This window comes from Bordetella tumulicola, assembly GCF_054779135.1.
Genome location: NZ_BAAGYU010000010.1, coordinates 1 through 914,967, shown reverse-complemented (window position 1 = coordinate 914,967; position 914,967 = coordinate 1). Strand labels below are relative to the sequence as shown.

863 protein-coding genes, 6 tRNA genes, 7 pseudogenes and 2 riboswitches (1 of these 878 only partly in view) are annotated in these 914,967 nt (G+C 58.6%); of the genes and pseudogenes, 434 read left to right on the top strand and 442 right to left on the bottom strand.

Features of this window, described 5'->3' with window-relative positions:
- From brxL to ACYVDM_RS21605, 3 genes are all read left to right on the top strand, one after another.
- A protein-coding gene (gene brxL, locus ACYVDM_RS21615) for a BREX system Lon protease-like protein BrxL (protein ID WP_415788720.1) crosses the window boundary here: on the top strand, window positions 1–1,901 show its 3' portion. It extends 181 nt beyond the left edge of the window; only the last 1,901 of its 2,082 coding nucleotides appear in the window; its start codon lies off the left edge, out of view; it ends in the stop codon at window positions 1,899–1,901.
- Window positions 1,902–2,099: 198 nt separating this feature from the next.
- Complete coding sequence (locus tag ACYVDM_RS21610; protein ID WP_415788718.1) at window positions 2,100–2,474, top strand: helix-turn-helix domain-containing protein; 375 nt, start codon at window positions 2,100–2,102, stop codon at window positions 2,472–2,474.
- Window positions 2,475–3,142: 668 nt separating this feature from the next.
- A complete protein-coding gene (locus ACYVDM_RS21605) occupies window positions 3,143–3,394 on the top strand; it encodes a helix-turn-helix transcriptional regulator (RefSeq protein ID WP_415788716.1) in 252 nt (83 codons plus the stop codon).
- 787 nt (window positions 3,395–4,181) lie between these two features.
- On the opposite strand, the pseudogene ACYVDM_RS21600 reads toward ACYVDM_RS21605, so the two are convergent.
- Together ACYVDM_RS21600 and ACYVDM_RS21595 are read right to left on the bottom strand one after the other, a co-directional pair.
- Window positions 4,182–4,409 (bottom strand): annotated as a pseudogene (locus ACYVDM_RS21600) (helix-turn-helix domain-containing protein); the annotation flags it as partial.
- Between the two features lie 126 nt (window positions 4,410–4,535).
- The gene (locus ACYVDM_RS21595; protein ID WP_415788713.1) at window positions 4,536–5,087 is read right to left on the bottom strand and encodes a DUF2076 family protein; all 552 of its coding nucleotides are present in this window, start codon (window positions 5,085–5,087) and stop codon (window positions 4,536–4,538) included.
- Window positions 5,088–5,270: 183 nt separating this feature from the next.
- Here ACYVDM_RS21595 and ACYVDM_RS21590 point away from each other — a divergent pair, with 183 nt between their 5' ends.
- Window positions 5,271–5,582, top strand: a complete 312-nt coding sequence (locus ACYVDM_RS21590) for a nucleotide pyrophosphohydrolase (protein WP_415788711.1) — start codon at window positions 5,271–5,273, stop codon at window positions 5,580–5,582.
- Between the two features lie 282 nt (window positions 5,583–5,864).
- Here the strand turns inward: ACYVDM_RS21590 and ACYVDM_RS21585 are convergent, their stop codons facing one another.
- Window positions 5,865–7,691: a sulfatase-like hydrolase/transferase gene (locus ACYVDM_RS21585; RefSeq protein WP_415788709.1), complete on the bottom strand. Its 1,827-nt coding sequence runs from the start codon at window positions 7,689–7,691 to the stop codon at window positions 5,865–5,867.
- A gap of 163 nt (window positions 7,692–7,854) precedes the next feature.
- Here ACYVDM_RS21585 and ACYVDM_RS21580 point away from each other — a divergent pair, with 163 nt between their 5' ends.
- On the top strand, window positions 7,855–8,811 hold the full coding sequence (locus ACYVDM_RS21580) for an amidohydrolase family protein (protein WP_415788707.1): 957 nt from the start codon (window positions 7,855–7,857) through the stop codon (window positions 8,809–8,811).
- Between the two features lie 347 nt (window positions 8,812–9,158).
- On the opposite strand, the gene ACYVDM_RS21575 is transcribed toward ACYVDM_RS21580, so the two are convergent.
- Window positions 9,159–9,692, bottom strand: coding sequence for a MarR family winged helix-turn-helix transcriptional regulator (locus ACYVDM_RS21575; protein ID WP_415788705.1), 534 nt, complete (start codon window positions 9,690–9,692; stop codon window positions 9,159–9,161).
- A 132-nt stretch (window positions 9,693–9,824) separates the two neighbouring features.
- On the opposite strand from ACYVDM_RS21575, the gene ACYVDM_RS21570 reads away from it, so the two are divergent.
- The 3 genes from ACYVDM_RS21570 to ACYVDM_RS21560 all read left to right on the top strand — a co-directional run bounded on the left by ACYVDM_RS21570 (window position 9,825) and on the right by ACYVDM_RS21560 (window position 13,042).
- Window positions 9,825–10,790: a Bug family tripartite tricarboxylate transporter substrate binding protein gene (locus ACYVDM_RS21570; protein ID WP_415788896.1), complete on the top strand. Its 966-nt coding sequence runs from the start codon at window positions 9,825–9,827 to the stop codon at window positions 10,788–10,790.
- Between the two features lie 16 nt (window positions 10,791–10,806).
- A complete protein-coding gene (locus ACYVDM_RS21565) occupies window positions 10,807–12,375 on the top strand; it encodes an alkaline phosphatase family protein (RefSeq protein ID WP_460475463.1) in 1,569 nt (522 codons plus the stop codon).
- A 418-nt stretch (window positions 12,376–12,793) separates the two neighbouring features.
- Complete coding sequence (locus ACYVDM_RS21560) at window positions 12,794–13,042, top strand: hypothetical protein (RefSeq protein ID WP_415788703.1); 249 nt, start codon at window positions 12,794–12,796, stop codon at window positions 13,040–13,042.
- Between the two features lie 153 nt (window positions 13,043–13,195).
- Here the strand turns inward: ACYVDM_RS21560 and ACYVDM_RS21555 are convergent.
- Window positions 13,196–13,391, bottom strand: a pseudogene (locus tag ACYVDM_RS21555) (citryl-CoA lyase); the annotation flags it as partial.
- Window positions 13,392–13,867: 476 nt separating this feature from the next.
- On the opposite strand from ACYVDM_RS21555, the gene ACYVDM_RS21550 reads away from it, so the two are divergent.
- The 5 genes from ACYVDM_RS21550 to ACYVDM_RS21530 all read left to right on the top strand — a co-directional run bounded on the left by ACYVDM_RS21550 (window position 13,868) and on the right by ACYVDM_RS21530 (window position 18,468).
- A complete protein-coding gene (locus ACYVDM_RS21550) occupies window positions 13,868–15,073 on the top strand; it encodes an ABC transporter substrate-binding protein (protein ID WP_415788701.1) in 1,206 nt (401 codons plus the stop codon).
- Between the two features lie 68 nt (window positions 15,074–15,141).
- Window positions 15,142–16,026 (top strand): branched-chain amino acid ABC transporter permease, encoded by an 885-nt coding sequence (locus tag ACYVDM_RS21545; RefSeq protein WP_415788699.1) that lies wholly within the window; start codon window positions 15,142–15,144, stop codon window positions 16,024–16,026.
- 5 nt (window positions 16,027–16,031) lie between these two features.
- On the top strand, window positions 16,032–17,012 hold the full coding sequence (locus ACYVDM_RS21540) for a branched-chain amino acid ABC transporter permease (RefSeq protein ID WP_415788697.1): 981 nt from the start codon (window positions 16,032–16,034) through the stop codon (window positions 17,010–17,012).
- Window positions 17,002–17,745 (top strand): ABC transporter ATP-binding protein, encoded by a 744-nt coding sequence (locus tag ACYVDM_RS21535; protein WP_415788695.1) that lies wholly within the window; start codon window positions 17,002–17,004, stop codon window positions 17,743–17,745. The genes ACYVDM_RS21540 and ACYVDM_RS21535 overlap by 11 nt, the downstream gene beginning before the upstream one ends.
- Window positions 17,746–17,763: 18 nt before the next feature.
- Complete coding sequence (locus ACYVDM_RS21530; protein WP_415788693.1) at window positions 17,764–18,468, top strand: ABC transporter ATP-binding protein; 705 nt, start codon at window positions 17,764–17,766, stop codon at window positions 18,466–18,468.
- 89 nt (window positions 18,469–18,557) lie between these two features.
- Here ACYVDM_RS21530 and ACYVDM_RS21525 read toward each other — a convergent pair whose 3' ends face one another.
- The 4 genes from ACYVDM_RS21525 to ACYVDM_RS21510 form a co-directional block, all read right to left on the bottom strand.
- On the bottom strand, window positions 18,558–20,864 hold the full coding sequence (locus ACYVDM_RS21525) for a xanthine dehydrogenase family protein molybdopterin-binding subunit (protein ID WP_415788691.1): 2,307 nt from the start codon (window positions 20,862–20,864) through the stop codon (window positions 18,558–18,560).
- Between the two features lie 112 nt (window positions 20,865–20,976).
- Entirely contained in the window at window positions 20,977–21,465 is a 489-nt protein-coding gene (locus ACYVDM_RS21520; RefSeq protein WP_415788689.1) for a (2Fe-2S)-binding protein, read from the bottom strand.
- Between the two features lie 28 nt (window positions 21,466–21,493).
- The gene (locus ACYVDM_RS21515) at window positions 21,494–22,348 is read right to left on the bottom strand and encodes an FAD binding domain-containing protein (protein ID WP_415788687.1); all 855 of its coding nucleotides are present in this window, start codon (window positions 22,346–22,348) and stop codon (window positions 21,494–21,496) included.
- Window positions 22,349–22,383: 35 nt separating this feature from the next.
- A complete protein-coding gene (locus ACYVDM_RS21510; RefSeq protein WP_460475461.1) occupies window positions 22,384–23,055 on the bottom strand; it encodes an SRPBCC family protein in 672 nt (223 codons plus the stop codon).
- A gap of 178 nt (window positions 23,056–23,233) precedes the next feature.
- Between ACYVDM_RS21510 and ACYVDM_RS21505 the strand changes: the two genes are divergently transcribed.
- Window positions 23,234–23,905 (top strand): TetR/AcrR family transcriptional regulator, encoded by a 672-nt coding sequence (locus tag ACYVDM_RS21505; RefSeq protein ID WP_415788683.1) that lies wholly within the window; start codon window positions 23,234–23,236, stop codon window positions 23,903–23,905.
- A gap of 22 nt (window positions 23,906–23,927) precedes the next feature.
- Here ACYVDM_RS21505 and ACYVDM_RS21500 read toward each other — a convergent pair whose 3' ends face one another.
- Window positions 23,928–24,890 (bottom strand): LysR family transcriptional regulator, encoded by a 963-nt coding sequence (locus ACYVDM_RS21500; RefSeq protein WP_415788681.1) that lies wholly within the window; start codon window positions 24,888–24,890, stop codon window positions 23,928–23,930.
- A gap of 130 nt (window positions 24,891–25,020) precedes the next feature.
- Between ACYVDM_RS21500 and chvE the strand changes: the two genes are divergently transcribed.
- The 8 genes from chvE to ACYVDM_RS21460 all read left to right on the top strand — a co-directional run bounded on the left by chvE (window position 25,021) and on the right by ACYVDM_RS21460 (window position 34,603).
- The gene (chvE, locus tag ACYVDM_RS21495) at window positions 25,021–26,073 is read left to right on the top strand and encodes a multiple monosaccharide ABC transporter substrate-binding protein (protein WP_415788679.1); all 1,053 of its coding nucleotides are present in this window, start codon (window positions 25,021–25,023) and stop codon (window positions 26,071–26,073) included.
- Between the two features lie 39 nt (window positions 26,074–26,112).
- A complete protein-coding gene (mmsA, locus tag ACYVDM_RS21490; protein WP_415788677.1) occupies window positions 26,113–27,633 on the top strand; it encodes a multiple monosaccharide ABC transporter ATP-binding protein in 1,521 nt (506 codons plus the stop codon).
- Window positions 27,634–27,640: 7 nt separating this feature from the next.
- Entirely contained in the window at window positions 27,641–28,831 is a 1,191-nt protein-coding gene (gene mmsB, locus ACYVDM_RS21485; protein ID WP_415788675.1) for a multiple monosaccharide ABC transporter permease, read from the top strand.
- 3 nt (window positions 28,832–28,834) lie between these two features.
- A complete protein-coding gene (gene araD1 / locus ACYVDM_RS21480) occupies window positions 28,835–29,824 on the top strand; it encodes an AraD1 family protein (RefSeq protein WP_415788673.1) in 990 nt (329 codons plus the stop codon).
- A gap of 13 nt (window positions 29,825–29,837) precedes the next feature.
- The gene (gene araD, locus ACYVDM_RS21475) at window positions 29,838–31,580 is read left to right on the top strand and encodes an L-arabinonate dehydratase (protein ID WP_415788671.1); all 1,743 of its coding nucleotides are present in this window, start codon (window positions 29,838–29,840) and stop codon (window positions 31,578–31,580) included.
- Complete coding sequence (locus ACYVDM_RS21470) at window positions 31,580–32,500, top strand: Gfo/Idh/MocA family protein (RefSeq protein ID WP_415788669.1); 921 nt, start codon at window positions 31,580–31,582, stop codon at window positions 32,498–32,500. The genes araD and ACYVDM_RS21470 overlap by 1 nt, the downstream gene beginning before the upstream one ends.
- A gap of 5 nt (window positions 32,501–32,505) precedes the next feature.
- Entirely contained in the window at window positions 32,506–33,354 is an 849-nt protein-coding gene (locus ACYVDM_RS21465; RefSeq protein WP_415788667.1) for an SMP-30/gluconolactonase/LRE family protein, read from the top strand.
- A 289-nt stretch (window positions 33,355–33,643) separates the two neighbouring features.
- A complete protein-coding gene (locus ACYVDM_RS21460; RefSeq protein WP_415788665.1) occupies window positions 33,644–34,603 on the top strand; it encodes a hypothetical protein in 960 nt (319 codons plus the stop codon).
- A gap of 94 nt (window positions 34,604–34,697) precedes the next feature.
- Here ACYVDM_RS21460 and ACYVDM_RS21455 read toward each other — a convergent pair whose 3' ends face one another.
- On the bottom strand, window positions 34,698–35,609 hold the full coding sequence (locus tag ACYVDM_RS21455; protein ID WP_415788664.1) for a LysR family transcriptional regulator: 912 nt from the start codon (window positions 35,607–35,609) through the stop codon (window positions 34,698–34,700).
- A gap of 180 nt (window positions 35,610–35,789) precedes the next feature.
- On the opposite strand from ACYVDM_RS21455, the gene ACYVDM_RS21450 reads away from it, so the two are divergent.
- Together ACYVDM_RS21450 and ACYVDM_RS21445 are read left to right on the top strand one after the other, a co-directional pair.
- On the top strand, window positions 35,790–37,079 hold the full coding sequence (locus tag ACYVDM_RS21450; protein WP_415788662.1) for an MFS transporter: 1,290 nt from the start codon (window positions 35,790–35,792) through the stop codon (window positions 37,077–37,079).
- A gap of 13 nt (window positions 37,080–37,092) precedes the next feature.
- Window positions 37,093–38,019 carry an SMP-30/gluconolactonase/LRE family protein gene (locus ACYVDM_RS21445; protein WP_415788660.1) on the top strand — a complete coding sequence of 309 codons (927 nt, stop codon included), beginning with the start codon at window positions 37,093–37,095 and terminating at the stop codon, window positions 38,017–38,019.
- Between the two features lie 40 nt (window positions 38,020–38,059).
- Here the strand turns inward: ACYVDM_RS21445 and ACYVDM_RS21440 are convergent, their stop codons facing one another.
- From ACYVDM_RS21440 to ACYVDM_RS21420, 5 genes are all read right to left on the bottom strand, one after another.
- Entirely contained in the window at window positions 38,060–39,649 is a 1,590-nt protein-coding gene (locus ACYVDM_RS21440; RefSeq protein WP_415788658.1) for an N-acyl-D-amino-acid deacylase family protein, read from the bottom strand.
- Between the two features lie 42 nt (window positions 39,650–39,691).
- A complete protein-coding gene (locus ACYVDM_RS21435; protein WP_415788656.1) occupies window positions 39,692–40,669 on the bottom strand; it encodes a Bug family tripartite tricarboxylate transporter substrate binding protein in 978 nt (325 codons plus the stop codon).
- 27 nt (window positions 40,670–40,696) lie between these two features.
- Window positions 40,697–41,686, bottom strand: coding sequence for a D-cysteine desulfhydrase family protein (locus ACYVDM_RS21430; protein WP_415788654.1), 990 nt, complete (start codon window positions 41,684–41,686; stop codon window positions 40,697–40,699).
- 13 nt (window positions 41,687–41,699) lie between these two features.
- The gene (locus ACYVDM_RS21425) at window positions 41,700–42,599 is read right to left on the bottom strand and encodes an amino acid ABC transporter substrate-binding protein (RefSeq protein ID WP_415788652.1); all 900 of its coding nucleotides are present in this window, start codon (window positions 42,597–42,599) and stop codon (window positions 41,700–41,702) included.
- A gap of 125 nt (window positions 42,600–42,724) precedes the next feature.
- Window positions 42,725–44,137 carry an aminotransferase-like domain-containing protein gene (locus ACYVDM_RS21420; protein ID WP_415788650.1) on the bottom strand — a complete coding sequence of 471 codons (1,413 nt, stop codon included), beginning with the start codon at window positions 44,135–44,137 and terminating at the stop codon, window positions 42,725–42,727.
- Between the two features lie 129 nt (window positions 44,138–44,266).
- Between ACYVDM_RS21420 and ACYVDM_RS21415 the strand changes: the two genes are divergently transcribed.
- Genes ACYVDM_RS21415 through ACYVDM_RS21395 form a run of 5 tightly spaced genes read left to right on the top strand, consistent with a single transcriptional unit; the run spans window position 44,267 to window position 47,778 of the window.
- Window positions 44,267–44,668, top strand: coding sequence for a RidA family protein (locus ACYVDM_RS21415; protein ID WP_415788894.1), 402 nt, complete (start codon window positions 44,267–44,269; stop codon window positions 44,666–44,668).
- Window positions 44,665–45,555, top strand: a complete 891-nt coding sequence (locus ACYVDM_RS21410) for a dihydrodipicolinate synthase family protein (protein ID WP_415788648.1) — start codon at window positions 44,665–44,667, stop codon at window positions 45,553–45,555. Before ACYVDM_RS21415 ends, ACYVDM_RS21410 begins: the two co-directional genes overlap by 4 nt.
- A 50-nt stretch (window positions 45,556–45,605) precedes the next feature.
- The gene (locus ACYVDM_RS21405; RefSeq protein WP_415788646.1) at window positions 45,606–46,370 is read left to right on the top strand and encodes an amino acid ABC transporter permease; all 765 of its coding nucleotides are present in this window, start codon (window positions 45,606–45,608) and stop codon (window positions 46,368–46,370) included.
- Window positions 46,363–47,049: an amino acid ABC transporter permease gene (locus ACYVDM_RS21400; RefSeq protein WP_415788644.1), complete on the top strand. Its 687-nt coding sequence runs from the start codon at window positions 46,363–46,365 to the stop codon at window positions 47,047–47,049. The genes ACYVDM_RS21405 and ACYVDM_RS21400 overlap by 8 nt, the downstream gene beginning before the upstream one ends.
- A 3-nt stretch (window positions 47,050–47,052) precedes the next feature.
- Entirely contained in the window at window positions 47,053–47,778 is a 726-nt protein-coding gene (locus ACYVDM_RS21395; RefSeq protein ID WP_415788642.1) for an amino acid ABC transporter ATP-binding protein, read from the top strand.
- A gap of 91 nt (window positions 47,779–47,869) precedes the next feature.
- On the opposite strand, the gene ACYVDM_RS21390 is transcribed toward ACYVDM_RS21395, so the two are convergent.
- From ACYVDM_RS21390 to ACYVDM_RS21365, 6 genes are read right to left on the bottom strand one after another with little or no spacing between them, the layout of a single operon-like run.
- Entirely contained in the window at window positions 47,870–48,538 is a 669-nt protein-coding gene (locus ACYVDM_RS21390) for a GntR family transcriptional regulator (protein ID WP_415788892.1), read from the bottom strand.
- 3 nt (window positions 48,539–48,541) lie between these two features.
- Complete coding sequence (locus ACYVDM_RS21385; protein ID WP_415788640.1) at window positions 48,542–49,393, bottom strand: urea carboxylase-associated family protein; 852 nt, start codon at window positions 49,391–49,393, stop codon at window positions 48,542–48,544.
- A 21-nt stretch (window positions 49,394–49,414) separates the two neighbouring features.
- Complete coding sequence (locus tag ACYVDM_RS21380; protein WP_415788638.1) at window positions 49,415–49,798, bottom strand: ectoine synthase; 384 nt, start codon at window positions 49,796–49,798, stop codon at window positions 49,415–49,417.
- Entirely contained in the window at window positions 49,785–51,140 is a 1,356-nt protein-coding gene (locus ACYVDM_RS21375) for an amidase (RefSeq protein WP_460475459.1), read from the bottom strand. Before ACYVDM_RS21375 ends, ACYVDM_RS21380 begins: the two co-directional genes overlap by 14 nt.
- A gap of 9 nt (window positions 51,141–51,149) precedes the next feature.
- Window positions 51,150–52,673, bottom strand: a complete 1,524-nt coding sequence (locus ACYVDM_RS21370; protein WP_415788634.1) for an amino acid ABC transporter permease/ATP-binding protein — start codon at window positions 52,671–52,673, stop codon at window positions 51,150–51,152.
- A gap of 32 nt (window positions 52,674–52,705) precedes the next feature.
- Entirely contained in the window at window positions 52,706–53,479 is a 774-nt protein-coding gene (locus ACYVDM_RS21365; RefSeq protein WP_460475458.1) for an ABC transporter substrate-binding protein, read from the bottom strand.
- Here ACYVDM_RS21365 and ACYVDM_RS21360 point away from each other — a divergent pair.
- Window positions 53,478–53,603 (top strand): hypothetical protein, encoded by a 126-nt coding sequence (locus ACYVDM_RS21360; RefSeq protein ID WP_460475456.1) that lies wholly within the window; start codon window positions 53,478–53,480, stop codon window positions 53,601–53,603. The two genes, ACYVDM_RS21365 and ACYVDM_RS21360, sit on opposite strands and share 2 nt — an antisense overlap.
- A gap of 145 nt (window positions 53,604–53,748) precedes the next feature.
- Here the strand turns inward: ACYVDM_RS21360 and ACYVDM_RS21355 are convergent, their stop codons facing one another.
- The 6 genes from ACYVDM_RS21355 to pdxR form a co-directional block, all read right to left on the bottom strand.
- The gene (locus tag ACYVDM_RS21355; RefSeq protein WP_415788630.1) at window positions 53,749–54,663 is read right to left on the bottom strand and encodes a LysR family transcriptional regulator; all 915 of its coding nucleotides are present in this window, start codon (window positions 54,661–54,663) and stop codon (window positions 53,749–53,751) included.
- 51 nt (window positions 54,664–54,714) lie between these two features.
- Window positions 54,715–56,193 (bottom strand): FAD-dependent oxidoreductase, encoded by a 1,479-nt coding sequence (locus tag ACYVDM_RS21350; protein ID WP_415788628.1) that lies wholly within the window; start codon window positions 56,191–56,193, stop codon window positions 54,715–54,717.
- A 51-nt stretch (window positions 56,194–56,244) separates the two neighbouring features.
- A complete protein-coding gene (locus tag ACYVDM_RS21345; protein ID WP_415788626.1) occupies window positions 56,245–57,039 on the bottom strand; it encodes an SDR family NAD(P)-dependent oxidoreductase in 795 nt (264 codons plus the stop codon).
- Window positions 57,036–57,623, bottom strand: coding sequence for a cysteine hydrolase family protein (locus ACYVDM_RS21340; protein ID WP_415788624.1), 588 nt, complete (start codon window positions 57,621–57,623; stop codon window positions 57,036–57,038). Before ACYVDM_RS21340 ends, ACYVDM_RS21345 begins: the two co-directional genes overlap by 4 nt.
- Before the next feature lie 134 nt (window positions 57,624–57,757).
- The gene (locus tag ACYVDM_RS21335; protein WP_415788622.1) at window positions 57,758–58,777 is read right to left on the bottom strand and encodes a Bug family tripartite tricarboxylate transporter substrate binding protein; all 1,020 of its coding nucleotides are present in this window, start codon (window positions 58,775–58,777) and stop codon (window positions 57,758–57,760) included.
- Window positions 58,778–59,091: 314 nt separating this feature from the next.
- Window positions 59,092–60,576: a MocR-like pyridoxine biosynthesis transcription factor PdxR gene (gene pdxR / locus ACYVDM_RS21330; protein WP_415788620.1), complete on the bottom strand. Its 1,485-nt coding sequence runs from the start codon at window positions 60,574–60,576 to the stop codon at window positions 59,092–59,094.
- A gap of 96 nt (window positions 60,577–60,672) precedes the next feature.
- Here pdxR and ACYVDM_RS21325 point away from each other — a divergent pair, with 96 nt between their 5' ends.
- Genes ACYVDM_RS21325 through ACYVDM_RS21315 form a run of 3 tightly spaced genes read left to right on the top strand, consistent with a single transcriptional unit; the run spans window position 60,673 to window position 62,310 of the window.
- Window positions 60,673–61,296 carry an FMN-binding negative transcriptional regulator gene (locus tag ACYVDM_RS21325; RefSeq protein WP_415788618.1) on the top strand — a complete coding sequence of 208 codons (624 nt, stop codon included), beginning with the start codon at window positions 60,673–60,675 and terminating at the stop codon, window positions 61,294–61,296.
- 45 nt (window positions 61,297–61,341) lie between these two features.
- A complete protein-coding gene (locus ACYVDM_RS21320) occupies window positions 61,342–61,677 on the top strand; it encodes an antibiotic biosynthesis monooxygenase family protein (protein ID WP_415788616.1) in 336 nt (111 codons plus the stop codon).
- A 12-nt stretch (window positions 61,678–61,689) separates the two neighbouring features.
- The gene (locus ACYVDM_RS21315) at window positions 61,690–62,310 is read left to right on the top strand and encodes a LysE family translocator (RefSeq protein WP_415788614.1); all 621 of its coding nucleotides are present in this window, start codon (window positions 61,690–61,692) and stop codon (window positions 62,308–62,310) included.
- A gap of 97 nt (window positions 62,311–62,407) precedes the next feature.
- On the opposite strand, the gene ACYVDM_RS21310 is transcribed toward ACYVDM_RS21315, so the two are convergent.
- Window positions 62,408–63,283 carry an AraC family transcriptional regulator gene (locus ACYVDM_RS21310; RefSeq protein ID WP_415788612.1) on the bottom strand — a complete coding sequence of 292 codons (876 nt, stop codon included), beginning with the start codon at window positions 63,281–63,283 and terminating at the stop codon, window positions 62,408–62,410.
- 264 nt (window positions 63,284–63,547) lie between these two features.
- Between ACYVDM_RS21310 and ACYVDM_RS21305 the strand changes: the two genes are divergently transcribed.
- Both ACYVDM_RS21305 and ACYVDM_RS21300 read left to right on the top strand, forming a co-directional pair.
- Window positions 63,548–64,021: a (2Fe-2S)-binding protein gene (locus tag ACYVDM_RS21305; protein ID WP_415788610.1), complete on the top strand. Its 474-nt coding sequence runs from the start codon at window positions 63,548–63,550 to the stop codon at window positions 64,019–64,021.
- A gap of 10 nt (window positions 64,022–64,031) precedes the next feature.
- On the top strand, window positions 64,032–66,263 hold the full coding sequence (locus ACYVDM_RS21300) for a xanthine dehydrogenase family protein molybdopterin-binding subunit (RefSeq protein ID WP_415788608.1): 2,232 nt from the start codon (window positions 64,032–64,034) through the stop codon (window positions 66,261–66,263).
- A 144-nt stretch (window positions 66,264–66,407) separates the two neighbouring features.
- Here ACYVDM_RS21300 and ACYVDM_RS21295 read toward each other — a convergent pair whose 3' ends face one another.
- Entirely contained in the window at window positions 66,408–67,556 is a 1,149-nt protein-coding gene (locus tag ACYVDM_RS21295) for a Fic family protein (protein WP_415788606.1), read from the bottom strand.
- A 194-nt stretch (window positions 67,557–67,750) separates the two neighbouring features.
- On the opposite strand from ACYVDM_RS21295, the pseudogene ACYVDM_RS21290 reads away from it, so the two are divergent.
- Window positions 67,751–67,963, top strand: a pseudogene (locus ACYVDM_RS21290) (DUF4172 domain-containing protein); the annotation flags it as partial.
- 20 nt (window positions 67,964–67,983) lie between these two features.
- On the opposite strand, the gene ACYVDM_RS21285 reads toward ACYVDM_RS21290, so the two are convergent.
- The 5 genes from ACYVDM_RS21285 to ACYVDM_RS21265 form a co-directional block, all read right to left on the bottom strand.
- On the bottom strand, window positions 67,984–69,300 hold the full coding sequence (locus ACYVDM_RS21285; RefSeq protein WP_415788604.1) for a TRAP transporter large permease: 1,317 nt from the start codon (window positions 69,298–69,300) through the stop codon (window positions 67,984–67,986).
- A 72-nt stretch (window positions 69,301–69,372) separates the two neighbouring features.
- On the bottom strand, window positions 69,373–69,903 hold the full coding sequence (locus ACYVDM_RS21280; RefSeq protein WP_415788602.1) for a TRAP transporter small permease subunit: 531 nt from the start codon (window positions 69,901–69,903) through the stop codon (window positions 69,373–69,375).
- Between the two features lie 69 nt (window positions 69,904–69,972).
- The gene (locus tag ACYVDM_RS21275) at window positions 69,973–71,064 is read right to left on the bottom strand and encodes a C4-dicarboxylate TRAP transporter substrate-binding protein (protein WP_415788599.1); all 1,092 of its coding nucleotides are present in this window, start codon (window positions 71,062–71,064) and stop codon (window positions 69,973–69,975) included.
- A gap of 61 nt (window positions 71,065–71,125) precedes the next feature.
- A complete protein-coding gene (locus tag ACYVDM_RS21270) occupies window positions 71,126–72,652 on the bottom strand; it encodes a class I adenylate-forming enzyme family protein (protein ID WP_415788597.1) in 1,527 nt (508 codons plus the stop codon).
- A 6-nt stretch (window positions 72,653–72,658) separates the two neighbouring features.
- Window positions 72,659–73,837: an acetyl-CoA acetyltransferase gene (locus tag ACYVDM_RS21265; protein WP_415788595.1), complete on the bottom strand. Its 1,179-nt coding sequence runs from the start codon at window positions 73,835–73,837 to the stop codon at window positions 72,659–72,661.
- 115 nt (window positions 73,838–73,952) lie between these two features.
- Between ACYVDM_RS21265 and ACYVDM_RS21260 the strand changes: the two genes are divergently transcribed.
- Window positions 73,953–74,516, top strand: a complete 564-nt coding sequence (locus ACYVDM_RS21260; RefSeq protein ID WP_415788593.1) for a LuxR C-terminal-related transcriptional regulator — start codon at window positions 73,953–73,955, stop codon at window positions 74,514–74,516.
- Between the two features lie 59 nt (window positions 74,517–74,575).
- On the opposite strand, the gene ACYVDM_RS21255 is transcribed toward ACYVDM_RS21260, so the two are convergent.
- Window positions 74,576–76,393, bottom strand: coding sequence for a glycoside hydrolase family 15 protein (locus tag ACYVDM_RS21255; RefSeq protein WP_415788591.1), 1,818 nt, complete (start codon window positions 76,391–76,393; stop codon window positions 74,576–74,578).
- A 4-nt stretch (window positions 76,394–76,397) separates the two neighbouring features.
- A complete protein-coding gene (locus tag ACYVDM_RS21250; RefSeq protein ID WP_415788589.1) occupies window positions 76,398–77,216 on the bottom strand; it encodes a glucose 1-dehydrogenase in 819 nt (272 codons plus the stop codon).
- Window positions 77,217–77,831: 615 nt separating this feature from the next.
- Between ACYVDM_RS21250 and bioA the strand changes: the two genes are divergently transcribed.
- Genes bioA through bioF form a run of 3 tightly spaced genes read left to right on the top strand, consistent with a single transcriptional unit; the run spans window position 77,832 to window position 81,059 of the window.
- A complete protein-coding gene (bioA, locus tag ACYVDM_RS21245; protein WP_415788587.1) occupies window positions 77,832–79,181 on the top strand; it encodes an adenosylmethionine--8-amino-7-oxononanoate transaminase in 1,350 nt (449 codons plus the stop codon).
- Window positions 79,174–79,866: a dethiobiotin synthase gene (gene bioD, locus ACYVDM_RS21240; RefSeq protein WP_415788585.1), complete on the top strand. Its 693-nt coding sequence runs from the start codon at window positions 79,174–79,176 to the stop codon at window positions 79,864–79,866. The genes bioA and bioD overlap by 8 nt, the downstream gene beginning before the upstream one ends.
- The gene (bioF, locus tag ACYVDM_RS21235; protein ID WP_415788583.1) at window positions 79,863–81,059 is read left to right on the top strand and encodes an 8-amino-7-oxononanoate synthase; all 1,197 of its coding nucleotides are present in this window, start codon (window positions 79,863–79,865) and stop codon (window positions 81,057–81,059) included. The genes bioD and bioF overlap by 4 nt, the downstream gene beginning before the upstream one ends.
- 34 nt (window positions 81,060–81,093) lie before the next feature.
- On the opposite strand, the gene ACYVDM_RS21230 is transcribed toward bioF, so the two are convergent.
- Window positions 81,094–81,960: a LysR family transcriptional regulator gene (locus ACYVDM_RS21230; protein ID WP_415788581.1), complete on the bottom strand. Its 867-nt coding sequence runs from the start codon at window positions 81,958–81,960 to the stop codon at window positions 81,094–81,096.
- 135 nt (window positions 81,961–82,095) lie between these two features.
- On the opposite strand from ACYVDM_RS21230, the gene ACYVDM_RS21225 reads away from it, so the two are divergent.
- Together ACYVDM_RS21225 and ACYVDM_RS21220 are read left to right on the top strand one after the other, a co-directional pair.
- Window positions 82,096–82,842 (top strand): glucose 1-dehydrogenase, encoded by a 747-nt coding sequence (locus ACYVDM_RS21225; RefSeq protein ID WP_415788579.1) that lies wholly within the window; start codon window positions 82,096–82,098, stop codon window positions 82,840–82,842.
- 74 nt (window positions 82,843–82,916) lie between these two features.
- Window positions 82,917–83,747, top strand: a complete 831-nt coding sequence (locus ACYVDM_RS21220) for an oxidoreductase (protein WP_415788577.1) — start codon at window positions 82,917–82,919, stop codon at window positions 83,745–83,747.
- Between the two features lie 92 nt (window positions 83,748–83,839).
- Here the strand turns inward: ACYVDM_RS21220 and ACYVDM_RS21215 are convergent, their stop codons facing one another.
- Together ACYVDM_RS21215 and ACYVDM_RS21210 are read right to left on the bottom strand one after the other, a co-directional pair.
- Window positions 83,840–85,345, bottom strand: a complete 1,506-nt coding sequence (locus ACYVDM_RS21215) for a M81 family metallopeptidase (protein WP_415788575.1) — start codon at window positions 85,343–85,345, stop codon at window positions 83,840–83,842.
- Complete coding sequence (locus tag ACYVDM_RS21210) at window positions 85,345–86,400, bottom strand: tripartite tricarboxylate transporter substrate binding protein (RefSeq protein ID WP_415788573.1); 1,056 nt, start codon at window positions 86,398–86,400, stop codon at window positions 85,345–85,347. Before ACYVDM_RS21210 ends, ACYVDM_RS21215 begins: the two co-directional genes overlap by 1 nt.
- 15 nt (window positions 86,401–86,415) lie before the next feature.
- On the opposite strand from ACYVDM_RS21210, the gene ACYVDM_RS21205 reads away from it, so the two are divergent.
- Complete coding sequence (locus tag ACYVDM_RS21205; RefSeq protein WP_415788571.1) at window positions 86,416–87,321, top strand: LysR family transcriptional regulator; 906 nt, start codon at window positions 86,416–86,418, stop codon at window positions 87,319–87,321.
- 89 nt (window positions 87,322–87,410) lie between these two features.
- Here the strand turns inward: ACYVDM_RS21205 and ACYVDM_RS21200 are convergent, their stop codons facing one another.
- Window positions 87,411–88,232, bottom strand: a complete 822-nt coding sequence (locus ACYVDM_RS21200; protein ID WP_415788569.1) for an IclR family transcriptional regulator — start codon at window positions 88,230–88,232, stop codon at window positions 87,411–87,413.
- Window positions 88,233–88,346: 114 nt separating this feature from the next.
- Between ACYVDM_RS21200 and ACYVDM_RS21195 the strand changes: the two genes are divergently transcribed.
- Genes ACYVDM_RS21195 through ACYVDM_RS21185 form a run of 3 tightly spaced genes read left to right on the top strand, consistent with a single transcriptional unit; the run spans window position 88,347 to window position 91,468 of the window.
- Window positions 88,347–89,789: an amidase gene (locus ACYVDM_RS21195; protein ID WP_415788567.1), complete on the top strand. Its 1,443-nt coding sequence runs from the start codon at window positions 88,347–88,349 to the stop codon at window positions 89,787–89,789.
- A 22-nt stretch (window positions 89,790–89,811) separates the two neighbouring features.
- The gene (locus tag ACYVDM_RS21190; RefSeq protein ID WP_415788565.1) at window positions 89,812–90,777 is read left to right on the top strand and encodes a Bug family tripartite tricarboxylate transporter substrate binding protein; all 966 of its coding nucleotides are present in this window, start codon (window positions 89,812–89,814) and stop codon (window positions 90,775–90,777) included.
- 16 nt (window positions 90,778–90,793) lie between these two features.
- Window positions 90,794–91,468 carry an FMN-binding negative transcriptional regulator gene (locus ACYVDM_RS21185; RefSeq protein WP_415788563.1) on the top strand — a complete coding sequence of 225 codons (675 nt, stop codon included), beginning with the start codon at window positions 90,794–90,796 and terminating at the stop codon, window positions 91,466–91,468.
- An 87-nt stretch (window positions 91,469–91,555) separates the two neighbouring features.
- On the opposite strand, the gene ACYVDM_RS21180 is transcribed toward ACYVDM_RS21185, so the two are convergent.
- The 4 genes from ACYVDM_RS21180 to ACYVDM_RS21165 are packed head-to-tail and all read right to left on the bottom strand — an operon-like array spanning window position 91,556 to window position 95,414.
- Window positions 91,556–92,629, bottom strand: a complete 1,074-nt coding sequence (locus ACYVDM_RS21180) for a ketopantoate reductase family protein (protein ID WP_415788561.1) — start codon at window positions 92,627–92,629, stop codon at window positions 91,556–91,558.
- The gene (locus tag ACYVDM_RS21175) at window positions 92,616–93,593 is read right to left on the bottom strand and encodes a Bug family tripartite tricarboxylate transporter substrate binding protein (RefSeq protein ID WP_415788559.1); all 978 of its coding nucleotides are present in this window, start codon (window positions 93,591–93,593) and stop codon (window positions 92,616–92,618) included. The genes ACYVDM_RS21180 and ACYVDM_RS21175 overlap by 14 nt, the downstream gene beginning before the upstream one ends.
- A gap of 38 nt (window positions 93,594–93,631) precedes the next feature.
- Complete coding sequence (locus ACYVDM_RS21170; RefSeq protein ID WP_415788557.1) at window positions 93,632–94,198, bottom strand: carboxymuconolactone decarboxylase family protein; 567 nt, start codon at window positions 94,196–94,198, stop codon at window positions 93,632–93,634.
- A 37-nt stretch (window positions 94,199–94,235) separates the two neighbouring features.
- A complete protein-coding gene (locus ACYVDM_RS21165; protein WP_415788555.1) occupies window positions 94,236–95,414 on the bottom strand; it encodes a M20 family metallopeptidase in 1,179 nt (392 codons plus the stop codon).
- 174 nt (window positions 95,415–95,588) lie between these two features.
- Here ACYVDM_RS21165 and ACYVDM_RS21160 point away from each other — a divergent pair, with 174 nt between their 5' ends.
- A complete protein-coding gene (locus ACYVDM_RS21160) occupies window positions 95,589–96,452 on the top strand; it encodes a MurR/RpiR family transcriptional regulator (RefSeq protein ID WP_415788553.1) in 864 nt (287 codons plus the stop codon).
- Here the strand turns inward: ACYVDM_RS21160 and ACYVDM_RS21155 are convergent.
- On the bottom strand, window positions 96,433–96,675 hold the full coding sequence (locus ACYVDM_RS21155) for an AMP-binding enzyme (protein ID WP_415788890.1): 243 nt from the start codon (window positions 96,673–96,675) through the stop codon (window positions 96,433–96,435). The genes ACYVDM_RS21160 and ACYVDM_RS21155 overlap by 20 nt on opposite strands.
- Before the next feature lie 227 nt (window positions 96,676–96,902).
- Between ACYVDM_RS21155 and ACYVDM_RS21150 the strand changes: the two genes are divergently transcribed.
- The 5 genes from ACYVDM_RS21150 to ACYVDM_RS21130 are packed head-to-tail and all read left to right on the top strand — an operon-like array spanning window position 96,903 to window position 101,377.
- Window positions 96,903–97,877, top strand: coding sequence for a Bug family tripartite tricarboxylate transporter substrate binding protein (locus tag ACYVDM_RS21150; protein ID WP_415788551.1), 975 nt, complete (start codon window positions 96,903–96,905; stop codon window positions 97,875–97,877).
- Window positions 97,878–97,897: 20 nt separating this feature from the next.
- Window positions 97,898–98,710 (top strand): alpha/beta fold hydrolase, encoded by an 813-nt coding sequence (locus ACYVDM_RS21145; RefSeq protein ID WP_415788549.1) that lies wholly within the window; start codon window positions 97,898–97,900, stop codon window positions 98,708–98,710.
- A gap of 13 nt (window positions 98,711–98,723) precedes the next feature.
- Window positions 98,724–99,563, top strand: coding sequence for a polysaccharide deacetylase family protein (locus ACYVDM_RS21140; protein WP_415788547.1), 840 nt, complete (start codon window positions 98,724–98,726; stop codon window positions 99,561–99,563).
- Between the two features lie 11 nt (window positions 99,564–99,574).
- The gene (locus ACYVDM_RS21135; protein ID WP_415788545.1) at window positions 99,575–100,387 is read left to right on the top strand and encodes an SDR family NAD(P)-dependent oxidoreductase; all 813 of its coding nucleotides are present in this window, start codon (window positions 99,575–99,577) and stop codon (window positions 100,385–100,387) included.
- Window positions 100,388–100,402: 15 nt separating this feature from the next.
- On the top strand, window positions 100,403–101,377 hold the full coding sequence (locus ACYVDM_RS21130; protein ID WP_415788543.1) for a dihydrodipicolinate synthase family protein: 975 nt from the start codon (window positions 100,403–100,405) through the stop codon (window positions 101,375–101,377).
- A 140-nt stretch (window positions 101,378–101,517) separates the two neighbouring features.
- Here the strand turns inward: ACYVDM_RS21130 and ACYVDM_RS21125 are convergent, their stop codons facing one another.
- From ACYVDM_RS21125 to ACYVDM_RS21080, 10 genes are all read right to left on the bottom strand, one after another.
- Window positions 101,518–102,438 carry a LysR substrate-binding domain-containing protein gene (locus tag ACYVDM_RS21125; protein WP_415788541.1) on the bottom strand — a complete coding sequence of 307 codons (921 nt, stop codon included), beginning with the start codon at window positions 102,436–102,438 and terminating at the stop codon, window positions 101,518–101,520.
- 100 nt (window positions 102,439–102,538) lie between these two features.
- The gene (locus ACYVDM_RS21120; RefSeq protein ID WP_415788539.1) at window positions 102,539–102,892 is read right to left on the bottom strand and encodes a RidA family protein; all 354 of its coding nucleotides are present in this window, start codon (window positions 102,890–102,892) and stop codon (window positions 102,539–102,541) included.
- A gap of 21 nt (window positions 102,893–102,913) precedes the next feature.
- A complete protein-coding gene (locus ACYVDM_RS21115) occupies window positions 102,914–104,287 on the bottom strand; it encodes an FAD/NAD(P)-dependent oxidoreductase (RefSeq protein WP_415788537.1) in 1,374 nt (457 codons plus the stop codon).
- Entirely contained in the window at window positions 104,284–104,661 is a 378-nt protein-coding gene (locus ACYVDM_RS21110) for a (2Fe-2S)-binding protein (RefSeq protein WP_415788535.1), read from the bottom strand. Before ACYVDM_RS21110 ends, ACYVDM_RS21115 begins: the two co-directional genes overlap by 4 nt.
- Complete coding sequence (locus ACYVDM_RS21105) at window positions 104,651–105,781, bottom strand: NAD(P)/FAD-dependent oxidoreductase (RefSeq protein ID WP_415788533.1); 1,131 nt, start codon at window positions 105,779–105,781, stop codon at window positions 104,651–104,653. Before ACYVDM_RS21105 ends, ACYVDM_RS21110 begins: the two co-directional genes overlap by 11 nt.
- A gap of 111 nt (window positions 105,782–105,892) precedes the next feature.
- Entirely contained in the window at window positions 105,893–106,699 is an 807-nt protein-coding gene (locus ACYVDM_RS21100) for an ABC transporter permease (protein WP_415788531.1), read from the bottom strand.
- A complete protein-coding gene (locus ACYVDM_RS21095) occupies window positions 106,696–107,565 on the bottom strand; it encodes an ABC transporter permease (RefSeq protein WP_415788529.1) in 870 nt (289 codons plus the stop codon). Before ACYVDM_RS21095 ends, ACYVDM_RS21100 begins: the two co-directional genes overlap by 4 nt.
- Window positions 107,558–108,628 (bottom strand): ABC transporter ATP-binding protein, encoded by a 1,071-nt coding sequence (locus tag ACYVDM_RS21090; RefSeq protein WP_415788527.1) that lies wholly within the window; start codon window positions 108,626–108,628, stop codon window positions 107,558–107,560. Before ACYVDM_RS21090 ends, ACYVDM_RS21095 begins: the two co-directional genes overlap by 8 nt.
- 36 nt (window positions 108,629–108,664) lie before the next feature.
- Window positions 108,665–109,690, bottom strand: coding sequence for an ABC transporter substrate-binding protein (locus ACYVDM_RS21085; RefSeq protein WP_415788525.1), 1,026 nt, complete (start codon window positions 109,688–109,690; stop codon window positions 108,665–108,667).
- A gap of 247 nt (window positions 109,691–109,937) precedes the next feature.
- Window positions 109,938–110,831 carry a LysR family transcriptional regulator gene (locus ACYVDM_RS21080; protein WP_415788523.1) on the bottom strand — a complete coding sequence of 298 codons (894 nt, stop codon included), beginning with the start codon at window positions 110,829–110,831 and terminating at the stop codon, window positions 109,938–109,940.
- A gap of 138 nt (window positions 110,832–110,969) precedes the next feature.
- Between ACYVDM_RS21080 and argH the strand changes: the two genes are divergently transcribed.
- Window positions 110,970–112,499 carry an argininosuccinate lyase gene (argH, locus tag ACYVDM_RS21075; protein WP_415788521.1) on the top strand — a complete coding sequence of 510 codons (1,530 nt, stop codon included), beginning with the start codon at window positions 110,970–110,972 and terminating at the stop codon, window positions 112,497–112,499.
- A 159-nt stretch (window positions 112,500–112,658) separates the two neighbouring features.
- Entirely contained in the window at window positions 112,659–113,615 is a 957-nt protein-coding gene (locus ACYVDM_RS21070; protein ID WP_415788519.1) for a Bug family tripartite tricarboxylate transporter substrate binding protein, read from the top strand.
- An 84-nt stretch (window positions 113,616–113,699) separates the two neighbouring features.
- On the opposite strand, the gene ACYVDM_RS21065 is transcribed toward ACYVDM_RS21070, so the two are convergent.
- Entirely contained in the window at window positions 113,700–114,596 is an 897-nt protein-coding gene (locus ACYVDM_RS21065) for a LysR family transcriptional regulator (RefSeq protein ID WP_415788517.1), read from the bottom strand.
- A 64-nt stretch (window positions 114,597–114,660) separates the two neighbouring features.
- Here ACYVDM_RS21065 and ACYVDM_RS21060 point away from each other — a divergent pair, with 64 nt between their 5' ends.
- The 4 genes from ACYVDM_RS21060 (at window position 114,661) to ACYVDM_RS21045 (ending at window position 119,944) form a co-directional block, all read left to right on the top strand.
- A complete protein-coding gene (locus ACYVDM_RS21060; protein ID WP_415788515.1) occupies window positions 114,661–115,875 on the top strand; it encodes a YbfB/YjiJ family MFS transporter in 1,215 nt (404 codons plus the stop codon).
- Between the two features lie 211 nt (window positions 115,876–116,086).
- A complete protein-coding gene (locus ACYVDM_RS21055) occupies window positions 116,087–117,097 on the top strand; it encodes a Bug family tripartite tricarboxylate transporter substrate binding protein (protein WP_415788513.1) in 1,011 nt (336 codons plus the stop codon).
- Window positions 117,098–117,117: 20 nt separating this feature from the next.
- A complete protein-coding gene (locus ACYVDM_RS21050) occupies window positions 117,118–118,854 on the top strand; it encodes an IlvD/Edd family dehydratase (protein ID WP_415788510.1) in 1,737 nt (578 codons plus the stop codon).
- 112 nt (window positions 118,855–118,966) lie between these two features.
- A complete protein-coding gene (locus tag ACYVDM_RS21045; RefSeq protein ID WP_415788508.1) occupies window positions 118,967–119,944 on the top strand; it encodes an amidohydrolase family protein in 978 nt (325 codons plus the stop codon).
- Between the two features lie 86 nt (window positions 119,945–120,030).
- Here ACYVDM_RS21045 and ACYVDM_RS21040 read toward each other — a convergent pair whose 3' ends face one another.
- Window positions 120,031–120,906: a LysR family transcriptional regulator gene (locus ACYVDM_RS21040; protein ID WP_415788505.1), complete on the bottom strand. Its 876-nt coding sequence runs from the start codon at window positions 120,904–120,906 to the stop codon at window positions 120,031–120,033.
- Window positions 120,907–121,042: 136 nt separating this feature from the next.
- Here ACYVDM_RS21040 and ACYVDM_RS21035 point away from each other — a divergent pair, with 136 nt between their 5' ends.
- Entirely contained in the window at window positions 121,043–122,032 is a 990-nt protein-coding gene (locus tag ACYVDM_RS21035) for a 2-hydroxyacid dehydrogenase (RefSeq protein ID WP_415788502.1), read from the top strand.
- Between the two features lie 235 nt (window positions 122,033–122,267).
- Here the strand turns inward: ACYVDM_RS21035 and ACYVDM_RS21030 are convergent, their stop codons facing one another.
- The gene (locus tag ACYVDM_RS21030) at window positions 122,268–122,684 is read right to left on the bottom strand and encodes a DUF411 domain-containing protein (protein ID WP_415788500.1); all 417 of its coding nucleotides are present in this window, start codon (window positions 122,682–122,684) and stop codon (window positions 122,268–122,270) included.
- A 61-nt stretch (window positions 122,685–122,745) separates the two neighbouring features.
- A complete protein-coding gene (locus tag ACYVDM_RS21025) occupies window positions 122,746–123,681 on the bottom strand; it encodes a LysR substrate-binding domain-containing protein (protein WP_415788498.1) in 936 nt (311 codons plus the stop codon).
- Window positions 123,682–123,803: 122 nt separating this feature from the next.
- Between ACYVDM_RS21025 and ACYVDM_RS21020 the strand changes: the two genes are divergently transcribed.
- The 5 genes from ACYVDM_RS21020 (at window position 123,804) to ACYVDM_RS21000 (ending at window position 128,560) form a co-directional block, all read left to right on the top strand.
- Window positions 123,804–124,781, top strand: coding sequence for a Bug family tripartite tricarboxylate transporter substrate binding protein (locus ACYVDM_RS21020; protein WP_415788496.1), 978 nt, complete (start codon window positions 123,804–123,806; stop codon window positions 124,779–124,781).
- Between the two features lie 3 nt (window positions 124,782–124,784).
- The gene (gene pcaD, locus ACYVDM_RS21015; RefSeq protein ID WP_415788494.1) at window positions 124,785–125,567 is read left to right on the top strand and encodes a 3-oxoadipate enol-lactonase; all 783 of its coding nucleotides are present in this window, start codon (window positions 124,785–124,787) and stop codon (window positions 125,565–125,567) included.
- A gap of 56 nt (window positions 125,568–125,623) precedes the next feature.
- Window positions 125,624–126,031, top strand: a complete 408-nt coding sequence (locus ACYVDM_RS21010) for a carboxymuconolactone decarboxylase family protein (RefSeq protein WP_415788492.1) — start codon at window positions 125,624–125,626, stop codon at window positions 126,029–126,031.
- Between the two features lie 141 nt (window positions 126,032–126,172).
- A complete protein-coding gene (locus ACYVDM_RS21005; protein ID WP_415788490.1) occupies window positions 126,173–127,129 on the top strand; it encodes a Bug family tripartite tricarboxylate transporter substrate binding protein in 957 nt (318 codons plus the stop codon).
- Between the two features lie 48 nt (window positions 127,130–127,177).
- A complete protein-coding gene (locus ACYVDM_RS21000; protein ID WP_415788488.1) occupies window positions 127,178–128,560 on the top strand; it encodes an MmgE/PrpD family protein in 1,383 nt (460 codons plus the stop codon).
- Window positions 128,561–128,609: 49 nt separating this feature from the next.
- Here the strand turns inward: ACYVDM_RS21000 and ACYVDM_RS20995 are convergent, their stop codons facing one another.
- The 9 genes from ACYVDM_RS20995 to ACYVDM_RS20955 form a co-directional block, all read right to left on the bottom strand.
- Window positions 128,610–129,377 (bottom strand): GntR family transcriptional regulator, encoded by a 768-nt coding sequence (locus ACYVDM_RS20995; RefSeq protein WP_415788486.1) that lies wholly within the window; start codon window positions 129,375–129,377, stop codon window positions 128,610–128,612.
- Window positions 129,378–129,398: 21 nt separating this feature from the next.
- Complete coding sequence (locus tag ACYVDM_RS20990) at window positions 129,399–130,751, bottom strand: class-II fumarase/aspartase family protein (protein ID WP_415788484.1); 1,353 nt, start codon at window positions 130,749–130,751, stop codon at window positions 129,399–129,401.
- 66 nt (window positions 130,752–130,817) lie between these two features.
- Window positions 130,818–131,780 carry a Bug family tripartite tricarboxylate transporter substrate binding protein gene (locus ACYVDM_RS20985; protein ID WP_415788482.1) on the bottom strand — a complete coding sequence of 321 codons (963 nt, stop codon included), beginning with the start codon at window positions 131,778–131,780 and terminating at the stop codon, window positions 130,818–130,820.
- 30 nt (window positions 131,781–131,810) lie between these two features.
- Window positions 131,811–132,479, bottom strand: coding sequence for a 3-oxoacid CoA-transferase subunit B (locus tag ACYVDM_RS20980; protein WP_415788480.1), 669 nt, complete (start codon window positions 132,477–132,479; stop codon window positions 131,811–131,813).
- Window positions 132,476–133,147: a 3-oxoacid CoA-transferase subunit A gene (locus tag ACYVDM_RS20975; protein WP_415788478.1), complete on the bottom strand. Its 672-nt coding sequence runs from the start codon at window positions 133,145–133,147 to the stop codon at window positions 132,476–132,478. The genes ACYVDM_RS20980 and ACYVDM_RS20975 overlap by 4 nt, the downstream gene beginning before the upstream one ends.
- 37 nt (window positions 133,148–133,184) lie before the next feature.
- Window positions 133,185–134,354, bottom strand: a complete 1,170-nt coding sequence (locus ACYVDM_RS20970) for an acetyl-CoA acetyltransferase (protein WP_415788476.1) — start codon at window positions 134,352–134,354, stop codon at window positions 133,185–133,187.
- The gene (locus ACYVDM_RS20965; protein ID WP_415788474.1) at window positions 134,351–134,770 is read right to left on the bottom strand and encodes a Zn-ribbon domain-containing OB-fold protein; all 420 of its coding nucleotides are present in this window, start codon (window positions 134,768–134,770) and stop codon (window positions 134,351–134,353) included. Before ACYVDM_RS20965 ends, ACYVDM_RS20970 begins: the two co-directional genes overlap by 4 nt.
- Window positions 134,771–134,793: 23 nt before the next feature.
- Window positions 134,794–135,696, bottom strand: coding sequence for an SDR family oxidoreductase (locus ACYVDM_RS20960; protein WP_415788472.1), 903 nt, complete (start codon window positions 135,694–135,696; stop codon window positions 134,794–134,796).
- 362 nt (window positions 135,697–136,058) lie between these two features.
- On the bottom strand, window positions 136,059–137,078 hold the full coding sequence (locus ACYVDM_RS20955; protein WP_415788470.1) for a LacI family DNA-binding transcriptional regulator: 1,020 nt from the start codon (window positions 137,076–137,078) through the stop codon (window positions 136,059–136,061).
- Window positions 137,079–137,239: 161 nt separating this feature from the next.
- On the opposite strand from ACYVDM_RS20955, the gene ACYVDM_RS20950 reads away from it, so the two are divergent.
- Entirely contained in the window at window positions 137,240–138,115 is an 876-nt protein-coding gene (locus ACYVDM_RS20950) for an isocitrate lyase/PEP mutase family protein (protein WP_415788468.1), read from the top strand.
- A gap of 93 nt (window positions 138,116–138,208) precedes the next feature.
- Entirely contained in the window at window positions 138,209–139,180 is a 972-nt protein-coding gene (locus ACYVDM_RS20945; protein ID WP_415788465.1) for a Bug family tripartite tricarboxylate transporter substrate binding protein, read from the top strand.
- A gap of 171 nt (window positions 139,181–139,351) precedes the next feature.
- On the opposite strand, the gene ACYVDM_RS20940 is transcribed toward ACYVDM_RS20945, so the two are convergent.
- From ACYVDM_RS20940 to ACYVDM_RS20930, 3 genes are all read right to left on the bottom strand, one after another.
- Window positions 139,352–139,702: a VOC family protein gene (locus ACYVDM_RS20940; protein ID WP_415788463.1), complete on the bottom strand. Its 351-nt coding sequence runs from the start codon at window positions 139,700–139,702 to the stop codon at window positions 139,352–139,354.
- 146 nt (window positions 139,703–139,848) lie between these two features.
- Window positions 139,849–140,058: a hypothetical protein gene (locus ACYVDM_RS20935; RefSeq protein ID WP_460475452.1), complete on the bottom strand. Its 210-nt coding sequence runs from the start codon at window positions 140,056–140,058 to the stop codon at window positions 139,849–139,851.
- Window positions 140,059–140,165: 107 nt separating this feature from the next.
- Window positions 140,166–140,495, bottom strand: a complete 330-nt coding sequence (locus ACYVDM_RS20930; protein ID WP_415788459.1) for a cupin domain-containing protein — start codon at window positions 140,493–140,495, stop codon at window positions 140,166–140,168.
- Between the two features lie 103 nt (window positions 140,496–140,598).
- Here ACYVDM_RS20930 and ACYVDM_RS20925 point away from each other — a divergent pair, with 103 nt between their 5' ends.
- From ACYVDM_RS20925 to ACYVDM_RS20900, 6 genes are all read left to right on the top strand, one after another.
- The gene (locus ACYVDM_RS20925) at window positions 140,599–141,003 is read left to right on the top strand and encodes a group III truncated hemoglobin (protein WP_415788457.1); all 405 of its coding nucleotides are present in this window, start codon (window positions 140,599–140,601) and stop codon (window positions 141,001–141,003) included.
- Entirely contained in the window at window positions 140,996–142,216 is a 1,221-nt protein-coding gene (locus ACYVDM_RS20920; RefSeq protein ID WP_415788455.1) for an NnrS family protein, read from the top strand. Before ACYVDM_RS20925 ends, ACYVDM_RS20920 begins: the two co-directional genes overlap by 8 nt.
- A gap of 80 nt (window positions 142,217–142,296) precedes the next feature.
- Window positions 142,297–143,217: a LysR family transcriptional regulator gene (locus tag ACYVDM_RS20915; protein WP_415788453.1), complete on the top strand. Its 921-nt coding sequence runs from the start codon at window positions 142,297–142,299 to the stop codon at window positions 143,215–143,217.
- Between the two features lie 180 nt (window positions 143,218–143,397).
- A complete protein-coding gene (locus ACYVDM_RS20910; protein ID WP_415788451.1) occupies window positions 143,398–144,384 on the top strand; it encodes a Bug family tripartite tricarboxylate transporter substrate binding protein in 987 nt (328 codons plus the stop codon).
- 43 nt (window positions 144,385–144,427) lie between these two features.
- Complete coding sequence (locus tag ACYVDM_RS20905; RefSeq protein WP_415788449.1) at window positions 144,428–145,792, top strand: acyclic terpene utilization AtuA family protein; 1,365 nt, start codon at window positions 144,428–144,430, stop codon at window positions 145,790–145,792.
- A gap of 51 nt (window positions 145,793–145,843) precedes the next feature.
- Entirely contained in the window at window positions 145,844–146,170 is a 327-nt protein-coding gene (locus ACYVDM_RS20900) for a DUF4387 domain-containing protein (RefSeq protein ID WP_415788447.1), read from the top strand.
- A gap of 80 nt (window positions 146,171–146,250) precedes the next feature.
- Here ACYVDM_RS20900 and ACYVDM_RS20895 read toward each other — a convergent pair whose 3' ends face one another.
- The gene (locus ACYVDM_RS20895) at window positions 146,251–147,165 is read right to left on the bottom strand and encodes a LysR substrate-binding domain-containing protein (protein ID WP_415788445.1); all 915 of its coding nucleotides are present in this window, start codon (window positions 147,163–147,165) and stop codon (window positions 146,251–146,253) included.
- 179 nt (window positions 147,166–147,344) lie between these two features.
- Between ACYVDM_RS20895 and ACYVDM_RS20890 the strand changes: the two genes are divergently transcribed.
- The 5 genes from ACYVDM_RS20890 to ACYVDM_RS20870 all read left to right on the top strand — a co-directional run bounded on the left by ACYVDM_RS20890 (window position 147,345) and on the right by ACYVDM_RS20870 (window position 152,260).
- Window positions 147,345–148,292 (top strand): Bug family tripartite tricarboxylate transporter substrate binding protein, encoded by a 948-nt coding sequence (locus tag ACYVDM_RS20890; RefSeq protein WP_415788443.1) that lies wholly within the window; start codon window positions 147,345–147,347, stop codon window positions 148,290–148,292.
- Window positions 148,289–149,053 carry an SDR family oxidoreductase gene (locus ACYVDM_RS20885; RefSeq protein ID WP_415788441.1) on the top strand — a complete coding sequence of 255 codons (765 nt, stop codon included), beginning with the start codon at window positions 148,289–148,291 and terminating at the stop codon, window positions 149,051–149,053. Before ACYVDM_RS20890 ends, ACYVDM_RS20885 begins: the two co-directional genes overlap by 4 nt.
- A 142-nt stretch (window positions 149,054–149,195) precedes the next feature.
- The gene (locus ACYVDM_RS20880) at window positions 149,196–149,969 is read left to right on the top strand and encodes an HpcH/HpaI aldolase family protein (RefSeq protein ID WP_415788437.1); all 774 of its coding nucleotides are present in this window, start codon (window positions 149,196–149,198) and stop codon (window positions 149,967–149,969) included.
- The gene (locus tag ACYVDM_RS20875) at window positions 149,963–151,285 is read left to right on the top strand and encodes a Rieske 2Fe-2S domain-containing protein (RefSeq protein ID WP_415788435.1); all 1,323 of its coding nucleotides are present in this window, start codon (window positions 149,963–149,965) and stop codon (window positions 151,283–151,285) included. The genes ACYVDM_RS20880 and ACYVDM_RS20875 overlap by 7 nt, the downstream gene beginning before the upstream one ends.
- Before the next feature lie 15 nt (window positions 151,286–151,300).
- Complete coding sequence (locus tag ACYVDM_RS20870) at window positions 151,301–152,260, top strand: PDR/VanB family oxidoreductase (protein ID WP_415788433.1); 960 nt, start codon at window positions 151,301–151,303, stop codon at window positions 152,258–152,260.
- Window positions 152,261–152,401: 141 nt separating this feature from the next.
- Here the strand turns inward: ACYVDM_RS20870 and ACYVDM_RS20865 are convergent, their stop codons facing one another.
- The 5 genes from ACYVDM_RS20865 to ACYVDM_RS20845 all read right to left on the bottom strand — a co-directional run bounded on the left by ACYVDM_RS20865 (window position 152,402) and on the right by ACYVDM_RS20845 (window position 157,490).
- Window positions 152,402–153,415: a histone deacetylase family protein gene (locus tag ACYVDM_RS20865; RefSeq protein WP_415788431.1), complete on the bottom strand. Its 1,014-nt coding sequence runs from the start codon at window positions 153,413–153,415 to the stop codon at window positions 152,402–152,404.
- 148 nt (window positions 153,416–153,563) lie between these two features.
- Window positions 153,564–154,547 (bottom strand): threonine/serine dehydratase, encoded by a 984-nt coding sequence (locus ACYVDM_RS20860; protein ID WP_415788429.1) that lies wholly within the window; start codon window positions 154,545–154,547, stop codon window positions 153,564–153,566.
- Window positions 154,548–154,607: 60 nt separating this feature from the next.
- Complete coding sequence (locus ACYVDM_RS20855; RefSeq protein WP_415788427.1) at window positions 154,608–155,891, bottom strand: MFS transporter; 1,284 nt, start codon at window positions 155,889–155,891, stop codon at window positions 154,608–154,610.
- A 25-nt stretch (window positions 155,892–155,916) separates the two neighbouring features.
- Window positions 155,917–157,101 carry an acetylornithine deacetylase gene (gene argE, locus ACYVDM_RS20850; RefSeq protein ID WP_415788425.1) on the bottom strand — a complete coding sequence of 395 codons (1,185 nt, stop codon included), beginning with the start codon at window positions 157,099–157,101 and terminating at the stop codon, window positions 155,917–155,919.
- Window positions 157,098–157,490, bottom strand: coding sequence for a RidA family protein (locus ACYVDM_RS20845; protein WP_415788423.1), 393 nt, complete (start codon window positions 157,488–157,490; stop codon window positions 157,098–157,100). Before ACYVDM_RS20845 ends, argE begins: the two co-directional genes overlap by 4 nt.
- Before the next feature lie 228 nt (window positions 157,491–157,718).
- Between ACYVDM_RS20845 and ACYVDM_RS20840 the strand changes: the two genes are divergently transcribed.
- The gene (locus tag ACYVDM_RS20840) at window positions 157,719–158,711 is read left to right on the top strand and encodes a helix-turn-helix transcriptional regulator (protein WP_415788421.1); all 993 of its coding nucleotides are present in this window, start codon (window positions 157,719–157,721) and stop codon (window positions 158,709–158,711) included.
- Window positions 158,712–158,853: 142 nt separating this feature from the next.
- On the top strand, window positions 158,854–159,948 hold the full coding sequence (locus tag ACYVDM_RS20835; RefSeq protein WP_415788419.1) for a molecular chaperone DnaJ: 1,095 nt from the start codon (window positions 158,854–158,856) through the stop codon (window positions 159,946–159,948).
- 111 nt (window positions 159,949–160,059) lie between these two features.
- Here the strand turns inward: ACYVDM_RS20835 and ACYVDM_RS20830 are convergent, their stop codons facing one another.
- On the bottom strand, window positions 160,060–161,070 hold the full coding sequence (locus ACYVDM_RS20830) for a zinc-binding alcohol dehydrogenase family protein (RefSeq protein WP_460475451.1): 1,011 nt from the start codon (window positions 161,068–161,070) through the stop codon (window positions 160,060–160,062).
- Between the two features lie 89 nt (window positions 161,071–161,159).
- On the opposite strand from ACYVDM_RS20830, the gene ACYVDM_RS20825 reads away from it, so the two are divergent.
- On the top strand, window positions 161,160–162,086 hold the full coding sequence (locus ACYVDM_RS20825) for a LysR family transcriptional regulator (RefSeq protein WP_415788415.1): 927 nt from the start codon (window positions 161,160–161,162) through the stop codon (window positions 162,084–162,086).
- 65 nt (window positions 162,087–162,151) lie between these two features.
- Here the strand turns inward: ACYVDM_RS20825 and ACYVDM_RS20820 are convergent, their stop codons facing one another.
- Window positions 162,152–162,778, bottom strand: coding sequence for a LysE family translocator (locus ACYVDM_RS20820; protein ID WP_460475449.1), 627 nt, complete (start codon window positions 162,776–162,778; stop codon window positions 162,152–162,154).
- 325 nt (window positions 162,779–163,103) lie between these two features.
- Here ACYVDM_RS20820 and ACYVDM_RS20815 point away from each other — a divergent pair, with 325 nt between their 5' ends.
- A complete protein-coding gene (locus ACYVDM_RS20815; protein ID WP_415788411.1) occupies window positions 163,104–163,544 on the top strand; it encodes an SRPBCC family protein in 441 nt (146 codons plus the stop codon).
- A gap of 85 nt (window positions 163,545–163,629) precedes the next feature.
- Window positions 163,630–164,277: a class I SAM-dependent methyltransferase gene (locus ACYVDM_RS20810; RefSeq protein ID WP_415788409.1), complete on the top strand. Its 648-nt coding sequence runs from the start codon at window positions 163,630–163,632 to the stop codon at window positions 164,275–164,277.
- 57 nt (window positions 164,278–164,334) lie between these two features.
- On the opposite strand, the gene ACYVDM_RS20805 is transcribed toward ACYVDM_RS20810, so the two are convergent.
- From ACYVDM_RS20805 to ACYVDM_RS20795, 3 genes are read right to left on the bottom strand one after another with little or no spacing between them, the layout of a single operon-like run.
- Window positions 164,335–165,522 carry an L-dopachrome tautomerase-related protein gene (locus ACYVDM_RS20805; protein ID WP_415788407.1) on the bottom strand — a complete coding sequence of 396 codons (1,188 nt, stop codon included), beginning with the start codon at window positions 165,520–165,522 and terminating at the stop codon, window positions 164,335–164,337.
- Entirely contained in the window at window positions 165,513–165,956 is a 444-nt protein-coding gene (locus ACYVDM_RS20800; protein WP_415788405.1) for a GlcG/HbpS family heme-binding protein, read from the bottom strand. The genes ACYVDM_RS20805 and ACYVDM_RS20800 overlap by 10 nt, the downstream gene beginning before the upstream one ends.
- Before the next feature lie 25 nt (window positions 165,957–165,981).
- Window positions 165,982–166,995 (bottom strand): zinc-binding alcohol dehydrogenase family protein, encoded by a 1,014-nt coding sequence (locus tag ACYVDM_RS20795; RefSeq protein ID WP_415788403.1) that lies wholly within the window; start codon window positions 166,993–166,995, stop codon window positions 165,982–165,984.
- 141 nt (window positions 166,996–167,136) lie between these two features.
- On the opposite strand from ACYVDM_RS20795, the gene ACYVDM_RS20790 reads away from it, so the two are divergent.
- On the top strand, window positions 167,137–168,063 hold the full coding sequence (locus tag ACYVDM_RS20790) for a LysR family transcriptional regulator (protein ID WP_415788888.1): 927 nt from the start codon (window positions 167,137–167,139) through the stop codon (window positions 168,061–168,063).
- 122 nt (window positions 168,064–168,185) lie between these two features.
- Here the strand turns inward: ACYVDM_RS20790 and ACYVDM_RS20785 are convergent, their stop codons facing one another.
- The 8 genes from ACYVDM_RS20785 to ACYVDM_RS20750 form a co-directional block, all read right to left on the bottom strand.
- Complete coding sequence (locus ACYVDM_RS20785) at window positions 168,186–168,893, bottom strand: alpha/beta fold hydrolase (protein ID WP_460475448.1); 708 nt, start codon at window positions 168,891–168,893, stop codon at window positions 168,186–168,188.
- A 62-nt stretch (window positions 168,894–168,955) separates the two neighbouring features.
- Window positions 168,956–169,831: a DMT family transporter gene (locus tag ACYVDM_RS20780; RefSeq protein ID WP_415788400.1), complete on the bottom strand. Its 876-nt coding sequence runs from the start codon at window positions 169,829–169,831 to the stop codon at window positions 168,956–168,958.
- 62 nt (window positions 169,832–169,893) lie between these two features.
- Window positions 169,894–170,430, bottom strand: coding sequence for a TetR/AcrR family transcriptional regulator (locus ACYVDM_RS20775; RefSeq protein WP_415788398.1), 537 nt, complete (start codon window positions 170,428–170,430; stop codon window positions 169,894–169,896).
- 595 nt (window positions 170,431–171,025) lie between these two features.
- Window positions 171,026–171,850, bottom strand: coding sequence for a polysaccharide deacetylase family protein (locus ACYVDM_RS20770; RefSeq protein ID WP_415788396.1), 825 nt, complete (start codon window positions 171,848–171,850; stop codon window positions 171,026–171,028).
- Window positions 171,847–172,719, bottom strand: a complete 873-nt coding sequence (locus ACYVDM_RS20765) for a polysaccharide deacetylase family protein (RefSeq protein ID WP_415788394.1) — start codon at window positions 172,717–172,719, stop codon at window positions 171,847–171,849. Before ACYVDM_RS20765 ends, ACYVDM_RS20770 begins: the two co-directional genes overlap by 4 nt.
- 19 nt (window positions 172,720–172,738) lie before the next feature.
- Window positions 172,739–173,851 carry a C45 family autoproteolytic acyltransferase/hydolase gene (locus ACYVDM_RS20760; RefSeq protein WP_415788392.1) on the bottom strand — a complete coding sequence of 371 codons (1,113 nt, stop codon included), beginning with the start codon at window positions 173,849–173,851 and terminating at the stop codon, window positions 172,739–172,741.
- 32 nt (window positions 173,852–173,883) lie between these two features.
- Window positions 173,884–174,867: a Bug family tripartite tricarboxylate transporter substrate binding protein gene (locus ACYVDM_RS20755; protein ID WP_415788390.1), complete on the bottom strand. Its 984-nt coding sequence runs from the start codon at window positions 174,865–174,867 to the stop codon at window positions 173,884–173,886.
- 12 nt (window positions 174,868–174,879) lie between these two features.
- The gene (locus tag ACYVDM_RS20750; RefSeq protein ID WP_415788388.1) at window positions 174,880–175,947 is read right to left on the bottom strand and encodes a Bug family tripartite tricarboxylate transporter substrate binding protein; all 1,068 of its coding nucleotides are present in this window, start codon (window positions 175,945–175,947) and stop codon (window positions 174,880–174,882) included.
- 144 nt (window positions 175,948–176,091) lie between these two features.
- Here ACYVDM_RS20750 and ACYVDM_RS20745 point away from each other — a divergent pair, with 144 nt between their 5' ends.
- On the top strand, window positions 176,092–176,988 hold the full coding sequence (locus ACYVDM_RS20745; protein ID WP_415788386.1) for a LysR family transcriptional regulator: 897 nt from the start codon (window positions 176,092–176,094) through the stop codon (window positions 176,986–176,988).
- Between the two features lie 180 nt (window positions 176,989–177,168).
- On the opposite strand, the gene ACYVDM_RS20740 is transcribed toward ACYVDM_RS20745, so the two are convergent.
- Window positions 177,169–177,567: a Fur family transcriptional regulator gene (locus ACYVDM_RS20740; protein ID WP_415788385.1), complete on the bottom strand. Its 399-nt coding sequence runs from the start codon at window positions 177,565–177,567 to the stop codon at window positions 177,169–177,171.
- 169 nt (window positions 177,568–177,736) lie between these two features.
- On the opposite strand from ACYVDM_RS20740, the gene ACYVDM_RS20735 reads away from it, so the two are divergent.
- From ACYVDM_RS20735 to ACYVDM_RS20725, 3 genes are read left to right on the top strand one after another with little or no spacing between them, the layout of a single operon-like run.
- On the top strand, window positions 177,737–178,717 hold the full coding sequence (locus ACYVDM_RS20735) for a CobW family GTP-binding protein (protein WP_415788383.1): 981 nt from the start codon (window positions 177,737–177,739) through the stop codon (window positions 178,715–178,717).
- 49 nt (window positions 178,718–178,766) lie between these two features.
- On the top strand, window positions 178,767–180,878 hold the full coding sequence (locus tag ACYVDM_RS20730) for a TonB-dependent receptor (RefSeq protein WP_415788381.1): 2,112 nt from the start codon (window positions 178,767–178,769) through the stop codon (window positions 180,876–180,878).
- Window positions 180,879–180,884: 6 nt separating this feature from the next.
- Window positions 180,885–182,417, top strand: coding sequence for a PepSY domain-containing protein (locus tag ACYVDM_RS20725; RefSeq protein WP_415788380.1), 1,533 nt, complete (start codon window positions 180,885–180,887; stop codon window positions 182,415–182,417).
- Between the two features lie 14 nt (window positions 182,418–182,431).
- Here the strand turns inward: ACYVDM_RS20725 and ACYVDM_RS20720 are convergent, their stop codons facing one another.
- The 3 genes from ACYVDM_RS20720 to ACYVDM_RS20710 form a co-directional block, all read right to left on the bottom strand.
- On the bottom strand, window positions 182,432–183,181 hold the full coding sequence (locus ACYVDM_RS20720; protein ID WP_415788378.1) for an SDR family NAD(P)-dependent oxidoreductase: 750 nt from the start codon (window positions 183,179–183,181) through the stop codon (window positions 182,432–182,434).
- 104 nt (window positions 183,182–183,285) lie between these two features.
- Window positions 183,286–184,203: an MBL fold metallo-hydrolase gene (locus ACYVDM_RS20715; RefSeq protein ID WP_415788376.1), complete on the bottom strand. Its 918-nt coding sequence runs from the start codon at window positions 184,201–184,203 to the stop codon at window positions 183,286–183,288.
- Window positions 184,204–184,292: 89 nt separating this feature from the next.
- On the bottom strand, window positions 184,293–185,120 hold the full coding sequence (locus tag ACYVDM_RS20710) for an alpha/beta fold hydrolase (RefSeq protein ID WP_415788886.1): 828 nt from the start codon (window positions 185,118–185,120) through the stop codon (window positions 184,293–184,295).
- Between the two features lie 595 nt (window positions 185,121–185,715).
- Between ACYVDM_RS20710 and ACYVDM_RS20705 the strand changes: the two genes are divergently transcribed.
- Window positions 185,716–186,339 carry a DedA family protein gene (locus ACYVDM_RS20705; protein WP_415788375.1) on the top strand — a complete coding sequence of 208 codons (624 nt, stop codon included), beginning with the start codon at window positions 185,716–185,718 and terminating at the stop codon, window positions 186,337–186,339.
- A 10-nt stretch (window positions 186,340–186,349) separates the two neighbouring features.
- On the opposite strand, the gene ACYVDM_RS20700 is transcribed toward ACYVDM_RS20705, so the two are convergent.
- On the bottom strand, window positions 186,350–187,705 hold the full coding sequence (locus ACYVDM_RS20700) for an alanine/glycine:cation symporter family protein (RefSeq protein WP_415788373.1): 1,356 nt from the start codon (window positions 187,703–187,705) through the stop codon (window positions 186,350–186,352).
- A gap of 137 nt (window positions 187,706–187,842) precedes the next feature.
- A complete protein-coding gene (locus ACYVDM_RS20695) occupies window positions 187,843–188,610 on the bottom strand; it encodes a YdcF family protein (RefSeq protein WP_415788372.1) in 768 nt (255 codons plus the stop codon).
- Between the two features lie 217 nt (window positions 188,611–188,827).
- Between ACYVDM_RS20695 and ACYVDM_RS20690 the strand changes: the two genes are divergently transcribed.
- Entirely contained in the window at window positions 188,828–189,466 is a 639-nt protein-coding gene (locus ACYVDM_RS20690; RefSeq protein WP_415788370.1) for a hypothetical protein, read from the top strand.
- A 57-nt stretch (window positions 189,467–189,523) separates the two neighbouring features.
- On the opposite strand, the gene ACYVDM_RS20685 is transcribed toward ACYVDM_RS20690, so the two are convergent.
- The gene (locus ACYVDM_RS20685; protein WP_415788368.1) at window positions 189,524–190,417 is read right to left on the bottom strand and encodes an AraC family transcriptional regulator; all 894 of its coding nucleotides are present in this window, start codon (window positions 190,415–190,417) and stop codon (window positions 189,524–189,526) included.
- Between the two features lie 143 nt (window positions 190,418–190,560).
- On the opposite strand from ACYVDM_RS20685, the gene ACYVDM_RS20680 reads away from it, so the two are divergent.
- On the top strand, window positions 190,561–191,316 hold the full coding sequence (locus ACYVDM_RS20680) for an SDR family NAD(P)-dependent oxidoreductase (RefSeq protein WP_415788366.1): 756 nt from the start codon (window positions 190,561–190,563) through the stop codon (window positions 191,314–191,316).
- Between the two features lie 40 nt (window positions 191,317–191,356).
- Here ACYVDM_RS20680 and ACYVDM_RS20675 read toward each other — a convergent pair whose 3' ends face one another.
- The 4 genes from ACYVDM_RS20675 to ACYVDM_RS20660 all read right to left on the bottom strand — a co-directional run bounded on the left by ACYVDM_RS20675 (window position 191,357) and on the right by ACYVDM_RS20660 (window position 194,529).
- On the bottom strand, window positions 191,357–191,866 hold the full coding sequence (locus ACYVDM_RS20675) for a hypothetical protein (RefSeq protein ID WP_415788364.1): 510 nt from the start codon (window positions 191,864–191,866) through the stop codon (window positions 191,357–191,359).
- A 42-nt stretch (window positions 191,867–191,908) separates the two neighbouring features.
- On the bottom strand, window positions 191,909–193,036 hold the full coding sequence (locus ACYVDM_RS20670; protein WP_415788362.1) for an aminotransferase class V-fold PLP-dependent enzyme: 1,128 nt from the start codon (window positions 193,034–193,036) through the stop codon (window positions 191,909–191,911).
- A gap of 232 nt (window positions 193,037–193,268) precedes the next feature.
- The gene (locus tag ACYVDM_RS20665) at window positions 193,269–193,718 is read right to left on the bottom strand and encodes a PA2169 family four-helix-bundle protein (protein ID WP_415788360.1); all 450 of its coding nucleotides are present in this window, start codon (window positions 193,716–193,718) and stop codon (window positions 193,269–193,271) included.
- Between the two features lie 322 nt (window positions 193,719–194,040).
- Window positions 194,041–194,529, bottom strand: a complete 489-nt coding sequence (locus ACYVDM_RS20660) for a MarR family winged helix-turn-helix transcriptional regulator (protein ID WP_415788358.1) — start codon at window positions 194,527–194,529, stop codon at window positions 194,041–194,043.
- A 44-nt stretch (window positions 194,530–194,573) separates the two neighbouring features.
- On the opposite strand from ACYVDM_RS20660, the gene ACYVDM_RS20655 reads away from it, so the two are divergent.
- From ACYVDM_RS20655 to ACYVDM_RS20635, 5 genes are all read left to right on the top strand, one after another.
- Window positions 194,574–196,088 (top strand): FAD-dependent oxidoreductase, encoded by a 1,515-nt coding sequence (locus tag ACYVDM_RS20655; protein WP_415788356.1) that lies wholly within the window; start codon window positions 194,574–194,576, stop codon window positions 196,086–196,088.
- A complete protein-coding gene (locus tag ACYVDM_RS20650) occupies window positions 196,085–197,317 on the top strand; it encodes an MFS transporter (RefSeq protein ID WP_415788354.1) in 1,233 nt (410 codons plus the stop codon). The genes ACYVDM_RS20655 and ACYVDM_RS20650 overlap by 4 nt, the downstream gene beginning before the upstream one ends.
- 128 nt (window positions 197,318–197,445) lie before the next feature.
- A complete protein-coding gene (locus tag ACYVDM_RS20645; RefSeq protein ID WP_415788352.1) occupies window positions 197,446–197,949 on the top strand; it encodes a sigma-70 family RNA polymerase sigma factor in 504 nt (167 codons plus the stop codon).
- Window positions 197,931–198,920, top strand: a complete 990-nt coding sequence (locus ACYVDM_RS20640; protein WP_460475447.1) for a FecR family protein — start codon at window positions 197,931–197,933, stop codon at window positions 198,918–198,920. The genes ACYVDM_RS20645 and ACYVDM_RS20640 overlap by 19 nt, the downstream gene beginning before the upstream one ends.
- A 214-nt stretch (window positions 198,921–199,134) precedes the next feature.
- Window positions 199,135–201,465 (top strand): TonB-dependent siderophore receptor, encoded by a 2,331-nt coding sequence (locus ACYVDM_RS20635; protein ID WP_415788348.1) that lies wholly within the window; start codon window positions 199,135–199,137, stop codon window positions 201,463–201,465.
- 43 nt (window positions 201,466–201,508) lie between these two features.
- On the opposite strand, the gene ACYVDM_RS20630 is transcribed toward ACYVDM_RS20635, so the two are convergent.
- Together ACYVDM_RS20630 and ACYVDM_RS20625 are read right to left on the bottom strand one after the other, a co-directional pair.
- Window positions 201,509–202,192, bottom strand: a complete 684-nt coding sequence (locus ACYVDM_RS20630; protein WP_415788346.1) for a haloacid dehalogenase type II — start codon at window positions 202,190–202,192, stop codon at window positions 201,509–201,511.
- Between the two features lie 21 nt (window positions 202,193–202,213).
- Window positions 202,214–203,020 (bottom strand): SDR family NAD(P)-dependent oxidoreductase, encoded by an 807-nt coding sequence (locus ACYVDM_RS20625; RefSeq protein ID WP_415788344.1) that lies wholly within the window; start codon window positions 203,018–203,020, stop codon window positions 202,214–202,216.
- Window positions 203,021–203,245: 225 nt separating this feature from the next.
- Here ACYVDM_RS20625 and ACYVDM_RS20620 point away from each other — a divergent pair, with 225 nt between their 5' ends.
- From ACYVDM_RS20620 to ACYVDM_RS20610, 3 genes are all read left to right on the top strand, one after another.
- A complete protein-coding gene (locus ACYVDM_RS20620; RefSeq protein ID WP_415788884.1) occupies window positions 203,246–203,791 on the top strand; it encodes a helix-turn-helix domain-containing protein in 546 nt (181 codons plus the stop codon).
- Window positions 203,788–204,210, top strand: a complete 423-nt coding sequence (locus ACYVDM_RS20615; RefSeq protein WP_415788342.1) for a VOC family protein — start codon at window positions 203,788–203,790, stop codon at window positions 204,208–204,210. The genes ACYVDM_RS20620 and ACYVDM_RS20615 overlap by 4 nt, the downstream gene beginning before the upstream one ends.
- Window positions 204,211–204,939: 729 nt before the next feature.
- A complete protein-coding gene (locus ACYVDM_RS20610; RefSeq protein ID WP_415788340.1) occupies window positions 204,940–205,908 on the top strand; it encodes a Bug family tripartite tricarboxylate transporter substrate binding protein in 969 nt (322 codons plus the stop codon).
- 87 nt (window positions 205,909–205,995) lie between these two features.
- On the opposite strand, the gene ACYVDM_RS20605 is transcribed toward ACYVDM_RS20610, so the two are convergent.
- Window positions 205,996–207,138, bottom strand: a complete 1,143-nt coding sequence (locus ACYVDM_RS20605) for an alpha/beta hydrolase (RefSeq protein ID WP_415788338.1) — start codon at window positions 207,136–207,138, stop codon at window positions 205,996–205,998.
- A gap of 496 nt (window positions 207,139–207,634) precedes the next feature.
- Between ACYVDM_RS20605 and ACYVDM_RS20600 the strand changes: the two genes are divergently transcribed.
- Genes ACYVDM_RS20600 through ACYVDM_RS20580 form a run of 5 tightly spaced genes read left to right on the top strand, consistent with a single transcriptional unit; the run spans window position 207,635 to window position 216,381 of the window.
- Entirely contained in the window at window positions 207,635–208,651 is a 1,017-nt protein-coding gene (locus tag ACYVDM_RS20600) for a cytochrome-c peroxidase (protein WP_415788336.1), read from the top strand.
- A complete protein-coding gene (locus ACYVDM_RS20595) occupies window positions 208,648–210,459 on the top strand; it encodes a DAHL domain-containing protein (protein WP_415788334.1) in 1,812 nt (603 codons plus the stop codon). Before ACYVDM_RS20600 ends, ACYVDM_RS20595 begins: the two co-directional genes overlap by 4 nt.
- Window positions 210,456–211,439, top strand: a complete 984-nt coding sequence (locus ACYVDM_RS20590) for a response regulator (RefSeq protein ID WP_415788332.1) — start codon at window positions 210,456–210,458, stop codon at window positions 211,437–211,439. The genes ACYVDM_RS20595 and ACYVDM_RS20590 overlap by 4 nt, the downstream gene beginning before the upstream one ends.
- Before the next feature lie 36 nt (window positions 211,440–211,475).
- On the top strand, window positions 211,476–214,679 hold the full coding sequence (locus tag ACYVDM_RS20585) for an FHA domain-containing protein (protein WP_415788330.1): 3,204 nt from the start codon (window positions 211,476–211,478) through the stop codon (window positions 214,677–214,679).
- A gap of 7 nt (window positions 214,680–214,686) precedes the next feature.
- The gene (locus ACYVDM_RS20580) at window positions 214,687–216,381 is read left to right on the top strand and encodes an FAD-binding oxidoreductase (protein WP_415788328.1); all 1,695 of its coding nucleotides are present in this window, start codon (window positions 214,687–214,689) and stop codon (window positions 216,379–216,381) included.
- A gap of 67 nt (window positions 216,382–216,448) precedes the next feature.
- Here ACYVDM_RS20580 and ACYVDM_RS20575 read toward each other — a convergent pair whose 3' ends face one another.
- Together ACYVDM_RS20575 and ACYVDM_RS20570 are read right to left on the bottom strand one after the other, a co-directional pair.
- Entirely contained in the window at window positions 216,449–217,129 is a 681-nt protein-coding gene (locus ACYVDM_RS20575) for an RraA family protein (protein WP_415788326.1), read from the bottom strand.
- Between the two features lie 31 nt (window positions 217,130–217,160).
- Complete coding sequence (locus tag ACYVDM_RS20570; RefSeq protein ID WP_415788324.1) at window positions 217,161–218,120, bottom strand: Bug family tripartite tricarboxylate transporter substrate binding protein; 960 nt, start codon at window positions 218,118–218,120, stop codon at window positions 217,161–217,163.
- An 80-nt stretch (window positions 218,121–218,200) separates the two neighbouring features.
- Between ACYVDM_RS20570 and ACYVDM_RS20565 the strand changes: the two genes are divergently transcribed.
- Window positions 218,201–218,851: a GntR family transcriptional regulator gene (locus ACYVDM_RS20565; protein ID WP_415788322.1), complete on the top strand. Its 651-nt coding sequence runs from the start codon at window positions 218,201–218,203 to the stop codon at window positions 218,849–218,851.
- 36 nt (window positions 218,852–218,887) lie between these two features.
- Here the strand turns inward: ACYVDM_RS20565 and ACYVDM_RS20560 are convergent, their stop codons facing one another.
- A complete protein-coding gene (locus ACYVDM_RS20560; RefSeq protein WP_415788320.1) occupies window positions 218,888–219,361 on the bottom strand; it encodes a GNAT family N-acetyltransferase in 474 nt (157 codons plus the stop codon).
- A 680-nt stretch (window positions 219,362–220,041) separates the two neighbouring features.
- Here ACYVDM_RS20560 and ACYVDM_RS20555 point away from each other — a divergent pair.
- On the top strand, window positions 220,042–221,034 hold the full coding sequence (locus ACYVDM_RS20555; protein ID WP_415788318.1) for a quinone oxidoreductase family protein: 993 nt from the start codon (window positions 220,042–220,044) through the stop codon (window positions 221,032–221,034).
- A gap of 270 nt (window positions 221,035–221,304) precedes the next feature.
- On the opposite strand, the gene ACYVDM_RS20550 is transcribed toward ACYVDM_RS20555, so the two are convergent.
- From ACYVDM_RS20550 to ACYVDM_RS20525, 6 genes are read right to left on the bottom strand one after another with little or no spacing between them, the layout of a single operon-like run.
- Window positions 221,305–222,696: an amidase gene (locus ACYVDM_RS20550; protein WP_415788316.1), complete on the bottom strand. Its 1,392-nt coding sequence runs from the start codon at window positions 222,694–222,696 to the stop codon at window positions 221,305–221,307.
- Complete coding sequence (locus tag ACYVDM_RS20545) at window positions 222,693–222,929, bottom strand: hypothetical protein (RefSeq protein WP_415788314.1); 237 nt, start codon at window positions 222,927–222,929, stop codon at window positions 222,693–222,695. Before ACYVDM_RS20545 ends, ACYVDM_RS20550 begins: the two co-directional genes overlap by 4 nt.
- A gap of 43 nt (window positions 222,930–222,972) precedes the next feature.
- Window positions 222,973–223,959, bottom strand: coding sequence for a Bug family tripartite tricarboxylate transporter substrate binding protein (locus ACYVDM_RS20540; protein ID WP_415788312.1), 987 nt, complete (start codon window positions 223,957–223,959; stop codon window positions 222,973–222,975).
- A gap of 31 nt (window positions 223,960–223,990) precedes the next feature.
- A complete protein-coding gene (locus tag ACYVDM_RS20535; protein WP_415788310.1) occupies window positions 223,991–225,262 on the bottom strand; it encodes a hydantoinase/carbamoylase family amidase in 1,272 nt (423 codons plus the stop codon).
- A complete protein-coding gene (locus ACYVDM_RS20530) occupies window positions 225,255–226,586 on the bottom strand; it encodes an aspartate aminotransferase family protein (RefSeq protein ID WP_415788308.1) in 1,332 nt (443 codons plus the stop codon). The genes ACYVDM_RS20535 and ACYVDM_RS20530 overlap by 8 nt, the downstream gene beginning before the upstream one ends.
- A 36-nt stretch (window positions 226,587–226,622) precedes the next feature.
- On the bottom strand, window positions 226,623–228,803 hold the full coding sequence (locus ACYVDM_RS20525; protein ID WP_415788306.1) for a N,N-dimethylformamidase beta subunit family domain-containing protein: 2,181 nt from the start codon (window positions 228,801–228,803) through the stop codon (window positions 226,623–226,625).
- 159 nt (window positions 228,804–228,962) lie between these two features.
- On the opposite strand from ACYVDM_RS20525, the gene ACYVDM_RS20520 reads away from it, so the two are divergent.
- Both ACYVDM_RS20520 and ACYVDM_RS20515 read left to right on the top strand, forming a co-directional pair.
- A complete protein-coding gene (locus ACYVDM_RS20520; RefSeq protein ID WP_415788304.1) occupies window positions 228,963–229,826 on the top strand; it encodes a MurR/RpiR family transcriptional regulator in 864 nt (287 codons plus the stop codon).
- A 174-nt stretch (window positions 229,827–230,000) separates the two neighbouring features.
- On the top strand, window positions 230,001–230,525 hold the full coding sequence (locus ACYVDM_RS20515) for a nuclear transport factor 2 family protein (protein WP_415788302.1): 525 nt from the start codon (window positions 230,001–230,003) through the stop codon (window positions 230,523–230,525).
- A 16-nt stretch (window positions 230,526–230,541) separates the two neighbouring features.
- Here ACYVDM_RS20515 and ACYVDM_RS20510 read toward each other — a convergent pair whose 3' ends face one another.
- From ACYVDM_RS20510 to ACYVDM_RS20475, 8 genes are all read right to left on the bottom strand, one after another.
- Complete coding sequence (locus ACYVDM_RS20510; RefSeq protein ID WP_415788300.1) at window positions 230,542–231,669, bottom strand: NADH:flavin oxidoreductase/NADH oxidase; 1,128 nt, start codon at window positions 231,667–231,669, stop codon at window positions 230,542–230,544.
- A complete protein-coding gene (locus ACYVDM_RS20505) occupies window positions 231,666–232,637 on the bottom strand; it encodes a flavin reductase (protein WP_415788298.1) in 972 nt (323 codons plus the stop codon). The genes ACYVDM_RS20510 and ACYVDM_RS20505 overlap by 4 nt, the downstream gene beginning before the upstream one ends.
- Before the next feature lie 13 nt (window positions 232,638–232,650).
- Window positions 232,651–233,034: a VOC family protein gene (locus ACYVDM_RS20500; RefSeq protein WP_415788296.1), complete on the bottom strand. Its 384-nt coding sequence runs from the start codon at window positions 233,032–233,034 to the stop codon at window positions 232,651–232,653.
- A 13-nt stretch (window positions 233,035–233,047) separates the two neighbouring features.
- On the bottom strand, window positions 233,048–233,935 hold the full coding sequence (locus ACYVDM_RS20495; protein WP_415788294.1) for a MaoC/PaaZ C-terminal domain-containing protein: 888 nt from the start codon (window positions 233,933–233,935) through the stop codon (window positions 233,048–233,050).
- Between the two features lie 23 nt (window positions 233,936–233,958).
- Window positions 233,959–234,903 carry an SDR family NAD(P)-dependent oxidoreductase gene (locus tag ACYVDM_RS20490; RefSeq protein WP_415788292.1) on the bottom strand — a complete coding sequence of 315 codons (945 nt, stop codon included), beginning with the start codon at window positions 234,901–234,903 and terminating at the stop codon, window positions 233,959–233,961.
- A gap of 74 nt (window positions 234,904–234,977) precedes the next feature.
- A complete protein-coding gene (locus ACYVDM_RS20485) occupies window positions 234,978–235,772 on the bottom strand; it encodes an enoyl-CoA hydratase/isomerase family protein (RefSeq protein WP_415788290.1) in 795 nt (264 codons plus the stop codon).
- Between the two features lies 1 nt (window position 235,773).
- Window positions 235,774–236,976 carry a CaiB/BaiF CoA transferase family protein gene (locus tag ACYVDM_RS20480; protein WP_415788288.1) on the bottom strand — a complete coding sequence of 401 codons (1,203 nt, stop codon included), beginning with the start codon at window positions 236,974–236,976 and terminating at the stop codon, window positions 235,774–235,776.
- A 2-nt stretch (window positions 236,977–236,978) separates the two neighbouring features.
- A complete protein-coding gene (locus tag ACYVDM_RS20475) occupies window positions 236,979–238,073 on the bottom strand; it encodes an LLM class flavin-dependent oxidoreductase (protein WP_415788286.1) in 1,095 nt (364 codons plus the stop codon).
- 214 nt (window positions 238,074–238,287) lie between these two features.
- Here ACYVDM_RS20475 and ACYVDM_RS20470 point away from each other — a divergent pair, with 214 nt between their 5' ends.
- The 5 genes from ACYVDM_RS20470 to ACYVDM_RS20450 all read left to right on the top strand — a co-directional run bounded on the left by ACYVDM_RS20470 (window position 238,288) and on the right by ACYVDM_RS20450 (window position 242,872).
- On the top strand, window positions 238,288–239,235 hold the full coding sequence (locus tag ACYVDM_RS20470; RefSeq protein ID WP_415788284.1) for a LysR family transcriptional regulator: 948 nt from the start codon (window positions 238,288–238,290) through the stop codon (window positions 239,233–239,235).
- Between the two features lie 124 nt (window positions 239,236–239,359).
- Complete coding sequence (locus ACYVDM_RS20465; protein WP_415788282.1) at window positions 239,360–240,163, top strand: SDR family NAD(P)-dependent oxidoreductase; 804 nt, start codon at window positions 239,360–239,362, stop codon at window positions 240,161–240,163.
- A gap of 137 nt (window positions 240,164–240,300) precedes the next feature.
- Window positions 240,301–241,275 carry a Bug family tripartite tricarboxylate transporter substrate binding protein gene (locus tag ACYVDM_RS20460; protein ID WP_415788280.1) on the top strand — a complete coding sequence of 325 codons (975 nt, stop codon included), beginning with the start codon at window positions 240,301–240,303 and terminating at the stop codon, window positions 241,273–241,275.
- A 20-nt stretch (window positions 241,276–241,295) separates the two neighbouring features.
- Entirely contained in the window at window positions 241,296–242,465 is a 1,170-nt protein-coding gene (locus ACYVDM_RS20455; RefSeq protein WP_415788278.1) for a thiolase domain-containing protein, read from the top strand.
- Window positions 242,466–242,467: 2 nt separating this feature from the next.
- Window positions 242,468–242,872 carry a Zn-ribbon domain-containing OB-fold protein gene (locus ACYVDM_RS20450; RefSeq protein ID WP_415788276.1) on the top strand — a complete coding sequence of 135 codons (405 nt, stop codon included), beginning with the start codon at window positions 242,468–242,470 and terminating at the stop codon, window positions 242,870–242,872.
- Here ACYVDM_RS20450 and ACYVDM_RS20445 read toward each other — a convergent pair.
- Window positions 242,856–243,824, bottom strand: coding sequence for a LysR family transcriptional regulator (locus tag ACYVDM_RS20445; RefSeq protein ID WP_415788274.1), 969 nt, complete (start codon window positions 243,822–243,824; stop codon window positions 242,856–242,858). The two genes, ACYVDM_RS20450 and ACYVDM_RS20445, sit on opposite strands and share 17 nt — an antisense overlap.
- Window positions 243,825–244,122: 298 nt before the next feature.
- On the opposite strand from ACYVDM_RS20445, the gene ACYVDM_RS20440 reads away from it, so the two are divergent.
- From ACYVDM_RS20440 to ACYVDM_RS20425, 4 genes are all read left to right on the top strand, one after another.
- Window positions 244,123–245,205, top strand: a complete 1,083-nt coding sequence (locus tag ACYVDM_RS20440; RefSeq protein WP_415788272.1) for an LLM class flavin-dependent oxidoreductase — start codon at window positions 244,123–244,125, stop codon at window positions 245,203–245,205.
- Between the two features lie 31 nt (window positions 245,206–245,236).
- Window positions 245,237–246,463, top strand: a complete 1,227-nt coding sequence (locus tag ACYVDM_RS20435; RefSeq protein ID WP_415788270.1) for a CaiB/BaiF CoA transferase family protein — start codon at window positions 245,237–245,239, stop codon at window positions 246,461–246,463.
- Window positions 246,463–247,245: an enoyl-CoA hydratase/isomerase family protein gene (locus ACYVDM_RS20430; protein WP_415788268.1), complete on the top strand. Its 783-nt coding sequence runs from the start codon at window positions 246,463–246,465 to the stop codon at window positions 247,243–247,245. Before ACYVDM_RS20435 ends, ACYVDM_RS20430 begins: the two co-directional genes overlap by 1 nt.
- 112 nt (window positions 247,246–247,357) lie before the next feature.
- Window positions 247,358–248,338 (top strand): Bug family tripartite tricarboxylate transporter substrate binding protein, encoded by a 981-nt coding sequence (locus ACYVDM_RS20425; RefSeq protein ID WP_415788266.1) that lies wholly within the window; start codon window positions 247,358–247,360, stop codon window positions 248,336–248,338.
- A gap of 29 nt (window positions 248,339–248,367) precedes the next feature.
- Here the strand turns inward: ACYVDM_RS20425 and ACYVDM_RS20420 are convergent, their stop codons facing one another.
- From ACYVDM_RS20420 to ACYVDM_RS20400, 5 genes are all read right to left on the bottom strand, one after another.
- Window positions 248,368–249,153 carry an IclR family transcriptional regulator gene (locus tag ACYVDM_RS20420; protein WP_415788264.1) on the bottom strand — a complete coding sequence of 262 codons (786 nt, stop codon included), beginning with the start codon at window positions 249,151–249,153 and terminating at the stop codon, window positions 248,368–248,370.
- A 72-nt stretch (window positions 249,154–249,225) separates the two neighbouring features.
- Window positions 249,226–250,203: a Bug family tripartite tricarboxylate transporter substrate binding protein gene (locus ACYVDM_RS20415; protein ID WP_415788262.1), complete on the bottom strand. Its 978-nt coding sequence runs from the start codon at window positions 250,201–250,203 to the stop codon at window positions 249,226–249,228.
- A 47-nt stretch (window positions 250,204–250,250) separates the two neighbouring features.
- Window positions 250,251–251,042 (bottom strand): enoyl-CoA hydratase/isomerase family protein, encoded by a 792-nt coding sequence (locus tag ACYVDM_RS20410; protein ID WP_415788260.1) that lies wholly within the window; start codon window positions 251,040–251,042, stop codon window positions 250,251–250,253.
- A gap of 3 nt (window positions 251,043–251,045) precedes the next feature.
- On the bottom strand, window positions 251,046–252,134 hold the full coding sequence (locus tag ACYVDM_RS20405) for an acyl-CoA dehydrogenase family protein (protein ID WP_415788258.1): 1,089 nt from the start codon (window positions 252,132–252,134) through the stop codon (window positions 251,046–251,048).
- Window positions 252,131–253,288, bottom strand: a complete 1,158-nt coding sequence (locus ACYVDM_RS20400; protein WP_415788256.1) for an acyl-CoA dehydrogenase family protein — start codon at window positions 253,286–253,288, stop codon at window positions 252,131–252,133. Before ACYVDM_RS20400 ends, ACYVDM_RS20405 begins: the two co-directional genes overlap by 4 nt.
- A 181-nt stretch (window positions 253,289–253,469) precedes the next feature.
- On the opposite strand from ACYVDM_RS20400, the gene ACYVDM_RS20395 reads away from it, so the two are divergent.
- Window positions 253,470–254,660, top strand: coding sequence for a CaiB/BaiF CoA transferase family protein (locus ACYVDM_RS20395; RefSeq protein ID WP_415788254.1), 1,191 nt, complete (start codon window positions 253,470–253,472; stop codon window positions 254,658–254,660).
- 42 nt (window positions 254,661–254,702) lie between these two features.
- On the opposite strand, the gene ACYVDM_RS20390 is transcribed toward ACYVDM_RS20395, so the two are convergent.
- Window positions 254,703–255,053, bottom strand: a complete 351-nt coding sequence (locus ACYVDM_RS20390) for a hypothetical protein (RefSeq protein ID WP_415788252.1) — start codon at window positions 255,051–255,053, stop codon at window positions 254,703–254,705.
- Window positions 255,054–255,230: 177 nt separating this feature from the next.
- Between ACYVDM_RS20390 and ACYVDM_RS20385 the strand changes: the two genes are divergently transcribed.
- Complete coding sequence (locus ACYVDM_RS20385; RefSeq protein WP_415788250.1) at window positions 255,231–256,046, top strand: helix-turn-helix domain-containing protein; 816 nt, start codon at window positions 255,231–255,233, stop codon at window positions 256,044–256,046.
- Between the two features lie 77 nt (window positions 256,047–256,123).
- Window positions 256,124–256,768 (top strand): LysE family translocator, encoded by a 645-nt coding sequence (locus tag ACYVDM_RS20380; protein ID WP_415788248.1) that lies wholly within the window; start codon window positions 256,124–256,126, stop codon window positions 256,766–256,768.
- Window positions 256,769–256,919: 151 nt separating this feature from the next.
- Here the strand turns inward: ACYVDM_RS20380 and ACYVDM_RS20375 are convergent, their stop codons facing one another.
- Window positions 256,920–257,678 carry an IclR family transcriptional regulator gene (locus ACYVDM_RS20375; protein ID WP_415788246.1) on the bottom strand — a complete coding sequence of 253 codons (759 nt, stop codon included), beginning with the start codon at window positions 257,676–257,678 and terminating at the stop codon, window positions 256,920–256,922.
- A gap of 29 nt (window positions 257,679–257,707) precedes the next feature.
- Between ACYVDM_RS20375 and ACYVDM_RS20370 the strand changes: the two genes are divergently transcribed.
- Both ACYVDM_RS20370 and ACYVDM_RS20365 read left to right on the top strand, forming a co-directional pair.
- Window positions 257,708–258,724 (top strand): Bug family tripartite tricarboxylate transporter substrate binding protein, encoded by a 1,017-nt coding sequence (locus ACYVDM_RS20370; protein ID WP_415788244.1) that lies wholly within the window; start codon window positions 257,708–257,710, stop codon window positions 258,722–258,724.
- A gap of 52 nt (window positions 258,725–258,776) precedes the next feature.
- Window positions 258,777–259,532, top strand: a complete 756-nt coding sequence (locus tag ACYVDM_RS20365; protein WP_415788242.1) for an isochorismatase family protein — start codon at window positions 258,777–258,779, stop codon at window positions 259,530–259,532.
- A 94-nt stretch (window positions 259,533–259,626) separates the two neighbouring features.
- Here the strand turns inward: ACYVDM_RS20365 and ACYVDM_RS20360 are convergent, their stop codons facing one another.
- On the bottom strand, window positions 259,627–260,553 hold the full coding sequence (locus ACYVDM_RS20360) for a LysR family transcriptional regulator (protein ID WP_415788882.1): 927 nt from the start codon (window positions 260,551–260,553) through the stop codon (window positions 259,627–259,629).
- A gap of 133 nt (window positions 260,554–260,686) precedes the next feature.
- On the opposite strand from ACYVDM_RS20360, the gene ACYVDM_RS20355 reads away from it, so the two are divergent.
- Complete coding sequence (locus ACYVDM_RS20355; protein WP_415788240.1) at window positions 260,687–261,454, top strand: SDR family oxidoreductase; 768 nt, start codon at window positions 260,687–260,689, stop codon at window positions 261,452–261,454.
- A 120-nt stretch (window positions 261,455–261,574) separates the two neighbouring features.
- Here ACYVDM_RS20355 and ACYVDM_RS20350 read toward each other — a convergent pair whose 3' ends face one another.
- Window positions 261,575–262,159, bottom strand: coding sequence for a TetR/AcrR family transcriptional regulator (locus ACYVDM_RS20350; RefSeq protein ID WP_415788238.1), 585 nt, complete (start codon window positions 262,157–262,159; stop codon window positions 261,575–261,577).
- A gap of 178 nt (window positions 262,160–262,337) precedes the next feature.
- Window positions 262,338–263,108 carry an IclR family transcriptional regulator gene (locus ACYVDM_RS20345; protein WP_415788880.1) on the bottom strand — a complete coding sequence of 257 codons (771 nt, stop codon included), beginning with the start codon at window positions 263,106–263,108 and terminating at the stop codon, window positions 262,338–262,340.
- Between the two features lie 160 nt (window positions 263,109–263,268).
- On the opposite strand from ACYVDM_RS20345, the gene ACYVDM_RS20340 reads away from it, so the two are divergent.
- The 4 genes from ACYVDM_RS20340 (at window position 263,269) to ACYVDM_RS20325 (ending at window position 267,665) form a co-directional block, all read left to right on the top strand.
- Complete coding sequence (locus ACYVDM_RS20340) at window positions 263,269–264,072, top strand: hypothetical protein (protein WP_415788236.1); 804 nt, start codon at window positions 263,269–263,271, stop codon at window positions 264,070–264,072.
- Window positions 264,073–264,096: 24 nt separating this feature from the next.
- Entirely contained in the window at window positions 264,097–265,824 is a 1,728-nt protein-coding gene (locus tag ACYVDM_RS20335; protein ID WP_415788234.1) for a thiamine pyrophosphate-binding protein, read from the top strand.
- Between the two features lie 119 nt (window positions 265,825–265,943).
- On the top strand, window positions 265,944–266,867 hold the full coding sequence (locus tag ACYVDM_RS20330; protein WP_415788232.1) for a Bug family tripartite tricarboxylate transporter substrate binding protein: 924 nt from the start codon (window positions 265,944–265,946) through the stop codon (window positions 266,865–266,867).
- 3 nt (window positions 266,868–266,870) lie between these two features.
- The gene (locus ACYVDM_RS20325; protein ID WP_415788230.1) at window positions 266,871–267,665 is read left to right on the top strand and encodes an SDR family NAD(P)-dependent oxidoreductase; all 795 of its coding nucleotides are present in this window, start codon (window positions 266,871–266,873) and stop codon (window positions 267,663–267,665) included.
- Between the two features lie 118 nt (window positions 267,666–267,783).
- On the opposite strand, the gene ycaC is transcribed toward ACYVDM_RS20325, so the two are convergent.
- From ycaC to ACYVDM_RS20300, 5 genes are all read right to left on the bottom strand, one after another.
- A complete protein-coding gene (ycaC, locus tag ACYVDM_RS20320) occupies window positions 267,784–268,404 on the bottom strand; it encodes an isochorismate family cysteine hydrolase YcaC (RefSeq protein WP_415788228.1) in 621 nt (206 codons plus the stop codon).
- Between the two features lie 101 nt (window positions 268,405–268,505).
- Window positions 268,506–269,375, bottom strand: a complete 870-nt coding sequence (locus ACYVDM_RS20315) for a pirin family protein (RefSeq protein WP_415788226.1) — start codon at window positions 269,373–269,375, stop codon at window positions 268,506–268,508.
- Window positions 269,376–269,612: 237 nt separating this feature from the next.
- Window positions 269,613–270,068: a carboxymuconolactone decarboxylase family protein gene (locus tag ACYVDM_RS20310; protein ID WP_415788224.1), complete on the bottom strand. Its 456-nt coding sequence runs from the start codon at window positions 270,066–270,068 to the stop codon at window positions 269,613–269,615.
- Window positions 270,061–271,473: a lyase family protein gene (locus ACYVDM_RS20305; protein WP_415788222.1), complete on the bottom strand. Its 1,413-nt coding sequence runs from the start codon at window positions 271,471–271,473 to the stop codon at window positions 270,061–270,063. The genes ACYVDM_RS20310 and ACYVDM_RS20305 overlap by 8 nt, the downstream gene beginning before the upstream one ends.
- Window positions 271,470–272,465, bottom strand: coding sequence for a Bug family tripartite tricarboxylate transporter substrate binding protein (locus ACYVDM_RS20300; RefSeq protein WP_415788220.1), 996 nt, complete (start codon window positions 272,463–272,465; stop codon window positions 271,470–271,472). Before ACYVDM_RS20300 ends, ACYVDM_RS20305 begins: the two co-directional genes overlap by 4 nt.
- 116 nt (window positions 272,466–272,581) lie before the next feature.
- On the opposite strand from ACYVDM_RS20300, the gene ACYVDM_RS20295 reads away from it, so the two are divergent.
- Together ACYVDM_RS20295 and ACYVDM_RS20290 are read left to right on the top strand one after the other, a co-directional pair.
- Window positions 272,582–273,478: a LysR family transcriptional regulator gene (locus ACYVDM_RS20295; RefSeq protein WP_415788218.1), complete on the top strand. Its 897-nt coding sequence runs from the start codon at window positions 272,582–272,584 to the stop codon at window positions 273,476–273,478.
- Between the two features lie 164 nt (window positions 273,479–273,642).
- A complete protein-coding gene (locus ACYVDM_RS20290; RefSeq protein ID WP_453889830.1) occupies window positions 273,643–273,726 on the top strand; it encodes a small membrane protein YohP in 84 nt (27 codons plus the stop codon).
- Here ACYVDM_RS20290 and ACYVDM_RS20285 read toward each other — a convergent pair.
- Entirely contained in the window at window positions 273,698–274,189 is a 492-nt protein-coding gene (locus tag ACYVDM_RS20285; protein WP_415788216.1) for a low affinity iron permease family protein, read from the bottom strand. The two genes, ACYVDM_RS20290 and ACYVDM_RS20285, sit on opposite strands and share 29 nt — an antisense overlap.
- Window positions 274,190–274,464: 275 nt before the next feature.
- On the opposite strand from ACYVDM_RS20285, the gene ACYVDM_RS20280 reads away from it, so the two are divergent.
- Complete coding sequence (locus ACYVDM_RS20280; protein ID WP_415788214.1) at window positions 274,465–274,854, top strand: phage holin family protein; 390 nt, start codon at window positions 274,465–274,467, stop codon at window positions 274,852–274,854.
- Window positions 274,838–275,263, top strand: a complete 426-nt coding sequence (locus ACYVDM_RS20275) for a hypothetical protein (RefSeq protein WP_415788212.1) — start codon at window positions 274,838–274,840, stop codon at window positions 275,261–275,263. The genes ACYVDM_RS20280 and ACYVDM_RS20275 overlap by 17 nt, the downstream gene beginning before the upstream one ends.
- 85 nt (window positions 275,264–275,348) lie before the next feature.
- On the opposite strand, the gene ACYVDM_RS20270 is transcribed toward ACYVDM_RS20275, so the two are convergent.
- Complete coding sequence (locus tag ACYVDM_RS20270) at window positions 275,349–276,317, bottom strand: Bug family tripartite tricarboxylate transporter substrate binding protein (RefSeq protein WP_415788210.1); 969 nt, start codon at window positions 276,315–276,317, stop codon at window positions 275,349–275,351.
- Window positions 276,318–276,407: 90 nt separating this feature from the next.
- Between ACYVDM_RS20270 and ACYVDM_RS20265 the strand changes: the two genes are divergently transcribed.
- Window positions 276,408–277,232, top strand: coding sequence for a TauD/TfdA dioxygenase family protein (locus ACYVDM_RS20265; RefSeq protein ID WP_415788208.1), 825 nt, complete (start codon window positions 276,408–276,410; stop codon window positions 277,230–277,232).
- Window positions 277,233–277,275: 43 nt separating this feature from the next.
- Here ACYVDM_RS20265 and ACYVDM_RS20260 read toward each other — a convergent pair whose 3' ends face one another.
- Window positions 277,276–277,941 (bottom strand): anti-virulence regulator CigR family protein, encoded by a 666-nt coding sequence (locus tag ACYVDM_RS20260; protein WP_415788206.1) that lies wholly within the window; start codon window positions 277,939–277,941, stop codon window positions 277,276–277,278.
- A gap of 170 nt (window positions 277,942–278,111) precedes the next feature.
- Between ACYVDM_RS20260 and ACYVDM_RS20255 the strand changes: the two genes are divergently transcribed.
- Window positions 278,112–279,092 carry a ketopantoate reductase family protein gene (locus ACYVDM_RS20255; protein ID WP_415788204.1) on the top strand — a complete coding sequence of 327 codons (981 nt, stop codon included), beginning with the start codon at window positions 278,112–278,114 and terminating at the stop codon, window positions 279,090–279,092.
- Between the two features lie 66 nt (window positions 279,093–279,158).
- On the opposite strand, the gene ACYVDM_RS20250 is transcribed toward ACYVDM_RS20255, so the two are convergent.
- Complete coding sequence (locus ACYVDM_RS20250) at window positions 279,159–280,121, bottom strand: Bug family tripartite tricarboxylate transporter substrate binding protein (RefSeq protein ID WP_415788202.1); 963 nt, start codon at window positions 280,119–280,121, stop codon at window positions 279,159–279,161.
- Between the two features lie 113 nt (window positions 280,122–280,234).
- Window positions 280,235–280,954 carry a PIG-L deacetylase family protein gene (locus ACYVDM_RS20245; RefSeq protein WP_415788200.1) on the bottom strand — a complete coding sequence of 240 codons (720 nt, stop codon included), beginning with the start codon at window positions 280,952–280,954 and terminating at the stop codon, window positions 280,235–280,237.
- A 101-nt stretch (window positions 280,955–281,055) separates the two neighbouring features.
- Between ACYVDM_RS20245 and ACYVDM_RS20240 the strand changes: the two genes are divergently transcribed.
- The gene (locus ACYVDM_RS20240; RefSeq protein ID WP_415788198.1) at window positions 281,056–281,760 is read left to right on the top strand and encodes an IclR family transcriptional regulator; all 705 of its coding nucleotides are present in this window, start codon (window positions 281,056–281,058) and stop codon (window positions 281,758–281,760) included.
- Between the two features lie 86 nt (window positions 281,761–281,846).
- Here the strand turns inward: ACYVDM_RS20240 and ggt are convergent, their stop codons facing one another.
- The gene (ggt, locus tag ACYVDM_RS20235; RefSeq protein ID WP_415788196.1) at window positions 281,847–283,448 is read right to left on the bottom strand and encodes a gamma-glutamyltransferase; all 1,602 of its coding nucleotides are present in this window, start codon (window positions 283,446–283,448) and stop codon (window positions 281,847–281,849) included.
- Between the two features lie 78 nt (window positions 283,449–283,526).
- A complete protein-coding gene (locus tag ACYVDM_RS20230) occupies window positions 283,527–284,663 on the bottom strand; it encodes a Bug family tripartite tricarboxylate transporter substrate binding protein (RefSeq protein ID WP_415788194.1) in 1,137 nt (378 codons plus the stop codon).
- An 80-nt stretch (window positions 284,664–284,743) separates the two neighbouring features.
- Between ACYVDM_RS20230 and ACYVDM_RS20225 the strand changes: the two are divergent.
- Window positions 284,744–285,562 (top strand): annotated as a pseudogene (locus tag ACYVDM_RS20225) (LysR family transcriptional regulator); the annotation flags it as partial.
- Between the two features lie 90 nt (window positions 285,563–285,652).
- Here ACYVDM_RS20225 and ACYVDM_RS20220 read toward each other — a convergent pair.
- The 4 genes from ACYVDM_RS20220 to ACYVDM_RS20205 form a co-directional block, all read right to left on the bottom strand.
- Window positions 285,653–287,143 carry an amidase gene (locus ACYVDM_RS20220; protein ID WP_415788192.1) on the bottom strand — a complete coding sequence of 497 codons (1,491 nt, stop codon included), beginning with the start codon at window positions 287,141–287,143 and terminating at the stop codon, window positions 285,653–285,655.
- A 232-nt stretch (window positions 287,144–287,375) separates the two neighbouring features.
- Complete coding sequence (locus tag ACYVDM_RS20215; protein ID WP_415788190.1) at window positions 287,376–288,089, bottom strand: class II aldolase/adducin family protein; 714 nt, start codon at window positions 288,087–288,089, stop codon at window positions 287,376–287,378.
- A gap of 38 nt (window positions 288,090–288,127) precedes the next feature.
- Window positions 288,128–289,117: a tripartite tricarboxylate transporter substrate binding protein gene (locus ACYVDM_RS20210; protein WP_415788188.1), complete on the bottom strand. Its 990-nt coding sequence runs from the start codon at window positions 289,115–289,117 to the stop codon at window positions 288,128–288,130.
- A gap of 145 nt (window positions 289,118–289,262) precedes the next feature.
- Window positions 289,263–290,162: a LysR family transcriptional regulator gene (locus ACYVDM_RS20205; RefSeq protein WP_415788186.1), complete on the bottom strand. Its 900-nt coding sequence runs from the start codon at window positions 290,160–290,162 to the stop codon at window positions 289,263–289,265.
- Between the two features lie 125 nt (window positions 290,163–290,287).
- On the opposite strand from ACYVDM_RS20205, the gene ACYVDM_RS20200 reads away from it, so the two are divergent.
- Genes ACYVDM_RS20200 through ACYVDM_RS20190 form a run of 3 tightly spaced genes read left to right on the top strand, consistent with a single transcriptional unit; the run spans window position 290,288 to window position 293,374 of the window.
- The gene (locus tag ACYVDM_RS20200; protein ID WP_415788184.1) at window positions 290,288–291,064 is read left to right on the top strand and encodes an enoyl-CoA hydratase/isomerase family protein; all 777 of its coding nucleotides are present in this window, start codon (window positions 290,288–290,290) and stop codon (window positions 291,062–291,064) included.
- 47 nt (window positions 291,065–291,111) lie between these two features.
- Window positions 291,112–292,077, top strand: coding sequence for a Bug family tripartite tricarboxylate transporter substrate binding protein (locus tag ACYVDM_RS20195; RefSeq protein WP_415788182.1), 966 nt, complete (start codon window positions 291,112–291,114; stop codon window positions 292,075–292,077).
- Window positions 292,061–293,374: a CaiB/BaiF CoA transferase family protein gene (locus ACYVDM_RS20190; protein ID WP_460475446.1), complete on the top strand. Its 1,314-nt coding sequence runs from the start codon at window positions 292,061–292,063 to the stop codon at window positions 293,372–293,374. The genes ACYVDM_RS20195 and ACYVDM_RS20190 overlap by 17 nt, the downstream gene beginning before the upstream one ends.
- 139 nt (window positions 293,375–293,513) lie before the next feature.
- On the opposite strand, the gene ACYVDM_RS20185 is transcribed toward ACYVDM_RS20190, so the two are convergent.
- The 5 genes from ACYVDM_RS20185 to ACYVDM_RS20165 all read right to left on the bottom strand — a co-directional run bounded on the left by ACYVDM_RS20185 (window position 293,514) and on the right by ACYVDM_RS20165 (window position 298,950).
- Window positions 293,514–293,723, bottom strand: a complete 210-nt coding sequence (locus ACYVDM_RS20185; protein ID WP_415788180.1) for a hypothetical protein — start codon at window positions 293,721–293,723, stop codon at window positions 293,514–293,516.
- Window positions 293,720–294,889 carry a PepSY-associated TM helix domain-containing protein gene (locus ACYVDM_RS20180; protein WP_415788178.1) on the bottom strand — a complete coding sequence of 390 codons (1,170 nt, stop codon included), beginning with the start codon at window positions 294,887–294,889 and terminating at the stop codon, window positions 293,720–293,722. The genes ACYVDM_RS20185 and ACYVDM_RS20180 overlap by 4 nt, the downstream gene beginning before the upstream one ends.
- Window positions 294,890–294,899: 10 nt before the next feature.
- A complete protein-coding gene (locus ACYVDM_RS20175) occupies window positions 294,900–297,056 on the bottom strand; it encodes a TonB-dependent receptor (protein ID WP_415788176.1) in 2,157 nt (718 codons plus the stop codon).
- Between the two features lie 188 nt (window positions 297,057–297,244).
- Window positions 297,245–297,793 carry a YdeI/OmpD-associated family protein gene (locus ACYVDM_RS20170; protein ID WP_415788173.1) on the bottom strand — a complete coding sequence of 183 codons (549 nt, stop codon included), beginning with the start codon at window positions 297,791–297,793 and terminating at the stop codon, window positions 297,245–297,247.
- 161 nt (window positions 297,794–297,954) lie between these two features.
- Window positions 297,955–298,950, bottom strand: coding sequence for an AraC family transcriptional regulator (locus tag ACYVDM_RS20165; protein ID WP_415788171.1), 996 nt, complete (start codon window positions 298,948–298,950; stop codon window positions 297,955–297,957).
- A 33-nt stretch (window positions 298,951–298,983) separates the two neighbouring features.
- Here ACYVDM_RS20165 and ACYVDM_RS20160 point away from each other — a divergent pair, with 33 nt between their 5' ends.
- The 3 genes from ACYVDM_RS20160 to ACYVDM_RS20150 all read left to right on the top strand — a co-directional run bounded on the left by ACYVDM_RS20160 (window position 298,984) and on the right by ACYVDM_RS20150 (window position 301,054).
- The gene (locus ACYVDM_RS20160) at window positions 298,984–299,289 is read left to right on the top strand and encodes a carboxymuconolactone decarboxylase family protein (protein WP_415788169.1); all 306 of its coding nucleotides are present in this window, start codon (window positions 298,984–298,986) and stop codon (window positions 299,287–299,289) included.
- A 110-nt stretch (window positions 299,290–299,399) separates the two neighbouring features.
- A complete protein-coding gene (locus ACYVDM_RS20155) occupies window positions 299,400–300,503 on the top strand; it encodes a catalase family peroxidase (RefSeq protein WP_415788167.1) in 1,104 nt (367 codons plus the stop codon).
- Entirely contained in the window at window positions 300,500–301,054 is a 555-nt protein-coding gene (locus ACYVDM_RS20150) for a cytochrome b (protein ID WP_415788165.1), read from the top strand. Before ACYVDM_RS20155 ends, ACYVDM_RS20150 begins: the two co-directional genes overlap by 4 nt.
- 74 nt (window positions 301,055–301,128) lie before the next feature.
- Here ACYVDM_RS20150 and ACYVDM_RS20145 read toward each other — a convergent pair whose 3' ends face one another.
- From ACYVDM_RS20145 to ACYVDM_RS20130, 4 genes are all read right to left on the bottom strand, one after another.
- The gene (locus ACYVDM_RS20145; RefSeq protein WP_415788163.1) at window positions 301,129–302,799 is read right to left on the bottom strand and encodes an ABC-F family ATP-binding cassette domain-containing protein; all 1,671 of its coding nucleotides are present in this window, start codon (window positions 302,797–302,799) and stop codon (window positions 301,129–301,131) included.
- 235 nt (window positions 302,800–303,034) lie between these two features.
- On the bottom strand, window positions 303,035–303,385 hold the full coding sequence (locus tag ACYVDM_RS20140) for a GFA family protein (RefSeq protein WP_415788161.1): 351 nt from the start codon (window positions 303,383–303,385) through the stop codon (window positions 303,035–303,037).
- Between the two features lie 91 nt (window positions 303,386–303,476).
- Entirely contained in the window at window positions 303,477–306,521 is a 3,045-nt protein-coding gene (locus tag ACYVDM_RS20135) for an FAD-binding and (Fe-S)-binding domain-containing protein (protein ID WP_415788159.1), read from the bottom strand.
- Between the two features lie 30 nt (window positions 306,522–306,551).
- Window positions 306,552–307,346: a GntR family transcriptional regulator gene (locus ACYVDM_RS20130; protein ID WP_415788157.1), complete on the bottom strand. Its 795-nt coding sequence runs from the start codon at window positions 307,344–307,346 to the stop codon at window positions 306,552–306,554.
- Between the two features lie 206 nt (window positions 307,347–307,552).
- Between ACYVDM_RS20130 and ACYVDM_RS20125 the strand changes: the two genes are divergently transcribed.
- The 4 genes from ACYVDM_RS20125 to ACYVDM_RS20110 all read left to right on the top strand — a co-directional run bounded on the left by ACYVDM_RS20125 (window position 307,553) and on the right by ACYVDM_RS20110 (window position 312,005).
- A complete protein-coding gene (locus tag ACYVDM_RS20125) occupies window positions 307,553–308,749 on the top strand; it encodes a pyridoxal-phosphate-dependent aminotransferase family protein (protein WP_415788155.1) in 1,197 nt (398 codons plus the stop codon).
- A gap of 180 nt (window positions 308,750–308,929) precedes the next feature.
- Window positions 308,930–309,946, top strand: a complete 1,017-nt coding sequence (locus ACYVDM_RS20120; protein WP_415788153.1) for a Bug family tripartite tricarboxylate transporter substrate binding protein — start codon at window positions 308,930–308,932, stop codon at window positions 309,944–309,946.
- Window positions 309,947–309,964: 18 nt separating this feature from the next.
- Window positions 309,965–310,480: a tripartite tricarboxylate transporter TctB family protein gene (locus tag ACYVDM_RS20115; RefSeq protein WP_415788151.1), complete on the top strand. Its 516-nt coding sequence runs from the start codon at window positions 309,965–309,967 to the stop codon at window positions 310,478–310,480.
- A 19-nt stretch (window positions 310,481–310,499) separates the two neighbouring features.
- Window positions 310,500–312,005 (top strand): tripartite tricarboxylate transporter permease, encoded by a 1,506-nt coding sequence (locus ACYVDM_RS20110; protein WP_415788149.1) that lies wholly within the window; start codon window positions 310,500–310,502, stop codon window positions 312,003–312,005.
- 168 nt (window positions 312,006–312,173) lie between these two features.
- On the opposite strand, the gene ACYVDM_RS20105 is transcribed toward ACYVDM_RS20110, so the two are convergent.
- Both ACYVDM_RS20105 and ACYVDM_RS20100 read right to left on the bottom strand, forming a co-directional pair.
- Entirely contained in the window at window positions 312,174–312,764 is a 591-nt protein-coding gene (locus ACYVDM_RS20105) for a hypothetical protein (protein ID WP_415788147.1), read from the bottom strand.
- Between the two features lie 79 nt (window positions 312,765–312,843).
- Window positions 312,844–313,692 (bottom strand): LysR substrate-binding domain-containing protein, encoded by an 849-nt coding sequence (locus ACYVDM_RS20100; RefSeq protein ID WP_415788145.1) that lies wholly within the window; start codon window positions 313,690–313,692, stop codon window positions 312,844–312,846.
- 105 nt (window positions 313,693–313,797) lie between these two features.
- Between ACYVDM_RS20100 and ACYVDM_RS20095 the strand changes: the two genes are divergently transcribed.
- Window positions 313,798–314,766, top strand: a complete 969-nt coding sequence (locus ACYVDM_RS20095) for a Bug family tripartite tricarboxylate transporter substrate binding protein (protein WP_415788143.1) — start codon at window positions 313,798–313,800, stop codon at window positions 314,764–314,766.
- Window positions 314,767–314,774: 8 nt separating this feature from the next.
- Window positions 314,775–315,860: an Ldh family oxidoreductase gene (locus ACYVDM_RS20090; protein WP_415788141.1), complete on the top strand. Its 1,086-nt coding sequence runs from the start codon at window positions 314,775–314,777 to the stop codon at window positions 315,858–315,860.
- Between the two features lie 27 nt (window positions 315,861–315,887).
- Here the strand turns inward: ACYVDM_RS20090 and ACYVDM_RS20085 are convergent, their stop codons facing one another.
- A complete protein-coding gene (locus ACYVDM_RS20085) occupies window positions 315,888–316,790 on the bottom strand; it encodes a LysR family transcriptional regulator (protein WP_415788139.1) in 903 nt (300 codons plus the stop codon).
- Between the two features lie 120 nt (window positions 316,791–316,910).
- Here ACYVDM_RS20085 and ACYVDM_RS20080 point away from each other — a divergent pair, with 120 nt between their 5' ends.
- A complete protein-coding gene (locus ACYVDM_RS20080; RefSeq protein ID WP_415788137.1) occupies window positions 316,911–317,735 on the top strand; it encodes a DODA-type extradiol aromatic ring-opening family dioxygenase in 825 nt (274 codons plus the stop codon).
- Window positions 317,736–317,885: 150 nt separating this feature from the next.
- The gene (locus ACYVDM_RS20075; RefSeq protein WP_415788135.1) at window positions 317,886–318,467 is read left to right on the top strand and encodes an HdeD family acid-resistance protein; all 582 of its coding nucleotides are present in this window, start codon (window positions 317,886–317,888) and stop codon (window positions 318,465–318,467) included.
- Between the two features lie 50 nt (window positions 318,468–318,517).
- Here the strand turns inward: ACYVDM_RS20075 and ACYVDM_RS20070 are convergent, their stop codons facing one another.
- Window positions 318,518–319,504, bottom strand: a complete 987-nt coding sequence (locus ACYVDM_RS20070; RefSeq protein WP_415788133.1) for a Bug family tripartite tricarboxylate transporter substrate binding protein — start codon at window positions 319,502–319,504, stop codon at window positions 318,518–318,520.
- A 45-nt stretch (window positions 319,505–319,549) separates the two neighbouring features.
- Window positions 319,550–320,971: a CoA transferase gene (locus ACYVDM_RS20065; RefSeq protein WP_415788131.1), complete on the bottom strand. Its 1,422-nt coding sequence runs from the start codon at window positions 320,969–320,971 to the stop codon at window positions 319,550–319,552.
- A gap of 102 nt (window positions 320,972–321,073) precedes the next feature.
- On the opposite strand from ACYVDM_RS20065, the gene ACYVDM_RS20060 reads away from it, so the two are divergent.
- Window positions 321,074–321,970: a LysR family transcriptional regulator gene (locus ACYVDM_RS20060; RefSeq protein ID WP_415788129.1), complete on the top strand. Its 897-nt coding sequence runs from the start codon at window positions 321,074–321,076 to the stop codon at window positions 321,968–321,970.
- Between the two features lie 289 nt (window positions 321,971–322,259).
- Window positions 322,260–323,432 (top strand): hypothetical protein, encoded by a 1,173-nt coding sequence (locus ACYVDM_RS20055; protein ID WP_415788127.1) that lies wholly within the window; start codon window positions 322,260–322,262, stop codon window positions 323,430–323,432.
- On the opposite strand, the gene ACYVDM_RS20050 is transcribed toward ACYVDM_RS20055, so the two are convergent.
- The 9 genes from ACYVDM_RS20050 to ACYVDM_RS20010 form a co-directional block, all read right to left on the bottom strand.
- The gene (locus ACYVDM_RS20050) at window positions 323,416–323,970 is read right to left on the bottom strand and encodes a hypothetical protein (protein WP_415788125.1); all 555 of its coding nucleotides are present in this window, start codon (window positions 323,968–323,970) and stop codon (window positions 323,416–323,418) included. The genes ACYVDM_RS20055 and ACYVDM_RS20050 overlap by 17 nt on opposite strands.
- A complete protein-coding gene (locus ACYVDM_RS20045; RefSeq protein WP_415788123.1) occupies window positions 323,967–324,530 on the bottom strand; it encodes a hypothetical protein in 564 nt (187 codons plus the stop codon). Before ACYVDM_RS20045 ends, ACYVDM_RS20050 begins: the two co-directional genes overlap by 4 nt.
- Window positions 324,527–325,096: a hypothetical protein gene (locus ACYVDM_RS20040; protein WP_415788121.1), complete on the bottom strand. Its 570-nt coding sequence runs from the start codon at window positions 325,094–325,096 to the stop codon at window positions 324,527–324,529. Before ACYVDM_RS20040 ends, ACYVDM_RS20045 begins: the two co-directional genes overlap by 4 nt.
- Before the next feature lie 76 nt (window positions 325,097–325,172).
- On the bottom strand, window positions 325,173–325,913 hold the full coding sequence (locus tag ACYVDM_RS20035; RefSeq protein WP_415788119.1) for an ATP-binding cassette domain-containing protein: 741 nt from the start codon (window positions 325,911–325,913) through the stop codon (window positions 325,173–325,175).
- 12 nt (window positions 325,914–325,925) lie between these two features.
- A complete protein-coding gene (locus tag ACYVDM_RS20030) occupies window positions 325,926–326,882 on the bottom strand; it encodes a sugar ABC transporter substrate-binding protein (protein WP_415788117.1) in 957 nt (318 codons plus the stop codon).
- 18 nt (window positions 326,883–326,900) lie between these two features.
- Window positions 326,901–327,842 carry an ABC transporter permease gene (locus ACYVDM_RS20025; protein WP_415788876.1) on the bottom strand — a complete coding sequence of 314 codons (942 nt, stop codon included), beginning with the start codon at window positions 327,840–327,842 and terminating at the stop codon, window positions 326,901–326,903.
- Window positions 327,843–327,934: 92 nt separating this feature from the next.
- A complete protein-coding gene (locus tag ACYVDM_RS20020; RefSeq protein WP_415788115.1) occupies window positions 327,935–329,458 on the bottom strand; it encodes a xylulokinase in 1,524 nt (507 codons plus the stop codon).
- 100 nt (window positions 329,459–329,558) lie between these two features.
- On the bottom strand, window positions 329,559–330,362 hold the full coding sequence (locus ACYVDM_RS20015; protein WP_415788113.1) for a DUF2242 domain-containing protein: 804 nt from the start codon (window positions 330,360–330,362) through the stop codon (window positions 329,559–329,561).
- Window positions 330,363–330,491: 129 nt separating this feature from the next.
- The gene (locus ACYVDM_RS20010; protein ID WP_460475445.1) at window positions 330,492–330,833 is read right to left on the bottom strand and encodes a glycine zipper 2TM domain-containing protein; all 342 of its coding nucleotides are present in this window, start codon (window positions 330,831–330,833) and stop codon (window positions 330,492–330,494) included.
- A gap of 405 nt (window positions 330,834–331,238) precedes the next feature.
- Here ACYVDM_RS20010 and ACYVDM_RS20005 point away from each other — a divergent pair, with 405 nt between their 5' ends.
- Window positions 331,239–331,577, top strand: a complete 339-nt coding sequence (locus ACYVDM_RS20005; protein WP_415788109.1) for a Bug family tripartite tricarboxylate transporter substrate binding protein — start codon at window positions 331,239–331,241, stop codon at window positions 331,575–331,577.
- A 12-nt stretch (window positions 331,578–331,589) separates the two neighbouring features.
- Here ACYVDM_RS20005 and ACYVDM_RS20000 read toward each other — a convergent pair whose 3' ends face one another.
- The gene (locus ACYVDM_RS20000; protein WP_415788106.1) at window positions 331,590–331,712 is read right to left on the bottom strand and encodes a hypothetical protein; all 123 of its coding nucleotides are present in this window, start codon (window positions 331,710–331,712) and stop codon (window positions 331,590–331,592) included.
- A 205-nt stretch (window positions 331,713–331,917) separates the two neighbouring features.
- Here ACYVDM_RS20000 and ACYVDM_RS19995 point away from each other — a divergent pair, with 205 nt between their 5' ends.
- Window positions 331,918–332,724: a M28 family peptidase gene (locus ACYVDM_RS19995; RefSeq protein ID WP_415788103.1), complete on the top strand. Its 807-nt coding sequence runs from the start codon at window positions 331,918–331,920 to the stop codon at window positions 332,722–332,724.
- Between the two features lie 21 nt (window positions 332,725–332,745).
- On the opposite strand, the gene ACYVDM_RS19990 is transcribed toward ACYVDM_RS19995, so the two are convergent.
- On the bottom strand, window positions 332,746–333,963 hold the full coding sequence (locus tag ACYVDM_RS19990) for an RNA-guided endonuclease InsQ/TnpB family protein (RefSeq protein WP_415788101.1): 1,218 nt from the start codon (window positions 333,961–333,963) through the stop codon (window positions 332,746–332,748).
- Between the two features lie 10 nt (window positions 333,964–333,973).
- On the opposite strand from ACYVDM_RS19990, the pseudogene ACYVDM_RS19985 reads away from it, so the two are divergent.
- Window positions 333,974–334,127 (top strand): annotated as a pseudogene (locus ACYVDM_RS19985) (IS200/IS605 family transposase); the annotation flags it as partial.
- A gap of 109 nt (window positions 334,128–334,236) precedes the next feature.
- The gene (locus ACYVDM_RS19980) at window positions 334,237–334,581 is read left to right on the top strand and encodes a hypothetical protein (RefSeq protein ID WP_415788099.1); all 345 of its coding nucleotides are present in this window, start codon (window positions 334,237–334,239) and stop codon (window positions 334,579–334,581) included.
- 5 nt (window positions 334,582–334,586) lie between these two features.
- Here ACYVDM_RS19980 and ACYVDM_RS19975 read toward each other — a convergent pair whose 3' ends face one another.
- The 11 genes from ACYVDM_RS19975 to ACYVDM_RS19925 all read right to left on the bottom strand — a co-directional run bounded on the left by ACYVDM_RS19975 (window position 334,587) and on the right by ACYVDM_RS19925 (window position 344,659).
- Complete coding sequence (locus ACYVDM_RS19975; protein ID WP_415788097.1) at window positions 334,587–335,432, bottom strand: MaoC/PaaZ C-terminal domain-containing protein; 846 nt, start codon at window positions 335,430–335,432, stop codon at window positions 334,587–334,589.
- 31 nt (window positions 335,433–335,463) lie between these two features.
- Entirely contained in the window at window positions 335,464–336,393 is a 930-nt protein-coding gene (locus tag ACYVDM_RS19970) for an SDR family oxidoreductase (protein ID WP_415788095.1), read from the bottom strand.
- 54 nt (window positions 336,394–336,447) lie between these two features.
- Window positions 336,448–337,452: a Bug family tripartite tricarboxylate transporter substrate binding protein gene (locus ACYVDM_RS19965; RefSeq protein ID WP_415788874.1), complete on the bottom strand. Its 1,005-nt coding sequence runs from the start codon at window positions 337,450–337,452 to the stop codon at window positions 336,448–336,450.
- 66 nt (window positions 337,453–337,518) lie between these two features.
- Window positions 337,519–337,731 carry an acyl-CoA carboxylase biotin carboxyl carrier protein subunit gene (locus ACYVDM_RS19960; RefSeq protein ID WP_415788093.1) on the bottom strand — a complete coding sequence of 71 codons (213 nt, stop codon included), beginning with the start codon at window positions 337,729–337,731 and terminating at the stop codon, window positions 337,519–337,521.
- 18 nt (window positions 337,732–337,749) lie between these two features.
- A complete protein-coding gene (locus ACYVDM_RS19955) occupies window positions 337,750–339,096 on the bottom strand; it encodes an acetyl-CoA carboxylase biotin carboxylase subunit (RefSeq protein WP_415788872.1) in 1,347 nt (448 codons plus the stop codon).
- 15 nt (window positions 339,097–339,111) lie between these two features.
- Window positions 339,112–340,656, bottom strand: coding sequence for an acyl-CoA carboxylase subunit beta (locus ACYVDM_RS19950; protein ID WP_415788091.1), 1,545 nt, complete (start codon window positions 340,654–340,656; stop codon window positions 339,112–339,114).
- A 34-nt stretch (window positions 340,657–340,690) separates the two neighbouring features.
- Entirely contained in the window at window positions 340,691–341,359 is a 669-nt protein-coding gene (locus tag ACYVDM_RS19945) for a 3-oxoacid CoA-transferase subunit B (RefSeq protein ID WP_415788089.1), read from the bottom strand.
- Window positions 341,346–342,035, bottom strand: a complete 690-nt coding sequence (locus tag ACYVDM_RS19940) for a 3-oxoacid CoA-transferase subunit A (protein ID WP_415788087.1) — start codon at window positions 342,033–342,035, stop codon at window positions 341,346–341,348. Before ACYVDM_RS19940 ends, ACYVDM_RS19945 begins: the two co-directional genes overlap by 14 nt.
- Window positions 342,036–342,087: 52 nt before the next feature.
- Window positions 342,088–343,062 carry a Bug family tripartite tricarboxylate transporter substrate binding protein gene (locus ACYVDM_RS19935; RefSeq protein WP_460475444.1) on the bottom strand — a complete coding sequence of 325 codons (975 nt, stop codon included), beginning with the start codon at window positions 343,060–343,062 and terminating at the stop codon, window positions 342,088–342,090.
- Between the two features lie 26 nt (window positions 343,063–343,088).
- A complete protein-coding gene (locus tag ACYVDM_RS19930) occupies window positions 343,089–344,261 on the bottom strand; it encodes a thiolase (protein ID WP_415788083.1) in 1,173 nt (390 codons plus the stop codon).
- Window positions 344,258–344,659 (bottom strand): Zn-ribbon domain-containing OB-fold protein, encoded by a 402-nt coding sequence (locus ACYVDM_RS19925; RefSeq protein ID WP_415788081.1) that lies wholly within the window; start codon window positions 344,657–344,659, stop codon window positions 344,258–344,260. Before ACYVDM_RS19925 ends, ACYVDM_RS19930 begins: the two co-directional genes overlap by 4 nt.
- 94 nt (window positions 344,660–344,753) lie before the next feature.
- Here ACYVDM_RS19925 and ACYVDM_RS19920 point away from each other — a divergent pair, with 94 nt between their 5' ends.
- Window positions 344,754–345,782 (top strand): LysR family transcriptional regulator, encoded by a 1,029-nt coding sequence (locus tag ACYVDM_RS19920; protein WP_415788079.1) that lies wholly within the window; start codon window positions 344,754–344,756, stop codon window positions 345,780–345,782.
- A 47-nt stretch (window positions 345,783–345,829) separates the two neighbouring features.
- Complete coding sequence (locus tag ACYVDM_RS19915) at window positions 345,830–346,360, top strand: ureidoglycolate lyase (RefSeq protein ID WP_415788077.1); 531 nt, start codon at window positions 345,830–345,832, stop codon at window positions 346,358–346,360.
- Window positions 346,361–346,385: 25 nt separating this feature from the next.
- On the opposite strand, the gene ACYVDM_RS19910 is transcribed toward ACYVDM_RS19915, so the two are convergent.
- From ACYVDM_RS19910 to ACYVDM_RS19885, 6 genes are all read right to left on the bottom strand, one after another.
- Window positions 346,386–347,096: an HAD family hydrolase gene (locus ACYVDM_RS19910; protein ID WP_415788075.1), complete on the bottom strand. Its 711-nt coding sequence runs from the start codon at window positions 347,094–347,096 to the stop codon at window positions 346,386–346,388.
- Window positions 347,087–347,563 (bottom strand): YbaK/prolyl-tRNA synthetase associated domain-containing protein, encoded by a 477-nt coding sequence (locus ACYVDM_RS19905; protein ID WP_415788073.1) that lies wholly within the window; start codon window positions 347,561–347,563, stop codon window positions 347,087–347,089. Before ACYVDM_RS19905 ends, ACYVDM_RS19910 begins: the two co-directional genes overlap by 10 nt.
- A 98-nt stretch (window positions 347,564–347,661) precedes the next feature.
- Complete coding sequence (locus tag ACYVDM_RS19900; protein WP_415788870.1) at window positions 347,662–348,645, bottom strand: threo-3-hydroxy-L-aspartate ammonia-lyase; 984 nt, start codon at window positions 348,643–348,645, stop codon at window positions 347,662–347,664.
- A gap of 21 nt (window positions 348,646–348,666) precedes the next feature.
- The gene (locus ACYVDM_RS19895; protein WP_415788071.1) at window positions 348,667–349,638 is read right to left on the bottom strand and encodes an ornithine cyclodeaminase family protein; all 972 of its coding nucleotides are present in this window, start codon (window positions 349,636–349,638) and stop codon (window positions 348,667–348,669) included.
- 135 nt (window positions 349,639–349,773) lie between these two features.
- Window positions 349,774–350,772 carry a Bug family tripartite tricarboxylate transporter substrate binding protein gene (locus ACYVDM_RS19890; protein ID WP_415788069.1) on the bottom strand — a complete coding sequence of 333 codons (999 nt, stop codon included), beginning with the start codon at window positions 350,770–350,772 and terminating at the stop codon, window positions 349,774–349,776.
- A gap of 40 nt (window positions 350,773–350,812) precedes the next feature.
- The gene (locus ACYVDM_RS19885; RefSeq protein ID WP_415788067.1) at window positions 350,813–352,006 is read right to left on the bottom strand and encodes a M20 aminoacylase family protein; all 1,194 of its coding nucleotides are present in this window, start codon (window positions 352,004–352,006) and stop codon (window positions 350,813–350,815) included.
- A gap of 203 nt (window positions 352,007–352,209) precedes the next feature.
- On the opposite strand from ACYVDM_RS19885, the gene ACYVDM_RS19880 reads away from it, so the two are divergent.
- Entirely contained in the window at window positions 352,210–352,842 is a 633-nt protein-coding gene (locus tag ACYVDM_RS19880) for a helix-turn-helix transcriptional regulator (RefSeq protein WP_415788065.1), read from the top strand.
- A 26-nt stretch (window positions 352,843–352,868) separates the two neighbouring features.
- On the opposite strand, the gene ACYVDM_RS19875 is transcribed toward ACYVDM_RS19880, so the two are convergent.
- The 5 genes from ACYVDM_RS19875 to ACYVDM_RS19855 all read right to left on the bottom strand — a co-directional run bounded on the left by ACYVDM_RS19875 (window position 352,869) and on the right by ACYVDM_RS19855 (window position 358,559).
- Window positions 352,869–353,207, bottom strand: coding sequence for a DUF1330 domain-containing protein (locus ACYVDM_RS19875; protein WP_415788063.1), 339 nt, complete (start codon window positions 353,205–353,207; stop codon window positions 352,869–352,871).
- Window positions 353,208–353,283: 76 nt separating this feature from the next.
- Window positions 353,284–354,105 carry a helix-turn-helix domain-containing protein gene (locus ACYVDM_RS19870; RefSeq protein WP_415788061.1) on the bottom strand — a complete coding sequence of 274 codons (822 nt, stop codon included), beginning with the start codon at window positions 354,103–354,105 and terminating at the stop codon, window positions 353,284–353,286.
- Window positions 354,106–354,168: 63 nt separating this feature from the next.
- A complete protein-coding gene (locus ACYVDM_RS19865) occupies window positions 354,169–355,350 on the bottom strand; it encodes an MFS transporter (RefSeq protein WP_415788059.1) in 1,182 nt (393 codons plus the stop codon).
- 116 nt (window positions 355,351–355,466) lie between these two features.
- Complete coding sequence (locus tag ACYVDM_RS19860) at window positions 355,467–356,144, bottom strand: Fe2+-dependent dioxygenase (RefSeq protein WP_415788057.1); 678 nt, start codon at window positions 356,142–356,144, stop codon at window positions 355,467–355,469.
- Window positions 356,145–356,237: 93 nt separating this feature from the next.
- Window positions 356,238–358,559, bottom strand: coding sequence for a catecholate siderophore receptor Fiu (locus tag ACYVDM_RS19855; protein ID WP_415788055.1), 2,322 nt, complete (start codon window positions 358,557–358,559; stop codon window positions 356,238–356,240).
- Window positions 358,560–358,861: 302 nt separating this feature from the next.
- Between ACYVDM_RS19855 and ACYVDM_RS19850 the strand changes: the two genes are divergently transcribed.
- The gene (locus ACYVDM_RS19850; RefSeq protein WP_415788053.1) at window positions 358,862–359,767 is read left to right on the top strand and encodes a LysR family transcriptional regulator; all 906 of its coding nucleotides are present in this window, start codon (window positions 358,862–358,864) and stop codon (window positions 359,765–359,767) included.
- Here ACYVDM_RS19850 and ACYVDM_RS19845 read toward each other — a convergent pair.
- The 6 genes from ACYVDM_RS19845 to ACYVDM_RS19820 are packed head-to-tail and all read right to left on the bottom strand — an operon-like array spanning window position 359,757 to window position 364,671.
- Window positions 359,757–360,479 carry an amino acid ABC transporter ATP-binding protein gene (locus tag ACYVDM_RS19845; RefSeq protein WP_415788051.1) on the bottom strand — a complete coding sequence of 241 codons (723 nt, stop codon included), beginning with the start codon at window positions 360,477–360,479 and terminating at the stop codon, window positions 359,757–359,759. The genes ACYVDM_RS19850 and ACYVDM_RS19845 overlap by 11 nt on opposite strands.
- An 8-nt stretch (window positions 360,480–360,487) precedes the next feature.
- Window positions 360,488–361,180 carry an amino acid ABC transporter permease gene (locus ACYVDM_RS19840; RefSeq protein ID WP_415788049.1) on the bottom strand — a complete coding sequence of 231 codons (693 nt, stop codon included), beginning with the start codon at window positions 361,178–361,180 and terminating at the stop codon, window positions 360,488–360,490.
- Between the two features lie 6 nt (window positions 361,181–361,186).
- Entirely contained in the window at window positions 361,187–361,891 is a 705-nt protein-coding gene (locus tag ACYVDM_RS19835; RefSeq protein ID WP_415788047.1) for an amino acid ABC transporter permease, read from the bottom strand.
- A 24-nt stretch (window positions 361,892–361,915) separates the two neighbouring features.
- Window positions 361,916–362,746: an ABC transporter substrate-binding protein gene (locus tag ACYVDM_RS19830; RefSeq protein WP_415788045.1), complete on the bottom strand. Its 831-nt coding sequence runs from the start codon at window positions 362,744–362,746 to the stop codon at window positions 361,916–361,918.
- A gap of 18 nt (window positions 362,747–362,764) precedes the next feature.
- Window positions 362,765–363,991, bottom strand: coding sequence for an aminotransferase class I/II-fold pyridoxal phosphate-dependent enzyme (locus ACYVDM_RS19825; protein WP_415788043.1), 1,227 nt, complete (start codon window positions 363,989–363,991; stop codon window positions 362,765–362,767).
- 8 nt (window positions 363,992–363,999) lie between these two features.
- Window positions 364,000–364,671 carry an RraA family protein gene (locus tag ACYVDM_RS19820; RefSeq protein ID WP_415788041.1) on the bottom strand — a complete coding sequence of 224 codons (672 nt, stop codon included), beginning with the start codon at window positions 364,669–364,671 and terminating at the stop codon, window positions 364,000–364,002.
- Between the two features lie 442 nt (window positions 364,672–365,113).
- Here ACYVDM_RS19820 and ACYVDM_RS19815 point away from each other — a divergent pair, with 442 nt between their 5' ends.
- From ACYVDM_RS19815 to ACYVDM_RS19800, 4 genes are all read left to right on the top strand, one after another.
- Window positions 365,114–365,674, top strand: coding sequence for a sigma-70 family RNA polymerase sigma factor (locus ACYVDM_RS19815; RefSeq protein WP_415788039.1), 561 nt, complete (start codon window positions 365,114–365,116; stop codon window positions 365,672–365,674).
- 1 nt (window position 365,675) lies between these two features.
- Window positions 365,676–366,674: a FecR domain-containing protein gene (locus tag ACYVDM_RS19810; protein ID WP_415788037.1), complete on the top strand. Its 999-nt coding sequence runs from the start codon at window positions 365,676–365,678 to the stop codon at window positions 366,672–366,674.
- Window positions 366,675–366,814: 140 nt separating this feature from the next.
- Window positions 366,815–369,289 carry a TonB-dependent siderophore receptor gene (locus ACYVDM_RS19805; protein WP_415788035.1) on the top strand — a complete coding sequence of 825 codons (2,475 nt, stop codon included), beginning with the start codon at window positions 366,815–366,817 and terminating at the stop codon, window positions 369,287–369,289.
- 64 nt (window positions 369,290–369,353) lie between these two features.
- Window positions 369,354–369,635 (top strand): peptidylprolyl isomerase, encoded by a 282-nt coding sequence (locus ACYVDM_RS19800; RefSeq protein WP_415788033.1) that lies wholly within the window; start codon window positions 369,354–369,356, stop codon window positions 369,633–369,635.
- A gap of 92 nt (window positions 369,636–369,727) precedes the next feature.
- Here the strand turns inward: ACYVDM_RS19800 and ACYVDM_RS19795 are convergent, their stop codons facing one another.
- The 8 genes from ACYVDM_RS19795 to ACYVDM_RS19760 all read right to left on the bottom strand — a co-directional run bounded on the left by ACYVDM_RS19795 (window position 369,728) and on the right by ACYVDM_RS19760 (window position 375,490).
- Window positions 369,728–370,543: an HvfC family RiPP maturation protein gene (locus ACYVDM_RS19795; RefSeq protein ID WP_415788031.1), complete on the bottom strand. Its 816-nt coding sequence runs from the start codon at window positions 370,541–370,543 to the stop codon at window positions 369,728–369,730.
- A complete protein-coding gene (locus tag ACYVDM_RS19790) occupies window positions 370,536–371,411 on the bottom strand; it encodes an HvfB family MNIO-type RiPP peptide maturase (protein ID WP_415788029.1) in 876 nt (291 codons plus the stop codon). The genes ACYVDM_RS19795 and ACYVDM_RS19790 overlap by 8 nt, the downstream gene beginning before the upstream one ends.
- Before the next feature lie 43 nt (window positions 371,412–371,454).
- Window positions 371,455–371,997 (bottom strand): HvfA family oxazolone/thioamide-modified RiPP metallophore, encoded by a 543-nt coding sequence (locus tag ACYVDM_RS19785; protein WP_415788027.1) that lies wholly within the window; start codon window positions 371,995–371,997, stop codon window positions 371,455–371,457.
- 91 nt (window positions 371,998–372,088) lie between these two features.
- Window positions 372,089–372,739, bottom strand: a complete 651-nt coding sequence (locus ACYVDM_RS19780; RefSeq protein ID WP_415788025.1) for an HvfX family Cu-binding RiPP maturation protein — start codon at window positions 372,737–372,739, stop codon at window positions 372,089–372,091.
- Entirely contained in the window at window positions 372,739–373,119 is a 381-nt protein-coding gene (locus ACYVDM_RS19775) for a hypothetical protein (RefSeq protein ID WP_415788023.1), read from the bottom strand. Before ACYVDM_RS19775 ends, ACYVDM_RS19780 begins: the two co-directional genes overlap by 1 nt.
- Window positions 373,120–373,382: 263 nt before the next feature.
- A complete protein-coding gene (locus tag ACYVDM_RS19770; protein ID WP_415788021.1) occupies window positions 373,383–373,859 on the bottom strand; it encodes a DUF4148 domain-containing protein in 477 nt (158 codons plus the stop codon).
- Between the two features lie 334 nt (window positions 373,860–374,193).
- Window positions 374,194–374,712: a thioredoxin family protein gene (locus tag ACYVDM_RS19765; RefSeq protein WP_415788019.1), complete on the bottom strand. Its 519-nt coding sequence runs from the start codon at window positions 374,710–374,712 to the stop codon at window positions 374,194–374,196.
- An 88-nt stretch (window positions 374,713–374,800) separates the two neighbouring features.
- Window positions 374,801–375,490, bottom strand: coding sequence for a cytochrome c biogenesis CcdA family protein (locus ACYVDM_RS19760; protein WP_415788017.1), 690 nt, complete (start codon window positions 375,488–375,490; stop codon window positions 374,801–374,803).
- 256 nt (window positions 375,491–375,746) lie between these two features.
- Here ACYVDM_RS19760 and ACYVDM_RS19755 point away from each other — a divergent pair, with 256 nt between their 5' ends.
- The 5 genes from ACYVDM_RS19755 to ACYVDM_RS19735 all read left to right on the top strand — a co-directional run bounded on the left by ACYVDM_RS19755 (window position 375,747) and on the right by ACYVDM_RS19735 (window position 381,436).
- Window positions 375,747–376,481 carry a response regulator gene (locus ACYVDM_RS19755; RefSeq protein WP_415788015.1) on the top strand — a complete coding sequence of 245 codons (735 nt, stop codon included), beginning with the start codon at window positions 375,747–375,749 and terminating at the stop codon, window positions 376,479–376,481.
- Window positions 376,481–377,815 carry an ATP-binding protein gene (locus tag ACYVDM_RS19750; RefSeq protein ID WP_415788013.1) on the top strand — a complete coding sequence of 445 codons (1,335 nt, stop codon included), beginning with the start codon at window positions 376,481–376,483 and terminating at the stop codon, window positions 377,813–377,815. Before ACYVDM_RS19755 ends, ACYVDM_RS19750 begins: the two co-directional genes overlap by 1 nt.
- A gap of 36 nt (window positions 377,816–377,851) precedes the next feature.
- The gene (gene kynU, locus ACYVDM_RS19745; protein WP_415788010.1) at window positions 377,852–379,102 is read left to right on the top strand and encodes a kynureninase; all 1,251 of its coding nucleotides are present in this window, start codon (window positions 377,852–377,854) and stop codon (window positions 379,100–379,102) included.
- Between the two features lie 174 nt (window positions 379,103–379,276).
- Window positions 379,277–380,368, top strand: coding sequence for a tartrate dehydrogenase (locus ACYVDM_RS19740; RefSeq protein ID WP_415788008.1), 1,092 nt, complete (start codon window positions 379,277–379,279; stop codon window positions 380,366–380,368).
- A gap of 81 nt (window positions 380,369–380,449) precedes the next feature.
- Window positions 380,450–381,436, top strand: a complete 987-nt coding sequence (locus ACYVDM_RS19735) for a Bug family tripartite tricarboxylate transporter substrate binding protein (protein WP_415788006.1) — start codon at window positions 380,450–380,452, stop codon at window positions 381,434–381,436.
- Between the two features lie 91 nt (window positions 381,437–381,527).
- Here ACYVDM_RS19735 and ACYVDM_RS19730 read toward each other — a convergent pair whose 3' ends face one another.
- On the bottom strand, window positions 381,528–382,445 hold the full coding sequence (locus ACYVDM_RS19730; protein WP_415788004.1) for a LysR family transcriptional regulator: 918 nt from the start codon (window positions 382,443–382,445) through the stop codon (window positions 381,528–381,530).
- A gap of 254 nt (window positions 382,446–382,699) precedes the next feature.
- Here ACYVDM_RS19730 and ACYVDM_RS19725 point away from each other — a divergent pair, with 254 nt between their 5' ends.
- From ACYVDM_RS19725 to ACYVDM_RS19715, 3 genes are read left to right on the top strand one after another with little or no spacing between them, the layout of a single operon-like run.
- Complete coding sequence (locus ACYVDM_RS19725) at window positions 382,700–383,560, top strand: heme/hemin ABC transporter substrate-binding protein (protein WP_415788002.1); 861 nt, start codon at window positions 382,700–382,702, stop codon at window positions 383,558–383,560.
- 40 nt (window positions 383,561–383,600) lie between these two features.
- Window positions 383,601–384,572, top strand: coding sequence for a FecCD family ABC transporter permease (locus ACYVDM_RS19720; RefSeq protein WP_415788868.1), 972 nt, complete (start codon window positions 383,601–383,603; stop codon window positions 384,570–384,572).
- Entirely contained in the window at window positions 384,572–385,360 is a 789-nt protein-coding gene (locus ACYVDM_RS19715; RefSeq protein ID WP_415788000.1) for a heme ABC transporter ATP-binding protein, read from the top strand. The genes ACYVDM_RS19720 and ACYVDM_RS19715 overlap by 1 nt, the downstream gene beginning before the upstream one ends.
- A gap of 60 nt (window positions 385,361–385,420) precedes the next feature.
- Here the strand turns inward: ACYVDM_RS19715 and rodA are convergent, their stop codons facing one another.
- The 5 genes from rodA to ACYVDM_RS19690 all read right to left on the bottom strand — a co-directional run bounded on the left by rodA (window position 385,421) and on the right by ACYVDM_RS19690 (window position 391,309).
- On the bottom strand, window positions 385,421–386,557 hold the full coding sequence (gene rodA, locus ACYVDM_RS19710; protein WP_415787998.1) for a rod shape-determining protein RodA: 1,137 nt from the start codon (window positions 386,555–386,557) through the stop codon (window positions 385,421–385,423).
- Window positions 386,554–388,737: a penicillin-binding protein 2 gene (mrdA, locus tag ACYVDM_RS19705; protein WP_415787996.1), complete on the bottom strand. Its 2,184-nt coding sequence runs from the start codon at window positions 388,735–388,737 to the stop codon at window positions 386,554–386,556. The genes rodA and mrdA overlap by 4 nt, the downstream gene beginning before the upstream one ends.
- 24 nt (window positions 388,738–388,761) lie before the next feature.
- Entirely contained in the window at window positions 388,762–389,328 is a 567-nt protein-coding gene (gene mreD / locus ACYVDM_RS19700) for a rod shape-determining protein MreD (protein WP_415787994.1), read from the bottom strand.
- Window positions 389,315–390,199: a rod shape-determining protein MreC gene (gene mreC, locus ACYVDM_RS19695; RefSeq protein WP_415787992.1), complete on the bottom strand. Its 885-nt coding sequence runs from the start codon at window positions 390,197–390,199 to the stop codon at window positions 389,315–389,317. The genes mreD and mreC overlap by 14 nt, the downstream gene beginning before the upstream one ends.
- A gap of 66 nt (window positions 390,200–390,265) precedes the next feature.
- A complete protein-coding gene (locus ACYVDM_RS19690) occupies window positions 390,266–391,309 on the bottom strand; it encodes a rod shape-determining protein (RefSeq protein ID WP_415787990.1) in 1,044 nt (347 codons plus the stop codon).
- 230 nt (window positions 391,310–391,539) lie between these two features.
- Here ACYVDM_RS19690 and gatC point away from each other — a divergent pair, with 230 nt between their 5' ends.
- The 3 genes from gatC to gatB are packed head-to-tail and all read left to right on the top strand — an operon-like array spanning window position 391,540 to window position 394,847.
- Window positions 391,540–391,848, top strand: a complete 309-nt coding sequence (gatC, locus tag ACYVDM_RS19685) for an Asp-tRNA(Asn)/Glu-tRNA(Gln) amidotransferase subunit GatC (protein ID WP_415787988.1) — start codon at window positions 391,540–391,542, stop codon at window positions 391,846–391,848.
- A 3-nt stretch (window positions 391,849–391,851) separates the two neighbouring features.
- The gene (gatA, locus tag ACYVDM_RS19680; RefSeq protein WP_415787986.1) at window positions 391,852–393,393 is read left to right on the top strand and encodes an Asp-tRNA(Asn)/Glu-tRNA(Gln) amidotransferase subunit GatA; all 1,542 of its coding nucleotides are present in this window, start codon (window positions 391,852–391,854) and stop codon (window positions 393,391–393,393) included.
- On the top strand, window positions 393,390–394,847 hold the full coding sequence (gene gatB, locus ACYVDM_RS19675) for an Asp-tRNA(Asn)/Glu-tRNA(Gln) amidotransferase subunit GatB (RefSeq protein WP_415787983.1): 1,458 nt from the start codon (window positions 393,390–393,392) through the stop codon (window positions 394,845–394,847). Before gatA ends, gatB begins: the two co-directional genes overlap by 4 nt.
- A gap of 103 nt (window positions 394,848–394,950) precedes the next feature.
- Here gatB and pyrE read toward each other — a convergent pair whose 3' ends face one another.
- Window positions 394,951–395,619, bottom strand: a complete 669-nt coding sequence (gene pyrE, locus ACYVDM_RS19670) for an orotate phosphoribosyltransferase (protein ID WP_415787981.1) — start codon at window positions 395,617–395,619, stop codon at window positions 394,951–394,953.
- A 119-nt stretch (window positions 395,620–395,738) separates the two neighbouring features.
- Between pyrE and ACYVDM_RS19665 the strand changes: the two genes are divergently transcribed.
- Both ACYVDM_RS19665 and gdhA read left to right on the top strand, forming a co-directional pair.
- Complete coding sequence (locus tag ACYVDM_RS19665) at window positions 395,739–396,527, top strand: exodeoxyribonuclease III (RefSeq protein ID WP_415787979.1); 789 nt, start codon at window positions 395,739–395,741, stop codon at window positions 396,525–396,527.
- Window positions 396,528–396,964: 437 nt separating this feature from the next.
- Window positions 396,965–398,308, top strand: a complete 1,344-nt coding sequence (gdhA, locus tag ACYVDM_RS19660) for an NADP-specific glutamate dehydrogenase (protein WP_415787977.1) — start codon at window positions 396,965–396,967, stop codon at window positions 398,306–398,308.
- A gap of 79 nt (window positions 398,309–398,387) precedes the next feature.
- On the opposite strand, the gene ACYVDM_RS19655 is transcribed toward gdhA, so the two are convergent.
- The 4 genes from ACYVDM_RS19655 to metX form a co-directional block, all read right to left on the bottom strand.
- Entirely contained in the window at window positions 398,388–399,026 is a 639-nt protein-coding gene (locus ACYVDM_RS19655) for a trimeric intracellular cation channel family protein (RefSeq protein ID WP_415787975.1), read from the bottom strand.
- Between the two features lie 111 nt (window positions 399,027–399,137).
- A complete protein-coding gene (locus tag ACYVDM_RS19650; protein ID WP_415787973.1) occupies window positions 399,138–400,400 on the bottom strand; it encodes a muropeptide transporter in 1,263 nt (420 codons plus the stop codon).
- Between the two features lie 60 nt (window positions 400,401–400,460).
- On the bottom strand, window positions 400,461–401,078 hold the full coding sequence (gene metW / locus ACYVDM_RS19645) for a methionine biosynthesis protein MetW (RefSeq protein WP_415787971.1): 618 nt from the start codon (window positions 401,076–401,078) through the stop codon (window positions 400,461–400,463).
- Window positions 401,075–402,325 (bottom strand): homoserine O-succinyltransferase MetX, encoded by a 1,251-nt coding sequence (gene metX, locus ACYVDM_RS19640; protein ID WP_415787969.1) that lies wholly within the window; start codon window positions 402,323–402,325, stop codon window positions 401,075–401,077. The genes metW and metX overlap by 4 nt, the downstream gene beginning before the upstream one ends.
- Window positions 402,315–402,394: riboswitch (SAM riboswitch) on the bottom strand. (Overlaps the previous gene by 11 nt.)
- Window positions 402,395–402,742: 348 nt before the next feature.
- Here metX and ACYVDM_RS19635 point away from each other — a divergent pair.
- A pseudogene (locus ACYVDM_RS19635) lies at window positions 402,743–402,970 on the top strand (LuxR C-terminal-related transcriptional regulator); the annotation flags it as partial.
- Here the strand turns inward: ACYVDM_RS19635 and ACYVDM_RS19630 are convergent.
- On the bottom strand, window positions 402,948–403,490 hold the full coding sequence (locus ACYVDM_RS19630; protein ID WP_415787967.1) for a hypothetical protein: 543 nt from the start codon (window positions 403,488–403,490) through the stop codon (window positions 402,948–402,950). The pseudogene ACYVDM_RS19635 and the gene ACYVDM_RS19630 sit on opposite strands and share 23 nt — an antisense overlap.
- Before the next feature lie 134 nt (window positions 403,491–403,624).
- Between ACYVDM_RS19630 and gshA the strand changes: the two genes are divergently transcribed.
- A complete protein-coding gene (gshA, locus tag ACYVDM_RS19625; RefSeq protein WP_415788866.1) occupies window positions 403,625–405,199 on the top strand; it encodes a glutamate--cysteine ligase in 1,575 nt (524 codons plus the stop codon).
- Window positions 405,200–405,258: 59 nt separating this feature from the next.
- On the opposite strand, the gene ACYVDM_RS19620 is transcribed toward gshA, so the two are convergent.
- The 3 genes from ACYVDM_RS19620 to ACYVDM_RS19610 form a co-directional block, all read right to left on the bottom strand.
- Window positions 405,259–406,617, bottom strand: a complete 1,359-nt coding sequence (locus ACYVDM_RS19620) for an ankyrin repeat domain-containing protein (protein ID WP_415787965.1) — start codon at window positions 406,615–406,617, stop codon at window positions 405,259–405,261.
- Between the two features lie 153 nt (window positions 406,618–406,770).
- Complete coding sequence (locus ACYVDM_RS19615; protein ID WP_415787963.1) at window positions 406,771–407,862, bottom strand: ankyrin repeat domain-containing protein; 1,092 nt, start codon at window positions 407,860–407,862, stop codon at window positions 406,771–406,773.
- A gap of 162 nt (window positions 407,863–408,024) precedes the next feature.
- Complete coding sequence (locus ACYVDM_RS19610) at window positions 408,025–408,642, bottom strand: ankyrin repeat domain-containing protein (RefSeq protein WP_415787961.1); 618 nt, start codon at window positions 408,640–408,642, stop codon at window positions 408,025–408,027.
- Window positions 408,643–408,950: 308 nt separating this feature from the next.
- Between ACYVDM_RS19610 and ACYVDM_RS19605 the strand changes: the two genes are divergently transcribed.
- The gene (locus ACYVDM_RS19605; RefSeq protein ID WP_415787959.1) at window positions 408,951–410,762 is read left to right on the top strand and encodes a hypothetical protein; all 1,812 of its coding nucleotides are present in this window, start codon (window positions 408,951–408,953) and stop codon (window positions 410,760–410,762) included.
- 17 nt (window positions 410,763–410,779) lie between these two features.
- On the opposite strand, the gene ACYVDM_RS19600 is transcribed toward ACYVDM_RS19605, so the two are convergent.
- Window positions 410,780–411,115 (bottom strand): STAS domain-containing protein, encoded by a 336-nt coding sequence (locus ACYVDM_RS19600; protein ID WP_415787957.1) that lies wholly within the window; start codon window positions 411,113–411,115, stop codon window positions 410,780–410,782.
- An 89-nt stretch (window positions 411,116–411,204) separates the two neighbouring features.
- On the opposite strand from ACYVDM_RS19600, the gene ACYVDM_RS19595 reads away from it, so the two are divergent.
- The 5 genes from ACYVDM_RS19595 to ACYVDM_RS19575 all read left to right on the top strand — a co-directional run bounded on the left by ACYVDM_RS19595 (window position 411,205) and on the right by ACYVDM_RS19575 (window position 416,644).
- Entirely contained in the window at window positions 411,205–411,672 is a 468-nt protein-coding gene (locus ACYVDM_RS19595; protein WP_415787955.1) for an ATP-binding protein, read from the top strand.
- A gap of 265 nt (window positions 411,673–411,937) precedes the next feature.
- Window positions 411,938–413,896, top strand: a complete 1,959-nt coding sequence (locus tag ACYVDM_RS19590; protein ID WP_415788864.1) for a SpoIIE family protein phosphatase — start codon at window positions 411,938–411,940, stop codon at window positions 413,894–413,896.
- Window positions 413,897–413,952: 56 nt separating this feature from the next.
- The gene (locus ACYVDM_RS19585; protein ID WP_415788862.1) at window positions 413,953–415,107 is read left to right on the top strand and encodes an ABC transporter substrate binding protein; all 1,155 of its coding nucleotides are present in this window, start codon (window positions 413,953–413,955) and stop codon (window positions 415,105–415,107) included.
- Window positions 415,108–415,276: 169 nt separating this feature from the next.
- Window positions 415,277–415,858, top strand: a complete 582-nt coding sequence (locus ACYVDM_RS19580; RefSeq protein WP_415787953.1) for a BspR family type III secretion system anti-sigma factor — start codon at window positions 415,277–415,279, stop codon at window positions 415,856–415,858.
- A 228-nt stretch (window positions 415,859–416,086) separates the two neighbouring features.
- The gene (locus tag ACYVDM_RS19575) at window positions 416,087–416,644 is read left to right on the top strand and encodes an RNA polymerase sigma factor (RefSeq protein WP_415787951.1); all 558 of its coding nucleotides are present in this window, start codon (window positions 416,087–416,089) and stop codon (window positions 416,642–416,644) included.
- On the opposite strand, the gene sctC is transcribed toward ACYVDM_RS19575, so the two are convergent.
- The 21 genes from sctC to ACYVDM_RS19470 form a co-directional block, all read right to left on the bottom strand.
- Window positions 416,617–418,383, bottom strand: coding sequence for a type III secretion system outer membrane ring subunit SctC (gene sctC, locus ACYVDM_RS19570; protein WP_415788860.1), 1,767 nt, complete (start codon window positions 418,381–418,383; stop codon window positions 416,617–416,619). The two genes, ACYVDM_RS19575 and sctC, sit on opposite strands and share 28 nt — an antisense overlap.
- A 71-nt stretch (window positions 418,384–418,454) precedes the next feature.
- Window positions 418,455–418,850, bottom strand: coding sequence for a type III secretion system chaperone family protein (locus tag ACYVDM_RS19565; RefSeq protein ID WP_415787949.1), 396 nt, complete (start codon window positions 418,848–418,850; stop codon window positions 418,455–418,457).
- Window positions 418,847–419,902 carry a type III secretion system export apparatus subunit SctU gene (gene sctU / locus ACYVDM_RS19560; protein ID WP_415787947.1) on the bottom strand — a complete coding sequence of 352 codons (1,056 nt, stop codon included), beginning with the start codon at window positions 419,900–419,902 and terminating at the stop codon, window positions 418,847–418,849. Before sctU ends, ACYVDM_RS19565 begins: the two co-directional genes overlap by 4 nt.
- A complete protein-coding gene (gene sctT, locus ACYVDM_RS19555) occupies window positions 419,899–420,699 on the bottom strand; it encodes a type III secretion system export apparatus subunit SctT (protein WP_415787945.1) in 801 nt (266 codons plus the stop codon). Before sctT ends, sctU begins: the two co-directional genes overlap by 4 nt.
- Before the next feature lie 18 nt (window positions 420,700–420,717).
- Window positions 420,718–420,981, bottom strand: a complete 264-nt coding sequence (gene sctS, locus ACYVDM_RS19550; RefSeq protein ID WP_415787943.1) for a type III secretion system export apparatus subunit SctS — start codon at window positions 420,979–420,981, stop codon at window positions 420,718–420,720.
- Window positions 420,982–420,997: 16 nt separating this feature from the next.
- Window positions 420,998–421,681, bottom strand: a complete 684-nt coding sequence (sctR, locus tag ACYVDM_RS19545) for a type III secretion system export apparatus subunit SctR (RefSeq protein WP_415787941.1) — start codon at window positions 421,679–421,681, stop codon at window positions 420,998–421,000.
- Entirely contained in the window at window positions 421,678–422,844 is a 1,167-nt protein-coding gene (sctQ, locus tag ACYVDM_RS19540; protein ID WP_415787939.1) for a type III secretion system cytoplasmic ring protein SctQ, read from the bottom strand. The genes sctR and sctQ overlap by 4 nt, the downstream gene beginning before the upstream one ends.
- Window positions 422,834–423,436 (bottom strand): hypothetical protein, encoded by a 603-nt coding sequence (locus ACYVDM_RS19535; RefSeq protein ID WP_415787937.1) that lies wholly within the window; start codon window positions 423,434–423,436, stop codon window positions 422,834–422,836. Before ACYVDM_RS19535 ends, sctQ begins: the two co-directional genes overlap by 11 nt.
- Entirely contained in the window at window positions 423,433–423,939 is a 507-nt protein-coding gene (sctO, locus tag ACYVDM_RS19530; RefSeq protein ID WP_415787935.1) for a type III secretion system stalk subunit SctO, read from the bottom strand. Before sctO ends, ACYVDM_RS19535 begins: the two co-directional genes overlap by 4 nt.
- Entirely contained in the window at window positions 423,936–425,267 is a 1,332-nt protein-coding gene (sctN, locus tag ACYVDM_RS19525) for a type III secretion system ATPase SctN (protein WP_415787933.1), read from the bottom strand. Before sctN ends, sctO begins: the two co-directional genes overlap by 4 nt.
- A 27-nt stretch (window positions 425,268–425,294) precedes the next feature.
- Entirely contained in the window at window positions 425,295–425,915 is a 621-nt protein-coding gene (locus ACYVDM_RS19520; protein WP_460475443.1) for an HrpE/YscL family type III secretion apparatus protein, read from the bottom strand.
- On the bottom strand, window positions 425,912–426,538 hold the full coding sequence (locus tag ACYVDM_RS19515; protein ID WP_415788858.1) for a SctK family type III secretion system sorting platform protein: 627 nt from the start codon (window positions 426,536–426,538) through the stop codon (window positions 425,912–425,914). Before ACYVDM_RS19515 ends, ACYVDM_RS19520 begins: the two co-directional genes overlap by 4 nt.
- A gap of 26 nt (window positions 426,539–426,564) precedes the next feature.
- Window positions 426,565–427,389, bottom strand: coding sequence for a type III secretion system inner membrane ring lipoprotein SctJ (gene sctJ, locus ACYVDM_RS19510; RefSeq protein WP_415787929.1), 825 nt, complete (start codon window positions 427,387–427,389; stop codon window positions 426,565–426,567).
- A 53-nt stretch (window positions 427,390–427,442) separates the two neighbouring features.
- Window positions 427,443–427,877: a type III secretion system inner rod subunit SctI gene (gene sctI / locus ACYVDM_RS19505; protein WP_415787927.1), complete on the bottom strand. Its 435-nt coding sequence runs from the start codon at window positions 427,875–427,877 to the stop codon at window positions 427,443–427,445.
- A gap of 2 nt (window positions 427,878–427,879) precedes the next feature.
- Window positions 427,880–428,320, bottom strand: a complete 441-nt coding sequence (locus ACYVDM_RS19500; protein WP_415787925.1) for a hypothetical protein — start codon at window positions 428,318–428,320, stop codon at window positions 427,880–427,882.
- Window positions 428,321–428,326: 6 nt separating this feature from the next.
- Window positions 428,327–428,800, bottom strand: coding sequence for a tetratricopeptide repeat protein (locus tag ACYVDM_RS19495; RefSeq protein ID WP_415787923.1), 474 nt, complete (start codon window positions 428,798–428,800; stop codon window positions 428,327–428,329).
- Window positions 428,801–428,819: 19 nt separating this feature from the next.
- Window positions 428,820–430,061: a type III secretion system translocon subunit SctE gene (gene sctE, locus ACYVDM_RS19490; RefSeq protein ID WP_415787921.1), complete on the bottom strand. Its 1,242-nt coding sequence runs from the start codon at window positions 430,059–430,061 to the stop codon at window positions 428,820–428,822.
- An 18-nt stretch (window positions 430,062–430,079) separates the two neighbouring features.
- Window positions 430,080–430,946 (bottom strand): type III secretion system translocon subunit SctB, encoded by an 867-nt coding sequence (sctB, locus tag ACYVDM_RS19485; RefSeq protein ID WP_415787919.1) that lies wholly within the window; start codon window positions 430,944–430,946, stop codon window positions 430,080–430,082.
- Window positions 430,933–431,457 carry a SycD/LcrH family type III secretion system chaperone gene (locus ACYVDM_RS19480; RefSeq protein WP_415787917.1) on the bottom strand — a complete coding sequence of 175 codons (525 nt, stop codon included), beginning with the start codon at window positions 431,455–431,457 and terminating at the stop codon, window positions 430,933–430,935. Before ACYVDM_RS19480 ends, sctB begins: the two co-directional genes overlap by 14 nt.
- A gap of 14 nt (window positions 431,458–431,471) precedes the next feature.
- Window positions 431,472–431,741, bottom strand: coding sequence for a hypothetical protein (locus ACYVDM_RS19475; protein ID WP_415787915.1), 270 nt, complete (start codon window positions 431,739–431,741; stop codon window positions 431,472–431,474).
- A 133-nt stretch (window positions 431,742–431,874) separates the two neighbouring features.
- A complete protein-coding gene (locus ACYVDM_RS19470; protein WP_415787913.1) occupies window positions 431,875–432,414 on the bottom strand; it encodes a hypothetical protein in 540 nt (179 codons plus the stop codon).
- A 194-nt stretch (window positions 432,415–432,608) separates the two neighbouring features.
- On the opposite strand from ACYVDM_RS19470, the gene sctW reads away from it, so the two are divergent.
- The 8 genes from sctW (at window position 432,609) to ACYVDM_RS19430 (ending at window position 438,944) form a co-directional block, all read left to right on the top strand.
- Entirely contained in the window at window positions 432,609–433,709 is a 1,101-nt protein-coding gene (sctW, locus tag ACYVDM_RS19465; protein ID WP_415787911.1) for a type III secretion system gatekeeper subunit SctW, read from the top strand.
- The gene (locus ACYVDM_RS19460) at window positions 433,706–434,086 is read left to right on the top strand and encodes a type III secretion system chaperone family protein (protein ID WP_415787909.1); all 381 of its coding nucleotides are present in this window, start codon (window positions 433,706–433,708) and stop codon (window positions 434,084–434,086) included. The genes sctW and ACYVDM_RS19460 overlap by 4 nt, the downstream gene beginning before the upstream one ends.
- A gap of 15 nt (window positions 434,087–434,101) precedes the next feature.
- Window positions 434,102–434,497 (top strand): type III secretion apparatus assembly protein SctX, encoded by a 396-nt coding sequence (sctX, locus tag ACYVDM_RS19455; RefSeq protein WP_415787907.1) that lies wholly within the window; start codon window positions 434,102–434,104, stop codon window positions 434,495–434,497.
- 8 nt (window positions 434,498–434,505) lie between these two features.
- Window positions 434,506–434,904, top strand: coding sequence for a type III secretion apparatus assembly chaperone SctY (gene sctY / locus ACYVDM_RS19450; RefSeq protein ID WP_415787905.1), 399 nt, complete (start codon window positions 434,506–434,508; stop codon window positions 434,902–434,904).
- A 9-nt stretch (window positions 434,905–434,913) separates the two neighbouring features.
- Window positions 434,914–437,007, top strand: coding sequence for a type III secretion system export apparatus subunit SctV (gene sctV / locus ACYVDM_RS19445; RefSeq protein WP_415787903.1), 2,094 nt, complete (start codon window positions 434,914–434,916; stop codon window positions 437,005–437,007).
- A 25-nt stretch (window positions 437,008–437,032) separates the two neighbouring features.
- Window positions 437,033–438,325 (top strand): type III secretion system inner membrane ring subunit SctD, encoded by a 1,293-nt coding sequence (sctD, locus tag ACYVDM_RS19440; protein ID WP_415787901.1) that lies wholly within the window; start codon window positions 437,033–437,035, stop codon window positions 438,323–438,325.
- 34 nt (window positions 438,326–438,359) lie between these two features.
- On the top strand, window positions 438,360–438,602 hold the full coding sequence (locus ACYVDM_RS19435; protein WP_415787899.1) for a hypothetical protein: 243 nt from the start codon (window positions 438,360–438,362) through the stop codon (window positions 438,600–438,602).
- A gap of 72 nt (window positions 438,603–438,674) precedes the next feature.
- Window positions 438,675–438,944: an EscF/YscF/HrpA family type III secretion system needle major subunit gene (locus ACYVDM_RS19430; protein ID WP_415787897.1), complete on the top strand. Its 270-nt coding sequence runs from the start codon at window positions 438,675–438,677 to the stop codon at window positions 438,942–438,944.
- Window positions 438,945–438,984: 40 nt separating this feature from the next.
- Here ACYVDM_RS19430 and ACYVDM_RS19425 read toward each other — a convergent pair whose 3' ends face one another.
- Window positions 438,985–439,428, bottom strand: coding sequence for a type III secretion system chaperone (locus tag ACYVDM_RS19425; protein WP_415787895.1), 444 nt, complete (start codon window positions 439,426–439,428; stop codon window positions 438,985–438,987).
- Between the two features lie 384 nt (window positions 439,429–439,812).
- Between ACYVDM_RS19425 and ACYVDM_RS19420 the strand changes: the two genes are divergently transcribed.
- The 19 genes from ACYVDM_RS19420 (at window position 439,813) to ACYVDM_RS19330 (ending at window position 460,696) form a co-directional block, all read left to right on the top strand.
- Window positions 439,813–440,274 (top strand): type III secretion system chaperone, encoded by a 462-nt coding sequence (locus tag ACYVDM_RS19420; protein ID WP_415787893.1) that lies wholly within the window; start codon window positions 439,813–439,815, stop codon window positions 440,272–440,274.
- Window positions 440,275–440,448: 174 nt separating this feature from the next.
- A complete protein-coding gene (locus ACYVDM_RS19415) occupies window positions 440,449–442,149 on the top strand; it encodes a hypothetical protein (RefSeq protein WP_415787891.1) in 1,701 nt (566 codons plus the stop codon).
- 188 nt (window positions 442,150–442,337) lie between these two features.
- Complete coding sequence (locus ACYVDM_RS19410) at window positions 442,338–443,975, top strand: BCCT family transporter (protein WP_415787889.1); 1,638 nt, start codon at window positions 442,338–442,340, stop codon at window positions 443,973–443,975.
- A gap of 83 nt (window positions 443,976–444,058) precedes the next feature.
- Window positions 444,059–445,936: a DUF294 nucleotidyltransferase-like domain-containing protein gene (locus ACYVDM_RS19405; protein ID WP_415787887.1), complete on the top strand. Its 1,878-nt coding sequence runs from the start codon at window positions 444,059–444,061 to the stop codon at window positions 445,934–445,936.
- Between the two features lie 13 nt (window positions 445,937–445,949).
- Window positions 445,950–446,699, top strand: a complete 750-nt coding sequence (locus tag ACYVDM_RS19400) for a 3'-5' exonuclease (protein ID WP_415787885.1) — start codon at window positions 445,950–445,952, stop codon at window positions 446,697–446,699.
- 261 nt (window positions 446,700–446,960) lie between these two features.
- A complete protein-coding gene (locus ACYVDM_RS19395) occupies window positions 446,961–447,518 on the top strand; it encodes a DUF3455 domain-containing protein (protein ID WP_415787883.1) in 558 nt (185 codons plus the stop codon).
- A 95-nt stretch (window positions 447,519–447,613) separates the two neighbouring features.
- A complete protein-coding gene (locus ACYVDM_RS19390) occupies window positions 447,614–448,180 on the top strand; it encodes a sigma-70 family RNA polymerase sigma factor (RefSeq protein WP_415787881.1) in 567 nt (188 codons plus the stop codon).
- Window positions 448,177–448,902, top strand: a complete 726-nt coding sequence (locus ACYVDM_RS19385) for an anti-sigma factor (RefSeq protein WP_415787879.1) — start codon at window positions 448,177–448,179, stop codon at window positions 448,900–448,902. Before ACYVDM_RS19390 ends, ACYVDM_RS19385 begins: the two co-directional genes overlap by 4 nt.
- A 219-nt stretch (window positions 448,903–449,121) precedes the next feature.
- Window positions 449,122–450,279 carry an NAD(P)/FAD-dependent oxidoreductase gene (locus ACYVDM_RS19380; protein WP_415787877.1) on the top strand — a complete coding sequence of 386 codons (1,158 nt, stop codon included), beginning with the start codon at window positions 449,122–449,124 and terminating at the stop codon, window positions 450,277–450,279.
- A 33-nt stretch (window positions 450,280–450,312) separates the two neighbouring features.
- A complete protein-coding gene (locus ACYVDM_RS19375; protein ID WP_415788856.1) occupies window positions 450,313–450,681 on the top strand; it encodes a RidA family protein in 369 nt (122 codons plus the stop codon).
- Window positions 450,682–450,704: 23 nt separating this feature from the next.
- Window positions 450,705–452,159 carry a M81 family metallopeptidase gene (locus tag ACYVDM_RS19370; protein ID WP_415787875.1) on the top strand — a complete coding sequence of 485 codons (1,455 nt, stop codon included), beginning with the start codon at window positions 450,705–450,707 and terminating at the stop codon, window positions 452,157–452,159.
- A gap of 39 nt (window positions 452,160–452,198) precedes the next feature.
- Window positions 452,199–453,782, top strand: a complete 1,584-nt coding sequence (locus ACYVDM_RS19365) for an ABC transporter substrate-binding protein (RefSeq protein WP_415787873.1) — start codon at window positions 452,199–452,201, stop codon at window positions 453,780–453,782.
- 42 nt (window positions 453,783–453,824) lie between these two features.
- Window positions 453,825–454,760: an ABC transporter permease gene (locus tag ACYVDM_RS19360; protein WP_415787871.1), complete on the top strand. Its 936-nt coding sequence runs from the start codon at window positions 453,825–453,827 to the stop codon at window positions 454,758–454,760.
- Window positions 454,761–454,765: 5 nt separating this feature from the next.
- A complete protein-coding gene (locus tag ACYVDM_RS19355; RefSeq protein ID WP_415787869.1) occupies window positions 454,766–455,632 on the top strand; it encodes an ABC transporter permease in 867 nt (288 codons plus the stop codon).
- Between the two features lie 8 nt (window positions 455,633–455,640).
- Entirely contained in the window at window positions 455,641–456,621 is a 981-nt protein-coding gene (locus ACYVDM_RS19350; RefSeq protein ID WP_415787867.1) for an ABC transporter ATP-binding protein, read from the top strand.
- Window positions 456,622–456,654: 33 nt separating this feature from the next.
- A complete protein-coding gene (locus tag ACYVDM_RS19345; RefSeq protein ID WP_415787865.1) occupies window positions 456,655–457,644 on the top strand; it encodes an ABC transporter ATP-binding protein in 990 nt (329 codons plus the stop codon).
- A gap of 26 nt (window positions 457,645–457,670) precedes the next feature.
- Complete coding sequence (locus tag ACYVDM_RS19340; protein ID WP_415787863.1) at window positions 457,671–459,122, top strand: N-acyl-D-amino-acid deacylase family protein; 1,452 nt, start codon at window positions 457,671–457,673, stop codon at window positions 459,120–459,122.
- Between the two features lie 24 nt (window positions 459,123–459,146).
- A complete protein-coding gene (locus ACYVDM_RS19335) occupies window positions 459,147–460,067 on the top strand; it encodes an N-carbamoyl-D-amino-acid hydrolase (protein ID WP_415787861.1) in 921 nt (306 codons plus the stop codon).
- 17 nt (window positions 460,068–460,084) lie between these two features.
- Window positions 460,085–460,696 carry a helix-turn-helix domain-containing protein gene (locus tag ACYVDM_RS19330; RefSeq protein WP_415787859.1) on the top strand — a complete coding sequence of 204 codons (612 nt, stop codon included), beginning with the start codon at window positions 460,085–460,087 and terminating at the stop codon, window positions 460,694–460,696.
- 16 nt (window positions 460,697–460,712) lie between these two features.
- Here the strand turns inward: ACYVDM_RS19330 and ACYVDM_RS19325 are convergent, their stop codons facing one another.
- Entirely contained in the window at window positions 460,713–462,116 is a 1,404-nt protein-coding gene (locus ACYVDM_RS19325; RefSeq protein WP_415787857.1) for an MFS transporter, read from the bottom strand.
- 24 nt (window positions 462,117–462,140) lie between these two features.
- Window positions 462,141–462,458, bottom strand: a complete 318-nt coding sequence (locus ACYVDM_RS19320; RefSeq protein ID WP_415787855.1) for an EthD family reductase — start codon at window positions 462,456–462,458, stop codon at window positions 462,141–462,143.
- A 508-nt stretch (window positions 462,459–462,966) separates the two neighbouring features.
- Between ACYVDM_RS19320 and ACYVDM_RS19315 the strand changes: the two genes are divergently transcribed.
- A complete protein-coding gene (locus ACYVDM_RS19315) occupies window positions 462,967–464,220 on the top strand; it encodes an acyl-CoA dehydrogenase family protein (RefSeq protein ID WP_415787853.1) in 1,254 nt (417 codons plus the stop codon).
- Window positions 464,221–464,280: 60 nt separating this feature from the next.
- Here ACYVDM_RS19315 and ACYVDM_RS19310 read toward each other — a convergent pair whose 3' ends face one another.
- The 4 genes from ACYVDM_RS19310 to ACYVDM_RS19295 all read right to left on the bottom strand — a co-directional run bounded on the left by ACYVDM_RS19310 (window position 464,281) and on the right by ACYVDM_RS19295 (window position 469,478).
- Window positions 464,281–465,984: an ATP-binding cassette domain-containing protein gene (locus tag ACYVDM_RS19310; protein WP_415787851.1), complete on the bottom strand. Its 1,704-nt coding sequence runs from the start codon at window positions 465,982–465,984 to the stop codon at window positions 464,281–464,283.
- Window positions 465,981–466,844: an ABC transporter permease gene (locus ACYVDM_RS19305; RefSeq protein ID WP_415787849.1), complete on the bottom strand. Its 864-nt coding sequence runs from the start codon at window positions 466,842–466,844 to the stop codon at window positions 465,981–465,983. The genes ACYVDM_RS19310 and ACYVDM_RS19305 overlap by 4 nt, the downstream gene beginning before the upstream one ends.
- Complete coding sequence (locus tag ACYVDM_RS19300; protein WP_415787847.1) at window positions 466,841–467,770, bottom strand: ABC transporter permease; 930 nt, start codon at window positions 467,768–467,770, stop codon at window positions 466,841–466,843. Before ACYVDM_RS19300 ends, ACYVDM_RS19305 begins: the two co-directional genes overlap by 4 nt.
- A 70-nt stretch (window positions 467,771–467,840) precedes the next feature.
- A complete protein-coding gene (locus ACYVDM_RS19295; RefSeq protein WP_415787845.1) occupies window positions 467,841–469,478 on the bottom strand; it encodes an ABC transporter substrate-binding protein in 1,638 nt (545 codons plus the stop codon).
- Window positions 469,479–469,684: 206 nt separating this feature from the next.
- Between ACYVDM_RS19295 and ACYVDM_RS19290 the strand changes: the two genes are divergently transcribed.
- Window positions 469,685–470,998, top strand: coding sequence for an LLM class flavin-dependent oxidoreductase (locus ACYVDM_RS19290; RefSeq protein WP_415787843.1), 1,314 nt, complete (start codon window positions 469,685–469,687; stop codon window positions 470,996–470,998).
- Between the two features lie 115 nt (window positions 470,999–471,113).
- A pseudogene (locus tag ACYVDM_RS19285) lies at window positions 471,114–472,048 on the top strand (IS110 family RNA-guided transposase).
- A gap of 374 nt (window positions 472,049–472,422) precedes the next feature.
- On the opposite strand, the gene ACYVDM_RS19280 reads toward ACYVDM_RS19285, so the two are convergent.
- From ACYVDM_RS19280 to ACYVDM_RS19250, 7 genes are all read right to left on the bottom strand, one after another.
- A complete protein-coding gene (locus ACYVDM_RS19280; RefSeq protein ID WP_415787841.1) occupies window positions 472,423–473,004 on the bottom strand; it encodes a nuclear transport factor 2 family protein in 582 nt (193 codons plus the stop codon).
- Window positions 473,005–473,138: 134 nt separating this feature from the next.
- Complete coding sequence (locus tag ACYVDM_RS19275; protein ID WP_415787839.1) at window positions 473,139–473,681, bottom strand: hypothetical protein; 543 nt, start codon at window positions 473,679–473,681, stop codon at window positions 473,139–473,141.
- A gap of 30 nt (window positions 473,682–473,711) precedes the next feature.
- The gene (locus tag ACYVDM_RS19270; RefSeq protein ID WP_415787837.1) at window positions 473,712–474,449 is read right to left on the bottom strand and encodes an SDR family NAD(P)-dependent oxidoreductase; all 738 of its coding nucleotides are present in this window, start codon (window positions 474,447–474,449) and stop codon (window positions 473,712–473,714) included.
- A gap of 63 nt (window positions 474,450–474,512) precedes the next feature.
- A complete protein-coding gene (locus ACYVDM_RS19265; RefSeq protein WP_415787835.1) occupies window positions 474,513–475,988 on the bottom strand; it encodes an aldehyde dehydrogenase family protein in 1,476 nt (491 codons plus the stop codon).
- A complete protein-coding gene (locus ACYVDM_RS19260) occupies window positions 475,978–477,582 on the bottom strand; it encodes a GMC family oxidoreductase (RefSeq protein WP_415787833.1) in 1,605 nt (534 codons plus the stop codon). The genes ACYVDM_RS19265 and ACYVDM_RS19260 overlap by 11 nt, the downstream gene beginning before the upstream one ends.
- A gap of 221 nt (window positions 477,583–477,803) precedes the next feature.
- Complete coding sequence (locus ACYVDM_RS19255) at window positions 477,804–478,709, bottom strand: AraC family transcriptional regulator (RefSeq protein ID WP_415787831.1); 906 nt, start codon at window positions 478,707–478,709, stop codon at window positions 477,804–477,806.
- Between the two features lie 737 nt (window positions 478,710–479,446).
- Window positions 479,447–479,521: transfer RNA gene (locus ACYVDM_RS19250), tRNA-Arg, on the bottom strand.
- A gap of 211 nt (window positions 479,522–479,732) precedes the next feature.
- On the opposite strand from ACYVDM_RS19250, the gene ACYVDM_RS19245 reads away from it, so the two are divergent.
- The gene (locus tag ACYVDM_RS19245; RefSeq protein WP_415787829.1) at window positions 479,733–480,635 is read left to right on the top strand and encodes a c-type cytochrome; all 903 of its coding nucleotides are present in this window, start codon (window positions 479,733–479,735) and stop codon (window positions 480,633–480,635) included.
- A 136-nt stretch (window positions 480,636–480,771) separates the two neighbouring features.
- On the opposite strand, the gene ACYVDM_RS19240 is transcribed toward ACYVDM_RS19245, so the two are convergent.
- The 6 genes from ACYVDM_RS19240 to ACYVDM_RS19215 form a co-directional block, all read right to left on the bottom strand.
- On the bottom strand, window positions 480,772–481,761 hold the full coding sequence (locus tag ACYVDM_RS19240) for an ABC transporter ATP-binding protein (RefSeq protein ID WP_415787827.1): 990 nt from the start codon (window positions 481,759–481,761) through the stop codon (window positions 480,772–480,774).
- Complete coding sequence (locus ACYVDM_RS19235) at window positions 481,758–482,789, bottom strand: ABC transporter ATP-binding protein (protein WP_415787825.1); 1,032 nt, start codon at window positions 482,787–482,789, stop codon at window positions 481,758–481,760. The genes ACYVDM_RS19240 and ACYVDM_RS19235 overlap by 4 nt, the downstream gene beginning before the upstream one ends.
- A gap of 15 nt (window positions 482,790–482,804) precedes the next feature.
- A complete protein-coding gene (locus tag ACYVDM_RS19230) occupies window positions 482,805–483,677 on the bottom strand; it encodes an ABC transporter permease (RefSeq protein WP_415787823.1) in 873 nt (290 codons plus the stop codon).
- Window positions 483,678–483,681: 4 nt separating this feature from the next.
- Window positions 483,682–484,623: an ABC transporter permease gene (locus ACYVDM_RS19225; protein WP_415787821.1), complete on the bottom strand. Its 942-nt coding sequence runs from the start codon at window positions 484,621–484,623 to the stop codon at window positions 483,682–483,684.
- A 59-nt stretch (window positions 484,624–484,682) separates the two neighbouring features.
- Window positions 484,683–486,272 carry an ABC transporter substrate-binding protein gene (locus ACYVDM_RS19220; protein ID WP_415787820.1) on the bottom strand — a complete coding sequence of 530 codons (1,590 nt, stop codon included), beginning with the start codon at window positions 486,270–486,272 and terminating at the stop codon, window positions 484,683–484,685.
- Window positions 486,273–486,378: 106 nt separating this feature from the next.
- Window positions 486,379–487,851 (bottom strand): M81 family metallopeptidase, encoded by a 1,473-nt coding sequence (locus ACYVDM_RS19215; RefSeq protein ID WP_415787818.1) that lies wholly within the window; start codon window positions 487,849–487,851, stop codon window positions 486,379–486,381.
- Window positions 487,852–488,000: 149 nt separating this feature from the next.
- Here ACYVDM_RS19215 and ACYVDM_RS19210 point away from each other — a divergent pair, with 149 nt between their 5' ends.
- Window positions 488,001–488,912 (top strand): LysR family transcriptional regulator, encoded by a 912-nt coding sequence (locus tag ACYVDM_RS19210; RefSeq protein ID WP_415787816.1) that lies wholly within the window; start codon window positions 488,001–488,003, stop codon window positions 488,910–488,912.
- Here the strand turns inward: ACYVDM_RS19210 and ACYVDM_RS19205 are convergent.
- The 4 genes from ACYVDM_RS19205 to ACYVDM_RS19190 form a co-directional block, all read right to left on the bottom strand.
- The gene (locus ACYVDM_RS19205) at window positions 488,909–490,435 is read right to left on the bottom strand and encodes a 3-hydroxyacyl-CoA dehydrogenase (protein ID WP_415787814.1); all 1,527 of its coding nucleotides are present in this window, start codon (window positions 490,433–490,435) and stop codon (window positions 488,909–488,911) included. The genes ACYVDM_RS19210 and ACYVDM_RS19205 overlap by 4 nt on opposite strands.
- Window positions 490,436–490,483: 48 nt before the next feature.
- Window positions 490,484–491,707: a CaiB/BaiF CoA transferase family protein gene (locus ACYVDM_RS19200; RefSeq protein ID WP_415787812.1), complete on the bottom strand. Its 1,224-nt coding sequence runs from the start codon at window positions 491,705–491,707 to the stop codon at window positions 490,484–490,486.
- Between the two features lie 152 nt (window positions 491,708–491,859).
- Window positions 491,860–493,008 (bottom strand): acyl-CoA dehydrogenase family protein, encoded by a 1,149-nt coding sequence (locus ACYVDM_RS19195; protein ID WP_415787810.1) that lies wholly within the window; start codon window positions 493,006–493,008, stop codon window positions 491,860–491,862.
- A gap of 11 nt (window positions 493,009–493,019) precedes the next feature.
- Window positions 493,020–493,676 carry a TetR/AcrR family transcriptional regulator gene (locus ACYVDM_RS19190; protein ID WP_415787808.1) on the bottom strand — a complete coding sequence of 219 codons (657 nt, stop codon included), beginning with the start codon at window positions 493,674–493,676 and terminating at the stop codon, window positions 493,020–493,022.
- A gap of 149 nt (window positions 493,677–493,825) precedes the next feature.
- Here ACYVDM_RS19190 and ACYVDM_RS19185 point away from each other — a divergent pair, with 149 nt between their 5' ends.
- The 4 genes from ACYVDM_RS19185 to ACYVDM_RS19170 all read left to right on the top strand — a co-directional run bounded on the left by ACYVDM_RS19185 (window position 493,826) and on the right by ACYVDM_RS19170 (window position 498,054).
- On the top strand, window positions 493,826–494,821 hold the full coding sequence (locus tag ACYVDM_RS19185) for an NAD(P)H-dependent flavin oxidoreductase (protein WP_415787806.1): 996 nt from the start codon (window positions 493,826–493,828) through the stop codon (window positions 494,819–494,821).
- Window positions 494,822–494,837: 16 nt separating this feature from the next.
- Window positions 494,838–495,689, top strand: a complete 852-nt coding sequence (locus tag ACYVDM_RS19180; protein WP_415787804.1) for an NAD(P)H-hydrate dehydratase — start codon at window positions 494,838–494,840, stop codon at window positions 495,687–495,689.
- Window positions 495,690–495,783: 94 nt separating this feature from the next.
- A complete protein-coding gene (locus ACYVDM_RS19175; protein WP_415787802.1) occupies window positions 495,784–496,017 on the top strand; it encodes a hypothetical protein in 234 nt (77 codons plus the stop codon).
- A 411-nt stretch (window positions 496,018–496,428) separates the two neighbouring features.
- Window positions 496,429–498,054, top strand: coding sequence for an ABC transporter substrate-binding protein (locus tag ACYVDM_RS19170; RefSeq protein WP_415787800.1), 1,626 nt, complete (start codon window positions 496,429–496,431; stop codon window positions 498,052–498,054).
- Window positions 498,055–498,142: 88 nt separating this feature from the next.
- Here ACYVDM_RS19170 and ACYVDM_RS19165 read toward each other — a convergent pair whose 3' ends face one another.
- Complete coding sequence (locus tag ACYVDM_RS19165; protein WP_415787799.1) at window positions 498,143–499,051, bottom strand: LysR family transcriptional regulator; 909 nt, start codon at window positions 499,049–499,051, stop codon at window positions 498,143–498,145.
- Window positions 499,052–499,384: 333 nt separating this feature from the next.
- On the opposite strand from ACYVDM_RS19165, the gene ACYVDM_RS19160 reads away from it, so the two are divergent.
- From ACYVDM_RS19160 to ACYVDM_RS19125, 8 genes are read left to right on the top strand one after another with little or no spacing between them, the layout of a single operon-like run.
- Window positions 499,385–500,356: a M14 family metallopeptidase gene (locus ACYVDM_RS19160; RefSeq protein ID WP_415787797.1), complete on the top strand. Its 972-nt coding sequence runs from the start codon at window positions 499,385–499,387 to the stop codon at window positions 500,354–500,356.
- A gap of 36 nt (window positions 500,357–500,392) precedes the next feature.
- Complete coding sequence (locus ACYVDM_RS19155) at window positions 500,393–502,006, top strand: ABC transporter substrate-binding protein (protein WP_415787795.1); 1,614 nt, start codon at window positions 500,393–500,395, stop codon at window positions 502,004–502,006.
- Between the two features lie 50 nt (window positions 502,007–502,056).
- A complete protein-coding gene (locus tag ACYVDM_RS19150; protein WP_415787793.1) occupies window positions 502,057–503,034 on the top strand; it encodes an ABC transporter permease in 978 nt (325 codons plus the stop codon).
- Window positions 503,035–503,038: 4 nt separating this feature from the next.
- Window positions 503,039–503,959 (top strand): ABC transporter permease, encoded by a 921-nt coding sequence (locus ACYVDM_RS19145; protein WP_415788854.1) that lies wholly within the window; start codon window positions 503,039–503,041, stop codon window positions 503,957–503,959.
- Window positions 503,956–504,939 (top strand): ABC transporter ATP-binding protein, encoded by a 984-nt coding sequence (locus ACYVDM_RS19140; RefSeq protein ID WP_415787791.1) that lies wholly within the window; start codon window positions 503,956–503,958, stop codon window positions 504,937–504,939. The genes ACYVDM_RS19145 and ACYVDM_RS19140 overlap by 4 nt, the downstream gene beginning before the upstream one ends.
- Window positions 504,936–505,937 (top strand): ABC transporter ATP-binding protein, encoded by a 1,002-nt coding sequence (locus ACYVDM_RS19135; RefSeq protein WP_415787789.1) that lies wholly within the window; start codon window positions 504,936–504,938, stop codon window positions 505,935–505,937. Before ACYVDM_RS19140 ends, ACYVDM_RS19135 begins: the two co-directional genes overlap by 4 nt.
- Window positions 505,938–505,943: 6 nt before the next feature.
- The gene (locus tag ACYVDM_RS19130; RefSeq protein WP_415787787.1) at window positions 505,944–506,846 is read left to right on the top strand and encodes an alpha/beta hydrolase family protein; all 903 of its coding nucleotides are present in this window, start codon (window positions 505,944–505,946) and stop codon (window positions 506,844–506,846) included.
- Between the two features lie 36 nt (window positions 506,847–506,882).
- The gene (locus ACYVDM_RS19125) at window positions 506,883–508,010 is read left to right on the top strand and encodes a M20 family metallopeptidase (RefSeq protein ID WP_415787785.1); all 1,128 of its coding nucleotides are present in this window, start codon (window positions 506,883–506,885) and stop codon (window positions 508,008–508,010) included.
- A 51-nt stretch (window positions 508,011–508,061) separates the two neighbouring features.
- Here ACYVDM_RS19125 and ACYVDM_RS19120 read toward each other — a convergent pair whose 3' ends face one another.
- The 4 genes from ACYVDM_RS19120 to ACYVDM_RS19105 all read right to left on the bottom strand — a co-directional run bounded on the left by ACYVDM_RS19120 (window position 508,062) and on the right by ACYVDM_RS19105 (window position 514,570).
- Window positions 508,062–510,119 (bottom strand): UvrD-helicase domain-containing protein, encoded by a 2,058-nt coding sequence (locus ACYVDM_RS19120; protein ID WP_415787783.1) that lies wholly within the window; start codon window positions 510,117–510,119, stop codon window positions 508,062–508,064.
- Between the two features lie 13 nt (window positions 510,120–510,132).
- On the bottom strand, window positions 510,133–512,211 hold the full coding sequence (locus ACYVDM_RS19115) for a primosomal protein N' (RefSeq protein ID WP_415787781.1): 2,079 nt from the start codon (window positions 512,209–512,211) through the stop codon (window positions 510,133–510,135).
- A gap of 346 nt (window positions 512,212–512,557) precedes the next feature.
- A complete protein-coding gene (gene hemE / locus ACYVDM_RS19110) occupies window positions 512,558–513,631 on the bottom strand; it encodes a uroporphyrinogen decarboxylase (protein ID WP_415787779.1) in 1,074 nt (357 codons plus the stop codon).
- A gap of 102 nt (window positions 513,632–513,733) precedes the next feature.
- Complete coding sequence (locus ACYVDM_RS19105) at window positions 513,734–514,570, bottom strand: hypothetical protein (RefSeq protein WP_415787777.1); 837 nt, start codon at window positions 514,568–514,570, stop codon at window positions 513,734–513,736.
- Window positions 514,571–514,894: 324 nt separating this feature from the next.
- On the opposite strand from ACYVDM_RS19105, the gene ACYVDM_RS19100 reads away from it, so the two are divergent.
- The 3 genes from ACYVDM_RS19100 to ACYVDM_RS19090 all read left to right on the top strand — a co-directional run bounded on the left by ACYVDM_RS19100 (window position 514,895) and on the right by ACYVDM_RS19090 (window position 516,905).
- Window positions 514,895–515,386 (top strand): methylated-DNA--[protein]-cysteine S-methyltransferase, encoded by a 492-nt coding sequence (locus tag ACYVDM_RS19100; RefSeq protein WP_415787775.1) that lies wholly within the window; start codon window positions 514,895–514,897, stop codon window positions 515,384–515,386.
- 86 nt (window positions 515,387–515,472) lie between these two features.
- Complete coding sequence (locus ACYVDM_RS19095) at window positions 515,473–516,078, top strand: DNA-3-methyladenine glycosylase I (RefSeq protein ID WP_415787773.1); 606 nt, start codon at window positions 515,473–515,475, stop codon at window positions 516,076–516,078.
- Between the two features lie 11 nt (window positions 516,079–516,089).
- Window positions 516,090–516,905 (top strand): DUF4377 domain-containing protein, encoded by an 816-nt coding sequence (locus ACYVDM_RS19090; RefSeq protein WP_415787771.1) that lies wholly within the window; start codon window positions 516,090–516,092, stop codon window positions 516,903–516,905.
- A gap of 35 nt (window positions 516,906–516,940) precedes the next feature.
- Here the strand turns inward: ACYVDM_RS19090 and ACYVDM_RS19085 are convergent, their stop codons facing one another.
- From ACYVDM_RS19085 to ACYVDM_RS19075, 3 genes are read right to left on the bottom strand one after another with little or no spacing between them, the layout of a single operon-like run.
- A complete protein-coding gene (locus ACYVDM_RS19085; protein ID WP_415787769.1) occupies window positions 516,941–517,759 on the bottom strand; it encodes an ABC transporter substrate-binding protein in 819 nt (272 codons plus the stop codon).
- Entirely contained in the window at window positions 517,756–518,514 is a 759-nt protein-coding gene (locus tag ACYVDM_RS19080) for an ATP-binding cassette domain-containing protein (RefSeq protein ID WP_415787767.1), read from the bottom strand. The genes ACYVDM_RS19085 and ACYVDM_RS19080 overlap by 4 nt, the downstream gene beginning before the upstream one ends.
- On the bottom strand, window positions 518,511–519,254 hold the full coding sequence (locus ACYVDM_RS19075) for an ABC transporter permease (protein ID WP_415787765.1): 744 nt from the start codon (window positions 519,252–519,254) through the stop codon (window positions 518,511–518,513). Before ACYVDM_RS19075 ends, ACYVDM_RS19080 begins: the two co-directional genes overlap by 4 nt.
- A gap of 137 nt (window positions 519,255–519,391) precedes the next feature.
- Here ACYVDM_RS19075 and ACYVDM_RS19070 point away from each other — a divergent pair, with 137 nt between their 5' ends.
- Window positions 519,392–520,651 (top strand): RNA-guided endonuclease TnpB family protein, encoded by a 1,260-nt coding sequence (locus ACYVDM_RS19070; protein ID WP_415787763.1) that lies wholly within the window; start codon window positions 519,392–519,394, stop codon window positions 520,649–520,651.
- 194 nt (window positions 520,652–520,845) lie between these two features.
- Window positions 520,846–521,982: a substrate-binding domain-containing protein gene (locus ACYVDM_RS19065; protein ID WP_415787761.1), complete on the top strand. Its 1,137-nt coding sequence runs from the start codon at window positions 520,846–520,848 to the stop codon at window positions 521,980–521,982.
- 32 nt (window positions 521,983–522,014) lie between these two features.
- Here the strand turns inward: ACYVDM_RS19065 and ACYVDM_RS19060 are convergent, their stop codons facing one another.
- The 18 genes from ACYVDM_RS19060 to ACYVDM_RS18975 all read right to left on the bottom strand — a co-directional run bounded on the left by ACYVDM_RS19060 (window position 522,015) and on the right by ACYVDM_RS18975 (window position 541,520).
- On the bottom strand, window positions 522,015–522,881 hold the full coding sequence (locus ACYVDM_RS19060; RefSeq protein ID WP_415787759.1) for a formate dehydrogenase accessory sulfurtransferase FdhD: 867 nt from the start codon (window positions 522,879–522,881) through the stop codon (window positions 522,015–522,017).
- Window positions 522,878–523,264 carry a hypothetical protein gene (locus ACYVDM_RS19055; RefSeq protein WP_415787757.1) on the bottom strand — a complete coding sequence of 129 codons (387 nt, stop codon included), beginning with the start codon at window positions 523,262–523,264 and terminating at the stop codon, window positions 522,878–522,880. Before ACYVDM_RS19055 ends, ACYVDM_RS19060 begins: the two co-directional genes overlap by 4 nt.
- A gap of 71 nt (window positions 523,265–523,335) precedes the next feature.
- On the bottom strand, window positions 523,336–524,532 hold the full coding sequence (locus ACYVDM_RS19050; protein WP_415787755.1) for a formate dehydrogenase subunit gamma: 1,197 nt from the start codon (window positions 524,530–524,532) through the stop codon (window positions 523,336–523,338).
- Between the two features lie 12 nt (window positions 524,533–524,544).
- A complete protein-coding gene (locus ACYVDM_RS19045; RefSeq protein WP_415787753.1) occupies window positions 524,545–524,772 on the bottom strand; it encodes a hypothetical protein in 228 nt (75 codons plus the stop codon).
- The gene (fdh3B, locus tag ACYVDM_RS19040) at window positions 524,769–525,413 is read right to left on the bottom strand and encodes a formate dehydrogenase FDH3 subunit beta (RefSeq protein WP_415787750.1); all 645 of its coding nucleotides are present in this window, start codon (window positions 525,411–525,413) and stop codon (window positions 524,769–524,771) included. Before fdh3B ends, ACYVDM_RS19045 begins: the two co-directional genes overlap by 4 nt.
- 10 nt (window positions 525,414–525,423) lie before the next feature.
- Window positions 525,424–528,390 carry a formate dehydrogenase subunit alpha gene (locus ACYVDM_RS19035; RefSeq protein ID WP_415787748.1) on the bottom strand — a complete coding sequence of 989 codons (2,967 nt, stop codon included), beginning with the start codon at window positions 528,388–528,390 and terminating at the stop codon, window positions 525,424–525,426.
- 11 nt (window positions 528,391–528,401) lie between these two features.
- The gene (locus tag ACYVDM_RS19030; protein WP_460475442.1) at window positions 528,402–528,608 is read right to left on the bottom strand and encodes a twin-arginine translocation signal domain-containing protein; all 207 of its coding nucleotides are present in this window, start codon (window positions 528,606–528,608) and stop codon (window positions 528,402–528,404) included.
- A gap of 136 nt (window positions 528,609–528,744) precedes the next feature.
- On the bottom strand, window positions 528,745–529,365 hold the full coding sequence (locus ACYVDM_RS19025) for a TorD/DmsD family molecular chaperone (RefSeq protein WP_415787746.1): 621 nt from the start codon (window positions 529,363–529,365) through the stop codon (window positions 528,745–528,747).
- Window positions 529,362–531,458 (bottom strand): 4Fe-4S binding protein, encoded by a 2,097-nt coding sequence (locus ACYVDM_RS19020; RefSeq protein WP_415787744.1) that lies wholly within the window; start codon window positions 531,456–531,458, stop codon window positions 529,362–529,364. Before ACYVDM_RS19020 ends, ACYVDM_RS19025 begins: the two co-directional genes overlap by 4 nt.
- Window positions 531,459–531,533: 75 nt before the next feature.
- Window positions 531,534–532,256 carry a DUF3306 domain-containing protein gene (locus ACYVDM_RS19015; protein ID WP_415787742.1) on the bottom strand — a complete coding sequence of 241 codons (723 nt, stop codon included), beginning with the start codon at window positions 532,254–532,256 and terminating at the stop codon, window positions 531,534–531,536.
- On the bottom strand, window positions 532,253–532,813 hold the full coding sequence (locus ACYVDM_RS19010) for a DUF3305 domain-containing protein (RefSeq protein ID WP_415787741.1): 561 nt from the start codon (window positions 532,811–532,813) through the stop codon (window positions 532,253–532,255). The genes ACYVDM_RS19015 and ACYVDM_RS19010 overlap by 4 nt, the downstream gene beginning before the upstream one ends.
- Before the next feature lie 13 nt (window positions 532,814–532,826).
- Complete coding sequence (gene apbC / locus ACYVDM_RS19005) at window positions 532,827–533,915, bottom strand: iron-sulfur cluster carrier protein ApbC (RefSeq protein WP_415787739.1); 1,089 nt, start codon at window positions 533,913–533,915, stop codon at window positions 532,827–532,829.
- 224 nt (window positions 533,916–534,139) lie between these two features.
- Window positions 534,140–536,800: a helix-turn-helix transcriptional regulator gene (locus ACYVDM_RS19000; RefSeq protein ID WP_415787737.1), complete on the bottom strand. Its 2,661-nt coding sequence runs from the start codon at window positions 536,798–536,800 to the stop codon at window positions 534,140–534,142.
- Between the two features lie 166 nt (window positions 536,801–536,966).
- Window positions 536,967–537,680 carry an NAD(P)H-dependent oxidoreductase gene (locus ACYVDM_RS18995; RefSeq protein ID WP_415787735.1) on the bottom strand — a complete coding sequence of 238 codons (714 nt, stop codon included), beginning with the start codon at window positions 537,678–537,680 and terminating at the stop codon, window positions 536,967–536,969.
- 7 nt (window positions 537,681–537,687) lie between these two features.
- Window positions 537,688–538,407, bottom strand: a complete 720-nt coding sequence (locus tag ACYVDM_RS18990) for an enoyl-CoA hydratase-related protein (protein ID WP_415787733.1) — start codon at window positions 538,405–538,407, stop codon at window positions 537,688–537,690.
- Window positions 538,408–538,416: 9 nt separating this feature from the next.
- On the bottom strand, window positions 538,417–539,628 hold the full coding sequence (locus tag ACYVDM_RS18985; RefSeq protein ID WP_415787731.1) for a CaiB/BaiF CoA transferase family protein: 1,212 nt from the start codon (window positions 539,626–539,628) through the stop codon (window positions 538,417–538,419).
- Complete coding sequence (locus ACYVDM_RS18980) at window positions 539,625–540,479, bottom strand: enoyl-CoA hydratase/isomerase family protein (protein WP_415787729.1); 855 nt, start codon at window positions 540,477–540,479, stop codon at window positions 539,625–539,627. Before ACYVDM_RS18980 ends, ACYVDM_RS18985 begins: the two co-directional genes overlap by 4 nt.
- Window positions 540,480–540,491: 12 nt before the next feature.
- A complete protein-coding gene (locus ACYVDM_RS18975; RefSeq protein ID WP_415787727.1) occupies window positions 540,492–541,520 on the bottom strand; it encodes a Bug family tripartite tricarboxylate transporter substrate binding protein in 1,029 nt (342 codons plus the stop codon).
- A gap of 200 nt (window positions 541,521–541,720) precedes the next feature.
- Between ACYVDM_RS18975 and mobA the strand changes: the two genes are divergently transcribed.
- The 10 genes from mobA to ACYVDM_RS18925 all read left to right on the top strand — a co-directional run bounded on the left by mobA (window position 541,721) and on the right by ACYVDM_RS18925 (window position 553,508).
- The gene (gene mobA, locus ACYVDM_RS18970; RefSeq protein ID WP_415788852.1) at window positions 541,721–542,314 is read left to right on the top strand and encodes a molybdenum cofactor guanylyltransferase MobA; all 594 of its coding nucleotides are present in this window, start codon (window positions 541,721–541,723) and stop codon (window positions 542,312–542,314) included.
- Complete coding sequence (moeA, locus tag ACYVDM_RS18965; RefSeq protein WP_415787725.1) at window positions 542,311–543,603, top strand: molybdopterin molybdotransferase MoeA; 1,293 nt, start codon at window positions 542,311–542,313, stop codon at window positions 543,601–543,603. Before mobA ends, moeA begins: the two co-directional genes overlap by 4 nt.
- Before the next feature lie 19 nt (window positions 543,604–543,622).
- Window positions 543,623–544,153: a molybdopterin-guanine dinucleotide biosynthesis protein B gene (gene mobB / locus ACYVDM_RS18960; protein WP_415787723.1), complete on the top strand. Its 531-nt coding sequence runs from the start codon at window positions 543,623–543,625 to the stop codon at window positions 544,151–544,153.
- A 77-nt stretch (window positions 544,154–544,230) separates the two neighbouring features.
- Window positions 544,231–544,992, top strand: a complete 762-nt coding sequence (gene nudC / locus ACYVDM_RS18955; protein WP_415787721.1) for an NAD(+) diphosphatase — start codon at window positions 544,231–544,233, stop codon at window positions 544,990–544,992.
- A 51-nt stretch (window positions 544,993–545,043) separates the two neighbouring features.
- Window positions 545,044–546,945 (top strand): LTA synthase family protein, encoded by a 1,902-nt coding sequence (locus tag ACYVDM_RS18950; RefSeq protein WP_415787719.1) that lies wholly within the window; start codon window positions 545,044–545,046, stop codon window positions 546,943–546,945.
- A gap of 341 nt (window positions 546,946–547,286) precedes the next feature.
- Window positions 547,287–548,555: an HlyD family secretion protein gene (locus tag ACYVDM_RS18945; RefSeq protein ID WP_415787717.1), complete on the top strand. Its 1,269-nt coding sequence runs from the start codon at window positions 547,287–547,289 to the stop codon at window positions 548,553–548,555.
- Window positions 548,552–550,750, top strand: coding sequence for a peptidase domain-containing ABC transporter (locus ACYVDM_RS18940; RefSeq protein ID WP_415787715.1), 2,199 nt, complete (start codon window positions 548,552–548,554; stop codon window positions 550,748–550,750). The genes ACYVDM_RS18945 and ACYVDM_RS18940 overlap by 4 nt, the downstream gene beginning before the upstream one ends.
- A 49-nt stretch (window positions 550,751–550,799) precedes the next feature.
- Complete coding sequence (locus ACYVDM_RS18935) at window positions 550,800–552,263, top strand: TolC family protein (protein ID WP_415787713.1); 1,464 nt, start codon at window positions 550,800–550,802, stop codon at window positions 552,261–552,263.
- 462 nt (window positions 552,264–552,725) lie between these two features.
- Window positions 552,726–553,055, top strand: coding sequence for a hypothetical protein (locus tag ACYVDM_RS18930; RefSeq protein ID WP_415787711.1), 330 nt, complete (start codon window positions 552,726–552,728; stop codon window positions 553,053–553,055).
- Between the two features lie 6 nt (window positions 553,056–553,061).
- Window positions 553,062–553,508 carry a hypothetical protein gene (locus ACYVDM_RS18925; RefSeq protein ID WP_415787709.1) on the top strand — a complete coding sequence of 149 codons (447 nt, stop codon included), beginning with the start codon at window positions 553,062–553,064 and terminating at the stop codon, window positions 553,506–553,508.
- 266 nt (window positions 553,509–553,774) lie between these two features.
- Here ACYVDM_RS18925 and ACYVDM_RS18920 read toward each other — a convergent pair.
- Both ACYVDM_RS18920 and ispB read right to left on the bottom strand, forming a co-directional pair.
- Window positions 553,775–553,851 (bottom strand) — tRNA-Pro (locus ACYVDM_RS18920).
- A gap of 85 nt (window positions 553,852–553,936) precedes the next feature.
- On the bottom strand, window positions 553,937–554,902 hold the full coding sequence (ispB, locus tag ACYVDM_RS18915; protein ID WP_460475441.1) for an isoprenoid biosynthesis enzyme family protein: 966 nt from the start codon (window positions 554,900–554,902) through the stop codon (window positions 553,937–553,939).
- A 273-nt stretch (window positions 554,903–555,175) separates the two neighbouring features.
- On the opposite strand from ispB, the gene rplU reads away from it, so the two are divergent.
- From rplU to proB, 4 genes are all read left to right on the top strand, one after another.
- Window positions 555,176–555,487 carry a 50S ribosomal protein L21 gene (rplU, locus tag ACYVDM_RS18910; RefSeq protein ID WP_415787705.1) on the top strand — a complete coding sequence of 104 codons (312 nt, stop codon included), beginning with the start codon at window positions 555,176–555,178 and terminating at the stop codon, window positions 555,485–555,487.
- 55 nt (window positions 555,488–555,542) lie between these two features.
- Window positions 555,543–555,803 (top strand): 50S ribosomal protein L27, encoded by a 261-nt coding sequence (rpmA, locus tag ACYVDM_RS18905; protein WP_415787703.1) that lies wholly within the window; start codon window positions 555,543–555,545, stop codon window positions 555,801–555,803.
- Between the two features lie 85 nt (window positions 555,804–555,888).
- Window positions 555,889–557,025 carry a GTPase ObgE gene (obgE, locus tag ACYVDM_RS18900; RefSeq protein ID WP_415787701.1) on the top strand — a complete coding sequence of 379 codons (1,137 nt, stop codon included), beginning with the start codon at window positions 555,889–555,891 and terminating at the stop codon, window positions 557,023–557,025.
- 75 nt (window positions 557,026–557,100) lie between these two features.
- Complete coding sequence (gene proB / locus ACYVDM_RS18895) at window positions 557,101–558,237, top strand: glutamate 5-kinase (RefSeq protein WP_415787699.1); 1,137 nt, start codon at window positions 557,101–557,103, stop codon at window positions 558,235–558,237.
- On the opposite strand, the gene ACYVDM_RS18890 is transcribed toward proB, so the two are convergent.
- Complete coding sequence (locus ACYVDM_RS18890) at window positions 558,234–558,983, bottom strand: response regulator transcription factor (RefSeq protein ID WP_415787697.1); 750 nt, start codon at window positions 558,981–558,983, stop codon at window positions 558,234–558,236. The genes proB and ACYVDM_RS18890 overlap by 4 nt on opposite strands.
- Window positions 558,984–559,059: 76 nt before the next feature.
- On the opposite strand from ACYVDM_RS18890, the gene ACYVDM_RS18885 reads away from it, so the two are divergent.
- The gene (locus ACYVDM_RS18885) at window positions 559,060–559,506 is read left to right on the top strand and encodes a helix-turn-helix domain-containing protein (protein WP_415787695.1); all 447 of its coding nucleotides are present in this window, start codon (window positions 559,060–559,062) and stop codon (window positions 559,504–559,506) included.
- Window positions 559,507–559,575: 69 nt separating this feature from the next.
- On the opposite strand, the gene ACYVDM_RS18880 is transcribed toward ACYVDM_RS18885, so the two are convergent.
- The 6 genes from ACYVDM_RS18880 to urtA form a co-directional block, all read right to left on the bottom strand.
- Window positions 559,576–560,229: a peptidoglycan DD-metalloendopeptidase family protein gene (locus ACYVDM_RS18880; protein WP_415788850.1), complete on the bottom strand. Its 654-nt coding sequence runs from the start codon at window positions 560,227–560,229 to the stop codon at window positions 559,576–559,578.
- Window positions 560,230–560,460: 231 nt separating this feature from the next.
- A complete protein-coding gene (gene urtE / locus ACYVDM_RS18875; protein WP_415787693.1) occupies window positions 560,461–561,159 on the bottom strand; it encodes an urea ABC transporter ATP-binding subunit UrtE in 699 nt (232 codons plus the stop codon).
- Between the two features lies 1 nt (window position 561,160).
- Window positions 561,161–562,021 carry an urea ABC transporter ATP-binding protein UrtD gene (gene urtD, locus ACYVDM_RS18870; protein ID WP_415787691.1) on the bottom strand — a complete coding sequence of 287 codons (861 nt, stop codon included), beginning with the start codon at window positions 562,019–562,021 and terminating at the stop codon, window positions 561,161–561,163.
- Window positions 562,011–563,153: an urea ABC transporter permease subunit UrtC gene (gene urtC / locus ACYVDM_RS18865; RefSeq protein ID WP_415787689.1), complete on the bottom strand. Its 1,143-nt coding sequence runs from the start codon at window positions 563,151–563,153 to the stop codon at window positions 562,011–562,013. The genes urtD and urtC overlap by 11 nt, the downstream gene beginning before the upstream one ends.
- Window positions 563,150–564,778, bottom strand: coding sequence for an urea ABC transporter permease subunit UrtB (urtB, locus tag ACYVDM_RS18860; RefSeq protein WP_460475440.1), 1,629 nt, complete (start codon window positions 564,776–564,778; stop codon window positions 563,150–563,152). Before urtB ends, urtC begins: the two co-directional genes overlap by 4 nt.
- Before the next feature lie 21 nt (window positions 564,779–564,799).
- Window positions 564,800–566,050, bottom strand: a complete 1,251-nt coding sequence (urtA, locus tag ACYVDM_RS18855) for an urea ABC transporter substrate-binding protein (RefSeq protein WP_415787687.1) — start codon at window positions 566,048–566,050, stop codon at window positions 564,800–564,802.
- A 461-nt stretch (window positions 566,051–566,511) separates the two neighbouring features.
- Between urtA and atzF the strand changes: the two genes are divergently transcribed.
- The 4 genes from atzF to ACYVDM_RS18835 all read left to right on the top strand — a co-directional run bounded on the left by atzF (window position 566,512) and on the right by ACYVDM_RS18835 (window position 573,904).
- Window positions 566,512–568,344, top strand: a complete 1,833-nt coding sequence (gene atzF, locus ACYVDM_RS18850) for an allophanate hydrolase (protein ID WP_415787685.1) — start codon at window positions 566,512–566,514, stop codon at window positions 568,342–568,344.
- A 58-nt stretch (window positions 568,345–568,402) separates the two neighbouring features.
- On the top strand, window positions 568,403–572,110 hold the full coding sequence (gene uca, locus ACYVDM_RS18845; protein WP_415787684.1) for an urea carboxylase: 3,708 nt from the start codon (window positions 568,403–568,405) through the stop codon (window positions 572,108–572,110).
- A gap of 1 nt (window position 572,111) precedes the next feature.
- A complete protein-coding gene (locus ACYVDM_RS18840; RefSeq protein WP_415787682.1) occupies window positions 572,112–572,834 on the top strand; it encodes a GntR family transcriptional regulator in 723 nt (240 codons plus the stop codon).
- Between the two features lie 89 nt (window positions 572,835–572,923).
- Window positions 572,924–573,904 carry a phosphoribosyltransferase gene (locus tag ACYVDM_RS18835; RefSeq protein ID WP_415787680.1) on the top strand — a complete coding sequence of 327 codons (981 nt, stop codon included), beginning with the start codon at window positions 572,924–572,926 and terminating at the stop codon, window positions 573,902–573,904.
- A gap of 26 nt (window positions 573,905–573,930) precedes the next feature.
- Here the strand turns inward: ACYVDM_RS18835 and ACYVDM_RS18830 are convergent, their stop codons facing one another.
- Window positions 573,931–575,037, bottom strand: coding sequence for a DUF1615 domain-containing protein (locus tag ACYVDM_RS18830; RefSeq protein ID WP_415787678.1), 1,107 nt, complete (start codon window positions 575,035–575,037; stop codon window positions 573,931–573,933).
- Between the two features lie 331 nt (window positions 575,038–575,368).
- On the opposite strand from ACYVDM_RS18830, the gene hppD reads away from it, so the two are divergent.
- Entirely contained in the window at window positions 575,369–576,445 is a 1,077-nt protein-coding gene (gene hppD, locus ACYVDM_RS18825) for a 4-hydroxyphenylpyruvate dioxygenase (RefSeq protein WP_415787676.1), read from the top strand.
- A 9-nt stretch (window positions 576,446–576,454) separates the two neighbouring features.
- Here the strand turns inward: hppD and ACYVDM_RS18820 are convergent, their stop codons facing one another.
- From ACYVDM_RS18820 to ACYVDM_RS18810, 3 genes are read right to left on the bottom strand one after another with little or no spacing between them, the layout of a single operon-like run.
- Complete coding sequence (locus ACYVDM_RS18820; RefSeq protein ID WP_415787674.1) at window positions 576,455–577,525, bottom strand: CaiB/BaiF CoA transferase family protein; 1,071 nt, start codon at window positions 577,523–577,525, stop codon at window positions 576,455–576,457.
- Complete coding sequence (locus ACYVDM_RS18815) at window positions 577,522–578,535, bottom strand: YhdH/YhfP family quinone oxidoreductase (protein WP_415787672.1); 1,014 nt, start codon at window positions 578,533–578,535, stop codon at window positions 577,522–577,524. Before ACYVDM_RS18815 ends, ACYVDM_RS18820 begins: the two co-directional genes overlap by 4 nt.
- Window positions 578,536–578,553: 18 nt before the next feature.
- Entirely contained in the window at window positions 578,554–579,765 is a 1,212-nt protein-coding gene (locus ACYVDM_RS18810) for a CaiB/BaiF CoA transferase family protein (RefSeq protein WP_415787670.1), read from the bottom strand.
- A 126-nt stretch (window positions 579,766–579,891) separates the two neighbouring features.
- Here ACYVDM_RS18810 and ACYVDM_RS18805 point away from each other — a divergent pair, with 126 nt between their 5' ends.
- The 5 genes from ACYVDM_RS18805 to ACYVDM_RS18785 are packed head-to-tail and all read left to right on the top strand — an operon-like array spanning window position 579,892 to window position 584,911.
- Window positions 579,892–580,731 (top strand): IclR family transcriptional regulator, encoded by an 840-nt coding sequence (locus tag ACYVDM_RS18805; protein ID WP_415787668.1) that lies wholly within the window; start codon window positions 579,892–579,894, stop codon window positions 580,729–580,731.
- A gap of 25 nt (window positions 580,732–580,756) precedes the next feature.
- On the top strand, window positions 580,757–581,911 hold the full coding sequence (locus ACYVDM_RS18800; RefSeq protein WP_415787666.1) for an acyl-CoA dehydrogenase family protein: 1,155 nt from the start codon (window positions 580,757–580,759) through the stop codon (window positions 581,909–581,911).
- Window positions 581,912–581,967: 56 nt separating this feature from the next.
- Window positions 581,968–582,918 (top strand): tripartite tricarboxylate transporter substrate binding protein, encoded by a 951-nt coding sequence (locus tag ACYVDM_RS18795; protein ID WP_415788846.1) that lies wholly within the window; start codon window positions 581,968–581,970, stop codon window positions 582,916–582,918.
- Between the two features lies 1 nt (window position 582,919).
- Complete coding sequence (locus ACYVDM_RS18790; RefSeq protein ID WP_415787664.1) at window positions 582,920–584,014, top strand: nitronate monooxygenase; 1,095 nt, start codon at window positions 582,920–582,922, stop codon at window positions 584,012–584,014.
- 39 nt (window positions 584,015–584,053) lie between these two features.
- Window positions 584,054–584,911 carry an enoyl-CoA hydratase/isomerase family protein gene (locus tag ACYVDM_RS18785; protein WP_415787662.1) on the top strand — a complete coding sequence of 286 codons (858 nt, stop codon included), beginning with the start codon at window positions 584,054–584,056 and terminating at the stop codon, window positions 584,909–584,911.
- Between the two features lie 105 nt (window positions 584,912–585,016).
- Here the strand turns inward: ACYVDM_RS18785 and ACYVDM_RS18780 are convergent, their stop codons facing one another.
- From ACYVDM_RS18780 to ACYVDM_RS18770, 3 genes are all read right to left on the bottom strand, one after another.
- Complete coding sequence (locus ACYVDM_RS18780) at window positions 585,017–585,880, bottom strand: YqjF family protein (protein WP_415787659.1); 864 nt, start codon at window positions 585,878–585,880, stop codon at window positions 585,017–585,019.
- A 41-nt stretch (window positions 585,881–585,921) separates the two neighbouring features.
- On the bottom strand, window positions 585,922–587,136 hold the full coding sequence (locus ACYVDM_RS18775; RefSeq protein ID WP_415787657.1) for a CaiB/BaiF CoA transferase family protein: 1,215 nt from the start codon (window positions 587,134–587,136) through the stop codon (window positions 585,922–585,924).
- 74 nt (window positions 587,137–587,210) lie between these two features.
- A complete protein-coding gene (locus tag ACYVDM_RS18770; protein ID WP_415787654.1) occupies window positions 587,211–588,146 on the bottom strand; it encodes a hydroxymethylglutaryl-CoA lyase in 936 nt (311 codons plus the stop codon).
- A gap of 184 nt (window positions 588,147–588,330) precedes the next feature.
- Here ACYVDM_RS18770 and ACYVDM_RS18765 point away from each other — a divergent pair, with 184 nt between their 5' ends.
- From ACYVDM_RS18765 to ACYVDM_RS18755, 3 genes are all read left to right on the top strand, one after another.
- Window positions 588,331–589,077, top strand: a complete 747-nt coding sequence (locus tag ACYVDM_RS18765; protein WP_415787652.1) for an IclR family transcriptional regulator — start codon at window positions 588,331–588,333, stop codon at window positions 589,075–589,077.
- A 100-nt stretch (window positions 589,078–589,177) separates the two neighbouring features.
- Window positions 589,178–590,710, top strand: a complete 1,533-nt coding sequence (proP, locus tag ACYVDM_RS18760; protein WP_415787650.1) for a glycine betaine/L-proline transporter ProP — start codon at window positions 589,178–589,180, stop codon at window positions 590,708–590,710.
- Window positions 590,711–590,869: 159 nt separating this feature from the next.
- A complete protein-coding gene (locus tag ACYVDM_RS18755; RefSeq protein ID WP_415787648.1) occupies window positions 590,870–592,111 on the top strand; it encodes an MFS transporter in 1,242 nt (413 codons plus the stop codon).
- On the opposite strand, the gene ACYVDM_RS18750 is transcribed toward ACYVDM_RS18755, so the two are convergent.
- The gene (locus ACYVDM_RS18750) at window positions 592,108–593,493 is read right to left on the bottom strand and encodes a sensor histidine kinase (RefSeq protein ID WP_415787646.1); all 1,386 of its coding nucleotides are present in this window, start codon (window positions 593,491–593,493) and stop codon (window positions 592,108–592,110) included. The two genes, ACYVDM_RS18755 and ACYVDM_RS18750, sit on opposite strands and share 4 nt — an antisense overlap.
- On the bottom strand, window positions 593,490–594,155 hold the full coding sequence (locus tag ACYVDM_RS18745; RefSeq protein WP_415787644.1) for a response regulator: 666 nt from the start codon (window positions 594,153–594,155) through the stop codon (window positions 593,490–593,492). Before ACYVDM_RS18745 ends, ACYVDM_RS18750 begins: the two co-directional genes overlap by 4 nt.
- A gap of 271 nt (window positions 594,156–594,426) precedes the next feature.
- Between ACYVDM_RS18745 and ACYVDM_RS18740 the strand changes: the two genes are divergently transcribed.
- Together ACYVDM_RS18740 and ACYVDM_RS18735 are read left to right on the top strand one after the other, a co-directional pair.
- Entirely contained in the window at window positions 594,427–595,191 is a 765-nt protein-coding gene (locus ACYVDM_RS18740) for a MipA/OmpV family protein (protein ID WP_415787641.1), read from the top strand.
- Window positions 595,192–595,370: 179 nt separating this feature from the next.
- Window positions 595,371–597,389 carry an alkaline phosphatase D family protein gene (locus tag ACYVDM_RS18735; RefSeq protein ID WP_415787639.1) on the top strand — a complete coding sequence of 673 codons (2,019 nt, stop codon included), beginning with the start codon at window positions 595,371–595,373 and terminating at the stop codon, window positions 597,387–597,389.
- 118 nt (window positions 597,390–597,507) lie between these two features.
- On the opposite strand, the gene ACYVDM_RS18730 is transcribed toward ACYVDM_RS18735, so the two are convergent.
- Window positions 597,508–598,479, bottom strand: a complete 972-nt coding sequence (locus ACYVDM_RS18730; protein WP_415787637.1) for a Bug family tripartite tricarboxylate transporter substrate binding protein — start codon at window positions 598,477–598,479, stop codon at window positions 597,508–597,510.
- Between the two features lie 117 nt (window positions 598,480–598,596).
- Window positions 598,597–599,856 (bottom strand): flavin-dependent oxidoreductase, encoded by a 1,260-nt coding sequence (locus ACYVDM_RS18725; RefSeq protein WP_415787635.1) that lies wholly within the window; start codon window positions 599,854–599,856, stop codon window positions 598,597–598,599.
- A 120-nt stretch (window positions 599,857–599,976) separates the two neighbouring features.
- Here ACYVDM_RS18725 and ACYVDM_RS18720 point away from each other — a divergent pair, with 120 nt between their 5' ends.
- Complete coding sequence (locus ACYVDM_RS18720; protein ID WP_415787633.1) at window positions 599,977–600,876, top strand: LysR family transcriptional regulator; 900 nt, start codon at window positions 599,977–599,979, stop codon at window positions 600,874–600,876.
- Window positions 600,877–600,945: 69 nt separating this feature from the next.
- Here ACYVDM_RS18720 and ACYVDM_RS18715 read toward each other — a convergent pair whose 3' ends face one another.
- A complete protein-coding gene (locus tag ACYVDM_RS18715; RefSeq protein ID WP_415787631.1) occupies window positions 600,946–602,769 on the bottom strand; it encodes a sensor histidine kinase in 1,824 nt (607 codons plus the stop codon).
- Window positions 602,760–603,479: a response regulator gene (locus tag ACYVDM_RS18710; protein ID WP_415787629.1), complete on the bottom strand. Its 720-nt coding sequence runs from the start codon at window positions 603,477–603,479 to the stop codon at window positions 602,760–602,762. Before ACYVDM_RS18710 ends, ACYVDM_RS18715 begins: the two co-directional genes overlap by 10 nt.
- A 128-nt stretch (window positions 603,480–603,607) precedes the next feature.
- Between ACYVDM_RS18710 and ACYVDM_RS18705 the strand changes: the two genes are divergently transcribed.
- The 3 genes from ACYVDM_RS18705 to ACYVDM_RS18695 all read left to right on the top strand — a co-directional run bounded on the left by ACYVDM_RS18705 (window position 603,608) and on the right by ACYVDM_RS18695 (window position 609,403).
- The gene (locus ACYVDM_RS18705) at window positions 603,608–605,989 is read left to right on the top strand and encodes a sulfatase family protein (RefSeq protein WP_415787627.1); all 2,382 of its coding nucleotides are present in this window, start codon (window positions 603,608–603,610) and stop codon (window positions 605,987–605,989) included.
- A 69-nt stretch (window positions 605,990–606,058) separates the two neighbouring features.
- Window positions 606,059–607,201: a formylglycine-generating enzyme family protein gene (locus ACYVDM_RS18700; RefSeq protein WP_415787625.1), complete on the top strand. Its 1,143-nt coding sequence runs from the start codon at window positions 606,059–606,061 to the stop codon at window positions 607,199–607,201.
- 15 nt (window positions 607,202–607,216) lie between these two features.
- Window positions 607,217–609,403: a sulfatase-like hydrolase/transferase gene (locus tag ACYVDM_RS18695; protein WP_415787623.1), complete on the top strand. Its 2,187-nt coding sequence runs from the start codon at window positions 607,217–607,219 to the stop codon at window positions 609,401–609,403.
- A 97-nt stretch (window positions 609,404–609,500) separates the two neighbouring features.
- Here the strand turns inward: ACYVDM_RS18695 and ACYVDM_RS18690 are convergent, their stop codons facing one another.
- From ACYVDM_RS18690 to ACYVDM_RS18645, 10 genes are read right to left on the bottom strand one after another with little or no spacing between them, the layout of a single operon-like run.
- Window positions 609,501–610,421 carry an SMP-30/gluconolactonase/LRE family protein gene (locus ACYVDM_RS18690; protein ID WP_415787621.1) on the bottom strand — a complete coding sequence of 307 codons (921 nt, stop codon included), beginning with the start codon at window positions 610,419–610,421 and terminating at the stop codon, window positions 609,501–609,503.
- A 45-nt stretch (window positions 610,422–610,466) separates the two neighbouring features.
- A complete protein-coding gene (locus tag ACYVDM_RS18685) occupies window positions 610,467–611,327 on the bottom strand; it encodes a TauD/TfdA dioxygenase family protein (protein ID WP_415787619.1) in 861 nt (286 codons plus the stop codon).
- A 31-nt stretch (window positions 611,328–611,358) separates the two neighbouring features.
- Window positions 611,359–612,243 (bottom strand): ABC transporter permease, encoded by an 885-nt coding sequence (locus ACYVDM_RS18680; RefSeq protein ID WP_415787617.1) that lies wholly within the window; start codon window positions 612,241–612,243, stop codon window positions 611,359–611,361.
- Window positions 612,240–613,070: an ABC transporter ATP-binding protein gene (locus tag ACYVDM_RS18675; RefSeq protein WP_415787615.1), complete on the bottom strand. Its 831-nt coding sequence runs from the start codon at window positions 613,068–613,070 to the stop codon at window positions 612,240–612,242. The genes ACYVDM_RS18680 and ACYVDM_RS18675 overlap by 4 nt, the downstream gene beginning before the upstream one ends.
- Entirely contained in the window at window positions 613,060–613,620 is a 561-nt protein-coding gene (locus tag ACYVDM_RS18670) for a 3-isopropylmalate dehydratase small subunit (protein WP_415787613.1), read from the bottom strand. Before ACYVDM_RS18670 ends, ACYVDM_RS18675 begins: the two co-directional genes overlap by 11 nt.
- Window positions 613,592–614,851 (bottom strand): 3-isopropylmalate dehydratase large subunit, encoded by a 1,260-nt coding sequence (locus ACYVDM_RS18665; RefSeq protein WP_415787611.1) that lies wholly within the window; start codon window positions 614,849–614,851, stop codon window positions 613,592–613,594. Before ACYVDM_RS18665 ends, ACYVDM_RS18670 begins: the two co-directional genes overlap by 29 nt.
- 2 nt (window positions 614,852–614,853) lie before the next feature.
- Window positions 614,854–615,735: an isocitrate lyase/PEP mutase family protein gene (locus ACYVDM_RS18660; RefSeq protein ID WP_415787609.1), complete on the bottom strand. Its 882-nt coding sequence runs from the start codon at window positions 615,733–615,735 to the stop codon at window positions 614,854–614,856.
- Between the two features lie 29 nt (window positions 615,736–615,764).
- A complete protein-coding gene (locus ACYVDM_RS18655) occupies window positions 615,765–616,838 on the bottom strand; it encodes an ABC transporter substrate-binding protein (RefSeq protein WP_415787607.1) in 1,074 nt (357 codons plus the stop codon).
- 49 nt (window positions 616,839–616,887) lie between these two features.
- Window positions 616,888–618,051, bottom strand: coding sequence for an acyl-CoA dehydrogenase family protein (locus ACYVDM_RS18650; RefSeq protein ID WP_415787605.1), 1,164 nt, complete (start codon window positions 618,049–618,051; stop codon window positions 616,888–616,890).
- A gap of 22 nt (window positions 618,052–618,073) precedes the next feature.
- Window positions 618,074–619,318 carry a CaiB/BaiF CoA transferase family protein gene (locus ACYVDM_RS18645; RefSeq protein WP_415787603.1) on the bottom strand — a complete coding sequence of 415 codons (1,245 nt, stop codon included), beginning with the start codon at window positions 619,316–619,318 and terminating at the stop codon, window positions 618,074–618,076.
- Between the two features lie 124 nt (window positions 619,319–619,442).
- Here ACYVDM_RS18645 and ACYVDM_RS18640 point away from each other — a divergent pair, with 124 nt between their 5' ends.
- Window positions 619,443–620,315, top strand: coding sequence for an IclR family transcriptional regulator (locus tag ACYVDM_RS18640; protein ID WP_415787601.1), 873 nt, complete (start codon window positions 619,443–619,445; stop codon window positions 620,313–620,315).
- 66 nt (window positions 620,316–620,381) lie between these two features.
- Here ACYVDM_RS18640 and ACYVDM_RS18635 read toward each other — a convergent pair whose 3' ends face one another.
- The 6 genes from ACYVDM_RS18635 to ACYVDM_RS18610 all read right to left on the bottom strand — a co-directional run bounded on the left by ACYVDM_RS18635 (window position 620,382) and on the right by ACYVDM_RS18610 (window position 628,081).
- A complete protein-coding gene (locus ACYVDM_RS18635; RefSeq protein ID WP_415787599.1) occupies window positions 620,382–621,902 on the bottom strand; it encodes an efflux transporter outer membrane subunit in 1,521 nt (506 codons plus the stop codon).
- 14 nt (window positions 621,903–621,916) lie between these two features.
- Window positions 621,917–623,035: an ABC transporter permease gene (locus ACYVDM_RS18630; protein ID WP_415787597.1), complete on the bottom strand. Its 1,119-nt coding sequence runs from the start codon at window positions 623,033–623,035 to the stop codon at window positions 621,917–621,919.
- A 1-nt stretch (window position 623,036) separates the two neighbouring features.
- Window positions 623,037–624,215, bottom strand: coding sequence for an ABC transporter permease (locus ACYVDM_RS18625; RefSeq protein ID WP_415787595.1), 1,179 nt, complete (start codon window positions 624,213–624,215; stop codon window positions 623,037–623,039).
- Window positions 624,212–626,002: an ATP-binding cassette domain-containing protein gene (locus ACYVDM_RS18620; RefSeq protein WP_415787593.1), complete on the bottom strand. Its 1,791-nt coding sequence runs from the start codon at window positions 626,000–626,002 to the stop codon at window positions 624,212–624,214. Before ACYVDM_RS18620 ends, ACYVDM_RS18625 begins: the two co-directional genes overlap by 4 nt.
- Before the next feature lie 4 nt (window positions 626,003–626,006).
- Complete coding sequence (locus tag ACYVDM_RS18615; RefSeq protein WP_415787591.1) at window positions 626,007–627,002, bottom strand: efflux RND transporter periplasmic adaptor subunit; 996 nt, start codon at window positions 627,000–627,002, stop codon at window positions 626,007–626,009.
- A 236-nt stretch (window positions 627,003–627,238) separates the two neighbouring features.
- Window positions 627,239–628,081 carry a FadR/GntR family transcriptional regulator gene (locus ACYVDM_RS18610; RefSeq protein WP_460475439.1) on the bottom strand — a complete coding sequence of 281 codons (843 nt, stop codon included), beginning with the start codon at window positions 628,079–628,081 and terminating at the stop codon, window positions 627,239–627,241.
- A 282-nt stretch (window positions 628,082–628,363) separates the two neighbouring features.
- Between ACYVDM_RS18610 and ACYVDM_RS18605 the strand changes: the two genes are divergently transcribed.
- From ACYVDM_RS18605 to ACYVDM_RS18565, 9 genes are all read left to right on the top strand, one after another.
- Window positions 628,364–629,566, top strand: coding sequence for an ABC transporter substrate-binding protein (locus ACYVDM_RS18605; RefSeq protein ID WP_415787587.1), 1,203 nt, complete (start codon window positions 628,364–628,366; stop codon window positions 629,564–629,566).
- 85 nt (window positions 629,567–629,651) lie between these two features.
- A complete protein-coding gene (locus ACYVDM_RS18600) occupies window positions 629,652–630,509 on the top strand; it encodes a branched-chain amino acid ABC transporter permease (RefSeq protein ID WP_415787585.1) in 858 nt (285 codons plus the stop codon).
- Window positions 630,510–630,529: 20 nt separating this feature from the next.
- Window positions 630,530–631,495: a branched-chain amino acid ABC transporter permease gene (locus ACYVDM_RS18595; RefSeq protein ID WP_415787583.1), complete on the top strand. Its 966-nt coding sequence runs from the start codon at window positions 630,530–630,532 to the stop codon at window positions 631,493–631,495.
- Window positions 631,492–632,304: an ABC transporter ATP-binding protein gene (locus ACYVDM_RS18590; RefSeq protein WP_415787581.1), complete on the top strand. Its 813-nt coding sequence runs from the start codon at window positions 631,492–631,494 to the stop codon at window positions 632,302–632,304. The genes ACYVDM_RS18595 and ACYVDM_RS18590 overlap by 4 nt, the downstream gene beginning before the upstream one ends.
- Entirely contained in the window at window positions 632,301–632,999 is a 699-nt protein-coding gene (locus tag ACYVDM_RS18585; RefSeq protein ID WP_415787579.1) for an ABC transporter ATP-binding protein, read from the top strand. The genes ACYVDM_RS18590 and ACYVDM_RS18585 overlap by 4 nt, the downstream gene beginning before the upstream one ends.
- A gap of 47 nt (window positions 633,000–633,046) precedes the next feature.
- A complete protein-coding gene (locus ACYVDM_RS18580; protein ID WP_415787577.1) occupies window positions 633,047–634,333 on the top strand; it encodes a Zn-dependent hydrolase in 1,287 nt (428 codons plus the stop codon).
- Window positions 634,330–635,835, top strand: a complete 1,506-nt coding sequence (locus ACYVDM_RS18575) for a M81 family metallopeptidase (protein ID WP_415787575.1) — start codon at window positions 634,330–634,332, stop codon at window positions 635,833–635,835. Before ACYVDM_RS18580 ends, ACYVDM_RS18575 begins: the two co-directional genes overlap by 4 nt.
- 203 nt (window positions 635,836–636,038) lie before the next feature.
- Entirely contained in the window at window positions 636,039–636,464 is a 426-nt protein-coding gene (locus ACYVDM_RS18570; protein ID WP_415787573.1) for a universal stress protein, read from the top strand.
- 63 nt (window positions 636,465–636,527) lie between these two features.
- Window positions 636,528–636,920, top strand: a complete 393-nt coding sequence (locus ACYVDM_RS18565; RefSeq protein WP_415787571.1) for a VOC family protein — start codon at window positions 636,528–636,530, stop codon at window positions 636,918–636,920.
- 462 nt (window positions 636,921–637,382) lie between these two features.
- Here the strand turns inward: ACYVDM_RS18565 and dksA are convergent, their stop codons facing one another.
- The gene (gene dksA, locus ACYVDM_RS18560) at window positions 637,383–637,844 is read right to left on the bottom strand and encodes an RNA polymerase-binding protein DksA (protein ID WP_415787569.1); all 462 of its coding nucleotides are present in this window, start codon (window positions 637,842–637,844) and stop codon (window positions 637,383–637,385) included.
- Window positions 637,845–638,218: 374 nt separating this feature from the next.
- Here dksA and ACYVDM_RS18555 point away from each other — a divergent pair, with 374 nt between their 5' ends.
- Genes ACYVDM_RS18555 through ACYVDM_RS18540 form a run of 4 tightly spaced genes read left to right on the top strand, consistent with a single transcriptional unit; the run spans window position 638,219 to window position 642,629 of the window.
- The gene (locus tag ACYVDM_RS18555; RefSeq protein WP_415787567.1) at window positions 638,219–639,259 is read left to right on the top strand and encodes an ABC transporter substrate-binding protein; all 1,041 of its coding nucleotides are present in this window, start codon (window positions 638,219–638,221) and stop codon (window positions 639,257–639,259) included.
- A 4-nt stretch (window positions 639,260–639,263) separates the two neighbouring features.
- A complete protein-coding gene (locus ACYVDM_RS18550; protein WP_415787565.1) occupies window positions 639,264–640,034 on the top strand; it encodes an ABC transporter ATP-binding protein in 771 nt (256 codons plus the stop codon).
- The gene (locus ACYVDM_RS18545; RefSeq protein WP_415787563.1) at window positions 640,031–640,924 is read left to right on the top strand and encodes an ABC transporter permease; all 894 of its coding nucleotides are present in this window, start codon (window positions 640,031–640,033) and stop codon (window positions 640,922–640,924) included. Before ACYVDM_RS18550 ends, ACYVDM_RS18545 begins: the two co-directional genes overlap by 4 nt.
- Before the next feature lie 22 nt (window positions 640,925–640,946).
- A complete protein-coding gene (locus tag ACYVDM_RS18540; RefSeq protein ID WP_415787561.1) occupies window positions 640,947–642,629 on the top strand; it encodes an amidohydrolase in 1,683 nt (560 codons plus the stop codon).
- On the opposite strand, the gene ACYVDM_RS18535 is transcribed toward ACYVDM_RS18540, so the two are convergent.
- From ACYVDM_RS18535 to ACYVDM_RS18520, 4 genes are all read right to left on the bottom strand, one after another.
- Window positions 642,630–642,965: a 4Fe-4S dicluster domain-containing protein gene (locus ACYVDM_RS18535; RefSeq protein WP_415787559.1), complete on the bottom strand. Its 336-nt coding sequence runs from the start codon at window positions 642,963–642,965 to the stop codon at window positions 642,630–642,632.
- Complete coding sequence (locus tag ACYVDM_RS18530; protein ID WP_415787557.1) at window positions 642,962–644,593, bottom strand: FAD-dependent oxidoreductase; 1,632 nt, start codon at window positions 644,591–644,593, stop codon at window positions 642,962–642,964. The genes ACYVDM_RS18535 and ACYVDM_RS18530 overlap by 4 nt, the downstream gene beginning before the upstream one ends.
- Window positions 644,594–644,790: 197 nt before the next feature.
- Window positions 644,791–645,753 (bottom strand): tripartite tricarboxylate transporter substrate binding protein, encoded by a 963-nt coding sequence (locus ACYVDM_RS18525; protein WP_415787555.1) that lies wholly within the window; start codon window positions 645,751–645,753, stop codon window positions 644,791–644,793.
- Between the two features lie 82 nt (window positions 645,754–645,835).
- Window positions 645,836–646,714: an amidohydrolase family protein gene (locus ACYVDM_RS18520; protein WP_415787553.1), complete on the bottom strand. Its 879-nt coding sequence runs from the start codon at window positions 646,712–646,714 to the stop codon at window positions 645,836–645,838.
- A gap of 160 nt (window positions 646,715–646,874) precedes the next feature.
- Here ACYVDM_RS18520 and ACYVDM_RS18515 point away from each other — a divergent pair, with 160 nt between their 5' ends.
- From ACYVDM_RS18515 to ACYVDM_RS18500, 4 genes are all read left to right on the top strand, one after another.
- Complete coding sequence (locus ACYVDM_RS18515; protein ID WP_415787551.1) at window positions 646,875–647,825, top strand: LysR family transcriptional regulator; 951 nt, start codon at window positions 646,875–646,877, stop codon at window positions 647,823–647,825.
- 152 nt (window positions 647,826–647,977) lie between these two features.
- Window positions 647,978–648,859, top strand: a complete 882-nt coding sequence (locus ACYVDM_RS18510) for an amidohydrolase family protein (protein WP_415787549.1) — start codon at window positions 647,978–647,980, stop codon at window positions 648,857–648,859.
- Window positions 648,860–648,901: 42 nt separating this feature from the next.
- Window positions 648,902–649,894 (top strand): Bug family tripartite tricarboxylate transporter substrate binding protein, encoded by a 993-nt coding sequence (locus tag ACYVDM_RS18505; protein WP_415787547.1) that lies wholly within the window; start codon window positions 648,902–648,904, stop codon window positions 649,892–649,894.
- A 12-nt stretch (window positions 649,895–649,906) separates the two neighbouring features.
- Window positions 649,907–650,890 carry a LysR family transcriptional regulator gene (locus tag ACYVDM_RS18500; RefSeq protein WP_415787545.1) on the top strand — a complete coding sequence of 328 codons (984 nt, stop codon included), beginning with the start codon at window positions 649,907–649,909 and terminating at the stop codon, window positions 650,888–650,890.
- Here the strand turns inward: ACYVDM_RS18500 and ACYVDM_RS18495 are convergent.
- From ACYVDM_RS18495 to ACYVDM_RS18485, 3 genes are all read right to left on the bottom strand, one after another.
- Window positions 650,841–651,926, bottom strand: a complete 1,086-nt coding sequence (locus ACYVDM_RS18495) for a 4-oxalomesaconate tautomerase (RefSeq protein WP_415787543.1) — start codon at window positions 651,924–651,926, stop codon at window positions 650,841–650,843. The genes ACYVDM_RS18500 and ACYVDM_RS18495 overlap by 50 nt on opposite strands.
- On the bottom strand, window positions 651,923–652,666 hold the full coding sequence (locus ACYVDM_RS18490; RefSeq protein ID WP_415787541.1) for a PIG-L deacetylase family protein: 744 nt from the start codon (window positions 652,664–652,666) through the stop codon (window positions 651,923–651,925). The genes ACYVDM_RS18495 and ACYVDM_RS18490 overlap by 4 nt, the downstream gene beginning before the upstream one ends.
- 137 nt (window positions 652,667–652,803) lie before the next feature.
- Window positions 652,804–654,039 (bottom strand): LysR family transcriptional regulator, encoded by a 1,236-nt coding sequence (locus tag ACYVDM_RS18485; protein WP_415787539.1) that lies wholly within the window; start codon window positions 654,037–654,039, stop codon window positions 652,804–652,806.
- 187 nt (window positions 654,040–654,226) lie between these two features.
- On the opposite strand from ACYVDM_RS18485, the gene ACYVDM_RS18480 reads away from it, so the two are divergent.
- Window positions 654,227–655,216, top strand: coding sequence for a Bug family tripartite tricarboxylate transporter substrate binding protein (locus tag ACYVDM_RS18480; RefSeq protein ID WP_415787537.1), 990 nt, complete (start codon window positions 654,227–654,229; stop codon window positions 655,214–655,216).
- Window positions 655,217–655,233: 17 nt separating this feature from the next.
- Window positions 655,234–656,046 carry an amidohydrolase family protein gene (locus ACYVDM_RS18475; protein ID WP_415787535.1) on the top strand — a complete coding sequence of 271 codons (813 nt, stop codon included), beginning with the start codon at window positions 655,234–655,236 and terminating at the stop codon, window positions 656,044–656,046.
- Between the two features lie 64 nt (window positions 656,047–656,110).
- On the opposite strand, the gene ACYVDM_RS18470 is transcribed toward ACYVDM_RS18475, so the two are convergent.
- A complete protein-coding gene (locus ACYVDM_RS18470; RefSeq protein WP_415788844.1) occupies window positions 656,111–656,620 on the bottom strand; it encodes a hypothetical protein in 510 nt (169 codons plus the stop codon).
- Between the two features lie 123 nt (window positions 656,621–656,743).
- Window positions 656,744–657,871 carry a zinc-binding dehydrogenase gene (locus ACYVDM_RS18465; RefSeq protein ID WP_415787533.1) on the bottom strand — a complete coding sequence of 376 codons (1,128 nt, stop codon included), beginning with the start codon at window positions 657,869–657,871 and terminating at the stop codon, window positions 656,744–656,746.
- Between the two features lie 190 nt (window positions 657,872–658,061).
- Here ACYVDM_RS18465 and ACYVDM_RS18460 point away from each other — a divergent pair, with 190 nt between their 5' ends.
- The gene (locus ACYVDM_RS18460) at window positions 658,062–659,891 is read left to right on the top strand and encodes an ATP-binding response regulator (protein WP_415787531.1); all 1,830 of its coding nucleotides are present in this window, start codon (window positions 658,062–658,064) and stop codon (window positions 659,889–659,891) included.
- The gene (locus ACYVDM_RS18455) at window positions 659,888–660,529 is read left to right on the top strand and encodes a response regulator (RefSeq protein ID WP_415787529.1); all 642 of its coding nucleotides are present in this window, start codon (window positions 659,888–659,890) and stop codon (window positions 660,527–660,529) included. The genes ACYVDM_RS18460 and ACYVDM_RS18455 overlap by 4 nt, the downstream gene beginning before the upstream one ends.
- On the opposite strand, the gene ACYVDM_RS18450 is transcribed toward ACYVDM_RS18455, so the two are convergent.
- From ACYVDM_RS18450 to ACYVDM_RS18435, 4 genes are all read right to left on the bottom strand, one after another.
- Entirely contained in the window at window positions 660,468–662,651 is a 2,184-nt protein-coding gene (locus ACYVDM_RS18450) for a peptidase domain-containing ABC transporter (RefSeq protein WP_415787527.1), read from the bottom strand. The two genes, ACYVDM_RS18455 and ACYVDM_RS18450, sit on opposite strands and share 62 nt — an antisense overlap.
- Entirely contained in the window at window positions 662,648–663,925 is a 1,278-nt protein-coding gene (locus ACYVDM_RS18445; RefSeq protein WP_415787525.1) for an HlyD family secretion protein, read from the bottom strand. The genes ACYVDM_RS18450 and ACYVDM_RS18445 overlap by 4 nt, the downstream gene beginning before the upstream one ends.
- Window positions 663,926–664,043: 118 nt before the next feature.
- Window positions 664,044–664,226: a hypothetical protein gene (locus ACYVDM_RS18440; RefSeq protein ID WP_415787523.1), complete on the bottom strand. Its 183-nt coding sequence runs from the start codon at window positions 664,224–664,226 to the stop codon at window positions 664,044–664,046.
- Between the two features lie 343 nt (window positions 664,227–664,569).
- Entirely contained in the window at window positions 664,570–665,490 is a 921-nt protein-coding gene (locus ACYVDM_RS18435) for a helix-turn-helix transcriptional regulator (protein ID WP_415787521.1), read from the bottom strand.
- A gap of 96 nt (window positions 665,491–665,586) precedes the next feature.
- On the opposite strand from ACYVDM_RS18435, the gene ACYVDM_RS18430 reads away from it, so the two are divergent.
- A complete protein-coding gene (locus tag ACYVDM_RS18430; protein WP_415787519.1) occupies window positions 665,587–666,336 on the top strand; it encodes an SDR family oxidoreductase in 750 nt (249 codons plus the stop codon).
- Window positions 666,337–666,549: 213 nt separating this feature from the next.
- Here ACYVDM_RS18430 and ACYVDM_RS18425 read toward each other — a convergent pair whose 3' ends face one another.
- Window positions 666,550–667,443 (bottom strand): DMT family transporter, encoded by an 894-nt coding sequence (locus ACYVDM_RS18425; RefSeq protein ID WP_415787517.1) that lies wholly within the window; start codon window positions 667,441–667,443, stop codon window positions 666,550–666,552.
- Window positions 667,444–667,583: 140 nt separating this feature from the next.
- Between ACYVDM_RS18425 and ACYVDM_RS18420 the strand changes: the two genes are divergently transcribed.
- Together ACYVDM_RS18420 and ACYVDM_RS18415 are read left to right on the top strand one after the other, a co-directional pair.
- Window positions 667,584–668,375: a helix-turn-helix domain-containing protein gene (locus ACYVDM_RS18420; protein ID WP_415787515.1), complete on the top strand. Its 792-nt coding sequence runs from the start codon at window positions 667,584–667,586 to the stop codon at window positions 668,373–668,375.
- Window positions 668,376–668,641: 266 nt separating this feature from the next.
- A complete protein-coding gene (locus ACYVDM_RS18415; protein WP_415787513.1) occupies window positions 668,642–670,036 on the top strand; it encodes an HdeD family acid-resistance protein in 1,395 nt (464 codons plus the stop codon).
- A 41-nt stretch (window positions 670,037–670,077) separates the two neighbouring features.
- Here the strand turns inward: ACYVDM_RS18415 and ACYVDM_RS18410 are convergent, their stop codons facing one another.
- Complete coding sequence (locus ACYVDM_RS18410; RefSeq protein WP_460475438.1) at window positions 670,078–671,013, bottom strand: LysR family transcriptional regulator; 936 nt, start codon at window positions 671,011–671,013, stop codon at window positions 670,078–670,080.
- Between the two features lie 107 nt (window positions 671,014–671,120).
- Here ACYVDM_RS18410 and ACYVDM_RS18405 point away from each other — a divergent pair, with 107 nt between their 5' ends.
- Both ACYVDM_RS18405 and ACYVDM_RS18400 read left to right on the top strand, forming a co-directional pair.
- Window positions 671,121–672,122: a Bug family tripartite tricarboxylate transporter substrate binding protein gene (locus ACYVDM_RS18405; RefSeq protein WP_415787509.1), complete on the top strand. Its 1,002-nt coding sequence runs from the start codon at window positions 671,121–671,123 to the stop codon at window positions 672,120–672,122.
- A gap of 17 nt (window positions 672,123–672,139) precedes the next feature.
- Window positions 672,140–673,417, top strand: coding sequence for an amidase (locus ACYVDM_RS18400; RefSeq protein ID WP_415787508.1), 1,278 nt, complete (start codon window positions 672,140–672,142; stop codon window positions 673,415–673,417).
- A gap of 22 nt (window positions 673,418–673,439) precedes the next feature.
- On the opposite strand, the gene ACYVDM_RS18395 is transcribed toward ACYVDM_RS18400, so the two are convergent.
- Window positions 673,440–674,363 (bottom strand): LysR family transcriptional regulator, encoded by a 924-nt coding sequence (locus tag ACYVDM_RS18395; RefSeq protein ID WP_415787506.1) that lies wholly within the window; start codon window positions 674,361–674,363, stop codon window positions 673,440–673,442.
- Between the two features lie 180 nt (window positions 674,364–674,543).
- On the opposite strand from ACYVDM_RS18395, the gene ACYVDM_RS18390 reads away from it, so the two are divergent.
- A complete protein-coding gene (locus tag ACYVDM_RS18390) occupies window positions 674,544–675,674 on the top strand; it encodes an alkene reductase (RefSeq protein WP_415787504.1) in 1,131 nt (376 codons plus the stop codon).
- 135 nt (window positions 675,675–675,809) lie between these two features.
- On the opposite strand, the gene ACYVDM_RS18385 is transcribed toward ACYVDM_RS18390, so the two are convergent.
- Window positions 675,810–676,583 carry a class II aldolase/adducin family protein gene (locus ACYVDM_RS18385; protein WP_415787502.1) on the bottom strand — a complete coding sequence of 258 codons (774 nt, stop codon included), beginning with the start codon at window positions 676,581–676,583 and terminating at the stop codon, window positions 675,810–675,812.
- 147 nt (window positions 676,584–676,730) lie between these two features.
- The gene (locus tag ACYVDM_RS18380) at window positions 676,731–677,696 is read right to left on the bottom strand and encodes a Bug family tripartite tricarboxylate transporter substrate binding protein (RefSeq protein WP_415788842.1); all 966 of its coding nucleotides are present in this window, start codon (window positions 677,694–677,696) and stop codon (window positions 676,731–676,733) included.
- A gap of 107 nt (window positions 677,697–677,803) precedes the next feature.
- On the opposite strand from ACYVDM_RS18380, the gene ACYVDM_RS18375 reads away from it, so the two are divergent.
- The 4 genes from ACYVDM_RS18375 (at window position 677,804) to ACYVDM_RS18360 (ending at window position 680,275) form a co-directional block, all read left to right on the top strand.
- A complete protein-coding gene (locus ACYVDM_RS18375) occupies window positions 677,804–678,631 on the top strand; it encodes an IclR family transcriptional regulator (RefSeq protein WP_415787500.1) in 828 nt (275 codons plus the stop codon).
- 62 nt (window positions 678,632–678,693) lie between these two features.
- The gene (locus tag ACYVDM_RS18370) at window positions 678,694–679,152 is read left to right on the top strand and encodes a MarR family winged helix-turn-helix transcriptional regulator (protein WP_415787498.1); all 459 of its coding nucleotides are present in this window, start codon (window positions 678,694–678,696) and stop codon (window positions 679,150–679,152) included.
- A gap of 127 nt (window positions 679,153–679,279) precedes the next feature.
- Window positions 679,280–679,951 (top strand): glutathione S-transferase family protein, encoded by a 672-nt coding sequence (locus ACYVDM_RS18365; RefSeq protein WP_415787496.1) that lies wholly within the window; start codon window positions 679,280–679,282, stop codon window positions 679,949–679,951.
- 3 nt (window positions 679,952–679,954) lie between these two features.
- Window positions 679,955–680,275, top strand: coding sequence for a DMT family transporter (locus tag ACYVDM_RS18360; RefSeq protein ID WP_415787494.1), 321 nt, complete (start codon window positions 679,955–679,957; stop codon window positions 680,273–680,275).
- A gap of 76 nt (window positions 680,276–680,351) precedes the next feature.
- On the opposite strand, the gene ACYVDM_RS18355 is transcribed toward ACYVDM_RS18360, so the two are convergent.
- Entirely contained in the window at window positions 680,352–681,221 is an 870-nt protein-coding gene (locus tag ACYVDM_RS18355; protein ID WP_415787492.1) for a PhzF family phenazine biosynthesis protein, read from the bottom strand.
- Window positions 681,214–682,182, bottom strand: coding sequence for a Bug family tripartite tricarboxylate transporter substrate binding protein (locus ACYVDM_RS18350; RefSeq protein ID WP_415787490.1), 969 nt, complete (start codon window positions 682,180–682,182; stop codon window positions 681,214–681,216). The genes ACYVDM_RS18355 and ACYVDM_RS18350 overlap by 8 nt, the downstream gene beginning before the upstream one ends.
- Window positions 682,183–682,387: 205 nt before the next feature.
- Here ACYVDM_RS18350 and ACYVDM_RS18345 point away from each other — a divergent pair, with 205 nt between their 5' ends.
- Window positions 682,388–683,173 (top strand): AraC family transcriptional regulator, encoded by a 786-nt coding sequence (locus tag ACYVDM_RS18345; RefSeq protein ID WP_415787488.1) that lies wholly within the window; start codon window positions 682,388–682,390, stop codon window positions 683,171–683,173.
- Window positions 683,174–683,192: 19 nt separating this feature from the next.
- On the opposite strand, the gene ACYVDM_RS18340 is transcribed toward ACYVDM_RS18345, so the two are convergent.
- Window positions 683,193–683,516 (bottom strand): AzlD family protein, encoded by a 324-nt coding sequence (locus ACYVDM_RS18340; RefSeq protein ID WP_415787486.1) that lies wholly within the window; start codon window positions 683,514–683,516, stop codon window positions 683,193–683,195.
- Window positions 683,513–684,250, bottom strand: a complete 738-nt coding sequence (locus tag ACYVDM_RS18335; RefSeq protein WP_415787484.1) for an AzlC family ABC transporter permease — start codon at window positions 684,248–684,250, stop codon at window positions 683,513–683,515. The genes ACYVDM_RS18340 and ACYVDM_RS18335 overlap by 4 nt, the downstream gene beginning before the upstream one ends.
- Before the next feature lie 149 nt (window positions 684,251–684,399).
- Between ACYVDM_RS18335 and ACYVDM_RS18330 the strand changes: the two genes are divergently transcribed.
- Both ACYVDM_RS18330 and ACYVDM_RS18325 read left to right on the top strand, forming a co-directional pair.
- Window positions 684,400–685,269 (top strand): LysR family transcriptional regulator, encoded by an 870-nt coding sequence (locus tag ACYVDM_RS18330; protein WP_415787482.1) that lies wholly within the window; start codon window positions 684,400–684,402, stop codon window positions 685,267–685,269.
- 15 nt (window positions 685,270–685,284) lie between these two features.
- Window positions 685,285–685,530 (top strand): MBL fold metallo-hydrolase, encoded by a 246-nt coding sequence (locus tag ACYVDM_RS18325; protein ID WP_415787480.1) that lies wholly within the window; start codon window positions 685,285–685,287, stop codon window positions 685,528–685,530.
- On the opposite strand, the gene ACYVDM_RS18320 is transcribed toward ACYVDM_RS18325, so the two are convergent.
- Genes ACYVDM_RS18320 through ACYVDM_RS18305 form a run of 4 tightly spaced genes read right to left on the bottom strand, consistent with a single transcriptional unit; the run spans window position 685,520 to window position 690,240 of the window.
- Entirely contained in the window at window positions 685,520–686,533 is a 1,014-nt protein-coding gene (locus tag ACYVDM_RS18320) for a Csu type fimbrial protein (RefSeq protein WP_415787478.1), read from the bottom strand. The two genes, ACYVDM_RS18325 and ACYVDM_RS18320, sit on opposite strands and share 11 nt — an antisense overlap.
- Window positions 686,515–688,917 carry a fimbria/pilus outer membrane usher protein gene (locus ACYVDM_RS18315; RefSeq protein WP_415787476.1) on the bottom strand — a complete coding sequence of 801 codons (2,403 nt, stop codon included), beginning with the start codon at window positions 688,915–688,917 and terminating at the stop codon, window positions 686,515–686,517. Before ACYVDM_RS18315 ends, ACYVDM_RS18320 begins: the two co-directional genes overlap by 19 nt.
- On the bottom strand, window positions 688,918–689,682 hold the full coding sequence (locus ACYVDM_RS18310) for a fimbrial biogenesis chaperone (RefSeq protein ID WP_460475437.1): 765 nt from the start codon (window positions 689,680–689,682) through the stop codon (window positions 688,918–688,920).
- A gap of 36 nt (window positions 689,683–689,718) precedes the next feature.
- Window positions 689,719–690,240 carry a Csu type fimbrial protein gene (locus ACYVDM_RS18305; protein WP_415787471.1) on the bottom strand — a complete coding sequence of 174 codons (522 nt, stop codon included), beginning with the start codon at window positions 690,238–690,240 and terminating at the stop codon, window positions 689,719–689,721.
- Window positions 690,241–691,027: 787 nt separating this feature from the next.
- Between ACYVDM_RS18305 and ACYVDM_RS18300 the strand changes: the two genes are divergently transcribed.
- Together ACYVDM_RS18300 and ACYVDM_RS18295 are read left to right on the top strand one after the other, a co-directional pair.
- Window positions 691,028–692,020, top strand: coding sequence for a succinylglutamate desuccinylase/aspartoacylase family protein (locus ACYVDM_RS18300; RefSeq protein ID WP_415787469.1), 993 nt, complete (start codon window positions 691,028–691,030; stop codon window positions 692,018–692,020).
- Window positions 692,021–692,052: 32 nt separating this feature from the next.
- On the top strand, window positions 692,053–693,024 hold the full coding sequence (locus ACYVDM_RS18295) for a Bug family tripartite tricarboxylate transporter substrate binding protein (RefSeq protein WP_415787467.1): 972 nt from the start codon (window positions 692,053–692,055) through the stop codon (window positions 693,022–693,024).
- 70 nt (window positions 693,025–693,094) lie between these two features.
- On the opposite strand, the gene ACYVDM_RS18290 is transcribed toward ACYVDM_RS18295, so the two are convergent.
- Window positions 693,095–694,036, bottom strand: a complete 942-nt coding sequence (locus ACYVDM_RS18290; RefSeq protein ID WP_415787465.1) for a LysR family transcriptional regulator — start codon at window positions 694,034–694,036, stop codon at window positions 693,095–693,097.
- 214 nt (window positions 694,037–694,250) lie between these two features.
- On the opposite strand from ACYVDM_RS18290, the gene ACYVDM_RS18285 reads away from it, so the two are divergent.
- Window positions 694,251–695,222, top strand: coding sequence for a Bug family tripartite tricarboxylate transporter substrate binding protein (locus ACYVDM_RS18285; protein WP_415787463.1), 972 nt, complete (start codon window positions 694,251–694,253; stop codon window positions 695,220–695,222).
- An 8-nt stretch (window positions 695,223–695,230) separates the two neighbouring features.
- Window positions 695,231–696,157 carry an SMP-30/gluconolactonase/LRE family protein gene (locus ACYVDM_RS18280; RefSeq protein ID WP_415787461.1) on the top strand — a complete coding sequence of 309 codons (927 nt, stop codon included), beginning with the start codon at window positions 695,231–695,233 and terminating at the stop codon, window positions 696,155–696,157.
- Between the two features lie 132 nt (window positions 696,158–696,289).
- Here ACYVDM_RS18280 and ACYVDM_RS18275 read toward each other — a convergent pair whose 3' ends face one another.
- Window positions 696,290–696,727 (bottom strand): DUF3455 domain-containing protein, encoded by a 438-nt coding sequence (locus ACYVDM_RS18275; RefSeq protein WP_415788840.1) that lies wholly within the window; start codon window positions 696,725–696,727, stop codon window positions 696,290–696,292.
- A gap of 621 nt (window positions 696,728–697,348) precedes the next feature.
- Here ACYVDM_RS18275 and ACYVDM_RS18270 point away from each other — a divergent pair.
- The 8 genes from ACYVDM_RS18270 to ACYVDM_RS18235 all read left to right on the top strand — a co-directional run bounded on the left by ACYVDM_RS18270 (window position 697,349) and on the right by ACYVDM_RS18235 (window position 708,571).
- On the top strand, window positions 697,349–698,983 hold the full coding sequence (locus ACYVDM_RS18270) for a Na+/H+ antiporter (protein WP_415787459.1): 1,635 nt from the start codon (window positions 697,349–697,351) through the stop codon (window positions 698,981–698,983).
- Window positions 698,984–699,108: 125 nt separating this feature from the next.
- Entirely contained in the window at window positions 699,109–700,587 is a 1,479-nt protein-coding gene (locus tag ACYVDM_RS18265; RefSeq protein ID WP_415787457.1) for a metal-dependent hydrolase family protein, read from the top strand.
- 267 nt (window positions 700,588–700,854) lie between these two features.
- A complete protein-coding gene (locus ACYVDM_RS18260; protein WP_415787455.1) occupies window positions 700,855–702,309 on the top strand; it encodes a basic amino acid/polyamine antiporter in 1,455 nt (484 codons plus the stop codon).
- Window positions 702,310–702,402: 93 nt separating this feature from the next.
- Window positions 702,403–704,769: an Orn/Lys/Arg family decarboxylase gene (locus tag ACYVDM_RS18255; protein ID WP_415787453.1), complete on the top strand. Its 2,367-nt coding sequence runs from the start codon at window positions 702,403–702,405 to the stop codon at window positions 704,767–704,769.
- A gap of 57 nt (window positions 704,770–704,826) precedes the next feature.
- Complete coding sequence (locus tag ACYVDM_RS18250; RefSeq protein ID WP_415787451.1) at window positions 704,827–706,341, top strand: basic amino acid/polyamine antiporter; 1,515 nt, start codon at window positions 704,827–704,829, stop codon at window positions 706,339–706,341.
- A 50-nt stretch (window positions 706,342–706,391) separates the two neighbouring features.
- Window positions 706,392–707,414: a FomA family porin-like outer membrane protein gene (locus ACYVDM_RS18245; protein ID WP_415787449.1), complete on the top strand. Its 1,023-nt coding sequence runs from the start codon at window positions 706,392–706,394 to the stop codon at window positions 707,412–707,414.
- A 552-nt stretch (window positions 707,415–707,966) separates the two neighbouring features.
- Window positions 707,967–708,287, top strand: coding sequence for a hypothetical protein (locus tag ACYVDM_RS18240; RefSeq protein ID WP_415787447.1), 321 nt, complete (start codon window positions 707,967–707,969; stop codon window positions 708,285–708,287).
- 41 nt (window positions 708,288–708,328) lie between these two features.
- Window positions 708,329–708,571 carry an SDR family oxidoreductase gene (locus tag ACYVDM_RS18235; protein WP_415787445.1) on the top strand — a complete coding sequence of 81 codons (243 nt, stop codon included), beginning with the start codon at window positions 708,329–708,331 and terminating at the stop codon, window positions 708,569–708,571.
- Here ACYVDM_RS18235 and ACYVDM_RS18230 read toward each other — a convergent pair.
- The gene (locus ACYVDM_RS18230) at window positions 708,555–709,064 is read right to left on the bottom strand and encodes a DUF1993 domain-containing protein (protein ID WP_415787443.1); all 510 of its coding nucleotides are present in this window, start codon (window positions 709,062–709,064) and stop codon (window positions 708,555–708,557) included. The two genes, ACYVDM_RS18235 and ACYVDM_RS18230, sit on opposite strands and share 17 nt — an antisense overlap.
- Before the next feature lie 212 nt (window positions 709,065–709,276).
- Window positions 709,277–711,109: a glutamine--fructose-6-phosphate transaminase (isomerizing) gene (gene glmS / locus ACYVDM_RS18225; RefSeq protein ID WP_415787441.1), complete on the bottom strand. Its 1,833-nt coding sequence runs from the start codon at window positions 711,107–711,109 to the stop codon at window positions 709,277–709,279.
- A gap of 151 nt (window positions 711,110–711,260) precedes the next feature.
- On the opposite strand from glmS, the gene ACYVDM_RS18220 reads away from it, so the two are divergent.
- Window positions 711,261–711,752 (top strand): Lrp/AsnC family transcriptional regulator, encoded by a 492-nt coding sequence (locus ACYVDM_RS18220; protein WP_415787439.1) that lies wholly within the window; start codon window positions 711,261–711,263, stop codon window positions 711,750–711,752.
- An 11-nt stretch (window positions 711,753–711,763) separates the two neighbouring features.
- Here the strand turns inward: ACYVDM_RS18220 and ACYVDM_RS18215 are convergent, their stop codons facing one another.
- From ACYVDM_RS18215 to ACYVDM_RS18200, 4 genes are all read right to left on the bottom strand, one after another.
- Window positions 711,764–712,825, bottom strand: coding sequence for a glycosyltransferase family 4 protein (locus ACYVDM_RS18215; RefSeq protein WP_415787437.1), 1,062 nt, complete (start codon window positions 712,823–712,825; stop codon window positions 711,764–711,766).
- A gap of 57 nt (window positions 712,826–712,882) precedes the next feature.
- Window positions 712,883–714,184, bottom strand: coding sequence for an MFS transporter (locus tag ACYVDM_RS18210; protein WP_460475436.1), 1,302 nt, complete (start codon window positions 714,182–714,184; stop codon window positions 712,883–712,885).
- Between the two features lie 92 nt (window positions 714,185–714,276).
- The gene (gene glmU / locus ACYVDM_RS18205) at window positions 714,277–715,647 is read right to left on the bottom strand and encodes a bifunctional UDP-N-acetylglucosamine diphosphorylase/glucosamine-1-phosphate N-acetyltransferase GlmU (RefSeq protein WP_415787433.1); all 1,371 of its coding nucleotides are present in this window, start codon (window positions 715,645–715,647) and stop codon (window positions 714,277–714,279) included.
- Window positions 715,648–715,717: 70 nt separating this feature from the next.
- The gene (locus ACYVDM_RS18200) at window positions 715,718–716,428 is read right to left on the bottom strand and encodes a PhaM family polyhydroxyalkanoate granule multifunctional regulatory protein (protein ID WP_415787431.1); all 711 of its coding nucleotides are present in this window, start codon (window positions 716,426–716,428) and stop codon (window positions 715,718–715,720) included.
- Between the two features lie 214 nt (window positions 716,429–716,642).
- Between ACYVDM_RS18200 and ACYVDM_RS18195 the strand changes: the two genes are divergently transcribed.
- Window positions 716,643–716,873 carry a DUF3717 domain-containing protein gene (locus tag ACYVDM_RS18195; protein ID WP_415787429.1) on the top strand — a complete coding sequence of 77 codons (231 nt, stop codon included), beginning with the start codon at window positions 716,643–716,645 and terminating at the stop codon, window positions 716,871–716,873.
- Window positions 716,874–716,879: 6 nt separating this feature from the next.
- On the opposite strand, the gene ACYVDM_RS18190 is transcribed toward ACYVDM_RS18195, so the two are convergent.
- Genes ACYVDM_RS18190 through ACYVDM_RS18170 form a run of 5 tightly spaced genes read right to left on the bottom strand, consistent with a single transcriptional unit; the run spans window position 716,880 to window position 720,857 of the window.
- Window positions 716,880–717,485, bottom strand: coding sequence for an SCO family protein (locus tag ACYVDM_RS18190; protein WP_415787427.1), 606 nt, complete (start codon window positions 717,483–717,485; stop codon window positions 716,880–716,882).
- Window positions 717,486–717,503: 18 nt separating this feature from the next.
- Window positions 717,504–718,397 (bottom strand): heme o synthase, encoded by an 894-nt coding sequence (gene cyoE / locus ACYVDM_RS18185; RefSeq protein WP_415787425.1) that lies wholly within the window; start codon window positions 718,395–718,397, stop codon window positions 717,504–717,506.
- 29 nt (window positions 718,398–718,426) lie between these two features.
- Entirely contained in the window at window positions 718,427–719,437 is a 1,011-nt protein-coding gene (locus tag ACYVDM_RS18180) for a COX15/CtaA family protein (RefSeq protein WP_415787423.1), read from the bottom strand.
- Between the two features lie 14 nt (window positions 719,438–719,451).
- Window positions 719,452–720,069 (bottom strand): SCO family protein, encoded by a 618-nt coding sequence (locus tag ACYVDM_RS18175; RefSeq protein ID WP_415787420.1) that lies wholly within the window; start codon window positions 720,067–720,069, stop codon window positions 719,452–719,454.
- Between the two features lie 26 nt (window positions 720,070–720,095).
- On the bottom strand, window positions 720,096–720,857 hold the full coding sequence (locus ACYVDM_RS18170; RefSeq protein WP_415787418.1) for an SURF1 family protein: 762 nt from the start codon (window positions 720,855–720,857) through the stop codon (window positions 720,096–720,098).
- Between the two features lie 34 nt (window positions 720,858–720,891).
- Here ACYVDM_RS18170 and ACYVDM_RS18165 point away from each other — a divergent pair, with 34 nt between their 5' ends.
- Complete coding sequence (locus ACYVDM_RS18165) at window positions 720,892–721,092, top strand: twin transmembrane helix small protein (protein ID WP_415787416.1); 201 nt, start codon at window positions 720,892–720,894, stop codon at window positions 721,090–721,092.
- 83 nt (window positions 721,093–721,175) lie between these two features.
- Here the strand turns inward: ACYVDM_RS18165 and ACYVDM_RS18160 are convergent, their stop codons facing one another.
- The 5 genes from ACYVDM_RS18160 to coxB form a co-directional block, all read right to left on the bottom strand.
- Window positions 721,176–722,051, bottom strand: coding sequence for a cytochrome c oxidase subunit 3 (locus ACYVDM_RS18160; protein ID WP_415787414.1), 876 nt, complete (start codon window positions 722,049–722,051; stop codon window positions 721,176–721,178).
- Window positions 722,052–722,091: 40 nt separating this feature from the next.
- Window positions 722,092–722,316: a DUF2970 domain-containing protein gene (locus ACYVDM_RS18155; protein ID WP_415787412.1), complete on the bottom strand. Its 225-nt coding sequence runs from the start codon at window positions 722,314–722,316 to the stop codon at window positions 722,092–722,094.
- 8 nt (window positions 722,317–722,324) lie between these two features.
- Window positions 722,325–722,450 (bottom strand): cytochrome oxidase small assembly protein, encoded by a 126-nt coding sequence (locus tag ACYVDM_RS18150; RefSeq protein ID WP_415787410.1) that lies wholly within the window; start codon window positions 722,448–722,450, stop codon window positions 722,325–722,327.
- A 19-nt stretch (window positions 722,451–722,469) separates the two neighbouring features.
- Window positions 722,470–724,089, bottom strand: a complete 1,620-nt coding sequence (ctaD, locus tag ACYVDM_RS18145; RefSeq protein ID WP_415787408.1) for a cytochrome c oxidase subunit I — start codon at window positions 724,087–724,089, stop codon at window positions 722,470–722,472.
- 97 nt (window positions 724,090–724,186) lie between these two features.
- Complete coding sequence (gene coxB, locus ACYVDM_RS18140) at window positions 724,187–725,347, bottom strand: cytochrome c oxidase subunit II (RefSeq protein ID WP_415787406.1); 1,161 nt, start codon at window positions 725,345–725,347, stop codon at window positions 724,187–724,189.
- Window positions 725,348–725,590: 243 nt separating this feature from the next.
- On the opposite strand from coxB, the gene ACYVDM_RS18135 reads away from it, so the two are divergent.
- Window positions 725,591–726,421 (top strand): NUDIX hydrolase, encoded by an 831-nt coding sequence (locus tag ACYVDM_RS18135; RefSeq protein WP_415787404.1) that lies wholly within the window; start codon window positions 725,591–725,593, stop codon window positions 726,419–726,421.
- A gap of 3 nt (window positions 726,422–726,424) precedes the next feature.
- On the opposite strand, the gene ACYVDM_RS18130 is transcribed toward ACYVDM_RS18135, so the two are convergent.
- The gene (locus ACYVDM_RS18130; RefSeq protein ID WP_415787402.1) at window positions 726,425–729,031 is read right to left on the bottom strand and encodes a cation:proton antiporter; all 2,607 of its coding nucleotides are present in this window, start codon (window positions 729,029–729,031) and stop codon (window positions 726,425–726,427) included.
- A gap of 178 nt (window positions 729,032–729,209) precedes the next feature.
- On the opposite strand from ACYVDM_RS18130, the gene ACYVDM_RS18125 reads away from it, so the two are divergent.
- Both ACYVDM_RS18125 and ACYVDM_RS18120 read left to right on the top strand, forming a co-directional pair.
- On the top strand, window positions 729,210–730,061 hold the full coding sequence (locus tag ACYVDM_RS18125; protein WP_415787400.1) for a phosphodiesterase: 852 nt from the start codon (window positions 729,210–729,212) through the stop codon (window positions 730,059–730,061).
- A 200-nt stretch (window positions 730,062–730,261) separates the two neighbouring features.
- Window positions 730,262–730,342 (top strand): CagY family CD-EC repeat-containing protein, encoded by an 81-nt coding sequence (locus ACYVDM_RS18120; RefSeq protein ID WP_415788838.1) that lies wholly within the window; start codon window positions 730,262–730,264, stop codon window positions 730,340–730,342.
- 3 nt (window positions 730,343–730,345) lie between these two features.
- Here ACYVDM_RS18120 and rpoH read toward each other — a convergent pair whose 3' ends face one another.
- The 3 genes from rpoH to fghA all read right to left on the bottom strand — a co-directional run bounded on the left by rpoH (window position 730,346) and on the right by fghA (window position 732,993).
- Window positions 730,346–731,233, bottom strand: a complete 888-nt coding sequence (gene rpoH, locus ACYVDM_RS18115; RefSeq protein WP_415787398.1) for an RNA polymerase sigma factor RpoH — start codon at window positions 731,231–731,233, stop codon at window positions 730,346–730,348.
- 122 nt (window positions 731,234–731,355) lie between these two features.
- Window positions 731,356–732,045, bottom strand: coding sequence for a hypothetical protein (locus ACYVDM_RS18110; RefSeq protein ID WP_415787396.1), 690 nt, complete (start codon window positions 732,043–732,045; stop codon window positions 731,356–731,358).
- 99 nt (window positions 732,046–732,144) lie between these two features.
- Window positions 732,145–732,993: an S-formylglutathione hydrolase gene (fghA, locus tag ACYVDM_RS18105; RefSeq protein WP_415787394.1), complete on the bottom strand. Its 849-nt coding sequence runs from the start codon at window positions 732,991–732,993 to the stop codon at window positions 732,145–732,147.
- A gap of 189 nt (window positions 732,994–733,182) precedes the next feature.
- On the opposite strand from fghA, the gene ACYVDM_RS18100 reads away from it, so the two are divergent.
- The 26 genes from ACYVDM_RS18100 (at window position 733,183) to tatC (ending at window position 757,605) form a co-directional block, all read left to right on the top strand.
- Window positions 733,183–733,899, top strand: a complete 717-nt coding sequence (locus ACYVDM_RS18100; RefSeq protein ID WP_415787392.1) for a hypothetical protein — start codon at window positions 733,183–733,185, stop codon at window positions 733,897–733,899.
- A gap of 404 nt (window positions 733,900–734,303) precedes the next feature.
- On the top strand, window positions 734,304–739,040 hold the full coding sequence (locus tag ACYVDM_RS18095) for a glutamate synthase-related protein (protein WP_415787390.1): 4,737 nt from the start codon (window positions 734,304–734,306) through the stop codon (window positions 739,038–739,040).
- 16 nt (window positions 739,041–739,056) lie between these two features.
- Window positions 739,057–740,523, top strand: coding sequence for a glutamate synthase subunit beta (locus tag ACYVDM_RS18090; RefSeq protein WP_415787388.1), 1,467 nt, complete (start codon window positions 739,057–739,059; stop codon window positions 740,521–740,523).
- 63 nt (window positions 740,524–740,586) lie between these two features.
- Complete coding sequence (locus ACYVDM_RS18085; protein ID WP_460475435.1) at window positions 740,587–741,573, top strand: Bug family tripartite tricarboxylate transporter substrate binding protein; 987 nt, start codon at window positions 740,587–740,589, stop codon at window positions 741,571–741,573.
- 196 nt (window positions 741,574–741,769) lie between these two features.
- Entirely contained in the window at window positions 741,770–742,606 is an 837-nt protein-coding gene (locus ACYVDM_RS18080) for an ABC transporter ATP-binding protein (protein ID WP_415787384.1), read from the top strand.
- Window positions 742,603–743,391, top strand: a complete 789-nt coding sequence (gene mlaE, locus ACYVDM_RS18075) for a lipid asymmetry maintenance ABC transporter permease subunit MlaE (protein ID WP_460475434.1) — start codon at window positions 742,603–742,605, stop codon at window positions 743,389–743,391. The genes ACYVDM_RS18080 and mlaE overlap by 4 nt, the downstream gene beginning before the upstream one ends.
- A gap of 14 nt (window positions 743,392–743,405) precedes the next feature.
- Window positions 743,406–743,915: an outer membrane lipid asymmetry maintenance protein MlaD gene (gene mlaD / locus ACYVDM_RS18070; RefSeq protein ID WP_415787380.1), complete on the top strand. Its 510-nt coding sequence runs from the start codon at window positions 743,406–743,408 to the stop codon at window positions 743,913–743,915.
- 107 nt (window positions 743,916–744,022) lie between these two features.
- Window positions 744,023–744,823 (top strand): MlaA family lipoprotein, encoded by an 801-nt coding sequence (locus ACYVDM_RS18065; RefSeq protein WP_415787378.1) that lies wholly within the window; start codon window positions 744,023–744,025, stop codon window positions 744,821–744,823.
- A gap of 38 nt (window positions 744,824–744,861) precedes the next feature.
- The gene (locus ACYVDM_RS18060) at window positions 744,862–745,500 is read left to right on the top strand and encodes an MlaC/ttg2D family ABC transporter substrate-binding protein (RefSeq protein WP_415787376.1); all 639 of its coding nucleotides are present in this window, start codon (window positions 744,862–744,864) and stop codon (window positions 745,498–745,500) included.
- Between the two features lie 88 nt (window positions 745,501–745,588).
- Window positions 745,589–746,398, top strand: coding sequence for an ABC transporter ATP-binding protein (locus tag ACYVDM_RS18055; protein ID WP_415787374.1), 810 nt, complete (start codon window positions 745,589–745,591; stop codon window positions 746,396–746,398).
- A complete protein-coding gene (locus tag ACYVDM_RS18050; protein ID WP_415787372.1) occupies window positions 746,395–747,207 on the top strand; it encodes an ABC transporter permease in 813 nt (270 codons plus the stop codon). The genes ACYVDM_RS18055 and ACYVDM_RS18050 overlap by 4 nt, the downstream gene beginning before the upstream one ends.
- 5 nt (window positions 747,208–747,212) lie before the next feature.
- Window positions 747,213–747,458 carry a BolA family protein gene (locus ACYVDM_RS18045; RefSeq protein WP_415787370.1) on the top strand — a complete coding sequence of 82 codons (246 nt, stop codon included), beginning with the start codon at window positions 747,213–747,215 and terminating at the stop codon, window positions 747,456–747,458.
- Window positions 747,458–748,726 (top strand): UDP-N-acetylglucosamine 1-carboxyvinyltransferase, encoded by a 1,269-nt coding sequence (murA, locus tag ACYVDM_RS18040; RefSeq protein WP_415787368.1) that lies wholly within the window; start codon window positions 747,458–747,460, stop codon window positions 748,724–748,726. The genes ACYVDM_RS18045 and murA overlap by 1 nt, the downstream gene beginning before the upstream one ends.
- On the top strand, window positions 748,723–749,403 hold the full coding sequence (gene hisG, locus ACYVDM_RS18035) for an ATP phosphoribosyltransferase (protein WP_415787366.1): 681 nt from the start codon (window positions 748,723–748,725) through the stop codon (window positions 749,401–749,403). The genes murA and hisG overlap by 4 nt, the downstream gene beginning before the upstream one ends.
- Window positions 749,404–749,508: 105 nt before the next feature.
- The gene (hisD, locus tag ACYVDM_RS18030) at window positions 749,509–750,825 is read left to right on the top strand and encodes a histidinol dehydrogenase (protein WP_415787364.1); all 1,317 of its coding nucleotides are present in this window, start codon (window positions 749,509–749,511) and stop codon (window positions 750,823–750,825) included.
- A complete protein-coding gene (hisC, locus tag ACYVDM_RS18025; RefSeq protein ID WP_415787362.1) occupies window positions 750,822–751,925 on the top strand; it encodes a histidinol-phosphate transaminase in 1,104 nt (367 codons plus the stop codon). Before hisD ends, hisC begins: the two co-directional genes overlap by 4 nt.
- A 16-nt stretch (window positions 751,926–751,941) precedes the next feature.
- Entirely contained in the window at window positions 751,942–752,529 is a 588-nt protein-coding gene (gene hisB / locus ACYVDM_RS18020; RefSeq protein WP_415787360.1) for an imidazoleglycerol-phosphate dehydratase HisB, read from the top strand.
- Between the two features lie 27 nt (window positions 752,530–752,556).
- Complete coding sequence (hisH, locus tag ACYVDM_RS18015) at window positions 752,557–753,210, top strand: imidazole glycerol phosphate synthase subunit HisH (RefSeq protein WP_415787358.1); 654 nt, start codon at window positions 752,557–752,559, stop codon at window positions 753,208–753,210.
- Between the two features lie 61 nt (window positions 753,211–753,271).
- Window positions 753,272–754,012: a 1-(5-phosphoribosyl)-5-[(5-phosphoribosylamino)methylideneamino]imidazole-4-carboxamide isomerase gene (hisA, locus tag ACYVDM_RS18010; RefSeq protein WP_415787356.1), complete on the top strand. Its 741-nt coding sequence runs from the start codon at window positions 753,272–753,274 to the stop codon at window positions 754,010–754,012.
- Window positions 754,009–754,830: an imidazole glycerol phosphate synthase subunit HisF gene (gene hisF / locus ACYVDM_RS18005; RefSeq protein WP_415787353.1), complete on the top strand. Its 822-nt coding sequence runs from the start codon at window positions 754,009–754,011 to the stop codon at window positions 754,828–754,830. The genes hisA and hisF overlap by 4 nt, the downstream gene beginning before the upstream one ends.
- Before the next feature lie 9 nt (window positions 754,831–754,839).
- Window positions 754,840–755,244, top strand: a complete 405-nt coding sequence (gene hisI, locus ACYVDM_RS18000) for a phosphoribosyl-AMP cyclohydrolase (RefSeq protein ID WP_415787351.1) — start codon at window positions 754,840–754,842, stop codon at window positions 755,242–755,244.
- Complete coding sequence (locus ACYVDM_RS17995; protein ID WP_415787349.1) at window positions 755,241–755,588, top strand: phosphoribosyl-ATP diphosphatase; 348 nt, start codon at window positions 755,241–755,243, stop codon at window positions 755,586–755,588. Before hisI ends, ACYVDM_RS17995 begins: the two co-directional genes overlap by 4 nt.
- Before the next feature lie 13 nt (window positions 755,589–755,601).
- Window positions 755,602–755,970, top strand: a complete 369-nt coding sequence (locus tag ACYVDM_RS17990; protein WP_415787347.1) for a histidine triad nucleotide-binding protein — start codon at window positions 755,602–755,604, stop codon at window positions 755,968–755,970.
- Between the two features lie 18 nt (window positions 755,971–755,988).
- Complete coding sequence (tatA, locus tag ACYVDM_RS17985) at window positions 755,989–756,213, top strand: Sec-independent protein translocase subunit TatA (protein ID WP_415787345.1); 225 nt, start codon at window positions 755,989–755,991, stop codon at window positions 756,211–756,213.
- 97 nt (window positions 756,214–756,310) lie between these two features.
- Window positions 756,311–756,802, top strand: coding sequence for a Sec-independent protein translocase protein TatB (tatB, locus tag ACYVDM_RS17980; RefSeq protein ID WP_415787343.1), 492 nt, complete (start codon window positions 756,311–756,313; stop codon window positions 756,800–756,802).
- A 53-nt stretch (window positions 756,803–756,855) separates the two neighbouring features.
- The gene (tatC, locus tag ACYVDM_RS17975) at window positions 756,856–757,605 is read left to right on the top strand and encodes a twin-arginine translocase subunit TatC (protein ID WP_415788836.1); all 750 of its coding nucleotides are present in this window, start codon (window positions 756,856–756,858) and stop codon (window positions 757,603–757,605) included.
- A gap of 52 nt (window positions 757,606–757,657) precedes the next feature.
- On the opposite strand, the gene ACYVDM_RS17970 is transcribed toward tatC, so the two are convergent.
- Complete coding sequence (locus ACYVDM_RS17970; protein WP_415787341.1) at window positions 757,658–758,842, bottom strand: trypsin-like peptidase domain-containing protein; 1,185 nt, start codon at window positions 758,840–758,842, stop codon at window positions 757,658–757,660.
- 20 nt (window positions 758,843–758,862) lie between these two features.
- On the opposite strand from ACYVDM_RS17970, the gene ACYVDM_RS17965 reads away from it, so the two are divergent.
- Window positions 758,863–759,639, top strand: a complete 777-nt coding sequence (locus tag ACYVDM_RS17965) for a Nif3-like dinuclear metal center hexameric protein (RefSeq protein WP_415787340.1) — start codon at window positions 758,863–758,865, stop codon at window positions 759,637–759,639.
- A gap of 86 nt (window positions 759,640–759,725) precedes the next feature.
- Here the strand turns inward: ACYVDM_RS17965 and mscL are convergent, their stop codons facing one another.
- A complete protein-coding gene (mscL, locus tag ACYVDM_RS17960; protein ID WP_415787338.1) occupies window positions 759,726–760,175 on the bottom strand; it encodes a large conductance mechanosensitive channel protein MscL in 450 nt (149 codons plus the stop codon).
- 137 nt (window positions 760,176–760,312) lie between these two features.
- Here mscL and petA point away from each other — a divergent pair, with 137 nt between their 5' ends.
- From petA to ACYVDM_RS17930, 6 genes are all read left to right on the top strand, one after another.
- A complete protein-coding gene (petA, locus tag ACYVDM_RS17955) occupies window positions 760,313–760,954 on the top strand; it encodes a ubiquinol-cytochrome c reductase iron-sulfur subunit (protein ID WP_415787336.1) in 642 nt (213 codons plus the stop codon).
- Window positions 760,955–761,018: 64 nt separating this feature from the next.
- On the top strand, window positions 761,019–762,407 hold the full coding sequence (locus ACYVDM_RS17950; RefSeq protein ID WP_415787334.1) for a cytochrome b: 1,389 nt from the start codon (window positions 761,019–761,021) through the stop codon (window positions 762,405–762,407).
- Window positions 762,408–762,426: 19 nt separating this feature from the next.
- Window positions 762,427–763,281, top strand: coding sequence for a cytochrome c1 (locus tag ACYVDM_RS17945; RefSeq protein WP_415788834.1), 855 nt, complete (start codon window positions 762,427–762,429; stop codon window positions 763,279–763,281).
- 157 nt (window positions 763,282–763,438) lie between these two features.
- The gene (locus ACYVDM_RS17940; RefSeq protein ID WP_415787332.1) at window positions 763,439–764,050 is read left to right on the top strand and encodes a glutathione S-transferase N-terminal domain-containing protein; all 612 of its coding nucleotides are present in this window, start codon (window positions 763,439–763,441) and stop codon (window positions 764,048–764,050) included.
- A 19-nt stretch (window positions 764,051–764,069) separates the two neighbouring features.
- Window positions 764,070–764,528 carry a ClpXP protease specificity-enhancing factor gene (locus ACYVDM_RS17935; RefSeq protein WP_415787330.1) on the top strand — a complete coding sequence of 153 codons (459 nt, stop codon included), beginning with the start codon at window positions 764,070–764,072 and terminating at the stop codon, window positions 764,526–764,528.
- Window positions 764,529–764,658: 130 nt separating this feature from the next.
- Window positions 764,659–764,734: transfer RNA gene (locus ACYVDM_RS17930), tRNA-Thr, on the top strand.
- Between the two features lie 226 nt (window positions 764,735–764,960).
- Here the strand turns inward: ACYVDM_RS17930 and ACYVDM_RS17925 are convergent.
- From ACYVDM_RS17925 to ACYVDM_RS17910, 4 genes are all read right to left on the bottom strand, one after another.
- On the bottom strand, window positions 764,961–765,707 hold the full coding sequence (locus ACYVDM_RS17925; protein ID WP_415787328.1) for a sulfite exporter TauE/SafE family protein: 747 nt from the start codon (window positions 765,705–765,707) through the stop codon (window positions 764,961–764,963).
- Window positions 765,708–765,891: 184 nt separating this feature from the next.
- Window positions 765,892–766,782 carry an amidohydrolase family protein gene (locus ACYVDM_RS17920; protein ID WP_415787326.1) on the bottom strand — a complete coding sequence of 297 codons (891 nt, stop codon included), beginning with the start codon at window positions 766,780–766,782 and terminating at the stop codon, window positions 765,892–765,894.
- 8 nt (window positions 766,783–766,790) lie between these two features.
- Window positions 766,791–767,765, bottom strand: a complete 975-nt coding sequence (locus ACYVDM_RS17915) for a tripartite tricarboxylate transporter substrate binding protein (protein ID WP_415787324.1) — start codon at window positions 767,763–767,765, stop codon at window positions 766,791–766,793.
- 168 nt (window positions 767,766–767,933) lie between these two features.
- A complete protein-coding gene (locus ACYVDM_RS17910) occupies window positions 767,934–768,770 on the bottom strand; it encodes an IclR family transcriptional regulator (RefSeq protein WP_415787322.1) in 837 nt (278 codons plus the stop codon).
- A gap of 71 nt (window positions 768,771–768,841) precedes the next feature.
- Between ACYVDM_RS17910 and ACYVDM_RS17905 the strand changes: the two genes are divergently transcribed.
- The 13 genes from ACYVDM_RS17905 (at window position 768,842) to ACYVDM_RS17845 (ending at window position 783,990) form a co-directional block, all read left to right on the top strand.
- Complete coding sequence (locus ACYVDM_RS17905) at window positions 768,842–770,167, top strand: MmgE/PrpD family protein (RefSeq protein WP_415787320.1); 1,326 nt, start codon at window positions 768,842–768,844, stop codon at window positions 770,165–770,167.
- A 57-nt stretch (window positions 770,168–770,224) separates the two neighbouring features.
- Entirely contained in the window at window positions 770,225–771,193 is a 969-nt protein-coding gene (locus ACYVDM_RS17900; protein WP_415787318.1) for a Bug family tripartite tricarboxylate transporter substrate binding protein, read from the top strand.
- A 12-nt stretch (window positions 771,194–771,205) separates the two neighbouring features.
- On the top strand, window positions 771,206–772,042 hold the full coding sequence (locus ACYVDM_RS17895; protein WP_415787316.1) for an alpha/beta fold hydrolase: 837 nt from the start codon (window positions 771,206–771,208) through the stop codon (window positions 772,040–772,042).
- Window positions 772,039–772,794, top strand: a complete 756-nt coding sequence (locus ACYVDM_RS17890) for a maleate cis-trans isomerase family protein (RefSeq protein WP_415787314.1) — start codon at window positions 772,039–772,041, stop codon at window positions 772,792–772,794. The genes ACYVDM_RS17895 and ACYVDM_RS17890 overlap by 4 nt, the downstream gene beginning before the upstream one ends.
- Window positions 772,791–773,756, top strand: coding sequence for an ornithine cyclodeaminase family protein (locus tag ACYVDM_RS17885; RefSeq protein ID WP_415787312.1), 966 nt, complete (start codon window positions 772,791–772,793; stop codon window positions 773,754–773,756). Before ACYVDM_RS17890 ends, ACYVDM_RS17885 begins: the two co-directional genes overlap by 4 nt.
- 17 nt (window positions 773,757–773,773) lie before the next feature.
- Entirely contained in the window at window positions 773,774–774,892 is a 1,119-nt protein-coding gene (locus ACYVDM_RS17880) for an NAD(P)/FAD-dependent oxidoreductase (protein WP_415787310.1), read from the top strand.
- Between the two features lie 197 nt (window positions 774,893–775,089).
- Window positions 775,090–775,470 (top strand): YkvA family protein, encoded by a 381-nt coding sequence (locus tag ACYVDM_RS17875; protein WP_415787308.1) that lies wholly within the window; start codon window positions 775,090–775,092, stop codon window positions 775,468–775,470.
- 20 nt (window positions 775,471–775,490) lie between these two features.
- Window positions 775,491–776,915 carry a DUF2868 domain-containing protein gene (locus ACYVDM_RS17870; RefSeq protein ID WP_415787306.1) on the top strand — a complete coding sequence of 475 codons (1,425 nt, stop codon included), beginning with the start codon at window positions 775,491–775,493 and terminating at the stop codon, window positions 776,913–776,915.
- Complete coding sequence (locus tag ACYVDM_RS17865; RefSeq protein ID WP_415787304.1) at window positions 776,908–778,293, top strand: GTPase/DUF3482 domain-containing protein; 1,386 nt, start codon at window positions 776,908–776,910, stop codon at window positions 778,291–778,293. Before ACYVDM_RS17870 ends, ACYVDM_RS17865 begins: the two co-directional genes overlap by 8 nt.
- Window positions 778,294–778,641: 348 nt before the next feature.
- Window positions 778,642–780,246, top strand: a complete 1,605-nt coding sequence (locus ACYVDM_RS17860; protein WP_415787302.1) for an ABC transporter substrate-binding protein — start codon at window positions 778,642–778,644, stop codon at window positions 780,244–780,246.
- 89 nt (window positions 780,247–780,335) lie between these two features.
- Entirely contained in the window at window positions 780,336–781,307 is a 972-nt protein-coding gene (locus tag ACYVDM_RS17855; RefSeq protein ID WP_415787300.1) for an ABC transporter permease, read from the top strand.
- Between the two features lie 10 nt (window positions 781,308–781,317).
- Window positions 781,318–782,244, top strand: coding sequence for an ABC transporter permease (locus tag ACYVDM_RS17850; RefSeq protein ID WP_415787298.1), 927 nt, complete (start codon window positions 781,318–781,320; stop codon window positions 782,242–782,244).
- A gap of 9 nt (window positions 782,245–782,253) precedes the next feature.
- Window positions 782,254–783,990: a dipeptide ABC transporter ATP-binding protein gene (locus tag ACYVDM_RS17845; RefSeq protein WP_415787296.1), complete on the top strand. Its 1,737-nt coding sequence runs from the start codon at window positions 782,254–782,256 to the stop codon at window positions 783,988–783,990.
- A gap of 146 nt (window positions 783,991–784,136) precedes the next feature.
- Here ACYVDM_RS17845 and ACYVDM_RS17840 read toward each other — a convergent pair whose 3' ends face one another.
- Complete coding sequence (locus ACYVDM_RS17840) at window positions 784,137–785,297, bottom strand: TPM domain-containing protein (RefSeq protein ID WP_460475433.1); 1,161 nt, start codon at window positions 785,295–785,297, stop codon at window positions 784,137–784,139.
- A gap of 4 nt (window positions 785,298–785,301) precedes the next feature.
- Complete coding sequence (locus ACYVDM_RS17835) at window positions 785,302–785,964, bottom strand: LemA family protein (RefSeq protein WP_415787290.1); 663 nt, start codon at window positions 785,962–785,964, stop codon at window positions 785,302–785,304.
- Window positions 785,965–786,292: 328 nt separating this feature from the next.
- Between ACYVDM_RS17835 and ACYVDM_RS17830 the strand changes: the two genes are divergently transcribed.
- The 5 genes from ACYVDM_RS17830 to ACYVDM_RS17810 all read left to right on the top strand — a co-directional run bounded on the left by ACYVDM_RS17830 (window position 786,293) and on the right by ACYVDM_RS17810 (window position 791,380).
- Window positions 786,293–787,771 (top strand): DEAD/DEAH box helicase, encoded by a 1,479-nt coding sequence (locus ACYVDM_RS17830; protein ID WP_415787288.1) that lies wholly within the window; start codon window positions 786,293–786,295, stop codon window positions 787,769–787,771.
- Window positions 787,772–787,823: 52 nt separating this feature from the next.
- Window positions 787,824–788,447 carry a LysE family transporter gene (locus tag ACYVDM_RS17825; RefSeq protein ID WP_415787286.1) on the top strand — a complete coding sequence of 208 codons (624 nt, stop codon included), beginning with the start codon at window positions 787,824–787,826 and terminating at the stop codon, window positions 788,445–788,447.
- Between the two features lie 69 nt (window positions 788,448–788,516).
- Window positions 788,517–790,121 carry a peptide chain release factor 3 gene (locus tag ACYVDM_RS17820; protein WP_415787284.1) on the top strand — a complete coding sequence of 535 codons (1,605 nt, stop codon included), beginning with the start codon at window positions 788,517–788,519 and terminating at the stop codon, window positions 790,119–790,121.
- A 21-nt stretch (window positions 790,122–790,142) separates the two neighbouring features.
- Window positions 790,143–790,817, top strand: a complete 675-nt coding sequence (locus ACYVDM_RS17815) for a hypothetical protein (protein WP_415787282.1) — start codon at window positions 790,143–790,145, stop codon at window positions 790,815–790,817.
- 194 nt (window positions 790,818–791,011) lie between these two features.
- Window positions 791,012–791,380: a COG4315 family predicted lipoprotein gene (locus ACYVDM_RS17810; RefSeq protein ID WP_415787280.1), complete on the top strand. Its 369-nt coding sequence runs from the start codon at window positions 791,012–791,014 to the stop codon at window positions 791,378–791,380.
- A 165-nt stretch (window positions 791,381–791,545) separates the two neighbouring features.
- Here the strand turns inward: ACYVDM_RS17810 and bfr are convergent, their stop codons facing one another.
- The 3 genes from bfr to rpoN form a co-directional block, all read right to left on the bottom strand.
- Window positions 791,546–792,022 (bottom strand): bacterioferritin, encoded by a 477-nt coding sequence (gene bfr / locus ACYVDM_RS17805; RefSeq protein WP_415787278.1) that lies wholly within the window; start codon window positions 792,020–792,022, stop codon window positions 791,546–791,548.
- A gap of 415 nt (window positions 792,023–792,437) precedes the next feature.
- Entirely contained in the window at window positions 792,438–792,716 is a 279-nt protein-coding gene (locus ACYVDM_RS17800; RefSeq protein WP_415787276.1) for a (2Fe-2S)-binding protein, read from the bottom strand.
- Window positions 792,717–792,781: 65 nt separating this feature from the next.
- Window positions 792,782–794,203 carry an RNA polymerase factor sigma-54 gene (rpoN, locus tag ACYVDM_RS17795; protein ID WP_460475474.1) on the bottom strand — a complete coding sequence of 474 codons (1,422 nt, stop codon included), beginning with the start codon at window positions 794,201–794,203 and terminating at the stop codon, window positions 792,782–792,784.
- Between the two features lie 16 nt (window positions 794,204–794,219).
- Between rpoN and ACYVDM_RS17790 the strand changes: the two genes are divergently transcribed.
- From ACYVDM_RS17790 to ACYVDM_RS17735, 12 genes are all read left to right on the top strand, one after another.
- Window positions 794,220–794,873, top strand: a complete 654-nt coding sequence (locus tag ACYVDM_RS17790) for a hypothetical protein (protein ID WP_415787272.1) — start codon at window positions 794,220–794,222, stop codon at window positions 794,871–794,873.
- A 457-nt stretch (window positions 794,874–795,330) separates the two neighbouring features.
- The gene (gene leuA, locus ACYVDM_RS17785) at window positions 795,331–797,043 is read left to right on the top strand and encodes a 2-isopropylmalate synthase (RefSeq protein ID WP_415787270.1); all 1,713 of its coding nucleotides are present in this window, start codon (window positions 795,331–795,333) and stop codon (window positions 797,041–797,043) included.
- A gap of 225 nt (window positions 797,044–797,268) precedes the next feature.
- Window positions 797,269–798,306: a LacI family DNA-binding transcriptional regulator gene (locus ACYVDM_RS17780; RefSeq protein WP_415787268.1), complete on the top strand. Its 1,038-nt coding sequence runs from the start codon at window positions 797,269–797,271 to the stop codon at window positions 798,304–798,306.
- Window positions 798,303–799,313 carry an ABC transporter substrate-binding protein gene (locus ACYVDM_RS17775; RefSeq protein WP_415787266.1) on the top strand — a complete coding sequence of 337 codons (1,011 nt, stop codon included), beginning with the start codon at window positions 798,303–798,305 and terminating at the stop codon, window positions 799,311–799,313. Before ACYVDM_RS17780 ends, ACYVDM_RS17775 begins: the two co-directional genes overlap by 4 nt.
- 45 nt (window positions 799,314–799,358) lie before the next feature.
- Window positions 799,359–800,174: an ABC transporter permease gene (locus ACYVDM_RS17770; RefSeq protein WP_415787264.1), complete on the top strand. Its 816-nt coding sequence runs from the start codon at window positions 799,359–799,361 to the stop codon at window positions 800,172–800,174.
- 11 nt (window positions 800,175–800,185) lie between these two features.
- On the top strand, window positions 800,186–801,007 hold the full coding sequence (locus ACYVDM_RS17765; protein ID WP_415788831.1) for an ABC transporter permease: 822 nt from the start codon (window positions 800,186–800,188) through the stop codon (window positions 801,005–801,007).
- A complete protein-coding gene (locus ACYVDM_RS17760; RefSeq protein ID WP_415787262.1) occupies window positions 801,004–802,023 on the top strand; it encodes an ABC transporter ATP-binding protein in 1,020 nt (339 codons plus the stop codon). The genes ACYVDM_RS17765 and ACYVDM_RS17760 overlap by 4 nt, the downstream gene beginning before the upstream one ends.
- Before the next feature lie 21 nt (window positions 802,024–802,044).
- Complete coding sequence (locus ACYVDM_RS17755) at window positions 802,045–802,869, top strand: phosphodiesterase (protein WP_415787260.1); 825 nt, start codon at window positions 802,045–802,047, stop codon at window positions 802,867–802,869.
- Window positions 802,870–802,999: 130 nt separating this feature from the next.
- Window positions 803,000–804,079: an ABC transporter ATP-binding protein gene (locus ACYVDM_RS17750; RefSeq protein WP_415787258.1), complete on the top strand. Its 1,080-nt coding sequence runs from the start codon at window positions 803,000–803,002 to the stop codon at window positions 804,077–804,079.
- 10 nt (window positions 804,080–804,089) lie between these two features.
- On the top strand, window positions 804,090–805,385 hold the full coding sequence (locus ACYVDM_RS17745) for an ABC transporter substrate-binding protein (protein WP_415787256.1): 1,296 nt from the start codon (window positions 804,090–804,092) through the stop codon (window positions 805,383–805,385).
- A gap of 15 nt (window positions 805,386–805,400) precedes the next feature.
- Window positions 805,401–806,276 (top strand): carbohydrate ABC transporter permease, encoded by an 876-nt coding sequence (locus tag ACYVDM_RS17740; protein WP_415787254.1) that lies wholly within the window; start codon window positions 805,401–805,403, stop codon window positions 806,274–806,276.
- Window positions 806,273–807,073: a carbohydrate ABC transporter permease gene (locus tag ACYVDM_RS17735; protein WP_415787252.1), complete on the top strand. Its 801-nt coding sequence runs from the start codon at window positions 806,273–806,275 to the stop codon at window positions 807,071–807,073. The genes ACYVDM_RS17740 and ACYVDM_RS17735 overlap by 4 nt, the downstream gene beginning before the upstream one ends.
- A 60-nt stretch (window positions 807,074–807,133) precedes the next feature.
- On the opposite strand, the gene ACYVDM_RS17730 is transcribed toward ACYVDM_RS17735, so the two are convergent.
- The gene (locus ACYVDM_RS17730; RefSeq protein WP_415787250.1) at window positions 807,134–807,451 is read right to left on the bottom strand and encodes a hypothetical protein; all 318 of its coding nucleotides are present in this window, start codon (window positions 807,449–807,451) and stop codon (window positions 807,134–807,136) included.
- Between the two features lie 16 nt (window positions 807,452–807,467).
- Window positions 807,468–807,818 (bottom strand): DUF1840 domain-containing protein, encoded by a 351-nt coding sequence (locus ACYVDM_RS17725; protein ID WP_415787248.1) that lies wholly within the window; start codon window positions 807,816–807,818, stop codon window positions 807,468–807,470.
- A 324-nt stretch (window positions 807,819–808,142) separates the two neighbouring features.
- Between ACYVDM_RS17725 and argS the strand changes: the two genes are divergently transcribed.
- The 3 genes from argS (at window position 808,143) to ACYVDM_RS17710 (ending at window position 811,266) form a co-directional block, all read left to right on the top strand.
- The gene (argS, locus tag ACYVDM_RS17720) at window positions 808,143–809,825 is read left to right on the top strand and encodes an arginine--tRNA ligase (RefSeq protein WP_415787246.1); all 1,683 of its coding nucleotides are present in this window, start codon (window positions 808,143–808,145) and stop codon (window positions 809,823–809,825) included.
- A gap of 8 nt (window positions 809,826–809,833) precedes the next feature.
- Complete coding sequence (locus ACYVDM_RS17715) at window positions 809,834–810,520, top strand: SPOR domain-containing protein (RefSeq protein ID WP_415787244.1); 687 nt, start codon at window positions 809,834–809,836, stop codon at window positions 810,518–810,520.
- 113 nt (window positions 810,521–810,633) lie between these two features.
- Window positions 810,634–811,266, top strand: coding sequence for a thiol:disulfide interchange protein DsbA/DsbL (locus tag ACYVDM_RS17710; protein WP_415787242.1), 633 nt, complete (start codon window positions 810,634–810,636; stop codon window positions 811,264–811,266).
- Window positions 811,267–811,311: 45 nt separating this feature from the next.
- Here ACYVDM_RS17710 and metC read toward each other — a convergent pair whose 3' ends face one another.
- Window positions 811,312–812,502, bottom strand: coding sequence for a cystathionine beta-lyase (gene metC / locus ACYVDM_RS17705; RefSeq protein WP_415787240.1), 1,191 nt, complete (start codon window positions 812,500–812,502; stop codon window positions 811,312–811,314).
- A 218-nt stretch (window positions 812,503–812,720) separates the two neighbouring features.
- Here metC and ACYVDM_RS17700 point away from each other — a divergent pair, with 218 nt between their 5' ends.
- On the top strand, window positions 812,721–813,353 hold the full coding sequence (locus tag ACYVDM_RS17700; RefSeq protein ID WP_415788829.1) for a LysE family translocator: 633 nt from the start codon (window positions 812,721–812,723) through the stop codon (window positions 813,351–813,353).
- A gap of 2 nt (window positions 813,354–813,355) precedes the next feature.
- On the opposite strand, the gene ACYVDM_RS17695 is transcribed toward ACYVDM_RS17700, so the two are convergent.
- The gene (locus ACYVDM_RS17695; RefSeq protein ID WP_415787238.1) at window positions 813,356–814,414 is read right to left on the bottom strand and encodes an MBL fold metallo-hydrolase; all 1,059 of its coding nucleotides are present in this window, start codon (window positions 814,412–814,414) and stop codon (window positions 813,356–813,358) included.
- 107 nt (window positions 814,415–814,521) lie between these two features.
- Between ACYVDM_RS17695 and ACYVDM_RS17690 the strand changes: the two genes are divergently transcribed.
- Both ACYVDM_RS17690 and ACYVDM_RS17685 read left to right on the top strand, forming a co-directional pair.
- A complete protein-coding gene (locus ACYVDM_RS17690; protein WP_415787236.1) occupies window positions 814,522–814,899 on the top strand; it encodes a MerR family transcriptional regulator in 378 nt (125 codons plus the stop codon).
- A complete protein-coding gene (locus tag ACYVDM_RS17685; protein ID WP_415788827.1) occupies window positions 814,896–815,228 on the top strand; it encodes a YnfA family protein in 333 nt (110 codons plus the stop codon). The genes ACYVDM_RS17690 and ACYVDM_RS17685 overlap by 4 nt, the downstream gene beginning before the upstream one ends.
- A gap of 47 nt (window positions 815,229–815,275) precedes the next feature.
- On the opposite strand, the gene ACYVDM_RS17680 is transcribed toward ACYVDM_RS17685, so the two are convergent.
- From ACYVDM_RS17680 to ACYVDM_RS17670, 3 genes are read right to left on the bottom strand one after another with little or no spacing between them, the layout of a single operon-like run.
- The gene (locus tag ACYVDM_RS17680; protein ID WP_415787234.1) at window positions 815,276–815,872 is read right to left on the bottom strand and encodes a toxin-antitoxin system YwqK family antitoxin; all 597 of its coding nucleotides are present in this window, start codon (window positions 815,870–815,872) and stop codon (window positions 815,276–815,278) included.
- A gap of 46 nt (window positions 815,873–815,918) precedes the next feature.
- Entirely contained in the window at window positions 815,919–816,905 is a 987-nt protein-coding gene (locus tag ACYVDM_RS17675; RefSeq protein WP_415787232.1) for a Bug family tripartite tricarboxylate transporter substrate binding protein, read from the bottom strand.
- Window positions 816,906–816,954: 49 nt separating this feature from the next.
- Window positions 816,955–818,133, bottom strand: coding sequence for a M20 aminoacylase family protein (locus ACYVDM_RS17670; protein WP_415787230.1), 1,179 nt, complete (start codon window positions 818,131–818,133; stop codon window positions 816,955–816,957).
- A gap of 256 nt (window positions 818,134–818,389) precedes the next feature.
- Here ACYVDM_RS17670 and ACYVDM_RS17665 point away from each other — a divergent pair, with 256 nt between their 5' ends.
- The 10 genes from ACYVDM_RS17665 to ACYVDM_RS17620 all read left to right on the top strand — a co-directional run bounded on the left by ACYVDM_RS17665 (window position 818,390) and on the right by ACYVDM_RS17620 (window position 832,381).
- Window positions 818,390–819,568, top strand: coding sequence for an isovaleryl-CoA dehydrogenase (locus ACYVDM_RS17665; protein ID WP_415787228.1), 1,179 nt, complete (start codon window positions 818,390–818,392; stop codon window positions 819,566–819,568).
- Window positions 819,569–819,736: 168 nt separating this feature from the next.
- The gene (locus ACYVDM_RS17660; protein WP_415787226.1) at window positions 819,737–820,918 is read left to right on the top strand and encodes an acetyl-CoA C-acetyltransferase; all 1,182 of its coding nucleotides are present in this window, start codon (window positions 819,737–819,739) and stop codon (window positions 820,916–820,918) included.
- A 206-nt stretch (window positions 820,919–821,124) separates the two neighbouring features.
- Entirely contained in the window at window positions 821,125–822,732 is a 1,608-nt protein-coding gene (locus ACYVDM_RS17655) for a carboxyl transferase domain-containing protein (protein WP_415787224.1), read from the top strand.
- A gap of 191 nt (window positions 822,733–822,923) precedes the next feature.
- On the top strand, window positions 822,924–824,948 hold the full coding sequence (locus ACYVDM_RS17650) for an acetyl/propionyl/methylcrotonyl-CoA carboxylase subunit alpha (protein WP_415787222.1): 2,025 nt from the start codon (window positions 822,924–822,926) through the stop codon (window positions 824,946–824,948).
- Between the two features lie 165 nt (window positions 824,949–825,113).
- Window positions 825,114–825,884 carry an IclR family transcriptional regulator gene (locus ACYVDM_RS17645; protein ID WP_415787220.1) on the top strand — a complete coding sequence of 257 codons (771 nt, stop codon included), beginning with the start codon at window positions 825,114–825,116 and terminating at the stop codon, window positions 825,882–825,884.
- Entirely contained in the window at window positions 825,877–827,031 is a 1,155-nt protein-coding gene (locus ACYVDM_RS17640; protein WP_415787218.1) for a thiolase family protein, read from the top strand. The genes ACYVDM_RS17645 and ACYVDM_RS17640 overlap by 8 nt, the downstream gene beginning before the upstream one ends.
- Window positions 827,028–827,369 (top strand): Zn-ribbon domain-containing OB-fold protein, encoded by a 342-nt coding sequence (locus tag ACYVDM_RS17635; RefSeq protein ID WP_415787216.1) that lies wholly within the window; start codon window positions 827,028–827,030, stop codon window positions 827,367–827,369. The genes ACYVDM_RS17640 and ACYVDM_RS17635 overlap by 4 nt, the downstream gene beginning before the upstream one ends.
- A gap of 82 nt (window positions 827,370–827,451) precedes the next feature.
- Complete coding sequence (locus ACYVDM_RS17630) at window positions 827,452–828,432, top strand: tripartite tricarboxylate transporter substrate binding protein (RefSeq protein WP_415787214.1); 981 nt, start codon at window positions 827,452–827,454, stop codon at window positions 828,430–828,432.
- Between the two features lie 26 nt (window positions 828,433–828,458).
- Window positions 828,459–830,636 carry an acetate--CoA ligase family protein gene (locus ACYVDM_RS17625; RefSeq protein WP_415787212.1) on the top strand — a complete coding sequence of 726 codons (2,178 nt, stop codon included), beginning with the start codon at window positions 828,459–828,461 and terminating at the stop codon, window positions 830,634–830,636.
- A 101-nt stretch (window positions 830,637–830,737) separates the two neighbouring features.
- A complete protein-coding gene (locus ACYVDM_RS17620; protein WP_415787210.1) occupies window positions 830,738–832,381 on the top strand; it encodes an acyl-CoA synthetase in 1,644 nt (547 codons plus the stop codon).
- Between the two features lie 60 nt (window positions 832,382–832,441).
- Here ACYVDM_RS17620 and ACYVDM_RS17615 read toward each other — a convergent pair whose 3' ends face one another.
- Both ACYVDM_RS17615 and ACYVDM_RS17610 read right to left on the bottom strand, forming a co-directional pair.
- Complete coding sequence (locus tag ACYVDM_RS17615; RefSeq protein WP_415787208.1) at window positions 832,442–833,635, bottom strand: acetylornithine transaminase; 1,194 nt, start codon at window positions 833,633–833,635, stop codon at window positions 832,442–832,444.
- 129 nt (window positions 833,636–833,764) lie between these two features.
- Window positions 833,765–834,961, bottom strand: a complete 1,197-nt coding sequence (locus ACYVDM_RS17610) for a DSD1 family PLP-dependent enzyme (protein WP_415787206.1) — start codon at window positions 834,959–834,961, stop codon at window positions 833,765–833,767.
- A gap of 246 nt (window positions 834,962–835,207) precedes the next feature.
- Between ACYVDM_RS17610 and ACYVDM_RS17605 the strand changes: the two genes are divergently transcribed.
- Window positions 835,208–835,666, top strand: coding sequence for a Smg family protein (locus tag ACYVDM_RS17605; RefSeq protein ID WP_415788825.1), 459 nt, complete (start codon window positions 835,208–835,210; stop codon window positions 835,664–835,666).
- A 4-nt stretch (window positions 835,667–835,670) separates the two neighbouring features.
- On the top strand, window positions 835,671–836,549 hold the full coding sequence (gene gluQRS / locus ACYVDM_RS17600) for a tRNA glutamyl-Q(34) synthetase GluQRS (RefSeq protein WP_415788823.1): 879 nt from the start codon (window positions 835,671–835,673) through the stop codon (window positions 836,547–836,549).
- Between the two features lie 2 nt (window positions 836,550–836,551).
- Here the strand turns inward: gluQRS and ACYVDM_RS17595 are convergent, their stop codons facing one another.
- Entirely contained in the window at window positions 836,552–839,272 is a 2,721-nt protein-coding gene (locus tag ACYVDM_RS17595; RefSeq protein ID WP_415787204.1) for a GDYXXLXY domain-containing protein, read from the bottom strand.
- Between the two features lie 62 nt (window positions 839,273–839,334).
- Here ACYVDM_RS17595 and ACYVDM_RS17590 point away from each other — a divergent pair, with 62 nt between their 5' ends.
- The 6 genes from ACYVDM_RS17590 to ACYVDM_RS17565 all read left to right on the top strand — a co-directional run bounded on the left by ACYVDM_RS17590 (window position 839,335) and on the right by ACYVDM_RS17565 (window position 847,148).
- Window positions 839,335–841,947 (top strand): DNA topoisomerase III, encoded by a 2,613-nt coding sequence (locus ACYVDM_RS17590; RefSeq protein WP_415787202.1) that lies wholly within the window; start codon window positions 839,335–839,337, stop codon window positions 841,945–841,947.
- Window positions 841,948–842,107: 160 nt separating this feature from the next.
- Window positions 842,108–843,175, top strand: coding sequence for an ABC transporter substrate-binding protein (locus ACYVDM_RS17585; protein WP_415787200.1), 1,068 nt, complete (start codon window positions 842,108–842,110; stop codon window positions 843,173–843,175).
- A gap of 34 nt (window positions 843,176–843,209) precedes the next feature.
- A complete protein-coding gene (locus ACYVDM_RS17580) occupies window positions 843,210–843,980 on the top strand; it encodes an ABC transporter ATP-binding protein (protein ID WP_415787198.1) in 771 nt (256 codons plus the stop codon).
- A gap of 16 nt (window positions 843,981–843,996) precedes the next feature.
- Window positions 843,997–844,848, top strand: coding sequence for an ABC transporter permease (locus ACYVDM_RS17575; protein WP_415787196.1), 852 nt, complete (start codon window positions 843,997–843,999; stop codon window positions 844,846–844,848).
- 13 nt (window positions 844,849–844,861) lie between these two features.
- Window positions 844,862–845,653: an SDR family oxidoreductase gene (locus ACYVDM_RS17570; RefSeq protein ID WP_415787194.1), complete on the top strand. Its 792-nt coding sequence runs from the start codon at window positions 844,862–844,864 to the stop codon at window positions 845,651–845,653.
- Window positions 845,654–845,711: 58 nt separating this feature from the next.
- Window positions 845,712–847,148: an aldehyde dehydrogenase family protein gene (locus tag ACYVDM_RS17565; protein ID WP_415787192.1), complete on the top strand. Its 1,437-nt coding sequence runs from the start codon at window positions 845,712–845,714 to the stop codon at window positions 847,146–847,148.
- A gap of 421 nt (window positions 847,149–847,569) precedes the next feature.
- Here the strand turns inward: ACYVDM_RS17565 and ilvB are convergent, their stop codons facing one another.
- Window positions 847,570–849,384, bottom strand: a complete 1,815-nt coding sequence (gene ilvB / locus ACYVDM_RS17560) for a biosynthetic-type acetolactate synthase large subunit (protein ID WP_415791472.1) — start codon at window positions 849,382–849,384, stop codon at window positions 847,570–847,572.
- A gap of 93 nt (window positions 849,385–849,477) precedes the next feature.
- On the opposite strand from ilvB, the gene ACYVDM_RS17555 reads away from it, so the two are divergent.
- From ACYVDM_RS17555 to ribB, 3 genes are all read left to right on the top strand, one after another.
- A complete protein-coding gene (locus ACYVDM_RS17555; RefSeq protein WP_415791442.1) occupies window positions 849,478–849,951 on the top strand; it encodes an Lrp/AsnC family transcriptional regulator in 474 nt (157 codons plus the stop codon).
- A 57-nt stretch (window positions 849,952–850,008) separates the two neighbouring features.
- On the top strand, window positions 850,009–850,509 hold the full coding sequence (locus tag ACYVDM_RS17550; protein WP_415791440.1) for an SET domain-containing protein: 501 nt from the start codon (window positions 850,009–850,011) through the stop codon (window positions 850,507–850,509).
- 38 nt (window positions 850,510–850,547) lie between these two features.
- Window positions 850,548–850,702, top strand: a riboswitch (FMN riboswitch).
- A 138-nt stretch (window positions 850,703–850,840) separates the two neighbouring features.
- Window positions 850,841–851,542, top strand: coding sequence for a 3,4-dihydroxy-2-butanone-4-phosphate synthase (gene ribB / locus ACYVDM_RS17545; protein WP_415791438.1), 702 nt, complete (start codon window positions 850,841–850,843; stop codon window positions 851,540–851,542).
- 162 nt (window positions 851,543–851,704) lie between these two features.
- On the opposite strand, the gene ACYVDM_RS17540 is transcribed toward ribB, so the two are convergent.
- Both ACYVDM_RS17540 and panE read right to left on the bottom strand, forming a co-directional pair.
- Window positions 851,705–852,199 (bottom strand): nucleoside 2-deoxyribosyltransferase, encoded by a 495-nt coding sequence (locus ACYVDM_RS17540; RefSeq protein WP_415791436.1) that lies wholly within the window; start codon window positions 852,197–852,199, stop codon window positions 851,705–851,707.
- 44 nt (window positions 852,200–852,243) lie between these two features.
- Window positions 852,244–853,173, bottom strand: a complete 930-nt coding sequence (gene panE, locus ACYVDM_RS17535) for a 2-dehydropantoate 2-reductase (protein WP_415791434.1) — start codon at window positions 853,171–853,173, stop codon at window positions 852,244–852,246.
- Between the two features lie 214 nt (window positions 853,174–853,387).
- Here panE and ACYVDM_RS17530 point away from each other — a divergent pair, with 214 nt between their 5' ends.
- Window positions 853,388–854,449, top strand: a complete 1,062-nt coding sequence (locus tag ACYVDM_RS17530; protein WP_415791432.1) for a BMP family protein — start codon at window positions 853,388–853,390, stop codon at window positions 854,447–854,449.
- On the opposite strand, the gene ACYVDM_RS17525 is transcribed toward ACYVDM_RS17530, so the two are convergent.
- Both ACYVDM_RS17525 and ACYVDM_RS17520 read right to left on the bottom strand, forming a co-directional pair.
- Window positions 854,431–855,264, bottom strand: a complete 834-nt coding sequence (locus ACYVDM_RS17525; protein WP_415791430.1) for an AraC family transcriptional regulator — start codon at window positions 855,262–855,264, stop codon at window positions 854,431–854,433. The two genes, ACYVDM_RS17530 and ACYVDM_RS17525, sit on opposite strands and share 19 nt — an antisense overlap.
- A gap of 159 nt (window positions 855,265–855,423) precedes the next feature.
- Window positions 855,424–856,587 carry an alpha-hydroxy acid oxidase gene (locus ACYVDM_RS17520; protein ID WP_460475432.1) on the bottom strand — a complete coding sequence of 388 codons (1,164 nt, stop codon included), beginning with the start codon at window positions 856,585–856,587 and terminating at the stop codon, window positions 855,424–855,426.
- 77 nt (window positions 856,588–856,664) lie between these two features.
- On the opposite strand from ACYVDM_RS17520, the gene ACYVDM_RS17515 reads away from it, so the two are divergent.
- Window positions 856,665–856,949, top strand: coding sequence for an acylphosphatase (locus ACYVDM_RS17515; RefSeq protein WP_415791426.1), 285 nt, complete (start codon window positions 856,665–856,667; stop codon window positions 856,947–856,949).
- A gap of 100 nt (window positions 856,950–857,049) precedes the next feature.
- On the opposite strand, the gene ACYVDM_RS17510 is transcribed toward ACYVDM_RS17515, so the two are convergent.
- A complete protein-coding gene (locus ACYVDM_RS17510) occupies window positions 857,050–858,096 on the bottom strand; it encodes a mechanosensitive ion channel family protein (RefSeq protein WP_415791424.1) in 1,047 nt (348 codons plus the stop codon).
- 54 nt (window positions 858,097–858,150) lie between these two features.
- On the opposite strand from ACYVDM_RS17510, the gene nikR reads away from it, so the two are divergent.
- Complete coding sequence (gene nikR, locus ACYVDM_RS17505) at window positions 858,151–858,675, top strand: nickel-responsive transcriptional regulator NikR (RefSeq protein WP_415791422.1); 525 nt, start codon at window positions 858,151–858,153, stop codon at window positions 858,673–858,675.
- Window positions 858,676–858,742: 67 nt separating this feature from the next.
- Here nikR and ACYVDM_RS17500 read toward each other — a convergent pair whose 3' ends face one another.
- The 17 genes from ACYVDM_RS17500 to dnaA all read right to left on the bottom strand — a co-directional run bounded on the left by ACYVDM_RS17500 (window position 858,743) and on the right by dnaA (window position 877,303).
- Window positions 858,743–859,537 (bottom strand): ATP-binding cassette domain-containing protein, encoded by a 795-nt coding sequence (locus ACYVDM_RS17500; RefSeq protein ID WP_415791420.1) that lies wholly within the window; start codon window positions 859,535–859,537, stop codon window positions 858,743–858,745.
- On the bottom strand, window positions 859,534–860,316 hold the full coding sequence (locus ACYVDM_RS17495) for an ATP-binding cassette domain-containing protein (protein WP_415791418.1): 783 nt from the start codon (window positions 860,314–860,316) through the stop codon (window positions 859,534–859,536). Before ACYVDM_RS17495 ends, ACYVDM_RS17500 begins: the two co-directional genes overlap by 4 nt.
- Before the next feature lie 2 nt (window positions 860,317–860,318).
- Entirely contained in the window at window positions 860,319–861,185 is an 867-nt protein-coding gene (gene nikC, locus ACYVDM_RS17490; protein ID WP_415791416.1) for a nickel ABC transporter permease subunit NikC, read from the bottom strand.
- A gap of 1 nt (window position 861,186) precedes the next feature.
- Entirely contained in the window at window positions 861,187–862,131 is a 945-nt protein-coding gene (nikB, locus tag ACYVDM_RS17485) for a nickel ABC transporter permease subunit NikB (protein ID WP_415791414.1), read from the bottom strand.
- A 5-nt stretch (window positions 862,132–862,136) separates the two neighbouring features.
- Window positions 862,137–863,798 (bottom strand): nickel ABC transporter substrate-binding protein, encoded by a 1,662-nt coding sequence (gene nikA / locus ACYVDM_RS17480; RefSeq protein WP_415791412.1) that lies wholly within the window; start codon window positions 863,796–863,798, stop codon window positions 862,137–862,139.
- A 93-nt stretch (window positions 863,799–863,891) separates the two neighbouring features.
- Window positions 863,892–865,136, bottom strand: coding sequence for an ammonium transporter (locus ACYVDM_RS17475; RefSeq protein WP_415791410.1), 1,245 nt, complete (start codon window positions 865,134–865,136; stop codon window positions 863,892–863,894).
- Between the two features lie 68 nt (window positions 865,137–865,204).
- Complete coding sequence (gene yut / locus ACYVDM_RS17470) at window positions 865,205–866,185, bottom strand: urea transporter (RefSeq protein WP_415791408.1); 981 nt, start codon at window positions 866,183–866,185, stop codon at window positions 865,205–865,207.
- Window positions 866,186–866,204: 19 nt separating this feature from the next.
- A complete protein-coding gene (locus tag ACYVDM_RS17465; RefSeq protein WP_415791406.1) occupies window positions 866,205–867,140 on the bottom strand; it encodes an urease accessory protein UreD in 936 nt (311 codons plus the stop codon).
- An 11-nt stretch (window positions 867,141–867,151) separates the two neighbouring features.
- Window positions 867,152–867,796 carry an urease accessory protein UreG gene (gene ureG / locus ACYVDM_RS17460; protein ID WP_415791404.1) on the bottom strand — a complete coding sequence of 215 codons (645 nt, stop codon included), beginning with the start codon at window positions 867,794–867,796 and terminating at the stop codon, window positions 867,152–867,154.
- A 25-nt stretch (window positions 867,797–867,821) separates the two neighbouring features.
- Window positions 867,822–868,586: an urease accessory protein UreF gene (locus ACYVDM_RS17455; protein WP_415791402.1), complete on the bottom strand. Its 765-nt coding sequence runs from the start codon at window positions 868,584–868,586 to the stop codon at window positions 867,822–867,824.
- A complete protein-coding gene (locus tag ACYVDM_RS17450; RefSeq protein WP_415791400.1) occupies window positions 868,558–869,193 on the bottom strand; it encodes an urease accessory protein UreE in 636 nt (211 codons plus the stop codon). Before ACYVDM_RS17450 ends, ACYVDM_RS17455 begins: the two co-directional genes overlap by 29 nt.
- A gap of 194 nt (window positions 869,194–869,387) precedes the next feature.
- Window positions 869,388–871,106, bottom strand: a complete 1,719-nt coding sequence (locus tag ACYVDM_RS17445; protein ID WP_415791398.1) for an urease subunit alpha — start codon at window positions 871,104–871,106, stop codon at window positions 869,388–869,390.
- A gap of 32 nt (window positions 871,107–871,138) precedes the next feature.
- Window positions 871,139–871,558 (bottom strand): urease subunit beta, encoded by a 420-nt coding sequence (gene ureB / locus ACYVDM_RS17440; RefSeq protein ID WP_415791396.1) that lies wholly within the window; start codon window positions 871,556–871,558, stop codon window positions 871,139–871,141.
- A gap of 16 nt (window positions 871,559–871,574) precedes the next feature.
- Entirely contained in the window at window positions 871,575–871,877 is a 303-nt protein-coding gene (locus ACYVDM_RS17435) for an urease subunit gamma (protein WP_415791394.1), read from the bottom strand.
- 305 nt (window positions 871,878–872,182) lie between these two features.
- On the bottom strand, window positions 872,183–874,636 hold the full coding sequence (gene gyrB / locus ACYVDM_RS17430; RefSeq protein ID WP_415791392.1) for a DNA topoisomerase (ATP-hydrolyzing) subunit B: 2,454 nt from the start codon (window positions 874,634–874,636) through the stop codon (window positions 872,183–872,185).
- A gap of 94 nt (window positions 874,637–874,730) precedes the next feature.
- On the bottom strand, window positions 874,731–875,840 hold the full coding sequence (gene dnaN / locus ACYVDM_RS17425; RefSeq protein WP_415791390.1) for a DNA polymerase III subunit beta: 1,110 nt from the start codon (window positions 875,838–875,840) through the stop codon (window positions 874,731–874,733).
- Window positions 875,841–875,842: 2 nt separating this feature from the next.
- Window positions 875,843–877,303 (bottom strand): chromosomal replication initiator protein DnaA, encoded by a 1,461-nt coding sequence (gene dnaA / locus ACYVDM_RS17420; RefSeq protein ID WP_415791388.1) that lies wholly within the window; start codon window positions 877,301–877,303, stop codon window positions 875,843–875,845.
- 291 nt (window positions 877,304–877,594) lie between these two features.
- On the opposite strand from dnaA, the gene rpmH reads away from it, so the two are divergent.
- The 4 genes from rpmH to yidC all read left to right on the top strand — a co-directional run bounded on the left by rpmH (window position 877,595) and on the right by yidC (window position 880,199).
- Window positions 877,595–877,729 (top strand): 50S ribosomal protein L34, encoded by a 135-nt coding sequence (gene rpmH, locus ACYVDM_RS17415; RefSeq protein ID WP_003800771.1) that lies wholly within the window; start codon window positions 877,595–877,597, stop codon window positions 877,727–877,729.
- 53 nt (window positions 877,730–877,782) lie between these two features.
- On the top strand, window positions 877,783–878,163 hold the full coding sequence (locus ACYVDM_RS17410) for a ribonuclease P protein component (protein ID WP_415791386.1): 381 nt from the start codon (window positions 877,783–877,785) through the stop codon (window positions 878,161–878,163).
- Window positions 878,164–878,167: 4 nt separating this feature from the next.
- Complete coding sequence (gene yidD, locus ACYVDM_RS17405) at window positions 878,168–878,440, top strand: membrane protein insertion efficiency factor YidD (RefSeq protein ID WP_415791384.1); 273 nt, start codon at window positions 878,168–878,170, stop codon at window positions 878,438–878,440.
- Between the two features lie 61 nt (window positions 878,441–878,501).
- Entirely contained in the window at window positions 878,502–880,199 is a 1,698-nt protein-coding gene (yidC, locus tag ACYVDM_RS17400; RefSeq protein WP_415791382.1) for a membrane protein insertase YidC, read from the top strand.
- Window positions 880,200–880,297: 98 nt separating this feature from the next.
- On the opposite strand, the gene ACYVDM_RS17395 is transcribed toward yidC, so the two are convergent.
- The 11 genes from ACYVDM_RS17395 to ACYVDM_RS17345 form a co-directional block, all read right to left on the bottom strand.
- Entirely contained in the window at window positions 880,298–881,260 is a 963-nt protein-coding gene (locus tag ACYVDM_RS17395; RefSeq protein ID WP_415791380.1) for a hypothetical protein, read from the bottom strand.
- A gap of 210 nt (window positions 881,261–881,470) precedes the next feature.
- Window positions 881,471–882,346 carry an ABC transporter permease gene (locus ACYVDM_RS17390; protein ID WP_415791378.1) on the bottom strand — a complete coding sequence of 292 codons (876 nt, stop codon included), beginning with the start codon at window positions 882,344–882,346 and terminating at the stop codon, window positions 881,471–881,473.
- Window positions 882,347–882,369: 23 nt separating this feature from the next.
- Window positions 882,370–883,182, bottom strand: coding sequence for an ABC transporter ATP-binding protein (locus ACYVDM_RS17385; RefSeq protein ID WP_415791376.1), 813 nt, complete (start codon window positions 883,180–883,182; stop codon window positions 882,370–882,372).
- Window position 883,183: 1 nt separating this feature from the next.
- Complete coding sequence (locus tag ACYVDM_RS17380; protein WP_415791374.1) at window positions 883,184–884,227, bottom strand: ABC transporter substrate-binding protein; 1,044 nt, start codon at window positions 884,225–884,227, stop codon at window positions 883,184–883,186.
- 2 nt (window positions 884,228–884,229) lie between these two features.
- Complete coding sequence (locus tag ACYVDM_RS17375) at window positions 884,230–885,135, bottom strand: TauD/TfdA dioxygenase family protein (RefSeq protein ID WP_415791372.1); 906 nt, start codon at window positions 885,133–885,135, stop codon at window positions 884,230–884,232.
- A 123-nt stretch (window positions 885,136–885,258) separates the two neighbouring features.
- Window positions 885,259–886,458 carry a M20 aminoacylase family protein gene (locus ACYVDM_RS17370; protein WP_415791370.1) on the bottom strand — a complete coding sequence of 400 codons (1,200 nt, stop codon included), beginning with the start codon at window positions 886,456–886,458 and terminating at the stop codon, window positions 885,259–885,261.
- Between the two features lie 88 nt (window positions 886,459–886,546).
- Window positions 886,547–887,611, bottom strand: a complete 1,065-nt coding sequence (locus tag ACYVDM_RS17365; RefSeq protein ID WP_415791368.1) for an ABC transporter ATP-binding protein — start codon at window positions 887,609–887,611, stop codon at window positions 886,547–886,549.
- The gene (locus tag ACYVDM_RS17360; RefSeq protein ID WP_415791470.1) at window positions 887,611–888,615 is read right to left on the bottom strand and encodes an ABC transporter ATP-binding protein; all 1,005 of its coding nucleotides are present in this window, start codon (window positions 888,613–888,615) and stop codon (window positions 887,611–887,613) included. The genes ACYVDM_RS17365 and ACYVDM_RS17360 overlap by 1 nt, the downstream gene beginning before the upstream one ends.
- Before the next feature lie 32 nt (window positions 888,616–888,647).
- A complete protein-coding gene (locus tag ACYVDM_RS17355) occupies window positions 888,648–889,580 on the bottom strand; it encodes an ABC transporter permease (protein WP_415791366.1) in 933 nt (310 codons plus the stop codon).
- Window positions 889,577–890,551: an ABC transporter permease gene (locus ACYVDM_RS17350; RefSeq protein ID WP_415791364.1), complete on the bottom strand. Its 975-nt coding sequence runs from the start codon at window positions 890,549–890,551 to the stop codon at window positions 889,577–889,579. Before ACYVDM_RS17350 ends, ACYVDM_RS17355 begins: the two co-directional genes overlap by 4 nt.
- Window positions 890,552–890,569: 18 nt before the next feature.
- Complete coding sequence (locus ACYVDM_RS17345; RefSeq protein ID WP_415791468.1) at window positions 890,570–892,093, bottom strand: ABC transporter substrate-binding protein; 1,524 nt, start codon at window positions 892,091–892,093, stop codon at window positions 890,570–890,572.
- Window positions 892,094–892,276: 183 nt separating this feature from the next.
- Here ACYVDM_RS17345 and mnmE point away from each other — a divergent pair, with 183 nt between their 5' ends.
- A complete protein-coding gene (mnmE, locus tag ACYVDM_RS17340; RefSeq protein ID WP_415791362.1) occupies window positions 892,277–893,635 on the top strand; it encodes a tRNA uridine-5-carboxymethylaminomethyl(34) synthesis GTPase MnmE in 1,359 nt (452 codons plus the stop codon).
- 2 nt (window positions 893,636–893,637) lie between these two features.
- Here mnmE and ACYVDM_RS17335 read toward each other — a convergent pair whose 3' ends face one another.
- Window positions 893,638–894,384, bottom strand: a complete 747-nt coding sequence (locus tag ACYVDM_RS17335; RefSeq protein ID WP_415791360.1) for a sulfite exporter TauE/SafE family protein — start codon at window positions 894,382–894,384, stop codon at window positions 893,638–893,640.
- Between the two features lie 95 nt (window positions 894,385–894,479).
- Between ACYVDM_RS17335 and ACYVDM_RS17330 the strand changes: the two genes are divergently transcribed.
- The 3 genes from ACYVDM_RS17330 (at window position 894,480) to ACYVDM_RS17320 (ending at window position 898,271) form a co-directional block, all read left to right on the top strand.
- On the top strand, window positions 894,480–895,373 hold the full coding sequence (locus ACYVDM_RS17330) for a LysR family transcriptional regulator (protein WP_415791358.1): 894 nt from the start codon (window positions 894,480–894,482) through the stop codon (window positions 895,371–895,373).
- A gap of 295 nt (window positions 895,374–895,668) precedes the next feature.
- A complete protein-coding gene (locus ACYVDM_RS17325; protein ID WP_415791356.1) occupies window positions 895,669–896,481 on the top strand; it encodes a formate/nitrite transporter family protein in 813 nt (270 codons plus the stop codon).
- 44 nt (window positions 896,482–896,525) lie between these two features.
- Window positions 896,526–898,271: a protein kinase domain-containing protein gene (locus ACYVDM_RS17320; RefSeq protein ID WP_415791354.1), complete on the top strand. Its 1,746-nt coding sequence runs from the start codon at window positions 896,526–896,528 to the stop codon at window positions 898,269–898,271.
- 14 nt (window positions 898,272–898,285) lie between these two features.
- Here ACYVDM_RS17320 and ada read toward each other — a convergent pair whose 3' ends face one another.
- Window positions 898,286–899,404 (bottom strand): bifunctional DNA-binding transcriptional regulator/O6-methylguanine-DNA methyltransferase Ada, encoded by a 1,119-nt coding sequence (ada, locus tag ACYVDM_RS17315; RefSeq protein ID WP_415791352.1) that lies wholly within the window; start codon window positions 899,402–899,404, stop codon window positions 898,286–898,288.
- Window positions 899,405–899,861: 457 nt separating this feature from the next.
- On the opposite strand from ada, the gene ACYVDM_RS17310 reads away from it, so the two are divergent.
- The 5 genes from ACYVDM_RS17310 (at window position 899,862) to ACYVDM_RS17290 (ending at window position 905,185) form a co-directional block, all read left to right on the top strand.
- The gene (locus tag ACYVDM_RS17310) at window positions 899,862–900,539 is read left to right on the top strand and encodes a response regulator (protein ID WP_415791350.1); all 678 of its coding nucleotides are present in this window, start codon (window positions 899,862–899,864) and stop codon (window positions 900,537–900,539) included.
- Window positions 900,540–900,585: 46 nt separating this feature from the next.
- Complete coding sequence (locus ACYVDM_RS17305; protein ID WP_415791466.1) at window positions 900,586–901,998, top strand: sensor histidine kinase; 1,413 nt, start codon at window positions 900,586–900,588, stop codon at window positions 901,996–901,998.
- Window positions 901,999–902,115: 117 nt separating this feature from the next.
- Entirely contained in the window at window positions 902,116–903,114 is a 999-nt protein-coding gene (locus ACYVDM_RS17300; RefSeq protein WP_415791348.1) for a Bug family tripartite tricarboxylate transporter substrate binding protein, read from the top strand.
- Between the two features lie 110 nt (window positions 903,115–903,224).
- Window positions 903,225–903,662: a tripartite tricarboxylate transporter TctB family protein gene (locus ACYVDM_RS17295; protein WP_415791346.1), complete on the top strand. Its 438-nt coding sequence runs from the start codon at window positions 903,225–903,227 to the stop codon at window positions 903,660–903,662.
- A complete protein-coding gene (locus ACYVDM_RS17290; RefSeq protein WP_415791344.1) occupies window positions 903,659–905,185 on the top strand; it encodes a tripartite tricarboxylate transporter permease in 1,527 nt (508 codons plus the stop codon). Before ACYVDM_RS17295 ends, ACYVDM_RS17290 begins: the two co-directional genes overlap by 4 nt.
- 83 nt (window positions 905,186–905,268) lie before the next feature.
- Here the strand turns inward: ACYVDM_RS17290 and ACYVDM_RS17285 are convergent, their stop codons facing one another.
- Window positions 905,269–906,435: a pyridoxal phosphate-dependent aminotransferase gene (locus tag ACYVDM_RS17285; RefSeq protein ID WP_415791342.1), complete on the bottom strand. Its 1,167-nt coding sequence runs from the start codon at window positions 906,433–906,435 to the stop codon at window positions 905,269–905,271.
- 269 nt (window positions 906,436–906,704) lie between these two features.
- Between ACYVDM_RS17285 and ACYVDM_RS17280 the strand changes: the two genes are divergently transcribed.
- From ACYVDM_RS17280 to ACYVDM_RS17240, 9 genes are all read left to right on the top strand, one after another.
- Window positions 906,705–906,911 carry a cold-shock protein gene (locus ACYVDM_RS17280; RefSeq protein WP_415791464.1) on the top strand — a complete coding sequence of 69 codons (207 nt, stop codon included), beginning with the start codon at window positions 906,705–906,707 and terminating at the stop codon, window positions 906,909–906,911.
- A 2,012-nt stretch (window positions 906,912–908,923) separates the two neighbouring features.
- Window positions 908,924–910,843, top strand: a complete 1,920-nt coding sequence (mnmG, locus tag ACYVDM_RS17275) for a tRNA uridine-5-carboxymethylaminomethyl(34) synthesis enzyme MnmG (protein WP_415791340.1) — start codon at window positions 908,924–908,926, stop codon at window positions 910,841–910,843.
- Entirely contained in the window at window positions 910,840–911,517 is a 678-nt protein-coding gene (rsmG, locus tag ACYVDM_RS17270) for a 16S rRNA (guanine(527)-N(7))-methyltransferase RsmG (protein WP_415791338.1), read from the top strand. Before mnmG ends, rsmG begins: the two co-directional genes overlap by 4 nt.
- The gene (locus ACYVDM_RS17265; protein ID WP_415791336.1) at window positions 911,514–912,314 is read left to right on the top strand and encodes a ParA family protein; all 801 of its coding nucleotides are present in this window, start codon (window positions 911,514–911,516) and stop codon (window positions 912,312–912,314) included. The genes rsmG and ACYVDM_RS17265 overlap by 4 nt, the downstream gene beginning before the upstream one ends.
- A gap of 174 nt (window positions 912,315–912,488) precedes the next feature.
- Window positions 912,489–913,415, top strand: a complete 927-nt coding sequence (locus ACYVDM_RS17260; RefSeq protein ID WP_415791334.1) for a ParB/RepB/Spo0J family partition protein — start codon at window positions 912,489–912,491, stop codon at window positions 913,413–913,415.
- The gene (locus tag ACYVDM_RS17255) at window positions 913,408–914,412 is read left to right on the top strand and encodes an asparaginase (RefSeq protein ID WP_415791332.1); all 1,005 of its coding nucleotides are present in this window, start codon (window positions 913,408–913,410) and stop codon (window positions 914,410–914,412) included. The genes ACYVDM_RS17260 and ACYVDM_RS17255 overlap by 8 nt, the downstream gene beginning before the upstream one ends.
- 79 nt (window positions 914,413–914,491) lie before the next feature.
- Window positions 914,492–914,578, top strand: a tRNA-Tyr gene (locus ACYVDM_RS17250).
- Window positions 914,579–914,700: 122 nt separating this feature from the next.
- Window positions 914,701–914,774 (top strand) — tRNA-Gly (locus ACYVDM_RS17245).
- A gap of 5 nt (window positions 914,775–914,779) precedes the next feature.
- Window positions 914,780–914,854, top strand: a tRNA-Thr gene (locus tag ACYVDM_RS17240).
- The last annotated feature ends 113 nt before the right edge of the window (window positions 914,855–914,967 follow it).

The following is a 914,967-nucleotide window of genomic DNA, read 5'->3' as shown; positions in this document are numbered from 1 at the left end:
CTTCACTGCAAGAAAACTATGTTCGGCCAGATGAAGCCAACGCCGCGCAGTCCAAGGTGGCCACCAGGGGCAAGCACCGCTTCATCGACAAAGTGCATGTGCGCTATGTCGAGAAGGAGAAGCGTCATTGGGCTTCCCTGGAAAACTTCAACTCGCAACGCATCGCTATTGCCGAAAAATTTTACCGGGACAACGATCGCCTGCTGGAAGGTGGCATCTGGGCCGAAGTGACCCTGGCGCACAACGACATTGATGAAGACGACTACGCGTTCTCTATCGAGGACTTACGACCGATCCAATTAACGCGATTCGACTTTGACCGCTACGCAGACGGCCGAACCGCCTTCACGCGTGATGAGTGGCTTGCGGCGGTGTTGCGCTCTGTGGGGTTGGAACCGAGTAAGCTAAGCAAGCGCGTGCAAATGCACTTTATCGCCAGGCTAGCCGCTTTGGTGGAGCCTAACTACAACTACATCGAGCTGGGGCCACGCGGCACGGGAAAGTCCTATTTCTTCAGCGAATTTTCGCCTTACGCTACGCTGATATCGGGAGGTCAAGCCACGAAAGCCACGCTGTTCTACAACAATGCGCGTCGCAAGGTGGGGCTGGTGGGCTTTTGGGACACGGTTGCATTCGACGAGGTCGGCGGGATCAAGGTGCGCGATCCCGACACCATTCAGATCATGAAGGACTTCATGGCCAACGGGCGCTTTTCGCGCGGGGCCGAAGTCATTGCGGATGCCAGTTTGAGCTTTGTTGGCAATATCGATGTGTCGGTGCAGCAGGTGGTCCACTCCAACGAGCACGATCTGTTTCAGCCGTTGCCTCCAGAACTTGACTTGGCGGTGATGGATCGTTTCGCCGCTTACATCCCAGGTTGGGAGATGCCCAAGAACAGCAGCCACTTCCTGACCACCAACTACGGCTTCATCACCGACTACTTGGCAGAGGCCTTTCACTACCAGTTCAAGCACACGAATCGGTATGAGGAAGTGAGCAAACGCATTCGGCTCGGAAAATCGATTGAAGGGCGCGACGAGAAAGGCATCAAGAAAACCGTCTGCGCGTTCTTGAAAGTCCTACATCCGAACGGGCCGCCAACGGACGAGGAGTTCGAGGAATACGTGGCCTATGCGACGGAATGCCGTCGTCGCGTCAAGGAGCAGATGAACAAGCGCAAGCCGGATGACGAGTTCGCGCGAATCAACCTGTCCTACTTCAAGACTGGTGGTGATGAGGTGGTAGTGTTCTGCCCGGAATCAAAGGATGCACCGGCAACGCAAGAGCCTGCGCGCCGTCGTCTGAATCTAATGAAGGAACGCCCTGTTGCAGAACCGGCTCCTTCTTCCCAAGACTCCCAAACATTGTCGACGCCCGCAGCAGCGGCCCCGAGCCCGGCTGGGGCTTCGGCGACGAAACCATTGTCGGCCGAACTCAAGGAGCAGCACTTCACCATTCTCTACGGCGATACCGGACACAGCTATGAGTCCGTCCTCGGCCCTTATCTGCAAGGAGCCAAGTCCGTCGTGATCGAAGATCCGTACATTCGCCTGCAGCACCAAATTCAGAATTTCGTACGCTTCTGCGAGACGGTGTTGAAGGCTGGCACGGTGAAGAAAATCAACCTTATCACTGGTTATGACGGTACAACCCAGCTGGCCGAGATTTCAGAGAAACTCGATGAATTGAAGCAGAGCTTGCTAGAGTTAGATGTAGAGCTAGAAGTGCAACTCAATCCGAACATCCATGATCGTGAGATCCGTCTGGACAACGGCTGGGTCATCAAAATTGGGCGTGGCCTCGACTTCTACCAAAAGCCAGGGGGGTGGTTCGAGGTTGGTGCAAATGATCTCAGCTTGCGCAAGTGCCTAGAGACAAAGGTGGATATTTTCAAAATCTAGAACATCCTCGTATTTCCCATCAAGTACCACAGCGAGGCCTCTACGCTTGACAATTTTATTCGCCACACCGTCTCATGACGTGTCACAACGCTCCAAATTTAAGTATTTATTTAATAAAATCGGCCATCCCAAAAATTGGACAAGCGACGTTTTTTAAATAAATATAGACTTACACTCCCAGCACCGCGCACGAGAAAAATGACAGCAGAAATGGAACCGAGCTCAAGAGGCAGCATCGGCGAGCGCTTGATCATCGCACGCAAGAAGCGAGGACTGTCCCAAGACGCCTTGGCCCGCCGTCTTACCCCTCCCGTGAGTCAAGGCGCGATTGCCCATATAGAAAGCGGGCGCATTGAGTCGTCCCGCCACCTTGTTTGGATCGCAGCCGCCCTCAAAGTTCGCGCCGAATGGTTAGTCACAGGGGAGGGAGACATGTTCGAAGTGCCTTGGCCGTGGCCAGAGACGCCCCTGTATGTCGTTGAACAGTTACCGGCTCCCGTCCTGGAAGACATCGGCGACTACATCAAGATGAAAATTAACCAGCAAGCCAGGCACGACAAAGATCAAACATAAGCCTGCGAACTACGCTCCTCATCGCAAAGAACAACATTTCCCTTCCCAACGCCCTAAATTTCGTAACGAATCAGGGCGTTTCTTATTGGGTTAAGCCGGTTTATAGGATTTCTCTGTTCAAAAATTTTTACCTTTTATTCGGCCCAGATTCAGTACTTACTTATTGACGTCAAAAAATAAGTACGTAATGATTACAGCAACGCTGCTCTTTAACAACACAACACCGATAAACACCGCGCCCTGCCCCATTGCGGGCGGTGTGAGTGCGCGGCTACCCGAGTTACCAGCATGCATATGCGGGGTGACATGCACCTGGGTAGGAGCAAATCAGGTGAAAAATCGTTGTGCTCTTGGGCCGGTCGTGACTGGCATGAACTGAGAGCACCAACGACGATCCTCGTTACTGGACGCCGGTGCTGCCGAAGGCAGGCCACCCTCGATGGATGGCGCGAAATCCGTCGATGACAGCGGCAAAGACCACAGTTTTCAGTATCCCGACGAACCACACTTGTGGATCAACAACGATGGGCTCTACCGAAAATGATCAAAGCAATTGGTTCCCATCGCGGTTATTTGGCGAGCCAACTACCAGGGCGCTGGCTGCGCCCGCTTTGGAAAGCATCCTGGAGATCGTCCTAGGATGCTTTCCAAGGTTTAAAGGAGAGAACATGGAGAGACAATCTCAACGATCACCTTTTAATACGTCATTTGGCAGCAGCGAAGTCGCTCACCCGTCTGACGGCGCATTGCTTTATCGCATACATACTGCCGAAACCAAACTCGGCGTGTCTCGATCTACGATCTATCGACTCGTCAACGAAGGGCAGTTGGTCTTGATCAAGATCGGCAAACGATCCAGTGGCATTACGGCAGCCAGTTTGCATGCGCTCATTGAGCGTAACAATACATCTGCTTGCTAAGCACCTCGTTGACACTCATGACAACGAAAGCTCATCAGTGAGCACACCTCGCATACAGATAGAGCGACGTCTCAAAAGCTGCTCACCGTCCTATCACTCCCGACGAGCATGCAACAGGGAGACGTAACCTGGAGTTGTTCAGTGACCACCGAAGAACAATTGATCAAACGGTATGGACCGTTATTGTCATTAGTCGAATTATCTGAATTGCTAAAGCGCAGCCCTGATGGCCTACGGCTTGCCCTCTGCGGACAATCCGAATTCGCCCGACAGTGGAACACCGCAAAGCGGAAAGTGGGAAGACGCGTTTACTTTCGGGCCAGCGACGTGGCCGAGTTGATTGACGGCGCGTAAGCACTTCTGCCCATCATTGTTTGCAGCGGCACACGCGCTCATTCTCCGTAAAAATTGCGGTGATTAGCCATGACAATCACCGCATACTCCTCTTTTTCGACACTTGCATGTCTCAACCAAACTAGCCACCGCGACTAGGTCCGTTGCTGTACCGAACTGTACCTACGCTTCGCTTTTCGGTACAGTAACGGTACAGCCATCAGTTCTGACGAACTTCGTTAAAATAACATAAGCAATTGATTTATAACTACTATCATCTAGTCTAAGATGCACTCAACATTGCCCAGCTTCCCTGGAAAAACAGCCTGAAACGCCAACTCACCCCCCCGCCGCAAGGCGCGCCGGTTCGATTCCAGCCCCCGGCACCAGATTAAAAGAGCCGCTCGTGCTAATGCAGAGCGGCTCTTTGCTTTGTTAGTAGCAGACCAATCGACTAGGCGTGTGCCATCGGCCGAATCAGGCTCTCAGCCGGGATACCAAGCTCTCTATGCAAACGCCAAATCATTGGCAGCGTCAGATTACGCTTGCGGCTGAGCACCTCATAAACACGGTTGCGCTTACCAATCATTGGTTCCAAATCTTTCGAGGTAAGGCCACCCTGCTCCATTCGGAACTTGATAGCCTCGACGGGATCTGGAAGATCAATCGGATAGTGCTCCACGGTTTCGGCGTCAACCTTGTCATACTCTGCGTGAGTGCCGATAAACTTCACGTAGACGATACCTAGTCTGAATCGCTCCGAGCGACTAAATTTGCAGCTGAAGGCCTATCGGCTCGGACGTATCAGTCAGATATCGTCGAAACCACCACCGTCATCAAAACCGCCATCGTCGTTGACCGCGTCTTGATTTTCTTCCGGTGCCGCTGCGGCGGGTTCTTCGGCAGGCGCCTCGGCAGCCTGCGCATCATTGCCACCGAACAAACCACCCAACAGATTACCCAGCATCATGCCGCCGGCAACACCGACCGCGGTTTGCATGGCACCAGCCAAAAAGCCACCGCCACCGGCATTACTGCGGCCAAAGCCCGACGACAACGGCGCCGCAGCCGGAGGCTGCCCAGCCCCTTGTCTACCAAAGCCCGTCGCTGACAGTGCCGCCGCGCCGGCAGGCGCCGACGGATCGGTCTGACTCTGCTCCTGCAGCTTTTGCTGCGCGTTCTTCAACGCTTCTTGCTGGATCAGGACGGTCTGAGCCAAATAATAGGCGGACTGGGGGTTTTGCTGAATGCGCTCCTGAATCAGGCGCTCAGCTTCGCTATCCCGAGGCGCGCCTTGACGCCCTACTTCTTCAATTCGGGCAAAGACATTGTCGATGGCTTGACGATCTTGGGGGTTCATAGATAACTCCGTAGCGATTGCTGCAATAAAGCTGGGCAGTCAAGGAGCCCATGCGGGCTTCTTAACTGACAGATAGGTAGGGTACCGCGCCTTTTTTATACGCGGGATCCAACCCTTGAATTTATTCAGGTTATTGTAAGTTTTCTACGAACGCAAATCTGCATACCAACGCCGCGATTCAGAATGGCCACTTACGACGGAAAGTTCCGCGACGAGCGAAACTGGCAGCAATTCCACAATCCTAAAGATTTGTCCCTTGCGCTCAGCATCGAAGCGAGCGAGCTGCTGGAGGCATTTCTATGGAAGGCCCCTGAAGCCGCCGACCCTGAGAAGGTGAAGGAAGAGCTCGCCGACGTGTTGGCCTACGCGCTACTGCTTTGCGATACGTACAACTTCGACATAGAGAAAATCATTCTCGAGAAAATCGAAAAAAATGAAGAAAAGTATCCGGTGCACAAGGCAAAGGGAACAGCAAAGAAATACAACGAGCTATGAACCAGACGCAGCTGGTCGAAGTGAATCGCTATGGGTTTTCAACAGACGCTCTGGCATGCGAATGAATTGATCAGTCTGGCAGCCAGTGGATCGGGCGCCGTGCAACGTGAATTGGCGACGCTCACGAACAGTGGCCTAGTAACCGTGAGGGCGGGGGTGATCAAAACCACTACCAGGCGAACGCAGAATCACCTATCTTCCATGAGCTACGCTCCATTATCCAAAAGACGATAGGCTTGGCTGACCCGTTGCGCGCCGACAAATTCAGCTACGCAGAACTCTTCACTGCTTTGGCAGATACCATTTACCGTCGCGTATAGGCAGGAAGCTGCCGTCGTCGACGCCGACCTCCTCGGCCAGGCGTTGATTCAGCTTTTCGTTCAATGCCATGATCAGCGTGCGGTGCGCCTGCGGATCGCGGGCGAGATTGTTCATCTCCTCGGGATCGTTCTGCAGGTCGTAGACCTCCAGGTCGTTGTGCGCCAACAAGTCCTCGAACGTCGTGGGCGTGTTGAAGTGGGCCGGCGCGAAGTAGCGGCTGAAGCGGTAGCGGCCGTCGAAGATGCTGCGGATCGCGCCACGATTGTCGAAATTGAACGCCGTAGACTCCAGCTTTTTAACCTTGTCGGCCGTCGACACTTTCGGAGACGCTAAAAGACCTTCCATTGCAGCCGCCCACTTGGCATCCTGGAACGTCAGCATGTTGTAGTTGAACAGGGCGGCCGGCCGCAGCGCGTCCGCCTGGGCGTCCTGGGGATGCTTCAACAACCCGGAAAAATCCCGCCCCTTCAGTCCGTCCGCAGCGTTCTTGACGGCGTCCGGGCTGGCGCCGGTCAGCGCCAGCAGCGTCGGCGTCAGGTCGATCTGCGAGGTAACGGCCTTGCATTCGAGGCCACCCGGATAATCAGGGTGAACAATCATCAGCGGCAGGTGGTTCTGCTGCCAGTAGGTGCAGGTGCCTTTGCCGCGCATCTGGTGGTTGCCGCCCAGTTCGCCGTGGTCGGCGGTAAAGACGACGATGGTCTTATCCGCCATGCCGCTTTCTTTCAGTGCGTCGAGCATGGCCATGACCTGACGGTCGCAGTCGCGGATGCAGTTGTAGTAATAGTCGCGCAGCACCTTCCAGCGGCGGTCCTCGTCGGGCCACTTGCCGACCAGCACATTCATGGACTCCTGGTAGGTCTGTTGCCCTTGCGGGCGCCCCGGCTCGTCGAACGATTGCTTGCGGGACGCCGGCAGCGGCACATTCCACGTGGCCTGGTACAACGCGTCCTCCGGTGGGCGCGCGATGGGCATGACCGCGTCCTTGCCCTGCACGGTCTCGCCGGGCAAGTCGGAGTCGATGTACATGACGTCGTGGGGATTGACGAAGTTCACCGCCAGGTACCAGGGCTTGCCGGCCTTGTGCAGTTCCTCGCCTTTGGTGCGCAGCCACCGTACGCTGAATGCGGTACACGTCTCGTCGTATTGATAGCCACCCAGGGTGCCATCGGCAATGTCGCCGACGCCGAAGAAGTCGTCGAATCCATACGACTCGATGATCTTGCGATAGTCCGCAAACGGCGCGTCGATGGCATGGTCCGATTGCTTCAGGTTCGCGCTAAGGTGCCACTTGCCTTGGTAGGCGGCGTGATAGCCCAGTTCGGACATGCGGTGACCGATGGTCTTGATTTTCGTGGACAGCGCGGTCTGGAACAATTCGTTGGCGTTGTCAAAAACGCCGGTGTGCTGGATATGCAGTCCGGTGTAGATGGTCGAGCGCGCGGGCGAGCAGACACAGGACGCACCCTGGTGATTCAGGAAAGTGATGCCGTTGGCCTTGATCCATTCCCGCGCGGGAACAGGCATGGGCCAGCGCGGGAAGAAGTGTTCCTGGTCGACCAGGATGAAGAGAATGTTGTAGCCCTCCGGAAGCTTGGCGGGCGCCGCCTTGGGACGGTGTTGGGTGGCGGGCACCGCGGTCTGAGCGCTGGCCGCGTCGGGCAGCATGCCACTTCCCAGCAGGGCAGCGGCGGAACTCGCCAGCAAGGTGCGCCGCTTGGGATTGTCGGGTACGTTCGACCCGCTCTGGCCCGGCTCGTTGGACTCGATGGATTCGTTCTTCTTCATGACGGGCTCCTGGAATCGCGTGCGATGCTTCGGCCAACAGCATAGCGGCTATGTATGCACCTGCGCGTGTTCGTCGCTTAAACGCCACAAGCCGCTCTGCCGTCATGCTCATCGTGGTAGCCTTTCTGGCACCTAGGCCGTCCAACGAAAAACAGGAATATCCATGAAAGTCGCCCTGGAAGAACACTTCATATTCCCCGAGTTCCTGTCGTATCTGGACATGGCCATGCCGAACGTCTCGGCGCAGGGACGAACGCGGATCATAGGGGCGCTGTCCGATTTCGGAGAACAGCGTTTGGCGGCGATGGATGCGGCGGGGGTTGGATTGTCAGTCCTGTCGATCTCGGGTCCGGGTGTGCAAGGTGAGACCGATACCGCGGTCGCGGTGAAGGTTGCACGCAAGGGCAACGACATGCTGGCGGAACAGATCGCCAAGCAGCCCGACCGCTACGCGGGGTTCGCGCACCTGGCCATGCAGGATCCGAAGGGCGCGGGTGATGAATTGGAGCGCTGCGTAAAAGAGCTGGGCTTTGTCGGCTCGATGGTGAACGGTCATACCAACGGCGTGTACCTGGATGATGCTCGCTACGATCCTTTTTGGGAGCGCATGCAGGATCTGGATGTTCCGCTCTATCTGCACCCCGGCGATTCATTCCGCTTGCCTTACGTGCTGGAGGGTGCACCGGAGTTGCTTAAGCCTACGTGGGAATGGACGGTGGAGACGTCGTCGCATTTCCTGCGTTTGGTTTTCTCTGGGGTGTTCGACCGATTCCCTCGGCTGAAGATCGTGTTGGGGCACATGGGTGAGGCGTTGCCCTTTTATCTGTGGCGTTTGGATAGCCGTGCCGAATTGATTGTGGGCAAGCGTCCGCTGAAGATGGCGCCTTCGGCGTATTTGAAGCGAAATCTTTACATCACGACTTCTGGAGTTTGTGACGACGCACCGATGATTGCTTCATTGAGCTCGTTGGGAATGGACCATGTGATGTTTTCGGTGGATTATCCGTATGAAGATTCGGCTACGGCTGGCAAGTTCCTGGATAACGCGGCTGTCGATGAGGCCACGCGTGAAAAGGTCGCGCGGTTGAATGCGATCAGTTTGTTGAAATTGAGGGCTTAGAGTTGAGGGCTTAGTTCAGTGCGATAGGTCGGCCTACGCTGCTAGGTGGAAGAACGCTGCCCTAAAAGGAAAGGGATTCCCTCCCAGCAAAACGTGAACACTAGCCAATCAAACCCAATATGGGTATGACAAAACCCAATATGGGTACAAAAATCACGACTGCATCCCCTCGGAGCCTATCCGGCGCCCTCTTCCCCGGCACCAAGCAACGCGTGCTGGGGATTATTTATGGTCAGCCTGACTGCAGCTTTTATGCGAATGAATTGATCAGTCTAGCTAGCAGCCCTGACACCAGGGGATTTTCCAATTTTGTGAGCCAGGCAGTCAGACCCCGAGCGAATCCTAGCTTAAGTCTGCGATTTGGCTGACGCCCAGCGCGTGCCGCCCTGCCGTCGGCTGGCCTTGTCGGTCACGACATTCTCGGTGGCCATGCGCGCGCCGCGCTGCGCCACCACCTGCAGCAAGTGCAGCAACTGGCGTCCTTCATCCGGCGTCAGGTCGGCCATCAGCAGGTCGTTCAAGTGAGCGATCTCCGGCAACATAGCGTGGTACAGCGCTCGCCCGGACTCGGTGGCCATGACGTGCGTGATGCGCTTGTCGTGTGTGTCGCGCACCCGGTCAGCCCAGCCCTTTTCGCATAACGAACCCAGGGCGCGCGAAGTGCGCACCAGGTCCAGCCGGGCGGTGGCCGCTAGTTCGGCCGATGTCAGCGGGCCGTATTCCACCGCCGCCGCCAGCAAACGCCATTCGCGCCGGGTAATGCCAAAGCGGCCTTCGCACAGCCGCACGAACACCGGGCTGGCCTGCGACCAGGCCTGGTACAGGCAATACATGGGCATTTCCGCCAGATGGACGGGAGGCTGCGCGGGCACGGAAGGCATGGGAGGGTTTCCTACCTGGATTGCGTATGTTTGTTTATGCCGATATTGGATTAGATCAAGAAACACGTCCGTTGCTACAGTCTCTTGTACCTTGACAATAATTCATCAAAAGACAGCAAGACAGGAGGAGACATGATCAAACAGATGATACTGGCCGCCCTGGCGGCATGCGCGCTAGCCACCTCGGCATGGGCGGCGGCACCGCTGAGCGGCCCCTTGACCATCGTGGTGGGCTATCCGCCGGGTGGCAGTTCGGACCGCATCGCCCGGCTGGTGGCCGAACGCCTGAAAGATCGAGTGGGCGTTTCTGTCATCGTCGAGAACAAGACCGGCGCGGGCGGCCGCATTTCGGCGCAACTGGTGCGCAACGCCGACACAAACCAGAATGTGCTGCTGCTGGGCAACCCCGCCGTGATGGTGGTGGCCCCGTTGGTCTATGCCGACCCCGGCTACGATGCGCAGCGCGATTTCAAGCCCGTGTCGCTAGTCAGCAGCTACAAGTTCGCGCTGGCGGTGTCGGCCGATTCGCCCATGAAAGACATGAAGGCGCTGCGGGCATGGCTGAAGGAACACCCCGACCGCTTCACGGTGGGCGTGCCCGCCACTGGCAGCCTGCCACACTTCTTCGCGCTGATGCTGGGCGGCGAGATCGGCCAACAGGCCGAAGTGGTGGGCTATCGTGGCTCGGCGCCACTAGTCAGCGAACTGGTCGGCGGCATCCTGCCGCAGGCAATCGATACGCTGGATACCCTGCTGCCGCAGCACCAGGGCGGGCGCGTGCGCATCCTGGCCACCTCGGGCACCGAGCGCGAGGCGGAGCTCGCGGACGTGCCGACTTTCCGCGAGGCCGGCATCGACCTGGCGGCGGACGGCTGGAACGCATTTTTCGCGCCGGCCGCCATGCCGCAGGACAAGGTCGAACGCCTGGCGCGCGATATCGCCGTGGTCATGCGCGATCCGGCCATGCAGAAGGCCGTGCGTGCCATCAACCTCGAGCCGATCTCGGCCGACGCGGCACAGACCGCGCAGGCGCTGGCGGCCTATCGCAAGCAATGGGAGCCGGTGGTGCGCGAATCCGGCTTCAAGGCAACCCAGTAACAAGGGCGGGCATTCCATGAGCAAGATCCAGAACGTGCTGTTCATCATGGCCGACCAACTGCGGGCCGACCACTTGGGCAGCTACGGGCATCCGTACCTGCGCACGCCTAACCTGGATGCGCTGGCGGCGCGCGGCATGCGCTTTGAGCAGGCGTTCGTGAATTCGGGGGTGTGCGGACCATCACGCATGAGTTATTACACCGGGCGCTATCCATCCAGCCACGGCACGACCTGGAACCGCGTGCCGCTGTCGGTGAGCGAGGTCACGCTGGGCGAGTACCTGGCCGGCCGCGAGCGCGAGATGGTGCTGATCGGCAAGAGCCACGTCATCCCCGACCAGGCCGGCATACAGCGGCTGGCCATCGACGGCGGCTCGGAACTGGGCACCTTGCTGGCGCGCGGCAGTTTCCGCGAGGCCGACCGCTATGACGGCCACCACGAGCCGGGCGATGAAAGTGGGTATCCGGCATTCTTGCGCCGCCATGGCTACGATTCGCCCGATCCGTGGTCGGACTATGTGATTTCCGCGGTGGATGCAGACGGGCAAGTGGTCAGCGGGTGGCATATGCGCAATGCGCACCTGCCCGCGCGGGTCCGCGAACCGCATTCGGAAACCGCCTACACCACCGACTGTGCCCTGGATTTCATACGCAAGCGCGGCTCGCAGCCCTGGACCCTGCACCTGAGCTATGTGAAGCCGCACTGGCCCTATATGGCGCCCGATCCCTACCATCGTATGTATCGCAGCGACCAATGCCTGCCGTTGGTGCGCAACCAGCAGGAGCTGGCCGGCGCGCATCCGGTGCTGCAGGCCTATCGCCAGCATGAAGAAAGCCAGAGCTTCGCGCGTGAAGAATGCGTGCGCACCGTACGGCCGATCTACCAGGGGCTGATCACGCAACTGGATACCCACCTGGGCCGGCTGTTCGACTACATGGAAGGCGCCGGACTGATGCGCAACACGCTGGTGGTGTTTACTGCCGACCATGGCGACTTCCTGGGCGACCACTGGCTAGGCGAGAAAGAGCTGTTCTACGACACCGTGCAACGGGTGCCGCTGATCATCATGGATCCGAGCGCCGAGGCCGACGGCACGCGCGGCCAGGTGTGCCGGCAACTGGTGGAAAGCGTGGACATCACGCCAACCATCCTGCAGGCGCTGGACGTACCACAAGCCGGCCACCGGATCGAGGGGCGCGCCCTGCAGCCGTTGTTGCACGGCGCAGCGGAAGGCATGCCGTGGCGCGCCGCGGCGGTATCCGAACTGGACTACAGCTTCCGTCAGGCGCGGCTCACGCTGGGCAAGACGCCGCAGCAGTGCCGCGCGTGGTCGGTGCGCACCGACCGGTGGCGCTACGTGTACTGGCGCGACGAGCCCGAGCAGCTGTTCGACCTGCAGCGCGACCCCAACGAGTTCGAGGATCTGGGTGCCAGCCAGTCCCACGCCGCGGTGCGCGCCGAGATGCGGCAGCATCTGCTGGACTGGTCGTTGCGCAGCAAGCGGCGCACAACCATGTCCGACGAGGCGGTGGAGCGATCCACCAACGCCCACAAGCGGGCGGGCATTTACTTTGGGCAGTGGTGATATAACGTCGCCCACAAAGTAGTTCAAAATATTATTCGCATTGCTTGTGGATCAGTATTGCATCAACTCTGACAACTAACTGGGTCCTTGAGCGATTGCACTAGCGCCGTCACACCTTATCGCTGGCACATGGTCAATCATGTAAAAGTGATGACAGAGAACATTGTTGTACTCCGTGAATTATTTCAATCGACGTAACAATACTGCGAGAAAAACGGACGGTTGTTGGGGCATCGGGGTCTGCCAGCACTCTTATAGAAGTGTCTGTTTATGCTCTGCACAGAAAAATTTAACGACGGTTGGTTGCCGTTCGACACTCGCCCTGCATGCAGACAAACGTCAGAATTAATAGCACGGTAGCCACCGCCGGCACGATAGTTGCGGTGCGCCGAGCCCACACACCGTTTGGAGAACTCACATGAAGCGTAAATTACTTGCTCGAGTTGCAGCCATAACTGTCTTCAGCGCCATGGCTGGTAGTGCATATGCCCAAGGCACACCCGCCGGGCAAACCGATCCGGCACAAGGTGGCCAGGGGTATACCAGCGCCGGCGATCCGTGCATCCCCGGAAGCAAAACCGGCCTGCAGCTAGACCGTAACTATGTCCCCAATCGCCAAGAGCCCGCCATAAACGAAATGAGGACGTCTGATACCTGCGGCACCTAAGCTTGCTTGCAGGCCAGCGACGCCCCAAGGGCGCCGCTTTTTTTGTCGACGGTCCGGCATCGAGCTGCTAATGACAGGCCGTCGGCAAAGTCATATACGCGCGGCACACTACAGGCTTCAACGCCAAGGAGCCGGCCGCTTCCTACGACGCGCTCACCGTTCCCCGCTACTTGCATAGGGAATTGCGTGCTCGACCGTCTGCCAGATATGCTTGCCTGTAGGCTCACGCATCTCTTCGGCAATGTGCCCCACCCAGACCCGCCGAGCGACTGATCACAGCCACACCCCGCATGATGGCACTTGGAATGGCGATCTCGCCCAACAGCGCTGCTGTGGCACCTGTGGCGTCGGTGAAGCCGAATTTTCCAATGACATCTTCGGTTAAAGCGCGTGTCAATGTGAATTCGCCGTACGCCTGCGCACGCTTGGCATACGCCGCTGCTTGCGTACTTTCGGCAACCATTGCCGAGAGATGATTCGACCAATACGGCGTGCCTTTTGTGACATATCCGTCTGCTCCGAAAATGTAGCAAGCAGGTAGCTTGACCTATTCCATAAGACGCCGGAAGGGTGTGCTTAGTGGATCATTTACGGATCAAGCTAAGCATTGCTTAGCTTGATCAAAACCTTTATATTTACCAACAGGTCAATTAAATCAAGAAAAGACGTAAAAAACTGAGAACGGGCTCGGGCCGCAGAAGCCAGACAGATTACCCAATCAGTAGATACTGTAGTTGGAAAAACGCAAGACCGACGCAATTGCTTGTACCCCAGCTTTAACAGCAACCGTCGCATAGCCTTTCTACCTCAGGAGACAACACATATATGAAAAGCGTAAATAAATGGGCCTTTGTCCTCTGTATGGCGTCAACCGCCACCATGACTGGCGTGCAGGCTCAGACAGACCCAATCCGCATCGGGTTGCCCGTACCGTTAACCGGCCCTTATGGTGCCGATGCAAAAGATCAAGTTAGAAACGCGGAAATAGCCGTTAAGGAATTTAACGATGCTGGCGGCCTAAATGGCCGCAAGGTCGAGCTTCTGGTCCGTGACGACAAGCTTAATCCTGGCGAGGCAGCCACTCGTGCTTTGGAACTCATAGAGAAAGATAAGGTTAATTTTATCGTTGGTGGTCTCTCTGCTGCTACACAACTTGCTACCAACAACATCACCAAACAGCGCAAGATCCTTTATATATCGATCAGCCAGTCAGACACTATTAACGAAGCGTCAGACTATTCTCGCTACACCTTCCATGAAGCGCTAAACCCGTACATGACCACCCAGGCGGTTGGCAAGTATGTATTCAAAAAAGGAATGCGTATTGCCTTTATTACTGCAGACTATGCCTATGGTCACGAGATGGCACGTGGCTTTAGGCGTGTGGCAGAAGAAGTGGGCGCAGAGGTTGTTGGCGAGGTCAAGCATCCTCTGGGCACCTCCGATTACTCAATTTTCTTGCCACGGCTACAAGCGCTTAAGCCCGACGTTCTTGTTTTCAACAACCTAGGACGTGATAACTACATTTCGATCAAGCAAGCGACCGACTTCGGCATGAAGAAAAGCACGATTTTTGCAACCCCCGTGCTTATGTATACGTCCCGCTTGGCTGGTGGGCCTAAAGTTTATGACGGCGTCATTGGCGGCACGTCGTATTACTGGGGCATTCAAGACAATACGCCCTCCGCAAAAAAGCTGAATGACCTCTACAAGGCCGCCAACAAGGGAACCTATCCGTCCGACTACGGCGCAATGGCATATTCCGCCGTTAAATCACTGCTAACGGCAGTCACTAATGCCGGCACGGTAGACACTGAGAAGGTAGTCGACGCTCTGGCCGCACTTAAGTACGACACCTACAAGGGCGAACAATATTATCGTCCCTGCGACCATCAGTCAGTACAGTCGGTGTTCATCATCCAGTCTAAAGACACCAACGCAGGCAACCCTGACGATGTGTTTAGCGTACTGAAAACCGTACCAGCATCCGAATCTATGTTGCGAACTTGCGCAGAGCTGGGCCATAAATAATTGATTCGGCATATGGCGGGCCCACTGTTCGTCGTAGTGGGTCAATATAAAAAAAACACGGAGGCATCATGGACGGCATTACCGCACAACTGCTCGCGCTGCAGGTATTTACTGGCCTGGCGCTGGGCGCCATCTATACACTTTTGGCGGTAGGCTTGTCCTTGATCTTCGGGATGCTGACGGTCGTCAACTTCGCCCATGGTGCGTTCTTCATGGTGGGAGCCTACGCCGGCTATAGCCTGTATCAGTACGTGCCCAATTTTTGGTTATGTCTCGTTGGTGTTCCTCTTATCACCGGTTTAATCGGCATCGTGGCCGAACGATTTCTGGTGCGGCCTCTATATGGACGAGGCATCGACTATCCACTTCTGCTGACCTTCGGCCTTGCCTATGTCATGGTCGAGCTTGTACGTATTCAGTTCGGAAAGCAGGGGTTGCCGGTGGACACTCCCGAGCTGCTGCAGGGCTCAGTCGATGTTTTGATCGGGCATTTCCCCCTTTATCGTTTGTTCGTCATTGGCATCACGGCGGTTGTGTTAGCTGCACTCTGGCTGTTTATTGAAAAAACCTCCTTCGGACTTATCGTACGCGCCGGTGCTCGCGACCCTGAAATCGTGCGCGTGTTGGGCATCGACATCGCCAAGGTGTGGCTTATTGTGTTTGGAATAGGCACCGGTATAGCTGGCCTAGCCGGCTATTTATCTTCGCCGATGCAAGGCATTACCCCTGAAATGGGTGGATCAGTATTGATCGTCGCGTTCGTGGTTACCGTAGTTGGTGGCATGGGCTCGTTAACGGGCGCCGTGGTGGCCGGCCTGCTAGTCGGCGTTGTCGAAAGCCTGGCCGCCTTGTTCGCTCCTGAGGCAGCAAAAGTATCCATGTTCGTCATTATGGCGGTCGTACTTCTTGTACGCCCCCTGGGCCTGTTTGGTCGCGCCGGTTTAATGAGTTAAAGACTATGAGCCTACAAATCATCACGTTATCGCCTCGCCAGCCTTTATCGATACTCAGCACAATACGCAAACACCGGGTTCTTGCCACCATTTTGCTTTTAATGGTGTTCCCCTGGCTGATCCCGCACCATTCCGTCGCGATCAATATGCTGATTTTTGGCTTGTACGCGCTGGGGTTTAATTTGGTGTTTGGCTATATGGGAATGCTGTCATTCGGCCATGCGGCATTTTTGGGTGTCGGCGCTTATACCGCGGGCATCCTTATTGCACAGCATCAGGTCGCTTGGTGGCTGGCCATCCCTGCCGCCGTGCTCGTGTCCACGTTTGTTGCATGGGCGATGGGGATATTGGCTATCCGCACTCGTGGCATTTACTTTGCCATGGTTACACTGGCTCTGTCGCAATGCGTTTACTTCCTGATCTACCAATTTCCCCCTTCCGGCGGCGAAAATGGACTACGGGGTGTGAATGTTTCCGAAGTCAATCTCTTCGGATTCAATTTCGATATGTTGAACCCGTTGACCAAATACTATTTTTTTCTGGGTTTTGTCGCGCTGGCACTTTGGTTTATTTCTCGTCTTTTGGCCTCGCCTTTTGGGGCGGTCATCCAGGCCATACGGGAAAACGAATCGCGCACACGCGCATGCGGATTCAACGTCGAACGAACCAAGCTCATTACCTTTATCCTATCAGGCGCCTTTTGCGGATTGGCGGGTGCGCTTTACGCCATCCATCTCTCCAGCGTTGCAATTGAAACGCTGCACTACGAAACCTCTGGCCTGGTCGTCATGATTGCCCTACTGGGCGGCATGGGCACTTTTTTTGGACCCCTGGTGGGTGCAGGGCTATTCTTGTTCATACAAGACATGTTTTCAATCTGGACGGAACACTGGCAGCTGTACGTTGGCATCATTTTCATGTTCTTTGTGCTGTTCTTTCCGAAAGGCATCTGGGGCACGATTCTGGAGAAGCTGCATGTCGACTGACACCATCATAAAGACCGAAGCAGTCACCCGTCGTTTCGGGGGATTTACCGCACTAAAGAATGTCTCCATCGCGTTTCAGTCAAACAAGCTGACCTCCATCATTGGCCCTAACGGCGCCGGAAAAAGCACTTACTTCAATATTCTGTCCGGTGCAATGTCTCCATCGGAAGGCCGGGTCATATTCGACGGACAAGATCTAAGCGGTGTTAAACCGCATCAGTTCTCGCATATCGGCATAGCCAAGTCATTCCAAATTACAAATGTATTTCCCAACTTCACTGCCCTGGGCAATGTCCGCATGGCATTACAAGCCCATGTCTCGCGCTACAACCTATGGAAGAAGCAAAGTGCGTTGAACTTGGATGATCGGGCATATGCCGCCCTGAAAACAGTAGGCATTGAAACCCATGCTTATCGTCCCGCTCGCGAACTAGCCCACGGCCAGCAACGCTCGCTGGAAATCGCCATTGCACTGGCCTCCAACCCTAAGCTGCTGTTATTAGACGAGCCAACGGCGGGCATGAGCCCTGAAGAAACAAAATCCATGATGGACCTGATCGTGCAATTAGCTGATACACGCACCGTTATTCTGGTCGAACATAAAATGAAAATGATAATGGGTATCAGCGACCACATTGTAGTTTTGCATCATGGAGAACTCCTTGCATCTGGTACACCCGCCGACATTCGCAGCAACGACGAAGTCAAGCGAGTGTATTTAGGCCACCATTAACAAGATATAAGGCATCTTATGCTAGAAATTTCGAACTTGAATGCCTGGTATGGAACGAGCCATGTTTTGCAAAAAATAAACATAACCATTTCCAAAGGAGAAGTCATTGCGCTGCTAGGACGCAACGGAGCCGGAAAAACCACCGTCGTCAAAAGCACCATGGGGCTTCTTGCGAAAACCAGCGGTTCGGTGCGGTTCAAAGACAACGAGCTGATAGGCCAGTCGGCGCATGCACGTTTTGGATTAGGCCTGGCTTACGTGCCGGAGGACAGACGGATTGTGCCAGGTCTAACCGTGCTGGAGAATATTCGCCTAGGCATTGTCGCCTCACCGAAAAAATCTCAGGAAAAGAATATTATTGAGCAGATCGCTGAAACGTTTCCGCGGTTGAAAGAACGCTTGCATCAGAACGCGATAACCATGTCTGGCGGCGAACAACAAATGCTGGCGATTGCACGCGCACTGGCTGCCGATCCAGACATGATCCTGCTGGATGAGCCGTCTGAAGGAATTATGCCCATCCTTGTCGACGAAATGTTTGAGCTTTTTACCTCTCTTAAACGTGCTGGAAAAACGATACTGCTTGTTGAACAAAACGTAGAACTTGCACTGAGCATATGTGACCGGGTTTATATTCTGGACCAGGGCGAAGTGGTACTGACTGAATCTGCACAAGCGTTATTGAACGATCCGCAAATGCAAGAGCGTTACTGCGCGGTCTAAGACCGCCTGAGTATTCGGTCGCTGTATACGTTTCGTCGCCATGCCCCTCCTTCACCAGAGCATGAAAATCAGAAGGGAGTGTGCCGTCGTCAAACGCTTCCAATCGCCTTAAGCACTTTTTCCGGGGTAATCGGCTGCGACGTTACTCGCGCGTTAAAGGGTGCCAATGCATCGTTGATCGCGTTCATGATTGCCCCCGGAGGCCCGGCGGTACCCGCCTCTCCGGCCCCCTTGGCGCCCAACTGGGATGTCGCAGTAGGCGTTTCCACGTGCGCGACCTCAATATCTGGCATTTCCGCAGCCATCGGCACCAAGTAATCAGCCATGCTGCCATTGCGCAATAGCGCATTCTCGTCGTAGAGGCATTCCTCAAAGAGCGCGCCACCTATGCCCTGCACAATAGCGCCACGCACCTGTTCGTTAACCAGCATGGGATTCAGGATACGGCCGCAGTCCTCGACCGCCCAGTGCTTAAGCAATTTCACAAAACCCGTCTCTACGTCCACCTCAACATACGATGCCTGCACGCCGTTGGTAAACGTAAATGGGAAACCGCGCTGGGCAAAGTGCCGCGTGACAGCAAGCTCTGGCCGCGCGTCGGCGGGTAGGATGTCAGGGCGAAAATAAGCCAGACGCGCTAGCTCGGACAAGGCCATGAGCCGCTCCTGGCTCGTAAAATCGACTATCCAGTCCTCAAGCACATCAAGCTGAGCCTCATCTTTCTTCAGCGCCACAGCAGCGAACTTGCGAATATTTTCCCGCAAAGCCAAGCCGGCCTGCAGCACCGCTTCACCCCCAATTCCTGCACCGCGCGACGCCCAAGTCCCCCCACCATAGGGTGTCGCCTGCGTATCGCCCGTTACGACGTTGACATGCTTCATATCGACACCGATTGCATCAGCAGCAATCTGAGCGAATATCGTTTCCGTACCCTGTCCCTGCTCGCCCACACCCACATGACAGGTAACGACTCCGCTGGGTTCCAGGCGCACCGAAGCCCCGTCCAATGCCGAAATTCTTGCTCCACCCACGCCATAAAACGCTGCGCTGGGATTGGTCAATTCGACGAGCACGGCGAAACCAATGCCCCGATAAATGTTTCGACTGCGTAGTTCGGCTTGCTCGCGACGCAGCGCCTGGTAGTCCATCATTTCTTCGATTTTCTTCAGGGATTGCTGATGCGACAATCTCTCAATCTGGATACCCGAAGCGCCCTTGCACGGATAGCCATCATCGGGCATGACATTTTTATGGCGCATTTGCAAGGTGTCGATCCCCAGCCGATGTGCTGCTAACTCCACAATACCCTCTGTGACGCCGCAGGCAATCGGATGACCTACGCCACGGTACTGACTGGTCGGCACCTTATTCTGGTACACCACCTTTAGGTGGCCACGATACTGTTTGTGCTTATACGGTCCACCTGCCACGCTTAGCACCTGATTGCCTTCTATGGCACTGGTACGAGGGTAGACCGAGTAGGGCCCGACACCGGTCAAGTCATCTATTTCGAACGCGACGATTTCGCCGTCGGACTTAACCCCTAAGCGCGCGTGCACCACATGCTCGCGGGCATGAATATCGCTGACAAAAGACTCCAGCCTGTCGGCGACAAACTTCACCGGACGCTTGAGAATAATAGACAAGGCAACCGTCGCAAAGTCATCAGAGTACGAATGCACTTTGATGCCGAATGCGCCTCCGACGTCCTTACAAATGACGCGTACGGCATTTTCGGGTAAATCGAAGTGTCGGGCATACAGGTCTTGCATCATATGCGGAGCCTGATGCGACTGATACACCGTTAGCTTGCGTTCAGAAGGGTCGAAATCGGCCAGCACGGAACGGCCTTCCATGGTGACGCCAGTGACACGACCAAAACGATAGGTTTCTTCGACCACCAGATCGGCCTGCGCAAAGGCTTCATCGACACCTCCCGTGTCGATGGTTTTGGTAAAACACAAGTTATCGCCCAGCTCAGGATGAATGATCGTCGTACTAGGTAAAAGAGCGGTTTCCATATCGTGAACCACCGGCAACTCGTCCCAATCGACCTCAATGGCCTGTATGGCGTCCTCGGCTTGTTGGCGCGTTTCTGCGACAACGGCCAGGATGGGCTCACCTTGCCAGCACGCCCGGTCTAGCGCCAACGGATATTGTGGAGCGGACTTCATGCCCTGCAAATGTGCCAAGGTTGCAACCCAGGGAGTGCACAGTTCAGCGATAGCGTTGCCGTCAACGACCGCAATAACACCAGGCATGCCGAGCGCAACGTCCGTTTCGGTAATGGTAAAGCGTGCGTGCGCAAATGGACTGCGCAAGTAAACGACATGAGCCAGGCGGGGCAATGCAATGTCATCGACGTAGGTTCCCCTCCCTTCCAGATGACGTTTCATATTCGGCCGCATTACGGAAGCACCAACGTATTCGCGTTTAACTGCCGTGTCGCTCAGGAGTGCGCCAACATCTTCTTTAGTTATTGAGTTCACATTTATCTCCCGAACTTTCTTAATCGAGCCTGGCGTCCCGCTGCGCTTGCAGCACATCGCAAATGGCATCGACAATGGCGTGGTATCCCGTACACCGGCAGTAGTTCCCCGATATGTATTCCCTAACCTGCTCGCGGTCAGCCAGCGGTTTCTCGCGCAAAAGCGCCGACGCGGTCAATAACATGCCGGGCGTGCAAAAACCACATTGCGCCGCGTTACGTGCATGAAATGCCTCTTGCAGCGCCGTCAAGTCGCCTCGATCGCTGGCGCCGTCTATGGTTTCAATATGCTGGCCATCGGTCTGCACCGCCAGCATCAAACAACCCCGTACTATTTCGCCGTCCACACGAACAGTACAAGCGCCACAGACGCCGTGTTCGCAGCTGACCCGTGCGGTCTTGATTTGCAGGGTATCTCTTAGAAAATCAATCAGGTGAATGCGCGGCTCTACCTGCTTTTGCAGGCTCACGCCATTGACAACAACATTGATCAGTATTGATTGGTCCATATAGGCCTCCGCGTTGCTTTGTCCCATGTCATGCCGCCAACTGCCGCAACGCCCGACCCATTAAGACGCCGGCTAAATGAAGTTTGGTTTGCGCACTGTTGTACAGATCAGCGAACGGAAATAGCTCACCGGCAAGTGCTGCCTGGGCTTGCGCCAGTGTCTGAGCGTCTACTACCTTTCCAACGACCGCCTCCTCAACCGCCCTGGCACGAATAGGCGTGTTCCCGGTGCCTAAAAACACCAGGCGCAACGCTGTTAGGCGTCCGGAATCAATACGCGCGGCAGCTGCCAAGCCCACAATGGCGTAGTCACCATGGCGACGGGCAAGCTCTAGAAAAACAAACCGTGAACTCGACGACGCCAATGCAAACTCACAGGCTTTGATAAGCTCGTCAGGCTCCATCACCGTGGTATACAGATCCAGAAAAAAATCGGCAGCTTTTACCCGGCGTTCGCCATTTGGCCCAACCAGCACCACCGTGGCATCCAGCGCGACGACACATGCCGGCCACTCGGCGGCGGGATCGGCAAACGCAAGCGAGCCGCCCAAGGTACCCTGGTTACGTATTGCACGGTGAGCAACATGCGGTGCGGCCATCGCCAACAGCGGAAGGTGGGATGCCACTAAGCCGGAGTCTTCAATCTCGCTATGGCGCGTCATCGCGCCAATAGAAATACAGTCCTCCATGACCGTAATACCGCGCAAGCCCTCAATGGCCTTTATGTCTATCAACAAACGCGGCTCGGAAAGGCGCATGTTCAATGTTGCCAGCAGCGTCTGACCACCCGCGAGAATACGGGCATCATCGCCGTATTCTCGCAATAACGGAAAAATTTCATCCAGAGAAGTTGGACGTATATAGGCGAATGGTGGGGCCTTCATGGTTGCTCCTGGTATTCTGAATTCTGCAGGGCTTACTAGGGCAATAACCAGCTAATCAATAGGGTCGAACCCACCCCAAGGGCAAACCAGAACGCCCTGTACAGCTCGTATTGAAATCCTTGAAACTGCGCAGGTTTGCTATCAGAACTGCTTATTGGCGTATGTTTGGAGGGCGGAACGGGTGACGGCGCTTGCGCAGCGGCAGCTGCGTGCGGGACGATGGGTACGGATGCCGGCGTGCTTTCGGCCAATTTAGTATTGCCGTCGTGACCTGACAGGGCAACTTGAAATGCGGCAAAGAATTCATCCGCCATTTTTTTTGCTGAAGACTCTATTAAGCGCCCACCAACCTGCCCCAACTTGCCGCCTACCGACGCTTGCGACGAATAACTCAATAAGGTCTGACCGTCATGTTCTGTAAGCGTAATGTCGGACTTGCCCCTGGCAAACCCCGCCGCCCCGCCAGCGCCTTCAAAACTCAACGTGCATTTGCTGGGCTCCTCGATATCAAGCAGGAAAATCTTGCCGGAAAAACGGGCGCGGACCGGCCCAATTTTCAGCAAGACACGGGTATGCAGTTCGGCCTCGGACACCTTCGTGACCTCTTCACATCCCGGTATGCATCGCAACAGCACGGCCGGCTCGTTGATCGCGTCCCATACTTGCTGCCTGGATGCACTGATAAGTTGTTCGCCCTTCAGATCCATAGCCGTCCTATCTTTGTTTACGCTATGTTGAATATTGTTTACCGTTTGGTAAATTAAGTCAAGAGCATTCAAAGCTCGTGGCCAATTCATCGGAAGCTGTCGGGATTTCTGGGGTGTATTACTATGCTCGTACTTCGCTGCAAAAGCGCTAATCTTTAAAGTTTATGCTGTCACGCTTATGTCTCCGAAAACAAAAAGCAAGGTTGGCTTAACGCCGCCGAAGCCACCCAAAACCAGACAACGGCTAAGTCCTGCAGAGCGCGAACAGCAAATATTGTCAGGCGCAATTTCATTCTTCTCCAGGCACGGCCTGGACGGACAGACGCGTGAATTAGCTAAGGAAATCGGGATTACGCACCCGTTGCTTTATCATTATTTTCCGACAAAAAAAGCCTTGATTGAACGCGTGTACCAAGAGGTATACCTTGGCCGCTGGAACAAACATTGGGAAGACTGGCTTGATGCGCCGACCGAACTGGAAGAGAAGCTGAATAGCTTTTATCAAGCCTATGCCAAGGCTATTCTGACACCGGAATGGGTGCGAATCCTGATATTCTCCGGCCTGAGTGATGGATATATTCCAAACAAATACATCTCTCTTTTACAGTCCAAACTGCTTCCACGCATAGCACGCGAAACCCGTAATTATTTGGGGTTGCAGCACGTCCAGGAAGAAGACGAAAGAATTACTCAGTTAATCTGGGGGCTGCATAGTGGCATCTTCTACTTGGGTATCCAACAATGGATATATGGCCTGCCCGCCCCCCAAAACATTGAGCAGATAATCAAGGATAGAGTAAGAGCGTATATTGTCTCGGCACGTGACCTATTCGGCCATACGGATGGGTGATGGCGCAATCCGCACAAGCTTCCTACTCATCACTCACATAATACCGAGCAACATCCGGCCTATTCGATTGGGTCAACAGCCGGTCGCGCAACGACAGGGCCAGTGGCGTCAGGGGGCGGCGGCGCAGGCGCAGCAGGTAATAAGGCGACACGCGGATGTCGTGCGGCAGGTTCAGCACGGCAAAGCCCGCTCCGATCGGGGGTTGGGTCAATAGCGACGCCACCTCTGTCACCATGGGCGTGACCGCATCGCCTTGGGCCAGGTAAGCCATACTCAACAGTATCGAGGGGCTGCTGACGACGTTGCGCGGCTCGGACAGCCCCACTTGGCCGAACGCGTTGACGATGGCCTCTCGAATCGGCGCGCCGCGTTGCTGCATGACCCACTCGTAGCTCGACAACTCGGTCAGTGTTACGACGTGCGCACGCGCCAGCGGATGGCTGGCGCGGGCCACGATCACGATCTTTTCATCGCTCATCGGCGTGATTTCAAAGTCATGCGCGTCGGCTTCGGGCAGGATGCGGGCCAGAACAAAATCCATCTCTCCCGCCATCAGATGGCGCAGCAGGTCACGCGAAGGCATAACGTCGACCGAGATCTCGGCGGCAGGGGCTATGGATTTGACCTCGCGGATCGCAGGCATCAGGAGGCTCACTGCAGGGCCGGTCACGGCCCCAACGCTGACCGAACCGGCCAGGCCCTGGCGCAATGAATCCACGTCGGCCACCATACTGCGCATCTCGCGCAGGACGACCTCGACCCGGCGCAGCACAGCACGCCCTTCTGACGTGGGCTCCATCCCCTTGGGCCGGCGCACGAACAAGGCTGCCCCCAGTTGCCGTTCGACTTCGGCCAGCATGCGCGAGGCAGCAGGCTGCGTGACAGCGATGGCATCGGCCGCCAATTGCAGTTGGCCATGGCTCGCGATTTCCGACAGCAAACGCAGCTGTGATGGCTTGAGCCAGCGGGCAGGATTATTCGACATATAAATTTAGGTATGTTGAATGCGCCAGATATTATTTTACCGTCATGTTTCGCGTTGCTACCATGCCCGCAAGATCCAACTAGAGATCAATTCAGCCGCATTCACCTGCCCTGACAACCTGGAGACAAAAATGCTTATCAAAAAGCTAGCGCTAGCACTGCTGGCAGCGCCCGTGATCGCGTCGGTCGCCCACGCGCAAACGGTCGGCATCGCCATGCCGACCAAGTCCTCGGCGCGCTGGATTGCAGACGGCCAGTCCATGGTCAAGCAATTCCAGAAGGCCGGCTACAAGACCGATCTGCAGTATGCCGAGGACAACATCCCGAATCAGTTGTCCCAGATTGAAAACATGATCACCAAGGGTGCAGACGTCCTGGTCATTGCCGCCATCGATGGCACCACACTGTCCAATGCGCTTGAAAATGCCGCTGCCTCCGGCATCCCGGTGATTGCCTACGATCGCCTGATCCGCGAAAGCCCGAATGTGGATTACTACGCGACCTTCGACAACTTCAAGGTGGGCGTGCTCCAGGCCACTAGTCTGGTTAATGGCCTGAAAGCGCGCTTCGGTGACGTGCGGCCGTGGCATGTGGAATTGTTCGGCGGCAGCCCGGATGACAACAATGCCTATTTCTTCTACGACGGTGCGATGTCGGTGTTGCAACCGTTGATTGATGCCGGCGACATCGTCATTCCTTCAGGCCAGACCGGCATTGACCGCGTCGGCACACTGCGCTGGGATGGGTCGGTTGCCCAGGCTCGCATGGATAATCTGCTGTCGGCCAACTACACCAAGCAGGCCGTGCATGGTGTCCTGTCTCCGTACGACGGTCTGTCCATCGGGATTTTGTCGTCGCTCAAAGGCGTGGGTTACGGCTCGGGCGACCTTAAGATGCCGATCGTGACCGGGCAAGATGCCGAGGTGCCTTCGATCAAGTCCATACTGGCAGATCAGCAATACTCCACCGTCTTCAAAGACACTCGCAAGCTGGCGCAGGTGACGGTCGGCATGGTCAATGCATTGCTCAAGGACGGCAAACCCGAAATCAACGATACGACCACTTATAACAACGGCGTGAAGGTCGTGCCCGCCTACCTGCTGGAACCCGTGACCGTGGATGCATCCAACTGGAAGAGCGTGCTCGTCGACTCGGGCTATTACAGCCAGGATCAGATTCAGTGAGCTGAGCGTGTCTCCCTAACCCATGCATCGGAGGACTCGATGACGCCGCTTCTGGAAATGCGTGCCATTACTAAGGCCTTCCCGGGGGTCAAGGCACTCGACCAAGTTAACCTGCAGGTTAAAGAGGGCGAGATTCATGCCATCTGTGGTGAGAACGGCGCCGGAAAGTCCACGCTGATGAAGGTGCTGTCCGGCGTCTATGCGGCGGGCAGCTACGAAGGCGACATCATCTACAAAGGTGAGGTGGCGCAGTTCAAGTCGATTCGCGACAGCGAGGCCCGCGGGATCATCATCATCCACCAAGAGCTGGCTCTGATACCGCTGTTGTCCATTGCAGAAAACATCCATTTGGGCAACGAGCGAAGCCAGTACGGCTGCATCAACTGGGCCGAATCCTTTCAGGCTGCGCAGGAGCTGCTCAAAAAGGTCGGGCTGAACGAAGCGCCCGGCACCCGCGTCGAAACACTGGGTGTCGGCAAGCAGCAATTGGTTGAAATCGCCAAGGCACTTTCTCGCAATGTCCGTTTGCTCATTTTGGACGAGCCCACCGCTGCGTTGTCGGAAACCGACAGCCAGGCCCTGCTGGATTTGCTGCTGGAGCTCAAGACTCAGGGTGTGACGTCAATCATCATCACCCACAAGCTCAATGAGGTGCGTCGCGTGGCAGATCGCGTCACCGTGATTCGTGACGGCGCCAGCATCTCCACACTGGACGCCGAACGCGAGCCGGTCACCGAAGACCGGATCGTGCGCGATATGGTGGGGCGCGACATGACGCACCGCTATCCGGCGCGCGAGCGACGGTGCGGATCAGTCGCCATGGAAGTTAGTCATTGGAATGTCTGGCATCCCGAGCAGCGCGACCGGCAGATCATCCATGACTTGTCGCTGCGAGTCCATGCGGGCGAGGTCGTCGGCATTGCGGGATTAATGGGGGCGGGACGCACCGAACTGGCCATGAGTGTGTTCGGTCATTCCTGGGGCGGTCGCATCACTGGCGAGGTTTCCATGCACGGCAAGCCCGTCGACACGTCGACCGTGTCGCGCGCCATTGCGGCCGGCCTGGCCTATGTCACGGAAGACCGCAAGAGCCTGGGGCTGATCCTGGAGGAATCCATCCAGCGCAATACAACGATGGCCCGCTTGGACGCCGTGTCCTCGTGGGGCGTCATCAATGGCGCAGAGGAAACCGCCGTGGCCGAGCGGTACCGCCAGAACATGCGCATCCGCACCCCTTCGGTTTTCCAGAAGGTCGCGCATCTGTCCGGCGGCAATCAGCAAAAGGTCGTGCTGTCGAAATGGCTGTTCACCTCGCCTGAGGTGCTGATCCTGGATGAACCCACGCGCGGGATCGATGTGGGGGCGAAATACGAAATCTACGGAATCATCAACGAGTTGAGCAAGGCCGGAAAAGGCGTGGTGATGATCTCTTCCGAATTGCCCGAACTGCTGGGCATGTGCGACCGCATCTATGTGATGAGCGAAGGCTCTTTCGTCGGTGAAATGTCTGCGGATGATGCGTCGCAAGAACGCATCATGTCATTGATCGTCAGGAAATAGGAGCATCATGAACCGTTCGGAAACACACAATCCGCCTGGCCGGATTGGGGCCTATCTTGCGCGCCACATGCGCGATTACGGCCTGATATTCGCCCTGATTGCCATCATGGCCTTTTTCCAGGTGGCCACAGACGGCACGCTGTTGCGGCCGGTCAACATCACGAATCTCTTTCTGCAGAACAGCTACATCATCATCATGGCGCTGGGGATGCTGCTGGTCATCGTCTCGGGCCAGATCGACCTGTCGGTGGGTTCGATCATGGGCTTCATCGGCGCACTGGCCGCCACGATGATCGTGCCCTACGACATGCCAGTCGGGCTGACTATCGTCACCTGCCTGCTGTGCGGCATGCTCATTGGTGCCGCCCAGGGGTATTTCATCGCCTATTGGAAGATCCCTTCTTTTATCGTCACGCTGGCGGGCATGCTGATCTTTCGCGGTCTGGCGCTTTGGCTGCTGGAGGGTCAGTCGGTCGGGCCTTTCCCTCGCAACTTCCAGGCTTTGTCCACGGGTTTCATCCCCGACTTCATCGGCCCGGGTCGCCCAAACATGACGGCATTCATCGCCGGCCTGGCCGCCGTGCTGTTGATCTTGTGGCAAGGCCTGCGTGCCCGTGGGCGCAACGCCCGCTATGGCATTGAGGACGAACCCATCGGGCTGTTCATCCTGCGCAATGCCCTGACTGCCGCCGCCATCCTCTTCATCGGCTGGAAACTGGCCTCGTTTCGTGGTCTGCCCAATGTACTGGTGTCGATGGTGGCGCTGACAGCCGTCTATTTCTTCGTCACCGAGCGCACGGTCATCGGCCGGCGCATCTATGCGGTGGGCGGCAATGAAAAAGCGGCCAAGCTTTCGGGTATCCGGACCGAACGTCTTACGTTCCTCACCTTCGTCAATATGGGGATGCTCGCGGCACTGGCCGGGCTCATCTTTGCCGCCCGCCTGAATACGGCCACACCCAAAGCCGGATTCGGTGTCGAGTTGGATGTCATTGCTGCCGTGTTCATTGGCGGGGCCTCGATGTCCGGCGGCTCCGGGCGCATCATGGGGGCAGTCATCGGCGCGCTCATCATGGGCGTCATGAACAACGGCATGTCCATCATCGGCATCGGTATCGACTACCAACAGGTGATCAAAGGGTTGGTGCTGCTGGCGGCCGTATTTTTCGACGTCTACAACAAGAACAAGGGAGTGTAAGTCATGCTGCTTTCTCAAGTTAACCAAGTGAATGGACAACGGGTCGTGGTGGCTCGCGAAGGGCAAATGGCCTGGATCGTCCCCGACGCAGTCTCGGTCTATGCGCTAGCCCAGGCAGCTTTGTCCGCCGGCCGCCGGCTGGAGGACGAGATCGCGGTGCGCGGCAAAGGCGAGTCCGTCGATCTGGCACAGGCACTGGCCCAAGGGCGGGTCTTGCTGCCCATCGATCATCCCGATCGGGCTCACCTGCATCTGACCGGAACCGGGCTGACGCACCTGGGCAGCGCCTCCACACGCAATGCCATGCACGCCAAAAGCGATCCGGAGACGCTGACCGACAGCATGAAAATGTTCCGCATGGGGATGGAGGATGGCAAACCGGCGCCCGGCAAGATTGGTGTGCAGCCCGAGTGGTTCTACAAAGGCAACGGGCATGCGGCCATTGCTCCGGAATCGCCCCTGCCTTCACCGGGTTTCGCGCTGGACGGAGGCGAAGAGCCCGAAGTCGCCGGGATTTACTTGATTGGCCCCAATGGCACGCCGTGGCGCTTGGGTTTCGTGCTGGCCAACGAATTTTCCGATCATGTGACTGAGCGCGGCAACTACCTGTGGCTGGCCCATTCCAAACTGCGGCCCGCCAGTTTCGGACCAGAATTGTTGCTGGGTGATTTGCCCGCGCATGTTGCCGGCACCAGCCGCATCATGCGCGACGGCCAAGTGCGCTGGGAGAAGCCGTTCGTTTCGGGCGAAGACAACATGTCGCACAGCCTCGGCAACCTGGAGCATCACCATTTCAAATACGACGTCTTCCGCCAACCGGGCGATGTGCATGTGCACTTCCTCGGCACGGCCACGCTGTCCTTTGCCGACGGGATCCGTGTGGATCACGGCGATGTCTTTGAAATCGCCTCGCCAATCTTCGGCCTGCCACTGCGCAACCCTCTGGAGCAGAGTCCCGCCGCCAATAGTCCCGTCCAGATTGCCCGACTTTGATAAGGTTCACCCCATGTCTTTCAAACCTGCCCCTTGGCCCCGGAAGCTGCGTTCCCAGCACTGGTATGGCGGCAATACCCGCGACACCATTTATCATCGCGGCTGGATGAAGAACCAGGGTTATCCGCCGGACCTGTTCGACGGGCGTCCCATCATCGGCATTCTCAATACCTGGTCCGAGCTGACACCTTGCAACGGCCATCTGCGCGAGCTGGCAGAGAAAGTGAAGGCGGGTGTCTGGGAAGCCGGCGGGTTTCCCGTCGAGGTGCCGGTGTTTTCAGCATCCGAGAATACCTTCCGGCCAACCGCCATGATGTTTCGCAATCTGGCGGCCCTGGCGATCGAAGAAACCATGCGCGCCCAGCCCATCGACGGCGCGGTCCTGATGGTCGGTTGTGACAAGACCACGCCAAGCCTGCTGATGGCGGCGGCGTCGACCAACATTCCCTCCATCGTCATCTCGGGCGGCCCTATGCTCAACGGCTGGTTCCGTGGCGAGCGGGTCGGTTCCGGTACCCATCTGTGGAAGTTTTCCGAAGAGGTGCGTGCCGGCAAGCTCCGCCAGGACGAATTCCTGGAAGCCGAGCAGGCCATGAGCCGTTCTTCCGGCAGCTGCAACACCATGGGAACGGCCTCGACCATGGCGAGCATGGCCGAAACGCTGGGCATGGCGCTGTCGGGCAATGCCGCCATCCCGGCGGTCGATTCGCGGCGCCGCGTCATGGCTCAGATGACGGGCCGGCGCATCGTGCAGATGGTCAAGGATGACCTCAAGCCGTCTGACATCCTGACCCGGCAGGCCTTTGAGAATGCGATCCGGACCAACGGCGCCATCGGCGGTTCGACCAACGCCGTCGTCCACCTGTTGGCACTGGCCGGACGGGTCGAGGTCGACCTGACGTTGGACGATTGGGACCGGGGTGGGCGCGACGTCGCGACCATCGTCAACCTCATGCCGTCGGGCAAATACCTGATGGAAGAGTTTTTCTATGCAGGCGGCCTGCCCGTGGTGCTCAAGCGTCTGGGCGAAGGCGGCTTGCTGCACAAGGATGCGCTGACCGTCTCGGGCCGCAGCATCTGGGACGAAGTGAAAGACGTCATCAACCATAATCCTGACGTGATTTTGCCGCTGGAAAAAGCTTTGACCTCGCAAGGCGGCATTGCCGTCCTGAAAGGCAATTTGGCCCCCAAAGGCGCCGTGCTGAAGCCGTCTGCGGCCAGCCCGGAATTGATGTGCCATCGCGGCCGCGCCGTGGTGTTTGAAGACATCGACGACTACAAGGCCCGGATCAATGACGAGTCCCTGGACATTGACGAGCACTGCGTGATGGTGTTGAAGAACTGCGGCCCCAAAGGCTATCCGGGCATGGCCGAAGTAGGCAATATGGGGTTGCCGCCCAAGGTCTTGCGCAAGGGCATCACCGACATGGTGCGGATCTCCGATGCCCGCATGTCAGGGACAGCCTACGGCACGGTCGTTCTGCACGTGTCGCCAGAGGCCGCCGCCGGCGGGCCGCTGGCGGTGGTACGTGAGGGCGACATGATCGAGCTGGATGTGCCCAACCGACGGCTGCATCTGGATATCTCGGACGAGGAAATGACCACGCGGCTGGCACAATGGAAACCCTCGCATGTGCAATCCGTCAGCGGCTACGCCTGGATGCATCAGCAGCACGTCGAAGGCGCCGACCAAGGAGCCGATCTCGATTTCTTAAAAGGTTGCCGAGGCAACCCTGTGCCCAAGGAAAGCCACTGATGTTGAAACTCGCACTGATCGGGATGGGCAAGATTGCCCATGACCAGCATTTGCCGGCGTTGGCGACCAGTCCGGATTGGACGGTGGCCGCCACGGTAGACCGTGAGAGCCAGAGCGACGGGCAGACCACCTTTATCGAGATTGAAGAGATGCTCCGCGCCCGACCCGACATCGAGGCAGTGTCGCTCTGTCTGCCGCCCGTGCCGCGTTTTCTCGTGGCGCAGGCGGCCCTGGCGGCCGGCCGCCATGTCATGCTGGAAAAACCGCCCGGTGCCACGTTGTCTGAGGTCCATAGTCTGTCGGTGCAGGCCCGGGCACAAGGCCTGACGCTGTATACCACCTGGCATTCCCGCGCGGCAGCGGCCGTGGCGCCTGCCAAGGCCTGGCTCGCCGGCAAAAAGGTGCGCAGTGGCCAGATTACTTGGCGCGAAGATGTACGCAAATGGCATCCGGGTCAGGACTGGATTCTCGATGCCGGAGGGATGGGGGTCTTCGATACGGGGATCAATGCTCTGTCGATCCTCACAGAGATCCTGCCAGAGCCGGTGCACCTGACGCGTGCCGAGCTGGAGTTTCCGGCCAACCGACAGGCGCCGATTGCCGCCCGGTTGACGCTGACGCATGGCATCGAAGCGGATTTCGATTTCCGTCAGGAAGGCTGGGAAACCTGGGACATGACCTTGTTCACCGATGAAGGACACCTGACCTTACGCCTGGGGGGCAATCTGCTGGAAATCGACGGCGAAGCCGCCGGGGGCAAAGCCATGATCATGGGCGAGTATCCCGTCCTGTACGCTCGGATGGCCGAGCTGGTCCGCCAGCGCGAATCCGACGTCGACCTGTCGCCCTTGCGGCTCGTGGCTGATGCCTTCATGCTGGGCCGGCGCACGACGGTGGCACCCTTTGAATTCACTGTCTGATGGCGATGTCCCAGATCTTCGACACCCGTGCCTGCGAACTGGGTGAAGGAGCTTTGTGGCATCCACTACGCCAGCAGTTTTTCTGGTTTGATATTCTGGGTTGCAAGCTGCTGTCCCGCCACGGGGATGCCTCGCCTGCTTGGCCCCTGGGGAAGATGGCCTCGGCCGCCGGTTGGCTCAATGCCGCGCACCTGCTGCTAGCCACCGAGACGGGACTGGCCGTGCTGGATCTGGATTCCGGGCAGCTGACACCCCACTGGCGCCTGCCGGCATCGGCCACGGCACTGCGCTCGAACGATGGGCGCGCAGATCGCCACCATGGGTTCTGGTTCAGCACGATGGGCAAGCAGGCCGAGCCCGGGGTCGGTGCGATCTACCGCTATTTACGGGGCGAAGTACGCCAGTTGTTCGACGGTCTAACCATCCCCAATTCCATCTGTTTCAGTCCGGATGGCCGCCAGGCCTATTTTTCCGATACGGCCCGGCAAATCGTGTGGCGGCAAGCGCTCGACGCGCAGGGTTGGCCCGCCGGCGAGCGCGAGGTCTTTCTCGATCTGGTGCCCGAGGGCCTGAATCCCGACGGTGCCGTCGTCGACGCGGAGGGCGGACTGTGGTGCGCCCACTGGGGGGCAGGCGCCGTGATGCGCTACAGCCCTGAGGCGCAACGGACGCACACGTTTTCGGTGAGAGGAGCGCTTCATGTGTCTTGCCCCGTCTTCGGTGGGCCAGATCTGCGCGGCCTGCTGCTCACCACTGCTCGCGAAGGCTTGACGGACCCTGATCCCGCACAGGGGATGACCTATCTACTGGACGTCCCGATCCAGGGCTTACCAGAGCCTCGGGTCATCCTGTAGGCCGGTCCGACACCGCCGCCATCCTCCGGGCGTCGGGCGTAACCGTCGGCTGACTGCCGTGGCGGCCGACATTGAAAATGTCGATTCGTCGAACAAATCGGCAGTTTCGTCGAATAAATCACTCAGCGATCAACCCCTCATGCTAGGCTCGGCGACATTCGTGCTGTCACGAAGCAGCCGATCGGATCGCTCAGTGTGTCGGTCGATCGCATTACACCGGTAGCGGTGACAAACAGAACGACGTGTCTTGAGCTGACTTTTCAACGAAGACAGAAGAGGAGATCGTAAAGTGTTGTCATATAACCAAGCCGTTAAACAGGACATAAGTATCACGCCGCTTTCGCCATATCGAAATCGTCTGGTCCTGGCGCTCTGCGCAATCGCTGTCGGCGTTCTGGTCGCCGGTTTCTGGAATTATCATTTGGTAGACGGATTCGGCCGGGAGTTCGTCGCGGGCCAAACAATCGGAGACCCGGAAAGCCTGGCCGGCTCCTATAGTGAACGGGGGGCAGGTTTCGGTTTTGTCTTTGCCATCATTGCGGGTTTGGCTGCGACCTTCACGGCGTGCAATTGCGTTGCGTTCGCCATGCTTCCAGGCCTTGCCTGTGCGGCGGAGAATGCAGGATCACCTCGGCGACTCGCGATCAAGGCGATCGGCATTTTCTCGTTTTTCGTCCTTCTGGTTTGCTTCGCTTACGGAATGTATGTCGGCTCGCTCGGACCGGAGCGCGTGGACGCCTTCAATGTCCGAGAAACCCGCCTGTTTCAGGCACAAGTGACATTCACGCTGCTCGGCGTCGTCCTGCTCGCCTGGGGTGCGATTTCGTTTGGATTCCTCGATGGCATGCTCCGCCGCCTGCCGCCCAAGATGCTGCACTTCGCCGCCTCGCCGCTGGCCAAGGCCGGCGTCATGGGAATCCTGGTCGGATTGTTCGCCATTGGACGGCCATTTCCGGTGTTCAGAAATTTTCTCACCTATGCCGCCGCCGCGGAAAGCCCGCTGTATGGAGGCGCAGTGATGGCCTTGCAAGGGGTCGGACAGATTCTGGTGATGGTCCTGCTATTCCTGTTGCTGATCGTGCCGTTCACCAAGCGGCTGACGAACTGGTCGGCGCGGCACCCCGGCAGACTGGAACAATTCAGCGCGGCCATGTTAGTTGCCGGCGGGGCCTACTTCGTCTTCTATTGGGGCATCGCCTTTGCCTATAACGTCGGTAATTGGGGCTTCAAGCTGAACTGGTACAGCTAGTTTGAAAACATCGCTCTCATGCGCCCACGCGGTATGGGCGCTTGAGCGGCATCCGGGACGTTGCCGCTTGATCTCTTCACCAACCTACGGCCGGCTATAGCCCCTGGGCCTCCTGATCGTCGCGTGCAGCCTTGCGCAGTACCCGGGAAAAGCGCTCGGCCGCGGCTGACAGCGGCCGTCCCTTGGGCACAATCTGCACGATTTCGCGCTGGATCACGGGATTGCGGATGGCGATGGTGCATACCGCCGCATCGGCCTCATAGGCGGCAATCATCTCCGTCAGCACCGCCACGCCCAAACCCTCGCGCGCCAAGCCCAGCACCGTAGAGTTATAGACCGCCTCGTAGGCTGGCTTGATGACGATGCCCTCGCGGTGCGCCGCCACCTCAAATCGCGCGCGCACGCTGCTGTCGCGCGCGGGCAGGATCAGGGGATGCTCGGCCAGTTCTCGCAGAGACAGGACTTTGCGAACGGCCAGCGGATGACGAGGCGACACGAACGCGCAGAACCGGTCCACACGCAGGAGGTGGCAGACCACGTCACGGTCGCCGCGGGTCATGCTACCCACCGCAAAATCGACCTCGCCGCATTTCGCGAGATCGACCACGCGGGCCGCCACGGCATCCACGATGCGCACAGTAATGCCGGGCAACTGTGCGGTCAGTGTCGCCACGGCGCGCGGCAACAGGCCGCCGGCCAGCGAAGGCAGCGTAGCCACAGTGACGGTGCCACGCACCACGCCGCTGGCGTCGTGCGCGTCCGCAACGACGGACTCGATGTCATGGACGATGCGCTCCAGGCGAGGCAGCAGATCCTGGGCGGCGGGCGTGACACTGACACGCCGGCGATTGCGGTCGAACAGCACGGTGCCCAGCTGGTCTTCGAGCTGGCGTATCTGCACGCTAAGCGCGGACTGTGACACATTCAACTCGATGGCGGCACGCGTAAAGTTCTGCAGTCTGGCCACGGCCAGGAACGCCCTGATGCGGCGCAACTCGGTCAACATGAAAACATCTCCCCCAAAGTCTTACGGCACAGAGTGGGCCGCAGGTCATTCAGTTATCTGATTTTCGGGACAGTGTATCCAGGTTATTTCATTTCCTTCGGTAAACGTCCGTCAGTAGAATTTTTGAGATCCACGAGGGACGGTCATTTGCGGCCACCCAATCCATAACGGAGAGAGACAATGAAAACATCCGCCGGCAACCGGCGCATGGTGATCTACGTATTGCTGTTCACCATGGCGATGATCAACTATATGGACCGTGTCGCGCTGTCGGTGGCTGCCAAGCCGATCGCCGAAGAGTTCGGTATCTCGCCGGTACAGATGGGCTACCTGTTCTCCTGCTTTCTCTGGACTTACATCTTGTGCCTGATTCCCGCCGGTATGATGAGTGACAAAGCCGGCTCGCGCACCACGGCCTTGGGTGGCCTGGGCCTGTGGTCGCTGGCCACTGTGGTCACCAGCATGGCGGGCAGCTTCGCCACGCTAGTCATGACCCGCCTGGTCATGGGCGCCGGCGAATCCACCAGCTATCCGGCCGCGGCCCGCACCATCCGAGAATGGGCACCCGCACACGAGCGTGGCTTCGCCACCGCGGTGTTCAACAGCGGCGCCTATGCGGGCCCGGCGCTGGGCGCGATCTTCATGGGCGTGCTGGTGGGCACCTTCGGCTGGCGCGTCGCCTTCGCCGTCGCGGGCGCCACCGGCGCACTCTGGCTGGTGTTCGCCATTCCTTATTACCGCCGCCCCGAAGAGGCGCGCTTCCTCGGGCAAGACGAGCAGGACATGATCCTGCGCACGCGCGATTCCGAGTCCACCGGTGCGCCCGTGGCACGCACACCGCTGCTGCAACTGCTGAAATCCACCAGCATGTGGGGCGTTGCGTTGACGCAGGGTTGCGGCGTCTACACCCAGTATCTGTTCCTGACCTGGCTGCCTGGCTACCTGGCTACCACCAAGAACCTGGACATCCTGCACACGGGTGCCTACACGGCACTGCCCTACCTGGGCGCGGTAGTACTGGGCATAATGCTGGGCCGCGTCAGCGACCGCCTGCTCGGCGGTGCCCAGGCCAGCGAGGGCAAACGCCGCGGTATGATCATCGCCATGCTGCTGCTGTCTTCGGTCATCCTGCTTACGCCGCTCATCGAGCAGACTTGGCTGATCCTGTTGCTCTTCACCGTGTCGCTGACCGGGATCTCCACGGCCATCTCGCTCAATCTGGCGCTGACCAACGACCTGCTGCGGTCGTCCGCCGATGCGGGAACAGCCACTAGCGTGACCGTCGTGGGCGGCAACTTGTTCGGCGTGCTGGCACCCATTGTCACCGGCTACGTGATCGCCGCCAGCGGCTCGTATTCCTGGGCATTCATCATCGCCGGCATACTCCTGCTATGCGGCGCCGTCATCTCCTTCACGCTGACCCGCCGCCCGATTGAGGCACAGCCGTCGGCCCAACCCGTTCACGTCTGACTTCGGAAACGCCATGTTCTATGCCCCTCCCGAGAAACACATAGCCAAAGTCCACGCCCGTCTGCCCGAGCACTTGAAATGGCAGAAAGGCAGCCTCAACGACTGGGTAGCGGGCCAGCCGCTAGGTAATCCCGACCGGTCGCTGCTAGAGGGTCCTTCGTTCGGGCCGGATGGCCAACTGTATTGCGTGGACATCATCAACGGCCGGATCCTGCGCATCGATGCGAACGGCGGCTTCGATACGGTGGCCCAGTATGACGGCTGGCCCAATGGTTTGAAGTTCCATCGCGACGGCCGCGCCTTCATCGCCGACTACAAGCACGGCATCATGCAGCTCGACCTGGACACCGGGCGGGTCACGCCTGTGCTGGAACGCTATCGCGCCGAACGCTTTAAAGGCGTGAACGATCTGTTCTTTTCCGCTAACGGCGACCTCTACTTCACCGATCAAGGTCTGACGGGCTGGCAGGATCCCACTGGGCGCCTCTTCAGGCTCAACGCGCAGGGCGATCTGCAATGCCTGCTGGACAACATCCCCAGCCCGAACGGCCTAGTGATGGACCTCGAGGAAACCGCGGTCTACCTGGCCGTCACACGCGCGAATGCGGTATGGAGGGTTCCGTTGATGCGCGACGGCAGCGTCGGTAAAGTGGGAACGTTCGTCCAGCTGTCGGGCGGCGGCGGGCCCGACGGGCTGGCCATGGATGAAAAGGGCGGGCTATACATTGCCCACGTAGGCATGGGCTCCGTGTGGGGCGTGGACAAATACGGGGAGCCCACCGTGCGCATCGTATCGCCAGAACATCGACACACGACCAATATGGCCTTTGGCGGCCCGCAGGGCAAAACACTCTACATCACAGAGTCCAGTTCGGCGACCATCCTGGCCGCCGAACTGGATGTGGCCGGCAAGCCGATGTTCCTGCCGCAGCCCGTCTGAATTCCGCCCCCAGCACCATCCGCTCTAATAGCACCATAGTTCAGCATCGGCGAATCGCTCGACCGGCAAGCTCGCCGGTCGCTGTTCCGTCTGCTAATGTCGGCCAACCATTAACGAATACCCATTTGATTCCGCTCGCGTACTGTCGCGGCTGCTGATAAGTGGCATTGGCTTGTATGCCGGCGGGATCAAACACGGTGACGTCGGCTCTATACCCTCGTTTGATCAGCCCCACGTCGCCGAGCTTGAATGCGCTTGCAGTGGCTCCTGTCATCTTGAATATGCCTTCTTCAAGCGTCATCCAGCCCTTGTCGCGTACGAGTTCGCCAAGGACTTTGGGAAATGTTCCGTATTGCCGTGGGTGAGGATGGTCCCCTACGTCCAAGCCGTCGCTACCGATCATGCTGTGCGCATGAGTGAGGACCGACTGGAGATCCTCTTCACACGAGTTCTGCATGATCTGACCCACCTCTCCTTGTTCCGAGAGCATCAGATCGAAGACAAAATCATTGACGTCCTGGCCTGCATGCCGAGCAGCTTCAAGCACGGTCAAGCCGACCCAGTGTTGACGTTCGACATGTTTGAGATAGGAAATGGAAATGTTTTGCCAGCCCAGCGCTGCTATACGGTTTTCCCAGCCCGGGATTCCGTGCGCCCAGTCATGCCTGATACGTGCACGGCATTCGTCCGATGCCAGGCGCTGCATCATGGCGTCTCGGCCCCCTTCCATCACCCAGGGTGGAAATAGCATGGACAGCGTCGTGCTGCCGGCCAAGTACGGGTACATATCGGAATAGGTTGCGATGCCGTGCTGCCGCGCCTCATCCAGCATGGCCAACGACAAGCGAGCCTTTCCGAAGTTTCTGTGGCCGCAGGTCTTATGATGGGAAATCAGCAATGGCACGTCAGCGCGATGAGCGACATCCAGTGATTCTTCGACGGATTGGAGAAGGCCGTCGACTTGATCTCGCATGTGTGTGGCATACAGACCGCCATAGGTGCTGGCGATACTCGCTAGTTCTACTAGTTCGGTCGGCTCTGCGTAGACCCCTGGCACATAACAGAGCCCCGAGGACAAACCGAGAGCACCTTGTTGCATCGCACGATGCAGTAGAGCCTTCATCGATGCGAGTTCAGCTGCGGTGGGCGCTCTGGCGTCAAGCCCCATGACTGCGGCGCGTAATGCGCCGTGGCCTGCCAGGGTAGCGACGTTGACAGCGGTTCCGTGATCGAACAGCCGCGTGAAATAGCCATCAAGGTCGTTCCAATCCCATTCAATACCAGCATGACCGAAGATAGGCGTAGCCTGTTCACGAAACGTCGCGGCATTGGCACCATTCAGCGGAAAGGTGGACCATCCGCAGTTACCCAGTATCTCCGTCGTCACGCCTTGGCGTACTTTGCTTTCTGCGCCAGGGTTGGCGATCAGGGATAGCTCGGAGTGGCAGTGGCAGTCGATGAATCCGGGCGCGACGACCAGTCCGCTGCAGTCGATTCGCCTCACGGCTGCCTCGTCTGCCAAATCACCGATCGCGGAAATGTGACCGCCCTTCAAGGCGACATCGGCGGCGAAACGCGGGCTGCCGCTGCCGTCGATGACCGAACCGTTGCTAAAAATGAAGTCGTGCATAGCGTAGGGATCCGATGAGGTCGTTGGAGGAGCTATCCCAGCTTACTGTTTCTCGAGTCCGGAGCTGTCGATTATCTGTGCCCATTTCCGCTGCTCCTCTCCGATATAGGAGCTGAACTCTTGTTGGGTACCAGGAGTGGCGGTGGCGAAAGACTGCTCAAGCGTTGCTTGAAGGGCCGGCGAACGCATCGCGGTGTTCAGCACTTCACTCATTTTCATGACGAGAGCCTTGGGTGTGCCGGCCGGCGCGATGAGTCCACCCCAGGCGCCACTTTCATAACCAGGGAGACCGCTTTCGGCCAGGGTGGGTATCGAGGGTGCCATCGCGGCGCGCTGGCTGGTGGTAATGGCCAATGCACGGAGTTTGCCGCCCTCGACCATCGGGTATGCCACCGTAGCATTGGTAAACGTATAGGTAAGCCGTCCGCCGACGAGGTCCGTGAGCGTTTGCGGATCACCCTTGTACGGAATGAACTGAGTTTCAATGTTGCTGAGTTTTTTGAAAAGCTCGCCGCCCATATGGCCGCTGCTTCCGAGATTGGAGGCCGCCCATGTCATTTCGCCCGGTGCCTTTTTGGCGGCGGCGATCAGGTCGGCGACTGTTTTGTACGGGGAATCCGCGCGCACCACCAACAGGTTGGGTACGGTGAACATCGGGCCGATCGGGACGAAGTCTCGATTCGCGTCGTAGGCGAGTTGCTTGAACAGCGCCGGATTAACCGCCAGGTTGTTGATGTTTCCGTAGCTTAGCGTGTAGCCGTCGGGGGCGGACTGCTTCAAGTTAGAAAGCGCGATGGCGCCGGCCGCACCGGGCTTATTGTCGATAATGAAGGATTGGCCAGTGATCTTCGCGAGCTCAGCGGCCACTGCGCGCGTCAATACGTCGGATGCTGCGCCAGGAGTCGACGGCAGCACAATCGTGACCGTTTTCGTCGGCCAGGCAAGATCGGCGGCATAGCTACACGATATGCCGAGCGCCAGATTCAGGAAGCCGAAAAGTATGCGGACCTTGAGAGTCATAGTTCTTCCAATATAAAAGCGAACGAGTTAGAGCACGGAGGCGTAAGCGGACAGAGCTACCGAGCCGCCGGTATGAAGAAAAACAACGTTGTGGTGAGGCGAAAACCTACCGGACCTGATGTCGGCGATCAGGCCCGCCATGGCCTTGCCGGTGTATACCGGATCCAGCAGAATGCCCTCCAACCGTCCCACAAGCTTGATCGCATCAATCGCCTCGACTGTCGCAATTCCGTATCCCTCACCAATATGAGAGTCATCGACCTCGATCCGATCGACGGGCACGGGCGCCATGTCCATGAGACTTGCCGCTCCGCCCGCGATGCTTTGAACGATTTTGACCATGCTCCGCGAGTCGAACCGCACGCTGTAGCCTCGTACACACGTCCGCTTGTCGCGGCAAAGCGCGGCAACCAGGCCTGCTTGCGTGCCTCCGCTTCCGGCTGCGTGCACGATGTAGTCGACCTCAATGCCCAGTTCGCAAGCTTGGGTGGTGATTTCCTTGGCGCAGTCCACGTATCCCATCGCGCCCAGTGGATTCGATCCGCCCCCGGCAACGACATAGGGCTTAAGCCCTTCCCGGATCAATTGCGTTTCCAGCGAGGCGACCGCGGTGGCTATGTCGGCGCCCGCGGGAAGCTCTTCGCAGAGCCGCGCTCCCAGGACACGATTCAACAGCGCATTGCCTGAGCGGTAGTATTCGCTGGGTTGGTTTTCCAGACGGCGTTCGAGCAGCAATACGCAGCCCAATCCCATCTGCGCCGCCGCCGCTGCGGTTTGCCGGGCATGGTTCGACTGGGTCGCACCCGTACCGATCAGCGTATCGGCGCCCTTGGCCATAGCGTCGGCGACCAGATACTCCAGTTTGCGCGCCTTGTTGCCACCGCCAGCCAGGCCAGTCAGGTCATCCCGTTTGATTAAGATTGTGGGGCCGCCCAGATGGGCGGAAAGGCGCGCGAGTGGCTCAAGGGCCGTGGCGTGGTTGGTGAAGCGGATTGTGGGAAGTGTATTCCGTTCCATCGGGCACCTCTCTTTACTGGTACGCAGCCGGCTGGGCGCTATCGGTGGGGTGAGCAATGACACGCTGTAGCGCCGGACTCATGGGTACATGCAGATTGACGCCTTTGGGTGGAATCGCCGACTCGAACCATTTGGCGTAAATGTCCTTGATCGTGCCGTCAGCAAAGATGGTCCGGAGCGCGTCGTCCACCTGCGCCTTGAAGGCGGGGTCATCCTTTCGCATCATCAAGGCATAGGGCTCAACCGACAACGGCTCCTTGGAAATCACAAACGCATCAGGTGTCTTTGAGTTGGCCACCAGGCCGGACAGCGTAATGTCATCGAGGAAGAACGCGGCGGCTCGGTCGGTTTCCATCATCAGGAAGCCTTCCGCAAAATCGCGTACTGGCGCGATGCGCATCGCGTACTGGCGCGTGGCGTTCAGTGCAGTGATTTGGCGTATGTTTGACGAGCCCGCAGTCGCAACGACCGCCTTGTTGGCCAATGCACTCAGGTCATTCAGGCCTGCGCTCTTCTTCGACACAAATCGGGTGCTGGACACAAAGATGGTCGAGGAAAACGCCACCTGTTTCTGGCGCTCGATGGTGTTCGATGTCGTGCCGCATTCAAGATCGATAGTGCCGTTGGCCATCAAGGGAATACGGTTGGACGACGCCACCTGCACCATCTTCACCTTGAGGTTGGGCAAGCCTAGGGTCGTCTTCAGGCTTTCCACGACCTTGAGACAGACATCCACCGAGTAACCGGCCACTTGATGCGAATCGATGAGATACGAGAACGGCAGAGCCGTCTCCTTCACGCCTAGCGCGATCTCGTTTTTTTCTTTGATCTTGGTGAGCGTATTGGACGGTTGAGCGGCGGCGCAAGCACACGCGAACAACGTGAGGGCTGCAACTAGGATAGGTGTTTTCAAGATGCTCTCCATATGTGCCGCAGCCTAGGAGTGGCGTTACGGACAATTTTGTACCGAAACAAAATTTGTTATTCAAATTATTGATCGATACATTAAGAGAGTCAATAGGGGAATGTGATCCCGATCTAGGGGAACATCTCGTCGCTGGAAATTTGCGGCTCTTGCGCAAGAGTGCGCGCGGCAAGCAATCCAAATTCTTGCAGTTCGACGACATCCTGCGCCGCGCTTACGCTGATGCGCACGGCTTTGTCAGAGTCGGCTCGGTGTGTGGCGAATGCTTCCGAGGGCGAAACTTGATAGCCGACGGTTTCCGCCCATCGACAGAAATTACTGGCGGTCCAGGGCTCGGGAAGCCTCAGCCAAGCGTGCGGGCTGAAGGCACTCGTGCGCAGGTCGAACCCGGCGAGAGCTTGTCGAAGCGCCTCGTTTCGGGCCTGGAGTTCGACCCGGCTTTCCTCCAGTACGCGCTCTGCGTGCCCCGAGGTGATCAATTGGGCCGCCACCTCGGCTGAAACCGGCGAAGCCATCCAGGTGGTGGCACGTACCGCCGCGGTCACGGCCGCGGTCAGTTGAGACGGAGTCTCCATGAAACCGACACGCAGGCCAGGCCCAAGGGTTTTAGAGAAGCTGGTGATCCGGATGACTCGTTCTGGTACCAGGGATGCCAAGGTAGGTAATGGCGTTTCAGAGAGGCAGCCGTACACATCGTCTTCCAACAGATGGACATCCGCCTGTTTTGCAAGGCTGGCGATTTCCCGGCGCCGATCCAGTGGCATGGTCGCAGTCGTAGGATTGTGGATACTCGGCACGCAAACAATGGCCTGGACAGAATGCCTGGAGATCGCTTCCTGCAGCGAGGCAGGCAGCATGCCGTGCTCGTCGATATCGACCGGCACCAGCTTCAATCCGAGTAGCGGAGCCACCGTTTTCAGGCCGGTATAGGTGAATCGCTCCGTCGCGATGCTATCGCCCGCCTTGGTACACGCCATCAACCCGCAGAGTAGGGCATGCTGCGCGCCATCTGTAACGATTACACGCGAAGGGTCTACCGAGGTGTCGGCGTTACGGCTGAGCCACAGCGCGCCCGCTTGCCGATGGGGCGCGCGTCCGGCGGGGTCGTCGTAGCGCAACAGTTCACTAAAAGACGGGGATTGGTGCAGCAACGCGAGGGTTTGCCCGATCTCCAGGCCCCAGTTTTTCGATACCGCTTGATGACCGCGCAAATCCGTCATCCGATGCCGCGCCTGCGGCGTGATTGGCATCGCGTCGGTGGAATCTGCTTCGTCGGGATCCTTCACGCGTGTTCCCCGGCGTGCACCGGTTTCGATGAGCCTTGCTCGCACGACTTCTCCAAAGGCGCGGGACACCGTGCCGACGGTCACGCCGAGCAGGGCCGAGAGTTCTCGGTTTGGAGGCAACTGGTCGCCGGGCTTGAGTTTGCCGCTCTGGATGTCGCGGGTCAGGGCTTGAGCGATTCGCTGGTACATCGGCCCCTTCGTTGTCGACAGATCCGGAACCCAGCCAGTTGAAATTTGCATGTATCGCCTTCTTTGGTGTTAAAGCATTCAGCGCAACGCTTGACAGACACGAATGTACCTGTCGATAATCGACACAATCAATTTTGTATCGCTACAAAACGGATTCAATCTATTTTACAGGGAAACAACATGCCGGAGATGATACACAGGGAGCGAGACAAGGGGCGGGGCGGTCATTATTCGCACGCCGTCCGCGCGGGCGACTTTGTTTTTGTATCAGGCCAGACGCCACGCGACGCCGATCGAGTAATCGTCGGCAAAACCATTGAAGAACAAACGTCAGTCACATTGGAAAACGTACGCTTGACTCTAGAAGCTGCGGGCGGAGGCTTGGAGCACGTGGTCAAGGTCGGCGTTTTCCTGTCCGATCTGGCTGACGCCCGCCGCTTCAACAAGATTTACTCGGAACACTTCCCGGCGTTCATGCCGGCACGCACAACCGTGGGCAGCGAGCTGAACGGCGTGCTGGTCGAGATCGATGTCGTGGCCTATATCCCAGAGTTGGCCGACGCGCGCGAGGTGGTCGTATGAGTCCGATCCTTCATGGCGTGATCCCTGCGGTCCCTACCCCCCTGAGTGCCGATGGCCAGCCGGATACAGCAAAGCTGGTGGCATTCATTGGCGATTTGTTCGACGCCGGTTGCCACGGCGTGAACCTGCTCGGCACGACCGGCGAGGCGACCTCTTTCGACCGCGCCACACGTTTGCAGGTGATGGAGGCAGTGGCCGTCGCGGGTTTCGCGCCGCGGATGATGGTAGGAACGGGTGCCACCGCCCTGGCTGACGCAGTGGCGTTGACCGGTGCCGCCGACGTCATGGGCTATGCAGGTGCCCTGCTGTTACCGCCCTTCTACTACACCAACATCGGCGACCAGGCGCTGGCGCAATACGTCGAGAAATTGGCCGATCTGGCGAGCATCAAAGACACCAGGCTTTATCTGTACAACATTCCGCAACTCACCGGGCTGCAGTACTCGCTTGATGTTGTCGAACGGTTAACGCGCAACCTTGGTGGGCTGCTGGCGGGTATCAAGGACAGCTCGGGAGACTTGCCGTATGCCGAGGCGATTGCCGCCAACTTCAGCGCGCTTGCCGTCTTCCCAAGTGACGAAGCGACGCTGCGGGATGCGTCGCAGAAAAAGTTCGCCGGCTGTATATCGGCGTCCGTCAACGTGTTTCCGCATTTGGCCTGCTCAACCTATCAATCTGGAGCACGCACCCCTGCAGACGTCTATGGGGTAATGGTCAACGTACGCAAGGTCTTGACCAATGCCCCGCTGGTACCGGCGGTCAAAGCTGCGTTGGCCTGGAGGCGCGGCGACGAGAGCTGGGCAACGATGAAACAGCCATTACTCCCCTTGAACTTGGAGCAACGTGCCCAATTGCATAGCGGACTGGCGAACGTGCAGATCGACTGATCCCTTCCCAGCGGCAAAGACCAACCGGCGTAATAAAAAAGAGACAAACTATGAACTACCACTGGAACTGGAAAATCTTTGCCGATCCAGCACCCGATGGAACCGGCACCTACATGGATAGCCTTCTGTCGGGACTGGGCTGGACCCTCACTACCGCACTACTGGCATGGTCAATCGCGGTGGTCCTCGGTGTAGTCGTTGGCGTACTGAAAACGACGGAATCAAAAGTGGCCCGCCGGATGGCGTTCGCCTATATAGAACTATTCCGCAATATTCCGCTGTTGGTCCAGATGTTCATCTGGTATTTCGTGGTGCCTGAGCTTCTACCTGGCTCGACAGGCCACTGGCTGAAGACCTTGTCGAACGGACCGTTGGTCGCGGCGGTCATCTGCCTTGGTTTCTTCACTTCGGCCCGGATTGCAGTCCAAGTGTCCGCAGGTATCGACTCGCTGCCCCGGGGCCAGCGCGCCGCGGCCAAAGCCCTGGGGTTGCGTGGGAGGCAGATTTACCGCTATGTACTCTTGCCGGTCGCCGGGCGGCGAATGCTACTGCCGCTGACAAACGAATTCTTGAACAACATGAAAAACACATCGGTGGCATTGACTATTGGCTTGGTCGAACTCACCGCCAGCGCGCGATCCATGCAGGAATTCTCTTATCAGGTGTTCGAGGCCTTTACCGCCGCGACGCTAATCTACCTGGTAGTGAATCTGTCGGCGGTAGGAGCCATCCGGCTGATTGAGTCGGCCGTCATGCCTGATCGGTCTTTCAGAGGCCGGTTGCAACGTAAACGGCAGGCGGCACATCATGCTTGAGTCCTTCGATTTTGGCGTGATCGGCCAAGCCCTGCCGTTCTTGTTCGGCGTGGGCATGGTCTTCACGATCAAACTAACGCTTCTGGCAATGGTTGGTGGATTGATCGTGGGAACGATGTTAGCGCTCATGCGACTATCGCACTCAGCCGTCTTGCGCCTGGTTGCTGGCGCTTATGTCAACTTCATCCGCTCTATCCCGTTGGTACTTGTCATTTTCTGGTTCTTCTTCCTGGTGCCATACATCGGAGGCTGGATCATGCGATCGGACACGCCTATCGAAGTCGGAGCATTCGGTTCGGCGCTCGTCACTTTCATTATGTTTGAGGCTGCGTATTACTGTGAAATCATGCGCGCCGGCATCCTGAGCGTGCCCCGAGGGCAGATACATGCCGCCCAGGCTCTGGGCATGAACTATCGCATGTCCATGGCGTACGTCATATTGCCGCAGGCGGTAAAAAATATGCTGCCCTTGTTGCTGACGCAGTCCATCATTCTTTTTCAGGAAGTCTCTCTTGTGTACGTCGTCTCGATCACCGATTTCGTCGGTGCCGCTGCCGTGATCGCTCAACGCGACGGGCGGCTCCTGGAGATGTACCTTTTCGTGGCCGTCGTCTATTTCGGCATCTGCTTCACCCTTTCATCCCTTGTCAGACGCATGCGTCGATTCCAGAGCGCCTAGAACATGATTGAGATCAATAATATTTCCAAGTGGTACGGTAATTTCCAGGTACTGAGCCAATGCAGCGCCACGGTCCAGAAAGGCGAAGTGGTGGTCGTGTGTGGGCCTTCGGGGTCGGGCAAGTCGACATTGATCAAGACGGTCAATGGGCTGGAACCTATTGATCAGGGCAGCATCGTGATCGATGGCGTTTCGGTTACGGCAAAAGGCACCAACCTTCCGAGCCTGCGCGCCCGCATCGGAATGGTGTTCCAGGGTTTCGAGCTGTTTCCTCACCTGAGCGTCCTTGAGAATATGCTTCTCGGCCAGATGAAAGTGCTCAAACGCGACCGCGAATCTGCCACCAAGAAAGCCACTACGTATCTGGATCGCGTGGGCTTAGCCGGTCACGCCGCGAAGTTTCCGAACCAGCTTTCGGGCGGACAGCAACAACGAATCGCGATCGCACGGGCTCTGGCGATGGACCCCATTGCGATGCTGTTCGACGAGCCGACGTCTGCTCTCGATCCGGAGATGATCAACGAGGTGCTTGACGTCATGGTCGGGTTGGCACGGGATGGCATGACCATGATGGTGGTGACGCACGAAATGAGTTTTGCAAAAAAAGTGGCCGATCGAGTTATTTTCATGGATGCCGGCGCAATCGTCGAGGACCGCGACAAGATCGCATTTTTTAATGAGCCGCGCTCATTACGAGCGCAGGAATTTCTTGGCAAGATTATTCATTAGCTTCAGCAATCGATCGCCCCACCTCTTCACATTGCGCAGATACAGACGTAGTGACAGGGAACGCCAGGCATCTAAGTGAAGTGTATTGGGGCTAAGGCGCTTCCTCATACCGCCGCACGATTCTGCTCAGCGCCAGTTGCGACTCGGCCAGGTATGCGGTCAGCTCCGACTCTGCCTCGGCGTAGTTGCCTTTGAGCAGGCATGCATATATGCGCGCCTCCCACTCGACCCACATGGGCTTCTGCACAATGCGCTCATCGGGGCCCGTCGTGAATATCAGCCGCAGCTGGGCGCAGATGTTCAGGAAAAACTCGTCAATCAAGCAACTGCCCAATACCGACACAAGCGCCTGATGGAAGGCCAGGCTAAGCGTGCCAACGTCCTGCCACCTACCCTGCTCGATGGCCTGCCGCGCCTGCGCGATGATGCCGCCCAGCTTATCCAGCAAGACGGGTCCGTATGCCGGGCCGCTGCGTATGGCGGAAAGCTGTACGATGCGTCGCGCCGTATAGATATCCTGCAGATCCCCCTCGCAGAAGGTCCGCACGAAAACGCCACGATGCCGGATCGCCGTGGCCAGACCGTCTCGTACCAGCAGGTGCAACACTTCCCGGATGCTGTTGCGTGATGCTGAGTATGCGTCGGCGATATCGACTTCAATCAACTGCTCGCCAGATGCCAGCCGGCCGCTGATGATGTCTTCTCGCAACCGGTTCCCGATTAGATCCACAACCGACAGATTAGCCGCATCAGCCTTCATCAATTACTGTGCCTCCCACTTCACGCGCCCCGGGTGCATGCCATGATGCCCCTTGTATCCAGAAACCTGGGGCGACTCCCATCCCCCCAGCACAGAGGCGTCCAACTCGTACACCTCCACGCCGAGCGGCCTACAGACATCGATGGGGTCCCGAGCATCCGGGCCCCATAAGGGTACCGACAAATCGCCTCCTGGGCAGGTGGACAGCGCGCACAGCAGGTCGATTTCAGCGAAGAACTCCAGATAATCACCCTTCTGGGCCGGGCAGGCTTTCATGAAATACTGATCATTGTCGTTCAGGCCGGTGCACTGGAAGACATTGAGCACGTCGTGCACGTCGAATTCCGTCAGTCCGTAGGGAATCACGGCACGTGTCAGATTCGAATGACAATGAAAATGAAAGTCCTCCCCTGTCAGCAATTTATTGACATAGGGGTCACAACGCGTACCCAACAGGTCATGAACGCGGCCACCGTCGCTGTCAGTACCATAATCGGCCAGCGAGTCGTCGGTGATCGTGACCAGCGGCCGCAGGAACGGCAGGTTGGACCAGAGCCGATCGTGGGTACTAACGTGCGCGCTTTGCAACTGGCGCGTGCGCGAGGCCCACATGCGCTCGCGCGGGTCGTGTCGGTTCCAGATATTCAGGTCAGCCACTTGCGGGCCCTCGATGGTGACGATGCGAAACAAATGGCCCTTCGGGACTTCCCATGCCCTGCCGCTGCGTATGGGTACCGTGAACGAGTCAACCAATTTGCGCGCGCTTTTGTCGCGCACGACACGATTGTAAAACGCCCTGTCCACGTCCAGCGTGGAACCTTCGCCAGCCTGATAAGCGGCAGGATAATTACCCATTTCCAGTCCTTTGTAGAAAACTCAGCCCAATTCGTAACTGCCGTCGGCATCGTGCGTCTCGCTTCCGACCAATGGCGGATTAAAGACGCAGACCAGACGCAAGTCACCCTTTGTGGCGCGCAGCACGTGCTTGTCGTGAAGATTCAGGGCGTACACGGTACCGGGCCTGATGAGATGGACTTCGCCTGTGGCCACGTCCTCGACCTCGCCTTCGCCAGCAAAGCAATAGTTGGTCTCGAAATGCTGCTTGTATTCCAAATGCAGCTCAGCGCCCTCTGCAACGGTGGTCTCGTGCACGGAATAACCCATGCCGTCGCCCTTGACGATCAGCCTGGCGCTATGCCAGCCGGGGCCACTGGCCTCTCTCGGCGTGCCGCGCAAACCGTCCGCATTAATGACTATCATTGATGACACCTTCTGTGTGATGTGGACTCAGGGTCCGCTCTAATAAACTCGCCACCCCGAGCAAGGACGCATCTTGGCCGGCCTTACCGGTTAGCAACAAGGCTGCCGGCCTATCGGACAGATCACCCAGCGGTATGCTGATGCTGGGCTTGCCCAAACGGTTGGCAATTTCTGTGAATGCAAAGGATTTTTTGTTAAGCGCAAGATATTGGCCTTCATCCTGCAAGGTCGATAACCGCGGCGGAAATATCGGGCTTGTCGGCGTCAGCATGGCATCAAACTCCTGCAACGCTGCTTCGTACTGCATGGCGCGCAGCGCCAGCACGCGCTGCGCCTCACCGTATTTCCATGCGGGCACCTGCGCACCGGCCTCGATGCGCCGTCTCACGAGCGGCTCGTAATGATCCCCGTACAGGACAAGCAAGTCCCGATGCAAAGCGTAAGCGTCGGCTGCAATCAGACCTCCCTCGGCAGAGATTGCACCGACGTCGGCAATGGCTGCAACTTCGCGGCGCGACACCTTGATGCCTTGCGCCCGCAAACGCTCGATAGCGCAATGAAAGAGCTCGAGCACGTCCGAATCGACGTCGGCGTGGAACACCCACTCTGGTACGCATAATGAAAGAAGCTCGGCGCGTTCTGGAATCGGATCCACGCCAGCGGTACATTCGTGCGGCTTGTTGCGCAGTGCTTCGTACGCGCGGGTGCAGACAGAAACCGACCTTGCGATGACCCCCGGCACGTCGAAGGACGGTGACAGGCCTAACATACCTTGCGTATCAAAATGGCCGGCGGTAGGCATCATGCCGACAACACCACAAAAGGCGGCGGGTATCCGTGCCGACCCGCTGGTGTCCGAGCACAACGCAAGATCAGCAAAGCCCAGCGCAACCGACACCGCGGCCCCCGAGCTAGACCCGCCCGCCACGTGCTCGTCATCCACGCACAGCGGTGTGCGGGGCGTGCCAAAGTGCGTGTTCACGCCCAGTGCGCCATAGGCGAACTCGGTCATGTTCGTTTGCGCAAAAATCAGCGCGCCGCTCTGGCGCAACCGCGACACCAGGGTCGCGTCCTCTTGTGCAGGCGGCGCAGCCAGCAAGGCGGCGGAGCCAGCGTGTGTCGTCCAACCCTTGACGTCAAAACACGCCTTGATAGTGCAGGTTAATCCGGCCAGGGGGCCTGGCTTTTCACCCGCGCTCAGTCGCTCGGCCAGCGTCGCGGCTTGAGCCCAGGCACCAGCCATATCCACATGGGTCAATGCCAGCGCAGCGGCTTCCCGATGCTGCCGAGTACGCGCGACGCATTGCGCCAAGTATGAATCCGAACAAGCAAGCTGTGTCATGTCGCGCACTCAATGCATCACCTGATGGAGAAAGTCCTTTACCCGTGGATCCTCCGTATTGCGCAAGGCTTCGGGTGTGGAATCGTACGCAATTGCACCGTCTTTCATGAAGATGACGCGATTCGATACAGAGAAAGCGAATTGCATTTCGTGAGTCACAATCAGCATGGTCATGCCTTCGGAGGCCAGTTGCTCCAGCACCTTCAGCACTTCACTGACCAGCTCCGGATCAAGCGCAGACGTGGGCTCGTCGAACAACATGATGGAGGGCTTCATCGCCAGCGCGCGGGCAATGGCCACCCTTTGCTGCTGACCACCGGACAACTGATGCGGATACTTGTTGGCATGCTCTATCAGGCCCACCTTGTACAACTGGGACAGTGCCAGAATGCGACGCGATCTTGTGCTTCCGCGCCTATGATAGGTGGGTGCCAGCATCACGTTCTCCAGCGCGGTCTTGTGCGGGAACAGATTAAAGCTTTGGAACACCATCCCAATGTCCAGAATCTGGTCGGCGGCGGATTTCTCACACTCTTCGCTGTGTTCGCCCAGAAAGTGCCGCCCATTGACCAGCACACTGCCCGTATCTATGGTCTCCAGCCCGTTCAGAGCGCGTATCAGCGAGGTCTTGCCAGAGCCCGATGGGCCGATAATAGATATGACGTCGCCTTGCCGTACCGTCAGGTCGATATTCTGTAGGGCATGATGGCTTGCGTAGTGCTTGTTGATGCCCCGCACCTGCAATACCGGCGTGTCGCTGACTTGCTGGCGTCGCTGTTCGCGGGCCTCAATCGCACTTTCCCGCAGCGCTTGGACCTCCTTGCGATCCGCATCGCTCAGGACAAAGGGTCGTGCTTTACGCTGGGTGACATCCAGAAAGGACTCCAGGCGGATCAATGCCTTATCAAACAAGGTCACAACAAGGACGTAATAGAAAGCCACGGCCAGCATGGTTTCGAATATCAGAAAGTTTTGCGTATACAGCCGCTGGCCGACCAACAAAATCTCCGTCAACGAAATCACCGACACCAACGATGTCAGCTTGACGATGGTGACGAACTCATTGCTCAGGGTAGGCAGTGCGATGCGTATGGCCTGTGGAATGACGATCAGCCGCTGTATGCCGCTATAACGGATCCCCAACGCCTTGCCCGCCTCATATTGCCCTTTCGGTACAGACAATATCCCGCCTCGGTGGATTTCGGCCATGTAGGCAGTTTCGCTTAACACCAGGGCAATCAGCCCAGCGTAGAACGGGCTGGCCAAGACGATGCTGGACGCTGGAAATACCTGTGGCAGGTTATAGACAAATACCAGGAGCACCAACAGCGGCAAGCTGCGGAAGAACCAGATATAGATGCGAGCCGGCCAGTTAAGCGGCGCTATCCGTGATTGTTTGGCCAAGGCCAGCACGAACCCTACCGCCCCGGCAATCAACCAGGCGCTGATGCTAAGCTGGGCAACTGTCCAGCAAGCGCGCCAGAAATCGGAATCCCACAGTAGGCTGTAGGTATAAGTCCAATCGAAATCCATGAGTTCCCTTTAACGCGACTTCGTGTGGCAACCTACTTCTTGGGTGTCAGGGAATCCTTGATTTCCTGCTCGGTCGGCGCGTCAAGACCATATTTTTTCAGCAAGGCCTCGTACTCGCCGCTATCGCGAGCATCCGCCAGAGCCTTGCTGAGCGCGTCGCGCAGCTCGGGCTTATCCTTGTTGACGCCCAGGCCGATGACGATAGGGTAAATAAGCCCTTTGGAAGTGACCTTGATATCGTCCTTCATGTTGGTGACCATCTGATGCGCTACCGCCGCGTCCTCCATCATGACGTCCGCCGCGCCCGACTTCAGTGCCAGCAAGGCTTCAGGCGATGTGGGGAATTCCATGATCCGTATGGGCTGTTTGCCAGCTTCCTTACAAGTGGATTCCGATACGGCGGTCAGCTTGGGCGTCCAGGATGCAGCCTTGATCGTACTGACCTTCATGCCGCACAAATCCGCGGGAACGGCGGGGCTGTTCTTGCTGGTGTTCAAAACGATTAATGACGAGCCCGTTTTCAAGTACGGCACATAGTCGATCTGTTTAGCCCGCTCAGGGGTGACATACAGGGCCGACGCGACCATATCAAAGCGGTTGGCTCGCAAACCCAGGACAAGATCAGCAAATCGGGTATCGAGGATATTGGCCTTCAGCCCGAGCTTCTTGGCCATCAGGCGGCTGAAATCAGGGTCAAAGCCCGCCGGCACTTTGTCTTCGAAATAGGCATAAGGGGGATAAGTAAGGTCCGTACCCACCGTCAGGACGCCCTCTTTTACCGTGGTCTGCGCTTGTAGCGATTGCATGCTGACCATCGCCACCATGGACAAAGCCAATCTCAAGAATATTTTTGCCGTCGTGCGCGTACCAGCGCTACGCCCGAAACACTTAGCTGCTTGTGCAGTCGATGTCATTACTGTCTCCTCTTAAAATTGTTGAACAATTATTGTTGAACAATCCTAAGGTCGGCAATTCGGGTTTTACCTTAGTACGAGCGGGACCCGTAGCGATATACATTGCGCCACGGCTTGCTTCAAGTTTGACGTTTAAGAGTCCAAAGCCTTCACCTGCAGTATCAACGCCCTAGATCGCCCACGCCTCGCCCAAAGCGATCACAGAGAAAATCGACAAACACCCGCACTTTTGCGGGCAGATGGCGGCGGCTCGGGAAAACTGCCAATAAATCCGGATCGACGGATTCGACGTGCGGCAGAATCCTCTGTAGTCGACCAGCGGCCAGATCTTTCTCTACGACGAACAGCGGCGATCGGATAATGCCGATACCGGCCATACCAGCCAGCCGTAGCGTGTTGGCATCGGTGGAGCGCAAACGTCCCGACACCCGTACGCTGCGCTCGCCCTCGGCGGTACGGAAACGCCATTCCACCAACTCATCTCGACTGGCGTACAGCAGACATTCGCGACTGGCCAACTCGTCTATTGTTTGCGGCACACCCTGCACGCGCAGATATTCTGGCGAGGCGCAAACCACGCGATGCAAGGTCGTGATTTTTCGTCCGATGACGGACTGACTGACGGGGGGATGAAACTGCAGCGCGACGTCGTAGTTTTCCTCGACCAAATCGACCAGCCGCTCGCTCAAATTGACTTGTACATCCAGCTTGGGATGTTTGCGCATGAAATCGGGCAGCACGTGCGCGACGCGCCATGTCCAGAAATGCATGGTCGATGCCACACGCAGGACACCTTTTGCCTCGGTCGTACCGGCAGTCGCCAACTGCGCCGTTTGCTCGAGCTCGGCCAGAATACGTGAGAACCGCTCGAAACACATTTCTCCAATCTCGGTCAGTCGATGACGACGAGTGGTGCGATCCAGCAGTCGCGCCTCGAGATGATTTTCGAGCAACGCCAAATGGCGACTGACGGCGGCGGCCGATATCTGCAATCGCTCCGCCGCCGGGGCCAGTCCCCCGGCCTCCACTATGGTGACAAAGGTACGAATCGCGCCGAAGAGGTCCATGCCGGGCATGATAACGCCACTATTCAGTGAAAACACCTAAACCGAACACAGCCGCTCGACTCAGACCTGCACTGGCGAACTGACCCGTTTCGCGGCGTGCGCGCCTGCAATGCGGCCAAACGTCGCCCCCCGCAACACCGAGGTCGCCGCCGGGTAACGCCGATAATAGACACCTGTCATCGCGCCCGCAGCGTACAAGTTCGGAATGACATCACCATCGCTATTAAGCACCTGCGCACTAGCGTTGGTCTTGACGCCACCAAAGGTAATGATGCCCGAGGGAATCAACGGATACGCGATGAACGGCGGGGTATCAATGGGGCGGGCCCAGTTACTCTTGGCTGGCATGACACCCACCGTCGATAACCCATCCGCTTTGGACGGCACGAATGACGCAAGCTGCCCTACCGGGCATCCCTTATTAAACGCCTGCACCGTCTGTTCCAACACGCCGACGGGCACATCGAGCTTACGCGCCAAGTCATGCAGACTGTCCGCCTGTATGGGCGGCACATCGCTCAGCACCGCCCGGACATAGTTCGGCACATCGTTGATCTTTGCATCCAGAATGGCATAGCCGACGCTATTGGGCTGCTTCTGTATCGCCCAGCAGATCCGATCATAATTGTTGTAGTCCGCCCCGCTGCCTTCGTCGCAAAAGCGCGTCCCCAGTCGATTCACCACAATACCAAACGGAAAAATCAACACCTTGGCCTCCGCGCGCGCGGATCGCTCGTCTACGGGAGTCGAGTGATACGCGCCGAAATCACCAGCAGGCGACGCCCCCACCTCAAATGCCATGCGTATGCCTTCGCCACGGTTGTAATGCGCCCCGCGGGCGACAGGACGGATACCCGCAGCCCCTGGGCCGACATAGCGGGCCAGCATCTCCGGCGACCCCTCGAACCCCCCGCTGGCCAGTACCACGGCCTTGGCCAGAAAATCGATGGGACTGTTGCCCCGACCGACCGCATGCAGACCGGAGATCACACCCGCCGTTTCGATCAAGCGACGTCCCGTTGTTTCGTAAAAGAACGCGACACCGCCGTCACGCGCCACATTACCCAACGCCTCGAGCATTGCGGCCCCACCACCGCTGGGCGTGATCATCGGCATGGACGCAAGCGTGATTTGCGGCAGCATCGTCGGGATGAAGCGCACGCCGTGTCCCTTTATCCACTGAATCGTCGGAACGGCCTCGCGCGACAGGGTCGCCAAGTAATCCGTATCGGTCACGGACATCGATCGCACCACATTGCCCCAGGTATCCGATGCGCTATCCATCTCGGCGATCAACCCTGGATCGGGATTAGCACTGGCGACTTCAGCCATCGCCTCATCGAAATCGTCCGACAACTCCGTTTCACTTTTGAGTCGCAGAAAGGCTTCCGTATACCGTGTGCAGCCGCCACTTTCTGCCTCGCTAGCGCGCTCGAGTACCGCCACTCTCGCCCCCGCCTCCATGGCGGCGACAGCGGCCGAGAGCCCGGCAATGCCATGCCCTAGAACGACCACATCAAAATCATGAGTTTCAATCATTTGTCTTTCCCCTGGTACTGACCGAAAGGTCATCACGCCAAACCAAAAATCTCAATCACGCGTGCGACCGACCGCCGCCAGATCCACGCCAGGCACCATGCCGGCGATACTGAACCCGCCGTCAATCGGTAACACCACCCCGGTCATAAAAGCCGCCGCTGGGGAGGCCAGAAACAAGGCCGCAGCGGACACGTCGTCCTGCGTGCCGATACGACCCAGTGCGGTGCGGCGGCGCCGCTCTTCCCATCCGGCGTCATCGAGATTGGCATTCGACATGGCAGACGGGATAGCCGACGGCGCCAAGGAATTCACCCGGATACCCATCGGTCCGAGCTCCACCGCCAGCGCTCGCGTCATCGCATCTAGCCCACCTTTTAGCGAGGCATAGGCACTGCTATAAGCGACGCCGGTCAGCGCCACGACCGACGAAATATTGATAATGACGCCCCGCCCTGCCCGCCGCATCGGCTCTGCCACGCTCTGACTCAACAGCAGCGGCCCTTTTAGACCCACAGAAAGCATGCGATCAATGACCGCGGACTCAATCTCATCCAACGGGCCGTATTTCGCAAAGACCGCGCAATTCACCAGCACACTGAGCGAATTGAATTGCTGCAGCGTGGCTTGCACCGCCGCCTGGCCACTATAGGCATCCACCACATCCAGCAATGTCGCCTCTGCCTCGCCACCACCCGCCTGAATTTCAGCGGCGACCTCTCGTGCACCGGCCTCGTTGATATCCGCGACCATGACTCGACACCCTGCCTGCGCATAGGCCAGTGCGATGGCGCGCCCTAGTCCCTGTGCCGCACCAGTGACCAATGCAACTTCCCCCGCCAGGATCATGCTGTCGCTCCAAAAACGTCATCTCTGGAATTCACGACACGACAAAACCTGCTCAATGACTGGATGGAGTTTGCGTGCTCCTCTGCCGAATGCGCGGCGCAACAGTCTTCGAGCAAGACAACATCAAAATCACGATCATGTGCATCGCGCACGGTGGCTTGCACCACAGCCTGGGTAGACACGCCCGAACAATAGATGCGCTCGATACGCATCGCCCGAATTTGCGCCATCAGCGTCGTCGCATAAAACGGGCTGACACGATGCTTGATGACGTGCACATCCGTATCGCGCGCCCCCAGGTCCGGATGCAGTTCTGCCCCTCGTGCTCCCAATCGGAATAAGCCAGCAGCCGGCGCTCCGGAGAATATCGGTGAGTCTTTCGGGCACTCATGGTAGTCGCTGGAAAACCCGACCCGCACAAACCCGATGGCGATACCTGCCCCGCGTGCCGCGCCTATGGCGTCAGCAGTCCGAGCGACGATGTCTCGGCTACGAGCCTGCTGCGCAAGGGGGCTCAGCGGGACTCCCGCTGCGGGATTGATGAGATCATTCTGCATGTCCAGGACGAGATAAATAGCATTCAAAACGAATCCTCTTTGGGTTTGATGTTGTGACAGTGAATCGAAATCGCGAGCGGCTCTGCACGGCTACGCCTGACGTGCCCGACACATCGAACACGCCCAGCTCGCAACAACAACCTGAATGATTGGGACGACGCTCAGCCGTCCAGTTTGATATTGGCGTTCGAGATCACATCCCCCCAACGTACCGTATCTGACTCAATAAACTGCTGCAGTTCGCCAGGGCTCATCGGCGGATGCACATCCACCCCCAACGCCCGGAAATTCGCGACCGCATCCGGCGATTGAGTAATGGCATTGATAGCAGCCGCCACACGCTGTACGACAGATTGCGGCGTCTTGGCCGGTGCCACGACGGCGAACCAGTTCACAACGTTGATGCCCTGGATACCCAAGTCATTCATCCCTGGTGTATCTGGCAACACGAAAAACCGGTCACGAGTCATCATGGAATAAACCTTGATCTTTCCATCGGCGCTCAGTGCCTTGGCGCGCGCAGCAGGCAACACCATCAAGTCCACCTGACCCGCCATCAGGGCATTCACGGCGGGTGCCTCGCCCTGAAACGGCACATGCAGCATCTGCAACTGGTATTGCCCCTTTAGCATTTCCATACCGATCTGCGACGTGCTGCCGACGCCCCACGATGCAAAGGTCAACTCACCCGGCCGAGCCTTCGCCAGCGCGATCACGTCTTGCAGCGTACCGGCCCGTAAATCAGCACGAGAAACCAAGGCAAACGGATTCACGGCAAACGGGGCCACTGCCGTAAACGCCTTTATCGGGTCGTAAGACAAATCCGAATAGACGTGAGGATTAATAGCGTGGGTTTCCGCACTGGCAACGAACAGCGTGTAGCCATCTGCAGTCGCGGACGCAGCGTAGTCTGTGCCAATCCGGCCATTCGCACCGCTCCGGTTTTCCACGATGATCGTCGTGTCTAGTTGCTTGCTCAACCGCGTGGCCAGAATGCGGCTGGCCGCATCAGTGACACCGCCCACTGGCCAAGGCACCACCAACTTGATAGGGCGTCCGGCTGGATAATCCTGGGCCAGGCTAGGCGCTGTCATCCCCAGGCCGATGGCCAGCATACCCACGCAGCGCACAAAGGCGCGAGTGGCATGAGATAGCACACATAAAGCAGCATTCCCCATCATTTGTCTCCGTCATTCTCATTGTGCGGAGAAGTGTCTCATTCGGGAATGCGCAACGAAAGACCAATTTCCGAGATGGATTCCTACGCAAAGCGTAAGAATCCACGAATTGAACGCTGGATGCCTCGTATGCGTAAGCTCCCCCTTCGAGTAGACATAGGGTTGTAGAATTTCGACCCTATTAGTTTTTCGCTATAGCTCACTTTCACAGTCACGCTTTACGACGACGTTGGACGGCTGCTTTTTCACTTTGACTTGTGGGTTTGCGATGCACATTCGGCGAAAACCTGCGCGGACACTAGGCTCGGCAAGCTCGTCTAGCTATGCCACCGGCCCACAACCGCCGCAAGAATACGGATACCTCGCTCGATCTCCTGCTGTGTCAGCCCGGCGTATCCCATGATCATTCCCGCTGGCCGGGTACCTGGCCCCGACGACGGTTTGGCAAACAACGGCGACACAGGATAGACCCCCACATCTTCGCCACGGCAAGCCGCCACCAACGCAGGCTCATCTTCCGAACGCAAGCCAAGCAACCACAACACCGCATGCAAGCCCGCGGCCGTGCCCGTGATGCAGGCATTGGCGCCCAGATGCCGCGCGACAGCGTCGAGCAGCACCGCGCGGCGTTGCTCGTTTTCACGCCGCACGCGCCGCACATGGCGCTCGTAGACACCGCTATCGATCAGCGATGCCAGCACGCGCTGATCCAGCACGGGCGCATGGCGGTCGGCCAATTGCTTGGTCTGCCGGAAAACCGACACCAGATCGGCAGGCAAAACCAAATAGCCAAGCCGAAGCTGCGGCGACAGCGTTTTCGAGAAAGTCCCAATGTAGATGACCCGGTCATCCACATCGATAGACCGCAGCGCGTCGATCGGGCGTTGGCCGTATCGGAATTCGCCGTCGTAATCGTCTTCGACGATCCAAGCCTGGCGCCTTTGCGCCCACTGCAGCAACTCCATCCGCCGGCCCACGGGCAACACCCCACCCAGCGGGAACTGGTGCGACGGTGTCACATAGGCCAGCCGGACCCGGCTATCCGTGGGCAAGTGCGCAGTGTTCAGGCCATGTTCGTCCACCGGTGTGGCCAGCAGCCGGGCACCCGTTGCCTCGAAGCAGCGCCTGGCCATCAGATAACCAGGGTCCTCGAAAACGAAGGTGTCCTCGGGGCCCAGCAGCAGCCGCGCGCACAAGTCGATGGCCTGTTGCGAACCGTGCACCACCACGACCTGTCCCGCGTCGCAAGACAGCCCGCGGGCCCGCGCCAGATAGCCCTGGACGGCACGCCGCAGCGCATCGTCGCCTTCCGGTGCGATATAGCAGATGCTGCGCGGCTGGTGCAGCATCTCGGCCTGGTACGCGCGCCGCCAGGCTAGGGAGGGAAAGTCGCGTGACGCTACCGCACCGTAGCGAAAATCAATTGCAACGGGCTCCACGGGCGGGAGCCCTGGCAGGGTCAGCCCCGCAACGCAGCGGCCGAATTCCGATAAAAGCGGCGGCGGCCGGTTGCGCGACGTGTTGTGTGAAGTCGGCGGAGCCGATGCCGCAAGGGGGGCCGCTACCCGCGCAGCACGCCCCATGGACGTCACCAGAAACCCCTCGGCAACCAGTTGTTCGTAGGCAGCAGTGATGGTAGTGCGCGAAACACCGAGTTCGATGGCCAGCGCCCGTGTGGAAGGCATTCGACCTCCTTGGGAAAGCGTGCCATCGGCAATTTGTGCGCGCAGCAGATCATAGATGCGGCGTCCCGCCCCGGTCGGGCCCGGACTGCGGCCGGATTGCGATCGAATCTGGTTCATATTAAATGATCAAAACTGGATCTTTTAATTGTGCCTGTTTTGCGCGATAGTCATCATGTCTGGCGCTTGCGCCTTTGCCCTCTATTGTCATTAGCCATGTACATTCCCGAGCACTTTGCCGAAACTCGGCCCGACGTCATGCATCGCGTCATCCGCGAACACCCCTTGGGCGTGCTGGTTACGCACGGGCCTGATGGACTGGACGCCAATCACCTTCCGTTCGAAATCGATCCTGACCAGGGGCCGCACGGCTTACTCTCGGCCCACGTGGCCCGCGCGAATCCCGTATGGCAGCGTTGTCCCACCGGGACACCAGTAATGGTCGTTTTTCGCGGAGCCCAGGCGTACATCTCACCCAATTGGTACCCCAGCAAGCATGAGGCGCACCGCCAGGTGCCCACCTGGAACTATGAAGTTGTGCATGCGCACGGCCTCCTGACCATACGCGACGATGAGCGTTTCGTGCGCGGCATCGTTGCTCGCCTGACACGCCGGCATGAAGCGGCCGAACCTCAGCCCTGGAAGATGACCGACTCGCCGCCTGATTTCATCGACAGCATGTTGCGCAATATTGTAGGTATCGAAATTTCCATCACGTCGTTGGTGGGCAAAATCAAACTCAGCCAGAACAAAGAAGCCCGCGATCGCCTGGGCGCGGCAGAGGCGCTCGATGTGCGGGGAAGCCGTGAGCTGGCGGCATCCATGCGCGCCGCCGAGTAAGTCGTCATCGACACACCCCGGCACTGAGATCACGTTGAGAAAAATATGTACACATCCACATTTACTTTTGCCAAGCGCGATTACGACGAAGAGTTCCATGCTTTGGATAGTGTGATCGCCCAGACCGCGAAATCCATTTCCGGCTACCTGGGTGAAGAAAATTGGGAGGACCCCACGACGGGGCTCATCTCGAACGTGTACTACTGGGAAACACGGGAAGCGCTTGAACAGTTGATCAATCATCCCGCCCATCTCGCAGCCAAGCGGAAACAAGCCCGTTGGCTCGATGGCTATCAGATTGTCATAGCTCAAGTTCTCGAGACTTATGGCGATGGTGGCATTGCACATCCGCTGGCTCGCACAAAGCCCGCAAACAACTGAGGCACGCAAACCATGCTGCTGATTCCGTTCTTGCTTGCGGCCATCATCCTAGCCATCACACCGGGTCCTGGCATTGCATATGTCGTAGCTCGAACGGTTGCCGGCGGCCGATCAGAAGGTTTGGCGTCGTGCTTGGGCACGGGCCTTGGCGGATTGGTCCACGTATTCGCCGCAGCGGTCGGCCTATCGGTGGTAATCGCACAATCCGCGATGGCATTCAACGTGGTCAAGTATGTTGGCGCCGCCTATCTGGCCTACCTAGGCATTCGCCTGCTGATGCGCAGCAGCCAGCCATCGTTTACCTCAGTGTCGCTCACAACCCAAGGAACACGTCGTGCGCTACTTGAAGGAATTGTTGTTGAGGCCCTGAACGTTAAAACAGCTCTATTCTTCCTGGCTTTTCTTCCACAATTCGCGGCTCCAAATGAACCAATCATTCCGCAATTAGTGCTGTTGGGAACCATCTGCGTTGTACTTAACACTCTGGTCGACGTCGCGGCAGTCTTCGCCGCAGACCAATTGCTTCAGTCAAATTCCGCCCGTGCGACACGTTCCAGGTTGTTAACGCGGATATCTGGCCTGACCATGCTTGGGCTCAGTTTCTACCTTGCGATTGCGCGGCGACAAGCCTAGTAGCACGGCATCGTCCACGCACGTTTCCAATCTACGCCGAGTTGAACTCGATACAACGTGTAGTGCGTGAAGCGAATGTTGATAAAGGCTGCTGCGTTTATAAAGAAGCCAATCGTACGCGTTTAATATCTCTTAGAGGCGGGGCGCCAAACAAACGAGTGTATTCACGGCTGAACTGAGATGCACTCTCGTACCCTACTCGCAATGCTGCGCTACCCGCATCAATATCTTCGTTAAGCATCAGTTGTCGGGCATCCTGCAAGCGCAAGTTTTTTAAGTACTGCAAGGGACTCATACCTGTCACCACCCGAAAATGTTGACGGAAGGTGGAAGGACTCATATGCGCTTTGATGGCCAAATCATCCATCGCAATATTTTCCGTATAGTGCTGCTTCAGCCAGGCGATAACTTTGGCAACCTGCTGGCTTGGGGAACCCACTGCAACCAGATGTCTGAGCGATGGACCGTGTTCCCCACCTAACAGGCGAACAATGATCTCTTGTTGAATCAGCGGCGCAACCAGAGGAATAAGCTGCGGCTCTTCCAATAAGCGAACCAGACGGATCAGCGCATCCAACAGGCCTTCTTCCAAAGTCACGATGGATAAAGCCCGCGATGGCACGGTTTGAAGCGGTGAAGAAAAATCCATCTCGGCAGCCAATTGTGCAATAGCGCGAGCATCCAGCTCCAGACGTAGCCCCAGATAAGGTTCCGCAGAACTGGCAGACGTGACATATGACACCACAGGCAGATCCAGTGACGTAACGAGTGACTGCCCTGGCCCATAGCTAAAAATCTCATCACTCAATGTGACGCGCTTGCATCCTTGCACCGTCATTGCGAGCCCCAAACCGTAATAAATACAAGGCATGGGATCGGTAACAGCACTGCACCGGTACATCATCAGCGCAGGAATCTGCACGCTATGCTCGCCATCGGTTCGGGCAATATCGCCGACCAATCTGGCAAGCATATCGCTATCCGTTGTCTGCATTTTGTCCCTCGATCTCAAGTCATTGCACAAGAATTAATTCTAAAACGTAGCCTAGCACCAGCGGTGCGGGTTGTTTAGCAGTTTCGATGACGACTCATCAAATTGGGCAATAAGCACATCGGATCAGGCAAGCGTTAATGACAGCATAGCGGTCACAATGCATCCATCGAATAAAGCAAAAATAGTATCGGCGACATAGACCTAAGAGGATCAACATTTTCCTGTTCACCATCGGAGGCTTTCATGGTCACACTTAATCTCAACGGCAAAAACGTTCAAGTGGATGTCGCTGACGACACGCCACTGCTATGGGTCTTGCGCGACACCCTGCAACTTACCGGCACCAAATTCGGTTGCGGGGCTGCTTTATGTGGCGCCTGCACCGTTCACATGGATGGCGCAGCGATTCGATCATGTATTACGCCGGTATCTTCCGTAGCAGGTACCAAGATCACCACAATCGAGTCCGCTACCAATGGCAGCGACCGAGTTGGTGCGGCGGTGCATGAATCCTGGGTCAAGCATGATGTAGCCCAGTGTGGTTACTGTCAGAGCGGCCAAATCATGAGTGCGACCGCCTTTCTCAAGTCACTGCCGCGCGGCAAACAACCTAGCATCGCCGAGATCGATTCCGCTATGGCTGGCAATATTTGCCGCTGTGGTACCTACGTTCGCATACGCGCTGCAGTAGCTGATGCTGCCAAAGCTATCGCCTGAAGGAAACGCCATGTTGCCCAATATCGATTACAGCGAAATGCCGCGTGCGCTGCAGCATTTGATGAACCGCGATCAACCTGAAAAAGCCGGCACATTTTCACGGCGCCAATTTTTTAAGCTGACGGGCACTGTCGGCCTGGCTCTCGGCGCCTTTCCTCACCTTGCGATGAGTCAAACTGCAGATACTGCGCTGAAACCGACTCAACAGCCTTCAGCGTTTTTACATATTGCGCCTAATGGTGAAGTTACGGTCGCCGTCAATCGGTTAGAGTTTGGTCAAGGTGTGCAGACCGCACTGCCTATGATTTTGGCGGAAGAGCTGGACGCGGATTGGAATCTGGTTCGCAGCAAGCACGGCTCGAATGATCCCGCTTATGTAGATCCGCTTTTTGGCATACACCTGACCGGTGGCTCCACTGCTGTAAAAAACAGTTTTACGCAATATCGCGAACTGGGCGCCCGTGCCCGCGCAATGTTAATGAGTGCCGCTGCGGCACGTTGGAATGTAGATGTGTCGACGCTGCGTACGCAAGCGGGTTTCGTAGTAGAACCAGGAGGACGAGAACTCAGTTACGGTCAGTTGACGGAAGCGGCAATGCGTGTTCCAGTCCCTGAAAAAATCACGCTGAAAAATCCAAAAGATTTTCGCATCATCGGTCGTCCTACCACGCGCCTGGATGCGTATGCCAAAAGCAGTGGCAAACAACAGTTCGGCATTGATGTCCATCTACCTAATCAACTGACAGCCGTCGTAGCACGTCCACCAGTATTCGGCTCCCGTCTGGCGTCGCTAGATGATAGTGCTGCACGCTCCGTGAAAGGCGTGAAGGCGGTATTCCGTATACCGCTGGATCATGACGGCGAAGGCGTGGCCGTGATCGCAGATGGTTACTGGCCTGCCAAGCAGGGACGCGATGCGTTGAAGGTAGAATGGAACACGGCCACCGTCGAAAAAGTGGATAGCGAAAAGCAACTCGCTCAGTATCGCGCATTAGTCACTCAGCCCGGCCCGAAAAAATTCGACGCCGAGATGACGTCGTTGGAGAGCGCCCCTAAAAAAATTGAAGCCGAGTACATATTTCCCTATCTCGCACATGCAGCGATGGAGCCGCTTAATTGCACAGTCAAACTTTCGGATGGACGCGCTGAAGTGTGGACCGGCTCGCAATGCCCAGGTTTGGACGGGGCGGCAGCCGCACGCGCATTGGGCCTCAAGCCGGAACAAGTTGATGTGCATGTACAAATGGCAGGCGGTGGTTTCGGCCGACGCTTTTCCAGCGGTAGCGACTTCGTAGTCGAGGCGTGCGAAATCGCTAAGGCCGCGCGGTCTGCCGGTTTGGATGTGCCGGTGCGTACGCTCTGGAGTCGCGAGGATGATATGCACGGCGGCTACTACCGTCCTATGCACTTGCACCACGCACGCATAGGGTTTGACGAGCGCGGTAAAGTGCTGGCCTGGGACCATGTCTTAGTAGGTCAGTCCATCACTGCCGGCTCGGTGTTCGAGCAGTTTCAGGTCAAGGACGGGATCGATGGCACAGCCACGGAAGGCATGCGCGATCCTTACGATGTACCGATGCGCCTGACGGTGCATCATCCACAGCTCAACGTACCGGTATTGTGGTGGCGCAGCGTAGGTTCCACACACACCGCATTTGTGATGGAGACCTTGATCGACGAAATCGCACGCAGTACCGAACAAGATCCGGTAGCTTACCGAATGCAACTCTTTGGCGATAAGAACACACGCCACAAAGCAGCGTTGCAATTGGCGGTAGACAAGAGTGGTTATGGCAAACAGAAACTCGCTGAAGGACGTGCCTGGGGCGTCGCCGTACATGAATCATTCAGCTCGGTTGTTGCATATGTCGTGGAAGCGTCGGTACAAGATGGCCGACCCGTACTGCATACGGTCACAGCCGGCGTACATTGCAACCTCGCAGTCAATCCACGTACTCTGGAAGCGCAAGTGCAAGGCGCGGCGATCATGGGCATGTCCATGTGTCTGCCAGGCTCGGCCATTACGCTCAAGGATGGCGTGGTCGAACAAAACAATTTTGGCGACTTCACCGTGGCACGCATCACCGACGTACCGACATTCGCCATCCACGTCGTGCCTAGCGCAGAACCACCGACGGGTATCGGCGAGCCGGGTTTGCCGCCATTGGCACCAGCCTTTGCCAATGCCATAACCAGTCTGACCGGCAAGCCTCTACGCCAGTTGCCATTTAGTTTGACTTAGGCTAACTGCATGGAAGACCTCGACACCGTAAGCTCCCCCTTCGAGTAGACATAGGGTTGTAGAATTTCGAGGGTGAGGTCATCCGTTCAAAATGAGACTGCGGCTTTTTTGTTTTAGGATTAGGACACGGAAAGCCGCTCATTATCACTGTGCCAGAAAATCCACGTAGGCTTGATAGCTATAGCTGCGGTTTTTCTTCTGACCAGTCACTTCAACCACAATGCCCAAGTGCTCCAATACCCGCACCGCTGAGTTCGCCGTTGGAAACGTAGTGTCGAGTTGCTGACGGGCACGCTCCACGGAAAAACGCGGCATCATAGGCAGTTGTTCGAATAGCCGGTAGCTGGCGGGACTGGACTTGGGCGATTGGAGCAGCTTGCGCCGGTCGGCAGCGACCAGGCTAGCAATCGCGATGATACTTTGCTCAGCTTCCGCCGCCGCCACTGCAACGCCTTCGAGAAAGAACGACACCCATGCTTCCCAGTCACCCTCGGTACGAATGACCGACAGACGTCGGTAGTACTCGATTTGGTAGCGCTTCAGGTAACCACTAAGATACATCAACGGTTCAGGGAGCAGCTTCCAGTGCTCCAACAACGCCGCGATCAGCAGGCGGCCGATGCGCCCATTGCCGTCCAGAAATGGATGGATAGTCTCGAACTGCGCGTGAACCAGTGCAACCTTGACCAAGGGAGGAAGGTCACTCAATTCGTCATGGATAAACCGCTCGAGATTTGACAACAATTCTGGCACACGCTCCGGCGGCGGAGGCACAAAGACAGCATTACCGGGCCGAGTGCCACCAATCCAATTCTGCGATTGTCTCAGCTCTCCGGGCTGCTTACCCGCGCCGCGTACACCACCAAGCAGCAATCGATGCGCATCGCACAGGAGGCGCACACTGATGGGGAGCCCCTTCGGATCACGCAGTTGCCCCTGTACCAACCGAAAGGCCTGCAAATAGTTGGTGACCTCAGCTACGTCATCAGTGTTGCTGACGTTGAAGCCCGCTTCCTCATCAAACAGATCCATCAGGGTGGCCTGCGTACCTTCCAGTTGTGATGTCAGCAAGGCCTCCTTTCGTACAGCACTATAAAGCAGCCAATCCACTGACGGCACGAGCCCAGACACGCCAGACAACCTAGCCAGCGCCAATTCCGCTTGTCGATTCAACTCGGTAAAGGATGGCGTTCTCAAAGGAGGATCGACGGGCGGTAGCGGATGCGGCACGAAGGCGCGCACCGTTTCGCCTAGCGTGGTGGAAGTCGCGTATGTACCTGTGATCCGATTCATTCTAAAGTTCGCTTTCATGTCGGATCATCATATTAAAGCATTGTTTAATATGAATCAAAAGTGTGAAAGAAAGCTTTAATGCGGGCTGTCGTGGAGAAGCTTCACCAGCAGGGCGTTTTCTTTCGCCTAGGTAATTGAAACAGCGCCCTTGTATCAAAACTTGACAACAAGACAAAACACCACACGATCACCGCATGAAACGCGGCGAATATCTCTGGCAATCGCCGCATCGATCTGACTGGCAATACAACCTCGTCGCCTGGGCAGAACCCTTGATCGCGGTTAGCCGCGCTCAAGGCCTGCTACTCAGCCGTCTGGCAGACGTGGGTATAGCACTGCGCGACGAAGCCAGCCTAGCCGCATTAACCGAAGATATCGTCCAAACCAGCGCGATCGAAGGCGAAACGCCATCACCGCCAAAGACTAATTATTTCCCCAGCATATTCTCAGGCAGCCACGTCACCAGCACGGGTATGAAAAATAGCAGCAGCGTCGTGATGATTTCCATGATGACAAACCACCACGCGCCACGAAATATCTGGGTTAGCGGTGTCTGGCGATCTATGCCTGCGATCACATAGACGTTCAGGCCCACCGGCGGTGTGATCAGGCCGATCTCGCACATTTTCACGGCAAGAATACCGAACCAGATCGGATCGTATCCTAGCGAGACGACGGTCGGAAACATGATGGGCAGCGTAATGACCAGCATGGAGAACGCGTCCAGGAACATGCCCAGCGGAAAATAAATGAGCAGCAGCAGACCAATGATCAACATCGGCGGAAAGCTGGAGTCGACCACACTGCTGGCGATCATTTGCGGGATCTGCGCGAGGCTAAGAAAATAGCTGAAAATGCCCGCGCCTATCATCGTCATCAGGATCATGACGGTCGTGGTGATCGAAGAGCGGCAGCTCTCGTAAAGATTGCGCTTCAGGTTGGGCCGCCCCTGCTTCGAAAAGCACAGCATCAAGAAGGCGACGAAAGCCCCGACTGCGCCCGCCTCGGTAGGCGTCATAAAACCCAGGTAAATACCGCCAAGCACGACGAGGAACAACACGATGACCTGCCAGGCATCGCTGAGCGATGCAAAGCGCTCTCGCCAGTTGGCGATGGGTGTGGCGTCCTGAGGCGACTTCAGCCTGACGCTAATGACCCATATGCCCAACATGAAAACCAGGGTGGTCAAAATGCCCGGAATGATCCCGGCCACCAGCATCTTGCCCGCCGATACTTCGGTGAGCGCAGCATAGAAAATGAGTAATACGCTGGGTGGGATCAGCACCCCTAGTACACCCCCGGCGGCCACAGCGCCAGCAGACAGACGCGGATCATAGCCGGCTTTTTTCATTTCTGGGATGGCGACAGAACCTACGGTTGCTGCGGTGGCAACGCTGGACCCCGAGGTCGCTGCAAACCCGGCGCTGGTCAGTACGCTAGCCATGGCAAGGCCACCCGGCCAGTGCCCCACCCACTTGCGCGCCACGCCGAAAAGCCTTTGGCCAATGCCGGCATGGTGTGCGAAAGCACCCATCAGTATGAAGAGCGGGATAACCGTCAACAAATAAGAGGCTGACTGGTGGTACGAGAATGATTTAAGCCGGTTCAACACAAAATCGAGATTCTCGATCATGACGATGCCGGCCACGCCGGCGATGCCTAGCGCCGCAAACACCGGTGTGCCTATCAACATCAGCCCGAATATCAGGCAGATCGCCAGAGTGGTGGCGGAAATCAAGTCCATGGCGTGTCTCGCTGCCCCGATGCTCGCCGAGGCTCGTTATCTATTATGTTGGTGGAGATGATGAGCGCATGCTTAGTGCAAGGCTTTACCTGGTGAAACACCATCGTCGATGTCTGGTAGCTCGCCGGTGACGGCGGTCTGCAAGCACTGGAGCGCCATTTGTAGAAAGGCAAACCACAAGCCTAGGGCAAGTGCAATTTTGGCCCACCAGATGGGGAATTCGATATAACCCCAGCGAAACTCACGGATTGCAAACGAATGCACGGCATCCATGCTGGACGGAATGGCAAGCAGCAAGAGCAGCAGCGCGGCTGTACCCCATGCGACGCTCTCGAAAACACGGCGTAGTTTGTGGGGCATTTTCTCAAGCAAAATCGTCACACGGATGTGCGCGTTGTCGCGTTTGGTCCAGCCTAGCCCCATGAAAACAAGCAGCACCATGCTGAGCTCTGCCATTTCGAAGACACCCGATATGGGACGGCCTGTCAGGCCACGCACGACAACATCCAGCGTCGTGCCAAACATGAGAAACAGCAGACATGCCAAAGCAACGATCCCGAACCAATTGGACAGGGTATTGAACAGACTTTCGAGGCGCTTCATGATGACTCCGGTATCGGAGGATTGCGCCCTGGCGGACGCAATCGTTGTGTCACGTTGGGAATACCGCTGTTAAACGCCCAGCGCCAGTTCAGACGGCCGTTTCAAGGTTCCAGAGGGATCGTATTTGGCTATGGCCGCGTCCACCAGTTTTTGCATTTGCGCGCCGTCTATCCCCGCGGGCTTGGCGACTTCTGTTTCCCACTTCTTGACCTGCGCCGGCTGCACGATTTGGGTTGCGGCCTTTTTCTGTTCGTCAGAAAGTCGGCTGAACTTGACACCTTCTTTTTGAGCCTTGTCTACATACTTCTGGTTCAGGCCACTCATGATTTCGGTGTATTTTCCGGCGTAGATTTCTGCCACGATGTCGTTGCACAATGCCTGGATTTCCGGCGGGAAACCGTTCCATACCTCCGTGTTGATCACGGTGGCCGAAGGCCCATGCGGACCATCGCCGATGTCGGTAAAGTGCGGCGCGATTTCGTGCAGCTTGTAAGCCACGGCAGTAATGAAATCAAAGCCGTAAACACCGTCCAACACACCGCGTTCAAGCGCGGTATAGACCTCTGGGGCGGCCATGGGCACTGCGGTTCCGCCCAGGCGTTCAATGACGTCCGTGGCAACACCGTAACCGCGTATACGCAGGCCCTTGATGTCGTCTAGCGAATTAATGGGCTTGCGGGTAATAAAGGGCGCGTAATTCCAGTTGGTCCAATACATGACCTTGGCGCGATGGCGCTTTTCCCACTCGTCGCGCAACGGTTGAAATTGCTCGTAGACATCGCGGCACACCAACTGCAAGGCATCGGCACGCTGCATCTTGTAATACCATTCCAGCCCGCGCGTGACCGGCAGATCGGCTTGATAATATCCCGGAGAAATCAGTGACATCTCGGATGTTTTATCGCGCACGGCGGACAGGTGTTCGCCTACTTTGTTCAGCGATGCCGCCCAGTAACGACGTACGTTCACGACCCCGTTCGACCGTTTTTCAAGCTCGGTCAAAAACCATTGATCTAGGCCTGAAGGCCCTGCCGTTTCGGAAATATAACTATCGAACTTGAATGAAATTTTGTCTTTTGCGGACGCGATAAAAGGAAAACCTCCGATCGCTGCCGCGCCTGTGATGATGCCCGCAGATCTTATAAATTCACGTCGTTTCATGTTTGCTCCTCCGTTCTTCTCATAAACCTACAAACCAGAACACGCGCAAGACTGCGCACGTTCATACAGACTGGTTGGCCGCCTCTCGCAATGCGGTCTTCAATATTTTTCCGTAGCTGTTCTTGGGCAGGTCTTGGCAGAACACGTAGCGTTTTGGCTTTTTGAACGAAGCGATTTCGGCCCGACACCAGGCCTCAAGGGTGGCAGCGTCTACAGAGACACCCTTTCGGCTAACCACAAATGCCACGACTTCCTCGCCCCATTCAGGATGCGGGCTGCCCACCACCGCCACCTCGAAGACGTCAGGGTGGCGGGAAAGCACTTCTTCGACTTCACGCGGGTAGATATTGGTGCCGCCGGAAATAATCACATCTTTGGAGCGGTCGGTCAGCGTGAGAAAGCCAGCTTCATTGAGGTAACCGATATCACCCGTACGCAGCCAGCCATCGACCAGCGTTTCTTGCGTTGCTTGGCTGTTGCGCCAGTATCCTTGCATCACGGTGCGCCCTCGCACCAGCACTTCACCATGGGTGCCCAGCGGAGCATCGCGCAGGTCTTCATCAACAATACGCAGCTCGATGCACGATTGCGCCGTGCCCACAGACGCGATACGCGCACCCCATTGCGGATGCTCTCGATCGCCGATCAGTTCGCCGCGCATGGCGGAAATCGTCATGGGGCTTTCGCCCTGCCCGTAGATTTGTGCGAACTTCGGGCCCAGGGCATCGAGCGCCTGGATGAAATCGGCCGCATACATGGGCGCGCCGCCGCATATGATGGATTTAATGCCGGCACCGTCCGACCCACTGGCTTTGACGGCCGCGACCAGACGCTTGACCATGGTGGGTGCGGCAAACATCGACACCTCACCCAGTTGCTTGGCCAGATCGAGGATCTCGGCACAGTCAAAGCCACGTGTTGCAGGCACCACATGTCGCGCGCCCACGCGTACGAAAATAAAGTTGTACAGGCCAGCGCCATGCGACATGGGCGCCGCATAAAAGACGGCGTCATGTTGGCTGGCCTCGGCCACATCGACCGCATAGCACAGCGACATGGCGATCAGATTGTCGTGCGTCAGCATGACGCCTTTCGGGCGCCCCGTCGTGCCCGACGTATAGAACAGCCAGGCCAGCGTGTCGGTGGCTAATGGGATGGGCGCGGCCACGGCATGGCTGCCGTCAAGCATGGCCGTGTAGTCGGGCGTATCGACACCGAACTCGCGACAGCCTTGCGGTAAGCTGACCTCACGCAGCGACTGGCCATCGTCGCTGAACACCAGCGAGGCCTCTGCGTTATCGGCGATCCATGCGGCCTCTTTGGCATGCAACTTGTAATTGATGGGCACAACGACCGCCCCGACCCACCATGCGGCGTACATCAGCACCAACTGCTCGATACGATTTGGCATGTAAAGCGCAATGCGGTCACCGGGTTCGATGCCATGATCGTGCCGCAAGCTTTGCCCCACGGAACAGGCCTGGGCAGCAAACTGGCCGTAATCTGCCATCAAGGTGTTGCCCTGAAGCAAGGCCGGCGCATCGGGCGTGAGCTGCGCCCGCGCGTACAACCACTGTGCGATATTCATGCCCGACTACGCCCTTTTTGCCTGAAGAACGCTGGCATAGTTAGCCACGCCGGTGCCGCCCATGTTAAAGACCAGACCCAACTCGGGTGCGTCGATCTGCATCTCGCCAGCCTGGCCGGTTAACTGACGGAACGATATGGCATGCATCGAAACGCCGGTGGCACCCACCGGGTGGCCCTTGGCCTTGAGCCCGCCAGAAAGATTGACCGGCAAGGCGCCGCCGCGCATGACCGTGCCGTCATCCAGCACGCGGTGGCCTTGGCCTTTGGGAGCCAGCCCCAAAGCCTCATAGATCAATAGCTCGGCGATCGTAAAGCAGTCGTGCACTTCGGCGAAGTCGAGATCAGCGGTCGTGATTCCCGCCTGCTGCAAGGCTTGCGCCATGGCCTTCTGGGGGCCTTCGAAAGCCAGAAAGTCGCGCGCCGACATGGGGAGAAGATCGCTGACGTGGGCAGTGGCCCGTATGGCGACCTCTTTTTGAAACTGCTTTGCCCGGGCGGCACTGACCAATACAACGGCTGCCGCGCCATCGGTAATCAGGGAGCAGTCCGACAACCGCAGGGGAGGCGCGATCATCGGGTTTTTGTCGGAAACCGTATTACACGCTTCTACGCTCAAGGCCCGGTGCATGTGCGCCAGTGGATTGGCGAGCGCATTATGGTGGTTTTTGGAGGCAATGGCGGCCATGGCCGACATGGGGTCTTGATAGCGCTCGGTATAGGCCTGCGCCGCAATGGCAAATACCTGGGGAAAGCTAAGAGCCCGTTCTTGCTCGCTGTTTTGGTAGCCTGCCCCAGCCAGGGCGCGGGTGACATCTTCGGTGCTGTTTGAGGTCATTTTCTCGGCCCCGACAACCAACACGACTTCAGCCTGCCCGGCTTGTATGGCGGCCATGCCGGCAAACAGCGCCGCCGCGCCCGAAGCACAAGCGTTTTCACACCGGGTGGCCGGCTTGAAGCGCAGATCGGGCGATGCCTGGTGAACCAGCGACGATGCGAAGCCGTCAGGCACCATGCCGGAATTGAAGTGCCCGAGATACACAGCGTCTATCTCCGATGCGTCGATTTTCGCATCGGCGAGTGCCTCGCGCGTGGCGGACACGATGAGGTCTTCCAGAGTCAGTGCGTCGAGCCGGCCGAACTTGGTATGGCCGCTGCCAACGATGGACACGGTATGTGATGCCATGCTGTCTCCCAGCGTTTGTGTTTTCAACGTGTTTGTTTTTTATATGTTGGCCCGCTAGCATACGTATGTCTATGCGTGCAACTACGTACATAAATACGTACAACCAAAGAGAATCATGCTCGATCACAATCTCGAAGAACTGGCGTTTCGCGAGTCGCCTGCGCCGCAAATCATCACCAAGAATCGAACCATCTTGCGATGCAACAAGGCGTTTGCGACGCTATTCGGTTACGAAGTCGAAGATCTGGAGGGAGAGCTGATCCTGAAGCTCTACCCAAGCAGCGCGGACTATTACGAGATCGGTGAACGCTGTCTGCATGCACTGCGCATCAAGACAAGTTACGAAGACGAACGCTTCATGCAACATCGCGACAGGCAGATTTTCTGGGCGCGTGCACGTGGCGTGACGCTGACGCCCGAACAGCCCTTCAACCTGATGATCTGGAGCTTCGAACGCATCCACCACAACCGGACTAAAACGGCAGAGCTGACGCACCGCGAGCAGGAAATATCCGGCTATATCGTCAATGGCCTGACTTGCAAGGAAACGGCGCAGGCATTGGGTATCTCGCACCGCACAGTCGAAGTACATCGCGGCCGGCTAATGAAAAAATTGGGCGCCAAGAATACGGCCGAACTCGTGTCAAAAATCATTATGGTGACCAATCCCGAACACTGAGACGGACGAGTTACCGTGGAGCTTGGCGAAGTTTCCGCGCACCGCAATAATCCCCGCCCTCAATCCTGCGGCGCGTCGCGCGATGAGCGCTGGCGCGCCGTGCCACCCGCAGCGCTCAGGTTATAGGCAGTATTGACCAAGCCGATGTGCGAAAAGCCCTGCGGGAAATTGCCCACCAGGCGCTTGCGCACCACGTCGTACTCTTCGGCCAGCAGTCCCAGATCATTGCGCAGCGACAGCAGACGATCGAACAAGCAGTGCGCGTCATCCAGTCGGCCCAGCATGATGTAGGCATCGGCCAGCCAGAAACTGCACACCAGGAACACGCCTTCGTTGCCCGGCAGACCATCGTCGCTACGCTCGGTCGAATAGCGCAGCAGCAGGCCGTCGCGCAACAACTCGCGTTCGACCGCCTGCACGGTGCCCGACACGCGCGGATCATCCACCGGCAGAAAGCCAACCTGCGGAATCAACAGCAAACTGGCGTCCAGCGCTGTGCCGTCGTAATACTGAACAAAGGTGTTGCGTCCGGCGTCGTAGCCATGCGTGCATATGTCCTCGCGGATCTCGGCGGCCAAGGCTCGCCAGCGATCTACCGGGCCTTCCAGGCCAAAGCGCTCACAAGACTTCACGGTACGATCCAGCGCCACCCAGCACATCAGCCGCGAATGCGTGAAGGCCCGGCGCGGCCCGCGCATTTCCCAGATTCCATGATCCGGCTGTCGCCATAGCGCTTCAAGCGGTTTGAGCAGCACCTTCTGCATGCGCCAAGCTTCGGCCAGCGGCGCCAAGTCGGCCACCCGCGCGGCATGCAGGGTCTCGATCAGTTCGCCATACACGTCCAGCTGCATCTGACCGGCTGCGCCATTGCCCAGGCGTACCGGCCTACTTCCCTCGTAGCCCGGCAGCCAGGGAATATCGTGCTCGGGGAGCCAGCGTTCGCCGGCGATGCCATACATGATCTGCAGTTGATTGGGGTGGCCGGCCGCCGCGCGCAGCAGCCATTGCCGCCAGGCCTCGGCTTCTTCCCGGTAGCCGGCATTCAGCAAGGCATACAACGTCAGGGCTGAATCGCGCAGCCAGCAGTGGCGGTAATCCCAGTTGCGGCTGCCGCCCAGTTGTTCGGGCAGCGAAGTCGTGGGCGCCGCCACGATGCCGCCGGTTGGCTGAAAAGTCAGCAGTTTCAGCGTGATCAACGATCGCACCACCGCGTCGCGCCGTGCGCCCGGACCGTCGTCCCAATGGCACCGCTTGGCCCATTCGTGCCACCAGGCAATAGTGCGGTCCATGCTTTCCATACGGTCGGGCACAAAATGCGGCGTCTTGTGCGAGCGATGGTACGACAAGGTAAAGGGCACGATCTCGCCTTGCCGCAGGATGAAGCGAGCCACGCTTTTCATGTCGCGGCCTTCCAATGGCACGGGCGTATGCAGTTCGACGGCATCGGGTCCAGCGATCGCACTCAGGCCATAATCACGCCGCCGCACCCAGGGAACCGCCTGCCCGTAGTTAAAGCGCAGCGTCAATTCCATTTGCATGTCGACCTGACCCGACTCGCCTTGCACAATGCGCACCACATCCACCCGTTCTTCGTCATCGCTCAGGGGCATGAAGTCGTACACGCGTACGACGCCGGAGGGCGTCTCATGGAGGGTTTCCAGCACGGCGGTATCGGGCAGGTAGCGGCGCGTGGTGTGCCCCGGATGACAGGGCGCGACCAGCCAGCGGCCGTGGCTATCGTCGCCCAGCAAAGCGGCGAAGCAGGCCGGCGAATCGAAATGCGGCAAGCACAGCCAATCGATGGAACCGTCGCGCGCCACCAGCGCCGCGGACAGCATGTTGCCGATCAGACCATAGTCTTCAATGGGCTTGGACATGCGCTCAACCCGCACCGCGAAACGCAGGATACAACGTCATGCCGCCGTCGATGAACAGCGTGGAACCAGTGACGTAATCGGAATCGTCGCTGGCCAACCAGGCGACGGCGCGCGCCACGTCCTCCGGTTCACCGATACGCCCGTACGGAATCAGCTTGAGCAGCGACGCCAGGCTTTCCGGTGTGTCCCAAGCAGGCGCGTTGATGGGCGTGCGTATCGCCCCGGGCGCTACGGAATTGACGCGAATCTTCATGGGAGCAAGCTCTTGCGCCAACGACTGCATCAGCAGCGACACGCCCCCTTTGGACGCTGCATAGTTGGCCTGGAATGCCCACGGGATAACCTCGTGGACTGAACTGATGAAAACGATCTTGCCTGCGGCCGCGTTGGCCGGCGGTGGGGGCACGCGATTCAGGAAGGCCCGGGCGGCGGCACGGGCACACAAGAATTGGCCGGTCAGGTTGACGTCGATGACCTTCTGCCACTGAGCCAGCGTCATGTCCTGAATGGCGGCCGGCTGTTCGATGCCGGCGTTGTTGATCAGGATGTCGACGCCCTGGTAATGATCCACGGCCACCCGGAATAGATGCTCGACATCTTCTTCGCGACTGATGTCGGCGGCAGCCGGAACAGCCTTGCCGCCCGCACGTGCGATTTCCTGCACGACCTCGACACCGCGTCGCTCGGAGTCTTCGTTGGGACGGTGGTTGACGACAACCCGCGCCCCCGCTGCCGCCAATTCCAGGGCGACGCCACGCCCGATCCCCGAGTTGGCGCCAGTGACAATAGCCACGCGCCCGGACAAATCTACCGCATGTCGCATGGTGCTCTCCTTGCGGCGAGCGGTTCCGGTATTGCTGTCTTGAGGATCCGCGGGCGCCGCTCTCGATAGCCAGCGGTCAGCTTAGTCCTTGATGGGGCATGGGTTCAACCCCGGGGCGGCCGCGCGGGGCAATCTCGGCCACCATCATCCCGACACGGTCGACTGAGTCCACGTGATAAGACGCGAAGTATTCATACGCTAGTAGCGAGGGGGCTCCTTGAATGATTTGAAGCGACTCAGCGTCGCGCGAAACGTTCACGCATGCTTCGATGATGACACCTATGCCCATACCGGCTTTAACAACGCCCAACAGCGCTTCGGTTGAATTGGTGCAACTCAGTCAGACTGACTATAGGCCATTATTGCGAAACAACGTTTCTAGCGAGCCGTAGGCAGCGAAGTCCCTGGCATAAGTCATGATGCGATGCTGGGCTATGTCAGCCAACGCCGTCGTTTCAGAAGATGGTTAAGATAATGTAGACGGCATCAATCCGCAGGCCTTATCTGGCGCCTGCGGTCTAAATCGATGAATTAAATACTCGCGAAGTGACTGCAGCCTAGCTTTACGTTGAAAGCGCCAGGCCACCTGTCTATTCACGATCAACAACAAGGTCCATGAACAACTCTTCCATGATTGAGCGCAGCCTGCGCCATGTGTGGCACCCCTGCACACAGATGAAACGGCACGAATCCCAGCCCCCAGCGCCCATCGCGAAAGCTGAAGGCGTGTGGCTATATGACTTTGAAGGCCGCCGTTATCTGGACGGCATCAGTTCCTGGTGGGTCAATCTGTTTGGCCACGGCCATCCACACATCAAGTCGGCACTGCGCGATCAATTGGAGCAGCTTGATCACGTCATGCTGGCCGGCTTCACCCATGCGCCTGTTGTGGAATTGTCCGAGCGGCTGAGCGCACTGACCGGTCTGGGACATGCGTTTTATGGCAGCGATGGCGCCAGCGCCACCGAAATTGCCTTGAAAATGAGCGCTCACTATTGGCGCAACGCAGGCCACCCTGAGAAAAGTCACTTTGTGGGCTTGGCTGGCGGCTACCACGGTGAGACAGTGGGCGCGCTGGGTGTCACCGATATCGCCCTGTTTCGCGAAGCCTATGCGCCGCTGATTCGACTGGCCGCCACCGTACCCAGTCCTGATGCGCGAGGCGCGCAGCCGGGCGAAAGCGCTGCGGACGTGGCGCATCGTGCTGCATCAGGGCTAGAACGCTGGTTGGAGCAGCACCATGCGCAAACGGCGGCGCTGATTCTTGAGCCCATGATTCAGTGCGCCGCGGGCATGGTCATGTACGACGCCAGCTATCTGACTCAAGCACGCGCGCTGTGCGATCGCTACCAAGTGCACCTGATCGTTGACGAGATCGCCACCGGCTTTGGTCGCAGCGGCACAATGTTTGCACACCAGCAGGCCGACATATTGCCCGACTTTATCTGCCTCTCGAAGGGGCTGACCGGCGGCACCCTGCCGTTATCGGCCGTGCTGACCACGGATGCGGTGTACCAGGCGTTTTACGACGACGAAGTGGCACGTGGCTTTCTGCACTCGCACTCGTACACTGGCAATCCGCTGGCCTGCCGCGCGGCACTGGCTACGCTGGAATTGTTCGAACAGTCCGACGTGTTGGCGGACAATGCTGCCCTGGCGCGGACGCTGGATCAGGCCTTTGCTCCGTTGACGCAACACCCTTCGGTTCGACATGCGCGCCGACGGGGCATGATCTGGGCCTGGGAAATAGACGAAAGCTTTGAAGGCGCAACCCCCAGGCCGGGGTTCGCCAGCCGTTACGCCCAGCACGCGATGGCGCAAGGCGTGGTCTTGCGCCCGATCGGCAACACGCTTTATGCAATGCCGCCCTACGCCCTTGATGCGGACACGGCTGCCCATTTGGCGCAAGGCGCACTGGCCGCGCTACGGGCCACGCTGGACGTTAAGGACGAAACCCATGACTAATGCCCAATCCGAAAAACTGTCAATTTTTGTCACTGGCACCGACACTGGTGTGGGAAAAACGCTGGTCAGCACCGCCCTGCTTCATGCCCTGGCCCAACACCATGGCCGCGTGGTTGGCATGAAGCCCGTGGCTGCTGGCACGGAACTGATCGATGGTGTTCACGCCAATGAAGACGTGATCGCCCTGCGCGCAGCCGCCACATGCAGCGTGCCGCCCGAACTCGACAACCCGGTGCTGCTGCCCGACCCGGTGTCGCCGCACATCGCCGCCGCGCGCGCCGGAGTGCGGATTGATATTGCCCATTTGGTCGCCTGCCAGCGCGCACTGACTGAGTTGGCCGACGCAGTGGTGGTGGAAGGCGCAGGCGGCTTTCTCGTTCCCCTCTCGGACACTGAGACCGGCGCCGACCTTGCACAAGCCTTGGGCCTGCCCGTGCTGCTGGTGGTGGGCTTGCGGCTTGGCTGCCTGAACCATGCCCTGCTGACCACCGAAGCCATTCGCGCACGTGGACTCACGCTGGCCGGATGGGTTGCCAACCATGTAGATGCCAACATGTTGGCGCAAGAAAACAACATTGCTTTTTTGCAGCAAAAGCTTCAAGTACCGCTGGTAGCAACGATCCCGTTTCAGTGCTCGCCCAATCCGCGAACACTGAGCTTCAACCTTCCACAGGCATGGCAATGACAAATTCATGGCTGGACGAATTCCCGGCGCGTATTGAAGAACTGGACCAGGCCCACCTGCGCCGCCGCCGTGCCGTGGTCGCTCCCGACGGCGGCGCGCGCCTGCGGGTCGACGGGCGCAGCATGCTGGCCTTTTGCAGCAATGATTACCTGGGACTGTCGCAACACCCAGAGATGGTGCAGGCGGCCTGCGATGGCGCCCAGACCTTTGGCGTCGGTTCTGGCGGCTCGCCGCTGGTGAGCGGCCATAGTGCCGCCAACGAGGCACTGGAGCATGAGCTTGCCGCGTTTGTGGGTCTGCCGCGTGCGCTGTATTTTTATGCGGGCTTTTCCACCAATGTCGGCATCATCCCGGCGCTGGTGGGAGCCGGTGACGCGATCTTCTCAGACGCGTTGAATCATGCCTGCCTGATCGATGGCGCCCGGCTTTCTCGCGCTCAGATTCATCGCTACGCACATATCGACCTCGACTCCCTGGACCACGAACTAAAGCACAGCAGTGCCCGCCGCAAACTGGTCATCAGCGATGCCGTCTTCAGCATGGATGGCACCTGCGCCGACATCCCTGCCCTCTTGGCGCTGTGCGAACGGCATGACGCACTGCTGCTGTTGGACGACGCGCACGGCTTTGGCGTTAGGGGCCCGCAAGGCCGCGGTAGCCTGGCCGACGCCGGGCTGTACGACGATCAGGGCACGCGGCGAGTGCTCTACATGGCTACATTGGGCAAAGCTGCCGGTGTGGCCGGTGCCTTTGTGGCCGGCGACGCAGCACTAGTGGAATGGCTGCTGCAAAAAACCCGCAGCTATACGTTTGCCACCGCAGCGCCCGCCTTGCTGGCAAGCGCACTAAGTATCAGTTTGCGCGTGATCGCAAAAGAAGACTGGCGGCGCAGCCACCTGAACCTGTTAATTGCACGCCTGCGCAGCGGCTTGGCCGCCGGCCTGCAGGGTAGCGACTGGCAGCTGACAGAATCGCACACGGCCATCCAACCCTTGCTGATTGGTGCTAACGACAAGGCACTTGCCGTCATGCAAGCTCTGCGCGAGCAAGGCATCTGGGTGCCTGCAATTCGCCCGCCTACGGTGCAGGAGGGCACTGCCCGCCTGCGCATCGCGTTGTCAGCCGCCCACGGCGAGGCCGATGTTGATCTGTTGATTGAAACCTTGATCACTCTGTCCAGATCCTTGCGCTAAACCCTCACGGCGAACGGCGTCGCGCTAGGTCAAATCATGACGCAATCGCGGAATCGGAAAGCATCGTATCGGCAATATCCAGCATCGCTCGCAGTCGATCCATATGTCGCAGGTCGTGATGGTAGCCCACCCATATATCCCTGGTTGGAGGCTCATCTGCTGTTTCGACACGCTGCAATCCAGATATGGCATCGCCAAGCGGTCTTGGCAGCACTGCAACGCCCATACCGCGCAGGCACATCTGCGCCTGAACCGCTCGGCTCGTACTTGTGAAAACACGCCGTGAACGAGGAAACCTATCGAGCAGCCAGACGACATCAGGAAAGTGGGACTGTGCCGTATTCATGAGAACAAGTCCCACAGAGCCCGGATCGTCCTGCATTGCACGTGCGGTTTCGGCCGAACCATAAAGACTATATGACATCGTCATCAGCCGGCGTTGAACAATGTCCGGCTCGGTGAAGGGAACAATACGAAAGGCCACGTCGGCATCACGCCGCGACAGGTTGAGCAATCGATAGCTCGCGATCACCTCTGGCACAACGGCCGGATGGCGGTTCGTCAATTCAGCCAGGACCGGAGCCAAAACATAGCCGGCAAACCACTCTGCTGCAGATATCCGCAGGATACCTTCGAGCCGCTCGTGATTGCCCGCCAGACGCCTTTCCATTGCCAACGCGGAGTTTTCCATGGACTCCGCCAGCGCGAGTACGGTGTCTCCGGCGTCCGTGAGCACCAGTCGATTTCCAGTCCTGCGAAAGAGCGGCTGCTCTGCCTCGTCTTCCAGTGCCTTTATCCGGCGCCCGATCGTTGGATGACTCACGCCCAAGCTTCGGGCCGCCTCGCCAAAGGATCCGCAGCGGACGACTGCCAAATAGATTCGGACGTCGCTCCATTCCATGCGATAGACCTATACGTTCAAAAGTGTACGAGAAATATACAAGAATGATAGTTCACAAACAATTTTGTTGATATCACCATAGAGCCCTAGCTGAGCTGGCCTATCCCGGGTCAGCGTTATCCGGAATCCAAGGTCATGAGCAAACTCAAAGACAAGGTCGCCATCGTAACGGGTGCCTCCAAAGGCATCGGAGCGGGCATTGCCCGCCGACTTGCCGCCGATGGGGCGACAGTCATCGTCAATTACGTCTCCAGCAAAGACGACGCAGACAAGGTGGTCGCCGACATCGAGGCGGCTGGGGGAAAAGCCCTCGCGGTAGGCGCAGACGTGACCAACAAGACGGAGGTCGAATGGCTGATCAGAGCCGCCATCGACAGCTTCGGCCGATTGGATATTTTGGTGAACAACTCTGGGATCTACCAGTTCGCCAAGATCGAAGACACCACTGAAGAACTCTACCGCAAGCAATTCGACCTTAACGTTCTTGGTCCTTTGCTGGTTACCGCCGCCGCCACACCACACATGCGCAAGGGCGCGAGCATCATCAACATCAGCTCGTTCGTCACGCGTGTCCTTCCGGTAGAAAGTGCCATCTACACGGGCTCGAAAGGAGCGATTGACGCTATCACCGGCGTGCTGTCGCGCGAACTCGGCCCCAAAGGCATCCGTGTCAACGCCGTAAACCCAGGCCTCATCGAAACCGACGGCACCCACACGGCTGGCGTCATTGGTTCAGATTTCCAGACCTGGAACGAGAGCCAGACGCCGCTGGGCCGTATCGGTCAAGTGCAGGATATTGCGCCGATCGTTTCGTATCTCGCCTCCGACGATGCGGGTTGGGTGACGGGTGAGCGCATCCTGGGTTCGGGTGGCATGCGCTGACACAACAGCGCGATCTAGCGTTGGAACGGATTATTGCGCGTACCGATGCGCAGGATTAAACGAAAGGAAAAAGCATGAAAAAGACATGGTTGATTACCGGTTGCTCGAGTGGCTTCGGGCTGCGTTTGGCCCAGGAGGCCGCAGCCCGCGGAGACGAGGTGGTGGCAACGGCCCGCAACGCGGATGCCCTAAAGGGTCTGGCGCAGCGTTACCCGAATACGGTGCGTGTTGCTGCTCTGGACGTGACCAGGCCAGAGACAATACAGGCTGCCATAGCGATGACTGAGGAAACCTTCGGCAGACTGAACGTACTGATCAACAATGCCGGACACGGGTTCATGGGCGCGATTGAGGAGGCGACGTCAGACGAATATCGCTCCCTATTCGACGTCAATGTTTTTGGTCTGATTGAGATGACGCGCGCGGCGTTGCCGCTAATGCGGCGCACTCAAAGAGGCCGGATCGTGAACCTCTCCTCTGGAGCCGGCATCATCGGCAGGGGTGGGCACGGATATTACAACGCGACCAAATTTGCGGTGGAAGGCCTGTCGGAGGCGCTTGCGCAAGAGGTAGCGCCGATGGATATTCGGGTGTTAATCGTCGAGCCGGGACCGTTTCGCACCGAGTTCCTGGGGCGCTCTATCGCGGTCGCCAAGCAGAAAATTGAGGCCTACGCGGCAACCGCAGGCGCTGCCCGTACCTATCGCGAGAGCAACGACGGACGCCAGCTGGGAGACCCGAGCAAAGCTGTAGCGGTGATGATTCGGGCCATCGATGCCGATGATCCGCCATTGCACTTGCCGATCGGCCCACGCGCCCACTCGCTTGCCGAACTCAAGCTGGAAACGTTCCGTCAAGATATTGATGCGTGGCGCGACGTATCCATCGCCACGGATTTCGATTGACGACAACGGCTGGATGCCATGGCAAGCGTCGCCGCCTAGACACGGGACGACTTTGACATGAATGTTGAAAAATCGTCCCGCGAAGTCAACCCTCATTGGCGTGGCCGTCTATGCGTATTGGGAGCAATCCTCACGGAGGGGCGTAGGCGGAGATACGAAAGATCCAGCGTATTCGCGACACACGCCCCGGGTGCCGCAATCAAAAGCACCTGCTCTGCGATCGGCTCGAAGTCAGCCCGGAAGTGGCAGGTGCTCTTCAGGACAATCAATCTCTGATTCTCGAGATCCACTCCCAGATGGTGGAATGGCGCGGGATCAAAGGCCTGCATCCGCTTTGACGTCACGACGATCTGGACGCCCTCGATACGCAGCAAGGCCATGGGGCCCAGATCTGTCTCGTTGCCGCCATTAATTTTACCGGTAGCCACAAACCGACCGTCGCCGATCTGCTCGACCAAACATTCTGCTGTCAGCGGCGTTACGCCTGCCGGCCCATGTCTACCGCCGATGGAGAGTGTCAAGCGTCGGCCCTTGCCGACCTCGCAGGCTTGGGCAGCAGTATGAGGATCATGAATCAAGCCGACGACCGCATCCTGCGCACCTGCCTCGATCAGCGCCTTAAGCAGATCTGTGGTGTCACCGGTACCGCCGCCGCCAGGGTTGTCCTGGATATCGGCCACCACGACAGGCTTCTGGGCATGGCGGGCAATTCGCAAAGCTTCGTGGACACCTGATGGAACGTCCCAGACCCGCTCGGCAAAGTCGGGCTCCCGGCTTTCGATCGCCTCCAGAAGGCTGGCCGTGACCTGCTCCGCCTCAGCTTGCGTCGTGGCATAGGCCACGACGCAAGGTCCGCACCAAAAAACGTCCGCCTGGGGAAACCCGGCTAGATATGACAGAGAAACGACTCCACCGTCATCGCATCTCGAATGTGCCACGATCGAACGCGTCGGCTCAAGCAGGGTGCATTGGCTCTCCAGCGGGATAAGGAAGCTCGCATGTCGCAGCGAGCGCCCCTGGGGCCGCCCTTCGCGCACCAACCTCTCCAGCACGGCGGCCGCTCGCCGCCCGGTATCAACGCGGTCTACGTGTGGATAAGTCCTGAAGGCAACGATTCCGTCGGCCAGCTCAACCATTTGCGGTGTGACGTTGGCGTGGTAATCCAGACTGATCACGATCGGTACGGATTCGCCAACACACGCCCGTACACGCCGCAGAAGTTCTCCTTCTCCATCCTCGAGACTGGCCGTCACCATCGCACCGTGCAAGTCCAGGTAGACAGCGTCCACTGGCGCTGCCTCCGAAAGTCGTCCCACGAGTTCGGCGCAGATACGTTCGAATGCATCGTCCGTCACCAGGCCACCGGCCCCGCCACTGGACCAGACCAGAGGCACCAGATCGACATCCGCGCCGATCGTGTCCAGGAAGCCGGACATCGCAAAGCTGGTGCCCGCTAGCCGGTCCAGGATGGCGGGCCCCCGGGTGAGCGCCGGCCGGTCCCGCTCATCCAAGAAATAACGGTAGTCGGCCCGGTGCTTGACACTGAACGTGTTTGTCTCGTATTGGAATCCGCCCAGCGCGATTCTGTGGATAGTCATCAGAGCCCTCCAATCACTTCGATGATGTCACCCCACCGCTTGCGTTCACTTTGAAGAAATTCCGTGAACTCCGCAGTACCCTTGGGTGCCGATGACACGCCCAGAGACTCCAACTGTTTGACAATGCTTGGTGCACGTGCAGCCACCAACGCCGCCTTTTCCAGACGTGACAACGCATCGCTGGGAGTGCCACTGGGCACGAAAAGCCCATTCCAGGTCGGAAAGCCAAACCCCTTGAAACCAAGCTCGGCCACTGTCGGGACGTCGGGCATGATGCCGATGCGCTGATCGCCGAGGGCTGCCAGCGTCCGCAGGCGGCCTTCGGCGACAAAGGACTTGACCAAGCCAGCGCTCATGGGCGCGATGTCGACTCTGCCTTCTTGCAGATCGATAACACCTTGGCTTTCGCCCTTGTATGGTACGTGGAGCATCTGCACGCCTGCGAGCTTGCAGAGATACTCCATGATGAGATGCAGGGACCCCAAGTGCCCCGTCGAGGCGAACGTCAGCGCATTGCCGGACAAAGATGCCGCTTGCAGAACGTCGTCCAAGGTCTTGAATTTGCTGCTTGCGGCAACCACCAACACAAAATCAACGGCACATAGACTCGCCACGGGCTGTAGATCTTTCTCGGCATCGTAGGCCAGTCCAGTCTGCGTCAGGGGAAGCACGACATTGGTTGCCAGGCCACCGAACAAGGCGCTGTGTCCGTCGGGTCGTGCTCTGGCGACCGATGACGCCCCAATCGCCCCAGATGCACCGGGGCGGTTCTCGATGATGACAGAACCGAATCCCTCTGGCACCCCCTGGGCCAACAGCCGTGCCGCAGCATCGGTGGTGCCGCCGGCAGCAAAGGGCACGACCCAGTGCGTTGGGCTGGCAGCGGCGGCGATGCGTACCTGTGGCGCCAGTAGCGCGGCGGCGAATGCAGTGAGTATGTGGCGACGAGACGGCATAGCGAGATCTTGTTCGGGATAGATGTCGCCAGTGTGCGCTTTACGGTGTGCGACAGGAAGGGCATAATCGATCACACGGTGTTGCAGTATGGGCAACACGCTTCGATTGCCATAATGAAAAACTCCCAGATCAATGAAGCCCGTGTTGCATATTTCGCAGCTGTAATGGACGCTGGCAGCATCAGGGGAGGCGCCGACCGATTGGGACTGGAAGCATCCGTGCTGAGCCGACAGATCCAGACCCTAGAGCGTGAACTGGGCGTGCAACTCTTCCTGCGCAGTGCCCGTGGCGTGACGCCAACGGATGCCGCGGCGGTGCTGCTGTCCTATGCGAGAACAGCGCAATCGAATGCCAACCTGCTCAAGGCGCAACTGGAAGAACTCACCAGCGCCAAACGAGGATTGATTCGTCTGGCAGTCGCCGAAGGCTTCATTGAACCCTTGGTCGAATATGTCTTGCGCGACTTCAACCAAGCGCACGAAAAAGTCGAAGTGACTTTGACCCTGGTGAGTTCAGTGGAAGCGGTACGCATGGTCGCTGAAGACACCGCCGACATAGGGCTGGCAATCAATCCGCCGCCAGCGGAACAGGTGCTCGTGCGCAATCGACGTGCACGGCCCACAAGACTGGTTGTCTGGCCCGAGCACAGGCTCGCATCGTGTAAGACCGCAGTGCCATTGAATGAACTCCTGCATGAACCCCTCGCGCTGATGTCGCCAGGATATGGGCTGCGACAGATGGCGCAACTCGCGGGCTATGTAGAAAGGGCATCGCTTCGGCCCAAATATATGACGAGTTCGGTGGCAGCGCTCAAACTCCTCGTACGCAATCAACTGGCGGTCACGTTTATGTCCGATGCCGCAGTGGAGAGCGATGTCCGACGGGGCGAACTGAAAACAGTTCCCCTGGAGAATGCCGTATTCAATGCAACCGAGGTGCAGTTGATCGTCAAATCTGGCAAGACGCTTTCAAGCGCATCTCAAACGCTGATGGCGTACATCGATCAACATATCTTCTAACGTGCGGCTCTTGATTCCCATGGCCCGCAAATTGACGGGTGACTACGCAGCAGTCGGAATCACGGCCAACTGCGTCGCGCGAGGTCAAATCATGACGCAATCGCGGATGCCGTCTTCAACAACTGGGGCACTAGGTCGCTGATCACACGCTTGCGCGGGTAATCGCTAAGCGCCGTGGCCAGGCTAATGGCGGCGATGGGTCGCTGCGCGTCATCGTGCAGCAGCACCGCGGCGCCAATTTGATTCAAGTGCACCTGCTCTTCGGCAATCGAATACCCCAGGCTGCGCGCCTGGCCGATCTGCGCCACCAGTTCATCGATGTCCAGTGTGGTCTTGTTCGTCATTGCACGCGGGGGAATCCGGCGCAGGATATCGCGCACGCCGTCGTCATCGAACTGCGTCAGCAGCATGCGGCCCGAACTGTTGGCCCACGCGGGCATACGCCGCCCCGGCAACATTTCGGATAGCGTGTTCTGCCGGCTGGGCAGACGCAACACGTACAACATTTCCTGGCCGGCCAACACGCTCAGGTTCACCGCCAGCCCGCAGCGATCGCGCAACGCCACCAGATGTGGCGTGGCTGCCGAAATCAATACGTCGGACCGCAGATACGAATAGCCCAATTCCAGGACCTTGTGCGCTAGGCGATAACGACGCGACCCGCTTTCTTGCGACAGATACCCCAGTTGCTCCCACGTATGTACAAAGCGTTGCGCGGCGCTTTTCCCCAAGCCCGTCAGTTGCCCCAGCTCGGTCACGCCCAGCGCGTCCCGTCTGCCCGCAAAGGCCTCCAGCACGCGCACGCTGCGCGCCACGGCGGCTACAAACAGCGGATCGTTGTGATTCAGGTCCGGATCGACGGCGGTGGAATTCTTGCCAACGCTGTTGGATACAGGCTTGGACGGCGTCATGACGGCAACCTCCGGTTCTTGGTGGATATCCCGATTGTTCGGCCCTGTTTTCGAACTTATAGTATCTTATATTCAATACATTGTATTGACATACGATACAAAAGACAGAGCGTCGTGACTTCAGATACCGGTTTATGTGACCTTAGCGCCACCGACATGCGTGCCCTGATCCAGGCCCGCGACATCAGCGCCGTCGAATTGGCTAGCGCGCACCTGGATCGCATCCGGGCCTGCAATCCGCAGATCAACGCTATCGTCACCCTCGACGCGGAACGCGCGCTTATCGCCGCGGCGCGTGCCGACCAACACCAGGCCAGCGGTGCCGCAATAGGCTTGCTGCATGGCCTGCCTATTGTGCATAAGGACTGCTTCTACACAGCGGGCATGCGCACGACCCAGGGATCGCCGTTATTCCGCGACCATGTCCCCGACTTCGACAGTCTGATCGTGCAGCGCGAACGCGCTGCCGGCGCGATTACGCTGGGCAAAAGCAACGTGCCGGAATTCTGCGCGGGATCGCACACGTTCAATACCGTGTTTGGCGCCACGCGCAATCCGTACGCACCCACGCGGTCGGCCGGTGGAAGCAGCGGTGGCTCAGCGGCAGCGCTGGCCGCGCGCATGACGCCGTTGGCCGACGGCAGCGACATGGGCGGCTCGTTGCGCAATCCCGCCGCGTTCTGCAACGTCGTAGGACTGCGACCCTCGATAGGCCGGATCCCTCACTGGCCGCAAGCGAATCCATTCAATACCTTGACCGCGATCGGCCCCATGGCGCGCACGGTCGGCGACGTGGCGTTGTTGCTGGCGGCCATTGCCGGGACCGACGCACGGGATCCCTACTCGCTGACCGACGATCCGCGGCGCTACGCCGCCCCACTACGCCGCGATTTTCGGGGCACGCGCATCGCCTATTGCGCGGACTGGGGCGGATTGCCCGTCGACGACGACATCCGCGGCGCCACTGACAACACGTTGCCGGTGTTTCGCGAATTGGGGCTGGATGTCGTGCACCGCAGCCCGGATTTCACGGGCGCCGATCAGGCGTTCCAGACACTGCGTGGCCTGGCATTCGTGATGTCCTATGAACAGACCGTCACGGACCACGGCACGCAGGTCAAAGACGCTGTCCATTGGAACGTGGCCATGGGCTTGGCGCAAACCGCTGCCGATATCGCCGCTGCTGAACGCGTCCGCGCGACCCTGCACGCACACCTGCGGGACTTCATGCGCGACCACGAATTCCTGGTCGGACCGGTTACGCAGGTTTCGCCCTTTCCAATCGAGCAGGAATACCCACCCACGGTTGCGGGCGTGTCGATGGATAACTACATCGACTGGATGCGGTCTTGTTATTACCTGACGCTGACCGGCCATCCCTGCATTTCAGTGCCCTGCGGCTTTACGCCGGCAGGACTGCCGGTAGGTATCCAAATCGTGGGGCGTTACCGCGACGAATTGGGGCTGCTGCAACTGGCCCACGCGTTTGAACAAGCAACCGGAGTTTGGCGCCAACTGCCCGATATGCAGGGCATGGCGAATTTATCTTTTCGCTAAAATCCATCAAGGGGAATTGCGTATGTTGAAGATCGTTGCGGGTGCCATTCTGGCTAGCGCCCTGGCCACGGCATTGCCTGTCGCCCACGCCAATGACTATCCGTCCCGGCCCATCACACTGGTAGCGCCTTTCCCACCTGGAGGCTCGACGGACGTGATCGCACGGCTGTTTGCCAACAAACTATCTGCCCGGCTGAACCAGAATGTCGTCGTCGAAAACAAACCCGGCGCCAACGGCGGCATCGGCGCCGCGGCCGTGGCGCGGGCCAAGCCGGACGGCTATACCCTGCTGATCATGGGTGCTTCGTCATTCACGATCAATCCCTTGCTGTACAAAAACTTGGCCTACGATCCGCAAAGCAGCTACGACTATCTGGGCATCGCAGGCGGCACTCAACTTGTCGTATTGACGAACCAAGAGACGGGCTTGACCAGCATCAAGGACATGGTGTCGCGGTCGGCCACATCGCCGCTTAGCTATGGATCGTTCGGCACGGGATCGCTGCCGCAAATCGCGGGCGAATATCTGGCGCAGCAAACGGGCGCCAAACTGCTGCATGTGCCCTACCGCGGCAGCTCGCCCGCCATGGCGGACCTGATCGGCAATCAGATTCCGCTGTCCATCGATACGATGGTCGCCAGCCTGCCCCAAATACGCGGCGGCAAGGTCAAGCCGCTGGCGGTTTCCAGTGCGCAGCGATCTGCATTCCTGCCCGATGTTCCGACGATGCAAGAAAGCGGTGTGCCGGACTACGACTTTCAGACCTGGTTCGGCTTGGTCAGTCCCAAGGGAACGCCGCAACCGGTAATCGATCAACTAAGCGCCCAGATCCGCGACATGATGGCGGATAAAGATATGCAGAAATCTCTGCAGGACCTGGGCTTCGACGCGCGCTTCGCCGATCCGCAGGGCTTTCGCAAACAGGTCGCTGACGAACTGGCGCGCAACGCCCAGGTTATCAAGTCGGCGAACATCAGCACCGAGTAGCGGTAGAGCCAACGACATGTATACGCCTTCCGCTTACGCGCACACCGATCTAGCCGCACTGCACGATGGCATCGAAGCCTGGAGTTTTGCGACCCTGGTCTCGGTCGGCCCGGAAGGGCCGACGGCAACCCACCTGCCTTTTTTATTGGACAGGTCGGTTCGCCAGCCTGAGGTCGACAACGAACTGCCGGCCCAGGGCCTGCTTACCACTCATATGGCGCGTGCCAATCCGCAGTGGCGCACCTTGTTGTCCGGTAAACCTTGCCTGGTCATTTTCCAGGGGCCGCACGCGTTCATTTCACCCAGTTGGTACAAAAACCAGCAAACGTTCCCGACCTGGAACTACACCGCGATTCATGTGCAGGGTACCCCCACGGTGATCGACGACCCGTCCCGCATTCGCAATGTGCTGGATAGAACCGTGGCGCGGTACGACACGCCATTACAAGGAAGCTGGCGTTTCCCGGACATGCCCCAGGCGCTGACGCAGTCACGATTAAGCGCCATCGTCGCCATCGACATTCCGATTGCTCGCATCGAAGGAAAGTTGAAACTAAACCAGGACAAATCGGTGGACGACCGGCGAGGCGTAGTGCGGGCATTGCTGGCATCGGGGGATCCACAGAGTGTGGCGGTGGCCCGGATGATCTTGCAGCAGCCGGATATGAAAGCATTCTCAGTACAAGGTTGACGTTGTTATAGGTATTTATCTGAGTACTCTCGACGTCAAATTCAAACTAAAAACCCAACCAACCTGGTCGACCGTGCGTCAGAAGACCTACTTCAAAAGGCCTTCCAGCGCACGGAGATGACACTCACCCGACATATTCTGACCTGCCTCGATACACCGAAGTATTCCCGCTACTTCCGCATGCATGGGCGTAGCCACACCGACATCGGTGCCCTTTGCTGCGACGAAACCGTTCATGAATTCGACTTCCGTCTGCTTACCCTTCTTCAGGTCCTGCAACGTTCCTGAAATAGCGTCTTCCGTCACGGTCTCGAACTGAGTCCGCATGACCGTGGTCACCTCCTCCAGGGCTGCGGGGTCGCAGGCGTTTGCCTGCAGCCACACATCGGGCGCCAGGCCAAAAACATCTTCGGTTGCATATCCCAGCGCGGCGCCGACTTCGATGGCTTCAGCCGCCAGGCGAAGCATGATGCGACAGCACGCGGGATCGCCGAAGACTTGCTTGAGACCCAGTCCGCACACTGCGCTGAAGCCCGAAGTCATGGTGTTGGCCACAAGCTTGGACCAGCGCAGTCCCCACAAATTGTCGGTGGCTTTGGTGGTGTCGACCTGGGACAACATGTCGGCCAGCATCGCGACGCGATCAGAGAGAGGCTGTTGCGCTTCGCCAATGTAGAACACGCAAGCTCCGTTCTTCACGGGCTTTTTACTGCGACGTATACGGCCCGGGCCTTCCAGGGCGACATACACCCCGCTGCCGATACAGCCCAGAGTGCGGTCCCAGCCGACGCGCGAGGCAACGATGCTTTCGACGAGGCTGTTCTGCAAGGTGACGACACAGCCTGATGGTTTCAGATAAGGCAGAACGATGCTGGCCGCCCAGTCGGTGTCGTAGAGCTTTACGCAGATGAAGACGATATCCAGCGCGCATGCGTCCAGGGATGACACGTCATCCACGTGCAGGGTGCGTACCGGAATGGACTGTTCATTGTCTGGCTCGGCGATGACCAGCCCGTCGCGCCGAATCGCGTCGACATGATCGCGCCAGGCGTCGATCAGGGTAACGTCGTAGCCAGCAGCGGCGAGCCGGCCGCCGACGAAGCCGCCGACCGCACCCGCACCGATCACGGCGATTCGGCCGGTGAACTTATTGGGGCTCAATGCCTGCTGCCTCGGTGATCTTCTTGAACTTCGCAACCTCGTCCTTGATAAAGACAGCGAACTCTGCAGGTGTGTTGGAGCTGGCTTCCACACCCATGTTGATGAACTGTTCCTTGATGTGCGGTTGAGCGGCAGCTTTTTCGACGGACTGGGCGAGCTCTTCGACGATGGCCGGCGGTGTGCCGGCCGGTGCCAACAGGCCCCACCAGGTCGAGACGTTATAGTCAGGCACGCCCGCTTCCTGGAGGGTCGGGACATCGGGCAAGGCCGCGCTACGGGTGTCGCCTGCGACGGCCAAGGCGCGGAGCTTGCCGGCACGAATGTGCGGAACGGTGGGGCCCATCGATCCGAAGATCATATCAACGTGACCTGCCAGGACATTGGTGTTGGCGTCTGCGTCACCCCGGAAAGGAACGTGATGCAGCTTGGTGCCAGTGCGCTCCTGGAACAATACGCCGGCCAGGTGCGGCGGCGCGCCGGTACCGGAAGAGGCGAAGGTCATGGCTTCGGGACTGGACTTCGCCAGGTCGATAAGCTCTTTGACTGAAGAGGCCTTGATCTCGGGGTTGACCACCAACACATAAGAGCCGATTGCCGCAACGCTGATCGGCGCGAAGTCGGTCACGATGTCGTAGGGCAAGGATTTGCGTACGCTGGGCGCGAGGGTGTGCGCGCCTGCGGCCATGAACAAAGTGTAGCCGTCGGCCGCAGCCCGCGCTGCCGATGCCGCGCCGATGGTGCCAGCCGCGCCAGACACGTTCTCCACGACCACTTGCTGTCCCAGGTCTTTAGACATTTCCTGACCGATTGCACGTGCAACCAGGTCGTTGGCGCCGCCCGCCGGGTAGCCTACGATGATTTTAATGGGTTTACTGGGGTAGTTGTCGGCACTCACTGCCATGCTCGACGCCAACATTCCGGAGATGCCTATGCAGGCACCCAGTACCAGTTTTAGGGTTTTCATACCGACTTCCTTTTATGACGGTTTGAATGCTTTGACGCTTACGGCTGATCGGCCTTCAGCTGCCAAGCCAGCCCTGCTTGAACGTATTCCGGAGTATCTGGTATCGGGTCCATCGCGGCCAGCATAAGCGCAAACCCCACGTAGTAGGCAGCGGTAAACGATGCGTCGGTGATCTGGCGCGGCGACATGAATTCCTTGAGCTCTGTAAAGGTGGCGTCGCTGACCGACGCGGGCGTGGAAAATTCGAGGGCGTATTGCGTCAGCGCCGCGTCGACGCCGGTAAAGGTCGTCGGAACTTCGCCGCGACGCATCGCGTCGACTTCATCCTGGCTGATGCCCGCCTGCAGAGCCAACGGCACGTGATGCATCATGGCGTATTCGTAGCCACGTCCTGTAATCACGATTACTATTTCGCGCTCACGCGCCGTTAGTGTCGAGTGGTAGCGCGCATAGTCGCCAACAGCGGCAAAGCGCTTCAGCGCTTCGGGGGCATGGCCCATGGACCGCAAGGCGTTCGAAGCCTTGCCACGACTCTTTTCCACGTCGGCCAAGGCATCGGCGAACTCCAAATCCTTGCTTTCATCCAGAAGTGGTAAGCGTGACATTCATTTCTCCAAATGTTATCGGTGGGGGTTTTCGCCCTTACGAGGCATAGAGCTCGCCCCGGATCAAGATTGTGGCCGCACAGACTTCAGCGCGCGGGACAAGGGTGCTCAGTTCGCAATATTCTTTACGCGTATGCACGTTGCCGCCCACGGGCCCCGTTGCACACAGCGTGGGCGCGCCTGCGGCGGCGGTTAAGCCGCTGTCTGCCGAGCCCCCGGTGGACTCGCCCTTGACCGACATCCCCAACTTCTGAGCGGCACGGGCATAGTCGTCCAGCAACAGGCGACTTTCGTCGGTCTGAAACAAGGGCAAGAAGCGGCCTTCGTGCGTAATGCGGCCGCACGTGCAGACGGGCGAGGCCTCTTCAATGATGGAGGCAATCTGCTTTTGCAGGGCGTCTTCGTCCGTGCCTTTCGGGTAACGGACGTCGAGTCGGCCCTTGGCAAAGGGCGCCACGGTGTTGACCGACACACCGCCTTCGACGGTGCCGACATTGGTCGTGACGCCGGTGTTCCGGTCCGTCAGCGCGTGCAGCGCAATAACCTTCCGGGCTAAGGCTTCGATGGCGCTCGCGCCTTTTTCATGCGCCACGCCGGCATGGGCGGCGATGCCTTCTACCTCGAAGTCGACGAACATTGCGCCCTTGCGCTCGACAACTACATTGCCCGTGGGCCGACCTGGCTCCGCGTTTAGAACAGTGCCGGCGCCACGCGCCATCTCTATCGTCAGGTTACGTGAGGACGGCGATGCAATTTCTTCGTCGCCTGTAAAAAAAACACGAATGGGCGCGATATTGCCCCCGCATTCATGAAAGGCTCGTGCCACGAAGGCATTCATGACCAAGCCGGCTTTCATGTCAGCAACGCCCGGACCATAGGCAACGCCATCTTCGACGCGGTAGGGCCAGTTTGCTAGCGTGCCTCGGGGGAAAACGGTGTCCATATGGCCAAGCAACAGTACATGCCGCGTATCGACACCACCGCTGCCAGCGATATCAGCCCGTAGGCAGTTGCCGTGAGCCTCCTGTTGGTAAACCATCGTCTCGATTTCTGCCTTGTGGAAAAACGCACGAAACAGCTCGCAGACTTGGTCGACTCCTGGCTTGTAGTAACTGCCGCTCTCGGTATTCACCACGCGCTCGAGGAACTCGAACATTTCCTGTTCGTGTGACCGGAGCCAGACCGCCACCTTCTCATATCCTGCAATTTGCTTCATGCGTCGGGCCTCCGTCATACATCACTACCACTAATGACTCATTATCATCATAAACAATAGTTTTTTGCAATGAAAATTGCAAAATTCTGCTGCAATCGAGCACTTGGCGTAGAATCGTCACGCCGCCTACGCCACTGCTCACACTACTCTCTAGACTTCAAGGCAAAGCTCTTCATGAAGCTGTTCGACCGGATCGCAAACTATCCCCGCAAGCTGACCAAGCACGAAACCAAGCTTGCCGACTATATTTTGTCCGGCTACCCGCAACACCTGCTGGAATCAGCTACCGCTATTGCCAACAAGGTAGATGTCAGCGCATCGACTGTCGTACGATTCTTTGCAAAGCTGGACTATGCGTCGCTGGGGGAAGTCCAGGACGAAGCTCGCCTGGATCTAGCCTCGAAGCTGACTTCGCCATCACAACGAGCGAAACAGGCTTCTAAGAGCAAACACTCGCTTACCGACGTGCTCGAGCGCACTCTGGAAATGGACCGGGAAAATCTTGGTGCCACACTGGAAGCGATAGACCAATGCGCCTTCGACGCTTTGATCGACATCCTCACGCGCCCTGAAACTCGACGTATCTACCTGGTTGCAGCAAAGAACAGTTCGGCGGTAGCACATTACTTGTACACGCACCTGAACATGTGCCTGCCGAACGTACATGCCCTGCCTACCGGCACGGCCTTGGCCGATCAGCTGCTGTGGACGAGCCCCGAAGACGTGTTGCTTGCCATCACCATCCGACGCTATTCGAGCGCAGTTGTGCAGACCGCACAGCATTTTCGGAAGAAAAAATCGTCAATCGTCTGCATTACCGACAGCCCCCTGGCACCGGTTGCCAACTTGTCCGACCACAGGCTGCTGATTCATACCTCCAGCACCTCGCCGTTTGACTCCTACACCGCGGCCTTCAGCTTGTGCAACGCTATCGTGGCGGCCGTCGCGCTAAAGCGCCAAAAGGAAGTCAAACAAAGTCTGAAGCATGGCGACGAACTATGGGAAGAGTTTGGCGTGTTTACAACGTCGCATTCGTAGCTGCTGCGTCTTTCCGAAGCAGGCGTCGCGAGATCTTGCCGGAAGCGGTCTTGGGTAGCTCCGATAGAAACTCGATTTGACGGGGATACTTGTAGGGAGCGATTACGTCTTTCACATGGCGTTGAATCGCCGCGACCAGTTGCTCCGACAGCTGGGTATCTTGCTGCAAGACAATATAGTCCTCCATAACTTCACCCCTCAGCTCGTCCTGCGCCCGCACCATCACTGAAACCGGGATCGTGAAGTTCGCAGGCATTTCGGGCGATTTTCACAAGCTCCCCTTCCTGCTATGGCTATTGTATGAAACTCTGCCTGCCCTTTAATGCAATGTTCATTGCATTAAATGAATCACAGTGGGCTTTTCGTTGCAATAAATGACAGGCCGTGGTTTGATATTGGTGTTTGGATACGCGCACGTATCTCTGTAAGTTTTACGATCCAGGAGAAACAATGAAACTCGGCGTCAAACTTTTAAGCTCCATCGTCGCCCTATCAGCCGCACTGATAACGAGTACGAGCGCCGCCCAAACCTGGCCCGAACGCCCCGTTCGCATCATCGTCCCGTTCGCCCCTGGCGGTGGCACCGACATTTTCACGCGCCTCATGGCACCACGGCTTTCCGAAGTGCTGGGCCAGCAAATCATTGTGGACAACAAACCAGGCGGCTCCAGCATCATCGGAACGCAGCAAGTGGCTCAGGCAACCCCTGACGGTTACACCCTGCTTATCGTGGACTCCACGTTCATGATCAACCCCAGCCTGCGCGACAACCTGCCCTACGATTCGGTCAAGGACTTCACACCTGTCGTACACCTCGCTTCGGGCCCCGTCATTCTGGTCACCAACCCGAAACTCCCGGCGCAGTCGCTCAAGGAACTCATCACGCTGGCCAAAAAGGATCCCGGACAACTGTTCTACGGTTCGGGCGGCAACGGCGCCTCCACCCATTTGGCGGGTGAACTCTTCAACATGGTTGCAGGCGTAGATATCGAACACGCCCCCTTCAAGGGCACGGGCGAGGCCCTTACCGCTGTCATGTCGGGCCAGGTCCCGCTTACTTTCACCGGTATCAGTTCAGCGCGCGGCCCCGTCGAGGACAACCGTCTGCGGGCCATTGCGGTTACCGGCGACAAACGCAGCGAAGCCATGCCCAACGTACCGACGTTTGACGAAGCTGGCCTTGCCAACGTAAACGCCAGCACCCAATGGGGCGTCTACGGCCCGAAGAACCTACCGACTGACGTCGTCGAAAAGCTCAACCACGCCTTCAATGAAGCGCTGAAGGACCCGACCGTCAAGGAGCGCGTCCTGGGCCTGGGATACGTGTTGCAGGGTGGAACAGCAAACGAGTTTCAGGCGCTCACAGCGTCCGAGCTCGACAAATGGAACAAGCTCATCACAGCCGCAAAGATCACGATCAACTAATTCATAGGGGCAGGTTCAACATGCATTCCACCTTCACTTCGGACGACGGCTTGGAAATCGCCTACCACATCGACAATTTCACGCCACCTTGGACCAAACCTGAAACGGTATTGTTGCTGCATCCGGCGATGGGCAACTCCACGCGCTGGTTCAGCTGGATGCCGACCCTGTTGCAGAAGTACCGCGTAATCCGAATGGATCTACGCGGACACGGCGACTCCGCTATTCCCGCCGAATCCGATCCGTTCTCACTGGATTTACTGGTGTCGGACGCGGCCCAACTGATTAATTTGGCGGGTGAGGGCAGTGTACATGTGGTGGGCAACTCGGCAGGGGGTTACGTGGCTCAGCAATTGGCCATACAGCATCCTGACAAGGTGAAGACGCTGGCCAGCTATGCGGCAACGCCGGGCCTGAAGAACAGTCACGCGCCCACCTGGATCCCGAAGATCAAGGAAATTGGACTCAAGCCCTTCCTGGCGCAGACGATCCACGAACGTTTCGACAAGACCGCAGATCCGGAACTGGTGGAATGGTTCATCGATCAAACCGGTTCCAACGATCCCACTTTTATTGCGCGCTTTGTATTACATATGTGCACGCATGACTTCATGGAAGAGCTGACAAAAATCCAATGCCCCACCCTGATCGTTGCGGCGGGCAAGGAGTCCATTGGACACGCCAACGCCTACGTGGAAATGCAGGCGCGCATTCCGAATTCGCAGTTGGTCTACATCGACACTGCCGCACACAATATTTGCGACGGCTATCCGAGAGAATGCTCGCAGTATTTAATGGAATTCCTGGCATCCCAGCCAGGCACCCGAGCTTGATAAAGGGACGCCCATGAGTCAACACTACGCATGCATCAGTTTCGACTTCGACGCCATGTCGGGGCTCGTGGCACGCGGCCTCACCACACCCACACCCGTGTCGCGCGGCGAATTCGGCGCCATTGCCATCCCGCGCATTCTCGACCTTCTGAAGCGCTACGAGATTACGGCGTCCTTCTTCATACCGGGTGTAGTCATTGGCACCTACCCCAAGGAATGCGAACTGATTCTTGCCGCCGGCCACGAGATCGGTCACCACGGCTGGACCCATGTGCCGCCCGCGAATCTCACGCCGCAAGAGGAAGAGGACGGCCTGGTCCGTGGCATGGAAACGATACGCAAGCTTACGGGCAATGTGCCACGCGGCTATCGCTCACCATCGTGGGATCTCAGCAATTCGACGGTCGAGCTTCTGCTGCGCCACGGCTTTCTGTATGAAAGCAGCATGATGGGCAACGATCATGAACCCTACCGCGTGCGCCAAGGCGACGTGGTCTTGGTCGACGAGCCCATGCAGTTCGGCAAGACCACGTCCCTCATTGAGCTGCCCATCAGTTGGACGCTCGATGACTTTCCGCACTTTGAATATTTACGTGTGGGGCAGTCGCTGGCGCCCGGCCTGCAAAATGCCACCGGCGTTCTGGAAAATTGGGTGAATGACTTCGAATACATGAGCCAAACCTGCGACTGGGGCATTCTGACCTACACCTGCCACCCGTATGTAATTGGCCGTGGCCATCGCATGATCATGCTGGAAAAGCTGTTTGAGGCCTTGCAGGAAAAGGACGCAAAATTCATCACGCTGGAACAGGGCGCCCGCCTGTACGACCAACGCAGCCCTTTCAACGCCTAGGATACTCAGCCTTGTCATCCACCCAATCACACCCCGCTCAGACCGGCCGGCTTGCCGGCAAAGTGGCCCTGATCATCGGTGCGGGAACGGGCATTGGCGAGGCCGCCGCAAGAATCTTTGCGCGCGAAGGCGCCCATGTGGCGCTTGCCGACATCCAGTTTGATGCCGTCCAATCCGTGGCGGCCTCCGTATGCCCTGATGGCACCAAGGCCAAGGCCTTTGCCGTCGACGTCACCAATGACGACAGCGTGCGGCAACTAGCCGACGACGTCATGTCCATTTTCGGTGGACTGCATTGCCTGTTCAATACGGCAGGCGGCTCGTTGCCGCAGGATTCGCTGGTTACCGACGTGCCGCTGGAGGTCTGGGACAAGACCATGAACCTGGACCTACGCGGGACGCTGCTGGGCTGCCGGTACGCCATCCCGAAGATCATTGCCTCGGGTGGCGGCAGCGTCGTCAACATGTCGTCCGGTGCGGCGCTTCGCGGCTCGGGCAAGGCACACGTATATGCCGCCGCCAAAGGAGCCATTGTGACGATCACGCGCAATCTTGCGGGTGCTTATGCCCAGCAAGGCGTGCGCGCCAACGCCATTTGTTGCGGTCGGATCAACACGCAACGTATTCGCGATACTTATGGTATTCCCGGTCAACCGGGAAAAAGCGAAGACGCCATGAAAGTCGACGAAACCATCAAGACCTACCCGTACTGGTTCGGCGAGCCGGAAGACGTGGCAAACATTGCTTTGTTCTTGGCGTCCGACGAATCGCGCATGATCACCGGGGTCTCCGTCCCCGCTGACGGCGGACGCTCTGCTTACTGAAGCGGCGCCTCGGTCATGAGTATTTCGCCCCTCAATGCACGGCGCCAGGACATACGCGACCGTTTCAAACGTTACTTCACCGTGTTGTATACGCCTTTTCTTACGAACGGCGAGATCGACGAAGAAGGCTTGCGGCATAACGTTGAAACGACCATCGCGCTACCCGGCGTTGGCGGGCTATCTGTGCACTCCATTCATCAGGAGTTCTGGACGCTGACGCAAACAGAGCGCTATCAAGTCACTGAAATCGTGCTGGACACCGTGGCGGGGCGCGTGCCTACGATCGTGGGCGTGTCGGACACCACCGTGCAGAACGTGGTGGATCAGGCCCGGCACGCAGGCGAATGCGGCGCCGACGCTGTCATGATATGGCCGCCCTACTACGGCCCCAAAACGGCGGACGGCATACAGAAGTTCTACGAGACTGTTGCCGCACGCATAGATTGCGGCTTCTTCGTGTACAGCACCACCCTGACGGAACTCGGCTTTTACCTGACGCCTTCGATGGTCAAGACGCTGCTGCCCATCGACAATCTGGTCGGTGTGCAAAACTCCACCATGGACTTCTCGGCCTACGCCGCCGTGATGGAAGCGGTTGGTGGCTCGATTTCAGTGGCCACATCGCTCGAAGAATATTTCCTACTCGGAAAGATGGTCTACCCCGACATCGCGCCCGACTTCATGATGGGTTCCTCGCGCCCGCTGCTGGTGCAAAATGCCGAACACCCGCGCTGCGGGCGCTTTATTGACCATGCCTTGGCAGGCGATATGCAGCAAGCGTCCGCCCAACTGCGGGAAATCGTTTCCATTGCACAAAAGCTGCAAAGTCGATACTTCGCCAAGGGCTTTCATCACCTGGCGCTATCTAAGGTGCTTAGCGCGCATTTGGGCCTGAAGGGCGGTGACCTACGCCCGCCTGGCGGTGCGCTCGACCCCGACGAACTGCGCGAATGCCACGAGATCATGCGTCAGGCCAAGCTTATTGCGTAACCTGCTTTGGATGGCAGGCCATACGCTTCGCTCTCGACCTGTGCAAACACGAAGCCAGTACGTTCGCCATCCATCGGTTAGTCGGGGCCCGATATACGAGGACCCTTGCTACGGCGCAGACAACCCCAGCGTCCACGCTCTTATACGTTCGCCCGCATCGCCTCGACATCCGCACACTCCTCCGCTGCCAACACTCGTAGGGTTTGCGCGAACCTGTCCACCAACCGATTTTCTCTGCGCCCCGTCGGAAACAGCATCGAACACCGGTAGGGAATCTGCGGTTCGAACGGCCGGAACACAATGTCGGCATCGCGATAGTCCCGCATGATGATCGGATTCACGATGCTGATGCCCATGCCTAGCGACACTAACGAACAAATCACCGAGCTATACGGGCTTTCCAGTGTAATCTTTCGCGTCACGCCCGCGACTTCAAACACCCGATCTATGGAATGCCGCAGTCCGTCGTGCATGGCCAGCGCAATAAACGCCTCGCCTTCCAGGTCAGTAGGCACGATTCGCGATTTGCTGGCCAATCGATGGTCCTTTGGCAACAGGCACACACCGCCGACTTCGTACAACATATCCGGATCCACCGCATACGCCTGGGCAGACAGCTGCGAGACCACGCCGATATCGCAAAACTGTTGGTCTACCCATTGGGTTACCACCATGGAATGCCCCGTGTGGATCGAGATATTGACCGACGGATGATCCGCCACGAATCGTTTGATCGCACGCGGAATCAGTCCCAATGCCAGCGTTGGCACCGCTGCGATGCGCAGCGAGCCCGAACCAAATAACCGCACGCGCTTGGCGGCTTCGTCCAGACGTTCCAAGCCCACATAACTGCGTTGCACTTCATTAAAGAACAGCCGCCCTTCTTCCGTTGGTGTTAGTTTGCCTGGCGACCGGTGGAACAGGTTCAACCCTGTCGCCTTTTCTAGTTGCCCGATGGAACGGCTTACGTTGGGCTGCGAGGTATGCAGAACGCCCGCCGCGGCCGTCGTAGACCCTGTCAACATCACGGCCCGAAATGCTTCGATCTGAGATAAATTCACGGTTAGTTCCCCCGGCCGCAAGCACCTTACGCCCTGCCTACAGCCATATCGCACAACAGCGAAAGAGGAACATTCTATCCAGCAAATCCGCGAAAACGGGTCAAACCGCCGCTGTCACGATAATCTCGACCAAGACCTCGGGTGACGCCAGTTCGCACTGACAGGTCGCGCGGGTAGGCGCGGAATCCGGGACTGTCCATCCATCCCAGACCTCGTTCATGCCTGCAAAGTCGTTTTTGATGTCCTTGATCCAGATCTGCGCAGTTAGCAAACGGCTTTTATCCGTACCTGCGTCGGCGAGGAATTTTTCGATTTTGGCCAAGGTCTGGCGCGTCTGTCCCTGGATGTCTTGGCTGCGGTCGTCAGCGGTCTGGCCGCCCACGAACACCATTCCGTTGTACACAACAGCCCTGCTGCGGCGCGGATCGGTGGCAATACGTTGTATGTCGCTCATTTCACTCTCCTGGTTAAAGCATTACTGGGCCAATTCGCCCAAGGTGATAGGTTTGATAGGTGGCCGAATTCGGTAGTAACCAATGTCCTGGGGATCTACTTTTCGGGCATCTGCAATCAGTTCGGTGACGGTCAGGCCGCACAATCGCCCCTGGCACGGGCCCATGCCACAACGCCCGAATGCCTTGGTCTGGTTCGGCCCGTGACAACCTAGCTCGACGTAATGGCGAATCTGCCCGGCAGTCACTTCCTCGCAACGGCACACAATCACGTCGTCTGCAGGCATGCGGTGAATGTCCAAAGGGCGATACAGCACATCCAGGAACGAGCGGATGGCGGTGAATTGTGTCAGCGCGTCACGTATGGGCAATGCCAGAGACTCTCGCAGCGACTCGGATAGACGATTCGCACGCAGGGCAACGTCCAAAGCCACCAACCTGCCCTGCTCAGCTGATGCCTTGGCGCCAACGATGCCCGCACTGTCGCCCGCGATGTAGCAGTTAGCACAGTCGGTCTTGCCCCATTCGTCCACGACGGGGGTCCAGCACAGCTGCTGTGAATCCCAACGATGGGCCAGCCGCATTGACAAGGACAATTGCGTATTGGGTACCACACCTTGGTGCAGCAATATCAGCGGAGATTCCACGCGTTGTGGTTGTCCGCCAATCTGGAACGTCAAGCCCTGGGCCCGCACATCACCCAACACACCCAGATGCGTCGCTCCCCGATAGACGGCCACCCCATGGCGTCGTATCGACCGTAACAACCCCAATCCTCTCTTCAGGTCGCGCCAACCTTTCAACGCCCCGTCCCAGTGTTTCAACGCTTCGCGATAGGCTTTCAACGGCGTGGTATCCACGATCGCCTTTATTGGTGCACCCGCCCGCAAGTATTGCCAGGCCAACAAATACAGCAGCGGTCCACAACCCGCCAGCACCGCAGGTTGGTCGGGCAGCGCGCCCGCGCTTTTCAGCAGGATCTGCGCGGCGCCCGCTGTCATCACCCCAGGCAGTGTCCATCCCGGGACTGGGAAGGGGCGTTCCATCGCGCCGCTGGCCAGTAGGATGTTGATGCCCTTCACCGTCGCGCTACGGCCGTCGGCCAGGTAGTGGACCGAACCGTCGCGCTCAACGCTCCACACCGCTGCCCCACGTAGGTGCTCCGCACCGCTGGCACCGAACGCACGTGTCAGGTTCTTTCCATAGCCATAATCATTGCCCAACAAATCGACTCGATCCGCCGGCGCGCTGTCGACCGCACGGTAGATCTGCCCGCCGGCGGCTGGCTGTTCGTCCAACAACATCACAGACAAGCCATAACGCCGCGCCTCGCAGGCCGCGGCCATGCCCGCAGGACCCGCCCCAATAATCACCAGGTCCACTTTCTGATCACTCATGGCCGCCCCTTTTTCACATCAAGCTGGGACACAGTCCCGAGTCCAACTACTTCCATTGAATTCCACACGGCCATATCCGCATCAGACGCGCCAGACTGCGTGCGTATCACCATCCCTTCGCGGACGCGAGTCATGCAGCTTTGTCGACTGGGAATTCCATCGATTTCGACCAAGCAATCAAAGCAAACGCCCATCATGCAATAGGGAGCCCGAGGCTTAGCGCCCACAGGTGTGGTCCGGAACGTTCGCACACCGTCAAGCAGCAAGGCCGCTGCCACGCTAATCTCTGCAGGCACTTTGCAGCGATTTCCGTCGAATTCAATAGTGACCGTCGCCTGGGACGCCCCAGATCGGAATAGCGTGTCAGTGGGCATGAGAAAAACTCCGTGTAGTGTCCAGAAACCGCTCGCCCTTAAAGGCATCGAGGCCTTGTGGCGCCTGTGCCAGGCCCGCCATCCAGGGACCCACCTCGAAAGCGTGCGTCGCGGCTAGCGACACCCCGCTATGGCTGGTCGCTACGAACGACCCTGGGTATGCGGACGATTCCTGATAAATAGGTAGGCCGTCGGGCGTCATAACACGCAGGGCTCCCCATGCCCGGACCAAGCGCGCGCGCGACAGCGCAGGAAAGGTTTCCACGCCACGCTTGGCGATCCATTCAATGGCAGATGCGGTGGTCCCATCGTCCAGGCCCACGTCTTCCACCGAATATCCCAGTTGCACCGTACCTTCGTTGGTCTGACGCGCCTTGTTTGTGGGATAAGGCAAAAAGGGCTTCAGACGCTCGGTAATCAATACTTGCCCACGATTGGGTAAGACAGGCGCGTGCAGCCCGATTTGCTTGGCCAATTCAAAATTTCCCAAGCCCGCTGCCAATGCCAACCGCCCTGCCCGCCAGCGGCCACCCTGCTTAGCGATCGCCTCGAATCCATACGGACCGGCTTTGATCGTGACCACATCGACACCCGACACCACCTGCGCACCACATCGCAGCAACCCGGCATGCAATGCATGCATCAGCATCAGCGGATTGGCGTGGCCGTCTAGCTTGCAATAGCTGCCACCCGCAACCTTCGGCCCTATGCCTGGCAGCCGCTGTTTCAACGCCGAATGATCCAACATCTCGAACGGGATGCCGCCCACCGTGCGGTCTATGCGCTCCAGTAATGCCTGACGCTCTTGTATCTCTTGTTCGGAGAACCCTATCCAGAATCCGCCAGGCTGTTGCAGCGCGGTGTCCACACCCGTCGATTCCAAAAGTTCCTCGGCGAGTTTCGGCCACAATTTTGCTGCGTCCCGGCTCCACTGCGCATAGCGTGGCAGCTTGTCGCCTTTGCTTTGGACCCAGACCAAACCAAAGTTTCCGCGGGATGCCCGATGCGCCACATCGCCTTGATCCAACAACACGACCTGCACGCCGCGTCTTGCTGCGCCGTAGGCAATTGATGCCCCGACCAATCCTCCACCAACCACCATAAACTGACCATCTTGCATGACTACTCCTCACCCAATTCGGACCACGAGTCTCGTTCGGGCACGAACGAACCCTGCGTCAGACGGGAGTCCGACGAAATCGGTAAAACGAAAAAAGATGAAAACGGGCTGCTAGCTCTTGCCGATCAGCACCTTATCCAGACCCACGATTCTGTCCAGCAGCACCATCAGCAGCAGCGTGCCAACGATCAACACGGTGGACGTCGACGCGATCAGCGGGTCGGTCATTTGAGAAATTCTGTTGTACATCGCCACAGGCAGCGTCGTCGTGCCCGGTGTTGCCACAAAAATGGTCATAGTGACCTCATCGAAACTTTGGATGAACGCCAACAGCCACCCTCCCGCCACGCCAGGCATGATCAACGGCAGCAGTACACGACGCACTGTCGTCAACCGCGCCGCGCCCAGCGACCGAGCCGCCAGCTCAGCTTCACGATCCAGTCCCACCAATGCAGCCAGCGTCAACCGCAGCGAATACGGTAGAACCACCACCGTATGCGTCAGCATCAGGGCCGTGAACGAGCCGCTGACTCCCGTTACCGAGAAAAACCGTAAAAACGCCACGCCCAGCACAATGTGCGGAATCATCAACGGTGACATCAGCAGCGCCATCAGGGCATCGCGCCCCATAAACCGGTACCGGGCAATCGCCACCGCGCAAGGTAGGGCCAGCGCTGCCGCAAGCGTTGCCGCGCCCAGTGCCAACCATAATGACAGCCAGAACGCACTGATAATGTCGGGCGCATCCCAGATCGCCACGAACCATTTAAACGACGCGCCGCTGAACGGCATCGCAAAATAGTCCTTGTCCGTGAAAGACACCAGGGCCACGACGACCAACGGAGCCAGGATGAAAGAAACCAGCAGCGTGTGGAATGTCAACGCCACCCAGCCATTCTTTACATTCGCGTCTTTCATGAGAATACCTGCTTGAATCGGCGCTCAACCAACCGGTTGCACCCCAGAATGATCACGATGTTCGCGACCAACAACAGCACTGCGATGGACGCCCCCAACGGCCAGTTCAACGAATTCAAAAATTCGTCGTACGTGACAGTCGCCACCACCTTCACACGTCGCCCGCCAATAATCGAAGGCGTCGCGAATGCAGAAGCCGCCAAGGCAAACACGATAATGCTGCCCGACAGCACACCAGGCAGCAGTTGCGGAAAGACCACCCGCAGAAACGACGTCCAGCGGCTAGCCCCCAATGATCTGCCCGCATGTTCGACCTGCGGATCCAGCTTTTGCAACGCGCTCCAGACCGCAATCACCATGAACGGCAGGAACACATGCGTCATGGCAATCACCACTCCCAAGGTCGAGAACAAGAACCGGATGGGCTCGTCAACGATTCCCAGCGCCTGCAGTACGGTATTGACCGGCCCGGAGTTGCCCAACAGGATCGACCAACCCAGCGACCGCACCACCACCGAAATCAGCAGTGGCCCCAAAATCACGATCAGGAACATCCCACGCCAGGGCGCGCGCATCCGGGCGAGAATCAGCGTCTCGGGCACGCCCAACAGCACGCACAACACCGTCACCCCTAACGCCAGACCACCTGTACGCAGAAATATCTCGTGGTAATAACCATCGCTAAAGATCTCCAGATAATTGGCCCAGGTGTAGGTCGTCTGAATTCCGCGCATGCCATCGAATGCATTGAAGGACAACACCCCTGTCAGTCCCAAAGGCACCACCAGCACCGCGACGAACAACAGCAACGAAGGCAAAAACAACGGCCACGGCGCCATCACGCCAGGCAAGCGGTTCTCAGGCATGCGTCACCTCGTCGCTGATCGCATGCAGATCCTCGTCCACCCAATCCAGACCCACCTGCTCGCCCTCGTTAGCCAAGGGCACGCGCACATTGGGAATGGTCAAATGCAGCAGGCCCAGTACCGTCTGAATCTCGTACAGCCAATAGCTACCCAGAAACAGGCGTGTCACCACCTGGCCATTCAGCTTTCCGCCACCAGACGCCACCAACTGCAAGCGCTCGGGCCGCAACGAAACCTTGATTTCACCTTGCACCAAACGACCCTGATGCAGGGCGCGGCATCGGAAAGTGCCTTTTTCCAGCCTCACAAAATCTCCGTCGTGCCCCGCCGCCTGACCAGAAAAAATATTGTTCTGCCCAAGGAAACTGGACGCAAAACCCGACGCGGGCCTGTCATACACCTCGAAAGGCGTGCCCAGCTGCGCGATTCGACCGTTGCTCATAACCGCAATACGATCACTCATCGTCATGGCCTCGACCTGATCGTGCGTCACCAGAATGGTGGTAATGCCCAAGCGCTTTTGCAGTGACCGCAATTCCACGTGCATCTCGCCTCGCAGCTTTGCGTCCAGATTGGACATGGGTTCATCCAGCAACAACACCTGCGGCCGAATAGCCAATGCACGAGCAATCGCCACCCGCTGACGCTGTCCACCGGACAGCTCCTTGGGATAACGCGCGCCTAGTCCATGCAAGCGCACCATCTCCAATGCCTCGGCAATGCGAGTCTTGGCCTGGGGCTTAGCCATCTTGCGCATCTCTAGTCCGAAGCCCACGTTTTCCTCGACAGTCATGTGAGGAAACAGCGCGTACCCCTGAAACACCAAACCCATGTCACGTTTTTCGGGCAGCAACTGCGTGATGTCCACGCCATTCAGATGAACCCGTCCCTCGGTTGGCGCCACGAACCCCGCAACCATCTGCAACGTCGTAGTCTTGCCACAGCCCGATGGCCCCAGTAGCGAAATGAACTCGCCCTGCTGCACATCCAGGCTTAACGACTTAACAACCTGCAGATCGGTGCCATAGACTTTGGACAGCCCCTGCAAAGAAAGAAAGCTCATAATCTAGCCCTAGTCCGTCAGTTAACAGCGACGCGATTAGCGCTCGATCGTGCGATTCCAGCGATTGGTCCACTCGGATCTATTTTGATTGATCACATCCCACTCCATGGGTACCAGCTTCGCCACCTGATCCTTGCCATACGGAACGTTCTGGGCAACCTCACCTTCCAGCTTCGTCTTGCTGTTCGTCGGTCCCCAGCCTTCTATAGCCAGCCATTTCTGTACCTGAGGCGACACTAGGAACTGAATGAACGCCTGCGACTCCTTGGGCGCGCTATTCTGCACCACCGGACACGCCGCCGTCACCAACGCGGCCGCGCCTTCTTCGGGATACACGAACTCAATCGGGAAGCCCGTTTTCTTTAACGCGTATGCACGGCCACTGCCCCAGACTGCCACGTCCACATCCCGGTTCTGGAACATCTCAGCCAGCTTGGCAGGTGACGACGACCAACTAAGCACGTTCGGCTCCAATTTGTCGGCAATCGCCTTGAAACCAGGTTCGATGTTGTTCTCGTCGCCGCCATTGATATGCGCGAACATCACCAGCGTATGGACACCGTAGGTGCCCGATAATGATGATGTTGTGAAGCGATCCATGAATTTTGGATCTGTCAGGTCATTCCAGGATTTGGGCGGCTGCCAGCCCTTTTTCTGAAACGTGTCCTTGTTGTAGGCTATGCCCGTCGCCACGAATCCAACGCCTACCGCATTGCCGCCGAACTTTGCCGCGTCGTACAAATCGCCATATACCGAGGCGTCTTCCAGTTTTTCGCAGTATCCGTACTGGATAGCTTGGTACATAGGACCATCGTCGACGATCACCACGTTCATCTCTTGCTTGCCGCGCTGTGCCTGCAACTTGGCGACCAGCGCGCTGGAAATACCAGGAACGTAGGTGATTTTGACCTTGTGCCCCGACTCGAACGCAGGAATGATTTTTTCCTGGAACATCTTTTGCGTGCTGCCGCCAGGCCCGCCAACGTAGAGATTAGTTTGTGCCGAGGTGGCCCCGCCGCAAGAAAGGAAAGCGACCAGACACGCTGCAGTGATAGGTTTCATGACTTTTCCCCGCTACGAAAGTTTTGTATTCGAGTCGAATAACCAACGCGTTACCGTAGCTATGTAACGTGTGAGAACTTTATCGATAGGGGTACAAGACGGTCAAATCAATATAAGGGCGTGGCGGATGCAGAATTGATATACGCGGGTTTACCCGGCAAGGATAGTTGGTTTCCCAACGCAAGTGCGCGCGGGCTAGCGTTTCGAAAACTATTTCCCGTTAATGACGTAGAGCCATAAGTACAAATCAACGACTGCCTGCAGCGTGACTCCAACAAACACGCTGGGCAATCTCGGCCACCATCATCCCGACACGGCCAACTGAGTCCACGTGATAGGACGCGACGTATTCATACGCTGGTAGCGAGGGAGCTCCTCGAATGATTTGGAGCGACTCCGCGTCGCGCGAAACGTTCACGCATGCTTCGCTGATGACACCTATACCCATACTGGCTTTAACAACGCCCAGCAGCGCTTCGGTTGAATTGGTGCAACTCAGTCGAACTGGCCATAGGCCATTATTGCGAAACAACTCTTCTAGCGAGCCGTAGGTAGCAGAATCCCTGGCATAAGTCATGATGCGATGCTGGGCTATGTCCGCCAACGCCATCGCTTCAGGAAAGTGAAGCGCTCGGCTGGCCACCCATTGTGTTTCGTAGCGTGCAAGCGGCAGATTGCGAACCCCCGCACTCAGGGTATTGCCCATGATGAGGGCCAGATCCAACTTTCCTCGTTCCAGCAAGCTTCGTAAACGTGGTGACGTGTCGACCATCAGCTCGGCCGTTAAATGAGGAAGATCACGTTCCATCTCTTTGAATAGGTCGACAATCCACGCATTAACGATCGTGCTGGTCGTGCCAATACGCACTCTCTGCAATTTTTTCTGCTCGCCCGAAGCCAATACTTTCAGTTCTGAGGAGGTATCGAGCAGATGTTCGGCAAGCTGCAATAGCTGCATGCCTTTAGGCGTCAGCTGCACATCGCCGCCACTGCGATCAATCAGTTCTACCCCAAGCTCCCGCTCCAGTGACGCAAGACGCATTGAAATTGCCGGTTGAGTGATATGTAGTCGATTGGCAGCCACTCGGAAATTTCGCAGTGTTGCGATCGACACGAAAGCCTCAACTTGTCGTAACTCCATGCCCCTTCCTCTCATCAGCGAAATTTATCGGAGTTTCCCATAAAAATGAATTGGACGAATGACCTCTCAAAAAATAAAGTCGATATGCAGGGAGTCCACTTACGAAGTGGATCAGGATTTTGCTGAGGAATCGTTTGCATGGAGAAAATTGTTGTGAGCAATAACGCCGAACCGCTTTCGCATGGCCGCACTCTGGCGGAGGCCCGGCTAGACTCAGCGCCTTCCGATTTAATGGTGAAGCTTTTTGAGCTGCCGCATTTGGAACGAGAACTGCTGCAGTTTCATGAATATCTTCAGGTCGACATCGCACACACAATCATGCTGGCCGAACAAAACATTCTTGAGCCAGAGCAAGCCCGGTTGATCTTGAGCACGCTGCAGGAAATCGCCGCAATGGGGCCCAAGCAGTTTCCGGTTGACCCGCGGCAAGGAAGCTTCTTACTCCAAGTAGAGAGCTATCTGTTCCATCAAATTGGAGAATCCGTTGGGGGGCGAATGCACACGGGCCGCAGCCGCCTGGATCAAGGCCCGACGGTCCGCCGACTCTACAAAAGACGTCTTTTGCTGGACGTGTTTGACCAGATCATAAGGCTTCAGGAAGTCATTCTTCGCCTTGCATCCAAACACGCCGACACGCTAATGCCGGGATATACATGCATGCAGCATGCTCATCCAACAACCTTCGGGCATTACCTGTTGTCCTTCAGCACAAAGATCTCGGACGATTTTGATCGGTTGCGCTGCGCATTTAGCCGACTCAATTTGAATCCTTTGGGGGCCGCCGGTCTGGCTGGAACAGCCTGGCCGATAAACCGGACGCGAACCACTGAGCTGCTGGCCTTCGACGGGATCGTCGTGAATTCGAAACTCGCACGGGAAGCCTATTACGCAGCCGAAGTGGCAGCGGCACTTTCTTTTGTCATGTCGACGTTAAATGACCTGGCAACGGATCTTCACCTTTGGTCGAGTCATGAGTTTTCTTTTGTGGAAACCGCTGATCAGTTTTGCGGCACGAGCTCCATCTTTCCGCAAAAAAAGAATCCGGCGGGATTGGAAGTGGTGAAGTTCGCTGCAGGCGCAGCCACGACCTGGTTGACAAATGCGTTGGCAACGTTCCGTGCCGAAGGTACCGGAGACGTTGTGATGCGGGAATTGCCTTTGCTTGATAATGCCTTTGCGGAAACGAATAGAAGCCTCCGACTCATGGCCGCCATGGTCGAAAGCCTGGCTGTGCACAAAAAGAATATGGCTCGCGCGGCAGACGCACATTGGTCCACTGCCACAAACTTGGCTGATCAGATCGTCAGGGGCGGCTCGCTGTCATTTCGAGAAGCTCACAGTCTTGTCGCTCGTCTGGTGCGCTTGTGCGTGGATAAAGAGGTTTCCGTCCGAGACGTTACCAGTGAGTTATTAAGCGATGCAGCGCGGATGCTTGGCATTCCTGGTCCTGGCTTATCGACAGAGGTTATTCGTAACAGCTTAGATGCCCGTGCTTTCGTCAACTCACGAACGTCTTTGGGGGGAACGGCCGCTGCCGAAATAGATTCACTCATCGAAACGGCCCGAACCGTGATAGGCGAACAGTATGAATGGCTTGCAGCGCGCCATAAGCAAGTCGAGACAGCCGCAGCATCGCGAAAAAATGCAGTCGCACGCTGGCTAGGCTAGATGCAAAAAGGGCGACTACTGATCGTTGGCAACTTGGAAATAATTGTTCGCTCATAGCTTGTTTATGAGCTATTCGCACCATGCATTCGCATGGCTAAAAAAATGCTGTCTGTTGTATGACAGCAGTGAATCGTTATATAGGCAAAACGGAGTGATTTGATGCTTAAGACAATCGCAACTATCTTCGCGTTGGCGCTTTCGTTCAACGCAAGTGCCCAAGACTATCCAAACAAACCGATCACATTAGTCGTCCCGTTCGCACCCGGAGGCACTGTGGATCTGATGGGTCGAATCATCGCAGAGCGATTGTCAGCCCACCTCGGCCAGCCTGTCATTGTGAACAACCGTGCGGGTGCAGGGGGCATCATTGGCACCGGTTACGTTGCAAAGGCCCCGGCTGATGGATATACCCTTTTAGTAGGGACCCAAGGGCAAGTATTGCAGCCATTACTCTACAAAAACCTGGATTTCGACAGCAATAAGGATTTTTTAACTGTAGCCACCTTTGCCTCCGTGCCTAACGTGTTGGCCGTATCCCTGAATACTCCTGCTAATACCATGAGTGAGTTTGTCGAGCATGCGAAATCCAATCCTGGCTCGATCAACATGGGCTCAGCCGGGGTAGGCTCAATCAATCACCTCGTTGGGGAGGTCTTTCAAGATCGCGCCAAGGTGAAATTGACGCATATCCCTTATAAAGGCGCCGCACCCGCGACGGCTGATCTGCTATCTGGTGAAGTCAACGCCTTATTTGTGAATCTGCCAAATGTAATGTCCTATGTATCGGCAGGCAAGATACGCTTGCTTGGCGTCGCATCAGAACAGCGAGCACCCTCCATCCCGGATGTTCCGACTTTCGCCGAAGGCGGAGTGAAGAACGCTGTTCTTGATTCATGGTACGGCGTCATGGTGTCGGCCAAGACCCCTGAACCGGTGGTAAAAAAGATTCAAGATGCCGTATTGGCCATGACACAAGAGCCGGATTTCACCGCAAAACTTGTCGAGCAGGGCGCTAGTCCTTTTGCAAATGATACCGCTGCTTCGGCCAAAATAATGGAAGATGAGCTGAAACTCTGGGCTCCCATCGTAAAGAAGCTGAATATTCAAATGGACTAGCTGTGAGCCGCTAGCGTGTCTGCAGCCCTTCCCGTCGAAGGACGGGTGGGCGCGCTACTGGCAATTTTTTTCCCATTGCCGGGCTTATTTTTTCCAATTTCCGCTTCCCTGCTCGACGTCTCCAATCTGTAAGCTATTGATCAGCCCTTCCAAGGCAAGAGAGGGGTGGCCGCGCCACACGAGATGAGTCCGATTGACGGAGAATCGCTTTGGCAACTTATGCTGACGCACCTGTTCTGTCGCTTGCAGGGCTACCAGTACGGACTTAGGCACAACCGCAAAGCCGGTCCCCGCAGCCACACAGGCAATCATGCCTTGATATGACCCGAATTCGAGAACACGCTCAGGCATCACGTTGTCATCGCCCAGCCAGTCTTCGAGCCTCTTTCGGTAGGAGCAGCCATGGGCAAAGGAAATCATCGTACTTCGCCCCAAATCGCTGGCTGTGGGAACATTTCGGGTCTGCTTAGACGTAATCAGAACCAACTCTTCGCGAAAGACAACCATCGACTCAAGCTCCGATGCGGTGAACGGCTCGGACACGAAAGCGGCTTCGATCTCGAAACTCATGACGCGATTGACAAGAGTGCCCGTAGTGCCGGTAATGAGCTCCACGACCACCCCAGGGTTCTCGATGTGGTAGCGGGAAAGAATAGGGGCTAGGCGACTGCCTGCCGTGCTCTCCAGAGAACCGAGGCGAAACACTCCTTGAGGTTTTCCTGTGCGCAGTTCATTGACTGCTTCGTCCGCCAGTCTGAGCAGCCGCACCGAATAGCCCAGAAGGGTCTGGCCTTCAGCCGAAAGGCTCAGCGTACGCCCTTGTCGGCGGAACAAACGTACGCCTAAGTATTCCTCCAGCGTCCGAATACGGGTCGTCACATTTGAGGGCACACGGTGCAGCTTCTCTGCTGCCCGAATCACGCCCCCTTCTTCCACGACTGTTCGGAAGATGGCCAAGGATTCCAAATCAATTGTTCTCATATAGAGAATGGTAATCCAAATTTATTCATTATTCATAAAGCCGCAAATAGACTTTAATCAGTCCATGTTGACTTCAATCCTTTCTCTCCGTGCTGAATCAGGTCGAGCCGCCGTGATGGTCTGTGTGGCAGCCATGATCTGCCTGGCGGTTGCCATGGGCGTAGGTCGTTTTGCCTTCACCCCACTTTTTCCCTTGATGGTCCGAGACGGCCTACTTAATAGTGAAGCTGGTGCGCTGCTCGCGGCCAGCAATTACCTCGGATACCTCGTGGGGGCTTTACTGGCCGCGCGAATCAAGGTGAAGCCCGCGACGATTCTTGCCATAGGATTGGTCAGCACCGTGGCGGTCACTGCGGCCGTGGGTTGGACCTCATCCGTTGCTTTTTGGGCGATCCTTCGGTTTATGGCAGGAGTGATGAGCGCCTGGACTTTGGTTGCCACAAGCGCATGGGGCTTGGGGTGGCTTGCCTTTTATGGGCGTCCTAATCTGGCTGGGGTCATTTTCGCGGGTGTCGGACTCGGCATTGCGGCAGCAGGCATGTTTTGTCTTATCGTCGCCGGGCCCGAAGTGTCATCGTTGAAGATGTGGGTCGAATTGGCGTTCCTCGCGGCAATAGCCGCGCTCATTCCATTAGCAGTAAGTTGGCAGTTGCCGGTGCCGACCCCGGTTCTCGACACACAGGCCTCAGCGCAGCAAAGACCCTCGCGCGATGCGGCTTCCAACACCGGCGGCCTGATTGCTTGCTATACCCTGTTCGGATTCGGCTACATCCTGCCGGCGACCTATCTGCCCGAGTTGGCCCGGCAACTGATTGATGACCCCCAAGTATTCGGTTGGGCTTGGCCTTTATTCGGGATCGCTGCGGCAGCGTCCACGGTGGTAGTAGCCTGGGGGTTGAAAAAAGCGAATCGGCTGAGCGTATGGATGGCTTCTCACATCTTTATGGCGATTGGCGTGGTGCTGCCCGGTATTTGGGCTTCGCTTGTCAGTGTGGTGATCGCAGCCTTGTTGGTGGGCGGCACTTTCATGGTGGTCACGATGCTTGGCATGCAAGAAGCCCGGGCCCGCGCTCACGGCAATGCCACGGTGATCTTGGGACGTATGACGGCGGGGTTCGCGTTTGGACAATTGATGGGTCCTGTTGCATCCGCTGCCATTGGCCATTTCACCGCCGATTACTCCACGGCGTTGAACGCTGCCTTGGCGCTGTCGGCGGCCGGCTTGCTGTTAAGCGCTTTATACCTGTGGCGAGAGGTACATCGCCACAATCTTCACTAAGAAGCAATGCAGCAGTAAGCCCCCCTCAAAGCCGACTTGCAATCGACCTCAGTATGCACAGCGAGCGATTGCACAGGTCTCTCGTAGCCCAGCCGCGCTACCCCCGCATATTTTTTTGAACGAACAAAAAGTTTTTTCTCTTACTCTGGGCGAGAGTTTGCGAACATGCATCGGTCATTTCGATGCCATAAAAACCCATAAGGAGACAACCATGTTCTGTAAACGCTCTGCCCCCAAGCGCCTGCACGCGATGGTTGCGGCCATCATGGCGGCCACAACATTTGTGATTCCTTTCAGCGCACAGGCACAGTCTGCGGATGGCTATCCCGAGAAACCGATCCGCTTGATCATCCCCTATCCGCCCGGAGGCGCGACCGATGTCATCGGGCGTATCGTGGGCCAGCACCTGAGCGAGAAAATCGGTGGCCAAGTCGTGATCGAGAACCGAGGCGGTGCCGGTGGCAATATCGGCGCAGCAGAGGTCGCCCGGGCCGAACCGGACGGTTACACGTTGCTGATGGGGGCCTTGACGTCGCATTCCGTCATGGCAACCCTGGAAAAAGACACCATCCAGTACGATCTGCGCAAAGACCTGACTCCCGTCGGGATTGTAGGTTTTGTACCGCTGGTCGCCGTGGTCAACCCCAAGCTGCCGATTCATTCACTGACCGAGTTGGTCGACTACGCCAAAAAGAATCCTGGCAAGCTCAATTTCGCCTCATCGGGCGCCGGCGCCCCCCAACGTATGGCCATGGAGCTTTTCAAGCAGATTGCGGGTGTAGATATCACGCACGTTGCCTATCGTGGCAGCGGCCCAGCCATGACCGATCTCGTGGGTGGCCAGGTGGAAACCATGACGGAAACCGTGCCCGCCGCGATTTCGTTCATCAAGTCCAAACAACTGCGTCCCCTTGCCGTGCTGACACCCGAGCGCATCTCGATATTGCCGGATATCCCCACGGCGGAAGAACAGGGGTTCAGCGGCTTTAACGTCAGTTCGCTTTTCGGAGTGATGGCTCCCGCGGGTACGCCGGCGCCTATCGTCGAGAAGCTCAACAAGGCGTTGACGACGGCTCTGGCCACGGACAAAGCCAAGGAACAATTGTTGGCACAAGGCGTTTTTGCCGATCCGCTTGATATCGATGCGTCGAAAAAACGGTTAAATGCCGAAATAGACCAGTGGGCCAAAGTCATTCACGACGGCGGAATTACCGTTAATTAACCAGAAGCGACTGAAGCAAGATGAGCAAAAAAAGCAGCGAATCCTCTCAGGATGAAGCCCGAGGCCTGCGCAAGGGCCTCACCAGCTACGGCGATAATGGGTTCTCGTTATTCCTGAGAAAGGCCTTTATCAAGGGCGCCGGTTATACAGACGGCGCGCTCGATCGCCCTGTGATCGGTATTGCCAACACGGGCAGCGCCTACAACCCCTGTCATGGCAATGCGCCGCAGCTCATCGAGGCCCTCAAGCGCGGCATCATGCTGGCGGGTGGGCTCCCGATGGATTTCCCGACGATCTCCATCCACGAGAGCTTTTCCTACCCGACCAGTATGTATCTGCGTAACCTCATGTCCATGGATACCGAGGAACTGATACGCGCGCAGCCGATGGATGCGGTGGTGCTTATCGGCGGATGCGACAAGACCGTGCCGGCTCAACTCATGGGAGCCGCTTCAGCCGATATTCCGACCATTCAACTGGTTACGGGATCAATGCTTACCGGTTCACATCGCTCCGAGCGGGTAGGCGCGTGTACCGACTGCCGCAGGTATTGGGGTAAGTACCGGGCCACCGAGATCGACGATCAGGAAATTTCCGACGTCAACAACCAGCTTGTGGCCAGCGTGGGAACCTGTTCGGTCATGGGAACGGCCAGCACCATGGCCTGTATTGCCGAAGCGCTGGGCATGACGGTGCCCGGTTGCGCGACGCCTCCGGCGGTGACGGCGGACCGGATGCGGATTGCGGAACTGACCGGCACGCAGGCCGTCGAGCTTGCCAAGCAACGGCTGAACATTTCAAAGATCCTGACGGCGGACGCATTCGAAAATGCCATGCGTGTGTTGCTGGCCATCGGCGGCTCGACCAACGGCATCATCCACCTGACGGCCATCGCCGGCCGGCTTGGCCTGGATCTCGATTTAAAGACGCTGGACCGCATGGGGCGTGACACGCCGGTGCTGGTGGACCTCAAACCGTCCGGCCAGCATTACATGGAAGACTTCCATAAAGCGGGGGGCATGGCCACGTTGCTGCGTGAACTCAAGCCGTTGCTCAAACTCGACGCGTTGACCGTAACCGGACGCACGCTTGGCGAGGAAATCGAACGCGCGGGGCCTGGATTCTCGCAAAGCGTGGTCAAGACGGTGCAGAATCCCATTTACCCGCAGGGAGGCATTGCCGTTCTGTCGGGCAACCTGGCACCGGAAGGCGCGATCATCAAGCAATCGTCGGCCGACGCCACGCTCATGGAGCATGAGGGGCGTGCCGTCGTATTTGAAAATGCCGAGGATCTCGCCGACCGGATCGACTCCCCTGAGCTGGACGTCACTGCCGAAGATATTCTTGTTCTGAAAAATATTGGCCCGAAGGGGGCACCTGGTATGCCGGAAGCGGGATATATCCCCATTCCGAAGAAACTTGCCTCGCAGGGCGTCAAGGACATTATCCGTATCTCGGACGGTCGCATGAGCGGCACGGCTTTCGGCACCATCGTTCTGCATGTCACACCCGAGGCGGCGATCGGGGGAACGCTTGCCTACGTCCGCAATGGCGACCGCATTCGCCTGAGCGTGAGCAACCGAGAGATTGCTTTACTGGTGTCTGACGAGGAACTCGATCGCCGTCGGCTCGAACAGCCGGTGACACCGCCCACTGCTGCTCGTGGTTACAAGAAACTCTTCCTTGACACCGTGACTCAGGCGGATAAAGGGGTGGATTTCGATTTTCTGCGCGGTGTACCGGATCAATCGAAATGAGGCGCGAACACCCGAACATGGTGGTGCGTGGCCGAGAGGACAGAATGAGGGGCTGTATGTAGTGCGTATGCCGTTTAGCGCACCTGCACTACGATAAAGAGGAGACATCAGCATGACTAACTTTAACGATAGGCGAGCGTGCTTGAAGACATTGAGTGCGTTGACAGTAGTTGCCGCGGGTGGTCTCGGTGCTAGCGGCTGCGCTCAGTCCAGCTTTAGGCGTACGACGCTGGCCGATCCGGTGAAATGGTCGACGGGTCTAGAGTTGCCAAAAACTCAAGTCCCTCCAAAGGCGACCGATTGCCATCATCACATTTATGATTCGCGTTATCCCTTCGCGCCTGAGGCGACGCTACGGCCCGGCGAGGCCACGGTAGCCGACTATCGTGCGCTGCAAAAACGCATTGGAACGAGCCGGAACGTGATCGTGCAGCCGTCCTCCTACGGGGTGGACAACCGCCTGCTGGTAGAGGCACTTGGGCAATTTGATGGTCAGGCGCGAGGTGTTGCCGTCGTAAATACCAAGGTCACAGACATCATGTTGCAGGAATTGCATCAAGCGGGCGTACGAGGTATTCGATTTAACCTGTCGCCTCCAGGCACGACGACGCTGGATATGGTCAAGCCACTGGCGGCGCGTGTGGCTAAACTGGGATGGCACGTGCAGATCAATGCCCCGGCCAACTATCTCCTGGAAAACCGTGCGACGTGGAGCGATTTGCCCTGTCCCGTCGTGTTCGATCATTTGGCCCATATCCCCAAACCCGATCCGTTGCAGAGCCCTGTTTTTGCTATGGTTCGCGAATTGCTGCAACAGGGGCGTGCCTATGTGAAGCTGTCGGGTTTTTACTTTGATTCTCAGGTAGGGGCGCCGTCATATTCGGATAACGTTCTGGTGGCGCGTACGTACGCACGCGAGGCTCCTGATCGTGTCGTTTGGGGTAGCGACTGGCCTCATCCTACCGAGCAACCCAACAACATTCCGAACGACGCGACGTTGCTGGATTTGTTTGCACAAGCCGTGCCAAATGAGGCCGCGCGCAACCATATTTTGGTCGACAACCCGGCTGTGCTCTATCAGTTTAATTGAGTGGCAGGGGGTAAAACACCTCAGGATAGGCCGATGTGCCTTGTGGCGCGTCGGCCAGTTGATCTGAAAATCAGCGGCAACGGTCCTTAATTTTGCACGCTAAAAATCGCCTTGGCATCTTCCAAAATCGACGCTGCCGTCTTGGCATGGTGGCCTTGTATGTTCCAGATTAAGCCGTTTCTGCGTACGGGGGCTCGTTCTGGCAAGGGGACGCGGGTGACATCCAGCGATTTCCACATCGACGACCAATCGGGGATCAGGGATACACCGAGCCCCTCGTGGACGAGCGAGACAATGGCCAGCAAGCCATCAATCTCCAGGCGCTGCTTTACCTGAATATGATGATCGCGCAGATAGCGGTCGGCTAGCTGGCCACCGTAGATGTTTCGGTCGTACCGGACAAACGGCTGTGTGGATAGCAGTTCATGGGCATCGCAACCCGCAAGATGCGTTGGCGCCACGACGACCAAGGGCTCTTCCATGAATGGCCGCCAGACACAGTTCTTGGGGATGGCGAATTGTGGCTCCACGACGATGGCGGCGTCGAGTTCACCATTAGTTACTTTGCTGCAGAGATTGACGGATCCACCTGGCGTCACAAATACGGACGCGTCGGGGTGTCGTTGATACAGGCGTTTGAGGATCGGGGGCAGTACGTTGGTCAGCGCGGAGACAAAGCAGCCAAGACGCAGTTCACCAGGCTGGTCGCCATCGACCGCAATCGCACGCAGATCGCGAATATTCCGGATAACGGCCTTGGAGCCTTCGAGAATCCGCATGCCACTGTCCGTCGGCTTGACGGAATGTCCGGAACGCTGCACCAGCTTTACGCCCAAATCCCCTTCCAGCGCCTTGATGCGCGCAGCGATGGCGGCTGGCGTCAGATCTAGCTTTCGTGCTGCTTCGGCGAATGAGCCCGCTTCGACGACAGCGACGAAACTTTGTATGTACTTTATGTCCATGATGCTAGGCCCGATCGTACTGAAAACAAAAAAAATTATGTGTGAAATATGACATGAGCGGCTTCGGGCTCTGCGGCAACTGTTTCATACTTATGGTCCTGACCAGCACTATGCTACAACGCTCCTGCTTTGATCCATGACAACCCACTCGTTTTCTGGAACAGCCCAACCTAGGGAAAACCACGACTTCACCAGCCGCGAGCTTCCACCGTTACTAAAGATTGGTGTATTTCCGCCATTAGTAGACAAGCAGATCCGGTCGATATTTACGCTGCTCGATGAGCAGGAACTCGATCAAAATCCGTCACAAGCAACAAAGATCGGCGGCATCATCACCCGCTCGAACTATCGGATTTCCACCGAGCTGATCGACCGTTTGCCAAATTTGCGCATCATCACGACCAACGGCGTTGGCTACGACGGTATTCCCGTCGACTACGCCAGGCAGAAAAATATCGTTGTCACCAATACGCCCGATGTCTTGAACAAAGCGGTGGCTGAACTGGCGATAGGCCTATTGCTTGCCCTGCTGCGTCGTATCCCGGTCGCCGACCAGTTTGTGCGTACCGGCGCCTGGGCGCAGTCACCATTCCCGCTGGGAACCAACTTGGCGGGCAAGAAAATAGGAATCGTCGGGCTGGGACGTATCGGCAAAGAAATCGTTCAGCGGTTGGTGCCTTTCGATGTAGACGTGAGCTATTACGGACGGCGCAGCCAGGACGTGCCATGGACGCATTTTGATTCGTTGGTGGCCATGGCGACTCACGTTGACGTGATGACTCTGTCGTGCCCGGGCGGTAAAGCGACGCATCATCTCGTTGACGCTGCCATACTAAAAGCCCTGGGCGCCAGTGGAGTCATCGTCAATATCGCGCGTGGCACAGTGATCAGTGAGACGGATCTATGCCAGGCATTGGAAGCAGGCACCATCCAGGGAGCCGCGCTCGACGTGTTCGAGTCGGAACCTCTGGACGATAGCCCATTGCGGCGTTTCTCAAATGTGATTTTGTCGCCGCATATCGGCAGTGCAACCGTCGAAACACGACGCCAGATGGCGGAGCTGGCGATACAGAACCTGGTTTCTTTTTTTCAGACAGGCAAAGCGATCACGCCGGTCGTGGCATAACACGAACGGCCACCGCGCCGCACCATTCGAACGAGCGACGACGGCAACTTGGCGATAGCGACTGCGGGCAATAGATTAAGAAAGCCGTTTCTGCAATTGCACTGCCCCTTAAAATTGAATACCTGTTCCAACCGTTGGGGTGCAGTTCACCAATGCAGCGCGGTTTTTTGTTTTGTGCACATTAACGCATCGACGATGATGGATTGCACTATCCATTCGTGCCCCTCTACGAACACTAATCCCTGGAAAATGGCTTGCCGTTAAAGTCGACGGTAACCAGATTCCCGTCCAACTCTCCCATCCCTGGAGAGTTGGACGGCATACCAGGCGCCGCAACACCTCTGACAGACGAATCTGCCAAGAGCTTACGCACCGCATTCGCAGGTACATGACCCTCGATAACCTGCCCGGTGCCCTCCACAACACCCGTATGGCACGAACCGAGCGCCACCGGCACGCCAAGCTTCTGCTTGATCGTGGCCATTTCGGCCGTCTTGATCGCCTTTACTTCAAAACCGGCGTCACGCATATGTTCGACCCAACCAGAACAGCAGCCACAATTGGGGTCCTGGTAGGCGGTGATGGCGTGGTCCTCTGCGTGCGCAAAGAACGATACGGCTGTCAGGGCAACAACGGTGAACCAGCGTTTCATGAACAAAGCTCCATAATTGAATGAGGTGACGACGCGTCAACAAGTGTAGCCAGGCAATGCCCTAGCTTCGCGGGTTAGGTGCTGATTTCCCGCGCGACCACTCCAGATGGTCGCGGGCCGACGATTTCGCTACGCCCCGCACAATTGAAGCAAACGCCGCTACGGCCGGCGCGCGTGGCTGGCCGTCCACCCAGATCAGGCCGGGCATGCGCGTCATCGTGGGCGCTTCCAGGGGGATTGCGTACAAGCCGTCGCGACCGCGCCAGGCGCTGCGCGAGACAATGGCTGCGAGCGCCGTCTGCTCGACCAGCGCGAGGATCGCGGCAAGCGACACCATCTCGATCACCACGAACGGCTGTGCTCCCACTGCCGTGAAAGCCTCGTCGATCTGCTGGCGCGTGGTGAACTTGCGCGGCGGCAGGACCAGCTCGCGCCGATGTAGTTCGGCCATGCGCACGCGCCGGCGACGCGCAAAAGCGTGCCGCTCGCCCACGACCAATATCATTTCCTCGGTATACAGCGGCTCGAACACAATGCCTTCCAGCACCAGCGGCCGATAAGCCAGGACAAGATCGAGCCGCTGCGCCCGCAGGCCCGAAATCAATTCATCACCAGTCTCTTCTTCTACCAGGATGTGTACCGAAGGGTGATCCTCCGTGAACTGCGCAATGCAGCGCGGCACGACTTCCATATTCAGCGTGGGTGTCGTGCCGATCCTCAATTCACCCGACAGGTCTTTATTGAGGGTATTCATCAACGCGATGCCATTGTCGATCTCGGCCAGTGCATTGATTGCCTTGGTCAAGAACAGTTCGCCGGCAGCGGTGATGGTGACTCGCCGGTCGGATCGGTCGAACAGGCGTTGGCCCAATTCGTCTTCGAGCTGGCTGATCTGATGCGAAAGCGTCGACTGGGTCACGTGTACCTGAGCGGCTGCCTGCGTGAAATTCAGGCGTTCGGCCAAGGCTAGGAAATACCGCAAATGTCTCAATTCCATGCCGTGAGCGTCCCGCTATCGATGAGGTCGATAGAGCCGAACGAAATTCGTCATTTGCCGCCCCAGGGGCCGCTCCCTATCATGGTTCATCATAAAAATTTCGCAGAAAAAAGGACAGAGACATGCAAGCGTTACTGGGCCGCGCCGCAGCGCTGGGACTGAGCCTGGGACTACTGGCCGCAGGGCCCGCCCAGGGCACCGGATACCCTGATCGTGCCGTGACCATTGTGGTGCCGGCCGCGCCCGGAGGCGGCGGCGATTTCACCGCCCGGTTGCTGGCCGACGGCCTGACCGCAGCGCTTAGCCAGAGCGTCATTGTGGAAAACCGGGCCGGCGCCAGCGGCAACATCGCCGCTCAATATGTAGCACGAAGCCAACCGGACGGCTACACCTTGTTATTGGCGTATTCCGGGACTCACGTCGTCAACCCGGTTCTGTTTGACAAGCTGCAGTGGGATCCCATCAAGAGTTTCGCGCCGGTCGCGCTGACCATCACCGCTCCGCAAGTCATCGTGGTCAACAACGACCTGCCCGTCACAACCCTGAAAGCGCTGGTCGACTACGCCAGACAACACCCCGGGGAAATCAACTACGCATCGTCGGGGGTCGGCACGATGCAGCACATTGGCGCCGAGCTATTGGGGCTGCGCACTGGCACGCAGATGACCCACGTCCCGTACAAGGGCGCGGGTGCGGCGATGACGGATTTGCTGTCGGGCCAGATCGGCCTGTTGGTCACCACGCCGCCGGCCGTGGTCGGGTACCTGCGCTCAGGCTCGCTGCGAGCGCTCGCGATCGCCAGCAAGCGGCGTCATCCGATGCTGCCCGACGTGCCCACGACGGCGGAAGCCGGCGTCCCTGATGTCGAACTTGACGCCTGGTTTGCACTTTATGCCCCGATCGGCACGCCGCAAGCGGCGATCGATCGCTTGGCGGCGGCTGTCAAGACGGTCGTAGAAAGCGACAACTTCAAGCAGCGCGCAGAGCAGGCGGGAACCTATGCGACTTTCATGGGACCGGACGAACTCGGCGACTTTACCCGCTCGGAACTGAAATACTGGTCGGATGCCATCGGGCAGACCGGAATCAAGGTGGAGTAAGCCATGCCTTTTCACCATACCGCCGGCATTCGGCTCTTTTACCGCCTGGACGGCCATCCCGACCGCCCTCTGCTGGTATTGGGCAATTCGCTCGGCACTGATGTGTTCATGTGGGAACCCCAGATGGAGGCGCTCACGGCCCATTATCGGGTGCTGCGCATCGATACCCGGGGGCACGGCGCCAGCGACGTCAAGCAAGGCGACGCCCGTATCGAAGACTTGGCGCGCGACATACTGGACGTGGTCGATGCCCTGCAAGCCAGTCAGTTCGCATTCTGCGGACTGTCGCTAGGAGCCATGGTTGGGCAATGGCTAGGTATCCACGAACCCGCGCACCTCAGCAAACTCGTGCTGTCGAACGCATCGGCGCATCTTCCCCCGCGCGAATCCTGGTCGGACCGCATCACCCTGGTCCGGCGCGAAGGCATGGCCAACCTGACGGATGCCGTGATGGCGCGGTTCTTTTCACAAGACTACCGCGACAGAGACGAGCCGTTCTTTCACTCGATGCGCACCAGCTTTGCCTCGATGCAGGCCGAAGGCTATGCCGCCTGTTGCGCCGCTGTGCGTGATGCCGATTTCCGTGCACACCTGCCGCACATCGCCGTGCCCACGCTGGTGATTGCCGGGGCGCTGGATACAGCCACCCCTGCCGACGCTCACGGGCAGCCGCTGCGCGAGGGCATCCCCGATGCCCGGTGGGCGCTGCTGCAGGCGGGGCATATTGCCAATGTCGAACAGCCGGAAGCTTTCAACCGTGCTGTTCTGGATTTTCTGCGCGGCTGATGAAGCCGTTGCATCCCTTCCCTTTTTCACCAACGAACCTGACCTGGAGATTCCACATGGCAGACCAGCTTTATGAAGACGGCATGAAAATCCGCCGCAAGATATTGGGTGACGCTCACGTCGATCGTGCTAACGCGCGCATCACCAACGTAAGCCGTGAATTCCAGGACTTTATCACCCGCTATGGCTGGGGTGAAATCTGGACACGGCCGGGTTTCGATCACCGCACCCGCCGCATCCTGGTTTTGGGCACCATGATGGGATTGGGTCGATGGGAAGAATTTCGTATGCACCTGCGCGCCGCTTTGCAGGGAGGGATGTCGCTGGCCGACATCAAGGAAATATTCCTTCAACAAGCCATCTACTGCGGCCTGCCGATCACCAACACGGCCTTCCACCATCTTGAGGAAATCATGACGGAACTCCAGGCCGAAGGAGTCTCGATCCAGGGTCAGGAGGACTAGAGCAGGACAAGACGTCGCGTCATCAAGGCGGTACCGCGTGCTGTCCAGCGACGACGATAGGGCTTTCCCCCTTGTGCTGGCGGCACAAACCCATAACGACAGCAAGTGCCCAAGTGCACCTGCACAAGGAGGAGACAAGCCATGTACATCAGATCACTCATTGGACTGACGCTGGCCTGCGCACTGGCCGCTACGCCGGCGGCGCAGGCCCAGGACGCCCCCATCCATATCATTGTCCCCTTGGCTGGCGGCGGCGGCACGGATGTGCTGGCCCGCGTCATCGCCGCAAAAATGCGCGACAGCCTGGGCCAGAATGTGATCGTGGAAAATCGCGCAGGCGCGGCGGGCAACATCGGGGCCGACGCTGTATACCGGGCGGCGCCCGACGGACACACCCTGCTGTTCACCCAGCCGGGTCCCCTGGTCGTGAACCAGTGGCTCTATGCCAAGTTGGGTTTCAAGCCCGAGCGCTTCGAGCCGATCGCCATGGCCTCGTCGCAAGACATCATGCTGGCGATCGGACCACAGGTCCCGGCCAAGACGCTGCCCGAACTGATTGCCTACGCAAAAGCCAACCCCGGCAAACTCAACTACGGTTCCAGCGGCGTGGGCAGCGCGCCGCATCTGGCCGCCGAGCTGTTCCAGTCCATGGCCGGTATAAAAATGGAGCACGTTCCCTACAAGGGCAGTTCGGAATCGATGAATGCCACGCTGGGCGGCCAGGTGGATCTGACGTTCTTCGCCTTCAGTTCGGCCTTGCCTCATGCGCGTGCCGGAAAGCTGCGTGCGTTGGCGGTAGGCGGTGCCAAGCGCAACCCGCAGCTGCCAGAGGTGCCCGCCATCGCCGAAGTGCTGCCTGGCTACAATGCAGCGTCATGGACGGGTTTGGTGGCCCCGCCCGGAACGCCTGAATCAGTGACCAAGCGGTTGGCACAAGCGATGCAGCATGCGCTGAAAGAGCCCTATGTGCAGCGTCGCTTGATCGATGCGGGCGATGAACCGGTATTCATGACGCGCGATGAAATGGACGACTACCTGGCGCAAGAGCGCAAACGCTGGCACAAAGTGATCCAGGCGGTCGGCATCAAGGCGGAATAGCGCCTATCTGCCGCCCGTCTTGATCCATCATATTGAAGGACTGGAGACATGCCGTCTTTGATCGAAGACGTGGCCCGCCATGTGGCAGGCATACGCTATGCTGAGATGCCCACCGAAGACGTCGCGAGCATCCGCCGCCTTGTGCTAGATACCCTGGGCTGCGCCGTCGGCGCGGCACATTGCGGGCCTGCACGTGAACTATCGGGGTGGCTGCGGCAGCCGGCCGGACCGCAAGACATGGCCACGCTGATCGGCGACGGCCGTGTCTGCAGCCTCGACAGCGCGATCTTGTTCAATGGTGCCCTGGTCCGATATCTTGATTTCATGGATGTGTACTGGTCTCGGGACATCTGCCACCCAAGCGAGAACATTCCCGTAGCCCTAGCCGCCGCCGAGGCCGCGCATTGCGACGGCCGCCAACTGATAGAAGCGATCGCCGCTGCCTACGAGGTGCAGATACGGCTGGCCAACGCGTTTTCGCTGCAGGACATGCACATGCACCACGTCAGCGCGGCGGGATTTGTCGCGCCCCTGGTGCTGGGCAAACTCTGGAAATTGCCGGTCGAGCAGTTGGCGCATGCCTGTGCGCTGGGTGGCTTCCGTCACCTGACATTGGCCGCGCTGGTCGAAGGCCAGCTGAGCATGGCTAAGGCAGTGGGTTATGCATTGCCCGCCTCGGAATGCGTACTGACGACCCGGCTGGCCGCACAGGGTTTTACAGGGCCGCTCGAGGCCCTGGAAGGTTTGTGGCGCAGCGGCCGCGCGCAACACGCACCCAGTTTGCGCGACGCGCTCGACTTATCTGCGGGCACAGCCCAGGCAAGCAAGGTAAGTCTGAAGCAGTTTCCCGTGCAATTCGGGCTGCAGGCTCCCATTGAAGCCGTACTGAAATTGCGCCACGAGCTAGGCGATGCCGCGAAGGAAATAACCGCGTTGCAGGTCGACGTGCCCGAGAAGATCTGCCGCAGCACGGCGGACCCTGCGAAGTTCAGGCCCGAAAACCGGGAAACAGCCGATCACAGCCTGCCCTGCTGCGTGGCGATGGCCTGGCTCGATTCACGCCTGGATGCCCATCAGTTCGAAACAGGCCGTTGGCGCGACCCCGACGTGCTCGATCTGATGCAGCAGGTGCGCGTTGCGCCTGCCCCTGACCTGGAAGAACGCTGGCCGCAGGGCCGCCCAGCCCGCGTCACCTTGCACTTGCGCAATGGCTCGGTCCATACGCATACGGCGCTGGTCGGCATTCCGTTGGGCGATGCCCGCCGGCCCATGAGCGATGCCGATGTCGAGCGTAAATTCCTGGCCCTGGCCGAGCCGATATTGGGTCCGACACGCGCCGACCAGGTGATAAAGATGGTGGCCGCTCTGGATGAGTTGCCCGATGTCGGTGCGCTGTGTCGGATATTGGCGCCACCCGGCATGGACCGCTGATCGGCCTTGCGGACAGGCCGGTGCCCAACGACGCACCGGGCCCATCGTCTCAGGGATTGGGGCTGGCCTGGCGCTGCAAGACCGTGGTGTAGCTGAATCGGTCTGCAGGCTGCACGCTGATCGCCACCTCGAACAAGGCCCCGGACTGGTCGTAGTATTCGCGCACGAACTCCAGGGCATGGGCTCCGGTCTGGGCACCGAGCTTGTCGGCCAGCTCTGCCGGCACGCCGACCGCCCGTACCGTCTGCCGGACCTCCTTGACCACGGTGCCCGTCGTCTCGCAGATCAGATCACATATCAGGCTCTGGCTGCGGCGCAACAGGTTCCGGATACGGGCACCGTCGGCGGCCCGGACATACACATGCGACCAGGCCAGCGGATAGGCCGGCGCAACGGGACTCATGCGCGACGTCTGGATTTCGGTCCAGCGGGTGCCGGGCGGACATCCCAGGCGGGCACTCATGTCCAGGTCGATGACCAGATTGCGCACGCTGTGGATCACGCGCTGCGCGTCGGCGCCGTACTGCACCAGCTCTTCGAGCGTGGAAATGGTGGGGCCGTACTCGGGGCTACGTGGCACGGCGGCCTCGACGCGGGTGCCGGCTCGCTTGCGGCGTGAAATCAGGCCCAGCGTCTGTATCTGGTCGAGCGCCGCACGCACCGTACCCCGGCTGACACCGTACTTTTCGGCGAGCTCAAGCTCGCCGGGCAGACTGGTGCCGACGGGGTAGACTCCAGACGAAATGTCATTGAGCAACAGTTTCGTCAACGCAACGTAGCGCGGTTCCATCGGGCCATCCTTCTCGGACCAGTTCATTGGCAAGCCGCGATTTTATCGTCATACCGTGGGCAAGCCAAAGCTGCGCATGCGGTCGACCATCTGCGGAGCCGCACCCAAGTAGTTGGCAGGATCGCATAGGCGGTCGATAGCGGCACGATCGAGATGCTCTGTGATGCGCGGCTCGCGAGCCAGCACGTCGGCCAGGGGTCGCCGTTCGGCCATGGCCAAACGGCAGGCATCGTAGACCACGTCGTGGGAAACCTGGCGTCCCAGGTGCGGCGCCAGGCCCATCATCACCGCCTCGGACACAATCAGGCCGCCAGTCAGATCCAGATTGCTGCGCATACGCTGCGTGTCGACCTCCAGGCCGCCAAGCATGAATTTCGCCTGGCGCAGCGCACCCGCGGTCAGCACGAATGATTCGGGGATCGCCGACCACTCGATATGCCAGGGGCCGGTTGCACGCTCGAAATCCTGCACCATGGCGTCCAGCGCCAGGCCGGCGTGCTGTCGCACGGTCTTCGAAGCACTGAGCATGAGCTCGCAGGAAATGGGATTGCGCTTTTGCGGCATGGTGCTGGATGCGCCGCGGCTCTTGACGAAAGGCTCAAAGGCCTCGGCGATCTCGTTGGTCATCATCAGCATGATGTCCAGCGCGATCTTGCCCAGCGCGCCGGTGACCAGGCCCAGGAACTGCACGGTCTCGACCAGGCCGTCGCGCGCGACGTGCCAGGTGACGGGCGATGAGTGCAAGCCCAGATCGCGCATCAGTGCCTCGTGCACCGCAAGACCCTGATCGCCAAGCGAAGCCAGCGTGCCGGCCGCGCCGCCAAACTGGCCAATCAGCGCGCGCGGGCGCAACTGGGTCAGCCGCTCGCGATGGCGGCGCACCATCAGCAACCACACCGCAACCTTGTACCCGAAGGTGACGGGCAACGCGTGCTGCAAATGGGTGCGGCCGGCCATCGGCGTGTCGCGATAGCGCAGTGCCAGCGCATCGAGAATGTCATCCAGCTCGGCCAGGTCGGCCTCGACCAGAGCCAGCGCATCGCGCACCTGCAACACCGTTGCGGTGTCCATGATGTCTTGCGTGGTGGCTCCCCAGTGCAGATATTCGCCTTCGGGCCCACACATCCGCGCGAGCTGACGCACCAGCGGCAGGATGGGATAACCCACGATCTCGGTCTCGGCCTTGAGTACGTCCAGGTCCAGGCGTGCAGCGTCGGCGCGAGCGGCGATGGCGTCTGCCGCAGACTGCGGAATGATGCCAAGGCCGCCCTGCACGCGCGCCAACGCCACCTCGGTCTCGACATAGCGGCGCAAGGTGGCCGCGTCGTCGAACACGGCGCGCATGGCGGCAGTGCCGAACATGTCTTTGAAAATGGAGGATTCAATCACAGAAATAGGCATGGTATGCGTGCGGTCCAGATGCGGAAAAAGGCCGGCGCTGTCCCGCGGACTGCGCCGGCTCGAGGGTTACTGAAGCTTGATGCCGGCGTCCGTGATGACTTTGGCCCAGAACGTCGTTTGCTGCTTGATGTAGTCCATGAAACCCGAGGGTGTGGACGCCGTAGGGATATAGCCGAGATCCTCCACGGTCTTGACGAACTTGGGATCCGCCAGCGACTCGGATACGGCCTTGTTCAGCACGGCGATGATGTCGTCGGGCGTACCGGCCGGAGCCAGCAGGCCATACCAGCCCTGTACCTCGTAGCCGTCCAGGCCGGCTTCTTGCACGGTGGGCGTATCGGGCGTCAGCGCCAAGCGCTGCGGGCTGGTGACGGCCACCAGGTGCAACCTGCCCGCCTTTGCCAAGTGCAGCGAATCCGGGCCGGCAAACACCGCATCGACCTCGCCGCCCATTGCCGCCGTTACCGAGGGGCCGCCCCCCTTGTACGGCACGTGCAACAACTTCACGCCGGCCGTCGTGGCGAACAGCTCGGTCGCCAGATGACTGGTATTGCCATTGCCCGCCGAGGCCACCGATAGACTTCCCGGGTGCTCTTTGGCATATTGGATGAATTCGAGCACGGTCTTGGGCGCGAACTTGGGATTGGTGTAAAGCGCCAGCGGCAGCTTGGCCACCATCGATATGGGGGTGAAGTCCTTCACCGAGTCGTATGGCAGGTTGGCGTACAGGCTCGGGTTGATCGCGTGGGCGGCCAGCACCATCACCATGGTGTAGCCATCGGGCTTGGCGCGCGCCACGTACTGCGTGGCAATGGCTCCACCGGCTCCTGGTTTGTACGACACCACCACCGGTACGCCCAGCCGCTCCTGCATGACGGCAGCCAGCGGCCGAGCCACGGCGTCGGCGGTACCGCCGGGCGGATACGGAATGATCATCTCCACGGCGTGCTCGGGAAATGCCGCGGCGCAGGACGCTGCGGAAAATGCCAGCGCGACGGCGCCGAGCAGGTACTTGAATGGCTGCTTCATGGTTGTTGTCTCCCTTGTGCGAGGTTTTTTTCAAATAAAGAACAGTTGATCGGAAAAACTCAGCGGCGCGTCGGTGGCGGCCCGTAGCATTTCGCGCGTCAGGCCCTCGGCCATAGCTCGCACCACGAAACCCCGTTCATGATCGACGTCGATAACGGCCATGTCTGTGTAGACCACGTCGACCGAGCCCTTTCCTGTCAGGGGGAACGTGCAGGCACGCAGCAACTTGGGCCGGCCGTCGCGGGTGGTGTGCTCCATCACGACGATGACCTTGCGCGCGCCGGCCACCAAATCCATGGCACCGCCGATGCCAGGCACGGCCTCGGTATCATCGGTAGCCCAACTGGCGATGTCACCTTCGCACGACACCTGGAATGCGCCGAGGATGGTGGCATCCAAGTGGCCGCCGCGCATCATGGCAAACGACAAGGACTGATCGCTGATCGAAGCGCCCGGAATCAATTGCAGGCGCCCCTTACTGGCGTTGATGAGATCCTCGTCGCCCGCGTCGCCTGGCGTGACATCCTCAATACCCAAGATGCCGTTCTCGCTATGCAGGATGATCTCTTTGGCGGGATCGAGATACTTGGCCACCAGCGTGGGCATGCCCAATCCGATGTTCACGTAGCTGCCCGCAGCGATGTCCGCGGCCACCAGTTGCGCGACACGGTCGCGGCTCAGTTTCTTTGTGTTGTTCATAGTCCGCTGTCCTTGCGCACGACTCGGCCGACGAAAATGCCGGGAGTCACGATGGTATCGGGGGCAATGAGGCCCAGGGGCAGGATGTCGTCGACCTGGACTATCGCGGTGGTCGCCGCCATGCACATCACCGGCCCGAAACCGCGCCCGGCCAGGCGATAGGTAAGGTTCCCCCAACGGTCGGCGTGATAGGCCTTGACGAGCGCAAAGTCCGCACGCAGCGGCTCTTCCTGTACATAGCCCTTGCCTTGGTAGATGCACTGCGGCTTGCCCTCGGCGATGGGCGTGCCATAGCCGGTGGGGGTGTAGAACGGCCCAAGCCCGGCGCCGCCGGCACGCATGCGCTCGAGCAGCGTGCCCTGAGGCACCAGTTCCAGTTCGATTTTTTTCTGCCGGTACAGTGCCGTGAACACGTCGGCGCCCGACGATTTCGGATAAGTGCAGATCATTTTGCGCACGCGTCCCGCGGCCAGCAAGGCGGCCAGGCCGGTCGTGCCGGTGCCCGCGTTATTGCTGATCACGGTCAGGTCGGTGGCGCCGTGCTCGATCAATGCGTGCAGCAACTCGCGCGGCAGACCCGAATCGCCGAAGCCCGTTACCATCACCGAAGCGCCATCGCCGATGCCTGATACGGCATCGAGCAGGGAAGGAGAAATCTTGTTGATCATGTCTATCGTTTACCTATGATGAGCCGCGGATGAGTTTTCATAACGTCGCCGCACTACCCAGGATGGCCGTGGACTGGCTGGACAGCGTGGCGCCATTGCCGTGCACCAGGGCCACGTCGACCGATTGCTGGCGCTCGCCGGCTTCGCCGCGCAGTTGGCGCACAGCCTCGATCACCAGGAATACCCCATACATGCCCGGATGGCCGAACGACAATCCGCCCCCATTGGTGTTGACCGGCAGCGTGCCGCCGGGCGCAATCGCGCCACCGCTGACAAAGCGGCCGCCCTCGCCCTTGGGGCAAAACCCAAGGTCCTCCAGGAACAGGATGGTGTTGATCGTGAAGGCGTCGTATAGGCAAAGCAGATTCACGTCCTGCGGCGACAAGCCCGCCATGCGCAGTGCACGCGGCCCCGACTCGGTGGCCGCGGTGACGGTGAGATCTTCCATGCTGGAGATCTGCCGATGCCAGACTGCGGTCGCATTGCCCAGCACATAGGCGGGCGGATGCGGCAGATCCCGGGCGCGATCGCTACGGACCAGCACAAAGGCGCCCGCGCCGTCGGTAAGCAGGCAACAATCGCGCACGGTCAGGGGATCACATACCATGCGCGCATCCAGCACGTCCTGGATGGACAAGGGATCGCGTGAGTACGCTTCGGGATTGAGCCGAGCCCATGCACGCGCCGCCACCGCCACCTCGGCCAGTTGCTCGCGCGTGGTGCCGTACTGCGCCATATGGCGTCCGGCCGCCAGCGCATACGCGCTGATCGGCTGCAGCGGCTCATAGGGCGTCTCGTAAGGCTGCGGATCCAATACCTGGCGCATTTTCCCTACCTCCGCACGATTGACTGCACCGGTGCGCTGAGTGCTGCCATAGCAGACCAATACGGCGTTGCACTCGCCCGCCATCAACGCCTGGACAGCAGGCAGAAGATGGGCCACGAAGCTCGAGCCGCCCAGCATGGTGCTGTCGATGAAGCTGGGCCTGATGCCCAGGTATTCGGCCACAGGCATGGCCCACATCGTCGCCGACGCGCTGCACGTGCACAGTCCGTCTATGTCGGACATGCGCAAACCGGCATCGGCCACGGCACGCGCCGCGGCCTGGGCCAAGATCTCCATTTCCGTATAGCCGTGCGCCGAGCCCAGTCCGGCCTGGCCGACACCGACTACGGCGGCGGCGCCGCGCAATGCGTTCCCGCTCATTGGGCGCCCTCCAGCAACTCGAACACCACCAGACTCTGTTCGCCCGCGCGACGCACTTCCCCGTGCACGCGGTGGCCTATGCGAGGCACGGCCGGATCGACGCCTTCGATCCGGCTCATCATGCGTACGCCCTCGTCCAGATCGACCAGGCAAAGATTAAGGTCCCCGCCGGCCTGCGCCGGGCGACGCATCACCGTCGTGGCATAGATCGTGCCCAGACCGCACGGCGCGACCCATTCGAACTCTTGTCCGGCGCAGGTCGGGCAAGCGATGCGCGGATAAAACACGGCCTGGCCGCAGCCGCAGCAGCGCGGAATACGCCACTGGCCTTCCTGCAAATAGCGGAAGTACGTCTGTTGCGGGCCGATCGGGCCCGGCTCCCCGGCGGTGCCGGCCATTTTTGCTTGCACTGACATAGGCGTTGTCTCGCGAATAGATTTCAGATGGGATCCCAGCTCACCACGTCGGGCGAGCGCTCCAGGGCATGAAAGCTGGCCTGCAAGGCCGGCATGGCCACCTGGGCAATGCTGCATGGCGTCCAGCCATCACTCATGTGCACCGAGCGCACCGGACGAGGCTGGCTGAACAGGAATATCTCGTTGGCGCGCACACCGAAGATCTGGCCCGTGACTGCGGCAGCCGCATCGCTGGCCAGGTACACGGCCATGGGTGCAATCTTGCCGGCGTCCAGCTTCTTCAGCTTCTCGATACGCGCCTCGGCCTCGGGCGTATCGCCCGGAATAGAGTCGGTCATGCGGCTCCAAGCAAACGGAGCAATGCAGTTCGAGCGCACGTTGTACTTCTGCATGTCCAGCGCGATGGACTTCGAGAGCGCCACGATGCCAAGCTTGGCCGCCGAATAGTTCGCCTGGCCAAAGTTACCGACCAGGCCCGACGTGGACGTCATGTGCACGTAGGCACCACCGTTTTGACGCCGAAAATGTGGTGCTGCCGCGCGACTGACGAAAAATGTGCCGTTCAGGTGCACGTCGATCACCGAGCGCCATTCTTCCTCAACCATGTTGTGAAAGTAACGGTCACGCAGATTGCCGGCGTTGTTGATGACCGCATCGATGCGGCCATAATGATCGAGCGCGCAGGCCACGATGCGTTGGGCGCTGCTCCAGTCCGACACGCTGTCGGCGCATGCCACCGCCGTACCGCCCGCCGCACGCAACTCGGCCGCCAGGCTTTGCGCGACGCCGCTGTCGCCGCCTTGTCCCGACAACGAAACCCCCACATCGTTGACCACGATGCGGGCACCGGCACGGGCCAATGCTTGCGCAATGCCCCGGCCGATGCCGCCGGCCGCTCCGGTAAGAACCACTACTTTGTCTTCCATGCCACCTATCCGATAGAAAGGCCAAGAACGATCCACCTCTATGCGGATGCCCCTGTTCCCATGTCCAATGCATTCATTTTATTTGTATGGACCTAATAATAAGTATGAACATATTATTTTGTCAATTCAAATGCTGTGGCGGATATGAGCGCAGCGCATGCGGGCCAAGGGAGTCCAGGCATGGCCGATGCCGGGGCGCACGGCCGACCGGCATGTCCCCAAAAAAGTTTTCCTTGTCGTCATACAATCATATCGATATCATCTGAGCTTGCAGAGGCGGCAGCACCCTGCCCGAGCAGGCAGCCGCGCTCCAGGTAAAGGCAATCGGAAAACAAGGAATGCAGCGTTACGCCGCCAAGAGATCAGGTACTGCCGCGCTGGATGACGTCGAAGCCCAGGTCAACTGCGCGCGATCCGGCGTACCTATCCATGCTGCGAGCGATGATTGCCTCGGCGCTGCGCACGCCGATCTCGTAGCGCGGAAAACGCACCGTCGTCAGTGGAGGAATCGTATGCTGCATCAGGTCGTTGTCATCGGAAGCTGCCACCGCGATGCGATCAGGCACAGCCAGGCCGCGGCGCTGGCATTCGAAGACCGCACCCGCGGCAAGCACGTCGCCAGCGAAGAACACAGCGTCCACGGATGGATCCGTATCGACGATTTGTCCCAGGGCCTGCGCGCCGCTTTTCAGGCCAGGCTCGACCTCGAGGATGAGCGACGGCGCCACCGACAAGCCCAGTTTGCGCAAGCGCGTGATGAAGCCCCGCCGCCTTTCACGCAGCCGGTCGTTATTGCGCACCGGCAGGCTGGCAAAACCCATGTTGCGATAACCCCGCCCGGCCAGATGTCCGGCCATCGCGGCGCCCGCTGCATAGTTGGAATAACTGACCGCGATGTCGATGGGGTTGGACACCAGGTTGCCGGTCTCGACGCACGTGATGGAATGGTTGTTCTTCAAGATCTGCACGGCACGGGGGGTGTGCCGCGTATTGTGCAAGATGAGGCCGCAGACGCGCTGCGCCACGTAGGCGGCGATCAGTTTTTCTTCTTGCTCGAGCGAATAGCCGCAATCGGAAATCATCAACTGGAAATCGTGACGTCCGAGCACGTCGGAGATCCCCTGGATCATCTCGGCATACAAGGCGTTGCGCAGGCTGGGAACAATCAGCGCAACCAGCGTGGTGCGGTTCGAGGACAAACTGCCCGCCACCCGGTTGGGCACATATCCACTTTGCTCGATGGCGAGGCGGACCCGCTCTTGTGTTTCGGGCGACACCATGCCGGGAGCGCGCATCGCCCGAGACACCGTCATTGGCGACACGCCCGCGAGACGCGCCACGTCTTTCATCGACACATCCGGATTGATTGCTTTCCTGCCCACTTCGTATCCCAGTGCGAATTGCGCGGCGAAAGGCCCAGCCGCCGATTCTACGACAAACTACGACACTTCCCGCCGCCGCGTCCGACTTGCAGCCCGATTTTTCCGCGCGAAATGATATCGATACCATTCGCGCTCGCCCTTTATCCACATAGGAGAATGCATTGAACCGTTCCGCCAGATTCCGCGCCCTGCTAAAGAAGCCGCCCTTTGTCTGCATGGGCGCACATGACGCCGTCACGGCCATGCTTGCCGAACAGGCGGGCGCACCGGCCATTTATATCAGCGGATTTGCCGCCTCGGCCATCCTGGCCGGCCAGCCCGACGTGGGCGTGCTGACACAGACCGAGATGTTCGAGCACATCCGACGCATCTGCCGCGTAACCACGGTGCCCGTATTCGCCGACGCCGATACCGGCTACGGCGGCCTGCTGGACGTGCAACGCACGATCCGGCTGTGGGAAGAAGCCGGCGCTTCGGTGCTGCACCTGGAAGATCAGGCCGTGCCCAAGAAATGCGGCCACTTCGCCGGCAAACAACTGGTATCCAAGGAAGAAATGCAGCAGAAACTGCGCGCCATGCTGGATGCGCGCACCGATCCGGATTTCTTCGTGGTGGCCCGCACCGATGCCATTGCCGTGACCGGATTGGCCGACGCGCTGGACCGCCTGGAAGCCTATGCCGCCGCTGGCGCCGACGGGTTGTACGCCGATGCGCCGGAAAGCGTCGACCAGATGCACGAGATCGTGCGCCGCCTCAAACCGTTGGGCAAGCCGATTCTCTTCAACATGGCCCGTTCGGGCAAGAGCCCCTACCTGTCGCTTGCGCAAGTCCACGACATCGGCTTTGACTACGCGCTTTGCCCCATCGAGCCGATGTTTGCCATGCACAAGGCAGTAAAGGAAATGATGGAGACGTTCATGCGCGAAGGCTGCGCAACCAATGCCGTCGCCGACCGCTTGACGAGCTTCGACGATTTCAACAGTTTCGTCGGGCTGGACCGGGCCATCGCCCGCGAATCGAAGTACGCAGCAAAGTAAGCAGCACTTTCTTCCAACCGCAGTACCACACGCGGCGCGCGACCCGGCGAACATCGATACGCCGGTGCAGCGCGCCCATCAGGAGACAAAATCATGAAACAGTGGTTGCCCATTGCAATTCTCGCCCCTGCCCTAGCGCTGGGTCCCGTCGTCGCCTATGCGCAGGACAGCGATTTCCCCAACAGGCCCGTGACCCTGATCGTGCCCTATTCCCCCGGCGGCGGCAGCGACAACATCGCCCGCGCCACGGCGCAGTTCCTATCGAACCACTGGAAACAATCCGTGGTCGTGGAAAACAAGCCCGGCGCCGACGGGCTAATCGCCACGCGCATGGTCATGCGGGAAAAACCCGATGGCTATACGCTGCTGATATCGATCCCGGCGATCGCAGCGTTGAAGTACATCAACAAAGAACTAAAAGACGATCCACTGGTCAAGCTGCGCCCGGTCAGCATGCTGGCAACCGGCCCCACCGGCATCGTGGCCAAGGGCGACACCGACATCAAGACCATCACGGACCTGAAGAAAACATGCAGCCAACCGAACGCCCAATGCAGCTGGGCCAGCGGCGAACCCTTCACGTTGCTGGCGGGCTCGGGGCTGGTGGATAAGATGGGGCTCAATGGCAAGATGACCAACATCCGCTACGCCGGCACGTCAGCGGCCATCAATGACATCATCGGCGGGCGCGTCACCATGGTGGTGACGGGCACCTCTTCGGTATTGCCTCACCACAAGGCCGGCACCATGAAGATCCTGGCGGTCAGCAGCGCCCAGCGCCTGCCGCAAATTCCCGATGTGCCTACCTACGCCGAAGAAGGATTGGGCGACGTCGAATTCACCAACAACTGGTATGGGATCTTCGCACCCGCCGACACGCCCGATGCGGTGGTCAAGCGCATTGCCGATGCGATGAAACTTGCGGCCCAGGATCCTGGCGTACTGAAGGTGCTGCAGCCGCTGTTGATCACGCCCGTGGGCAATACCCCAGAAGAGTTCACCAGCATCGTGGCGCGGGACCAAAAGACCGTGGACAAGTTGTCGGATAGATTGCAGGCCCAGTAGCGTCGGAAACCGGCAGGTGGTCCGCCCTACCCCAGCCGCAGGCCCGTGGCCTTGATGATCTTGCCCCACTTGTCCATCTCGGCCTGGATAAACAGGCCGAAGGCCTGCGGCATGCAGGCTGCCACTGCGCTTCTGCGGCAGCCTGCATGACCTGAGCGATCGCCACCTCGATTAAATGTGAACAAGTATATTAATCAGTCTTTCAAATGGATCGCGGACGTAAAAACGCCTAACTCCCCAGGGCTCGCTTGCCGGCCCGTACTCGATCGAAAAGCCGGCATCCTTCATCTGTTGGTATGCCCCGTCAAGATCATCCACCTCGATTGACAAGTCCGGCACTGGCGTACCAGAGCCTCCTTCGGAGGCAAAACTGATTTGAACCGTCATCTGGCTTTGTGACCCGTAGGTCCGAATCCATCCGTGGTCCATCAATAAGTCCATGCCAAGGATGTCTTGGTAAAAAACCCGGGCGCGCTCCGGGTCTTTCGTAGCGAAGTTGGCGACTACACGCTTAACCTTCATTCGTTTACCTCATCCGTGATCTAAGCCATTTCTAGTGCGGCATCGTCCGTGATGTCAAGGTATCGCACGGCGCTAGGTAAGTGTGGTGGGCGATATGGCCTATGTGTTCTCGGTGAGCGCTTATCGATGATATTCAAGGTCCTGTATCATTTTCGACGCTCGCAGCGTTCTCTTCCCTTGTCAGTGAGCACCGCGATTTCCACACCAATTTTCTCTGGGTCGCTCGTTACCCCCTGTCGCACCGACATGATCAATCCCAGTCGTCGTAACACGCCAAATACGACTGGATTTTTGTGCCACGGAATTTGCCGCAACCGTACTTGCTCCAACACGGCAAGCACTTGACTCTCCGTCAAGTCCATTCTCTCCTCCATTCATTCCTTTCATCGCCCTCGCCCGGGATACATCAACCAAGAATACGCCTTTAACGAGACACATCGCGGTGTTTAGCGTGATGTATCAATCACGCGTTCCGCAGTAAGGTTACCAGTAACGTCGCATTCGACTGCGCATGGACGGCATGCTGCTTTCCGGCTGGTAGGGCGATCAACTGACCCGTCGTAATTTCACATGTTCGCGACGGCAGTACCACCCTAACCTTCCCGGTTAGGCATTGAATCGTTATTTCGCCTGCGACATGGTGTTCGGGCAGTTGCTCCCCGGCCCCAAGCACCAGTTGCATGACTTGCAAATGATTTGTCTTGAGCAGACTGCGACTGAACGTCCCACATTGATCTTCATCTGTGGCGTAAAGATCGATCACATCGAGCAATTGTGCATGTTTCAGAGCCACGACACTTCTCCGTTTAGATAAAGGATCACACGGTGATGCTTGCAAAATTCCTGCACAAGTATAAGATGTATTATAAATACACCTTATATTATCGGAGCAATTCTTGCGCTCGCCTAACTTATGCACCGAGCAGGAAATCACGGACCTGGTGCACAATTTTTATACCACCGTCCGCCGGGACGCTATGCTGGGCCCGATCTTCAATGCCCACGTTCAGGACTGGGACCATCATCTTGCCAAGCTCGTGGATTTTTGGTCCTCGATCCTGCGCGGCACGCAACGCTTCAAGGGTACTCCTATGCCCAAGCACGTGGCGCTGCCCAATTTGAATGCCGAGTTGTTCAAACGATGGCTAACTCTGTTTTGCGAAGCAACGGCGGCGCAGCCCAACGAGGCGATGGGACAGACAGCCTACGAAATGGCGCAGCGCATCGCTCAAAGCCTGTGGTACGGATACCAGCTTAGCCGCTGCCCTGCCGTGCCCCCTAGGGAACTGGGCCATGGCTGAAATGCTGCAAGTCTCTGAACCAGTGCGGCCCCGGCAGCCACCCCAATGGCGGGCCTTCCTTGAACTTGGTTTTCGACCTTTGTATCTGGCCGGCTGCTTTTGGGCCGCCTTCTCGGTCGCCCTGTGGGTCTACGCCCCCAACATGCTGACGGGAATCATGCCCGGCGTGCTTTGGCACGCGCACGAAATGCTCTGGGCGTTCATTGCCACTATCGCCGTGGGTTTTTTGCTGACCGCTGCCGCCACCTGGACCGGCATCAATCCACTTAGCGGACCGCTCCTTGGTGCGCTTGGCAGTCTATGGATAGTGGCGCGCGTCGGCTATCTGCTACCTGGCATGCCAGCATTCACGATCGCAGCCTGCAGTGAGCTAGCGCTCTTCGTCTGGGCGGCGGCAGCGTTGGGCAACGCGATCTACCGCACGCGCAGCCGCCGCAACTACGGCGTGCCACTGCTCGTGCTGGCGCTTGGCGTGACCGACGCACTCTATCTCTTCGCGCTGCTGGACGGCGATTACCTACTGCTGCTACAGCGCTTTAACACAGGGCTACTCTGCATGGCGGTGATTGCATTGCTGGTCGCCCGGCGCGTCATTCCGTTTTTCGCCATGCGCGCGATTCCGGGTCTGACCATTCCCATGCATACGCGCAGCGGCCAATGGCAGATTGGCGCGGGTGTCATCGCTGTCATTTGCAGCCTGCTGCAGTTTCACGTCGCATTAGCCATTGCGCTGGCCGTGGCCGGAGTGCTCGCCCTGGTGCAGGTGCGGGCCTGGAAGCCCTGGGCAGTACGGCGCGCGCCGCTGCTTTGGATTTTGTACACGGGCTACGGCGCGCTTGGCGCGGGATTACTGGTGGCGGCGGCACGGTCCGCAGACTGGGTCGGGCATGAGGCCTGGCCGGCGCACGTCATCGGCGTCGCGGGGTTTTCGGTCCTCATCATCGGCATGGTGACGCGCACCGCACTTGGCCACCTGGAGCGCCCCCTGCAGACCGACAACGCGATGGTAGCCAGTTATGCGCTGGTGATTGCGGCGGCCGCCCTGCGTCTGATCGCGCTTCTGCCGACGGCACTCTCGCTTGCCGCACTGCACGCCGCGGCCACAGCGTGGATATTGGCTTTTGTTCTCTGTCTTTGGCGCTTCTTTCCGATGATGATCCGACCACGCGCCGATAAATCGCCCACATCCCCGATTTCCTCTATATTGCGTTGAGGGCGGACTACGCATGCGCTTGACCACCATGAAAGTCCCCTATTGAGTCAGCCATCTGAAACGACGAACGTGCGATGCACATGAACCTGCGCCAACTCGAAGTATTCCGAGCCATCATGATCAGTGGGTCGGTCAGTGGCGCGGCGCAATTACTGCATGTCTCGCAACCCGCAGTCAGTCGCCTGATTGCATATACCGAGCAGAGACTCGAATTGGTGCTCTTCGAACGCATCAAGGGCAGGCTGTACGCCACCAAAGAAGCGCGACAGCTCTTTGGCGAATCCGAGAGTATTTATCAAAATCTGCAGCGATTCAACGAGCTGGCACATGGTCTGTCGCGCCAGGCTGGTGGTGCGCTGCGAATCGTCTGCAGCCCCAGTCTGGCCCACGGCCTGCTGCCGCTCGCCATCGCGGCTTTCGCTCGCGTCTACCCCGACGTCCGTATTACGTTGGCCGGCCTGCAGCTCAGCGATCTCGTCGACCGGGTAACCACTCAGCGTGCCGATCTGGCCGTTGCCATGGTGCCCTTGCAGCACCCGCACCTTCAGGTGCACAACGTCTTTCGCAACCGGGTGGTGGCAGTATTGCCGCCCGGGCATCGGCTATTGCGCAAGGCGCGCATTGCGGTGAGCGACCTACGTGGCGAGCGCCTCATCGGCTATCACCCGGATACGCCGCTTCAGCAAGCGATTCAGCAGATGTTCGACGCCAAAAAAATCCTACCCACGCGGGTGGCCGAAGTCGAGCAGATTCATGTGGCATGCGCCATGGTGCAGTTGGGCGTTGGCATTGCGCTGATCGATGAGCTTGCCGTACTCAACGGTGCGTGGTCGACCCTCGAAATTCGCCCCATCGTCGCGCCCATCGATCTGCAAGTTCGCTTGGGATACCTACGTTCCGAACCCCTCTCGGGCCTGGCGCAGACATTTGGCGGCATGTTGGAAAACCTGGAACACCCGGCGCTACATCGCGTCGTCGCACGGCCTGCAGGAAAACCCTAAGCAGCCCGCAGATAACGGCACAGCGCGGCACATAACGCCGTGTTATAGCATTTTGACATTTAGTAATACGACACGCGCGGCCACGCTTTCTAAGATCAGTTTCAGGGGAAGTCGGCACATGCATCCCACGATGGATCGGCCCGACTCATAAAACTGTTTGTTCGGCCGGGAAAATTAGCCATGAAATGCGCTGCCTTGCTTCGCCGTGTAATTGCCGTTCTCGCTGTCTGCTCAGTCGCCTTACCTGGGGGCGTCAGTGCCCAAGCAACCTTCCCTGATAAACCCGTACGGGTCATCGTCCCCTATCCGGCAGGCGCGTCGCTCGACGCGGTGATTCGGCCCATTGCCGATGCCTATATGAAAATGACCGGCCAGCCCATGATCATCGAAAACGTCGGCGGTGCGGGTGGCCAGATCGGGGTTTCGCAAATCCTGCAAGCCAAGCCCGACGGATACACCGTAATCATGGCCACCAACGCCCAGGTGTCGATCGCGCCCTTTGTCTACACCAATCTGCGCTACGACCCCGTGCAGGATCTCGTCCCGATCGTCCATTTGATCGACAGCACGGCGGTGTTATACGCCAGCGCCAAGTCGCCATACAAAACCTTTGCCGACGTGCTGGCCGATCCCCAGGCCAAGGCCGGCACGGTCACCTTTGCCTCTGCGGGCAAAGGGACGGTCACGCACCTGGCGCTTGAATTGCTCAGCCGCGAGTCCAAGATCAAGTTCAACCATATCCCCTACCGCGGCGCCGCACCAGCGTTGCAAGACTTGGCAGGCGGTCAGGTGTCGTTGCTGTTTACGTTCGTGGGTTCGGCTCAATCGTTGACGGCTTCAGGCATGGTGCAGCCACTGGCGGTGGCATCCAAGCGGCGGCTACCGGGCTTGCCCAACGTCCCCACATTTGCCGAGCTCGGGTATCCGGCCATGCAGGCATTTACCTGGATGGGTCTGATGGCCCCAAAAGGCACGCCCGAATCTTCGGTGCTGGCTTTCAACAAGCAGATCCAGGACATCCTCGCGCAACCCGAGATCAAGGCCCGCATGGACGCCTTGAGCACCGAAATCCGCGGCGGCGCTCCTACCGCGTTCAAGGCCATGATCGCGGCCGACACCGAGCGGTGGAAAAAACTGTCGACCACCGTCAATATCATCGCCGACTGATCGCCGTCCTTCACCGATCGTCTCACGCACTAGGGAAATCAGCATGAAACAAGTCATGGGTGTCGCGCCGTCAGGCTCGATGGGTAGCGGCTACAACATTGCGTCCTTTAAACGGGCCATGTCACTGTCGCCAGACTTCATCGGCCAGGATGCAGGCTCAACAGACATGGGGCCGTACTACTACGGCGCTGACAAGCCATTCCTACCCGAGTCGGCTTATCGCCGAGATCTAGAAATCATGTTGAGCGCGGCGCGCAGCGCCCGGATCCCACTTTTGATCGGTTCAGCCACCACCAATGGCTCGCGCCAGACGCTGGATCAGATGATCCGCCTGGTGCACGAAACGGCACAATCACAGAAACAATCCTTCAAACTTGCTGTGATCAATGCCGAGATCGATAAGTCATACCTAAAGACGAAGATCGCGCAAAATGGACCTCTCGAAAGCATTGGGCCGGAGGCGGTCTTGACGGCTGACACGGTCGATGCGGCCGGCCCCGTCGTGGCGCAAATGGGCATGGAGCCATTCATGGCCGCCCTGGACGCAGGTGCCGACGTCATCATCGCCGGCCGGGCCTGCGATGACGCGGTCTTTGCCGCCATGCCCGTCTTGCGCGGCTTTGACCGCGGCTTGTCGCTGCATTGCGGCAAGATTCTCGAGTGCGCGGGCTTGTCGGCCATTCCCTACGACCTCGGCGAGCCCATGGTTGGCCGAGTGCGCAAAGACCATTTCGAAGTCGAACCCGGCAATGCCGACTATCGATGCACTACGGTTTCGGTGGCCAGCCATTCACTTTACGAACGTTCGGATCCGTTCCTGCAGGCAGGTCCGGGCGGCATCAACAACCTCACCGGCGCGCAGTTCGAACAGATCGACCCACGCACCGTGCGCGTGACCGGCAGCACCTTCGTTGCCGACGATCAGTACCGAGTCAAACTCGAAGGCGCCGAGCATGTCGGTTACCGCAGCATTGTCATCGTCGGCATTCGCGATTCGGTCATGATCGAACAATTGGATTACGTTATCGAACACGTGCGTGAACGTGCCGAAGAGCGCTTCGGCATCAGCCGCGACGGCATTCATTTGATGTTTCGTGCCTATGGTCGCGATGGCGTGATGGGCGCCATGGAACCTGATCGCCACATCGTTCCCAAAGAAATCGGTCTGGTGATCGAAGCTGTGGCTGCCACCCAAGACCTGGCTACGGCCATTGTGATGTTCTCGCGTGGTGTGATGCAACATGCCGATTACCCCGGCATTCTGACGACAGCCGGCAATATGGCTTACCCCTTCTCGCCGTTCGGCATTCCCGTGGGCCCGGCATACCGATTTTCGGTCTACCACCTGATGCCCGTGGCCACGCCCCTCGAGTGCTTCCCGATTCACTACGAAGCCGTCAAGTACTAGGCACGTCATGCCAAACAAGCAACCGTTTTGTCTTCAACACCCGAGATCACTATGTCCACCACAGCCCGTCCGCTGACCGACTACGCGAAAGTCATTCGCAGTAAAAACTCAGGCCCGTTCGAAGTGACCTTCGATGTGATGTTCGATGACCGAGTACCCTACGAGATCGTCAAGAACAGCGGCGCCATTACGTTTGACACGATTGCCGCGGCCTTTGGGATTCCGCGCGAGCAGGTACTGGTGTGCACCCCGTTCGATGCCGGGATGGCGATCAAGATCACCATCCGTCGCAGCGTCAGTTCGGGCGATCTGGACGACCGCGATGTGTACGGTTGCCAGCAGCACGTACCGCTCACACGCATTGCGGTGCAAATGTAAGGGCATTGAGGGCGCGTTCGTCACCACTCGAACTGACAAGCCCTCGCGGGCCTTGCGCCCTACATCGATTACGGTCCACGCTATGCCACCGCGCCACGCCGCGAACCCTTCGCGCCCGGCGCGGCGTGCTTGAGCCATCTTCCGAATGCGAGAACCGCATCCAGTTTCGGCGAAGTTCTGGGGCAAAGCAACGCGTACGCTCGCCGAGCGGGCACCAGTTCGCCCGCGATGATGCATAGATTGCCTTTGCGCACCTCTTCCTGCACCAAGGCAATCGGGGCGAGCGCGACGCCCAGCGAGTCCATGGCCGCCACCAGCGCGAAATAGAGTTGGTCAAAGACCTTGGCCGCGGCGTCCGGTGCGCGCCGGATACCGTTACCGCGCATCCATTCCGACCAAGCGTTGTTCTCGGAACGGGACACGAGCAGCGTGGCTCGCACCAGATCTTGAGGCGAAAATACTTCATTGTTGCGCTGGTATTGGGGGCTACATACGGGTACGGAGCCGCCGTCCAGGAAGCGCTCGGCGCGCAGGCCGCGTGGCGTGGCATCGATACGCCGGATGGCCGCGTCGTAGCCACCTTGCTCGAAATCGACCGGCTCTATCGACGTCGACAACTCGATCTGGAAGCCGGGCTGGGTATTGTCGAGTTCGCTCAAACGCGGCATCAACCACCACATCGCCAGCGACGGTGGGACCGATACGCGCAGTGTCGATCCGGACTCGTTGAGTTGATGCAACGCGTCGCTCGCGTCGAGCAAGTTGTCGAATGCGCGCTCCACTGCGTGGGCCAGTTTGATACCTTCTTGCGTCAGCGTCAACGCTCTCGAGCCGCGTATAAAAAGCGCTATCCGAAAATGGCTTTCGAGCGTGGCAACCTGCCGGCTGACAGCGCCGTGTGTGACATGCAACTCGTCGGCCGCCTTGGTGAAGCTTCGATGCCTGGCAGCTGCATCGAACGCCTTCAGGGCATTTAGGGGAGGAAGTTGTCTCATCGCTCTCTCGCGCCGCAGCGGTCTCTGGACCTGTGAGTTTTTCTCACATTGTAGGTGAAAAAGTCGATTGTTTCCGATTCGTGTCATCACCCACAATGGCTATACGAAAACACCAATAATCCACGGAGAGACAAACAATGCGAGAGACCTGTAGAAAAGGCGTCCCATGGCGCCGCGCCATGCTGAGCATGGCAGTCACGTTGTTCGCCGCTACAGCATGGTCTGCCCAACCCATCCAGATCGAAGGTCCTTTGAGAATCGTGTTGCCATTCGGCCCTGGCAGTGGCACGGACATCTATGCACGGCTGGTGGCAGAAAAGCTGGGGCCCGCGCTGGGCACAACCGTCATCGTGGAGAACAAGCCGGGCGCCAACGGCATCATCTCTGCCGAGTCGGTGGCCCGTGCCACCCCTGACGGCAATACGTTGCTGTTCACAACGAACACGACGCATGCCGCCAACCCCAATATGTTCAAGCGGTTGTCATACGATCCGGTCAAAGACTTCGCGCCCATCAGTAAGCTCGGCAATCTGACCTTCCTGCTGGTCGTCGCTGCCGACTCACCCTACCAACGCCTGGGCGACCTGATTGCCGCCGCCCACGCGAAGCCAGAACGGGTGTCGTTCGGCGCATCAAACAGCTTCGGCACCGTATCGGGATACAAGCTCGGCAAAATCACCGACTCGCAGTTCTTGTATATCCCCTATAAGAGTTCGCCACAGATCATCACCGACCTGCTGGGCGGCCAAGTGCAATTCGCCTTTGTCGACGTCGCGGCTGCCACTCCCATGCTCAAGTCCGGCCGGATGCGTGCACTCGCCGTGCTGGCCGACCAGCGCTTTCCCACGCTACCTTCAGTGCCCACGATGAAGGATCTCGGTTACCCGCAATTTGATGTGGTGGCCTGGTTCGGCATGTTCGCGCCGGCCGGTACCCCCGGCCCGGTCGTGGACGCGCTCAACAACAAACTGGTTGCCGTACTGCAGGATCCTGCCCTACGACAACGCGGCGCCGAGTTGGGTATCGAGATCTTCGGCAGCTCTCCACAAGAGCTCGCCGATTATGTAGCGTCGCAGATTGATTTGTGGAAAGCCCTGACCGCAGATGCAGGATTGACGAAGCAATGAACTCCCTCAAAGCTCATCGCGTGGCGCTGATAACCGGCGCTTCACGAGGAATAGGCGCAGCAACGGCGGTGGCGCTGGCCCGGCAAGGCTTCCAGATGGTATTGGGCATGCGCGATACACGCCATGCCCTCGAGGTCTTGGGGCAGATCGAAGCAGTCGGCGTTGCAGCTTGGGCGGTGGAAATGGATGTGAGCAACTCAGACTCGGTGCAGGCTGCAGTCGACTTCTGTCTGAAACAAGCCGGGCAGCTGGATGCACTCGTTAACAATGCCGGCCGCATCGATCCCATCTCCCTACTTGCCGATACTGACGTGCAAGCATGGGTGGAAAGCCACAACGTCAACCTGGGCGGCCCTTATCGGGCCATACGATACGCGCTTCCCGCGTTGCTTCGCAGTCCAGCCCCTACCATAGTGAATCTGTCTTCAGGCGCCGCGCATGCCACGCGCGAGGGATGGTCGGCCTACTGCAGCGCCAAGGCAGGCCTGGCTATGTTGACCCGCTGCGTGGCACACGAGTATCCCCAGGTCGCCTGTTATGGCTTCCAGCCCGGATTCGTCGACACTGCCATGCAGGCGAGCATTCGCGCATCGGGCATCAACGACATCAGCCGCCTGGCACGCAGTGCGCTGGCGCCGGCGGAACACCCCGCCGCCTGCATCGCCTGGCTTTGCGCCACCCGGCCGAGCGACATAGCGGGACGCGAGCTGTCGATCAACGACACGGCGCTGCAGGCCTCCATGAAGGGATCAGCGAAATGAGGACGGCGGGAAAGACCATCATCACTTGTGCCGTGACAAGCGCTATCCATACGCCGAGCATGTCGCATTACTCAATGAAGTGCGGCAGATGCTGGCGCCAAAAGACCGCGATGCGGTCTCCTTCTGAGAAAAGAGCCTACAAATGAACCTATTCAAGGAAAAACTGCTGCGCAGACAGCCACAGTTCGGGCTATTCGCCATGTCGTTAACGGCACAGACAGCGGACGCCCTAGTGCCCAGCGGTTTCGATTTTCTGATGTTCGATGCCGAACACACACCGACGGCGCTGCCCATTCTTTATTCGCAAGTGCTGGCGCTCGCCTCGTCTCGCACTGCATGCCTGGTGCGCATGCCCGGACCGGACCCGGTGGCGTTCAAGCCGGTGCTGGACATGGGGATAGCCACCGTCATGGTACCGAACATACGTAATGCCAAAGAAGCAGCCCAGGCGGTGCGCGCCGTGCAGTATCCGCCTCGCGGCATCCGTGGAGTGGGCGGCAGTGTGCGCGCTACGCGCTACGGCCGCGATGCCGACTACTACGCGCAAAGCGCCGAACAGATCTGTCTGCTGCTGCAGATAGAAAGCGCGGAGGGTCTGTCCAACATCGAGGCGATCGCCGCCGTCGAAGGCGTCGACGGCTTGTTCATCGGGCCGGTCGATCTTGCCACTGACCTCGGGCATCTAGCCCAGGCGACTCATCCCGCCGTCATACAGGCGTGCCTGGATGGCGTGCGACGCATCCGGGCAACCGGCAAGGCGGCCGGCATCCTGGCGGGCGAATCCCAGGCGCAGGCGTATCTGGACGCCGGCGCCACCATGGTGTGCCTTGGTTCGGATTTGGGACTTCTCACCAAGGCGGCCGACGCTCTTGCCGCGCACTGGATTCAAAGTAACGCATCGGAGGAAGCATGCTAAGCAGAGCGGACAACGAGATATTGACCCGCACCGGTCCGGATACGCTCATGGGAAAGCTGTTCCGCAGCTATTGGCTGCCGGTTGCCCTGGCAGAAGAGGTAGCATCCCCCGACAGCCCGCCGGTGCGCATCAAAGTACTGAGCGAAGAACTACTCGTGTTCCGGGACAGTGAGGGCAAGGTCGGTGTCATCGAGCCCCGGTGTCCGCACCGTGGGGCGAACCTCTTCTTCGGCCGTAACGAAGAAGGCGGCATACGATGTGCGTTCCATGGTTGGAAGTTCAGCGTCATGGGCGAGTGCCTGGACATGCCTACCCTGGAGCCTGCGTCAGTGCCCAGAATGTGCGAGAAAGCGCGCATCAAGGCCTACCCCGCCCAGGAATGGGGCGGCTATATCTGGGCGTACATGGGCGGCGAGGACTTCCCTCCTCCCCTGCCGCACATGGAGTTTGCCCTGGTACCCGCCAGCCACCGGCACGTTTCCAAGAAGTTCCAGGAATGCAACTGGGCTCAAGCGGCGGAAGGCGGGGTGGATACGGCGCATTTCTCGTTCCTGCATCAACCGCTCGCCGAGTCCGACGACCAGTTGGCAGAGCGGGCTGCGCGCGCCACGCGCGGGTACTCCACACAGACCATGGGTCCGGACCATGTTCAATGGATGCGCGACGACGCGCGGCCCCGTTATGAAGTCAGGAAACACGCCAGTGGGCTTGTACTGGGTGCCTCGCGCAGGGCATCGGCCGGGCACGCATACTGGCGCATTGCACAGTATCTGATGCCGTCGCACGGTTACACGCCCAGTGCCACGCCGGGGCAGACATATCATGGCCAAACGTGGATACCCATCGACGATGAATCATGTTGGGTCTATGTGTATTCGTGGAATCCGTTACGACCGCTGACCGACGAGGAAATCGAGGGCTACCGCAGCGGCGGAGCCGTCTACCCTGCCATGGACGATCAATGGATGCCTTTGCGCAACAGATCCAACGACTATCTGATAGACCGGAGAATACAGAAATTGGAAAATTTCACCGGCATCGTCGGAGTATCGGAACAGGATGCCGCGATCCAGGACAGCCAGGGTCGCATTGCGGACCGGACACGGGAACTGCTCGGCCCCACCGATATTGGCGTGGTGCAGTTCCGCCGGCTAATGCTGGCGGCGGCCAAAGGCGTGGCGGCAGGCACGCCCCCTCCCGGCGTGGAGTCCGCCGACAGCTACCGGGTCCGGGCCGGTGGCATCGTGGCCGACGCATCGCTCGGCTTCGACGATGTCATGCGCGAGCGTTTCGGGCACGCTCTTGGCGAGTTTTGAAGGGTGGATTCGGCAATGGCGAGCTTCCTGCCGATGCGCATCGGCGAAATCCAGCGTATCGCCGATACCGTGGTCACGATTACGCTGGAAGGCGTCCAGGGCAGCCCGCTGCCCTCTTACGAACCGGGCGCGCACGTAGACATTCGGTTGCCTAACGGTCTGCTACGCAGCTATTCGCTAACCGCACCCTACGACCGCACACGCCCCTACACGATCGCGGTGCATCGTGGCCGGGCCAGTGGAGGAGGATCGTCGTACATTCACGAGCACCTGAGCCCGGGGGATGAGGTCGAGGTATCGGTGCCACGCAACCTGTTTCCCCTTTTGCCGGGCATGCACACCAGTGTGCTGATTGCTGGTGGCATAGGAGTCACTCCACTGTACTGTATGGCGCAACACCTCACCGCCCAGAGGCGGCCATGGCGTCTGGCTTATGCCGCCCGCAGCCGCGGCGCCGCTGCCTTCGCCGATGCATTGCAGACGCTGGCAAGCCAGGCGTCTGCGGGGCTCACCCTGCATTTCGATGATGAGGCGGCGGGCCATGTATTGAATATAGAGAACTTGATAAAAGAGGCGCCCGCCGATGCGCATTTCTATTGCTGCGGTCCGGGCCCCATGTTGGACGGGTATCACGCGGCATGCTCCGCCCTGGAGCGTGAACGGGTTCACTGCGAACGCTTTGGGGGTCAAGCCATCCAGGCTGCCAGTGGTAGCTTCGAGATCGAACTCACCCGCTCCAGCAGGACACTGCACGTCGGGCCGGACCAAACGATACTCGACGCGTTGCTGGATGCCGGCATCGACGTCGAGTATTCGTGCATGCAGGGTATTTGCGGAAGCTGCGTGACCCCTGTCCTGGACGGCGAGCCCGACCATCGAGATGCTTTTCTCAGCTTGGACGAGCAGGCGGCAGGTGATCGAATCATGATCTGCTGTTCGCGCTCCCGCAGTGCAAAACTGGTTCTCGATCGCTAACCAGTATCCCGTTCTGTCCACCTGAGATCAGGCATTCCGTACCAAACGAAACGTCGAGGATTGGTCGCGGCCGACCAACGTGTAAGCCGATCGCGACCTACCGGCTGCGCGCTGAAAAACGCGCAGCGCTTCGAGCTGTGTTCATCGCAGCCCCGCAAAGAACGCCTCAGCGTTTTCTTGCAGACCTTCGATGTAATAGCCGCCTTCCTGCACCACCAACACCGGCACACCAAAACCAGCCACCGCACGGCCGATGCGCTCGAAGCCAGCGCTGCTGACCGCGACCTTGGCCTGCGGGTCGCGTTCGAAGATGTCAAAGCCCAGCGCCAGCACCAACACATCGGGCTGGAACACCTGGATGGCCTCCACGGCAATGGCGAGCTTGTCGAAGAACACCGCTTCGGTCGATCCATGCGGCATGGGTAGATTCAGGTTGTAGCCAAAGCCCTCCCCGGCGCCTTTTTCGTTGTCGTAGCCGGCCACCACTGGGTAGAAATTTTCGGGGTCACCGTGGATCGACACGTAATAGACGTCGTCGCGTTGGTAGAAGATCTCCTGGATACCCTGCCCATGATGCATGTCGGTATCCAACACGACCACGCGGCCGTACTTGCCGCGCAGGCGCTGCGCGGCGATGGCGCTGTTGTTCAGATAGCAGAAGCCGCCCGCCGCATCGCGGCGAGCGTGGTGGCCGGGCGGGCGGCACAGCGCGTAGGCGTGACGATCGCCTGCCAGCAGGGCATCGGCACCGGCCACGGCCGACTGTGCTGACCAATAGGCCGAATGCCAGGTGGACGGCCCCACCGGACAGCTACCATCGGCCAAGTAGCGCGCTGCCTTGGCCAGCACGCCGCGCAGGGCATTGGGTTCGCGCACAAACACGTTGGACACGACTTCGTCGCCCCAGTCTTCGGGCAGTTGCTTCCATTCTTGATGGGCGGTCTTCAGAAACTGCAGGTAGTCGAGCGCATGCACGGCGGTCAGCGGCGCCATGCCCGCATCGGACGGCTGTCGCACGTCGAACCCCATGTGCTTGACCGCGCTGACCAATGCACTGGCACGGTCTGGCACTTCTTGCGGGGTGCGCATTTTGCCGCGCGAGAAATAGGTTTGCGGATGATGCAGGGCCTGGTCGGGATGGTAGTAGGCTTTCATGGCGGTCCGTGGGTTGGCGGGTTTACCGGGCGGTGCCCGGCGCGACAAGGGTGTAGGGCATTGTGGACCAGAATCGACGTGGGCCAAAGTACCAATTCCGCATTCGCGACACGTACCGCTTGGCCGGCAGGGCCGGCCGTATGGGTGTTCAGCCTATGCCCAGGTGCCGCGCGAACGTGGCCGGGTCGGTGTTGGTGCCGCACAGCAGCACACCGACGCGCTTGCCGGCCAGGTCGGTTTTCAGTGGGCCCACCAGCGCGGCAGTGGCGGTGGCGCAGGCCGGCTCGGTGGCCAACTTGAGCTGGTCGAACAGCAGGCGCATGGCACTGCGCAGTTCGTCGTCGGACACCTTGACCAGCCGGTCGACGTTGCGGCGGCACAGGTCGTAGCTGTACTGCTCGGTGTGTGGCGCCATCAGGCTGTCAGCAATGCTTTGCATGGGACCCATCTTGATGGGGCCGCCGGTCTCGAAGCTGCGGTGCATGGCGTCGGCGCCCTCGGGTTCCACGCCGATGACCTGGCATTGCGGGGCGGCCAGCTTCACGGCGGTGCTGATACCGGCCATCAGGCCGCCGCCGCCGATGGGCACGATCACAGCATCAAGATCGCCCGCCTGTTCCAGCCATTCGTAGCCCAACGTGGCGGTGCCCAGCACCGTACGGTAACCGTTGAAAGGGTGTACGAAAAAGCGCCCTTCCTCGCTTTCGATGCGATGCACGGTATCGAAGGCAGTCTGACCGTTCTCCGCCAGCACCACTTCCGCGCCGTACTGGCGGCACAGCGCCACGCGCGCGGGGCTGGCGGTCTTGATCATGACCACCTTGGCCGGAATGCCCAGGCGCATAGCGGCGTAAGCCACCGCCACAGCGTGGTTGCCCGCCGACACGCAGGTGACTCCGGCCGCACGTTGCGCGTCATCCAGCGCCAACAGGTTCGAGAATGCACCGCGTGCCTTGAACGTGCCGCTGGCCTGCAACAGCTCGAACTTGAAGTTCACTGCCGTACCCGCCACGGGTTCGAAGTCGGCCTTTTCCATGATGGGCGTGGTGCGCACCCAGCGCTGCAACTGGGCGTGCAGATCGGCGATGGCGGATAGATCGGGAAGAGTGGTGGTGTCGAGTTGCTGTGTCATGAGGGTTCCTGCTTGATACGAAACGGTGGCAGGCGCCTGCCACGGGCGGGCGGCCTGCCTTTAGCGTAGTCCCAGCCGTTTGCGTACGGCAAACAGCGAGGCGAGGCTGATCAGGGCAGCGAAAATCAGGTAGAAGCTGGGCGCCAGTTTGTTGCCGCTGACGGCGATCAGCCACACGATGATGAAAGGCGCAAAGCCGCCGAAGATGGTTACTGCAATGTTATAGGACAACGACATCCCGGTCGTGCGCGACTGGGTGGGGAACAGGTCAGTCAAGAGAGCAGGCAGCGCACCGAAGTAGCCCGACAACAGGATGCCGATGATGATCTGCACCACGATCATGGTACCGAAGGTCGGCGAAGCCGCCAACAGTGCGAAGAGCGGGTAGATCAGCACCAGGAACAGCACGGCCGCCGTGACCATGACGCCGGTGCGGCCATGACGGTCGGACCAGTGACCCACCATGGGCGCGCAGATGAACTGCACCACACCGGTGACCAACGTGGCCGCAAAAGCCGCCGCGGGCGGGATGCCCAGTTGCTTGACCGCGAAGGTGGGCATGTACAGCACCAGATACGTGGACACGGTGCCCAGCACCACGGTGCCGATGGCCAACACCAGGCGCAGACGATGGGTGGTGAACGTGTCGGCCAGCGGCGTTTCAGTGCGCTCGGATGCCAGGAACTCGGGCGTTTCGTTGATGCGGGTACGGATGTAGTAGGCCACCGGGCCGATCAGCAGTCCGAATAAAAACGGAATGCGCCAGCCCCACGATTCCATTTGGTCGGGCGTCAGCCATTCATTCAGGCCCGCGCCGAAGCCGGCGGCCAGCAGTGTCGTCAGGCCCTGGCTGGCCACTTGCCAACTGGCGAAGAAGCCGCGCCGGTTCGGCGTGTGCTCGGCCAGAAAAGCCGTGGCGCTGCCGAATTCGCCGCCGGCCGAGAAACCCTGGATCATGCGCGCGGCCACGATGCCGATGGGTGCCCAGATGCCGATAGTGGCGTAGGTGGGCATGATGGCGATCAGCAGTGTGCCCAGCATCATCAGCATGATGGACAACGTCAGCGTGGCGCGTCGGCCGACGCGATCGGCGTAGACGCCCAGTACTACCGCACCCAGCGGACGCATAAAGAACGACACGCCGAAGGTGCCCAGTGTCAGCAGCAGCGACATGCTTTCGTTATCACTGGGGAAGAACAGTCGCGCGATGGTGACGGCGAAGAAACCATAGACCACCAGGTCGAACCATTCCAACGCATTACCGATCGAGGCGGCGGCGATGATGCGCCACGCGGGGGGTGACGTCCTGCCGGCAACCGGTTGGAACGTCGTTGCGGTATTCATGAATGGCTCTCCCTGGGACTTGTGATTATGGTTGTGCAAGACTGTCGATGACGTTGGACAGGAACGTATGGCATTGCGCGACCTGTTCCAGTGCGACGAATTCGTTAGCCCGGTGGGCCTGCTGGATATCGCCCGGCCCGCAGATCACGGCAGGGATACCGGCCTGCTGGAACTGGCCGGCCTCGGTACCGTAGGCGACCTTGCGGTGGGCGGTATCGGCGGTCAGGGCGCGCACCAGTTGCGTGATGGCGGCCTGTTCGGATGCGTCCAGCGACGGCGCGCTGGCCAACGAGGTCAGCTCGATAGCGGCATCCGGATGCTCGCGTCGCATGCGCGGCAGCAACGTGTCCTGTGCATAAGACTGGATGCGCGCGTAGAACTGTTCGGGATCGGCCCCAGGCAAGTTGCGGTGTTCGAACTCGAACTGGCATTGGCCGGGAATGGTGTTGACGGCGATGCCGCCCTGGATGGTGCCGACCTGGGCCGTGCTGAAGGGCACATCGAAGGCCTCATCGAACGGTCCGGCGGCGCGCATGCGGTCGGCCTGCTCGCGAATGAAGCAAATCAGTTGCGCGGCGTACTCGATGGCGTTCAGACCCTTGGGGGTCAATGACGAATGGGCGGCATGCCCGCGTACGCAGCAGCGCCAGACATTGATGCCCTTGTGAGCCACGATCACCCGCATCGAGGTCGGTTCGCCGACGATGCAGCCGTCGGGCCGCACACCACGCGCCTTCAGCTGAGCCAACATCAGTGGCGCGCCCACGCAGCCCACTTCTTCGTCATACGACAGGGCGAAGTGAATAGGTTTTTTCAAGGCAATGCCGGTCATGCGCGGCAACAGCGACAGCGCGGTACCGATATAGCCTTTCATGTCGCAGGTGCCGCGGCCGTACAGCCTGCCGTCGCGCACTTCGGGTCGGAACGGGTCGCTGTCCCAGTCCCGGCCATCTACCGGCACGACGTCAGTGTGGCCCGACAGCACAATGCCGCCCTGCGTGCTGCCGTCGGCGGCCGGCACGGTGGCATACAGGTTGGCCTTGGCACCGCTGGCATCGTGGCTCAGGTGCGATTCGATGCCGGCCTGACGCAGCGTGTCGCGCACCATCTCGATCAGGCCCAAATTAGAATGCCGGCTGGTGGTGTCAATGCCGACCAGACGCTGGATCCAATCAACTGCCGCCTGGGGCGCGACGCGATCGGTGCTCATGTGCGCACCCCGGCATGGCACGCCGTGGCTTCGATCTCGACCAGCGCGCCCGGCACCATCAGGTCGGCGCGCACGGTCGAGCGGGCAGGCAGCACGACGTTGCCAAAGAACGTGCCATAGGCCGCGTCGAATGCGGCAAAGTCTTCGACGCGGGTCAGCCAGACGGTGGTCTTGACGATGTCGCTCGCGCCCAGGCTGGCGGCCGAGAGCTGGCGCACGATGTTTTCCAGGCAAGTACGGGTTTGCGCGGTCACGTCGTCGCCTACGATGCGGAATCCTTCGTCAAAGGCCATCTGGCCCGACACGAAGACCAGTTCGCCAGCGCGCCGGGTCATGGAAAAGTTCGGTTGGCGGCGGGGCGCGGAAGTGGCCGTGACATCGTGCTGCATCAGAAAACTCCAGACGGATCGGTGGGGGCAGCTTAGCCCTCTACGCATAGGTACGCTTATGCGCACGTGCATGCTTTGTTTGCTGAATGGTAGAAATCGCCACAATCGCGCTTCTTATTCGGGTTTTCCCGCGGTTTTCGGCATGAATCACACCTTGGCTTGACGATGCGTAAAGCCCCCCGGTAACGTTACTGCCGCCCCCTCTGGCTCCGCCTGGACTGCTTCGCCGTGAATAACCTAGTCGTCAATCGCTTGCATGCCTATGTGCCGCACACCTACGAGGTGGTCGGCCTGGAACCCGTCGGCTCGGCTTGCTTCATCAAGACACGGCCGGTGGGTGCCGGTATGTCGGGCTACCGCGATACGCTAGTGCTGGGCGCCGGCCTGTCGGCCAGCTGGGCCGACGTTACCCGGCCACGCGCCATGGAAGAACACTATGACTGCAGCGGTGCGCTGAAGATTCACCTGCGCATGGCCGGTTATTCGTCGGTGACCGACGGCGGCGAAGTGCCGCATGGCGTAGAGGCGTTGTCATGCAGTGCCTTGCTGCAGCCGCGCGGCGCCCGCAAGATCGAAATTTTCGGCACCGGCGACCGCGAACGGTCGGTCACCATTTCGTGCACGCGTGCTTACCTGGTAGACGAACTGGGGCTGGATGCCGGCCGCTATGGCGGTGCGCTGGGTCGCTACCTGGACGACGATCCGGTCGCGTTCGCGCTGTTCCGGGCCGGCATGACGGCCGCCATGCAGCAAGCCGCGCAATGTTTTTTCGAACCGACAGATGACCGCCACATGCGCCGCCTGCTGTTGCAGGCACGCGCCGAAGACATCGTGCGGCATTTCTTTGCCTGCATGCCCACAGGCGACACAGCAGGCGAGGTGCGGCCGCGCGATCGGGCGATGGCCGACCGGGTGGCCGCACACCTGGACGATGCGTTCCGTGATCCGCCCAGCGTACGGGAACTGGCCGACCAGGCCGGCGTCAGCGTCTCGAAGCTGTCGCGCACGTTCAAGGCCGTACATGGCGCCACGCTATCGGAATACTTGCTGTCGGTCAGAATGCGGCATGCCATGGCGCTGATACGCGCCGCGCGACTACCGGTGACGCAGGTGGCTTTTGAAGTCGGCTATGAGCATGCCGGCAATTTCTCCACCGCGTTTCGCAGGCATTACGGTGTATCGCCGCGGGCCGTCGGTGTTACGCATCGTGGAAGGTCGTGAGCGTAATGTCCGAAACTCTGGCGCACCGTCAGACCATACAAGCAGCGGGCAATATGTCGATTCGGCCACAGAAGACCACGCAGCAGGACGCCTACTACAATGTCGCCTGTTTCCCATCTGAGGCGGGCAAGACTATCTTTTTATGAATAAGGCGAGCGAACAAGCAGTCAATATCGTGGCCGGACTTGGCGAGGCGAAACTCTCCAAGGGACAGGAGACATTCAATGCCCTGACCGGACAGATCGAAGAGCGGCGGGCCCGTCTGCTCATCTGGGAAGAAATGCGGCCGACGTTTCAGAAAAAATATGTTGATGTCCTGTTGCCCTTGCAGCGCGAGTCGACAGATCTGCAAGTCAAGATGGTCCATCTCCTCAATGACGCGTTCGATAACAAAAGCCTGACGAAAGGCGAGCGGCGTGCGCTGTCGGATCTGATTGCAGAGATGGCAGGCCGCTTGGTCGACGCCTGCGATGACGTGGCGGTGAAGGCAATCTACAACATGCATAGCCGGTCCGACTACGACAGTGAAACGGTGGTCGAGCTGGACGTTGAAAGCCCCACCCCAGACGCGGTCCTCGGCATTGAGGCGGGTGACGATGGCGATTTCGATTCACCTGATGAACTGCTACGGCGATTGGACGCCGAGATTCAAGCGCGAGACGACGCCAGAGAGCGAGCCAAGGAAGCGCGGCGAGCCGCTCGAAAGCAATCGTCACCCAAAAAACGTGCCGCCCAGACGTTGCAGGATTCCGCGCAGGCGGAGTTGAGCAAATCCATCCGGCAGGTCTACCGTAAGCTCGCCAGCGCCTTGCATCCCGATCGCGAACTAGATACACAAGAGCGGCTGCGCAAGACAGCCCTGATGCAGCGAGCCAATCTTGCCTATAAGAAGAAAGACCTGCTGACGCTACTGGCGTTGCAGTTGGAGCTCGAGCACATCACCCAACAGGCGCTGAGCGGTATCAGCGAAGATCGATTGCAGCATTACAACAAGATTCTCCAAGAGCAGATCGGCGAACTGGATGAGGAAATCCAGCACGTCGAACGCGGTTTTCGGCAGGCGTATGGAATTCCCCCCTCCACCGACGTTTCCCCCGACACAGTTCTACGCAGCCTGCAGAAAGAGGTCGTTATGCTGCAGAGATACATAAGCGATCTGGCAGGGAGTCTGCGTTTGTTCGAAGATATCGAACGGTTGAAGGATAGCCTAGGACAAATGAAGCGTATGGGACGCTAGCAACACCTCGAACTCGCCATAGCCCACTCGCACGGTAATTGGGTGTCTTTTGAGTTTGTCTGAAGCTTGGGTGGATGGATAGCGATGCGAGTTAGCGGGGCTTTTCCTTGGTCAAAAACCCGTCAACACCACTTTCCCTTGTGCCTTGCCGCTCTCGATGAGGGCGTGGGCGCGGCGCAGATTCTCGGCGTTGATAGCGCCAAGGTGATTATTCGCGGTGCTACGGATACGACCGGCGTCCACCAACTCAGCCACTTCGCCTAGCAGCCGGCCTTGCTCGCCCATGTCGGGCGTCTCGTACATCGATCGAGTAAACATCAACTCCCAATGCAGCGAGATGGACTTGCTCTTGAGCTTCATGGCGTCGAGGCTGTCCATATCGTCGATCACCGCCAGTGCACCTTGGGGCTTAAGACTTTCAATGATCTGTTCGTAGTGCTGCGCGGTCTGAGTAAGCGCCGCCACGAAGTCGACTTGTTCGACACCTGCGGCCTTCAATCCGGAGAACAACGGTTGACGATGGTCGATCACAGCATGAGCGCCCAAATCCAGGCACCACTGGCGCGTCTCAGGCCGCGAGGCGGTTGCAATGATTCTGAGCTGCGTGAGCTGGCGAGCAAGTTGAATCAGGATCGAACCCACGCCGCCTGCACCGCCCACGACCAGCAGCGCTTGCCCGGCCCCCCCACCCTTGGCGATGCGCAAACGGTCAAACAGCAGTTCATAGGCGGTGATGGCGGTCAGTGGCAACGCGACGGCCGCGGCATCGTCCAGCGATTGAGGCGCACGCGCGGCGATGCGTTCGTCCACCACATGCAGTTCGCTGTTCGCACCTGGACGGTTGATGGCACCGGCGTAGTAGACGCGGTCACCGACGTTGAACTGTGACACCTTGTCGCCCACGGCTTCAACAATACCGACAGCGTCCCACCCCAATACCTCAACCTCGCCTTCGGCCGGTTTGCGGGCCCGGCGGATTTTGGTATCGACCGGGTTGACAGAAACAGCGCCAACTCGCACCAGTAAGTCGCGCGGTTTGGGCGTGGGGATAGGCAATTCAACGTCTTCGAGCGCGTCAGCATGGGTGATAGGCAGATTACGGCGGTATCCGATGGCTTTCATGGCAGGTCCGTTATGAAGAGAGTCAATAGGCAGCACTGTACAAATTCAATTTAAAATTGAGAAGATCAAATAAATTGAATGATTTTCAAATGATTATTGAAAATATTGGCGACTTACGCGTCTTGGTACAAACCGCGCGTACCGGTAGCCTCACTGGCGCAGCCGGCGTGCTGGGGATCACGCCGGCGGCAGCCAGCGCTACGCTGAAGCGACTGGAAACCCAACTCGGGGTGCGGCTCTTTGAGCGATCCACACGGGCAATGCGGCTGACGGCCCCTGGCCAGACACTGCTGGACTATGCTCGCCGAGCGCTCGATCTTGTGGCAGAGGGCGAGGCGCAAGCGACGGCAGACCGTGCTGGCTTGGTTGGCCTGATTCGCGTAGCGGCACCCTCTGATCTAGCGCGCTCCACCATGTTGCCCTGGTTCGACGAGTTCATGGAAGCGCACCCGGGGGTGCAACTCGCACTGTCGGTCGGTGACCGTACGCTGGACGTGGTGCGCGATGAGGTGGATCTAGCGATCCGCTATGGCAATCTCGTTGATTCCCGGCTAGTGGCACGCCGCCTGGTGCTCGCCGTGCCAGTGGTTGTAGCGGCGCCCAGCTACTTGGCGCGGCATCCTATTCCACGAACTCCGATGGAACTCACCCAGCACAACTGTCTGGCATACGACCGCGCCGGTAAGCCGCACCGCACGTGGCGTTTTGCGCGCGACGGCCAATGGACGGAGGTGCGCGTGAACGGCGACCGCAGTGTGGACGACGCATCGCTCGCTCGGCAATGGGCCATTGCGGGTGCCGGCATTCTGCTCAAATCGCCTATCGAGCAGCGGCAGGAAATGGCGGACGGCCGACTGGTGCGTTTGCTGACTGAGTGGCAAATCGACAGCTACCCGCTTCACGCACTACTACCCAGCGGACGCTTCGTGCCCGTCCGCGTGCGTGCGCTGGTGAACTTTCTGGCGTCCAAGTTCGAGGGCGTTTCTGACGAATTATCGCGAACGATGAGCCGATAGATAGTGCCGACAGATCCAAGCACCAGGAATGTACGGGAAGACAATTTAACCCCGTCCGGCCGCTATCAGCGACTCGTACCGGAACGCAGCGTCAGCACCAACACGCCGGCGCCGATCAGCGTCAGCCCAGCGCCGGCATTGAGCCTGGCGGCGACGGCGGGACGGGACACCAGCCAGCCCGAGAGCTTGGCCGCGAATGTCCCGACCAACGAGAACACGACGAAGGTCAAGGCGGCGAAGATACCGCCATAGACCAGCATCTGAATCTGGACTGACCCGCGGGCGCTGTCAGCGAACTGCGGCAGAAAGGCCAGAACGAACAGTCCGGGCTTCGGGTTGAGAACGTTGGAGAAGAATCCGACCGCCAGGACCTTACGCAAAGGCAGGTGATCGGCCTTGCGGATCGTGATGAGATTTTTGGCGCGCAATGCCTTCACGCCTAGATAGATCAGATAGGCGCCGCCGGCAAGCTTGATCGTCCAGAACAACATTTCCGAGGTCTGCATCAGCAGCGACAGACCGAAGGTGGCTGCCAGCGTGTGCACCATGATGCCCCCGGCCGCACCGAAAGACGAGACGGCGGCGGCCGCACTGCCCTGACTCAGGCCGCGGCTCAACGCCAAGATGTTGTCCGGACCGGGCGAGACCACGATGATTCCACAGGCAAACAGGTAAGTAATGAGAACTTCCATCGGGAACATCGCAATCTCCTGGTATTGAGTCGCGGGGCCGGTGTCCGGCTCGCGGCCTTGCCCGCGCCGCCAATGATACCCGAGCCATGGCCACCGACCAGGCGATGACCCAACGTCGTAACGCCTCCCGGACTGCAGCCGACTGCTCTGGCACAAGGGCGTGCCCTGCGCACTCGATCACGTCTACCCGGACTCTTTCGCCTAAAGTATCGCGCAATAGTGGCCCGATACGAATCAAGGCAAATTGAAAAGCAAAAAACGGATTTCTCGAAAGGCGCGGGACGCCTCATCGTCGAGGTGTTCCTAACGATCCGGAGAAACATCAATGGCAAAGGCTTACTACAGTACCGTACTCGATCACTCTGCCGACGAAGTCTGGTCTGTCATTCGACCGTTCGACCATTACGGCTGGGCCGGCGTACCAAGCGAGACGACCATCGAAGACGGAAGGAAAGGCGATCAAGTAGGCAGCATTCGACGTGTCGTCACCCACGACAGCACCATCCGACAAATCTTGCTCGCCCATTCCGATACGGAGCGCTCCTACAGTTATGCCTTCTGCAGCCAGCCACCGATGCCTGCCCGCAATTATTCGGCGACGATCCGGGTAACTCCTGTCACCGATAGTCAAAAGGCATTCGTTGAATGGTGGGCGACATTCGACTGCGCAACCGAGGATTACGACAAGCTCATCAACCATTTCGAAAACAAAGGCTTCGCAATCTGGCTCGGCGCGCTTCGCCAGTTTATGAAAAAGGCGGGATAGTGGAGCTGCGCGGTGATCCAACCAACCTCGCCTAGCCAGTCGTGCAACAATTGCCTCACGTCCCCTTTCTACCGTGAGGCCCCGCATGCCCCTGAGTGCCGAAGAGCTGAACCGAATCTCACAACAGACACTGCGCCATTACGAAGATCGCGCCGAGGAATTCCGCGCCGGCACGCTCGATCATGACGTCAGCCAGAACATCGCTGCACTGCTGGACAATATCCAGGGCCCGCCACCGTATCGCATCCTGGATTTCGGCTGTGGCCCGGGACGGGACCTGCGCGCCTTCGCGGCGCGCGGCCATCATGCCATCGGACTGGAGGGCGCAAGCCGGTTCGCAGAGATGGCGAGAGAGGCTTCAGGCTGCGAGGTATGGCATCAGGACTTTCTGGCGCTGAATCTACCGACCGCCACCTTCGACGGCATCTACGCCAACGCATCGCTGTTTCATGTGCCTAGCCAGGAGCTGCCGCGCGTGCTCGCCGATCTGCGTGCCGCTCTGAGAACGGGCGGCGTCCTGTTCACTTCCAACCCTCGCGGCGCCAACGAGGAAGGCTGGAATCGCGGCCGCTACGGTGCATATCACGACATCGACATGTGGCGCCGCTATGTGGAACACGCCGGCTTCACTGAAATCACGCACTACTACCGCCCCGCCGGTTTGCCCAGGGACCAACAACCATGGCTGGCAAGCGTGTGGCGCGCCGCGCCTTCGACCGGGACCGCGCCGTAAATTTCTGCTGCCTGCGTAACCTGCTCGAATGCCTGAAAAGCCCCCTCACACACCAACTCAGGTTGGAGCTGGCGCGGCGTCGATTTTCACGCGCAGCAGGCTGTAGGGTTTGTCGCGCAGATCCTTGCCATCATGGAATCCTGCCTGACGTTGGAGTTGGTTGGCGATGAAGTACAGGTAACCGTCAGGCCCGATCGACAGTGTGTCTGGCCACAAAATCCGGGGATCGTGGACGATGGTCTGCCAGCTGCCATCAGCCAATCGCTTGCGGATGCTGTTATGTTCGTAATCACCAGCGTATACGGCACCGTTGGCGTCAGCTTCAAGGCCATCGGAGGCACCTTTTTCACCCAGATCTTTCACCGCGGCCGCCAGTTGGGCCTCGCTGACGTTCGGATCCCGCAGCAGCGCGGTAGGCACGGCGTACAGATGGCGGCTGGACAAAGGGCAGAAATACAATGTCTTACCATCGGCAGACAGCGCAATGCCATCGGATGCCACGGTCAGTGTCTTCGGTTTGCCGTCCGGGCCCTTGGTGATGAGTGCCTGCTGCCCCTCCACCACAGGGATGAAATTCGGATCCGGAGAGGTCGATTTGTCACCATTCAGGCGCCGTACGGCTTTGCCGCTGGCGATGTCCATCACGATGATGGCGCCAGGGCCGGAGATGGATGAGTCAGTGACATATACCACGCCTTCCTTGCCGATGCGGAAATCAAAGCGCATGTCATTCACATAGGTGCTAGCCAGCATTATGCTAGCCGGGAATACTAGGGTTTTGACGACCTTATTGCTGGCCAGATCCACCGCCACCAGTTTCGCGCCGCCTGCCTTCGGGGCCGCAAAACCGGGGGCTGCGGTATCTAGCAGCCAGACGCGGCCCTTGCCATCGGCAACCACGCTCTGCACGCTGATCAGGCCTTTGGCGGGATCTTTGGTATCTTCGCGGTTGAACGCGGCATCGGGGTAAGGAAAGACCTGACCCTCACGGATTTCGCCGACGGTGAACGCCACATCGTCTCCCCATTTCGGGTAGTTGACAAAGATGCGTCCGTTATCGGTAACGGTGACACCGGTGGGCATCGCGTCATGGAAGGCGAACACTTGGTCGAGCTGCCCAATGGTTTTATCTGCCGGAGCATTTGCAGGCAATGATGTGAATTCGGTGGCGAAGCTGGCCTGGCTTGCTGCTGCAACCGAAATGACGAGTGTAGATGCGAAAAAACGAGACGACTTCATGGACATGAGTGGGCTCCTGACAGAAAACCGGCGTTACGCAAAGCCTCCTCGGCAGCCTCGTGGTCCTGGACAGAGGTTCCGCCAGAGATACCGATGCCACCCACGAGGCGCCCTTCATGAATGATGGGCACGCCACCGCCCACCGGTGTCATGCGCGGATGATGGGCCAGCCCCGCCACGGTGGGGTCCGCCATGTACTGGTTCCATTGATGCGTAGTCATGCCAAACGAGGCAGCCGTCCAGGCCTTGTCAGTGGCAACACCGACGGTGAGAAAAGGCGCCGTATCTGCGCGCTCAAAAGCACGCAGGTGACCCCCTGCATCGGTGATGGCGATGGTCGCAGCGAATCCCCGTGCGGCACAGGCGCGGCGCGCTTCTGCCAGCAATGCTTGTGCGGCATCCAGGCGGATCGTTGCCGTATCGATAATTTTCTGAGTCATATGCGTGCTTCTTTTCCAGTCAGTTTCAGGAGTTGGCAATCACGACTTTGCCGATCATGTTTCCGGCCTCGACCAGGGCATGCGCTTGTATCAGGCTCGCCGCGTTGATACCGTCGATACGCTGAGTCAGGGTGTGCTTGATGTCTCCCCGATCAACCAATTCGGCCACGCGGCGCAACAAGGCATGTTGGCGACTGATGGTGGCGGTGGTGAACATGGCTCGGGTGAACATCAGCTCCCAGTGGATTGAAATAGACTTGCCTTTGAATGGTCCGATATCCAGATCCACCGGGTCGTCGATGAGCGCGAACTGGCCCTCGGGACGCAGCACGGCTGCGATCTGCGGAACATAGGCGGCGCTTTGATTGAGACCGACGACATGAGTGACGTGCTGGATGCCGAGCTCGGCCAATTGCGGCGCCCAGGGCTGGCGGTGATCAATCACGTGATGCGCGCCATGCTCTACAACCCACTGACGCGTCTCTGCTCGCGAAGCGGTGCCGATAACGGTCATGCCCGTCAGCGTGCGCGCCAATTGGGTCAGGATGGAGCCGACGCCGCCTGCCGCGCCGATGATCAGCAGTACATTGTTGTCGGTCGGGTCGGCCGCCTGGACACGCAGACGGTCGAACAACAACTCCCAGGCGGTGATGGCCGTCAGCGGCAGCGATGCAGCTTCGGCGAAATCTAGCGAGGTTGGCATTGGTCCGACGATGCGCTCGTCCACGGCCTGTAGTTCGCTATTGCTGCCCGGCCGCGTGATGTCACCGGCGTACCACACGCGATCACCTTGCTTGAAGCGCGTCGTCCGCGCTCCTGTGGCACGAACGATGCCTGCGGCGTCCCAGCCGAGGATGCGAGATCCACTCGCAGGAATGTCGCCACCGAGTCGGACCTTGGTATCAACCGGGTTGACCGATACCGCTTTGACTTCGATCAGCAGGTCGTAGTCACGCAGTTCGGGGGTGGGCACCTCGATGTCTTGCAGGGCCTGCGGGTTGCTGATGGGGTGGTTTTGAGAAAAGCCGATGGCCTTCATGAGAAAACTCCTTTGAAAATGGACGATGACCAGATCCCGGAAGGCCATTGGCTGTTGGGGATGAAAGAGCCTCATGCTAACTTTCTTCAATTTGCGGATAAACTGGATGAAAACCAAAACACTTTCTTTGATTCGATGAAAATCATTCGACTTGATGACGTTCAGATCTTTGTGAGCACGGCAGACGCCGGCAGTTTCTCGGAAGCAGCACGTCAGCTGAACATCGCGCCAGGGCTGGCGAGCGCTTCTGTGCAACGGCTCGAGAAGGCCCTGGATACCCGTTTGTTCACGCGCTCGACCCGCAGCATGCAACTGTCAGAGGCCGGCGAGCGCTACCTGCCGCACGCGCGGATCATGTTGGGCGCGCGCGAGCAAGGCGAACAGGCCTTGGCTGACGGCCGATCGGCATTGACCGGCCCGCTGAGGCTATCGATGCCCTCCGACTTTGGACGCAACGTACTGCTGCCGTGGTTGGACGACTTCCAACGCCAGCACCCAGGTCTGTCGCTACACCTGAAAATAAGCGACCGCGCCGCCGACCTTATCCGCCAGCCGCTGGATGCCGTCGTACGCTACGGCACGTTGCCCGATTCATCGCTTCTGGCCCTGGCTCTGGCCGGCGACAACCGGCGTGCGTTGTGCGCCTCACCGGCCTACATCGAGCGACACGGCGCACCGGCCAAGCCCGACGACCTGCGGCGGCACAACTGCCTTCGGTACGTATGGAGCGAACAGGTCCACGAGCGCTGGCGCTTCACCTTGCCCGGCGGCGAGCGCACCGTGGCGGTCACGGGCAACCGCATCAGCGACGATGCCGATGCGGTGCGCCGCTGGGCCATTGCCGGGGAAGGCCTGGTCTACAAATCGCGACTGGACCTCATCGACGATCTGAAGGCGGGGCGGCTGGTGGAGTTGTTCCCCCCAGCGCATTGCGAGCCCGCGCCGTTGCACCTGATCTGCGCCCACCGTTCACAGCTGACGACCGCAATCAACCAATTGCATAGTTTCGTGCGAGAACGTTGCGCCGCCTTGCTGGCCAGCCATCCGCCACGAGACGACATTGGATGAATTAACCAAGCCGCACGGTGTGTACCCGAAGCAGATCACCGATTGGAAGCCTATTGCCAGAGCGAGTGACGGGTATGTTCAACGCAGACACAACCTACCGAAGGTTCACAACCAGTGCAACATCATTCTGGCGCTTCGGCCAATAGCAATGCCGCCAAATCTGCCGGCCGATCCAGCATGATGGAGTGCCCACATGGGATCTCATGGACGATCCACCGGGGATCGGATTTCAAGCGGGCATGTGTTTGCACAAACCAATCCCCACCGTTCTTTGTTGCGAACACGTAAGTCCGATTGGCAACCGGCGCTGAATCCACCCCTGCTTTCACCCCTTGCACGAAGGTAGCCAGCGGCTGCGACACCGACATTGAGTCGACCCTGACCGCGTCTGCTTCATTCACGTTAAATACCGCAGCGGGAATCGGGGGGATCATTCCGCCATTCCGATTTGCCTGCGCGAAGAAAGCCAGCGCTGTTTGGTCACCTGTGATATCGACGAGGGACTGTCCATCTGCTGGCGCATAGGCATCTAGATAGAAGAGCGTGCGGATGCGCTCTCCAATCTCATGCGCCACGCCAGTGATAACCAGTCCACCGTACGAATGACCACATAATATGGCGTCGGAAAGATCCTCGTATTTGAATACGTTCACAATGTCCTGAATATGCGTGTCCAGATTGATCGCCCGATCGGCTAAGTGAGCCCGCTCTCCCAGACCCGTCAGCGTAGGCGTGTAGACATCGTGTCCCGCTTCGCGAAGCTTTCGGGCGACCCTTGCGTAAACCCACCCGCCTTGAAAGGCGCCGTGAACTAGAACGAATTTCGCCATCATTGATTCCTTTGATTGGCATTAAACATGCGGTGGTGGCATCTAGCCTTGTTCACCGCGCCTTATCCCATAGCTCGTATGTGCTTTCGAAGGGATATTGGCCACTGACTGAGTGCGACACCCGAAACACAAATAACTGCGCCCAAGATCAGCATCGGGGTGATTGGCTCATGCCTGAAAGCAACACCAGCGCCAATGGCGAAGAAAGATTGAAGTAAGGCATAGGGCGCGACTTGAGCCATTGAGAACCGAGCAATCAACCAAAACCATGTGATGAATGCCACGATGCCGCCGAGCATGACGGTGAAGGCAAAAGCCAGCCACTCTGAGCTAGATGCGCTTTGCAAAGCTTGCATCTGACCGCTCTCCACGATCAGCGACAGTCCCAGAAGCTGGAACGCTGTGAAAAATGACATCCAGGCAAAAAGCCTCACTGGATCGAACGGGCCGAATTTCTTAGCAAGCACATTTCCAATCGCCAATCCAATCGCGGAGACAACGATAAAGAACATCGGAATAGCCGGAACGTTCAAGCCGGGATCGACAACGGCAAATGCGACACCACACAGTGCAATACCGACGCCGAGCATCACGCGAGCAGAAGGTCTCTCGCCCAGCATGGGCCAAGCAAGCATCAGTGTGAAAGGGGTCCAAAGCTGATTGGCAATTCCGGCGATGCCCGCCGGTGCTTGGGTCAACCCGATGAAGGCACCAGCGAAGTTCACGCCTCCCATGAAAAGAGAGATCAAGAAGACGACCCCAATATCCTGCCTTCGAATACGCCCAATAAAAGGGATGAGAATCGCCGCGATTACAGCGAATCGCAGGCCAGCGAAAAGCAGCGGTGGCAGCACCGTGAGCCCGGCTTTGATGACCACATATTGGAGGCCCCACAGCAGCGGTACAAGCAAAGCTGCCGCGATATGAATAGCATTCATTTATAAACCATTCGGTCTAAAATTAATCAAAAATAAACGCCTCGCGCCTTAATCTTCGGTGATCAGGCTACGAGGCTGCTAATAAGCATTTGTACGGCCGCCCTGGCTCTTTGCGGCTCGGCCTTGATCTTGCGAACAACACGTAAGCCCTCGAGGAAGCAAACCAGCATGTGAGCTGTCGCGGTCGGGTCGACATTCTTGGCCAAACTGCCCTCTTCTTTCGCACGCGCCAAGGCCTTGATCAAACGCGCCTCCATCGCTTTAAAAAAATGGGCAATCCGCTGCGAAATTTCCTGATCCCAAGCCGCGAGCTCCATAGCAGTAGCCACCACTAAGCAGCCGCGCTGTCCAGCAGCGCCGTCGGTACGCGCGACATAGCCGTCCATGCATTCCTTGAGTCCCTCGAGGGCATTGCGGCCAGAAGCAAGCTCTTCGTCCAGTCGCTCGAGCGCTTGACTGATGTAGCGATCGAGGGCCAGAAGGAAGAGCCCGTGCTTGTCACCAAAGGCTGCGTACAGGCTACCTCGGGAAAGCTTCGTCGCCCCCATGAGATCCGGCAGAGATGTGCCTTGATAGCCCTTCGTCCAGAAGATCTGCATTGCTCGTTCGATCGCCTGGTCAGGGTTAAATTCGCGGGGGCGCCCTCTCTGTCGGTCAGATAAATTGTTTGTGCTGAGCATTGGCAAATTATAGATCGTTTAGTCCAGAAATGTAAAACAAAAGATATGACGAAAAATATGAACCACATTCAGGACAGACCCTTATGTCAACTCGGCTTGCGATCCCTAATGAGTCACTGCGTCTAGAAGCGCCGCTCGCGTTAGGTACTATCGTCCCAATACTCGGTGCCTTCTACTTCGGCTCAGTTTGGCTTAAGCGAAAGGCGAATCCTAAGGGCTATCCCCTCCGTGAAGACTTCCAGCCGTCTCAATTGCAATCACTCAAGGCATTTCTGAAAACAGCCATTACCGGAACGAGGTATGAGGTTTCTAACTCTCGCTATGACTACGGAAGAATCAGACCAAGATCTAGTGGACGGATCGACGAGGCCGATAATGTGGAATTGCCATAGGCCCACAAAGATTTCCAAACACTGACCGCATGACAGGTATTCCACTCATCATCCTCGGGTTCTTGCTGGCGGGAAGTCCAGATTTCCTCCAAAAGCTAGACCGATCCTCGAGGACCATACCACTATATCTGCGGCGCCCTACGTGTAGGGAACGCCTCGGTGTCAGTGCGAGCTTCCCTCCATGCATCAGCCAGATCCGCAGCACGATAAAACTCAACATCAGGACGACTTGCCATTGTCCGGATGAAATCGCCCACTATCTGCACGCGCGGTAACCGGGATGAGCCGACATCACCGCGAGTGTGCAAGGTAAGGTTGATATATCCGCCCGCGTTGTATTGGGCATCGGCCTCCTCTACCCAGGCTTTACGGACTCGAGCATCGGTGTGGCGGTGCGTATAGAAAGTGGCATCGGTCAAATAATCGAACACCGGCAATTCAACCAATGTTGACCCCGAAAGCCCACGCATGACATAAGGCACGTCGTCGTCTTGGGCACTGCTGTCGTACAGATAGCCCAAATCCGCCAATGCGGGAAGCGTTTTCTCAGTCACCAAACCATTAGCCGCGCGCCACCCCACGGGCCGGTGGCCCGTTATCTGCTGCAGCATGTCCCGGTCTTGCTCCAGTGACTCGAGGAACGACGCTCCCCCCACTTCCGCCTGTACTTTGCCGCGTACCGCAATTTCGTGACCCTGCTTGAGGACTGCATCAACGATGTGCAAGTGCCGCTGTGCGTCTTCGGGGACCATGAAAAAGGTGACGTGAACTCCCGCATGCGAAAACTCATCGAGCATGCGCCAGACTCCTTCTCGAGCACCGTAGCGTCCATAAGAATGACGTCCGAAAAGCCCACCTTTCCCTGCATTCGCCGCATCCAGGGATTCCGTATCCACGTTGACGCCGATCACTACGGGGCAACGCGCCAATTTAGCTTGCAAACTCATATCCGAACCTCGTCAAAACAATGGGGCGTCTGGTTGATATGCTCATACAGGTCAATCAACCGGGTGAAGTGGACGTCGCGATGTCGCTGAATATGGCGCAAGGTTTCCTCAATGGCGTTCGTACGGCTCGGCGTGCCCGAGCCCCAACCCGATCGAGGATGTACCGTCAACATAAAGAACCCGCCTTCCGAATAGCGCAAGTCGAACTCACGCTTCCATTGATCAATGACCTCGGAGACAGGCGTCATCGAAAAATTGAAGAAAGGAAAGTCATCAAGGCTATAGGTGTTGTTAGGAATCTCGACCATGGATTGTTCGCCACCGATATCGAGCATATAGGGCGAATCGGCATCCTTGTCACTGCTGTCGTAGCAATAGCCCAGGCTTTTCAGCGTAGGAAGCGTGACGCCGGTTTTCTGTCCCGACGGTGAACGCCAACCGCGCGGTGATACGCCAAGCAGGTCGCTCAGGATCGTGTGCGTAAGTGTCAGACGACGAACTTCTTCCTCGGGCTCGAGCAACATCCCTTCGTGCACATAGCCATGCGCACCGATTTCATGACCCGCCTGTGCGATGCTTCGAACGGCTTCCGGAGAGCATTCTGCATCGTAGCCTGGCACGAAAAACGTCGCGGGTATGGCGAGCCGTTCGAGCATATCAAGATGGCGCGCAATACCGCGCCGAGCAGAGTAGCGTCCAGCGGAGTGGGCGCCAAAAGGCTCCAGCCCCTTGCCTACCTCATTACCGGTTCCATCGAAATCCACGGTGAACGCCACCACGCACCGCGCATTTTCTGGCCAGGCGGACGCTTGCAGACTGTCCGAACCCACATGGGGACTACGGGTTACCTTGGGATAAGCTAAAGGCATGATGCTCCTCGTGATCAGGTTAATCGCTGAAACCATACGACGTGAACGTGGGATCCAGGGCGGGAAGCGCGGCAATCTCCATCGCCCGGTCAACCGGTCGCATCACCACCGTTGCCACAGTAGCGCTCAGATTGCTGGCAAGATTCAGGCGCGGAGGCCGGCAAACCGCCCACGGCGTCGCGAAATCGTCGAGCAAGGCTGCCTTCACCCTCGCCACGTCGATCTGGCCCAGATGCGGCTCCAGAAGTGAACGCACCCGCAGGTCGCGATATAAGGAGTCTGGTGTCGTGGCAATGCCAACATCCTTGAACTTGCCCAAGGCAACCTGGCTCTGCCAGTGATTTGCATGCACGATCAGACCGCGCTGCGCATACGTCACGAATGTCTCGTCAGGCGCACACTCGAAATTGATGGCAATCCCCCCTTCGTGACCCAATATTATGTTGTTCGATCCTGATTTCGGCGTTAGATAGGTGGCATGGATAGCGAGTGCGTAATGCTCATTCTCCAGAATTCTGCGACGAATCAGAGGTAGCGGCACACCCACCTTCTGGTAGTCGATGCTTGACTCCAAATAATTGGCCGTCAGCGATATTCCTGCACTGTTGAGGCCCGAGCGCGCCAGCGCCCCAGCTTCGGTGAATGTCAGGATGTCGGGCCCGTCGTCCCTGCGTATGCGCAAGACGACGGCCGTCTCGGCACACTCCATTTTCCAGTCCCAATTCTGGGCATGAATAATCTGCCCGTCGGCCGACGCTTCGGGCAGTACAACCAGACCTGTGCAACCATCCAGGTCGCCTGCGCCGATCAGAGATTCGCGCAGGGCCGGATAGGTCGCAAGTTTCAGGATTTCCGTTCTGGCGTTAAGCAGCACCACGTCTTCGAACGAAATGTCGGCACCTGTTGCGATGCCTCTAAGTTCAATGACATGGTTGGCATCGAACTTTTCCATGACGGGCAAGTAATCACGAACAATGGACTCAAGGACAGCGCGTGTCAGGCAGAGGCGTTCGAGCTGGCCCGTGTAGTGTTCTATACCTTTATAGATGCGGTCGGCGGCTTGCTTGCCATATTGCTTGCCGCGTTGTTCGGGTGAGCCTGAAATTTCAATGAGGGGGAAGGGAGTCGTCATTCTTTCGTCTGTCTATGTCGTATTCGGTTTGGTTAAATCAGTCCTGCATTCTTGAGCAGATCGCCAGATTCTTTATAAGCGGCATGCGCATAGGCCTCGAATGCCGCAGGATTTCGATACCATTCCGGCTGATTCAGAGTATTGAGTACGGCGATGATTTCCGGCTCCTGCATCGCCCGGTGAAAACCCTCGTGCAAGCGTTGCACGATATCGGTGGGCAATCCGACTGGACCTGCAAGACCCAATGGGGAACTGAGAACCACGTCGTATCCCTGCTCCCGCGCAGTGGGCACGTCAGGCCATGCCTTGAATCGCGTCTCCCCCAATGCGCTCAGCAGACGTAGCTGGCCACTCCTGATGTAGGGGACGTATGTCCCAACAGAATCGATGACCGCGTCGACATGTCCGCCAATCAACGCCACTGCCATGTCGGCGCCGCTCTTGTATGGGATATGCTGAAACGCAACGCCGTACTTCTTCTGGATCGACACCATGGTAATGGGCACAGACGTTGTGGGGTCGCCCGCCGCATACTGGATGGAGCCAGGTTTTTCCTTGCCGATTGCCATGAACTGCGCAAAAGACTTGATTGGCGAGTCCGCACGCACAACAGCGCAGAACTCAAGGCTCGTCATGCCGATGATGTACGAAAAGTCAGTCAATGGCGAAAAGGCCATTTTCGGTTCGAGCCACGGCGCACGAAACGCCGAGCTCGAGAGCATACCCAGGGTATAACCGTCGGGGCGCACCTTGGATAGTATGGCGGCAGACAAGGCCCCGCCCGCGCCGGGCTTGTTGTCGATGACGATGCTCTGGCCAAAATGCCGGGATGCTGTTTGGGACAGTACGCGCATGTACTGATCAACAGATCCGCCGGCACCAAAGGGACAGATCAAGGTGATGGGTTGCGAGGGAAAGCTTTGTGCGCGCACATTTAGCGGGCAGAGGCCCAACAGCGCAGGTACCCCAAGTGCCTTGATCAGGCTGCGACGAGATCGCGAGTGTTCCATTGTCATGAGGCGCTATCCTCAGCTTGCCGGCTTGATATTGCCGGCTTTTACAATGCGAGCGGACTGGGCCGCTGTGTCTGCGATGAACTTGGCCATCTGCGCCGGCGTTGTGTATTCCGTTTCCAACCCCGCCGCCTTCAGATTGTCGAATATCGGCGAGGCCAAGACGGACTTGAGTGCTTGGCTTATCTCGTCAATGGCCATTGGTGGCGTACCCGCCGGTGCCATGATCCCGCCCCAGCCGATGGATACCACCTGCGGATAGCCACTTTCTGAAATGGTGGGCGTGTCGGGTAATACATGTGAGCGCACGCTACCAGTGGTCGCCAGCGGAATCACTCGCCCCGCCTTGATGTGAGGCAATTGGTTAATGACCGTATCCATCAGGATAGGATATTGCCCACCCAGAAAGTCGGTGACTGCGGCAGCGCCGCTGCCGTAGGGAACGCCTGGCAAGTCCAGATCCGCCTCGCTCTTGAGAAACTCCATGGCCAAGTTACTGGAGCTGCCCGTCAGCGTGATGCCATAAAAATACTTACCCGGATTGGCACGAACAAGGGCGATAAAGTCCTTGAAATTTTGAGCCTCGAAATCGGGGCGCACAACCAGGACATTGTTGTACTTACAGACCAGCGATATCGGCTCAAAATCTTTCTGCGGGTCGTAGGGCAAATCGTCATACAGGAATTGATTCACAGTATGGGTGCCGGTGATCCCAAAGAATAGGTTGTAGCCATTAGGCTTGGCACGGGCGGCCGCCTGGGCGGCAATGATCCCTGCGGCGCCGGGCAAATTCTTGACTACCACTCGGTTCTTCAGTTGCTGCGCGATGCCGGTTGCAGCGAGTCGCGCGACGACATCGGTGCCTGCCCCGGGGCCACCGGGCACGATTAATTCGATGGGCGTGTTATCACGATAAAAGGGCTGACTCTGCGCCCTCAGCGGGCTCATGACGCCAAGACTACCCAACGCGGTAGCACCTAAGCCGGTCAGAATCATTCGCCGCCGACGCAAAATAGGCTCGCCTGTTTCGTCTCGGTGAACCAACCGAGTCTTGCTTGAAGAAGTATCAGTAGGCTTTTTCAAATCGCTCTCCCCTCGTTACGCACCCAAACTGGGATGTCTCGTGTTGTTGACCATTCTGTGACAACTTAATAAAACAGTAAACCTAGAATAAATTTCAATACAATCAAGAAAAACTTTATTGATAAGTCGGCATGGAGGCATGTGTTGAGCAATATTCGCTTTTTCCGTACATTCGTTGAAGTGGCCCGGCACGGCTCTTTCGTCGCCGCCTCCGAGCAGGTTTCCCTGACGCCCACCGCCGTTGGCCTGCAAATCCAGGCACTGGAGGCTTATCTCGGATACTCCGTGGTGGATAGGATAGGAAAAGGCATTTCCTTGAACCAACGTGGGCACCGTTTGCTGCCCTTGGCTGTTCAGATGCTGAAACTGTGCGATCAAATGCAGCTTGCGGATCCGGATCAAAGCAATTTATCCGGGTCACTCAAAGTTGCCTCGATCGCCACGTCCATGGGATTGGTAGTGCGATCAGTGCTTAAGATGCGCGCGCGCCATCCAAACGTGCTCGTGCAACCCGGCGTGAGCTATTCAGGTGACTTGCCCACGCGCGTGAAAGAGGGCGAATTGGACGCCGCCCTGTCAGTCAAGAGTGCCCATAAAACACCGGCCGGAGTGCTCTGGACTCACTTATACCGTGAACCCCTGGTCTTTATTGTCAGCGCGCGTGCGGACAAGGCGCTGGATGTCCGTGCACTCCTGGCCGAAAAATTATTCTTGCGCGTGTCGCTGGCGTCCACCACGGGAGTACTCATCGATCGATTCATGAGGCGACAACACCTGAAGATGAACAATTTCCTGGAAATGAACGCAATGCGAACCATCGTCGATCTCGTGCGCGACGACTTAGGCGTAACGATACTTCCCTTATTTCCAGGCTCGGACTGGGAAAAAGACAAAGGGCTGCGGATCATTCCTTTTGACGATGAACTCGCTTGCCGCAATATCGGTCTATTTGAAAACGAAAGCCGAAGCTTTCTGACAAGCGTGCTGCGCCACCATTTGACCGAAGAACTGAAGGAAGCACCGGGTATTGTGGGTCGATGAAATGTAGAAAGAACTCTTGGCCGATCAAGATCAAACCGGCCGCCGCAAGACCTCGTAGAGCGAAAAGCATCACTAACCTTACGGCGATATTATTTAAATAATCGAATGTTATAGAGCACCCTTGACTGTGTGGACATGCCAGACGGGGGGCTGTCCTACTCTGCGACAGTGATCCGAGATTCAATCCGGCGAACACTGCGCGCAAGTGCCACGCATTTCAATCGTTGCAGACCTCAACTTGAATGCGTGGTCTTTTGACCAAGATTGCAGCCGCTTCTCTATCGCTAGATCGGTCATCTCTTCTGCTTGTCCGCAATGGGTACAGATGGCAAAGGCCGCCAAACCATGAGCGTGGGGATGAGGATGCGAGCAGGCGACGAAAGCATTCAGGCTATCCAGCTTATGGACGAGACCCAATTCCATCAATTTGTCGAGTGCCCGATACACCTGTTGGGGGGCCCGCAGACCTTGCTCGCGCAATTGGTCCAATAGGCCATAGGCGCTCGTTGGCACTTTGACGCGCAATAGCGTTTTTAGTACGAGCGTTTGATGATTGGTCAGCTGAGGTGGCGATGTCATAGACGCACTCTAGCGCAGCCAAATGATCAAATCCAGTACGTTATGTTATAACATAACGTACCATACCATGGCGATAGCGGCTGCGCTCAGAGCTCCGACTACCGCGATCATGTGCGCGCTGCGGTCTATTGCGCACATCCCGTATCTCTTAACCTATTGAGGCCCGACCATGGCGAAAATTCCAGTCACCATCCTTACCGGCTTTCTCGGCAGCGGCAAAACCACCTTGCTCAACCGTATTCTGCAGGAGAACCACGGCCACCGAATCGCCGTCATCGAGAATGAATTTGGCGAGACAGGAATCGACAATGATCTGCTCGTCCAGGAAGCGGACGAGCAGATCATCGAGATGAATAATGGCTGCATTTGTTGCACTGTGCGCGGCGACCTGATTCGTATCCTGGGGGACTTGGCTAGACGCCAGGCGGCGGGCGAGGCAAGGTTCGAACGCGTCATCATCGAAACGACGGGTTTGGCCGACCCCGCGCCGGTCGCGCAGACATTCTTCGTGGACGATGAGATCGCCGATGCGTATTTGCTCGACGCTATTGTTACGGTCGTCGACGCCAAGCACGCTCCCCAGCAACTTGACGAGCACCACGAAGCGCAGGAACAGGTCGGCTTTGCTGACCGAATCCTGTTGTCCAAGACTGACCTCGTTCAACCCAACGAAGCGCAAGAGCTAGAGCAGCGGCTGCGGCGCATGAACCCACGGGCACCGATCTCGCGTGTCAACTTCGGCGAGACCGCGATTGCCGAAATCCTGGACATCCGGGGCTTCAATCTGAATGCCATCCTGGAAATCGAGCCGACCTTTCTGACCGATACAGACCATGAACACGATGACGATGTCGGCAGCTTCGTCTTCCATTCCAAGACGCCCTTCGATCCGGTATTGCTGGAAGATTTCTTCGGTGGCCTCGTTCAGGTCTACGGAAATGATCTGCTGCGCTACAAGGGCGTGCTATCGGTAAAGGGCGCGAACCGGCGCATGGTGCTGCAGGGCGTGCACATGATGGTGGGCTCGGAGCCCGGGACCCCGTGGAAGGCGGACGAGCCGCGCGAAAGCCGAATCGTTTTCATCGGCCGCCGACTACCCCGTGACGTATTCGAACATGGCCTGACGCAGGCCCTGGCGTCCTCTCACTAAAGTCGGACACGGCCCCTTCCATAGCCGTGACAAACAACAAGACATCGTTATGCGAATTATCGGTATCGCTGCGTTGCTCGGCGGCAGTGCAGCTCTGGCTCAGGAAGTCACAGCGCCGGCAGCAACGCTGGCACCGGTCGAAGTCCACGGCGTCTACACCACGCCGGGCAGTTCACTAGGATTGGATATCCCGCAGCAGGTAGGATCCAGGTTGGGCCTATCGCCGATGGAAACACCCGCCAGCATCAGTGTCATGAACAGCGAAGAAATGGCCGATCGCGGCCTCACCCGCGCACAGGATGCCGCAATCCGCATGCCAGGCATCACGGAAGCCCCCTCCCCAGGCAATGGGGGAACATCTTTGGTGGCCCGAGGCTTTGTTGGGCATAGCTCGGTCGCACAGCTCGTTGACGGGACGCGCCAGGTAGTCGCCGCTGGAACGGTCACCTACCCCTTTTCCACTTGGCCCCTTGAATCCGTGGAAGTCCTGCGGGGCCCGGCGTCGGTACTGTACGGAGACGGGGCGATCGGCGCGGCCGTGAACTACGTCACCAAAAAGCCGATCTGGGATGAAACGCAACGCGAGGCATTCTTGGGCGTGGGCTCGTATGGCGTGGTGCAAGGTGGCGTCGGTCTGCGCGGGCCTGTCAATGATGTCGTCGCGTATTCCATTTATGTCGATGGGGAGCGCAGCGACGGCTACCGCGCGCTAGAGGACGTCCAGCGACGCAACTATGCATTGGCGCTTTCAGTCAAGCCGACGTCACGATTGACAGCGACCTTCTCGTTGGATGGCGGCGTCAACGACGATGCGCGCTACTTCGGCACACCCCTGCGCGATGGCAAGCTCGATGACAGCCTCAAACGCATCAATTACAACGTCTCCGATGCCGCGGTGCGTTACGACGACCGCCTTTGGCGTGCCAAGGTGGAGTATGAGATCAGCCCCGATGTGCAGTTGCGCAATGAGACCTACTATCTGACGTCCAAACGCCACTGGCGCAATGCAGAGTCCTATGGCTTCGATACCACTGGCAATTCGATCATTCGCGAGGACTATCTGGAGATCCGTCACGACCAGGAACAGACGGGTAATCGGTTCGATATGACGCTCGATGGCCAGATCGGCGGGATGCGCAATCGGCTGGTCGCCGGCGTCGACTGGTATCGCACCACCTTGCTGCATTCGAACAATTCTCCGTATGGAGGCAGCAGCACCGTCGACCCCTATGACTTCGACCGCGGAGAGTTCGACAGCCCAGATCCGACCACACGCGGGCGCCGCGCCAAACTGCAGACGACTGCGCTTTTCATCGAAAACGCGCTCGATGTAACGCCAGAATGGAAGCTGGTCGGCGGCCTGCGCCACGAGCACATGCGGCTCGACGACAACAATCTGCGTACGGGTGTGCGGCAAAGCAAATCCTATGATCCCACTACGGGCCGGATCGGCGTAGTGTGGGCGCCAAAAGAGACACTGTCCTTCTACGGACAGTATTCCACGGGCACTGATCCGTTGAGCGGCGCGCTCTCCTTGCCTGGTGGCGGAACAGATCTCGATCTTACCCGCGGCCATCAGGTCGAAGCGGGTGTCAAAGGCCTCGTGCCGTCGATTCGCGGCGAATGGACCGCGTCGGTCTACCGCATCGAAAAGCGCAACCTGCTCTCTCGCGATCCGGATGATCCCACGATCACGCAACAGGTGGGCCGCCAGTCCTCCACGGGTATCGAACTGGCGTTCGCGGCAGAACCAATCTCAGGTTGGACCATCGACGCCAACATCGCGCTGCTGCGCGCCCGCTACGACGACTTCAGCGAAGTGGATTCGGGAGCATCGATATCGCGCAGCGGCAACGTGCCCACGGGCGTACCCGAACGCATGGCCAATCTTTGGACGACATGGAGATTTGCGCCACAGTGGAAGATCGGCACGGGCGTGCGCTACGTCGGCGAGCGGCCGACCAATGCGGCCAATTCGCGATGGCTGCCGAGCTATACCGTCGTGGATGCGGCGCTGACCTACGAACACTCGCCCAAGCTGAGCTTCATGCTGGCGATCAAAAACCTGACCGATCGCGACTACGCCGTGTCGGGCTCCGACTCCACCTGGCTGCTCGGCGCGCCACGGACTGTCTTGCTGACTACACGCGCTACATTCTAGGCAGTCATGGCTCAATCCAGGTTCAAGGCTACGCTCATTTGGCTGCACAAATGGATAGGGGTCGTTCTGGTCCTGTTCTTTACGATGTGGTTTGCCAGCGGCATCGTGCTCTATTTCGTGCCCTTTCCCGCACTGACCGAGACAGAGCGGCTCGCCGAACTCCCCGTGATCGAAGCCGGCAGCGATTGCTGCCTGAACGCGGAGGAGGCGGCGCGCCTAGCGGGTCTGCAGATAGGCGCAGCCAGGCTGGGCATGCATGCCGACAGTCCCGTCTGGCGGGTGCTCACCACATCACGTGACACATCCTCCAGGCAATCAGATCATTGGCAAATGCTGGATGCCCGCACGGGTGCATTGCTACCCGCCATGGATGCTGCCCAAGCTGCGGCAGTTGCAGAAGCGTTCAGCGAACGACACGCATATGCTGTTGAACCCGTGGAGCGCGATCAATGGACGGTCCCGCAGGGTCTCGACCCATATCGGCCGCTATACAAAGTGAGCATGGGCGCCGGCGCGCAAGGTGATGATGGCTTGGAACTTTACGTTTCAGCCCAGGCTGCAGAAGTCGTGCGCGACACCCGGCGCGCCGAACGCTTCTGGAACTGGCTCGGCGCCGTCCCGCATTGGATCTATCCCACGGTACTGCGGCAATTTCCGCGTGCCTGGCACCATGTGGTGGTATGGCTTTCCGTTCCCGGCGTAGTGCTCGCGGTCAGCGGCCTGGCACTTGGCGCGTGGCAGTTATTTCTGAATCGGTCGCGCTGGATTCCCTACCGAAAGTTCTGGATGCGTTGGCATCATATCCTGGGACTGGCAGCGGCCGTTTTCACATTGACGTGGATTTTTTCCGGCTTGCTGTCCATGAACCCGTTCGGCGTATTCAGTCCAGGCAGGCCCAATAATGCCGAGCTGCAGAACTGGCATGGAACCATCAAGGGGCCGACGCTACCGGTGCGTGATGCACTACAGTTGACCAAACGGGACGGCGACAACGTCCGTGAAGTACGCCTGATCAGCGTCGATGGCGAGTCCTGGTACTTGATGCGCAGTGCTAATCATCAGCGACTGGTGCACGCCGATCGAAGGTTATTACCGGTCTCATTCGAACGCCTGCCCGACGAGTTGATAATCGGTGCTCTGGTCCGATTGCGAGATTCAGAGCCTACGCAATTGGACTATCTGCAGGCCTATGATTCGCAGTATTACTCCCGCTACCCGCTTTCCCCAGATAACCGCTGGCAGCGGCCGTTGCCGGTATGGCGCGCGGCGTGGGAGGACGGAACAACGATCTATGCGGATCCTGGCAGCGGCCGGCTTCTGTTGCGGGTAGACGACTCCGGTCGATGGCAGCGCATCCTCTACCATGGATTACATAGTCTGGATTTCTCCATACTGATGCAGCGGCCGCGATTACGGGATGCACTCGTCATCGGCTTATCCCTACTCGGGCTCGTCATGTGCGTCACCGCTTGTGTGCTGGCATGGCGATCGGTGTTCCCGAACAAGCGCAGGCGCACGCCTGCGCGTGACGATGACTAAGTTTCTTCACCCCGTCAAGTCAGCGCGATGCCTCCGTCGACACGCAGGACGACACCTGTAATGAACTGACTTTCATCTGACGCCAGGAACAGCGCAGCACTGGCCAGCTCGTCCGATTTCGCCAGCCGACCAAGCGGAATTGCCGACGCCATGCCCTGCTCGAACGCCGCTCGGTCTGATTTAGCGACGCCCAATTTTTCGAGAATGGGCGTGTCGGTGGGTCCGGGGCTCAGTACATTGACGCGGATCTTGCTGGCTTTGAACTCCAACGCCCAGGCGCGTGCAAAGGCCTCGATGGCGGCTTTAGAGCCGGCATAGACCGCATGATTTTCCAGCACTTTCGCACTCGCAATGGAACTCGTCAGGATAATCGAGCCACCTGCGCGCATCAACGGCAACGCCTTGGTGACGCCGAAGAACACCGCGCGCGTGTTGATGTCAAACTGGCTGTCGTAGCTGTCGACGGTCACCGCCGACGAAGGCTCGATGTTGTTCATGCCAGCATTGGCCATGTAGATATCGATGGCGCCAAACCGTTCGCCGACCTCGGCCATCATGCGATCGTGCGTCGACAGGTCGGCGACGTCGCCGACCACACCGAACGCGGTGGGTCCCAGTTGTGCCACCGCATCGTCGACGGCCTGTTGTCGCCGTCCAAGGATCGCGACACGCGCGCCTTCGGCAACAAAGGCCTGGGCAGAGGCCAGGCCAATGCCACTATTACCGCCGGTGATCACTGCGGTTTTTCCCGAGAGTTTTTTCATGGTTATTCCTTGATTGACATGGACGATGGACACGGCACCCTGCGAATGTGCGTCCCAGGATGCCGCGTGGCCATCACAATGAAGTCGTATGGAAGGCGGCGGAATCAGTAATCCCAGATGATGGGAACCCAACGAAAGGCTTTTCCATCGACCGCTACCCGACCAAGAGACGGAAACGGCAAATGCGCGGCCACCAACAGCCCACCGTTCTGAGCCAATTCTTGGAAAAGGCCGATACGAACGCGTGCCGACTCTTCGGGATCATGCTCGAAGCCGTTGTGCCAATCCGGGTGATCGAACCCGACCGGAAACATCGCGTCGCCCGCAAAGGTCAACCGTTCGCCGCCAGACACCAAGTCGACAATGCTGTGCCCTGGTGTATGGCCGCCGGTGACACGGACGAACACGCCCGGCGCGACTTCATGCTTGTCTTGAAAAATGTGCAGCCGGTCGCGGTATTCGTTGTAGAAACTCGTGGCAGTTGTCCTGAGCACGGCCGGCACGGGCTTGGGCATGACGGTGTGAGAGAAATCGGGCGACGTCCAGAACTCGACTTCGGCCGCCGACACATGGATGCGCACATCTGGGCGCAAGCGCTTCTTGACGTCGTCAACGAGTAGCCCGCCCACGTGGTCCATGTGCATATGGGTGATGATCACATCGGTCACGGATTCCAGAGCGATGCCCGCGGATTCCAATCGCTGAGGAAATTGTCCAGCACGCGGGAAACCCGGAAATTGCCCGCCCAGTCCGGCATCGATGAGAATGGTCTGGTCTGCGCTACGGGCCACCATCACATTCAACGGCCAGTCGAACGCGTCTGGCGGCATGAACATGTGATCTAGCCAATTCGCCAGGTCGACCGGATCCACATTGGTGGCCATCGTCGCCGTTGGCAGCGGCAAGACGCCATCGCTGACGACCATCGCGTCAATGTCACCAATCCTCAATGCATAACGGGAGGGAACCAGATCGACGGGTGTGACGCTAGTGGATTGCAAGGTGTTGTCTACGGAAAGCATGATGAAATCTCCTAAAGGACACTGGACCGCCGGCCACGATGTGCCGGCGGTGACGGCAAACGTTCGTTCGAGCGCTGGACCTGGCGTTATCAGTTGCGCAGGAAAGCCAACAAATCGGCGTTAATGCGGTCCTGCAGGGTCGAGGTGAGACCATGCGGTGCGCCGGGGTAATAGATCGCCTGGGCGTTCTTCACCAGTCGCACGGCCTTTTTCGCTGAATCGTGAATAGGCACGATCTGATCGTCCTCGCCGTGCATGAACAGTGTCGGCACGTCGATCCTCTTCAGGTCTTCGGTGAAATCGGTCTCGGAAAAAGCCTTGACGCATTCATAGGCGTTCTTCTGGCCGCTTTGCATACTCCACAGCCAGAACTGATCCAACAGTCCTTGCGAGACCTTGGCGCCATCGCGATTGGCGCCATAGAACGGAATGGCCAGCTCTTTGTAGAACTGCGAGCGATCGCCGGCCACGCCCTTGCGGATGCCGTCGAAAACCTCTATCGGCAGGCCTTCGGGATTGCTAGCCGACTTGAGCATCACCGGCGGCACTGCGCCGATCAGCACCGCTTTAGCCACGCGCTTGGTACCGTGGCGGCCAATGTAGCGCGCGACTTCGCCGCCACCGGTCGAGTGTCCAACCATCGTGATGTCCTTCAAGTCGAGCGACTCGATCAACTGCGCCAAGTCGTCGGCGTAGCCGTTCATGTCATTGCCAGACGAGGGCTGACTCGAGCGGCCATGTCCGCGTCGGTCATGCGCAATAACGCGAAAGCCGTTCTGCGCGAGGAAGTGCATTTGTCCGTCCCAGGCATCGGCGTTCAGCGGCCAGCCGTGCGAAAAGGTGACGACAGGGCCCTTGCCCCAGTCCTTGTAGTAGATCTGCGTACCGTCCTGCATGGTGATCGTATTGCTGGTCATGGTCGAACTCCCGTTAGGTTCAGGTTGGCGTTGCGAGGCTGCTTCGACGCGGCCGGCGAAGACACCGGCCGCGAGTACTGCACTACTGGCGATAAGACTGCGACGAACTGGGTTGTGCGAGTTGTCCATAAAGTTCTCGTGTCAGGGGGGAAAGGGTGAGGGCATCGTAGGTCGCAGCTCCGAGACGCGGTAGGCATACCGCAGGAAGCACGCTGTTGCATTGCGCGCACCAATACCGTCGATACACGAGGTGTTCGTTAACGTACGTTGAGAGAAGACAGCGATTGATCCAGCCCTTGCTACGGCGACACCAAACAAACGCCCGTCCCCTCGCACAGGCTCATTCTTTGATTGTTGTCATTCGTGCAACACCATGCGTCCTTTCCGAGTCCTACCCTCGTTCAAGCTGGGCCTCTAGCATCAATGCCGATGGTGCAAGACAGGACGCGCCGACCAAGACCAGTGGTCTCAGTCTCGTTGCATCAAACCGAGATCGCGACACACACTGCGTCGCGGCGTGTGTCGATTTACTCCTCACCTGATAGGCGAAGCATTGTGAAAAAAGAAATTTTCAGCACATCGACAGGAGCTCGCCATGCCGCCGCATGAATGGATCGCGCAGTACGGTGCGCTGCTGGTGTTCCTTAATGTCCTGGGCGCGTCCCTGGGCCTGCCTCTGCCCGTCATGCCGACGCTGATCGCGGTCGGGGCCAGTTATGTTCCAGGCGCGACAGGTTCATGGACGATTGCCTTGCCGCTTGTTCTCATGCTCGGCTTGGCCGTCCTGGCAGGTGTACTGGCAGATCTGATTTGGTATCGCGGCGGCATGCGCTACGGCACTCGCACACTGAACACGGTGTGCAGCCTAACGCTCTCGCGCGATGCGTGCGTTAGCAAGACCGAGAGAGTCTTCGGGCAATGGGGGGTGCGCCTGCTGATCGTGGCGCGGTTCGTTCCCGGCCTGTCGCTCGTCGCCGTGCCGCTGTGCGGCGCGATGGGGGTTCGCTTGCGTTCCTTTATCTGGCACGACTGCGCCGGACTAGCCCTATGGGCTGCGACAGGGCTAATCCTGGGCATCGCGTTCGCGGCCCAGATCCAAGACCTGCTGGCGGTACTGTCCGCCATGGGCGAGCAGACGCTGATCGTAATCGGCGCTGCCGTCGCCCTCTACCTGGTGTACCGCTACGCGCGGCGCGTACGAACGACCAACGCGCCCTAGTTTTACCTGGCTATTGCTCGGATTCGCGTTGGGCGAAATGCTCGCGCGTCAGCTTGACAACCACCGGCGACAGCATCACCAGGGCAATCAGGTTGGGAATGGCCATCAGGCCGTTCAAGGTGTCGGCCAACAGCCAGGCGAAATCTAGTTGCGCTATGGCGCCGAACGGCACGGCCAGCACCCAGATAATGCGGAACGGGAAAATAACGCGCACCCCCACCAGGAATTCCCAGCACCGCTCGCTCAGGTAGCTCCAGCCCAGGATGGTGGTAAAGGCAAAAATCGCCAGCGCCACCGCGATGATGTATTGACCGACACCAGGCAGGGCGGCCTCGAATGCCGCCGACGACAGCACCGCGCCGCTGTCGCCGCTGGTCCACAAGCCCGAGCACACAATGACCATGCCGGTCATGGTGCAGATGACAATGGTGTCGATGAAGGTGCCAATCATGCCGATCATGCCGGAACGCACCGGGCTGCTGCTGGCGCCCGCGGCCTGCACGATACCGGCCGTGCCCAGCCCTGCTTCGTTCGAGAAAATGCCGCGCGCCACGCCATAGCGCATGGCGGCCATGACAGCCGCGCCGGCAAACCCGCCCGTGGCCGCCACCGGCGAGAAAGCATGCGTAAAGACCAACTGAAACGCTGCCGGAATGGCATCGGCCATCACTACCAGCGCAGCCACCGAGGCGACGATATAGGCAACGCACATGAACGGCACCAATGCCTCGGCCACCGCACCGATGCGCCGGATACCGCCCAGCACCACCATGCCGATCAATACCATCGTGACCACACCAGTGACCCAATCGGGTACGCCGAAAGATGCGTGCAGGGCGTCGGACATACTGTTGACCTGCACCATGTTGCCAATGCCAAAGCCCGCCAGGCCGCCGAACAAGGCGAACAGCATACCCAGCCACGCCCACTTGGGGCCCAGGCCATTGCGAATAGCGTACATGGGTCCACCGGTGAATTCGCCGCGCGGATCTTTTTCCCGGTAATGCACGGCCAGCAGGACTTCGCTGTATTTGGTGGCCATGCCCACTAGCGCGGTCACCCACATCCAGAATAGCGCGCCGGGGCCACCCAGGAAGATAGCGGTAGCCACACCCGCAATGTTGCCGGTGCCCACCGTGGCGGCCAGGCTGGTCATCAGCGCCTGAAAGGGACTGATTTCGCCGGTATCGTCGCCCCGCTTGGTACGGCTGCGCCAGGCCAGCCGGAAGCCGGCCGCGATCTTGGTCAGAGGCATGAAGCCCAGGCGCAGCATCAGGTATAGCCCTGTGCCCAGGATAAGCACCAGCATCGGCGGCCCCCATACCAGGCCGTTGACGCTGTTCACAACAGAATCCAGGAATTGCATGGGTGCGCTCCTATTGGATGGATTGGTTTTCGGGCGATCTCACCAGCCGCGCGCGGCGCGATCGTGACATCGTACAGGACAGAATCGCCGGCGAACAGATGTCCTGATACCGGTCTGAGGGCAGCTGGGTACGGTCATCATGCGACCGCGACAGACGGGCCAGGATTCATCTTGGGTGGATTCCAGCCCATCATATTGTAGAGATAGTATCGAGCGATTCCGATATATTCGTGTATAGCGAAATCCGTTATGGCGAAGTTATACGCCAGGGGAAATACCGACGAAACTGGACTTAAATAGTCGGCACGTACAGGTATCGCAGACACACCAAAATGTTCAAAGTAGAGCAGACTACGTCGCATATGAATTCCTGATGTCACCAGGACGATGCGGTTAGCGTCATACTGCTTAAGCATTTGGCTCGCGAACTGGGCGTTTTGCCATGTGTTCAGGCTTGCCAACTCGAGCATGACGTCGGATGCATCGACACCCAGGCCAAGCACTACGCGTTTATAGATTTCCGCCTCTGGTAGGCCTACCTTTGAGGCATCACCACCGCTTAAAAGCAGTTTGCATTCTTCACTGGTCTTTCGGCAATTTGAGTAAAGCCGGGCCGCCTCCACCACTCTGGCATATGAAAACATAGCAGGCTCAACGCTATGTGTGATTTTTTCCGCGCCCGCGCCAAGCACCACAATCACATTGCGGTTACCCCAGGCGACACTCTGCTTGCGCGCGAAGCCGGATTGCAGACTCTCTGTGAACCAACCCGCAAGTGGACCACACCCTACCGACAACACATATATGGCCAATGCTGCGCAAACAACTATCCCTGTACGCCACCATTTTAGTGCTGCGCAACTCACAGCAATGACGACAAGCAATATCAATACGAAAAATGTCACGCAAAGTTCCTCTGCTGGCAGCACCTTGCTACAAAACGAATTCTAGCGAATACAACACCAGAGAAAAGACTCTTGTGTGTCGCACTGTATCTGCCCTTACCGAAGATACGTTGCACGCTTAAAACCTCACTTACGCGACATATCGGAGATACGCCAGACCCTTGTAATGGCACCCATCGACACACGCATGACACACCATTCCTACAGGGACAACCCCATGAATAAAGAGACTGCCTTTCGCTACCTGCACGGCTGGAAACTGTTCGGCTTGATCGCGCTGACCGTGGTAGCGTTCACGATAGGCACCATGCAGCTGTATCCCGACTGGGTCGACAGCGTCAGAAGCGCCATACGTGTCACCGCGCGGACCTCATTCATCCTGTTCCTGACGGCATTCGTGGCGTCAGCGCTGGCTGTACTGATTCCATCAGGCTTCACGCGCGGCCTGGTACGCGAGCGCCGCTATATCGGACTGGGTTTTGCGCTCTCGCATCTGGTGCATGCCATCGCCATCTACACTTATGGACAATTGAACGTTGAATTCTGGCCTGCCCGCAATTGGATCGCCAACGCGCCCGGATCGACAGGCTACCTATTCATCATCCTGATGGCGCTGACCTCGTTCCAAGGGCCCGCCAGCCTGATCGGTCCCGTGGCCTGGAAGCGCCTGCACGCCACTGGCATGTGGGTCATTGTCGCGGTGTTCTGCTATTCGTACTTCATGCGCATCCCCATGGACTCCGTCTATGCAATCCCCTATAGCATTCTGGCCGCCGCGGTCGTGGTACGTCTGTTGGGTAAACAAGCACAGGCCGTAAGGCGGCGCCAGTCTGCGCTAGCTGCGAGCCAGGCCTAACAATTGTGGGGCGGGATAGCGGCTGACATGACAACGGCCATCGAACAGCCAATAGACCTAGGCGGCCGACTGCATTCGGGTCTTGGCTGTCTTGATGTCCCGAGCCGGGGGCTGTCCGAACATACGGCCATACTCGCGTGTGAATTGCTGCACGCTCTCGTATCCCACTGCGTGGGCGGCGTTACTGATCACAACCCCATCGGCGAGCATGATGCGGCGCGCTTCGATCAGTCTAAGTTGCTTCTGAAACTGCAGCGGCGTCAGAGAGGTGATCGACCTGAAATGCTCGTGAAACGAGGACAGGCTCATCCCTGCGACCTCGGCCAAACGCTCTACCCGGAGTTGCTGGGCGAAGTTGCTCCGAATGAGTGCCACGGCGCGGCCCACACGTTGCGCATAACTATCAGCGACCCCCAGGCTACGAATTGCGCCGCCATGGCGGCCCGACAATAACCAAAAATGCAGCTCTCTCATGGACTGAGCCAGAAGAACGGGCATTGAAGCCGGTCGATCAAGCAGACGCAGCAAGCGCAACACGGTGTCCGCCACCTCGGCCTCGGTGGCGTCGACCCGCACGGGTTCGCCTGCTGCAAACGGCACGGCGCCGATCTCGACGACCAGGTTCTCGATCAGTGCCAGATCGAGCTCAATAACGAGCGAGATGTAGGGTTTACTCATATTGGCGCGGGTGATCTGGCTCACGGTAGGCACGTCCGCCGTGATCAATAGCGACTGCCCAGCGCCAAACTCAAAAGTCTCGCGTCCCATGGTGACCCGCTTGCTGCCTTGCAGCACTAGCGCAACCAGGGGCCTGTTGATGGCATAGAGCAACGCGCTTGGGCATGTCGCGCATATCAATGTGAGGCCCGGGACGGGCGTTTGGGCAACGCCGTTTTCGTCTGCGTGCGCCTGTACATAGCGATTGGCCGTTTCGAGCAAGAGGGTGTCCATGGAAGGATGCTAAATCACCTGGAAATCGAGAGCAATGATGCGCGGAGAAATAGGCAAAAACGACCGAGAATCCGGCAACACCGCTGACAACCGGTCAAGCATAGTTAAGTCCATGCCGTACCCCATTTTCTAAGGAGTTATTAATGACCACGATCTCAATCGTTACCGGCGGCAGCCGAGGCCTGGGCCGCAACACCGCTGTCAGCATCGCACGTCGCGGCGGTGACGTTATTCTCACCTATCTCAACGGTGCCGAGGACGCCAAAGCTGTCGTAGCCGAAATCGAAGCGCTGGGCCGTAAAGCTGTCGCATTGCAGCTTGACGTCGGTAACGCCAGCACTTTTCCCGCCTTCGTCGAGCAGGTCAGCGCCGCGCTCAAGACCACTTGGGGAGTGAATACGTTTAACCATCTCGTCAATAATGCCGGACACGGTGCGATGGCCAGCATCGCCGAGACGACAGAGGCCCAGTTCGACTCACTGTTCAATGTTCATGTCAAAGGCGTGTTCTTCCTGACGCAGAAGCTGCTGCCGCTACTGGCAGACGGTGGACGCATCGTTAACTTTTCATCGGGCTTGACCCGCATTGCAGCGCCCGGCTTCTCGGCCTACTCGGCGGCCAAGGGGGCCATTGAAACGCTGACGGTCTATCAGGCCAAGGAGTTTGCCAGTCGCGGCATCACAGCCAACACCATCGCCCCAGGCGCAATCGAAACCGATTTCCTGGGCGGTACCGTGCGTGATACGCCTGCCTACAATGATGCCTTTGCAAGCATGACCGCTCTTGGCCGCGTCGGCGTGCCGGATGACATTGGCCCCGCGGTGGCTAGCCTGCTCCACGCTGACAATCGCTGGGTGACCGCCCAGCGTATTGAAGTGTCGGGCGGCCAGAGCATTTAACGCGATGCCCTATGCCTCAGTCCTGTTGCGATAAGCGCCGTTAAGTCGTAGCCTCTTTCGAATACCAGCTCTGCGGCATCTCGAAAAGACCATCATCTCGTCGTGCACGCAGGTACTGAAGTTCCTCTGGCGGTATCACCATCTGCAACCATTGGCCGTCACCCGCCGGATCCAGCCCTGGACCGCCGTTGTTGTACAGCGCAGCCTTCAAAAATCCCAAATCACCGGGGTTCATGATGTTCCACCTGCAGTGCAGCAACGGGCGCGTGGCATAGATCTTCAGAATCGCCCGCTTGGCGCTGCTATCGAGCCATGGATTCTTCGCCTCGCCGGTAAGCAGGCTGATCATCTGAACAAAACGTGACTGGTGCGTACGGGCCGGTGCCGTCGCCTGTTCGGCGCCCCAGTGCGGCAGCTTGCCATTCATTTTTGCGACATAGAATCCTCGACCGATCTGCCCCGTTGGCGGCAAGAACCGCTCCTGGACCCCTACAGTGAGAATGTTCACGGCCGACGTCTCGCTCGTGCCGTGATAGCCAATAAAGTACATGCAGATCCTCCACGTTGCGTTAGGTTGAGGTTTAGACGCCCATCAGGACATGGCGTCCAGTGCCTGCTTCAGACTACCCACTGTACGATCCAGATTGTGCAGCTTGTCCAACCCGAACAACCCCAGCCGGAAGGTCTTGAAGTCGCTGGGCTCGTCGCACTGCAATGGCACACCCGCGGCGGCCTGGATACCTACCTCGGCGAATTTGCGAGTCGAATGTATGCCGTCATCATCGGTGTAGCTGACCACAACGCCAGGCGCGGTAAATCCGTCAGCCGCAACACTCTTGAAGCCCTTGTCCCGCAGCAAGGCACGCACCGCATCGCCTAGCGCCTGTTGTTCGGCGCGCACTTTGTCCAGACCATAAGCCTCGATTTCTAACATGACATCGCGCAGAACACTCAATGAGTCGGTGGGCAAGGTGGCATGGTAGGCATGGCCGCCCCCTTCATAGGCCTCCATGATTTGCAGCCATTTGCGCAAGTCGGCCGCAAAGCTGGTGCTGACCGTGTCGCCGATACGTTGACGCGCAGCATCACCCAACATGACCAGACCGCAGCATGCCGATGCCGTCCAGCCCTTCTGGGGAGCGCTGATCAAGATATCAACGCCGACCGCCTTCATGTCGACCCATATCGTGCCCGACGCAATGCAGTCCAGAACGAAGAGCCCACCCTCAGCGTGCACCGCATCGGCGACTTTGCGCAGGTAATCGTCGGGCAGAATGATGCCCGATGCGGTTTCGACGTGCGGTGCGAACACCAGATCGGGTTTGTGCTGCTTGATGGCCGCTACGACTTCATCGACCGGCGGCGGCATGAAAGCCGCCTGCCTGTCGGAGTTTTGGGGACGCGCCTTGAGCACGACCGTTTCCGAGGGAATGCTGCCCATGTCAAAAATTTGCGTCCAGCGATAACTGAACCAGCCATTGCGGATGACCAGACAACGCTTGTTCGTGGCAAATTGACGCGCGACAGCTTCCATGCCAAAAGTGCCGCTGCCCGGCACAACGATGGCGCACGAGGCGTTATAGGTTTGCTTCAGCACCCTGGAAATGTCTTTCATCACGCCCTGGAAAGCGTTCGACATATGGTTGACGGCACGATCGGTGTACACCACCGAGTATTCCAGCAAACCGTCCGGATCTACGTCAGGCAACAGACTGGGCATGTTTTGTCTCCTAAGTGTTGGACTCGCATCGCCCCGAACAGCACTCAGGACGTCTGGCGTTCGATCCAGTTTATACCGACCTCGCCATGCTCGCGCAGCCGGTCAGTCGAATCGACGAACGCCTACCGCATAGTTGGCGACCGCAAACGCTATAAAGATGAGCCCACTGAGGTGCCGTTGCACCGCGTTCACAGCACAAAAAAAACCCGGCAACCGCCGGGCGTGTAGGGCGCTACTTCGCGTCTTTGTAGCGGTTGCGCAGGTCACGGATTTGGTCATGGTTGCGCAGCACACCCTGATACTGACGCTCGACGATTGCGCGAATGTTCTCCGGCAGTTCCTCTTTCAACGCGTCGCTGTACTGGGTCTTAGCGACGTCTTCGCCGCGTTCGCACTCTTCCAGGATGGAGAGGTCGCTGCGGCCGGTGACGGCGGCCTTCACGTTCGTCCAGCCGCGATGCACAGCGCCGGCAACCGTGCCGCTGTCTTCGGGCTTGCCGCCCAATTGGTCCACCACGGCTTGCAGTTCGGCAGCCCCGGATGCGCAGTCGCGCGCGCGGTTCTTGAACAGCAGTTGCAGTTCAGAGTTCTTAGTGTCCTCGGCGGCGGCGTCAAAACCTTTTTCGCCGTTTTTGGAAGTTTCAATAAGATTATTCAATACCTTCACAACATGGTCGGCCATAGCATTCTCCATAACGGTTAACGGTTGTAGGGGTGAAACTCCCCTCTAGCCGCCATGGCTCCGCAAGTACTGTGCCCGATAACCAAGTCCCAGGGGACGCGCTCGACGTCCAAAGAACGGGCCCGCGCCCACGCAGTGGGTACTCTCTGCGTTAAAGCGGTGAGATCAGAAGTAGAATTTTCTCATTGGGGACTACCCTGACGGACAGGAAAACGAAGGCGATTATCCCGTACCGAACCATTCGCTGCTGCTTTCACGCTATCGCAAGTTTGTTGCAACGCCGCACATATATGGCGCGCTTGGCTTGCTCTTGGATCCCAGATCAAGAACCCGCTGACGGTCCTTCTTCCATGGCATCCGCAAATTTTCGCATCAGTCTTACGAAGACATCGAGTTCGTCTGCGCTCCAGTCCTTGAAGATCACTTGGCCCATTCGCGCGCGCGCAGCGTCGATGCGGTCTGTCATCGCCTTTCCCTTCGCGGAAATGACCGCCTCGCGCACACGACGATCAAGAGGACTTTCTCGGCGCTTCACAAGACCCAGACTGTCGAGCTTGGCGACCTGCCTGCTGATAGTGGTGTAGTCGCGTCCTGAGCGCTCAGCCAGTTCCACCACACCGATCGGCCCCAGTCGCTCGATACCCACGAGTACGGAAAACAGTGCGCGATCGAGTCGGATGCCGGCTTCTTCGATCATCTTCTCGTCGTTCTGTGGCCGGTTCAGCGCACTGACGATGCTGATCAGCGCGCCGTGCAGCACCTTCACCTGTTCAGAAATATGTGTATCTTGCACTTTTTTATTGGACGACATAATATAGCTCCTATTAAGTGCATATTACACATATTGAGACTAACATGACAAGTCAATCCATGACCGACGTACTCATTTGCGGCGCAGGCGCGGCCGGCCTCACTCTTGCCATTGAGCTCGCGCGACGTGGCGTCTCGTTTCGGCTGATCGATAAGATGGCCATGCCGTTCGCTGGCTCACGTGGCAAGGGCATCCAGCCGAGGACACAAGAAATCTTCGAAGACCTGGATATTCTCGACAAGGTGGTGGCAGCGGGGGGGCTCTACCCGCGGCAGCGCATTTACCAAGACAACGGTAGTCACCTGGATTCAGACATCGTCGGGCAGGTCGATCCGACGCCGGCCGAGCCTTATCAACTGCCATTGATGATTCCGCAATTTCTGACGGAACACATCATGCGTGGGCGGCTGAACGAACTGGGCCATCGGGTGGAGTTCGGCTGCGAATTGCTCAGCTTCGAGCAGGGTGGCGGCGGCGTCACCGCGCAGGTTGCGGGCCTCACAGGTGAGGAGATCCTCCACGCTCGCTATCTCGTCGGCGCGGATGGCGGGCGCAGCTTCGTCAGGAAAACGCTCAACGTGGGCTTCCCTGGCAAGACGCTAGGCGTGCACGCTCTCGTGGCGGATGTCGTACTGACCGGGCTCGAGCGCAGTGCATGGCACCAATTCAACAACGGCGACATGGAGCGGATGATGGCGATCTGCCCCCTCGCCGGAACCGATCTCTTTCAGATCCAGGCGCCGATTCCACCGAATGCGCAGACGGACTTGTCGGCCGCAGGGCTGACCGCCTTCATCGCCGAGCGTACAGGACGCGCGGACATCATAGTACGCATGGTGTCCTGGACCTCGGATTACCAGATGAACGCCCGCTTGGCCGACCGCTACCGTGTGGGCCAGGTGCTTTTGGTGGGCGATGCCGCCCATGTGCAGCCGCCCACTGGAGGACAAGGTCTAAACACTGGTGTGCAGGATGCCTACAACCTGGGCTGGAAGCTCGCGGCCGCACTAAGGGGTGCGAGGGAAGACCTTCTCGACAGCTACGAGGCCGAGCGCCGTCCGGTGGCCGAGGCCATGCTTGGTCTTTCGACCCGATTGCTCGATGCGCAGAAACAGGGCCGGATTCACCGCGGACGCGAGGTTCACCAGCTCGATATCGGCTACCGGGACTCGCCGCTCGCAAAGGGACTTCCCGAGCGCAACGCTGGCATTCGGGCCGGGGATCGCGCGCCGGATGCGCCGATACGGGGTGCGGCGGGCCAGCCATCGAGACTGTTCCAACTGTTCCAAGGGCCGCACTGGACGCTGCTTGTCCATGAGGCCAGACTTGAGACGATGAAGCCACGACCGGGGCTGCATGTCCGACATATCGGCCCAAGCGGCGATGTCATCGACACCTGGGGTCACATCCGCGATGCCTATGGGTTGGCGCCGGGCGAGTGCGTGCTGATCCGCCCGGACGGATATGTCGGCGCGACCTTTGACGCAAACCAGACCGCGAAGCTTGGCATCTACTTGGCCCGCATGGGGGTGGTTTCTCTCGGAGCAGAGTCGAATTGAGAGCCACGAACGTTGCCGCAGCAGGGCTTGACTGGCGCTTGATCCTGCCGGTCTTCGTGATCGTCAGTATGTATGCCGCCAGTATGGCCGCTGTCATACCCGTGCTGCCCTTCTACGTCCGGGAGATGGGGGGCTCTCCACTGATCCTTGGCATCGTGATCGCGACAGAGGCCTTTAGCCAGTGTTGCTCGGCCCCCGTCCTCGGCCAGCTTTCCGACCGCTTCGGCCGCAAACGAATTCTTCTTGCGAGCCAGATCGTCGCGGCAGCGAGCCTCTTGTTGCTTGCATGCGCACCGAGCATTTTTTTCATTCTGCTTGCCCGTGCCCTGTTCGGGATGACCGCTGGGAATCTATCGGCCGCCGTAGCCTACGTCGCCGATTACTCTGACACAAAGCATCGACGGCAAGCGATCGGCATGCTGACAGGCGGAATCGGTTTAGGAGGAATCATCGGCGCAGGCCTTTCGGGCCTTTTATCCGACACATCATTGACCCCACCGATCTATGCCGCCCTCGGCTTGATGATTTTTTCCGTCGTTGTGACCTTCTTCCGACTGCAAGGCGGGCAAGCAGGGCCCCGCCATCAGGGTCAAACCAACAGAGAGAGACTCTCGTTCCGTGCCATCCTGGGATCACCCGCGATCCGAATACTGATCATCGTGATGTTGTGCCATTTTTTCGCTTTCGGCATGTACACCTCGCAGATGCCCGTCTTTCTTGCGGATACCTTCGTCTGGAATGGCCATGCCTTCGGACCGAGGGAACTGAGCTACATCATGATGGCCGATGGCGTGATCAATGTCCTTGTCCAACTGTTCCTGTTGGGTTGGCTGGGCACATACTTCACCGAGCGAAACTTGATCATTTTGATCTTCGGTCTGTTGGGCCTCGGATTCCTGACGACAGGCCTGGCCACCACTATCCCCGTTCTCGCCTTTGCAGTGCTTTGCGTCAGCACAGGCGACGCCCTTGCCAAGCCTACCTACCTTGCTGCGCTGTCCGTCCACGTTCCACCCGAACGGCAAGGAGTCGTTATAGGAGCGGCACAAGCACTAATCGGGGTGACAGATATCGTATCGCCAGTGCTGGGAGGCTTTATTTTGGGACATGCGCTTTACGGGGTCTGGATCGGCGTCGCTGTGGCTGCCACCCTTGTTGGAGCCACCGTGATGATTGCTCAGCTCCCGAAGCGGGATCACGAATCAATAGCCAAGGCCGATGTGACGTAGGAATGGCTGCGACATAGTGGCTAGCAGGACCTTGCTACGGAATGAATTCTGATCTAGCACCCGTTGTTCAGCGTGCACATTTATGAAAATGGTTATTATTAGCATTTTCATCCACCCCTTTCTCTGCCATGTCCGCAGACCCTCCGCCCAATAACCATGCTATCGAGGATTTGTACGTCGAGAATCACCTCTGGCTGCAAAAGTGGCTACGCAGCAAACTGGGGTGCGTACACCACGCGGCCGATCTGGCCCAAGACACGTTTGTCCGAGTACTCGGTAAAAGCGAAGCCATCCACATCCGGGAGCCGCGTTCTTATCTCGTGACCATCGCCAATGGATTGGTATACGACTTTCGCAGGCGCCAGCGGTTGGAAGAGCGCTATCTGGAGGCATTGTTGCAATTGCCAGAACCGTTACAACCGTCACCGGAGACGCGGGCGCTTCAATTAGAGGCTCTGAGCGCCCTTGACGCACTGCTTGACCAACTACCGGCAGCGGTGCGGCGGGCTTTTCTGCTGTCGCAGCTCAGCGGATGGACACACCAGCGCATTGCCGCCGAACTACGACTCTCTGTCGCGACGGTAAAACGCCATATCGTACGTGGGCTCGCGCAATGCTGCCTGCTTCCTTGATCCCGCCCCCCCACCCTGCTCTGGACCCGCGTCTCGTGCGCAGGGCGTCGCAATGGTGGGTCGATTTGCAGTCTGAGGATGCGACGACCTCGCTGCGTCAAGCATGTCTCGACTGGCGAGAGGCGAGTCCGGAACATGAGCGCGCGTGGCAACGCGTGCTGGCGGTGACGGGGCAACTGCGTAGTGTCCCCGAGCCGTTAGTTCAGGCAACACTGTTAACACCCCGGCAGGCGAACCGACGCCAAGCAATCAAAACGCTATTGTTGCTGGTAGGCGTAACCGGAGCAGGGGTAGCCACGATTCGTGTAGCCCCTTGGGTAGACTGGCGTGCCGACGAATCCACGCGAATCGGAGAATCTCGTCACGTAACGTTGCCCGACGGGTCTCAGGTCGTGCTGAACACAGACACGGCCATCGATGTGCGCTATGACACGGCTGAACGCCGGCTAGCGCTGTTGCGCGGAGAAATTCTAGTCACGACTGCGGCGGATGTCGCGTCTGATGCCCGTGCCTTTTTGGTGGACACGGCCCATGGGTCATTACGTGCCCTGGGGACACGCTTTCTGGTGCGGCAAGATCACGGCGATAGTGAGCTGCAGGTCTATGAGGGTGCGGTGGAAATCCGCGCCACGCGCAGCGATTCCGCAGCCGAAGTTGTGCACGCAGGTTCCCGCGTGCGTTTCGACGATATGCACGTTACGCGCTTCGGTCCCGCCAATCAAACAAGCGCCAGTTGGACCCGTGGCATGCTGGTGGTTACGGAGATGCCTCTGCGCCAATTCTTGCGGGAACTGTCCCGATATCGACGTGGCCATTTGGGCTGTGAAGACCAGATCGCGTCGCTGCGGGTCTCTGGAACATTTCCGCTCGCGGATACGGATCGAGTGCTGCGCGCGCTTGAATATGAGCTACCGGTCGATGTGCACCGCTACACGAATTATTGGCTCACGCTGCGTGCGCGCTCTTCGTGATTCCACTTTTTTTTCAATAACGTGAGCTGTTTGCGTTTTTCGTTCGGCTTTACAGATAGAAGCCTCAATTTCTACCTGACCCAAGGACGTCGCTATGACCCTAGGCAAGCTGAACAGATCACTATTCTCAACAACCCGCACCCTTGTCGGGTGGCACCTCGTCCGTCACTCGTACCGAAAAATGCTCACGAGAGTCGTGCCGGGGCTCGCGGCAATGTCTCTGGTCACCCCGGTGTACGCTCAAATCACCGAGGCCATCTACGATCTGCCACCGGGCGAGCTGGGACAAACACTCACGCGCTTCGGTAACGAGGCGGGAATTCTGCTGACGTTCGATAACGCGCTGGTAGTGGGTAAACAGACAGCAGGTCTACATGGTCGCTACAGCGTGCCGCAGGCGTTGTCGGCGTTGCTAGCCGGCACTCAATTGGAATCGGTTTCGCGTCCAGATGGCAGTTACTCATTGCGTCAACGCCCCGCGACCGGTGCGGCGGCGGAGCTACCGGCCGTCACCGTAATAGGCGCAAGCACTGACCGCCCAGATCTGCCCGCGCCCTATGCGGGAGGGCAGATCGCACGCGGCGCCGGGATGGGCGTATTGGGTGATCGGGACATCATGGATATACCGTTTTCGGTGAACAGCTATACCGTGCAAACGATCGAGAACCAACAGGCGCAGAGTGTGGCCGACATCGCCGCCAACGACCCAGCAGTTCTCAATGTCGATCCAACGAATGCCAGTTACGCCAACACATTCACCGTACGGGGCCTACTACTGGGTAACGGATCGATCGGCTTTAACGGCCTGTTCGGTCTGGCACCAAATAATCAAACCACATTGACCGGTATCGAACGCGTAGAAATCATCAAGGGGCCCACCGCATTTCTAAACGGCATGTCGCCTAGCGGTACCGGCGGAGCGATTAATTTGGTTCCCAAGCGCGCGGGGGATACCCCACTGACATCGTTCACGGCCAGCTATTTGTCCGATTCGCAGTTCGGCGGCCATCTGGATTTCGGCCGCCGTTTCGGGCCGGACAATCGTGTCGGTATTCGCCTGAATGCGATGTATCGGGACGGCGACACATCGGTCGACCAGCAATCACAACGGCTTGGCACCTTTACGCTGGGTGTGGACTATCGTGGTGAACGGTTTCGCTTGTCGGCGGATCTAGGCTATCAAAATATGCGCACTGACCGGGCGAACAGCACCATCGCCCCGGCCGTCGGACAGCCCATCCCAGATCCGCCGTCCGCGCGCAAGAGCTTTATGTCACCCTGGAATTTTGTCGACACCGAGGACACGTACGGCATGCTACGCGGTGAGTTCGACATTAATACGCGGTTGACCGCGTATGCCAGCCTCGGTCGCAGTAACACCGATTGGAAGCAGGCCCTTGATTTCGGAACTCAGTTGCAGGAAAACGGAGATTTCCTCAGCACCAGCCGCATGAATTTTACCGGTATCGAACGCACCGTCGGCGAAGCCGGCCTGCGAGCACGGCTGGATACGGGGCCCGTGCGACACGACGTCAGCGTCAGCGTGAACGGCTACAAGGCGGATCGCACAAGTGCGGGCACGATAACGCTCGGCTCGATCGAGTCCAATATCTATGATCCGGTTTTTCTAGAAAAACCCGACCTGACTACCCCCTCGCGTAACCGCATCAGCAAGACAGTGCTATCAGGTTACGCGCTGTCCGACACGCTATCCATCCTGGACGAGCGCGCCCAATTGATGCTGGGTCTGCGCAAGCAAAGAATCACCGCAGACAACTACAACATCGCGACCAACGAGCGCACGTCACGCTACGATAAAACAGCGTACACACCGACTGTTGGCGTGTTGTTCAAACCGACGGAAACCATTTCGTTATACGGAAGCTATATCGAAGGTCTGCAACAGGGCGCCGTCGTCGGCGCGAGTTACGCAAACGCCAACGACGTCCTTGAACCGTATCTCTCGAAACAATACGAAGCCGGCGTCAAGGTCGACTGGGGGCAGCTCAGCACAACACTGGCTGCATTCCAGATCAAGCAAGCATCCGCCATTGTCAACCCGATCTCCAATACATTGACTGGCGATGGAGAACAACGTAGTCGCGGAATAGAACTCAACGTGGCAGGCGAGCCGGTGCGTGGCGTGCGCGTGATGGGGGGTTACATGCTGCTCGATGCGAAACTCACCGAAACGACACAAGGCATCAATGATGGCAAGACAGCGCCAGGCACGTCGCGTCACCACTTCACGTTAGGCGTGGAATGGGATACGCCTTTTGTCACCGGACTGACACTGACCTCTCGTGTGATGCATGCCAGCCGGCAATATGTTGACGCCGCCAATACACAGTCCATCAAGCCATGGACCACTATGGATCTCGGGGCGCGCTACATTGTAGAGCGTTCAGGAGGGCATCCGATTACCCTGAGAGCAAACCTGCGTAACGTGTTCAACAAGAGTTTCTGGACCACATACCCTGGAGCTGGCACATTGAATATGAGCGAGGGACGCACACTGATGCTCTCGGCAACGATGAATTTCTGAACCTATCTGGGGCGTGCCCAGCACGCGCGCTATAGCGATGTCGTCAACACCGGCCGGCGTCGATCAATGCGGGTAACTCGTCCAGGCCCGCAACCACGACGTGAGGCGTGGCGCCCAGTTCGTCGAATGTATTGTCATGACGGTTTATCCAGCAGACGTTGAATCCGAAGTGACGCGCACCCGACGCATCCCATGCATTTGAAGACACAAAGAGAATTTCGTCCGCCGTTAATTCCAACGCTTGGCACGCGAGCGTGTAGACCCGTGGGTCGGGCTTGAATACACCGACACGCTCGACACTGAGCAAATGCGAGAAATTATCTTGCAGGCCCGAACTCGTGACGACGCTCTGAATCGAGAAATCCGATCCGTTCGACAAGATGGCCAGCGGCAGTCCCATGTCGTTCAGCCGCTGCAATGCATCGGGGACTTCGGGATAAGCCGACAGGTTCAAATAAGCCTTGCACAGCGTGTCGCAAGTCGCCGTGTCCAGATCGAGTTTCAGGTGCCGGCAACTGTAGACAAGCGCGTCATGCGTCGCTTGCTCAAATGAAATGTACTGCCCCATCAGGCTGCGCAGCCACGTGTATTCGAGCTGCTTTTGCCGCCACATGACACTGAGCTGCATGCCTCGTCCGGGATAGAAGGCCTCGCATTGCTGCACGACCGAATGGACATCGTATAGCGTTCCGTAAAGATCAAAGACGATAGCCTTCGTACGCGTCATGGTGAACTCCTTCGTAGGATTTCAGAGAGCGGAATGGTCCTTGACCGCCTCGGCAAGTTTGGGCTTTAACGCCAGGAACCGCTCATCCACTGAGGCCGGGTCAGATCGGTTCTGAGCAATCATGGCGGTGCGAATCTCGCCGCCCCGGATCACCTGCAACGCTTCGGTCTCGATACCCTCGACGATCGCCTGGGCGACCGCGGAAGCCGGTTCGCGGACAAAGCCCATATCCGGACCTGCCCGCGAAGTCGTCATCATCGGCGTATCTGTCGCGCCGGGATATATCGTCAGGACGTGAACGCCCTCACCCTTCAACTCCCGGCGCAGCGCCTCGCCAAAGTGCGAGATCCCGGCCTTGACGGCCGCATAGCTCGCGTAGAACGGCACCCCCACCAAGGCGATGCCGGATGAGACGTTCACAATCATGCCCTCGCCCGAGGCGCGTAGATGCGGAACCGCCGCACGCGCCAGTAACATGGGGGCCAGCAGATTGACCTCTATCATCTTGGCAATGTCGCTTTCGGCCGTGTCTTCGATTCGTCCCGCACGCACGCCACCCGCATTGTTGATCAGGATGTCCAAGCCGCCCATGGACGAGAGCGCACCCTGCAATGCCCGATCCCGGCCTTCCGCGGTTCCCACGTCGGCGTCCGTTCCATCCATCCGCCCCCCTTCAGCGCGCAGCAGCTTGACCGCCTCTTGCACGACATTCCCGCGGCGCCCCACGATAAAGACCGTGGCTCCCTTGCTGACGAGCTCCGCGGCGGTGGCCAGGCCGATACCGCTAGATCCGCCGGTAATCAGGATTCTCTTTCCCTGTACGTTCATTCATTTCTCCAAACCTGGCGTTTTAGATCAATTGATCCAAAATAATCCAATCAATCAAAATTTACAAGCCTGTCGCCGTTCAGGAATCATCGGGAATGGGTTGATCAACCATGTTTGGCTGGAAGATGGAGGCGGGTAATTCGCCTCGGCCGACGCCAGCGCACGGCTATTCGAGAATCAAGTTGGCCCTACACTACCCACATACTGACTGCCTTGCTAGAACTCATGCCCCCTCTTGCAGACCATAGCGCCCAGCGGCTTGTCTCGTCTTTTGCACCGACCGATTTCGATCAATTGCAGGATCCCGTTCTGCTGCGTCGACTGCTACGTGCCAAGGACTGCATGGATGCCACTGCACACGAGGCTTGGCCGGTAAAACGCCTGGCCGCAGTCAGCGGCGTTTCTGAAGCCCATTTTTCCCGTTCCTTCAGGCGGGCCTTTGGTATACCGCCGCATCGCTACCTGTTGACAAGGCGTATTGAGCAGGCGAATACCCTACTGCGCGACACGGAACTCAGCATCACCGAAATAGTCTTCGCCACTGGCTGGAATAGCTTGGGCACCTTCGGGCGTGTCTTTCAGGACATCACCGGCCGGAGCCCCAGTGCTATGCGCCGGGAAATGCGAGCCTGCGTGCAGCAAATCGACCGCGTACCCGGCTGCGTCCTGAAGGCCGCACAGCGCCCGGATCTTACAATCGCAGTTTTGGAGAAGCGTCGTCGCGTGGCCAAGGGTAAATTTGCGCCATCAACCAAGGAGAACGCGTCATGAACCAAGGTGTTAGCGTAATGGGTTTGTATGTCAACGACCAGGAAGAAGCGCTCGAATTCTACGTCGGCAAACTCGGATTCCATGTCCATACGGACGTACGTAACGGTTCCTACCGGTGGCTTACCGTCCAGCATCCAGATCAGCCCTCGTTCCAGCTCGGCCTGTTTACGCCCGGCCCACCCATTCACGACGATGCGACCGCGCAAACCCTGCGCGCGATGGTCGCCAAGGGGGCCATGCCGCCCGCCGTTCTCGCTGTGTCCGACTGCCGCGCCAGCTATACCCGGCTAAAAGCTAACGGTGTGGAATTCACTCAGGAGCCGGTAGAGCGTTACGGTAGCATCGACGCTGGTTTCCGAGATCCCTCGGGCAATGGCTGGAAGATGATCCAGGCTGCGTCAAACGACGGTACTGCCTAGCTCTTATCGACCATCGCCTTTAATACCTGCCCAAGCTCAGTCAGGAAGGGAAAGACGATGGTCCAGTTATTCTGCGCACCGATCGTGGCCAGTGTGCTCAGGTAGAGCAACTTCATCGCCTCCGGTTGCTGGGCCAGGATGAGCGCGGCATCCAGCAGTTTTTGCGCGGCTTGTTCTTCGCCTTCCGCATGAATGATGTTGGCACGTCACCACGTCATTGATCGCCTTGGGCGCGGCGCGCGTGGCTGTCGGCTCGCTCTCCCGATTGTTTCTCATTGGTTTTTTCAGCGGAGTCGGCCGGCTTGGAAAAACCGCCGCCGAGCAATGTCGGCGTAGCGGCCCCCAGATTCGTCGCGGGCGCCATGGTCGGATCGGTACGAAATGAATACCGCTAGCGGCACATCAATTGTGCACCAATTGGTCATAACTGCTGAAATGTCGACTCGGCGACTTTTACCGAAAAATATAGAGATTGCGCGGCCAACTGCACGACCATATACTCGATTGCAATACCAATGTATCAATATTGGTACAAAAATGGTACACAACATCGGCAAGCTCACCGGCGTCGGAATGGAGTTCATCCGCTCCGTTATTTGAAATCCGGTGATCGCGTTCGCATCCAGATCGATGGCATCAGCACACAAGAGAACACCTTTAGATAGGCCGTGCCAACGACCAAGAGAAAAAAGCCGACCATTAGGCTAATCACTCGGTGAAGGAGACACAATGCAAATAACACTATTAAAAATGCTCGCCGCAGGCGCGACGCTGCTGGCCTCGAGCATGGCTTGGGCCCAGTATCCGACGCGCCCTATCACAATGATCGTGCCCTTCCCGCCTGGTGGCGTGACCGATACGGTCGCACGGCCCATCGCTGACGCGCTTGGCAAAGCGCTGGGCCAACAGGTCGTCGTCGAGAACAAGGCGGGCGCCGGTGGCGCCATTGGTACCGGCGAAGCAGCACACGCCAAGCCGGATGGTTACACGATTTTGTTGATGCTGTCGTCTATCTCGATTTTGCCCGAGGCGGACAAGATACTGGGACGCAAAGCCGCATACAACACAACGGATTTCAAACCGATCGCACGTATCACCGCAGATCCCACCGTCCTGGTGGTCTCGGCCAAATCCCAATGGCAAACGGTCGATCAGTTTGTCGAGGCCGCCCGCAAAGCGCCGGGTAAAGTGGACTATGGCAGTTCGGGCATCTATGGCTCTATGCATGTACCGATGGCCATGCTGGAAAAGAATGCGAATATCAAGATGACGCATGTCCCGTACACAGGGGCCGGACCCGCGGTCGCGGCCTTGCTGGGCGGCCAGGTCGATGCGATATCAACGGGCCCGTCCAGTATTTTGCAGCATATCAAGGCGGGCACGGTACGCCCCTTGGCGCATTGGGGCGACAAGCCGCTGAAGGCATTGCCCGATACACCCAGTTTGGCCGACGAAGGCTATGACGTAAAGTTTGTCCAATGGTCAGGCATTTTTGTGCCTAAGGATGTACCTGCCGACGTGATCGAACGTCTGCGCGCCGCGGCCAAGACCGTGGCGAATGATCCAGCCGTGCAGGCAAAAATCCTGGCTGCGGGCAGCCCCATCGACTATCTGGATGCCGAGGAATTCCAAGCGTATTGGGATATCGACGATGCGCTATTAAGAAAAGCGGTGCAGGATATCGGGAAAGTAGAGTAACGCTCAAATCCCGTTTCGCGTCTAATCGCTAAGCGCGGAATTTTTGTCCGATATGCCGTCGCACGACGGCATATTGCGAAAAACGCGCTAATCAAGCGCGGTGTGCACCGATATATGTTGCCGGGGCAACGCTTTGGCGGACGCATTCAGCACCTGAGCCATGATCTCGTTCTGCCAATCGAAATAGGGATTAAAGGTAAGCCGTGCATGGATCTTTCCCGGTTCACGATAGCCCCAGTCCGAGAGCCAAACGGGTGCCCCCTGCTCGCATTCGACTCGCGCCGGTTCTGTCTGCCCATTCCAACAAATACGCAGGCTTGCGTCAGTCCCATACAAATCATTGTCTGGGGAAAACAATACGCCCATATGCGAAAACTGGCTGATCTGCAATTCCGGCAGATAATCTGATCGGACCAAGACACGTTGATCTTGCGTGAATTGATCGTGGTCGTTTCCGTACCAGATCAGTCGGCTCGCCGGATGGGTGAAATGCGTGCTGAATGAGTTCGACAAATAATCGCTATCGAGCACCGAGTCGTTCTCGGCCACGACCATGAGGACTGGTTTGCCATAAGGCGCGCCGCGCAGTGCCTGACGTGCCAGACGGCTGCTGCGGTAGAACTGGGCAAAGCCATTCGTTGGAACGGTCATGTACCGTACGGCATTCTGCATCGGTCGGATGTTGTCCGGTGCCAGCAGCCAGGGGCGGGCCCAACTGACCAGAGGGGCCAACCAGTCAAAGGAACTGCTCGACATAAAGGCGGGCGAAAAAAGAAGCAGCCCATCGACCTCGGGATGAACATAGGCGTAATCGAGGACCAGATTGGCGCCTGTCGAAAATCCCCCTAAATAAATCTGCTCGACCTCGTCGCTTAACGTCAGCGCTTGCTCTTCGAGCACTCGACGCCAATCCTCGAGCGTCACATCCAACATGTCCTGCGGGCGCGTTCCATGACCGGGCAGCAATACCGTACGAACCAGGAACCCCTGATCGGCCAGTTGCTGGCCAATATCGTGAAAGGACCAAGGAGAGTCGCCCAATCCGTGAACCAGCAATACGCCTTTATGGGGTTGGCCGTTGGGCCGCCATTCGTGAGGTGCGTTCCATGCGATTTCGGCAGCTTGGTCGGGCCCTTGAAAGAGGCGCCGCTGTTGCAGGTGTTGGACGGTGTCCTGCCGATAGGTATCGAACGAGATCTGTCGGAGCGGGGTATCTTGAGGAGCGGTCACGGCACACGCCGCCGTGATCAGCGATGCGGCAATACTGAGCGCTCCACGGACTAGCCTATATACCGAACGACTGACTGTTTTCACGATGACATCCCCAACGTTTGATGATCTCCTTGAGCAGGATAAGCACCCGCGAGCTTTAGGTGTGATCGACACGTGATCATGGCACTTGATTCTCAATTAGTAAATAAGTGCAGATTGACCTGTGAATTCAAAAATTATCAACAATGGGCCGTGACGGAATATCGAAGGATCCTCTTGATTGGAAGCTGCATCAAGAGACTGCTTTTTCGTAGCGCACAATAGAAGAAATGTAGAACGATGCAAGCACTGCTATGTACTAGCCAAGCGGCAGCTCACGTCATCAAACTATCACACAATCTTTATAAGCTGCGTACGCGTCAGCCAGACTCACTTGCTCTCCATCTTGCCGCATGTGTCTTGACGCAGTGGCTCCCTCCCCCCCGCTGTGCTCCAAATTTTGAGAAGGATTGGTGTGCGTCTGTTCAGACTTCATGGCAGTGTCAGTTTCTCGTTTGGAAGTGTTCTCTTATTTTGGATAGCCACCGCTTGCGCAGCCCCTCGACTGGCCGAACCCATCAGCCCCATCGTTGCACAACCTGTTGCGCCCGCCGATATACCCATCGTCGACTTGGGCGAAAAACTGTTCCATAGCCGCCTGCTGTCCGGCGATATGAGTCAATCCTGTGCCAGCTGCCACGACCTGAAACATCTGGGCGGCTCGGACGGCCGGCCCAAATCGATCGGCACGCCGGGGCATCCTGGAAAACGCCGTACGCCATCCATCTTCAATGTCTCGAACAACTTTGTTCAACTCTGGGATGGCCGCGCGGCCACATTGGAAGACCAGATTCAACTGGTTATTCACGACAAAAGCGTGATGAATTCGGACTGGAAGACCGTCTTGGCACGCCTGAATACAGATCCCACGCTACGTCCCCTCTTCGAATCGGCCTATGGAACTGAGGCCAATGCGGAAAACGTCAAAGACAGCATCGCTGCCTACGAGCGCACGCTGACTACACCTGACTCGCGTTTCGACCGTTACCTGCAAGGCGACGATACTGCCATCACGCTCGATGAACTGCGCGGCTACACACTTTTCAAGCAGTACGGTTGCGCCTCTTGCCATCAGGGCGTGAATGTCGGCGGCAATATGTTCCAGCCACTGGGCGTCATCGGAGAGCCTGGGGCGTACTTCCGAGAAATCGCCGGTACGTCGGCGCCCGATCAGGGGCGTTTCGCGATCACTGGCGACATTGCCGACAAATTCGTCTTCAGGGTTCCCAGTTTGCGTAACGTTGCATTGCGGCCACCCTACTTCAACGATGGATCAGTTCCCACGCTGGATCTGGCAGTGCAGCTAATGGGGCGTTACCAGTTGGGAAGATCCCTCGACGACAACGACGTAAAGCTCATCGTGAAATTCCTCGGTACCTTGACTGGATCATACCGGGGAGAGCCTCTGGATAAGGGTGGCCGACAACCATGAACACCCGTATAAGCAAAACCCTCGCGATTCCCTTCCGAGCCATCCCAACACTATATGTACAACTAGCGGTGGCAATTTTGATGCTGGTGGCCTGTGGCGTGTGCTACTGGAATGCCGTCTCACAGCAAAAAGATCCGGACGCACCGCTGCAAGCCATCCGTGACGTGCAGCAACTGGAAACCCAATGGAATGCCCAGGTCATGTTGGCGGCTTTTGGCTATAACCGCAATTACGACACAGTGAACGGCGCATACAAAGCATTGTCCCAAGCAGTACAGCATGCCGGTCTGCCGGAATCTGCGACGACGGGCGCTCAGACAAGTGCCGCAGCCGTCTATCTGGCCGACCTGGACGAAAAACGACAGCTCGCCGAGCGAATGAAGTCGGCGCGTGCCGTGCTGCAGAACTCAGCATCCTATCTACCCTGGGCTCGCAAACTACTGGAAGACAGTCTCTGGACGAACGATCCCGCCATGGCAGGCGAGACTGCGAATTTGGTCGCACGTGTCGGTAACGTCACCAGTGGCCTGATTGCCTATCAGGCACAACCGCTATCGAGCGCAGGCCAGGCGTTGCGACAGCAGGTTTCGGCGCTCGCGGCAACGAGTCACGCAGGCAATGCCGCCGAAGATCTGGCGCTTTTCGTTTCGCACGTTGATGTATTGATGCACAGCACGGATGTTCTAAGCGCCTCGGCGCGCTCCTTCAGCGATATTCCCTCTGGACCGGCACTACAACGCGTTCTGCACGAACGCGAGAAGCAACGCCAAGACGAGGCGGACCACCTGCAAGTGCTGCTGCTATGGTCCATCGCCCTTGGAGGACTTGGCCTCGCACTGCTTACCTATGTCATCGTGCAAGGCGTGTGCCGCTATCGTTCGCTCAGTCAGTCCAATGCCGAGCTCATGTTATCTAAGGCTGAAGTCGAAACCCAGCTTATCCAGGCAGCCAAGATGTCGGCGATCGGGCAAATGGTGGCTGGCATCGTGCACGAGATCAACACGCCGCTAGCCTATGTCAAGGCGACCTTCGAATTTCTAAGCGACCAGATCATTGATACTCCTGACATTCTCGGTGCTGCGGCCGACCGGCGTGCCAGCCTCTCCGACGACGACCGGCAAACGGCCCGGCGCGCTTATATCGATGATATCCAGACATTGCTCGCGGACGGTATTCATGGGATCGACCAGATATCCAAGCTGATCCTCTCGCTCAAGAATTTCAGTCGTCTTGATCACGGCAAACTTTCCGAATTTTCGGTGGAAGACGGCCTGACCAGCGCGCTTTACATTGCCCGGTATTCGCTCAAGAACGTGGCCGATGTACATACCGAATTCGGCAACGTACCTCGTATCACAGGCTCGCCTTCGCACATCAATCAGGTTTTCCTGAATATCATCATGAACGCCGGACAAGCCATGCAATCCATGGCCGGACGAGGCCGCCTCGAGATCACGACACGCATGGCAAGCGACGACTTGATAGCAATCGTGATTCGTGACAACGGCCCCGGCATTCCACCCGATGTCCTGCCTCGCATCTTCGACCTTTATTTCACGACCAAGCCCCAAGACGAAGGATCGGGGGTCGGACTGGCCATCTGCTATCGCATCATTAAGAACCACGACGGTCGAATCGAAGTCGCGTCCACTGTCGGTAGCGGTACGACATTCTCTATTTATCTTCCGGTGCGCACCCGCCGAGACGGGAGCACTTTCGATGCGGACACAGCGACATCGTCCTCATCGGACGCCAACGCCGCGAACCCATCCAATCACAATCCTTTCCCAGCCACCAACCCATCATGAACTCAGCCGCCACCGTCCTCTTCGTCGACGACGAGGAACGTATCGTCAAGCTACTCAAGCTTATGTTTCAGGACAAGTATCGTGTCCTGACAGCCACCAGCGGACAGCAGGCGCTGGAGATCATTGCATCGAATGGCCACGTCGTTGACGTGGTTGTCAGCGATCAACGCATGCCCCAGATGACGGGCATTGAACTGCTGGCGGAAGTTCGCAAGGCATCTCCCGACTCCATCCGGGTGCTGCTGACGGGCTACTCCGATCTCGTCTCGATCATCGGCGCGGTCAACGACGGCGAAGTCTATCGCTTTCTGAACAAACCCTGGCGCAAAGAAGACCTCACGAACACGCTGGCCGAGTGCGTGGAGTTGTCCAGGAAACGGCGCAGCCCTCCTCAGACAAGCGACTCCTCAGCGCCATCCCTTGCCCAACCTGAGGCCGTACCCGCCCGCGGCGCGTCGATCAGCGGCGCCGAGCCATTGGCCTCGGCAGCCAAGCTTCTTGCACTCGACAGCATGGCCACCGACCGTCACGACCTGATGGAGATGTTCACCGACGACTATGACGTGCTGGGCGCTTCGTCCATTACCGAAGCCTTGCAAATCGTCGAACATCACAACATCGGAGTCGTGGTCGCCAACACGTTCGTCAACGGCGAGCGCACTGCTGACTTGTTAACGGCCTTAAAGATGCACGCGCCGTCGATCGTCATCGTCGTGCTGACCGACGTGGCGGACTCCGATATGGTCATCAGCATGATCAACCATGCGCAAATCTACCGAATCGCCATCAAGCCTATTCAGCCCAATGTCTTCCGACTCGCGGTTTCCGCCGCCATGCGCGAGCATCATCGGCTGTGTGCCAGGCCGGTGGAGACTGACCAGCAGCCGGGTAGCGACGCCGGCTTGGGCGTGGATATGACTCAGCGCATCATCAAAAGTCTTGAGCGATTCACCGACGTCAGAGACCAGAAGCCGCTGTAAACCGCCGACCAGACCCTGCCTTCCAGGAAATAGAACATGTTTGCAAGAACGCAGGAACGCACCATGCGCATCGTGCGCGTGATTTTGCTATTGGGTTGGCTCGGGCTCGTGCTGTCTTTGTTCTGGGATCCTCTGACTCCGCAGTGGACCGATCCTGCCTCGCAAAGCGTCTTCGCCCCTAAAGGGGCGGGGCCAGACATTCAGGGGCAGGCGTCGATAGATAGCCAGGCCTATGCAATGGGGCCGCGGATCTGGTGGACGATCCTGGTACCGCTGATACCGCTGTTTCTAATGGTGTTCGGCCACGAAGCGTGGCGGCGCATTTGTCCGCTATCGTTGTTATCACAGATCCCGCGCTATCTCGGTCTGGTGCGCAAATCGGCATTCGTGCAACGCGCCTCGGGTCAAGTCGAGACACGGGTGGCGCGCATCAAGCCGGGGAGCTGGCTCGATCGCAACGCCTCGTATGTGCAAATCGGCCTGTTGGGTGCAGGTCTGGCGGCACGGCTGCTCTTTGCCAACGGAGACCGCGCTGGGTTGGCGGTTTTCCTCCTGTCCGTCATGGCAGCCGCGCTACTGGTCGGTACACTGTGGGGCGGCAAGACTTGGTGCAATTATTTTTGTCCGGTCAACGTGGTTCAAAAGATCTACACGGAGCCGCGCGGTCTGCTGGAGAGCACTCCCCATTTGCAGAGCGCGTCGCTGGGCCAGTCCAGCTGCCGCACGCCCGCCAAGGGCGGCGACAAACTAGCGTGCGTAGGGTGCACCACATCGTGCGGCGACATTGATCTGGAAGGCGCTTATTGGGAAACGCTGTTGCGCCCATCAAAGCGCAATGTCTATTACATCTTCTATGGCCTGATCTGGGCTTTCTACACGTACTACTATCTGTATTCGGGCTCTTGGGACTATTACTTTTCCGGCTACTGGACCCGAGAGACGGACCAGAGTTCTCATCTATTGGACCCGGGCTATTACATTGGCGGCTACGCCGTGCCGATACCCAAGCTGGTGGCTGCCCCCCTAACGCTCTTGCTCTTCGGCGCGTTGTCGCTTGGGCTCGGCAAAGCAATGGAGCAACTCTACCGGTGGGTCCGAAATCGAAAGCGCCGCGTCTCCGAGGTTGAAATTATCAACCACTGCCTGAGCTTTACGGCCTTTCTTTCAATCAACACGTTCTACCTGTTCGGCGGGCGTCCCAATCTGCTACTGCTGCCATCGGCTGCATTGCATTTCGTGGATCTGATGATCGTCGCGCTAAGCGCGCTGTGGCTCTTTACAGCCGTACACCGGACACCCTTCAAATACCGACGCGAGGGCCTGGCAGCCACGCTGCTCGGACAGCTCAAGAAGCTGAATGTGGACGTCTCGCGATATATGGAAGGACGCACCATCGACGATCTGCAGCCCGACGAGGTCTATGTTCTGTCCAAGGTTCTGCCAGCCTACACCCGCGAGCAAAAGGTTCAGGTCTACTCCAACATGGTCGACGAGATGATCGCGCAGCGTAAGACCAGATCTGCCGAAGGACTGAGCATACTGAAAGACCTGCGCGCAGAAATGGGCGTCACGAATGACGAGCATCAGCGCCTTGTCGACGCGCTTGGACACGATCACGTGATGGAGCTGGACCCCTCAGTCGTCAGCGCGCGCGAACGAGAGCAAAGCCTGGCCAACTATTCGGAACTGGTCGGGCGAGCATTGGGCAAGCGCCTGGAAGAAGGCAATTTGCTAGCCGCCGTGCTCACCAAGCCGGAAGTAGACTCCCTGGTATCAACACTGCGCGCCAGTTTTCAGATCGACGAGCGCGAGCATGAATCGGTGTTGGCCAGTCTCGCCGCCGCCGATGGCATGTGGGCAATGCGTATCGATGCGGTGCTCGATCAGATGCGTACGCTCACCGCGTTCAAGTTTGCCATGTTGCAGCACGCCGCCGCGGTCCAACCGTTGTCGGGGCCTTTGATGGCCTTGCTGCGCATCGTGATAAACGAGCGCATCCTGTCACTGTGCCGAGCCATGCTGGCCCTACTGAACGCGGTGGGTGCGAACCCGACCTCTTTACGTGCCGCCAGCGAGAGCGCTGGCCTGTGCGCCGATCGCCTCGTTGACGTCATGATGACGCCTGCCGGAACTCAGTCCGAATTGATCTGGAAGAACGTGCTGGATGCGTCTCTGGTCGAGGCCGTCGCTTCTGGCATGAGCCAGCGAATCGACGGGACGATGACCACCGAGACTGCGTGCGATGCCGAGCGCGCGCTAGTCATGCTCGCCTCAGACGGCGGTCCCTTGTCCTTTGCGATCGCCGCATTCGCGTTATCTCGTATAGAACTTCAAAGCGCCCGCGCACTATGCGATGACATTCTGGTCCGTCGCGTTGATCTGGCGCATCACTGGCTGGTCGCCGACGTTGCGAAAGACATCTCGGAAAATGAAATGACCAAGGCGGACCATGCGCCGGCCGTGGCGCACACACCCATCATGGTTACGCTACGCGCGCGCAATAGTGAACCGGACGCATCACGGGATACGTACGTTGAATGGACGCAGACGCGCCACACCTTCCATGAAACACTACTTCGCATCGGCTCGTCGCCGGAGTGCGACCTGCGTTTGGAAGACGACACCATCGAGCCTCTACATTTCCTCATCCGCATGCAAAATCGCCGCGTAGTAGGCGGACCGCTGGGTGTCAGCCGCGCCTGGATCAACGGTAGCGAAATTCAGACCGACACCATCATCCAGTCGGGCGATGTCCTGGTGCTAACAGCCGAATCTCCGGCACGCTACGAACTGGTTCTCACCGTACCAGACACCGACGCACCCTATGCCGAGCTGCCCATGTCGACGGTAGAAAAACTGGCGGCACTTAACGCTTGCCATTTAGCTACCTCAAACGACGCAAATGCTTTAGCCGGCATGTCCGAGCTCGCGCGTCAAGCCATGGTTCGGCGCTATGCGTGCGGTGCAGTTGTCACCAAGCGCAGCCTGCCGACTGGAGATGTCTGTGCGGCGCTCGCTGGAAGCCTGACTCCCTTGCACATGCCCGAGCATGTCGTCCACGACAAAGATTCCACTCCATCCCCCGTCGTGCCCAGCGAGAGCAACGAGGACAGACTAGAAGTCACTTGGCCTACACCGCTGGCCTTGGGAGAAGATCGCGCCTCTAGCGAAGCGATTTACGGATATCGCGTGAACTCGGCACATGTCGACGTGCTGGTATGGCCCAGAACGCTCGATTGAGAGACCTATGACTAGCCCCTCCCTTCCTCCTTTAGCGCGCCTTTTTTTCGCCACGTTCACTTTTCTGACGGATACGCGCAAGAACGTCACTCCCGCCGATATCGAACTGCTGCATGATTTGATGTCGGATACACGCTGGTGCGATAGCCACTACGCGATACAAAGTCTGGGCGCCCTGCGCCATAGCTACTCGACGTTGTGGGCAGAATACAGCAGCGGCAAGCTACAGATTGACGTCCAAGCCCTTGCCCGCCTGCTTGACGACGTACTGCGACACGTCGGACCGGAACGCGCGGCTGAAATCAAACAAGTCCTGTCGACCTTTGTCGATAAATTCGAGAACGTCAACACGCTGGCGCTGGGAAGGCTAGGATGGAACGGCTCGGACGCGGTCCGTGACCAAAATCGGCGTCAAATCGACGACTTGCTCCGGCATGGCAAGAGCACGTCCGCCAACGGCGACACGCCGGCCAACAGCGCGCCGGCTGCCGCATTACTTCCGACTCTTCTCCAGGCTACGCCTGCCCAGGACAACCTATCGCAGGTCGTTCAGGCACAACGGCCTAAGATAAGCAGCGTTGCGTCAGGAGCCCTTCTACCGTGGGACCAGCGCTCAGTGACCGCATACTGCCTCGCAGTGCACCAAGAGACGGCCGATACCAAGACCTACGTCTACGTCAGCGAAGACGTAGGGCTCTACAACTACCTTCCTGGGCAATTTGTGTCGATCGAGGTCGACGTGGGTGAACGCATATTACGACGCAGCTACACCATCTCTTCCTCTCCATCGCGCCCCAGAACACTAGCGATCACCGTCAAACGTGTGCCCAAGGGGTGGATGTCCAACTGGCTGTTCGATAACATGGTCCCAGGCACGGAAGTCAGGCTCAGCGGACCGCATGGCGAGTTCCACCTGGAACGCTCCGACAATTCCCATCTACTCCTGTTGGCAGCGGGCAGCGGCATCACCCCCATCATGTCCATGATGCGCTGGATGGCCGATACCGGAGACACACGCGACATCATCCTGATCAACCACGTACGCACCCCAGCCGATATCATCTTCGGTGCCGAGCTACGCTTACTGGCCACGCGACTTCCAAACTTGCGCATCACCATCGTGCCTGCCGCGGCGCAAGGTACAGACTGGATGGGACCCACAGGCAGACTGGGAGAAACGGCGTTACAAACGCTGGCTCCCGACCTGCTCGAACGGGACGTGTTCGTGTGCGGCCCCGACGGCTACATGAAAGAAGCCCAGCGAATCACCACCGACCTGGGCATGCCGGCTTCGCAATTTTTCCAGGAGAGCTTCGGCGGTGCACCGGTCAAACCCACCACGAAAAAAGCGCCCGCCATCGCTGCGCCACCCCAACGTCAACGCGAAGAGTCTCCTCGTACGCCAACCCCGCTGACGATGGCACAAACCATCACAGAGGGAGCATGCCGCTTGGTCTTCGAGCAAAGCGGCACGGAAGTGCTCTGCGACGATGGGGTCGTCGTGCTGGAAGCCGCGGAGCAAAACGGTATTTCCCTGACTAGCGGATGCCGCGCGGGTATTTGTGGCGCCTGCCGGATACGCAAGCTCGACGGCGACATCCGCATGCCCGAGGGCACCATGCTGACCAGCAGCCACGTTCAGGAAGGCTATATCCTGGCTTGCATGGGGCGCGCCTATGGTCGAGTCGTGCTGGACTGCTGAGCGAGCATCACTCCTCCTGTTTCGTAGAAATCATTCTCCCCGCCGCGGTGCGTGGCGCCGTGATGGCTTAAGTCCGATCTGCCTTGTAATCCGGGCTTTGCAGCTCGTGATAATGAAAAGCCACCCTGGCCTGGTCCATGCGCATGCCTTGTCGGATGGCTTCACGCAGTTGTTCTTCGTTGGTGGTGATTTCCTCAGCGGCGGCCAGAATGGCGTCTTCCTGTGCACGCGGCAGGACGACGACACCATCGGGATCGCCAACCACGATATCACCCGGATGAACGGTGACGTCGCCAATCACGACCGGCACTTGCAGCGCCTTGAGTTGAATGCGACCCTTGCCGGTGCGCATCCATGTATTGCGGCTGTAGATGGGATAACCCAACGAGCGGCAGAGCGCCACGTCGCGGTTGTTGCCGTCGATGACAGTGCCTGCCATGCCACGTCGGTGAGCGGCTTCAGTGAGAATGTTGCCCCACGTACCCACGTCGTCCTTGCCTTGATTGTCGATGACGATGACGCTACCCGCAGGAACGTCATCGATAAATTCGCCCACCGTGCCCGGCGTGCGTTGGATCGCCTCATACAACACGGTGAATGCGCGGCCCGCCATGCGAAAGCCAGGATCGCAGGGACGAATCTTGTAGCACTGTCCGGCAATCGACAGGCGGTCCAGCGCGTCGCTCAACGCCGCGCAGTCCAGTTTGGATGCACGCACAACATTTGCATCGGTAGAATCCAGAGTCATAGGTCGCTCGAGTAAAAGTAGAAGAAAGGCGTCAGTCGATGGAGATGCCGGCCTTGCGAATGACCGGCTGCCAGTAATCAATGTCCTTGCGCACTTGCTGATCCAGCTGTTCCGGCGTCATATAACGGACCTGAACACCGACTGTCAGTAGCGACTGCTGGACGCGCTCAGTGGCCAACGTCTTTTTAACGGCTTCGGTCAAGGTCGCGATCGCGCTGTCTGGCGTGTTCGCCGGCGCAAAGAGTGCGACCCAGGCGTCCAGTTCAAAGTCAGGAAAACCTGCCTCCGCCGTCGTTGGCACATCAGGCAACAGGGGGATGCGTGTTTTGCTTGCCACCGCCAGTGCACGCAGTTGACCCGTGGCAATGAATCCCCCCACCGAGGGCGGTGTCGCCACCGTCATCTGTACATTACCGGCAAGTACATCCTGAACCGCCGGGCCCGCGCCCTTATAGGGCACGTGAACCAGCTCGATTCCCGTGCGTTGTTTGAACAGCTCGACACCAATGTGCGGGACCGAGCCATTGCCCGAGGTCGCGTAATTCAGGACGTTCGGATTCTTCTTGGCAAAATCCACCAATTCCTGCAGGGACTTAAAGGGCTGCTTCGAATTGACGGCGATGATGTGGGGCGAGACGACGAGCATCGCGACCGGCTTGAAATCCTTGAGTGGGTCCCAATCGAGCTTGCGATACATCACCGGGTTGCCAACGTGAAACATCGAATAGCCGGCCAACAGGGTATAGCCGTCCGGTTTCGCTCGTGCCACGTAGGTCGCCGCGATGTTGCCACTGGCCCCAGGGCGATTTTCGACGATGACCGTCTGTCCCAGGTTGGTGCTCAATGTAGGCGCAATGATGCGCGATACCTGGTCCAGGATGCCGGCCGGCGGCACTGGGACGGTGATGGTGACCGCCCGATCAGGAAAATCAGCCGCAGAGGCAGTCGATATGGCGCACGCCAACAGGAGGCCAGTCAGGGGATATTTCATGTCTTCTCCGTTTTTATAGATGATCTTGTAATATCCTAGGCGGCTGCTGTAATTACACAAGCCTTTCAGATAATATTTATATGCCATCTGCCACCAGTACCCCCGAACGCATTCGCCTGGCTTTGCAAGCGGACATCGAACATGGTGCGCTTCGCGCTGGAGAATTGATCGACGAAAAAGGCTTGGCCGCCAAGTACGGCGTATCGCGCACGCCCATACGCGAAGCGCTACTGATGCTCACCGCGCAGAAACTGGTTGTCGCGATGCCGCGCGCGGGAAGCATGGTTCACAAGCCATCTGCCACCGAGCTCATCGCGTTATTGGAGTTTCTGGGAGAGCTGGAGGGAATTGCCGCACGATTGGCTGCACTGCGTATGACTGCGGAGCAGCGCAGCACATTGATCCAGATTCATGAGTCCTCCGAAACATTGGCGACCCTGGGCGAGCGCCATCGCTATGAAGCGGCAAACCGAGCGCTGCATGAGCACATCTACCACGGCTGCGGCAATAGTGTGATCAATGAAGAGATCACCGCCGCCCAGCGGCGCCTGTCGAACTTCCGTCGGCATGTATTCAATCAGCCCGGCAGATTGATGGCATCGTTCAATGAACACGTGCCACTGGTGCAAGCGATCGTCGCGGGCGACAGCGATCTGGCCGCCACCGCCATGCGCGATCACATTATCGGCAAAGGCAAAGCGTTCGCCGATCTGGTGTTGGTCAACGCGTGAGTGCGATTTTGGTCAAGACGGCTGGTCGGCAGCCAATCATGACCCGCGATGTAAATCTTTCCGCATTAATGCGTTTTGCAGTGTCACGCCCCGGCGGATAGGAAATCGTCGTTCCATCACTTGAAAACCATGGCGTAAAAAGAATGGCTCAGCGGTCTTGCTCACATCCGCCGTGAGTTCGCTGATCCCTAGTAGCTTGGCCTCATCATGGATGCGATCCATCAGCAGGGTACCGATGCCATGTCGTGGATAGGCCCCCGATACAAAGAAATGGTCAATGTATCCACTGGGCTGAATATCAGCGTATCCAGCAATTTCACCTTCGATTGCAACGATAAATGGTCGTAGTGCCCTCATGCGACTGGCCCATAATTCTGGGGCAGTATCTATCGGAGCCCAAGCCTCTATTTGTACAGCGGTGTAGTCACGTGACGCGATCTCGCGTACAGATGATAGAAAGACCTGAAATAAGGCGCCCTCATCTCCAATTTCGAACCGTCGAATTTCCATCGATCCCTCGTAAGGCAACCATTTCAAGTTGTAGTTTTAACATTTGAAGTGATTAAGAAATGTCTCCTTCTAGCCCGACACCGTCCTTCGATTTTTCAAAAAACGGACGCCGAAAGTGTCATTGCCGCAACCGTTTGACATCTCGTTGTCGCCAGCGTCGTACGCAACAGACGGCAGTCGCGATTCCTATCCCCCAGGTTGCACTTGTCAAGACAGCGGGAAGAGTGAACCCGCCGAGGCCGTCATAAGTCAAACTGCGTCCCGGCGTAGTTAGTATGTTTGCAAGTGGCATCGCCCAATTTGCAATGGCCGAGTCGAGCCATGTCCACGTAGACCGGTCCTTGAATCCAAGCCCCAGTGCGGCGTACATAACTGGCCCTATCCAGAAAAGGGCCGTAAATACGGCATGCGCCAGTGCCCCCATGAGCGCAATACTCCAAAATGAAGTTTGTTTCCGTGTCGTCATAGCAATGTAGGTCTTTGGTCGAGGCTATGTGAAAACGCGATGCGTCTGTGATTTACCTACGTCTCAAACCGATCGCGAGCAGACCGTCACGTCTACGCATGGCACAAAACACGCTCCTTTGACGCCCTGATCCCGCCAGCAACAATCCCTCGCCCTCCGCTGTAATTATGAATTATGCTAGCCAGTCCAACCGATTCTCACGACAGAGAAGTATATGCCCACAGCCGCACTCACTCGCCGCGTAATCCAACTGAACGCCTTCGGGGACACTGACGTTCTTCAACTCCAAGAAGAGCAAATCGCTCCACCCGCTCATGGAGAAGTGCAGCTGCGCCAAATCGCCATGGGTTTCAACTACATCGATATTTATCAACGTTCTGGCAAATATCCCCTTCCCTTGCCGACAGGCCTGGGGCACGAGGCAGCGGGCGTTGTGGAAAGCATTGGTCCCGGTGTTACGGACTTTAATGTGGGCGACCGTGTCATCTACATGAATGCCGGAATCGGCGCTTACACTGATCGTCGCAATGTTGACGCAACAAGGCTGGCACGCATTCCTGACGGGCTGGACGAACTAGCCGCGGTGGCTGTTTTCTTCAAAGCCATGACGGCCGAATACTTGCTGCGTAAGACATATCAGGTCAAGGCCGGCAATATCGTACTGGTCCACGCCGCAGCAGGCGGCGTCGGGCAAGTACTCAGCCGTTGGGCGAAAGCTCTGGGTGCTCACGTCATCGGCACGGCAGGCTCGGATGAAAAATGCAGGATTGCACGCGAAGCGGGCTGCGACCATGCCATTAACTACAGTCAAGAAGGCTGGGTAGAGCGCGTGATCGCGGCTAGCGGCGGCCGCAAAGCGCATGTTGTCTATGACTCAGTTGGGCGCCACACCTTCCTAGGGTCGTTGGATTGTGCGGCAAAATTCGCCACCGTCGTGGTGTTTGGCGCGGCGTCAGGCCCATCACCCGCCATCGACCCCGAATTGCTCAACAAAAAAGGATGCTTGTACCTCACACGCCCGTCCGTGTTCCCACACAATGCTGACGCGGTCACGTTTCGAGCAAATGCCGATGCCGTCTTTGAAGCACTGAGCAAGGGTTGGATCAAGCCCTCGGTATCAGCCCGCTTCACACTCGACACCGTCGCGGATGCGCACGCTATGGCGGAGAAGCGGGAGAACGCGGGGGCTATCGTCATCCTGCCGTAACGCGAGCGTTGCGCATAGTAATAATGAGCTGTCTTCTCCCGTGTCAGGCGACGCCTCTATATCACCAACCGGCGCGAGGAGGCCTGCGTTGGCACAGCGCGAAGACTGCATCGAGGCTACAGCATGATCGGCTGCAGCCGACACAATGGCGAAGTGATGAAGATTATCCGGCAATGCGTCAAGACCCCGGTCTCTACCGTTCTAGAACACCCTTATGATAAGTAATGGTGGAAGCGTCGCCGCTCATGAGAAGTTACTTACCCGATATCTTCACGGACACTTCTCATGCCAAGGATTCATCCGCTCATAGAAACTTGCGGCACGATAAATCGTGGCTTCATCGAAGTGATGGCCAACGATCTGCGCAGACAGAGGCATGCCGGTTTTCTTTGAGAACCCCGTGGGCAGGACCAACGCAGGATGCCCGGTCATGTTGAAGGGCATTCGGACCTGACGCTCGTAGGTCTTCAAAAACGATTCCACGTCATCCACTCTGGGGGTGGCGTCGTAGCCCGATGCCGTAATCAATAGGTCCACACCCGACAACAGTGCCGAAATCTCCGCGGCATAGTGTCTGCGCAGTGCTTGAGCGCGGGCGTGATCGGCGGCGGTCAGGAATGCGCCCTGCAGCAGGCGTTCGCGGCATCGCGTGCCGTAGTGCTCCGGATTCGACCGTAGCCAGGGTTCATGGATGGCATAGGCCTCTATGCTGAGCAAGAGGCGGGAAAGAAAGTTGTATTTTCTGAGTGCGGGGATGCGCACTTCCTGCACAGTGGCGCCCCCGTCTGCCAATACCCGTACCAGTTCTTCGATGCCTTCTACCTGCTCGGCATCTGCTGCCGGGTCTTCCATATAGACATTGCGTGCGACCGCGACGCGCAAGCCTTGCGGGCCAGACGCATAACGGGTGACGTCAACATCGGGACCGCGTGTGGTGATGGGGTCCGCAGGGTCGGTTCCCATGATGGCCTGCAAGGCCAATGCATTGTCGTCGACGGTTCGTGTCATTGGGCCGACATGGTCCATCGTCGGCGCCAATGGGATCACGCCGCTGCGGCTAACGCGTCCATAGGTGGGCTTGATGCCCACGATGCCGCATCGGGCGGCCGGATTGCGTATGGATCCATTGGTGTCGGTGCCCAGCGCCAAGGGAACCATGCGCGCGGCGACCGCGACTGCACTGCCGCTGGAAGACCCCGCCGTGATGTAGTCGGGATTCCATGGGTTTCGGGGCGCGGGCCAGGGGCAATCGATGGAGTGTCCGCCACAGGCGAACTCGTCGGTACCCAGCTTACCCAGGAGTACGGCCCCTTGATCCTTGAGTTTCTTGACGACGCCCGCATCGTGCTTGGCGATGTTGTGCGCCAATAAGCGGGATTGCGCCGTCGTCGGCACCCCTGCGTAATCGATGATGTCTTTCAACGCATACGGCATGCCATGCAGCGGTCCGCGCCACTTGCCTGCCTTGATCTCGTCTTCGGCAACCTGGGCCTCGCTCAATGCGATATCCGCGGTAACGCTGATGAAAGCGTGCAATTGCCCATCTTCCTGAGCAATCCGGTTCAGGAGCGTCTCGGTATATCGAACGGGCGAGAGGTCCAGGCTGCGAATGTATGCCGATACCTGGGACAGGCTGAGCAGGCAAAGATCGGCATCATTCACTTCGTGAGCTCCCAGGTGGGCCGGGAAAGCATCACGACGCCGGACATATCATCCTGCACGGCCATCAGGGTATTGCGGGCTGTGGCGGCGGCACGCACGACCTGTTCGGGATGCTGCTGCACGGCCTTGTCCAGCCCTGCGCAACGAGCCGCGAGCATCGCCCAGACGGGCAGATCCTCATCGGACAACGCTGATATCGGCCCAAGTGGCGTCGCCGGCACAATATTCGACATGAAAACTCCCGTGAGGATGATTGTATCTGTATCGATAGGAAAATCAGTTTGCGCTGGCGCCGGAAGCCTTGACCACCTTGCCCCACATATCCACTTCGGACTTGATGTAATCGCCAAACTGCTCAGGCGTGGTTGGCGCTGCGACGGCTCCCATGGTGTCAAAGCGCTCGCGCACGGCGGGCATGGCCAACACTTGGTTCACAGCGGTATTCAGCGTTGCGATGACATCGCTGGGGGTGCCCGCCGGCGCCACTAGGCCGAACCATGCGGAAACATCGAATTCTGGGAAACCCGATTCGGCCATGGTGGGCACGTTGGGCGCGCTACCCGACCGTTCTTTGGTCGTGACCGCAAGCGCACGCAGTTTACCGGACTGCACATGCTGCCAGGCGGATGGCATATTGTCGAAACTCAACTGGACTTGGCCGCCGATCAGATCGGCCATGGCAGGCGCGCTACCCCGGTAAGGGACATGCAGCATGTCGATGCCGGCCTGCAGTTTGAACAACTCGCCGGCCATGTGGGTCGAGCCCCCAGTTCCCGCGGACGCAAAGGCGAGCTTGCCGGGATTTTTCTTGGCGTAGTCCACCAGTTCCTGGACATTGTTGACGGGAAGAGACGGGTTGACCACCAGGAGATTGGGCGATTTGATGAGAAGCCCTACCGGCGCGAAGTCTTTGACAATATCGAAATTCAGGTTTTTGTACAGCGTCTGATTGATGGTCGACGTGACGGCAACCACGAACAGCGTGTAGCCGTCAGGTGTGGCTCGGGCAACCTGGTCGGCGGCCAGGTTGCTGCCGGCGCCGGGCTTGTTTTCCACGACGAACGGCTGCTTCAGGATATTGCTGAGTTCGGCTGCGACCACCCGCGCGGCGATATCAGTGGCCCCGCCCGGTGAAAATCCCACCACCAAGCGTACCGGCTTTTCCGGATACGCAGCCTGGGCCGGACCTACACATGCCCACGCCAGCATCCCCGCCAGCAAAGACTTCCAGAAAGGTGAAACGAGCCTTGAAATAATAGTCATGATGAATTTCCCCTGGTCTTGATAAGTACGTTTATTGCAGCGCGCAATGCGCGAGAACTTTTGTGGCGTCGATAAAGTCTTCGATACGCATGGCTTCATCGACGTTGTGACTGCCATGCTGGTTTCGCACCAGAACCATTCCGGTTGAAATGCCGAGCTGCGCAAACATGGCCGCGTCATGGCCAACGGTGGGCATGCGAAGCGATTTCATTCCCAAGCCGCTAGCCGCGGCCTCTGCGGTGGCGATGAGGCCAGCATCGAGATGAATCGCATCAGTGCCTACTGTGGCGCCAAAATCGAACCGCACCCGGAACTCGTCTTGTATGCGATCCGCCTCGGCGCGGATCTGACGGTATAGCTCGCGTGCGACCTCATTGTTGGTGCCGGCGATATTGAAGCTGAAGTCGACCTCGCCAGGCACCTTTGTCATGGCGTGGTGCGCTGGGTTCGTAGAGAAAATTCCGAAGTTGATGATGAGGTCGTCATTACCCCCCTCATCGAGGCATTTCTTCCACAGCCGATCAGCCGCACAGACAAGTTGCGATGTGGCGATTACCGCATCGTTGCGCAGGTGTCGGGGGCTGGTGGACGAATGGCCATAGACGCCGGTGCATCGAGAGAATGGATGGCGGATATTGCCCCGTATCGCGGTAGCGAGGCCAATCGGGATACCCAGGTCTTCAAGCACCGGCCCCTGTTCGATGTGCAGTTCCAAGTACGAATGAATGTCTTCATGGCGCAGCCGTTTTTCCCGGATGACGGCTTCGTCGGCCTGGACGCCTAGTGTTTTCAGATGGCTGGCAAGTGATTGCTTCGTGCGGATATGCGTCAGCTCGTCGAGCTCTTGTTGGGTGAGCTTGCCCAAGGCCAATTTGCTGCCCAGGTAGGCAGTTCCGAACCAGGGGCTTTCTTCACCGCGAAACCCGAGCGTTCTGAGGCGACGCGGGGGTACGATACCGGCGCGCCGGCAGGCCGCTTGCACCAGAGTGCCCGCCATCACACCCGCCAAGCCGTCGTAATTGCCACCCATGGGGACGGAGTCCAGATGGGATGCCATGACGGTCATGGACTGCATGTCTTTCCCGTCCAGGTCATATTGAAAATTGCCGCCGCCATCCACGCCGCATTGCAAGCCTTCGGATTCGGCAAATTTCCTGATCAGTTCACCGGCTTGCGTTTCTTCTTTGCAGAAGGCAGGGCGGCTGATGCCGGCGCCCTCGCGGGAAATCTCGGCAATCGCTTCGAACAAAGCATGCGCTGTCGCGGACAGTCCGTCTATTTCTTTAGTCAGGCGGTCATGCATGCGAGAGCTCCTGATTCTTGACGACCTGGATCGCGACGTCGATGGTGCCGTTGATCTGATGAATATCTTCCATCGTCATCGGTGTTGAGAGCGCCATCAATCCATAGCCCGAGGGCAGGATCCCATTGTTTATCAGCGTTTTATTGAACAGCCGCAGCTTCGAGGCCTCGATGGGATTGGGATAGACGGCGCGGTAATCTGTGGGTGTGCGGTCGGTGAAATGAATCTTGAGCAGCGAACCCATTCCCACCACGATTCCCGGTACACCATGGCGCGTCAACGACTCGTTGGCGGCCTTTCTGACTTGATCCCCAATCTGTCCGAGATGCGCAAAGGCTTTTTCGTCCAGGAGTTCAAGGGCGGCAAGCCCCGCCCGCATCGTGATGGGATTGGCAGAAAAAGTGCCGCCATGAGGCAAGGCGGGTTTGCCCGACGACGGGTCGAACACCGCCATGACATCGCGTCTGCCGCCCACCGCACCCACCGGAAAACCGCCACCGATGACTTTCCCAAGTGTGGTCAGATCGGGAGAAATGGAGAACAATGCCTGCGCGCCGCCGTGGCTAAGTCGAAAGGAAATCACTTCGTCGAATATGACGAGCGCGCCCACCGCGTCCGCGGCGGCGCGTATGGCTTGAAGAAAAGCCTGCGAGGCGGGAATCAGCCCTGCCCGATTCGGCAAGGGGTCGATCAAGATCGCGGCAAGGTCTTTGCCATGCTGCGTAATGATCGTTTTGGCTTTCTCGGGGTCATTGAACGGCAGCACGATGACGTCACCGACGACGCTTGCCGGCGTTCCTTTCGCATAGGGGACCGAGTTGGGGGTGTTTTCCCCCCACTGTTGCGGGCCGGGATCCAAGCTGATTTCCGCAGGATCGTAGCTGCCGTGATAGGCCCCTTCCACTTTTGCGATCTTGGGACGCCCTGTGTAGGCGCGGGCCGCCTTGATGGCCATCATCACCGCTTCGGTGCCCGAATTCGTAAAGCGCACGGTCTCTACCGAATCCACCCGCCGCACCAACTCTTTGGCCAGCAGGATTTCGGACTCGGTTGGCATGCCAAAGCAGGTGCCGCTTTCCATCTGGCGCAGCACCGCCTGGTGAATGCCGGGATGCGCGTGCCCGTGGATCATGGATGTGTAGTTATTGATGCAATCGATGCGCCTATTGCCGTCTACATCCCAGACATAGCATCCCTTGCCGTGTGAGGCGTACAAGGGAAAAGGCTTCTCGAATACCGTGGTGCGCGTATTGCCGCCGGGAAGATACTGTTTCGCGTCGGCGTATAACGCCTGCGATGCCGGATATTTTTTTGCGTCGTACATTTTCTACTCTATTGCGGATCAAGGATCTGGCCGATGTCAGCGCGACAAAAAGTGGCCGACCACATTGCCCAGCAGGGTTGAAATGGAGTTGTCGAAGTTGTTCCACGGCAAGCTGCCGCAGAACGTAATAGAGCCCACGGAGAACACCGCACCACCCTGGTCGTTCTCGAAATAGACGATTTCCGCGCGTACCAGCGATGCCGCCTTGTCGCCTTCTTTGTAGGCAGGCGGTGCGATCAATTCTTCCAGCGTGGCGCCAAAAGTGGATGAGTGCCCTTCAGAGCGGCAAAGAACCGTTGCCTGTGGCGGTGTGCCCAATAAAGGATCGGCACGGTCCAGCTCAAAGCCGGCCGCCCCGCCCCCTGAATAGCCAAAGTCACCCAGGGTCGCGTCGGGAATACCTTGGAACATCCAGGCAAACTGTGGCTCATAAGAGACGTCCAGTCGTTTGTAGTAGGAGCCCTCGAACTTGCCTTGAGCGCTGAAACCGATACCAACTAGTTGCTGTGGCGCCCGCCCGTTGTTGCGCCACAAACCGCCATAGCTGCCGTCGAATGCGTGGTAGTACTCGCCGGGCTGCGCGATCCACGAACGAACGCCGGTCTCCGCACGGCGCACCTCGAGCGTATCGGGCACGGTGTCGCTCACCGCCACGCGCCAATAGAATCCATTGCCGCCCAGATACGCCAAGCGGCCGCCGCCATTGATATAGTCGCGAAAGGCATCCAATGTGGCTTTGGATTGGTATTCGGGATGCGTGCCGGTCAACACCGCCTGGTACGGCTGCAGGGCACCCACACCTTCTTTCTCGAGTTCATGGTCCGTCAGGATGTCGAACTCAATTCCTTTCGCCTCCAGCCAGGCGACGATGTGCATATCGGCCGCAAAATGGCGCAGCCCCGACCCGCGCAGATCGGTATAGGCGATATAGGCCGGTCGCATGGTCAGGATCGGACGTCTTGCTGTAGAAAAGGTGACTCCACTGCCGTCGGCATGCAGGTTGTAGCAAGACAGGCCGAACTGTTTATTCTCCGCCGGATGATGCGGATAGGTTCCCCACTGCGCGATGCGGGCTTTTAGCGAGTCGTCGTGGTTCTTCCTGTCGTAGTTGGCGTAGATTTGGTAGGTGTACGTAGACATCACCAACGCCACCTTGGCACGGGGGCTCGCCGCCCCGGGAGAGATAAACACTGGAATGATGTCTTCTTCGCCAGAAGAATCGTTCAAGCGCTCTCTCAGGCGTATCCCGTATACGCCGCTACGAAGATCGTGAGGCACCGCGAACGCAAAATCCGTGGCCCAATCGCAATCATATAAATCATCTTCATGGAAATGGACCGCAGCGTATTCCCCCGGCGACTGCTTCCAGCTCATGCTTTGGCCGGTCCAGAACGGCCCTCGCACGGCTCGGGTGGGAAGATTGACCATCTTGCCATGGAACTTGAACGGCCCCTGATCGGATATGCGCAGTGACTCGATGTCCTGGCTAAAGTCCCACCACGCCAGCAGGGTGGGATACAAATAGGTATGCGGCATCAATGGCGCAGGCGAATCGTGCGCGCCCTCAAGCCAGAACGGATGCTCGACGCGGCCGTTGAAATGCTGATGAAACGCGCCTTCCTGGTTGCGCGGTGCAGCGGCGAATACCACCTGGGTGGCCGCCCCCAGCGGGCTCTGCAATTCGAGCGATGCGGTGCTGGACGGTTGGCCCAGCCCGGCGGCAGACAATGGTGTCTGCATCAGTTGGATGCGCCCCTGGTCGCCGATCAGGCGCAGCTCGTACCACTGCCTTTCATGCAAGGGCGCCGAAACCTCGCAACGCGCCTGGCCAATCTGTAGGCGCCCGCCCTCGCGGCGTATCACGACGGACAGCAACTCGCCTGCCTGGATGCTGAGTACCGTCTGGTCCCGGTCATTCAACAACCACGGCTGCACCCTGAGACAGACTGTCCATTGGCCATCCATATGCAGGCCTGTTGTTGCGACAACGCCATACGAGCCCGCATGGATCGGCTTCTTGACGGAGGCGTAGGTACCTGCAAATGCAGCGGGTACTGCTTCCACAATGACGCCCGGGCCATCGGGATTCGGATCGGCGCTTCGTATACGCACGAGGTCAGCGTGGTACGGCGACTGCAGGTCGCTCGATACCTTGACGCTGATCGTTTCTCCGGGACGCGCCGAGAATTTATCTGTGTATCCAACAAGTGAAATCATGCGGCTGCTTCCTCGCCTCTCGTTCGTCTGTGTTCTAAACAGCAACGATGGTAAATTGAATACTCCAAAATATGAATTTCTGGAGCAAACACTCCATTTCTAGATTTCGGTGCCGCATACCTGGCGGCATCGGCGTGAAAGTTGATGACAGTGGGACCTATGACAAAGCAGGCGATACCCGTCCAAGAGCAACTACGCGATCAGTACGAGAACCTGTCTCGTACCTTGCGGCGAACCGCCACTTGGGTTCTTGCGAATCCGGCAGAAGTCGCGACCCGTCCACTGAACGAGTTGTCTACGCTATCAGGGCATTCGAGCGCCTCATTCATTCGTTTGGCGCAAGAGCTGGGCTACGACGGGTGGAAAGGCCTGCGAGAAGGGTTTGCCCAGATGTTGCGCGACGGGCCCGCCGAGTCGATGTTCGCCGAACGACTGGTCACGTTCAACGCTTTGGCGCGGCCACAAACCATGCTGCGCACGGAACTTCAGAATGTCCAGTCCTGCTATACGGCGGACAATGCAGAGGTCATTCAGGAAACGGTCGAGCGCATGGCCAAGGCGCGCCGAATCGCGCTTATCGGCCGCAGGTCATGCACGCCGGTCATGACCTGGCTTCACTACCTGCTTAGAATCACTTGCCCGGGCGCGATCCTCGCGGATGATCGAGGTGGGGCTTTCGGTTTGGATTTGCTGGGCCTGGACCAACAGGACATGGTCATTTCCGCATCTTTCAGCCCATGCAGCCGGGAAACGGTGGGCGCGACCCGGCGGGCAGCAGCGGCCGGCGCCTGGACATTGGGAATCGTCGACGCGCCGCTCAACGCTTTGGCTCGCGTGACAGACAAACATTTATTAGTCGGCAAAGAATCGGACGCATTCTTCGATTCCATGGTGGGCGCCATGGCAATTGTGCAGTGGCTCGCCTCTGCATGGGCTTTGCGTCTAGGCACGGGCGCTGTGCGGCGAGCGAAGGAATATCAGAAACTGATGGTGGAAACCGGCGCTTTCGAGCCCGAAGAGTAACGGGTCGCCATATCCAATATGGCCCCAAACCCGGATGGGTCTATCCGCCACAACCTGACGGTGGTATGCTAGGAGAATTCCGTTTTTTTTGCGTATAAAGCAGAGCGTTGGGGTAAGCTGATCAAGAAACAAAATATCAATCCATAGATCATCTCGACTCAAGCGCCGACGATTATGCCGCCATCATCCCGTCAAGACGACATACACGACATTGAACAGAACCTATACCGCTACGCTCGCGGCGTAGACCGCAAGGACTGGCCGCAAGTCCGGGCGGCCTATCATGTGGATGCCTATGATAACCACGGCAGCTACAAAGGAGATGTCGACGGCTTCATTGCGTCGCTGGAAAAGCGTCATGCCACCATCGAGCGTTCTATCCACCTGATCAGTAATGTGACGGTGGAGTTCATTGACGATGACAGTGCGCTGGTAGAAAGCTACTTCACGGCGCATCAGCGCATTGCCGCCGGAGTGTCGGGCGACATGGCGGTGGATAATCAGTCCATTGGCCGCTACCTGGATCACGTGACGCGGCGTGATGGCCATTGGCGCATCCAGCGCCGCGATGTGGTGTTCGATTTTTATTTCACCCGGCCCGCTGAGGATTCGCCGCGGCTCACCGCAGATGTCAGCCGGTCGCGCCGCGACGCGGGCGACTTGCTATTCGCCCGGCGCGCCGAACTGGGCCTGAATTGAAGCACACCATGTCGACCTAGCGGAGCAGGATAGTATCTTGCGACGGCACACCGTCGCGAGTGGCCCCGCGTAGATACTGGTGGGGAACATCTACCTTCGCCCCCAGGGCTTCGGCGGCATGCCAGGCCCATCGCGGGTTATATAACATGCCCCGACCCAATGCCACTAGATCGGCCTCTCCGTTGGCAACGATAGCTTCAGCGTGGTCGAAATCGCGGATGAGGCCGACGCACATGGTCGGCACACCGGCTTCGCGCCTGACTTGAGCGGCGTACGGCACTTGATAGCCGGGACCCAATGGGATCTGCGCCCGCGCGCTGCCGCCAGATGATAAATCCATATAGTCGCAGCCACGCGCCTTGAGTTCGACGGCAAAGGCCACGGCATCGTCACCGGTCAAACCACCTTCCAGCCAATCGGTACCATTGAAACGCACGCCGACAGGTTTGTGCGCGGGCCAGATCTGGCGCACAGCGTCGAAGACTTCCAGTGGGAAGCGCATACGGTTCTCGCGGCTGCCGCCGTAGGCATCGGTGCGGGCGTTGCCCAGAGGCGAAAGGAACGAGCTCAACAGATACCCGTGTGCGGCATGGATTTCCAGTAGGTCCAGGCCCAGGCGGTCGGCGCGGCGCGTAGCCTCGGCAAAAGCGCGTATGACACGTTGCATGCCGTCACGGTCCAAGGCCTGCGGAGCTTCCCATTCAGGGCCGAACGGTATATCAGTGGGACCGCAGGTTTGCCAACCGCCTTCGCTGCGCGGCAGATTTCCGCGCCCCTGACCCGGACGGCGCACCGAGGCCTTGCGGCCAGCATGACCCAGTTGGATGCCGATCGGCATGGTGGCATAAGGCCGTACGCTGCATAGCACACGCGACAACGCGGCCTCGTTCTCATCGCTCCACAGGCCGAGGCAATCGGCGGTGATGCGACCGGCCGGCTCAACGCCGGTGGCTTCGATAATCAGCAGCCCGGCACCACTGACGGCGTACTGGCCCAGGTGGATGAGATGCCAGTCGCTGGCATTGCCATCGCGCGCACTGTACTGGCACATGGGCGAGACTACGACCCGGTTGGGCAGCGTCAGGCCGCGCAGCTTGAGCGGTGTGAACAAAGCGCTAGCGGGGGCGGAAACAGGTGTAGTCACTGGGCGGCGTTCCTTTCGCTTTGAAATCGCTGGACATGGCTGAAATAGGTTTCCATGGCGGCCAGCGCACCATCCTGATCACGTGCGCGCAGGCATTCCAGCATACGGCGCCGCAGCGGGGTCAGCTCGGGCTGGTGCATAGCCGGCCAGGTCATCTGGGCCGCTTGCGTATTGACGGCGTGATGCATCAAGGTGCGCAGCGACTGCGCCACGATGGACAGGACGTCATTATGCGCGGCCTGCGTGACCAGATTGAAAAAGTCCAGCGCGGCCCGCGCGCGGCTGGCCATGTCGCCCCGCTGCTTCAGGGCCTCCATGGTATCCAGATGGGCTTCGATTTCGTTGAAGTCTGCGGTGCTGCCTTTCAAGCAAGCCAGCTTCAACAAGATACTGTACACATTCATCCGCGCCTCGATCAGGGCCGACATCGACATGCGCTCATCGCTGGCCAGCTCGCGCAGCGATTGCGCCAAAATCATATAAGCCCCTTTATAGAACACCAGGGGATCATCTTCGCGATGATGCTCGAAGCGTTCGACGCGGCCCACGAAGATGTAATGGTCGCCAGCCTCATATTCGGCATAGGTACTGCAATGAAAGCGCGCCAGGCAGCCCTCGACCAACGGTACGCCGCCATGGCCAGTGCTGCATGGGGTGCCTTCGAACTTGTCCGGAATGCTGGAACTGGCGAAGCGTGCCGACAGTTCGCGCTGGTCTTCGGCCAATACGTTGATGGCGAAATGACTGGCCGCCCGAAAGGCAGGCAGGGACTTACTGGCACGACGCAAGCTCCACAGCACCAAGGGAGGGTCCAGCGACACCGAACTGAAGGAATTGCAAGTCAGGCCTACAGGCTGGCCATCGGACCCACAAGTGGTAATGATTGCGACGCCGGTGGGAAAGGTGCCCAAGGCCCGTCGGAACTCCATGGGGTCAAAAGCCGTGAGGGTATGAGTGTCAGCGGTCATTGCGCACTTGCCTTCAGGATGGTTGCGAATCGGCGGGTTTGCGCGTTGCGCGGCGGAACATCTGAAAGAGGTTGCCTTCCGGGTCGCGTAGCGACATCACCGCTCCATGGTCACCCATGTCGCGCACGCCCAGCACCTGTCCACCTGCGCAGGTAACTTGCGCTTCGATCCCCTCGAAATCGTCTACCTCGTAGATAGGAATCAAACCAGCCTGGGCCGGCTGCGCTTCTTCGCGACTGGAAAGCGCGAAGCGCGCGCCGCCGGCGTCATATTGCACCCAGCGTTGGCCGTCACGAAATTTCAGCGGCAGCCCTAACACGGCGTCGTAGAAGGCGGCCTGCGCATCGATGTCGTTGGCCACCAAGAAAATGCCTTGCAGGCGGCGAGGGGCAGTCATGAGGTGTCCTTACTTATTGGTCGGTTGAGGTGCGCAGCCGAGCGTGGCCTTGCGACAGCACTTCCTTGCCACGCTCTTTGCATAGGCCACGGAACCAGACGGTGTTGTCCGGACCGCGCCACATTTCCAGGCATAGGGTTTCACCGGGGAACATGGGGGCGGCAAAGCGCGCACGGATACTCGCCAGACTCAGCGGGGCATAGGCAACTTCCAGAATGCGCGCCGCTAGGCCGAATGACAGCAGGCCATGGGAAATCGGCCGTTCGAAGCCCGCGGCACGGGCGGAATCGGGATGCGAATGAATGGAGTTGTAGTCGCCGTTCAAGCGGTACAGCAGGGCCGAGTGGCTAAAAGTGGGTAGCTCGCCTTCGATATCGTGCGGTCGGTCGGGACGCGCGGGCGCATCCGGACGCACCACCTGCGACGCCCTATTGCGTGCGGGGCCGGCCGCCTCGAACCCCCCGTCGCCGCGGCAGAAGGTGGTGCCGCCAATAGTGGCCAGCAGCTCGCCAGTGGCGGCATCGTGCAATTCGCGTTCAGTCTGAATAGCGGCGCCTTTGCCGGCGCCCTTGTCCAGCACAGCAGTGACGCGGTTGCGCGAACGGACCGTGCCGTCCGGTGGCAACGGGCGGTGCAGGGTCAGGCATTGTTCGCCATGCACGACGCGAGTACGGTCCACGCCCGTGGCCGGATCAGCCGTCCACGGGCCGGGGTGCGCCAACACAAGCGCCTGCGTGGGAAAAACACGCAGGCGGTCTTCCAGCACATAATTCAGTTGCCACGGATCGACAGGATCGGCACCGAACCCCAGGCTTAGCGCGTACAGCATGGTGTCGCGCCGGGTGTAGCTTTGCGTCTTGGTTTCGAAAGGCCAGGCCAGCAAGGAATCGCCATTGATCACGGTTTTTTTCCGAGTCTGCTGCGTTACTGGGCTTGCCAGGGAAACACATCGCGGGTGCGTTCCAAAGGCGTGAACGAGCTCTTCCATCCTTCGCCGATGTGCTCACGCAACGTGTCCAGTGTCCAGCCGTCGCTGTTGTGCTGGACACGCACCGGACGCGGCTGGCTGTACAAGTACAGTTCATTGCCGCGTACGCCGATAATCTGCCCGCTGATATGGTGGGCGCCGTCGCTGAGCAGATAGGCCACCACAGGGGCGATCTGTTCTGGTCGTGTGCGGGCACGGCGCATTTCCAGATTCTGCGCTTTTTGCTCAGGCGTGGCGCCAGGCACCGATTCGATCATTCGGCTGAACGCGCTGGGGGCGATGCAGTTCGAGCGTACGTTGTAACGCGCCATATCCAGCGCCAGCGAACGCGACAAACCTACGATGCCCAGCTTGGCGGACGCATAATTGGCCTGCCCGATACTGCCGATCAGGCCCGAGGTCGAAGTCATGTGCACGAAGGCCCCGCTTTCCTGCTTGCGGAAATGTTCGGCAGCAGCCCGGCTGACGTAGAAACTGCCGAACAAGTGTACGCGCAGCACCGCTTCGTAATCGGCCGGATCCATTTGATGGAAAATCTTGTCGCGCAGGATACCCGCGTTGTTCACCACGTAATCGATGCGACCATAGGTCTCGATGGCCTGTTCCACCAAGCTGCGCGCTGATTCCCATTCGGACACGCTGGCGGTGTTAGCCACGGCCTTGCCGCCTTGTTTTTCGATCTCACGCACCAAGTCGACGGCAGGGCTGTTGTCGTTGCCTTGTCCATCCAGCGCGGCGCCAATATCGTTAACCACGACACTGACACCCTGGCTGGCCAATAGCAGGGCGACTTCGCGCCCGATACCGCGGCCCGCACCAGTAATAACAGCAACCTTGCCCTGCAGGCTGGATGCCGTGTCGCTTTGCGGTGTAGCTGACATATCAAAGTCTCCGTTGGGGTGTGATTCGCGCCGTCGCGGCATCACAGCCATGGTTGAAAAATCGGTCAATGCGCTCAGCAGTCCTGCCTGGGCGGCTGAGTCCAGGCGGGTGGACGTTTGCCAAGCACGGCCTGCATGCCCTCCAGCGCCTCGGCGCTACGCATGGATGCCACCGACAGCGCTGCCGCGCTCTCGATGGCGACGTCAAAGGGTTGGCCTCTGGCGCGCACCAGCAGGTCTTTACACTGGCGTAGCGCTTGCGGGCCGCATGCAATCAGGCATTGGCACAGCGTATCGAGATCGTCATCCAGCCCAGCGGCGGGGCAGACTTGCTGTACCAGACCGTATGTCTGCGCCAGCAGTGCGCCAAGGGAGCGACCGCCCAGGCACATGGCCAGCGCCTGACGTTGTCCAATGGCCTGGGCCAGCGATACTGCCGTATAGGTGGGCACGATGCCGGCGCGGGCCTCGGGAATCTGGAAGGTGGCATCATCGGCCGCCAGCACCAGGTCACACCAACTGGCCAGGGCCACACCCAGTCCGACAGCCTTGCCTTCGATGACCGCCACAGTGGGCACCGCGCACTGTCTGACCGCTTGCGCCAGCCGCGTGACGGGCGCAATACGCTCGGCAATACTGGCATCGCTGTCGTCCTGCCGGGATTCCAACTCGCGCAAGTCTCGGCCGGCGCAGAATGTTCCGTGAGCTCCGCGCAACACGATGGCTCGTATGCCGTCGCCCTGCCCGGCCGCTTCGTAGGTTTCGCACAGAGCCTGCAGCATGACGCCATTGAGCGCATTGCGCCGTTGCGGATTGTCCAGCAAACAGGTAACGATGCCCATCGGGCTGCGAGTGATCTGAATACTCATGTCACACCACGCCGCGCGCTCGCAACGCCTGAATGCGCTCCGCGCTCAGACCCGCGATGTCGCGCAATATCTCGTCCGCATGCTCGCCCAGTCTTGGGGGCCGGCGCGGTGAATGGTGCGGACCCGCACCCACCTTGAATCCAGTGCCCAGCAGTTTCAGCGGAGCGCCGTTGCCGCTGTCGACCTCCACCACCATGTCATTGGCCAGGCTTTGCGGATGAGTCAGTGCCTGGGCGATAGTGTGCAGCGGCGCAATCGGCACACCGCCGGCCTCCAGGCGCGCCATCCACTCGGCCACAGTACCGCTGGCAAAGATACGCTTGAATTCGTCGATGACCTCGTCGCGACGGGCCAGTCGGCCGGCATTCGTGGCCAGGTCGGGATCGTTTTCCAGATCGGGGCGGCCTACGCACCGGCACAGGCGCCGCCAGGTGCTGTCGTTCAAGGCGCCCGTCAACACTTCGCCATCCTGGCAGGCGAAGACCTGGTAAGGCACAAGGCTCCACAGGCCGGATCCTTCACGGCGCGGCAATGCACCGGTGGATAACCAGCCAACGCCGTGGTAGCCCAGCAGGAACACCGCGGTTTCCAACAGCGACGCATGGACCAGCGTGCCCTGTTGAGTCTGCTCCCGCCCCATCAACGCGGTGAGGACGCCAGAATAGGCCAAAATGCCGGTCGTCATATCAACGAACGATACGCCCGAGCGCACGGGGCCACCGTTGCGTTCACCCGTAAAGGACATGATGCCCGAGAATGCCTGGAATAGCGCGTCATAGCCGGGCCGGTCGGCCAGTTCCCCTTGGGCGCCGAAAGCCGAAATCCCGCAAATGACAAGCCGGGGAAAACGTTCGCGCAGCATCGCAGGATCGATGCCCAACGTGGCGGCCGTGCCGGGCAGAAAGCTGTACAGCAACACGTCCGCCTGCTCCAGCAATGCATACAACACCTGACGCCCCTCCGGGTCTTTCAGGTTCAATGTGATACCGCGCTTGCCGCGATTCACACTCATGAAATTACAGCTCTCGCCGTCGTCGGCGATGGGAGCCCACTGGCGGTTCTCATCGCCGGTGGGGGCCTCAACCTTGATGACATCGGCACCCATGTCGGCCAGCATCTGGCCGCACAGCGGGCCGGCCAGCACGCGACTGACGTCGATAACGCGTATGCCGGACAGCGAACGACCGGAATGAGGGGCAATCATGCTCACGATGCGGCCTCGACGGTAGTGGTTTTCGCGGCCGCCTTATCGCGCGCCAGCTCCTGCTGAATGGTCGGAATGATGACTTGGTTCCACAACTGCAGTTGCTTGAGCATCAGCCCGTGGTCGAAATCGCCGACCTGGGTCTGCAATGCCACATGCACCGGGCGAACCGCGCGGATGTCGCCCAGCAATCGCTCGATAACCGTGTCCACCGACCCCACCGGCAGATTCTTCAACAGTTTCTCGAAGGGCAGTTCTTCCTCGTACGGTTTCTCGGCGACCAGATAGTCGTCTTCCACCGATTCGCGGCGGGTCTTCAGACTGACGGCGATACGTTGTTGGTAGCGAGCGCAGTCTACATAGTGCTCAACCTCGGCCTTGTTGTCGCTGGCGTAGGCAAACCGCAGCATGGCGACCTTGGCCTGGGCCGGGTCCTTGCCCTCGGCCACGCACAGCTCGTCGATCACGCCGCGAAAGCCCCCCAGTCGCTTGGTGCCGCCCAGGCCGCCCGATATGAATACGTGATAATCCGAACGCAGCGCGCGACGCATGAGCAAGGGGTCGCCGCTGGCAATCCAGATGGGCGGCAACGGCTGCTGCGCCGCGCGTACGTTAATGGCAGTCATCGGTTGCTGGTAATGCGCGCCGTCATAGGAAAATTTCTTCTGCGTGAGCCCCAACTCGATCATGTCGAGCATTTCCAGGGTTTTCTCCTTGGCGTTTTCCAGCGAAATACCGAAGCGCTCGAACTCAAACTGCTGATAGCCGCCGCCAATGCCCACGTTCAGGCGCCCGCCAGACAACTGGTCAGCCAGGGCGATCTCGGCGATCAGCCGGGCGGGTGCATACAGCGGCGCCACGACCACGGCCGACCCGACACGGATCTGTTTGGTGACACCGGCGCAATGCGCGGCGACCATCAGGGGCGATGGGCACAGCCCATAGTTGGAAAAATGGTGTTCGGCGTACCAGGCAGCCGCGAAGCCGTTTCTGTCGGCCACTTGGGTCTGCTCGACCGCCTCTTGGATGATCTGCGCGGCCGACTTTTTCTGGTCGCGTTGCTGCATAAGAATGAAAATTCCGAAATCCAGGCCCATGCCTCTCTCCGTTAGTGTTCTGGGGTCCGCGGCGATCGCCATCGGCCGTGCAACCGGTTGAAGAGAATTCTAGGCAGGGATGTAGCGCAGAAGAACGACCAGACGCGTATAGCTTCTTTGCGAAAAATGAAATCAACGTATGATTCAAACACCCCACTGCCCTGGATCCAGACCCGCTCGGCCAGGTAATCCGGCCGACACACCTGGAACTGCCATGAAAGCCCTTGACCCTGTACGAATATTCGTTACCACGCTACAACAGGGCAGCCTGTCCGCAGCGGCACGCGCGCTCGGACTGTCGCCCGCCACGGTTTCCCGCCGCATTGCCGCGCTGGAAGAGGAACTGGGCGTGCGACTGCTGGACCGTAACAGTCGCCAACTGATGGCCACCGAGGCCGGCCAGATCTACCATCAGCGCATGGAACGCATCCTGGAGGATGTTGCGCAAACTGAAAACCTGGCGCGCCACATCAAGCAGGCCCCCGAAGGACAGTTGCGAGTGCATTCGCGCACGCTGCTGGGTATCCGCCTAATTGCCCCCTTGCTGCACCGGTTCTCGGCAAGCTATCCCGACCTGACCGTCGATCTGCACCTGTCCGAAGAGCCCGTTAACCTGATCGAACAGAACTTCGATGTGGATCTGCGCCTGGGCCCGCTAGAAGATTCGTCGTATGTGGCGCGCAAGCTGGCCATAGGCGAGCGCATTGTGGTGGCCAGCCCTTCGTACGTGCGCTCGCATGCGCCGGTGCACGTACCCGAGGACCTGGAAAAGGGCCACAACTGCCTCACCTATCGCAAGCACCGGGAGCCCACCTCGTGGCGCTATCTCAAAGATGAGCAACCTCGCACCCTCGCTGTACATGGCACGGTGTACGCCAATAATGGCGAGGTGCTGCGACGCGCGGCGATCAGCGGCCTGGGTATCGCCCTGCTGGCTGACTGGTCGGTGTCCGACGACGTCAAGGCAGGGCGCCTGGTGCATCTGCTGCCTGGCTACAAACTGACCAACACCACCTTCGACAACGGCGTATATGTGCTGTTTCGCGACACCCGCATGCTGCCCCTGAAAGTCCGCGTGTTCATCGACTTCTTGGCCAAGGCCTTTGCTGAACTGGATCTGGCAGACACGCCGGCCATCATGTCCGCCAAGACGGATACATAAACGCAGCTGTTCCTTTCTTTCATAACCAGCGGATACGCTCGTCTCTAGAATCTCATCATGCCCCTGCTACCGCAGGGTAAGCCTAATAGGCGCTCTCCAGCGCCATGCTTACAGGATGAGACTCATGCCCGCCCGCTCGACACCGCATGCGCGTGTTCCTACCTTTGATTCCCACAGCCTGGACGGCCGCGTCGCCGTGGTTACCGGCGCCGCCGGCGGCCTGGGCACAGCCATTGCACACCGCCTGACGGAAATGGGCGCGACGGTGGTGCTGGTGGACCTGCATGCGCCCAGCCAAGCCAAGTTGCCAGCGGCCGAGGCAATCGCCTGCGATATTGCCGATCCGGCGGCCATCACTGCCATGGCTGCGCGGGTTTGGCATCAGTTCGGACGATGCGATGTCCTGGTCAACAACGCCGGCGTCAAGACCGCGCCGGTGCCCTTGGAAAACCTGCCGCTGGAGGACTGGGACCGAATATTCAACGTCAACGTGCGCGGCGCCTTGCTGTGCACACAGGCCCTGGTGCCATATATGCTGGCACAGTCCAGTGGAAGTATCGTCAATATCGCGTCTATCGGCGCCCAATGGCCCACCCGGGTGGGGGCCTATGCGGCCAGCAAGGCGGCGCTATGCGGTTTAACGCGCCAAATGGCCAATGAATGGGGACCGAGCGGCGTACGCGCCAATTCCGTCAGTCCTGGCATGGTGCGTACGCCCATGTCGGACAACCACTACCGCGATACAGAACAGGTTGCAGCGCGCCTAGCCATGTTGCCATTGCGCAGGTTTGGCGAGCCTGGCGACATTGCCGACGTCGTGGCCTTTCTGGCCAGCGATGCCGCGCGTTTCGTGACCGGACAGGACCTGGTGGCCGATGGCGGGCTGCTGGTGGCGCCGCTGTTCAATATGCAAACACCCGCCCGGTAGTTGCCTCTGGAGCGTACAAATGTCTCAAAGCAGCTTTTCTATTATGGCAACGCTGCGAGGGCCACAGTTTCCTATCATTAGCTCCGAAGTGCCAACGCGTTGCATTGCCAAAATCCAATAATTAATCCGGAGACAAGATGAAATACCCCCGTCTGATATCAGCTTTGTTGGCTACGGCAATGACCGTACCCGTACTACAAGCCGTGGCTGCCGACGCCATGTTCACCAAACCCATCAGCCTGGTGATCCCTTTTTCACCGGGTGGGTCGACAGATCCGGTGGGGCGCATCATCGCGCCCCACCTGAGCAAGGAGCTGGGTCAGCCGGTGGTGGTCGAGAACAAGCCAGGCGCGGCTGGCGCCATCGGCGCGGCCTATGTGGCGCGAGCGGCGCCCGATGGCCATACCATTTTGCTTAATACGGGCGTGGTGGCGGTGCATCCGAACACGCTGAAGAACCCTGGCTATGACGTACGCACTGATCTGATTCCGGTCACCCAACTGGCGGCCGGCCCGTATACCTTGATCGTCAATCCGAAATTGCCGGTCAAGACTATCCAAGAGCTGGTCGCCTACGGCAAAGCCAACCCTGACAAGCTGTTCTACGGAACCTCGGGTACCGGCGGCTCACTGCACCTGTTGACCGAGTTCTTCAAGCACGAAACCGGCCTGAAGATGGTGCATGTCCCCTACAAGGGCAACGGTCCGGTCGTTGCGGCGCTCGTCGGAGGAGACATTCAATTGGCGTTCGACACGATTCCCGGCTCGAGAGCGCTGGCCAGTGACGGACGAGTACGCATCCTGGCAGTGACTTCGCTCAAGCGCAACTCGCTGCTTCCCGACGTGCCCACCATGGATGAAGCCGGATTTCCAGGTTTTGAAGCAGAAACCTGGACCGGCATTTTCCTGCCCAAAGGCACGGATCCGGCCATCGTCAAGCGCTACAACGAAGCACTCGTCAAGGTGTTGCAGATCAAGGAAGTGCAGGAGAGTCTGGCTCAGATCGGCTATGTGGTCGTAGGCAACTCGCCCGAGGCATTCAAAAAGCAGATCGACGATGAACTCGATCGCTGGGCCGAAACAGTCAAGCAAGCGAAACTGACAAAAGAGTAAAGCCGGATCAAGAGGATGACATGAGCATACAAAACAAGGCCTGCATCGTCGGGGCCTATGAACATCCCACGCGTTATGCGCCGGACAAGTCGGTTGCCCAGTTGCACGCCGAATGTGCAGCGGGCGCCTTGGCCGATGCCGGGTTGGACAAGGACGACATCGACGGCTATTTTTGCGCTGGCGATGCCCCGGGGCTGGGACCGTTGTCCATGGTCGACTACATGAACCTGCGTGTCAGGCATATAGATTCCACAGACATCGGCGGCAGTTCCTACCTGGCCCTGGTGGCGCACGCCGCCCAAGCCATTGCGACCGGCAAATGCAATGTGGCGCTGATAACCCTGGCGGGCAAACCGCGTAGCAGCGGCATGGCCACCGGTACCGCGCCCCGTCCCGGTAACCCGGATCAGCCCGATCTGGAATGGGAACTTCCCCATGCCCCGGCCACGGTCAATATGTATGCCATGGCCGCCATGAGGCACATGTACGAGTTCGGCACCACCAGCGAACAACTGGCCTGGATCAAGGTGGCGGCCTCGCACCATGCGCAGCACAATCCCCATGCCATGTTGCGCGATGTGGTTACCGTAGAGCAGGTGCTCGACTCACCCGTCGTAGCCGATCCTTTGCATCGACTGGACTGCTGCGTCATTTCTGACGGCGGAGGGGCATTGCTGGTGGCGCGCCCCGAGGTCGCCCAAAGCCTGAAACGGCCCGTCGTGCGCGTCCTGGGTGCGGGCGAAGCAGTGAAAGGCCAGCTCGGTGGCAAGGTAGATCTTACGTATTCCGGTGCCGCCTGGTCCGGCCCCCTCGCCTTTGACGAGGCGGGAGTCACCCCTGCGGCTATCCAGTACGCCTCGATCTACGACAGCTTCACCATTACGGTGCTGATGCAGTTGGAAGACCTGGGTTTCTGCAAAAAAGGCGAAGGCGGCCGTTACGTGATGGACGGAAACTTGATCTCGGGTGTAGGCAAACTGCCTTTCAACACAGATGGTGGAGGCTTATGCAACAACCATCCCGCCAATCGCGGTGGAATAACCAAAGTGATCGAAGCCGTACGCCAGCTACGAGGCGAAGCCCATCCGGCTGTGCAGGTGCCTGACTGCGCCTTGGCGCTGGCGCACGGAACAGGCGGATCGCTCGGCACTCGGCACGGTAGTGCCACGCTGATTCTGGAAAGGACTTGATAATGGCAGAAAACCCTCAGACGCCGCGCGCCATTGCCGCCACCGTGCGACAACCGGAGTCCGCAGCGTTCCAACAAGCCGCGGCACAAGGAGAATTCTCGATCCCGCGTTGCCAGCATTGCGGACAGACGCATTGGTATCCCCGAGCGCTGTGCCCGTTCTGCTTTTCGCCAGACATTCAGTGGGAGCCCGCCAGCGGGCGCGGCACGATCTACAGCTACACCGTGATGCGCCGAGCCAAGCCAGCCTACGCGGTGGCATATGTGCAGTTGGAAGAAGGCCCCACCATGATGACGAACCTGGTGGAATGCAATTTCGATGAACTGCGTATCGGGATGCCCGTGAAGGTCGGATTCGAGTTAGCGGCCAATGGTACGTGGGTGCCGGTATTCAGCCCAGCGCCCTGACGCTGGCCTCGCGCGCATGAGCAGGAGATCCGGCCACGTACTGAGGCAATAACGGTACCGTGTTCTGCATCCGATCCACCAGAAAATCCACGAACACGCGAACCTTCCTGGAAATATAGCGGGTCTGTGTAAACACGGCGTAGATACCGTTATTGAACGAATAGTTGGTAATGCGGTGGTCCGGCAGGACGTGCTGCAACCGACCTTCACGGACGTCGTCGCCGATGCCCCAATCGGTAAGCAGTGCGATGCCGAGGCCCGACAGCGCTGCTCGCCGCAAGGCTTCGGCATTGTTGCAGTGAAATGACCCGTTGATCTTCAGTTCGCATGATGGTTCACCGTGCCGCGCGGCACGCCACGATGTGGGCTCGGAATCCAGCCTATACGTCAAGCAATTGTGGTGCAGCAGATCCTGCGGCGTACGAATAGGGGGATGGCTGGCCAAGTACTCAGGACTGGCCACCATGATGCGTTCGCTGGGTGCCAACTTACGCACCAATAGCGAAGAGTCTTCCAGTTCACCCAAACGTATGTCTATGTCGAAGTGCTGTTCCATCAGATTGACCGACGACTCTGATAGCTGCAATTCGACCACGACCTTCGGGTACAACAGGCAGAACGCTTTGATGGCGGGGGCAATCAGCTGAATGCCGACCGAGGTGCGCGAGTGGACCCGAAGCAGGCCCTGCGCATCGTCCTGCAACTGGCGGGCCGACTCCTCGGCATGTTGCATGTCCTCGATCACAGCCTTGATGCGGCGGTGGTAGATCTCGCCGGCTTCGGTCAGCATCACCTTGCGGCTGGTACGCAACAGCAGTTGCATATCCAGTTCGGCCTCGAGCGCAGAAATCCGGCGCGACACCGAGGCGGGCGACAAGTTGAATTGCCGGGCCGCTGCAGACAGACTGCCGTCTTGTACAACGCGCAAGAACAAACGTATTGAAGTCAGCAATCGTACGCTCCCCACGGCTCGGAATGGCCGCGCGCCATGCAAATCCAATTATTCAGCGAGTGGCTGAACATGACCACCGCCACAACTGGAAAAGTTGCTTTGCGGATATCGCAAAGCCATGTAGACGTCATTCAGATTCCTCATAAAGCACCGTAGGCGTAGCCATTCGATCATTCCGTTTTTTGTAAGGCTAGTGTTCCGCGAAGTGCACTTCTCGCGCCAAAGACCCTTACCTAGAATGTGCCGATCGCGTGGTGGCGCAAGCCCCATGCTCGGGCTTCTTCACTGAGGAAACAATATGGACTTCGGCATCTTCAACCTGTTGCAGCAACGCGATACGAACAAGCCTTCCGACCAGATCGTATCGGAGACCGTGGCACTGACAAGACTGGCCGATGAACTCGGGTTTGCTGCGGCATGGTATGCCGAACATCATTTCTCGAACTACGGCCTGTGCCCCTCGCCCCTGGTGATGGTGGCGCACTGTGCCGCACTGACCAAGCGCATACGCCTGGGTCCCGGGGTGATCGTGGCGCCGCTATATACGCCCGCACGCCTGGTGGCCGAGATCGCGCTAGTGGATCAGTTGTCCGGCGGGCGCCTGAACATCGGCCTGGGCGGCGGATACCAGCAATACGAATTCGAACGGTTTGGCGTCATGATGGACAACACACGCGAGCGTTCGCTGGAAATGTTGGACATCATCGAGCAAGGCCTTACACAAAAAAAATTCAGCTATGACGGCGAATTCTACAAACAACTGACCTCGGCCATCAGCGTGCGGCCAACGCAGCAGCCCATGCCGCCGGTATGGCTTGCCAGTGGCGACCCGCTGCTGATGCGTCGTGCCATCCAGGACAACCACACCATTTTCGTGGGTGGCGGCCTGGGCAACTACAAGCGCATGGGTGGTCTGCGCGCGATCATCGACGACCTGTGCGAATCCGAAGGCAAGCATCCAGCCGATGCCAAAGTGGCGTTGCTGCGCTTCGCCTATGCCAGCGACGACGAAGCAGAGATCGACCATTTCGTCGACTGCGCCCGCTATCAGCAGCGCATTGCGGTTGCGCTGAAAACCCGTAAGGAATCCGTGGCGGACGACTACATGATCCAGGAGCAACCCTTCGACAAGGAACTGCCGATGGAAAAAATCAAGGCCAACCTGCCCGTGGGTAACGTAGAAACCGTCATCGAGCGCCTGGTGCGGGATATTCGCGTCGTGCGCCCGCACCATGTTGCGATTCACACGCAGATCGGCGACCTGGACCACGGCGCCATGTGCAGGCAGCTTGAACTGTGGGCCAGCACAATCATCCCCGCTGTCCAGAAAGAAGTAGCCAAATTCGACCCTTACGTGCGGGTCAGCGCCGTTGCCGGATAAGACTGTGTGCCCCCCCTTTCAAGGTAGTGCCATGCAAGCAAACACTGCACACAACGCCGATGACGCCCAGGATACACCGGCGTTAGAAGGCATCCGCGTCATCGACGTCAGCCGGGTGCTGGCGGCGCCCTTCTGCGGCCAGCTGCTGGCCGACATGGGCGCGGACGTCATCAAAGTGGAAGGCCCCAAGGGAGACGAAAATCGCGGCTGGCCGCCGTTCAACGAGTCCGGGCAAAGCTGCAACTTCATGAGCGTAAACCGCGGCAAGCGCGGCATCACGCTGAACCTGAAAACCGAGCGTGGCCGCGAGCTTCTATACCAGTTACTCGAAAAAGCCGACGTGCTCATCCACAATTATCTACCCGAGGTGGCAGCTCCGCTGGGCATAGATGAGGCACTGTTCCGGCAACGCTTTCCACATCTGATCGTATGCGGAATATCGGCATTCGGCGCACACGGGCCGATGCGAAACCGTCCCGGCTACGACTCGTTGCTGCAGGCATTCTCCGGCATCATGGGCTTTACTGGAGAACGCGGCGGAAAATCGGTGCGATCCGGCGTGTCGTTCGTGGATATGACGACGGGGGTCTTCGCCTACAGCGGCGTGCTGTCGGCGCTAATGCGACGCGTGCGCACCGGCAAGGGCTCCAACGTGCAGGTGTCGTTGTTGGAGACTGCCATCGCCCTACTCAGCTATCACGGCGTATCGTGGCTGGAAGCCGGCGTGCTGCCCGAGAAGGAAGGTTCCGGACTATGGAACCAAGTGCCCTACCAAGCCTTCCAGTGCCAAGATAAAGAACTGGCCACCGGCGCGCTCAACGACGCCACCTGGCGCCGCATGTGCGACGCCATTGGCCGTCCGGATCTGCGGGATGACCCCTCCCTGGCCACTAACGCGCAGCGACTGGAACGACGCGAGGAAGTCATCGGCATTTTCGCCGAAGCCTTCCGGCACGATACGGCAGCCGCCTGGACCGAGAGGCTGGGTGAGCGCGGCGTGCCGGTGGCCCCCATGCACACGGTCGCCGATGCCCTGACGCATGAACAATCGCTGGCCAACCAGATGGTCATGCAGATGACCGACCAGGACGGCCGCTCATTGCGCCTGCTGGGCATGCCCTTCAAGATCGGCCACCCGGCCAGCTTCGCCCGCCGCCCGCCGCCGCGCCTGGGCGAGCACACGGACGAAGTCCTACAAGAGCTGGCCTCACTATCGCCCCAGGACTTGGCCGCATTGCGCGCGCAGGAGGTCATCTGATGGCGAAGATCGAGGTCCAGGCTGGCGCGAACGGCGCGGTGACGTTCTGGCTAGACAACCCCGCCAAACATAACGCCTTGACTGAAAGCATGCTGGCCAACCTGGTCAGCGGCATCCAACACCAAGCCGCTCTTCCAGGAACACGCCTGATTGTTATACGCGGCCGGCAGGGAATCTTCTGCGCCGGCCGAGATGTCTCGGATCTGCAGACCCGCGCCCCCCAGGCTAAACACAGTGCCACGGAACAAGTACGTCCGGCCAAGCAACTCGCGGACACGCTGTTGAACTGCCCGGTGCCCACCGTGGCCGCAGTGTCCGGCCGCGCCATCGGATTGGGCCTGGGCATCGTTGTGTGGTGCGACTTGGCTATCGCGGACGAGAGCGCCAGTTTCAGCGTACCGGAAGCTCGCCTGGGTATTCCGCCCAGCATGACCGCCTGGTCGCTGGCCCGCGTGGTGGGCGTACGCAGCGCGGCCGACTGGGTCTTGCGCGGCCGCACCGTCAGGGCACAAGAGGCCTGGCATTGCGGCTTGGTCCCACGGCCTTGCCAGGATGAAGCCGACTTGTCGCGCGTGCTGGAAGTCATCGCTCAGGACGTGCGTCGCTGCGGCCCTGCGGCCCTGCGTGCCAGCAAGGCGTTGATGCGTGAACTGGACGGACAAGCTTTTATGCAAGGCCTCGAACACGCCACTCGAGTAGCGGCCGATTCGCTGGCCAGTGACGAAGCCGTGGAAGGCATGCGGGCCTTCCGCGAGAAGCGTCCGCCTATGTGGATGATCTGAGTCATTCAGCGCAGGGTCGTGCCACCGCCCCATCCTGAAGTCCTGCCGATCGATGCGCCGCAAAAGCCAGCTTGCATAGAACAACACCCTGCAGTCAAAAATGGAGACAACCATGTTGCTGAAGACGATGAGAGCATGCGCCGCCGCGGTAGTGGCAGGCCTGATAAGCCTGTCCCTGCCCGCCCAGGCCGACGACAAGTTTCCCTCGCAGCCCATCCGGCTGGTGCTGTCCTACCCGCCAGGCGGCGTGATGGACCCCGTGGCGCGCCTCCTGGCGCCGCATCTGGCCGACGAACTAGGCCAGCCCGTGGTAGTGGAGAACCGCCCAGGTGCGTCTGGCACCATCGGCGCCGCCTACGTATCGCGCGCTAAACCTGACGGCTACACCATCCTGTTCGCCCCCAATGGCGTATCGCTGCATCCTGTCACCATGAAGAAAATCGCCGGCTATGACGTACGCACTGACCTGCAGAGCGTCAGCCTCGTAGCCTCTGGGCCGTACCTGTTGGTGGTAAGCGCGAAATTTCCCGTCAACAGCGTGCCAGAACTGATCGATTACGTGAAGAAGAATCCAGGCAAAGTGTTCTATGGCACCGCGGGCACAGCATCGCCCTTGCACCTGCTGACGGAGCTTTTCGGCCACGCCGCCGGCATCAACATGACCCATGTGCCGTACCAGGGCAATGGCCCCGTGGTGAAAGCACTGCTCAGCAACGAAATCCAGGTCGGGTTCGACACCATCCCCGGCGCCAGGGCATTGGCCGAAGCCGGCCGCCTGAAGATCCTGGCCGTCACCACCACCAAGCGCAACGCATCTCTGCCCGACACGCCGACGCTGGAAGAATCAGGCGTGGACGTCGATGCATCGCTATGGCAGGCGTTCTTCCTGCCCAAGGGCACGCCGCGTCCCATTGTGGACCGGTGGAATGCTGCGATTCTGAAAGTGTTGCAGATCCCGGAAGTGCGTGAGCGGATGAATGGGTACGGCTTCGATCTGGAAGGCACGACACCCGAAGCGCTGGCGCGGCAGATCGAGCGGGAAGTCAAGCAATGGGAAGACGTCGTGAAACGCTCCGACATTGCGTTGAACTGACGAAGCGGCAGGCCGCGGACGCCACTGGCCTATGGCGTGCCGTGGTCCGCCAGCCGATCCCCGCCCTGCAGGTAGATGCCGGATAGCGCTCTGATGGCAGTCACCACTTTCTCTTTCTTCCGCTTCAAGCGGAACACCGGTCCCGCGACGGCAATGGCGCACTGAGACTGGCCGTAAACTAACGGAATCGGCATGCCAATGGCGCATATCCCTTCGGTCAGTCTGTCGGTATACGCGTAACCTTGCGCCTTGATCTCGTCGATCTCGGTGACGAGATGGTTGGCATTGATAAGATTTTTTTCGAGCACGCTTTCTTTATTCAACTGCCCGATCAGCTCGCGCAGTTCATCATGAGAATAGCGCGACAACAGCGCCCGCCCAATAGCGCTTTGGGTGATGGGGCGCAGCAGGCCGGGCTTCAGATAGAAGCGCAGCAGCTCTCTGGATTGCACGGTATGCAGATACTGGGCGTACAGTCCATTGCGGGCACCCAGTATCACCGTTTCACCCGTATCTCTCTGCAGTTGCTGCATCAGCGCAATGACCGCCCCGCCCCGAAACAATCCGCCCATCAGCCAGCCGCCCATCATGGCGACGCGCAAGGTAGGGATATACACCTTGTGCTCGCTATCGAAATGTACATACTGTTTGGCGCACAGGCTTTTCAGGATTGCCAGCACGCTAGACATGGGGTAGCTCAGTTCGCTGGCGATTTCCGTCAGGTTCAGGGGCCGTTGCCGCAAAGCAAACAGCTCTAGAATAGTGATCACCCGATCAGCGGACTTGACCGAGGTTGGCTTCGGGTTGCTCGACATGGGCATGGCACAGGCGGTGATGGGATGAGGCTACACGGATGATAAAGGACATCGGCCGTCTGCTGGTTTGCCTTAATGTACTGTCAGGTTCGCCTGTTGCGCGATGTCTTGCCACATCGCGATCTCCTGGCTGACCTGCGCCCGCGTATCCTGGGCCGTGCGCCAGCGTACGGTGTCGCCCAGATTATGCACCTGCCGCATGAAAGCCGCGTCGGCCACCACCTGCTTCAGCTCGGCTTCCAGTCGTTGTTGCACCGCTGCCGGCGTTTTAGCCGGCGCCACGATCGCGGTCCAGACCATTGCGTGTTCCGCGAAGTCGGCCAATGCCGGATCAATCTCGGAAACCAACGGCACAGCGGGATACTTGACCAGGCGCTGCGAGCCGGTGACCGCCAGCAATGACACTTTGCCGCTTTGCGCCAGTGGAATCGAGAACGACGGGGCAAAAGACCCCAGGTCCAACCGGCCCGCATACAGATCGCTGACCGTATCGGAGTTGCCCTTATAGCGCACCGGCAGCATCTGCACGCCCGCCGAGCGAGTGAACATTGCACCGGCCACCATCGATACATTGCCCACCACCGCGTACGAGACGCTTTCCGGTTTTGCCCTGCTGTCCTCGATGAACGACTGTAGGTTAGTGCGCGGATTGTTCACGCCAGTGACGAACACATAGGGATATGCGCTGATGCTGCCGATATATGCAAAATCGTCCAGCGTGTTGATCGCATATTTTTCGTGAATGGCCGGTGCGATTGTCAGCAAACCGTTGGTGATGAACAGCAGCGAGTAACCGTCCGGTTCACTGCTGAGCAATTCGCGCGCCGCGATGATATTGTCACCCCCCGGCTTGTTGATTACAGTAATGGTCTGATCCAGGCGCTTGCCCAAATGGTCTGCGACCAAGCGGGCCATGTTGTCGGTTGGGCCTCCGGCTGAGAACGGCACAATCAGCCGTATCGGTCGACTGGGATACTTATCCGCGGCCGCGACAGCACACGGCATGATCACCGAGACGGCGAGCAGCAAACGGGCAACAAGCGTATTCAATGTCTTATCTCCTGATTTTTTTGGTGTAGCGGGTCCGCCTCGGGACTTCATCGTCCCTTGAATTTCGGTTGTCTCTTTTCCTTGAATGCGTTGAGCGCTTCCTGGTGGTCTTCTGTTGAAAACAGCACTGCCATATGCGAGGACACCTGCTCCAGGTGTGTGCGCAGATCGATGGAGAGTCCCTGGTACGCGGCCTTCTTCATCATGCGCACGGCGAGCGGCGGACCGGCGGCAATGCGCTGGGCCATTTCATAAACAGTCGGCATTAGTTGCTCGTCCGGCACCACCTGGTTTACCAGACCGATACGTTCGGCCTCTTCCGCCTCGACAAAGCGCGCGGTCCACAAGAGCTCCAGTGCCCGCGGCATGCCGATCAGCCGTGGCAGGTACCAGGCGCCGCCATCACCTGCCATGATGCCGACTCGCACGTAAGTCTCGGCAAACCGGGCGCTGGCTGCGGCGATCCGGATGTCACCCATTAACGCCATGTCCATGCCTGCCCCCGTTGCCACACCATTGACCGCCACGATCACCGGCTTGTCCAGGGATTCCATGACCAGCGGAATGCGATGCACGCGATTGGCCAGCGACATCTTGCGCATATATGGGGTTTCTTGTTGCTTGCGTTCGTCCATGCCGTTGACGTCGCCACCGGAACAGAAGCCTCGCCCCTTGCCGGTCAACACGATGGCGCCGATGGTGTCGTCGTTTTGCGCATCCAGCAACGCCTCGACCCAGTCATGCAGCATCGCCGTCGTAAAAGCATTGAGTTTTTCGGGGCGGTTCAGCGTAATGGTCGCTACGCCGTCATGCTTGTCGTATAGCAGTTCATCAGTCATGAGTCACGCCTCCAGGTCAATGTCAGAAGGTGCAGTGATAAAAGCCCACAGTGCGCGCTCGTCAATCTGCTCCAGCCGTTCACCCGCCCACGCAGCCCAGTGCGTATCCGATCCGAATTCATCGCGCCATGACATCAACCGCCGGGTCGAGAGATGCAACGGATGCTCATGAGTAAAGCCCATCGCGCCATGGACTTGATGAGCGATGGCGCAAACTTGTGTCGCCGCCTCGCTGGCGCGAATCTTGGCGAAGGCTGCCACAATGGAAACACCGCTGGCCGCGTACAGATGGATCCCCGCATCGGCGGCGGCAGTGGCGCTGGCAACCTGAGCAGCCAGTTCCGCAATCTGGTGCTGAATGGCCTGGAATTTGGCGATGGGCCTGCCGAACTGCACGCGTTCGGTGGCGTACTGCACGGTCATCTCCAACACCTGCTGCGCCGCGCCGGTCATTTGCACGCTGCGCAGCAAAGCCCCTTCGATCGGCAAGGCCTGCACAATGCGTTCGACATCGTGTAGGGCAACGTGGGCGGCCGCCACCGGCGTGCGCTCATACCGCAAGGCGTCACGTGGCTCGCCCGCCAGATTAGTGCCCCACTCGGCTCGCTGGCCCGGTGGCAACAGCGCCAGGCCGGTTCGGCCGTCGCATTGCACCGGCGCCACCACGCCCGCCACGTGCCGCCCCCACGGCACGCGCCGTACCATGCCACTGACAACATAGCCGTCCGGTGTCGCCTGCGCCTGTAGCGGCACAGATTCGCTGTATGTGCTCAGGCTCAACGGCGAATCAGGATCGCATGGCACACCCGCCGCACTGAGTGCGCGCTGTGCAAGATAGGTTTCGACCAGAGGCAGAGGCACGTTAAAGCGCCCAGCCTGCCGCACCAGCAAGGCCAGTGAGGGCAAGGCCAGGCCAACCTGCCCCGGCTCGAATTCGGTGACCGCGGCTGACGTCAAGCCCATAGCCTGAAGATCGGCCCAGGCATCGGGCAGCCAGTCGCCGTGCTCGACACGTTCAAACACACTGCGCGTGCACAAGTCGGTAAAAAACCGCACCGCGCTATCGTTGAGGAGTTGATCTACGTCGTTCATCGTAACCCTAGGCGTTTAGCGATAATGCCGCGCAGAATTTCCTTGGTTCCGCCGCGGATCGAATAGGCCGGTGCATACAGCGTCGAGTACCTAAGCGAGGCGTTGAAAGCGTCGTTCTCGCCGAAGCCATCTCGCTGTTCATCTGAAAACAGCGTGCGTGCCACTTCGGGAATATCCTGCTCCAACCGCGTTCCCAGATCCTTTGCCAGCGCGGCCTCGGTGTTCGGCACGATGCCGCGCTCCAACATCCCGGCGATCGATGACGACATCTGGTGCATCGTCCATAGCCGTGTCACCAGGCGTGCGATGGAGGCCGAGCGGCTTTGACTAGGATGCTGGCGCGCTTTGGCAACCGTCGCTGTCAACAAGTGATAGGTGCTGAGCCAGCGGTCCGGACCGCTGCGTTCGTAAACCAGTTCGTTGGTGACCTGCGCCCAACCATTACCGATGGCACCCACCACGCAGGCGTCGGGGATAAATACGTCGTCGAACACCACCTCGTTGAAATCATGCTCGCCGGCCAGGTTGATGATCGGTCGCACGGTGATACCGGGCAGGCTCAAGTCCACGAGAAATTGGCTCACCCCCTCGCGCCGGGACTCGCCTCGCGGGCCAGTGCGCGCAAACAGGATCATCATGTGCACGCGATGGGCATTGCTCGTCCATATCTTGCTGCCTGTGATCCTCCATCCGCCTTCGACCTGCAACGCCTTGGTCCGGATCGACGCCAGATCCGAACCCGAATCGGCCTCACTCATGCCGATGCAGAAATAGCATTCACCCGCGGCGATACGCGGCAGGTATTCCTGACGTTGCGCCTCGGTGCCGAAACGCAGCAGCAATGGCCCGCTCTGCCGATCAGCAATCCAGTGCGCCCGCACCGGTGCCACGGCCGCCAACAGTTCTTCCGTGACAACAAAGCGTTCCATGGCACTGCGAGCATGGCCACCGTATTGCCTAGGCCAGGTCATGCCTATCCATCCTTGCCGCCCCAGCGCACGGCTAAATGACGGATCCGGCTCGGCCCAACCGCAGGGCACGTCCCGGATACGTCCGGCCTGGCGCTCGGCATCGACGAAGTCCCGTACTTCCTGGCGCAATTTTTTTAATTCATTAGGTTCTTCATATATGGAAAAACCGATCAGCGCATTCATATCCAATGACTCCTATGAATCAGGAGAAAATGGTAAGAGCATCTCGCGCATATAGTGAATCTTAAATTCACATATATGAATAAATAGTGTAGATAATTCGGTTGCGTGAATTTAGAACCTGAAAAATAATAGAGGCCTTGCCTCTCGGCCAGAGACATACGGAACTCAGGAGAACCCAGTCATGAACAAGGCGGCGCCCGCAACTGACACACAGCAAGTATCCAGCGGTCCGCTGGCCGGCATCAGAGTCGTGGATCTAACCTCGGTCGTACTGGGGCCCTTGGCGACGCAAATATTGGCCGACTACGGCGCGGACGTGATCAAAGTCGAAGGCCCCACTGGCGATATCATCCGCTCCAATGGCGTATCCACACACAAGGGCATGGGCTCGATCTATCTGGCGCTCAACCGTAACAAGCGATCGGTCGTGCTCGACCTGAAACAGGCAGACGGCCGCCAGGCCTTGCGCGAGCTGATATGCACGGCCGACGTTCTCGTGCACAACATGCGCGTCAAGGCCATCGAAAAACTGGGCTTCGGCTACGACGCCGTGCGCGAATTGAATCCCCGTATCGTCTATTGCGCGGCCACCGGATTTGGACAGGATGGTCCGCATCGCGACCGCCCGGCATTCGACGACATCATCCAGGCCTCGTCGGGCTTCGTCGGCGTGGGATCGCTGGGTAAAGATGTACCCGAATACTCGCCCAACCTGATCGCCGACAAGACCATTGGCCTCTTCACTGCCAACGCCGTCACCACTGCGCTGTTTCACCGCGAACGGACACAGCAGGGCCAGTATGTCGAGATCCCCATGCTGGAAACCATGGCATCCTTTGTACTGGCCGAGCACATGGCCGGGCTGACCTTTCCTGGCTCAAAAGAACCCGCCGGGTACAAGCGCATCGTTCGAGGCGGGCGCCGTCCGTACCCCACCAAGGATGGATGGATCGGCGTATTGCCTTACACCGAAAAGCACTGGATCGCGTTCTTCAACGCAGTAGGCAAGGCCGAGCTCATTGAAGAATTCGACATCGCGGACCGTCAGAAGCGCAACGCCCGTATCCAGGAAATCTATGCGGCCCTGGGCAGTATCACGCCACTGAAAACCACCGACGAGTGGCTTGATCTATGCAACACGCTCGACATACCGGCGACGCGCATCTACGAACTCGAAGACCTGCCTGAACATCCCCACTTGAAAGCCGTAGGTCTGTTCGAAGAGTCTTCTCACCCTGTTGTTGGCAACATTCGGCAAATCCGGCCAACGGTGCGATTCAGCGCGACACCGCTGACCATCTACCGGCACGCGCCCACGCTGGGAGAACATACCGACGAAATCCTGGCTGAGCTCAAGTCCGGCAAGCGCTAGTGCGCCGATGCTTACGTCAATTTTTGACGATTCATCCGGCGATTACGGAAGCCTGGAGATAATAAACGCGACCTCGTACTGATGGCCCGGGTATTGGCTGTTCGCCCAGGATGCGAATTCTTGCTTGGTGACGCGATGGTGATAGGCATTGTGTAGCCACACCGTGAATTCTTCTTGCTGCGCCGTCGTATCCAATGGGATGCGTTTGTATTTCGGATCGGCTTTTATCTGACTGATGAGCGTGTCGGTCCAAGCATTGAATGGCTTGTCCATACCGGCAGCCACTACTCGCGGATCTTCCTGGCTGCCTGTTGCGCAGCCTTGGAGTAATGGCATCGCAAGCGCAAACGTGGTTACGACAGCAGCGCTAACGCGATTCAATCGGGTAATCATGCTGGGATCCTCAAGTTTCAACGATAGGGCTACCGGCGTAGCTCGAAAGTACAAACTATGCCGCAGCATACTTACATAGATACTACAGGATCATCTCCTGGCACAACTCCCGCGCCGCCGAGCCGGTTTCCACCCGCTTAGCTACATGGATGATGAACGGCCGAAATATAATTGGCCATGGACCCCACCACCCAATTCTGGCGCGACCCCGCCCTTCCCTATGCGGAAAGCCGTCGCGCCTGCCATAGCCGGGCCTGCTATAAGCCGCACAGCCATCCAACTTTTTCCATCGGCGCGGTCGATCAGGGCACAAGCCACTTTACCGGCGCAGGCAACAGCCCAGTCACCCTGCATGCCGGTATTGTCGTGTTCGTTCCCGCATCTCGTGCTCATGCCTGCAACCCCGCACCCGACACAGCATGGAGCTATCAGATGCTGCATCTGGACGCAGTTTGGCTCCATGCCGTCCGTCAAGAATATGCACGAGGGGACGCCAGCCGCTGGGACAAGGAGCCGATCCGAATCGTGGACGAACCCACGGTCTATGCGCGCTTCTGCCGTCTCAATGAACTACTGTTTTCTCAGGCGAGTCCATACAACAAAGAAGCTGCACTAATTGAGTTCATTGGGGAGTGCGATGAAACACAGGGGCTACGCATCGGCGCCCCCGACATCTCCTCGCACCTGAACGAACAGATCCGCCCTGTTCTGGATTTCTTGCAAGACGGCCCTGCCGCTGACACAGCGTTGAGCGATCTGGCGCAACTAGCCGGCATGAGCCGCTATCAGTTGATCCGTGCTTTCCGAGCCGCTACGGGTATGACACCCCATGCCTGGCAGTTAAACCAGCGCATCAACCTTGCGCGCGAGCGAATACGAGCGGGCGACGGCATCGCCGAAGTCGCCTATCGTCTGGACTTTGCGGATCAAGCGCATTTCCAGCGTGTTTTCAAGGCTCACACGGGGGTCACTCCGGGCTGCTTCCGGCTATAAATCCACTGCAATTTTCTTCAATACGGGCTCGCCAAAAATCGACACACTGCCAGCAATGACTCGAATGTGTGTGTTCAATGCAGCAGTTTCTGATAATCGCCGCAGCGCATTTTCTAGCGTTGCTATCGCCTGGCCCTGATTTTTTCCTGATTACCCGTACCTCGCTCTCCGCAGGTTGGCGGATCGCCGGCGGTGCCTGCTTAGGTATCGCCGTGGCCAATGGTGTTTTCATCGTTGCCGCATTCGCCGGCACATCCGCACTGCGACCAGATAGCGCGCTGTTCGTCGTCCTGCAAGTTGCGGGCTGTACCTATCTGCTCTATCTCGGCGTGCTGTTCATTCGCTTCGCGGGTGCCAATGCCTTGAATGGCGCGCCCTCACCTGCACTGCGCTCCGCCAAGCCGATGCCGCAGGCCATGATGTGGTGGCGCGCGGCCGGCATGGGCTTTCTGTCAGGCATTCTCAACCCCAAGAATGCCCTGTTCTACGCGAGCCTGGCTGCCATGCTGGCGGGCCCCCGTACCAGTGGGGGAGGGAAACTCTTCTATGGCGCGTGGATGTTCAGCATCGTGTTGCTATGGGACTTACTGGTCGCGGCCATGATCGGCAACCAAGCCGTCCGACGGCGCTTCGCACGCGCGTTGCCTTGGTTGGAGCGCGTCTCGGGTGTCATGTTGATTGTGCTTGCCTTGGGCGTCCTTGCCGCCCTTGTGATGCGTTGATGACACTATTCCCGACGTTGCCTGGACGTCGCTCTCGGGTAATCCCCTAATTACGAAGTCCCGAGCAAGCAGGATAATTTACCTATTAATTGAAATGACGTTTCATCTAGAGAAACGATCGATGACTTCGCTGTTCTTAACCGCCCACGATTCAGATGGCCGCCCCGATCTCTGCCGCCAGCTCTTTGATGCTATGTCCGTATTCACGTTCAAATGCCGCCAGTGGCATAGCCGACATATGCACTACTACATTGACGCTAGCAACAGGCCGTCCTTGATAGACGACTGCACACGCCACGGCCCGGCCATTAGTCAGCGGACTCTCGGTATCCGCCATGGCATAGCCATGCTTGCGGGTGCTGGCCAGTTGGCTCAACAAAGCTTTGGGCGCGCGCGCCGCGTCATAATCAGGGCCCGGCTTGCTCTCCAAGCTTGCAAGCACCATGCGCAACTCGGACTCGGGCAACGCTGCCAAATAGGCGCGCCCCAGTGCCGTACGCAACAACGGAACGCGCGACCCTGGTTTGGTATTCACCGAGAGGTAGCCCGGTGCCCGGCTAGTATCCAGAATCACCATAGCGTCGGCGTCGAAGATACCCAGCTCTATAGGCCAACCCGCCGCTTGGCGATGGCGCTCAAGAATAGGCCCCGCCACGGACAGCAGATGGGATTGGGCTTCGTAGCCATTCGACAGCCCAAGCACCTTTGCAGTGACGGCATAGCGACGTTCGCCGGGCTGCATCATGACATAGCCCGCATACGTCAGGGTCTCAAGGATCCGCACCACAGTGGGCTTGGCAATGCCGGTTTCATCGTGGATCTGACCGACGGCCATGGGTCCGCGTTCGTTCAGGCAGTGCAGCACGTCCAGGCCTCGCAACAGCGCCGCCACGGGTTCATAGGATCCCATCGATACACACTTCTTCAGGAGAAAACCACATGGTAACTCGACGTCAGGTCTTGTCCGTATTATCGGCCACCGCAGGCCTGGGCGCGTTAGGCGCCATGCATCGGACCAATGCGGCAACAACGGCTGCTGCGACATCCACCTATCCTGATCGCGCCGTGCGGTTGATCGTGCCCTATGCACCGGGCGGCGGCACTGACAGCATGGCACGCGTCCTGGCACGCAAACTCTCGGACATCTGGGGGCAAAAGGTCATCGTCGAAAACCGACCCGGCGCCAGCGAATCGATTGCCGCGTCGCACGTTGCACGGGCGCCGGCTGATGGCTACACCATACTGTTCGCTTCGGACTCGACATTTCAGTTAAATCCTCTGCTATACAACAACCTGTCCTATCGTCCGGACGAGGATTTGACACCAGTCACCCGATTTGCGTCGGCGCCATTCGGACTGTTCGTCAATGCAAAATCACCGGTAAATACCTTCGAGGAATTCCTGTCGTATGCCCGCGAAAATCGGGGCGAAGTGTTCTTTGGTTCTTACGGAATCTCGAATTCGACGCACTTGGGTCTGGCCTGGATATCCAAGAAATTCGACCTCGGCATGGAAGGAGTGCCTTTCGGTGGTCAAAACCCCGCAATGACGGCGCTGCTTAGTGGTGACTGCGACATCCTGTTCGCCAATATCATCCCGTCCAGCGTTGGGTTCATTGATAAGGGTGACCTGAAAGTGCTGGTGACATCGGGCGATGCGCGACTGCCCGCGGCACCCAACGTACCGACGTTTCGTGAGTTGGGCTATGACGATCTGGACACCAGCTACACCTTGGGGCTGGCGGTACCTGCCGGCACGCCTGCCGACATTCAGAACGAAATCGTACAGGCCTGCGCCGAAGCCGTGCGCGATCCCAAAGTCATTGCCTACGCCCGCGACACGCTTTCTATCAACCTGTTCTCCGAAACGCCTGCGCAATACCGCGCGTTCATCGAATCCAGCCGCGCCACATTACGACAACGCATCGCGGCAGCGGGCATTGGCAAGCTTGATTGATGACCGCCCTGCTTGAGTAAACCCTTTTTTGCACAGATCTAGACGAGTCTTCATGCCCACGTTACACCCCGCAGCACGCTTGAACCCTGAATCCGATACTGAACGCGTAGGTTGGCCCGCCCACGTGACGCAGGGATTGATCCTGGAGGCTCGGCCCGAACCCTTGCGATTCGACCCGGCCAGTTCCGCACTGATTGTCGTCGATATGCAGAATGCCTATGTATCTGCAGGTGGATACATGGATCGGGCGGGATTCGATATTTCTTGCGGCCAAACTGTATCTGAACAGACAACACGGGCATTGCAGTATGCACGGCTAGCTGGCATGCAAGTCGTGTTTCTGCAAAACGGATGGGATGCGCAATACGTTGAGGCCGGAGGGCCGGGATCACCGAACTGGCACAAATCCAACGCCCTGAAAACCATGCGCTGTACCGCTGCGATCGATGGCCAGTTGCTAAGCAAAGGAGGCTGGGACTACGCATTAATCGAGGCCATGCGGCCCCGTGACGGGGAAGTCGTTGTAGCCAAGACGCGTTACAGCGGCTTTTTCAACTCTACGTTGGACAGCACCCTACGCGCGCGCGGCATACGGACTTTGATATTCACCGGCGTGGCGACGAACGTCTGCGTGGAGTCGACGCTGCGCGATGCCTATCACCTGGAGTACTTCTGCGTCGTGCTCGAAGACGCCGTCACCCAGGCGGGACCCGAATTCGTTGCAAAAGCATCCCTGTACACGATCGAAACCTTTTTTGGCTGGATCAGCGACACCGGCCGACTCGCCAGCGCGTTGAATCAGGCATAAGCGCGACAGCTTGATCGGGCCCGCGTACTGCGCGTGTGGCCCGCGTTTCGTGCTTGGTGGGTGGCTCTCTGTCAATCGCCCACAGAAAGCCCTTTCACCCCTCGCTCTGGACCAAACGAGCAAAATCCCGCTCCCGGAACTGCTCGATAACATAATCCACAAACACCCTTGTCTTGGCCGGAAGCAATTTCTTCGCAGGATAGTACAAGGACACCGGGCCGACATCCGCTGACCATCCGGGCAGTACCCTTAGCAACGCCCCGGTTTGCAGCCAGGGCACGGCGAATGGCATCGGAAGCAACGCGACACCAAGTCCCATCAGAGCCGCCTGGCAAATGGCATCGGGATCATCGAAGATGATGCGAGGCTGCAAGTCTGCGATCGCCGTGTCGCCAGCCGCGTTGCGCAGCGAGTATTGGTTCAGGCGGCCAGTGTGGCTGGCGCGTCGCACGATGCCATCAAATGCGGCAAGGTCAGACGGGCTGCAGGGCTTCGGTTTGTCATCCATATAGGCGGCAGAAGCCACCGCCACGATATGAATGCGGCCGAGTTCGCGTGCAACTACGCCAGGCTTGAGATCCAGCCCTCCGCCGATACCCGCATCGAATCCCTCGCCGATCAGGTCGACCTGACGGTTCTCAAAACGCCAATCGGGCACGATAGCAGGATAGCGTCGCAGGAATGTATCCAGCAATGGCACCATATAAGCGCGCCCGAAAGCCTGTCCCATACTGACACGCAATGTGCCGGCCGGCTGTTTGTCTTGCTCAGAGACATCGTTCACCGCGTCTGAAAGCGTCGTCAGCGCGGCACTGATCTGTTGCAAAAAACGCTCACCGCCTTCGGTAAGCGTCAGTTTTCGGGTGCTGCGCTGGAACAGCCGCACCCCCAGCGAGGCTTCCAACCTTGCCACATTCTTGCTGACTGCCGCGGGCGTGAGTGCCAGCCGGCGCGCAGCCGCAGAGAAACTGCCGCTTTCGGCGGACTTGACGAAGCATTCGAGGTGGCCAAGTGGCTGCATGGCCATATTTTCAACCATTAGTTGAAAATAATCCATCCGCGCTATGGCTACCGGATGAGAGTGGAATTTTTGATACTAGCGCTACCGATACGGCAGTTGTTATTCCCAGATCTAATATCAAGGAGTTTTCACCATGATGATCAACACGAGCAACCCAACGTCCTCCCCGCTTTCCGAAAAAGTCGCCTTTGTCACCGGCGGGGCCCGAGGAATCGGGGCAGCCATTGTGCGACGCCTGGCCACCGATGGTGCGGCAGTCGTGTTCACCTATGCCTCCTCAAGCACAGAAGCCGAGGCGCTTGCAGCCGACATCAACGCTGCGGGCGGGCGAAGCCTGGCTATACGGGCAGACAGTAGCGATGCAGCGGCGCTGGTCGCCGCTATCGAGCAGGCAGTGACGGCTTATGGTCGTTTAGACGTGCTGGTGAACAACGCTGGCGTGGGGATATTTGGCGAGCTCGACACTTTTACGCTCGAAGATTTTGACCGTACATTGTCCGTAAACGTCCGCGCGGTATTCGTCGGTGTGCAAGCGGCGGCACGCCACATGGGCGAAGGCGGGCGTATTGTGACTATCGGCAGCACCAACTCGGAACGCATGCCATGGGCGGGGGGCGCGACCTACGCGATGAGCAAGGCCGCCATTGTGGGCCTGACGCGCGGCTTGGCCCGCGATCTGGGACCACGCGGCATTACCATCAACAATGTACAGCCCGGTCCCACCGCCACAGACATGAACCCCGTCGAAGGCCCGATGGCCGGCGACATGCACGATCTAATGGCGGTAAAGCGTCATGCACAGCCAGAGGAGATTGCGGCCATGGTGGCATATTTGGCAGGACCTGAAGCCGCCATGGTCACCGGTGCGAGCCTGCTGATTGATGGCGGATTTGCCGCGTGACGCAGTGACCTCGGACGTTGAGCAATCATCGAGCGCGACACGCCCATAATCATGGCACAAACGATCAACGCACTGACGGATTTGCGGGTGAGCCGGAGATTACTTGCCTGCGGAAGACGCCTATAGCAGCAACCCCGTCGTCAGCGCCTGAAACCCCTGTATGGCTTTTTCTGAAGCAGACTGAGGGTCGCTTGCGCTGGCGATCCATAACGAGACACCCAATAATGCCCCGCTGATCAAGCGCGCTGTCGCCAACGCATCGACCTGGCGTACAACGCCGTCTTCGATGAGCTTCTGAATGCTGCGCTGTGTACTCACGATGCACGAGTGCTGACTGGGCCATCGTGACGGATCGCCCAACACCGCGGGGCCGTCCAGAAGCACGATTCGCTGAACCTCGGGTTCAAGCGCCATCTTGATGTAGGCGATGCATTCGTCGATGAAGCCCTCCCATGGGGAGTCCGCCTGTTCTATGATCACCGAAAGTCGCTCCGTCATCTCTTCATCGATTTGAGCGATCACCGCTTCCAGCAGCCCTTTCTTGCCGCCAAAGTGATGATAGAGCGCGCCGCGCGTCAACCCGGCCTGAGCGGTCAGATCATCCATCGAACTTTCCGCGTACCCTTTCGTCGCGAACGCTTCCCTGGCCGCTTTGATGAGCTTGGCCCGGGTCTCCGAAATCATGTCCGCACGCTTTTGAGCCATCTGTTTTTCCAAAAAACTGATCCGAGACGTATGCCGCCCGACATACGGGATGAATGTTGGCAACCATATCCAACATACACCACGTATGTCAATGCACGGCAACGCACCCATGTAACCGTGCAACTCTCGCACGTCGTCAAGACAAGACAGGTCTGCGGGCCCCTTTCAGCTCATTTGGCTATAGCGAAATATTTGTCATCCGCAACGCTTCTTTCAACTGCTGCGCTTCTCGGTGCAGGATATCGACTACGCGTTGCAAATTGGCGCCCGACAAGCGTGACCTAATGGCAGCAACACTCAACGCGGCGCTGACCGCCCCTTGATCATCTAGCACCGGTACACCAACACCGACCATCTCGGGGATGATTCTTCCAGGATTCAATGCATAGCCATGCTGACGTGTCAGCGCAATATCCTCATGCAGAACGTCCAAAGAAGGGTAAGCGGGATGTTGTGCCGAATCGTAGCGGCTGAGGACGTCGTCCACATCTGCCTGGCTTTGAAATGACAACAGCGCAAGGCTTCCGGCGCCCAGGCCGAGGGGCCTGCGATGGCCAGGCTCCAACGTCAGAATCTTGATTGGGAAATCACCAGTTTTTCTATCCACGCAAACGGCATCATCTCCAGAGCGGATCGAGAGATAGGCCGTGTCCCCGGTCTCCAGCGCGATCCGCTGAAGACCGGCCTCGGCCATTTGCAAAATGCCGTGACGACGTGCCGCGGCCAATCCCAGGACGTATGCCTCGCGTCCTAGTGCGTAAGTCTTCAAGTTCGAATCTTGCAGTACGAATCCTTCATGCTGCAACGCGACCAGCATGCGATGAGCGGTTGGCTGTGTCAGACCGGTCGCAGTGGCCAGATCACTGAGCCCCGCACCACGAGGAGGCGCAGCGGCAATCTGCTTCAGCAGGCGCAACACGCGAGAAAGACTTTGAGCGCCCGCTGGCATTTTCGGGACGAGTTGATGATTAACCATAAGCTAAATTGATTCCATCACGTGGAAGTCCATATTGTAATAGCCATGCTTGATATCTAGAATAAATCAACAATAAAGCAATTTAAATCGCGATAGATCGTATCTATCAATATTCCACAATATGGAGTTGCATTTGACTGCCGTTGTTGTTCTGGACAGTGTGACGAAGCTTCAGGCTGATCATCGGTCAGCGGTGGTGATAGCCGCTTCACATGGAGGCGCCTACTCCGGCTATCTGGCCGCCTCTGCAGGTATCGCGGCGATTATTCTGAACAACGCGGGCATTGGTAAAGATGCTTCGGGCGTTGCTGCCTTGGGCTATCTCCAAGCCTATGGCGTTGCAGCCGCGGCGGTTGATCATTTCTCTGCGCGTATCGGGGACGGCGCGGACATGATGGACAACGGTTTGATCAGCCACGCCAATGCATGCGCTTTGCAACATGGCTGCGAACCAGGGATGCGGGTTTCTCAGGCTGCGCGTTTACTGGCCACACTGTCTCTTGCGCCAGCCCAACCGCCTACCGCAATCAATGAGTCCCGCCATGCACTGGAGGCCGGTGCCCCTGTTGCGATCATCGGTATCGATTCAGTGTCGTTACTTTCACCCGATGATAAAGGCGCGCTTGTCGTCACGGCCTCGCATGGGGGATTGTTGGCGTCGTCCGGATCGGACAGTGTTGACGTGCCCGTTCGAGTCATATCTTTCCATGATGCGGGGGGCGGGAAAGACGATGCCGGCTACGGGCGCTTGCCGTCGCTAGCACGTCGCGGTATTGCGGCAGTGACGGTTAGTGCCGATAGCGCACGCATCGGCGACGCCAGCTCGTGCTACCACGACGGGGTCATTTCTCGAGCCAATGAACCCGCGCAAAAGCTGGGGGTGAAACCTGGCCAAACACTGAAATCTTTTTACGCTGCGCTACGCGTAGATAGCTAACTCAAAAAGGAGTTAAGTCTCAATATGTCGGATAAGTTTGAAATCACGGGCGGTGAGGCAGTCGCACGTATGTATGCGGCCCATGGCGTTGGTCCAATGTTCGGCATGGGTGGCTTCCAGATGCTGCCGTTTTATGACGCGGTACGTCGTCTCGGGCTGACGCACTACCTCATTAATGACGAGCGCTGCGGGATTTTCGCCGCTGATGCATATGCCAAAATTACGGGCCGCCCCGGTGTGTGCGATGCCACCCTGGGACCCGGCGCAACCAACTTGGTCACCGGCCTGGCCGAGGCGTTAAACGCAGGATCTCCGCTCGTTGTCCAGGTTGGCGACTCACATCGCGATCACTCCTGGAAAAACATGACGCAAGAGACGCGACAAGTCGAGCTGTTGCGCCCTGTGTGCAAAGAGTTGATCCGCATAGAGCGCATCCAGCGTATTCCAGAATTGGTGCGCCGTGCGTTTGCAGTGGCAACCCACGGCCGGCCAGGCCCCGTTGTACTGGACATCCCTGAAGACATTGCACACGACACCTATACCTTTAATGCATCAGAATTCACCGCCAATGCCGCGAGAACACGCATTCCCGCGCTTCGTATTCGACCTGACACCGAGGCGCTGAAGCAGGCGGCATCTCTCTTGGCCCGCGCCAGTCGCCCCATCATGTTGTGCGGAGGTGGCGTCCATCTCAGCGATGCCGCGCAAACCTTGCAGGCTTTCGCTGAGCAGCTCGATATTCCTGTGGCGCACACGTTAAGTGGAAAAGGCGCCATCGCTTGCACGCATGACTTGAACGCCGGCCTTTTTGGACGCTATAGCCGCATCGCAAACGACCTGATTGCGAAAGCGGACTGCCTATTTGTTGTGGGCTGCAAATTGGGAGAGGTGGCGACGCGCCGTTTTGATCTGTTGCCCAGCGGGGTGCCACTGATTCACCTGGATATCCTGGCGGAAGAATTCGATCGAACCACGCCCGCCGACGTACGTCTGTGGGGCGATATCCAGGCTACGCTTCCGGAGCTTCAAGCCCAGATACTCTCTATGCAAAATACCGCGGCGCGCGGTGATATGGCGACGGAAACCCGCAAGCGCATGAACGAATGGCGTGCTTCGGTGGCAGATAAGCTGCGTTCAAGCGAGCGGCCAGTAGGCATGGCACGCTTGCTGCATGAAATTAACGATTGGCTTCCCGAAGATGGGCTTCTGATTGCAGATGGCGGCTTTGCGGCGCACTGGGGTGGGCTTCTGTTTGACACAAAGCGACCAGGCCGCTCCTTTGTACCAGATCGCGGCTTTGCCTCGATTGGCTACGGCATACCCGGAGCCATTGGCGCCACACTGGCAGCCCCCGGCCGACGGGTACTGAGCCTGACAGGTGATGGTGGTTGCAATATGTCCATTGGTGAATTGGAGACCGCGGTCAGACTGAAATTGCCATTCACACTGCTGGTCGTGAACAACGCTGCCTCCGGTTACGTGAAGGCACTACAACATTTGATGTACGGAGAAGGTGCGTACCAGTCTTCCGACTTGGTCGACACCAATTACGCCAACGTGGCACAAGCGTTGGGGTGCCAAGGTATTCGTGTCGAAGATCCCGCTGACATTCGCGCCGCGCTGGAGTCTGGTGCCGCCTGCACAGATCGCCCTACCGTCATAGACATTGTTGTCACTCGTGACCCATCAAAGATGCTGCCCGGTGTAGATAACCGCGCAGCAAAGATCAAGCCCGGCGATCGTATCGCCTAGGCTTCAACGCCGCCGACAAAGGTGTCGGCGGCACAAACTCTGCAGCAGGGAGACAAATGATGAAAACTATTAAATCAATAATGCTGGCAGCTTCTTCCGCCCTTGTTCTAAGCGCCCCCATGGCGCCCGCTTTCGCACAAACGGACTATCCCAACAAGCCCATCACCTTGGTCGTCCCGTTCCCGCCGGGCGGCACATCCGATGTCGTCGGCCGCATCATGGCGGATGCATTGTCCAAGGAATTGGGCCAGACCGTCATCGTAGACAACAGAGGGGGTGCCGGCGGCACCGTTGGCTCTCGAGTCGTCGCGAGCGCCAAGCCGGATGGCTATACGCTGTTGCTGGGCACCTCCAGCACCAACGGAACAAACTCGGCCGTGTACCGAAACCTGCCGTATGACGCCTATAGTGACTTCACGCCTGTCACTCAGATTATTCGGGTGCCGGGCGTTATTGCGGTGAACAAGATGTTCCCCGGAAAGGACTATGCATCCTTCGTGGAAATACTGAAAACTTCGCCAAAAAAGCATACCTACGCGTCTTCAGGCAATGGGGGCGCCACGCATATGGCCATGGAATACTACAAATCGATGACGGGCCTGAAGATCCTGCACGTGCCCTATCGAGGAACGGGACCGGCACTTAACGACGTTATCGGCGGTCAAGTCGATATGATCTGGGACACCGCGGCGTCATCCATGCCACACATGCTGGCGGGCAATCTGATACCCGTCATGATTGCAGGAAAATCACGCCTGAAGCAGTTGCCTGACGTGCCTACCGCGGCTGAAGTAGGACTACCCGAGTACGACGCTGAAATGTGGAACGGCCTTCTCGCACCGGCCAACTTACCAAAGGACGTGCTAGATAAATTGCACGCAGCGGCCGTTCGCGCACTAAAAAATCCAGAAACGCAAAAACGATATGAAGCCCTCGGCGCCTATGTCATTGCCGATACGCCTGACCAGTTCGGCGACATGATCAAGAATGATATTACCAAGTGGAAAAAGGTCGCTGAGTTTGCCAACATTGCGGTGGATTGACGGATGGGAAATCGCTTAACTTCCAAGGTCGCCATGGTGATGGGAGCCGGCTCTGGCGAAGCCGGCTGGAGCAACGGTAAAGCCGCCGCCACTTTATATTCACGCGAAGGGGCAGTCGTCTATGCCGTAGACATAAACCTGAACGCCGCGCAGGCCACGCGCGATCTCATTCTGAAAGAGGGCGGCACATGTGTCGCACTACAGGCCGATGTGACCTCATCCACAGACTTGAAGAAAGTCGTAGAGCAAATCACCCAAGATCATGGCAAGATTGATTTGCTGCACAACAACGTTGGCATCACCGAAATGGGCGATGTCGTCCAGGCCTCGGAGGAGAGCTGGCGGCGTGTCCTGGACACCAATCTGACAGGCGTATTCCTTACCTGCAAGCATGTCATTCCGGTGATGCTATCCCAAGGACGCGGCGCGATCGTAAACGTTTCTTCTTTAGCCTCGATCCAGGTCAACCGCTATCCCTACCCGTCCTATTCAGCGGCCAAGGCAGGACTGAATCAACTCACGCGCGCAATGGCTGTGCAATATGCCAAGGACGGTATTCGAGTCAACGCCGTCCTGCCGGGGGTGATGGACACGCCCTTGATATATCGACAGATATCCGGCCAATTCGAGGATATAGAGGAAATGCGCCGCCAGCGCCATGCCGCATCTCCAATGGGGAAGATGGGTGACGCCTGGGACGTCGCTCATGCGGCGTTATTCCTGGCGTCGGACGAGGCAAAATACATTACCGGTGTTTGCCTTCCGGTGGATGGAGGGAAAAGCTGCGCTGGGCGCTGAATCGCGACGCTTGACCAATGGCGCACCCAGTTCCAGTTTCTGGAAAAATCGCGAAAGAACGCCAGGAAAAACCCCAAAAGGTGGGATCGGTGCCTACCTTTTGGGGTTCAGAGGCGGTTCAGGATGTGAACTTGGTGTGACTATTGATCAAGTTCCGATAATCCGGAATATGGTTGGAGAACAACGTACCCAGGCCTTCGATGTCATTACGCCAGTCACGATGCAGTTCGCAAGCCAGGCCGAACCATGTCATCAATTGCGCGCCGGCCGACGACATACGATCCCATGCCGAATGGCGTGTGATCTCGTTAAAAGTACCCGAAGCATCAGTCACCACGAATACGTCGTACCCGGCCTCGATGGCTGCCAGCGCCGGGAACGCCACGCAAACTTCGGTCACGACGCCTGCGATGATCAACTGCTTTCTGCCGGTGGCTTTTACTGCTTTAACAAAATCCTCGTTATCCCAGGCATTGATCTGGCCGGGGCGGGCGATATAAGGCGCATCGGGAAACGCTTCTTTCAACTCTGGCACCAGCGGACCATTAGGACCATCCTCGAAGCTGGTGGTCAGTATGGTCGGCAACTCGAAATATTTCGCCAGATCAGCCATAGCCAGCACATTATTTTTAAACTTATCGGGATCGATATCGCGAACCAGGGAAAGCAAGCCCGTTTGGTGATCGACCAGCAACACAGCAGCTTGGGCTTTATCTAGACGTTTGTAAGGAGTGGTCATTTTGGTCTTCCTTAATGTGTCAGTGGACGAGTGCTGGATTCGCACTCATGCATGTTGCCCGCAAGCTCGTACTTAACGGGTTAAAGCAACTGCAGGCTCACTCATGCCGCCGTCATCTGTCCGAAGCGGCCGCTATTGAAGTCGGCTATCGCCTGGCTGATTTCGTCTTGGCTATTCATGACAAATGGGCCGTGGCCAACAATGGGTTCATCAATAGGCTCCCCACTTAAAAGCAACAAGACTGCATCGTTATTCGCTTCAATGGACAAATGACTACCGGCCTTATCCAGCACTACCATTTGTGCCTCACGAGCCACGGTGTCGCCATTGACCAGCACCGTTCCGTGCAACACAACCAGTGCCGTATTCCAACCATCAGGCACATCCAGCTCGCTGATACCTCCCTGATTCAGACGCATGTCCCAGACGTGCATGGGTGAGAAAGTTGTTGCGGGGCCTGCTGTACCAGCATATTGCCCGGCGATCACTCGAACCGTCCCGGCGGCATCTGGCAGAGGGATGGCAGGTATGTCACGATCAACAATTGCCTGGTAACTCGGTGCGGCCATCTTGTCCTTGGCTGGCAGGTTTACCCATAGTTGCACCATCTCAAGGGTGCCGCCATCGCGCATGAAGGCCTCAGAATGGAATTCTTCATGAAGAATTCCCGCACCGGCCGTCATCCATTGCACGTCGCCCGGACCAATCGTGCCGCCCTGATCCGTCGAGTCGCGGTGAGCGACCGCGCCCTTGTAAACAATAGTGACCGTTTCAAACCCGCGATGCGGATGCTGTCCGACACCGCGTTTCCGGGTGGTGGGCGTGAACTCAGCGGGCCCCGCGTAATCGAGCAACAAAAAAGGGCTGAGCTGCTTTGCGAGGGTTTGGTACGAAAAGAGACTGCGCACGGGGAAACCGTCCCCTACCCAATGAGGGCGGGGAGCGCTATAGACACCAAGAACTTTCTTCATTGCCATCTCCTTGTCTTTTGAATGCCGCCCGACCGCAGCCAGTGTTTGAGCGCTAACCCCAACAAAGCTACCTCTATATCTTATTCGGTCTCGACCTGGCATTGAAAGGAGAATGACTGTCAAATTCCTGAAACCGGAACGACATGTGAACGGAGCGGAACCGACAGACCCCACCCCTTGACCGAAACCCCACGGGGGCAGCGCCGATCGCTCCAATCAACTGATCAACGACCCGCTTTACGCGACCGGGCGACCCGTCCAGAAATCCACTTTGGGTGGGCTGCGGTCCAGTGTCTCCAGGACTTTCAGCACGATCGCCATGCCGGTGTTGCCGGCCGGCACGCCAGCATAGACGGCGGTCTGCAACAGCACTTCGCGGATCGTATCCAGATCGAGTGCCGCCGCGTCAGGAGAGTCAACCGGTGCCTGCAAACCAGTACGGATATGTAGTTCGAATTCTTCCCAGCGACCCATCGACGCGGTGATGGCCAGCACCATGATGCGGCGTGTACGGGGATCGAGCCCTGGCCGGCTCCAGATGCTGTCCCACGCATAGCATGTGATCATGCGCTGGAATTCCACGTTCAGAACGTTGGCGTTGCCGACCGAGCGGTCCACCCACGCATCGCCCAAAAGCTTGCGTCGGTTTGCCAGACCACGCTCTAGCGCGTCGGTGGGAAGGGAATCAGACATGGTGAGGCTCCAAATTGCAAGAAGAGGATACGGCGGCATCAAGCGTACGCAATAGTTCTCGGCAACACGCGGCCGAGGCGCGTACGGCGTGCTGTGGATCGGTGGCCGCTGCCAAGGCCTGTGCTGCAGCGCGTGCCTGTTCGGTCCCGTGAGTGATTTCGACCCATTGCTGTAATAGGGCCGACAGCGGCTGACGTTGCGCCAGGGCTTGCGGCGCCAGTTGTTCGATGGCTTGCTGCGCCGCTTCGCGACCCGCAATAGGGGTCAGCGCATCAGAGCAGGCTTCCGAGAAAATGACCTCGTACAGCGCGTCGATATGCGACTGCATGCGTGCAGCATCGACGTGCAGGCCTTCGGCGGCCCGACGCATCGCGGCGGCGGCACCATGCACGCGGCGCCATAGCGGCGCCCAGGACGACAGCTCGGCGTGCCATTCGCCCATGGCCCGTTCGTGCGCCTGCGTCATGGCGTCTAGCAGCGATGCCGCTAACCCGGGGACCGGCTGAGTCTGGGCGATGACCTGCATGCAATGCACGGAGTTGCGTTTATGAGGCATAGCGCTGGACGTCCTGCCGCGCGGTGTCTCAGCTAATTCGCCCACTTCGAACTGAGACATCAGCGACCAATCGCGCGCCAGTTTGGATAGACTGCCCGCGCACACGGAAGCTTCCAGCGCCAGCCTCGTCCAGGCATCGCGCTGCGTATGCCAGCTTTGTCCGCAGGACCACAGTCCCAACTCGGCGGCCAGGACAAGTTCCACTTGGACGGCGCGATGAGCCATCGCGGCGCGGTTGCCCACAGCGCCTCCCAATTGCACGCACAGAGCGTGTGGCGCCAACGTACGCAGTTGGTCAACACTGCGCTGCAAGGCGGCGGCGGACTGTGCGCATTTGAAACCGAAACTAGTGAGCTGAGCGGGCTGTAGCAAGCTGCGTGCCATCATTGGCGTGGCCGCATGGGTATGGGCGAGCGTGCGCAAAGCGGTGACCAGCCCCTGCAGTTCATCCAGAACGGCAAGCAGTGCGGTCTTGGTCAGCAAGGCATGAGCCGTGTCAACGGCATCCTGGGTGGTAGTGCCCCAATGCAAGTACGGCAACGCATCGGGATCGTGGCGGGCCAGCATGCCACGAATGGGGTCAACCAGCCCGATGCCAAATGCGCCCGTGCGGCGCGCCCGCTCGATGAAATCAGCGCTGTCCAACTCGAGGTTTGCGCATGCCCGGGCAATAGCCGCCGCCGCCGATGCAGGCACCAGGCCCGCGGCCGCCTGGGCACTGGCCAGCCCGACCTCAAAGCGCAGCAGTGCTTGCAGCCATTGCCGGTCCGAAAAAAGTTCGGTATCGCCGGCCGGATTGAGGCACTGTTCAATCAAGGAGACTGCCATCCCGGGCGTGCCCGCGCTCATACCGATGCGCCGGAAACGGTTATTACGTGACCCCACTTGCGGCTTTCTTCCTGGATCCGGCGGGCGTATTCGACGCTATTGCCCAGCATGGGCTCGGCCCCCTCCACCGCCAGCCTAGACTGAAATTCGGGGGTGGCGGCAACCTCGAGTATCTTTGCCTCAAGCTGCTGCACCACCTCTGCGGACGCGGCTTTGGGCGCCAGGATGCCGTAAGTCAGCGTGCTTTCGAAATCGGCCAGTGCCGTCACGCCTGATTCGATCATGGTGGGAACATCAGGCATCAGATTCGCCCGCTTGGCGCTGGTCACGGCCAGGGCACGCAGTTTGCCGGACTTAACCAGCGCCATGGCGGCGGGGATGACGCTGAAACTGAAATCGACCAGCCCGCCAGCGACGTCCGCCAGCGCGGGCGCGGTACCCTTGTAGGGCACGTGCACGGCCTGTGCACCCAGGGTCTGCAAGAACATCTCGCCAGTCAGGTGACCGCCGGTACCCGTACCGCTGGATGCGTAATCCATGTCTGAGCCCTTGGTACCCAAGGCATCGACCAACTGCGCAACATTTTTGATGGGCGATTCAGCCGGCACCACCAGCAGCAGGGCCGAGGACGCGAACATGGCGACCGGCCGCAAGTCAGTCGAAGCATTAAACTTCAAGTCCTTGTAAAGCACCGGGTTGATGGACACCGTACCGGTATGGCCCAACAAAAAGGTATTGCTTTGCGGTGAGGCCCGCACCACCTGCTCAGAGCCCAGGTTGCCACCGGCCCCGGGCTTGTTTTCTACGATCACGTCCAGCTTGAACATTTGGCTCAGACCGTGCGCCAACTGGCGGGCCAACACATCGTTACCCCCTCCCGGGGCGAATGGCACAATGATGCGGACAGCACTGGTGCGTTGTGCCCAGGCGGGCGCCATCGATATGGCGGTCAGCCCAAGTACAGCAGCCAGCGCATGGCGACGGGAAGGCGAACGCGGGGCGAAGCGACTCATTGGATTTCCTTGTTCTGCATACGGGGCCGGTCGGGCCCGAATAGAATATTGTCGTCCGACACTGCCGTGGCAATACAGTATGCGCCGCTATCATCAAATGAAAGAAAATACAGGCAATGGATATCCGCTACTTAAATCACTTTCTGAAAGTGGTCGCCACCGGCTCGATGTCGGAAGCCGCACGACAGCTGGGCCTCAGCCCTGCCGCCGTGGCCCAGCAGATGCGCGCGCTCGAGCGCGAACTGGATGTTTCCCTACTGGTGCGCCAGGGTCGTAGCGTCCAGCCTACTGCGGCCGGACAACGGCTAGTGGAACGAGGCCACACTCTCGTGCAAGACGCCGACGCGCTGCGCGACTGGGTTGTCACTGACGAAGACGAAGGTGAGTTACGACTGGGCACAGTCAACACGGCACTGCACGGTTTCCTGCCCGACGTCCTGCAAGCCTTCACCACCCTGCATCCTAGAGTGCGCATCGCCCTTCGTATCGGCATCACACCGACGCTGTACAGTGCTCTGGTGCAGTCGGAGCTCGATGCGGCTCTGTGCCTGAAGCTATCGTTCGACCTGCCCAAGACCGTAAGCTGGACACCGCTGCGCCAAGAGCCACTGGTGGTCCTGGCGCGAGCGTGCGATGCCCAGCGCGATCCTCTCGAACTGTTGCGCAACGAGCCCCTGGTGCGCTACGACAGGCAGTTGGCGGGCGGCAGCCTGGCGCAACATTACCTACAGGCCCAAGGCATACGGCCGCACGAGCGGATCGAGCTCAATTCCATCATGGCTATTGCCTTGCTGGTCGAACGGGGCCTGGGCGTCGGATTAGTGCCAGATATTGGCCAGGGGTTAGCTGGTGAACACCTGTGCAAGCTTGCGGTTCCGCCCGTGTCATGTCCAGACGGCGAATTGGCGCCGCCGCGCGAGCTGGGGCTGTTATGGCGCAATCAATCGCAACGAGGACGCTGGGTGAGCACGTTGCTGCGGTGTGCACAGGACGCGGCACTCACACAGCCATAGCGCCGACTGGTGACAGATTTCCACGTTGGTAGTCCTGAAAAAGACAGCTCGGTGCTGCCACCCAGGGAGTATGCTGTCGATACTGGTGTGTCCGGCGGGATTAGGCTTGGGCACGGTACGTGCGTCGTATTGGCAGTGCTATCCATCGCTGAAAGGACCGACGAATGAAAATCATCCTTTGGATCATCGCTATTATTTTCATTGTGGGCTTGCTGACCATCACTGGGGTGCTGAAGCTGATTTTCTAGAACCACGCACTTGTCGGCGGTTGCGTCGTGCCAGCTTGCGCGCGCGCGCAGTACAAGCGGCAGCCAGCGCCCTCAGTTTGTCTTCATCGAGGTCTTCAGCGTCCACGAATGCCTCGTCGGCGTCCTTCAGTGCAATAAGCAGTTCGTCCAGCTTCAGGTGTAGAGCACGGCCGTCCTTGTTCTGGCTTTGCTGGATCAAAAAAACCATCAGAAAGGTGATAATCGTCGTGCCAGTGTTGATGACGAGTTGCCAAGTCTCCGAATATCCAAAGGCCGGCCCAGCGGCGGCCCAGATCAGTACTGCCAGCAGCGCCGATCCGAATGCCACGGACGACCCGACCCATTTAGCGACATTCGCGGCAGAATGATCGAAAAAGCGCGACACCGCATTCGAGCGAGGGGCTGGTGGGGAAGCCGCTTCGGTCTTTGTTTTGAGTGTCCTGATTTTTCTGTTTGTCGGCATGGTTGCCCTTGGAATCGAGACGCAGACGATTTAGCAAGTCCTGTACCCGGTGAGGTGACGCGGTGCCACCAATACCGTAGTCGAAGGCGTCGTCAGACCTACGGGCCGTCCCTCAATCGGTATGCCTACAGGTCGGCGGGCGGAATGTAGCGTGCGCAGCGGCAGGTACGCCGCCTCGAACGGCCCGCTCTTGCAGATCTATCCTCTCCACAGAAGCGCAGGCGGACTGGCATGCTATTTGCTGCATCAGATGTGGCAACGCCTAAGGAGACGCCATGATTTCAGAACGATTTCGCCGATTGCGCCACATCGCAAAATTTGCCGCGGAACGCCCAGGAGACTACCTGGAACTGGTCAGCATCGAATTGTCGCTCTATCGGGCGGCTCTGCTTTCTACACTAATCAGCGGCGTCAGCGTAGTGTTTTGCGGACTGGGAACACTGAGCTTTGTATCGGTGGCCACGATCGTCAGTTTCTGGGATACCGACTCCCGCACGCTGGCCGCCTGGTTGGTGGCGGCTGCTTGGCTGGTGATCACGTTGATTTCGCTGGCCATCGCCAGTCGCAACGCGCCAAAAGATTCGCCTTTTTCCGAACTTAGCCGCCAGGTGCGGCTAGATATCGCCACTGCCCGGAGTCATTATGCCGATGACCACGCAAGCTGACCGACAGGCCCTCCTGGTAAAAATGGAGCATGATCGGCAGGAACTGGTCCGCTCTTTCATCCGCACCGCGCCCGGCGGCGGATCCAGCGCAGCGTGGGTCAAGACGACAGCGTTAGCAGCCGGCGCAGCGTTGGGATGGCCCCCCTTTCTGAAACAGCCTCTGCGGGCGATGACGGCCGTGGCATTGCGCGATCGCTTCGCTGACTTGCTGAGCCGCCGCCATACCCGAAGAGTCAGCGATGCTTCGCGCGACGCCGATATCGCGGAGCTGACCAAGTTGACATCGCACTTGCGCGCCTCGGCGGCGACTGCTGCCGATCCACAGCGAATCGAACAACTGCGCAGTCAGGTCGATGAACACGTACGCCGCCTACGCGCATCCCGCAACGACTCGCCCCCTGCAGAGTGAGGCGCACGAGGCTGAAGCAAAACGACAGGCAATGCCGGGCCGCGCTGTGCGCGGGACCACGGCTCTAGCACACAGACCGCCTGAATCACTCCACCTGCGCGCCCGAGGCCTTTACCGCATCCGCCCAACGCGCGAGCGCTCCGTCGACCTGCTTGCCAAACTCCTCGGGTGTCGTGATATAGGTGTCCGCACCCAGCGCCGCAAATTTCTTCTGAATCTCGGGCGTCTCCAGCAGTGCGCGAATATCGCGATTCATGAGCTGAATTTTGTCGGCGCTGACGCCAGACGCAACGAACAAACCGAACCAGGGATTCACGTCAAACGATGGATAGCCCTGCTCCGCAATGGTCGGAATGTCAGGGGCATTCGGTGATCGCTTTGCACTAGTCACGACCAGCGGCACCAGGGTGTTCGAATCGATATGACTCTTGACCGACGGCAGACTGGTAAAGACCACGTCTATCTCACCGCCCAGCAAATCCTTGATCGCGGGTGCCGCCCCTCGATACGGTACATGCACCATTTTGATATCGGCGGCGGAATTAAACATCTCGCCGAGCAAATGATTAACCGACCCATTACCCGCCGATCCATAAGTCACGCGTGCTTGTTTAGAGGCTTTCACCAAGTCAGATAAGTTCTTGATGCCGGTCTTGGGATTGGTCACTGCGACGAACGGCAAGGTGGCCAGAGTGGCAACGGGCGCAAAGTCGTCTTTGACCTCGAACGGCAAATTTTTGTACAGCGCAGGATTGATCGCGTGCGAACCCTCATAGCTCATCAGCAGGGTGTAGCCGTCATTACCGGCGTTGGCCACGTATTCCATGCCGATGTTGCCACCCGCGCCGGCTCGGTTTTCCACGACCACGGGTTGCTTCCATTTCTCTCCCAACGCCTGCCCAATGATCCGCGCCAACGAATCCGACGCGCCGCCAGGGGCTTGTGGCACGACCAGACTCACAGGCTTTTGAGGAAAGGCCTCGGCGGCCATGGCCGACCCTAGGACACAGGTGGTAGCAAGGATCGAACCTACCATTTTGGGGATAATTCGCATATTGTCTCCGTATGTTTTATCGTTGTACGTACCAATCATACACAGACATGGCACCCGGTCGGAACTGGGCACGCCAAACGCGGAGACACTATGGAAACCCGGAGAATCGCCGGCGCATTAGGCGCGGAGATCAGCGGCATCGATTTGCGCAACAAACTGGACGCCTCGCAGGCGTCGGCCGTGCGTCAGGCATTGCTTGATCATCAAGTTATTTTTCTGCGGGATCAGGATCTGACTCAACAGCAGTTCCTGGACTTCGCACACGCCATGGGAACGCCTATCGAGTATCCCTTTGTCAGTGGACTGGAGGGATACCCTCAAATTATCGAAGTGAAAAAGCTGGAAAACGAGCGCTCGAATTTCGGCGGAATCTGGCATTCCGACACCACATACCTGGAAGAACCTCCCATGGGGTCCATGCTGCTGGCGCGAGAGATTCCTCCCTACGGCGGTGACACGCTGTTCGCCAATCAATACCTGGCGTACGAGGCCTTGTCCGACACCATGAAGCGACTACTGGATGGTTTGCTCGGCATCAGTACGTCGGCCAAGGCCGACGTGTCACGCACTCGCGAAGACCGCATCAAGTCCGACGGCAAAATGGACGCGCCTCAAAACCACACTGCCGAGCATCCCATCGTGCGTACCCACCCCGAAACGGGCCGCAAGGCTTTGTATGTGAACGTCGCACACACCGCAGGCATTAAAGGTATGAGCGACCAGGAAAGCGCGTCGCTCCTGTCATTCCTGTTCGAGCATCAAGTCAAACCAGAATTCACCTGCCGATTCGCCTGGTCACCCAACGCTATCGCATTCTGGGACAATCGCTGCGCCATGCATAACCCGATCAATGACTATCACGGATTTCGCCGCGTCATGCACCGCATCACGCTAAAGGGCGACCGGCCAAGCTGAGGATATCGCGACCGCTTGGCCGGTCGGCGGCAGAACCGCCTAATCAATCAAACACGTCGTAAAGAATATCGGCGATCACGGCGGTACCTACAGCGATCAGGATCAGGTCCGTACCAGCGACATGCCATTCGTAACCCGGGTAACTTGGTAGGCGACCCATGAACGAACCCGGGACTGTTTTCTTGGCAATACCCGGAGGCAAAGGCTTGCCCCTAGCCAGGTTCTTTCGAATACCGGGTGGCAAGTCAGAGTAGCCACCCAGCCCGTAATCCAGCGCATACTCGCGTGCCAGAGCGGCGGTGATACCCGCGTACACGAGATCGTTGAACGAATCATCACCACGCAAATGGCCTTGACGGTCTCGATGATCATCAAAATAGTCGTAATACCGGCCTTGATCGTCGTAACGACGATCGGCGTTCTTACCCCCGCCTTGACTCGCCTGGGAGCCGCCACTCTGATTACCGGCGTTCGACTTTCCGGAGCTGGAATTTCCTTTGCCGGAGTTTCCGTTGCCCGAGTTTCCGTTACCGGAATTTCCCTTGCCAGAATTACCCTTGTCCGATGCATGCGAGTTGCCATTGCCACCCTTGCCGGAATTCCCTGCGCTGTTACCCTGCCCCTTACCCTCGGGCGGCGCCGCCTGAGCGGTAAAGGCCAGCGCACAGCTGGCAATGAGAGAAGCGATCAGCGCTATTTTCGGTTTCATTGTCAGTATCCTTTTGTCAACCGGACGGCCAAGCATACTGTGCGACCTATTTCAAAACCCAGCCAACCTGTATCGATTTGTACAAACATTAGCGGTATTTACAATGGACGATCGACGTACCCGCGACCGAGGAGAAATCTCGACCGGGCGGGCTTCGGACTGGGGGCGACATGAAGATCTGCGTATTTGGCGCTGGTGCAGTTGGCAGCAATGTGGCGGTGCGATTAGCTGATGCGGGTGTTGGTCAAATCAGTGTTGTCGCGCGCGGGGCTCACCTCGCCGCCATTCGTTCACATGGACTGTCGTTGCGTCATGCTGACGGTGAGCAGTGGCACGCACATTTCGATCATGCCACCGACGACCCTGCTACCCTGCCGCCCCAAGACATCATATTGGTCGCGCTAAAGGCCGCGAGCTTGCCAGCTCAGGCCGACGCTTTGAGGCGTCTGTTGGCGCCTGATGGCGTGGTGGCCTTTCTATCCAACGGTATCCCCTGGTGGTGGAACTATGGACGGCAACAGGGCTCAGACGCATTGCCATTACTCGATCCCGAAGGCGCGCTCTGGAATCGCCTCGGTCCCGAGCGCGCGATAGGGACCGTCATCTATTCGGCCAACGAAGTCGAAACCCCCGGACATGTTTTGCACCGAGGCGTTAATCGCTACGTCTTCGGCGAACCAGACGGACGCTTGCCAGGACGCGCGGGGCAGCTTGCGGAGCTATTCAGCAGAGCAGGCCTGGGAGGAGAAACAACCGACGACATACGCTACGAGATATGGCGCAAGCTGTTGCGCAATGCGATTGGAAGCCCATTTTGCGCATTGACGAGACTGGGTTCGGCCCACTGTGCACAGATACCCGGCCTACCCGACATTCAGCGCGCACTGGCGCTTGAGATGGCCAACATTGCACGCGCGCTAGGATCACCGATCACCGACGAGGACGCCCTCCGGGCGGCCGAGACGCAATTGGCGTCGAATGGACGGCCGTCCATGCTGCAAGATGTGCTGCTAGGCAGGCGAATCGAGGCTGAAGCGTTGCTGGGCCAACCGCAACGCTTCGCTCAAGAGCTCGGTATTGCCACACCGTACCTGGATACGGTGGTGGCGCTCTTGCGAGGCTTGGACCGGGCACTGGCGCTGGACGCTTGAGTGATTAACGTCTAGATGGAGGCCGGCCTGGCCTCCTATCCACTCGAACGGCCAACGCTATCCGACTCAATCAATTTGAATGTCGGCTTCCTCAATCAGCTTGGTCCACTTCGCGGTATCTTTACGCACGAGATCGGCAAGCTCTTGCGGACTGCTCGAGACAAACTCGACACCCTGCGGATCAAACTTCTTGTTGAGTTCCGGATCCTTCAACGTGTCGACCACGGCTTGGTTGAGTTTTTCCACGATCTCCGCAGGCGTGCCGGCCTTGGCAAACAAGCCATACCAAGTGGTGTACTCCATGCCCGGCAATGTCTCGGTAATCACGGGCAATGTAGACGTATAGCTCCCGGAGCTCGGCGCACTCATCGCCAGCGCGGTCACTGTGCCCTGATCAATCATCGGCTTCAAGGACGGCATGCTGCTAAACAACGCGTGAACCTGTCCTGCGGCCAGGTCCGTGATCACCTGCGACGTCCCACGATACGGCACGTGCACGACATCGACCTTCGCCTGACTCTTGAACAACTCCATGCCCAAGTGCGCAACACCGCCTACCCCTGCGGAGCCGAAGTTAACCTTGCCCGGATGGGCCTTGGCATAATCAATCAGCTCCTGCGTCGTCTTCACGGGCAGCTTGGCGGACGTCACCAAGACGTGCGGGCTTTTCGTCAGCAAGCTGATCGGCGCCAACAACGCCAAGACATCCTTGTCTTGCATCACCTTGGACGGGACCGTCATGTTGCCCGACGCGGGCATCAACAAGGTATAGCCATCGGCGTCCTGGCCCAAGACCTGGTTCAGCGCGGGTACACCATGCCCGCCGCCCAAGTTGACCACCACCACGGTCTGCCCCAGCTTCTGGCCCAGCAACGTGGCGAACTCACGCCCTACCAAATCCGCCGGCCCGCCCGCCGCAAAGGGGATCACCATCCGAATCGGGCGCTCGGGATACTCGGCCAAGGCCTGGCCCAAAGGCAACATTCCCAATATGAGTGCAGCCGCACCCAAAATTTTCTTCTTCATCATGCTCCTCCTGAGTTTCATTGCTGTAGATTTTTTGAGGTAAAACGCTGCCCGTCCCGACGTTGCGCATGCTCCTCACGCGTGGGGGCTGGCATTGCACGTCATCGGGATGATGTTCACTCTACGAAGGCGGACACCACGGCAGGGAAAATGCTCTGATAGGCTTCGCCATACAGCGTGCCTGTACTCTTGGCGCGCCGCCCTGCTTGCGCACCACGCTGCAAGGCCACACGCTCGTAATACGCCCACAGGTTGCGCTGTGTCGGCATCGCTTGCATGGCCTGCCATTTCTGATCCCACACCGAGGTGATTTCCAGCAGCAGATTTGGCTTGAAACCACACAGCTCGGATTGGTGCGGCTCAAAGCACAGAATCTGTGGCGGCACGACATGGTCGGCCCCGTGCCCGGGCGCCATCGCGTGCATACGGGCGCGCAACACCATTTCATAAGTCCGGCAATGATCCAGATTAGAGGGATCATGCTCCGGATGGGTCAGCACCGCCGCGGGCGTTGTCGCACGCATGGCTCGGGAAATACGCGATATGGCCTCGGGCGAATCAGGTAAGGGATAGTCGCCCAAATCATAGAAGTCCAGCGAGGCTACGCCGAGGATCTTGGCGGCTGCCTCGGCCTCGGCACGCCGCAATTGCTTGACTGTATCGCGCGCCACCGGCTCGGATCCTTGCCAAGCCGCATTCGACTCGCCGTTTTCGCCATAACTCAGGCAAATCAAATGGACAGGAACGCCACGCTGCGCATGCAGCGCCATAGCGCCGCCACAGCGCCAGACAAAATCGCCGACATGCGCGGTCACCACCAATAGGGAGCTCGACATTCCTGTCTCCTTGATCTTTTTGAATGATGCCACCATTGTATTTTCGTACAACTGCGCTGTACTCTATACAACAGACTAGGATATACAAGGGAAATTAGCTGATGAGCAACGATGGCGTTACCGCGGTAGAACGCGCATTAAGTGTGCTGGACTGCTTCAAACCTGGAGCTGAACATCTTTCGCTAGCGGACTTTGCCACTCGGTTGAGCCTGCACAAAACCACGATCTTTCGGTTATTGAATTCGCTGGTCCGCTGCGGCTATGTCGTTCGCGAGATCGACGGCCGCTACAGCCTGGGGCCGCGCGTGCTGTACTTGGCGCGGGTCTACGAGCGCGGCTTTGACCTCGACGCCGTCGTGATGCCCATACTGGAACGCCTGTCCGAGGAAACCGGCGAAAGCGCAGCGTATTACGTAGAGTCCGGGCAGCCCGGTCACCGCCTGTGCTTATTTCGTCATCAACCCCATCAGGGGCTACACAGTCAGGTCTTGGCCGGCACCGTGATGCCGCCGGACCTCTCGTCGACGGGACGCGTGTTTGCCATGTGGGCCCAAGGCAAATGCTCGAGTGACGAACGGCTGCCACTCTCTTCTCGCGGGGCGCGAGATCCCTATACGTCTTCGTGGTCGACACCCGTCATTGGTGACGATGATCGCTTCGTCGGGGCGCTGACTATCGCGGGACCTACGGCTCGCCTGGATCACGTGGACAAAGCCCGCTTCGAGAGCTTGGTCCAGGGCTACGCGCACGAGCTATCCAAACGCTTGGGCGCCTCTGCCGAGATACGAGACGCACTGTATAAGTGAAATGCGAGCTGATGATGCCGTCAGCTACAAAAGCACCAAGCGACTAGCGCCTGCGACGCACCGGCGCTGCGCTCGGTGCGCGCGCATCACAATCCCACTGCGTAGCCATCTTTGCGATGGTCGGATGCCGCAAGATAACCCTCTTCGAGTCGCATCGCCATTTGAGCACTGCCGAACTCTAGGTCAAATCGCGGCGCCACATGGACGTCATGACCGAGCATACGCAATTGTGTCACCACATCGGGCGGTGTGTTCCACTCGACAGCAACGCCCATATTGTCGTCCTTGACGCGCCAGCGAGGCGCGTCGCTGGCCGCTTGAGGGTTTTGCCCAAAATCGGCTAGACGGCTGACCATTTGAAGATGGCCTTGTGCCTGCATCGACCCACCCATCAGACCGAAGCTCATCAGCGGCGTGCCATCTTTCATGACAAAGCCGGGAATGATCGTGTGAAAAGGACGTTTTCCAGGAGCAACCACATTGGGATGGCCGGCACGCGTGCTGAAGCCCCAACCACGATTTTGCAACGCGATACCAGTACCCGGCACGACCACACCCGACCCGAACCCCTTGAAGTTGGATTGAATGAAAGAAACCATCATGCCCTGCTTGTCGGCGGCTGTCAGATAAACGGTGCCACCGCTATGTGGCGAGCCATGACGTGCAGTACTGGCACGATGGGGATCGATGTGTTTGGCGCGCTCTGCCAGATAACCAGGATCGAGCAATTGCTCGCTCGTGACTGCCATGTGGTCCGGGTCACCAACATGCTCGCTCATATCAGCAAACGCGAGTTTCATCGCCTCGATTTGCAGGTGCAAGGTTTGAGCGGTATCCAGGCCACTGGCACGCAGGTCGAATGCATTGAGCATACCCAACGCCATCAGCGCGCCGATGCCTTGCCCATTGGGACCAATCTCGTAAAGCTCATGACCCCGATACTTCATGCTGATGGGGGCGACCCAATCCGCCGTGTGCGACGCCAGATCTTGCTCTGTCATCAGCCCACCCGTGTTGCGTGCATGCGTGGCAATAGCAGCGGCCAGCTCTCCCCGATAAAAGCTCTCACCCTTCGATTGCGCAATCAGTTCCAACGTTTTGGCCTGGCCAGGATAAGTGAACCGCTCTCCCGGGCGTGGCGCACGTCCGCCCGGTGCGAATGCTTCGGCAAAGCCGGGCTGCCCTTGCAGCTTGGCAATCTGCTTCTGCCATTGGCGATGCACGGTCGGTGATACAAGATAGCCATCGCGTGCATAACGAATAGCGGGCTCAAATAAGTCCTCGAACGGCAGGGTGCCAAATTTTTCCCAGATCGCACGCCAACCCGATACGGTACCCGGCACCGTCACACTGCCCCATCCAATGGAATCCATTTCGGCCTTGTCCGCAAACCGCGCGGTTTCCCACGCGGCAGGCGCTCGCCCTGACGCATTCAGACCGTGTAATGCCTTTCCATCCCAAACGATGGCAAACATATCGCCGCCGATGCCATTCATACATGGCTCGACCACGGTAAGCGCAATGGCAGTCGCCAACGCGGCATCGACGGCATTTCCGCCGCGCGCGAGCATTTGCAGACCCGCGGCACTCGCCAAAGGTTGCGACGTACTGACGACATTGTCGGCCAGGACGGGCATACGTTGTGAGGGATAGGGAAACTGCCAGAATGAATCGTCGGTGATGGGCATAAGATGACTGGGCGAAAGGAGGATACTGGCGACAGAGAGGTCACCAGTATCGTGACCCGCGATGCGGGAGAGATTGATTTACTTCGCGACGGCGATGTTCAAGCTTTTGACTTTCTTGTTCCAGAATGACTGCTGCTCCAAGATAAACCCAGGCAACGCCTCGCGATCAATTTTGCTAATCAGAAAGCCTTGGGCAGCGATCGCTTTACGGAAACCTTCGTCGGCTTGCGCTTTAGCCAAAGCGGCATAGATCACGTCGATGCGTGCGCTCGGCGTCCCTTTGGGCGCCATCAACGCAAAAAGGTTTTCGGCTTGCAGGCCGGACACGCCCAACTCTTCCATGGTGGGCACCTCCGGAATCACTCCCAGACGCGTGGCCGAGGCGACGCCCAGCACATTGACACGGCCTGCCTCGATATGCGGCAATGAGCTGGTGACGCTGTCGAACATGAAGGCCGACGACCCTGTGATCACTTCCGGCAAAGCCTGGCTACTCCCCTTGTAGGGGATCTGCAGCGCATCCACACCCGCTTGCTCCTTGAATATCTCGGCCTCGAGGTTGGATAAAGTGCCGGCGCCCATCGAGGCATAATTGTATTTCCCCGGCGCGGCCTTCAGATAACTAACCAGGCCAGCAAAATCCTTCACGCCGATTTTGGTTGGTACAACCAAAATATGAGGTGCGCTGGCAATACCGCCGATAGCTTCAAAGTCCTGGTCCAGTGATACCGGCTGCTTGCCATTGACTCCCTCATAGACCGCATTGGACATCACCGACGAGATATAGAGCGTATACCCGTCGGGTTCTGCGCGGGCACCGGCCTGCATTCCAATATAGCCACCCGCGCCTGGGCGGTTCAAGACAACTACTGATTGACCGAGCGTAGCGCCCATGTATTGGCTGAGTTCACGCGCCAGTACATCGGTTGCCCCACCAGCGGGAAACGACAGAATGAGCTGAATAGCGCGCTGTGGAAACTCCGCCGCCTGGACAGGCGCGGTAAACCAACCGCTAACGGCGAATAGCCCGAGAATGCTCAACACACGAGCCGCCTTGCGCATGATTGACAAGGAAACACGCGCATAAGCGAAGGATCGGCTAGCAACATACCCTCTCAAGCCGACGTATTGATTGACCATTTTTTTCCCCTGATCGTTGATTGATGACTGTGCGAGCCGACGGTTGACCCGTCTTGTCCGGCTCGACCAATCCATTCTAAGAATTGCTATTTCTGCAATCAAGCCAAATAATTAGCATGGTAATTGCCTAAATTAGAATTCATCGGGATGCTCTCTTGCTAAGTACCGCTCATCGCTATTTTCTGGAAGTCGTGCGCACCGGCAGTATCAAGGAGGCGGCCTTGCGGCTGCACGTCGCGCCGTCGGCAATCAGTCGCCAGATTGCAAAGCTGGAAGACAATACGGGTGCACTGCTTTTCCATCGGCGTCCGCATGGCATGGTGCTGACGCGGCCAGGTGAGCTGTTGGCGGATCACACCCGGCGCATGTCACTGGAGTCGGAGCGAGTATTACGCGATATCCACAGCCTCGGCGAACGAGGCGCCACAACTATCCGTATCGGCTCGAACGAGGCGGTAGCACGCAACCTTTTGCCCAAGGCCATTTGCTTGTACCGGGATCATCATGCGGATGTGGCATTTCAGGTGCAGGTGGCGTCTCCACTCGTGATCGCTCAACGATTGCGGGACAAGATCATCGACATTGGCATCGCTTTCAATCTGGCCGCTCATGAAGGTATTGATGTTCGATACGAACGAGCCTCTCCGGTGCGAGCAATCATGGCCCCCCATCATCCGCTCTCGTCCCGCAAACGACTGTCGCTCGCCACGCTAAAGGGGCATCCCATCGCACTGACCGACTCGGGCACCACGGTGCGTTTATTGTTCGATTCGTGGCAAGCAGCGGATGACGAATCCGCCTTTGACGTCGCGTTTTCGAGCAATTCATCGTCCATGATCCGCAGCATTGTTGAAGCCGGACACGCCGTCACGCTTGCCGGCGCGATTACGCTCAACGATGCGCTGGCCGCTGGCTCACTGGTGGCCATCCCTATCGCCGATGCCGCGTTTGGCACACGTACCTTGCAAGTACAGACGGCGACCGATGCGCGATTGTCGGCGCTATCGGAGGCATTCCTGCCCGTTCTCATTGCCGAACTGGAACGCCGCCAGGCTGCAGCTTAACTATTGATGCTGCGGTGGCGCGGTCACTATCGACGTCAGCGCCGGATCAGCGGGCTTGAGCGCCGCGAGATTCGGACGTGGTCGGCGCAGCGTATCAATACGCGCAAAGGCCTGCTCCATCGCATACGACGCGCCCAGCACCTCGCGATCGCCACGGAACGGCCCAATGATCTGCAGACCAAACGGCATTCCACTGCCATCCAGACCACAAGGCAATGACAAAGCGGGATGCGTGGTCAGCGTCACCACATACGTCAGCGCAAGCCAACGATAGTAGTTCTCCTGTTTCTCGCCATTGATCGTATCCGCGTACAGCGTTGTCCACGGGAATGGCGATACCGGCGTCGTCGGTGACAAGATCAAATCGTAGTCGGCATAGATCTCTTGGAAGCGCTTCAAGATGCATGTCTGCTCGGCCTGCGCCCAGGCGCTGTCTTGCAGGCTCATGACAACACCCATCTCGTAGTTGGCACGCGTATTCGGGCCAAGACTATCGGGGTTCTTTTCGTAAGCCTCGCGCATGCCTGCCACAAATGCCTCGGCACGCAATACATCAAAGCATCGATGCACTTCGCCTAGATCCACGTCAATGGGATCGCAGGCCGCAAACAAATGCTTCATCGCCGCGATTTTTTCACGGAAACTAGCGCGCATACCGTTATCCACAGCGCACGCACCAAAGTCTTCGGTGTACGCCACACGCAGTGAACCTAGATCGACAGACTCGGGACGCAAAAACGACAACGGGTCCAGAGGATAGCTCAGGGGGTCTCCCGCATCCATTCCTGCCGTGGCCGCCATTTGTAGGCAAGCATCCTCCACTGTGCGACCCATTGGCCCTACCACCGAAATCGAGGTCCAACCCAATAATTTACGCACACTGGGCACCACGCCGGGCGATGGACGAAAACCCACCACACCGCATTTAGCGGCGGGAATGCGTAATGACCCTCCCGTGTCAGAACCCGTGCACACGGGCAACATGTCGCAGGCCAAAGCAGCGGCAGATCCACCCGAGGAGCCGCCAGCATTCAAATTCGGATTAAACGGATTCCCCGTCGCGCCCCACACCGCATTGCGCGAGTTCGCCCCGGCGCCCATCTCGGGCACGTTCGTCTTGCCCGTCACAATCGCGCCCGCACGACGCAGCCGCGCGACCAACTCGACGTCCTCTTCTGGAACGTGATCCCGATAAATCGGCGAACCAAACGTAGTCAGTAAGCCGGCCGTCGGCTCTAGATCTTTCACGCCCATCGGCAGACCATGCAGTAAACCTAGTTTATCCCCCGCCATCACCGCCCGCTCCGCCGCACGCGCTTCTGCGCGAGCGCGTTCATAGGCTTTGGCTGTCACCGCGTTCACATAAGGGTTCACCGCTTCGATACGGGCGATACACGCCTCCAGCAACTCCACAGGGGAAAGCTGCCGTGCGCCTATCATCCGCCGCAACGTCACCGCGGAAAGAGAAACCAGAGAGTCATCCAGCGCCATGGTGGGAATACCTCGATCGGACGTGAGTCAATGTGGTGAATCAGCATACGTCTCTTCGGGGCAGACAATCAAATCGACGCACGATGAAGGCAGACGATACGTCAACAGTCCTTACTTTGCCTGAATACTGGCGCGTTTAGCGATATCTGCAATACATCGCGCTTCTTGGTCTTGCGCACCGCTTACCAACTTGCGGGGGAAGACCGTGATAGGCATTGCATAGCCACGGCAATCACTCATAGGCCTTCTTTTTCCACAGTTCCCAGGGTCGATTCATTACACCGGCCATCATCTCGTCAGCCAGCGCGGCCTCTTCCTGGCTCAGGTAGGTGATGTCGCCATTCAGGCCGATGGCCTTTTGCTGAAGCGCCGCATTCATTTCGGTATAGATGGCGCGATAGACCGCGACCGGTATGCCGTCGCCCACGGAGACGAAACCATGTCCGCGCATCAATGAAATCTGCCGATCACCGAGTGTCTTCGCCAACTCTTTGCCATGATCGCGATTGCGCACCAGCATGTCCGTGTCCCCAAAGCAGCATCGGATATCAAACACCGGTGCGCCGCTGCCTAGAAAGCCCGCCATGTGGTAAATGGGCTGCAACCGCACGGAAGATCCCGCAAAAGGGATGACCGATGGCGAATGGCTGTGCACGACGGCATGGACGTCGGGCCGCGCACGATAGATCTCGCCATGAATATAGCGCTCGAGATAGGGCTTTCGGTCGTCGTCCGTGGTCACTTCAGAGTCCATGCCAAACTCCATGATGTCGTCGGCGGTGACGAGCTCGGGAGCTAGCGAGCGAGACAACAGAAAGCGCTGCGTATCGTGCGGATGCCGCACACTGACATGGCCGAAACCGTCCAGCACGCCAAAGCGTGCCAGTACGCGGTTGGCGACGACCAGATCATCGATGCAGGTCTTGAGATCATGCGAATTGCTCATGGAGTGTCCTTACAACAAAGTCTGAAATTGAAGCCGCGCTATTGCAGTTTGATGCCGGAATGTTTGGCCAGATTACCGTACATCTCCAGATCCTTATCAATTTGACTAGCCATCGCGGTAGCGCCAGTCTTCTCGATCTCGTAGTAGCGATCGCGGAACGCTTTCTGCACGTCGGGGTCCGCCATGGTGGCGGTAACGGCCGCCTCGAACTTCGCCTTCACCTCTTTGGGCAAGCCCTGCGGGCCAAACACACCGAACCAAACCGAAATATCCAAAGCGCCGAACGGCTTGGTCTCGGCGATGGTTGGCAGATCTGGCAGGAACGACACCCGCTTGGCGGATGCCACAGCCAGCATGCGTAACTTACCCGTCTCGGCGTGCGGCGCCAGATTGGGAATCGTGCTGAAAAGGATGGGCACCTGATTGCCGAGTCCGTCATTAATAGCCGGCGCGCATCCCTTGTAGGGCACATGCACCATGTCAAGATCGGCGGCCAGTCTGATGGACTCACCCGCAAAGTGCTGCGGCGTACCGTTGCCGCAGGAAGAATAGCTGAGCTTGCCGTTGTTCTTCCGGATGAAGTCGATCAACTCGGGCACTGTCTTGGCCGGTATCGTTGCATTGACACCCAACGCCACAGGTGCGAGCACCAGCAGGGATAGCGGTGTCAGCTGTTTGCGTACATCCGGCGTACCCTGCATATTCAAGCTGGCATTGATAGTAAGCGTGCTGTTAGTCAGCAAAAAGGTATACCCATCTGCCGGTGCGCCGGCGACCTGATTGGCGCCGATATTGCCTGAGGCGCCCGGCTTGTTATCCACGATGACGGATTGACCGCCCAACTGCGCGGGCAGTTTGGTGGCCAGCAGCCGGGCGACAGTATCGGCACCCCCGCCTGCGGAAAATGGCACGACCAGGGTAATGGGACGGTCAGGGTAGGTATCAGCGGCATGGACGGCAGCCGAGCCCAGCGTAAAGCTCAGCAACAGAGCGTACGACATCCTCCGCAGTAGCGGGGCGATAAGCATGACGGTTGTCTCCGGGGTTAATTATTTATTTCTTCGAATGCAAGCCATTATCTGATCGCCGTCATATGGGTTCAAATGAAATAATCGTATTAACCATACGGTCTAGCGTATGGGTCGATAAGTTTGTTCCGGAAACAGCCCACCGCTAAATCCCTATTTCCTGCCCCACCACTCGGTGCCAGGCACTAAGAATGGCGCTATCGTTTTCGGCATGAAGCCAGGCACCATGAACCACGGACTCCACTGTACTGTCCTCGATCGTCGCGAAGCGCACGTCGGGTAGTTTTGCGTTGGCGAGCGCACGCGGCACCAAAGTTACACCCATGCCTTTCGAGACGCAGGCCACCACGGTCAGCCAGTGCCGAACGTGGTGCTGGATATCCGGGTGAAAGCCCGCAGCCAAGCAACGAGCAACGACCTGATCGTAATACGACGGCGAGAAGGCCCGTGAGAACAAGACAAAGGGCTCGTCGCGAAAATCACTCAGTTTCTGTATCTGTTCGCTGCTGGCTGGGTGTTTCAGCGGCAAACACAGTAGAAATGGCTCGCTTAGCAGCTCGCGGGCAGCGATCTCCGTCGGCAGCTTTGTGCTGTGAACAAATCCATAGTGGATTTGACGCCCCAACAGCGCTGGAATCTGATCCGAGGTACTGAGCTCCAACAATTGCAAAGCCACCGCGGGGAACTCGGCTCGGAACCGATCGACCGCCCGATCCAGGCCCCGATACAACATAGATGCGAAAAAGCCGACGCGAAGCACCCCATCCAAGCCTCCATGCACTCTGGTCGCGACATCTGCCGCTTGTCGAACTTGGGATAAGGCTTTGCACGCCTCTTGATAAAAGGCCGTGCCCGCCGCCGTCAACCTGACATCGTGCGACGAGCGCTCCACGAGCGCAAAACCGAGCTGCTGTTCCAACTGGCGTATGGATACGCTGAAGGGTGGCTGCGATATGTTGCAGCGCCGCGCCGCGCGACCAAAGTGCAGTTCTTCAGCGAGAGCAACAAAATGCCTGAAATGTCGGAGTTCTATACCTGTGGTCATTCGCGGGGCGTATGGGTCGTTCCGTAAAACGTATTGGACGCTAGGGTGGGTTTGACGCACATTATGTCCCGATTCAGGCTGTTGCGGCGTCAAGCCCGCCAGCACCCAAATATGGAGGCAACCCAGTGAAAGAGTTCGTTCGATACGAGGTTATAGAAGGCGTTGCAGAAATCACCATGGATCGCGGACCAGTGAACGCCATCAACATGCAATTGGCGCGCGAAGTCGTTGACGCCTACCATCGTGCCCGGCAGGATGATTCGGCACGAGCCGTCATCTTGAAAAGTGCCTTGCCAACAGTATTCTCTGCCGGGGTCGACTTGAAGATCGCACTGGAATTCAACGGCCAAGCACTACGTCGACTAATTGAGGTCTTTTACTACGAGATGCACGAGGCGCTCTATCGCATGGGCAAGCCCGTCATTGCAGCCGTAAACGGGCATGCGCGCGCAGCCGGAGTAACTTGGGCCGTGTCCTGCGACATGGTAATCGCCGCAGAAGAAGCCGAAATGGGATACCCCGAGATCAACGTGGGGCTCCTACCTGCCATGCATCTGGTTCATCTGCCGCGACAAGCAGGGCGCCATCGGGCCGCTCACCTACTTTTCACTGGCGATATTGTCAGTGCGGAAGAAATGATGCACCTCGGTGTAGTCAATGAAGTAGTACCACGCGAACGGGTCCTTGAACGCGCCCGGGCGTTGGCGCGGCGGCTTGCACAGAAGTCGCCGTTAGCCATGCGTATGTTGCGAGACGCGTTCATGCGCGCCAACGATCTCGACTATCGACGCTCGATGGAAAGCGTCGTCGAGACGATGTGCCTATTGAAAGAATCGGAAGATTCGCGCGAAGCACTTCGTGCATTCGTCGAGAAACGTGAACCCGTTTTCCTGGGTATCTAGTTCTACGGGCCCGATGCCTATTTAAAAAAATAAAACAGGAGACAACTATGATTAGAAAATTCATGCCGAGTATCGCAGCCTTGCTCGTAGCTGCCGTCGCAGGCATCGCACACGCAAGCGGCACCTATCCCAACAAGCCAGTAAAAATCATCGTGCCATTCACGGCAGGAACAGCAACCGACACGATTACCCGCATTATCGCCAGCGGGCTCACCCAGTCACTGGGCCAGCCAGTCATCGTAGAAAACCGTGCGGGCGCCGACGGTGCGATCGGTGCAGCAGAGGTGGCCCGTGCTGCTCCCGACGGATATACCCTGTTGATGTCCACTAACGGCTTCTGCGCCGTACCGTCAATGCGGAAAAGTCCACCCTACCACCCCATCAAAGACTTCTCGCGCATCTCTATGGTGGGGCGCTACTCGTTCTTTCTATTTGTCAACGCATCAGTCCCCGCACATTCCCTACAAGAATTGCTGGACTATGGCCGCGCGCACCCTGAAAAGCTGAACTACGCCACCGGCAATCCGACGGGCATCGTCGCCACCGGGCAGATGCTCTCACTGTCCAAGGTCGACATGCTGCATGTCCCCTACAAAGGCGAGCCTGCCGGTGTCACAGATCTGGTGGCCAATCGCGTACAGCTAATGTTTGCAACGCCAACCACTGCCGGTCAGTACGTTGCCCAAGGAAAGCTACGCATGTTGGCCACTACGCTGCCTACACGCAGCCCGGCCTTCCCTGAGATTCCAACAATGAAGCAAGCGGGTGTCCCCGCGTTCTCAGTCTCTTCCTGGGCAGCCTTGCAGGGACCCGCCAATATGCCGAGTGATCGGGCCGAAAAACTGTCGCGCGCGGTGGCCAAGGTACTCCAACAGGAGGATATCAAGCAACAGTTGGCACGCCAGAACTTCCTCCCCGCCAGTTCCACCACCGCGGAGCTGGAAGTCTTTATCAAAGATCAGCTTGCGGTCTACGCACAAACTCTGAAAGAAGCGAATGTCCAACTCCAATGACGGTTCTCTGGCGGAGATGAATCAAGCCGATACTGGTGCACTATCGGGTGTCGTCGTACTCGATCTGACACGGATACTCGCTGGCCCTTGGTGTACGCAAATGTTGGCCGATTTCGGCGCGGAGGTCATCAAGATCGAACGTCCGGAAGTCGGCGACGATACGCGAAGCTGGGGACCACCCTGGATGCCTAACGCCGATCTAGCTCCAGGGCCCGACGCTGATAATCCAAGCACAGCAGGCAACCAGCGTCACTCAACCTACTTCGCCGCGGCCAACCGCAACAAAAAATCTGTGTCTGTGGATATCTCCAATGCCGACGGCCAGAAGCTTGTGCACGCCCTCGCCATGCATGCCGATGTGCTGATCGAGAACTTCAAAGTGGGAGACCTCGCCCGCCACGGGCTGGATTACGCGTCGCTCTCTCGTGCAAAGCCCGGACTAATCTACTGCTCGATCACTGGTTATGGTCAAACGGGCCCCTATGCTGCCCGTCCTGGATATGACTTTATTTTTCAGGGGGAAGGCGGCTTGATGAGCGTCACAGGTGAGCGTGACAATCTCCCTGGTGGCGGGCCTCAGAAAGTCGGCGTGGCTATCGCGGATATCGTCACGGGGATGTACGCGTCAAGCGCAGTGCTCGCCGCGCTCCACCGGCGGGCCACGACCGGCACGGGTCAGTACATAGATCTTGCATTACTCGACTGCATAACAGCTTTTGGTGCGAACCTGGCTTTTAACCATTTGGTCAGCGGGGACGTACCACAGCGCTACGGTAATGCACACCCTGCTCTGGTTCCCTATGAAGTACTGAAATCGAGCGATGGTCACGTCATTGTGGCCGCCGGCAACGACGCGCAATGGCAGCGATTCTGCCAGGCATTGCAACGGGACGATCTGGCTACCGATCCGCGCTACGCTACGGGAAGCGACCGCATCATTCATCGTCAGGCGTTGATCCCGGAAGTCGAGCGTACCTTTATCACGCGGGAGTCAGCATACTGGCTAGCGCGACTGACTGATCACGGCATCCCAAACGGTCGTATCAACGATTACAAAGCGGTTTTTGAACATCCGCAAATCCAACATCGAAACATGCAGGTCAATATGCCGGATAACGACGGAAAACAGGTCCCCGGTGTAGCGAATCCGGTGAAGTTCTCCGAATCTGTTGTGCAATATCGCCACGCAGCCCCTAAGCTTGGACAGCACACACGAGAAGTACTGAGTGAAAGACTAGGCATGGAAGCATCGGCTATCCAATCGCTGGCAGATCGGCGCGTTATAGCTATGCGCTAAGCATTGGATAATGGGCATGGGTATCGATAAACCAAATCGGGCGCCGCACCGTCAAAAAGAGCATCCTAGGGCAGCAAGGCGCTTATCAAACCGCTGTGCCTATCAGTGAAGCAACGTCCGAGCATAACTCTCGCCCCGTTCACCCGCCTCGTCGACGCCAGGCCCACACCACAGTCGCAATCGGCGCCAGTATCACCAGCCACGACAATCCGTCCCAAACGCCATCGCCCAGCAGCGCCGATACAAGACCAACGATAGACGCTACGCCCAACCAGATCGGGACGTTAAAAACCTCGCCAGGCGATTGCTGGTGATCGGTGCGCACATACCGGAATTCATACTTGTTCATTGCGCGACCTCGTTAGTATTCGTGCGGCGCAGGGCACTTGCGGGCTCTGGCATGCCGTCGGTCTGCGTCTTGGGCGCCGTCACCGCCTTGGGCTTGCGCAACCACAGGTATAAGCCGCTGCCCAGGACAACGATAGCGAAAATGTCCAACAACGCCCATAGCAGCTTCAACGGCAGACCGCCGTAGTCGCCAAAGTGCAGCGGCTGCGACAGGAACAGCGTCTTCACGTACCAGGGCATATCCCGCGAATCGGTCAGGCGACCGGTGGAGGCATCGACCAGGGCAGGCTTGAGCAGGCGCGCAGTGACTGGCGTGCTGCCCTTCAGAAAGAAGGTGTAGTGATGGGGACTGGAGAACATCGTTCCCGGAAATGCCACCAGGCTCACAGTCATGTCGGGCACCGCGGCGCGAGCGGCGCGGATGGACTGTTCCAGATGCGCAGGCTGGGTCACAGGCGGCAAGCCGCGGTAAGGCGCCGTCATTTCGGCCATCTGGTCCATCTGCCACAGTCCCAGGACGACTCGGTTCAGTGTATTAATGGTACCCGTAATACCCACCACCGTAAGCCAGACCACCGTGACGATGCCCAGCAGGTTGTGCCAGTCCAGCCATTTGACGCGCGTGCTTCGCTGGGTGCGTAGCGCGCCGAATTTCAGGCGGCGCATGAAGGGGTAGTACAGCACCACCCCCGACACGATGGCCACGACCATCAGCAGGCCCATGGCCCCCAGGAATAGCATGCCCGGCAACCCTGCAAACATATCCGTATGGAGCTTGAGCATGACATACATGAAACCTTCATTGGTCGCCGGTTCGTCCAGCACCTTGGCCGTGCGCGAATCCACAACGACCGCGTTGTTCTCCTCGGGCGGGGCATCGACGGCACTGGCCATCGAGACATACGTAATGTCGGGATGCTCATCCTGCTCCCAGAACATGTAGCGGATGACCTCGCCCGGACGGCGTTCCAATGCCGCCTGCGCAATCTGGTCCATACTGGCGTTCGGCGTACCCGCAGGCATGAGCGGCGCCTCGACCACGCCCGACAGGTGCTCGATTTCTTCGTGAAAGATAAGGGGTAGCCCGGTCAGGCAAAGCAGCAGCATGAATACCGTGCAGACCAGACTGCTCCACTTATGAATCCAGGACCAAGTATGGGTAGACATCACGGTGTCCTCAGAAGGCGATGCTGGTCGATAGTGTGAACGTGCGCGGCGATCCTACAAACAGGTAGCCCGCGGTCGCGGTGCCCCAGTAATCCCTGTCAAACAGGTTTTCCACATTCAGGCGGAACGTGACGGGCTTACCACTGATCTTGGTCTCGTAGCGCGCGCCGGCGTCAACCCGGGTCCAGCTGGGAACGGACAGCGAATTGGCGGCATCGGCATACGTGCTGGCGGTGTAGATGACACGCCCCGTCAACGTCAAGCCTGGCAGGAAAGGCGTATCCCATTCCGCGCCGAGGTTGAATTGCCAATCGGGCACGCCGATGGCCTTGTTGTCTTCGAGGTCGGGTGACACGGCGTCGGTGATGACGCCGTCGATGTAGCTGACGCCGCCCAGTAATCGCACGCCACGCGTCACCTCACCTGCGAAGGTAGCCTCCAGGCCGCGGTTGCGCTGTTCACCGAAGACACCAAAGGTATCGCCAGAGATGCCGGAACTGGGCCGGGTCAGTTCAAACAGGCTGATCGTGGCCAATATGTCGTCGTTCAGGTTGTATTTGACGCCGATCTCTTTTTGCTTGGACTTGAACGGCGGTAGCGTTTCACCGGGATTGGTAATTGCCGCGCTGGTGGGTGCGGTGTCGCCCTGGGACAAGCCTTCGACGTAGCTGGCATACAGCGAGAGGTCGGGCCGTACTTTGAATACCACGCCGGCGAATGGCGTAGTGGCGCGCTCGTCGTAGCGCGGCCCACTGGCATCGCCAGTCATGAAGTTGTAGTTCTGGCTTTCTACCTGCTGGCGGCGCACGCCCAAAGACAATTGCAACTGATCCTGCATGAAGGACAGGGTGTCCGCCAAGGCATAGCTGGTGAGTTTCGTATCCTGGTATCGCCGCAGCGGGTTGTCGACGCCGGATGTAGAGGGGGTGTCGAAGACGTCGCCCGAATAGATATTGGAACTGCCAACCGGATAGTCCGTATAGAAACCCAGTCGGGCGTCCTGGTCCAGCTTGGTGTAGCTGAAGGCGACGTTGTGATTCACCGGGCCGGTGGCGAACGTACCGCGTAAGCCAGCCTCGGTGGACTTGCTGTCGACCGTCATCCGTTGCCAGCCGCCAGCGAAGGAATAATCGCCTTGCGAGTTCAGCAGGACGGGGTTCGCGGCAAAGGAATCCCAGTTCAACTTGCGCTGACCATAACCGGCGTAGGCGGTGATGTTGTCCGTCAAGTCGTATTCGACCTTGAAGACACCCGAGCCATTGCGACCATCGCTATAGCCCAGGCCGGGATAGGGGTTGTTGTTGCTCGGCGCCTCGGGGACCGACGTCAAGGCCGGGCCCATCTGGAACTGGCGCACGACATTGTCGATGTGTTCCTTTTGCCAAAGCAGGTCCAGTGAGGCGCGCAGTGATTCGCCACGATAGTCCAGCGCCAGAGAAGCCAGGCTATCACGCACCGATTGACCCTTGATCGGCGTATCACCATCCCGGGTCATCGCGTTCACGCGTATCCCGAAAGCGTTGTCCGGCCCGAAGCGGCGGCCGATGTCTGCATGCACGCCAAAAACAGAGTCCGATGCCACGCTGCCTGTAATGCGGGTGATCGGCTCATCGGTCGCGCGCTTGGGCACCAGGTTGACGACGCCACCTATGCTGCCGCCCGGCGTCATGCCAAACAGTGCCGCGGACGGGCCTTTGATGATTTCCACCCGCTCCAGCGTCTCGACGGGGGCACGCCAGTAGGGAGCCAAGCCGAACATGCCGTTGAACGCAAAGTCCGCCGTAGGCACATTGAAGCCGCGGATGGTGAGGTCTTCGTTAATGTTGGATCGCGCACTGCTCATGCGTACAGACGGATCCAAGGTAGCCACGTCGGCCACAGAGCGCGCCTGCGCGTTTTCTATGGTCTGGGCGGTGTAGCTCGTAACGCTGAAGGGCGTGTCCATGATGGAGGTGTTGCCCAGAATGCCCATGCGGGCCCCCCCGCCGATCTGGCCCCCCGCGATCGGCGCAGGCGCCTCGCCCAAGGCCTCCGGCGCACCCGACACCGTGACGGTGGGTAACACGCTGATGGACGCCGCATCCGGTGCCGTCGTCTGTGCCGTTGCCGTCGCCGCATAAAACGCCACGCCGCCACCGGTCAATACGCGTTTGATGGCTACGGTCATGCGTCTTTGCGCGCCTGCGCGATCGCCGGAGGGTTGTTCCACCATGAATTCCATGTTCAAAAGTAACAGAACACGTATGATAATCGTTATTATTCACGAAAGGTGGGGGGGTTTTACCCTTACAAAGGCCTAGCTCTGTGCCAACGCCGGTGCGGCGTTGGATTCTAGCCAAAGAAGCCGTCGCAGGGCTATGCCTTCGTCTTAGGCGCGCTCAGACTCTTGCTATAGAAACCAGACTGATCAAAGCAGCAGACACGCAGCTTTCCCGAAGCCAGCATGTCGCAAGCGTTCTCGACCCGGCGCTGCCGTGTTTTGGCCTGCTTTGCCGACTCAATCCAGTGGATCCAATCCACCCGTGCGATGGTCGTCGTGTCGTCCCAAGCCGCCTTAGCGTCCGCAGATGCGGCAAGGGCTTCCCGCAGGTCGTTGGGGACTTGCGGCTCGGGTTCCGGCTTGGCCGAAGATAATTGAACGGTCACCGTGTCTCCAGGTGACACGGCCGCGGTCTTTTGAAGCGAGTCATCGACCTTGAGCCAATGGCTGAGCTGACCGTCGGGTTCCAATGTGGCTTGAAACGGACACCCGTTAATCGTCCCCTCTACGGAGGTTCGACCCCGCCTCGGTAAGGTATCGCTAGCGGTTTTGGGCAAAACCAGAAACGCCCATGCGTCGTCCTCACCGGGTTTCGCCGGACGAAGTAGTGTTGCCTTGAATGTGGACGCCCCTGTTTTTGCCATATCGGGATACCTGTGGCGGCGAACAGCAGGTCGATCGCCGCATCGTGCGCTAGCCGAGTGAACAGCAATCAGCTTACATCACTCACACGATACCTCCCAAGAGGCTCGACACCAACAGAGAACATCCGCAGTCAACCCTCCCCGCTAGCTGCGCCAGCCTCCTATCTCAGCCTGGACGCGCGGCGAAACCCGGACGGATCTGTTCCATATAACAGGCTGAACGAGTGGGAAAAATTGCTGCGGCTAGAAAATCCCGCGCGCTTGGCCACATCGGCGACGGGCAGCGAGGTCGTGGTCAACAACTCCGCTGCGCGACGCAGACGAACAATTTTCACCAAACTCATGGGAGAGCGGCCGAAATTCTCGGTGAAGGACGCAGCAAACGAAGAGCGGCTCATGCCGGCAATCGTAGCCAGGCGTTCGACGGTAAATGGAGCCTCAGGTTGTCGGAAAATAGCTTTTAGCGCAAGGGCAAGTCCGGAATCGCTGACATCGAACAGCCAGGGCAACACACGGTCGCCTTGTTGTATGCAACGGCGTAGCGCCAGAATTAAGCACTGTTTCAATAATGTCTCGATCAGCGCGCGCGACCCCACGGCGGACCGGGAAGCCTCTGCCAACATCATGACGAATTGGCTGCGCAGCCCTTCAGCATCATCAAAGCGCGCCACCAGGGGTGCCCTCAAGAAACTGAACGGGTCCGGACCGGATTGGGGACCGATACTCACCTCCCCGCAAGCGGTAGACATTCCAGGTTCACCCTGACCGACCGTGACCGTGGGGACCGATTGACCTGTTTGCGGCGCGTGAAGCCTTTGCCGGTATTCCAGCCGTATTGGCGATGATGGGGAGCTCTCCAGACAATAGGCAATGCCGGCCGGCAAGAGCACAAAGGTATGGGGATTCAGCGCGATCGCATCTCGCGGGAGGGTCAAGGTTCCCGTGCCCGCCAGACAATAGTGCAAGGTCGCGGTCTGACAGGCGTCGAACTTGACGCTCCAGCCTCGCCGAATGTCGCAAGCAGTGAAATGCGTTGCGCCCACTTCGAGAGTAGCCAGCAATTCGTCAAGAACGTCAGAAGCGGCTAAGCCAGGCTTACCATTTTGGACGATTTCGCACGAATTCTGGATCAGATCGCACGGTGATGAGACTAGCATGATTCGTTCACCCCCTTTCTACGGAGATATCCCATGTACGACATGAAAAACATGAGTTTACTGAAGAAGCTGGACGAAACCGCACCCGAGGCAATGGCCGGTTTCTGGGCATTTGATAAGGCGGTATTTGCCGAGGGTGCGCTCTCGGTTCGTACGAAGCAACTGATTGCCGTCGCGGTCTCGCTCACCACCCAGTGCCCTTATTGCCTGGAATTGCATACCAAGGCAGCTCGCACCGCTGGCGCAACCGATGAGCAATTGGCGCAAGCCGCCCTCGTGGCAGCGGCGATCAGGGCTGGCGGAGCGATCACACATGCGACTCACTTATTCAAAGGATAAGCAGCTCTCTGGATCTATGTTGTAAGAGAAAAATTATTCCCTGATGGAATAATTTTTCTGGCCTGGCGTCTTACAGGGATATTCAGCGCCCTATCGGGGTAAGGAGCCTTATGCAGCACGAACCTGAACGCGATGCCCGGCCGCTCAATGCCCGGCAAACTTACCTGCGCCTGGGCGTGATCGGCACTATTTTGCTTGCCTCGGGTGCTGCTTTTGCGTACGTGGGCGGCTGGCTGGACCCGCAACGGCTGACGCCGGACCGAGTGGTGGATGCACTGGAAGCCAAGAGCGGCGTCCATCCGGGCTTTCGTCGCAATCACGCCAAGGGGGTCTGTGTCGTTGGCCATTTTGAAAGCAATGGTTCGGCACATGCGTTGTCAACGGCGGCGGTGCTCGCATCGGGCAAAACGCCGGTCGTGGGGCGGTTAGCCTTGCCGGGCGGTAATCCGGTTGTGCCGGATGCGAGTGTGCCCGTCCGCAGTTTTGCATTGCTGTTCAAGTCCCCCAATGGTGAACAGTGGCGCGCCGCCATGAACAACATACCGGTGTTCGCGGTGGCGACGCCGCAGGCGTTCTACGACCAGCAGGTTGCCACCAGCCCTGATCCTACGACTGGCAAGCCCGACCCGCAACGCGTACAAGCGTTTTTCGCGGCGCACCCCGAAACGGCGGCATTCCGTGCATGGGCCAAGACCGCCAAACCGTCGGCCAGCTACGCCACCGAAAGCTACTACAGCCTGAATGCCTTTTACTTTGTCGATGCGCAAGGCAAGCAACAGCCCGTACGCTGGCGTCTGGCACCGTTGAATGCCGCAGCGGCGTCAGCGGCCCAACCGCAGCATGATGGCAATTTTTTGCAAGCCGACCTGCTGCAACGGTTGGAGCAAGGGCCATTGACCTGGCGTCTGCTGGTGACGCTGGGAACAGCCGACGACCCCACTAATGACGCGACCAAGGAGTGGCCGGAAGATCGGCCCACCGTCGACGCAGGTACCTTGGTGATAACCAGCGGCGTCCCGCAAGACGAAGGCCCTTGCCGCGATGTGAATTACGACCCGACTGTGCTGCCGCAAGGTATTGCTATTTCAGATGACCCGCTGTTGCCGGCGCGCTCAGCCGCTTATGCGGCGTCTTATGAACGTCGCACTAGAGAGGGACCACACCAGGGGGCAATGATCTCACCTCATCCGACCCTACCGGAGCGCACACAATGAGCTTGTCAGCCTATTCCCTTCATCGCCCTCCGGCCAAGTTCAGTCGGCTGTCACGTTTTCTGCATTGGTTAATGGCGATCGGCATCATTGCGATGCTGTTTATCGGCGTGGGCATGGTGGCCACGGTTTCCGAGCGTCATCAATGGCTGATGCAGATCCACAAGCCGCTGGGCGTAGCACTGCTGGTGCTGGTATGCATACGCCTGGGTACGCGGCTGTACAAAGGGGTTCCAGCGTTGCCCGGCACGATGCCGGCTTGGCAGCGCAAGGCGTCGCACGCGTCGCACATTTTGTTATACGTGCTGATGTTCGCCATGCCGGTGATCGGCTGGGCGATGGTGTCGGCCGGCGGTTATCCAGTAATAGTGGGTGGCTGGCTATTGCCACCCATTGCGCCCACTGATGCAGCCCTGTTTGCCTGGTTGCGCGGCGCCCACCGTTATCTTGCCTTTCTGCTGTTTGCCACGGTGCTGCTGCATCTTGCGGCCGCGCTGTTCCATGGCTGGATAAAGCGTGACGGTGTACTGGAATCGATGACCCGCGGCCGCTGAAAAAATCGCTGACGTTGGGTACAGGACTCGGCAAAGTCCCGACGTGCCCAACAGTCAGCGATACGCCCTCTGGATCAAGCAGCCCGCCGAGAAGCAGCCTCGCGCTGGCGTTTGGCTTCTTCTAATAAATAAACCTGGTAATCATCCAGGTCGCCCTCGAAGTCTTTTATCCCACCGCGCGATACCAGCCAGAACTCGTCGCAAACGGAGCGCAACAATGCGCGATCATGGCTGACCAGCATCACTGAACCCTCGAACTCGTTCAAGGCAACGCTCAGGGCCTCGCGGGTAGCCAGATCCAGATGATTGGTCGGTTCGTCGAGCAGCAGTAAATTGGGACGTTGCCAGACGATCATGCACAAAACCAGACGCGCCTTTTCTCCGCCGCTCATACTGCCAACAGCCTGCTTGACCATGTCGCCACTGAAATTAAAGGTGCCCAGGAAATTGCGCAGCCCCTGTTCGCGACAGTCCATAGCGCTGGGGCGCATGCCAGCCGGAGTGTCTCGCACCAGACGAATCATGTGTTCCAGCGGATTGTCGGCGGGCCGCAAGACATCCAACTCCTGCTGAGAAAAGTAGCCGATATTCAGGCCTTTCCCCGTGATGATCTCGCCCGCGATCGGGTGCAATGCGCCGGCAATGGTTTTTACCAATGTCGACTTACCTTGGCCGTTGGCACCAAGAATACCGATACGTTGTCCCGCCAAGACAGAACGATTGATGTTCTGCACGATGACGGTGGGCGTTGCACCGGTCGGCGCGTCTTCCGGTGGCGGGTAACCGCAGCTGGCGGCGGACATCGACAGCATGGGGTTGGGCAAGTTCAAAGGCTCTTTGAATTCGAACTGGAACTCTGCGTCGGCCAGAATGGGCGCAATTTTTTCCATGCGCTCCAGAGCCTTGACCCGGCTTTGTGCCTGCTTGGCCTTGCTGGCTTTTGCCTTGAATCGGTCAATGAATTTTTGCAGATGCGCAGCCTTTTCCTGCTGCTTGGCGTGTGCTGCCTGTTGCAGCAACATTTGCTCAGCCCGCATGTCTTCAAACTTGCTGTAATTGCCGCCATAGCGCACCAGTTTGCCCTGGTCGATATGTAGCGTGACAGCGGTGACGGCATCCAGGAACTCACGGTCATGGCTGATGACGACCATCGTGCCGGCATAATTCTTGAGCCAGGCTTCCAACCATACCAGCGCGTCCAAATCCAAGTGGTTGGTCGGCTCGTCCAGCAACAGCAATTCTGACGGGCACATCAGGGCTCGCGCCAATTGCAGGCGCATGCGCCATCCGCCCGAGAAACTGTTTACCGGCCTGTCGAGCTCGGCCACGCTGAAACCAAGCCCTAATATGAGCGCCTGCGCACGGGCGGGCGCATCGTGTGCGCCTGCGTCGTGTAATGCCATGTAGGCGTGCGCCATACGCATGCCATCCTCGCTGGCCTCGGAGGCGGCGACCTCGGTTTGCGCGGCCAGCAAGACGGTGTCGCCCTCCACCACAAAATCCGTCGCGCTTTGCTCGGTTTCCGGCATATCCTGCGCCACTTGCGACATACGCCACTGCGCAGGAATGGAAAATTCGCCGGCGTCCTCGTGCAGGGTGCCATTGAGCACGGCGAATAACGATGACTTGCCCGCACCATTGCGGCCGACCAAGCCTACCTTTTCCCCGGGATTAAGCGTAACGGAGGTTTTGTCGAGCAATACTTTGCTGCCGCGACGCACGGTCACGTTCTTGAGAATAATCATCGAGGGGAAATCTTCATTTTCGGGCGAATAAGTAAAAAAGCCCCTTGGGGGCAGCAAGCCGAAGGCGCAGCGTGGATGGTTTTTTGCCTTAGGGTGGCCCAGCAGCAAAAAACCCCAACCGAGACCGGTCGGGGTCGGAACAAGGATGGCGGAGCGTCTAGTCGCCTAGCTGGGCTTTTGTGTGGACGGAATTGTAGCTGATCAGTGTGTCTCGCCATCCCGCCAACAAAATTCCCTAAGCAGCGGCGCCGTCAAATTTCTGTAACGTCAACGCATCCAGGTCAATGGATGGCACACAACGCAGGTTTACAGCACGAACCGCGGACCCGTCTGGATTCGCCCCCTCGGCGAAAGCCTCTATGCCGCACGTCTGGCAAAAACGATGGTCAATCTTGTGCGTGTTGAATCGATACGAGCGCAGCGAGTCCTCACCTTGCACCAACGTAAATTGCTCTGCCGGAACGAAGGACAACAGAAACCCCTTGCGCCGGCAATGCGAACAATTGCAACTGACGGCCTGCGTCGGGATGGGGCCCTGGACTTCAAATCTGACAGCGCCGCAATGACAGCTTCCTTCGAAGGACATAGCTTTTCCTTGTCGTCATTTTGCTTGCGAATACTGTAGCAAAGTTCAATGACGAGATTGAGCAAAGCTTGCCCTACGACCCCGTCGCGAATCAGCGGGTGCTCTCCGCGTTACTTGGCAGAGCCCGTTGAAGCACACAGGCCACATGCTCCGCTCGCAGCCCCCCTTGCGCTTGCGTACCATCGGCAATCTGATGACGGCAACTGGTGCCGTCCGCGACCAGCACGGTGTCGGCGCCGGCCTCGCGTACCGCCGGCAGCAGGGACAGCTCGGCCATTTTCATGGAGGTTTCGTAGTGCGACGCCTCGTAGCCGAAACTGCCCGCCATGCCGCAGCAACTCGACTCGATCAGTTGCACCTTCAGGTCCGGGATCAGCCCCAGGATCTGCTGGACGGGCTTAACGGCGTCGAAGGCTTTTTGGTGGCAGTGGCCATGCAATAGGGCGCGCTTCTCTGGCAACGGGTTCAGCTTGAGATCGAGCCGACCCGCCTTCAATTCGTTGGCCAGAAATTCCTCGAAAAGGTAAGCGTGCCGCGACAATGCCTGGGCGTCTTCGCCCAAGCCCATCACCAAGAATTCATCGCGTAGCGAAAGCAAACACGAAGGCTCCAGACCCACGATGGGAATCCCCCGCGCGACGAACGGCCGCAGGGCATCCACGACGCGGCGGGCTTCGACTTTCGCCTGATCGACCATGCCGGCCGACAGATAGGTGCGACCGCAGCACAAGGGACGCTTGGGCTCGGCATCATTCGCGGCCGGAACTGCAACGTGGACACGATAGCCCGCCGCCTGCAATACCTGAAGCGCCGCCCGGGCGTTCTCGGATTCGAAATAATTGTTAAAGGTATCGGCAAACAGCACGACGTCAGCCGTGTCCGCATCGGTCGACACAGCTTGATCGGTAAAGACGTCGCTGCGCCATTTCGGCAAGGTCCGCTTTGACGAGAACCCCAACAGGCGCTCCGACAACCAGGCGGCGCCTGGCAAGGTATCTCGCAGGTTAAATAGAAAGGGCAAACGGGCGCCCCAGGGGGCCCAGCGCGGCAACGTGGCAATGATCCGGTCCTTTAGCGCCAGGCCACGCTTCTGCCGCCACTGATCCAGGAACTCGATTTTCATGCGTGCCATATCCACGCCGGTAGGGCAGTCGCGCTTGCAGCCTTTGCAACTGACGCACAGGTCCATGGTGGCACGCATCTCGTCAGACGTGAAAGCATCGTCGCCCAGTTGACCCGACAGGGCCAGGCGCAAGGTGTTGGCGCGACCGCGCGTCAGATGCTGCTCGTCGTGTGTAACGCGGTAGCTGGGACACATCGTGCCAGCATCGAACTTGCGGCAGTGGCCGTTGTTGTTGCACATTTCCACCGCCTTGGCCAACCCCTGGGCCGGGTCGTCACCGGTACCCGGTGCACTGACCGTTTCCGTGGCGGGGTCACTATTCACGTTCCAGGCGGACCAGTCCAGCGCCGGCTTGAGCGCAATCGTGCGATAGTCTGGCTTGAAGCGGTACAAGGATCGATCGTCCATCTTGCTGCTGCGTACGATCTTGCCCGGATTCATCAGCCTGTCCGGATCAAAAGCATCCTTGATTTCTTCGAACGCGCGCGTGAGCCTCGGGCCGAATTGCCAGCCTACCCATTCGCTACGCACCAGTCCGTCGCCGTGCTCGCCGGAAAAAGCGCCCTTGTAGCGCCGCACCAATGCGCCGGCTTCTTCGGCGATGGCGCGCATCTTCGCCGCGCCGTCCCGACGCATGTCCAGAATGGGCCTGACGTGTAACGTGCCCACCGAGGCATGGGCATACCACGTGCCCTTCGTGCCGTGTCGGGTAAACACATCGGTCAACTGGCTCGTGTATTCGGCCAGATGCTCTAGCGGCACGGCGCAGTCTTCGATGAAGGAAACCGGCTTGCCGTCTCCGCGCATGCTCATCATGATGTTCAAGCCGGACTTGCGAACATCCCAAAGCGCTTTCTGTGCCGCGGCATCCGGCATTTCCACAACTGAGCCGGGCAGTCCCAGATCCCCCATCAGCTCGACCAACCTCGCCAGGTGGGACAGTTGCTCATCCTGGGACTCGCCGGCAAATTCGACCAGCAGAACAGCCGCGGGTTCGCCGATCAGCGCGCTATCGATAACAGGACGAAAAGCGGGATTGCTGCGAGCCAGATCGATCATCGTCCGGTCGACCAACTCAACCGCACAGGGCCCCAAGCCCACGATGTGGCGGGTCATATCCATGGCCTGATAGAAGGTCGGGAAATTGACCACACCCAGCGCTTTGGCGGCGGGCAACGGCGACAGCTTGAGCGTGATACTGCGGGTATAGGCCAGCGTGCCCTCGCTGCCCACAAGCATATGCGCCAGATTGATCTTGCCGTCGGCGGTATACGGACGCGGGCTTTGCGGATGAAAGATATCCAGGTTATAGCCACCCACGCGACGCAGCACGGACGGCACCATACGCTCGATTTCGTCGCGCTCGCGCGCGGCGATCTCAGTCAACCGATCCATGATGGTACGTATGCGGGGCGACGCATTGCCCATGCGGGCTGCCTCCCCAAAAGTCGCGGCGGTGCCATCCAACAGCAAGGCATCGATACTTAGCACATTGTGAACCATATTGCCGTAGGCGATCGACCGCGAGCCACAGGAATTATTACCCGCCATACCGCCAATCGTGCATTGCGCGGCCGTGCTGACGTCCACCGGAAACCAGACTCCGTGCGGCTTGAGCCATGCATTCAGGTGATCCAGCACGATGCCGGGTTCCACCGTCACCGTCATGGCGGCCAGGTCGAAATCGAGGACGCGATTCAGGTATTTGCTGTTGTCGATGACGAGGGCGGCACCCACGGTCTGGCCGCATTGCGAGGTGCCAGCGCCGCGCGCCAGCACGGGTACGGACATCTCGCGACACAGGTTCAGCGCTGCCGCGACATCATCGCCCCTCTTGGGAATCAACACGCCGACGGGTTCGATCTGATAGATGGATGCGTCGGTCGAATAACGCCCTCGCGCGCCCCGGCTGAACAGAACCTCGCCCTGCGTTTCATTGCGCAGGCGGGCGGCCAGTTCAAGATGCAACGGATTCAGTTCGGCATGTGCTTGAGGGGATAAGGGCGCGTTCATGGGATTCCTGCAACAGATCGGTGAGCAATATCAGGGTTCGCTTGCGGCGTCAGCGACATCTGGAGTGTCAGGGACGCCGGTGGTTTGGGAGGCCTCGGCACCATCGGTCGCGAGCTTCAGATTTTCCAGAACTGCCTCGCCCTTGCGCCGAAGGTGCTCGCGCATAATCTGCGCGAGCCGGGGACCATCGCGCGACGCCAGGGCGTCAGCCATGTCCAGGTGCTCTTGCATAGCCCGATCCCATTTGTCGTGATTGAGATTGGATCGGAACCGCAAGTTCTGTAGTCGCAGGTTGATGTTTTTGTACACCTGCGACAGCAAGTCATTGTGGCCCGCGCCATTGATGCGATCGTGAATGGCGCGGTTGACATGGTAGTACGACGAAAGATTTTGCCGGGCATGACACGCCTGCATCTCGTAGGTCAGCGCCTTGATCTCGGCGATCTCCTGATCCGTGATGCGCTGGCAGGCCAGCTCGCCAGACAACGCTTCCAGAGCGCCCATGACTTCGAAGCTTTCCCGAATGTCTTTTTCGGACAGGGCCACAACATGCGCGCCCCGGTTGGGCTGAATACGAACCAACCCATCGGCCGCCAACAGCCGGAAGGCTTCGCGCAAGGGTGTGCGCGACACCTGCAGTCGGTCACACAGTGCGCGCTCGTTCAGCCGCGTATCCGCCGCCAACTCACCCTCGATGATCATTTCCCTCAGGCGATCGGCGATGGTTGCGGGCAACGTGCGCCTGTCGACCGCCTCTGACGAGGGGACCGGCTCCGTCTGCGGCGAGGAAGAATGGCGGGGATGGTTCACAGCATCAATTTTCATTTGTATACAAAAATAGGAATGTCGCACATCATCAACGATAACCATGCCCCATGCCGTACCGATTAAAGGATTCCGCCTATTTTACCTATCCTATACCTATAAAAATGCTGTGGCGCGGCAAAACTTTTGCTTGCGAAAGAGCGCCTTTGCTGCGTATTCTTCATTAATATTTGTATTTTGTATACCAAATAATCAGGAGCACCCTCATGATGCCGCTGCACTCGCACCCATCCGGCCGTCACTTCCTGCAGATCCCGGGTCCCACCAATGTCCCTGATCGTGTACTGCGCGCTATCGACAATGTCACCATCGATCACCGTGGCCCCGAATTTGGAGAGCTCGGAAGGGCCGTACTGGCGGGCATGAAGAAAATCTTCAAGACCGAGGGCGACGTGATCATCTACCCCGCCTCGGGCACCGGCGCCTGGGAGGCCGCGCTGGTGAACACGCTGTCACCCGGCGACAAGATCCTGATGGCAGAGACCGGGCATTTCGCCACGCTCTGGAAAAAGCTCGCCGAACGACTGAAGCTGCAGGTAGAGTTCCAGGAGGGTGATTGGCGCCATGGTGCGGATCCCGAACAGATCGGCAAGCGCCTGGCCGCAGATAGCGGCCACGAGATCAAGGCGGTGTGCGTGGTGCACAACGAAACTGCCACCGGTGCCGTCAGCGATGTCGCGGCGGTGCGCCAGGCGATCGATGCCACCGGCCACCCCGCCCTGCTGATGGTGGACACGATCTCATCCCTGGGCTCGGTGGACTACCGGCACGACGAATGGGGCGTCGATGTCACGGTGGCCGGCTCTCAGAAAGGATTGATGCTGCCGCCCGGACTGTCGTTCAACGCCGTCAGCGCCAAGGCCCTGAAAGCCTCCGAAACGGCCGCACTGCCGCGCTCGTACTGGGACTGGAAGGAGATGCTGGCCATCAATCCGAGCGGATATTTTCCATACACCCCCGCAACCAACCTGCTCTACGGTTTGCGCGAGGCGCAGGAGATGCTGCAGGCGGAAGGATTGGACAATGTCTTCGCACGCCACAAACGGCATGGCGAAGCCACCCGTCGCGCGGTCCGCGCGTGGGGGCTGGAGATCCTGTGCGTCAAGCCCGAAGCGTACAGCCCCGCCTTGACGGCCGTGGTGATGCCCGAGGGGCATAGCGCGGACGCCTTCCGCAAGGTCGTGCTGACGCATTTCAACATGTCGCTGGGACAAGGCCTGGGCAAACTGTCGGACAAGGTTTTCCGTATCGGCCATCTGGGCGATTTCAATGACCTGACGCTGTGCGGCACCCTTTCCGGCGTGGAAATGGGTTTAGGCAACGCCGGTGTGCCGCACAACAAGGGCGGGGTGCAGGCCGCGCTGGATTACCTGGCGCAGACCAGTCGGGCTCAGCCCGCCTGACAGCCTGACACAAACAAGACCCGAAATACGATGGGCGACAAGTAGATCAAGCAGCATCACAGTGCATAAAGTCCGCAAGCTTGGGAAATAAGAACAGGACTCGCCGGACAGGCAGGAAGGCTCAAAAACAAAGCGTACCGATACCGGACGCTCCCGTAGCACGACCCGGAGGAGACACTCATGAAGCACCTGACTCACAGACTGTCGAAGAAATCCTATTTAATCGCGTCGCTAACGGCGCTGGCCGGCTTGACCGCGTTGCCCGCGCAGGCATGGGAACCCACCCGTCCGGTCGAGATCATCGTACCCGCTGGCGCAGGTGGCGCGTCCGATCAAATGGCACGCACGATCCAGGGCATCATCCTCAAGCACAAGCTGATGAAGCAGTCCATGCTGGTGCTGAACAAGGGTGGCGCCAGCGGAGCCGAAGGCATCATGGATACCAAGAGCTCGCCAAAGGATCCGCACAAACTGATGGTGGCCTTTTCTGCCATCTACACCCTGCCTCTCGCCGTCAAGCTGCCCTTTAACTGGCGAGATCTGAACCCGGTCGCCATGATCGCCCAGGACGAGTTCCTACTGTGGACCAATGCCGAAGAGCCCTACAAGACGGCCGCAGACTATTTGAAAGCGGTCAAGGCAGCGCCCGCTGGTCAGTTCAAAATGGGCGGCACCGGTGCAAAACGCGAGGATCAGATCATCACCGTGGCGCTCGAAAAAGCCGCTGGAGTGAAGTTCACCTATGTGCCCTACAAGAGTGGCGGCGAAGCTGCCACCCAGCTGGTGGGCAAGCACACCAACTCCAACGTGAACAATCCCAGCGAGAATATCGCGCAGTGGCGTGCCGGCCAAGTCAATGCCTTGTGCGTGTTCTCGGATGAGCGCATGGCATACACAAACAAGGTCACCAAAGAACAGTCATGGGCCGACATTCCGACCTGCAAAGACGCCGGCTACGACGTGCAATATCAGATGCTGCGGGCCTTCTTCCTGCCCCCCGACACCACGGCTGAACAGGCCGCGTATTACGCCGACCTGATCAAGAAAGTCAGCGAAACGCAGGAATGGAAAGACTACTTAGCCAAACAGGCGCTCAAAGGCGACTACCGGACCGGCGAGGCGTTCGTGAAATTCCTGGAAAAGGACGAAGCGAATCACAAAGCCTTGATGGAAGAAGCCGGTCTGGCCGCGAAGTAATCAGCCCGAGGAGTCAGGATGGATCATCAGCAAACGCAGGGCAACCCGTCGAAAGGCGGGTTGACGCACAGTGCCGTTGACGCGATTACCGCCGTCGTCTTTTTCTTCGTAGGCGTGGTCATGATGGTGGACAACCATCGCATCGGCGTCGCATGGGCGTCGGACGGGCCCGAGTCGGGATATTTCCCTTTTCATATTGGGCTCATCATCTGCATCGCTAGTGTGGCCGTGTTCCTGAAGGCAAGGTTCAGCAAGAACCCCAATCGGGAAGTTTTCGTCAGTTGGGAGCGGTTCCGATTGGTACTGCTGGTATTACTTCCCACTGCCGTGTATGTGCTGCTGATTCAATTCCTCGGGATTTACGTGGCATCGACGCTGTTCATCGCCGCCTTTATGCGATTGCTGGGCAAAATCTCCTGGCTCAAAACGGTGGTGATCAGCGTCAGCGTAAACGTACTGTTGTTCTGGATGTTCGAAGTTCAGTTCATGGTGCCTCTACCGAAAGGGCCGCTCGAAGCCCTGTTCGGTTACTGAAACCAGGAGGAGACTGCAAGTGGAAGAACTGAACTCTTTATTCCATGGATTTGCCACGGTCCTGAGCTGGTACAACCTGGGCATGATGTTCATCGGCCTGGTGCTGGGCGTCATCATCGGTGTGCTCCCCGGATTGGGAGGCCCCAACGGGGTCGCGATATTGCTGCCGCTGACCTTCACGATGCCGCCCACCTCGGCCATCATCATGCTGTCGTGCATTTACTGGGGGTCATTGTTCGCTGGCGCGATCACGTCGATTCTCTTCAATATCCCGGGCGAGACCTCATCAGTGGCCACCACCTTCGATGGCTACCCCCTGGCTCAGCAGGGCCGCGCGGGTAATGCCCTGACGGCATCCTTCACGGGTTCGTTCGTCGGTGCGTTATCGGGCGTGCTGCTGATTACCTTCCTGGCACCTCTGGTGTCCAAGTTCGCCCTGCGCTTTGGTCCTCCTGAATTCTTCGCGGTATTTTTGCTGACATTTTGCAGTTTTGTCGGCACGGACAAGAAGACGCCATTCAAGACCATCATTTCCATGATGTTGGGTTTCGGATTGGCGGCCATCGGCATGGACACGGTCAGCGGCGGCCTTCGCATGACGTTCGGCTGGTCGGAACTGCTGCGCGGCGTCGATTTCCTGGTCGTCGTTATCGGGCTGTTCGGCATCGGTGAAATCCTGGTCAGCATGGAAGAAGGCTTGAAGTTCGAAGGAAAAAGCGGCCGCATCAATCTCAAAGTCGTGCTGCAAACCTGGAAGGAACTACCCAAATACTGGATGACGCTCATACGCAGCACGGTAGTAGGCTGCTGGATGGGCGTGACACCGGGCGGGGCCACCGCGGCGTCGTTCATGGGCTACGGCCTGGCGCAGCGTTTTTCACGCAACGGCCACAAATTTGGCACCGGCGAAATCGAAGGCGTGATTGCGCCTGAGACGGCCGCCCATGCTTCGGGCACGTCCGCCCTGCTTCCCATGCTGGCGCTGGGCATACCCGGCTCGGCCACCGCGGCCGTGCTGCTGGGCGGCTTGATGATATGGGGCCTGCAGCCGGGCCCTCTGCTGTTTGTCGAACAAAAAGAGTTCGTCTGGGGCCTGATCGCCAGCATGTATCTGGGTAATTTCGTGGGACTCATCATCGTACTGAGCACCGTCCCACTGTTCGCCGCGATACTGCGCATCCCCTTCGCCATCGTGGCCCCCATCATCATCGTGGTCTGCGCGATCGGCGCGTATTCGGTTCACAACGCCATGCTCGACGTGTGGTTCATGCTGCTGTTCGGGGTGATTGGCTATGTTCTGAAGAAACTGTCGTATCCCCTGGCCCCCATGATCTTGGCACTGGTCCTGGGTGATCGCATGGAAGACGCCTTCCGTCAGTCCATGCTCGGCCCGGGCACCGGCCTGCACGTGTTCTGGTCCAACGGCCTGGTTGGCACCATCACGACGCTGGCACTCATCATGCTGTTCTGGCCGCTGGTGCCGATACTATGGCGACTGGTACGCAGGTCTGCCGGCGGCGGCTAAAGTACGATCTTTGCTCCGCCTATACGAGCAGCACGATTCCCTGGATATCCATATTGGGGATGATTAAACCCAATATGGATATGCCGAGTATCGCCGCACCATCGCGCTGGGATTTTTCTGACTTCAGGCGATAGCGCCATTGCCAGAACAGCTCCCATTCCTAGCGACTCAGGAAAGAAACTGGTAATAACGCAGAACCCAGTAGAACTGCCCAATCAGTGCAGCGATCACGAATACTTGGTGAAAGCGTCGATTCTTTACAAACATCGCAATGAGACAACACATCGTCATAACGCTTTGACGAATGAGATATTCCAAGCCAAGCTCTTGAAAATGAGCCACGCCTTTCAAAAGCGTGTCGATAATATCAACGGCGAACAGCCCGCCCAGCAGACCGTAGAACCATTTTTTCCGTGCGTGAAAATAATCCTCAAAGCCGTTGTACTCTTCCATGCGATCTGGAAACAGAATTGCGCAAATAAAAAAATACAGCGCCGCATAACAAATCAAGAACAGATAGAACTCGAACGTCCACTGCGCGATATGCTTAAGCCCAAATTCGAACCACCAGAAATGGATAACTGCCGAGAAAAGAAAAATTACCCAGCCCAGATGAACCAGATATATGGGTTCACGGTGAGGATGCTGGACAAACCGGGCAAGCCCCGAGAGTAAACGCGCCAGGCTAAGCCCCATGACAACGCCCAGTATGGTGCGGATGTGGATGAGCTGATCGGAATGCGAGATGGTCGTTTCCATAGCGTTAAACCCAGATAGTCCAATTGATCATGGCAGTAGCCGTCTATTAAACACTCTATGGTGGCGCCCCGCAGCGCCCCTACAAATTCAGCTCACCCAAGGAATCGAATACGCGCTGCGCCGCGCTATTAGTACTGACCGGACTCAAGTACAAGCGAAAGCTTATGTCAGGCAGACGCGGCAGGGCTTCGGCCTCGCCCATCACGCGCAGATCGCTACCCAACATCTCGACGCTACGTGCGGTGACTCCCAAGCCCGCGCGGACCGCGGCACGCACCCCGACAACGGTCGGTGAGGTATACGTAATCCGCCACGGAATACCCGCGCGTTCCAAGTGGTCAACCGCAATACGACGGAACTGGCTGGATTCAGCCGCCACAATCAAGGGCAATGGTTGGCTAGCATCGTGGCGATACCTCGCAGCGCACATCCACACAATAGGCGAGGTGCGCAGCGCGATCTGGCGCAACTCGGGCGCATCCATGGCTGCTACCGTCATGTCGATCTCACCCTGGCGTAATGCCTGCATCAGATGGGGACTACGCCCTGTGTGTATGGCGATACGCAAGCCAGGAAAGGCTCGCGAAAAATGCGCCAACAAGTTCGGCAGGATGCTGTCCGTCACATCATGCGGGGCACCTAGCCGCAACTCACCATTGACCGCCGTCGAGGCCATGGCCGCGCAGGCCTCATCGTTAAGTGCCAACAGGCGCCGGGCATAGTCCAGCAGACGTACGCCGTCCGGCGTCAATTGCTTATTGCGCCCCACCTTCCGGAACAGGCGCTTGCCCAGCTGGGTTTCCAACCGGCGCATCTGTTGTGTCACGGCCGATTGCGTGCGCAGGACTTCAGCGGCCGCTGCGGCAAATGACTCACGCTCGACGACGGCCACAAATGTCCTGAGCTGATCAATGTCCAGAGCCTGCATCTCAGTTAAGCGTTGCTAATGTATTGGAATCAGAAACCTGCTGTTTTCCCGGATCCGCATGTTTATAGTCGCGGTGCAGCTCATAACGACTATATGGAGACAACTATGCAGACCCTGCTACGCGGCGCCCTGGCCGCACTTTTGGTATTCGGCATCGGCCAATCCGCCGGGGCCGCCGACTATCCCAACCGCCCCATCCGCATGGTAGCGCCATTCGCGCCCGGTGGTGGCTCTGATGTGGTCGCCCGACTGGTCGCGGAAAAGATGGGGCCAATTTTGGGTCAGAGCGTGGTAGTGGAAAACCGCCCTGGTGCGTCGGGCATCATCGGCGGCGATCTGGTCGCCAAAGCCGACCCCGACGGCTACACCATTCTGATGAACAACAGTGCCCTCACCAGCAATCCAGCCCTATACAAGAAACTCCCGTTCGATACCGAACGCGATCTGGTACCGGTGATCGATCTGGCCAGCGCTCCCACGCTGTTAGCCGCGCATCCCTCCGCGCCCTTCGATACCATGGCGCAGTTGGCCGATTACGCCAGGAAACATCCCAATACCGTGTCGGTCGGTACACCTGGAGCAGGTCAAATGTCACACTTGGCTGCCGAAATGGTCAGTCAGGCCAGCGACACCGAGTTGATGATGATCCATTACAAAGGCACGGCCAACTCGCTTAACGATCTGGTCGGCGGCACGATCATGATGTCGTTTGGGACCGTACCGGGCTTTATCAAATTCATCAAGAGTGGCAAGCTCAAGCCCATCGCCGTGGCCAGCGCGCAACGATTGCCGGTGCTGCCCTCGGTACCCACCGTGGCAGAGACTTATCCGGGTTTCGAAATGAATGTCTGGTTCGGCGCCTTCGTTCCTGCCGGCACACCCGCCCCCATCATCGACAAGCTGCACCAGACCATCGCTCAAGTACTAAAAGACCCGGCCATACGCGCCCGCTTTGCCGACGAAGGCCTGGAGCCTGGCGGCATGTCGCGCGAGAAATTCGATGCGCTCTTTCATTCAGAACTGGCCCACTGGAAGAAGTTCGTCACGGAACGCAACATCCATCTCGACAACTGAAGCACGCCATGCCCATGCCATCCCTCATCGAACTCGCCCGTACGCCGTTGGCGGCGGAACCCCTGAAGCGCTTTGCCGCCGCGGTTTATCAACAGGCCGGCGTATCACCAGCCGATGCCGACCTGGCCGCAGACGCGCTGCTCCAGGCCGATTTGTGGGGCCATCAATCACATGGCCTACTTCGACTGGGTTGGTACTACGCTCGCCTGCAATCGGGCGCGATGCGGGGTCACACACAACTACAGACGGCGACGGATGCGGGTGCGATCGCCGTACTGGACGGCAACGACGGCGTCGGCCCTGTGATCGCACAGCAAGCCACTGAGGAGGCCGTGCGGCGTGCACGCCTGCATGGCGTGGGCATCGTGTCGGTGCGCAACTCCAATCATTTCGGCACCTGCATGTACTTCACGCGCATGGGCGCACAAGCGGGCTGTGCCATGCTGATGATGAGCAATGGCGGGCCGAACATGGCCCCCTGGGGTGGACTGCAAAAGAAGATAGGCACCAACCCCTGGTCCATCGCCGTACCCGCGGGCCGCCATGCGCCGATGGTTATGGACATCGCCAATTCCGGCGTCGCACGCGGCAAAATCTATCTCGCTGACAATCGTCACGAACCCATCCCGCCACACTGGGCGGTGGACGCGCAGGGCAACCCCACGACTGATCCCAAAGAAGCGCTCAAGGGTTTCATCCTGCCCATGGCCGGTCACAAAGGTTATGCGATCGGTGTGATGGTGGACGTGATGTCCGGCGTGCTGTCGGGCAGTGGCTTTCAGGACCAAGTCCATGGCCCGTACGACCCCGTCAATCGCAGTCTTGCCGGCCATTTCATCATGGCACTGGATATCGCCAGATTCCAACCGCTGAGCGAATTTCACGCACGTATGGAAGACTACATCGCCTCGCTCAAGAGCGTGCCCGTCGCGCCTGGCCACAAGAAAGTCTATTACCCAGGTGAACTCGAAGCCGAGGCCGATCAGCACCACCGAAACGCCGGTCTGGTACTTCCTGTCGACACACTCAGCGACCTGGAGCGCATTGGACAGGAAGCGGGAGTGAATTGGCGTGACTATGTTGTGCCGGTTTAGTAGACGACGTATTGAAAGGCAATAACGCTACTTCCCAGACGACGCAAACTCCCCCGCCAAATAATCAATCATCGCCCGCACCTTGGCGGGTGGGCGCCGGTCTGGCCTGAACAGGATATGTATGCCCCCCAGATCCAACATTGGATGATCTAGTTCCAGCGCAATCAGCGAGCCCTGCGCCACCGCGTCCCCAACGATAAAATCTGGTTGATAAATCACGCCCTGCCCGGCCAGTGCGGCGGTCAGTAGCGCATCGCCATTATTGGCGACGAGATCCCCTTTCACGGGGATCAACACATCGCGCGCGCTGCCAAAAACCCAATTACCCTGGCCTTGATGCGGTGACAGCGTGTAGCTCAGACAGTTGTGCCCTGAAAGCTCGGAGACACGCTTCGGCGTGCCGTGCCGCGCGAGATACTCGGGTGATGCGCATACTCGCATCGGACAGTCCCCTAGTCTGCGCGCCTTGAGGGAGCTGTCGGCCAACTGACCGATACGGATGACCAGATCCCACCCGTCTTGCATCAGGTCCTGCTGGGCATCGCTGAGGCCCAGCTCGACGGTAACCCGGGGATATCGCTGGCTAAAAGCCGGCAGCAGCGGGGCAATAAAGCGCACGCCAAAGGAAAGAGGTGCGTTGATCCGCAAGCGCCCCACCGCCTCGACACGCTGCGCCATGACATCGGCATCTGCTTCATCGAGCTCTTGGATGATGCGCTGGGAAGCGGACAGATAGTCGACACCCGCATCCGTCAGCATCAGACGCCGGGTGCTTCGGTGCAGGAGCTTGACGCCAAGCCGACTCTCGAGCGCATCAATATGCTTGGTAGCCATGGCGGGCGACATCTCCAACGCCCGCCCAGCCGCGGAGAGGCTACCGAGCGCGGTTGCCTGGATAAAAACCCGCATACCTGTCACACGATCGAGCATATTATTTCCCACTCACAGTTGGAACTGTTCATGCATCTTGCCATATTCTCTACTAATGAGAAGAAAGCTACGATAACAAGCATGATATTTCACAGGTCCACCGACCAAAGGATCACCCCCATGAGTACATCATCCCCTGCCACATCGACCATGCCGGTGCTGTTCATCCCTCATGGCGCTGGCCCCTGTTTCTTTATGGATTGGAATCCACCCGGCACGTGGGACACCATGGCCGATTTTCTAAAAGGCGTAGCCGCCACGCTGCCCGCAAAGCCCAAGGCCATCGTGATGGTTTCCGGGCATTGGCTCACGCAAGAAGGCTTTCGTGTGACCTTTGGTGCGCAGCCGCCGCTGATCTACGACTATTACGGTTTCCCCCAGCATACTTATGAACTGCAATATCCGGCACCCGGCGAGCCTGCGCTAGCCGAGCGCGTAAGCGGCCTGCTGTCGCAAGCCGGGCTGTCGAGCAACCTGGATGGCGAGCGTGGCTTTGACCACGGGATGTTTATTCCGCTGAAGTTGATGTTCCCCGAGGCAGATATCCCCGTTATCCAGTTGTCGCTACGCCGCGACCTAGATGCGCAGACGCATCTGGCGGTCGGTCAAGCCTTGGCCCCGCTGCGTGGCGAAGACATCCTGATCGTCGGCAGCGGCATGAGTTTTCACAACATGCGCGGCTTTGGCGATCCGCGTTTTACCGCCCCCTCAGAAAGCTTCGATGCTTGGTTGACCCACGCTGTCGAAACCGATGCGCAACAACGGTACGAGGCCCTGAGCCATTGGGCGCATGGTCCCCACGCCTACCAGTGCCACCCTGCTGGTCACGAGGAGCACCTGATCCCCCTGATGGTCGCAGCCGGTGCCGCAGGCCAAGACGCAGGCAAGAAGATTTTTTCCGGCAAGGCGCTTGAAACCCAGATTTCTGCCTTTCGCTTCGGCTAATTGCGCCGCTTGGTTTTGAAATCGGTGCCGCGTTTAGACCGCGACGCCGATTTCAACGGGAGATATGGCATGCAAATTGATCTTTCCAGAAAACAGGGCAGTAGAAGTAGAATGGCCTGGCACTCTCCTCATCTTTGAAGGTAGACGAACATGGCTGATCCCAATCCCGATTTCCAACGCCCCAGTGAGCCACTCACCAAGACGCTCAACGCGCTGCGGGCACATTGGGGTTGGTTCGTAGCGATCGGTATCGCTCTTGTCGTCCTCGGCGTCGTCGCACTGGTCCATGTGTTCGCGGCGACGTTGGTCAGTGTGATCTTCATCGGTACGCTGATGTTGATTGGCGCCGTGGGTCAACTCATCCAGGCATGGCGGGTCAAGCACTGGAGCGGTTTTGTTATTTGGTCGCTAAGCGGATTACTGTACGGTGCGGCGGGTGTCGTGGCTGTGACGAATCCCGTTGCTGGCGCGGCGATGCTGACGCTCTTGCTCGGTGCGACGCTTATCGCCGCTGGCGCTTTCCGATTGTGGGTCTGGTTCAATCATCGCAGTCAACAGGGCTGGCGCTGGCTGGCTCTCTCAGGCGTGCTGACTTTTGCCATTGGGATCTTGATCGCCGCAGGCTGGCCCGCCAATAGCCTGACCATCTTGGGCTTGCTGCTAGGCTTTGATTTGCTGTTCCAGGGGTGGTCGCTGCTGTTTGCAGGACTGGCGCTGCGCAAAGCCGAGTAGTTCGGCGACCTGCCCCGCCTAACTAGGCGGGGCATCCCCAGCCGACGCCACTAGCCCCCTGCTTTCAATCCCAGCCGCTTTATCGTTTCGCTCCAGCGGGAATACTCGGATGCCACATAATCCTGGCAAGACTTGGGATCTTTGTTCATGAGTTCTGCCCCCTGAAATCGCAGGCTTTTCTGAACCTCAGGATCTTTGAGCGACTCCTGCAACGCGCGATCAAGCTTCTCCAGAATCGCGGGATCCGTGCCCTTTGGCGCGATCAATACTTGCCATGTGCCCGCATCAAAACCTTTAAGCTCGGGCACAACCTCGCTTAGGCTAGGAACATCAGGCAAACCGACCGATCGCTTTTCCGAGGTCACCGCCAAAGCTGTCGCCTGGCCATTCTGAATAAATGGCATTGCACTATTAAACGATCCGGAATACATGAAGCTCACGTTGCCGCTGACGAGATCTGTCAGTGCCGGACCATTTCCTTTATAGGGAACATGCGGGAAATCCAACCCCAAACGATTTGCAATATCCATAGATACCAAGTGGTCGATCGATCCATTCCCTGATGATCCCTGAAAATACTTCCCCGGATTCGCCTTGACCTCGTCGTAGAACTGAGGCGCGGACTTTATATCCATGGCCTTGTTTGTTAAAAGAATCAGCGGCACACCGACTGAGCAACTTGCAGTCGTAAATGCTTTGGTTGGATTCAAATCATCCCGCCCAAACAAAGGCGGTGCTGTCGTGATGGACGAAGTGCCGTACAGCAAGGTGTACCCATCAGGCTTGGCACGTATCAACTCCTGCGTGCCGATGTTCCCTCCAGCGCCAGGCTTGTTTTCAATAATAATCGGGACGTTCAGCTTCTGTGACACGGTCTTAAACAGAACCCGTCCGATCGCATCCGTGGGGCCTCCCGGCGCAAAACCGATGATCAGAGTGATGGGCTTGTTGGGATAGCCTGCATCCGCATGGGCACCGCCTGTTAAACCCATCATTGCAATGGCCGCAATGGCACATATCAGTTGGTTCATTTTCATAGTGTCTCCTTTGTGCTGATTATTTGTATAAAAAGAGCGTCAAACTTATTGCCACGCTGCAGGATGTACGCCATTAGGTGCGGGCGGTAACGACCACCCCGCACGGGTTCGTGAGAACTGTGCGACAGGTGGCAACTGCTGCAATACGCCGTAAGCAGACTCGCGCTGTTCCAGTACCGGAGTTAACGCTTGAGCGAAATGTCGGCGCGGCTGCGTCGGGTCAAAGCCGTCTAATAGCCCCAACTCTTGCACCCACATCGATGTACGCGCCAAAGACACTTTGACGTGATAGCTCCCCCCCTCCTGTGCCCGACGTATTAACGCCTGCATTGCGCCCATTGCCCCCAGATAGCCCGTCAGATAATCATTTAGTAAGTACGGTGGTACTACCCGAGGCTTGCCCTGGCCACCTTCTCGCATGGAAATACCGCTCACTGCCTGACCCAACTGCTCAAATCCGCCGCGTTGCCCCCAGGGTCCGTCATCCCCAAATGCTGTCACCGAAACGTAGATCAGGCCGGGTCGGATCGCAGCGGCGTCCTGTGGGCCCAGGCCGCGCTTGCACATACTTCCCGGACGCCATGACTGGACAACGACGTCCGCGCCACTAATCAACTGTCGTGCCGTTTGCAAGCCCTGTTGAGTGTCTAAATCGAGAAACGCAGACCGTTTTCCGATATTGGTGTCCACCGTTTGACGAAATGGATCTTGCATAACCGGGGAACTAATACGCAAGACCTCTGCACCGTGCTCCGCCAATGAGCGCGCCACCACAGGCCCGGCAATCACATGTCCTAAATCTAGTACGCGCAGACTATCTAAGGGGCGAAGATTCACCCGCGCGGGCTCGGGATCACTGTCACTGATTTTGATGACCTCCACCACCGGTAACTGTGCCAGCAGCTTTCCTTGGGGGTGACTTAACCAGGAATCTTGCGAACGAGCATAAATACCAGGCAGCTTACGTTCGGCGAATGCATTCTCTATATCGTCGCCTTTCCAGCGCGATATCGCTTTTGACAGTGCCGATGTCGTATTGGCACAGTCAAGCAACTCTAGTACACCATCGCGCAAATGTGGATACGACCCAATCGGGAAAAACCATTGGTTGTCGGCCGTTTGATAAAAATCAGCTTTCAGCTCCGTCAGCAAGGACAACGCCGGTAAGGAAAATCCGCTTTGAGTCTGAAAATGCCCTGGGTTCAACGAGCTCGCCGCCTGCATCCAATCAATGGCGATACTCTGACGCAGACCCGTCGCCATTTGATACCAACGCTCGACCGTAAGTGCGTAGGCACCGATGGCGCTCGCTGCGGCGACCGTCAGCTTGTGTGGGGAGTCGAAAGTAGGATTCGTACCATGAAAGCGCAGTCGACGCTCAGGTGCGTCCCGCGTACCCCAATCATGTCCTAATAACGCCGCAATGGCGCGATGGGCGTCGTTACCCTGAGCATTTGTCTCGGTCATGGTTTTCTCTAGCTGAATGCTGATGAAAAGACCCAGTCTAGAAACGACTCTTTATCGTGTCCAACATATAATTCAGCACTCTGTGAGATAAAATTTATCTTTATGCTGAACAGCCGATTACTGCGCCAGTTCATCGCCGTGGCCGAAGAATTACACTACGGCCGTGCAGCCCTGCGTGTGGGCATCGAACAATCGCCCTTAAGCCAGGCCATACAAAAGCTGGAAGCACACATAGGCACACCGCTTTTTGTACGCAACAAACGTAGCGTGACGCTGACACCTGCGGGCAAAGTATTCCTGGAGGAAGCGTATCAATGGTTAGCGTACGAACGTGTCGCCATTGAGCGCGCACTACATGCCACGGGCGGCGAAATCGGCCAGTTGTCCATGGGATATATCGGCAGTGCGGGTTATGGGTTCATGCCTGAGTTGATTGGCCAATTCCGTCGAGAATTCCCTCAGGTCAAACTGCGTGTTTTCGAAATGACAACGCGCGATCAGTTAGAGCGACTAAAAGGGCGATACTTGGATGTAGGGATGCTACGCACGCCGTTGCCGAACGATGAAACGCTGCTATCGTCTATGCGATATCAACATGATCGGCTCATGGCCGCGTTACCGCATACCCATCGTTTAGCCCGCCGGAAATCTATCTCGTTGAAGGACTTGGAGCATGAGTCCTTCGTTGCGTTTGCCCGTCAACATGTACCGGCAGCACATGCCCAATTGATATCGGTTTGCGCCATTGCCGGTTTCCATCCACGCATCGACCAAGAAAGCGCACAAGTTGGCAGCGTGATCGGCTTAGTCGCCGCCGGGTTATCGGTGGCCTTAATACCCAGCAATCTACAGTCTCTGATCCACCCAAAGGTCAGCTATGTCACGCTATCGGATACCATTGAATTTCTGAAGCAGGAAGTTGGCTTGGCGTGGCGTCGCGATGATGCAAATCCAGCATTGGCGTCATTTCTGAAAGTGGCTCAACGGCTCAGCCACTGAGACCGGTGATGTAGGCTTTTAATAGGAGATGCTGTGTAAGCCCTATCCTGCTTAATACGTCAATCTGCAACTACGTCAGTCATCTCTGATTGAGGTGCGATAGCGGGGCAATCGGTTTACCATATGGAATCCCATTGCCCCGCTACCCATGCTCTCGGAGGCCATTCAATTGACTAACGCTCGGACAATCGTCGGTGCGCATCTCCGTGAAACAGGCCAACTGCTGTGCAAATACGGTCTGGTGCTTGCGACGATCTTATTAGGTTCAAAGCTGCTGGAGACGCTCTTGATGCGTCTTGCCGTTGAACTCGGCCTGATCCATCGCTTTGTGGGGCTGATCGCGGTGATCATGATCATCCTGCTGCAACTCGTGGTGTTCGTTGGCATGTTTGTCGTACTCCGTGACCGACCGTTGACCTTTCGGCGACGCCGCGCCCGCGCAGCAGGCGCAGCCGCTACCGCTGACAGCGATAACGACACACCGTTTTTCTCTGGTGCATTGTTGGCGGTCCTGATTCCGTTTTATGGCTATTACGCCGGTTGGGGCTTTCTAGGCAATACACTGCGCGACTACTCGCAGGTATTTCTGTCAGAGCAGTTAAGCCGAATTGACTTCATGAACCCCGACGCGATGGGGCCCTCGGCCCTGGAAGTCACAGGCACGTTGTGGTTGCTGATTCCTGTGACTCTGATCTGGTGGTTACGCCGCACGGCAAAGGCCAAGCATGCCAGTACGGGACACCCTGCATGGCCCTTGGTAGTGGTCGCGTGCGAAGCAACCTGGGTCATCCTGGGTCTTTATGTACTCAGCAACTGGAAGGGACAGTTCTTCGCGTGGCTGGCGACGCTACCATCGCCAACAATCTTGCTGAACTGGATTGTACCGGCGGCACACGCCGCGATGACTGATGCCAGCCTGCGACCTGTGGATTGGGCCCCCTCCTTTCAATGGGGAAGCTGGCTGAATCAACTGTTTCGCTATGCATTACTGCCGCTAGTCTGGTTCAACCTGGGCGCGATCGTCTACGGGCACGACTTGAACATGATGACTGATTCGACCAAGCGAGTAACCGACCGCGTCACCCATCGCTGGACGATCTTACCCAAGCCCGTCCGAGATTTTTTTGGGCACTTCTGGACGGGGTTGCTCAAGCGCTGGCACGCAGTGGTCAATGGCGTGCTGCTGGCCGCGTCCGCAGGAATATGGTTGACCGTATCAATTTTGGTCTTTTGGCGGCTGGCGGATTGGCTGGGGCGCTGGACCTGGGTCGGCATTGCCAAATTAATTGGCCCGCAGGATATCAATGTGTGGAGCGTGGCCATCATCCCACTGAATATTTTGTTCGGCGCACCAGGGCAACCACAGAACGGCGTCGTGGTGATGGTGGTGCAGTTCTGCGTACTGGCGGCCGGCCTATCGTTGGCCATGGCATCACGAGAAGCGGCTAAGGCAGCTGCCTGACCGTCGGCGTCACTGCAAACGACAACGCCCGCGGGCGCGTGCCGATGCCGGATATCTGAAGCCGCAAATCCTGCTGCAGTCGATCAGACGGCAGCAGGAAAAGCTGATCGGCCCGTACCGTCTCCGTGCCGGTTTGTGGATCTCGTGCAAACAAACGGCACAAACCGTGGTTCCGACGATCCGGCGCGATGGCCTTGATGGCGGCATCTGAACTGGCGCTCGTCAGCGGCAACCAGACTTCTCCTGCCGCATTGTGTAGCGAAACGCGGCAATCCTTCCATGCGTCGCGCGCGTCTGGCGTGACCTGCATGTTCAAGCGCACCAGCACAACGGCTCGTTCCGGCATTTGCGCGGCAATGGCTGCGATCTGCAACTCGACGGCAACTTGCAGGCCATCCAGAGAAGCGCCACTGGCTGGGGCGTCGATGAGACGTGATTCACGAGTGGTGTTCAGGTCGCGCAGTGCCGGCCATCCCTGGACCGCGAGCAGCACCGCAAACAACGCAACGGCTGAGACCAACCACCCGAGTTGCTTCATTTGCCTATCCTCAACACCTCTTGGTGCGATACGGGCGCATTGGAAGTGGGCTTGAGCACAAGCTCACTATCCAGCGTGTTGGGTCCCCTGCGCGCCACAAGTAGTCGCCCACCCTGGATTTCGTCAGGCGGCAGTTCAAAGTAAGCGCGCCCCTTGTTGGCTATCCCGGGATGAAACTGACGAACATCCAGCGTCAACGGCGTGCCTTCGGCGCGTGTCGTTTGCACATACTCGCGGCCGCTTCGACCCAGCCATGTGGCGGTCAACCGTACCGACTCTCGTACATTCAAGAGCTCGAAATCGACGACCAGAAAAACACCTTGCGTATCCCTTGTGATGGCCTTGCCGTAACGCTCAAATGCCAGTTTGTCCGCGGTTTTCCAGTCGGTAAAACGCGCGCTGAACAATCGCCCTTGTGCCAGGGTCTCGTCTGGTGATCCATCTCGGGCTTCCGTTCGAAACGGTCTAAAAACGCTATTGAAATCGGGTGTCGTCATCATCATGGCAGCCAGGATGCAAGCCCCCAGCAGCACCGGGATGATGTATCGCAGGCGGCTCATGGCGCGGTCTCCGGTGTCACAGCGATGCGTGCGACAGGCGAATAGCCTAGCCAACTGGAACGACCGTAAAGATTATCCTCGAGCTTGAATTGCTGGCGAAAAAACGTCAGGGACAAAGACTCACCGGACCGCCATTCTTTAGGGAGTTGCCAAGCGATTTCTACCGCTTCCGGCATTCTGGGCTGGAGTTGAAACAGATCCTGCCGATCACGCAGCAACGTGATCTTCGGATTGCCAAATTCGACGTTATCCGCCTTCACCGTGATCAATCGAAAAGGAGAACCGAACGACGCAACCTGCGTCTCGCCGGTAACGTTCTCGAGTGTTGCGGACAACACGAAGGAAGGCGGCCCATCACCAGAGGACTCACGTACTTGCAGCGACAACGGTGTCAACGCAACACGGCCCAGAGTCATCGGCGCGCCTAACTTTACCTCGGGCAGATTGGGGGTGCGCGCCGCGTCAATGGCCTGCCACCAGCCATACAAAAGCGCCGCAACAATACCCGAAGCCGCCAAGGCTCGTCGCGCACCACGACGTATCAGCGATGTTTGCCCAGTTGTCATAGCGCGATTTTCGCCCGAGTCGCCCTGGTATACCGGCCTCAACTTGTCGTTTTTGTTACGAAATATGTACCATCGATCATGCGTTGCCCGTCATCACCATATGCCCGAGCCCGTCGGCATCCAGACCAGCAACGTCGCGCTCGATGACTTTGACGCCGTTCTTCAAAATCGCGACGCGATCGGCCAAGGCGACCACATCCGCCATGTTGTGAGTGATCAGGATCACGGTACGCCCCTCTTCGCGCAGCTTGCGCACGAGGTTCAGGACCAACGCGGTTTCCTTGACGCCTAACGCGGCGGTGGGCTCGTCCATGATGACAACGCGGGCATCCCAACGCAGCGCACGCGCGATCGCAACGGCCTGGCGCTGGCCGCCGGACATGCGTTCGACCGGGCGTTCCATGTCTTCGATGGGTACTGACAAGCGCTGCAAATACGCGCGCGCGTCCGTGGCCATGCGACGTTTGTCCAAAACACTGAATGGCCCGACCCGACGCACGAGCTCGGCGCCCATGAAGATGTTTTCCCAGATGGATAGTCGTGGGGCAAGCGCCAAGTCCTGGTAGATGGTAGCGATGCCCTGCACCAGCGCGTCATGCGGTGAGGCAAACACCACATTCTTGCCATTCAGGCTGAATTCGCCGCCACTGGGTTCTTGTGCCCCCGAAATGATGCGAATCAGCGTGGACTTGCCCGCGCCATTGTCGCCACAGATGGCCATGACCTTGCCTTCGGGCACGTCCAGATCGACGCCTTTCAGGGCCTCGACGGCACCGTAAGATTTCTTGATCTGGCGTAGCGACAACGCGATGGACATAGGCATCGACTCTTACTTGGATTGCAGGAACTTCTGGACGTTGCTGGCATCGACGAGCACCGAGTCCATGAACAGATAGGGGCCTTCGGTAATGTTGGCCTTGGGTTCCTTCTTGACCACGATGCGGTCGATGGCATCGATGGCGTTGGTGCCCATTTGCTCGAACGGAATCATCATGGTGGCAGTGATCAGGCTGTCAGGATCGGCGATCCGGCGATAGGTCTCTGCGGCGCCATCCACGGAGACCAACGTGATTTCGCCCTTTTTCATGCCCTGGGCCTGGAGCAGATCGTCGATGACGTAGGCCTGACCGTCAAAAGATGCCCAAACGCCTTGAAACTGCCCCTGATGTCGCAGGAACAATGCCTGCATGCCGTTGCGAACATCGTCGCGCCAGCTTTGGGTACGGGCCATGCTGAACTTGGCCAGGTCTTTGACCGCGGTGTTCTCGGACAGTACAGCATCGAGCATCTTGCCGCGAATACGCGTGCCGGAATTACCATCGAAGCGGGCCGACAAGATGTTGCCCTGGTAGCCCAACTTGCCCAATAGATACAGGACAGATTGCGCGCCGGTCGCGTATTCGTTGACCTCGATATCGAACAGCATATGCGGGCTCGCCCCCGACATGACGCCGACGACGGGAATGCCCTTTTCCTTGGCGCTCTGCAGTTGGGCATCGGTCTCCACCGGTTTGCCCATAGCGATGATGATGGCGTCGACCTGCTTGTTGACGAGCGTATCAAGCTGCTCGGCCAACTTGGGCAGTGAGCCTTCCGCGTTCAGTTGGGTGACGGTCCAACCCTTGCCACGGGCAGCCTCGGCGGCGGCATTGGCGACGCGGGCATGCGTCTCAGATGACATCTGGAACGCGACAACACCTACGTCGAAGGCATACGCGGCGCTCGCGGCCAGGGCTTGGACGGCAAATGCGCTCAGCAACAGCGTGCGCTTCATGAATTTGGTCATGCTGATCTCCCCTTTCAATCAGAACTTAAAGGCCGCTTTCTTCAGTACGGCCGATGACACCGCGACAGAGGCGATGATGATGAACCCTAGAACAATATCTTGTATGTAGTATGGAGCGCCCATCAGGACCAGACCGTTACCGAGTACCTTCAGAATGAGCGCAGCAACCAGCGTACCGGGAATGTTGGCGTGACCAGGATTGAACATAGTCATGCCCAGCAGCACGGCGGCGATGGCATACAGAAAGTAGTCCGCCGCCATGTTGGGTGCGGCAGATGACAAACTCGACGTCAGCAACACAGCGGCCAGTCCGGCGCACAGGCCCGAAAGCATCAGGCCCACGCTCTTCATGGCGCGGATGTTAATGCCGGCCAGACGCGCGGACTCGCCGGCTTCGCCGGTCGCCGTCATCCGGGCGCCCGTACGGGTCCATTTGACGAGAAATAAGGCCAACAACACGACGCCCAGCATCCATAAAATCAGAATAGGAAAGCCCAGAGGCTTGCCGCGGGCCAAATCCGTAAAAGCAGCGGGCCACCGGCCTACGTACGACACACCATCGGTCAGCATAAAGGCAAAACCGCGAGCCATGGCAGCCATCCCCAGGGTGGCGATCAGCGAGGGAACGCGCAAACGCGTGACGGCAATGCCGTTGACCAGGCCGCAGAGCAACCCCACGCCCAGACCTGACGCAATGGCCAACAACACGGGTTGACCGGTGTGCACCAGCGCGCCCGTGACGACCGCGGCAAGGCTGGCGACGTCAGCGACCGACAAGTCCAGCTCCGCCGTAACCAGCGCCAGCGTAAAGCCAATAGCAATGATGGCCAGGAAACTGGTTTCCTTGGCAATGTTCAATAAGTTATTAGACGACGCGAAGTTCGGGGCGGCCAACGCGAAAAAGCACACCAGGGCTAGCCCCGCGATGGCTGTACCGTACTTTTCCAGGATGCCGCGCATCAATTCAACCTCTGCTGCGTTTAATGACGGGGCGGATACTGATCACGAGTATCCGCTGTCGAGCCGCAGCCCGACACTAATGGCGTCGTAGTTTATACCGCGTCGCCGTCTCGCATCGGTAATCTGACATCTGCCAGAGCGTGAGAGATGGGCGCCAGCGCGGTTTCGGCAGCGCGGAACTGCGCATAAAGCTGTCGGTAGAACGACACACGCGATGGCTGAGGTTCGTAGCGTCGCGCCACCCTTAGCAGCGCATCTTGCGCCGCAGCAAAATTGCCATACCGTCCCAGGCTAGTCCAAGCCGCAATGGCTGCACCCTGCACACCCGGCTGTTCTGCCTGTCCGACCACGACGGGACGTTCGCAGATATCAGCTTTAATCTGACACCACTGCGGATTGGATGCAGCGCCGCCGCCAAAACGGATTTCTTTTACTGGGGCACCGAGCGCAGCCTCGGCGTGCTCCAACACGACACGGTTCAGAAAGGCGACGCCTTCGAGCAGCGCCCAGGCCAAATCGCCCGGCCCGTGCCGCCGGTTCAGCCCCAGGAATGCACCGCGCAGGTTCGGATCCCAATACGGCACGCGCTCACCCTGCAGATAGGGCAGGAAAAGCGCCGGCTGAGAATCACGTGGTGCACTGAGCAACGCGTTCATCGCCTGCCCAACACCGGCCATGCCTTCATCCCCTAACCTACCCAGCAAAGGTAATAACCAGGCCACCGTATCGGCGCCGTTCTGCCCCGGCCCGCCAATCTGGTAGTGGCCATGGCCCCAATCCACGGTCATCAGACCCTGCGCCTGCACCGGCTCGACGCCCACCGCACCAAAGACCTCGGTCGTACCCGAGATGTTGTACGCGTAACCCGGTCGCAATGCGCCCAGCCCTGCCACCGCGGCCCAAGTATCGTTGGAGCAAGCCACGACGGGACGTCCGGCCAACCGGGCCAGCGAACCCGGCAAGCCAGCCTGCACCGGCCCGACAACATCCAGAGGTCCAAGCAACTGCGGAACCCAAGCCGGATCGGCACCCATCGCCGTCAGCAGATCCGGGCCATCGGCCTGTGCAACGGCAGCCGCGGCCAACCGCGCCATCGATACCGTATCGCTGGTCGCTCGGCCTGTCAGGCGAAAATTCAAATAATCCTTGGGCTCCAGCACGGCGCGCACGCGTGCGGCGTGCTGGGGCTCGGCCCGCAACAGCCAGGCGATACGAGCCCACGGATGAAAGGCGTTGATCTGCTTGAGTTCGGGATGAGACGTCGGCATCGGAGCCAGCCATTCGGCCATGTCGGCTGCCGTACGCGCATCCCGCCAGGTGATGGCCGGCCGAATGGCAACACCGTGCTCATCGACAAATACCTGCGTACGCGTCACGCCACAGATGGCAATGGCCTCTACCGCGTCAAAGGCAGGACCGGCTTTAATCGCCAGCGCGTCGGCCAGCGATTGCAGGCCGCGCCACCAATCGTCCGCATCAATTTCATCCCACCCTGGCTGGCCTGCTGCCCCTCTCGGGCTATCGATGAAACCGGACTGAACGATGTTCCCCGAGATATCGACCAACGCAGCCCGAAACCGCGTACCACCCAGATCGACTGCCAGAACGTAGCTCATCCCTGCTTTCGCATTGGCTGAATTTTGTCGGAACCGTGCGGCACGGTCCGTAAATGATCCACCTGATCACCAGCGGAAAGTATTTGCATAGCAGAAGTCGTTAATTAGGCGTCACGGCGGGCGCTTGGCCGGCGCTGTCGCCACCATCAGTGGGATGGGTATCCGCCGGCTGTGCCGGCAGTGCACTGTCACTGCCGTTATGGGTGTTAGTGCTATTGGTCGCTGGGGGCGGCGTTTGCTGTGCATTGGGACTGCTGTTCGCCCCTGCAGGTTGCGTTTGCACCGGGGCCTTGCCACCGCCGGTATTCGTTGCAGCGGGTTTCGCGGGCGTCGTGCCAGCATTGATGGCCGCATTTGCCGACGACAGGTTCTGTTGTAATTGTTTGAAGAACCCGTCGTAGAACTCACTGCGCGATATCGTTTCACTGGACGTCTTGACGAGCGAATCGTCGCTGGACCCCACGGGCATAGAGACCGCGCCCAGCACACTCAAGCCTACACTGGCCGAATTGCTGGATTTCTTCATCGTATACAGGTCGCGCAGCGCGCTGACATAAACAATGGTGTTGCCATCGCCACTGGGCGTGCAATCCACATTGAACAGAATCTGCGCGTGCTGGTTGTCGTTTTCCTTGTCCTGATAGTTCTTGTGTCCGCTGACCCGGTTAGGCTCGACTTTGTCGATGACATAGCCCTGCCCCAGCAGCGAACGCCGTCCGGCTTCGCAGGCAGCTTGGCTAGAGCCAGGAAAGCTACGCGAATACGTGGCCCCTTGTTGCGTAAAAGAATCACGCTCATCAATGGTCGGCGTGGGCGCACAAGCGGCCAACATCACTAACGAGGACAACAAGCCGGCGCGAGCAGCGGGCAACAAATACGGAACAGACAAGAATCGAATCGACATACAACCCATGGGGCGCCCCCCGGCAACAAGAAAGATCCATTATTTCTGATCGCCAGACCGGATCCTGAATCCAAGCGTATGCAGGTTACTACGTATGTTACTACGCAGTAACCTGATTAGATGCCGACCTTAATCGCGATGGCGGTGCTTCCTGTGCTTCTTGCCCCAGTGCTTGTCGTGCCCGCGATAGTTCGCGCGCCGGTAGTTATCGTGGCCCCGGTCGCGGCCGCGCCAGTGGCGATGACCTCGGTCATCGTCATCGGTCAGGACGTTGCCCAGCACCCCACCCGCGGCCGCGCCGCCCAGCGTAAGTAAAGGATCCCCTTCTGAAAGCAAAGCGCCCGCCACGCCGCCCAGGCCAGCGCCAATGATCGTATTACGCGTTTGGTCGTCGGCCAGCGCGGTTGTGCTGATCCCTAGTGCCAGAACACTTGCAAAAGCAGCTTGAGTAAGTCGTTTGGTGATGCTCATCATTATTCTCCTGTAGCGGGCTGCCCCTGCAGTGCAGCCACACACACGTGTCGAGTGAACAATCCACTCGCCTTGGAGAACAAGGTAGCACCCGTAGCCTGTGTCTGTCTTGCAGACAGAGATACCGGGTGTATAAGCTGTTTCAGTCGCTTTCGCCGATTACAGGGTTGAAATGGGGGCATCCACTCAAAATCATAGAAATTCAATTTAAATCAATAACTTAAAAGAAACAACGTATACCGACATTCACAGGCATCGAAGCTAAATCTTTCTGAAACAGCACACGGCGCAAGAGATATACCTTGAGCGTGGAATGACTTGCCAGAACAATCGGGATGTTCAATACAACGTTCGCCACTGTCGATTTTCTACTTCCAGGTTTTGAACCATTGAAAGGCACTCGCAATGTCTCGCGACAAGATCAAACCCATTGCCGTGTCCTCTCCCACACGCCAGGCAAATACACCTGATGTGCCGACCTTTCAGGAACTGGGATACGACGGCATGACGATACAAAGCTGGTCGGGTCTGGTGGCGCCAGCCAGCACGCCCAAAGATGGGCAGAAAAAGCTATCCGACGCACTGACCAAGGTGATGCAGTCCGAGTCAGTCAAGCAACGGTTGGCTAGCGTGGGCATGAACCTACCGCCCGACACCAGCGCTGATGCACTGCAAGCGCTGCTGACGCAAGACTTTGCGCGCTGGGCTGATGTCGTGCAACGCGGCGGCATCACTTTCAATTGACTGCTCCCTTCCCTAAAGGGAAAGGGATTCCCACTTCACCGAACCGAGCCGTTGCGCATCGACACTCATGCACTCAGGTCTTACCGTTTCTCCATGGGCTAACACCGCCAGCCCGGCGGCACGTTTGGTTTGCATGTCCAAGATACTATCCGCGTCAAACCAAATCACTGGGTATTCATCCAAACAACAAATCAAATAAGACCAATCCTGCAGCCTGACGGCTGTGCCCCTTTCCTCCCGGGCATGAATGCCGAGGTTTCTCGGAGCAATGGATGAACGATGCGGTTTTGGTGGGCGCTTATCCGGCACCGGCCAAGATAAAGCAGCGATGGATTGGGCCTTGAGCCGCCTACGCGACATCGGACCCGATATTCGACTACTGTCAGTGCCCTACGATGGCTGGCGCCGTTTGTCCAGCAACGTGATTTTGCTGGGCGAGACACCTTTGCATTTGGACTGTATGCCGCTGCTGCGTTCGGCATCGACCGAGCCCACCGGATTGGAAAGCACGATTATCGATCTGGGCGCGGGCCGTCCGGCAGACTTTGAACGCGCCGGCGATGCCGTGCGTGGCAAGGTCGTGCTGGTGAGGCATGAATATCCGTTTGCGCCAGATCACGTGCACCGCCGCCGCAAATACGACATGGCGCTGGCGCAAGACTCAATAGCATTCCTTATCGCCAACCCCGTGCCTAACGCAGGTCCTTTGTCCGGCTCATCGGGGCGCCCACACGATGGCGCCGGCATTCCGGCGGCTTATATCGATTACGAAGGTGCAGTGGCGTTGAGCGCGCAACGCAACGCACGCGTGCGTCTGAATATTCAAGGCGAAGAACTACGCGACTCGATGGCCAACGTCGGCATGCTGGATCTGCCCGGTGGCCGCGACAGCCGCATCGTGATCAGCGCACATATGGATGGCCACAATCTAGGTCAGAGCGCGCTGGACAACGCAACGGGTGTTTCCGTAGCACTCGCGGCGGCCCGTATCTTGGCATCGAGATTAGGGCCTGACACCCCGGGACTGAGAATATGCTTTTTCACGGCAGAAGAATGGGCATTGGCTGGCTCGGCACGCTATCTCGCGGACATGTCGCAACCGGAGCGTAGTGCATTGAAACTCAACTTGACATCCTCCCCTCCCTGAAGAAAGGGGATCCCTACGGCGCTACGCGGTGATTTGCCTAGTCGCTTCGGCGGGTTCCTGCTTCACAGAGCGGCCTGACTGCACCGGCTCTCCACAGGCTAAGACGCGATGCCCTCGCGCTAAAACATTGATCGCACCGACCACATCGGCGTGATTTTCGTAGCCGCAATCGACACACAAGAATTTCGCCTGAGTCTGCCGATTGCCTTTTGATACGTGACCGCAGCACGGACAAGTGCGACTGGTGTTGTGCGGTGGCACGGCCAGCAGCATGCCACCGTTCCACGCGACCTTGTAATCCAGTTGCCGCCTGAACTCCCCCCAGCCCTGATCGAGAATGGCGCGGTTCAGGCCCGATTTCTGTTTCACCCTCATGCCGTGCCGTTCGCGGTTGCCCTTGGAAGACCTGGACATATTGCGTACCTGCAAATCCTCAATACATACGAGCGCGTGGTTTTGGCTGATCGCTGTGGTGGTTTTGTGCAGGAAGTCTTTTCGAGTATTGGCGATGTCGGCGTGAATCTTCTGGACGCGGGCTTTCGCCTTCTTCCAATTGTTGCTGAATTTGACCTTGCGGCTCATGCGGCGTTGATAACGAGCCAGGCGTTGTTGATGTGTCTTGAAACTATTAAGCGGTGCGATAAAACTGCCATCGCTCAGGGTGGCGAACCGAACCACCCCCACATCAATGCCGATAGCGCTCGTTGCACTGGGCAGCGGCTGTTCGACTTCGCGTTGCGTCTGAATCGACGCGAACCACTTGCCGCCCGACTGGCTCACGGTGACGTTGCGGATCTCGCCCGACAGGTCGCGGCTGTTACGGTAGCGCAGCCAACCGAGTTTTGGCAGGAAGAGGCGGTCGTTTGCTTCGTCAAGTTTGATCTGCTTCGGGTCAGGATAGCGGAAACTACCACCGCTGCCTTTGCGTTTGTATTTCGGAAAGTCGGCGCGCTTGGCGAAGAAGTTTTTGTAGGCCTTTTCCAGATCCTTCAAGGCGTGTTGCAATGGGTGGCAGGGCGCGTCTTTCAGCCACGGCGTTTGCACACCATTGCGCCACTCGGTCAAGTGCTTCGCCATGGCGACGTAACCGATGAATTTTTTTCCTGCTTCGTGATTCTCTGTTTGCATCGCCAACGCCTTGTTGTAGACGAACCGGCATGACCCCGCGAAGCGGCGCATATCACGCGCTTGCCGGCCATTTGGCATCAGTTCGAATTGGTAGGCTTTTAAGCGTTGCATCGTTCAATAAGCGGAACGGGTGGAGTTCGACGGCAAGGAGGACCACGTTCACCTTTTGGTGAACTACCCACCGAAGGTTGCCATCCTACTTCGCCGGTAGCTGCGGCGGTGCATCTATTGCCATTCTCCGCCAGTACATTGAGCCGCAACAGACGCCTCACTAAATGCACCAAAAACCGGACGGATTTACCGTCCGCGCTCTTGACCCCACCCTGAACGGCGAGGTTTGCCGCGCAACTGATCAACCTGGACACGGTGGCCGGAGATGACACGTTGTGCGCTTTGATCAGTGAATATCCGGCGCTAGCGGACATCGTCGATAGCGCCGCCCAGAAGGCAGGCGTTCCGTTATCACACTGGTTGCCCTTCATGCCCAACTCGGACCACGCCAATTTCGCGAAGCACGGCATCCCCGCGCTTCGTTTGGTGGCGGGCTTTAACAAGCCCGAATCGCGAGTGCGCCACATCCTGTCGCGCGGCGATATACCAGACATCATTAAGGAAAGCGAAATGCGTAATGCCTTGGCTGTGACTTGTGCCATGGCATCGGTGGCCCTGGAGATGAGCGATCAGCAGTTGGATGCTTTGAAGGCTGGGGCTACTTGCCCTGGGGTTTAGTGTGCTCAACTCGCCACTAACAAACCATTATCAACGACCAACGCATCACGCTCCACAACACGAGCCCGAAATGAGCCGTCAAGCCAGGTCTGGACTTCGAGAGTTTCACCGGGATAAACCGGCCCGGAAAAGCGCAACGACAGCGACCGCACTCGACGTCCAACCGGCACACGTGATCGAGTTACAGCATGAGCCACCATGCCAAAGGTACACAAACCGTGCAAAATAGGACGTTCGTAGCCTGCCGCTCTTGCGATGGCGGGATCGCTGTGCAGCGGGTTGTAGTCACCATTCAAACGATAGAGCAAGGCCTGTTCGGGCCTTGTCTGCATCGATACCACGTGGTCGGGCGCAGATGTGGGCATCACATGTGCGGCACGGGCCTTCGTGGGAGCCCCTGACATCCCGCCATCACCACGTAGTACATGAGTGGCGAATGTCCGGGCCAAAAGCACGCCTGTTGTCGCGTCGGTCAGCTGTTTTTCGGTGTACAGCAACAGACCTTTGTCGCCTTTGTCCACCGCCTCCAGCACACGCGTTTTGCCGATCAACTCCCCGGCAGCAGGGATTTCATGGAACACCTCCACGCCCTGCTCCCCGTGCAACAAACGAACGACATCGGCAGCGATCTCGGGCGCCTTGAGCCAAAACCCCGGATAACCGAGAATCACCGCCATGGCAGGCATGACTCGCGGGCCGTACTGGCTGTCGACGAACGACAAGTCATACTCGTCCAACGGATCCTGGCCCAGCCCTAGCGACAGGGCATACAGCATCGTGTCGCGCTCTGTATAGCGGTGCACGACCGGGGGCAAATCGTGATTAAGTAATTGTTCATAACTCAAGCGCATTGATGTCTCCCGAGATGAAGCATGCCATCCCTCAAATCGGGTCCCAGCTCATGACATCTGGTGAACGCTCCAGTGGATAAAAATGCTTCTGCATGGCGGGAATGGCCACCTCTGCAATTCGCCGCGGTGTCCAGCCTTCGCTGAAATGAACTGAGCGCAAGGGGCGTGGCTGACTCATCAGCATGATTTCATTGGCGCGCACCGCGAAGATCTGACCCGTCACTTCTCTTGCCTCATCCGTCAGCAAGTAAACCGCCATCGGTGCAATTTTTCCGGCTTCCATTTTTTTGAGTTTTTCGACCCGATCACGTTGCTGCGGTGTGTCGGTAGGAATCGAACTGGTCATACGACTCCAGGCCGAAGGAGCAATGCAATTGGAGCGCACGTTGTAACGCCCCATATCCAGCGCGATCATTTTTGATAGCGCCACGATGCCTAGTTTTGCCGCACCGTAGTTGGCCTGCCCATAGTTGCCGATCAAGCCTGAGGTGGACGTCATATGCACCATCGCGCCGCTTTCCTGATTTCGGAAATAGGTGGCAGCGGCGCGGCTGACAAAGAACGTGCCATCCAGATGAACGGCAATGACAGAGCGCCATTCGTCTTCGCTCATTTTGTGAAACGAACGATCGCGTAGATTTCCAGCGTTATTGACCACACCATCGATACGGCCAAAGGTATCTATCGCGCACTGAATGATCGCCTCTGCGGATGCCCGCCCAGCAACCGAGTCCATGCTGGCTACGGCTTCGCCACCGGCCGCACGAATTTCCGCAACGACCGCCTCAGCGGGAGGCACGGGTGCCTCGCTCGCTGACAGGTTGTCGCCATTGAGCGCCACACCAATGTCATTGACCACAACCTTGGCGCCTTCAGCGGCCAATTGGAGCGCAGTCTCGCGCCCGATGCCACCTCCCGCCCCCGTTACCACCACCACCTTGCCTTCCATCATGCGTTCCATACTCTACCTCCTTGGGCGCGGCAACCGCGCCTCTGTCCATTGCGCACGCAGCGCCTACTGAATCGTGAGTTTGGCGCCGCGCACGACCTCGGCCCATTTTTTCCCTTCACTGTCGACAAAGGCAGCGAACTCGGCCGGCGACTCGGGGTGCGGTATCGCTCCTAACCCGAGTATCTGCTTCTGCATTTCCGGCGTGCGAATGATGTCAACGACTTCTTTATTGATCTTCGCCACGATCTGCGGCGGTGTGCCAGCGGGTGCCCACAGACCAAACCACGACACCACCTCATAACCCGGCACGCCAGCCCCTGCCATAGTGGGGACATCAGGTAATTGGGCGCTTCGCTCGGCTGAAGTCACCGCCAGGGCTTTCAGCTTGCCGCTCTTGATATGCGGAAGTGCCGATGGCAAATTATCGAAAATCATCGTAATCTGCCCGCCGAGTAAATCGGCCACAGCAGGCGAACTGCCCTTGTAGGGCACATGCACCATGTCGACCCCGGTCATCATCTTGAACGTCTCGCCCGACATATGCAGCGTACTGCCATGGCCAGACGAGCCAAACGTCAGCTTGCCAGGATTGGCCTTACCGTACGCGATCATTTCTTCGACTGTGTTAAAGGGTGCATCTTCGCGTACCACGAGTGCATTCGGCACCATGGCCGCTCGCGTGATGGGACTGAAATCCTTGATCGCGTCATACGGCATGTTTTTGTACAAACTGGGATTAATGGCGTGCGTGCCTATCGTTCCCAATACCAACGTATAGCCATCTGGTTTCGCCCGGGCTACTTGCGCGCTGCCGATATTGCCGCCCGCGCCAGTCTTGTTCTCCACTACCACCGAGACGCCCCAGCGTTCACCCAATTTCTGACCGATAGAACGCGCCAGAATGTCCGTCGTTCCACCCGCCGAAAACGGCACAATGACGGTAATCGGCTGCTTGGGGTAGTCCTGTACGCCATCGGCCTGTGCCGGTGCACCGACCATCAGTCCAGCAGCGACGCCCAGGTAAATCATCCATGCTTTGACCAATTCCGGGCCGCGCCTGAAGCCCATCATTTTCCTTAGTTGCTTTTCCATGTTGTCTCCGTGTTTTGTCTTTGTCTACAAAAGCCCTGTGCTTCACTCCAGCAAGGCCAGCTCCTGCCCTTCCTCAATCTCGTCGCCCACACTCACCAACACATCGACGACTGTTCCCGCGAACTCGCTTTCTACAGGAATCTCCATCTTCATAGATTCCACGATGAACAGCTCATCTCCCAGTTGCACCTGCGCTCCCGATACAACGTGGCAAGCTGCCAGACGACCTGCCACATTCGAAACTATTTTCTTCATACATCCTCCGTCGTTAATCTATGCGGCAATCAGCGCCTGCAATCCATCCACCGCCATGGTGCCTGCCTGAAAACGATCTGACCGCAACGCTTTAAGAATCGTCGGGATGTTCGTCTTGATCCCTTCTACTTGCGTTGCTTCCAGGGCATTGATCATGGACAAGATTGCGTCATCGCGACTGTTTGCGTTCGTAATCAATTTGGCAACCATGGGGTCGTAGTGGCTCGACACGCGATTCCCTTCGGCATACCCCGTCTCAATGCGCAAGCCGATGCTCGACTGCGGCAACTGAAACACCCGCAGCAGACCAGGTGACGGTAGACAGCGAACAGGATCCTCGGCATAGATACGTGCTTCGATGGCGTGTCCATTACGCTTCGGCGTTTGTGTCAGCACATTCGATAATCGTTCCCCCGCTGCCAGGCTGATCTGTGCTTGCACAATATCGACACCAGTGATGGCCTCGGTTACGGCATGCTCGACCTGAAGTCGGGTGTTCACTTCCAGAAACGAAAAGCCCGATTCCGGCGTATACAGCATCTCTACCGTGCCAATGACGTCATAGCCGATCTTGATCAGCACTTGGCGTAATTGTTCGGCCATTTCCTCGACCACCTGCGGATCGATGGCCGCGGCGGGTGCCTCCTCAATGACCTTCTGGTAGCGACGCTGCGTTGAACAATCGCGCTCGAACAACGAGATGACTTCTCCATGACGATCCGCCAGAAACTGAAACTCGATATGCCGGGGCTCCCGCACAAAGCGCTCCATATACAAAGCAGAGTCACCAAAGGCCTTTTCCGCTATGCCGCTGGCACGCTCCCACGATGCCGGCAGACTCTGTTCATTCTCGACCGGAACCATGCCGATTCCTCCGCCGCCTCCGGCTGGCTTGATCAAAACCGGATACCCCAACTCTCGTGCCGCTCGCGTCACCGCGGTAACATCATCGCGCGGCAACACACCCGTGCTGCCGCCCATCGCCAATCCGTGCGCCTGCATCAACGTCCTTGCTGCCGCCTTGTTGCCGAGCGCTTCGATCCACTTGGGCGACGGACCAATGAAGCAATGGCCGGCTGCCTGCACTTGCCGAGCAAACCCTGCGTTCTCTGACAGGAACCCGTATCCCGGATGTACCGCGTCTGCCCTGCAGCGTGCCATCACATCCAGCAGCAAGGCCTGATTCAGGTAGCTGTCCCGCGCCGGAGCAGGACCAATGCATATGCTTTCATCCGCTTGCGCTACATACGGCAGGTCACGATCCGCTTCGGAATACACGACCACAGATTTCAGGCCCATCTCACGCACAGCGCGCAGAATGCGGGCGGCGGCAGCGGCTCGGTTGGCGATCAAGATTTTTTTCATCATTGCCCCCGGGCACTATGGCCGATAGCCATTAGGTGCGCGACCGGGCTCACGCAGCGGCGCCGCCAGATTGGCGAATTCAACCAGACGTGCCCGTGTCGTGGCCGGATCGATGATGTCTTCGATAACGAAGGCCTCGGCGCTGCGAAATGGCGATGTCAGGCCCCGCACCCGCGCCTCGATTTCCGCGCGCTTGGCCTGCGGATCGACTGCTGCCTCTATCTCTGACCGATAGGCGACGTCCAGGCCTCCTTCGATCGGCAGTGAACCCCACTGGGCTGATGGCCACGCATAACGGAAATTAAAGCGGCTCGAGTTCTGATGCCCTCCCGCAGCCACGCCAAAGGCTCGTCGCATAATGAGGGAAAACCACGGCACAGTAGATTCGGCCACCGCCGTCAGCGCCCGCACACCGGCCCGCATGACAGCGTCTTTCTCTGCCTCAAGACCAATCTGGAATCCTGCAATATCCACCAGATTAACGACGGGTAGATGGAATGCCTGCGCCATATCCACCAGACGCGTAAATTTCTCCGCGGTGTGGCGATCCCACCCCCCACCGTAGTGATAGGGATTGCTGGCCGCGAACACCACTGGCCAACCATCGATCCTGGCCAGCCCGGCTACGATAGCTTTGCCCCAGTAACGACCTATCTCAAACACGCTGTTCGGGTCAAACAAACTGTCGACAATGGGCCGTATCTTGTAGACCTTGCGTGTATCGCGTGGAATCGCGTCGCGCAACCACGCTTGGTCGATGGTCTCACGCGGCGTTTCCGCGCGCGGCGGTAATTCGTATACCGATGGCGGTAAATAACTGAGGAAACGTCGCGCCGCCTCGAATGCCTCTTCCTCGGATGCTACCTCGTCGTCGACCACGCCATTGCGGGCGTGTATAGCGCTGCCACCCAGTTCATTTTTGCTTAAATTTTGGCCGATTTTGGCAACGACGGGCGGGCCGGCAATAAACAACTGCGACGTATCCTTGACCATGACGGAGTAATGGCTGCCAGCCACTCGGGCCGCGCCCTGCCCGGCCACTGAGCCCAAAGCCAACGACACCACGGGCACCTGATTCAGGTTGCGCGCGACATAGGCCCAGATTTTCATCTTGGGTAGCAGCGCGTGTCCCATGTTCTCGATATTGCGAACCGAGCCGCCTCCGCCAGTACCATCGATCAGGCGAACAAGCGGTATACGCAGATCGAATGCCATCTGCTCGGCAAAGATCATCTTGTCACCAACGGCCCCATCATTGGCGCCTCCGCGCACGGTGAAGTCGTCGCCGATGATCACGACAGGCTTTTCCCCAAGGGTGGCACGCCCCATCACCACATTCGACGGCACCACATGCTTGAGTCGCCCATTCTCGTCGTACTCGCCGCTGCCGGCAAGCCCGCCGACTTCCACAAACGACTGTTCGTCGACCAACCGTGACACGCGCTCGCGCACCGTCAACTTACCGCCATCGTGCTGACGTTTTATCTTTTCAGGCCCGCCCATGCGCTGCGCAAATTGTTTACGCTGCTCCAGCTCGTCTAGTTCTGCCGCCCAACTCATCTAATACCTCCAGAGACTGCTTCCGCCCTTTTCGTCAGGGTTCCATTTCTATCCACGTATCGGCCAGCTGCAACGGCACGGCCGTGCACGCCTGGACCGTCGCGAAATCCACACCTTTAACCATCGCGATCACGCTTAACCCTTGTGGAGTCACATCTAGCGTCGCCAGATCGGTGTAGACCCGATCCACGACCGCCTTGCCGGTCAAGGGATATGTGCATTCCGGCACAATCTTCGGCTGCCCATCACGATCCACGTGCTGCATCATCACGTAAACTCGTTGGGCCCCGGCAGCTAGATCCATGGCGCCACCTACGCCGGGGATCGAATCTGGAGCACCCGTGTCCCAGTTGGCCAGATCACCCTGCGCCGATACTTGAAATGCCCCCAGCACGGTCAGATCTATGTGACCACCCCGCATCATGGAGAACGACACGACGTGATCGCAGATCGATGCCCCAACGTCTAACGCAACAGGCTCTTTGGTGGCGTTGAGTAAATCGGGGTCGACCAGCGCTCCGGGAGGCAGACCTTTCATACCCAAGATGCCGTTCTCGCTGTGCAGGACGATTCCCCGCTCCGCATCCAGAAAATCGGCTACTAGCGTGGGCATACCAATACCCAAGTTAACGTAGCAACCCGGCTCGATATCGTTGGCGATAATCTGGGCCATACGCTCACGCGATAATTTATTGACTGGCATTGGGACACTCGACAATGCGTTGAACAAAAATTCCTGGGGTGATCACGTGCTCTGGATGTATGTCGCCCGGCGGCACGACACTATCCACCTGCACGACCGTCATCTTGGCCGCCATACACATAACGGGTCCGAAATTTCGGCTGGCGTATCGGTAAGTCAGGTTGCCCGCGCTATCGCCATACCGCGCCTTGACGAAAGCCACATCACCCACGAGCGGTTGCTCCAACACGTAGCCTCGGCCGCCAATGACGCGAGTCTCCTTGTGCTGCGCCAAACGCGTGCCGTATCCCGTGGGTGTGAAAAACGGCCCTATACCGGCGCCGGCGGCACGCAACCTCTCAGCCAACGTCCCCTGTGGGACCAATTCCAGTTCGATTTTTCCCGCCATGTACCATTCGCTAAATGCGGCGGCGTTAGGTTTGAGCGGATTAGACGAGCGTGCAAACGAGCACACCATTCTGCGTACCCTTCCGGCCCGAATCAATTGACTCAACCCTGCTTCACCATTGCCAGCGTTGTTATTCACCACCGTCAGCTCGCGCGCCCCAGTCTCCAGCAGCGCCTGCAACAGCTCGGTCGGCACGCCCGACGCACCAAAACCACCAATCAGCAACGTGGAACCGTCCGCGACACCGGCAACGGCATCTTGTAGGGACGATACGACTTTGTTCAACATGAATTACCCCGTGCAATACGGGCGCGGGAAGCCCCGCGACCCGACACTCTGTTTACTGTGCCGCCAGATGCGCTGACCGGACCACTTCTCGCCACTTGTCAATCTCACTCTCGACGTATCGACCGAAATCTGCAGGCGAACGTCCACCGGGAACGCCACTCCAATTGCTTATTTGGCGTCGCACGACCGGGTCTTGCAGAATGGCCACGACGTCTCGGTGCAAGCTCTCCACCTGTCCGGCATCCGTGCCCGCCGGATAGAACAAGCCAAACCATGCGGAAACGTCGAAACCTTTCAGTCCAGACTCAGAGAGCGTGGGTACGTCTGGCAATGCCTCGACGCGCTGCGCGCTGCTAACCGCCAAGGCGCGCAATTTTCCTGCCTTGATATGCGGCAGTGACACTGCCACGTTATCGAACATCATCTGCACTTGACCTGCTAGCAGATCGGCGACTGCCGGCGCATTTCCTTTATAGGGGACCTGGATCACGTCAACGCCAGTTTGCAAGCGGAACATCTCCGCGGTCATATGCGTGGATTGACCCGTGCCTGAGTTAGCCAACGCCAGCCGGCCAGGTTGACTGCGTGCCAATTCGATTAGCTGCGCAACCGACGCCGCCGGTACACCGGGATTGACCACCAACACATTTGGGACAGCGAACACATCGGTGACCGGAATAAGATCTGCTGGCACATAAGCCAGTTTCTTGTGCAACGAATAATTGATCGCATTGGGACCCACATTGCCCATCAGCATGGTGCACCCGTCCGGCTTGGCGGCGGCCACCTGCGCGGCACCAATCGTTCCTCCCGCACCAGCCTTGTTCTCGACAACCACTGGCTCGTCCAACCGAACGGACAATTTGGTGGCAATCAACCTCCCCACCAGATCGGTCGTCCCGCCTGCCGCGGCAGGCACGACCATTTTCTGGACGCCACCCGGGCACTTTGCCATCACCGACCCGGTCGTCAAAATAGCCCCAATGGTCGCGACGACCCACAGCGTGCCTTGGATAGGCTTGCCCATATTTGTCTCCTTTGTTGGTTTTGTGTCTAGAGCGCTTGTTCGACGCCTAAAATCGCTGTGGATTGACTCGACAAGGTGCCACCATTTCCGTGTACAAGCGCCAATCCGGCATCGCGAATTTGTCGCTCACCGCAATCTCCACGCAATTGGCGCACGGCCTCGATCATCAAGAAAACGCCATACATGCCCGGGTGTACGCAGGACAAGCCACCGCCGTTAGTGTTGACAGCCAACTGCCCGCCAGGCGCGATAGCGCCATCGTCCACAAATCGCCCTCCCTCACCCTTCGGACAAAAACCCAAGTCTTCGAGGAACAGAATGGTATTGATGGTGAAGGCGTCGTATAGCATCGCTACATCCACATCGCGAGCCGTTACCCCAGCCATTTCGTAACAGCGACGACCGGATTCAAGCGCAGCGGTTACGGTCAGATCGTGCATAGAAGAAACTTGACGATTCCAGATCGCCGTCGCGTTACCGAGCACGTAAACCGGCTTGCGCGCCAGATCGCGCGCCAAATCGGCCCGAGTCAACACAAATGCGCCGGCACCATCACTGACCATGCAACAATCGCGCACCGTGAACGGGTCACATAGTGGTCGCGCACCATACACGTCATCCAGCGATAGCGGATCTCGCATCACTGCTTCAGGATTCAGCTGAGCCCATTTGCGTGCCGCCACCGCCACCTCGGCCAGTTGCTTGCGCGTGGTGCCATACTGATGCATGTGCCGATTGGCTGCCAATGCATAGGCTGCCACCGGCATGGGCGCCTCATAGGGTGTCTCGAACGGCTGCGGATCGAGAAACCGTCGCGTTTTGGTCAACTCGGCGCGGTTGAAGGTGGTAGTGCGCTGCGTACTGCCGTAACACACCAACACGTACTTGCATTGGCCCGACATCAGCGCGTGCATGGCCGGCAGCAGGTGCGCCACGTAGCTGGCCCCCCCGATCATGGAGCTCTCTACGAATGTTGGCTGTATACCCAGATACTCGATCACCGGCATCGCCCACATCGTGGCCAACGAACTGCACGTTGTAATGCCGTCTATATCTCTCAGACTCAATCCAGCGTCGGCGACGGCAGCCAACGCTGCTTGAGTCAGAATTTCCTGCTCGGTGTATCCAGTAGCCTGGCCCAAACCCGCCTGTCCCACACCGACCACCGCGGTCTTGCCTCTCAGATCGCGCAGATTCATGTCTGCACCTCCCGCGGATCAAAGACAATCCGGGCCGTCTCGCCCTCTCCTTCGATCCGGGCCCGTACAGGCATGCCAATGCGGACTTGGGAGGGCGGCACCGATACGACCTGCGCCATCATGCGCACCCCCTCTTCCAGATCCACCAGGCAAACGTTGTAGTCGCCTCCCTGTTCGGTTTTGCGATGCACCACGGTGGTGGCATAGACGACTGCCCGGCCAGACGGCTCCACCCAGTCCAGTTTTGCTGCACCACAATGTGGGCATACGCAGCGTGGATAGAACACGCCTTGGGCACATTCGCGACAACGCTGTATCTGGATGCGGCCTGAAGCCAGCGCGTCGAAATATTCACGCTCCGGTCCGAGTGGCGCCGATGTAGCGACTTGATTCTCCACCCTGCGTCTCCTTTTTTTTGCGCCGCCAATCTGGCTTCACATTTAAAAAGAGTGTAGGGAAATCCCCCTGAGGGATAAACTTGTCCGCGGCTAAATGACTTTTAACCTCAGGCTAAAAAAGCCGTTGCAACCAGAGACCCAATTCTTCACGATGTACGTATTGATCGATCACTTCAAACATGTACTGAACTTTGTGCGCGTGGCCGAGAGTCGCAGCTTCACAAGTGCCGCGGATCGGCTGGGTGTCTCTATCGCCTCCGTCAGTAAAAGCGTCTCTCAACTCGAGGCCCGATTGGGCGTCAAATTGCTGAATCGCACTACACGAAGCTTGTCGTTGACGGATGACGGCGAACTATTACTGCGACGCTGCCGCCAGATTCTGCACGACGTCGAGGCGACGGAGGCCGAAGTAACCGGCGCCCGTCTCACGCCAATGGGTAAACTTCGCGTACATGCCCCTGTCGGTTTGGGTCGCAAAGTCATCATGCCAGCGCTGCTATCACTGAACGAGAGGTACCCCCACCTATCGATCGACGCTGACTTCAGCGACCGCGTCCCTAACTTGGCCGACGAAGGCCTGGACGCAACCATACGCATCGGGCGCACAGCGGATTCGCGTGTCATTGCCAAAACGCTCACGCAGTTGCGGTATGTCACCTGCGCCAGTCCCGCCTATCTGGCCGCGCGTGGCACGCCAACCACACCCGCCGAGCTGGACCGTCACGACTGTCTGGCCTACGTACAGTGGCAGACGGGTCGCTATCACGAGTGGAGCTACGCCCATGGCAACGAGAGCTATGCACTGACACCGAGCGGAAAGCTGAACGTGAATCATCCTGAAGCCATCCTGGACGCGGTGATCGCTGGGGCAGGCATCGCCCGAATGGCCAGCTTCATTGCCGCGCCCGCTATCCTGGATGGCCGTTTGCAGTTGGTTCTGTCGGATTGGCTCGCCCCTGGCACACCGGTGCAACTGGTTTACTTACCCAATCGTCACCTGTCACCGCGCATCCGGGCTTTCGTTGACACCATTGCGCAGTCCATGCCGCCGTACCTTCCGTGGGAAAAGGAAATCGGCCTTCCGCCGCCAACCGGCCCGCTTGGCACTCGGAGTACGGGGTAAAGCCGATACTCAATATTCTGGTTTCTGAGACAGGTACCTATCAAGCCATGCCTACGACCCTACCTACCCAACCCATCACTCCCGCAGCATTTGCCCCTTACGGCTGGATGTTGGGCAAGCCCTTCCCCACGGACGCGGCAATTCCCGCGTTTACCAATCCCGCTACCGATTTTTGGCGCGAACATGTCTTCGATCCCGGGCAGGATGGCGAGCCCGAGATCCTTTGGGTCAACTATCGAAACGCGGACAACGTCAGCCAGTTGGAGAAACATCTACGAACCCAACAAGCCATTGTCCCGCTCACCGGATCAATCGTTCATATCGTCGCCCGCAGCGCGGCTGACGGTAGTCCGGATCTAACCACGCTCTCGGCGTTTATGGTGAGGCCCGGACAAGGTTTGTGTATGGCGCCGGATTGCTGGCACGCAAGCCGAGTGCAATCCGCAGAAGTCACTTGCCTGATGCTGACACGGCGGTCCACCACCATGGATTTGGTGGCGCATATGAATACAGGATGCGCCGCGCAAGAAAGTATGCTTGCTGCGGTACCAACTATTGAAATTATGGGCAATGGCTAGGAATGGCTGCACGTCAGGCAACCACCTAGTTTCGACCCAGCATCTCACAGAGCCTCGTCAACGTCGGAATAACGAGATGAGGCTCGCGCTGGATCCGCGGGGTCACGGCCTGCGTTGTAGACGGGTCACGAACCAGCCATGCTGCTTGCATACCGGCACCGATCGCACCCAGCACATCTGCCGCGTAATCGTCTCCGACATGGAGCATGCTTCGGGGGACTACATCCACCATTTGCGCCGCGGCATGAAAAATAGCCGCGTCTGGCTTGGCCACGCCCACGGTCGCTGCATGCAGCGTGCCTTTAAAAAAATGTGCGCCGCCAGTCTGCTGAAGATCCGCATTCCCATTCGTCACGGCGACAAGCGGAAATCGGGTGCTCAACCATTCTAGCGACGGCAGAACATCTTCGAAGAACTCGACTTTCTGTCGGGCAGAGAAAAAGATCCCATACGCCGTCTCGACAAGCGAGACATCCTCTCCGGCCTGCTCCAGCGCCATCTGGATAGATCCCAATCTCAAACGACGATAATCGCCAGCCAAGTCAGGGCGCACGGTTTCAAACTGGACTCTGAGCCGCCCGAGCGCCTCTCGCGTGGCCAAGACTCCGGCTGTTCCGGGCGCGTGCTCAATCAACCACGAGCGCAGGGCATCTTCGGCCCCTGCCACTGCTTGTGCAAACGACCATAACGTGTCGTCCAAATCCAGGGAAATGGCCTCGACGGCATTTAAGCGCATATGTCTCGTAAGGCCGGGTTTGCGATACGCACATAGTCGGTGGATCTCAACACAATCGATCGATCCAATCTGCCCGCGTTGAACGCAATCTCGTCGTACGTCTGTACCAGAGACGGATCGACGACCAGCTTGATGGCACTGGAAAACACAAAGGGCGGTATGGATCCGATGACACACCCGGTGGCTTGTTCTGCCTCCTGCGGCGAGGCAAGCGTCACTTTCTTCAAGCCGCCTGCCTCAGCAACCTTTTTAAAGTCGACTTTCTTGATCCCGGGTAACACGGCAAGAATCAATTCGCCGTCCCCACTCTTGCTCTTGCAGAGCATCGCTTTGGCCCCCTGGCCGGCGTCGGTGCCTCGAATCGCCGCGACCAAGTCCGAACGACCCTCCGCGGGATGCTCAATGATTCGAAAATCGGCCGAGTGTTTCTCGAGCAACTCGACAAGATGATCATAGACAGCGTGCATGATATGTATTGGCTCAAGCACCCTAAGCCGTAAGCGGCAAAGTACCGAGCCAAACCCTTTTCTTTTATTTTTAATTCAATGGATGAGCCGTGCCACGGTTATGCGCCCGACGCATTGCCGGACATCAGCGAGCAAAAGCGCTCCATATCCACGTTGCCACCACTAATCAGAATGCCAACCCGTTTGCCTTGGAGGGTGTCCTTCATTTGAATCGCCGCAGCCAGGCCCAAGCAACCCGTGGGTTCGGTCACGATCTTCATGCGTGTGGCCAAGAATCGCATCGCCTCGATCAATTGCGCGTCAGCGACAGTTAGTATGTCATTCACGTCGCGCTTAATGATCCCGAATGTGTATTCCCCGAGATGTTGGGTTTGTGCGCCATCTGCGATGGTTTTCGGTGTATCGATATGGACAATGCCGCCGCTGCGAAATGACTGCTGCCCATCGTTACCCGCTTCGGGCTCAACGCCATACAGCGTGCAATTCGGCGCGAGGGCCCGCGTGGCAAGTGCCGTACCCGACAATAATCCACCGCCGCCCAGGGGGACGAACAGGTAGTCCAGTTCGCCAATTTCCTCCAAGAGTTCCTTGGCAGCGGTGCCTTGGCCGGCTAATACGTCCGGATGGTCATACGGCGGGATGAGCGTATAGCCATGCTCTTGTGCAAGCTGGCGGCCGATGGCTTCGCGGTCGTCTTCGTAGCGGTTGTAGATCACGACAGTGGCGCCGTACCCCTTGGTGGCGGCGACTTTGGCCGCGGGTGCGTCATGCGGCATCACAATCGTCGCGGGAATGCCCAGCAACTGTGCGGACAGCGCGATCCCCTGTGCATGATTACCCGACGAAAACGCCACGACGCCGGCGCGTTTTTGTTCTGGAGAAAATTTTGCCAATGCGTTGAAGGCGCCACGAAACTTGAATGCCCCCATACGCTGAAAATTTTCACATTTCAGAAAAATCTCGGCGCCGGTCAGCGCATTCAGCGTACGGGACGTCAGGACGGGCGTGCGATGGGCGTGGCCGGAGATTCTAGATGCCGCGGCTTCGACATCGGCATAGGTAGGGAGAGTCATAGTCATCAGGATTCTTACACAATAAAAATATTACCAGGGCCAGGCAACGACCGTGCCATCATTCTTTTCTTTAGCTTGCTCATAGAGAAAGCGTCCGACCGTCAAGTCTTGTAGGGCAAGGCCCGTCATATCAAACACGGTGATATCTTGCATACCCCGCTCGAACGTGGCGCGCCCGGTGAATAGATCACCCATCTCGACAACGGGCAGTTCAGGCGCCCACTGACACTCACCAATGGACCGGGCCTGTGCTGCGTCGTCCGCGACAATTCTAGCGCGGTCAAGCACCCCGGCGGGCAGCTCTCGCTTGCCGGCGGTATCAGCGCCTACGCAAGTCACGTGCGTACCGGGCTGCACCGCATCGGCGCTAAACAATGGCCCCCCGCCCGGCGTGGCCGTGATGATCACATCACTCGCTGCCACGGCAGCGTCGCGGTCCCGCGCCAATGACAACTGGCACTTACCGGAAAACTCCGCCTCGAAATTCGCATCGGGTTCATTTGAAGCGCTTACGTAGCGTATCTCGCTCAGAGCCGGCAGGATACGTAACGCATAGCGCAGTTGCACACGCGCCTGCACACCCGACCCGAAGAGACAGAGTCGAGTGCTGTTTTTCCGGGCCAGTTGCGCGAGGCCCAGCCCGCCCGCAGCACCAGTGCGCGCTGTGGTGACCGCGTTTCCATCCATGAAACAGAGCGGACGTCCGGTGGAGGGATCTATCAGTACGATCGTTGCCTGGTGAGGTTCACCACCCTTTTCTCGATTGCCGGGCCAAAATCCCGCCGCCTTAAAGCCGAGCAGATCCTGGCTAGCGACGTCTCCCGACTTGATACCAAACACTCCACCGGTATGCAGCTTTTCACGAACCACCGGAAATACACGACCGGCACGCAGGCTGTGCAGGGTGAAAGCCTCGCGAACGGCAACCAGCACGTCTTCGGCTTTCAGTGCGGGCTCCACGTTGGATTTCGCAAGCAGGAGGACGGTTGCATTACTGGTCATAGGCCGATATCCATGAGTGTCACAAAGGGGGGATTTTCAGAGAACTGAGCGAAAAAATTGAATCCCAACCCGTATTGGCGAGATTCAATCTGTCTGAAACGATACGACTCATCAATATGAAGTCACTGGGTAAGCCTATTGGCTGACCGTGATCCCCGCGTCTTTGATGATGTTTTGATACTTAGCCGAGTCGGCCTTGATGTATGCGCCGAACTCAGCCGGCGTGTCTGGGGCCACGGCCATTCCCTGTTTTTTCAGATCTCCGATCACTTTGGGATCTTGCAGAACCGCGTTCAGTTCCTGATTCATTTTCTTGATAATGGACTCGTCCATCCCTTTGGGCGCCAACATACCGAACCACAAATCGAAGGCGTCATCTTTCAACTTGGCGTTTTGCGTCAATGGCGCAACCCCTGGCAGCGCATCGGCAGGCTCGCGCCCGGTGACAGCAAAGGCCTTGAGTTGGCCCGACGAAATGTAGGGCAACGCCGTGCTTAGCGTAAGGATGGACATGTCGACGCGACCGCCGATGACATCCTGCAAGATCGATGAAGCGCTGCGATACGGCACATGGAGAATATTCGCGCCGGTTTTCTTGTTGACATATTCCAGCAGTAGATGCTGTGGTGTGCCAACACCCGAGGTGGCGAGGCTCAACCCGCCAGCTTTCGTGCCCGCCAGTGCGAGCAGGCCATTCAGGTCATTGACGGATAGCTTGCTATTGCCTACCAGCACCATAGGCGAGGTCGAGATCAAGCCCACAGGGGCCAGATCCACCAGACCGTTGTATTTCAACGCAGGATTGACGGCCCAAGCAATGGCCACCTCGCTGCCGGAACCAATCATGAACGTGTAACCATCTGGTGCAGACTGCGCAGCGCGCGTCGCGCCGATAGAGCCACCCGCACCGCCCACGTTTTCGATCACAATGGACTGCCCCAAGCGCTCTGCCAACGGGGCCGAAACCAGGCGTGCGACAGCGTCGACACTGCCACCGGCCGCGTACCCAACCACGAGTGTGATTGGCTTTTCTGGCCAAGCCGCCCACGCCGATGATGCGGCGGCCAGAGACGCGGCGCCAACCAGGAATTTGAGAACGGACCGCCCTACGGACGGCCGAATCGACGACAGCATAGTTTTCCCCTTATGTAAACTTTTCGATGTCAAACTTCGCTTAAGACGTGCCCGCTAACTCTTGATCGACGACTGACAACCAGTACGCAATACCGTAGGGCAAGGCTTCATCATTGAAATCGTAGTTAGGCATATGCAGATGCCCGCCACCATCGCCGATGCGACGGCCATTGCCGATAAACATGAATGCACCGGGCCGCTTTTGCAGCATCCATGAAAAATCCTCGCCCGCCGTCAGCTGGGTCATCTGTCCATCGACCGCCTCGGCGCCCGAGACGCGAGACGCCGCACAACAAGCTGCTTGCGTCGCATCAAGGTCATTGACTACCGGGGCCGCGTTCCACCAGCACTTCACCTGCACCTCGGCTCCCACCAATTGGGCATGTGTCTGGGCCAAAGTAGTGATGCGTGATTCAAGTAGCGACTGGACAGCTGGCGAGAATGCCCGCATGGTCCCGGAAATCTTGAGTTCGGCGGGCATCACGTTCATGGCATTCGGATCGCCGGCATGAATATGTCCGACGCTAATAATCGCCGTTTCAGACGGCGCAACATTGCGAGCAACGATCGCCTGCAGACCGAGTACAAAATTCGCTTGTGCAACGGTCAGATCGGCCGCCAGGTGTGGCGTCATGCCACCGTGGCCACCCGAACCCCGAAAGGTCACTTGCCAACGGCCAGAGGCCGCCATGAAAGCATGCGGCCGAATTCCAAAACTGCCCACGGGCATGGTGGGATACGAGTGCAGTCCGAATATCCGATCGCAGTGAAAACGCTCAAAGAGTCCATCCTCGAGCATGGCAAGCGCCCCGCCACGTCCTTCCTCTGCCGGCTGAAAGATCAGATGGACGGTGCCATCGAAGTCGGGTCGCTTGGCCAACAATCTGGCGGCCCCCAGCAACATGGCCGTATGCCCGTCGTGGCCGCACGCGTGCATCTTTCCTATATGACGCGACGCATGAGGAACGTTGTTTGATTCAGTCATGGCCAACGCGTCCATGTCAGCACGCAGTCCAATGGTTCGACGCTCGGGATTACGGCCGCGAATGGTCGCGACCATGCCAAGCCGACCCACGCCGGTGGCCACATCGATTCCCCATTCGCGCAGGCGTTCGCGCACCAGTTCGGCGGTACGTGTTTCCTCAAAGCCGAGTTCAGGATTCGCGTGTATATCGCGCCGGATGGCAACGATGTCGTCAATATCTTGAGATGCGCGCTGCAGATAATCGTTCATGAACGTAAATCGAATATGGAGGGATAGTCATTTTTAGCATATTTGTCTTAATATAGACAAAACGTCGAATTATTAATAGGTCAGGAAAACCCGAACGCGGCGTCGGATCCGACCTGCATTCAGCGCTGCGAAGGGGTGACGCGCCCGCTACACTAGCCCTCATCATTTTCCGTTCGCCGGCTTTTTCTAGGTTTTCTATACAAATGGCAAAAGCAAAACTCACAGATGAGCAACAGATTATTCTTGATCAGGTCAAGCAGATTGCGGATGGCCTGGGCCAGACGTTAGCGCCCTTTGTCGAGGTGGTGGTGCACGATCTACGATCGCCTAAACACGCCATCATGGCTATCCACAACAATTTGTCTGGGCGTAATGTCGGCGACCCCGCAACGACGCTGGGTCTGGCGCGAATTGCCGACGATGACTACCCGCAGATTCTGGCGAATTACCCTAACGAGTTCGCCGATGGGCGACGAGCCAAGAGCACCTCTATTGGCATCAAGGGTTCCGACGGGCATTACTTTGCAGCGCTGTGCCTGAACGTCGATCTCACCCTCTTCAAGGGCTTCAATAGCATGATGGAACAGTTCGCCACCGTCTGCAGCGAACAAGTGGCAGAGTCTCTTGACCCCGCCAACTCGGACGCCGTACGGGCCCGCATCGACAGATTCGCGGTTGCTCTTGCTACGACGCCGCGGTCACTGAAAACCAGTCAGCGCCGTGAACTGATGCAGCAACTCAAAACAGAAGGATTTCTCGAAATCCGTCGATCGATGGAAATCGTTGCCCAACACCTTGGAATCTCTCGCGCCACAGCATATAACGACGCAAAGTAAAGAGTCGGGCTGACTGCTCGATGCGCCTACGTACTGGCCGCCATCTTTTCGACCAGCGAGAGTGCCGAGTAATTGTCCGACACGCCATCAACGAGAAACACCGCACCTTTCGAATTGCACGTTCGCAATGGGATCAGCTTGCGATAGGCCGGTGACGCATACCACTGCTGGGCCTGATCGATTGAGGGAAACTCGATAATCACGCAATCGTCATTCATCGTGCCCTCGATGATCTCGGCGTGAGTTCCATGCACGAGAAACCGTCCGCCGAAGGGCTTCATGGTGTCTTCAATGTTACTGACGTATTCGATGATTTCTGCGTTGAAATCTACGTCACGAAGCAATCCTATTGCATAAGCAGGCATACCGATCTCCGTGTTGAGAATGAACATTGGGTTCAAGCTCAGAATACGCAAGCCCGCCAATACTGTCGATTACCTCTCAGGTAATATTCTTGGGGCGCAGTAGTGCCTCGGTCTCCGAGTTCGCAGGATAGAACAGCTCGATGCACAGCTCTTGCAGCGTGATATCTTGCGGTGTACCGAATGTGGTTAACGTGGTGAACAACGAAAGGCGGCCCATAGGCAGGTCAAGAACGCAGGGGACCAGCAACGCTTGGGTATTTGCATACTGATCGTCGTCCCCCGATGCCAGTGCCGCCTGCACGTTTGGATACGCGAGGACTTCTACCTCTAACCGCAGCAGATCCGCATCATGACTGCTCTCGATGGCGGTGCGTAGATTACGCAATAGATGCCGCGCCCATTCGGCAAAATTCACAGTAACCCGCGCGAGGCCTTCCGGGTGTAACGAGGCGCGATAGACATTCAGCGACGGCTCGCGTAACGTCGAAGGCAACAGTTCGGCTAATGTCATTGCTGCGCTATTGGCTTGCACGACGTTCCACTGCCTGTCCAGCGCAAAGCCGGGATACGGATTGTGTGCCTCGAGCAGCCGGTTCAACGCCACGCGTACGGCATGCATGTCCGGGGACTGCAGCGTGCGCTGGGTAAATCGTGGTGCGTACCCCGCCGCCAAGAGAATTTGATTGCGGTCACGTAAAGGCACACTCAACCGCTCGGTAAGCGCCAAAAGCATATCGGCGCTAGGTTTTGAGCGTGCCGTTTCGACGAAGCTCAGGTGACGGCTGGAAATACCCACGTCTAATGCCAACGCCAATTGACTGAGATTGTGACGACGGCGCCAGCTCCGGATAAGCTCGCCCACTGAGGGGTTGGGTGACCCTGCGCTGGGCTCGGTCATATAAGGTCTCCTGGATACTCTCGGATCATTAGTGCCCGTGCGGCCTTTGAGCGACGGAACGGATCAGCCAATCGATGCTGCGGTCGGCGCCTTTTTATCGTTGTACCGTAGCCAAGCCAATCCAATCAAAATCGCCAACACCGGAATCAATGATCCTACGTTCAGAATCGTCCATCCCTTTGTCGTCACCAGCATTCCCGAGGTCAGCGAGGTCAGCGCCATTACGCCAAACACGCAGAAATTCATTGCACCCTGTGCGCGGTCTTTTTCTTCGGCAGTGTAGGTCGACAGCGACAGTGTCGTGCTACCGGTAAAGAGGAAATTCCAGCCTACGCCCAGCAGGAACATCGATGCGGTGAAATGATGAAGTTCCGCCCCCGACAGTGCGACGAAGATGCAGATCAAATTCAGTAAACCGCCGCACGTCATGACCGGCAATGCGCCGAACCGCTTGATGAGATGCCCCGTGAAAAAGCCCGGCGCAAACATGCCGATCACATGCCATTCCAGCACGAATGCCGCGTCGGAAAAGGGCATATTATGGTGTTGCATTGCCAATGGCGTAGCGGCCATCAGCAAATTCATGACCCCATAGCTGAGCGCCCCTGTGCCGGCCGCAATCATAAAGGCGGGTTGGCGAGCGATCAGCGCGAGAGAACGCCCGCCTGCGGCCGCCGTACGTGCCACGACCTTAGGAAAATCCATGCAGGCCAAGATCGCCATCGCGACAAGCGCGACCCCGACCAGAGCCAAATAGGCGCCGACGAACGGCGTGTCGAACAAATTTTTTGAGTAGGAAGCCAGATTTGGGCCCAGCACCGCTCCCAGCAAGCCGCCTGCCATCACGAGCGAGACCGCCTTTTCGCGCGCCTCCGGTGCCGAAAGCTCGGCGGAAGCGAAGCGATAAAGCTGACCGTTGGCAGAGTAATACCCCGCGATCATCGTCGCCGTACACAGCAGCCAGAAGCTTTGAATATAAGCCGCAAAGGCGCACAGCAGCGCGGATCCCAGCGCTACAACCAAACCCAGCATGAAACTGGCTTTACGGCCAAAGCGTTTTTGCGTCCATGCCACGGGCCCGGTGCACAACGCGCCCCCCACGACATAACCCATCACCGGCAGCGTCGCCAGCCAGCCAAAAGGCGCGAGTGTGAAACCCACTAGGCCGTTGACAGCAATGAACGTGACATTATTGGTCAGGAACAAGCCCTGCAGAATAGACAACAGCCAGAGGTTTCGATTCATTTTGCCGAAATGGTTGATGCCGCGGCGCTTGACTTAGCCGTCGAGGGATATATGTGGTTTATATATCTATATTACCAGTGGTTATTATGCGTAGCATTCGGGCAATCGCCTCCCCCTTACAGCTCAGTCCACTCTCTCAGCAAATTGTGATAGCAGTTCGCCAATGATAGGGTCTGCTCGGTTTCCCCGAGCTGCGCGCGCAATTGCTGGATGTTCTGATCGAGCTCGAACAACATCTGCCGCCGGTTATGCTCGCGAATCATGCTCTGGATCCAGAAAAAGGATGCCACGCGGGCGCCCTTCGTCACGGGTGTGACGCAGTGCAGGCTGTTGGCGGGGTACAAGATCATGTCGCCAGCGGGTAGCTTGACCAAGTGCTCGCCGTAGCTGTCTTTGACAATCAGCTCACCGTCCTCGTACTCATCGGGTTCGCACAGGAACAAGGTGGCGGACAAGTCTGTGCGCAGCCAGCCGGGCGCGGCAGGAAAGCGACGCACCGCACCGTCCACATGAAATCCGTAGGTCTCTGCGGACTCGTAGCGATTAAATAACGGCGGCACGGTACGCAATGGCAGAGCCGCCGCAAAATACAGGGGACTACGACCCAGGGCACGCAGCACGGTCTCACCCAACTCACGAGCTAGATCAGACGACTCGTCGAGTTGACGATTGCGTTTAACGGCAGCCCCTTGGTTACCGACGGTGCCGCGGCCGTCGACCCAGTGGGCGCTGTCCAGGCGACTACGCATGTCTCGGACTTCGTCCAGCGTCAGGATCTGAGGAATATGTAGCATCGTTGACTGCCCGCTAAAAAAGACATAACCGCCGCGGCAGACAGGATCTGAACCCTGCCCTCCACGGCGGATATCGACCTCCGCTGTCAGCGATCAGAAATGAATGTTGGCTGTCAGCAATACCGTACGCGGCGCGCCCGGGAAGTAGCGGTAACCGCTCTTGTTGATCGCCGCCACGTACTCTTTATTAAAGAGATTGTAGACGTTGAGCTGGAAGTCCAGGTTCTTGCTGACCGCGTAGCCTGCCATGGCGTCAAACACCCAGTATGCACGTACATATTCCGGCGTGCCGGTTGCCCCGTCAGAACCACGCTCCATACTGCCCACATAGCGCGCGCCACCCCCAAGCGTGAAGCCACTGGGATGGCGATAGGTGCTCCACATCGAGAAGGCATGCTTCGGGGTATAGCTCAGGTTGTTGGAACCGTTGTTGGTCACAGAGGGGCCGTCGTCCACGGTCGCATTCTGGATCGTGTAGCCCGCGCTGACCGACCAGTTGTCAGTGATCTGGCCACTGGCGCCCAACTCCAGTCCTTGCACGCGTTTCTTGGCGGTTTGGCTATACGTGCCATCGGGGTCTTGCTGGATTTCGTTATCGACTTCGGTGCGAAACAACGCGGCACTGACCAGCAAATTGCGGTCAAAGAGCTCCCACTTGGTGCCCAGCTCGGCGGTCTTGGCCTTCTGAGGAGCAAAATCAACGCGGTTGGCACTGTTGCCATTACCTTCAGCCGCCAACTGGAAGTTCGAACCGCCGGGGGGTTGTTGCGATACACCGTAGTTCACGTAGATATTGCCGTTAGATGCCACACGATACAGGGCGCCAAGTTTCCAGTTCACCAGATTGCCCGAAATGCGCTCGTCGACGGTATTGATTGGCGTACCGACTGGGGCGCCATTGCACGCGACCGGATTACGACCCGTACCGCCGCAAGCGGTGGCGCTGTCGTATTTGGTGCGATAGTGATCCAGGCGAATGCCGCCGTTGACCTGCCATGCATCGCTTAGATCGATAGTGTCGAACGCGTAAATGGCGACCGTATCCGTGGTCCCGTGTGCGTTGGCACCGTTATTGTGTATACCGTCTGCGCTGATGCTGTTGTCGGGATTGTAGATATTGACCGGCGGATACGTCACGGGTGGTGTCATGCCGTACGAATCCTGCATTTCACTCGTGAACTCGAAGCCCGTGCTCAAGTCGTGTTTAAGCGAGCCGGTGTTGAACTTGGCCGTCAAGTTTGTCTGGTTGGTCCAGATGCGGTTGTTGATGTTTTTCTGATTGGCCGAACGCGACATGTACCAGGTACTCGGATCATTGGGATCGCCAATCGTCAGGTTCGACGCGCCTGCCATGAAAGAGGTCAACAGATAGTTCTGCTTGGTGCGCGACCAACGGGTCACATTGCGCAGCGTCACGTTTTCGTTGAGATCGTGCTCTAGGCGCAAGGTCGCCATGTCAGTGGTCGAGTAATCGTGATCTGATTGAGTGCCGTAGAAATTATTGGTATCGACCGTGTCGGCGTTGTCCAGAAAGGACAGTGAATCATTGGGTGCGGAGTAACCCGGCAAGCCTATCGTGACCACGCCGCCATCGGGCACATTGGTCTGTTTGACGTGCATAAAGTCCAAGAACACGCGAGTATCGGTTCCCAGGCCAAAGGCCAGAGACGGCGCGACGCCCCAACGGTTGTTTTCGATTTGATCACGACCCGCTACGTCGGACTTCAAACCCATCATGTTCAAGCGAAACGCCGAGGTCTCGCCGATGCTTTGGTTCCAGTCCAGCGTCGAACGCTTATAGCGCGCGCTGCCGATGCCAAAGCTGGCGTCAAAGCTGTTGTCGAGCTTGGGTTGCTTGCTGACCAGATTGATCGAGCCGCTAGGTGCGCTGCGGCCATAGTCTGAGCCAGAAGGCCCTTTAATGACCTCCACGGCTTCGGTATTGAACATATCGCGTTTCACGCTGGCGATATCCCGAATGCCATCGACATAAATACTGTTGGACGTATCGAAACCTCGCAGATAGATGGCGTCGCCGGTTGAGGTATTGCCGTTCTCCCCCGCGTAGAACGTCCCTGCGCCGGCTACGTTGCGCATGGCTTCGGTCAGCGTGGTGGCCTGCTGGTCCTTCATCAGTTGCTCGGTCACGACCTGCACGGTTTGCGTCGTGTCGACGAGCGGCTGGGTGAATTTGGGAGATTCGAGCCGGTTTGCCTTGTACGATGTTCCGTCCTCACCAATGACGGTAACGGGCGACAGGGTATTGACGCCCGACGCCGCGGGGGTCTGGGCCGCGGCCATACCAGACTGGCCCAGCATCAGTGTCGCCAGGACAGAGGCTGCGGCATTGCCCGCCAGGGTGCTCTGGCTCACGGCGCATAGGGGTGCGCATTTTCTATTCTTGATATATGGCATTCGGCTTCTCTTCGGATGTGAACAAACAGGGCGTCCTCTCCTACGATCCTGTTTCAGTTAGCTACAGAGAATAGGATTCTAAATAAAAATGATTTTTATTAACTGACAGAAAACTGAAACGTTGCAATACAGAGACACGGCATAAAATCGACAGAACCGTCCCTCGTTCTTACATCATGAGATTCTTTATGTCGCAGCGATCCACACGCCTTGCCATGCTGATGGCAGGCATTTGCCCCACCACCGCGAGCACTGCCCGGGCGGTCAAGCGATCCGGGGCTTCGGTTGACTAACGGTCTTCCATGCTGACCTTCAAACAGATCGAAGCGCTGTACTGGGTTGTGCAGTTGGGCAGTTTTGCCAATGCGGCCGAGCGGCTCAACACGACCCAGTCCGCGATTACCAAGCGCATCCGGGAATTAGAGACCCATTTCAATATCCAGGTCTTTGACCGTAGCGGTCAACGGGCCACGCTCACCAGCACCGGCGAAGAACTGCTGGCGATGGCGACAGATCTGCTGGGCCGCCGGGATCAGATGCTGCTGAAGATGCAAGGCATTAAGCCGTTCTCGGGCTCGCTGCGGCTGGGCATTACGGAAATCACCGCAATGACTTGGCTGCCTAAGTTGATGAAAGAGTTGCGGACGTTGTTTCCCGAACTCGTGGTTCAGCCCAAGATCGGCCTGGCGTGGCAGTTGCAGCAAAGTTTGTTGCAAGGACAACTGGATATGGCCATCTTGCACCGAGAATTGCGCAACCCGTTCCTAGAGGCGGAACCGATCGCGCAAGTGAACTTCTCATGGGCGGGCAGCCCCGAAATAATTTCTCCGACGAAGGTGTACTCGCTAGAAGAAATCTCCCGCATGAATATCATTCGCCAAGATCCCGAGTCAGGCCTTAATGCCATCTATGACGAATGGTTTGCCCCCTTTACGCCGCAGTCGAATCTGTTCACCATTAATAGCCTGCAGGCCATGGTAGGGATGGCGGTCGCAGGGTTTGGCGTGACGTGTATGCCAGAGGATTACTTCTCGGATCTATTCGCAAGCCGCAAGCTGGTTGCCCTGCGTACGACCAAAACGACGCCCTCGTCCTTGTACTGTGCGATGTACGCCAAGCAATCGAACACCATGTTCTATCAGGAGATCGCGCGCATTGCGCGCGAGGTGTCTGATTTTTCTCAGCCGTACGGCGGTGTTAATGCTTGATATCCGACAGAAACTTGCGCGCCCGATCAGTCTGAGGTTGCTCAAAAAACTGTTTGGGCGGGGCTTGCTCGACGATGCGGCCGGCATCCATGAACCACACCGTGTCAGCCACATCGCGGGCGAAGTTCATTTCGTGTGTCACGCACACCATCGTCATGCCCTCGGCGGCGAGTGATTTCATCACCAGCAGCACTTCGTTAACCATTTCGGGATCCAGTGCACTGGTGGGCTCGTCAAACAGCATGATGCGCGGTTTCATTGCCAGCGCGCGGGCGATGGCCACACGCTGCTGCTGCCCACCCGATAACTGACCCGGATAGGCATCAGCCTTGTGGCCCAGACCCACGCGCTCCAGCAACGCAACAGCGTGCTCACGGGCCTGCGCTTTATTCATGCGCTTGAGCATCACGGGCGCCATCATCAGGTTGCCCAGCACATCCATGTGCGGGAACAAGTTGAACGACTGAAACACGAAACCAATATGGCTACGCATCTCGTCTAGCGAACCACTGCCATAAACATCCGTGCCATCGACGAAGATGTTGCCCTTCTGGATAGGCTCCAGGCGGTTGACGGTACGAATCAATGTGGACTTTCCCGACCCTGAGGGCCCACATACCACCAGGACCTCTCCTTTTTGTACTTGGGCATTGATGTTGTCCAGGGCGAGATAGTCGCCATACCATTTACTAACGTTCTTGAATTCGATCATGAGTAGGCCTAGGCTGCTGCAGGTCGAGATCCGTTCATGCGGATCTCGACGAGTTTAACGGCGCCGGTAAGAATCAGGTTCAGCACGAAATAAGTCAGCGCCAGCAATGCGAAGACCTCAAACGGCTTGGTCAGCAACATGTTGTTGACCTGCGCTGCCGCAAACGTCAGTTCGTGCACGCTGATCACGAAACCCAACGAGGTTTCCTTCACGGTCGAGATGAATTGACTGAGCATGCTGGGCAAGGTGTTGTACAAGGCCTGCGGCAGCACGATCTTGCGCATAGTCTGCATATGGCTCAGGCCCAGCGAGCGGCCTGCTTCCATTTGTCCGGCCGGTAACGCCTGAATGCCACTGCGGATAATCTCGGACAGATAGGCGCCCTCGTAGAGAATCAACGCGGCGGCCATGGTGGTCACGCCACTGACCGACGTGCCGATCACCAGGGGCAAGAAAAAATAAGCCCAAAAAATGAACATGATGAGTGGCAAACCCCGCACCAAATACACCACCGCCGTTGCCGGCCAATAGAGTATTTTGTGCGAGCTGATGCGTCCCAGCGCCAACAACACGCCCAGCGGGAACGCCAATGCCAGGCTGATCAATGCCAAGCCAATCGTTGCGATCAACCCGCCCATCGGACCGTTGGGCCATTGGCCGACCAGCAACAATAACCAGTTATCGGAGAGTATTTCCAGCATGACGCGTTACCGGGCCTTGGTCACGTACGCGACCCGTTTAGAGAGATAGGCGCCCGTAACCATCAGCAGCAGAGAGATCACCAGATAGAGCACTGTCACAACGGTGTAGATTTCGAACGTTTTAAATGTGGCGGATTCGATTTCCCGGCCCGCCCCCGTGAGCTCAATCAGACCAATTGCCATTGCCAGGCTCGTGTTTTTAAACAGCAGCAAGGTCTGATTGGTCAACGGCGGAATCGAAATCTTGAATGCTTGAGGCAGGATCACCTTGCGCATAGTGCGCAGATAACTCAGGCCCAAGCTACGCGAGGCCTCCATCTGGCCGCGAGGAATCGCGCGGATCGCGCTACGCAGGTCCTCGCTCACATAAGCAGCCATCACCAAGCCGATGGCGATGGTCGCGTAAAAAAACTCGCCACCCACACGGTTGATCACATCTTCCGCCGCCAGAGGCATGAGAGCCGCCACACCGAAATACCACACCAGAATATGGACCAACATCGGCACGTTGCGATGAAAAGCCACATACAAGATGATCAGGGCGTTCAGTATCCGAATGTTGAGCATGCGCAGCACAGCCAGCACGCTGCCCAGCACGAATGCGAACACCCAGGCAAACAAAGTCATTTTCAGGGTGGTGAAAAGCCCACCCAGAATCAGCGTCGGGTAGCCGTTATTGAGTAACGCACCGAAATCTAATGTGTAGTTCATAAACCGCTACCCGCTCTGCCCACATTAACCCTTGATTTCTTCGACCTTGAAGACGCGCTTGGACGGGAACTTGGTGTCCGGGCCAAACCAGCGGTCATAAATCGTTTGGAGCTCGCCGGACGACTCCAGCTTGGAGAGCACTTTGTTAACTTCGTTGCGTAGACCCTCTTCGCCCTTGCCCATACCGATACCCCACGGTTCGACGAACAGCGGATCTTCGATGATGTCGAGTTTGACGGGCGTCGCCTCAGCATCTTGCTTGAACTTGATCAGCATGAGCTCAGATCCGACAAAGCCAGAGACCTTGCGCTGTTGCAATGCGACAAAGGCCGTGGGAGGATCCTTGAAGGTCACGGTGGTCACGTCGGGGATCAGGCGCTTGGCACCCGCCTCGGATGACGAGCCCGACACAGCGCTGACGCGCTTGCCAGCCAGATCTGCGTTGGTTTTCAACGTGGCCGCATCATCGCGACGGATCAGAATTTTCTGGGGGCTGACATAGTGCTGGTAGCTATAGTCGATCTGCTCTGCACGCTGCGGGCTCCAGCCCAGATTGGCGGCCACCACGTCGACACGCCCCCCAGCCAATTCGGGGATTCGGGCGGCCACCGAAATCATTTTCACCTCGAGCTTGACGCCTAGATCGTCGGCGATCGCCTTGCACAGATCTATTTCGTAGCCCACAACCTGGCGCGTCTTGGGATCCTGGAAGCTAAACGGCTCGGACGTACCCAGCGTGCCGCAAACCAGCGTGCCACGCGCTTTGATATCGGCCAGCGCGTCTGCGTGCGCCATATTTACAATGCCCAGGCACGCCAATAGGGGAACGCACTTCAGTATATTTTTGAAGACCATGATTTCCTTCCTTGAATGTTATTGAAGTTTGCTGCAAGCCTGCGATAGCTTTTCGCAGCCGGTCTTGATGGTTTCCAGATCGGTGGCGAAACTCATGCGCAGGTAACCAGGGTTGCCATAGGCCGTGCCGTCCAGGACCGCAACACCGGCCGCGTCCAGCAGGTAATGCACGAAATCCAGATCATTCGTAATGGCCTTGCCAGCGGGCGTACGCTTGCCGATGAAGCCCTGGATATTGGGAAATACGTAGAAGGCGCCCGCCGGATTGGGACACGACATCAACGGGATGCGATTGAGCAGATTGACGATGGTGTCGCGGCGCTCTTTGTAAATCGCCACGGTATCGGCCACGCATTGCTGATCGGCTGTCAGTGCCGTCGCCGCGGCGACTTGGCAAATCTGGCTGGCGCACGAGGTCGATTGGGAAATCAGCGTCGAGATCGCTTTGGCCAACCACGCGGGGCAGGCCGCGTAGCCAATGCGCCAACCGGTCATGGCATACGCCTTGGAGACGCCATTGACCAGCATCACGCGCGATGCCAGGCTCGGATTCACGGTCAGCGGCGAGAGATAGGTACCGTCGTAACAAAAGTGTTCGTAAATTTCATCGACCATCAGCAGCACTTGCGGATGACGCTCCAGTATTGCCAGCAATGCCTTCAGTTCAGCCTCGGTGTAGATCGCACCCGACGGGTTATTCGGTGCATTGAGCAGCAACCACTTGGTGCGCGGCGTGATGACAGCCTCGAGGGCCTGGGGCGTGACTTTGAAATCCTGGGCTTCGGTCGTCGGCAGAATCACCGGCTTGCCATCATTCAACAGCACCATGTCCGGGTAGGACACCCAGTAGGGCGTGGGAATGATGACTTCATCGCCCGCGTCCAGTGTGGCCTGCAAGGCCGAGAAAATCAATTGCTTGGCGCCCGTACCAACAACCAGTTGATCCAAATCGAAAGACAACTGATTTTCACGCTGAAATTTTTGCTGTACGGCCGACAGCAGTTCGCGAATACCGGACGATGAGGTGTACTTCACCGCACCACTCTCGATCGCGCGGATACCGGCCTGCGCGATGTGTGCCGGGGTTGCCAAGTCGGGCTCACCGATAGTGAAGTCGACAATATCTTTGCCTTCGGCGCGAAGCATGTCGACTTTGCGTTTGGCCGCCATGCTCGGCGACGGTTTGATGGCGCTCATGCGCCGGGCAAGAAATGAGGGGGCTTGATTCGAGTTGCTTAGCGTCATGATTCGATCTACAGGAGGTTCTTGGCTTCCAATACGGGGTGCAGCCAGCTTTGGCGGTCGGCGCCACTATCGATCTCTGCCATGATCCGCTCTTCTTTAGCGGCATGGGCGCGGGCTTTTTCTACCAGGGCATCCGCCTGGCTGACGGGAAACGACACGATGCCGTCCTCGTCGGCCACAATGACATCGCCCGGATAAATGACTTGGGCGCCAATGGTGACAGGGACGTTGACTTCGCCCGGGCCGTCTTTGTAGGGGCCGCGATGTACATGGCCACGCGCATAGCAGGGGAACGAATCGTTTTCGAATGCGGCGACATCGCGAATCGCGCCGTCGACGATCAGGCCAACGCAGCCAAGCCGTTGCAGATAGCGTTTCATGATTTCGCCCACGCAGGCGTTGGTCAGATCGCCACCCGCGTCCACGACCAGCACATGTCCCGGCTGAATCAGCGTCATGGCTTTGTAAATGAACAGGTTGTCGCCGGGTCGCGTCTTCACCGTGACGGCACTGCCGACCAGCTTGCCACGACGGTTGTAGCGGCTCAGGCCCACAACGCCGCTCTGGCGATGCATGTTGTCGCTTAGGTGCGGGGTCACAATGGATTGCAGGGCCTGGGTCAACTCGGGACTGAGCACCGGCGCGGCCGCATTGAGGGTAAATGGCGAAGCGTTCTGCATGGTTGATCTCCTGAAGCCAGGATCATGCAAAACAATCCGCATGTGCAAAAAGGGAATTAAATGCCTATCGTTTTATTCCTTTTAGGAATATTACATGACATTGGCCCCACTGAATTTCATGACGGCAAAGTTTTTATTCTTTAAGGACAAGGCCTTATATTTTTTCGGAGTAGACCGTTAACCATTCAGCCGTCTCGTCGGGCGTGCACCATGATGGCGCCTGACTCGGGAAATCCCCTAGCAGAAGTCTGCTCAATTTGCACACTTTCCGTAGCCACAATCTATTAATGCGGGGGAATTGCGATAGAAACCGCTGATGCAGCAAGGCGAAATAAAAGTTGAATTTGACGGCACGGGTAATACTGGATTTCAAATAAGAACTATTTCTATTAATATTGCCGATTCACCTGCTCCCTTGCCAACGCCTGCAAAGAGTTCGATCGTGAGTGCCGCGCCCTACCCGTCTCTGTCTTCGTCGTCGGTCGATACCCTATACACCGACCATCACTCCTGGCTTCGGGCGTGGCTGCAGCGGCGTCTGGGTAACGCAGCCGATGCGGCCGATTTGGCACATGACGCGTTTTTACGTTTGATCCTGAAACCGGCCCCACGTGGTTTCAGCAGCCCATCAGAGGCCAGGGCCTATTTGCGCACGATGGCGCAAGGGATGTGCATCAATCTATGGCGCCGGCGCCAGATCGAACAGGCCTGGCTGGATACCGTAGCCGCGCAACCCGAAGGTTTTGCCCCCTCTGCCGAGCGCCAGGCGATTGTCCTGGAAGCCTTGCAAGAGATCGCCGAATTGCTTCAGGGCCTGTCTCCCAAGGCGGCTCAGGCCTTTTTGATGTCGGCCGTATGCGGCATGACTGCGGCAGAGGTCGGCAATGAGCTTGGCGTGTCGTCGCGCATGGTGCGCAATTATGTCGCACAAGCCATGCTGCATTGCATGCAAGCAGATGCCGTGCAAACAGTGGCCGAACTACGATGTGCTCCCCTGACGTGACATGACGCCTTCTCACGAGATCATGACAGAGGCCGCACAGTGGTATGCCTTGCTGATTTCCGGCGAGGCCTGCCCAGCAGATCGGGTACGCTGGCAGGCGTGGCTAACCTCCCATCCCGAGCACCGGCGCGCATGGACGTACGTGGAATCCGTCAGCCAACGCGTGCTGGCGCCCCTGCAAGAGACACCCGACCCGCCGTTGTTGGCGGCCAAGATTCACGATGTTCATACCCGAATACGATCTCGTCGGCGTGTGTTGGCGGGCCTGGGCATCCTGGCAGGCGTAGGTCTGGTCGGATGGGCAAGTCGGCCACACACTCCGATTGCAGATGCCTTATCGGCCTGGATGGCGGACTATCGCACCGGGACAGGCGATATACGCGAGTTCAAATTAGCGGATGGGTCACGCATCTGGCTCAATGCCGCAACCGCGGTGAATGCGGAGATACAGGTTCGTCTGCGCAAACTCACCCTTGTCGCCGGCGAGGTCCTGATATCGACGGCCCAAGGGGATTCACGACCCTTTATCGTCGAAACCCCGCAAGGCAGCCTGCGTGCGCTGGGCACCCGATTCACGGTGCGACGTGAATCCGGGCACACGTTTCTGGCGGTCTACGACGGATCGGTGGAGATCCGCACGGCGGACAATGCCGCCACCCGCATTATTCCAACCGGGCAGCAGGTTCGCTTCACCCCGGACCGAATCAGCAATGCGACGCCCGCCGACCCGGCCCGCGAGGCATGGAGCCGGGGGGAACTGATTGCCTGGGACTTGTCTTTGGCCAGCGTCGTCGAGGAACTCAGCCGCTATCACTGGGGGCATATCAGTGTGGCATCCGAGGTCGCACAACGGCGCGTATTCGGCACGTTTCCGTTACGCGACGTCGATGGCACCCTTGCCATGCTGGCCGAGGCGGCGTCGCTGCACATACATAAGCCGTTGCCGTGGTGGATTTCAATCGACCCCGACGGGACCACAGCGTCCACGCCACCCCGTTGAGTTCCGCTTTTTGCCCTCTCGATTGATTTAAGGATAGAGAGGGCCAAATCATCAAAAACCGCGATCTGCATGCGCGCGAGAGGCCCCATTGCATCAACCCTTGTTGAGAGAAAGCCTCCATGTCCCGGTGCCCGCCATCCATGCCCCGCCGTCCATTGCCCCGCATGGGCCATTTTCCTTATCTGAATCTCGCCCGGCAGACACCGGGGAAAACCAGATTTGACACCAAACCCCGGACAATAGGGACTGGTTTTAGTGCCATCGCCGCCGCGATCATCGCGGGCGTCGGCATGCTACCTGGCCACGCCCATGCCGCCCAAGGTCTCGTCGCACAGGCAGCATCGACCGCGGCGCCTGCACAACATCACTACGATATCCCCGCGGGCCCATTACGTACCGTATTGACCCGCTTTGCCAGCGAATCGGGTATTTTTCTGGCGGGATCCATCGACCTGGCCAATGGAAAAAACAGCACTGGCCTGAAAGGCAGCTACACCGTTTCTCAAGGCCTGGCGAACGTGCTGGCGGGCACGGGCCTGCAAGCGACGCCCGATGCAAACAAGCGATATATCCTCAGGGCGTTGCCCCCCGCGAGCGTGAGTGAACTCCCTGTCGTCACCATCACGGGCCAAACCGAAAGTGGCACGGGACCGGTGATCGGCTATATGGCGCGCAACAGCGAAACCGCCACGAAGACCGACACACCTATTGTCGAGACGCCGCAATCGATCTCGGTCGTGTCGGCAGACCAGATCCGCGACACGGCATCCAGCACGCTAGATCAGGCCTTGACCTATAGCGCGGGCGTGCGCACATCGATCTACGGGGCCAGCTCTCGCCTGGACGCGATACAGGCTCGGGGTGTCGAGATTGAAGATATTTATCTAGACGGCCTGAAAGACCGGGTCAATTTCTGGACCAGCGCGCCGCGCGTAGAACCCTATTTGATGGAGCGCATGGAAGTCCTGCGCGGGCCCGCATCCATGCTGTACGGCCAAGGCGGCCCTGGCGGACTGGTCAACAACGTCAGCAAACTTCCTCAGTCAGAGGCGCAGCGTGAAGTCGGCATTCAGGTGGGCAGTCACAACAAACGACAGATACAGACGGATCTGACGGGCCCGTTGAATGAAGATGCCAGCTTGATGTATCGGTTGGTGGCCCTGGGCCGAGAAAGCGGCACGCAGATTGACCACGGCCAGGATGACCGCCAACTGATCGCGCCCTCGCTGACATGGGCACCCAGTGCCAGTACCGACCTGACGCTGCGGTTCAAATGGCAAAAGGATCGGGCCAACGGCGATTCGGGCAGCACCCTGCCCTGGGACGGCACGATTCTATCCAATCCCAACGGACAGATTTCCCGACACACCTTCATCGGAGAGCCAGGCTACGACCACTTTGACGCCGACAGTTGGCAGGCCGGCTGGTCGTTTCGCCATGCGTTCAATGATCAATGGACGTTTCGCCAAAATACGCGCTGGACAGATACCAAGACGGACTATGCGGCCTTTGATGTCTATGCACCGTATTTGGATGCTGACCAACGCGTGCTAGATCGGGCCGCTTATTTTTGGAAAACGGACATCAACGTCTTTGCCGCGGACCAGAACCTGCTCGGCAAATTTTCAACAGGATCGGTTGCCCATCAATTGCTGGTCGGTCTGGACATCATGCAGTATCGCAAATCGGGCTCCGGTGTGGATGACGTTCCGATCGCCGATGGCGGTGGATTGGCGCCTATCGATGTCTACGACCCCGTTTATCAGGGCAACTATAGACCTCCCGAGCTCGAACCAATCGCCACGAACGGCGTCAAGCAACTCGGAATCTACGTTCAGGATGAAATGCGTTGGGGGTCGTGGATTTTGCTGGCCGGTTGGCGGCACGATGAGTCGCAAAACTGGGAAGACGGTGCCGACGATCGTAATGACCGCGCCGATACCATGCGTATGGGCTTGATGTACGAGATCGCGCCCGGCCTGCTGCCCTACATCAGTTATTCGGAATCCTTCCTGCCCCAGGGCAATACGGATTGGGGTCAACAACTGCGCCCGCTTCGCGGTAAACAATGGGAGGCCGGTGTCAAATACCAACCCCCGGAGCAAGATTGGCGCGCCTCGGCGGCGGTATTTGAACTACGGGAGGTCAACCGCACGGTAGAGGTCTCGCCGACCGAAGTTGCGCAACGCGGCAAAACCCGAAACACCGGCCTGGAGCTGGAATGGGTGGGCTCCATCACCCCGCAGGTCGATATCAACGCCAGCCTGACCCTTGTGAACGTCGACCGCCAATTGAGCGGTGTCCCCAAGCGGCAGGCCGCGCTATGGGGAACTTATAAATTCTCGATCGGGAATCTGGATGGCTTCTCTGCTGGCGCGGGCGTGCACTACGCGAGTGGCTTCGTCGACGAGTCCAGCGAAGGCGCGGACGTGCCCAGAACCCCGTCGGTCACCTTACTGGATGCCATGCTGGCATGGGAAAACCGCAATTGGCGCATAGCGCTCAATGCCAGCAATCTGACCGATAAAGTCTATTTCAGCCAATGCTCGGAGTGGGGTTCTTGCTCGTATGGCACGGGCCGTCTGGTTACATTGAGTACAACCTATCGCTGGTAGGTAATGCCTGACCGAGTATTATTTGGTCGGCAGTCATCTTGTTATTTATTAAAGGAGCAATTCCATGGCCCAAGCCAGCGCACGCCACATCCTGGTATCCACCGAAGCCAAATGCAACGAACTCAAGACCGCGATCGAAGGCGGTGCCGACTTTGCCCAAGTGGCACGCGAGAACTCCAGCTGCCCCTCCAGCCGTGATGGCGGCAATCTGGGCACCTTCAGCCCGGGTCAAATGGTGCGTGAATTCGACCAAGTCGTGTTCAGCGCCCCGCTGAATGTGGTGCAAGGACCGGTGAAAACCCAATTCGGCTATCACCTGCTCGAAGTGACTGATCGTCAAGATTAATCACAGTGCTGCCTGCGGAGCGTCAGCCGCCCCGCAGGCCGGCGATGACGGCCTGCCACGCTTGGCCGTCATCCCACGAAGAAAACGCGCGATTAAGCGGCAGCGCTAAACGCCAGTACGCGTTGATCAAGCAGGCTCTGCAGCAACGCCTCTGCCGAGGCCATGAATGCGGTCATATCCGGGACCGCGGCGTCTTTGCCCAATTGCTGCAACAGAATTCGCGCAGGCATGCCTGGATATTGCTCAACGCATTGCAATAGATGCCACGCCAACGGGCTCAACTCAGAGAATCTCACGACGTCATCGGGATCACGGCGTACCAACAGCAAGGTAGGCACGTCAGGCGGCTGGACGGGTTGATATTCCGGACCCAGGCGATGGACGGGCCAGGTGTAAACCAGTGGCCAAGCCAAGGGCGATAATCGCAACCCATGATCCAATAACGACGGATACTGTTGCGGCAATTCCGGCCCGAATATCACAATATTCACGCCATCGGCCGGCTCAAACGATTCCGCGTCACGTTGCATCAGCACCATCTCGACCCATTCATAGTGCGCCAGTTCAACCATAAAGGGACGACAGCACGCGGTCGGAATGGATGCAGGATCAAGGCCGGCAAGGAACTCGACAAACTGGGCGGATACCTCGCCAAATCGCGGGGTATGAGATTGGAAATCCCGCAGGAAACGCTTGACCAGGAGTGCCCAGTTTTGCGGCCCCAGCAATGACACGAGCACAGGAAAAGTACCGCCCAGCAACGCGATCAAGTTAGCGGGAATCAGCTCAAGGTAAACCTTGACCCGAGTGGCATTCATGCCTGCCGGCGAGGGATAACGCAATGGGTCACGCAGATGTCGAGTCAAGGCCTGCTGCTGGGTATGCAATGCGGGGGCATCATTAGCCATGGCTTACCTCTTCGTGCCGGGTCGTCAGGGTTTGTGCTTGCAAGCCGCGAATGACACCCAACTCAGCCACGAGTTCTGCGTAGGGCGGAAAATTAAAGTCCCGCTCCAGCAAGGTAGGCTGCACGCCGAAGCGTTCATGCGCCAGTTCCAGCAAGGACCACACCACGGATTTAACGGGCGCACCGTGCGTATCGATTTTTAAGTCCTCAGCTTCGTCGTAATGGCCTGCCACATGGTACCCAACCACACGGCCGGGGCTGACACGATCCAGATAATCCGTGGGATCGAATCGATGATTGATCGCGTTAACGTAGACGTTGTTCACGTCGAGCAACAAATCGCAGTCAGCCTCTTGCACTACCGCGTTGACGAACGTGACCTCGTCCATATCTTGGCGCGGCTTGGCATAATAAGAGACGTTCTCCACGGCAATACGGGTCTCCAGAATATCCTGAGTACGACGGATGCGTGCCGCCACATGATGGATAGCCTCTTCGGTAAACGGCAATGGCAGCAGATCGTACAAGTGTGCCTCGTCGGTGCAATAGCTCAGATGCTCGCTGTAGGCAGAAATGTTGTGATGGCTCATAAACAACCGGATATCCCGCAATAGGGCCTCGTCCAGCGGTGCAATACCGCCCAAAGAGAGCGAAAGACCGTGGCAATAGAGCGGATAGCGTTCCGCGAGACGATGCAACGCCTTGCCGTGTGCGCCGCCCACACCCAGCCAGTTCTCAGGCGCCAACTCCAGAAAGTCAAAATCTCCCGCAGGCGCCGCTTGCAGATCCCGCAACAGCGCGCGACGCAGCCCTAGCCCCGCCAAGGCGCGAGTCGAAGGATTCAATGATGAAGTCGTGGAGTCAGGCATCTGGATTCCTTTGAAAACAAACCGAACTGGCTGGGTGATACCGTCAGTCGGCGATACTGCTGAACAATCCCTTGGGCATGGGTTTGCCATTGGCGGCGTAAGTGGCCTTCAAGTAGTCATACGCTTCTTGTTCAGAAATTTTGCTGTCTCCACTGGTATCGATTTTTTTGAATACATCGGCACGACCGGGAGCAACCTTCAGAAACTCGGCCCGGGATACAAAGCCGTCACCATCCGTGTCGGTCTTGGAAAACGAAGCATCGCCGCATTTACCTTCACCGCATTTCCCCTCGCCACATTTACCTTCTGCCGACTTGGCGTCGGCGCCGCATTTGCCTTCACCACATTTGCCTTCTGCCTCGGTGGCTTTGGCATTGCCGCCCGACTTGGTTTGAGCACTGGTTTCGGCGCCGCACTTTCCTTCACCACACTTACCTTCGGCAGGCTTCGCGTCGCTGGAAGCGACCAGATAACCCTGTGCCAGAGGTTGCATGGCGAAGGCGGATCCGCTCAGCAGCACACTACCGGCCAACGCTGCGCCAATCAGGCCCAGGGCGGTTTTGCGGGGCGTAGAAATGTTAGACATAGACTTCTCCAGAGTAGGTGCACATCAAGGTGCGTCGTAATTGCCACGATCTGTGGCGTTTAGAAAAACACGTTAGGTAGCGAAGGAATTACTAGGCCTGCAGCGCGAAAAGCAGTAACACCAACCCGGCCACGAACACGACAATCCCGGCCCAAGGCACAAGCAAGGACAGCGGCAAACCCAGCAACACCAAAGTGATGCCCCAAGCGAAGGCGAGGCGAGTAGCCGGCTCGACAGGCGGGCGACCACGGAACGTAACAATCAGGTGATCTAGGCTGAAGCGCCCTGCCCCGTTGAGCATCAGTGGCAACAGCATGATCAAATACAGGAGCGGAAGTTTGTAATTTCCGTAGCCCTTGTCAGTAATGGCATAGCCCTGCCACAACTCACTCAAACTGGTCCAATCGCCAGGCCAGTGGACCGCGTAGGTCGCCACAATGGTCAGTACCCACAAGGAATAGGCGACAAAGCGTGTGCCCAATCCCAACAGCAGGGCCAGACTGCCCAAGAGCTCGAACCAAGTCGCCAGCGACCAGTTGAGATTGGCGCCCAGTACGGAAAAGGGCCACGGGAAACGATCGCCAAGTTGAGCAAACCAGTTCTCGCCGAGTAATTTCTCACGGCCCGATTCGAAAAATTCCCAGGCCAGAATCAAACGCAAGCCTAACGGCGCTAACCAGTTCCCCACTCGATTCAAAGGAGAAAGGCTCAACTGGGTGGGACTCAACGCGGCGTGGCGCATCACAACACCGACACGTCACGGCTTGCCATTAGCGAAGCAGGCGAGTGCGCGTAAGCCGCCAACTTGGTCCGGTATGACACACTGTCGATGTCGGGCGTCGCGTTACCACGCCATGCTTCAGACAGACCAGCATTGCGCCAAGCGGCGAGATCGGCTGTAACCTGCATACGCGAGAGTGTTGAACGCGTAACGGGAATGTAGGTTTGATCGCCTGGTTGCACGTTACCGGTGGCCTTGGCAAGCTCCAGATCCGCCTTCACCTCTGCGCCTGAGAGCGTCGAGAACGTGGGCGGCACGTAGGTTTCTTCGGCAGCGTGCACAGCAGTACCGGCAGACAGGGCGGACAAAGCGATGGCGAAAATGGCGACTTGGGTTTTCATGATTAATCTCGATAAAGAAAGTTAGGGATGAATAAACTGCAAGGGGTTATCTGAATCCGTTGGACATTTCAGTCCGCAGCTTTTGTCGCATCATGTATTGCGCAGGTGGCTGCGGGTTGGCTGTCCATGGAAGTCATTACAAGGCAGTGGCGTATCCCGGTTGTGTCGCGTGATCCCGTTTTTTGGTGCGCAACGTATCTATGTAGGGGGTAGATACACTGCGATACGAAACTACGGCTGACCGGGGTTTTCCACTCGACTTATTACTGAACCGCACCGCCGTGGGCCTTTTGTTGCGCAACTAAGTATTGGTAGTAGGCGAGTTTGTGGCGGTATGCCGTGCTGTAGATATCGGGGGTTTGCTCGCCGCGCCATTCCTCGGCCAGTCCCGCCTTACGCCACGCAGCCAGGTCAGCTTTGACTTCCGTACGCGACAGGGTCGAGAACGTGGGGGGCACGTAAGTTTCGTCACCATCCTGGATCTGTCCGGCAGCACGGGCGGCGGCCAGCTCGGCGCGAACTTCGCCGCTTGAGCGGGTTGAAAAGCTGGGCGGCACGTAGGTTTCGTCGCCGCTTTGCACGTTGCCGGCAGCCTTGGCGGCAGCGAGCTCGGCCTGGACTTCAGCACGGGACAACACGTCGAAGGTCGGTGCGACATAGGCGCTTGCAGCGGTTTGCGCGGCGGCGCCTGCCGACAGGAGGGACAATGCAACAGCGAGGATAGTGAATTGGGTTTTCATGATCGGTCTCGATATAAAAGTGTTGGAAGAAACGAAGGATTTGTTTAAGCATGTTGGGCATCACGTCTTTCGTGTTGTCCATGGAAGTCATTACAAAGGGCTGGCGTATCCCGGATGTGTCGTGCAACCCAGGGTTTTGGCACGCAACGTATCTATAGAAAAGGCAGATACAGTGCGAAAAGAAATAACGCTCTGGCCGCGTTCGGTAGCAAACGAAAACAGCGTTCAAAAATCCCACGCGAGGTGCGTAACACCAGGATGGCGCGAAGGCCTGGTCACGAAAAAAGGGCGCGGCCTATGGCCGCGCCCTGCTACGTCTGGCGATCTCACAAGATCAGCCGGGTTGCGCCAGCAGACGCTGGATTTCCGCTTCGGTCTCTTTGTATTTCCCTTCGCCAAAATGGCGATACACGATTTGGCCGTGCTTATCGATCAAGTAGGCGGCGGGCCAGTACTGGTTGCGATAAGCATCCCAGGTAGCGTAGCGATTGTCTTGGGCCACCGGGTACTTGATGCCCAAGCGCTCCATCGCCTGGCTGACATTCTTGGTAGACCGTTCAAAAGGAAACTCTGGAGTGTGCACGCCAACGACGACAAAGCCCTGGTCTTTGTACTGTTGATACCAGCGGGTCACGTAAGGCAGTGTGCGAATGCAATTAATGCAGGTGTATGTCCAAAAATCCACGAGCACGACTTTTCCGCGCAAGGACTGCAGCGTCAAGGGATCGCTATTGAGCCATTTCTCGATCCCGGTAAATTCCGGCGCGGCGACCGGGGCGGATTGAGGCGCGGCCTGTACGGCACAAACGACGAACAACGAGGCAGCGGCCAGTGATTTCAAAAGGGTCAGCATGATGATGTCCTTGCAAAGATGATTGGGCCCAGAGAAGGGGCACGGGTCAGGAAGAAAGGCCTTTTGGCATAGGCTTCGTTAGCCCTTCTCATTGAAAGAAATTGGCGAACCAGGCATAGAACAGGATGTCGTACTGGAAATGAATGGCCAGCGCGGTCAGTACCAACAGCCCCCCGAATCCTTGTTGCAGACGGGGGGTATAACGATTGATCCAGCGCACATGGGTAGCGATGGCCTGACCGCCATAGGCAATGGCAAGCATGGGAATCCCTGCGCCGATGGCGTAAAACAGCAATAACGTGCTGGATTGGCCCAGGTCCTGAGCCTTGGCGGCCAGCACCAGGATGGAGGCCAGCACCGGCCCGGCACATGGAGTCCATATCGCACCTAACGAGATGCCCAACAGGAATCCTCCCGCATTGCTGTTACCGGTTTTGCCAGATAGCAGCGCGATATGCTGTAGCGGCCCGCCGACACCCGCGATCAACCAGTCGTATGGGCGAGGCCAGATCCGTGCCAGTCCGAACAGCACCAACAGAACGACTGAGGTTGAGCGCACCGCCTCGTGGACGGTTTCGTTCAAGTTCGACAACAGACTCAGTGTGATCCCCAGTCCGGCAAACGCCGAAACAAAGCCGGTCACGACGAACAACGGACGTAGCCGAGTAGCGCGTTCGACTGAGCTACCCAGCAAAATGGGCAGGAGAGGCAATACGCAGGGTGAGGCGATGGTCAGGATGCCGGCGAGCAAGGCAATAGGAGCATTAATGACATTCATGGCGAATATTCCGTGATCAGGAAACGCCATTTCATCCGTGTCAGGTATCCGGCTTGTGCCGCGAATGCGTCAATTTTTCAAGTTCTTGTATCGTGTACGGCGGTATATACACTACGACACACAAGGGGGGGTTCCCTCTGCACGTGCGTTGACTACACTTCTGGTCATACCGAGGCGCCCCGACCTGACGTGCATCCCCTAGCTCTGGTTCCAGGCCCCTGCCCACTTTGATGTATTCCAGATAAGGCTGCTGTACATGGATCAAATTGATCACATCATGATCGTTGACGACGATCGGGAAATTCGTGAACTGGCCGGCAATTTCTTGAAGAAAAATGGCCTGGAAGTGACATTTGCCGCGGATGGCAGGCAGATGCGCTCATTGCTGGAAGGCATGAAAGTCGACCTGATCGTGCTCGACATCATGATGCCGGGCGATGATGGACTGGTGTTGTGCCGGGAATTGCGCAGTGGCAAGCACCGCAAGACGCCAATCCTGTTACTGACTGCGCGCAGCGACGATATGGATCGTGTCATCGGTCTGGAGATGGGCGCCGATGACTATCTGGTCAAGCCCTTTGTCGCGCGCGAGTTGCTGGCCCGCATCAAAGCCGTGCTGCGTCGCACCCGCATGCTGCCCCCGAACTTCCAGGTCACCGAGCCTGGACGGCAGATCAAGTTCGGCAACTGGCGGCTGGACACCACAGCGCGGCACTTGCTGGACGAAGACGACACGATCGTATCGTTGAGCGGTGCGGAATACCGGCTATTACGCGTATTTCTGGATCACCCGCAACGCGTGCTCAATCGCGATCAATTATTGAATCTGACCCAAGGGCGCGATGCCGACATGTTCGGTCGATCGATTGATTTGTTGGTCAGTCGAGTACGGCTGCGGCTGCGCGAGGATGCTCGTGAACCTATGTATATCAAGACGGTACGCAGCGAAGGCTATGTATTCACGGCTGCGGTCGAGGTGCAGGAAGAATAATGCGCATATCCCGTTTGCCGCTGCGCCTTTGGCCACGCACACTGGTCGCGCGCCTGTTTCTGATTTTTCTGGTGGGCCTGGTGCTGGCTCACACCCTGTCGTTTGCCCTACTGTTCTACGAGCGCTACGACGCGACCAAATCGATGATGCTCGGCGACCTGGAGCGTGACGTTTATATTGCCGTCGACATTCTGAATCGACTCCCCGCTGACGAGCGGGCCGACTGGCTGGAGCGTTTATCCAGCGGCCGCCGCCAATACCTGCTGGGCCCGGGCCAGGCCGATCAACCATTGCAGCTGACCGAGGCACGTAACGCGGCCGACTCTATTGAACAGGCCGTACGCAACCGCTATCCGATCGTCGTGCACGCCATGGAGGGTGACGAGCGCCATATTCAGGCCCGAATCACCCTGCAAGATGGCAACCCGATTGTGCTGGATATTCATTTGGGTATGCCTCCCTTGGCCATGTGGCTGCCCGTCGTCTTGTGCATACAGTTGGCGTTGCTGGTGCTGTGTGCCTGGATGGCCGTGCGGCTTGCGGTACGCCCCCTGACACATCTCGCGCAGGCGGCGGACACGTTAGACCCGAATCGAACTGGTCCGCGCCTGGATGAACAAGGTCCCGCAGAGGTAGTGCAGGCCTCCGCCGCATTTAATGCCATGCAAGACCGCATCGCCAGTTATCTGAAAGAGCGGATGCAATTGCTGGGCGCGATCTCGCACGATCTGCAGACACCGATTACCCGAATGAAGCTGCGAGCCGAATTTATGGACGACTCGACGGACAAGACCAAGTTGACGCAGGATTTGGGCGAAGTAGAGCGTCTGGTACGCGAGGGAATCGAATATGCGCGTAGCGCCCATGGCACAGAGGAAAAAGCGGCGCGGATCAATCTACACGACTTTCTGGACAGCCTGGTCTGTGACTACCAGGATACTGGCCAGCAAGTCGCGTTGACCGGCCCGTCGGACCGGGCATCCAAGCTGGTGCATACCCGCCCCCACGCACTGCGGCGCATATTGGGCAATCTGATCGACAATGCACTGAAATTCGCAGGCGCCGCTGAGGTCTCTATGCATGATCGCGGGGCGCGGGGAATATCGATTTTTGTACTAGATCGTGGCCCGGGGATCCCGCCCGGCGAACTGGATGCCGTGCTGCAACCGTTTTACCGTCTGGAGGGCTCGCGCAATCGGGATACGGGCGGCACCGGGTTAGGTCTGGCAATCGCGCAACAACTGACTTCCGTCCTCGGAGGCACGCTGGTATTAAGCAATAGGGCTGGCGGGGGATTATCGATAGAGGTGCAAATCCCCGTCTCGCTTGAATAGACGGTGCTAGTATTCAGAGGTCACCAAGGAGCCTCTATGCCTACCCGTCAAGCGTGCCTGCAGGCCGATCAGAAAGATCCTCTGGCATCACTGAAAGCCCATTTTGAACTGCCCGCGGGCGTTCTTTATATGGATGGGAATTCGCTGGGCGTTTTACCAAAAGCCGCCGCCGAGCGCAGTGCACAGGTCATCCAGAAAGAATGGGGCCAAGGGCTGATTCGCAGTTGGAACGACGCCGGTTGGTTTGACCTGCCCTCGCGCTTGGGAGACAAACTGGGGCAGTTGATCGGCGCAGGCGCAGGTCAGGTTGTCGTAACCGATACCACCTCGTTGAACCTCTTCAAGTCCTTGGCGGCGGCGCTGCGCATTCAGCAGCGCGCCGCGCCACAACGCAAGGTCATCGTGTCGGAACGCGACAATTTTCCGACCGATTTGTACATGATTCAAGGGATGATAGACCTGCTGCAGCAGGGCTACGAGATGCGGCTGGTCGATGAAGACTTATCGCTAGAACAAGCGCTCGATGACACGGTCGCGGTGCTGCTGCTCTCGCACGTGAACTACCGTACCGGCTATCTTTACGACATGGATCGCGTCACCGCACAAGCCCACGCCCAAGGGGTGTTGACGATCTGGGATCTGGCCCACTCGGCAGGCGCCGTGCCGGTGGATTTGACGCGTTCCAATGCGGACTTCGCAGTAGGCTGCACGTATAAGTATTTGAACGGCGGGCCGGGCGCGCCTGCCTATATCTGGGTGGCCCCGCGCCATACCGACAGCTTCTGGCAGCCGTTATCCGGCTGGTGGGGACATCAACGGCCCTTTGACATGGCCGTCGCCTACGAGCCCGCGGGTGGTATTCGCCGTTACTTATGCGGCACGCAACCGATGGTTTCGTTATCGCTGGTGGAATGTGGCCTGGATATCAGCCTACAAGCGAACATGAAGGACGTACGCCAGAAATCACTGGCGCTGGGCGACTTGTTCATTGAGCTCGTGGAGCAGCGCTGTACCGACCACCCACTGACACTCATCACGCCGCGCGAACATGCGCAACGTGGCAGTCATATCAGTATTCGGCATCCCAATGGCTATGCCGTTATGCAAGCGTTGATTGCACGCGGCGTGATCGGCGACTACCGCGAACCCGAAGTCCTGCGTTTTGGTTTGACGCCGCTATACCTGGGCTATACCGACGTCTGGGATGCGGTTGAGATTCTGAAAGAGGTACTCGATAGCAAGGTGTGGCAGCAACCCGAGTTTTCACGGCGAGGCGCAGTGACCTGACATATGGGTTTGGCAGGCAGGTGATGGCGGGCCTCGCCACGGCGAGCACGCCAAGCCCCACCGTTAACCTGAAGTTAATAATGCTTTGAATCGCCTGCGCCCCTGCGCGGTGTGACGGTGGGTACAGTGTCTGGCAAACATGCTGGCGATCGACGTCAGCCAGGAGCCAGGCACATGAAAACATACCGTATCGCAACTATTCCCGGTGACGGCATCGGCAAGGAAGTCATTCCTGCCGGTCGCGAAGTCATGCAAACGTTAGCCGAGGCCGACGGCTCGTTCGTCTTCGAATTTCATGATTTTGATTGGGGCGGTGATTACTACCGCCGCCATGGCGTCATGATGCCCGCCGAGGGTCTGGACGAGCTACGCGACAAAGATGCTATTTTGTTTGGGTCGGCAGGTGATCCGGACATTCCGGATCACATCACGCTGTGGGGCCTGCGACTGAAAATCTGCCAGGGGCTGGATCAATACGCCAACGTGCGACCCACCCGCATTCTGCCCGGTATCGACGGGCCGCTAAAGCGCTGCACACCGGAGCAACTCGACTGGGTGATCGTGCGCGAAAACTCTGAGGGCGAATACTCGGGTGTCGGCGGTCGTGTGCACCAGGGTCAACCCATCGAAGCCGCGACCGACGTGTCCATGATGACGCGCGCGGGTGTCGAACGCATTTTGCGCTTCGCTTTTCGGTTGGCGCAGTCGCGCCCCCGCAAACAACTGACGGTAATCACCAAATCCAATGCGCAACGCCACGCCATGGTGATGTGGGACGAAATCGCCCTGGAAATCAGCCGCGAGTTCCCCGATGTGCACTGGGACAAGGAGCTGGTAGACGCCGCCACCGCGCGCATGGTGAACCGCCCCGCGACGCTGGACACCATTGTGGCGACTAACCTGCACGCCGATATTCTGAGTGATTTGGCCGCGGCACTGGCCGGGAGCTTGGGCATTGCCCCGACCGGCAACATTGATCCGGAACGACGTTACCCGTCGATGTTTGAACCCATTCACGGCTCTGCCTTCGACATCATGGGCAAAGGCCTGGCAAACCCGATCGGCACGTTCTGGTCGGTGGTGATGCTCTTGGAACACCTGGGCGAGCACCAAGCCGCCGCACGTGTGATGCAGGCCGTGGAAAACGTGACGGCCGACCCCGCGCTACATACCGGTGATCTTGGAGGGAAAGCGACGACAGCGCAAGTCACGCAAGCCGTGTGCCAGTACTTGAAACAAACGGCGGCCCAGACACAAGCCGCATAGTGTCAGCCTAACGCACTACCCGCGGAGGATGATCTCATCTTTCGCGCGATCAACAAAAAATCGACAAAACGAGGAGACATCATGAAACCTGCAAAGCATGCCTTGCGTGGCGCGCTGGCGGGCGCGCTCTGCGCCCTGGGCTTTACCGCAGCAACGCCCGCGGCGGCGCAAATGTATCCGACACGACCCGTCAACCTGGTCGTCCCCTTTCCTGCGGGCGGCACGACTGATGCGCTCGCCCGCGCGCTGGGCCAAGAACTGGCGAAAAGCCTGGGCCAACCCGTAGTCGTGGAAAACAAACCCGGCGCCGGCGCGACATTGGGCGCCGATTATGTGGCCAAGGCGACCCCGGACGGCTATACCTTGCTGATGGGCGCGGTCCATCACACCATCGCCACTAGCGTGTACCGCAACCTGCAATACGACTTTCAGAAAGACTTTGCACCGGTCACCACCGTCGCGTTAGTTCCGAACATCCTGGTCGTCAACCCCAAGGTCCCCGCGCAAAACGTAGAGGAATTACTGGTCTTGGCTCGCAAAACACCCGGCAAGATGACATTTGGCTCCAATGGCGTCGGTACGGGACAGCATCTGATCGGCGCACAGTTTCAGAAGGCCGGTGACGTTACCCTGCTGCACGTGCCGTACAAGGGCAGCGGGCCATTGACGACCGACCTGCTGGGAGGCCAGATCGATATGTCGTTTGACACGATCACGCCTGTGCTGCCACACGTCAAATCTGGCAAGCTGCGTGCGCTGGCGGTCACCACCGATCAGCGTTCGGCCGCGCTGCCCGACGTACCTACCCTGGCCGAGGCCGGATTAAAGGGCTTCAATATGGGCACATGGTTTGGAGTGCTGGCGCCCGCAGGGACACCGCCCGACGTCGTCGCGCGCCTGAACACCGAAATGGTCAAAGTCATTAAATCACCGGCATTCGGCAAACGTATGGCGGAAATTGGCGCGGTACCCATTGGCGATAGCAGCGCAGAGATGGCGCAACAAATCAAAATGGACACGGAAAACTACGCCAAGCTGGTCAAAGAAGCCAACGTCTCGGTCAATTGATCATCCTTACGCTGCGCCGCTCGCCCAACGAAGGAGAGTGGCGCAAACGCCTGTCAATCTAGCGCACGCCTCACCAACGGGGACGATCGCACTACCACGAGGCACCCTTGCCGCCTTTGCGTCGATCCTGAAAATAATCGACCAGAAAATCAATAAATACCCGCACCTTGGCCGACAGATGATGGCGTTCTGGAAACACGGCGTGAATATCGGCGGGCGGTAGGGCGTAATCTTGCAGCAGCAACGCTAAACGCCCCGCGCGTAGATGACGCGCCAAATCCCACTCGGCACGCTGCAATATACCCAAGCCGGCCAACCCCCACGTCAGAGTGACCTCGCCGTCATTGCTACTCAACGCACCACGCACTTTTATCGTTTCACTATAGGCCCCTTTGGTAAACCGCCATAAGCCATAGGTTTCGTCATTTTGGCGCAGCACGATGCACTGATGACGGATCAGATCTTGCGGCACCAAAGGGTGCCCATGCTTTTTCAGATAATCCGGCGACGCGCACACGAGACGCCGATTAGGAGCAATGGGACGTGCAATCAGACGGGTATCCGGAATATCCCCAAAGCGGATCGCGACATCAAACGCATCTTTGACAAAATCACCCGGTGCATCCGTCAGCTGCAATTGCACATCGACCTCGGGATAGCGTCGTGCAAACAAGACAATGGCGGGCGCAATATAACTGCGCCCGAATCCCAAGGGCGCATTCACCTTCAATAGCCCCCGCGGTTGCGTCTGGCTACTGGCGATCAACTGATCGAGATGGTCGATGTCGTGCAGGATACGCCGGGCGTTTTCCAGGTAGAGCTCGCCCTCGGCCGTTGGACTGAGGCGGCGCGTATTGCGATTGAGCAAGCGTACGCCCAGGCGATCTTCGATCTGCGCGAGCCTTTTACTGACCGCGGCGGTCGTCACACCCATCTCGCGCGCCGCGGCAGACAGACTGCCGGCGCGCACCAATTCGACCAATAGTTGCAGTTCTTGGGACTGGCCCATCGGCGTTACGACCCCGTGCAAAAGATGAGAATCATAGTAGCTCAATGCACCCATATCACCTGTCACTGAAGCCAACGGGACGTCACGGCTACTCCGTGTCCGGTAGACTGATACTCCGAAGCTGGTCGGCGTGCGCGCGTTTCATTAACCTATCAATACTGAACCGCAAATCACCCAGTGGTGGCCCTGGCAGCGATACTGGGGATCGGGAATCCGTCGCGCGATAACATCGAGGTTCTATCAAGGATAGCAACATGGCAGCAAGCCTAGTCAAGACGATCGCCGCACTCACCGCAGCCTGGATCGCAGGCCTCGCCCAGGCCGCGAACGAAGCCCCCGCTCACGCTCAACGTGTTGTGACGTTGGGTGGCACGGTAACCGAGATCGTCTATGCTCTGGATCAAGGAGATCGACTCGTCGGAGACGACGTGTCCAGCCTCTACCCCGAGGCAGCCACCAAATTGCCACGCGTGGGGTATTACCGTGCCGTACCGGTCGAGGGTGTGCTGGCTCTCGACCCGGACTTGATCCTGGCCTCTGAACAATCCGGCCCCCCCGCCGCCTTGGCGCGTCTGAAAGACATCGGCGTCCCGGTGGAGATTATCTCGGACAAGCCCAGCGTGGAATCGCTTAACAAGCGCATCCGGCAGATCGGCAACGCACTCGGCGTGCCTGAGCGCAGCGAGCAACTAATCAAATCGGTCGATGCGGCATTACGCGAGGTCCAAGGACTACCCGAATCTCATTTACGCGCCGTACTACTGATGAACCGGACGGGGACCCCTCAAGGTGCAGGTAGCGACACCGCCGCCTCGCTCGTTCTGGAACTCTCTGGCTTGATCAATGTACTCGCCGATCAAAAGGGCTACAAACCCGTGTCGGCAGAGGCCCTCAGTGCATTGGCCCCCCAAGTCATTGTTGTACCTCGCATGGCGCTGGAGGCTAATGGCGGCATGGAAAAGTTGCGTGCGATGCCGGGCGTCGCTCTGACGCCCGCGGCAACTAACCATTGCATCGTCGTGCTGGATGATCTACTGGCGCTGGGTACCGGACCGCGGCTGCCTCAGGCTATCCGTACGCTGAAGGAGATGCCTTGTGTCGCTCGCCAAGGCTAGCCGCCTGGGACATCCTGTCAGGCGTGTTACCCCCTCCGTCATACTGATCGGACTGGGTGGCGCAGCGTTGGTCGTCGCGCTGCTTGCCGCCCTGAGCGGCGCAGTCGACATTCCCTTCACTGACGCGTTGCGCCTGCTCGCGACAGGCGCATCACAGCCCGACGATACGCTGTGGCGCAATGTGTTGTGGGATATCCGCCTGCCACGTGTCTTGCTCGCCGTGGTGGCGGGCTCGGCGCTGGCCATTGCGGGCGCCGCGATGCAAGCGTTGTTTCGCAACCCGCTTGCCGAGCCGGGCTTGGTAGGTATTTCAGCGGGGGGTGCGCTGGGCGCCGTTGCCGCCATCGTGCTCACAACGGGCGGTTTTATCGTCACCGCGCCTGCCGCATTTGTGGGCAGCTTATTAACCACCGCGGCGGCGTATGTGGTCGGACGGCGCGTACCAGGCGTCGCCGGTCTATTGCTTGCTGGCATCGCTATCAACACCGTCGCAGGCAGCCTGATCGGGTTACTGACCTATATGGCTTCCGACACGCAATTGCGCGACCTGACGTTCTGGAGCATGGGTAGCCTGGCGGGAGCCAGTTGGCTGCTATTGGCTTTTCTTGCACCATGGACGCTGCTGTGGTCCTTCTGGCTGATGCGACAATGGCGCGCGATGAATGCCTTGCTGCTTGGCGAACGCGAGGCGCAGCATTTGGGCTTTGCCCTGGTGACGGTCCGCTACAAACTCGTGGTGGCGACCGCCCTGATCGTGGGCCCACTCGTGGCCGCGACCGGCGGAATTGGTTTTGTAGGCCTGGTCGTGCCTCATCTGGTTCGCATGACCTTGGGCGCCGACCATCGTTGGCTACTACCGGCATCGATGCTGACAGGTGCGCTGGCGTTGACCCTGGCGGATTGGCTAGCACGTATTGTGGTGATTCCTGCGGAATTACCGATCGGCTTAGTCACGAGTTTGGTGGGTGGGCCCTTTTTCCTGTGGTTGCTGGCACGGGGGCGTCGATTCTGATGAGCCTGCGTACAATAGACCTGAGCCTCTCACGTAGCAAGAACCGTATCCTTTCCGGGGTATCGCTCAACATCGAGCCTGGTCGCGTGATGGGCCTATTGGGCGCCAACGGCGCGGGTAAATCAACACTGCTCGCGGCGCTGGCCGGAGAACTATCTCCCGACACCGGCGGTATCGAACTGGACGGCAAGCCCCTCACCCGCCTGCCGTTACGTCGGCAGGCCCGACAGCGTGCCGTCCTGCCACAAAAGCCGTCGCTCAGTTTTGATCTGAGTGTGCACGAAGTCGTGGGCATGGGCACTTATCCCTTTCCCGAACTCGATCCTGTCGAGGTCGACGAATTGATCGAAGCAGCCCTCGCGCTGGCCGGTGTGCCGCATCTGGTCCAACGGCGTTATCCGGACCTATCGGGTGGCGAACAGCAAAGAGTGCAGTTTGCACGCGTCCTGGCGCAATGCCAGGCACAACGTGATCCAATGCTCTCTCGCTATCTGCTGCTGGACGAGCCGATTGCCAGCCTGGACCCCAAACATCAAATCGAATTGCTGCGGACCACGGCCGACCTGGCCCATCAGCACGGGTATGGCGTCTTGATCATTGTGCACGACATCAATTTGGCGGCACGGTGGTGCGATCAGTTAATTATGCTGGGCGAGGGCACGGTCGTCGCCGATGGTGTGCCGCAAGAAGTTTTGACCCAGGACAATCTACGTACCGTATATGGCATCGAAACAGACATCCTCCCCCACCCGACTCTGCCTGGGCGTTTACTGGTGCTGGCCGGCTAACGGAAGTGCAAACTGAAACGAAAAGGGAGTTGCGGATGGCCAACCATAGCGTAGCGACCGCTAGGTCTGCTCATTACGATAGCGAGAGATACTCATCAGTATCCCGCACGCTATCCCCATCGTCAGTAACGCGGTCCCACCGTAGCTCATAAACGGCAATGGCACGCCCACAACGGGCAGAATGCCCGTCACCATACCGACGTTCACAAAGACATAAATAAACACCATCATCGTCAGTGCACCGGCCATCAGACGTCCAAACTGCGTGGTCGCGCGCACGGCGATGGTCAGGCCCCGCGCGATCAGCAAGATATATAGAACCAGCATGGCGACCCCGCCGTACAAGCCAAACTCTTCTGCATAGACAGCAAAAATAAAGTCAGTGGTGCGCTCGGGGATAAAATCCAGGTGGGTCTGTGTGCCCTGCATATAGCCCTTGCCATACAGGCCTCCAGATCCGACAGCGATCATGGATTGAATCGTATGAAAGCCTTTGCCCAAGGGGTCCGAACTGGGATTGAGCAAAGTGCAGACACGCTGTTTTTGGTACTCGTGCAGGACGACCCAGTCGACGTCGGGCTCGCACAAGATGTCTTCGTAATAAATCAGCGTGCTGATACTGAATATGCTGACGATAGCCAGCGGTGCCAGGAGCTTGAACGACAAGCCGGCAAAGTAAATCGCGCAAAAGCCTGCGCCAAACACCAATAATGCCGTACCCAGATCGGGTTGCAACACGATCAGTCCAAACGGCGCGGCCAGCATGCAAGCGGCAACCAGAAAGTCACGAAAACGCACATCGCCCTCGTGTTGCTGAAAGTACCAAGCCAGCATCAGCGGGACCGAGATTTTCATCATCTCGGAGGGCTGAATGCGCGTGAAACCCAAATCCAGCCAACGCGTCGCACCTTTACTGGTTTCGCCAAAAAACTCCACGCCCAGCAACAAAACCACGCCAAGAATGTAAAACGGCAACGCCAGGCGCATGAGCTTGGGAGGCGATATGAGCGCCGTGAGCCACATGGCGAAGAACGCAATCAGGAAGTTTCGCGACTGGTCGGCATAGCGCCAATCGGTGCTGCCGACGGCCGAATGCATGACCGTTAGTCCCAACGCAGCGAACATTGCCAGGATGATCAATAACGGCCAGTCAAAGGCCAGGAATACGTGAGCTAGCAGAGCACCCAGACGCTTCATGGCTTGACTCTCTTTTCGGATGCTTTAAACAGGTCATCCAGATCGGACAATGCCGGGCCGGTAGACGGACGTCGCGTTGCCGTCGGCGCTTGCGGAGCTGGGGTCGCCTTGGGTACTGGCCGCGGCCGCGGCGGCGCAGGCGGCTTATCGGAGCCTGGAACCCATCGGAACTCGGGTTCGGTCTCAGTCACGCCCTCGCTGCCGGTTACGACGGCACCATCAGGCACCGATGCAGAGTCTGCCTCTGGCGTCGCGCCGGTGCCGGCCTCAGGCGCAGATTCGGACAACGGTGCGACGCCGGATGGCAACACGACCCGTGAACCCACCGGGGGCGTAGCGGGCCTGGATAACCAATAATCAAATACGGTACGGGCCACAGGCGCTGCCACACTCGCCCCCCAGCCGGCGTTTTCTACCAGCAAGGCAACCGCAATGCGCGGTTTGTCCGCCGGCGCGAATCCCATGAACAAGGCATGATCGCGCAATCGCTCATCCAGCTCGCTGGCCTTGTATTTTGATCCTCGCAGACTGAACACTTGGGCGGTGCCGGTCTTGCCTGCCGCCTGATAGGCTGCGCCTGCAAACGCACGCCGCGCCGTCCCCGAGCGCACCACGCCCACCATCGCATTCTTGATGACGTCGACGTTCTCTTGTTTTAACGGAATGAGATAGTCCGGCGTTGAGGGGGTGGGCGTGGCAACGCCAGTACGCGTATCGCGCGTGGCGTGTACCAGGTGAGGCCTGCGATAGGCCCCGCTATTGGCCAAGGTCGAGGTCGCCTGCGCCAACTGCAGCAAGGTGAACGAGTTATACCCCTGTCCCACGGCGACGGAAATCGTCTCGCCCGCATACCATTGCTGCTGCTTGCGATCTTTGTAGGCTTTGCGCTTCCATTCTATGGACGGCAAGATACCGGCACGTTCGCCGTCGAGATCGATACCGGTTATTTGGCCAAAGCCGAACTGTTTGGAAAAATCATGCAATCGGTCAACGCCGATCTCTGGGCCCAACGAATAAAAATAAGTATCAGATGACACCACGATCGCGCGGTGCATATCCGTCATGCCATAGGCAGCGCCGCCGGCATTCCTGAAGCGCTGGCCACCGAACTCATAATAACCAGGATCGGAGATGCGCTGTTTCGCACTGCGCACGCCCAATTCCAATGCCGCCAGCGCGACAAAAGGCTTATAGGTCGAACCAATCGGGTACGTGCCGTACAGAGGACGATTGATCAAGGGATGGTCGGGCGACTCGTTCAGCAAGCGCCAGTTTTCGACGTCGATACCGTCAATGAATAAATTGGGGTCGAACGAGGGCTTTGAAACAAAGGCCAGAACCTCTCCGGTGTCAGGGTCAATCGCCACCAAGGCGCCACGCTGATCTCCAAACGCCTCTTCGGCCACACGCTGCAGTCCCAGGTCAATGGACAGCATGATGTCCACACCCGGCACGGGATCCCTGCGATGCAACGTACGGACAGGACGACCACTGGCATTGACCTCGACCTCTTCGATCCCGGTCTGGCCGTGCAATTGTTCTTCCCAGCTTTTCTCGATGCCCTTCTTGCCAATGACATCGGTGCCACGGTAATTACCCAACTGGCCTGCTGCCTCCAGTGCCTCGACGTCGTTCTCGGAAATCCGGCCGATAAACCCCACGACATGGCCAGCGGTCGCCCCCTGGGGATACTCGCGCACCCAACGCGCGCGCAACTCGACCCCAGGGAACTCATACGCATGCGCCGCGAACCAAGACGCCTCGGTATCGTTCAAGTTATTGCGCAAGATCAAGCTGGCATAACGGCCGGACTCGAGCACACGTCGCTTGAAACGGCGTTGGTCACCCGGACTGACATACACAATCGGAGTCAGGCGTTCGAGCATCGCGTTGATGTCACCGGCGTGGCCAGGCACGACTTCAAGCGTATAGGTACGGTAATTGCGCGCCATAACCACGCCATTGCGATCCAGGATCTCGCCCCGCCTCGGTGCAATGGGAACCACAGCGATGCGATTACGATCGGCACGCTCGGACAAGCCCTCGTAGCGGTCTACCTGTAAATACCAGAATCGTCCCACCAACACAAAGAAGCAGGCCAGCGCAAACAAGCCGCCCACCCAGGCACGCAAGGCAAAGCGCTGCTTTTGCTGTTGACCGGTTTTTTTGAATTCAAACATGGCGGGCCGCTATCAAACCCGGCCCTAGACCGATGAGGACTCGACGTCGTCAGCCCCTCCCTGCGGCAGATGCAGAACCCACCCCAGTAGCGGCCAAATGACTGTCATGAGCAAAACACTCAGGACCCAGGCCCAACCCGACCACCTGCCGGCCAACCAGGCCAAGACCAGTTGTTGTGCCAGCTGTGCCAAAAAAAACACGGGCAGCATGTGAATAGCCTGGCTCAAGAGGTCAAAGTGCCGCAAGCGACGATGCAGCGCAACCGCGCCATACGCCACCAATGTGTACGACAAAGCATGCGCCCCCAGCACCGTAACGTCGTGCACATCCATCAACACGCCAAAGCAAAACGCCGCCACCAGCCCCATGCGACGGGGCTCATTCACGCACCAGAAGGCCAGTACCAACACCAAAATGTCGGGTGCGCCTTCCCAGACGCGCCAGGGCAGCAAGGACAGCAGCCACGCCACCAGCACTGTGCTCCAGACGAAATAGATATTGGCCGGACGCGTCAAGCGTTCGGGCTGCACGTTGCGAGGGGTGCCCAGGCGACGCGCGGGCTGCTGGATTGATGAATCATTTCGGGCCATCAGACTCAGCCTCTTGTAGTTCAGATTCTGCGCGCGCGACATCAACCTGCAGCACTAGGAAATGACGATGACGTTCGGGGTGAGCCAGCGGCTCGCAAATCGCCCGGGCAAATCCCGATGCCGTGTCCCGCTCGACCTTGAGCACCTTGGCCACCGGCAAACCCGCGGGAAATAGCCCCCCCACGCCGCTAGTCACAACAGTGTCGCCCTCCTGGATATCTGCGTTGGCCGCCAGGAAGCGGACTTCGATGCGACCCGGGGAGTTTGATCCAAAGGCAATCAAACGCAAACCATTGCGCAAGACCTGCACGGGCACGGAAACGCGTTCGTCGGTGACGAGGGCAGCCTCTGCCGCCTGCGGTGTCACACGAACAATCTGGCCGACCACACCGCCTTCGTCAATGACCGGCATACCCGGTGCCAAGCCCGACCGACTGCCCTTGTTAAAGACCAGTCGCTGCTGGAAACTGTTGGCGGGTTCGTACATCACCTCGACCACCACGGCAGCTTGGTCGACCGTATCGGTGACACCCAGCAAACGGCGCAATTGCGCGTTTTCGGCGGCCAACTGAGCGGCATGCGTCGTGACCTGCGAGAGTTCGATACGCTGGCGCTGTAGCGCCTCGTTTTCGTTACGATTGTGGTTGGCCGCGTCGATCCACTCGTTGACTTGTCGAGTCAGATCGCGCGGCGCCATGACCGTGCGTTGAAACGGATACAAGCCGACCGAGAGGGTCCGCCGCAAGGGCTCGAGCAGATGAAACTGCGAATCGAGGATCAACAACGCCAGCGACAAAGCGACCATGACGGCCAACCGGATTTCGACCGGTGGGCCGCGCCTGAACAGCGGTGGAGACCCTTGTCGTTGCATGAATATCCAGCTTGGCGTCAGCCCCTGCAGCCACTACGCCGGGTGGCGCCCGCTGGCGGCACGGGCTTATTCGTTAATGAAAATAGCACCCAGCTTTTCGAGATGCTCGAGTGCTTCACCACAACCACGAACCACGCAGGTCAGCGGATCCTCGGCGACCACCACAGGCAAACCGGTTTCCTCTTGGAGCAGACGATCGAGATCACGCAGCAGCGCGCCACCGCCGGTCAGGGCAATGCCCTTGTCGGTAATGTCGGCCCCCAGTTCGGGCGGGGTTTGCTCCAGGGCGATTTTGACGGCTGAGACGATCTGGTTCAGAGGATCGGTCAGCGACTCCAGAATCTCGTTCGATGACACCGTAAAACTGCGCGGCACACCTTCGGCCAGGTTACGGCCCTTGACTTCGATTTCGCGGACTTCGGAACCCGGAAAGGCGGACCCGATTTCCTTCTTGATGTATTCGGCCGTGGGCTCGCCAATCAGCATGCCGTAGTTGCGACGGATATACGTGACGATAGCCTCATCGAACTTGTCGCCGCCGACGCGCACCGAGCCCTTGTACACCATGCCGCCCAGCGAGATCACAGCGACCTCGGTCGTGCCACCGCCAATATCCACCACCATCGAGCCGCTGGCGTCCGAGACAGCCAGGCCTGCCCCGATGGCGGCAGCCATGGGTTCTTCGATGAGATAGACGTGCGAAGCGCCTGCCCCGAGGGCAGATTCGCGAATGGCACGGCGCTCGACCTGGGTCGAGCCGCAGGGCACGCACACGATAATGCGCGGACTGGGCGCCAGCATGTTGCGCGGGTGAACCATGCGGATGAACTGCTTGAGCATCTGCTCGGTCACCGTGAAGTCGGCGATCACGCCGTCTTTCATGGGCCGGATGGCTTCGATGTTGCCGGGAACCCGCCCAAGCATTTGCTTGGCCTCGTGGCCAACGGCCTGGATGATTTTTTTGCCATGGGGGCCGCCTTCGTGGCGGATGGCTACGACCGAAGGCTCATCGAGCACGATGCCCTTGCCCCGGACGTAAATCAGCGTATTGGCGGTACCGAGGTCAATCGCCATATCGCTAGAAAAGTAACTGCGCAGGAATCCGAACATGGGGGCTCAGCGAGATTCAGAAATAGTGCCGGTCTGCAGTAAACGGACCGTATACACAGGCCCGCCGCATCTCTGCAGCGTGAAACGATGAATGATAACTTATAATTTCTTCGAAAATAGCGCAAAAGTGCTGACAGTTGATGGTTTGTCACAGGGATAGACACGGTGTAATCCCATCCCCTCCTCTGGCACGGCAACCTGCCCCCTTGGATTTTTCTTAGTTTCCCCACATGGCGCTCAACGAACAAGATGTAACCCGCATTGCCCGGCTGGCCAGAATTGAACTGACGCCGGACCAGCGCGACCGCGCGCAGGACGAACTCAATGGCATCCTCCACCTGATCGAACGGCTGCAAGCCGCTGATACACAAGGGGTCGAGCCGCTGGCCCACCCCCTGTCGGCCCACCAGGACATCTCGCTGCGCCTACGTCCGGACGTGGTGACCGAAACCCCCTCCGAGGCTCGCCGCGCCGAGTTGCTGGCCAATGCCCCGGACGCCCGTGACGGCTTGTTCCTGGTTCCCAAGGTCATCGAATAAACCATGACGACTCCTGCCCTTCATACCCAATTCGGTGGTATTGCCGAACTGCGCATCGCCCTGGCCCAACGCCAGGTCAGCGCCCGCGAGCTAGCCCAGAGCGCGTTGGCTGCCGCCCAGGCCGCCAGCGACCTGAACGCCTTTCTGCACATCGACGAGACCCTCACCCTGGCGCAAGCTGATGCCGCCGATGCCGCCTTGGCAGCCGGTACCGCCGGCCCTCTGGCGGGCGTGCCCATCGCCCACAAAGACGCCTTTGTCACCCGCGACTGGCACACCACCGCCGGCAGCAAGATGCTAAAGGGCTATACCAGCCCCTTCGACGCGACCGTGGTGCAGCGCCTGCAGGCCGCGGGCGCCGTGTCGATCGGCAAACTCAATTGTGATGAGTTCGCCATGGGCTCGGCCAACGAAAACTCGGCCTACGGCCCGGTACGCAACCCCTGGGATACCCAAGCCGTCCCCGGCGGCTCGTCGGGTGGTTCGGCGGCCGCGGTAGCGGCCCGCCTGGTCGCGGCCACCACCGGCACCGATACCGGCGGCTCGGTGCGCCAGCCCGCCGCCTTGTGTGGCGTCAGCGGCATCAAGCCGACCTATGGCACGGTATCGCGCTTTGGGATGGTGGCTTTTGGCTCCAGCCTGGATCAGGCCGGTCCCCTGGCCCCGAGCAGCCGCGACCTGCTCGAGTTGCTGGATCCGATGAGCGGGTTTGACCCGAATGATGCGACCAGTCTCGAAAGCTGCGATGGCACCCCTAACGCGCCTGGCCGCATCCGGGCCGCCTACGACGCCGCGCAGGCCAGCTATGACGCGGCCGGCAGCCAGCCCCTCAACGGGCTGCGCATCGGCGTACCCGAGGAGTATTTCGGCGCAGGCCTCGCTCCCGATGTTGCCGCCGCCGTCGAATCAGCACTGGCGCAGTTCGAGTCCCTGGGTGCGCGACGTGTATCCATCTCGCTGCCGCGTACCGAGTTGGCGATCCCGGCCTACTACGTTATTGCGCCTGCCGAAGCCTCGAGCAACTTGGCACGCTACGATGGCGTGCGCTACGGCCACCGCGCCCAGGAATACGGCGACCTGAATCAAATGATCGCCCGCTCCCGCGCCGAGGGCTTTGGCGATGAGGTCAAGCGCCGCATTCTGATCGGGACTTATGTTCTGTCTCATGGCTACTACGACGCGTATTACCTACAAGCCCAGCGTGTACGACGCCTGATTGCACAAGACTTCCAACGCGCTTACGCCGACCAGTGCGATGTCATCATGGGGCCGGTGTCGCCCACTGTGGCCAAAAACCTCGGCGACAATCGTGACGACCCCACGGCCGACTGGCTGGCTGACGTTTATACACTGGGCGTCAGCCTGGCAGGCCTACCGGCCATGTCTGTTCCCTGCGGTTTCGGCGAGACAGGCCGGCGTCCCGTTGGCCTGCAAATCATCGGCAACTATTTCGACGAAGGCCGCCTGTTGGCCATCGCCGACCGTTATCAACAAGTCACCGACTGGCACCGTCGCGTGCCCGGCCAGCAAGGCACTGAGCAATGAACTGGGAAATCGTCATCGGCCTGGAAACGCATACGCAGCTTTCCACCGACGCCAAGATATTTTCGGGCAGCAGCACGCGCTTTGGCGCCGCCCCCAACACGCAGGCCAATGTCGTCGACCTGGCCCTGCCGGGTAGCTTGCCCGTGATGAACATCGGCGCCACCGAGCGTGCCATCCGTTTCGGGCTGGCCGTCGGTGGCACCGTTGCCCCCCGCTCGGTATTCGCTCGCAAAAACTACTTCTACCCCGATTTGCCCAAGGGCTACCAAATCAGTCAGTACGAACTGCCGATCGTGCTGGGTGGGACGATTTCGTTTTTTGTCAACCAAGAGGAAAAAACCGTCAATCTGACGCGTGCCCACCTCGAAGAAGACGCCGGCAAATCACAGCACGACGACTTCACGCTGTCCAACGGCAAACCGGCCAGTGGAATCGATCTGAACCGCGCTGGCACTCCGTTGCTGGAAATCGTAACCGAGCCCGAAATGCGCTCGGCCGCCGAAGCCGTCGCGTACGCACGGGCATTGCACAGCCTGGTCGTCTGGCTAGGCATTTGTGACGGCAATATGCAAGAAGGCTCCTTCCGCTGCGACGCCAACGTCTCCGTACGCCCTGTCGGTCAAGCCGAATTCGGTACCCGCACCGAAGTCAAAAACGTCAACTCGTTCCGCTTTCTGGAGCGCGCCATCTTGTTCGAAGCGCGCCGCCAGATCGAACTGATCGAGGACGGCGGCACCGTCGTGCAGGAAACCCGCCTGTACGATGCCGACCGCGATGAAACGCGCAGCATGCGCAGCAAAGAAGACGCCCACGACTATCGCTATTTCCCAGATCCCGATCTGCCCACGCTGGTCATTTCGCCCGACTGGGTGGAGCAGGTGCGTGCCCAGATGCCCGAGCTGCCCGCGACTCTGCGTGTGCGCTTCGAGCGCGACTACGGACTGTCCGCCTACGATGCCGCCCAGTTGTCCGCCAGCCGTGGCCTGGCCGCGTACTTTGAAGCTGTCGCGCAGGCCCTGCCGGCAGACCAGACCAAGCAAGCGGCCAACTGGATCATGGGCGAGGTCTCCGCCACGCTGAACCGCGAAGAAAAAGACATTGCGGATGTCCCGGTGCAAGCACCCGCCCTGGCGGCGCTGATCGGTCGCATCATTGATGGCACGATCTCCAACAAGATCGCGCGCGATGTGTTTTCAGCCATGTGGGCCGGTGAACAAGGCGGTCAGCCCGACGCCATCATTGAAGCTCGTGGACTGAAACAAATCAGCGATACAGGCGCGATTGGCGCGATGATCGACGAGGTCCTGAATGCCAACCCGGCTATCGTGGCCGAATACCGCGCAGGCAAACAGAAGGCTTTCAACTCTTTGGTCGGCCAAATCATGAAAGCCGCCAAGGGCAAAGCCAACCCGCAGCAAGTCAACGAGCTATTAAAGCAAAAGCTGGATAGTTAAATACCCAACACACAGCCTGAACGCCTGCGGCAACGCTCGCAATAATGCAACAGGGTCAGCAAACGCTGACCCTGTTGCATTTTCGAAAAGGCAAATCAGCGCGTCACGCGATGCCGTATTTCGCCCGATACGCCAGTACCGCATCACGGTGGTTCGCGAACTGGTCGTCGTCCTGCAGCAGCGTCAAAATATCCGCCAGCGACGCAATGCTGATCACGGGGATACCGTAGGTATTGGCGACCTCTTGCACCGCGGAGTGCGGCGATAGCGCGTCATCGGGGCCAGCGCGCTCCTGGCGATCCAGGGCGATCAGCACCGCGGCCGGCTCGGCGCCCGTGGCACGAATGATCTCGACCGACTCGCGCACTGAGGTGCCCGCCGTAATGACGTCGTCAATAATGACCACTTTACCGTGCAGCGGAGCACCGACCAGCGTGCCGCCCTCGCCATGGTCTTTAGCCTCTTTGCGATTAAAGGCAAACGGGATATCACGCCCCTGCATATCGGAGTGTCCCGCCAGCGCCACCGATGTGGCCGTCGCCAGTGGAATGCCTTTGTAAGCCGGCCCGAACAGCATGTCAAAAGCCACACCGGAATTCAGCAACGCCTGTGCATAAAACTGCGCCAATCGGCCCACCGAGGCCCCGCTATTAAACAAGCCCGCATTAAAAAAATAGGGGCTGATTCGGCCAGACTTGACCTTGAAACTGCCAAAGCGCAACACGCTCTCGTCTAGAGCAAAACGGACAAAATCGGTGGAGATGGCAGCCATGGGCGGGGGGATTCCGATGAATAACAAGACGGGACGCATTTTAGCTGGCTTCGTTCCAGTGCTGGTAAAGTCGCCCCTTAGGGCCAACATTTGTCGATCGCCATACAGGAGTTCTCGCCGTGCTGCGCATTACCTCGCTCAATCTGAATGGCATCCGGGCAGCCTTTCGCAAAGGCTTGCAACCCTGGATGCAGACCCACAACGCCGATGTACTATGCCTGCAAGAAATCAAGATTGCCGACACGGACCTGACCGACGACATGCGGCATCCCCCCGGCTATACCGGCCATTTCCACCACGCCGTCAAGAAGGGTTACAGCGGGGTGGGCATATATCTGCGTAATGCCGCGGAGCGTGTGAATATTGGCCTGGATTGCGAAGAGTTCGATGCAGAAGGCCGTATCATTCGCGCCGATTGGAAAAATCTGTCCGTCATCAGCGCGTATCTGCCCTCGGGCTCTAGCGGCGACGAACGCCAGCAGGCCAAATATCGTTTCCTGGACACCTTTGGTCCATGGATGGACGAGCTGATGCAAGAGCACAAAAAAACCGGCCGCGAATTTGTGATCTGCGGTGACTGGAACATTGCGCACAAAGAAATCGACCTCAAAAACTGGAAAGGAAACTTGAAAAACTCCGGCTTTCTACCGGAAGAGCGTGCCTGGCTCAGCGAGGTCTTTGATCGGCGCGGATTTATCGATGTCTTTCGCCAACTGGATGATCGTCCTGACCAATACACATGGTGGAGCAACCGTGGCCAAGCCTGGGCCAAGAACGTGGGGTGGCGTATCGATTATCAGATCGCCACGCCCGGCATCGCCGCGCGCGCGCGCAGCGTTGCCATCTACAAAGACGAGCGCTTCAGCGATCACGCGCCGCTTACCATCGACTACGACACCACACTATAAATCACGGCTCAGATGGTCAAAGCCACGCCATCTGAGCAAAATAATAAATGGGGACATATAAATCCCAAAACGGGTTGCATTATCTTTTTTGAAGAGTGATCGGCCGCATGACTTCATAGTGCTTGCCTGACCGATTATGGCCCTTTTATTACCGCAATAAATAGGGACGCATTATTCTCAGAGGAGAACACGGCCTTTCCTTTGGGTAACACCTCAATCACCCAGAACCTGAACGGTTAGTCTTTTTGTTGCGTCCCCAATATAGGCTCGGCGTAACGTCAATATCCATGCGGGTTTCGGGCTGGATATTTTTTGCAACCCCATCCAGATCGACCTACAATTGCGCACCGAGTCAGTGCCATTCCGCACTGTTTTGGATCTAATTGCACCACATCCGGGCGCCCATGCACCGGTTTGCGGCACCCCAGGAGACCCCGTTGAAATTGCAAAGTCTTGACGACTTTTTGCGTCAGGTCGCTGTGCGCGACCCGCAACAGCCCGAATTTATGCAAGCCGTGCACGAAGTCATGGCCAGCTTGTGGCCGTTCCTCGCGCAGCACCCCCATTACGCCGAACAAGCGCTGCTTGAGCGCTTGGTAGAACCCGAGCGCGTGATTCAATTCCGCGTTTGCTGGACGGACGACCAGGGTAAGGCGCACGTCAATCGCGCATTCCGTGTACAGCACAGCTCGGCAATCGGCCCTTACAAGGGCGGTATGCGCTTTCATCCGTCGGTCAATCTGTCGGTGTTGAAATTCCTGGGTTTCGAGCAAACGTTGAAAAACGCCTTGACCACCTTGCCAATGGGCGGCGGTAAAGGCGGATCGGATTTCGACCCCAAGGGTAAATCCGACGCCGAGGTCATGCGCTTCTGCCAGGCGCTCATGCTCGAATTGCACCGTCATTTAGGCCCCGATACGGACGTACCCGCTGGTGACATGGGCGTTGGCGCACGCGAAGTCGGCTTCATGGCCGGCATGATGAAAAAACTGTCGAACTCGGCGGCCAGCGTCTTCACCGGCAAAGGGCTGACCTTTGGCGGTAGCCTGATTCGTCCCGAGGCCACCGGCTACGGCACCGTTTATTTTGCCGAGGAAATGCTCAAGCGTACCGGCTTGTCGTTTGACGGCCTGCGCGTTTCGGTGTCGGGCTCCGGCAACGTTGCTCAGTACGCGATCGAAAAAGCCATGATCCTGGGCGCACGCGTGGTCACCGTCTCTGACTCCGAAGGCACCGTCGTCGACGAAGCCGGCTTTACCCACGAGAAACTGGCCGCGTTGATGCATCTGAAAAATGACCTGCGCGGCCGCCTGGCCGAATACGCCGGCCAATTCAAGCTGACCTATCTGGCCGGCAAACGCCCCTGGCATATCCCGGTAGACATCGCGCTGCCCTGCGCCACGCAAAACGAACTGGAGCTCGAAGACGCCCGCACGTTGATCGCCAATGGCGTCAAGTGCGTCGCAGAAGGCGCCAACATGCCTGCTACGCTGGATGCCGCCAAGGCCTTCATCGAAGCCGGCGTGCTATACGCGCCAGGCAAGGCGAGTAACGCCGGTGGCGTTGCGGTATCGGGCCTGGAGATGAGCCAAAACGCCATCCGCCTGCCATGGACACGCGACGAAGTCGACCAACGTTTGCACGCCATCATGCGTGACATCCACGAAAACTGCGTTCGCCACGGCCAAGGTCGCGGCACGTCCGTCAACTATCTGGATGGCGCCAACATTGCGGGCTTCGTCAAGGTCGCCGACGCGATGCGCCAGCAGGGCCTATATTAAGCCCGCTTGACCCCGCAGGGATCAACGGTCCGGCCAATACGCCGGGCCGTTTTTTGTGCTGCGCGCGGCGCAATATCCCTCAGTGCCAGTCATCCCGGTACACAAAGCGCGGCATTTGCCAATTAAACCGCAAGGCCAGCAGACGGAAAGCCAGTCCCACCGCGAGCGCCACAGGCACCACAACGTTGCCAGACCAGTCCAGCGTCTGCAAACCGACATACAGTGCCCCTGTTACGATCGACACACTCGCATAGAGCTCTTTGCGAAACAACAGCGGCACGTCGTTACACAGCACATCTCGCAGGACGCCCCCCGCGCACCCGGTAATCATGCCGCTGATCAATACCACGCTGACCGACATTTCCATATGCTGTGCCACCTGGCAGCCAATGACCGTAAAAGCCACCAGCCCCACCGCATCCAGCCAGAGAAACAGGCGACGCAACCGTCGCATCCACGGGGCCATAAAAGCGGTCAATAGCGCCGCGCCGGCTGTCATCCCCAAGTATTCGGGATGCGCGACCCAAGTCAGGGGATAGTGTCCCAGCAGCACGTCTCGCAACGACCCACCGCCCAGCGCCGTCACGCACGCAATGATACAGACGCCCATCCAGTCCATATCGCGACGGCCCGCCGCGAGCGCCGCCGTCATCGCCTCGGCCACAATAGCGATCAGATACAGCGTATGCAGCAATAACGTAGACGTCTCAGCAGACATAACCACCTCACAAACACCGCCACACCAAGCGGTGCGAGAACCCTTCGGTCCATCCATCAGATAGACCCAGGACACAACCGCGAAACGGTCGATCTAAAACCGCTGGACCGATCATGCCCGTGGCTCCAGGGCCTCGATCGTTCGGCGCTGGTTCCACAGCAGTAACAACCCAGGCACGGCAATCGCCACCGTCAACAAGAAGAATCCCGGCCAATCCAGCCACCGCACTAACGGTGGCGTAAACGGCCCCGCCAGATAGATCCGCCCCACCGCCGACAGCGCCGACAGCAAGGCAAACTGCGTCGCCGAAAATCGTTGCTGGCACAAGCCCATCAACAAGGCGACAAACGACGCGGTACCCAGGCCGCCGCACAAGTTCTCGACACCGACGGCGGTCCCCATCAGCCAAATGCTTTTAGGGCTGACCGAGATCACCCAATATCCCAGATTGGAAATTGCCTGCAAAATACCAAACGCCATCAAGGAACGATATAGCCCCCAGCGCGTCATCAACGAACCACCCGCCAGCGCCCCGACAATCGTGGCGACCAATCCCAGCACCTTGTTCACCGTCCCGACCTCGGTGGGGTCAAACCCCGCTCCACGAATCAGAAAAGTCGTCGAGAGCGCGCCCGCAAACGCGTCCCCGAGCTTGTACAACACGATCAATGCCAGCACCGTCCACGCGCCGCGCCGGCTGAAAAACTCGCGAAAGGGTTCAACAACGGCCAGGCTCAGCGTCCGCGGGGCAGTGGCAGGCTGTTCGGGTTCGGGCGCCCAGAACGTCGCTGCCGAACAAAGCAGCATCAGCCCTCCCATCAAAACGTACATGCCCCCCCAGCCCAACCACTGATCGGCCAAAATCAAGGCCAGGCCGCCTGACACCACCATTGCTAGCCGGTACCCCAGTACTTTTAGCGCAACCCCTGCCCCCCGCTCATCCCGATGCAACACGTCCGTGCTATAGGCATCAAAGACGATGTCCTGCGTAGCAGAGAAAAACGCCACCATTACGGCCAACAGCGCCAAAGGCAGCAAAGCGGATCCAGGCGACAGCAGTCCCATCGCCATGATGCTTGCGGCCAGCAACAACTGTGTCAACAGCATCCAGCCACGCCGGCGTCCCAACCAGGGAGGCACGTAGCGATCCAGCAGCGGCGCCCACAAGAATTTCAGCGTATATGCCGAGCCGACTAGCGTCAGAAAGCCGATTTCTTCCAGGGATACTTGTTCGACCGTGGCCCACGCCTGCAACGTGCCACCCGTTAGTGCGATCGGCAAGCCGCTGGCAAAACCCAACACCAGCAACGGGGCGACCCGGCGACCGAAATAGACGTGCGAGGCAGCAGTAATAGGGGATCTCCTGACAACCATGGCGCAGCGAGCGCCAAACATCCCGCATATTAACCAATGGTCGTGCGACCGCCAGCCAGATCAGGCCGACGCGTAGCGATAGACGGCGAGTGTGCTGCGCCAACCGGGCAGTACCTTGATCTCGCGCCCTTCGTGAAACGTGGCGCGCTCCAGAATACGCAAATTCAGATCTGCCGCCAGGATCTCAAAATCGCGCAGCGTACACAGGTGGATATTGGGCGTGTTGTACCACTGGTAAGGCATCTGCCCCGTCACTGGCATGCGCCCGCGCAAAATCGACCAACCATGCGGCCAATAGCCGAAATTGGGAAAAGACACGATGCCATAGCGTGCCACTCGCGCCATTTCGCGCAAGATATGCTCGGTACGATGCATCGACTGCAGCGTCTGCGACAGCACCACGGTATCGAACTGCTTGTCGTCAAACAGCGCCAGACCATCCTCGAGGTTCAATTGCAGGACCTCGACGCCACGCTGAACGCACGCGATCACATGCTGATCATCGATCTCGACGCCTGCGCCATGCACCTGCTGCTCATCGCGCAAGTATGCCAGCAAGGCGCCATCGCCACAGCCCAGATCCAATACCCGGCTACCCGGCTCGATCCAGCTGGCAATACGAATCAAATCGGGACGCACATGCCCTGTCCGCCCAGGCTTAGCCAACACCGCACTCATTCAGACTCTCCTGCGACGAGGGCCTCTAGTCCCAACTCTCGTGCGATGCGTTCGTAGTAACCCCGCACGACCGCGTGATAGCGCGAGTCGTCCAGCAAAAACGCGTCATGCCCGTGCGGCGCATCAATTTCCGCATAGGTCACCGGGCTGCTGTTCTTGAGCAACGCGCGCACGATTTCTCGCGAACGCTCAGGCGGGAAGCGCCAATCGGTCGTAAACGATACCAGTAGGAAATCCGCCTTGGCCGGCGCCAACGCGCGCGCCAAATCGCCGCCCGTATTACGCGCGGGATCAAAATAATCCAGCGCGCGTGTAATCAGCAGATAGGTATTCGCGTCGAAATAACGCGTGAATTTTTCACCCTGATAACGCAAATATGACTCGACCTCGAACTCCACGTCGTAGCCATAGCGATAGGCGCCACCCTCGGCCGGTTCACGCTGAGTACGGCCGAATTTCTCAGCCATATCGTCATCGGACAGGTACGTAATATGGCCAATCATGCGCGCGACCGACAACCCGCGGCGGGGTACCGTTTGCTGCGCGTAATAATCACCCCCATGAAAATCCGGGTCCGTAATAATGGAGCGCCGGGCCACTTCGTTAAACCCGATATTCTGCGCGGACAAACGCGGCGTGCTGGCCACGACCACGCAATGCGCCACACGCTCGGGGCAGGTAATCGCCCAGCTCAACGCCTGCATACCGCCCAGCGACCCCCCCATGACGGCGGCAAATCGCTGGATCCCGAAATGATCCGCCAGGCGTGCCTGAGCATGCACCCAATCTTCGACCGTCAAGACGGGAAACGCGGCCCCCCAAGGCAGGCCCGTCTCCGGATTAATACTGGCCGGCCCCGTAGACCCGAAACACGAGCCGAGGTTATTGACCCCGATGACAAAATAGATATCGGTATCGAGCGGTTTGCCGGGCCCCACCATGTTGTCCCACCAGCCAATATCTTTGGGATCATTGTGAGCAACGCCCGCCACGTGATGCGAGGCGTTCAAGGCATGACACACCAGCACGGCATTTGTGCGCTGTGCATTCAGCGTGCCATAGGTTTCCACAGCCAACTCATAGGACTGTAGCGACTGCCCACTGGCCAACGGCAGCGGTTCGTCAAAGCGGATGAACTGAGGGGTCACGACCCCCACCGAACCGGGCGCAACGAGCGCGGGCGCGGCAGGCGAGTGGACGATATCGGGGGCAAACCCCGCGGCGGAATGCAAGGCAGGAGCGGTCATACGGACCTCTTTAGCTGGATTTATAGAGGCGCCCGCAAGCGGATCAGGCAAATCGGCGCCGGTTTGAGGAGGAGATTTTAACACTCCCGAGAATTCATACCTGGATCCTATCCCCCAGCGCGGCCCGCGATACCTGCCCTTGATACCCATAGGCCGCCGTAGTCACCCGCGACACCGGCCGTGCCACCCTCCGGGGAACCTGCAAGCGTAGCCACTAGCGTTGACGCGTCTTTCCCCTTGAAAAAGGGGCCGATAAACCAGCATCAGTTCAACGACCTGGATGTGTCCGCCTCAGATACGTCCGATAACAACCGCCGCGCCCGCAGTTCGCGACAAGCTCCATGGATTGCAGGGAAAATCTCCGCTCTCTCACTCGTAGTCCGCCATCCCTTCCGGGGATTCTCCGTCACATATCTTATGCAAGAAACACCTCTTTCCAACCGCGAGATCGTCTGCCTGCATTGGTCATCGTGGGGAAAAACCAGTTGGGAAACCGGCACCATCCTGGGTATCAGCGAGCGCACCGTCAACTTCCACATCGGTAATGCCTGCACCAAACTCGGTGTCCGCGGCCGACGCGCCGCCGTCGCCATGGCGCTCAGACTCGAGCTGTTGCTAATCATTACCGATGCAGTTTTACCGAACGCACGAACTCCTGCGCGCGCTCCAACGGCAAATCCTGATCCGTGCCCGCCGCCACCGCATCAATCAACATGGTGTCTGTCACCCATACCCGTGCCATCAGCCAGCCCGACTGGTCTCCCATGCGGCCCCGCGCCACGATCTCATCGCCAAAATCCGGCAAAGACGGCGGCGCCTGTGCTCCCAGATTGACATACAGCGATCGCATCACCGCCTGCCCCAGCGCCTCTCGCGCCACGGGGTCCCGCGCGATCTCCTCGGGCAAGGGCGCACTCCCTATGGCAAACATCGCCTTGTCGACCTGCGCCGATGTCAACGTAAAAGACAACGTCTCGCCGTTCAGGGTTATCGTACGGGTCTCCGTCTGTACTCGCGCCGGAAATGCCACTGTGGCATGACCATCGGCCACCATCATTTCGCGCCAGTTGTAACTGGGTGAACATGCCGCCAACAGCCCCACGGCACACAACATCTGTAGCAAGCGCACACGCGGCAAACACAAACGAAACAGCCGGAAAATCATAACGTTACGGTCTCCATTGCACATAATAGTACGATCGGATTGTCTCCGATCCCAGGATCATAGCGAGGTTACCTCGGCAGAAAACCCTCACTCCCCGTAAAATCCGGCCTCGATATTAAAAAACTCCTATGACTGTGACCGATACCGCTGCCAGCCGCTTGGCCCGCCTCCAGGCCCATACCGCCCTGCTCGCCCAGACCCTGCGCGGCATCGAAAAAGAAGGTTTGCGCGTCGATGCCCAGGGCCACCTGTCCCGTACACCGCATCCTGCGGGGTTAGGCTCTGCCCTGACCAACGCCTACGTCACAACGGACTATTCCGAAGCCCTGCTCGAGCTGATCACGGGCACCCACGCGCGCGTCGACTCGCTGCTCACCGAGCTGGAAAACACCCATCGCTTCGTCTACAGCGTGCTCGAGAACGAGACGATCTGGAACCAATCCATGCCAGCGGCCTTGCCGGCCGAGGCAGACATCCCCATTGCCTGGTACGGCACATCCAATACGGGGATGCTCAAGCACGTCTATCGACGCGGCCTCGCCGAACGCTACGGTAAAGCCATGCAATGTATCGCTGGCGTGCACTACAACTTTTCGCTGCCCGACGAACTGTGGGACATCCTGGCTCCCGGCTCCTCGGACTCGCGCGACCAACGCTCGCGGGGTTACATCGGCCTGATCCGCAATTTCACCCGTTACTCTTGGCTGCTGATGTACCTGTTCGGCGCCGCGCCTGCGCTATCGCGCCAGTTCATGGGCGACAACACGTCGCAATTGCAAACATTGGGTGCCGACACCCTATATTTACCCTATGCCACCAGCCTACGCATGAGCGACCTGGGCTATCAAAGCAAGGCCCAATCACAGCTCAAACTTTGCTACAACGACCTGGACACCTTTCTGGGTCGCCTCTACGAGGCAGTCACTCAGCCCTGGCCCGACTACCAAGCCATCGGCACACACCGCAATGGCGAATGGATCCAGCTCAACACCAACGTCCTGCAGATCGAAAACGAGTACTACTCCAGCATTCGCCCCAAACGCGCCACGGGCCGCTGCGAACGTCCGATTACCGCGCTATCCCAGCGTGGCGTGCAATACGTCGAGGTCCGTTGTCTCGACATTGATCCCTACGAACCCGTGGGTATCGCCGCCGACACGGCACGTTTCATGGATGCATTCCTGCTGTTCTGTGCGGCGTCTGACAGCCCGTATTTCACAGAAAATGGCTACTGCCAACGCAGCGCGGATAATTTTTCTCTTGTGGTCAAAGAAGGCCGCAAACCGGGCTTGCAACTTGATCGCGACGGCACCGCTATCGGTCTGCCCGTCTGGGGCCATGAGTTGCTAGACCAAATTGCGCCTTATGCCGCGCTGTACGACCAAGCCATAGGTGGCGACGCCTATGCACGTGCATTGCAAGCCCAGCGCCACAAGCTGGACCATGCGGACGACACGCCTTCGGCGCGCCTGCTCAGCGACCTGCGAGACAGCGGGCTGTCGTTTCACGACTACTCTCTGCAACGTAGCCGCCAACACGCGGATACCCTGCGTGCCCAGCCGTTACCATCGGACGTCGCGGCCGCGTATGCCGAGGGCGTAACGCAATCCCGTGACGAGCAAGCCCGACTGGAGCAGAACGACGAAGTCGACTTCGATACCTATGTCGCGCAATATCACGCTGCGCTAAAGGCACCAAAGTCGACTTGACGCAAATACTATCGAGTAACGCGAAAGCGTTGTTCGATAGTATTTCTGCAATAGTAAATCTACACGGGCTGATTGCCCGTACTACTCTCGGCTGACGAAGAAGCCTCTTGTGCTCGCAATAGCTCCTCAAGGAACGCTTCGTCCTGGCGCTCGCGATCCGACAGCTTCGGTTCAGAGCTCTTTGCTCCGTACCTTCCCAACAATGTCACGGTGTCGTCATTGTCATCGCGTTGCGCCACCCACAAAGCAGTCGCCCCATCGTCTCTCTTCGCATTCACATCCGCGTTGTGTTCCAGCAGCGCCTCGACTGCAGCGTAATTATCGACCTCGACGGCGACAAACAATGGGGTCCTTCCCCGCCCGTCTGTCATGTTGACATCAATAGAAGGCACTTGAATCAGACGCTTCAAGCCAGACGGATTGGATCGAGAAGCAATATGCAATGCGGAGGCTCTATCCAGGTCCGTCGCGTTAATGTTGGCCCCTGCCTTAATGAGCGCATCCAAAACGGTGCCATCGGCTGCGCGTGCCGCGTGTAGCAATACGGTGCACCCTTCTTTGCTCTGGACCTCAAGGTCAGGCTTGAGGCTTAGCAGGAATTCCAGTGTCCTGTACCCACCACGCGCTTTAGCGGCAAAATCCACCGCACGCATCGAGAGCGTTTTCCCTTCATTGTCTGTCTTGTCGAGATCAGGCGAACACTGATTGACCAGGTGCTTCAGAATGGCGGAGTCTTCCATCGAGACAGCGAGGTGCAAGGCGTCGTCTCCATAGTCATTTGCAATGTCGATACGCGCACCATGCTTACTCAACACTTTTACGGCATCGAGACTTTTCGCTTTAATGGCCAGCATGAGCGCGCTGTTTCCGTTGTTGTCCTGACGGTTGATATCGGCCCGGAGTGAACTCGCATCATCAGTCGAGCCGGCCTCAAAACCCAACAACACTTTCACGGCATCCACAAACCCCGAAACAGCGGCCCACATCAATGCCGTGTATCCACGATTATCCACAGCGTCAGCTGACACATTCGCCGCTAACAACGCCTTGAGAGCGACCACATTGTTATTTTCTGCCGCGTATGACAAAGGGGCCCGGCCCAGGCCGTCGGGACGATCAAGAAGATCGTGAGGGACTACGCGAATCAACGTGTCCCACATCTCTTGATTGTCGACCTGACCCAGAACGTCATTCCATCCGCTGTCGATATCATCGCGAAGACCCTCGATCAGTTGCTGCCTGCTATCGTTCGCGAACAACGCTTTTACGCCGTCTGCATCGCGGTTCTTAACGAGATCGCACAGCGTACCCGAGTCCGACTCTGATTGATGTTCGCCCTCTAGCGAGGTTTCCGTAGTCGCCGATGCGGTATGACTGGAGAAAAAATCGATCGCAGACTTTAAAGCATGGGAAATCATGATTGCAGCACTCCGCTTGAAAATCATCGCACCTGGGGCTTCGAACGCGAGGCGCGGTGCAACGGGTTGAACTCCAGCCATGAGTAACGGCAAGGCCGGATGAGTTCCACCGAGAAAGCGTCAAAAACATGCCAGCCAGCGATACTTTCTCTATCACTCAAGATCGGGATGCTGACCAACCACAAGCATTGGTGCCAGGCTTATCATGGCCTTCTCAGGAATAATCTGATCCCGGGCTCGGGCCATATCGTCCGCGGATCGGCCTCGCGCGTTTGTGCGTGTAGGATTGGCCCCGACCTCACGAAGGTACTGCTCGAGAGGCTTATTTCCAGTCCAGGCCGCGAACATCAGCGGCGTCTGGCGATATTCGTCTGGATGATCGACGTCTGCCCCGTTATCGATGAAAAGCTCGGCAACCTGTCGATCTCTCACATAGAAAAGGGGTGTTCTTTTCTCCCAATCGCTCGCGTTTACATCGATGCCATGCTCGTCGATTAAATAGCGCACCATGTTGGCCTCTTGGCGAATGGCAGCGTAATGCAACACCGACCGCTCGCGGCGGTCGCGAGAATGAACATCGGCTCCCGCCTCCACCAGCAACTGAACCGTGTCAAGCGAGCCTGTGTGCACGGCGCACATCAACGCATCCTGCCCTGAGCGATTCTTCAGATGCACATCGGCCCCCTTCTCAATCAGAAAAGCGACTACCTCGACATACCCGTATCTCGCGGCCAGACTGACCAGACTATTTTGTTCGGCATCGAGCGTATTGACCCTAGTCGCTCGCACCTCATAACCCAGAAAATTCTTTATGGTGCTTACGGTGGGCGAGACTAGCGTAGCAATCTGGGCACTGTATGACATATTCGGGGATGGCAACAACTCCCGCAAAACGTCTATCTGATCATGCTGCGTAGCGAGCACCAGAAGGTCCCGGCCACTCTCGTCAGGGAGCTCAACAAAATCGGAGGGCAGCGTGCTCAGCATGGCGCGCAATGCCTTGACATGACCGACCGCGGCAGCCGCATGCAACGGTGAGTGCGCTGACTCCCTTATCCCTTCGGCAATCAGCGCAACATCGGAAGCCCCGCCGAGAAGGTCCTCAATGGCATCCACGTCGTTATTTTCAACGGCGCCGATCAATGCCGCCAATAGCGCTGCTTTGCGCTGTGAGGTGTCGCCGAGTGCCGGCAAGTAACGCAACGCGTACTGGCCAGCGGCATAAAGAGAAGATGCGATCATCATTATTCCAATCCTTTAATCAACGAATTACCGAGGTTGACACAGCAGGCGTCAGGCAATCAGGGTATGGCATGCGCTATGAGTAACCCGTCTGTGCGTCAGGTTCCGGCCGTCTCGCCACTAGGCCGTATGGGGGTATTCGAATACATCACCTGGTATGCGGCATCAGCCGACACCCTCGTGTGCCACGCCGCGCACCTCTTGAATCAGGGAGATATCACGGTGCTGAAGCAAATACTCCAATACGGAGAAGTTTCCATGTTTCGCCGCAAGCATCATGGCGCCGCATCCATTCGCATCCAACGCTCGTGTTTCAGCTCCGCCCTCAATGAGTTTCTCCAAGGCGAAATAACATGTGCCCTTTGCTGCGCGCAGTAGGGCGGTACATCCCTCGCCATCACACAGCTCGGCATCCGCTCCCGACGACAGCAGGAAATTCAAGACAGTGGGATCAAAGTACCTATCCGCATAATCGGCAGCATGCATCAAGGCCGTCACGCCGTTCCGATCCGCGGCGTTGATATCAATGTGCGCTTGATCACACAGCAGACGAACGACAAACAGCGCATTACGCTTGGTGGCGAGGCTGAGCGCCTTCTCGCCTGTATGGGTGATGCTGTTGACGTTTGCGCCTTGATTGATCAAGGCTGCGGCGACATCGTAGTTCTCTTCCTGAAGGGCCAGCAGCAACGCGACACCCCCAGCGCTATCGCGGTCCAAATCGCCGCGACGCCCGATATCACTGGCGGGTTGGAGAGTCACGGACGAACGAGCATGGGTCATTGAAACACTCCACTCACAAGATCGTTGATTTGTTAATCGGGCCGGATTGAATATAGCCAGCCCTATCGGCCATCGTGAGTAACTCGAAGCCAGCATCGGGTTCCCAGTGTCGGATAGAGATTTACCCTGATGCAACCTCATCGCTGCCCTTTCAGAGGATTGTCGGCTCACGTTTTTCCCGCTGCTGTGGAACCGAGCACCGACTGGAGTTACCTACGCAGACTGAAGGATTTCCTTCATCCCGTCGACAAAACCTCTACGGCCCATGTCTTGCATTGGCGTAATGCACAATTTCGGAAACCCAGAATATGCGCCTTTTACCGCAGCTATTTTTTTCCTTCGGTCAACACCCCTTTGATGTGAGTCTTGATCCATACACCTTCGATGTGCACCAGAGTCCTAACGCCGAAGCCAGCCATGCTGCACACGGCGACAAACAAGACACGACCTCTGCCGTCACGCAAGTCCCGCTGTCCGAGGAGTACAACCTCACCGGTCTACTCCGGTCCGATACCGCACCTTCGTTATACGAGCGCAACTGCGCCGCGCTACGGGAACTCCAGGACGAGATTGGCTCAGCGCTACGAACCTTGGATGAACAGTTGCGCAAGGTGGACGCCAGCCACCAACGCATCATGCCGCTGTCGCTGGATCAACCCGCCGCCACATTGAGTTGGCGTGACACCGCCACGCGGTGGCACTATCAGGTTCAAGCTGCCGCCTCCGTTACGATATCCACATTGGGGTGGAGCGCGCTCGTGACCGGCCTGCCCTACATCGCCGGCCGCTTCACGGACAACCTTCTGATATCGTCGGCAACATGGCTTGGCGCGGGCTACGTCGGCGCCAACAGGCTACGCAACATCCCTGATGGACAGCGCCACCAAACGGCCAGCGGGCTGATAGACACCAAACTGCTGGAAATACAACCACTGCAGCATCGACTGGCGCTCCTGCATAAAGAAGAAACAACGCGCCAGCAGGCTATGACGCGCGTCATCACCATGTTCGCAGAGCGCCAGCAGCATCTCTGCCATCTCGAGCAAGCGTTCGACGCACTGACCCTAGCGCTCGGGACCAAGGTCCCTACGACCGACGCTCCATTACCCGACTCAGCATTTCTGGCGTCGCTACGCAGCTTCGTGACGGAAGGACTATCGCCCATGATTCGGACGATGAATCGCTTCATAGCCGCCCTATGGAGCTTGGTAGAACGGTACGCCGCCTATCAGGCCGAGCGCGCTTACCACCAAGGAGAGGGGAAACCCGTTCTCGCCGCGCTGACAACGAAGCCATTGGGACGAAGTACCAGCATCGTCAATGACCACTACCGTTGCGCTTTAGCGAACTACGAGTGTGCCAGTGGCCTGGATATATCGCAGGCCGACGTGCGTCGCCAGCTCTACATGGGCGAAAACATTGCCTATGCGCTCACGTCCAGTACTGCCCCAACACCTGGCGCGGTGATTTTCCAGGGCGACAGAGAACGTGTCGTCGTCACGTCCAATCTCACGACAACGCGTGCTTTAGCCTGGTATTTCGACTCGGCCGCTGATCAGCCACCATCTGGCGGCGCCGCGGCTTTCTCCGCCGTTCAACGCGCTGACGACGGTAGCCTATTGATTGCGGACCCTGACGGCAAGCTGTATGACTTTTTAATGCAGGCGCCCTGCGCCTATACCCGTGCGATGTTCAATGCCAGGGATTCCGTCGATGACCTCGACACAGGGAGATTTCACGTGCTCGACTACTATGCGGGATTCCCGAGGGCAACCAAAGGAATGCAATTCGAGCGCGATCTGGGCAAAACAGGAGCCTTCGCACTACGTGTGACGCTACTGAAGGACACTCCGGAATACGGTATGGTGTTCAAAGCCATCCCGCTGGCCGATAAACATCACCTCGCCTATCGCGTCACTGCCACCAGCCCACCCATCACGAGCCGCACGCACCTGGCAGCAGCGCATTATGAGAGCATATCGACAGAGGAACTACATCGCACTCGCGACCATCTCATTGACGAAATGCGGCATCAAATCCATTTGCTGAAAGGAGAGCTGAAGCAGCTATCCGAACTCGAGAACTGGGAAAACCCCTGCTTTCACACCCAGCCCGCCTGAACCCGGTGCAGCGTCGATCAGCGCAGGAGCAAAAGCGCCTCGCCACGGGACGCTGCAACCGTCAGGATGCCAAGAAAACCACTGATTTCGAAAACCTCGAGAACCTTGGGCTGTAAGCCGCACAGTACCAATTTTCCGTCCACCTGTTTGAGCCTTTTAGCCAACAGCAGTACGACTCTCAACCCCGCACTGGAGATATAGCTCAATAGAGACAGATCCAACACCACTCGCCGCTCGCCCTTATCGACTTGCGCAAGCAAATCAATTTCAATCGCCGATGCATTGCCGCTATTCATCTGCCCCTCGGCAGACACCACCACTGCACCTTCAATCTTATCGATTTCAAGAGCCATTTCATCGCCTCGTAAACGTGACTAGCGCGCAAGCACCTTAATTGATCAATGGACGGATGATACGCCAACACTCACGCCAGAAAGCAAGAATGCTCCAGCAAACCGATACGCTTGATCTCTCTCCTGGCGTACATGCCGTCAGGTCGGCTACACGATGGCTAGCATCAATCAGTGATCGCGAGCGGTGGTCGGCGGCGCTTGCTTTTGCCCTCACACTTTGCGTGGACGAGGCCCTCACCAATGTCGTTTCCTACGCGTTCTCTCCCCTCGATGCCATGACCGCCGGTCGGCGCAGCGGCGATCAAGCCCCTCCCTCCATCCATCTGCGCTGCACCCTGCTGGCTCAGCAAGTACGCATCGAGATTATTGACAACGGGCGATCTTACGACGTCACTCGCACCGCCCCCCTTTCCTTGGCTCAATCGTTGGACGAGGCACGGATAGGGGGACTTGGCTTGCACCTGATGCGTCATTACTTGTCCGATATGTCGTACCGCAGACATGAGAACAAAAACCATCTGACGCTCATCATCAACACCCATGATGGCGCTACATAAGGCCTGACGCCACACCCTAGCGGCGCGCAAGCCGCGTATACCTCGGTTGCTTTCAGGTTTGGGCTTTCACCTAAAAAACGGAACCAATTACCCCTTAGGGTTACTCACTCTCGTTGGACAGCACCTAATTCTCATTCTTTTCCGGGCGCGATCCGCTCCGATTTTCCCTCTTTGTTTTTCTTCTTTCTTCATGCCTTTCCGGACGCTACATAGCAAGATCTTTGTATTGGTCACCGGGACCCTTATCACCATTGCGATAGTCGTGATGCTGACATCGCAGCGCAATGTCACCGATACCGTCATGAGTAGCGAGCATCATGCCATCCGCAATGTGATGTCGCTCATCCAGCATGATGCAGCATCGCGTTGGTCCGCCATGCTCAACAACAAAATATCGGTCGTGCGCAACGGGCGGCGCCAGCTTATGCAGACCGGGGACGTCATCGCTGCGACATTGGAGTCCTATGCCCATTTGGCCGACGACGGCATCGTGACGGAAAAAATCGCCCAAACACTTGCTCGCGGCTGGATCAATGACCTCCACCTCGATGACGATCGTTATGCATTTATTTTTGATGCACAGCATCGCGTACTGGCCAGCGGTCTACCCGGCATGATCGGTCACGATCTCTCCGAGCTACGGGATTTTAAAAACCGACCGCTGGCCCAGTCTGTGCTGGACGAAAGTCGTGACTCCGGTTACAGCTTTGCAATCTACCGCCGCCCTGGCAGTCCGCGCGCCTCGATACGCTCGTCCAACGAGCCGACCGAGCTCTCCGACGACAAAACGCGCTATGCCTATTTTGGCTATTTCCGGCCCTGGAACTGGGTATTCGCCGTCAGCGATAGCACAGCGGCAGTGATCAGTCAGATCGAGGCGCATCGTGCGCAGATGGAGCAGTCCTTGCGCGAGACGCTATCGCCGCTCAGGCTGGCCCATTCCGGGTTTGTATTCATCGTGGCCGACGACGGCCGCATGGTGGTACCGCCACCAGACACCCACACCAGTCTACTCAATGGTCTCTTCAACAATGGCCAACCATTTCGACAGCGTCTGACCGAGTCTGCGCAAACGGATTTCCAGATGCTACGTATCGACGGTGCCCAGGGGCCCTGGCAAGTGGGCCGTGTGCGATTTTCTCCATTGCAGTGGACGATATATTCCGTGGTGCCCGAAGGCGATTTAACCGCGCCCGCGCGCGAACTTCTCCGAAATCAAGCCGTCATTTTCGGGGCCATGCTAGTGATCGCCTTGTTCTGTGCCTGGCTGCTCGCCGCGCGTATCGTTCGGCCACTCAAGACATTGACGAGATTTGCACACCAGCTCCCCGAGCAGGCGCTGCATGCGGAAGACCGCTTTCCAATACACATCGCCGCCCTGCCTGAGCGCTACCAGGACGAAGTCGGCCGACTCGCTGCGGCCTTTTTATATATGGACGGCAAGCTACGCGAGAACATTACCCGATTGATGAAAGAAACTGTCGCCCGAGAGCGCTTCGAGAGCGAACTCAATATCGCCCGGGCGATTCAACTGGGTCTACTGCCAATTCCGCTGTCTCGTGTCGCACAAGAGCGTGTCGACCTGCACGCATTGATGCGGCCCGCCAAACAGGTCGGCGGCGACCTTTACGACTACTTTATTCTGTCAAACGGAAAACTCTGCGTTGTCATTGGCGACGTATCGGACAAAGGCGTCCCGGCCGCGCTGTTTATGGCCATCACTCGTACGCTGATACGAGCCACGGCCGAAGACGAAGTCGATCCAGCCCGCATCGTGCACAAGGTCAACGACCGATTGGCCGAAAACAATCCAAATGTCATGTTCGTCACTTTGCTTGTGGGCGTTCTGGATATGGCCACTGGCGAACTGATATGGGTTAATGCCGGACACCTGGCACCCATGGTTATCGATGCATGTGGTGCCGTGCGCACACTGGCGGGACGCAGCGGACCTGCTTGCGGCGTGCAGGAAAACATGCCCTACCGGACTTACGCCGCGCAACTGCAAATCGGAGAGACATTCATTGCCTATACGGACGGCGTTACCGAGTGCGTGAACCGGTGCAACGAACAATACGGCAATGATCGACTGGTTGAAACACTGACCCATCCGACAACCTCGACCGAACGGCTAACCGAACGTCTCGTCCGTGATGTCGACACCTTTGCGGCGGGCGCCGAACAGATTGACGACATTACTCTCCTTGCGCTCTGCAGAAAATGAAAACGTTATTGACTCGCATCGCCATACTGCTGTTTGTCTCGCATGTCGCCGGCGTGATGACTTGCACGGCGGTAGCCGGCACGCCTACAAGGGCCGCTTCCGTTGCCCCCGGTAATGCACCGTCGTCCATTACACGACAGCCACTCGTCAGTGCAGTGACCCCCACACTTCGGCCCGACGGAAAAAAATGGCGACTGGGTTACCTTGGCAGCGGAGAGCATACGGAGTATCCCCGCACGCTGCGAGCTATTGTCCAGGGACTGGCTCAGCTCGGCTGGCTATCGACACCTGAGCTACCAGCCGATCTGAGTAGCGAACAATTATGGGCATTCCTGGCCGAACACACGACGAGCGCCTATCTGGAATTCGTTCACGATGCCTGGTGGCAGCCAGGGCATTTTGACGCCGAACAGCGTCCCAAAGTCCGCGATGCCGTCATGGCACGCCTGTCGACCCTGTCGGACATCGACCTGATTATTGCCATGGGAACCTGGGCAGGGCAAGACATGGTCACGCTCGACGCGCCTGTACCCACTATCGTCGCGGCGGCCAGCGACGCTGTCAGCGCCCACATCGTGGAGTCGCCCGCCGACAGCGGCCTGGACAACCTACTGGCCCGAGTCCAACCAGAGCACCATCAACAACAGGTCCGGCTATTTCACGACATCGTGCCGTTTAAACGCCTGGGATTGGTGTACGAAAACACCCCAGAAGGAAAGACCTATGGCGCGGTCGACGCCGCACAGCAAGTTGCCCGAGAGCGAGGTTTTGACGTTATCGCCTGCCATGCTCGGTCGACTGGCCTCACCCGAGAGCAAGCGTCCAAAAATGTTCTCGACTGCTACCGGCGGCTGGCGCCAGACATCGATGCCGCCTATGTCACCCTGCACATCGGCACGGCAGACACCACGACCGGGCATATCGCGCAGATACTACGTCAGGCTCACATCCCCAGCTTTGCCATGCTCGGGTCCGAGTATGTCGAACAAGGCATCCTTCTTAGTTTGGCTCAGGCGGACTACGCCTACGTCGGCCTGTTTTATGCGAAAAGCATCGCACGCATTTTCAATGGCGCCCAAGCCCGTCAACTCAATCAGATATGGATGGATCCCCAAAAGCTCGCCATCAACCTGTATACCGCTCGCCTGATAGGCTTTGACCCCCCTGTCGATGTCCTGCTTGCCGCCGACGAAGTATTTGAAAACAACTAGGTTTTTCTACTGTCCCCTATAATGACACGGTAAATTTCAATACGATTGATTTACCACGCGGATGTCGTGCAGTGAGTTGGAACTTCCTTTGATCTAGCGGTACTCAGGTTAGGTAAAACTCAGCCCTTCTCCGTTAACCCGACCCCATACAAGCCCCTCAATAGGCAGCATGAATAACTCATCGGTTACACCCTCGTCACCGTTGCTATCCCTTGAAACGTTTACCGAAGCAGCAAAAGCTGGCCAACATGTTTACGTCACCGTCAATGGCGAACAACGTCAGGTACTTGGCTTGGGAAGCACTCCGCAGGGCCGCAGTGTCGCGTGGTTGACCCCGGACGTTGATACCACTTCTATGTTTACCCGAGCCCTCGAACACACCTATGGTCCTGGCATTGCCAGCGCCGTCGCCCGCGAGCTCGGGCTCATGCCGAACCCCGGCAAAGCCCTCTCGTCACGTAGCGTAGAAGCCGCGGTCGATATGGCAAACACCTCACGTCATGCCTTATCCGGGGTTGATTTTTTGTCGCGTATCGGCACATCGTCCGTGGCCAATACCTCAGCGTTTCAGCAAGCCTGTCACGACGTCAACGTCGATCCCTCAACCGTCACCACCGAACAACGTCAATGCCTGGATCAAGCCATGCACGTTCGCTTCGAACAGGCTTACGCCACAGGACAAAGCCCGGTCTCTCCGGCGACTGCCAACCAATGGTTGCGTGAATTGCTGCAACAGCCCCAGCGCGACTGAGACCAACATCCCCCTGATCGCCTCCTACTGCACAGCTGATGTGACAAATCAGCACATAAACGTTGCAGTTCTTATTACTAATAAATATAATTATTGCAACATTTTTACACTAATAACGATAACAAAATAAATAAACTGTGTTAGTCTGATATTTATAGTAACGGTATCGAGCCAACCTTGGCCTCTACTTGTTTGCCCCCTGCTGGTCCCACAGAAGGCTAAACCTCAGTGACCGGATCCGACGACACAGATCTCCCCAAGAGCGGTGACACCGCCCTGCTTCATGAACTAGTACTCAAGCATTCAGACCGCTTGCAGCGCTTCATCATGAAACATATCGGCAACGCCACCGAAGCCGAAGAGCTTGCTCAGCTAGCCTTTGTCGAGGCGGCCGCATCGTATAGAGCCTTTCGTGGCGAATCTCAATTGTCATCCTGGCTGTATGGCATCGCCCTGAACCTGGTACGCAATTACCTGTCTCGCGCCCCAGAGCGCCGTCACGAGTTTGTCAGCGACGCGGCCCTGGATATGCAGGCTTCGTCGGATCTGACGCCCGAAGCGCAGCTTGCCCAAAATCAAACCATGGCGCTATTACATGAATCCATCAGCGAACTCCCCGCCAATATGCGCGAGATTCTGCTGCTCGTTGGCATGGAAGAACTTTCCTACGAAGATGCCGCTGTCCTGCTATCCGTTCCCATAGGGACGGTACGCAGCCGTTTGTCTCGGGCACGTACCGCGCTACGCGCAAAATTACATCAGAAAGGATTGTCGTTAGATATGTAGTCTGCGGCACGGATGGGCGCTTCCTCGTTGGCGCCCCCTATCGGTCGCCGAATGATGCGCGTATCTTCGTTCTGATCGGCCAACTCCAAAGCGTCCCCTCCCATCATTGGGCGCCGTTCGTCCCAAGTCAGATTAAGCAATCTCGTCACATTCTCAGCCCATGATTGAGGCACCGGTTTGCCGTTGATCGCGACCACTCGTGGCCGAATCAAAAACAACCGTTCGCGACGCAGCGACGTCTTGGCGCGATTGGAAAACAGCGCACCCAAAACCGGGATGTCTCCCAGAAAAGGTACCTTGTCGACCTGTTCGGTGTCCTGGCTACTGTTGTAGCCTCCGATCAACAAGGTCTGATCATTGCCCACCACCGCCAGGGTACTAATATTGCTGCGCCGTACCGTAGGTAAACCGTCAATTTGACGCTCTTGCTGAATACGGCCATCTTCAATATCGATGGTCAACTCCACGCGCATGCCTTCGGCACTCGGAATATAACGGGGGGTCACGCGCAACGACGTGCCTGCCGTAATAGGCGTCACCGTTGCCACTTTCTCACCACGCGTCTGAACATAAAATGTATCAGACACGTCGATCAAGGCACCCATATTGTCCGTCGTCAGAATCGACGGCTGAGACAGAATACTGGCTTGCCCCTTGGTCTGCAACGCCCGCAAGCGTAAAGCCAATGTGCTTCCGACGCTCAGGCCTATCGTGCCAGGAGATATCCCTGCCGCACTGTCGATCGGCAAGGTGCCATTAGGTGCGAGCGCCAAGTTTCCATAACCTAAAGAGGTATCGCCAACAAGTGCTCCCCAAGAAACACCTAACTCACTGATCAAGTCAGAGTTCACGTCGACAATCATGGCCTCAATCTCGATCAAGGTGCTCGGCACATCCAATTGTTCAATCAACTCACGATAGATAGGAATGCGATCAGGAATATCCTGAACAATGATGGCATTCAAACGAGCGTCTGCCTGTACAGTCGGCTCGCGAAAGCGCAGGCTTCTGCTGGGGGAGGAAGATCCGGTGCCCGCCGGCGAGCTCTTGACGTTCGCCGCTTCGGTCCCATCCGAGCCCACCGGAAATAGCGGCGGGCTTTCTCGTAACGGCGCGGCAATGGATGACAACGTTTCATTCGTCGCACCACCACTATCGCCCATAATCAGGTTACGTAATACTGTTGCCAGCCCCGGGGTCACCACCGACTGGTCTCGATAGGTAACCGTACGATCATTAACCGTCGCATGCTTGAGTTTAAACACCGCGACTTCTTGGCCACCCGCTCCCATCGGCAGCGCGGCCACCGTACGGGCGACCAGATCGACATAACCCGGCGGGCCCGATACCAGTGCAATGCCCTGATCCGGCAACTCTCCCCAGCCAAAGCGGGGATCCAAAACGCCCAATTGATCCAGTGCCGCACGCAAGGCGGAGATCGAGCTGCCCATCGCGCTGATGGACCGGGTCTTCATATCATTGCTTCGGCTGATAAACAGGGTCCCCGCGTAGACGAACCACGTAAACCCATACACCCCACCCAGTCGATTCAAGAATTCGGTTGGGGAGTTGGTGTTGAACTTTCCGTTTACCGTACCTAATACATTCGGGCCCATTTGCAGAGCCAAACTAAAGCCGCCTGCAAAGTCGCGCAACAGTGCGGGCAAATTTTCCTGATTTGCATAATAACTGTAGGGCACGTTCGGCCAATTCGGCGCGGCCGACCCGGCGCTGACCATACTAAATGACAACAGACTTGCCAAGATAGATCGCTTGAACACTCGGACTCCTGTCACGCCACGAAAATAATTCAACTGAGACGCCCCAAAGCACCCACCCAGAACGACAACGCATTCACAAATTGCGCCATGGACTCTTCCATAGAAGCGTCGATTGACGGTGCCACCAATTGCTGCAACCACAGGCTGGTTTCTCGTGGATCGATCACACACGTCGCCGCGTAGGCGCTCAGCGCACCCACCGCCAAGCTGCCAACCTGACACAGCCAGTCGTCGCGCGTCACCCCCTCGACGGGCACATTGACCAGCCGGGAAAGCAAGACCACGGCGCCTTGTTGCGTGGCCTGCAAGTGCACGCGGTATTTGTCGTCCACCACTACTGTCAAGCGGCCAGGAAACGGCTGCGGCACGAGGATGTCGTGACGCGCGGCGTAGTCCACGATTAAAGGATGAGCCTTTGGGGTCATATAGCCTCCGTACCGTCGGTCAACTTTCTCACCAGACGCAGCGCTTGCGCGACAGGTTCCAGCAGCTCCGCGGGAATAAATTGCTCCACCTGCGCCGTGCTCCATAATGCCCGCGCCAGCGGAACGTTCTCCAGCACGGGAACACCGGCTTCGATTGCGACACGTTTTATCGTTTCCGCCGCGGCGCCCTCGCCTTTGGCGACCACTTGAGGCAGCGGCGTATCATCCATCTTGTAATAGAGCGCCACGGCCAAATGGATAGGATTCGTAATGACGACCGAAGCCCTTCGCACGGCTCGTGCGCCACCTTGCATGGCCATCTCCTGATGCAGGTGCTTGCGCTTATGCTTGATAAGCGGGTCGCCTTCCATTTCTTTGTATTCCTGTTTGACCTCGTTCTTGCTCATCTTCAAGCCCTTTTGATACTGCATCCGCTGCCAGACAAAATCGGCGATCGCGATGATGATGTAGACGAGAGCCACATTAAGCAGCAAGGTCGCCATCATGCTTCCAACAGACTCCCCCAGGCCTTCCAAACCGGTACGAGGTACTGCCATTAGCTCGGGCAACTCATCGCGTATGACGATCGTGATCAGCACGCACAGGAAAACTATCTTGATAAGGGATTTGAGCGACTCGATGAGATTTTTCTTGGAGAAGGTACTTTTAAGGTTCTGTAGCGCATTCAATTTCTTTCCGGATGGCTTGATTTTCTCGAACGCGAGCACAAACCCCACCTGCAGATACTCTGCAAATAGTCCGACGAGCAACACAATCAGCACAAAAGGAAACACCACGCCGATAGCCTCTTTAAGCGCCGCCGCCAGCGCGGTGGGCAACGCGACCGAAAACGGCATACTCACCAACGTAGAGGGAATCAACAGCAGGCGGCCCAACGATTCGGTGATGTTGCCCGCATTCAGGCACATGTAGCCAAACAAACTCAAAATCAACAGCGTCTGCGTAAAATCCTTGCTATGTGCAACGTCGCCTTTGCGTCGCGCGTCACGCAGTTTTTTGTGACTTGGCGGTTCGGTCTTTTCTCCGCTCATGGCGCCCGCCATTGATCATCAAGAAACGGCAAAATCGTAAGCACATCATCATTGGTGTCACGGGCGTACTCGAATAAGGTGCTCATGTACAACACCAGCACCAGCAGCGCCAGCGCGCTCTTGATGGGCATGGCCAAAAAAAACACTTGCAGTTGCGGCGCGAATCGACTTGCCAAGGCTAGACCAAGTTCGGCCAGAAACATGGCGATCACAGCAGGCGCGGCCCACAGCAACGTCATACGCATGAGCCGGGAAAACTGGTCCAAAATCAACGGCGCGCTTTCTCGACTCAACGTCGGCGTCCAGCTCCAAAGATCCCACAAGCGATAGCTGTCATACACCATGGTCAGCGTCAGCGCGAATCCACCGCTGACCAGAAAGAACACGATAAATGCCTGGTTAAACAGAATGCCCAACGGAGACGAGTCGTCGCCCGTGGCGGGGTTGAGTATGGATCCCATACTCGCGCCACGCTGGTTGTCTACAATGAATCCCACTGCCTCAAAAACCCAGAATGGAATAGCCGCCAGCAGACCCAGGGTCAGTCCGATAAAGACCTCCTTCCCGATGATCAGGATAAGCGCCAGCGCATGCAAATCCAGGCGGGCGTACTCGGGCATCAACATAGGCACCAGCAGCAGCCCCAATGCTGCCGAAACGGCATAGCGCAACATGCCCGGCAATACCTGCCGATTGAATATCGGTAACATCACGCAGAGCGCCAGAATGCGAGGCTGCGTCAGCGCCAGAGTGCCCAAAAACAACTGAGCTTGAGCATAGTTCGTCCCATCTATCATCGTTGACTGGGCGCTCCGTTAGACGCGATGCAAAACATCGAATATCAAGATCGTGAAGTTATAGAGCTCACCACTGAGCCAGCGCGCCGTTAATAGAATCGTGGCAAACACCGCGATCAGCTTGATGGCGAATGACAACGTCTGCTCCTGGATCTGCGTCAACGCCTGAAACAACGAAAACAAGGTTCCCACAATCGCTGCCACCGCAATGGGCGGCATAGAGAGCCACAAGACCAGGTACAGCGTCTGCGTCATATACGACACGATATCGACACTTTGCATTTTTATGCCAACCCCATCAACGATAAGAAAGGACGAGACCCTGGATCAACCGAGTCCACCCATCGACCATGACGAACAGGAATAGCTTTAACGGCATCGATATCGTGACCGGCGATACCATCATCATGCCCATAGCGAGCAAAATGTTCGATACGATCAGGTCGATGACGATGAACGGTAGATACAACAGAAATCCCAACTGAAAGGCGGCCGTGAGCTCGGAGACCAAAAAAGCGGGGATCAACACCAGCAGATCGGTCTCCTGTAACTTGCTCGCCTGTTCGGCACCCCACAAACGTTGAGCAGTTCGCATAAAGAAATCACGCTGCTCGGGGTTGCTGTTTCTGAGCATAAAAGCCTGCATCGGTGCCGCGCCGTTCTCCAGCGCACGCAAGATGCCGGTCAGTTGCACCGTCGACGCGTCTGGCGGCGCGATTCTCGACTCGTTGGAATAGACTGCGGAATCGTGTCGAAGGCTCGCGCCTATCTCGTTGATAACTGGCGCCATCACATAAGCAGAAAGCACCAGCGCCAATCCGTACAGTGCCATATTGGGGGGCACCTGCTGCACCCCCAGGGCGTTACGAACAAGCGCCAATACGACCGCGATTTTCAAGAATGATGTCGTCATCACCGCGGCCAACGGCACCAACGCCACTAGAGCGAGAACAACCGCCAGGGTGATTGGATCGACGTTCATGCTTCGGGCACACCCAGCGCGCGCAGCGTCACGCCGACTCGGCCCTCGATCTCGACCAGATCCCCCGTTCCCACCCATGCGCCATTGGCCCGGATGATCACAGGTCCGGACGCCAGCGGGCGCGACAAGTCGAACGTCTCGCCCGGCTGCAGGCGACGCAACTCGCCCAGCGTCAGTTGACGTTCGCCCAATGAAAAGGTCAGCCGTACAGGCACCGCGTCCGCATCAAACACCTGTACAAACTCGTCAGTAGCACGCTCATCGTCGAGATCGTCGTCCCGCTCATCCTGAGCATCCGGATACTTTGGGATTTCATTCATCAGCGAAGTCCAACTTTGAGTCACACAATACGAATCAGCCTGCGGCCGAACACACAGGCCCTGAGCGCCGGCCACAAGCCATAAGTCACCCCCAGGCGTCACCCGATAGTGATCAATAAAAACCGTATCTTGCGCTTGCAATTCACGTAGTCCCGCAGCGCTAAGCACCGTCCAGCCCAGATCGACACCTATCGTTACCGGCAACTTGTGATCATCCAGGCCGTTCAACGCAGAGGGCACCTGCTGAACCAGATTGGCGATCAGCATCAGACCCAACGCATCGGTCTCCAGCACGGCATACGCCACCTGACGAGTCGCCTCATGCCGGATGGTCACGACCCACGAGTGGGGCAGCGAATGGTCTACGAGCCCTTCCGCCGTCACATCTGGGCGGCCATTAACGTTGTTCACATCGATGGCTGCGCAGACCTGTGTCAGCAGCGTCTCTATCGCAAACGCCTGCATGGGCTCGTCTAACGCGTCCGTGGGAATCCCCGCCAGACTCCCATTTATCCAGGCAGAGATCGCCGCATTCGTTAGATGCACGCAAAACTGGGCACCGGCCCACGCCAGATCTCTTCGAATCGTGCAGGCGGCCCGCAGTACATCGGTCTGTCCTTGGGCAAATCCCAATTGCCAAATGGACGCGCCTCCACTTTCTCCATCTGCAGTCATCGTGGGCAACGAAAGTACCTCGCCGTCAAGCGGTGGCAAGCTCAACGTCATCGCCGCGCCGTGCCTGGCAATCAAGCTAAGGGCTTGCGACTCCGTGCGCGTCAGTCGTGGCAAGGCGGGCGCAAGAAACGTGAGTACGGGTAAGGTGTGCGCGGCTTCAGAGGTCATGATTCTCGCCCCGTGCGTCAAGGATGGGATCGCCATCCGCTTGGCGGATATGTGCGGCGCTTGAGTCGTCTGTGCGTACATATACGCGTGAAGCCCGTTCTATCTGATTCGCGAACTCGGAGGCCAGGTTTTCGAAAATGTCGCACAACGCCAGGTGGGAACGCTCATCGGCACACTCAAAATCGACAACGACACGGCCATCCTCCTCGTATACTGAAAGGGTGACGTCAGGCAGAACGTCATCGGCCAGATCCATGCTGATCCGACGCTTGTCTGTTCCGTCTCGTGAGACATAAAGACGCTGCACGGTGTCGACGATTAGCTCGATCAGACTCAGAGACTGAGGGGTCGCCACTTCGGCTGTCGATACGGGTTTACTTTCCCCAAATAGGTCAAAGGGCGTCGGCATCGGTACTGCCTCATCCTGATCGCTGGCATCTTCGGGCGCTAACGCCTCAGAGAAGGCCCGCTCGTGGGCATGGGCATCGAATTTTCCGGCAGAGGGCAACGTGGTTTGCCCTTCTGGCTTATCTGTCAGCCGGGCTGGCTCACACTGAGCCGAGCCCATTCTCTGATCGCGTTCTGCTCTCATATCCGCTCGACCTCCTCGTGCTCGCCCCATTCAACCCGCTCCCACGCCAGCGACGCCACCTCCTCGAGTTCGAGGTCCTCGTTGTAATCTTGTAATCTAACGAGAGAATCCATGTGGACGTCTGTCAGTTCAAGAAATTTTCCGCTCATCCTGACGGTCTGCCGATGGGCATCGCGACACGCTTGCAACGCCAGTCCGGCTTGCTCCCTGTTCTCCTTCGCCCGATTTGCCGCGGCCTCGTGAGCTTCCTCATCGGTGCGCAACGAAGCAACCTCTTGCAATACGTGCTCGATGTCTCGCACCTGCACCACGCGGTGATAGAGACGCCTATACAGGTCTCGCTCGCGAGATTCCGCCCACAAACGAAAATCCATCAGTTGATTCTGCGCCCGCTCGCTTTCACGCTCTGCCTCGACACAACGTTGCCGTTCACGCATCACGGCAATTTCAGCCTGTGTCTCGCGAAATCGTTTGATGGCAAGTATCTCGTCGAACAAACTCATGCCGTCTCCGTTATTGCTTGCATTGCCGCTAACGCTTCGTGCAACGTGGAATGTTCGTCTATGCGTTGACGCAGAAACTCGGTAATCGCGCCATATTTTTCAATTGCCTCATCGGTCGTGGCGTCGCCGCCCGTTTTATATTCCCCGATTTTGACCAGCAGCTCGACTTCTTGATATTTGGCCAGCAACTCGCGTAATCGACCGGCGGCGCGCTTGTGCTCGTCGCTGACCACCGAATTCATGACGCGACTCACCGATGCCAGCACGTCAATGGCAGGATAATGATTGGCAGACGCCAACTTCCGGGACAACACAATATGACCATCGAGAACGGACCGCGTCTCGTCCGCAATAGGTTCGGTCATATCGTCTCCTTCGACCAAGACGGTATAGAGCGCGGTGATCGAACCATGTTCGTTCATTCCCGCCCGCTCCATGAGTTTGGGTAGCGTGGCAAAGACGGAGGGAGGATAGCCACGCCGCGTCGGAGGCTCCCCCGCCGCCAAGCCGATCTCTCGTTGCGCCCGCGCAAAGCGAGTCACCGAGTCCATCAAGAACAACACCCGCATGCCCTGATCGCGAAAGTATTCCGCAATAGCCGTCGCGACATAGGCTGCCTTGGCACGCTCCATCGATGATTTGTCGCTGGTCGCGCACACGATGACACTTTTTCGACGCCCTTCCATCCCAAGCTCGTGCTCGAGAAACTCCCTGACCTCCCGACCACGCTCGCCGATCAACGCCACAACCGTGACGTCAACGGCAGCGCCTTTCACGAGCATGCCCATCAGCGTGGACTTGCCGCCCCCCGCGGCGGCAAATATTCCCAGGCGCTGGCCTTCGCCGCAGGTCAAAAGGGCGTCCAACGCGCGCACGCCCAGGTCCAACGGACGATCGATCATTCGACGTTTGAGCGGATCGGGAGCGTCGGCGAAAACCGGATAGAACTTGCTGGCTTCTAGTGGACCGTGCTCCGCTTCATCGAGTGGCCGCCCCAATCCGTCCAGCACCCGTCCCAGCAGTCCGGGGCCGACCGGTACCCGGTGCGCACGCCCCGTCGGAATCACTTCGGTTGCAGTCGAGATACCAAACATGTCTCCGATCGGCGTCAGCAACGCCGCATCGCGTATCAAGCCAACGACTTCGCCTTTCATCTCGAAATCGTCGCCCGGATTACGCAGAATGCAGACTTCGCCGACCTTTACTGCCGGCACGACGGCTTTAATGATGGTGCCCGTCACCTGAATGACCTTCCCCTTGATACGCAAGGTCGGTGCATCCTGCATCGCCAGGCTCATCATTTCGCTGATGTAGTCGAATTGCCGCAATCTCTCTTCCTCTGGCGTGTGACGTGCTTATATTCGGCTACCCAAGGTGCGCTCAAACGCTTTGCGCAACGCCTCAATTTGCCCGTCCAAACTGGCCTCCACCATGCCGATCTCACTTTCGAGAATGCAAGCGCCGCGCAACACACGACCGTCGGCGATGATATCCAGATAGCCGACGCCGGGATACGCCACCAACAGATCGTTGACACACTTGCGTACCGTCTCGACCTCGTCGGGATGCAAACGCAGTGTCATCTGCTTTTGATTGCGTACGACGGCCAGAGCGTTGCGCACGACAGCCATGACTTTTTCCCGATCATCAAACCCCTCGACGACCTTGCGTACAGCCTGCATCACGAGCTCCACCATCGTGTTCTCTACGCCGGCGAAGTAATCGACGGTACGACCGACGGTATCGATCATTTTTTCAGCTTGATCCAACAACGCAGAGGCTTTGCCCTCTGCGTATCCACGCGCGCACTCGGCGTCGAACGCCGCCTGAGCGCTCGCAACAATGGCCTCGGCTTGGGTTCGGGCATGTGCCAGCAGGGATTGTGCCTCTGTCCACGCGTACCGATCGACACCGCGCAACACGTGAACGCCCGAATGCAGTCTCGGCAGTTCACTCGAGGGAGAAAGGGGTATCAACGGATCTCGTGGAAGAAGGAACACCATGTCGCATCCATTTTTTTCAGCACCGCAAGACACAACTCCCATGCCGCTTCGGCAGTCAATGGCGAATCACTTTCCCGCACATCGCTGGGTAGCTTGAGCTCTATACGTCGCATCACCTGCGCCGGGGCTCCGCTGACGCAACGTAGTAAACAGCCATATCCGAGGGACTCCAGTACTTTCAACATATCCCTCTCGTGCATCAACGCTGCGCCGCCGTCATACTCATGAGCGCCGCACGGCACGGTATCGTGTTGCACGAATCTCAATAGATCACTTCCGAGGGATGCTCTTAGCGCCCGCACCCGTGGGCCCAGAATCGTTTGCCTCAACGAAGGACCACACAAAACAGCACCCACGCGACGGGCCAAGGTTGTCAGACTGGCCACGGGCAATAGCCCCAACGCGAGTTCCGGGTGATGAGTCTCGTACACCATCCCTAAATCCAGCCTACGCAGAATGTGGCGCGACCAATGCTTGTGCCAAATGCGTTGCCAATCTCTCGTCATCGATGTCGACGGGGTCAGATCAAGTGTGGCGAACGCGGCATGTCGACTTGGATGCAGCGTTCGGCTGGGTAGAAAATTAAACTCCAACATTCGCCCTGAAAATAGGCTTGGCTCGATCACGAACTTCCCCTTTCAGGCAGCGTCGGTTCATTCGCTTGCCTCGTTGATCTGAGCACACCTTGGTTCCTTGGTACGCTATCTGCCTTGGTCGACCAACGGTAGCGCCAAAGGAGATAGCCGACCGCACTTGTCAGCAAGAGCACCAGCCCTCCCAGCACGGCCCAGCCGAAGATCAGCCGCGTCGTCGAGCCTTCGGTGACCTCGATACCGAGTATTTGGTGCAGAGATGCCGGCGACTCGCGATTGATGATCAAAGGCTGCGCCGCGACCAGAGCGATAGACACCCGATCCTCGGTCAGACCGGGAATCGCATGCGTGACGAGCTTGCGAATCTGTGGTTGCAAGGCGTCCAGGTTGTAGCCCAATTGGTGTTTGATAAAAACAGCCGCCGTTGAGGGAGTGGCGTCCTCGCCGACACCGCCACGCTCAGGCAGCACGACGTGTACGCGTGCCGTCACGACACCATCCATCTGGGTCAGCGTCCCAGCTAGCTCCTGGGACAGGGCATAGACGTAGCGAGCCCGCTCCTCCAAGGGAGAGGAAACCAGGCCCTCCTTGCGGAATATCTGTCCCATCCCGTCAAATCGATCTCGCGGCAACCCACGCGTACGCAGGATATCCAGCGCGCGAGCCACATCATGCCCCTCGACCGAGACGGCCACACCCGTCTTAGTGACGTTTTTTGCGGCGTTCATGCCCGCGTCCAACAGTACCGACAACACCTCGTTGGCTTCGCCCTCACTGGCCGAAGAAAACAGATCAACGCGTGCGCTACATGCAGTCAGCAACATGATCAGGCCCAGAAATAATCTGCGCATCATCCTGAGCGGCGCACTCGGCGCTGCTGCGGATTGCTCAAAGGCCCTGTACACCATCAAGACATCCTGACCAAAGTGTCAATATTCTGCGTACTGCGTGCGACGGCCTTACCCACCAACTCGTACTGGACGGAGACCTGCAACATCTCGGACTGCACTTTGAGCATGCTCGCGGTCGAAGGCTGGCGAGCCAGGTCCGTCAGGCCCGCCGTCACGTTCTGCCACTTTTGTGCGTAGTCGGCCGAAGCGGATTGCAGCCCTGTCAGAATTTGATTCCCCAACGTTTTCGTCTCGTTGGACGACGCCAGTACATGGTCGGGTAAACCCATGTGTGAAGCGGGTGTCGCCACGGAAACGGGATCGGGAGCGCTCATGACCGCATTGAAGCGTTGTGTGACCAACTCGGTCGCTGCGGTTGAGCCGACCGCCGGCAACGCGGGTACTGACAGCGCGGGTGCCAGTGCAACCGTTGCCAAACTGGAGATATCCATGCTTAATTTTCCTTGGGTAGACCCAAAAGTGTTCGTGCTAATTGAGGTCCCGGTCCGTGGCCTGGGGCAACCCGCTCGAGTAGCGCTCGGCTCTGAGCATGATGACCCGCGAGTTGCAGAGCCAAACCATGCCAAGCGTGCAACACACCCGTCTCGTCTTTATCCAGGCAGGACGCCCGCTCGAGGAACAGGACGGCTTCGTCGGCACGACCGGCATAGAAACGTGCCAAGGCCTTTCCAAGCCAAGGGTAAGCGCGGTCCGGCCGCAGGCGACACAAGACGTCGAAAACTGCATCGGCACTCGCTACGTCGCCTTGATCGGCCGCCAGAAATCCGACCTCCGTCAACAGCTTGGCGTCCTCGGCAGAAAGTACGATGGCTGTCTCACCCGAAACGGATGTGCCGACCTCCGATGACGGCCCTCGATCCTCAGGGCTATGCATTTTGTGTCATGCCGGATCGCGTTTGGTGATGAGACTCAACATGCCCTGCGCCCGGCGCTCCAGCTCGAGGTTGTCGCCTGTCTGTGCCTCTCGCAGCAGACTCTCCAGCGTACGGCAGGCGTCATCTCGTCGCCCCGCACCGACGTGGCATTGGGCGATGCGTTGTGTGGCCTCGAACGAGCCAGGAAATAGCGTCGTACAAAGGGAATACATACCAATGGCCTCATCCAGACGGCCAAGCATCTGTAGACTAAGTGCCAGCCCATACAGATAGTGGCGACGCGTTGGGCCGTATTGAGCAAGAAAGGCGAATATGGGTAAGGCACGATCGTACTGACCCTGCGCAATATGGGCATGAGCCAATGCATAGATCAGCTCAAGTTGGTCGCGCGTAAAGCGCTTGGTGGAGGGAAGGTTCTCGAGGCTGTCATACAAGTGCTGACCTTGCGCGGAACGCCCAATCGATGTCGTCTTATTCATGATGCTCTCGCGATGAGAATCAAACCGGCGCGCGCCGGCCGATATTGGTCGATATCTGCGACAGGCTGGCATACAGGTCTCTGATTATCTGGCTGGCGGCCTGCATACTGTTCTGGACTTGTTCGAGGACATTGCGCATGGTGTCCTGGTCTTGCTCTATACATTTCTGCGCGACGAGCTTGTTCGCCTTGAGCTCCAAGGTAGCGGCCTGGATTTCACTGGCCTGCGCTGTAGTCACCGCGGTGGAAATTTTCATTGCTCCCGTGGCCATCATCGTCCCCCCTTGCACCACCTGGCCGCCACTTCGGACAATCCCATTGGTGATCGCCATTGCGGACGGCACGGCGCCTACCCCTCCGGAACCCACGACAACCACAATGCCCACCGTGAACGCGGCGACCATACCCACCACGGCACCCACGATCGCCGCCGTTTCTGGACTGGCTCCCGCCAACTCGCAAATGCCCGTTGCCATCGTTCCTACCATCTGGGGTTCGATCAGTAACAGCACAGGCAGCGCAACCGCAGCCACCCCTACCAGCACTTTTCCGATTTTCTCGGCTTCGTCCTGCTCCACACCAAAAGTCTTCAGCAGCTGGACAGATCCGCTACTGACCAAGTTGCTCAGGCTGATTTCCGGTCCGCCGAGTTCTTTTGAGGCCTGGTCGGCAAGCGACATCGTGGCGCCAATCAACGCCATGACCGATAGCGCCAACAAGGGGATTGCGGCACCTCCGGAGGCAATAGCGGCGACAGCTGTCACGGCGACGATCGCCACGGAGACAACGACGGCCATGATCTTTCCAACCCAACCGAATATCTTGCCCAATTTTTCGCTTTTGTCGGCCTCCACGAGTTTGGCCCGCAAAGCTTGAGAATTCAGCTGTGTGTTCTCCAGATTCTTGTCCATCTTGGACTTGTTCACCAGGACGTTGTCCTTGAGTGTTTCCAACCGCTCTTGCTGCATTTTGGTGCTGAGCCTGACTATCGCCGAGAACATATCGTCTGGAGAAAGGGCAAGTGAGGGCAACGCGAGCGATGGGGCACCGTGATCATTGGATATCCCGTCGTCAGTCTGGCCTTTTTCCCCTAGGGGTCTATCGCTGGTATGCGCATCGGCCAATAGCCGGGCAATATCGTTAAGCGTCGCCGAAATAGTCGTTTTTTTTGCACTCGCAGCGTCCGGGAAAAGCCGCTCGAACTCACTATCTGACGCCGATGCCAATGAGGAGCCGAACGAGCTAGGTGGCGAAACCGACATTTCAGGGCTCCATGTGGACTAGATATTGCGGGCAATGCCCTGATTGGTTTGCAGTCGTGACTGTTCCATGCTCTGCAGCTTTTGCAACACGTCACGGATGATGTCCATCATCTGCTGCATCTCGTCGCTGAGCTGCTGCGCCCTGGCATCATGCGCGCGCGAGGTAGCGTCGAGCTCGGTTTTTTCGGCGCTGAACTTCGCCGCCTCACCCTCGGCGACAGACTGTACGACGCCGCCCGCTCCCCCCGTGATGCCCGATACGCCCTGGCCAAACGCCGTCGACATATGCGCCAGACCATTGAATCGGTCGACCGTGCTCTGTAACGCTCTGGCCCCGTCAGAACCCGACTCCAATTTCGCAATATCTAACGACGTAGTCGCCGCCTTGGCACTAAAGACGCCGGAAGCCACTCCGCTCGCCGTCATCGCCACGCCGCCTACCAATTGCATGCTCGCCGCAGCAATCTGCCCCCACTTGCGGTTTTTTGATTCGCTCAGTATGGCGTCGGCCGCGTCGTACTGGTTGGCAACCTGATTCTGGATCTCGGTCTGTCTGATATCGCGATCGCGAACACGCTGGTCAATCGCGATACGCAGCAACAAGTCCAGGATGGAATAAATATCAATGCTGAGATCTTCTGTCGTGAGGTCGCTCAGCGAGGCTTGCGTTGACGAAATGACAGCGTCCAAATGCGTTGGTAACTCGGGGACCGGAAGCAGGTCGTCTGATAGGGAGTCCGCGAAGGACTGTTCTGCAACATCGGCAGGGACATCCAGTCGGGCCTGCTGCGTCACCGCACGATCAACCGTGCCGATAAAATCCGTGGCGGGCAAGCCATCCAGGCTGGAACCCGTCACGCTGACATTCGTTTTAGAGACCATCATCGGACGCTCCGTCTTTAGTGGGTTGCTTGCGCTGAAGGGCAAGTCGCAGCACCTGCGCCCGCATGAACGCAGGGCCTTGGGTATCGTCGGCGCACATTTCCAGCACCAGCGCGAGAGAGTCCCTGGCCTCGGAAAAGCGCGACATGGCAATCAGACACTCCGCGGCGTGCAAGATGGGGCGTGGATCTTCCACCCATGCGACTGCGGCAACCATGTAGTGCTGTAGTGCATCGGTATAACGCTCGAGCATCTGGCATGAGCAGCCCAGGGAAAACACATAGCGAGGCTCAAGGTGGTCTTGCATCACAAGCAGCGAAAATACCTTGAACGCGTCGCTATATCTCCCCTGCTCGTATAGGCCATAGCCCATGCGATACAGCGCTTCGCGCTCGTCTACCGTCGTTCCCCAATAGGCATCGCCCAGTGTGCCGCCTGATTTCAGCAACTGTGAGAGCGCATCAGATACGCCCCGCGCGTCTGGGTCGATGCCGTGGACAGATTGACTTGTCATGAGATGCGGCTTCGTTAGACCATGGTTCGTGAGCGCTTTGGGCCTTTACCTGCCGTATCCTGCTCAGGACGAATCTCGGCTTTCCTTTTGTCGACGTCCTGCTTGATGTCACGCAAGGCCGTCTCGAACTCGGCGGAGATATCGTCAGCGAGATCTCCTGTGACATAAGACGACAGCACGCTGCGTGCCCGGGCAGGATCCAAGCCTTGATCCTGAAAAAATTGGTCCGTGTTGGCTATTGCACCGCGAACTTGGATGAGTAATTGCTCTGTGGCCTGCTGCATTTCTGTCGCTTTCCGTATCGCCGCTGACATAAAGAACCGCCTTTTCACAAAGAATGGGAATGAGTAACGTCAAGACCAGACAAGTTCCATCGAACAACAAGAGAATTTGCATCCGGGGCCGAGGCAGGTCGCCTCAACGCGTGTTGCTGATGATGGCGGACTTGTTGTCTTGCTCTTTTTTAGTGGTGTTGCTCATGAGTTCAAAAAACTGCGTGCGCTTTCCAAAGGTCGATTGCAGCGTGAACATTTCCAACTGTGCGATCGCTGTGCCGCTGTCGAGCTGCCCCGTTACCTTGGAAGCTGCGGTTTCCAGTTCACCTTTAGTGGCGGTACGGTCTCTAACTTTTTGTGCCAATTCCGGCATCCCGGCCTGAGTCAGAAGGTCAGGCAGGCTGTCGACATCCGCATCAGGCAATCCTTTGGCAATCGTCGTGTCCGGCTTCGCGTCGGCAGCAAATTTTCCTACAGCGCCGTTCACGCCGGCCAATACGTCCTTTAGTTTGCCGGCATTGTTGTTCCGTGCCGTCATGGCTTCCATTTGGCTGGACATCCGCTCATCCAGCAACCCTAGCAACGCATAACAAATGGCCATCAATCGCGTCTGAGGATCCAGACTATCTGTCTTGATATCGGAAACACCGCTGGCACCAGAACTACCTATTGCCATATTCATGCTGATTCTCCTAATTCGAATGGGGCGCTTGAGAGCCGTCGTAGATCTCAGTCACACAGTGCATAGGTAACGCCAGCATTCAGTGAGTTCCAAAATTTCGCGGGCGCACGTTTTAAGACCGACCATGGAACCTTTCTCTTTGCACCGTTACTACAACCTACAGCAGGCTTTACCTACGGCAAGAAGGTGCCGCCATGAACTCAGTAAATCCCTCTCTATCCAGCAAAACGTCGCTTTCCCAAGCGGAGCTCATCCGATCCGAACCTCGGAATCCGGACTCTGGCTTGCTGTCGGGACACAGTACTCATGTCTCCCATGGGGAGTTCTCCTTGATGGAGTCGGCCGAAGAGATCACCTTTCACATGGCCCACAAAATCGAAGACAAGCTCCATTCCGAGCGCAAGATCCGCGGGGAGACTCCGGTTGACGAGATCACCACCGAATCCATTCTTGCGCATATGGCACAGGCCTACGAGGCTGACGCCCAAGCCAAGCTCAACGAGATCGCCGCAGGCATATTGGCCGGACGAACCGACCCTCAACTGGCCGCGACGACGTTCTCTTCCGACCGCACCCAGCAATACCTCGCGTTGCAATACGTTCTGCGCAGAGGCAGGGAAAACGCGGCACCGGACGACATTCTGGCGAGTCTTCTCGATGCGCTATCAGAGCTGGAAATTCAGCACGGGCCATCCATCCGGGCGGGAATCAACACAATCGATGCGGCAGCGGCGTTTGCTCAGACGCCATCCGAGGTCACCCAGTTCCAAGCCACCTATCGGGACGTCGTGCTCGGCGAGGCCACGCTGGCGAAAACGCTGGCCATGGCATTATCTCGATTTGGCGGGGAACGCATAGCAGAGGGACTGAAAAAACTGATTCAGGCGTTGGGACTGGATCTCGCAGCAGCCCGACCGTCGGTCAGTACCCATCGCATTCATGCCTTGCTACAGGACATGTATCACCTGGAGGTTGCCGTCACGATTCTGGATGGCTGCCGCGACATGGGGGCACGACTGACCGCGTCAGCCCGTGCGACCTTTGATCCAGAGCGGCTGATGCATGAGCTTGTCGATATCAGCGGCGAAAAATGGGTACCGGAATCCCGCTTCTCCGGTTTGATGAATGATCATGGCGTTCAGACCTTGCCGGATAGCATCACCTTCTTGAAAAGTGTCCGCCGTCTCCTCAGCGATCTACCCGTACAGATCTACCCCGACCATGAGGCGAGGGAGTTCGCACTCGAGGCAGCCCAGTTTGCACTTGATTCGGCAATAGACAAGGAAAACCCATGAGCCGTTGGGCGATCGCGCTACAGCAGCTCGGCGAGCAAATCAATATGCCCGCGCTAGCCTTCAACGACAACGGCCGGTTAACACTGGAAACCACGACGGGTCGGTGTTTTGCGGCGGAGACGGTAGGTGACGGCCTGTTGATATATGCCTCGGACCCCACCCCCTACGATGGTCCGAACCGACTACTACGCGCCTGGAAACGCACCTATCTCCATCGTCTGAATGGCCGGCCTGTACAGACCGCTTTGCGCGAACACGATGGCGTGCTTCGTCTATTTGCCGTGGTGCGATTACAAACAGACGAGTGCTCTGCCCATGCGCTGCGCGGCGCTATCGATGACGTGTCGCGCTGGCTCGATAGCACCCGGCAACCTTAAGGCCAAGGAGAGATCATGCCAGCGATACAAACGAGCGCTTTGTCATTCGAACGAGGTATAGACGGCATCAGCCACGTCAGCCGTGACAACGATCATGAACCGTGGCCCGATCGTCAATCCCTCTCGCCTGCGTCAAGCAGTGTCAAGGCGCACCTGACCGAGCTACTCGCCCCACCCGACACGACGCGCTACCTGAACACCATGCTGCAGCCCACGGTCAGCAATCCCGCCTTGCTGACGCCCGCCACCTATCATGCGACCTTGTCCAACGCTCTGCAGAGTCTGCGCACGGCAGCAAGCTCCACGAACGAGCACAGCCGCCCACTGAGTCGTGCCGCTCGACTGTTGACCGAAGAGCTTGGCCTGCGCGATCTGGCACAAATATACCGCAGTGCACTTTATCAAGGCTGATGAAAATCATGTCGCTCAGCACCGATGCCCACGAATTACTTGGCCTACTGGCTCACCTTTATCTCGAAAACAATCGTCCCGAGAAGTCGGTCGTTCTGCTCCAGGCCCTAGACGCCGTCGGGCTAGCCTCGCGTCGCGATAATGTCACACTCGCACTGTCCCTCCTGCGCACAAGTAAGCCGGAAGAGGCAATGGACGTTCTGGATCGACTGGCGCTTAATGGCGCTGTCGACGCCCCCTTTCATTTGATCCGGTCTCAGACACTGCACGCGCTGGACCGTTACGCCGAAGCGCACGCCGCCATGCAAGCCTACATCAGTCTTCGCGTGCGCAATCACGAAGATCCAATTCCGCAACAATCCTCTCGTAACGCGCACAAGACGCCTGCGGCAGGCGCGCCAGCTTAACTCCCCTTCATGCAACTACTTAATCGCGCAGTATCAACCGCCACTAGCCGCAACGACATAGTCCTTGCGGTGCTGATCGTGTCGATCATCTTCATGATGATTCTGCCGTTGCCCACCGCACTGGTCGACATATTGATCGGCACCAATATGACCTTGTCAGCAGTCTTGCTGATGGTCGCGATGTATCTCCCCTCGCCGCTCGCTTTTTCGTCGTTTCCGTCCGTTCTGCTTATCACGACACTGTTCCGACTTGGGATATCCATTGCCACGACGCGCTTGATTCTTCTCCAGGGAGATGCCGGGCACATCATCGAGACGTTTGGTAATTTCGTTGTCGGCGGCAATCTGATCGTCGGCCTGGTCGTCTTCCTCATTCTTACCATCGTGCAATTCGTCGTTGTTACCAAGGGCGCCGAGCGTGTAGCGGAAGTAGCTGCACGGTTCTCTCTGGATGCCATGCCGGGAAAGCAGATGGCCATTGACGCGGACCTGCGCGCCGGCACCATTGATATGAACGAGGCACGTCGGCGCCGTCAGTTGGTCGAAAAGGAAAGTCAACTCTATGGTGCCATGGACGGCGCGATGAAATTCGTCAAAGGAGACGCCATTGCCGGCCTGATCATCGTCGCCGTCAACCTCCTGGGCGGCATACTCATCGGAACGATGCAACGCGATCTGACGGCCGGCGAAGCCGTGCAGGTGTATTCCATCTTGACGATCGGCGACGGCCTGATTGCCCAGATTCCCGCGCTATTCATCGCGATTTGTGCTGGCATCATTGTCACGCGGGTACAGACAGGCGACGGTCCGTCCAACGTCGGCAAGGATATCGGCGCCCAGATTCTGGCTCAACCTCGTGCATTGCTGATTGCGGCGGCGATCGCCATAGGCATGGGCCTCATTCCTGGTATGCCGACGCTCACCTTTCTGTCATTAGCGGCCATCGTCGGAACCGTCGGCTTTGTGCTCTTGCGAGGTACACGTAAAGTCGTCGATGCCAAAACGGGCAAGATCACAGAGATCCCGGCGTTGGCCGCGGATGGGCACCCAACGGAATCAAACGCGGCTCGTGATGGCATGGCCGAGTTTTCTCCCACGCTGCCCCTCATGATCGACGTCGCCGCGTCGCTGCAATCCTATTTTGACGTAACGGAACTCAATAGCGCGCTGCTCAAGATTCGGCGGGCGCTGTACTTCGATATGGGCATCCCCTTTCCTGGGATTCAGCTTCGATTTAACGAATCTATCGCACACGAGTCCTATCACATTCTGTTGTCGGAGATTCCCGTGTCACAAGGCAGGTTACGTCCAGACGCCGTACTGGTTCGCGAGACAGAAACCAACCTGCAGACGTTGCAGATTCCCTACGAGACCGACAAGCGCTTTTTGCCGAATCTACCGACCATTTGGGTTGGCAATGTTCATATACCGACGCTAAAAACCGCCAACATTCCCTTTATGGACGTACACCAAGTGCTTACGTGGCACCTGGCGTTTGTCTTGAAGAAATACTCGTCGGATTTCATTGGCATACAAGAAACCCGCTTCTTGCTGACGGCCATGGAAGACCGTTTTCCCGATCTCGTCAAGGAAACCATACGCGTCATGCCCGTGCAACGCGTCGCTGAAATCCTGCAGCGCCTGGTATCCGAGGATATCTCTGTACGTAATTTGCGCACCATCCTGGAGGCCCTTATCGAATGGGGACAAAAAGAAAAGGACTCAGTTCTGTTGACGGAGTATGTGCGTGTCGCCCTCAAGCGCAACATCAGCCACAAGTACTCAAGCGGCCAGAATATTTTGCCCGCCTACTTGTTGGCTCCTCACGTCGAGGAATCCATACGCGGCGCCATCCGGCAGACCTCTGCCGGCAGCTATCTGGCAATGGAACCTGCCGCCTCTAAATCGCTGGTCGAGAACTTGATTCGCACGGTGGGCGATCTGTCATCGGCGTCACAAAAACCTGTGCTCCTGACCTCGATGGATATCCGTCGCTATGTACGGAAAATGATAGAGCAGGATCTCTACGACCTACCGGTACTGTCTTACCAAGAGCTCACCGCGGAGATCAACATCCAGCCATTGGCTCGTGTCGAGCTGTGATCCGGAAGCCATCCATACACCCATCATGACCCAAGCCCTTGAACTACGCGTCCTGATAGGGTTGCACCGCGCAGCGCGGTGCGCAGTGCATGACGGCGCCACTATTGGCTCCGATCCCGAGTGCGATATCGTGCTGACCGACGAGGGCATTGCGCCTCGTGCCGGACGTATCCGGCTCAAGGAACAAGGTTGGTTACTCGATACCGATGATGCCACCCCCGACGGCATGGCGACCATTCCGTGGAATCACGGCACTTCGATCGGCAAAGCCTGGATCGCCATCGCACCCTGCGACGCGCCCTGGATCACGCCCGATCTCGATGATGCGGCGGCACAAGTCAGAGCGCAACATTCAGCGATGCACGATCGAGTAGGCAGCGGCCCACGCGACAGCGGAGTCACGAACCGCCCCTTTCCCGAAAGGAAACGCTCCCGCGCTTGGCCCGTTCAACTCGGACTTGGCGCAGTAGGCCTGGCGATTTTGACGGCAGTGGCCTTGATCCCCTTGTCGACTGCCACGATAGCTCCCCAAAAAACTTCACGACAAACCCAGGCCGAACAATCGTTGGGGAAAATTTCCGCCGCCCTGGAACGTCTCGGCCTGGCGTCCAGTCTACACGTCACGCTCTCGAAAGCCGGCTCGGTGTCCGTGTCAGGGTGGGTCCGCGATAAAGCCCAATACGAAGCGACAGCAATCGCGCTGTCGCGAATCTGGCCCATGCCAGCCATGCGCATCAGCATCGAATCCGACGCTATCCTTACCGCACGTTCTATCTTGCAGCGATTTTCCGTCAAATATGACCCACTCTATCAAGGCAATGGACGACTGGAGATCGTAGGCGTCGCGACCAGCGCGCGCGAACGGGTGGCGGCATTGGATGCAGTACGCGCCCAACTATCTGGAATGACTGTTTTGGGCAACAACATCGAACTCGCCCAGGAGCTCAGCGAGCGGCTTTCCGAGAAGCTGGTCAGCCTCGGACTGTCTGGTGTCACTTTAGTCTGGAAGGCCGGACATTTAGAGATCTTGCCACCCGCATTTGACGATGCTCGGGAAAAGCAACTGGATACCGTGGTCGACGAATTCAACAAGAAATACTGGAATATTGCCCAGCTCGGCAGTGCCAAGCCCGAGACCGTCGCCGATAGCGTGCCATTCGCTATACGCAGCGTTATCGGAGGTCCGCAACCCTTTATCGTACTCGCCGATGGCAGCAAAATCTTGGTCGGCGGGATGCATAAGAAATACAAACTGATCGCCGTCGAAGACAAGCGACTTATCTTCGACGGGCCACGTCGGGCCATTGTTACACGCTAGTGCCAGCCTCGTTGAGATGCATACTCAAACACACATGAATACGATGAAAACCGCCGCGATGTGCACCGATCTCGAGTCTCGCCTTGCCTCGCCTCAAGGAGAGACATTACGTGAGTCGTATAGAAAACAGCTACTCGCGATCGCGACAGATATACATATAAAGATCGGCAAGGGTGTTACGCCAACCGACTATCCGATTGCCCGTGCCTTGGTCAACGCCGTAGAAGCAGCGCTCGACGTACTCGATCGCCATGCCGTAAAAAAAGGAGAACGATAGACACGTTCGTCCCGATCCATTTCCATCTCAAATACAAAATCGTCTGCTCTCATTGAACGTTAGGAGATATCCATGAGTCTACTATCCGGCATTTCTGGCTCAGCTGGCTTGAGCTTTACCACAGTCAACAACACCATCAATTCTGCCCTACAGACGCAGGAAACCCGATTCAAGTCGACGCTGTCGTCGATGCAGACCGACGCCGATGGCAACATCTCACAGGTTGATCTGCTGCGCATGCAACAGCAAATGGCACAGTGGTCATTATTGGTCGAAACGCAAAGTACGGTCATCAAGCAAATTGCAGACGCGTTGAAATCGGTCATCCAGAAATCAAGCTAATGCCGTGATCTCGGCGAGACCGGGCGATCCGCCGAGACGCTCACACCGTACGCAGGCTGAGCGCCAGCTCACCGCCTGCGCTGTCAACGTTGTGCGCCGCACGCGATAAATTTGACTCCCAAATTTCGACTTGATCCAGCAAGCATTCGATCGCCGATAACAGGCGAGTCGCCTGACAGTCCGCCTGCGGCACGCCAAGCTGCAGGATCAAACGTCCGTCTGGCGCCATGCACGCGACTGTACCTCCTGCCGCCTGCATGAAATTGCTGCTTGCCATCAGCATCGCCTGAGCCGCAGTAATGCCGCTCGAGCTCACCGTACACGACAACAAGATATGGTCACGTGCGCGGAAATTCACAATCGTTACAACATGCCTGCTGTCAAAAATCAGTTGGCAAATCCCGTCGTCGCCGGGTGCCAATGCGGGCATCCCTAGCAGTTGACCAACATCAGACAGCAGATACGCAAACGAGGAGTTCGGCACAGTATGGTTAACGAAACGACGCGGTGACTATAGACATATAGGGTACAAGCGCTGCTCATTGAAAAATGATGCACCGAGCGCAACATTTCAACAAGTTCGCAAAATTATCACAATAGAGATCCAGAAGATATAAGTAATTTCGGCAAATCAACTGCTGGGCAACGATCTCTCTCCAGACGCTCGGATAACAAGTTTCTCGCACAGGTTCCATTGAACAAGATTTCTTTGATGCTCAACGGAACCACCTCTAGCAAGCTGTCACTAAGAATCAGTTGTTTCGTAATCTGGCCAAACAACTGCTCGCATTACTACATCACATCGCATAAAAACTGGCAGCTCGCGACCTGGACTTTCACTGGTGCCGCGATTACTTCTGGAGTCACCATGAAGTTTGAAGAATTACTCACGGCCCTCGGTCTTGCATCACAAGAGCAGGTGGATGAAGCCGTCAAGGCTGGCGCGTGCTCTCTGCAGTTTGATAAAAAAATTACGATCAATATCGAGCATGATCGCAATACCGGCACCGCACAAGCCTACTGCGAGGTTAGCCGTGTTCCCGCCACCCACAAGGACGCATTCTTCGCTGTGTTGTTGCAGGCGCACATGTTTGGAACCGCCACCGATGGGTGCATGTTCGGATTCGATCCAAACCAGCACCATGTCATTTTGTTCAAGACACTGCCGCTGGATCTTCTGGATAACACCGCCGCGATTTCACAACTGGAAGCGCTCGTCAATCAATCGATACGCTGGAATGCATATCTGCCACAACTCATTGACAGTTGGGGCGACCGCGTGACTCAAGAGGCCCTGAGCACCGCACACGCCATGGCCGTTCGTAGCTAAGAAGAACCCATTATGACGACTTCAATCTCTCAAGCCATCTCGATCGCGGCCAGATCCACCTCCATGGGTGTTCAGTCGGCAGCGTTCTACGCCCTGGACAAATCCGACATACTCAATAGCCTGACCTCGCGCATCACGGGAGGATCAATCAATCGCTATACGCTGGCGCAATCCGTGATTCAGCAAGCAACAGAGCTCGCGCTGGAAATCCCCTACTGTCGTAATGAAATACAGCGCATTGCGGATTTGCAGTTTGGTCTGGGCCAAGTGGACGGCGTAAATTTCGCCAGAAGCATCATCAACGTGCTTCGCGAGACCAATGAAGCAGAAATCAACGAGAGCCTTTCCCAGGTACTTGGCCCCATCCTGGAACAGATGGGAGCGACACAAGCCATCCCCTGGACGATGATTGCGCCCACGATCACCCTTTCCCAGGGCGTTTTCGCCAGCCATATCGGTGCGAGACCTGTCGAGCGTTTCCTGGCGACATATATCAAGACCTTCGGCTGGAATATCGCCAATCAACACATCCAGACCGCGGCACAAGAGCAGAACTCGATTGTTCGCGCCGGCATTGGCTGGGTAGCGAGCTTTGTCCAAGGCCTCATTCATCGAGGTGTCGTCGAAGACCCGCAATTTCAGGATGGCCACTATCCTGAACATGCGCTTGTCGTTGGCTGCCTGCACGCCTATCTGTCCAACCAAGCCGATTGCCGGGCGGCGATTGACGCCTATACGCCGTCGACTGCATTGCTCAATGGCCAGTCCATACGAGATGTTGCCGCCCTGGCGAGCGACTTTGCGACACATCGCACCGTGTTGGCAGCAGAGGCTCTCGAGGTTTCGGCACAAAACCTGGTTCTTGCAGGCGAAATGGTCAAAGCCGCTGAGGAGGCCGTCAAGTCAGCCGAGAATGGCAGCGAGGCGCAGGTTGATGCTCAAAGCAACCTCAGGTTCACGGGCAACGCCCTCGTGAGTCAGGCCGGGGAGGAGGCCCTGGCAAAGGCGGCATATCAAAGCGCCTGCACCGCGCGAGATATTGTCTTCGCAGCGTCGGACCTACTCGTCGACAAACCCGAACGAGACGCGGACGAACGGATAAAAGGAGCAATACGCACCTTGCTGAACGTTGTCTTGAAATCACAAGGCGTATCGATCGACGAATCAGGCTATGTCGCGACGGGGGTACGGTATGTGATCGACACAGCCGTCGTCCCGGCCTTGGCCAATAATCTGCAGGCTGACAATCATCTGCCGGTACAGAACATCATTGGCACCTATGCTGCACTGCATGATAATGACCTATCGGCGCTGCAATATTACCTGTCTGCCCAGCTCAATTCTGCCTTGGCCAGCCGCGCCGTGAGGAACGGGGTACCGGTGTCCTGGTTCGAGGACACCGCATCTCGCGCCGCAGTAAAACTGGCAGTCTCCCATCTCGATCTATATATTCGCAACGGAGACTTCCACCAGCCAGAGAGTCCTGAATATCGCCTAATCGCGGACGTTATCAACACGACCGTCACCAACAATGAATCCTATACCACCGCAGCTGAGTCTTATCTACACAATGTGGCCCAACGTGAATCGGGCAACTATATTGCACTCCAGAACGTAGGGGCGACCGTCGCCGTTGCAGCGATGGGGCTCGGAGGCGCGGCCTATTCGGTTGCGAATTCAGTTGCCGAGGCCGGCCGTGACTATCGACGCGACCTCGTGACACAACTCAATGAAGTCGGCGTCACTGAAACACTGAAAAATGCAACGATGAGGGTAGGTACGGCCATTCCCTCCTACGTATCACGCGTTACGAGCCACATCGCGACTAACCTTACCACGAGTATCGTAAATCTGATGCCAGTCAGCATCTGCTAACTGCGGCAGTCGCCAAATCACGGATCCGCATCAATCCCTCCCATCGCTTCATCTTGCCCGGGCTGCAGGCGGCCAATCTTTCCATCACACCATGGTTGTTAGAATGTCCGTTCTTGATGGACTGAAATCCGTCGGCAGCACGGGTTGACTCCATCCGGTTCAATGTGATTTCCAGGGGGGCGTGATTGATGGAAGAGAAACCAGAGAAGAAAGACCCGATGATCCCCGATGGCGATGTCAATCCCATCGAGACCGATTATCAGATCGGACAGGACAACATCATCGTCAACGTCGGCCCATTCGGTCTCGACATTCACAACCCCGTGTTCGGCATTGCAGGGGGGCTGGTGGTTCTATTCGTGGCCTTGACGCTAGGGTTTCACGATCAAGTCGAAACGCTATTCAGTGGCATGAAGGACTGGCTAACGTCCAATCTCGATGGGTTTTTCCTCGTCGCCGGCAACTTTTTTGTATTGGTATGCCTAGTCGTCGCCTTTTCGCCGCTGGGCAGGGTGCGGCTGGGAGGTACTGAAGCCAAACCCGATTATTCCTATGTCGGCTGGTTCTCGATGTTGTTCGCCGCGGGCATGGGCATCGGATTGATGTTTTTCGGCGTCTCCGAGCCCTTGACACATTTCAGTACCTCACTCGCGGGCATTGAAATGGCAGACGGTGTGCGCACCGACTGGGCACCGCTCGGGGCCGCTGCCGGTGACGCGCAAGCCGCCGCGCGCTTGGGCATGGCAGCAACCATCTACCACTGGGCGTTGCACCCGTGGGCCATCTACGCCATCCTCGCCCTTGGGTTAGCTCTGTTTTCGTTTAACAAAGGGCTGCCCCTTACAATCCGGTCGGTGTTCTACCCACTACTGGGCGAACGCGTGTGGGGCTGGCCGGGACACATCATCGACATTCTTGCCGTGCTGGCGACGCTATTTGGCCTGGCTACTTCGCTGGGCTTTGGCGCCTCGCAGGCCAGCTCGGGCCTGCATTTCCTATTCGGCACACCGGAGGGCATCACCACGCAGATCATACTGGTCATCGGTATCACGGCCATCGCGCTGGGCTCCGTTGTCGCGGGATTGGATGCGGGCGTCAAGCGCCTGTCCGAAATCAATATGGCGCTGGCACTGCTATTGTTACTGTTCGTCATCGCGGTCGGGCCGACGCTGGATATCTTAAGCGGCTTTTTCTCGAACCTCGGCGCCTACCTCGAGTACCTGCCCGCGCTGTCCAACCCCGTAGGTCGAGAGGACACTAATTTCCTGCAAGGCTGGACGGCCTTTTACTGGGCATGGTGGATCTCTTGGTCGCCCTTTGTCGGGATGTTCATCGCGCGCGTTTCGCGTGGCCGCACAGTACGTGAATTCATCATCTCGGTCCTCATCGTGCCCTCGCTGGCTTGCACGCTGTGGATGACGGTCTTCGGCGAGACCGCGATTTCTCAAGTTGTGCAGAACGGCTATGAGGCTGCGCGTGATGCCGAGTTGCCGCTGCAGCTATTCATGATGCTCGATGCGCTGCCATTGAAGGAAGTTACCTCCTTTATCGCCATTGTGTTGGTAGTCGTATTCTTCGTCACATCCTCCGATTCGGGCTCGCTCGTGATCGACGTGATCTCCGCTGGCGGCAAGGTCGATGCGCCTGTCCCTCAACGTGTATTCTGGGCCATATTTGAGGGGCTTGTCGCCATTGCGCTGATTTTCAGTGGCGGGCTGGTGGCCTTGCAAGCGATGGCGGTATCGACCGGTTTACCGTTTGCCATTGTGTTGCTGGTATCAACGATAGCGATCGTCAAGGGGCTGATGTCGGAGCCGCGACGCTAAACGTGCCCGCTGGCCCGGCGACACAAATCGACTGGGCCAGCAGGCGACAGAGATAATCCCGCCATCATTGCCGTATCCGAACCATGCAGATCGAGCAACTTGAAGTCATCGATTTTCTCCTGGCTCGCTCCCCTTTTGACGCGCTGCCGCGGGAGACGCTGGAGCACTTAGCCGCCGCCGTCGACGTTTGCTATTACAAGTCAGGCGAACAGATCGTCGAGTTCGGGCAGGCGTCCGAGTTCTGGTATGTGATACGTAGCGGCGCGGTCGAAGTCTTTCGACGTGACGGAACGCTATACAACCGCCTGACATCAGGCGGGTATTTTGGCGAATTTGGTCTACTGCGTCACGGTCGGGTTCGTTTTCCTGCGCGCGCGCTGGAGGATTCGCTGATCTACCTGATTCCGCAGTCGGTGTTTCTGGACTTGTTCGAAAATCATGAAGCGTTCGCGGATCATGTTGAGCTTGAGGACCGCACACGACTGCGACAGGTCATGTCGCGCCGAGAAGATGCCAATGAGTTGCTGTCAGCGACCGTGGACACCCTCGTTGGGCGCGAGGCCGTAACGTCAAATGGTAGTGCGAGTGCGCGCGAAGCTGCCCAGCGCATGACACAAGAGGGCGTGTCCTCACTGCTGATCATCGACGATAATCCGGACGTACCCGAGTTGCCATTGCTGTCCGGCATCGTCACGGACCGTGATCTGCGTACCCGCCTGCTGGCGCCTGGTCTGGATCATGACACGCCGGTAGCCGAGATCATGACACCGCACGTGGTAACGATAGCGCACAACCAGCTCATCTTCGAAGCCATGCTGGCAATGCTGCGCCACAACGTGCACCATTTGCCAGTCATGAAGCACCAGCGTCCGATCGGCATCGTCGCACTCTCGGACATTATCCGCTACGAATCGCGCAACAGCCTGTTCGTGGTCGGGAATATCTTTCGTGCACAGACGGTGGATGAGCTGGCCGCGCTAGTGCCGGACGTACGTGCCTGTTTCACGCGCATGGTGAATGAAGACGCCAGTGCACGCATGGTGGGTAACGCAATGACCGCGATCGGACGTAGCGTCAAACAACGTCTGCTGGAACTCGCCGAAGCCGAACTCGGCCCCACACCGGTACCCTATTGCTTTCTGGCGCTAGGTTCAATGGCTCGTCAGGAGCAGTTGATCATTACCGATCAGGACAACGCCATCATTCTGGATAATCGCTTTGACCCCGCTCGGCACGGTGACTGGTTCAACGCGCTCAGCACGTTCGTCTGCGACGGACTGGCGCGCTGCGGCTATACCTACTGTACCGGCGGAGTGATGGCGAGCAATGAAAAATGGCGCCAGCCGCTTGCCGCATGGGAGCGTTATTTTACGGATTGGATAGAGCGCCCGACTCCCGAATCACTGCTTCATGCCGGCATTTTCTTCGACCTCGATGGCGTATGGGGCCGCACGGAATGGGTCGTGCATCTGCGCGAACTGATCGCGCGCAAAGCGAAGGGAAATTCGCGATTTCTCGCCTGCATGGCACGCAATGCGCTGCTGCGCACACCACCACTGGGTTTCTTCAAGGACTTCGTTGTCGAGTCTGACGGCCGCCACACCCATGCGATCAATATCAAGCGTCGTGGCACCGGACCGCTGACTGACCTGATCCGCGTCCATGCACTGGCGATCGGCGCGCAATCGCTGAATTCCTTTGAACGAGTGCGCGAAATCATCGATGCGGCCATCCTGCCGCTGGGAAGAGGGCAGGATCTGTACGATGCGCTGGAATTCATCACAACGGTACGAACTCGCCGCCAAGCCGATGATCTGACTGCGGGCGACGAACCCGACAACAGCATCGAACCCGAGAAGCTATCGGAGTTCGAGCGCAAAAATCTGCGCGATGCTTTCCTGATTCTGAGCAACGCGCAAAAATATCTTAAGTATCGTTATCAGCCCGGTCGGGCCAACTGAGTACAGGAACGTCATGCTGCACCTGGGGGACTTACGAACCAAGCACGGAAATCGCCCGGATGCGCAGGAGCAGGACTGGCAACAACGTTTTGCGACACTGGCTGACACGGCACAAGATCCGCGCCTGAGAGCCTTCTATGCACAGGGCATACCGCCAGGTGACAGCTTCTTGCAGGATGTCCCGATGGCTGCGCTCGATGTGGAAACCACCGGCCTCGACATTTTGCGCGACGAAATCGTCAGCATCGGCGTTGTACCGATGACAATGACACGTATTCAAGCCAGCGCATCGCGCTACTGGGTGGTTCACCCCACCGGCGAATTGACGCCAGAGTCGATAACAATCCATGCAATCACGCACTCGCAGATCGAAACGGCCCCTGATCTGAGTGTGGTCCTTGAAGAAGTGCTGCAAGCGCTGGCAGGCCGTATTATCGTCGTGCATTGCCGTGCAATCGAACGAGGTTTTCTGGATGCTGCGCTCAGGACCCGCATTGGTGAAGGCATAGAATTTCCGACCATCGACACGATGGAACTCGAAGCGAGGCTACACCGCAAATCTCCCAGCCTGTTGGCCCGATTAATGGGCCGCCCTAAGCAGACCGTTTCGATCCGGCTGGCGGCCAGTCGAGCGCGGTACCGACTGCCACGCTACCGTGCCCACCATGCGTTGACTGATGCATTGGCCAGTGCTGAACTGTTGCAAGCTCAGGTGGCGCACAGGTTTTCCGTAGAGGCGCCACTACGTACGCTGTGGACCTGAAATACACGCCATCTAGATGCTATGTGAACCCGCTCACGCGGGATTCCGTGGAGATTTGAGTGGTTTGGAACCTGCATGTAGGCGTTATTGAAAAACGCCAGGCTCGCCTTGCCCTGGGTAGACTTCGCTGATCAAGCCATAACTGCCCGGCAGATGTAACAATCGAAACCGCTGCATCCAAATGCCTACCCCGCGTGTAGTACCTATGACGGCGCCTGCGGGTCGAGCCGTCACTTCTCATTTTTCTGCGGGAGACTATTCATGAAGATCCAGCGTACGTTCACTGTGCCGGCCACGGTCGGCCTGTTCGCCGCCACCATATTGACGGCCTGCGGCACTATGGCCTCCAAGCCAATGAGCTATTCACAAGAAGGCCTGCCGGCCAGCATCCAGGTGCCCTCCGGCAATAAGGTCGCCTGGGAGACGGTGGGCTCCGGCGACATCACCTACGAATGCAAGGCCGGAACCAGCGGCCAACCGGGCTGGATGTTCATCGGTCCCGATGCCATGCTGAAAGATCGCCACGGCAAACAAGTGGGTAAGTACTACGGTCCGCCAGCCACCTGGGAAGCCATGGACGGATCCAAGCTGACCGGCAAGCAACTGGCCGTGGCACCGTCGGGCGAAGGCAACCTGCCCTATCAATTGGTGCAAGCCAATCCCGCTATGGGCAAGGGCGCGATGACGGGCGTCACATACATTCAGCGCGTGGCGCTCAAAGGCGGGGTAGCGCCGAACATGCCTTGCAACGCGACATCGCTGGGCAAGCGCAGCGTTGTCCAGTACCAAGCGGACTACATATTCTGGAAGGCCAACTAAGAGTTCGAAATGCCATCGTCAAGCATTTCCCGGTAAGATGCGGCAACAACGTGGACCGGCGTATCCCGCCGGCCTCCGCTTAGCTGCGAGGTGCCATGCCGGGTCTGCCTGATGAGGAATTCGACTACGAAGCTGCAGTACGCGGATGCGCGGCGCGTCACCGCGACGCACTCGAGCATTTGTACCAACGCGAAGGCGCCCGCCTGTTGGGAGTGGCCCGCCGTATCGTGGGCGACGCTGCCGTGGCAGAGGACATCGTGCACGATGCTTTCATCAACATCTGGAACCAGGCCTCGGGCTTCGATCCCGCCCGAGGCTCAGCGCGCGGCTGGCTTTACAGCATTACTCGGCACTTGGCGCTAAATTTTGTGCGCGACCACGCGCGCCTGGTGCCTGTCGATGAGGCCGTGGCCGCACGTCTGGACGCCGATGTGGCCTTGCAGGACTGGCGCGATCGCCACGGGCTGGCCTGGGCCGACTATGCAGGCCGCATGGGGCCCTGCCTGGACGAACTGCCCGCCGAACGCCGCAACTGCATCGTACATGCCTATGTCGAGGGCCTATCGCATTCCGAGATTGCGCAGCGGCTGGGCACGCCGCTAGGCACGGTCAAGGCCTGGATCACACGCAGCCTGAAGGCACTGCGGGACTGCCTAGCATGACCACGCTTCACGACAATCCGCCCGACGACCTGGACGCCCTGGCGGGAGAATATGTACTGGGCACCTTGCCGGCAGAACAACGCCGCCAAGTGCAAGCGAACCTGCCGCATGATGCGGCGTTGCGCACGGCGGTGTTGTATTGGGAAGAACGACTGCTGCCCTTGGCCGACTTGGCGGCGCCGGTGCAGCCCTCATCCGGACTCTGGCTCCGCATCCAAGGCAGTCTGGCGGACCCCGCGCCCACAGTCTCGTCCCGGCGCGGCACACGCCCGTGGGCTGCGCTGTGGGCCAACCTGCCATTCTGGCGTGGACTGTCTGCTGCGGGGGTGGTCGCGGCAGCCTTGCTGGCCGCCCTGCTCTTGTTCCAACCCGCCGGCATGCCGCCACAATATGTGGTGGTGCTGGTGGCACCGCAATCGCAGGCGCCTGGTTGGGTCATACAGGCCCAGGCTAACGACGCAGTGCAATTGGTGCCGCTCGGACGCACGCAGGTACCGCCAGGCCGGGCGCTGGAGTTCTGGACCAAGGCCGACGATTGGCCCGGCCCGGTATCGCTGGGCCTGGTTCAGCCCGGCCAGACGATCCGCATCCCGCTAGACAAACTGCCGCCGCTGGTGCCCGATCAGCTCTTCGAGCTGACCCTGGAACCGGAAACAGGATCTCCTATCGGCCGGCCAACCGGGCCCATCCAGTTCATCGGCCGCGCGGTCAAGGTGATGTGATAACGATATCCCGGCGCCCTTTAGCCCTGCTTGGAAATCGTTAGAGGCTTGTGATCCCCAATGCCTGGAAACCCTCAAAATCGTCACGGCATTAACCCGTAGTCGCGGGTAAACCCCCACGAAAGTGCCTTGACCGCAGTGCTCGTTGAGTACATATTTTCGTTTACGAGAATTCTCATATTCGATAAATAGCGTTGTTGAGCGAAAAGGTGGCGTTTCATGACAGTAGGGAAGGTGTACGACTATCTGATCATCGGTGCGGGGATTGCGGGTGCGTCGCTGGCCTATCGATTGAGAGAACGTGGCTCGGTCCTGGTCGTCGAGTCGGAAAGCCAAGCGGGATATCACTCTTCTGGACGTTCCGCGGCGATGTTCATGGAAACCTACGGCACGGCTACGGTCCGCGCATTGACGCGGGCCAGCAGAGCGTTCTTTGAAGCCCCGCCAGAGGGTTTCTGTGAACATGATCTCTTGGCTGACCGAGGCGTGCTCTATATCGCGCATGATGGGCAGGAAGCCCTATTGGCCGAAACATTTGATCAACTGCAAAAAACAGGATCAGCGGTACGTCAAGTCACGGCAGATGAGGTGGTTTCCCGCGTTCCCTGCGTGCGCCGGGACGGTCTGATAGGCGCCATCGAAGAAGCCGACGCCAAGGATATCGATGTACACGTTTTACTGCATGGATTTCTGAAGGGCGCCAAGCAAGCCGGCGTCGAGTTTTGCTACAGCGCCTCGATTGTCGGCGCCAAACGCGAAGACGGCCAATGGCGTGTTGATCTCTCCTCGGACGCCACCGTTGCAGCCAAGAATGTCATCAATGCCGCAGGAGCATGGGGGCAACAGGTCGCAGATCTGTTTGGCGCCACCCATATCGGCTTGCAGCCAAAGCGCCGCAGCGCTTTCACATTCACGGCGAAGAACAGCCAAAATACGGGGTGGGACGACATAGAACGATGGCCGGTAGTGGCAGCCGTCGATGAGTCGTTTTACTTCAAGCCCGATGCCGGGCAACTGTTAGGGTCCCCTGCGAACGCCGATCCCATCGATGCGCATGATGTCGTTGCCGAGGAACTGGATATCGCGATAGGCATTGACCGCATTACCACCGCAACCACGCTGGATATCCGGCGCCCTAATCACACGTGGGCCGGCTTGCGATCATTTGTGCCAGACGGCGATTTTGTGATCGGCTGGGATAAGAATGTCAGTGGGTTTTTCTGGTTGGTTGGCCAGGGTGGATATGGCATTCAGACGTCACCGGGAGCGTCGCTACTGGCGGCCAACTTGATCCTTGGTGAATCACTGGACCCATCCCTACAGGCCGAGCATCTGGATGTCTCGATTGTCTCGCCCGCGCGCTTCAGCGCCGAGTGAGTCTAACTGGTTTATTAAACATAGAGAGCCTTGATCATGAGCATTGAACGTTACGAGTCGCCTTTGGGCCTGCCTTTCTCACGCATGATTCGCGCGGGAGGCTTTGTCTTTTTCTCTGGGCAGATTCCGATGGATGCCCATGGCAAAGTCGTCAAGGGTGACATCAAGACGCAGACGGCCGCCGTGATGGAACGACTGAGTGACAGCTTGAAGGAAGTCGGCCTGGGTTTCGAAGATGTGGTGAAAGCCACGGTGTGGTTGTCCGATCTTGCGCTGTTTACCGATTTCAATGAAGCCTATCGTGGCTATTTCACGGCCGGCCTGCCTGTTCGTTCAACCGTCGAGGCCAAACTCGCCATGGGCGTGGATCTGGAAATCGAAATTCAGGCGTTGGATCGCTGACCTGATCCAGGAGAGAGACAACCATGCGGATATTCACGGCTTCGCTCGCGACCGAAACCAATACCTTCTCCCCGATCCCCACGGGTATCGATTCGTTCAAGGCCCGTGGTTACTATCCCGCTGGCACACACCCCGATACGATGCTGCAATTCTCGGGGCCGCTGTGGGCCGCGCGTGAACGTGCCAAAGAGCAGGGTTGGACGGTGATAGAGGGGGCGGTGGCGGGCGCCGTCCCCGCAGGGCTCACAACACGCTACGCCTACGAGACGTTGCGCGACGAAATTTTGCAGGACCTCAAACGTGCCGGTGCGGTGGACGTAGTGGTGCTGGGCTTGCATGGCGCCATGGTGGCAGATGGTTATGACGACTGCGAAGGCGATTTGATTTCCCGCGTACGCCAAATAGTCGGACCCGATGTGGTCGTCGGCGCAGAGCTTGATCCGCATTGCCACATGACACCACTTATGTATGAGAACGCCGACATTCTGGTGTGCTTCAAGGAATATCCGCACACCGATATTCTCGAACGAGCCTATGACCTGGTGGATCTCTGCGCCGCCAAACAGCAGGGAAAATTCAAGCCGGTGCTGGGGGTGTACGACTGCGAGATGATTTCCATTATGCATACGAGTCGGGAACCCATGCGCAGTTTCGTGGATCGGTTGCTGCAGATGGAGCAGGAACCTGGCATCTTGTCTATCTCGATTGCGCACGGATTCCCTTGGGGAGACGTACCGGGCATGGGCAGCAAAGTGCTGGTCTATACCGACGGCGATACCGAACGCGCGCAACAACTCGCCGACCGCGTGGGCAAAGAGATCATCGGTTTTCGCGATGCTTTGCAAACGCCCTGCCCGACGACGACCGAAGCCTTGCAGATCGTTGCCGACAATCAACGTTATCCGGCGGTACTGGCGGATTCTGCCGACAACGCCGGTGGCGGCGCGGGCAGCGACTCCACGTTTGTGTTGGCGGATTTCTTGAAAAACAACATCCGTGATGCCGTGATCGGTCCGATCTGGGATCCTGGCGCCGTTGGTCTGTGTATGAATGCTGGCGAAAACGCCACGATCAAACTGCGTATCGGCGGCAAGGTGTCCGAGGCGTCTGGCCAACCCGTCGATGCGCTGTGTACGGTCAAGGCCCTGCGCCGAGACGCGTATATGACGGGATTGTCGAACACGCCGTCGTCGCTGGGCGATGTCGCCGTCGTCGAGACCGCGGGCATTACGCTGGTCTTGACCTCCGTGCGAAATCAGGCCATCGGACAAGATTTGTTCACGCAGTTCGGTATCGACCTACGCAAGCAAAAGTTCATTGTGGTGAAGTCTTCGCAGCACTTCTATGCCGATTTTTCAAAAGTGGCCGCTCAGGTGATTTACTTGAGTACCCCCGGATCGGTTTCCTCGGACATCAACGCGTTGCCCTATAAAAAACTGATGTATCCAAAATGGCCGCTGGCCACGCCGGCACATTAATGCATCGCAACTATACATAGACCGACACAGGGAAAAACCATGAAAATGACATCCATCTGCATGAAAACGCTAGTCACTGGCATGTTGACGGCAGGCTTATTGTTAGTCAGCGGGACGGCCTCGTCGGAAAGTACGATCCGCCTCGCGCCCACGGCAGATCTGAAGACATTGGATCCGCTGTTCAACACCGCCTATATCACGCGCAATCACGGTTATATGGTGTTTGACACCTTGTTCGCACAAGACAGCAAGGGACAAGCGCAGCCGCAGATGGTGGATAGCTGGAAAAAATCCGAAAATGGCAAGCAATGGTCTTTTACCCTGCGCGATAAGCTGGTTTTCAACGACGGTACCCCGGTGACCGCCGCGGATTGTGTCGCATCGATCGAACGTTGGGCCAAGAAGGACACGCTAGGGCGTCTCCTGATGAAGGCTGGTGCCTCATTGAAGGTCGTCGACGATAAAACATTCGAGCTCACGCTTGAAAAGCCGTTTGGTCTCGTCTTGGCCGCACTGTCCAAGCCCTCAGGTATGCCGCTTTTCATTATGCCGAAGCGGTTGGCCGATACCGACCCCAGCGTACCCGTCACGGAGATGGTCGGCTCCGGTCCATTTCTCTTTAAGAAGGACGAATGGGTACCCGGCAACAAGGTGGTGTACGTCAAAAATCCGAACTACACACCGCGCTCGGAGCCCGCTGATGGCCTGGCTGGCGGCAAGGTCGCCAAGGTCGATCGCGTTGAATGGATCTATATTCCCGACGCGAATACTGCTGCTGCCGCGCTACAAAACGGCGAAGTCGACATGATCGAGAGCGTCACGCCCGACTTTCTGCCGGTACTGGAGGGAAATTCCGATATCACGCTGATTCCCACAGCGGCCTCTCAGGGCATGATCGTTCCCAATCACCTGTTCCCGCCCTTCAATAATGAGCTGGCACGCCAAGCGATGTATCACGTCGTCAATCAAGCGGCATTCGTTTCGGCCGTGGGCTATACCGACAAGTACCGTACCGAATACTGCCCATCGATGTACACATGCAGCTCGCCCTACACAACCGATGTCGGCGCAGCGCAATACAAGACGCCGAATATTGAAAAAGCGAAAGAACTGCTGAAAGCGTCCGGATATCAAGGTGAGAAGGTCGTCATCCTGTATCCGACGGACAACGTGAATTCACCTGCCAGTCTGGTACTGGCCGAGGCATTGAAAAAGGCCGGATTCAACGTCGACCTGCAGGCCATGGACTGGGCCTCTGTCGCGGCACGCCGCCTCAAGAAGGATCCCCCGGCAGAGGGCGGGTGGAATATTTTCCTGACGCACGGGGGGTACTTCGACGCGAGCACGCCAGTCACGAACCCCTGGCTATCCGCGTCCTGCGGCAATGGGCTGCCGGGTTGGCCCTGCGATAAAAAGCTTGATGAATTGCGTGCGCAATGGATTGCCGAGGGTGATGAGGCAAAGAGCAAGGAACTTGCCGCGCAGATTCAGGCGCGTGCCTATGAGTCCGTGCCTTATGTCATCTGGGGAGAATTCAACCCGGTCATGGCAACACGGGGCCTGACCCATACCGATCTGCTGAAAACGGGTGTCCCCGTGATGTGGAACATCGAGAAGAACTAAACCGGCACGGGTCAGTGGGAACCCAGAACAAGGAGTCTTGAGTTGCTATACGTATTACGAAGACTGATCGCGACCATTCCTGTCATGGTTGTCGTCGCGGTGTTTGTTTTCCTGCTGACCCACATGTCTCCTGGTGATCCGGCGGCCGTATTGGCCGGAGACAATGCCACCGTGGAGGATGTCGAAAAAATCCGCGCCAGCATGGGGCTGGACAAACCCCTCGTCGAGCAATTCCTGATCTGGAGCGGAAATATTCTGACCGGTGACCTGGGGACGTCGACATCGACCAATTTGCCGGTGTCGAAGCTTATTTACCAACGCATGGGGCCCACACTATCCATCGCGCTGTTCACGATCTTGTTCGCGGTTCTGCTGGCGGTTCCGCTGGGTGTCGCAGCCGCCTGGAAAGCGGGTTCGCTCACTGACCGATTGATCATGCTGGCGTCTGTCATGGCATTCTCCATTCCCGTTTTCTTGATTGGATACGGGTTGGTCTACGTCCTGTCAATCAAAATGGGTTGGTTCCCCGTGCAAGGCTATAAGCCGCTGTCGTCGGGCGTCGCCCTTTATTTCAAGCATTTACTGCTTCCCTGTCTCTCGTTGGGACTGGTCTATATGGCGCTGCTGACGCGCATGACTCGCGCCACCATGCTGGAAGCGCTCGGCGAAGACTACATTCGCACCGCTAAAGCGAAAGGACTCGGGACTCGCCTGGTGATCTGGCATGCACTCAAAAACGCGGCAAACCCCATTGTCACAACCATCGGCGTCGGTATCGCCATGCTCATCGGCGGCGTGGTCGTGACCGAAACGGTATTCGCGATTCCCGGGCTGGGAAGATTGACGGTGGACGCCGTATTACGCCACGACTATCCAGTCATCCAGGGCGTGCTGCTGATTGCGTCGGCTGTCTATGTATTAATCAACCTTGTCGTCGACCTTAGCTACAGAATTTTTGATCCCAGGATGGGGCGCTGATCGCCATGCAAACACTCACACTAGGCGCCAAGATCACCAGAAAGAGAGTATGGACGCTGTTTCGCCTGCAGCCCGCCATGTATATCGGGATTGCCGTGCTGGCGATCCTGGCTGTAATCGCGGTGTTTGCACCGCTGTTGTCCAGCCTGAATCCGTTGGATATCAATCCCCTGGCACGGATGAAGCCGCCCTCGGCAGAGCATTTTTTTGGCACGGACGCTCTAGGACGCGATGTGTATACACGCGTGATCTATGGATCGCGCGTTTCACTGGTGGTCGGTGTTGCAGTGGCCGTGATCAGCGTGGTGCTGGGCGTGGTGATCGGCATGATGGCAGGCTATTTCTCTGCGCTGGATATGCTGATCATGCGCATCATGGACGGTCTGATGTCGATTCCGAATATCTTGCTGGCGATTGCGCTGATGGCGGTGTTCAGGGGCGGTCTGACCACCGTGATCATTGCCATCATCATTCCGGAAGTCCCGCGTGTGGTGCGCTTAGTGCGGGCGTTAGTCTTGTCGATCCGCAACCAACCGTACGTCGAGGCCGCCACGGCCGTCGGCACCCGCACGCACAAGATTCTGATAATGCATATCCTGCCGAATTTGTTTGCCCCGTTGATGGTTCAGGCCACGTTCATTGCTGCGTCCGCCATCATTACGGAGGCGGTGCTCAGCTTCTTGGGGGTAGGCATTCCACCGCAGATACCGAGCTGGGGAAACATCATGGCAGACGGACGCAATTTCCTCTCCATTGCATTTCACATCATTTTGTTCCCGGGATTGTTCTTGGCAATGACCGTGCTGGCCGTCAACATGCTCGGCGATGGCCTACGCGACATGCTGGACCCCAAGCTGGCGAAGAAGATCTGAGGCGCGCGATGAATACTCACAAAGACATACTGCGCGTCGAGAATCTAAGCGTGCATTTCGAGGGGCTGGATAGAACCGTCGTGGCCGTGAACGATCTTTCCTTTCACGTACGCAGCGGTGAGACACTGGGCATTGTCGGTGAGTCAGGTTGCGGGAAAAGCGTCACCTCACTGGCCATCATGCGTCTGCTCGCCACGTCTGCACGGGTGGTGTCGGGATCCATCAACTTTGAAGACAGAGATCTGCTGTCCTTAAGTGAAAAGCAGATGCGCGCGCTTCGCGGCAATCAATTGTCGATGATTTTCCAAGAGCCCATGACGTCCTTGAATCCGGTATTCACGGTAGGACGTCAGATTGCCGAGTCCATTGTGTTGCACCAGGGAAAGTCATACAAGCAGGCGCTGGTCGATGCCCAGGGGCTGCTGGAGCTTGTGCAGGTTTCAGATCCCGCCAAACGGCTGTCGAACTATCCCTACGAGTTGTCGGGAGGGATGCGTCAGCGCGTCATGATCGCGATTGCACTGGCATGCAAGCCTCGGTTGCTGATTGCCGATGAACCCACCACCGCATTGGATGTGACGATCCAAGCGCAGATTTTGCAGATCCTCAAGGATATTCAAGAGCAGATGGGGACGGCGACGGTATTGATTACGCACGATCTGGGGGTCGTCGCAGAGTCCTGTGATCGCGTCATGGTGATGTACGCCGGCTCAAAGGTCGAAGAGGGGCTGGTGTCAGACGTGCTGTATCGGGCGCAGCATCCGTATACGCGGGCGCTCATTCGTTCGTTGCCGGCTTTCGTCGATAATGGCTCACAACAGCCACGGCTTGCCGAATTGCCCGGTATTGTTCCGACGATCACGCCGCAATCATCGGGTTGCGCGTTTTCTTCGCGTTGCGAACATGCCATTGCGTCTTGTGCGTCCGTGCCCCCGGCGATCATTCAGGCCTCGGATGCGCACAAGTACTGGTGTCGCGTGGCGTCGTAGTGGCGCGAACGATAGAAATAGTGAGAAACGGATATGTCTCGGGAAAACATGCACGCCACGCACGGTAGTGATATCCAGATGGAGGTCGTCGGGCTAAGCAAGCGCTTCACGGTCAAGCATCACGGAAAAAACGCGGTGCTCAATGCGGTCAGCGACGTTTCTTTCACCGTGCGTAAAGGCGAGACGTTCAGCATTGTTGGCGAATCGGGCTGCGGCAAATCGACCTTGGGGCGTTGCCTGGCCAGACTGCTGGAACCATCGGAAGGACAAGTTATCTTTGAGGGCAAGGATGTAGGGCAGCTCAAGCGCACGGCGTTGCGAGAGCTTCGAAGAAGGATCCAGTTCATCTTTCAGGATCCTTATTCCTCGATGAACCCACGCATGCGCGTACGGTCTATTCTGGCCGAACCGTTGAATAATTTTTCCGTTCCTTCGTCAGCGATCACCGCTCGCCTGGACGACCTGCTGCGTCTGGTCAGCCTGAAACCCGACTCACTGGACAAGTACCCACATCAGTTCTCGGGTGGGCAGCGCCAACGACTGGTCATTGCACGCGCCTTGGCATTGGAGCCGGATTTCATTGTCTGTGACGAGCCCGTTTCGGCATTGGATGTCTCCGTTCAGGCACAGGTGATCAATCTGCTGGTCGATTTGCAGAAAGACTTGCAACTGACTTACCTCTTTATTTCTCACGATCTGAGTGTCGTGCGGCATTTGAGTCACAAAGTAGCGGTGATGTATCTCGGCCGAATGGTCGAGGTCGGAACACGCAGCGAGATTTTTCAAAACCCCCGCCACCCCTATACCAAGGCCTTGCTGGCAGCTGTGCCGCGTTTTTCGGAAGAGAGTCGTGCACTGCCTAAGTCTCTGCGGCTTTCAGGGGAGATTCCCAGCCCTTTATCGCCCCCCTCGGGGTGTGCCTTCCGTACCCGCTGCCCAAACGCGCAAGCGATTTGTGCGCGCGAGTTGCCCGAGGCAAGGCGCTTTAGCCCAGATCATGTGGTGGCCTGTCATTTTGCGTAGTAATCGGATTTTTCAGGAGTGGATGTATGAGCAGCCAAAATATTGAGTCCTACGACGTTATCTTGTCGGGCGGCCTGGTTATTGATGGTACGAACACCAAGCCGTACCTGGCGGATGTCGGCGTGCGAGGCGATCGTGTTGCCACGATCGGCGATCTATCCAAGGCAACCGCGACGCATCGTGAAAATATCTCGGGTCTGGCCGTATCGCCAGGATTTATCGATTCGCACACCCACGACGATAATCTGTTGCTGCGCAAACCCGCGATGGAACCCAAGATATCCCAAGGGGTCACGACGGTAATTACCGGGAATTGCGGCATCAGTCTCGCACCATTGCTGCATGAAAGCCCACCGCCGCCTCTCGACCTGTTGGATCTAGGGGGAAGTTACGCCTTTTCGACGTTCGCCGATTATCTACAGGCTCTGCAGCAATCTCCACCCGCGCTGAACTGCGCTTGCATGCTGGGGCATTCCACTTTACGAGCGGCCGTGATGCCCAATCTCGAGCGGAATGCGACGCCCGAGGAAATCGAAAAGATGCGAGACTTGGCGCGTGAGGGAATGGCCGCCGGGGCGATCGGCATTTCGACCGGGACGTTTTATCCGCCCGCTGCCCACGCGACAACCGAAGAAATTATTCAGGTTTGCCAGCCTCTGACGGAGCACAACGGCATCTACGCGACACATATGCGCGACGAAGGCGATGAGATTGTTGCCGCGCTGAACGAAACGTTCCGGATCGGCAAAGAGCTCGACGTCCCGATCGTGATATCTCATCATAAACTCATGGGAAAGCAGAATTTCGGACGTTCAGGCGAGACGCTCGCGATCATTTCCGAGGCGATGAAGACCCAGGAAATTTCGTTGGACGCTTACCCTTATATAGCCGGGTCCACCATACTAAAGAAAGACCGTGCGCTATTGTCGGCCAAGACGCTGCTCACCTGGTGCAAACCCTTTCCCGAATATACGGGCCGCGATCTGGACGATATCGCCAAAGAACGAGGCAAGGATCGCTGGGACGTTGTCGATGAATTGATGCCCGCCGGCGCGATCTACTTCATGATGGACGAGCATGATGTCCAACGCATCATGTCTTTTCCGGACACCATGATCGGTTCTGACGGTTTGCCTCACGACACACATCCCCACCCTCGCCTGTGGGGCACGTTTCCCCGTGTGTTGGGCCATTACAGCCGCGACCTGGGCCTGTTTCCCATCGAGACAGCCGTGTGGAAGATGACCGGCCTGACTGCGAGTCGGTTCGGCCTGGCAGACCGCGGCGTGATTCAGCAGGATGCCTTTGCCGACCTGGTTGTCTTCGATCCCGCCACCATCGCGGATACCGCGACGTTCGAGGCGCCCATGACGCATTCGCGGGGCATCCATCATGTGTATGTGAATGGCAAGAAAGTATGGGATGCCGACGCCCATTTCACCGGAGAGTACGCGGGTCGCGTGCTCAAGCGGTCCTGATCTGCGAACGCCAAGGAGCAAGATGTGAAATTGCACATTGCCGTGGCCCAGATGGGCCCCATCGCACGCAGTGATACGCGTCGTCAGGCCGTGGCACGCCTGTGTGACATGCTTGAAGATGCGGCGGGTAGAGGCGCTAAATGGGTCACCTTTCCTGAGCTGGCCTTAACGACCTTTTTTCCTCGTTGGACGATCGACGACACGCAAGAGCTGGAGAGCTTTTTTGAGACGGAAATGCCCGGGAAAGAGACGCAGCCCCTCTTTGACCGAGCGCGTAAATTGGGAGTTGGCTTTTACCTTGGGTACGCCGAGATCGCGGGCGACCGACGGTTTAACACCAGTATCCTGGTCGACAGCACGGGAAACATCATCGGGAAATATCGAAAGATTCATATTCCTGGCGACGCACAGTCCCAAGACGGGTATCCCATTCAGCATCTCGAAAAGCGGTATTTCGAGGTTGGCGATCTGGGTTTTCCGGTATTTGATGCGGGTGATACACGAATCGGGATGTGCATCTGCAACGACAGACGATGGCCGGAAACCTATCGCGTCATGGGTCTGCAGGCTGTCGATCTAATCATGCTGGGCTACAACACACCGACCGGTTACGGGCGATTGGGAGAGCCCAGACATTTGCCCCTGCATCACAATCATCTCTCTCTGCAGGCATCGGCGTACCAGAACACATGCTGGATCGCTGCCGCGGCCAAGGCGGGGGTTGAAGAAGGCATACACATGATCGGCGGCTCGTGCATCGTCGCGCCTACCGGCGAGATCGCGGTCCAGGCCCTGTCCGAGGACGACGAAGTGATCAACTATGTCTGCGATATGAGTCTGGCCGACGGCTATCGGGGTAATATTTTCCACTTTGAGCGGCACAGGCGTCCCGAACATTATCGGGCCATCGTGGATCGCGTGGGATCCAGCCGTTCGCCCTTTTAAAAATGGGAGAGGCATCTATGGCAGAAAAGGCGGACGCGCGAAGCCAGAAAAGTTTTTCAAAAGAGGCAATGGGCGGTCGCCTGAGAGCTATACGCAAAGAGAGAGGATTTACCCTCAAGCAGCTGTCGGCCGCCTCGGGGGTAGCGCTATCCACCTTGTCAAAGGCTGAACTGGGGCAGACTGCGCTGAGCTACGAGAAATTCGTCGCCATCTCGTTGGGCCTGAACGTGGATATGGCGGTGTTGCTGCAAGCCCGCGACAATCCGGTGCCCAATCGACTCAACGGTCAGGCACTGAAGGCTTGCAGCCTGGGGCAGGATGAATATCAAACCGATACCTATCGGCATCAGTTTTTATTCAGTGAAATTTCGGGCAAAGTCATGACCCCGATCATCGCAACCATCTTTTCCCGTGATCTTGCAGAGTTCACGGAATACATCAAGCATCCGGGGCAGGAATTTACCTACGTGGTCTCGGGAGCCGTTCGTATTGTTTTTGAAACGGGTAACGAGATCAGCCTGAAGCGCAATGAGTCTGCCTATTTTGATAGCTCGGTCGGTCATGTTTATCTGTCGACGAGCAAATCTCCAGCCCGTGTTTTGGCTGTTTGTACCGAGTTGACCGGGTAATATAAGTTGTCACGATCTACTGCCGTTTCCAGCTGAGTCCTGCTGCCAGCGCCAGTGCCGCGCCTATTGCCAATGAAGCCACGGTAAATCCGAGCCGCACATCATGAGCGGCTGCGCCGTCAGGTGCGATCGCGATGAAAAGACCACCAATTATCGCGATGCTTACCGCAGCGCTAATCTGCAAAGTGGCGGTGACCAAACCGGAAGCAAGCCCAGCCCAACGTGTGTCAACCTGGTCCACGTTCAAGCGAACCAGTGCAGGTAGTGCGATGCCTTGTCCAGCTCCAATCAGGAACAAAGGAAAGACGAGCCAAGACGATGCATCGATGCAGGCCAGAACTGCGACCATGACCAGGCCAAGCACTTCCAGGATCATGCCAAACGCTGCAGTGCGCGAACCCAAGCGCCGGACGATGGGTGGACCGCATAGCGGCCCCAGGAAAAAGCCAATACCGAGCGGCAGGATTGCCAAGCCGGCTGCCAACGCATCATTACCCAAACCGGCCTGTTCGTACACCGCAAACACAAAGAAAAACGCCGCAAGAGAATAGAAGAAGAATGCTGCCGTCAGACTGCGTTTCAGCCCGCGAGCTGCCAGAATCGAGGGCAAAATCAAGGGCGCTCTGTCAGCGAGCTCTTGTCTTTTTTCATACCACCAGAAGACACACAAAAAAGGCGCGCTCAAACTAAGTAGCGCGACGCACCACCACGGCCAGTGGTGCTCCCGTCCTTCTACGAGGGGTACCACCAAAGCCAGCAAGCCGGACGCTAGCAGCAACGCCCCTGGCACGTCCAGGCGAGCGGAACGCTCTGCCCGACTCTCACGAAGCAGCGCCAGCGCAGCGGGGATCGCGACGACAATAAGGGGGAGGTTGATCAAAAAAACGCTGCGCCAACTGAGCCCCCACGGACTGGCCGAAACCAGCACGCCCCCCAGCAGCTGACCTCCCACAGAAGCCAAACCGAACGTCGCTCCATACAGACTGAGTGCACGATTCTTCTCGCTTGCCGGAAAAAGGGCGTGTATCGATGCCAACGATTGCGGCGCCATGATGGCCGCCGATATCCCTTGCAGCAGTCGTCCGACAACGAGCACGCTCGGCGACGGTGCTAAACCGCACAACGCTGAAGCCACGCCAAAGCCAAACATACCGCCAACGAAAGCTCGCTTTCGCCCATAGAGATCACCAAGACGCCCTCCCAAAATCAACGTGACCGCATAGGCTGCGGCGTAGACCGAGATCACCAATTGCGAGACATCGGAAGATGCTCGCAGGTCGGTGCGGATGGCGGGTAGCGTCACATTGACGATGAAGAAGTCCAGGGGCGGCAACATTGTGCCGATCAACAAAACAGCGAGGGCCAACCAGCGGCGCGAATCAAGCGCCGCTGGCTCGGATGCATAAGTCAACGTATTCATGGGCGGTGAGCCTGTACTGGCCAATTAAAGTGCAACTGCCCGGACGCGCTGAGGAGCAATGGCGGTAAAGCGCGGCACGTCAGCCATTACATCGGAGGCTTCCGGCGATGCGAATGCAATTTCTAACGCGGCTTCATCTCGGAAGACGCATTCACAGATTGCGACGGTTCCTTTGTGTTCGGTCGTCGGAAAATAAGCCGCCACGCTGAGTAGACCGTACTGAGCCCAGGCCTTCATGGCCAATGGCAGATGGACGTCGACGTAATAGCTACGATTAAACGTATCTTGTGGCGTACCTTGGTAAGTCACGTAGACAACAACCGGAGCAGTTTGAGTATTCATAGGGCCTCCACAAGGCATCAGGCTACTTATTGAACGTTTGACAACCTATCAGCCTCGAACTGGGCCGACTCACCGACAGGCGAGATGGTGACGTCTATGAAATTATTTGTGAACTGCCATTCGCGTATATTTTTTGTGCATTTTTGAACGGTGATTCATGGCATGGACTGGAGCGATGTTCGAATTTTTCTGACGGTAGCCCGCGCAGGTTCGAGATGCGCGGATTTTCATCCAAGCCCAGCAGAGCAAGGCGCTGCGCCACATGCCGCAACAAGGCCGACGAGCGCGAACGGTTGGAGAGACTGCCACAAGGGTAAGAATACTCATGACATCTTGCAAATAGACAAACCCGACAGGATTGTCGGCACTGCCACCGGACCGCGATCAGATACCGTCTCGGCTTGTTCTTATTCAGCCTGCGGCGGCTCATATGGATATGAAAGATGAGTCGTTGATCTCTTCCCCGGCTTGTTTCATAGTCCTCCGCTTACCTTGTATGGAGAAATGCGTGGGACAGATTTCGCAAGGCTGGGGCGCGGGCCCCAGCGCCGACTACGAAACGCTGGAGCGGCGGTTCCGCGGTATTTTCAATGACATCCGTGCCGGCGCTATTGAACGGGAGCGCCATCGCGTCCTGCCACGCCAGGAAGTGCGCGCGCTGGCCCAGGTCGGCTTCACCGCCCTGCGCGTGCCCAAGGAATATGGCGGCAGCGGCATCACCCTGCCCGAACTGTTCAACCTGCTGATCGAACTGGGCTCGGCCGACTCCAACGTCGAACAGTCGCTGCGTGCTCACCTCGGTTTCGTCGAGACCGTGCTCAACACCGACAACCTGTCCTGGCGCGAGGCCTGGCTGCGCCGCATCGCGGCGGGCGAACTCGTCGGCCCCGGGCGCGGCGAGACCGACAACCGGCAAGGCACGCTCGGCACCCGTCTGTTTCAGCGCGACGGCAAGTGGTTCGTGAGCGGATCCAAGTTCTATTCCACCGGTCTGATGTACGCCGATTGGGCCGATGTGGGCGTCACGAGTGAAGACGGCAAGCCCTACGCTGTGACGCTGCGCACCGACAGCTCGGGCGTCGAACTGGTGGACGACTGGAACGGCTTCGGCCAGCGCCTGACCTCCAGCGGCACCACGCACTACCGCGACGTCGAGGTTGACCCGTCCAACATCCGGCCCGACGAAGATCGTGTGCCCTACTACCAGGCCTTCTATCAATCGCTGCACCTGGCCAACATCGCCGGCATCGGCCGTGCCGTGGCCGACGAAACCGCCGCCGCGGTGCGGGACCGCAAACGCAGCTTCAGTTCGGGCAATGCACCACTGGTGCGGCACGACCCGCAGATCCTGGAAATTGTCGGGCGGCTGCGTGCCGCCGCCTATGGCGCGGGCGCCATCGTGCTGCAGAATGCCCAGGCCCTGGAACGCGTATGGCAGGCTTCGCGCAGCGGCGATGCCGAGCGCACCGAGCAGGCACGCGCGATCGCCGACCTGGAAATCGCCCAGTCCCAAAGCCTGGTGATCGAGCTGATCCTGGATTCATCGACCCGGCTGTTCGACGCCCTGGGCGCCACGTCGACCTTACCGCATCTAGGCCTGGATCGCTTCTGGCGCAATGTACGCACCCTGGCCACGCACAACCCTCGGATCTACAAGGACCGCATCGCCGGCGATTTCGCCGTCAACGACACGCCTGCGCCCAATCAGTGGAAGATCGGCGTCGCCGAGCCGCAAACCGCGGCCCAGGCACAAGCCGCCTAAGACGTGCCCGCGCCAAACGGCATGGGGCACTCACAGGCATGGGCGGTGCCCCCTTTCGCATCAGGCGACCTGACGCCACGCGCCCGGCACGGCATCGAGCAAGGTTCGGGTATACGAATGCCGAGGATGCGTCAGCACCTGTCCCGCCTCGCCCTGCTCGACCACCCTGCCCTGTTGCAGCACCAATACCCGGTCGGCCACGTGCCGCACCAAGCCGATGTCGTGCGAGATGAACAGCAGCGCTGTGCCCATGCGCGCCTGCAATTCGCCGATCAGATCGATGACCTGGGCCTGGATACTGACGTCCAGGGCGGACACTGGCTCGTCGCACACGATCAGCGCGGGTTCGGCGGCCAGGGCGCGGGCAATGGCGACGCGCTGGCGCTGGCCGCCCGATAAGGTGGCGGGCAAGCGATCGATCAGACGCTCGTCCAGGCCCACTTGCGCCAACAAGCCACGGACGCGCCGGTCCAACTCGGCCCAGCCCAGCACCCTGGGCAAGTTCTCGAGAATAATGTCGCGCACCGTATAGCGCGGGTCGAAGCTGCTCAGGGGGTCTTGCGGAATGTACTGCAGCTTGGGACGCAACGCCCGGCGGCAGCGCTCGGGGATGCCGGACCAGGGTTTGCCCAGCAGGGATACGCCGCCCGCATCGGGTTCGAGCAAACCAAGAACAATCTTGGCGCACGTGGACTTGCCCGACCCCGATTCACCCACCAGGCCCAGCACCTCGCCCGCGCGAATCTCGAACGACACCTCGTCGAGCGCCTGGAACTCGCCGCCGCCGCGCTGCTGCCAGTAGCGCTTGCCCAGGCCTTCGGCCCGCAGAATTACCTCGCCGCCCAGCGCCGCGCGGGGCGGCAAGGGTTCGCGCAGAATGCGCGCCACGGTCTGGTCATCCGCCGCGCCGGTCTCGATGCGTGCCGATGCCAGCCGGTATCCGCGCGACTCGGCCGACGGCACCGCCGCGATCAGCGCACGGGTGTAGTCGTGCCGAGGGTGGGACAACACTTCACGCGTCGACCCGTCGTCTACCACCCTCCCGCCGCGCATGACCAGCACGCAGTCGGCGATGTCCGACACCACCGACAGATCGTGGCTAATCAGCAATAACCCCACGCCGTCCTCGCGCACGCGCCGCATCAAGACCTCGATCACCTGCTTTTGCACCGTAGCGTCCAGCGCCGTGGTGGGTTCGTCGGCAATGATGAGCCTGGGATGAGCCGCGATAGCGGCCGCGATGAGAGCGCGCTGGCGCAAGCCGCCGGAAAGCTGGTGCGCGTACTGCCGGCTGCGCGCCTGGGGGTCGGGGATGCCAGCTTGCGCCAGGGCGTCTAGCACCCGGCCGCGCACTGCCCGTTCGCCACGCAGCAAGCCATGTACGGCAACGGTCTCGCCCACCTCTTGTCCAATCTGGCGCAAGGGGTCGAGCGACACCAGCGCGTCCTGCATCACCAGGCCCGCGAACCGGCCGCGCACGTCACGCCATTCCTGCAGCGTGAAACGCAAGGCATTGCGCCCGCCGATCTCGTAACGCCGGGCCGACATCCGCGCGCCCTTGCCGGCTAGATTCAGGATGCTGCGTGCCGTGAGACTCTTGCCCGAGCCCGACTCGCCCACCAGGGCTACGCACTCACCCGCCCGGATGCACAGATCGATACCGTCAACCAAATCTTTGTTGTCGTTCTTGCCCGGAAAACCGATACGCAGGTTCTCGATATCGACCAGAACTTCGCCCCGCCGGCCATATGTGCCGTCTTTCATGCAGCCTCCCTGCGTTCGAACCTGAGTTGCAGATCGCGTCCCAGCACGATAAAGGAAATGACTGTCAGGGTAATGGCCAGCCCCGGAAAAACGCTAGGCCACCAAGCGGTGCGCAGCACGTCGCGCCCTTCGGCCAGCATTACCCCCCATTCGGGCGTGGGCGGCTGCGGCCCCAGGCCCAGAAAGCTCAAGCCAGACACCGCCAGAATGGTCGTACCCACATAAACGGTAGCGACCACCGGCACCGCCACCAGCACATTGGGCAGCAGATGCGTGCAGAACACCGCCAACCGGCTGCGCCCATAGATGTAGGCATGAGTGACGTAATCCGCCTCGCGCACCAGTTGGGTCTGCGCGCGCACCAACCGGGCGAACTTGGGAATGCCCGCGATGCCCACGGCGATGGCGATGTTGCGCGCCTCGTTGCCCATGAAGGTCACTACCATCATGGCTAGCAAGACGCCCGGATAGGAAGAAATGACGTCGAACACGCGGCACAGGCCTTCGTCGGCCCAGCGGTTGCGCTGACCGGCAAGGATACCCAGCAGCACGCCGAACAATACCGAGATGACGGTGCCGGCCAGCCCAATGGACAGCGAAAAATGCGCGCCGTGGATGGTGCGCGCCAACACGTCGCGTCCGATGCGGTCGGTGCCGAAAGGATGCGTCCAACTGGGCGGCTGCAATATCGCCAGAAAATCCGCTTCCAGCGGATCGTAGGGCGTCAACCATTGCGGCGCCGCCACGCACAGCACCAGCAAGGCCGCGAAAGCCAGCGACAAAATGGAAGACAGGCGCGGCAGCCTGGCGGCGACCGCCCGTCCGTGGCCACCAGCAGCGGTCAAAACCGTGGTCGTCATTGCGTTCTGAGCCTCGGATCGATAAATAGATAGAGAATGTCCAGCGCGGTGGAAGCCACCACGTGAACGAAGGCTGCCAGCAGCACCACGGCCAGCACGATGGGCACGTCATGGGTCAGCACGGCGTTGAGCGTGACCGTGCCCAGACCCGGACGGCCGAAGACCTTTTCAGTCAGGACAGCGCCGCCCAGCAGGCCGCCGATAAGCCAACCGCCCAAGGTCATGGCCGGCGCAACGGCGTGGCGCAACACATGGCGCAGACGGATGCCCCCCTCGCTCAAGCCCCGCGCCCGAAGCGTCACGACGAAAGGCTGCTCCAGCGCCTTATCCAACGCCTCACGCAAGACCTGGCTGAGCAGGCCCGCCGTGGGCAAGGCCAGTGTGATGGCGGGCAGCACCAGCGAGCGCCAGCCGTCGCCCCCTGAGACCGGGAACCAGTTCAAGCCGAAGGAAAGCGCCATCAGCAACAGCAGGCCCAGCCAGAACACGGGCACCGACACGCTGAAGCGCTCAAGCAACTCGGCGCATCCGCGGCCCAACCGGCCCGCGCCGCTGGTGCCAAGCGCCACGGCCAGCGCCAGAACAAAGGCCAGCACCCCCGCCGTGCCCGCCAACAGCACTGTGGGCGCAAGCTGCGAGAACAGCACCTCGGAGACAGGCTGGCGCAGGGTATACGATGTGCCCAAATTGCCGGAAAAAATATTCGACACGAAATTCCAGTACTGCCACGCCAGGCTGCGATCCAGCCCCCACTCGGCCGCGATAGCCTCGCTCAAGCCAGGGTAGTCCAGATCGCCCGCCAGGATGTCCTGCACCTCGCCGGGCAACGCGTGCAGCGCCAGAAAGGCCACGGTGGCGCTGCCCCAGGCGACCAGCAAGCCGCTGACCAGTTTTAACAGCACGCTGCGTGCAAGCGCCGCTTTCATTGAACGCCCCTCCTGTCGCTGCGCCACTTCCTCTCGAGGAAGAATTCACGTTTGGGACGACCCAGTGCGCTCATGGTTTCGCCAGCCATACATCGTAGAAGTTGGACGGTGAATCGAGCTGGGTTTCGAACGACAAGCCCTTGACGATCTCCTTGGCTCCCAACTGGTAATTGGCGGCGAACAGCGGCACGATGAATGCTTGGTCCACCGCGCGCGTTTGCGCCGCGAACACCAGCTTCTTCTTTTCTTCGGGATCGGTGGCCGCCAGCGCGCCGTTGATCAAATCGAAGAGTTTCCGGTCACCCTTGTCGGCCCGCGCGCGGATGAAACCGCTCTCGCCGATATTGCCTTGCAGCTCCTGAGCCGCGTCGGCGGGCAGATATGTGTTGGGATAAATCGTCCAGCTGCCGTCCTTGAGCTGCTGCGCCCACTCCCCGCCCGTGATGATGCGCAGTTTCAGATCGAAGCCGAGGTTCTTGCGCAACTGCGCCTGCAAGCCCTGGATCAGGATGTCCCGATTGTCGCGCACATAGGGTTGCGGATAGCCTACCTCGATCGACAGGCGCTTACCGTCCTTGACGCGATAGCCTTGGGCATCGCGCTGCGTCCAACCGGCATCGTCCAGAAGCTTGTTGGCGCCGGCCACGTCATTACCCCAGGCGTTTTCCAGCGACTTGTCGAAGTAGTAGTTATCGAGACCGATATTGGACCAGGCCCGGCGGTACGTCCCCTGGTAGACACTTTGCACCAGTGCGCCGATATCAGCTCCATCGCGCAGCGCGCGACGAACCCTCACATCGTCGGCGGGCGGATGCGTGTAATTGATGTTCAACGTGAACGAGGTCGAGGCGCCCGACGGGCCCACCAGGAATTGAAAATCCGGCTGATCCTTGAACAAGGCCACGTCGGCCGGCTGCACGCCTTCGATCACGTCGACCTGGCCCGACTTCAAGGCGCCCGCGCGCACTGCGTATTCGGGCAAGAAGCGCACTGCCACCTTATCGAGATAAGCAGGCCCCTGATGCGCAGCATAGCCCGGCCCCCATGCATAGTCGGGGTTCTTGGCGAAGGTCACCGATTCACCGCGCGTGTAATTCTGGAACACGAAAGGGCCGGTGGCCGCCAACGCAGGACCACCCGCGCACAAGCTGGCGCCCGAGTCGAGCGATTTGGGCGAAAGAATGCCCAGGCGGATGCTGGAAATCGATTCGAGCAAGCTCGAATCGGGCCGGTTCAGCACGATCTCGACCTCATGAGAGCCGAGCGTGCGCACATCGCTCACGGCCTTGAGCAAATCTCCCGCGCCCGCGGTGTTCTTGACGTCGCGCACGTAATCGAAGTTGGCCTTGACCGCCTCGGCATCGAAGCGAGCACCGTCATGAAATCGCACGTCCTCGCGAAGCTTGAACACATAGGTCTTGCCGTCCGACGAGATGGTCCACGACGACGCCAGCCAGGGCAGGAACTTGCCGCCCTCAGCCTTGGCCACCAGCGAATCGACATAGTTGCGTATCAGGATGTAGGCGTTTTGCTGCGAAGAGCGATGCGGGTCGAAGCAAACCGGCTCCGTCGTCACGCCGAAGACGATCTCGCCGCCTTGCACCGGCGTTTCCGCCTGGGCCGAAGAGACTGCTGAGAAAGCGGCGGCTAAGACGGCAAGCGCCGCCGTCAAGACTGGCCGGCAGCGCATCGTGCGTGAACTCATCATGCAAACTCCAAGCGATTCTTAAAAAGAAAACCGCCATCCTATCGGAGTCGAGACAGCAATTGTTATGGTCTTTTGGCATAAACATTCGCGTCGGCGAGACATAAACAAATACCCGCATGAAGACATAATCATTTGATCGTTTGATGGCTTGGCGTTTTGGTGAAAACTGTCTGATTCCATACGCTGGCTATCATCGGAAGACGCTCATGCCATCCCATGCTCCCGCTTCCCGCGAGCTGCATCTGAACATCAACATGCTGCATTCGGGTTTCGTTCCCTCGGCCTGGCGCCTGCCCGAAGCACAGACTGATGCCTTGTTCGACGTTGCCCATTATGTTCGGCTGGCCCAGGTCGCGGAACGGGGCGCGTTCGACGCGGTCTTCCTGGCCGACACGGCGGCCATCAGCGACCAGGTGCAATACCGCTCCATAAATGCGCTGGAACCGACGCTGCTGCTGGCGACCCTGGCCGCGCATACGCGCCGCATCGGCCTGATCGCCACGGTATCCACCAGCTACAACGAGCCCTACAATATCGCCCGCCGCTTCGCCACGCTGGATCACATCAGCGCAGGCCGCGCCGGCTGGAACATCGTGACCACGGCCGACCCCGCGTCGGCGCGCAACTTCGGCCGCGATGTCGCCATCGACCATCAAGAGCGCTACGCGCGCGCCGCCGAATTCGCCGATGTCGTCAAGGCGTTATGGCACAGTTGGCAGCCGGGCGCCTTCCTGGGCGACAAAAACTCGGGGTATTTCGCCGACCCGGATCGCATTCAGCCGATCGCTCACCAAGGCAAGTTCTTTTCGGTGCACGGCCCGCTGACGCTGCCGCCCTCGCGCCAAGGCCATCCGGTGCTGGTGCAAGCCGGCGGCTCGGGCGATGGCCGGGAGTTGGCCGCCCGGCATGCCGAAGCAGTATTTTCGGCATCGGAATCGATCGACGAGTCGCGCGCCTACCGGCGCGACCTGCACGAGCGCGCCGCGAAATACGGGCGCGGCCCCAACGCGGTCAGCGTCCTGGCCGGGCTGACGACCATCATCGGCGCGACCGAGGAAGCAGCGTATAGACGCCGCGACGAACTGATGGACCTGATTCCCCTTGAATACAGCGTCAAGCGTCTGGCGGGCACGCTCGGCGTGCCGCTCGAGTCGATCAAGCTCGACGAGCCTATCGCGCAAAACCTGGCGCTGCCCAAGAACGGCACGCATACCTTCTTCAACACCACGCTGGCGGCGGCCAAACGCACCGGCGCCACCGCGCGCGAGCTGATACGCGAATTCGCCGGCGGCGGCGGCCATCGCGTCATCGTGGGCACGCCGGAGCAGATCGCCGACGATATCGAGCATTGGTTCCGTACCGAGGCCGCCGACGGCTTCAATTTGATGCCCGACACGCTGCCGGGTGGACTGGAGGATTTCGTCGACGGCGTGGTGCCCATCCTGCGCCAGCGCGGCATTTTCCGCAACGAGTACCGAGGCGATACGCTACGCTCGCATCTGGGCCTGGGAGCCCCCTGAATCAGGGCTCTACATCATTAACCGCAATGGGATGGACGCCCCCACCCGTAACGGCATCAATTGTGCCAAAGTGGAGGTGTTGTTTCGACCACTTGAACCGTTGGGAACGTCCACCATGAAGGCTACAACTATCGATATTGATTTAGCAAAGAGCGTGTTTCAGGTTAACGGCGTCGATGCCGATGGCAAGAATGTACTCAAGAAGCAGCTCAAGCGTGATCAAGTCGCAAACTTCTTTATCAATATGGAACCATGCCTGATAGGGATGGAAGCCTGCGGCAGTGCCCACCACTGGGGACGTAAAGTTACAGGCAATGGGTCACACAGTGCGGCTGATGGCACCCCAGTTGGTCAAGCCATATGTCAAGAGCAACAAGAACGACGTCGCTGATGCTCAAGCTATCTGCGAAGCTGTCGGTCGACCCTCCATGCGGTTTGTCCCCATCAAGACGGTAGATCAACAGGCCCCAAGGCCTTGGTCATATCAGGCAGCGGGTACCCGCTTTGATTGAGGATGCAGCCAGCGAACTGCCGGGAGTATTTCGACATCTCATTGATCGGCTGTTAGAGCACCTGAAGCTATTGGATCGACAGGTCGATGAGATCGAGGCTCAAATCAACGCCTGGCATCGCGGCAACGAACTCAGTCAGCGGTTGGAGCAGATTCCGGGCATTGGACCGATGACAGCCACAGCGATGGTGGCTACCGTCGGAGATGCTAGGCACTTCAAGAATGGCAGGGAGCTTGCTGCATGGTTGGGGCTGGTGCCTCGGCAACACTCCACTGGCGGCAAGCCTACACTGCTGGGCATCAGCAAGCGAGGCGATGTCTATTTGCGGACCTTGTTGATCCACGGAGCGCGCTCACTTGCGTATCGCATCGGGAGGAAGGTCAATTCTGGTAGTTGGCTCTACAGACTCATTCACAGTCGAAACCAGAACGTGGCTGTGGTGGCACAGGCGAATAAGACGGCCAGAATTGTCTGGGCGGTACTGTTTCACGACCGTGAGTTCCGGCCTGACTACGTGCAGTCCTTGAATAGCGCGTAGTTGGATCAGTCAGATTCTTCAGCTTTAACCATAGAGGTACACCCCACTGATTGCACAGGCAATCACGACATTGATGGCAAGACAGGTTAGACCGTGGTCGATTAAACCCGCATCAGACTCAGCACTTCGAGTGCGTAACCGCGATGAGGCATCGACCAGCAGATTCCATCAGGGACATAGGCGAAAAGCCTAAATTTGAGTCCGAATGTACGGCTGCAATCCCTTCCTTCAACCGTCATGAAGTGAGCGCTTGGCAAAACGGGGGCATCCATGTAGGTCTGATGAATGCTCACCCCCCGAAAATGGGGTAGAGCCGGAGGATGTGGCCGGCAGTATTTTTACGAGTGCCCCAGAATACCCACCGGCCGAGGTCGTTACTCTTCCCCCACCTTAAAGGGGGCTGCGTCGTCAGGTGTCTTCACCGTCCACGAGCCGGACTGCCGGAACGAGCTGGCAGAAGCATAGGTATCTTCCATGAACTGGAAATAGATCATCTTTCCGTCACGGACCTTGGCGTGGATGGAAAACGGTGATGTGAACACGCGGTCTACCGCTACGGACCGATAAGTGAATTTACCGAAAATCGCGACATCCTCCCCAGAAGCGATCTTATCGGTGACGGTGAAGTCTTCGGTTTTCCAGTAATCCGCGAGCTGCAAGAACAAGCTACTGAAGGCTTCCGGGCCCTTGTTTGTGCCGGTCCAAGGCAGGATTTTTTGGAGTTCCGGATTGTCGAAGTTGAGAGAAACATAGGTTGCGTCCGGAGCCGCCAGCCTCTGTGCAGCAGCTTCAACTTTATCGGGCGCCGTGTTGGCCAGGAATTCCATAACAACCGAGAGCGAAGCAGCAGACTGCGCTTCGCTAGTCGACTGTGCTGCAACAGGGATGGCAGTCAAACTGGACGCGGCGAGCGTAATGACTGCCGCGAGCGACTTAGTGCGAGAAATTGTGATCATGAGTTCTCTCCGTTTACATTGTTAATTACCGCTTGCGGTTCGTGGTATTTCAGGTTTGCGAGCTAGGGTGGATAGGGTGAGCTATGTGGGGAAATGCTGGGATCCAATCTGGTGATTGGCGGGATGGCGCTTGATCATGGACTACTGTCGTTGTCCGACTCTGCGAACATCCATGGGCGCAGCGCTCGATGAGCGCGAGGAAGGATCACCCATGTCAGAATGACAGTGAGTACTATCGAGCTTCCTGTCAGTAGCACGAGCCAGTTCACTGAATCTGCAAGGGGGCGGACCATGACCACATTGACAGCAAGCAGAGTCGGGTAGACACCGAGCCATGTCGCAGCCGCCTGCCTCCATTTGGGCATGCTGGCTGATCCTGGAATGCTGACGATGCTAGTATGGCCAGCTTGCGGCTGGATGGTCCGCAATGAGTAATTTAAGCCCTCCGCGCGCAACAGCAGGAATGCGTCCGATACCAGCCAACTGTCGAGTTGCTCCTGGGAGTCGAACTGCACCACCGTATGGGATATCGCCGGCCCTTGATCAAGCCGAATAATCGAGCGAAAGCCGGACGCTGCGCGAACGCCCTCTCCCATTTTTTTCGCCCATACAACGAATGCCTGTTCGTGCGCCGGGCGAATAATGTGACTGACGACTACGCCAGCAATTTCAGACATGCTCGTTATTCCTTTTATCTGCGTGGCTGCTTATGCGTTCGCCCCGCCGTCCACAGTCAAGGCAATGCCAGTCACCATGTTTGCGGCAGGGCTTGCAAGAAACACGACCGCATCAGCGATCTCTCGCGGCTCGGCATAACGCCCAATTGAGGACAGACCTCGCTGGAAATCAGCACTTTCTCCATCTGCCGGGTTCGCGTCAGTATTGGTCGATCCCGGCTGGACTAGATTGACCGTAATGCCCTGCGGGCCGAGCTCGCGCGACAGCCCACGGGTGAGCGAGAGCAGTGCCGACTTCGACATGGCATAGGCCGTGATACCCGGAAACGGGACGCGCTCTGCCAAAGCCGATCCGATCGAGATGATGCGACCGCTCTCGCGCAGGTGCGGTATTGCGGCTTGTGCCGCAACAAAGGGGCCGCGGACGTTGACGTCCATCATCGCCTGGAACTCGGCGAGATCGACCTGCGCGACAGGGCCAGCGAGCCCCCGAGCCGCGCTGTTGACAAGAATATCGAGACTGCCAAGTGTTTCGACGGTCTCGCCGACGGCCCGCTTTATGGCATCCGGATCGGCACTGTCGGCCTGAATAGCCAGACCACGGCGACCCAGTTTCTCGATCGAAGCTACGATGCTTTCCGCAGACTTCGCCGAGTTTTGGTAGGTGATAGCGACGTCCGCGCCATTAGCGGCCAGGGCCTGTGCGATGGCAGCGCCGATACCGCGGGAGCCACCAGTTACCAGCGCGCGCTTGCCTGTAAGACACATGATATTTCTTCCTTTTATGACATTGACCCAAAGAGGTCACAACAACGTCGACTCAGGTGACGCTTAGGCTTGCATCAGTCCAGGATTGAACGTAATGGTTTTGATCTCGGTGAAGTCATCGATCGCCGTGGCGCCATTCAGGCGTCCGAGGCCCGAGTGTTTGGAACCGCCCTCCTCGGTGTCTTCGCTGACCGCGCCCCATTCATTGATCCAGACCAGACCCGCTTCGATCCTGGGAGCAATACGCAGAGCCTTCGAGACGTCACGCGTCCAGATGCTGGCCCCCAAGCCATAGATACTGTCGTTCGCCAGGGCGACAGCCTCCTGCGCCGTGGTGAAGCGCTGCATGGTGACCACGGGACCGAAGGTCTCCTCCTGAACGACCTGCATCTTTGGATCAGTAACCTCCAGGAAAGTGGGGCGAAAGAACGCGCCCGTCGAAAGTGGACCCTCGGTCAGAGGCCCTCCTCGCACGACGACCTCAGCGCCTTCGGCAATGGCACGCTCAACAACGTTATTGACCCGTTCGACGTTCTCGCGGTCGATCATCGGGCCCATATCACTCGACAGGTCCGCGGCGGGTCCGACCTTCACTGCGCGCAGACGCTCGGCGAACCGTTTCTTGAACTCCTCGGCAATCGCTTCATGCACGATCACGCGCTGGCCGGTCACGCAGAACTGACCCGCGAACTTCGTCAGTGCCGTTTCGAGCATCGGCAACGCGAGATCAAGATCGGCATCGTCAAACACGATTGCCGGGGTCTTGCCGCCCAGTTCCAGCCCGATGCGTTTGAAGTGCGGTGCAGCGCTAAGCGCGATCGCCTTGCCTGTTCCGGTGCTGCCAGTAAAGCTGATGACCGGAACATCCGGAGAGGCAACGATATGTTTGGCTCCGTCGCCAGCCTCGTCAGTGAACACGTTGATCACTCCGCGGGGCAGTTCCGGTACATCGGCAAAGATCTTGGAGATAGTCGCGGTGATCTGGGCGCTCTTGCCCGGCATCTTGATGATCACAGCACAACCTGCCGCCAGGGCAGGCGACAGCGATCGCACCATTAGAATCACAGGGGAGTTCCAGGGCGCGATGATGCACGCCACGCCCATCGGCTGGCGCACCATCATCGCGATTCTGCCCGGCTTGGAGTCCACAACCCGTCCGGCTTCCGTGCGCACAATGCCAGCAAAGTACCGCAGCGACGGAACGCAAAGATCGACTTCGAAGGTGGCATCGCCTTGGATCTTGCCGTTTTCGGTGTAGAGGATCTGGATGAGTTCGTCCCGATGACGCTCGAACGCGTCCGCAAGCTTGTCGAGCACACGCGCCCGCAGCTTGCGGTCGTGTACCCACTCTGACTCGCGCATTGCGCGTTTCGCCGCGATTATGGCCGCCTTGGCGGTTTCAACACCACCTTCGGCGTAGGTTCCGATGACCTCGTAGGTGGCGGGATTTATGGACTCACGGACCGTATCCGAGCCCAGCCACTCGCCGCCGACCCAGTTCAACGCGGGATTGGACTTGTGGGAGGTATCAATATTCATGGGTGACTCCTGTGTTTCGTTTGGCGTGAATAGTCGGCGAGGCATTACCCAGCCGGGCTGCAATCCGTTCAGCGACCATGACGGTTGTCACGTTGGTTGGCACTGAGGGAACATCAGGGAAGATCGATGCATCGACAACGTGCAGGCCGCTGATGCCGCGCACCGCGCCCCAGGCATTGACGACGGCCGTCGGATCATCGGCGGCGCCCATCGGGACCGTGGAGGTCGGATGGGCATAGGTAGAGACGTTCGCGATGATGTGCTCTCGCAACTGTGCGTCTTCTGTCGGCAGGGGCGGAGTGATTTCACCGTCGACAATGCTCGCGAACGGCTCGGTCGTTGCGATTTTGCTCGTCAGGCGCACGACCTCCATCAGACGTTCGAGATCGCTCGGATCGTCGAGGAAGTTGTATTGGATGCGAGGGTCGACCCGGGGATCGCGCGATCTGATCTGGAACGAGCCGATGGAGCGCGGCAACACCAGCGCGGACGCCAGCACGATCGCGCCGCCGGTGGGACTGTGCATTGGGTTAAAGAAGTGCGTCGCAGAAATCTGAAGATCGAGGTCGCCAGAACTTGCGCCCTTCGAACCCGTCCACGCCAACGCTCCGGCGGCAGGCAACATCGCCTTATGCTCCGCCCTCAACGCATAGACACTGTAAATGAGGGGATGATCCTGAAGCCTCGTGCCCACAGGTAGGTCCGCCACTACCGGAATATCGAGGCTGCGAAGGTGCGCCGAGGGTCCAATCCCGGATCGCATCAGGATCGCCGGGCTTCCGAAAGCACCCGCGCAGAGGATCACCTCACCGCCCGACACGACTTCGCCAGTCACCAGACGCACACCGGCGGCGCATTTGCCTTCGAGCACCAGCCGGTCGACCTCGGCATCGCCTCGGATTGTCAGGTTGGGACGTGTCCGCACGACGTCGGCGAGATAGGTCATACCGGTATTCATCCGCACGCCGTCCACAACGTTGAGCGGATATGGCCCTACCCCATCGGCAGTGGCACCGTTGAAGTCGTTGACGGCTACCAGGCCATTGGCGCGCGATGCATCCACGAAGGCACGCGATGACGCCGAAAGCTCCGCCATCGTGCGCTGCCGGATGGGAAGTGGTCCGTTACGGCCATGCCAGTCACTTTCGCCGCTCGGCGTGTTCTCCAATGCCTTGAAAGTCGGTAACACGTCGTCCCACGACCATCCCTCGATCCCGAGTGCCGACCAGCGGGAGAAATCAGATGGCCGGGCGCGTATCGCCACGGTACCGTTTAGTGCAGAACTACCGCCGATCACCTTGCCACGTGGGGCTGGGATATCGTGACCCAGCTTCGCCTTGTCGTCGCTCATGTACTGCCAGTCAAAATCCGGCGGCGCGACTGTCCCGGCGTCAGTCAGGCTGGAAGGATAAGCCTTGGGCGCAAAGTCCGGACCGGCATCGAGAAGCAGCACCTGTCTCGAAGGGTCTTCGCTGAGTCGGGCAGCGAGCACCGCTCCGGCGGAACCGCCACCGATGATGATCACTGCCGGCTTTCGGGCATTGGCGCTAGCGCCAATGCCGATATGTGCCGCAGTCTTTTTCCCTGAAGTCATGAGAACCGCCCCTCGTTAAGTTCCTGATGTATCGGTTCTGCTCGAGAACAAGAGCAATACCTGCTTATCAAGTACTTACTTTAGGGAGAGGCGAGGCATATTACGGCGCAAAAACTGCTGTCATGGTGCCGATCTTGTGCATCAATCAGACGTGCGTACCCGTGGCTTGGTAAAGCGGCAAACGCAAGCCTGCGCGTGAACGCGACGGAGTTGGGTTCCTGCTATGTGCTGAAGCACACCGGAATGCGAACTGCCCGACGATACTCGGAGGGGCTCATATGCTGATGTTTGGTGAATACCCGGGCGAGTACCTGATTGGACGAGTATCCAACTTCAAAGGCGATCTCGGTGATCGGAAGGTCCGTCAGTTCGAGAAGTTCGCAGGCCCTCTCCATCCTCAGTTGCGTCAGGTAAACACGTGGTGGCACACCAACGCTTTGCTTGAACATGCGTGCGAAATGAAAAGATGACAGTTGCGCCTCGGCGGCCAGTTCGTCCAGGGTGATGTCTTCCGACAACCGCGCGCGCATCAACTCCTGACAACGCCGTTCTGCCCACGGGGCAAGGCCACCCTTTGCCGAGGTGAACGATGCCCCGCTCATCCGGCATAGCTCGGCCAGGATCTCGCAGCCTGCAGCCCGCGCTAGCAGACGTGACGGCACCCCATCCTCGTCGCCCAAAGCCCACAAGTTCCGCAGCGATGACTGGATGGCCGGCGAGTGAAATGACCCTCTGTAGAGTTGCAGGCGTTCTGCGGTGAAACTACCGTTGGAGGCTTCATCAAGCACTGTCTGCCACTGCGCCAGAGGAAAGGACAAGGCGCGAAGCTGGTGATCGGTGTCGACCGAGATGGTATGAGCGAAGTCCGGCGCAGCGAGATAGAACGAGCCTTTTCCGCTCCTCACATTGAATTGCCCTCCCCCCGAGTTGCCCCGAACACGGCTGCCCCCGATCTGATCTTGATACAAAGCAAGATCCGGCAGGGCTGGGCGATCCATATCTCCGGCTGGTCTAGTCACGTCAAGCAGGTCGAGGACTCCACCCGGGGATTTTTTCGTGCGCACATAGGAAGCCTCTCGGCCCTCGGCGTACCATTGGGAGAAAGATGAATAGACAATCACGGTCATTGCGCTTCTCCCTTTGGCATACTCGAGATGCAAGTTCTGCTGCAGTATAGCTGTAACAAGTTGTCGGCTATCGGATAAGCACATACCCCGAGATTTGTGTGTTTGCTTCAGCCAACACGCAATACTGCAATCGGTCGAAAACAGACTACCGTCCTGGTTTGCCTGCGGCCAAAAGAGTCATCAGGGATGTGTTTCGGTGTGACCGCTAGCAAGCGCAGGAATTGGAACCCGACGCCTAATGAACGTTACCAATCTCTGGAGTCAACGCTGCCCCCCGAGAAATGCAATCCCAAGAAACACTAAGTACTGTTGACGTTGCAACGCTCCAACTAATCGATACGACTGATCCTGCCGTCCTATCGCGCACGAAACGTCTTATTGAGCGTTGGTCCTCACGGTGGCGGGGTCTTTTCACGCGTCGCGCTCGAAAACGAACTGCTGATGCGCTGAGCACACTGAACGCCAGGGCACTGCAAGATATTGGCGTGCCTGAGTCGATGCTGTACGAGAGCAATGCGATTCGCCAGCTGGAGCGAAGCTACGACACGTCCCAGCTGTGGTCCTGATGTGTACCAGTCCAGCAGACTCGCGCCGGGCTTACGGCTTCAGGAAGTTTGAGAATTACCGCACGAGAGTCTTGGCTCAGTACGGTTGGAACGGTGTGATTAACCGGGCCTGATGAGTGCCCATCCCCCGAAAATGGGGTAGAGCCAAAAAATCTTAAGACATTGATTCTATGGTGCGCCCGACAGGAATCGAACCTGTATCAAGAGTTTCGGAAACTCTCATTCTATCCATTGAACTACGGGCGCAAAGAGGCGACATTGTACCTAAATTTCGAGTTCTTGCCGCGGAGTGACAGGTTATCGACGAGTCTGCCTGTTTTCATCTGACATGCGTTATATAATCTGGCGTTTGCATGGGGGGTGGGCCTTGTTTTGCGACCACTCCTTGCGTTGTAGTTGATTTCGTCGTCAGTTGCCGCCATTAGGCGCCCCGGTACCCGATTTGCAGGATTAGGTTATGAGCAACGAGCAGGAACACAACGAAGAACACGCCTCGCCCATCAAGACGCCAAAGCAGCTGATTGTCACGGTCGTGCTGGCTTTCGTCCTCCCCATCCTTATCATCATTTTGCTGGTGAATATGGTCACGTCGGGCACCAAGGTTGGCGCGGGCTCGGACACGCTGACCGCAGAGGCGATTAATAAACGCATTGCCCCCGTCTCGGGTTTTGAGTTGGTTGACGCCAACGCACCCAAGGTCTTCAAGACCGGCGAACAGGTCTTTCAGGCAGTCTGTACGGCCTGTCATACCGCAGGGGTAGCTGGCGCACCCAAGCTAGGGGACAAGGCAGCCTGGGGGCCCTTTATCAAGAGCGGCTATGAATCGATGTTGAATGTCGCGCTGCATGGCAAGGGTGCGATGCCTGCCAAGGGCGGCAATCCGGCACTGAGCGACTACGAGGTCGCTCGCGCGGTTGTCTATATGGCGAATGAATCGGGAGCCTCGCTTGAAGAGCCGGCGGCCCCCGAGGCAGAAGGTACCACTGCGGCCGGTGAGGCCCCTGCGGCTGCAGCGGCTGCTCCGGCCCCCGCTGCGACACCTGCTGCGCCAGCGCCAGCGGCCCCGGCGGTGGCACCCAGTGCAGAGGCGCCCGCCCCTCAGGCAGCGGCGACAACGAATCCCGCCGGTGAAAAGCTGTACAAGAGCACCTGTTTTGCCTGCCATGGCACCGGGGTTGCCGGCGCACCGAAGTTTGGCGACAAAACCGCCTGGGATCCTTATATCAAGACGGGCCTCGACACGATGGTCAAGGTTGTCTTGCAAGGCAAAGGCGCCATGCCGCCCAAGGGCGGCGCCGTAAACGCCTCTGAAGACGACATCCGGGCAGCGGTCGAATATATGGTGAATGCGACGAAGTAAGCCTTGCCGCATCGCCAGAAGCCATCAATCCCTTGACGTTGTCGAGGGATTTTTTTTATCACTGGCGTTTTCGACAGCGACAGCATGACTGCCAACGGGCATGTCGCCGTACGGACGCATCCGTCGCGAAAACGACTTAAACCGTCCCGCCGGTATACAGGTGGCAGGCCACGGCGTGACCGGCCGTGTCTTGTAGCACGGGCGCTTCGCGCCGGCACCTAGGCCCGACCTGACTACAACGCGTATGAAAGTGACAACCCGGTGGCGGCTTGGCCGGGCTGGGCACATCACCCGGCACGACTTGACGCTGGACCTTCTTCAGTGGATCGGGTATCGGCGCCGCTGCCAATAACGCTTGCGTATAGGGGTGACGCGGCGCGCTGAACAACTGGTTGCGACTGCCGATTTCGACGATGCGCCCGAGGTACATCACGGCCACCTGGTGGCTGACGTGTTCGACAACGGCCAAATCGTGCGAGATGAAAACGTAAGCCACACCAAGATCCTGCTGCAGGCGCATCATCAAATTGATAACTTGGGCCTGCACAGACACGTCGAGCGCCGACACAGGTTCGTCGGCCACGATCAGCCGAGGCGATACTGACAACGCCCGAGCGATGCCGAGCCGCTGACGTTGCCCACCGGAAAACTCGTGCGGATACTTGCGCATGGCCTCGGCCGGCAAACCGACCTTGGCGAATAGCTCCGCCATACGCTCTCGGCGTGTACTGGCCGTCAAGCGCTCGAAGTTGCTCAGCGGTTCGATGACGCTGTCACCGGCCGTGCGTCGCGGATTAAGCGATGAAAAAGGATCCTGCAAGACTATTTGCATCTTGCGGCGCAACGGTCTGAGTTCGCCCGGCGTCAGGCGACTGATGTCCTGACCGTCCAGACAGATCTGGCCCGCGGTCGGCTCCGCAAGCCTGACCAGGGTACGGCCTAACGTCGACTTGCCACAGCCGCTTTCACCGACCAGGCCTAAGGTCTGACCAGGCTCGAGCGTAAAGCTCACGCCGTCAACCGCATAGACCGTCCCCACTTGGCGACCGAGCACACCGCGACGTATCGGAAAGTGCATTTTCAGATCGTTCACCGCCAGCACGGGTCCATCGTGCGCCTGGCTCATATTGGTTTCCCCAGTTGCTCCATGCGATCTGCCTCCCAGCACGCCACGGCATGACCATTCTGGCGTATCTGCCTAACCGGCGCGTGCTCATGGCAGCGCGCGGTTGCATAGGAGCAGCGTGGCGCAAACGCGCAGCCCACAATGGGAGCGCGCAGCGAGGGCACCATGCCCGGGATTTCCTGCAGCGCCTGCAACCTCGCGGTGTCGCGCCACGCGCCGCGGCGCGGCATGGCGGCCATCAGGCCGCGCGTATACGGGTGCAGCGGATTGGCGAACAGGTCCTGCACCGAAGCCTCTTCGACCGCATTACCGGCGTACATGACAATGACACGGTGAGCCATCTCGGCCACCACGCCTAGATCGTGGGTAATCAACAGAATTGCCGCGCCGGTCTGCCGGTTCAGGTCCGACATCAGTTCGAGAATCTGCGCCTGCACGGTCACATCCAGCGCCGTGGTGGGCTCATCAGCAATCATCAACCGCGGCTCGCAAGCCAGGGCCATGGCAATCATCACACGTTGACGCATACCGCCCGATAGACGATGCGGGTACTCACGGGCCTGCCGCGCCGGATCGGCGATGCGCACTAACTCGAGCAGTTCGACGGCGCGGGCCAGCGCGGCTCGTCGGCTCATGCCTTTGTGTAGCTCCAGAGACTCGGCCACCTGCTCGCCTATGCGCAGTACCGGATTGAGCGAAGTCATCGGTTCCTGGAAGATCATCGAGATATCGCGGCCGCGCATTGAGGCCAGTTCATGCGGGGTCAGGGCCAACAGATCGCGGCCCTCGAAATCAATCTCCCCTTCGACCACGCGCCCGACGGCGCGCGGAATCAGGCGCAGGATGGACAGCGCCGTCACGCTCTTGCCACAGCCTGACTCACCGACCAGGCCCAGGACCTCGCCGGGCCACAAATCGAGCGACATACCATTGACGGCATGGATGACGGTGTCGTCCTTGTAGAAGCGTGTATGCAGTCCGCGTACGCTCAGCATGGGACGCGTCTGATCTTGTATGGGGGATGGCATCGTGGCGTCCATCGCTCAAAGCCTCCTGGATGCACGCGGGTCGAGGCTGTCGCGCAGTCCGTCACCCAGCAGGTTGACCGCCAGCACCGTCAAGGCCAAGCCGATGCCTGGAAAGAAGATGGCCCACGGTGCGATCTGAAAATAGGATCGCGCGCCGGCGATGATATTGCCCCAGCTCGGCACCTCGGGCGGCACACCCGCCCCGATAAAGCTCAGACCCGCTTCGGTCAGAATCGCCGAAGCACACACATAGGTGGCCTGCACGATCAAGGGCGATACGGCGTTGGGCACGATGTGGCGCAACATGATCAATGGCTGGCGTGTGCCGGCAGCAATGGCCGCAATCACATACGGTTGCCCGCGCAGCGTCAATACCACGCTGCGCACCAGGCGCACCACCCGCGGGATCTCGGGTATCGTGATCGCCACAATGACGAGGAGCACGCCGCCTCGCACTAGCGTGGTCAGTGCGATGGCAAGCAGAATCGATGGAATGGCCATCAAGGCGTCCATGAAGCGCATGACGACCGCATCCAGACGGCGATAAAAGCCGCACAGCACACCCATCAGCAGACCGATAGCGGCGCTGAGCAGCGCCACACTGACGCCCACCAGCAATGAAACGCGAGCGCCTTGCAGGGTGCGGGCATAGATGTCGCGCCCCAATTGATCGGCACCGAACCAGAGATCAGCCGACGGCGGTTTCAGTCGGTTCAGCGGCGAGATCGCCTGCGCATCGGCGGTCAGCCAAGGTGAGGCAATGGCCAATGCGACCAACACGAACAACAGCGAAGCGCCGAACACCATGGCGGAACGGCCACGCAAGAAACGCGGTATCCAGGTGCGGCGCACCGGGTAGCCAGCAATAACGTTAGCAGTAGCAGACATAGCGTCAATACTCGATGCGAGGATCTAGAACGACATACAGCAAATCGATCAACAGATTGATCACGACATAGACTGCCGAAAACAACAGTATCAGCGCCTGGATGATGGGATAGTCGCGACTGAGAATGGCATCGACCGTCAGTCGACCCAGGCCCGGAATATTAAAGACCGTCTCGGTGATGACCACACCGCTGATCAGCAGCGTGATACCAATGCCGGCAATAGTGACCACAGGCACGGCGGCATTAGAGAACGCATGGCGTATCAGCAGCGCGCGCGTGCGCACGCCTTTGGCCTGTGCGGTGCGGATGTAATCCTCGGACAAGATGTCCAGCATGCTAGCGCGCGTGGTCCGTGCCAGCAAGGCGATATAGGTGAATGACAGTGACAGCGTAGGCAGTGCCAGTCCTTGCAACCACGGTAATACGCCCTCAGACAAAGGGCGATAACCCTGCACTGGAAACCAGCCCAGCTTCATCGAGAAGAAATAAATCAACGCATAAGCCACCAGAAAGACCGGCAGTGAGAAGCCCAGAATAGCCAGCACCATCGTGAATCGATCGATCCAGGTACGCGACCCCCATGCCGCCGCGATACCCAGCGGCAACGAGACCAGCAGCGCCACCAACATCGTCGCGACCGCCAACGACAGCGTAGGCTCGATGCGCTGCGCGATCAGCGACGAGATCGGCATATTATTAATGATGGAGTGACCCAGGTCGCCCTGGAGCAACCTGCCCAGCCAGATGAAGAATTGCTCAACCAGAGGGCGATTCAATCCCAGGCTCGCGCGGATGTGCTCGATGTCGGCAGCCGACGCGTGCTCGCCCGCGATCACCGCCGCGGGATCGCCGGGCGTCAACCGCAGCAACAGAAAAACGAACACCGCGACAATCACGATGACCGGCACCGTGGCCAACAGGCGCCGCAAGATGTGACTTCCCACTCACTACTCCTACAAAAGGATTGGCGACCCGCATCAGCGGGTCGCCAACAGAACACGGGTTACTTAACCGCGATGTTCCAGAACACGAAGGAGTTAGGCAGCTTGAGAATGTTGCTGAGTCGATCGCTGCGATAGGCGATCGGCTGACTCCATTGACCGAACGAGATGTACGGTACGGACTCGTCAGCCTGATCTTGCAGAGCCTGCGCGATGTCGCGCCGCTCCTCTAGGGTCTCGGCGCTCGCGAATTTGTCGCGCAGGGCCTCGCTTTTTCCATCGCAAGGCCAGCCGAACCAGGCTTTTTCGCAGGTTGCCGCCAGACCCAGGTTGGTCAATGGATTCGAGGCAGTCATGCCGGACTGGTTACTGATGAAGATATTCCAGCCGCCTTCCGAAGGCTTGCCCTTATTGGGGCGCCGTGCCACAACAGAGGCCCAATCCATTGATTGCACGTCGACATTCAAGCCGGCCTCGCGCATCAGTTGCGCCGTCACCAGCGCCGCCGAGCTGGAGAGCGCGCTATCGGTGGGGTTCAGGATAACAATGGGCTCGCCCTGGTAGCCCGCTTCTTTGAACAACTGCTTGGCTGCCTCGACGCGCGCCTTATCGTCAGCGTAGGTGCGCTTGCTCTGGGTCTCGAGTGGCGAGCCGCAGACGAAAATCGAATTGCAGACTTGATAGAACTCGGGATTACCGACGATCGCGCGCAGGTAAGTCTCCTGATTAACCAGTGCCTGGAGCCCCTGGCGCGCCTTGGCGTTATCAAACGGCGGCTGCAGGTGGTTCATGCGCAGGATGCCCTGGATCCCAAAGGTCGCGGTCGTTTCGACTTTTACGCCCTGCGTACCACTCAGCATGGGAATAAAATCAGCCTGAGGCGCTTCGATGAGATCGATCTCGCCATTCATCAGCGCCGCCTGCGCTGTCTGCTGATCGGGCATCACAATCCATTCAACGCGATCCACCTTGGCGACTTTGCCACCGGCGGTACCACTGGCCGGCTCGTCGCGGGGGACATAATCGTTGTTCTTGACATAGACCGCCTTGCTGCCAGGCACCCATTCTTCGCGCACGAATTTGAATGGGCCCGAGCCGATCGCTTCGCGGACTTGCTCAGAGGGACTGGTCTGTGCCAGACGCTTGGGCATCATGATCGGCCAGTTGCTACCAGTCTTGGCCAGCGCGTCCAACAGGTAGCCAAACGGTGCCTTGAGCACGATACGGAACGTACGACCATCGACGACGGAAACGTCAGACGTCAGCTCGGCGATGCGCTGGCCCAATGTGTCGCGCGTCGACCAACGCTGGAGAGAGGCCACACAGTCTTCAGCTTTGACGGGCTGACCATCGTGCCACTTCAGGCCTTCGCGTAGCGTAAAGGTGTAGGTCAGCTTGTCGTCGCTGACGGTGTACGAATCGACCATCTGGGGCTTGGCCACCAGATTTTCGTCCCACGAGAACAACGTGTCGTAGACTAGCATCCCGTGCACCAGCGTGGCGTCAGCGGTGGTCTGAATAGGATCCAGATTGTTCAGCGCGCCACTCATGACCGCCTTGATCGTCTTCGGCTGTTCGGCAGCCCCGGCGGTCGCCACCAACACCAGACTGGCAGCCAGTGCAAGCGAGAAAGTTCTGACGCGTTTTTGCATGCTTGTTTTCCCTTGATTTTTTGAATTGATCATGGCGCACTGACAACGCTGCGCGACTGCTATTGCGAATAGCCGCGGCTCGTCTCGTCAGGCATTCCTCTCAGTTTTAGATATCATCCAGCGGCCAGATCGGACGGCGAACGTGTTGATATGGACGGCCTTTGAAATCCTTGGTGCACAACGCACCAGCGTCGACTTCCAGCACTTGGCGCGCGATGGGCTCGAACGCCGCCCGGAAATGTTGCATCGATTTCACGGCGACCGTCGATTTGCGAGAAGGGTCGATACCCAATGACGTGAGTTGTCCCAGATCGGTAGCTTGACCGTTGTTGCTGATCAAAATGATGTCGATACCGCCGACGCGGAATACGATGCTCAGACCGTAGTTGCGAGCCACTCCCCCACCCATGGGGCCATGAGCGACAAATCGCCCATCCGTGATGGTAGCCACGTAACCGGTCAGCGCCAGCGGTGCTCCACCTTGCGCAGGATCGATCTTGCCGCCCACCTGTAACGTGATCGTGCTGCCTACCCCCGCAGCCGCAGCCTCGCGCGCCGCCTCAGGATCACAGATCGCGTAGAACGCGACGTTCTGCAGGTCGGCGTCGACCATCGCCTTGAGCAACGTCGTACTGTCGCCATAGGCGCCGGCGCCCGGATTGTCGGAATAGTCGGAGATGACCAACGGCGTGCCACTACTATCGGGTTGGGCTGCCTGGCGAAGCGCCTCATCCATCGGGGTAAAGTGGATAGTCGAATAATGGCGCTCTTGCCATACGTAATCCATCAGTTGCTCGGCGAGAGCCTGGCCAGCGGCCAGATCGCCATCGATGGTGACCGCGACCGACGGACCAATATCGTGCACATCCGCCGACGAAAAACCCGCCTGAATGCTGACCACCAGCGCTTGGCCGTCGGCCTCGATAACATCGGCACGGCGTAACAATTCGATCATGGGCGCGGAGTTCGTGCGGCCGCCATCTAACGCATACAAAATGGGGCGGCGCGCCAGGGCCACCCGTGGGGTGATCTCGCCGGCCATCGCGCGCGCCAGCAACCGTGCGCCCTGCCAAGTGCGTTCGTATTGATCAATGTGCGGATAGGTACGATAGGCGATCAGGGCGCTAGCGTGGTCAGCCATCTGTTGCGTCACGGTGGCATGCAGGTCCAATACGACCACCACCGGAATCTGTTCGCCGATGCGCCCGCGCAGCCGCTGGAGCAACTCACCCTCGCCATCATCGTAGCTGGCGACGCTCATGGCGCCATGCAGATGCAGCAACACGCCATCCAGCTGGCCGGCGGCATCGAGAATGCGGCTACAGGTATCATCGAAGAATTCGTCGGTGACGCGACCCGATGGATTGGCCGAAGCCACCACGGGGTGGGCCAATGTCCATCCGAACGTATCCGCCGCCTCGAAAGCCGCGCCCATCGAAGAGTGCGTATTTCGGTAGTCGCGAGGAATCTCGTTGTCAAACCGCAGCGCGCCATCCTGGAATTCCGCAAGCCCAGTCGGCTGAACGCTGAAAGTATTGGTTTCGTGCATAAATTCCGCAACCAGTACACGCTTTCCCATTTCGTCTCCATCCTATGCAACTAAGGCGTGTAACGTTGTATTCACGGCGCACGCTGACGCCACGAATGATGGCATGTACGATATGCATCTTCAAAATATCAAATTCATCGCATTTCCTCCGCTTCTGATATATTTCCGACGCCCCTCTGATGCCCGCAAGCCTTCGACATATTGAGATTTTTCACGCCGTCATGACGACCGGAAGCGTGACGCGCTCGGCGGAACTGTTACGCACCTCGCAACCCACCATCAGTCGCGAACTCAAAGCCCTGGAACGTGCGCTGGGCCTGCAATTGTTCAACCGCCAGGGCCGCACACTGAGCCCCACGGCACAAGCCGCTGAACTGCATTCGCAGGTGTTGCGCTCTTATGCGGGCCTGGACCAGATCCTGCGCGCCGCCTCGGCGATCAAGGATCACACGCTGGGGCACATACAAATCATCTGCCTGACGACGTATGCGCAAACCCTGCTGCCGCCCGTATGCCGTGAGTTTATGGCCCGTCATCCGGGGGTACGACTCACCATTCATTCCAATGGGCAGAGGGAGATCATGGATGCCCTGGCGCGGCAGCACTACGACCTGGGCCTGGCCGAACCCGGCCCATCAGTGGAAAACGTGGCCGCGCGCACCCTGCCGGCCGGGCAAGAAGTCTGCATTCTGCCCAAGTCGCATCCGCTCACTTGCAAGGCGGTGCTGCACCCCAAGGATTTCGACGGCGTCGAATGTATCCATTTTCCGAATGACGACGCCTATCGGCGCCGCATCGACCAGATCTTTGCCGAAGCGAACGTCACGCGGATCCTGCGCATCGAAACATCGAGCAGCGCAGGCGTGTGTGCCATGGTGAAGCAAGGGCTCGGCGTCGCCATCATCAACCCGTTTAGCGCACAGGACAGCGCCGGCCCCGACATTGTCGTGCGGCCGCTGTCGATCAGCGTGGATTACCTGCTAACGGTGTATCGACCCACATTCCGTCCCCGCTCGCCCCTGGTGGACGAGTTTGAGACGCTGGTCGAAGACGCGATTCGGATACGACGCGACCAGCAAACGCTGCCTTAGGCCAGCGGCTCGGCCAGCAACGACAGGCCCAACTGCACACGACGCTGCAGCCACAGGCTGGGGCGATATCGCATATCGCCCGTGACACGCTGCAGATTGCGCAACGTCTCCAGGATACGCGCGCCACCTAGTGCATCGCCCATCGCCAGCGGGCCAGCGGGATAGCCCAGGCCCAGCGTCACCGCACGGTCGATATCGGACGGCGTGGCGATGCCCTGCTGCGCGATGTCGCAGGCCACGTTGATGATGGCAGCCACGATGCGTTGCGCGACAAAACCCGGGGAGTCTTGAATCACACTGACAGGCGTACCATCGCTGGCCAGCAGCGCATGGGCCGCGTCGCGCCAGGCCGGTTGTGTAGCGGGCGACAGCATGAGTGTGCGGCGCTTGCCGGTTTCCAGAGCATGCAGGGTGTCCAGGCCGACTGTACGGCTCGCGTCGAGCTGCTGTTGACCCGCGCAGGTGGACACGTCTTCACCCAAAGGGGTCACGATAATCAAAGCCTGCTCGGGGGGTTCGGCCACGTCAACGATACTGGCACTCAAGGCTTGCAGCAAAACACGAGCGCGTGCGTTACCCTCGGCGTGGGCGGGGCTGATCCAGACTTGCAGACCGGCCTGAGCCGCTGGCACGGGAGGCTCGACCGGAACCTGCTTTTGACCCTCGGGATAGGTGTAAAAGCCCTCGCCTGCCTTACGACCAATGAGGCCACCGGCCAAGCGTACGGCAGTAATGGGCGAAGGACGAAAACGTGGCTCGTCGTAGAACTGCTGGTAAATCGATTCCATGACGGGATGCGACACGTCCAGCGCAGTCAGGTCCATCAATTCAAAAGGACCCATACGAAAGCCCGCTTGCTCACGCATGATCGCATCAATTTGCGAGAACGAGGCCACAGATTCTTGAGCCACCCGCAGGCCCTCGATATTCATGCCACGCCCAGCATGATTGACGATAAAACCCGGCATGTCTTTGGCGCGTACAGGCGTGTGGCCCATACGACGCGCCAACGCCGCCAATGCATCACCCGCTGTGGGATCACTGCGCAATCCGTCGATGACTTCGACCACTTTCATCAACGCAACGGGATTAAAAAAGTGAAACCCGACGACGCGCTGTGGTTGTTTGCAGGCCGCGGCAATCGCGGTGATGGACAGTGACGAGGTATTGGAAGCCAAAATACAGTCGGCACTGACGATGGCTTCAAGTTGCGAGAACAGATCGCGCTTGATATCCAACCGTTCGACAATCGCTTCGATGACCAATTGGCAGTCTGCCAAGTCCTGCAGACTGCCGGCGGGCTGCACACGTGCCAGCGCGGCGTCGGCCTGCTCGGCCGTGAGCTTGCCCTTTTGAGAGAGCTTGTCCCAGAGCTGACGCAGGGACTCGCGCGCGGCGGCCACGGCATCGGCATTCGTGTCGTATAGGCGTACCAGTACACCCGCTTGCGCAGCGATTTGCGCGATGCCACGGCCCATGGCGCCGGCACCGACGATAGCGATCGTCTGAATATCAATTGTCATCGAGTCTGCTCCTGTACTTTTTGCTTTACGAGACGGCGCGAAGAATGACTAGCCCGCCATCAGCGCCTGAATCTCTGCGTCGGACAAGCCCAGCTTTTCCGACAATACTTGCTGCGTGTGTTGTCCCAATAGGGGTGCGGGACGCTGGTACTGCACTGGGCTGTCCGAGAATTTCAACGGACTGGCGGCAATAGGTGCCGCCCCCGCGGTGGGGTGAGGCAACTCCCGCCGCATCTGCCGGAATTGAACGTGTGGATCCTCGTACACCTGATCCAGGGTATTGATGGGACCCGCTGGGACACCGGCGGCCTCTAGCTCTGCCAACCAATGGTCACGCTTTCCCGTCGCCATACGATCGGCGAGCAAGGGCACCAAGGTCTCGCGATTCTGTACGCGTTGCGGATTGGTGGAGAAACGGAGGTCTTCGGCGAGTTCAGGGGTACCAATCACGCGGCAGTAATTGCGAAACTGGCTATCGTTACCCACGGCCACGATCAAATGGCCATCGTTGGCAGCAAAGACTTGATACGGCACCAAGTTCTGGTGGGCGTTACCCGCGCGTTGGGGGACCTTGCCCGAGGTCATATAGTTCAGGTTCTGATTGGCCATCATGGCGACTTGGCAATCCAGCAACGCCATGTCGATATGCTGACCCAGGCCGCTGCGGCCGCGCTCGTGCAAGGCGGCCAGGATACCGACGGTGGAATACATACCTGTCATGAGGTCGGCCACGGCCACACCGGCTTTTTGCGGCCCGCCGCCAGGCAGGTCGTCGCGCTCGCCGGTCAGGCTCATCAAGCCACCCATCCCCTGGATCATGAAGTCGTAGCCAGGACGACTGGCATAGGGTCCCGTCTGGCCAAAACCGGTGATCGAGCAGTAAATCAGGCCCGGGTTCTCGGCCTTCAGGCTCTCGTAGTCCAGACCGTATTTACGCAGGCCGCCGACCTTGAAGTTCTCGACCAGGATATCGCTTTGACGGGCCAATTGGCGCACGACCTCCGCCCCACGCGGCGAAGCAATGTCTAGCGCGACCGAGTACTTGTTGCGGTTGGCGCTCAGGTAATAGGCAGCCTCGGTAGTGTCGACGCCCTCACCGTCCTTCAGATAGGGGGGGCCCCAGGCTCGGGTATCGTCGCCCGAGCCCGGGCGTTCGATTTTGATGACTTCAGCACCCAGATCAGCGAGATTCTGAGTGCACCAGGGGCCGGCCAATACGCGAGTCAAATCCAGTACGCGAATGCCGGTCAGCGGGGCGGGTCGTTGTGACATGTTGACGATAGGTAGATGCAGTAGCTGCGTGATCAAGCGGTCAGAGGTAAAACCTTTAGATATTAGCCCTTGCCGCGGTCGCGACGTATTCCGTTTTCCGCACGTCCATGTGCGCATTTCGCACATGAACCGCGCGCATCACCGGATACGCATCACGAATAGGCCTTGATTGTTTCTCGCGCGATGACCAACTGTTGGATTTGCGACGTGCCCTCAAAGATACGGAACAGGCGAACGTCGCGATAGAAGCGTTCGACGGCGTATTCGGAAATGTATCCAGCACCACCATGGATCTGCACGGCACGATCGGCCACTCGGCCCACCATTTCGGTGACGTAGAGTTTGCAGCAAGCGGCCTCGAGCGTTGTGTTTTCACCGCGATCCCGCTTGCGGGCGGCGTCCAGCACCATACATCGCGAGGCGTACAGCTCGGCCTGACTATCGGCGATCATGGCTTGAATCAACTGAAACTCGGAAATGGGCTGACCGAATTGCTTGCGCTGCGTGGCGTATTGGACAGCATCACGAATCAAGCGCTCGGCAATCCCCACGCATAGGGCCGAGATGTGCAAACGCCCCTTGTCCAGCACACGCATGGCGGTACGGAAGCCGTTGCCTTCTTCGCCACCTAACAGGGCAGAAGCCGGCACGCGGCAATTGTCAAAAATCACATCGCACGTGAGCGCGCCGGCCTGGCCCATTTTTTTATCAGGCTTGCCCAAGGTCACGCCTGACGTACCCGCGTCGACCAGAAAACATGAGATGGATGACGCTTTGCGTTCCGGTGCCGTGCGCGCCATTACCGAGAATAAGCCGGCGATCGGGGCATTGGTAATAAAGCGCTTGGTGCCATTAATAATATAGTGATCGCCATCACGCACGGCCGTGGTTCGCAGCGATATAGCGTCCGAACCGGCGTCTGGCTCCGTCAGGGCGAATGACCCGATCAACTCGCCGCTGGCCAGCTTCGGCAAATAATGGCTGCGCTGCTCGTCCGTCCCCGCCAGCACAATCGACTGTGAACCAATACCGATGTTGGTGCCGGCCAGCGAACGAAAGGCGGGCGACGTCTGGCCCAGCTCGAACACCACGCGCACCTCTTCTTCCATGGTCAGACCCAGACCGCCGTGATCGGGGGAGATGGACAAACCGAACAGGCCCAAGTCGCGCATTTCGGCAACGATATCGGCGGGAATTTCACCACTGTGGGCTAAGGCGTCTTCGGCAGGGACGAGCCGCTCGGTCACGAAGCGACGTACCGCATCCAGCAATAAGTTCAAGGTTTCAGTATCGAGAGCCATGGTGGGGTCTATTAGCGTAAATGGGGATAATTGGGGGGATGAGAAGCGGGGACGCACATTCCCCCCACCAGCAGATCAAAATAGCCTGCGACGATGGCTTCGGCAGTCTGAGCGCCGCCAGGTTGATACCAGCGCGCCATCCAGTTCAGCATGGATAACACCGCGCGGCCGGTTGCCGCGACGTCCAGTGCACGAAATTCACCGTTCGCGATACCGTCGGCAATGATGCGACGCAGCCGTTGCTCGTAGTCATCACGCAAACGGGCGGCATCTTCGCGCTCGGTGATGGCCATACCTGAATAGCCGATCAGCATCGTGACAAACTGCGCATGATGGCTTTCAAAATAGCGTGCATGGGCCGCCATGAACTGGCGTAACCGCTCGGGCGCCGTCGTAGCCTGTGCCACCGCGTGTGATACCGCCGCCGTCAGGCCGGCAAGTACATCCAGGATGATGGCATCGTAGATATCCTGCTTGGTGGTGTAGTAGTGATAGATGGCCGCCTTGGACACGCCAATCGCCGCCGCCAGATCGGCGACGGAGCTGCTTTCGTAACCGCACCGAGCGAATAGCCGCGCGGCCTCTTCGAGGATGCGTTCTCGCGGAGCGGCCATTGTCGGTGGCCGACCCGCGCGGGGCCGTTTGGCGGGAGGTGAGCGGGTGGGCATCTGAATCTACTGTGGCGGAACACATCCGTAAACCTGCATTGACAGGCCGGCAACGCATACCGTTAAATGAAAGATGATTAATTACCGGACAGCCGGTAGATAATTATAAACACGAGTTTTGATTCCCTTCAACTCTTTCACCTCTGATCATGAACGCACGCGACGACGTCCAGCATCACCCCCTGGTCAATCAGCTTTACGCGCAGATGACGTTGCCGGTCATTTGCTCGCCCATGTTCATTGTGTCGAATCCAAAACTGGTGATCGCGCAATGCATTAATGGTGTGATGGGGTCATTCCCCGCGCTGAATGCGCGCCCGCAGACTTTGCTGGACGATTGGCTGTCCGAAGTGCAGGCGGGCCTGGCCGACCACCGTCAGACAAACCCGTCGGCCATCGTTGCGCCATTTGCGGTGAATCAGATCATTCACAAGACGAATGACCGCCTTGAGCACGACCTGGAAATCTGCGGGAAACACCGAGTGCCGTTCATCATCACCAGCTTGCGCGCGCCGGGCGATTTGGTGGCTGGCGTTCACGCATGGGGCGGCAAGGTCTTCCATGACGTGACGACCGTTCGCCATGCCGAAAAAGCCCTGGAGGCGGGCGTCGATGGCCTGATTCTGGTGTGTGCGGGCGCCGGTGGCCATGCAGGCACGCTCAGCCCCTTCGCCCTGTTGTCGGAGGTCCGGCGTATTTATGACGGCCCGATTATTTTGTCCGGCGCGATCACGTCCGGCTCGGGCATCCTGGCCGCGCTGGCAATGGGGGCCGACTTTGCTTACATGGGTACGCGCTTTATTGCGAGCGCCGAAGCCAACGCTCCAGAGGGCTATAAACAAGCCATTGTCGATGCCAGCGCGTCCGATATCTTGTACACCCCGTTCTTTACCGGCATTCCGGGCAACTATCTCAAGGCCAGCATTGCGGCGGCCGGGTTGGACCCTGCGAATCTGCCCGACCCCGATACGGGATCGTCTGTGTTTGGATCGGGGCGGGTCAAACCCTGGAAGGACATCTGGGGGGCAGGCCAAGGCGTTGGCGGCATCGACAACGTGCGCCCGGCGGGCGAGATCATTGCGACGCTGCGACAGGAATATCGGCAAGGGCAAATCCGATTGGCCGGCAAGATCTTGGCGGACTAAGTCGAGGTGGTAGACGATGACCGATCATCCCGCCACTCCGATCCGCCCCCAGGAACTGCCGGCGTTGTTTGCCGCGCGCCCGCGTGACTCTCACAAAGGCACATTTGGCACGGTCGCCGTCGTAGGCGGCGGTCCCGGCATGGCGGGTGCAACGTTGCTGGCGGGACGCGCGGCCCTGAAAATCGGCGCGGGCAAGGTCTTGGTTGGTTTTGCACAGCAAGATTGCCCGATGGCGTGCGATCTGCTGCAACCCGAGTTGATGCTGCGTAGCGCCACTGCGCTGTTCCAGGCCGCACTCCCGGTCGACGCTTGGGTGGCCGGCTGTGGACTAGGTACCGGCGCTCAGGCATTAACGGCGCTTCGCTCCGTGTTCGCCGAGCGCGGCAATGTCCCACTGGTGCTGGATGCCGATGGGCTGAATCTGCTGGCCAATGGCCATTTGCCGGCTTGGGGCCCCGGTCCCGTCATATTGACCCCACACCCCGCCGAGGCGGCTCGATTGCTGAGTTGCACTCCTCGCGAAATCCAAGCCGACCGCCAGCGCGCGGCCTGTGCGCTCGCCCAGCGACATGCCGCCTGGATAGTCCTGAAAGGGGCGGGCACACTGGTTTGCCGCCCCGATGGTCAGTGCTCGATCAACACCAGCGGCAATCCTGGCTTGGCGACGGCCGGCACGGGTGATGTGCTGGCCGGCATGCTGGGAAGCCTGATCGCCCAGGGTATCGAACTGGATCAAGCCGTACCGGGTGCGGTCTGGCTGCACGGGGCGGCCGCTGACGCCCTGGTTGCAGCCGGCGTTGGCCCCATCGGCATGACAGCCGGCGAGCTGGCCGACGCCGCCCGACAGTTGCGCAATCACCACAAATAACCTCGTTACAACTTATCCACAGGTTTATGTTGCATTGCACATAGGGTTATCCCTATAATGGTTTACCCCATGACGAAACGGACTGGAAAAAACCATGACTACTTTGACCCTGAACCAAAATACCCGCCTGACCGATGCGCTGGAACGTGACCTGCTCCGCGGCGCAATGGAAAGCCAACAGAATGCCCAACCGCAAGTCGCGCTCAAGAAAGCCGGCGCTGCGATCTCCCACGCTGTGGGTGCCTTTGCGGACTATGTCGCTGAAGTTTTCGACGCCATGAACCGCGCCCGCGCCGCCAGCTCGCACTACACCGGCTCGCAGTGGTAATCAGCAGGCAACTTGCCGCCCACCCCTGAAAAGGGCCGGCGGCAATAGATTTGCCTGCTTGCCATGACACACCGCTGGCTTTACCAGCTGCCCGCAAACGTTTTCGCACGCGTGCCACGATGTGGCGATGCAGTCCGCCGAACAATACTTTTGCCGAACGCAGCGTGGCTATAAGGCCGCATAACCCAGCTGTGTAACATCATGCGCCCCAAGGCGCCGCACCCCGAAGCGGGGAGCGGCGCCTTGTTGTTTTTGGCCAAAGCAACCGGGATTACCCGACCATCATTTGAAGGTGGTGCGCATTGACAACGCACGAAGCCGCTCCCGATAATCGCCCCCTTGCAACGATTGATTACTACTTTAGGCACCCTGCTCACTGTAGTGCAGTCATTTGCCGATTCGGAGCTCTTCATGAATTTGCGTACTTCTCTGGCCCTGCTGGCGGCCAGCGCCGGCCTTGCCGTCGCGCCGACCGTCTTGGCCCAGTCTCTGACGATTGCCTTGTCGTCGGAGCCTACCTCTGCCGATCCGCATTATCACAAGCAAACTCAGAATGATGCGTTTGCCGCGCACGTCTACGACTCGCTGATCAATCGCAATGCCGATATGGAGCTCATTCCGGGCTTGGCCACCTCGTGGAAAAACCTGGACGATTTGACCTGGGAACTGAAGCTGCGCGAGGGCGTGAAGTTCTCGAACGGCCAGCCGTTTACCTCGCAAGACGTCCTGTTTTCCATATGCCGCACGCTGAATAACGAGACCAACGTCTCTCAGTCGTACATGACGGTCACCAAACTGTTGACGGACGTGCAAACGCCTGACGATCACACGATCATTCTGAAAACGAAGGAACCTTTCCCGTTGATGCCGGCCGAGTTGGCCCGCCAGCTGCCCGTCATCTGGAATGGCATTGTTGAGCACGGTCCGCTGAAATTTGCCCCCAAAGAAGGTTGCGGCGTCACCGGAGCCTGGCCGACAGTGGCGGACTTCAATAACGGTAAAGACGCGATCGGCACCGGCCCGTACAAACTGAAGTCCTACGTCAAGGGCACCGGTATCGAGCTGGAACGCAACGAAGGCTATTGGGGCGACAAGCCGCACTGGCAAACCGTGAAATTTGTGCCGGTGCCCAACGCAGGCCCGCGTCTGACCGGCCTGCTGTCGGGCGATTTTGATGTGATCGAAAACCCGGCAGCGCGTGATCTGCCGCGTCTGAAAGACAACAGCGATTACGGTTTTGTCTCGAAACCGTCGACCCGACTGGTGTTCTTCCAACCCGACGTCGGCCGCAATCCGAGTCCTTTCGTCAAAAGCGCCGACGGCAAGAACCCGCTGCAAGACTTGCGCGTGCGTCAAGCCATCAACATGGCCATCGACCGGAAAACCATCAATGAGCGCATCATGGACGGCTTGGCCACGCCGGCTTACCAATACATGGCTGACGGCATGTTTGGCGCACTGCCCAAAGCGCCCGAGATCAAATACGATCCTGAAGGCGCCAAGAAACTCCTGGCCGAAGCCGGTTACCCAGATGGTTTTGAGCTGACCTTGTCATCCACCAACAACCGTTATGTCAATGACGGCCAGGTCACGCAAGCCGTAGCGCAATACCTGTCGCGCATCGGCATCAAGACTCATGTGGATGCCATGACGGCGTCGATCTATTTCCCCAAGCGCGCCAAGCGTGAATTCAGTTTTGCCATGGGCGGTTGGCCCTCGGAAACCGGCGAAGCCTCGGCGCTGTTCCAATTGTGGGTGGCATCGCTGGATTCGGCACGCAGCCTGGGCACCAGCAACTACGGCGGGTTCTCGAACGCTGACTTTGACAAGGTTTATGAGCAGGCCATCGTCACGATCGACCCCGAAAAGCGCAAACAATTGCTGGAGCAAGCCACGCAGATCGCGCTAGATAACGTGCCTCTGATTCCGCTGCACCTAGAAAGCAGTATCTGGGCGTTTCGCAAGGGTCTGAGCTACGAAGGTCGCCGCGACCAGTACACGCTGGCCATGTCGGTCCATCCGGCGGCGGGCAAGTAAGCGCTCTGTTTACGCGGTGTCTGGCGCCATCGAGGTGGGTCTGCCAGGCACCGCAATCCCTTCCCTGATCATATCGGGCACCGAGGGGTTATTCCAATGTCGCCTCCAGCGCATCAATGCGAACTTTGAGGTGTCGGATGAAGCGCGAGACGCCCGTCGGGAGTAGTCGGCCTTCCATAGTCTGAATCTGCAAATTTCGCGACTGCAGTTCGGCACTAATGACCGGTCGTGCGACCAAGCCGTCTTGCGCCAGGCGCCAGGCGACCGAGATGTATCCCGCAAACATCACCGCGTTGGAATGACGCACGAACCCATGCAGAGAAGGTGAGTAGTTGGACACCAATGCCGCATGCAATGACACCCCCCCGAGCGCACAGCTGCGGTTCAGCAGACGCCGTGCTGTGCTTTTGTCGTCGGTCAGGGCCAAGGGATAGGCCAAGACCTCATCCAGTTGCAGTGAACTACGCTCGGCCAAAGGATGGTTACGCGCCATGATCGCGTAAACGGGGGCTCGCCACGAGTGCAGTACCTTGACGCCTTGGGCAGGTTCAACATTGAAAGATACCGACACGTCGATATCGCCATTGGCGATGCGCTGCATGGCTTCGGGCGGAGTCAGCACGTCCAGCGTAAAACGGGTACGTGGATATTGTTGACGAAAGTCCACCATCGCCACAGGCAAGAAACCTTGCGCGGGGCCTTCTGACGCCCCCACCCGAATCTCGTCATGCGGCGCATCCTGTAAGCCCGAGATCTGTCGCAACACCTCTTCGGACTCCAACTGTGTGCGCCGTGCATGGGCAAGCAGCAGGCGCCCAGCCTCGCTCAGGACCATCCCGCGCGGTGCCCTCTCGAACAGCGAAGCACCCACCTCTTGTTCGAGCCCGGCAATTTGCCGACTGATCGCCGATACCGCTACGTGCAATTGTTTGGACGCACCACTCAAGCTGCCTGCCTCGGCGACTTCGACGAAATACCTCAATGCAATGCCATGCATAATCCGTTGTTCCTACGCTCTGATCGGTGTATCAACCCACCAAGGTTGCCGGGTATTGCACCTCAAGCTTTGCCAAAAAAGCAAATGCCATGGCAAATATTCTAATTGTCGAGAAAGCTCACTGACTCCTAGAATCTGCGTCTGATAAGAATTAGTGCCGCGCGAGCCTCAGGCCTGCGGTGAATTCCAGGGGGAAAACTGTGATCCTGGCACTGAGCCGGCTATTTTGCACGGCGTACGCCCCTCGTAAGCACGGGTGGAATCGTACGTGTGTCGGCGTCATGCTTCCCCTTCGTGTCGTCCTCTTGCGAAACTTTCACATGCGAAGCCCTTATGTCCACGCCTGACTCTGCCGCCGCGCTACGCCCGTTTACGCTCCCTTGCCCTGACTTGTCCATGGAACGTGTAGGCAACACCGACACCCCGGGCGTGTGGCACTTTGATTCCGGTGTCCCTGGCAAGCACGTCATGCTGACTGCCCTGATCCACGGCAATGAGCTATGTGGCGCCTGGGCGCTGAAAACGCTGCTAGCCAGCAGCGTGCGGCCCGGTTCCGGCAAATTGACGCTGGCATTCTGTAATTTGGCGGCCTTTGATCGATTTGATGCGGCCAACTACCTGCCGGCCCGATACGTGGACGAAGACATGAATCGGGTCTGGAGCCAGGACAAGCTCGCGGAGCCAACAACTCAGGAACGACGTCGCGCCGCAGCCCTGCAACCTTGGGTCGCGCAGGCTGACTGGCTATTGGATTTCCATTCGATGAGCAACTCGGATGTGCCATTGCAACTGACCGGCATACAACCCCGTAACATTGAACTGGCCCTGCAGCTCGGCAACCCGGCAAACATCATCGCTGACGCAGGCCATGCGGCCGGTGTGCGCATGCGCGACTATGGCCGTTTTGGACAAGATGGCGACAACGGCACCCGCTCGTTGCTGATCGAATGCGGCTTTCATGGCGATCCGCAAGCGCGTACCGTCGCAGAAGATCAGATGGCTCGATTCCTGGTTACCGCGGGCATCGTCGATCGCGGCGATCTCCCCGCAGGCTGGTTTGCCCCCAATGCGCCCACTCAAGAAGCCTTGCGCGTCACACATGCGATCGCGGCAAAAAGCGAAAATGTGCGTTTTGCCCAGCCCTGGCAGGGACTGGAAAAACTGCCTGAGGCAGGTACGTTGCTGGGTTGGAACGACGGCGAACCGTTTAGCACGCCTTTTGACAACTGCGTATTGATCATGCCGTCCCTGGCCAACGTCCGCCCTGGCGTGACGGTCATGCGCCTGGCTCAACCGATCGCTTGAATGCTCGCTCCCTAGAATCCGCTTTAGAGACTCCCTATGATCGCCTCTCGCTTTCGCATAACTGCCTTGGTCGCATTGCTCGGCCTGGCTGCCGGCGCGCACGCCGAATCCCTGACCATTGCACTGGCCTCGGAGCCCACGGCTATCGATCCGCACTATCACCAAGCCACGCCGAACAACGCCATGGCTTCGCAGATTTTCGAGACACTGACCGCGCAAGATGCCAAGATGAGCCTAGTCCCGGGCTTGGCCGCCTCGTGGAAAACGCTGGACGACACCACGTGGGAGTTCAAGCTGCAAGAAGGGGTGAAGTTTTCGAATGGCCAGCCGTTAACGCCGGAAGATGTGATTTTCACGTTCTGCCGCGCCATGAATAATGAAGAGTCGATTGCGGGCTCGTATGCCGCGGTCGTACAAAAATTTTCCAGTGTCCAGGCGCCGGATGCGCAGACGCTGATCATCAAGACGCACAAGCCCTATCCTTTACTGCCCAATGATCTGACGCGTATGGGCATCATTTGGAATGGCATCGCCGAGCACGGCCCCATTACGTTTGATCTGGAAAAAAAATGCGGTGTCACCGGCGCCTGGCCCAAGGTCGCCGACTTCAATAATGGCAAAAATGCGATCGGCACTGGCCCTTACAAGCTGAAGTCCTACGTTAAAGGTAACGGCATTGAGCTCGAACGCAATGATGGCTACTGGGGCGACAAGCCCGAATGGACCAACGTGCGTTTCGTGCCCGTACCGAACGCCGGCCCGCGGCTGACGGGCTTGCTGGCCGGAGACTTTGATGTCGTCGAAAGTCCGGCTGCCCGCGATGTGCAACGCATTAAAAATACCCCGGGCTTTGACTATGTTGTGACGCCATCGGTGCGCGTGGTGTACTTCCAGCCGGACGTGGGTCGCGATGTCAGCCCGCTAGTGAAAGCCGAAAACGGCAAAAATCCCTTGCAGGATGTGCGCGTGCGGCGTGCGATCAGCATGGCGATTGACCGCAAGACGATTGTTGATCGGATCATGGACGGCATGGCGCTGCCGGCGAATCAATTCTTGCCCGACGGCATGTTTGGCACGCTGCCCAACCCACCGCAACTGACCTACGACCCCGAAGGGGCAAAGAAACTGTTGGCTGAGGCCGGCTATCCAAATGGTTTCGAGATGACGCTGTCGTCCACCAACGACCGCTACATCAATGATGGCCAGATCACTCAGGCCGTGGCGCAGTATCTGTCACGCGTGGGGATCAAGGCGAATGTCGACGCCATGACCCGCTCGGTGTATTTCCCCAAACGGGCCAAGCGCGAGTTCAGCTTCGCCATGGGGGGTTGGTCCTCGGAAACGGGAGAAGCTTCGTCTTTTCTCCAGTACTGGGTAACGTCGTTTGCACCTGAACTGGGCATGGGCACGAGCAACTACGGGCGCTACGCTAACCCGGAACTGGATCGAATATTCCGTCAGGCGGTCACCACCGTCGATGATGCCCAGCGCGAAAAACTGTTGCAACAAGCACTGACGCTCACGCTGGCCGATCTACCCGCCATTCCCCTGCATTTCGAGAGCAGCATCTGGGCATTCCGCAAGGGGCTAAGCTACGAAGGACGCGCAGACCAGTACACTCTCGCAACATCAGTGAAATCTGCTCCCTAGTACTGGCATCGTGTCAGCCGTATTTTTGCAAGCCCCGAGGAACGCATAAAGTGGTTCTGTTTACCCTGCGCAGGTTGATCCAAAGCCTGTTTGTCCTGCTGGCCGTATCGGTCGTGGTTTTTTTCGCGGTCTATGCCGTGGGAGACCCGATCGAGTTGCTGGTCAGCCCCGAAGCCACCGTGGAGGCGCGTGCCGCCACCATCGCCCGCCTGGGGCTGGACCAACCCGTTTGGCAGCAATATTTCACCTTTCTCGGGCGTGCATTGCATGGTGATCTGGGCACGTCTTTCGTGCACGGCATTCCTGCCGTCGAACTCATCGTGCAACGTATGCCGGCCACCTTCGAATTGGTTGTGGTCGCCATCACGCTGACCTGTGTGATCGGTATTCCGCTTGGCCTGGTCGCGGGCCTGTATCGCGAGCGCCCATTGGGCCGCGGCATCATGGCTTCGTCGATCCTGGGTTTTTCGCTGCCCAATTTCTGGCAAGGCATGATGCTGATTCTGCTGTTTGCGGTCTGGCTCGGCTGGCTGCCTGCCTCCGGACGCGGCGATACGGTCAGCGTGCTGGGGGTACCGCTCTCGATCCTGACCCTGGACGGCTGGTCGCATGTGATCATGCCTGCCATCAACCTGGCGCTGGCCAATATCGCCCTGGTACTGCGTCTGACCGCCACCGGCGTGGCCGAGGCCCAAACACAAGAATATGTGAAATTCGCCCGTGCCAAAGGGGTACGGCCCGGGCGTATTGTGCGCCGGCACATCCTGCGCAATATCCTGATCCCCGTGGTCACGGTGGTCGGGATGGAATTCGGCAGCTTGATCGCCTACTCCACCATCACCGAAACCGTGTTCGCCTGGCCCGGCATGGGCAAGCTGCTGATCGATAGCGTCTACCAACTGGATCGCCCTGTCGTCGTAGCCTACGTGATGCTGGTCACGCTGATCTTCGTTATCGTCAATTTTGTTGTCGATATTTTGTATGCCACGCTCGACCCGCGCGTGCAACTTGTTGCCCCCTCGCATTAACGCCATGGCTTATCCGACTCCAAACAGCCGCACGCGCACCATCCAGCCACTGGATGACACGCCACAACGCGTCGCCATTCTGAAAAAACTGCGTAGCCGCCCTACCGTCATAGGCTCTGCCATTGCGCTGGCCGTGCTGATCGTACTGATACTGGTCGCGCCGTATTTTGCGCCGCAAAACCCCTACGATCTCGCAAACCTGAACCTGCTGGATGGCCGCCTGCCTCCACGCTCAACATCAATGGACGGCGTGGTCTATCTGCTGGGTACCGATGATCAAGGTCGCGACATGCTCAGTGCCATTCTGTATGGCTTGCGCATCAGCCTGATGGTGGGTCTGACGGCGGTGGCGCTGTCCACCGCCATCGGCAGCATGGCCGGACTGGTTGCCGCCTACGTGGGTGGCTTCGTTGACACGCTGATTATGCGTATCGTCGATTTCATCCTGGGCTTTCCCACCATTCTCGTGGCCCTGGTGCTGCTGGCCATGATGGGCCGTGGTGTTGACAAGGTCATCCTCGCATTGGTCGTGGTGCAGTGGGCGCACTATGCTCGCATCATGCGTAGTCGCGCCTTGCAGGAACGCCGCAAGGAGTACGTCGAGGCGGCTGCGAATCTGGGCTTTCCCGCGTGGCGTATCATGGTCTATCACCTGCTGCCCAACTGTCTGGGACCTGTCATGGTGTTTGCGACGATTCAGATCGCCACCGCCATCGCGCTCGAAGCCACACTATCGTTTCTGGGCGTGGGCGTACCCATCACAGAGCCCTCGCTGGGCTTGCTGATTGCGAATGGATTCCAGTATCTGCTCTCGGGCGACTACTGGATCAGTATGTTCCCGGGGGTAGCACTGCTGCTGTTGATCTTGACTATCAATATCGTGGGCGACCGCCTGCGCGAAGCCCTGGACCCGCGACGAGCATGAACGAAATCCTCCTTCAGGTGCGCGGATTGCGTACCGCTTTTCACACAGAAGCCGGCGCCTGGCCGGCCGTCGATGGCGTAGATCTGACTGTACGACGTGGCGAGATTCTGGGTCTGGTTGGCGAATCGGGATCGGGCAAGTCTGTCACGGGCTTTTCATTGCTGGGCTTGATCGACCCACCGGGTGAGATCGTATCCGGCGAGATTCAATTCAAAGGCCAGGATCTGCGCAAGCTCGACGAAGAAGGCATGCGCCGTCTACGCGGCAACCGCATCGCCATGATCTTTCAAGATCCGCTGATGACACTGAACCCGGTGTTGCAGATTGGCGAACAGATGATGGAAGCCATCCTCACGCATGAAAACGTACCTGTCGCCCAAGCGCGTGAACGCTGCCGCGAAGCGCTGGCCATGGTGGGCATCCCCTCGCCCGAAAAGCGGCTGGACAGCTATCCGCACGAATTTTCGGGCGGGATGCGTCAACGTGTGGCGATTGCCATCGCCATGCTGAATAAGCCTGACCTGATTATTTGCGACGAGCCCACCACCGCGCTGGACGTGACGATTCAAGGACAGATCCTGTATCGCATGCAGGAAATCTGCCGCCAACACAACACCGCCTTGATCTGGATCACGCATGATCTGGGCGTGGTCGCCGAGCTGGCGGACCATGTTGCCGTGATGTATGCCGGCCGGATTGTCGAAGCCGGTCCGGTGAATCAGATACTCGACGCGCCGCGCCACCCCTATACCAAAGGGCTGCTGGACTCCATGCCCGCCAATAGTGCACCCGGTTCACGCCTGCATCAGATTGACGGCATGGCGCCTAGTCTGGCCGGTCGGCCCGTAGGCTGTGCCTTCCGCCCACGTTGTCCCAACGCCATTACACGTTGCGCCGAGCAAGCTCCCTCTGTTCTACAAGAAGGCCCGCGCAGCTTCCGCTGTTACGCCCCGATCGCCCGCGAGACCGCATCCGCATGACCCCGCAAGACTCCCCTGTTATCGAGCTGCGCAACGTTCACAAACGTTTCGAGCAACGTCCTGACTTGGCCCAGCGCTTGCTGGCTCTGGCGGGCAAACCCATCGACCGCCGCACCGTACACGCTGTCAACGGCGTTGACCTGTCCATTCCGCGCGGCGAAGTGCTAGGCCTGGTCGGCGAATCCGGCTGTGGAAAGTCGACGCTGGGGCGCGTCGTCGCCGGCTTGCATCATCAGACCGAAGGACAACTGCTTTACCAAGGGCAGTCGACGGCAGATCTGCGGGGAGCTGAACATTTGGCGTATACGCTGGGCGTGCAAATGATCTTTCAGGATCCGCAAGCCTCGCTGAACCCGCGCCAGCGTCTACGCCAGATTTTGGGCGAGGCCCTGAAAGTACACAAACTTGCGCCGATCGCCGAGATTCCCGAACGCATTGATCGTGCCTTGTCCGAGGTCGGGCTGGATCGCGAATACCGTGACCGATTCCCGCACCAGATTTCCGGGGGCCAGCGTCAGCGCATCGGTATCGCGCGGGCATTGATGGTATCGCCCAAATTTCTCGTGTGCGACGAACCTGTTGCCGCGCTCGACGTCTCGATCCAGGCACAAGTCATCAACTTGTTCATGGACTTGCGTGCGCAGCACGGTTTTACCTATATGTTCATCAGCCATGATTTAGGCGTGGTCAAGCATATCGCTGACCGCGTCGCCATTATGTACTTAGGCAAAATCGTCGAACGCGCGCCCGCGACCGAGATTTTCGCGCGTGCCAATCATCCGTACACCCACGCGCTGCTGGCCGAAGTGCCCGACGTGAGTCGTCGCGGCCGGAAATTCACACCGATTCAAGGTGAGATTCCCTCGCCGCTGAACCCGCCTCCGGGATGCACCTTTCATCCGCGTTGCCCTCATGCCACCGCGCGTTGCCGCGAAGAAGTGCCCGAACTCAAAGAAATCGCGCCCGGCCATTGGTCGGCCTGCCACCTGAACACCTAGTCCACCATGAAGCCAGAACTCTCCAATGCCGACCGCATCGCCCAGGAACTGGGCCACGCGGGTCGTAACGCCATTGCCTATATCGATGATGACCGCAATGCCGACCGCCCTTTCACGCTGCAGACGTACCGACCGTATGGCTATACCGCCGATCGGCCCGTCGTCATCGTGCAGCATGGCGTGCTGCGCAACGGCGACGACTATCGCGACTTCTGGATCCCGGCCGCGGATAGGCACAACGTATTGATTGTGGCGCCCACGTTTTCCAATGAAATCTGGCCCGGCGTAGAAAGCTACAACAATGGCCGCGTGTTCAGCCCCGGCGGCAATCCCCGTCACGTCGATGGCTGGACCTATGCCCTGGTCGGGCGGGTATTTGCCGATTTACGTGCCTCTGGTGTTACAGACGTCGAGCAAGCCTATTTGTTCGGGCACTCGGCGGGCGGCCAGTTTGTCCATCGCCTGATGAGCAGCCAAGCCCATACGCCATTCTGCGCGGTCACCGCAGGGAATCCGGGCTGGTACACGCTACCCACCTTTGAACACCGCTTTCCGGAGGGAATGGATGGCGTCGGTCTTACCGAGGATCACTTGGTGCGCCTGTTGGCCTACCCGATGACCATTCTGGCAGGCGACCAGGACATTTCCACCAACGACCCCAATCTGCCATCCGAGCCCGCCGCCTTACGTCAGGGCTCGCATCGTTTTGCGCGCGCTCATCACTATTTCGAAGCCGGCAAACGCGAAGCCGAGCGTCGTGGCGTCCCGTTTGGCTGGACATTGCAAGTCGTGCCGGGCATCGGCCACGACGGCCGCGTGATGTCCGCCGCCTGCGCCAGCCTGTGGTTCGAGGGCAAGTTGCCCAGCAACGAGGAATTGGCCAAGATGGCCGGTCAACAAGTCGCCTGATTTCCCGATTATTTATTGCCTACCTGGAAGATCACCATGTCCGTACCCGCCACTGAAGCCCTGGTTGCCGGCATCCAATCGTGGGTGCGTTGCGAGTCACCCACGAACTCGCCCGAAGGCGTCGCTGCGATGGCGGCCCTGGTCGACACACACGCCCGAGCCGCCGGCCTCACCGTCGAAGTGACGTCGCTGGGCCCCGACACTGGCCCGCTGCTCTACGCTACGAATCGCGTAGCGGGCGATAGCCGTCCAGGCATTTTGGTACTGGCGCACTTGGATACCGTGCACCCGGTGGGTACGTTGCAAGAGAACCCCTGCCGCATCGAAGGCGACCGCCTGTATGGTCCCGGCAGCTACGACATGAAGGGCGGTATCTACCTGGCCCTGACCGCGTTGTCCGCGCTGGTCGAACCGGGTTCCACTCAATTGCCCGTCGATTTTCTGATGGTGCCCGATGAGGAAACCGGCAGCCATGCGTCTCGCGCTACGATCGAGCGCTATGCTGCGAACGCCAAATATGGCCTGGTGTGTGAGCCCGCCCGCCCCGACGGCGGCGGCTGCGTCACAGCACGTAAAGGCACAGGCATGCTGCGCCTGAACGTCAAGGGCCGTCCCGCCCACGCCGGTATGCAACACGAGAAAGGCCGTAGCGCGATTCGTGAGATGGCACACCAAGTGCTGGCGCTCGAAGCCATGACCGACTACGAACGCGGCGTGACAGTCAGCGTAGGCACGATTGCCGGCGGCACGGTGACCAATACCGTTCCCGCGCAATGCCGTTGTGTGGTGGATTTTCGCGTTCCCGATATGGGTGCCGCCGAAGACGTACTGCGTCGCATGCGTAACCTGTGCGCCGTGGGCCCTGATGTCGAACTGGACATTGATGTCGCACTGAACCGGCCACCCATGGTGCGCACGGACGCGGCCGCCGCCCTGTTGGCAAAGGTGCAGGGCTATGCTCGCGAGGCAGGCTTTGACCTGGCCGAGGCGCCTATGACGGGTGGCGGCAGCGATGCCAACTTCACGTCGGCCATGGGCGTGCCCACCCTTGATGGGCTGGGTGCCGATGGCAACGGCGCCCATACACTGGACGAATACATCCTGATTTCGACCTTGCAAACGCGCGTGAAATTCTGGGAACTGTTATTGCGTCAACTGGCTTGACACGACCGTAACGAGGCTTGCGTGGCGGGTACCCCATGCCGCACGCGAGCATCACTTTTTCAGCAGTGCCTTCAGCATCCCCAGACGCTCTTTGGGGCTCATCGCGCGCGTGGCCTCGTCTTCTTCGACGCGCACATCACCCAGCCCCATTTCTTCGATAAAACGTGACGGCTCGCGCACGAGGTCTTCGCGTGCCCGGCGGCGTTTTTTGCACCAGCTTAAATTCAAACTACGCTGGGCCCGGGTAATGCCGACGTACATCAGGCGCCGTTCTTCCTGAATACGGGTCGCCAGGTTTTCCGCTGCGCGAGCGGGATCGCCATCCTCGTCGTCTTTGCCCAAATGTGGCAACAGCCCCTCTTCGACACCCGCCAGGTACACGTGCGGATATTCCAGGCCCTTGGATGCGTGCAGGGTCGACATCTTGACCGCGTCGGGCTCTTCTTCGTCGCCACGCTCCAGCATGGTGATCAGCGCCACGTGTTGCACTAGGTCAAACAATGACATGCCGTCTTCGTCAGCTTTGCGTTTGAGCCAACCGGTGAGCTCCAGCACATTTTCCCAGCGCGTCTGTGCGGGTTTTTCTTCTAGCGTGTCGTACAAATAACGCTCGTACTGAATCGCCCCCAGCATATCGTCCAGGATGGCGCCAGCGGGTTCCGGAGAACCCTGTCCGTCTGTGCGCCCACGACCTGCACGCCATTGAAGACGGCGAATGTATTCGGCAAATGTACGTAGCGACTCGAGTTGACGAGGCTGCAACAGGCTTTCCAGGCCGGACTCGGCCGCAGCGGCCAGCAGTGACACCTCGCGTTGCGCCGCGTACTGGCCCAGCACCTGTAGGGTGGCCTGCCCGATGCCACGCTTGGGCGTGGTCGCCGCGCGAATAAACGCGGGATCATCGTCATCATTGGCCACCAGGCGCAGATAAGCCAGAACATCGCGGATCTCTGCCTTGTCAAAGAAACTCTGACCGCCTGCAATTGTGTATGGAATTTTCAGATTGCGTAATGCCTGCTCCAGGATGCGCGACTGGTGATTGCCGCGATACAGGATGGCAAAATCTTTCCACTGCGCCTGGCGCTCAAAACGAGAGGCCGAGATCTTCATCGCGACGGATTGCGCCTCGTGCTCGTCGTTGTCCATGGCGGACACCACGATGGGCTCGCCCACCCCCAAATCCGACCAGAGTTTCTTTTCGAACAGTTTGGGGTTCTTTGCAATCACCGTATTGGCAGCCGCCAAAATACGCTGCACGGAGCGATAGTTTTGCTCGAGCTTGATCAGCTTGAGTTGCGGATAATCCGTCGTGAGCTTGGCCAGGTTTTCCATGGTGGCGCCGCGCCACGCGTAAATCGCCTGGTCATCGTCCCCCACTGCCGTAAACATGGCCCGGTCCCCAGACAGCAGTTGCACCAACCGATACTGACAAGCGTTGGTATCCTGATATTCATCCACCAGCAAATAGCGTACGCGGTTCTGCCAACGCGTACGAACCTCTTCGTTGCTTTCGAGCAATTGCGCGGGAATCCGGATCAGGTCATCAAAATCCACTGCCTGATATGCGGCCAGGGTGGCCGCGTAATTGCGATACACCGTCGCCGCCTCGGACTCTGCCGGCGTGGCCGCAATGCGCGCCGCATCATCCGGGCTAAGTAGTGCGTTCTTCCAAAGCGATATCGTCGACTGCACCGTACGCAATCGACCGCGATCCGTCGTGGCCAGTAACTCCTGGATGATGGACATCGCATCGTCCGCATCCAGGATGGAAAACTGCGGTTTCAGTCCAGCGTGCCGGGCTTCTTCGCGCAGCATTTTGACGCCCAGCGAGTGGAAGGTGCTGATGGTCAAGCCCTTGGCCAGCTTGCGATCGACCAGCGTGCGCAAGCGCTCATTCATTTCGCGCGCGGCTTTATTAGTAAACGTCAGCGCCACCACATTGCGCCCCATATAGCCGCACTCACGCAGCAGGTAGGCGATTTTCTGCGTGATCACGCGCGTCTTGCCGCTGCCTGCGCCGGCCAGCACCAGACACGGACCGTCCAGATACAACACGCCCTCTTTCTGGGCAGGATTCAGACCGTGACCTATGGGCGCGCTATCAGACATGGGGAACGACAACTCAAATTTCCAGGGGATCGACTTCCAACTGCCAGCGGATGCGGGATTGCGAAGCCAATGCCGGCAGATGGGCGGACCACTCCGTCAAGAATGCCTGCAAAGCGGGTCGGCTCGTACTCTCGAGCAGTAGTTGCGCGCGTTCGATGTTGGCGACTCGCACCACGCGCAACGGTACAGGATCGTACAGCGTTAACGATGACGTGCCTGAAAAACCGCCCTGCTCAGCCAAATCCCGAGCCTCTTGCAGGAACGCCACAGCCTGTGCCAACTCGCGCGCCTCCGCCGTCAACAACGCCTGATAAGCAAAAGGCGGCAGGCTCGTGGTTTCACGCTCTTCGAGTGCGTGGCGGGCAAAGCCCGCATAATCATGGCGCAACAACGCCTGATACACGGTTTGCTCGGGATAGCCCGTCTGAATCAGGACCTCGCCCTCGCCCACGTGTCGCCCCGCTCGCCCGGCGACCTGCATCAATTGCGCAAACAAGCGCTCAGGCGCCCGAAAGTCATGGGCAAACAGCATCGAGTCTGCATTCAGTACGCCAACGAGACCCAGTCGGGCAAAATCATGTCCCTTGGCGACCATTTGAGTCCCCACCAGAATATCGACCTCACCCGCGTGGACGGCCGCAAACAGGGTTTGCGCACTGCCTTTGCGACGCGTGCTGTCGGCATCAATACGAGAAATACGCGCTTGAGGAAATAATTCGGCCAAATGCTCTTCGACACGCTGCGTTCCCCGGCCCATGGGCTCCAGGTCCTGGTCACCGCACTCTGGACAAGCCCGCGGCACAGGCGCCTGGTATCCACAGTGATGACAGTGCAAGCGATTGCCGCGCCCGGCGGCTCGATGCAACACGGTAAAAGCCGAGCAGCGAGGACAATGACTGACCCAAGCGCAGGATGCGCAATGCAGCACTGGCGCATAGCCACGACGATTCAGGAACACCAACGACTGCTCGCCGTTTTCCAGCCGCTGGGCAATCGCGTCGCTCAACTGAGGGGAAATACCCTCGCGCATCGGCAAACGCCGGGTATCAATCAACCTGATCTTCGGCAAACTGCTGACCCGCGCACGCCCCGTCAATGTCAGGCGCAAATAGTGGCCCCGTCCTGCGTGATACCAGCTTTCCAGCGAGGGTGTCGCAGAGCCGAGCAGCACGGGCACATTCTGATCACGCGCGCGCCACACTGCCAGATCACGTGCGGAATACCGCAATCCATCCTGCTGCTTATACGAGGCGTCGTGCTCTTCGTCGACCACGATCAGGCCGAGATCAGAGAGCGGCGCAAAAATTGCCATGCGCGTGCCCAGCAGCATGCGTGCCTGGCCTCGTTGCGCACGCGCCCAGGCCTGTACGCGCTCTCCGTCCGATAAGCCACTATGCATCACGGCCAGACCATCCGCCCCCAGCACCGACTCCAGGCGTGCGCGAACGGCGCCCTCGAGCTGTGGCGTCAGATTGATTTCTGGCACCAGCAACAACACTTGGCGTCCTGCCGCCAGTACGCGCTGGGCAATATGAAGATAGACCTCGGTTTTGCCACTACCCGTCACCCCGTGCAGCAAGACGGGTTTAAAACCCTCTAGCGCGGTCACCGTGTCCACTGCTATCTGTTGGTCCGCGTTCAGTGCGGGGGCCTTGTCGGGTGTCGTCGGCGCAGCGACAGGTTTGGCCTTGCGCGCGTCCAGGCGCGCCACGGGACCTTGTCCTGACCTCTTGCCCTGGTAGGCGGAGGGTTTACGCAGGGGCGGCGGCATGGCCGGTAGCATGACCTCGCCCAACGGGCGCTGATAGTAATCAGCCGCAAACCGTGCCAATCGCAACCAATCCTCGGGCAGGGGAGGAAGGTCTTCCAGGACTTGCTCGATCTCACGCACCTGGGCGGGATCAATGGCCGGCTCGGCGGGATTGTCGACCACAACGCCCACCAGCTTGCGACGACCAAACGGCACAATGACGCGCGTCCCGACAGGCAAGGCCACCTGTCCGCGATAATCAAAAGGACCAGGCAGCGGCACATCCAACGCCACACGCACCCAAACCGCACACGGACCCAGGCCGTTGGGCACGTCAGACATAGGCGGCAAATATCAATGGCATGGCGAAAGCGTACACAAGTTAAAGTGAATTCTCGGTTTTTCGGCTAACAGATTGTCAATTCGGCGTGAAATAATAGTCACGGCACAGCCTGTGGATAACTTTGGGGAAAACATTCAACAGCCTCACGTCGTGTCAAGCCTTCTAAGAAAAAAATTTTGGCTGAAATGCTATTGACTTTTTATTTTTACTTTAAATTCATATAGTTATAAAAACATTCCAGAATCAACCCAAAGTTTGCTATCCCGTACTAACTGCTTTCGCTGCTGTGCACAAGTCGATCCTGGCAGCCGTCGAATCAAGCCGTGCACGCTAGCGGACACTTACTTAGCCGTGCAGCGAACGACTGTATGTGTGGACCTCGTCCACCAACTCCAGGACGGCCTCTGGAGGGGTGTATTGGGAAATGCCGTGCCCTAAATTGAACACATGCCCCCCTTGACCGACAGGGCCAAAGGCATCCAGCGTGCGGCGGGCTTCGGCACGTATCGCGGCGCTGCCGCCAAACAACGTCATGGGATCAATATTGCCCTGCAACGCCACAGCATCGCCGGTGCGTTGGCGGGCGTGTCCCAGGTTGACCGTCCAGTCCAGGCCCATGGCATCGCAACCACAAGCTGCAATGTCCTCAAGCCAGAGCCCGCCACCCTTGGTGAATACGATGACAGGCACCGCACGCCCCTCGTGCTCCCGGATCAGGCCCGACACAACCTTGCGGGTATAGGCCAATGAAAACTGCTGGAACAGGCCGTCGGCCAACACTCCGCCCCAACTGTCGAACAACATGATCGCCTGAGCGCCCGCCTGAATCTGTGCATTCAAGTATTGCTGAGTTGCTTGCGCATTGATTTCCAAGATGCGGTGCAACAAATCCGGCCGGGCGTACAGCATCGTTTTGATCAACCGATAATCGGCACTGCCACCGCCCTCTACCATATAACAGGCAATGGTCCAGGGGCTGCCCGCAAAACCGATCAAGGGAACCTTGCCGTCCAGTTCGCGACGGATCACCGATACCGCATCAAATACATAACGCAGTGAATCCATGTCCGGCACGGCAAGCTGGGCTACGTCTTGCTCGGTGCGCAGCGGTCGCGCGAAGCGCGGTCCTTCGCCCGGCGCGAAGTCCAGGCCCAAGCCCATCGCGTGCGGCACGGTCAAGATGTCGGAAAACAGGATAGCGGCGTCCAGGTCATAGCGCGCCAATGGCTGCAACGTGACCTCTGCCGCATAATCCGGATTTTGGGCCAATCCCATGAACGAGCCCGCCCGAGCACGCGTCGCGTTGTACTCCGGCAGATAGCGCCCCGCCTGACGCATCAGCCAAATGGGGGTATAGGGTACGGGCTGGCGCAACAACGCGCGCAGAAAAACGTCGTTCTTAAGGGGAGCAGCAGACACAGCGATCCTTCGGTATCGGAAGCCGTGATTTTACTGCCTCAGCGGAATCAACGAGCGCGACGAAAATGGGTGCAGTCTCATGGAGACGCCAGCGTCACCGAATCAGGCCGGCGGCTCGGGCAAAGATGTGTGATTACGGTAGTGGGCGGCGTCGATACGATGCTTGCGCATTAATGCCCAAAATGCGCGCCGATGTTTGCTGGAGGCACGAGCCGCCTGAGCGACATTGCCTGCATGGTGTGCTAGCGCACGACGCAAGTAGGCTTGCTCGAAGCCATCTACGACGCGTGCCTTGGCTTGCCGAAACGACTCGTCGGATTGCCGGTGAAGGCTCATGATGCCACTTGTCGTCACAGCAGGATCGCATTTTGCGTCGGATGCAAAGGGATGGCTGGCACCCAATTGGCGGTACGGAAACAAGGGCTCGTTGACGGACATCGGTACCCCCCCTGGCGCGCCTGCATAGGGAGCCCCCGACAACGGCACAACCGGGGGAACGTCCCGACCCCTCAGCGGGACACGAGGCCGAGCCTCGCGATGCAGGCGCACCAGGCGTGCCCGCAATTCATCAAGACACACGGGCGCCCGGACAAAGTCGGCCACCCCCAACGACAGTAAATCCAGGATAGCGGGTGCGGTGATATCAAAAACGACAGCCACCAGGGGAATGCGTGGTCCGGTTTCGGCGTTGGCCAACAACGTGCGGGCCCACGACAACGACGAGGGCGCCACCGGCAAAACACAACCATCAAAGCGACGCAAGGCCAGTTGCGCACACGACAACTGTTGCGCGTCAGGCACCCCGGGCGCCAGGCTGGCCAAATCCTGGACATGTAATCGCAAACGGCCAAATTGACCATGGTGACTGTCGACCCAATCCTGCGCCCACACCGTGTGGCCGGGGGTCATCAGAACAGCGCAATCAAGTGTTTCACGCAAGACGGGCTCCTGGATGCGTATGCAAGAAATGTAAGCGTACGCGTCACCCCTGTCCCGCGATATTCGCAGTTACCACACTGCGGGTTCTACGAACAGTGACACCCGGCACCCGACGGATTTCGCGTGTAATTGCCCTATGCCTGCCGGTGCACCACCACTTTTCACGCCAAGACTCATGACGAAAATTCAAGCGCAAGAACACGAGTGCGACATCGACCACTTTATTTCTACACTGGGGGCCTGTAATCGCCCCGTACGTCCGCCCAAACGCCATCCGTCGTCAAGACTCTACACTTCACCACTATCGTGAAAGGAGCCCTCCTCATGTCCTACACCTGCAAAACCATCGCCTCGCCGGTGGGCGAGTTGACGCTTGTCGCCCAGGGCTCGGCGCTCGCCGCCATTCTGTGGGAAAACGAGCGGCCAGGTCGTGTCCGTATGGGGCCGATGGTCGAAGATGCGCAACACCCCGTTCTGATCGCAACCGAACGACAACTGGCGGAATACTTCGCCGGCCGGCGCGAGCACTTTGATCTACCCCTGACGTTCTCCGGTACGACATTCCAAAAGCAAGTCTGGGCCGCCCTGCTGACCATCCCGTACGGCCAAACCCGCAGCTATCGCGATATCGCCATTCAAGTCGGCCGGCCCAAGGCCGTACGTGCCATCGGTGCCGCCAATGGACGCAATCCGATTTCGATCGTGACGCCTTGCCATCGCGTCGTGGGCAGCTCGGGCGACTTGACCGGGTTCGCGGGGGGCTTGCAGGCCAAAGCACTACTGCTAAAGCTAGAATACCGTGCCCCGATGCCGTAACTAAGGGGACCTGGCCCTTGGCAACCACGCCCGCACGCGTCCATGTACCCGCGTATCATCACGACATCCCTTTCCGCGGAGATCCCATGAACTCACCCGCTGCCGTCATCATCGGCGAAGACGGACTGGCACGCCCTCCCTGGGCTGCGCAAGACCCCTTATTGCGACATTACTACGACACGGAATGGGGTATGCCCGTGCGTGACGAACACGGTTTGTTCGAACGCCTGAGTCTCGAGTGCTTTCAGTCAGGTCTCTCGTGGGCAACCATTCTGCGCAAACGCGAGGCGTTTCGCGCCGCATTTCGCCAGTTTGATCCGGACGTCGTAGCGACATTTACGCCGCGGGACGTCGAACGGCTGATGGCCGATAGCGGCATTGTGCGCAACCGGGCGAAAATCCTGGCCACCATCAATAACGCCGCAGCCACCATCGCGTTGCGGGCCGATGGCGGATTGGTGGAGTTCATCTGGTCGTTTCAGCCTGCGGAAACCCCCGCGCCGAGCACACTGGAAGAAATCCCCACCCTATCCGAGGCGTCCACCGCCTTAAGCAAAGCCCTGCGTAAACGCGGTTTTTCCTTTGTCGGGCCGACGACCATGCATGCGCTGATGGAGGCCACGGGGATGATAGACACTCATCTCATGGGCAGTCACCGACGAGGTAGCTCGGGCGTCTGGAAAACCACTTGAGATCAAACTAGATGAAACCTTTACTCTTGCGCTTTTTACTTGCCGCCACGGTAAGCACACTGAGCGCTTGCGCCATGAATGCCAACACGCCGTCATCCTCCCATACGCCCATGTCCGATGCCGCAACGACTGCACCGGCCACCCTATCGGCCTATCACTGGGATTTGGCCGAAGCGCGCGACGCCAGCGGCGCCGAGCAAACCACATGGGTGCCTCCCAAAACACGTGGCGGAGCACCCTTGCGCCTGGACTTCAGCGACCAGCGCTTGTCTGTGTCCGGCTTGTGCAACCGCCTGGGCGGAAGCTATAGCGTCGACACAAATAAAATTACCATCTCTTCTATCGTAGGCACCATGATGGCCTGCAACGACGAAGGGGTCATGCAGTACGAACAAGCCGTCGGTCAGCGCCTGCCACAAGCCACCGTCTGGAAAATCAGCGAAAGCTCAACAGGACCTCGGTTAACACTCGGCTTTACAGATGGTGCGCAATGGACTCTGGCCGGTACGCCCACCGACGCAACCCGCTACGGCAGCACTGGCGAAATTCAGTTTCTGGAAGTTGCTTCGCAACGCGTAGCGTGCTCGCACCCGCTTATCCCCAACATGCAATGCCTGAATGTGCGCGAGATTCAATACGACGCCACGGGCATCAAGACTGGCCAGGGAGACTGGCAGGCCTTTTACAACGAGATCGAAGGGTATGTCCATCAACCTGGCGTACGCAATGTACTACGCATTAAGCGCTACGAGCGCGCACAAGTACCTGCCGATGCATCGCGCTATGCCTATGTGCTGGACATGGTGGTTGAAAGCGCACAGGAATAAGGCCCCAGCGAATACGCTCGGGCCTCCCTGGCTTTTTACTTTTCCGCGTTCGGGAAAAACAACTGCTGGCCATTGACCTTGTAGCTGGCAATCGTGTCTTGCCCTGCTTTCGAGGTCACCCAATCCACAAACTGCTGGGCTTCTTTCGCTTTAACGTGCGAAAACTTGGCGGGATTCACGACCATCACGCCATACTGGTTGAACAGGCGCTTGTCGCCTTCGACCAGGATCTGCAGGCTGCCGGGATTCTTAAAGTTGAGCCAGGTCCCACGATCCGACAGCACATAGGCCCCTGTCGAGGACGCGATGTTCAGTGCCGGCCCCATGCCGCAACCACAGGCTTTGTAGCCCTTGCCCTTGTCCTCGACGCCAGCGGCCTTCCAGAAACGCAACTCTGCCGCATTCGTGCCGCTCTTGTCGCCACGCGACACAAAATCGGCATTCTCCTTGGCCAACTTGCCCAAGGCCTGAACGATGTCGTCGCCCTTGATGCCCGCCGGATCCTTATCAGGACCAATCAACACGAAATCGTTGTACATGACGGGATAGCGTTTCGTGGCGAAGCCCTCGGCCACGAATTTCTCTTCGGCCACTTGGTCGTGCACGAACAGCACATCGGCATCACCGCGACGCGCCGTATCCAGTGCCTGGCCCGTGCCCTGCGCGACCACTTTGATATCAATGCCGCTAGCTTCTTTAAAGGCAGGCAACAGATGCGAGAACAAGCCCGACTGCTCGGTAGAGGTCGTCGAGGCCATGACGATGGTTTCCGCATGGGCCACGGGGGCTGCCAGTGCGGCGGCCGTCAACAGCACGGGTACCGCCATGCGCCACAAACGTGTAGAGAGTTTCATAATATGCGTTCTCCTTTCAGAAACAAGCTGGCTGCCTCGGGCAATGAACCATAGAAAAAATCATCGACCGACAAATCCGCGATCACGTGACCGCGCTCTAAATAAATCACGCGCCGCGCCAGTCGCTTGACCTGCCCCAGGTTGTGACTACTGAACACCATGGCAGGTGAACCTGCCATGGTATGTTGTGCACTCGCCAGTCCGTCGCAGAGGTCGCCGGCCCGAACAAAATCGTCCATCATTTGCTCGACCTCACGTTTGGCGTTGGGATCCAAACTGGCCGTGGGCTCATCCAATAACAACACCTCGGGATTCAGTGCCCAGGCACGCGCCATGGCCAATCGCTGCTGCTGCCCCCCTGAGAGCGCCTTCGCGCTACGCGTGGCGAGTGCTTCCATGCCCACCCGCGCCAGCGCGGGTCTGGCCTGCGCACGTGCCTCACGCCAACGTGTCCCGCGCAACCACAACCCCAAAGCCACATTGTTCAAGACTGACGTGCGCAACAAGTACGGCTGCTGAAACAACATCGCCTGACGCTTACGCGCCACACAGAAAGCCTGACCGCGCGTAGGTTGTAATAAACAATGCAGCAAACGCAGCAACGTGCTCTTGCCGCTGCCATTTGCCCCCACTAACGCCACACACTCACCCGCGCGTATCGTCAACGACACCTTGCGCAACGCAGGCACGTTGCCAAAATCCACGTCGACGTCACGTAACTCAAACAGCGTAGTAGGTAGTGGCACGATCGTCATGCGCTGGCCCCCGCCGCACCAAATAAGCCGGATAGCCCGGCGTCACGACGCTCACGCCAACGCCGCACCACCGCAGCCAGCAGATTCAACAACAGCACGACACACAGCAATAACATCCCTAACGCCAGCGCCAACGGCAAATCGCCCTTGCTCGTTTCCAGCGCAATGGCGGTGGTCATCACGCGCGTATAGCCCTCGATATTGCCGCCCACGATCATCACCGCTCCTACCTCCGAAATCGCCCGGCCAAATCCAGCAATCACAATCGTCAGCAACGTAAAACGCTCATCCCATAGCAGCAACAATCCGCGCAACCACGATCTCGCGCGCAACGAGCGCAGTTGCTCGCCATGATGCCGTTCCGCATCGGCAATGGTTTGACGTACCAGCGCCGTCACGACGGGACAGACCAGCACGGCTTGGGCCAACACCATGGCCTTAAACGAAAACAACCAACCCAAAAATCCCAACGGACCGGAATGCGACAACAATAGATACACCACCAGCCCCACTACGACAGACGGCAACGCCAGCGACGTATTCAGCAAGACCAACACCATGCCACGACCACGAAAATGCGCGGTCGCCAGCCACGCCCCCGCCGCCATCCCCACTCCGCACGCCAACACGCAGGCACACGCACTCACGGCGAGCGAGCGCCACACAATGGATAGCAACACCGAATCGGCCGAGGCAATCAGCGCAAAAGCGGTCGTGACACTTTCAGAGAGCGTGTTCATCATTTGCTCCGAGAAACCTCGGCATTCATGCCGGGGAGGAAAGGAGCGCAGCCGTCAGGCTGCAGGATTGGTCTGATTTGAGTCGATGGCTGGATGAATATCCCGTTATTTGGTTTGGTGTGGATAGTATCTTGGGTATGCAAACCAAACGTGCCTACCGATTCCGGTTCTATCCCACGCCCGAGCAAGCGACTACGCTGGCTCGTACGTTTGGCTGTGTGCGTATGGTCTATAACCACATGCTTAATCTTCGTTCGACGGCTTGGGCCCAGCGGCAAGAGCGCCTGGGGTATCACGCGACCTCGGCTGCACTGACGGCGCTGAAAAAGACGCCGGACTATGCCTGGTTGAACGAGGTCAGTAGTGTTCCCCTGCAACAAACGCTGCGCCATTTGCAAACGGCGTTCGTTAATTTCTTCGCGAAACGCACGGGATATGCGCGATTCAAACGCAAAGACGGTCCGCAATCGGCCGAATACACCGCCAGTGCCTTTCGCTGGGGTGGTCGGTCGCTCAAATTGGCGAAGATGCGCGAGGCGCTCCCGATTCGTTGGTCCCGTCAGATTCCGAAGGCTGCGAAGGTCACTACCGTCACCGTCAGCAAAGACTCCGCAGGACGATATTTTGTCAGCCTGCTGTGCGACGACGTTGTGGTGCAGAAACCCCCGACGTCGAGCTGTATCGGCATTGACCTGGGATTGACTCATTTTGCGACCCTCTCAACCGGAGAAAAAATCAATGCGCCACAGGTCTTTCGACAACATGAAGCCAAGTTGGCCAAGCTGCAACGCCGCTTGGCCAGGAAACAACGCGGATCGGCCCGTCGTGCCAAGGCCAAGCTAAAAGTCGCCAAACTGCATGCGAAGATCACAGACACCCGCAGGGATTTCCTGCACCAGCTCTCCACCCGGTTGATCCACGAAAACCAAGTGATCGCCGTAGAAAGCTTGTCTGTGTCAAATATGCAGAAAAACCGCTGTCTTGCTAAATCCATCGGCGATGCCGGGTGGGCGGAGTTCGTGAGACAGCTTGAGTACAAAGCACGTTGGGTCGGACGAGACGTCGTGCGGGTGGATCGCTGGTACCCCTCCAGCAAGCGCTGCCACGCTTGCGGGCACGTGTTACCTAAGCTGCCGTTGAACGTGCGGCGCTGGTCCTGCCTCAAATGCGGCACAGACCACGACCGTGACCTCAACGCAGCGCATAACGTATTAGCCGCCGGGCTGGCGGTGTTAGCCCTTGGAGAAACGGTAAGACCTGAGTGCATGAGTGTTGATGCGCAACGGCTCGGTTCTGTGAAGTGGGAATCCCTTTCCTTCAGGGAAGGAAGCAGTCAAACAGTGCGAGGGATGTACAACATGGCAATGTCTAGCCTTATTCTTGGCCGCACGGTCTGACACACAGTCGAGACCGAATCATGGCCTCAATCCGAGGCCAATCCGAAGCATGCAAATAAACATATCGACCTATGCGGCAATGCCCAGAGCGTATCCCACCCGACTGCAGCTAACCATATGAATAGATTTGCATAGGAACCGTCATTTCGTCGAAGATAACAGTTCAGAATCGGCATTTAGGGCATACTTCCGCCGTGCATCGAATCGACCTTTCCTATCAAGTGGGCGCCACCTCGGCCGCTCCCGCGACCATTGGCAACGCGCTGATGGACTTACTGTTCGCCGTGCGCCAACACGGCTCGATCTCGGGCGCCGCCAAGGCACTGGGCCTGTCGTACCGCCATGTCTGGGGCGAGCTCAAACGCTGGGAGCAGATCCTGGGCCGTACACTGATTGTCTGGGACAAAGGCCAACCCGCGCGGCTGAACGAGTTCGGCGAAAAGCTATTGTGGGCCGAACGCCAGGCCCAGGCACGACTGGCTCCGCAAATCAACGCCCTGCGCGCTGACCTGGAACGTGCGTTCGCCATGGCATTTGATGACGCCGCCCATGTCGTGCCGCTGTACGCCAGCCATGACCAAGCCTTGGGTGCGCTGCACGAGCATGCCGTAGCCAGCAAGCAGCTCTATCTGGATATCAGCTATACCGGTAGCGTCGACGCGATCCGGGGACTGAACGAAGGCCGTTGCGTCATTGCCGGCTTTCATACGCGTCAGGATCCGGTGCCGGGCTCGCTGACCGAGCGTATCTACAAGCCCTTGCTCAAGCCTGGACTGCACAAGATCATCGGCTTTGCCCAACGCAGCCAGGGCCTGATCGTCGCGCGCGGCAACCCCAAGAACGTGACCACACTGGCCGACTTGCGCCGTCCCGGCGTGCGTTATGTGAATCGTGCATTAGGTACGGGCACCCGCACGCTATTCGACGAACTGTTGGAGCAAGCCGGCATACTCGGCTCGACGATACCCGGATACGAACGCACCGAGCCCTCACATAATGCAGTGGCCCATGCAATTGCAGGCGGCCACGCTGACGCTGGCTTGGGTATCGAACCCGCGGTACGGGGACATGCGCTGGATTTCATCCCGCTGGTGCAAGAAAATTACTTTCTGGTCTGCCTGAAATCAACGTTGGATCAGCCCTCGACTCAGGCCCTGCTCTCCATCCTGCGCAGCCCGCAATGGCAAGCCACACTGTCAGCGATGCCAGGCTATGAACCACTGCAAAGCGGTCAGGTGCTGTCCATGCGGCGCGTGTTGCCGTGGTGGACGTTTCCCACACAGAAACCACAACGATCAAAAATACGGGCCAAGCGCTCTGCCCGTCAATAATGCGATCGGACAAACAAGACCGCGAACGGCTACTACCCGCTCTGCGCGGCCACACGCGACGCCGCGAGCTCCGGCTGCAATATCAGCCGCTCTGGCGCGGTATAGCAAACGAAATGCCGATTGACCGCCCGACCAATCGCACACAAGCCCAATTGACCGGCTATCTCGTACCCCATCTGGGTCATACCGCTGCGCGACACCACGATCGGCACACCCATCTGCGCGGACTTCATGATCATCTCGCTCGTCAGTCTGCCCGTCGTATAGAAGATCTTGTCGTCCCCGCGCTGTTCGTCCTGGGGCTGCATCCACATCCAGCCCGCCAGCGTATCAATCGCGTTATGGCGACCGACATCTTCGACAAACATCAACATCTCCGCGCCCCGGAACAGCGCACAGCCATGCACGGATCCCGCGGATTTATAGGTCGTTTCCTGCAGGCGGATGGCACTGAGCAGGCCATATAACTCGGCCTGCGTCACATGCGCCTGCGCGGCGAGCTGAATTTGATCCAACTCTTCCATCAGGCCACCAAATACGCTGCCTTGACCACAACCCGTTGTCACCACGCGCTGGGAGGTACGCGCCTCAATGTCAGTAATACCGTCACGGGTCTCAACCGCGGCGGCGTTGACCTCCCAATCGACCATGATGGATAGCACATCCTCGGCATCGCGAATGAGTCGCTGATTACGCAAATACCCCAGCACCAATAACTCGGGCATGGCACCCAGGGTCATCAGCGTAACGACCTCGCGTCGGTCGACATAAATGGTCAACGGACGCTCTGCAGGGATGGACACGGTCTCGATCGAACCATGCTCGTTGACGACGCTGACTTCGCGTGTCAACGGCGCGCTTGCTTGCGTCAGTCGAGGCAATGCACGAGGCACGGTCACTTGGGCTGTTGCTTACCCGCACTCTCGGGTTGTGCCGAGCTGGGCGGCTGCTTAGCCGTTTCGGCCGGCGAGTGTGCGCCGGAATCTTCGCGAGATTGCGTCGATGCTTCCGGTGCATAGGCAAACGGGCCTGGGTCGGTACAGGCAGGCGTGGCCACGGGCTCCGGCGCAGTCTTACCGTCCGCCGTCAGACGCGCTCGATATTGCTCGACCACCTTGTCCTGCGACGCACACAGCTTGTACGCCGTCACCTTGGTGGTCCACGCCGCCTTGGCTTTAGCCTCGGCGGCCTTGGCCTGATCGTCGGGACTGGGCGCGGCCCAGGCTGCACGTGCGCCAAGCACAATCAGCGCCAGTGACCCTATTGCGAATCTCGTCTTCATGCGTCTTCTCCTTCCATGGCAATCATGGCTCGGACCACCGTGCAAGGCCACTTTGCGCATGATCGTCTGACTCAATGCGAACCGGATGTCGGCCGTACCAACGCTTGACTACGTCCCTTCGACGCCCGGTGGGTAGTGCGTTGCGCGGGGACCTTGCCCGACTTGATATCGTCATACCAGACATCGTGGTGTTCACGGGCCCAGGTTTCATCGACGTACCCGGTTTTCATGGCCTTGTACGCGCCTTTCATTCCGATGGTGCCCAGATAAATATGCCCCAGCAACATGCACATCATCAGTATCACTGACACCGCGTGAACCATGTGGGCGATCTGCATATTGCCGCGCGTATACATCAGCCCTGGCACGACACGGTCCAGGAACAAGCCCGACACCACGACCACCACACCCAGCAACAGCATGCCGACCCAGAACATGATTTTCTCGCCGGCATTGAAACGGCCCGATGGCACATGCTGGGGCCGCAACAATCCACCGCCCTTGCGTATCCACGTCCAATCGTAACGCCGCCAGACGTTGTCCTTGGCAAAGGTGATCAGCACCACGATCAACGACACGGCAAACACGGGGCCAACGAAATTGTGCGCGGTTTTCAGGAACCAGGTGACGCTGCCGAAGATAGCGCTACCCATCCACGGCAACATGAAGAACTTGCCGAAGGCCATCACGATGCCGGACAGGGCCAGGATGACAAACGCTGTCGCATTCACCCAATGCGCCGCACGCTCAAAATAGGTAAAGCGCTCGATCTTGCGGCCGGTTTCGGCACCGTGCACCTTGATCGGCCCTTTGGCCAGATAAAACAAGGCAATCGCCACAAAGGCAATCAGCAGTAACGCGCCGCCATAAGGCACCAGCCAATGATTGCGCACCTGACGCCACGCCTCACCGGCAGTGGTGTACTGCGAGCCTGGATACTGGACAAAGCGTTGGATCAACACGCCCGCCTCGGGCGCCTGGCTGCGTGGCAGGCTGCTATACCCCGGCTCTCCGGAATTCACCTGGCGCCATACCGGTGCGTTATTGCCAGGTTGTACCTTGGTACGTTCGGCATTAGTCTGCTCGGCATAGCCGGGCAGCTCATTGGCATCGGGCTTGACCTCAAAAATATTGGCGCTCTGAATGCCACCCAGACCGCCGCCCGCGGGCGTAGCCTGCTGCGCCGCCGCAGGGGCGAACAACACGGCGACCATCAACAGTGCCGTGCAGAATGCCCCCCAACGGGCTGTGAAGAATGACCGTACCATGGCAGCCTCCGGTCAGTGAATTTTGTTGTATTCGTTCTGTCCGAGCTGAGTCCGCTTTTTCAGCTCGCTCGTCCAACTGGCCTTGTCTCCCTGCGTCCAGCCGGGCGCTACAAAATTACTACCCGTACCGGCGTACTCGGGCTTGCCCTGGCTTGAGTCAGACGTCAACTCCTGCGAAGGCTCCGAGCAAGCCGATAGCGCCAGGACACACATCACGAAGAACCCCGTACGCGTACTCATGGCTTGCTCTTTGCGTCAGGTGCGGGTTGCTGTTGCGCCGGCGGTTGTCCGGCTTGCTGCGACCCATAAGCCGTTCCCCAGCCCCATACCTCGGCACCCTTGCCACGCTGCACGACGCGAGTACGGAAAATGTCCGCCACCACGTCGCCATCGCCTGCCAACAACGCCTTGGTGGAACACATTTCCGCACAGGCCGGCAACTTGCCTTCGGCGAGACGATTGCGGCCGTATTTCTCAAACTCGGCTTCGCTGCCGTGCTCCTCGGGACCACCCGCACAGAACGTGCATTTGTCCATTTTGCCGCGCACGCCAAAGGCCCCTTCGGATGGAAACTGCGGCGCGCCGAACGGACAGGCGTACGAGCAATAACCACAACCGATGCAGGTATCCTTGTTATGCAGCACCACACCTTCTTCGGTGCGATAAAAACAATTCACCGGGCACACGGCCATGCACGGCGCATCACTGCAATGCATACAGGCCACCGAGATGGACTTTTCGCCGGGCACACCGTCATTCAAGGTCACCACGCGACGGCGGTTCACTCCCCAGGGAATTTCGTGTTCGTTCTTGCAAGCCGTGACGCAGCTATTGCACTCAATACAACGTTCTGCGTCACAGACAAATTTCATTCTCGCCATGGCGATCTCCTCAAGCCTTTGCGATATTGCAGATCGTGGTCTTGGTTTCCTGCATCATCGTCACGGAATCGTAGCCGTACGTGGTGCCGGTATTGACCGCTTCGCCACGCACAATCGGTGCGGCGCCTTCCGGGTAACTCGCTAACATGTCCACTCCCTGCCAATGACCTGCAAAGTGAAATGGCATAAACGCCGTGTCGGGACCGACCCGCTCGGTCACCAGCGCCTGCACATTCAAACGCGCGCCGGTGGGGGTCTGCAACCATACCCGATCGCCATTCTGAATGCCGCGATCGGCAGCGGCCTTGGGGTTGATCTCGACAAAGGCCTCTTGCTGCAACTCGGCCAACCACGGATTGGAACGTGTTTCGTCACCCCCCCCCTCGTACTCGACAAGACGCCCCGACGTCAGAATGATCGGGAATTTCTCATAGAGTTTGTCTGCCACGTTCTTTTGCTGCAACGACGTATAAAGCGTCGGCATGCGCCAGAATGTCTTCAAGTCTTTGTGCGAAGGATACTTGGCGACCAGATCCGGCCGCGTGCCATAGATAGGCTCGCGATGTTGCGGAATCGGATCGGGGAAGTTCCACACCACCGCCCGCGCCTTGGCATTACCAAACGGATAGCAGCCGTGGTTTTTCATGACCACGCGGATGATGCCGCCGGAGGAATCTGTTTTCCAGTTTTTGCCGTCAGCCGCCTTTTTCTCCGCATCGGTCAGTTCATTCCACCATCCCAGTTTCTTGAGCAGCACGTGATCGAACTCCGGATAACCCGTCGTCAGATCCGCGCCCTTGGAATGTGAGCCGTCTTCGGCCAGCAAGCTGACGCCGTCGCGTTCCACGCCAAAGTTCGCCCGGAAGTTGCCACCGCCATCCATCACGTTCAAGCTGGTGTCATACAGATTGGCCGTGCCCGGATGCTTCATCTCGGGCGTGCCCCAACAGGGCCATGGCAAACCGAAATAATCACCCGTCAAGTCGTAACCGGTTTCGGCGTCTTTGCCGCCCTTGGCACGCAAGGTCTTCACATCGAACACATGCATATTGCGCATATGTGCTTTCAGGCGTTCGGGGCTTTGGCCGGTGTAGCCAATCGTCCAGCAACAGGCATTCATCTCGCGCAGCACATCCTCGATCACCGGCTCGTCCATGCCCTTGACTTTTTGCAGCTCGTAGTTCTTGACGAACTCTTTGCCAAAGCCGAGTTTTTCAGCCAGCTGATACATGATCATGTGATCGCTGCGGCTTTCCCACAGGGGTTCAATGACCTTTTCACGCCACTGCAAAGAACGGTTCGACGCGGTACACGAGCCACTGGTCTCAAACTGCGTGGCGGCCGGCAACAAGTACACCGCCCGATTGGGATTGAGGTCTTCGGGTTTGCCAGGCATGGCGGCCATCGCGGCGGTGGCAGAAGGATAAGGATCCACTACGACCAGCAGGTCCAGCTTGTCCATCGCCCGCTTCATCTCCAGGCCGCGCGTCTGTGAGTTGGGCGCATGCCCCCAATAGATGACGGCCTTGAGGTTGGTGGGTTGATCCAAGACCTCGGGGTCTTCCAACACACCGTCGATCCATCGCGAGACGGTGATGCCGGGTTTGGTCATCAACTCAGGCGAGGCATAGCGGCTCTTGATCCATTCGTAGTCAACACCCCAGGCATTCGCAAAGTGTTTCCACGAACCTTCGGTCAAGCCGTAGTAGCCGGGCAATGAGTCCGGATTGGGACCGACATCGGTCGCGCCTTGCACGTTGTCGTGGCCGCGGAAAATATTGGCGCCTCCGCCCGATCTGCCGATATTGCCCAAGGCCAACTGCACGATACAGGAGGCACGCACCATGGCGTTACCGATGGAGTGCTGGGTCTGCCCCATGCACCACACCAACGTACCCGGGCGATTTTCATGCATCGTCTTGGCCACGCTGAACATGGTGTCTTCGTCGACACCGCACACATCGAGCACCTTTTCCGGGGTCCACTTTTCCAACACGTCGGCCTTGACTTGATCCATGCCATAGACGCGGGCATCGATATAGGCCTGATCTTCCCAACCATTCTTAAAGATGTGATACAGCAGACCGAACAAAAACGCGACGTCCGTACCCGAACGAATGCGGACGTGCCTATCTGCCTTCGCGGCGGTCCGCGTAAAACGCGGATCCACCACGATCATCTTGCAGCCCGTTTCCTTGGCATGCAGCATGTGCAGCATCGACACGGGGTGCGCTTCGGCCGCGTTCGAACCAATGTACAAAGCGACTTTGGAATTCTGCATGTCGTTGTACGAGTTGGTCATGGCACCGTAACCCCAGGTATTGGCCACTCCCGCCACCGTTGTGGAGTGACAAATACGTGCCTGGTGATCACAGTTATTGCTGCCGAAATAGCTGACAAACTTGCGAAACAGGTACGACTGCTCGTTGTTGTGCTTGGACGACCCGATCCAGTAGACGGAATCTGGCCCGCTCTCCTTGCTGAGCTTCATCAACTGAGCGGAAATTTCGGTCAATGCCGTGTCCCAACTGATGCGCTCGTACTTGCCATTGACCAGCTTCATCGGGTAACGCAGGCGATGCTCGCCATGACCGTGTTCGCGTACGGCGGCACCTTTGGCACAATGTGCCCCCAGGTTGATGGGGGAATCAAACACGGGCTCTTGGCGCACCCAGACACCGTTTTCCACCACGGCATCGACCGCACAGCCCACAGAACAGTGCGTACAGACGGTACGCCGGACGGAAGTTTTAGTCTTGCCGACCAAGATTTCTTGGGTTTCAGCGGCATCGGCCCGGCGCACCAAGGCCAACGGCGCAGCAGCCAGGCCGGCACCCACTCCGATACCCGAACGACGCAAAAACGAGCGGCGATCCATCGTCGGCAAAGCCTGCGACAAGCCCCGGCGCAGGCTTTGCACGAAATTTGATTCGGCCGCGTTATCGCTCGCGGCAGCAGTTTTTTTAGTAAGTAACATGCCTTACTCCGTCAGACGAGCGTGGTTTTGTAATAGCGTTTGACGTGTTCGCTCAGGTGGTAACCCCCCCCACTCTTGGGAATCGGCTTGGCATCCGTTGCGGTTTGAGCGGCTTGGCGGGACTCTGGCAGCATGGCCGCACTAGCGGCCGCGGCGCCTACTGTCGCGGCGCCTGCCAAAAACGTCCGACGCGAGAGTCGAGGGTTCTTTTGTGACATGACGATCCCCTCCGGGGCAACTAGATATGAAACACTTTGCATACTGTACCCCGAGAAAAGGTAAAGGGCCAATTCCCATTAAGTAGGTATGGCTATTAACAACGCAACATAACAAGCGAGCTGGCGAGGCTCTCAGTCAGGACAACATATCGAAGCCCTGCGCTTCTATATTCTTGAAATCACGGAAAAATTCTGCCAACCGCGCATAAAATCGCGCAGCCGGTTGTTGCACCACCGCAGCGCACAAATCATCCGCCCAGGGCCGAATGTGTGCCGAGAAAAAGTCCCGTTGCTGAACCAAATTTGACGTTTCAGCGTCTGTACCGATGATCAAAAAACGCATGACCTCGCACAAATACGCAATATGGTCTTCCGTTTCCGGCATAGCCGGATCACGCGCCAATCCCAGGGCCGCGAGGTCATCGCGTAAACGAACCAGCGGTTTTTCGTTCAGAAAACCCGCCAGATAATGAGACCCGAACAGATAGACATCGGGCTTTCCGACACCGCCAAACAATGCGTCGTGCTCGGCTTGTATCGCGGACACCTCCAGTTCACGCGCACAGGCTTGTAGCGCACTCCACGAGGGTGCCAATGTGCTGTCCGGCGGGGCATCCGCCGCACCGCGCAACTGCGCCAGCAATTCCGCAGCAGGCGGTGCATAGAACAACTGCGCCAACAGGCTATAAATCTCCGCCCGGGCAAAGTCTTCGTCGTGATTGGCAGATGCAGTCATGGCAGGCGGGATATTCGTCATAGGTCAGTGATCCGTGCTTCGTCGGACGATGAATACAGGTCGATAACACGGCAATCGCCGCACATTTTCAGACGTTCCAGCCCCGCCCCCTGAAACATGGCGTGCCCCCCCAGCCGATGCAACATCGCTTCGACGCCCTTTTGCGTGCCAAAGGGCTTGTTGCACCGTACGCAATGAAACGGCTGAGCCTCATTGAGCACCACGGTTTCCTTGCGCCGCTCGGACAGCAGCAAACGCGGCACCAACGCTATCGCGTCTTCCGGGCAAGTCTTCTCGCACAAACCACACTGCACGCAGTTCTTTTCGATGAAACGCAACTGCGGTAATTGCGGATTGTCTTGCAACGCGTTGGCCGGGCAGGCGCTCACGCAACTCATGCACAGCGTACAGGTATCGGCATTGACTGCCACGGCCCCAAACGGCGCACCGCTGCCAGGCTCGCCGGCAGGCAGGTCGATCGCGTCGGGCAACGGGCCAGGCGCCAGCGCAATCAAATGATCCAGTGCCAAGCTAAGCGTCGCCCGCTTTTCCGGGGCGACCGCAAAACGGGCCGGCTGGCCAGGCCCCTGGGGACGTTGGCTCGCGACCGTTTTCAGGGCGGCATCCAGCGCGTCAGGCGTCGTGGCATACAGCAAGTGCAAATGTTGGCCCCTATAACCCAGCCCATTCAGAATGCTTTGCGCAATGTCCATTTGTGCGCGCAGAGCCTCCTTGTATTGAGGTGCCTCTTCGTCCGTCAACAGCACCACCACCTGCGTCGCGCCAAACGCGACCGCCGACAGCCAGAGATCGGCGCCCACACCGGCGGTATGCCATAAGGGAACCGGAATCACGTTAGCGGGTACGCCCTGTGCCTGTTTCAATTGCGCGGCACGGCCTAGCGCTTCGACCAGTTGTTGTCCGCCTTGCTGGCTGTGCAGCAGCAGGGTGGCGTCGCGCCCACCGGCTTGTGCGTACGTGCCCAGCAAGGTGCGCAATTTCAACCCCTGATCCGGGTTGCGTGGATAGGCGTAAGAGATGGCGCCGCTCGGACACACGGTCGTACAGGCGCCGCATCCCACACATAAATGCGGATCGACCACAATCTGCTGACGATGCTTGTCGCTGCGTATGGCCTCGGCCGAACAGACGTCCACACAGGCCCGGCAGCCCACGGTTTCATTGCGGCTGTGCGTACAGAGAGACTGCTTGTATTCAAAAAACTTGGGCTTTTCGAACTCGCCGACCATCCCGCGCAATGTCAGCAGCGTACTCGGCGCACCATCCGGCCAGGTAAAGTAGCCCTGCGGCGGCGCGTGACGGCGAAACTGCGGCGTTGTGCCCAAATCCAGCACCAAGTCGAACGTTTCGATCAGTTGCCTGGGCGGACGCTGAAAATCGATTGCGCCCGCCACCGTACAGGATGCCGTACAACTTCGATGCGACGAACAACGGTCAAGGTCTACTTGATAATCCAGACCGATGGCCCCCTCGGGACAAGCTGCCACGCAGGCATTGCAACGCGTACACAGATCCAGATCAATCGGATTGCTCTGCGTCCAGGACAGCTCAAAAGCCCCCAACCGCCCGTCCAAATGATCCAGTTTGCCTGCCAGCACAGGATACTGACGGACTTGGGAGCCGCCCGCATGGTGTTGGCCGTGCGCAAATAACGTGATTTCCAGCACATCATCCAGCAGGGCCGCGGCCTGCTCGGCCCGGTCAAGCGGACCAATAATCAACAGACGCCCCGCGCTGCGATAGGTAACAGTGGCAACGGGATCAGGATCGGGCAAATGCGCCGCGGCCAGCAACGCGGCCAGTTTAGGCATCGCCTGACTGGCGTCGCGGCTCCAGCCGCCCGTTTCACGGATATTGACAAAGCGCACCGGGGCAATGGCCCCTTCGGTCGTACGGGCCAGTTCACCAAACAGGCGCGTTTCCTGGGTACAGGCCACGATCACCGGATCCGTACCACGAATCGCTTGCTGGAAATCACCCGCCTGGCTACGGCAGAGCAGAGAATGAGGCGCCAAGGGCTCGCCCAACGCTCTGCCCAACTCGTCGACGGCCAGTGGCATGGTGCGGTTGCAGTCGCAAATCAGAGTCGTCATGGCAGCAAAGTCATAGAAATCAGACAGGAAAGGGTTTTACCGCGCCGCCACGATGGGTGACGACGCCACGCGGCCTTAGCGTGGTGGGATCGGCGGGGTGTCATCCGCGGCTGGCTCAGAGAGATCGGATGCTGGCGTGGGCGCTGCTACGGATCGGGCGTCGACGGTACCCGCATCGTCGCCCGGCGCCGCTTGCTCAGCCCCTGCGGGCAACTCAACCTGGTTCTCGCTCGCCTCGATCGTCGCTCCCTCGGTGGGCAATACGCCGTTACCGTCTTCGGCGGAGTCAAACATGTTCAGAGCATGGGCGCTGACCATTCGTCGCAACATCGGCGCCGGCAACGGCTCCATGTTCGAATAATCGTCGATATAGGTATCCAACCGGTCCATCACATTGTAGTGCGGGTCTGAAAACAGCTTTTTCAACGCCGCATTTTTCACATCGGGCGCGACTTGCCGCGAGACGAAAGGCGCGAAATCGGACTCTTTCGTCAGCGCCTGCACATCCTCCAGAGTCAGCGGCGGCGGATCGGCCTGGGCCGATGGATCCGCAGGGGGCACCGAAGCACGTTCTATCCGCCCGGGGGCAGGCTGCAAGGCATCCGCCTGTCGTTCTTTGAGGGGAGACTCGTCCGTCTGCCCTGACTGCTGTGCAGACGGCATACCGCCAGCGGCGACATCAAGCTCCGTCGACGTCTCCTGTGACAGACGATCCTCGTCTCGCGACACACCCTCGCGAGCCTCGGTCTTTCGGCGCGACCATCGATGTAGAAAGCCTGCCCGGTCAGCCGAGGTCATGACGATCCCTCACCACGAAACTTCTTTTGTGTTGAGACCGACGCCGGATTACCGAAGCGATCCTGCAAAGATTGAAAGCTGGCCGGACGTTTGCGCCGTTTGGGCTCGGGCACATAATGCGCTGCGATAAAGGCATTCAACCACTGCACCACCGCTTGCGGCGCCGGCACTTGCTCAACAGTTTCCTGCGCATCCAGCCAGCGGCCCGCATCGTGATAACTGAGCGTCACGATTTCCGGTCGGGCCTGCGGCTCGCCGCCATCCTCGGCATCGTGCATACGCCACAACACAAACCAACAGGGTGCGGACGTCGTTGCGTTCAACACGTAGCCTTCGGCATCATCCTTGAACAAACGCACGGTATAACCCGGATGTAGCCAACGCTCTTGCGTATCGTCTTTATATAAAAGCCGCGCCGTCGATCCAAACGTCGATTCGTTGACGACGACGTCATCCAGTACCCAACGCCATTCCTGCCAACGGCTCATCGGACCGATAATGCGCTCTTTGCGCATAATCACGGCCACTTCCAGGCTAACAGGTAAGGAATCGCTCATGATCTTCCGTCTGCTATGTCGCCCGGCTGATCGAAATTGCCGACAGCTTCGAAGAATGATCTTTGGCCATGGCCGCAACGGACACCGCGACCTGACGCGCCACGGATTTGTACAAACCGGCGACTTCGCCATCCGGATCCGCGACAACGGAGGGCTGGCCACCATCGGCCTGCAAACGGATGTTGATGTCCAACGGTAACGCGCCCAAATAGGGCAAGTTGTAATCCGCCGCCATTTTCTGGCCTCCGCCCGTACCAAATATATGTTCGGCGTGACCGCATTGGCTACAGATATGAACAGCCATGTTTTCGACCACGCCCAAGATTGGCACACCGACCTTTTCAAACATTTTGACGCCCTTTCGCGCGTCCAGCAAGGCGATGTCCTGGGGCGTCGTGACGATCACGGCTCCGGTCACCGGCACTTTCTGGCTCAGCGAGAGATGAATATCGCCCGTGCCCGGCGGCATATCCACCACCAGATAATCCAGGTCTTTCCAGTTGGTTTGACGCAGAAGTTGCTCCAGCGCCTGCACCGCCATCGGGCCACGCCAGATCATGGCCTCGTCCGCATCCACCAGAAAACCAATGGACATGACCTGAATCCCATAGTTTTCCAGAGGCTCCATGGTATTACCGTCCTCGCTTTGTGGACGCGCGTCAATCCCCAACATCATGGATTGGCTGGGGCCATAAATATCGGCATCTAGCACGCCGACCCGGGCGCCCTCGCTAGCCAGGGCCAGCGCCAGGTTTACCGCGGTCGTGCTCTTGCCCACGCCGCCTTTGCCCGAGGCTACCGCAATCACGTTCTTGATGTTGGGCAACAACGCCACCCCTTTTTGGGCGGAATGCGCAGCGATCACCGAACGCACGTTGACAGATACATTCCCCACGCCAGGCACCGATTTGGCCGCCGCGATCAACGCGCCGCGAAACGCCGGGATCTGGCTTTTGGCCGGATAGCCCAGTTCCACATCGAACGCCACGTCAGCGCCATCGATCTGAAGGTTTTTTACGGCCTTGGGGTCTGCCAAGGGTTTGCCCGTATTAGGGTCATTGACGGCCTGCAAGGCCTGAAGCAAAGTATCGGAAGCGACCATGAGGGCTGTGGGGGAAAAGTCGGCAAAAAGAAGGGAAGGAAAGGCCGCTGTCGCGGCCGCTTCGAGTCATGTTAGCAGAGCCCCTTGCGTTGCCGCGTGAGGGCAGTCATACGCAGACGAATTGGATGGTCGGGGCTGAGCCGGACAGGTCGACCGGCTAGCGACCACGGGCTCGGGAAACATAGCCTGCCGAACTTCAAGAACCCGCCCGAGACTTGACACGCCTACTCGCGCATGCGTGCCACGACTTCATCCCGAGTGGCCACGCCGAGCTTGGAATAGATGTTGCTTAAGTGCCATTTGACGGTTTCTGGCGACAAACCCAGTTCGCGGGCGATTTTCTTGTTGGGTAGCGCCAAGGTCAACAAGCGCACGACTTCACGCTCGCGATCGGTAAGCTGCATCGCGGGCAATCGGCCTGACGGGCGCGCCGCTTCGGCGCCGGTCATGCCGCCGATGGCGGCCTGGGCCAATGGCCCTGCGCCAGCGACCGCACGCAATCGGTCGGCCTGGAATACCAACAAGGGGTCAAGCACACGGGAATTCAGCGCCAACGCGGCCAGTTCGGGAACGTCCGGATGGGCATCGAGCAGGCTGCGCACCAGGCCCAGCCGATGGCCGATTTCCAACCCTTTTACGGTAGCCTCGTGAGCCGCCCGTAAGTTGCCCATGGCGCGCTCGATCGCACCCAACTGAAAATACAGGGCCGCCACACGGCGATTACGGCCGCGCTGCACACAGACATCAAGCAGCACCAGGATCTTTCCACGAGCATCCAGCAGGCGGCCCTCGTGCAGACATCGCAGGATATCGGCGCGGTCGGCGACCACGGAGATTTCACTCAGGACGCTGGATTCGACCTCGGCATGCTTGGCGCGCAGCACGCCGATCTCATTCCAGCATGCATCGGCCTGCGGACCATGCCCGCAACGCAGGTGCAGCCTGAATTGTTCGAGCAAGCCATATGAAAGCAGGCGGTCCAGGCCGCGCTGGCGAGCATAGCCGTCCAGCCTGCGCACGACGACCAACGCCTCTTGCATCTTGCCTTTCAGCGCCAGAGTACGGCTGAGCACCAACATGACACGCAACAAGGTGTCCGGCCACGCGAGACGCTCGAATTCTCGCAAACGACTGCGCAGCAACAAGACTTCATCCAGGTTGCCAAGTTCGTAAAGCACCTCACACAGCAAGCCGGTAGCCAGCCCAAGCGTATCGGCGGCCGCCTCGTCGCGTTTCTCGCATTCGTAAAGCACGTCGCGATACAAATGCTCGGCAGCAGTCATCTGGCCTTCAAGCGCCAGGCTGAAACCCACCATGCAGCGGCCCGTCAGCACGCCGAACGGTGTGCTCATGGGGGCTCGGCCCCGCTCCTGCCCCGCTTGAATGGCACGTGCCTGGGCGTATTCGTTGCGGTAGATATGTATCCACGAAAGTACGTTGCGCCCGCCGGCCAGCGCGATATCTTCCACGTGCGGCGGCGGTACCTGCAAATGCGGGAACAACTCCATAGCTAGGCCCATGTCGTCGGAATGCACCGCCAACAGCCCTCGAATCACCAGGATGCGATACCGGACGGATGCGTCGAAACCGTCCTTTGCGCCATCCAGCATGTCCAGTTCGCCACGGCAATCGTCGAACCGATGCTGCAGCAGCGCCAATAGAGCTCGCCATACTCTCAAACCCGGTCGGACCGCGACGTGCTCAGGAGAGCACTGGAGAATCACGTCCGACAGTTGCCGCCAATCACCAATGCGGAACAATTCGCCGGCATAGCGTTCAACCATGGCCGCAGCGTGATCCATATCGCCACAAACCACCGCGTGCACCACGGCGCGCACGCGCTGGCCACGCCGGGCGAACTCGTTGCTGGCGGCACGATGCACTTTTGCCTGCTCGCGCTCGTCCAGCCGTGAAAAATGCATCGACAGTAATGCCTTCAAGGGAGCCTGGAGGCGCCATTCGGCCACGCCATACGGCCCCGTCTGATTCGACACAAAACCAATCTCGGCGCGCCATCGCTGAAGCATCGCCACGCAATCGTCCACAGCCATTGTGCACAATGCGGCGCACAGCTCGGCATCGACGTCTTCTAGTATAGACAGCAGCGTCAGACGCCGTACATCTTCGGGATGCAGGCGTTCCAGCACTTGGTGCTGCAAGTAGGCAAGCGCCTCTTGTGGCAGGCGCGACGGCCCGTCGTGGATAGCACTTTGATCTCGTTGATACGCTCGCAATAGAAAATGCAGCCCGCCGCACCACCCCGCCGACACGGCGTGCCAATCGGCCTCGATCCGCGCCGGCACGATATCCAGACACGCCTTCGCCCAGTCTCTGATCTCGTCCGGTGTCCATTGCAAATCACCAGGGTCGACCTCGAGCACATTGCCATAGGCCCTGAGGCGGCCCAGCGACAGCGCGGGAGGCTCGCGGCCGGCAAATACGCATTGCAGCCCAGCGGGGCAATAATCGAGCAGTGGCTGCAAGACACGCAATTCTTCCGGATGCCGTAGTGCATGCAAGTTATCGAAGACAATGACAATGGGCTGGCGCCAAGTGGCTGCGGCTCGTACCAGCGCCACTGACAGATAGGACATGGCCTCGCCGTGGTCCGAAGGAAAGGGGTTCGGGAACAAGGACGCGATTGCGGGATCGAGCGCGACACAACGCTGCACCAGCGTGGACACCAACCCCAATGGGCTCAGTTCGCTGCCCTGCACCCAAATGACCGCCGCGCCGTTGCTACGTAGGCGCCCCGCCCACGTCTGCAATAGCAGGGTTTTTCCGCTGGCGGCGGGGCCAGTCAGTACGATGCAACGTCGATCTGGTAGACGGCCAAGTGCGTCGACCAGGCGTTGGGGCGCCCATACACCAGTGGGCGTGGGCATTACGACAGACCGCTGGGCACCGCCACTAGAGGGGGCATTTGGAGTCCGGTGCATGCTCGAATAAGGAGGAAGCTCTTGGGGGCCCGGCGGCCGGTGCGCAGGAACCATGAAGCGTCCCATCATAGGAGCCGGCCACAAACACCGTCAACCAACGCGACGCGTGCCTTCAAACATCAGGCAAAGGCCGGAAGAACTCGTCGAAGGCGTCCAGCGACGGAAAACGGAGTATGCGACGGCCTTCCAGGCTGCCGACCTGCGCATCCAGCGCATCCAGTACTTGGGCACGCGCTTCTGCCGTTACATAGGGCACGTGATAAGCAATGAACGGCTCGTAGACCTGATAACCTACGTAGCCCAAGGTGCCCTGCAACAAGTGCCGCAGCATGCCCATGGACAACTCGCCATGAATGGCGTCTTTGCCGAACATGTGCTCGCGTCCGCCCAGCGAGGTCAACACCAACGCGCGCTTGCCTGCCATACCCGCACGGTCGTAAACGCGCCTGCCACCGTAGAAGGTTCCTGAGAGGAACACGCGGTCGATCCAGCCTTTCATCATGGCCGGCATCGAGAACCAGAACACCGGGAACGCCAGTACCAGCAGGTCCGCGGCCAGTACCGCTTCGACCTCTTCGACGATATCCGACGCCAGTGTGCCGCTGGACCACCCATGACGCTGTTCAAGCGAATAGACCAGGTGACCGGGATCGCGACGGTCGCGAAAATCCTCGGCACTGGCCACCGGATTGAACCCCTTGGCGTAAAGGTCCGATATCGAAACCTGCCACCCCGCCTGCTGCAGGGCGGCGCGTGCGCGGTCGACCATGGCGTTCACGAATGATTGAGGTTCGGGATGCGCATAGACAATATGAGCCTTTTTCATACGACGTTCATCTCCGAGGGTTGGCTTTGCCACGCTTGATCAGCGCGGTATTGATGGCGTCGATCTCTTCATCGATACGTTGACGCACTTCATACTGCGGCGACAGCCAACGCTTGATTCGGCCATAGGCGGCGCTGGATTTCGCGGCCAGTCGAGCGGCGCGCTCGACAGCGCTGTCCGCGATATGGTCCGACGTATCAAGTTCGGTCACCCATCCCCAATCATAAGCATCCTGTCCGCTGATCGGTTCTCCGGCCAGCAGCATCCGCTTGGCGCGCGCCGGTCCTATACATTGCGCCAACAACAGGCTGCTGCCGGCCTCCGGCGCAATTTCGAGGTCGATAAACGGCATATGGATCCGCGCATCGTGGGTGCAGATAATCCAGTCGGCGTGCAGCAATAACGTCGCGCCTATGCCTACCGCCCAGCCATGTACCGCCACCACCAGCGGTTTGTGCAGGCCGGCCAGCGCGTGCAGAAAACGCGGCACAGGGTCGCCGGCGCACTGAGGCCAAGCCGCGAACGCCTGCAGATCGTGGCCCGCGCAGAATCCATCACCCGTGCCTGCCAACATGACAGCGCCTATATCGGGTGCATGCTCAGCACGCAACAGCAAGCCTGCCATGCGTTCGAACATATCCATGTCCAGTGCATTGCGCTTCTCAGGCCGGTTGATCAGCACGCGCAATACATCGCCGTCCTGTTCTTCAATGATGGTTCGCGACATGGTGCCGCCTTATATGACGCCATCGCGCTGCAGCTCTTGCAACTGATCCGCGCTCAAGCCCAGTTGATCGACAAGTATGCGTTCGTTGTCCCATCCCATGTCGCCGCCTGAGCGGGAAACGCGGCAGTCGTCATTGCGAAAACGCGGCACCACACCCGGCATGCGCACTTCGCCGAACTCGTGATCAGGCACGGTTTGCAAAAACGCACGGGCTCGTACTTGGGGGTCGTTCACCATCTGGCATGCCGAATAAACCGGCGCTACCGTGCCTTCATGGAGGCGAAAGCGTTCCAATACGTCGTCTAGGTCATGGGCACCGAACCAATCTTTGAAAATTTGATTGACTGCCTGCGCATGCAGGCAGCGATTGCGGTTGCCCTGGAAGCGGGTATCGGACAGTAGGTCTTCACGGCCAATCGCCCGGCAATTGGCCAAGAACAGTGCATCAGTACTGCCCGAAAGCGACACCCACTGCCCATCACGAGTCTGATAGACACCGGTGGGGGCGGCATACTGGCTGACGTTGCCCGACCGCTCTTGGGACTTGTCCAACAAGTCATACTGCATGGGAAGAAAGTCCAGAAGTTTGATCGTGGCCTCGGTCAGGGACAGGTCGATCTCTTCGCCCGGGGCATGGGGATCGGCAGCCCGCTTCCACAAGGCCGCCATCACGCCCAGCGCACCGAATAGTCCGCCAATAGAATCGCCTATTGGAAAACCGACATGCATAGGTGCGCCATCGGGTTCGCCCGTAATGTATGTCATGCCGCCCATCGCCTCGAAGATGCGCGCAAAGCCCGGCCGGTCGGCATACGGACCCGTCTGCCCGAACGCGGTGGCGCGTAACACGACCAATCGAGGTTGCTCACGCCACAGCGTGTCCATGTCCAGTCCCCATTTTTCCAGCGTGCCGGGGCGGAAGTTCTCTATCAGTACATCGCAATCGCGCAATAGCGACTTGAATATCTCCTGGCCGCGCGGTTTGCGCAGATCCAGGGATAGCAGGCGCTTGTCACGGTTAACGACCTTCCACCACAACGACTTACCGTCTTTGAAAGGAGGAAAATTGCGTAACCCATCGCCCACGCGCGGCAATTCGATCTTGATGACCTCTGCGCCATAGTCCGATAACAATGCCGCCGCAGAAGGCGCGGCCACGATGGTAGCCAGATCTATCACTTTCAAGCCTGCGAGCGGCCCCGTTCGTTGCCCCGTTGTCACTGCTGATCTCCCGATTCCATAGAGCCACTGTCGCGCTCCCAGTCATAAAGCGCCGGCCTTTTCTCCAGGAAGGCAGCGATAGCCTGCCGGTGATAACCGGTAGACATGGCCACGGCCTGTGTATAGGCTTCGGCGGCACCCAATGTGTCGTAGTCAGCGTCTAGGCTTTGATTCAAAAGCTTTTTCGTCATGCCCATCGCGTCCCCCGATGCCCGGCTCAGTGCTCGAGCCATGGCGCGAGCACGCTGCAGCAAAAGGTCCGGTGTATGCAACTCGTGGATCATGCCCATATGCAGCGCCTGCTGAGCACTGACTTTGCGGCCCGTCAGCATCATGTCGCGGGCGGCGGTGACGCCCACGATACGAGGCAGCAGATAAACCGCGCCGAAGTCTGGCGTCAGCCCCAAGCGAGCGAACGACATACTGAATACCGCGCGAGTCGACGCCAGGATGAAGTCCGCGTGCAGCGCCAAACTCAGTCCGCCACCGAACGCGCTGCCGTCCACAGCGGCAATCACCACCGCATCCAACGCTCGCAGACGCCGCAACCAGGCATTGGCATCAGCCAGCCTGGCACGCGTGGCGGCCGGTGTACGCACCGACTCGTCATCCCCCTGTAGGCGATCCTGCATCTCCTTGATGTTGCCGCCTGCACAGAAACTGCCGCCTGAGCCGGTGATCAGCAGAACCTTCACCGCGCGATTGTGCTCCACGACGGTCAGCATCTGTTTGTAGTCTTCGCGTAATTCAACTGAAAGTGGATTACGCGTATCGGGACGCTGATGGACGAACTCGGCGACATCATCCCGGATAAGCAGTGACGAAGCGCGCAGTGTCAGATCGAATGTCATGTCGATAGGCCGTCAGGTCTTGATGGATATGTGCAGATCGCTCACTAACCGTTCGATGCGTTCGCGCTGGGCTTGGAAGTACTGTGCCGCCTGATCGGAGGTGGTGTACTCGCCTTCTATACCCAGGCCATTAAGCGCTTCACGTACATCGGGCAGGTTGATCGCGGACTTGAGCTGATCGTTGAGCACCTGGATGACCGCTGGCGGGGTACCGGCCGGCGCGATCAACATGAACCAGGGAGCCAGGCCCTCGACTTCCGGCGCCACACCCAGTTCGCGGCCGGTAGGAATATCGGGCCTCAGTGTCGAACGCTTGGGCTCAGTCACCATTAATAGACGCACTGCGCCGCGTTCCAACATAGCGCGGATGGCAGCGTATTCCAACATGCCGAAGTCGACCTCATCAGATCCCAAGGCGACCGCCACGGGCCCGCCGCCCTTGTAAGGAACGGGCACGATCTTCATGCTGGCCGAATCGGCCAAGGTCATTCCAGCCAGGTGGGGGTTGCTACCCACCCCTTGATGTCCGAACGTGAGATTGCCGTGCTTCTTGCCATATTCGACGAACTCGGCATACGTCTTGACTGGCAGGGAACTGCGCACCACCAAGTACATGGGCGCGCGCCCCAACATGCTGACGGGCGTGAAATCCTTACCCGGGGAAAAGGCCACGCCTTCGAACATCAGCGGAAACGCGGTCGTAACCGCTGTGGCAAATCCCAGCACATAGCCATCGGCGTCCGAACGACACACATGGTCCATGGCAATCCGCGTCGCCGCACCGGGCTTGTTTTCTACGATAAATTGCTGCCCCATCGCATCGCCGAGCTTACGCGCCACGATGCGGGCAAACGCATCGGTGGCCGCCCCGGCGGCAAAACCCACGACAATGCGTATGGGTTGCTTGGGATAAGCGCCCTTTGCCCAGACTCGAACCGGGGATAGGCTGGTGCAAGCGGCACCTGCCGCTAGCAGCTGCAGCAGCGTGTTTCTGCGGCCCGCGTGAACGCGGTCCGATATGCTGGGTTGCTTGGCACTCATGATGTCAGTCTCCATCCGGATGGGGGTACTTCGACCCCTTTGTGCACTATTATGCGTATCCGCAGGCTCCCCCTCCCCACCCATATCGGGGGGCAAGCGCGGTGTCTGCGGCAACGGACAAGGTACGTCAGCTCGACAACGGGCTGGTCTATACTGGCTGGCAATCCGCGCTGCTGAACGCGGTTTTTTTATCGCGTGCCATGATCCATACTCAAGACATCACGGGCCTCATCCTCGCGGGCGGGCGAGGCAGCCGCATGGGCGGCGTAGACAAGGGGCTGCAAAGCTACCAAGGCATGCCCATGGCCTTGCATTCACTGATGCGCCTGGCCCCCCAGGTCGGCTGCGCCATGATCAACGCCAACCGCAACCTGGCCGCCTACGAGGCCATGGGGGTCCCCGTATGGCCCGATAACCTGCCTGATTTCGCCGGACCGCTAGCGGGACTGGCAGCCGGGCTGGAGCGCTGCGAAACCCCCTACCTCGTCACGGTACCCTGTGACTGTCCCCGCTTTCCTCTCGATTTGGTCGAACGCCTGGCCCAGGAGTTGGTCGACCACGATGCTGACATTGCCATGGCCGCCACACCGCAGGATGGCAAGCTACGTACCCAGCCGGTTTTCTGCCTGATGAAAACCTCGTTGCTCGGCAGCCTCCTCGAGTTTCTCCATAGCGGGCAGCGCAAAATTGACGTCTGGACAGCCCAACACCGCTGTATTGACGTGCGCTTTGACGATGCGCAAGCCTTTGCCGGCGCCAATACCCTGACCGAACTGCAACAACTCTCGTCATGACCCGCCCCTTGCCCCCCAGCCTGGCTTCCATCGTCTCCTGCATCAGCGGCTATGACCCCACTGCACTGCCGATTCCTCAAGCCCGTGCGTTTATCGATCAACTAGTACCGCGTATCAATGCCGTCGAGATGCTTCCCCTGCGTTCGGCCCTGGGCCGCGTGCTGGCACGCGATATCCTCTCGCATCTGAATGTCCCCGCGAATGACAACTCCGCCATGGACGGGTATGCCTTTGCCGGGCGCGAGTTGACGGAAAACGTCGATACCATCCTGCAGGTTGCGGGAGAGTTGTTAGCGGGCGATCAATCAGCCCCCTGCGTCGGTGCCGGACAGTGCGTGCGCATCATGACCGGTGCTGTGATGCCGGCTGGCCTGGATACCGTCGTTCCTCAAGAATTTATCCGCCAGGACGCCGATCGCATCATCATTCCCGCGAACGTCTTGCGCGCGGGCGACAACCGCCGCCTGGCGGGCGAAGACCTGGCCATCGGCGACAGCGCCTTGAAGGCCGGACGGATTTTGCGTCCCGCCGACATCGGCTTATTGGCCTCGCTGGGTCAGGCCGAAGTCCCTGTGCAACGACGCCTGCGCGTCGCCTTTTTTTCTACCGGCAACGAATTGCGTTCCGTGGGCGAGCCGCTCGACGAAGGCTGTGTCTACGACAGCAATCGCTACACGCTATGGAGCATGCTCCAGCGGCTGGGTGTCGAGGTACTGGATCTGGGCGTCGTGCGCGATGACCCGCAAGCCCTGGCCACAGCCTTCAGCAGCGCGGCCGCAAACGCAGATGCGGTGATTACCTCGGGAGGCGTCAGCGTAGGCGAGGCCGACTATACGAAAACCGTGATGGCGGAATTAGGGGACGTCCTGTTCTGGCGTATCGCCATGCGCCCCGGCCGGCCCATGGCAATCGGCCGCATTCGCGCCGATCATGGCGACGCCATTTTATTTGGCTTGCCAGGCAACCCGGTGGCTGTCATGGTGACGTTCTATGCGCTAGTACGCGATGCGTTATTGACCATGGCGGGCGCTACGCCTCAAACCCTGCCGTTACTGCGCTGCACAGCCGCGCAACCGATACGAAAAAAACCGGGGCGGACCGAATACCAGCGGACCATCGTGACGCCCTCTCCCGACGGAGGATGGCAAGCCAGCATTACCGGCTCACAAGGATCAGGGATTTTGCGCAGCATGAGCGAAGCCAATGGCTTGATGGTGCTCCACCATGAGCAAGGCAACATCGCCGCCGGTGAGCTCGTTGATGTTCTGCCGTTCGACAGCCTGATTTAACCCTGTTACGAGCTCGACAATGACAAGAATTATTGGTTTTGCCGGATGGAGCGGCGCGGGCAAGACCTCGTTGCTGACCAAGCTTATCCCCTGCCTGCAGGCTCGGGGCTATAGCGTCTCCACCCTAAAACACGCCCATCACGCCTTTGATATCGACACACCCGGTAAAGACTCGTTTCTGCATCGCGCATCGGGCGCAACGGAGGTCCTCGTTGCCTCGTCCGCACGCTGGGCGCTGATGCACGAGCTGCGGGGCGCCCCCGAGCCCGAGTTGGGCGAACTCCTCAACGCCATGAGCCCTGTTGATTTCATCCTGGTCGAGGGCTTCAAGCGCAACGCCCACATCAAAATCGAAGTCCATCGTCAGATTAACGAAAAACCCTGGCTGTACCCCGACGATCCCAGCATCGGCGCCATTGCCACCGATGTTGCCTCGGAAGATCACCCCTTGCCGCGTGTACCCCTAGATAACGTCGACGCCATTGCCGATCTGGTCGAGACGTTAGCCTGGCCGCTCGATGTCGCGATCGCCCGGCTGACAAATGCCTGAAGTCTCCCCTAATCGTCCATTCCCGCTGTAAAGTAGCGGCTGAAAATAGTCTCAGCCCGTCAGCGCAAGGAAGCATCTTGAATTTTATTTTCCGAGGTAACGAACTGCTGGTCCAGGAGACTGGTCTTGAATTACCTAACGCGACAGCTTGCGCCGCGCTGGACCTGCAGCCCGACGCCTTGCAACAAGTGTGGCTGAACAACCCGGATATCCGCACCACCCATGTCCCCCTCACCACCGAGGCGCCACCGGGCTACGCATTTCGCAAATTACGCGCGCTGCTCAGCGAACTAGGCGAACAGGCCGCACTGGCCGGACGTGCCTTTCAGCTGGCGGAATGGGCCCGCACGCATCGCTATTGCGGCGTCTGCGCGACGCCCATGCAACCGGCAACCCACGAGTTCTGCATGCGCTGCCCTGCCTGCGGCCTGTCAGCCTATCCTCGTGTCTCCCCCGCAATGATGGTGTTGATACGCAAGGGCGACAGCATCCTGCTGGCGCGCCATGCGACCTATGCCACGGCGCGTCATACCGCCTTGGCTGGCTTCGTCGAGGCGGGTGAAAGCATCGAAGACGCCATCCACCGCGAGGTCTACGAAGAGGTCGGCCTGCGCGTCACCGATCTGAGGTATTTTGGTAGCCAATCTTGGCCATTCCCGCATTCCCTGATGATCGCCTTTACGGCTGAGTATGTAGGCGGTGATATCCGAGTGCAAGCGGACGAAATTGCAGAGGCCCACTGGTACGGCCCCGGTGATGCAATGCCCGATATTCCCATGCGGGAATCCATCGCCGGCCGCCTCGTGCGCGCCAATCTACCCAGCGGTAGCCACTCTTAATAATAATTGCGCGCTCCTTCGGTATCGGGCGTCGCAAGTAGCGGGACTCTAATGCGACATTCAGTCATCCTGTTTATCATCGCAGCCTTCGTGCTGCTCATTGTCAGCCGCCTGGCTCTGGCGACTTGGCAATGGAGTCGGGTAAGCAAAGCAGGGGGCCTGCGTCCCCTGTTGCGAGGCGGCCTACGTATCGACACGACCCAAATCGCCATACTGATCGCGCTGCCAGCCGTCCTGTCACCGTTTTTGGCGCATCTGCCCGCCGCCGCCACCGCGACGGGTATCTGGCTGCAAGTGTGCTGGATTTTATTGGGCTTTCTCGAGGTCGCCACGCCTGCCTTTGTCATGGAGTACGACACCCGCCCCAATCGCCTGTTTGTGGAATACCTGAAGCACCCCCGCGAAGTCTCAGGCATGCTATGGCGCGGCTACAAACTCGAACTCGTCGGTGCGCTCGTCGCGGTCGTGGCATTGCTGGCCATTGGCCATGCCTTGTTCGGCAACCCGGCCGTCGAGACCCGTTGGGCCTGGTGGCAAATGATCGTGGGCGGCGTGGTCATTCTAGCCGTCCTCATCCTGGCGATACGCGGCACGCTCGGACATCGCCCCATCAACCCCTCTACCGTTGCGTACAGCAATGACGGCTTGCTCAATACGCTGGCGCTGAACTCGCTCTACAACGTGCTTTATGCCATCTACAGCATGAAACACGAAAAATCAGCGGCTGCCGTCTATGGCCAGATGCCGAGTGCCCGCATGCACGAGATTGTTCTGTCTTGCGCCGGCCTGCCACATCCGCCGGCGATCGATACCCATCCAAGCGTGCATGATCAAACGCCCTCGCAGACGCGATCCCGCCCGGCCAACATCGTCATCATTCTCGAGGAAAGCCTGGGCGCCCAATATAGCGCCGCGCTCGGTGGCAACGACTACACCCCGCAGCTGGATGCCTTGGCAAAGGAGGGCTGGACCTTTACCCGGGCCTATGCCACAGGCACCCGATCCGTGCGTGGGCTCGAGGCCGTCACCGCGGGCTTTCTGCCCACGCCGGCCCAAGCCGTTTTGAAATTACCCGCGGCACAACGGGGATTTTTTACGCTCGCCGACGTCTTGGGCCGCCACGGTTACCACTCCCGCTTTATCTACGGTGGCGAATCGCACTTCGACAATATGAAAGGCTTTTTTCTGGGTAACGGCTTCGACGAGATCATCGACCGCCCGGACTTCACCAACCCGGCATTTGTGGGCACATGGGGCGCGTCTGACGAAGATATGTTCACCCAGTTGGACACGCACTTGCGTGCCGACCATGATCGCGATCGCCCCTCGTTCACCTTGGCCTTCAGCGTCTCCAACCACTCACCCTGGGAGTACCCCGCGGGGCGCATCACCGTCGAAGGCAACCCTGCCACCGTCGAAAACACCGTACGCTATGCCGACTGGGCGCTCGGCCAGTTCTTCGAGCGCGCGCGTCAGGCACCCTATTGGGAAAACACTATTTTCCTGGTGGTTGCTGATCACGACTCGCGGGTATTCGGCGACACGTTGGTGCCGGTACGCCACTTCCACATTCCGGCCGTCATCCTGGGCGGCGGCGTGCCTGTGCGACGTGATGAAAACATCATCAGCCAAATCGATCTCCCCCCCACGCTGCTATCGCTGGCGGGTGTCACATGTACCCACCCGATGCTAGGTCATGACCTGACCCGCAGCGCTCCCCATCGGGCCATCATGCAGTACGAAAATCACTACGGCTACCTGAAAGGCGACGATCTGCTGGTGCTACTGCCCGATAAAGATCCGGTGCAATTTCAGTATGCCATGCCCGAAGCCTTCGTTCCGACACCTACCAATGCGGCGCTCGCCGAAGAAGCACTGGCCCATGCCCTATGGCCCAGCTGGGCTTACCGTGAAGAGCGCTATTGCGTTCCCGCCGACGCTAAAACCGCATAACCTCCCTCGGAGCATCCCTCGCTCGGAGATTGGACCGATGGGCTCGCAATGAGCCCATCGCCGTCATCACATACGATACATGCGTCGTCTCTAGATCAGACTCGTCTGATATCACTGCCAAACCCTTGCATTCGACTCGCACCACGCTTGCGCCTACCTAGAATGGCCGCACGCTAAAGCAGCCGTCAGTACTTACGCAGCAAGCCTGTTCGCGCACGATGCCATAGCACCGTTCGCCGCGAACGATTGCGCGTCGTACGGGCACCCTTTATCGAATCCATTGACCCCATTCTGGCGTCGTATTTGCCCCAGGATTTCACGCCACATCGCGCCGTATTACTGTGTTTCGAAAATCTGCTCTCGACGCCACCAAGACACATCCGCTGGGATCAGTCATCGCGCTACGTCCGGTGTCGACCTCGGCGCTGGTCGGTTTGTTCGCGCTCTTTGGGCTTTGCCTCTTGGTGTTCTTCTGCTTTGGCTCCTATACCAAACGGGTAAAGGTCTATGGGCAGCTCATTCCCGCCAACGGACTCGTCAAGGTCTATGCCCCCCAGCCCGGCGTCGTCACCGCCAAGCACACCACGGAGGGTGCGTTTGTCACGAAGGGCGAGCGCTTGTTCACGCTCTCCAGCGAGCGCTACAGCCACGCCGGCGCAGCCATCCAGGAGACCATCAGCCAGCAGTTGCAGCGCCGCCTCGATCTGCTTGAACGCGAGCGCGACAAGCTCACCACGATCCACCACGAAGACGCCTCCTCGCTAGCGCGCACCATTGCCAATCTCTCGAAAACACTGGATCGCATAGACGGCCAGATTTCCCTGCAACAAAAGCGCGTTGCTCTCGCACAAGACAGCACGCGCCGTTACCAGGGGCTGGCCGCTAAAAACTATGTCTCTCGCGATCAATGGCAAGAAAAACAGGCCTTGCACCTCGAACAACGGACACGGCTTGCCGACCTGCTCCAGCAGCACGCCGAGACAACCAAAGAACTCGGCAGACACGAAAGCGAACAGCGCACACTCCCTCTGAGACAACAGGCCGCAGTCACACAAATCGAACGCGACATTCTCGCCATCACGCAAGACCTGACAGAGAGCGAAGCCAGACGCCACGTCGTGATACTGGCTCCCGAAAGCGGTCAGGTCAGTAGCTTGCTCGCCGAAGTCGGGCAATACGCCGAGCCCAACAAGACCCTGCTCAGCCTGATACCCCAGCACAGCGAATTGATCGCTGACATCTACATCAAAAACAAAGACATCGGCTTTACGCGCATAGGGGATCGCGCGCGGGTGCGCTACGCCCCCTACCCCTACCAAAAGTTCGGTATGCACGGGGCGCACGTCGCCTCGATCTCTACCGTTGCCATTCCCGCCACCGAAATCGTGAATATCTCTGGCGCCGTGCCCGGGCTGGAACAAAACTCCGCCCACGACCTGTACTACCGCGCATCGCTACGACTGGATACGCAAGACATCCTTGCCTACGGCACACCACAGCTTCTCGCGCCTGGCATGTCTCTCGAAGTCGATATTCTGCGAGAAACCCGCGCCATCTACGAATGGGTGTTGGAGCCGCTCTACACCATCACTGGAAAGGTCTCGAAATGACGGCTTTCTCTTTCTCGGACCTCAGGCGTCTCATGTCGGGGCGTCTCTCCGTCCCCGTCATCCTCCAAGGAGAAATCACCGAGTGCGCCAACGCGTGCGTGGCAATGATCTCGACCTATTACGGACACGCGTTGACCATCTATGAACTACGACAAAGATGTCCGACTTCCTTAAAAGGGGCAACGCTGTTGCAGGTGGGCCAGATGTGCGAACAGATCGGCTTACAGTTCCGCGCCATGACACTCGAACTCGACGAGCTGGCAAAGCTGCGCACGCCTTGCATTTTGCACTGGCGATTCAACCACTTCGTCGTGCTTTGTTCCGTCAGTGGTGGTACCGCCATCATTCACGACCCTGCCACAGGACGACGTCGAGTCTCGCAGGCGGAGCTCAACGAGGCGTTCACTGGCGTCGCGCTGGAGGTCTGGCCCGCCCAGACTTTTAACACGGCGCCACCTGAACCCGTCATGCCGCTGCGCAAGCTCGTCGGCGCCGTTTTCGGCTTGAAACGCGCATTACTGCAAATCATCGTGCTGGCGCTCGTCCTGGAAATGCTCTCGCTCGCATCGCCAGTCTTCACACAATGGATCATCGACGACGTCATCGTTTCCGCGGATACCGACCTACTCACCACGCTGTTGATCGGTTTCGCGCTATTACTGATCATGCAAGCTGCCGTGTCTACCCTGCGCGCCTATATCGGCATGCAGCTGAGCACCAGCCTGTCGTTTCAGAGCAAAAGCAATCTGTTTGCACACCTGGTCAAACTGCCCACCGCCTATTTCGAACGACGTCACATCGGCGACATCGTGTCGCGATTCGGCGCCATCGATACGATTCAACAAACACTCAACGCCTCATTGGTTGCGGGCATCCTCGACGGGCTCATGACAGTGATCACACTGGTGCTGATGTGGCTCTATAGCTGGCAGCTATCCCTGATCGCAATCGGCGCAATGGTGCTTTACGGCGTCGCTCGCCTGCTCTCCTATCCCCCACTCAAAGCGCGATCCCACGATGCCATCATCAAGGGCGCGAAAACCCAGTCTCACTTCCTCGAAACCTTGCGCGGCATACGCACGTTGCAAGTTTTCCAAAAGGCCCAAGACCGCTGCGCCACATGGCAAAGCCTGATGGTCGAGCAAGTCAATGCCGGGGTCAAGATTCAAAAACTCAAGCTGATATTCCAACAACTCAATACATTGATTTTCGGCATGGAAGGCCTCGCCATCCTGTGGGCAGGGACCAATCTGGTCATCACCGGCGGCTTTAGCGTAGGCATGCTGATGGCGTTTCTCGCCTACAAGTCGCAATTCAATCAACGCGTCGGTGCTTTGATTGACAACTTCTTCGAGCTACGCATGCTGCGTATCCAAGGAGAACGGCTATCTGACATCGTACTTACCCCGCCCGAAAAACCCGGACTGGATCCGCAGCGATCGCTGGAATCACTCGCCGGCACACTCTCATTCTCTAACGTGTCCTTCCGTTATGGGGACACTGATCCCTGGGTGCTCAATGACGCGTCGTTTCACATCAATCAAGGCGAATCCGTCGCGATCACCGGCACCACCGGTGCAGGAAAATCCACGCTATTGAAGATCATGCTGGGTATTCTCCAGCCCACACAGGGCGACATCGCGATTGGCGACGCACCCTATACCGTACTCGGCGCCCGCGGCATACGCTCGCTATCGACGTGCGTATTACAAGACGACGTGCTCTTTGCGGGCTCCATTGCTGAAAACGTCAGCTTCTTTGACCATGACACCGACATAGCCTGGGTTCAAACGTGCTGCAAACATGCGGCGATTCACCATGACGTCGACGCACTGCCCATGGGATACCACACACTCGTTGGCGACATGGGGACAGTGCTATCAGGCGGTCAAAAGCAACGCCTGCTGATTGCGCGGGCGCTCTATCGTCGTCCCAAAATTCTCATCCTGGACGAGGCCACTTGCCATCTCGACCTTCAGGTCGAAGCCCAGGTCGTGCACATGCTTAAGACTCTCAACATCACCCGAATCGTCGTCGCGCATCGCCCGCAGACCATCGCCTCGGCAGACCGTGTGCTGATCTTGCAAAACGGGAAGATCACTGAGCGTACGTCGTCTGATTTTTCTACAGATCATCAATGCCCCGTACCTGCGGCGGGACATCCTCCCACAGAGGCAATCATCGCCGCCCGCTAACCATGTTCACGGATTTACCTTTCACCCTAACCCGCCACTCATGCGCACCATGTTTGCATTTCGCAGTCTGCTATTGATGCTTGGTCTGGCGGCGACTTGTCCGGCTATCGCGGTGGAGCCCACCCTTGAGCTTCCGCCGCCGCTTGAGCTGAACCTCGCACCCGGTCTCTGCGAGGCGCCCGCCACTCTGTCCGATTTAAGCCTGCAAACCGCCGTACAAATCGCGCTTTGCAAAGCGCCCCGAGTGCGTCAAGCCCACCTGAGCATCGAAGAGGAACTTGCGAATCTCCGAACCGCGCACGCCAAATACCTACCCACGTTAGACGCCAACGCCGACGCCAATCGCATCGGCAAACGCGTCAAGTATCCCGATCACACCGGCGCCAATCACAGCCTGCATACCAACAGTGGCAATGCACGCCTCGGTTTGAGCTGGTTGTTGTTTGACTCCGGACGCCGCGACGCACAATACGATAGCGCCCACGCCAGACTGACGGCCGCCCTGTACTCCCAGGTGTTGGCAAATCGCGATCGAGCGGTGGCGGTTGCAGACAGCTACTACAAGGCATGCCACGCAGCGGTCAGCGCCGAGGCAGCTCGGCAGGCCGTCTCTCGAGCCAAACAGAGTCTGCAGGCGACACAGCGCTTACGCGAAGGGGGCGTCGGTTCCCTTGCCGACGAACAGCTTGCCAAGCTCGCCTGGCAACGCAATCTCGTCGACAACGACACTAAAGCCACTACGGCAGCGATTAGTCGGGCCGTTCTCGCCACCACCATCGGCCTGCCCGGCCAGAGCGCCATCAACTTGTCAAAAGCCCCGGACAGCACGTTCCGAGCGAACCCGACGACGGCCTCGCGCCGAGCGGGACATCTCAGTCCATCACCTGTCGCGGGATCCAACGACATCCATTCCCAACTTAACGAACGGATCATCACCGCCGTGCGCAATCATCCTCGACTCGCTGCCGCGCGCGCCAGTACTCAAGCCGCAAACGCGGAGGCTCAAGCCATCAACGCACAACATCTTCCCGGCGTCACCTTGCAAGCTGATCGTCATACCGGTTTCACGCCCCCGGCGAGCTCCGTCGCGAAGCAAAAGGTCAATGGCTGGTCCGTCGGCTTCACCGTACACATTCCTATTTTTGACGGGTACGCGATCAAGCACGCGACCGACGCCGCACGAGTCCGAGCCCAAAGCGCGCGCGAAACAGAACGGTCCATATGGCTCGAAGAAGAACTCAAGCTCTTGACTGACGTCAGCCAAATGACCAGCGCCAACCACAAAGAGGCATTGCTCAAGGACGCCGAAGCCAGCGCGCAACAGGCCTACCGAAGCGCGCAAGTCCGCTACCAAGAGGGAGTAGGCACGGCACTCGAGCTACTGAAGGCCCTCGATGAACTCGCCAGCATTCAGCAAACGGCCATTGACGTGCATTACGAATTGCTCGCGACAAGGTTCCGGGTTTCTGTGGCGCTAGACACGTTACCGCCCGTCCGCATAGAGCGCCATTGATTGCTTAACGAGAACACCATGCGTGAACTGTCATCCGCGGAACTCCAACAGGCCTCAGGAGGTTTCAACCCGCTCTGTATGGCTGTGGAGCAAATTGGGAGCCTAAGCGCTTCGACTGGATACCTGACGGTCATGGGCATCAAAGAATCATATGGAATCGGCCATCACGACACCGTAGTTGGCGTTGCAGGCGCGATTTCGTACTGCGCAAAGGTGAGCCGAAATATATGCCATAACGCGATTTATCCCGTCCGAGAAGGCATCTTTCTCCGTGCCATTATCAACTTCACATGCGGGTGTTTCTGCGCGGCAACCGAGCATCCTCCCAGACGAAGCAAACCCGACTGCCCGCAAAGCGAAGAACTCTAAATAACGTTCAAGTTATCAGTGACCGCACCATGCGTAACGCGTGGGAATTTCAAACCAGAGCGTGGACGCTCTTACTTTAGATGGAGATATGGAATGCAAGCACTCTCACTACAGAACCTGCCATTGGTAGCCGGCGGGACCGACGCGTTGGTCGTTAGTGAACCGCCTATGTCGGGGGCCGAATTCGGCGCCTCCATGGCATCCCTCGGCTATTCCCTCGCGTCGATGTACTCGAAAGGCGAGCTCGACTCGACCTTCGATCTTTGGCAGGCGTCCATGATGGGCGAAGGCCTTGGAGCGACTCTCGATAACTGGCTCTCTGATTATGAAACATTCCGCATGGGCACCATCGGCGTCACGGCCTTTCTGGTAGGCGCGGCAACCGGAATAGGCGTGCCCGAATCCGACGATTATTACGACTAAAGGCGCTTGAAAAGCATTAAACCCTTGACGCTGTCAGCAGCGTCGAGTTTGTTATTCACCCTAGTTAATAAGCTAACTAAGAAGTCAATGATCATGCGTGAGCTAAAACTAATAGAAATGACCCTCGTCGCCGGACGGAACGCCGACGAAGCAACGACCTCGGCAACCGGGGCCCCTAGATACACCGGAGAGCAACTCGCCCAAAAAATAGGCAGTGTTGCCGGTAGTGCCGCACTGGGATTGTTAGGCGCCGCGGGCGGCGCCTACATAGCCGGGCCCGCTGGCGCGACCGTTGGATTAATGGGAGGTCGCATGGCCGGGAAATTTGCGGGATCACTATGCGGAGCCGCCACCGGTTCTTATCTCAGCAAACAACCGAACCAGAATAATGTGCACATGGTCGGCACGGACGACGCAGGAGACGAAGATCAAGAGGTATGCCCTGTGTACTGAAGCTTATTTTTTACACCTTAACCACTGAGGGCATAGCAATGCACGCAGTACCGCTACAAGATTTAGCGCTGGCATCCGGCGGGGCAATCGAAGGCTCACTGCGGACCCAGACCAAACCGCAGACGCATCCGTAAATCGGAACTCAGCACTCCGCTTCTCATCACAAAACCGTCAAACGCAAAAAAACCGGACACTGCATCTCTGCAGTTCCGGCTTTTTTTGCCACTGATGTCGGGCACACCAGCAAAAATTCGACCACTAATCAGTGGTCGGGGCGAGAGGATTCGAACCTCCGACTCCTGCGTCCCGAACGCAGTACTCTACCAGGCTGAGCTACGCCCCGATTTGCTATATCGCTTGTATTGACTACATCGCTTTTAGCGGCACTTATAGCGTGCGTACAAAGCGCGCATTTACAGTGCTTTCTTTCAGCGGTCTCGATTCACCGCGAAAGCGCAAAATTCTAACAGGGATTCTTGATAAACGGAAATCGGTAAGACGTCCAAGGCTTTTCGAGCGATCTCCGCTTCGGCCAGAGCGGCCTGGCGTGCGTGCTCCAGAGCCCCTGTCGCTTGAATGGCCTCGGCCACGGCAGCAAAATCCGCATCGCCCGTCTGGATCGCGGTACGAATCATCTCGCGTTGCTCGGGTGTGCCTTGCTCCATCACCCAGATCAACGGCAAGGTGGGCTTGCCCTCGCGCAAATCGTCCCCCACGTTCTTGCCCAGGGCCTGGGCGTCGCCGCTGTAGTCCAGCACATCGTCGACCAACTGAAAGGCGGTACCCACATGCCGGCCATAGGCTGCGGCGGCGGCTTCTTGTTCGGGGGTGGCGCCCGCCAGTACCGCGCCGACCTGCGCGGCCGCCTCGAATAGTTTGGCCGTCTTGTAGCGCACTACCTGTAAATAACGCGCTTGCGAGACGTCGGGATCGTGGACATTCAGCAACTGCAAGACTTCGCCTTCGGCGATGACGGTGGTGGCCTCGGACAGGATCTGCATGATCCGCATCGAGCCGGCCTCGACCATCATTTCGAACGAACGCGAATACAGATAGTCGCCCACCAGCACACTGGCCGCATTGCCGAACATGGCATTGGCCGTCTCGCGGCCACGCCGCAGGCTGGATTCGTCGACGACGTCGTCGTGCAACAGGGTCGCGGTGTGGATGAACTCAACCACGGCGGCCAGCAAATGATGGTGCCCCCCCTGGTAACCCAGCGCACGTGCCACCATAAGCACCATGGCGGGCCGCATGCGCTTGCCGCCCGCGCCGATAATGTAATCGGCGATCGTCCGGATCAGTACGACCTCTGAGTCCAGGCGCCCGCGGATAACCACGTCGACAGCCTTCATGTCATCGGAAATAGGGGCGATCAGCTCAGGGAGATTCAAAACGTATCCGGCAGGTATCAGGAAGAGCCGACCCAGGGCTCTGTGGTGTGTCAACGCGGGCAAACGCGCCGCTGTCCGGGGTCTCGTGAATTATACGAGGTCTGATCGAGGCACTGTCAGCGCATCCTGGCTGTCTGGCGCGCCCTGCCTGCCAACGCTCCCTTGAAACGGCCTAACCACCCGGCCCATAAGGAAATTTTGACTTTTCCATAGCCGCGCGCTAGAATCTCTGGTTCGGTCAACACCGAAATCCCTATTTTTAAGGAATACCCCATGTACGCGGTCGTAAAAACCGGTGGCAAGCAGTATCGTGTTGCCACTGGCGAAAAACTCAAGGTAGAACAGATACCTGCTGACATTGGGCAAGAAATCACCCTGGACCAGGTCCTGTCGGTGGGCGAAGGCGATCAACTGAAAGTTGGTACTCCTATCGTCGCTGGCGCCGTGGTCAAGGCAACGGTTCTTGCGCATGGCCGGCACGATAAGGTCAAGATCTTCAAAATGCGCCGTCGCAAGCACTACCAGAAGCATCAGGGCCACCGTCAGAACTACACCGAAATCCGCATCGAAGTCATTACGGCCTAACGGTCCGTACGGCTTAACGATCCGATTTGGTATTGAATAGCAGGAGCTATCAAAAATGGCACAAAAGAAGGGCGGCGGCTCTACGCGAAACGGTCGTGACTCAGAATCAAAACGACTGGGCGTCAAGGCATTTGGCGGCGAACAAATCCCGGCTGGCTCGATCATCGTGCGCCAGCGCGGTACCCGTTTCCACCCCGGCACCAACGTTGGCATCGGCAAGGATCACACCTTGTTCGCGCTGATCGACGGCAAAGTTCAATTCGGCTTCAAAGGCGCATTGAACAAGCAGATCGTGTCGATTGTGGCAGCCGAATAACGGTTACCGGATAACGGTCACCGTTTCTTAAACGGCAAAAGCCCTGTCGCGCGCGGCAGGGCTTTTTTGCTTCAGGCAGGAACTTATGAAATTCGTAGACGAAGCCACCATCGAAGTCATCGCCGGTAAAGGCGGTAATGGCGTGGCGAGCTTTCGCCGCGAAAAATTTATCCCTAAAGGCGGCCCCGATGGCGGCGATGGCGGACGCGGCGGCAGCATCTTTGCCATCGCCGATCGCAACATCAACACGCTCATCGACTTCCGCTATGCTCGCTTGCACCGCGGCAAGAACGGCGAAAACGGCCGTGGCTCGGACCAATACGGTGCCGCCGCAGCCGATATCACGCTGCGAGTTCCCGTAGGCACCGTCGTCTATGACGCAGATACCGGCGAGCTCTTGTTCGATCTCAATCGCCATGACGAAAAGGTCACGCTGGCCGCCGGCGGCGAGGGCGGCATGGGCAATATTCACTTCAAGTCCAGCATCAACCGCGCCCCGCGCCAGTGGACGCCCGGCAAAGAAGGCGAACAACGCCGTCTGCGCTTCGAGCTGAAAGTCCTGGCCGATGTCGGCTTGCTGGGGCTGCCCAACGCGGGCAAATCCACGCTGATCAGCCGCATCTCTAATGCGCGCCCCAAGATCGCAGACTATCCGTTCACCACCCTGCACCCTAACCTGGGCGTCGTACGTACCTCGGCGGCGCGCAGCTTTGTCGTGGCGGATATTCCCGGGCTGATCGAGGGTGCCTCCGAAGGTGCCGGCCTGGGCCATTTGTTCCTGCGCCACCTGGCACGCACGCGGGTGCTGCTGCATCTGGTCGACATCTCGTCAGCGGATCCGGATACCGATCCTATCGACCAGGCCGTCATCAACGCGCGCGCCATCGTCGAGGAACTGCGCCGCTACGATCCGGAACTGGCCGACAAACCCCGCTGGCTCGTTCTCAACAAGCTGGATATGGTGCCTGACGCCGAATCCGCCCGCGAGCGTTTTGCGCAACAGTTCGACTGGCATGGTCCTATCTACGCGATTTCCGGGTTGAATGGCGACGGAACGCAAGAGCTGATCTGGGCCTTGCAAGACTACCTGGACGCCGAGCAACGCAAAGATAACTTGGCCGACGACAAGGCGGATGGCACTTACGTCGCTGAAGACCCTCGCTTTGATGCGACACGCGGTGATGCCCCTGCCCCCCAAGCGCCGCGTGGCGGTGACGAATAATCCCTCATCTCATTTTCGTTTTCCGCCGGCCGCGGGTTGCGGCCACTTTCTTCATTGCGATACTCGGTCATCACCATGACTGCCGATCACACACCTGTCTCTGTTGTAACCTCTGCCACGCGCCTGGTGGCCAAAGTCGGATCCTCTCTGGTCACCAACGAAGGGCGCGGGCTGGACCGCGCCGCCGTCGCGCACTGGGCGGCCCAAATCGCCACCCTGCGCCAACAGGGCAAACAAGTCGTGCTGGTATCCAGCGGCGCCATTGCCGAGGGTATGGCCCGGCTGGGTTGGCGTAAACGACCGTCGGTGATGCATGAATTGCAAGCCGCGGCGGCCGTCGGTCAAATGGGGCTGTGCCAAGCCTATGAGGCAGCATTTGCCGAACACGGCCTGCGCACGGCACAGATTCTGCTGACTCACGAAGATCTGGCCGACCGCCGCCGGTATCTGAACGCGCGAAGCACCCTGTTTTCGCTCTTGCGTATGGGTGTCATCCCGATCGTCAACGAAAACGATACGGTCGTCACCGATGAAATTCGTTTGGGTGACAACGACACCTTGGGCGCCCTGGTGACTAACCTGATCGAAGCCGATGCACTGGTCATCCTGACCGACCAACGCGGGCTCTATGACTCGGATCCTCGCAAGAACCCTGCCGCGGTCTTTATCTCGCATGCGCAAGCCGGCGACCCCACCCTGGAAGCCATGGCCGGCGGCGCTGGCTCGGGCATCGGCACCGGTGGCATGCTAACCAAGATCCTGGCCGCCAAGCGAGCCGCGCATAGTGGCGCCCACACTGTGATCGCGTCGGGCCGCGAACGCGGCGTGCTGACTCGCCTGGCGCAAGGGGAATGCATCGGAACCGAACTGAGCGCCGTACTGCCGGTATGGTCCGCTCGCAAGCAATGGCTGGCAGACCACCTGCGCCTGCGGGGACGTGTGGTGCTGGACGATGGCGCAGTGCATGCTCTGCTGCACGAAGGCAAAAGCCTGTTGCCTATCGGCGTTGTCGAGGTACAGGGGGAATTCGAGCGCGGCGATGTCGTGGCGTGCGTTGACGCCCAAGGCACGGAATGCGCGCGCGGCCTGATCAACTATTCGTCATCAGACACGCGGCGCATTCTGCGGCAGCCATCGTCTCAAATTGCACGAATACTGGGTGACATGACCGACCCGGAATTAATGCATCGCGACAATCTGGTGATTACCTAGCTGCAATAGCCTGCCGACGCGGGCACCGGGACATCTTCTAGCGGTTTGGCCTCGGTCGCCGTGTCCGTCAGGAAAATGTAGCCCCATTGCCGCACAGCCAATAATGGCAGGCCTACCCCAAGCCGTTCGGCTTTGGCGCGTAGGCGCGACACCATGACATCCACGCTGCGCGCGGAATGCGGGCCACGGGGGCCGGCAACAGCGGTCGCGATCAGGCGCTCACGCGGCAAACGATGCCCAGGCGACGACAGCAACCGCAAAAAGAACGCACTTTCGGTAAATGTCAGGGGCAGACGCTGACCGCTAGGTCCGGCCAGGACGCGGCCGGAATGCGTCAGACGCCATGGGGACGTTTCCCGCGGAGCTCGCGCGGACGGCCCGTTGCGCGACCTCACCAGGGCCCGACCTAATGCGCAGACCTCACGCAAATCGGTCGACAAGAGGCAGCAGGCGTCCGCCCCCGCATCCAGTGCCGCAACACGTGCGTCAACACCAGGATCGCTGATCAGGGCAATGAGCGCGGCGTTGGGGGACGTGTAGCGTGCCACGCTCACCAGCGTACGCAGGTCGTACTCTTCATTTTCAATCACCACAACTTGTGGCGCGCAAACCTCGACCATTCCCGTCAAGGCGGCGGTCGTCGTGCAACTACGGACGGACCACCCCTGAGCGGCCAACCCCGCAACCAGATTCGGCAAGCGTGGATGTTGGCCTTGAATGATGATAGATTCGATTGCAGCATGCATAGGATCTCCTCAGCGAAAACACATAAGTAATAATAATGATCGCCAACGTAATCTAAACGCACGGTTCAATCGGCTAGTGAAGACATTCTCAGACCGATTGAAGCACGCAAGGCAGCTTCGAGACCACACTCAGCAAAGTTTGGCGCGTGCTTGCGGGCTATCGCAAAGCACGATCGCCAGCTATGAAAATGGTGAACGCAAGTCCAGCCGGTCTTTTCGAAAGATCGCCAACGTCTTGCGTGTCGAACTAGACTGGTTGGAAACAGGCAAAGGCCCGATGGAAAGGCGGGACCACTATCCGTCGACCAGCGCGTCAGACGCCTACCCACTCAGAGAACCCGGCAATGCGTCCGGGGCGTTGTCACCGCCCGCCGCGTGGCCCTTTCCCAGCGTATCGCCTATGCAGATCAATGCCTTGTCGGCCAGTGACCGACAAGAGCTCGAGAAATGGCTGCGCCTGATGGTAGAAGGCTATTTGCACGCTTACGCGACACCCTCACGCCCGAAACGACGCAACTCCTGACCAGGAACGGCCGGAGCAGCATGTCTCCTGCCCTCGCCGCGGGGTACGGCGGCCGGCGAAAACCGAGCTTCAGCGCGGCGGCAAGGCGCCTGACGGATCTACCGGCTGACCGCGATGACGCAACTCAAAATACAGCCCCGGTCCGCTGCGATCCGTGCTGCCCATATCCGCGAGTTGCTGCCCCTGAGAGACCTTTTGGCCCTCTTTGACCAGTAATTTATTGTTGTGTGCGTAGATGCTGAGGAAATCGCCCGAGTGCTGCACGATCACCAGATTCCCGTAGCCCCGTAAACGGTTACCCGCATACACGACACTGCCTGCGGCGGCGGCCTTGATCGGGGTACCGGCCTTGTTGACGATGGTCAGACCCTTGGACGATGTGCCGTTGTAGCGTTGCGTCAGTGTTCCGTCGGCGGGCCATACCAGCTTCAGCCCTTTGACCACGGCCGACGACGACGATGACGACATGGCAGGCGTTCTCGTGCCGCTCGTCTTGCCGGAACTCGTGTCGGGCGGCGGCGCACTGCCGCCCTTGGCATTGACGCGCAGTAATTGTCCCTTCTCAATACGATCCGGGTTCGACAATTTATTCAAGCGCATTAATTCCGACACACTCGTATCGTGTTGGCGCGCGATTTTGTGTAACGTGTCGCCGGGCTGTACACGGTAGTAGCCCGACTCAACCTTGCCGGAGCCGGTACTGCCGCATGCGGCCAGGAGCATCAATAAACAAATGCCCAGAGCCAGGCAGAAATGGCGCCAAGCGGGCAACGCCCAATCCCGGCTGGACGTTGCGTACGAAATAGGGGAAATAAAAATGGCAGACACTGACGATATATCGATAGGAGTGGCAAAGGCGGCGTAGGAAAAACGCTTCGCCCTGAAGGGTAACAAGAAACGATGTAACAGGCTGATGCATTTGATTCTACATCTGCCTCGCCCCCGCCCCTGTGCCTACACCGATAAATGTCGTCTTACATCTTCGCTATCCATCTCCGAGCGGGGCCCATTTGCCACCACCTCGCCGCGCGATAGCACCACGAACTGGTCTGCAAGCTCGCGGGCAAAATCGAAATACTGCTCGCACAGCAAGATACCGATGTTGCCGCGCTCTCGCAGTAAACGAATCACTCGGCCAATGTCTTTGATGATGGACGGCTGGATGCCCTCCGTCGGTTCATCCAGAATAATCAGCCGGGGTTCTGCCACCAGCGCGCGCGCAATCGCCAATTGCTGTTGTTGGCCACCAGATAAATCGCCGCCCCGGCGATTCAGCATGGTTTTGAGCACCGGAAATAGCGTGAAGACTTCCTCTTTAATGTTGCGTGCCCGCGCGCCCGAAAAGCGGGCCATCCCCATCATGATGTTTTCTTCGACGGTCAGCCGCGCAAATACGTCGCGGCCCTGCGGTACGTAGGCAATACCCAGCGCAGCGCGCCGATGCGGCGGGAGGCGCGAAATATCCTGCCCGTCAAACAGCACCTTGCCTGCTGCAATGGGCAACACGCCCATCAGACATTTCAATAATGTCGTCTTGCCGACGCCATTACGTCCCAGGAGGCCCAGGCATTCACCCTGCTGCAGCGATAGCGACACGCCACGCAGCGTGTGGCTACCCCCGTAATATTGATCAATGGATTGGACTTCCAACATGTCAGCGCCCCAGATAAACCTCTATGACCCGCGTATCCGCCTGCACCTCGGTCATCGTGCCCTCAGCCAGCACTGACCCCTCGTGTAGTACGGTCACTTTGCCGCCATCGGCAATCCGCGAAACAAAGTCCATATCGTGTTCCACCACCATCAGGGAATGACGGCCGCGCAACTCATTGAGTAACTCGCCGGTGCGTTCCGTTTCGGCGTCGGTCATACCCGCCACCGGTTCGTCAAGCAGCAGAAGTTGCGGCTCCTGCATGAGTAACATACCGATTTCCAGCCATTGCTTTTGCCCATGCGACAACAACCCCGCCACGCGATAGGCCTCGTCCATGAGCCGGATCAAGGCCAAGTTCTGCGCGATGCGATCGGCTTGCTCGCTACTGAGTCGGGCAAACAAGGTCGGGCGCACCCGTTTGCTGGCTTTCATCGCCAGCTCCAGGTTTTCCAGCACCGTATGCTGCTCAAAAACCGTGGGGCGCTGAAACTTGCGGCCAATACCCGCGTTAGCAATCTGTGTCTCGTTCAGCGTCGTCAGGTCGATATTCTGTCCAAAAAAAGCCGATCCCGTGTTCGGGCGCGTCTTACCCGTAATAACGTCCATCATGGTGGTCTTGCCTGCACCATTGGGCCCGATGATGCAGCGCAACTCCCCGACACCGATATCCAGCGTGAGATCGTTCAGCGCCTTGAATCCATCGAAACTAACCGTGATGCCCTCCAGATACAAGATGGCACCGTGCGTCGTATCGACCCCCGCAGGATTCACCCGTCCATACGACGCTTGCCCGCTGGGGCCGCCGTCCTCATCCAATCCCGCCGCCGCATTTGTACGTGGCGCAAGCCATTCAACGCTCATGCTGTACGCTCCTGCGGCTTGCCATCCAGCGCCGCGCCAGTCCCACAATTCCCTGTGGCAGCCACAAGGTCACCAGGACAAAGATCAACCCCAGGGCATACAACCAGAACTCCGGAAACACGCTGGTGAACCAAGTCTTCAGGCCGTTGACCGCACCCGCGCCAATAATCGGGCCGATCAACGTGCCCCGACCTCCCGTCGCCACCCAGATCACCATCTCAATCGAGTTTTCGGTCGACATCTCACCAGGGTTGATAATGCCTACTTGTGGCACATACAGGGCACCCGCCACGCCGCACATCACAGCCGACAGGGTCCACACGAACAGTTTGAATCCCAGCGGCTCATAGCCGATAAATCGCACACGGCTTTCGGCATCGCGCACGGCCGTCAACACCCGGCCCAGTTTGGATTTCGTCACCACACGAGCCACCACCAGAGAGCCGAGCAGCACGGCTAGCGTCACCCAATACAACGTGGCACGCGTACCTGGCGCCGTGATATCAAAACCCAGGATGCGTTTGAAATCCGTGAAACCGTTATTACCGCCAAATCCCGTATCGTTGCGAAAGAACAGCAACATGGCGGCGAACGTCAGCGCCTGCGTGATGATCGAAAAATACACGCCCTTGATACGTGAGCGAAAGGCAAAATAACCGAACAAGAACGCCAAGCCACCAGGCACCAACACCACCAACAGCATGGCGTACCAGAAATGATCCGTAAACGCCCAATACCAGGGGTAGTCCTTCCAGTTCAGGAACACCATAAAGTCCGGTACATCGCTCTGAGACACGCCATCGCGGCCAATCGCGCGCATCAAGTACATACCATGCGCATAGCCGCCCAGGGCGAAAAACAGGCCGTGCCCCAACGAGAGGATACCGGCATAGCCCCACACCAAATCCAGTGCCAGGGCTGCGAGCGCATAGCACATGAACTTGCCAAGCAGCGCCACCATATAGGCCGACACATGCAATGCGTGCCCGGATGGGAATAGCAAATTCAAAAGAGGTAGCAAGGCCAGCAGAGCCGTCGCGATCGCCAGCGCTGTCCAAGCTTTCGGACTAAACAAGGGGCGCCGCAATGCGGCCGCGTACGACGCACTGTGGTTTAAGGTCGGTGAACTCATTCGGCGCTCCTGCCACGCGGCGCAAACAGGCCTTGCGGACGCTTTTGGACAAACAGCACAATCAGCACCAAGATCACGATCTTGGCCATGACGGCTCCGGAATAAGGCTCAAGAAACTTGGTGACGGCCCCGAGTCCAAGCGCGGCGACTACCGTGCCCGCCAACTGACCCACACCGCCCAGCACCACCACCATGAATGAATCCACGATATAGCCGCGCCCGAGATCGGGCCCCACGTTGCCTAGCTGCGACAAGGCGACACCCGCCAAACCCGCGATGCCAGATCCCAATCCGAACGCCAGCATATCGACACGCCCAGTGGGCACACCGACACAATCCGCCATGCGACGATTCTGTGTAATCGCCCGCACAAACAAGCCCAGGCGGGTGTGGTTCAGCAAGACCCAGACAAACACCACGACCAGTATCGCGAACACAATGATGGCCATTCGGTTATACGACAGCACCAGGCTGCCCAGTACCGTCACGCCCCCGCTCATCCACGAGGGGTTACTCACCTCGACGTTCTGCGCGCCAAACAAAGTGCGGACGGCTTGCATCAGCATCAGGCTGATCCCCCAGGTCGCCAACAATGTCTCCAGCGGACGGCCGTATAGCCACCGTATCACCGTGCGTTCCAGCGCCATCCCCACCAAGGCCGTCACCACAAAAGCCACCGGCATTGCCGCGATCACATACGCATCCAGCCACTGGGGAAACCACAGTCGAAACAGCGATTGCACGGCATACGTGACATAAGCGCCAATCATCAATAGCTCGCCATGCGCCATATTGATCACGCCCATCAAACCAAACGTAATGGCCAGACCCAACGCGGCGAGCAGCAGCACACTGCCCAGGCTGATGCCATAAAACAAGTTGCCAATCCACGCCACCATCGACAAATGGCGTTCGATGCGCTGTAACGCGGTGCTTGCGGCCTGACGCACCTCGGCGTTCGGCTCGGCGTAAACGCCTTGAGCGTCTTGCTGCAGTAGCGCTTGCAGCAAGGGACGAAACGCGGCGTTGCCGCTATTTCCCAAGGTTTCTACCGCCTTGCGCCGTACGGAGGCGGTCGTGCTTTTCAATTGCAAGGTGGCCACGGCGACCTCCAGGGCCGCGTAGACCTGCGCATCGTCCTCATCAGCCAATGCCTTTTCCAGCACCGGCAACATCGCCACGTCCGCGCCACGCTGCAGACTTCGCGCGGCAGCTAAACGCTGCTCGGGGCTCTGCGCGTGCAAACGCGACGCCGCCAATGCCGCGGAAATCGCACGACGTAGCCGATTGTTCACCGACACCGTACCCGCCAGCGGAGGCATCGTCTCGACAGACTGCCCAGTCGCCGCATCCACAACACCCGTGGGTGTTTCAACGAATAGTCGGGATTCAGGAGTGACATACAACCTGTCGTTACCCAGAGCCTCGAGGATTACCGCCGCTTGCGGCGAGGACTCAATGCCCAGGCGGGCGATGGCCTCCAGCTTGGCATCCGTCTCATCGCCAGCCAGGGGCGCGAGCAGCGCCGGATCCAGGCCGGCCGCTGTCGCGGCCGGCACCGAAGCTCCCGCCAACCAGATCAATGCCAGGCCAAGCAGAAACCGTCTCAAAAGCATGCTGCACATCATCGCCTCACCCCACCCGGCTTACAGCCCTTGTTTGCCTTCGTTGCCGGGGATATAGGGGCTCCACGGTTGAGCACGAATCGGCCCCTTGCTCTTCCACACGATATTGAACTGACCGTCCGCCTTGATTTCACCGATGTAGACCGGCTTGTGCAAGTGGTGGTTGGTCTTGTCCATTTCAATGGTGAAGCCATCTGGCGCAGCGAAGGTCTGACCCGCGACGGCCTCGATCACGGGATCGACATCCGTCGTACCCGCTTTTTCTACGGCCTGCTTCCACATGTGAATACCGATGTACGTTGCTTCCATCGGATCATTGGTCACCACTGTATTGGCATTGGGCAGATTCTTCGCCTTGGCGTATGCCTTCCACTTCTCAATGAACGCGGCATTGACCGGATTCTTGATCGACTCAAAGTAGTTCCACGCGGCCAGATGCCCCACTAACGGTTTAGCGTCCACACCGCGCAATTCTTCCTCACCGACCGAGAATGCCACCACGGGCACATCGGTTGCCTTCAATCCGGCGTTGCCCAGTTCCTTGTAGAACGGGACGTTAGAGTCGCCATTGATGGTCGATACCACTGCCGTTCGGCCACCGGCAGAAAAGCGCTTGATATCCGCGACAATCGTTTGATAATCCGAATGCCCAAACGGGGTATAGATTTCCTGAATATCTTCGTCTTTCACGCCCTTCGAATGCAAGAAGGCGCGCAAGATTTTGTTCGTCGTACGCGGATAAACATAGTCAGTTCCCAACAACACGAAGCGTTTGGCGCCGCCACCGTCTTCACTCATCAAATATTCCACGGCCGGAATCGCCTGCTGGTTAGGCGCCGCGCCCGTATAGAACACGTTCTTCTCCAGTTCCTCGCCTTCGTACTGCACGGGGTAGAACAACAAGCCGTTCAGCTCCTTGAAGACCGGCAACACGGATTTGCGCGAGACGGATGTCCAGCATCCGAATACAGCGGCCACTTTGTCTTGCGTCAACAATTGCCGTGCCTTCTCGGCAAAAAGTGGCCAGTTCGAAGCCGGATCAACCACCACGGGCTCCAGTTTTTTGCCGAGCACGCCGCCCTGCGCATTGATTTCCTCGATCGCCATCAAGGCAACATCTTTCAGCGAAGTCTCGGAAATCGCCATCGTGCCCGACAGGGAATGCAGAATGCCGACCTTGATTGTGTCGGCTGCCCACACGGCAGGCACGAAACCGGCCATTGCCAACACGCTAGCAGCAGTCAACTGTTTTAGTACTAGTCTGCGTTTCATCGTTTGGATCCTTTTCTTCATGCCGGGATAACCGGCGCTATCTGCCTGTGCATCAAAAGAAAAACAGGTCGTATCGCTCAAGGTTGGCAACACGCGCTTCAGAGTTCAAGCAATTCCCATGCCAACTAAAAATGCACGGCGAATACATAGGCGTGTCAAAGCAAGCAATCGCAAAGCTGCGCGACGATATCTCTGCGCATGCGCCGCCATCGGTCAGTCTCAAACACGTCGATCCACGGGCATCGAGTCACGCAAAAAAAGCACGCAAACAGTGCATCTGTGCTCAATATCAGTGCGCATGCACCGATGTCATGCAGCAGATTACCGACGTTCGGCATCGCACCAGAAAACACACCTCTCCTCTGAAACCCGCGTTGTTATTGGTTTTCCGGCCATCTATATCAAGTTGGCATGGCGATTGCTTGATAGGAGGTACTTGTATACCCACGAGGATTCCGGGCATGAACCCCAACGCTGTCACCGATCAATCTCAAGGCTGGACACTGGCCGACTGGCAGGCGGCTTACCGCCTTCATGGCGCTCAACCCGCAGACCTGTTGAGCAAACTCATTGCCGACCTAGACCCTGCCGATCCCGCCTGGATATGCCGCGCCGACGCAGCTCAATTAGAGGATCAACTCGCTGCACTCACCGACCGCCTGACACAGGTTCACGGAGACCTGACCCAGTTGCCGCTGTACGGTGTACCGTTCGCCATTAAAGACAATATCGATGCCGCGGGGTGGTTCACTACCGCAGCCTGCCCCGCCTACGCGTACGTGGCATCCGAAGACGCGAACGTCGTACAACGTTTACGCGCTGCGGGCGCCATTCTGATCGGCAAGACGAATCTAGACCAGTTTGCGACCGGCCTGGTCGGCACTCGCTCTCCCCACGGCGCCGTCCCCAACACGTTCAACCCGGCCTACGTCAGCGGCGGGTCGAGTTCCGGCTCTGCCAGCGTTGTCGCGCGCGGCCTGGTGGCTTTTTCCCTGGGCACCGATACCGCGGGTTCGGGCCGCGTGCCTGCGGGCTTTAACAATATCGTTGGGCTCAAACCCACGAAGGGGTGGTTAAGCACACGCGGCGTGGTACCCGCATGCCGTACGCTGGACTGCGTATCGATCTTTTCCCTGACCGTCGATGATGCCGACAACATCGCTGCGATCGCCGCCGGATACGACGAACAAGATCCGTATTCCAGGCCCACGCCTGTCATGCCCGCCCGGTTGGCACGTCTACCACGGTTGGCCATCCCCACCCAGCTCGAGTTCTTTGGCGACACTCAGGCAAAGGCCGCCTACGAACGTGCATTACAGGCCTTGCGAGATATGGGCGCCACACTGGAGCCCATCGATTTCACGGCGTTTCGCGAACTGGCCGATCTGCTCTATCAAGGCCCGTGGGTCGCCGAACGCTACGCGGCGATACGCGAGTTGTATGAACGTGCGCCCGATGAGATCGATCCCATCGTGCACAGCATTATTGAGCAAGCCGCTGGCTACACCGCCGTTGACACCTTCGATGCGGAATACCGTCGTGCCGCCCTGACTCGCATCATCCAGCAGGCGTTGGCCGATTTCGATGCGCTGGTCGTACCGACCACACCCTCCATCTATACCATCGCGCAACTTCGCGCAGAGCCCGTGACGCTTAACACGCGACTCGGTACCTATACCAACTTTACGAACCTCGCGGATCTATCCGCTCTCGCACTGCCGGCGGGTCTGCGCGAGGATGGATTGCCTTGTGGTATCACGCTGATCGGGTTGGCCTGGCATGATCGCGCTCTGGCCGAGTTCGGCCGCCGATGGGAACAAGTCCAGCCGGGCATGCTGGGCGCCACCGGGCGAGCACGACCAACCTCGTTCGCACCGATCGTCGACGCATCCCGAACCGTGCAAATCGCCGTCGTCGGCGCACACCTGCACGGCATGCCGTTGAACCATCAATTGACCTCTCGCAATGCCCGCTTCATCGAAGCGACACACAGTGCGCCGAACTACCGACTTTATGCACTGGCCAACAGCACACCACCCAAACCGGGCTTGGTGCGCGTGACGCAAGGGACATCGATCGCCGTCGAAATCTGGGAACTGTCGCACGAGGCGTTTGGTGAGTTCGTCGCAGAGATCCCCGCGCCCTTGGGTATTGGCACACTGGAATTAGCCGACCAGCGTCTCGTGAAAGGCTTTATCTGCGAGCCGTACGGCATCGAAGGGGCTCGCGACGTCACCGAGTTCGGAGGCTGGCGCGCGTATCTCAAGCACTTGAAAGAAGCCGCAGCAGCATAACGAACAGACCCATCACGTCTCGCGCAACGCCCGACACGCCTCCTAGGGGAAAGCCATCATGTTTCATACCGTACTCATTGCGAACCGCGGCGAGATCGCTGTGCGGGCGATCCGAACACTAAAACGCCTAGGCATCAAAAGTGTGGCCGTCTATTCCGATGCAGATCGCAATGCCGCTCACGTGAGCCAGGCCGATGTCGCAATCGCGCTGGGCGGCGACACGGCCGCGGATAGCTATCTGCGCATTGATCGTATCCTCGACGCCGCTCAGTCTACGGGCGCGCAAGCGATATTCCCGGGCTATGGCTTTCTCTCCGAGAGCGCGGAGTTCGCCGAAGCCTGCGATGCGGCAAACATTGCCTTTATCGGCCCCACGCCGCAGCAACTGCGTGAGTTTGGGCTCAAACACCGCGCACGCGAACTGGCGGCGAGGGCAAATGTGCCGATGACTCCTGGTACAGGGCTCTTGACCGATGTCACCGAGGCCTTGCGCCAAGCAGAGAACATCGGCTACCCCGTCATGCTCAAAAGCACGGCCGGCGGCGGCGGTATCGGCCTGTCGCGTTGTGCCAATGAAGATGAGCTGAGCACCGCGTTCGCCGCCGTCCAACACCAAGGGCAAACCTTCTTCCGCGATAGCGGCGCCTTCATCGAACGCTATGTCGACCAGGCGCGTCACGTCGAGGTACAGATTTTCGGGGACGGCCGAGGCAACGTTGTCGCTCTGGGTGAACGCGATTGCTCTATTCAGCGACGCAACCAGAAAATCATCGAAGAGACCCCCGCCCCGGGATTGCCTCGCGCCACTCGCGAAGCCCTACTCAACGCGGCAGTCCTGTTAGGCCAGTCTGTGGATTATCGCTCAGCGGGCACCGTAGAGTTCATCTACGACGGGGCTCGCGACGCCTTTTACTTTCTGGAGGTCAATACCCGTCTGCAAGTCGAGCACCCTGTCACCGAAGCCGTCACGGGCCTGGACCTGATCGAATGCATGCTGCGCATCGCCTGCGGCGATCCCCTGGATTGGGATGCATTGAAACGCCCACCAGTAGGCGCGGCCATCGAAGTCCGCCTTTATGCCGAGGATCCCGCCCGTGGATTTCAACCCTCTCCGGGCGTACTGACCCACGTCGCGTTCCCTGATGATGCGCGCGTGGACGGATGGGTGGAAACCGGTACCGAGGTCGCGCCGTTCTACGATCCCATGCTGGCCAAACTGATTGTGCATGGCGCTGACCGCGACGAGGCGTTGGACAAGCTCCGCGATGCACTAGCGCGTACACAACTGCATGGCATCGCGACCAATCTGGCCTTTCTGCGCCAAATCGCGGCAGATACCCGCTTTGCCGCCGGCGCACTCTCGACGCGCTTTCTGGACAATTTTGATTTTCATCCGGCGGCACTAGAAATCCTGGAGGCAGGCACCTATACCAGCGTTCAAGACTACCCGGGACGTGTGGGCTATTGGAACATCGGCGTTCCACCGTCCGGCCCCATGGACGACTACGCGTTCCAGTTGGCCAATCGCATCGTGGGTAATGCCCCCGAAGCCGCTGGCCTGGAATGCACCCTGATCGGCCCTAGCCTGACGTTTCACAACGATGCAGTCATTGCCCTCACCGGGGCGCACATGGACGCCTCGCTAGACGGCGAGCCCATCTCAATGTGGCGGGCCGTGAACGTACGCAAAGGCCAAGTTCTCGTCATGGGACGCGCCCTCAGCGGCTGCCGCAGCTATCTGGCAGTACGCAATGGCCTGGATGTGCCCTGCTATCTGGGCAGCAGATCCACCTTTGCCCTGGGCCAGTTCGGTGGCCACGCGGGACGCTGCCTGCGTGCGGGTGACATGCTGCCCATCGCGCAGCCTGAATTGCCCGCCAGCCTGACACCACCGCCCAACGCAGCACCGTCCGCCCTCGATCCGGCTCTGGTGCCCGACTACCCCAATCACTGGCAAATCGGCGTCCTAATCGGCCCGCACGGCGCGCCCGACTTTTTTACGCCACAAGCCATCGATCAGTTTTTCGCGGCCGACTGGGAAGTGCACTACAACTCCAATCGACTTGGCGTACGCCTCTTGGGGCCCAAACCCACCTGGACTAGGCAGGACGGTGGTGAGGCCGGCCTACATCCGTCAAATATTCACGATTGTGAGTACGCGATCGGCAGCATCAACTTTACGGGTGATAGCCCCGTCATCCTGACCCGCGATGGGCCTAGTCTGGGAGGCTTCGTATGCCCTGTCACGATAGCGAAAGCCGAACTCTGGAAAGTCGGCCAGGTTCGCCCCGGTGATCGCATACGCTTCACCCCATTGACAATCGAAGACGCCCTGACACTACAAACCCAACAAGAGACCGCTATTGCGACCCTGCAGTCCGACGCGTCGTCCAGGATCGCCAGCACTGCCGCGATCCCTGATGACGTATCGTCACCCGCACTGAGCGGCCTCTCACCCATTGTGGCGAGTCTGCCCGCCACGGATGCGCAACCGCTCGTCACCTATCGACAAGCCGGCGACAGCTACCTACTGCTGGAGTACGGGGACAACGTGCTGGATCTCGCGCTACGCATGCGTGTGCATCTGTTGATGCAAACCCTCACCGAGACCCCAGTGACGGGCATTCTGGAATTTTCGCCGGGCGTGCGTTCCCTGCAGATTCAATACGACAATCACCTCATCAGCCAAGAGGCGTTGATCACACATCTCTTGAATATCGAGGAAACACTAGCCGATGTCCCGACGCTGAAAATACCAACACGCGTCGTGTATCTGCCTATGGCGTTCGAAGACAGCGCTACGTTGGGCGCCGTACAACGCTACCAGGAGACCGTGCGAGCCAGCGCGCCGTGGCTACCAAACAATGTGGATTTCATTCAGCGCATCAATGGCCTGAGTTCACGCGATGACGTACGCCGCATCGTCTTTGAGGCCAGCTACCTCATACTGGGTCTGGGCGATGTCTATCTGGGAGCGCCCTGCGCCGTTCCCATCGATCCGCGGCATCGCCTGCTGACGTCGAAATACAACCCAGCGCGCACATTTACCGCTGAAGGCACGGTTGGTATCGGTGGTGTCTACATGTGCATCTATGGCATGGACTCTCCAGGAGGCTATCAACTCGTGGGACGCACGCTGCCCATCTGGAACAAGTTCCTGAAAAACCCCGTATTCCAGCGCGGCGAGCCCTGGTTGCTTCGTTTCTTTGATCAGGTACGCTTTTACCCAGTCACGGAAGACGAGCTCTCCATTCTGCGCGAGGACTTCCGTGAGGGCCGTGCCACCTTGCGCATCGAAGAAGAGAATTTTGACTTCGCGGCTCATCAGCGCTTTCTCACGGAACACGCCACCGACATCGAGGCCTTTAAGTCGGCGCAGCAAACCGCCTTTGAATCGGAAGTCGCGCTGTGGCAGTCCGAGGAGTCCATCACCATCGAACACGATGCGCCGGACCAAGCGACTCTTGAGCTCTCGGGAACCGAGCGCGCCGTGTCGGCCGATCTATGTGGCAACGTGTGGAAAATCCCAGTCTGCGAAGGTCAATACGTCGAGGCCGGCGATACGCTAGTGGTGGTAGAAGCTATGAAAATGGAGCTATCGATCAAAGCTACGTTTAGCGGCACGATCACGACGATACGTTGTTCGCAGGGCAAGCCCGTCAATAGCGGCGACATGCTGCTGGTCATTGATACGGCGACCGCGCCTGACGCAAAGGTCGGCAACGAGTCTCAGGCTCCATCCGAAACACTGTACGCCGTCTCCTGACATGCGACTGAATCTGATCACTTTGCCCGGCTCAACAGCCACCCCGGGCCCTGGAATCACCCTGGCCGGCCAGGCTTACGAACTCATCAAACGAGATCTCTTCGAGTTTCGGATGCTGCCGGGCGACGAATTTACCGAAAGCGAACTCGTCGCCCGGCTTGGCGTCAGCCGCACCCCCGTACGGCAAGCCCTGTACCGGTTGGAACGCGAGGGCTTTGTCCTGCTACGGCATCGTAGCGGCTGGCGCGTCCACCCATTCGACTTCGAGCGGTTCGAGGCGCTGTATGATGTACGCATTGTGCTCGAGCAGGCCGCCGTCACGCGGCTTTGTGGTCTACACAACATGAATAGCCACGGCGAACTCACTGCCCTTAAACATCTCTGGCTGATTCCTCCGGAAGAGCGCCTGCGTAGCGGCACCCAGGTCGCCGAACAGGACGAAGCCTTTCACTGTGCGCTGGTCGCCGCCACTGGCAACGCCGAGATGGCCAAAATCCATCGTGACGTCACAGAAAAGATCCGCATCATCCGGCAGTTGGACTTCACCAAGGACCATCGCGTCGACGCCACCTACCAGGAACACGGCGCCATTCTGCGCGCCATCTTGGCACGCAGGACAGACGAAGCCGTGCGCATGCTGAAATCACATATCGAGATGAGCAAGGCCGAAGTCCGCAAGATCACCCTGCATCGCTTGCAGGCTGCTCGGCAAATGCTGACGTAATCATAGAGACCTAACGCTATCGTATTTTCAGGTAGGGAGCAGATCTATGGCAAAATTTCCTGGCCATAGATTTGTAGCCCTGCCATACCATGCCACGCCCTCTAGCCGCCTTTTCCTACGATTACACCCGCGTCGAGCAGGTCGTCGCTGACCACCTGCCGCAATGGCGCCAATTGGGCTTTGACGCGATTGTGGCCGTCGCGCGAGGGGGCTTGGCGCCCGCCCTCGTTGCAAGCACTGCCCTGGATCTACCGCTGTATGCGGTGTCCTACGATCGACGGCACCGCAGCGTATCGTGGTTCACGGCCCAAACGCCCCCTACCGGTACGCACATCCTGTTGATCGAAGATATCGCCGGACGTGGCACCACGTTGTCCGACAGTATTCAGTTTCTGTCGTCAGCAGGATATAGACTGCACGTATTCGCGCTGGCTTACGACGCCCAATCGCGCATACGGCCAGATTCCGGGATAGAAATTCCCGCCGGCTTTCGGGCGTGGTTCCCCTGGGAGCGCGAATCCATCACACCGGCCTATTACGCCACCGGCAATCTGCCTGATCGGCCTGCCGAGACCTATGCGTCCTGGGCCATTGATCTCGACGGCATCCTGCTGCCTGATGTACCGACCCAGGCCTATGCGTCCAATCTCGCCGCTGCGCTGTCACAACGCGACGGCCTTGTACCCAATACGACGCTGCCGGGACGCGAGCTCCGCGAACTGCCCATCATTACGGGTCGCCCCGAGCAGGACCGCACCCGCACCCAAGGCTGGCTCGATCTCCATGGATTTCGGGGCCCGTTGATCATGCGTGACGAGGCCCGGTACACCGCGGCACAAACGGCAGAACACAAAGCGCAAGCCATCATCGCCGGCTGCCACACGCACTATATCGAAAGCGAACTCGCCCAAGCCGTAGAGATCGCAAGTCGCGTCCCCGTAGCGCGCGTGTATTGGTGGAACGGCCAAACCGCGTTATCCATCTATGCCAGCCTGGCCTCCGAATTGAGTCCGTTAATGCCCCAACTCGGTCACTCAAGTGCCCCACCCAATATCGCCGAACCAGCATAAGCGATGACGCAGAACATTGATGTATCTCAAGAGGCGCGCCCCCGAGACATGCACTGCTTCCACCTATCGTTCACGCGATTGGCAAACCAGGCGGTCGTCAAGTTTCGCGTGATCTTGGGGCTATTCAGTTTGATTCCTGGCAGGACCGCTCGCGGCAGGGGTTTGCCGGCATCCCGGTCCGCCCACTCAAATACGCGCTCATAGAGATCAGTCTCCTCGAACGCCAGGGAATCACCCTCCTCCAGTGCACGCCGAACACCTGACTCGCTGATATCCATCTGTCGTCGAATGGTGCGCACGGCGCGTTCGGTCTGGCTGGGATCGATAGCCCCGCGGATGAGCAAGTCGCCATCCAGCGCCAGCTCAATGCCCGACAGGCGGCTGACCGCCGCCTGGAATGCGGCATTACGACTCGCGTACCAACCCGCATTAAAGTCCGCGAACCGGTACAACACGGAATCATAATGGGCCGGATAGCCCAGCAAATGGGCAATACCAAAGTACATCCCGCCGCGTCGTGTGAAGACCTCGCGACGGACCGAGCCATCAACGGTATAGGGATAATCCTGCGCGTGTGATTCGGCAAAAGTGACGCGCACCTGCATCGGCCCGCCCGTGCGCACGGGATTCAGGCCACTAAACAATTGACGCCCCATGGGCACCATGCCGATGAAGTCTTCAAAAATCTCGCTCAATTGACGCTCGGTGCGTACGGTATCCAGGCGCTGGTTGTACGTTTTCCCTGTCGGAGACTCAATATTCAACGCGGCGTTGACGAGAAAAGCCGGCAGATGCATGGCCTGTGTCCGACGCTCGATTTCTTGACGGGCAATTTTCGGCAAACCAGAGACGACAGGATCTGCGTTGAAGGTGGACTCCTGCTCCGTAATCGCGACCACGGCACAGAGGTTGTCACGGCTCGAGTCCAGCCCCTGTGCCGTAAAGGCCACCGCGATATCCCGTGCCCAGCCCTCGCGGTCCGGTGCCTTCGACGGCATCAGATGCTGTAGGTCGGCCTGTATTTCGCTCGCCCCGCGAGGAGTCGTCTTTGACGTTTGGGTCGCGCAACCTGCCAACAAGGTCAGCAGCACGACAACGGGTACCCATGCGTGTAATGCCCGCAGCTTAACCATTACATCCCTCATCATTTTTTTATGACTGACACTCGCTGCTAGCACACATGACCCTGCCGCCATCAACGAACTGGCAGTCTACACATCATTGGAGCTTGACGTCACGGCTTGGCGCATGCAATGCTGTCAGATCCATAGGGCGTCTCGACAGGCGGCCCGGGCGCATTTCCAGCGCCGTTTACCCTGCTTGCAATGAAATTTCTGGGCTTTCAACTCCTGATCGGCGATTACCTGGCACGCAGTGTGCGGGGCCGCCCCTGTGCGCCACCCATCTGAACGGTTTGCTTCGCCAAGCTTCACGTTCACGCTACGCACACTCAGGAGCCAGAAAATGGCAGACCTTTTCGACAATCCCATGGGCCTCATGGGCTTTGAATTCATTGAATTCGCCTCGCCCACCCCAAACGTCATCGAACCCGTGCTCGAAAGCATGGGATTCACCAAAGTCGCCAATCACCGTTCCAAGGCTGTATCGCTGTTTCGCCAAGGGGACATCAACGCCATCGTCAATAGCGAGCCTGATAGCCCGGCGGCTTATTTCGCCGCAGAGCACGGCCCATCGGTATGTGGCTTGGCTTTTCGTGTCCGCAACGCCCAGCAGGCCCATCAGCGTGCGCTCGATCTCGGTGCCCAGCCCGTGGAAATCCATACGGGCTTTATGGAGCTGCGCCTGCCTGCCATCAAGGGTATCGGTGGCGCCCCCCTGTATCTGATCGACCGTTTCGAAGAAGGCTCGTCCATCTACGATATCGACTTTCAATTCATCGAAGGCATTGACCGCCATCCCGTCGGTGCGGGCCTGAAAATCGTCGACCACCTGACGCATAACGTCTATCGCGGCCGCATGGCGTACTGGGCGGAGTTCTACGAGAAACTCTTCAACTTCCGCGAGATTCGCTACTTTGACATCAAAGGCGAATACACCGGCTTGACGTCCAAAGCCATGACCGCGCCAGACGGCATGATCCGCATCCCGTTGAACGAAGAGTCCTCCAAGGGCGCCGGCCAGATCGAAGAGTTTCTGATGCAGTTCAACGGCGAAGGCATCCAGCACGTGGCCTTCCTGACCGACGATCTGCTCAAAACGTGGGACGCCCTGAAAGCCAGCGGTACGCGTTTCATGACCGCACCGCCGCAGACCTACTACGAGATGCTGGAAGGTCGCCTGCCCGACCACGGCGAACCCGTCGAGGAACTGCAATCGCGCGGCATCTTGCTTGACGGTACATCAGAAGGTGGGGAACGCCGCCTGCTGCTGCAGATCTTCTCAGAAACGTTGCTGGGCCCCGTGTTTTTCGAGTTCATCCAACGCAAGGGCGATAGCGGCTTTGGCGAAGGCAACTTCAAAGCGCTCTTTGAGTCCATTGAGCGCGATCAAGTCCGGCGCGGGGTGCTCTCGGCGGAATAGCGGAATAATTTATTCCGAATGCCGATGGGCTGGGGAAGACGGAACCGCACAAGGGGTTCGTGAAAAACGCGGTGCGGGTGCGGGATGCAAGACCTGATCGATCTGAAGAAAATTATCCCGTACCAAGAAATGTCGGTGTGTTGTCGCTTCTTCTAGTGACAACACGGGCGACACACAGGCCTCGGTTCCTTCAAAACGTCGCACCCAGTACTCGCGTGGATGCTGCTTGAAGATATCGGCGAACCGAGAGCGCATCTCGGGCCAACAAGTGCGGTCGTGCTGAGCAGGCAACGATGCCTTGTCCAGCTCCAGCCCCTCGAGCAGGGCGTTATAAAAACGCGGTTCAATGGCGCCCACCGCCATGGCTTGACCATCAGAGGTTGCATAGGTGGTATAGAAATGCGCGCCGCCGTCCAGAAAATTGGCCGCCCGCCTATCCTCCCATTGCCCCGCTTGCCAGCGTCCCAGAATCGGCGCTAACAACAGCAGTGATCCATCTACCATGGCGGCGTCGATCACCTGTCCTTTTCCACTCGTGCGTGCTTCAAACAGCGCGGCCAGCACGCCAACCAGCAGCAGCATCCCCCCCGCGCCGAAATCACCGATCAGATTTAGCGGTACTGCGGGTGGCCCTTCTGCGGGGCCAATGGCATGCAACACGCCGGTGGCAGCCAGGTAGTTGATGTCATGGCCGACTGTCTGCGCCTGCGGGCCTGTCTGGCCCCAGCCTGTCATTCGGCCGTAGATCAACGCGGGATTCTGTTCCAAGCATGTCTCGGGACCCAGACCCAAACGCTCCATCACGCCCGGCCGCAAGCCCTCCAGCAAGACGTCTGACTGTGCCACAAGATCGAGCACGGTTGCTCGGCCCGCATCTGTTTTCAGATCTGCGGCGACACCCTGCTTTCCCCTGGAGGTCAACTCATAACGCGCCTCTCGCGCAAGCCCCATATCGGCTGCCACGGGCCGCTCCACACGCGTCACCGTTGCCCCCATATCCGCAAGCATCATTGCGGCCCAAGGGACCGGTCCGATCGCTTCCATCTCCAGTACCCGAAGGCCCGTCAGCGGGCCACTCACGAGCGATCTCCAAACGCCACGATCGTCCTGCCGGTCGTCTGACCGCTCAATTGACGCTCTGCTTGCGGGAGCAGATCAACCAGAGGAATCATAGACACGTGGGGTTCGACCACCGCGAAATCGGGCTTCCAATCTGAGGCCAGCTTTCCCCACAAGCGCCTACGTTCCGGCCAAGAAGCATTGGCAACGATGCCAAACATCTGAACGCGGCGCATGATGAAGGGCAGCACACTGCCGTCATACGTATTGCCGGAGGCGTTGCCGACTGACGCGAGTTGACCGCCGTCCTTCATGGAGCGTAATAACCATGAAAGCGTCTGGCCACCCACGTTATCGATGGCCGCGGAAAATCGGGCAGACTCCAGCGGTCGAGTTGAAAGCGTTTGCCCTGCATCTATGACCTCGGTAGCACCCAGCTTGCGCAGTACCTCTGTTTGCGCCATCCGGCGCGTAATGGCAGCAACCTCGTAACCCGCTTGAGCCAAAATGGCAATGGCCAACATACCCACGGCCCCAGTGGCACCAGACACGGCAATAGGCCCGGCATCGGGACGCAGGCCATTGGCCTCGAAGCGATCCAGCGCCATCGCCACCGTAAATCCGGGTACACCCAAAACCGCCGTCTGGCGTTGCGTCAAACCATTCGGCACAAACTGCAGATGATCGGCCGATACCCGCACTCGCTCGGCAAAACCGCCATCGTAGGCAATGCCGGTCTGGAACCCGTGAACCAGCACACCATCCCCGGGCGCAAAGCCGTCAGCGTCGGAACGAATGACTTCTCCCACAGCTTCAATACCCGCCACTCGAGGAAACTCAGTAATGATCTTTGCGCGGCCGGTGATCGCGAGAGAGTCCTTGTAGTTCACGCCTGCATAACGGGTTTTCAGTACAACCTCTCCCGCAGTCAACTGTGACACATCCAATGGCTCGATGGCAGACCGGGTATGGCCGTCAGTGCGACGCGTCACCAACGCATCAAACCGATCAAGGGAATCCGAATGCTCCATAGTCTTGCCCCTCATGTCTTAGATAACGCGCTGGTCACGCAATGCTGACAGCATCTCTTCGCTAATCCCAAACTCGGCATAAACCTCAGCGTTATGCTCACCCACTGCCGGCCCGGAACGAGGGATCGGCATATCGCGACCCATCACACGTGGAACGATGCACGGCGCCGGCACGCTGCCGTAATCGGCATCCGGTAACCGGATAATGGCTTGGCGCGCCTGAAAATGAGGGTCTGCCTTGATATCAGTAATATCGTAGACCTTACTAAAGGGAATCTCATACGGTTCAAGCTGTGCACAGATATCCACATATCGGTGTGCGGCGAACCATTCTGCGAACTGGTTATCCAGAGAATCGATGTTCAGTACGCGTTTAGGCAACGTGTCGTAATTGGGATCGGTAATCAAGTCAGCGCGTCCCACTGCCTTACACAAGCGAACGTAAACGGCCTGTGATGACGCCACCAGTGAAAAATGCACGCCATCAAGACTGCGATACATATTAGAGGGCGCGGTATATGACGTGCGATTTCCGGCGGCACACCGTACCTGTCCCAACTGCTCATGTTCCACGGGTAGCGGATCAAGCATCCGAAACAACGCCTCTGTCGCGGCCAGATCGACTTCGACGCCTGCAGCGTCAGGATTCCCCCGCAGACGAGCGACTTCGGCCGCAATGGAAAATGCGCAGAATATCCCAGCGATGGAATCGCCTAGCGGAAAGTTGCTGTGCAGTGGAGACCCGCCAACCTCCCCGGTCAAGTTGGTAAAGCCACTCATCGCCTCGAAGACACGAGCAAAACCTGCCCGAGACCGATATGGGCCGGTCTGTCCGAATCCCGTCAGCCGCACGACAATGAGGCGGGGATTGACGCGATGCAGCGTTTCAATATCCAGCCCCCATTTATCCAGACTACCGCTACGAAAATTCTCTACCAACACATCGAACTTCGGCAGCATAGACAAGAATATTTCCCTGCCCTTGGGCTTTCTTACATCCAGTGTGATTCCCCGTTTCCCACGGTTAACGACCTTCCACCATAAGGGCGTGCCGTCTTTGATGGGCTGCATGTGACGCAGCGCATCACTGCCATCGGGCAATTCCAGTTTGACCACGTCGGCGCCATGATCCGCACACAGCGTCGCACCACTGGGGGCAGCCAGAACGGTCGCCATATCTAGGATTCGTACACCGGCCAGGGCACCGGGATGGGAAGCGGTCTGTGTCATGCGAAGGTGAAGGACAAGTTACGTAGAACCTCTTTATGCCCGAACCTGCCGTGCGCCACAATGAAGTGTTTTGCACAGCGAAATGCTTCGATCAAATCGTTGACTGCCCATTTCAAAGGACCAATCATGTCCGCGCCTACTGAGAAAAACCGCAACGTGAACGTCATCACCCTTCCCGGCCTGGTCAACCCACATGACCTATCGTCAGACCGCCAATTCTCTATGAATCTGGCCAGAGGTCTGGAGGTACTGCGCGCGTTCTCCGCGTCGACACCATTACTCGGCAATCGCGAAATCGCGGATCGCACGGGTCTGGCAAAACCGACCGTTTCCAGATTGACATACACCCTGACGTTGTTGGGCTATCTGGCTCGCGATCCGAAGCTGCAGAAATACCGACTGGGCCCTGGCGTGCTGTCATTGGGCCACCCGTTGCTTGCCAGTATGCAGGTGCGTCAACTGGCCAAACCACTCATGGAATCACTGGCTCGCGCGACCGGCTGCACGGTGAATCTGGGAATTAGGGATCGAGGCAATGTGGTCTATATCGACTCTGTACGCGCCGATTCAGCCAACCAGCATTTGCCCGATATCGGAACCTCTCGCCCCTTGCTGCTCAGCTCAATCGGACGCGCCTTGATCCTGGCCTATCCCGCCACGGAGCGCACGGCTATTTTGAACTACCTGAAGGTGCAGAACCCGCAAGATTTCGAGCAATGCCGGGCGTTTTGGGAAGCCGATGTCAAACGGTTTACGGCCTATGGGTACTGCCATTCGCAGGGCGACTGGCAAAAAGACATACATGCCGTGGCGGTGCCGATACGGCAGCGTCCCGATGAGCCGCCGCTAGCCATGAACTGCACCATCGCGGCCCACCGCGCACAAAAAGACCGCCTTGTACACGAAGTCATACCGCTACTGAAAGAATCCGTCCACCAGTTGGAGTTTTCTCAAGGCCTGCATTGAACGATTGCCACTATCAAGGACCACCATGATTCGAAATCCCGTCAAGTTCGACACCATGCTGCAGCAAATCCGCACATTCCTGGAAACAGAGTGCAAACCGATAGAGCCGCTTGTCGATCAAACCGATGAGATCCCCGAATCTGTCGTACAGCGCATGCGCGATCTGGGCTTGTTCGGCCACAGCATTCCCGAGGAGTATGGCGGTGCAGGCCTGACGACTGAAGAACTGGCACGGGTAAACATCGAAGTCTCCCAGGTCGCCACCGCATTTCGGGCCCGTTTTGGCGGCAATACCGGCATAGCCTCCGAGTCGTTGGTGGTCGACGGTACGCCCGAACAAAAGCGCAAGTATTTGCCGTTGCTGGCGAGCGGCGAAGTCACCGGCTGCTTTGCACTCACTGAGCCCGAGGCCGGCTCTGATGCCACTGCATTACAGACTACCGCGGTGCGCGATGGAGAGTACTACGAGATCAGCGGCAAAAAATGCTTTATCACCAATGCCCCTATCGCCAATCTTTTCACGGTCTTCGCACGCACCGACCCTCAAGCCAAAGGTGCCGCCGGGATTACCGCGTTCCTGATTGAACGTGGAACGCCCGGACTCAGCACACCGCCTGCTTATCGCAAACTCGGGCAGCACGGCTCACCCGTCGGTGAGGTCATCCTTGAACGCGTTCGCGTTCATGAGAGTGCCATTATTGGCGCAAAAGAAGGTCAGGGATTCCGTACGGCGATGAAAGCGCTGAATAAGCAGCGCATCAATCTGGCCGGTTTATGTGTGGGACCCGCGCTGCGCCTGATCACAGAAATGGTGCGACAAGCACGGACTCGCAAACAATTCGGTCGACCCATCAGTGAGTTTCAGCTGGTGCAACAGATGATCGCGGAGAGCAACACCGAAGCCCATGCCGCACGCGCGCTAGTACTCGAAACTGCACGAAAACGGGATGACGGGGTGGACGTCACGCTGGAAGCCTCTATGTGCAAATTATTTGCCTCCGAAATGTGCGGACGCGTCGCTGACCGCACGGTGCAAGTGTTCGGCGGAGGCGGTTATATCGCCGACAACGTGGCGGAGCGGTTCTATCGCGACGTCCGGCTGTTCCGTCTTTATGAAGGGACTAGCCAGATTCACATCACTAATATCGCCAAGCGAACAATGGCGACCTTGGCCGTCTGAACGGTCACTACAACAACACAAAGCAAGGAGACATCATGACATTCACCAAAGCACTCATGACATGCATCATGGCCAGCACGTTGCTCACGCCCGCCATGGCGCAAACGCAGTATCCGGACAAACCCATCAAGATTATCGTCCCCTTCTCGGCAGGCGGCATTGTCGACTCGGTGGCGCGACTGATGGGCGATAAGCTATCAGTACAGTACGGTAAGCCGGTCGTGGTAGAAAACCGTACCGGCGCGGGAGGATCAATCGGAACGGACTACGTCGCGAATGCGCCAGCAGACGGATATACCCTGTTGCTTGTCAGCCCCAGTCATGCTGTTGCCCCCAGTCTGCAAAAGAGCATCACCTGGAATCCGGTACGCGACTTCAAGGCGATCGCGGGGTTTGGCATCGTCCCCAACATTATCGTGGTGCATCCCGACACGCCGGCCAAAACAATCGCCGAGTTCATCGACTTGGCGAAAAAGAGTAACCCGTCGCTGACTTACGCCACCGCAGGGGTGGGTACTTCCAACCATTTAGCAGGGGAGTTGCTGTCACAAGAGGCCAAGATTGACCTGACTCATGTGCCATACAAAGGACAAACTGACGCGCTGAATGACTTGGTATCGGGACGCGTGGACATGATGCCGTTGACGGCGGCGTTGGCCATGCCCTATATCAAAGCCAACAAGTTGCGCGGACTCGCCGTCACCACATCGGAACGCGCGAGCGCCGTTCCCGACCTGCCCACAGTGGCCGAGGCGGGCGGGTTGCCCAATTACGAAGTCGGCACCTGGTTCGGACTCGTCGCGCCCGCCGCCACGCCAGCACCGGTGATCAATAAACTGGCTGCCGACGTCGACAAAATTCTCGACATGCCAGACGTGCAAGCCAAACTTGCAACGCTGGGAATGGAGTTGGCCCCGCAATCACCGGCGGAATTTGATGCGTTCGTTGCCAAAGAGTTTGAAAAATGGGCCGAGGTCATGAAGCACGCGGACACTGGGGAAAATTAATATGTCGCGGATTCGTACGCCAATATGCGACGGGCTTGGTATTGACTATCCGATTTTTGGCTTTTCGCACGAACCGGACGTCGTGGTGGCCATTGCTCAGGCAGGCGGTTTTCCGGTACTTGGACTGGGACGAGACGCACCCGAGCAGATCCCCGCGATTGTGACCGAAGTTGAGCGCAGGCTAGACGGCCTCCCATACGGAATAGACCTTATGCTGCCCTCGAATGTGCCTCCACAAGCGGACCTGGCTGATCTGCGCGAGGCGCTTCCGAAAGAACATGTGGCGTTCGTGGAGTCGCTGCGTGAAAGCTTCGGCATCAAACCACCAAGCAAGCCCAGTTTTTTTACCTCTCAGGCACGATCCGAAGCCCTCTTCGAAGCGCAGATCGATGCGGTGCTCAACTCGAATGCTCGCGCCATCGCCACAGCCATCGGTTTACGATCCGCGTTGATTCAAGAAGCCAAACGGCGAGACAAACTCACCATCTCACTGGTGGGCTCTGTCAAACACGCCAGAAAAGCCCTGTCGATGGGTGTTGACGTGTTGGTGGCACAAGGCTACGACGCGGGCGGCCACACAGGTTCCGTTGGGACGATGTCGCTACTGCCGCAAATCATCGCGGTCGCCGAAGGCAAACCTGTACTTGCCGCCGGCGGCATTGCCACCGGCGCGCAGATATTGGGTTGCATTGGGATGGGCGCCGAAGGGGCATGGCTCGGCACACTGTGGATGGCTGCCCGCGAAAACCATACGCCAAAATCACTGTTGAATCGGTTGATTGCCAGCGCCAGTGAAGACACCGTCATATCGCGGGCTCACAGCGGCAAACCCTGCAGAGTCGTGCGTAGTGACTGGATTGATGCCTGGGCCGCCGACGCCGCACCCGACCCGCTGGGTATGCCTTTTCAACAGGTACTCACGGGTGACGTCTTTGCATCCATTCATGAACACGATGATGCACGTCTCATTTATGAGGCTGCAGGTCAGAGCGTATTCGGAATCGAAGACGAAACGTGCGTGGCCGATCAAATGCACAAACTCGTCCATGACATGAATTCAGCCTGGACACGTGTCCGTTCGCTGTCGGACGATTAAGTCGCAGCGCATCGCCATCAACGCAGGAGTGGTCTCATCATGAATCTACCGGGTTTCCTAGCGTCCTCCCTCAATATCGAAGGAGAAATCGCTGAGTTCGTTCATACGATGCCGACGTCGCGCAACGCGATGTCCGGCGATTTGCGTATGGACTATGCCCGTATGCTAAAGGAGATCGAGGCCAACGAATCGATACGGATACTCATTCTACGTGGTGATGGCGGCAGTTTCTGCGCTGGCGGAGACCTGAACGAAATGGTAAGCCGCGTGGATGATCCCACCCAGGGGGCACCCACTGCCACCCGCCACCGCATCAACAGCACAATGCCATGGCTGCGCCGTCTATTGGAACTCGATGTCATCGTTATCGCAGCCATCGACGGCCCCGCCGCCGGGGCGGGTTTTAGCCTGGCACTACACGCCGACTTTGTATTGGCTTCGGCGCAAGCAAAGTTCAGTATGTCATTCCCGCGCGTCGGGGCGGTGCCCGATTTTGGGGCCCACTATCTATTGCCGCGGATCGTTGGCTTGAGCGCTGCGCGTGGCATTCTACTTACTGGACGCACGATTGACGCGAACGAGGCCAAAGCGCTAGGAATAGTCCATGAGATTCATACTGCTGAAACCCTGGCAAAGGGAGCCCAGGATCTAGCCAGGCAGATTCTTCTAGGCCCCAACGATGCTCTGGCTATGAGTAAACGAATGTTGAATCTAAGTTTCGACGTGGATTACGGCACGCTATCGAATATGGAAGCCTTATCCCAAGCGGTAGCCATGTCGACCTCATATCATCGCGATGCCATCGTGCGTTTCCAGAATAAACAAACCCCGCTGTACAACTGGGACCGCGATAGACCTGCGTCCGTTCTAAATGCGCCTTCAAAAAGTACCGATTAGAACGGCATCATTATCTTCAACGAGGCTCGCTGACAGTTGAGCTGTGATGAGGACTGGCATCCATCAACCACGGGTCAACCATGGCGCACGGCCTGCTGTATTCGCCTAGGTAGACAATAATCGTTCCGAGATAGCCTCAAAACGCACACGCTCCACCACAAAGCAAAAGGGGTCCGAGACAGGCTGCAATTCAGGCAAGAGTGAGCATGTCATCGATGCTGCCTGGCAAAGCGAGGCAGGCAAGACATTCGAAACCTCGATTGGCAATCGTATTTCCGCATAGGCTAATTGCCCGGTGTCCTCGGTGATTGCGACTGCCGCATCTTGGCATGCCAAGAACGATACTGCTTCATTCCACGACTCGAACACACTCGAGAACGCTTCATTCAAAGACCTATCGCCACCGACTCGGACTGAGGCGCTCAAAGCGGGGGAACTCCCATCGCCCGGCTGGATCTCGGTATGTATTTGATCCAGATGTCTACGATGCACAAATTTTTCGGGAAGATGCGTCGGCAAGGCATCACTAAAAAGCCGAGTTGCCGCAGCGTAAGCGAAACTGCTGATGATATTCTTTAGAAACCATACGGTGCGCGCGGCCCCCGCGCTATCAGGCGACGTATCAAGATAGAGACGCCAATTGCTCTGGCGTGGTGACGGGAAAGATTGTCTCGCGAAGCCCATCACCGATGGGCCAAAGTGAACGTGTTGATACGAGAGCACGGTAAACGGCGTCAACCCATTACGCTGCCAAAGCGATACCCCTTTGGGGACAAAGGCCTCCGCGGCCTGAACAGGCACCAGCCAAGTCAAATACACGACGTCCCGTACATCACTAGATAGCTTGAGGAACGGAATTCGCGACATCAGGGCGCGACGGATACGTGCAAGCTGGCTGTTATTGAAAATAACTTCAACAACCCGTCCAAACCAACCTGATTGAGGATGCTTGTAAGTATTCGATCTCATGTGATTGATTGGAAGCCCCTCCTAACGGCCGTACATCGCATTTACACGGGCTCTACCGATGGTCGGGCTTGCGTGATGCCCCTGGCTTTCATCGCCTGAACGTCGTCATCGGAATAACCGAGCTCGCGCAGCAACGCATCAGTATGCTCACCGATGTGCGGCGGTTGCAGACGCAATGGAGGCTGCTCGCCATTCAAGCTCATCGGCATCAACGGCACATGGGAGGACTGTCCATCCGGCAGCGTAATCGGCGCCAGGCCGCCTGTAGCCAAGAGATGCGGATCGTCAAACAATTGTTCCGGTCGCGTGATCGGCGCGAAGGGCAGCCCTTCTTTTTCGAACACGGCGGCCAATTGTGCCGCTGATGTATCGGCAAGTCGCTCTCGTAGTCTGGGCATCAACCACTCTCGTGCCCGTACACGATCATTGTTTGTCTTGAGCCGGGGATCCGCGAACCAATCTGCCAGATCGAATGCGCGGCAGAATATTTCCCATTGTTTATCACTGACCACCGCAAGGAAAATCTGTTCGCCCTCTTTGACCGTGAACACGTCATAAATGGCCCATGCGGAAATACGGCTGGGCATCGGGGCCGCGGCGCGACCCGTCACCGCATACTGCATCATGTGCTGGGCAACCAGAAAGACATTGTTTTCGAACAATGATGCCTGCACCTCCATGCCCTCATGGGTGCGTTCACGTTGTGCCAGCGCCGCCATAGCGCCCATCGCGCCAAACATGCCACCCATGATGTCATTGACGCTGGTGCCCGCGCGCAATGGGTCGCCCGGGCGGCCCGTCATGTAAGCCAATCCGCCCATCATTTGCACCACCTCATCCAAGGCGGTGCGATGCTCGTAGGGGCCCGGTAAAAATCCCTTGTGACTCACGTAGATGATTTTCGGGTTACGAGCTTTCAACGCCGCAAACCCCAAGCCGAGTTTCTCCATCACGCCAGACTTGAAGTTCTCGCTGACGATGTCGGCCGTGTCGATCAAACGTAATGCAGCCTCTTTGCCTTCTGGCTGCTTCAGGTCCAACACAATGCTCTTCTTGTTCCGATTGAACATCGGAAAAAAGCCCGCGCCGGAACCCAGTAATTTGCGTGTGGTATCGCCACCGACCGGTTCGACCTTGATGACCTCGGCGCCCAGATCCGCCAGCAGCATGCCGCAGGTAGGCCCCATGACCATATGGGTAAATTCGACGACGCGAATGCCTGCATAGGGCAAGCGAGAATTGGCGTTACTGGACATGTTCTGGTTGATCTCGATGAGTTTGATGACGTATTCGTCGTAACGTATGAGGCTCGGTAGCGCCTACCCGCACACTAGGGCTGCTGCGCAAAGCCTTTCGGCAGACCGGCATCGGGGGTCATGCCGTACAGCGCCTCGCCCGGCAATCCAACGGCGAGCGGCTCACGCGCCGCAACGATCTTGGCAAGATCAATGCCCGTACGCACGCCCATCGCCTCGAACATAAAGACCAGATCTTCTGTCACCACGTTGCCCGACGCGCCAGGCGCATAGGGACATCCTCCCAATCCCCCCAGCGAACTATCAAACGTACGAACGCCTTCGTCCCAGGCAGCCAGGCAATTCGCTAGCCCCAGGCCACGTGTATTGTGCATATGCGCGGCGCCGGCATGCTCGCCCAGTTCTTGGCGCAAGCGACGAAACAACCGACGCACCTGAGCCGGATTCGCGTAACCCACGGTATCCGATAGGCCAGACTCGTTGGCGCCCGCCTGCACACACAATGTGGCCAGTCGAATCACATCGTCCTCGGCCACCTCGCCCTGCAACGTACACCCAAACGCCGTGGATATGCCGGCTTCGAGCTTGACCGCAGGCGCCAGCTCGTCTCGCAGACGAGCAATCGCACGTACCTCTTCTACCATGTCCTCTGGTGTCTTGCGTACATTGGCCAGCGAATGGGCCCGACTGGCAGACACCGGCATCGTCAACTTGTGTGCACCAGCCGCTAACGCGGCTTGCGCCCCGCGAAGGTTTGGGACCAGCGCCATGACGGTCACATTCGGATGCCTCGTTGCGTACTTGACGACCTCCGCCGCATCCGCCATCTGCGGCAACAAACGCGCGGGTACGAATGAGGCGACCTCGATCTCTCGGACGCCTGCCGCAACCAGGGCATCAATCCACTTGAACTTGTCAGCGGTGGACATCGTCGCTTTCACGGATTGCAAGCCGTCCCGGGGGCCAACTTCGCTGATCAATACATCGGGCTGGGAGGAATGATTCAACATTCGGGCCTCATTCTCTAATTCTGTTAGATAGAACATAGTGCTTTATAATGAAACGACAATATAAACCAAGTTTGCCGTATGCTAAGGCATATCATTAAGGGAAGTCGTAAATTTCCATGATCACTCATTCGCCATTCGTTCTGTAGGATAGAATTCTCGAGATCATTCAAAAGCAGAAAGCAAGATGCCTCGTAAAGCAATGATCGAATCAGTGGCTGACGCCGACGCGGCACAAGGCGGCGTCGCCGCCGTTGATCGGGCGCTTAGCCTGATGGCCGTGTTCACCCACAATGACCACGCGCTGTCATTGCGCGAGTTGGCGGAACGAACACGCCTGTACAAAAGCACAATCCTACGTCTCTTGGCGTCCCTGGAACATGCTCACTGGATTCAACGGCTGGATGACGGGCGCTATGCACTCGGGCCGGAGGTGGCGCGATTGCACGGCGTGTATTCGGCGTCATTCTCTCTTGATCGTGTAGTGATCCCCGTACTGCGCGAGCTCGTCGCCACAACCGGAGAGAGCGCCGCATATCACGTACGCCAAGGGAACGCCAGACTTTGTCTATATCGTGTCGACTCGCCGCATCCTGTCCGCGACCATATTCGTGCAGGCGATTTGCTGCCTCTGGAGCGCGGCACCGGTGGTCGTATATTGACGGCATTCGACGACATCCTGGGTACCGCGCCCGGCCCGGATCAAGCGCTGTATCAAAAAATTCGCCGTGATGGCTACTACGCAGCGGTGGGAGATCGACTCGCCGAAGTCGCCGGCATCTCTGCGCCAGTGTTCTCCGTGTCCGGTGCGATCGCAGCCGCCGTGACCTTAACCGTGCCGGCGCATCGTTACGATCTTAACCATATCGCGGCAGTCACGCGCGCGGCCAACCAGCTCTGCGCTCGCGTGGACGGAAAGCGACAGCTGCCTTAAAGCGTACGCGTACACAGCAAGAGATCAGAAGTAGAATCCGTAATTGTGCGACGCTATCGATCACCATTCTCTTGCCTTGCCCGTCACGGAAAGCAGATTTATGACTCAGCCAGCCGCAGCATCATCCGACGCCCGACCGCTACAGATCGGTGACATCACCGTCATCGATGATAGCAAGCTTAAAAAGGCCGTCACGGCCGCCGCACTTGGCAACGCCATGGAGTGGTTCGATTTTGGCGTTTATGGTTTTGTCGCCTTCGCGTTAGGCAAAGTCTTTTTCCCCAGCGCCTCGCCCGCTGTGCAGACGATTGCGGCACTCGGTACGTTTTCGGTGCCCTTTCTGGTTCGGCCGCTAGGCGGAGTCTTCTTCGGCGTGATGGGCGACCGCTTTGGGCGACAAAAGGTCCTGTCGCTGACCATCATCATCATGGCGATCAGCACCTTCTGCATCGGGCTGATTCCTTCTTATGCAGCCATCGGCCTGTGGGCCCCCATCCTGTTGTTGCTCTGCAAGCTCGCCCAAGGTTTTTCTGTGGGCGGCGAGTACACGGGTGCTGCGATCTTCGTCGCGGAGTATGCGCCAGACCGACGGCGCGGATTCCTGGGAAGTTGGCTGGATTTTGGCTCGATCGCCGGTTTTGTCCTGGGTGCCGGCCTGGTGGTACTGCTGCAAACCCTCTTGGATTCTGCATCCTTTCTGGATTGGGGCTGGCGCATTCCCTTCTTTATAGCCGGGCCACTGGGGTTACTAGGGCTGTACTTGCGTCACGCTGCCGAGGAAACCCCCGCTTTTACTCAGCAACTCGAAAAAATGGAGAAGGAAGACCGCGACGCCATCAAAGAACGCCCCACTGTCTCTTTCGTCGAGATTTTCTCCAAATACCGCAAGGCGCTCCTGGTCTGCATCGGTATGGTTCTGGTGACCAATATCACCTATTACATGCTACTGACGTACATGCCGACCTACCTGTCCAGCAGTCTGGGCTACTCCGAGGATCACGGCGTACTCATCATCGTCGTCGTCATGATAGGTATGCTATTCGTGCAACCCGTCGTGGGTTTCTTTAGCGACAAATTCGGCCGCAGACCCTTTTTACTGATAGGTAGCCTGGGCTTATTAGTATGCTCGATACCCGCTTATCGTCTCGTCGGCAGCGACAACATTGCGCTGATTTTCCTGGGCCTACTGTTGATCGCCATTTTTTTGAACTGCCTGACCGGCATCATGGCATCAACACTGCCCGCACTCTTTCCCACACGCATTCGCTACAGCGCGCTGGCCAGTTCTTTTAATATCGCAATCATCATCGCCGGTCTGACGCCGACCGTGGCCGCTTGGCTGGTCGCGCAAACCGGCAGCTTGATGTTGCCCGCCTATTATCTGATCGGGGCGGCGATCATCGGATTAATCACCTCTTTCTATCTGCCCGAGACGGCAAACCGGCCGATGCGTGGAGATACTCCGACCGCCTCCAATCTTCGTGAAGCCAAAGTGCTATTGCAGCAAGCCTACGAGCACATTGAACTGACGGTACAAGGCATTGACGGCGAGATTCAGGAACTGGAAGAGCAAATCGAGGCGCTTAAGCAACGACGCCAACGCCTGACGGATCGACACCCGGAGTTAACGTAAAGCGTCTGGGATAACGCCCGCCACCGCTCGACACCCGACTTGACGACAGCGACCGCTCACTCGCCGGGAGTATGATCGAAGCGGAGAAGAGGCAACCCGGCGCCGGGGGCGATACCGTTCGCCCCATCATCACTCCACAAAAACAGCATCGTAGACGCAATGACCCGTGCAGCACCTCCTTGGCTAATGCCCGTAGCGGCAATTTTTACCCTACAAACCATCTCGTCATTTCTCAATCGGCTGGTTCCCATTCTTGCCCCGGCCATGTCGAAAGATTTCGGGTGGAGCGGCAGCTTCATTGGATATCTGACCGCCAGCGCGTCTCTGGGCGGGTTGGCGATTTTGGTAGCGGGCTCCGCGATGCTGAAGCAGTTTGGCGGCATGCGTATGTTGCAGTGGACGCTGGTAGCTGGCGCCGCTTGTATGGCGTGGCTGCTGGTTCCCAGTTTCAGCGTCGCCATCATCGCATGTTTTGTGATGGGCTCAAGCGTTGGCGCGGCAAACCCGGCGGGTAGCGAGGTCTTGCAACGGTATTCGCCGCCCAGTATGCGCAACCTGATGTTCTCCATTAAACAAGCCGGCGTGCCCCTGGGCGGCGTGATCGCAGGACTACTGGTGCCCGCATTGGTGGTATTCGCGGGGTGGCGAGTCGCCCTGTTCTTATGCGGCCTGATCGTGGTAATACCCACGATCATGACCTGGCGGGCCAGTTCTCGCCTGGATGAGCTCCCCGAGAAGCAAGATCACTTCTTTCATTTCCCGACGCGACAGTCGCTACGGACCTTGAGCGTGCCTCTGGCCTCATTACGTCACAGCCGCGGCCTGACTCAGATATCCATCGTTGGGGGGTTGTTTGCCGTGTGCCAGAGCTGCTGGTTCACCTTCACCGTAATCTATCTGGTCGATCGACTGGACTACTCCCTGGGATTGGCCGGCATGGTGTTTGCCGTGATGCAAGCCGGCGGGGTGGTGGGCCGCATCCTGCTGGGTTGGCTGTCTGATCACTTCCGCTCAGCGAACGTGACTCTGTCCATCGCCGCCATCCTCTCGGCCATTACCACGGCCCTTTTGGGATTGACGAGCCCGCAGTGGCCGCTATGGTCCATTATTGTTCTGGCATTTGTCGCAGGCTCTTCGGCTGCGAGCTGGAATGGCGTACAGATTGCAGAAGTCGCACGGCGATCCCCTTCGCATCTGATCTCAGAAACGGCGGCCGGATCCAGCATCCTGGTGAACCTGATGAATATGGTAGCCCCGACGGCGATTGCGGCGTTTGTGGCCATCAGCGGACGCTATGACTATGCCTTCATCTGCGCCGGCGCATGCTCGCTGCTTGTACTGGTATTTTTACCGCGTGACCGACGCAGTGGCGCTCGCGCACCGCAAACTCCTTCGCGCTAAATATTTCGTTTGGCTGCAGCCAAGCGCAACGTGACGCCTAGTCCTTTTCCCTCTATGCCAGGCCCGACCTCCAGGTCCGCACCGTGCAAACGCGCAATGCGCGCCACTAGCGACAGGCCAATGCCGCTTCCGTGGCCCGTTGCTCGAGGCATGCGGTAGAAACGATCCAGAATACGATGGCGGTATTCCTGCGGCACGCCAGGACCGTCATCCTGCACCGCCAGCCGAACGTAGCCCGGCATCGGGTCCGGTCCGCACACGACACGAATATTGCCTCCAATGTCACCATAGCGCGTCGCATTATCCAACAGGTTGCGCAGCAAAATGCCCAGCGTATCCAAATGCCCCAATACGAAACCAGGCTGAAGGTCCTCGGTCAACGTCTGGCTGCGTGAAGCCACGCGCTGCCGATAATCTTTAACGACCGTGTGTGCCACGGACGCCAGATCGATACGCGTTGCGGCCTCGTTCAGGCCCGTCGATTCCAACCTCGCCATGTCCAGCAACTGCTCGGCGATACGAGCGCTGCGTTGCGTGGCAAGGTTGATCTGCCGAACCGAATGATGAATCTCATCAAGATCCTGACTGCGTAGCGCATTCTCGGCCTGTAGCGAGAGCACGGCCAATGGCGTACGCAACTCATGGGCGGCATCCTGCAAGAAGCGGCGCTCGTTTTCAACCGCCGCCTCTACCCGACTCAATTGCTGATTAAACGACTCCACCAACGGCTTGATCTCGTCGGGCAAATCCTGGGTGGCCAGTGGATCGAGATCCAGGGGGTGACGCCGGCGCAAGAGCGTCGACAGTCGCAAAACGGGCGTAAACGCAACATAGGTAATCGCCCAAGCCACAGCGGCAAGCGGCAGAAACAACGCCGCCAGAAAAAGAAATGCATTCTGCATGCGGTGACTCAGTTCCTGCTGCAGGGCCGCAAGGGATTTTCCAACTTGGACCTGGATGAGGCCATCGGCATCGGACACAGCATACGTGCGCCAAGATTCGCCATTGATCATACTGGTAGCGAAGCCATCCTGGTAGGACGCAATAAACGGCTGCGAAGGTGAATTCGGTGAGTGCAGCAATAACCGGCCATTGGCAAGCGAATAGACTTGTATTTCCAAATTGGCGTCGTTTTCTACCGAAGGTGCTGGGCTTGCCAGGCGATAGCCTCGCGGCAGCGCCACGTCCTCGAGCCCTTGAGGCAAGGACTCCAATGCCGTAAATCCGGCGCGCTGAAGGCTGATATCCCATTCGCCGGTACGCTCACGCGTGCGATCACGCTGAACCCAGGTAAGCAAAATGACCCAGGCAATCAACACCGTGATCAGCATGCCCAGCAGCAAGCGCCATCGCAATGAGTTTTGCGTAGGTACGCGACTCATGCGGGCATACCCTTTATGCGGTAACCGTAGCCGTGTACCGTCTCGATCAGATCGTCACCTAGCTTGCGCCGCAATTGATGGATATAAACGGCAACCGTATTGCTGCCCGTCGCGCCGCTATCACCATAGACCGCACTTTCCAGCGCCGCACGGGACACCGCTCTACCGCCACGTTCTACCAGGGCAAGCAAGGTCCGATACTCGAGCGAGCTCAGCGCAACGGGCTCGCCTGCGTGAATGACACGTTGATTGGCGGGCTCCACCGTCACGTCCCCCACGATCAGGATAGGGGCCACGCGCCCCTTGCTGCGGCGCACGGTCGCGCGCGCACGCGCCAGCAATTCATCGATCTGGAAAGGTTTGACGAGATAATCGTCCGCCCCGGCGTCGAGCCCGGCGATCCGCTCGCTCAGACGGTCTCGGGCCGTCATGATGATCACCGGCGTCGTGTCATAGCGGCTGCGCAACTGCGACAGAATGCCCATGCCGGATCCCCCTGGCAAGCCCAGATCCAGCAGTATCAGTTCGTAATCATGGTCGACCAGCGCCGTTTGGGCCAATCGTGCGTCGGCCGCGATATCCACGCTAGCCCCTTCGCGGCTGAGCGCCAGTTTAAGCGCATCAGCCAGCATAGCGTCGTCTTCGACCAGAAGTGTGCGCATAGGAGTATGTCCTTTTTCAATGCGCGCCATTATTCCGCGAACAGATTAAGTCGAGTTTAACGGTCACAGGTCTCATGAATACGAGCATCGTGGCCACAAGGGGCGAAAGCAGAAGACGACGGAAATGACATGCAGCGAAGCCGCTGCGTGCTGGCGCCCGACACCGGATCACCAAGTTCTTAAAAAAATCCTAAAACTGTCTAGGCAGTATAGCGGCTGAAATCAGGTCGCCGCCCATGCGGCAAATGACTACGGAATACAAGGAATACCCATGCAAGCAGTCACAAAGGCACGCTACGCAGTCTCTCTGGCACTGTTCGCGAGCGCGGGACCAGCCATCGCCGAAGGAACGAATTTCATCGGGGTAGGCGTAGGTTACGTCCCCAACTATGCCGGCTCCGACGAGTACCGGGTTGTCCCGACGCCGTTGATCAACTATCGATCCGGAAACTTCTTTGTTACACCTCGTGCTGGTTTGCCGGCCATGGGGTTGAGCTTTGAGCTCGCACCCGACCTCGAAGCCGGTGTGTTTGTCGGTCTGGAACTCGGTCGGGATTCGGACGATTCAGATCGTACTCGCGGCATGGACGACATCGATTTTCATGGCGCGTATGGTGCATTTGTAGAATGGACACCGGGCCGCTACTCGCTGGGAGCCGCCTATCGTCAGGCAGCCAAATCCGGTTATGGCGGCGCACTGGAACTGCGTACATCCTATGCCGTCGTGCAAACAGAACAGCAACAACTGCGGCTCGGTGTCAGCACGGAATGGGCCAACAGCAACGATATGCAGACGTGGTATGGCGTGAGCACATCCGACGCCGCGCGCAGCCGTGAGCATCTTTCTCCCTACACGGCCTCATCAGGATTCAAGTCTGCGGCGCTATTCGCCAGCTGGAAATACGACCTGAACAAAGACTGGATCGTCATGAGCACGGTGGGCGTGAGTACCGTGCTTGGCGACGCGCGCGACAGCCCGCTGACGGAACGCAAGACAAACCTCTTTGGCACGATGGGCGTGGCTTACCGCTTCTGACGCACGTTAAGTCAGAGGCGGCCTACACCGCCGCCCTATCGTCAAGCTGTCACACCGCTGCAATGCTCCGATGCGGTAATACCGACGCTCCAGGTGATCTATGACGTTCACGTCGTGGCTTGCCTGGTCCCGCTACGCCGGTAATTCCATCGGCGCATTTCATTGGGGCAGACTTGGACATGGATCGCAGAAAATTCCTCAAATGGGGCAGCTTCCTCACCATTTCCACCGCTGCCGCGGGTTTGGCTGGCTGTAGCAACAGTGATGACGATGATGACAGCGATACTGGCGATGGCGGCAATGCCGGTCCGATTCAATATCCCCAAGGGGTCGCCTCAGGCGATCCCCGCCCTGACAGTGTCATCCTCTGGACACGTGCGATAGGCGAGGATGCCACCGCGGTTTCTGTCCGAGTGCAGGTGGCAAGCGAGGAAAACTTCACGCAGCTCCTGGTCGATGAATTGGTCAGTGCCGAACCCGACTGGGATCATACGGTACGTCACAAGGTGATCGGTCTGGATGCGGGAACCGACTACTACTATCGCTTCGTGTCGGGCGACAGCATCAGCCCCGTAGGCAGAACGCGTACTGCCCCCTTGGAAAACGCTGACGTTGCACAGCTAAAGTTCGCGTTCATCTCCTGTCAGGATTGGAGCGTGAATCATTGGGCCGCCTTTGACGAGTTGCTCACTCAAGATCTGGACTTTGTGGTGCACCTGGGTGACTACGTCTACGAGACCGTCTCCGCTGATTTCCAGAGTGGCGCGGTAGAAAGCGCGCACGCGCCGCTGACATTGCCCGATGGCACGGTCCGCGACGATGGCGCGACATATGCGACAACGTTGGCAGACTATCGGACCTTGTATCGCAGCTATCGATCCGATCCGCGGTTACAGGCACTGCATGCGCGTTTTCCGGTTATCGGTATCTGGGACGATCACGAATTTTCGGATGACTGCTGGCAAGATCGGCAAACCTACGAAACCACGGATGATGAGACTCGGCACACGCCGCGTCGGCGTAGCGCGAGCCAAGCCTGGTTCGAATTCATGCCTGCCGACGTTTCGCTGGATCTGGAGAACCCGTCTTTCGATAATATCCAGATTTATCGCGCGTTTCGCTTTGGAACATTGGCGACATTGTTGATGACGGATGAGCGCCTTTATCGCGCGGATCACATCATTCCCGAGCAACAGGTTGGTAGCGATATTGGTAGCAGATACTTTGTTCCCAAGAGCTTGCTGTCGCAGGTCGAAGCGCAGAAGATGGCTAACGCCGGCGGTCAGTTGGGACCGGTGTCTATCCTGGGCGATACGCAGAGGGGTTGGTGGAAGACCCAATTACGTTCCAGCACCACAACGTGGAATCTTTGGGGCAACGAAGTGTCGTTGCTGCGCATGCAGTTTAACGGCACACTGGCCGTGGCGGGTTTGCTGGCGCAAGGATTGGTTGCAGCCATCCCCGCGCTGGCGCCCCTGGTCCCTGAGATAGCAAAGGCACTGGCGCAAGACCTGGCGAATGCCGATCATAGTAGTGGAAAGCCGGTGACCGACTATCCCGCTTTATCTGCCGTGCTCGGCCAGGCGGGTATTCCTGCGGCCGTCGTGGCCAGTCAGATCAAGCCGCTATTGGATGCGCAATTACCCCCCTCGCTGCTGTTGGATGAATATCTGCTCAACGCGGACCAATGGGATGGCTATAACGCCGAACGTAAAGACCTGATGGCCTTTGTAAGAGATACGGGCATTCGCAATCTGGTGGCACTGACTGGCGACATTCATGCGTTCTTTGCGGGGCCTGTGATGGACGATTACGATGCAAATCATCCACAGCCAATCATGGTTGATCTGGTAACGGCAGGTATCTCCAGCAACTCATTTTTTAGCTATTTCAAGAGCGTGGTCGACAACGACCCGACGTTTCAGGTCGCTAAGCCACTAATCTATACCGAAGAAAATGGCGTGGTCGTCAATACCTTCAACGACACATTGAGGCAGTTCAATGCGGATTGGCTGCGCTATATCGATACCGATGCACAGGGCTTCGCGACGGTGACGTTGACGGCGGCCAAGTTGAGCTGCGTCTTCAACAAGCTAAAGCCGCTGGACGGCGGGCAGGCACCCGCAACGCCCGCGGTGGCATCACAAACGTTGTTGACGGTAACCGCCGGCACGCCTGGTGTGACGCTGGGAGCATAGCCGCTTTAAAAAGGTGTCAACTGTATGGCGCGGCCTTCATATTGAGCACGGGCTTTGGCTGGAATTCGAGAGGCTTCGTTGGGGCGCATGATGTCATGGGGTTTCAGCGCCGCCAGCATTATTCCGTCGAAATATTCCCTTTCTTCACAACCTCTGCCCAGCGTTTTTCGTCTTTTGTAATTAAGGAACGAAACGCGTCAGGCGCGGATGGTGCCGGGACCATCCCTTGAGATTCGAACGCCTTTGCGACTTCCGTTTCTGCAAGGATTTTGGCGATCTCCTGATTGAGGCGGTCCACCACGTCTGGCGGCGTGCCTTTCGGGGCGAGTACGCCGTACCACATGTCCAAATTATCCGAGGTCACCCCCGCCTCGGAAAGCGTCGGCACCTCGGGAAGCTGCGGGAGACGTTTGGCGCTGCCCGTGGCGACGGCTTTCAATTTTCCGCTTTGAATGTGCGGCAGAGCGACATGTACCGGCAAAAACATGTAGTCAATGCGGCCGCCCAGCAAATCGGTCACTGCCCCCGCCGTCCCCTTATAGGGCACATGTAGCATGTCTACGTTCCCTTGCTGCAGGAACAGCGCCATGGCGAGATGATGCGGTGTCCCCACGCCCGGCGTGGCGTACGTAAGCTGCTTCGGACGCGACTTTGCCAAGTCAATGATGTCTTTGACTGTCGACGTTTTTTGTACCGATGGATTTTCTACCAGCAACAATGTTCCCCACGATGTCTGGGAAACAGGATCAAAGTCATTGACGGGATCGTAAGGCAGCTTCGGATAGAGGCTCTTGTTCATGACCAAGGTATTGACCTGCACCAAGAAGGTATAACCGTCCGGCTTGCTCCGAGCGACTTTTTCGCTGCCGATGTTCCCGCTCGCTCCTGGCACGTTTTCAACAATGACGGGTTGCCCCAGCGCTTGAGGCAGGCGGGCCGCCAACTGACGCGCGATGGTGTCGATACCGGTCCCCGGGGTATAGGGGACTACAAACGTAATGGGGCGATCAGGCCACGCGGCGTACGCGGGCGACATCGCGGCGCACATCATCGCCAGGCCCGAAAACGTATTCATCCATTTTTTCAACATGCGAAGTCTCCTCGCTCGACCTACATTGTTTTATCTAAATTCCACGCCTTCTTGCGTGGTCAGACTGCGAAAGTGAACGTCAATGAGCCGGCTCTTTGCTGCCCTCCGGTCAGGAAACTAAAGAAAGGAAGGGCGGTTTTTAAGTTGAGCGGGGTCATATCCGGCCACTCGCTTATAGCGATCGGAAATGCTCTGTAGCTCCGACCGCGAGACGATTTCCTCGAGATTATCGAATCGCTTGCCTCCCGATCGTTCGTAGACCTCACGCAGGATCGCGTCCGGAGGCGTCTTTCTGTTGGTCAGCACGACATTCGTCGTGGCCGGGACCCGCTCTTTATCGTAGCTCTCAAGCGCCTGCGGGCTGACGCCCTCCCGCTTGAGCCATCCTGCAAGACAGCGCGCATCAATGATGGCTTGACCTGCGCCGTTGGATCCGCGCGGCACCATGGGATGTGCGGCGTCTCCCAGGAGGGTGATCCTGCCGTGCGTCCAACGTGGCAGCGGGTCTTGGTCAACCATCGGGTACTCCAGGATCGAGTCCGCGGCACGGATCAACGCCGGTACATCCAGCCAGTCGAATTTCCAGTTCTCGAAAACAGGCAGAAAGTCCTCCAGGCGACCCGCGCGGCTCCAATCTCGTTGTGCAGGTTGCTCGGATTCGAGCTCCGCCACCCAATTGACGAGTTGGCGTCCTTGCTCGTCAATGGCGTTCCGGATGGGATAGATCACCATCTTCCCGATCGAAAGCCATCCCGCACGGATCATGCTGGCCCCCGACAAAATTGGCTGCCAGCGCGTTACGCCGCGCCACATGTTTACGCCAGAATAACGGGGTGCGCCTTCGTTGGGATAGAGTTTCTTTCGCACAACCGAATGAATGCCATCGCATGCAATCGCCACAGCGGCCTGAATATTTTCTCGCGGCCTACCGGCAGCGTCGACAAAGCTCACCGTCACGCCGTTTGCGTCCTGGGTGACATCCACGCAGCGATGGTCACACACCACGCTGTCCTGCCCAAGCCGTTCTTGCACCGCGGCCAACAGCACGGTCTGGAGGTCACCCCGATGAATAGAGAACTGCGGCCAGTCATAACCTGCCGCAGCGCCAGCGGGCTCGTTGAAAACAAGCTGACCGTGCTCGGTGAAAAAGACGGCCTCTTTGGTGCGCACGCTCACGGCGTCTAAGGCGGAAAGCAACCCTAATTCACTGAGTTCACGGACTGCGTGGGGCAACAGATTAACGCCGACGCCGAGCGGCTTGAGCTCCTGGACCGCCTCGTAGACCTTACAAGGAATGCCTGCCTGATGAAGGCTCAGCGCTAGCGTAAGGCCGCCAATGCCTGCCCCAAGAATAGCGACGTGCTCATTGCAACTCATGATTCTGTGTCCCGCGATCTATTGTGATTAGCCAATGGAAGGCTCCATGTTTGCTGTATTAGGCATCACTTCATAAAATATGGGAAATTTAGATATCACATGGACTCATAACAAAACCCTATGAATCTATCGATGCGCCAGATGCGTGCATTTCGCTACGTAGCCCGCACGGAAAGCTTCACGCGCGCCGCCGAACTCGCACACATGACTCAAGCGGGACTGAGCATTCTCGTTCGCGAAATGGAGCGACAAATCGGTACGCGGCTATTCGACCGGACAACAAGAACCGTGCAACTGACGCCCGCAGGACGACGCCTGGCGCCGGTGGTGGAGAGGGTGCTCTTGGAGCTTGATGGCGTCACAGAGGAAATCGGTGCACTAGGCGACACGGCACGCCAGACGTTGCGCATTGCGGCAACGCCTCTGGTGTCGTCGCATCTCTTGCCACAGTTGCTGGCGACGTACAGAGAGACGCACCCTAACGTGCAAGTCCGCCTGTTTGACGCGCGGCTCGAAGAAGTGGAGCGCGCCGTCCTGGCCGACGAAGCCGATCTGGGACTCGGCTTTTTCTTTAAAGCAGCGCCAGGCCTGACACGCACGGCAATCGCGACCTTTCAGTTGATGCGGGTAATGGCTGCTGGCGGATTGCAGCGAAAACCAGGGTCGGTACCGTGGTCTGATCTCGCCAAGGCAAAGATGATCGGCTTGCCCGCCGGCAACCCTATTCAGAAGGTCATTGATGCGCAATTGTCCAAGCTGGGTATCGTCAACCGTGACGGCCAATGCGTCAGTTTCTTCAATACGTTGATTTCGATGGCTGAAGCGGGATTCGGAACCGCCGTGATGCCGACATTCGCCATTACCGCTTGCAAGCGGCACGACGTCAATATTGACTTGCTCACGTCACCCAAAGTCGCGCTATCGTTCTATCGCATCGCAAAGCGGGGGACGAAGGACTCAGAGGCCCTCATCGACTTTGTGGACATCCTGAAAGATCGATTGCCGCTCATGTCTCGGTAAAGCATGCTTCGATCAAACATGCGCAGCGACAGCAGTTCAAGATATACGGCGGCCTGTCGGCATCTGCAGTCATCCTGCCGAAGGCGCGTGACCACCAGACAGCTGTAACGGCAACGCGAGCGTGACCCGCGTCCCCCCTTCCAGCGCCTCGATATACAGCGTACCGCCCAGAAAAGCAGCGCGCTGGCGCATGTTGTGCACCCCGGCTCCACACTGGCGCGCCCCCGCATAGGGGACGCCATCATTCTCGATGACGATACGCGCGTCGCCCTGCGGTCCCGCGCTGCCACGCACGGCAATATACGAGGCCGGACCGTGGCGCAACGCGTTGGTAATGGCTTCTTGTACGATGCGCAACACGTTCAACGCTTGGGCCGGCGTGACGCCGGAAATTTCGGGCAACCGCAGCATCGACCACTCCAACTCGACGCCCAAGCGCCTGAGCTGGGACTCCAGCCGTTCGCGCAGACCCGAGAGCGCAGCCACGAGTTCGCGGTCGCCGATATCCAGCGAATGAATCACCAGGCGCAAGTCATCGAGCGCCTCGCGTGCGGTGTGCTCGATATCGGTTGAGCGCTCGCGTTCAGCTAACGCGATGATCGACGCCAGGTGGCCGCTCAAGCCATCATGCAGATCGACCGTAAGCCGATGGCGCTCTTCGCTACGGACGAGACGGGCGGCCTCGGTACGCTCTTCTTCATACAAGCGCTGCAGCTCGGCCTCGCGCTCGGTCAGGCGCTGTTTGAGATGGGCATTCGCATCGTCCAGCCGCATCAGGCTCAAGCCCAACCGACGCATCAGGATGACCGCGATCGCCACGATCAACAATTGCCGGTAGTACAGAGACAGAAATACCGGGCCGTCCACCGTACCGGCGATTAACGCACCGTCGTACAGCGTGGCCAGCGAGAAGAAGCCAAGCGGCAACAGCAGCAGCCAGGCTTCCCGCACCTTCTTTGCCAGGGCTCCCCAGGCTGATATGGCGACCGTAATCACGGGCGAAATCACCATAATGGGCATCACCACGGTAAACAACACGACACGGGCCGGCACTACGCCCAGCGCCATCGTCAGCAAGCACAAGCCAGGTACGACGACCACACACGCGCGTAGCCAACGCGGTGGTGCCGTGCCGTTGATCTTCAGCGCAATAATGTGCAGGATGAACACGCTGGACATGCTGACAGTGAAGGCATATGGCAGCCAGTTGAATACGCCGGGAAAGATGTCGGCCAGCAGACCCGCATACGAGGCCGTGGATACCCCGTGCAACAGGAACAGCCAGCCGTACAGTGTCTCTTGTGGCCGGTAGATCCAGGCCATCAGGGTGGCAATGGCCAGCAGCAACTGGCAGGCCAGCACCATCATGCGTGTGTATTCCAGCACCAGAACCTGAAGCCTGTGATATGGCGCAATCTGCTTCGCAGTGCCTACATACAGAGGCGATAGATACCCACGCGTCACGCCCGGCGCCTCCAGCAGTATGTCGATCACATGGGGGCCAGCGGTCAGATGACGCGCCGACAGCGGCACCAGCACCGATATGCCTAGCGTAATGCCTGGGATCAGAGAGTGGGTGCCGGTGTCTAGCGCCACATCCCCGTCCACCGCGATAACCGCGCGATAGCTAAGCATCGGAATGAATAAGTAGAGCTGTTGCGTGGGAGGCTGGGCCAGCTCGAAAGTCATACGGTAGTAGCCCGTCGCGCGACGGCTGCCCTGAACGTGGGGCAATGCCACTGGCATGGCAGTGTTGTCAGCAGCCGTGAACTGGGCTTGATCGATCACCAGGGTGTGCGACGGTACAGGGAGCGTCAACCATAGCGGGGCACTGGCCGCCACCGTCGCCAATACGGCCAGGACAGCCCAGAACCACCGCGGCCCTACAACCATATCAGACCCAGGCGCGAGGCTTCGAACACGGCTTCCGAACGGTTACCGACTTGCAGCTTGCGATAAATGCTCTTGATATGCACGGGCACGGTCTGTCGCGAGAGGCCAAGCTGCTCGGCCACTTCGGCATAGGTCAGGCCCTTGGCAATGCCCCACAGAATATCCGTCTCGCGCGGCGTCAGCGCAGCCGATTCCCGCAAGGGCGCCGCGGCTTGGGCTTGCGGCGGTTGTCCACGCTCGCTCAGCCGCCGGACGATGACGCGCGCGATGGACGACGAAATCGGCGAGCGCCCTGCGCGCAACTCTTCGATGGCCTGAATCAGATCCGAGGAGTCGATGTCCTTAAGCAAATAGCCTGTTGCCCCGGCTTCGATGGCCGCGATCACGATTTCGTTGTCGGTCAGCGCCGAGACCACCATTGCCTCGGCGTGTGGGTTGATCGCGCGCAAGCGGCGAATGCCCTGAATGCCATGACCGTCCGGCAGGCGCAAGTCGGTAATGAGCAGGTCGACGGGCTCGCGTTGCAGGACGGCCATCGCCTGGGCCAGCGTGCCACAGGCGGCGACCACGCGACCGCCGCGCCAACTCGACAGGATCGACTCGAAGCGCATGCGTAGAGGAGTGTCATCCTCAACCAACAGCGTGCGACACAACACCGTGCTGTTGCCCGGGCTCGTGTCGGTGTGGGGGTGCGCTCCCGCAGATTCCATCGACCTTACCCTTTTCATGGTATAGGCTAGCAGCAAGCTGGCCGTTAATCTATTGTCACGAGTTTTCTTAGTTTGTCACGACCTGGCTGGCTTGTCACGCCCGGTTCCTAGATAAGGGGCGCACGTCCATGCTTGCCAAACCACCCAGGTTCGCCCTCGCGGTAGCACTGGCGGCGATGACCGCACTGCTGGCCGCTTGCTCAGACAATGATTCTTCCTCGACGAATAACCCGCCCAAGCCCGATCCAGTCGCCTCGTCCAAGCCCAATATTCTCTTCGTCGTGCTCGACGACCTGGGCGTGGACCAAATGGCGATCTACGGCTACGGCGGCGTGGCTCCGCCCAGAATACCCAATCTGACCGCCATCGCCCGAGCCGGCGTCCAGTTTCGCAATGCATGGGCAATGCCCGACTGTACGCCTACGCGGGCCACTTTTTTCACCGGGCGCTATCCGTCTCAGATAAACGTGCTGAACGCCCTGGTCGCGACCGATTTGGCCAATTCGGCGCCCTCTCCCTACGAAATGACGTTGCCCAAGCTCCTGAAAACACAGGGCTACACCAACGCACTCATCGGCAAAATGCATCTCACGGGCTCGGACCTCAATGGCGGATTCAATCTACCGTACGGTTATGACAGCATGTGGAAGTTAGGTTGGGATTATTTCGATGGTTTCCTGGATGGCGCGCCCTATAACATCGACACTCGGGCTGGGCTGACGACCAAGGGGGCCGACGTTGACAGCGGCCCCTATAAGTGCGGATTCATCCCGACGACCCGGATCGACAAGACCAATGGCGCGGATTCGGGCGCCTGCTACGTCGCCAGCGGCAGTTGCTCGCAGATGGCGATCGGCACAGACATCACCACGCCGGGGCGCAGTTGCCTCGAACGCGGCGGCATCCTGGACCCGGGCCAGTCCTGCCAGTCCACACTGCCCAGTTACATCGATTTCACGGCGCAGAACGGTTATTACACGGGCCGATGGGTCAAAAGCACCGCCGAGGGCGATGGCCGTGTCATCCCGGCTTCCGATCCGTCCTCGCGCGGCTACCGCAGCACTCTGGAGACGGACCGTGCCCTCGAATGGGCCGGGCGGCAACCTGCCGGCCAACCCTGGATGTTGACGGTAGGCTATTCGGCCATTCATACGCCCCTGCAGGTGCCACCTGTGGCACTGATCCCGGAAGGCACACCGGGTCGCAACGATAACTTGGTGTGTTCGCCCTTGGCCGACTCGGAAAGCACGCCAGTCCTGACGCAAGCCACCGACCTCATCGACGCCCATCTCATCACTAACCTGATGATTACGGCCGTGGACAAGAAAATCGGCGACCTGCTGGTGGGTTTGGGCTTGGCTCAGTACAACGCTGACGGCACGCTGAACTACCAGCCCGAAAAAACCAATACCGTCGTGGTGGTCGTAGGCGACAACGGTACCTACGTAAACAGCGTCAAATTCACCTCACCAGGCAAATTCGATCCCACGCGCGCCAAGGCCTCGCCTTATCAGACCGGCGTGTGGGTACCGCTGTTGATAGCCGGGCCAATGGTCTCATCACCTGGACGCGAGATACCGCACATGGTGGGCTCGGTCGATCTGTATCAGCTGTTTGCCGACATCGCGGGCGCCGACCTGAACAAGGCGATTCCTGCCAATCGTCCGCTTGACGCGCAGCCCATGCTGGCTTACCTGACCGACGCGGGGCAGAGCAGTATTCGCAGCACAAACTTCACGGAGATGGGAACCAACCTCAGGGCGGTCGGCTCGGAGGAGGAGCAATCCGCCTGCGTCATACCTGCCGCCAACAACGTCTGCACCACACTTTTCCCGCAAAAGGGGGTGTGCCTGGCCCAAGGCGGTATCTGGTACGGAGACAACCTGTCCAGCGACACCAGCGACGTGCCCGCGGCGGGCTACAACAACTGCTGCCAAGTCCAGGCGTACCGGTTGGCCCGGGACGAATCGACTACTTTCCTGCCCACTGCCACCAAGGCGGTCACCGATGGCACCTATAAGCTGGTGCGTCAGACACGTAACCAATGTGATCCAGTCATGGGCTCCGTCAGCGATCCCAGCGCCTACCGCTACAGCGCGACGGGTTATGACGTTGCTGACGAGTTTTATCAGATCGATACCGCCACCCCCGATCCCAAGCTAGACAAGGAAGGCAGTGAGTTGATCGCGATTACCGCGCCTCCCCTGGATACCTCGTCGTTGAACAATGCGCAGCAGCAGGCCTACACCACCCTCAGCGCCGAGATGGCACAGCACGATGCCGTGGCCAGCTACAACCAGGACTACGACACCGTCAGTTGCCCGGGTGACGGCAATCACGACTTGGTTGTAGATCAGAAAGACCTGGCCAACTGGCAGGAACTGAGTCGGTTGAACAGTGGCCAATCAAGCTGGTACGACTTCAACCATGACGGCAAGACGGATGCGGCCGACCAGATGATTATCCAAAACAACATGGACAAGACTTGCAGCGGTAGCAGCAACACTTGATTGAAGCCGACACCAAAGAAGACCTGTGTCGCTCACTACGGACAATGAACCTGACCAGAATGAATACCTATGCTCTCCATTAAGAAGAAACGGCTGGCCCTGGGCGCAACACTATGCGTGGCCCTGGCCGGGGTGGGCTGGTTCACCGCCCAGGCCCTGTCGTCTCCGATCGAACGTGTGACCATCGCGACCAAGCCCATCCTGGGCAACGGCGTCGACACGCCCAAGGCCATGGCCTGGGTGCCGGGCGGCCCTTTCCAGATGGGCAGTGACAGTGCATTGGCCAATCTCAATGAGCGCCCCGCCCATCAGGTACGGGTACGGGGCTTCTGGATGGACATCACCGACGTCACCAATGATCAGTTCGCCGAGTTTGTAAAGCAAACCGGCTACGTGACCACCGCGCAGCGCAAGCCCGATTGGGAGACCATCCGCGTGCAGTTGCCCGCCGGCACCCCGAAGCCACCGGACAGTGTGCTGGTGCCCGGCGCGATGGTGTTCACGGGAACCGCCGCGCCGGTACAACTGGACCAGTATTGGCGATGGTGGCACTTTGTCCCTGGCGCTGACTGGCTCCACCCTCAAGGCCCCGGCAGTAGCATCGAGGGCAAGGGCGACCACCCCGTGGTACAGGTCAGCTACGAAGATGCCCAAGCCTACGCAAAATGGGCGGACAAGCGCCTGCCCACCGAAGCCGAGTGGGAATTCGCCGCGCGTGGCGGCCTGGAACAGGCCGATTACGCCTGGGGCAACGTCCTAGCGCCCGACCGCCAGAAACACGCCAATTACTGGGACGTGAATCAAGGCACCTTCCCCGCACTACAGCCCGACAGCCAAGTCCGCGCCCCGGGCACGCAGCCCGTCAAGACCTATCCGGACAATGCCTATGGCCTGTACGACATGACCGGCAACGCCTGGCAGTGGGTAGCCGATTGGTATCGCACCGATTATTTTGCGCAGCAGGCCGCCAAGAGCACCCCCATCAACGACCCGATAGGTCCGGCCGACACCTACGACCCCTCCGATCCGGGTGTGCCGGCCAATGCGCCGCGCCGGGTCATCCGCGGCGGCTCGTTCCTGTGCAACGAGGATTTCTGTACCTCATACCGTCCCAGCGCCAGACGTGGCGCCGACCCCTACAGCCCCATGTCGCACCTGGGCTTTCGGCTGGTCAAGGACGCTACGCCCGCCGTGGCTCGCGCCGGAGGCTGAACCATGGAGCGTGTCTTGAAGAAACCCTTTCGCACCCTGCTTGTAGCGGGGCTTGCCGCCATTGTCTTGAGTGCATGCGATAACAGTGGCAGTGATTCTCGCGATGAAAGCGCCGCACCTCCCGATCAAGCACAGACATCGAACATTTTGTTCGTCATCATGGACGATGTAGGTATCGACCAGATGGCGTCCTTTGGCTACGGTGGCGCAACTCCGCCGAGCATGCCGAACATTGATGCAATTGCACGCGCAGGCGTGCGTTTTCACAACGCGTGGTCCATGCCCGAATGCTCACCCGGACGGGCCGCGTTCTTTGTGGGACGTTATCCATTTCGCACCAACATGAATCAGGCACTCGGCCCCAACGATCTCGCCAATTCGCAGCTATCACCCTATGACTCAACAGTGCCCAAGGTACTGAAACGGGCGGGTTATGAAAATGCCATGTTCGGAAAATTTCATCTGGCCGGGCCCGAGAACAACGAGGCGGAGAACGCAACACCAAGGGTGTTGGGCTGGGATCATTTCTATGGCTGGATCGGCGGGCTGCCTGGCTCCATCGACACCACTGCCGGCGGTATCGCACCCGAGAAAACCTACTCTTGCGGCTTTGTTCCGGGCGCCCAAGCCGGTGGTACGGATTCGGGGGCGTGCTACCAGGCTGACAACAGCTGCAGTGTCATCAAGCGCACGGCCGCGTCCCAAGACGCCCCCGGCCTGCAATGCCTGTCGTCGGGCGGCATTTTCGTTCCAGACCAGAGTTGTGGCACGCCACCATCGACCTTGAATTTCGATCGCGAGAACGGCTACTACGTTTCACCGCTGGTCATCATCAACGGCCCCAGCCTGGAAGAGGTGCCCCTTACCGACCCGCGGGCCCGCCAATACCGCACGAAAACCGAAGCCGACGCGGCAATCGACTGGATCAAAGCCCGCCCGGGCGACAAACCCTGGATGGCCACGATAAGCTTCAGTGCCCCCCATACACCTTGGCAACAGCCACCTGGCGATTTGCTCGATCCGCGCAACGGGCTTTCCTCGGACGGATGGAGTTGCCAGGAGACAGCAACGGGCCGACTCATTCAGAACAAAATGACCGAGGCGATGGATACGGAGTTTGGCCGGCTGCTGGTCGAAACCGGATTGGCCAGCCAAGCAAAGGATGGTCGCCTGATCTATGATCCCATGGCTTCGAATACGGTCATTGTCATCATGGGTGACAACGGCACGCTGGGCAACGCTGTCAAACTACCCTTCTCGGGCACTCAAGCGAAGGGCACGGCTTATCAGACGGGTGTCTGGGATCCCCTGATCATTGCCGGACCGCAGGTTGTCGAGCCTGGCCGGAAAGTCGATCATATGGTCAATGCCGTGGATCTGTTTCAGTTCTTTGGTGAGATCGCAGGCCTGGATGTCCATAAAGAAGTCCCGCGAGTCGTCGATTCGGTAGGCATACTGCCTTACCTGAGCAATCCGGGGCAGTCCAGCCTGCGCACCATCAACTTCACGCTGGGCGGCGTAAACCTGCAGGCCAACGGTGGCAGGAATGCGCCCTGCGTCGTCAGTACGAGTTGCACGCAGATTCCGGTCAGCAAGAGCGTCTGCGAAGATAACCTGGGCATTTACTGGGGGCCTGGTTATACCGATCCTTCTGTGGTGGACAACGGCGGTGCGGGATACAAGATGTGCTCCGATGTGAACCAGGCGCTCTATGATGCGGGCCGTCCGCTGTTGAACATCTTGCCGGAAACCTCGATCGCGGTTCGCAATGATCGTTTCAAGCTGGTGCGCAATTCCACGCAGAATTTCAACACCACTACCCGAGAGGCCGAGACCGATGTGGTTGATGAGTTGTATGAAATCGATCAGGCGGTTCCCAAGCCCCTGCTCGACACGCTAGATCGCAATCTACTGGTGACCGCACCGACTACGGAAAACCTGGCCGTCTATGACGACCTGCGCGCAACGATGGAGAAGATACTTTCGTCTGAACCTGATTGCCCGGGCGACGGCAACAAGGACGGCGTCGTGAACGCGAAAGATCTGGAGAACTGGCGCAAGATCGCCAATGGTTGGGGGCTGTCCAGTGTTTACGACTTTATCGTCGATGGTGTGCTGGATGGCTTGACCAATAATACCGACGAAACGATCATCCAGAACAACTTGAATACCAACTGCCCTGCCGCATATGGCGTCTACTAAGTAAGAGCCGCATACGGTGTTGGGCGGCGCGCTGTATCGGCTTTCATCCCCACCAAAAAAATTCAGCTCGGCTGTTTTTGGGTATGGCCAAGCGCTGTTAATTTAACCGCAGCCCTGGCACCGGACAATCGTCAATAGCAATCAATCTGCCCGAGCCGCTCAGCGTCACGTACAGCGTCCTCATGTCGGGTCCGCCGAAGCACAGATTGGTCGGATAGCGATCAGGCAATGGCAGGTGTCGGCAGATACGGCCGTCCGGGCTAATGATGGTAATGCCCCCGTGCAGCAAAGTTCCGATATATAGATTGCCATATACGTCCACTGCCATGGAATCAAAACGCTGATATTGGCCGCCCGGCGCTGCCGTCAGCAATCTGCCCCCATGCATCGAAGGCCATGGATCTCGCTTGAGGCGACCTGGTTGCTCGATGTCGAACGCCCATAGGCGGGCGCCTTCTGTTTCCGCATAATAAAGCGTGGCACCGTCAGGAGACAATGCAACGCCATTGGCTGTCATAACGGGATAGGCAACGATTTGCGGCTTGGCCCCGACCTCGGGCACATAGAAAACGCCACCCCAATCCAAGTCATGTTGCCGTGCTTTGCCTAGGTCCGTGAAATAAAAACCCCCATGCTTGTCGAAGACAAGATCATTAGGCCCTTTGAGCCGTTCCCCGTCGACTTTATCGAAGAGGCGCTCGACGTTTCCGGTGTGAAGATCGACGCGTTCAACTCTGCCACCGGAATAGTCTGCAGATTCGTGCCCAGGCTTCAAGGTGCCGTCATCTAGGGTAGTGAACCGCAGGCCGCCGTTATTACACACGATGACGTCGCCGTTTGGCGCGAGTGCCGCCCCGTTAGGACCGCCACCAAGAGTCACGAGTCGATGGACTTTCCCGTTTGATGAAACACGCGTAAGCATGCCGCTGGCGATTTCGACTAACAGGACTGAGCCGTCCTCCATAGCAATAGGGCCTTCCGGAAACTGCAGCCCGGTGGCAATCTCGCGAATTTTCATGATAGACGGCCTTAAATCGAAAGACTCAAAGTGGATGTGTAAGACTCAAGCGATGCTGGCCAATCGCCCAGAGGGGTTTCCCATCAGTGTGGTCCTGTGCATGCTACGGTTTTCGGACGCATCATAATCAGCGAGCGCGATATGCATGACACAACGATTGTCCCAAAGTATCGAATCGCCCCTTCGCCAAACGTGGCGATATACATTCTCGTGCAGCGTACTTCGTTTATATAAATACTCAAGCAACGGCTGGCTTTCTTCTTTGGTCAGTCCATCAATATGCGAGGTAGTCATCTCGCTGACATAGAGCGCCTTGCGTCCAGTTGTGTCATGAGCTCGGCAGATTGGTTGAAGGACAGGAGGGTTGCGCAGAGCGATCTCTTGGAGTTCGGCAGGCGTGCGTTGCAACCGTGTTTCTCGAGCAATGGTCATGTCGTGAACGGCGCTTCTATCGCCAAGCCATTGCTGTAGTAGCGGCGACAACCCTTCCCAGGCACGATACATATTGCAGAACAAGGTGTCTCCGCCAACAGAAGGCAACTGGACAGCATGGAGCAGCGATCCTTTAGCCGGTCGCAAGGTGGTGGATAGATCCGAGTGCCATTGACGCCCGACCGACAGCCGCTTGTTCGTTGCGGCTTCCCGATTGTTGACCAACAGGATTTCGGGATGATTGGCGTGACGAAATTTCGGGATAGCCGCGTGGTCATCTAGTTCCCCGAAATATCGGCTGAATCCAATCTGTTGTTCTGGTGTCAGGGGCTGATCTCTAAACAACAGGACCAAATGCTCGGACCAGGCAGTGTGCAGTGCGGCTATCGTATTTGCATCAAGCTTCTGGCAGAGATCCAGCCCTTTGATTTCTGCTCCCAAAGCAGATCCCAACTTGCATACTTCGAAGCTCATTGACGACCCCTAAAATAGGATGTGTAGTGGTTCAAGTTCCGGGAATCCTGTTTTGATCTGCCCAGAACAACAGTTTTTTCTGTATCCAGTGCATGATCAAGTGAAGCGTGATTCCAATGCTGGAAAGGCAAACGAGCACCGCGAAAACACCTGCGGTGTCCAAGTTGATATTCATCTGCATGATCAAATTTCCCAGTCCAGCTTGCGAACCGACGAATTCACCAACGATGGCGCCGAGTAAGCTGAAGATGATCGCGACCTGAAGCCCGGCGAAAATCATAGGCAGCGCACTAGGCAGCATCACCATCTTGAAAATTTGCCAACGAGAGGCTCGAAGCGAGCGCATGAGCTCTATCCGTTGAGGATCGGTAGAGCGCAGTCCGGTAATGACATTCACCAAGATAGGGAAAAAAGCGATGATTCCCGCAATAATGATTTTGGACGAAATGCCAAAGCCAAACCAGATGATGAATAGCGGTGCTATGGCGACCTTGGGCGTTGTCTGGATAGCGATCAGATATGGGTAAATGACGCGCTCCACGAATCGCGATTGAGCGATGAAGCTACCTAAAATTATGGCCAAGACAGCGGCGCCGAGGAATCCGAGTAAGGCCTGAGTCAAAGTAACGAGACCATTGGAGATAAAAATCCCGCTGGAAATTCCCCTTATCAGCGATTGCAAGACTGCGGACGGTGCCGGTACAACATAGGCCGGCACATTAAACATTCTGATGATTGCTTCCCAGCCTCCGACCACAATAACAAACAACAAAGGGATACAGAGCCATTCCAACCAGTTGCGCGAGGCGGCAGGACCATCGGATGGCAACGATTCGAGCGTTGCATTCTGGGAATGTCGAGTCACGAGTTCCTCTTGTATCAGGCTGTCGTGGCTACGTACTTGTGCGCTGGTCATTCTATTGCTCCACTGGAATTAAAGTGGCGCCGAATACGGCGTGTGTAGGTACCAAAGGCATCGCTGGTAACCTGGTCCAGCGTTCTGCCAGCGCCAAGGTCGACGTCAACGACCTCCGCAATCTGCCCGGGGCGATTGGATAACACCAAGACTCTTGTGCCCAGGAATACCGCTTCCGGAATCGAGTGAGTGACAAAGACGACCGTTTTCCCCGATTCGGCCCATAACCGCCTGATCTCCACATTCATGTTTTCCCGCGTCATGGCGTCCAACGCACCAAACGGCTCGTCCATCAGTAATGTGGACGGCTCATGCATCAAGGCTCGAGCAATGGCAACACGCTGCTGCATTCCGCCCGAAAGCTCGTTCGGATATTTGGCATGGAAATCGCGCAGGCCTACCATTGACAGAAGATCCAGGGCACGCGCTTTGCTTCGGGCCGTATCGAGTTTGTTGACGGCAGCGGGCAACATGACGTTTTCAACCGCGGTTCGCCAAGGCAATAGCACAGGGGATTGAAATACCACACCGATATCCTGCTGCGGCCCAAAGACCGCTTGGCCACGCATGTGAATATGGCCCGCGCTTCTCGGGATCAAACCGGCCAGTAGCTTCAACAGTGTGGATTTCCCGCAACCAGAAGGTCCGACGATAGTCAGGAACTCCTTTTCCCGAATATCAAGGGTGATGGGGCCCAGCGCACGGATGCTTGCGCCGTCCTGGGATCGATACGATTTCTCAAGACCATCAATCTTGATGAACGGCCGCGATGAGGCCAACTCGGACAGGTGATCGGTGGTGATGTGATCGTCGGCTTCAATTGTCATGTGAAGTTTCCAGTGATGCCGCGTGTGCGGTGCTTAAATAGCCCAGCCCTCCACCCGCCTGAACAATCTGGAGCAAAAAGTCCGGAAGTGGCGTCGCCTCGATTTTTTGATTGCGAGTTATATTTTCTATCTGGCCAGTCCGGAAGTCGACGCTCATCTGATCGCCATCATCGAACATGCTCAACGCCTGCTCGCTGAGTTCCAACAATGGAATTCCGCTATATATCGCAAGACGAAACGGAGGGCGAAAAAGCCGGTGCGCCAGCAATCCGAGTCCCATTGCCCTCATGGCAAGGAAGGGGTGCGTATGCTGGCTTCCATGAGCGAAACGCTTGCCGGCCACGATAAGATCGCCCGCCTTGGCTTGCGAGGCGAGTTCGGGTCGAACCTCTGCAAGAAGATGCTTGCGCAACGTCTCGGGGTCGTACTCGAAGACGTGACGTGCGGAAATCAGTTCGTCGCTGGATATATCGTTGTCCAATTTCCAACAGCGGCCTTGGTAAACCAGATTCATACGAGACCTATTCCTGACAAAGAAAGCGGCGGACATCTGTTATATGCCCGGTAAGCGCAGAGGCGGCTACGGTAAGCGCACTGGCCAGGTAAATGTTTGCGTCAACGCTCCCCATCCGCCCGCGATCATTGCGCGTACTTGTACTAATACGAGTCTCTCCAGCACTTAGTTGTGCCAAGCCACCGAAGCAAGGCCCACAGGTCGAAGGAGAAACTTGGGCACCCGCACGCATCAATGTATTCAACGTACCGTCTTGCATCGCCTGCTCATGGATCTTTCGAGTGGCGGGAATAACCAACAGCTGAACATCAGGATGAACACGGCGTCCTTCCAGCAATCGGGCCGCAGCCTGCAGCTCGGCCAAGGTCCCCGAGGCGCAACTGCCGATATAAGCATGGTCTATCCGCACGGACTCCAGTTCGGTGACATCACGAACGTGCGTCGGCGAAGGCGGAACACAGACTTGCGGCGCCAGCGTCGCGGCGTCGATATATATTTCTTTACGAACCGGGGCATCGTCATCTCCCGCCAAGACTACTGCGTCATTAACCCCGAGTGCCTGCAAGGCTCGTATCGTCTTGCTATCGGCCGGCACGATACCCGTTTCGGCACCGCAATCAATACTCAAACCGGCTATGGTCATGCGTTCCGGGATCGAGAGTGCCGCCATGGTATTGCCGGTGTACTCAATCACGCTATAACTTGCCGTCTCCTCGTCGATCTGTCTGAGCGCCGCCAATACAATGTCGCGTGCGCCAACCCCAGTGGGCATCGTACCGTCGACGCGTACCCGTACAGTGCCGGGTACGCGAATCCAGATATCGCCGCGCGCCATGGGCATGGTTATCTCCATACCAAACGGTATGGCCAATGCCCCGGTCCCGCCGATTGCCGACGTATGCGTGTCCGCGCCCACCACGAACATTCCTGGCCAGACCAGACCTTGCTCAACAACCAGCGGATGCGTGATACCCAGCCCATCGTAGAAATATCCCACCTGTGTGCTGGCTGCCAGTTGCCGGGTCAAGCGATTACGGTCGGCGCCTGCCGTACTGTGGACCGGCACTTCGTGGTCGATCGCCACGACGATCCGCTCTGGGTGGGCGAAAGCCTCTACGCCGATATCTTTCAAGCGCTTCACATAAGCAGGAAACGAGACTTCGGGTACCGTGATCAGATCCGGCTTGGCCCAAATGATTTCTCCCTCCTCCACGAAGGACTTGCCGCTTGCGCGTGCGAGAATTTTTTGCACTAGCGACATCGCCATGACTACCTCGCGTTTCCAAGTATTTGTGATTCAAATTCTGCATACTGCTTGGCGTCAAGCAGCTCAGTGAGCTGGTGCAACGGCAGCATGACGTCGATAAAAGCAGCCGTGCTGCCTTTATGCTTCAGTTCCGATAAGAGTGCGCGTTGCACGTGGACGATCGCCTGAATCAATGAAATTGAATACAACACCATGCCCAATCCCGTGGACTGGAGTTCAGACTGGGTGAAAACCGGTCGTACCGTCTCGGCCACGGTATGCAACACCGGGACAGGAGACGCCCGAACGACGCGTTCGATGTCTTCGAGGCTAGACAGGGAAGGAACCATGACCGCATCCACCCCACTATCGGCCATACATTGACACCGCCGGATGGTTTCCGGCAGGCCGGCGATCGTCAAAGCATCGGTACGCCCGATAATCAGCATGTCGTGACGGGCGGCAACGGCTGCGCGCAAGCGCTGAGACATTTCCTCGTCGGACACCAACGCTTTTGATGCCATGGCGCCGCAACGCTTCGGATTCACTTGATCCTCCAGATGTAGCGCGGCAACGCCGCCACGCTCGTAAGCCTTTATCGTCGCCGCGATGTTGTTGACCCCGCCGTATCCGGTATCGGCATCAGCCACAACGGGTAACGTCACCGCGTCGGCAATGGCGATAGCCTGCGCCGTCATCTGGGTACCGCTGATCAATCCGATGTCGGGTACCCCGTGACTGGCGGCTACGGAGTACCCGGATACCGAGACTGCGTCAAAGCCAGCTTGCGCAATAAGACGTGCGCCTAGGGGATCATGGCAGCCGGGCGCCGCAGTGGCAGATCGGTTGTTCAGTAAAGCTTTCAGCCGCTTGGCCGGCGTACATGTTTGCGCTGGTTGCCTCATAGACGGTCCTTGTTCTGGCGACAGAGAAGTCATTCCCCCAGTGTTGCTGCTTGTTTCTCTATGGTTTTGGTATCAAAGTCATTTACCGCATCGACAAATTGATTGGTATAGAGCGTTTCCGGATCGAGCTCGCCTTTTACACGGCCATTGGTGCGCATAAACTGCACCATCGTCTTAGCCGCGTCGGCGGGAAATTCTCCCCAGCGCTCATTGGCGTCTAGCTCGATGAACTCGCTACGGACCTTGATCAAGTTAAGGGCCTGCGCCAACGCGTCGGCATCGCTCAGGTTGGTCGGTTTGCTGCTGGGATACACGCTCCAGTGTGCCTTGACCGCACCCTGTGGGTTGGCCAACACCAAGGCGGAACCTTGTGCAACACAACGCAGTACTTTCCGTATGATTTCCGGGTGTTTTTCGATGTAGTCGTCGCGCACGAAGTACGATCCGCCAAAAACCAGCTTTTCGGCGGCAGGGGTGGTAAAGCGGCGTAGCTTGATGCCCATATTTTCGGCAGTGGCGATCTGCGAATCCCAGGTGCCCCAAACGTCGACCCGACCGCTGGTGAGTGCCGCGATGGCCTGCGCTCCTGCGCCTGTTTCTACGAACGTGACGTCTTTATTTGGGTCGAGGCCCGCGTCGGCGAGCATGCCTTTTATGATCTCGACCAACTGGGCGCCATAAGAGATGACGCCGATGGTCTTGCCCTTGAAGTCTTCGATAGACTGGATTTCGCTGTCCGCGAGCACCACGGGAAACTGAAAGTTTCGACGCATGTTCAGATAAACAGCCTTGATAGGCGCCCCTTTAGCGCGTGCGAGTATCGCCGCGCCCGGCCCCATGTTCACGAACTGCGCCTGGTCTGACAGAACGGCTTGCATGGCTGATGAGGAATTAGTAGGCTGGATAGTTACGTCGAGCCCTTCCCGCTTCCAACACTCAGTCGCTATTGGGACCGATGTGTTGTTAGCTTGAGATGCATCCAGGACTGTCGTACCGATGGCGATGGTCACTTTGGTTGACTCTTGGGCTGCCGCCGTATGGCCAATACATAATGCGATGGTCAACGCTGCGCATGCGGCAGCGCGTCGTGTGGGATTTATCATGATTTGTCTCCTGTTGTGGTTTTAGGTGCACTGACGTTTTCTTCGTCGACTAGCGCACCGTTGCGTCTGCCCATTGGCTGAATCGGCGTCCCACCAGTCCACCTGCAATCATGGTTCGGTGGATGTCCAGCGGGCCTCCGGCAATGGAATAGCCACGCACATATCGGTATCGGCGTTCCACGCCTAGATCCTTGAGGTAGCCCGCGCCGCCCATCAACTGAATGGCATCGTCAGACACGCTCTTGGCAGCTTCATTGCCGAATACTTTGACCATTGACGACTCTTGTGCGTCAGGCCAGCCGTCGCATGCGTCCAGCGCGTGATAGAGCATCAACCGAGCGGCCTGAATCTGGATTGCCATGTCTGCCAAGCGCATTTGAACTGCCTGAAACGACGCCAGGCTTCTGCCGAACTGTTCCCGATTCGATACATGATCCAGCGCGACGTCATAAGCGCCTATAGCGGTTCCCAGGATCAGCGCGGTGCCACCGCATCGCTCCAGGTTGTAGCAGTTGGTCAGTTCGGCAAACCCGCCTTCACCCGCCAGCAGGTTGCCAATGGGCACGTTGCAATCATCGAACAGCAGATCCGCCTGGTAATGCCCAGCCATGTTTTCACTCAGCCGATCGACTGAAAATCCCGCTGTTTCACGCTCAACGAGTATGGCGCCTATGCCTTTCGCGCGAGGTGCGTCACTGACACGGCAATACACGATAAAGAGTCCCGCGTTGGGAACATTGGAAACATAGTGCTTGCGTCCGTTGATAGTGATGCTTTCCGCACTGAGAGCGGCGCGCGTGGTCAACGCCGTTGAAGCGGTGCCCGCGCCTGGCTCGGTGATGCCGATCGCGACGGTATATTTTCCCGCGCAGATATCTGGCAGATAGCGCCTGCGGTGCTCTTCGGTGCCAAACGCGTAGATGTAATACGCCTGACCCAGACTAGCAGCGGACATGAAACCGGCAGCATCCAAGCTATGGCGTGCCATTTCCTCTATGCACATAGCGGCATCCAAGTGAGGCAGGCCGATACCGTTGTATTCCTCCGGAATATTAAGCCCGAGCATGCCGCCTGATCCCAACAGGGCCAACAACCTGGCACCATAGTCGGGATCGTCCCCGGCGCTTTGCTCCAAGGGTAATACCTCACGTTGTGCAAAGCGCTTGACTTGGTCAATGAGCGCGCGTTGTTGTTCGGTAAGCCGAATAGTCATTGGGTGTCCTCAGTCACGCTGTTCAAGTAATGTTTATCGATGATGGGCATCGACTAATGACGCCACTGTCGGCGAGTCGACCAAGCTCTTCTTGGGTATAGCCAAGCAAGGCACTTAGAACCTCGTCGGTATGCTCACCTAGCAGAGGCGGCCTGCGGTAGGTATTTATGGGGTCAGATGCGTAGCGGATCGGGTTCGCGATGACGTCAAGAGGCGCTCGCGCGTCCTCTTGCACAGGGGTGCGCAAATTGCGGGAAACGACCTGCGAATCGGCAAAGACTTGCTCAATGTTGTTGATGGCACCCGCTGGAATATCGGCGGCAACCAGTGCGTTCAGGCATTGCGCTACGCTACGAGTCGCGAAATGTGCCTCCAAAATGGGGATGAGCTCATCACGATTTCTGATGCGTTCGACGCCGGTCGAGAAACGGCTGTCGTCTGCCCACTCGGGAGAACCCAATGCGCGGCAGAACCGGACGAATTGGGCATCGTTGCCGACGGTGAGCATGACGGAGCCGTCGCGGCACTGAAACACCTGAGATGGCACACCCCCATTACCGTAGTTTCCTCGGCGAGGCAGCATCTGCCCCGAGATCAGGTAATACATGGCGTAATGCGACATGGCCGCCACCGTAGAGTCCAGTAGCGCGACATCAATGTAGTCGCCGCGTCCCCCGTTATGGGCACGAGCGTGCACGGCTGCGATGATCGCCACGTCCGCGTACAGACTTGTAATGACATCCGTAATGGAAAGGCCCGTGCGCATGGGGCCACCCGCCGGATGATCATCGGGATAGCCAATGCTGCTCATCAAGCCACCCATAGACTGGAAAATTGCATCGTAGCCAGGACGCTTGGCGTAGGGTCCGGATTGACCGAAACCAGTCAGTGAGCAATAGACCAATCCAGGGTTGTCTGCTGAAAGCGCTGCGTAATCCAAGCCATAGCGTGCCAATGTGCCAACGCGGAAGTTTTCAATGACGACATCAGATTTTTCGATTAGTTGCCGAACTATGCGGCTGCCTTCAGGTTTGGAGAAATCCACGGTAACTGACCGCTTATTACGATTTGCCGCCAAGAAAAACGCTGTTCCGCCCTCCTCTTGTTCACCAAAAAAGGGCGGCCCATAGTGGCGCGCTTCGTCCCCAGCGCCGGGCTGCTCGATCTTGATGACTTCAGCGCCCAGGTCGGCCAGCATCTGGCCAGCCAGGGGCCCGGCGAGTACCCGGCTCATGTCAACGATGCGGATGCCGTGCAGCTTATCCATCCTGTCTCCGTATGTTCTTGTCTGGCGCGATTTCGTCGCGTCCTTGATGAAGGCAATTTCAAGTCATACGAGTTTTTCTGTCAAATGTTATTCTTATAGGAGATGATTTAATTCTCTATAGAAAATGAACAGAAAAAATATAGACGCGATCGACGGTGAGGAGCGCTCTGCCGGCAAGTTGCAAGACCTTGATCTTTCGGCAGGAAAGGTAGTAGGCGCTGCGGTGCAAGCCGCCAGACTGATGACCTATGCGGCCAATCGCCGAACGCCGTGGAGTGCGCCAGAGGTTACGCGCGAACTCGGCATGAATCCCAGCACCTGCTTTAACCTGATTCAAACGTTACTGGCCGTAGGGTGGCTAGCCTCCGCCGAGCTCATCGGTCCGGGCAAGCGCTACGTACTGGGCGGCAGTTTCGTGAACCTCGCGCACCGTACGGCATCGCGGACAGTCGTCCTGCGTGATGTCATGCCGCGATTGCAGGAATACGCCGATCGATGGAAGGTCACCGCGACAATTTGGCAACGTCAATCTTTGACGCGTATGGAATTAGTCGCCGTCACTCATTGCCAGACGGCCATCAACGTGCAAATGCCGATTGGTAAGCGTCTACCCATTCTTATGGGAGGTATGGGGCGTATCATGGCCACGCAGGCGGGCTTCGATGACGCCACGCTTGTTGCGATCTTCAATAGCTTGCGTTGGGATCGTCCGTTGACATTTGCACAGTTTATGGCTCAGGCACGGAAGGCGAAGCGGGTTGGATGGGGGCTGGATGATGGATATATGAACAGGTCCGTTACCGCACTATCGGTACCCGTAATGCCCACGGCGGACGGTTCAGTGGAATATGTGTGCAGCGCGACGATGTTTCGCCATCAATATGCCAGCGCGGTTCTTCCTTCATTGGCAGATGGCTTAATGCCTATTGCAAGCAGCGCACAGGCGATTATTTATGGTGATCAAGCATCCAATGATGTCTACACCACACAAGGTTGACGTCCGGTCATAACCGGATATTCATGCATATCTTTATCAGCCATGGCAAGTATGATCCCAATACGGTCAATCTCGACTCGTCGTTTGCGATGTAATCCGCGCGGGCACATTACCAAGTACCTTATTCACCATCACAAAACGATTATTCAAGCGCCCTTGACTCACCGCTAGATCACGGCGTGCCGCGACGTAGCCGCGTTGGGTGTCCAGCACGGTAATGAAGTCGGCAACGCCTCCGTCGTAACGCGCTTGCGCCAGCTCGTAAGCCTGCTGCGCCGCATGCACGCGCCGTTCGAGCTCCTCAAGCTTCTGCTGTTCAGCCGTGTATCCGCTCAGGGCGTCGTCGATTTCCTGCCAGGCCCTCAGAACCGTCTGTTGATAGTTCACGGCGGCTTCCTGCTGTTGCAGCTCACGCAGTTGCACCACGCTTTTACGCCTGCCGTGATCGAAAATCGGCAGGCTCAGAGTGGGGCCAATGGACCACGTGCGACTGCCCCAATCCGCAAACTCGCCACTGAGATAGCTCTCGTATCCAAACTGTGCGCCCAGGCGAATGCTCGGGTACAGATCCGCCTTAGCGATGCCGATGCTGGCGGTTGCGCTGTGCAGACGCGCTTGGGCGGCACGGATATCGGGTCGACGCAGTGCCACCTCTGACGGGAGACCCAACGCCAGATCGGGCAACGCAGCCGTCGCTGGTACGGGGGCAATCAGTTCGTCGCGCAGCGTACCCGGACGTTCTCCCAATAACAACGCGATCTGATTGATGTTGACCCCTTCCTGCGCCAACAGGTCGGGCAGTTGCGCCCTCAGTGTAGAGAGCTCTGCACGCTGCTGTTCGAGAGAAAGGTGGTTGATCATCCCTGCGCTCACCTGCGCCTCGAGCAATCCTAGGCGATCCTGCAGCGTGGCGATGTCCTCGCGCGTCAAACGGATCTGGCTCTGGGTAGTCCTCAAATCAAAGTAGTTGCGCGCGACGTCGCTTGCCAGCGTCAACCGGGTCAAGTCCAGCAAGGCAGCCTGCTGGGCGACGTCCGCATCGGCCGCTTCGACAGATCGGCGCACGCGTCCCCACAGGTCCAACTCCCAAGAGGCGTCAAAGCCCGCCTGGTAGAGGGTAAAGGGTTCGGACAGCAACTCAACAAGCTCCTCCCGATTACCGGGAGCCGCGACCGCATCGAGCAGCCGCGTACCGGCACCATACTCGCTTTGGCGCTGCCGGGTTACGCCTGCGCTAGCATTGACGTCGGGCCCCCACTGAGCGGCCGTGGTGGCGCGCTGCGCGCGTGCCTGAGCAAAGCGCAGCGCCGCCGTGCGCAGATCGGGACCGGCGTCAAAAGCCCGCTGCTCCAGCCGATCGAGTACCGGGTCGTCGAATGCACGCCACCACACCTCAGGCAACGCCGCGCCGGCGATGACTGAGGCACGCAGGCTGTCATCGCTACTGCGCCAACTAGTCCAATCATCCGGGGCCTGTGGCGTGGGCTTGCCGAAGTCCGGACCGACTGTGCATCCACCTAGCGTCAAGACGACCAGGCACGATGCCAGAAAGATGAAGGAACGATTGGGATGGAGAATATCGGACATGACAACGACCCGAATCAGGAAAGACGGTGGCGAAACAGCCAGGCCGCCAGCGGCAGGGTAATAGAGGCAATCGCTAGTAGCGGAACAAAATCCAGCGCAACATCAGCCAAGCCCGCACCTTCGAGATAGACGCGCCGCACAATGCTAGTACCAAAACGCAGAGGATTGAGGTAAGTCGCAATTTGCAAGATATCGGGCATATTTTTCACCGACGAGATCAGACCCGACAGCAGCATCAACGGCATGATGAGCAAGAAGGCGTAAAGCATGGCCTGCTGCATGGTGAGTGATAGTGCGGAGATCGAAAGCCCGAGTCCGACGGATGCGATGGTGAACGTAAGCAGCCCGAGGTACAGCAGCGCGACCGATCCGCTCATGGGTATCTGAAACCAAAAGCGAACGACCAGAAAAATAATCGTGGACTGCAGCAATCCGATCAGGATCGCCGGTATCGCCTTGCCGATCAGGATCTGCATCGGCGTGAGCGGCGTCACCAGCAACTGATCGAAGGTGCCTTGCTCGCGTTCGCGTGCCACGGACAGCGCCGAGATCAGCAAAGTCTGCAGCATACTCAACGCGCCAATCAACGCGGACATGATATTCCATCGAGACTCGAGGTTGGGATTGAACCAGGCACGTCGTTCGATATCGATACCCGGCGCCCCCACCCCCCTCGCGGCGTTGTAACTAGCGACGATGGAGCCTATGTAGCCGGCAGCGGAGGCGGCAGTCGAGGAGTTGCGTCCATCCAGAATCACTTGCAGGGGAGCGAGCTGGCCAGCATTGAGGCGCTGGTCGAAGTCGAACGGAATAGTCAACACCACCAGCGCCTCGCTGTCATCAATCACCTCGGCGATCTGCGAGGATGAGGTAAGCGTAACGGCACGATGAAATACACCCGTGCCGTCCAGCCTCGCCAACAACTCTGTAGCGGCCTGGCCACGACTCTGGTCGAGCACCGCGTAAGGCACATGCGTCAGATCGTAGGTCGCGCCATAACCGAACAGCACGGCCTGAATCAAGGCAGGAGCAAACAAGACCACCCGACTAGCCGGATCCTTTAACAAAACGAGGATTTCTTTGCGGATCAGTGCGGCAATTTGCGCGAGGGTGGCAATGAGATCAGTCGTCATGTCACTCCAGCGTTTTGCGCAACTTGGCGTGGGTGGCAATAGTCAGCACCACCGCGTAGAGCGTCAGTATCGCCACGCTCTGGATAATGGTCGGCCAGTGATCGCCTGCCAGAAACAGCGTCTTGATCAACGTCATGAAGTGCGTGGCCGGCAACAATTGGCTGATGACCTGAATAGCCACGGGCGTATTGCGCAGATCGAACACAAAGCCCGACAGCATCATGGCCGGCATGAAACTGACCAACAGAGCAATCTGGCTGGCCTGGAACTGATTGCGCGCGGCCGCTGAAATAAACAGGCCCAACAGCAGCGACACGACGAGGTACAACATCGAAACCATCACAATCGCCATGAGCGAACCGCGCATTGGCACGTGGAAAAGAAAGTGCGAGGCCAGCAGACACATCGACAGATCGATGACACCTATGACCAGATACGGCGCGACCTTGGAGAGCACGATTTCCAGCGGCCGAACCGGCGTCACAAACAAGGACTCGAGGGTGCCGCGCTCCCATTCACGCGCAACCAAGAGCGAGGTCAGAAATGCGCCTATCAGCGTCAGTACGAGTGCGATGAGACCCGGCACCAAATACCACCGGCTTTCGCCCGCCTCGTTAAACCACATGCGTTGCACCACCTCGACATTGCCTGTCGCGGGAGGCTTGTTGCCATTGCGATCGGCCTGCTGTTGTGCCCAAGTACCGATGGCGCCGCCCACGTACCCTTCGATGGTGAAGGCCGACGTGGAGTCAACGCCATTGAGCACCAGCTGAAGACGGGCGTCACCCTGATTGAGGCGACGCGAAAAATCCATGGGCACGCGCACGATGGCGTCGACGTCACCCCCTCGCATCAGGCGTTCCGCTTCGATCATGTCGGTCACGAACACAGGCGCGAGATAGTCCGAGCCTTGTAGGCCGGCGAGCACGTCGCGTGCGGTTGGCGACCGGTCTTCCATGACCACGGCAACCGGTGCGTGCTTCACGTCGAACGACAGGCCATAGCCGAACAACAGAATCAGCGCCACCGGCAGCAACAAGCCGACGGCAAGATTGCTTTTGTCGCGCAACACCTGCCTGACTTCTTTACGCAGCAAGGCGACAAAACGACGGGAAAAACCGGAGGTATACACCGACGCACGGGCTTCGCTCTCGTGGTGCGCCGGCCCATGGATATTCATGCCGTGGCTCCTGGCACCGATGAATTTGTCGCGCGAGCACGGCCTTGTTCGACGATGGCGATGAAAGCGCTATTCATATCCGTGCCTGCCTCGTCGTACCGCACGGGATCCGCCTGCTGGCGTACTTCTCGCGGCGTGCCCAAGGCCAGCATCTTGCCCGCATCCTGGATCGCGATACGGTCGCAATATTCCGCTTCTTCCATGAAGTGGGTCGTAATGATGATGGTCACACCGTCTTGCGCCAGTGCCGTAATGGTGCGCCAGAATGCGCGGCGCGCCAGCGGGTCGATCCCGCTGGTGGGTTCATCCAGGAACAGAATTTCTGGCTCGTGCAGCAGACCGGCGGCCATCGCCAACCGCTGTTTGTAGCCGCCGGGTAATAGACCGCTAATGGCTTTGGGCGCCAGTCCGAACTGTTCGATGGTGGCGGCGACGCGCTGTTGAAGTCGTTGGCCGCGAAGGCCGTACGCGCCACCGAAGAACGCTAGGTTTTCGCGGACCGACAGATTCTCGTAGAGCGCAAATTTCTGGGAGACATAGCCAATACGTGCTCGTGCCTGGGCTCGCGCAGTGCGCAAATCCAGACCCAGGACGTCCAGATGCCCGCTGGAGGCGGGCAGCAATCCGCACAACATCCGAAAGGTGGTGGTCTTGCCCGCGCCGTTTGGACCGAGTAGGCCAAAGATCTCGCCGCGCGCCACATCGAACGAAATGTGAGACACCGCGGTGAAATCACCAAATTTTCGTACGAGATCGCGCACAACGATGACGGGCTTGTCGTTGTCGGTCTTGGCCGGGCTCAACGATGCCGCGACATGTGGATGCGCAACGGCGCCGTCGTCGTCCTGATGGAGACGCAGCATCATCATGAAGGCGTCTTCGAGCTCTTCTGGACGCGATTGTGGGTCGAGATCGCCGAGCAATGCATCCACCGCCTGCGCATCGGCCTCAGGGTCCCGAATGAAGCGCACGGCGCCGCCCTTGGGCACCGCGTCGATGATCAGCGCGTCGGCGTCGATGAGTCGTGCTTGCAGGTCGCGTGCGGGGGTTCCCTGGGGCGCAGGCACCACGAAGGTCAAGCCGCGCGCACGCTCAGCCAGCGCCGCCGGCTCGCCCTCGGCCAGCAGCTTGCCCTGGTTCATCACGTACACCTGAGCGCAACGCTCAGCCTCGTCCATATAGGCTGTGCTGACGATGACGCTGAGTTGTTCGTCTTCAACCAACTGCTGCAGGATCTTCCACAGCTCGCGCCGCGACAACGGATCAACACCCACGCTGGGCTCGTCGAGCAACAGCAGGTCGGGCGAGCGTACGAGTGTGCAGGCCAGGCCAAGTTTTTGCTTCATCCCGCCGGACAGCTTGCCAGCCGGGCGATCGGTAAACCGGGCGAGATCCGTCATTTCCAAAAGCCGCGCGAATCGTTCGCGGCGCACGTCGCGGGGCACGCCGTGCAGGTCGGCGTAAAGATCCAGGTTTTCCTGCACCCCTAAGTCTTCGTACAGACCAAAGCGCTGCGGCATGTAGCTGATGCGATCCTGCACGGCCTGCGGGTGGGCGACCACGTCGATATCGAGTACGTGCAGGCTACCGGAATCGGGCCTGAGCAGGCCGGCAGCCATGCGTAGCAGTGTGGTCTTGCCTGCGCCATCCGGACCCACCAGCGCCGTCAATCTGCCACGACGGACGGTCAGTGAAATGTCATCTATCGCGTGCAATGGCTCACCGGTTGGCGAATCGAAAACCTTGCGCAGTTGCTGAGCGAGGACGATCGCGTCGGAATCGCGCATCGGGTCACTCGCCATTGACAAAGTGCACGGTCGCGGGCTGCCCGAGCCGCAGACGATTCTCGCCATCCTCGACGAGCACACGCACCTCGTAAACGAGGCTTGTGCGCAACTCCTCGGTTTGTACCGACTTGGGAGTGAACTCGGCTACCGACGAGATGTAGCCCACCTTGCCGTGAACGGGCTGATCGGGATAGCTATCCGTAAAGACCTCTGCGGCCATACCCAGCGCAAGCTTGCCCAGGTCTGGCTCGCTGACATACACGCGCACCCATTTGGGCTGGCTCAGCGCCAGCGCGAACACCGCCTTCTGGGGGGAGGCCATGTCACCCGGCTCAAGCAATCGAGAGCGCACCACAGCATCGGCCGGCGCCTTGAGTTCGCCCTGGGCGATCTGGTGCTCCAACAGTGCCAGTTGCGCCTGAGACACTCGCAACTGGGCCTCGGCGCCCGCGATGTCCTCCTTGCGCGGCCCCTGCTCTATCAAGCGCAGGGCGTCCTGCTGTTCCGCCACGGTGGCCTGAGCTACCTTGACACCACTGCGAGCCCGGTCCAGATCCTGCGCGCTCACCCCACGTCCCCGCGTCTTGGCCGCAATACCCTGGAGGCGGGCCAGATCCTGCCGGGCACGTGTCGCGTCAGCCTGGGCGGCGGCCAGCCGGCTACGGGCCTGGGCGATTTCTTCCGGGCGCGACCCGTTGTGCAGGCGCGCCAGATTCTGCCGCTGCACTTCGATCTGCGCTCGTGCCTGCTCGGCCTGCAGCGCCAAGGTTCGAGTGTCGAGCACGCCCAATACGGCACCAGCCTTGACGCGATCGCCCTCGTCGGCGTGCAGTTCAACCACCCTGCCGCTGCCGTCAAAGGCCAGCGAAATCTGCCGGATATCCACGTTGCCATGCAGGCTCAGCTTGCCGTTCGCATCGGTATCGCGGAAATACCACCACGCTCCGCCCACAACGGCCAACACGACGACAACCACAACGACGATGAGAGTTTTTTTCATGACGAGCGGCACCAAGAGGAACTATGCGCCAGTGGTGCGTGAGCCGACGCAGCGATTCTTGCACGACATCTATATAGTATAGATGTCGTAGGCATTACTAGATTCTGTCTGTGCGCGTCGAGCCAGATGGCGCTAGCGGCGCATCCTAGCGTCGAGATGAAGGACCTCAAATCCTTTCTCGATCTGCCGCCCAGCATGCGGCGCTGATCTCTCATCCCGATCCATATCGAATGCGACTAGCTCTCGGCCTTTTTCCGCCCCACCCGGCGCGCCTTGCGCGCCACGGTGCGGCGTGACATTTCCGAGTCCAGGATCAGGCGACCTTTCAACTTGCCGTGCATGCGCGTCACCGACCGCATGCAGTCGTGCATGTGATCGCTCATCAATGTTCGTACGCGCTCGACATCGCGGTTGCGCGCGGCTTGCAGGATCTGCTTGTGAAATTGGGTGTTCGACACGCCAAATTTTTCCTGCTCCTGCGGCGGCATTTCGTTGTCGAACACCGTCAATTGCCGAATCATCTGATTAATCATTTCGCAACTGAACCGCAAGAATGAATTCGGGCAGGCCGCGGCCAGAATGTCGTGAAAGCTGATTTCCTCCTGGCGCTGCGCCAAGGGGTCCTCGACATGCTCGGCCATGGGATCGCAGCACTGGATATTGTGCTCCAGCGCGGCAAAGTGCGCCTCGGTCAAATGCGGGACGGCGCTGGCAATCAACTCCGGCTCCAGCAGTTTGCGCACCTGGTAGATGTCCTCGATGCGCACTTCCTTGAAAAATAGATAGTTCTGCATCAACTGGAACGTGCGATCCAGCGGAACCTCGACCACCATGCCGCCCCCACCCGGTCCGGTGCTGATTTTGATCAACCCCTGCACTTCCAGCGCCTTGAGCGCTTCGCGCATCGTGCTTTTGCTGACAGCGAACAGGCTCTGCAGTTCGCTTTCGCGCGGTAGTCTGTCGCCGGGCAACAGATTCTTGGCAGTAATCAACCGCTTGATTTCTTCGGCGACCAGATCGCTGCGCTTAGGCTGGCCTATCGCTGCCACGGACCGCATCTCCTGACTGTCGAATTCCATAACGATCCTTTGACCTCCGGGTCACGCTGTTGTCGCCCGCGGGGTGACCCCGGCACGAACCCAAGGGTTAAACCTGATATTCACATTCTTGACACTGATTACTGCCCTGCACGATGATCATATTAATCCTATTTATCATGATAAATAGGATTGCAGCACAACGTCAGGGGGAACGCCAAGTCCGCCGCGAGTCAGAGTTCGTTGTACAAGAATGTGCGCGACACGCGCTCATCAACGTCTATATGCCGCAGCCCACGCATGCCGCGGCCAAGGAGAAATATCTTGAATCGCCGTAACCTCTTGAAGATGGCCGCGTTGAGCGCCGTGCCGGGGTCTTTGTGGGCCGCCCGCTCCGCGTTTGCACAATCCGCCAACGCCATTCAGTTCGCCTGCCCGGTGCCCATGTCGGGGGCATTCGCCGCCAACGGCAAGTTCGCCGACCTAGGCATGAAACTCGCATTGGAACAATACGGCAAGGCGCTGGATCGCCCGTTGGCCTATACCGTGCTGGACACGGAAGGCAAGCCAGCCACGGCGGTGCGCAAGGTCCAGGAGATCGCGCAACAAAAAGGTGCCAAATTCTGGGCCGGCGGCATCCTGTCTTCCGAATCCCTGGCGATGGGCAAGGAAGCCCAAAAAGCCAACGCCGTATTCATCACCACCGCCGGCGCGGACGAAATCACCGGCAAGGACTGCAATCACGCCACGTTCCGCTGGTCGGTACCCACTTTTGGCGCCATCGAACAGACCGTGCGTCCCCTACTGGCCGAAAAGCCCGAGGCCAAGCGCTGGTACACCATCACACCGCAATATGTGTTTGGCGAAGGCCTGCTTAACGCGGCCAAGGCGATCTTCGAGGAAAAAGGCATCGAACACGTGGGCAACAGCTATCACTCGTTGAACGAAAAGGAGTTCAGCGGCTATCTGACCAATGCCATGGCCGCCAAGCCCGATGTACTGTTGATCCTGAACTTTGGATCGCAATCGTCCGACACACTGCGCCAAGCGGTCAACTTTGGCATGAAGCAGAACTGCACCATCCTGGTCGCGTGGGCATCGGGCCTGGAACAATTCGAAAGCCTGGGCGCCGACCTGTGCGAGGGCGTGTACTTTGGCGCCCAATATTGGCACGGCATCGACTCCCCGCTAAACAAGGACCTGGTCAAGCTGACGCAATCCAAGCTGAAGATGAATCCCAACTACAGCCTGGCCGGTTCGTATATCTGCACACGTATCATGCTGGACGCCATCGTCAAGGCCAACAGCGACGACCCCGGGAAAGTCATCGCACAAATGGAAGGCATGCGTTATGACGGTCTGACGGGCACCGAGGAAATCCGCAAGGAAGACCATCAAGTGCTGAAGAACTACTACCTGCTAAAAGGCAAGGCCAAGTCCGCCATGAAAGACAAGGACGATTACGCGGATATTGTTCATTCCGGACAATCGTTCTTGCCCGTCAGCAAAACCGGCTGCAAGATCTGATGCGCGTACGCCGCGATGCGCCTGACATGAGGCGCCGCGGCGGCTTTCGTCTGCGGACGTTCCTTCTCCTCTGCACGCACCATTCATGAACGTATATTTGCTTCAGATCGTCAATGGAATCGGCGTGGGTATGCTGTACTTCCTGCTGGCGGTCGGTCTGTCCATCATTTTCGGATTGTTGCGCTTCGTCAATTTCGCGCATGGTTCGTTTTATCTGCTGGGCGCCTATTTCTGTTTCCAGGCCATTCAATGGGGCTTGAGTTTCTGGGTCGCACTAGCGGTCGTACCGCTGCTCGTGGGCGCCTGTGCCTGGATCGTCGAAAAAGTGCTGTTGCGGCATGTGTACGCACAAGCCCATGAATTCCATATCCTGGTCACCGTCGGTCTGGCTCTGGTGCTGCAAGAAGTCATCATCGTGATCTGGGGGCCGCTTGGCGACAACGTTGCGGTGCCGGCGGCGTTCCAAGGCGTCGTGATGTGGGGCAGTTTCATTTATCCCAAATACCGCTTGTTTGTCATCGGTTTCACCGCCGTGTTCGCATTGCTGCTGTGGTACGTACTCGAAGGCACACGGCTGGGCAGCGCCGTGCGCGCGGGCAGCGAATCGACCGAAATGGTGTCCCTGCTGGGCATCAACGTTTTCCGTGTCTTTAGCCTGGTGTTCGCGCTGGGAGCCGCTACCGCGGCGCTGGCTGGCGTACTGGCCGCACCCATACGTGGCGTTGAGCCATTCATGGGTATCGAAGCCTTAGCGATTGCCTTCGTCATTGTCGTGGTGGGCGGCATGGGCAGTTTTTCGGGTGCGCTAGTGGGTGGCCTGCTGATCGGTATCGTGCAAAGTGTCATGAGCACATTGTGGCCCGAAGGCGCCCGCCTGATGATCTACGTGGCCATGGCCTTGGTGTTGCTGTTGCGGCCGCACGGCCTGCTAGGGAGAGGTTGATGGTCCGCTTGAAATCCCACATGCAACTCGTACTGGCGCTGCTCGTCGCGATCGCGCTACCGTTGTGCATGCAGTCCGGGTCGCTGGCGACCGAAGTCCTGATCTACGCCATGGCCGTGCTGGGCTGCAATCTGCTGCTGGGCTTTACCGGTCTGCTGTCGTTCGGACAAGGTATTTTCTTTGGATTGGGTAGTTACACGGTCGGCATCCTGCTGACGCGCTTCGCGCTGCCCATGCCGCTGGCGCTGGCGGCCGCCGTCGTGGTGGGCGCCCTGGCCGCCGCCCTGGTGGGCTGGTTCGCCATACGCCAACGCGGCGCGTATTTCGTCATGCTGACACTGGCCTTTGCGCAGATGTTTTATTTCCTGGCCTATAGCTTGCCCGACCTGACGGGTGGCGACAACGGCCTGCTCGATGTGCCCCGTCCGCCGTTGTCAGTGGCGGGCGTGGAACTCATGTCGCTGGTGTCGCCTTGGCAGTTCTATACCTTTGTGGCGGTGTGTTTCCTGATCCTGTTCTGGCTGTTGTTGCGCGTGACGAATTCCGTGTTTGGCCGCACGTTGCTGGCCATACGCGATAACGAAGCGCGCGCCGCGGCGGTGGGCTATAACGTGCGGCTGTTCAAGCTGGCGGCCTTTGCGATCTCCGGCGCGGTTACCGCCCTGGCGGGTGCATTCCTGGCCATGATGACCGGCATCGCCCCGCTGTCCAGCATCGAATACCATACCAGCGAGATGATCCTGGTCATGACCGTGATCGGTGGCACCGGCAATCTGTTCGCATCGGTACTGGGCGCGGCGTTCTATGTACTGTTTTCGGACTGGCTGTCCACGTTATGGCCGCGTTGGCTGATGCTGCTGGGCTTCTTGTTGATCGCCGTCAGCCTCTTCATGCAAAAAGGATTGTGGGGCCTGGGTGAACGCATCTGGCTGGCGCTGCGCCGCGGGCCAACTGCGAGCGATGCCGCAAAGGAGAAACGCGCATGACGACGCACGACATCCCGGCCACCGCCACTGCGTCCGCCGCGGCCCACCAACCCCTGCTGCACGCACGCGGCATCATCAAGCGGTTTGGTAAATTCGTCGCGTTACATGGTGTGGACTTGCAGGTTTATCCGCGCACCGTACATTCCGTGATCGGTCCCAACGGGGCGGGCAAGACGACCTTGTTCCACACGCTAACCGGCACGTTGCGTGCCAGCGAAGGCAGCGTTGTGTTCGATGGCCGCGACGTCACGCAGGAAGCCGACCATCAGCGCGTGCAGCACGGCATAGCCCGTTCGTTTCAGGTCACCAGCCTCTTCATGAATCTATCGGTACGTGAAAACCTGCGCCTGGCCGCCCAAGGCGTGCACCGCTCGGGCGCGTTCGACTGTTGGCATCCACCGTCGGGCGCACGCGCGCATACCGACGTCGTCGACACGTCGATGGAGCGCATGGGCCTGACACGTCAAGCAAACCTTGCCGCGGGCACGCTGTCGCACGGCCAGCAACGACGACTCGAGGTAAGCATGGCGCTGGCGAGCAAACCGCGGGCCGTGTTCCTGGACGAACCCACGTCCGGCATGGGGATCGACGATATTGATGAAATGAAGCACCTGATCCGCAGCCTGCGCGACGACCATACCGTGGTACTGATCGAACACAATATGAACATCGTGATGGATATCTCGGACACGATCACCGTCATGCAGCAAGGCCGCATCCTGGTCGAAGGAAAACCCAATGACATCCGTAACGATGAACGCGTGCGCGCGGCGTACCTGGGCAACATGATTACCGGGGGCCGCGCATGACCTTGCAGATCGACGCCATCCACAGCTATTACGGTAAAAGCCATATCCTGCAAGGGGTCTCGCTAACAGTGCCCGAGGGTTCCGTGGTCACGCTGCTTGGCCGCAACGGCGCGGGGAAATCTACCACGCTCAAATCAATCGCTGGCGTGATTGCGCCCCAGACCGGAAAGATCCGCTTGAACGACCGTGATATTACGGGCCTGCCCGCGCATAAGATCGCCGCGATGGGCGTCTGCCTGGTGCCGGAACATCGCGGTATTTTCAAGTTGCTGACGGTCGAGGAAAACCTCAAACTGGGCGCACGCCGCCAATCCCCCTGGCAACTGAACGATATTTACCAGATTTTTCCGCGCCTGAAAGAGCGACGCCGTAATGGCGGCGGGCAATTGTCCGGCGGCGAACAGCAAATGCTGTCTATCGGCCGGGCCTTGATGAATCATCCGCGCGTGCTTATGCTGGACGAACCTGTCGAAGGCCTGGCGCCGGTGATCGTGGAAGAAATCGTGGCGCAGATCAAGCTCATCAAACAAGCCGGTGTCACTATTTTGCTGGTTGAGCAAAACCTGGAAGTCTGCACGCAACTAGCGGACCAGCACTTCATCATAGAACAGGGCACCATTGTCTACGAGGGCACCAATGCTGCCTTCCTGGCCGATGACGACGTCAAGGATCGTTACCTGGGCGTAGGCGTCTAGCGCGATCACCGCGCGGAAACTATACAAGACTCACGGAGGAACCCATCATGGAAATGAACACGCTGGAAGCCGTCAGCGCGCTGCGCGTAAACGGAGAGCGTCTGTGGAATTCACTGATGAAGCTGGCGCAGATCGGCGCCACCGACAAGGGCGGCGTCTGCCGCCTGGCGCTGACCGACCTGGACCGCCAGGGCCGCGACCTCGTATCGTCCTGGGCCCGCGACCTGGGCTGCACCGTGCGCGTGGACGCTATTGGCAACATATTCATGCGTCGCGCCGGCTTGCGCGACGAGCTGCCTCCGGTCATGACCGGCAGTCACATCGACACGCAACCTACCGGCGGAAAATTCGACGGTAACTACGGTGTACTGTCCGGCATTGAGGTATTGCGCACGCTACGCGATCACGGCATCGAAACCGAAGCTCCCCTGGAGGTCGTGATATGGACCAACGAAGAGGGATCGCGTTACGTGCCCGTCATGATGGGATCGGGCGTGTATGCCGGCGCCTTTACGCTGGATCATGCGCTGGATGCGACCGATCGCGATGGAATATCGGTGCGACAGGCGCTGAACGACATAGGCTATGCGGGTACGGAACCCATAGGCGGGCGTGATGTCAGTGCGTATTTCGAAGCGCATATCGAACAGGGACCGATCCTGGAAGCGCGAAACATCACTATCGGCGCCGTCCAGGGCGCGTTGGGCCAGCGTTGGTACGACATCACCATCACCGGCCAAGAGGCTCACGCCGGCCCCACACCCATGGAACTGCGCCGAGACGCATTACTGGTGGCCGCCGAGGTGATACGCGCGGTAAATCGCATTGCGCTCGATCACGCCCCTCATGGCCGCGGCACCGTGGGGTGCCTGGATAACTTTCCGAATTCTCGCAACGTCATTCCCGGCCGCGTCGGCCTGACCGTGGACCTGCGCGCGGCCGATGACGCCACATTGGACAGCATGGCCGCCGCATTGGCGCGCACATTACAGGAACTGACCTTGCCGGGCAAAATCGAGATTGAGTCGAAAGAAGTGGTGTATTTCCCGCCACAACCGTTCGAGCCCGGCTTAGTCCAGGCCATCCGCGATGGCGCGGCCACGCTGGGCCTGGATCACCTGGACGTCATCAGCGGTGCGGGACACGACGCCGTATACATGGCACGCGTCACGCCGACAGCCATGATTTTCGTGCCGTGCAAGGATGGCATCAGCCATAACGAAATCGAAGACGCCCAGCCCGACCACCTGGAGGCGGGTTGCAACGTGCTGCTGCACGCGATGTTGCGTTGCTGCGGCGAAATCCGAACCCAAGCAGCAAAGGTTTCCGCATGAAAGTATTGATCGCACGCATGAACCACGAGACCAACACTTTCTCGCCGGTTCCGACCCCATTGTCGTCGTTCGGCAACGACGGCCCTACCTACGACACGGCCGCATACGAAGAAAACAAAGGCAAGCGCACGGCCATGTCGGCATTCATCGACCTGGCCGAAGCACGCGACGCCGAGCTGGTTACTCCTGTTTCGGCCACGGCCTATCCCAGCGGCCGCGTGGACGCGCAGGCCTATCAGCAGATCTGCGATCGCATCGTGGCGGCGGCGCCGGGTTGCGACGCCATCCTGCTGGATCTGCATGGCGCCATGGCTGTTGAAACCACCGACGATGGCGAAGGCGATCTGCTGGAGCGCGTGCGGGCCGCAGCCCCCAACGCACCGATCGCGGTGGCGCTGGATCTGCATGCGAACGTGACGCAAAAGATGGTGGATAACGCCAACGTCATCGTCAGCTTCAAGACGTATCCGCATATTGACATGTACGAGACCGGTGATCATGCGGGTCGCCTGTTGTTCGCGAGTTTGGAAGGAAAGTACAAGCCCGTGCTGGCATGGCGCAGCCTGCCGCTCGTGTCGCATACGCTGCGCAGCAACACCGCCGATGGCGCCATGCGTGACGCCGTGCAAGCCGCGCGCGATGCCGAGGCCGCTGGCGCGCTGGGTGTTTCTATCTTGGCGGGATTTGGCCTGGCCGACATCCCTAACCCGTGCTTAAGCGTCGTCGTGGTTGGCGATGGCGACGCCGCGGTTGCGGATCGCGTGGCCGCCCAGATTGCTGCATCTATCTGGGCCAATCGTGACGGGTTCCTATACGACAGCGAGCCGTTGGCACAATCACTGGCACGCGCCAAATCGTTAGCTGAAACAGCCGACAAACCCGTGTTGCTACTGGATCACGGCGATAACTGCATGAGCGGCGGCACCTGCGACACCATGGATGTACTGATGGCCGCGCTGGACGTCGGCCTGACCGGCATCTACGCCGGACTATATTGCGATCCCGAGGCCGTGGAGATTCTGTCCGAAGCGGGCGTGGGCGCCACAGTCGAATTGCCCGTGGGTAACAAGCGTCCCATCGCGGAAATCGGCCGCGACACGCCGCCGGTCACGTTGCGCGGCACCGTGCGCGCCGTCACCAACGGCGAATACGTGATTTCAGGCCCCACCTATACCGGACAGCGGGTCAGCATGGGCCGCAGCGCCGTGCTGGACATTGGCGCGGCGCAACTGGTGTTGACCGAACGCACGCATGAACCCTGGGACCTGGGCGTGTTCCGCAGCATGGGGCTGGAACCCACGCAGGCCAAATTCATTCTGGTGAAATCACGTATGTATTGCCGACCGGTGTTCGTGCCGATTTCGTCCGCGCTGATCGAATGCGACAGCCCGGGCGTGACCAGTTCGGACTGGTCGCTGTTCGACTTCAAGAAACGCGTTAAACCCTTGTTCCCGTTGGAACCCCTGGCTGTGGATGCATATGACCCTGTACGAGGGCGTTGACGGCCCAGCGCGTATAGCCGCCGCGGGACTCGCGGCACGGCATTTGCGTGCCTTACCATAACCGTTGTACCCCACGCCATAGTTTGCTAAAGATCCCTTCTTAGCCAACTCCTACGCTACGGCTATCGTGTCGCCGGGTACTCTGGTTTAAGCGCGAATGGCACATTCAGAGCGTGCCATTCCACCTCTGCAAGGAGTTGATTATGAACAAAATCCTCGTTCCTATCGACGGCTCCGAGTGCTCTATGCACGCACTGCAGACAGCCATTGCCATGGCAGGCCTGCGCCAAGATACCGAACTGCACTTATTAACCGTGGCTTTTCCCATTGTCTCAGGCCACGCCAAGATGTTTCTCGACCAAAAAGTCGTCGAAGATTACTACAACGACGAGGGCGAAAAAGCTCAGGCCGGCGCGAAAAGCGTCGCTGAAAAATCAGGGGTTAAATTCGTAACTACGATCAAGGTGGGCCAGTCTGCCCAAACCATCACCGATTTCGCGCGCGAGCAGCAATGCTCCCAAATTGTCATGGGCACGCGCGGTCTTAGTGCTTTACCCGGCATATTATTGGGGTCGGTCGCCAGCAAGGTTATCCACCTCGCCGACGTGCCTGTCACGCTCGTGAAATAAGCATAGCGTTCGCGATCGTCAACGCTGGTCGAGTTACTTCAAAACCGTGGGAGGAACCCTATTATGTTTTCACATGTATGCGTCGGCGTCACCGATTTCGATCGTGCCTTGAATTTCTACGAGCGGCTGTTTGCCGTATTGGGAATAGAGCGACGATACTATGACGCGAACGTGCCCTGGGCAGGTTGGCATTCTGCCGGGGGCAATCGTCCTCATTTCATGATCAGCAAACCGTTCAACGACAGCCCGCACAATGCCGGCAATGGGCAGATGTCGGCCTTTCTCGCGTCGTCTCGCGAGCAGGTTCGTCAAGCACATGCCGCCGCACTGGCTGCAGGTGGAACTTGCGAAGGTGAACCGGGTTTGAGGCCGCACTACCACGCGAACTATTTCGGTGCGTATTTCCGCGATCCCGACGGCAATAAGTTGTGCGTGGTGTGCCACCAGCCTGAGTAGACGTGAGCGATCTTTGCATCCGAACGACGCACATCCGATAGCTAACCACTTGCAGAGTCCGCCCGGACTTAAACGTCAATGCGCGATGCGCGTTACAACGCGCTGGTGAAAATGTCATCCCTCGCTCAAGTCCTCCAAGATGCGGCGCCCCGCTTCTCGGGCCTCGTCTTCGGTGGGGAAGTCCTCCTCAGAATAATCAATTCGGCCACGCGTGCCAGGGGATTCGAGTGTAGTAATACACCATCGATATCGTCCTGCGTTCTCGACAACGTCGAAACCGTACCTCTGATCGCTTGCCATGAGTGCTGCCCTCGTGGATTCAGTTTCCCATCGTACCCCACCCCTCACGGGACGGTTCGGAATAAACACCCGGCCGACGGGTGGCCGTTATTGAAACGATAGAGATCCCCCGGCGGCGCTCGTCAGCCTGGGATCAATAGCAAACGGCCAGCCTGGCATGAGTCAACGCGGCCTCGCCTGCCCCACCTCAACCCGTTCATGGCGTTCCTGCGCTTCGATACACAACTCCGCAGTGGGACGAGCCAACAACCGGCCTAGGCCGATAGGCTCGCCACTATCCCGACACCATCCATAGGTTCCATCCTGGATACGCTCGAGCGCATGGTCGACCTTGCGCAATTGTTTGTATTCTCGATCGCGCAGCCGCAGTTCCAAAGTGTGCTCTTCTTCAATGGATGCAGCGTCAGCGGGATCGGCATGCGCTTCATCTTCTTTGAGTCGGCTCTGCAAGGCGTAGGCCGACGCTAGTAATTCCGCGCGCGACTGAGCTAAAAGAACACGGAAAAACTGTAATTGGCGTTCTGACATGTAGTCGCTTTTGGGCGCTTTCAGCAGCGTCGCCAGGGTCACTGGCTGACCGACCTTTGCCAGAACATTGGCATGCTCAGCGGATGGAATTTTCATGACTGCTCCCACAATTGGGGGCATCTGCCGGCCGGCCAATACGACGCCAGCCCTCACAGTTACAGGAATAGTGATACACCTAGGTGAGGACTGCGGCCCAGCACATGCACACTAACACTCAGCATACGCCTATGGTGTGAAGATAACGAGATTTTCGGTCTATGCCAGATTGCAACTTGTAATCTCGCTCTACTCGCCTCGTTCGACGTGAACAAGCATGGCTATGAGCCGCATTACGATCTGATGCGCCCCCAAAGATGATCGACCGCAGCGACATCCCATGCACAAGCATATACCCAGATATTCTTTGTCCCTGCCTCGCACGTTCCCTACCATGACCAAAGGTTATTCAACTCAGTCTCGGGTCAAGCATCATGGGTTCGTCCGCCAACAACACCTCCATCAATCTATCACGCCGCCGCGTGCTTCAGTTCGGTGCCGCCGCCGTTAGCACCGTCGCCCTACCGGGCCTGTCCCTCGCGCAAACACGTGAGCAAGCCACCTTAGCATCAGGCAGTGCTGGGTATACGTGGGCGTTGCCTTTTGTCGCGGAAGGTGCCGGCTATTGGAAAGCAAACAACGTAGACCTGAGGGTCCTGGACTTCCCCACGGGACGCGACTCGATGCAGGCGCTGCTGGCCGGCTCCGCCAATTTCTCCACTACCACGGACACCCCTCTCGTCTTCGCGGTTCTGCGGGGGTTGAAGCCCAGTATCCTGGCCAACTTCAGTCGCTATTCCTACGACATGAAGATCGTGGCGCGCGAAGGCAGTGGCATCGTGGCCGACCAGCCCGCCAGTATCAAGGGTAAGAAGATCGGCACGCCCGCTGGCACATCAGGCCAATATGCTTTGGCCAAGTATCTGGAATTTGCCAAACTTTCCACCAGCGACGTCCAACAAGTCAATCTCGCTCCCACTGATCTTATCGGTGCACTGGTACGCGACGATATTGACGCGTTTTCCTGGACCGCGGTTGCCGGCAAAGCCGCCATCCGCCAAAGCGGTGGCAAGGCATTCGTATTAACTCAGGATGGCTATGAAAAATTCTTCCGTAGCCATCAGTTGTTGTTGGTCAACCAGAATACGTTGGAAACACGCCAACCCCTGGTGAAAGATGCGATTGCGGCTTTGCTCGCCGCCGAAAGGCGGATGGCACAAGACCCCACATGGCCAGCCCTGATCGCTTCACGCATCCGCAGCACACCGGAGGAAGTCAAGGAAGCGACAGCCGTATTCGAGTTCAAGCTCGGTTTCGACAAAAGCTTTCTTGACGATCTTGTCACGCAGGCGAAGTGGGCCATCGACGCCAAGCTGGCGCCTGCGCCAGCAGGCGATCTGCGTGCCCTGTTTCGCGCGGTGATCGAGACCGCGCCGCTTCAGGCCGCCGCGCCAGATCGTGTGACACTGGCCTAACCGCATGGGTACGCTCATCGAATTCCAACGGGTCTCGCAATTCTTTCCAACGCGAGGCGACGTTCCAGCGCAGGCGCTGCAAGAGGTGTCGCTGGATGTACGCGCGGGGGAATTCGTCTGCCTGATTGGACCTTCGGGATGCGGCAAGACCACGCTTCTTCATCTACTTGCAGGGTTCCTGCAGCCGACCGAGGGCAAGGTGCGGTTTAACGACCAGACGGTGCGTGAACCGGGACCGGAACGAGGCGTGGTGTTCCAGGAATACGCCCTCTTTCCCTGGATGACGGCGCGCCAAAACGTGGAATTCGGCTTACGCGCGCAGGCCGTACCGACAACGCAAAGACGGAATCGCGCGTTGTTGGCCTTGACGCGTGTCGGACTAGAAGCCGCCGCAGATCGATATCCACACGAATTATCCGGTGGCATGCGCCAGCGCATCGCGGTGGCACGCTCGCTGGTCGTGGAACCCAAAGTGTTGTTGATGGATGAGCCGTTCGCAGCTGTCGACGCTATGACACGCAGCACGCTGCAGAAAGACTTGTTGCGCCTTTGGCAAGAAACCGGCGTCTCGGTGTTGTTCGTGACCCACAATATCGACGAGGCCATTTTCCTGGCGCAGCGGGTGGTGGTCATGGCGCCGCACCCGGGCACAATCAGTGCCGATTTTTCAGTGAATCTCGGCTATCCGCGCCAGCGCGGATCCCTCGATTTCGCGAACTACTACAACCGCATCGAGACTGCATTGGCAGCCGGTGCATTCAGGCAAGTTGCATGACATCTGCAGCCTTAAAACGCGTCCCGCAGTCAGATTCCACGCATGGGGTCTATGATGCACATCCGACAATCCACTCAAGCGACGTGGGCCAGCGCTTTCAACAGGAACATCGCAGACTCGCACGCAGCAAGCGTCGGCACCGCGTGATACTCAATATCGCCGGTCTGGTCTTCTTTCTGCTGGCCTGGGAGGCGATCCCGCATCTATCTTCGTGGATGAACCCGGCACTTTTCCCTCCACCATCACGGGTATTTACCGCTGCCTTGCCGCTTATCGCTTCTGGCGAACTGGCCACACATATTTCTGCGAGTCTTATGCGTGCGACATCAGGATTCTCCATCGCGCTGGTGCTTGGCATCACAGCGGGATTCCTGACGGCGCGCATAGAAACCCTGCATCATCTCAGTGAGCCGGTACTGCACGGGTTCAGATCAGTGCCATCGCTGGCGGTAGTACCACTGGCGGTACTGTGGTTTGGCATCGGGGAATTACCCAAGATCGCGCTGATTGCCTGGGGTGCTTTCTTTCCCATCTGGATCACGACCTTTATCGGCGTACGAGACACTAACATCGTGTATCTACGATCTGCAGCGGCGCTGGGAGCTAGCCGTGTGCGCACGCTCTTCCTGGTTATTCTTCCTGCTGCGCTGCCATTTATCCTGGCAGGTGTCAGGCAAGCCATTGCCGTGTCGCTGATCGTGCTGGTTGCTGCCGAACTATCTGGCTCGAACGCGGGCATTGCCTACATGATGTCCTTGGGTCATCAGTTGTTCCAGGTCGAGATCATGTTTATCGGGCTGGTGTTATTGGGTGCATTCGGTTTTGTGGCTGACCGACTTTTTGTATGGGTCGTGAAACGCCTGTTCCCTTGGTACCAGAGCGCATCCTGATTCGTCAGATTTGTACATAGTTATGTCACTCCCCATGCCGCGCACGCTGGTGTTGCACAACGCTCGCATCCATACCTTTCACGATGCCTACCCGCGCGCACATGCCATCGCGATCGTCGACGGTCGTGTCGCGGCCTATGACAACGCGGCATTAACTACCGCCACCTCGAATGACCAGGCACAGGTCATTGATCTGCAAGGCGCCTGCGTCATCCCTGGCATTAATGACGCGCACGCACACATGGAACGTGAGGGCCTGAAAACCTTGCGCCCCTCGTTGGCCCATGCACGTACAGTCGAAGATGTGCTCCAGGTCATACGTGAACAAGCAAGGATCACGCCCCCAGGGGTTTACATCGTCACTATGCCCGTGGGTACACCTCCTTATTTCTTTGGGGGCGCCGCCCAACTGGCCGAAAGTCGCTTGCCCACTCGCCAGGAACTAGATGCAGCCGCGCCCGAGCACCCGGTCTACATCCCCGCCCCTTTCGGTAATTGGGGCAAGCCACCAGGCACTGCGGCGCTAAACAGCCTGGCCCTGCAGCGCAATGGCCTGACACCTGCCTCGCAGCCGACCTGTGCCGGCATCGAGATCGGTAAGGACGCCTCCGGGGGATTGAGCGGGATCATTGTGGAGCGCAATACACGCCCCGCCGTGGAATTCGATCTGTTGCCGGACATTCCGCGCTTCGGGTTTGCCGAGCGGTTAAAAGGCTTGCGCATATCGCAAAAAATGTATCACGCGAAAGGCACCACTAGCATCTACGAAGGTCACGGCAGTGCACCCGAAACTATTTCGATCTATCGCAAACTTTGGGAAGAAGGAGACCTGACGATGCGCACGGGGTTGGTGGTCAGTCCGACGTGGGGCAATCTGCCCGAGGCGGCCCGCGCCATGCGCGACTGGCTGGCCGCCGCCCGTGGTCGCGGACTGGGAGACCCGTCGTTTCGGATTAGCGGCATCCACATCGCCTACGGAGGCGATCCCCTAGTTGCCTGCTGTGCGCGCGCCAATCTGCCCGACACCGGCTGGTCAGGTTTTGTGGAACAGGCCGTTACGCCGTCGGATTTTAAGGCGCTGTGCCTTCTGGCGGCCGAGCACGATCTGCGCGTCAATGTGATTGTCTCGGACAAGCTTCACGAGATCCTGCCCGTCCTGCTGGCCGTCGATAAGAAATTTCCGCTGGCGGGAAAACGTTGGGTATTGCAGCACATTGCCCGGGCGCGCGTGGAAGATCTTCAGGCGCTGAAGGCTTTGGGGGTGCTAATCACCACCATCCCCACGTACTTCCTATGGAAAGGTGGTGCCGCTTATCTGGACGAGGCGGATGGAGGTGACAGCGTGGTGGCACACGCCACCATGCTTGAACTTGGACTAGACCTTGCACTTGCGACCGACAACATCCCTTACGATCCCTTTTTCACGCTATGGGTGGCGGGGGCTCGCCAAGAAAGAGTCACGGGCCAGGTGATCGGTAGCCATCAAACCCTGTCCGCAGATGCTGCCTTGCGTGCTTTCACCATCGCGGGCGCGCGACTGACATTTGACGAACATTGGAAAGGTCCGCTGGCGCCCGGCTTTGCGGGTGACCTCGCCGTTCTTGATCGGGATCCGATGACACTTTCGGTCAATGCCTGGCGTGATATCCAATGCACGATGACAGTCGTTGGTGGACGAATCGTGCACGGCACTGACAGTACTTGACTACTTCTTAGGCCCGCCACCCAGCAACTTGAACGAATCATCCACCGCACGCAGACTCCGGGTCTCACGGTGCCAACCGATCTGTCGACGATAGCTCCCCAGCAGGCCCGCATCGACGAGTTCAGTTTCGTCCACCACGGTCGGCCCGTCGGCATTGGGCGAGACATACATGGCGTCCTCCGGACACCACGCCTCGCACATGAAGCAGGTTTGACAGGCATCCTGCCGTGCAATGATCGGCGCGGCACCTTCAACGATATCGAATACATTGACCGGGCAGACACGCACGCAGATATTGCAGGCGGTGCAGCGGGTGTCGCTGATGAGTTCTATCATGCTGCCAACATTTGTTTTGCCGCAGGAATTTCCCGCGCGCTTACCGGGAGCGGCTGTACCCACACCTCGTCCAGACCACCCGAGATCAAGTGGTGATACTGCGCTGCGTCCTGCTCGAGAAAATCATAGCGTTTATGCATGCCACGCGTTTCACGACGCGCCAACGCACTGCGATACATCCAACGTGCCGTGGCCAGCATGGCAGCAGCCTCACGTGTAGCGAGCAAAGATATGCTATCCGGCGCCGCGGTACCTGCCAGCGATCGCCACTGCGCATCCAGCCGCGCGATGGAAGGCTCAAGCACATCGGCGTGGCGGAAGTAATTGCGCTCGAACGGCATGACCTCGTTCTGTACCCCGCGGGTCAGCGCGGCGGCATCAGCGGGACGTACGCCGGTGCCGCGCAGGCCCGCACGACCGGCCCCCACCGCCGTCCGAGCTACCCCACGCCCTCGCACTTCGATCGCATGCGCTGCCGCCGCTTCCCCCGCCCATGATCCTGATGAAATCGCCCAGGCAGCGTTATGACTGCCCCCGCCGGTAAAACCACCGCAGATCGGCTCGCGCGTGGCGGCGTCACCCGCCGCATAGAGCCCTACAACAGAGGTCGCACAGTCAGGGCCCATAAGACGCAACCCACCTGTCCCGCGCACGGTGCCTTCCAAACGCAACGTCACCGAAAACCGCTGCGTGAAAGGATCGATCCCATTGCGGTCAAACGGGAGAAAGAAATTAGGTTGGGCGGCACGCATGGCGCGCGCAGTCGCTTCATCTGCCTGATCCAGGCGTGCATAAACTTTTTGGCGCAACAGTTCACGAGCGATGACCGAACGGCCACCTTTGGACGCCGCACCCGGAATCACCACACCTTCGCCGTCTGTAAATGTGGCCCAGTTGTAGAACAGCGTCTTGGTGATCGACCCAAATTCCGGCGCAATTCCATAGGCATTGGAAAACTCCATGCCCGACATCTCGGCACCCAGTTCGGCAGCAATCAGCAGGCCATCGCCGGTGAGCACGTTACAGCCCAACGCACGACTCAAGAACGCGCAGCCCCCGGTCGCAATCACCACGGCGCCTGCGCGCACCGACCACACGCGCCCGCGCTGGCGATCGATGCCCGCAGCACCCGCCACGGCACCGTGCTCGTCACGCAACAGCTCAAGAACCGGGCTGTGATCCAGAATCTTGGCGCCCGCACTTTTTACCTGCTTGCGCATCAAGCGCATGTATTCCGGACCCTGCAGGGAGTTTCGGCGCGACTGCCCTGTTGGATCTTGTGGGAAAGGATAGCCCCAGTCGGCAAGCGTGTTGATGCCATCCCAGGTCCGGTCGAGCACACGGCTCATCCAGCCATGATCGGAGAGCCGGCCACCCATATCGTAGCGGCTAGCCATGGCGAGTTCCCGTTTGTGCGGATCGGGATCTACATACCAGACCGCCGTACCGGCGGCCGCGGTCGCACCAGACGAACCGCAATAACCCTTGTCGACCAAGATGACGCTGGCACCGCGTTGTGCCGCATTGACTGCGGCCCATGTACCCGCGGGCCCACCGCCTATGACGAGGACATCGGCTTCATAGCCTGCTGTGGCGCTGCCTTGTGGCGTAGATGTGTTCGAAGTCATGGATCTCTTCCCTGATGACATGCAAGGTAAAGATCGATGGTAGATGCCGTGACCCCGATAACGAACGATGCATTCGTGATTTACAAATCACCTGCGCTGTGGCTGTGGTCGCTGGCTTAGTCAGGCTGGGTGTTCGCTCATCGGATGACGGCAGCCCGTTCGCCATATCGGTCAGCCAATATGCCCGGTAGGCTGTTCTATTTTTCAGCGATATCGGCGTCCTTAATAATGCCGGGCCACTGCGCGAATTCGTGGTTCATCAAGGCATCGAGGTCGGCGGCAGAGCCGCCGATTGGACGTGTACCACCTTCTTGCAGCTTGGCCGACACCATCGGATCCTGTACGGCCTGCATGAATGCCTGCTCCAGACGGGTGCGCACGGCGGGCGGCACGCCCGCTGGCGAAACAATGCCTATCCAATAAGTGGACTCGAAGCCCGGATAGCCCGACTCAGCAACCGTGGGTACGTCGGGCAACTGGGGCATCCGCTGTGCACTGGTCACAGCATACAGCTTCAACCTGCCGGCATCGACGAACCCCTTGGCAGTGATGTAGGCATCGGCCTTGATCTGGTACACGCCACCCACCAAATCAGCCAATGCGGGCGCCGCACCCCGATAGGGGATATGTACCATGTCCAGCCCGGCTGCGTGCCTAAACAACTCCATCGACAAATGCGGGAAGGTCCCCGAGCCGGCACTACCATACGAGACTCTGTGGGTCTTGGCGTAGGCCACGAATTCCCCCAGGGTATTGGCGGGCACCGATGGATGAGCCACCATCAGGCCCGGCATGTCCCCCACCAGTGAGATAGAAGTAAAGTCTTTCCGGGTATCGTAGGGCAGCTTCTTGTAGATGGATGGATTGGCCGTATGCGAGGTAGTGACCATCAACAACGTGTAGCCGTCGGCCTCCGATTTCGCCACGTACTCCGACGCGATCATGCCACCCGCCCCTGCACGGTTCTCGACCACCACAGGCTGGCCCAACCGTTGGGCCACCTGGGCGGCGACCAGGCGTCCGACCAGATCGGTGCTGCCACCGGGCGAAAAGGGCACCACCAGATGCAAGGGTCGATCGGGAAACGTCTGCCCGTAAACGGCAGTGGTCAGCAGGGCCGCGCCAAGCAGGGCCTGCAGCTTGCAGAAAGCGCTACGCATGACAAGTCTCCTGGGCAAGCGCCGCAACGCCTGCCTTGTTATGAAAGGCCAGACACGTGCCCAGCCACTACGTGGGGCCGGTCTAGCCCCGAGCGGGCGCGCCGTACAGCGCATTGGGATTGGTAACCAGGATGCGCTCACGGTCGGCCGCATCCGGCGCCCAGTCGGCCAGCAGGTCGAATAGTTCACCGTCATTCGGCATGCCTCGCCCCACCATGTTCACGTGCGGCCAGTCCGAGCCCCACACCATGCGCTCGGGTGCATGGCGAATCAGTGTCCGTGCAATGGGCGTGACCTCAGCGTAAGGCAGGTCGCCCTTGGCGCAACGCATGGGGCCAGACAGCTTGATCCAGACTCGCCCGGTATCGAGCATTTTCAGCACGGTCTTCAGCGCGGGTTGGTCCGCGCCCTTGGCCGCGGGAATACTGGCGAAATGATCCAGCACGATCTTGCTGCTGCGTAGCGCCAACAGCGACTCGGCGTACTCAATAATGTCTTCGCCGTGAGGATAGAAGTGCACCGGCCAGCCTATGTTCTCGGCCTGCGCGGCCATGTCGGGCAAAATCTGCGGCAAGTTCGAAGCGCGCCGGGCGCTGACAAAACGCACACCTCTGACGCCGAATTTATCCAAGCGTGCGAACTCTTCGTCGGGCAAGGTATCTGGTGGCAAAATGACTCCTACGAACCGTTGCGGAAAGCGTCGCAGCACATCCAGCAGGTAACGATAGTCGCGGCCATAGCCACCGCCGCTGACCACCACCGCACGAGCCAAGCCCAGCGTGTCGAGCAGCTTGATCGCGGTTTCGGGCAAGGCTTCGCCCGACACATACGGGCTGTCCGGATCAAAGGGATACTGATCCGCCGGGCCGAACAGGTGGATCTGGCAGTCCCATCCGCCAGGAGGCACCGTGGTGGCCGGTGTCCTGGGTGAGGCATCCGGCGCGGGAGTCAAGTACGGCATGGCGTGTCTCCGTTATATAGGTATCAAGTTGCCGTAGTATGGTGGCGCTGCGCACGCGCTGGGAAATGCCTTCTAGGCCAGTAAGATGCTTTTTTCTTATGTCTGCCGCTGTCGTGCGAGTGCGCCGTGGCACCGCAGCGATCGCCTGACCGGAGTCACCATGGACCTACGCCAGCTGGAATATTTCGTGCACGTCGCCGAACTGGGCAGTTTCACCAAGGCCGCGGCCATACTTGATGTGGCGCAACCTGCGCTCAGCCGGCAAGTGCGCAGCCTGGAGATCGAACTGCGGCAGACCTTGTTGTATCGCAATGGCCGCGGCGTCAATCCCACCGAGGCCGGCCAGCGTCTATTGGTGCACGGGCGTGGCATTCTGATGCAGGTGGAACGCGCACGACAAGAGGTCGAGGACGTGCGCGGCGCGCCCATCGGTCGTGTCGTAGTGGGTGTACCTTACTCGGTGGGTCGCCTGATCACCGCCCCGCTAGTTACCGAGTTCAAGCGCGCCTTTCCGCAGGCCTCACTGTCAATGACCGAAGGGCTGACGGTGCACCTGTGTGAATGGCTGTTGTCCGGCCGCATCGACATCGCGCTGCTGCACGACCCGGTACCATCACCAGAGCTCGAGATTATCCCGCTGCGTGAAGACCCACTTTTCCTGGTCGAGCGACGCGGAACGGCCCCAGGGCTGCGTGGCTCCGTGCCAATGAGGCACTTGGCCAATGTACCGCTGATCATCCCCAGCCGCCCGCATCCGCTGCGCATGCAAGTCGAGACCCGGCTGGCCAACATCGGCAAGAAGCCACGCATTGCATTGGAAATCGATGCGGTTGGCGCGATTGTCGATCTGGTCGACCAAGGCCTGGGGCAAGCCATCGTTACGCTTAACGCTTTGCTTATTTCCCGTGCCGCACCGGCATTGTCTGCGCGGCGCATTATCTCGCCGCGCATGACCAGCGTGCTGGCGCTGGCCACCTCGACCGAGCGGCCCGGCACCACGCTGGCACGCCACACCGCCGCACTGATCCGCGACTTTCTGCCGCGCATCATGGCCGAGGCCGAGAAAGCCTCGCCGCTGTTGCAGCAGCACACCCGCACGCCCTGCCTTTGACGATCTCTTGCTCAGGCGGATGACGTGCAGACTGGCAGTGATATTCCTGTTTCTCATAACAGCTAGATCAGAAATGCCATTTCGGTATCAAAGCGCAGCGATTAGCATTCGAGCACTGCGCGAGCAGCCGCAGCCGTTGCAAGGAGTCCCGCATGCTGATTACCGATACCCAGGTGCATTTCTGGGAGGCCCATCGCGCCGACCAACCCTGGCCCGCCGAAGAAATCGGCAAGAAAACCTTTGTCGCCGTTCCCGGTGCCCGACCGCACCGCGAGGCGCCGTTGCTGGCCGAAGAATTTCTGCCCATCATGAACGCCGCCGGCGTGGCGCGGGCCATCATCGTGCCTCCCTCGCCCGTGGGCGACAGCAACATCACCGCACTGCGCGAGGCGCAGCGCCACCCTTCGCGGCTGGCCATCATGGGCCGTTTCAATCCCGATGCGGACGATGCATGCTCGCGACTGGAACAGTGGCTTGAACAGCCACAGATGCTGGGCATCCGGATGACCTTCCATAAGCCCAAATGGCGCGGCTGGCTGGAGCCCGGCGTACTGGACTGGTATTGGTCTGCCTGCGAGCGCATGGGCATTGCATTGATGCTGTTTGTGCCGGGTGCGGTAGACAAGATTGCACCCATCGCACAGCGTTACCCGGGCCTGACCATTGTGCTCGATCACATGGCACGAGAAAGCCAATTGCGCGACGATGCCTGCTTTGCCGACCTGGACCGGCTGTTGGCTCTGGCGCGGCTGCCAAACGTCTACGTAAAGATGTCGGCCGCGCCTTGCTACAGCAGCGAGCCCTATCCGTTCCAAAACATTCAACCGTACCTGCGGCGCATCTATGACGCCTTTGGCCCGCGGCGAAGCATGTGGGGCTCGGACTTCACCCGCCTGCCCTGCACCTATCAGGAATGCGTGGATCACTTCCGTCTAGCCCTGAATTTCATTGACCCCGAAGACCTGGAATGGGTTATGGGCAAGACCGCGGCACAGGTACTGCGCTGGCCCGAGGCGGCCGCGCTGCGCGGCTGATATTCGGCGCAGACCGTTCAATCGAATCACAGGAGACCCACTATGAAAGCCATATCCATCCGCACGTTGATCCCGGCGCTGGCCGCCGTGGGCGTACTTGCGCTGGCATTACAGCCCGCTTGCGTCCAGGCACAGGATGCTTACCCCAGCAAGCCGATCCATTTGGTGGTGCCGTTTCCGCCAGGCGGCGCTGTCGACATCCTGGGCCGCCTGATAGGCCAACACTTAAGTGAACAACTGCACCAGTCTGTTGTCGTAGAAAACCGTGCGGGTGCCAACGGAACCATTGCCTACGAATACACCGCCAAATCTGCGCCTGACGGCTATACCATCCTGATCGGCAGCAACGGGTTGGCAACCAACACCTCGCTATATCCCAATCGCACTTTCTCGGAACTGGAGTCGCTGGCCCCCATTGCCAAACTTGGCTCGTCGCCCCTGATCATGGTGGTGCCGGCCAACTCTCCCTATCAGACGCTGAAAGATGTCACCGATGCGGCCAAGGCCGATCCCGCCAAGATTTCGTATGCGTCGGCCGGCAGCGGCAGTTCGGCCCACCTAGGGTCGGAAATGCTGAAATCGGTCACCGGCACGGACATGCTGCATATCCCGTACAAGGGCGGCGCGCCGGCCATCGTCGACCTGACTGCCGGGCGAGTGTCATTCATGCTGCTCGACCCCCTGCAGGCGCTGCCCCAGATCGAATCGAAACGGTTACGGCCGATCATGGTGGCCGACCCCGCGCGCCTGCCGCTTATCCCGTCTGTACCGTCGGCCGTCGATGCCGGCTATCCTAAACTGGAGGCTTCGGTATGGTGGGGCTTCGTGGCCCCAAAAGATACGCCTCAACCCATCATCGAGGCGCTGAACAAGCAGATCAACGCGGCGTTGACCAAGCCCGACGTACGCGAGAGATTGTCTGCCATGGGCGTCAGGGAGGCATCCGGTTCTCCGGATGATTTCGGCACCTTCCTGCACGACCAGGCCGCCACCTGGGGCGCATTGATCAAATCGGCCCACATCACGAACGAATAAGCCTTTCGGCGCATGGCAACGCACGGCCGCCAGCGGCCGCTGCGCGTGCTACCGTACGGCATGCAGATTGACTTCCTGGGCATGCAAGCATTTCTGGCAATTGCCGAGCATGGCAGTTTCCAGCAAGCCGCCTTGCATCTGAACCTGTCGCAAACCGCGGTCAGCCATCGCATCCGCAAGCTGGAAGACAGTCTGGGCGTGATGCTGGTGGCGCGCACGACGCGCGACGTGACGCTTACCGATGCCGGCAGAGCGCTACTGCCACGCGTGCGCAGCGCCATGCGCGAACTGGCCCTGTCTTACGAAACCGTGCGCCAGCACCGCAGCACCGCGCCAAAATGGTTGGCGTTCGCCTGCCTGCCGACGCTGGCCGCGCAGCGCATATCGCCAGTGTTGCGGCATTTTTCCAGTGTGTACCCTGAGCTGGCAATACGTGTCTTCGATAGCTCTATCAGCGAGATCGCCGAATTGGTCGAATCCGGTGTCGCCGCATTCGGTGTGTCGATCACCACGCCAGCTCGCCCGGCACTCGCCATCGAGCCCTTCACTGAAGAGCCGTTCATGCTGGCGTGCCCCGCTGGCCACCACCTGGCACAGCTGGCGTCAGTAACCTGGGACCAACTGGCGGGCGAACCCCTCATTCGCATCAGCCTGTCGGCGGGCAACAGCACCACCATCGACGATGCACTGGGCGAACGGCGGCTGGGCTTGCGCTGGATCTACGAAGCGCAGCACACTGCCGTGGCACTCAACTTCGTGGAGGCAGGCTTGGGGCTGACAGTAGCGCCGGCATTATCGATGCGCGCGTCGGCCGGCATTGTCGTCAAGCCACTGGATCAGCCGCGCATCACGCGCAAACTAGCGATCATTACCCGCCATGGCGCCGTCTTGACACCCCCCGCAGCCACCTTGCGCGACCTGATCGTGCAGACACTGACCAACTCCGCTAGCGCCCCGCCCACAACGATCCCGGCACCCGCACCCGGCCATCCATGATCAGCGCGGCCGTGCGCAACAGCGCCGCACGTACCGTATCCTCGGGTTGGTCCGCGCTGTCTTTCTCCAGATCTACCGTGAACTCGCCAGTCGGATGTTCGATGACCAGGCGTCGGGCCAGCCCGTCGGGCACCTGCGCAATTCCTTGCGTCACCGAACCGGGCAATACCGCCGCCGTCGCCACGCTGACCGCCCCCAGCACGCCGATGGAAGCATGCACTCGGTGCGGGATAAAGGTGCGTGTGCAGACCGCGCCACCCGCGCGCGGCCGCGACACAAGGGTCATTTTCGGAACCGTGCGCTGCGCGACGTTGCCCAAGTTCATCATGGATCCGGCCTGCAGCCGGATGGCTTCTATCCGCGACCTGAGTGTCGCATCGGTTTCCAGCGTGTCGCGGTCTTCGTAACCGGAAATGCCGAAGTCGGCAGCGCGCAGCAATACCACCGGCATACCATTGTCGATGCAAGTCACCGCTACGCCATCGATCTCATCGCGCGCGCGGCCGGTGGGCAGCAGCGCACCGCAGGTCGATCCAGCAGTATCACGGAACTCGATAGGCACCGCAGCCGCGGTGCCGGGCACACCATCGATTCGCGCATCACCCTCATAGTTGACCTGTCCATTGGGCGTACTGACGTCAGCCACCGCGATTTGCCCCGTATTGACCATATGGATGGCCACGCGTGTGCGCTTACCCTGGATGGCCACCAGCCCGCGTTCGATCGCGAAAGGTGCCACGCCGGCCAGGATATTGCCGCAATTCTGTCCGTAATCCACGCGCGGTTCATTCACCAGCACTTGCGCGAACAGGTAATCGATATCGGCATCTGCTCGCTCGGAAACATTGACGATGGCGATCTTGCTAGTCAAGGGATCGGCGCCGCCCAGGCCATCTATCTGGCGTGGATCTGGCGATCCCATGACTCGCAGCAACACCCGATCGCGCAACGTCGCATCGGCGGGCAGATCATCGCGCAGGAAGTACACGCCCTTGGACGTGCCACCGCGCATGACGGCGCAAGCGATGGATGTCATGCCAGATTCTCTGGAACGGTGGGTGTCAGGCGCATATACGCCTCGGCGTACTTGATGTTGCGCGCCGCGGTGATGCCGATGTTTCGCTTGGCCTGTACGCCGCGCTGCAGCGCAACCCGCGTGTAGTATTCCCACAGGTGCTCTTGCCCCGCCATGGCCTCGATCGCCTGCCGCTTGGTGTCCCACACCTCGGTGATATCCAGAAAGGTATTGGGGATCCAGCCGCATTGCTCGGTCTGGTGAGGTTCGAAGGCCAGCACGTGCGGCGCGCCGATGATGCCGGCGCCGGGCTCGTAGCCTTCGGCCTGCGCGATAATGCGGGCCTCTTGCGCAACGCGCATCGCCAATGGGTGATCGTAGTTGTACGGGTCTTGCTCGGAATGGCTCAACACAAAACTGGGCTGCAGCTCGCGGTACACATCGGCCAGGCGGAACAGCGCCTCATCCGGGACGCGCAGCGGATAGTCGCCCAGGTCAAAAAATTCGATCTCGGCGCCCAGGATATCGGCGGCGACCTGCGCCTCTTCCCGCCGCGCCGCCTTGACACTGGACTCGGTCATGCCCCCCTTGCGCCACAGCTTGGCCGACTCGCCGCGCTCACCGAACGACAGGCACACCACTTTCATGCGAAAACCCTGCTTCACGTGCAAGGCAATGGCTCCGGCCGCGCGCCACACGAAATCGGCAGAATGCGCGCTGACAATCAGCCCGGTTTTCTGGGAAAGGGGGGAAGAAGACATGAATACTCCAGCGGAAAGGGTCCAATGTAGACCAGGATAACGTAGCCCGTAGCTTCGCCCCACCGTGGTAATCCCGCCAATGACTATCGCCGCCGAAGCGATGAGTTCTTTTTATATCCTGCCGTGATCGTGTTAGGTCAGGCGGCAGCGGCGGTCTGCCGCAATGCAACAAGAAACGCCGTCATCGCGGGCGACGGCTCGCTGTCACGCAAATACGCCAAGCCGATACGCCGTTGCGTATGCGGCACCGACACAGGTACCGGTACGACCCGCAAGATGCCCTGCTGCAGTTCCTGCTGCACCTGGCGAGTCGACAACAAGGCCATTCGGTCGCTGGACAGCAGCAAGGCACGGACAATGGATGGGCTGTTCGCTTGGACCGCGACCTGAGGCGGCTCGACGCCTTCGGCGCGAAATGCCCGCTCAAACGCGCCCCGCGACGGCGTGCCCGCCAGAGGTAACACCCACGGTTCGTCGCACAATTCGCGCAGACTGGTTAGTGTGCCGCGCCGTAACACGGGATGATGGGCACGCACCACCACATTCAATGAATCGGTGAACAGCGGCTCGTGCCGCGCGTAGGGTTCCTGGTCGTCGGCGCGCAACGCGCCCACAATGACATTGACCTCGGCGCAGCGCAGACCATAGCTCAGCGTCGCATAGGTACCGTCGATGATGCTGATGCTTAAGTCCGGATGCGCCCGCAAGGTACGATCCACCGCGCCAGGTACCAGGTAGCCGCTGGACAGCGGCAGCGCGCCGATGACCAGTTGCCCGTTCAGGCGCCCGCGCATCGATGCCAGCTCTTCGCCGGCCACACGGATCTCGGCCAGTGCCAGCTTGGCATGCCGCAACAGCGTTTCACCAGCGTCGGTCAGGCGCGTGCCGCGGCCCGACCGCACGAAGAGCGCCACGGCGGCCAGCTCCTCCAGTTGGCGCAAGGTGCGGTTTAGCGCGGGCTGTGTCACCCGGACCATCGCCGCGGCCGCCGACTCGCCGCCATGGCGCGCAATAGCCACCAGCGCACACAGCATGCGCTCGGTAATCACCTCGCCCAGACGTCCAGACCGGACGACCCCGCGCGACCCGTCGGCCGAAGACCGGATCTCGGATTCGGCCAGTTGCAATTCCCGCAAGGCCCGCTGCGCGCGCCGCCATACCAGTTCGCCCGCTTCGGTCAGCGTCATACCCTTGGTCGTGCGCTCGAACAAAGCCGTGCCCAGCGTGTCCTCGAGTTGCTGCACGGCACGCGATACAGCAGGCTGCGACAGGTGTATCACCTGGGCCGCGCGATGTACGTTGCCGTGCTGCGCAACGGCCTCGAACGCTCGCAATTTATGCAACGGCACAATCCCTGGATAGGCATGCTTCATCGGGGCTCTGGCGGGTTTGTTGGGGAAAGATCATGATACGCCGGCGTCATATATGAACGCCCCGCATCAATCGGGACAAACAATTCATTTGTCATGACCTTCCCGCATACCTAGACTGCGGGCAGTCCACACCGATGGACATGGCGGCATTGCCACGCCGCCTGATACTCACAACGAGGAGACTGACATGCGCAGTTCCATTGCGCCATCGCGCCGTGCCATGTGCCGCCTGCTGGGTGGCCTGCTGGTGATGGCTTGCGTCGCAAGCCCCCCGCACGCCGCGCCCTCGTACCCAGGGGACCGGCCCATCCGCTTCATCGTGCCTTTCGGGGTAGGCGGTCTGGCTGATATTTCGCTGCGCCTGGTCGCGCAAAAAATGAGCGAGCACTTCGGCGAGAAAATCATCGTCGAAAACCGGCCGGGCGCCGGTGGTATCGTCGCGGCCAGCGCAGTGCTGAACGCACCACCCGACGGTTACACGCTGGCCGTGTTTGCCAATGGCACGGCGATCAGCAAGTCGCTGTTCAAACTGCCTTTCGATCCCGAAAAAGATTTCGCACCCATCTCAACCGTTGCCTACTTCGACCTACTGCTGCTAACCAACCCCAAGGGCAAAATCGGGAGCGTGGCCGACTTGCTGGCCGAAGGCAAGCGGCGCCAGTTGATACTGGGTACCATCAATCCCGGCAGTACCCAGAACCTGTCGGCCGAGCTGTTCCGCTCGACCGCCGGGCTCAATGCCATCATCGTTCCGTTTCGGACCACGGCCGATGTCATGTCGGCACTGGTCCGCGGCGACATCGATGTGGCCTTCGAATCCTATGCCGCGCTGAAGGGGCCCATCGATGCCGGCACGGTGCAGCCTATTGCGGCGACCGGGGACAAGCGTTCTTCTTGGCTACCTCAAGTGCCCACCGTTAAGGAAAGCGGGCTACCCGACTACGACGTCACGGGATGGAACGCGCTGTTCGCGCCTGCTGGCACGCCGCCCGAGGTGATCCAGCTCCTGAACCGCCAGTTGGCCGAAGTGCTGCAACTGCCTGACCTGCGCCAGCGCTTCGAGAACCTGGGTACCGAGGCCCGAAGCAGCACACCTGAAGAGATGGGCGCCATCCTGCACCGCGACGTCGGCAAATGGGCCGCCGTTATCAAACAAGCGGGCATTCAACCCCAATAAGCAACACGGAGCATTTCATGGCATTGACGACTCATCCGGAACACGGCCTGCTTATCGACACGCATGTGCATGTATTCACACAAGATATGCCGCTGATCCCCGATCCCCGCCATCGTCCTGACTACAGTTTCACGGGGCAGCAACTGATAGACGTCATGGATACGAATGGCGTGCGCTTTGCGGTGGTGGCCGCGGCTAGCCCCTGGGGCGACTACAACGACTACATCATCGAGACGCTGCGACGCTATCCGCGCTTGCGTGGCACAGTCATCCTACAGCCCTCGGTGGAACGCATTGTGCTCGACGAGATGGACCGCGACGGCGTGGTGGGCGTGCGGTTACCTTTCATCAGCATGACAGAATTGCCCGACCTGGACAGTTGGGACTACCGAAAATTCCTGCGTCGCCTGGTCGACCTGGACTGGCACGTCCATGTGCACATTGATGGGCCGCGGCTGCCACGGGTATTGCCTCTGCTGGAACGTTCTGGCGTGAAGATCGTGATCGACCACATCGGCCGTCCAGACCCGGTTGCCGGCATTGACAGCGACGGGTTCAAAGCCATGGTGAAATCAGTAGAAAAAGGCCGCACTTGGGTCAAGCTGTCGGGCGCCTACCGCCTGGGAGAAAACGCCCGCGCCTGCGCACAAGAACTATGCCGGCGCGTGGGATACGAGAAGATGGTGTGGGCCAGCGATTGCCCATTTGTGGGCGGAGAACAAGATATTGATTATCCCGCTGCAATTCAGTGGTTGAACGAAACCATCACCAATGAGGCTGACCGGCGGCGGGTGTTTGGAGAGAATGCGTTGGAGTTATATTTTTCGTAGCGCATTCGTCTCATTTTTAAGCGTTGTGGATTCAAACGCTCACTGCAACATAGTATCCAGCGCTTTAGCTGGGTTTGCGGAAGTCGTTTTCGACCCAAGCCGTGGCTGTACCAAGAGTGAATTTGAAATTCGGAGCGACAGTCACCTCGGCGATCGTGTCGCCGTATTCACCCACGGCGCTAAGCACCGCGAAGGGCTCGTCTTCGTCGGGGACGACATCCAGCTTGACCGTGAGTGTGGCTTCCGACGTGGCCACTTTGACGCTCTTGTGTAGTTGCGCGTGCAGCTGTTGCTCGTGCCGGCGAATAACCTCGGATGCCGTCTTGATCAGGGTGCGAAAGGCGGAGGGATCCAATGGCTTGGGGTTCTTTTTGTCCCGTCCCATGGTCCAGGGGCCCACCAGCGCTGGCTCGGACTCGCCCTCGCGGGTCATCTCGACGGCCCAGCCGTCGTCGTCTTCGTTCTTGATGACGCGTGCGGTCCAGCCGTCGTCGCGCCACAAGCGTGGCTCGTGGATGCTGTCGTCCGTAGTGTCTTCGCCATCGTGCTCAAGGGCGGGTGCGTCTTGGTGTATGCCCACAGTGGGTGCTCCGTGTTGCGATGCCAGCCATCCGGGCTGGATACTGGATATTTATCCACTATTATCGCAGGGAATGCGAGCGACGATGGCTCGTAACATCACTACTCCAACACGTCGTCAACCCGGTGCAATTCGGATCAGGGTTTTCTCTCCGGTAGCCATTCTCGAGCAACTCTTGATCGCTTCGAGCGTCAACACCTGTTGCAGCGAAATTTCTTTGGTGTAATGGCTGGCAAACGTACTGGTCAGTTCGTCGGAGACCCGCTGCTGAAGCTGCTGTGTCCGTTGAGGCCCAAGACGTTGCAGGAACGGAAAGACCAACCAACCGCCGACGCCCCAGGCCATCCCGAAGCTGCGCTCAATTTCGACAGGTGCTGGATTCAGGCCACCATACAGGTACACCTGTTTATGGATGTCAGTGCCATAACGGCTATAAACATGCCCAGGCTGGCGCAACAAGGCTGCCTCCATCGCGGCAAGAATCTGCCCAGCAAGTCGGCCGCCGCCAATCGCATCGAAAGCCAACGTCGCGCCAGTCGCTGCAATCGCGTCGACGAGGTTTGCCGTAAAGTCGGGAACACTGCTGTCCACCACCTGTAGCGCCCCCTGCTCTCTCAACAAAGTTGCATGCTCAGGTTTGCGCACGATGTTCACCAGAGGCACGCCATCTTTTAAGCAAATGCGGTTGAGCATCTGACCTAGATTGGATGCGCCAACGGTATGTACCAGCGCACGGTGGCCCTCAGTGCGCATGGTCTCGACCATGCCCAGTGCCGTGAGCGGATTGATAAAACTTGACGCGCCTTGGGTTGCTGTCGCGCCGGCGGGCAAGGGTAAACATTGCTTGACCGACACTGCGCGATATTCAGCGTACATCGCACCACCGTACAGCGCGACCCTTTTACCCAGCAGCGCCTGAGCTTCAGCCGCATCCCCGGCGGCAATCACGGTACCCGCGCCCTCGTTGCCCACGGGCATCGCGGTGCCCACCCTGGCTGTCCCGGCCGCCATCGCGCCGGCGGACAGCGGCGCGGTGATGACGGGTCGCTCGACACTGCCGGACTGGCTCGCCCGAGTCATATCGGCGCCCGCCAAAAGCAAGCCCATGTCTGAAGGATTCAGCGGAGAGGCTTCCATGTGCACAAGCACTTCGTCGGAAGCAGTGATCGTTGGCATCGGCACCTCAACCAGCGATAGCTCCAACGTGGCATCTGGCCGAACAAGGGAACGTAATTGCAGGGGCATACGACCTCCGGAGGGATTATTTAGGAGAGTCTATCCGGTTAGCGATTCGGTGCAAAGGCTGAAGAACGGCAGGCTGAAGACAGCGCCATAGGGATCAGCAAATCCCGGTGTCACAATCGAGCTAAAATCGGCAAGCGTTTCGAACCGCCCGCCTCCACAGGCGGGCCCCCTGAACGAAACTTCCTCTCAAGTGCTGTCCACCATCGACACGCCCTCTCCGTCCGTCCCGTCGTCAGGCTCATCGTACGCCGCGCGCATCCATCGGGTGCAGGTCGACGCGCTGCGGCAAAGCTTTCCGTTTGCCCTGGCGGGATCACTCATCTGCGCCTGCTTTGCCGCATACGCGCTACTTGAGGTGCTGCCCCGACAAGAAATCGCTCTGTGGATCACCTTCACACTAGTCATCGGCGTCTTGCGACTGGTCGCCATGCTCGCGTACGACCGCCACCGCACAGATCCGCTAGCGTCCCGGCTCTGGGTTCGCCGTATGCTGATTGGCAATCTGTGTTCGGGCATGATGTGGGGGCTGCCCTTCGCCTACTGGACGTTCTTCGTTCCACTGGAATATCAGCTCTTTTTCATCGTCATCCTGTTCGGGCTGGGTACGGGCGCCATCTACTCGAACTATATGTTGCTGCCGGTCATGTACGCGTTCGAAATACCGGCTTTCGCACCGATGTTCATCGCGTTGGCGGCGCAGCCGTCCGCCATCCACTTGACGCTAGTGACGGGCGGCCTCGCGTATTTGATCGCGACCCTGGCGTTTATTCATCGCATGAATCGCACCCATCTCGACGCCTTGCGATTAGGTTATGAAAACCTGGCGCTACTGGATCAAGTACGCCAAGAGAAAACCGCTGCTGAGCGCAGCGACCTAGAAAAATCCCGCTTTCTGGCCGCCGCCAGCCACGATCTGCGGCAGCCCGTGCACGCAGTCAACCTGTTCCTGGGCCTGCTGACGAACGAACGTATGTCCCAGCACGGACGCTACCTCGTCGACAATATCGCTAGCGCGATTTCGGCAATGGGCCTTTTGTTCGACGCCCTACTGAACCTGTCGAGGCTGGATGCGGGTGTCATCAAACCTCGCTTTCAGACGTTCCCATTGAGACCGCTGTTGGATCAATTGCGGGCCGAATATGCACCGCAGGCCAACGAGAATGGCATACAACTACGCGTGCGAGCGTGTCGGACCAGCATCCGGTCAGATCCTATGCTGCTGGAGCGCATCCTGCGCAATTTCATCAGCAATGCCATCACGCATACGGCTAACGGACGCGTCCTGATCGGTTGTCGCCGCGTCGCGGACCAATTGCGCATTGAAGTCTGGGACAACGGCCCCGGCATCCCGGCAGACGAGCAAGACCGGGTCTTCTGGGAATTCCATCAACTCGACAATCCCGAGCGTGACCGCAGCAAGGGCCTGGGCTTGGGCCTGGCCATCGTGCGCCGAACCGCCCGACTGCTTGGGCACGAACTTTCACTGCGCTCCAAAGTGGGGCACGGCGCCGTCTTTACGGTGATCGTTCCTGTCGCGGATTTCGTGGTCCCCCACGCGTCCGTCGCCGAGCCAGATCCCACTCCACCGGCGCCCCCTGCCTCCGAAGACGGTCTACGTGGAAAGCTGGCGCTGCTGGTAGACGACGATGCACAGAACCTCGCGGGCCTCTCCATGCTATTTGAAAGCTGGGGTTGTCGAGTCATTGCCGCCACCAGCGGTAATGCGCTGTTCGAGCGCGTGTTGCCACTCGCCGAGCCCCCATCCTTGATGGTCAGCGATTACCGACTGCGCGACCATGAGACCGGCATCCACGTCATCGAACGCCTGCGAGAGGAATACAACGATCCCGACTTACCCGCGCTACTCATCAGCGGTGACACCGACCCCGCGCGACTGGCTGAGGCCGCTGCCCGCGGCATCTTTCTACTGCATAAACCGGTGCAGGTTCAAGCCCTGCGCGATCATGTGATAAACATGCTACGCGCCACACACCCTAATCCCGTCGGAGATACCGAATGACGGCCGCGTTATTGATTGACGATCATGCGATGTTCCGCGAGGCGCTAGGCATGGCGCTGATCAGCGTCATGCCGAATCTGACACTTCATCCCGCAGCCAGTGGCCAAGAAGCGCTTGACGTGCTAGACCAGCATACAACGATCCAGCACGCCATCATGGATCTCTACCTGCCCGACATGTCAGGGGTCGATCTGCTCAAACGCCTACGTCAACGTCGAGGACAACTGCGTGTCTTGGTACTGTCTGCTTCACAGGATCCCGAAGACAAGCGTCGTGCGATGGAAGCGGGTGCGCTGGGCTTTCTCAACAAATCCGCGAGTTGCCAAGACCTGGCTGCCGCATTGCTCGCCGTCAGCGACGCACCTCTTCAGCCCTATCGCAGTGGACCCGCGACCACGCCGCGCGCCGGTGGATCAGATGACGCCGTGTTGCTATCGGCACTCACGCCACGCCAAAACGACGTCTTGCGCCTGATGTGCGACGGGTTGCGCAACAAGGAAATCTCGGAGCAGTTGAACATGACGGAAAAAACCGTCAAGACACACGTATCCGCTATCCTGGCAACCTTGGGCGTGCTCAATCGTACGCAGGCGACATTAGTGGCTCGGCGTGGGGGAGTGTTCGGGAAGCCGGTGTAGATGCGGTCACCCGGCTGCTGTCGCTGGCAACCTTACCCGCCACCAACGAGATTTCACGCCCGGCCGCCGCGATCGTGTCGGGACGATGGGCCACGATCACGCGCGTCATGTGAAGCTTGGCAATCGCCGTGTTAACCACCCGTTCTCGTGCAATATCCAGATGGCTCGTCGCCTCGTCCAGAAACAGGATAGCCGGCTGCTTATACAGCGAACGCGCTAACAGCACGCGCTGTTTCTGGCCGCCAGAAAGCACCGTGCCCATATCGCCGACCAGCGTGTTGTAGCCCATCGGCATGGCGCTAATGTCGTCGTGAATTGCGGCAATCTCCGCACACCGACTGGCGCGCTCGGGATCGTATTGTGGATCGAAGAAGCTGATGTTCTCGGCGATAGATCCCGCAAACAACACGTCATCCTGCAGCACGGTACCCGCAATCCGGCGCAAAGCCGCTGCCCCCGCGCCTCTTGCCGGGACACCGTCGACTAAAACCTCGCCGTCAGTCGGTGCCAGAAAACCCAACAGGATGCTGATCAAGGTGGTCTTGCCGCTTCCCGAGGGCCCCGTGATCGCGACAGACTCGCCCGGCTCGATTTTGAAGCTGACACCATCCAGCACATAGGGCTCCTGCGGACTATATCGGAAACGCAGGTTGCGAACCTCGATCACTGGTGAATGCGTCGGAGGGCGGCCCGTGGTCGACATCTCGCCTGTGGGCTCCGGTGGCTCGCGCACGATATCGGCCAGACGTTCACCCTGTAGCCTCAGCATCTGCACTTCCACGAGCTTGTCTAATAGGGCCGCGATGCGTTGGCCAAACAAGGTGTTGTAGACGATGAAGGCCAGCAGTGCGCCCACCGTAAACTGGCCGTCCAGTACGAGCCTTGCTCCCAGCCAAAGAATAGCGATCGAGGACAGGCCGAACAGCAAACCATCAAACACGCGAAAAAACAGCGTCCACTTCTGCACACGCAGATCCGCATTGATCTCGTTCACCAAGAGCGACAGCCACCGAGAGCGTCGATCATCCTGATGCTGGAACAGCTTGATCGTCTTGACGCCCCGCACCGTTTCCAGGAAATGCGACTGTTCTTTAGCGGCATGCACGATGTGTTCCTCAGTCGCATGCCGCAGCGACGTATAGCAGGCCCAACGCGCCAACCCGTATAGCGCCATCGCGCCCAGCGCGATCCATGTCAGCGACGGGCTGTACAGGAACATCAACACCAACGTGATCAACATGACCAACCCGTCCAGCATCGCCTCCAGGAACGACGTCGTGACAGTGCGTTCAATCGTATCGATCGCGCCGAACCGCGACACTACGTCCCCCAGATGTCGTTTTTCAAAATAGCTGATGGGCAGACGCAGCAGGTGCGTAAATACATTGGCGCGCCACTGCAGATTCAGCGTCGTCCCCATGACCATCAGCATCCAGCCGCGCGCTACCGAGGTCAGTTGTTTCATCACCATCAACAGCCCGAAAGCCAGTGCCAATGTGGTCAAGAGATCTCGGTCGCCAGTATTCAGCACATGGTCCACGACCCACTGCAGAAAGAACGGCTGAACCACGGTCAGGATCTCTAGCGCCAACGCCAGCAACAACACTTGCGAGACTGCCCCGCCCAGGCCCGAAACGCGCCCCGTCAGTTCGCGCAGCCGCACGGGCTTGTTCTCGCGAACCTCCACGAAATCCGGCGTCGGCCACAGTTCCAGCGCGACGCCGGTGAACGAAGATGACAGCTCACTAATAGAGCATTTGCGTGTACCGGACGCCGGATCGATAACGGTAGCCGAACGCGCGCTGACCGACGTCAGCACCACGAAGTGATTGAACTCCCAATGCAGGATGCAAGGCAACTTCAGATTGTTCAAGGCATCCAGGCTGACCTTGACGGGCCGTGACGCCAGGCCCAGCTGGCTGGCCACATGGATCAGCGTCGCCAGCGTTGCCCCTTTCAGCGACACCGGGAAACGCCCGCGCAAGGCCGCCAGAGTCTGGTGGTGACCGTAGAACCCCGCGATCATGCCCACGCAGGCCAAGCCACATTCGGCCGTTTCGGTCTGCAAGAGCCGGGGCACTCGCCGCTTGCCCCCCAACATCAGGCGATCAAGCATGATCAAAGCTTCTCTGAAAGCCGGTATGCGGGATCAAATGCCCACTGATACAAGCGGCGCGTTTGCTGAAGCAAATCCGCCTCTAACCGCATCCCGGGACGCAGCGCCAACGCCTGCCCTTGAAGTCCCCGGGCCGGTGTGGCCAGCGACACGGTGATCCGGTACACCGCCTCTTGATCAGAGTCGCCCGCCGCGGCATCGTTTAATTCCCTTGGTGGCAAGGCACTGCGGGTCACCGTCTGAACCACACCCGCCTGCTGCCCGAAGGTCTGATAGGGATATGCCGCAAAACGAATCAACACGCGGTCCCCAGGCGCCACAAAGCCCACCGCCCGGCTCGGGGCAAACAACTCAGCCAATAGCTTGGCATCGGCCGGCACGATGGTCGCCAGCGGTCGCCGGCTGTCCACGGCCTGCCCCACGTCGGCGGTCACGGCGGTCACGACACCCGCCTGAGGCGCAGTCACCACGACGCGACGCTTGGCTTCGCTTTGTGTCAGCTCGACCACGACATCGGCGAGATCGCGATCCAGTTGCGCCAACTGATTCTGCTGGCGCAGCGCCAGGTCGGCCAACGAGGTCTGCCGATTAGACAGATCCATCTCGATGCCGATGCGATCCCGTAGCAACACCTGCAGATCATTGCGCTGCTGCAAAAGCTCCGCGCGCTTCTCGTCGACCTTTGCAGATGACAGAAAACCCTCACCCATCAATTTACTAAACCGTTGAACACTGGCCTCAGCCAATTTGATACGACTGCGTTGATCCTCAACCTGGCTACTGATGGCCGTCAGCTGTGCCTTCAGACCGGTGATGGCGACCGCTTGGTTGTTGTGCTCACTTTGCTGCAACAACACGGTCTTGTCGCGCACCTGCCGCAGACTGTCCCGACGCTGCCGGATCTGCGCACTGATGGCTTCCTGTGTATCGCCCAGCGTGCTCTGCTGATCCCCGGATACCACGTAAAGCATATCGCCCGCGTTAACATGCTCGCCCTCGAGTACATAACGTTCCAGCACGATCCCGCTTTGCGGGACGTAGAGTTTGAGCAACCCGGTATCCGGCATTAATTGGCCATTGACCGTCGCGCGCTTGGTGTAAGTGCCCAGCGCCAAGAACACACACACAGCCAGCACAAAACCCGCCAACACTGTCGTGACAAGCGCGAACGACACCGGTCGAATCAGGACGATATTTCCCAATCCGACGGAACGTTGCGCGGCAAGCGCCTCTTTGCGATAGAGCGACACGGCGTCAAGACCTGAAGACAGTTGAGGCAAGCATGGAAAGCCCCGGGAAAGGAAAAAAACCGCGGCGAACGGCGCCGCCACGGCTCAAGCTTTTTCGCCGGTGTGGCAAAAGCTGCGGCATAGGTGAAAACCAAGCCGCCCTAGGGGATCAGGCAGAAAAAACCGATTTCCCGCTACCAAGCGTAGAACGGCTACGTGCCGATGACAGCGAGGCACCCAACGATCTCTTTGAACCCACGCCGCCACTGACAGCCTTGATTTCTTCCAGGCTCAACGGCACGATCTGGCCCTTAGCTTCATCCTTCTGCGGGAAAGATTCCTTTTTTTTCATATCAATCTCCTATTGCTTGCTGACGGAAGAAGCCGCGCCAGCCTCGGCAGAGCATCAACGAACGAACAGCTCCCATCTGCATTGCCATACAGATGGGAACACCGTGGCGCAACCGCTGACTGGCTCAGGGGCGACAATAGCAGCCACCTATTACATGCGCATCGGTCTTTAGTCGTAGAAAACAGTAACGATCTCAAAAAAGAGGTGCAGTTGAACAGGAGGCGATTGTGGTGCGATCGCACCAGCCGACAACCGTTTGCGCAGCAGGCTGACAACAGCGGCGAGTCTCTTCCGTTCGAATAAGACTGCAAACTGAGGTCGCTATCGCTCATGGAGCAGTCAACTAAGCAGCGTCCCGTGCGCGTGCATTCTGTTGAGTTTTGACATATTGGCCAGGCGGCATGCCGGCGTACCGAGTGAAGGCTACTGTGAAAGTGCTCGACGAACTATATCCGACTAGCGCCGCGACCTCGGCAATCGTCTTTTCCCGCTGAAGATAATCTCTTGCCAGTGCCATCCGCCACGACAGCAAGTAGTCCATTGGCGTGGCACCCACGGCTGAGCTGAATCGCTTAAAAAATGTAGAACGAGATAGCGCCGATGCTTTCGCTAAACGCTCAACGGTCCAGGGCTCGTTTGGGCTTTCATGGATAAGTCGTATTGCGCTTGCTAATCGGCTATCGGTAAGTCCGCGTAGCAATCCCTGCGACGTTACCGCATTGTTCGAAGAGCGTAAGGCTTCTATCAATAGGACCTCTAGCAGACGCTCAAGGACAACTTCTTTCGCAGGTCGCTGCGAGCGCGATTCATCGATGACTAACTGAACCAGCGCAGACAGTCGACAGTCACCCCTAATATGTACCAGTTTCGGCAGCAGCGTCAAAAGCAAAGCGGAGTCTGGTGATGCTAGACGGCAAAATCCAACTAGCGTTCGTACGTCTGCATCGGCCGCGACCAAGCCGCTACGGTGTTCCCCGTTTTCTAGCAATGTAGGTTCCGACTGCCACTCATCGTCGGAAGGGACTTCGTAACTGGTTACCGAGAATTCCGACATCGACGGAATCAATACAAAATCGCCGGCTTCAACGACCAGTTGAGTTCCATCAGCCGTGTAACGCATCCTGCCTTCCATAATGACGCAGCAAAACAATGGCGCATCATCGAATTTGCCGCGCAGGCCCCAGCGTCCTGCACCGGTCACAATTTTCGAATACGCCATCTTTGGCTGGAGGAACGTTACAACGGACGTTAGAGGATCAATCACATCGGACTCTTGCAAACAAAATTAGGACTTTTGATTGTAGATGGTTTGCATTGCACGGACTATTGTCGTGTTTCCCCTGACGTTGTGAGAATTCGCATGAAAACCGTTTTAATCACTGGCTGCTCTTCCGGATTTGGACTGGAAATCGCCAAATACTTTTTAGAGCGTAATTGGAAAGTCATCGCCACAATGCGTACGCCGCGCGAGGATGTTCTGCCCAAATCAGAGCATTTGCGCGTCTTAAAATTGGACGTAACTGATGCAGAGAGCATCCGACATGCAGTCAAGGAAGCCGGGCAGATCGATGTCTTGGTGAACAACGCTGGTGTCGGTATGCTAGGGCCATTCGAAAGTACTTCGATGGATGCGGTACGCGAAGTGTTCGAAACGAATACATTCGGTACGATGTCCATGATTCAGGCATTTCTAGCCCAATTTCGGGCGCGTCGTGCTGGCACTATCGTCAATGTCGCTTCGACCGTAACGCTAAAAGCATTACCCCTGCTTCCCGTCTACACGGCCAGCAAGGCTGCGGTAGTCGCGTTCACGGCGTCCTTGGCGCTAGAACTGCAGGATTTCAACATTCAGGTTGGTGTCGTTCTGCCAGGTATGGCTCCGGAAACTGCTTTTGCCAACAACGCGCATGCAAGAATCGCTCAGACCTTTCCCGAAGATTACGCTGCCGCCATGGACTCAGTGCTCTCCGGATTTCAAAATTACGACGGCTTAGTCACACACTCGACTGATGTCGCAGAAGCTGTCTGGAATGTTGTGCAGGGCGGCACGACTGCATTCCGCGTTCCAGCAGGAGCCGACGCGATTGAATGGTTCAATCAGAGCAAATAGAAGTGTTGGTTGGACAGCAGAAATACGACACACATTTCCGGTTGTATGGCGTACTCCAGCACATCTGCTGATGATCGCCAAGGCTGTGTGAAAACGCACGTTCGTTATGGACTTTCGCCATATCGACCTCTCCGTTCCCCGCAGGATCGATTTTCTTGGACTCGGCAAGGAGAGGGGCAGCGACCTTTAAAACTGTCAGCGAATCGCGTTTTCTCACAGCCTCGGCCGATTGCGAAGGAACGCCAAGCATCCTCCACCAAAGAGGACAAGACATACGCCTATTCCCATGGGCAAGGTAATTGACTCATCGAAGAACAAGGCTCCAAAGACAGACCCGTAGATTATCCAAGCATATCGAATCGGCCCAACTACGCTGGCGTTTGCTTGTCGGAACGCGTTGATATTGCAGCACTGTGCCAATATGGCGACGGGACCGAGCATTAAGAACGCGAACAACCATTGGAACGGAATGGTCTGCCAGCTGGAAATCCCGAGCCATGCAAGAATCATGGACCCGAATAGGTTGACATAGAACAGCACGGTAAGCGCGGCTTCGGTCCTAACCAGAGTCTTGATCATGATGCTTTCAATCGCGATTAGCATTGCGCCTGCAAGTGCAATGAGCGCCGGACCGGTGTATTCCACGTCCCAGTTCGAAAACGCCCCCTGTGCCCCGACAACCGTCATCGCCCCTGCCAGGCTCGCTATCGTCGCGAGCCATTGACGCAGGGGCACATATTCCCGAAGGACAATCAATCCCAATAGCACTGTAAACAGACCATCTAATAGCCCTATCGCGCTAGCTGAGGCGACGGGCATGTTGCCCGCGACGAATACGGCCGCGACACCACCGAATCCCCCGGCTGCAGCTCTGCATGCGTGAAGAAAGGGCTGTGTCGTTGACAGGATGCCGACAATGTCGCGTCGTACGAGCAAAGCCACTACCATTGTCGCGAACCCGCCGACATAGCGCAGCCATATGATCTGAAGCGCAGAAGCTTCAGTGCCGCTGAGCCTGCCGGACACATAGATGAAGGCGAATAATCCGACCCCCGCAAGGGCCCAAAGGACTCCGCTTAGGTTCGAAGCGCCTTGTGATCGTGTCAAGTGATAGTTACGGTTTGGTATAAAGTAATCTCTAACTGGTCTAGCAACGAAGGATGCGGGCAAAGATTACGACACGGACCCAGATTCGCGCTTTCAAAATATTGCGGTTCGCGGCGCGTGACTCACTGGCGGGAGATTCTATGAAGGTCGATTGGATTCCGGGTGCACCCCATACCGTTCGACACACCATTACGTATACAGCCCCCACGATCAGGATTCGCATGGGATGCGGATTCGGCGCAGAATCTTTCAACGGTGAACCACTCAGTCAGACGCTTTGGCCTGCTGGAGCGTTAGAGTGCATCCCGCCCGCAGTGGAGCATTCGCACACCACTGACGTGGATACGGACTGGTTGTCCGTAGCGTTCGACGACATTGAGTGGGAAGATTTCATCGATATCGGTGGCGCTAAAGGCGATTTACTTCGATGCGATGCCGGTCAACGCTATGTGGATTATCAAAATCTTATTCACTGCGTCTATGGCCTTATGGCTGTGGATCCCCAGGATGCTGCGTTCTCCCGACATGCTTTAGGCATCGAGATCGCTAACTATTATCGGTCTATGGTCGCGCCACCATCCCGTGATCGAAATTCAGGCTCCTTGAATTTTTCGACACTTAGGCGACTCGCCGATTTTGTCGAAGATCATTTGCACTCGGGCATAGGACTTGAGCAGATGGCTAATGAGGCGCGGCTAAGCAAGTTTCATTTCACATCCGCATTCCGTCGCGCAACAGGCTCGACGCCTTATCAGTATGTCGTCGACCGTCGCCTTATCCGAGCACAAAAACTGCTTCGCCGCTCAAGAGAGTCCATTACCAACTTGGCCTTGGAGTGCGGGTTCTCCAGTCATGCTCATTTGAGCTCGGCGTTCAAGTCCAAATATGGAATCTCTCCGACGGTATACCGACGACACACAGCATCCCGTTAGTCTCGCGACAGATAGTTTCAGAAAGCTGCTCCGACTCGCTTTTCAACAGGATAGGCCAACAGTAAGCATCGACGCCAACATCGCGCGATTCAATTCTGCGCTGTCTGGGGGGGACACTATCTTCGGAGCGTGCGTTATGCTGATGCTACAGATACAGTATCAACTCAAGTAATGTGCCCTCGTAATGAAGCGCTGCGAAGCCACATTCCGGAAGAGGAGAAGAGCAATGCGACATCCCGTCATGATCCAAATGGAGCAGCACAAAAATGGGTAATCTCGTTCTCTTGTTGCTAGGCGTTGATTCTCTGAAGCACCGAGCTCGAGCACTGGTCGTCATTGGCGCGATATTCCTGCTGGCTGGGGTGGTACTGGTCATCGACGCGTTGGATAACGCACTGTATTTCCCAATCAATTTCTTTGCCGTGTTGTTTGTCATAGATGGTGTGGCGACACTGATCATCGCGCAGTCTGGCGTCGGCGGCCAGCGCGTCCTGCGCTATGCGAAGGGAGGGTTCATGCTGGTCGCCGGAATCCTGATTCTGGCTGGCCATCATCATGGACACTTCGTATTGTCGATGATCTTCGGCCTGCTGTTTCTGGTCGACGGACTGATGCAGTGCATTGCCTCTTATGTTGTACGTTATGAACGCTGGCGCTACGTCTTCGCCTCTGGCGTAGCCGAAGTGTTTTTGGCCATCTTCTTTTTCCAGCCCTATCCCACGCACTATGCCGGCACTGTTCCGTATTTTCTTGGATTGTTCCTGATATTTTCGGGGCTGAAGCTATTATCGTTGGCTCGACGCGCTCAGCGACTTGAGTCTAATCCGGGCCTCACCACTAACGCGCATCCAGATTTCATGCCGACGCGTGCCGACACGACACGACAGACGGTATTCGACGGTCCCCCTCAAGCGTCGGAGCATGCGCTCACCGTCCACGTCTGGACACCCTCCGGTTCGGCCAAAAAAGAAACACGTAATTATCCCCTGGTGGACCGCTACATCGCCGCGGTTGACATAAACGGGGTGGTGTCCACCGGACATGCCGCGCTAGAAGCCCCGGAGGGCATATACGTTAGCCTGTATCCCGCTGCGGAAATCGATCGTTCCCCCGAACAATTCGGAACGCTTTTACGCGCCACGGCCGAAAATAACGTCCCCGGGGTATTCCAGCCGGACTACCCGACTGAATCCAAAACGTGGTGCCCATCGACTGTGCAGGTACGCATCCGCAACTACGATGCGGCAAAACTGCAAGCATTCTGGAACGAATACCGCGAGAACACGACGTATAACCTGACGCACCGCAATTGCTCCAGCTCGGTGTCCGCTGCACTCGAAGCGGCCTTGGACGGTGTGGTGGGACGCCTGCATGGGCCGAATGCCGGTTGGAACGTGTTACTGCGCCTCTTGCTGACCCCAGAACTTTGGGTAGCGTCGCAGATCCGCAAGCGAGCCCTGACGATGGCGTGGACACCGGGCCTGACGTTGGACTATGCGCGCGCACTCAGCATGCTGGCGGACCCGCGCCCCTTCGGTTGGTGGAAAATGTCCCAGGCGGCCATACGACAAATCTCTGAACTACGTGCGGGCTGGCGCAAGCAGGATCGCCAAGCAGTCTCGCGCAATACGCAAGTCGAGTCCGCACAAGAAACGCAATGATCCGGTGCGCAGACACCTGCTCGTGGCTCCCGGCCCACCGGCTAGACCTTCGATGTTGAGGTATCAAACAAGTCGGGGTGCTCGGACGCCCCTGCGAACAGTACCGATAGAAACCGCGGCACCACCGGATTAAGGTTATCGGTTCGCCATGCACAGGACAGCGCCGACGTCGGCGCTACACAGCCTGCCGGCAACGCCAGTTCTCTCCATTCCAGTCGACCCGTCATATCGCGCATCGCTGAGATGGGTGCCAACGCGGCCCCCATGCCCGCCTCCACTAATGCCAATAGGGTAGGCAGCAAACTGACATGTTGCACATCGGGCTGCACGTTTGCCGAGCCAAGAACTTTTTCCTCCAGTTCATGGAAATAGCGAGCACCCTGGGGCGCATATCCTACCCAGGGCAGGCCCTGCAGAAGATGAATCGGCACGCGGGTGTGCGCGGCCAGCGGATGCCCCAGCGGCAGCACCAGCACCATGGACTCATGGGCAATCACTCGTGACGTCAGATCCGCGCTTTCCATTGAAGCGGACAACCGGAGTATGGCAACGTCCAGACGGCCACTGCGCACATCTTCCGCCAACAAGTCGGAGGTCAGCTGCCGCAGTTCGAGCCCCACCTTTGGAAAGCCTTGCCTGAAAAGCTGCAGTGCTTTGGGTAAAACGCGATAGACCGTGCTGTGGCTAAATCCCAAGCTCAGCAATCCTTCGTCGCCGACAGCACAACGCCTCACCGCGTGCAGGGCAGCTTCGGTGTCGGCCAGCAGCAGGTGGGCCCGCTCTAGCAGCAAGCGTCCTGCGGGCGTGAGGTGGACAGAGCGTGTGGTACGCACGAACAGTGTCGCACCCACGTCCTCTTCGAACTGCCGGATTTGCTGACTGAGGGGTGGCTGGCTGATGTGTAGCCTCTGTGCAGCCCTGCCGAAATGGAGTTCCTCGGCCACCGCGACAAACGCCAGGAGATTGCGAGATAACATGATTATGTCGATATACGTCTCAATTCTGATCAATTTTATATTAGACGTATAAGTGACATGCACGTAGGCTAATGCATGCTTTCCCCAACTCTCACTGTTGCACGACCATGACCTACTCTTTCTGTGCCTCCCGTCGCATTTTCGTGACGTCGGCCACTCTCGCTTTGGCCATTGCTGCTACACCCGCGCGTGCACAAACCACCGCGCCCGATAGCTATCCCAGCAAGCCCATCACCATGGTGGTTCCTTTCGCGGCAGGCAGCGTGACGGATATCCTCGCGCGCATCGTATCGCAACGCCTTGGCGACGCGTTGGGACAGTCCGTCATCGTGGAGAACAAGGCGGGCGCCGACGGCAATATCGGTGCCGCCTACGCGGCGGCAGCGGCACCGGACGGCTACACCTTGATGATGGGCGCAGCCAGTACCAACGCGATCAATCCCAGCCTGCATAAAAATTTGAAGTTCAATGCGCTTAAGGACTTTACGCCCATCACGAATGTCGCGTCCATGCCAAACGTCCTGGTGGTGGGTCCCGACGTGCCCGCGCGCGATGTCAAAGCATTCATCCAGGCGGCGAAAACCGGACAGTACAGTTTCGCGTCCAGTGGCGCCGGCGGCAGCATGCACCTGTCGGGTGAACTGTTCAAAAGCATGGCCCAGATTCCCGACTTTCTGCACATCCCTTACAAAGGCGGCAGCGCGCCAGTCACCGATGTGATGGCGGGTCGTGTCAACGCCATGTTTTGCAACTTGCCGCTATGTTTGCCCCATATCCGGGCCGGCAAGCTCCATGCGCTCGGTGTAACGTCGAGTACCCGTACACCGTTGTTGCCCGATGTGCCCACGATCGCCGAGGCGGGCGTTCCCGGCTATAACGTCATCGGCTGGTTCGGGCTTTTCGTTCCCACTGGGGTGCCGCAGCCCATCGTTGAGCGGCTTAACCACGAGGTCGTGCAGATCCTCCATGACCCCAAGGTAAAAGAGTTGTTGCTGGCTCAAGGCGCCGAGCCAATCGGCAATAGCCCCGAAGATTTCTCGGCCTTTGTGCAAAACGAGCATGACCGTTGGGCGGAGATCATCCGTGAAGCCGGCATCAGCCCTCAATAAATCACGACAACACAATAATGAAATCTCCGAACCAGCTATCGGTGTGGCAAGCACTGCATGCCATGGAAGAAGGCCGTCTCACGAGCGAAGCGCTCACGAGGGCATGCCTGGAACGTATCGAAGAGCGTAACGCGCAAGTCCAGGCCTTCACGGCAGTGGACGCCGAATGGGCGCTGGAGCAGGCGCGAGCTGCGGATCACAACCCTGTCGGGCCGTTACGCGGCATCCCCTTTGCCGTAAAGGACGTACTGGATACCCGGCATCTGGTCACCGCGTACGGCTCTCCCATTTATACCGGGCATCGGCCTCAGGCAGATGCGGCTTGCGTCGCGCGTGTCAAAGAATATGGAGGGCTTATCCTGGGCAAAGTCGCGACGAGCGAGTTCGCGACACAGACGCCGAGCCAGACCCGCAACCCACTCAATTTAGCGCATACCCCAGGGGGATCATCCAGTGGGTCGGCCGCGGCTGTCGCGGACTTCATGGCGCCAGTCGCCTTTGGTACGCAAACCACCGCCTCCACGGTAAGACCCGCGTCGTATTGCGGCATTGTCGGCTACAAACCCACCTATGGTTTTGTGAACGTCGCGGGCCTCAAGCCGTTGAGCCCCTCTCAGGACACTATTTCCATTCTGACCCGCTCGGTAGAGGACGCGGCATGGTGTGGTTTTGGCGTGCACGGTGATCGAGTTCGCGTCGAGGTCATCGAGCGCCCTCGATTGGCCGTCTGTTATTCATCGCAGTGGGATGCGGTGCGGCCCGAGATGGCGCAAGCCATCGAAGATCTGGCGGCAGCGGCCGAGCGTGCGGGAGCATCGTTAAAACGCATCCGTCTTTCCGCAGAAATGGAATCGCTGATTGAGTTGCAAGGACAATTGTTTGCGTTTGAGGCCCGCCAGTCTTTAGCCGACGAGCGACGACATCACGCTGCGCAGTTTAGTGAACGTCTGAAAGCTCGCCTGGCGGGCGGCGAAAACATTGATAGTAAGCAATACCTGTCCATGCGCCAACGTGCGCTGACGGCTCGACACGAAATGGGCGAGCTGTTCGACCATATAGATGCGCTGCTGTATCCGCCTGCTCAGGGTGAGGCCGACGAAGGCATCGCCGACTCAGGGTCTGCGCAGTTCGGCGCGCTATGGAGTCTGATGCACGTGCCTTGTGTGTCCGTGCCCATGGCCAGAGGTCCACGGGGGTTACCGATGGGTGTCCAGGTCATTGGTGCCTACGGGGATGATTTACGTACTTTGCAAGTCGCGGCATTTGTCGAACGTACCGCGTCAATGTTCCATTAACCCCGTCGTTTCGGTCCGCCAACTAGATGTCATCCCAATACGGCGGACTCCCGATTGCATCGAGCAAGAAATCCAGCACGACTCGGACTTTATGCGAGCGCAATCGGTTTTCCGGTGAAATGAGCGAAATATCGATGGGGGTCGGATCCTGCGAAGGGATCCAGTCAGGCATTAGTTTGACCAGTTTCTTGCTATGAAAGCAGGTCTTGTCGAACATCCATGTCGGAAACAGCACGATCCCCCTACCCGCCAACGCCGCCGCGACCAGTACTTCAGCATCGTTGCTTTTCAGCGGTCCATCAACCTGTACGGGATGCGTCGCGTCAGTGTCACGTTGTCGAAAACTCCAGCGCTGCGTACCCAACAATCCTTTGTAGGATAGACAACTGTGATCTCGCAGATCTTCGGGCGTCCTCGGTTTGCCAAATTTTTTGATGTATGACGAACCCGCGCACAGCACATACTTCTGTTCACCAATTCTCCGCGCGATCAAGCCCGAATCGGCCAGTCTGCCTATACGTAGGGTAATGTCGGCGCCTTCTTGGATCGGGTCGATATACGCATCGGTCAACGTGAGTTCGACAGACAGGTCAGGATGTGCCGCCTGCAACCTGTTGACTATCTCCGCAATATGCAACCTGCCCAGCGCCACAGGCACATTCAGGCGAACCAATCCTCGCACGTCTGTCTCTTTCCCCGCGGCTTGCTCGGTGGCGATGTCCAAGGCGTCGAGGACTTCGCGTACCTGCAAGTAATAGCGCTCACCGGCCTCGGTCAGTCGCACCGAACGCGTGTTCCGATAAAACAATTGCTGGCCGACCTCGCGTTCCAGCGCGGAAACGAAGCGCGACACCGATGATGGCTGCACTTGGAAATGCCGCGCTGTACCGACAAAACTGCCGGTCGCGGCGACCATCACAAAATATCGAAGTGCGATTAACTGCATGGTGTGCGGTACCGATTTCACCGGTTGGCCCAGAGATTATCTGGATTGATGTGATTATCGCAATTATGATTTGCTTATTTCTATAATTGTTGTTCTAGCGTATCTCAATTTAAGATTCTTCGCATCAGCATCGATGGCAGACAGAACAAAGTCTGCCCATGATCCGAAGGAACTCCAGTAATGAACACGCTATTTGAAAACTTCAATTTATCCGGCCTGACACTCCGGAACCGCATCGTGATGGCGCCGTTAACCCGCGCACGCGCACCACGGGATATTGCAGACGAGCGCGTCGCGCTGTACTACGCGCAGCGCGCCACAGCGGGCTTGATCGTCAGCGAAGGCACGCCGATTTCACGCGAAGGTCAAGGCTATCTGTTTAACCCCGGCATCTTTACGCCCGAGCAGATCGCGGGCTGGCGGCTCACCACAAATTCCGTCCATGCCGTCGGGGGCCGCATCTTTGCGCAGATCTGGCACGTCGGCCGCGTATCGCATCCTTCTATTCAGGCTAACGGTCAGTTGCCGGTCAGTGCCAGCGCCAAGCAGCCCCTCGGTGCGAAAGCATTTGGCTACGACGAAAACGGTGTCCCCAATCTGGTTGAATCACCCGCCCCCCGCCAACTCGGCACGGAGGAGATCCCGCGCATCGTCGAGCAGTTCGCACAGGCCGCCGACAATGCCGTGCAAGCCGGCTTTGATGGCGTTGAAATTCATGGCGCGAATGGATACCTGTTCGAACAGTTCATGAATCCTCTGGTGAACGATCGCACGGACCAGTACTCGGCCAAAACCATGGCGGATCGATTGAGGTTCACACTGGAAGTTGTGGATGCGGTGATCGCAAGGATTGGCGCCCGCAAAGTCGGCATCCGCATTTCCCCATACGGACAACTCTTTGATATGCCGTTGCACCCAGAGATCGATGACACTTATACCCAGCTAGCCATCGAACTCGGAAAGCGCGGGCTGACGTATGTCCATGTGATGGATCAATCCGGATTTGCCGTCGGCGACGCCACGATCGAAGGTGCAGCGTTGTCGAAGTTCGATGCGCTTTTGCGGACCATTAAAAGCCACCTGCCCAAGACTGCCCTCATTCTGGCCGGCGGGATGACACGTGATCGCGCAGAACAAATGATCGAGAAAGGCGTCATCGATCTGGCGGCATTTGGCTCGAGCTTTATCAGTAATCCAGATCTGGTCGCACGACTGCGCAATCGCTGGCCGTTGACGGATCCCGATCGCAGCACATTCTATGGTGGCGATGCGAAGGGCTATATCGACTACGAGCCTTACACCGCGGTCTAAGTGCGCAGGGGATTGAGAGAAACACTCAAGCGTCAGTTTTCATCACTATTCTAAAAGTGATGAAAACTGAGGTCATGTCATCATGAATCTCGGCCAAATGCACGACATGACCACCCAAACCGTAGAGCGGAAATCTCAATCCGCGTAGCCAGGCATCACTCGGTCCAACACCCTCATCATCGCTTCGAAATAGAGCCTCTCACGCTCCTCGCGGGAATGGCTGTCTTCGGGGTTGGGGGTGTCCACCTTGTCCACGAGCGCGTCTGGCAGCAGCGAAAGCGGTTTACCGGCCGACATCGCCAGGACCTGGGCGCGACACACCTTCTCGAGCCGATACAAGCGACGGTACGCCTGCGCCACGGTATCGCCTACCGCCAGCACCCCATGGTTCTTCATAAAAAGCACCTGCTTGTCTCCAAGCTGGGTGGCAAGGCGCTCTCCCTCGCTCAGTGCCGAGGCCAGACCCGTATACCCATCGTCATAGGCGATATGCTTGGTGATAAAGGCTGCCGTCTGACTGCAGGGTAATAGCCGGTTGTCCTCCAGCATGTTCAGCGCCAGTGCCCAGGTCTGGTGGGTGTGCAATATGACCTTGGCGCCGGTGATCCGGTGCAGCGGCGCGTGGATACAGAATGCACTCAGCTCCAAGTCTCCTTGGCCTTCCAGCACCTGTCCGCGCTCGTCGAAGACAATGAGGTCGCTGGCGCGGGCCTCTGACCAATGGCGGCCGAACGGCAGCACCAGGTAGCGGTCTTCATAGCCGGGCACCATCATGGTGAAATGGTTGTCGATGCCTTCTTCCAACTCGTCGTAGACGGCGAGTCGATTCGCTGCCGCAAGATGGACACGGGCGAGCCAAGCGGCATCAGCGTGAGTTTCGGGCGATTGGGGGGATAGTGAACGGTTCATGCGCGGCTTCTCCAATGGGATCCCTCCGTTTTAATCGATACCCCAAAAAAGCTCCAGCGGTAACTCCCGGGGGCTCCCTCAAACCATACGAATCGGGCTTCCCTGGAACTAGGGGCAAGCGTATCGCTCAACGTGGCGCAAGTACATTCACTGCCGTGGCAGCTTCGCCTGACTGACGAGCTTTTCTACAATAGGCTGCTCATTACGAATCTGTTCGGTGAGCTCGCGTGCGGATCCTGACCGCGGCTCGATGCCCATGGTCAGCATTCTGTCACGCACGGCTGGATCTTGCAGTGTGGTGGTCAAGGCTTGTTGCAACGTGGCCAGCACATCGGATGGCGTGCCGGGTGGGGCGACAAAGCTAAACCAAGCACTGAGGTTGAATGACGGATAACCTTGTTCCGCCAGCGTCGGTACATCAGGCAGAGTGGGTAAACGGCTCTTGCTCGTAATACCGAGCACGTTAAGCTTGCCGGCCGTGACCTGAGGCATGCCAGTCGCCACCATATCGAAGAACAGATCGACGTCGCCGTTGATCAGGGTCGGCAAGGCCTGCGTCGCGCCCTTGAACGGCACATGCAGCAGATTAATTCCCGCTTCTTGTTTAAATAATTCGCCGGCCAAGTGCGATGAGGTACCCGGCCCGAAGGAAGCGAATGTTAGTGGCTCAGGACGCTGCTTGGCACTTGCCACGATGTCGGTGATTTTGGTGAAGCCGTTTTTGTTGTTGGTTAGCAGAATCATTGGGCCAATCCCAACCATGCCGATGGGGGCATAGGCATCTGGATCGTACGGTAGTGATTTATACAGATAGCGGTTGGTGACCAAAGTTGAGTTGGTAGCCATCAGCAATGTGTAGCCATCGGGTTTAGCCCGCGCGACATAAGAGGCTCCGATGGTGGTGCCGGCACCTGCCTTGTTCTCGACGATGATTTTCTGATCCAGCGCCGTGCTCATGCGACTGGCCAGAATGCGAGTCAGCGCATCGGTAGCACCACCCGCGGGAAAGGGCGAAACGATGGTGATGGGTTGTTCTGGATAGGCGGCATGGGCCAGTCCCGCGCATGCCGACAGTGCTAGCGCGGCGGCAAAGGTAGAGACTCGTTGGAACATATTTTTCCCCTTGATGTGGTGGACGAGGCTATCTACTTCTTGTAAATTCCGAACAATGGAATTTAATTCCATTATTAGAAATTAACTATAAAAGCGAAGCAGCCTCTATGCAACCCCCAGTCGATTCATCTGATCCCGGCGAAGAAACTACCGAACGAAGCGGACCTGCGCGTCGTCGTCGAGGCAGCAGCCAGGGAAGGTCGGGGCCCAATTTCATCGAAGCATTGGCGCGCGGGCTTGGGGTATTGCGCTGTTTCGGGCCCGGGGCCACGATCTTGGGCAATCAGGACCTAGCGGGCCTGACTGGGTTGCCTAAGCCAACCATCAGCCGCATCACCTACACCTTGGCCGAGTTGGGCTATTTGCGCTATCACACCGATAGCGGCAAGTATTCCCCCGGCTATGGTGTATTGGCACTGGGGTTTGGCGTACTAGTCGGACTGGAAGTACGCGAGTTGGCGAAAGCGTCGATGGTGCAACTCGCACGTGAGACAGGCGGTGCAGTAGCGTTGGGCACGTTCGATGGCGATGCGATGGTCTATGTGGAAGCCATTCACGGCTCGTCCGAGTTGTATTTGCGTCTGCCCGTGGGATATCGGGCCAGCCTGGATAGCGCGATGGGACTGGCTCACGTCGCGGCCTTGCCCGATGTGTCGCGCGACGCGTTGCTACAGCGTCTGGGACGAGCGGCCCCAGCTGGGGATGTCGTGCAGCAAGCTTGCTCGGATCTGGCGGCTACCGGATGTTGTTTCTCGTTGGAAGCCTGGAAGACGGGTATTAATGCCGTGGCGGTGCCGTTCCAGGCTGTCACGGGCGAAGGTGTATTCGTGATGAGTTGCGGAGGGCCGGCGTCACTGTTGCCTGCGGCGGTGTTACGTGAACGGGTGGGGCCTGCGTTGCGGGATATTGTGCGGCAGTTGTCGGGGATACGTTAGACGGAAATTTCGGTGAGATAGAATTGCATTTGCAACCGAAATAATATGAGAGAAGCTTGGTTATGACAGCGGCAAAACCTGACCTTTGGTACTCATTTGTGCGCGCACATCGAATGATGATCCGGGAGGTTGAGCGCCGTTTGGCGGATGCCAATCTGCCCAGCTACGCGTGGTATGACACGCTCTGGGGCTTGGAGAGCGGGCCGGGAGGAACGCGGCGCATGCACGAGCTCGCCGACACGCTGGTCATTGAGCGCTACAACCTGACGAGACTGGTGGACCGCCTGGAGCAAGAAGGCTTGGTGACACGCAGTCGTTCGGCCACGGACGGCCGTGCGGCCTACGCGTCCATCACAAGAGAAGGACGCGTACTACGCAAGAAGATGTGGAAGGTGTACCAATCCACCATCACCGAACTGTTCCTCAATCAGTTCAGCGCCAGCGAACAGCAGGCCTTGGCCGAGGGTCTTGATCGGACTTTCGAGACCGTTCGTGCATCTAGGGACAGCGCCGTTGCGTAAGTTCATGCATACAGTGCCCATTAATGGCAAGCCTCTTACCTAACAGGTTGCAGAAATTTTTATTTGTCCATAGAATTGCAATTGCAATGATTGCAATTGCAATTCTATGGACAAATAAGAGGCAACCATGAATCACACCAACTCCCTCACGTTCTATACCGCGAACACGCCAAATGGACAGAAGATCGCTATCTTCTTGAATGAGGCGGGGCTCGACTATGACCAAGTGAATCTCGATCTATCGCGGGGCGATCAGCACCAGCCGAGCTACCGGAGGATCAACCCCAACGGCAAGATTCCGGCCATTTTTGATAAAGAGTCCGGTGTGACGGTCTTCGAATCGGGAGCCATTCTTTCCTATCTATCGGCAAAGACTGGATGCCTATTGCCACCGACGGACGTCGAACAAGTGGCCGTCCAGCAGTGGTTGCATTTTCAAATTGGAGGCATTGGCCCGATGCTTGGTCAATTATGGTGGTTTCTCCACGGATCAAAGACTGAAAATCCTGAGGCCATTCAGCGGTACCGGAAAGAGGCATTGCGTTTGTATCAGGTCGTGGATGCTCGACTAAGCGAGTCCGCTTTCATCGCTTTGCCAAGCTACAGCATTGCGGACATCGCGGCATTCGCATGGTTGCGCACCTGGAGCGAATTGAGTTTGGACATTTCGCCGTTCTCGCATGTTCGCCGTTGGCTGGATTTGATCGAGTCAAAGCCTGCCGTGCAGCAAGGACTCTTGGTGTCCAAGCAAGAGGGCTCTCCTTTCGATCAGAACCAACTTGATCTTCCGAAAGGCTGAACCATGGCATGGACATATCTATTCCTTGCTGCGGCGTTGGAAATTTTGATGGGGCTTTTCCTGAAGTTAAATGAGGGTTGGTCAAGACCTGGGCCTAGCATCGTTGCCGTGATGGCCGCGTTGAGCAGCATCTTTTTGCTTGCACTTGCTCTTCGTTCATTACCGGTCGGAACTGCCTATGCCATTTGGACAGGCGTAGGCACCATCGGTCTAGTTCTGATCGGACTCGTGTTCTTTAACGAGCAACTCAGTTGGACTCGCGTCTTCTTCCTTGTATTAGCGATCACAGGTATTGCAGGTTTGCGCTTCTCCGAGGCTGCATGAAGAACATGCCACACTCAACAGTAGGAGACACCTTGTGTAAGGTTAAAAATCAGCAACCGCGCCTGGTGACGATGCGTCAGGTGAGCCATTGCGTCTCCCCACTCAACCAGCAGCCTGGCGCATCGGTACGGCGACGTAGCTGGATTGCCGAGGGCGAGCCCATCGCCACGCCCTGGCGCACGGTACATATCTGGTCGGCCGGCACCTCGCCCACGCTGTCCAAATGACCCCACAAGGCTGCCGCGGCAATGCCGGTGGCGGCGTCTTCAGGATAGCCCGAGGCTTTAGGGAACTGGCGTGCAAAGACACCATCGTCCGAGACGGCATACGGATACAAGCCAGTGGAATCGATGGCGTCGCACAGGTCACGCATCGCACCGAAGTCCGGCGCCAAAGCATCCAAAGCGGCTGCGTCAGGCATCCGGACCAGGGTCTTGACTCGGCTCGTGCTGGCATTGACAGCGTGCAGTCCGGGATCAATCCGCAAGACTGTGGCGATCGCGTCACACTGTTGGGCGGGCAGCAAAGCCAAGGTCACGGCGGGTTGCGATATCCACGCCCAGCCGCGGGCCTCGTCCCATTCGATGTCGACACTGCCACTAAGTGTCTGCACACGCGCCCAAGGCGTAGTCCAGTAGCCCCATTGCCGTAGCGCCCACAGCGCTCCCACCGTCGCATGACCGCACATCTCCATTTCATGGCCGGGCACGAAGAAGCGCAGCCGACACAGATAGTCCGGCTCATCGGCCGGCAGCACGAAGGCAGACTCGTGGCCATGGTAGGCGGCCAAGGCCTGCATGTCCTCGGCCTGCATCCCGCGGGCATCCCGCACGAGAGGGACGGGGTTGCCGCCAGACACGCTGGCGGACGCGTCGACAAATACGCTCAGCAACGCTGCCTCGCCGGCCTGCGGCTCCACGGGGCGAATCGAAGAAAGATCAGTCAAACTGGACTCCATTTTTCTTGATGAGCTCGCCCCAGAAAGCGAGATCTTGGGCAACGCTACGGGTCAGCGCATCAGCCGTGTCCGGCCGGACATCGACGCCTTTGGCGGCCAGATCCGCCGCGATGGCCGGATCCCGCAGCGCGGCGTTCAGGGCGCCGTTCATCCGCTCTACGATGGCGGGTGGCGTATCTTTCGGAAAAGCCAGACCGTACCAGAGCGACTGCGTGTAGGTCGGCATGCCCTGCGCGGCGAATGTCGGCACGTCGGGCAGAATCGGCGTTGCGGCCGTGGTGGCCACAGCCGCGAGCTTACCGCTCTGCACGAACGGTGCGAGGCCAACGGGGTTGTCGAACATGACATCGACTTCGCCGCCGACCAAATCCGTATAAGCCGGAGCAGCGCCACGGTATGGGATATGAGTCAGGTCCAGCTTTTCGTCCTTCGCAAACATTTCACCAAGCAGGTGCGACACGGTGCCGGCGCCGACCGAGGCAAAAGTGCCTTGCCCGCGGGATTTCAGCGCTGTGATAAGCGCGGGCAACGTGAAGGCTTTAAGAGACGGGTGCGCAGCCAGGACATACGGCGACGTTCCGATGAAGCCGACATAGGCAAAATCCTGCGCGGGACGGTAAGCCAGATTCTTGTAAAGATTGGCGGCCAGGGCTGTGGTGCTGGTGGTGACGGCAAGAGCCGTATAACCGTCCGGCTTGGCGCGCGCTGCCTGTCCCGAGCCGACTGTTCCGCCCGCGCCACCGGCGTTCTGGATGACGACAGTCTGGCCCAATTGCTTGCTCAGAGCCGGTTGCAGCGTCCGCACGACCAGATCGGTTCCCCCGCCAGCCGGGAACGGTACGATCAGGGTGACCGGTCTGTCCGGCCAGGCGGAATCAGCAAAACTCGCAGCCGGGACCGCGGACAGTACGAGGCCCAGGATCAGGGCGAATGACGGTGTGCGCATCATGCACATCCCCTTGTAATGGTTTAGTGCGACTTATCGTAGAGATGGCCGGAAACCCACGCGAACCGAAGAGCGACAGAAGACAATCCCAAACGCGACAGCGACCCGCAACCTTGCATTAATAAACCGGCGCGCCGATACTGAACCCCATTGTCTGCATGCGCCGCCAGGGCGCGTGCCGTTGTTTCGTGCCTCCCGCTCTACTGCCATGACGCGCTGCACTACACTTTCGTCCAAACAGAAACTGATCGCTCAAGCCGGCTTTGCTTTTGCCACCAGCCGTGAACCGCGCTACGCCTTTCATTGGCATGAGCACGATTGCGCCATGCTGCTCTGGCCGCGTGCAGGCGTGCTTGACAGCGCGTGGCAGGATGACGGAGGTACGCGCCGCCGCGGCCGGTTAGTGCGAGGTCAGGCGCTCTTGCTCCCGTCCTACTTCAAACACAGTACGCGCGCGGAAAGCGTCGCCCAGCAGCATGGCGAACTGTATCTCGCCCCCGAACTGCTGCGTAACTGCAACGCGAGCGGCGTCCTGCAACTCGATGGCGCCGCCCAGACCATGCTAGATGCACTCTGGAAACCGGCGCTGTCGCCCAGCGCCTTGCCGGCGTTAATCTCCGCATTGATTGCACAACTCGGCAGTAGTCGGCCCATCGAGGTCTTGCTCGCTGGCTCGCCCAATCTGGCACAACGCTGGGTCGACGCCCTGCGCGAGAAGCTCGAGGAAGGGCACTCCCCGCCCGCCGTAGCCGATTCGGCGGACGCGCTGGGTGTTTCCACGCGAACGTTGCAACGCGCATGCCTCACGGCCTACGGGCTCCCGCCGGTTGCGTTGCGGCGCATACTCGTGGCGCAGGCCGCTCGTCAGCGCATCGCCCTCGGCGAGGCGGTGGCGCGCGTGAGTACCGACCTGGGTTTCTCTAGCAGTGGGCATCTCGGGCGCCTTTTGCGCGCGATCGACGCGACCCAAGACCTACCGGGCAAGGGCGAGTGAGTGCGACTCGTCCAGGCCGCTAAGCAGCCAGCGAAAGCAAATACCTGAACAATGCTGCTGTAACGATGCCCGCCGCGATGGCTGGCAGGGGCTTCTTCAACAGCAGCATGGTCGTCGCCGTCGCTAATAGCGCGAGTCGTGCACCGTTATCCCCATGCACCGCCATTGGTGCCAAAAGTGCTACCAGCACCGAGCCGGACATAGCACTGATGAACTGCTTAACTCGGTCGCTAATGGGAACGAGCGACATGATAAACACCCCGCCCCAGCGGGTGGCCAGCGTTACGACCGCGACGACCAGCACGACGGCCAGTGTGCCGGTACCTGACGTTTCGATATTCACTGCCCTTTCTCCGTCCAAAAGGCGCCGAACGTGCCGCCTGCCAGGGCGCCCACCATCACATGACTGTTCTCGGGCAGATACCCGTCAGCGATCAACGAAGAGCATGCCGCCACTACCCATATAAAAATCACGCGCGGACTCTTCCGTCCGCCAACCGCCATGGCCAAGAGGAAGCAGCCCATTACCATGTCCAAACCCAGACTCACGGGGTCGTGAATGACGCTACCCACGTAAAGGCCCAGCCAGGAGCCTAGTATCCAGGACAGCCAAAGGGCAATTCCACCGCCCAGCAACAATCCCATGCCCGACTCTCCACGTCCAAACGCCTGCATGGACATAGCCCAATTGGCGTCAGACACAACGAGCATCACGCCGTAGCGCTTCGCGGGCGACAGATGGCACAGCCATGGGAAGAGTGCAGCGCCCATCAACAGATGACGAGCGTTGATGGCAAACACGGTAATAGCCAGAGGAACCAGCGGCACTTGCGCGCCCCACAGATCCAGCACCGCAAACTGTGCCGCGCCAGCAAAGGCCAACGTGCTCATGAGAACGACCGAGACACTGTCCAATCCCATCTGCTTAGCCGCAAGTCCGAATGCCACGCCAAAAACAGTCACGAAAATCGCTATGGGAAGCAGCTGCGTGAAACCGGACCATACGCGATGAGGATCAAGTGCATATAAATCTACGGCATCGCGTGTCAAAACGGGGACTCCTTCATCGATATCCACCAACCTGCAAGTACGGCATCCATGACTTGCAACGGCAAGCTAGAGACCGAAAGTCTGCACTGGCGATGAACTATGCCTCGGATATTGGATGTTAAAAAGCGCATAATTCTTCTGTATGCCATTTGAAAAACGAATACATAGGAAATGCCATGGCCTATCCGGATCTACATGTCGATTGGCTTAGATGCTTCGTCACAGTCGTGGATGCGGGCTCGCTGTCCAACGCTGCGCCAGAGGTGCACAGGTCCCAGTCGGCCGTCAGCATGCAGTTGAAAAAACTGGAGGCCGCCGTAGGGCGGCAATTGCTTGTAAGAGGCCCCCGGGAGCACCAACTCACACCGGATGGGCAACGTCTGCTGGGTTACGCTCGACGAATACTCGACCTACACGCGGAAGCGCAAACGGCCTTTCATGGCGAGACAGTAGGAGGCCGCATTCGCCTTGGGGTGCCTGACGACTACGCTGCCAAATACCTGACGCCAGTCCTCAAGCGTTTTGCACCAAGATACGGCACCGTTGACATCGAACTGGACTGCGAGCAGTCGACATCCCTTATCCCTCGTGTCGAACGTGGCGACCTAGACCTGGCGTTGATTTCACGGGATCATGCACGACGGGGCACCTTGCTGTTTCATGAACCGATGGTGTGGGTGGGTTCGCCGCAGTTCGATACCTGGCTGCGCGACCCGCTGCCTATTGCCGTCTATGAAGACAGTAGCCTTGCCAGACGAAGCGCGATCAATTCATTGAACCTGCAAGGTCGCCGATATAGGGTGGTCTACAACAGCTCCAGTCTGGCGGGTCAGATTGCCGCCGTCGAAAGCGGATTAGCCGTCGCAGTCCTGACCCGGTGCAGCGCACCTGCCCATCTCGAAATCCTGGACAGCGCGCATGGACTAGGGCCTCTCAAGCCGATGGAGGTGTCGGTGTATCGCAGCCGTGCTTCACAAGGCTCCAAGGCTGTCGACAGCCTGTACCATCTACTGATCAAGACGCTCAGAATCTCTAAGCCCTCGTGATGGGATAAAAGGGGCATGTCGGTGCCGCGTCACGCGGCGGCTTTCGAAGTCGTTTACACCGTAACCAGCGCCGCCACTCGCGAGCTGATCGAAGAGCGCGGTCAACAAGACTGGGACCCTGAGTTCGGCCGCATACCCCGCCTGTTCAAGGGACCCGAGAGCGTGCCCGGGTTGAATTGGCCGACTATCGCCTTCGACGACCGTTATGTGATCGAGCTAAGCGGTAGCCGCGGCACTGTGGCATGGAACTCTAGAAACTGATGGTGGCGATAATGGTGTCACGATAGGTGCCTGGAGTGGGCGTACTCTGAGCAGGCACTGACCCGTAGATCGTCAAGGTTTGGGCCAAGCCACTACCTGCTGCCGTAACTGCTGCCGTACCACTGGTACCATCGCCCCAGATGACGCTACGAGCACTACTGGTGTATAGCTGATAGCGCACAGCACCTCCTCCGCCGACACGTTGCATGGAACGGGCGCTTATGCTGCCGCTACTGCCGCCATTTAGCGATACGCGATACGCATTTCCATTGGTGCAGCGTACGCTCAAGCTTGCGGTTCCATCAAGTCGCGCTTTTAGTACACCAGTCGATGGAAAATTCAGGTTGGTAGCGGATATGGTGCAGTCGTTAATGACTCGTGCTGTGGCGGTGAAGGGAAACGTCGATGCCGTCTGCTGTATGTTCGGGCAAGTTCTGTCGATGATCTCGAAGAAGTGGGTGTTCAGTGAGCTTTGGTTACCGCTGAAAGCCGTGGTGTAAGAGGTCGCAGTACTGCCCACTAGCGGAATAGTAGGCTGATTGGCCTCGACGCGTCCGTAGTAGGTGATCGCCCGGCTGGCAGTTGTACCAGCGATAGGCTTTGCCAGCACGAACGTGATCGGATTCGGGGTCGTGGTCGAGTATATGGATCCCCAGATATTGGTGCGCGCGGCATCCTGGAACAAATTAAACCGGATCGCGTTGCTGCCGTTCGTCAGGAAGCGGGGCGCGCTACCACTGGAGTTGACGCCAGGACCGAGATTCAGGCAAATCCGAGCATTTCGGTTCAACGTGACCGCCGGCCACGTGCACGTCACCGTGACCGTACCGGTGCCGTCGACTGCGCTCAGTTGAATAGGGCGCACATCGCCGAAATTTATGGGCGAGGCACTGGCTGTGCAGCTTTGGGCTTGCACCCCTGAAACGCTGAAAAGCGCTAGGCAAATAATTGCTGCAATGGTCGCATGTTGTGCCAATGAGTGTTTTATCCAGATGCGTCGCATATTAAGGGACCGATGGTAGGAAGCTCGGAAGCGTCTGTATTCTTGAACGTGAACTGCACTTGACAGGTGTTGTTCTCATAACGAATACGCAAGTGGTTGGTGGCTGCCAGCTGTTCTACGAAGGCCACACCGTCATACCCTACCACGGTGCGTGCCCCCGACTCCTCATGGTAAACATCAGCGCCGACAGGGATAGCCTTGCCTTGTGCATCGCGCAAAATAAGCGAAGCAGCTCGGTATTCCGTAACCAGGAATTCTGCCAATACACCCGATCTCGCCTGTGGCACAACTTCCGCGTTGCTTCGCGCCAATTTGAAATTGGACGGAAGATCCAGGCCATCGATAGATATCCGATTGCGCTGGTACGAATTTAGGTCGGGGATCAAATAATGGCCGCTTGCGTCTGTGACGCCGATGACACGGTTTTCGTGAAGCACCGGAATGTCGGCTATACCTCCTGTGGATACCAACGCAAAACCGTCGTACAAACGTCGCGACGCCGTAAGACTACCGTCCATCAGCGTGACGGCGCCAGAGGCGTTTAGCGCGGCACTACCGTGGCCGTCTACTTGCTGGGCCAACGCCGTGACTTCACCATATCGGCCGCGATAGGTTGTCTGCGCCTGCCCCCAACGCGCCGAGGCTGTTTTGCCCGCCTGTAGGCCCCAACCCCAGCCGCCTTCGTAGTCGGGCGAGCGCGACGCCGTTAGGTTGAAGCTGGTATCACCGTTTTGCCGGCCACCATAGGCGCCCAAATACGTGCCTCCATCAAGCGAAATGCTCACACTCAGGAACAAGCCTGTGTCCTCGCGTCCGCCAAAATCCCGGTATGCGCTGAGGTTCGTTGAAACCCTCTTTCCCAGATTCGCCGTATAGCCGACCGAGCCGACATGAGATGGCTGGTAACCGGGCAGTGTATAACCAATGTAGCTAGCAGCCACAGAGTGATGTTCATCCAAAGAAAACGAGACCGTGGCCCGATCCATCTTCTTTGCCATGGGATATCCATCCGTGGTGCCGAGGTCCCGGTAGTTGGACAGGTTGCGTATTGTTTGAAGGTCCAAAGAGAACCGTTGCTGCAGCAACTGGTATCCCAGCGCGACCCTCGCTCCCGTGCCGGTGCCCGCGCTAAGTGACAACGCTCCGTTCAGGACCCCATTGGCACCCAATCCCACCAGGGCACCAGCGCCCAGGTTGTACACACCCACGGTGGCTTCTGCATGACCTTCAACAGTTAGGGCGTTAGACAGCCCATACCGTATGGTGCCGGAGGCTGCAGGATGACTGTCGTAGTCGAACGATTCCAGCGCGTAACGCCGGCGAATGAACCCCGCCTCCACCGAGTACGACGACAACCCGGCGGCCAGCATACGGCGGTCGATGTAGATAGGCAGCGTCGTCGATACCGAGCGGCCTAACGCATCGCGGGTGACGATGGTAGCGTTGCCGGCACCCGTTATCCCGGGTGCGTCATTAAAGATAAAAGGCCCATCAGGGACCTCGGTACTGAAGCGTCGCATATTGTTGATATAGAGGTCAACCGTGGAAGGTACAGTCGCGGTTCCGCCCAACTGCGGCAGTGGGAATGTGATGAGATCCGGCCGCAAGTCATAGTTCCGGCTGAACTGTATGCCAGCCATGCGTACTGGCCTTGTCCAGTCCAAGGCCGAAGAAATGGTGTCTCCCAAGCGCAAGGTGCGAAGACGTACAGGATCTGAGTGAGTCCATGATGTATCGAAGCGAACATAGCTGTCCTCACCGCGGTACGACCCTGTATACAGAGTGCCGGAATTCTCCAGTACGCCATTAGAGTCAAAGTAGCGTAGCTCGTTCCAGATAGACAGTTGAGAGCGATGCGCGTATTGATAGTAGGCATCGTAGTTCAGCGCCAAACCTCGACTCGACGTTGCCTCACCAACCGCGGTCGTTGGTGCTTGTCCGTACCTGTACGGCGTACGCAACGCGGGGGGCACTTCAATGGCTATCGACTGCCGGGCCGCAGAATAGCGGTATGTCAGCTGAGCGATTGAATCGAGCGGGATAACTTCGCTGCTGAAAGTATGCGCGTCGACGTCGATGCCGATGCTTCGGAGGTCCGCCTGCTTGGCCCACAGTTTGCCGTTGCGCACATAGAAGCGGGCCAGCGCGCCCGTATCCTGGCCATTCAGCGTCACCGCTAAAAAGACGTCCTGCTCGTTTTGGGCGCCAAGCTGAGCAATGGATAGTGAATCCAATGCCGAAGATTGACTAAAGGCAGCCGTTGCTATGCATTGGCAGGACGCCGCGACAACCAGACGTACTGCTACTCGGCTAACCGCTTTGCCGTGATCTGCTGGCGCAATCGCACAATTCGAGGGGGCCACCAACATACCGGAAGATAGCATTCACGGTTCCCCCCCTGCCGTGCGGCCCGCTTTGCCGTTGCCAGGCGAGATCATGATATTCGCCTGAGCTGGCCGCGCGTTAATGGTGGCGTGGATCACTGTCTTAGCGCCAAACGTGGCGTTGGCCGGGATATCAAGTGGCCATATTTTGTAGCGCCCCGGTAAGGCGTAACCCAACAATCCCTCTTGGATGTCATAGCGCCTTCCTCGGGTGTCGACTATCCAAACTGTGTTGATGCGTGCTCGCTGTCGGCCTCTGTTCTCGACACGGAGCGTCCAGTCGCCACCTTCGCGTAGCAGCGTCCAGGCCAGTACGGGGCTATCCTGCGCCGACAGCCCGTTATCGACGAACACCGGAATTGAATAGCGCATCCGGATCAGCACGCCGCTACGCGGCATGGTCTGTTCGTGCGGAATTTCGTCTATCACGATCCGGTAAGCCTGCTCAACCGCGGGTTTATCTCCCGGCGTACGAACCAGGCGTACGAGTTGGTCGCCGCCTGGCGTCACCTGAATCAGTGGGGGGCTTGCTACCAGCCGTTCCGTCGGGGCAAGCGTGTCTTCGCCATTGTGCTGGTCCCACTCGAACACCCGTACCTGCCCATACACGGGAGTGTCGCCGGGATTCGTCAATGTTAGCGCTGCACCATTCTGACCTTGCGCCATTTCAATCGTGACCGGTGATACCTGTAATGTGACACCGGCCGCCCGTGCGGTGAACAGGCACAACGCCAGGCCTACGATCGCAATCCGCCCACGCATCATCAAACGGCGTCGCTCATTGGTCCATCTCACCACGACCTAGAAGAACACGGTGGCAGTGACAGTTGACTGGTAAGTGTCGGCCGTAGGCGTAGTCTGGGGCGGTACGCGACCATAGACAGGGATCGTCTGCGCGGTGCCTGTACCGACGCCGCTCAGCGTGTCGGTAGGTTGGGTGTTACCCCAGACCGTCGCTCGGGCGGCATCTTGATATAACTGGTAGGCGACAGTTGTTCCGGTATTGCCTCCGGTTGTGCCTGCCAGCAAACGATTAGCCACGGTCGAGCCTGTAACGTTACCTTCATTGAGTCCGATGTTATAGGGCGTGGTGTTGCTGCAAGTGACCGAAACAGTCGTCTCCGCGTCGACATTAGTATCCAATACGCCGGACGTGCCAAAACTGAGTGGATTGGCGGCTATGGTGCAGTCAGATTGAATGATCAGGTTGACGGTGAAGGTTGCTGTAGCGGTGTTGTTGTACACCTGTGCACTTGCCGGCAACACAGCTATGCCGGCAACCAGCCCAACCCCAAATAATGAAATACGCGTGAATCGATTCATAGTGGAGCCCTTCCGGTGAAATTAACTGCAAGAAACAGTCTAGTCTCCTTCCTACCATATCGACGATATGAAACTATTTCATTGATTTGCGTATTTTGTTACCCTTTTTACCAACAATAAGGACGAATAATGCACGTACTGTTACGCCCTTCGCTATTTATGCGCGTGCAAGGGGCGTATGAAGGACTAAAAGGCTCAGAACGCAGGCTTGCGCATAAAGACTCTGTTCGGGTCTTCGCTATATTCACCGAAAGGCTCACAACACGTGCAACCGCAGCTAAAAACGACGCCATCCGGCAGCTCGCGCGTGAGTTTCACCCTGCCACGGCACATTCGACCACGCACTCCACCCGACGGCCGCCAGCAAGTACATAAAATCTAAGCCACCCTAGGCTGGTCCGCGTCAATCACAATTAAGTGATGAACAATAGGCATCGACCGACTTTATTTTCATTCTTCACAAATGAAAAAGCCTGACGCCCCTACTCCACCGTCACGCTCTTAGCCAAGTTCCGTGGCTTGTCCACATCCGTGCCACACACGCCTTGTGATAAGACAGCAGTTGCAACGGAATCGTACGCACGATCGGTGACAGCATGCCGTAGTGTCCAGTGGAATACGCCCGCACTCGCCTTTGAGCGAAATAAACGGCTTTTCTATAGCTCGGACTCGACGAGATAACGAATTGGAATCGCTAAGCCTAATTCGATTTTGCACACGGCAGCGCCCGCTAACACAATGGTTCATTAGTCTTTAGCAATCTCTTCCCCGAAGAGGTCAGGGAATTATGACGAAGAGCCGCATTAGCATCGATATATCGCTTGACGAAAATGGCAAACGCTCCGGAATCGCACGACTTCCGCACTCAGTACATCGCTCAGCCTATGGATGGTTGCCGATACCGTTGGTCAGCATACGAAACGGCGACGGCCCGCGTGTACTACTCATGTCCGGCACGCACGGCGATGAATATGAAGGGCAAGTCACACTGACGCGGTTGGCACAAAGTCTCGATGCGGAGAACATTCGTGGACAAATTCTCATCCTGCCGATGGCGAACTACCCAGCAGCGAAGGCCGGACTTCGCGTGTCGCCGATCGACGGCGAAAACCTAAATCGCATCTATCCGGGGGATCCGCATGGAGGTCCTTCGAAGATGATTGCCCATTTCATCGAGACCGAGCTACTGAGCCGCGTTGACGTGGTATTGGACTTGCACAGTGGGGGCTCGTCGCTGAACTACCTGGGCTCAACGGTATCTCTGGCCGCGGATGACCCTCATCTCCTGGAACAGAGCCAAGAGATGATGCGCGTTTTCGGCGCGCCTTACGGTGTATTGTTCGAGGGCCGAGGTGGTATCGGCAGTAGCTACGATGCCGCTGTGCGGAACAAAATAATCCGCATCGGAACCGAACTCGGCGGCCGTGCCTGGGTCAATCCGGCGCTGAGGAAATTATGCGAAGCCGGCGTACGCCGGGTACTCGCGCATTTGGGCGTCATTTCGCCCTCGCTGTGCGAACCCGCCGGGCCAGTCCAGTTCATGCGCGTGTCTCCGCAAGCATTCGTTTATGCGTCGACCGACGGCATATTCGAAGCAGCGGTGTGTCTCGGCGATCACGTGAACACCGGAGACGTCGCCGGCCACATCTACTTTCCGGATGCGCCGATGCGTACGCCAATAGAAGAAAAATTTCAATCCGATGGCGTCGTCATCTGCGAGCGCGCCATTGCGGCGTGCCAAGTCGGTGATTGCTTATTTCATCTCGGGCGTCCGGTTTAGTTAACTAGACGTCCTATTTCAAGAGGAAATTCATGAGATATCAAAACATCCTTCGATGTGCCCTCTCTTTGGGCCTATACGCGGTCGTCACAGCGACCTATGCGGCGCCGTATCCGGATCGTCCTATTACCGTAGTGGTGCCGCAAGCCGCCGGCGGTGCGAGTGATGTTGTTTCCCGCATTGTGCTGCAGAAAATAGGTAGTATCTTGAATCAGAGCATTGTGGTGGAGAACCGCCCCGGGGCGGGAGGCAATATCGGAATATCGACGGTGGCCAGGGCCCCCGCGGACGGGTATACGCTCTTGTTCAACGTCAGCAGTGCGCATTTAATCAATCCGTACCTGTATAGCGAGCCCGGCTTTTCGCCGGAGCGAGATTTTGCGCCAGTTTCCCCATTTGGAACGGGCAGCATGTTGCTGGTCGCGGCACCGGATTTTCCCCCCAACAATATCCAAGAACTCCTGGCGCTGGCAAAGGCCAAGCCAAATGAAGTCACCTATGCATCCGCGGGTAATGGCACGCTTAACCATCTCATGGGAGAGGTCTTCAATAAATCGGCCGAGGTGGAAATGATGCATGTTCCATATCGCGGCGCCGCCGCCGCGACGACAGACGTCATGAGCGGTCGAGTATCGGTGGCATTTCAGGCGGTTGCGTCCAGCATTTCGCAAGTGAAAGCCGGAAAACTAAAAGTTTTGGCGATCGCAAGTACGAAGCGGTTGCCCGATCTTCCTGGTGTGCCGACCATCGGTGAGAGTATCCCCGGTTACGGAGAGGATCCTTGGTATGGCTTGTTCGCTCCGGCCAAGACACCCGTCGACGTACTCGACAAACTATCGCAAGCGACTCAGAAAGCGCTCGAGGACGAAGGCGTACGCCGTAGTCTCGCCGCGCAAGGAGTAGAACCCTATTTTTTGTCGCGAGCTGAATTCGCCAAGCTTATCGGCACCGAGCTACCACGGTGGGAGAATATCGTGAAGGATTCTGGCGCGAAGGTCGACTGAGGGCGTGCAGTACATCGACAAAGACTGTGCATGGTCAGACCGGCACCATGCGAATTCGACGCTATCCTGGTTAGAGACTATCGCGCCAAGTACCGGCGGTCATCCAGTCGCAAAATGTGCTGGTCGCGGTGCTGACCGCTGCGGGATTCCAGAGAATGCCCAACGGCCTGAGCGACTCTTGGCGTTGAACGTCAAGAGCACAGACGCTGCCGGACATCAGTGCGGGCCCGGCAAAACTGGCCGGTAGCACAATAAGTGCGTCGCTATACGCAACAAGGCCAGTAATCGCGGATAAGGACGAAGTAGTCACGTTGGAAACGACAGGATAAGGAACGCCGCCAGAGAACCAACTCTCGAAAATAATCCGACTCGTCGATTGCAATGGCAATATCAGCCATTGCTCATCACCTAGCACGTCCAGCGACAGCGCCCGCCGATGCGACAGCCGGTGTCCCGTGCGAGCGAGCACAACGCTGTGGTCATCCTCTAACGGTTCGAACTTCAGTGGGCTGTGACCAATCGTCGGTGTGCGTGTCAATACGGCATCGTAGACGCGACTCATGAGTAACTCGTGCAGATGATCTTGGTCGTTTTCTTCAAGATGCAATTGAAATTGCTGAAATCGCTGACAGAACTGAGCGATGCCTCTCACGAGGGAACCATTACATGCCGCGGGCAGGGCCCCGATATGCATGGTACCTGTCTTGCCCGACTGCACGGCGTCGAGAGTCTTGGCGCTACGCTGGACCAACAGAAGCATCGCTTGAAAGATCGGCAGCAGAGTCTTGCACGTTGACGTCTGCCGCATACCTCTGGAATGGCGCTCGAAGAGGGGCTCACCAACCACGCCCTCGGCCATAGCAAGAAATTTGGCAATACTAGGTTGACTGATGTTGGCCATCTCTGCCGCCCGATGCGTACTTCCGAGTTCTGCCGTCAGAACCACAGCTTGTAAATGACGAAAGCCGAGTTTGGCGAGAAGGCGGTTGTGGATCGATGCTTTATTGCTCATCACTTGCCCAGTCATTGAAAACGAAACGGAATCGCTTCACTGTTCTTATTTGCGCAGCTGCTGGCGAAGATTACTACACTTCAATCACAGAATATGACAGCGTGAATCGCCGATATCGAGAAACAACGCAGAGTCAGATATTCCTCTCATCACATTCGAAAAATTTCCGTGCTTCCGATTTTCTGATCATTCTGGTAACTAAGAAAGGACCTCCATGTCAACGCGTCGCCAAGCAATCAAGCTTGTCTTTGGATCAGCCTTAGTCGCAGCAACGGGAGCGCCCAAGGCTCAAGAGTCCACCGGCCCTATTCGTATCGTGATTCCGGGTCCTGCCGGCGGAGGCGCCGACAATATCGCGAGGATCGTAGCGGAGAAGTTGCAAACGATTCTGGGACAGACGGTGCTGGTCGATCCCCGTCCCGGCGCGACGGGCTTGATTGCGAGCAAGTATGTCATGAGCCAAGAGCCAAATGGTCAAGTGCTTTATCTGAGCTCTTCCATGCTAGCCAGCGCGCCCGCACTGGATCCAGAACTTCAGAAATTCGACCCGATACGAGACTTCACGCCGATCGCGCAGTTAACAAAAAATACAATGCTGTTTATCGTCAGAAGCTCTCTGCCAGTCAGTAACATGGAAGAGTTCATCGCTTATTGCCGACAGAATCCGGGAAAAGTATCGATTGGCACGATAGGGCCATCGTCCAGTACACATCTCATGACTGCTTATTTGGCCAAGGCAGTCAATCTCGATATCAATATCGTTCACTACAAGGGCTCAGCGCCAGGTAATCAAGACCTCATGGGAGGTTTCATCGATGCAAGGATTGATAACCTGGCGGGTGTCTTTGGTGTGCTGAATTCTGGCCATGCCAAAGCGATCGCGGTGGCGGGAAAGGATCGTTCTCCGTTGTTTCCGAAGTTGAAACTAGTGTCTGAAACAGTGCCAGGCTTGTATTTTGATGACCACTTTGTGATCGTGGGTCCGGCAAAAATGGATGGCAATCTCGTTGAAAAACTCAGTGAGGCTCTACGTACAGTCGTTTCTATACCCGAAGTTTCCGCGAAGCTAAGGGAACAGCTCGGTTCCGTTTCTGCGCCGCTTTCGCCGGGCGAAACCGAGACGGCCATGCAGAATATCTACGAAAGTACGAAGCGCATGGTCACACAAGTTGATTTGAAACCGTAGGGGGATTGATGTTGTACGCTCCTCCTCCGCGCGTCACAGGGACGTTAGTTGCAAGCCTCCCCGACGAACTACGTACAGGTGATCCGCAATCCGGCCTGAATGCCAATCAGCCGTCCGGATTAGTGGCCACCTCTTTCCTGGAGGGACCAAGTTTCGATCGCGACGGTGTCTTCTGGTGCGTCGATATTGTAAATGGACGCTTGCTAACTCTGGATACGGATGGCCAGATACGTATCGCGTACCAGTACGACGGATGGCCCAACGGCCTGAAAATTCACCAGGATGGTCGGATCTTCGTCGCCGATCATAAGCATGGAATCATGATCTACGACCGCCAGCGACAGCGCATTGAACCGTTGCTGCAGGAATACGGATCCGCGCGTTTCAAGGGCGTGAATGATTTGTTCTTTGCCGGCAACGGAGATCTGTACTTCACAGATCAAGGTTCAACCGGCCTGCATGATCCGACGGGCCGACTGTTCAGGCTCAGCGCAGACGGACGGCTCAATTGCTTGTTGGACAATTTGCCGAGCCCGAACGGTCTAACGATGGACCTGCAAGAGCGCACACTGTTCTTGGCGATTACGCGCGACAATAGCGTGTGGCGGGTGCCATTGGGGCGGGACTTTCAACCCTTAAAAGTGGGGCGCTTCGTTCAGATGTCAGGTGGGATAGGGCCGGATGGTCTGGCCCTATCCGCTCAGGGCGAACTACTGGTGGCGCACGCCGGTTTAGGCTGCATATGGCTATTTTCGGCCGAGGGCGAGCCGCTTCGGCGTATTGATGCACCACAAGGAAAGCTAGTCACTAATCTCGCGTTCCGAGACTGCGCGGCGGAGATCTATTTCATCGAGTCGTCCAGCGGTTCCATTTATAAAGCAGCCATGCCAGGACTTGGCAAGCCAATGTTTTCGCACGCACCGCTAATAGCGTAATCCCGGTGTCATACGCGGGTATCCACGATAAGCCTTACGATTACCCGGTTGGTGCTTAAGCCATATAGCGCAACTGCTGAGCGTGATGAGGGCTCCCCCACCTTTCGGAATCGGTACCCGCTGCCACGAGGGCTAGTTCGGCTTCCAGAATACGTACTCAGCTTGATACGCGACTTCCTCTTGGTCGCCGACATTCGAACTAGTACATGGTTTATGGGGTGGCGCTCCTCCCGTGTCAACTAACCGCTGAATATAAGTGACGCCCGTCAGTAGCCCAACGCCGATCGACGGATTAGCCATGACTAATTGGTCATAAAGTCGTTCCGTTCCCGAGCGAACACGCACTATTTCCAATCCCGTCAACGTCGACCCATCGGCGCTTTTCCAGGTTTCCGGTGGGCTTGTGTATGTGCCGCTGAGGTTTCCACTGCGATCGCCCAGCGTGGCCGAAGCTGAGCCGACTGTCCATACAGGCTTTGTCGCGTCGGTAGGGCTCGTCCGACACACATACGTGATGTGACCCGTCGCAGGCGCATTCCAAGCGATAGCGTTGCCGGCAGGTACTTGCATGAGTACCGGCACTTTGGTATCTGCCATGGCGTTTGTGGAAAGCGTAGCCAGCACTATGGACATTATTAAACCAATCCGCGGCGTACGGATGTGCAATTCGCGCTTCTTCATGTGTATCCTGAAATAGCCAAAACGATGGACGTTCGAATAAAACCACTTGCGAAAACTACTTCTCTATTGCTCCAAAACCCGTAAACGAGTGGATGAGAGTAGTTTTATAAGTAGCGCGAGCTTTAGTTCGCATTTTGAGATTACTTAATCGATAGGACCCGGTCAACGATGATTCGTGGTACTTAAGTGAAAACTGGCGGTGGCTGCTCTTGCGCGCTGATCTGATATGGAAGCTAATCGGATAATGATCTTCTGCGTGCTTAATTTGACTAAAAACATGAGGGTACGCCAATGCCTCAAATTACGTTCCACCATCAACAGTTTTTGTTGTCGCGATAGTTTGTGCATAGCCTCACTATAATTCCTGCGCAGATGATCAAGAGGCACAAGAGCCGCTTCTCGCGTATCCTGCGTACCCATCAGCGCACGGTGGGACGTTAGGCTTTTGATATTGCATGAGCCTCTGCCCAGGCGTCAGTACTCCAGTGTTTATTTTCAGGGATATTCGTTTTGGAGGCATTTACGGTTGTCATGGCGATGTTGGTCGCCGTCTTGGTCAGCGGCTTTCTGGTCCGCATGATTCCCTTTGCCATTCCCTTGCCCTTTGTGCAGATAGCGCTAGGTTTTCTGATCGCCACCGTATTTCAGCGCGGCGTACTGATCGAACCCGACATCTTCTTCCTATTGTTCCTGCCGCCCCTGTTGTTCTTCGACGGCTGGCGAGTGTCCAAGCTGACCGTGCTGCGCGAGTCCTCTTCCATTCTGCAGCTGGCGTTTGGCCTAGTGTTCCTGACGGTGATCGGCGTCGGCTACCTGATTCATTGGATGATTCCCGCAGTGCCCTTGCCGGTCGCTTTCGCCATAGCGGCCATTGTCTCGCCGACGGATCCGGTTGCCGTCGGAGCGATCTCGCGCCGGGTGTACATTCCTCGCCGCATGATGGCAATTCTGGAAGGCGAGGCGTTGTTCAACGACGCGAGCGGCCTGGTCGCCTTTCGCTTTGCCGTTGCAGCGGCTGTGACCGGCACGTTTTCGCTGTCGCAGGCGACGCTGTCTTTTTTTTGGATGGCCATCGCCGGCCTGTCGATCGGGGCCGGGCTCACGTGGCTAATCATGCAGATGCGGATGTTCATCACCCGGCGGCTTGGTGAAGAGCCAGGCGCCGAGGTGCTGCTTAGCCTATTGACGCCGTTCTTTGTTTACATCGTGGCCGAGCACGCCAATGCCTCGGGGATTCTGGCTGCCGTCGCTGCTGGCGTCATGATGAGCTATATGGAATTGTCCGGCGGGGCGCTTGCCGCCACGCGCATGGAACGCCAGTCTGTCTGGAGGATGGTGCAGTTCACGCTTAACGGCATGATCTTCGTGCTCTTGGGTGAGCAGTTCCCCACCATTCTGGCGGGATTGTCGCTTGCCGCGGGCGAGGCCGGCGGGCAGTCACTGTACTGGCTACCCGTCTACGGCCTAGCGGTGTGTCTGGGCCTGGTCCTGTGCCGATTGCTGTGGGTGACGGTGTCACTCAAACTCGGCGCGATCAGGGCCCGGCGGCGTGGGATTGAGCCACCCGAGATTGGTTTGCGCCTGATTTTGGCCGTGTCGGTGGCAGGGGTACGCGGCGCGGTGACGCTGGCGGGTGTCATGACGCTACCCTTCACCCTGGATACCGGAATGCCTTTTCCCGCGAGGGACCTGGCCGTGTCGTTGGCGGCCATGGTGATTGTGTTTTCGCTGTTGCTGGCCAGCGTGACCTTGCCCGGTCTGATGCGCGGGTTGCATTTTCCGCCCAATAGCCGGACACAGCAAGAGGCGTTGCTGGCGCAGGATGCCATGCTCCAAGCGGCACTGGATAGCGTGGCGCAAGGCACCAAGCGCCGGGTTGCCGAGCAGCCAGACCAGGCCGCCCTGTATCTGGAGGTCGCTGACAACTTGACAGCCGCCTTGCGACGTCAGGCCGGTGAAACGCCGGACGGGGCATCTGCTGAAGAGCTGGTCAAGCAGGCTGCTCTTGAGCGGCAGTTGCGCCTGGAAGCAATAGCCGCATCGCGGGAGGCAGTCTTCCATCTGGCCCGTACGCACCGCATTTCCGACGAGTTGGCGCGTGAACACGTCCGCTTGCTGGATTTACACGAGGCCCAACTGCACTAGCGCGCGGGCCGATGCCTGTTCGGCGCCCGATGCCATGGGCGCCACGCTTGCGTTTTCGTTGGACCGCATTAACGTCACAAGCGCAATGAGTATTTAGAAACGAGTGGCACTCTGGAGATATCGTCATGTTTGATGTGGAAGCCGAGTCCTTCAACCGCCTGCGTGTTGCCAATTGCGGCTGCCATAACCCGGCGGCTGCCCGTATCAATGCCTTGTATGCTGTTCACGAAGCGGCACTGGGGCCGATCCGTCCCGACGGCGGTCACGTGCAGACTACACCGAGGGGTGTGCCTCGCAGGGCAGCGCCGCACGCTGGCGATGCTGCCCTGCCGGGGGCCGAAAGCGCGCCACTGGCTTTCGTCAATGTACGTATCTTCAATGGCGTGTCGGATCAGTTGCTGACCGGCATGCGTGTGGTAGTTCAAGGCCGGCAGATCAAAGCAGTGGAACCGCAATCGTTGCCACTGCCCGAAGGTTGCCAGATGATTGACGGCAAGGGCGGTGTCCTGATGCCTGGCATGATCGATGCGCACTGGCATTCGATTCTGGCGCGGCCCAGCATGCTCATGGCTATGACTGCGGATTTCAACTATGTGCATACGATGGCCGTCGTGGAGGCGGGCGCGACGCTGATGCGCGGATTCACCACAGTGAGGGACATGGGCGGACCCGCCTTCGGTCTGAAGCGCGCCATCGACGAGGGTCTGACGCCGGGGCCACGCATTTATCCGTCTGGAGCGTTCTTAAGCCAGACCTCCGGCCATGGTGATTTCCGGATGCTGTCCGATTTGCCAAGATCGCCAGAGGCCGGTCTAAGCTATGCGGAAAAAGTCGGCGTCACCGCTATTTGCGACGGGACGGATCAAGTGCTGCTGCGTGCCCGCGAGCAGTTGATGCGGGGAGCGTCGCAACTGAAGTACATGGCGGGCGGCGGCGTGATGTCCTCGTATGACGGACTGGACGTCACCGAGGGGTCGCTGCAAGAGTTGAAGGCGGCAGTGACCGCGGCCGAGAATTGGGGCACATACGTCACCGTACACGCCTACACGTCGCGCGCGGTCGGCATGGCGCTGGATGCCGGGGTGCGCTGCATCGAGCACGGCCAATTGATTGACGAGGATACGGCACGTCGCATGGCGGACCAGGGCGTGTGGTGGAGCCTGCAGCCGTTCTTGGACGACGAAGATGCGGTGCCCACTCAATCGCCGGCGTCACGCCAGAAGCAACTGGCCATGGTGGCAGGCACTGACAGGGCGTATGAGATGGCGCAGCGCTTGAATATCAAGACAGCTTGGGGAACGGATACGCTGTTCGACGCCCGACTAGCCACGCGCCAGGGGGCCCAATTGGCGAAGATGAGTCGTTGGTATGGCGCGGCCGAGGTATTGCGGATGGCGACCAGCGTCAACGGTGAATTGTGCGCGATGGCCGGGCCGCGCAATCCTTACCCGGGCAAACTTGGGGTCGTGCAGAGCGGCGCAATGGCCGACCTATTGCTCGTCGATGGCAATCCACTGGAAGATCTTCAGTTGCTCACCCGGCCAGAGCAGAGTCTGCTCGTAATTATGAAAGACGGCAGGATCTGCAATCAATTCCAAGAATGAAGTGGGGTGGTGGCGTATATCTCGACATAATTTTACAAAAAGATACAATTATAAGATAGCCAAGTGGCAAGAAGCCTAGGACAGCTCGCCCTAACAATGCAATTTATTACTGAGCCCCACGGAGAAATATCAAAATATTAGCAACTTTATGTGCCTAAGCGAAATTTCTGGTATCTTGACCCTGTCGGCCATCGCATAGGGAATACGCCTATGCGATTTACGTCCACCGCTTACCACTGAAGCTCCAGAAGCAACTTATGAGAACTCATGAGCACTAAGCCCATCGACCAGAAACTCGGCCTTGTGGCGTTGGTTGCCATTGTTGTGAGTTCAATGATTGGTAGCGGCGTCGATAGCCTGCCTCAAAACATGGCCGAGACGTCGGCGTTCGGGCCTGTGGTCATTGCCTGGCTCATCAGCGGTTTTGGCATGTTTTTCATCGCCAAAACCTTTATGGTGCTTTCCGATCTTCGGCCAGATCTTCAGTCTGGCATTTACATGTACGCCAGAGAGGGCTTCGGTCCTCTCAGTGCGTTCGTCGTGGCATGGGGCTACTGGCTCATGACCATTTTCAGCAATGTGGCGTTTGCTGTAATGGTGATGGACACCCTCAATTACTTTATGCCGGGCGACTTCACCGGTGGCAACAATCTCCCTTCTATCGTTGGCGCTTCCATCCTGATCTGGGGCTTTCACGCCCTGGTGCTGGCCGGCACCAAGATGGCGGGCATGATCAATACCGTCGGTACTTTTGTGAAGCTCATTCCGCTGGTGGTGTTCGTCGGCGCAGTGACCTATTTTCTCGATTACGCCCAGCTCACCACCGATATCTGGGGGCACCATCCCACGACAGGCGCCAAGCCGCTAGGCTCTATTCTGTCGCAAACGCTCTCGCCCATGTATGTAGCCCTGTGGTGCTTCATAGGCGTCGAAGGCGCTGTTGCGCTGTCGGGACGGGCCCAAAACAAAAAGGATGTGGGTCGCGCGACGCTGATCGGCTTCATTCTGGGCCTGCTCATCTGTCTGATCGTGTCGGTGCTGCCCTTTGGCGTGCTATCGCAACAAACACTCAGCGTGATCCCCAACCCGTCCACCGCTGGCGTGATGAAGTCGCTCACCGGCAACTGGGGTGAATGGCTGATCAATATCGGGGTCCTGATTTCAATTCTCACCAGTTGGCTGGCATGGACCATGATCTGTGCCGAAATTCCACAGGTGGCGGGTCGCAACGGCACCTTCCCCAAGGTGTTTGCCACGGAGAATCAAAAGGGCTCTGCATCGACTGCACTATGGGTCAGCAGCGGGCTCATGCAATGCGTAGTGCTGATGGTGTATTTCTCGCACGACGCTTGGCTCACACTGCTGGGCATCTCGGCCATTTGCGTGCTGCCCGCCTATTTTGCGTCGGCCGCCTACCTAATCAAAACCTGCCTCAACGGTGAATACAAGCAGCACCAGTCTGCAGGACGTGGACTGGCGCTGTTCAGCAGCCTGGTGGGGGCTGGCTTCTGCCTGTTCATGCTGTACGCAAGCGACTTGCAGTACGTGGCGATGACCCCGCTGCTGCTTACCCTGGGCCTGCCTCTGTTCTTGTGGGCTCGCCGACAAGATCGTTCCTCCGACTCCATGCTGAACAAAGCCGAGCGCCTCGCGCTCCTGCTTCTGTTGGCCATCGATATTCTAGTAATCGCGCTCTATTTCATGGGACACATCAAACTGTAAACGGTCCGTTTTCAGTTTGATGATTTCCCGTAATCACTATCGCAGACCGGATGAGCCGGTCGACTTCTACTGAGAGCCATGGAGAGTCATGAAATGAAGTTCAATCACAATGCGTTGTTCGTGCTTTCTGATGCCTTGGTAGCTGGCATGCCTGCTTCCCAGGCCATACAGGCATTGGAGGCGGCGGTCGCCGAAAGAGGGTTTAACGTCCAGCTTGCCGCCAACCCCCAGGCGGGCCTGACCTATATACGGCAAAGCCCACATTACAGCTTCATTGCCATTTTGTGGGATAGCCGCAATCCTGCCATCGTCGGCGAGAGCGACGCACTTATCCAGAAGGTACGCGAGCGCAACGACTCGGTTCCCGTCTTCCTGCTTTCCGAGGACGAAACCGTCAATGGAATTCCGGTTTCCGTGCTGAAAGAGGTCAATGAGTACGTTTATTTGTACTCGGAGACCGCCGAATTCACCGCCAATCGGGTGTACACGGCGGTTCATCGCTACGCTGAGAAACTGCTTCCCCCCTATTTCAACACTCTCAAGAACTTTACCGAGGATGGCGACTACTACTGGGACTGTCCAGGACACATGGGCGGCATGGCCTACGTCAAGCACCCGGTCGGCATTGAGTTCATCAATTTCTTCGGCGAAAACATGATGCGCGCCGACATCGGCGTCGCCACCGCCGAAATGGGCGACTACCTGATTCACTCGGGACCACCCAAGCAATCCGAGGAAATCGCCGCTGAACTGTTTGGTTCCAAGTGGACGTTCTATGGCGTAGCGGGATCGTCGGGCTCCAATCGCGTGGTGGCGCAAGGCGCCATCGGTGCCAACGAGATTGCCGTGGTAGACCGCAACTGCCACAAATCCCTCAACCATGGGATCACGCTCGCGCAGGCTCGGCCGGTTTACCTGACGCCCAGCCGCAACGGCTATGGCTTGATAGGACCCATCCCCGCGCAGCGCCTGCAAAAAGACAGCATCCGCCAACTCATCCAGGCCAGTCCCCTCACTGCCGACGCGGTCAGCCCGGATCCCAGCTATGCGGTAGTCACCAACTGCACCTATGACGGCTTCATCTACAACGTCAATCAGGTGGTGGGCCAGCTTAGCGAGAGCGTGCCGCGCATTCACTTCGATGAAGCCTGGTACGCCTACGCCAAGTTCCATCCGCTCTACCGTGGCCGGTTTGCCATGGATGTCGACGACAACCTGCCCAACCGCCCCACACTATTCGCAGTGCACTCCACGCACAAGATGCTGCCGGCGCTTTCCATGGCCTCGATGATCCACGTCAAGCCCAGCGAGCGCGCGCCACTGGATTTTGACGACTTCAACGATTCGTTCATGATGCACGGCACCACGTCGCCGTTCTATCCCATCATTGCGTCCATCGACGTGGCCGTGGCGATGATGCAGGGCAAGGGCGGCTACTCGCTGGTGCAGGAATCCATCGAAGAAGCGATCGCCTTTCGCCAGGCCGTGGTGAACGTCAAGCAAGAGCTCGCCGAAGAAGACGGCGAGGCATCGTGGTTCTTCGACGTGCTGCAGCCCACCGAAGTCAAAGATCCCGCCACCGGCGAAACTCACGCCTTTCACAAGGCACCCATCGAGCTGCTGAGCCAGACCCCGGAGCTGTGGCGACTCAACGCCGGCGAAAGCTGGCACGGCTTTGCCGCGCAAGACATCGGCGAAGCCGACTGCATGCTCGACCCGGTGAAGGTGAGCATCACTTGCCCGGGCATCACGCCCGACGGCCAGCACCTGGCCCACGGCATCCCGGGCAGTATCGTCAGCAAGTTCCTCGATGATCGCCGCATCGAAGTTGCCCGCACCGGCGATTACACTTTACTCATTCTGTTCTCGGTGGGCGTCACCAAGGGCAAATGGGGCACGCTCATCGAGAGCCTGCTGGAGTTCAAAAAGCTTTACGACAATGGTACCAAGGCGACAGACGCCATTCCGTCGTTGTCGCCCAAGTATGCTTCGATGACGCTCAAGGCGTTGTGCCAACAGATGCACGACACCATGCAGGAGCTGGATCTGATGAAGCACAGCAGCGACGCCGTGAGATCCACGCCCGAGCCCGTGCTCACGCCCGCCGAGGCCTACCAAAAGGTAGTGCGCTATCAAACCGAGCGCGTCAAGGTTGCCGACTTTGCCAACAGGATCGCTGCCAGCATGCTGGTGCCCTATCCTCCCGGCATTCCTGTACTGATGCCGGGCGAGCGCCTGCCGGCCAACGATACCGGCATTACCGGCTATCTCGAAGCCCTGCAGGAGTTCGATAAGCGCTTCCCCGGATTCGAGCACGAGATCCAGGGCGTCAGCATCGACCAGAACGGCGACTACTGGGTCCGGGCCATCGTAGAAGAAGACAAGCAACCTCGGCCCACACCCAAGCACATCAGTTTCAAAAGCCCCCGCGTTTCTTCAATTAAGAAGGGACGGCAATAAAGCAAGTGGCCGCCCGGTGCCCGGGCGGCATTTCCTTCTTAAGCGCAAGGCAGAAAAATGACTGATACAACTCAAGTAAGTGCAAGCGCCGATGCCTCGTCGAGTGCGGGGTCGACCGGGGCGAAACTTGGCATGCTGGCTCTCGTAGCTATCGTAGTGGGCTCGATGCTGGGTGGCGGCGTCTACAGCCTGCCACAGAACACCGCGGCCACCTCGGCAATGGGGCCTGTCGTTATCGCCTGGATCATCGCCGGCATTGGCGTTTACTTCATTGCCAACGCCTTTCGCATGCTGTCCGACTTGCGGCCCGACCTGCAGGCCGGTGTGTACATGTACGCCCAAGAGGGGTTTGGCTCTTTTATTGGCTTTAACGTGGCATGGGGCTATTGGCTGATGACGTGCTTTGGCAACGTCGCCTTTGCCGTCATTCTCATGGATGCCTTCGACCAGATTTTTCCGGGCGTATTCACCAACGGCAATAATCTGAACTCCATTATTTGCGGCTCCATCTTGATCTGGGGCTACAACTATCTGGTGCTCTCCGGCACCAGGGTAGCCGGCTTCGTCAACACCATAGGCACTATCGCCAAGCTGGTGCCGCTCGTGCTGTTCGTGGTCATCCTGGGTTTATTGATCGACTACTCCCAGTTGCTCAGCAATGTGTGGGGCAGCTCACCTCAAGTGCTGACCGGCCCTGGAGATAAGGGCACGCCGGTTTCGCTGACGGCGCAGATCATGGCGCCCATGACCGTCACCCTGTGGGCCTTTATTGGTGTCGAAGGCGCCGTCGTGCTATCGGGTCGCGCCCGCAAGAGAAGCGACGTGGGCAAGGCCACCCTGCTGGGATTCATGGTCGCCCTGATCATTTATATCTTGCTCTCGGTCTTGCCTTTTGGCGCCATGACGCAGCTCAATCTCGCCCAAGTGGCTAACCCGTCCACCTCCGGCGTGCTGGAGCACGTAGTGGGATCGCCCTGGGGCAGCTGGCTGATGGATGCCGGGCTGATTGTTTCAGTGCTGGCTGGATGGCTGGCATGGACCATGCTCTGCGCCGAAATTCCCATGGCGGCCGGACAAAACGGAGCGTTTCCCAAGGCGTTTGCCCGAACCAACAAGAACGACGCAGCCAGCGTCTCGCTTTGGGTAAGCAGCGGCGTAATGCAGGCCGCCATGCTGTTGGTGTATTTCTCCAACAATGCCTGGAACACGATGTACAACATCAGCGCGCTGATGGTGGTACCCGCATACATCACCACCACGCTTTATATGGCCAAGCTTTGCCTCACCCACGAGTACAAGAAGTACTCGAACAAAGGCATGACGCTTGCGCTCATCAGCGGCATCATGGGCGTGCTTTTCTGCCTTTTCATCTTCTACGCCAGCGAACTCAACTACCTGGCCCTGGTCCCGATCCTTTTGACTTTCGGTCTGCCTGTATTCATCTGGTCGCGCAAAGAAAAGAAAGATGGCAAGCCGATCTTCGAAGGGCTAGAGAAACTCTACGTCGCCATCTTGCTGATAGCCGATATTGTCGTGATATGGATGTTGTATACCGGGAAGATCACCCTATAGGCCAGGCCGGCAACCAGGCACACGCAGCCACTTCACTCCGGCAAAAGTAAATGACACGTTGTTCTAAGGTATTGGGGATGGTCCTGCTGGCTTCGGGATCTGCGCAGGCCACGGAGTTCAGGCCCAATGGCAGCTTGGGCCTGACTCAAACCTTTTACGGTGATTCGGGAAACTACCAAACCGCCACCTCGCATCCGTCGCTGGTATTGAACTACCAGTTCTCCCCCAAGTGGAGCGTGGACCTCGAGTGGGATCGCACCTGGAACCTTTATTCGTACACCGGTGGCGCCAAGCAACAGAACAACGACTACAGCGAACCCTCAGGCACCCTGAACTACGCCTACGGCAACCTGGGCGCATCCAAGGTGAATTGGTCGTCATCACTCAAGGTAGAAACCCAGAGCAATTTCGACAATAGCAGCCAGGGCTATGTGATGGGACAGACAGTTTTCGACTTTTCCAAGTATCTGCCTTCCAATGAATACATCCAGCCGACCCAGTTTGCGCTCGCGCCTATGTATATCTATGGCACCAATGTCAGCGGTCCTTCGGGCACGGTAAATACTGCCGGGTTGGGTCTACTCACCAGTTGGGATCTGCCGGCGAATTTTTCCATTACCCTGAACGCCTATGTTTTCAAGGATTGGTACAGCGGCAGCTTCGCCATCAGCAACGACACTAGCACATACAAAAGCGCCACCTACTTCATGCTGTCAGCGTGGCTAGAGTATTCAAAGACCCTGCACCAGTTCAATGACCGAACATCGTTGGCCTTCAATTTTGCAGGAGGCCTCGACCCCTATGTCATGTCCAACCGTCGAGCGGCCTGGGATCCCTTCCTGGCAGGCGACGATATGTACCAGTGGCTCTCGCCCACAGTGATGGATGGCAACTACAAGGACGCGTATGACCTGTTTGCGCTGCCCCAGCTTAACCTTACCTACAACTTCAACAAAACATTCTCAGCCAATGTTTTTGTGCAGGTGAAATACTCCAATCAGCAATGGGGCAGCAACGAGAAAGACTGGCGCTTGCAGCCTCAAGCCGGTTTTGGTGTCGTCTACCGCTTTTAACGGTTTGAAGATGCAATTTTCCTGCATATACGTGACGTGGAGTTGTACTGGTAGTGACTTTATTGACGTATTAGCTGTGCCGTCACCCCGGACATGTACAACTAGGATGGCCTTTTACCGCTGCGTATTCTCGAGCGAGCGAAGCAAAGATTATTTACGGATAGGGTGTCTGAGTGGCTTTCAGACTGTCAGGGCCGCAATGTGTCTGATCGTGTGCGCCAATCGTACATGTGACGCCGGGCAAGTTTTCTAGATCTTTAGCCACTTGCTCTTCGCCGGTCGTACAGCCGGGTAGGATAACGAATGCAAGCGTGCAATAAAGCAGACATGAGATAGGTTTCATTGCTATTTCCTGCGGTGGGCGTATATAACCGAGTCGATTCTTGGGGCTAATCATCCCGCCACCATTGCAAGGGGCGGCGGGTAAATAGCGAGCGGTGTTGTTTTGCTTAGTGCGACGTCTTTGGCGTGCGCAGACGTACAGTGGTTGAAGTCCCACGCTCGCCAGTTTTTTTCGCGCCTGACATTATTTCATTAAATAAGGAGCACTACATGCTGAAAAAAAGCGTTCTTGCGTTGTATGCACTGGTCGCTGTCGGCACCGCCCATGCTGCCGGCCCGACGAGTGAACAAGTTAAGCAAGCACTGTACGATCGGTACGCGACCACTCAAGGTGCAGCCGATCTACAAAAAGCACTCGATAAGGAAGTAGCAATCGGCGCTTGTGAACCGACGGGCGAACAGTATCGCTGCGCAGTCGAAAACAAGGCCCTGGGCACCTCGAATCCTATGGTTTTTGCTTACGACGCAATGGTGGGGAAATGGAAGTTTGTGAAAGAAGAGAGCGCTAGCTCACAGAATCAAACTCGGTGAGACCCTGCTGGCATCCGACAATGCGTTGCGAGGTGCTGATCGTGGGCCGATCCCGCGACAAGCTCGATGCGGCGTGCGAGCGGCTGCGAGCGTTTGGCGCGCCCCGCTTGCATCCAGCGGATGTGACGAGCGAAGCGCAAGTGCAGCAGCTTTTTGAAGAATCAGGCCCGGTGGATCACCTGGTCTGCACCGCAACCACGCGCCGGCGCGACACCATGACATTGGCGCAATCTCGACTGATGAAGCGCACCACCTTTACACGGCTTTTTAATACGTACCCATGAAGTCACGCTTGCCGATCTCCACACCGTTGTGGCGCAGCAATGCATAAGCGGTGGTCACGTGAAAAAAGAATTGCGGCAGGCCGTACTGCAGTAGGTAAACACGACCCACAAGCGTCTTCTCTTTGGGCGTGCCGGGCCGCAGCACGATCTCGCGGCTTTCGCTCTGGACGAACTGCTCGGGCGTGACGCTGTCCAAATGGGCCAGCGCCTTGGTGATCAAGGCCTGCAATTCAGCGAAGGACGTTTCGGTTTCGGGCCACGAAGGCACCTCGATTCCGGCCAGACGCGCGCTCACACCCTTGCTGAAATCAACCGCGATCTGAACCTGGCGGACAAAGGGCAACATGTCGGGAAACAGGCGCGACTGGAGTAGCGCAACCGGCTCGATCTTTTTCTCGATCGCATGGGCTTCGGCTTTCTTGAGCACGTCGGACAGCGCCGTGAGCATTTGCTTGAAAACGGGGATGGATGCATCGTACATGGAGAGTGTCATGGCTACTTTCATAAAAGGAGAAAATGGCGCAATACCGCTACGCCGGGACTGAAAGATTAGCAGGCTTACGGTTTCATGTTTGATAACGCGCGTGGCTTACAAGCGCAAGAATGACGACAGCGTGATCAAGGTTCGCGAACGGTGCGGACCCCATACTCGCGCTTGCGTTAGCAGGTACCGTCTTCATAGATAGTCAAAAAACCTGACGCCCCCTACTCCACTGTCACGCTCTTAGCCAAGTTCCGCGGCTTGTCCACATCCGTGCCGCGCACGCATGCCGTGTGATAAGACAACAGTTGCAAGGGAATCGTGTGCAAGATCGGTGACAGCACGCCGTAATGTTCCGGCATCCGGATGACGTGCACGCCGTCGTCGCTAGCGATGCGGCTATCCGCATCCGCAAACACGTACAGTTCACCGCCACGCGCGCGGACTTCTTGCATGTTCGATTTCAGTTTTTCCAACAAGGCATCGCGCGGCGCGATGGTGACGACCGGCATCTGGTCCGTGACCAGCGCCAGGGGGCCGTGCTTGAGTTCTCCGGCGGGATAGGCCTCGGCGTGGATATAGCTGATTTCCTTCAGTTTGAGCGCACCTTCCAAAGCGATGGGGTAGTGCATACCTCGGCCCAAGAACAGGGCATTTTCTTTGGTAGCAAAGCGATCGGCCCACGCCATGATTTGCGGCTCGAGCGCCAGGACCGAACCGATGGCTGCGGGCAGGTGACGCAATGCTTTCAGGTGCTCGGCTTCTTGCTCAGGTGTCACCGTGCCACGGCCCTGGGCCAGCGCTAGCGTGAGCAGGAACAAGGCCGTCAATTGCGTCGTAAAGGCTTTGGTGGATGCCACACCAATTTCAACACCGGCGCGCGTGATGTACGACAGTTTGCATTCGCGCACCATGGCGCTGGTAGACACGTTGCAGATAGTCAGCGTGTTTTCCATGCCTAGCGACCGTGCGTGTTTCAACGCGGCCAGGGTGTCGGCGGTTTCACCGGACTGAGAAATGGTGACGACGAGCGAACGCGGGTTGGGTACGCTATCGCGGTAACGGTATTCGCTGGCGATTTCGACGGAAACAGGGATCTTGGCGATGGACTCGATCCAGTACTTTGCGGTCAAGCCGGCGTAGTAGCTGGTGCCGCAAGCCAGGATGAGCAATGAATCGATGTCCTTGAAAATCTTGTGTGCGCCGTCGCCAAACAGATCAGGCGTGATGGCCTCGATGTCTTGCAACGTGTCGCCCACGGCACGCGGCTGCTCGAAGATTTCCTTTTGCATGTAGTGGCGATAGGGGCCGAGCTCGGCGGCACCCGTATGCACTTGCACGTTGTGGACTTCGCGCTCGACGGGCTTGCCGTCGATGTCGGTAATCCAGACACGCGACAGTTGCAGATCGACGACGTCACCGTCTTCCAGATAGATGATCTGGTCCGTGGTGCCGGCCAACGCCAGAGCGTCAGAGGCAAGAAAGTTTTCGTTTTGGCCCACGCCCACTACTAGGGGCGACCCCTGGCGGGCACCAACCACGCGGTGCGGTTCGTCGCGGCAGAACACGGCAATCGCGTAGGCGCCTTGCAGGCGACGAACGGCTTGTTGCACAGCGTCGAACAGGTCACCGTTGTACAGGTGGTTAACCAAATGCGCGATGACTTCGGTGTCGGTCTGGCTCTCGAAGACGTAGCCGGAGGCTTGCAGCTCGGCGCGCAAGTCGTCGTGGTTTTCGATGATGCCGTTGTGCACGAGCGCGATACGGGGCTCGTCGTTACCCAGGTGCGAAAAATGCGGGTGGGCATTGTGCGTGGCGGGCACACCGTGAGTGGCCCACCGGGTATGGGCAATGCCAGTAAAGCCAGACAGCTTGTCTTGGGAAATCTGGTCGCCCAACTCGGCAACGCGCTGCGTGCTGCGCGTACGGCGCAACTGTCCATCCATGTACAGCGCCACGCCGCACGAGTCGTAGCCGCGATACTCCAGCCGCTTGAGACCTTCGACCAGGATGGGGGTGATGTCGCGCTGGGCGACGGCGCCAACAATGCCGCACATGAGGAGACCTCCGTTAATGTATCTATGAGGCGCATTGTGCTATGGATACGATGAAATTTGATTTCTTTATTTGGTTATATATGAAAATTTATTTTCTTACAGAATCGTGATTAAATATAATTCCATATTTGCCACTTAATATGAAATAAAAATGCGAGACAACAACGCGAATCCCGTAGATTTAGATGATTTGGATCGCCGCATCCTGAATCAGCTGCAGCACGACTGCGCGCTGACCAATCAGGAGCTGGCCGCGCGCGTGCATGCCTCGGCACCGACCTGCCTGCGACGCGTGCGACGATTAGTGGAGACGGGGGTAATCGCCCGGCAAGTGGCGATTCTGGCGCCGGAAAAGCTGGGCAGCAACCTGACCGCAATTGTGGAGATCACGCTGGATGTACAGGCTGCCGAAAAGTTGGAGGCGTTTGAGCGCAGTCTGGTAGACGAGCCCGCCGTATTGCAGTGCTATCGCGTGTCGACTGGGCCGGATTTTGTCGTGGTGGCTCAGGTGCGTGATATGCCTGCCTATCACGCACTGGTGCACCGGGCGTTTACGGCGCAAGCGAACGTGCGCAATGTTCGCACGTTTTTTTCCGTGCATCGAGCGAAGTTCGACACGCGAATCGAGGTGCCCGATGCCTAGCTAGGCAGGGTTTAGCGTGCGGTCAGCAAACGCTCGAACTGCGCCAGATATCGGCGTCCCATCTCTGTGACATCGTGTTCGGTGCGTACGTAGTCGTAGGCGCGCTGCGTGCAATCGGCACGGAATGCGACATCGTCCAAACAACGGATCATGCCTTGGGCCATGGCCTGAAAGTCCCCCACTGCGCACAACACGCCGCGTCCGTCGGCCAGGCTTTCTTTCAGGCCACCGGCATCGGTGGAGACAACGGGCACACGTTGCAAAAAGGCGTCCAGGACACTGCTGCCTAGAGCCTCCTCCATCGAACTCATGACAAAGACGTCAAAGATGCTGTAGTAGTCTTCGATTCCTTTGCGAAAGCCGGCAAATAGATAGACATCTTGTAATCCCAAGGCTTGAACTTCGGCGCGCGACTCGGCCTCGCGATCGCCGCCGGCGCCAAAGTGAACGAAAACAAAGTCACTGCGCGTGCGCGCAAGCTCGCCCACCGCGCGAATCAGAGTGACCGGATCTTTGTCGCGGATCAGGGCGGCGGAGGTGGCGAGAATTTTTTTGCCCTGCAATCCCAATTCGGCCACTAGGCCCTCGACGTTGCGGGTATCGACGGCGTGTGGCTCGACGGCGCTGCGGATGATGACAGGATCGATGCCCAGACGGCGTGGCTCTGATGCGGCCATTTCACTAATGGCCACAAAGCAGTCGACCCGCCGCCATTTGGCGCCTGTCTTCCATTCTTCGTTGGGCTTGACTTCGAATGAGGTACGCCGGGAGAACACGACAGGCCGTTTGTGCAGCGCCTTGGTCAGCACCGCCCAGGTGATAGTGTTGGCCGTCTGTGCATGAATAACGTCGAAATGGCGCCCTGCCCGGGCCAGGTAGGCCAACTGCCCCGGCACGTTGCGCACGCCGTGCGTGACGAAACCTTCTTCGATCGCGCGTGCCTCGAGGGGGCCACCCGAGCGACACAGGAGCTCGACAACGTGCCCCGCCGCACGGAAGGCGCGCATGCAATACAACGTTTGACGTTCGCCGCCACGCCAGCCTTTTTCGAAGTTGAGTTGCAGAATTTTCATGCGCAGCGCCTGAAGAGGTCATTCGCCGCATTATAGAGAGGCGTCGCAATGGCCACGCTACCCCGGTTTGCCTGTCGACACCTTCTTCACCCGTACGACATTGACCGCGATGGCCAGCGCGGCACAGAGTGTCGCCAGAAGCACGGCCACGACGGGTCCGTGCGTTCCAAGTCCAAAGGCAATGGCGACCAGCGCGGTACCGAAGCTTTGACCGAATACCCGGGTCGTCGCCTGCATACCGCCTGCCGCACCGCTACGTTGACGCGGTGCGGAGGAAAGCATGGCGCGATTATTGGGCGTTTGAAAAAATCCAAAGCCCATTCCGACGACACACATGGCCGTCATGATCCATACGTTGCTCACGTTAAGCGGCAGGAAGGCCAGCGTGGCAAGGCCAATCACCATGGCCGCTGCCCCTGAACCGCTGAGGACGGCGGCCGAATAACGGTCGGACAGCCGCCCGGCGACGGGCGCCACGATTGCTGTCCCCACGGGCCACGCCCCCATGAGCATGCCGATTTCCAGATAGGAACGTCCCAGTATCTGCTGAAAGTAAAACGGTAACGAGACGAATGAGGCCATTTGTGCCGCGAACGTGCACGCGGAAGCCGCAACCGCAAACGCCACGGGCCGAATACGCAACAGGTCCACTGGCACCAAGGGTGCGGGTAAATGGCGGACTCGACGCACCAGCAAATACCCCGCGCCGGCGGCCACTGCAATCATCAACAATCCATGCCAAATGCTTTGGCCCAGCACGTCAACGCCAGAAATGAATATGCCCAGCGTCAACATACACAGCAAGGCGCTCAACCAGTCGAGCTTTACGTTGGTACGCGGGACCTCGGGCAAATAACGCAGGCCAAACATGACGGCCACACAGAATGGCAGGTTGATGGCAAAGATCCAGCGCCAATGGGCGATCTCCAGGATGACCGAACCGATGCTCGGCCCAATCACCGACATGATGGCCACCGTGGTGGCATTCAAGCTGATCCCGCGCCCTAGCATCCGCAACGGATAGATGTTGCGCAGCAGGCCACCAAACATGCACATCAGCGAGGCAGCGCCAATCCCTTGTACCACCCGCGCGGCCGTCAATTGCCATAGAGAGGAAGAGAGGGCACCGCAAAGCGACGCGACGGTAAACAGGACCAACCCTATCGAAAACATGCGCCGAAAGCCGATACGTTCGGCCAGCGCGGACAACGGCAGCAGCAGCATCACCACCGACAGGTTGTAGGCGTTGACGACCCACACCGCTTGCGAGGGCTTGGCGTGCAGATCCGCAGCGATCGTGGGCAGGGCGATGTTGGCGATGCTCGTGTCCAGTACGGCAAGACTTATGCCAGTGAGCATCGTCGCGGCTGCCCAATACCGCCGGGGTACAGGCAAGCCGTCGGGGAGCGCCTGACTGGGGCCAGGCTCTGATGATGCCGGAGGAGCCACGCTCACGATTTTTTCTGGGGGCGCTGCCAACCCTCGATGGTGGTTTGACGGGCGCGCGAGATGGTCAACTGACCGGCTGGCGCATCACTCGTCAGTGTGGTTCCCGCACCCAACGTGGCACCGCGGCCCACGCGAACAGGGGCCACCAACTGCGTATCCGAGCCGATGAAAGCGTCGTCCTCGATAGTGGTGCGGAATTTATTCGCACCGTCATAATTGCAGGTAATCGCGCCAGCACCCACGTTGACCCGGGCGCCAATGTCGGCGTCACCGATGTAGGCCAAATGGTTGGCTTTGCTATCGACATCAAGCACGCTGTTTTTGATTTCCACGAAGTTGCCCACATGGGTGCGATCACCCAATTGCGCACCCGGACGCAGACGGGCGTACGGGCCGATACGCGCATCGCTGCCAATGACGGCCTGCTGGATATGACTGAACGCCTCAATCTGCGTCCCTGTGCCCACGGAAACGTCGCGCAGAACGCAGTGCGGCCCGACACGGACCCCATCGGCAAGCTCGACCTGACCTTCAAAAATGCAGCCAACATCGATAAACACATCGCGCCCGCAGGTCAGCGTGCCACGCACATCGAAACGTGCCGGATCCGCCAGCGTGACGCCGGCCTCAAGCAAGCGACGCGCCTGCTCCTGCTGCCAGCGGCGTTCCAGCTCGGCTTGCTGCACGCGGCTGTTAACACCCAGCGTTTCCCAACCGGCGTCGGGCTGTGCGGCACCGACGGACACCCCGTCGGCCACCGCCAATCCCACGATGTCGGTCAGGTAGTACTCGCCCTGTGCGTTGTTGTTGTCGATACGGCTCAACCAGTCTTTGAGCTGTGCCGTCGGCGCGGCCAGGATGCCGGTGTTGACTTCGCGAATGGCGCGCTCGGCCTCGCTGGCGTCCTTGTGCTCGACGATGCGGATCACGTGACCTTCGTCGTTACGAACGATGCGGCCATAACCGGTTGCGTCATCCAGCACTTCGGTCAACACCGCTGCCCCCTGCCCACGAGCCTCGAGCAGACGGCGCAGTGTCTCGGGTTGCACTAGCGGTACGTCTCCGTATAGCACCAGCGTCACGTCATCGTTACCGTCTTCTTGCAAGAGCGGAACGGCCTGCTGCACCGCGTGGCCGGTACCGTGCTGAGGTTGTTGCAACGCAAAGCTCAAGCCCTCGAAACCCTCGAAGGCCGCGCGGACGCGCTCGGCGCCATGACCCACGACGACAACGATACGACTGGGGTTCAACTGGCTGGCGCTATCGAGCACATGCGCGAGCATGGGTTTTCCCGCCAAGGAATGCAAGACTTTGGGAAGATCGGACTGCATACGTTTGCCCAATCCGGCAGCAAGAATAACGACGTTTAGCATAGCGATGAAAGTGTGATCGAAATGATAAGGGCGGCGGCCAGACAGCCTGCCGCACGATTGAACGGAAAATTCAGGACTTGGGTGCGGCTGGCGCACGTTTCGCCGCCGTCTTGCGCGGTGCCCGCTTGCGGGCCGCCGGCTGAGGGGCAGCCGTGGCTGCGGTTGCACCCTGGGCTGCGGCTTGCGTGGCGGCTTTCTGCATCGCAGCGGCATCCGGCATGCTGGATGCCGTGGCCGTCGCGATTTGGTTGAACTGTTGCTGCAACAGGCTCCACCACGCCTGCGAGGCCGATTGTGCCGCCTGGCTCACCTGATCTGCCATGTTGGCCGCATCGGCATCTGTCGATGCGCGGGCCTTGTCATCCGAGGCCGGGGCAGAGGCTTGGGCTGATGCCGCAGGTTGAGCCGGAGCAGCAGGTTTGAGCCCCAGCACCACCTCTAGCGGAGATGCATCTGCACCTTTGGCGGCGCCTGCCACAAACGAGCGCAGCGTAGTGATGGTGGAACGCTGCACCTCCATCCCCTGGATGGCGCTACTCAGCATGGACAGATTCATACGCAACCAGCTTTCCACAGTGCGCAGTTCGTTAATGCGGCGCTCGAGGTCGTCGAGATTCATCGGTGGCGCCATCGGCAGCGACTGTGCCAACCCGCCCGGACCCGCCAGGTCTGACCATGCTTTGCGCATCATTTCCATACTGGCCAGGAGCGGGTTGCCGGAAAGATCGCCATCCTGCCCTAAGCCGGGCAATACAAAGGGATTGTTTTTGGACGTAGACATGCAATCTCCAGGAGCCATGCTTAGCGCGGCAGCAGTTGATCATCCCGATGCGGGCATGATCGCCCAACGCGGGAACTGGGGTATTTAGATGATACCCCTATCAGGATTACGGCTGGGCGTAACGCGCCTACGCGCGGTATCGGCGTGTTGCGAACGTGACGCTTTGCAAGGCGCAACCTCTTGCCACAGCATCCGATTCTGGGACAATGACCGTATGGACAAGCCCATTTCTTTGCCCGAGCTGGAGCAGGTGATTAATTATTGGCGTACCCGCCAGCCCTCACAGGGGGAAGAGTCACGCCTGTGCGCCGAGGCTGCTGCCCTGGCGACGCCGTATGCCTTGATGATCATGAGTCATCGGCGCGAAATCACGCCAGCTGAGTTGCCGCCCGCCGCGCTGTCGGCTTATCAGGCCTGGCGCGCGGCCAGTGGCGGCACCGAGTGATTGCGCTTAACCAAGCAGCGCCTTGATGTCGTGCACCATGGCGTCGACGCCAATCGTGCTATTGGCCAGTACGCGCGACTCGCCCTTGCCGTCAAACAGATAAAACGCCGCCGTGTGATCCATTGTGTAGTTCGCGCCGTTGTCGGTCGGCACTTTGGCGTAATACGCCTTGAATGACGCCGCGGTCTTTTTGACCTGATCCGGCGTACCCGTCAGGCCTAGAAAGCGCGGGTCAAACGATGTCACGTATTGTTTGAGAATTTCAGGTGTATCCCGCTCAGGATCGACGGAAATCAGCAGTACCTGCACGCGGTCGGCGTCGGGACCGAGTTTCTCCATGACCTGCGACAGTTCGGCTAATGCGGTAGGGCAAACGTCGGGACACTGGGTAAAACCAAAAAAGGCCACCATGACTTTGCCTTCGAAATCTTGCAGCGTACGTGCCTCGCCATTGTGGTCATTCAATGCCAGTGCTTTACCCAACCCCGTGCCAGTGATGTCATTACCCTTGAAACTGGGGGCGGGGTCACTGCAGGCCGACAGGGCACCCGCCAATACCACTGCGGTCGCACCACGCAGCACGGCGCGACGCTGGGTAAAAAACACGGACATGAAACTGAATCTCCCGAATCAAATCAACAAGGTGACCCAATGGTCCACCAACAAGGCCAAGAACAGCAGCGACAGATACAAAATCGAATATCGGAACAGCCGGCGTGCCAGCGCGTCGCTATATTTTCGATAGAGTTGCCAGGCGTAGCCCACAAAAATAGCGCCCAATACCAGCGCACAGCTCAGGTACAACACCCCGCTCATGCGAATGATGTAGGGCAAGATCGTGGTGGTCAGCAACGCCACGCTGTAGAGCAAAATCTGTAGTTGTGTGTATTGCTGCCCGTGTGTGACCGGCAACATCGGCAGGCCAGACTTGACGTAGTCGTGCCTGCGATACAGGGCCAGCGCCCAGAAATGCGGCGGCGTCCAGATAAAGATGATCAGCACCAATAGCCACGCCTCAGCGGGCACGGTATCGGCAACGGCCGCCCAGCCCAGGGCCGGCGGCATGGCGCCCGACAAACCACCAATGACGATATTTTGCGGGGTACGCGGTTTAAGAATGATCGTGTAGATAACCGCGTAGCCCACAAAGGTGGCAAACGTCAGCCACATGGTCAGTGGATTGACGAGGTGATACAACACCAACATGCCAACCCCGCCGAGCAGGCCTGACAGGGCGATGACCTGAGTGGAGGAAATCGTGCCACGCGCCGTCGCACGGCGAGCGGTGCGCAACATGCGCGCATCGACTTCCTGTTCGATCAGGCAGTTCATGGCAAAGGCGGCGGCGGCCAAGAGCCAGATACCCAACGTGCCAAAAACGACACGATTGAGATCGGGTATCCCTGGCACAGCCAGGAACATGCCGATAAAGGCGCAGAACACGGCCAGTTGAGTCACGCGCGGTTTGGTCAGCACGAGATACTGGCGTATTAAGCCGGATTGAGGAGCGGCAAGACTGGACATAATGAGGTTATTTTAAACGCCAACGCAAATTATGCCGCCAAGGCGGGCCGGCCGGCGCTGGACAGTCGCACCAGCATGACAACGCAGGCGAGGGTCAGCCCGGCAGCTCCCCCATTATGTAACACAGCGATCAGCAACGGCCACTGGAAAAAAATCGTGGTCAACCCTGTGCCCAACTGCGCCGCCAATAGTACCAGCGTGAGGGTGGCCGGCCCTCTCAGGCCCGGCTCGGCCCGCAAACGCCAAGCGAGCAGGCCCAGATAAATCAACACAACAAACGCGAAATTGCGGTGCACCCAGTGAATCGCCGTCAGGGCGTGCTGGGAAATCATTTCGCCAGAGGGTAATTCCCCCAGCCCACGGATCACCGAGAACCCATTACTGAAATCCATGTCTGGCAGCCATTCGCCATGGCAGGTCGGAAAGTCCAGGCAGGCCAGCGCCGCGTAATTGGTGCTGACCCAACCGCCCAGGAAAACCTGCACGGCCAGCAGCACCACACCCCCGATCAGCCAAGGTCGCCAACGAATGGCGGCGGTAGGTAGGGGCGCGTGCGGACGCTCACGGGCAGACAGCCAGGTCATCAACGCCAGCAGCGACAACCCCAGTACCAAGTGCGAGGTCACGACGACAGGCATCAACTTATGTGTCACGGTCCAGGCGCCAAAGGCCCCCTGTATGCAGACGGCGATCAGCGTCACGATGGCCAAAGCCGGGGAGCGACCCAGTTCACGCCGATAGCGCCAAGCCATGTACACAATGGCAATGATCAACATGCCCAAGAAGGCTCCGACATAGCGATGGATCATTTCGATCCAGGCCTTCGAGAGCGTGACCGGTCCAAAAGGCATCGCCTGAGCCGCTTGATGGATATCGTTCATAGCGCCCAGAGGGGTGGCGTTGCCGTAGCAACCGGGCCAATCGGGGCACCCTAAACCGGAGTCCGTCAGGCGTACGAATGCGCCGAACATGATCAGGTCCAGCGTCAAAAACCAGGTAAAGAAAACCAGCTTGCGGTAGCGTTGTTTGATGTGTTGCATAGTAAAACCGGCAGTCAACCAATGCGCGAGTTGTAAACCAGCTTGCTGATGTCTTTACGCACTTTGACGCCATCGGCGTCAGGGGGAAACTGCAGCATGAGATTGCCCAACGGATCGATGATCCAAATGGGGTCCAGCAGATTCGCCGTGACATCGTCGGCCAGCAGGAAACGCGCCAATTGCTCGGGCTTGGCACGCACCATGACAGTGCCCTGGTAGGCCTGTAGTACCTTCTCGGGGACTTCGGCGTCGTCGGTAATAAACCAGACACGCGCCAGACGATCGACGTTCTTGCCCTGGCTGGCGTGCGAATTACGCGTGATAAAGAGCTTGCGAGCGCATGACTCCGGACAAGCTGCCTCACCCGCACTGAGCAGTAACCATTTGCCCGTCAAGCTTTGCAGATCAAAAGGCTTGCCGTCCAGGGTAGTCAATTGCAGCTCGCTCGCGTCGGGCATGGGACGCTGCGGCTCGATCAGCGACCCGTAATTGCTGGCACTGTCAGGCCACCATTGGGGGTTGTTATACAAGACAAACGCCGCCAGCACCGGGGCCAGGGTGAACAGAAACACCACAATCAGTGGCGTAAGCGAACGCTTTTTACGAGGGACGGTTGGAGTAACTTGAGCCACGAATACTTTCCTGTAAATCGTTGAGCCTAGGAGGGCTTGCGGCGACGTAGGGCACGCCAGGCCACCACCAGCCAGGCCACTGCGGCAATTGCGGCAAATGAAAACCATTGCAAGGCGTAACCCTGATTCTGGTTGTAATCCACCGATGGCTGAGGCCAATCGCGCACCAGTGTATCCTCACCGCGCGTTTGCATCAGCACGGTAGGCAGCAGCCTCAGGCCGGTGGATTGAGCGTAGGCGGTCAACGCCAGATTCTGGACTTGCGGCACGCTGCCATCGGCCATCGGTAGTGTCGTGGGCAACTGGCCTTGCGACTCGCCCCCCAACGACCAGACTTCAAACAGGCGCGGCACACGGTCAGTCAATTCGCCCACCACGGACAGCGCCCCCCCCGAGGTATCGGGCAGTTGCGGGCGTTGACCCGGCAAGGTCCGTGGCAACCAGCCCCGCAGCACCAACACCGCGTGGCGGCTCGCCGCATCCAGCAGCAAGGGCGTGGCCAGCCAATAGCCAGGCTTGCCCGCCTGATTGCGGTTATCCAGCAATACGCTGTATTGATTTAACCACTCACCCGTGGCCTGGGCGGGCCGCCAGGCAGTCAATTCGGCCGAAGGCGTCGTGGGCCTCAATGCTAAGGGCGGTTGCGCCCTGCCTGCTTCAATTGCGGCCTGGATTGCGCGGCGCTCGTCGGCGCGGCGCAGTTGCCAAGCCCCCAGCGAGGCTAATATGGCGACGGCCACGCCCAGCAGCACCAAAGCTGTCACGATTCGCCGGACTGAATGAGCCATGTCTGCAATAATTCCGTTTTACCCGGAGGCCAAAATGCGTATTTTTGTCGTCTTGGCATTCATCGGGATCTTGGCCAGCCTTGCCTCTGCGCTGATCTACCTGATGAAGGACAAGGGCACGACCAATCGAACCGTCAACGCGCTAACCGTGCGTATCGGACTATCTGTCGCCCTGTTTCTGTTCGTTCTACTCGCCCATCACCTGGGCTGGATAGAGAGTACAGGGTATCGTTAACGGCCGCAGGATATCTCGCCAGCGAGGTGGCCCCAGGCGTGCGAATGCCCCCTTTCGGGGGCATTCGTTATCTATGCCAGCGATCAGAACCAATATACAAACAGGTACAAGCCCAGCCAGACGACGTCGACAAAGTGCCAATACCAGGCTGCGCCCTCGAAGCCAAAGTGATGATCGGCGGTAAAGTGCCCGCGCAACAAACGAATCAGGATCACGGTCAGCATGGTCGCCCCCATGATGACGTGGAAGCCGTGGAACCCTGTCAACATGTAGAACAGCGAGCCATATACGCCCGAGTTGAACTTCAGGTTCAGTTCGGTAATGGCGTGGTGATATTCGTATGCCTGGCACGCCACGAAGACGAAACCCAGGATCACGGTGGCGGCCAGCCAGAATATGGTTTTGCGACGATGATTTTCACGCAAGGCATGGTGAGCAATCGTCAGTGTCACACCGGAGGTCAACAACAATGCCGTGTTGATGGTGGGCAACCAAAACGGGCCGACCGTCTGGAAATGCTCGACGACCCCTGCCGGACCAAAGTTAGGCCAAGCAGCCTGGAAGTCAGGCCATAGCATCAACTTGTGGTCCAGATCACCCAGCCACGGCGTGGTGATCGTCCGCACATACCAAAGGGCGCCAAAAAAGCCCGCAAAGAACATGACCTCGGAAAAAATGAACCAGCTCATGCCCCAGCGATACGACAGGTCGATGCGCTTGCTGTTCATTCCTGCCTCGGATTCCTGGATGGCATCGCCAAACCAGAAATACAAGACAGTAATCAAGCCGAGCACACCCGCCAGCACCAGCCATTTACCCCAGCTGACGTCATTGACCCAAGCTGCGGCACCGAGCCCCATCGCCAGCAGCGCCACCGCCGTGCGCACAGGATGAGCGGAATCCGCCGGTACGTAGTAGTACGGTGCTTCTTTTCCTTGAACCGAGTGGCTTGCACTCATGGTCTTCTCCCTGGTACTGATTTGTTGAAATGCTTGTTGCTTAGCTCAAACTCGCGACGGCCCAGCGCACGATCAAGACGAGCACCGACACAAAAATCACACCGGCCAGCACACCCGCCACGATCAGATGCACGGGGTTGAGTTTGCCTGCATCCTCTTCGTAACCCGCTGCCCGGCGCACACCGAACATTCCCCACAGCACCGCCTTCAGTGTTTGCAGGAAGTTCAGCTTGCGCTGCGATGCGTCCCGAATGTCGTGTGTCATCACTCCCTCTACTTGATGGCCGTGCCAGTCAGGATGGCCGAGCCGCGAAAGAATGTCCAGGCAAACAGGGCCAGCACCAATACCAGCAGAATCAGCCCGACAGTCTTGTTGCGACGGCGTTGTTCAGGAGTCATGACAGCGTACTCAATCGACTTACTTTACTTCTGGGGGCAATTCAAAGGTATGGAACGGCGCCGGCGAGGGCACAGTCCACTCCAGACCTTCGGCGCCTTCCCAGGGTTTGGCGGCAGCCACTTCACCCTTGCCACGATAGCAACGTAACATGGCGTACAGGAATATCAACTGTGACAGACCAAACCAAAAAGCGCCGATCGTTGCGATCTGGTGGAAAGTGGTGAACTGCGCGGCGTAGTCAACGTAACGACGCGGCATACCGGCCAAACCCAGAAAGTGCATGGGGAAGAACGTGACGTTGAACGAAATCAGTGTGGACCAGAAGTGGATCTTGCCCAGCTTTTCGTTGTACATGCGGCCCGTCCACTTGGGTACCCAGTAATAGGCACCGCCAAACAGCGCGAACAGCGAACCGGCCACCAGCACATAATGGAAGTGCGCGACCACGTAATACGTGTCGTGCACCTGAATGTCGATCGGGGCAATCGACAGGATCAGGCCGGTGAAGCCGCCCATGGTGAACACGAAAATGAAGCCGATCGCGAACAGCATGGGGGTTTCAAACGTCATCGAGCCGCGCCACATGGTGGCGATCCAGTTGAAGACTTTTACGCCCGTCGGGATGGAGATCAGCATCGTGGCGTACATGAAGTACAACTGGCCGGTGACAGGCATCCCGGTAGTGAACATGTGGTGCGCCCATACGATGAACGACAGCACCGCAATCGCCGACGTGGCGTAAACCATGGAGGCATAGCCGAACAGTTTCTTGCGCGCAAACGCCGGCACGATGGCAGACACGATGCCAAACGCCGGCAAAATCATGATGTAGACCTCGGGATGCCCGAAGAACCAGAACACGTGTTGATACAGCACGGGGTCGCCACCGGCGGCGGCATTGAAAAAGCCGGTGCCGAAATGGCGGTCAGTCAGCACCATGGTAATGGCGGCGGCCAGCACCGGCATCACGGCGATCAGCAAGAAAGCCGTGATCAGCCAGGTCCAGCAGAACATCGGCATTTTCATCAGCGTCATGCCAGGCGCGCGCATGTTCAGGATGGTGACGATAACGTTGATCGCACCCATGATGGACGACGCGCCCATGATGTGCACCGCAAAGATGGCCAGGTCCATGCCCGGACCCATTTGGGTCGAAAGCGGCGCATAGAGGGTCCAGCCAGCAGCCGTGGCGCCACCCGGTACAAAAAACGAGGCAGTCAGCATGATCGCAGCCACCGGCAACAACCAGAAACTGAAGTTGTTCATCCGGGCAAAAGCCATGTCGGATGCGCCGATCTGCAACGGAATCATCCAGTTCGCAAAGCCGACGAACGAAGGCATGATGGCGCCGAACACCATGATCAAGCCATGCATGGTGGTGAACTGGTTGAACAGTTCAGGCTGGAAGAACTGTATACCGGGCTCGAACAACTCGGTGCGCAACAGCAGGGCGAGCGTGCCACCCTCGAGCAGCATGACGAACGAGAAGATGAGATACATCGTCCCGATGTCTTTGTGGTTGGTGGCAAATAGCCAACGGCGCCAGCCCGTAGGTATAGCGTGGTGATGTTCATCGTGGCCATGGTCGTGGCCGTGGCCGTGGCCGGGCGACACGTGATCGACTGTGACGCTGCTCATGATCGACTCCTTCCTGCTGTATGCCGAACTCTGTTCAAGAGGCCGGCAGATGTCTCGTAACGGGGTTTGCTACCAATAGGACGGGGAGTGCGCGCAATCAGCGCGCCGCCACAGAGTCCTTGGGCTGTACCACGGGGTCTTCGCCCTTGCCCGCATTGCTCCAGGCGTGACGGGTATAGGTGATGACCGCAGCAATTTCAACGTCATTCAGTTGGCCGCCAAATGCCGCCATGGCCGTACCGGGCCGCCCATGCAGAACCGTCTTGAGCTGCTCAGCCTTGGGACCCAACACTGTCTTGTCGCCGTCCAGCGGAGGGAAGGAGCCCGGGACGCCCTTGCCGTTGGCCTGGTGACAAGCCACACAGTTGGCGCCAAAGACCTTTTCGCCACGGGCGATGAGCTCTTCTTTGGTCCATTCCTTGTTGGGGTCGTCGGCGTTGGCCGCCATTTTCTTTTTCTGCTCTTCGGCCCATGCGTCATAGTCGGCCTGAGGCAGAACCTCGACCACAATGGGCATGAAAGCGTGATCTTTGCCGCACAACTCGGCGCATTGCCCCCGATAAATACCGGGCTTTTGCGCGCGGAACCAGGCGTCTCGCAAGAACCCCGGGATCGCGTCTTGCTTGACGCCGAAGTCAGGAATCATCCAGGAGTGGATAACGTCGGCGGCCGTCAGCACGATGCGGACCTTTTTGTCGACCGGCACCACCACGTGGTTGTCGGTTTCCATCAGATAGAACTCGCCCTTGGGTTCGCGGCCATCAATTTGACTGCGCGGCGTGGAGAGTGTCGCCAGGAACTTAACCCCGGAGGCCGGGCCATCCAGGTATTCGTAGCCCCACTTCCATTGATAGCCGGTGGCTTTGATGGTGAGATCGGCGCTGGACGTGTCTTTCATGGCGACGACCGTTCTGGTGGCCGGCAGCGCCATGGCAATCACGATGATGAAAGGGATGACGGTCCAGGCGACTTCGACACCCAGATGCTCATGAAACGTGGAGGCTTGGTGCCCGCGTGATTTCCGGTGCGCCCAGATAGAGTAAAACATGACGCCGAACACGCCAATGAAAATCACACCACAGATAATCAGCAGCAGCCAATGCAGCCACACGATATCTTGTGCAATTTGGGTAACGCCTTCGTGCAAATTAAGCTGATCAACTCTGGGACCGCCAGGCATATCTTGTACTTGCGCGCCTGCAGCACAGCTGAACAGCAACACACAGGCGCCCAGTATCCCTCTCCACCACTTCTTCATGCTTACTCCGAAACATGTCGCGGGCTCTTCCGCACTCGCTCGATTGCGAGTGGCGGAATCCACACAATTATTAAGACGGCAGGTACGAAACTGACTCGCAGCCGGTTTGCCCCACTCGAATCACAAAGAACCGCAGAATTATAGCGGACGCACCCTATCCAATGTTATCCAGCGCTCTCGCATCATACACAACTGTGTCGATACTGCCTCGCTGGCGGGTCCGGCGTGCACTAAAATTCGGTTATGTCGACCTCCCAATTACATGACCAATCGGCCCAATTGGCCGCGCTTTATACGCAGTTAACACAGCGTGTACAAGAGCACCCACCCGAGTTGGCTCGCCCCCTCTACATCGCGGATCGCTGTTGTGGCTGGGCGACGCACGCCGCCTGTGATGCACTCAAACATGTGCCCCAAGTGCAGGTACAGGCCGATGCCCTGCGCATCGGCACCGGGTTTACCGCTGGCCCCGAACTCAATGCGCTGTTGACCCATGTCGCCGAAACGCTACGCAGCGCGGACTGCCTGCGCGGCTGGCGCAACGAACTGATGGACGTGACTGCGGCGGACGACTGGTTGGGCGTCATCGAACGTGCCGCCATGCGGCCTCTGGGCCTGCTGACCCGCGCCGTGCACTTGAACGCCTGGACGCCCGACGGACGCCTGTGGATTGCGCGCCGTGCGCTCAGCAAATCCACTGACCCCGGTATGTGGGATACCTTGGTTGGAGGCCTGGTCGGCACTAAGGAGGATCTGGAAGACGCTCTGCTGCGCGAATGCGCGGAGGAGGCGGGCCTGGCGCCCGCCTGCCTGGCACAACGCTCACCGCTACGCACAATACTGCGTATGCATCGCAGACTGCCCGAGGGATATCAAGTAGAAGATTTGCTAACGAGCACCTGTGTCCTGCCTCCGGATACGCAACCCGCCAACCAGGATGGCGAGGTCATGGAGATTACCCATGTCACGACTTCCGAAGCCGTACGCGGCATCATCGACGGCGAGTTCACCCTGGAGGCCGCGCTGGTAATCCTCGAAGACATCACGCGGCGCCGGGCTCATGGGGAAATCTAGTCCTCAAGCCTCGTTCGGTGTCGACGGAGGAACGGGCGGGCGAACGGCGCCTGACTGAACAGATGACGCAGACGAATCGAGCGGCACTGTCGGCGCAGTGGGCGGCGTGACCTCCCCTGTCTCCGAGAACTGCTTCCAGACCTCGATGGCGCGCTGCCGCTGCTTGGCGACGACTTGGACCCGGTCTTTCAGATCCGCGTCCCGCGCCAATAGCGCATGGACGTCGCGTAGAGACAGCATCAACAGCTTGCTGTATCCCCGCGAATGCACGTCCAGCACAACGTCCAGTTCGCCCAAAAGAGCCAATTCGCCAAAAAATTCGCCACTGCCCAATTCGACCGTCGTACCGTCGGGCAACCGCACCTCGACGGCACCAGAAGCCACAAAACACATTTCCTGCCCGTGCCGCCCGCGTGTCAGAATCGCCTGATCAGGCAGGGCCAGGCGAGGTCTCAACAATTTGCTGATGGCGCGCAGGGAATCCGCGTTCAGGCCTTCGAACAAAGGCACGCGGGTAATGAGCTCTGCCGCCCCCAATTCCATATCCAGAGGGGGATGTCGGTCGATATGGCGCCAGCGACTTTTCAGTTGAGCCATCAAATCGGCATAGACCTCGCCGCTGATCAAGGATTGTTCGAGCATGTCGTGGTAACGGATACGCTCGAATTCTCGCGCGGTGCGGCCCAGATAGCTTTCCTGCAGCCACAAAGCGTACGACGGATATTGCAGATTCAACGCCTGTAGCGCGTGCCCGATCAAATCCAATCGGCGCTGATGTACCGCCACAATCTTCTGAGCCGCTGTCTCACCCAACAGCGGCGCGATCTGCTCACGCGAAAAAACGATCAACCGCTGTGCAACAGATTGCTTGGTCAGCAAACTGGCAAACCGCCGACCCAACTCATAGGCCAACCAGCTCTGAAACCCAAACGTGTAGTGCATGCGCAAGGCCACGCGAAACGCGATGGAATAACGCACGTCCGCCACCATGCCGCGCTCAAAACCGGCCAGCCCCCCCGCCCGCACGACGTCCTCGAGCCGCTCGGAGCGAGCCAACAAGGACTCGGCCAGTCGCCAATCCACAATCTGCGCTTTCAGAATGTCAAAGAACAGTTCCTGTTCGCGCTGCGCCAGGATGGCCAATCCCACGGAAACGCGTTGCTCGTCCGTCATCTGGCTAACCTGGCCATCATGTACGCTGGCCAGGCTGGCATCGAACACGGCACTAATACGATCACGCGCCTCAGGATTGATGTGGTCAGTATTGGCCACTTCGTTTGTCTTTTCCTGGATACCTGCCAGTGCCACCACCAGCACCTGATTGCGTATGGTGCGTTCGGCCATGGACAACTGGTTTAACCCCAGCATGCGGATCAACGGACGCAAGGTCATGCCGTTAATGAACAAGGTCGCTAGCACAAAGCCCGTCGTGACAACGGCGATAAAGTGCCGTGTGTCTTCGGGCACCGCGTTCTGCTCAGTCACCGCCAATGCCAGAGCCAATGACACGGCGCCCCGCAATCCACCCCACATCATCACGGTCTTGTACGGTGTGCTGACCTTGGTACCAAACCGCGTCAACCCCAGCAATGGCAATAGCCCAAATACCACCACCCCTCGGGCCACTAGCGTCACGACAAACACCACCACCACCAACATCAACTCTTGCAGATCGGTCGCCGCCATCAATTTGGGAACCAACATCGCCGCAAAAATAAAAATCAGCGAATTGGCCCAAAACCCGAATTGCTCCCAAGAACTGGCCAGATGCTCGAACGTCACGGGCGACATGCGCGTGCGCCCCGTTGATCCTACGACTAGACCAGCTATCACGGTCGCGACCACCCCCGATACGCCCAGATAGTGCTCGGAAATAAAAAACGACAGATAAGCCAACGTCAGTGTCAGGGTGATCTCGGCAGTCGGATAACCTCGCAACCAGGCAAATAGGAAACACGCGCCGCGCCCCATGGCAAAACCTGCGAGACCGCCTCCAACAAAGTGCACGACAAAATCGGTGAACACGCCGCTGACCGACAATGTCCCCGTCCCGCCCAGCACCGCAAGCAGCACGGAATACAGGGCGATCGACGCGGCATCATTGAACAGGCTCTCGCCCTCGACCAGCGTGGTCAGGCGCTTGGGCGCGCCGACCTCACGAAAAATCCCCACCACTGCGACCGGATCCGTGGTGGCCACGATAGCGCCCAGCAAGAGGCAAGCCACGATCCCGTAAGACGACACGGCGTCGACCACAAAACCGACCGCTACCGTACATACCACCACCGCCACAATGGCCATCATCAGGATGGGGCCGATATCATCCATCAGGCGGCGTACATTCATTGCCAGCGCCGTCTCAAACAACAGCACCGGCAAGAACACCGTCAGAAAGGTTTCGGAGGAGATCTCGAAACGTTCGATCGTGTCCAGCAAATCACTTAGCACGGGCGGCGCCCAGCCGTGTAAATGCAGGCCTATGCCCAGCAAGCAACCCACGATCGCCAACAACACCGAATACGGTAATTTGACGCGGCCTGCCAATGGCGGCATGAAGCACACTAGCGTGAGCAAGCCAGCAAGACCAAAGACAATAAGACCAATATCCATGAAGGAAGGCAAACGCCATGCATATCAAACGGAGCACCAAGAATAGCGTTTTTTCCCGTTCTCCAGCGGACAAACGGCGGACAACCACGTTTCGTTACGGGTCGTTCACATTCAGAGGGCCTGCTACGAGGCTTTTTGGGTAAGGTACTGAGCTTTTATTCGACAATCAGGAGGCCCCTTGCCGGCTTCAACTTCCAGCGCTGGCCGGACCGATGCGCCGACGCTGCTGGTGCAACTCACCGATACGCACCTGATGGCGCGGGCAGATAGCGTGATGCATAACGTCAACACCGACGCCTGTCTGCGCGCGGTATTGGACTTGGTGCGCATCAATCGGCATCGCCCGGATCTACTTCTGGCCACCGGCGACTTGACGCAAGACGGGTCTCCTGAGGCTTATCAACGCCTGCGCAGCGTACTTGAGCAAGCCGATTGGCCAGTACGGTGCCTGCCCGGCAACCACGACGATCCGCAGGCCCTGCGCCAAGCGATGGGCCTCTGGGCCCAGCCCGTCACGGATATCGGCGCCTGGCGCATTATTTTGTTGGACTCGACCGTACCGGGCTCAAACGCGGGCCATATTGATGACGCCCAGTTCGACTTGCTAGAGCAGGCTGCCGCCCTGGCAGGCGACCGCCATGTCCTGATCGCGCTTCATCACAACCCCGTGCTAATACAGAGTGACTACACCGACACCATGATGGTCGACAATGCCCAGGAGCTATTCCAGCGCCTGGCCGCCATCCCACGTGCACGCATCCTGCTTTGGGGGCATGTGCACCAGGCCTTTGATCGCCGCCGCCACCATCTGCGCATGCTGGCCACACCGTCGACTTGTTTTCAGTTTGCGATCCGCGACGGTAAATATGTCGTGGACGATAGCCCGCCGGGTTACCGCTGGCTAAAGCTATACCGCGACGGATCGCTGGCGACAGGCGTGCGGCGCCTGAATATCGCGACATGGCATGACATCTTGGCAGCCCACCGGGAACCCCTGGCAACGCCAACACCACCGATGCCAGCACCATAACGTTCAGGCAAAAAAATAGGGCGCCGATATGCGAGGCGCCCTGCAAGCATCCGTTTCATAGGGGAGGGGAAGAGGAGAAGCCGAAACGGATACAAGACTACAAGCCGGGTAGCGGCTAATGCGGTCTACGTAAGTTAGTACACGCCGCGAGCAATAAGTTTCGGTCCTGAGTGGGTTTGACGCACCAAAATTGAATCAAAATGTGTCAACACGAAGAATGCCTCGGACAAGCGAAAACCCCGGCGAATCGCCGGGGCTGTCTGGATATCGCAACCGATTGAAAATCAGGCGGGGCTCAGGGTGCCGCGCATTTTTTTCAAGGCAGCGGATTCGATTTGGCGAATACGCTCGGCAGACACACCGAACTCTTGGGCAAGCTCTTGCAGGGTGGTCCCGCCTTCGTCTTGCAGCCAACGAGACTCGATGATGCGACGTGAGCGCTCGTCCAACGCTTGCAGTGCGTGAGTCAAACCCGCGCTCTGCAGGTCGTCGTGGTCGCGACGGTCAAGAACCTGCGTGGGCTCTGCCTGCCCCTCGTCAGACAGGTACGAAATGGGGGCATACGTCTCATCATCGTCGTCCTGCTTTTCCAGCGATAAATCACGGCCGGAAAGGCGGATTTCCATTTCGCTGACGTCTTCGCGTCTTACGTTCAGCGCTTGGGCGATGTTATCGACCTGTTCGGGATCCAGCGTCTGGCCATCGGGACGCATACTGCGCAGGTTGAAGAACAGCTTGCGCTGCGCCTTGGTGGTCGCGACCTTGACCATGCGCCAGTTACGGATGATGAATTCGTGGATTTCGGCCTTGATCCAGTGCACGGCGAACGACACCAGACGCACCCCGCGTTCGGGGTCGAAACGCTTGACGGCCTTCATCAGGCCGACATTGCCCTCCTGGATAAGATCGGCGTGCGGCAGGCCATAACCGAGGTACTGGCGAGCCACCGACACCACGAGGCGCAAGTGCGACAGCACCATCTCGCGGGCAGCCTCGAGATCGTCGTGCGCCCGCAGACGGCGGCCGAGTTCGGTTTCGCGCTCGGCGGTCAACATGGGCAGTTGATTGACGGCCGAGATATAGGCCTCGATGGAGCCAAGCGAGCCTGGATTGGCAACGGCCAACGCCAGGGCGTTGCCGGACAGGGCCAACGAATGACTGGGTTGTTTCATAGTTGCGGTCTCCAAGTGAGAGGTTGACAGCGACATAAAGCGATATTAGCACTCTATACAGGGGAGTGCTAATTCGACTGCGGCAGCGCACCAAAGTTCCGTCGTATTCGGCCGTTGCCGCGCTACCAGCTCAGTTGTCGCAGTGCGTCTTCCGTAGCCTGCCCATCGGGCCGGATGACCACGCCCCCCCGGGGATCCATATAGATCTGGTAGCGCGCCCCGTCCAGCATGGGCATGTAAGCGGCACTACCGTATTCCACATCCACAAAGGGCAGCCAGTTTGGGAAAACCCGCCTGAGCGTGGCCAGATCAGGCACCGGCCAATCGGACAAGTCATGGACGCTGCGCACTCCGGTTTTCTCTTGCTGGACGTCGCGATAGCGGCCCGAAAGCCGTTCGAACTTGTACAGGGGCGGTGCCCCAGCCAACAAAGCCGGCAGATTCCAGCGGATCACTTTGGCGTCGATCTGCCATTGGTCGCCGGTCAGCGTGTAGAGGCGATCCGCTTTGCCTGGCACCTGGGCCGTCACGAGGAACGACGAGGGCGCCTGTTCGTGCATTTGCACTGAGGCAACTGGGACATCGGTCGTCAGATGCAAGAACTGTACCAACGTCAGCGCCAGCATCGCCGACACCCCCGCCAGCGCGATCAACAGAACACCAAAGAGACGTCGAATCGGCCGCAACCGAAAAATCCGCCGTCCCGAGGCATCGCGCGGCCCACCCCGACCGAACAGCAGCATCATCCCGGGAATCAAGACAATCAAGGCCGCCAGGGCCATCCAGACAAAGGGGGCAAAACCATTGATCACTGATTGATCCTCACATGCAGGGGCAAGGGTGGCTCAGTCAAAAGCAGGGTGACAAAGCAGGTGTCGCCACACGATAGCCCGGTTTGTCGATACGCCGCTTTAACAATGTTGATCAGCGTGAAACCGCAGGTGATCGTGCATAAAAGTGGAAATAAAGTAATAGCCGTGATCGTAGTCGGCGTGGCGGCGCAGCGTCAGGGGCTGATCGGCCTGACGGCACGCATGCTCGAATACCTCAGGATACAGTTGCTCGGCCAGGAAGCTGTCGGCCAACCCTTGGTCGATCAGAATACCCTGCGGAAAAGGCCGGTGTGCCCGCGTCATCAACTCGCTGGCGTCATACGCCTTCCAGGTCTCGGTATCGGGCCCGAGATAGCGGCTGAATGCCTTGTGCCCCCAAGGACATTGCGTCGGCGCCGCGATAGGCGCAAAAGCGGACACCGAGGAAAATTGGTCCGGATGGCGCAGCGCCAGGACCAACGCACCGTGACCTCCCATGGAATGCCCAAATATGCCGGTACGCGACGCATCGCCCGGTAAATCCCGAGTCGCGATGCCATAGAGCTCGTCAGTGACGTAGCTTTCCATGCGGTAATGCGACCGCCAGGGCTGCTCGGTGGCGTCGAGGTAAAACCCCGCACCGGTACCAAAATCCCAGTCGTCGTCCTCTCCTGCGATGCCCGCGCCGCGAGGGCTGGTGTCAGGCGACACCAACATCACACCGAGTTCCGCCGCGAGACGTTGTGCACCGCCCTTGATCATGAATGTCTCTTCGGTGCAAGTCAGCCCCGCCAAATAAAACAGCACGGGGACACGGCCTCGCTCCGCCTGGGGCGGGATATACACAGAAAACCGCATGGGCAGCCCAATAGCGCTCGAGGCATGCCGATAATAGCGTTGCCAGCCACCGAAACAGCGGTGTTGCGAAATCAGTTCCAGATCTGTCATGGCGTGTGAAATTCCCTGCTGATTGCGTTAACAACTGATGTTAACCTGCACAAGTGACTCGCCTGCGGATAGCGACGGGGACGTCACAGGCCACCACCCCCTCGCTAATCCCCTCTCGACGGCTGTGGCACTATTTATATATAGTGATCAAACCCACCGTTCTTTCTGGCTTGGTGCCCGTTCAACGCTATGGCTCGACTGCCCCGCTTGTATGCCCCTGGGTTGCCCCAACTGGTGCAGGCCAATTTCGTTCAGCCTTTAGCGACGCCGTCACAACCGGCGCCGCAGGATGTGCTCAACCAATTGACGACCTGGCTGGGTGACTCCGCCCAACGACATCGGGTCGCCGTGCACGGATGGGTATTGGCAAACGACCGCATTCTGCTGCTGGCCACGCCCACCGACGAAGAAGGCCTGCCGCGCCTGATGCAGACGCTGGGCCGCAATCTGGCGGCACGTTTACGGGGTGGACGCGTTTTTGCGGGCCGCTATCGATCCGCCTTGCTGGAACCCGGTGTATGGGTCTTGCCCGCACTGATCTGGCTGGAGACGTATCCGGTGCGTAGCGGCAGCACATTCGATCCGGACGCCTGGCCTTGGTCGTCGGCAGGAGGCCATACCGGCAACACCGCCGCCGCCACGCCGCCATCGCCCTGGCAGTCCGATCACGCCGACTATTGGGCCTGCGGAAACACGCCCTTTGATCGCCAAGCCAATTACCGCCGTCGCTTGCAAGAAGGCCTGTCACAAGAGGAAAGCCTGGGCATTGACCAGGCCGTGTCCGGACAGTGGGCACTAGGAGGCCCGAATTTCATCGCCAGCCTGGCTCATACGGCCAGCCGTCGTGTGGCCCCGGGGCAGCGGGGCCGTCCCCGCAAGAAACCCGCTGATGACGTAGCGTCGTAGTCACGCGTGTGTCCGGCTTGGCCACGTAGCTGGCGACCAGGTACCCGCAGACGCAAGGCCCAATACACGTTGTGCGTCGCACCAATCAACATTGATTGATGCAAATAGCCAGTCCCTGGCACGTGCCGCACGACCCATTCATAACAAAAAATTCGTATTAATTGGGGACATATAGACCCTTATATGCCGGGATGTCCCGTGCGTTTTCCCATTCTGATTTCCTCTATCAATTTAAGCTATTGATTTTCAGTTATTTTTAATACGTCCCCTTATTTAGATATGAACTTGCTTTATTCCGTAAATAAGGGACGCACCCTTAATTTTTTCATTGCGCTCTAAGGCATGCCGCAGTATCGTCGAGACCTTGCACTGCAACATCCACGCAGTCCTCTGCGGAGCGCGTTATGACATCGACTTCTCAAACAGATTCCTGTCGCCCGATCGTGGCACCTATTGATGCGACCCGCATCGGCATCCCCGTACGGCAGGGCCTGTACAACCCCCAACAAGAGCATGATGCCTGTGGGGTCGGCTTTGTCGCCCATATCAAGGGCCGCCCAAGCCACGCCATCATCCAGCAAGGCCTCAAGATCCTGGAAAACCTGGATCACCGTGGTGCCGTCGGCGCTGACAAACTGATGGGCGACGGCGCGGGCATTTTGATCCAAATCCCCGACGCGCTGTACCGCGACGAACTGAGCCATCAGGGCATCACGTTGCCCGCGCCCGGTGAGTATGGCGTGGCCATGGTGTTCTTGCCCAAAGAAACCGCCTCGCGTCTGGCCTGTGAGCAAGAACTCGAGCGCGCCGTGCGTGCCGAGGGCCAAATCATGCTGGGCTGGCGCGATGTGCCAGTCGACGTCGAAATGCCGATGTCGCCCACTGTACGCTCGGTTGAGCCCGTGATCCGTCAACTGTTCATCGGTCGTGGGGCCGATGTCATGGTGCCTGATGCGCTGGAACGCAAGCTGTACGTGATTCGCAAAACGGCCAGCCACGCCATTCAAGCCATGCGCCTAGCGCATGGCAAGGAATATTTCGTGCCGTCGGCCTCAGTCCGCACGGTCGTATACAAAGGGCTGCTGCTGGCAGATCAAGTCGGCCGCTACTACCGCGACCTGGCCGACCCGCGCACGGTATCGGCTCTGGCGCTGGTCCACCAACGGTTCTCAACCAATACCTTCCCCGCCTGGCCGCTGGCCCACCCCTATCGCATGATTGCCCACAACGGTGAAATCAACACCGTCAAGGGCAACTTCAACTGGTTGCGCGCCCGCGAAGGCATGATGCAATCGGCCGTGCTGGGCGATGATCTGAAAAAGCTGTACCCCATTGTTTACGAAGGACAGTCTGACACGGCAACGTTCGACAACTGTCTGGAACTCCTGGTGAACTCGGGCTATTCGCTGGCGCACGCCATGATGATGATGATCCCTGAGGCCTGGGAACAGCATACGCAGATGGACGAAAGCCGCCGCGCGTTTTATGAGTATCACGCCGCCATGATGGAGCCCTGGGATGGCCCCGCCGCTGTGGCGTTCACCGATGGCCGCCAAATCGGCGCCACGCTGGATCGCAACGGCCTGCGTCCCGCCCGCTATCTGATCACCGACGACGACATGGTCATCATGGCGTCCGAAGCCGGCACGCTGTCCATCCCCGAAAATCGTATCGTCAAAAAATGGCGGCTGCAGCCGGGCAAGATGTTCCTGATCGATCTGGAACAAGGCCGCATCATTGACGATACAGAAATCAAGCTGCAACTGGCCAACAGCCGTCCGTACCGTCAGTGGATCGAACGCCTGCAGATCAAGCTCGAATCCCTGCCCGCGCCGCGCCAAGCCGCCCAGGCACAGCAGTCGTCGGTCTCGTTGCTGGATCGCCAGCAAGCCTTCGGCTGGACGCAAGAAGACTTCAAGTTCATCCTGGAACCCATGGCCGCCTCTGGCGAAGAAGTCATCGGCTCCATGGGTAACGACGCGCCACTGGCCGTACTGTCGAACCGCGCCAAGCCGTTCTACAACTATTTCCGCCAATTGTTCGCCCAAGTGACGAACCCCCCCATCGATCCCATTCGCGAACAGATGGTGATGTCGTTGGTGTCGTTCATCGGCCCCAAACCGAACTTGCTGGACATCAACAACGTCAACCCTCCGCTGCGACTGGAAGTTACGCAACCGGTGCTGGACTTCGCCGCGATGGCGCAGATCCGCGATATCGAGCAAGTGACAGGCAAGAAATTCCGCAGCTATGAACTCGACATCACGTATCCGGCCGCCTGGGGCTCCGAAGGTATCGAAGCCCATATTGCCGCACTATGCGCCCGTGCGGTCGATGCGGTGCAAAGCGGGTACAACATCCTGATCGTGTCTGACCGCCTGGTCGACCACGAGCGCGTGGCGATCCCGGCCCTGCTGGCAACGTCGGCCGTACACCAGCACTTGATTGTCTCGGGCTTGCGCACGGCGACCGGTCTGGTGGTAGAGACGGGCTCGGCTCGGGAAGTACACCATTTTGCACTGCTCGGTGGCTATGGCGCCGAAGCGATTCACCCGTATTTGGCGCTGGAGTCGCTGGGCCGCATGGCTGACCCCGACAAAGCCGTCAAGAATTTCATCAAGGCGATCGGCAAGGGCTTGAACAAGGTGATGTCCAAGATGGGCATTTCAACCTACATGTCGTACACCGGCGCACAGATTTTCGAAGCCGTCGGCCTGCGGCGCGTGTTGATCGACAAGTACTTTACGGGTACGGCCTCGAACATCGAGGGCATTGGTATTTTCCAGGTCGCCGAAGAAGCCCTGCGTGAACATCGCGCGGCATTCAGCGCCGATCCGGTACTGGCCAATGACCTGGATGCAGGGGGTGAGTATGCGTTCCGCATCCGTGGCGAAGAGCACATGTGGACACCGGACTCCATCGCCAAGCTGCAACATGCCTCGCGTGCCAACAATTACCGCACGTACAAAGAATACGCACAGATCATCAACGACCAGACGCGTCGCCACATGACGCTGCGTGGCTTGTTTGAATTCCGCTTTGATCCGTCGCGCGCTATCCCGCTGGACGACGTCGAACCGGCCAAGGAAATCGTCAAACGATTCGCGACCGGCGCCATGTCGCTGGGCTCGATCTCGACTGAAGCTCACTCGGTCCTGGCCGTGGCCATGAACCGCATTGGCGGAAAGTCCAACACCGGCGAAGGCGGTGAAGACGAACTGCGTTATCGCGCCGAAATGCGCGAAGGCAAGAGCACGATCAAAGACGGCGACACGCTGTCATCCGTGCTGGGCACCGATCGCATCGAAGCCGATGTCCCCCTCAAGGCGGGTGATTCGCTGCGCTCGCGCATCAAGCAGGTCGCGTCGGGCCGTTTCGGTGTAAGCGCCGAATATCTGTCCAGCGCGGATCAAATCCAGATCAAGATGGCCCAGGGTGCCAAGCCCGGCGAGGGCGGTCAACTGCCTGGCCACAAAGTCTCGGACTACATCGCCAAGCTGCGGTACTCGGTGCCTGGCGTGGGCCTGATTTCGCCTCCGCCACACCACGATATTTATTCGATCGAAGACTTGGCGCAGTTGATTCATGACCTGAAGAACGTCAACAGCAAGTCGTCGATCTCGGTCAAGCTTGTCTCGGAAGTCGGTGTCGGCACGGTGGCCGCTGGCGTCGCCAAGGCCAAGGCCGATCATGTCGTGATCGCCGGCCATGATGGCGGCACGGGGGCTTCCCCCGTCTCATCGATCAAGCACGTCGGCACCCCCTGGGAACTGGGCTTGGCCGAAACGCAACAGACGCTGGTGCTCAACCGCCTGCGCAGCCGCATCCGCGTACAAGCCGATGGTCAGATGAAAACCGGTCGTGACGTGGTCGTTGGTGCGCTGTTGGGCGCCGACGAATTTGGTTTTGCGACAGCACCGCTGGTCGTGGAAGGTTGCATCATGATGCGCAAGTGCCATCTGAACACCTGCCCTGTGGGCGTGGCCACCCAGGATCCGGTTCTGCGCCGCAAGTTCCAGGGCAAGCCCGAGCATGTCGTGAATTTCTTCTTTTTTATTGCCGAAGAAGTCCGCGAAATCATGGCGCAACTGGGTATCCGCAAGTTCGACGACTTGATCGGCCGCGCCGACCTGCTGGATATGCGTACCGGCATCGAGCACTGGAAAGCACAAGGCCTGGATTTTGCGCGCGTGTTCTATCAACCGCAGATCGATACGGAAAAACGCCAAACTGAAGCACAGGATCACGGCTTGAATGGCGCGCTGGATCACTTACTGATTGAACGCAGCAAGCCGGCCCTGGAACGTGGCGAGAAAGTCTCGTTCATCACGCCGGTGCGCAACCGCAACCGTACCATCGGCGCAATGCTCTCGGGCGCCGTCGCGACGCGTTATGGCCACGATGGATTGCCCGACGACACGATTCACATCCAGTGCAATGGCACCGCCGGGCAAAGCTTCGGCGCGTTCCTCGCGCAAGGCATCACACTGGATCTAGTGGGCGAAGGCAACGACTATGTCGGCAAGGGCTTGTCGGGCGGCCGCATTATCGTGCGTTCCCCCAATGACTTCCGCGGCTTTGGTCCCGATCACATCATTGCGGGTAACACGGTTTTGTATGGTGCACTGGCCGGCGAGGCCTTCCTCAATGGGGTGGCCGGCGAACGCTTCGCCGTGCGTAACTCAGGTGCGGCGGCGGTCGTCGAAGGCACCGGCGACCACGGTTGCGAATACATGACGGGCGGCACCGTCGTCGTTCTGGGCGAAACGGGCCGTAACTTCGCGGCCGGGATGTCGGGCGGCGTGGCGTATGTCTGGGACCCGGATCGCAGCTTCAAGCACCGCTGCAACCTGTCAATGGTCGAACTCGAAGCCATCGTGCCTCACTCGGAGCAGTTCACGCAAGACGACCGGGCCGGTTGGCACAGCGTTCAGCGTGGCGGCGAACGCGACACGGACGAGGCGATTCTGCGCAAGTTGATCGAAGATCACTTCCGCTATACCGGCAGTTACCGCGCGCGTGAGATTCTGGGCGACTGGGAAACCTCGCGCGGCAAATTCATCAAGGTGATGCCGACGGAATACCGTCGCGCATTGGGCGAAATGTGGCATGCAGCCAATCCAGAACAATTGGCTGCCTGAGGCCTAAGGATCAACCATGGGAAAAATCACTGGATTTATGGAATATCAGCGGCTACAAGAAGCCGCTGAGGCACCGCAAAAACGCCTGAAAAACTGGCGCGAATTCGTTCTGCACCTGACGGACGACCAGTCCAGGCAGCAAGCGGCTCGCTGCATGGACTGCGGCATCCCGTTCTGCAATAGCGGCTGCCCGGTCAACAACATCATCCCTGACTGGAATGACCTGGTGTACCGTCAGGAATGGCGCCGCGCGCTTGATGTGCTGCATTCTACGAACAACTTCCCCGAGTTCACCGGCCGCATCTGCCCGGCGCCCTGCGAGGCCGCCTGTACGCTGAACATAAATAGCGACGCGGTGGGCATCAAGTCGATTGAACACGCCATCATCGACAAAGGCTGGGCGGAAGGCTGGGTGGCCCCGCTGGTACCGGCCCGCAAGACCGGCAAAAAGGTTGCCGTGGTCGGCTCAGGCCCTTCTGGCCTAGCTTGCGCGCAACAACTGGCGCGCGTCGGTCATGCCGTGACCGTCTTCGAAAAGAGTGACCGCATTGGGGGCCTGCTGCGCTATGGCATTCCCGACTTCAAGTTGGAAAAATCGCAAATCGACCGTCGCATGTCGCAAATGGAGGCCGAGGGAGTGGAATTTTCACCGTCCACGTACATCGGCCAAGCCAGCGATCCGGTCGCTGATGGCCTGACGGTGCGCACACCCGAATCGCTGATGACCGAATTCGACGCCGTCGTGATGACGGGGGGTTCGGAAAATCCGCGTGACCTGCCGGTACCGGGCCGCGAGCTCGAGGGCGTGCACTTTGCCATGGACTTCCTGCGTCAGCAGAACAAGGCTGTCGCAGGAGACCGCCTGACCAAGCAAACGCTGGCCAAGGGCAAGCACGTCATCGTGATCGGCGGTGGCGACACGGGTTCGGACTGTGTCGGCACGAGCAACCGCCACGGCGCGGCTTCTGTCACGCAATTCGAACTGATGCCCCAACCACCCGAATCGGAAAACAAGCCGCTAGTGTGGCCCTATTGGCCGCTGAAAATGCGCACGTCTTCCTCGCACGAAGAGGGTTGCGATCGGGACTGGTCGGTGACCACAAAGCTCCTGAAAGGTAGTAACGGCAAAGTCGAAAAGCTGGTCGGTGCACGGGTTGAGTGGTTCAAGGACGAAGCCACGGGTCAGATGAAAATGCGTGAGGTCGAAGGCTCGGAATTCGAAATCCCGGCGGATCTGGTGCTATTGGCCATGGGCTTTGTATCACCGGTACAAAACGTCCTCGATGCCTTTGGCGTGGATCGCGATGCACGCGGCAACGTGCGCGCCAATACGGACGACTACCGAACTAACGTGGACAAGGTATTCGCCGCTGGCGACATGCGTCGCGGTCAATCGCTGGTGGTCTGGGCCATCCGTGAGGGCCGGCAATGCGCCCGTTCGGTTGATGAGTACCTGATGGGCTCTAGCGAATTGCCGCGTTAATCGGCAAGCAAGCGGCATAATGGTCGATCCGCGCTCTATATCGAAGAAGAGGAGTCTCCGCGAATGAAACCCTTACGCCCCTTGCTGACAAGTCTCCTGGCAATCACCACGTTGGCGGGCGCGTCGTGCGCTCGCGCCCAAGACGCCGGTGACTGGCCGACCAAGCCCGTCACCTTTATCGTGCCCTACGCGCCAGGTGGCTTTGCCGACACCCGCATGCGCCTGATCGCCCGCAAGCTGAGCGATGTCCTCAAACAACCCGTGGTCGTCGAAAACAAGGCAGGCGCAGGTGGGGTCATCGGCACCAACCTGATTGCCAAGGGCGCCCCCGATGGCTACACGATCGGCGCCGGCAACTTGGCCCCCCTGGCGGTCAATCCCAGCCTGATGAAACAAATGCCCTACCAGGCGGACAAGGATCTGGTCCCGGTCCTGCTGATCGAGACCAGCCCCCTGGTGCTCAATGTGACGAATTCGCTGCCGGTGAAAAACCTGCAAGAATTGATTGCTCTGGCCAAAAAAGAACCCGGTACGTTGACCTTTGGCTCGTCAGGCGTCGGGGGCGCTCATCACTTGTCGGGCGAAATGTTCCGCGAACAGGCAGGTATCGATATCGTACATGTGCCCTACAAGGGCGGTAGCCCGGCCTCGGCCGACCTGATGGGCGGCCACATTTCCATGATGTTCGAAATGGGCTACGCCGCGCTGCCGGCGATTCAGAGCAAAAAAGTGCACCCGATCGCCGTCACTTCGACCAAGCGCCTGGATGTGTTGCCGGACGTTCCGACCCTGAGCGAGGCGGGCCTGCCTGGGTTTGAATCGTATAACTGGCAAGGCATCGTTGCACCGGCGGGCACACCCGCCCCCATCATTGCCAGGCTCAACAGTGAGTTGAACCGCATCCTGAAAGACGCGGAAGTGCAACGAGCCATTGCAGATTCGGGCAGCCAGGCCGCCGGTGGCACACCCGAAGAGTTCGGCACATTTATTGCCGCCGAAACCCAGAAATGGGCAGAAGTGATAAAAAAGGGCAACATTACGCTGCAATAAAGGCACGTTGACGGCGGTAGCAACTCAAGAAGGGCACGTTACAATGGTCCCCGACCTGGGAAGGCATTACCACGATGATCGCGGATGCCCACCTAGAGCCCCGGGTGACCCATGCCTTGACCGGCAAAGTCGAACACCTTAAGGTCACACCCTCTTGCCGGATCCATTTGCTCGCTCCGGCTCACGCCAGTTGCCTATGACCGATCACACGCTCCACAGCCCGGCCCCCGCCCTGTCACTCGACGCAGTGGCGCTCGGCTATGGAGATTTCACGGTATTGCAAGATATCGACATGGTCGTACAGCCAGGACAGGTCGTGGCCATCATGGGCGGATCAGGTTCAGGCAAGACCACGCTACTGCGCGCGGCCACTGGCCAACTTCAGCCATCACGCGGTCGGGTCAGGGCATTCGGCGCCGATCTCAGCCAAGTCGACCGCGATGGGTTGCAGGCGCTGCGTAAACGCATGGGTGTGCTATTTCAACAAGGCGCGCTGTTTACTGACCTGAACGTCTTCGAAAACGTCGCCTTTCCGCTACGTGAACATACCCCCCTGTCTGAATCCGAGATTCGGACGCGCGTGCTGGACAAGCTCGACGCGGTGGGGCTACGCGCCGCGGCGCATCTGCGCGTAGCCGAAATTTCGGGCGGCATGGCCCGGCGCGTGGCGTTGGCCCGTGCCGTGGTGCTCGAGCCCGAGCTGATTTTGTACGACGAGCCCTTTGCCGGCTTGGACCCGATTTCCCTGGGGATCACGGCCCGCCTGATTCGCGACCTGTCTGACCGGTTGCACTGCGCGTCCGTCTTGATCACGCATGACGTACAAGAGTCGTTCGCGATTGCCGACAAGGTTTACCTCGTTGGTCGAGGCCGCCTGGCGATGGCCGGATCACCACAAGCGTTGTCCGAATCGCAAGACCCTTATGTCAAGCAATTTCTGCGCGGCGAACCCGATGGTCCGGTCGCCTTTCAGTACCCTGAGACACCGGCCTTTCAAGCATGGCTGGCCAATCAAGAGGGGCGCAAATCATGATCAGTCCGATCCGCGTACTCTCCGCACTGGGCCGTAGCATCCGTAACAACATTCGCGGTATTGGCGCCTTTACCCGCTTTGCGAACAGTCTGTTGATGCGCAGCGGCATCGCCGTATCGCGTCCCAGGCTGGTGTCCCAGCAAGTACACTTCATTGGCAATCACTCTCTGCTCATCATCGCCGTATCGGGCCTATTTGTGGGTTTCGTGCTGGGATTGCAGGGGTATTACACGCTAAATCGCTATGGCTCCGAAGAAGCCGTCGGCCTGCTGGTGGCCCTGTCGCTGGTACGCGAATTGGGTCCCGTGGTGACGGCGTTACTATTTGCCGGCCGCGCAGGTACGTCACTGACGGCCGAGATCGGGCTGATGAAGGCGGGCGAACAGCTTTCCGCCATGGAGGTCATGGCCGTTGACCCGATGCGGCGCGTGCTGGTGCCGCGCCTCTGGGGCGGCATCATCGCCATGCCAGTGCTGGCTGCCGTGTTTTCCATGGTAGGGATTCTCGGTGGCTGGATCGTCGGGGTACTGCTCATCGGCGTCGATGCTGGCGCCTTCTGGTCGCAAATGCAAAACGGCGTAGACGTCTGGAACGACGTCGCCAACGGTGTCCTGAAAAGTCTGGTGTTTGGGGTCACGATCACGCTGGTGGCTCTCTACCAAGGGTGGACCGCCCGCGCGACACCCGAGGGTGTCGCGCGCGCAACCACCCGCACCGTCGTCGCCGGCTCACTCGCCGTCCTGGGGCTGGACTTCCTGCTTACCGCCCTGATGTTTGGCAATTAATACGGATTTTCATCATGTCACGCGAAAAAACCGATTTCTGGGTAGGACTCTTTGTATTGCTCGGCTTTGCCGCAGTGGTATTTCTGGCCCTGCGCGCCGGTAATCTCAACAGCTTCTCCTTTGCCCCGACCTATACGCTAACGGCGGATTTCGACAACATCGGAGGCCTGAAAGCGCGCGCCCCTGTGAAAAGTGCTGGCGTGGTGGTGGGCCGTGTCAACAAAATCAGCTTTGACGACCAGACCTTCAGGGCGGTGGTGGTTCTCAATATGGAAGAAGACTACCAATTCCCCCAGGACACGTCTGCATCCATCCTGACATCAGGCCTGCTGGGTGAGCAATACATCGGACTGACCGCTGGCGGCGACGAGAAAAATTTTGCCGACGGAGGCAAAATCCGCTATACCCAGAGCGCGGTCGTTCTGGAAAACCTGATTAGCCAGTTCCTGTACAACTCTGCGGAAAATCAGGGCGCAAACTCGGACAAGTCCGGCCAACAGCCCAGTACGCCCCCGCAACACTGACATTTACACTATCGTCATCCATTCGACCTAGTCCCCCATTACTATTTGGCCTGTCCCGACAAGACAGGTGGCTTGCGAACAGACCCCTTGCCCGGCTTTACCCCAATATGAATATGCCTACCTACGCTCGATTTGCTTCTGCCCTGGCCGTCTGCGCACTGACCGCTGGTTGCGCAACGCAAGGCACCCCCGATCCCCGTGATCCCTGGGAAGGATTTAATCGCGGCGTATATAAATTCAACGATACGGTTGACCGGGCAGTATTCAAACCGGTTGCGCAGGCCTACACCTACGTCACTCCCCAACCGGTGCGCAGTTGCGTGCACAACATGTTCAGCAACGTGGGTGACCTTTGGGCAGCCACCAACAGCTTTCTACAGGGTCGCGGTCACGATTTCGTCAATACTCTGGGCCGCTTCCTGTTCAACACCACCATGGGCGTAGGCGGTTGCTTTGACGTGGCCTCGGCCAATGGCGCCCGCAAGATCCCCAATGATTTCGGCACCACGCTCGGGGTATGGGGCTTTGGTCAAGGTCCGTATCTGGTGCTGCCAATCTGGGGCGCCAGCAGCATCCGTGACGGCGTGGGCCTGATCGGCGATTGGCAAGGTACGATGTATACCTACAGCAGCCCCAGCGCCATCGACAACGTCGCCATCCGCAATTCGCTGTGGGGGCTGGACCTTGTTGACACCCGCGCCAGCTTGCTCGACACCACCGACATGGTCGATCGGGTCGCACTGGATCCCTATAGCTTTATCCGCGACGCCTACCTGCAACGCCGGGCCGCCATGGTGCGCGGCAGCGCCGTAGGCGAGGGCAATCTGCCCGATTACAGCATCGAGGATGACGGTGATGACGCCGTTCCGGCTCAGTCGGAGCCGCCCGCGCCGGCGACCGCCAAGTGATCCCTGCGACGCACGGCCCCCATTCATAAGGAGTACGCATGCGAATTTCCGCTTTTCCCCTGCTGCAACGCCTGTGTCTGGCCGCTGTCGTCGGCCTGATGGCCGCGACCGCCGCCCATGCTCAAGCCAAACCCGATGCTCATGGCGCCCCGGACAAGTTCGTGCTGGATACTGCTAACGCGGCACTGGCCGTGCTCAAGTCCGACGACAAGGTCAAGAGCGGCGATCTGGCCCATATCAACCAAGTCGTCGATACCCAGATCCTGCCCTACGTCAACTTTCGCAAGACGACGCAATTGGCAGCCGGCCGCTACTGGCGCCAAGCCACACCCGAGCAACAAACGGCATTGGCTGACGCCTTTCGTGGCACGCTGGTCCGCACCTACAGCGGCGCGTTGACAGGCGTAACACAAGCCACCACGATCAAGCTGTTGCCATTTCGCGGCGATCCTAACGCGGATGATGTGGTGGTACGCAGCCTGATCACGCAATCCAACGGCCAACCCGTCGGCGTTGACTATCGACTCGAAAAAGATCCGCAGCAAGGCTGGCGCATCTATGACATGAATGTCGAAGGCATCTGGCTGATCCAGAATTACCGCAACCAATTCGCGCAGCAAATCCAGCAATCCGGCATTGATGGGCTGATCAAGGCGCTGAACCAGCGCAACCAATAACCCCGGCCGGCGACCAGGACAAGGCCCCCACGAGGGGGCCGCCATTTATAATGGGCGATTCGTTCTTTCCCGGGCCTTCGCCTTTGCCATGTCTGCTGTCTGTCTAGAACACGTATCCAAGATTTACCCGTCGCATCAGCCCGGCTGGAAGAAGCTGCTTGGACGCCCCCCCGCGCCGGGATTTCAGGCACTGAATGACGTTAGCTTGCGCGTCGAGCCCGGCGAGTTTTTCGGGTTGCTCGGCCCCAATGGCGCAGGCAAAACCACCCTGATTTCCGTCCTGGCCGGCCTGGCGCGCGCCTCCAGTGGTCATGCCAGCGTATGCGGCTACGACGTCACCGCTGACTACAAATCGGCCCGTCGCGCCCTGGGCGTGGTGCCCCAAGAGCTGGTTTACGACCCGTTTTTCACCGTACGCGAAACACTGCGCATCCAGTCAGGCTATTTTGGCCTGCGCAACAACGACGACTGGATCGACGAGATTCTGTTCAATCTGGGCTTGGCCGACAAGGCCAACGCCAATATGCGCGCCCTTTCCGGCGGGATGAAGCGCCGGGTCCTGGTCGCCCAGGCCTTGGTGCACCGCCCGCCTGTGATCGTGCTGGACGAGCCCACTGCTGGCGTTGACGTTGATCTGCGACGCACCTTGTGGGAATTTATCTCACGCCTGAACAAGGCCGGCCACACCATCATGCTGACCACGCATTACCTCGAAGAAGCCGAGGCGTTGTGCGGGCGTATCGCCATGCTCAAAGGCGGCCGGATCGTCGCGCTGGACACCACCCAGGCGCTGTTGGCACGCGTGGGCGGCGTAGACCTTGAGGACGCTTTCGTACGCATCATGCATCAGGATTCCCCTGAGGCTCCGGAACTGGAACCCGAAGAGGCCCTCTCGTGACCCCCCCGCTTACCCCGACCACACAACCCCTGGTGCAGCCCCGCCTGGACGCCGGTTCGGGCTTTCCCACCCTGGTGCGCAAAGAATTACTGCGTTTCTGGAAGGTCGCCTTCCAGACCATCGCCGCCCCCGTGATCACCGCCTTGCTTTATCTGCTCGTGTTCGCGCACGTTCTGGAAGGCCGGGTCGTGGTGTACAACACCGTGCCGTACACGTCATTCCTCATCCCAGGGTTGATGATGATGAGCATGCTGCAAAACGCCTTTGCCAACCCTTCGTCATCGCTGATCCAGAGCCGTATCACCGGCAATTTGGTGTTCGTGCTATTGCCGCCGTTGTCACATCGCGAGATTTTTGCGGCCTACCTGCTGGCCGCCGTCGCGCGCGGTTTGGCCGTGGGTCTTTGCGTATGGCTGGTGGCTCTCTGTTTCACGCCACTGTCACTGGCACACCCCGGCTGGATCGTATTGTTCGCTGTACTGGCCTGCGGCATCATGGGCACACTAGGCATCATCGCCGGGCTATGGGCCGAAAAATTCGACCAACTCGCCGTATTTCAAAACTTCCTGATCATGCCGGCCACCTTTTTGTCCGGCGTGTTCTATTCCATTCATACCCTGCCGCCATTCTGGCAAGCGGTATCGCACTGGAACCCCATTTTTTATACGATTGATGGCTTTCGCTACGGATTTTTCTCCGTGTCGGACATGTCCCCGTGGCACAGCCTGGCAGTCGTCGCCGGGGTATTCGCCGTTCTCACGATCTGCGCGTTGCGACTGCTGGCCAGCGGCTACAAACTGAGGAATTGACGCCCATGCTGCCTACTCCCGAGCAGGTTCGCCAATATATCGCTGACGGACTGCCTTGCAATCATCTGGATGTACAAGGAGACGGTTCGCATTTCGACGCCGTCATCGTCAGCCCCTCTTTCGAGGGCAAGCGCCTGATTGCACGCCATCAAATGGTGTACGCGGCACTGGGTGACCGCATGAAAGCCGAGATCCACGCGCTCTCGATGCGCACGCTGACGCCCGAGGAATACGCCAAGGCAGGTCAATAATGGACAAACTACGCATCACCGGCGGCGCCTCCCTGCGCGGCGAAGTCATCATCTCGGGGGCCAAGAACGCAGCCTTGCCTATTTTGTGCGCGAGCCTGCTTACTGCCGATCCCGTGGTCCTGCACAACGTGCCGGATCTGAACGATACCTCCACCATGCGCCGCCTGCTGGCCCGCATGGGTGTCAAGGCCGAGCGCAATAGCGACGGCATCGTCACGCTACAGGCCGATCAGGTAGACGACCTGGAAGCCCCGTACGATCTGGTCAAGACCATGCGCGCCTCGATCCTCGTGCTCGGTCCCTTGCTGGCACGCTTTGGCGAAGCCCGCGTCAGTCTGCCGGGTGGTTGCAGCATCGGACAACGTCCAGTCGACCAGCACATCAAGGGCTTGGCGGCGCTAGGCGCCGATATCAGCATCGAACATGGCTTTGTCGTGGCCAAGGCGCCACGCCTGAAAGGTGCGTCCATTCGCACCGACATGGTCACGGTCACGGGCACCGAAAACCTCCTGATGGCAGCCGTATTGGCCGAAGGCCAGACCGTTCTCGAAAACGCGGCCCGCGAGCCCGAAATCGTTGATCTGGCCGAGTTGTTGATCAAAATGGGGGCCCGCATCCATGGCCATGGTACGGATCGCATCGTGATCGATGGCGTGGCCCGCCTGAACGGCGCCGAACACCGTGTCAGCCCTGATCGCATTGAGGCGGGCACGTTTTTGTGCGCAGTGGGTGCGGCAGGCGGCGACATCGTCGTGCGCAACGTCGCCCCCGACGCCATGGGTGCCACGTTGGACAAGCTCACCGAAGCCGGCCTCACGCTGGAAATCGGCCCCGACTGGATTCGCGGCGCCATGCAGGGACGCCCGCGCGCCGTGGGCGTCCGAACGCACGAATACCCGGGTTTTGCGACTGACATGCAGGCCCAGTTGATGGCGTTGGACACGGTCGCCGACGGCACCTCGGTCATCGTGGAAACCATCTTCGAAAACCGCTACATGCACGTGCAAGAACTTCGCCGCATGGGTGCAGAAATCGACATCGACGGCCACACTGCCGTCGTGCGCGGCGTCCCGCGCTTGTCAGGCGCCATCGTGATGGCAACCGATCTGCGCGCCTCGGCCAGCCTGGTCATCGCGGGTCTGGCCGCTGAGGGCCAAACCACCGTCGACCGTATTTACCACCTGGACCGCGGCTATGACCGCATGGAAGTCAAACTGCGCGCCCTGGGCGCCGACATCCAGCGACTGACAGGCAAGGAATCCACATGATCGCCGTCGCCAACGCGCCCATCACCCTGGCCTTGTCCAAGGGGCGTATTTTCGAAGAAACGCTACCGCTGCTGGCCGAGGCTGGCATCGACGTCCCAGAAAACCCCGAAAGCTCGCGCAAACTGATTCTGCCGACCAGCGATCCCGGCCTGCGCCTGATCATCGTTCGGGCATCCGATGTACCCACCTACGTACAGTACGGCGCGGCCGACCTGGGCATCGCAGGAAAAGACGTGCTCATCGAGCATGCGGCCCAACATCCCGGCGGTCTGTATCAGCCCATAGACCTGAACATCGCCAAATGCCGGCTATGTGTCGCAGTACGCAACGGTTTCGACTACGAAGCCGCAGTACACCAGGGCGCGCGCCTGCGCGTGGCCACCAAGTATGTGCAATCCGCCCGGGAACATTTCGCCTCGAAAGGCGTCTACGTCGATATCATCAAGCTCTATGGCTCGATGGAGTTGGCGCCGCTGGTCGGACTGGCAGACTGCATCGTCGACCTGGTGTCGTCGGGCGGCACCCTGCGTGCGAACGACTTGGCCGCCGTCGAAGACATCATGGCCATTTCGTCGCGCCTGATCGTCAATCAGGCTTCGCTCAAGACCCGTGGCGCGCGATTGCAGCCCCTGCTGGATACGTTTCAACGAGCGGCGAACGCGGGCGCCGCCGCCTAACGCGGCACGAGCGGCACGCGCCCGCTACACTATGTTTTTATGCGCTTCGGCGGCGGAGCTCTACCTTGCCGCCGCCTGCGGCCTTTTTTGTTTCACCATGACGCCATGGCTCTGATCAATCGCCTCGACTCCCGCCAGCCGGATTTTGCCGCCGCGCTGTCCAAACTGCTCGCTTTCGAAGCCACCGAAGACGAATCCATCGACCGTGCAGCCGCTGGCATCCTGGCCGACGTGCGCCACCGTGGCGACGCTGCCCTGGTGGAATACACCCAGCGGTTCGATCGCATCGCCGCCACCTCTGCGGACGCGCTGGAGATCCCCAAAGCCGACTGGCATGCCGCGTTGGCGACGCTACCGACCGCACAACGTAACGCCCTGGAAACCGCCGCTGACCGCGTCCGTGCCTATCACGAACACCAACGCAGCGAGACATGGACATACACGGACGCCGAGGGCACCCTGCTTGGCCAGCAGGTCACCCCCCTGGATCGCGTGGGCTTATATGTGCCGGGCGGCAAAGCCGCCTACCCATCGTCAGTGCTGATGAACGCCATCCCCGCCAAGGTCGCTGGTGTGCCCGAGTTGATCATGGTCACGCCCACCCCCGACGGCGTGCGTAACCCCATCGTGCTGGCCGCGGCCGCCATCGCTGGCGTCGATCGCGCGTTTGCCATCGGCGGGGCACAAGCTATCGGCGCACTGGCCTACGGCACGGCGACGGTTCCCGCCGTCGACAAAATTGTCGGCCCCGGCAACGCCTATGTGGCCGCGGCCAAGCGCCGTGTCTTTGGCACGGTGGGCATCGATATGATTGCGGGACCCAGCGAAATCCTGATCATCTGCGACGGCAAGACCCCGGCCGATTGGATCGCCATGGATCTGTTCTCCCAGTCCGAACACGACGAACTCGCCCAATCCATCTTGTTGTGTCCTGACGCCGCATTCATCGACGAGGTCGAGACGGCCATCGAACGCCTGCTGCCGACCATGCCACGCGCCGATATCCTGCGCGTCAGTCTGGCGAATCGCGGCGCGCTCGTGCTGGTGCGCGACCTGGACGAAGCCTGTGCGATTGCTAACGAGATCGCCCCCGAACACCTGGAAATTTCAACCGAACAGCCCGAACACTGGACGGCCCGTATTCGCCACGCCGGCGCCATTTTCATGGGGCGTTTCAGCTCCGAATCGCTGGGTGACTATTGTGCTGGCCCCAACCACGTACTGCCGACCTCGCGTACGGCCCGCTTTTCGTCACCGTTGGGGGTATACGACTTCCAGAAACGCTCCAGCCTGATCCAGGTATCACGGCAGGGGGCTCAGACGCTGGGTCGCATTGCCGCTGAACTCGCGCTCGGCGAAGGCCTGCACGCCCATGCGGCGAGCGCCCAATACCGGTTGGAGCCCCAACAGGACAAGCCATGACACGTCTCGCCGCGGCCGATCGCGTCGCCGCCACGGTTCGGGCTGATATCCGTGCGCTAAACGCTTATCCCGTGCCGCCCGCCTTGGCAGGCGGCATCAAGCTCGACGCCATGGAATGCCCATACGAATTACCTGAGTCGGTACGCGACGAGATCGCCCGTGCTGTGCGCGACACCGCGCTCAATCGCTATCCCGCGGGCGACACTCAGGCGCTGGCGCATGATGTCCGCCATGCCTTCGACATCCCGGCAGAGTCCAGCCTGCTGTTCGGCAATGGGTCTGACGAACTCATTCACCTGATTGTGCAGGCTTGTTGTGAGCCCGGCGACATCGTTTTGTCGCCCTGGCCGTCATTTGTCTATTTCGACATGGCGGCACGCTTTGATCACGCGCGTTTCGTCGGTGTGCCGCTGACAGCCGATCTGCAATGTGATCTACCCGCCATGTTGCAGGCTATTGACCAACATCGCCCCAAGGTCATCTTTCTGGCCTTACCCAACAACCCCACGGGCGGATTGTGGCCGGATGAAGCCGTTCGCGCCATTATCGACGCGGCCCCTGGCCTGGTGGTATTGGACGAGGCCTACCAGCCCTTTGCCGACCACACCTGGATGTCACGCCTACCCGCATTACCCCAAGCCGTGATCTTGCGCACCGTCTCCAAGATCGGCCTGGCGGGCCTGCGTTTTGGCTATTTAGCCGGCCACGCCGACTGGATTGCGCAGTTCGACAAGGTGCGTCCGCCCTACAATCTGAACGTGCTGACTCAGGCCGCGTTACGCGCTGTGCTACGCCACAAAGCGGTGCTCGATGGACAGGCCGCTCAATTATGCGTCGATCGCGCTCTGCTTGCCGCTGCACTGGCCGACTTACCCGGTGTGACCGTCTATCCGAGTGCAGGAAACTTCGTTCTTGCACGATTTTCGGGTGAACTCGACGGCAACGCTGTGCATCTTGCCCTGAAAACGCGCAAAATACTGGTAAAGAACTTCTCCAGCGCGCATCCGCTGCTGGCAAACTGCCTACGCATATCGATAGGCACGCCTGCCGAAAACACCGCGCTGTTATCCACCCTGCAAGATATTCTTTGTTCCTACTAGGCTCGCCCCTCTTGTTATGCGTACCGCCGATATCACCCGCAATACCAACGAAACGCGCATCCGCGTAGCCGTCAATCTGGACGGCACCGGCAAACAAAACCTGGATACAGGTGTGCCGTTTCTAGATCACATGCTGGATCAAATTGCCCGACATGGTCTGATTGACCTGGACATCAAGGCCGAGGGCGACCTGCACATCGACGCGCACCATACCGTCGAAGACGTCGGTATCACGCTGGGCATGGCCGTCGCGAAGGCGGTCGGCAGCAAGGCCGGCCTGCGCCGCTATGGACACGCCTACGTCCCGCTGGACGAAGCCCTCTCGCGCGTCGTAATCGACTTTTCCGGCCGCCCAGGTCTGGAATATCACATCCCATTTACCCGTGCACGCATTGGCGATTTTGACGTCGATCTGACCCGTGAATTTTTCCAGGGCTTCGTCAATCACGCCCTGGCCACACTGCATATCGACAACCTACGCGGCGTTAACGCCCACCATCAGTGCGAAACCGTCTTCAAGGCCTTTGGCCGTGCGTTGCGCATGGCGCTTGAGATCGATCCCCGCATGGGCGACGTCGTGCCCTCCACCAAGGGCGTGCTGTAGCCCCACCCATTCGCCAGGCAGATTTCAGTGACTACCATTGCCATCGTCGATTACGGAATGGGCAATTTCCATTCCGTGGCGCGTGCGCTGCGCTACGCTGCGCCCGACGCCGACATTCGTATTTGTAACCGTGCCGCCGACATCGACGCGGCCGACCGCGTCGTTTTCCCTGGCCAGGGCGCCATGGCCGACTGCATGCACACCCTGAACGAATCCGGCCTGCGCGAGGCCGTCCTGCGTGCCGCCCGCAACAAGCCCTTGTTGGGCGTTTGCGTGGGCGAACAAATGCTGTTCGACGCCAGCGAAGAGGGTGACACCCTTTGCCTGGGCTTGTTTCCAGGCACCGTACGCCGCTTTGCGGGCAGCCCCTTTGCCGATGGCATGCTGGCCAACACGGGTGACGAGCGCCTGAAAGTGCCCCACATGGGCTGGAACCAAGTCCGCCAAACGCGCTCTCACGCGTTATGGGACGGCATTCCGGATTACACACATTTCTATTTCGTACACAGCTACTATGCTGCACCGGCCGATCCCGCATTGACTATCGGCGAGACCGACTATGGTGTTACGTTTACGTGTGCCGTAGCTGCCGCCAACATTTTTGCGGTGCAGTTTCACCCCGAAAAAAGTGCGTCCCACGGTTTGCGCCTGTACCGCAATTTTGTAGACTGGCAGCCGTAACCTCCCGCACGCTCTCGGATCTGACCCTTTTTCAACCCATTTCTTACGCTCGCTATTCACCATGCTGCTGATCCCCGCCATCGATCTCAAAGACGGACGCTGCGTGCGCCTACGCCAGGGAGACCTCGACGAGGCAACGGTATTCTCTGAAGAACCCGCCACCATGGCGTCACACTGGCTCGACCTGGGCGCACGACGCCTGCATCTGGTTGATCTGAATGGCGCCGTCGCGGGTGTACCCAAAAACAACGCCTCCATCAAGGCCATCCTGCAAGCCATCGGCGACGAAATTCCGGTGCAGATCGGCGGAGGTATCCGCGACCTCGACACCATTGAGGCCTATCTGGATGCCGGTATTTCGTACGTCATCATCGGCACCGCCGCCGTGAAAAACCCGGGCTTCTTGCAAGATGCCTGCGGAGCGTTCCCAGGCCAGATCATCGTGGGGCTTGACGCGCGCGACGGCAAAATCGCCACGGACGGCTGGAGCAAGCTCACCCGTCACGACGTCCTGGACTTGGCCAAGAAGTTCGAAGACTACGGCTGCGACTCCATCATCTACACCGACATCAGCCGCGATGGCATGTTGTCAGGCGTCAACATTGATGCGACCGTCAAGCTTGCCCAACACGTGCGCGTCCCCGTCTTCGCCTCGGGCGGTATTGCCGGCATGCAGGACATCGAAGCCCTATGCGCCGTCGCCGACGAAGGCGTCGAAGGCGCGATCCTCGGCCGCAGCATCTACGAGGGTACGCTCGACTTCCAGGCTGCCCAGGACCGCGCCGACGAACTGAACCCATGAACACCCAGACGACCACGACGGCAATACCGCCCGGCGTATCAACCGGGCTGACTCGCCGCATCATCCCTTGCCTGGATGTCACGGCAGGGCGCGTCGTCAAAGGGGTCAATTTCGTCAATCTGACGGATGCGGGCGATCCTGTCGAAATCGCTCGACGTTACGACGAGCAGGGCGCGGACGAACTCACATTCCTGGACATCACCGCCACCAGTGACGGCCGCGATCTAATCCTGCCGATCATTGAGCAGGTCGCCTCGCAGGTCTTTATCCCCCTGACCGTGGGCGGCGGGGTCCGCCAAGTCTCGGACGTACAACGCCTGCTTAACGCCGGCGCCGACAAGATCAGCATCAACAGCGCCGCCGTCGCCAATCCTGAGCTGGTCCGCGCCGCAGCGAGCTACCACGGCTCGCAATGCATTGTGGTGGCCATCGACGCCCGACGCGTTTCTGCCCCAGGGGAGCCGGCACGCTGGGAGGTCTTTACCCACGGTGGCCGCAAACCCACGGGCCTGGACGCCATACAATGGGCGAGCCAGATGGCCGGATATGGAGCGGGTGAGATCCTGCTGACCAGCATGGACCGAGACGGTACCAAATCCGGCTTCGATATCGAACTCACCCGTGCGGTATCGGACGCCGTACCGGTGCCCGTGATCGCCTCGGGTGGCGTAGGCAGCCTGCAACATCTGGCCGACGGCGTCACCGCCGGACGCGCCAACGCTGTACTGGCGGCCAGCATATTCCACTTTGGCCAACACACGGTGCGCGAGTGCAAAGCCTTTATGGCAGAACAAGGCATCGCTGTCAGACTGGATTAGACTGCATTTATGAATACCGATCCCGCCTGGATGGCCGACGTCGTTTTTGACGACAACGGCCTGATTCCCGCCATCGCACAAGACGCCGAAAACGGCCAGATCTTGATGGTGGCCTGGATGAACCGCGACGCGCTGGCCGAAACCGCTGCCACCGGACGCGCGGTCTACTGGTCTCGTTCGCGCCAGCGCCTGTGGCGCAAAGGCGAAGAATCCGGGCATACCCAGACCGTGCACGACCTGCGCCTGGACTGTGATGGCGACGTCATCCTGCTCAAAGTGCACCAAGAGGGCGGCATCGCCTGCCACACCGGCCGCGCCAGTTGCTTCTTTCGCCACCTCGAAGGGCCGGCGGACAGCGCATCCTGGGTCACCGTCGACCCCGTCCTGAAAGATCCGGAACACATTTACAAATGAGCAATCCCTTGTCCGGCAATGACATGCTGGCGCGCATCGCCGACACGCTGGCCACGCGTCGCCCCGAAAACGGCGGCGATCCACAGACGTCGTACGTCGCCAAGCTGCTGGCCAAAGGCCCCGACGCTTTTCTCAAGAAAATCGGCGAGGAAGCTACTGAATTGGTCATGGCCGCCAAAGACGGCGACCCTGAACGCATCGTCAGCGAAACGGCTGATTTATGGTTTCATTGCCTCGTCACGTTGACTCACTACAATCTGCGGCCCGAAGACGTGCTGGCCGAGCTGGCACGCCGGGAAGGCCTGTCTGGCCTCGAAGAAAAAGCACGGCGCCCTGCGTCCTGAGTACGGAATCAACATGAGCCATAACTGTATTTTCTGCAAGATCGCCCGCGGCGAAATCCCCTCGAAAAAGATCTTCGAGGATGAGGAGTTCGTCGCGTTCCACGACATTAATCCGGCCGCCCCGGTACATCTACTGCTGATTCCGCGACAGCACATTGTTTCGCTGCAAGACGTCGGCCCCGACGATGCGGGCTGGTTAGGTAGAATGACAATATTGGCGTCCCGCCTGGCGGCGGAAAACGGCTGCCGACCAGGCCCCGATGGGGGTTTCCGCCTGGTTGCCAACGCCGGCGTCGACGGCGGCCAAGAAGTCTCGCATTTGCATTTCCACATTATCGGCGGTCCGCGTCCCTGGAAAGGGCGCGTGGCTCCCAACGCATAACCCCGGAGAACCGTCATCATGGGTAGCTTTAGCATTTGGCATTGGTTGATCGTTCTGGTCATCGTAGCCCTCGTATTTGGTACCAAGAAACTGCGCAACATCGGTGGGGATCTTGGCGGCGCTGTCAAAGGCTTCAAAGAAGGCATGAAAGAAGCCAAAAGCGATGAACCTGAGCAGGTCTCGCAACAAAAAGTCGCCGACGACACTATCGACGTCCAGGCCAAAGAAAAAACCAACTCCTAATCTACGTGGCGCGGGTGTGATCCCCCAGGCAACGTCTCACGACGTTGCTTGGCCGCGTTTCCCGTTATCTCTTTGTTTTTAAGCGAGCAGATGTCGCATGTTTGATGTCAGTTTCACTGAACTGATGGTGATTGGCGTCATTGCGCTGATTGTCATCGGGCCCGAACGGCTGCCTAAAGTGGCACGTACCGTTGGACACCTGCTCGGCCGCGCTCAACGCTATGTCAATGATGTAAAAAGCGACATCAAGCGCGAGGTTGAGCTCGACGAACTACGCAGTTTCAAGAAAGAAATGGATGACGCTGCCAGTAGCGTCACGAGCTCGCTGCGCGACACCGAAAACTCGATACGCACCGGATTGAATGACACCGCGCAGACCGCGACCAAAGAAATCTCCGATCTGAAAAAAGAAGTGGAATCGCCCGCCGGCGTAGCGAATCCGTCCACATCAGAATCGACGTCCGCCGGTGCAACGACCGCAGCGACGGCGTCTGTCGATGTGTCGCCTGCAGGCGCTACCGCTCCTGCCGATACGGCACCTGACGCCCCGGCCGCCCCCCCTCAACCGAAAACACCCATCACACCGTGACCCAGAACGCCAAACCCGACGAGCTGGACCAGGAACAGCCGCAAGAAACCTTCATGTCCCACCTGGTCGAGCTGCGCAGCCGACTCATGAAGGCTGTCGCGGCCGTCATCGTGGTATTCGTGGTGCTGTTTATCTACCCCGGCGCCTCGGCCATCTATGACTTGTTGGCGCAGCCCATGCTGGCCTCGTTACCCGAAGGTACGCGCATGATTGCCACCGGCGTCATCACGCCGTTCATGGTGCCCGTCAAGGTCACCCTGATGGCCGCGTTTGTCGTCGCATTACCGATCGTGCTGTACCAGGCCTGGGCCTTTGTCGCGCCTGGCCTCTATCGGCACGAAAAACGCCTGGCCATGCCCCTCATCCTATCGAGCACACTGCTCTTTATCCTGGGCATGGCATTTTGCTACTTCTTTGTCTTTCGCACGGTCTTTCACTTCATTTCGACCTTTGCGCCGCAATCCATCACGCCCGCTCCCGATATCGAAGCCTATCTCAGCTTTGTCATGACGATGTTCATGGCATTCGGCATTACCTTTGAGGTCCCGGTAGCAGTCGTCTTGCTCGTCAAGACAGGCATTGTCGAACTCGACAAACTGCGCAGTGCGCGCGGCTACGTCGTCGTTGGCGCATTCGTCATCGCCGCCGTCGTCACCCCGCCCGATGTCGTCAGCCAGTTCATGCTGGCCGTACCGCTGTGCATCCTGTACGAGGTCGGCCTGCTCTGCGCGCGGGTGGTCTCGTCAGGCAGCAAAGAGACCGATACCGAAGACACGACGGGCAATCTGACTGAACGTCCCTGACAAACGGGGTCTGGGACGCGCTTGCGCGGCCCAGAAAAGGCTCTCGCCCCGTTTACCGGGGTGGCGTCGGCCGCGTCCCAACCGTGACGGTGACAGTGCGCGATTTGCCACCGCGCACAATATCCAGCGTCGCCTTTTCTCCGGGCGGCAGTGCGGCAATCAACCGCAGCATCGTCATCGTGTCCAGTACCTGAGCATCATCGACCGTCTGCACGATATCGCCGACACGCAGCCCCGCCTTGCCCGCCGGACCATTGCGCATCACGCCGGCAATCACCACACCATGCGTATCCGCCGGCAGCCCGAAAGCGCGCGCCAAATCAGGCGTAATGTCCTGGGGCTCAATCCCCAGCCAACCACGCTGCACGGCACCAGTCTTGATGATTTCTTCCATGATCTTGCGCGCGGTATCGACCGGAATCGCAAACCCGATTCCTAAAGACCCTCCTGTTTCGGAGTAAATCGCCGCATTGATGCCCACCAGGTTGCCTTGCGTATCAATCAACGCCCCGCCTGAATTGCCCGGATTGATCGCCGCATCGGTCTGGATGAAATTTTCATAGGTATTGATGCCCAGGCCATTGCGGCCCAATGCGGACACAATCCCCTGCGTGGTGGTCTGCCCCACGCCAAACGGATTGCCGATCGCCAACACCACATCACCCACGTGCAAACTGCGATCGGTGGCAAACTTTGCGACCGGCAGCGGTCGCAGACTATCGGACAGTTTCAACACGGCCAGATCCGTCTCGGGATCGGCCCCTACAACCTTTGCCGTCCCGGCACGGCCATCGGCCAGTGCCACTTCGATCGCGTCAGCGGCCTCGACCACATGGTAGTTTGTCAGGACATAACCGTCGCCGTTGACGATGACACCCGAACCCAGGCTGGTCGATGCCTGACGCCGGCTCAGGCCCGGCACCTGCCCAAACAACTGGCGCAGCGCCGGATCGTCAGGCAACGGTACGATCGGCACATTCACGTGCTTGCTGGTAAATACGTTCACTACTGACGGCGCCGCCTGTGACACGGCATAGGCATACGAGGACAAGCCACGCTCTCTGGCAGCCGATCTGTCCATATCGCGGGGCGGCTGGGTTGCCACGCCTGGTACCGGCGCGGGCGCAGGATCGGGCGACGACAGACGCAACCAATCGGGCCGCAACGTAGTCACGACGAATAAAATGGCCAGACACACCGTGACGGCCTGAGCAAATATCAGCCAATAGCGACGCATGATCCTGACAAGGTAAGACAATGAAAACGATCGACACCCGCGAACTGGCCGCTTGGTTAGACACCACGCTGCAAGCGTCGCGATTCAAAGACTACTGTCCCAACGGCCTGCAAGTCGAAGGCAAACCGCGCGTAGGCCACATTATCACCGGAGTTACCGCATCCGAAGCATTACTGCGTATCGCGATCGAGCGCGGTGCGGACGCGGTGCTCGTGCACCACGGGTGGTTCTGGAAAAACGAGGACCCTCGCGTACGGGGCCCACGCCGCACACGCCTGGCCCTCACGCTTGCGCACGACCTCAATCTGTTTGCGTACCACTTGCCGCTGGATGCACACCCTGAGTGGGGCAACAACGCCCAGCTCGCGCGCGTCCTCGGCCTGACCCCCGAACGTGATGCCGATGGCGTACCCCTCACATGCGGTTCCGGCGATCTGATCTGGCTAGGCAACGCCCCAGCGCTCGCCACATTGGGCGACCTGGCCACGCGAGTGCACGAACGCCTCGGGCGCCAACCCCTGGTCATCGGCGATGCGGATCGGCCGCTACATCGCATCGCCTGGTGCACGGGTGGTGCACAAGGCATGCTGGCCGATGCCATTGACGCGGGCGCAGATGCCTACATCACGGGCGAAGCCTCTGAACCCACCTTTCATCTCGCGCGTGAAACCGGAACCGGTTTCATCGGCGCCGGTCATCACGCCACGGAACGCTACGGCGCGCAGGCCCTGGGAGAAGCCGTGGCAAAACAATTCGGCATCCAGGTCGAATTCGTCGACATCGACAATCCGGTATAACGCCGAATTCACGCAGTACACCGCGCATCCTTGCGCGGTGTACTGCGTGAATCCCGGCCCGCCTCGCAGGGCAGGCCACCCACGGCTTACTTTCTCAGCAAGTCGCGGATTTCGCGCAACACCACCACGTCTTCAGCGGGCGCCGCCGGCGCGGCGGGAGCAACCTCTTCGTCCTTGCGACGAGCAGAGTTGATCATCTTGACGATGATGAACACCACCAATGCCAGCAAAATAAAGTTGATAAGAATCGTGACGAAGTTGCCCCAAGCCAACACATTAGCTCCCGCGGCGCTCAAATCAGCATACGTCATGGGACCGGTATAGCCCTCGGGCATGGACAATACGAGGAATTTGTTGGAAAAATCCACCTGGCCGCCGAGGATGAAATTCACCAACGGCATGATCAAGTCTTTCACCACCGAGTCCACGATCTTGCCAAATGCCGCTCCGATAATGACGCCTACCGCCAGGTCAACTGCGTTGCCTTTCACCGCGAAATCGCGGAACTCTTGAATAAAACCAGATGCCTTGCTCATAGAATTTCTCCTTACGTTCGCCCGACACCGGGCTGGCGCTATAATAAGCGGTTGCGACACTGTTACATGTTTCACAAACAGATGCTACGTACCTGATGCTATACAGGTAACGCAAGTGCATCAACGAGGATGGGAAGATGAGTCAGGATACGCTGTTGCAGGACGAAGATGGTGCGGTTGACCCCAACCTGCCACCGGATCCATCCCGCCGCTTTTGGGTCGGTACGGCCTGTGCGGTGGGCGGTGTGGCTGGTGTAGCAACCGCCATTCCATTAGTTAGTACTTTTGCCCCATCCGAGAAAGCCCGTGCTGCGGGCGCTCCTGTCGAAGTCGACATTGGCGACTTGGCTCCGGGCCAAATGCGTACGGTCGAATGGCGTGGCAAGCCCGTGTGGCTGCTGCGTCGTGATGATGCCCAGCTCACCGGCATCAAAGAACAAGACCCCTATCTCGCGGATCCCAATTCCGAACGCCCTGGTTACACGCCCGAGTACGCCAAGAACGAATACCGTTCGCGCAAGCCCGAACTGTTCGTCTGCGTCGGCATCTGTACCCATTTGGGATGCTCGCCCACTGCCCATTTCGCACCGGGCGGCGGTGGCGGCCTACCGGCGACATGGGAGGGCGGTTTCCTGTGCCCTTGCCACGGCTCCACCTTCGATCTCGCCGGTCGCGTGTACAAAAACAAACCCGCGCCCGACAACCTCGAAGTTCCGCCGTACCAATACCTGAGCGACACCCGCATCATCGTCGGGGTTGACGAAGAAAACAAAGCCTGACGCGCGCCTCGCGCCGCGTTACCCCGACTTTAGCAAGATACGCCTCGTATAGAAGGAGCCATTCATGGCTGGCGAAAAAACCGTCGAGACAACAGGACTGCTGGGCTGGCTGGACCGGCGCTTCCCGGTGACCTCCACCTGGAAAGCGCATCTGTCCGAGTACTATGCGCCCAAGAATTTTAATTTTTGGTATTTTTTTGGGTCCCTGGCCCTGCTGGTACTGGTCCTTCAGATCGTCACCGGCATCTTCCTCGTGATGCACTACAAGCCCGATGCCGAACGCGCGTTCCAGTCGGTCGAATACATCATGCGCGAAGTCCCATGGGGCTGGCTGGTGCGCTACATGCACTCCACCGGCGCTTCGATGTTCTTTGTCGTGGTCTACCTGCACATGCTGCGTGGGCTGTTCTACGGCTCCTATCGCAAGCCGCGCGAACTGGTCTGGATCTTTGGCGTCGCCATCTTCCTGTGCCTGATGGGTGAAGCATTCTTTGGCTACCTGTTGCCCTGGGGCCAGATGTCCTACTGGGGCGCACAAGTGATTGTGAACCTGTTCTCGGCCATTCCGTTCATCGGCCCTGAGCTGTCCATCTGGATTCGCGGCGACTATGTTGTCTCCGACGCCACCCTGAACCGCTTCTTCTCGTTCCACGTCATTGCCATCCCGTTGGTACTGATAGGCCTGGTCGCGGCTCACCTGGTCGCTCTGCACGAAGTCGGCTCCAACAACCCCGATGGCATCGAAGTCAAACAGGGCCCGAAAGACCGGCACGGTCGACCGAAGGACGCCATCCCGTTCCATCCGTTCTACACCGTGCACGACATCATGGGTGTGGCGGGCTTTCTGATCATCTTCGCGGCGATTGTGTTCTTTGCCCCGGAAATGGGCGGCTACTTCCTGGAATACAACAACTTCATTCCCGCCGACCCGCTCAAGACGCCTCCGCATATTGCCCCGGTCTGGTACTTCACGCCGTTCTACTCCATGCTGCGCGCCACCACGGCCGAGTTCACCTGGGTGTTGGCCGGCGCCGCCGTACTGGGCGCGATCGCACTACTGGTCAAGAGCAACCTGAAAGGTATTCTGCGTATTGCGGTACCCGCCCTGCTGATCATCGTCGCCGTCCTCCTGCGCACCATCGACGCCAAATTCTGGGGTGTCGTTGCCATGGGTGGCGCCGTCGTCATCCTGTTCTTCCTGCCTTGGCTGGATCACTCCCCGGTCAAATCGATCCGTTACCGTCCGTCGTGGCACAAGTGGTTCTATGGCATTTTCATCGTCAACTTCCTGATACTGGGCTTTCTGGGCACGCAGCCGCCCAACGACGTGTACAACCTCATGTCGCAAATCGGGACGCTGATCTATCTGGGCTTTTTCTTCCTGATGCCCATCTGGAGCCGTCTGGGGACTTTCAAACCGGTCCCGGACCGCGTGACGTTCCATGCCCACTGACCCACGAGCCAATAACGGAATGACCATGATCAAGAAGCTGATTGGTGTAGCCGCGTTAATGTTCGCGTGTACCGGCGCGTACGCCGCCGAGGGCGGCTACCCCCTGGAAACCGCGCCCGATCGCGTGAACGACGTCGCCGCTCTGCAAAACGGTGCAAAACTGTTCGTCAACTACTGTCTTAACTGCCATAGCGCCTCGTCCATGCGCTACAACAAGCTGCAAGACATCGGCCTGACCGACGAACAAATCAAGGAAAACCTGTTGTTTACGGGCGAAAAGGTCGGCGACCTGATGCACGTTGCCATGCAGCCGGAAGACGCAAAAAAATGGTTTGGCACCGTCCCGCCAGACCTGTCCGTCATCGCCCGGGCAAAATCCGTCAACGCCGGCCCCTCGGGCGCTGACTACATTTACACCTATTTGCGCACGTTCTATCGTGACACGGCACGCGCCACGGGCTGGAACAACCTGGTGTTCCCCAACGTCGGCATGCCGCACGTCCTCTGGGAGCTCCAGGGCCCTCGCGAGCTCACTACGGTCGCCATGCACGAGGTCCAAAGCAAGGACGGCGCCCATAGCTGGGAACGCATCACGACCACCTACGACGACCAGGGTTATGCCCAGGTCAAGACCGAGCCTGTCGCCGATTTTCACGGACACGCTACACTTGAGGCTAAGTTCAAGGCCCTGGATCCCGCCAAAGCAGCCGCCTACAACAATGATGTGGCCGATTTGACCGCGTTTTTGTCGTGGATGGCCGAACCGCAGCAATTGTTCCGCAAGCAGTTGGGCGTCTGGGTACTGATGTTCCTGGGTCTGTTCCTGCTGGTAGCTTGGCGCCTGAATGCCTCCTATTGGAAGCACGTACGCTAATGATCGCCCCGCCATGTGGCGGGGCAATGCAATACACTTCGGGGCCGGCAACACAATCCCGATCGGGCTGTACGCCTGTCCCACCCTGGTAATCGGGGCCAGCGTTTGCTAGATTAGCGGCGCTGGCCTTTCGCTTTTCATACAAGGACTTACCGCCATGATGGTGCTCTATTCCGGAACCACCTGCCCCTTTTCGCAACGCTGCCGCTTTGTGCTCTTTGAAAAAGGAATGGATTTCGAAATCCGCGACATCGACCTGTACAACAAACCCGAAGACATCTCGGTCATGAACCCGTATGGCCAAGTCCCCATCTTGGTCGAACGCGATCTGGTGCTGTACGAGTCCAACATCATCAACGAGTACATCGACGAGCGCTTTCCGCACCCGCAATTGATGCCGGCCGATCCGGTCATGCGCGCACGCACGCGCCTGTTCCTGTACAACTTCGAAAAAGAGCTGTTCGTGCACGTCTCCACGCTGGAAGACCGTAGCTCGAAGCCCGACGAGAAGAAGCTGGCCACCGCGCGTCAGAGCATTCGCGACCGCCTGGCGCAACTGGCCCCGCTGCTGTTGAAAAACAAGTACATGCTCGGCGACGAATTCTCGATGCTGGACGTTGCCGTGGCGCCGTTGCTGTGGCGCCTGGATCACTACGGTATCGAACTGCCCAAGAACGCCGCGCCGCTGCAAAAGTACGCCGAACGCATCTTCTCGCGCCCGGCTTACATCGAAGCACTGACGCCGTCTGAAAAAGTGATGCGTCGCTAAGGCGGGAGGATTCTGTACGATGGGTGAAACTTCCACCAAACCGTATCTGTTGCGCGCTTTGCACGAATGGTGCACCGATAACGGCTATACGCCGTATATCACCGTACAAGTCGACGAGCATACCCGGGTGCCTATGGGACATGTACACGACGGTCAGATCACGCTGAACGTCGGTACATTGGCCACCAACCAACTGGTGCTGGGCAACGAATTCATCGAATTCCAAGCCCGTTTCAACGGCATCACGGAAAACGTCTGGGTACCCGTGGCCACCGTCAGCGCCATCTATGCGCGTGAAACCGGTGCTGGCATGGGTTTTGAAGTACAACCCTACGAGGCGCCCAGTCCCACGGGCACCCCCGTGCCGGCCGAAACCGCGCATGTCGAAGCCGGCGAACCCGCGGCCGCCTCAATCGAGACGGACAACAACGGCGACGACGACGAGCCCAAGCGCCCTCATCTGACAATCGTCAAATAAGGCGCCGGATCATCACGGCAAAGCCTCTGGGATTTGCCACGGAAACCACAGGGCGGGCAACATGCTTGCCCTGAGTTTCCTATACAATGCAAACCCTTCACCCGTCATGCCCTCGCATGGCGCCGCGTCTGCCGGTGTAGCTCAGTTGGTAGAGCAGCTCACTTGTAATGAGAAGGTCGAGGGTTCGATTCCTTTCACCGGCACCAATAAAATCAAGTTCCGCATAATTACCGCCGATGGCAAAGCTGATCTGCCAGATCACGCGCAGGCTGAACAAGTCATCACGATTTTGAAGCCTAGCCGGAAGATCGCCCCGGGCAGATTGTCCAACGTGTCGAAAGATCGACAAATATTCGACACGTTTTGAGCATATGTCGATGCCGTGTACATCAAAGATCTAACTGCTCAAACAAAGCAACGACCGCCTGACGCTCAAAATGTCTGCCAGATCATGTGCAGGCTGACCAAGGTCATCACGATCTTGAAACCCAGGCGGAAGGTCGCTTCGGGCAAGTTGTCCAACATGCGGGTGCCTATCCAGGTACCTACGACGCCGCTGGCGATCATCGCCGCGATGAGCGGGGCCCATTGTGCGTATGCAAAGCCCAACGTGCCGAAGACCACGATCTTCATGCCGTGCTGAATCACCATGCATGCGGCGTGCGTGGCCACCAGCGGTTGTTTTATTAAACCGGTACGGGCCAGCAGCGCAGCCACCAGTGGGCCGGTAGCACCCACCAGCATGGTGCAGAAACTCGAGATCGCCCCGCCCACCACGAAATAGGTCTTGCCGTGTCGCTGAGCTGTGGCGCTGGGCTTTTTACGATAGATCGACCACAGAATAAACAGTGCCAACGCCCACTTGGCCAGCGCGTCCGGAATGCTGACGACCACCGACGCTCCCAACGCGACACCAACCAGGCTACCTAACGCGAACCACAACAGCAACGGGAGCACCACATGACGGCGCTGGATGATGACGCGCCCACTGTTCGATCCCATCTGAACCACGCCATGCACGGGCAGCACACTGGTGACCGGCAAACCCACGCTTAACACTGCCAACATGGCTACGCCCCCACCTAGACCCATCGCGGCTGTCAGGGCCGATGTGAGAAAGCTGGCAATGACCAAAATAGTGGCGAAAACAGAGGTGATCTCGGACGGAACGAAGGACATTGTGTTCTCGATTGAACGAAGGGCAGCAGTGTAGCGCCAAGCTGCCGCGCGATGCGTACCACACGGTCTTGAGCAACACCGAACCGCACTGAACGACGCAACTGATGTCGTGACTAATGTTGCAACCAGCGACGCTGGACGACGCGCATATAGGCGATGCCTCCCCTACGCATCGACAGCCAGCCTAAGCATCAAAGCCATACAGGCGGGCAGGATTGTCCACCAGCACTCGCTGCCTGACTTCGGCCGATGCCCAGCGTGACAACAAATTGCACAATTCTCCGTCGTCCGGCATACGTCCTTGCTCGTAATAGTTGATGTGGGGCCAATCGGTACCCCATACCACCTGCTGGTTATTAGCATTCAGTATGGCCTGCGCAAACGGGTCGACATCGTGATAGGGCGGTCCATTGCTTGTGTTGCGGTCGGCCCCCGATATTTTTGCCCACAGCGCGCCCTCGGCCAGCTGCCGACACAGGAACTGAAAGCCTGGATCGTCGACGCCTCGACTCGTATTCATGCGCCCCATATGGTCGATGACCAGCGGTAAATTCAGTGCCTTGAGCGCCGGCATCAGTGTCGGCAGATCGGGGGCGTGTACCCAGATTTGCGCATGCCAACCGCGTTCTGCCAAGCGGGGCGCCAGTGCCTGCAACACGTCGAGCCCCACGCCATTGCGATACACCGCTGCGCCATTCAGTTGATACAGATTGGCCCGCACACCGCGCACACCCGCCTCGGTGTAACGATCCAGCTCGGCGTCGCTCATGTCCGTGCGAGGCACAATCACGCCACGCAAACGCTGCGGGTATCGGGTCAGTGCGTCAAGCACGATATCGTTGACGGTGCCAGAGGCACTGCCCGTGACAAGCACGCCGCGCTCCAGCCTCAGTTCGTCCAGGTGCGCGATGAAGGCCTCAGCCGGATATGACGGCGGGGTATAACTGCGCTCCGCATCCAGCGGAAAACGATCGAAAGGTCCGAATACGTGCGCATGCGCATCGCAGCTGCCCGGAGGCGGCCTGAAATCGAGCTTCTGGTGTTCAATTCGTGCGGGTAAACAAAGCTTAGTCAAAGCGTTTCTCAGTTAGCGGCGAGTTTGCCTTGCGCATCGAGCTGACGCGCAGTTTCCAGTTCAGCTTGCAGTATTTTTTGCCATTCGGCGGGGGTCGTTTCCAGAGCAACGCTGCCCGTGTTGTGCAAGCGTTCACGCACAGCATCGGCCTGCAAAGCCTTGTTTAGTGCTGCGTTCAACTGCTGCACAATGGCGTCAGGTGTACCCGCCGGCGCCATCAGGCCGCACTGCGTCATGGAGGTCAAGCCAGCGAGCCCGGCTTCGGCGAGCGTCGGAACGTCTGGCAGGAAGCGATCGCGCTCGGCGGACAACACCGCAAGGCCGCGCAACTTACCCGCCTTGATATTGGCATAAGAGCTCGTCACCTGATCGATGATGGCGTCGATCTGCGCGCCCAGCAATGCCGCAATCGCCGGCGCCGAGCCTTTGAATGGCACCGCCGTAAAGCGACAACCCGCCGCCTCTTCCAGCTTGAGCAGGGCGATGTGGTTGGTCGTGCCCAGACCTGAATGCCCGAGCGTGACGGCGCCCTCGCTGCGCCGCGCTTCGTCGAGCAATTGCGCCATTGTCTGGAAGCGGCCCCTGGGATTGACGGCTACCACCTGAGAGGCCGAACCCAGTCCGCCCACGGCAGCAAAGCTCTTCAACGTGTAATGGGTATCGACCATGAACGGCGCCACGGTAATCGCGTTCGGCGTCGTCACCAGCAGGGTGTAGCCATCGGGCGCCGCCCGGGCCACCTGGCTAGCGCCGATCACCCCGCCCGCACCCGGCTTGTTCTCGATCACGACGGACATACCCAGCGCGGTGCCCAGCTCGGGCGCCACCGCGCGGGCCACCGTATCCAGGTTGCCACCGGGCGAAAACGGCACCACCAGCACAATGGGTTTGCCCTTCTGCAACGTCTGCGCGTGCACGCGCGTCGTGACGGCCCCCAGAATTGGCGCCATGCCGGCGATCGCGCAGAATTTTCTTCTGTCCATGCTACGTCTCCTTATTCGGTATTTTCTTTATCAGGTTGGAGCACGCTCCGCTGGCCCTCGAGCCGGCTGGCTCTTTTTTAGGATAAATAGTCGGACCGCCCAGCGGTAGTTGCCGATGGCGCAAGAGGTATTCATCATTCGTGAAGCATGCGGCGACGTCACGACATATCAGGACCACCCCAGGCGACATGTCAGTGCAGCGGCCGATTCGCGCAGCAACGCGATCCAGGCCGGCAGCTTGGCCGCATCGAAGCGGAAATCGGGCACCGTAAGCGTCAAATTCCCCCGGACCTGTCCCTGGTTGTCAAAAAAGGGTACGGAGACACCATGCGCCTCGGGTGCGCGTTCGGCATAACTGACCGCATAGCCCTGCTGCCGTATCTGTGCCAGCGCGGCGCTCAACTCGTCGGCGCTCAATGGCCGGCCATTGAGCGGTGAAGGCTCGGCGCGACGAATAACTTCGTCGATTTCCTGCGGAGAAAGAAACGCCAGCAGGGAACGCGCGGTAGCTCCCCAACTGAGCGGCTGCAAACGGTTGAGCTGAATGGTGTAGCGCAAAGGGTGCGCAGGTGAGGCTGACAGCGAGAAGTACATCTGTAGCTCGCCGCGATCAAGCAGCGTCAGCAAGACCGTTTCGTCGGTACGGTCACGTACGTCGCGCAAGATGGGTTCGGCCAACTGGTTCAGCGGCATTTCCGACGCCAATTTCCCCGCCAGCCGGTACAGCGCCAGACCGGGCTGATACAGGCCGTCGGTGTCTTGCATCACGAAATTCAGCGGCTTGCACAGACCCAACAAGCGATGCATGGTGGCCTTGGGTAAATTCAGCGCCTTGGCCAGGTCATTGAGACCCCAACGCTCTTGTTCGGCAAAACAACTCAACAGACGCAGCGTGCGATTGACGGTACCGCTGTCGCCACTGCGCGCGAACGCCGCGGGCGAGTCCGATGATGGAATGACCCTCTTGTCGGTCTTGGGCGAATGGGATACCATGGTTTCACTCATCGATATATAGTTCCGATTAACGGAACTATAACACTCAATTCCCCACCATGCAATCCCGCTTATTGGTGCCTATGACAGCCTCAATTTCCCGCGCGCTTGGCCAGTTCATCCATGACGGCAGATTCGACGACCTACCTCGAGACGTCGTCGATTTGGCCAAGGCCTGCCTGCTCGATTCGCTGGCCACCGCGTATGCGGCACGCAGCCTGCCGGTCCCTGGCATTGCCCGTCGCTTCGCCGGACAAAACGCAGGCGGGGCGGTCATCATCGCCGGAGGCCAGCGCGTACCCGCCGTCGATGCTGCGTTCATCAACGCCACGTTGGTCAACGGCTGCACGCACGATGATTTCTTGTACAAATCGCACCCCGGCGCAGTGGTGATTCCAGCGGCTCTGGCGATTGCCGATGAACGCGCGTCCTCGGGCAAAGAGGTCCTGACGGCGATCGTGCTGGGCTACGACTTGGTCGCGCGCGCCTATCTGGGCGGCCCTGATATGCTGCCGGCATTTCGGGCGACGGGCGTGGCCGGGGCCATCGGCGCGGCCGGCGCGGCCGCCAGACTGCTGGGCCTGACCGCCACGCAAGCCGCGCATGCACTGGGTTGCGCCGCGATGTTCGCATCGGGATTTGGCGAAGGCTTTCGGTCGGGTACGACGGAAGTAAAACTGAACGTGGGTTGGGCCTCCCGCAGCGGTGTCTCAGCAGCCCAATTGGCACAGGCCGGCGCCACCGCGTCGCCCAGCATATTCGAAGGCGAATCAGGCTATTACCAGGCCTATGCGCGAACGGCGCAGCAGGCGGGTGCGTCCATTGAACAATTGGGCAAACGGTTTCTGATCGAAGACACCGTCTACAAAGAACGCCCAGTCTGCATATTTGTGCAAACGCCGGTACATCTGGCCCATCAGTTGGCGGTTCAACATCAACTTGATGCTCATCGCATTACGCGCGTTACCGTGCGTGCCCCGATGCTGACATTGACCAATCCCGGTTACCAGAACGTAGCGCCTTATGCATCGCCCCTGAAGGCGCGCATCAGCGCCCGCTTCACCGTGGCCGCGGCCCTGCTAGGTCGACCCATCGACACTTACGCCTACTACGACCAGACAGACGACAGTCAGGTCCTTGGTCTGGCCGACAAAATCCATTTGCTTGATCCCTCGCCTGACCAGCAAGGCCGGGTCGATGTCGAAGTGACCTGCAATGACCTCACCTATCGCGCGTCGGGCCTGGAAATGGATACCTTGCGTCCGACAACAGACAAGGTTATTGCCAAATTCCGGCGGCTGACGACTGACCTGGCATCCGAAAAATCCGAACGCCTGCTGCAAACCGTGTTGAGCCTGCAGGATCTGCCACATATCGATGAGCTGACTTCACAGTTGGAGACCCTGTGACGTCGGCTTTGCTTGTCGATGATTCCCTCCCCACAACTACCACGACAGGAATGAATCATGAATCCTATCCGCATCCTTTCAGCAAGCTTGGCGGCCATCGCATGTGCCGCGGCCACTGGGGCTCATGCCGCGTATCCCGATAAACCGATTGTGCTAGTGGTGCCCTTTGCACCGGGCGGATCGACAACCGTGGTCGCGCGCGCGGTCGCCGAACGCGCCCAGCAATTGCTGGGCCAGCCCATCATCGTGGAAAACAAACCCGGTGCGGGCAGTGTGGTGGGCAGTAACTTCGTGGCCAAGGCCGCGCCCGATGGCTACACCTTGCTCGTCGGGCAAACCGGCTTTGCCGTCAACGAATCGCTCAGAAAAGACCTACCCTACGATACGCTCAAAGACTTCACGCCCATCGCACTGCTGGCCGACCACCCCGGCGTTTTCCTGGCGCAAGCCCAAAAACCCTACGATACGTTCGAGCAATTCATTGCCTACGCTAAAGCCAATCCGGGCAAAGTGACGTACTCATCGGCCGGCGTCGGCAGTTGGCCCCATCTGTCCATGGCCATGTTCGCCAATGATGCCAATCTGTCCTTGGTCCACGTGCCCTATCAGGGAACGGGCCCTGCGAAAGCCGATCTGGTAGCGGGCCGAGTTGACGTCAAGATCGAGGCCTATGCGACGTCGCGCGCCATGGTGGAAGACGGTCGCCTGAAAGTCCTGGCGGTCACCAGTACGGAGCGCGCCGCCGAGTTGCCCGACAAACCTACCATCGCCGAATCTGGTTATCCCGATTACGAAACATCGTATTGGATAGGTGTTCTCGGGCCCGCGGGGTTGCCGGCCGACATCGTATCCAAACTGCAGCAAGCCTTTACGACGGCGGCAAAAGATCCGAAGGTAATCGCCCAGATGGAACAACAAAGTATCGTGCCACGCGGACTGCCGGCCGCCGATCTGGATGTGCTGCTCAAAAAAGAAATCACCAAATGGCAAAAGGTCATCGAGGCCAGCAACATGGAAAAGCAATAAGGAATCCGATTCATGCGTGCTCGCCTCGACACTGCTGCCAGCAACACCTGCTTGGCCTATCAGCTGGATGATTTTTCCGACGGTTGGCTCAACGCACCGCACGTCATGCTGCTGCATGGTATCGCCGAATCGGCAGCGGCATTCAATGGCTGGGTGCCGCATCTGGCTCGCCAGTACCGCGTCATCCGACCGGATTTACGAGGGCACGGCCAATCCGCCGCACTGCAAGCACACGAAACGCTTTCGGTGGCCAGTTTGGCCGACGACGTTCAGCAACTGGCCACCGAGTTGCGCCTTGAACGCGTCCATGTCGTGGGTGCCAAGTTGGGTGCTCAGGTCGCGCTGGAGCTCGCCCAGCGCCAAGTGCCATGGATGGCCTCGCTGACGTTGGCCGGTGTGCTGATTTCCCCAGCGGCTGCATTGAGCAAGTGGTTGGGACAATGGAATCAACTGCTCGACGAAGAGGGAGTCGAGGGCTGGGCACGCGCCACTATGCCGGGCCGCATGGGTGGTGCACTGCCTTCCGAGGGACTGGCGTGGTGGACACAATACATGGCCAACACCTCGGCCATAACCGTCAGGGCCTGCTTCCAACTGATCGCGGCGTCGCAAGAACCGAGAGCACTCGAACAGATACGGTGTCCCACCCAAGTCATCGCGCCGGTACAACCCGGACCATCCAGCCAGTTCAATCAACAACCGTCGCTCGACGAAATCCGTAGATGGCTCGCGCGCGTACCCGACGCAAAGCTGGTCGAGCTGTCCGCCGATTCATATCACATTGCCGCCACGCATCCAGATACCTGCGCGACGTTGACGGCCCGCTTTATCAAGGAGCAAACATCATGATGGGATGGCGAGGACGCATCGGCTTTCTGGTGCCACCCGGCAACCCGACTGTCGAACCTGAAATGATGCAATTGACGCCAGCAGGCGTGTCGCTGCACTTCACCCGCATGGTCGCGCATGGCAACACGGGCGCGCACGAAGGGCAAGAAGAACGCAACCGTGCGCAGATCGCTCATCTGGACGAAAACGCCGCCTTGCTGGCCATGGTCAAGCCCGGCGTCATGGTGATGGCGCACACCGCGACCAGCTATACGTTGGGCAAGGACGGCGAAGCCACCCTGATCGATCGCATGCAGCGCGAACACCGCATCCCGTTCATCACGGCATTCGGCAGTGTCGTGGCCGCCCTGGCGCACCTGGGAGTACGACGCGTCGCTTACGCTACACCGTACAACGAACAAGTCACGGCCCTGGGCAAGGCTCATCTGGAAGCACACGGGCTGCAGGTCGTCGCGCACGGCATACTGCCCGGCGTGAAAAATATCTACGACGAAACTCCCGAGCGCGCCTACCAGTTGGCGCGTCAGACCGACTGCGCCGACGCACAGGCCGTGTTTCTAAGTGGCGTCGGCATGCCCACGATTGCCGTGCTCGACAAACTGGAACAGGATCTGGGCAAGCCGGTGATATCGAGCGCGGCGGCCATGATGTGGAACGCGCTTCGTACTATCGGTGTGTGCGAACCGCTGCAACATGGCTCTTGCCTGCTGACAGGTATTGCACCGACCGGCACACAGGAAATCAAATCATGATTCGATATTTATCAGAAGACGACGTCCGCCAACTACTGACCATGCAGGACGCCATGGAGCAAGTCGAACGTGCGTTCACGGCACACGCGCAAGGCCAGGCGTTCGACGTGCCGCGCGTGCGTACGCGACAACCTGGCGGTCACTTGCATATTCTGCAAGCCGCGGCGCCTGAACTCAATTTCATCGGCTACAAGGCGTATTACATCCAGCCCGATAAATCGCGAACCTCGCTGCTGCACTTGATCAACATGAACCAGGGTAATCTCGAGGCCATCATCCAGTCCGACTGGCTGGGACAAATACGGACTGGCGCAGCCACCGCCATAGCGTTACGCGCGCTGGCTCGCCAGGACTCCCGCGTACTGGGACTGTTCGGATCGGGACGCCATGCGCAGACACAGCTCGAAGCCGCTTGCGCGGCCCACGCACTAAAGGAAGTCAAGGTTTTCGGACGTGATATGCAGCGCGTGCATGCGTTCTGCACCAAAATGGCGAAAGCGACCGGTGTCAACGTCCGGCCCGCACAGTCGCGCGAAGAGACCGTTAACGGCTCGGACATCATCCTGACGATCACACGCAGTAGCGAGCCCTTGTTCGACGGACACTGGCTTGAGCCCGGTCAATGCGTGGTAGCTGTTGGGTCCAATGCACTCGACCGCCGCGAAATAGATACCCAGACCGTACGACGCGCCGACCTGATCGTGGCCGATTCGGTACAAGTCGCGCAGCATGAATCAGGCGACCTATTGAGCGCCTACGAAAACGGTTTGATCTATTGGGAGAACCTGGCCAGCTTGGGGCAGGTGTTGACCGGCCTGCGTCCCGGCAGGACGCGCGACGATCAGATCATCCTGTTCGAGTCACATGGCATGGCGTTGCAGGATATCTATGCCGGCGCGCGCATTCTTGAACTGGCGCGCAACCGCGGCATGGGCCAAGACCTGCCCATCGGCGCCCGATAACGCCAACAGGTCCGCACATGCATCATTTCGATTGCGCCGTCATCGGTGCCGGCGTCGTGGGTCTGGCGATCGCGCGCGAGCTCGCGCTGGCGGGCCGTGAAGTCGTCATTCTCGAGGCCGAGCAGACGTTCGGCACCCAGACCAGCGCGCGTAATTCCGAAGTCATCCATGCCGGCATATCGTACCCGGCGACTTCGCTAAAAGCCCGGCTATGCGTACAGGGCAAGAATGCTCTGTACCAATACTGCGCCGAACGCGGCATCGGCCACGCGCGCGTTGGCAAACTCATCGTTGCCACCGAGACGGGTGACCTCGCCGGCCTGCAAGACTATGTCAAACGCGCGCGAGATGCCGGCGTTGGCGACTTGCGCATGATCGACCAGCACGAACTGGCCGACCTGGAACCAGAAGTTCTCGCGTCCGGCGCAGTTCTCTCGCCGTCGACAGGCATCGTCGACAGCCATGGCCTGATGCTGGCGTTGCTGGGTGACGCGGAAAATGCCGGCGCAATGCTGATCGCCAACAGCCCGGTACTGGGCGGCGAAATCACATCCGACGGCATCGTACTGCGCCTAGGCGGTGCGCAACAAACGGAAATCCAGTGCGCGCACGTCGTCAACAGTGCGGGCCTGTACGCCGCACGGGTCGCAGCCAGCTTGAAGAACCTGGACAAACGTCACGTGCCGCGCATCCACTATGCACGAGGTCGCTACTACACGATGAGTGGAGCGTCGCCGTTCCGTCACCTGGTTTATCCCGTGACTCGGGAAGCCACCATGCGCGTACATGTGACACTGGATCTGGCAGGACAGTGCCGATTCGGCCCGGATCTGGAATGGATAGACGAGGTCGACTACCATTTTGGCGACGAGCGCGAAGCGCTATTCTATGCGGGTATCCGGCGCTATTACCCGAACCTTCGTGACGGGACATTGCAACCCGGCTATACCGGCATCCGGCCGCGACTTGCCGGGCCAGACGCACCGCTGCATTCCGGCGCCGAGGATTTCCGCATCGAAGACGCCAGCCATCACGGTGCCCAAGGATTGGTAAACCTCTTCGGCATCGAATCTCCCGGACTCACTTCCGCGCTGGCGTTGGGGGCATATGTGCGAGATCAGGTGACGCTAGCATAATAGTGTTCTAGATCATTGAAAGCTGCGTCGCGCCTGCGTGACTGACCGCCCCCACTAAAATTGAAACTAAATGTATTTCTATTTAGAGAAAACCAACTCGTAAACATGGGTATCCACGACACAAGGCCGAGCAGGAACGCGTTGGCGTCTACAATGGGCCGTTATCTAGAAAGACTGGGCTCTGACCCTGACCCACTATGTCTATCGCTCAACCGACTTACGAAAAGGCTTATTCTGACCAGCGCTTTTGGCGCAAGGCGACGCGTCATGCGTCAGCCGCAGGCCGACAAGCCCTGGAAAAAGCCCTGTGGCTGTACTACTCCGTAAAAAATCCCGACACACCCAAGTGGGCGCGCCGGGTCATCTACGGTGCGCTGGGCTATTTTGTGTTGCCGCTGGATGCCATCCCGGACTTGGCGCCGCTAGTGGGCTACACCGATGACCTGAGCATCATGACAGCGGCGCTCGCCACGGTGGCGTACTACATCAATGACGACGTCAAACAACAGGCTAGCGACAAGCTGCAAAACTGGTTTGGAACGTCAGAAAACACCGACGCAACGCCTACCAATCGTTAATGGTGCCTCGTGCCGCCGCAATGACGGCCCCCCAGACATCTCCTGCCTGGCAAGCTCACTGGTTGGCCGAGACCATACGCCTGCGCGAAGAGCATTGGGGTCCCCTCGAGGATGCCGACGCCATACGCCAGGCACGCAATGGGCCTGACACCCTCCAAGGCCGCATTGTGCAGCGCGCCCATTTGCTGGGCCACCGTGAGGGTCTCACCGAACTGATCGTGCGCTGGCGCCAAGGCGCCTTCATCAGTTTGTTGCTGTTACTGCTAATTGCCGTACTGGCCGGCGTAGGCTCGGCAGCAGGCGCCTTGGGCGACGGGGCACGCCCCGTCAATGTGCTGTGGGCCATCGGGGCGCTGTTGGGGCTGCATCTGCTGACGTTTGTACTGTGGCTGGCCTCCTTTCTGGTGCGACCGAGCCACGCCACCGGTCTGGGAAGCTTGTGGCTATGGGCGACGCGCAAATTTGCACGCGGGCCCGATGCCGCCCTGGTCCCGCAAGCCCTGATGAATCTGTTGGCACGCGCGGGGGCCTTGCGCTGGCTGTTCGGCGGGATCAGCCACTCGCTGTGGCTGGCCGGCCTGCTCGCCGCCCTCGTTACCCTGCTGGTCATGCTGTCGACCGCCAGTTACCGCTTCGTCTGGGCGACCACGTTATTGCAACCGGACACGTTCGTTTTTCTGACGCGCGCACTCGGTTGGCTGCCCGCGCAATTCGGTTTCGCTATTCCCGCCGAGGAGATCGTGCGCGCCAGCGACAATAGCCAGCCCCTGCCCGCTATCGCGCAAGCACAATGGTCTGTCTGGTTGATCGGCGTCATCGCAATATATGGTGTGTTGCCCCGGCTTCTCGTCTGGTTGCTTTGCCTGATACAAACCGTCCGTGCGCAGCGCCGCTTGCAAATCGATCCGGCCTTGCCGGGCTACGCCGCGTTGCGCGACCGCCTACTGCCCGTCGTGCAATCCAGCGGCATCGACCGCCCCGTCGACCCGCTGCATCAGCCACACGTCAATGCGGGCCGACTGATTGACCAGGGCGCCCTGGATCAACTAAACAATCAGCCGCTATTGGTCGGTCTGGAATTGCCTGGCGATCTGGCATGGCCACCCACCGATCTCCCGGACGGCGTGTACGACGGCGGCAACCTGGACTCGCGCCAACAACGCAATCGTTTACTGGATGCACTGGCGCTGGCTACGACGCCGCGGTTGCTGATTGCGTGTGACGCCCGGCAAACGCCTGATCGCGGAACATTGGGCCTCATCGCCGCCCTGGCCGACAAGGCCGGGCAAGCACGCGTCTGGCTCTGCGCGGGCAGCGATCCGGCTCCGTCGCCCGAGCGCCTTCAAACCTGGCAAGACCGCTTGACCGCCGCGGGCATGGCGGCGACAGACATTTTGCGCGACGCCGACCAACCCCTGCGCTGGCTGGAGACGGGCCATGGCTGACTCGATGCTGAAAATCGCCGTCGTCGGGCACACCAATACCGGCAAGACATCCTTGCTGCGCACCCTGACACGCAATAGCGGCTTTGGCGACGTAGCCGACAGCCCGGGAACCACACGCCATGTCGAAGGCGCGCGCCTGAAACTAGACGGCAAGCCCGTGCTCGAATGGTTCGATACGCCCGGCATGGAAGACAGCATTGCCTTGCTGGAATACCTGGAGCGACTCGATGATCCGGCGTCTCGCCGGGACGGGCCCGGCCGTATTCGGCGCTTTTTGGACTCTCCGGAAGCGCATCGACGCTATGAGCAGGAAGCACGGGTGCTCACCAAAATGCTGGACTGCGATGCGGCCCTTTATGTCATTGACGCCCGCGACCCGGTGCTCAGTAAACATCGTGACGAATTGGCGTTGCTGGCCGCCTGCGGCCGCCCCTTGCTGCCAGTATTGAATTTCGTCAATGCACCGGCGCATCGTGCCGATGAATGGCGCGATGCCATGGCACGCTTGGGATTACATGCGGCGCTGGAGTTCGACACCATCGCGCCCCCGCTCGATGGTGAACGTCAGCTATATGGCAAATTAGCCGTCCTGCTGGATCGTCATGCAGAGACCTTGCGCCGCCTTTCCGACGCGTTGGCACGCCAACGCAACGAGCGCAATCAGGCCGCCTGGCAGTTAGTCGCTAATCTGTTGGTGGATGTGGCGGCGCTGCGCCTGGCGAGCCCGGCCGATGACGACGCCTTGCAAACGCACGCCGCCACCCTACGCGAGCAGGTCCGCAATCGCGAACAAGCCTGCGTGGATGCCTTGCTGGCGCTGTACAACTTTCGCCGCGACGATTACGCCGAGGATGACCTGCCGCTGACGGATACGCGCTGGGGAATGGACCTGTTTCACCCTCAAGCCCTGAAAGACATGGGAATTAAACTTGGCACCGGCATGGCCGCGGGCGCTATGGCGGGCGCCGCCGTCGATATGCTCAGTGCGGGACTCAGCCTGGGCACCGGCATGCTGATCGGCGCGACCGCCGGCGGCCTGTGGCAAGGCGCAGAGCGCTTGGGCGGACGCATCCTGGGAAAACTGCGCGGCTATCGTGAAATCACGGTGGACGATGCGGTGCTGCGTCTTTTAGCGTTGCGACAACGTCAGTTGATTGACGCACTGGAGCACCGGGGTCATGCCGCGCGTGACCCCGTGCGCCTGAACCAGCCCGCCGACCAAGCCTGGCGCTCCGGCCGGCTACCCGACGCACTAAAAGAAGCCCGCAGCCGCCCCGAATGGTCCGCCCTCGGCAAAGGGCACGAGGACGACGAACGCCGCAAGCGCGTCGTGGCCGATCTGGCCCGTGCCCTGGCAACGCCAGACAGCACATCTTAAGCGCCGTACAAACAGTGTTTTTCACTGATCGCAACCACGTACTAACCCCAAGCTCAAACGGTTGACGCTTAAAGCATTGCATCTATAAGATTCGACATGCCTTGGCACACCTATCCTGGGCCAGGAAACAGAATCACCTGAGGTCAGGTCTATCGTGAGCTCGCCGTCCGATGCAGTGATCGCCGTTAATGTTGCGCCCCCCTTTGCGCACGCCGTCGTCCGCCGCCTACCGCGCGCCCTCACATCGTAGTTAGCAAGACGCCGAGCCCCCGGCCTGAATCAACCTATAGGGGCGGGGGCCCTCACTTCTGTCGCGCAATCCGCGCACAACACGGAGCACAAAGGGCTATGCTTATCAAACCACTTCTCAAGCATTCGGCGCTGGCGCTGGCCATTTGCGCCGCAACACTGGCCGGCACGGTACAGGCCAAAACCCTACGATGGGCCTATCAGGGCGATGCGACCTCGATGGATCCCATGGCCTTGAACGAAACCTTCACGCTCGGTTTTCAAGGCAACATCTACGAGACCCTCGCGGGCTACGACGGAGACATGAAGCTGGTTCCGCTACTGGCGGAGAGCTGGGAAAACCCCGAGCCGACGAAATGGATCTTCAAGCTGCGCAAAAACGTCAAGTTCCATGACGGCTCCCCCTTTACCGCCGACGATGTGATCTTCTCCTGGAAACGCAGCCAGACCCCCGGCTCGGACATGAAGGCCTATGGTTCCAAAGCCTCCGAGATCAAAAAGATCGATGACCACACCATCGAAGTCATCACCCCGACACCCAATCCGATTCTGCCGCGCGAGTGGACCTTTCTCTACATCATGAGCAAATCGTGGTCCGAGAAAAACAAGACCACCGAGGCGACCAACGTCAAGGGTGATAACCAGGGCAACTACGCCAATCTGCATGCCAACGGCACCGGGCCCTTCATGCTGACGGAGCGTCAGCCCGACGTGAAAACTGTCCTCAAACGCTACGATGGCTATTGGGACAAAAACATCAAGACCAACGTCGACGAAGTCATCTTCCAGCCCATCACGCAAGAAGCCACGCGCGTCGCGGCATTGATCTCGGGTGAGATGGACATCGTGCAGCCAGTGCCGGTGCAGGACTGGAAACGCCTGGAAGACGCTCCCGGCGTCAAACCGCTGACCGAACCGGAAGCGCGTACGGTCTTCATCGGGATGGATCAACACCGCGACGAACTCCTGTACTCCAGCGTCAAGGGCAAAAATCCCTTTAAAGACGCGCGTGTCCGCGAGGCCGTCGTCCTGGCGGTAGACATCGAAGCCATCAATAAGAAAATCATGCGTGGTGCCGCCAAGCCCCTGGGTTCGCTCGTCGCCACGGCGGTCAACGGCTATGACGACTCGTACGGCGCGCCGTACAAGCCTGATCCCGAAAAGGCCAAAAAACTGATGGCCGAAGCCGGCTATGCGGACGGCTTCAGTGTCACGCTGGATTGCCCCAACGACCGCTATGTCAACGATGAAAAAATTTGCCAAGCCGTTGCCGGCATGCTGGCACGTATCGGGATCAAGATCAATCTGCTCGCGCAGACGAAATCAAAGTATTTTGGCAAGATCCTGCTGCAGGCCGGCAACGACACCAGCATGTATATGCTCGGTTGGACACCGAGCTCGACCGATGCCCACAACGTCCTGTTGAACCTGACCTCGTGCCGCGACGCCAAGACCGCGGCCGGCCAGTTCAACTTGGGCGGCTATTGCAATCCCAAGGTCGATGAGCTCACCGCCAAGATCGGCGTGGAAACCGATCAGGCCAAACGCGATGCCATGATCAAAGAAGCCTTTGAGATCGTGCGCAAAGACTATGGCTACCTGCCGCTGCATCAACAGCCCATGTCCTGGGGTATCAAGGACAAACTGGAAGTCGTGCAACGTCCTGACGATGTACTGGACTTGCGCAACGTCGTAATGCCTTAAAACGCCAGCCCCGGCGAGGATCGCGGACGGAGCCATCCGCCCGCGATCCCCGTATCCTGCCTATCCGGTTGCTCTCACGGAAGCCTTCCATGCTTGCTTTTATCGGGAAACGCTTACTGCAATCGCTCCTGGTCATGCTGACCGTTGCGCTGATTGCGTTTGCCATGTTCCGCTACGTCGGGGATCCCATCGTCAGCATGGTGGGACAAGACACCACTGAAGCCCAGCGCGCCGAGCTACGCGAAAGCTTGGGGCTAAACGATCCATTCATCGTGCAATATGCGCGCTTTGTCGTCAATGCCGCACAGGGCAATTTCGGGATTTCCTATCGCCAGCGACAACCGGTCAGCGATCTGATCGAACAACGTCTGCCGGCGACCCTGGAGTTGTCATTCGTCTCGGCTCTGATGGCGCTCGCCTTTGGCATTCCCATGGGCATCTACACCGCATTGCGACGCCATGGGGTGCTGTCGCGCGCTTTTATGGCGCTATCGCTCGCAGGTATCTCATTACCCACTTTTTTGATTGGCATCCTGCTCATCCTGGTGTTCAGCGTGCAGTTGCGCTGGCTACCCAGTTTCGGACGCGGCGAGGTCATTTCCATCGGCGGATGGACCACCGGCTTGCTCACGCCATCCGGACTGGCCGCGCTGATTCTGCCATCCATCACGCTCGCGCTGTTTCAGATGACGCTGATCATGCGACTGGTACGCGCGGAAATGCTGGAGATCATGCGCGCTGACTTTATCAAGTTTGCCCGCGCGCGCGGCTTGCCTCAGCGGTTGATCAATTTTCGCCATGCGCTCAAGAACACCCTGGTGCCCGTCATCACCATCACGGGTTTGCAATTAGGCTCCATCATCGCCTTTTCAATCATCACCGAAACGGTGTTTCAGTGGCCTGGCATGGGCTTGCTGTTCATTCAAGCGATCGGCACCGTTGATATTCCGGTGATGTCCGCCTACCTGGTGCTCACTGCGTTCTTCTTTGTCTTGATCAATCTCATTGTCGACATCTTGTATGTCGTTGTCGACCCGCGCCTGCGCGTGCAAAGCAAGTGAAGGAACATCCATGATTGCCCGCCTGGCTCCTCTGTTTACCCGCGCGGCAGACAGCGACCTTTGGTATAGCTTCAAGCGCACACCCAGCGCCGTGATATCGGCCATCGTCACGCTGGCCATCGTCGTGGGCGCCCTGTGCTCCCCCCTCATCGCGCCGCACAATCCCTTCGACCTGGCATCGCTGAACATCATGGATGCCAATACCCCGCCTGTCTGGCATCCTGACGGCAGCGCAGACTTCGTACTGGGCACGGATGACCAGGGCCGCGACATTCTGTCAGCCATCTTATATGGATCGCGAGTCTCACTCTTTGTCGGCTTTGCGTCGGTACTGTTTTCAATGGTGTTGGGCGTGTCGCTGGGGCTCATTAGCGGCTACATCGGTGGTCGCGTCGACAGCATCATCATGCGTATCGCGGATGTGCAGTTATCGTTTCCGGCGATTTTGATCGCACTGCTGATCGATGGCGTCGCGCGTGGCCTCTTGCCACGCGACATGCATGATCAACTGGCCCTGTATGTGTTGATCTTCGCCATTGGTATCTCGGGTTGGGTGCAATATGCGCGCACCGTGCGCGGCTCGACCATGATCGAGCGCAACAAGGAATACGTGCAAGCGGCCAAACTGATAGGCATTGGTCCTTTAACGATTTTGCGCCGGCATATCTTGCCCAATGTCATGGGACCCGTCCTCGTGATCGCCACCATCCATCTGGCGATCGCCATCATTACCGAGGCCACGTTGTCATTCTTGGGAGTCGGCGTACCGTCCACCTCGCCCTCGTTGGGCACCCTGATCCGCATCGGCAACAGTTACCTGTTTTCGGGCATGTGGTGGATTTCTATCTTCCCGGGGATTGCCCTGGTCGCTCTGGTGCTGTCGGTCAACCTGCTCGGTGACTGGCTACGCGACGCACTCAATCCCAAGCTGCGCTGAAGGACTGTCATGGCATTACTCGATATAGCCAACATGCGAATCGAATTCGCCAGCCGGCGTGGCACGCTGGTGGCAGTGGAGGGCGTCTCGCTCAAGCTGGATCGCGGTGAGATTCTGGGTGTGGTCGGCGAATCGGGCGCCGGCAAATCCACCATCGGCAACGCGGTGATCGGTTTGCTCGAATTCCCAGGCCGCTTGGCGGATGGGGAAATCCATCTCGATGCCCAGCGTATCGACAACTTGCCTGAGCCCGACAAACGCAAAGTCCGCGGGCGCCGCATCGGGATGATCTTCCAGGATCCGCTGACCTCGCTCGATCCGCTGCAAACCGTGGAAAGCCAGTTGGTGGAAACCATGCTGGTGCATCTGGATCTCAGCCATGCCCAGGCTCAACAGCGCGCCGTTGAACTACTCGAACAAGTCGGCATCGACCAGCCCGATTTGCGGGTCAAACAATATCCTCATCAGTTCTCTGGCGGCATGCGCCAGCGTGTGGTGATTGCGCTGGCGCTCTGCTGCGAACCCGAAATCATCATTGCCGACGAGCCCACCACTGCACTGGATGTCTCGATCCAGGCGCAAATCCTGGATCTGCTGCGCAAGCTGTGTAGAGAAAAACAAGTCGGCATGATCATCATCACACACGATATGGGGGTGATCGCCGATATCACCGATCGCGTGGCCGTGCTCTATCGCGGCAAACTGGTCGAGCAAGGTCCCACCGCCAAGATTTTGGGCAATCCCGACCACGCCTACACACGTAGCCTGATTTCCGCCGTTCCGCGGCCGGATATCAAACTGCATCGCTTTCCGCTGGTCACCTATATCGAGGACGTCAGGACACCCACCAAGCCCATGGATATCGCGACACACTGGCTGGGGCAGCGCCGTGATTTCGGTGAGAACGCCGGCGGCCCCCTGGTGCAAGTGCAGGATATTGGCATGCGCTTTATCCTGAAGAACGCCTTTCTGGCGCGCAATCGGCGCACGCTGGATGCCGTCAAACACGTCAATCTCTCGATCTCGCAGGGCGAAGTCTTTGGCCTGGTGGGTGAATCGGGCTCGGGCAAATCGACCATGGCGCGCTTGATCAGCGGCCTGTACACACCCAGTAGCGGGTCAGTAGTATTCAATGGCACCAATCTCACCACCCTGAAAGACGACAAGCGTATGAACGCCTTTCGTCGTCAAATTCAGATGGTGTTCCAGGATCCCTTTTCATCGCTCAATCCCCGCATGCGGGTGTTGGACATCGTTGCCGAGCCTATCCGCTTTCATAAGCTGGCCGACAGCGAGGACCAGACGCGCGGCATTGTGTCCGACTTGCTCGACGTAGTCGGGCTGGGCGCGGCCGCCGCTCGCCGCTATCCCCATGAGTTTTCAGGGGGGCAGCGCCAACGTATCTGCATCGCCCGTGCGCTCGCGACTCGACCGCGTTTTTTGATCTGTGACGAGCCCACGTCGGCATTGGACGTGTCTATCCAGGCGCAGATTCTGAATCTGCTGAAAGACCTGCAAGAGCAGTTGGGCCTGACCATGCTGTTCATCAGCCACGATCTGCCCGTCATACGACAGATGTGTGATCGCGTCGGGGTAATGCGCCACGGCGAATTGCTGGAAGTCGGCGAGACGGAAACGCTCTTCAATACCCCACAACACGAATACACCCAACACTTGCTGGGCCTCATGCCACAACTGCAGCTGATGTCACGCAAAGGACTCGAGATCGAGTCGACCGCAGTTTAAGGTGATTGATGTCTTTCGGTTGATGTTTCAGTCGGCGTCTGGCGGTTAGTCTCGCAGTTGATTCCTGCGGTTGACGTCTTGCGCGTGGCCGCTTGCGCCTGATGCCTCACCCGCTGCGTCATACGAGGCGCGACGGTGGCATCCGCCTACCAACGACCGGACGCGCCGCCCCCGCCACTGCGACCGCCGCCGCCGCCAAACCCGCCACCAAATCCGCCTCCGCGACGCCCTCCGCCGAAACCGCCACGGCCACCGCCAAATCCCCCGCCAAACCCACCTCCACCACCACCGCCGCGGCCGAGCCATTTTCGAATGAGCGTCTTGATCCCTAACACGCCCAGCAACCCGCTCAGGGCAAAGCCAGCGATGCCGCCGACAATGACGGCCGTCATTGTCCCAAACATCATCCAGGCGATCACCGCCGCACCCACGCCAGCAAATAGCGACGATGCGCCGAGTATCAAGACAATAAGCCCCATTGCCAGGGGCAAGACCGCATCGGTGCCCAACTCATTGAGGAAGTCGGACTGCGCGCCATCGGACCGTTTAGCAGGGGGGGGCAGGGCCTCGCCATCAATCAGTTTCTGGATCGCCGTCACACCGGCTTCGACACCGCCGGCATAGTCACCTTCCCGGAAGCGCGGCACGATTTGCTCGCGAATGATGCGACCCGACAGCGCATCGGTAATCGCGCCTTCCAGGCCATAGCCGACTTCGATACGCAAGGTGTGATCGTCTTTGGCCACGATCAACAACACGCCGTCATCGGTCCCTTTGCGTCCCAGTTTCCAGGCGTCAAAGACACGCGTCGCAAACTGCTCAATCGTGTCCGGTCCCGTCGTGGGAACGATCAACACGGCAACCTGCGCGCCTTTGCGTTGCTCCAATGCCGCCAGTTGTTGCTCCAGCGCCTGGCGGCGAGCCGCGTCCAATGTGCCCGTCATGTCGGTAACACGTGCCTGCAACGTCGGCACGGCGCTGATCGCGTCGCTCGGCGTTGCGGCCGGCGGCGTTGCAGTCGGTGTAGCGCTCGGTGTTGTTGTTGGCGTCGTCGTCGTTGCAGAGCCCGTCTTCGTCCCTGCGCCTGTCGTCGCACTGGGCGACGACGGCCACGGCATGACGACAGACGGCACCGAATCACGCTGCACCGGCGTGGGCAGGGGCTGCGCCCCCACTGGCACGCTGGCCAGCATGCCGCACATCGCCACGCCTCCCAGCCACTGACCGATACGAGCGACTGACAACCGCATCAACGACAACGACATTTTCCGCGTGACGATACGCAACGACACCGAGCTCGTTATCACGGGCTTACTGCGCAGGCGCGGGCGTCGGGGCCGGCGCAGGTGTAGGAGCGGGTGCGGAATTCGACGCATCGTTGCTGAAGCGAATTTCTGGTGGGCGCGAAATCGTTGCCTCGTTTTCGACGCCGAAATTGGCCTTGGGCGCATAACCCAGTACCTTGGCCGTGATCACAGCGGGGAACTGGCGCACCAGCACGTTGTAGGCCTGTACCGACTGCACGTAGCGGCCGCGCGCGACAGAAATGCGGTTTTCCGTTCCCTCGAGTTGGGTCTGCAAATCGCGGAACAAGCCATCGGCCTTGAGCTGTGGATAGTTTTCCGACACGGCAATCAGGCGCGACAACGCAGAACTCAACTGGCTTTGCGCCTGTTGAAAGCGCTCCAGCATCGCCGGGTCTTCCAATTGATCCGCCGTGATCTGTATGGTGCCTACTTTGCTGCGCGCCTCGGTAACCTGGGTCAGGACCTCACGCTCGTGTGTCATATAGGCATCGACCGACTTGACCAACTGCGGTACCAGATCGGCGCGCCGCTGGTATTGGTTCAACACTTCGGACCAGGCGGCCTTGACCTGCTCATCTGCAGCCTGAATGCTGTTGTAACCGCAGCCCGATAACAAGGCGGCAACCAGCGCCAGCCAAGAAAGCCCCAACCAACGGGATATTGTCATTGTGTCCTCGTTCCTTTTCTATAAACACGACAAAACGGCACAAACAGCGGCGGCGCGCCACCATGCAGTCCATTCAACGCCGTCATTACAGCAGGTCAGGTCCACTTTGCCCAGCACACTGTGTAACGCCCCCTATCGCTTGTTACTTGGCGTAGCGTGGCCTTGAGCTACAATGCTTGTCGTGTGCTTAGCCAATCAGCGCACATTCGTTGGCGTATCCCTGCCACGCTTGGCCCCACCCTAACGCGGGGCCATTCCTTTATCTCCTCACCCGTATGCCTTGATTGGAGTCTCTCAACTTGAGCGACAGGCTGCCGCTGGAGTTGTTTTGACTGCCACTGTTTCTTTTGCCGACCTCGGGCTGGCCGATCCCCTTTTGCGCGCCATTGCCGAGACCGGCTATACCGCGCCCACCCCCATTCAGGCGCAAGCGATCCCCCAAGTCCTCAAGGGCGGTGATCTGCTGGCCGCCGCGCAGACCGGTACCGGCAAGACCGCCGGTTTTACGCTGCCCATCCTGCATCTGTTGATGCAAAATACGCCCGCGCTGAAAAAGCCGGGCCGGCCGCGCTGCCTGATCATGACCCCCACGCGTGAACTCACCGCCCAGGTCGCCGAATCAGTGCAAACCTACGGCAAGCACACGCCCCTGACGTCGATGGTGATGTTCGGCGGGGTCAACATCAACCCGCAGATCAGTGCACTCAGAAAACCAGTAGACATTCTGGTGGCCACGCCTGGCCGTTTGCTGGATCATTGCGGGCAAAAAACCGTCGATCTGTCTGGCGTCGAGATTCTGGTGTTGGACGAAGCCGATCGCATGCTGGATATGGGCTTTATCCGCGACATCCGCAAAGTGCTGGCCTTGCTGCCCAAACAGCGCCAGAACCTGCTGTTCTCGGCCACCTTCTCGGACGAGATCCGCAGCCTGGCGCGCGGCGTGCTGAATAACCCGGGCGAAGTCTCGGTCACCCCGCGCAACACGGCCACCGAACTGGTCACGCAGACCGTTCACCTGATCGAACAGCACAACAAACGCGACTTGATCAGCCACATCATCCGTGAAAGCGGCTGGCACCAGGTCCTGGTATTCACCCGCACCAAACACGGCGCCAACCGGTTGGCCGAAAAGCTCGTGAAAGACGGCCTGACCGCCGCCGCGATCCACGGCAACAAGAGCCAGGCCGCACGCACCCGTGCCCTGGCCGGCTTCAAGGACGGCAAGGTCGCCGTGCTGGTCGCGACCGATATCGCCGCACGCGGCCTGGATATCGACCAATTGCCCCAAGTCGTGAACTTTGAGCTGCCCAACGTCCCCGAAGACTACGTGCACCGCATTGGCCGTACCGGCCGTGCCGGCGCAACAGGCGCGGCTGTCTCGTTGGTCGACAGCAGCGAAATCAAGCTCCTCAAGGGCATTGAGCGCGTGATCGGCAAAACCATCGAGCGTCGGCCTGTCGAAGGCTGGACACCGCCGGCCGGCAACAGTGCCGCGACCTACGAGCGCGGTGAACGCGACGAAGACAACCGTCAGCCTCGTCGCCAGGGCGCGCCCCGAGGCGGCAATCGCAATGGTGGCGGCAACGCAGAGCACCGTCCAAGCCGCCCCGGCCAAGGACCGCGCCAAACGCCTGCCGCTCGTGGCGACCGCCCGGCCAATGGTCATCGGCCGGATCGTGGGCAGGCGCAATCGCCTCGCAGCGCCGAGGGTAACGGCCGTCCGTCAGGTCGTCCCGCAGGCGCCGGTCGTCCTGCAGGATCAAATCGTCCTGCGGGCGCTCCCCGCGCGGCGCTGCTGGGCAAGTAATATTCGTACTCCGTTCCACTCACCCGCGGCATCCTGCCTATAAGCGACCATCATGACGCTCTCGACCTGGCTGACCTTTTTTGTGGCTGCATGGGCCATTTCATTCTCGCCGGGCGCGGGCGCCATTTCAGCCATGACCTCGGGGCTAAAGTACGGCTTTGCCCGCGGGTACTGGAACACACTGGGCTTGATCATCGGGATCATGGCCCAGTTCCTGATCGTCGCGGTGGGCTTGGGCGCCGTGCTGGCCACCTCCGAAATCGCGTTTTCCGTCGTGAAGTATTTCGGAGTGGCCTACCTGATCTATCTGGGTGTGCGCCAGTTCCGCACGGATGCCTCGCCAGTCGCAGTCGATACCGGCAACCCGGCCGACTTTTCGATACGCGAACTGGTCATGCGCGGCATTCTGATCAATCTGCTGAATCCCAAAGGTACCGTATTCCTACTGGCCGTGGTGCCTCAGTTCGTGAACCCCGCCGCACCGCTGACACTGCAATACCTGACGTTGGCTGGCACGCTGGTGCTTACCGACACTGTCGCCATGGGGATCTATACCTTGCTGGCGGCCAAGGTATTGCGTTTGCTGCGCAGCGCCCACCACATCCGCTGGATGAACCGCATTTTTGGCTCTCTATTCATTTTGGCGGGCACGTTCCTGGCCACTTTTCGTCGTTAACCGTAACGAAGCCTTTATCACGGGGCCGGCGAGCGGCGTACGATTTGCGTCAGTAAAATTGCATCAACCATGAATATTTCCCAAGAAGTCGCCCGGCGACGTACCTTCGCCATCATTTCCCACCCGGACGCCGGCAAAACCACGCTGACCGAAAAGCTACTGTTGTTCGCAGGTGCCATTCAGATCGCGGGTAGCGTCAAGGCACGCAAAGCGTCGCGCCACGCCTCATCTGACTGGATGGAGATCGAAAAACAACGCGGGATTTCAGTCGCCTCCTCGGTCATGCAGATGGAATACCGCGATTGCGTCATCAATCTGCTGGACACCCCGGGTCACCAGGACTTCTCCGAAGACACTTATCGCGTGCTGACAGCGGTCGATGCCGCCCTGATGGTCATTGACGCGGCAAATGGGGTCGAACCGCAAACCATTCGCCTGCTGCAGGTCTGTCGCGCACGCAATACGCCCATCATTACGTTTATCAACAAGATGGACCGCGAAGTCCGCGAGCCCCTCGAACTGCTCTCCGAAATCGAGGGGCACCTGGGCATGGACGCCGTGCCCTTCTCGTGGCCAGTGGGCATGGGCAAGGCCTTTGGCGGCGTATTCGATATCCGCCGCGACCGCATGCGCGTTTTCCGTCCCGGCCAAGAACGTCGATCCGACGACAACGATTTCATCAACGGCTTGTCCAACCCCGAAATCACCAAGCGATTCGGCTCGGCATTCGAGCAAGCCAACGGCGAAATCGAGCTCATCCAGGAAGCCGCCCCCGCCTTCGACCGCGAGGCCTTTTTGGCGGGCAAACAAACACCGGTATTTTTCGGTTCGGCGATTAACAACTTTGGCGTCCAGGAAGTCCTCGACGCTCTGGTAGAACAAGCCCCAGCGCCGGGCGCGCGCCAGGCGCTGGAGCGTCTGGTCGAGCCCGAAGAGCCCAAATTCACCGGCGTCGTATTCAAGGTGCAGGCCAACATGGATCCTGCCCACCGTGACCGCGTGGCCTTCGTGCGTGTCAGTTCCGGGCGATTTGAGCGCGGCATGCGCCTGAAAGTCGTGCGCACGAACAAAGAGATGCGCCCGAACAACGTCGTGTCATTCCTGTCCCAGCGTCGCGAGCTGCTGGACGAAGCCTACGCGGGCGACGTGATCGGTATTCCCAACCACGGCGTACTGCACTTGGGCGATGTGCTCACCGAGGGCGAGAGCCTACAGTTTACAGGCCTGCCATTCTTTGCTCCCGAACTCTTTCAGGCCGTCGAAGTCAAAGATCCTTTGCGCATCAAACAATTGCGTATCGGCCTGACACAGCTGGGCGAAGAGGGCGCGATTCAAGTCTTTCGCCCGGAGTCAGGGGGCACGCTCCTGTTGGGCGCAATTGGGCAACTGCAATTCGAAGTCGTCGCGCACCGCCTCAAGACCGAATACGGCGTCGAGGCCCGGATGATGCCGTCGCGCTACAACATGGCGCGCTGGATTACGTCCGAGAATCCACGGGCGCTGCGCAAGTTCATGGATGCCAACGCAGCACACATCGCCTATGATGTCGTAGATGCGGCGGCTTTTTTGATTAGTTCGCCTGCGCAGTTGCGCGTGGCCGAAGACCTGTATCCGGATGTAAAGTTCCACGCCATGCGCGAGCACGGCGGCCAGGTTTTCGGGAGCCACGCCTAATCTGGGCGGGTCGCCGCAAAAATGAGGGTAGCAATGTCTTGGCGAGTATTATTCGCGACGCTTCTGCTGGCAGTGGGTGCCGCGGCATGGGCAGGAATCCAACTGGGTGATTGGCTGGTGGCGCACGCACCCAAGGCCTCCGCTGCGCCAGGACAAGAAGCCTTGGCCTCTCAAGAACCCATCCTGGACGCCGACGGCCGTCCCTATGTGGCACAGCCGCCTCAGCCCCGGGTTGATGGCAGCCTGGGCGTGCCTGACAAACCCGGTGGAAAAAGCTGGGAGATCTCGACCGTGTCCTTGTTCGAGACCACGACCGACCCCTCCGTACAAATTTCGCGCGACAACATCAGCGTCGACGAAGCGCGCGAATTAGCGGCAGCCTCTCGGGTACCGCTACCGTCTGGTGCATCGGATGTCACGACTCTGGATCTGCAGGCGCTGCCGCCCACGACCACCGTGCCACCGCCTCCTGGCCAACAAGACTACGCCGTGACAGCAGCCAACACCGCACCCGGTGCCACGCCCCAGGGCGGCGCAGTCGCAGGCAACTGGCAAGCCGCGCTCAAGCGCGAATTGGCGCAATGCGCCAATGAGGGTTTTTTCCAGCGCCCCACCTGCTCGTGGAACGCGCGTAACAAATACTGTGGCCCGAATCGCGGATGGGGCACCATCGCGGAATGCCCGCCACGCCAGTAACGCGTCCAACACAGTTCGCTGGCATACCGTGAGCTGATTCACGATAAAACAACGGATACGACCGCCACTGAAAATGGGCCGTCCCGCACGGGGCAGCCCATTTTTTTTGCAGATTTTTATCAGAAACGGAATAAAGTGAATGCTGGAGCGTCTCTAGTGAGTTGTTCCCGTTTTCCTACACTGAAAGGCACGCCATGCACACTCGAATCGCCGCAACTCTGTTCGTTTCCTGCGCCGCCCTGTTCTCAATCAGCGCCCACGCCCAGGACGTCAAAACCCAGGATGGCATGCTGGTCGACAACGCCGGCATGACGCTCTATACCTTCGACAAGGACGCTGACGGCAAGAGCGCCTGCTATGACCAGTGCGCCAAAGCCTGGCCGCCCGTGACGGCCTCCGCCGATGCCCAAACAAAGGGCGACCTAAGCATCATCACCCGCGACGACGGTACCAAACAGTGGGCCTACAAGGGCAAGCCCTTGTATTTGTTCGTCAAAGACAGCAAGCCGGGAGACAAGACCGGCGACAACGTCAAGGACGTCTGGCACATCGTCAAGCCCTGAGCAGTCACAGCGCCAACGCGTCCCCCAGTCAGGCCTCCCGACGCTGAAACGTCGCTCCTGGCCGCTAACCGGGACACACTGCATCCGGCCAATGCATAGAGCCCGTACATACCGGGAGGTATAAACGGGCTCTTTATCGCGCAACGTGCAGCGCGCTGACAGTTATCAGCTATCCACTTCCATCTGGCTTTGCAGATAGTTTTGCAGGCCGACTTTATCGATCAACTCGATCTGGGTTTCCAGATAGTCGATGTGCTCTTCGGTATCGTCCAAAATGTCCTGGAACAGGTCCCGCGACACGTAGTCGCGCACCGATTCGCAATAGGCCATCGCTTCTTTCACGGTAGCTTGAGCGCCTTGCTCGACCTTCAGGTCACAGGCCAGCAACTCGGGCACGTTTTCACCAATCAGCAACTTGTGCAGATCTTGCAGATTAGGCAGTCCGTCCAGCATCAAGATGCGATCGATCAAGCGATCGGCATGCTTCATTTCGCCGATGGATTCTTCATATTCGTGCTTGCCCAGCTTGTTCAGGCCCCAATGCCTCAAGATACGGGCATGCAGAAAATACTGATTGATGGCCGTTAGCTCGTTGGTCAGTTGCTTGTTCAGAAACTGGATGACGGTTTTATCGCCTTTCATGATGAACTCCTTACGATCCCCGGGGCGCGGCGCCCGCGCCCCTGCATACGCCTAATCGCGTAGCAACGACCGCAGGCTAACACTGCGCACGGGCATACCGCTAGGGCCGCGCCGCATTTGATGAATAGCTTTGCAAGCGCGATCTGAAAGCGACAACAAAATGAGAATGAGTATGCGTTTTGGATGGCCCCCAGACCCGGTAACGCCATGCATAGCGTTGCAGCAAGTCAATAGGGAAAATCTACCCGGAAAAACCCGCATCAGTGGCTAAATTGCACCGATACGCACGCGTAAATTGACCGTCTGCGCGTCAACATTGTGATGTTGTGAAATAGCAACATCCATGCAGGACGAAGCAGGGCGCCGATTTGATGACACCCAATAGAGGCGGTTTTGTAAAGCGTCTAGGTGACGCTCAAGCCGCAGCGACCAGGCGAATAGGGAAGCTATTCGCGGCAGAACCCGCGCCACCGACCACGGGTGCCGAGGTATTGACCTCCACCGTGACCGATTGCGTCTGGCACACGCTGGAACAGCGCCCACCTGGCAAATATTCCTGAGCCGTCTCCGCACAACAGCCACAACACGACGCGACGCCCAATTCGAACTGCAAATCGGACAACGTCGTGGCACCCGCGTCTACGGCGGCGTGAACTTGGCGTTCAGTGACAGCGTTGCATATGCAAATGTACATGAGAATAATTATCGTGACTTATTCCCGCAAAAGCAAGTCGCGCCTCTACCACGTCCACCACCGCCTCACCGAGCGGCGTGAGCTTTGCGTACGGAGGCCGGCGCAATGCGCAGCACCTCGCGGTACTTGGCCACAGTGCGGCGCGCGATCACGATGCCCTGATCGGCCAGGCGCTGCGTAATCTGGCTATCGGACAGTGGCTTGATCCGGTCTTCGTCGGCCACCATTTGGCGAATCACGGCTTGCACCGCCGTCGCCGAGGTCGCGTCACCCCCCTCGGTGGCCACCCCTGCCCCGAAGAAATGCTTAAGTTCCAGCGTGCCAAACGGCGTCAACATGAATTTCTGCGTCGTCGCTCGGGAAATGGTGGATTCGTGTAGGCCCAATTCGTTCGCGATGTCTTTCAGAATCAGCGGTCGCATCGCCGCAGGGCCTTCGCTGAAAAATGCCGTCTGATGCGCCACGATGGCCTGCGACACACGCAGAATCGTGTCAAAACGCTGCTCCACGTTGCGTATCATCCAGCGGGCCTGTTGCAATTGCGCATGCAATCCCGCATGGCTGGCCTCACGCTGATTGCCCAGCAACTGGGCATATAGCGTATTGACCTGCAAGCGCGGCACGGCGGCACTATTGAGCACCACCTGCCATCCCCGGCTCGTCTTACGCACGATCACGTCGGGGATGGCGTAATCGGCGGCAGGCACCGTCCAAGCTCGACCGGGACGGGGGTCTAGCCTGCGAATCAACGCATGGGCCGCGCGGGCCGTCGCCTCGTCACAATGCAACGCGTCACGCAATCGTGCCACGTTGCCGACGGCCAACAGCGACAAATGATCGGCACACAATCGGCGGGCACAGGCCAGCACCGTCGGATCGGCCGCTTCGCGCAACCGCTCCAAATCAGGGTTGCGTAATTGCAACACCAGGCATTCCGCCATATCGCGCGCGCCGATGCCCGACGGATCAAACGATTGCAACAGCGCCAACGCCGCCTGCAACTCATCCAAATCCGCCTCGGCCTCGGGCGGCAGCCAAGTCAGAATCTCGTCAAGCGACGAATCCAAATAGCCATTCTCGTCGAGCTCGTCGATCAACAACATGACCAGTGCCGCGTCCCGACGGGCTGCGCGTGTCAACCCTAATTGCGAGAGTAAGTGCTCACGCAGTGTGTCGCTGCGCGCCGTGTCCGGACCATCGGTTCGATCATCGGGATACACGCCGCCAGAGCCAGGCATCTCTTCGGCGCGGGGCTCCGAGTCGCGCAAAGACTCGTCATCCATCGTCGTTTCGCGCTCTGCGGGCGCATCGGGTTCGGCCTCTACGTGGTCCTCATTGCGCTCCAGCATCGGGTTGTCGGCCAAGGCTTGAGAGATTTCAGTTTGCAAATCCAGCGTAGAAAGCTGCAACAATCGAATGGATTGCTGCAGTTGGGGGGTCAACGTCAACTGTTGACCAGTACGGAGTTCTAACGCGGGCCGAGTCATAGGTACAATATTTTGCATGATGAATGCCACCTCACCTGAACGCATCCGCCAAGATAGCCGTCTGATCGGCCAAACCCTGCTGAAATTAGCGCTGCCTCGCCTGATAATTCGGGCAGGCGTGCTGGTGGTCGCCGCCATCATATGGCTGTTAGTGGCTTTATGGCTGCTAAATTTCGGACGTGACCTCTCCTTTGAAGGACTGCAAGCCTTTGGCCCGCAAGTCATTGAGGTCCTGACCCGCGTCAATCCTTACCTATGGTGGGGAATCGTCGTCATCTGGACGCTGATCGTATTTTTCGCCGTGCGAGCCTGGGTGACCGGAGATATCGCCGCGACACGCGCCAAACCCATCGAAGCCACCGATCTGTCCGCGCTGACCAGCCAGCTATCGGACGAGGTCACCAACGTGCTGCGTTGGGTATGGGGCAGCCGTGAAGAGCCTTTTACGCTGGGCGATCTGCGTCAAGCCTCGATCGAAGTCCGCCATAGCCGTATCGACAAAATAGACCTGGTTCGTCAGCAAAGCCGTATTCTCGATACCTCGACACCGCCCCAATCATCCGCGCGCACACCGCCCGTTGGCAGTCCCGCGCCCACCGCCGAGCCGAAACCTGTCGTAGTGCCTCCCGATCCCCGCTCGACCGGCGGCCGCATCGAACCCAATTTGTAATTCTGCCTCCCCAGAAAAATCGCCTCCGGTTTGTGTGAACCGGAGGCGATTTTTCTGGGCAACTCCCTACGGCTTTTTCCGGGCGACTCCCTCCTGCGGTTGCACTTTGCCGAAAAATATGTTCGACTAGCAACATATGGCCGATATCCGAATCTCCCTCGCGATTGCTTCCGGACGCTCCAGCGTACCGGGCGCCGGCCTGTGCGCTCGCACCTCTCTCCTCGCGCTATCGCTATACCTACCGATCGGTTGCCGGGCCTCGCGCCTGTGGTAGCTCGGCAGCCTCGTACGCCACACGTTTTCCCCCCTGTTCATCGCTTGATTCCAGTCGACCCATTCACGGTCAATTGACGGCCTCAGGATCAGACCCCTGATTAGCCTGCCGAACAGGGCATGCCGGAAAGACCAAGACCGGAATACTTCTCCCGCCACCATCGGGATCTTCGCTGAAGGTGTAATGATGCTTGCCAACCCCGCTACCAAATACGTACCGTTTGCCCCGTTCGCGCGTGATTTTTCTGAACGCACCTGGCCCAGCCGCCGCATTACGCAGCCACCCATCTGGATGAGCACCGATTTGCGAGACGGCAACCAATCCCTGATCGAACCCATGAGCATCGAACGCAAGCTGCGTTTCTTTGAGCAACTGGTCAAGATCGGCTTCAAGGAAATCGAAGTTGGCTTTCCCGCTGCCTCGCAGACGGATTTCGACTTTGTGCGCAAACTGGTCGACGAAAAGCGGATTCCGGACGATGTCACCATCATCGTCTTGACGCAATCACGCGAAGATCTGATCAGCCGGACCGTCGAGTCGGCTGCGGGCGCCAAACAGGCCATGGTGCACTTGTACAACGCCTGCGCGCCAGCCTTTCGCAAGATCGTCTTCAACATGAGCAAAGACGAGGTCAAGCAGATCGCCGTCACCGGCACGCAATGGATCATGCACTACATGGCCCAGCATCCGGAAACGCAATGGCGCTATGAATACTCGCCCGAGGTCTTCAGCACGACCGAGCCGGAATTCGCGCTGGACGTCTCCAACGCCGTGGCCGAAGTCTGGGACGCAACGCCAGATAACAAGATGGTGCTGAACCTGCCGGCCACCATCGAGGCGACGACGCCCAATCTGTACGCCGACCAGATCGAGTGGATGCACAAGAACCTGGCGCGCCGCGACAGTATCATCGTGAGCGTGCACCCGCATAATGATCGCGGCACTGCCGTCGCGGCGGCCGAATTCGCCGTCATGGCCGGCGCCGACCGTATCGAAGGCTGCCTGTTCGGTAGCGGCGAACGTACGGGTAACGTTGACTTGGTCACGCTTGCCCTGAACCTGTATACGCAGGGCGTGCACCCTGGTCTGAATTTTTCCGATATCGACGAAGTGCGCCGCTGCGCCGAGTACTGCAATCAATTGCCCGTGCATCCGCGCCATCCGTATGCGGGTGACTTGGTTTTCACGGCTTTTTCGGGCTCGCATCAAGACGCCATCAAAAAAGGCTTTGCACAACAAAAGGCCGACGCCGTCTGGGAAGTTCCTTATCTGCCGATCGACCCGGCCGACTTGGGCCGCAGCTACGACGCCGTCATCCGCGTCAACAGCCAGTCCGGCAAGGGCGGAGTGTCGTACTTGCTCGAACAAGAACACGGCCTGGTGTTGCCGCGCCGCCTGCAAATCGAATTCAGCCGCGCCATTCAGCGTGTCACGGATGAAACCGGCCGCGAGGTCACGGCCGACGACGTGCACACGATCTTCAATCGCGAGTATCTGGAACAACACACGCCCTGGACGCTGGTGCGCCACCGCATCGACGGCGATCCGAGTGCCGGCGAAGGCAAGCAATTCAACATCCAGGTCGAGCTCGACTACAACGGTGAGCGCCGCATTGTCACGGGCTCGGGCGACGGCGCCATCTCGGCCTTTGTCAATGCGCTGAATGTCCCCGTGCGCATCATGGACTATCACGAGCACGCTATCGGTACCGGCACCGATACCCGCGCGGCCAGCTATGTCGAGCTGCGCGTCGGGGAATCCGCAACGGGCTTTGGCGTGGGCATCGACCGCGATATCGTCACCGCGTCGTTCCGTGCCGTGCTTGGCGCCGTCAACCGGCACCTGGCCAGCAGTGCTGCCGAACAAACCGAAAACGAAACTGCCCAGGTTGCGTGATCCGCACCTCCGGTAAATCAAAAAGCTCGCCTTATCCGGCGAGCTTTTTTTTCGCACTCGGACGACGATAAATACGTCCGCAACATGTCGTCATGATGACCCGTATTGCGGCACCGCAACAGCGGTTTTCCTTGGCAGGGTGAAGGTCTCACGGTACCGTATCCCTGCAATGTGGCTGTCATGCATTACCCCTAGAATGAAATCGTTTTCATTGTTGAGCTTGCCGTGACTGCAAAAAACTCGCGCCGCCCGTCGATTCTGGAGATCGCCCGCCAAGCCAGCGTATCGCCCGCGACCGTCTCGCGCGCGTTCAATCAACCCGAGCTGCTGCGGCCTGAAACGCGCGCGCGTATTGACGCCGTCGCGCAACGCATCGGATTTCGCCCCAATCGTGTCGGTCGCAGCTTGCGTGCCGGGCGCACGCGAACGATCGGTCTCTTGTTACCCACGCTGGCCAATCCCGTTTTTGCGGATTGCTTCGAGGGGGCCGAACAATACGCGCGAACTGCGGGCTATAGCGTCATGATGGGCATCACAAGCTACGACCCCTCGGTCGAGTCGGAATGCGTACAGGCATTGATCGACCACCAGATTGATGGCTTGATCCTGACGGTCGGCAATCCCTCTCGCAACGCCACCCTCAAGGCTCTGGACGCGGCAAACATGCCCCATATCCTGGCCTACAACGAAACCACATCACACCCGTTTGTCTCCGTCGATAATAGGGCGGCCGCCCGCGATATGGTCACGCACCTGAACGGCTTGGGACACCGTCGTATCGCCTTTGTCAGCGGCCCGTTGACCGCGTCGGATCGCGCCCGGCGCCGACTCCAGGGTGCGCAAGCCTGTGCCAAATCATTGGGCCTGCCCGAGATCCCACACTGGGTCATGCCGGCCCATACCGAATCCAGTGCCTCGATGCTGCGTGCCATGCTGTCGGGACGCGATGCCCCGACCGCGCTGTTTTGCTCCAACGATCTGCTCGCCGCATCGGTGATCGCCCAACTGGCCGCCTTATCTATTCGCGTGCCCGATAACGTCACGGTATGTGGCTTCGACGGCGCCAGTATTGGCGCGCTCATGCTTCCACCGTTGACAACTGTGGCTCAGCCCAACCGCGAGATCGGCGCCACCGCCTGCGCGTTATTGCTGGCCAGCCTGGATGGCAACAAACCCTCGTCCGTGCGCTTGCCCCATCGTATCTCGGGTGGCGGTACCGCCACTGCTCTTTCCCTTCCCCCGACAAGGAAACGCCGCTCATGACATCGTTTATCCACCATGCGTTACGCGCTGCCGCGCTAACGCTCGCCCTGACCGGTGCTTCGGCACAAGCCCAAAACGCCATCTGCTACAACTGCCCGCCGGAATGGGCAGACTGGGGCACACAGCTGAAGGCCATCAAGAAAGCCACCGGCATTAACGTCCCCGCCGATAATAAAAACTCAGGCCAGTCGCTGGCCTCGATTGCCGCCGAGAAAGGCAATCCCGTGGCGGACGTCGTGTATTACGGCGTCACGTTCGGCATCCAGGCAGCGCAAGACGGTCTCGTACAAGACTACAAGCCGAAGCATTGGGACCAGATCCCCGATGGCATGAAAGATCCCAATGGCAAATGGTTTGCCATTCACTCTGGTGCGCTCGGCCTGATGGTCAACGTCGACGCCCTGGAAGGCAAACCCGTGCCACGCTCCTGGGCGGATCTGCTAAAGCCGGAATACAAGGGCATGGTGGGATATCTGGATCCGGCCTCGGCTTTTGTCGGCTATGTAGGCGCTGTCGCGATCAATCGCGCCATGGGTGGGTCGCTCACCGACTTTGGCCCGGCCCTCAAGTGGTTCAAGGACATGCAAAACAATCGCCCGATTGTGCCCAAGCAAACCGCTTATGCGCGCGTGCTCTCTGGCGAAATCCCGATCCTGATCGACTACGATTTCAATGCCTATCGCGCCAAATACAAGGACGGCAGCAACGTCGAGTTCGTTATCCCAGCGGAAGGCACCATTGCCGTGCCTTATGTCATGAGCCTGGTCGCTAAGGCGCCGCATGCGGAGAACGGTAAAAAAGTGCTGGATTTCACGTTGTCGGATGAAGGCCAGTCGATCTGGGCGAACGCTTTTCTGCGCCCGGTACGGCCTGAGGCCATGTCCGCCGAGGCACAAAAGAAGTTCCTGCCAGAATCGGAATATGCCCGCGTAGGCACCGTGGACTACGTCAAGATGTCGGCGGGCCAACGCGAATTCTCGCAACGGTATGCGAAAGAGGTGAACTGATGTTCCCCTTCGGGCATATGATCGCCGTCAAAAGGGTACGCTGAAATGCGGCACCGCGGATGGATGTGGTTCGCTGCGCCCGCTGCCACGCTGTTCCTGGCGTTTTGGCTACTGCCGATGGCAGGGCTGGCATTGATTGGCGGGGAAAGTCGTGACGGGCAATCCGCCTATCTGACCGTGCTGACGGGACCGCAGTATTGGATCAGTTTGTTCAATACGGTTGCCCTGGCGTTGGCCGCTACCCTGGTCACGCTGCTGGTATCACTGCCTGTGGGGCGTTTTCTAGCACGTCACAGGCACTTTACCGGGCGGCGCCTGCTGATCTCGATGCTGATGTTTCCGTTGGCGTTTCCGGGCGTCGTCGTCGGTTTTCTGATCATCTTGCTGGCGGGGCGCCAAGGCGTGATCGGTGCCCTGACCAAGTGGCTGACCGGTGACACGATGGTGTTTGCATACGGTATGGCCGGGCTGTTTCTGGGATATCTGTATTTTTCGCTGCCGCGTTGCGTGGGGGTGCTGACGGCCGCGGCAGAGCAGATCGACCAGAGCCTGCTCGAAGCCGCCTGCACCCTGGGCGCGAGCCCATGGCGGCGCTTTATGGATATCGAACTGCCTGCGTTGACGCCGGCCCTGATCGGCGCCGGCGCGATGAGTTTTGCCACGAGCATGGGCGCCTTTGGCACGGCATTCACGCTGGCCACACAAATCGATGTGTTGCCCATCACGATTTATAACGAGTTCACCAACTATGCCAACATCCCGGTCGCTGCGGCGCTGTCGATCGTGCTGGGGCTGGCGACCTGGGCGGTGCTGTATGTCGCGCATAGTCTGGCGGGCACACGTGCCGGCGCCGCGGCGTAGCGAGGCAAATGATGAATGCTTCCAAAACAGAGACCCGCCTGGGACTGACCGTGACGCTAGCCGTTGCCGCATTTTTGATCGGGCCGGTCGTACTATCGATCCTGGCCGGCCTGACCAAGAACTACTTTGTGGGCCTGTCCAGTGGGCTGACCCTGCGTTGGGTGGAGCAGGTCTGGTCGCTCTATTCCGATACCATCTGGCGTTCGTTCACGGTGGCCCTGCTGACACTGGTCATCTGCACGCTGACAGGTGTACCCGCCGCGTGGGTACTTACCCTGCATCAGGGTCGCCTCGCACGCGCGCTCGAAGAACTGTTGACCTTACCTGTAGCGGTCCCCGGCCTGGCCTCGGCACTGGCGCTGATTGTGTCGTGGGGCACCGTCGGGGGCATACGAAGCAGTATCTGGTTCATCGTTATCGGCCACGTGCTGTTCACCTTGCCCTTTATGGTGCGCGCGGCGCGCGCCAGTATGCAAGGCGCCAACCTGGCCACGCTAGATGAGGCCGCCGCCACGCTAGGCGCCACGCGCATGCAGCGCTTTATGCACATCGTCGTACCCAATGCGGCGCCAGGCATTGTCACCGGCGCCCTGACTGTCCTGACGCTTTCCATTGGCGAGTTCAATTTGACCTGGCTGCTGCACACCCCATTGACCAAGACGCTGCCCGTCGGCCTGGCCGATAGCTACGCCTCGATGCGCCTGGAAGTCGCGTCGGCCTACACCCTGGTCTTTCTGTTGATGCTGATCCCGCTATTGGTTGGCCTGCAATGGCTGGCCGTCCGGGGCGAGCGCTCAACGCAACCTCCGTCACTCGGGACCTCGTCATCATGACTGACCCTGTTGCCATTACCCTCAAGGACTGCGCCAAGACGTGGCCTAATGGAACACGTGCCCTGCACTCCATTGATCTACACGTACAAGGCGGTGAAACCGTGGCATTGCTAGGCCCGTCAGGCTGCGGCAAGACGACCCTGCTGCGCCTGATCTGTGGTCTCGAGGACGCCGACGCCGGTGCGTCGATTCGCTTTGGCAATGAGGAAGTCTCATCACTGTCGCCCGAGGCCCGCAAGGTCGGTGTCGTCTTCCAAAGCTATGCGCTGTTCCCCAATATGTCGGTCGCCGAAAATATCGCCTATGGCTTGCGCGTGCGCAATGTCAGTGCGAGCGAGCGTGCACGGCGTGCCCGCGAGTTGCTGGAACTGATGCGCCTGGAGGCTTATGCTGATAGGCGTATTGATCAATTATCCGGGGGCCAACGCCAACGCGTCGCGCTGGCCCGTGCACTGGCAATCAAGCCGCGTGTGCTGCTGCTTGACGAACCGCTGACCGCGCTGGACGCCAAATTGCGCGAACATCTGCGTGTCGAGCTGGCGCAGATGCTGCGCGAATTACACATCACCACCGTGATCGTCACCCACGATCAGGAGGAAGCCATGGTGCTGGGGGATCGCATTGCGATCATGTCGGCGGGAAAGCTGGAGCAAGTCGGGTCGGCCGAATCGTTGTATCGCGAGCCGGCCAGCGATTTTGTCGCGGAGTTTCTGGGTACGTTATGTCGCGTTCGCGCCAGATTGCATGACGGCGTCCTGGTGTCGGGAGATGAGGCGCTCGCGTTCCGTCCCCACGAGGCACGACTCGAAGCGCCGCGCGCAAACGCATTGCCCGCCCGTGTGTGCGCGCGCTTTTTTCTCGGAAGTTCGGTCCGTTATGAGATCGAACTGGATGATGGTCAGCGCTTTCCGGTAGTGGCGCCCTCGCACAGTATCCACGCGACGGGGGACACGGTCAGCGTGGCGCTGACACGACCCATCGCTGCACCTGCGTCGAACGCAGCCCCTCATTTGTGATCCTTATCTCAACGTCTCATCATGCTCATCGCACAAATCACAGACTTGCATATCCGCATGCCGGGCCAAAAGGCTTATCGCGTCGTCGAAACGGATCAGTATCTGCCCCCCGCCATCGAAACGTTGAATCGCCTGGATCCGGCCCCCGCCCTGGTTGTCATTAGCGGCGACTTGACGGATTTTGGTCGCCCCAAGGAGTATGCCCATCTGAAGCGCATGCTCGAGAGTCTGCGCATGCCGTACTTGCTCATGCCAGGCAATCACGACGCCCGCGACGCACTGGTGGCGACGTTTCCCGAACATTCGTATCTACAGGGTGCGGACGGCTTTGTTCAATACGCAATAGAAGAGCATCCTTTGCGCCTGTTGATGCTGGATACAGTTGTTCCGACGCAAAGCCACGGCGAATTATGCGAAAAGCGACTCGGCTGGCTGCGTCAACGGCTAGCGGAGCAACCCGGGCGTCCGACCGCAATCTTCATGCATCATCCGCCGTTTATCACGGGCATTGCCCACATGGACGACATCGGCTTGCTATCGGGCGCTCCCGAACTGGAGAAAATTGTCGCTGCGCATCCCAACGTGGAACGCATCTTGTGCGGTCACTTGCACCGCACCATTTTTCAACGCTTTGGCGGCGCTATCGCCTCGACATGCCCGAGTCCCGCGCATCAGGTAGCACTGGATTTACGGCCGGACGGACCCTCGGCATTTGTCATGGAACCCCCCGGTTTTCATCTGCATGAATGGCGTAATAACGTGCTTGTCACGCATCATGCGTATATCGGTGCCTATCCCGGCCCTTATCCATTTCACGAAGAAGGCGGCGTCTTGATCGACGAGTAGCGACAGGCCGAATTGACACTGCCATGTCATGTTTGCGCTGCAAAATGAAAAGGTTTTCATTGTGGTCCAGAATAAGACTCTCGCACTTCAGTTCGGTAGCGCTACGGCCATCTGACACACACGCTTGATTATGTCTACGCTCACCTTGAAAGACCTGACGAAACAGTACGGCGATGCAGCTGCCATTGAAGGGGTCAGCTTTACCGCGCCCACGGGCAGCTTCACGGTGTTGCTTGGCCCCTCGGGTTGCGGAAAATCAACGACCCTGCGCATGATCGCGGGGTTGGATACGCCAACATCGGGCCAGATTCATATCGGTGATCGCGATGTCACGCATCTGCCACCATCGCAACGCCGCATCTCGATGGTGTTTCAGTCGTATGCGTTGTTTCCGCATCTGTCGGTGCGAGAAAATATTCTATTCGGCCTGAAAGTTCGCAAAGAACCCGCAGCAGGCTATGCACGACGCCTCAAGCGCGTGTCGGACCTGCTGGGGCTATCCGCGCTGCTGGATCGCAAGCCATCACAACTCTCGGGTGGACAGCAACAACGCGTGGCCCTGGGCCGCGCGGTGATTTCGGATGCACCGGTGTGCCTGATGGATGAGCCGCTGTCGAATCTGGATGCGCAGTTGCGTCACGACATGCGGCGCGAGATTCGCGCCTTGCAACAATCGCTCGGCATCACCATGGTGTATGTCACACACGACCAGACCGAGGCTATGAGCATGGCGGATCAAGTCGTGCTGCTGCGCAACGGGCGAATCGAACAACGGGATACGCCAGATGGGCTTTATGCGCATCCCGCGACCGAATTCACGGCGCGCTTTATCGGTACGCCGCCCATGAATCTGATCGATTTGGCAGCGCCCGGCACCGACCGCGGCATTGCCGGTACGCAGGGATTGCCGGTGACAGGGACGCCAGCCGAGGCCAGGCGCCTAGGTATCCGTCCCGAACATATACACATCGACGACAACGGCCAGCCTGCCGTCGTCGAAAGCGTCGAATACTTTGGCGCGGATTCTATTGTGGTGTGCCGCATCGGCACCTGCAGTGGCGTCGCCGTGCGCGTGCCAGGACATTTGCGCGCCAACGCGGGCGACGCATTAAAGCTGGCGTGGCAACCCGAACATCAGCATTTTTTCGCCGCGGATGCGGCGGTGATTTCCCCCTCTGGGCGCTCAAGCGCCGATTCTCTGTCCATTTAGGAAAGCCATCATGCGACGCACCGCTCTCAAGGCCCTTGCAGCCAGCCTGGCTGGCGCCTTTTTTTCGTTGCCCGCCTTCGCGCAGGCCAAACCTGTCGAAGTCGAGTTCTATTACCCCGTCGCCGTGGGCGGTCCGATTACCAAGATCGTGGACGATATGGTCGCCGCGTTCGAAAAGGACAACCCCGACATCGACATCAAGCCCATCTACGCCGGGACTTATCAGGATTCGATCGCCAAGGCATTGACGGCGCTCAAGGGCGGCACGCCGCCCCAGTTGGCCGTGCTGCTGTCGACCGACATGTTCACGCTGATCGATGAAGACGCCATCACGCCAATCGATAGTCTGGCCAAATCCGACGCGGACAAAAAATGGCTGGGCGGTTTTTACGACGCGTTCATGCAAAACAGCCGCACGGGCGACCACGTGTGGGGCGTGCCGTTTCAGCGCTCGACCATTGTGATGTACTACAACAAAGATCTGTTCAAAGCTGCAGGCCTGGATCCGGAACGCGCACCCGCCACCTGGGACGAACTGGTCACATACGGCAAGAAGCTCACCAAGAAGGACGCCTCGGGCAATGTTTCTCAATGGGGCCTGGAGATTCCGTCGGGCGGCGCGTTTGCTTATTGGCTGTTCCAGGCGTTAACCACACCCAATGACGCAATCTTGATGAATGAAGCCGGCAACGAAGTCTATCTGGACAAACCCGGCGTCATCGAAGCCGCGCAGTTCTGGAATGATCTCTCGGCCAAACATGGCATCATGCCGCGCGGCACGATCGACTGGGGTACCACACCCAAAGATTTTCTCGAAAAGAAAGCGGCCATGGTCTGGACGACGACAGGCAACCTGACCAACATTCGCAAGAACGCCGATTTCCCGTTTGGCGTAGCCATGATGCCCAAGGCCAAGCGCGGTGGCAGCCCCACGGGCGGTGGCAATTTCTACATCTTCAAAAGCGGCACGCCTGAACAACAAGCCGCCGCACTGAAGTTCTCGCAATGGGCCACCTCGCCGGAACGCGCGGCGGACTGGAGCATTGCGACCGGTTACGTGGCAGTGACCCCCGCTGCCTGGGAAACCGACAAGATGAAGAAGTATGCCGAGGAAGTCCCCGCCGCCACGGTAGCGCGTGACCAATTGGAGGTCAGCGTGGCCGAGTTCTCGACGCACGAAAACCAGCGCGTGACGAAAACACTGAACGATGCGCTGCAGGCCATGCTGACGGGTTCGAAGACGCCGCAGCAAGCCTTGAGCGATGCACAGCGCGAGGCTGATCGCGTCCTGCGCGCGTATCGTTAATCAGGGCATCGTGCGATGACCAGATCCATGCAAGCCCTCTATGCCTGGCTACTGTTGTTGCCAGCAGTGGTGTTGCTGGCCGCGTTCACGCACTATCCCGCACTGGCCACACTGTGGCACAGCTTTTTCTCTACCCCGCGAGGCAGCCGGCCGGCACGCTTCGTGGGGCTCGAGAACTATGCCCTGATGATTGACGACCCCGTGTTCTGGCAAGCGCTGTGGAACAACCTGTGGTTTGCGTTGGGCACGATCCCGACCTCTATCGCGATTGCGCTCATCATGGCCCTGTGGGTCAACCGCAATCTGGCGGGCCGCGGCTTTCTGCGCATGGCGTACTTCACGCCCACCGTCTTGCCGATGGTCGCCGTCGCCAATATCTGGCTGTTTTTCTACACACCGCAGTACGGCCTGATTGCGCAAGTGCTGCAGATATTTGGTGTCTCCAGCCCCAACTGGCTGGGCTCTCGCGAGACTGCATTACCGGCCCTGATGCTGGTCACCATCTGGAAAGAGTCGGGCTTTTTCATGATTTTTTATCTGGCCGCGTTGCAAACGGTATCGCCGTCATTGCGCGAGGCCGCATTGCTTGAGGGCGCGTCACGCTGGCAGTACTTTCGCCGGATATTGTGGCCACTGTTGATGCCTACGACCTTGTTCGTCCTGGTCAACGCGTTGATCAATGCGTTCCGCCTGGTCGATCATGTGGTGGTCATGACGCGTGGCGGACCGGATAACGCCAGCACCTTATTGCTGTACTACATCTTTCAAGTGGGCTTTAGTTTCTGGGACACCTCGTATGCGGCTACGTTGACCGTCGTGCTGTTGGTGATCCTAGCCATCACCGCGCTAGTGAAGTTTCGCTGGCTTGATCGAAAGACACACTATCAATGACCCAAAAACTCGACACTCTGGGTGCCTGGCTGCTGGGCCTGTTGTGGATTCTGCCGCTGGCTTATGCCCTGTGGGCGGCATTCCATCCGCCAGCCTACGCCACCCGTTTCGAGCTGCTGGCGCCATTGACCCTGGAGAACTTCAGCCGGGCCTGGCATGCCGCGCCATTTCCGCGCTACTTCCTCAACACTTTTTTGCTGGTCACCATGGTGTTGGTCGCGCAATTAGTCCTGTCGACGCTGGCGGGCTATGCCTTTGCACGCTTTGAATTCCGCGGCCGCGACCTGCTGTTCATGTTGGTGCTATTGCAATTGATGATCATGCCCGACGTGCTGCTGGTCGAAAACTATCGCTCGATGAACCTGCTGGGTGTGCGCGACACCGTGTTCGCGATAGGCCTGCCATATTTTGCCTCGGCGTTCGGGATATTTTTGCTGCGGCAAACCTTCAAAACGGTCCCACGCGAACTAGAAGAGGCCGCCCGCGTCGAAGGCGCCGGCCCGCTGCAAATACTGATGAAGGTCTACGTGCCACTCGCCAAGCCGATCTACGTCGCCTATGGACTGGTTTCGGTCAGCCACCATTGGAATAACTTCTTGTGGCCCCTGATCATTACCAACTCAGTAGAGTCACGGCCGCTCACAGTAGGCTTGCAGGTGTTTTCGTCCACCGACCAGGGCATCGACTGGTCGGTGATCACAGCGGCCACGCTACTTTCCGCCGCACCGCTGCTGATTGGCTTCCTGCTCTTTCAACGCCAATTCGTGCAGTCATTCATGCGCGCGGGGATACGCTAGGGTCTGCACGGATCGATGCTACGTCGCATGGGCAGGTCGCCCGGGCGGGGTCGGTCGATATCAATACCCGACGGATAGCCCCGGCAGATCAACGATAATACGCGCCTTGTCCAGGGCCAGGGCGGCATGCTGGGCAAACTCCTGGCTTTCCTTGGCATCGGACGACAGGGTTTCATAGCCGAGTGCGTCCGCCACGCCCATGATTTTGTCCAGCAAGAGCACCTTGCCACTGGGCCGCAGGGGTTCACAGCCCAGAGTGTCCCAGGCCGCCTCGAACCAGTCGCGCGCATCGCTCGCCGCCTGAGGAGACGGCGCCACATCGACGGACAGGTCGACGCTGCGGCGGGCATCAAAAATGACAGTCACATCGCTGCGCATATCGAGTCTCCGGACATTACCAACCCTTGGTGGCTTCCCAAGTGACGTCGACGCCGTCCTCTAACGAGCGGCGCATCATGTCCACCAGCGGGTAAGCCCGCTGATGTAACTCAACCGTCTGGGCCATCGGTGCCACCGGCTTGTCGTCGTCTGATTTGTCGTCTTCTTCGGGGCGACCGTGATGGGCCTCGGTCTTGATCGCCGCCTCGATACCCGCAATGGCAGCAGGCAGTTGCTCGGGCGTGAATACGCCGCGCTCGGGAACGTCGTCGCTAAACGATTTACCCGCAGCGCGCAGCAACTGGGCGGCATGGACCGACAGCATCAACACTTCGGCGACAGTTTTGGAGTGAAATTTGATCAGCATATTGAGACTTTCCACAAAGGACGATTCTATACACTACCGCAATGTGCCTGACAGCGCCAATGGCAAGTTGCGAGACAAAAGCATGTCCCTCAGAACGCCGCGGCCGGCTAACCACCGTCACATTGCCGTTACACGGGGAAAACACATCAAATCACGCTATGATCTAGGGTATTCCTGTAACTGCCACAATAAAAGATGGGCGGGCGTGCATCAACCGGCACATCGCCTCCTGCAAGGCCTATTTGACCCTCCTGAAATGGGTATCCGGCATATGCAGACTGGCCTCTCGTCACTGGCACTTAACACTTTCTGCTGATTTCTCTCATGCTCCCAGAGCAACAACAACAACTCATCTCGCTGATTCACGCGGCTGTCGCGCGCTGCCTACCCGATGCTCAGGCCGAGGTACTACTGGAGCGCCCCAAGGTGGCCGCGCACGGTGATATCGCGACCAACGTGGCGATGCAACTGGCCAAACCGGCTCGCCGCAACCCACGCGAATTGGCCCAGGGCATCGTCGACGCCCTGATGGCCGAAACCTCCGCGCGAGCGCTGATCGAAAGCGCCGAGATCGCGGGCCCCGGGTTCATCAATTTCCGTATCACAGCCTCCGCTCGGCAAGCCGTTATCCAGGCCGTGGCCGATCAAGGCGAAGCCTATGGACGCACTCCCGGCCAGGGCGAGAAAGTGCTGGTCGAATTCGTTTCGGCCAACCCGACCGGTCCCCTGCATGTCGGCCATGCCCGCCAGGCCGCGCTGGGCGATGCAATCTGCCGCCTGTATGCGGCCACGGGTTGGGATGTCACCCGCGAGTTCTACTACAACGACGCTGGCAACCAGATCCGGAATCTGGCGATCAGCGTCCAAGCGCGTGCGCGCGGCATCGGCCCGGAGTCTGCGGACTATCCCGCCGACGGCTACAAAGGTGACTACATCGCCGATATCGCACAAGACTTCGTCGCCGGTAAAACGCTGCAGTCTGATGGCCAGACCATCACGGCGACGGGCGACATCGACAATCTGGACGACATTCGCATCTTTGCCGTCGCGTACTTGCGCCGAGAACAAGACCTGGATCTACAAGCGTTCGGCCTGGCTTTCGATAACTACTATCTCGAAAGCTCGCTGTACACGTCGGGTCGCGTGGAACAAACCGTGCAGGCCCTGATCGCGAAGGGCCACACCTACGAAGACGGCGGCGCGCTATGGTTGCGCACCACCGAGTTGGGTACGGGTGACGATAAGGACCGCGTCATGCGCAAAAGCGAGGGCGGCTATACGTATTTTGTGCCCGATGTGGCTTACCACAAGGCCAAGTGGGAACGCGGCTTTCATCGGGCCGTCAATATTCAAGGCAGCGATCACCACGGCACCGTGGCACGCGTGCGCGCCGGCCTGCAGGCCCTCGAAGAGGGCATCCCCAAAGACTATCCCTCGTATGTCCTGCACAAGATGGTCAAGGTCATGCGCGGCGGCGAAGAGGTCAAGATATCCAAGCGTGCCGGCAGCTACGTCACCCTGCGCGATCTGATCGACTGGGTGGGCCGCGATGCGGTGCGCTACTTCCTGATCCAGCGCCGCGCCGATACGGAATTCGTCTTCGATGTTGACCTGGCGTTGTCCAAGAGCGACGAAAACCCGGTGTATTACATCCAATATGCCCACGCCCGTATCTGCTCGATGATCGTCAACGCCGGGGCCGACGACGCCCGCATCGCACAGGCAGATACGGCTTTGTTGACCGCTCCCTCCGAGTTCGTGCTGATGCAACGCTTGGCCGGGTTCCCGCAAGTTGTGGCGCTGGCCGCTCAGGAATTATCACCGCACCATATCGCGTTCTGGCTACGCGATTGCGCCTCTGACTTCCACGCCTGGTATAACGCTGAACGTGTTCTGGTCGACGACGAACCCCTCAAATTGGCCCGCCTGCGCCTCGCCGCCACCACGCGGCAGGTGCTGGCCAACGGCCTCGCGCTGCTGGGCGTCTCGGCCCCGCAACGAATGTAAACAGCTTCATGGCAACTAAACGCAAATCAACCTCCCCCCAACAACGCGGCAGCACGATGTACGGCGCACTGACCGGACTGCTTATCGGCCTGGTCATCGCGGCAGTGGTGGCGTTCTACGTCACCAAGGCGCCTGTGCCCTTTGTCGATCGGACCGGCCGCGACCCCGCGCGCACAGCGGAACCGGATCCGCGCCAAGCGCCTGATCCTAATTTGGGTCTGTACGGGCGAGACGGCGCGGCAGGCACTCCTCCCACCGGCCCAACGGCAACCACTCCCGCGCCGCTGCCCAATTTGGCGCAAACTGCCCCGCCCCCCGTACCGGGCGCGCCGGCCGATAACAAGTCCCCTGACGAGCTCGGCGCCCTGATTGCCACGTTGCCACGCGTCAGCAGTGGCGAGCCAGCCACTGCACGTACACCCGCGCCCGCACCTGTCGCACCAAAGGCTGCGGCCTCAGCGAATGGCAAATACTTTTTGCAGGCCGGTGCTTATCGTAGTGTCGAGGACGCCGACGCCCTGAAAGCCCGCATCCTGCTGCTGGGTCTGCCCGCGGCGATACAGCGCGCCCAAGTCAATGGCATGCAAATCAACCGCGTGCGGGTCGGCCCGTTCGCGCGGCTGGACGACATGAACCGCGCTCGAACCCAGCTCGGCGAGAACAAAATCGAGTCGGCCGTGGTCCGACAACAATAACCCGGCGTTATCGCTATTGTTACCATGCATGCGATAGCCCACGGCTTGGCCCAGGAACTTATCTCCGGTACAACCTGTCTGTCACCGTAATCTTTTACTCAGGAATACGCCCAATGCAGTTCTCCATGCTTACCCGCCTCGTCGCCGCCGCCGCATTGGCCGCCTCCACCTTGTTCGCCCCTGTCAGCCACGCCCAGGGCAGCCAGCAATACATCGCGGTCAATCCGCCCTTGCCGTCGGACACCCCGGGCAAAATCGAGGTCCTGGAGTTCTTTGCCTATACCTGCCCGCACTGCGCCACCATCGAACCCATGGTGGAAAAATGGGCAAAAACGGCACCGGCCGACGTCGTGCTTAAACAGGTTCCGATTGCTTTTAACGCCAGCATGAAGCCGCTGCAGCAGTTGTACTACACACTACAGGCGCTGAACCGGCCCGATCTGCACGGCAAGGTGTTTACCGCCATGCACGTCGAGCGAAAACGCCTGTTTGACCAGAAAGCCATGAGCGACTGGGTCGCGGAACAAGGCGTCAAGCGCGAAGAGTTCGATGCGATGTTTGATTCGTTTACGGTGAAAACCCAGGTGCAGCGCGCCGATCAATTGGCCCAGGCCTACAACATCGACGGCACCCCGACTTTCAGCGTGGGAGGCAAGTTCATCACTTCGCCCAGTCTGGCCGGCAATAGCTACGAAGGCGCACTGAAAGAGGTCGATCGACTGATTCCGATGGCGCGCAATCAATAATCTTGCGCCGGGCCGCCGCGGGATTCTCGGGCGGCCCGGAATGTCTTAGCCTGCGTGATCTAGTGCTTGCGTCAGGTCCGCGATCAGATCCGCGGGATTTTCCAGGCCGATGTGCATCCGCACCAGGGCGTGCTCGCCACCGGCCCAGTATTTATGACGTGCGAGTTCGCCGCGCGTCACCCACTGCACCAGGCTCTCAAAGCCGCCCCACGAGAACCCGATCCCGAATAGCCGCAACGCGTCAACAAAGCGACGGGAGGCCTCGGGCGACAAGCGCAGCTCGACGGCCAGCATGCCATTAGAGCCAGTGCAATCCCGTTGCCACAGCGCATGGCCCGCATCGTCCCGCCAGGCGGGATGATAGATGCGCGCCACTTCGGGGCGCCCCGCCAGGAACTCGCATACCTGCAACGCATTGTGCGCGTGCTGCGTCATGCGGATGGGCAAAGTACGCACACCTCGCAGAGCCAGCCAGGCATCATCGGCACTGATCGAATATCCCATGGCGTACTGCGCACGATTGATACGCTGTGCCAGGTCTGCATCATTGGTCACGACGGCCCCCAACATCAGGTCGGAATGGCCGCCAACGTACTTAGTGCCGGCCACCACAGAGACCTGGGCGCCCAGGGCCAGGGGACGATAGATGTAGCCCGATCCCCAGGTATTGTCGCAAGCCAACACTAAATCATGACGCCGGGCAAAATGCGCCAGCGCCGGGAGATCCAGCATCTGAAATAGCAGCGACCCCGGAGACTCGACGTACAGCATCCGGGTGTTGGGTCGTACCAAAGATTCCAGATCATCATCGGCCGAGAAGTAGGTGATCTCGATGTTCAGCCGTTTGAGCACGGCAGCCTCTAGCTCATACACCGGGCCATACACACAATCGGCCACCAGCGCGTGATCGCCGGCAGACAGCAGCGACAACATCACCATGGTGATGCCTGCCATGCCCGAAGACGCCAGATAGGCATGCGTGCCACCTTCGAGCTCACAGAACACCTGCTCCAGCGCCGCGTGCGTGTCCAGGCCCATGCGTCCATAGGTCGCGGCACGCTGACCCGCTGCCTTGCGACGCTGCGTGGCTTCGAGCGCGTCCAGGCTCTCAAAACGTACCGTACTGGCTCGCATGGACGGCAAATTCACCGGGGCGGAGCCCGTCTGCGAGTTGAAGGGCGCCGTGGCAGTGTGCTGCAACAAGGTGTCGATATGCGGAACGGGATCTTTGGCCATAGGGGTACGATAAAATTTGGCAAAAAACAGTCGGAACCCCGATATTAGGAGATTCGCCTTATCTATGCCGACTTGTCGCGTGCTTCGCGGATGATATCCGACACGCAGATGGGCGACGTTGATGGCAAACCGCGTCGAACCGATTGCCCGGTTCGACAGGCCGCAGTACCCTTGAAACCCGCTCTGACCGGATGGCGCGCACCGCCCGCCCCTGCATCATGCTGCCCTTTGATACGCTGCTTGCTTTCTTCGGAATCGCGATTGTGCTGGCCCTGACACCCGGGCCCGACAATTTGTTCGTCTTGATGCAATCTGCCTTGTGGGGACGATCAGCCGGCATGTGCGTCGTCCTTGGACTGTGCACCGGTGTATTGGGGCATACCGCGGCCGTCGCGATTGGCCTGGCGGCAATTTTTGCGACATCTACGTACGCCTTTACCATCCTGAAACTGGCAGGCGCGGCCTACTTGGCCTATCTGGCCTGGCAAGCACTACGGGCACGCGGCAGCCCCGTCGGCGCTGAACGTCCCACCGCGATGGCGCCCGGCGCGCTCTACCGGCGCGGCGTCATCATGAGCCTGACCAATCCCAAGGTGCTGTTGTTTTTCTTTGCTTTTCTACCGCAATTCACGTCACCCAAGCCCGAATACGGGTCAGTGGGCCTGCAAACGGCCGTATTGGGCGTGATATTCATGGTCGCCGCACTATTGATTTTCAGTACGATCGCGTTCTTTTCCGGCGCCTTTGGGCAATTGCTGCAACGCTCGCCCACGGCAACCCGCTGGTTGAACCGCGTAACGGGAGTCGTGTTTCTGGGGCTGGCCATCCGCTTGGCGACAGCCAGCCGCTAAGCTCAACGCGCAGTGAATCTGATGATCCCGTCTTCGCCCGTCTGACGGATCAGCTTGCCCTCAAAGTACAGAGTATGCAAATGCGCCAATGCCTCGCCCATGGCGAAGGTCAGTTGGTGCAGATCGAGTTTGCGCTTGAACAGCACCGGCACGATGTCCGCCGTCGATTGGGGTTGCGCACAAGCCTCCAGCACCTCGGCCAGACGATCGGCATGGTGTTGATGCTGCTGGGCAATGCGCTCGTGCAACCCCTTGAACGGACGTCCGTGCGAGGGCAGCACCAACGTATCGGCTGGCAGGTCGGCGTAATCATCCAGCGAACGCAGATACAAGAACAAGGGGTCGGACTCCGGCTCGTAGGCGAAGACACTGACGTTGGTCGAAATACGCGGCAGCACCATATCGCCCGAGATTAAAACTGCCAGATCCGGGCTATAGAGCGAGACATGCTCGGGCGCATGCCCGTATCCCACAATGACACGCCAATCATGGCCGCCGATGGCGACTTGGTCCCCATGTAGCACACGGATGTATTCGCTGGGCATGGACGGCACCAGATTGGGGTAATAGCCTGCCCGAGCACGGATCTGCTCCAGCGCCTCGACGTCGGTCAACCCATGTCGCGAGAAATGATCGACGCCCGCTTGCCCGTTCGGCCCGCCCCCGGTTGCTTGCGATGACCACAACACGGCGGTCATGTAGTCGGTCATGCTCATCCACAGCGGCGCATTCCAGCGCTCGCAGAGCCAATGCGCCAGGCCAACATGATCGGGATGCATATGCGTCACGATCACCCTCAGCACCGGCAGCCCTTCCAGCTCATTGGTAAAAACCTGATCCCACAACGTGCGGACCTCGTCACGACTGATGCCACAGTCAACAATAGTCCAACCCTGGCGGCCGTCTATCTCATCGCGCAGCAGCCACAAATTGATGTGGTCCAACGCAAAGGGCAACGGCATGCGGATCCATTTCACGCCCGGGGCGACCTCTTGGGCAAAACCGGGTTCAGGTTGTCCATCCCCCCACGGATACTGCAATTGATGCTCGTTGGGATTCATAGGGAATATCTCGATTAGGCTGTTGAACAGGATGAATGATGAAGAGCACGCTTGACGATTGTTCCAGACCATCATAATTTACGTTTACGTAAACTGCCAAACCTCGCATGCCACCGACCTGGACCATTTCCGAGCTCTCCCGCGAGTTCGACATCACGCCACGCACGATCCGCTTCTATGAAGATCAGGGGATCGTCAGTCCAACGCGTGATGGCCGCAACCGTGTGTACAGCCCGCGGGACCGTACCCGCCTGAAACTGGCGCTAAGGGGCAAGCGGTTAGGGCTGCAACTCTCGGAAATTCGCGCGCTGATCGACATGTATGACAGCCCGAGCGACAACGCGATGCAATTGCGCCAGTACCTGGACGTGCTGACCAAACACCGTACCGCATTGGAACAACAGCGCCGCGACATCGAGGACACCCTGTCCGAAATCACAGAGCAGGAACGGCAGTGCCACTTGCTACTGAGACAGAAGCCGTGACCCTGCTGCATACGCTGGGGTTGTACGCCCTGACCGCATTGGCCGAGATCGTCGGGTGTTATCTGCCCTATCTGTGGCTCAAACAGGGCTATTCCGCATGGCTGCTGCTGCCGGCGGCGTTAAGCTTGGCGCTGTTTGTCTGGTTATTGACCTTGCACCCCACGGCGTCAGGCCGCGTCTACGCCGCCTATGGCGGCGTGTACGTCAGCGCGGCGCTACTGTGGCTATGGGCGGTGGATGGCGTACGTCCCGCCCTGACGGATTGGGCGGGTGTCGGCCTGTGCCTGGCCGGCATGGCCTTGATCATGACGGGACCGCGCACAGCGTAGTCTGAAGACACTACGCGCCTGCGGATTATCCACCACAGTCCCACCGTTTACGGATGTTTACGCGATCCGTCTGGGTAGTACTGAGCTTGCTCGGTCGTCGCCCCGCTAGCATCGAAGGTCTTGCTGGAAAGCTTCGCACCATTGGGCCCGTAGGTAGTCTCATGAGTCAGTTTGCCTGCCTCATCGTATTGGCGATGCACCCCTACAGGGCGAAACTGCCCCTGGAATACGCCTGAGGATTGCAATATCCCTTGATCAGAAAACCGTTCCACGTACGAACCTGGCACACCGTCGGGCTCATGGATGGACTGATCGATCCGCTTTTCCTTGATTTTGCCGTTCATGTACCAAAGCGTGGCGTTCATCTCCTGGCCTGCCAGAAATTCCTGCTCACGCACGGGCGTGCCATTGTCCAGCCACTCACGTTCAGTGGCCTGAATTGTCTTGGTACCGCCCCGCGAGACCTCGCGCTCAGTAACCTCATAAATCAGCGTGCCGTTGCGGGCATATTCCTTGGTCTGATGACCGCCGTCGATCTGCTTGGTCACGCTTTGGCCCGCTAGATCGGGATTGGACTCCGCATGGGATAACCCGGGCAGACAGGCAAGAACCCACACAAGCAGAAAACCCAACAGGCGTGTCATCAGATGCTCCAAAGTCAAAGCCCCCAACTTTCAACAGATTGTTTGACTACTGCACCGTAATCTTACTTTCACGGATGATGCGCTTATTGTTTTCGTAGTCTTTACGGACCTGTTGCGCAAACTCGTCACCAATACCCGTGCCCGGTTGCATGGTTTTTTGCTCCAGCATTTCCCGATACTGGGGGCTGGCCATTGCCTTGGCCAACACTTCCTGCATGGATTTCAGAATCTCCGGTGACACACCAGCCGGAGCAAACAGCGAGAAATTCGAGAAATATCGAATATCGGGCAGGTTCAACTCGGCCATGGTCGGGACATCGGGCCAGGCAGCCAGCCGTTTCGGCGCCATGACAGCCAGTGGCGTCAACGTGCCGGCGGTGACGTGAGGTAAAACGATATCCGTATTGACGACCAGCAGATCGACCTGACCGCCCAATCCGTCGGACACCGCCTGACTGCCCCCACGATACGGGACTTGCAGCATATCGATGCCGGCTTGCTTGTTTAATGCTGCCATCCCGATATGAGCGACCGATCCCAGGCCTGGAATGCCAAAAGTGATCTTGCCGGGCTGCTTCTTGGCCTGCTCCACCAACTCTGGAAAGGTGCGCACGGGCAGCGCCTTGGTCGCCAGGATACCGACCGGCCCGACCGCCACGCTGGCGACCGGGATGAAGTCCTTCATGGGGTCATACGCGGTTTTCACCAGATTCGGGAAAATCGTCAACGGACTGGTCGACGCCAGCAGCAGGGTGGCGCCATCGGGCTTGGCCCGCGCAACGGCATCCGCCCCGACGCTGCCACCCGCGCCCGGCTTGTTCTCGATGATCGTGGCAGTGCCGTATTCCTTGCGCAGGATATCGCCCAACGTACGGCCCAGTGTGTCATTCGTGCCGCCGGCGGTATAGGGCACCACCAGCGTCAACGTTTTGCCCGGCCAGGCTGGCTCGGCGTGAGCAATCGAGGCCATTGTGGCAACGGCGACGATCGCCGTGGCGCGGATCAATGTTGAACATACAGCTGCTTTGATCATCTTTTACTCCGTAAGACCCCGTTCATCGTGCCGGGGAACTGGTTATAGGTCACGCCAAATAACGCTGCGCCAAACGGATCCAATATGACGCGCCAACCGGAATCAAACGGTCATTGAAGTCATAACTGGTGTTATGCAGCATGCAAGGCCCTAAACCGTGGCCCGCCAACCGATGCGCGCCATCGCCATTGCCCAGAAAAACATAGCAACCCGGCTTGGCCTCCAGCATGAACGCAAAATCCTCGGACGCCATGACAGGTTCGATGACGGCCGTCTTGTCAGCGCCCACCACGTCCCGCATCACATCCAGACAAAAGGCTGTCTCATCCGCCGTATTCACCAGCGCGGGGTAGCGACGCTCAAAGTACACTTCTGCCCGGCACCCATGGGCCGCGGCAATGGGCCCGGCCAATTCGTTCATGCGACGTTCAATCAAGTCCACCACTGCGCGGCTGTAGGCACGTACGGAGCCACCCAGCCATGCACTGCCAGGGATAATGTTGGTCACGTCGCCACCGGCCTGCACCTGCGTGATGGACACCACGGCCGCATCCAGGGGACGCTTGCTGCGCGTCAAAATCGTTTGCAGGGCCTGGCCGATCGCCAGTAGCGCGGGCACCGGATCATCACAGTCGTGCGGTGCCGCGGCATGCCCCCCGCGACCAATCACCGTGATCTTGAATGCATTGGCTGCGGCCATCATCGGGCCACTGCATACCCCGAATCCCCCCTCGGGCATACCGGGCCAGTTATGCATACCGAATACGGCCTCGCAAGGAAAGCGGTCGAACAATCCGTCTTCGATCATGCTGCGGGCGCCGGCGCCGCCGTTTTCTTCGGCCGGTTGAAAAGCCACATACACCGTGCCGTCAAACCCACCGGCCTGCTTGAGATGGCGGGCGGCCGCCAGCAGCATGGTCGTATGGCCATCATGGCCACAGCCGTGCATTTTGCCGTCATGACGCGAGCGGTGCTCGAACGTGTTGGCCTCTTGAATGGGCAGCGCATCCATATCGGCCCGCAACAGAATGGCCCGCGACGAGGTCCCCTCCTTGAGCACGCCCACGACACCCGTGCGTCCGATGCCCGTGTGGGTTTCGATCCCCCAGCTCCTCAGGCGCTCAGCCACCAGGGCGGCCGTACGATGCTCGTCGTAAGCCAGTTCGGGGTGCGCATGAATATCCCGGCGCAACGTCACCATCTCGTCCAGATCGGCGAGTTCTATCACAGCAATTCCTCCCAATACCCATCCCGGCCATCAAATCAGCCCGTCAGACAAGTTGCAGTCAGATTCTTACATGGTCTAACAAGTAAGCGTCGAAATTGTTTTAGGGGAAAACCCGCGTTCGACTTTACGTTTACGTAAACGTAATATTTAGCCTCTACATTGCTTAGCGATCCTTGGTGGCGCATGATGGATCAGGCAAATGACTCGGCGCGTGCGACATCACGGAATGTAAGCACCCACTCTTATGGAGACTGCGATGAATCTTCCCGGTTTGAATTTCAATTTGGGTGAAGACCTGGAAATGCTGCGCGACGCGATACGTACCTTTGCGCAAGCCGAGATCGCGCCGCGCGCGGCTGAAGTCGATCGCAGCGACCTATTCCCGATGGACTTGTGGCGCAAGTTCGGCGAGCTGGGCGTGTTGGGTATGACTGCCAGCGAAGAATACGGCGGCGCCAACCTGGGCTATTTGGCGCATATGGTCGCCATGGAAGAAATCTCGCGCGCCAGCGCCTCGATCGGCCTGTCGTACGGCGCGCACTCCAATCTCTGCGTCAACCAGATCCACCGCAACGGCACTGCCGAACAAAAAGCCCGCTACCTGCCCAAACTGATCTCGGGCGAACACGTCGGCGCGCTGGCCATGAGCGAACCCGGTGCAGGCTCGGACGTCGTCAGCATGAAGCTGCGCGCGGACAAAAAGGGCGACCGTTATGTGCTGAACGGCACCAAGATGTGGATCACGAACGGCCCCGATGCCGACACTCTGGTGGTGTACGCCAAGACCGACCCCGAGGCCCACCAACGTGGCATCACGGCCTTTCTGGTGGAAAAGTCGTTCAAGGGTTTCTCAGTCGCACAAAAACTGGACAAGCTGGGCATGCGCGGTAGCCACACCGGCGAACTGGTGTTCCAGGATTGTGAAATTCCTGAGGAAAATGTGCTTGGCCAGGTCAATGGCGGCGTGCGGGTCCTGATGAGCGGCCTGGATTACGAACGCGCCGTACTCTCGGGCGGCCCGCTAGGGATTATGCAAGCGGTCATGGACGTGGTCGTGCCGTACATCCACGATCGCAAGCAATTCGGCCAGGCGATTGGCGAGTTTCAATTGATCCAGGGCAAAGTCGCCGACCTGTACACGACGCTGCAGGCCAGTCGTGCATTTGCCTATGCCGTCGGCAAAAACCTGGATCAACTCGGTGCGGAACATGTGCGGCAAGTCCGCAAAGACTGCGCGGCCCTCATTCTGTACACGGCCGAGAAAGCCACCTGGATGGCCGGAGAAGGGGTACAGATCCTGGGGGGAAATGGCTATATCAACGACTATCCCACCGGCCGTCTGTGGCGCGATGCCAAGCTTTACGAAATCGGTGCCGGCACCAGCGAAATCCGGCGCATGCTGATCGGTCGCGAACTGTTTGCGGAAACCGCCTGATCCGAATGACGAGACCGAGTGGTAACAACCGGCCGTCAAGACATTGTGTAGAGGCAAATGGAAGAGCTTTTCCCGTACGATAAGGACAGGAGGTTGCCCCCTGATGCGACCCCATTGATGTCCAATTCGTAACACCCTTTTTATCGCTAATTCCCAGGAGTACCCATCATGTCTGATCCTGTCGTTATCGTTTCTGTTGCCCGCACGCCCATGGGTGGGATGTTGGGTAGCTTGTCTGGTCTCGCCGCCCACGAACTGGGCTCTGTCGCCATCAAGGCGGCCGTCGAACGCGCCGGCATCAAACCCGAGCAGGTCGACGAAGTCATCATGGGTAACGTGCTGCAGGCCGGCCAAGGCCAGGCCCCCGCCCGCCAGGCCGCGCTAGGTGCGGATCTGCCGCTGGGCGTCTCTTGCACGACGATCCACAAGGTCTGCGGTTCGGGTCTGAAGGCTGCCATGTTCGGCCATGACTTGTTGATGGCCGGCTCGGCCCGCATCGTCGTCGCCGGCGGTCAGGAAAGCATGAGCAATGCCCCCTATCTGATGCTCAAGGGTCGACAGGGCTACCGCTTTGGCCACAGCACCATATATGACCACATGGCGATGGACGGTCTAGAAGACGCCTACGACCGCGGCAAAGCTATGGGGGTATTCGCCGAAGACTGCGCCGACAAGTACAGCTTCACGCGCGAACAACAAGACGAGTTTTCACTGGAGTCGCTGCGCCGCGCCCGCGCCGCCTCTGAAGACGGCACCTTCAAGTGGGAGATTGCTCCCGTGACGGTCGCGGGCCGCAAGGGTGACACCGTCATCGACACGGACGAAGCTCCCACCAAGGCCATGCCGGAAAAAATCCCGTCGCTCAAGCCCGCCTTCAAGAAAGATGGCACGGTAACGGCCGCTAACTCGTCATCGATTTCCGATGGCGCGGCGGCAATGGTGCTGATGCGTGCGTCCACCGCCGAAGAGCTGGGCCTCAAACCGCTGGCTCGCATTGTGGCCCACAGCCAGCACTCGCAAGAGCCCAACTGGTTCACCACGGCGCCCGTCGGTGCACTGAAGAACCTGTTCGCCAAAACCGGCTGGAAGGCCGAGGACGTGGATCTGTATGAAATCAACGAAGCCTTTGCAGTTGTCACCATGGCCGCCATGACTGACTTTAAATTGCCTCGTGACAAGGTCAACGTGCACGGCGGCGCGACCGCGCTGGGTCATCCCATCGGTGCCTCGGGGGCGCGCTTGATGGCCACCCTCGTGGGCGCGCTGCGCAAAACCGGCGGCAAACGCGGCGTTGCCACGCTGTGCATTGGCGGCGGTGAAGCCGTCGCCATGGCCATTGAAATGATCTAAAGGCAGTAAACGGGTGTGCCAACTTCCTCCCCAAGGCGGTTGGCACACCCGAGCAAGACCGCAGCCCCGCTATCAGATATCAGGTCTCTCAGCAGACCTGGTCCTTTGCAAGATCAACAGACAAGCCTGCTTGATGAGTGCCACAGCGTCCAGACCGGTGGCGTCTCGCAGAGCCTGTCGCTCACTTTGCACGACGACGGTCCGCCATGCCCACTATCGAATCCCGCATCAACCCGCGTTCGCAAGACTACGTCGACAACGCACGCGCCATGCAGGCGCAACTGGACGATCTGGCTCAACAGCTCGCGCAGACTGCGTTGGGCGGCAGCGAAGCTGCGCGAGCCAAACACGTCGCACGCGGCAAGCTTTTGCCGCGCGAACGCGTCGAGCGGCTGATTGATCCCGGGACCGCCTTTCTCGAGCTCTCGCCACTCGCCGCACATGGCATGTATAACGGTGAAGCGCCCGGGGCCGGCGTCATCACGGGCATAGGCCGTATTGGTGGTACAGAATGCATCATCGTATGCAACGATGCGACCGTCAAAGGCGGTACCTACTACCCCATGACCGTCAAAAAACATCTGCGCGCACAAGAGATTGCCGCGCAGAATCATCTGCCGTGTGTGTACCTGGTGGACTCGGGCGGCGCCAATCTGCCACAGCAAGACGAGGTCTTTCCTGACCGTGACCACTTCGGCCGCATTTTCTACAACCAGGCAGTGATGTCATCGCAAGGCATTGCACAGATCGCTGTCGTGATGGGTTCATGCACGGCGGGTGGGGCCTACGTACCGGCCATGAGCGATGAGTCCATCATCGTGCGCAATCAGGGCACGATTTTTCTCGGCGGCCCGCCACTGGTCAAGGCCGCGACCGGCGAGGAAGTCAGCGCCGAGGACCTGGGCGGCGGCGATGTGCATACGCGCTTGTCAGGTGTGGCTGATCATCTGGCAGCGAACGATATGCACGCCCTGCAACTGGCGCGCAATGCCGTCGCGCGACTCAATCGCCAAAAGCCCACACCGCTGGCGTTGGCGCCCGTGCGTGACCCGCGCTATGACCCGATCGAGCTCAACGGCATCATTCCCGCCGATACCCGCAAGCCTTACGATGTCCGTGAAATCATCGCCCGCATCGTTGACGGCTCCGATTTTGATGAGTTCAAAGCCCGCTTCGGCACCACGCTGGTAACCGGCTTTGCCCATATCCACGGCATGCCCGTCGGCATCGTGGCCAATAACGGCATCCTGTTCTCGGAGTCGGCGCAAAAGGGCGCGCACTTCATCGAGCTGTGTGCCCAGCGCAAGATCCCACTGGTGTTCTTACAGAACATCACCGGCTTCATGGTGGGCCGCAAATACGAAAACGAGGGAATCGCCCGCCATGGCGCCAAGATGGTGACGGCAGTCGCCACGGCCAATGTCCCAAAATTCACCGTCCTGATTGGCGGCTCGTTTGGCGCCGGCAATTACGGCATGTGCGGTCGCGCATATTCGCCACGCCTGTTGTTCATGTGGCCCAATGCCCGTATTTCCGTCATGGGCGGCGAACAGGCCGCCAGCGTGCTGGCCACGGTCCGTCGCGACGGGATTCAAGCCAAGGGCGGCCAATGGTCGCGCGAGGAAGAAGAGGCCTTCAAAGCGCCGATTCGCGATCAGTACGAACGTGAAGGGCATCCTTATTACGCCACGGCACGCTTGTGGGACGACGGCATCATCGCGCCCGCCGACACCCGTCGCGTACTGGGCCTGGCGCTATCAGCAGCACTGAATGCCCCGATCGAAGACACCCGCTTCGGTGTCTTCCGGATGTGAATGGAACCCACCCCCTACGCGCTTCGCGCGCCCCCTCAAGGGGCAGAACTGGAGGACCGGCGGAGCCGGATCCTCGGCTCCCCCGCTTTGGGCGAGTCTGGCCAGAACGGTGTGTTGTGCTTCTAGCGCGTAGTGGTGTTTCTTGTGTGTGTTGAGATTGTAGTTACGACAAATTTTGTTGGGATGACATCATGTTCGATACTCTGCTGATAGCTAACCGTGGCGAGATTGCTTGCCGTGTCGCGGCGACGGCGCGCCGTCTGGGCATACGTACGGTGGCGGTCTATTCCGACGCTGATGCTGGCGCGCGGCATGTGGCGGCCTGCGACATGGCGGTACACATTGGCGGGCCTGAGCCGCGTGCCAGTTATTTGCTGGGTGATGTCATTCTGCAAGCCGCGCGGGATACCGGCGCGCAGGCCATTCATCCGGGTTACGGGTTCTTGTCCGAAAACGAAGCCTTTGCACAAGCCGCGGCCAAGGCCGGCATCGCGTTCGTTGGCCCCCCGGCCTCGGCCATCGCCGCCATGGGTAGCAAATCGGCGGCCAAGGCGTTGATGGAAAAGGCGGGCGTGCCACTCGTACCCGGCTATCACGGCGACAACCAAGATCCCGAATTTCTAAAATCGCAAGCCGATGACATGGGCTATCCGGTACTGATCAAGGCCAGTGCAGGCGGCGGCGGCAAGGGGATGCGCGTTGTCGAAACGTCCGACGCTTTTCTGAATGCGCTGGCCTCATGTCAACGCGAGGCGGCCTCCAGCTTTGGCGATGATCGTGTTCTGATCGAACGCTATCTGCAAAAGCCGCGTCACATCGAAATCCAGGTTTTTGCCGACACGCATGGCAATTGCGTCTACCTGTTCGAACGTGATTGTTCGGTACAACGCCGTCACCAGAAAGTCATCGAAGAAGCCCCCGCCCCCGGCATGACCCCCGAGCGCCGCCAAGCCATGGGCGAGGCCGCCGTGGCCGCTGCGCGCGCGGTGGGCTATGTGGGTGCAGGCACGGTGGAGTTCATCGCCGAACCAGATGGGAAATTCTATTTCATGGAAATGAATACCCGTCTGCAAGTCGAGCACCCAGTCACGGAGATGATCACCGGCCACGACCTCGTGGAGTGGCAACTGCGCGTGGCCGCAGGTCAACCGCTGCCGGCCAGACAAGAAGACCTGCGCATCGAGGGCCACGCCATCGAAGCCCGCATCTATGCAGAGAATCCTGATAAAGGATTCCTCCCCTCCATTGGCACACTGGCCTACCTGGAATTACCGCCCCACACCGCCTTTACGAATGGCGACGTACGCGTAGATGGCGGGGTCCGTATGGGCGACACCATCACGCCCTATTACGACCCCATGATTGCCAAGCTCATCGTACGCGGAGCCGATCGCGACCAGGCCCGTGCACGCATGATCCAGGCACTGGCCCACACCCATGCGGTGGGCGTACAGACCAACGCGGCGTTCCTGACCCGACTGATGCAGGACGCGGCCTTTGCCCAAGGAGATCTGGACACGGGGCTGATCGAACGCCGGCGCGACACCTTGCTGCCGCCTGCGACCCCGGCAGACACCACCGATCTGGCACTGGCCACGGCTGCCGTGCTGGTACGACAAGGACAGGTCTCGTCATTCCGCTCGGCAGTGAAGCCCGCCACCGATCCTTGGGGCCTGCATGACGGGTGGCGTCTGAGCGGCCATTATCAGCAAACCGTGCAATGGCTCGATGGCGATGTGCTACGCGACTGGATCGTTGCGCGAAAGGGCCAGGCCTGGACGCTAGTCGGCGACGGGCCATCCCACGCGTTTTCCTGGCGCGCTCACGCGACCGCCAATCCCAACCTAGTGTATGGCCTGCGCATCGCGCTGGACGGCCACGAAAGCACGGGTACCGTGGTATTGCAGGGCGACAAAGCCTATGTGTTTCGCGAGGGGCGTACCCAACTCCTGGGCCTGCACGACCCGTTGGCTCATGCGCTGGATGGCCAATCCGACCACGCGGGCGGGCTGACGGCTCCCATGCCGGGCAAAATCATTTCGATTGCCGTGCAGGCGGGCAACAGCGTATCCAAGGGCCAGGCCCTCCTTGTCATGGAGGCAATGAAAATGGAGCACACCATTTCAGCCCCCACCGACGGCAAGGTTGAGGAAGTGTTCTATAACGTAGGCGACCAAGTCGTCGAAGGAGCCGAATTGGTTTCAATCGTCGCATAGCGCCCCTGTGGCATGACGGCATCCCACTATGAAGGGTGCCGAGCAGGGTGGACACACGAAAAACAAATTGTCGCTGGACGACCATTTGTTGCGGTGCAACTTTACCCCGCCCTCCAGCCTTTTTATCTTGTGGCCATGTTCCCCCAAACAGGCTCGGCCACTTTCATGCTTAAGCAAAACAGCACCGCCGTTTCTGCCACTCAAAAGACTTGCCGGGTACTGGCCAGCCTGTCAGACCAGCGCGTGCACCGGTTGACCGATATCGCGCAGAGCGCCTCGCTGGATATCTCCACAGCGCGGCGCATCCTGAAGGAACTGGAAGCGGAGGGCTTCGTCGAGCGCGACCCGGTCAACAAACATTACATGCTGGGCCCCCAGGTCTATGCCATGCATCACGCCATGGTCGACAGACTGGACTTGCGCGGACTGGCGCGGCCCGCCCTGATTCGTCTCGCGCGTCATTTTGGCGACACCGTCATTCTGTCGCTGCCAATGGGTTGGGAATCCGTCTGTCTCGACCTATGCTTTGGTGATTACCCCATCCGGGCGAACTACCTGCAGGTGGGCAGTCGCCGGCCGCTAGGTGTGGGCGCAGGCAGCCTCGCGCTGCTCTCGGCGCTGGACGAGATCGAAGTCCAGGCGGTGCTCCCCATGGTGCAACAACGCCTCGCCATCAAATATCCCCGCATCTCTCTACCCGCATTGAACGTCGCCCGACAGCGTGCGCACGACTTGGGTCATGCCATGCTGCTGGACGTGGTGGTGGAAAAAATGGGCGGTCTGGGCGTCGCGGTGCGAGGCCCCAGTGGGCGCCCGATCGCCGCGCTCAGCATCGCCGCTCTGAACGAACGCATCGAATCCCGAGAACAAGAACTCGCACAAGCGCTATCGCAAGAGGCCCGCGAGATTGAACGCTCATGGTGGCCACATGCTTGATCAGCGTTATCCCCGTGCCTATATCCAGGCCGCGGCAACGACCCGCTATGGCCGTCACGAAGGCCGCAGTGCCCTGGACCTGATGGCCGAGGCCGCCAATAGCGCCCTGGCGCAGTCCGGCCTGGCGCGCGACCAGATCGATGGCGTCCTGTGCGGCTATGCCACAACCTTTCCACACCTGATGCTGGCCGATCTGCTCAGCGAGAAATTGGGCCTCCAGCCCGACTATGCTCACGGAATGCAGATGGGCGGCGCGACCGGTGCGGCCATGGTCATGCTGGCGCGCGAACTGCTGCGCGCAGGATCCTGTCGGCGCATTTTGGTCGTCGCGGGCGAAAACCGCCTGACCGGGCAAGCGGTGGACACCTCTATCCAGACCCTCGCCCAAGTCGGCGAGGCCGACACCGAAGTGCCCAATGGCGCCTCTGTTCCGGCTTATTACGCCCTGATGGCATCGACCTATATGCATCGCACGGGCATTGATCGCGAATCGCTGGCCGAGTTCGCCGTGCTGATGCGCAATCACGCCAGCCAGCATCCTCACGCGCACCTGCGTGACCTGATTACCCTCGATCAGGTCCTGACGTCGCGACCTATCGCCACGCCGCTACATCTGCTGGACTGCTGCCCCATCTCCGACGGCGCGGCGGCGCTCGTACTCAGCGCGGACGAGGGGCCCGTACAAGTCACGGGCGGTGGCCAGGCGCACCGTCACCAACACCTGTCGGCCATGCGCGACGTGCTGGACACCGGCGCCGCACGGGCCTGCACTCGAGCCTTGGCTCAGGCGCAACTGGATGTGGAACAGATTGACTACCTGGCGATCTATGACTCGTTCACTATCACGCTGGTTATGTTGCTGGAAGAACTCGGCTTTGCCCCGCGAGGTGGCGCGGGCGCGCGTTTGCGGCAAGGAGACTTCGCGGCAACGGGCGCCTTGCCGTTGAATACGCACGGCGGGCTCCTGTCTTTCGGTCACTCTGGCGTGGCGGGCGGACTCGCCCACGTCGTTGAAGCCTGGACGCAGTTAGCCGGCCAGGCCGGGCCGCGCCAGATCGCGCCACGCCACCGGGCCCTGGTGCACGCCGACGGCGGCGTGCTGTCGGCACACGTCAGCCTGGTTTTGCAGGCAGAGGGGTCAGCATGAGTATCAGACATCCCCTGGACATACAGCGCTGCGACCACTGCGGCGCCTGGTGGGCTCTGCGCCCCTATGCCTGCGCCGCATGCGGCGGCACGACATTGACATGGCACCGGGCGGCAGGCGAGGGCGTCGTCATTGCCCGCAGTGAAGTCCATCGGGCGCCCGATGCGCAATGGCGTGCGCTGGCGCCCTATGTGCTGGTGTTGGTGCAACTGCGTGAGCATGTCGCGTTAATGGGACACGCGGATGCCGCCATCACCATTGGCCAACACGTCAACGGCCATGCCGTCGAGTTGAACGGGGGCGTACTGCTGAAGTTCGAAGCCTGCCACCCTCCCTGATATCCCTGTCGCAACCACCGCTTCACCCACATAACGATAAACCCGATGATGAAAACGTCCCGCGAGGACGGAGGAGACACGCATGCCTGCTATTTCCCTATGGCGCGCCACGTTGGCCGCGATTGCCCTGGCCACGGTCACTGCGGGGGCCGCTGTGGCCGCCACGGACTGGCCTTCCAAGTCCATTACCTTGGTGGTGCCGTATCCGCCTGGCGGACCGACCGATATTGTCGCCCGCTCGGTCGCACAAGGCCTCAGCGAGGAACTCGGACAAACGGTCATCGTCGACAATCGCTCTGGGGCGGGTGGCAATATCGGTGCCGAGTTGGTCGCCAACAGCGACCCCGATGGTTATACGCTGCTGCTGGGCACCACCGCCCATGCTATCAACATGTCGCTGTTCAAAAATCTGAACTACGACACGCAAAAAAGCTTCGCGCCGATCTCACTGCTGACGCAGGGTCCGTTAGTGATCGTGACACGGCCCGACTTGCCCGCCAAAAACGTCGGCGAGCTGATTGCACTGGCAAAAGCCTCGCCCGGCAAACTCACCTTTGCGTCATCGGGCAACGGGCAATCCACGCATCTGTCGGCGGAGTTGTTCAACGCCATGGCTGGTACCCGCATGGTGCACGTTCCCTACCGCGGCAGCGCGCCCGCCATGACGGACGTCATGGGCGGCCAGGCAGACCTGATGTTCAACACCATGCTGTCGTCCATGCCCTATGTGCGCGACGGCAAACTAAAAGCCCTGGCGGTGACCAGCGCCGCGCGTTCGGCAGCGGCGTCAGATATACCGACCATCGCGGAAGCTGGGTTGCCGGGCTATGAAGCCACCGCCTGGAACGGCTTGCTGGCTCCCGCTGGCACGCCAGACGCCGTCCTGCAAAAGCTGAGCGCCGCACTGAAAAAAGTGCTGGCCCGTCCCGCCTTGCAGAAACAGTTTGCGCAACAAGGGTTCGACGCCCAGTGGATGACGCCGGCCGATTTTCAGAAATTCATCGATAACGAAGTCAAGAAATGGGCGGAAGTCGTCAAAGTCTCTGGCGCGACCGTCAACTGAACGTCATCCCTATCACAGGAATTTTCATGGCCCCGGATTTCTCCCGCCAGCATGGTCTGGATAAATTGCTTGCCCCCGCCTCCATTGCCATCGTAGGTGCTTCGGACAACCCCGACAAAATCGGAGGACGGCCGATTCACTACATGCGGCGTCACGGCTATACGGGCACGCTGTATCCCATCAACCCGCAACGTACCCAGGTGCAGGGCGAACGCACCTGGCCTAACCTGGACGCGCTGCCTGCGGCACCCGATCTGGCCATCGTGGCAGTGGCTGGCGAACAAGCCGTTCAGGCCGTGAATCGCTGTGCCGAACTCGGTGTTGCCGCTGCGATCGTAATCTCGGCGGGGTTCTCCGAAACAGGCGCCGAGGGCAGGGCCCAGCAAGACGCCATGACGGCGCGCGCACGCGCAGCCGGCATGCGCATCGTCGGTCCGAATTCGCAGGGCTTGGCGAATTTCGGCAATGGCGCGATCGCCTGCTTTTCGACCATGTTCCTGGAAATCGAACCCGCTGACGGCCCCGTCGCCGTCATCAGTCAAAGCGGCGGCATGAGCGCGATGGTGTATGGCTTGTTGCGTCAACGCGGGCTGGGCGTGCGCCACGTCCATGCCACGGGTAACGAGGCAGATGTCACCGTCGCCGACCTGGCCTGCGCCGTCCTGCGTGATCCGGAAGTCCGTATCGTCTTGCTGTATCTGGAGTCCCTGCAAGATGTAGGCGCCCTGGCCCATGCCGCCGCGCTGGCTCGCGAGCGCGGCGTACCGTTGGTCGCCGTCAAATCAGGACGCTCAGAAGCCGGCGCCCGCGCCGCCGCATCGCACACAGGCGCCATGGCGAGCGAGGATCGGGTCGTGGATGCGTACTTTGAACACCACGGCATTCTGCGTGCGCGAGATCCGCACGAATTGGTGCGTATTGCAGAACTAGCGCTACGCAGCCCCTTGCCGCAAGGGCCGCGCGTCGTGGTCGTCAGCAACTCGGGGGCGAGTTGCGTCCTCGCGTCAGATGCCGCCATCGAACACGGCTTGCAGATTGCGCCACTGGCGGATCCCACACAGCGGGAGTTGGTAAACCGTCTGCCGGGCTATGCCACCACCACCAATCCGATCGACATCACGGCCGCACTGTTATCGAACAACGGGTTATTTGGTCAAGTCTTGCCGGTGATCGCCGATGATCCCGCCGCGGATATGTTCCTGATCGATATCCCGGTGGCCGGACGTGGCTATGACGTCGGCACGTTCGCCGCCGACACGGCGGCGTTTGCTCAGGCGTCAACCAAGCCCGTGGTCGTCGTAGCCTGGCAAGACAATGTCGCCGCGGCCTTTCGCGCGCAGGGTGTCGCCGTCTATGCCGACGAACAACAGGCAACGCGTGCGATGGCTGCCCTGCATCGCTTGCACCAATGGCAGGCGCGAAACGCCGGGCACCGTCATGCGCTGGCACACCGCGACTCATCGACCTCGACGCAAACGAACCCGGAATCCACCACAACCGATGCATTCGGGTCTTTGCATTCCCGGTCGTCCTTTCTCTCCGAATCTCAAAGCCTGGCGCTGCTGTCACGCTACGGACTGACTGTCGCGGATCATACCTGCTGCACCGATGCCGATGCCGCCGTCGCGGCCTGGCGCGCCATCGATGCGCCAGTCGCTCTCAAAGCCTGCTCGGCCCGGTTGCCTCATAAATCAGAACACGGCTTGGTCACGCTCGGTCTGAACGACGAATGCACGCTGCGCGATGCCTTCGACCGACAAGCGAAAACGCTGGCGGCGCTAGGAATCGACGACGCAACATGGATCGTCGCCCGCATGCAGGATGGCTTGCATGAATGTGCCCTGGGCATGCGCCACGACCCCGTCTTTGGCCCCGTGATCATGATCGGCAGCGGCGGCAAATATGTCGAAGCCATGCAAGACGTCGCGTTGTTGTTGCCTCCCTTCAGCGCCGAGGACGTCATCGAGAAACTGCAAGGCCTGCGTATCGGCACACTGCTCGCCGGTGTGCGCGGCGATCCGCCTGCCGACATTGCGGCATTCGCCAGACAAGCTGTGCAATTGGGCGATTGCGCGTTGGCCGCGAACGGCAAACTCGCCTCCATTGACATCAACCCGGTACTCGTTCGCGCACAGGGCCAAGGCGCTATCGCCCTGGATGCCCTGATCGAATTGACGACAACGCCTGATCCGGAAAACCCCTAGGTAAGATGCTGGCCAGCGCTGTGTTACGTTTCGAACTAGTGGTGCCACACGCACGGCCACCATTTTTACTTGGTCCCCACGTCCGTTGACAGGAAAGAACCTTGACCAGCGCCGAATCCAATGATGCCTTACCGCGCAACGCGGCCAACCATGTTGCGCTGACGCCCTTGGGTTTTCTGCAATGGGCCGCCGCGGTCTATCCGGAGCGGCCTGCCCTCGTGCACGGCAGCCATCGTCAAAGCTGGCAAACCACGCGGCAACGATGCCAGCAAATGGCGGCCGCGCTGCAAGCATGGGGGGTGCGTCGCGGCGATGTCGTTGCGGTGTTGGCGCCCAACACCCCTGCGCTGTACGAAGCACACTTCGGCGTACCCATGGCCGGTGCGGTACTCAATGCACTGAATACCCGACTGGACGCGGCGACCTTGGCTTTCATCCTGGCGCATGGCAGCGCCACGGTATTGTTGTACGACAGCGAATACGCCGGACTCGTTGGCGAGGTCTTGGATCAACTCGCGACACGCCCTCGCACGGTACGCATCGAAGACCGCGAGTACGACGGCATCCATGGCACGCTGGGTGATGCCGAATACGAGTCTTGGCTCGCCGCACAATCGGCCGACACGCCATGGGAATACCCAGACGACGAATGGCAAAACATCTGCTTGAACTATACGTCGGGCACCACGGGAAACCCCAAGGGCGTGGTCTATCACCATCGCGGCGCCTATCTCAATGCCACGGGCAATGTGCTGGCCTGCGGCATGCCGCCGCACGCAGTCTATCTGTGGACATTACCTATGTTCCACTGCAACGGTTGGTGCTTCCCCTGGACACTGGCCGCGCTGGCGGGCACCAGCGTTTGTCTGCGCCGCGTCGAGCCGGCGGCGATCTTCGAGGCGATCCGGCGCCATCGTGTCGGATTCTTCTGTGCGGCCCCTGTCGTATTGAACATGCTGATCAACGCCCCTGCCGAGCAACAGTACCGTGCCACCCATCGCGTGCAAGCCCTGACCGGGGGTGCGGCGCCTCCCGCTGCCGTCATCGAATCCATGGAACAACTGGGCATCGGCGTCACACACCTGTACGGACTGACCGAGACCTATGGGCCCTCCATCAGTTGCGCCTGGCACGACGAATGGGATGCACGCCCCCTGGCCGAGCGTGCCGCACTGAAAGCACGCATCGGCGTACGCAAACTCAACGTCGAGCACGTACAGGTCGTGGATGAACAACACCAGCCCGTCCCGGCCGACGGTACGACCATGGGAGAAATCGTGCTGCGCGGCAACACCCTCATGAAGGGCTATCTGCGTAATCCCGAGGCCACCGCGCAGGCCTTTGCGGGAGGCTGGTTTCACTCAGGCGATCTGGGCGTTGTCCACCCCGACGGCTATATCGAGATCAAGGATCGCGCCAAGGACATCATCATCTCTGGCGGCGAAAACATCTCCACCGTAGAAGTCGAAAGCGTGTTGTACCGGCACCCCGACATCCTTGAGGCTGCCGTCGTCGCCAAACCGGACCCCGTATGGGGAGAAACTCCCTGCGCCTTCGTCACCCTCAAAGAAGGCGCGCAGTGCACGACCGACGACGTGTTACGCCATTGTCGGGCCCATCTAGCTCGATTCAAGATCCCGCGTACGATTGTCTTCAGCGCACTCCCCAAGACCGCGACGGGCAAAATCCAGAAGTTTGTGCTGCGAAACCAGGCCGCGGCGTTGGATACTCCGGATAAATCGTAACGCGCACCAGTGAACAGGGCCGCGGATGCGGCCCTGTTCACATCACGATAACGACAGCAATCAGGCTTTGCGCACCGAGGTAATCACCTCGTCCAGCAAGGACAACATCTGTGTGATCTCTTGCTCGGTAACGTTCAGTGCCGGCATAAAGCGCAACAAGTTCGCGCGCGGCGCATTCAACAGCATGCCTTGCGGTTCCAACACACGTGCGGCTTCGACAATAGCAGCGCCATCATCGCGATCGAGAATCAACGCCCGCAGCAATCCCATACCGCGCTCGCCGCCCATGCCCCACTTGGCCGACAGCGCCAACAAGCCTTCGGACAACTGCTTGGTCCGAGCCTGCACCATCTCCATAAAGCCTGGCGACGTCAAGGTATCAAACACCGCGACACCCACGGCAGCCATCAGCGGGTTGCCGTTATAGGTGCCGCCTTGATCGCCATGCGAGAACACGCAGACCTCTTCGCGCGCCAGCAATGCGGCCAGCGGCACGCCGCCGCCAATGCCCTTGGCCAACGTCATGATGTCCGGCACAACATCAAACTGCTGATATGCAAACATAGAACCCGTACGGCCCATCCCCGTCTGCACTTCGTCGACAATCAACAGCATCTGATTTTCATCAGCCAACTGGCGCAGCCCCTGCATAAACTCGCGAGTCGCCGGATTAACGCCGGCCTCGCCCTGCACGGGCTCGAGCATGATGGCGACGGTCTTGTCATCGATCAGCGCACGCACCGAGTCCAGGTCGTTGAGCTCGGCCTTGGGAAAGCCGTCGACTTGCGGCGCAAACATCGTATCCCAACCCGGCTTGCCCGACGCCGACATCGTGGCCAACGTGCGGCCATGAAAGCCGTGGTTCATCGTGATGATCTTGTACGCGCCATTGCGATGTACACGCCCCCACTTACGCGCGAGCTTGATCGCGCCTTCGTTGGCTTCGGCACCGCTGTTGGCAAAGAACACACGGTCAAAACACGACGCGCTGGTCAAGCGCACCGACAAATCGATCGACGGCTGGTTATAGAACGCCGGCGACGGGTTCATCAGTTTGTCAGCCTGCTCCAGCAGAGCGCGCTTCATCGCAGGATCGCCATGACCCAGCGTGTTGACCGCCCAGCCCTGAATAAAGTCGAGATATCGCTTGCCGGTATGGTCCTCCAGCCACGAGCCCTGACCGCGCACGAACACGAGGTCCGGGCGGGAGGTGATCTCCATGAGGGCGTTGACGTTGAACTGGCTGAATTCCATGGCGGTTCCTACGGAATGGGAAAACAAAAGAAAAAGGGAGAGGTAAAGAATTTAGCACCGTATTGTGGCCGCCGGCGCGCGATCCACCACGCCGACGCAACGGGCAGGCGGTACAGCCTGGCCCGTGCCCTATCGGCTCAGCCCACGCGCGGCGATTGCCCACACATCCTCGACCACCCCATTGCGGTAGGTCACCAGGCTATCGTGCAGGTTAAAAGTCGGATCCACATGCGAGGGAATCAAGCGCAGGGTATCGCCCAGGTCGACATCGCCCGATGCGGTATCAGCGCCGCCTGAGGCCGATTCAGCGTCGAAAGGGGACTCAACGGCGACTGACGTTGCCACCCGTCTCACCACGCCATGCTCATCATTCGCGGCGGCGTACTGCAGCCCCGCCTGATCGGCCACCCGAGGCAAACCACATTCGACCGTCGTCGATTTCAGCCCGGCATCCACGATCACGCGGTCAGACGTCGGTACGCTCATCACCGTGGTCAACAAAAACAGACTGTTGCGAAAAGCCAACGGGCCGGACCAGTCATTCGCGCCGTAGTCGCCATCCATAAACGCATACGAACCCGCTTGCAACTCCGTATAGACCCCCGAGGCCGCGTCAAACTCTGCACTTCCGGTCCCTGCGCCCGTAATGCGATCACAAACGATGCCCGCCGAACGCAGGTGCTCTGCATAATCGGCAGCAGCCTCGGCCGCACGCGCCGCCACCGCGGCACGCTCGGCGTGGCCCCGCACATGCTGCACCGAGCCATGATAGGCCTGCAAGCCACCGAAACTCACACCAGGCAAGTCCTGTGCCTGCCGCGCGAGCGCCAGCACCGTTTGCGCATCCGCCACGCCACAGCGCCCCTGGCCCACGTCGACCTCGACCAATATCTCGATCTGTGTCTGCGCCTGCACCATAGCCGCCGAAATGTCCGCCAGATTGACGGCATTGTCCACGCACACACTGATACGTGCAGCCCGAGCCAGTTGCGCCAACAAGGCCAGCTTGGCCGGTCCCACAACCTCGTTGCTGATGTGGATGTCATCAATCCCCGCTTCGACAAAGGGCAGGGCCTCACTGACCTTTTGGCAGCAGATACCGCGTGCACCCAATGCCAATTGGCGTCGCGCGATTTCCGGGCACTTATGCGCCTTGCCATGCGGCCGCAAACTCACACCGTGGCGATCCGCCCAATCCTGCATCGCGCGCAGATTCGCCTCAAACGCATCCAGATCAAGCACCAGACTTGGTGTGTCGACGCGAACCAATAAATCTCCCGGCACAGCAGCAGGGGGCAGCGACGGCACAGCGGGGATAGCAGCCATGAATGTGCATTTCCTTATTCGAACGACCCCGCGCACGCCGATTCAGGCCGCCACGAGAAAAATGTAGTGTATCCCCGCAACCACCCTCAAACAGCGGCAACACGAGCAATGTACAGAACGAGCACCACACTGCCCCGAGACGCCCCCAAGTTGCCCCCAACGAATTTTCAGCGTACATTTGACTGCATGTTTGCTGGTTTGCCGATATCCGGGCCGACTGTGCAAACCGGCACTACCTTGCGCCATATGTTCGATATCCTCGTTTATCTGTTCGAAAACTATTACACGCCGCAAGCCTGTCCCGCGGCTGACATCCTGGCCAAACGCCTTGCTGCGGCCGGCTTCGAGCACGAAGACATAGACGACGCCCTGGGCTGGCTCTACGGCTTGGCCGAAACCACCGAGCGCTGCGTCGATCTAGCCCAAGTGCCCAACACCGGCACCCGCATCTACACCGATTCCGAATACCGGCAACTCGGTACCGAATCCATCGGTTTCATTGCTTTCCTCGAGTCGGCGGGCGTGTTGCCCGCGCCCTTGCGCGAAATCGTCATCGATCGCGCACTGGCGGCTCCCGAAACCCCTGTCTCGCTGGCCAAGATCAAAATCACCGCCCTGATGGTGCTCTGGAGCCAAGAAGCCGAAATCGATAATCTGGTCCTGGAAGAACTGCTCGACGACGACGGTGTACGCCGACTCCACTAAGTCATTGCACTACGTCGGTCGTTTTGCCCCCAGCCCCAGCGGGCCGCTGCATCTCGGCTCCCTGGTTGCCGCGCTGGCCAGTTGGCTCGACGCGCGCGCGCAGGGCGGTCGCTGGCTGCTGCGTATCGAAGACGTCGACCGCCCCCGCACCGTTCCCGGTGCCGCCCAGACCATCATGGACCAGCTACGTGCCATGGGCCTGCACTGGGATGGCGACATCCTGTGGCAGTCACAGCGCGATGCGATCTATCAACAAGCCTTCGACGGGCTGACCGCCCGCGGCCTGACCTATGGTTGCGGCTGTACCCGCCGCGAAATCGCCGACTCCGCACTACGCGGCAACGGCCCGGCCCTGGACGGAGAGCACCCTTATCCCGGCACCTGTCGCCACGGCTTGCCTGCGGGCCGCCAGGCGCGCGCCTGGCGATTGCGCGTACCCGAAGGCACGGAAACTTTTGTCGATCGCTGGCTGGGGCCCCAGCAACAGGACGTCGCCCAAGCCGTGGGGGATTTCGTCCTGCGACGCGCAGACGGCCTATGGGCCTATCAATTGGCCGTCGTCGTCGACGACGCACAACAAGGTATCACCGACATCGTGCGTGGCGCGGATTTGCTCAGCTCTACGGCGCGCCAGCGAATCCTGGCCCGACTGCTGGGGGCCGAGCCGCCTCGGGTCATGCACGTGCCGCTGATCACAGACCCGGATAGCGGCCTGAAACTGTCCAAACAAAACGGAGCCGCGCCGCTCGACGCGACGCAACCCCTGGCCATGTTGACCCAGGCATGGAACGCGTTGGGCTTTTCCCCCTGCGCCGCCTCCACACCCGCCTCCTTTCTCACGCAGGCGACTGCACAGTGGGCGCGGCGCTTTGCCCTGAACTAACCCTACAACGGTTGGCGATCTGGCCCCAGCATGCGCACCAATAGCCCCGTGCCATCCTCACCCACGCGCACTTCGCCATAGCGAGCCTGCGCATAACGATCGGCCTGGCCCTCTGGGAAGAAATACGCATTCGTGACGATACGCACGTCACGACCCCGGATGCGATATCGCAACGCCGTTTCCTCACCCGTGAGCGGTTGCACATCGGTCTGCGTGCGTACTACCTGCGCCACGCCGTTAGTGTCAGGCCTCAACACCAGATAGCCGTCCGCCTGTTCCGCCAATGGATCAGAAATAAAAGACGGTGGCCTCAGCGACCCGCCCGCGGCAAAATTCAGGGCCATATAGTCGCCCTGCATCAGCGAACGCGGATCTACCGGCGCCAACTCGAGAATGACCGTCCGCCCCAGCGTCAACAAGGTTTCGCGTTGCCAGATCGTGTAATTGACCACGGCCAGCCCCGCCACCAAGCCGCCCAGCACCACGGCCGTGCGCCAACGCAATGCGGCCGTCACCGGAGGACGAGGCGTCGCGGCAGGCAAGTCGATCGTCTGCATCCAGCGCGGCACCAGATACACCAGGGCCCGCAGCGCAAACAACAGCAACGCGGCCCCTCCGAGCCACAGCGCCTTGTCCAGCAGCGGGATCTCAAGCTGGTAGTAATACATCACCAAATACACAAGCAGGCTGACACAGCCCACCACCGTCAAACGTATGTCGCGCAGACCAAAACCCAGCAATAGCCAGGCCAATGCGAACGCCACGCCGGGACTCGGCAACCAGAACAAGGCCAAAGCCAACAGGCCGAGCGGTACCCCCCACAGCACCCCTGACGTCAACAGCTGACGTCGCGGCCATAGCACTGCCAGCGCGCACGCTACTGGCAACAGCGCCCCCGCCGCGATCAAAAGCGTGGCGATCGCATGCATCCGCCACAGCGTCGGCAGTTGCATCAGTGACGTCCCACCGACCTTCCACACCGTGAATTGAACCGCCAGCATGAACGCCCAACCCAAAGGCAACAAAACTGGCCGGGTTTGCCCCACAACCAACGCCACCGCAGCCGCCCAGGCGCCTGTCACGGCCACGGGCAACCACATTATCGTGGCGTCCAGTCCATCACGATCTATCCATTGCCACAGCGGCTCGTAGTGCGCCGGCCCCGACCACAGGGACTGCACAATCAACCCGGCCAGCGCGAATGCCATGACGCCAGCGCTCAAAAACCGCAGCAACACTTCCGGCGCCAGAACATACACGGCAGTCCCGAGCAACAGCACATAGATCCAGACGCCGCTACCCACCGTGTCGGCGCCCGAGTCAGTAAGCAGCAAGGCCACCAGCACCAATATCTGGCCCGCAAACCCCATTGCCGTCAAACATTGCCGCCAAAACAGGCCGGTCGTAATACGCAACCCAACAACGGCCAATACGCATAACACCAGCCCAACCGCCTGCGCGCCGTCCTCCGAGGTGATCACCTCGGAGATCACCAAGAATAATAGGAGCAACAACGTGGCCAGCCACGCGCTCAGGCCCAGCAAGCCCTGGACATACCACGCCGGGCCTGCCCGACGCTGTGCACCATCACCGCGTGAAGCGTCGTCGTGACGCGTGTCAGCGGGTGTCGCGCCGGCAAGGGGATCTACCGGCACAGCACTAGCGGTGCGGACGCCTGGCCCGGCCTGCGCCGACGAATCACCCGTCGAACCACCCTGAAGGCTATTTGCGGGCATCGAGGCGGCGGCATACGAGGTGCTGCCACTACCCCCCTCACCGGACGGCGATCGCCCGTCTACGGGCTGCTCAGCCAGCCCACGCAGCCAACGCGCGGCGAGCACGGCCTCGCCCACCACCAATCCTGCCAAGGGCAACATCACCCAGCTGTGCCTCGCGAAATCCCCCGTGAGATCCAGCAGCCATTCCCCCACCACCCTCAGCGACATGCAAATCACGCCGGCCGCCAAGAGGGCCAGGATAATCAAGTCGCGGCGTTCACGCAGATAGTAGTAGCCCAGCCCCAGAGTCACCACGACCCAGAGCAGGCCCGCGACGGAGCCCAGTCCAGACAGACTCGCCGTTTCAAAGAACGCCTCGAACACCAGCACACCGACGATCCACGCTACCAGCACCCTGGGCCCCAACGTCGTATTGGCGCGCCACCGCCGGCCCGCCCACTCCCAGCCAGCCAAAAACAGCAAATTCAGCAGCGCCACCAAGGCGGCCGACCCCGTCTGATCCATCATCCACAAAAACGCGCCATCCTGCAGATAAAGCATCGTGGCGATATTGACCACGACCATCCACAACAGCCATACCGCCTGACTCATCGCCACCGACGCCCAGGGAAGCAGCAAAATCCCCCACCAGGCAAAAAGCTCCCAGGTGTCGGCGCCCGTCTGATAAGTCTGCCCCAGCAAAGCCAAAAGGCCGCCCAGCAGCAAGCCCGCCAGCGCCAGCAAAGCATCAGGCCCATAGCGACGTGGCCCCTCAGCGCCGCGCAGACGCCAGCCCAGCCAGGCAGCGGCCACCACGCACACCGCCAATAGAGCCTGTGCGCCGGCAAATCGCTGGGTTTTTGACAGGTCCTGCCAATTGGCAGCCACCCCGCAAATGACAGCGAACCCCAGCAGCCAAACCCCCAGCCACAAGGTCCCGCGAGCCAGGAATTTTCGCCAAGCGTGCAATTCCGATCCCACTTTTGTTTCCACCTTGACTTGCATGCGGTGAATCTCCCCTCGTATCATCCGCGCTACACCGGCGGGTCTACCGCCAATGGATAACCATGAGCAAAACGCTGATTATTGCCGAGAAGCCCTCGGTGGCCCTTGATATTTCACGCGCCCTCGGAGGCTTTGCGCGAGAGGGCGACTATTTTGAAAGCGAACGTTACGTGCTGGCGTCCAGCATCGGGCATTTGCTAGGTCTAGTCGCCCCCAATGATCCCGTCAAGGGTAAGTGGAGCTTCACGCACCTACCCGTCATTCCGCCTGAATTCGAACTCGGCCCCGCCGACAAGAGATCAGCCGAACGCCTCAAGCTGCTGGTCAAGCTGGCCAAGCGCAAGGACGTGGATGCCCTCATCAATGCCTGTGACGCGGGACGGGAAGGCGAACTGATCTTCCGCTACATCATCCAGTACGCGGGGGTCAAAAAGCCCATCCAGCGACTGTGGCTGCAATCCATGACCCAGGCGGCCATTCGCGAGGCCTTCTCCAATCTGCGCGACGACGCCCAGCTCAAGCCACTGGAGGCCGCCGCGCGCTCACGCGCCGAAGCCGACTGGCTGGTGGGCATCAATGGCACCCGTGCCATGACCGCCTTCAACAGCAAAGACGGCGGTTTCTTCAAGACCCCCGTGGGTCGTGTCCAGACCCCCACGCTCGCCATCGTGGCCGAACGCGAAGAGCGTATCCGCCGTTTTGTGCCGCGCGACTACTGGGAAGTCCACGCCACATTCGTCGCCGCCGCCGGTCTGTACCAGGGCCGCTGGATCGACCCCGACTTCAAGCGAGACGAACGCGACCCTGAAAAACGCGAATCGCGACTCTGGTCACAAGCCGCGGCGCAAAGCGTGGTCGCGGCCTGCCGTAACCAATCCGGCATCGTCACCGAGGAATCCAAGCCCTCGACCCAGATGTCGCCGGCCCTCTACGACCTGACCTCGTTGCAGCGCGAGGCCAACGGCCGCTTCGGTTTCTCGGCCAAGACGACGCTGGCCCTGGCTCAAACGTTGTACGAACGCCACAAAGCCCTGACCTACCCGCGTACCGACTCGCGCTACTTGCCCGAAGACTATCTCAGCACGGTACGCGAAACCATTCAGGCGCTGGCCAAGGGTGGCTCCAATGCCGTGGGTCAACTGTCTCGCCATGCCGAGACCGTGGTGGCCCAAAGCTGGGTCAAGCCCAATCGCCGGATTTTCGACAACAAAAAGGTATCGGATCACTTCGCCATCATCCCCACGCTGCAGATCCCGCACGATCTCAGCGAAGCCGAAGGCAAGCTGTACGACCTGGTGCTCAAGCGTTTCCTGGCCGTGTTTTTCCCGGCCGCTGAATACCGCGTCACAACCCGCCTGACCGAAGTCCAGGGCCATCGTTTCAAAACGGAAGGCAAAGTCTTGGTATCGCCCGGTTGGCTGGCGGTCTACGGCAAGGAAGCCCAGGGCGAAGACGCTAATCTGGTGCCCGTCGCCGATAACGAAACCGTGCGTACCGAAGACGTCGATGCCCTCGGTCTGTCGACCAAGCCCCCGGCCCGCTTCAACGAAGGCACCTTGCTGTCCGCCATGGAAGGTGCAGGCAAATTGGTCGACGACGAAGAGCTGCGCGAGGCGATGTCCGAGCGCGGCCTGGGTACGCCGGCCACCCGGGCAGGCATCATCGAAGGCCTGCTCGGTGAAAGCTATCTGCGCCGCGACGGTCGCGATCTGGTACCCACCGCCAAGGCCCGCCAGTTGATGACCCTGCTCTCCGGGCTGGACGTCACCGAACTCACCTCGCCCGAACTCACCGGCGAATGGGAACACAAGCTCAAGCAAATCGAGCAGGGCGGCCTAGGCCGCGAAGCCTTCATGCGCGAAATCGCGCAGATGACCCAAGTCATCGTCAAACGCGCCAAAGAATACGAACGCGACACCGTGCCGGGTGATTACGCCACCTTGACCACCCCATGCCCCAAATGCGGCAGCGTAGTCAAAGAAAACTACCGTCGCTACGCTTGCACCCAGTGTGAATTCTCGATCGGCAAACATCCCGGCGGCCGCACGTTTGAACTACCCGAGGTCGAAGAGCTGCTTGCCAAGCGCGAAATCGGCCCGTTGCAAGGTTTCATCAGCAAAATGGGCCGGCCGTTTGCCGCCATTCTGCGCATCAACGACGAGGACAAGCTGGAGTTCGACTTTGGTCAAAAAGACGACGACGACACCGAGGCCGTCGACTTCTCGGGCCATACGCCCGTCGGCAACTGCCCCAAGTGCCAATCACGCGTATTCGAACATGGCCTGAGCTACGTCTGCGAAAAATCCGTCGGGCCCGACAAGACGTGCGACTTCCGCTCCGGCAAGATCATTCTGCAGCAAGAGATCTCACGGGATCAAATGCAAAAGCTGCTGACCGATGGCCGCACCGACTTGCTCGACGGCTTTGTCTCCAGCCGCACGAACCGCAAGTTCAAGGCTTTCCTGGTACGCCAGCCTGACGGCAAAACCGGCTTCGAGTTCGAACCCCGCGCAGCCAAACCTGGCCGCGCACCGTCCAAAACCGCCAGCAAAACAGCAACCAAAACCGCCACGAAAAAGGCAGTTAAAAAAGCGGCGCCCAAAAAGGCCGCCGCAAAGAAAACGGCGGTAAAGAAGGCGGCTGCAAAAAAGGCGGCAACCAAAACGGCCAGCTGACGCACGACACGCATGGCCGTCCCCACGGTAAACCGGCAGCCCGATGAGGGATAACCTGTTCACCGTGACCCAAAGACCGTGGCTCGCCACGGTCTTTGGCCATTTGCGGTATCGTTATTCCCAAACAGTCACGACACAACAACATTCCGAGACGACAACTATGCAGCGATCTTCAGTACGTGCGGGCAACACCACTCGCCGCCATTTCCTTGCCTCGACCGCCGCGCTCGCGGGCGCCAGCCTGCTCGGCGCTCGGTCCGCGTTTGCCCAGACATCGCTGGGCAAGGCGGCATTCGGCCTGGGCAGCATCGACCCCTTTTTCTCCGCCGCCTACGTCGCGTTCAAGAAAGGCTACTTCGGCGAAGGCGGCCTGGAAGTCGAATATCTGAACTCCCAAAGTGGCCCGCGCACCATGCAGATGCTGGCCGCTGGGCAGATCCTGTTCGGCGCCACCGCGGCCACCGCCGCGCCCGCCCTGACGTTGGCCGGCAAGCCGGCCACCCTGATCTTTGGCTTTGATCGCAAACTCACCTATGCCAACGTCATCGTGCGTCGCGAAGACTTCGACAGCGGCAAAATCAAGACACTGAAAGACCTGGCGGGCAAACGTGTGGGCGCCACGCAACCGCAATCCAGCACATGGCTCATGGCCGTCTACCTCATGCAACAGGCCGGCATCGCCGACAAAGTCGACGTCCGCCCGCTCGGCGATTTGGCCACCATGCTGGGTGCGCTGAAAACCGGTTCGGTGTCCGCCAGCATGGCTACCATGTCCATGATGGAGCAGGCTCAGGCCGAAGGCTGGGGTGTGCCGATTTTCGATGCCACCACCGAGGCCTCATGGAGCAGCTTCATGGGGGGCGATGTCCCTGGCATTGCCGCGCTGACGCTGCAAGACACCATCCAGAAGCGACCCGAAGTCGTGCAGGCATTCGTGACCGCCATGGTCAAGGCGCAAGATTTCATCAGCGCCAACAGCGCCCAGGCCATCACCGACGCGATCTACGACGACTACCTCAGCGCCTTTCCCCGTCCGGCCGTTGAAAAAACACTCGGCATCTACAAGGAAACCGTCTTCCTGAAAGACAACATCATCACCGAAGACGCCTACAACCGCATGGCCGGCATCATGGGCGACGGACGCCAATTCTCCAACGAAGAAATGAAGAAAGTGCCCTACGCCACCTGCGTCGACATGTCGTTCGTCAAACAGGCCCGCAAGGCATGATGAGCAATCGTGGCGTGTCGTACGGAGTCCTCGCATGATTGAACTGGAAGGGGTGGGCAAAGCCTACCAGGCGCGCGGCGGCACCGTGCACGCCGTCGGCAATGTATCGCTCTCCATCGCCGAGGGCGAATTCGTCTCCATCGTCGGACCGTCGGGTTGCGGCAAAAGCACCTTGCTGAACATGATGGCCGGTTTCCTGCCGGCCACGACTGGCACCATCCGGGTGGCGGGGACAACGGTCAACGGCCAAGTGCCGCCGGCGCTCGGCTACATTTTTCAAAAAGACACGCTGCTCCCCTGGTTCAGCGTGCGCAAGAACGTCGCGCTCGGCCTGAAATTCCAGGGTGTGGCGGCCGCGCAGATCGAGCGTCGCGTCGCCGATCTGCTTGAGCTCGGCCACTTGAGCGCCTTCGCCAACGCGTATCCGCACCAACTGTCCGGTGGCATGCGCCGTCGCGTCGCGCTGCTCATGAGCCTGGCCGTCGAGCCCCGCATCCTGCTGCTGGACGAACCCTTCGGCGCGCTGGACACGCACACCAAAACGCATCTGCACCGCGAGCTCATCGAGATATGGCGCAAACTCGGACAGACCATCGTCATGGTCACCCACGATCTCGACGAGGCCATCACCCTGTCGGATCGCGTCATCGTGCTGTCTGGGCCACCCAGCCATGTCTTGCTGGACGAGCGTATCAACATCCCCCATCCGCGCGATGTGTTCATGCTGCGCGAAACGCCGCAGTTTGTTTCCCACGTACAAAGCCTATGGAGCGTACTGGGCGAGCAGTTCCGCGCCGCCGCCTGACCCGACTCCACATCCCATGAACGTCTCCGCCGTACCCAATCTGCAGGACCAATTACTTCAAGACCGCCGCGCCCTGATACAACGCCGGCTACGCATCACCGCGTGGCAGTTGCTGATCCTGGCCATCATCATCGGCGGCTGGGAAACTCTGACCCGCATCCCGTGGTTCACGCAGAACACCATCTTTGATCCGTTCTTCATCAGCCAACCCTCCCGGATCGCTGTGCGTCTGTGGGAATGGCTGCAACCCGGCCCCCGCTCCGTCTGGCCGCACCTGTGGCTGACCCTGCGTGCCACACTCGTCGGCCTGGTAGTTGGCGTGGGCAGCGGCTTTATCGTCGGGATGGTGCTCAGTCGTAGCCGCATGCTCGCCGATGTGTTCAATCCCTTTATCGTGGCATTCAACTCCATGCCACGTATCGCCTTTGTCCCCCTGATCACGATGTTCTTCGGACTGGGACTCGCCTCCAAAGTAGTGACGTCCTGGTTCGTTGTGTTCTTCCTGGTGTTCTTCAACACCTATAAAGGGGGGCGCAGCGTAGAACGGGAACTCGTCGATTTCTGCCGAACACTGGGGGGCTCGCCCCGTCAGATTCTCTGGCGTGTCCGCGTCCCCACCGCCGCGGCATGGACCTTTGCGGCCCTGCCCAACGCCATTAGCTTCGCACTCATTGGTGTTGTGCTGGCCGAGTTCGTCGGATCCACAACCGGCATGGGCTACCTCATGGTGACAGCACTGGCGACGCTGAACGCCACCGACATGTTCGCTGCCGTGACGCTGCTTTCCATCGTCGGCATCGTGCTGGTCTATGCGGTCACCTGGATTGAGCGCAAACTATTGCACTGGGCGCCCGAATTCCGCGACTGATTCACTCTCGACCATGAACACCCCTGTTGCCTCTCAAGCTTACCTGCAACATTTCTCCCTGGCCGGCCAGGTTGCCCTGATCACGGGATCCGCCCGCGGCCTGGGTCTCTGCATGGCACGCGCCATGGCTGGCTGCGGCGCCCACGTTCTCATCAATGGCCGCAACGCCGAGGCCACCGAAACTGCTGCACAGGCCCTGCGCGCACAGGGCCTGGCCGCATCCGCCCTGGCCTTCGATGTCGCTGATGACAACGCGATGGCACGCGCCTTCGATCACATTGACCGCGAACACGGTCGCCTGGACATCCTGGTCAATAACGTCGGCGCCCGTAACCGCAAGACGCTGCAGGCCATCACCGCCGCAGAAATCCGTGCGCTGATCGACACCGATCTCATCGCCAGCATGTTGCTGTCCAAGTACGCCTCGGAACGCATGGTGCGCCAGGGTTCCGGGCGTCTCATCACCATCACCTCCATCGCCGGCGAGCTCGCGCGCTCGGGCGACGCCGTCTATCCGGCCGCTAAACAGGGACTGACGGGAATGATGCGCGCCCTGGCCGCCGAACTGGGCCCCCTGGGCATCACCAGCAACGCCATCGCCCCCGGAACCTTCGCCACCGAAACCAACGCGGCCATGGTCACCGACCCGGCTGTTTACGAAAAACTAGCCTCACGCAATCCCATGGGACGCTGGGGCCAACCTGAAGAAATCGCCGGCGCCGCCGTCTTTCTGGCGTCCCCCGCAGCCTCCTACATCAATGGTCAAGTACTCGCCGTCGATGGAGGACTATCCATTTTGTTTTAACTGCCCGGTACCCGCATACCCCGGCATTTCTGCAACGACATACTAGAGGCTCATTGGCATGAAGCAGCATTTCATTGACAACCGCTCCGTACCTGGCAACTCGGGTGAAGCCATCCCCGTCATCGATCCATCGACGGGTCAAGAATACGACAGCATCCCGCGCGGCAACGCCGCCGACATCGACCTGGCCGTGCAGGCCGCACGCCGCGCCTACGACGAAGGCGCCTGGGGCAAACTCACGGCAGCCGAACGCGGTCGACTGATGTTGAAACTGTCGCTGAAAATCCTGGATCACATCGACGAGCTGACCGGCATCGAATCGCGCGATTGCGGCAAGCCCACCAAGCAGGCTTGTGCCGACGTCACCGCCATTGCGCGCTATTTCGAATACTACGGTGGCGCCGCGGACAAACTGCACGGCGAAACCCTACCCTACCAAAATGGCTATACCGTACTGACCTTGCGCGAGCCGCACGGCGTGACGGGTCATGTGGTCCCCTGGAACTACCCCTTGCAGATTTTTGGCCGCAGTGTGGGCGGCGCCTTGGCAGCCGGTAACGCGTGCGTCGTCAAACCCGCCGAAGACGCCTGCCTGTCATTGCTGCGCGTCGCCGAGCTGGCGGCAGACGTCGGCTTTCCCCCGGGCGCCATCAACATCATCACGGGCTACGGCCACGAAGCCGGTGATGCCTTGACGCGCCATCCCGGCATCGACCACATCTCGTTCACCGGCTCGCCCCGCATCGGCGTACTCGTCACCCAGACCGCCGCGGAGCGTCACATACCCGTCACGCTAGAACTGGGCGGCAAGTCGCCTCAAATTGTGTTCGGCGACGCCGACCTCGACGCGTTGATTCCCGTCGCCGTCAATGCAATCGTCCAGAACGCCGGCCAAACCTGCTCTGCCGGCAGCCGCCTGCTGATCGAACGCAGCGCCTACGATCGCGTCATGGATCGCCTCTCGCAAGCGTTCTCGGCTCTGCGCGCAGGACCCGCCACCATGGACCTGGACTGCGGCCCGCTCATCCGCAAAACACAGCAAGAACGCGTCCAGGGCTTCCTGCAAGCCGCTGCACAAGACGGCATTACCATGGCAGCCCAAGGAAAAATCGCAGACGGCGCCCCAGCCGAAGGCTATTACCAGGCCCCCACGCTGCTGCACAACGTACCGATCGACCATCGCATCGCCCAAGAAGAAGTCTTCGGCCCGGTATTGGCCGCCATCCCTTTCGATGACGAAGCCGACGCCATCCGCATCGCCAACGCCACAGAATACGGGCTCGCCGCCAGCATCTGGACCCGCGACGGCTCACGCCAATTGCGCCTGGCCCGCAAGGTTCGCAGCGGCCAAGTCTTCATCAACAACTACGGGGCGGGGGGCGGCATCGAACTCCCGTTCGGTGGCGTCAAAGCCAGCGGCCATGGGCGCGAAAAAGGTTTCGAAGCGTTGTACGGATTTACCGTGTTGAAGACTATCTCCATTAAGCACGATTGAGTGCTTAAGACGCCGTTGCGCCGGTGTTAAAGGCACCGCCGGCGTAATCGCGACGGCTCGGCCCAACCAGGGGCCTCGGCTCTCGCTGCGCGAGAGCTGCCCGCCGCTCAAAACGCCGGCGGTGCCTTTAACACCGACGCAACGGCTCACAATGCCTTCAATTCACGGGGGCTTTGAGGCAGGGCTCACTGATACTGGCCATTGCATTGTTGATTGCAACATCGTGACCTATTGCCTTCGGCATGCCACTACTGTGAGTCCCTGTGGCGTGGCTGCGCGTGGAGCCAGCCTTTTGAACCTCGGGCAGTCCCGCGCAGCGGGACCGAGGCCCCTGGTTGGGCCGAGCCGAGGTGATTAGGCTGGCTCCACGCGCAGCCACGCCGCAGGGACGCCTCAATAGCTGACGCCCCCCGCAGCCACGTCAAACGGTATCGTCCTCGTACCAAACCCCTTCTGCCAGCATCATCCGATGATGCCCCTGACCTGCCGGCATCATGGGAAAGCAGTTCTCTTGCGCGGCAACGGCGACGTCCAGAAAGTACGGACCGGGATGGGCCAGGCACTGCGCCAGGGCTTGATCGAGTTGCGCCGGGTCATCGACCCGCGCCGCCCCCCAGCCAAAGGCTTTGGCAACGGCGACGAAGTCGGGGAGGGAGGCGTTGTAGCTGTGGCTATAGCGGCCGCCGTGGATGAGTTCTTGCCATTGGCGCACCATTCCCATGTAGCCGTTGTTGCACAGGACGACTTTGACAGGCGTCTCGTGTTGCGTGGCGGTGGACAGCTCCTGGATATTCATCAGGACTGAGGCGTCGCCGCTCACGCAGACGACGGTTTTGTCAGGGTGGGCGACTTGGGCGCCGATGGCGGCGGGCAGGCCGTAGCCCATGGTGCCAGCACCGCCAGAGGTCAGCCAGCGGTTGGGTTGGTCAAAGCGCAGGTACTGAGCGGCCCACATTTGGTGTTGGCCGACGTCGGTGGAGACGACGGCGTCGCGATCAGCCAGCGCGACGTTCAGACGCTGCATGAGCTGTTGCGGCAAGATGGCCTGCGCGCTGGGTGAAAAGGCCAGGCAATCTTTAGCGCGCCAAGCGTCGATACGACGCCACCAGTCAGTTAGCTTGGCGGGCGGGAACGGCTCGGCTTTCAGCGCATTGCGCAGGGCATCGATCAACGGTAGACAGTCGCCGACAAGCGCGACGTCGACGCGCACGACTTTGTTGATCGAGGCGGGATCGATATCGATGTGAATCTTGCGGGCGTGCGGACAAAACTCGGAGAGCTTGCCGGTGATACGATCGTCAAAGCGCGCGCCAATACACACCACCAGATCGGCTTCATGCATGGCCATGTTGGCCTCCAGCGTGCCATGCATGCCCAGCATGCCCACGTATTGCGGATCCGAAGCGGGAAACGCGCCCAGGCCCATCAGGGTCAGGGTGCAGGGCGCCCCCGTTTGACGCACGAGATCGGTAAAGGCCTCGCACGAGGCGGGGCCGGAGTTGATCAGACCGCCTCCGCCATAAAACACAGGACGGCGCGCCTGTGCGATCAAGGCAGCGGCACGGCGTACGGCGCTTTGGGGCAATTTCAGCGGGGCCTTGCCAGCCTGACGGCGTGCGCGCAGCGCCGCGACGCGCGCGCTTTCTGAGGGCTGCGCCGGGGGTAGGTGCGGGGTAAGCTGCACGTCTTTGGGAAAGTCGACGAGCACCGGGCCCGGTCGTCCCTGCCGGGTCAAGTCAAAGGCGCGACTGACCACGTCGGCCACATCGTCTACGACCCGGATCTGTGTATTCCACTTGGTCACCGACCGCGAGATCCCGATCGCGTCGCACTCTTGAAAAGCATCGGTGCCGATGGCGGACGTCGCCACCTGCCCGCTAATACACAATACCGGGATCGAATCGCACATCGCGTCCAGCAGACCCGATGTGGTGTTGGCCATGCCCGGACCCGAGGTCACAAATACGACCCCTGGACGGCCAGTCGTACGGGCATAGCCTTCGGCCGCATGCACCGCCGCCTGCTCATGGCGAACCAGTACGTGACGTAAACGCGACTCGTTGTACAAGGCGTCGTAAAGGGGCAGCACGGCGCCGCCGGGGTAGCCGAATACGGTATCGACACCGTGTGCAATCAGCGTGTCGAGCAAAATTTCCGCCCCGTTACGGGCGGGGCGGGTGTCGGAGTTCAAAGCGGCGAGAGCCTGGGCGTGGAGACGATCATTCATGGTAAGTATCTTATGCCTTTCTCTCTAGAATATTTCTCTCATTTCCTACAAAATTGGCCATTTTCCAGTAAATTTATCTGAGTTTTAGAGGAAATAAAGAAAATGAAACTGGACAAATTCGATTTGGCGATTTTGAAGGTCCTTCAGCAGAATGCCCGCGCCAGTCTCAATGAGATTGGCGCCGCGGTAAGTCTGTCGTCCACCCCTTGCTGGAATCGCATCAAGCGCATGGAGACCGCCGGCGTCATCCGCGGCTACACCGTGGATCTGGATCCCGCCAGCCTGGGCTTCATGGATACCGTCATTGTGCACATCACGCTGGAAAGCCACAGCGAAGAAACCTTGTACGAGTTCGGTCGTGCGCTGGCGCAAATCCCCGAGGTCCTCGAAGCCTTTCTCGTATCGGGCGACTACGACTACTACATCCGCATCGCCGTGCGTGACACCCGCGACTACGAACGTCTGCTGCGCGAACAGCTCTACCGCATTCCCGGCATTCGTCACAGCAAGTCCTGCTTTGTACTGCGTCGCCTGAAGGAAACCCAACTGCCGCTGACCACCGAGACATCGGACTGACCCTGTCACAAGTTCCCCCCTATAATCGCCGCTAATCCGCTACTTGGCTTTGCTTTCATGACCACTGCTGAATCACCCAAGCCCTGGCACGTCGTGCGCCGTTCGAAGCTGCACGGCAACGGGGTATTTGCCGCACGCAAAATCCCCGCCGGTACCCGGATCATCGAATACGTTGGCGCGCGCATCAGTGCCAACGAGGCTGATCGCCGTCACCCCACCAATCCCGACGATCCGTTTCACACGTTCTTCTTTTCGCTCAGCTCGGGTCGCGTCATTGATGGCGGCGACAACGGCAACGACGCACGCTGGATCAATCACTCTTGCGAACCCAACTGCGAATCCCAAGAGGGTAAGGGCGGCAAGCGCGTCTACATCATTGCGGCGCGCGACATCGCGCGTGGCGAAGAGCTGTTCTACGACTACGGCCTCGAGCTGGACGGCCGAATCACCAAAAAGCTCAAGGCGGCCTATCAATGCCTGTGCGGCGCATCTGGTTGCCGCGGCACCATGCTGGCCATCAAGACCCGAAAAACGAAGAAAGCTGCCACGGCGGACTAAGCGTACAATCTCCTCATGCCGCCTATCGCGGCATAGCAGTACGTCTTCAGGGCGGGGCGTAATTCCCCACCGGCGGTAAGTCACAATTACATGACAAGCCCGCGAGCGCCCGGCCTGCCGCATATGGCCGGGGTCAGCAGATCTGGTGTAACTCCAGAGCCGACGGTCACAGTCCGGATGAAAGAAGATGTGCCAGCTTATCCCCGCTCGCTCGCGGGCAGTCAGCATCGGCCGTCGGTCGTTGCGTACTGCCAGGCCATGTGTCCGGGGTGCGCTTGGCTATCCATTGCCCTGAAACGTTTTTCGCCAACCCTTCTGCGAGAGCGTTTCAATGTCCACCGCTATCTCTACCCCAAGTTCAACCACCGATCTCTTTGCCCAGCCATTCCCAACGCGGCTCACGCGTGCGCTGCATCACCTGCGCCTGGGACGCCCCGTGATTTTGATGGACGACGTCGATCGTGAAAACGAAGCTGACCTGATCGTCGCGGCCGACAAAATCACCGTACCCGTCATGGCCCAACTCATCCGGGACTGCAGTGGCATCGTCTGCCTTTGCCTGACCGATGAAACCCTGGATTTGTTGCGACTCCCTCCGATGGTGGCGCGCAACGAAAGCCGGTTCAGCACCGCGTTTACCGTGTCGATCGAGGCCCGTCATGGTGTCACCACGGGCGTTTCTGCCGCCGATCGCGTCACGACCATCCGCGCCGCGATCGCCGCAGGCGTACAAGCCGACGACATTGTCAGCCCGGGTCACGTCTTTCCCTTACGCGCACAACCCGGTGGCGTATTGACACGACGCGGCCACACCGAAGGGTCAGTCGACTTGGCCATATTGGCCGGCCTTCGTCCCGCCGCCGTTCTGTGCGAACTCATGAATCCTGATGGCACCATGACACGAGGCCCGGCCATTGCACGTTACGCAGCCGAGCATGGCCTGGTTGCCTTGACCATCGCCGAGTTGGCCGATCATCGCGAGCAGTTGGCGCAGGCATCGTCCGAACAAAATGCGGAAGCCGTCGTCGCGTAATCCACTCATCAACAGGCAATGCCTGGTCCAACAGGACTGGGCATTGAATCCTTGATGTCGGGCACTTCCCGTTCTAGCGCACCATTGCGCCGGATGCGATATTTGAGGATATCGGTCTGAAATCGATACCCTCGCTCAAACGGGGTAGTCACTAGACACCCATTACTCCTGAGCCATGCGCACCAGACACTGCGCCGCATCGCCCACCACGACTTTGACGCTGCAAGCCAACATCAAATTCAGATTCAAGCCGAAGTCTTCGACCGTATAACCCTCCGCATCCACATAGCGCTGAGGGTCCTCCCGCTGAGTCACCGCGAACCGTTGCACCAACGAATCCGCTTCGCTTACATACGCCCATACCGGCTTGTTCAGGGCAACGGCGTAACCGACCTCGAACACCGTGCCTGAGTCCGGCTCCGCGCCGCGAAACGCGTTTAGATTCGCCATCACCGCGTCGGCCTGACGAATCAGTGCGATATTGGCTTCGTAAATCCACTGGGCCAGTGCGCGACCCGATAAATCTGCCGGCGGCTCATTATCCAAGGGATACAACCCCTCAAAACCGTAGTCGCGGCACTGCTGTTTCAACCACTCACCGTGTGCCAGCGAATCTGCGCGAAACACATCAAAGCCGGCCAAATAAAGTGTCTTCATGATTCCTCGAATCCGCAGCAACACCGCAACCCGGTCACGGCCGTTTACACTGCTGCCGCACGCTGCGCCTGATAGACCTGCAAATGGGTATAAGCCACGCGCAAGTACGGCACATCCAACTGCAGCACCCCCGCACGACGGATCATATCGCCCACGATATGATCGGCCTCAACGGCTCCATTCAAGCTCAGATCGCGAAACATCGACGCCGTCATGGGCGAGTCGCGATCGATGAGCACCTTGAGCGCAAAGTTGTCGGCTTCTGCACGCACCGCGTGTCCCGACGCCGCCGCCACTTGCTGACACTCCCTCAGCAGGCCGCGCAAGACATCTTCGCCGGCATCGGTCGCGGCAATCTGCCCCACCGTGCCCCGCATCAAACACGTGGCCGATGCCAGCGTGGTCAGGAACACATATTTTTCCCAGATATCCTGTTGAATATCCATACTCAGACGGCTGGTGAACGCCGCCTCGCTCAATGCGGCCTCCAGGGCGGTACCACGCCCGCTGCGAGGCTCGCCGGCACGCTCGCCAAAGACAAAGCTGGCGTGTTGCCCCAGATGCTTGACCTGCCCCTGCGCGCCCAACGTCGCATTGATCTGGCACAGGCCCCCCAGCACCCGTGACGCACCAAACTCAACATCGAGTGCATCGTACTGCAGCACGCCGTTCATGATCGGCAAGATTGCGGTATCGGGCCCGATTGCCGGACGGATTGCCTCGATCGCGCTGGGCAAGTCATACGCCTTGCAACTGAGCACCACTACGTCATAAGCCGCATCCAGTTCGTCGGCTATCACCAACTTAGGTTGCACGACAGCATTGCCGAGCGGGCTTTCAATCTGCAAGCCGTCCGCCCGCAATTTCTGCGCCCGCGCCTCGCGCACCAAAAATGTAACGTCGGCGCCCGCCTGCACGGCCCGCCCACCAAAATAGCCACCTGTCCCGCCAGCGCCAAGAAAAAGCAATCGCATTCATATCTCCGGTCAGTTCGTCGCGCCGAGCCAGGGCGCGCACCTATTCATAGATTATGCACCGACAGAAACCTCACACACGCCGCAAGGTGCCTATAATCAATGCGCGCCGCTAACATTTCGCGGCGTCAGCCCCGTCATGTTGCATCGCACGCGCCCACGCCGTCGTTGTGGGGTATTGCGCTTCAGCGTTGCTTGGCCCAGGAACCCCGCCATGACATTTCGTTCTTCCCTGTCGACTGCCAGACGAACGCGACGTATATTGTTGCAGCAGAGTGCCGCCTTGGGTGCGCTGCTGGCGACAGGCAAGCTCTGGGCACAACCCCCCGCCTCTGTCGTTCGGGTCGCCGCCGCCTACCCCGTCCCGGTGGGACAACAATGGGTCTCGTGTATACACAAAGCGTTGGCGACCACGGAAGACCGCGGCGAAATCGACTACACCTATTCGGAAAACATCTCGCTCGCCGATTACGAGGCTGCCCTGCGCCAGTATGGCGAGCAGGGCATGCACCTCATCGTCGGCGAAGCCTTTCACGACGAGGCTCTCACTCGTCAGATCGCTCTCGACTATCCCGACACGGCATTTCTAATGGGATCCTCGGGCCGTCCGCAACATCCCAATTTTTCGGTCTTTAACAGCTACATCGAAGAGCCCACCTACCTGACGGGCATGATCGCGGGCGGGCTGAGTCAGACCGGCATCATCGGCCTGGTCGGCGCCCACCCCACCGGCAACGTCAATCGCCTGATGCACGCATTCATGGATGGTGTGTACGAGATCAATCCCGACGCGCAATTTCTCATCAGTTTCACCAACTCTCGATTTGACCCGCGCAAAGCCAGGCAAACCGCTTTCGCCATGATCGATCGAGGTGCCGACGTACTGTATGCCGAGCGCGTTGGCGTCGCCGAGGCTGCCGAACAACGTGGCAAGCTGGTCATCGGCAACATCATCGACTCGCAGCGCCAGTTTCCCGACACTGTCGTCGCCTCGGCCTTATGGGACATGGCACCCACCATTGAGCGCGCTCTGACGATGGTCAAGCGCGGTACGTTTCATGCCGACGATTACGGCAAATACTCCCAAATGCGCTACGAGGGCGCGATGTTCGCACCCTCTCGCACTCTGGAGGGCAAACTGCCCGGCGCACTGCTGGCACGCGTCCACGCCCGCCACCGAACCATCCTGGATGGCAGCTTCACGATCAAACTCAACGACAAGCCGCTCACGGCGACGAATCTTGCCGCGATCCCGCTTCAGACCAGCGGCAAATAAATACGCGTTTTCAGTTCTGCCGCGGGCGTGACCTTGGGATCATTCACGTACTCTTCCCACATCGGGAAATCACGCGTTTCATAACCACTTGCCGGCAGCCACTCGGAAAACAACCAATGATAAGCCGCCTCAATCTCGCTGTACGGTCCGATATATTCCAACACCGCGCAGGGCGTAGCCGGCAACGAAAATGGCTCAAACACCGCGGTATCCACGTCCCTCTCATCCGGTAGCGTCACACCGGCTCGCGCGCGCAATTGGTCGACAGGGACCTGATCGGGATCATCGTAGTACACACCAAACGACCGCGTCGCAGGTCCGATCAGCTCTCGGCTGGACGCCAGCAAGAACAAGCGATCAAAAGTCATGCCGATCTGCTGATAATCGCCACTGTGTGCCAGCGTCACCAACGACGCGCCTGCAAAAGATTCGATAGTTGTCGGATACATGCCAAGCTCCTGAGGATTAAAGGGCCTGGAGCGCGCATGTCGATAACGACCCGGCGGCATACCGAACACCGCACCAAAAGCCCTGTTGAAAGCGGCTTGCGATGTGTATCCGGCGCGTTGCGCCACCTGCTGCATGGACCGTGCACCCGCCAGATCTACGGACGCCTGATGCATGCGCAGGCGCAACATCGTGGCGTTCACCGTCTCTCCCATCAATGCGCGGTATACGCGGTGAAAATGATAGGGCGACAGGCATGCCAGATCGGCCAAGTGATACAACTCTGGCGCCGCGTCGGGATGCGAGGCCAGCCATTGCAGCACCGGTTCCAACCGGTTGGCATAGTGGATGCGCGTCTTGGATTTCATGCGTTCTCCAGGGCTGCCACTGTATCGACCACCACTTTGCAGATTTTGCGGTTTTTCGAAACGGAGCGAGACCTTCTCCCCACAGCGGTGTCGGGCACCGCTGTGGGGAGAAGGTACCCGGGGAGGTTTCTTGCGCGGCCAGGCGCCAGAACTGCGCGGTCAGTGAGGATACGTACCGGGCAGCAGCACGCTGCGGTCACCCGGCGTCAGCGACTTGCGTCCGCACAAGGCCATGGTCACGTCCATTTCCTTGTACAGGATCTCCAGCGTGCGCGTGACGCCCGCCTTGCCATACGCCCCCAGGCCGTACAGGAACGCGCGTCCGATCATGGTGCCGCGCGCGCCCAGCGCCACGGCCTTCAATATGTCTTGGCCCGAACGAATGCCGCCATCCATCCATACCTCGATGCGCGAACCGACCGCGTCAGCGATGGCCGGCAAGGCGGCAATCGACGACATCGCGCCATCAAGCTGGCGGCCGCCGTGATTGCTGACGATCAGCGCGTCGGCGCCGCTGTCGGCGGCCAGGCGCGCATCCTCAACATCCAGGATGCCCTTGAGGATCAACTTGCCGCCCCAGCGCTGCTTGATCCATTCGACGTCGGCCCAGCTCAGGCGCGGATCGAACTGTTCGGCCGTCCAGGACGACAGCGATGACAAATCGCCAACGCCCTTGGCATGGCCGACAATGTTACCGAACGTGCGGCGCGGCGTGCCCAGCATCCCCAGGCACCAGCGTGGCTTGGTAACCAGATTGAGCAGATTGGCCAGCGTGGGCTTGGGCGGCGCCGACAGCCCATTGCGAATATCTTTGTGGCGCTGGCCCAGTATTTGCAGGTCCAGCGTCAGCACCAGTGCCGAGCAGCCAGCCGCCTTGGCGCGATCGATCAGGTTAGCCACGAACTCGCGGTCGCGCATCACATACAGCTGGAACCAGAAAGGCTTGCCCGTGGCGCGCGCCACGTCTTCGATCGAGCAGATGCTCATGGTGGACAGGGTGAACGGCACGCCGAATTCGGCGGCTGCCTGCGCGGCCATCATTTCGCCGTCGGCATGCTGCATACCCGTCAGGCCGGTGGGCGCAATGGCCAGCGGCATCACCGCATCGGTGCCGGCCATCGTGGTGCGCAGCGAACGGCCCTCCATATCCACGGCCACCCGCTGGCGCAGCTTGATGGCCTGGAAGTCGGCTTGGTTCGCGCGATAAGTGCCTTCAGTCCAGGCACCGGAGTCGGCGTAGTCGTAGAACATGCGCGGCACGCGTTTCTGCGCCAGGACGCGCAAATCTTCAATGCAGGTGATCTTGGCTAGGTTCGGATTCATGGGACACTATTGACACTAGAGAACCAAAAGGGCGTAGCAAGTATACGCGCGCCCTCCGTACCAAGAGGAATCGCAGCATGCAAGTCCCCCAACACGAGACGGTGCACGTCATTATCAAGGGTGTGGTGCAAGGCGTGGGCTATCGGCACGCCACTGTGCGGCGCGCCCATATGCTGGGCGTTACGGGCTGGGTGCAGAACATGGAAGACGGCACCGTCCAGGCCCTGGTACAAGGCACGCCCGACCAGGTCGACCATATGCTCGAATGGCTGCGCCGCGGCCCGCCGGCCGCCGTCGTGCGCGACCTGATCAGCCAGCGCGATGATACCGACAAGCGCTACGTGCGCTTCGAGCAGTTGTAGGCCTGCTCGCATTAAAGAGACCCCACAACGCCTACGGGCCGCTGCGACACCAGGCGCACTGGTTTACCCGCACATGGTCCGACACCGGCATCGGGTAGATTCAGGGTGCGCCTTTGTCGGCGGGCGCGGTGGCGAGTTTCTCTGATTCGAGATAGACGGTCTGCGTCGAAAAAGCGAAATCCGCACCGTGCGCGTGCACAATCTCGACGATCTTCAAGTAGACCTCTTGTTGTGTGTGCAGCCACGCTTCCCAGTTGGTGGTTTTAGTGAAGCAGTAGACCATGACGTTCAGCGACGAAGCACCGAAGTCGTCGAAATAGACGAGTAGAGTCTGAGTCTGGTCTATTTCTTCGTTTCCGCGCAGCATGGTGCGAATGGCGTCGACGATAGCACCCACCTGGCCCGCATCTTCATAGCGCAGGCCGATCTGCGTATTGATCCGCCGGTTGGTCATGCGGCCGGGATTCTGCACGGTAATCGATGTAAACAGAGCGTTGGGAATGTACATCGGACGGTGGTCAAAAGTCATGACCTTGGTGAGGCGCCAGCCAATCTCCACGACGGTGCCCTCAATGTTCCTGTCCGGCGAGCTGATCCAATCGCCGATGGCGAACTCGCGGTCGTAATACAGCATGATGCCGGAGAAGAAATTGCTCAGGATATCCTTGCCTGCCATGCCGATGGCGATGCCGCCAATGCCACCGAACGCCAACAGTCCCGATACGCTCATACCGAAGTGCTCACCGAAAAGAAGCACTAGCGCGATACACAAGGCGACCTTGAGCAAGCGTGCCAGGGCCCGGGCCGAGGTTTGGTCCTGGCTGCGCCGCAACTGATATTTCTCCAGCATATCGATCAACAGGAACAATTGCCACATGACGACGATCGTCATCGCCAACAGGGCGCAGAGCGCGACGCCTTGCTGTACCGTGTTACCGAGTTGGTACTGCTGGATCAAGCCTTTCAGATACTGTTCCGTCGTCAGTATGGCCGCGCACAGCAACGCAGCCCGCAGGGCGTGCAAAGCGACTCTGCGGCCCAGCTTGCTGACCCGGCGTTCATGGCGCTTGAGCCAAAAGGCAGCGATCAGGCAGGAAAAGATAGCGATGGCGCCGATGCTGTAATTGATAAGCTGAGTCTCGGTCATGCGTGCGTTCCACCTGTGGCGTTTTGTCGTTGTCGGAAAGCGTACGGTATCGTTATGGAAGAAAAGGGCACAATTCAATCGCACCAAATCGCGCTGCGTGACTGTTCCATTGGAACGGTCGCCGTTTTATGTGAGTCATATTTCCACTTGAGAGTACATGCGATGGAACGAATCACGATAACAATCGACGACGACCAGCTTAAAAGTCTAGACCAGCATGTAGAGCGTCATGGGTATTCCAGCAGATCGGAAGCGGTCAGAGATATCCTGCGCGAAGCACAGACCAAAGAGCGAGAGCAAACCTCACCGCGCATGCCATGTTACGCGACACTCAGTTGCGTGTACGAGCACGGAACCCGCGATCTGGCGAAACGTTTGGCGGTAGCTCAGCATGAACAACACGATTTATCCGTGGCAACGCTCCACGTTCACATCTCGCAAAGAGAATGTCTGGAGGTCACCGTATTAAAAGGTCCTTTGTCAGAACTCAGAGCGTTCGCCGATGGGCAGTTCAATCAAAGAGGAGTTCGCATGGGAAACCTGCACGTTCTCGCCTCTGACAGGAACGACCCCCACTGATCGCTGGCTCACTGGTCTGTTTGATGTCCACAGCCGTCCTCAAGTGCCTTGGGGGGCTATGCTCGAGTCAACTTGCGAGCGACACAGGAAAAGCCGGCAAGATGGCGTCGGTAAGGGCCCTGCCTTGTCTCGATTTCAAGAACAAAGGGCTTTGGACCGACGCGGCTTCGATAATTCTTCCCTCATCCATGATCAACACTTTCGTACAGAATCTTTCCACCAGCCGTAAGTCATGGGAGATGAATAGATAGGACACGTCCTGGCTATGCTGTAACTCCGAGAATAAATCGAGTATCTGAATCTGCAAGTGCAGGTCCAGATTCGAGACGGCTTCATCCAGGATAATCAACCGCGGGCCCGGCGCCAGCGCCCTGGCAATGCATACCCGTTGCAGCTGGCCACCGCTCATCTGTTGAGGATACTTGTCATAATCGCGGTCGGACAGATGCACCGCCGCCAACAACTCGGATACACGCTCACGTATCTGCACCCGGGTGAAGCGCTTTAGAAATCGAAGCGGTTCGGAAATGATCTCTCCCACCGTATATCTGGGACTGACCGCGGTTATCGGGTCCTGAAACACCATCTGGACACTTAGAAATAGACGTCGCATCAATGCTTTGTCCCTTGGATCCACACGTTGCTCTTCAAACATGGCGTAACCGCTGCTTGGCGACTCCAAGCCCATCAGAATACGCGCGAGCGTACTTTTGCCGCACCCGCTTTTGCCGACCAGCGCGATTGTCTCCCCATACCCTATGGATAGGCAAACTTGGTCAAGAATCGGCCGATCACTGGACTGCCAGGGGCCCGACCGCTGGCGAAAATGTTTGCTGATCTGCAGAGCTCTCAACAAACTCATGCTGCGTTTTTCCTTTCGTAAAGCGACAAGTGCGCGTCAATCAGCAGTCGACTTGTCGCGGTCCTGGGCTGGTAGAACACCTCAGCGGTATGCTCTCGCTCGATGATTTTTCCGGCATGCATGACACAAACGCGATCAGCCAGGCTGGCAACTACCCCCATATCATGGGTGACCATCAGTATCCCCAGCCCTCGGTTCGCCCGAATGCTATTGAGAAGGTCCAGGATTTCCCGCTGCACGACGAGATCAAGATCGGTTGTCGGCTCATCCGCAAACAAAAAAGGCGCCTCGCTGGCCAGTGCAAGAGCGATCATCGTACGCTGGAGCATTCCGCCACTCATTTCAAATGGGTGAAGGTTCAGGAGATGTGCCGGATTTTTCAAACCCGCCTCGATGAGTGCCGCTTCAATTCGTTGGGTCCAGGATCGCTTATCGAAGCCGAGCGCTTTGAACGTTTCGTATGCGTGAGATCGGATAGTGCGAACCGGATTGAAAGCGCTGCGAGGATTCTGAAGGATGCTGGCAACCAGCCGGCCCCGAATAAAGCCCGCAGGTTGCACGACGTCATCGACCGCCACCGAACCTTTAACTTTATGAACACCCGGGGGCAGTAGATCCAATGCCGCCGCACAAGTCATGGATTTGCCTGAGCCGCTCTGCCCTATCAATGCCAGCACTTCGCCTGTTTTTAATTCAAACGATACATCCTCAAGCAGCAAATGCTGACATCCGCCGACTTGGGTTTGAACCGTTACACCTCGGACAGTGAGAGTCTTCATCTTTAATGCCCATGCTGCATACGTACGGCAGGATCCAGAACATCGCGGACCGCGTCACCAAGCGTATTACACGCCAACACACTCAGGAAAAGCGCCAGGCCTGGCCAAAATATCAGCATCGGTTCGGTCCAGATATACTGACGCGCGTCGGAAATCATGACACCCCACTCAGCCGTGGGCGCTCGCACTCCCAGACCCAGAAAAGACAGACCGGACACGTGCAGCATGATGTGTCCAATGTCTAAAGTCGCCAGTACCAGCAATTGGACAAACGTGCTTGGTAGGAGGTGCTTAAAAAACAGTTCGAGGCGCGTTAATCCCGCCATTTTTGCGGCGAGTATGTAATCCCGATGGATCAAAGACAGTACGACGCCGCGCACAATGCGTGCATACCATGCCCAATGGGATAACACGATTGCAATGATGACGTTGACCAGCCCCATCCCAAGTACTCCAACCAGGAAAAGTGATAGAACCACAGTCGGGAACGCAAGGAAAACATCCGTAATACGCATGATGGTCTGGTCGACTCTGCCGCCCAGATACGCGGCCGTACCGCCAATGGCGATTCCGAGTACAAGTATCAACCCCAGGCAGGCGGCTACAGTACCTAATGAAATGCGCGCGCCTGAAATCAAGCGAGATAGCATGTCTCTTCCCAGGTGATCCGTACCTAGCCAATGATGAAGATCGGGCGCTTTCAAGCGGCTAGAAAGGTCGACCAGATTCGGGTCGTATGGCGCCAGGGCCGTGCCCGTGATGGCAATGATCGCAAAGGCCATTGCGATTACCGCGCATAAACGGACGAACCAGTTGCTGCCTCGCCAAAACTGAAAGATCGCCCCTGAATGGATAATGGCCGTCGTCATGTCAGTGGACGCCCTTTGCCGATACGCGAATCCTGGGGTCCGCCGACGCATACACAATGTCCACAACCAGATTGCAAAGGACGAAGATGACAACCATCATGAGCGTAAAGCATTGAATGACAGGGTAGTCCCTGTTAAAAATCGCCGTGACTGCATATCGGCCGAGGCCCGGCCAGCCAAATACACTCTCAATAATCAAGGTCCCGCCGATCAGTTCGCCCACGTACATACCCGTGGCCGTAATCACTGGCAGTAAAGCATTACGCAAGATATGGCGACGCTCGACTTCCCTGTCGGAAAGCCCCCGAAGCCGCGCGTAAGCCACATGCCGCTGGCCTGATACGTCCAGCATACTGGCCCTGAGCAGGCGCGCATTAATCGCGAGCGACATGAAGGAGACAGCCGCCGCCGGCATGATGACGTAGCTCCAGCCATCCCGACCCATCGGAGGCAACCATCCGAGGTGCACGGAAAAAACAAGAACCAAGAGAAAGCCGAGCCAGAAATTCGGCATGGACACGCCGAGAGTGGCGACCAAGCGCACGATATGGTCGAAGGAAGAGTTCTTATATCGCGCCGCCCATATGCCTAGCGGTATAGAAAACGCCATCATGATGATGAGCGCCGTTGCCGCCAGTTGTAAGGTCGCAGGCAAAAAATGCACAACATCAGCAAGCACGGGACGCTGCGATGCGTAAGAGATCCCAAAGTCCAAATGCAACGCTCTCCATAACCAATCCAGATACTGGGAGAATATTGGCCGATCAAGGCCAAGCAACTCCCGAGCAGACTCGATCGCTGCAGGTGTCGGCGGAACACTGGACAACCGCAAGTAGTCCAACGCCGGATCTGACGGCCCAAGCCTCAACACTAAAAATATGATCAGCGAGGCGCTCAGGAGCATCGGAGGCAGCCAGACTAGTCGCCAGAAAATGAATCGCAGCATTTAGATCATTCCGGGGCGGGCTGGAGGGTTTCGAACGGTATGTCGCTGGCCATGGCCCCGAAGGATATGTTGCTGATACCAGGCCGAGCCAATGCCATGGCCGTGATATAAGTCAGAGGCAAATAGACAGCCTGCTCGTGCAACTCACTCAAAATGGAACGGTATATCGCCTGTCGCTGCTGTTCGTCTGTGCTGCTCAATACCTCACCGATCAGCGCGTCAATATGCTTCTTGCTGGGCAAGCCCGACTGAGCTTGATAGTCCGCATGCGTGGGGAACCTCATTGAGCTGACGAAGGCGTGGGGATCGTAAGGTGCGCCCCATGTACGATTGAATATCATCCCGAAGCGGCCATCCCGCTGTCTAGCATAGATACTGCTCTCTTCTTCGCCGATTAGCGTGATAGCGATCCCCACCTTCGCAAGATCAGCTTGCACCACCTCGGCGATCGACCGTGAAACAGGATCATTTCCGATGAAAGCCAGATCGATTTCCAATGAGGTCCCACCTCGTACGCGTATAGCGCCGGCCGCCGAACGTGTCCAGCCCGCCGTTTCGAGCATACGCTCGGCCAACTCAGGATCAAATTTGTACGGCTGCAGATGGATATCCGCATAAGGTACGTTTGACGCGAAGAGAGTATCGGCCTTCTTTTGAGTACCGTGGAGTATTGTTTGAACGATCAAATCCTTGTTTACCGCGTGATTGATCGCTTTGCGAACGCTCAAATCGGCCGTAGGTCCCCGGGATGAGTTCAGGGCAAACGTCAGGGTCTGATAGGGCTCGGACAGCTGAACGCTCAATTCCGGCTTTTTAGAAAATCTCTCATAGGAATCCGGCGATATGGGGCCGGACGTACCATATAGAAAGTCGATTTGGCCGGTCTCGAATGCGATGGAACGACTGTTAGGATCAGGCAATATCTTGACCTTGACAGCACCGTAGGCCGGTTTATCCCCCCAATATCCCTCGTTGCGCTCAAAACGATAGTCTTGTCCAAGATTCGACTGCACCAACTTCCAGGGGCCGGTTCCCACTGGCGCTTTGATTCCTTTTTTAGTGCCTCCATCTACGAACTGTGAGGGCGCGATGAATCGGAATGGACGCGCCAGCGCCAGCTCCTGCAAAATCGGGTAATACGGATTCTTCAACTCGAGTTCGAACGTGTAATCGTCAATCGCCTTGAACCGCCTGATCTGATTCGCAAGCTCCAACCATCTATGGCGGTCAATGTTGTCGAGGATCGCCCGAAAATTTTCCTGCACCGTATGGGCGGTGAACTGTTCACCATTAGAAAAACGCACATCGTCGCGCAGGTTGAATCGATACGTACGGCCATCCTCGGACACGGTCCAACTGCGGGCCAGCCATGGAACTGTGCTCCCATCGCTTCGATACTTCACCAGCGGCTCGAACACCATCGATTGGGCGAACATCTGGTTCGGAGCGTATAGATGCGGATTAAGCGGGCCGAGATCCACCGGCCAGGCAAAACTCAACTCGTGGTCTGACGCGGCTGCGCTCGAACATGTTGCAGCCACTAGCAAGAACAGTATTGCTCTGCGCCGAATCCACTTGAACGTCAACAGGAAGTTGCCCAGGAAACGATCCCGGTGCATGAATATGGGCCCCGTGATCAGTTGCGTTCGGTTGTCATTGCGGTGCATACAATTCCGCTAAATCGTCATACTGATTAGTAAAAAAACGGGCTGATTCAATGCGGTATGGCATTGAATCAGCTACCGGGAAGTGTGATCAGCTCAGTCGATCTTTTGGCGCTTGCTGTTCATCTCCCAAAGTCCATATGCACGCTCCCCATACAGCGCGTCGAGTCCCGCCTCCTGTAGCTCCGGCGGTACGCGCAAGATACCCAAGGTATCGATAATTTTGAGAATGACAACCGTAGCCGTCCAGGCGAAGGCAGCAACGACGATAACGGCCAGCGCCTGAACGCCCGTCTGCGCCAGACTGGCGTCCACCGCATTAATATGGGGGCTGGCGAACACCCCTATCAGGATCGCTCCCGTCATTCCGCCAACGCCGTGTGCGCGCCAGACTTCGAGCGTGTCGTCAATCCGAAGGAGTCTTTGAACATACTTCGCATGAAAACACACCGTCGCCCCGATCGCGCCGATCAACAGGCCGAACATGGGTTCGACATAACCTGCCGCCGGGGTAACGGTGGCCAGACCCGCCACGGCTCCGACCAGCACCCCCTCAAAGGACGCGCGGCCTTCTTTACGCCACTCCCAAAACATCCAGACCAGCATTGCGGCAGCGCCCGCGAGCATCGTGTTAGTGAAAGCGTAAGCGGCAAGCGCATCCGCTGCGTAAGCCCCGCCGGCGTTGAACCCGAACCAGCCGAACCACAGCAAGCCCGCGCCCAGTGCAACGAGCGGCATGCTGGCAGGGTCGGATCTCGATTCGCCGACAACGGCCTTTCGCTTGCCAAGATACTTAGCCGTGGCCAAGGCCGAAAAACCTGCCGCGGTATGGATCACAATACCGCCCGCAAAGTCGACTACGCCAAGCTTCGCAAGGAAACCGCCCCCCCATATCCAGTGGGCTGCGGGAAGGTAGACGATGATCGTCCAGAGTGAGATAAATAGTAGATATCCACCAAACCGGATTCGCCCCACAAAAGCGCCGGTCATCAGCGCAGGGGCGATGATGGCAAACATCATCTGATAGGCGAATACCATGATGAATGGCACCTTGTCGGAGTATGCCGAGTTGGGCTCCACGCCGATGTGATACATACCAAAATAAGGTCGGATGTCTCCGATTACCCCAGCGATATCGGGGCCAAATGCCAGGCTGAATCCGCCGAAAACCCAGATAATTCCAATGACGCCCATACATACAAAGTTCTGAATCATGATTGACATCATGTCCCGTTCTTTCACGAGACCGCCGTAAAAGAGCGCGAGAGCCGGCGTCATCATGCACACTAGCGCAGTACAGATGAGTACAAATGCGGTGTCACCCGGATTAATATTCAACATAATTCAATCCTTATAGTTAATTTTTAATGGTCGAACTGTTTAATGAATATGAGCACTCAAAGACGATATTAATCGGAAAGCAGGTGGTCCGATGAGGTCCCTACATGACCATGAGGAGACATCAGTTTTTTCGGCGCCATGAATAAATACAATACCGCTACATAGGGCATAGTAAATGAAGGCAATCCATCAGGAAGCATGATCGCATCCAACGCTCCTTGTATGACTACGGTCAAAATCGTCGCCAGTCCCGCGTAGGCTGCAACCCGCCAACCAGGGGCGAGAAACACCGCACCGACTGCCATTGCCGTAAGTACCGCGCTAAAGCCATACAGCCCTTGGGAGACTGAAGCCGGATCCGCACGCAACACTATCGCAGCGACGATTGCGATTATCGAGCCAAGACAAGCGGCGATACCCGCTCGTACCGACGCAATGAAGATTCCCAATAAAATAATCGCGCCACTGACAGCGCTGCCCAAGAGAAAGACCTGAGCAATGTTCCTGAAAAAAATCTCGATCAGCTCGGTGATGGATGGAATGATGGAAGCCCCCTGAAGGTAATCCGTTGCAAGCACAGGCCCCAGCGAGCTGACCTGTAAACCACCAAATGAGTATGCGCCCGCAACCATGAGCCACCCTAGCAAAACAAAAGGGCCAGTAGAGCCTGGTATTCCCCAACTTTTGGTCAACGTGGCGCTAAGCGCCGCGGTGACTACTGTCGATGCGGCTGCACCAAATGCGATGTAGAACCACAGTAGCGAAGACGGTTCGATCAATGTGGGAAGCGCAGCCCCGACGAGAATCCCGTTGAATCCATAAAGTCCCGCGGATATCGAGTCGCCATCATCAATCAGTGCAATGGCCGTCAGAGTAGCCACGACAACGCCTATCAGCGCGCCGATCGTCGTGGCCCACGCACCGGTGCCGTACGAGCTGTAGCCGATCGCGATAAAGAACAACACTCCAGTCCAGGCATTCTCCATGAAGAACACTTGGCTAGTTCCGTTAAGGCATGCTCTTACGAAACCGGGACGAGCATTGTGCATACCCTTCTCCAATGAGTTTTTACCGCCACAGAAATTCTTCAGGCAACGTTTTGCCACGGGCCGCTTGCCTGACCGTTTTCCAGAAACGCCTTACCTCACCCCTGACATCATAAGATTCGACCCCTACCGCTCTAAGCATCAATCCGGCGCTGTTGGGCAACGTTGATACGCCGGAAATTACACGAGAGTTCACCGAGTCAAATAAGGGCTCAAACCGCTCCAGGACCTCGTCCTGCACGCCCGCAGGCGCGATCAGCAATATGTTCGCGAAGGCGTCGAATCCCTTCATCACCGCCGGATACTCTACTGTCGCGTCTCGCGCCTCGATCAGAATCTTCTCAGAAAAAAGGGGGGACCCGTCCGGCCTGTAGACGTTGACCGCCATGGACGACACATCGCAACCGAAACGTTCCGCTACGTGATGATGCTTACGCCCGGACATCATCATTTCCCCATAAAGGGCTACAGCGTCCTCGGCAACAAACAAGTCAGTGACGTTGATAAACCTGGATTCCCGGTAGGGGATCGTGAAATCCGGCAGGTACTCAAGATAGGCCTCTTCCTCCAGCACAACGGTCTGATGTTGAGATGCGTAATTCGCATCCATCTGGTGCACTCTATTGGCGCTTTGTGAAGTGACCTGCGCACAAGCCCCTTTACGCACCGTGATGTCAATTTTGTAGCGATCGCCCTGCAGAATGCCCCCGCCCACCGAGATAATGGAGCAAATCGGCAGCTCGGGCATCGCCTCATCCCAGTAAAGCGCCTGCTGGACCAGCAGCGGTGCGGCACGGTACAGCTCGTCGAGAATCGATCGTCCGTCCCGCATGGAAAATCCGAGGCGCAAAACACCGATTTTTCCCGGCGCAGCCGCTCGCATTTGCCCAGGCTCGCTCTGAAACGCTCTCAGTTCCGTTGCATCATCGAGTTTGCGCAATTCTGGATGCAATTCCATGGCGAAAGACCCTACACCGTCTGTTCGGGACGGCTGACCTCGACATCGAATAACGCCATGTCGAGAATCAAGTCAATCAGCGACTCGACCCCTTCCCCTGTCTTGCAGTTGGTAAATACGAACGGCTTCTTGCCCCGCATCAGCTTTGAATCGCGATCCATCACCTCTAGACTCGCGCCGACATACGGCGCCAAATCCGTCTTGTTAATGACCAAAATGTCTGACTGACACACCCCAGCGCCATTCTTGCGCGGTATCTTATCGCCGCCCGCTACGTCGATCACATAGATGTAAAAGTCCGCCAGTGCCGGGCTGAAAGTCAGCGTCAGGTTATCTCCGCCCGACTCAATCAGGATCACATCGCTGTCTGGATAAGATTCCTCGAGCTCTTCGACGGCCGCGAGGTTCATGGATGGATCTTCGCGCACGGCTGTGTGCGGACAAGCCCCGGTTTCAACACCGACGATTTTCTCTTCGACGAGAATGCCTTTTAATGTCCGTCTGACCTGCTTGGCATCTTCGGTCGTCACCACGTCATTCGTGATGATCAAAGGTTTGATACCCATGTCGATCAATCTCGGCGTAATCATTTCGATGACGGCCGTCTTACCGGAACCTACCGGCCCACCGATGCCAATTCTCGTAATTTTCTTCATAGAGCGCTCCAACGGGTCAACAAGTTCAATTCATGAAAAGTCTCAGATGTGTTCGGGTGTGATGAGCAACCAACACATCAAAAACAGGCGCAAACGATGACATCTCATCGAGCTTGCGGTCCTTGACCGCAAGATAGTCTTCCTCTACGCGCTCTTGGCTCTCGAACAATACTCGCTGCGTATCGATATGATCGATCCGCATCAGCCGCACGGCCGCACTCAATACCATGGCAGCCACCCCATATTGATGCACAACGAACGCCTCCTGTTCGCTGGCGCCAAGTTGCGATAGGCAAATCGCCTGCCCTATCGGAAAGCATCCGGGTGTCATCTGCGATTTAATATCCTGCAGCCAAATTTCGAGAGTGGGGAAGTTTCCCATTTTTAAGCTGAGCTCGGCGAGTTTTTTGCCCATTCTGGCCAGCATCTGCTGCTGTTCTCGACCGACTCGTCTGCGCCAGAGCGCTGCATCGGCCTGCCTGACGCCCTCATAATCTGCATCGCGAACCGCCCGGTATGCGTGGATGAACGCGACGCCATCCATCCTGGCCGATTGCCGGATCACCAGTTCAACAAATTGATGCAAGCTTGCCCGATCGGAAACCACCCCTGTCTGTATCGCGGATTCCAGACCGTTGGAAAATGCAAAAGCGCCCACTGGCAATGTAGAGTCGGAAAACTGCAGCAGACGTGCCAGCCGCAGCATTGCGCCATGACTGGAAATGCCGGCCGTGCCAGCGCTACTTATTTCAGCCGGCATCTCAATGTTTATGGCCTTCATGATGCCCATGATGGTGGTCGTGCGAATGCTCGTGATTGTGCGAATGCCCGTGATCGGCGGCCTTGGGATGATGGTGATGTGGGGTGGCGTCAGCGCCTGCGAACAGCAGCCGGACTTCGTTCGCATCGAGCAAGGCGGCAATCTCCTCGCCAGGAGCGAAACGCGTCTTGATGTTCTGAAAGCCATGGGTCCGCATGACCGAGGCCATCATTCTCTGATCGACCGACAGCGGCACATAAACCGTGGATCCCTTGATGACAGCCGGCCAGTGTTGGTTTCCCAGTCCATGGCCGAGATCGAAACAGGCGCGCAAAATCTCTTGCGGCGCCAGCTTCTCAAGGCTCTCGAGCTCTATTACCAGGACCTCTTTAAGAGACACCTTCGCCACAACGAGTACGTTGTTAGCCTCGTCGAAGTGCAAAACATCGCCATTGTGCAGGTGCCGGCTTCTGTCTAGCGATATCGCCAGCTCGACGCCGCCTTCGCTTGCCTTTCTTAGACGATTCTTGGGTGCCTCCCATTGCTCGAGCACGAGATAATCCACTGTCGCCTTTGCGGATTTTTCTTTCCACTCGGCTTCATGAATATTGCCCAGGACACGTTCTACAAGAATCATATTTACTCCAAAGACACGCGGTTGCGAGATAGGCTAAGAAGAACGCGTCCGATACGTTGATGAAGACCGCTCCGATCTTGAGACGCGCGTTAATGCGACTTGCAATGGACGTTCCGATCTGCCACCGGATCAATGATCTCACCCCCCCTACGCCGACCCCCAATCCCATCCAACGCCCGCATGCATGAACCTCTTTAGCTAAAGAAATACAGCTGGTTCAAAGGCAAGGTCTCGGCGGGCTCAATGGTTGCATGCTTGCCGTCGACCTTGACCGCGAAGGTCTCGGGGTTCACTTCGATCGACGGCTGAGCCGAATTCCTCACCATAGACTGCTTGGAGATCGACCGCGTGTTGTAGACCGGCATGACTTGGGACTGGAGTTGGTAGCGATCAACAATTCCGTCTTCGAACGCAGCATGCGATGTAAAGGTCACGCGGGTCTTGGACACCGTCGAGCCCATCGTGCCGAACATCGGTCGGTAGATGACCGGCTGCGGCGTGGGCAGTGAGGCATTAGGGTCGCCCATCAGCGCCCAGGAAATGATGCCGCCCTTGATGACTAATTTCGGTTTCGCACCGAAGAATGCTGGCTCCCACAAAACCAGATCTGCCATTTTTCCGACTTCGACTGACCCGATAACGTGACTGACGCCTTGCGCGATGGCAGGGTTGATGGTGACCTTGGAGACAAATCGCAGCACACGCTGGTTATCGTTGCCCGATCGATCGCCGTCATAAGCACCCATCCTGTGCTTCATCAGGTGTGCCGTCTGAATGGTTCGCGTCCAGTTTTCACCCACGCGCCCCATGGCCTGGCTATCACTTGAGAGAATCGAGATCGCCCCAATGTCGTGCAGGACATTCTCGGCGGCGATGGTTTCCACACGCACGCGACTTTCGGCGAAGGCGACGTCCGTCGGAATACGCGGATTGAGGTTATGACAAATCATTGTCATATCGAACAGTTCCGCCTGCGAGTTGATCCCGTAGGGCAACGTAGGATTGGTAGAGCTGGGGATGACATTGGACAGCGATGCCACGCGGATGATGTCCGGTGCATGGCCGCCACCGGCGCCTTCAGTGTGGTACGTGTGGATCGTTCGCCCTTCAAATGCCGCAATCGTGTTCTCGACGAAGCCTGCCTCGTTGAGCGTGTCAGTGTGAATGCAGACTTGAACGTCGTGGATATCGGCGACTGAAAGCGCACTACGAATGGCTCCGGGTGTCGACCCCCAGTCCTCGTGTATTTTGAAGCCCATTGCCCCCGCGTGCAGCTGTTCGACCAAGGGCGCAGATGTTGAGCAGTTCCCTTTAGCAAGCACCCCGGCGTTGACGGGCCACGTATCGAATGAGCGAAGCATCATCTCGATATTCCAGGTACCCGGCGTAATCGTCGTTCCGTTGGTGCCATCGGTCGGCCCGACGCCCCCACCAAACAGCGTCGTGACGCCATTACTCAACGCCGCCTGAGCCTGTTGCGGGGCGATGAAGTGAACGTGAGCGTCAATCCCGCCGGCGGTCAGAATCAGATGTTCGCCCGATATGGCTTCAGTGGCGGATCCGAGCGCCAGCCCTGGCGTAACTCCCGACATGGTAGATGGATTGCCGGCTTTCCCGATACCACATATGCGGCCTTGCCTGACCCCGACATCGGCCTTGATGACGCCCATCACACCATCGATAATCGTCACATTGGTAATGACCAGATCAGGGGCGCCCGCCGCACTGGTGAGCTCATTGTCGTAGCCCATTCCATCGCGCAGCGTCTTGCCGCCACCGTATACCGCCTCCTCGCCATAGACACGCAGATCTTTTTCGATCTCGACGTATAGATCCGTATCACCAAGGCGAATTTTGTCGCCTACGGTGGGACCGTAGAGATCCGCGTACTGCTGTCTCGAAATCTTTGCCATCTCGTGCACTCCCTATCTTGTGAAAGGCTTAGTCAGTCGACTTTGCTTTTGAAGCCGTAGCGTGCGGCCCGTTCAACGGCATCCGTGAGGCGGGGACGGTAGCTGTCGTAGTTGACATCTCCCACCCATCCGTCCACCAAGTTGTTGAAACCCAGCACACGCTGCTTGCCTTGATAGGGAACCAAGCTCACTTTTTTTTCGTCGCCCGGCTCAAAGCGCAGTGCGGTCGTCGCGGGGATGTTCAGACGCATCCCAAAAGCCTTTTCGCGGTCAAACTCCAGCCATGAGTTGACCTCAAAAAAATGAAAATGCGAGCCCACCTGGATAGGGCGATCCCCAGTATTTCGAACCGTCAATTCCGTGACGGGGTACCCGGCGTTGAATTCAATGTCGCCTTTGCCGAATATAATTCCGCCAACAGCAACTTTGCCTGACTTTTTGTTCTTTTCCATTTGTGGCTCCTTTCGCTCAGGCAATCGGGTTGTGAACCGTGACAAGGCGGCTTCCATCGGTGAAAACCGCCTCCACCTGTACATAGGGAATCATTTCCGGAACCCCTTCCATCACGTCCTCACGCGTTAGGACGTGTCTGGCAAGTTCCATGACTTCTTCAAGTTTTTTTCCTTCCCTCGCGCCATTCAAAGCGGCGACCGAAATCAGCGATACCGTTTCGGGATGATTCAGCTTCAAGCCCTGGTCTTTACGACTCTGGGCGACCTGTGCCAACATATAAATCAGTAATTTGTCGACTTCCCGAGGGGTGAAGTGCATAGACGACCTCCTGTTAGGTTAACGGGTGCAGTTGACTGCCCCGCATGCTGAAACGTTCGTATGCCTTCAGCAAGCAGGCGACTCCGGACTTCGTATCGTTTGGCGCACGCCAAAGCGACATAGCGCCTCGATGCGGTTTGTTTGACACAGTTACATCGATTCTAAATTAGTTTGCGAGATTTGACTCGCCCTATCACAACCGTTACGAATGATGGAACCAATTAAAAAAGCTGCCCGTGGGCAGCTTTTTTTGCGCAATCTACCGTGACTCGGAAAAATCCGGATCTCAATAGGCTGTTACACGGTCACGCGTCAATATTCGATGCGGACAACGCGTGCGTTTCGATAAACGCCCGGCGGGGTTCGACATCGTCGCCCATCAGCGTAGTAAAGACTTCGTCCGCCGCAATCGCGTCTTCGATCTTCACCCGCAGCAGACGGCGCACCTTGGGATCCATGGTGGTCTCCCAGAGTTGCTCGGGGTTCATTTCACCCAGACCTTTGTAGCGTTGTTTGGAAACACCGCGCTCGGCCTCGCTACGTAGCCATTGCATGGCTTCGCGGAAGTCGCTGACAAACTGTTCTTTGCGCTTGTCGCCTTCGCCACGTGCCACCACGGCGCCCGCGCCGAGCAAGCCCAGGAACGTCTTGGCAGACTTGACCAGCACCGCGTAATCCGCGCCATTAACGAAATCGGCATCGATGACGCTCACGCGCACATTGCCGTGATGCATACGGCGTACCATCAAACGATACTGTTCGTTCACCTCGTCAAATTCGGCACTGACTTTCACCCCATTGCCAGAGATCGCATCACGCAACGCATCCGTCAACCGTTCAGCCGACGCAGTCGCAGCCTCACCCGACGACAGATCGATTTCCGCGCCCTCGGCCATGGCCGACAACGCATCCACATCGAACAAACGCGACAAGCGCGCGATCACGGCATCGGCCAGCACATATTGACGCGCCAACTCGGCCAAGGCCTCCCCCGTGATCGGGGCCGCGCCTTGTGATGGAATCAGTTGTGCGTCTTTCAGTGCCAACTGCAGCATGAACTGCGCTTCTTCCTGGTCGTCTTTCAGATAACGCTCATCACGGCCAACCTTGACCTTGTACAGCGGCGGCTGGGCGATATACACATAGCCACGCTCGAGCAGCTGGGGCATCTGACGGTACAGCAGCGTCAGCAACAGCGTACGAATGTGCGCACCGTCGACGTCCGCGTCAGTCATGATGATGAGGCGGTGATAACGCAATTTGTCAACGTTGAAATCCGGCCCGATGCTGGTTCCCAGCGCCGTAATCAATGTTGCGATCTGCTCGCTGGCAATCAAGCGATCAAAGCGCGCTTTTTCCACGTTCAGCACCTTGCCGCGCAGCGGCAGGATGGCCTGGAACTTACGATCGCGGCCTTGCTTGGCCGAGCCGCCTGCCGAGTCACCCTCGACGATGTACAGCTCGCACAATGCCGGATCTTTTTCCTGGCAGTCTGCCAGCTTGCCAGGCAGGCCCGCCCCCTCCAGCACGCTCTTGCGACGCGTCATTTCACGCGCCTTACGAGCCGCCTCACGCGCGCGCGCAGCCTCGACGATCTTGCCGCACAGTGCCTTGGCGTCGTTGGGGTTTTCCAACAGCCAGCTTTCCAGCGTACGTGCCACGGCGTCTTCGACGGCCGGCCGCACTTCGCTGGACACCAGCTTGTCTTTGGTCTGACTACTGAACTTGGGCTCAGGCACCTTGACCGACAATACGCAAGCCAAGCCTTCGCGCATATCATCGCCCGACGTTTCGACCTTGGCCTTTTTTGCCAGCTCGTTGTCTGCGATGTACTTGTTGATAATGCGCGTCATGGCAGCGCGCAGACCCGTCATGTGGGCGCCACCATCACGCTGCGGAATGTTGTTGGTGAAGCACAACACCGTTTCGCCGTACGTGTCGTTCCATTGCATGGCGACTTCCACACCAACCGGTACTCCGCCCGCGCTGGACTCGGCCGACACGGCGAACACGTTCGGATGCAACACGGTCTTGGAACGATTGATGTATTCCACGAAGCCACGCACACCGCCCGAAAACGCGAAGTTTTCTTCCTTGCCCTGACGCTGATCCACCAAACGGATCTTCACGCCATTATTCAGGAACGACAACTCGCGCAAGCGCTTGGACAAAATATCGTAGTGGTACTCGATGTTATTGAAGATAACCGGATCAGCCAGAAATCGGACTTCGGTACCACGTTTGTCGGTCGTGCCCGTGACCGAGAGCGGCGCGACGCGTGCACCCTGGCGGAACTCCATCTGATGCACCTGGCCATTGCGACGAATCGTCAGGCGCAGCCACTCGGACAATGCGTTGACGCACGACACACCCACCCCGTGCAAGCCACCGGACACTTTGTACGAGTTTTGGTCGAACTTGCCTCCGGCGTGCAATTCCGTCATGACGATTTCCGCCGCACTACGGCCAAATTCGTCATCCTTGTGGATGTCTGTCGGAATGCCACGACCGTTATCGGTCACCGAGATCGAGTTATCCGTGTGGATCGTGACCACGATGTCGTCGCAATGGCCGGCCAGCGCTTCGTCGATGGCGTTATCAACGACCTCGAACACCATGTGATGCAGGCCGGTGCCGTCGGAGGTATCGCCGATGTACATGCCGGGGCGCTTGCGCACGGCCTCCAGCCCTTTGAGCATCTTGATCGAATCGGCGCCGTAGCCGGTGTTCTCGGGATTGCTGTTCTGCTGATCTGACATGTTTGTATCGCTAACACTTCAAAAGACGGCCTAACGGCCAGAGCGTGGCAGGCGGGTACATACTCGCCCCCACGACATCAACCCATGACGCGGATTAAATCCGCATGGGCATGACGACGTACTTGAACTGATCATCATCGGGCAGGGTAATCAATGCCGACGCATTGGCATCCGGCATCACTGACCACTGAATGTTTTCAGTCTTGACGTTGGATAGAACGTCCAACAAATAGCTGACGTTGAAACCCACGTCCAGGGGCTCGTAACCGTAATCGATGTCGAGTTCTTCCTGGGCTTCTTCTTGCTCGGCGTTCGAAGATGAAATCTTCATCACATTCTGCGCCAATTGCAGTCGCACGCCCTTGAACTTATCCGTCGTCAAAATGGCGGCGCGTTGCAAGCTGCCTTGCAGGGCCTCGCGATTGATCACAAACTGGCGCGTGTAGTTCGAAGGAATCACACGCGTGAAATCGGGAAACTTGCCTTCGACCAGCTTGGACACGAGCTCGACTTCGCCGAAACGGAAACGAATCTGACCCGGCGCCACATCAATCGAGACGGGCTCGTCGGAGTCTTCGAGCAAACGCTGCATTTCCAGCACGGTCTTGCGCGGCACAATGACTTCGTGGCGTTCAGCGATGCCCTCAGCCTCGGTGGCGCAATGCGCCAGACGATGGCCATCGGTCGCCACGGCACGGATATGCCCGGCCTCGAACACCAGCAGCATGCCGTTCAGGTAATAACGAATGTCCTGTTGCGCCATGGCAAAGTGCACCATGTTCAGCAAATGACGCAACGTACGTTGCGGCAGGGTCAGCGAGACATCCCATTTTTCGGGCTGTGCGACGGTGGGAAATTCGCTGGCGGCCAGGGTTTGCAACGCAAAGCGGCTCTTTGCCGCCTGCACCGACAGCTTATTGCTGGCCAATCCCAGTTTGATTTCGCCCGTATCGGGCAACGCTTTCAAAATATCCAGCAGCTTGCGCGCTGCCACAGTGGTGGACTCGTTGTCCTGGCCAACACCGAAATCCGCATGCGTCGTGATTTGCACTTCGAGGTCGGTCGCGATAAAGGCGACCTTGCTGCCTTCCTTGCGCATGAGGATGTTCGCCAGGATGGGCAGGGTATGGCGTCTTTCGACGATTCCCGCCACTGTCGACAGCGGTTTCAGCAATGCATCGCGCGAGGTTTGTACGAGTTGCATGTTCATCCTTTTAGAGTTTGTTCCAACACGTGCAGGGTATGGTTCAGCTCTGCCTGCTTGGCGCGGGCATCGGAAATCTTGCGTACCGCATGCAGTACGGTCGTATGGTCACGTCCACCGAACAGATCACCGATTTCGGGCAGGCTTTTTTGAGTGAGCTCCTTGGCCAGGTACATCGCGACCTGGCGCGGCATAGCAATATTGGCCGGGCGTCGTTTCGAATACATGTCGGCGACCTTGATTTTGTAAAAATCAGCCACGGTTTTTTGGATATTTTCCACCGTGATTTGTCCGTTCGATACGGACAACAGGTCTTTCAGCGCCTCTTTACATACGTCGACCGACACCACGTCGCGGCCGTGAAAGCGGGCGTAGGCCAGTACCTTGCGCAACGCGCCTTCGAGTTCGCGCACATTGCTGCGCAAATGCTTCGCGATAAAGAAGGCCACCTCTTCGGGCATGGGCACGCCTTCGGACTCGGCCTTGCGCAGCAAAATGGCGACGCGCATTTCCAGCTCGGGCGGCTCGATAGCGACCGTCAGGCCCGAGTCAAAGCGCGAGATCAAACGGCTGTCGATACCGGCCAGTTCTTTGGGATACGTATCGCTGGTAATGATGATCTGCTTGCGCTGCGCCACCATGGCCTCAAACGCATAGAAGAATTCTTCTTGTGTGCGGCTCTTGCCGGAGAAAAACTGAATATCGTCGATCAGCAGCAGATCCAGCGAGTGGTAGTAACGCTTGAAATCGTCAAACGCTTTGCGTTGATAGGCCTTGACCACGTCGGACACGTACTGATCCGCATGGACATAACGGACACGCACCCCTGTACCTGCCGCCACCATGGCATTGCCAATGGCATGAATCAAGTGAGTCTTGCCCAACCCCACGCCACCGTACAAAAACAGCGGGTTGTAGGAAATGCCGGGATTTTCGGCCACCTGCAACGCCGCCGCGCGCGCGAGTTGGTTGGCCTTGCCAGTGACAAAGTTCTCGAAGGTTAAATCGGTGTTCAGGCGCGAACGTTCGTACACCACGCCGGCGGCATCGGCCTGCAGCGCCGCGGCGACTTGCGTCGTCGGGGCGGCTAATGCAGCGGCCGCTGGCGCTTGCGGCGCCGCCGCGGCAATCGCGGCGCCGACAGCGACCGGACCTGGTGGCGCGGCGCTGGGTACAGAGCCCGCTCGAGCCGCGATGGGTATGCGCGCCACCGTGCCGTTGGCCGGCAGCTCAAACGATACCTGCACCGGGCGCTGAAACCATTCCGCTGCCAGCGCTTCGATTTGGTGAGAAAAGTTCTTGCGCACCCAATCCAGCTTAAACCGGTTGGGAGCGGATACGCGCAACACGGCCTGCGCTTCGTCGTACGCAAGTGGTACCAGCGGCCGTATCCAGGCACTGATTTGCTGTGGGGGGAGTTCCTGCTCTAGACGACTGACGCAGGTCTGCCAAAATTCTTTCATGTCGCTCTTATTCAAACCTCGATTCTACCTTGGTTGAGGGCAGGTTATCCACAGGCAGATCGCGTCCCGTCCCCCAGTCGTTGGCGTAACTGTTTGACAAAGCAGAGAAAACTTGCTGAAATAATGGGCTTTTCCGAATTCTGTCTGTCAGAAGGTTCCTTTTATCTCTACGCCGAGGGTCTTACCTCCGGTGTTAATGTAATGTGCCATACAAATGCATGTACGCATTTGTATGGCCAGGAACCCGTCGGGCAGGTCCCTTCTGACTTTTGTTCTTTTTGTGGATCGTCCATGAAACGCACCTACCAACCTTCAGTTACCCGCCGCAAGCGCACCCACGGCTTTCGCGTGCGCATGAAAACCCGCGGCGGTCGTGCCGTGCTGAACGCTCGCCGCGCCAAGGGCCGCAAGCGCCTGGCCGTCTAACGCCAGCCGCCCTGGTCTTTCGTTTTTCGCGTATCGACCTCGGTTGTTCGTTCATGCCGCGCGCCACGCTTCCCCCAGAGGCGCGGCTGCATCGCCCCTCTGAGTTTGCTGTCGCTCTAAAAGGTCGACGGTTGGCCCGAGGGGCTTTCTTCATTCTCAGTGCCGCCGCGCCCAGTGGCTTGCCCACAGGTCAAGCCGCTCAAGCACGTCTGGGCATGGTCATTGCCAAACGCTTTGCCGCACATGCGTCGACCCGCAACGCCTTAAAGCGAGTCATCCGCGAGGCCTTCCGTCATCGTCGATTGCAACTGCCCGCGCAAGACTACGTCCTGCGCTTGCACAGCAAGCTGACCCCGACGTCCCTGACTGCCCTGAAACGGCAGGCACGCGCCGAAGTGGACGCTCACTTATCGCGCGTCAAGCCACGGGAATGACGTCATGATCAAGGCCTTGCTAATCGCGCCGATCCGGTTTTACCGATTTTTCCTCAGCCCGTGGCTGGGGCGGCAGTGCCGGTTCACCCCGACCTGCTCGGCCTACGCGATCCAGGCGATTGAGCAACATGGCGCATGGCGCGGCGGGTGGCTGGCGGCGCGCCGCATTGGCCGCTGCCACCCTTGGTCACCCGGGGGATACGACCCGGTTCCGCCTTCGAACCACTCCGATGGGGCCTCGTGCTGCGCACATCATCGCCGCACGGATCCCAATTGACGCTAAACTTGTGGGTTTGCCGCTCCTTTTTCGGCCAGCCCGCAAACCTACCGTAGGCACCATGGATATCCGACGAACCATCCTCTGGATGATCTTCTCCTTCTCGCTGTTGCTCCTGTGGAACAACTGGCAAGTCCACAGCGGCAAACCGTCGCTCTTTGGCACGCCTCCCGCAGCCAGCTCAGAATCCCCCGCCGCACCGCAGGCAGGCGCCGACGGGCAAGCCGCGACGCCGTCGGTGCCAACGGCACCTGCCACGGCAGCCGCCGCAACCAGCACCGTACCCGGCGCGAGCACCGCACCGGCTGCCGTGTCGTCGACCGAATCCGTCGTCATTACGACTGACGTGCTGCGGCTGACTTTCGACCCGGCCGGTGCCCAGCTCGTCCGCGCCGAGCTACTGAAATACCCGACCGCCGGCCAGCCCAACAAGCCGACCGTGCTGCTCGATCGGTCTCCTGAGCTTACCTACGTGGTGCAATCCGGTCTGGTAGGCGCCGCCGAGGGACAGAGCTTCCCGAATCACCTGACGCCGTTCCGTTTTGTCTCGAGCGAGCGCGAACTGTCCGGTGACACGCTGAATGTCTCGTTCGAAGCCGAATCCGGCGGCCTCAAGGTCGTCAAGACCTACACGCTGCACCGTGGCCGTTACGACATCGCCGTCCAGCATGCGCTGACCAACACCTCCGGCCAGCCGTTATCTCCCTCGCTGTATCTGCAGCTCGAGCGTGATGGTAACGACCCGGCCGATACGTCCAGTTTCTATCACACGTTTACCGGCATTGCGGTCTACTCCGAGCAAGACAAATTCCAAAAAGTCACCTTCTCGGACATCGCCAAAAACAAGGGCGACTACATTCGGCAGACGGATAATGGCTGGTTGGCAATCGTTCAGCACTACTTTGCGACGGCATGGGTCCCTCCTGAAGGCAAACCCCGCAGCAACGAATTGCTGCAAGTCCAGCCTAACCTGTACGCCGCGCGCAGCATCGAAGCCGTCGGTGCCGTACAACCTGGCGCAACCACGCAGGTCGACTCCCACCTATGGGTAGGCCCCCAAGACCAGAAAGCCATGAGCGCACTGGCCCCGGGTCTGGATCTCGTCGTTGACTACGGCTGGCTGACCATCATCGCCAAACCCCTGTTCTTGTTGCTGACGTGGCTGCACGGCTTGCTGGGCAACTGGGGTTGGTCCATCGTCGCCCTGACCGTCATCATCAAAGCGGTGTTTTTCCCGCTGGCCGCGGCCAGCTACCGCTCGATGGCGCGCATGAAACAAGTCGCGCCTCGCCTGCAGGCCCTGAAAGAGAAATTTGGCGACGATCGCCAGAAACTTAACCAGGCCATGATGGAGATGTATCGCACCGAAAAAATCAATCCGTTGGGCGGCTGCTTGCCCATGGTGGTTCAGATTCCGGTGTTCATCGCCCTGTACTGGGTGTTATTGGCCAGCGTCGAAATGCGGGGCGCCCCCTGGATTCTCTGGGTACACGACCTGTCGGTGCGTGACCCGTACTTCATCCTGCCCGCCGTGATGATGGCTACCATGTTCCTGCAGATCAGACTGAACCCCACGCCTCCGGATCCCATCCAGGCCAAGGTCATGATGATCATGCCGCTGGTCTTTGGCGGGATGATGTTCTTCTTCCCGGCGGGTCTGGTGCTGTACTGGTGCGTCAACAACACCTTGTCGATCGCACAACAGTGGACGATCACTCGCGGCATTGAACGCAAAGCGGCGGCAGCAGCGAACCGATAGCGGTCACCGCCACGCGCGCCATCTCGTGGCGCGCGGCCCACATAGCAAAATCCCCAGCTCAAGGCTGGGGATTTTTGTTTTACGCAGGTCGGTATGTTCTACACATACGCAGAGATTCTGGCGGCGACGTCCTTTTGTTGTTGCAGATAGTCCAGGCAATGAAACAAGCAGTTCCCGTCGCCAGGAATAAAGTCCGTATCCTTGCCATCGATATAAAAGTGATTATCTGCGAATGCAATCTTGGAAAAATCGAGCTGCCTGTTGTCACAGTAGATCTCGGCGAACGCCCGGTATTGATGTTCCTTGTCGGTGATCACTAACAGATCAATCAGTGCTGATTTTTGCGTGTCAGTATAGGTTCGATCACCCGACAAATATTCCATAACAGCAGCCCGGTCTTCGTGGGGAAAAATCTCCTCCCTCATTCGACGCTTGAACGCGCCTCCGTTGCCTGGCTCGCCACGCCAAATTGGGTCGTCGTGCGCAAGATCCTTGAGGTTAGTGATCACCGCATCCGCCAAATAGAACCCAATAGGCTCGTTTTCCTTTTCAAAGAGTTCCTCCTTGAGAAAAGCCGCCATGTCGCGTTTTAAGGCCGCGACATTAGTGGCGGGCGCGTGATGAGATGCTTCGTCGGGCATGGCAGAACTATTCCGTCTGGCAGCCTCCAGGTACACATCGTAATCGCCCCGTTCACAATCCAAGGCGATATTCTCTTTCGCGAATATCTGTCTATCGCCCACAGAAAACGTATAGCTCCAGGCGCTTCGATCAAGCGCTATCGACACATCCACCCTGAATTTATCGAGATGATGTTGTGCGGCCAACCCCCGAAGTGTCTCGAAACGCACCAAGCGCTCAACCTCCGAATCGAGTCCAGCTGAAAGATCATCTATCTGCTCGAAAAGTTTCTGAATCTGCGCATGCTTAACCCAGCCACGCAGAAAATCCATGACGTAGTCGATGATCCCCATGCGCTGGGCGTCGGCTAACGATTTCGAATTGAGAATGGTCTGAATGCGCGACTCATTAAACGCGTAATTGTCGATAGATATGGCCATACCTAGTTCCTGAAATGTAATACGTGTGGTGTAAGTAACACCCCGATTACCGTAGTTCCATCCTGGCCACACCAATCTCTAGCTAAAAAATATCAACGAGGAAACTTGATTTGTATCCTTAACATCAGGCAACTCACTCAATCTGTTCACGCCGCCGCGCTGCGCTTGAAATAGCCGAAGGCCACCAACAGGCGGGCTAACGAGGCCAGGTTAGCGCTGCATCCCCCAACGCCGCACCGTGACCCGCTCCAGCGTATTGAAAACCAGATTTTCTACCACCAACCCGATAATCACCACGGCGGCCAGGCCCGCAAAGACGCGATCGGTATAGAGCTCGTTGCGGTTCTGGAAGATATACCAGCCCAAGCCACCCTTGCCGCTGGATGTCCCAAACACCAGCTCTGCAGCAATGAGCGTACGCCAGGCAAAGGCCCAGCCGATACGCAACCCGGCGACGATTGCGGGCAGGGCGGCGGGCACCAAAATACTCAGCACATAGCGCGGTCCCTGTAACCCATAATTGCGACCCGCCATGCGCAACGTTTCCGGGACCGCCAGGAACCCCGAATAAATATTCAACGCCAGCGCCCACAAGACCGAGTGAATCAGCACAAACACCAAGCTGCCTTCACCTAAACCAAACCACAGCAAAGCCAACGGCAGCAAAGCAATCGCGGGCAAGGGGTTGAACATGGCCGTCAAGGTCGACAAAATGTCGCGGCCCACGCGCGTCGAGACCGCCAGCGTCGTCAACAAGAAGGCCAACACAATGCCGGCGGCATAGCCCTTTAGCAACACCAACAGCGATTGCAGCGCACGCGCCGGCAACTCTCCGTCGATCATCCCGTGTACAAAGGCTTGAGCTGTCTGCCAGGCCCCGGGCAACAGCAAATCGTTATCGGTATAGCGGGCCGCCGCCTCCCACAGCAGGGCCAGCGCCAGCAGGATCAATGTCTTGCGAAACGCCGCATGTTGCCGCAAGCGTTCGTACCAGGGCAGAGGCGCCTCGGCGGCCAATCCCGGTACAGGGGGCAATACGTATTCGACTTCCGGGCGCGCCAAGGCACCCTCTGCGCCTAGCGTCATGGCACATTCCTTGGTTAGGTAAATCAAGCGGCGAGCCGCTGCGTTTCTTGATCAGAATCTTGATGCGAAGGCGCATCAAACAGCAGGTCATGAATGCGTCGCGTGGCAGATTGAAATGCCGCGGACCCTTGGCTGCGCAGATTGAACTGGTGCGCATTCAGTTCGGCACGGACCCGGCCCGGATGCGGCGACAACAGCAAAATACGATTGCCTAGCACCAGCGCTTCTTCGATAGAGTGCGTCACAAACAACAACGTGAAATGCGCGTCTTCCCACAAGGCTTGCAGCTCTTCCTGCATCTTGCGGCGCGTCAATGCATCGAGCGCCGCAAACGGTTCATCCATCAACAACACGCGCGGCTGCATGGCCAGCGCGCGGGCAATCGCCACGCGCTGCTTCATGCCACCCGACAGCGTATGCGGGTAAGCATCTGCAAACGCGGCCAACCCGACTTTGTCCAGGTAATGCAGGGCACGCTCATGCGCCTCGGCACGACGCAGTTTCCCTGTCGCCACCAGTGGAAACACCACGTTGTGCAACACGGTTTTCCACGGAGGCAGTTGATCGAACTCCTGGAACACCACGATGCGGTCCGGGCCCGGGCCCGCGACCGCCTTATCATCCAGCAAAATCTGTCCGGAGGCGGGCGGCACAAACCCCGCAATCGCCTTGAGCAGCGTCGATTTTCCGCACCCCGATGCCCCCAGCAGAATGTACCGATCACCGTCATAGACATCGAAGCTGACCTCGTGTGTCGCACGGACGCGGCGCTGCGGCGTCTTGTATTCCAGGGTGAGATCGCGGACCTGCAGCAACGGGGATGGGAGGCCGGGCATATCAGCTCCCCTCGCCAATCGCAGGGTCGTCGAAAAAGTAATCACGCCACCTTTCGACCGGACGCTTGATCGCCCCAACCTTGTGCATGAACTTCGCCAGGCCCAAGGTATTGTTTGGCTGCAACGTGAACTTCACCTCTGGATCGGTAATGACCTTGATCAGAAAATCGCGATCCAACTTGGCGCCCGTGACACGCAGATAGATATCAGCCGCCTCTTGCGGATGCGCAGTCACAAACTCGGCCGCCTCCAGCAACGCCTTCAGGAACGCACCATAGGTCTCAGGATGCTCGTTGCGAAACCTCTCCGTTGCGAACAACACGGTCGAGGCCGCGGGCCCGCCCAGTACATCGTACGAGTTCAGCACGATGTGAGCATCCGGATTCTGTGCCAGCTCTTGATTTTGAAAAGGCGGATTGCCGAAATGGGCCGTGATCTCCGTCCCGCCCGAAATAATCGCCGCCGTAGCATCGGGATGTGGCAGGGCCACTGAAATGTTGTCGAGCTTGGCAAACTCGGCATCGCCCCATTGCTTTGCCGCGGCCATCTGCAATACGCGCGCTTGCACCGATACGCTGACTGCCGGCAGGGCAATACGATCCTTGTCCGTAAAGTCGGCAATGGTTTTCACGGCGGGGTTATTCGACACCAAGTAGTACGGGAAATTACCCAGCGACGCGACGCCTCTGACGTTCTGGCGGCCATGCGTGCGATCCCAAATCGTCAGCAAGGGCCCGACGCCCGCTGCCGCGATGTCCACACCACCGGACAGCAGCGCATCATTGACTGCCGCCCCGCCCGATAGTTTGACCCACTCGACCTCGATATCGACACCCGCTTGCTTGCCGTATTTTTCGATCAATTGCTGATCACGTGCCACGTTCAACAGCAAATAGACAATCCCGTACTGCTCCGCGATACGCAGACGTTCTGCTGCGATAGCCGGCGTCGGTGATGCAAGCGCCAGCACTGCAATGACAACGGCCAGCACGCCCGCGCCAACAGCGTGCCCCACACGTTCCTGAAAACTTCGAGAAATAGGCATGATTAGAATGGCAGATCGCCTTCAATGGTGGTTCGGTAGAGTTTTCGGCGCAAGTGCGTCGGCGTGCCGCCAGCCAAATGAATCAAGGATCGGTTGTCCCAAAAAACCAAATCGTGATCACGCCACTGATGGCGATAAATGTGCTCGGGCTTGACGCTGTGCGCAAAAACCTCATCCAGGATCTGCTGGCTTTCATCGGCGGGTACTCCTTCGATGCGCGTGGTGAAGCCTTCGCTGACAAACAGCGCTTTGCGCCCCGTCTCGGGATGTATACGCACAGCAGGGTGCACGACCTCTTTGACCTGTGCTAATTGCTCGGCGCTGAGGGTAGGGCGCCAATTCGCTTCTTTCTGCATCTGGCCGTATTTGGCCAAGTAAGAATGCACCGCCTGACGACCGTCGAGTGCCTGGCGCAGATGCGCGGGCAACGAGTCATAAGCCAGATGCATATCAGCGAACAAGGTATCGCCGCCCTCGGCCGGTAATTCCTGCGCATGCAGCAGCGACCCCAGACTGGGCAGCGGCTTGTAGGAAATATCGGAATGCCAGTATTTGCCCGCGTCGCCCAGACCCACCGGCTTGTCGTCCTCGATGATGTTCGAGACGATCAGGATCTCGGGATGCCCCGCCAGGTGAAACTGATGCAGCACGTGGATCATCAACTTGCCAAAACGGCGACTAAAGTCGATGTGCTGCCGCGGCGTAATGCGTTGATCGCGAAACACCACCACGTGGTGATCCAGATGGGCGCGATGCACGCGCGCAAAATCGCTCGTATTTAGCGGGAGCCCGAGGTTAATGCCGACAATTTCCGCACCGATACCACCCGGCAGAGGCAATACCTCGAATGCCTGGGCGGTGTCGTCGGACACCTCATCAAGACGTGCCGCGTTGCTTTGTGTAGACATGGGTCGCTCCGGAACTCTGAGCGACCCATTATGCAAAAGCCTTATTCAAACCCAAACAACGTTATCGGTGTTTGATCAGAGCTTTTTCTCATATAAACATCGAGCTATTAACTTATAAGCAAACTATGCCTTGGCCAGGAATCTCTCGACCAACTTGACCCAATAGGTGGCGCCAACCGGCAACAACGCATCATTAAAGTCGTAATTCGGGTTATGCAACTGGCAAGGCCCCATGCCATGATAGCTGGCAATGCGATGGTCACCCTCGCCATTACCCAAAAACAGATAACAACCCGGTACTTGCTCCAGATAAAAAGAAAAGTCTTCCGCACCCATAAAGGCAGGAATATCGCAGTTGACCTGCTCTTGGCCAAACACCTCGCGTGCCACGTCCGCGGCGAACGCGGTTTCCTTTTCCCAATTCACCAGGGGAGGATACGCGCGCACGAAATCCAGTTCACCTGTCCCGCCATACACCTGGGGCAGCGTCGTGGCGATACGCCGCATGCCTTCTTCGATCTTGTCCAGCACCTCGACCGTATAGGTACGTACCGTGCCACGCAAAATGGCTTCGCCCGGAATCACGTTATAGGCATCGCCCGCGTGAATCTGCGTAATCGTCAACACCGCCGACGCCAGGGGATCCTTGCTACGCGAAATCAAGGTCTGCAAGGCATGCACCATATCGGCCGCGATAACGATGGGATCCACCGCGGCATGCGGTTGCGCCGCATGGCCACCAACGCCACGAATGGTGATATCCCACCGATTGCTCGACGCCATGGCCGGGCCACTGCGAAAACCGAACTGGTTGACAGGCATGCCTGGCATATTGTGCAACCCAAACACCGCATCACAAGGGAACCGATCAAACAGACCATCGTCCATCATGGCGCGCGCGCCCGCATTGCCGCCTTCTTCCGCAGGCTGAAAAATGAAGTGCACGGTGCCGTCAAAATTCCGGTGTTTCGCCAGATACGCCGCCGCTCCTAACAATATCGTCGTATGCCCATCATGGCCGCAACCATGCATACGTCCGGCGATCGTCGATTTATGCGCAAAGCGATTGTGCTCAGGCATCGGCAAGGCATCCATATCGGCACGCAGCCCTACCGTCTTGCCACTGTTGCCTGATTTCAGCACCCCCACCAAACCCGTTTTTCCGAGCCCCGTGTGCACTTCTATACCCAAACTGCGCAAACGCTCGGCCACGAGCGCCGAGGTGCGGGTTTCTTGAAAGGCCAGTTCGGGATGTGCATGAATATCACGTCGCAAAGCGGTCAGATCAGCGTGGGCACGTTCGATTTCATCTAGAGTTTTCATGGCAATAGGGCAAAACAAATAGAGGCAAGACAACAAGAAACCGCGTCGGATGTCTAACTTTTAGCACATCACCATCACACGTCAGGCATTAACCGGACGGTGAGCGACCGGACAGCTCGTCGTTCAAATGACAGGCACTGGCATGGCCGGTCGCCACAGCGCGCAGCAACGGGCGCTCCGTGGCACAACGTGGCATGGCGTGCGGACAACGCGGATGAAAAGCACAGCCGGTAGGGGGAGACAGCGGCGACGGCAACTCACCCTTGATAGGCCGATAATCGCGACGACCCGGGCGCAGATCCGGCAGCTCTTTCAGCAAGGCCTGTGTATAGGGATGATTCGCCCGCGAAAACACCTCATCCGTGGGCGCAATCTCAACTATGCGCCCCAAATACATAATAGCCACCCGGTCAGAAATGTGGCTCACCACACTCAGGTTATGGCTGATGAACAGATAGGTCAGGTCCAGCTCGCGACGCAATTGCGCGAACAGATTCAATACCTGCGCCTGGATCGACACATCCAATGCCGCGACCGCTTCATCGCACACAATAATCGACGGTTTAAGCGCCAAGGCGCGTGCAATACCTATACGCTGACGTTGTCCGCCCGAAAACTGATGGGGATAACGCTGTGCATACGTCGGATCGAGACCCACCTGACGCATGAGCCCAGCCACATAGTTCGCCTTGTCACCTGATCGGATCAGGCCGTGTGCGACAGGCGCCTCGCCAACGATATCCAGCACTCGCATCCGAGGGTTCAGTGATGCGTACGGATCCTGAAAAATCATCTGCACGCCCAGCTCATAGGCACGCCGCTGCTTGCCCGACATCTGCGCGACCGGCGTGCCCTGATAATCAATCTCTCCCCGCGTCGGTGGCAGAATACCTGACACCATCCGACCCAACGTCGACTTACCGCAGCCCGACTCTCCGACGATCCCGATCACCTCGCCGGGATAGACCTCCAGATCCACGCCGGCCACCGCTTGGACCACCAACGTCTTCAGGCCAGCGCCGAACAGATTGGCAATACGGCCGGCGATATCGACGGGCTGCACGAAGTGTTGCTCGACCTGCCGCAACGACAAGATAGGCGCCGTGATCTCGCGAGCGATAGGATCCGGCTTTTCGAGCTCAACAGTCTGCACTAGCGTTCTCCTGCATGCCAGCAACGCGCCCAATGCCCGGGCCGATGCTCGACGGCTTGCGGCCCCTGTAGACAGGCATCCGTCGCACGACTACAGCGCGTACGGAACGCACAGCCTTCTGGCAGATTCAATAGCGACGGCGTCATGCCGGGTATCGGATCGAGCGGCTTGCCGCGCGTATGCGGCGTCGGAATCGACGCGATCAGGCCATGGGTGTACGGATGCAGTGCGTGACTGATCACGTCGGTTGTCGTCCCCGTCTCCACCACGCGGCCCGCGTACATCACGGCCACACGATCCGCCAAGCCAGCGACGACCGCCAGATCATGGGTAATCCAGATCAGTCCGGTGCCCGTCTCGCGGCAGAGCTTTTGCATCTCGTACAGGATCTGCCCTTGAATGGTCACATCCAATGCCGTCGTTGGCTCATCGGCAATGATCAGGCGTGGATCATTCAACAGGGCAATCGCGATCGCCACACGCTGCCGCATACCGCCCGATAACTCATGCGGATAGGCGCGCAATCGCTCCTGCGGCGAGGGAATGCCCACTTTGGTCAACACCTCCAGTGCGCGGGCATGTGCCTGGGCACGGCTGACACGGCGATGCGCCAATACCGTTTCTACCATTTGCGTATCAACACGCAGCACCGGGTTCAGCGTCATCATGGGATCTTGAAAGATCATCGCGATATCGTTGCCCCGCAACTCACGCCAGCGTTGCGCCGTCACGCCGCGCAGATCCTCCCCATTAAAACGAATCTCGCCGCCCACGATCCGACCAGGCGCGTCGACCAAGCCCAGCAAAGAGAACCCAGTGATACTTTTGCCAGAACCCGACTCGCCGACCAACCCCAGAATTTCGCCCGGACCTACCGACAAGTCCACGCCATCCACGGCCTTGATCACGCCGGCACGCGTAAAAAAGTGGGTTTTTAATTCGCGGACTTCCAGCACGGGCGGCTTAGCATGGGCCATGCTTTCGACGCTCTCGGGGGAACTCATTGTGGTAGGAGAACTCATGGCCCGTGCACCGGTTAAGCCGCGTTATGCGGGTTCAACACATCACGCAAGTGATCGCCCACAAGATTGATGCCGATGATGGCGACCGCCAAGGCGATCCCAGGGAAAAACGAGATCCAATACAGCCCTGACAACAAGTATTCAAAACCGTTCGAGATCAGCATGCCCAACGACGGTTCGGTCACCGGCACGCCAACTCCCAAAAACGACAGTGTGGCCTCAAGGGCAATTGCATGGGCCAAATCAATGGTCGCGATCACGATCAGCGGCGGCATACAGTTAGGCAGAACATGGCGAAACAGCACCCGCCCCCACCCCAGTGACAGACATCGTGCCGCCTCAACGTATTCTTTACCGCGCTCCACCAGGGCCGCGCCACGCGCCGCACGCGCAAAGTACGCCCATTGCACCACCACCAACGCGATGATGACCTTATCCACCCCTTTGCCCAGGATGGCCAGCAATATCAACGCCACCAAGATCGCTGGGAATGACAGCTGAATATCCACTGCGCGCATCAGAAACGCGTCAATCCGCCCCCCAAAATACGCGGCAATCAACCCGACCGTCGCCCCAATCGCGAAGGCTGCCAGGACCGAAATCGCCCCCACCATCAAGCTGGTCCGCATACCATACAAAATCGCCGAGAACACATCCCGTGCCTGACCATCGGTACCCAACCAATACGTGATGCTGCCATCGCTACTGACACTGCCCGGCGGTAATTTGGAATCCATAATATCCAGCGTAGCGATATCAAACGGATTCTGCGGCGCCAGCCACGGCGCAAACAACGCAGCGCCTACTGTCAACAGCAGCAGAAACACCCCCAGCAAAGCCAATTTACTGGCACAGAAATCCACCATGAAGCGACGCAGCGGGGTCTCTACCCGAGCGGTAGGTAGGGACGGCGCGGCCGTCTCCACCGGGGAAACCGGCGTCGTCATGCTCGGCGCTCCAAACGTACGCGCGGGTCCAATACGGTATAGATGATGTCCACCACGAGATTCAAAGTGACCAGGAAAAATACGATCAACATCAAATAGGCCACCACCACGGGGCGATCCAGATTGACGATAGAATCAATCAACAGCTTGCCCATGCCCGGCCATGAAAATACGGTCTCGGTAACGACCGCAAATGCGACCACCTGACCAAACTCCAGCCCGGCAATGGTGACGATGGGAATCAGGATGTTCTTGAGCAAGTGCACGCCCAGCACGCGCTTTTCCGCCAATCCCTTGGCGCGCGCAAACTTGATGTAGTCCATGGGCAGCGCTTCCCGCGTAGCCGCGCGCGTTACTCGCACAATCATGGCGCACTTGGCCAGCGCAATCGTCGTCGCAGGCAAAATCAGACTGGCCCAGCCATCCAGCGTCAATACGCTCAACTGCACACCAAACACAGGTACCGTATCACCGCGTCCGCTTGCAGGCAGCCAACCCAGCATGACGGCGAACAGCATGATCAGCATCAACCCGACCCAAAAATTCGGCAAGGAAAATCCCAGCACGGATCCCGTCATGATGGCGCGTGATCCTACGGCCGTGGGACGCAAGCCCGCCAAAATTCCCAGCGGGACGCCGATGAGCACCGACATCAGCATCGCAACACAGGCGAGCTCCAGCGTTGCCGGCATGCGCTCCAGAATCAAGCGCATGGCCGGCTCGCCGGTTAAAAAACTGCTTCCGAAATTCCCCTGTATCGCGTGTCCCAGGAACACCAGATACTGCATCCAGAGAGGCTTGTCCAAGCCCAGCGAGACGCGAATCGCCTCACGCTGGGCATCGGTCGCCTCCGGACTGGCCAGCATCGATATCGGATCGCCGACCAGATAAATCCCTGCAAAGACCAACGCCGACATGACCAGCATCACAACCAGCGTCTGCAACAACCTGCGAATGATAGTGGCCAGCACGTCGAGTCGACTCCTGGCTTATTTTTTCAACGTCGCGTATTGCACCAAGGTGGTCTGATCGGGTCGACCCTCATAACGGATATCGTTCTTCATCGCCCAAACCGACAGCTCGAAATGCAACGGCAGCATGGCGTAATCGTCCATCGCCATGTCGCTGGCCTTGATCAGCAACTCCTCGCGCTTGGCCTCGTCCATGGTGCCGGCGGCTTCACGCGCCAGCTTATCCATTTCGGGATTGGAATAACGACCCCGGTTGGTCGTGCCTTCGCCGGCATCCGGATTGCGGGTCATCAGCAGCGACGCTAACGGATTCAACATTTCGCCGCTGGTCACTGACCAGCCCGCCAGATAAGCACTGAACGCATAGCTATCACGCTTTTTGAAGAACACCGATGGAGCAAGCGCTTCAACGTTCGTTTTAACCCCAATGCGCGACCACATGGAAGCCACTGCCTGCGCGACCTTGGAGTCGTTCACATAACGACCTGAGGGTGCGCCCAGCGTGATTGAAAACCCGTCGGGATAGCCCGCCTCTTTCAACAGCGCTTTGGCTTTTTCCACATCGGCCTTGGGTGCCTCGGCACGCGCTTTCGATGCCCCGAACATGGGGACTGGCAGCATATTGCCCGCCGCCTTGGCCACGCCGCCCATCACGCGGTCAACGATCGCATCGCGGTTGATCGCCAGCGACAGCGCTTCACGCACCCGCTTATCCTTTAGCGGATTTTTAGTCAGCCCCGGAATCCCTGGCGAGGGCTCGGCAAACTGGTCCATCGCCACATACATCACCCGCACCGAAGGCGTTTCCTGGACATACAAATCTTTGTTCTTTTTCAGGTTGGCCAAGTCGTCGGTGGGAGGATCCTCAATCAAGTCCACGTCGCCCGCGAGCAAAGCGGCAACGCGGCTCGCCGCATTAGACATTGGACGATAGATCACGCGATCCCATTCTGGCGCTTTGCCCCAATAGTTCTCATTGCGTGCAAACACCAACTCCGCGCCCCGCTTCCAGGACACAAATTTATAGGGGCCCGTCCCCGCCAACCCATTGCCGCTATTGAGCTCGGTCGTCGTTTTGCCTTCCGGGGCAGGGCCCGCCGCCGCGGTCTTTGACAGAATCGGCAGCTGCGCCAGATTAATCAGCAGATTCGGCGCGGGCGCTTTGGTCGTAATACGCAGCGTCAGCGGATCCACCGCTTCGGTCTTGGCGACCGAACCCAAATACAGCGTGAACGGTGACGGACTATTAGGCACCTTGGGGATACGGTCGTAGCTAAACACGACGTCCTCAGCGGTAAACGGCGAGCCATCCGAAAACTTGACATTCGGACGCAGCTTGAATGTCCAGACATTTCCATCCACGGTCCAGGACTCAGCCAGCGCCGGTATCGGCTGTAATTTAGAGTCAGAACGCACCAGCGGATCAAACAGCGTTTGAGAAATCTGCGTGTTGGGCGTCAGCGCGTGATATTGCGGATCCATCGAGCTGGGCTCAGTTTTGAGCGCTACCACCAGATCTCGCGCCGCGGCAGGCGCCATCATGCTTAACGCGATCGCCGCCGATAGTGTGCCGCCCGCCAATAAACGTAACCAATGAGACGCCATCGTGCTCTCCTAGCCTGTGCAATGTGGCTGTGTAGGTTGGACTGCCGGCAAACATTAACCAGCAAACACTTGCCTGCGCAACAGTTATATTCCCTTATTGCCGTATTGAATGAATCACCCATGTCCCCGTCTACACAGGTCCCCATCGTCGCAATCGCCACCGCCCCCGGCCGTGGCGGCATCGGCGTTGTTCGGGTGTCTGGCCCTGATTTATCGGCCCTGGCACGTCATCTGTTCGGCCGCGCACTCACGCCACGCCACGCCCACTATTTGCCCTTCATGGCTGCCAACGGCGAACAACTGGACGAAGGTATCGCCTTATATTTCCGGGCGCCGCAGTCTTATACCGGCGAAGACGTACTCGAGTTACAAGGGCACGGTGGCCCCGCCGTCTTGCGACGTATTCTGGATCGCTGCCTCGAAGCGGGCGCCGATCTTGGTGTTCGGCTGGCCGAGCCCGGCGAATTCACCCGTCGCGCGTTTCTGAATGACCGAATGGACCTCGCTCAGGCCGAAGCCGTGGCCGATCTGATTGACGCATCGTCCGTAGCAGCCGCCCGCGGCGCGATGGCCTCATTGTCCGGCGAATTTTCCGCCCAGGTCAATGCCCTGTCAGATCGGATCATTCACCTGCGCATGCTGGTCGAAGCCACCCTGGATTTTCCCGAAGAAGAAATCGATTTTCTCGAAAAATACCAGGCACGCCCCACATTGGAAGCCCTGGCCGCCGACCTGAACACCCTCATCGCCCAGGCCCGCCAGGGCGTCATCCTGCGCGAAGGACTGCACGTGGTGCTGGCAGGCAAGCCCAATGTAGGAAAATCCAGCCTCTTGAACGCGCTGGCCGGCGACGACATCGCCATCGTGACCCCCATTGCCGGCACGACGCGCGACAAGGTCGTACAAGAAATCCACATCGACGGCGTCCCCCTGCACATCGTCGACACGGCCGGTCTGCGCGAGACCGACGACACCGTCGAAAGCATCGGCATCGCGCGCACCTGGAAGGAAATCGAGCGCGCCGACGTTATCCTGCACCTGCAAGACGCCACCCAACCCGCGGACGAACTCGATACGCAAATCGTCGCACGCTTGCCTGCGCGCACGCCATTACTAACGGTATTTAACAAGGTAGATCTGCTGGATCAGCCCTTTGTCGCCGTTCAAGGGCAATTGGGTATTTCCGCTCGCGAAGGCGCGGGTCTGGATGAGCTGCGCAATCAGCTCCTTGCATTGGCTGGCTGGAACCCCGGTGCGGAATCCCCCTGGCTGGCACGAGAACGCCACCTACACGCACTACAAGACGCCGCCGAGCATCTCAGCACCGCGACTGAACACGCCGCGCAGGACGACCGCGTATTGGATCTATTTGCCGAAGAGTTGCGGTTGGCGCATGACAGCCTGAGCAGTATTACCGGCCGGTTTACCAGCGATGATCTGCTGGGGGAGATTTTTTCGAGTTTTTGTATTGGGAAGTAATCTCAAAAAAACGGTCGCGAAGTCAACTCCAATCCCAGCAAAACCATAAACACCAGAAAGCACTGGCGGAATCGCTTGGGGCTGATCATCGCCCGCACTTTCTGTCCCAACCACATGCCAATCAATGCTGGAACGATGGCCAGGGCAGATAACCCCAACTGATTCAACTGAAACGCCCCATACACCATCAGGCCAATCGCCAGTGCAATCGTGGATACGGTGAATGACAGGCCCAGCGCCTGGACCAATTCGTCCTTGTCCAAGTTCAGGGACTGCAAGTAAGGCACGGCCGGGATAGCGAACACGCCTGTGACGCCCGTCACAACACCGGTCAACATGCCAATCACCGGTGATAGCCAAGATTCAATTCGCGGCTCAACGGACAACGCCGGTGCAAACAACGAATACACCGAGTACACGACCAGCGCCACACCTAGCGAAAATGCCGACCACAGCGGGTCCACGCGCACCAACAGCGCCGCCGCCCCTACCGTTCCCACCATGACCGCCAGCATCATGGGCCACAAACGGCGTAGCAACGACGCCGTCGCGGGTCCCGCCAGCAATTGCCAGACGTTGGTCACAAATGACGGAATCACCAATATCGCTGCCGCTGTCGCGGGTGGGACCACCGAGCCCAGCAATCCCATCGCCACGGTGGGCAGGCCCATTCCAGTAACACCCTTCACCAATCCAGCGGCCAGAAACGTCAGGGTGAAAGATAAAAAGAAAATCGTGGATTCAGTCATGTCGCTATTGGAGTCTTTTTCATAGCTTGGCACAATGCGGTTTTCGGGTGTTTGCCTTCGGACCATCCGAAGGCTGAAAGGAAGCGCGTGACGCTATGCGGTTTGACCTGGCAGATCTACAACTATTTCTGTGCGTGGTGGATGCCGGCAGCATCACTCAGGGTGCCGCGCGTGCGAACTTGGCACTGGCTTCTGCCAGTGAACGGCTGCGCAATATCGAAACGGACGCCGGCGTCGCCTTGCTGACGCGGCACTCGCGCGGTGTCCTCACTACCGAAGCCGGAGAGGCCTTGGCACATCACGCCCGCTTGATCCTGCGCCAACAGGATTTGCTTAAGGTTGAACTCAAAGACTTTTCCACAGGCGCGCGCGGCACGCTACATCTGTACGCAAACACGGCAGCACTCACGGAGTTTCTGCCGCAGCGGCTCGCCCCCTGGTTAGCCAGCCGACCACAGTTGTATCTCGATCTAAAAGAACGCACCAGTACGGAGATCGTCAAAACCATTACGGCTGGCCTGGCACAAGCCGGCATCGTGTCCGATGCCGTCGACGCGAATGGCCTTGAGCTACAGCCCGTCGCAAAGGACCACCTCGTTTTAATCGTGCCGGCAGGACACCGTTTCGAACAGCACCGCACCCTCCGCTTGACTGACCTTCTGGGTGAGTCGTTTGTCGGCCTGGCGTACGGCAACGCATTACAGGATCACATCAATGAGCAGGCCAATGCCGTCGGTGGGACGCTGACATTACGCATACGCATGAAAACCTTCGAAGGGCTGTGCGAAATGGTGGCGCACGGCATCGGTGTGGGCATCGTGCCGCAAGGCATTGCCCACCGTTATCAACGCAAGCTGGGTTACCACACCTTGGCACTGGCCGAAGACTGGGCACGCCGGCAACTGTGTCTGTGCTTCCGAGAATGGAAAACACTGACACCACCTATGCAGAGCCTTCTGACGCATCTGGGCGGTCGGCATCAGACCTGACATCGACCGATAACCATGCATCAGAACAGTGCATGCCCGTGCGCTAGCCCCATTTTTTGCACCACATTGAAGAACAAGCCAGGGATGTACCGCCCCCGAGGCCCGACTTGGCCGGGGTAATCACCAGCCTTCCTGCGTTGGCACACTTGTTGCTTTATCTCTCCTGACGAACTCCGTTCGGCACGACAACTCATTCAAGTCCCAGGCAATGGCGCCTTTGACCCTCTCCGGTCATGGGCGCCTTTTTGTTTTTTTGGCTGTTGAAAGCCTCTTTCCCGATATAGGAACGCAACATATGTCCTACCTGGTCCCTTCAGAATTCGTCACCAAGATGGTCGACGCGGGCGAGTCGAAAATTTATATGGCCACGCGCGACGCGTTGATTCGCGCTTGCATGGCCGGAGCCATTCTGGCGATTGCCGCCGTGTTCGCGGTAACGATCAATGTGCAAACCGGATTGCCTATTCTGGGAGCCGCCCTGTTCCCCGTCGGTTTTTGCATTCTGTATTTGATGGGTTTTGACTTGCTGACCGGCGTATTCATGCTGACGCCCCTGGCTTGGTTAGACAAGCGACCCGGTGTCACACCCGGCGCCATTCTGAAGCACTGGGGCATCGTTTTTGTCGGCAACTTTATCGGTGCGCTTACCGTCGCCGTATTGATGGCCATTGTGTTCACGTATGGATTTTCTATCCCCGCCGGGAAGGTCGGAGAGGTGATTTCACATATCGGGGAAAGTCGTACGCTAGGCTACAAAGAATACGGCGCGGCGGGTATGTTGACGATTTTTATCCGCGCGGTGTTGTGCAATTGGATGGTGTCGCTGGGCGTTGTCGGTGCGATGATCTCCACCAGTGTCAGCGGCAAAGTCATTGCCATGTGGATGCCCATCATGCTGTTTTTTTACATGGGATTTGAACACTCCGTGGTCAACATGTTCTTGTTCCCGTCGGCACTGATCCTGGGTGGCAATTTCTCTGTGATGGACTATCTGATCTGGAATGAACTCCCCGTGGTACTGGGCAACCTGATCGGTGGTATCTCATTGACCGGACTGACGTTGTACACCACCCATATCAGGACTGCGCCCAAACGTCATTTTAACTAATCGCAGTACCGATTAACGTCCGCATCGTTATGCCGGCCCCACACATGGATCGCTTCGTATTCCAACCTGTCGTAAAGCAATTACGCGTCACGGCAGGACAGTATTCCGACCGGGGCCGTAAGCCCAGCAACCAGGACTTTCACGGCCTATGTATTCCAGGCAAGCCGTTGTTGGACACGAAAGGCATTGCCGTCGCCATCGCCGACGGCATCAGCAGCAGCGGCGTCAGCCACATCGCCAGCGAAACCGCTGTCGCGAGTTTTCTTGAAGACTATTACTGCACCCCCGAAACCTGGTCGGTTAAAAAATCGGCGCAACGCGTCTTGCACGCCGCCAACGGCTGGCTGCATGCACAGACACGCCAGAGTCAGCACCGTCACGATCAAGATCGCGGCTACGTCTGTGCAATGAGTGCCTTGGTGTTGAAATCCACCACGGCCCATCTTTTCCATATCGGTGATGCCCGTATTTTTCGACTGCGTGGTGAAACGCTAGAGCAACTCACCGAAGACCATCGTATCTGGCTCGCGCACGATAAAAGTTATCTCAGTCGAGCATTGGGCTTGTCTCGCCATGTAGAGATCGACTATCACACCCAGCGCCTCGAAATCGGGGATATCTTTATCTTGGCGACGGACGGCGTGTACGAACATCTTCACCCCGCAGCCATCGTCAATGCCATTGCCATGCATGCCGATGTGCTGGATCTCGCCGCACAGACATTGCGGGACATTGCCTACACCTGCGGCAGCACCGACAACCTGACCGTGCAAATCGTGCGAATCGATGAACTGCCGTCGGCTGATACGAGCGAAATCGCCCATCTAGCGGGGACATTGCCATGCCCGCCTCTGTTAACCGCCGGTACCGTGTTCGAAGGTTTCCGGATTATTGAACAGCGCCATGCCAGCAGCCGCAGTCATGTCTATCGCGCCGTTGATATCGGCACCGACGTTCACGTCGCGATCAAGATTCCGTCGTTAGATCTACGTCACGATCCCGTTTATCTGGAACGGCTATTGATGGAGGAATGGATAGCCAGGCGTATTGATAGTCGTCACGTGCTCAAAGCCTGGCCGCAAACGCGCACCCGCCTGAGTCTTTACACCGTTTGCGAATATCTCGAAGGCATCACGTTGACACAGTGGATGGATGAACACCCCGACCCGACGCTCGATCAAGTCATTCACATCATCGAGCAGATCGCAAAAGGTCTACAAGCATTTCATCGACAAGAAATGATCCATCAAGATCTACGTCCCGACAACATCTTGATCGACCCAGACGGAACAGCTCGAATTATTGATTTTGGTTCGACACGGGTTGCGGGCATCGCGGAAATAGCGATTGGTCATCCCATCCCACAAATACTTGGCACCGCGCAATATTCGGCTCCTGAATATTTCTTAGGCGAATCCGGCTCTACCGTCTCTGACATCTATGCTTTAGGGGTCATTACCTATCAGATGCTCACAGGTCGATTGCCCTACGGTACGCAAGTGGCAAAAGTCCGGACGCGTGCCGCCCAACGCCGTTTGCAATATGACTCCGTCTTGAATGATCAACGCGCAATTCCTGCCTGGGTCGATAGGGTATTGAGTCAAGCCGTACATCCCGATCCGCAAGCGCGTTATCAAGAACTGTCCGAATTCGTCTACGCATTGCAGCATCCTCATGCAAACACCGGGCGCGGGCACATATCTCTGTTAGAGCGCAACCCGCTCGCCTTCTGGAAAGGGTTGAGCGTGATACTGGTCGCCATCGTCATCATGCTATTGGCGTTTCGCTAGGCACGCCGATGCCATCAACAGCCTGAATTGTCCTGGGTCACGCTATCGGACTCCCTCTCCCGTTGCAATAATTCCCGCTTACGTTCCACGCCCCATCGGTACCCTGAAATATCCCCGTCTCGCCGAATAACACGATGACAAGGGATTGCAATCGCCAACTGATTGGCGCCGCAAGCCTGGGCTACCGCGCGTACCGCCTTGGGCGCCCCGATTCGTTGGGCAATCTCGGCGTAGCTGACGGTGGTCCCTGGGGCCAGATCACGCAACGCTTGCCAGACACGTTGTTGAAATGCCGTTCCACGCACATCCAAAGGCAGATTCAATCCCAGCGCCGGTGTTTCGACAAACCCGACCACTTGGGCAACCCACTGTTCAAAAATAGGGTCGTTTCCGCTCAACTGGGCATTAGGAAAGCGATCCTGCAGATCTCTTACCAACTGATCCGCATCATCACCCAACCAGATCGCACAAATCCCTCGTTCGCTACAAGCCACCAAAACCGATCCAAGTGAGCACTCACCCACCGCGAAACGTATAACCGTATTCGCGCCTCCCGCCTTATAGTCGCGTGGGCGCATTCCCAGCATATCCGCCGACGCCTCATAAAATCGGCTATTGGAATTGAACCCAGCTTCGTAGATGGCCTGCGTAACAGTGCAAGCGCCGCTCAGTTCCTGACGCAAACGCTTGGCCCGATGCGCACTGGCGTAGGCTTTCGGCGTCAATCCGGTTTCGGCCTTAAACAAGCGATGAAAATGAAAGGCGCTGACACCCGCTTGTTTAGCCAAGGCTTCCAGACTGGGGGGCGTCTGCGCACTTTCTATCCAGCGACAAGCCTGCGCAGCAAGCGCCGCGCGACGAGCAGCCGCCACGCTACGATCTGCACTGGCGCGCTGACTAGGTCGATAACCCGCCGCTTGCGCCGCTGCCGGGTTATCAAAAAATCTGACATTCTCACGGCGTGGCAAGCGTGCCGAACTGCTGGGACGACAGTAAATCCCGGTCGTGCATACAGCGTAGACAAAATGCTCGTCGGCAGTAGCATCTCTTTCTTGTACCGCTCGCCAGCGGGCTTCTTCAGTCGTGTACAAATGATCGCTGGACGGGTTTACGTCAGTCAGCACGGTTGACATGATAGTCACCAAAAAATCACCCTTTCGATGGAAATATCACGGTAAATCAGAATTCAAGCACAAGAACTCCATATCTTGCGCTTGAATTCTCTAACAAAAATTTTTCTGCCGAAATTAGTAGAAAGTAAGCATTCACACACTATCTGAAAATCCGTCATTCCCCGAAAACGCCCCTGTGGATAACCTCTAGAACGCGAGACTGTGCACAGCGTGTGGACGCAAATTGAACAAGTCCCCCTTTTAGCCTGTCCCTCAAAAGTTGTTCAACTTCGTTCGCCCAACTAAACACAACTGCTGCACAAGCAAAAACCTCTACAAGTCCATGAAATAAAATGTTTTTTTTGAGTTGATGCAGTTATCCACAGACACCCATTAATCATTAGTCTTTATATAAAGAAAAAGATAAGAGAAAACATAGATACTCTATCGCCGGCGGCAACCAGTGCGAAAATAAGCCATGCGTATACTCCTCATCGAAGACGAATCCGAACTGGCACGTTGGCTGTCGCGCAGCCTTGCGCGTCATGCCGGATTTGTGGTGGAATGGGCAGACGATGGACACATCGCCGAAAGACGGCTCGCTGTGGAGGAGTTCGACGCCGTTATTTTGGATCTGGGCCTGCCCGGCATGGATGGGCACAGTTTGCTGGCTAAAATTCGAGGTCGCGATGACCGAACACCGGTGTTGGTGCTGACGGCCCGCGACTCGTTGACCGAACGTGTCGGTACGTTGCATCAGGGTGCTGATGATTTTTTGCCCAAACCTTTTGTTCTCGAAGAACTCGAGGCCAGGCTTGTTGCCTTGATTCGCCGCAGTCGCGGACGCGAACATCCGCGACTGACACTGGGTGATTTGGTGCTGGATACTTCTGCACAGCGGTTTACCGTTCGCGGTCAACCGTTACAGCTATCTCCCCGTGAACAAGCTGTGCTTCGCGTACTTATCCAACGCAGCGGCGAACCGATCAATAAACAGCAAATTCTTGATCGCATCCAGACTGATGATTCCGATATCAACCTCGAGGCCATCGAGGTTCTTGTACATCGACTGCGTAAAAAACTCGCCAACACCGGTGTACAAGTCGTCACCTTGCGCGGCATAGGCTATTGCCTGGAGACGGTTCTTGAAGATTAGGCCGCTACGTTGGGCACAGCCTGCCCATCGGCGCACGCTGAAATCGCTGCTGTTGTGGTGGCTGATTCCCGCGCTGGTTTTCATCATGTTGATCGCTTTGTGGCTGTCGAATTATCAACTGCGCGAACAAGTCGATCGCGCCTACGATCGTGCTCTGGCGGGGGCACTGCGTTCCATCGACCACAACATATCCACAGCAAGCGGCGGACTCAGTCTCGAACAGCCCTACCTGATGCTGGAGTTTTTCGAGCTCACAGCCAATGGCAGCCTGTACTACCGCGTTGCGACAGAAGACGGTTTGGCGGAAATTGGCAATCAAGACCTGCCCTTGCCCAAGGCACCGCTGATTTCGGGTCAAGCTCAGTTTTTTAACGCCGAATATCAAGGGTTGGCGTTGCGTATTGCCGCGATGGCCCGGCCAATGGATCCTCCCCTGTACAACAACTACGGGGGACGCGTTGTCGTGCAGGTTGCCGAAGCGATCGATTCGCGCCAAAGTTTCCTCAACCAGGCATTGCTGCGCTCGGTCGAGCGAGACATCCTGGTCATTCTGATCGTGGTGCTGGTCGTGGTCTGGAGCGTTTTTCGGACGGTTCGTCCCCTGGAACGATTACGTCAGGATGTGGAGAAACGCTCGGCAGACGATTTAAGGCCCGTAGACGCACCAGATATTCCGGGTGAGGTCGCTCCCTTGGTTGATGCCGTAAATCGTCACATGAGCCGTTATACGGCCCAGGCGAGGCTACAAAGACAGTTCCTGGACGACGCTTCTCACCAGTTGCGCACGCCATTGTCCGTTTTGCGAACTCAGACCGCCTATGCGTTACGCGAATCGGATCCTGCAGAAATCCGCGCGGTCCTGCTGGCCATGCAGGACGGCCTAGATCGAGCCGTCCGCGCGACAAACCAGATGCTGGCACTGGCTCGCGCCAAGAACGCCTCGTTCGCAGAAGCCGGCCTGATGCCCGAGGACGTCGATCTGGTCGAGATAGCGGAAGGCGTCATCCGCACGCTGTTGCCGGCCGCCCGGGCACGTCACCTGGATCTGGGGTTGGAGGCGTCCCGCCCGGTTCGCATCCAGGGGATAGACTGGCTATTGCGCGAAGCCCTCAGCAATTTGGTCGACAACGCGATTCGCTATACCGCAGCCAATAGCGAGGTCACCGTTAGGGTGTATGCCGATGATCGCCATGCCAGGGTCACGGTCCAAGACCATGGGCCCGGCATGTCGGCCAGCGACATTTCTCAGGCCACCGTCCGGTTCCGCCGGGGGGCCGCCGGGAAAAACAAATCTGGCGCGGGCTTGGGTCTGGCCATCGTCGGCACGATCGTGGAACTTCATGGTGGCAAGATCGTTCTCGAAAACCGAGATCCTCTGCCCGGCTTGCGTGCAGCACTGGTGTTTACCGTGGATTCATTCCCGGATGCTGCAATGCGGCATGAAATTGCAGGAAATTGAAAGGTTCCGGAAAGGCATTATTGGGTACGGTTCTGATCCGTTGGCCATGATCCCGTTTTTATGGGAGTGGCCCGCCTACGACGACATCCAAAAAATGCGATTCACGGAGACCGCAAGATGCAACCCTTCCTAAAAGCCCGCCTTGCTGCGGTATTTGGCGCATGTGCCCTATCTTTGGGCATAACAACCGCCCATGCTGCTGACGAACCCCGTCGGCCCGAGTGCATTGCTCCCGCTCAACCGGGCGGCGGTTTTGATTTGACCTGCCGTCTAGCGGTCGAAGGCCTCAAACAGAGCGGCGCACTAAAGTCCCCCATGCGCATCGTCTACATGCCGGGTGGCATTGGCGCAGTGGCCTACAACAACATCGTTGCACAACACCCTGATGAGCCAGGCAAGGTCGTGGCGTTTTCGGGAGGTTCATTGCTGAACATTGCCCAAGGAAAATTCGGCAAATACAACGTCAATGACGTGCGCTGGTTGGCGGGGATTGGTACGGATTACGGTGTCGCCGTGGTCCGCAACGATTCGCCCTACCACGACCTGAAGAGCTTGATGGAGGCCTTCAAGCAGGATCCGACCAAGGTTGTGTTGGGCGCCGGCGGTACCGTGGGTAGCCAGGACTGGATGAAAGCCGCCCTCACGGCCAAGGCTGCGGATGTTGATTTCCGCAAAATGCGCTTTGTGGCCTTTGAAGGGGGTGGCGAAGCCGTCACGGCGCTGCGTGGCGGGCACATTCAGGCCTATATGGGTGATGCTGCCGAGGCTTTTACCATGCTCGAAGGGGGCGCGCCGATTCGTGTGTTGGCCGTGTTCAACGACGAACGTCTGCCAGGCAAGCTGAATTCCGTGCCGACCGCTAAAGAACAGGGCTATGACATCACCTGGCCCATCATCCGTGGCTTTTACGTAGGCCCCAAAGTCTCCGACGAAGACTATCAATTCTGGGTCGATGCATTTAACAAGACCATGGCCTCGCCGGAATACGCGAAGTTGCGCGACCAGCAAGGCCTGTTCCCGTTTAACAAAACGGGTCCCGAGCTTGATGCGTACGTGAAACAGCAGGTGCAAAAGTACCGAGAGCTGGCTGATAGTTTCGGCTTGATCAAAAAATAAAAACGTAGTGTTGGGGGGCGCCCGCTCGTGGCGCCCTGTTTTGCGTCATCTTTGCGCTTGACCAAGCGTGGATGAACGGTTGACGCACATCGATTTCAGGAATCGGGATCATGAATGATCGAACGCTGGGCATTTGTGCCCTAATTCTGGCTGCCTTCATGACATGGGCGGGCTGGGACATCGAAGCGCCTTTTGCCTATGAGCCTGTCGGGCCGCGCGCCTTCCCCATGTTGGTTGCCTTGATCATCGGCCTGTGCGGTTTGCGTCTGGCAATCAAGGGCGGCAATCCTATCGAAGGGAATTCGCTGGCGGCGAATTCGCGTATTGCATTGATGGTATTGGGGGCTGCAGGTTACGCATTCCTATTCCAGTGGTTGGGTTTCATTATTGCGACGGCGCTGATGACGGTTTATGTCGGTCGCCTGTTTGGCGGTGGATGGCTGAAATGCGTGGCGGGTGGCGTCATCATGGGCGTTTTCTTCTTTTTCTTGTTTGACAGACTGTTGGATGTTGTCTTGCCCACCGGTCTGCTGGGAGATCTGCTATGAGCGGCATCATGGATCATTTGTCCATTGGCTTTGGCGTTGCGTTCTCGCTGAACAATCTGTTGGTCGCCGCCATAGGCTCTTTTATTGGCACCATGGTGGGCGTGTTGCCCGGCCTGGGCCCGGTCAACGGCGTGGCAATGCTGATTCCGATTGCCTTTGCCATGAACTTGCCTCCGGAAACCGCGCTGATTCTGCTGGCCGCGGTATACGTCGGCGCAGAGTACGGTGGCCGTATTACGTCCATCTTGTTGAACGTGCCGGGTGAAGCCAGCGCGATCATGACGACGCTGGACGGTTATCCCTTGGCACGGCAGGGACTGGCTAACGTTGCGCTGTCCTTGTCGGCTTGTTCGGCGTTTATCGGCGCCATCGTGTCCGTGACCGGCATCATTTTGTTGGCACCCTTATTGGCGAAATGGGCATTGGCATTCGGGCCTGCCGAGTACTTTGTACTGATGGTTTTCGCATTTTGCTGCCTGACTAGCCTGTTGGGTAAAGAGCCTGTCAAAGGGGTGTTGGCAGCGATGATCGGTCTGGGCATTTCGGTGATCGGTGTGGACGCCAACTCGGGGGTGTATCGCTATACCTTCGAGTCCGTTCACCTGGCCGATGGCATCGATTTTGTCGTCGTCGTCATTGCGCTGTTTGCTGTCGCGGAAATGCTGGAAATGCTGGAGAAAGTCATAGCGGGCCAAAGCGTCGAAGTGACATCCAGTGGCCGCAAACTATTCAATCTGAAAGAGCTGGCCTTTACGTGGTGGAGTATTGTTCGCAGCTCATTGGTTGGCTTTGTCGTGGGGGTGTTACCGGGTGCCGGGGCCAGTGTTGCCGCGGCGGTGGCGTACTCGCAGGAAAAGCGCATCATCGAAGCGAAAGACCCCAATGCCAAATTCGGCAAAGGCGATATGCGGGGTCTGGTTGCGCCTGAATCTGCGGCCACGTCTTCCGCGATCGGGTCCTTTATTCCAATGTTGACGCTGGGTGTGCCGGGCTCAGGCACGACCGCAGTCATGATGGGCGCACTGACGCTCTACAACATTACACCGGGTCCGGTGTTGTTCGATACCAAGCCGGAGTTGGTGTGGGGGCTGATTGCTTCGCTGTTCATCGCCAACGTGATGTTGTTCGTCATGAACGTACCGTTAGTGCGGGTATTCTCCAAGGTCTTGTCTGTGCCGGGTTGGTTGATGGTGCCGGGTATTCTCGCCGTCAGTTACATCGGCGTTTATGCAATCAACGCGGGTACATTTGATCTGCTGTTGGTCGCCGGCATTGGCACGATCGGTTATTTCCTGCGCAAGTTTGGTGTACCTATGGCGCCCCTGGTGCTTGGTGTCGTGCTCGGCAATATGATGGAACAGAATCTGCGTCGCGCCTTGTCGATCACAAATGGCGAGATCTCCGTGCTGTTCGACAGCCCGGTATCGATCGGATTATGGGCAGCGGCAATTGCTGTGGTGGTGGTTCCGCAGATCGTGCGCAAATTACGCAAACGTCAAAAGTCGGAGCAAGTTACGGCTTAGTCGCACGACTTGCAGAAAATGGGGCGAAAGAAATGTTTCTTTCGGCCCATTTTTCTGGATAAACCAATAACGTGTAAACGGGTTTAAACGTCCGCTAAGCGTTCAATTGCTGCATCCAGGGTTGCGTCCTTCTTTGCGAAGCAAAACCGCGCCAGGCGATGATTAGAGGCCTCTGCATCGGGGTGCTGGTAAAAGGCAGAGATCGGTATCACCGTCACGCCGTGTCGCACAGTCAGATCCCGCGCAAAATCGGCCTCGGATTGTTTAGAGATTGCGCTGTAATCCGCCAACATAAAAAAGGTACCAGGACTGGGCAGCGGTTTGAATCGCGTGTTGGCCAAGCCTGCCGCCAACCGGTCGCGTTTGGCTTGATAAAACGCGGGCAACTCGGTATAGGGTTTGGGGTCCTGCATAAATTCGGCTAGCGCGAATTGCATGGGCGACGGTACGGTAAACACCATGAACTGATGCACTTTGCGCAGTTCGGCGCTTAATTGACGGGGTGCGCAGCAATAGCCAATCTTCCATCCCGTGGTGTGATACGTTTTCCCGAACGACGAAATCACGAAAGTATGTTCGGCCAACAACGGTCTCGTGGCCAGGCTGGCGTGCGGCTTACCGTCGAAGACAATATGTTCGTACACCTCGTCCGATAGCAGCAGGACGCCGGTTTCGCGGACAATACTTTCCAGGGCATCCAGATCGCTTGAATCCAGCACGGTGCCCGTAGGATTGTGCGGAAAGTTCAGCATGAGCAGCCGAGTCCGCGAGGTAATCGCGTCGCGTACGCGTTGCCAGTCGATGCGGTAGTAAGGATCCTCGGCGGTTGGTGCGCGCAGGGGGACGGGCACGGCAGTGCCTCCTGCCAAACGTATCGCGGGCAGGTATGAGTCATAGCAGGGCTCGATGACGACGACTTCGTCACCACTATTGACGGCTGCCAGTACGGTCGCCATCAAGGCTTCTGTTGCGCCGCTGGTGATCGTGATCTCGGTTTCCGGATCGTAGGTATGGCCGTAAAGCGCCTGGACTTTTTGAGCAATCGCCTGGCGCAACGGCGCGACGCCAGGCATGTACGGATATTGATTATGGCCGGCCGCCATGGCATCCGACACCAACTGACATAAGCGGGGGTCTGGATCAAAATCGGGGAATCCCTGCCCGAGATTGATGGCCTGATGCTCGATGGCCAGGCGGCTCATGACAGTAAAAATGGTGGTGCCCACATCGGGCAGCTTGGATCGGATCATGGCAATGACACAGTTTCAGTGGAGTAAAGGACCTGGTAAGTATCCCATTAACTCGACCGTCTGCACGCCAGATAGCCGGCTTTTATGACCGGTGTATTGCGCCGCCTGCAGCATGGGCAAAAAGCGACATAGGGGTAAACAACTATTTGTTTAACGCAATATGCGTGAGTATGCTGACTATCGCGGTTGATTCAAGCGTTGTACCGACCTTTCCAGTCGGCGTCCTTGATTCACTGGCAATTCGTTTTTACTACCAGGACGCTATACAAATGGTTCAGAAGGGCAAGGTTAAATGGTTCAATGCCGACAAAGGTTTCGGCTTTATTACCCCGGACACCGGCGGTACTGATGTATTCGCGCATTTCTCGGCTATTCAGGGCCGCGGTTACCGCAGCCTGAACGAAGGTCAGGAAGTGGAATTCGAAGTAAAGGATGGTCCGAAAGGGCCTCAAGCGGCCGAGATTCGCCCGCTTTAATTCGGGAAATCCCGCTTTCCCGTGAGCCAGGTTCGACCTGGCCTACAACGCCCCTTGGCCGCTTGGCTCCGGGGCGTTGTTGCATCTGCGCTCGGCGACCTGCGTTAGTGCAGATCACTCATGAAGGTCATTGGGGCCTAGTTATCCCGGGCTGTGGATAACATTGGGAGTAAGCGTGTGGACAAGGTGTGAATAAACAACCTACGTGAAAATCACGAGGCGTTGCCACATATTAAAAAAATCCTGGGTTTTGCACAGTGACGCTATATGAATGTCTCGATTCATAGTGTGTAGGCTATCAGGACAGAAATAACTGAGCATCCGCTAGCTGTTGATATTTTTCTTAGGTTTTTCAAGGCTTAAGCCGAGGTTCTTCTAGTTGGACGGTAAAACCTCGACAGATACGCAAGCTGGTCTATGGTTTTCTCGGTCCGATTCTTGGTTGCTTGATCAGAGTTGTTCACAAAGATATCCCCAGGCGATTTTGCACCCTTTTCTTCCAAATTCTGATCACTGAAAATCTTGGATTAGTTTGTGGATAGCTTTGTGATTCCCGCGGGATCGTGCGAGTTTTCTACGTAGAAAGTGTTGCCGTGACGTGTAGATAGGGGGTTGAACCCCAGTCTTATTATTTGACCCCACAACGATATTCACAGAAGCTGCAATTGACCACATATCGGTGTGGATAAGTGGTGATGGGTTGGTGCACGTGAAGCGCTAAATGTGGCACTCGGCGTTGAATACGAGTAGCGATGATTAAAAATACCTTGGTAGTTGTCTAGGGTATATAGATCGAACTCCTCGCTTCTTCCTACTCCATCGTATGTACCGAGCTATTCCCAGATAACAAACTGTCCGAGGATTTTTGGGATAAAGAAGAACATAGGAATTGGCATCCAACTGCGAGCTTTGGTCGTGGATCCTCCGTTACAGCTATGGTTTTCTTGGGGCCAGTAGACCAGACCTTCTTCGCAAATTTTCTAGAAGATATTGAAAATGGTCTTTGGTTAAGCGCGTTTTTCGCTTACGTTGTGAAAGCTCACGGAGTCACTGTCCCTTTGTGTTTCACGTGAAACGTGAGATCAATCCAGTACTTGAACATTGGGTTATGCCGCTGCCTACCGGTGGTGGACATTATCAATGCTCAGCCCTTCTCTTTCTGATAAACACTCCGTGAATCTAATTTTATTCGCTTCGTACTGTGAAAAATATGTGGGTGCTATGAGCTGGTTGTTCTATTAGCTACTGGTTTCGATATGTAGGTTTACCGATGTATGTCATGTCACGGGTAGCCGTTCCGTGCTTTAGCTTTGTGAAATGACATCTTCATGGAGTTTCCGCTATGTATGTTCCACGTGGAACATGTCTATTTCCTCCACTAGACACCTATCACCCCATTTTTGACTTGGTGCATCCAGCGCGAAGGCTTCCTACCATTCCAGTGGAAGAGAAGACTGTTCCACGTGAAACAATTTCATTTTGGATTCTTCTATGTGGTATTGGTGTTGAATAGCTCGGATTCATCTTCATAGGACTGACTTGGAAGAGCAGGCTGCAAATTGCGAATAGGCTTGGTGGCCCCATCATCGTGTTTGACTGAGTCGGCACCTCTGTTCCACGTGGTGCCGGAGAATAAGTCCACGGTGAAATAATCCTAGTTTGTCATAGACGCGATAGCATCACATGAAGCTGTAGATATGCGCGTATTTCTGAAAAATTGATCTATGTGCTTGTATCCGTATAGGGCCTGCCAGTGATCGATGCCTGCTGGTAATGTTCCACGTGGAACATCTTCCGACCTTCACGCCGCTGTTGATAGGCACGCCTATTCCTGTGGCTAGACTTCCATTGTTTCACGTGGAACAAGGGATCGTTCGAGAATAGCCGTGGCTACAGCACACGCACGGCGAAAAAATGCCCACCGTTGCAACTCCGTTGCATGTTTCACGTGAAACATCGGCGCTGGCACCTCTATAATGGAGTCTAACAAGCTCTTTCTCCCAGCCCTCATCATGAATTACCCGCGCGAATTTGACGTGATAGTCGTCGGAGGCGGTCATGCCGGCACCGAAGCTGCCCTCGCCGCAGCCCGCATTGGTGCTAAGACATTACTGTTGACCCACAACATCGAGACCTTAGGCCAGATGTCCTGCAACCCGTCAATCGGCGGGATAGGCAAGGGCCATTTGGTCAAAGAGATCGATGCCCTGGGCGGTGCCATGGCCATCGCCACGGACGAGGCTGGGATTCAGTTTCGTATCCTGAATAGTTCAAAGGGCCCTGCCGTCCGTGCTACCCGGGCACAGGCCGATCGTGTGCGCTATCGAAAAGCGATCCGGCATCGACTAGAAAATCAGGCCAACCTGTGGATTTTTCAGCAAGCCGTTGACGATCTTATGGTCGAAGGCGATCGCGTCATCGGTGCGGTAACCAAAATTGGATTGAAATTTCGTGCACGCACCGTCGTACTGACAGCCGGTACTTTCCTTAACGGGCTGATCCATGTTGGTTTGCAGAGCTATTCAGGTGGCCGTGCGGGAGACCCTCCCGCCACCTCGCTGGGGCAACGTCTAAAAGAGTTGAAGCTTCCACAGGGTCGACTGAAGACGGGCACGCCTCCTCGTATTGATGGACGCACGATTGATTACAGCGCCCTGGAAGAGCAACCCGGTGATCTGGATCCAGTGCCAGTGTTTTCTTTCATGGGGAACACGGCGATGCATCCCCGACAGTTGCCTTGCTGGATTACGCATACCAACGCCCGCACGCATGACATCATCCGTGCGGGATTGGACCGCTCGCCGATGTATAGCGGCGTCATTGAAGGAGTCGGGCCACGTTACTGCCCGTCCATCGAAGACAAGATCCATCGTTTTGCAGACAAGACGTCGCATCAGGTGTTCCTGGAACCCGAAGGGTTGGATACCCACGAGGTCTATCCCAATGGCGTGTCCACCAGCCTGCCGTTTGATGTGCAATGGGATCTGATCCACTCGCTGCCGGGTCTGGAGAACGCACACATCTTGCGACCAGGCTATGCTATCGAATATGACTATTTCGATCCTCGCGGTCTCAAATCGACGCTTGAAACGAAGGCAATTGCGGGTTTGTACTTTGCGGGTCAGATCAACGGTACGACTGGTTACGAAGAGGCGGCCGCTCAAGGATTGCTGGCGGGTGCAAATGCGGCATTGCGAGCGTTGGATCGAGAGGTCTGGACTCCTCGTCGCGATGAAGCCTATTTGGGTGTATTGGTCGATGATCTGGTCACGCGCGGCGTGACAGAACCCTATCGCATGTTTACCTCACGTGCCGAATATCGGCTCAGTTTGCGTGAAGACAATGCCGATCTACGCCTGACCGAAACAGGACGCAAATTAGGCTTGGTCGACGATGCGCGCTGGGACGCCTTTAGCCGCAAACGTGATGCCGTGGCGAAAGAGATTGAACGCCTGAAATCGACGTGGGTAAATCCCAGAAGTTTTCCTGCTGAAGTGGCCGAGCCATTACTGGGCAAAGCAATTGAACGTGAGTACTCACTATCAGATTTGCTGAAACGCCCCGGTGTTTCTTACGCCACGCTCATGGCGGCTCACAACGTCGATGGCACCTTGCTGGCGGGTCCAGGGGTTTCGGATGAGGATGTTCTGGCCGAGCAAGTCGAAATACAGGTCAAATACGCGGGTTATATCGCGCGGCAACAAGACGAAGTGCAAAAGCATCTCTCGCACGAACAACAGCATATCCCCTTAGACATCGACTATGATGCGGTCAGCAGCCTGTCTTTCGAGGTTCGCCAAAAGCTCAAAACGCACCGCCCTGAAACGATCGGACAGGCAGCGCGCATTTCTGGCGTTACCCCGGCCGCGATTTCGCTATTGCTCATACACCTCAAGCGCCTGCATTACGGCACGCGCCAACAAGCCGCATGAGCACCGTGTCTGACGCCGGTCTGGCACAGCAGCTGGAACAAGCCTGCGATACCTTGGGCTTGTCCGTTACGAGTGTACAAATCAATCTGTTGCTAGCGTATCTGGCGCAAATGCAACGGTGGAACCGTACCTACAACCTGACGGCAATCCGCGACCCCGAGCAAATGCTGGTGCAGCATCTGTTTGATAGCCTGAGCGTGGTGAATCCGCTTGTGCGCAAGTTCGATAGCGCTGTCACCGCCAAACTATATGACATCGGTTCGGGTGGCGGTTTGCCAGGCGTGGTGCTGGCTATCATGCGGCCTGCCTGGCAAGTCAGTTGTGTGGATGCGGTCGAGAAGAAAATGGCTTTCGTACGCCAGATGTCAGGGGTGCTGTCCCTACCCAATTTATCTGCGAAGCATGCGCGGGTCGAAGACCTGACGCCGGCAGATTGCGACATCGTCATCTCGCGTGCATTTGCCTCGCTTAATGATTTTGCATCGTTGGCCGGTCATCATGTATCCAACGATGGTACCCTCGTCGCCATGAAGGGAAAGCTTCCTGAAGACGAGATTCAAGTCTTGCATCAACAGGGCGCGTGGCAGGTTGAAAATGTCCAGCCTCTGCAGGTGCCGCAATTGGATGCGCAACGTTGCCTGGTCTGGATGCGTCGCAGTCAAGGAACTCTATGAACAAACCATCGTCCGACGCGCGTTCCACCCGCGTGTTTTGCATTGCGAACCAGAAAGGCGGTGTCGGCAAAACGACGACCACCATCAATCTGGCTGCAGGCCTGGCCACGCTAGGCAAGCGCGTATTGTTGATAGACCTCGATCCACAAGGCAATGCCACCATGGGTAGCGGCGTTGACAAGAGTACGCTGCAATCCACGCTATACGACGTGCTGATTGGCGATACCACGATCGAACAGGCCCGCGTACCTTCCGAGGCCGGTGGTTATGACGTACTGCCAGCCAACCGTGAGCTCTCCGGCGCCGAAATCGACCTGGTCAACATGCAAGAGCGCGAACGGCAACTGAAGTCCGCGATCCAAGCTGTCGCGACGCAATATGATTTTGTCCTGATCGACTGCCCACCGACGTTATCGTTGTTGACGCTCAATGGTCTGGCGGCCGCGCATGGCGTCATCATTCCGATGCAGTGCGAATACTTTGCCCTCGAAGGGTTGTCTGATCTCGTCAACACCATCAAGCGCGTGCATCGCAATATCAACGCGGATCTGCGCGAGATCGGCCTGTTGCGCGTGATGTTCGACCCGCGCATCACGCTACAGCAGCAGGTTTCGGCGCAGCTGGAATCGCACTTTGGCGAAAAAGTCTTCAAGACCGTCGTCCCGCGCAACGTCCGCCTTGCCGAGGCGCCTAGCTATGGCTTGCCTGGCGTGGTGTACGACAAGGGATCGCGTGGCGCCCAAGCTTATATTTCTTTCAGCGCCGAAGTCGTCAAGCGCGTCGAAGCCATGGACTGATTTTTTCATGACCATTCATATCGTCTTGCTGGGGTTATCCACACGTTCACGACATAGATGATCGGGCGTATCGTTCCCATTTGCGTTCCAAGCGTATTCCTTGGATTCTCGCCATCTATGCCACTCACAAGATATCCACAGCACGCATAGCAAGTTGTAAAAAGGATTTGCCACATGGCCACCAAAAAACCCAAAGGTCTGGGTCGTGGGCTGGATGCCCTGCTCGGTGCAGATGGGCCCGCGATCGATACCATCGGTAAACCCACTGCAGCCGCCGAAGCACCAGAAGGTCCGCCATCGATATTGCCCGTAGGTAAGATGCGCGCGGGCAAGTACCAGCCACGTACACGCATGGACGAGGGCGCCTTGAACGAGCTGGCGGAGTCCATTCGTACGCAAGGCATCATGCAGCCCATCCTGGTGCGCGCACTCAATGATGAGCCCGGGCATTACGAGATCATTGCCGGCGAGCGTCGATACCGTGCGGCCCAGTTGGCTGGGCTGAAAGAGGTTCCGGTACTGGTTCGAGAAGTCGCGGATGAAAATGCGGCTGTCATGGCGCTGATCGAGAACATCCAGCGCGAAGACCTCAACCCGCTCGAAGAAGCGCACGGTGTGCGCCGTCTGCTTGATGATTTTGGCCTGACTCACGAACAGGCCGCGACGGCGATTGGTCGTTCACGTTCGGCGACCAGCAACCTGCTGCGTTTGTTGAATCTCGCGGCGCCGGTACAGACCATGCTGCTCGCGGGCGACGTCGACATGGGCCACGCTCGCGCGTTGTTGGCGGTCGAGGCCGCTATGCAGATTCAACTGGCTAACGTGATCATTGCCAAGCGTTTGTCCGTGCGTGAAGCCGAGAAGCTGGTTACCAAAGCCGTCAAAGACAGAGATAGCGAATCGATGATTCGCAAAAAAAGCAACGGTGCTTCGCGAGACGTGACGCGTCTGGAAGAAGCCTTGTCGGATCAGTTGGGCACGCGTGTGGCCTTGAAAGTCGGCACGAAAGAAAAGGGGCAGATCGTGATCGATTTTCACGGTTGGGAACACCTGAACTCACTACTGGAGCGCCAGGGGCTCTCGGGAGTGCTGGATGCCTGAACGGCGCTTGCCGACGATTGTTGTCCTGGCGACGGGCGGCACCATCGCGGGCGCCCAAGCTGAGGCTGCCACGCACGCGTACCGTGCCGGCGCACTGGATGTTGGCCAATTGTTGGCTGCCGCACCCGCTCTGGCGCAATTGGCGCACATTCAAGCAGAGCAAGTGACCAGTGTGGGTAGCCAGAATATGACCCACGCCGTATGGGCCGACCTGGCCCGGCGCGTGGAGGCGCTGAGCCGGAATCCCTCCGTAGACGGTATCGTGGTGACCCACGGCACCGATACGCTCGAGGAAACCGCGTACTTTCTCAGTTTGGTGATTCGGCATGACAAGCCGCTCGTGCTGGTGGGTGCGATGCGTCCCGCCACCGCGCCGGGTGCCGACGGGCCGGCGAACTTGTTCCACGCCGTTGCCTTGGCGGGCCGCGCCGAAGCGGCCGGACGCGGACCGCTGGTCGTCATGAACGAAGACGTCCACTACGCGCGCGAAGTCCAAAAGGTTGCTTGCGCTGGGGTCAATGCCTTTGCCTCGCCCAATCGGGGTAGGGCGGCAGTCATGCGTGGGCCGGCCGTTCATTTTTTTTCTCGCAACGACAGCGTGCATAGTACGGCCAGCGAATTCTCGCTCGAAATGCTCGACAAGGCCGGTTGGCCGCGTGTAGAGGTGATTCATGCGGGCGTCGATCTGGGCAGCGATCTGATCGATTTTCTGGCGACGCGTGTGCAGGGGATCGTTTTGGCGGGGGTCGGCGACGGCAATGCCACGGATGTGGCGATGCAAGCCCTGGCACGTGCAATGGCCAACGGGGTGGCGGTGGTGAGATCCAGCCGGACTGGCAGTGGGCACGTTGGCCGCAATGTCGAAGTCGACGACGACGCGGCGGGATTCATCGCCGCGGGTGAGCTGAGTCCCCAAAAGGCCCGTATCTTGCTGATGCTGGGCCTGTCGAAGACGCAAAATTCCACTCAGCTACAAGATTTTTTCGATCGCTATTAAAAAAAATGCCAAATCCTTAAAAAACCCAGTCACTGGATTTGACTTTCATTTTAAAAGTGTCCATAATTTCAAGTTCTCCGGAGGGGTGCCCGAGTGGTTAAAGGGGGCAGACTGTAAATCTGTTGACCTTGCGTCTACGTTGGTTCGAATCCAACCTCCTCCACCAGAGACCCATATTCTGAATCCAGGCAGTCTGCCTGGATTCTTGATGTAAAGCCCTGTTGTTTGCGACTGATCGTACGACAGCCTGGGTGTAGCAAATGTGGGACGAGTGGTGAAAGGTGGCCCGCGGGTGTAGCTCAATGGTAGAGCAGAAGCCTTCCAAGCTTACGACGAGGGTTCGATTCCCTTCACCCGCTCCAAGATTGCCCATGTGGCTCAGTGGTAGAGCACTCCCTTGGTAAGGGAGAGGTCACGCGTTCGATCCGCGTCATGGGCACCACAAATTTTTTTGTTCTCTTCTAGTCAGAAGCTTCAATCCAGGTCAGGAGTCAGCCATGGCAAAAGGCAAGTTTGAACGTACCAAGCCGCACGTGAACGTGGGTACGATTGGTC

Bases quoted from the DNA above. Each gene is read 5' to 3' on its own strand.
- rsmG (WP_415791338.1), top strand. From the start codon at position 910,840: ATGAGCACCGTGTCTGACGCCGGTCTGGCACAGCAGCTGGAACAAGCC.
- ACYVDM_RS19810 (WP_415788037.1), top strand. From the start codon at position 365,676: ATGACGCCTTCTCACGAGATCATGACAGAGGCCGCACAGTGGTATGCC.
- ACYVDM_RS17570 (WP_415787194.1), top strand. From the start codon at position 844,862: ATGAACACCCCTGTTGCCTCTCAAGCTTACCTGCAACATTTCTCCCTG.
- ACYVDM_RS21520 (WP_415788689.1), bottom strand. From the start codon at position 21,465: ATGGACCAATCAATACTGATCAATGTTGTTGTCAATGGCGTGAGCCTG.
- ACYVDM_RS17915 (WP_415787324.1), bottom strand. From the start codon at position 767,765: ATGGACAGAAGAAAATTCTGCGCGATCGCCGGCATGGCGCCAATTCTG.
- ACYVDM_RS20465 (WP_415788282.1), top strand. From the start codon at position 239,360: ATGCCCGCCCGCTCGACACCGCATGCGCGTGTTCCTACCTTTGATTCC.
- ACYVDM_RS18465 (WP_415787533.1), bottom strand. From the start codon at position 657,871: ATGCCCCTGCAATTACGTTCCCTTGTTCGGCCAGATGCCACGTTGGAG.
- ACYVDM_RS17655 (WP_415787224.1), top strand. From the start codon at position 821,125: ATGCCCACTATCGAATCCCGCATCAACCCGCGTTCGCAAGACTACGTC.
- ACYVDM_RS17740 (WP_415787254.1), top strand. From the start codon at position 805,401: ATGACCAGATCCATGCAAGCCCTCTATGCCTGGCTACTGTTGTTGCCA.
- ACYVDM_RS19365 (WP_415787873.1), top strand. From the start codon at position 452,199: ATGAAAATGACATCCATCTGCATGAAAACGCTAGTCACTGGCATGTTG.
- ACYVDM_RS21140 (WP_415788547.1), top strand. From the start codon at position 98,724: ATGAGTCAACACTACGCATGCATCAGTTTCGACTTCGACGCCATGTCG.
- ACYVDM_RS21430 (WP_415788654.1), bottom strand. From the start codon at position 41,686: ATGGAACGGAATACACTTCCCACAATCCGCTTCACCAACCACGCCACG.
- ACYVDM_RS20690 (WP_415788370.1), top strand. From the start codon at position 188,828: ATGAATAAAGAGACTGCCTTTCGCTACCTGCACGGCTGGAAACTGTTC.
- urtE (WP_415787693.1), bottom strand. From the start codon at position 561,159: ATGTTGGAAGTCCAATCCATTGATCAATATTACGGGGGTAGCCACACG.
- ACYVDM_RS17520 (WP_460475432.1), bottom strand. From the start codon at position 856,587: ATGAATCCGAACCTAGCCAAGATCACCTGCATTGAAGATTTGCGCGTC.
- ACYVDM_RS21450 (WP_415788662.1), top strand. From the start codon at position 35,790: ATGAAAACATCCGCCGGCAACCGGCGCATGGTGATCTACGTATTGCTG.
- ACYVDM_RS21560 (WP_415788703.1), top strand. From the start codon at position 12,794: ATGAAGCGTAAATTACTTGCTCGAGTTGCAGCCATAACTGTCTTCAGC.
- ACYVDM_RS18720 (WP_415787633.1), top strand. From the start codon at position 599,977: ATGAATCTATCGATGCGCCAGATGCGTGCATTTCGCTACGTAGCCCGC.
- ACYVDM_RS18250 (WP_415787451.1), top strand. From the start codon at position 704,827: ATGACTGATACAACTCAAGTAAGTGCAAGCGCCGATGCCTCGTCGAGT.
- ACYVDM_RS18790 (WP_415787664.1), top strand. From the start codon at position 582,920: ATGTCGCGGATTCGTACGCCAATATGCGACGGGCTTGGTATTGACTAT.
- ACYVDM_RS21415 (WP_415788894.1), top strand. From the start codon at position 44,267: ATGCCGGAGATGATACACAGGGAGCGAGACAAGGGGCGGGGCGGTCAT.
- ACYVDM_RS17745 (WP_415787256.1), top strand. From the start codon at position 804,090: ATGCGACGCACCGCTCTCAAGGCCCTTGCAGCCAGCCTGGCTGGCGCC.
- ACYVDM_RS18890 (WP_415787697.1), bottom strand. From the start codon at position 558,983: ATGCATGCTGCAATCGAATCTATCATCATTCAAGGCCAACATCCACGC.
- ACYVDM_RS17450 (WP_415791400.1), bottom strand. From the start codon at position 869,193: ATGATTCTTGTAGAACGTGTCCTGGGCAATATTCATGAAGCCGAGTGG.
- ACYVDM_RS20145 (WP_415788163.1), bottom strand. From the start codon at position 302,799: ATGATTATTCTCAAGAACGTGACCGTGCGTCGCGGCAGCAAAGTATTG.
- ACYVDM_RS19460 (WP_415787909.1), top strand. From the start codon at position 433,706: ATGAGCCGTTGGGCGATCGCGCTACAGCAGCTCGGCGAGCAAATCAAT.
- ACYVDM_RS19035 (WP_415787748.1), bottom strand. From the start codon at position 528,390: ATGTTACTTACTAAAAAAACTGCTGCCGCGAGCGATAACGCGGCCGAA.
- ACYVDM_RS19950 (WP_415788091.1), bottom strand. From the start codon at position 340,656: ATGAGTTGGGCGGCAGAACTAGACGAGCTGGAGCAGCGTAAACAATTT.
- ACYVDM_RS20175 (WP_415788176.1), bottom strand. From the start codon at position 297,056: ATGACCGTAGCCATCAAACGCGTATTGACCGGTGGCGGCGTGGCGTTT.
- ACYVDM_RS20210 (WP_415788188.1), bottom strand. From the start codon at position 289,117: ATGCTTATCGCCCCGCTACTGCGGAGGATGTCGTACGCTCTGTTGCTG.
- ACYVDM_RS18365 (WP_415787496.1), top strand. From the start codon at position 679,280: ATGAATCACACCAACTCCCTCACGTTCTATACCGCGAACACGCCAAAT.
- ACYVDM_RS21080 (WP_415788523.1), bottom strand. From the start codon at position 110,831: ATGGAGTTACGACAAGTTGAGGCTTTCGTGTCGATCGCAACACTGCGA.
- ACYVDM_RS17475 (WP_415791410.1), bottom strand. From the start codon at position 865,136: ATGTTGAATATTAATCCGGGTGACACCGCATTTGTACTCATCTGTACT.
- ACYVDM_RS20725 (WP_415788380.1), top strand. From the start codon at position 180,885: ATGGCTCAATCCAGGTTCAAGGCTACGCTCATTTGGCTGCACAAATGG.
- nikB (WP_415791414.1), bottom strand. From the start codon at position 862,131: ATGCTGCGATTCATTTTCTGGCGACTAGTCTGGCTGCCTCCGATGCTC.
- ACYVDM_RS20765 (WP_415788394.1), bottom strand. From the start codon at position 172,719: ATGCCTTTAGCTTATCCCAAGGTAACCCGTAGTCCCCATGTGGGTTCG.
- ACYVDM_RS18635 (WP_415787599.1), bottom strand. From the start codon at position 621,902: ATGTCCGATATTCTCCATCCCAATCGTTCCTTCATCTTTCTGGCATCG.
- ACYVDM_RS20475 (WP_415788286.1), bottom strand. From the start codon at position 238,073: ATGGGCCTGGATTTCGGAATTTTCATTCTTATGCAGCAACGCGACCAG.
- ACYVDM_RS18655 (WP_415787607.1), bottom strand. From the start codon at position 616,838: ATGATAAATCCCACACGACGCGCTGCCGCATGCGCAGCGTTGACCATC.
- ACYVDM_RS20810 (WP_415788409.1), top strand. From the start codon at position 163,630: ATGCCCCTGAGTGCCGAAGAGCTGAACCGAATCTCACAACAGACACTG.
- ACYVDM_RS17760 (WP_415787262.1), top strand. From the start codon at position 801,004: ATGACTGACCCTGTTGCCATTACCCTCAAGGACTGCGCCAAGACGTGG.
- ACYVDM_RS18535 (WP_415787559.1), bottom strand. From the start codon at position 642,965: ATGATAGAACTCATCAGCGACACCCGCTGCACCGCCTGCAATATCTGC.
- ACYVDM_RS21175 (WP_415788559.1), bottom strand. From the start codon at position 93,593: ATGAAAACCCTAAAACTGGTACTGGGTGCCTGCATAGGCATCTCCGGA.
- ACYVDM_RS19855 (WP_415788055.1), bottom strand. From the start codon at position 358,559: ATGCCATATATCAAGAATAGAAAATGCGCACCCCTATGCGCCGTGAGC.
- ACYVDM_RS20625 (WP_415788344.1), bottom strand. From the start codon at position 203,020: ATGAACGTACAGGGAAAGAGAATCCTGATTACCGGCGGATCTAGCGGT.
- ACYVDM_RS18630 (WP_415787597.1), bottom strand. From the start codon at position 623,035: ATGACGACTGATCTCATTGCCACCCTCGCGCAAATTGCCGCACTGATC.
- ACYVDM_RS20870 (WP_415788433.1), top strand. From the start codon at position 151,301: ATGGCGAGCTTCCTGCCGATGCGCATCGGCGAAATCCAGCGTATCGCC.
- ACYVDM_RS19145 (WP_415788854.1), top strand. From the start codon at position 503,039: ATGGCTTATCCGACTCCAAACAGCCGCACGCGCACCATCCAGCCACTG.
- ACYVDM_RS18600 (WP_415787585.1), top strand. From the start codon at position 629,652: ATGAACGTATATTTGCTTCAGATCGTCAATGGAATCGGCGTGGGTATG.
- ACYVDM_RS17725 (WP_415787248.1), bottom strand. From the start codon at position 807,818: ATGCTGATCAAATTTCACTCCAAAACTGTCGCCGAAGTGTTGATGCTG.
- ACYVDM_RS20560 (WP_415788320.1), bottom strand. From the start codon at position 219,361: ATGGAAATTCGACGGTTCGAAATTGGAGATGAGGGCGCCTTATTTCAG.
- ACYVDM_RS20360 (WP_415788882.1), bottom strand. From the start codon at position 260,553: ATGCAGCCACTTGGCCACCTCGAATGCTTCGTCAAGTCCGCCGAAAGC.
- sctU (WP_415787947.1), bottom strand. From the start codon at position 419,902: ATGAGCGGAGAAAAGACCGAACCGCCAAGTCACAAAAAACTGCGTGAC.
- ACYVDM_RS21570 (WP_415788896.1), top strand. From the start codon at position 9,825: ATGATCAAACAGATGATACTGGCCGCCCTGGCGGCATGCGCGCTAGCC.
- ACYVDM_RS19370 (WP_415787875.1), top strand. From the start codon at position 450,705: ATGCGGATATTCACGGCTTCGCTCGCGACCGAAACCAATACCTTCTCC.
- ACYVDM_RS21400 (WP_415788644.1), top strand. From the start codon at position 46,363: ATGCTTGAGTCCTTCGATTTTGGCGTGATCGGCCAAGCCCTGCCGTTC.
- ACYVDM_RS18530 (WP_415787557.1), bottom strand. From the start codon at position 644,593: ATGACTTCGAACACATCTACGCCACAAGGCAGCGCCACAGCAGGCTAT.
- ACYVDM_RS18240 (WP_415787447.1), top strand. From the start codon at position 707,967: ATGCTGAAAAAAAGCGTTCTTGCGTTGTATGCACTGGTCGCTGTCGGC.
- ACYVDM_RS18570 (WP_415787573.1), top strand. From the start codon at position 636,039: ATGAACAAAATCCTCGTTCCTATCGACGGCTCCGAGTGCTCTATGCAC.
- ACYVDM_RS19875 (WP_415788063.1), bottom strand. From the start codon at position 353,207: ATGCCTGCTTATGCAATAGGATTGCTTCGTGACGTAGATTTCAACGCA.
- ACYVDM_RS20780 (WP_415788400.1), bottom strand. From the start codon at position 169,831: ATGAATGCTATTCATATCGCGGCAGCTTTGCTTGTACCGCTGCTGTGG.
- ACYVDM_RS19825 (WP_415788043.1), bottom strand. From the start codon at position 363,991: ATGACGCTAAGCAACTCGAATCAAGCCCCCTCATTTCTTGCCCGGCGC.
- ACYVDM_RS20205 (WP_415788186.1), bottom strand. From the start codon at position 290,162: ATGACCACAGGTATAGAACTCCGACATTTCAGGCATTTTGTTGCTCTC.
- ACYVDM_RS21100 (WP_415788531.1), bottom strand. From the start codon at position 106,699: ATGAAAGACGCGAATGTAAAGAATGGCTGGGTGGCGTTGACATTCCAC.
- ACYVDM_RS18305 (WP_415787471.1), bottom strand. From the start codon at position 690,240: ATGAATCGATTCACGCGTATTTCATTATTTGGGGTTGGGCTGGTTGCC.
- ACYVDM_RS21200 (WP_415788569.1), bottom strand. From the start codon at position 88,232: ATGACGCCGTCCAAGCCTGTATCCAACAGCGTTGGCAAGAATTCCACC.
- ACYVDM_RS21525 (WP_415788691.1), bottom strand. From the start codon at position 20,864: ATGAAACGTCATCTGGAAGGGAGGGGAACCTACGTCGATGACATTGCA.
- ACYVDM_RS17715 (WP_415787244.1), top strand. From the start codon at position 809,834: ATGGCAACTAAACGCAAATCAACCTCCCCCCAACAACGCGGCAGCACG.
- rpoH (WP_415787398.1), bottom strand. From the start codon at position 731,233: ATGAAACAACCCAGTCATTCGTTGGCCCTGTCCGGCAACGCCCTGGCG.
- hisI (WP_415787351.1), top strand. From the start codon at position 754,840: ATGAATACCGATCCCGCCTGGATGGCCGACGTCGTTTTTGACGACAAC.
- argH (WP_415788521.1), top strand. From the start codon at position 110,970: ATGGAGAAAATTGTTGTGAGCAATAACGCCGAACCGCTTTCGCATGGC.
- ACYVDM_RS20155 (WP_415788167.1), top strand. From the start codon at position 299,400: ATGCAGCACGAACCTGAACGCGATGCCCGGCCGCTCAATGCCCGGCAA.
- ACYVDM_RS19270 (WP_415787837.1), bottom strand. From the start codon at position 474,449: ATGTGTCTTACAGGCAAGCGCGCGCTGGTAACTGGTGGCTCCCGCGGT.
- ACYVDM_RS17255 (WP_415791332.1), top strand. From the start codon at position 913,408: ATGCCTGAACGGCGCTTGCCGACGATTGTTGTCCTGGCGACGGGCGGC.
- ACYVDM_RS20280 (WP_415788214.1), top strand. From the start codon at position 274,465: ATGATTTCAGAACGATTTCGCCGATTGCGCCACATCGCAAAATTTGCC.
- ACYVDM_RS18785 (WP_415787662.1), top strand. From the start codon at position 584,054: ATGAATCTACCGGGTTTCCTAGCGTCCTCCCTCAATATCGAAGGAGAA.
- hisF (WP_415787353.1), top strand. From the start codon at position 754,009: ATGAACACCCAGACGACCACGACGGCAATACCGCCCGGCGTATCAACC.
- mobA (WP_415788852.1), top strand. From the start codon at position 541,721: ATGATCCATACTCAAGACATCACGGGCCTCATCCTCGCGGGCGGGCGA.
- hisG (WP_415787366.1), top strand. From the start codon at position 748,723: ATGATCGCCGTCGCCAACGCGCCCATCACCCTGGCCTTGTCCAAGGGG.
- ACYVDM_RS18505 (WP_415787547.1), top strand. From the start codon at position 648,902: ATGAAAGCCATATCCATCCGCACGTTGATCCCGGCGCTGGCCGCCGTG.
- fdh3B (WP_415787750.1), bottom strand. From the start codon at position 525,413: ATGGCGAGAATGAAATTTGTCTGTGACGCAGAACGTTGTATTGAGTGC.
- ACYVDM_RS17435 (WP_415791394.1), bottom strand. From the start codon at position 871,877: ATGCACTTCACCCCTCGGGAAGTCGACAAATTACTGATTTATATGTTG.
- ACYVDM_RS19340 (WP_415787863.1), top strand. From the start codon at position 457,671: ATGAGCAGCCAAAATATTGAGTCCTACGACGTTATCTTGTCGGGCGGC.
- ACYVDM_RS18980 (WP_415787729.1), bottom strand. From the start codon at position 540,479: ATGACATTCGATCTGACACTGCGCGCTTCGTCACTGCTTATCCGGGAT.
- ACYVDM_RS19410 (WP_415787889.1), top strand. From the start codon at position 442,338: ATGGAAGAGAAACCAGAGAAGAAAGACCCGATGATCCCCGATGGCGAT.
- ACYVDM_RS19650 (WP_415787973.1), bottom strand. From the start codon at position 400,400: ATGGTTGTCAGGAGATCCCCTATTACTGCTGCCTCGCACGTCTATTTC.
- ACYVDM_RS21435 (WP_415788656.1), bottom strand. From the start codon at position 40,669: ATGACTCTCAAGGTCCGCATACTTTTCGGCTTCCTGAATCTGGCGCTC.
- ACYVDM_RS17665 (WP_415787228.1), top strand. From the start codon at position 818,390: ATGAATCTTCCCGGTTTGAATTTCAATTTGGGTGAAGACCTGGAAATG.
- ACYVDM_RS20375 (WP_415788246.1), bottom strand. From the start codon at position 257,678: ATGGGATCCTATGAACCCGTGGCGGCGCTGTTGCGAGGCCTGGACGTG.
- ACYVDM_RS20975 (WP_415788478.1), bottom strand. From the start codon at position 133,147: ATGATCAACAAGATTTCTCCTTCCCTGCTCGATGCCGTATCAGGCATC.
- ACYVDM_RS17575 (WP_415787196.1), top strand. From the start codon at position 843,997: ATGAACGTCTCCGCCGTACCCAATCTGCAGGACCAATTACTTCAAGAC.
- ACYVDM_RS19835 (WP_415788047.1), bottom strand. From the start codon at position 361,891: ATGAACTACACATTAGATTTCGGTGCGTTACTCAATAACGGCTACCCG.
- ACYVDM_RS21030 (WP_415788500.1), bottom strand. From the start codon at position 122,684: ATGAAACGCTGGTTCACCGTTGTTGCCCTGACAGCCGTATCGTTCTTT.
- ACYVDM_RS18620 (WP_415787593.1), bottom strand. From the start codon at position 626,002: ATGCGCGATTCCGACGCGATCGTCCTCGCTCAGCAACTGCGCAAGGTT.
- ACYVDM_RS20265 (WP_415788208.1), top strand. From the start codon at position 276,408: ATGGAAACCCGGAGAATCGCCGGCGCATTAGGCGCGGAGATCAGCGGC.
- ACYVDM_RS19090 (WP_415787771.1), top strand. From the start codon at position 516,090: ATGAAACCTTTACTCTTGCGCTTTTTACTTGCCGCCACGGTAAGCACA.
- ACYVDM_RS19195 (WP_415787810.1), bottom strand. From the start codon at position 493,008: ATGGCTCTCGATACTGAAACCTTGAACTTATTGCTGGATGCGGTACGT.
- ACYVDM_RS20755 (WP_415788390.1), bottom strand. From the start codon at position 174,867: ATGACAATGGAACACTCGCGATCTCGTCGCAGCCTGATCAAGGCACTT.
- ACYVDM_RS17390 (WP_415791378.1), bottom strand. From the start codon at position 882,346: ATGACGCTAGGCGCAGAGGGTGCCTTGGCGCGCCCGGAAGTCGAATAC.
- ACYVDM_RS18375 (WP_415787500.1), top strand. From the start codon at position 677,804: ATGCAACCCCCAGTCGATTCATCTGATCCCGGCGAAGAAACTACCGAA.
- gatC (WP_415787988.1), top strand. From the start codon at position 391,540: ATGGCGCTCAACGAACAAGATGTAACCCGCATTGCCCGGCTGGCCAGA.
- ACYVDM_RS19960 (WP_415788093.1), bottom strand. From the start codon at position 337,731: ATGAAGAAAATAGTTTCGAATGTGGCAGGTCGTCTGGCAGCTTGCCAC.
- ACYVDM_RS20185 (WP_415788180.1), bottom strand. From the start codon at position 293,723: ATGAACAAGTATGAATTCCGGTATGTGCGCACCGATCACCAGCAATCG.
- ACYVDM_RS20525 (WP_415788306.1), bottom strand. From the start codon at position 228,803: ATGATTTCACTTGTTGGATACACAGATAAATTCTCGGCGCGTCCCGGA.
- ACYVDM_RS19165 (WP_415787799.1), bottom strand. From the start codon at position 499,051: ATGCATGGCATTGCATTGAGGTATTTCGTCGAAGTCGCCGAGGCAGGC.
- ACYVDM_RS21350 (WP_415788628.1), bottom strand. From the start codon at position 56,193: ATGATTGAAACTCATGATTTTGATGTGGTCGTTCTAGGGCATGGCATT.
- ACYVDM_RS19595 (WP_415787955.1), top strand. From the start codon at position 411,205: ATGCTCCAGCAAACCGATACGCTTGATCTCTCTCCTGGCGTACATGCC.
- ACYVDM_RS18660 (WP_415787609.1), bottom strand. From the start codon at position 615,735: ATGAGGCAACCAGCGCAAACATGTACGCCGGCCAAGCGGCTGAAAGCT.
- ACYVDM_RS18935 (WP_415787713.1), top strand. From the start codon at position 550,800: ATGTTTGCATTTCGCAGTCTGCTATTGATGCTTGGTCTGGCGGCGACT.
- ACYVDM_RS21145 (WP_415788549.1), top strand. From the start codon at position 97,898: ATGCATTCCACCTTCACTTCGGACGACGGCTTGGAAATCGCCTACCAC.
- ACYVDM_RS20120 (WP_415788153.1), top strand. From the start codon at position 308,930: ATGAAGCACCTGACTCACAGACTGTCGAAGAAATCCTATTTAATCGCG.
- ACYVDM_RS18260 (WP_415787455.1), top strand. From the start codon at position 700,855: ATGAGCACTAAGCCCATCGACCAGAAACTCGGCCTTGTGGCGTTGGTT.
- ACYVDM_RS19990 (WP_415788101.1), bottom strand. From the start codon at position 333,963: ATGCAACGCTTAAAAGCCTACCAATTCGAACTGATGCCAAATGGCCGG.
- ACYVDM_RS20800 (WP_415788405.1), bottom strand. From the start codon at position 165,956: ATGACTCAGAAAATTATCGATACGGCAACGATCCGCCTGGATGCCGCA.
- ACYVDM_RS21420 (WP_415788650.1), bottom strand. From the start codon at position 44,137: ATGCAAATTTCAACTGGCTGGGTTCCGGATCTGTCGACAACGAAGGGG.
- yidD (WP_415791384.1), top strand. From the start codon at position 878,168: ATGATCAAGGCCTTGCTAATCGCGCCGATCCGGTTTTACCGATTTTTC.
- metX (WP_415787969.1), bottom strand. From the start codon at position 402,325: ATGACCGCTCCTGCCTTGCATTCCGCCGCGGGGTTTGCCCCCGATATC.
- ACYVDM_RS19125 (WP_415787785.1), top strand. From the start codon at position 506,883: ATGTCCGTACCCGCCACTGAAGCCCTGGTTGCCGGCATCCAATCGTGG.
- ACYVDM_RS18550 (WP_415787565.1), top strand. From the start codon at position 639,264: ATGGGTACGCTCATCGAATTCCAACGGGTCTCGCAATTCTTTCCAACG.
- argS (WP_415787246.1), top strand. From the start codon at position 808,143: ATGCTCCCAGAGCAACAACAACAACTCATCTCGCTGATTCACGCGGCT.
- ACYVDM_RS19935 (WP_460475444.1), bottom strand. From the start codon at position 343,062: ATGGGCAAGCCTATCCAAGGCACGCTGTGGGTCGTCGCGACCATTGGG.
- hisC (WP_415787362.1), top strand. From the start codon at position 750,822: ATGACACGTCTCGCCGCGGCCGATCGCGTCGCCGCCACGGTTCGGGCT.
- hisA (WP_415787356.1), top strand. From the start codon at position 753,272: ATGCTGCTGATCCCCGCCATCGATCTCAAAGACGGACGCTGCGTGCGC.
- ACYVDM_RS18095 (WP_415787390.1), top strand. From the start codon at position 734,304: ATGACATCGACTTCTCAAACAGATTCCTGTCGCCCGATCGTGGCACCT.
- ACYVDM_RS19400 (WP_415787885.1), top strand. From the start codon at position 445,950: ATGCTGCACCTGGGGGACTTACGAACCAAGCACGGAAATCGCCCGGAT.
- ACYVDM_RS20720 (WP_415788378.1), bottom strand. From the start codon at position 183,181: ATGAAAAAACTCTCGGGAAAAACCGCAGTGATCACCGGCGGTAATAGT.
- ACYVDM_RS21375 (WP_460475459.1), bottom strand. From the start codon at position 51,140: ATGACACAGCTTGCTTGTTCGGATTCATACTTGGCGCAATGCGTCGCG.
- ACYVDM_RS20900 (WP_415788447.1), top strand. From the start codon at position 145,844: ATGTCCACCACAGCCCGTCCGCTGACCGACTACGCGAAAGTCATTCGC.
- ACYVDM_RS20315 (WP_415788226.1), bottom strand. From the start codon at position 269,375: ATGAAGAAAGTTCTTGGTGTCTATAGCGCTCCCCGCCCTCATTGGGTA.
- ACYVDM_RS17905 (WP_415787320.1), top strand. From the start codon at position 768,842: ATGACAGCCTCAATTTCCCGCGCGCTTGGCCAGTTCATCCATGACGGC.
- ACYVDM_RS21280 (WP_415788602.1), bottom strand. From the start codon at position 69,903: ATGAAGCGCCTCGAAAGTCTGTTCAATACCCTGTCCAATTGGTTCGGG.
- ACYVDM_RS17810 (WP_415787280.1), top strand. From the start codon at position 791,012: ATGCACACTCGAATCGCCGCAACTCTGTTCGTTTCCTGCGCCGCCCTG.
- ACYVDM_RS19175 (WP_415787802.1), top strand. From the start codon at position 495,784: ATGACTACTTTGACCCTGAACCAAAATACCCGCCTGACCGATGCGCTG.
- ACYVDM_RS20865 (WP_415788431.1), bottom strand. From the start codon at position 153,415: ATGAAAGCCTACTACCATCCCGACCAGGCCCTGCATCATCCGCAAACC.
- ACYVDM_RS19055 (WP_415787757.1), bottom strand. From the start codon at position 523,264: ATGAAGACGAGATTCGCAATAGGGTCACTGGCGCTGATTGTGCTTGGC.
- hisD (WP_415787364.1), top strand. From the start codon at position 749,509: ATGGCTCTGATCAATCGCCTCGACTCCCGCCAGCCGGATTTTGCCGCC.
- tatB (WP_415787343.1), top strand. From the start codon at position 756,311: ATGTTTGATGTCAGTTTCACTGAACTGATGGTGATTGGCGTCATTGCG.
- ACYVDM_RS19255 (WP_415787831.1), bottom strand. From the start codon at position 478,709: ATGACCGTGATTGTCTATTCATCTTTCTCCCAATGGTACGCCGAGGGC.
- ACYVDM_RS20675 (WP_415788364.1), bottom strand. From the start codon at position 191,866: ATGTACTTTATTGGCTATCACGGCACGAGCGAGACGTCGGCCGTGAAC.
- ACYVDM_RS18685 (WP_415787619.1), bottom strand. From the start codon at position 611,327: ATGAGCTTCGAAGTATGCAAGTTGGGATCTGCTTTGGGAGCAGAAATC.
- ACYVDM_RS20425 (WP_415788266.1), top strand. From the start codon at position 247,358: ATGTTGCTGAAGACGATGAGAGCATGCGCCGCCGCGGTAGTGGCAGGC.
- pcaD (WP_415788494.1), top strand. From the start codon at position 124,785: ATGCCTTTTCACCATACCGCCGGCATTCGGCTCTTTTACCGCCTGGAC.
- ACYVDM_RS21050 (WP_415788510.1), top strand. From the start codon at position 117,118: ATGAGCAAAAAAAGCAGCGAATCCTCTCAGGATGAAGCCCGAGGCCTG.
- ACYVDM_RS20530 (WP_415788308.1), bottom strand. From the start codon at position 226,586: ATGTACGACGCAAAAAAATATCCGGCATCGCAGGCGTTATACGCCGAC.
- ACYVDM_RS19015 (WP_415787742.1), bottom strand. From the start codon at position 532,256: ATGACCTCGGCTGACCGGGCAGGCTTTCTACATCGATGGTCGCGCCGA.
- ACYVDM_RS19050 (WP_415787755.1), bottom strand. From the start codon at position 524,532: ATGGTACGGTCATTCTTCACAGCCCGTTGGGGGGCATTCTGCACGGCA.
- ACYVDM_RS21300 (WP_415788608.1), top strand. From the start codon at position 64,032: ATGTTGCCCAATATCGATTACAGCGAAATGCCGCGTGCGCTGCAGCAT.
- ACYVDM_RS21595 (WP_415788713.1), bottom strand. From the start codon at position 5,087: ATGAACCCCCAAGATCGTCAAGCCATCGACAATGTCTTTGCCCGAATT.
- ACYVDM_RS20980 (WP_415788480.1), bottom strand. From the start codon at position 132,479: ATGAACAACACAAAGAAACTGAGCCGCGACCGTGTCGCGCAACTGGTG.
- ACYVDM_RS17295 (WP_415791346.1), top strand. From the start codon at position 903,225: ATGAATGATCGAACGCTGGGCATTTGTGCCCTAATTCTGGCTGCCTTC.
- ACYVDM_RS21020 (WP_415788496.1), top strand. From the start codon at position 123,804: ATGCAAGCGTTACTGGGCCGCGCCGCAGCGCTGGGACTGAGCCTGGGA.
- ACYVDM_RS18295 (WP_415787467.1), top strand. From the start codon at position 692,053: ATGAGATATCAAAACATCCTTCGATGTGCCCTCTCTTTGGGCCTATAC.
- ACYVDM_RS21005 (WP_415788490.1), top strand. From the start codon at position 126,173: ATGTACATCAGATCACTCATTGGACTGACGCTGGCCTGCGCACTGGCC.
- ACYVDM_RS18165 (WP_415787416.1), top strand. From the start codon at position 720,892: ATGCGTATTTTTGTCGTCTTGGCATTCATCGGGATCTTGGCCAGCCTT.
- ACYVDM_RS19610 (WP_415787961.1), bottom strand. From the start codon at position 408,642: ATGACCCATGCTCGTTCGTCCGTGACTCTCCAACCCGCCAGTGATATC.
- ACYVDM_RS20330 (WP_415788232.1), top strand. From the start codon at position 265,944: ATGGCGCCCGCTTTCGCACAAACGGACTATCCCAACAAGCCCATCACC.
- ACYVDM_RS21325 (WP_415788618.1), top strand. From the start codon at position 60,673: ATGTACATTCCCGAGCACTTTGCCGAAACTCGGCCCGACGTCATGCAT.
- ACYVDM_RS19420 (WP_415787893.1), top strand. From the start codon at position 439,813: ATGAAGTTTGAAGAATTACTCACGGCCCTCGGTCTTGCATCACAAGAG.
- ACYVDM_RS17280 (WP_415791464.1), top strand. From the start codon at position 906,705: ATGGTTCAGAAGGGCAAGGTTAAATGGTTCAATGCCGACAAAGGTTTC.
- ACYVDM_RS17850 (WP_415787298.1), top strand. From the start codon at position 781,318: ATGATTGCCCGCCTGGCTCCTCTGTTTACCCGCGCGGCAGACAGCGAC.
- mlaE (WP_460475434.1), top strand. From the start codon at position 742,603: ATGATCAGTCCGATCCGCGTACTCTCCGCACTGGGCCGTAGCATCCGT.
- ACYVDM_RS18475 (WP_415787535.1), top strand. From the start codon at position 655,234: ATGGCATTGACGACTCATCCGGAACACGGCCTGCTTATCGACACGCAT.
- ACYVDM_RS19500 (WP_415787925.1), bottom strand. From the start codon at position 428,320: ATGCATAGCCCTGAGGATCGAGGGCCGTCATCGGAGGTCGGCACATCC.
- ACYVDM_RS17500 (WP_415791420.1), bottom strand. From the start codon at position 859,537: ATGAGTTTGTTGAGAGCTCTGCAGATCAGCAAACATTTTCGCCAGCGG.
- ACYVDM_RS18370 (WP_415787498.1), top strand. From the start codon at position 678,694: ATGACAGCGGCAAAACCTGACCTTTGGTACTCATTTGTGCGCGCACAT.
- ACYVDM_RS18575 (WP_415787575.1), top strand. From the start codon at position 634,330: ATGAAAGTATTGATCGCACGCATGAACCACGAGACCAACACTTTCTCG.
- ACYVDM_RS17700 (WP_415788829.1), top strand. From the start codon at position 812,721: ATGCTGCCCTTTGATACGCTGCTTGCTTTCTTCGGAATCGCGATTGTG.
- ACYVDM_RS17815 (WP_415787282.1), top strand. From the start codon at position 790,143: ATGAGGGTAGCAATGTCTTGGCGAGTATTATTCGCGACGCTTCTGCTG.
- rodA (WP_415787998.1), bottom strand. From the start codon at position 386,557: ATGAAGCGTCTGGGTGCTCTGCTAGCTCACGTATTCCTGGCCTTTGAC.
- ACYVDM_RS17940 (WP_415787332.1), top strand. From the start codon at position 763,439: ATGATGGTGCTCTATTCCGGAACCACCTGCCCCTTTTCGCAACGCTGC.
- ACYVDM_RS17680 (WP_415787234.1), bottom strand. From the start codon at position 815,872: ATGACACGCCTGTTGGGTTTTCTGCTTGTGTGGGTTCTTGCCTGTCTG.
- ACYVDM_RS19300 (WP_415787847.1), bottom strand. From the start codon at position 467,770: ATGAAAGCGGCGCTTGCACGCAGCGTGCTGTTAAAACTGGTCAGCGGC.
- ACYVDM_RS21335 (WP_415788622.1), bottom strand. From the start codon at position 58,777: ATGATGGGGAATGCTGCTTTATGTGTGCTATCTCATGCCACTCGCGCC.
- ACYVDM_RS17755 (WP_415787260.1), top strand. From the start codon at position 802,045: ATGCTCATCGCACAAATCACAGACTTGCATATCCGCATGCCGGGCCAA.
- tatA (WP_415787345.1), top strand. From the start codon at position 755,989: ATGGGTAGCTTTAGCATTTGGCATTGGTTGATCGTTCTGGTCATCGTA.
- ycaC (WP_415788228.1), bottom strand. From the start codon at position 268,404: ATGACCACTCCTTACAAACGTCTAGATAAAGCCCAAGCTGCTGTGTTG.
- ACYVDM_RS18405 (WP_415787509.1), top strand. From the start codon at position 671,121: ATGACCTACTCTTTCTGTGCCTCCCGTCGCATTTTCGTGACGTCGGCC.
- ACYVDM_RS17875 (WP_415787308.1), top strand. From the start codon at position 775,090: ATGTCTATCGCTCAACCGACTTACGAAAAGGCTTATTCTGACCAGCGC.
- ACYVDM_RS20135 (WP_415788159.1), bottom strand. From the start codon at position 306,521: ATGAACGCGCCCTTATCCCCTCAAGCACATGCCGAACTGAATCCGTTG.
- ACYVDM_RS19840 (WP_415788049.1), bottom strand. From the start codon at position 361,180: ATGCTGGAAATACTCTCCGATAACTGGTTATTGTTGCTGGTCGGCCAA.
- ACYVDM_RS20760 (WP_415788392.1), bottom strand. From the start codon at position 173,851: ATGACGACTCCCTTCCCCCTCATTGAAATTTCAGGCTCACCCGAACAA.
- ACYVDM_RS20920 (WP_415788455.1), top strand. From the start codon at position 140,996: ATGGCTGAAATGCTGCAAGTCTCTGAACCAGTGCGGCCCCGGCAGCCA.
- ACYVDM_RS17845 (WP_415787296.1), top strand. From the start codon at position 782,254: ATGGCATTACTCGATATAGCCAACATGCGAATCGAATTCGCCAGCCGG.
- bioF (WP_415788583.1), top strand. From the start codon at position 79,863: ATGACAAATTCATGGCTGGACGAATTCCCGGCGCGTATTGAAGAACTG.
- leuA (WP_415787270.1), top strand. From the start codon at position 795,331: ATGATGCTTGCCAACCCCGCTACCAAATACGTACCGTTTGCCCCGTTC.
- ACYVDM_RS17590 (WP_415787202.1), top strand. From the start codon at position 839,335: ATGAGCAAAACGCTGATTATTGCCGAGAAGCCCTCGGTGGCCCTTGAT.
- ACYVDM_RS21130 (WP_415788543.1), top strand. From the start codon at position 100,403: ATGAGTATTTCGCCCCTCAATGCACGGCGCCAGGACATACGCGACCGT.
- ACYVDM_RS20895 (WP_415788445.1), bottom strand. From the start codon at position 147,165: ATGAGACAACTTCCTCCCCTAAATGCCCTGAAGGCGTTCGATGCAGCT.
- ACYVDM_RS17300 (WP_415791348.1), top strand. From the start codon at position 902,116: ATGCAACCCTTCCTAAAAGCCCGCCTTGCTGCGGTATTTGGCGCATGT.
- ACYVDM_RS20645 (WP_415788352.1), top strand. From the start codon at position 197,446: ATGTCCGCAGACCCTCCGCCCAATAACCATGCTATCGAGGATTTGTAC.
- ACYVDM_RS18215 (WP_415787437.1), bottom strand. From the start codon at position 712,825: ATGAAAATTCTGCAACTCAACTTCGAAAAAGGCTGGCGTGGCGGCGAA.
- ACYVDM_RS21545 (WP_415788699.1), top strand. From the start codon at position 15,142: ATGGACGGCATTACCGCACAACTGCTCGCGCTGCAGGTATTTACTGGC.
- ACYVDM_RS21000 (WP_415788488.1), top strand. From the start codon at position 127,178: ATGCCGTCTTTGATCGAAGACGTGGCCCGCCATGTGGCAGGCATACGC.
- ACYVDM_RS20940 (WP_415788463.1), bottom strand. From the start codon at position 139,702: ATGAAGGTTAAGCGTGTAGTCGCCAACTTCGCTACGAAAGACCCGGAG.
- sctO (WP_415787935.1), bottom strand. From the start codon at position 423,939: ATGAGTTTGTTCGACGAGATACTTGCCATCAAACGATTTCGCGAGACA.
- nikR (WP_415791422.1), top strand. From the start codon at position 858,151: ATGGAAGAAAAGGGCACAATTCAATCGCACCAAATCGCGCTGCGTGAC.
- ACYVDM_RS17660 (WP_415787226.1), top strand. From the start codon at position 819,737: ATGTCTGATCCTGTCGTTATCGTTTCTGTTGCCCGCACGCCCATGGGT.
- ACYVDM_RS20555 (WP_415788318.1), top strand. From the start codon at position 220,042: ATGCCCACAGCCGCACTCACTCGCCGCGTAATCCAACTGAACGCCTTC.
- mreD (WP_415787994.1), bottom strand. From the start codon at position 389,328: ATGGCCCGAAATGATTCATCAATCCAGCAGCCCGCGCGTCGCCTGGGC.
- ACYVDM_RS21275 (WP_415788599.1), bottom strand. From the start codon at position 71,064: ATGAAACGACGTGAATTTATAAGATCTGCGGGCATCATCACAGGCGCG.
- ACYVDM_RS18230 (WP_415787443.1), bottom strand. From the start codon at position 709,064: ATGACACTCTCCATGTACGATGCATCCATCCCCGTTTTCAAGCAAATG.
- ACYVDM_RS20610 (WP_415788340.1), top strand. From the start codon at position 204,940: ATGCAAATAACACTATTAAAAATGCTCGCCGCAGGCGCGACGCTGCTG.
- ACYVDM_RS18615 (WP_415787591.1), bottom strand. From the start codon at position 627,002: ATGAAAAAAACTCTCATCGTCGTTGTGGTTGTCGTCGTGTTGGCCGTT.
- ACYVDM_RS19970 (WP_415788095.1), bottom strand. From the start codon at position 336,393: ATGGAACGCATGATGGAAGGCAAGGTGGTGGTGGTAACGGGGGCGGGA.
- ACYVDM_RS21105 (WP_415788533.1), bottom strand. From the start codon at position 105,781: ATGCAAGATGGTCAGTTTATGGTGGTTGGTGGAGGATTGGTCGGGGCA.
- ACYVDM_RS20680 (WP_415788366.1), top strand. From the start codon at position 190,561: ATGACCACGATCTCAATCGTTACCGGCGGCAGCCGAGGCCTGGGCCGC.
- ACYVDM_RS19910 (WP_415788075.1), bottom strand. From the start codon at position 347,096: ATGCGCTTAAATGCCGTCGAGGCCATTTCCCTGGATTTGGACGACACG.
- panE (WP_415791434.1), bottom strand. From the start codon at position 853,173: ATGCGATTGCTTTTTCTTGGCGCTGGCGGGACAGGTGGCTATTTTGGT.
- ACYVDM_RS20060 (WP_415788129.1), top strand. From the start codon at position 321,074: ATGCTGAACAGCCGATTACTGCGCCAGTTCATCGCCGTGGCCGAAGAA.
- ACYVDM_RS18800 (WP_415787666.1), top strand. From the start codon at position 580,757: ATGATTCGAAATCCCGTCAAGTTCGACACCATGCTGCAGCAAATCCGC.
- ACYVDM_RS18930 (WP_415787711.1), top strand. From the start codon at position 552,726: ATGCAAGCACTCTCACTACAGAACCTGCCATTGGTAGCCGGCGGGACC.
- ACYVDM_RS17610 (WP_415787206.1), bottom strand. From the start codon at position 834,961: ATGGCTGCTATCCCCGCTGTGCCGTCGCTGCCCCCTGCTGCTGTGCCG.
- ACYVDM_RS20630 (WP_415788346.1), bottom strand. From the start codon at position 202,192: ATGACGCGTACGAAGGCTATCGTCTTTGATCTTTACGGAACGCTATAC.
- sctD (WP_415787901.1), top strand. From the start codon at position 437,033: ATGACCCAAGCCCTTGAACTACGCGTCCTGATAGGGTTGCACCGCGCA.
- ACYVDM_RS17290 (WP_415791344.1), top strand. From the start codon at position 903,659: ATGAGCGGCATCATGGATCATTTGTCCATTGGCTTTGGCGTTGCGTTC.
- ACYVDM_RS20665 (WP_415788360.1), bottom strand. From the start codon at position 193,718: ATGGCCGACCATGTTGTGAAGGTATTGAATAATCTTATTGAAACTTCC.
- ACYVDM_RS18765 (WP_415787652.1), top strand. From the start codon at position 588,331: ATGCCTCGTAAAGCAATGATCGAATCAGTGGCTGACGCCGACGCGGCA.
- ACYVDM_RS20450 (WP_415788276.1), top strand. From the start codon at position 242,468: ATGGCAGAAAACCCTCAGACGCCGCGCGCCATTGCCGCCACCGTGCGA.
- araD1 (WP_415788673.1), top strand. From the start codon at position 28,835: ATGCTGCTTTCTCAAGTTAACCAAGTGAATGGACAACGGGTCGTGGTG.
- ACYVDM_RS21065 (WP_415788517.1), bottom strand. From the start codon at position 114,596: ATGAGAACAATTGATTTGGAATCCTTGGCCATCTTCCGAACAGTCGTG.
- metW (WP_415787971.1), bottom strand. From the start codon at position 401,078: ATGAGTGCGGTGTTGGCTAAGCCTGGGCGGACAGGGCATGTGCGTCCC.
- murA (WP_415787368.1), top strand. From the start codon at position 747,458: ATGGACAAACTACGCATCACCGGCGGCGCCTCCCTGCGCGGCGAAGTC.
- ACYVDM_RS19885 (WP_415788067.1), bottom strand. From the start codon at position 352,006: ATGAACGATTATCTGCAGCGCGCATCTCAAGATATTGACGACATCGTT.
- metC (WP_415787240.1), bottom strand. From the start codon at position 812,502: ATGGCCAAAGATCCCGTTCCGCATATCGACACCTTGTTGCAGCACACT.
- ACYVDM_RS20500 (WP_415788296.1), bottom strand. From the start codon at position 233,034: ATGACTGCCCCTCGCCGCCTGCAAGGCATTTTCTTGGTGGCCAACGAC.
- ACYVDM_RS20705 (WP_415788375.1), top strand. From the start codon at position 185,716: ATGCCGCCGCATGAATGGATCGCGCAGTACGGTGCGCTGCTGGTGTTC.
- ACYVDM_RS17710 (WP_415787242.1), top strand. From the start codon at position 810,634: ATGCAGTTCTCCATGCTTACCCGCCTCGTCGCCGCCGCCGCATTGGCC.
- ACYVDM_RS18495 (WP_415787543.1), bottom strand. From the start codon at position 651,926: ATGACATCCATCGCTTGCGCCGTCATGCGCGGTGGCACGTCCAAGGGC.
- ACYVDM_RS21445 (WP_415788660.1), top strand. From the start codon at position 37,093: ATGTTCTATGCCCCTCCCGAGAAACACATAGCCAAAGTCCACGCCCGT.
- ACYVDM_RS20440 (WP_415788272.1), top strand. From the start codon at position 244,123: ATGGACTTCGGCATCTTCAACCTGTTGCAGCAACGCGATACGAACAAG.
- ACYVDM_RS20065 (WP_415788131.1), bottom strand. From the start codon at position 320,971: ATGACCGAGACAAATGCTCAGGGTAACGACGCCCATCGCGCCATTGCG.
- ACYVDM_RS21585 (WP_415788709.1), bottom strand. From the start codon at position 7,691: ATGAAGAAGAACGAATCCATCGAGTCCAACGAGCCGGGCCAGAGCGGG.
- ACYVDM_RS17650 (WP_415787222.1), top strand. From the start codon at position 822,924: ATGTTCGATACTCTGCTGATAGCTAACCGTGGCGAGATTGCTTGCCGT.
- ACYVDM_RS20505 (WP_415788298.1), bottom strand. From the start codon at position 232,637: ATGACCGCTGACACTCATACCCTCACGGCTTTTGACCCCATGGAGTTC.
- obgE (WP_415787701.1), top strand. From the start codon at position 555,889: ATGAAATTCGTAGACGAAGCCACCATCGAAGTCATCGCCGGTAAAGGC.
- ACYVDM_RS19870 (WP_415788061.1), bottom strand. From the start codon at position 354,105: ATGACCGAGCCCAGCGCAGGGTCACCCAACCCCTCAGTGGGCGAGCTT.
- ACYVDM_RS18325 (WP_415787480.1), top strand. From the start codon at position 685,285: ATGTCGGTGCCGCGTCACGCGGCGGCTTTCGAAGTCGTTTACACCGTA.
- ACYVDM_RS19605 (WP_415787959.1), top strand. From the start codon at position 408,951: ATGCGCCTTTTACCGCAGCTATTTTTTTCCTTCGGTCAACACCCCTTT.
- ACYVDM_RS20470 (WP_415788284.1), top strand. From the start codon at position 238,288: ATGAAAGCCCTTGACCCTGTACGAATATTCGTTACCACGCTACAACAG.
- ACYVDM_RS20635 (WP_415788348.1), top strand. From the start codon at position 199,135: ATGTCTCTGGTCACCCCGGTGTACGCTCAAATCACCGAGGCCATCTAC.
- mscL (WP_415787338.1), bottom strand. From the start codon at position 760,175: ATGAGCAAGGCATCTGGTTTTATTCAAGAGTTCCGCGATTTCGCGGTG.
- ACYVDM_RS21610 (WP_415788718.1), top strand. From the start codon at position 2,100: ATGACAGCAGAAATGGAACCGAGCTCAAGAGGCAGCATCGGCGAGCGC.
- apbC (WP_415787739.1), bottom strand. From the start codon at position 533,915: ATGGTCGCTTCCGATACTTTGCTTCAGGCCTTGCAGGCCGTCAATGAC.
- ACYVDM_RS20040 (WP_415788121.1), bottom strand. From the start codon at position 325,096: ATGACAACTGGGCAAACATCGCTGATACGTCGTGGTGCGCGACGAGCC.
- ACYVDM_RS21440 (WP_415788658.1), bottom strand. From the start codon at position 39,649: ATGCACGACTTCATTTTTAGCAACGGTTCGGTCATCGACGGCAGCGGC.
- ACYVDM_RS18390 (WP_415787504.1), top strand. From the start codon at position 674,544: ATGAACACGCTATTTGAAAACTTCAATTTATCCGGCCTGACACTCCGG.
- ACYVDM_RS21410 (WP_415788648.1), top strand. From the start codon at position 44,665: ATGAGTCCGATCCTTCATGGCGTGATCCCTGCGGTCCCTACCCCCCTG.
- ACYVDM_RS19350 (WP_415787867.1), top strand. From the start codon at position 455,641: ATGAATACTCACAAAGACATACTGCGCGTCGAGAATCTAAGCGTGCAT.
- ACYVDM_RS17645 (WP_415787220.1), top strand. From the start codon at position 825,114: ATGCTTAAGCAAAACAGCACCGCCGTTTCTGCCACTCAAAAGACTTGC.
- glmU (WP_415787433.1), bottom strand. From the start codon at position 715,647: ATGCTAAACGTCGTTATTCTTGCTGCCGGATTGGGCAAACGTATGCAG.
- ACYVDM_RS18195 (WP_415787429.1), top strand. From the start codon at position 716,643: ATGGACAAGCCCATTTCTTTGCCCGAGCTGGAGCAGGTGATTAATTAT.
- ACYVDM_RS20700 (WP_415788373.1), bottom strand. From the start codon at position 187,705: ATGCAATTCCTGGATTCTGTTGTGAACAGCGTCAACGGCCTGGTATGG.
- ACYVDM_RS20195 (WP_415788182.1), top strand. From the start codon at position 291,112: ATGATTAGAAAATTCATGCCGAGTATCGCAGCCTTGCTCGTAGCTGCC.
- ACYVDM_RS18780 (WP_415787659.1), bottom strand. From the start codon at position 585,880: ATGAGATCGAATACTTACAAGCATCCTCAATCAGGTTGGTTTGGACGG.
- ACYVDM_RS21295 (WP_415788606.1), bottom strand. From the start codon at position 67,556: ATGAATCGGATCACAGGTACATACGCGACTTCCACCACGCTAGGCGAA.
- ACYVDM_RS18190 (WP_415787427.1), bottom strand. From the start codon at position 717,485: ATGTCCGTGTTTTTTACCCAGCGTCGCGCCGTGCTGCGTGGTGCGACC.
- argE (WP_415788425.1), bottom strand. From the start codon at position 157,101: ATGAGCACCGATCGCGTCGCGCCCCAGGCGGCAGTTGATTGGATCCAG.
- ACYVDM_RS21345 (WP_415788626.1), bottom strand. From the start codon at position 57,039: ATGATCCTGGCGGGGGAAGTTGCATTGGTCACTGGTGCGGCACAGGGA.
- ACYVDM_RS20370 (WP_415788244.1), top strand. From the start codon at position 257,708: ATGGTAACTCGACGTCAGGTCTTGTCCGTATTATCGGCCACCGCAGGC.
- ACYVDM_RS18135 (WP_415787404.1), top strand. From the start codon at position 725,591: ATGTCGACCTCCCAATTACATGACCAATCGGCCCAATTGGCCGCGCTT.
- ACYVDM_RS17860 (WP_415787302.1), top strand. From the start codon at position 778,642: ATGCTTATCAAACCACTTCTCAAGCATTCGGCGCTGGCGCTGGCCATT.
- ACYVDM_RS17550 (WP_415791440.1), top strand. From the start codon at position 850,009: ATGACCACTGCTGAATCACCCAAGCCCTGGCACGTCGTGCGCCGTTCG.
- ACYVDM_RS17525 (WP_415791430.1), bottom strand. From the start codon at position 855,264: ATGAAATCCAAGACGCGCATCCACTATGCCAACCGGTTGGAACCGGTG.
- ACYVDM_RS19215 (WP_415787818.1), bottom strand. From the start codon at position 487,851: ATGGGAAAGCGTGTACTGGTTGCGGAATTTATGCACGAAACCAATACT.
- ACYVDM_RS21220 (WP_415788577.1), top strand. From the start codon at position 82,917: ATGAAAAAGACATGGTTGATTACCGGTTGCTCGAGTGGCTTCGGGCTG.
- rpoN (WP_460475474.1), bottom strand. From the start codon at position 794,203: ATGACTCGGCCCGCGTTAGAACTCCGTACTGGTCAACAGTTGACGTTG.
- ACYVDM_RS20190 (WP_460475446.1), top strand. From the start codon at position 292,061: ATGTCCAACTCCAATGACGGTTCTCTGGCGGAGATGAATCAAGCCGAT.
- ACYVDM_RS19865 (WP_415788059.1), bottom strand. From the start codon at position 355,350: ATGAATCGAAACCTCTGGCTGTTGTCTATTCTGCAGGGCTTGTTCCTG.
- ACYVDM_RS21190 (WP_415788565.1), top strand. From the start codon at position 89,812: ATGTTGAAGATCGTTGCGGGTGCCATTCTGGCTAGCGCCCTGGCCACG.
- ACYVDM_RS18160 (WP_415787414.1), bottom strand. From the start codon at position 722,051: ATGAGTGCAAGCCACTCGGTTCAAGGAAAAGAAGCACCGTACTACTAC.
- ACYVDM_RS17995 (WP_415787349.1), top strand. From the start codon at position 755,241: ATGAGCAATCCCTTGTCCGGCAATGACATGCTGGCGCGCATCGCCGAC.
- sctX (WP_415787907.1), top strand. From the start codon at position 434,102: ATGCCAGCGATACAAACGAGCGCTTTGTCATTCGAACGAGGTATAGAC.
- ACYVDM_RS19955 (WP_415788872.1), bottom strand. From the start codon at position 339,096: ATGAAAAAAATCTTGATCGCCAACCGAGCCGCTGCCGCCGCCCGCATT.
- ACYVDM_RS19070 (WP_415787763.1), top strand. From the start codon at position 519,392: ATGCAAACCAAACGTGCCTACCGATTCCGGTTCTATCCCACGCCCGAG.
- ACYVDM_RS18815 (WP_415787672.1), bottom strand. From the start codon at position 578,535: ATGGAGCATTCGGATTCCCTTGATCGGTTTGATGCGTTGGTGACGCGT.
- ACYVDM_RS20580 (WP_415788328.1), top strand. From the start codon at position 214,687: ATGACTAGCCCCTCCCTTCCTCCTTTAGCGCGCCTTTTTTTCGCCACG.
- ACYVDM_RS18060 (WP_415787376.1), top strand. From the start codon at position 744,862: ATGCGAATTTCCGCTTTTCCCCTGCTGCAACGCCTGTGTCTGGCCGCT.
- ACYVDM_RS17865 (WP_415787304.1), top strand. From the start codon at position 776,908: ATGGCTGACTCGATGCTGAAAATCGCCGTCGTCGGGCACACCAATACC.
- ACYVDM_RS18380 (WP_415788842.1), bottom strand. From the start codon at position 677,696: ATGTTCCAACGAGTCTCTACCTTTGCCGCCGCGCTAGCACTGTCGGCA.
- ACYVDM_RS20565 (WP_415788322.1), top strand. From the start codon at position 218,201: ATGCCATCTGCCACCAGTACCCCCGAACGCATTCGCCTGGCTTTGCAA.
- ACYVDM_RS19260 (WP_415787833.1), bottom strand. From the start codon at position 477,582: ATGACTTCAGGGAAAAAGACTGCGGCACATATCGGCATTGGCGCTAGC.
- ACYVDM_RS20965 (WP_415788474.1), bottom strand. From the start codon at position 134,770: ATGTCAGTGCAAGCAAAAATGGCCGGCACCGCCGGGGAGCCGGGCCCG.
- ACYVDM_RS17285 (WP_415791342.1), bottom strand. From the start codon at position 906,435: ATGATCCGATCCAAGCTGCCCGATGTGGGCACCACCATTTTTACTGTC.
- ACYVDM_RS18725 (WP_415787635.1), bottom strand. From the start codon at position 599,856: ATGAGTTGCAATGAGCACGTCGCTATTCTTGGGGCAGGCATTGGCGGC.
- ACYVDM_RS21470 (WP_415788669.1), top strand. From the start codon at position 31,580: ATGTTGAAACTCGCACTGATCGGGATGGGCAAGATTGCCCATGACCAG.
- ACYVDM_RS20460 (WP_415788280.1), top strand. From the start codon at position 240,301: ATGAAATACCCCCGTCTGATATCAGCTTTGTTGGCTACGGCAATGACC.
- ACYVDM_RS19880 (WP_415788065.1), top strand. From the start codon at position 352,210: ATGGCAAAAGCAAAACTCACAGATGAGCAACAGATTATTCTTGATCAG.
- ACYVDM_RS20835 (WP_415788419.1), top strand. From the start codon at position 158,854: ATGAATAAGGCGAGCGAACAAGCAGTCAATATCGTGGCCGGACTTGGC.
- ACYVDM_RS20905 (WP_415788449.1), top strand. From the start codon at position 144,428: ATGAAACAAGTCATGGGTGTCGCGCCGTCAGGCTCGATGGGTAGCGGC.
- ACYVDM_RS20715 (WP_415788376.1), bottom strand. From the start codon at position 184,203: ATGCTTTCCGTAGACAACACCTTGCAATCCACTAGCGTCACACCCGTC.
- sctI (WP_415787927.1), bottom strand. From the start codon at position 427,877: ATGGATATCTCCAGTTTGGCAACGGTTGCACTGGCACCCGCGCTGTCA.
- ACYVDM_RS20845 (WP_415788423.1), bottom strand. From the start codon at position 157,490: ATGCAGCACGATGTCACGGCCACTTCCGCGCCCCGCCGCCAACCGAAC.
- sctS (WP_415787943.1), bottom strand. From the start codon at position 420,981: ATGCAAAGTGTCGATATCGTGTCGTATATGACGCAGACGCTGTACCTG.
- ACYVDM_RS18670 (WP_415787613.1), bottom strand. From the start codon at position 613,620: ATGTCCGCCGCTTTCTTTGTCAGGAATAGGTCTCGTATGAATCTGGTT.
- ACYVDM_RS18805 (WP_415787668.1), top strand. From the start codon at position 579,892: ATGTCCGCGCCTACTGAGAAAAACCGCAACGTGAACGTCATCACCCTT.
- glmS (WP_415787441.1), bottom strand. From the start codon at position 711,109: ATGTGCGGCATTGTTGGCGCCGTCGCCCAGCGCGACATCACCCCCATC.
- ACYVDM_RS17555 (WP_415791442.1), top strand. From the start codon at position 849,478: ATGAAACTGGACAAATTCGATTTGGCGATTTTGAAGGTCCTTCAGCAG.
- ACYVDM_RS19085 (WP_415787769.1), bottom strand. From the start codon at position 517,759: ATGAAACTCTCTACACGTTTGTGGCGCATGGCGGTACCCGTGCTGTTG.
- ggt (WP_415788196.1), bottom strand. From the start codon at position 283,448: ATGCCCATCACCGACGATTCATTCTGGCAGTTTCCCTATCCCTCACAA.
- ACYVDM_RS20150 (WP_415788165.1), top strand. From the start codon at position 300,500: ATGAGCTTGTCAGCCTATTCCCTTCATCGCCCTCCGGCCAAGTTCAGT.
- nikC (WP_415791416.1), bottom strand. From the start codon at position 861,185: ATGACGACGGCCATTATCCATTCAGGGGCGATCTTTCAGTTTTGGCGA.
- ACYVDM_RS17895 (WP_415787316.1), top strand. From the start codon at position 771,206: ATGCGTGCTCGCCTCGACACTGCTGCCAGCAACACCTGCTTGGCCTAT.
- ACYVDM_RS17820 (WP_415787284.1), top strand. From the start codon at position 788,517: ATGAATATTTCCCAAGAAGTCGCCCGGCGACGTACCTTCGCCATCATT.
- ACYVDM_RS20010 (WP_460475445.1), bottom strand. From the start codon at position 330,833: ATGAGCATCACCAAACGACTTACTCAAGCTGCTTTTGCAAGTGTTCTG.
- ACYVDM_RS18730 (WP_415787637.1), bottom strand. From the start codon at position 598,479: ATGTTGAAAAAATGGATGAATACGTTTTCGGGCCTGGCGATGATGTGC.
- ACYVDM_RS20305 (WP_415788222.1), bottom strand. From the start codon at position 271,473: ATGAGCGCGGGCACGCCCGGGATGGCAGTCTCCTTGATTGAACAGTGC.
- ACYVDM_RS19345 (WP_415787865.1), top strand. From the start codon at position 456,655: ATGTCTCGGGAAAACATGCACGCCACGCACGGTAGTGATATCCAGATG.
- sctB (WP_415787919.1), bottom strand. From the start codon at position 430,946: ATGATGGTCTCTAAAACGAATGTCAGCGTGACGGGTTCCAGCCTGGAT.
- ACYVDM_RS20045 (WP_415788123.1), bottom strand. From the start codon at position 324,530: ATGAGCCGCCTGCGATACATCATCCCGGTGCTGCTGGGGGCTTGCATC.
- ACYVDM_RS21025 (WP_415788498.1), bottom strand. From the start codon at position 123,681: ATGGAATTGAGACATTTGCGGTATTTCCTAGCCTTGGCCGAACGCCTG.
- ACYVDM_RS20960 (WP_415788472.1), bottom strand. From the start codon at position 135,696: ATGGAAGACAAAGTAGTGGTTCTTACCGGAGCGGCCGGCGGCATCGGC.
- ACYVDM_RS20775 (WP_415788398.1), bottom strand. From the start codon at position 170,430: ATGCAGATCTTCTGGACGAAGGGCTATCAAGGCACATCTCTGCCGGAT.
- fghA (WP_415787394.1), bottom strand. From the start codon at position 732,993: ATGACAGATCTGGAACTGATTTCGCAACACCGCTGTTTCGGTGGCTGG.
- ACYVDM_RS19890 (WP_415788069.1), bottom strand. From the start codon at position 350,772: ATGCTGTCGTCGATTCGGCCGTCCGTAGGGCGGTCCGTTCTCAAATTC.
- ACYVDM_RS21510 (WP_460475461.1), bottom strand. From the start codon at position 23,055: ATGGATCTGAAGGGCGAACAACTTATCAGTGCATCCAGGCAGCAAGTA.
- ACYVDM_RS21265 (WP_415788595.1), bottom strand. From the start codon at position 73,837: ATGGCATCACATACCGTGTCCATCGTTGGCAGCGGCCATACCAAGTTC.
- ACYVDM_RS19190 (WP_415787808.1), bottom strand. From the start codon at position 493,676: ATGCCCACCCGCTCACCTCCCGCCAAACGGCCCCGCGCGGGTCGGCCA.
- ACYVDM_RS18130 (WP_415787402.1), bottom strand. From the start codon at position 729,031: ATGGATATTGGTCTTATTGTCTTTGGTCTTGCTGGCTTGCTCACGCTA.
- ACYVDM_RS18480 (WP_415787537.1), top strand. From the start codon at position 654,227: ATGCGCAGTTCCATTGCGCCATCGCGCCGTGCCATGTGCCGCCTGCTG.
- ACYVDM_RS21165 (WP_415788555.1), bottom strand. From the start codon at position 95,414: ATGAAGCAAATTGCAGGATATGAGAAGGTGGCGGTCTGGCTCCGGTCA.
- ACYVDM_RS21060 (WP_415788515.1), top strand. From the start codon at position 114,661: ATGTTGACTTCAATCCTTTCTCTCCGTGCTGAATCAGGTCGAGCCGCC.
- ACYVDM_RS21365 (WP_460475458.1), bottom strand. From the start codon at position 53,479: ATGCAATCGCTACAAGCGCAGACCACGGTAAAAGAGGGCGTCCTGACG.
- ACYVDM_RS18330 (WP_415787482.1), top strand. From the start codon at position 684,400: ATGGCCTATCCGGATCTACATGTCGATTGGCTTAGATGCTTCGTCACA.
- ACYVDM_RS19240 (WP_415787827.1), bottom strand. From the start codon at position 481,761: ATGAGCCAGGCGCACGATGGACCCGTGCTGGCGGTGAACGATCTGAAA.
- ACYVDM_RS18840 (WP_415787682.1), top strand. From the start codon at position 572,112: ATGCGACTGAATCTGATCACTTTGCCCGGCTCAACAGCCACCCCGGGC.
- ACYVDM_RS18690 (WP_415787621.1), bottom strand. From the start codon at position 610,421: ATGAAAATTCGCGAGATTGCCACCGGGCTGCAGTTTCCGGAAGGCCCT.
- ACYVDM_RS20855 (WP_415788427.1), bottom strand. From the start codon at position 155,891: ATGAATACCGCAACGACGTTCCAACCGGTTGCCGGCAGGACGTCACCC.
- ACYVDM_RS18220 (WP_415787439.1), top strand. From the start codon at position 711,261: ATGCGAGACAACAACGCGAATCCCGTAGATTTAGATGATTTGGATCGC.
- ACYVDM_RS17635 (WP_415787216.1), top strand. From the start codon at position 827,028: ATGAGTATCAGACATCCCCTGGACATACAGCGCTGCGACCACTGCGGC.
- ACYVDM_RS19330 (WP_415787859.1), top strand. From the start codon at position 460,085: ATGGCAGAAAAGGCGGACGCGCGAAGCCAGAAAAGTTTTTCAAAAGAG.
- ACYVDM_RS21590 (WP_415788711.1), top strand. From the start codon at position 5,271: ATGGCCACTTACGACGGAAAGTTCCGCGACGAGCGAAACTGGCAGCAA.
- ACYVDM_RS20880 (WP_415788437.1), top strand. From the start codon at position 149,196: ATGAACCTATTCAAGGAAAAACTGCTGCGCAGACAGCCACAGTTCGGG.
- ACYVDM_RS17990 (WP_415787347.1), top strand. From the start codon at position 755,602: ATGAGCCATAACTGTATTTTCTGCAAGATCGCCCGCGGCGAAATCCCC.
- ACYVDM_RS19780 (WP_415788025.1), bottom strand. From the start codon at position 372,739: ATGCGCCACGCCGCGTTGAGTCCCACCCAGTTGAGCCTTTCTCCTTTG.
- ACYVDM_RS18735 (WP_415787639.1), top strand. From the start codon at position 595,371: ATGGATCGCAGAAAATTCCTCAAATGGGGCAGCTTCCTCACCATTTCC.
- yut (WP_415791408.1), bottom strand. From the start codon at position 866,185: ATGCACAATGCTCGTCCCGGTTTCGTAAGAGCATGCCTTAACGGAACT.
- ACYVDM_RS18665 (WP_415787611.1), bottom strand. From the start codon at position 614,851: ATGGCGATGTCGCTAGTGCAAAAAATTCTCGCACGCGCAAGCGGCAAG.
- ACYVDM_RS20325 (WP_415788230.1), top strand. From the start codon at position 266,871: ATGGGAAATCGCTTAACTTCCAAGGTCGCCATGGTGATGGGAGCCGGC.
- ACYVDM_RS18360 (WP_415787494.1), top strand. From the start codon at position 679,955: ATGGCATGGACATATCTATTCCTTGCTGCGGCGTTGGAAATTTTGATG.
- ACYVDM_RS18515 (WP_415787551.1), top strand. From the start codon at position 646,875: ATGGACCTACGCCAGCTGGAATATTTCGTGCACGTCGCCGAACTGGGC.
- sctR (WP_415787941.1), bottom strand. From the start codon at position 421,681: ATGAACGTCGATCCAATCACCCTGGCGGTTGTTCTCGCTCTAGTGGCG.
- ACYVDM_RS18795 (WP_415788846.1), top strand. From the start codon at position 581,968: ATGACATGCATCATGGCCAGCACGTTGCTCACGCCCGCCATGGCGCAA.
- ACYVDM_RS17330 (WP_415791358.1), top strand. From the start codon at position 894,480: ATGCGGTTTGACCTGGCAGATCTACAACTATTTCTGTGCGTGGTGGAT.
- ACYVDM_RS18290 (WP_415787465.1), bottom strand. From the start codon at position 694,036: ATGAGCAATAAAGCATCGATCCACAACCGCCTTCTCGCCAAACTCGGC.
- ACYVDM_RS19030 (WP_460475442.1), bottom strand. From the start codon at position 528,608: ATGTCACAAAAGAACCCTCGACTCTCGCGTCGGACGTTTTTGGCAGGC.
- coxB (WP_415787406.1), bottom strand. From the start codon at position 725,347: ATGAAGAAGTGGTGGAGAGGGATACTGGGCGCCTGTGTGTTGCTGTTC.
- ACYVDM_RS20420 (WP_415788264.1), bottom strand. From the start codon at position 249,153: ATGTCGAGCAACCCGAAGCCAACCTCGGTCAAGTCCGCTGATCGGGTG.
- ACYVDM_RS20130 (WP_415788157.1), bottom strand. From the start codon at position 307,346: ATGAAAATTGATGCTGTGAACCATCCCCGCCATTCTTCCTCGCCGCAG.
- ACYVDM_RS19265 (WP_415787835.1), bottom strand. From the start codon at position 475,988: ATGAATATTGATACCTCCCACAAGTCCAATCCCGCGTTGAACTGGGTC.
- ACYVDM_RS20090 (WP_415788141.1), top strand. From the start codon at position 314,775: ATGCCCATGCCATCCCTCATCGAACTCGCCCGTACGCCGTTGGCGGCG.
- ACYVDM_RS18650 (WP_415787605.1), bottom strand. From the start codon at position 618,051: ATGACTATTCGGCTTACCGAACAACAACGCGCGCTCATTGACCAAGTC.
- bioD (WP_415788585.1), top strand. From the start codon at position 79,174: ATGACTAATGCCCAATCCGAAAAACTGTCAATTTTTGTCACTGGCACC.
- ACYVDM_RS21455 (WP_415788664.1), bottom strand. From the start codon at position 35,609: ATGTTGACCGAGTTGCGCCGCATCAGGGCGTTCCTGGCCGTGGCCAGA.
- sctY (WP_415787905.1), top strand. From the start codon at position 434,506: ATGTCGCTCAGCACCGATGCCCACGAATTACTTGGCCTACTGGCTCAC.
- ACYVDM_RS20300 (WP_415788220.1), bottom strand. From the start codon at position 272,465: ATGAGTCGCTTCGCCCCGCGTTCGCCTTCCCGTCGCCATGCGCTGGCT.
- ACYVDM_RS20910 (WP_415788451.1), top strand. From the start codon at position 143,398: ATGAAATGCGCTGCCTTGCTTCGCCGTGTAATTGCCGTTCTCGCTGTC.
- pdxR (WP_415788620.1), bottom strand. From the start codon at position 60,576: ATGAACCAGATTCGATCGCAATCCGGCCGCAGTCCGGGCCCGACCGGG.
- sctQ (WP_415787939.1), bottom strand. From the start codon at position 422,844: ATGACCTCTGAAGCCGCGCACACCTTACCCGTACTCACGTTTCTTGCG.
- ACYVDM_RS20390 (WP_415788252.1), bottom strand. From the start codon at position 255,053: ATGATTACCCGATTGAATCGCGTTAGCGCTGCTGTCGTAACCACGTTT.
- ACYVDM_RS18265 (WP_415787457.1), top strand. From the start codon at position 699,109: ATGTTTGATGTGGAAGCCGAGTCCTTCAACCGCCTGCGTGTTGCCAAT.
- ACYVDM_RS21500 (WP_415788681.1), bottom strand. From the start codon at position 24,890: ATGTCGAATAATCCTGCCCGCTGGCTCAAGCCATCACAGCTGCGTTTG.
- ACYVDM_RS21285 (WP_415788604.1), bottom strand. From the start codon at position 69,300: ATGGACTTGATTTCCGCCACCACTCTGGCGATCTGCCTGATATTCGGG.
- ACYVDM_RS18740 (WP_415787641.1), top strand. From the start codon at position 594,427: ATGCAAGCAGTCACAAAGGCACGCTACGCAGTCTCTCTGGCACTGTTC.
- ACYVDM_RS21385 (WP_415788640.1), bottom strand. From the start codon at position 49,393: ATGGGTAATTATCCTGCCGCTTATCAGGCTGGCGAAGGTTCCACGCTG.
- ACYVDM_RS19860 (WP_415788057.1), bottom strand. From the start codon at position 356,144: ATGCTACATATTCCTCAGATCCTGACGCTGGACGAAGTCCGAGACATG.
- ACYVDM_RS21205 (WP_415788571.1), top strand. From the start codon at position 86,416: ATGAAAAACTCCCAGATCAATGAAGCCCGTGTTGCATATTTCGCAGCT.
- ACYVDM_RS20740 (WP_415788385.1), bottom strand. From the start codon at position 177,567: ATGACATCGCCACCTCAGCTGACCAATCATCAAACGCTCGTACTAAAA.
- ACYVDM_RS17625 (WP_415787212.1), top strand. From the start codon at position 828,459: ATGGCCCCGGATTTCTCCCGCCAGCATGGTCTGGATAAATTGCTTGCC.
- ACYVDM_RS17885 (WP_415787312.1), top strand. From the start codon at position 772,791: ATGATTCGATATTTATCAGAAGACGACGTCCGCCAACTACTGACCATG.
- ACYVDM_RS20290 (WP_453889830.1), top strand. From the start codon at position 273,643: ATGAAAATCATCCTTTGGATCATCGCTATTATTTTCATTGTGGGCTTG.
- ACYVDM_RS19380 (WP_415787877.1), top strand. From the start codon at position 449,122: ATGACAGTAGGGAAGGTGTACGACTATCTGATCATCGGTGCGGGGATT.
- mrdA (WP_415787996.1), bottom strand. From the start codon at position 388,737: ATGTTTGAATTCAAAAAAACCGGTCAACAGCAAAAGCAGCGCTTTGCC.
- ACYVDM_RS18640 (WP_415787601.1), top strand. From the start codon at position 619,443: ATGAACAGAAAAAATATAGACGCGATCGACGGTGAGGAGCGCTCTGCC.
- ACYVDM_RS20105 (WP_415788147.1), bottom strand. From the start codon at position 312,764: ATGGAAACGACCATCTCGCATTCCGATCAGCTCATCCACATCCGCACC.
- ACYVDM_RS19615 (WP_415787963.1), bottom strand. From the start codon at position 407,862: ATGATGATCGCATCTTCTCTTTATGCCGCTGGCCAGTACGCGTTGCGT.
- ACYVDM_RS19100 (WP_415787775.1), top strand. From the start codon at position 514,895: ATGTCCTACACCTGCAAAACCATCGCCTCGCCGGTGGGCGAGTTGACG.
- rplU (WP_415787705.1), top strand. From the start codon at position 555,176: ATGTACGCGGTCGTAAAAACCGGTGGCAAGCAGTATCGTGTTGCCACT.
- ACYVDM_RS20180 (WP_415788178.1), bottom strand. From the start codon at position 294,889: ATGTCTACCCATACTTGGTCCTGGATTCATAAGTGGAGCAGTCTGGTC.
- ACYVDM_RS18420 (WP_415787515.1), top strand. From the start codon at position 667,584: ATGAAGGTCGATTGGATTCCGGGTGCACCCCATACCGTTCGACACACC.
- ACYVDM_RS19585 (WP_415788862.1), top strand. From the start codon at position 413,953: ATGACTTGCACGGCGGTAGCCGGCACGCCTACAAGGGCCGCTTCCGTT.
- ACYVDM_RS21370 (WP_415788634.1), bottom strand. From the start codon at position 52,673: ATGGATTTCGATTGGACTTATACCTACAGCCTACTGTGGGATTCCGAT.
- ACYVDM_RS21395 (WP_415788642.1), top strand. From the start codon at position 47,053: ATGATTGAGATCAATAATATTTCCAAGTGGTACGGTAATTTCCAGGTA.
- ACYVDM_RS19010 (WP_415787741.1), bottom strand. From the start codon at position 532,813: ATGAGCGATTCCTTACCTGTTAGCCTGGAAGTGGCCGTGATTATGCGC.
- ACYVDM_RS18880 (WP_415788850.1), bottom strand. From the start codon at position 560,229: ATGCTCCTGGCCGCATGCGGCAGTACCGGCTCCGGCAAGGTTGAGTCG.
- ACYVDM_RS20240 (WP_415788198.1), top strand. From the start codon at position 281,056: ATGAGCAACGATGGCGTTACCGCGGTAGAACGCGCATTAAGTGTGCTG.
- ACYVDM_RS21115 (WP_415788537.1), bottom strand. From the start codon at position 104,287: ATGAGTGATCAGAAAGTGGACCTGGTGATTATTGGGGCGGGTCCTGCG.
- ACYVDM_RS20385 (WP_415788250.1), top strand. From the start codon at position 255,231: ATGGACCCCACCACCCAATTCTGGCGCGACCCCGCCCTTCCCTATGCG.
- yidC (WP_415791382.1), top strand. From the start codon at position 878,502: ATGGATATCCGACGAACCATCCTCTGGATGATCTTCTCCTTCTCGCTG.
- ACYVDM_RS18485 (WP_415787539.1), bottom strand. From the start codon at position 654,039: ATGAAGCATGCCTATCCAGGGATTGTGCCGTTGCATAAATTGCGAGCG.
- ACYVDM_RS19280 (WP_415787841.1), bottom strand. From the start codon at position 473,004: ATGATCACAATTTCTCGCACTAAGTCGCTCGCGGCAGTCATTACGCTC.
- ACYVDM_RS19965 (WP_415788874.1), bottom strand. From the start codon at position 337,452: ATGGGCTTCAGGCGCGGCCCGGAATTGGTCAAAGCATGGATGATTTAC.
- ACYVDM_RS17630 (WP_415787214.1), top strand. From the start codon at position 827,452: ATGCCTGCTATTTCCCTATGGCGCGCCACGTTGGCCGCGATTGCCCTG.
- ACYVDM_RS19120 (WP_415787783.1), bottom strand. From the start codon at position 510,119: ATGTCTGATAGCGCGCCCATAGGTCACGGTCTGAATCCTGCCCAGAAA.
- hisB (WP_415787360.1), top strand. From the start codon at position 751,942: ATGCGTACCGCCGATATCACCCGCAATACCAACGAAACGCGCATCCGC.
- ACYVDM_RS19075 (WP_415787765.1), bottom strand. From the start codon at position 519,254: ATGAACACGCTCTCTGAAAGTGTCACGACCGCTTTTGCGCTGATTGCC.
- mobB (WP_415787723.1), top strand. From the start codon at position 543,623: ATGACAAGAATTATTGGTTTTGCCGGATGGAGCGGCGCGGGCAAGACC.
- ACYVDM_RS19730 (WP_415788004.1), bottom strand. From the start codon at position 382,445: ATGGGCCAGTCCCAAGAACTGCAACTATTGGTCGAATTGGTGCGCGCC.
- ACYVDM_RS20070 (WP_415788133.1), bottom strand. From the start codon at position 319,504: ATGAAAATGAACCAACTGATATGTGCCATTGCGGCCATTGCAATGATG.
- ACYVDM_RS18675 (WP_415787615.1), bottom strand. From the start codon at position 613,070: ATGACAATTGAAGCCGACGATCACATCACCACCGATCACCTGTCCGAG.
- ACYVDM_RS17395 (WP_415791380.1), bottom strand. From the start codon at position 881,260: ATGGCCATATCTATCGACAATTACGCGTTTAATGAGTCGCGCATTCAG.
- ACYVDM_RS21380 (WP_415788638.1), bottom strand. From the start codon at position 49,798: ATGATAGTCATTAATGCGGACGGTTTGCGCGGCACGCCGAGAGAGGCC.
- ACYVDM_RS18300 (WP_415787469.1), top strand. From the start codon at position 691,028: ATGACGAAGAGCCGCATTAGCATCGATATATCGCTTGACGAAAATGGC.
- ACYVDM_RS20770 (WP_415788396.1), bottom strand. From the start codon at position 171,850: ATGAGTTTGCAAGCTAAATTGGCGCGTTGCCCCGTAGTGATCGGCGTC.
- ACYVDM_RS18350 (WP_415787490.1), bottom strand. From the start codon at position 682,182: ATGATGCGCACACCGTCATTCGCCCTGATCCTGGGCCTCGTACTGTCC.
- ureG (WP_415791404.1), bottom strand. From the start codon at position 867,796: ATGAAGAAAATTACGAGAATTGGCATCGGTGGGCCGGTAGGTTCCGGT.
- ACYVDM_RS21540 (WP_415788697.1), top strand. From the start codon at position 16,032: ATGAGCCTACAAATCATCACGTTATCGCCTCGCCAGCCTTTATCGATA.
- ACYVDM_RS20160 (WP_415788169.1), top strand. From the start codon at position 298,984: ATGTACGACATGAAAAACATGAGTTTACTGAAGAAGCTGGACGAAACC.
- ACYVDM_RS21120 (WP_415788539.1), bottom strand. From the start codon at position 102,892: ATGAGCGACATACAACGTATTGCCACCGATCCGCGCCGCAGCAGGGCT.
- ACYVDM_RS17945 (WP_415788834.1), top strand. From the start codon at position 762,427: ATGACCATGATCAAGAAGCTGATTGGTGTAGCCGCGTTAATGTTCGCG.
- ACYVDM_RS18715 (WP_415787631.1), bottom strand. From the start codon at position 602,769: ATGGTTGTAGGGCCGCGGTGGTTCTGGGCTGTCCTGGCCGTATTGGCG.
- ACYVDM_RS17825 (WP_415787286.1), top strand. From the start codon at position 787,824: ATGACGCTCTCGACCTGGCTGACCTTTTTTGTGGCTGCATGGGCCATT.
- ACYVDM_RS17640 (WP_415787218.1), top strand. From the start codon at position 825,877: ATGCTTGATCAGCGTTATCCCCGTGCCTATATCCAGGCCGCGGCAACG.
- ACYVDM_RS18700 (WP_415787625.1), top strand. From the start codon at position 606,059: ATGCTCTCCATTAAGAAGAAACGGCTGGCCCTGGGCGCAACACTATGC.
- ACYVDM_RS20350 (WP_415788238.1), bottom strand. From the start codon at position 262,159: ATGGCTCAAAAGCGTGCGGACATGATTTCGGAGACCCGGGCCAAGCTC.
- ACYVDM_RS20860 (WP_415788429.1), bottom strand. From the start codon at position 154,547: ATGACACAGCAACTCGACACCACCACTCTTCCCGATCTATCCGCCATC.
- ACYVDM_RS20995 (WP_415788486.1), bottom strand. From the start codon at position 129,377: ATGAACTGGTCCGAGAAGGATGGCCCGATGGAACCGCGCTACGTTGCG.
- ACYVDM_RS21155 (WP_415788890.1), bottom strand. From the start codon at position 96,675: ATGGTGCGGGCGCAGGACGAGCTGAGGGGTGAAGTTATGGAGGACTAT.
- ACYVDM_RS20000 (WP_415788106.1), bottom strand. From the start codon at position 331,712: ATGCAAACCAAACGTGCCGCCGGGCTGGCGGTGTTAGCCCATGGAGAA.
- ACYVDM_RS19750 (WP_415788013.1), top strand. From the start codon at position 376,481: ATGCGCATATCCCGTTTGCCGCTGCGCCTTTGGCCACGCACACTGGTC.
- ACYVDM_RS19245 (WP_415787829.1), top strand. From the start codon at position 479,733: ATGAGCAACGAGCAGGAACACAACGAAGAACACGCCTCGCCCATCAAG.
- ACYVDM_RS18065 (WP_415787378.1), top strand. From the start codon at position 744,023: ATGAATATGCCTACCTACGCTCGATTTGCTTCTGCCCTGGCCGTCTGC.
- nikA (WP_415791412.1), bottom strand. From the start codon at position 863,798: ATGCACCGCAATGACAACCGAACGCAACTGATCACGGGGCCCATATTC.
- ACYVDM_RS17675 (WP_415787232.1), bottom strand. From the start codon at position 816,905: ATGATCAAAGCAGCTGTATGTTCAACATTGATCCGCGCCACGGCGATC.
- ACYVDM_RS20945 (WP_415788465.1), top strand. From the start codon at position 138,209: ATGAAACAGTGGTTGCCCATTGCAATTCTCGCCCCTGCCCTAGCGCTG.
- ACYVDM_RS20435 (WP_415788270.1), top strand. From the start codon at position 245,237: ATGCAAGCAAACACTGCACACAACGCCGATGACGCCCAGGATACACCG.
- gatB (WP_415787983.1), top strand. From the start codon at position 393,390: ATGAACTGGGAAATCGTCATCGGCCTGGAAACGCATACGCAGCTTTCC.
- ACYVDM_RS17530 (WP_415791432.1), top strand. From the start codon at position 853,388: ATGACATTTCGTTCTTCCCTGTCGACTGCCAGACGAACGCGACGTATA.
- ACYVDM_RS20570 (WP_415788324.1), bottom strand. From the start codon at position 218,120: ATGAAATATCCCCTGACTGGCCTCCTGTTGGCGTGCGCCATATCGACT.
- ACYVDM_RS21530 (WP_415788693.1), top strand. From the start codon at position 17,764: ATGCTAGAAATTTCGAACTTGAATGCCTGGTATGGAACGAGCCATGTT.
- ACYVDM_RS18400 (WP_415787508.1), top strand. From the start codon at position 672,140: ATGAAATCTCCGAACCAGCTATCGGTGTGGCAAGCACTGCATGCCATG.
- ureB (WP_415791396.1), bottom strand. From the start codon at position 871,558: ATGGAAAAGAACAAAAAGTCAGGCAAAGTTGCTGTTGGCGGAATTATA.
- ACYVDM_RS18120 (WP_415788838.1), top strand. From the start codon at position 730,262: ATGTGTCAACACGAAGAATGCCTCGGACAAGCGAAAACCCCGGCGAAT.
- ACYVDM_RS17910 (WP_415787322.1), bottom strand. From the start codon at position 768,770: ATGAGTGAAACCATGGTATCCCATTCGCCCAAGACCGACAAGAGGGTC.
- ACYVDM_RS20215 (WP_415788190.1), bottom strand. From the start codon at position 288,089: ATGAGCAATTCGCATGATCTCAAGACCTGCATCGATGATCTGGTCGTC.
- ACYVDM_RS19620 (WP_415787965.1), bottom strand. From the start codon at position 406,617: ATGATTTCCCATGCTTTAAAGTCTGCGATCGATTTTTTCTCCAGTCAT.
- mnmE (WP_415791362.1), top strand. From the start codon at position 892,277: ATGTCCCCGTCTACACAGGTCCCCATCGTCGCAATCGCCACCGCCCCC.
- ACYVDM_RS17265 (WP_415791336.1), top strand. From the start codon at position 911,514: ATGAACAAACCATCGTCCGACGCGCGTTCCACCCGCGTGTTTTGCATT.
- ACYVDM_RS19155 (WP_415787795.1), top strand. From the start codon at position 500,393: ATGATCGCCTCTCGCTTTCGCATAACTGCCTTGGTCGCATTGCTCGGC.
- ACYVDM_RS17775 (WP_415787266.1), top strand. From the start codon at position 798,303: ATGACATCGTTTATCCACCATGCGTTACGCGCTGCCGCGCTAACGCTC.
- ACYVDM_RS21505 (WP_415788683.1), top strand. From the start codon at position 23,234: ATGTCTCCGAAAACAAAAAGCAAGGTTGGCTTAACGCCGCCGAAGCCA.
- ACYVDM_RS20620 (WP_415788884.1), top strand. From the start codon at position 203,246: ATGCCCCCTCTTGCAGACCATAGCGCCCAGCGGCTTGTCTCGTCTTTT.
- ACYVDM_RS20255 (WP_415788204.1), top strand. From the start codon at position 278,112: ATGAAGATCTGCGTATTTGGCGCTGGTGCAGTTGGCAGCAATGTGGCG.
- ACYVDM_RS19430 (WP_415787897.1), top strand. From the start codon at position 438,675: ATGAGTCTACTATCCGGCATTTCTGGCTCAGCTGGCTTGAGCTTTACC.
- ACYVDM_RS20535 (WP_415788310.1), bottom strand. From the start codon at position 225,262: ATGCATGACCGCCTGACTAAAGAAATAGACGGACTGTCCGCGACAGCG.
- ACYVDM_RS20165 (WP_415788171.1), bottom strand. From the start codon at position 298,950: ATGCTAGTCTCATCACCGTGCGATCTGATCCAGAATTCGTGCGAAATC.
- ACYVDM_RS17750 (WP_415787258.1), top strand. From the start codon at position 803,000: ATGTCTACGCTCACCTTGAAAGACCTGACGAAACAGTACGGCGATGCA.
- proP (WP_415787650.1), top strand. From the start codon at position 589,178: ATGACTCAGCCAGCCGCAGCATCATCCGACGCCCGACCGCTACAGATC.
- ACYVDM_RS20970 (WP_415788476.1), bottom strand. From the start codon at position 134,354: ATGAGCGGGAACGCATTGCGCGGCGCCGCCGCCGTAGTCGGTGTCGGC.
- ACYVDM_RS17385 (WP_415791376.1), bottom strand. From the start codon at position 883,182: ATGCCCGGCCTCCCATCCCCGTTGCTGCAGGTCCGCGATCTCACCCTG.
- ACYVDM_RS17835 (WP_415787290.1), bottom strand. From the start codon at position 785,964: ATGACAATATCCCGTTGGTTGGGGCTTTCTTGGCTGGCGCTGGTTGCC.
- ACYVDM_RS20260 (WP_415788206.1), bottom strand. From the start codon at position 277,941: ATGAAACCGAAAATAGCGCTGATCGCTTCTCTCATTGCCAGCTGTGCG.
- ACYVDM_RS19140 (WP_415787791.1), top strand. From the start codon at position 503,956: ATGAACGAAATCCTCCTTCAGGTGCGCGGATTGCGTACCGCTTTTCAC.
- ACYVDM_RS20395 (WP_415788254.1), top strand. From the start codon at position 253,470: ATGAACAAGGCGGCGCCCGCAACTGACACACAGCAAGTATCCAGCGGT.
- ACYVDM_RS19740 (WP_415788008.1), top strand. From the start codon at position 379,277: ATGAAAACATACCGTATCGCAACTATTCCCGGTGACGGCATCGGCAAG.
- dnaA (WP_415791388.1), bottom strand. From the start codon at position 877,303: ATGAAAGAATTTTGGCAGACCTGCGTCAGTCGTCTAGAGCAGGAACTC.
- ACYVDM_RS17370 (WP_415791370.1), bottom strand. From the start codon at position 886,458: ATGAAAACTCTAGATGAAATCGAACGTGCCCACGCTGATCTGACCGCT.
- ACYVDM_RS21085 (WP_415788525.1), bottom strand. From the start codon at position 109,690: ATGAAACCTATCACTGCAGCGTGTCTGGTCGCTTTCCTTTCTTGCGGC.
- ACYVDM_RS21270 (WP_415788597.1), bottom strand. From the start codon at position 72,652: ATGAATATCGCACAGTGGTTGTACGCGCGGGCGCAGCTCACGCCCGAT.
- ACYVDM_RS18385 (WP_415787502.1), bottom strand. From the start codon at position 676,583: ATGAACCGTTCACTATCCCCCCAATCGCCCGAAACTCACGCTGATGCC.
- ACYVDM_RS19785 (WP_415788027.1), bottom strand. From the start codon at position 371,997: ATGTCTAACATTTCTACGCCCCGCAAAACCGCCCTGGGCCTGATTGGC.
- ACYVDM_RS21310 (WP_415788612.1), bottom strand. From the start codon at position 63,283: ATGCTTGCCAGATTGGTCGGCGATATTGCCCGAACCGATGGCGAGCAT.
- ACYVDM_RS21055 (WP_415788513.1), top strand. From the start codon at position 116,087: ATGTTCTGTAAACGCTCTGCCCCCAAGCGCCTGCACGCGATGGTTGCG.
- ACYVDM_RS20615 (WP_415788342.1), top strand. From the start codon at position 203,788: ATGAACCAAGGTGTTAGCGTAATGGGTTTGTATGTCAACGACCAGGAA.
- ACYVDM_RS18595 (WP_415787583.1), top strand. From the start codon at position 630,530: ATGCAACTCGTACTGGCGCTGCTCGTCGCGATCGCGCTACCGTTGTGC.
- ACYVDM_RS21565 (WP_460475463.1), top strand. From the start codon at position 10,807: ATGAGCAAGATCCAGAACGTGCTGTTCATCATGGCCGACCAACTGCGG.
- ACYVDM_RS17355 (WP_415791366.1), bottom strand. From the start codon at position 889,580: ATGACGACGCCGGTTTCCCCGGTGGAGACGGCCGCGCCGTCCCTACCT.
- ACYVDM_RS18745 (WP_415787644.1), bottom strand. From the start codon at position 594,155: ATGCGCACACTTCTGGTCGAAGACGACGCTATGCTGGCTGATGCGCTT.
- ACYVDM_RS19580 (WP_415787953.1), top strand. From the start codon at position 415,277: ATGAATAACTCATCGGTTACACCCTCGTCACCGTTGCTATCCCTTGAA.
- ACYVDM_RS21090 (WP_415788527.1), bottom strand. From the start codon at position 108,628: ATGAGCTTTCTTTCTTTGCAGGGGCTGTCCAAAGTCTATGGCACCGAT.
- ACYVDM_RS18170 (WP_415787418.1), bottom strand. From the start codon at position 720,857: ATGGCTCATTCAGTCCGGCGAATCGTGACAGCTTTGGTGCTGCTGGGC.
- ACYVDM_RS19655 (WP_415787975.1), bottom strand. From the start codon at position 399,026: ATGTCTGCTGAGACGTCTACGTTATTGCTGCATACGCTGTATCTGATC.
- mmsA (WP_415788677.1), top strand. From the start codon at position 26,113: ATGACGCCGCTTCTGGAAATGCGTGCCATTACTAAGGCCTTCCCGGGG.
- ACYVDM_RS18155 (WP_415787412.1), bottom strand. From the start codon at position 722,316: ATGACACACGACATTCGGGACGCATCGCAGCGCAAGCTGAACTTCCTG.
- ACYVDM_RS20310 (WP_415788224.1), bottom strand. From the start codon at position 270,068: ATGTCTGATTCCCTTCCCACCGACGCGCTAGAGCGTGGTCTGGCAAAC.
- ACYVDM_RS20125 (WP_415788155.1), top strand. From the start codon at position 307,553: ATGATGCCGCTGCACTCGCACCCATCCGGCCGTCACTTCCTGCAGATC.
- ACYVDM_RS20220 (WP_415788192.1), bottom strand. From the start codon at position 287,143: ATGGCGCTGGATGACTCTCTGGTTTCTCTTTCCGCGGTGACGTTGCGG.
- ACYVDM_RS17515 (WP_415791426.1), top strand. From the start codon at position 856,665: ATGCAAGTCCCCCAACACGAGACGGTGCACGTCATTATCAAGGGTGTG.
- ACYVDM_RS20055 (WP_415788127.1), top strand. From the start codon at position 322,260: ATGCGTCTTGCCGTTGAACTCGGCCTGATCCATCGCTTTGTGGGGCTG.
- ACYVDM_RS19305 (WP_415787849.1), bottom strand. From the start codon at position 466,844: ATGACGACCACGGTTTTGACCGCTGCTGGTGGCCACGGACGGGCGGTC.
- ACYVDM_RS18275 (WP_415788840.1), bottom strand. From the start codon at position 696,727: ATGCAAGTACCTGCCGGCAACGCTATCGCTTGGAATGCGCCTGCGACG.
- ACYVDM_RS20655 (WP_415788356.1), top strand. From the start codon at position 194,574: ATGACAAGTCAATCCATGACCGACGTACTCATTTGCGGCGCAGGCGCG.
- ACYVDM_RS17900 (WP_415787318.1), top strand. From the start codon at position 770,225: ATGAATCCTATCCGCATCCTTTCAGCAAGCTTGGCGGCCATCGCATGT.
- ACYVDM_RS18705 (WP_415787627.1), top strand. From the start codon at position 603,608: ATGCTTGCCAAACCACCCAGGTTCGCCCTCGCGGTAGCACTGGCGGCG.
- ACYVDM_RS19905 (WP_415788073.1), bottom strand. From the start codon at position 347,563: ATGCACGCTGTCTATGATCATCTTGTCGAGTTGCTCGAGAAACACTCG.
- mreC (WP_415787992.1), bottom strand. From the start codon at position 390,199: ATGCAACGACAAGGGTCTCCACCGCTGTTCAGGCGCGGCCCACCGGTC.
- ACYVDM_RS19295 (WP_415787845.1), bottom strand. From the start codon at position 469,478: ATGATGAGTTCACGCACGATGCGCTGCCGGCCAGTCTTGACGGCGGCG.
- ACYVDM_RS19135 (WP_415787789.1), top strand. From the start codon at position 504,936: ATGACCCCGCAAGACTCCCCTGTTATCGAGCTGCGCAACGTTCACAAA.
- ACYVDM_RS20115 (WP_415788151.1), top strand. From the start codon at position 309,965: ATGGATCATCAGCAAACGCAGGGCAACCCGTCGAAAGGCGGGTTGACG.
- ACYVDM_RS17410 (WP_415791386.1), top strand. From the start codon at position 877,783: ATGCCGCGCGCCACGCTTCCCCCAGAGGCGCGGCTGCATCGCCCCTCT.
- urtD (WP_415787691.1), bottom strand. From the start codon at position 562,021: ATGAGCGTTGAATGGCTTGCGCCACGTACAAATGCGGCGGCGGGATTG.
- ACYVDM_RS19160 (WP_415787797.1), top strand. From the start codon at position 499,385: ATGTCCACGCCTGACTCTGCCGCCGCGCTACGCCCGTTTACGCTCCCT.
- ACYVDM_RS18610 (WP_460475439.1), bottom strand. From the start codon at position 628,081: ATGGAATTCGACAGTCAGGAGATGCGGTCCGTGGCAGCGATAGGCCAG.
- ACYVDM_RS17970 (WP_415787341.1), bottom strand. From the start codon at position 758,842: ATGCGTCGCTATTGGCTGATATTTGCTCAGGCCGTCACGGTGTGTCTG.
- sctC (WP_415788860.1), bottom strand. From the start codon at position 418,383: ATGGTCAGCGCCGGGTCGGCCGCGCCGAATTGGCCGAACGTGCCCTAC.
- ACYVDM_RS18755 (WP_415787648.1), top strand. From the start codon at position 590,870: ATGACCCGTGCAGCACCTCCTTGGCTAATGCCCGTAGCGGCAATTTTT.
- ACYVDM_RS20540 (WP_415788312.1), bottom strand. From the start codon at position 223,959: ATGACTATTATTTCAAGGCTCGTTTCACCTTTCTGGAAGTCTTTGCTG.
- ACYVDM_RS18680 (WP_415787617.1), bottom strand. From the start codon at position 612,243: ATGACCAGCGCACAAGTACGTAGCCACGACAGCCTGATACAAGAGGAA.
- ACYVDM_RS21160 (WP_415788553.1), top strand. From the start codon at position 95,589: ATGAAGCTGTTCGACCGGATCGCAAACTATCCCCGCAAGCTGACCAAG.
- ACYVDM_RS18310 (WP_460475437.1), bottom strand. From the start codon at position 689,682: ATGATGCGTGGGCGGATTGCGATCGTAGGCCTGGCGTTGTGCCTGTTC.
- ACYVDM_RS18415 (WP_415787513.1), top strand. From the start codon at position 668,642: ATGGGTAATCTCGTTCTCTTGTTGCTAGGCGTTGATTCTCTGAAGCAC.
- moeA (WP_415787725.1), top strand. From the start codon at position 542,311: ATGACCCGCCCCTTGCCCCCCAGCCTGGCTTCCATCGTCTCCTGCATC.
- ACYVDM_RS19385 (WP_415787879.1), top strand. From the start codon at position 448,177: ATGACCACGCTTCACGACAATCCGCCCGACGACCTGGACGCCCTGGCG.
- ACYVDM_RS18810 (WP_415787670.1), bottom strand. From the start codon at position 579,765: ATGACACAGACCGCTTCCCATCCCGGTGCCCTGGCCGGTGTACGAATC.
- ACYVDM_RS19200 (WP_415787812.1), bottom strand. From the start codon at position 491,707: ATGTCACAACGACCCGCCCCGCTGACCGGCATTCGCGTACTGGATTTG.
- ACYVDM_RS20095 (WP_415788143.1), top strand. From the start codon at position 313,798: ATGCAGACCCTGCTACGCGGCGCCCTGGCCGCACTTTTGGTATTCGGC.
- ACYVDM_RS18280 (WP_415787461.1), top strand. From the start codon at position 695,231: ATGTTGTACGCTCCTCCTCCGCGCGTCACAGGGACGTTAGTTGCAAGC.
- ACYVDM_RS18210 (WP_460475436.1), bottom strand. From the start codon at position 714,184: ATGCTCACTGGCATAAGTCTTGCCGTACTGGACACGAGCATCGCCAAC.
- chvE (WP_415788679.1), top strand. From the start codon at position 25,021: ATGCTTATCAAAAAGCTAGCGCTAGCACTGCTGGCAGCGCCCGTGATC.
- ACYVDM_RS17380 (WP_415791374.1), bottom strand. From the start codon at position 884,227: ATGCCTATTTCTCGAAGTTTTCAGGAACGTGTGGGGCACGCTGTTGGC.
- ACYVDM_RS19080 (WP_415787767.1), bottom strand. From the start codon at position 518,514: ATGACGATCGTGCCACTACCTACTACGCTGTTTGAGTTACGTGACGTC.
- ACYVDM_RS20080 (WP_415788137.1), top strand. From the start codon at position 316,911: ATGAGTACATCATCCCCTGCCACATCGACCATGCCGGTGCTGTTCATC.
- ACYVDM_RS21515 (WP_415788687.1), bottom strand. From the start codon at position 22,348: ATGAAGGCCCCACCATTCGCCTATATACGTCCAACTTCTCTGGATGAA.
- ACYVDM_RS19600 (WP_415787957.1), bottom strand. From the start codon at position 411,115: ATGGCTCTTGAAATCGATAAGATTGAAGGTGCAGTGGTGGTGTCTGCC.
- ACYVDM_RS19975 (WP_415788097.1), bottom strand. From the start codon at position 335,432: ATGCGCTTGAGTTATGAACAATTACTTAATCACGATTTGCCCCCGGTC.
- ACYVDM_RS18085 (WP_460475435.1), top strand. From the start codon at position 740,587: ATGAAACCCTTACGCCCCTTGCTGACAAGTCTCCTGGCAATCACCACG.
- ACYVDM_RS19495 (WP_415787923.1), bottom strand. From the start codon at position 428,800: ATGAATAAGACGACATCGATTGGGCGTTCCGCGCAAGGTCAGCACTTG.
- ACYVDM_RS20140 (WP_415788161.1), bottom strand. From the start codon at position 303,385: ATGTCCTTCGAAGGAAGCTGTCATTGCGGCGCTGTCAGATTTGAAGTC.
- ACYVDM_RS17965 (WP_415787340.1), top strand. From the start codon at position 758,863: ATGAAAACGATCGACACCCGCGAACTGGCCGCTTGGTTAGACACCACG.
- ACYVDM_RS17580 (WP_415787198.1), top strand. From the start codon at position 843,210: ATGATTGAACTGGAAGGGGTGGGCAAAGCCTACCAGGCGCGCGGCGGC.
- ACYVDM_RS17605 (WP_415788825.1), top strand. From the start codon at position 835,208: ATGTTCGATATCCTCGTTTATCTGTTCGAAAACTATTACACGCCGCAA.
- proB (WP_415787699.1), top strand. From the start codon at position 557,101: ATGACTGCCGATCACACACCTGTCTCTGTTGTAACCTCTGCCACGCGC.
- ACYVDM_RS18975 (WP_415787727.1), bottom strand. From the start codon at position 541,520: ATGAGTGCCAAGCAACCCAGCATATCGGACCGCGTTCACGCGGGCCGC.
- ACYVDM_RS20885 (WP_415788441.1), top strand. From the start codon at position 148,289: ATGAACTCCCTCAAAGCTCATCGCGTGGCGCTGATAACCGGCGCTTCA.
- ACYVDM_RS20355 (WP_415788240.1), top strand. From the start codon at position 260,687: ATGATGATCAACACGAGCAACCCAACGTCCTCCCCGCTTTCCGAAAAA.
- kynU (WP_415788010.1), top strand. From the start codon at position 377,852: ATGCCTACCCGTCAAGCGTGCCTGCAGGCCGATCAGAAAGATCCTCTG.
- ACYVDM_RS20805 (WP_415788407.1), bottom strand. From the start codon at position 165,522: ATGTCCATGAAGTCGTCTCGTTTTTTCGCATCTACACTCGTCATTTCG.
- ACYVDM_RS19735 (WP_415788006.1), top strand. From the start codon at position 380,450: ATGAAACCTGCAAAGCATGCCTTGCGTGGCGCGCTGGCGGGCGCGCTC.
- ACYVDM_RS18255 (WP_415787453.1), top strand. From the start codon at position 702,403: ATGAAGTTCAATCACAATGCGTTGTTCGTGCTTTCTGATGCCTTGGTA.
- ACYVDM_RS18645 (WP_415787603.1), bottom strand. From the start codon at position 619,318: ATGGATAAGCTGCACGGCATCCGCATCGTTGACATGAGCCGGGTACTC.
- urtA (WP_415787687.1), bottom strand. From the start codon at position 566,050: ATGAAACGCAGACTAGTACTAAAACAGTTGACTGCTGCTAGCGTGTTG.
- ACYVDM_RS19770 (WP_415788021.1), bottom strand. From the start codon at position 373,859: ATGAAAACCCAATTCACTATCCTCGCTGTTGCATTGTCCCTCCTGTCG.
- ACYVDM_RS20020 (WP_415788115.1), bottom strand. From the start codon at position 329,458: ATGAGCTACGTTCTGGCAGTCGATCTGGGTGGTACGCGGTTTCGGGCT.
- ACYVDM_RS19310 (WP_415787851.1), bottom strand. From the start codon at position 465,984: ATGAAAGACGGCACATATGGCCGGCGGGGCGAAGTTCTGGTCGATATC.
- ribB (WP_415791438.1), top strand. From the start codon at position 850,841: ATGTCCACCGCTATCTCTACCCCAAGTTCAACCACCGATCTCTTTGCC.
- gatA (WP_415787986.1), top strand. From the start codon at position 391,852: ATGACGACTCCTGCCCTTCATACCCAATTCGGTGGTATTGCCGAACTG.
- ACYVDM_RS17870 (WP_415787306.1), top strand. From the start codon at position 775,491: ATGACGGCCCCCCAGACATCTCCTGCCTGGCAAGCTCACTGGTTGGCC.
- rpmA (WP_415787703.1), top strand. From the start codon at position 555,543: ATGGCACAAAAGAAGGGCGGCGGCTCTACGCGAAACGGTCGTGACTCA.
- ACYVDM_RS19765 (WP_415788019.1), bottom strand. From the start codon at position 374,712: ATGCTGACCCTTTTGAAATCACTGGCCGCTGCCTCGTTGTTCGTCGTT.
- ACYVDM_RS18430 (WP_415787519.1), top strand. From the start codon at position 665,587: ATGAAAACCGTTTTAATCACTGGCTGCTCTTCCGGATTTGGACTGGAA.
- ACYVDM_RS19805 (WP_415788035.1), top strand. From the start codon at position 366,815: ATGCCCCGCCGTCCATTGCCCCGCATGGGCCATTTTCCTTATCTGAAT.
- ACYVDM_RS20875 (WP_415788435.1), top strand. From the start codon at position 149,963: ATGCTAAGCAGAGCGGACAACGAGATATTGACCCGCACCGGTCCGGAT.
- ACYVDM_RS20050 (WP_415788125.1), bottom strand. From the start codon at position 323,970: ATGAAGCAACTCGGGTGGTTGGTCTCAGCCGTTGCGTTGTTTGCGGTG.
- urtB (WP_460475440.1), bottom strand. From the start codon at position 564,778: ATGTGCAGCATGCTTTTGAGACGGTTTCTGCTTGGCCTGGCATTGATC.
- ACYVDM_RS17260 (WP_415791334.1), top strand. From the start codon at position 912,489: ATGGCCACCAAAAAACCCAAAGGTCTGGGTCGTGGGCTGGATGCCCTG.
- ACYVDM_RS19390 (WP_415787881.1), top strand. From the start codon at position 447,614: ATGCCGGGTCTGCCTGATGAGGAATTCGACTACGAAGCTGCAGTACGC.
- ACYVDM_RS20520 (WP_415788304.1), top strand. From the start codon at position 228,963: ATGACAAAGCAGGCGATACCCGTCCAAGAGCAACTACGCGATCAGTAC.
- ACYVDM_RS20005 (WP_415788109.1), top strand. From the start codon at position 331,239: ATGTCTCGCGACAAGATCAAACCCATTGCCGTGTCCTCTCCCACACGC.
- ACYVDM_RS19180 (WP_415787804.1), top strand. From the start codon at position 494,838: ATGACCGATCATCCCGCCACTCCGATCCGCCCCCAGGAACTGCCGGCG.
- ACYVDM_RS21320 (WP_415788616.1), top strand. From the start codon at position 61,342: ATGTACACATCCACATTTACTTTTGCCAAGCGCGATTACGACGAAGAG.
- ACYVDM_RS19535 (WP_415787937.1), bottom strand. From the start codon at position 423,436: ATGAGAGCAGAACGCGATCAGAGAATGGGCTCGGCTCAGTGTGAGCCA.
- ACYVDM_RS20380 (WP_415788248.1), top strand. From the start codon at position 256,124: ATGCAGCAGTTTCTGATAATCGCCGCAGCGCATTTTCTAGCGTTGCTA.
- ACYVDM_RS20710 (WP_415788886.1), bottom strand. From the start codon at position 185,120: ATGACCAGCAATACGATCACCATGCAGGACGGTACGCAGATCTACTAC.
- ACYVDM_RS21215 (WP_415788575.1), bottom strand. From the start codon at position 85,345: ATGACTATCCACAGAATCGCGCTGGGCGGATTCCAATACGAGACAAAC.
- ACYVDM_RS20795 (WP_415788403.1), bottom strand. From the start codon at position 166,995: ATGAAGGCCATCGGCTTTTCTCAAAACCACCCCATCAGCAACCCGCAG.
- ACYVDM_RS20545 (WP_415788314.1), bottom strand. From the start codon at position 222,929: ATGTCGAATATTGTGCCGGCGACGCCACTTGGGCCGATATCAGCGTTG.
- ACYVDM_RS20100 (WP_415788145.1), bottom strand. From the start codon at position 313,692: ATGCAGGCTCTGGACATTGATCAGCTCAGGACATTTGTGGCCGTCGTC.
- ACYVDM_RS18590 (WP_415787581.1), top strand. From the start codon at position 631,492: ATGACGACGCACGACATCCCGGCCACCGCCACTGCGTCCGCCGCGGCC.
- ACYVDM_RS17735 (WP_415787252.1), top strand. From the start codon at position 806,273: ATGACCCAAAAACTCGACACTCTGGGTGCCTGGCTGCTGGGCCTGTTG.
- ACYVDM_RS19790 (WP_415788029.1), bottom strand. From the start codon at position 371,411: ATGCCTGACTCCACGACTTCATCATTGAATCCTTCGACTCGCGCCTTG.
- ACYVDM_RS19725 (WP_415788002.1), top strand. From the start codon at position 382,700: ATGGCAGCAAGCCTAGTCAAGACGATCGCCGCACTCACCGCAGCCTGG.
- ACYVDM_RS20405 (WP_415788258.1), bottom strand. From the start codon at position 252,134: ATGAACGACGTAGATCAACTCCTCAACGATAGCGCGGTGCGGTTTTTT.
- ACYVDM_RS21605 (WP_415788716.1), top strand. From the start codon at position 3,143: ATGGAGAGACAATCTCAACGATCACCTTTTAATACGTCATTTGGCAGC.
- ACYVDM_RS18440 (WP_415787523.1), bottom strand. From the start codon at position 664,226: ATGAAAAAAAAGGAATCTTTCCCGCAGAAGGATGAAGCTAAGGGCCAG.
- ACYVDM_RS21315 (WP_415788614.1), top strand. From the start codon at position 61,690: ATGCTGCTGATTCCGTTCTTGCTTGCGGCCATCATCCTAGCCATCACA.
- ACYVDM_RS21390 (WP_415788892.1), bottom strand. From the start codon at position 48,538: ATGAAGGCTGATGCGGCTAATCTGTCGGTTGTGGATCTAATCGGGAAC.
- ACYVDM_RS20660 (WP_415788358.1), bottom strand. From the start codon at position 194,529: ATGTCGTCCAATAAAAAAGTGCAAGATACACATATTTCTGAACAGGTG.
- ACYVDM_RS18835 (WP_415787680.1), top strand. From the start codon at position 572,924: ATGCCACGCCCTCTAGCCGCCTTTTCCTACGATTACACCCGCGTCGAG.
- ACYVDM_RS18345 (WP_415787488.1), top strand. From the start codon at position 682,388: ATGACGCGCTGCACTACACTTTCGTCCAAACAGAAACTGATCGCTCAA.
- ACYVDM_RS20275 (WP_415788212.1), top strand. From the start codon at position 274,838: ATGACCACGCAAGCTGACCGACAGGCCCTCCTGGTAAAAATGGAGCAT.
- ACYVDM_RS20590 (WP_415788332.1), top strand. From the start codon at position 210,456: ATGAACTCAGCCGCCACCGTCCTCTTCGTCGACGACGAGGAACGTATC.
- ACYVDM_RS18545 (WP_415787563.1), top strand. From the start codon at position 640,031: ATGACATCTGCAGCCTTAAAACGCGTCCCGCAGTCAGATTCCACGCAT.
- bioA (WP_415788587.1), top strand. From the start codon at position 77,832: ATGAACAACTCTTCCATGATTGAGCGCAGCCTGCGCCATGTGTGGCAC.
- ACYVDM_RS18525 (WP_415787555.1), bottom strand. From the start codon at position 645,753: ATGCGTAGCGCTTTCTGCAAGCTGCAGGCCCTGCTTGGCGCGGCCCTG.
- ACYVDM_RS18055 (WP_415787374.1), top strand. From the start codon at position 745,589: ATGTCTGCTGTCTGTCTAGAACACGTATCCAAGATTTACCCGTCGCAT.
- ACYVDM_RS21230 (WP_415788581.1), bottom strand. From the start codon at position 81,960: ATGGAATGGAGCGACGTCCGAATCTATTTGGCAGTCGTCCGCTGCGGA.
- uca (WP_415787684.1), top strand. From the start codon at position 568,403: ATGTTTCATACCGTACTCATTGCGAACCGCGGCGAGATCGCTGTGCGG.
- ACYVDM_RS21465 (WP_415788667.1), top strand. From the start codon at position 32,506: ATGTCCCAGATCTTCGACACCCGTGCCTGCGAACTGGGTGAAGGAGCT.
- ACYVDM_RS18200 (WP_415787431.1), bottom strand. From the start codon at position 716,428: ATGTCTACGTCCAAAAACAATCCCTTTGTATTGCCCGGCTTAGGGCAG.
- rpmH (WP_003800771.1), top strand. From the start codon at position 877,595: ATGAAACGCACCTACCAACCTTCAGTTACCCGCCGCAAGCGCACCCAC.
- ACYVDM_RS17465 (WP_415791406.1), bottom strand. From the start codon at position 867,140: ATGGAATTGCATCCAGAATTGCGCAAACTCGATGATGCAACGGAACTG.
- ACYVDM_RS20035 (WP_415788119.1), bottom strand. From the start codon at position 325,913: ATGTCCATCGCGTTGTCGCTACGCCAGATCAAGAAATCTTACGGTGCC.
- ACYVDM_RS17690 (WP_415787236.1), top strand. From the start codon at position 814,522: ATGCCACCGACCTGGACCATTTCCGAGCTCTCCCGCGAGTTCGACATC.
- ACYVDM_RS17375 (WP_415791372.1), bottom strand. From the start codon at position 885,135: ATGTCTACACAAAGCAACGCGGCACGTCTTGATGAGGTGTCCGACGAC.
- sctJ (WP_415787929.1), bottom strand. From the start codon at position 427,389: ATGATGCGCAGATTATTTCTGGGCCTGATCATGTTGCTGACTGCATGT.
- ACYVDM_RS20410 (WP_415788260.1), bottom strand. From the start codon at position 251,042: ATGACTGATGAACTGCTATACGACAAGCATGACGGCGTAGCGACCATT.
- ACYVDM_RS20015 (WP_415788113.1), bottom strand. From the start codon at position 330,362: ATGTCGATTCGATTCTTGTCTGTTCCGTATTTGTTGCCCGCTGCTCGC.
- ACYVDM_RS19945 (WP_415788089.1), bottom strand. From the start codon at position 341,359: ATGCCAGTCAATAAATTATCGCGTGAGCGTATGGCCCAGATTATCGCC.
- ACYVDM_RS19000 (WP_415787737.1), bottom strand. From the start codon at position 536,800: ATGCCCACGCCCACTGGTGTATGGGCGCCCCAACGCCTGGTCGACGCA.
- ACYVDM_RS17855 (WP_415787300.1), top strand. From the start codon at position 780,336: ATGCTTGCTTTTATCGGGAAACGCTTACTGCAATCGCTCCTGGTCATG.
- sctW (WP_415787911.1), top strand. From the start codon at position 432,609: ATGAACTCAGTAAATCCCTCTCTATCCAGCAAAACGTCGCTTTCCCAA.
- ACYVDM_RS21045 (WP_415788508.1), top strand. From the start codon at position 118,967: ATGACTAACTTTAACGATAGGCGAGCGTGCTTGAAGACATTGAGTGCG.
- ACYVDM_RS19820 (WP_415788041.1), bottom strand. From the start codon at position 364,671: ATGCAGAACGCTTCGCCATTTACCCTCAATGCGGCCGCGCCGGTGCTC.
- ACYVDM_RS17325 (WP_415791356.1), top strand. From the start codon at position 895,669: ATGTCCTACCTGGTCCCTTCAGAATTCGTCACCAAGATGGTCGACGCG.
- ACYVDM_RS19895 (WP_415788071.1), bottom strand. From the start codon at position 349,638: ATGACCAGTAATGCAACCGTCCTCCTGCTTGCGAAATCCAACGTGGAG.
- ACYVDM_RS20400 (WP_415788256.1), bottom strand. From the start codon at position 253,288: ATGAATGCGCTGATCGGTTTTTCCATATATGAAGAACCTAATGAATTA.
- ACYVDM_RS17935 (WP_415787330.1), top strand. From the start codon at position 764,070: ATGGGTGAAACTTCCACCAAACCGTATCTGTTGCGCGCTTTGCACGAA.
- ACYVDM_RS18490 (WP_415787541.1), bottom strand. From the start codon at position 652,666: ATGTCTTCTTCCCCCCTTTCCCAGAAAACCGGGCTGATTGTCAGCGCG.
- ACYVDM_RS21580 (WP_415788707.1), top strand. From the start codon at position 7,855: ATGAAAGTCGCCCTGGAAGAACACTTCATATTCCCCGAGTTCCTGTCG.
- ACYVDM_RS20025 (WP_415788876.1), bottom strand. From the start codon at position 327,842: ATGCGCGGCATCCTGGAAAAGTACGGTACAGCCATCGCGGGGCTAGCC.
- ACYVDM_RS19755 (WP_415788015.1), top strand. From the start codon at position 375,747: ATGGATCAAATTGATCACATCATGATCGTTGACGACGATCGGGAAATT.
- ACYVDM_RS17880 (WP_415787310.1), top strand. From the start codon at position 773,774: ATGCATCATTTCGATTGCGCCGTCATCGGTGCCGGCGTCGTGGGTCTG.
- ACYVDM_RS20685 (WP_415788368.1), bottom strand. From the start codon at position 190,417: ATGGACACCCTCTTGCTCGAAACGGCCAATCGCTATGTACAGGCGCAC.
- ACYVDM_RS19275 (WP_415787839.1), bottom strand. From the start codon at position 473,681: ATGTCTGAAATTGCTGGCGTAGTCGTCAGTCACATTATTCGCCCGGCG.
- ACYVDM_RS20250 (WP_415788202.1), bottom strand. From the start codon at position 280,121: ATGATGAAGAAGAAAATTTTGGGTGCGGCTGCACTCATATTGGGAATG.
- ACYVDM_RS18555 (WP_415787567.1), top strand. From the start codon at position 638,219: ATGGGTTCGTCCGCCAACAACACCTCCATCAATCTATCACGCCGCCGC.
- ACYVDM_RS19115 (WP_415787781.1), bottom strand. From the start codon at position 512,211: ATGTCTGACGTGCCCAACGGCCTGGGTCCGTGTGCGGTTTGGGTGCGT.
- ACYVDM_RS20170 (WP_415788173.1), bottom strand. From the start codon at position 297,793: ATGGCAAAAACAGGGGCGTCCACATTCAAGGCAACACTACTTCGTCCG.
- ACYVDM_RS20915 (WP_415788453.1), top strand. From the start codon at position 142,297: ATGAACCTGCGCCAACTCGAAGTATTCCGAGCCATCATGATCAGTGGG.
- ACYVDM_RS20285 (WP_415788216.1), bottom strand. From the start codon at position 274,189: ATGCCGACAAACAGAAAAATCAGGACACTCAAAACAAAGACCGAAGCG.
- ACYVDM_RS19470 (WP_415787913.1), bottom strand. From the start codon at position 432,414: ATGAATATGGCAATAGGTAGTTCTGGTGCCAGCGGTGTTTCCGATATC.
- ACYVDM_RS18940 (WP_415787715.1), top strand. From the start codon at position 548,552: ATGACGGCTTTCTCTTTCTCGGACCTCAGGCGTCTCATGTCGGGGCGT.
- ACYVDM_RS21355 (WP_415788630.1), bottom strand. From the start codon at position 54,663: ATGCCCGGCATGGACCTCTTCGGCGCGATTCGTACCTTTGTCACCATA.
- ACYVDM_RS18180 (WP_415787423.1), bottom strand. From the start codon at position 719,437: ATGCAACACATCAAACAACGCTACCGCAAGCTGGTTTTCTTTACCTGG.
- dksA (WP_415787569.1), bottom strand. From the start codon at position 637,844: ATGAAAATTCCATCCGCTGAGCATGCCAATGTTCTGGCAAAGGTCGGT.
- ACYVDM_RS17925 (WP_415787328.1), bottom strand. From the start codon at position 765,707: ATGTCCTTCGTTCCGTCCGAGATCACCTCTGTTTTCGCCACTATTTTG.
- ACYVDM_RS18150 (WP_415787410.1), bottom strand. From the start codon at position 722,450: ATGACTCCTGAACAACGCCGTCGCAACAAGACTGTCGGGCTGATTCTG.
- ACYVDM_RS21550 (WP_415788701.1), top strand. From the start codon at position 13,868: ATGAAAAGCGTAAATAAATGGGCCTTTGTCCTCTGTATGGCGTCAACC.
- ACYVDM_RS17540 (WP_415791436.1), bottom strand. From the start codon at position 852,199: ATGAAGACACTTTATTTGGCCGGCTTTGATGTGTTTCGCGCAGATTCG.
- ACYVDM_RS19590 (WP_415788864.1), top strand. From the start codon at position 411,938: ATGCTGACATCGCAGCGCAATGTCACCGATACCGTCATGAGTAGCGAG.
- ACYVDM_RS20820 (WP_460475449.1), bottom strand. From the start codon at position 162,778: ATGGAAGTTCTCATTACTTACCTGTTTGCCTGTGGAATCATCGTGGTC.
- ACYVDM_RS18580 (WP_415787577.1), top strand. From the start codon at position 633,047: ATGGAAATGAACACGCTGGAAGCCGTCAGCGCGCTGCGCGTAAACGGA.
- ACYVDM_RS18830 (WP_415787678.1), bottom strand. From the start codon at position 575,037: ATGGTTAAGCTGCGGGCATTACACGCATGGGTACCCGTTGTCGTGCTG.
- ACYVDM_RS18045 (WP_415787370.1), top strand. From the start codon at position 747,213: ATGCTGCCTACTCCCGAGCAGGTTCGCCAATATATCGCTGACGGACTG.
- ACYVDM_RS18510 (WP_415787549.1), top strand. From the start codon at position 647,978: ATGCTGATTACCGATACCCAGGTGCATTTCTGGGAGGCCCATCGCGCC.
- ACYVDM_RS19850 (WP_415788053.1), top strand. From the start codon at position 358,862: ATGCTGACCTTCAAACAGATCGAAGCGCTGTACTGGGTTGTGCAGTTG.
- ACYVDM_RS20085 (WP_415788139.1), bottom strand. From the start codon at position 316,790: ATGCTCGATCGTGTGACAGGTATGCGGGTTTTTATCCAGGCAACCGCG.
- ACYVDM_RS21035 (WP_415788502.1), top strand. From the start codon at position 121,043: ATGACAACCCACTCGTTTTCTGGAACAGCCCAACCTAGGGAAAACCAC.
- hppD (WP_415787676.1), top strand. From the start codon at position 575,369: ATGGCAGACCTTTTCGACAATCCCATGGGCCTCATGGGCTTTGAATTC.
- pyrE (WP_415787981.1), bottom strand. From the start codon at position 395,619: ATGGCTGCCATCTCCACCGATTTTGTCCGTTTTGCTCTAGACGAGAGC.
- ACYVDM_RS19515 (WP_415788858.1), bottom strand. From the start codon at position 426,538: ATGTTGGAGTTTAATTTTCTACCCAGCCGAACGCTGCATCCAAGTCGA.
- ACYVDM_RS20295 (WP_415788218.1), top strand. From the start codon at position 272,582: ATGGATATCCGCTACTTAAATCACTTTCTGAAAGTGGTCGCCACCGGC.
- ACYVDM_RS19320 (WP_415787855.1), bottom strand. From the start codon at position 462,458: ATGAATACTCAAACTGCTCCGGTTGTTGTCTACGTGACTTACCAAGGT.
- ACYVDM_RS21170 (WP_415788557.1), bottom strand. From the start codon at position 94,198: ATGTCACGCTTACCACTTCTGGATGAAAGCAAGGATTTGGAGTTCGCC.
- petA (WP_415787336.1), top strand. From the start codon at position 760,313: ATGAGTCAGGATACGCTGTTGCAGGACGAAGATGGTGCGGTTGACCCC.
- ACYVDM_RS20640 (WP_460475447.1), top strand. From the start codon at position 197,931: ATGCTGCCTGCTTCCTTGATCCCGCCCCCCCACCCTGCTCTGGACCCG.
- ACYVDM_RS19795 (WP_415788031.1), bottom strand. From the start codon at position 370,543: ATGGCTAATGATGCCCCCGCATTGCATACCCAGCAGCAGGCCTTGACT.
- ACYVDM_RS19020 (WP_415787744.1), bottom strand. From the start codon at position 531,458: ATGACGACTCTGATTTGCGACTGCAACCGCACCATGCCACTGGCCGTC.
- dnaN (WP_415791390.1), bottom strand. From the start codon at position 875,840: ATGCAACTCGTACAAACCTCGCGCGATGCATTGCTGAAACCGCTGTCG.
- ACYVDM_RS17790 (WP_415787272.1), top strand. From the start codon at position 794,220: ATGATGAATGCCACCTCACCTGAACGCATCCGCCAAGATAGCCGTCTG.
- ACYVDM_RS19775 (WP_415788023.1), bottom strand. From the start codon at position 373,119: ATGAAAACCCAAGTCGCCATTTTCGCCATCGCTTTGTCCGCCCTGTCT.
- ACYVDM_RS19290 (WP_415787843.1), top strand. From the start codon at position 469,685: ATGCCATCCCATGCTCCCGCTTCCCGCGAGCTGCATCTGAACATCAAC.
- ACYVDM_RS19235 (WP_415787825.1), bottom strand. From the start codon at position 482,789: ATGCCATCCCCCATACAAGATCAGACGCGTCCCATGCTGAGCGTACGC.
- ACYVDM_RS19220 (WP_415787820.1), bottom strand. From the start codon at position 486,272: ATGCAAAAACGCGTCAGAACTTTCTCGCTTGCACTGGCTGCCAGTCTG.
- ACYVDM_RS19210 (WP_415787816.1), top strand. From the start codon at position 488,001: ATGCCCGCAAGCCTTCGACATATTGAGATTTTTCACGCCGTCATGACG.
- ACYVDM_RS19405 (WP_415787887.1), top strand. From the start codon at position 444,059: ATGCAGATCGAGCAACTTGAAGTCATCGATTTTCTCCTGGCTCGCTCC.
- ACYVDM_RS20365 (WP_415788242.1), top strand. From the start codon at position 258,777: ATGCCCACGTTACACCCCGCAGCACGCTTGAACCCTGAATCCGATACT.
- ACYVDM_RS17950 (WP_415787334.1), top strand. From the start codon at position 761,019: ATGGCTGGCGAAAAAACCGTCGAGACAACAGGACTGCTGGGCTGGCTG.
- ACYVDM_RS19475 (WP_415787915.1), bottom strand. From the start codon at position 431,741: ATGCAGCAGGCCACAGAGCAATTACTCATCCAAGTTCGCGGTGCAATA.
- ACYVDM_RS18775 (WP_415787657.1), bottom strand. From the start codon at position 587,136: ATGTCCAGTAACGCCAATTCTCGCTTGCCCTATGCAGGCATTCGCGTC.
- ACYVDM_RS20485 (WP_415788290.1), bottom strand. From the start codon at position 235,772: ATGAGTATTCAGATCACTCGCAGCCCGATGGGCATCGTTACCTGTTTG.
- ACYVDM_RS21225 (WP_415788579.1), top strand. From the start codon at position 82,096: ATGAGCAAACTCAAAGACAAGGTCGCCATCGTAACGGGTGCCTCCAAA.
- araD (WP_415788671.1), top strand. From the start codon at position 29,838: ATGTCTTTCAAACCTGCCCCTTGGCCCCGGAAGCTGCGTTCCCAGCAC.
- ACYVDM_RS21110 (WP_415788535.1), bottom strand. From the start codon at position 104,661: ATGCCCACTGACACGCTATTCCGATCTGGGGCGTCCCAGGCGACGGTC.
- ACYVDM_RS20345 (WP_415788880.1), bottom strand. From the start codon at position 263,108: ATGCCAGCGGGCGCTCAAAGTCTTTCTCGCGTGTTGCGCCTGCTGAAG.
- ACYVDM_RS18995 (WP_415787735.1), bottom strand. From the start codon at position 537,680: ATGAAAAAGGCTCATATTGTCTATGCGCATCCCGAACCTCAATCATTC.
- ACYVDM_RS19480 (WP_415787917.1), bottom strand. From the start codon at position 431,457: ATGACAAGTCAATCTGTCCACGGCATCGACCCAGACGCGCGGGGCGTA.
- ACYVDM_RS17565 (WP_415787192.1), top strand. From the start codon at position 845,712: ATGAAGCAGCATTTCATTGACAACCGCTCCGTACCTGGCAACTCGGGT.
- ACYVDM_RS18990 (WP_415787733.1), bottom strand. From the start codon at position 538,407: ATGTCGCGAACCATCATTGAAGAACAGGACGGCGATGTATTGCGCGTG.
- ACYVDM_RS20785 (WP_460475448.1), bottom strand. From the start codon at position 168,893: ATGGCGAAATTCGTTCTAGTTCACGGCGCCTTTCAAGGCGGGTGGGTT.
- atzF (WP_415787685.1), top strand. From the start codon at position 566,512: ATGAACCCCAACGCTGTCACCGATCAATCTCAAGGCTGGACACTGGCC.
- ACYVDM_RS19170 (WP_415787800.1), top strand. From the start codon at position 496,429: ATGAATTTGCGTACTTCTCTGGCCCTGCTGGCGGCCAGCGCCGGCCTT.
- ACYVDM_RS21360 (WP_460475456.1), top strand. From the start codon at position 53,478: ATGCTGACCATCGCCACCATGGACAAAGCCAATCTCAAGAATATTTTT.
- ACYVDM_RS17445 (WP_415791398.1), bottom strand. From the start codon at position 871,106: ATGGCAAAGATTTCGAGACAGCAGTACGCGGATCTCTACGGTCCCACC.
- ACYVDM_RS17770 (WP_415787264.1), top strand. From the start codon at position 799,359: ATGCGGCACCGCGGATGGATGTGGTTCGCTGCGCCCGCTGCCACGCTG.
- ACYVDM_RS17310 (WP_415791350.1), top strand. From the start codon at position 899,862: ATGCGTATACTCCTCATCGAAGACGAATCCGAACTGGCACGTTGGCTG.
- ACYVDM_RS21405 (WP_415788646.1), top strand. From the start codon at position 45,606: ATGAACTACCACTGGAACTGGAAAATCTTTGCCGATCCAGCACCCGAT.
- ACYVDM_RS19845 (WP_415788051.1), bottom strand. From the start codon at position 360,479: ATGATCGAATTCAAGAACGTTAGTAAATGGTATGGCGACTATCTCGCC.
- ACYVDM_RS19920 (WP_415788079.1), top strand. From the start codon at position 344,754: ATGACTTTTAACCTCAGGCTAAAAAAGCCGTTGCAACCAGAGACCCAA.
- ACYVDM_RS20830 (WP_460475451.1), bottom strand. From the start codon at position 161,070: ATGAAAGCCATCGGATACCGCCGTAATCTGCCTATCACCCATGCTGAC.
- ACYVDM_RS18500 (WP_415787545.1), top strand. From the start codon at position 649,907: ATGGCAACGCACGGCCGCCAGCGGCCGCTGCGCGTGCTACCGTACGGC.
- ACYVDM_RS20230 (WP_415788194.1), bottom strand. From the start codon at position 284,663: ATGGATTGGTCGAGCCGGACAAGACGGGTCAACCGTCGGCTCGCACAG.
- ACYVDM_RS20985 (WP_415788482.1), bottom strand. From the start codon at position 131,780: ATGAAGCAGCCATTCAAGTACCTGCTCGGCGCCGTCGCGCTGGCATTT.
- ACYVDM_RS17765 (WP_415788831.1), top strand. From the start codon at position 800,186: ATGAATGCTTCCAAAACAGAGACCCGCCTGGGACTGACCGTGACGCTA.
- mlaD (WP_415787380.1), top strand. From the start codon at position 743,406: ATGTCACGCGAAAAAACCGATTTCTGGGTAGGACTCTTTGTATTGCTC.
- mnmG (WP_415791340.1), top strand. From the start codon at position 908,924: ATGAATTACCCGCGCGAATTTGACGTGATAGTCGTCGGAGGCGGTCAT.
- ACYVDM_RS21535 (WP_415788695.1), top strand. From the start codon at position 17,002: ATGTCGACTGACACCATCATAAAGACCGAAGCAGTCACCCGTCGTTTC.
- ACYVDM_RS17335 (WP_415791360.1), bottom strand. From the start codon at position 894,384: ATGACTGAATCCACGATTTTCTTTTTATCTTTCACCCTGACGTTTCTG.
- ACYVDM_RS18770 (WP_415787654.1), bottom strand. From the start codon at position 588,146: ATGTTGAATCATTCCTCCCAGCCCGATGTATTGATCAGCGAAGTTGGC.
- ACYVDM_RS19830 (WP_415788045.1), bottom strand. From the start codon at position 362,746: ATGGTCTTCAAAAATATACTGAAGTGCGTTCCCCTATTGGCGTGCCTG.
- ACYVDM_RS18100 (WP_415787392.1), top strand. From the start codon at position 733,183: ATGGCTCGACTGCCCCGCTTGTATGCCCCTGGGTTGCCCCAACTGGTG.
- ACYVDM_RS18285 (WP_415787463.1), top strand. From the start codon at position 694,251: ATGTCAACGCGTCGCCAAGCAATCAAGCTTGTCTTTGGATCAGCCTTA.
- ACYVDM_RS20730 (WP_415788381.1), top strand. From the start codon at position 178,767: ATGCGAATTATCGGTATCGCTGCGTTGCTCGGCGGCAGTGCAGCTCTG.
- ACYVDM_RS19325 (WP_415787857.1), bottom strand. From the start codon at position 462,116: ATGAATACGTTGACTTATGCATCCGAGCCAGCGGCGCTTGATTCGCGC.
- ACYVDM_RS19130 (WP_415787787.1), top strand. From the start codon at position 505,944: ATGAAGCCAGAACTCTCCAATGCCGACCGCATCGCCCAGGAACTGGGC.
- ACYVDM_RS18080 (WP_415787384.1), top strand. From the start codon at position 741,770: ATGACCGATCACACGCTCCACAGCCCGGCCCCCGCCCTGTCACTCGAC.
- ACYVDM_RS20430 (WP_415788268.1), top strand. From the start codon at position 246,463: ATGGCGAAGATCGAGGTCCAGGCTGGCGCGAACGGCGCGGTGACGTTC.
- mmsB (WP_415788675.1), top strand. From the start codon at position 27,641: ATGAACCGTTCGGAAACACACAATCCGCCTGGCCGGATTGGGGCCTAT.
- ACYVDM_RS21575 (WP_415788705.1), bottom strand. From the start codon at position 9,692: ATGCCTTCCGTGCCCGCGCAGCCTCCCGTCCATCTGGCGGAAATGCCC.
- ACYVDM_RS21305 (WP_415788610.1), top strand. From the start codon at position 63,548: ATGGTCACACTTAATCTCAACGGCAAAAACGTTCAAGTGGATGTCGCT.
- ACYVDM_RS19630 (WP_415787967.1), bottom strand. From the start codon at position 403,490: ATGATTTTCCGGCTGTTTCGTTTGTGTTTGCCGCGTGTGCGCTTGCTA.
- ACYVDM_RS18710 (WP_415787629.1), bottom strand. From the start codon at position 603,479: ATGGAATCTGCGGGAGCGCACCCCCACACCGACACGAGCCCGGGCAAC.
- ACYVDM_RS21250 (WP_415788589.1), bottom strand. From the start codon at position 77,216: ATGCGACATGCGGTAGATTTGTCCGGGCGCGTGGCTATTGTCACTGGC.
- ACYVDM_RS17800 (WP_415787276.1), bottom strand. From the start codon at position 792,716: ATGTACATTTGCATATGCAACGCTGTCACTGAACGCCAAGTTCACGCC.
- ACYVDM_RS17695 (WP_415787238.1), bottom strand. From the start codon at position 814,414: ATGAATCCCAACGAGCATCAATTGCAGTATCCGTGGGGGGATGGACAA.
- ACYVDM_RS18245 (WP_415787449.1), top strand. From the start codon at position 706,392: ATGACACGTTGTTCTAAGGTATTGGGGATGGTCCTGCTGGCTTCGGGA.
- ACYVDM_RS20825 (WP_415788415.1), top strand. From the start codon at position 161,160: ATGATTATTGAAAATATTGGCGACTTACGCGTCTTGGTACAAACCGCG.
- ACYVDM_RS17360 (WP_415791470.1), bottom strand. From the start codon at position 888,615: ATGAGTTCCCCCGAGAGCGTCGAAAGCATGGCCCATGCTAAGCCGCCC.
- ACYVDM_RS19930 (WP_415788083.1), bottom strand. From the start codon at position 344,261: ATGAATCTGCGCGATCTGAGAGGCAAGACCGCGGTGGTCGGTGTGGGA.
- ACYVDM_RS20455 (WP_415788278.1), top strand. From the start codon at position 241,296: ATGAGCATACAAAACAAGGCCTGCATCGTCGGGGCCTATGAACATCCC.
- cyoE (WP_415787425.1), bottom strand. From the start codon at position 718,397: ATGTCCAGTCTTGCCGCTCCTCAATCCGGCTTAATACGCCAGTATCTC.
- ACYVDM_RS18410 (WP_460475438.1), bottom strand. From the start codon at position 671,013: ATGTTATCTCGCAATCTCCTGGCGTTTGTCGCGGTGGCCGAGGAACTC.
- ACYVDM_RS20515 (WP_415788302.1), top strand. From the start codon at position 230,001: ATGCCGCCATCATCCCGTCAAGACGACATACACGACATTGAACAGAAC.
- tatC (WP_415788836.1), top strand. From the start codon at position 756,856: ATGTCCCACCTGGTCGAGCTGCGCAGCCGACTCATGAAGGCTGTCGCG.
- ACYVDM_RS20575 (WP_415788326.1), bottom strand. From the start codon at position 217,129: ATGACTCTGGATTCTACCGATGCAAATGTTGTGCGTGCATCCAAACTG.
- ACYVDM_RS18540 (WP_415787561.1), top strand. From the start codon at position 640,947: ATGTCACTCCCCATGCCGCGCACGCTGGTGTTGCACAACGCTCGCATC.
- ACYVDM_RS18585 (WP_415787579.1), top strand. From the start codon at position 632,301: ATGACCTTGCAGATCGACGCCATCCACAGCTATTACGGTAAAAGCCAT.
- ACYVDM_RS19565 (WP_415787949.1), bottom strand. From the start codon at position 418,850: ATGACCCCAAAGGCTCATCCTTTAATCGTGGACTACGCCGCGCGTCAC.
- ACYVDM_RS17510 (WP_415791424.1), bottom strand. From the start codon at position 858,096: ATGACCGAGACTCAGCTTATCAATTACAGCATCGGCGCCATCGCTATC.
- ACYVDM_RS21255 (WP_415788591.1), bottom strand. From the start codon at position 76,393: ATGTCCAAGCCCATTGAAGACTATGGTCTGATCGGCAACATGCTGTCC.
- ACYVDM_RS19760 (WP_415788017.1), bottom strand. From the start codon at position 375,490: ATGAATGTCATTAATGCTCCTATTGCCTTGCTCGCCGGCATCCTGACC.
- ACYVDM_RS20670 (WP_415788362.1), bottom strand. From the start codon at position 193,036: ATGCCCAGTCTGTTGCCTGACGTAGATCCGGACGGTTTGCTGGAATAC.
- ACYVDM_RS21260 (WP_415788593.1), top strand. From the start codon at position 73,953: ATGCTCGATCACAATCTCGAAGAACTGGCGTTTCGCGAGTCGCCTGCG.
- ACYVDM_RS17585 (WP_415787200.1), top strand. From the start codon at position 842,108: ATGCAGCGATCTTCAGTACGTGCGGGCAACACCACTCGCCGCCATTTC.
- ACYVDM_RS20075 (WP_415788135.1), top strand. From the start codon at position 317,886: ATGGCTGATCCCAATCCCGATTTCCAACGCCCCAGTGAGCCACTCACC.
- ACYVDM_RS19230 (WP_415787823.1), bottom strand. From the start codon at position 483,677: ATGTCTGCTACTGCTAACGTTATTGCTGGCTACCCGGTGCGCCGCACC.
- ACYVDM_RS17345 (WP_415791468.1), bottom strand. From the start codon at position 892,093: ATGATGGCGCCTGCCGCGGCGCGAGATCTGGTGGTAGCGCTCAAAACT.
- ACYVDM_RS19940 (WP_415788087.1), bottom strand. From the start codon at position 342,035: ATGTTGAACAAAGTCGTATCGTCCCTACAAGATGCCGTTGCCGGTGTC.
- ACYVDM_RS19715 (WP_415788000.1), top strand. From the start codon at position 384,572: ATGAGCCTGCGTACAATAGACCTGAGCCTCTCACGTAGCAAGAACCGT.
- ACYVDM_RS20030 (WP_415788117.1), bottom strand. From the start codon at position 326,882: ATGACCAAATTCATGAAGCGCACGCTGTTGCTGAGCGCATTTGCCGTC.
- ACYVDM_RS18520 (WP_415787553.1), bottom strand. From the start codon at position 646,714: ATGCCGTACTTGACTCCCGCGCCGGATGCCTCACCCAGGACACCGGCC.
- ACYVDM_RS21095 (WP_415788529.1), bottom strand. From the start codon at position 107,565: ATGCCTGAGAACCGCTTGCCTGGCGTGATGGCGCCGTGGCCGTTGTTT.
- ACYVDM_RS17890 (WP_415787314.1), top strand. From the start codon at position 772,039: ATGATGGGATGGCGAGGACGCATCGGCTTTCTGGTGCCACCCGGCAAC.
- ACYVDM_RS21040 (WP_415788505.1), bottom strand. From the start codon at position 120,906: ATGGACATAAAGTACATACAAAGTTTCGTCGCTGTCGTCGAAGCGGGC.
- ACYVDM_RS18455 (WP_415787529.1), top strand. From the start codon at position 659,888: ATGACGGCCGCGTTATTGATTGACGATCATGCGATGTTCCGCGAGGCG.
- ACYVDM_RS19205 (WP_415787814.1), bottom strand. From the start codon at position 490,435: ATGACAATTGATATTCAGACGATCGCTATCGTCGGTGCCGGCGCCATG.
- ACYVDM_RS21010 (WP_415788492.1), top strand. From the start codon at position 125,624: ATGGCAGACCAGCTTTATGAAGACGGCATGAAAATCCGCCGCAAGATA.
- ACYVDM_RS21150 (WP_415788551.1), top strand. From the start codon at position 96,903: ATGAAACTCGGCGTCAAACTTTTAAGCTCCATCGTCGCCCTATCAGCC.
- ACYVDM_RS18320 (WP_415787478.1), bottom strand. From the start codon at position 686,533: ATGCGACGCATCTGGATAAAACACTCATTGGCACAACATGCGACCATT.
- ACYVDM_RS19025 (WP_415787746.1), bottom strand. From the start codon at position 529,365: ATGACGAATATCCCGCCTGCCATGACTGCATCTGCCAATCACGACGAA.
- ACYVDM_RS18950 (WP_415787719.1), top strand. From the start codon at position 545,044: ATGCGACATTCAGTCATCCTGTTTATCATCGCAGCCTTCGTGCTGCTC.
- ACYVDM_RS20480 (WP_415788288.1), bottom strand. From the start codon at position 236,976: ATGATTGCCCCTCATTCCGGTCGTTCGCTGTCCGGCATACGCGTTATC.
- sctV (WP_415787903.1), top strand. From the start codon at position 434,914: ATGCAACTACTTAATCGCGCAGTATCAACCGCCACTAGCCGCAACGAC.
- ACYVDM_RS20735 (WP_415788383.1), top strand. From the start codon at position 177,737: ATGGCGAAAATTCCAGTCACCATCCTTACCGGCTTTCTCGGCAGCGGC.
- bfr (WP_415787278.1), bottom strand. From the start codon at position 792,022: ATGAAAGGCGATAAAACCGTCATCCAGTTTCTGAACAAGCAACTGACC.
- ACYVDM_RS17615 (WP_415787208.1), bottom strand. From the start codon at position 833,635: ATGGAATTCAGCCAGTTCAACGTCAACGCCCTCATGGAGATCACCTCC.
- ada (WP_415791352.1), bottom strand. From the start codon at position 899,404: ATGTCAACCGTGCTGACTGACGTAAACCCGTCCAGCGATCATTTGTAC.
- ACYVDM_RS19045 (WP_415787753.1), bottom strand. From the start codon at position 524,772: ATGAGTACGCGTACGGGGTTCTTCGTGATGTGTGTCCTGGCGCTATCG.
- ACYVDM_RS20335 (WP_415788234.1), top strand. From the start codon at position 264,097: ATGTCGGATAAGTTTGAAATCACGGGCGGTGAGGCAGTCGCACGTATG.
- ACYVDM_RS18625 (WP_415787595.1), bottom strand. From the start codon at position 624,215: ATGAATATCCATGGGCCGGCGCACCACGAGAGCGAAGCCCGTGCGTCG.
- ACYVDM_RS20890 (WP_415788443.1), top strand. From the start codon at position 147,345: ATGCTGAGCATGGCAGTCACGTTGTTCGCCGCTACAGCATGGTCTGCC.
- gyrB (WP_415791392.1), bottom strand. From the start codon at position 874,636: ATGTCAGATCAGCAGAACAGCAATCCCGAGAACACCGGCTACGGCGCC.
- ctaD (WP_415787408.1), bottom strand. From the start codon at position 724,089: ATGAGCAGCGTCACAGTCGATCACGTGTCGCCCGGCCACGGCCACGGC.
- ACYVDM_RS21070 (WP_415788519.1), top strand. From the start codon at position 112,659: ATGCTTAAGACAATCGCAACTATCTTCGCGTTGGCGCTTTCGTTCAAC.
- ACYVDM_RS20815 (WP_415788411.1), top strand. From the start codon at position 163,104: ATGGCAAAGGCTTACTACAGTACCGTACTCGATCACTCTGCCGACGAA.
- sctT (WP_415787945.1), bottom strand. From the start codon at position 420,699: ATGATAGATGGGACGAACTATGCTCAAGCTCAGTTGTTTTTGGGCACT.
- ACYVDM_RS20270 (WP_415788210.1), bottom strand. From the start codon at position 276,317: ATGCGAATTATCCCCAAAATGGTAGGTTCGATCCTTGCTACCACCTGT.
- ACYVDM_RS18315 (WP_415787476.1), bottom strand. From the start codon at position 688,917: ATGCTATCTTCCGGTATGTTGGTGGCCCCCTCGAATTGTGCGATTGCG.
- ACYVDM_RS19800 (WP_415788033.1), top strand. From the start codon at position 369,354: ATGGCCCAAGCCAGCGCACGCCACATCCTGGTATCCACCGAAGCCAAA.
- sctE (WP_415787921.1), bottom strand. From the start codon at position 430,061: ATGTCGGTTTCGCCACCTAGCTCGTTCGGCTCCTCATTGGCATCGGCG.
- ACYVDM_RS20595 (WP_415788334.1), top strand. From the start codon at position 208,648: ATGAACACCCGTATAAGCAAAACCCTCGCGATTCCCTTCCGAGCCATC.
- ACYVDM_RS19395 (WP_415787883.1), top strand. From the start codon at position 446,961: ATGAAGATCCAGCGTACGTTCACTGTGCCGGCCACGGTCGGCCTGTTC.
- ACYVDM_RS18565 (WP_415787571.1), top strand. From the start codon at position 636,528: ATGTTTTCACATGTATGCGTCGGCGTCACCGATTTCGATCGTGCCTTG.
- ACYVDM_RS17455 (WP_415791402.1), bottom strand. From the start codon at position 868,586: ATGGGCATCATGAAGGCCATAAACATTGAGATGCCGGCTGAAATAAGT.
- ACYVDM_RS19095 (WP_415787773.1), top strand. From the start codon at position 515,473: ATGAACTCACCCGCTGCCGTCATCATCGGCGAAGACGGACTGGCACGC.
- ACYVDM_RS20245 (WP_415788200.1), bottom strand. From the start codon at position 280,954: ATGTCGAGCTCCCTATTGGTGGTGACCGCGCATGTCGGCGATTTTGTC.
- ACYVDM_RS17730 (WP_415787250.1), bottom strand. From the start codon at position 807,451: ATGCGCAGCGATGTGACTGTCATTTTTGATGCCCGCCGCAGCGTCGAC.
- ACYVDM_RS20490 (WP_415788292.1), bottom strand. From the start codon at position 234,903: ATGTCAGCTACACCGCAAAGCGACACGGCATCCAGCCTGCAGGGCAAG.
- ACYVDM_RS20585 (WP_415788330.1), top strand. From the start codon at position 211,476: ATGTTTGCAAGAACGCAGGAACGCACCATGCGCATCGTGCGCGTGATT.
- ACYVDM_RS17495 (WP_415791418.1), bottom strand. From the start codon at position 860,316: ATGAAGACTCTCACTGTCCGAGGTGTAACGGTTCAAACCCAAGTCGGC.
- ACYVDM_RS19690 (WP_415787990.1), bottom strand. From the start codon at position 391,309: ATGTTCGGATTCCTGCGCAGTTACTTTTCTAGCGATATGGCGATTGAC.
- ACYVDM_RS19435 (WP_415787899.1), top strand. From the start codon at position 438,360: ATGAATACGATGAAAACCGCCGCGATGTGCACCGATCTCGAGTCTCGC.
- ACYVDM_RS19185 (WP_415787806.1), top strand. From the start codon at position 493,826: ATGAACGCACGCGACGACGTCCAGCATCACCCCCTGGTCAATCAGCTT.
- urtC (WP_415787689.1), bottom strand. From the start codon at position 563,153: ATGAGTTCACCGACCTTAAACCACAGTGCGTCGTACGCGGCCGCATTG.
- ACYVDM_RS17595 (WP_415787204.1), bottom strand. From the start codon at position 839,272: ATGCAAGTCAAGGTGGAAACAAAAGTGGGATCGGAATTGCACGCTTGG.
- ACYVDM_RS18090 (WP_415787388.1), top strand. From the start codon at position 739,057: ATGGGAAAAATCACTGGATTTATGGAATATCAGCGGCTACAAGAAGCC.
- ACYVDM_RS18395 (WP_415787506.1), bottom strand. From the start codon at position 674,363: ATGCAGTTAATCGCACTTCGATATTTTGTGATGGTCGCCGCGACCGGC.
- ACYVDM_RS20990 (WP_415788484.1), bottom strand. From the start codon at position 130,751: ATGCCTATTTCTGTGATTGAATCCTCCATTTTCAAAGACATGTTCGGC.
- ACYVDM_RS21185 (WP_415788563.1), top strand. From the start codon at position 90,794: ATGTATACGCCTTCCGCTTACGCGCACACCGATCTAGCCGCACTGCAC.
- ACYVDM_RS19915 (WP_415788077.1), top strand. From the start codon at position 345,830: ATGCCTACGACCCTACCTACCCAACCCATCACTCCCGCAGCATTTGCC.
- ACYVDM_RS19355 (WP_415787869.1), top strand. From the start codon at position 454,766: ATGCAAACACTCACACTAGGCGCCAAGATCACCAGAAAGAGAGTATGG.
- ACYVDM_RS17320 (WP_415791354.1), top strand. From the start codon at position 896,526: ATGGATCGCTTCGTATTCCAACCTGTCGTAAAGCAATTACGCGTCACG.
- ACYVDM_RS18750 (WP_415787646.1), bottom strand. From the start codon at position 593,493: ATGAGTCGCGTACCTACGCAAAACTCATTGCGATGGCGCTTGCTGCTG.